830 protein-coding genes, 10 tRNA genes, 1 other RNA gene and 2 pseudogenes (1 of these 843 running past the window's edge) are annotated in these 912751 nt (G+C 71.3%); 503 read left to right on the top strand and 340 right to left on the bottom strand.

Annotated elements, in window-relative coordinates:
• A protein-coding gene (locus tag J2X63_RS06265) for a hypothetical protein (protein WP_309975217.1) crosses the window boundary here: on the top strand, positions 1-123 show its 3' portion. The gene continues 231 nt to the left of window position 1, outside the view; the window shows 123 of its 354 coding nt (coding positions 232-354); its start codon lies off the left edge, out of view; it ends in the stop codon at positions 121-123.
• Between the two features lie 83 nt (positions 124-206).
• Positions 207-692 carry a hypothetical protein gene (locus tag J2X63_RS06260; RefSeq protein ID WP_309975215.1) on the top strand — a complete coding sequence of 162 codons (486 nt, stop codon included), beginning with the start codon at positions 207-209 and terminating at the stop codon, positions 690-692.
• Between the two features lie 125 nt (positions 693-817).
• On the opposite strand, the gene J2X63_RS06255 is transcribed toward J2X63_RS06260, so the two are convergent.
• Together J2X63_RS06255 and J2X63_RS06250 are read right to left on the bottom strand one after the other, a co-directional pair.
• Positions 818-2278: an alpha-hydroxy acid oxidase gene (locus J2X63_RS06255; protein WP_309975213.1), complete on the bottom strand. Its 1461-nt coding sequence runs from the start codon at positions 2276-2278 to the stop codon at positions 818-820.
• 26 nt (positions 2279-2304) lie between these two features.
• Positions 2305-3111 carry a GntR family transcriptional regulator gene (locus J2X63_RS06250; protein ID WP_309975211.1) on the bottom strand — a complete coding sequence of 269 codons (807 nt, stop codon included), beginning with the start codon at positions 3109-3111 and terminating at the stop codon, positions 2305-2307.
• 189 nt (positions 3112-3300) lie between these two features.
• Between J2X63_RS06250 and J2X63_RS06245 the strand changes: the two genes are divergently transcribed.
• Complete coding sequence (locus tag J2X63_RS06245; protein ID WP_309975209.1) at positions 3301-3561, top strand: hypothetical protein; 261 nt, start codon at positions 3301-3303, stop codon at positions 3559-3561.
• Positions 3562-3613: 52 nt separating this feature from the next.
• Here the strand turns inward: J2X63_RS06245 and J2X63_RS06240 are convergent, their stop codons facing one another.
• The 7 genes from J2X63_RS06240 to J2X63_RS06210 all read right to left on the bottom strand — a co-directional run bounded on the left by J2X63_RS06240 (position 3614) and on the right by J2X63_RS06210 (position 12844).
• A complete protein-coding gene (locus J2X63_RS06240) occupies positions 3614-4729 on the bottom strand; it encodes an NYN domain-containing protein (RefSeq protein ID WP_309975208.1) in 1116 nt (371 codons plus the stop codon).
• 76 nt (positions 4730-4805) lie between these two features.
• Entirely contained in the window at positions 4806-6446 is a 1641-nt protein-coding gene (locus J2X63_RS06235; RefSeq protein ID WP_309975206.1) for a CHAT domain-containing protein, read from the bottom strand.
• A gap of 55 nt (positions 6447-6501) precedes the next feature.
• The gene (locus tag J2X63_RS06230) at positions 6502-8460 is read right to left on the bottom strand and encodes a CHAT domain-containing protein (protein ID WP_309975204.1); all 1959 of its coding nucleotides are present in this window, start codon (positions 8458-8460) and stop codon (positions 6502-6504) included.
• Positions 8461-8544: 84 nt separating this feature from the next.
• Positions 8545-8934 carry a CU044_2847 family protein gene (locus J2X63_RS06225; RefSeq protein ID WP_309975203.1) on the bottom strand — a complete coding sequence of 130 codons (390 nt, stop codon included), beginning with the start codon at positions 8932-8934 and terminating at the stop codon, positions 8545-8547.
• A gap of 20 nt (positions 8935-8954) precedes the next feature.
• Positions 8955-10688 carry a CHAT domain-containing protein gene (locus J2X63_RS06220; protein WP_309975201.1) on the bottom strand — a complete coding sequence of 578 codons (1734 nt, stop codon included), beginning with the start codon at positions 10686-10688 and terminating at the stop codon, positions 8955-8957.
• Between the two features lie 165 nt (positions 10689-10853).
• Positions 10854-11828, bottom strand: coding sequence for a serine hydrolase domain-containing protein (locus J2X63_RS06215; protein ID WP_309975199.1), 975 nt, complete (start codon positions 11826-11828; stop codon positions 10854-10856).
• Positions 11829-11893: 65 nt separating this feature from the next.
• Positions 11894-12844, bottom strand: a complete 951-nt coding sequence (locus J2X63_RS06210) for a 2-hydroxyacid dehydrogenase (protein ID WP_309975197.1) — start codon at positions 12842-12844, stop codon at positions 11894-11896.
• Positions 12845-12888: 44 nt separating this feature from the next.
• Here J2X63_RS06210 and J2X63_RS06205 point away from each other — a divergent pair, with 44 nt between their 5' ends.
• Positions 12889-13431, top strand: a complete 543-nt coding sequence (locus J2X63_RS06205) for a hypothetical protein (protein WP_309975195.1) — start codon at positions 12889-12891, stop codon at positions 13429-13431.
• Between the two features lie 49 nt (positions 13432-13480).
• Here J2X63_RS06205 and J2X63_RS06200 read toward each other — a convergent pair whose 3' ends face one another.
• The 9 genes from J2X63_RS06200 to J2X63_RS06160 form a co-directional block, all read right to left on the bottom strand.
• Positions 13481-14941, bottom strand: a complete 1461-nt coding sequence (locus J2X63_RS06200) for a rhamnulokinase family protein (protein WP_309975192.1) — start codon at positions 14939-14941, stop codon at positions 13481-13483.
• Complete coding sequence (locus J2X63_RS06195; protein WP_309975190.1) at positions 14938-16974, bottom strand: bifunctional aldolase/short-chain dehydrogenase; 2037 nt, start codon at positions 16972-16974, stop codon at positions 14938-14940. Before J2X63_RS06195 ends, J2X63_RS06200 begins: the two co-directional genes overlap by 4 nt.
• Positions 16971-17897 carry an alpha/beta hydrolase fold domain-containing protein gene (locus J2X63_RS06190; RefSeq protein WP_309975189.1) on the bottom strand — a complete coding sequence of 309 codons (927 nt, stop codon included), beginning with the start codon at positions 17895-17897 and terminating at the stop codon, positions 16971-16973. The genes J2X63_RS06195 and J2X63_RS06190 overlap by 4 nt, the downstream gene beginning before the upstream one ends.
• Before the next feature lie 114 nt (positions 17898-18011).
• A complete protein-coding gene (rhaI, locus tag J2X63_RS06185) occupies positions 18012-19169 on the bottom strand; it encodes an L-rhamnose isomerase (RefSeq protein WP_309977829.1) in 1158 nt (385 codons plus the stop codon).
• 5 nt (positions 19170-19174) lie between these two features.
• Positions 19175-19672, bottom strand: coding sequence for an L-rhamnose mutarotase (locus J2X63_RS06180; protein ID WP_396133116.1), 498 nt, complete (start codon positions 19670-19672; stop codon positions 19175-19177).
• A gap of 171 nt (positions 19673-19843) precedes the next feature.
• Positions 19844-20881 (bottom strand): rhamnose ABC transporter substrate-binding protein, encoded by a 1038-nt coding sequence (gene rhaS / locus J2X63_RS06175; protein WP_309975187.1) that lies wholly within the window; start codon positions 20879-20881, stop codon positions 19844-19846.
• Between the two features lie 64 nt (positions 20882-20945).
• Complete coding sequence (locus J2X63_RS06170; protein WP_309975185.1) at positions 20946-22001, bottom strand: ABC transporter permease; 1056 nt, start codon at positions 21999-22001, stop codon at positions 20946-20948.
• Positions 21998-23023 carry an ABC transporter permease gene (locus tag J2X63_RS06165; RefSeq protein ID WP_309975183.1) on the bottom strand — a complete coding sequence of 342 codons (1026 nt, stop codon included), beginning with the start codon at positions 23021-23023 and terminating at the stop codon, positions 21998-22000. The genes J2X63_RS06170 and J2X63_RS06165 overlap by 4 nt, the downstream gene beginning before the upstream one ends.
• Entirely contained in the window at positions 23020-24510 is a 1491-nt protein-coding gene (locus J2X63_RS06160; RefSeq protein WP_309977827.1) for a sugar ABC transporter ATP-binding protein, read from the bottom strand. The genes J2X63_RS06165 and J2X63_RS06160 overlap by 4 nt, the downstream gene beginning before the upstream one ends.
• A 166-nt stretch (positions 24511-24676) precedes the next feature.
• Here J2X63_RS06160 and J2X63_RS06155 point away from each other — a divergent pair, with 166 nt between their 5' ends.
• Positions 24677-25708 (top strand): LacI family DNA-binding transcriptional regulator, encoded by a 1032-nt coding sequence (locus J2X63_RS06155; protein ID WP_309975180.1) that lies wholly within the window; start codon positions 24677-24679, stop codon positions 25706-25708.
• A 200-nt stretch (positions 25709-25908) separates the two neighbouring features.
• The gene (locus J2X63_RS06150; protein WP_309975177.1) at positions 25909-26916 is read left to right on the top strand and encodes a LacI family DNA-binding transcriptional regulator; all 1008 of its coding nucleotides are present in this window, start codon (positions 25909-25911) and stop codon (positions 26914-26916) included.
• A gap of 160 nt (positions 26917-27076) precedes the next feature.
• On the opposite strand, the gene J2X63_RS06145 is transcribed toward J2X63_RS06150, so the two are convergent.
• Together J2X63_RS06145 and J2X63_RS06140 are read right to left on the bottom strand one after the other, a co-directional pair.
• On the bottom strand, positions 27077-28573 hold the full coding sequence (locus J2X63_RS06145) for an MFS transporter (RefSeq protein ID WP_309975175.1): 1497 nt from the start codon (positions 28571-28573) through the stop codon (positions 27077-27079).
• A 5-nt stretch (positions 28574-28578) separates the two neighbouring features.
• Positions 28579-29001: a MarR family transcriptional regulator gene (locus J2X63_RS06140; RefSeq protein ID WP_309975172.1), complete on the bottom strand. Its 423-nt coding sequence runs from the start codon at positions 28999-29001 to the stop codon at positions 28579-28581.
• A 127-nt stretch (positions 29002-29128) separates the two neighbouring features.
• Here J2X63_RS06140 and J2X63_RS06135 point away from each other — a divergent pair, with 127 nt between their 5' ends.
• From J2X63_RS06135 to J2X63_RS06125, 3 genes are read left to right on the top strand one after another with little or no spacing between them, the layout of a single operon-like run.
• Complete coding sequence (locus J2X63_RS06135; RefSeq protein WP_309975169.1) at positions 29129-30910, top strand: circularly permuted type 2 ATP-grasp protein; 1782 nt, start codon at positions 29129-29131, stop codon at positions 30908-30910.
• Positions 30904-31833 carry an alpha-E domain-containing protein gene (locus J2X63_RS06130; protein ID WP_309977823.1) on the top strand — a complete coding sequence of 310 codons (930 nt, stop codon included), beginning with the start codon at positions 30904-30906 and terminating at the stop codon, positions 31831-31833. The genes J2X63_RS06135 and J2X63_RS06130 overlap by 7 nt, the downstream gene beginning before the upstream one ends.
• Positions 31830-32675: a transglutaminase family protein gene (locus tag J2X63_RS06125; protein WP_309975166.1), complete on the top strand. Its 846-nt coding sequence runs from the start codon at positions 31830-31832 to the stop codon at positions 32673-32675. The genes J2X63_RS06130 and J2X63_RS06125 overlap by 4 nt, the downstream gene beginning before the upstream one ends.
• A 94-nt stretch (positions 32676-32769) precedes the next feature.
• Here J2X63_RS06125 and J2X63_RS06120 read toward each other — a convergent pair whose 3' ends face one another.
• Positions 32770-36669: an NPCBM/NEW2 domain-containing protein gene (locus J2X63_RS06120; RefSeq protein WP_309975163.1), complete on the bottom strand. Its 3900-nt coding sequence runs from the start codon at positions 36667-36669 to the stop codon at positions 32770-32772.
• A gap of 244 nt (positions 36670-36913) precedes the next feature.
• Between J2X63_RS06120 and J2X63_RS06115 the strand changes: the two genes are divergently transcribed.
• The gene (locus tag J2X63_RS06115) at positions 36914-37762 is read left to right on the top strand and encodes an alpha/beta hydrolase (RefSeq protein WP_309975160.1); all 849 of its coding nucleotides are present in this window, start codon (positions 36914-36916) and stop codon (positions 37760-37762) included.
• A 164-nt stretch (positions 37763-37926) separates the two neighbouring features.
• Positions 37927-39162 carry a glycoside hydrolase family 6 protein gene (locus J2X63_RS06110; RefSeq protein ID WP_309975157.1) on the top strand — a complete coding sequence of 412 codons (1236 nt, stop codon included), beginning with the start codon at positions 37927-37929 and terminating at the stop codon, positions 39160-39162.
• Positions 39163-39214: 52 nt separating this feature from the next.
• Here J2X63_RS06110 and J2X63_RS06105 read toward each other — a convergent pair whose 3' ends face one another.
• Positions 39215-39856: a histidine phosphatase family protein gene (locus J2X63_RS06105; RefSeq protein WP_309975154.1), complete on the bottom strand. Its 642-nt coding sequence runs from the start codon at positions 39854-39856 to the stop codon at positions 39215-39217.
• A 63-nt stretch (positions 39857-39919) separates the two neighbouring features.
• Here J2X63_RS06105 and J2X63_RS06100 point away from each other — a divergent pair, with 63 nt between their 5' ends.
• Positions 39920-40969 carry a biotin/lipoate A/B protein ligase family protein gene (locus tag J2X63_RS06100; RefSeq protein ID WP_309975151.1) on the top strand — a complete coding sequence of 350 codons (1050 nt, stop codon included), beginning with the start codon at positions 39920-39922 and terminating at the stop codon, positions 40967-40969.
• 73 nt (positions 40970-41042) lie between these two features.
• On the top strand, positions 41043-41363 hold the full coding sequence (locus J2X63_RS06095; RefSeq protein WP_309975147.1) for a hypothetical protein: 321 nt from the start codon (positions 41043-41045) through the stop codon (positions 41361-41363).
• A gap of 69 nt (positions 41364-41432) precedes the next feature.
• Here J2X63_RS06095 and J2X63_RS06090 read toward each other — a convergent pair whose 3' ends face one another.
• Positions 41433-42656, bottom strand: a complete 1224-nt coding sequence (locus tag J2X63_RS06090) for an MFS transporter (protein WP_309975145.1) — start codon at positions 42654-42656, stop codon at positions 41433-41435.
• A gap of 55 nt (positions 42657-42711) precedes the next feature.
• On the opposite strand from J2X63_RS06090, the gene J2X63_RS06085 reads away from it, so the two are divergent.
• A complete protein-coding gene (locus tag J2X63_RS06085) occupies positions 42712-43113 on the top strand; it encodes a MerR family transcriptional regulator (protein ID WP_309975144.1) in 402 nt (133 codons plus the stop codon).
• A 22-nt stretch (positions 43114-43135) separates the two neighbouring features.
• Here J2X63_RS06085 and J2X63_RS06080 read toward each other — a convergent pair whose 3' ends face one another.
• Positions 43136-43744: a TetR family transcriptional regulator gene (locus J2X63_RS06080; RefSeq protein ID WP_309975143.1), complete on the bottom strand. Its 609-nt coding sequence runs from the start codon at positions 43742-43744 to the stop codon at positions 43136-43138.
• A gap of 104 nt (positions 43745-43848) precedes the next feature.
• Here J2X63_RS06080 and J2X63_RS06075 point away from each other — a divergent pair, with 104 nt between their 5' ends.
• From J2X63_RS06075 to J2X63_RS06065, 3 genes are read left to right on the top strand one after another with little or no spacing between them, the layout of a single operon-like run.
• Positions 43849-45291, top strand: a complete 1443-nt coding sequence (locus J2X63_RS06075; protein WP_309975142.1) for an APC family permease — start codon at positions 43849-43851, stop codon at positions 45289-45291.
• Positions 45288-46994, top strand: a complete 1707-nt coding sequence (locus tag J2X63_RS06070; RefSeq protein ID WP_309975139.1) for an amidohydrolase — start codon at positions 45288-45290, stop codon at positions 46992-46994. The genes J2X63_RS06075 and J2X63_RS06070 overlap by 4 nt, the downstream gene beginning before the upstream one ends.
• Positions 46995-47020: 26 nt before the next feature.
• Complete coding sequence (locus J2X63_RS06065) at positions 47021-47953, top strand: DNA methyltransferase (protein ID WP_309975136.1); 933 nt, start codon at positions 47021-47023, stop codon at positions 47951-47953.
• Between the two features lie 27 nt (positions 47954-47980).
• Here J2X63_RS06065 and J2X63_RS06060 read toward each other — a convergent pair whose 3' ends face one another.
• The 5 genes from J2X63_RS06060 to J2X63_RS06040 all read right to left on the bottom strand — a co-directional run bounded on the left by J2X63_RS06060 (position 47981) and on the right by J2X63_RS06040 (position 53893).
• Positions 47981-49009: a LacI family DNA-binding transcriptional regulator gene (locus J2X63_RS06060; RefSeq protein WP_309975135.1), complete on the bottom strand. Its 1029-nt coding sequence runs from the start codon at positions 49007-49009 to the stop codon at positions 47981-47983.
• Positions 49010-49058: 49 nt separating this feature from the next.
• Positions 49059-50498, bottom strand: coding sequence for a GH1 family beta-glucosidase (locus J2X63_RS06055; RefSeq protein ID WP_309977821.1), 1440 nt, complete (start codon positions 50496-50498; stop codon positions 49059-49061).
• 29 nt (positions 50499-50527) lie between these two features.
• Complete coding sequence (locus J2X63_RS06050) at positions 50528-51427, bottom strand: carbohydrate ABC transporter permease (protein ID WP_396133115.1); 900 nt, start codon at positions 51425-51427, stop codon at positions 50528-50530.
• A gap of 5 nt (positions 51428-51432) precedes the next feature.
• A complete protein-coding gene (locus J2X63_RS06045; protein ID WP_396133114.1) occupies positions 51433-52536 on the bottom strand; it encodes a carbohydrate ABC transporter permease in 1104 nt (367 codons plus the stop codon).
• Positions 52537-52615: 79 nt separating this feature from the next.
• On the bottom strand, positions 52616-53893 hold the full coding sequence (locus tag J2X63_RS06040; RefSeq protein WP_396133113.1) for an ABC transporter substrate-binding protein: 1278 nt from the start codon (positions 53891-53893) through the stop codon (positions 52616-52618).
• 244 nt (positions 53894-54137) lie between these two features.
• On the opposite strand from J2X63_RS06040, the gene J2X63_RS06035 reads away from it, so the two are divergent.
• Together J2X63_RS06035 and J2X63_RS06030 are read left to right on the top strand one after the other, a co-directional pair.
• Positions 54138-54950, top strand: coding sequence for a M15 family metallopeptidase (locus J2X63_RS06035; protein WP_309975130.1), 813 nt, complete (start codon positions 54138-54140; stop codon positions 54948-54950).
• 4 nt (positions 54951-54954) lie between these two features.
• On the top strand, positions 54955-56334 hold the full coding sequence (locus J2X63_RS06030) for an MFS transporter (RefSeq protein WP_309975127.1): 1380 nt from the start codon (positions 54955-54957) through the stop codon (positions 56332-56334).
• A gap of 31 nt (positions 56335-56365) precedes the next feature.
• Here the strand turns inward: J2X63_RS06030 and J2X63_RS06025 are convergent, their stop codons facing one another.
• Positions 56366-56962, bottom strand: coding sequence for a CGNR zinc finger domain-containing protein (locus J2X63_RS06025; RefSeq protein WP_309975124.1), 597 nt, complete (start codon positions 56960-56962; stop codon positions 56366-56368).
• Positions 56963-57432: 470 nt separating this feature from the next.
• Between J2X63_RS06025 and J2X63_RS06020 the strand changes: the two genes are divergently transcribed.
• Complete coding sequence (locus J2X63_RS06020; protein WP_309975121.1) at positions 57433-58758, top strand: amidase domain-containing protein; 1326 nt, start codon at positions 57433-57435, stop codon at positions 58756-58758.
• On the opposite strand, the gene treZ is transcribed toward J2X63_RS06020, so the two are convergent.
• The 5 genes from treZ to J2X63_RS05995 all read right to left on the bottom strand — a co-directional run bounded on the left by treZ (position 58740) and on the right by J2X63_RS05995 (position 68367).
• Positions 58740-60596, bottom strand: a complete 1857-nt coding sequence (gene treZ, locus J2X63_RS06015) for a malto-oligosyltrehalose trehalohydrolase (RefSeq protein ID WP_309975117.1) — start codon at positions 60594-60596, stop codon at positions 58740-58742. The two genes, J2X63_RS06020 and treZ, sit on opposite strands and share 19 nt — an antisense overlap.
• A complete protein-coding gene (gene treY, locus J2X63_RS06010) occupies positions 60593-62923 on the bottom strand; it encodes a malto-oligosyltrehalose synthase (protein ID WP_309975114.1) in 2331 nt (776 codons plus the stop codon). The genes treZ and treY overlap by 4 nt, the downstream gene beginning before the upstream one ends.
• Before the next feature lie 54 nt (positions 62924-62977).
• Positions 62978-65236, bottom strand: coding sequence for a glycogen debranching protein GlgX (gene glgX / locus J2X63_RS06005; RefSeq protein ID WP_309975112.1), 2259 nt, complete (start codon positions 65234-65236; stop codon positions 62978-62980).
• Positions 65237-65386: 150 nt separating this feature from the next.
• The gene (pgm, locus tag J2X63_RS06000) at positions 65387-67021 is read right to left on the bottom strand and encodes a phosphoglucomutase (alpha-D-glucose-1,6-bisphosphate-dependent) (protein WP_309975109.1); all 1635 of its coding nucleotides are present in this window, start codon (positions 67019-67021) and stop codon (positions 65387-65389) included.
• A gap of 53 nt (positions 67022-67074) precedes the next feature.
• Positions 67075-68367 carry a DUF445 domain-containing protein gene (locus J2X63_RS05995; protein WP_309975107.1) on the bottom strand — a complete coding sequence of 431 codons (1293 nt, stop codon included), beginning with the start codon at positions 68365-68367 and terminating at the stop codon, positions 67075-67077.
• Between the two features lie 80 nt (positions 68368-68447).
• Here J2X63_RS05995 and pheA point away from each other — a divergent pair, with 80 nt between their 5' ends.
• The 4 genes from pheA to J2X63_RS05975 all read left to right on the top strand — a co-directional run bounded on the left by pheA (position 68448) and on the right by J2X63_RS05975 (position 70844).
• Positions 68448-69401 (top strand): prephenate dehydratase, encoded by a 954-nt coding sequence (pheA, locus tag J2X63_RS05990; RefSeq protein ID WP_309975104.1) that lies wholly within the window; start codon positions 68448-68450, stop codon positions 69399-69401.
• Between the two features lie 89 nt (positions 69402-69490).
• Positions 69491-70015, top strand: a complete 525-nt coding sequence (locus J2X63_RS05985; protein WP_309975102.1) for a hypothetical protein — start codon at positions 69491-69493, stop codon at positions 70013-70015.
• The gene (locus J2X63_RS05980; RefSeq protein WP_309975099.1) at positions 70012-70311 is read left to right on the top strand and encodes a hypothetical protein; all 300 of its coding nucleotides are present in this window, start codon (positions 70012-70014) and stop codon (positions 70309-70311) included. Before J2X63_RS05985 ends, J2X63_RS05980 begins: the two co-directional genes overlap by 4 nt.
• A 203-nt stretch (positions 70312-70514) precedes the next feature.
• The gene (locus tag J2X63_RS05975; protein ID WP_309975097.1) at positions 70515-70844 is read left to right on the top strand and encodes a hypothetical protein; all 330 of its coding nucleotides are present in this window, start codon (positions 70515-70517) and stop codon (positions 70842-70844) included.
• A 253-nt stretch (positions 70845-71097) separates the two neighbouring features.
• Here the strand turns inward: J2X63_RS05975 and J2X63_RS05970 are convergent, their stop codons facing one another.
• Positions 71098-72120, bottom strand: a complete 1023-nt coding sequence (locus tag J2X63_RS05970) for a diacylglycerol kinase family protein (RefSeq protein WP_309975094.1) — start codon at positions 72118-72120, stop codon at positions 71098-71100.
• Between the two features lie 43 nt (positions 72121-72163).
• On the opposite strand from J2X63_RS05970, the gene serS reads away from it, so the two are divergent.
• The 6 genes from serS (at position 72164) to J2X63_RS05940 (ending at position 77377) form a co-directional block, all read left to right on the top strand.
• Positions 72164-73432: a serine--tRNA ligase gene (serS, locus tag J2X63_RS05965; RefSeq protein WP_309975091.1), complete on the top strand. Its 1269-nt coding sequence runs from the start codon at positions 72164-72166 to the stop codon at positions 73430-73432.
• An 8-nt stretch (positions 73433-73440) separates the two neighbouring features.
• Entirely contained in the window at positions 73441-74259 is an 819-nt protein-coding gene (locus J2X63_RS05960; RefSeq protein ID WP_309975088.1) for an HAD family hydrolase, read from the top strand.
• Positions 74260-74366: 107 nt separating this feature from the next.
• Positions 74367-75659, top strand: coding sequence for an LCP family protein (locus tag J2X63_RS05955; protein WP_309975085.1), 1293 nt, complete (start codon positions 74367-74369; stop codon positions 75657-75659).
• Between the two features lie 121 nt (positions 75660-75780).
• Positions 75781-75865, top strand: a tRNA-Ser gene (locus J2X63_RS05950).
• Between the two features lie 35 nt (positions 75866-75900).
• The gene (locus tag J2X63_RS05945) at positions 75901-77202 is read left to right on the top strand and encodes an LCP family protein (RefSeq protein ID WP_309975082.1); all 1302 of its coding nucleotides are present in this window, start codon (positions 75901-75903) and stop codon (positions 77200-77202) included.
• A gap of 86 nt (positions 77203-77288) precedes the next feature.
• A tRNA-Ser gene (locus J2X63_RS05940) sits at positions 77289-77377 on the top strand.
• Positions 77378-77459: 82 nt separating this feature from the next.
• Here J2X63_RS05940 and J2X63_RS05935 read toward each other — a convergent pair.
• Positions 77460-77681 (bottom strand): amphi-Trp domain-containing protein, encoded by a 222-nt coding sequence (locus tag J2X63_RS05935; RefSeq protein WP_309975079.1) that lies wholly within the window; start codon positions 77679-77681, stop codon positions 77460-77462.
• 200 nt (positions 77682-77881) lie between these two features.
• Here J2X63_RS05935 and J2X63_RS05930 point away from each other — a divergent pair, with 200 nt between their 5' ends.
• A complete protein-coding gene (locus tag J2X63_RS05930) occupies positions 77882-78667 on the top strand; it encodes a maleylpyruvate isomerase N-terminal domain-containing protein (protein WP_309975077.1) in 786 nt (261 codons plus the stop codon).
• A 78-nt stretch (positions 78668-78745) separates the two neighbouring features.
• Here the strand turns inward: J2X63_RS05930 and J2X63_RS05925 are convergent, their stop codons facing one another.
• Positions 78746-79657 (bottom strand): LysR family transcriptional regulator, encoded by a 912-nt coding sequence (locus J2X63_RS05925; RefSeq protein ID WP_309975074.1) that lies wholly within the window; start codon positions 79655-79657, stop codon positions 78746-78748.
• 82 nt (positions 79658-79739) lie between these two features.
• Here J2X63_RS05925 and J2X63_RS05920 point away from each other — a divergent pair, with 82 nt between their 5' ends.
• On the top strand, positions 79740-80717 hold the full coding sequence (locus J2X63_RS05920; protein WP_309975070.1) for a DMT family transporter: 978 nt from the start codon (positions 79740-79742) through the stop codon (positions 80715-80717).
• Positions 80718-80731: 14 nt separating this feature from the next.
• On the opposite strand, the gene J2X63_RS05915 is transcribed toward J2X63_RS05920, so the two are convergent.
• Both J2X63_RS05915 and J2X63_RS05910 read right to left on the bottom strand, forming a co-directional pair.
• Positions 80732-81094: a carboxymuconolactone decarboxylase gene (locus J2X63_RS05915; RefSeq protein ID WP_309975069.1), complete on the bottom strand. Its 363-nt coding sequence runs from the start codon at positions 81092-81094 to the stop codon at positions 80732-80734.
• A 130-nt stretch (positions 81095-81224) separates the two neighbouring features.
• Positions 81225-81935, bottom strand: coding sequence for a helix-turn-helix domain-containing protein (locus J2X63_RS05910; protein WP_309975066.1), 711 nt, complete (start codon positions 81933-81935; stop codon positions 81225-81227).
• A 191-nt stretch (positions 81936-82126) separates the two neighbouring features.
• Here J2X63_RS05910 and J2X63_RS05905 point away from each other — a divergent pair, with 191 nt between their 5' ends.
• The 5 genes from J2X63_RS05905 to J2X63_RS05885 are packed head-to-tail and all read left to right on the top strand — an operon-like array spanning position 82127 to position 89049.
• Positions 82127-83785 carry an amidohydrolase gene (locus tag J2X63_RS05905; protein WP_309975064.1) on the top strand — a complete coding sequence of 553 codons (1659 nt, stop codon included), beginning with the start codon at positions 82127-82129 and terminating at the stop codon, positions 83783-83785.
• Positions 83786-83801: 16 nt separating this feature from the next.
• Entirely contained in the window at positions 83802-85475 is a 1674-nt protein-coding gene (locus tag J2X63_RS05900; RefSeq protein WP_309975061.1) for an ABC transporter substrate-binding protein, read from the top strand.
• 48 nt (positions 85476-85523) lie between these two features.
• Positions 85524-86483 carry an ABC transporter permease gene (locus tag J2X63_RS05895; protein WP_309975057.1) on the top strand — a complete coding sequence of 320 codons (960 nt, stop codon included), beginning with the start codon at positions 85524-85526 and terminating at the stop codon, positions 86481-86483.
• Positions 86480-87340, top strand: a complete 861-nt coding sequence (locus J2X63_RS05890; RefSeq protein ID WP_309975055.1) for an ABC transporter permease — start codon at positions 86480-86482, stop codon at positions 87338-87340. The genes J2X63_RS05895 and J2X63_RS05890 overlap by 4 nt, the downstream gene beginning before the upstream one ends.
• Positions 87337-89049 carry an ABC transporter ATP-binding protein gene (locus J2X63_RS05885; RefSeq protein ID WP_309975053.1) on the top strand — a complete coding sequence of 571 codons (1713 nt, stop codon included), beginning with the start codon at positions 87337-87339 and terminating at the stop codon, positions 89047-89049. Before J2X63_RS05890 ends, J2X63_RS05885 begins: the two co-directional genes overlap by 4 nt.
• Before the next feature lie 21 nt (positions 89050-89070).
• Here the strand turns inward: J2X63_RS05885 and J2X63_RS05880 are convergent, their stop codons facing one another.
• The gene (locus J2X63_RS05880; protein WP_159607165.1) at positions 89071-89268 is read right to left on the bottom strand and encodes a hypothetical protein; all 198 of its coding nucleotides are present in this window, start codon (positions 89266-89268) and stop codon (positions 89071-89073) included.
• Between the two features lie 34 nt (positions 89269-89302).
• Positions 89303-89596, bottom strand: a complete 294-nt coding sequence (locus J2X63_RS05875) for a hypothetical protein (protein WP_309975048.1) — start codon at positions 89594-89596, stop codon at positions 89303-89305.
• Positions 89597-89676: 80 nt separating this feature from the next.
• On the opposite strand from J2X63_RS05875, the gene J2X63_RS05870 reads away from it, so the two are divergent.
• Positions 89677-90135, top strand: a complete 459-nt coding sequence (locus J2X63_RS05870; protein ID WP_309975046.1) for a hypothetical protein — start codon at positions 89677-89679, stop codon at positions 90133-90135.
• 142 nt (positions 90136-90277) lie between these two features.
• Entirely contained in the window at positions 90278-90709 is a 432-nt protein-coding gene (locus J2X63_RS05865) for a hypothetical protein (protein ID WP_309975043.1), read from the top strand.
• A gap of 34 nt (positions 90710-90743) precedes the next feature.
• Here the strand turns inward: J2X63_RS05865 and J2X63_RS05860 are convergent, their stop codons facing one another.
• The gene (locus J2X63_RS05860) at positions 90744-91736 is read right to left on the bottom strand and encodes a Ku protein (RefSeq protein WP_309975040.1); all 993 of its coding nucleotides are present in this window, start codon (positions 91734-91736) and stop codon (positions 90744-90746) included.
• A 155-nt stretch (positions 91737-91891) separates the two neighbouring features.
• Between J2X63_RS05860 and J2X63_RS05855 the strand changes: the two genes are divergently transcribed.
• Positions 91892-94450, top strand: a complete 2559-nt coding sequence (locus J2X63_RS05855) for an ATP-dependent DNA ligase (RefSeq protein WP_309975037.1) — start codon at positions 91892-91894, stop codon at positions 94448-94450.
• Positions 94451-94482: 32 nt separating this feature from the next.
• Positions 94483-94827 carry a hypothetical protein gene (locus J2X63_RS05850; protein WP_309975033.1) on the top strand — a complete coding sequence of 115 codons (345 nt, stop codon included), beginning with the start codon at positions 94483-94485 and terminating at the stop codon, positions 94825-94827.
• Between the two features lie 3 nt (positions 94828-94830).
• Here J2X63_RS05850 and J2X63_RS05845 read toward each other — a convergent pair whose 3' ends face one another.
• From J2X63_RS05845 to J2X63_RS05835, 3 genes are read right to left on the bottom strand one after another with little or no spacing between them, the layout of a single operon-like run.
• The gene (locus J2X63_RS05845; RefSeq protein ID WP_309975028.1) at positions 94831-95802 is read right to left on the bottom strand and encodes a DNA topoisomerase IB; all 972 of its coding nucleotides are present in this window, start codon (positions 95800-95802) and stop codon (positions 94831-94833) included.
• A gap of 7 nt (positions 95803-95809) precedes the next feature.
• Positions 95810-96076 (bottom strand): Rho termination factor N-terminal domain-containing protein, encoded by a 267-nt coding sequence (locus J2X63_RS05840; RefSeq protein ID WP_309975024.1) that lies wholly within the window; start codon positions 96074-96076, stop codon positions 95810-95812.
• A 25-nt stretch (positions 96077-96101) separates the two neighbouring features.
• A complete protein-coding gene (locus J2X63_RS05835) occupies positions 96102-96986 on the bottom strand; it encodes an SDR family oxidoreductase (protein WP_309975020.1) in 885 nt (294 codons plus the stop codon).
• 276 nt (positions 96987-97262) lie between these two features.
• Here J2X63_RS05835 and J2X63_RS05830 point away from each other — a divergent pair, with 276 nt between their 5' ends.
• From J2X63_RS05830 to J2X63_RS05820, 3 genes are all read left to right on the top strand, one after another.
• Positions 97263-97427, top strand: coding sequence for a DUF2207 domain-containing protein (locus tag J2X63_RS05830; RefSeq protein ID WP_162529547.1), 165 nt, complete (start codon positions 97263-97265; stop codon positions 97425-97427).
• Positions 97428-97527: 100 nt separating this feature from the next.
• Positions 97528-97920, top strand: coding sequence for a hypothetical protein (locus J2X63_RS05825; RefSeq protein ID WP_309975016.1), 393 nt, complete (start codon positions 97528-97530; stop codon positions 97918-97920).
• Between the two features lie 44 nt (positions 97921-97964).
• Positions 97965-98183, top strand: a complete 219-nt coding sequence (locus J2X63_RS05820; protein ID WP_309975013.1) for a hypothetical protein — start codon at positions 97965-97967, stop codon at positions 98181-98183.
• Between the two features lie 59 nt (positions 98184-98242).
• On the opposite strand, the gene J2X63_RS05815 is transcribed toward J2X63_RS05820, so the two are convergent.
• Positions 98243-98737 carry an SRPBCC family protein gene (locus J2X63_RS05815; RefSeq protein WP_309975010.1) on the bottom strand — a complete coding sequence of 165 codons (495 nt, stop codon included), beginning with the start codon at positions 98735-98737 and terminating at the stop codon, positions 98243-98245.
• 127 nt (positions 98738-98864) lie between these two features.
• A complete protein-coding gene (locus tag J2X63_RS05810; RefSeq protein WP_309975007.1) occupies positions 98865-99188 on the bottom strand; it encodes an ATP-dependent DNA ligase in 324 nt (107 codons plus the stop codon).
• A gap of 121 nt (positions 99189-99309) precedes the next feature.
• Here J2X63_RS05810 and J2X63_RS05805 point away from each other — a divergent pair, with 121 nt between their 5' ends.
• The 4 genes from J2X63_RS05805 (at position 99310) to J2X63_RS05790 (ending at position 103916) form a co-directional block, all read left to right on the top strand.
• Positions 99310-100485, top strand: coding sequence for an alcohol dehydrogenase catalytic domain-containing protein (locus J2X63_RS05805; RefSeq protein WP_309975004.1), 1176 nt, complete (start codon positions 99310-99312; stop codon positions 100483-100485).
• Positions 100486-100600: 115 nt separating this feature from the next.
• Positions 100601-101983: an extracellular solute-binding protein gene (locus tag J2X63_RS05800; RefSeq protein ID WP_309975002.1), complete on the top strand. Its 1383-nt coding sequence runs from the start codon at positions 100601-100603 to the stop codon at positions 101981-101983.
• Positions 101980-102954 (top strand): carbohydrate ABC transporter permease, encoded by a 975-nt coding sequence (locus J2X63_RS05795; RefSeq protein WP_396133112.1) that lies wholly within the window; start codon positions 101980-101982, stop codon positions 102952-102954. The genes J2X63_RS05800 and J2X63_RS05795 overlap by 4 nt, the downstream gene beginning before the upstream one ends.
• Complete coding sequence (locus J2X63_RS05790; RefSeq protein WP_309974999.1) at positions 102951-103916, top strand: carbohydrate ABC transporter permease; 966 nt, start codon at positions 102951-102953, stop codon at positions 103914-103916. The genes J2X63_RS05795 and J2X63_RS05790 overlap by 4 nt, the downstream gene beginning before the upstream one ends.
• A 56-nt stretch (positions 103917-103972) precedes the next feature.
• Here the strand turns inward: J2X63_RS05790 and J2X63_RS05785 are convergent, their stop codons facing one another.
• The 5 genes from J2X63_RS05785 to J2X63_RS05765 all read right to left on the bottom strand — a co-directional run bounded on the left by J2X63_RS05785 (position 103973) and on the right by J2X63_RS05765 (position 106883).
• On the bottom strand, positions 103973-104254 hold the full coding sequence (locus tag J2X63_RS05785) for a hypothetical protein (RefSeq protein ID WP_309974996.1): 282 nt from the start codon (positions 104252-104254) through the stop codon (positions 103973-103975).
• 134 nt (positions 104255-104388) lie between these two features.
• Positions 104389-104739 (bottom strand): PRC-barrel domain containing protein, encoded by a 351-nt coding sequence (locus J2X63_RS05780; RefSeq protein WP_309974993.1) that lies wholly within the window; start codon positions 104737-104739, stop codon positions 104389-104391.
• Positions 104726-105187 (bottom strand): hypothetical protein, encoded by a 462-nt coding sequence (locus tag J2X63_RS05775; protein ID WP_309974990.1) that lies wholly within the window; start codon positions 105185-105187, stop codon positions 104726-104728. The genes J2X63_RS05780 and J2X63_RS05775 overlap by 14 nt, the downstream gene beginning before the upstream one ends.
• Complete coding sequence (locus J2X63_RS05770) at positions 105184-106413, bottom strand: divalent metal cation transporter (RefSeq protein ID WP_309974987.1); 1230 nt, start codon at positions 106411-106413, stop codon at positions 105184-105186. The genes J2X63_RS05775 and J2X63_RS05770 overlap by 4 nt, the downstream gene beginning before the upstream one ends.
• The gene (locus tag J2X63_RS05765; protein ID WP_309974982.1) at positions 106410-106883 is read right to left on the bottom strand and encodes a hypothetical protein; all 474 of its coding nucleotides are present in this window, start codon (positions 106881-106883) and stop codon (positions 106410-106412) included. The genes J2X63_RS05770 and J2X63_RS05765 overlap by 4 nt, the downstream gene beginning before the upstream one ends.
• Positions 106884-106990: 107 nt before the next feature.
• Here J2X63_RS05765 and J2X63_RS05760 point away from each other — a divergent pair, with 107 nt between their 5' ends.
• The 8 genes from J2X63_RS05760 to J2X63_RS05725 all read left to right on the top strand — a co-directional run bounded on the left by J2X63_RS05760 (position 106991) and on the right by J2X63_RS05725 (position 116190).
• Entirely contained in the window at positions 106991-107998 is a 1008-nt protein-coding gene (locus tag J2X63_RS05760; RefSeq protein ID WP_309974978.1) for a LacI family DNA-binding transcriptional regulator, read from the top strand.
• Positions 107999-108386: 388 nt separating this feature from the next.
• The gene (locus J2X63_RS05755; RefSeq protein WP_309977813.1) at positions 108387-110066 is read left to right on the top strand and encodes a glycoside hydrolase family 13 protein; all 1680 of its coding nucleotides are present in this window, start codon (positions 108387-108389) and stop codon (positions 110064-110066) included.
• Between the two features lie 79 nt (positions 110067-110145).
• Positions 110146-111504: an extracellular solute-binding protein gene (locus J2X63_RS05750; RefSeq protein WP_309974975.1), complete on the top strand. Its 1359-nt coding sequence runs from the start codon at positions 110146-110148 to the stop codon at positions 111502-111504.
• Positions 111505-111612: 108 nt separating this feature from the next.
• The gene (locus tag J2X63_RS05745) at positions 111613-112593 is read left to right on the top strand and encodes a sugar ABC transporter permease (protein WP_309974972.1); all 981 of its coding nucleotides are present in this window, start codon (positions 111613-111615) and stop codon (positions 112591-112593) included.
• Positions 112590-113579, top strand: coding sequence for a carbohydrate ABC transporter permease (locus tag J2X63_RS05740; protein WP_309974969.1), 990 nt, complete (start codon positions 112590-112592; stop codon positions 113577-113579). Before J2X63_RS05745 ends, J2X63_RS05740 begins: the two co-directional genes overlap by 4 nt.
• A gap of 73 nt (positions 113580-113652) precedes the next feature.
• Entirely contained in the window at positions 113653-114132 is a 480-nt protein-coding gene (locus J2X63_RS05735) for an MmcQ/YjbR family DNA-binding protein (protein ID WP_309974966.1), read from the top strand.
• 8 nt (positions 114133-114140) lie between these two features.
• Positions 114141-114213: transfer RNA gene (locus tag J2X63_RS05730), tRNA-Arg, on the top strand.
• Positions 114214-114486: 273 nt separating this feature from the next.
• Entirely contained in the window at positions 114487-116190 is a 1704-nt protein-coding gene (locus J2X63_RS05725; RefSeq protein ID WP_309974964.1) for a GNAT family N-acetyltransferase, read from the top strand.
• Between the two features lie 317 nt (positions 116191-116507).
• Here the strand turns inward: J2X63_RS05725 and tal are convergent, their stop codons facing one another.
• The 6 genes from tal to upp all read right to left on the bottom strand — a co-directional run bounded on the left by tal (position 116508) and on the right by upp (position 121394).
• Positions 116508-117620, bottom strand: a complete 1113-nt coding sequence (gene tal, locus J2X63_RS05720) for a transaldolase (RefSeq protein WP_309974961.1) — start codon at positions 117618-117620, stop codon at positions 116508-116510.
• Positions 117621-117626: 6 nt separating this feature from the next.
• Positions 117627-117920 (bottom strand): hypothetical protein, encoded by a 294-nt coding sequence (locus J2X63_RS05715; RefSeq protein WP_309974958.1) that lies wholly within the window; start codon positions 117918-117920, stop codon positions 117627-117629.
• Between the two features lie 87 nt (positions 117921-118007).
• On the bottom strand, positions 118008-118685 hold the full coding sequence (locus J2X63_RS05710; protein WP_309974955.1) for an HAD family hydrolase: 678 nt from the start codon (positions 118683-118685) through the stop codon (positions 118008-118010).
• A gap of 54 nt (positions 118686-118739) precedes the next feature.
• Positions 118740-119222, bottom strand: a complete 483-nt coding sequence (locus tag J2X63_RS05705) for a MarR family transcriptional regulator (protein WP_309974952.1) — start codon at positions 119220-119222, stop codon at positions 118740-118742.
• A gap of 242 nt (positions 119223-119464) precedes the next feature.
• On the bottom strand, positions 119465-120253 hold the full coding sequence (locus tag J2X63_RS05700; protein ID WP_309974948.1) for a winged helix-turn-helix domain-containing protein: 789 nt from the start codon (positions 120251-120253) through the stop codon (positions 119465-119467).
• Between the two features lie 508 nt (positions 120254-120761).
• Positions 120762-121394 carry a uracil phosphoribosyltransferase gene (gene upp, locus J2X63_RS05695; protein WP_309974945.1) on the bottom strand — a complete coding sequence of 211 codons (633 nt, stop codon included), beginning with the start codon at positions 121392-121394 and terminating at the stop codon, positions 120762-120764.
• Between the two features lie 72 nt (positions 121395-121466).
• Here upp and J2X63_RS05690 point away from each other — a divergent pair, with 72 nt between their 5' ends.
• Positions 121467-121922 carry a nucleoside deaminase gene (locus J2X63_RS05690; RefSeq protein WP_309977811.1) on the top strand — a complete coding sequence of 152 codons (456 nt, stop codon included), beginning with the start codon at positions 121467-121469 and terminating at the stop codon, positions 121920-121922.
• 3 nt (positions 121923-121925) lie between these two features.
• Here the strand turns inward: J2X63_RS05690 and J2X63_RS05685 are convergent, their stop codons facing one another.
• Positions 121926-122699, bottom strand: a complete 774-nt coding sequence (locus tag J2X63_RS05685) for a glutamine amidotransferase-related protein (RefSeq protein ID WP_309974941.1) — start codon at positions 122697-122699, stop codon at positions 121926-121928.
• Positions 122696-123658 (bottom strand): cation diffusion facilitator family transporter, encoded by a 963-nt coding sequence (locus J2X63_RS05680; RefSeq protein WP_309974938.1) that lies wholly within the window; start codon positions 123656-123658, stop codon positions 122696-122698. The genes J2X63_RS05685 and J2X63_RS05680 overlap by 4 nt, the downstream gene beginning before the upstream one ends.
• 23 nt (positions 123659-123681) lie before the next feature.
• On the opposite strand from J2X63_RS05680, the gene proC reads away from it, so the two are divergent.
• From proC to J2X63_RS05660, 4 genes are all read left to right on the top strand, one after another.
• Positions 123682-124533, top strand: a complete 852-nt coding sequence (gene proC / locus J2X63_RS05675; RefSeq protein ID WP_309974935.1) for a pyrroline-5-carboxylate reductase — start codon at positions 123682-123684, stop codon at positions 124531-124533.
• Positions 124530-125831, top strand: a complete 1302-nt coding sequence (locus J2X63_RS05670; RefSeq protein ID WP_309974932.1) for a family 20 glycosylhydrolase — start codon at positions 124530-124532, stop codon at positions 125829-125831. Before proC ends, J2X63_RS05670 begins: the two co-directional genes overlap by 4 nt.
• A 146-nt stretch (positions 125832-125977) precedes the next feature.
• Positions 125978-127438, top strand: a complete 1461-nt coding sequence (locus J2X63_RS05665; RefSeq protein ID WP_309974929.1) for an APC family permease — start codon at positions 125978-125980, stop codon at positions 127436-127438.
• A gap of 65 nt (positions 127439-127503) precedes the next feature.
• Complete coding sequence (locus J2X63_RS05660) at positions 127504-127899, top strand: hypothetical protein (protein ID WP_309974925.1); 396 nt, start codon at positions 127504-127506, stop codon at positions 127897-127899.
• A gap of 6 nt (positions 127900-127905) precedes the next feature.
• On the opposite strand, the gene J2X63_RS05655 is transcribed toward J2X63_RS05660, so the two are convergent.
• The 5 genes from J2X63_RS05655 to J2X63_RS05635 form a co-directional block, all read right to left on the bottom strand.
• Complete coding sequence (locus J2X63_RS05655; protein WP_309974923.1) at positions 127906-128391, bottom strand: helix-turn-helix domain-containing protein; 486 nt, start codon at positions 128389-128391, stop codon at positions 127906-127908.
• 12 nt (positions 128392-128403) lie between these two features.
• Positions 128404-130026, bottom strand: coding sequence for an ABC transporter permease (locus J2X63_RS05650; protein WP_309974920.1), 1623 nt, complete (start codon positions 130024-130026; stop codon positions 128404-128406).
• The gene (locus J2X63_RS05645) at positions 130023-130955 is read right to left on the bottom strand and encodes an ABC transporter ATP-binding protein (protein WP_309974917.1); all 933 of its coding nucleotides are present in this window, start codon (positions 130953-130955) and stop codon (positions 130023-130025) included. Before J2X63_RS05645 ends, J2X63_RS05650 begins: the two co-directional genes overlap by 4 nt.
• Before the next feature lie 100 nt (positions 130956-131055).
• The gene (locus J2X63_RS05640) at positions 131056-131724 is read right to left on the bottom strand and encodes a TrkA family potassium uptake protein (protein WP_309974914.1); all 669 of its coding nucleotides are present in this window, start codon (positions 131722-131724) and stop codon (positions 131056-131058) included.
• A complete protein-coding gene (locus J2X63_RS05635; RefSeq protein ID WP_309974911.1) occupies positions 131717-133159 on the bottom strand; it encodes a potassium transporter TrkG in 1443 nt (480 codons plus the stop codon). The genes J2X63_RS05640 and J2X63_RS05635 overlap by 8 nt, the downstream gene beginning before the upstream one ends.
• Positions 133160-133233: 74 nt before the next feature.
• On the opposite strand from J2X63_RS05635, the gene J2X63_RS05630 reads away from it, so the two are divergent.
• Positions 133234-133674, top strand: a complete 441-nt coding sequence (locus J2X63_RS05630; RefSeq protein ID WP_309974908.1) for a metalloregulator ArsR/SmtB family transcription factor — start codon at positions 133234-133236, stop codon at positions 133672-133674.
• Between the two features lie 3 nt (positions 133675-133677).
• Here J2X63_RS05630 and J2X63_RS05625 read toward each other — a convergent pair whose 3' ends face one another.
• A complete protein-coding gene (locus tag J2X63_RS05625) occupies positions 133678-134187 on the bottom strand; it encodes an N-acetyltransferase (RefSeq protein WP_309974905.1) in 510 nt (169 codons plus the stop codon).
• Between the two features lie 142 nt (positions 134188-134329).
• Between J2X63_RS05625 and J2X63_RS05620 the strand changes: the two genes are divergently transcribed.
• The 4 genes from J2X63_RS05620 (at position 134330) to J2X63_RS05605 (ending at position 137440) form a co-directional block, all read left to right on the top strand.
• Positions 134330-134428 (top strand): 30S ribosomal protein bS22, encoded by a 99-nt coding sequence (locus J2X63_RS05620; RefSeq protein ID WP_003792170.1) that lies wholly within the window; start codon positions 134330-134332, stop codon positions 134426-134428.
• Between the two features lie 110 nt (positions 134429-134538).
• Positions 134539-134808, top strand: a complete 270-nt coding sequence (locus J2X63_RS05615) for a glutaredoxin family protein (protein WP_309974903.1) — start codon at positions 134539-134541, stop codon at positions 134806-134808.
• Positions 134809-134851: 43 nt separating this feature from the next.
• Positions 134852-136411, top strand: a complete 1560-nt coding sequence (locus J2X63_RS05610; protein ID WP_309974899.1) for an FAD-dependent oxidoreductase — start codon at positions 134852-134854, stop codon at positions 136409-136411.
• A gap of 48 nt (positions 136412-136459) precedes the next feature.
• A complete protein-coding gene (locus J2X63_RS05605) occupies positions 136460-137440 on the top strand; it encodes an HAD family hydrolase (protein ID WP_309974896.1) in 981 nt (326 codons plus the stop codon).
• 42 nt (positions 137441-137482) lie between these two features.
• Here the strand turns inward: J2X63_RS05605 and J2X63_RS05600 are convergent, their stop codons facing one another.
• Together J2X63_RS05600 and aspS are read right to left on the bottom strand one after the other, a co-directional pair.
• A complete protein-coding gene (locus tag J2X63_RS05600) occupies positions 137483-138406 on the bottom strand; it encodes a formylglycine-generating enzyme family protein (protein ID WP_309974893.1) in 924 nt (307 codons plus the stop codon).
• Between the two features lie 123 nt (positions 138407-138529).
• Positions 138530-139876 carry an aspartate--tRNA(Asn) ligase gene (aspS, locus tag J2X63_RS05595; RefSeq protein ID WP_309974892.1) on the bottom strand — a complete coding sequence of 449 codons (1347 nt, stop codon included), beginning with the start codon at positions 139874-139876 and terminating at the stop codon, positions 138530-138532.
• A gap of 89 nt (positions 139877-139965) precedes the next feature.
• Here aspS and J2X63_RS05590 point away from each other — a divergent pair, with 89 nt between their 5' ends.
• The 9 genes from J2X63_RS05590 to pulA all read left to right on the top strand — a co-directional run bounded on the left by J2X63_RS05590 (position 139966) and on the right by pulA (position 155225).
• The gene (locus tag J2X63_RS05590; protein WP_309974888.1) at positions 139966-140922 is read left to right on the top strand and encodes a Dyp-type peroxidase; all 957 of its coding nucleotides are present in this window, start codon (positions 139966-139968) and stop codon (positions 140920-140922) included.
• Between the two features lie 101 nt (positions 140923-141023).
• A complete protein-coding gene (locus J2X63_RS05585) occupies positions 141024-141668 on the top strand; it encodes a histidine phosphatase family protein (RefSeq protein WP_309974885.1) in 645 nt (214 codons plus the stop codon).
• A gap of 11 nt (positions 141669-141679) precedes the next feature.
• Entirely contained in the window at positions 141680-142318 is a 639-nt protein-coding gene (locus tag J2X63_RS05580; protein ID WP_309974882.1) for a TlpA disulfide reductase family protein, read from the top strand.
• 13 nt (positions 142319-142331) lie between these two features.
• Entirely contained in the window at positions 142332-143087 is a 756-nt protein-coding gene (locus J2X63_RS05575) for a cytochrome c biogenesis protein CcdA (protein WP_309974880.1), read from the top strand.
• 10 nt (positions 143088-143097) lie between these two features.
• Positions 143098-144840, top strand: coding sequence for a cytochrome c biogenesis protein ResB (locus J2X63_RS05570; RefSeq protein ID WP_309977809.1), 1743 nt, complete (start codon positions 143098-143100; stop codon positions 144838-144840).
• Positions 144841-144891: 51 nt separating this feature from the next.
• Entirely contained in the window at positions 144892-145905 is a 1014-nt protein-coding gene (ccsB, locus tag J2X63_RS05565) for a c-type cytochrome biogenesis protein CcsB (RefSeq protein ID WP_309977807.1), read from the top strand.
• An 80-nt stretch (positions 145906-145985) separates the two neighbouring features.
• A complete protein-coding gene (locus tag J2X63_RS05560) occupies positions 145986-148577 on the top strand; it encodes an AAA family ATPase (RefSeq protein ID WP_309974877.1) in 2592 nt (863 codons plus the stop codon).
• A gap of 138 nt (positions 148578-148715) precedes the next feature.
• A complete protein-coding gene (locus J2X63_RS05555; RefSeq protein ID WP_309974873.1) occupies positions 148716-148952 on the top strand; it encodes a hypothetical protein in 237 nt (78 codons plus the stop codon).
• 231 nt (positions 148953-149183) lie between these two features.
• Positions 149184-155225: a pullulanase-type alpha-1,6-glucosidase gene (pulA, locus tag J2X63_RS05550; RefSeq protein ID WP_309974870.1), complete on the top strand. Its 6042-nt coding sequence runs from the start codon at positions 149184-149186 to the stop codon at positions 155223-155225.
• A 347-nt stretch (positions 155226-155572) separates the two neighbouring features.
• Here pulA and J2X63_RS05545 read toward each other — a convergent pair whose 3' ends face one another.
• Positions 155573-156580 (bottom strand): o-succinylbenzoate synthase, encoded by a 1008-nt coding sequence (locus tag J2X63_RS05545; RefSeq protein WP_309974866.1) that lies wholly within the window; start codon positions 156578-156580, stop codon positions 155573-155575.
• Positions 156581-156761: 181 nt separating this feature from the next.
• On the opposite strand from J2X63_RS05545, the gene J2X63_RS05540 reads away from it, so the two are divergent.
• From J2X63_RS05540 to J2X63_RS05530, 3 genes are read left to right on the top strand one after another with little or no spacing between them, the layout of a single operon-like run.
• Positions 156762-156965, top strand: coding sequence for a hypothetical protein (locus J2X63_RS05540; protein WP_309974863.1), 204 nt, complete (start codon positions 156762-156764; stop codon positions 156963-156965).
• A gap of 55 nt (positions 156966-157020) precedes the next feature.
• Positions 157021-157956, top strand: coding sequence for a 1,4-dihydroxy-2-naphthoyl-CoA synthase (locus tag J2X63_RS05535; RefSeq protein ID WP_309974860.1), 936 nt, complete (start codon positions 157021-157023; stop codon positions 157954-157956).
• 16 nt (positions 157957-157972) lie between these two features.
• The gene (locus J2X63_RS05530) at positions 157973-159145 is read left to right on the top strand and encodes an AMP-binding protein (protein ID WP_309974857.1); all 1173 of its coding nucleotides are present in this window, start codon (positions 157973-157975) and stop codon (positions 159143-159145) included.
• 7 nt (positions 159146-159152) lie between these two features.
• Here J2X63_RS05530 and J2X63_RS05525 read toward each other — a convergent pair whose 3' ends face one another.
• Positions 159153-160646 carry an MFS transporter gene (locus J2X63_RS05525; protein WP_309974854.1) on the bottom strand — a complete coding sequence of 498 codons (1494 nt, stop codon included), beginning with the start codon at positions 160644-160646 and terminating at the stop codon, positions 159153-159155.
• A 97-nt stretch (positions 160647-160743) separates the two neighbouring features.
• Between J2X63_RS05525 and J2X63_RS05520 the strand changes: the two genes are divergently transcribed.
• Both J2X63_RS05520 and J2X63_RS05515 read left to right on the top strand, forming a co-directional pair.
• Positions 160744-161190, top strand: coding sequence for a helix-turn-helix domain-containing protein (locus tag J2X63_RS05520; protein ID WP_309974851.1), 447 nt, complete (start codon positions 160744-160746; stop codon positions 161188-161190).
• Between the two features lie 167 nt (positions 161191-161357).
• A complete protein-coding gene (locus tag J2X63_RS05515) occupies positions 161358-162326 on the top strand; it encodes a 1,4-dihydroxy-2-naphthoate polyprenyltransferase (protein WP_309977805.1) in 969 nt (322 codons plus the stop codon).
• Here the strand turns inward: J2X63_RS05515 and J2X63_RS05510 are convergent.
• Positions 162290-162583 (bottom strand): DUF4229 domain-containing protein, encoded by a 294-nt coding sequence (locus J2X63_RS05510; RefSeq protein WP_309974849.1) that lies wholly within the window; start codon positions 162581-162583, stop codon positions 162290-162292. The genes J2X63_RS05515 and J2X63_RS05510 overlap by 37 nt on opposite strands.
• A 73-nt stretch (positions 162584-162656) precedes the next feature.
• Here J2X63_RS05510 and J2X63_RS05505 point away from each other — a divergent pair, with 73 nt between their 5' ends.
• From J2X63_RS05505 to J2X63_RS05495, 3 genes are all read left to right on the top strand, one after another.
• Positions 162657-163118: a PLDc N-terminal domain-containing protein gene (locus J2X63_RS05505; RefSeq protein WP_309974845.1), complete on the top strand. Its 462-nt coding sequence runs from the start codon at positions 162657-162659 to the stop codon at positions 163116-163118.
• Positions 163111-164934, top strand: coding sequence for a 2-succinyl-5-enolpyruvyl-6-hydroxy-3-cyclohexene-1-carboxylic-acid synthase (gene menD, locus J2X63_RS05500; RefSeq protein ID WP_309974842.1), 1824 nt, complete (start codon positions 163111-163113; stop codon positions 164932-164934). Before J2X63_RS05505 ends, menD begins: the two co-directional genes overlap by 8 nt.
• A gap of 127 nt (positions 164935-165061) precedes the next feature.
• On the top strand, positions 165062-165919 hold the full coding sequence (locus J2X63_RS05495; protein WP_309974839.1) for a PPK2 family polyphosphate kinase: 858 nt from the start codon (positions 165062-165064) through the stop codon (positions 165917-165919).
• A gap of 10 nt (positions 165920-165929) precedes the next feature.
• Here the strand turns inward: J2X63_RS05495 and J2X63_RS05490 are convergent, their stop codons facing one another.
• Complete coding sequence (locus J2X63_RS05490) at positions 165930-167201, bottom strand: isochorismate synthase MenF (protein WP_396133145.1); 1272 nt, start codon at positions 167199-167201, stop codon at positions 165930-165932.
• Positions 167202-167347: 146 nt separating this feature from the next.
• Positions 167348-167632, bottom strand: coding sequence for a DUF427 domain-containing protein (locus tag J2X63_RS05485; RefSeq protein WP_309974833.1), 285 nt, complete (start codon positions 167630-167632; stop codon positions 167348-167350).
• A gap of 153 nt (positions 167633-167785) precedes the next feature.
• Here J2X63_RS05485 and J2X63_RS05480 point away from each other — a divergent pair, with 153 nt between their 5' ends.
• From J2X63_RS05480 to J2X63_RS05465, 4 genes are all read left to right on the top strand, one after another.
• Positions 167786-168493 carry a class I SAM-dependent methyltransferase gene (locus tag J2X63_RS05480; protein WP_309974830.1) on the top strand — a complete coding sequence of 236 codons (708 nt, stop codon included), beginning with the start codon at positions 167786-167788 and terminating at the stop codon, positions 168491-168493.
• Between the two features lie 73 nt (positions 168494-168566).
• Entirely contained in the window at positions 168567-169691 is a 1125-nt protein-coding gene (locus J2X63_RS05475) for a polyprenyl synthetase family protein (RefSeq protein WP_309974827.1), read from the top strand.
• A 17-nt stretch (positions 169692-169708) separates the two neighbouring features.
• A complete protein-coding gene (locus tag J2X63_RS05470) occupies positions 169709-171082 on the top strand; it encodes an FAD-dependent oxidoreductase (RefSeq protein WP_309977803.1) in 1374 nt (457 codons plus the stop codon).
• A gap of 83 nt (positions 171083-171165) precedes the next feature.
• Positions 171166-172959: a thiamine pyrophosphate-requiring protein gene (locus J2X63_RS05465; RefSeq protein WP_309974824.1), complete on the top strand. Its 1794-nt coding sequence runs from the start codon at positions 171166-171168 to the stop codon at positions 172957-172959.
• 28 nt (positions 172960-172987) lie between these two features.
• Here the strand turns inward: J2X63_RS05465 and J2X63_RS05460 are convergent, their stop codons facing one another.
• Complete coding sequence (locus J2X63_RS05460; protein WP_309974821.1) at positions 172988-173311, bottom strand: hypothetical protein; 324 nt, start codon at positions 173309-173311, stop codon at positions 172988-172990.
• Positions 173312-173445: 134 nt separating this feature from the next.
• On the opposite strand from J2X63_RS05460, the gene J2X63_RS05455 reads away from it, so the two are divergent.
• The 10 genes from J2X63_RS05455 to J2X63_RS05410 all read left to right on the top strand — a co-directional run bounded on the left by J2X63_RS05455 (position 173446) and on the right by J2X63_RS05410 (position 182509).
• A complete protein-coding gene (locus J2X63_RS05455) occupies positions 173446-174108 on the top strand; it encodes an A24 family peptidase (protein ID WP_309974817.1) in 663 nt (220 codons plus the stop codon).
• A gap of 231 nt (positions 174109-174339) precedes the next feature.
• Complete coding sequence (locus tag J2X63_RS05450; RefSeq protein WP_309974814.1) at positions 174340-174519, top strand: Flp family type IVb pilin; 180 nt, start codon at positions 174340-174342, stop codon at positions 174517-174519.
• 70 nt (positions 174520-174589) lie between these two features.
• Positions 174590-174970, top strand: a complete 381-nt coding sequence (locus J2X63_RS05445; RefSeq protein ID WP_309974810.1) for a TadE/TadG family type IV pilus assembly protein — start codon at positions 174590-174592, stop codon at positions 174968-174970.
• A complete protein-coding gene (locus J2X63_RS05440; protein WP_309974807.1) occupies positions 174913-175932 on the top strand; it encodes a Tad domain-containing protein in 1020 nt (339 codons plus the stop codon). Before J2X63_RS05445 ends, J2X63_RS05440 begins: the two co-directional genes overlap by 58 nt.
• 43 nt (positions 175933-175975) lie before the next feature.
• A complete protein-coding gene (cpaB, locus tag J2X63_RS05435) occupies positions 175976-176722 on the top strand; it encodes a Flp pilus assembly protein CpaB (RefSeq protein ID WP_309974804.1) in 747 nt (248 codons plus the stop codon).
• Positions 176719-178050, top strand: a complete 1332-nt coding sequence (locus J2X63_RS05430) for an AAA family ATPase (protein ID WP_309974801.1) — start codon at positions 176719-176721, stop codon at positions 178048-178050. The genes cpaB and J2X63_RS05430 overlap by 4 nt, the downstream gene beginning before the upstream one ends.
• Positions 178047-179555, top strand: coding sequence for a CpaF family protein (locus tag J2X63_RS05425; RefSeq protein WP_309974798.1), 1509 nt, complete (start codon positions 178047-178049; stop codon positions 179553-179555). The genes J2X63_RS05430 and J2X63_RS05425 overlap by 4 nt, the downstream gene beginning before the upstream one ends.
• Positions 179552-180508, top strand: coding sequence for a type II secretion system F family protein (locus tag J2X63_RS05420; RefSeq protein WP_309974794.1), 957 nt, complete (start codon positions 179552-179554; stop codon positions 180506-180508). The genes J2X63_RS05425 and J2X63_RS05420 overlap by 4 nt, the downstream gene beginning before the upstream one ends.
• Positions 180509-180517: 9 nt before the next feature.
• Complete coding sequence (locus J2X63_RS05415) at positions 180518-181387, top strand: type II secretion system F family protein (protein ID WP_309974791.1); 870 nt, start codon at positions 180518-180520, stop codon at positions 181385-181387.
• A 69-nt stretch (positions 181388-181456) separates the two neighbouring features.
• Positions 181457-182509 carry an alpha/beta hydrolase gene (locus J2X63_RS05410; protein ID WP_309974786.1) on the top strand — a complete coding sequence of 351 codons (1053 nt, stop codon included), beginning with the start codon at positions 181457-181459 and terminating at the stop codon, positions 182507-182509.
• A gap of 28 nt (positions 182510-182537) precedes the next feature.
• Here J2X63_RS05410 and J2X63_RS05405 read toward each other — a convergent pair whose 3' ends face one another.
• The 4 genes from J2X63_RS05405 to J2X63_RS05390 all read right to left on the bottom strand — a co-directional run bounded on the left by J2X63_RS05405 (position 182538) and on the right by J2X63_RS05390 (position 186642).
• Positions 182538-183224 carry an NUDIX domain-containing protein gene (locus J2X63_RS05405; RefSeq protein WP_309974783.1) on the bottom strand — a complete coding sequence of 229 codons (687 nt, stop codon included), beginning with the start codon at positions 183222-183224 and terminating at the stop codon, positions 182538-182540.
• Between the two features lie 10 nt (positions 183225-183234).
• Positions 183235-183723, bottom strand: coding sequence for a YajQ family cyclic di-GMP-binding protein (locus J2X63_RS05400; protein WP_159600749.1), 489 nt, complete (start codon positions 183721-183723; stop codon positions 183235-183237).
• Positions 183724-183801: 78 nt separating this feature from the next.
• Positions 183802-185490 (bottom strand): glycoside hydrolase family 13 protein, encoded by a 1689-nt coding sequence (locus J2X63_RS05395; protein WP_309974778.1) that lies wholly within the window; start codon positions 185488-185490, stop codon positions 183802-183804.
• A 132-nt stretch (positions 185491-185622) separates the two neighbouring features.
• Positions 185623-186642, bottom strand: coding sequence for a LacI family DNA-binding transcriptional regulator (locus tag J2X63_RS05390; RefSeq protein ID WP_309974775.1), 1020 nt, complete (start codon positions 186640-186642; stop codon positions 185623-185625).
• Between the two features lie 191 nt (positions 186643-186833).
• On the opposite strand from J2X63_RS05390, the gene J2X63_RS05385 reads away from it, so the two are divergent.
• From J2X63_RS05385 to J2X63_RS05360, 6 genes are all read left to right on the top strand, one after another.
• Positions 186834-186998, top strand: a complete 165-nt coding sequence (locus tag J2X63_RS05385) for a hypothetical protein (protein WP_309974772.1) — start codon at positions 186834-186836, stop codon at positions 186996-186998.
• A gap of 18 nt (positions 186999-187016) precedes the next feature.
• Positions 187017-187673 carry a PH domain-containing protein gene (locus J2X63_RS05380; RefSeq protein ID WP_309974769.1) on the top strand — a complete coding sequence of 219 codons (657 nt, stop codon included), beginning with the start codon at positions 187017-187019 and terminating at the stop codon, positions 187671-187673.
• A 94-nt stretch (positions 187674-187767) separates the two neighbouring features.
• Positions 187768-187849, top strand: a tRNA-Tyr gene (locus J2X63_RS05375).
• A gap of 100 nt (positions 187850-187949) precedes the next feature.
• Positions 187950-188780 carry an inositol monophosphatase family protein gene (locus J2X63_RS05370; protein ID WP_309974767.1) on the top strand — a complete coding sequence of 277 codons (831 nt, stop codon included), beginning with the start codon at positions 187950-187952 and terminating at the stop codon, positions 188778-188780.
• A gap of 440 nt (positions 188781-189220) precedes the next feature.
• A complete protein-coding gene (locus J2X63_RS05365; protein ID WP_309974763.1) occupies positions 189221-190990 on the top strand; it encodes a peptidoglycan DD-metalloendopeptidase family protein in 1770 nt (589 codons plus the stop codon).
• Positions 190991-191792: 802 nt separating this feature from the next.
• Positions 191793-192080, top strand: coding sequence for a DUF559 domain-containing protein (locus J2X63_RS05360; RefSeq protein ID WP_309974759.1), 288 nt, complete (start codon positions 191793-191795; stop codon positions 192078-192080).
• Between the two features lie 232 nt (positions 192081-192312).
• Here J2X63_RS05360 and J2X63_RS05355 read toward each other — a convergent pair whose 3' ends face one another.
• Positions 192313-194124, bottom strand: a complete 1812-nt coding sequence (locus tag J2X63_RS05355; RefSeq protein ID WP_309974756.1) for a glycoside hydrolase family 13 protein — start codon at positions 194122-194124, stop codon at positions 192313-192315.
• Between the two features lie 273 nt (positions 194125-194397).
• On the opposite strand from J2X63_RS05355, the gene J2X63_RS05350 reads away from it, so the two are divergent.
• The 3 genes from J2X63_RS05350 to J2X63_RS05340 all read left to right on the top strand — a co-directional run bounded on the left by J2X63_RS05350 (position 194398) and on the right by J2X63_RS05340 (position 198327).
• Positions 194398-195627, top strand: a complete 1230-nt coding sequence (locus tag J2X63_RS05350; protein WP_309974753.1) for a maltose ABC transporter substrate-binding protein — start codon at positions 194398-194400, stop codon at positions 195625-195627.
• A 79-nt stretch (positions 195628-195706) separates the two neighbouring features.
• The gene (locus J2X63_RS05345; RefSeq protein WP_309974750.1) at positions 195707-197329 is read left to right on the top strand and encodes an ABC transporter permease subunit; all 1623 of its coding nucleotides are present in this window, start codon (positions 195707-195709) and stop codon (positions 197327-197329) included.
• Entirely contained in the window at positions 197329-198327 is a 999-nt protein-coding gene (locus J2X63_RS05340; protein WP_309974747.1) for a sugar ABC transporter permease, read from the top strand. The genes J2X63_RS05345 and J2X63_RS05340 overlap by 1 nt, the downstream gene beginning before the upstream one ends.
• Before the next feature lie 51 nt (positions 198328-198378).
• Here J2X63_RS05340 and J2X63_RS05335 read toward each other — a convergent pair whose 3' ends face one another.
• Positions 198379-198696 carry a PAAR domain-containing protein gene (locus tag J2X63_RS05335; protein WP_309974744.1) on the bottom strand — a complete coding sequence of 106 codons (318 nt, stop codon included), beginning with the start codon at positions 198694-198696 and terminating at the stop codon, positions 198379-198381.
• A gap of 10 nt (positions 198697-198706) precedes the next feature.
• A complete protein-coding gene (locus J2X63_RS05330; RefSeq protein WP_309974741.1) occupies positions 198707-200071 on the bottom strand; it encodes a hypothetical protein in 1365 nt (454 codons plus the stop codon).
• Positions 200072-200239: 168 nt separating this feature from the next.
• Here J2X63_RS05330 and J2X63_RS05325 point away from each other — a divergent pair, with 168 nt between their 5' ends.
• The 17 genes from J2X63_RS05325 to J2X63_RS05245 all read left to right on the top strand — a co-directional run bounded on the left by J2X63_RS05325 (position 200240) and on the right by J2X63_RS05245 (position 219997).
• Complete coding sequence (locus tag J2X63_RS05325; protein WP_159604858.1) at positions 200240-200863, top strand: DNA-binding response regulator; 624 nt, start codon at positions 200240-200242, stop codon at positions 200861-200863.
• A gap of 140 nt (positions 200864-201003) precedes the next feature.
• Positions 201004-204084, top strand: a complete 3081-nt coding sequence (locus J2X63_RS05320; RefSeq protein ID WP_309974737.1) for a hypothetical protein — start codon at positions 201004-201006, stop codon at positions 204082-204084.
• The gene (locus J2X63_RS05315) at positions 204081-204701 is read left to right on the top strand and encodes a DUF4255 domain-containing protein (protein ID WP_309974733.1); all 621 of its coding nucleotides are present in this window, start codon (positions 204081-204083) and stop codon (positions 204699-204701) included. Before J2X63_RS05320 ends, J2X63_RS05315 begins: the two co-directional genes overlap by 4 nt.
• A gap of 1 nt (position 204702) precedes the next feature.
• Positions 204703-206754: an AAA family ATPase gene (locus J2X63_RS05310; RefSeq protein ID WP_309974729.1), complete on the top strand. Its 2052-nt coding sequence runs from the start codon at positions 204703-204705 to the stop codon at positions 206752-206754.
• Positions 206755-206865: 111 nt separating this feature from the next.
• Positions 206866-207576: a DUF4157 domain-containing protein gene (locus J2X63_RS05305; protein ID WP_309974726.1), complete on the top strand. Its 711-nt coding sequence runs from the start codon at positions 206866-206868 to the stop codon at positions 207574-207576.
• 126 nt (positions 207577-207702) lie between these two features.
• Complete coding sequence (locus J2X63_RS05300; RefSeq protein ID WP_159606159.1) at positions 207703-209271, top strand: phage tail sheath subtilisin-like domain-containing protein; 1569 nt, start codon at positions 207703-207705, stop codon at positions 209269-209271.
• A gap of 26 nt (positions 209272-209297) precedes the next feature.
• A complete protein-coding gene (locus J2X63_RS05295; RefSeq protein ID WP_309974721.1) occupies positions 209298-209744 on the top strand; it encodes a phage tail protein in 447 nt (148 codons plus the stop codon).
• A complete protein-coding gene (locus tag J2X63_RS05290) occupies positions 209744-210190 on the top strand; it encodes a hypothetical protein (protein WP_309974718.1) in 447 nt (148 codons plus the stop codon). The genes J2X63_RS05295 and J2X63_RS05290 overlap by 1 nt, the downstream gene beginning before the upstream one ends.
• Positions 210187-210345 (top strand): DUF6760 family protein, encoded by a 159-nt coding sequence (locus J2X63_RS05285; protein WP_159606153.1) that lies wholly within the window; start codon positions 210187-210189, stop codon positions 210343-210345. Before J2X63_RS05290 ends, J2X63_RS05285 begins: the two co-directional genes overlap by 4 nt.
• On the top strand, positions 210345-212771 hold the full coding sequence (locus tag J2X63_RS05280; protein ID WP_309974709.1) for a hypothetical protein: 2427 nt from the start codon (positions 210345-210347) through the stop codon (positions 212769-212771). Before J2X63_RS05285 ends, J2X63_RS05280 begins: the two co-directional genes overlap by 1 nt.
• Positions 212772-212786: 15 nt before the next feature.
• Positions 212787-213227 carry a phage tail protein gene (locus tag J2X63_RS05275; protein ID WP_309974706.1) on the top strand — a complete coding sequence of 147 codons (441 nt, stop codon included), beginning with the start codon at positions 212787-212789 and terminating at the stop codon, positions 213225-213227.
• 10 nt (positions 213228-213237) lie between these two features.
• The gene (locus J2X63_RS05270; protein WP_309974704.1) at positions 213238-214002 is read left to right on the top strand and encodes a LysM peptidoglycan-binding domain-containing protein; all 765 of its coding nucleotides are present in this window, start codon (positions 213238-213240) and stop codon (positions 214000-214002) included.
• Positions 213989-215809: a VgrG-related protein gene (locus tag J2X63_RS05265; protein WP_309974702.1), complete on the top strand. Its 1821-nt coding sequence runs from the start codon at positions 213989-213991 to the stop codon at positions 215807-215809. Before J2X63_RS05270 ends, J2X63_RS05265 begins: the two co-directional genes overlap by 14 nt.
• Positions 215810-215834: 25 nt before the next feature.
• Positions 215835-216236 carry a GPW/gp25 family protein gene (locus J2X63_RS05260; RefSeq protein ID WP_309974698.1) on the top strand — a complete coding sequence of 134 codons (402 nt, stop codon included), beginning with the start codon at positions 215835-215837 and terminating at the stop codon, positions 216234-216236.
• Positions 216233-218182 (top strand): putative baseplate assembly protein, encoded by a 1950-nt coding sequence (locus J2X63_RS05255; protein ID WP_309974695.1) that lies wholly within the window; start codon positions 216233-216235, stop codon positions 218180-218182. Before J2X63_RS05260 ends, J2X63_RS05255 begins: the two co-directional genes overlap by 4 nt.
• A 1-nt stretch (position 218183) precedes the next feature.
• On the top strand, positions 218184-218741 hold the full coding sequence (locus tag J2X63_RS05250) for a phage tail protein (protein ID WP_309974692.1): 558 nt from the start codon (positions 218184-218186) through the stop codon (positions 218739-218741).
• Positions 218738-219997, top strand: a complete 1260-nt coding sequence (locus J2X63_RS05245) for a zinc ribbon domain-containing protein (protein ID WP_309974689.1) — start codon at positions 218738-218740, stop codon at positions 219995-219997. The genes J2X63_RS05250 and J2X63_RS05245 overlap by 4 nt, the downstream gene beginning before the upstream one ends.
• Positions 219998-220037: 40 nt before the next feature.
• Here J2X63_RS05245 and J2X63_RS05240 read toward each other — a convergent pair whose 3' ends face one another.
• Positions 220038-222539 (bottom strand): BTAD domain-containing putative transcriptional regulator, encoded by a 2502-nt coding sequence (locus tag J2X63_RS05240; RefSeq protein ID WP_309974687.1) that lies wholly within the window; start codon positions 222537-222539, stop codon positions 220038-220040.
• Between the two features lie 368 nt (positions 222540-222907).
• Here J2X63_RS05240 and J2X63_RS05235 point away from each other — a divergent pair.
• Both J2X63_RS05235 and J2X63_RS05230 read left to right on the top strand, forming a co-directional pair.
• Positions 222908-222979: transfer RNA gene (locus tag J2X63_RS05235), tRNA-Thr, on the top strand.
• 35 nt (positions 222980-223014) lie between these two features.
• Positions 223015-223088: transfer RNA gene (locus tag J2X63_RS05230), tRNA-Met, on the top strand.
• Positions 223089-223162: 74 nt separating this feature from the next.
• On the opposite strand, the gene J2X63_RS05225 is transcribed toward J2X63_RS05230, so the two are convergent.
• Complete coding sequence (locus J2X63_RS05225) at positions 223163-224143, bottom strand: aldo/keto reductase (RefSeq protein WP_309974683.1); 981 nt, start codon at positions 224141-224143, stop codon at positions 223163-223165.
• A gap of 24 nt (positions 224144-224167) precedes the next feature.
• Positions 224168-225049, bottom strand: coding sequence for an SDR family NAD(P)-dependent oxidoreductase (locus J2X63_RS05220; protein ID WP_309974681.1), 882 nt, complete (start codon positions 225047-225049; stop codon positions 224168-224170).
• Between the two features lie 101 nt (positions 225050-225150).
• Here J2X63_RS05220 and J2X63_RS05215 point away from each other — a divergent pair, with 101 nt between their 5' ends.
• Both J2X63_RS05215 and J2X63_RS05210 read left to right on the top strand, forming a co-directional pair.
• Positions 225151-226011, top strand: a complete 861-nt coding sequence (locus tag J2X63_RS05215) for a helix-turn-helix transcriptional regulator (RefSeq protein ID WP_309974678.1) — start codon at positions 225151-225153, stop codon at positions 226009-226011.
• Between the two features lie 75 nt (positions 226012-226086).
• Positions 226087-226650 (top strand): dihydrofolate reductase family protein, encoded by a 564-nt coding sequence (locus J2X63_RS05210; protein ID WP_309974676.1) that lies wholly within the window; start codon positions 226087-226089, stop codon positions 226648-226650.
• Positions 226651-226744: 94 nt separating this feature from the next.
• On the opposite strand, the gene phoA is transcribed toward J2X63_RS05210, so the two are convergent.
• Positions 226745-228259: an alkaline phosphatase gene (phoA, locus tag J2X63_RS05205; RefSeq protein WP_309974673.1), complete on the bottom strand. Its 1515-nt coding sequence runs from the start codon at positions 228257-228259 to the stop codon at positions 226745-226747.
• 426 nt (positions 228260-228685) lie between these two features.
• Between phoA and J2X63_RS05200 the strand changes: the two genes are divergently transcribed.
• Positions 228686-231940 carry a hypothetical protein gene (locus J2X63_RS05200; protein WP_309974670.1) on the top strand — a complete coding sequence of 1085 codons (3255 nt, stop codon included), beginning with the start codon at positions 228686-228688 and terminating at the stop codon, positions 231938-231940.
• Between the two features lie 115 nt (positions 231941-232055).
• Entirely contained in the window at positions 232056-233996 is a 1941-nt protein-coding gene (locus J2X63_RS05195; RefSeq protein ID WP_309974668.1) for a DEAD/DEAH box helicase, read from the top strand.
• A 45-nt stretch (positions 233997-234041) separates the two neighbouring features.
• Here J2X63_RS05195 and J2X63_RS05190 read toward each other — a convergent pair whose 3' ends face one another.
• Positions 234042-234614, bottom strand: coding sequence for a hypothetical protein (locus J2X63_RS05190; RefSeq protein ID WP_309974666.1), 573 nt, complete (start codon positions 234612-234614; stop codon positions 234042-234044).
• A 13-nt stretch (positions 234615-234627) separates the two neighbouring features.
• The gene (locus J2X63_RS05185; protein ID WP_309974663.1) at positions 234628-235776 is read right to left on the bottom strand and encodes a zinc-dependent alcohol dehydrogenase; all 1149 of its coding nucleotides are present in this window, start codon (positions 235774-235776) and stop codon (positions 234628-234630) included.
• Positions 235777-236002: 226 nt separating this feature from the next.
• Between J2X63_RS05185 and J2X63_RS05180 the strand changes: the two genes are divergently transcribed.
• From J2X63_RS05180 to J2X63_RS05170, 3 genes are all read left to right on the top strand, one after another.
• Entirely contained in the window at positions 236003-236557 is a 555-nt protein-coding gene (locus tag J2X63_RS05180) for a hypothetical protein (RefSeq protein WP_309974660.1), read from the top strand.
• 70 nt (positions 236558-236627) lie between these two features.
• Complete coding sequence (locus tag J2X63_RS05175; RefSeq protein ID WP_309974657.1) at positions 236628-237410, top strand: alpha/beta hydrolase; 783 nt, start codon at positions 236628-236630, stop codon at positions 237408-237410.
• A gap of 115 nt (positions 237411-237525) precedes the next feature.
• The gene (locus tag J2X63_RS05170) at positions 237526-238359 is read left to right on the top strand and encodes an MBL fold metallo-hydrolase (protein ID WP_309974654.1); all 834 of its coding nucleotides are present in this window, start codon (positions 237526-237528) and stop codon (positions 238357-238359) included.
• A 39-nt stretch (positions 238360-238398) separates the two neighbouring features.
• Here the strand turns inward: J2X63_RS05170 and J2X63_RS05165 are convergent, their stop codons facing one another.
• Positions 238399-238563, bottom strand: a complete 165-nt coding sequence (locus J2X63_RS05165; protein ID WP_309974652.1) for a hypothetical protein — start codon at positions 238561-238563, stop codon at positions 238399-238401.
• Between the two features lie 185 nt (positions 238564-238748).
• Here J2X63_RS05165 and J2X63_RS05160 point away from each other — a divergent pair, with 185 nt between their 5' ends.
• Entirely contained in the window at positions 238749-239693 is a 945-nt protein-coding gene (locus J2X63_RS05160; protein ID WP_309974649.1) for a phosphodiesterase, read from the top strand.
• A 184-nt stretch (positions 239694-239877) separates the two neighbouring features.
• Here the strand turns inward: J2X63_RS05160 and J2X63_RS05155 are convergent, their stop codons facing one another.
• Complete coding sequence (locus J2X63_RS05155) at positions 239878-240945, bottom strand: type IV toxin-antitoxin system AbiEi family antitoxin domain-containing protein (RefSeq protein WP_309974647.1); 1068 nt, start codon at positions 240943-240945, stop codon at positions 239878-239880.
• Between the two features lie 219 nt (positions 240946-241164).
• Positions 241165-242793 carry a stealth family protein gene (locus tag J2X63_RS05150; RefSeq protein WP_309974644.1) on the bottom strand — a complete coding sequence of 543 codons (1629 nt, stop codon included), beginning with the start codon at positions 242791-242793 and terminating at the stop codon, positions 241165-241167.
• A 277-nt stretch (positions 242794-243070) separates the two neighbouring features.
• On the opposite strand from J2X63_RS05150, the gene J2X63_RS05145 reads away from it, so the two are divergent.
• The 5 genes from J2X63_RS05145 to J2X63_RS05125 all read left to right on the top strand — a co-directional run bounded on the left by J2X63_RS05145 (position 243071) and on the right by J2X63_RS05125 (position 248628).
• Entirely contained in the window at positions 243071-244120 is a 1050-nt protein-coding gene (locus J2X63_RS05145; RefSeq protein WP_309974642.1) for an acyl-CoA desaturase, read from the top strand.
• Positions 244121-244333: 213 nt separating this feature from the next.
• Positions 244334-245740: an NtaA/DmoA family FMN-dependent monooxygenase gene (locus J2X63_RS05140; protein WP_309974638.1), complete on the top strand. Its 1407-nt coding sequence runs from the start codon at positions 244334-244336 to the stop codon at positions 245738-245740.
• 104 nt (positions 245741-245844) lie between these two features.
• Positions 245845-247188 (top strand): aminotransferase class V-fold PLP-dependent enzyme, encoded by a 1344-nt coding sequence (locus tag J2X63_RS05135; protein WP_309974635.1) that lies wholly within the window; start codon positions 245845-245847, stop codon positions 247186-247188.
• A 150-nt stretch (positions 247189-247338) separates the two neighbouring features.
• Complete coding sequence (locus J2X63_RS05130) at positions 247339-248088, top strand: hypothetical protein (protein WP_309974631.1); 750 nt, start codon at positions 247339-247341, stop codon at positions 248086-248088.
• 42 nt (positions 248089-248130) lie between these two features.
• On the top strand, positions 248131-248628 hold the full coding sequence (locus J2X63_RS05125; RefSeq protein WP_309974626.1) for an FBP domain-containing protein: 498 nt from the start codon (positions 248131-248133) through the stop codon (positions 248626-248628).
• A gap of 61 nt (positions 248629-248689) precedes the next feature.
• Here the strand turns inward: J2X63_RS05125 and J2X63_RS05120 are convergent, their stop codons facing one another.
• The 3 genes from J2X63_RS05120 to J2X63_RS05110 all read right to left on the bottom strand — a co-directional run bounded on the left by J2X63_RS05120 (position 248690) and on the right by J2X63_RS05110 (position 250286).
• Positions 248690-249460 (bottom strand): SGNH/GDSL hydrolase family protein, encoded by a 771-nt coding sequence (locus tag J2X63_RS05120; RefSeq protein ID WP_309974622.1) that lies wholly within the window; start codon positions 249458-249460, stop codon positions 248690-248692.
• 65 nt (positions 249461-249525) lie between these two features.
• On the bottom strand, positions 249526-249720 hold the full coding sequence (locus tag J2X63_RS05115) for a DUF1918 domain-containing protein (protein WP_309974619.1): 195 nt from the start codon (positions 249718-249720) through the stop codon (positions 249526-249528).
• Positions 249721-249803: 83 nt separating this feature from the next.
• Complete coding sequence (locus J2X63_RS05110; protein WP_309974616.1) at positions 249804-250286, bottom strand: SgcJ/EcaC family oxidoreductase; 483 nt, start codon at positions 250284-250286, stop codon at positions 249804-249806.
• Between the two features lie 71 nt (positions 250287-250357).
• Between J2X63_RS05110 and J2X63_RS05105 the strand changes: the two genes are divergently transcribed.
• Complete coding sequence (locus J2X63_RS05105) at positions 250358-250966, top strand: helix-turn-helix transcriptional regulator (RefSeq protein WP_309974613.1); 609 nt, start codon at positions 250358-250360, stop codon at positions 250964-250966.
• 194 nt (positions 250967-251160) lie between these two features.
• Here J2X63_RS05105 and J2X63_RS05100 read toward each other — a convergent pair whose 3' ends face one another.
• Entirely contained in the window at positions 251161-252732 is a 1572-nt protein-coding gene (locus J2X63_RS05100; protein WP_309974610.1) for a PucR family transcriptional regulator, read from the bottom strand.
• Positions 252733-252896: 164 nt separating this feature from the next.
• Between J2X63_RS05100 and gabT the strand changes: the two genes are divergently transcribed.
• From gabT to J2X63_RS05070, 6 genes are all read left to right on the top strand, one after another.
• Positions 252897-254255, top strand: coding sequence for a 4-aminobutyrate--2-oxoglutarate transaminase (gene gabT / locus J2X63_RS05095; protein ID WP_309974607.1), 1359 nt, complete (start codon positions 252897-252899; stop codon positions 254253-254255).
• Positions 254252-255577: a Glu/Leu/Phe/Val dehydrogenase gene (locus tag J2X63_RS05090; protein ID WP_309974604.1), complete on the top strand. Its 1326-nt coding sequence runs from the start codon at positions 254252-254254 to the stop codon at positions 255575-255577. Before gabT ends, J2X63_RS05090 begins: the two co-directional genes overlap by 4 nt.
• A 49-nt stretch (positions 255578-255626) precedes the next feature.
• The gene (locus tag J2X63_RS05085; RefSeq protein ID WP_396133109.1) at positions 255627-257105 is read left to right on the top strand and encodes an NAD-dependent succinate-semialdehyde dehydrogenase; all 1479 of its coding nucleotides are present in this window, start codon (positions 255627-255629) and stop codon (positions 257103-257105) included.
• Between the two features lie 77 nt (positions 257106-257182).
• Entirely contained in the window at positions 257183-258547 is a 1365-nt protein-coding gene (locus J2X63_RS05080; protein WP_309974602.1) for an NAD(P)/FAD-dependent oxidoreductase, read from the top strand.
• Positions 258544-259467, top strand: a complete 924-nt coding sequence (locus J2X63_RS05075) for a universal stress protein (protein ID WP_309974601.1) — start codon at positions 258544-258546, stop codon at positions 259465-259467. The genes J2X63_RS05080 and J2X63_RS05075 overlap by 4 nt, the downstream gene beginning before the upstream one ends.
• An 11-nt stretch (positions 259468-259478) precedes the next feature.
• Entirely contained in the window at positions 259479-261035 is a 1557-nt protein-coding gene (locus tag J2X63_RS05070; RefSeq protein WP_309974598.1) for an APC family permease, read from the top strand.
• Between the two features lie 92 nt (positions 261036-261127).
• Here J2X63_RS05070 and J2X63_RS05065 read toward each other — a convergent pair whose 3' ends face one another.
• Both J2X63_RS05065 and J2X63_RS05060 read right to left on the bottom strand, forming a co-directional pair.
• On the bottom strand, positions 261128-262780 hold the full coding sequence (locus J2X63_RS05065) for an amidohydrolase (protein ID WP_309974594.1): 1653 nt from the start codon (positions 262778-262780) through the stop codon (positions 261128-261130).
• Positions 262777-264054 carry an MFS transporter gene (locus J2X63_RS05060; RefSeq protein ID WP_309974592.1) on the bottom strand — a complete coding sequence of 426 codons (1278 nt, stop codon included), beginning with the start codon at positions 264052-264054 and terminating at the stop codon, positions 262777-262779. The genes J2X63_RS05065 and J2X63_RS05060 overlap by 4 nt, the downstream gene beginning before the upstream one ends.
• Before the next feature lie 137 nt (positions 264055-264191).
• On the opposite strand from J2X63_RS05060, the gene J2X63_RS05055 reads away from it, so the two are divergent.
• The 5 genes from J2X63_RS05055 (at position 264192) to J2X63_RS05035 (ending at position 267674) form a co-directional block, all read left to right on the top strand.
• Positions 264192-264806 (top strand): TetR/AcrR family transcriptional regulator C-terminal domain-containing protein, encoded by a 615-nt coding sequence (locus J2X63_RS05055; RefSeq protein ID WP_309974590.1) that lies wholly within the window; start codon positions 264192-264194, stop codon positions 264804-264806.
• Between the two features lie 105 nt (positions 264807-264911).
• Positions 264912-265553 (top strand): DUF937 domain-containing protein, encoded by a 642-nt coding sequence (locus tag J2X63_RS05050; RefSeq protein WP_309974587.1) that lies wholly within the window; start codon positions 264912-264914, stop codon positions 265551-265553.
• A gap of 51 nt (positions 265554-265604) precedes the next feature.
• Positions 265605-266051: a MaoC family dehydratase N-terminal domain-containing protein gene (locus J2X63_RS05045; RefSeq protein WP_309974584.1), complete on the top strand. Its 447-nt coding sequence runs from the start codon at positions 265605-265607 to the stop codon at positions 266049-266051.
• Complete coding sequence (locus J2X63_RS05040) at positions 266051-266479, top strand: MaoC family dehydratase (RefSeq protein WP_309974580.1); 429 nt, start codon at positions 266051-266053, stop codon at positions 266477-266479. Before J2X63_RS05045 ends, J2X63_RS05040 begins: the two co-directional genes overlap by 1 nt.
• A 1-nt stretch (position 266480) precedes the next feature.
• Complete coding sequence (locus tag J2X63_RS05035; protein WP_309974578.1) at positions 266481-267674, top strand: UDP-N-acetylmuramate dehydrogenase; 1194 nt, start codon at positions 266481-266483, stop codon at positions 267672-267674.
• 27 nt (positions 267675-267701) lie between these two features.
• Here J2X63_RS05035 and J2X63_RS05030 read toward each other — a convergent pair whose 3' ends face one another.
• The 8 genes from J2X63_RS05030 to J2X63_RS04995 form a co-directional block, all read right to left on the bottom strand.
• Positions 267702-269297 carry a phosphatase PAP2 family protein gene (locus J2X63_RS05030; protein ID WP_309974575.1) on the bottom strand — a complete coding sequence of 532 codons (1596 nt, stop codon included), beginning with the start codon at positions 269295-269297 and terminating at the stop codon, positions 267702-267704.
• A gap of 95 nt (positions 269298-269392) precedes the next feature.
• Positions 269393-270031, bottom strand: coding sequence for a response regulator transcription factor (locus J2X63_RS05025; RefSeq protein WP_309974573.1), 639 nt, complete (start codon positions 270029-270031; stop codon positions 269393-269395).
• The gene (locus J2X63_RS05020) at positions 270028-271263 is read right to left on the bottom strand and encodes a sensor histidine kinase (RefSeq protein WP_309974569.1); all 1236 of its coding nucleotides are present in this window, start codon (positions 271261-271263) and stop codon (positions 270028-270030) included. Before J2X63_RS05020 ends, J2X63_RS05025 begins: the two co-directional genes overlap by 4 nt.
• 74 nt (positions 271264-271337) lie before the next feature.
• Positions 271338-272249, bottom strand: coding sequence for an ABC transporter permease (locus tag J2X63_RS05015; RefSeq protein ID WP_309974566.1), 912 nt, complete (start codon positions 272247-272249; stop codon positions 271338-271340).
• Positions 272246-273178: an ABC transporter ATP-binding protein gene (locus J2X63_RS05010; protein ID WP_309974563.1), complete on the bottom strand. Its 933-nt coding sequence runs from the start codon at positions 273176-273178 to the stop codon at positions 272246-272248. Before J2X63_RS05010 ends, J2X63_RS05015 begins: the two co-directional genes overlap by 4 nt.
• Positions 273179-273259: 81 nt before the next feature.
• Complete coding sequence (locus J2X63_RS05005) at positions 273260-274534, bottom strand: DUF6596 domain-containing protein (protein WP_309974560.1); 1275 nt, start codon at positions 274532-274534, stop codon at positions 273260-273262.
• A 32-nt stretch (positions 274535-274566) separates the two neighbouring features.
• Positions 274567-274977: a YciI family protein gene (locus J2X63_RS05000; RefSeq protein WP_309974557.1), complete on the bottom strand. Its 411-nt coding sequence runs from the start codon at positions 274975-274977 to the stop codon at positions 274567-274569.
• Positions 274978-275082: 105 nt separating this feature from the next.
• The gene (locus tag J2X63_RS04995) at positions 275083-275841 is read right to left on the bottom strand and encodes a LysE/ArgO family amino acid transporter (RefSeq protein ID WP_309977799.1); all 759 of its coding nucleotides are present in this window, start codon (positions 275839-275841) and stop codon (positions 275083-275085) included.
• 78 nt (positions 275842-275919) lie between these two features.
• Here J2X63_RS04995 and J2X63_RS04990 point away from each other — a divergent pair, with 78 nt between their 5' ends.
• The 4 genes from J2X63_RS04990 to J2X63_RS04975 all read left to right on the top strand — a co-directional run bounded on the left by J2X63_RS04990 (position 275920) and on the right by J2X63_RS04975 (position 277897).
• A complete protein-coding gene (locus J2X63_RS04990; RefSeq protein ID WP_309974555.1) occupies positions 275920-276846 on the top strand; it encodes a LysR family transcriptional regulator ArgP in 927 nt (308 codons plus the stop codon).
• Between the two features lie 49 nt (positions 276847-276895).
• A complete protein-coding gene (locus J2X63_RS04985) occupies positions 276896-277249 on the top strand; it encodes a YciI family protein (protein ID WP_309974552.1) in 354 nt (117 codons plus the stop codon).
• Position 277250: 1 nt separating this feature from the next.
• Positions 277251-277598 carry a YciI family protein gene (locus J2X63_RS04980; RefSeq protein ID WP_309974548.1) on the top strand — a complete coding sequence of 116 codons (348 nt, stop codon included), beginning with the start codon at positions 277251-277253 and terminating at the stop codon, positions 277596-277598.
• 119 nt (positions 277599-277717) lie between these two features.
• Positions 277718-277897 carry a CsbD family protein gene (locus J2X63_RS04975; protein ID WP_130351845.1) on the top strand — a complete coding sequence of 60 codons (180 nt, stop codon included), beginning with the start codon at positions 277718-277720 and terminating at the stop codon, positions 277895-277897.
• A 94-nt stretch (positions 277898-277991) separates the two neighbouring features.
• Here the strand turns inward: J2X63_RS04975 and J2X63_RS04970 are convergent, their stop codons facing one another.
• Complete coding sequence (locus tag J2X63_RS04970; RefSeq protein WP_309974543.1) at positions 277992-278666, bottom strand: hypothetical protein; 675 nt, start codon at positions 278664-278666, stop codon at positions 277992-277994.
• Positions 278667-278678: 12 nt separating this feature from the next.
• Positions 278679-279896 (bottom strand): pyridoxal phosphate-dependent aminotransferase, encoded by a 1218-nt coding sequence (locus J2X63_RS04965; RefSeq protein ID WP_309974540.1) that lies wholly within the window; start codon positions 279894-279896, stop codon positions 278679-278681.
• Between the two features lie 86 nt (positions 279897-279982).
• On the opposite strand from J2X63_RS04965, the gene J2X63_RS04960 reads away from it, so the two are divergent.
• Positions 279983-283003: a hypothetical protein gene (locus J2X63_RS04960; RefSeq protein ID WP_309977796.1), complete on the top strand. Its 3021-nt coding sequence runs from the start codon at positions 279983-279985 to the stop codon at positions 283001-283003.
• Positions 283004-283025: 22 nt separating this feature from the next.
• Here the strand turns inward: J2X63_RS04960 and dgt are convergent, their stop codons facing one another.
• The 3 genes from dgt to J2X63_RS04945 form a co-directional block, all read right to left on the bottom strand.
• Positions 283026-284543, bottom strand: coding sequence for a dGTP triphosphohydrolase (dgt, locus tag J2X63_RS04955; protein ID WP_309974538.1), 1518 nt, complete (start codon positions 284541-284543; stop codon positions 283026-283028).
• A 90-nt stretch (positions 284544-284633) separates the two neighbouring features.
• Entirely contained in the window at positions 284634-285041 is a 408-nt protein-coding gene (locus tag J2X63_RS04950; RefSeq protein WP_309974536.1) for a hypothetical protein, read from the bottom strand.
• 176 nt (positions 285042-285217) lie between these two features.
• Positions 285218-285625, bottom strand: a complete 408-nt coding sequence (locus J2X63_RS04945; protein ID WP_309974534.1) for a hypothetical protein — start codon at positions 285623-285625, stop codon at positions 285218-285220.
• Between the two features lie 236 nt (positions 285626-285861).
• On the opposite strand from J2X63_RS04945, the gene J2X63_RS04940 reads away from it, so the two are divergent.
• From J2X63_RS04940 to rplA, 5 genes are all read left to right on the top strand, one after another.
• A tRNA-Trp gene (locus tag J2X63_RS04940) sits at positions 285862-285934 on the top strand.
• A 40-nt stretch (positions 285935-285974) separates the two neighbouring features.
• Positions 285975-286250: a preprotein translocase subunit SecE gene (gene secE, locus J2X63_RS04935; RefSeq protein WP_130351839.1), complete on the top strand. Its 276-nt coding sequence runs from the start codon at positions 285975-285977 to the stop codon at positions 286248-286250.
• 62 nt (positions 286251-286312) lie between these two features.
• Positions 286313-287239, top strand: a complete 927-nt coding sequence (gene nusG / locus J2X63_RS04930) for a transcription termination/antitermination protein NusG (RefSeq protein WP_309974528.1) — start codon at positions 286313-286315, stop codon at positions 287237-287239.
• 157 nt (positions 287240-287396) lie between these two features.
• Entirely contained in the window at positions 287397-287825 is a 429-nt protein-coding gene (gene rplK, locus J2X63_RS04925) for a 50S ribosomal protein L11 (RefSeq protein WP_309974524.1), read from the top strand.
• 137 nt (positions 287826-287962) lie between these two features.
• The gene (rplA, locus tag J2X63_RS04920; protein WP_309974521.1) at positions 287963-288652 is read left to right on the top strand and encodes a 50S ribosomal protein L1; all 690 of its coding nucleotides are present in this window, start codon (positions 287963-287965) and stop codon (positions 288650-288652) included.
• Between the two features lie 97 nt (positions 288653-288749).
• On the opposite strand, the gene J2X63_RS04915 is transcribed toward rplA, so the two are convergent.
• A complete protein-coding gene (locus J2X63_RS04915; RefSeq protein ID WP_309974518.1) occupies positions 288750-288980 on the bottom strand; it encodes a hypothetical protein in 231 nt (76 codons plus the stop codon).
• Between the two features lie 91 nt (positions 288981-289071).
• Positions 289072-289341: an acylphosphatase gene (locus J2X63_RS04910; protein ID WP_309974516.1), complete on the bottom strand. Its 270-nt coding sequence runs from the start codon at positions 289339-289341 to the stop codon at positions 289072-289074.
• Between the two features lie 74 nt (positions 289342-289415).
• Here J2X63_RS04910 and J2X63_RS04905 point away from each other — a divergent pair, with 74 nt between their 5' ends.
• Both J2X63_RS04905 and J2X63_RS04900 read left to right on the top strand, forming a co-directional pair.
• Positions 289416-289730: a hypothetical protein gene (locus tag J2X63_RS04905; RefSeq protein WP_309974514.1), complete on the top strand. Its 315-nt coding sequence runs from the start codon at positions 289416-289418 to the stop codon at positions 289728-289730.
• A gap of 57 nt (positions 289731-289787) precedes the next feature.
• The gene (locus J2X63_RS04900; protein WP_309974511.1) at positions 289788-290144 is read left to right on the top strand and encodes a DUF1801 domain-containing protein; all 357 of its coding nucleotides are present in this window, start codon (positions 289788-289790) and stop codon (positions 290142-290144) included.
• Between the two features lie 80 nt (positions 290145-290224).
• Here J2X63_RS04900 and J2X63_RS04895 read toward each other — a convergent pair whose 3' ends face one another.
• The 4 genes from J2X63_RS04895 to J2X63_RS04880 all read right to left on the bottom strand — a co-directional run bounded on the left by J2X63_RS04895 (position 290225) and on the right by J2X63_RS04880 (position 294872).
• Positions 290225-291751 (bottom strand): amino acid permease, encoded by a 1527-nt coding sequence (locus tag J2X63_RS04895; RefSeq protein WP_309974508.1) that lies wholly within the window; start codon positions 291749-291751, stop codon positions 290225-290227.
• A 184-nt stretch (positions 291752-291935) separates the two neighbouring features.
• Positions 291936-293300, bottom strand: a complete 1365-nt coding sequence (locus J2X63_RS04890; protein ID WP_309974505.1) for an NAD-dependent succinate-semialdehyde dehydrogenase — start codon at positions 293298-293300, stop codon at positions 291936-291938.
• A gap of 83 nt (positions 293301-293383) precedes the next feature.
• Positions 293384-294121 carry a cache domain-containing protein gene (locus tag J2X63_RS04885; protein ID WP_309974502.1) on the bottom strand — a complete coding sequence of 246 codons (738 nt, stop codon included), beginning with the start codon at positions 294119-294121 and terminating at the stop codon, positions 293384-293386.
• Positions 294102-294872, bottom strand: a complete 771-nt coding sequence (locus tag J2X63_RS04880) for a GntR family transcriptional regulator (protein WP_309974499.1) — start codon at positions 294870-294872, stop codon at positions 294102-294104. Before J2X63_RS04880 ends, J2X63_RS04885 begins: the two co-directional genes overlap by 20 nt.
• 115 nt (positions 294873-294987) lie before the next feature.
• Between J2X63_RS04880 and J2X63_RS04875 the strand changes: the two genes are divergently transcribed.
• From J2X63_RS04875 to J2X63_RS04860, 4 genes are all read left to right on the top strand, one after another.
• Positions 294988-296169 carry a CoA transferase gene (locus tag J2X63_RS04875; RefSeq protein ID WP_309974496.1) on the top strand — a complete coding sequence of 394 codons (1182 nt, stop codon included), beginning with the start codon at positions 294988-294990 and terminating at the stop codon, positions 296167-296169.
• Positions 296166-297362: an acyl-CoA dehydrogenase family protein gene (locus tag J2X63_RS04870; protein WP_309974492.1), complete on the top strand. Its 1197-nt coding sequence runs from the start codon at positions 296166-296168 to the stop codon at positions 297360-297362. The genes J2X63_RS04875 and J2X63_RS04870 overlap by 4 nt, the downstream gene beginning before the upstream one ends.
• Positions 297362-298888 (top strand): aldehyde dehydrogenase family protein, encoded by a 1527-nt coding sequence (locus J2X63_RS04865; protein WP_309974489.1) that lies wholly within the window; start codon positions 297362-297364, stop codon positions 298886-298888. The genes J2X63_RS04870 and J2X63_RS04865 overlap by 1 nt, the downstream gene beginning before the upstream one ends.
• Before the next feature lie 84 nt (positions 298889-298972).
• Complete coding sequence (locus tag J2X63_RS04860; protein WP_309974488.1) at positions 298973-299233, top strand: hypothetical protein; 261 nt, start codon at positions 298973-298975, stop codon at positions 299231-299233.
• 66 nt (positions 299234-299299) lie between these two features.
• On the opposite strand, the gene J2X63_RS04855 is transcribed toward J2X63_RS04860, so the two are convergent.
• Positions 299300-299629: a hypothetical protein gene (locus tag J2X63_RS04855; RefSeq protein WP_309974485.1), complete on the bottom strand. Its 330-nt coding sequence runs from the start codon at positions 299627-299629 to the stop codon at positions 299300-299302.
• 343 nt (positions 299630-299972) lie between these two features.
• Here J2X63_RS04855 and J2X63_RS04850 point away from each other — a divergent pair, with 343 nt between their 5' ends.
• Genes J2X63_RS04850 through J2X63_RS04835 form a run of 4 tightly spaced genes read left to right on the top strand, consistent with a single transcriptional unit; the run spans position 299973 to position 303180 of the window.
• Positions 299973-300782, top strand: a complete 810-nt coding sequence (locus J2X63_RS04850) for an amino acid ABC transporter substrate-binding protein (RefSeq protein ID WP_309974483.1) — start codon at positions 299973-299975, stop codon at positions 300780-300782.
• Between the two features lie 49 nt (positions 300783-300831).
• The gene (locus tag J2X63_RS04845; protein ID WP_309974481.1) at positions 300832-301497 is read left to right on the top strand and encodes an amino acid ABC transporter permease; all 666 of its coding nucleotides are present in this window, start codon (positions 300832-300834) and stop codon (positions 301495-301497) included.
• Positions 301484-302374 (top strand): amino acid ABC transporter ATP-binding protein, encoded by an 891-nt coding sequence (locus J2X63_RS04840; RefSeq protein ID WP_309974479.1) that lies wholly within the window; start codon positions 301484-301486, stop codon positions 302372-302374. Before J2X63_RS04845 ends, J2X63_RS04840 begins: the two co-directional genes overlap by 14 nt.
• A gap of 56 nt (positions 302375-302430) precedes the next feature.
• A complete protein-coding gene (locus J2X63_RS04835; protein ID WP_309974476.1) occupies positions 302431-303180 on the top strand; it encodes a Pr6Pr family membrane protein in 750 nt (249 codons plus the stop codon).
• Here the strand turns inward: J2X63_RS04835 and J2X63_RS04830 are convergent.
• The 4 genes from J2X63_RS04830 to J2X63_RS04815 form a co-directional block, all read right to left on the bottom strand.
• The gene (locus J2X63_RS04830; protein ID WP_309974473.1) at positions 303077-304567 is read right to left on the bottom strand and encodes an FAD-dependent oxidoreductase; all 1491 of its coding nucleotides are present in this window, start codon (positions 304565-304567) and stop codon (positions 303077-303079) included. The genes J2X63_RS04835 and J2X63_RS04830 overlap by 104 nt on opposite strands.
• Before the next feature lie 57 nt (positions 304568-304624).
• A complete protein-coding gene (locus tag J2X63_RS04825; RefSeq protein WP_309974470.1) occupies positions 304625-305830 on the bottom strand; it encodes an aminotransferase class I/II-fold pyridoxal phosphate-dependent enzyme in 1206 nt (401 codons plus the stop codon).
• Positions 305831-305975: 145 nt separating this feature from the next.
• Positions 305976-307385 carry an aspartate aminotransferase family protein gene (locus J2X63_RS04820; protein ID WP_309974467.1) on the bottom strand — a complete coding sequence of 470 codons (1410 nt, stop codon included), beginning with the start codon at positions 307383-307385 and terminating at the stop codon, positions 305976-305978.
• Between the two features lie 14 nt (positions 307386-307399).
• The gene (locus tag J2X63_RS04815; RefSeq protein WP_309974464.1) at positions 307400-308884 is read right to left on the bottom strand and encodes a CoA-acylating methylmalonate-semialdehyde dehydrogenase; all 1485 of its coding nucleotides are present in this window, start codon (positions 308882-308884) and stop codon (positions 307400-307402) included.
• Positions 308885-308986: 102 nt separating this feature from the next.
• Between J2X63_RS04815 and J2X63_RS04810 the strand changes: the two genes are divergently transcribed.
• The 3 genes from J2X63_RS04810 to J2X63_RS04800 all read left to right on the top strand — a co-directional run bounded on the left by J2X63_RS04810 (position 308987) and on the right by J2X63_RS04800 (position 312226).
• The gene (locus J2X63_RS04810; protein WP_309974460.1) at positions 308987-310687 is read left to right on the top strand and encodes a PucR family transcriptional regulator; all 1701 of its coding nucleotides are present in this window, start codon (positions 308987-308989) and stop codon (positions 310685-310687) included.
• 305 nt (positions 310688-310992) lie between these two features.
• Positions 310993-311454 (top strand): VOC family protein, encoded by a 462-nt coding sequence (locus J2X63_RS04805; protein WP_309974457.1) that lies wholly within the window; start codon positions 310993-310995, stop codon positions 311452-311454.
• A gap of 7 nt (positions 311455-311461) precedes the next feature.
• The gene (locus tag J2X63_RS04800; protein ID WP_309974454.1) at positions 311462-312226 is read left to right on the top strand and encodes a helix-turn-helix domain-containing protein; all 765 of its coding nucleotides are present in this window, start codon (positions 311462-311464) and stop codon (positions 312224-312226) included.
• 34 nt (positions 312227-312260) lie between these two features.
• Here the strand turns inward: J2X63_RS04800 and J2X63_RS04795 are convergent, their stop codons facing one another.
• The 5 genes from J2X63_RS04795 to J2X63_RS04775 all read right to left on the bottom strand — a co-directional run bounded on the left by J2X63_RS04795 (position 312261) and on the right by J2X63_RS04775 (position 317450).
• Positions 312261-312818 carry an MOSC domain-containing protein gene (locus J2X63_RS04795; protein WP_309974451.1) on the bottom strand — a complete coding sequence of 186 codons (558 nt, stop codon included), beginning with the start codon at positions 312816-312818 and terminating at the stop codon, positions 312261-312263.
• 35 nt (positions 312819-312853) lie between these two features.
• Positions 312854-313249, bottom strand: a complete 396-nt coding sequence (locus J2X63_RS04790) for a cupin domain-containing protein (RefSeq protein WP_309974448.1) — start codon at positions 313247-313249, stop codon at positions 312854-312856.
• Positions 313246-314694 carry an FAD-dependent oxidoreductase gene (locus tag J2X63_RS04785; protein ID WP_309974446.1) on the bottom strand — a complete coding sequence of 483 codons (1449 nt, stop codon included), beginning with the start codon at positions 314692-314694 and terminating at the stop codon, positions 313246-313248. The genes J2X63_RS04790 and J2X63_RS04785 overlap by 4 nt, the downstream gene beginning before the upstream one ends.
• A gap of 160 nt (positions 314695-314854) precedes the next feature.
• A complete protein-coding gene (locus J2X63_RS04780) occupies positions 314855-316351 on the bottom strand; it encodes a helix-turn-helix domain-containing protein (protein ID WP_309974443.1) in 1497 nt (498 codons plus the stop codon).
• 145 nt (positions 316352-316496) lie between these two features.
• Positions 316497-317450 (bottom strand): TIGR03557 family F420-dependent LLM class oxidoreductase, encoded by a 954-nt coding sequence (locus tag J2X63_RS04775; protein WP_309974440.1) that lies wholly within the window; start codon positions 317448-317450, stop codon positions 316497-316499.
• Between the two features lie 255 nt (positions 317451-317705).
• Between J2X63_RS04775 and J2X63_RS04770 the strand changes: the two genes are divergently transcribed.
• From J2X63_RS04770 to J2X63_RS04760, 3 genes are read left to right on the top strand one after another with little or no spacing between them, the layout of a single operon-like run.
• The gene (locus J2X63_RS04770) at positions 317706-318575 is read left to right on the top strand and encodes a hypothetical protein (protein WP_309974436.1); all 870 of its coding nucleotides are present in this window, start codon (positions 317706-317708) and stop codon (positions 318573-318575) included.
• The gene (locus J2X63_RS04765) at positions 318575-319030 is read left to right on the top strand and encodes a phage holin family protein (protein WP_159603253.1); all 456 of its coding nucleotides are present in this window, start codon (positions 318575-318577) and stop codon (positions 319028-319030) included. The genes J2X63_RS04770 and J2X63_RS04765 overlap by 1 nt, the downstream gene beginning before the upstream one ends.
• A complete protein-coding gene (locus J2X63_RS04760; protein WP_309974432.1) occupies positions 319027-319620 on the top strand; it encodes a DUF3618 domain-containing protein in 594 nt (197 codons plus the stop codon). Before J2X63_RS04765 ends, J2X63_RS04760 begins: the two co-directional genes overlap by 4 nt.
• Positions 319621-319681: 61 nt before the next feature.
• Here the strand turns inward: J2X63_RS04760 and J2X63_RS04755 are convergent, their stop codons facing one another.
• Entirely contained in the window at positions 319682-320647 is a 966-nt protein-coding gene (locus tag J2X63_RS04755; protein WP_309974430.1) for an aminoglycoside phosphotransferase family protein, read from the bottom strand.
• On the bottom strand, positions 320644-321039 hold the full coding sequence (locus J2X63_RS04750) for a helix-turn-helix domain-containing protein (RefSeq protein WP_309974427.1): 396 nt from the start codon (positions 321037-321039) through the stop codon (positions 320644-320646). The genes J2X63_RS04755 and J2X63_RS04750 overlap by 4 nt, the downstream gene beginning before the upstream one ends.
• Positions 321040-321094: 55 nt before the next feature.
• On the opposite strand from J2X63_RS04750, the gene J2X63_RS04745 reads away from it, so the two are divergent.
• From J2X63_RS04745 to aceB (J2X63_RS04735), 3 genes are all read left to right on the top strand, one after another.
• On the top strand, positions 321095-321973 hold the full coding sequence (locus J2X63_RS04745) for an NAD-dependent epimerase/dehydratase family protein (RefSeq protein ID WP_309974423.1): 879 nt from the start codon (positions 321095-321097) through the stop codon (positions 321971-321973).
• Positions 321974-322346: 373 nt separating this feature from the next.
• Positions 322347-323684, top strand: a complete 1338-nt coding sequence (aceA, locus tag J2X63_RS04740) for an isocitrate lyase (protein ID WP_309974419.1) — start codon at positions 322347-322349, stop codon at positions 323682-323684.
• Between the two features lie 55 nt (positions 323685-323739).
• Positions 323740-325419 carry a malate synthase A gene (gene aceB / locus J2X63_RS04735; RefSeq protein WP_396133144.1) on the top strand — a complete coding sequence of 560 codons (1680 nt, stop codon included), beginning with the start codon at positions 323740-323742 and terminating at the stop codon, positions 325417-325419.
• A 111-nt stretch (positions 325420-325530) separates the two neighbouring features.
• Here aceB (J2X63_RS04735) and J2X63_RS04730 read toward each other — a convergent pair whose 3' ends face one another.
• A complete protein-coding gene (locus tag J2X63_RS04730; protein ID WP_309974411.1) occupies positions 325531-326910 on the bottom strand; it encodes an ATP-binding protein in 1380 nt (459 codons plus the stop codon).
• A gap of 51 nt (positions 326911-326961) precedes the next feature.
• Here J2X63_RS04730 and J2X63_RS04725 point away from each other — a divergent pair, with 51 nt between their 5' ends.
• Positions 326962-327504: a GNAT family N-acetyltransferase gene (locus J2X63_RS04725; RefSeq protein ID WP_309974408.1), complete on the top strand. Its 543-nt coding sequence runs from the start codon at positions 326962-326964 to the stop codon at positions 327502-327504.
• A 46-nt stretch (positions 327505-327550) separates the two neighbouring features.
• Positions 327551-328474 carry a helix-turn-helix domain-containing GNAT family N-acetyltransferase gene (locus tag J2X63_RS04720; protein ID WP_309974406.1) on the top strand — a complete coding sequence of 308 codons (924 nt, stop codon included), beginning with the start codon at positions 327551-327553 and terminating at the stop codon, positions 328472-328474.
• Between the two features lie 50 nt (positions 328475-328524).
• On the opposite strand, the gene J2X63_RS04715 is transcribed toward J2X63_RS04720, so the two are convergent.
• Positions 328525-329901, bottom strand: coding sequence for a deoxyribodipyrimidine photo-lyase (locus tag J2X63_RS04715; protein WP_309974403.1), 1377 nt, complete (start codon positions 329899-329901; stop codon positions 328525-328527).
• A 34-nt stretch (positions 329902-329935) separates the two neighbouring features.
• On the bottom strand, positions 329936-331354 hold the full coding sequence (locus tag J2X63_RS04710) for an MFS transporter (protein ID WP_309974400.1): 1419 nt from the start codon (positions 331352-331354) through the stop codon (positions 329936-329938).
• 56 nt (positions 331355-331410) lie between these two features.
• Here J2X63_RS04710 and J2X63_RS04705 point away from each other — a divergent pair, with 56 nt between their 5' ends.
• Positions 331411-332370: a helix-turn-helix domain-containing protein gene (locus tag J2X63_RS04705; protein WP_309974396.1), complete on the top strand. Its 960-nt coding sequence runs from the start codon at positions 331411-331413 to the stop codon at positions 332368-332370.
• A 23-nt stretch (positions 332371-332393) separates the two neighbouring features.
• On the opposite strand, the gene J2X63_RS04700 is transcribed toward J2X63_RS04705, so the two are convergent.
• The gene (locus tag J2X63_RS04700) at positions 332394-333368 is read right to left on the bottom strand and encodes an NADP-dependent oxidoreductase (protein WP_309974394.1); all 975 of its coding nucleotides are present in this window, start codon (positions 333366-333368) and stop codon (positions 332394-332396) included.
• Positions 333369-333460: 92 nt separating this feature from the next.
• On the opposite strand from J2X63_RS04700, the gene J2X63_RS04695 reads away from it, so the two are divergent.
• Positions 333461-334156: a Pr6Pr family membrane protein gene (locus J2X63_RS04695; RefSeq protein WP_309974391.1), complete on the top strand. Its 696-nt coding sequence runs from the start codon at positions 333461-333463 to the stop codon at positions 334154-334156.
• A gap of 23 nt (positions 334157-334179) precedes the next feature.
• Here J2X63_RS04695 and J2X63_RS04690 read toward each other — a convergent pair whose 3' ends face one another.
• Both J2X63_RS04690 and J2X63_RS04685 read right to left on the bottom strand, forming a co-directional pair.
• Positions 334180-334974 carry an alpha/beta hydrolase gene (locus J2X63_RS04690; RefSeq protein ID WP_309974388.1) on the bottom strand — a complete coding sequence of 265 codons (795 nt, stop codon included), beginning with the start codon at positions 334972-334974 and terminating at the stop codon, positions 334180-334182.
• Positions 334971-335591 carry a YqaJ viral recombinase family protein gene (locus tag J2X63_RS04685; RefSeq protein ID WP_309977795.1) on the bottom strand — a complete coding sequence of 207 codons (621 nt, stop codon included), beginning with the start codon at positions 335589-335591 and terminating at the stop codon, positions 334971-334973. Before J2X63_RS04685 ends, J2X63_RS04690 begins: the two co-directional genes overlap by 4 nt.
• A gap of 165 nt (positions 335592-335756) precedes the next feature.
• Between J2X63_RS04685 and J2X63_RS04680 the strand changes: the two genes are divergently transcribed.
• Positions 335757-336221 carry a DUF1294 domain-containing protein gene (locus J2X63_RS04680; protein ID WP_309974386.1) on the top strand — a complete coding sequence of 155 codons (465 nt, stop codon included), beginning with the start codon at positions 335757-335759 and terminating at the stop codon, positions 336219-336221.
• Here the strand turns inward: J2X63_RS04680 and J2X63_RS04675 are convergent.
• Positions 336200-336850, bottom strand: coding sequence for an amidase domain-containing protein (locus J2X63_RS04675; protein WP_309974383.1), 651 nt, complete (start codon positions 336848-336850; stop codon positions 336200-336202). The two genes, J2X63_RS04680 and J2X63_RS04675, sit on opposite strands and share 22 nt — an antisense overlap.
• Positions 336851-336906: 56 nt before the next feature.
• Entirely contained in the window at positions 336907-337659 is a 753-nt protein-coding gene (locus tag J2X63_RS04670; protein WP_309974379.1) for an amidase domain-containing protein, read from the bottom strand.
• Between the two features lie 203 nt (positions 337660-337862).
• On the opposite strand from J2X63_RS04670, the gene J2X63_RS04665 reads away from it, so the two are divergent.
• Together J2X63_RS04665 and J2X63_RS04660 are read left to right on the top strand one after the other, a co-directional pair.
• Positions 337863-338300 (top strand): hypothetical protein, encoded by a 438-nt coding sequence (locus tag J2X63_RS04665; RefSeq protein WP_309974376.1) that lies wholly within the window; start codon positions 337863-337865, stop codon positions 338298-338300.
• Between the two features lie 32 nt (positions 338301-338332).
• Positions 338333-339376 (top strand): alpha/beta fold hydrolase, encoded by a 1044-nt coding sequence (locus J2X63_RS04660; protein ID WP_309974374.1) that lies wholly within the window; start codon positions 338333-338335, stop codon positions 339374-339376.
• Positions 339377-339430: 54 nt separating this feature from the next.
• Here the strand turns inward: J2X63_RS04660 and J2X63_RS04655 are convergent, their stop codons facing one another.
• Positions 339431-340099: an ABC transporter ATP-binding protein gene (locus tag J2X63_RS04655; RefSeq protein ID WP_309974372.1), complete on the bottom strand. Its 669-nt coding sequence runs from the start codon at positions 340097-340099 to the stop codon at positions 339431-339433.
• 73 nt (positions 340100-340172) lie between these two features.
• Positions 340173-341678 (bottom strand): ABC transporter permease, encoded by a 1506-nt coding sequence (locus tag J2X63_RS04650; protein WP_309974370.1) that lies wholly within the window; start codon positions 341676-341678, stop codon positions 340173-340175.
• Between the two features lie 198 nt (positions 341679-341876).
• Between J2X63_RS04650 and J2X63_RS04645 the strand changes: the two genes are divergently transcribed.
• Both J2X63_RS04645 and J2X63_RS04640 read left to right on the top strand, forming a co-directional pair.
• Complete coding sequence (locus tag J2X63_RS04645) at positions 341877-342620, top strand: response regulator transcription factor (RefSeq protein WP_309974369.1); 744 nt, start codon at positions 341877-341879, stop codon at positions 342618-342620.
• The gene (locus tag J2X63_RS04640) at positions 342617-344221 is read left to right on the top strand and encodes an ATP-binding protein (protein WP_309974367.1); all 1605 of its coding nucleotides are present in this window, start codon (positions 342617-342619) and stop codon (positions 344219-344221) included. The genes J2X63_RS04645 and J2X63_RS04640 overlap by 4 nt, the downstream gene beginning before the upstream one ends.
• Here J2X63_RS04640 and J2X63_RS04635 read toward each other — a convergent pair.
• The 6 genes from J2X63_RS04635 to J2X63_RS04610 all read right to left on the bottom strand — a co-directional run bounded on the left by J2X63_RS04635 (position 344204) and on the right by J2X63_RS04610 (position 349351).
• Positions 344204-344752, bottom strand: a complete 549-nt coding sequence (locus J2X63_RS04635; RefSeq protein WP_309974365.1) for a MarR family transcriptional regulator — start codon at positions 344750-344752, stop codon at positions 344204-344206. The two genes, J2X63_RS04640 and J2X63_RS04635, sit on opposite strands and share 18 nt — an antisense overlap.
• A gap of 131 nt (positions 344753-344883) precedes the next feature.
• Entirely contained in the window at positions 344884-345336 is a 453-nt protein-coding gene (locus J2X63_RS04630; RefSeq protein WP_309974364.1) for a MarR family winged helix-turn-helix transcriptional regulator, read from the bottom strand.
• A 1-nt stretch (position 345337) separates the two neighbouring features.
• Positions 345338-347101, bottom strand: coding sequence for an MDR family MFS transporter (locus tag J2X63_RS04625; protein ID WP_309974361.1), 1764 nt, complete (start codon positions 347099-347101; stop codon positions 345338-345340).
• Positions 347102-347267: 166 nt separating this feature from the next.
• The gene (locus J2X63_RS04620; protein WP_309974359.1) at positions 347268-347657 is read right to left on the bottom strand and encodes a RidA family protein; all 390 of its coding nucleotides are present in this window, start codon (positions 347655-347657) and stop codon (positions 347268-347270) included.
• Between the two features lie 62 nt (positions 347658-347719).
• Positions 347720-347959, bottom strand: coding sequence for a hypothetical protein (locus tag J2X63_RS04615; protein ID WP_309974357.1), 240 nt, complete (start codon positions 347957-347959; stop codon positions 347720-347722).
• A 30-nt stretch (positions 347960-347989) separates the two neighbouring features.
• The gene (locus tag J2X63_RS04610) at positions 347990-349351 is read right to left on the bottom strand and encodes a S8 family serine peptidase (protein ID WP_309974354.1); all 1362 of its coding nucleotides are present in this window, start codon (positions 349349-349351) and stop codon (positions 347990-347992) included.
• A gap of 435 nt (positions 349352-349786) precedes the next feature.
• Between J2X63_RS04610 and rplJ the strand changes: the two genes are divergently transcribed.
• A complete protein-coding gene (rplJ, locus tag J2X63_RS04605; protein ID WP_130351776.1) occupies positions 349787-350302 on the top strand; it encodes a 50S ribosomal protein L10 in 516 nt (171 codons plus the stop codon).
• Between the two features lie 49 nt (positions 350303-350351).
• A complete protein-coding gene (rplL, locus tag J2X63_RS04600) occupies positions 350352-350741 on the top strand; it encodes a 50S ribosomal protein L7/L12 (RefSeq protein ID WP_159603822.1) in 390 nt (129 codons plus the stop codon).
• A gap of 110 nt (positions 350742-350851) precedes the next feature.
• On the opposite strand, the gene J2X63_RS04595 is transcribed toward rplL, so the two are convergent.
• From J2X63_RS04595 to J2X63_RS04570, 6 genes are all read right to left on the bottom strand, one after another.
• Positions 350852-351472 (bottom strand): hypothetical protein, encoded by a 621-nt coding sequence (locus J2X63_RS04595; RefSeq protein WP_309974351.1) that lies wholly within the window; start codon positions 351470-351472, stop codon positions 350852-350854.
• A gap of 135 nt (positions 351473-351607) precedes the next feature.
• The gene (locus J2X63_RS04590; RefSeq protein ID WP_309974349.1) at positions 351608-352729 is read right to left on the bottom strand and encodes a Gfo/Idh/MocA family oxidoreductase; all 1122 of its coding nucleotides are present in this window, start codon (positions 352727-352729) and stop codon (positions 351608-351610) included.
• Positions 352730-352737: 8 nt separating this feature from the next.
• Complete coding sequence (locus J2X63_RS04585; RefSeq protein WP_309974346.1) at positions 352738-354660, bottom strand: DUF6807 family protein; 1923 nt, start codon at positions 354658-354660, stop codon at positions 352738-352740.
• Between the two features lie 169 nt (positions 354661-354829).
• Positions 354830-356167 (bottom strand): extracellular solute-binding protein, encoded by a 1338-nt coding sequence (locus J2X63_RS04580; RefSeq protein ID WP_309974345.1) that lies wholly within the window; start codon positions 356165-356167, stop codon positions 354830-354832.
• A gap of 107 nt (positions 356168-356274) precedes the next feature.
• Positions 356275-357045: a carbohydrate ABC transporter permease gene (locus J2X63_RS04575; RefSeq protein WP_396133143.1), complete on the bottom strand. Its 771-nt coding sequence runs from the start codon at positions 357043-357045 to the stop codon at positions 356275-356277.
• A gap of 151 nt (positions 357046-357196) precedes the next feature.
• Positions 357197-358126 (bottom strand): sugar ABC transporter permease, encoded by a 930-nt coding sequence (locus tag J2X63_RS04570; RefSeq protein ID WP_309974340.1) that lies wholly within the window; start codon positions 358124-358126, stop codon positions 357197-357199.
• 264 nt (positions 358127-358390) lie between these two features.
• On the opposite strand from J2X63_RS04570, the gene J2X63_RS04565 reads away from it, so the two are divergent.
• Together J2X63_RS04565 and J2X63_RS04560 are read left to right on the top strand one after the other, a co-directional pair.
• Positions 358391-358852, top strand: a complete 462-nt coding sequence (locus J2X63_RS04565) for a MarR family transcriptional regulator (RefSeq protein ID WP_309974338.1) — start codon at positions 358391-358393, stop codon at positions 358850-358852.
• Complete coding sequence (locus J2X63_RS04560; RefSeq protein WP_309974337.1) at positions 358849-360099, top strand: MFS transporter; 1251 nt, start codon at positions 358849-358851, stop codon at positions 360097-360099. The genes J2X63_RS04565 and J2X63_RS04560 overlap by 4 nt, the downstream gene beginning before the upstream one ends.
• Before the next feature lie 64 nt (positions 360100-360163).
• On the opposite strand, the gene J2X63_RS04555 is transcribed toward J2X63_RS04560, so the two are convergent.
• Positions 360164-361186, bottom strand: coding sequence for a LacI family DNA-binding transcriptional regulator (locus J2X63_RS04555; RefSeq protein ID WP_309974335.1), 1023 nt, complete (start codon positions 361184-361186; stop codon positions 360164-360166).
• Positions 361187-361448: 262 nt separating this feature from the next.
• Here J2X63_RS04555 and J2X63_RS04550 point away from each other — a divergent pair, with 262 nt between their 5' ends.
• From J2X63_RS04550 to J2X63_RS04535, 4 genes are all read left to right on the top strand, one after another.
• Positions 361449-362807 carry an ABC transporter substrate-binding protein gene (locus J2X63_RS04550; RefSeq protein ID WP_309974334.1) on the top strand — a complete coding sequence of 453 codons (1359 nt, stop codon included), beginning with the start codon at positions 361449-361451 and terminating at the stop codon, positions 362805-362807.
• A 111-nt stretch (positions 362808-362918) separates the two neighbouring features.
• The gene (locus tag J2X63_RS04545) at positions 362919-363887 is read left to right on the top strand and encodes a carbohydrate ABC transporter permease (protein ID WP_159604885.1); all 969 of its coding nucleotides are present in this window, start codon (positions 362919-362921) and stop codon (positions 363885-363887) included.
• Positions 363884-364876, top strand: a complete 993-nt coding sequence (locus J2X63_RS04540; RefSeq protein ID WP_159604887.1) for a carbohydrate ABC transporter permease — start codon at positions 363884-363886, stop codon at positions 364874-364876. The genes J2X63_RS04545 and J2X63_RS04540 overlap by 4 nt, the downstream gene beginning before the upstream one ends.
• A gap of 120 nt (positions 364877-364996) precedes the next feature.
• Positions 364997-366679, top strand: a complete 1683-nt coding sequence (locus J2X63_RS04535) for an alkaline phosphatase D family protein (protein ID WP_309974331.1) — start codon at positions 364997-364999, stop codon at positions 366677-366679.
• 2 nt (positions 366680-366681) lie between these two features.
• Here J2X63_RS04535 and J2X63_RS04530 read toward each other — a convergent pair whose 3' ends face one another.
• On the bottom strand, positions 366682-367926 hold the full coding sequence (locus J2X63_RS04530) for a hypothetical protein (RefSeq protein ID WP_309974329.1): 1245 nt from the start codon (positions 367924-367926) through the stop codon (positions 366682-366684).
• Positions 367927-368106: 180 nt separating this feature from the next.
• On the opposite strand from J2X63_RS04530, the gene J2X63_RS04525 reads away from it, so the two are divergent.
• The 18 genes from J2X63_RS04525 to J2X63_RS04440 all read left to right on the top strand — a co-directional run bounded on the left by J2X63_RS04525 (position 368107) and on the right by J2X63_RS04440 (position 392798).
• Positions 368107-370014, top strand: a complete 1908-nt coding sequence (locus J2X63_RS04525) for an ABC transporter ATP-binding protein (protein ID WP_396133142.1) — start codon at positions 368107-368109, stop codon at positions 370012-370014.
• Positions 370015-370118: 104 nt separating this feature from the next.
• Positions 370119-371687 (top strand): sugar porter family MFS transporter, encoded by a 1569-nt coding sequence (locus tag J2X63_RS04520; protein ID WP_309974325.1) that lies wholly within the window; start codon positions 370119-370121, stop codon positions 371685-371687.
• A gap of 35 nt (positions 371688-371722) precedes the next feature.
• Entirely contained in the window at positions 371723-373090 is a 1368-nt protein-coding gene (locus J2X63_RS04515) for a cystathionine beta-synthase (RefSeq protein ID WP_309974323.1), read from the top strand.
• A 35-nt stretch (positions 373091-373125) separates the two neighbouring features.
• Entirely contained in the window at positions 373126-374289 is a 1164-nt protein-coding gene (locus J2X63_RS04510; protein ID WP_309974321.1) for a cystathionine gamma-synthase, read from the top strand.
• Positions 374290-374422: 133 nt separating this feature from the next.
• Positions 374423-375868, top strand: coding sequence for an amino acid permease (locus J2X63_RS04505; protein WP_309974319.1), 1446 nt, complete (start codon positions 374423-374425; stop codon positions 375866-375868).
• Entirely contained in the window at positions 375865-376806 is a 942-nt protein-coding gene (locus J2X63_RS04500) for a cyclase family protein (RefSeq protein ID WP_309974317.1), read from the top strand. The genes J2X63_RS04505 and J2X63_RS04500 overlap by 4 nt, the downstream gene beginning before the upstream one ends.
• 128 nt (positions 376807-376934) lie before the next feature.
• A complete protein-coding gene (locus J2X63_RS04495) occupies positions 376935-377765 on the top strand; it encodes an aldo/keto reductase (protein ID WP_309974316.1) in 831 nt (276 codons plus the stop codon).
• A gap of 76 nt (positions 377766-377841) precedes the next feature.
• A complete protein-coding gene (locus J2X63_RS04490) occupies positions 377842-379176 on the top strand; it encodes a phytase (protein WP_309974315.1) in 1335 nt (444 codons plus the stop codon).
• Between the two features lie 91 nt (positions 379177-379267).
• Positions 379268-380740: an MFS transporter gene (locus J2X63_RS04485; protein WP_309974314.1), complete on the top strand. Its 1473-nt coding sequence runs from the start codon at positions 379268-379270 to the stop codon at positions 380738-380740.
• A gap of 150 nt (positions 380741-380890) precedes the next feature.
• The gene (locus tag J2X63_RS04480; RefSeq protein ID WP_309974312.1) at positions 380891-381910 is read left to right on the top strand and encodes a LacI family DNA-binding transcriptional regulator; all 1020 of its coding nucleotides are present in this window, start codon (positions 380891-380893) and stop codon (positions 381908-381910) included.
• A gap of 249 nt (positions 381911-382159) precedes the next feature.
• Positions 382160-382957, top strand: a complete 798-nt coding sequence (locus tag J2X63_RS04475; protein WP_309974310.1) for an L-ribulose-5-phosphate 4-epimerase — start codon at positions 382160-382162, stop codon at positions 382955-382957.
• Positions 382958-383147: 190 nt separating this feature from the next.
• The gene (chvE, locus tag J2X63_RS04470) at positions 383148-384230 is read left to right on the top strand and encodes a multiple monosaccharide ABC transporter substrate-binding protein (protein WP_309977790.1); all 1083 of its coding nucleotides are present in this window, start codon (positions 383148-383150) and stop codon (positions 384228-384230) included.
• A gap of 139 nt (positions 384231-384369) precedes the next feature.
• On the top strand, positions 384370-385899 hold the full coding sequence (gene mmsA / locus J2X63_RS04465) for a multiple monosaccharide ABC transporter ATP-binding protein (RefSeq protein ID WP_309974308.1): 1530 nt from the start codon (positions 384370-384372) through the stop codon (positions 385897-385899).
• A gap of 30 nt (positions 385900-385929) precedes the next feature.
• Positions 385930-387168: a multiple monosaccharide ABC transporter permease gene (gene mmsB / locus J2X63_RS04460; RefSeq protein ID WP_309974306.1), complete on the top strand. Its 1239-nt coding sequence runs from the start codon at positions 385930-385932 to the stop codon at positions 387166-387168.
• A 464-nt stretch (positions 387169-387632) separates the two neighbouring features.
• Positions 387633-388388: an L-ribulose-5-phosphate 4-epimerase gene (locus J2X63_RS04455; protein ID WP_309974304.1), complete on the top strand. Its 756-nt coding sequence runs from the start codon at positions 387633-387635 to the stop codon at positions 388386-388388.
• The gene (locus J2X63_RS04450; RefSeq protein WP_309974303.1) at positions 388385-390013 is read left to right on the top strand and encodes an FGGY-family carbohydrate kinase; all 1629 of its coding nucleotides are present in this window, start codon (positions 388385-388387) and stop codon (positions 390011-390013) included. The genes J2X63_RS04455 and J2X63_RS04450 overlap by 4 nt, the downstream gene beginning before the upstream one ends.
• 128 nt (positions 390014-390141) lie before the next feature.
• Complete coding sequence (araA, locus tag J2X63_RS04445) at positions 390142-391665, top strand: L-arabinose isomerase (RefSeq protein ID WP_309974300.1); 1524 nt, start codon at positions 390142-390144, stop codon at positions 391663-391665.
• A gap of 29 nt (positions 391666-391694) precedes the next feature.
• Entirely contained in the window at positions 391695-392798 is a 1104-nt protein-coding gene (locus tag J2X63_RS04440) for a LacI family DNA-binding transcriptional regulator (protein ID WP_309974298.1), read from the top strand.
• On the opposite strand, the gene J2X63_RS04435 is transcribed toward J2X63_RS04440, so the two are convergent.
• A complete protein-coding gene (locus J2X63_RS04435; RefSeq protein WP_309974296.1) occupies positions 392795-393193 on the bottom strand; it encodes a glyoxalase superfamily protein in 399 nt (132 codons plus the stop codon). The two genes, J2X63_RS04440 and J2X63_RS04435, sit on opposite strands and share 4 nt — an antisense overlap.
• A 162-nt stretch (positions 393194-393355) precedes the next feature.
• Between J2X63_RS04435 and J2X63_RS04430 the strand changes: the two genes are divergently transcribed.
• From J2X63_RS04430 to J2X63_RS04405, 6 genes are all read left to right on the top strand, one after another.
• Complete coding sequence (locus J2X63_RS04430; RefSeq protein WP_309974294.1) at positions 393356-393940, top strand: HhH-GPD-type base excision DNA repair protein; 585 nt, start codon at positions 393356-393358, stop codon at positions 393938-393940.
• Positions 393941-394553: 613 nt separating this feature from the next.
• A complete protein-coding gene (locus J2X63_RS04425) occupies positions 394554-395540 on the top strand; it encodes an ABC transporter substrate-binding protein (RefSeq protein ID WP_309974292.1) in 987 nt (328 codons plus the stop codon).
• A 109-nt stretch (positions 395541-395649) separates the two neighbouring features.
• Entirely contained in the window at positions 395650-397326 is a 1677-nt protein-coding gene (locus J2X63_RS04420) for a sugar ABC transporter ATP-binding protein (protein ID WP_396133108.1), read from the top strand.
• Positions 397323-398369, top strand: coding sequence for an ABC transporter permease (locus J2X63_RS04415; protein ID WP_309974290.1), 1047 nt, complete (start codon positions 397323-397325; stop codon positions 398367-398369). Before J2X63_RS04420 ends, J2X63_RS04415 begins: the two co-directional genes overlap by 4 nt.
• Positions 398366-399430 carry a galactofuranose ABC transporter, permease protein YjfF gene (gene yjfF / locus J2X63_RS04410; protein WP_309974288.1) on the top strand — a complete coding sequence of 355 codons (1065 nt, stop codon included), beginning with the start codon at positions 398366-398368 and terminating at the stop codon, positions 399428-399430. Before J2X63_RS04415 ends, yjfF begins: the two co-directional genes overlap by 4 nt.
• Before the next feature lie 157 nt (positions 399431-399587).
• Positions 399588-400631 carry a LacI family DNA-binding transcriptional regulator gene (locus J2X63_RS04405; protein WP_309974286.1) on the top strand — a complete coding sequence of 348 codons (1044 nt, stop codon included), beginning with the start codon at positions 399588-399590 and terminating at the stop codon, positions 400629-400631.
• A gap of 66 nt (positions 400632-400697) precedes the next feature.
• On the opposite strand, the gene J2X63_RS04400 is transcribed toward J2X63_RS04405, so the two are convergent.
• Together J2X63_RS04400 and J2X63_RS04395 are read right to left on the bottom strand one after the other, a co-directional pair.
• Positions 400698-401495: an alpha/beta hydrolase gene (locus tag J2X63_RS04400; protein ID WP_309974284.1), complete on the bottom strand. Its 798-nt coding sequence runs from the start codon at positions 401493-401495 to the stop codon at positions 400698-400700.
• A gap of 230 nt (positions 401496-401725) precedes the next feature.
• Complete coding sequence (locus J2X63_RS04395; RefSeq protein WP_309974282.1) at positions 401726-402433, bottom strand: hypothetical protein; 708 nt, start codon at positions 402431-402433, stop codon at positions 401726-401728.
• Positions 402434-402963: 530 nt separating this feature from the next.
• Here J2X63_RS04395 and nrdH point away from each other — a divergent pair.
• The 4 genes from nrdH (at position 402964) to nrdF (ending at position 406906) form a co-directional block, all read left to right on the top strand.
• On the top strand, positions 402964-403197 hold the full coding sequence (gene nrdH / locus J2X63_RS04390; RefSeq protein ID WP_067873141.1) for a glutaredoxin-like protein NrdH: 234 nt from the start codon (positions 402964-402966) through the stop codon (positions 403195-403197).
• Positions 403198-403268: 71 nt separating this feature from the next.
• Positions 403269-403685: a class Ib ribonucleoside-diphosphate reductase assembly flavoprotein NrdI gene (nrdI, locus tag J2X63_RS04385; RefSeq protein ID WP_309974278.1), complete on the top strand. Its 417-nt coding sequence runs from the start codon at positions 403269-403271 to the stop codon at positions 403683-403685.
• A 5-nt stretch (positions 403686-403690) separates the two neighbouring features.
• On the top strand, positions 403691-405823 hold the full coding sequence (gene nrdE, locus J2X63_RS04380; protein WP_309974276.1) for a class 1b ribonucleoside-diphosphate reductase subunit alpha: 2133 nt from the start codon (positions 403691-403693) through the stop codon (positions 405821-405823).
• Between the two features lie 60 nt (positions 405824-405883).
• Entirely contained in the window at positions 405884-406906 is a 1023-nt protein-coding gene (nrdF, locus tag J2X63_RS04375) for a class 1b ribonucleoside-diphosphate reductase subunit beta (RefSeq protein WP_309974274.1), read from the top strand.
• A 16-nt stretch (positions 406907-406922) separates the two neighbouring features.
• Here nrdF and J2X63_RS04370 read toward each other — a convergent pair whose 3' ends face one another.
• Positions 406923-407147, bottom strand: a complete 225-nt coding sequence (locus tag J2X63_RS04370; protein ID WP_309974272.1) for a hypothetical protein — start codon at positions 407145-407147, stop codon at positions 406923-406925.
• 201 nt (positions 407148-407348) lie between these two features.
• A complete protein-coding gene (locus J2X63_RS04365) occupies positions 407349-408002 on the bottom strand; it encodes an NAD(P)H-dependent oxidoreductase (protein WP_309974270.1) in 654 nt (217 codons plus the stop codon).
• Between the two features lie 98 nt (positions 408003-408100).
• On the opposite strand from J2X63_RS04365, the gene J2X63_RS04360 reads away from it, so the two are divergent.
• On the top strand, positions 408101-408613 hold the full coding sequence (locus J2X63_RS04360) for a MarR family transcriptional regulator (protein WP_309974269.1): 513 nt from the start codon (positions 408101-408103) through the stop codon (positions 408611-408613).
• A 185-nt stretch (positions 408614-408798) separates the two neighbouring features.
• Here the strand turns inward: J2X63_RS04360 and J2X63_RS04355 are convergent, their stop codons facing one another.
• The 3 genes from J2X63_RS04355 to J2X63_RS04345 form a co-directional block, all read right to left on the bottom strand.
• Entirely contained in the window at positions 408799-409176 is a 378-nt protein-coding gene (locus J2X63_RS04355; RefSeq protein WP_309974267.1) for a Rid family detoxifying hydrolase, read from the bottom strand.
• Positions 409173-410039 carry an EamA family transporter gene (locus tag J2X63_RS04350; RefSeq protein WP_309977786.1) on the bottom strand — a complete coding sequence of 289 codons (867 nt, stop codon included), beginning with the start codon at positions 410037-410039 and terminating at the stop codon, positions 409173-409175. The genes J2X63_RS04355 and J2X63_RS04350 overlap by 4 nt, the downstream gene beginning before the upstream one ends.
• Positions 410040-410102: 63 nt before the next feature.
• Positions 410103-410708: an XRE family transcriptional regulator gene (locus J2X63_RS04345; RefSeq protein WP_309974265.1), complete on the bottom strand. Its 606-nt coding sequence runs from the start codon at positions 410706-410708 to the stop codon at positions 410103-410105.
• A gap of 195 nt (positions 410709-410903) precedes the next feature.
• Between J2X63_RS04345 and J2X63_RS04340 the strand changes: the two genes are divergently transcribed.
• The 4 genes from J2X63_RS04340 to J2X63_RS04325 all read left to right on the top strand — a co-directional run bounded on the left by J2X63_RS04340 (position 410904) and on the right by J2X63_RS04325 (position 413408).
• Entirely contained in the window at positions 410904-411293 is a 390-nt protein-coding gene (locus tag J2X63_RS04340; protein ID WP_309974263.1) for a DUF1801 domain-containing protein, read from the top strand.
• Positions 411294-411359: 66 nt separating this feature from the next.
• Positions 411360-412121, top strand: a complete 762-nt coding sequence (locus J2X63_RS04335; protein ID WP_309974261.1) for a glucose 1-dehydrogenase — start codon at positions 411360-411362, stop codon at positions 412119-412121.
• A 40-nt stretch (positions 412122-412161) separates the two neighbouring features.
• Positions 412162-412635: a DNA alkylation repair protein gene (locus tag J2X63_RS04330; protein ID WP_309974259.1), complete on the top strand. Its 474-nt coding sequence runs from the start codon at positions 412162-412164 to the stop codon at positions 412633-412635.
• A gap of 26 nt (positions 412636-412661) precedes the next feature.
• On the top strand, positions 412662-413408 hold the full coding sequence (locus tag J2X63_RS04325) for an SUMF1/EgtB/PvdO family nonheme iron enzyme (protein ID WP_309974257.1): 747 nt from the start codon (positions 412662-412664) through the stop codon (positions 413406-413408).
• 54 nt (positions 413409-413462) lie between these two features.
• Here J2X63_RS04325 and J2X63_RS04320 read toward each other — a convergent pair whose 3' ends face one another.
• The gene (locus J2X63_RS04320; RefSeq protein ID WP_309974255.1) at positions 413463-414056 is read right to left on the bottom strand and encodes a TetR/AcrR family transcriptional regulator; all 594 of its coding nucleotides are present in this window, start codon (positions 414054-414056) and stop codon (positions 413463-413465) included.
• 141 nt (positions 414057-414197) lie between these two features.
• Here J2X63_RS04320 and J2X63_RS04315 point away from each other — a divergent pair, with 141 nt between their 5' ends.
• Positions 414198-414584: a DUF1048 domain-containing protein gene (locus J2X63_RS04315; protein ID WP_309974253.1), complete on the top strand. Its 387-nt coding sequence runs from the start codon at positions 414198-414200 to the stop codon at positions 414582-414584.
• Here the strand turns inward: J2X63_RS04315 and J2X63_RS04310 are convergent.
• Positions 414570-415043: a GNAT family N-acetyltransferase gene (locus J2X63_RS04310; protein ID WP_309974251.1), complete on the bottom strand. Its 474-nt coding sequence runs from the start codon at positions 415041-415043 to the stop codon at positions 414570-414572. The two genes, J2X63_RS04315 and J2X63_RS04310, sit on opposite strands and share 15 nt — an antisense overlap.
• 45 nt (positions 415044-415088) lie before the next feature.
• Positions 415089-415814: a type II CAAX endopeptidase family protein gene (locus tag J2X63_RS04305; protein ID WP_309974249.1), complete on the bottom strand. Its 726-nt coding sequence runs from the start codon at positions 415812-415814 to the stop codon at positions 415089-415091.
• Between the two features lie 103 nt (positions 415815-415917).
• Here J2X63_RS04305 and J2X63_RS04300 point away from each other — a divergent pair, with 103 nt between their 5' ends.
• Complete coding sequence (locus J2X63_RS04300; RefSeq protein WP_309974247.1) at positions 415918-416403, top strand: nucleoside deaminase; 486 nt, start codon at positions 415918-415920, stop codon at positions 416401-416403.
• Here J2X63_RS04300 and J2X63_RS04295 read toward each other — a convergent pair.
• Together J2X63_RS04295 and J2X63_RS04290 are read right to left on the bottom strand one after the other, a co-directional pair.
• A complete protein-coding gene (locus J2X63_RS04295) occupies positions 416400-416807 on the bottom strand; it encodes a VOC family protein (RefSeq protein WP_309974245.1) in 408 nt (135 codons plus the stop codon). The two genes, J2X63_RS04300 and J2X63_RS04295, sit on opposite strands and share 4 nt — an antisense overlap.
• Before the next feature lie 21 nt (positions 416808-416828).
• The gene (locus J2X63_RS04290) at positions 416829-418586 is read right to left on the bottom strand and encodes an FAD-dependent oxidoreductase (RefSeq protein ID WP_309974242.1); all 1758 of its coding nucleotides are present in this window, start codon (positions 418584-418586) and stop codon (positions 416829-416831) included.
• 77 nt (positions 418587-418663) lie between these two features.
• Between J2X63_RS04290 and J2X63_RS04285 the strand changes: the two genes are divergently transcribed.
• Entirely contained in the window at positions 418664-419602 is a 939-nt protein-coding gene (locus tag J2X63_RS04285) for a LysR family transcriptional regulator (protein ID WP_309974240.1), read from the top strand.
• A 35-nt stretch (positions 419603-419637) separates the two neighbouring features.
• Here J2X63_RS04285 and J2X63_RS04280 read toward each other — a convergent pair whose 3' ends face one another.
• A complete protein-coding gene (locus J2X63_RS04280) occupies positions 419638-420390 on the bottom strand; it encodes a TSUP family transporter (RefSeq protein ID WP_309974238.1) in 753 nt (250 codons plus the stop codon).
• Between the two features lie 10 nt (positions 420391-420400).
• Positions 420401-421084, bottom strand: coding sequence for a YdeI/OmpD-associated family protein (locus J2X63_RS04275; protein WP_309974236.1), 684 nt, complete (start codon positions 421082-421084; stop codon positions 420401-420403).
• A gap of 188 nt (positions 421085-421272) precedes the next feature.
• Here J2X63_RS04275 and J2X63_RS04270 point away from each other — a divergent pair, with 188 nt between their 5' ends.
• Together J2X63_RS04270 and J2X63_RS04265 are read left to right on the top strand one after the other, a co-directional pair.
• Positions 421273-422199, top strand: coding sequence for a lytic transglycosylase domain-containing protein (locus J2X63_RS04270; protein ID WP_309974234.1), 927 nt, complete (start codon positions 421273-421275; stop codon positions 422197-422199).
• A 100-nt stretch (positions 422200-422299) separates the two neighbouring features.
• The gene (locus J2X63_RS04265; protein WP_309974232.1) at positions 422300-423523 is read left to right on the top strand and encodes a low temperature requirement protein A; all 1224 of its coding nucleotides are present in this window, start codon (positions 422300-422302) and stop codon (positions 423521-423523) included.
• A gap of 26 nt (positions 423524-423549) precedes the next feature.
• Here J2X63_RS04265 and J2X63_RS04260 read toward each other — a convergent pair whose 3' ends face one another.
• Positions 423550-424029, bottom strand: a complete 480-nt coding sequence (locus tag J2X63_RS04260) for a MarR family transcriptional regulator (protein ID WP_309974230.1) — start codon at positions 424027-424029, stop codon at positions 423550-423552.
• Positions 424030-424180: 151 nt separating this feature from the next.
• Between J2X63_RS04260 and J2X63_RS04255 the strand changes: the two genes are divergently transcribed.
• The 13 genes from J2X63_RS04255 to J2X63_RS04195 all read left to right on the top strand — a co-directional run bounded on the left by J2X63_RS04255 (position 424181) and on the right by J2X63_RS04195 (position 439925).
• Positions 424181-427264: an efflux RND transporter permease subunit gene (locus J2X63_RS04255; protein ID WP_309974228.1), complete on the top strand. Its 3084-nt coding sequence runs from the start codon at positions 424181-424183 to the stop codon at positions 427262-427264.
• A 103-nt stretch (positions 427265-427367) separates the two neighbouring features.
• Positions 427368-427868 (top strand): bifunctional nuclease family protein, encoded by a 501-nt coding sequence (locus tag J2X63_RS04250; RefSeq protein ID WP_309974226.1) that lies wholly within the window; start codon positions 427368-427370, stop codon positions 427866-427868.
• Positions 427869-427877: 9 nt separating this feature from the next.
• Entirely contained in the window at positions 427878-429257 is a 1380-nt protein-coding gene (locus J2X63_RS04245; RefSeq protein ID WP_309974225.1) for an FAD-binding oxidoreductase, read from the top strand.
• Positions 429254-430636, top strand: a complete 1383-nt coding sequence (locus J2X63_RS04240) for a class I SAM-dependent methyltransferase (protein ID WP_309974223.1) — start codon at positions 429254-429256, stop codon at positions 430634-430636. Before J2X63_RS04245 ends, J2X63_RS04240 begins: the two co-directional genes overlap by 4 nt.
• A 27-nt stretch (positions 430637-430663) precedes the next feature.
• The gene (locus J2X63_RS04235; protein ID WP_309974221.1) at positions 430664-431458 is read left to right on the top strand and encodes an alpha/beta fold hydrolase; all 795 of its coding nucleotides are present in this window, start codon (positions 430664-430666) and stop codon (positions 431456-431458) included.
• A gap of 196 nt (positions 431459-431654) precedes the next feature.
• Complete coding sequence (locus tag J2X63_RS04230; protein ID WP_309974219.1) at positions 431655-433016, top strand: Gfo/Idh/MocA family oxidoreductase; 1362 nt, start codon at positions 431655-431657, stop codon at positions 433014-433016.
• An 88-nt stretch (positions 433017-433104) separates the two neighbouring features.
• Positions 433105-433851, top strand: a complete 747-nt coding sequence (locus tag J2X63_RS04225; protein ID WP_309974218.1) for a FadR/GntR family transcriptional regulator — start codon at positions 433105-433107, stop codon at positions 433849-433851.
• A gap of 66 nt (positions 433852-433917) precedes the next feature.
• Positions 433918-435246, top strand: a complete 1329-nt coding sequence (locus tag J2X63_RS04220; RefSeq protein ID WP_309974216.1) for an MFS transporter — start codon at positions 433918-433920, stop codon at positions 435244-435246.
• A gap of 83 nt (positions 435247-435329) precedes the next feature.
• The gene (locus J2X63_RS04215; protein WP_309974214.1) at positions 435330-436586 is read left to right on the top strand and encodes a four-carbon acid sugar kinase family protein; all 1257 of its coding nucleotides are present in this window, start codon (positions 435330-435332) and stop codon (positions 436584-436586) included.
• A 153-nt stretch (positions 436587-436739) separates the two neighbouring features.
• Entirely contained in the window at positions 436740-437339 is a 600-nt protein-coding gene (locus J2X63_RS04210; RefSeq protein ID WP_309974212.1) for a dihydrofolate reductase family protein, read from the top strand.
• A 51-nt stretch (positions 437340-437390) separates the two neighbouring features.
• On the top strand, positions 437391-437726 hold the full coding sequence (locus J2X63_RS04205; protein WP_309974210.1) for a YciI family protein: 336 nt from the start codon (positions 437391-437393) through the stop codon (positions 437724-437726).
• Positions 437723-438964, top strand: coding sequence for an RNA polymerase sigma factor (locus J2X63_RS04200; protein ID WP_396133141.1), 1242 nt, complete (start codon positions 437723-437725; stop codon positions 438962-438964). Before J2X63_RS04205 ends, J2X63_RS04200 begins: the two co-directional genes overlap by 4 nt.
• Positions 438965-439007: 43 nt before the next feature.
• Positions 439008-439925: an aldo/keto reductase gene (locus J2X63_RS04195; protein WP_309974205.1), complete on the top strand. Its 918-nt coding sequence runs from the start codon at positions 439008-439010 to the stop codon at positions 439923-439925.
• 47 nt (positions 439926-439972) lie between these two features.
• Here J2X63_RS04195 and J2X63_RS04190 read toward each other — a convergent pair whose 3' ends face one another.
• Positions 439973-441385 (bottom strand): carboxylesterase family protein, encoded by a 1413-nt coding sequence (locus J2X63_RS04190; protein WP_309974203.1) that lies wholly within the window; start codon positions 441383-441385, stop codon positions 439973-439975.
• Between the two features lie 159 nt (positions 441386-441544).
• Between J2X63_RS04190 and J2X63_RS04185 the strand changes: the two genes are divergently transcribed.
• The 3 genes from J2X63_RS04185 to J2X63_RS04175 all read left to right on the top strand — a co-directional run bounded on the left by J2X63_RS04185 (position 441545) and on the right by J2X63_RS04175 (position 443832).
• Complete coding sequence (locus J2X63_RS04185) at positions 441545-442114, top strand: NADPH-dependent FMN reductase (protein ID WP_309974201.1); 570 nt, start codon at positions 441545-441547, stop codon at positions 442112-442114.
• A 36-nt stretch (positions 442115-442150) separates the two neighbouring features.
• A complete protein-coding gene (locus tag J2X63_RS04180; RefSeq protein ID WP_309974199.1) occupies positions 442151-442657 on the top strand; it encodes a MarR family transcriptional regulator in 507 nt (168 codons plus the stop codon).
• Positions 442658-442800: 143 nt separating this feature from the next.
• Positions 442801-443832, top strand: coding sequence for a CPBP family intramembrane glutamic endopeptidase (locus tag J2X63_RS04175; protein ID WP_309974197.1), 1032 nt, complete (start codon positions 442801-442803; stop codon positions 443830-443832).
• A 22-nt stretch (positions 443833-443854) separates the two neighbouring features.
• Here J2X63_RS04175 and J2X63_RS04170 read toward each other — a convergent pair whose 3' ends face one another.
• Together J2X63_RS04170 and J2X63_RS04165 are read right to left on the bottom strand one after the other, a co-directional pair.
• On the bottom strand, positions 443855-444241 hold the full coding sequence (locus J2X63_RS04170) for a CHY zinc finger protein (protein ID WP_396133106.1): 387 nt from the start codon (positions 444239-444241) through the stop codon (positions 443855-443857).
• Positions 444241-445128, bottom strand: coding sequence for a hypothetical protein (locus J2X63_RS04165; RefSeq protein WP_309974195.1), 888 nt, complete (start codon positions 445126-445128; stop codon positions 444241-444243). The genes J2X63_RS04170 and J2X63_RS04165 overlap by 1 nt, the downstream gene beginning before the upstream one ends.
• 77 nt (positions 445129-445205) lie before the next feature.
• Here J2X63_RS04165 and J2X63_RS04160 point away from each other — a divergent pair, with 77 nt between their 5' ends.
• A complete protein-coding gene (locus tag J2X63_RS04160; protein ID WP_309974193.1) occupies positions 445206-446093 on the top strand; it encodes an oxygenase MpaB family protein in 888 nt (295 codons plus the stop codon).
• 206 nt (positions 446094-446299) lie between these two features.
• On the opposite strand, the gene J2X63_RS04155 is transcribed toward J2X63_RS04160, so the two are convergent.
• On the bottom strand, positions 446300-447250 hold the full coding sequence (locus tag J2X63_RS04155) for a hypothetical protein (RefSeq protein ID WP_309974192.1): 951 nt from the start codon (positions 447248-447250) through the stop codon (positions 446300-446302).
• 127 nt (positions 447251-447377) lie between these two features.
• The gene (locus J2X63_RS04150) at positions 447378-448700 is read right to left on the bottom strand and encodes an MFS transporter (RefSeq protein ID WP_309974190.1); all 1323 of its coding nucleotides are present in this window, start codon (positions 448698-448700) and stop codon (positions 447378-447380) included.
• A gap of 213 nt (positions 448701-448913) precedes the next feature.
• Here J2X63_RS04150 and J2X63_RS04145 point away from each other — a divergent pair, with 213 nt between their 5' ends.
• Positions 448914-449420, top strand: a complete 507-nt coding sequence (locus J2X63_RS04145; protein ID WP_309974189.1) for a GNAT family N-acetyltransferase — start codon at positions 448914-448916, stop codon at positions 449418-449420.
• A gap of 49 nt (positions 449421-449469) precedes the next feature.
• Here J2X63_RS04145 and J2X63_RS04140 read toward each other — a convergent pair whose 3' ends face one another.
• A complete protein-coding gene (locus tag J2X63_RS04140; protein WP_309974187.1) occupies positions 449470-450045 on the bottom strand; it encodes a GNAT family N-acetyltransferase in 576 nt (191 codons plus the stop codon).
• Positions 450046-450106: 61 nt separating this feature from the next.
• Here J2X63_RS04140 and J2X63_RS04135 point away from each other — a divergent pair, with 61 nt between their 5' ends.
• The 6 genes from J2X63_RS04135 (at position 450107) to J2X63_RS04110 (ending at position 458729) form a co-directional block, all read left to right on the top strand.
• Positions 450107-451117 carry a helix-turn-helix domain-containing protein gene (locus tag J2X63_RS04135; RefSeq protein ID WP_309974185.1) on the top strand — a complete coding sequence of 337 codons (1011 nt, stop codon included), beginning with the start codon at positions 450107-450109 and terminating at the stop codon, positions 451115-451117.
• Between the two features lie 161 nt (positions 451118-451278).
• Positions 451279-455784: a S8 family serine peptidase gene (locus J2X63_RS04130; RefSeq protein ID WP_309974184.1), complete on the top strand. Its 4506-nt coding sequence runs from the start codon at positions 451279-451281 to the stop codon at positions 455782-455784.
• 143 nt (positions 455785-455927) lie between these two features.
• Positions 455928-456347, top strand: coding sequence for a metalloregulator ArsR/SmtB family transcription factor (locus J2X63_RS04125; protein WP_309974182.1), 420 nt, complete (start codon positions 455928-455930; stop codon positions 456345-456347).
• The gene (locus J2X63_RS04120; RefSeq protein WP_309974180.1) at positions 456344-456778 is read left to right on the top strand and encodes an SRPBCC domain-containing protein; all 435 of its coding nucleotides are present in this window, start codon (positions 456344-456346) and stop codon (positions 456776-456778) included. Before J2X63_RS04125 ends, J2X63_RS04120 begins: the two co-directional genes overlap by 4 nt.
• Entirely contained in the window at positions 456778-457572 is a 795-nt protein-coding gene (locus tag J2X63_RS04115; RefSeq protein WP_309977783.1) for an SDR family oxidoreductase, read from the top strand. The genes J2X63_RS04120 and J2X63_RS04115 overlap by 1 nt, the downstream gene beginning before the upstream one ends.
• Before the next feature lie 65 nt (positions 457573-457637).
• Complete coding sequence (locus J2X63_RS04110; RefSeq protein ID WP_309974178.1) at positions 457638-458729, top strand: alpha/beta hydrolase; 1092 nt, start codon at positions 457638-457640, stop codon at positions 458727-458729.
• Between the two features lie 62 nt (positions 458730-458791).
• On the opposite strand, the gene J2X63_RS04105 is transcribed toward J2X63_RS04110, so the two are convergent.
• Positions 458792-459808 (bottom strand): LacI family DNA-binding transcriptional regulator, encoded by a 1017-nt coding sequence (locus tag J2X63_RS04105; protein ID WP_309974176.1) that lies wholly within the window; start codon positions 459806-459808, stop codon positions 458792-458794.
• Positions 459809-459977: 169 nt separating this feature from the next.
• Between J2X63_RS04105 and J2X63_RS04100 the strand changes: the two genes are divergently transcribed.
• The 5 genes from J2X63_RS04100 (at position 459978) to J2X63_RS04080 (ending at position 467491) form a co-directional block, all read left to right on the top strand.
• Entirely contained in the window at positions 459978-462092 is a 2115-nt protein-coding gene (locus J2X63_RS04100) for a beta-galactosidase (RefSeq protein WP_309974175.1), read from the top strand.
• Between the two features lie 46 nt (positions 462093-462138).
• Positions 462139-463488, top strand: coding sequence for an extracellular solute-binding protein (locus J2X63_RS04095; protein WP_309974172.1), 1350 nt, complete (start codon positions 462139-462141; stop codon positions 463486-463488).
• A 100-nt stretch (positions 463489-463588) separates the two neighbouring features.
• Positions 463589-464545 carry a sugar ABC transporter permease gene (locus J2X63_RS04090; RefSeq protein WP_309974170.1) on the top strand — a complete coding sequence of 319 codons (957 nt, stop codon included), beginning with the start codon at positions 463589-463591 and terminating at the stop codon, positions 464543-464545.
• Entirely contained in the window at positions 464542-465468 is a 927-nt protein-coding gene (locus tag J2X63_RS04085) for a carbohydrate ABC transporter permease (protein WP_309974168.1), read from the top strand. The genes J2X63_RS04090 and J2X63_RS04085 overlap by 4 nt, the downstream gene beginning before the upstream one ends.
• A 7-nt stretch (positions 465469-465475) precedes the next feature.
• Positions 465476-467491: a beta-galactosidase gene (locus J2X63_RS04080; RefSeq protein ID WP_309974166.1), complete on the top strand. Its 2016-nt coding sequence runs from the start codon at positions 465476-465478 to the stop codon at positions 467489-467491.
• A 31-nt stretch (positions 467492-467522) separates the two neighbouring features.
• Here the strand turns inward: J2X63_RS04080 and J2X63_RS04075 are convergent, their stop codons facing one another.
• Entirely contained in the window at positions 467523-467975 is a 453-nt protein-coding gene (locus J2X63_RS04075) for an Lrp/AsnC family transcriptional regulator (RefSeq protein ID WP_309974164.1), read from the bottom strand.
• Between the two features lie 105 nt (positions 467976-468080).
• Between J2X63_RS04075 and J2X63_RS04070 the strand changes: the two genes are divergently transcribed.
• The 6 genes from J2X63_RS04070 (at position 468081) to J2X63_RS04045 (ending at position 472338) form a co-directional block, all read left to right on the top strand.
• Complete coding sequence (locus J2X63_RS04070; RefSeq protein WP_309974162.1) at positions 468081-468716, top strand: LysE family translocator; 636 nt, start codon at positions 468081-468083, stop codon at positions 468714-468716.
• 10 nt (positions 468717-468726) lie between these two features.
• Positions 468727-469197 (top strand): NUDIX domain-containing protein, encoded by a 471-nt coding sequence (locus J2X63_RS04065; protein WP_309974160.1) that lies wholly within the window; start codon positions 468727-468729, stop codon positions 469195-469197.
• A gap of 128 nt (positions 469198-469325) precedes the next feature.
• The gene (locus J2X63_RS04060; RefSeq protein ID WP_309974158.1) at positions 469326-470426 is read left to right on the top strand and encodes a hypothetical protein; all 1101 of its coding nucleotides are present in this window, start codon (positions 469326-469328) and stop codon (positions 470424-470426) included.
• An 11-nt stretch (positions 470427-470437) separates the two neighbouring features.
• Positions 470438-471166: an MBL fold metallo-hydrolase gene (locus J2X63_RS04055; protein ID WP_309974156.1), complete on the top strand. Its 729-nt coding sequence runs from the start codon at positions 470438-470440 to the stop codon at positions 471164-471166.
• Positions 471167-471295: 129 nt separating this feature from the next.
• A complete protein-coding gene (locus J2X63_RS04050; RefSeq protein WP_309974154.1) occupies positions 471296-471772 on the top strand; it encodes a cupin domain-containing protein in 477 nt (158 codons plus the stop codon).
• An 86-nt stretch (positions 471773-471858) separates the two neighbouring features.
• Positions 471859-472338, top strand: a complete 480-nt coding sequence (locus J2X63_RS04045) for a hypothetical protein (RefSeq protein WP_309974152.1) — start codon at positions 471859-471861, stop codon at positions 472336-472338.
• Between the two features lie 34 nt (positions 472339-472372).
• Here the strand turns inward: J2X63_RS04045 and J2X63_RS04040 are convergent, their stop codons facing one another.
• Both J2X63_RS04040 and J2X63_RS04035 read right to left on the bottom strand, forming a co-directional pair.
• Entirely contained in the window at positions 472373-472744 is a 372-nt protein-coding gene (locus tag J2X63_RS04040; protein WP_309974150.1) for a hypothetical protein, read from the bottom strand.
• A 37-nt stretch (positions 472745-472781) separates the two neighbouring features.
• Positions 472782-473810, bottom strand: a complete 1029-nt coding sequence (locus J2X63_RS04035; protein ID WP_309974147.1) for an NADPH:quinone reductase — start codon at positions 473808-473810, stop codon at positions 472782-472784.
• A gap of 138 nt (positions 473811-473948) precedes the next feature.
• Between J2X63_RS04035 and J2X63_RS04030 the strand changes: the two genes are divergently transcribed.
• From J2X63_RS04030 to J2X63_RS04015, 4 genes are all read left to right on the top strand, one after another.
• Positions 473949-474311, top strand: a complete 363-nt coding sequence (locus J2X63_RS04030; RefSeq protein ID WP_309974145.1) for a nuclear transport factor 2 family protein — start codon at positions 473949-473951, stop codon at positions 474309-474311.
• 81 nt (positions 474312-474392) lie between these two features.
• Positions 474393-474740 carry a nitroreductase family deazaflavin-dependent oxidoreductase gene (locus J2X63_RS04025; RefSeq protein WP_309974143.1) on the top strand — a complete coding sequence of 116 codons (348 nt, stop codon included), beginning with the start codon at positions 474393-474395 and terminating at the stop codon, positions 474738-474740.
• 174 nt (positions 474741-474914) lie between these two features.
• Entirely contained in the window at positions 474915-475790 is an 876-nt protein-coding gene (locus tag J2X63_RS04020) for an RNA polymerase sigma-70 factor (protein ID WP_309974142.1), read from the top strand.
• Between the two features lie 105 nt (positions 475791-475895).
• A complete protein-coding gene (locus J2X63_RS04015; RefSeq protein ID WP_309974141.1) occupies positions 475896-477263 on the top strand; it encodes a glucose-6-phosphate dehydrogenase in 1368 nt (455 codons plus the stop codon).
• A gap of 41 nt (positions 477264-477304) precedes the next feature.
• On the opposite strand, the gene J2X63_RS04010 is transcribed toward J2X63_RS04015, so the two are convergent.
• The 6 genes from J2X63_RS04010 to J2X63_RS03985 form a co-directional block, all read right to left on the bottom strand.
• On the bottom strand, positions 477305-478066 hold the full coding sequence (locus J2X63_RS04010; protein WP_309974140.1) for an SDR family oxidoreductase: 762 nt from the start codon (positions 478064-478066) through the stop codon (positions 477305-477307).
• Between the two features lie 112 nt (positions 478067-478178).
• Entirely contained in the window at positions 478179-478529 is a 351-nt protein-coding gene (locus J2X63_RS04005) for a hypothetical protein (RefSeq protein WP_309974139.1), read from the bottom strand.
• On the bottom strand, positions 478519-479397 hold the full coding sequence (locus J2X63_RS04000; RefSeq protein WP_309974138.1) for an RNA polymerase sigma-70 factor: 879 nt from the start codon (positions 479395-479397) through the stop codon (positions 478519-478521). The genes J2X63_RS04005 and J2X63_RS04000 overlap by 11 nt, the downstream gene beginning before the upstream one ends.
• Positions 479398-479583: 186 nt before the next feature.
• On the bottom strand, positions 479584-480321 hold the full coding sequence (locus J2X63_RS03995) for an alpha/beta hydrolase (protein ID WP_309974137.1): 738 nt from the start codon (positions 480319-480321) through the stop codon (positions 479584-479586).
• A 110-nt stretch (positions 480322-480431) separates the two neighbouring features.
• Complete coding sequence (locus J2X63_RS03990; protein ID WP_309974136.1) at positions 480432-480944, bottom strand: SRPBCC domain-containing protein; 513 nt, start codon at positions 480942-480944, stop codon at positions 480432-480434.
• A complete protein-coding gene (locus J2X63_RS03985; RefSeq protein ID WP_309974134.1) occupies positions 480941-482308 on the bottom strand; it encodes an FAD-binding oxidoreductase in 1368 nt (455 codons plus the stop codon). The genes J2X63_RS03990 and J2X63_RS03985 overlap by 4 nt, the downstream gene beginning before the upstream one ends.
• A 114-nt stretch (positions 482309-482422) precedes the next feature.
• Between J2X63_RS03985 and J2X63_RS03980 the strand changes: the two genes are divergently transcribed.
• Genes J2X63_RS03980 through J2X63_RS03970 form a run of 3 tightly spaced genes read left to right on the top strand, consistent with a single transcriptional unit; the run spans position 482423 to position 484000 of the window.
• A complete protein-coding gene (locus J2X63_RS03980) occupies positions 482423-483073 on the top strand; it encodes a GyrI-like domain-containing protein (RefSeq protein WP_309974132.1) in 651 nt (216 codons plus the stop codon).
• Between the two features lie 46 nt (positions 483074-483119).
• Positions 483120-483584, top strand: coding sequence for a nitroreductase/quinone reductase family protein (locus J2X63_RS03975; RefSeq protein WP_309974130.1), 465 nt, complete (start codon positions 483120-483122; stop codon positions 483582-483584).
• A 2-nt stretch (positions 483585-483586) separates the two neighbouring features.
• Positions 483587-484000 (top strand): nuclear transport factor 2 family protein, encoded by a 414-nt coding sequence (locus tag J2X63_RS03970; protein WP_309974128.1) that lies wholly within the window; start codon positions 483587-483589, stop codon positions 483998-484000.
• A 5-nt stretch (positions 484001-484005) separates the two neighbouring features.
• Here J2X63_RS03970 and J2X63_RS03965 read toward each other — a convergent pair whose 3' ends face one another.
• Positions 484006-485532, bottom strand: a complete 1527-nt coding sequence (locus J2X63_RS03965) for a multicopper oxidase family protein (RefSeq protein ID WP_309974126.1) — start codon at positions 485530-485532, stop codon at positions 484006-484008.
• Positions 485516-485986 carry a hypothetical protein gene (locus J2X63_RS03960; protein ID WP_309974124.1) on the bottom strand — a complete coding sequence of 157 codons (471 nt, stop codon included), beginning with the start codon at positions 485984-485986 and terminating at the stop codon, positions 485516-485518. Before J2X63_RS03960 ends, J2X63_RS03965 begins: the two co-directional genes overlap by 17 nt.
• Positions 485987-486185: 199 nt before the next feature.
• Between J2X63_RS03960 and J2X63_RS03955 the strand changes: the two genes are divergently transcribed.
• Positions 486186-488273, top strand: coding sequence for a histidine kinase (locus tag J2X63_RS03955; protein ID WP_309974122.1), 2088 nt, complete (start codon positions 486186-486188; stop codon positions 488271-488273).
• A gap of 1 nt (position 488274) precedes the next feature.
• Complete coding sequence (locus J2X63_RS03950; protein ID WP_309977781.1) at positions 488275-488946, top strand: response regulator transcription factor; 672 nt, start codon at positions 488275-488277, stop codon at positions 488944-488946.
• 18 nt (positions 488947-488964) lie between these two features.
• Here J2X63_RS03950 and J2X63_RS03945 read toward each other — a convergent pair whose 3' ends face one another.
• Positions 488965-490752, bottom strand: coding sequence for a protein kinase domain-containing protein (locus J2X63_RS03945; protein ID WP_309974120.1), 1788 nt, complete (start codon positions 490750-490752; stop codon positions 488965-488967).
• A gap of 172 nt (positions 490753-490924) precedes the next feature.
• On the opposite strand from J2X63_RS03945, the gene J2X63_RS03940 reads away from it, so the two are divergent.
• From J2X63_RS03940 to J2X63_RS03925, 4 genes are all read left to right on the top strand, one after another.
• Complete coding sequence (locus tag J2X63_RS03940; protein ID WP_309974118.1) at positions 490925-492136, top strand: MFS transporter; 1212 nt, start codon at positions 490925-490927, stop codon at positions 492134-492136.
• 49 nt (positions 492137-492185) lie between these two features.
• The gene (locus tag J2X63_RS03935; protein WP_309974116.1) at positions 492186-492656 is read left to right on the top strand and encodes an SRPBCC family protein; all 471 of its coding nucleotides are present in this window, start codon (positions 492186-492188) and stop codon (positions 492654-492656) included.
• A gap of 2 nt (positions 492657-492658) precedes the next feature.
• Entirely contained in the window at positions 492659-492970 is a 312-nt protein-coding gene (locus tag J2X63_RS03930) for a metalloregulator ArsR/SmtB family transcription factor (protein ID WP_309974114.1), read from the top strand.
• Positions 492971-493057: 87 nt separating this feature from the next.
• Positions 493058-493315 carry a zinc-ribbon domain-containing protein gene (locus tag J2X63_RS03925; protein ID WP_309974111.1) on the top strand — a complete coding sequence of 86 codons (258 nt, stop codon included), beginning with the start codon at positions 493058-493060 and terminating at the stop codon, positions 493313-493315.
• Positions 493316-493352: 37 nt separating this feature from the next.
• Here the strand turns inward: J2X63_RS03925 and J2X63_RS03920 are convergent, their stop codons facing one another.
• Entirely contained in the window at positions 493353-493820 is a 468-nt protein-coding gene (locus J2X63_RS03920; protein WP_309974109.1) for a VOC family protein, read from the bottom strand.
• 116 nt (positions 493821-493936) lie between these two features.
• Positions 493937-494530, bottom strand: coding sequence for a hypothetical protein (locus tag J2X63_RS03915; RefSeq protein WP_309974107.1), 594 nt, complete (start codon positions 494528-494530; stop codon positions 493937-493939).
• A 77-nt stretch (positions 494531-494607) separates the two neighbouring features.
• Here J2X63_RS03915 and J2X63_RS03910 point away from each other — a divergent pair, with 77 nt between their 5' ends.
• Positions 494608-495024, top strand: coding sequence for a hypothetical protein (locus tag J2X63_RS03910; RefSeq protein WP_309974105.1), 417 nt, complete (start codon positions 494608-494610; stop codon positions 495022-495024).
• 55 nt (positions 495025-495079) lie between these two features.
• Here the strand turns inward: J2X63_RS03910 and ectB are convergent, their stop codons facing one another.
• A complete protein-coding gene (gene ectB, locus J2X63_RS03905) occupies positions 495080-496369 on the bottom strand; it encodes a diaminobutyrate--2-oxoglutarate transaminase (protein WP_309974102.1) in 1290 nt (429 codons plus the stop codon).
• A 196-nt stretch (positions 496370-496565) separates the two neighbouring features.
• Between ectB and J2X63_RS03900 the strand changes: the two genes are divergently transcribed.
• On the top strand, positions 496566-498158 hold the full coding sequence (locus J2X63_RS03900; RefSeq protein WP_309974100.1) for an ABC-F family ATP-binding cassette domain-containing protein: 1593 nt from the start codon (positions 496566-496568) through the stop codon (positions 498156-498158).
• A gap of 183 nt (positions 498159-498341) precedes the next feature.
• On the opposite strand, the gene J2X63_RS03895 is transcribed toward J2X63_RS03900, so the two are convergent.
• The 4 genes from J2X63_RS03895 to J2X63_RS03880 form a co-directional block, all read right to left on the bottom strand.
• Positions 498342-500393, bottom strand: a complete 2052-nt coding sequence (locus J2X63_RS03895; protein WP_309974098.1) for a glycogen debranching N-terminal domain-containing protein — start codon at positions 500391-500393, stop codon at positions 498342-498344.
• On the bottom strand, positions 500390-500845 hold the full coding sequence (locus J2X63_RS03890; protein ID WP_309974096.1) for an SCP2 sterol-binding domain-containing protein: 456 nt from the start codon (positions 500843-500845) through the stop codon (positions 500390-500392). The genes J2X63_RS03895 and J2X63_RS03890 overlap by 4 nt, the downstream gene beginning before the upstream one ends.
• 76 nt (positions 500846-500921) lie before the next feature.
• The gene (locus J2X63_RS03885; protein WP_309974093.1) at positions 500922-501242 is read right to left on the bottom strand and encodes a hypothetical protein; all 321 of its coding nucleotides are present in this window, start codon (positions 501240-501242) and stop codon (positions 500922-500924) included.
• A 98-nt stretch (positions 501243-501340) separates the two neighbouring features.
• Positions 501341-502945, bottom strand: a complete 1605-nt coding sequence (locus tag J2X63_RS03880; RefSeq protein WP_309974091.1) for a helix-turn-helix domain-containing protein — start codon at positions 502943-502945, stop codon at positions 501341-501343.
• 97 nt (positions 502946-503042) lie between these two features.
• Between J2X63_RS03880 and lysA the strand changes: the two genes are divergently transcribed.
• The 15 genes from lysA (at position 503043) to J2X63_RS03805 (ending at position 517150) form a co-directional block, all read left to right on the top strand.
• Entirely contained in the window at positions 503043-504353 is a 1311-nt protein-coding gene (lysA, locus tag J2X63_RS03875; protein ID WP_309974088.1) for a diaminopimelate decarboxylase, read from the top strand.
• A 76-nt stretch (positions 504354-504429) separates the two neighbouring features.
• Entirely contained in the window at positions 504430-505371 is a 942-nt protein-coding gene (locus J2X63_RS03870) for an ABC transporter substrate-binding protein (RefSeq protein WP_309974086.1), read from the top strand.
• Positions 505368-506393 carry an amino acid ABC transporter permease gene (locus tag J2X63_RS03865; RefSeq protein WP_309974085.1) on the top strand — a complete coding sequence of 342 codons (1026 nt, stop codon included), beginning with the start codon at positions 505368-505370 and terminating at the stop codon, positions 506391-506393. Before J2X63_RS03870 ends, J2X63_RS03865 begins: the two co-directional genes overlap by 4 nt.
• A complete protein-coding gene (locus J2X63_RS03860; protein WP_309974082.1) occupies positions 506390-507196 on the top strand; it encodes an amino acid ABC transporter ATP-binding protein in 807 nt (268 codons plus the stop codon). The genes J2X63_RS03865 and J2X63_RS03860 overlap by 4 nt, the downstream gene beginning before the upstream one ends.
• Before the next feature lie 117 nt (positions 507197-507313).
• Complete coding sequence (locus J2X63_RS03855; RefSeq protein ID WP_309974080.1) at positions 507314-507940, top strand: MEDS domain-containing protein; 627 nt, start codon at positions 507314-507316, stop codon at positions 507938-507940.
• Between the two features lie 14 nt (positions 507941-507954).
• A complete protein-coding gene (locus J2X63_RS03850) occupies positions 507955-508929 on the top strand; it encodes a helix-turn-helix transcriptional regulator (protein WP_309974078.1) in 975 nt (324 codons plus the stop codon).
• Positions 508930-509083: 154 nt separating this feature from the next.
• Entirely contained in the window at positions 509084-510301 is a 1218-nt protein-coding gene (locus tag J2X63_RS03845; protein ID WP_309974077.1) for an epoxide hydrolase, read from the top strand.
• Positions 510302-510307: 6 nt separating this feature from the next.
• A complete protein-coding gene (locus J2X63_RS03840) occupies positions 510308-511285 on the top strand; it encodes an alpha/beta hydrolase (RefSeq protein ID WP_309974075.1) in 978 nt (325 codons plus the stop codon).
• Complete coding sequence (locus J2X63_RS03835) at positions 511263-512342, top strand: thioredoxin (RefSeq protein WP_309974073.1); 1080 nt, start codon at positions 511263-511265, stop codon at positions 512340-512342. The genes J2X63_RS03840 and J2X63_RS03835 overlap by 23 nt, the downstream gene beginning before the upstream one ends.
• 114 nt (positions 512343-512456) lie before the next feature.
• Positions 512457-512960 carry a dehydrogenase gene (locus J2X63_RS03830; RefSeq protein WP_309974072.1) on the top strand — a complete coding sequence of 168 codons (504 nt, stop codon included), beginning with the start codon at positions 512457-512459 and terminating at the stop codon, positions 512958-512960.
• Positions 512961-513048: 88 nt separating this feature from the next.
• A complete protein-coding gene (locus J2X63_RS03825; protein ID WP_309974069.1) occupies positions 513049-514122 on the top strand; it encodes a winged helix DNA-binding domain-containing protein in 1074 nt (357 codons plus the stop codon).
• Positions 514109-514969 (top strand): alpha/beta hydrolase, encoded by an 861-nt coding sequence (locus J2X63_RS03820; RefSeq protein WP_309974067.1) that lies wholly within the window; start codon positions 514109-514111, stop codon positions 514967-514969. The genes J2X63_RS03825 and J2X63_RS03820 overlap by 14 nt, the downstream gene beginning before the upstream one ends.
• A gap of 41 nt (positions 514970-515010) precedes the next feature.
• A complete protein-coding gene (locus J2X63_RS03815) occupies positions 515011-515547 on the top strand; it encodes a dihydrofolate reductase family protein (protein ID WP_309974065.1) in 537 nt (178 codons plus the stop codon).
• Between the two features lie 119 nt (positions 515548-515666).
• A complete protein-coding gene (locus J2X63_RS03810) occupies positions 515667-516227 on the top strand; it encodes a hypothetical protein (RefSeq protein WP_309974063.1) in 561 nt (186 codons plus the stop codon).
• Positions 516228-516247: 20 nt separating this feature from the next.
• Positions 516248-517150, top strand: coding sequence for a TerC family protein (locus J2X63_RS03805; RefSeq protein WP_309974060.1), 903 nt, complete (start codon positions 516248-516250; stop codon positions 517148-517150).
• 3 nt (positions 517151-517153) lie between these two features.
• Here the strand turns inward: J2X63_RS03805 and J2X63_RS03800 are convergent, their stop codons facing one another.
• Positions 517154-517729 carry a dienelactone hydrolase family protein gene (locus J2X63_RS03800; RefSeq protein ID WP_309974058.1) on the bottom strand — a complete coding sequence of 192 codons (576 nt, stop codon included), beginning with the start codon at positions 517727-517729 and terminating at the stop codon, positions 517154-517156.
• A gap of 78 nt (positions 517730-517807) precedes the next feature.
• Positions 517808-518533 carry an SDR family oxidoreductase gene (locus J2X63_RS03795; RefSeq protein WP_309974056.1) on the bottom strand — a complete coding sequence of 242 codons (726 nt, stop codon included), beginning with the start codon at positions 518531-518533 and terminating at the stop codon, positions 517808-517810.
• A gap of 107 nt (positions 518534-518640) precedes the next feature.
• Between J2X63_RS03795 and J2X63_RS03790 the strand changes: the two genes are divergently transcribed.
• On the top strand, positions 518641-519540 hold the full coding sequence (locus J2X63_RS03790) for an aminoglycoside phosphotransferase family protein (RefSeq protein ID WP_309974054.1): 900 nt from the start codon (positions 518641-518643) through the stop codon (positions 519538-519540).
• Between the two features lie 57 nt (positions 519541-519597).
• On the opposite strand, the gene J2X63_RS03785 is transcribed toward J2X63_RS03790, so the two are convergent.
• The 6 genes from J2X63_RS03785 to J2X63_RS03760 form a co-directional block, all read right to left on the bottom strand.
• The gene (locus tag J2X63_RS03785; protein ID WP_309974052.1) at positions 519598-520020 is read right to left on the bottom strand and encodes an acyl-CoA thioesterase; all 423 of its coding nucleotides are present in this window, start codon (positions 520018-520020) and stop codon (positions 519598-519600) included.
• A gap of 89 nt (positions 520021-520109) precedes the next feature.
• Positions 520110-520835: a CE1759 family FMN reductase gene (locus J2X63_RS03780; protein ID WP_309974050.1), complete on the bottom strand. Its 726-nt coding sequence runs from the start codon at positions 520833-520835 to the stop codon at positions 520110-520112.
• Positions 520832-521323 carry a MarR family winged helix-turn-helix transcriptional regulator gene (locus tag J2X63_RS03775; protein ID WP_309974048.1) on the bottom strand — a complete coding sequence of 164 codons (492 nt, stop codon included), beginning with the start codon at positions 521321-521323 and terminating at the stop codon, positions 520832-520834. Before J2X63_RS03775 ends, J2X63_RS03780 begins: the two co-directional genes overlap by 4 nt.
• Positions 521320-522507 (bottom strand): CE1758 family FMN-dependent luciferase-like monooxygenase, encoded by a 1188-nt coding sequence (locus tag J2X63_RS03770; protein ID WP_309974046.1) that lies wholly within the window; start codon positions 522505-522507, stop codon positions 521320-521322. The genes J2X63_RS03775 and J2X63_RS03770 overlap by 4 nt, the downstream gene beginning before the upstream one ends.
• Positions 522508-522587: 80 nt before the next feature.
• Positions 522588-523142 carry an HPP family protein gene (locus J2X63_RS03765; protein ID WP_309974044.1) on the bottom strand — a complete coding sequence of 185 codons (555 nt, stop codon included), beginning with the start codon at positions 523140-523142 and terminating at the stop codon, positions 522588-522590.
• A gap of 111 nt (positions 523143-523253) precedes the next feature.
• A complete protein-coding gene (locus J2X63_RS03760) occupies positions 523254-525242 on the bottom strand; it encodes an acyl-CoA dehydrogenase family protein (RefSeq protein WP_309974042.1) in 1989 nt (662 codons plus the stop codon).
• A 129-nt stretch (positions 525243-525371) separates the two neighbouring features.
• On the opposite strand from J2X63_RS03760, the gene J2X63_RS03755 reads away from it, so the two are divergent.
• Positions 525372-526079, top strand: a complete 708-nt coding sequence (locus J2X63_RS03755; protein WP_309974039.1) for an SDR family oxidoreductase — start codon at positions 525372-525374, stop codon at positions 526077-526079.
• Between the two features lie 67 nt (positions 526080-526146).
• On the opposite strand, the gene J2X63_RS03750 is transcribed toward J2X63_RS03755, so the two are convergent.
• Both J2X63_RS03750 and J2X63_RS03745 read right to left on the bottom strand, forming a co-directional pair.
• The gene (locus tag J2X63_RS03750; RefSeq protein WP_309974037.1) at positions 526147-529104 is read right to left on the bottom strand and encodes a hypothetical protein; all 2958 of its coding nucleotides are present in this window, start codon (positions 529102-529104) and stop codon (positions 526147-526149) included.
• Between the two features lie 152 nt (positions 529105-529256).
• On the bottom strand, positions 529257-530591 hold the full coding sequence (locus J2X63_RS03745; RefSeq protein ID WP_309974035.1) for a low temperature requirement protein A: 1335 nt from the start codon (positions 530589-530591) through the stop codon (positions 529257-529259).
• Between the two features lie 115 nt (positions 530592-530706).
• Here J2X63_RS03745 and J2X63_RS03740 point away from each other — a divergent pair, with 115 nt between their 5' ends.
• On the top strand, positions 530707-531057 hold the full coding sequence (locus tag J2X63_RS03740; RefSeq protein ID WP_309974034.1) for a metallopeptidase family protein: 351 nt from the start codon (positions 530707-530709) through the stop codon (positions 531055-531057).
• A gap of 62 nt (positions 531058-531119) precedes the next feature.
• Here the strand turns inward: J2X63_RS03740 and J2X63_RS03735 are convergent, their stop codons facing one another.
• From J2X63_RS03735 to J2X63_RS03720, 4 genes are all read right to left on the bottom strand, one after another.
• On the bottom strand, positions 531120-531605 hold the full coding sequence (locus tag J2X63_RS03735; protein ID WP_309974032.1) for a peptidoglycan-binding domain-containing protein: 486 nt from the start codon (positions 531603-531605) through the stop codon (positions 531120-531122).
• Between the two features lie 151 nt (positions 531606-531756).
• Complete coding sequence (locus J2X63_RS03730) at positions 531757-532983, bottom strand: serine hydrolase domain-containing protein (protein WP_309974030.1); 1227 nt, start codon at positions 532981-532983, stop codon at positions 531757-531759.
• Between the two features lie 260 nt (positions 532984-533243).
• Positions 533244-534662, bottom strand: coding sequence for a DUF222 domain-containing protein (locus J2X63_RS03725; RefSeq protein WP_309974028.1), 1419 nt, complete (start codon positions 534660-534662; stop codon positions 533244-533246).
• A 151-nt stretch (positions 534663-534813) separates the two neighbouring features.
• Positions 534814-535578, bottom strand: coding sequence for a hypothetical protein (locus J2X63_RS03720; RefSeq protein ID WP_309974026.1), 765 nt, complete (start codon positions 535576-535578; stop codon positions 534814-534816).
• Between the two features lie 162 nt (positions 535579-535740).
• Between J2X63_RS03720 and J2X63_RS03715 the strand changes: the two genes are divergently transcribed.
• The 3 genes from J2X63_RS03715 (at position 535741) to J2X63_RS03705 (ending at position 538564) form a co-directional block, all read left to right on the top strand.
• Positions 535741-536940, top strand: a complete 1200-nt coding sequence (locus J2X63_RS03715; protein WP_309974024.1) for an FAD/NAD(P)-binding oxidoreductase — start codon at positions 535741-535743, stop codon at positions 536938-536940.
• Positions 536941-537009: 69 nt separating this feature from the next.
• A complete protein-coding gene (locus tag J2X63_RS03710) occupies positions 537010-537750 on the top strand; it encodes an ABC transporter permease (protein ID WP_309974022.1) in 741 nt (246 codons plus the stop codon).
• 10 nt (positions 537751-537760) lie between these two features.
• Complete coding sequence (locus J2X63_RS03705; RefSeq protein WP_309974020.1) at positions 537761-538564, top strand: hypothetical protein; 804 nt, start codon at positions 537761-537763, stop codon at positions 538562-538564.
• 31 nt (positions 538565-538595) lie between these two features.
• Here J2X63_RS03705 and J2X63_RS03700 read toward each other — a convergent pair whose 3' ends face one another.
• From J2X63_RS03700 to J2X63_RS03690, 3 genes are all read right to left on the bottom strand, one after another.
• Positions 538596-540689 carry a PQQ-dependent sugar dehydrogenase gene (locus J2X63_RS03700; RefSeq protein WP_309974018.1) on the bottom strand — a complete coding sequence of 698 codons (2094 nt, stop codon included), beginning with the start codon at positions 540687-540689 and terminating at the stop codon, positions 538596-538598.
• Positions 540690-540842: 153 nt separating this feature from the next.
• The gene (locus J2X63_RS03695; RefSeq protein WP_309977780.1) at positions 540843-542600 is read right to left on the bottom strand and encodes an AarF/UbiB family protein; all 1758 of its coding nucleotides are present in this window, start codon (positions 542598-542600) and stop codon (positions 540843-540845) included.
• Positions 542601-542656: 56 nt separating this feature from the next.
• Positions 542657-543235, bottom strand: coding sequence for a PadR family transcriptional regulator (locus J2X63_RS03690; protein ID WP_309974016.1), 579 nt, complete (start codon positions 543233-543235; stop codon positions 542657-542659).
• Between the two features lie 344 nt (positions 543236-543579).
• Here J2X63_RS03690 and J2X63_RS03685 point away from each other — a divergent pair, with 344 nt between their 5' ends.
• A complete protein-coding gene (locus J2X63_RS03685; RefSeq protein ID WP_309974015.1) occupies positions 543580-545946 on the top strand; it encodes a hypothetical protein in 2367 nt (788 codons plus the stop codon).
• Between the two features lie 76 nt (positions 545947-546022).
• Here J2X63_RS03685 and J2X63_RS03680 read toward each other — a convergent pair whose 3' ends face one another.
• Positions 546023-546523: a hypothetical protein gene (locus J2X63_RS03680; RefSeq protein ID WP_309974012.1), complete on the bottom strand. Its 501-nt coding sequence runs from the start codon at positions 546521-546523 to the stop codon at positions 546023-546025.
• Between the two features lie 384 nt (positions 546524-546907).
• On the opposite strand from J2X63_RS03680, the gene J2X63_RS03675 reads away from it, so the two are divergent.
• The 4 genes from J2X63_RS03675 to J2X63_RS03660 all read left to right on the top strand — a co-directional run bounded on the left by J2X63_RS03675 (position 546908) and on the right by J2X63_RS03660 (position 558895).
• Complete coding sequence (locus J2X63_RS03675) at positions 546908-548068, top strand: DUF4062 domain-containing protein (RefSeq protein WP_309974010.1); 1161 nt, start codon at positions 546908-546910, stop codon at positions 548066-548068.
• Between the two features lie 164 nt (positions 548069-548232).
• Positions 548233-550821, top strand: coding sequence for an ATP-dependent Clp protease ATP-binding subunit (locus J2X63_RS03670; RefSeq protein ID WP_309974007.1), 2589 nt, complete (start codon positions 548233-548235; stop codon positions 550819-550821).
• Positions 550822-551027: 206 nt separating this feature from the next.
• A complete protein-coding gene (locus J2X63_RS03665) occupies positions 551028-555524 on the top strand; it encodes an Ig-like domain-containing protein (protein ID WP_309974005.1) in 4497 nt (1498 codons plus the stop codon).
• Between the two features lie 215 nt (positions 555525-555739).
• Positions 555740-558895 carry a glucan 1,4-alpha-glucosidase gene (locus J2X63_RS03660; protein WP_309974003.1) on the top strand — a complete coding sequence of 1052 codons (3156 nt, stop codon included), beginning with the start codon at positions 555740-555742 and terminating at the stop codon, positions 558893-558895.
• A gap of 99 nt (positions 558896-558994) precedes the next feature.
• Here the strand turns inward: J2X63_RS03660 and J2X63_RS03655 are convergent, their stop codons facing one another.
• Positions 558995-559417, bottom strand: coding sequence for a nuclear transport factor 2 family protein (locus tag J2X63_RS03655; protein ID WP_309974001.1), 423 nt, complete (start codon positions 559415-559417; stop codon positions 558995-558997).
• Between the two features lie 120 nt (positions 559418-559537).
• On the opposite strand from J2X63_RS03655, the gene J2X63_RS03650 reads away from it, so the two are divergent.
• Both J2X63_RS03650 and J2X63_RS03645 read left to right on the top strand, forming a co-directional pair.
• Entirely contained in the window at positions 559538-560422 is an 885-nt protein-coding gene (locus J2X63_RS03650; protein ID WP_309973999.1) for a hypothetical protein, read from the top strand.
• A gap of 195 nt (positions 560423-560617) precedes the next feature.
• Positions 560618-561310 carry a hypothetical protein gene (locus J2X63_RS03645; RefSeq protein WP_309973997.1) on the top strand — a complete coding sequence of 231 codons (693 nt, stop codon included), beginning with the start codon at positions 560618-560620 and terminating at the stop codon, positions 561308-561310.
• Between the two features lie 3 nt (positions 561311-561313).
• On the opposite strand, the gene J2X63_RS03640 is transcribed toward J2X63_RS03645, so the two are convergent.
• Positions 561314-561712 carry a hypothetical protein gene (locus J2X63_RS03640; protein ID WP_309973996.1) on the bottom strand — a complete coding sequence of 133 codons (399 nt, stop codon included), beginning with the start codon at positions 561710-561712 and terminating at the stop codon, positions 561314-561316.
• Positions 561713-561792: 80 nt separating this feature from the next.
• On the opposite strand from J2X63_RS03640, the gene J2X63_RS03635 reads away from it, so the two are divergent.
• The 5 genes from J2X63_RS03635 to J2X63_RS03615 all read left to right on the top strand — a co-directional run bounded on the left by J2X63_RS03635 (position 561793) and on the right by J2X63_RS03615 (position 565887).
• Positions 561793-562416: a glyoxalase gene (locus J2X63_RS03635; protein ID WP_309973994.1), complete on the top strand. Its 624-nt coding sequence runs from the start codon at positions 561793-561795 to the stop codon at positions 562414-562416.
• A complete protein-coding gene (locus J2X63_RS03630; protein WP_309973992.1) occupies positions 562413-562802 on the top strand; it encodes a hypothetical protein in 390 nt (129 codons plus the stop codon). Before J2X63_RS03635 ends, J2X63_RS03630 begins: the two co-directional genes overlap by 4 nt.
• An 84-nt stretch (positions 562803-562886) precedes the next feature.
• Entirely contained in the window at positions 562887-564470 is a 1584-nt protein-coding gene (locus J2X63_RS03625; RefSeq protein WP_309973990.1) for a carboxylesterase/lipase family protein, read from the top strand.
• 76 nt (positions 564471-564546) lie between these two features.
• A complete protein-coding gene (locus J2X63_RS03620; RefSeq protein WP_309973988.1) occupies positions 564547-565365 on the top strand; it encodes a CPBP family intramembrane glutamic endopeptidase in 819 nt (272 codons plus the stop codon).
• A 51-nt stretch (positions 565366-565416) separates the two neighbouring features.
• Entirely contained in the window at positions 565417-565887 is a 471-nt protein-coding gene (locus J2X63_RS03615) for a GNAT family N-acetyltransferase (RefSeq protein ID WP_309973986.1), read from the top strand.
• Between the two features lie 33 nt (positions 565888-565920).
• Here J2X63_RS03615 and J2X63_RS03610 read toward each other — a convergent pair whose 3' ends face one another.
• On the bottom strand, positions 565921-566955 hold the full coding sequence (locus tag J2X63_RS03610; protein WP_309973983.1) for a GlxA family transcriptional regulator: 1035 nt from the start codon (positions 566953-566955) through the stop codon (positions 565921-565923).
• 61 nt (positions 566956-567016) lie between these two features.
• Between J2X63_RS03610 and J2X63_RS03605 the strand changes: the two genes are divergently transcribed.
• Both J2X63_RS03605 and J2X63_RS03600 read left to right on the top strand, forming a co-directional pair.
• Positions 567017-567595: a TetR/AcrR family transcriptional regulator gene (locus tag J2X63_RS03605; protein WP_309973982.1), complete on the top strand. Its 579-nt coding sequence runs from the start codon at positions 567017-567019 to the stop codon at positions 567593-567595.
• A 120-nt stretch (positions 567596-567715) separates the two neighbouring features.
• Positions 567716-568537, top strand: coding sequence for an alpha/beta hydrolase (locus J2X63_RS03600; protein ID WP_309973980.1), 822 nt, complete (start codon positions 567716-567718; stop codon positions 568535-568537).
• 62 nt (positions 568538-568599) lie between these two features.
• Here the strand turns inward: J2X63_RS03600 and J2X63_RS03595 are convergent, their stop codons facing one another.
• The 3 genes from J2X63_RS03595 to J2X63_RS03585 all read right to left on the bottom strand — a co-directional run bounded on the left by J2X63_RS03595 (position 568600) and on the right by J2X63_RS03585 (position 571883).
• Positions 568600-569367 (bottom strand): alpha/beta hydrolase, encoded by a 768-nt coding sequence (locus J2X63_RS03595; RefSeq protein ID WP_309973978.1) that lies wholly within the window; start codon positions 569365-569367, stop codon positions 568600-568602.
• A 160-nt stretch (positions 569368-569527) separates the two neighbouring features.
• The gene (locus J2X63_RS03590) at positions 569528-570358 is read right to left on the bottom strand and encodes a hypothetical protein (RefSeq protein WP_309973976.1); all 831 of its coding nucleotides are present in this window, start codon (positions 570356-570358) and stop codon (positions 569528-569530) included.
• A gap of 82 nt (positions 570359-570440) precedes the next feature.
• The gene (locus tag J2X63_RS03585) at positions 570441-571883 is read right to left on the bottom strand and encodes an MFS transporter (RefSeq protein WP_309973974.1); all 1443 of its coding nucleotides are present in this window, start codon (positions 571881-571883) and stop codon (positions 570441-570443) included.
• A 106-nt stretch (positions 571884-571989) separates the two neighbouring features.
• Between J2X63_RS03585 and J2X63_RS03580 the strand changes: the two genes are divergently transcribed.
• From J2X63_RS03580 to J2X63_RS03570, 3 genes are all read left to right on the top strand, one after another.
• On the top strand, positions 571990-572559 hold the full coding sequence (locus J2X63_RS03580) for a TetR family transcriptional regulator (protein ID WP_309973972.1): 570 nt from the start codon (positions 571990-571992) through the stop codon (positions 572557-572559).
• Between the two features lie 326 nt (positions 572560-572885).
• A complete protein-coding gene (locus J2X63_RS03575) occupies positions 572886-573053 on the top strand; it encodes a hypothetical protein (RefSeq protein ID WP_309973970.1) in 168 nt (55 codons plus the stop codon).
• Between the two features lie 5 nt (positions 573054-573058).
• Positions 573059-573772: a CoA pyrophosphatase gene (locus J2X63_RS03570; RefSeq protein WP_309973968.1), complete on the top strand. Its 714-nt coding sequence runs from the start codon at positions 573059-573061 to the stop codon at positions 573770-573772.
• A gap of 260 nt (positions 573773-574032) precedes the next feature.
• Here the strand turns inward: J2X63_RS03570 and J2X63_RS03565 are convergent, their stop codons facing one another.
• From J2X63_RS03565 to J2X63_RS03550, 4 genes are all read right to left on the bottom strand, one after another.
• On the bottom strand, positions 574033-575013 hold the full coding sequence (locus J2X63_RS03565; RefSeq protein WP_309973966.1) for a GNAT family N-acetyltransferase: 981 nt from the start codon (positions 575011-575013) through the stop codon (positions 574033-574035).
• Between the two features lie 11 nt (positions 575014-575024).
• A complete protein-coding gene (locus J2X63_RS03560; protein WP_309977778.1) occupies positions 575025-575234 on the bottom strand; it encodes a DUF3072 domain-containing protein in 210 nt (69 codons plus the stop codon).
• A gap of 151 nt (positions 575235-575385) precedes the next feature.
• On the bottom strand, positions 575386-575676 hold the full coding sequence (locus J2X63_RS03555; protein ID WP_309973964.1) for a DUF4287 domain-containing protein: 291 nt from the start codon (positions 575674-575676) through the stop codon (positions 575386-575388).
• A 100-nt stretch (positions 575677-575776) separates the two neighbouring features.
• On the bottom strand, positions 575777-576736 hold the full coding sequence (locus J2X63_RS03550; protein WP_309973962.1) for an NAD(P)/FAD-dependent oxidoreductase: 960 nt from the start codon (positions 576734-576736) through the stop codon (positions 575777-575779).
• Positions 576737-576807: 71 nt separating this feature from the next.
• Between J2X63_RS03550 and J2X63_RS03545 the strand changes: the two genes are divergently transcribed.
• The gene (locus J2X63_RS03545) at positions 576808-577389 is read left to right on the top strand and encodes an XRE family transcriptional regulator (protein ID WP_309973960.1); all 582 of its coding nucleotides are present in this window, start codon (positions 576808-576810) and stop codon (positions 577387-577389) included.
• 86 nt (positions 577390-577475) lie between these two features.
• Here J2X63_RS03545 and J2X63_RS03540 read toward each other — a convergent pair whose 3' ends face one another.
• The gene (locus J2X63_RS03540; RefSeq protein ID WP_309973958.1) at positions 577476-578240 is read right to left on the bottom strand and encodes an SDR family oxidoreductase; all 765 of its coding nucleotides are present in this window, start codon (positions 578238-578240) and stop codon (positions 577476-577478) included.
• Positions 578241-578386: 146 nt separating this feature from the next.
• Between J2X63_RS03540 and J2X63_RS03535 the strand changes: the two genes are divergently transcribed.
• A complete protein-coding gene (locus J2X63_RS03535) occupies positions 578387-579184 on the top strand; it encodes a DUF4239 domain-containing protein (protein ID WP_309973956.1) in 798 nt (265 codons plus the stop codon).
• Between the two features lie 198 nt (positions 579185-579382).
• Here the strand turns inward: J2X63_RS03535 and J2X63_RS03530 are convergent, their stop codons facing one another.
• The 4 genes from J2X63_RS03530 to J2X63_RS03515 all read right to left on the bottom strand — a co-directional run bounded on the left by J2X63_RS03530 (position 579383) and on the right by J2X63_RS03515 (position 582285).
• Complete coding sequence (locus tag J2X63_RS03530; protein ID WP_309973954.1) at positions 579383-579703, bottom strand: hypothetical protein; 321 nt, start codon at positions 579701-579703, stop codon at positions 579383-579385.
• Positions 579704-579933: 230 nt separating this feature from the next.
• Complete coding sequence (locus J2X63_RS03525) at positions 579934-580956, bottom strand: 1-aminocyclopropane-1-carboxylate deaminase (protein WP_309973952.1); 1023 nt, start codon at positions 580954-580956, stop codon at positions 579934-579936.
• Positions 580957-581001: 45 nt separating this feature from the next.
• Positions 581002-581694 (bottom strand): GntR family transcriptional regulator, encoded by a 693-nt coding sequence (locus tag J2X63_RS03520; protein ID WP_309973950.1) that lies wholly within the window; start codon positions 581692-581694, stop codon positions 581002-581004.
• Positions 581695-581748: 54 nt separating this feature from the next.
• On the bottom strand, positions 581749-582285 hold the full coding sequence (locus J2X63_RS03515) for a helix-turn-helix domain-containing protein (RefSeq protein WP_309973948.1): 537 nt from the start codon (positions 582283-582285) through the stop codon (positions 581749-581751).
• An 86-nt stretch (positions 582286-582371) separates the two neighbouring features.
• Between J2X63_RS03515 and J2X63_RS03510 the strand changes: the two genes are divergently transcribed.
• The 3 genes from J2X63_RS03510 to J2X63_RS03500 all read left to right on the top strand — a co-directional run bounded on the left by J2X63_RS03510 (position 582372) and on the right by J2X63_RS03500 (position 585663).
• Positions 582372-583565: an MFS transporter gene (locus J2X63_RS03510; RefSeq protein ID WP_309973946.1), complete on the top strand. Its 1194-nt coding sequence runs from the start codon at positions 582372-582374 to the stop codon at positions 583563-583565.
• 76 nt (positions 583566-583641) lie between these two features.
• A complete protein-coding gene (locus tag J2X63_RS03505) occupies positions 583642-584067 on the top strand; it encodes a VOC family protein (RefSeq protein WP_309973944.1) in 426 nt (141 codons plus the stop codon).
• A gap of 72 nt (positions 584068-584139) precedes the next feature.
• Positions 584140-585663: an ATP-dependent DNA ligase gene (locus J2X63_RS03500; RefSeq protein ID WP_309973942.1), complete on the top strand. Its 1524-nt coding sequence runs from the start codon at positions 584140-584142 to the stop codon at positions 585661-585663.
• 42 nt (positions 585664-585705) lie between these two features.
• Here J2X63_RS03500 and J2X63_RS03495 read toward each other — a convergent pair whose 3' ends face one another.
• Positions 585706-586788 carry a DNA glycosylase AlkZ-like family protein gene (locus tag J2X63_RS03495; protein ID WP_309973940.1) on the bottom strand — a complete coding sequence of 361 codons (1083 nt, stop codon included), beginning with the start codon at positions 586786-586788 and terminating at the stop codon, positions 585706-585708.
• A gap of 138 nt (positions 586789-586926) precedes the next feature.
• On the opposite strand from J2X63_RS03495, the gene J2X63_RS03490 reads away from it, so the two are divergent.
• Positions 586927-587694 (top strand): SDR family oxidoreductase, encoded by a 768-nt coding sequence (locus J2X63_RS03490; RefSeq protein ID WP_309973938.1) that lies wholly within the window; start codon positions 586927-586929, stop codon positions 587692-587694.
• 234 nt (positions 587695-587928) lie between these two features.
• Complete coding sequence (locus J2X63_RS03485) at positions 587929-591621, top strand: RICIN domain-containing protein (protein WP_309973936.1); 3693 nt, start codon at positions 587929-587931, stop codon at positions 591619-591621.
• 220 nt (positions 591622-591841) lie between these two features.
• On the opposite strand, the gene J2X63_RS03480 is transcribed toward J2X63_RS03485, so the two are convergent.
• Positions 591842-592879, bottom strand: a complete 1038-nt coding sequence (locus tag J2X63_RS03480) for a LacI family DNA-binding transcriptional regulator (protein ID WP_309973934.1) — start codon at positions 592877-592879, stop codon at positions 591842-591844.
• Between the two features lie 126 nt (positions 592880-593005).
• Between J2X63_RS03480 and J2X63_RS03475 the strand changes: the two genes are divergently transcribed.
• The 4 genes from J2X63_RS03475 (at position 593006) to J2X63_RS03460 (ending at position 598216) form a co-directional block, all read left to right on the top strand.
• The gene (locus J2X63_RS03475; RefSeq protein WP_309973932.1) at positions 593006-593944 is read left to right on the top strand and encodes a sugar ABC transporter permease; all 939 of its coding nucleotides are present in this window, start codon (positions 593006-593008) and stop codon (positions 593942-593944) included.
• Complete coding sequence (locus J2X63_RS03470) at positions 593941-594891, top strand: carbohydrate ABC transporter permease (RefSeq protein ID WP_159604361.1); 951 nt, start codon at positions 593941-593943, stop codon at positions 594889-594891. The genes J2X63_RS03475 and J2X63_RS03470 overlap by 4 nt, the downstream gene beginning before the upstream one ends.
• Positions 594892-594988: 97 nt before the next feature.
• Positions 594989-596332: a sugar ABC transporter substrate-binding protein gene (locus tag J2X63_RS03465; RefSeq protein WP_309973930.1), complete on the top strand. Its 1344-nt coding sequence runs from the start codon at positions 594989-594991 to the stop codon at positions 596330-596332.
• Between the two features lie 117 nt (positions 596333-596449).
• Positions 596450-598216, top strand: coding sequence for a beta-galactosidase (locus tag J2X63_RS03460; RefSeq protein WP_309973927.1), 1767 nt, complete (start codon positions 596450-596452; stop codon positions 598214-598216).
• Positions 598217-598222: 6 nt separating this feature from the next.
• Here the strand turns inward: J2X63_RS03460 and J2X63_RS03455 are convergent, their stop codons facing one another.
• Complete coding sequence (locus J2X63_RS03455; RefSeq protein WP_309973925.1) at positions 598223-599227, bottom strand: LacI family DNA-binding transcriptional regulator; 1005 nt, start codon at positions 599225-599227, stop codon at positions 598223-598225.
• 235 nt (positions 599228-599462) lie between these two features.
• On the opposite strand from J2X63_RS03455, the gene J2X63_RS03450 reads away from it, so the two are divergent.
• The 5 genes from J2X63_RS03450 (at position 599463) to J2X63_RS03430 (ending at position 606492) form a co-directional block, all read left to right on the top strand.
• A complete protein-coding gene (locus J2X63_RS03450) occupies positions 599463-600773 on the top strand; it encodes an extracellular solute-binding protein (protein ID WP_309973923.1) in 1311 nt (436 codons plus the stop codon).
• A gap of 93 nt (positions 600774-600866) precedes the next feature.
• The gene (locus J2X63_RS03445; RefSeq protein ID WP_309973921.1) at positions 600867-601751 is read left to right on the top strand and encodes a sugar ABC transporter permease; all 885 of its coding nucleotides are present in this window, start codon (positions 600867-600869) and stop codon (positions 601749-601751) included.
• Between the two features lie 5 nt (positions 601752-601756).
• Entirely contained in the window at positions 601757-602668 is a 912-nt protein-coding gene (locus J2X63_RS03440) for a carbohydrate ABC transporter permease (protein WP_309973919.1), read from the top strand.
• A complete protein-coding gene (locus J2X63_RS03435) occupies positions 602665-605397 on the top strand; it encodes a family 78 glycoside hydrolase catalytic domain (RefSeq protein ID WP_309973917.1) in 2733 nt (910 codons plus the stop codon). The genes J2X63_RS03440 and J2X63_RS03435 overlap by 4 nt, the downstream gene beginning before the upstream one ends.
• A gap of 39 nt (positions 605398-605436) precedes the next feature.
• Complete coding sequence (locus J2X63_RS03430) at positions 605437-606492, top strand: family 43 glycosylhydrolase (RefSeq protein ID WP_309973915.1); 1056 nt, start codon at positions 605437-605439, stop codon at positions 606490-606492.
• A gap of 48 nt (positions 606493-606540) precedes the next feature.
• On the opposite strand, the gene J2X63_RS03425 is transcribed toward J2X63_RS03430, so the two are convergent.
• Complete coding sequence (locus J2X63_RS03425; protein ID WP_309973913.1) at positions 606541-607155, bottom strand: dihydrofolate reductase family protein; 615 nt, start codon at positions 607153-607155, stop codon at positions 606541-606543.
• A gap of 138 nt (positions 607156-607293) precedes the next feature.
• Here J2X63_RS03425 and J2X63_RS03420 point away from each other — a divergent pair, with 138 nt between their 5' ends.
• Positions 607294-608172 (top strand): intradiol ring-cleavage dioxygenase, encoded by an 879-nt coding sequence (locus J2X63_RS03420; protein ID WP_309973911.1) that lies wholly within the window; start codon positions 607294-607296, stop codon positions 608170-608172.
• A 26-nt stretch (positions 608173-608198) separates the two neighbouring features.
• On the opposite strand, the pseudogene J2X63_RS03415 reads toward J2X63_RS03420, so the two are convergent.
• Positions 608199-608971: pseudogene (locus J2X63_RS03415) on the bottom strand (SDR family oxidoreductase).
• A gap of 30 nt (positions 608972-609001) precedes the next feature.
• Between J2X63_RS03415 and J2X63_RS03410 the strand changes: the two are divergent.
• Complete coding sequence (locus J2X63_RS03410; RefSeq protein ID WP_309973909.1) at positions 609002-609937, top strand: aldo/keto reductase; 936 nt, start codon at positions 609002-609004, stop codon at positions 609935-609937.
• 12 nt (positions 609938-609949) lie between these two features.
• On the opposite strand, the gene J2X63_RS03405 is transcribed toward J2X63_RS03410, so the two are convergent.
• Positions 609950-610651, bottom strand: coding sequence for an endonuclease/exonuclease/phosphatase family protein (locus tag J2X63_RS03405; RefSeq protein WP_309973907.1), 702 nt, complete (start codon positions 610649-610651; stop codon positions 609950-609952).
• 72 nt (positions 610652-610723) lie between these two features.
• Entirely contained in the window at positions 610724-611119 is a 396-nt protein-coding gene (locus tag J2X63_RS03400; protein WP_309973904.1) for a cupin domain-containing protein, read from the bottom strand.
• A gap of 98 nt (positions 611120-611217) precedes the next feature.
• Here J2X63_RS03400 and J2X63_RS03395 point away from each other — a divergent pair, with 98 nt between their 5' ends.
• Positions 611218-612198 (top strand): DUF5937 family protein, encoded by a 981-nt coding sequence (locus J2X63_RS03395; protein ID WP_309977776.1) that lies wholly within the window; start codon positions 611218-611220, stop codon positions 612196-612198.
• Between the two features lie 114 nt (positions 612199-612312).
• Here J2X63_RS03395 and J2X63_RS03390 read toward each other — a convergent pair whose 3' ends face one another.
• Genes J2X63_RS03390 through J2X63_RS03380 form a run of 3 tightly spaced genes read right to left on the bottom strand, consistent with a single transcriptional unit; the run spans position 612313 to position 614901 of the window.
• Positions 612313-613026: a response regulator transcription factor gene (locus tag J2X63_RS03390; RefSeq protein WP_309973902.1), complete on the bottom strand. Its 714-nt coding sequence runs from the start codon at positions 613024-613026 to the stop codon at positions 612313-612315.
• Positions 613023-614225 carry a histidine kinase gene (locus J2X63_RS03385; RefSeq protein ID WP_309973900.1) on the bottom strand — a complete coding sequence of 401 codons (1203 nt, stop codon included), beginning with the start codon at positions 614223-614225 and terminating at the stop codon, positions 613023-613025. Before J2X63_RS03385 ends, J2X63_RS03390 begins: the two co-directional genes overlap by 4 nt.
• 4 nt (positions 614226-614229) lie before the next feature.
• Positions 614230-614901 carry a DUF2306 domain-containing protein gene (locus J2X63_RS03380; RefSeq protein WP_309973898.1) on the bottom strand — a complete coding sequence of 224 codons (672 nt, stop codon included), beginning with the start codon at positions 614899-614901 and terminating at the stop codon, positions 614230-614232.
• Between the two features lie 148 nt (positions 614902-615049).
• On the opposite strand from J2X63_RS03380, the gene J2X63_RS03375 reads away from it, so the two are divergent.
• Positions 615050-615667 (top strand): histidine phosphatase family protein, encoded by a 618-nt coding sequence (locus tag J2X63_RS03375; RefSeq protein ID WP_309973896.1) that lies wholly within the window; start codon positions 615050-615052, stop codon positions 615665-615667.
• A 4-nt stretch (positions 615668-615671) separates the two neighbouring features.
• Here the strand turns inward: J2X63_RS03375 and J2X63_RS03370 are convergent, their stop codons facing one another.
• Positions 615672-616367: a TetR/AcrR family transcriptional regulator gene (locus J2X63_RS03370; protein WP_309973894.1), complete on the bottom strand. Its 696-nt coding sequence runs from the start codon at positions 616365-616367 to the stop codon at positions 615672-615674.
• Between the two features lie 77 nt (positions 616368-616444).
• On the opposite strand from J2X63_RS03370, the gene J2X63_RS03365 reads away from it, so the two are divergent.
• The 3 genes from J2X63_RS03365 to panD all read left to right on the top strand — a co-directional run bounded on the left by J2X63_RS03365 (position 616445) and on the right by panD (position 618548).
• On the top strand, positions 616445-617461 hold the full coding sequence (locus J2X63_RS03365; RefSeq protein WP_309973893.1) for an NAD(P)-dependent alcohol dehydrogenase: 1017 nt from the start codon (positions 616445-616447) through the stop codon (positions 617459-617461).
• Positions 617462-617504: 43 nt separating this feature from the next.
• A complete protein-coding gene (locus tag J2X63_RS03360; RefSeq protein ID WP_159603460.1) occupies positions 617505-618035 on the top strand; it encodes a hypothetical protein in 531 nt (176 codons plus the stop codon).
• A gap of 96 nt (positions 618036-618131) precedes the next feature.
• Entirely contained in the window at positions 618132-618548 is a 417-nt protein-coding gene (panD, locus tag J2X63_RS03355) for an aspartate 1-decarboxylase (RefSeq protein WP_309973890.1), read from the top strand.
• Between the two features lie 34 nt (positions 618549-618582).
• Here panD and J2X63_RS03350 read toward each other — a convergent pair whose 3' ends face one another.
• Both J2X63_RS03350 and J2X63_RS03345 read right to left on the bottom strand, forming a co-directional pair.
• Positions 618583-619029: an SRPBCC family protein gene (locus tag J2X63_RS03350; protein WP_309973887.1), complete on the bottom strand. Its 447-nt coding sequence runs from the start codon at positions 619027-619029 to the stop codon at positions 618583-618585.
• A complete protein-coding gene (locus tag J2X63_RS03345; protein ID WP_309973885.1) occupies positions 619026-619994 on the bottom strand; it encodes a WYL domain-containing protein in 969 nt (322 codons plus the stop codon). Before J2X63_RS03345 ends, J2X63_RS03350 begins: the two co-directional genes overlap by 4 nt.
• A 65-nt stretch (positions 619995-620059) precedes the next feature.
• Here J2X63_RS03345 and J2X63_RS03340 point away from each other — a divergent pair, with 65 nt between their 5' ends.
• Positions 620060-621202: an epoxide hydrolase gene (locus tag J2X63_RS03340; RefSeq protein ID WP_309973883.1), complete on the top strand. Its 1143-nt coding sequence runs from the start codon at positions 620060-620062 to the stop codon at positions 621200-621202.
• A 57-nt stretch (positions 621203-621259) separates the two neighbouring features.
• On the opposite strand, the gene J2X63_RS03335 is transcribed toward J2X63_RS03340, so the two are convergent.
• Together J2X63_RS03335 and J2X63_RS03330 are read right to left on the bottom strand one after the other, a co-directional pair.
• Positions 621260-622357, bottom strand: coding sequence for a phage tail sheath subtilisin-like domain-containing protein (locus J2X63_RS03335; RefSeq protein ID WP_309973880.1), 1098 nt, complete (start codon positions 622355-622357; stop codon positions 621260-621262).
• A 186-nt stretch (positions 622358-622543) separates the two neighbouring features.
• Positions 622544-622681 (bottom strand): hypothetical protein, encoded by a 138-nt coding sequence (locus tag J2X63_RS03330; protein WP_309973878.1) that lies wholly within the window; start codon positions 622679-622681, stop codon positions 622544-622546.
• Between the two features lie 294 nt (positions 622682-622975).
• On the opposite strand from J2X63_RS03330, the gene J2X63_RS03325 reads away from it, so the two are divergent.
• Positions 622976-623926: a cytochrome b/b6 domain-containing protein gene (locus tag J2X63_RS03325; RefSeq protein ID WP_309973876.1), complete on the top strand. Its 951-nt coding sequence runs from the start codon at positions 622976-622978 to the stop codon at positions 623924-623926.
• Positions 623927-624001: 75 nt separating this feature from the next.
• Positions 624002-624601: a class I SAM-dependent methyltransferase gene (locus J2X63_RS03320; RefSeq protein ID WP_309973874.1), complete on the top strand. Its 600-nt coding sequence runs from the start codon at positions 624002-624004 to the stop codon at positions 624599-624601.
• 305 nt (positions 624602-624906) lie between these two features.
• Here J2X63_RS03320 and J2X63_RS03315 read toward each other — a convergent pair whose 3' ends face one another.
• Positions 624907-625689 (bottom strand): EI24 domain-containing protein, encoded by a 783-nt coding sequence (locus J2X63_RS03315; RefSeq protein WP_309973872.1) that lies wholly within the window; start codon positions 625687-625689, stop codon positions 624907-624909.
• A 60-nt stretch (positions 625690-625749) separates the two neighbouring features.
• Between J2X63_RS03315 and J2X63_RS03310 the strand changes: the two genes are divergently transcribed.
• A complete protein-coding gene (locus J2X63_RS03310) occupies positions 625750-626616 on the top strand; it encodes an alpha/beta hydrolase (protein ID WP_309973870.1) in 867 nt (288 codons plus the stop codon).
• 5 nt (positions 626617-626621) lie between these two features.
• Here the strand turns inward: J2X63_RS03310 and J2X63_RS03305 are convergent, their stop codons facing one another.
• Both J2X63_RS03305 and J2X63_RS03300 read right to left on the bottom strand, forming a co-directional pair.
• Positions 626622-627707, bottom strand: a complete 1086-nt coding sequence (locus tag J2X63_RS03305) for a PLP-dependent aspartate aminotransferase family protein (RefSeq protein WP_309973868.1) — start codon at positions 627705-627707, stop codon at positions 626622-626624.
• 72 nt (positions 627708-627779) lie between these two features.
• Complete coding sequence (locus J2X63_RS03300; RefSeq protein ID WP_309973866.1) at positions 627780-628316, bottom strand: hypothetical protein; 537 nt, start codon at positions 628314-628316, stop codon at positions 627780-627782.
• Between the two features lie 160 nt (positions 628317-628476).
• Between J2X63_RS03300 and J2X63_RS03295 the strand changes: the two genes are divergently transcribed.
• A complete protein-coding gene (locus J2X63_RS03295; protein ID WP_309973864.1) occupies positions 628477-629652 on the top strand; it encodes an adenosylhomocysteinase in 1176 nt (391 codons plus the stop codon).
• The gene (locus tag J2X63_RS03290) at positions 629649-630386 is read left to right on the top strand and encodes an IclR family transcriptional regulator (RefSeq protein ID WP_309973862.1); all 738 of its coding nucleotides are present in this window, start codon (positions 629649-629651) and stop codon (positions 630384-630386) included. The genes J2X63_RS03295 and J2X63_RS03290 overlap by 4 nt, the downstream gene beginning before the upstream one ends.
• A 34-nt stretch (positions 630387-630420) precedes the next feature.
• Here J2X63_RS03290 and J2X63_RS03285 read toward each other — a convergent pair whose 3' ends face one another.
• The gene (locus tag J2X63_RS03285) at positions 630421-631068 is read right to left on the bottom strand and encodes a uracil-DNA glycosylase (RefSeq protein WP_309973860.1); all 648 of its coding nucleotides are present in this window, start codon (positions 631066-631068) and stop codon (positions 630421-630423) included.
• 30 nt (positions 631069-631098) lie between these two features.
• Here J2X63_RS03285 and J2X63_RS03280 point away from each other — a divergent pair, with 30 nt between their 5' ends.
• The 6 genes from J2X63_RS03280 (at position 631099) to J2X63_RS03255 (ending at position 634991) form a co-directional block, all read left to right on the top strand.
• Positions 631099-631293 carry a hypothetical protein gene (locus tag J2X63_RS03280; protein WP_309973859.1) on the top strand — a complete coding sequence of 65 codons (195 nt, stop codon included), beginning with the start codon at positions 631099-631101 and terminating at the stop codon, positions 631291-631293.
• A complete protein-coding gene (locus tag J2X63_RS03275; RefSeq protein ID WP_309973857.1) occupies positions 631290-631709 on the top strand; it encodes a hypothetical protein in 420 nt (139 codons plus the stop codon). The genes J2X63_RS03280 and J2X63_RS03275 overlap by 4 nt, the downstream gene beginning before the upstream one ends.
• A 92-nt stretch (positions 631710-631801) precedes the next feature.
• Positions 631802-632497, top strand: coding sequence for an NAD-dependent deacylase (locus J2X63_RS03270; protein WP_309973856.1), 696 nt, complete (start codon positions 631802-631804; stop codon positions 632495-632497).
• Positions 632498-632603: 106 nt separating this feature from the next.
• Entirely contained in the window at positions 632604-633779 is a 1176-nt protein-coding gene (locus J2X63_RS03265) for an AI-2E family transporter (RefSeq protein WP_309973854.1), read from the top strand.
• Position 633780: 1 nt separating this feature from the next.
• On the top strand, positions 633781-634173 hold the full coding sequence (locus J2X63_RS03260; RefSeq protein WP_309973851.1) for a hypothetical protein: 393 nt from the start codon (positions 633781-633783) through the stop codon (positions 634171-634173).
• Between the two features lie 5 nt (positions 634174-634178).
• Positions 634179-634991 (top strand): nitroreductase family protein, encoded by an 813-nt coding sequence (locus J2X63_RS03255; protein ID WP_309973849.1) that lies wholly within the window; start codon positions 634179-634181, stop codon positions 634989-634991.
• On the opposite strand, the gene J2X63_RS03250 is transcribed toward J2X63_RS03255, so the two are convergent.
• Positions 634925-635881: a glycosyltransferase family 2 protein gene (locus J2X63_RS03250; RefSeq protein ID WP_309973847.1), complete on the bottom strand. Its 957-nt coding sequence runs from the start codon at positions 635879-635881 to the stop codon at positions 634925-634927. The two genes, J2X63_RS03255 and J2X63_RS03250, sit on opposite strands and share 67 nt — an antisense overlap.
• A 9-nt stretch (positions 635882-635890) precedes the next feature.
• On the bottom strand, positions 635891-637750 hold the full coding sequence (nhaA, locus tag J2X63_RS03245; protein ID WP_309973845.1) for a Na+/H+ antiporter NhaA: 1860 nt from the start codon (positions 637748-637750) through the stop codon (positions 635891-635893).
• Between the two features lie 312 nt (positions 637751-638062).
• Between nhaA and J2X63_RS03240 the strand changes: the two genes are divergently transcribed.
• Entirely contained in the window at positions 638063-638278 is a 216-nt protein-coding gene (locus tag J2X63_RS03240; RefSeq protein WP_309973843.1) for a hypothetical protein, read from the top strand.
• Positions 638279-638291: 13 nt separating this feature from the next.
• On the opposite strand, the gene J2X63_RS03235 is transcribed toward J2X63_RS03240, so the two are convergent.
• Positions 638292-639914 carry a DHA2 family efflux MFS transporter permease subunit gene (locus J2X63_RS03235; protein ID WP_309973841.1) on the bottom strand — a complete coding sequence of 541 codons (1623 nt, stop codon included), beginning with the start codon at positions 639912-639914 and terminating at the stop codon, positions 638292-638294.
• Between the two features lie 255 nt (positions 639915-640169).
• On the opposite strand from J2X63_RS03235, the gene J2X63_RS03230 reads away from it, so the two are divergent.
• Positions 640170-640472, top strand: a complete 303-nt coding sequence (locus tag J2X63_RS03230) for a DUF1540 domain-containing protein (RefSeq protein ID WP_309973839.1) — start codon at positions 640170-640172, stop codon at positions 640470-640472.
• 74 nt (positions 640473-640546) lie between these two features.
• Here J2X63_RS03230 and J2X63_RS03225 read toward each other — a convergent pair whose 3' ends face one another.
• Positions 640547-641137, bottom strand: a complete 591-nt coding sequence (locus J2X63_RS03225) for an NAD(P)H-dependent oxidoreductase (RefSeq protein WP_309973837.1) — start codon at positions 641135-641137, stop codon at positions 640547-640549.
• A gap of 86 nt (positions 641138-641223) precedes the next feature.
• On the opposite strand from J2X63_RS03225, the gene J2X63_RS03220 reads away from it, so the two are divergent.
• The 4 genes from J2X63_RS03220 (at position 641224) to J2X63_RS03205 (ending at position 643687) form a co-directional block, all read left to right on the top strand.
• Positions 641224-641718: a MarR family winged helix-turn-helix transcriptional regulator gene (locus J2X63_RS03220; RefSeq protein ID WP_309973835.1), complete on the top strand. Its 495-nt coding sequence runs from the start codon at positions 641224-641226 to the stop codon at positions 641716-641718.
• 70 nt (positions 641719-641788) lie between these two features.
• Positions 641789-642268, top strand: coding sequence for a helix-turn-helix transcriptional regulator (locus J2X63_RS03215; RefSeq protein ID WP_309973832.1), 480 nt, complete (start codon positions 641789-641791; stop codon positions 642266-642268).
• A gap of 106 nt (positions 642269-642374) precedes the next feature.
• The gene (locus J2X63_RS03210) at positions 642375-643250 is read left to right on the top strand and encodes a hypothetical protein (protein WP_309973830.1); all 876 of its coding nucleotides are present in this window, start codon (positions 642375-642377) and stop codon (positions 643248-643250) included.
• 14 nt (positions 643251-643264) lie between these two features.
• The gene (locus tag J2X63_RS03205) at positions 643265-643687 is read left to right on the top strand and encodes a hypothetical protein (RefSeq protein WP_309973828.1); all 423 of its coding nucleotides are present in this window, start codon (positions 643265-643267) and stop codon (positions 643685-643687) included.
• On the opposite strand, the gene J2X63_RS03200 is transcribed toward J2X63_RS03205, so the two are convergent.
• From J2X63_RS03200 to J2X63_RS03190, 3 genes are all read right to left on the bottom strand, one after another.
• Positions 643684-644289: an ATP-dependent Clp protease proteolytic subunit gene (locus J2X63_RS03200; protein WP_309973826.1), complete on the bottom strand. Its 606-nt coding sequence runs from the start codon at positions 644287-644289 to the stop codon at positions 643684-643686. The genes J2X63_RS03205 and J2X63_RS03200 overlap by 4 nt on opposite strands.
• Positions 644286-644909 carry an ATP-dependent Clp protease proteolytic subunit gene (locus tag J2X63_RS03195; protein WP_309973823.1) on the bottom strand — a complete coding sequence of 208 codons (624 nt, stop codon included), beginning with the start codon at positions 644907-644909 and terminating at the stop codon, positions 644286-644288. Before J2X63_RS03195 ends, J2X63_RS03200 begins: the two co-directional genes overlap by 4 nt.
• A gap of 242 nt (positions 644910-645151) precedes the next feature.
• Positions 645152-645673, bottom strand: coding sequence for a MarR family transcriptional regulator (locus J2X63_RS03190; RefSeq protein WP_309973820.1), 522 nt, complete (start codon positions 645671-645673; stop codon positions 645152-645154).
• Positions 645674-645775: 102 nt separating this feature from the next.
• Between J2X63_RS03190 and J2X63_RS03185 the strand changes: the two genes are divergently transcribed.
• Positions 645776-646351, top strand: a complete 576-nt coding sequence (locus tag J2X63_RS03185) for an NADPH-dependent F420 reductase (protein WP_309973819.1) — start codon at positions 645776-645778, stop codon at positions 646349-646351.
• A 4-nt stretch (positions 646352-646355) separates the two neighbouring features.
• On the opposite strand, the gene J2X63_RS03180 is transcribed toward J2X63_RS03185, so the two are convergent.
• A complete protein-coding gene (locus J2X63_RS03180) occupies positions 646356-647165 on the bottom strand; it encodes an MBL fold metallo-hydrolase (RefSeq protein ID WP_309973817.1) in 810 nt (269 codons plus the stop codon).
• An 81-nt stretch (positions 647166-647246) separates the two neighbouring features.
• Here J2X63_RS03180 and J2X63_RS03175 point away from each other — a divergent pair, with 81 nt between their 5' ends.
• The 3 genes from J2X63_RS03175 (at position 647247) to J2X63_RS03165 (ending at position 651155) form a co-directional block, all read left to right on the top strand.
• Positions 647247-647987, top strand: a complete 741-nt coding sequence (locus tag J2X63_RS03175) for an NUDIX domain-containing protein (protein ID WP_309973816.1) — start codon at positions 647247-647249, stop codon at positions 647985-647987.
• A 19-nt stretch (positions 647988-648006) separates the two neighbouring features.
• Positions 648007-649437, top strand: a complete 1431-nt coding sequence (locus J2X63_RS03170; protein ID WP_309973814.1) for an NAD(P)/FAD-dependent oxidoreductase — start codon at positions 648007-648009, stop codon at positions 649435-649437.
• A 272-nt stretch (positions 649438-649709) separates the two neighbouring features.
• Positions 649710-651155 carry a lipase maturation factor family protein gene (locus tag J2X63_RS03165; protein WP_309973813.1) on the top strand — a complete coding sequence of 482 codons (1446 nt, stop codon included), beginning with the start codon at positions 649710-649712 and terminating at the stop codon, positions 651153-651155.
• On the opposite strand, the gene J2X63_RS03160 is transcribed toward J2X63_RS03165, so the two are convergent.
• Positions 651152-652630: an MDR family MFS transporter gene (locus J2X63_RS03160; RefSeq protein WP_309977775.1), complete on the bottom strand. Its 1479-nt coding sequence runs from the start codon at positions 652628-652630 to the stop codon at positions 651152-651154. The two genes, J2X63_RS03165 and J2X63_RS03160, sit on opposite strands and share 4 nt — an antisense overlap.
• Before the next feature lie 284 nt (positions 652631-652914).
• Between J2X63_RS03160 and J2X63_RS03155 the strand changes: the two genes are divergently transcribed.
• Together J2X63_RS03155 and J2X63_RS03150 are read left to right on the top strand one after the other, a co-directional pair.
• On the top strand, positions 652915-653958 hold the full coding sequence (locus tag J2X63_RS03155) for a serine/threonine-protein kinase (RefSeq protein WP_309973811.1): 1044 nt from the start codon (positions 652915-652917) through the stop codon (positions 653956-653958).
• 115 nt (positions 653959-654073) lie between these two features.
• Positions 654074-655198, top strand: a complete 1125-nt coding sequence (locus J2X63_RS03150) for an AI-2E family transporter (RefSeq protein ID WP_309973809.1) — start codon at positions 654074-654076, stop codon at positions 655196-655198.
• A gap of 67 nt (positions 655199-655265) precedes the next feature.
• On the opposite strand, the gene J2X63_RS03145 is transcribed toward J2X63_RS03150, so the two are convergent.
• From J2X63_RS03145 to J2X63_RS03130, 4 genes are all read right to left on the bottom strand, one after another.
• Positions 655266-656564, bottom strand: coding sequence for an ABC transporter permease subunit (locus tag J2X63_RS03145; RefSeq protein WP_309973807.1), 1299 nt, complete (start codon positions 656562-656564; stop codon positions 655266-655268).
• Complete coding sequence (locus J2X63_RS03140; protein WP_309973805.1) at positions 656561-657316, bottom strand: ATP-binding cassette domain-containing protein; 756 nt, start codon at positions 657314-657316, stop codon at positions 656561-656563. The genes J2X63_RS03145 and J2X63_RS03140 overlap by 4 nt, the downstream gene beginning before the upstream one ends.
• A gap of 126 nt (positions 657317-657442) precedes the next feature.
• Positions 657443-658507 carry a substrate-binding domain-containing protein gene (locus J2X63_RS03135; protein WP_309973803.1) on the bottom strand — a complete coding sequence of 355 codons (1065 nt, stop codon included), beginning with the start codon at positions 658505-658507 and terminating at the stop codon, positions 657443-657445.
• Positions 658508-658803: 296 nt separating this feature from the next.
• The gene (locus J2X63_RS03130) at positions 658804-660126 is read right to left on the bottom strand and encodes a GNAT family N-acetyltransferase (protein ID WP_309973801.1); all 1323 of its coding nucleotides are present in this window, start codon (positions 660124-660126) and stop codon (positions 658804-658806) included.
• A 45-nt stretch (positions 660127-660171) separates the two neighbouring features.
• Here J2X63_RS03130 and J2X63_RS03125 point away from each other — a divergent pair, with 45 nt between their 5' ends.
• Positions 660172-661941 (top strand): ABC transporter ATP-binding protein, encoded by a 1770-nt coding sequence (locus J2X63_RS03125; protein WP_309973799.1) that lies wholly within the window; start codon positions 660172-660174, stop codon positions 661939-661941.
• A gap of 103 nt (positions 661942-662044) precedes the next feature.
• Here J2X63_RS03125 and J2X63_RS03120 read toward each other — a convergent pair whose 3' ends face one another.
• On the bottom strand, positions 662045-663760 hold the full coding sequence (locus J2X63_RS03120; protein WP_309973796.1) for an FAD-dependent oxidoreductase: 1716 nt from the start codon (positions 663758-663760) through the stop codon (positions 662045-662047).
• A gap of 174 nt (positions 663761-663934) precedes the next feature.
• On the opposite strand from J2X63_RS03120, the gene J2X63_RS03115 reads away from it, so the two are divergent.
• On the top strand, positions 663935-666538 hold the full coding sequence (locus tag J2X63_RS03115; protein WP_309973794.1) for a DUF4062 domain-containing protein: 2604 nt from the start codon (positions 663935-663937) through the stop codon (positions 666536-666538).
• Between the two features lie 50 nt (positions 666539-666588).
• A complete protein-coding gene (locus J2X63_RS03110; RefSeq protein WP_309973791.1) occupies positions 666589-667461 on the top strand; it encodes a hypothetical protein in 873 nt (290 codons plus the stop codon).
• On the opposite strand, the gene J2X63_RS03105 is transcribed toward J2X63_RS03110, so the two are convergent.
• From J2X63_RS03105 to J2X63_RS03085, 5 genes are all read right to left on the bottom strand, one after another.
• Complete coding sequence (locus J2X63_RS03105; RefSeq protein WP_309973788.1) at positions 667451-668329, bottom strand: sugar phosphate isomerase/epimerase family protein; 879 nt, start codon at positions 668327-668329, stop codon at positions 667451-667453. The two genes, J2X63_RS03110 and J2X63_RS03105, sit on opposite strands and share 11 nt — an antisense overlap.
• Complete coding sequence (locus tag J2X63_RS03100) at positions 668326-669600, bottom strand: dihydrodipicolinate synthase family protein (protein ID WP_309973786.1); 1275 nt, start codon at positions 669598-669600, stop codon at positions 668326-668328. Before J2X63_RS03100 ends, J2X63_RS03105 begins: the two co-directional genes overlap by 4 nt.
• A gap of 2 nt (positions 669601-669602) precedes the next feature.
• Complete coding sequence (locus J2X63_RS03095) at positions 669603-670859, bottom strand: Gfo/Idh/MocA family oxidoreductase (RefSeq protein WP_309977773.1); 1257 nt, start codon at positions 670857-670859, stop codon at positions 669603-669605.
• Between the two features lie 410 nt (positions 670860-671269).
• On the bottom strand, positions 671270-671473 hold the full coding sequence (locus J2X63_RS03090) for a hypothetical protein (protein WP_309973783.1): 204 nt from the start codon (positions 671471-671473) through the stop codon (positions 671270-671272).
• Positions 671474-671658: 185 nt separating this feature from the next.
• Positions 671659-672708 carry a LacI family DNA-binding transcriptional regulator gene (locus tag J2X63_RS03085; protein WP_309973781.1) on the bottom strand — a complete coding sequence of 350 codons (1050 nt, stop codon included), beginning with the start codon at positions 672706-672708 and terminating at the stop codon, positions 671659-671661.
• Between the two features lie 203 nt (positions 672709-672911).
• Here J2X63_RS03085 and J2X63_RS03080 point away from each other — a divergent pair, with 203 nt between their 5' ends.
• Positions 672912-674252, top strand: a complete 1341-nt coding sequence (locus tag J2X63_RS03080; RefSeq protein ID WP_309973779.1) for a Gfo/Idh/MocA family oxidoreductase — start codon at positions 672912-672914, stop codon at positions 674250-674252.
• Positions 674253-674464: 212 nt separating this feature from the next.
• Here the strand turns inward: J2X63_RS03080 and J2X63_RS03075 are convergent, their stop codons facing one another.
• The 5 genes from J2X63_RS03075 to J2X63_RS03055 are packed head-to-tail and all read right to left on the bottom strand — an operon-like array spanning position 674465 to position 680176.
• Positions 674465-675628, bottom strand: coding sequence for an MFS transporter (locus J2X63_RS03075; protein WP_309973777.1), 1164 nt, complete (start codon positions 675626-675628; stop codon positions 674465-674467).
• Positions 675629-677140: an aldehyde dehydrogenase (NADP(+)) gene (locus J2X63_RS03070; protein ID WP_309973775.1), complete on the bottom strand. Its 1512-nt coding sequence runs from the start codon at positions 677138-677140 to the stop codon at positions 675629-675631.
• On the bottom strand, positions 677137-678249 hold the full coding sequence (locus tag J2X63_RS03065) for a mandelate racemase/muconate lactonizing enzyme family protein (protein WP_309973773.1): 1113 nt from the start codon (positions 678247-678249) through the stop codon (positions 677137-677139). The genes J2X63_RS03070 and J2X63_RS03065 overlap by 4 nt, the downstream gene beginning before the upstream one ends.
• On the bottom strand, positions 678246-679223 hold the full coding sequence (locus J2X63_RS03060) for a 5-dehydro-4-deoxyglucarate dehydratase (RefSeq protein WP_309973771.1): 978 nt from the start codon (positions 679221-679223) through the stop codon (positions 678246-678248). The genes J2X63_RS03065 and J2X63_RS03060 overlap by 4 nt, the downstream gene beginning before the upstream one ends.
• Positions 679220-680176: an NAD(P)-dependent oxidoreductase gene (locus tag J2X63_RS03055; protein ID WP_309973769.1), complete on the bottom strand. Its 957-nt coding sequence runs from the start codon at positions 680174-680176 to the stop codon at positions 679220-679222. Before J2X63_RS03055 ends, J2X63_RS03060 begins: the two co-directional genes overlap by 4 nt.
• A 190-nt stretch (positions 680177-680366) precedes the next feature.
• Between J2X63_RS03055 and J2X63_RS03050 the strand changes: the two genes are divergently transcribed.
• The 11 genes from J2X63_RS03050 to J2X63_RS03000 all read left to right on the top strand — a co-directional run bounded on the left by J2X63_RS03050 (position 680367) and on the right by J2X63_RS03000 (position 691630).
• Positions 680367-681377, top strand: a complete 1011-nt coding sequence (locus tag J2X63_RS03050; RefSeq protein ID WP_309973767.1) for a LacI family DNA-binding transcriptional regulator — start codon at positions 680367-680369, stop codon at positions 681375-681377.
• Complete coding sequence (locus J2X63_RS03045) at positions 681374-682462, top strand: M24 family metallopeptidase (RefSeq protein ID WP_309973764.1); 1089 nt, start codon at positions 681374-681376, stop codon at positions 682460-682462. Before J2X63_RS03050 ends, J2X63_RS03045 begins: the two co-directional genes overlap by 4 nt.
• 53 nt (positions 682463-682515) lie before the next feature.
• Entirely contained in the window at positions 682516-683439 is a 924-nt protein-coding gene (locus J2X63_RS03040) for a PmoA family protein (RefSeq protein ID WP_309973762.1), read from the top strand.
• Positions 683436-684197, top strand: a complete 762-nt coding sequence (locus J2X63_RS03035) for a cupin domain-containing protein (RefSeq protein WP_309973760.1) — start codon at positions 683436-683438, stop codon at positions 684195-684197. The genes J2X63_RS03040 and J2X63_RS03035 overlap by 4 nt, the downstream gene beginning before the upstream one ends.
• The gene (locus J2X63_RS03030) at positions 684190-685284 is read left to right on the top strand and encodes a Gfo/Idh/MocA family oxidoreductase (protein WP_309973759.1); all 1095 of its coding nucleotides are present in this window, start codon (positions 684190-684192) and stop codon (positions 685282-685284) included. The genes J2X63_RS03035 and J2X63_RS03030 overlap by 8 nt, the downstream gene beginning before the upstream one ends.
• A gap of 5 nt (positions 685285-685289) precedes the next feature.
• Positions 685290-686255 (top strand): family 43 glycosylhydrolase, encoded by a 966-nt coding sequence (locus J2X63_RS03025; protein ID WP_309973757.1) that lies wholly within the window; start codon positions 685290-685292, stop codon positions 686253-686255.
• A gap of 152 nt (positions 686256-686407) precedes the next feature.
• Positions 686408-687712, top strand: coding sequence for an ABC transporter substrate-binding protein (locus J2X63_RS03020; protein ID WP_309973755.1), 1305 nt, complete (start codon positions 686408-686410; stop codon positions 687710-687712).
• A gap of 180 nt (positions 687713-687892) precedes the next feature.
• Positions 687893-688807 carry a sugar ABC transporter permease gene (locus tag J2X63_RS03015; protein ID WP_309977772.1) on the top strand — a complete coding sequence of 305 codons (915 nt, stop codon included), beginning with the start codon at positions 687893-687895 and terminating at the stop codon, positions 688805-688807.
• Positions 688804-689724, top strand: coding sequence for a carbohydrate ABC transporter permease (locus tag J2X63_RS03010; protein WP_309973753.1), 921 nt, complete (start codon positions 688804-688806; stop codon positions 689722-689724). The genes J2X63_RS03015 and J2X63_RS03010 overlap by 4 nt, the downstream gene beginning before the upstream one ends.
• 8 nt (positions 689725-689732) lie before the next feature.
• A complete protein-coding gene (locus J2X63_RS03005) occupies positions 689733-690428 on the top strand; it encodes a hypothetical protein (protein WP_309973751.1) in 696 nt (231 codons plus the stop codon).
• Positions 690425-691630, top strand: a complete 1206-nt coding sequence (locus J2X63_RS03000; protein WP_309973749.1) for an alpha-L-fucosidase — start codon at positions 690425-690427, stop codon at positions 691628-691630. The genes J2X63_RS03005 and J2X63_RS03000 overlap by 4 nt, the downstream gene beginning before the upstream one ends.
• 25 nt (positions 691631-691655) lie before the next feature.
• On the opposite strand, the gene J2X63_RS02995 is transcribed toward J2X63_RS03000, so the two are convergent.
• The gene (locus J2X63_RS02995) at positions 691656-692963 is read right to left on the bottom strand and encodes a cellulase-like family protein (RefSeq protein ID WP_309973747.1); all 1308 of its coding nucleotides are present in this window, start codon (positions 692961-692963) and stop codon (positions 691656-691658) included.
• The gene (locus J2X63_RS02990; RefSeq protein ID WP_309973745.1) at positions 692960-696241 is read right to left on the bottom strand and encodes a DUF5107 domain-containing protein; all 3282 of its coding nucleotides are present in this window, start codon (positions 696239-696241) and stop codon (positions 692960-692962) included. The genes J2X63_RS02995 and J2X63_RS02990 overlap by 4 nt, the downstream gene beginning before the upstream one ends.
• A gap of 89 nt (positions 696242-696330) precedes the next feature.
• On the opposite strand from J2X63_RS02990, the gene J2X63_RS02985 reads away from it, so the two are divergent.
• On the top strand, positions 696331-697194 hold the full coding sequence (locus tag J2X63_RS02985) for an AraC family transcriptional regulator (protein WP_309973743.1): 864 nt from the start codon (positions 696331-696333) through the stop codon (positions 697192-697194).
• 190 nt (positions 697195-697384) lie between these two features.
• A complete protein-coding gene (locus J2X63_RS02980; RefSeq protein ID WP_309973741.1) occupies positions 697385-699049 on the top strand; it encodes an FAD-dependent oxidoreductase in 1665 nt (554 codons plus the stop codon).
• Between the two features lie 68 nt (positions 699050-699117).
• Here J2X63_RS02980 and J2X63_RS02975 read toward each other — a convergent pair whose 3' ends face one another.
• The 3 genes from J2X63_RS02975 to J2X63_RS02965 all read right to left on the bottom strand — a co-directional run bounded on the left by J2X63_RS02975 (position 699118) and on the right by J2X63_RS02965 (position 702404).
• Complete coding sequence (locus tag J2X63_RS02975; protein ID WP_309973738.1) at positions 699118-700065, bottom strand: carbohydrate ABC transporter permease; 948 nt, start codon at positions 700063-700065, stop codon at positions 699118-699120.
• The gene (locus J2X63_RS02970) at positions 700059-700985 is read right to left on the bottom strand and encodes a sugar ABC transporter permease (RefSeq protein WP_309973737.1); all 927 of its coding nucleotides are present in this window, start codon (positions 700983-700985) and stop codon (positions 700059-700061) included. The genes J2X63_RS02975 and J2X63_RS02970 overlap by 7 nt, the downstream gene beginning before the upstream one ends.
• Before the next feature lie 96 nt (positions 700986-701081).
• Positions 701082-702404, bottom strand: coding sequence for a sugar ABC transporter substrate-binding protein (locus tag J2X63_RS02965; RefSeq protein ID WP_309973735.1), 1323 nt, complete (start codon positions 702402-702404; stop codon positions 701082-701084).
• A 290-nt stretch (positions 702405-702694) separates the two neighbouring features.
• On the opposite strand from J2X63_RS02965, the gene J2X63_RS02960 reads away from it, so the two are divergent.
• The 4 genes from J2X63_RS02960 to J2X63_RS02945 all read left to right on the top strand — a co-directional run bounded on the left by J2X63_RS02960 (position 702695) and on the right by J2X63_RS02945 (position 707991).
• A complete protein-coding gene (locus tag J2X63_RS02960) occupies positions 702695-703993 on the top strand; it encodes an extracellular solute-binding protein (protein WP_309973734.1) in 1299 nt (432 codons plus the stop codon).
• A gap of 151 nt (positions 703994-704144) precedes the next feature.
• A complete protein-coding gene (locus J2X63_RS02955; protein WP_309973732.1) occupies positions 704145-706139 on the top strand; it encodes a beta-galactosidase in 1995 nt (664 codons plus the stop codon).
• A 53-nt stretch (positions 706140-706192) separates the two neighbouring features.
• Positions 706193-706897, top strand: coding sequence for a ThuA domain-containing protein (locus J2X63_RS02950; protein ID WP_309973730.1), 705 nt, complete (start codon positions 706193-706195; stop codon positions 706895-706897).
• Positions 706894-707991 (top strand): glycerate kinase, encoded by a 1098-nt coding sequence (locus J2X63_RS02945; protein ID WP_309973728.1) that lies wholly within the window; start codon positions 706894-706896, stop codon positions 707989-707991. Before J2X63_RS02950 ends, J2X63_RS02945 begins: the two co-directional genes overlap by 4 nt.
• 224 nt (positions 707992-708215) lie before the next feature.
• Here J2X63_RS02945 and J2X63_RS02940 read toward each other — a convergent pair whose 3' ends face one another.
• From J2X63_RS02940 to xylA, 3 genes are read right to left on the bottom strand one after another with little or no spacing between them, the layout of a single operon-like run.
• The gene (locus J2X63_RS02940; RefSeq protein WP_309973726.1) at positions 708216-709475 is read right to left on the bottom strand and encodes an endo-1,4-beta-xylanase; all 1260 of its coding nucleotides are present in this window, start codon (positions 709473-709475) and stop codon (positions 708216-708218) included.
• Entirely contained in the window at positions 709472-710902 is a 1431-nt protein-coding gene (xylB, locus tag J2X63_RS02935) for a xylulokinase (RefSeq protein WP_309973724.1), read from the bottom strand. Before xylB ends, J2X63_RS02940 begins: the two co-directional genes overlap by 4 nt.
• A 7-nt stretch (positions 710903-710909) precedes the next feature.
• Positions 710910-712103, bottom strand: coding sequence for a xylose isomerase (xylA, locus tag J2X63_RS02930; protein ID WP_309973722.1), 1194 nt, complete (start codon positions 712101-712103; stop codon positions 710910-710912).
• Positions 712104-712296: 193 nt separating this feature from the next.
• On the opposite strand from xylA, the gene J2X63_RS02925 reads away from it, so the two are divergent.
• The 6 genes from J2X63_RS02925 (at position 712297) to J2X63_RS02900 (ending at position 720039) form a co-directional block, all read left to right on the top strand.
• Positions 712297-713322, top strand: coding sequence for a LacI family DNA-binding transcriptional regulator (locus J2X63_RS02925; protein ID WP_309973719.1), 1026 nt, complete (start codon positions 712297-712299; stop codon positions 713320-713322).
• A gap of 150 nt (positions 713323-713472) precedes the next feature.
• Entirely contained in the window at positions 713473-714765 is a 1293-nt protein-coding gene (locus J2X63_RS02920) for an extracellular solute-binding protein (RefSeq protein WP_309973717.1), read from the top strand.
• Between the two features lie 71 nt (positions 714766-714836).
• On the top strand, positions 714837-715817 hold the full coding sequence (locus J2X63_RS02915; RefSeq protein WP_309973715.1) for a sugar ABC transporter permease: 981 nt from the start codon (positions 714837-714839) through the stop codon (positions 715815-715817).
• Positions 715814-716725 carry a carbohydrate ABC transporter permease gene (locus J2X63_RS02910; protein ID WP_309973713.1) on the top strand — a complete coding sequence of 304 codons (912 nt, stop codon included), beginning with the start codon at positions 715814-715816 and terminating at the stop codon, positions 716723-716725. The genes J2X63_RS02915 and J2X63_RS02910 overlap by 4 nt, the downstream gene beginning before the upstream one ends.
• Before the next feature lie 2 nt (positions 716726-716727).
• On the top strand, positions 716728-718905 hold the full coding sequence (yicI, locus tag J2X63_RS02905; RefSeq protein WP_309973711.1) for an alpha-xylosidase: 2178 nt from the start codon (positions 716728-716730) through the stop codon (positions 718903-718905).
• A 63-nt stretch (positions 718906-718968) separates the two neighbouring features.
• Complete coding sequence (locus tag J2X63_RS02900; protein ID WP_309973709.1) at positions 718969-720039, top strand: LacI family DNA-binding transcriptional regulator; 1071 nt, start codon at positions 718969-718971, stop codon at positions 720037-720039.
• A gap of 52 nt (positions 720040-720091) precedes the next feature.
• On the opposite strand, the gene J2X63_RS02895 is transcribed toward J2X63_RS02900, so the two are convergent.
• From J2X63_RS02895 to J2X63_RS02875, 5 genes are read right to left on the bottom strand one after another with little or no spacing between them, the layout of a single operon-like run.
• Positions 720092-721744: a family 43 glycosylhydrolase gene (locus J2X63_RS02895; protein WP_309973707.1), complete on the bottom strand. Its 1653-nt coding sequence runs from the start codon at positions 721742-721744 to the stop codon at positions 720092-720094.
• A complete protein-coding gene (locus tag J2X63_RS02890) occupies positions 721741-724146 on the bottom strand; it encodes a glycoside hydrolase family 3 N-terminal domain-containing protein (protein WP_309973705.1) in 2406 nt (801 codons plus the stop codon). The genes J2X63_RS02895 and J2X63_RS02890 overlap by 4 nt, the downstream gene beginning before the upstream one ends.
• Positions 724143-725012: a carbohydrate ABC transporter permease gene (locus J2X63_RS02885; RefSeq protein ID WP_309973703.1), complete on the bottom strand. Its 870-nt coding sequence runs from the start codon at positions 725010-725012 to the stop codon at positions 724143-724145. The genes J2X63_RS02890 and J2X63_RS02885 overlap by 4 nt, the downstream gene beginning before the upstream one ends.
• Positions 725009-726046: a sugar ABC transporter permease gene (locus J2X63_RS02880; protein ID WP_309973701.1), complete on the bottom strand. Its 1038-nt coding sequence runs from the start codon at positions 726044-726046 to the stop codon at positions 725009-725011. Before J2X63_RS02880 ends, J2X63_RS02885 begins: the two co-directional genes overlap by 4 nt.
• 14 nt (positions 726047-726060) lie before the next feature.
• Positions 726061-727356, bottom strand: a complete 1296-nt coding sequence (locus J2X63_RS02875; protein WP_309973699.1) for an extracellular solute-binding protein — start codon at positions 727354-727356, stop codon at positions 726061-726063.
• Positions 727357-727500: 144 nt separating this feature from the next.
• Between J2X63_RS02875 and J2X63_RS02870 the strand changes: the two genes are divergently transcribed.
• The 10 genes from J2X63_RS02870 (at position 727501) to J2X63_RS02825 (ending at position 739670) form a co-directional block, all read left to right on the top strand.
• Positions 727501-728691 carry an ROK family transcriptional regulator gene (locus J2X63_RS02870; protein ID WP_309973697.1) on the top strand — a complete coding sequence of 397 codons (1191 nt, stop codon included), beginning with the start codon at positions 727501-727503 and terminating at the stop codon, positions 728689-728691.
• A gap of 196 nt (positions 728692-728887) precedes the next feature.
• On the top strand, positions 728888-730162 hold the full coding sequence (locus J2X63_RS02865; protein ID WP_309973695.1) for a multidrug effflux MFS transporter: 1275 nt from the start codon (positions 728888-728890) through the stop codon (positions 730160-730162).
• Positions 730163-730300: 138 nt separating this feature from the next.
• Positions 730301-731197: a phosphatase PAP2 family protein gene (locus J2X63_RS02860; RefSeq protein ID WP_309973693.1), complete on the top strand. Its 897-nt coding sequence runs from the start codon at positions 730301-730303 to the stop codon at positions 731195-731197.
• Positions 731198-731255: 58 nt separating this feature from the next.
• Entirely contained in the window at positions 731256-732275 is a 1020-nt protein-coding gene (locus J2X63_RS02855) for a LacI family DNA-binding transcriptional regulator (RefSeq protein ID WP_309973691.1), read from the top strand.
• A gap of 192 nt (positions 732276-732467) precedes the next feature.
• Positions 732468-733796, top strand: coding sequence for an extracellular solute-binding protein (locus J2X63_RS02850; protein WP_309973689.1), 1329 nt, complete (start codon positions 732468-732470; stop codon positions 733794-733796).
• Between the two features lie 70 nt (positions 733797-733866).
• Entirely contained in the window at positions 733867-734832 is a 966-nt protein-coding gene (locus J2X63_RS02845) for a sugar ABC transporter permease (RefSeq protein WP_309973688.1), read from the top strand.
• Complete coding sequence (locus J2X63_RS02840) at positions 734832-735779, top strand: carbohydrate ABC transporter permease (protein WP_309973686.1); 948 nt, start codon at positions 734832-734834, stop codon at positions 735777-735779. Before J2X63_RS02845 ends, J2X63_RS02840 begins: the two co-directional genes overlap by 1 nt.
• 74 nt (positions 735780-735853) lie before the next feature.
• On the top strand, positions 735854-737368 hold the full coding sequence (locus J2X63_RS02835; RefSeq protein WP_309973684.1) for an alpha-N-arabinofuranosidase: 1515 nt from the start codon (positions 735854-735856) through the stop codon (positions 737366-737368).
• Positions 737369-737394: 26 nt separating this feature from the next.
• Entirely contained in the window at positions 737395-738402 is a 1008-nt protein-coding gene (locus J2X63_RS02830; RefSeq protein ID WP_309973682.1) for an arabinan endo-1,5-alpha-L-arabinosidase, read from the top strand.
• An 8-nt stretch (positions 738403-738410) separates the two neighbouring features.
• Complete coding sequence (locus J2X63_RS02825; protein ID WP_309973680.1) at positions 738411-739670, top strand: D-arabinono-1,4-lactone oxidase; 1260 nt, start codon at positions 738411-738413, stop codon at positions 739668-739670.
• Between the two features lie 143 nt (positions 739671-739813).
• Here J2X63_RS02825 and xdhC read toward each other — a convergent pair whose 3' ends face one another.
• Genes xdhC through J2X63_RS02810 form a run of 3 tightly spaced genes read right to left on the bottom strand, consistent with a single transcriptional unit; the run spans position 739814 to position 744635 of the window.
• A complete protein-coding gene (gene xdhC / locus J2X63_RS02820; RefSeq protein ID WP_309973678.1) occupies positions 739814-740668 on the bottom strand; it encodes a xanthine dehydrogenase accessory protein XdhC in 855 nt (284 codons plus the stop codon).
• A gap of 8 nt (positions 740669-740676) precedes the next feature.
• Complete coding sequence (gene xdhB / locus J2X63_RS02815) at positions 740677-743151, bottom strand: xanthine dehydrogenase molybdopterin binding subunit (protein ID WP_309973676.1); 2475 nt, start codon at positions 743149-743151, stop codon at positions 740677-740679.
• Positions 743148-744635, bottom strand: a complete 1488-nt coding sequence (locus tag J2X63_RS02810; RefSeq protein ID WP_309973674.1) for an FAD binding domain-containing protein — start codon at positions 744633-744635, stop codon at positions 743148-743150. Before J2X63_RS02810 ends, xdhB begins: the two co-directional genes overlap by 4 nt.
• Before the next feature lie 122 nt (positions 744636-744757).
• Here J2X63_RS02810 and aceB (J2X63_RS02805) point away from each other — a divergent pair, with 122 nt between their 5' ends.
• From aceB (J2X63_RS02805) to menC, 10 genes are read left to right on the top strand one after another with little or no spacing between them, the layout of a single operon-like run.
• Positions 744758-746356: a malate synthase A gene (gene aceB / locus J2X63_RS02805; RefSeq protein ID WP_309973672.1), complete on the top strand. Its 1599-nt coding sequence runs from the start codon at positions 744758-744760 to the stop codon at positions 746354-746356.
• 2 nt (positions 746357-746358) lie between these two features.
• Positions 746359-747678 (top strand): DUF6986 family protein, encoded by a 1320-nt coding sequence (locus tag J2X63_RS02800; protein WP_396133140.1) that lies wholly within the window; start codon positions 746359-746361, stop codon positions 747676-747678.
• 41 nt (positions 747679-747719) lie between these two features.
• Positions 747720-748565 carry a bifunctional allantoicase/(S)-ureidoglycine aminohydrolase gene (locus J2X63_RS02795; RefSeq protein ID WP_309973667.1) on the top strand — a complete coding sequence of 282 codons (846 nt, stop codon included), beginning with the start codon at positions 747720-747722 and terminating at the stop codon, positions 748563-748565.
• 8 nt (positions 748566-748573) lie between these two features.
• On the top strand, positions 748574-749992 hold the full coding sequence (gene allB / locus J2X63_RS02790; RefSeq protein WP_309973665.1) for an allantoinase AllB: 1419 nt from the start codon (positions 748574-748576) through the stop codon (positions 749990-749992).
• On the top strand, positions 749982-750476 hold the full coding sequence (gene uraD, locus J2X63_RS02785) for a 2-oxo-4-hydroxy-4-carboxy-5-ureidoimidazoline decarboxylase (protein WP_309973662.1): 495 nt from the start codon (positions 749982-749984) through the stop codon (positions 750474-750476). The genes allB and uraD overlap by 11 nt, the downstream gene beginning before the upstream one ends.
• Positions 750473-750814 carry a hydroxyisourate hydrolase gene (uraH, locus tag J2X63_RS02780; RefSeq protein WP_309973660.1) on the top strand — a complete coding sequence of 114 codons (342 nt, stop codon included), beginning with the start codon at positions 750473-750475 and terminating at the stop codon, positions 750812-750814. The genes uraD and uraH overlap by 4 nt, the downstream gene beginning before the upstream one ends.
• Before the next feature lie 3 nt (positions 750815-750817).
• Entirely contained in the window at positions 750818-751735 is a 918-nt protein-coding gene (gene pucL / locus J2X63_RS02775; protein ID WP_309973658.1) for a factor-independent urate hydroxylase, read from the top strand.
• Between the two features lie 45 nt (positions 751736-751780).
• The gene (locus J2X63_RS02770) at positions 751781-753055 is read left to right on the top strand and encodes a saccharopine dehydrogenase C-terminal domain-containing protein (protein ID WP_309973656.1); all 1275 of its coding nucleotides are present in this window, start codon (positions 751781-751783) and stop codon (positions 753053-753055) included.
• Entirely contained in the window at positions 753052-753873 is an 822-nt protein-coding gene (locus J2X63_RS02765) for a hypothetical protein (RefSeq protein WP_309973653.1), read from the top strand. Before J2X63_RS02770 ends, J2X63_RS02765 begins: the two co-directional genes overlap by 4 nt.
• Positions 753870-755138, top strand: coding sequence for an o-succinylbenzoate synthase (menC, locus tag J2X63_RS02760; protein ID WP_309973651.1), 1269 nt, complete (start codon positions 753870-753872; stop codon positions 755136-755138). Before J2X63_RS02765 ends, menC begins: the two co-directional genes overlap by 4 nt.
• Before the next feature lie 40 nt (positions 755139-755178).
• Here menC and J2X63_RS02755 read toward each other — a convergent pair whose 3' ends face one another.
• The 3 genes from J2X63_RS02755 to J2X63_RS02745 form a co-directional block, all read right to left on the bottom strand.
• Positions 755179-756027 carry an aminoglycoside phosphotransferase family protein gene (locus tag J2X63_RS02755; RefSeq protein WP_309973649.1) on the bottom strand — a complete coding sequence of 283 codons (849 nt, stop codon included), beginning with the start codon at positions 756025-756027 and terminating at the stop codon, positions 755179-755181.
• Positions 756024-757259 (bottom strand): non-homologous end-joining DNA ligase, encoded by a 1236-nt coding sequence (ligD, locus tag J2X63_RS02750; protein ID WP_309973647.1) that lies wholly within the window; start codon positions 757257-757259, stop codon positions 756024-756026. Before ligD ends, J2X63_RS02755 begins: the two co-directional genes overlap by 4 nt.
• 109 nt (positions 757260-757368) lie before the next feature.
• Positions 757369-758295, bottom strand: a complete 927-nt coding sequence (locus J2X63_RS02745) for a helix-turn-helix domain-containing protein (protein ID WP_309973645.1) — start codon at positions 758293-758295, stop codon at positions 757369-757371.
• A 105-nt stretch (positions 758296-758400) separates the two neighbouring features.
• Between J2X63_RS02745 and J2X63_RS02740 the strand changes: the two genes are divergently transcribed.
• The 4 genes from J2X63_RS02740 to J2X63_RS02725 all read left to right on the top strand — a co-directional run bounded on the left by J2X63_RS02740 (position 758401) and on the right by J2X63_RS02725 (position 762171).
• Positions 758401-758856, top strand: coding sequence for an SRPBCC domain-containing protein (locus tag J2X63_RS02740; RefSeq protein WP_309973643.1), 456 nt, complete (start codon positions 758401-758403; stop codon positions 758854-758856).
• Positions 758857-758986: 130 nt separating this feature from the next.
• The gene (locus tag J2X63_RS02735; RefSeq protein WP_309973641.1) at positions 758987-759481 is read left to right on the top strand and encodes a hypothetical protein; all 495 of its coding nucleotides are present in this window, start codon (positions 758987-758989) and stop codon (positions 759479-759481) included.
• Between the two features lie 60 nt (positions 759482-759541).
• Positions 759542-761419: a helicase HerA-like domain-containing protein gene (locus J2X63_RS02730; RefSeq protein WP_309973639.1), complete on the top strand. Its 1878-nt coding sequence runs from the start codon at positions 759542-759544 to the stop codon at positions 761417-761419.
• Positions 761416-762171 (top strand): GNAT family N-acetyltransferase, encoded by a 756-nt coding sequence (locus tag J2X63_RS02725; protein ID WP_309973637.1) that lies wholly within the window; start codon positions 761416-761418, stop codon positions 762169-762171. Before J2X63_RS02730 ends, J2X63_RS02725 begins: the two co-directional genes overlap by 4 nt.
• On the opposite strand, the gene J2X63_RS02720 is transcribed toward J2X63_RS02725, so the two are convergent.
• The 3 genes from J2X63_RS02720 to ffs form a co-directional block, all read right to left on the bottom strand.
• A complete protein-coding gene (locus J2X63_RS02720) occupies positions 762161-762610 on the bottom strand; it encodes a hypothetical protein (protein ID WP_309973635.1) in 450 nt (149 codons plus the stop codon). The genes J2X63_RS02725 and J2X63_RS02720 overlap by 11 nt on opposite strands.
• A 275-nt stretch (positions 762611-762885) precedes the next feature.
• A tRNA-Ser gene (locus J2X63_RS02715) sits at positions 762886-762970 on the bottom strand.
• An RNA gene (ffs, locus tag J2X63_RS02710) (signal recognition particle sRNA small type) lies at positions 762968-763064 on the bottom strand. The genes J2X63_RS02715 and ffs overlap by 3 nt, the downstream gene beginning before the upstream one ends.
• Before the next feature lie 141 nt (positions 763065-763205).
• Here ffs and pta point away from each other — a divergent pair.
• The 5 genes from pta to J2X63_RS02685 all read left to right on the top strand — a co-directional run bounded on the left by pta (position 763206) and on the right by J2X63_RS02685 (position 773033).
• Positions 763206-765368 carry a phosphate acetyltransferase gene (gene pta / locus J2X63_RS02705; RefSeq protein ID WP_309973633.1) on the top strand — a complete coding sequence of 721 codons (2163 nt, stop codon included), beginning with the start codon at positions 763206-763208 and terminating at the stop codon, positions 765366-765368.
• A complete protein-coding gene (locus tag J2X63_RS02700; protein ID WP_309973631.1) occupies positions 765365-766633 on the top strand; it encodes an acetate kinase in 1269 nt (422 codons plus the stop codon). Before pta ends, J2X63_RS02700 begins: the two co-directional genes overlap by 4 nt.
• A gap of 160 nt (positions 766634-766793) precedes the next feature.
• Positions 766794-767414 carry a helix-turn-helix domain-containing protein gene (locus J2X63_RS02695; RefSeq protein WP_309973629.1) on the top strand — a complete coding sequence of 207 codons (621 nt, stop codon included), beginning with the start codon at positions 766794-766796 and terminating at the stop codon, positions 767412-767414.
• The gene (locus tag J2X63_RS02690) at positions 767411-768748 is read left to right on the top strand and encodes an MFS transporter (RefSeq protein WP_309973627.1); all 1338 of its coding nucleotides are present in this window, start codon (positions 767411-767413) and stop codon (positions 768746-768748) included. The genes J2X63_RS02695 and J2X63_RS02690 overlap by 4 nt, the downstream gene beginning before the upstream one ends.
• 121 nt (positions 768749-768869) lie before the next feature.
• Positions 768870-773033 (top strand): IPT/TIG domain-containing protein, encoded by a 4164-nt coding sequence (locus tag J2X63_RS02685; RefSeq protein WP_309973625.1) that lies wholly within the window; start codon positions 768870-768872, stop codon positions 773031-773033.
• A gap of 113 nt (positions 773034-773146) precedes the next feature.
• Here the strand turns inward: J2X63_RS02685 and J2X63_RS02680 are convergent, their stop codons facing one another.
• On the bottom strand, positions 773147-773521 hold the full coding sequence (locus tag J2X63_RS02680; RefSeq protein WP_309973623.1) for a TraR/DksA C4-type zinc finger protein: 375 nt from the start codon (positions 773519-773521) through the stop codon (positions 773147-773149).
• Between the two features lie 79 nt (positions 773522-773600).
• Here J2X63_RS02680 and J2X63_RS02675 point away from each other — a divergent pair, with 79 nt between their 5' ends.
• The 3 genes from J2X63_RS02675 to J2X63_RS02665 all read left to right on the top strand — a co-directional run bounded on the left by J2X63_RS02675 (position 773601) and on the right by J2X63_RS02665 (position 777144).
• Positions 773601-776090, top strand: a complete 2490-nt coding sequence (locus J2X63_RS02675; protein WP_309973621.1) for a DNA polymerase III subunit gamma and tau — start codon at positions 773601-773603, stop codon at positions 776088-776090.
• Between the two features lie 3 nt (positions 776091-776093).
• Positions 776094-776690: a recombination mediator RecR gene (gene recR, locus J2X63_RS02670; protein ID WP_309973619.1), complete on the top strand. Its 597-nt coding sequence runs from the start codon at positions 776094-776096 to the stop codon at positions 776688-776690.
• A gap of 94 nt (positions 776691-776784) precedes the next feature.
• Positions 776785-777144 (top strand): nuclear transport factor 2 family protein, encoded by a 360-nt coding sequence (locus J2X63_RS02665; protein WP_309973616.1) that lies wholly within the window; start codon positions 776785-776787, stop codon positions 777142-777144.
• Position 777145: 1 nt separating this feature from the next.
• Here J2X63_RS02665 and J2X63_RS02660 read toward each other — a convergent pair whose 3' ends face one another.
• Positions 777146-777643 (bottom strand): hypothetical protein, encoded by a 498-nt coding sequence (locus tag J2X63_RS02660; RefSeq protein ID WP_309973614.1) that lies wholly within the window; start codon positions 777641-777643, stop codon positions 777146-777148.
• 130 nt (positions 777644-777773) lie between these two features.
• On the opposite strand from J2X63_RS02660, the gene J2X63_RS02655 reads away from it, so the two are divergent.
• The 7 genes from J2X63_RS02655 (at position 777774) to J2X63_RS02625 (ending at position 786243) form a co-directional block, all read left to right on the top strand.
• Positions 777774-779048, top strand: coding sequence for an aspartate kinase (locus J2X63_RS02655; RefSeq protein WP_309973612.1), 1275 nt, complete (start codon positions 777774-777776; stop codon positions 779046-779048).
• 186 nt (positions 779049-779234) lie between these two features.
• Entirely contained in the window at positions 779235-780296 is a 1062-nt protein-coding gene (locus tag J2X63_RS02650; protein ID WP_309973610.1) for an aspartate-semialdehyde dehydrogenase, read from the top strand.
• Between the two features lie 47 nt (positions 780297-780343).
• On the top strand, positions 780344-781081 hold the full coding sequence (locus tag J2X63_RS02645) for an SGNH/GDSL hydrolase family protein (protein ID WP_309973608.1): 738 nt from the start codon (positions 780344-780346) through the stop codon (positions 781079-781081).
• A gap of 308 nt (positions 781082-781389) precedes the next feature.
• Positions 781390-782688, top strand: a complete 1299-nt coding sequence (locus J2X63_RS02640; protein WP_309973606.1) for a sugar ABC transporter substrate-binding protein — start codon at positions 781390-781392, stop codon at positions 782686-782688.
• Entirely contained in the window at positions 782685-783674 is a 990-nt protein-coding gene (locus tag J2X63_RS02635) for a sugar ABC transporter permease (RefSeq protein WP_309973604.1), read from the top strand. The genes J2X63_RS02640 and J2X63_RS02635 overlap by 4 nt, the downstream gene beginning before the upstream one ends.
• A complete protein-coding gene (locus J2X63_RS02630; protein WP_309973601.1) occupies positions 783671-784579 on the top strand; it encodes a carbohydrate ABC transporter permease in 909 nt (302 codons plus the stop codon). The genes J2X63_RS02635 and J2X63_RS02630 overlap by 4 nt, the downstream gene beginning before the upstream one ends.
• Positions 784576-786243: an MGH1-like glycoside hydrolase domain-containing protein gene (locus J2X63_RS02625; protein ID WP_309973600.1), complete on the top strand. Its 1668-nt coding sequence runs from the start codon at positions 784576-784578 to the stop codon at positions 786241-786243. Before J2X63_RS02630 ends, J2X63_RS02625 begins: the two co-directional genes overlap by 4 nt.
• A 49-nt stretch (positions 786244-786292) precedes the next feature.
• Here J2X63_RS02625 and J2X63_RS02620 read toward each other — a convergent pair whose 3' ends face one another.
• A complete protein-coding gene (locus tag J2X63_RS02620) occupies positions 786293-786949 on the bottom strand; it encodes a GntR family transcriptional regulator (RefSeq protein WP_309973598.1) in 657 nt (218 codons plus the stop codon).
• 139 nt (positions 786950-787088) lie between these two features.
• On the opposite strand from J2X63_RS02620, the gene J2X63_RS02615 reads away from it, so the two are divergent.
• Genes J2X63_RS02615 through J2X63_RS02595 form a run of 5 tightly spaced genes read left to right on the top strand, consistent with a single transcriptional unit; the run spans position 787089 to position 794109 of the window.
• A complete protein-coding gene (locus J2X63_RS02615) occupies positions 787089-789176 on the top strand; it encodes a beta-galactosidase (RefSeq protein ID WP_309973596.1) in 2088 nt (695 codons plus the stop codon).
• Positions 789173-790642: an aminomethyl-transferring glycine dehydrogenase subunit GcvPA gene (gcvPA, locus tag J2X63_RS02610; protein WP_309973594.1), complete on the top strand. Its 1470-nt coding sequence runs from the start codon at positions 789173-789175 to the stop codon at positions 790640-790642. Before J2X63_RS02615 ends, gcvPA begins: the two co-directional genes overlap by 4 nt.
• A complete protein-coding gene (gene gcvPB, locus J2X63_RS02605; RefSeq protein WP_309973592.1) occupies positions 790639-792213 on the top strand; it encodes an aminomethyl-transferring glycine dehydrogenase subunit GcvPB in 1575 nt (524 codons plus the stop codon). Before gcvPA ends, gcvPB begins: the two co-directional genes overlap by 4 nt.
• A 2-nt stretch (positions 792214-792215) precedes the next feature.
• On the top strand, positions 792216-793361 hold the full coding sequence (locus J2X63_RS02600) for an NAD(+)/NADH kinase (protein ID WP_309973589.1): 1146 nt from the start codon (positions 792216-792218) through the stop codon (positions 793359-793361).
• Entirely contained in the window at positions 793351-794109 is a 759-nt protein-coding gene (locus tag J2X63_RS02595) for an SDR family oxidoreductase (protein WP_309973586.1), read from the top strand. Before J2X63_RS02600 ends, J2X63_RS02595 begins: the two co-directional genes overlap by 11 nt.
• 148 nt (positions 794110-794257) lie before the next feature.
• On the opposite strand, the gene J2X63_RS02590 is transcribed toward J2X63_RS02595, so the two are convergent.
• The 4 genes from J2X63_RS02590 to J2X63_RS02575 all read right to left on the bottom strand — a co-directional run bounded on the left by J2X63_RS02590 (position 794258) and on the right by J2X63_RS02575 (position 798413).
• A complete protein-coding gene (locus J2X63_RS02590) occupies positions 794258-794641 on the bottom strand; it encodes a Rid family detoxifying hydrolase (protein ID WP_309973584.1) in 384 nt (127 codons plus the stop codon).
• 120 nt (positions 794642-794761) lie between these two features.
• Positions 794762-795493: an IclR family transcriptional regulator gene (locus tag J2X63_RS02585; protein WP_309973583.1), complete on the bottom strand. Its 732-nt coding sequence runs from the start codon at positions 795491-795493 to the stop codon at positions 794762-794764.
• A 1-nt stretch (position 795494) separates the two neighbouring features.
• The gene (locus J2X63_RS02580) at positions 795495-797105 is read right to left on the bottom strand and encodes an amidohydrolase family protein (protein WP_309973581.1); all 1611 of its coding nucleotides are present in this window, start codon (positions 797103-797105) and stop codon (positions 795495-795497) included.
• A 9-nt stretch (positions 797106-797114) separates the two neighbouring features.
• The gene (locus J2X63_RS02575; protein WP_309973579.1) at positions 797115-798413 is read right to left on the bottom strand and encodes an alanine racemase; all 1299 of its coding nucleotides are present in this window, start codon (positions 798411-798413) and stop codon (positions 797115-797117) included.
• A gap of 75 nt (positions 798414-798488) precedes the next feature.
• Between J2X63_RS02575 and J2X63_RS02570 the strand changes: the two genes are divergently transcribed.
• Both J2X63_RS02570 and J2X63_RS02565 read left to right on the top strand, forming a co-directional pair.
• Positions 798489-799427 carry a sugar kinase gene (locus J2X63_RS02570; RefSeq protein WP_309973576.1) on the top strand — a complete coding sequence of 313 codons (939 nt, stop codon included), beginning with the start codon at positions 798489-798491 and terminating at the stop codon, positions 799425-799427.
• Positions 799424-800050 carry a bifunctional 4-hydroxy-2-oxoglutarate aldolase/2-dehydro-3-deoxy-phosphogluconate aldolase gene (locus J2X63_RS02565; protein ID WP_309973574.1) on the top strand — a complete coding sequence of 209 codons (627 nt, stop codon included), beginning with the start codon at positions 799424-799426 and terminating at the stop codon, positions 800048-800050. Before J2X63_RS02570 ends, J2X63_RS02565 begins: the two co-directional genes overlap by 4 nt.
• Positions 800051-800068: 18 nt before the next feature.
• On the opposite strand, the gene J2X63_RS02560 is transcribed toward J2X63_RS02565, so the two are convergent.
• Positions 800069-800698 carry a MerR family transcriptional regulator gene (locus J2X63_RS02560; protein ID WP_309973572.1) on the bottom strand — a complete coding sequence of 210 codons (630 nt, stop codon included), beginning with the start codon at positions 800696-800698 and terminating at the stop codon, positions 800069-800071.
• 86 nt (positions 800699-800784) lie between these two features.
• On the opposite strand from J2X63_RS02560, the gene J2X63_RS02555 reads away from it, so the two are divergent.
• From J2X63_RS02555 to J2X63_RS02470, 18 genes are all read left to right on the top strand, one after another.
• Complete coding sequence (locus J2X63_RS02555; protein ID WP_309973570.1) at positions 800785-801204, top strand: hypothetical protein; 420 nt, start codon at positions 800785-800787, stop codon at positions 801202-801204.
• Positions 801205-801250: 46 nt separating this feature from the next.
• Complete coding sequence (locus tag J2X63_RS02550; RefSeq protein WP_309973568.1) at positions 801251-801709, top strand: VOC family protein; 459 nt, start codon at positions 801251-801253, stop codon at positions 801707-801709.
• 21 nt (positions 801710-801730) lie between these two features.
• Positions 801731-803257, top strand: a complete 1527-nt coding sequence (locus J2X63_RS02545) for a malate:quinone oxidoreductase (protein ID WP_396133103.1) — start codon at positions 801731-801733, stop codon at positions 803255-803257.
• 310 nt (positions 803258-803567) lie between these two features.
• On the top strand, positions 803568-805346 hold the full coding sequence (locus J2X63_RS02540) for an ABC-F family ATP-binding cassette domain-containing protein (RefSeq protein ID WP_309973565.1): 1779 nt from the start codon (positions 803568-803570) through the stop codon (positions 805344-805346).
• A gap of 96 nt (positions 805347-805442) precedes the next feature.
• Entirely contained in the window at positions 805443-807572 is a 2130-nt protein-coding gene (locus J2X63_RS02535; protein ID WP_309973563.1) for an intein-containing Rv2578c family radical SAM protein, read from the top strand.
• A gap of 149 nt (positions 807573-807721) precedes the next feature.
• Complete coding sequence (locus tag J2X63_RS02530; protein WP_309973561.1) at positions 807722-808957, top strand: hypothetical protein; 1236 nt, start codon at positions 807722-807724, stop codon at positions 808955-808957.
• A gap of 5 nt (positions 808958-808962) precedes the next feature.
• Positions 808963-810093 (top strand): hypothetical protein, encoded by a 1131-nt coding sequence (locus J2X63_RS02525; RefSeq protein ID WP_309973559.1) that lies wholly within the window; start codon positions 808963-808965, stop codon positions 810091-810093.
• Positions 810080-810793 (top strand): response regulator, encoded by a 714-nt coding sequence (locus J2X63_RS02520; protein WP_309973557.1) that lies wholly within the window; start codon positions 810080-810082, stop codon positions 810791-810793. The genes J2X63_RS02525 and J2X63_RS02520 overlap by 14 nt, the downstream gene beginning before the upstream one ends.
• Positions 810794-811408, top strand: coding sequence for a thymidine kinase (locus J2X63_RS02515; protein WP_309973555.1), 615 nt, complete (start codon positions 810794-810796; stop codon positions 811406-811408).
• A 7-nt stretch (positions 811409-811415) separates the two neighbouring features.
• A complete protein-coding gene (locus J2X63_RS02510) occupies positions 811416-812495 on the top strand; it encodes a heparan-alpha-glucosaminide N-acetyltransferase domain-containing protein (RefSeq protein ID WP_309973553.1) in 1080 nt (359 codons plus the stop codon).
• A 146-nt stretch (positions 812496-812641) separates the two neighbouring features.
• Complete coding sequence (locus J2X63_RS02505; RefSeq protein WP_309973551.1) at positions 812642-814066, top strand: polysaccharide biosynthesis tyrosine autokinase; 1425 nt, start codon at positions 812642-812644, stop codon at positions 814064-814066.
• Positions 814063-814674, top strand: a complete 612-nt coding sequence (locus J2X63_RS02500) for a low molecular weight phosphatase family protein (protein WP_309973549.1) — start codon at positions 814063-814065, stop codon at positions 814672-814674. The genes J2X63_RS02505 and J2X63_RS02500 overlap by 4 nt, the downstream gene beginning before the upstream one ends.
• Before the next feature lie 957 nt (positions 814675-815631).
• Entirely contained in the window at positions 815632-817494 is a 1863-nt protein-coding gene (locus J2X63_RS02495) for a nucleoside-diphosphate sugar epimerase/dehydratase (protein WP_309973548.1), read from the top strand.
• 289 nt (positions 817495-817783) lie between these two features.
• Positions 817784-819598: an NAD-dependent epimerase/dehydratase family protein gene (locus tag J2X63_RS02490; protein WP_309973546.1), complete on the top strand. Its 1815-nt coding sequence runs from the start codon at positions 817784-817786 to the stop codon at positions 819596-819598.
• Positions 819595-820866, top strand: a complete 1272-nt coding sequence (locus J2X63_RS02485) for a glycosyltransferase family 4 protein (protein ID WP_309973544.1) — start codon at positions 819595-819597, stop codon at positions 820864-820866. The genes J2X63_RS02490 and J2X63_RS02485 overlap by 4 nt, the downstream gene beginning before the upstream one ends.
• 249 nt (positions 820867-821115) lie before the next feature.
• Positions 821116-822447: a hypothetical protein gene (locus tag J2X63_RS02480; protein ID WP_309973542.1), complete on the top strand. Its 1332-nt coding sequence runs from the start codon at positions 821116-821118 to the stop codon at positions 822445-822447.
• Between the two features lie 101 nt (positions 822448-822548).
• A complete protein-coding gene (locus J2X63_RS02475) occupies positions 822549-823553 on the top strand; it encodes a glycosyltransferase (protein ID WP_309973540.1) in 1005 nt (334 codons plus the stop codon).
• Entirely contained in the window at positions 823550-824758 is a 1209-nt protein-coding gene (locus J2X63_RS02470; protein WP_309973538.1) for a glycosyltransferase, read from the top strand. Before J2X63_RS02475 ends, J2X63_RS02470 begins: the two co-directional genes overlap by 4 nt.
• Here J2X63_RS02470 and J2X63_RS02465 read toward each other — a convergent pair.
• The 4 genes from J2X63_RS02465 to J2X63_RS02450 are packed head-to-tail and all read right to left on the bottom strand — an operon-like array spanning position 824755 to position 829505.
• Entirely contained in the window at positions 824755-825936 is a 1182-nt protein-coding gene (locus J2X63_RS02465; protein ID WP_309973537.1) for a glycosyltransferase, read from the bottom strand. The genes J2X63_RS02470 and J2X63_RS02465 overlap by 4 nt on opposite strands.
• Complete coding sequence (locus J2X63_RS02460; RefSeq protein WP_309973535.1) at positions 825936-827294, bottom strand: hypothetical protein; 1359 nt, start codon at positions 827292-827294, stop codon at positions 825936-825938. Before J2X63_RS02460 ends, J2X63_RS02465 begins: the two co-directional genes overlap by 1 nt.
• 19 nt (positions 827295-827313) lie before the next feature.
• Positions 827314-828249, bottom strand: coding sequence for an NAD-dependent epimerase/dehydratase family protein (locus tag J2X63_RS02455; protein ID WP_309973533.1), 936 nt, complete (start codon positions 828247-828249; stop codon positions 827314-827316).
• 14 nt (positions 828250-828263) lie between these two features.
• Entirely contained in the window at positions 828264-829505 is a 1242-nt protein-coding gene (locus tag J2X63_RS02450; RefSeq protein WP_309973531.1) for a nucleotide sugar dehydrogenase, read from the bottom strand.
• Between the two features lie 330 nt (positions 829506-829835).
• Between J2X63_RS02450 and J2X63_RS02445 the strand changes: the two genes are divergently transcribed.
• The 7 genes from J2X63_RS02445 to J2X63_RS02415 all read left to right on the top strand — a co-directional run bounded on the left by J2X63_RS02445 (position 829836) and on the right by J2X63_RS02415 (position 840029).
• Positions 829836-830849 carry a polysaccharide biosynthesis protein gene (locus J2X63_RS02445; RefSeq protein ID WP_309973529.1) on the top strand — a complete coding sequence of 338 codons (1014 nt, stop codon included), beginning with the start codon at positions 829836-829838 and terminating at the stop codon, positions 830847-830849.
• Positions 830849-831943 (top strand): NAD-dependent epimerase/dehydratase family protein, encoded by a 1095-nt coding sequence (locus J2X63_RS02440; protein WP_309973527.1) that lies wholly within the window; start codon positions 830849-830851, stop codon positions 831941-831943. The genes J2X63_RS02445 and J2X63_RS02440 overlap by 1 nt, the downstream gene beginning before the upstream one ends.
• Positions 831940-833079 (top strand): non-hydrolyzing UDP-N-acetylglucosamine 2-epimerase, encoded by a 1140-nt coding sequence (gene wecB / locus J2X63_RS02435; protein ID WP_309973525.1) that lies wholly within the window; start codon positions 831940-831942, stop codon positions 833077-833079. Before J2X63_RS02440 ends, wecB begins: the two co-directional genes overlap by 4 nt.
• Before the next feature lie 80 nt (positions 833080-833159).
• Positions 833160-834884, top strand: coding sequence for a DUF4012 domain-containing protein (locus J2X63_RS02430; protein WP_309973523.1), 1725 nt, complete (start codon positions 833160-833162; stop codon positions 834882-834884).
• Between the two features lie 149 nt (positions 834885-835033).
• Positions 835034-836812, top strand: a complete 1779-nt coding sequence (locus J2X63_RS02425; protein ID WP_309973521.1) for a DUF4012 domain-containing protein — start codon at positions 835034-835036, stop codon at positions 836810-836812.
• Positions 836813-836881: 69 nt separating this feature from the next.
• Entirely contained in the window at positions 836882-838183 is a 1302-nt protein-coding gene (locus tag J2X63_RS02420) for a UDP-glucose/GDP-mannose dehydrogenase family protein (RefSeq protein WP_309973519.1), read from the top strand.
• A gap of 1 nt (position 838184) precedes the next feature.
• Entirely contained in the window at positions 838185-840029 is a 1845-nt protein-coding gene (locus J2X63_RS02415; protein ID WP_309973517.1) for a glycoside hydrolase family 15 protein, read from the top strand.
• A 10-nt stretch (positions 840030-840039) separates the two neighbouring features.
• On the opposite strand, the gene J2X63_RS02410 is transcribed toward J2X63_RS02415, so the two are convergent.
• The gene (locus J2X63_RS02410; RefSeq protein ID WP_309973515.1) at positions 840040-840528 is read right to left on the bottom strand and encodes a VanZ family protein; all 489 of its coding nucleotides are present in this window, start codon (positions 840526-840528) and stop codon (positions 840040-840042) included.
• Positions 840529-840605: 77 nt separating this feature from the next.
• Between J2X63_RS02410 and galU the strand changes: the two genes are divergently transcribed.
• Genes galU through J2X63_RS02395 form a run of 3 tightly spaced genes read left to right on the top strand, consistent with a single transcriptional unit; the run spans position 840606 to position 843241 of the window.
• Positions 840606-841499, top strand: coding sequence for a UTP--glucose-1-phosphate uridylyltransferase GalU (gene galU / locus J2X63_RS02405; protein WP_309973513.1), 894 nt, complete (start codon positions 840606-840608; stop codon positions 841497-841499).
• On the top strand, positions 841496-842266 hold the full coding sequence (locus tag J2X63_RS02400; protein ID WP_309973511.1) for an HAD-IIB family hydrolase: 771 nt from the start codon (positions 841496-841498) through the stop codon (positions 842264-842266). Before galU ends, J2X63_RS02400 begins: the two co-directional genes overlap by 4 nt.
• A 30-nt stretch (positions 842267-842296) precedes the next feature.
• The gene (locus J2X63_RS02395) at positions 842297-843241 is read left to right on the top strand and encodes a nitroreductase family protein (RefSeq protein WP_309973509.1); all 945 of its coding nucleotides are present in this window, start codon (positions 842297-842299) and stop codon (positions 843239-843241) included.
• A 102-nt stretch (positions 843242-843343) separates the two neighbouring features.
• Here J2X63_RS02395 and J2X63_RS02390 read toward each other — a convergent pair whose 3' ends face one another.
• Positions 843344-844660 carry a UDP-glucose/GDP-mannose dehydrogenase family protein gene (locus J2X63_RS02390; RefSeq protein WP_309973507.1) on the bottom strand — a complete coding sequence of 439 codons (1317 nt, stop codon included), beginning with the start codon at positions 844658-844660 and terminating at the stop codon, positions 843344-843346.
• 202 nt (positions 844661-844862) lie between these two features.
• Complete coding sequence (locus J2X63_RS02385; RefSeq protein WP_309973505.1) at positions 844863-845750, bottom strand: hypothetical protein; 888 nt, start codon at positions 845748-845750, stop codon at positions 844863-844865.
• Between the two features lie 350 nt (positions 845751-846100).
• Between J2X63_RS02385 and J2X63_RS02380 the strand changes: the two genes are divergently transcribed.
• The 4 genes from J2X63_RS02380 (at position 846101) to J2X63_RS02365 (ending at position 850078) form a co-directional block, all read left to right on the top strand.
• A complete protein-coding gene (locus J2X63_RS02380) occupies positions 846101-847240 on the top strand; it encodes an Ig-like domain-containing protein (RefSeq protein WP_309973503.1) in 1140 nt (379 codons plus the stop codon).
• Between the two features lie 149 nt (positions 847241-847389).
• Entirely contained in the window at positions 847390-847929 is a 540-nt protein-coding gene (locus J2X63_RS02375) for a CHAP domain-containing protein (RefSeq protein WP_309973501.1), read from the top strand.
• Between the two features lie 145 nt (positions 847930-848074).
• Positions 848075-849016 carry a glycosyltransferase gene (locus J2X63_RS02370; protein ID WP_309973499.1) on the top strand — a complete coding sequence of 314 codons (942 nt, stop codon included), beginning with the start codon at positions 848075-848077 and terminating at the stop codon, positions 849014-849016.
• 9 nt (positions 849017-849025) lie between these two features.
• Positions 849026-850078, top strand: coding sequence for a glycosyltransferase (locus J2X63_RS02365; protein WP_309973497.1), 1053 nt, complete (start codon positions 849026-849028; stop codon positions 850076-850078).
• Between the two features lie 12 nt (positions 850079-850090).
• On the opposite strand, the gene J2X63_RS02360 is transcribed toward J2X63_RS02365, so the two are convergent.
• Entirely contained in the window at positions 850091-850279 is a 189-nt protein-coding gene (locus J2X63_RS02360) for a hypothetical protein (protein WP_309973495.1), read from the bottom strand.
• Between the two features lie 131 nt (positions 850280-850410).
• The gene (locus J2X63_RS02355; protein WP_309973493.1) at positions 850411-851886 is read right to left on the bottom strand and encodes a sugar transferase; all 1476 of its coding nucleotides are present in this window, start codon (positions 851884-851886) and stop codon (positions 850411-850413) included.
• A gap of 294 nt (positions 851887-852180) precedes the next feature.
• Between J2X63_RS02355 and J2X63_RS02350 the strand changes: the two genes are divergently transcribed.
• The 4 genes from J2X63_RS02350 (at position 852181) to J2X63_RS02335 (ending at position 857275) form a co-directional block, all read left to right on the top strand.
• The gene (locus J2X63_RS02350) at positions 852181-853062 is read left to right on the top strand and encodes an alpha/beta hydrolase (protein WP_309973491.1); all 882 of its coding nucleotides are present in this window, start codon (positions 852181-852183) and stop codon (positions 853060-853062) included.
• A gap of 160 nt (positions 853063-853222) precedes the next feature.
• A complete protein-coding gene (locus tag J2X63_RS02345) occupies positions 853223-854545 on the top strand; it encodes a cellulose synthase operon protein YhjQ/BcsQ (protein ID WP_309973488.1) in 1323 nt (440 codons plus the stop codon).
• A gap of 36 nt (positions 854546-854581) precedes the next feature.
• Positions 854582-856069 carry a hypothetical protein gene (locus J2X63_RS02340; RefSeq protein ID WP_309973486.1) on the top strand — a complete coding sequence of 496 codons (1488 nt, stop codon included), beginning with the start codon at positions 854582-854584 and terminating at the stop codon, positions 856067-856069.
• Between the two features lie 12 nt (positions 856070-856081).
• Positions 856082-857275: an acyltransferase family protein gene (locus J2X63_RS02335; RefSeq protein WP_309973483.1), complete on the top strand. Its 1194-nt coding sequence runs from the start codon at positions 856082-856084 to the stop codon at positions 857273-857275.
• On the opposite strand, the gene J2X63_RS02330 is transcribed toward J2X63_RS02335, so the two are convergent.
• The 13 genes from J2X63_RS02330 to J2X63_RS02270 all read right to left on the bottom strand — a co-directional run bounded on the left by J2X63_RS02330 (position 857247) and on the right by J2X63_RS02270 (position 871593).
• Positions 857247-857882, bottom strand: a complete 636-nt coding sequence (locus tag J2X63_RS02330) for a YdcF family protein (protein WP_309973481.1) — start codon at positions 857880-857882, stop codon at positions 857247-857249. The genes J2X63_RS02335 and J2X63_RS02330 overlap by 29 nt on opposite strands.
• On the bottom strand, positions 857863-858906 hold the full coding sequence (locus J2X63_RS02325; protein WP_309973479.1) for a glycosyltransferase family 4 protein: 1044 nt from the start codon (positions 858904-858906) through the stop codon (positions 857863-857865). The genes J2X63_RS02330 and J2X63_RS02325 overlap by 20 nt, the downstream gene beginning before the upstream one ends.
• Entirely contained in the window at positions 858906-859991 is a 1086-nt protein-coding gene (locus J2X63_RS02320; protein ID WP_309973477.1) for a polysaccharide pyruvyl transferase family protein, read from the bottom strand. Before J2X63_RS02320 ends, J2X63_RS02325 begins: the two co-directional genes overlap by 1 nt.
• The gene (locus tag J2X63_RS02315) at positions 859988-860998 is read right to left on the bottom strand and encodes a glycosyltransferase (protein ID WP_309973475.1); all 1011 of its coding nucleotides are present in this window, start codon (positions 860996-860998) and stop codon (positions 859988-859990) included. The genes J2X63_RS02320 and J2X63_RS02315 overlap by 4 nt, the downstream gene beginning before the upstream one ends.
• Positions 860999-861052: 54 nt before the next feature.
• Positions 861053-862147, bottom strand: a complete 1095-nt coding sequence (locus J2X63_RS02310; protein ID WP_309973473.1) for an acyltransferase — start codon at positions 862145-862147, stop codon at positions 861053-861055.
• A 210-nt stretch (positions 862148-862357) separates the two neighbouring features.
• A complete protein-coding gene (locus J2X63_RS02305; RefSeq protein WP_309973471.1) occupies positions 862358-863359 on the bottom strand; it encodes a glycosyltransferase family 2 protein in 1002 nt (333 codons plus the stop codon).
• A complete protein-coding gene (locus J2X63_RS02300; protein WP_309973469.1) occupies positions 863356-863805 on the bottom strand; it encodes a DapH/DapD/GlmU-related protein in 450 nt (149 codons plus the stop codon). The genes J2X63_RS02305 and J2X63_RS02300 overlap by 4 nt, the downstream gene beginning before the upstream one ends.
• A 46-nt stretch (positions 863806-863851) precedes the next feature.
• Positions 863852-865111 (bottom strand): polysaccharide pyruvyl transferase family protein, encoded by a 1260-nt coding sequence (locus J2X63_RS02295; protein ID WP_309973467.1) that lies wholly within the window; start codon positions 865109-865111, stop codon positions 863852-863854.
• Positions 865108-866604, bottom strand: coding sequence for a lipopolysaccharide biosynthesis protein (locus tag J2X63_RS02290; RefSeq protein WP_309973465.1), 1497 nt, complete (start codon positions 866602-866604; stop codon positions 865108-865110). Before J2X63_RS02290 ends, J2X63_RS02295 begins: the two co-directional genes overlap by 4 nt.
• Before the next feature lie 11 nt (positions 866605-866615).
• Positions 866616-867689: a glycosyltransferase gene (locus J2X63_RS02285; protein ID WP_309973463.1), complete on the bottom strand. Its 1074-nt coding sequence runs from the start codon at positions 867687-867689 to the stop codon at positions 866616-866618.
• A 220-nt stretch (positions 867690-867909) separates the two neighbouring features.
• Positions 867910-867986 (bottom strand) — tRNA-Pro (locus J2X63_RS02280).
• Between the two features lie 83 nt (positions 867987-868069).
• On the bottom strand, positions 868070-869047 hold the full coding sequence (locus tag J2X63_RS02275; protein WP_309973462.1) for a metallophosphoesterase: 978 nt from the start codon (positions 869045-869047) through the stop codon (positions 868070-868072).
• Positions 869044-871593 (bottom strand): transglycosylase domain-containing protein, encoded by a 2550-nt coding sequence (locus J2X63_RS02270; protein ID WP_309973460.1) that lies wholly within the window; start codon positions 871591-871593, stop codon positions 869044-869046. The genes J2X63_RS02275 and J2X63_RS02270 overlap by 4 nt, the downstream gene beginning before the upstream one ends.
• 187 nt (positions 871594-871780) lie before the next feature.
• Between J2X63_RS02270 and J2X63_RS02265 the strand changes: the two genes are divergently transcribed.
• On the top strand, positions 871781-872008 hold the full coding sequence (locus tag J2X63_RS02265; RefSeq protein ID WP_309973458.1) for a hypothetical protein: 228 nt from the start codon (positions 871781-871783) through the stop codon (positions 872006-872008).
• Positions 872008-872478, top strand: coding sequence for a RidA family protein (locus J2X63_RS02260; protein WP_309973456.1), 471 nt, complete (start codon positions 872008-872010; stop codon positions 872476-872478). The genes J2X63_RS02265 and J2X63_RS02260 overlap by 1 nt, the downstream gene beginning before the upstream one ends.
• Before the next feature lie 100 nt (positions 872479-872578).
• On the opposite strand, the gene acs is transcribed toward J2X63_RS02260, so the two are convergent.
• A complete protein-coding gene (gene acs / locus J2X63_RS02255) occupies positions 872579-874534 on the bottom strand; it encodes an acetate--CoA ligase (RefSeq protein ID WP_309973454.1) in 1956 nt (651 codons plus the stop codon).
• 713 nt (positions 874535-875247) lie between these two features.
• Between acs and J2X63_RS02250 the strand changes: the two genes are divergently transcribed.
• The 5 genes from J2X63_RS02250 (at position 875248) to J2X63_RS02230 (ending at position 878164) form a co-directional block, all read left to right on the top strand.
• Positions 875248-876117 carry a TadA family conjugal transfer-associated ATPase gene (locus J2X63_RS02250; RefSeq protein ID WP_396133101.1) on the top strand — a complete coding sequence of 290 codons (870 nt, stop codon included), beginning with the start codon at positions 875248-875250 and terminating at the stop codon, positions 876115-876117.
• 77 nt (positions 876118-876194) lie between these two features.
• Positions 876195-877142 carry a type II secretion system F family protein gene (locus tag J2X63_RS02245; protein ID WP_309973451.1) on the top strand — a complete coding sequence of 316 codons (948 nt, stop codon included), beginning with the start codon at positions 876195-876197 and terminating at the stop codon, positions 877140-877142.
• A 135-nt stretch (positions 877143-877277) separates the two neighbouring features.
• Positions 877278-877469: a DUF4244 domain-containing protein gene (locus J2X63_RS02240; RefSeq protein ID WP_309977771.1), complete on the top strand. Its 192-nt coding sequence runs from the start codon at positions 877278-877280 to the stop codon at positions 877467-877469.
• 16 nt (positions 877470-877485) lie between these two features.
• Positions 877486-877797: a TadE family type IV pilus minor pilin gene (locus tag J2X63_RS02235; protein WP_309973449.1), complete on the top strand. Its 312-nt coding sequence runs from the start codon at positions 877486-877488 to the stop codon at positions 877795-877797.
• A 4-nt stretch (positions 877798-877801) separates the two neighbouring features.
• Positions 877802-878164, top strand: coding sequence for an Rv3654c family TadE-like protein (locus J2X63_RS02230; RefSeq protein WP_309973447.1), 363 nt, complete (start codon positions 877802-877804; stop codon positions 878162-878164).
• Positions 878165-878166: 2 nt separating this feature from the next.
• Here J2X63_RS02230 and J2X63_RS02225 read toward each other — a convergent pair whose 3' ends face one another.
• Positions 878167-878403 (bottom strand): hypothetical protein, encoded by a 237-nt coding sequence (locus J2X63_RS02225; protein WP_159602713.1) that lies wholly within the window; start codon positions 878401-878403, stop codon positions 878167-878169.
• 201 nt (positions 878404-878604) lie between these two features.
• Here J2X63_RS02225 and topA point away from each other — a divergent pair, with 201 nt between their 5' ends.
• The 5 genes from topA to J2X63_RS02200 all read left to right on the top strand — a co-directional run bounded on the left by topA (position 878605) and on the right by J2X63_RS02200 (position 884992).
• A complete protein-coding gene (topA, locus tag J2X63_RS02220) occupies positions 878605-881427 on the top strand; it encodes a type I DNA topoisomerase (protein WP_309973444.1) in 2823 nt (940 codons plus the stop codon).
• A complete protein-coding gene (tmk, locus tag J2X63_RS02215; RefSeq protein WP_309973442.1) occupies positions 881424-882044 on the top strand; it encodes a dTMP kinase in 621 nt (206 codons plus the stop codon). The genes topA and tmk overlap by 4 nt, the downstream gene beginning before the upstream one ends.
• 70 nt (positions 882045-882114) lie before the next feature.
• Entirely contained in the window at positions 882115-883278 is a 1164-nt protein-coding gene (locus J2X63_RS02210; RefSeq protein WP_309973439.1) for a DNA polymerase III subunit delta', read from the top strand.
• The gene (locus J2X63_RS02205) at positions 883275-884840 is read left to right on the top strand and encodes an alpha/beta hydrolase (protein WP_309973437.1); all 1566 of its coding nucleotides are present in this window, start codon (positions 883275-883277) and stop codon (positions 884838-884840) included. The genes J2X63_RS02210 and J2X63_RS02205 overlap by 4 nt, the downstream gene beginning before the upstream one ends.
• A 79-nt stretch (positions 884841-884919) precedes the next feature.
• A tRNA-Thr gene (locus J2X63_RS02200) sits at positions 884920-884992 on the top strand.
• A 72-nt stretch (positions 884993-885064) separates the two neighbouring features.
• Here J2X63_RS02200 and J2X63_RS02195 read toward each other — a convergent pair.
• Positions 885065-885955, bottom strand: a complete 891-nt coding sequence (locus J2X63_RS02195) for an SGNH/GDSL hydrolase family protein (protein ID WP_309973435.1) — start codon at positions 885953-885955, stop codon at positions 885065-885067.
• A complete protein-coding gene (locus J2X63_RS02190; protein ID WP_309973432.1) occupies positions 885952-886755 on the bottom strand; it encodes a GDSL-type esterase/lipase family protein in 804 nt (267 codons plus the stop codon). Before J2X63_RS02190 ends, J2X63_RS02195 begins: the two co-directional genes overlap by 4 nt.
• Before the next feature lie 184 nt (positions 886756-886939).
• Between J2X63_RS02190 and J2X63_RS02185 the strand changes: the two genes are divergently transcribed.
• Together J2X63_RS02185 and J2X63_RS02180 are read left to right on the top strand one after the other, a co-directional pair.
• Positions 886940-887266 carry an ATP-dependent DNA ligase gene (locus tag J2X63_RS02185; protein WP_309977769.1) on the top strand — a complete coding sequence of 109 codons (327 nt, stop codon included), beginning with the start codon at positions 886940-886942 and terminating at the stop codon, positions 887264-887266.
• Positions 887263-887511, top strand: coding sequence for a hypothetical protein (locus J2X63_RS02180; RefSeq protein WP_309973430.1), 249 nt, complete (start codon positions 887263-887265; stop codon positions 887509-887511). Before J2X63_RS02185 ends, J2X63_RS02180 begins: the two co-directional genes overlap by 4 nt.
• On the opposite strand, the gene J2X63_RS02175 is transcribed toward J2X63_RS02180, so the two are convergent.
• Positions 887487-887837 (bottom strand): hypothetical protein, encoded by a 351-nt coding sequence (locus J2X63_RS02175; protein WP_309973428.1) that lies wholly within the window; start codon positions 887835-887837, stop codon positions 887487-887489. The two genes, J2X63_RS02180 and J2X63_RS02175, sit on opposite strands and share 25 nt — an antisense overlap.
• A 132-nt stretch (positions 887838-887969) precedes the next feature.
• Here J2X63_RS02175 and J2X63_RS02170 point away from each other — a divergent pair, with 132 nt between their 5' ends.
• The 5 genes and pseudogenes from J2X63_RS02170 to J2X63_RS02150 all read left to right on the top strand — a co-directional run bounded on the left by J2X63_RS02170 (position 887970) and on the right by J2X63_RS02150 (position 893264).
• Positions 887970-888953: a Gfo/Idh/MocA family oxidoreductase gene (locus J2X63_RS02170; protein ID WP_309973426.1), complete on the top strand. Its 984-nt coding sequence runs from the start codon at positions 887970-887972 to the stop codon at positions 888951-888953.
• 84 nt (positions 888954-889037) lie between these two features.
• Positions 889038-890564, top strand: coding sequence for a D-alanyl-D-alanine carboxypeptidase (locus tag J2X63_RS02165; protein WP_309973424.1), 1527 nt, complete (start codon positions 889038-889040; stop codon positions 890562-890564).
• A gap of 35 nt (positions 890565-890599) precedes the next feature.
• Entirely contained in the window at positions 890600-891799 is a 1200-nt protein-coding gene (locus J2X63_RS02160; protein WP_309973422.1) for a M20/M25/M40 family metallo-hydrolase, read from the top strand.
• Positions 891796-892371 (top strand): annotated as a pseudogene (locus tag J2X63_RS02155) (isochorismatase family protein); the annotation flags it as partial. The gene J2X63_RS02160 and the pseudogene J2X63_RS02155, both read left to right, overlap by 4 nt.
• Before the next feature lie 116 nt (positions 892372-892487).
• Positions 892488-893264 carry an alpha/beta hydrolase gene (locus tag J2X63_RS02150; protein WP_309973420.1) on the top strand — a complete coding sequence of 259 codons (777 nt, stop codon included), beginning with the start codon at positions 892488-892490 and terminating at the stop codon, positions 893262-893264.
• Between the two features lie 28 nt (positions 893265-893292).
• Here J2X63_RS02150 and hpaD read toward each other — a convergent pair whose 3' ends face one another.
• The 7 genes from hpaD to J2X63_RS02115 all read right to left on the bottom strand — a co-directional run bounded on the left by hpaD (position 893293) and on the right by J2X63_RS02115 (position 900144).
• The gene (hpaD, locus tag J2X63_RS02145; protein WP_309973418.1) at positions 893293-894414 is read right to left on the bottom strand and encodes a 3,4-dihydroxyphenylacetate 2,3-dioxygenase; all 1122 of its coding nucleotides are present in this window, start codon (positions 894412-894414) and stop codon (positions 893293-893295) included.
• 36 nt (positions 894415-894450) lie between these two features.
• Positions 894451-895944, bottom strand: a complete 1494-nt coding sequence (gene hpaE / locus J2X63_RS02140; RefSeq protein ID WP_309973416.1) for a 5-carboxymethyl-2-hydroxymuconate semialdehyde dehydrogenase — start codon at positions 895942-895944, stop codon at positions 894451-894453.
• Between the two features lie 11 nt (positions 895945-895955).
• The gene (locus J2X63_RS02135) at positions 895956-896660 is read right to left on the bottom strand and encodes a GntR family transcriptional regulator (protein ID WP_309973414.1); all 705 of its coding nucleotides are present in this window, start codon (positions 896658-896660) and stop codon (positions 895956-895958) included.
• Complete coding sequence (locus J2X63_RS02130; protein ID WP_309973412.1) at positions 896650-898146, bottom strand: fumarylacetoacetate hydrolase family protein; 1497 nt, start codon at positions 898144-898146, stop codon at positions 896650-896652. Before J2X63_RS02130 ends, J2X63_RS02135 begins: the two co-directional genes overlap by 11 nt.
• Before the next feature lie 63 nt (positions 898147-898209).
• The gene (locus tag J2X63_RS02125; protein ID WP_309973410.1) at positions 898210-899031 is read right to left on the bottom strand and encodes an HpcH/HpaI aldolase/citrate lyase family protein; all 822 of its coding nucleotides are present in this window, start codon (positions 899029-899031) and stop codon (positions 898210-898212) included.
• Entirely contained in the window at positions 899016-899801 is a 786-nt protein-coding gene (gene hpaH / locus J2X63_RS02120; RefSeq protein WP_309973408.1) for a 2-oxo-hept-4-ene-1,7-dioate hydratase, read from the bottom strand. Before hpaH ends, J2X63_RS02125 begins: the two co-directional genes overlap by 16 nt.
• Positions 899802-899979: 178 nt before the next feature.
• Complete coding sequence (locus tag J2X63_RS02115; RefSeq protein ID WP_309973406.1) at positions 899980-900144, bottom strand: hypothetical protein; 165 nt, start codon at positions 900142-900144, stop codon at positions 899980-899982.
• A 99-nt stretch (positions 900145-900243) separates the two neighbouring features.
• Between J2X63_RS02115 and J2X63_RS02110 the strand changes: the two genes are divergently transcribed.
• From J2X63_RS02110 to J2X63_RS02095, 4 genes are all read left to right on the top strand, one after another.
• Positions 900244-900549: a hypothetical protein gene (locus tag J2X63_RS02110; RefSeq protein WP_309973404.1), complete on the top strand. Its 306-nt coding sequence runs from the start codon at positions 900244-900246 to the stop codon at positions 900547-900549.
• Between the two features lie 183 nt (positions 900550-900732).
• Positions 900733-902280 carry a glyceraldehyde-3-phosphate dehydrogenase gene (locus J2X63_RS02105; RefSeq protein WP_309973402.1) on the top strand — a complete coding sequence of 516 codons (1548 nt, stop codon included), beginning with the start codon at positions 900733-900735 and terminating at the stop codon, positions 902278-902280.
• Positions 902281-902323: 43 nt separating this feature from the next.
• Positions 902324-903499, top strand: coding sequence for a thiolase family protein (locus tag J2X63_RS02100; RefSeq protein WP_309973400.1), 1176 nt, complete (start codon positions 902324-902326; stop codon positions 903497-903499).
• 55 nt (positions 903500-903554) lie between these two features.
• Entirely contained in the window at positions 903555-904343 is a 789-nt protein-coding gene (locus tag J2X63_RS02095; protein WP_309973398.1) for an SDR family NAD(P)-dependent oxidoreductase, read from the top strand.
• A gap of 19 nt (positions 904344-904362) precedes the next feature.
• Here J2X63_RS02095 and J2X63_RS02090 read toward each other — a convergent pair whose 3' ends face one another.
• The 3 genes from J2X63_RS02090 to J2X63_RS02080 all read right to left on the bottom strand — a co-directional run bounded on the left by J2X63_RS02090 (position 904363) and on the right by J2X63_RS02080 (position 907374).
• Positions 904363-905358: a permease prefix domain 1-containing protein gene (locus J2X63_RS02090; RefSeq protein ID WP_309973396.1), complete on the bottom strand. Its 996-nt coding sequence runs from the start codon at positions 905356-905358 to the stop codon at positions 904363-904365.
• Complete coding sequence (locus J2X63_RS02085; protein ID WP_309973393.1) at positions 905355-905699, bottom strand: helix-turn-helix transcriptional regulator; 345 nt, start codon at positions 905697-905699, stop codon at positions 905355-905357. The genes J2X63_RS02090 and J2X63_RS02085 overlap by 4 nt, the downstream gene beginning before the upstream one ends.
• 232 nt (positions 905700-905931) lie before the next feature.
• Complete coding sequence (locus tag J2X63_RS02080; RefSeq protein ID WP_309973391.1) at positions 905932-907374, bottom strand: helix-turn-helix domain-containing protein; 1443 nt, start codon at positions 907372-907374, stop codon at positions 905932-905934.
• A 127-nt stretch (positions 907375-907501) separates the two neighbouring features.
• Here J2X63_RS02080 and J2X63_RS02075 point away from each other — a divergent pair, with 127 nt between their 5' ends.
• Together J2X63_RS02075 and J2X63_RS02070 are read left to right on the top strand one after the other, a co-directional pair.
• Positions 907502-909367 carry a phosphoenolpyruvate carboxykinase (GTP) gene (locus J2X63_RS02075; RefSeq protein WP_309973389.1) on the top strand — a complete coding sequence of 622 codons (1866 nt, stop codon included), beginning with the start codon at positions 907502-907504 and terminating at the stop codon, positions 909365-909367.
• Between the two features lie 10 nt (positions 909368-909377).
• Entirely contained in the window at positions 909378-909929 is a 552-nt protein-coding gene (locus tag J2X63_RS02070) for a DUF1622 domain-containing protein (RefSeq protein WP_309973387.1), read from the top strand.
• 127 nt (positions 909930-910056) lie between these two features.
• Here J2X63_RS02070 and J2X63_RS02065 read toward each other — a convergent pair whose 3' ends face one another.
• The 3 genes from J2X63_RS02065 to J2X63_RS02055 all read right to left on the bottom strand — a co-directional run bounded on the left by J2X63_RS02065 (position 910057) and on the right by J2X63_RS02055 (position 912554).
• The gene (locus J2X63_RS02065) at positions 910057-910977 is read right to left on the bottom strand and encodes a hypothetical protein (RefSeq protein WP_309973385.1); all 921 of its coding nucleotides are present in this window, start codon (positions 910975-910977) and stop codon (positions 910057-910059) included.
• A 234-nt stretch (positions 910978-911211) separates the two neighbouring features.
• On the bottom strand, positions 911212-911688 hold the full coding sequence (locus tag J2X63_RS02060) for a 2'-5' RNA ligase family protein (protein ID WP_309973383.1): 477 nt from the start codon (positions 911686-911688) through the stop codon (positions 911212-911214).
• A gap of 44 nt (positions 911689-911732) precedes the next feature.
• Entirely contained in the window at positions 911733-912554 is an 822-nt protein-coding gene (locus tag J2X63_RS02055) for a hypothetical protein (RefSeq protein ID WP_309973381.1), read from the bottom strand.
• Between the last annotated feature and the right edge of the window lie 197 nt (positions 912555-912751).

Genomic DNA, 912751 nt, shown 5'->3' with positions numbered 1-912751 from the left:
GGGTGGTTCCTCAGGTACCGGTCGCGACGTCCGGCCGCGGGGGATGCGCCGGCCCACGGGCGCCATGCGCGCGAGGCAGGCGCGACGGATGCCGCAGGGGAGCCCGCCGCGGCTTCGCGCTAACCCGTGGCTCCCGTGCCGTCAACCCGGTGGGCGACGCGTCCGTGCGGTGCGAGACTGACGGCTCGCCGAGGAACGGAGCCCCCATGTCCACGTCACCGACGCGCACCAGCCGCGACCGCCGCCGTGAAGCCCGCACGGTCGTCGCCGACGCCAGGAAGGCCGGCAGGCAAGCCGACAAGCTGGCGAAGACCCTGTCCCGTGACGCGAGGGCGAGATTCGAGGCGCGCACCGCTGCGGCGCAGGCCGAGGTGCGTGCGGCTCGGAAGGATCTCGATGCGGATCCGCGCCGCGCCGAGCGGCGGGCACGCAGGGCCGCCGCCCGTCTGGAGCGGGCGGCCGTGCGTGCCACTCCCGCGGGCCCGTCCGCGCCGACCGGGCGCGGCACGCGAGACGCGAAACGTCGAGCGAAGACCATCAAGCGCGGACGCGCGCAGTCCAAGCAGGCCCGCAAGATGGCCACGCGCAGCACCTTGCGCACGATCCTGTCCTCGCTGACGACCCCGACCGATGCCGAGCGGCGGAAGCAGGACGTGAAGCGGCTCCGGCGGAAGGTGAAGCAGGCCGCCTGAGCATACGGCTCGACACGCCGGGCGGTGACGTCGAGCGGTCGAGAGCGGTCCCTTCGGCCGCCCTAGTGCGCACCGATCGTGGCCGCTCGTCGCCCCGTGGCGCGGCGCTTGCACCCTGGCGGAGGTCAGGCCGGCAGCGAGCCCTCGGTACCGGCGGACTTCGCGCTCTCCGACGGAGTCGCCGGAACAACGGCCGTCGCGCCGGCCTTCCTGCCCGATCTCGCCGCCGCTGCCGCGGGCTTCCTTCTCGCCGCGGTCGACGACGCCGCCGAGGCCGTCGAGCGGGGTGCGCGTGCGGCCCTGGGCTTGGGAGCGGCCGCGGCGACCGCCGCCGCCGCGGCATCCGCCATCGGCTTCGGCATCGGCACCACTCGCGTGAGCTGCGTGACGTGCTGCGGTCCGAGCTCGTCGAGGCTCGCGACCTCGAGCAGCTTCATGGTGCGCTCGACCTCGGCCCGGAGGATCGAGATGGTCTTGTCCACGCCGCGCCGTCCGCCGGCCATGAGGCCGTAGAGGTAGGCGCGGCCGATGAGGGTGAAGCGCGCGCCCAGGGCGACGGATGCCACGATGTCGGCGCCGTTCATGATGCCGGTGTCGACGTGCACCTCGAGGTCGGTCCCGACTTCGCGCACCACGTGGGGCAGCAGGTGGAAGGGGATGGGCGCGCGGTCGAGCTGTCGCCCGCCGTGGTTCGAGAGCACGATGCCGTCGACCCCGCGATCGGCGAGGAGCCTGGCGTCCTCGACGGTCTGCACGCCCTTGACGACGATCTTGCCCGGCCAGATGTCGCGGATGATGTCGAGGTCCTCGAACGAGATGGTCGGGTCCATCGCCGAGTCGAGCAGTTCGCCCACGGTTCCGCCCGTCGACGACAGCGAGGCGAACTCGAGCTTCGGGGTGGTGAGGAAGTTGATCCACCACGCCGGGCGGGGCAGCGCGTTGATGACCGTGCCAGGAGTCAGCTGCGGCGGGATAGAGAACCCGTTGCGCTTGTCGCGGAGGCGGGCGCCGGCGACGGGGGTGTCGACGGTGAAGAAGAGGGTGTCGAAGCCCGCGGCCGCGGCGCGCTTGGCGAGCTCGTAGGAGATCTCGCGCTTGCGCATCACGTAGAGCTGGAACCAGTTGCGCCCGTTCGGGTTGGCGGCCTTCACGTCCTCGATCGAGGTCGTGCCGAGCGTCGAGAGGGTGAACGGGATGCCCGCCGCGCCGGCGGCCCCGGCGCCGGCGATCTCGCCCTCGGTCTGCATCATGCGCGTGAAGCCCGTGGGGGCGATGCCGAACGGCAGGGCGCTCGGGCCGCCGAGCACCTCGCGGGTCGTGTCGACGACGGGCACGTTGCGGAGGATCGACGGGTGGAACTCCACATCCTGGAACGCCTGGCGGGCCCGGGCGAGCGAGAGCTCGCCCTCGGCGGCGCCCTCGGTGTAGTCGAACGGCGCCTTCGGGGTGCGGCGCTTCGCGATGGCACGGAGGTCGGCGATCGTGAGCGCCTTCTCGAGCCGGCGGTCGGTCGCGTTCAGCGTGGGCGCCTTGAAGCGCATGAGCTCGGCGAGCTCCTTCGGGTTCGGGAACTGGCGCTGGACCATGGTGTCGGTGCTCTCTCTCGTGCGGGTCAGGTCGGGGTGGGGTCGATGAAGGTCTCGGCGTAGTAGCCCGAGATGTGGTCGTGCATGCGGGTGCGGGCGGATGCGGCATCCGCTGCCCTGATCGCGGCCACGACGCCGCGGTGCTCGCCGCGCAGCCGCGCCGAGGTCGCCGCCCAGTCGGCGATCGTGGCCAGGCCGGCTCGGGCGTAGCCCTCGATGCCGCTGCGCAGCCCCGCCATGGTGGCGGTGATCACCTGGTTTCCGGATGCCTCGGCGAGGGCCAGGTGGAAGGCGGCGTCGAGCGCGAGGAACTCGGCCGCTTCGAGGTCGGGAGCGTCCATGGCGTCGAGCAGCGCCTCGGCCGCGGCGAGGTCGGGGGCGTCGGTCGTCTGGGGCTCGGCCGCGGTCGGGTCGGATGCCGCGGCGAGGTCGAAGGCTGCCGCGAGGTCGCCCGCCACCGCCGATTCGAGGATGAGGCGGGTGCGCACGATGTCGGCGACGGGGAATCCGCGTGCCGCAACCTGCAGCCGCATGAGCGATCCCATGGCGCCGCCGGGGGTGGAGATGATGATGGCTCCGGACGTCGGGCCTGAGCCGGCCTGCGTGCGGATGAGGCCGAGCACCTCGAGCACGCGCAGTGCCTCGCGCACGCTCGAACGGCCGACGCCGAGCTCGGCCGAGAGGGCGCGCTCGCCGGGGAGCCGGTCCCCGGGCGACAGCTCGCCCGAGAGCAGCTGGGATTCGACGTGCTCGAGCACCGCCTGCCAGGCGCGCGGTGCCTCGGATGCCGCAGACGCACCGGTGTCGTGCGGCGTGCTGCCCTCGTGGTGCATGCCGTCGCCTCCCGCCGCGCCCATGTGGTCTGACCACAGTAGCAGATGTGGTCAGACCACACGGGGCGGCCGGCGAGCCGAGAGGCGCGCAAGCCCCTGCCGGGCAACGGTGCGATGGCCCAGACTGGCTCGCACGCGATCTCCGCCGACCTCGATCAGTGCGGGCGATCGCCGAGACAGGAGGAGCAGATGTCCGACATCAACACGCCCACCTCGCGGGAGCATCCCGAGGCGCCGGCGGAGGGCGCCGACGACGCCTCGGCCCAGCCGAACCGCCGAGATGGCGACGACCGCACCGACACGGCCCCCGACGACCAGTCGTCGTACAACATCCAGCCGCCGCCCACCGAGGATGGTGAGGTTCCGGGGGTTCCCGACGCGAGCGACGGTGCGCTCGACCGCGATACGGAGGACGACCCGGGTTCGAACGCGACGGGAGTCGGCGCGTAGGCCGACGCCCCCGGTCGCCGAGGGTGACCGGGCGCGGTGCGAAGCGGGCGGCTCAGCCCTTCTTGGGGCGGATCCGGATGCGGTTGCCGGCCTCGTCGAGCTCGACGACGCCGCCGCGCGACTTCACGAAGTCGCTGAACGAGCCGAAGCCGAGCCGGCGCTCCTGGAACGACGGGTCCATGCGCAGCATCTGGTTCTTCACGGCGCCCGAGGGCTGCCACTCCTCGTCGTTCTTCGCACGCAGCAGCTCGAGCGCCTTGAGGATGAGGCGGCCGGGGTTGCGGGTTCCCGACGTCGGCTCGGGCTGCGTGCCGTCGGAGAAGTGCACGGCGGGGGCGCCGCCCGAACGCCCCGCGGGGGCCGCGGTCGCGAGGTCGGCGTCGGTCGGGGTCTCTGCGTCGGCCGCAGGCGCGGGCGCCGCGGCATCCGTCGCCTTGGCCCTGCCGCCGCCGCGGGTGGCGCGACGCGCCTTGGGGGCCTCGGGAGCGGATGCCGCCGGAGCGGTCGCGGCTGCCGCGGCCGGCTCCGCGGCCGACGGCGCTGCTGCCGCCGCCGCCCGGCCTGCCGGTGCCGCGACGGCGACCTCCTCGTCCTCCTCGACCGCGGCATCCGTGGTCAGGAGGGCGTCGTAGTCGGCGTACTCGTCGCACGACGCGGTGAGCGCCCGGCTCGTGCCGCCGGCCACGCCGATGCCGACGACGTAGCGGCCGAGGCGCTTGGCCTTCTGCGCGAGCGCCACGTAGTCGGAGTCGCCCGCGACGATGACGATGTGCGAGAGGTCGTCGATGCGGAACATGTCCTCGACGGCGTCGACGGCGAGGCGGATGTCGGCACCGTTCTTCGTCGCCGAGAGGGGGAACAGCTGCACCAGGTCGACGGCACGGTCGATGAGCTGCCCGCGGTAGCTCGCGTTCACGGGGGTCGACCAGTCGGCGTAGGCGCGGGCGATGGCGATGGTGCCGAACGTCGCCGCGAAGTCGAGCACCGCGTCGATGTCGACGGTGGCCGTGACGAGGCGTTCGGCGGTCTGCGTGCCCGGGTTGACCGCACGCCCGCGCGAGGTGTCCTTGCGGTAGGCGCCTTCGCCGTGCACCTGGTCGTAGCGCGAGATGACGATGTTGTCGAAGTCGAAGTAGAGGGCCACGCGGGGCTCTGCGGAGGTGGGCATGTCGACCTTCCGTCGATGAGTGCGTGCTCCCGATGCTAGCCCTGCGCGCCGACCGGGGTCTCGCACGCGGGCTGCGTCACCCCGACGGTCGGTGCGTGACGGCCGCCGCGAAGTTCCCCGTGTTGCCCTCGGGCGTGTTGTCGTTCACGCCGAGCCAGAGCCGACCGCCAACCGGGCACTCGTAGGTGGTCGCCAACCCCACGGAGAAGAGTTCGTCCACCGTGTCGAGGCTGCCGATGAGCGCCAATGGGTGCACCGAGAGGGTGACTGCCGAGTCGGAGTGCTCGCCCGAGAGCATCCCGTCGGGTCCCGAGTTCGTGTTCTCCGTCTCGAACCAGGCCTGCCCGCTCGCCCGGATGTTGAACGTATCGCCGGCCTCGCACGAGATGCCCGTGTCCGTCCAGGGCTGGTCGACCTCGACCGTGACTTCTGTCATCACGGGCTGGCCGCCGTTGCCTCCGCCGTTGCCATCTGGAGGCGCGCCGTTGTCGGGCCGCAGCAGCAGTGCGGCGGCGACGCCGCCGCCCCCGATCGCGACGATCCCGATCGTCGCCGCGACGAGCCATGCATTCCAGCGCATCGGCCGGGCGGGCGCGACCTGAACTTCGGGCGACGGCGCGATGTCGAAGAGTCGGGTGTCCTCACCGCGCAGGTACAGCACGGGCGTGATCCATTCCAGCGTGCCGCGACTCAGGCCGAGGATGCCGATGCGCCCGCTGCGGACAGCCTCGTCGATGCCGCGTCCGTGCGCGAGCGCCTTGTAGAAGCCACGCGCGAACGCGATCGCGGCGTCATCGCTGATCGAGTACTGCATCGCGGCGACCGCGTGGATGCCGCTGTGCGCGAGCGCCGCCGCCGTGCCGGAGAAGAGGTCGATGGTGCCGGATGCCCCGGACTGGCACGAGTTCAGCACGACCAGTCGCGGTGTCGGCTCGGCCTCGTCGAGGAGGTCGGCGAGCCTCGAGGCGGGGATGTAGTCCGCGCGACCATTGCGTCCGACGAACGCGAGCACGCCCTCGTCGGTCTCGGTGTCGTATCCGCCGTGCCCGATGAAGTGCAGCACGTGCCATTCGTCTTCGAGGAGCTTGTCGTGCACCCCCGTCCAGCTGACGTCGTCGAGCCAGCGCAGCTCCACCCGCCCCGCGTCGAGGTGCGGGCGGAGCGCCTCCTCGAGCCGGACGCGCTCCGCTTCGACGTCGAGCGCGGGCAGGCCGGCCGGCGACGAGATCATCCCGAGGACCTTGAGCGGCGGGGTGACCGTCAACGCGGGCGGCGAGAACGACGCGGGCACATGACGCACCAGCGGTTCCTTGAGGCAGAGGTACGCCTGCGTCTCCGAATCGAACAGCGCCTCCCACGGCAGCGCGGCCAGGCCCGGCGCGTCCAGCCGCAGGACGAGCTGCACGCCCGTGCCCCGCTCGGCGGCCACGGCAGCGCTCGTCCGGTACGCGGTGCGGACGTCGCCGGTGAACGTGGTCTCGAACAGTCGGATGCCCACGGCCTGGACCTCGGCCTCCGTGTCGGACATGATGCGGCGGCTCGAGACGGAGGACGACAGGATGCTCGCCTCGACGTGCGGCCGCTGCGAGACGAGCTCGTCGACGTCGAGCGTGATCGTCTCGACCGGCTCGCCACCGCCGACGGACCGGAGGACGCGAACGACGTAGGTGCCGGGCTCCGGTCCCGGCCCGATCTCCAGTTCCATCGCCGTGTCCATGGAACTCACCTCGACGGTGCGGGGTTGTGGATGCTTCCGGGAGCGACCACCCCGGTCAGCCCTCCCAGAGGGTGACGGTCGCCTGGAACTCGCCGCTGTTGCCGTCGAGGTTGGTGTCGTTGATGCCGAGGTAGAGCTGGCCGCCGGCATGGCAGGTGTAGGTGGTGCCCGACCCGACCGCGAACATCTCGGGGATGGTGTCGAATCCGCCGATCACCGAGGCGGTGTTCGCGTCGGCGTACACCCGTGCCTCGGGCACCTCGCCACCCGTGAGGCCGTCGGGGCCGACGAGGGACTCGGCGCTCGCGTCGTGCCACGCCGTGCCCGTCACCGTGATCTCGAACACCTCACCGGGCTCGCACCAGAGGCCGGTGTCGGTCCAGTCGGCGTACATCGGCACGTTGAGGTCGACCGTCAGCGGCTCGCCGGGCTCGTCGTCGACGAAGCCGTCGTCGACGACGGACTGGTCGTCGGCGTTATCCGTCGTACCGCCGTCATCGGGGCGGAGGAGCCCGTAGCCCCCGATGGCTGCGCCGATGGCGACCACCGCGATCGCTCCGACGATCAGCCACGGCTTCGCGCTGCCTCGCCTCCGCTCGGGAGGAGTCGGGGAAGGCGGGGACGTCGGGGGAGTCGTCGGCGTCCCGGGCGTGCGCCCCGGCGGCGGTGGCGAGGTCGGCGGCACGCTCGTGGCCGCCGGGGACGTGAAGCTCGCGGCCGGGGCGGCGGGCGTGGCATCCGTCACCGGAAGGGCCTGCGCCATGACGACCGGCGTCGCCGGGGTGGCGGGTGCGGAGAATGCGGCCGGTGCGGCCGGCGCTGCGGGAGAGGCCGCCGGGATCGCGGGACCGGGAGTCGCCGACCGTGATGGCGTGGCCGACGCGGGCTTCGCCGCCGCCGGCTCAGGCATCGGCGCCACGTCGAACAGCCGCGTGTCCTCGCCGCGCAGGTAGAGCACGGGGGTCACCCACTCGAGCGTGCCGCGGCCGATGCCGAGGATGCCGATGCGTCCGCTGCGCACGGCCTCGTCGATGCCGCGTCCGTACGAGAGCGCCGTGTAGAAGCCGCGCGCGAACGCGATGGCGGCCACGTCGCTGATCGAGAACTGCATCGCCGCGACCGCGCGGATGCCGCTGTGCGCGAGGGCCGCTGCGGTGCCCGAGAAGAGATCGGTGGTGCCGGATGCCGCGGACTGGCACGAGTTGAGCATGACGAGCCGCGGCGTGGGCTCCGCCTCGTCGAGCAGGTCGGCGAGGCTCGACGCCGTCACCTCGTCGGCGCGGCCGTCGCGGCCGACGAACGCGAGCACGCCCTCGTCGGTCTCGGCGTCGTACGAGCCGTGGCCGATGAAGTGCAGGACGTGCCATTCCTTCTCGAGGAGCTTGGCGTGCACGCCGTCCCACGACACGTCGTCGAGCCATTCGAGCTCCACGCGGCCCGAGTCGAGATGCGGGCGCAGTGCCTCCTCGAGACGCTCGCGCTCGCCGCCCACGTCGAGCGCCGGGAGCCCGCGCGGCGACGCGATCATGCCGAGGATCCGCATGGGGGGCTCGATGGCGAGCACGGGCGGCGTGAACGCGGCCGGCACGCGCCGCACGAGCGGTTCCTTGCGGCAGAGGTAGGCGCCCGTGTCGGCGTCGAAGAGCGTCTCCCACGGCAGCGACGAAAGTTCGGGCGCCGTCAGGCGCAACGCGATCTGCACGCTGGTTCCGCGTTCCGAGGCGACCGCGAGGCTCGTGCGATAGGCGGCGAGCACGTCGCCGTGGAAGGCCGCGTCGAACAGGCTGCGGCCGACCTCCTGCACCGTCGTCTCGGTGTCCGACATCACCCGTCGCGCGGAGACCGAAGACGAGAGCACGCTGGCCTCGAGCAGGGGTCGCTGGTCGACGAGCGGGGCGAGGTCGAGGGTCATCGCCTGGGTCGGCTGACCGCCGCCCACCGACTGCAGCACCCGCACCACGTAGGAGCCTGGCTCAGGGCCGGGCCCGATCTCCAACTCCATCACCGTGTCCATGCGCGAATCCTCGTCGCACAGTGCCGCGACGGCAACCGTGCAGGCACTGGCGGCCGGCTCGGTGCGATTCCGGATGGCGCGGCATCACGGCTCACGGGAGCGCCACCGCATCGTCACGCGGAAGTTCGCAGCGGAGCTCGCCGCGGCGACGTAGGCGCCCACCTCGAGGCTGACCTGGATGCCGAACTCCACCTCGAGTTCATCGGGGGCGTCTTCCTGCCCCCGCATCTGCCGCACCAGCGAGGTGACCGCGGGTCGGGCGCGGGCGAGCACCTCGTCGAGGCTCTGCTGCGTGCGCTCGACGAGGCGGTCCGGGATGCCGCGGCTGGACATCCTTCCCTCAGGGATCCCCCGGAACGTCACGTCCTGCGAGGCCCCGGCGGCGCCCTCGGTCTGCCCCGGCGGGGTCTCGTCGGCGACCTGGATGGCGACCTCGCCGCCGTCGTCGGTCGTGAAGATCGCGATGCGCTGCATGGCCGCCTCCGGATGTCTGGCTATTGGTTGAGCGTGACGGATGCCCCGAACTCGCCGCTGTTGTCCGCGAGATCGGTGTCGTTGATGCCGAGCTGCAGGTCCCCCTGTGCCGGACACACGTAGGTCGTGCCCGTTCCGACCGGGAAGATCTCGGGGGTGGTGTCGAGCCGGCCGATGACCGATCCCGTGTTCGCGTCGGCCAGCACGCGCTCCTCGGGGTGCTCGCCGTTCGTCAGGCCGTCGGGCCCGATCTCCGATTCCTGCGCAGCGTCGAGCCAGCCCCGCCCGGTCACCTCGATCACGAACTCGTCGCCCAGGAGGCAGTAGAGCCCGGCCTCGACCCAATCTCCGTTGAGCGGCACGACGAGCTCTGCGGTGCTCGCCGAGCCGCCATCGCCCGAGCCGCCTGGGTCGTCGCCCCCGCCGATGCCGATCAGCTCCGGGCGCATGGCGATCACGACGGCGGCCGTGATGACGAGTGCGGCGATCACCGCCGCGATCACCCACCACCACACCCGCTTCGAGGATCGCGTCGGCGTCGGCCCAGACTGCGGCGCGCTCTGCGGGTCCGCTGCTCCCTGTCCGGGGACCGGCACCCAGTTCTCGCGGCGTCGGTGCCCGGGCAGCGGCGGCTTCGGTTTCGGATCCCACTTCAGCGGCACCATGTCGAACAGGCGAGCGTCGCCGCGCAGGTACAGCACCGGCGTGACCCACTCGAGCGTGCCCCGCCCGAGGCCGAGGATGCCGATGCGACCGCTCCGCACGGCCTCGTCGATGCCCCGCCCGTTGGTGAGCGCCGCATAGAACCCGCGGGCGAACGCGAGCGCGGCCGCGTCGCTGATCGAGAACTGCATCGCGGCGACCGCGCGGATGCCGCTGTGCGCGAGCGCCGCGGCAGTGCCCGAGAACAGGTCCGTCGCCCCGGCCGCCCCCGACTGGCAGGAGTTCAGGACCACGAGGCGTGGCGTGGGCTCGGCCTCGTCGAGCAGGTCGGCGAGGGCCGACGCGGTGACGTAGTCGGCGCGCCCACCCGGTCCGACGAACGCCAGCACCCCCTCGTCGGTGTCGGTGTCGTAGGTCCCGTGGCCGATGAAGTGCAGCACGTGCCACTCACGCTCGAGAAGCTTCCCATGGAGCCCCTCCCACGACACGTCCTCCAGCCAGTGCAGCTCGACCCGCCGGTCGTCGATATGCGGTTTCAGGGCTTCCTCGAGGCGATCGCGCTCGAGCTCGACGTCGAGTGTCGGCAGCCCGCGCGGTGACGCGATCATGCCGAGCACCCGCAGCGGGGCCGTGATCTGGAGCCGCGGGGAAGCGGGAGCCGGCACGTTGCGGACGAGCGGATCCTTGCGACAGAGGTATCGCTCGGTCTCCGGGTCGTACAGTGCCTCCCACGGCAGGGCGGCCAGTCCAGGGGCGGTGAGCCGCAGGGCGATCTGCACGCTGTCACCGCGCTCGGCCGCGACGGCCATGCTCGTGCGGTAGGCGCTCGCGACACTCCCGGTGAACGCGGACTCGAACAGTCGCCGTCCCACCTCCTGGATGGAGGCCTCGGAGTCCGACATCACCCGGCGTGCGGCGATCGAGGACAGCAGGACATTCGCCTCGAGCTCGGGCCGGCGGCGCAACAGGTCGTCGAGATCGAGCCTGAAGGTCTCACTCGGCTCCCCGCCGCCGACCGACTGGAGCACGCGCACCACGAACGAGCCCGGGTCGGGACCCGGCCCGATCTCCAACTCCATCACCGCGTCCATGCGTGCATTCTGGTGCGCCGGCGTGGGCACGTCGACAGTGGCACCGCTGATCTCGCGCTGCGGGAGCGTCCGGAACGTCGGGACGGAGAACGCCTCGCAGACGTTCGGTCACTGCACAGGCTACTCCCGAGCCCGCCTGTCTGAACCGGCCAGCGCGGGGGCGTCTCAGTCGACGGCCGCGGCGACCGCGTTGTGCAGCTCGTCGATGTTCACGCCGAACCGGCCGATGCCGCCGCCCACGCTCGTGAGCAGCACGAAGCACACCCCGCGCGACGGCGTGACGGCGAACTCGCTGCCCGCCCAGGCGCCGTGGCTGAACGTGTCGGCGGCGAGCAGCCCCGCCGCCGAGTGCCGCAGGTTCCACGTGAAGCCCCAGTCCTGGCCGCGCGACTCGGGGTACGGCTCGAGCTTCGGGAGCCCGGCCGTGAGCGGGCGCAGCATGGCGTCGTAGCCCGCCTTCGACACGAGCGACCCGTCGTTGCGCAGCAGTGCGCTGCCGATGGCGAGCAGGTCCTTCGCCCGGCCCAGCAGACCGGCTCCCGGATGCCGGAGTGCGGCGAATGCGGGGTAGTCGAGGCCCTGCGCAGCCGCGTCGACGACCTCGTGCGGGCTCGCCGCGGCATCCGTCGTGAACCCGCTCGCACCGGCCCGGGCGGCGACGGCGTCGACCGCCTGCTCCCAGGAGGCGCCTCCCGCGTGCTCGATGAGCGCGGCGATGCCCTCGAAGGCGATCGTGGAGTACCGCGACGCGGTGCCGGCCGCGAAGTCGCGACCCGGTGCGAGCAGCGACGGGCGCAGGCCCGCGGGCGTCTGCAAGTCGGGCTCTACGATGCCCGAGGTGTGGCTCACGAGGTGCCGCAGGCGCACGATGTCGTCGCGTCCGTCGCCGAACTCGGGCACCGCCGTCGTGAGCGGGGTGTCGGGTGTCATCCGCCCCTCCTCGATGAGGCGCAGCGCGGCCAGCCCGACGAGCGGCTTGGTGATCGAGAAGAGGGCGTAGTGGTCGTCGACGGATGCCCCGCCGAACGCGTCGAGGGCGACGATGCCGTCGGCGGTGGCGATGCCGAGCACGGCGCTGGGCATGGGACCGTCGTCGACGTGGCGGCGGGTCCAGTCGAAGGCGTGGTCGAAGCTCGGCATGGGGTCCTCTCGGTAGGGCTGGGGAACGGGGATCAGGCGTCGGCGTGCAGGTCGTCGTCTGCGCGTCAGCTGCGCAGCACGACGTTCTCGGGCGCCTCGCCGCGCAACATCCGCTCGATCTGGCGCTTGAGGAGCCGCGCCATGCGGGGCATCATCGCGGTCGACGCGCCCCCGACGTGCGGGGAGATCAGCACGTTCGGCAACGCGAAGAGCGGATGCCCCTGCGGCAGCGGCTCGGGGTCGGTGACGTCGAGGGCGAACCGGAGCCGGCCGGTGCCGGCCTCGGCGAGGAGCGCGTCGGTGTCGGCGACCTTGCCGCGGGCGATGTTCACCACGAGGGCGCCGTCGGGCAGGGCCGCGAGGAAGTCCGCGTCGACGAGCCCGGTCGTGGCATCGCTGAGGGGCACGCCGACGATCACGATCTCGGCGTCGGGCAGGAGCTGCGGCAGCTCGTCGATGCCGTGGATGCGCCCGCGCTCGTCGTCGCGGGCGCGGCTGGCGACCCGAGTCACCTCGACCTCGAAGGGGGCGAGCCGTTCCTCGATCGCGCGGCCGACGCCGCCGTAGCCGATGAGCAGCACGCGCCGGTCCGCGAGGCTCTCGTGCCGGGCGGGCGCCCACCGGCCCTCGGATGCGGCGCGGACGAAGTCGGGGATCCCGCGCTGCGCCGCGAGCACCAGCGCCAGGGTGAGCTCGGCCGTGGACGTCTCGTGCACGGTCGCCGCGTTCGCGAAGACGTGGCCCGGCGGCAGCGCGTCGGCGATGTCGTCGTAGCCGATCGACTGCGACTGCACGAGGCCCACGTCGACGCCGTCGAGCGCTCCGAGCCGGGCGGCCGCGCCCATGTACGGCGGCACGACGAGGTCGATGCGACGGCCGGATGCCACGGGCGGCGGCCCCTCGAGGTCCCACTGCAGCACCTCGACGCCGTCGGGCACCCCGCCGGGAGTCCGCTCGAGCGCGCGACGCAGGGTCGCGCCGGGCACGGTCACGAGGAGCCGGGGCGATTCGGTCATGCATCGATCCTTCCAGAGCCCGCGCGGCTGGTAGCCTCCCGCGCATGGAGCATGACGGTCGAGCGCAGCGGGGACCACGCGACCGATTCGCCGGCCGGCCCGTCGAGGAACGCGCCGAGGCGCTGAAGGAGCGCGTCTACGCCACCTTCACCGGCCTCGCGATCGTGCTCGTGCAGGCAGGGAACGTCGAGCACCTCACGGCCCGGCAGGCGACGCTCGCGCTGCTCGTGGGCATCGTCGGCATCACCGTGGCCGGCTTCGTCGCCGACATCGTGTCGCATCTCGCGGTGCACGCGGCCTTCCCGAGCCCGGCCGAGCTCGGGCGGATGGCGCGGGTCGCCGGCGAGGCGCTCGCCTCGGCCGGCGTGCCGCTGATCCTGCTGGCTCTGGCCTGGCTCGGCGTCTTCGAACTGGCGGGCGCCCTCCGCGCCGCGAGCATCGTCTACATCGTCACCCTCGCGCTCATCGGCTTCCTCGCGGTGCGTCGTACGCACCTGGAGTGGTGGAAGCAGGTGCTCGCGCTGGCGATGCTCGTGGGGCTGGGACTGGCCGTGATCGGCCTCCAGCAGCTCGCGCACGCGCACTGAGTCCGCCTCCGACGCCACCGTCGCCTCCACTCCGCGTCGTCGCCGGACCTCAGCGGGCGACGGGCTCGTACCGCTTCGGCTGGAATGCCGTGGCCACGATGGCGCGCAGCGCCTCCAGGTCGCCGCTCGCGAAGCCCTGCGCCCGCGCCTGCACGAGCACGTTGCCGATCGCGGTGGCCTCGACGGGGCCGGCGAGCACGGGGAGGCCGGCTCGGTCGGCGGTGCGCTGACAGAGCAACTCGTTGAGCGCGCCGCCGCCCACCACGTGGATCGTCTCGACGTCGACGCCCGACAGGATCGACGCCGTGCGGACGGCGCCGGCGAAGGCCTCGGCGAGGCTCTCGATGATCGACCGGGCGAACTCCGCCCGGCTCTGCGGTGCCGCGACGCCCTGCTCGGCGCACCACTCGGCGATGCGGCCGGGCAGGTCTCCGGGCGCGAGGAACCGCGGGTCGTCGGCGTCGAACACGGCGACGGGCGCAGTGACGGATGCCGCGGCCGCGAGCAGTCCGGGCAGGTCGATGCGCTCCCCGTCCCGCTCCCACCAGCGCACCGACTCGCTCAGCAGCCACAGGCCCATGACGTTGTGCAGGAACCGGACCCGTCCGTCGACGCCGCCCTCGTTCGTGAAGTTCGCCGCGCGCGCGGCATCCGTCGTCACCGGATGCTCGAGCTCGACGCCCACGAGCCCCCACGTGCCGCACGAGATGTACGCGGCGGACTCGGCGCGCATCGGCACCGCGACGACGGCCGAGGCGGTGTCGTGCGAGCCGACGGCGACGACCTCGAGCCCGGCAGGGGCGCCGAGCTCGGTCGCGACCGCGGGGCGCAGCGCACCGAAGGACTCGCCGGGGCTGATGAGCGGGGCGAAGACGGATGCCGGGAGCCCGAGCCGCTCGATGAGCTCGTCGTCCCACTCGCCGGTCTCGACGCCGAGCAGCCCCGTGGTGGAGGCGTTGGTGCGCTCGGACAGCCGCGCGCCGGTGAGCTGGAACCCGATGAGGTCGGGCACCAGCAGGAGCGAGTCGGCCAGGTCGAGCCAGCCTCGTCGGTCGCCGTCGCCCGCCGCGTCCCGTTCCACCGCGAGCTGGTACACCGTGTTGAACGGCAGGAACTGCAGGCCGTTGCGGCGGTAGAGCTCCTCGAACGGCACGACGCGGTGCACGGCCTCGACGCCGCGGTCGTTGCGCAGGTCGCGGTAGTGGAACGGCTCGCCGAGCAGGCGGTCGCCGCGAAGCAGCCCGTAGTCGACGGCCCACGAGTCGACGCCGACCGATGCCACCGCCGGGTCGCGCCGGAACGCCTCGGCCAAGCCGTCGGTGAGGTCGCGGTAGAGGCCCGTGAAGTCCCAGTGCAGGCCCGACGCGAGGCGCACCGGGCCGTTCGGGAACCGGGCGACGTGGTCGAGCTCGAGCGTGCCGGCGCGGCCGTCGACGCGGCCGAGGATGACGCGTCCGCTCGTCGCCCCGAGATCGACCGCGGCGACGGTGCCCGCGCCCGTGCTCGTCATCGCAGGAAGGCCGCGGCGACACCCGCGTCGACCGGGATGTGCAGGCCGGTCGTGTGCGAGAGCTCCGGCCCGGTCAGCACGATGACCGCGTTCGCGACGTGGTCGGGCAGCACCTCGCGCTTGAGAATCGTGCGCTGGGCGTAGAACTTGCCGAGGTCCTCCTCCTCGATGCCGTACGTCTTGGCGCGGTTCGCGCCCCAGCCGCTCGCGAAGATGCCCGAGCCGCGCACGACGCCGTCGGGGTTGATGCCGTTCACCTTGATGCCGTACTCGCCGAGCTCGACGGCGAGGAGCCGCACCTGGTGCGCCTGGTCGGCCTTCGTCGCCGAGTAGGCGATGTTGTTCGGCCCGGCGAACACCGAGTTCTTCGAGGAGATGTAGATGATGTCGCCGCCGAGCCCCTGGTCGATGAGCACGCGCGCGGCGGCCTTCGACACGAGGAACGAGCCCTTGGCCATGACGTCGTGCTGCAGGTCCCAGTCCGCCTCGGTGGTCTCGAGGAGCGGCTTCGACAGCGACAGGCCCGCGTTGTTCACCACGAGGTCGAGGCCGCCGAAGGCGAGCACCGCGTCGTCGATCGCGCGCTGCACGGCCGCGGCATCCGTCACGTTCGCCTGCACGCCGATCGCGACATCCGTGTTGCCCAGCTCGGCGGCGGCCGCCTGCGCCTTCTCGAGGTCGAGGTCGGCGATGACGACACACGCGCCCTCGGTGGCGAGGCGGGTCGCGATGGCCTTGCCGATGCCGGATGCCGCGCCGGTGACGAGTGCGATGCGGGTGGCGTGCTGCTTCGGCTTCGGCATGCGCTGGAGCTTTGCCTCCTCGAGCGCCCAGTACTCGATGCGGAACTTCTCGGCATCGGAGATGGGGGAGTAGGTCGAGAGCGCCTCGGCGCCGCGTATCACGTTGATGGCGTTGATGTAGAACTCGCCGGCCACCCGCGCGGTCTGCTTGTTCGCGCCGTACGAGAACATGCCGACGCCCGGGATGAGCACGATGAGCGGGTCGGCGCCGCGGATCGCGGGCGACTCGGGGGTCGCGTGGGCGTCGTAGTACGCCTGGTAGTCGGCGCGGTAGGCCTCGTGCAGCTCCTTCAGGCGGGCGACGGATGCCTCGACGTCGGCGTCGGCCGGAAGATCGAGCACCATCGGCTTCACCTTGGTGCGCAGGAAGTGGTCGGGGCAGCTCGTGCCGAGCGTGGCGAGGCGCGGGTGCTCGCTGCGGGCGAGGAAGTCGAGCACCTCGGGGGCATCCGTGAAGTGGCCGACCATCGGTCGGTCGTGGGAGGCCAGCCCGCGGATGGTCGCGGCCAGCGCCGCGGCCTTCGCGCGACGCTCGGCGGGCTCGAGCGGCCCGTACCCCTCGAGCTCGGCGCCGAACGGATCGGCCTTCCCGTGCTCGGCGATGTACGCCGCGGCCGTGTCGATGATCCAGAGCGAGTTGCGCTCGGACTCCTCCGACGTGTCGCCCCACGCCGTGATGCCGTGGCCGCCGAGGATGCAGCCGATCGCCTGCGGGTTCGCCGCCTTGATCTCGGCGATGTCGAGGCCGAGCTGGAAGCCGGGGCGCCGCCACGGCACCCAGACGACCTTGTCGCCGAAGATCTTCGACGTGAGCGCCTCGCCGTCGGCGGCCGTCGCGATCGCGATGCCCGAGTCGGGGTGCAGGTGGTCGACGTGGGCCGCGTCGACGAGGCCGTGCATGGCCGTGTCGATCGACGGCGCCGCGCCGCCCTTGCCGTGCAGCGTGTAGTCGAACGCGGCGACCATCTCGTCCTCTCGGTCGACGCCGGGATAGACGTCGACGAGGGCGCGGAGCCGGTCGAGGCGCAGCACCGCGAGGCCCTGCTCGGTGAGGGTGCCGAGGTCGCCGCCCGAGCCCTTCACCCACATGAGCTCGACAGGATCACCGGTGACCGGGTCGGTCTCGGTGCCCTTCGCCGACGTGTTGCCGCCGGCGTAGTTCGTGTTCTTCGGGTCGGCGCCGAGGCGGTTCGACCGCGCGATGAGGTCGGCAGCTGCCTGGTTCGTCATGGGGTGATTCCTTCGGTGATGCGGAGGGTGGTCTGGTGGTGCGCCGCGAGCCAGGCGATCCAGCGCACGACGCGCTCGATCGAGGCGGATGCCGCGGGCTGGTCTGGTCGGTTCAGGTGGCCGTGCTCGGTGCCCGGTTCGGTCACGACGTCGATGGTCGCGCCGGCCGCGCGGAGCGTCGTGGCGAACACCTCGCCCGAGACGCGGAGCTCGTCGGCCTCGCCGTTCACCATGATCACGGGCGGGAAGCCCGCGAGGTCGGATGCCGCGGCCCGGCCGGGCACGGCGGTGAGCGGGGCGTCGCGGGTGGGTCCGCCGAGGTACTGCTCGTACATCTCGCGGACGGCGTCTGGGCCGAAGCGGTCGGCGTCGGGGTTCGCGTCGAGCAGCGCCCGCAGCGCGGCATCCGGGGCCGGCTGCACGTCGAGCAGCGTCGGATAGGCGAGGAACACGCCCGCGGGCAGCGGTGCTGCGTCGGTGGCAGGCGCGTGGCCGAGCAACCGCAGCACGGCGCCGGTCACGAGGTTGGCGCCCGCGCTCGCTCCGCCGAACGCGACCCGACCGGGGTCGACGCCGAGTTCGTCGGCGTGGGCGAGGGTCCAGCGCCACGCCGCGAGCACGTCGTCGGAGCCGGCCGGGAAGCGCCCCGAGCCGTCGCCGACGAGGCGATAGTCGATCGAGACGACGGTGATGCCGCGTTCGGCGAGCGCACGCGCAACCCAGTCGGCCTCGGGCATGTCGAGGTCGCCCGCGACGAACCCACCTCCGTGCGCCCACACGAGCGCGGGCGTGCGGCGCCGTGCCGTGGCATCCGTCACCGAGTCCGCGTCGGCGCTCGCCGCGCCGGCGCTCGCCGCGCCGCTGCTCGCCGGGTACACCCGCACGAGCCCGCCCGCCGCACCGTACGGCTCCTGCTGCGTCATCCGCTCACTCCCCTCGGTTCTCGTTCGCCTGCTCGTCGGCTTCGGGCTGTCGAGAGCGCGAATTCGGTGGGTTGCAGTCGGCCGGACCCACCATCTGCGCGCTCTCGGTGCGGCTCAGGCGCCCCAGCCCGCCTGCACGCCGCCGACGCGGTCGGCCGCGATGCGCTGCAGGTAGCCGGATGCCGCGAACGCCGCCATCGGGTCGGCGGGCAGCCCGCGCGACTCGCGCCACTCGGCGAGGGCGGGGCGCACGTCGGTGTAGAACGCGTCCATGAAGATGCGGTTCGCCTCGAGCACGTCGCCCGACACCTGGGCCGCGCGCAGCGCGTCGGTGTCGACGAGCAGCGCCCGCGCCGTCATCTCCTGCACGTTGAGCACGCTGCGGATCTGGCCGGGGATCTTGTCCTCGACGTTGTGGCACTGGTCGAGCATGAACGCCACGTCGGGGTGGTTGAAGCCGCCGCCGCGGATGACCTCGAAGATGATGCGGAACAGCTGGAACGGGTCGGCGGCGCCCACGATGAGGTCGTCGTCGGCGTAGAAGCGCGAGTTGAAGTCGAACGAGCCGAGCTTGCCGAGGCGCAGCAGCTGCATGACGATGAACTCGATGTTCGTGCCGGGGGCGTGGTGGCCGGTGTCGAGGCAGACCATGGCCTTGTCGCCGAGCGCGGCGACCTGGGCGTAGCTCGTGCCCCAGTCGGGAACGTCGGTGTGGTAGAACGCCGGCTCGAAGAACTTGTACTCGAGCACGAGGCGGTCCTCGTCGCCGAGGCGGTCGTAGATCGTCGCGAGCGACTCGTGCAGGCGGTCCTGGCGGCCCCGCAGGTCGGCCTGGCCCGGGTAGTTCGAGCCCTCGGCGAGCCAGATCTTGAGGTCGCGGCTGCCCGTCTCGTGCATGATGTCGATGCACTCGAAGTGGTGGTCGATCGCCTTCTGCCGTACGGCCGAGTCCTCGTGCGTGAGGGCGCCGAACTTGTAGTCGTCGTCCTGGAAGGTGTTCGAGTTGATCGTGCCGAGCGCGACGCCGTGGTCTTCGGCGTGCTTGCGCAGGTCGTCGTAGGAGTCGACCTTGTCCCACGGGATGTGCAGCGCCACGGTGGGAGCGAGTGCCGTGTACGCGTGCACCTGCGCGGCATCCGCGATCTTCTCGTAGGGGTCGCGGGGCGTGCCCGGCGTGGCGAACACCTTGAAGCGGGTGCCCGAGTTGCCGAACGCCCATGAGGGGAGCTCGATCGACTGCAGCTCGAGCTGGTCGAGGACGGTGCTGGGAATGTTGCTCACGAGTCGCTGCTTTCTGTGCGGAGGTCGTTCGTGGTCGGGGCGCCCGCGAGGGCCTGGTCGGATGCCGCGTGGCCGGCGTCGGCTGCGGCGGTGGTGGCTTCGGGGCCGGCGGATGCCGTGCCGTGGTCGAGCGCGGCGAGCTGGTCTTCGAGGTGGAACACCTCGGCGAGGCGCGGGGCGCCCTGGTCGGGACGCGCGCCGTCGAGGGCGACGAAGAACCCGGCCATCTCGGCCTCCCACGCGGCGGTGCGAGGGTCCTGCTCGAGCGCGGCCTGCGAGGCGTCGTCGTCGTCGGTCTCGTAGTAGCCGATCAGCAGGCCGTCGGAGCGCAGGAACAGCGAGTAGTTGCGGCGCCCGGACGCCTCGATGGCGTGGAGCATCTCGGGCCAGACGGCCGCGTGCCGTTCGGCGTACTCGTCGAGGCGGGCCGGGTCGACCTGCAGCTGGAAGCACACGCGTTCGGTGCCGCGCGGCGTGCCGTGTGTGCTCACCATCGAGCTGCTCCGTCCTGTGATGAATCGTTTCAAAGCCTACGGCAGGATCGCGGAGGCCGCAACCCGGAATACGCTTTCCTCCCCAGCGTAGGGAGAACGGCCTCGCTGCGGAAGACGTGCAGGGCCCGGCCGCGCGCGAGTGCGCCCGGCCGGGCCCGTCATCCGCGACTCCTAGAAGTCGAAGTCGCCGATGTTGTCGGCATCGAACACGAACGGGTCGCCGAGGAGCACGACGCCGTCGGCGCCGACCTCGAAGTCACCGAGCTTGCCGGCCTTGAACGAGTCGCCTTCCTCACCCGTGATGTCGCCCTCGATGAGCGCCTTCGCCGCGTACGCGGTGAGGTAGCCGAGGTCGGCCGGGTTCCAGAGCGCGAACGAGGTGACGGTGCCGTCCTCGACGTACTCGCGCATCTGGTTCGGCGTGCCCAGCCCGGTCAGCGCGACCTTGCCCTTGTACTCCGAGGTGGAGAGGTAGCGCGCGGCCGCGGCGATGCCGACCGTGGTGGGCGAGATGATGCCCTTCAGGTTCGGGTGCGTCTGCAGCAGCGCCGCGGTCTTGTCGAACGACGTCTGGTCGTCGTCGTCGCCGTAGACCGTGTCGACGAGCGTGATGTCGGGGTAGTCGCTCGCGAGGTACTCCTTCATGGTCTCGATCCACGCGTTCTGGTTCGTCGCGTTGGCGGATGCCGAGAGGATCGCGATCTCGCCGGAGCCGCCGATCTGGTCGGCGATGAGGTCGACCTCGACCTTGGCGATGCCGTCTGCAGTGGCCTGGTTGATGAACAGGTCCCGGCAGTCGGGGTTCGTGTCGGAGTCGAACGTGACCACCTTGACGCCCGCGTCGCGGGCCTCGTTCAGCGCGTCGCAGATCGCCTCGGGGTCGTTGGCCGACACCGCCATCGCGCCCACGCCCTGCTGGGTCAGCGTGTTGATGTAGCTGACCTGCGCGTCGGGCGTCGCCTCGGCGGGACCGACCTCGGCGAAGGTGCCGCCGAACTCGTCGATGGCCTCCTTCGCGCCGGCCGACGAGGTGTCGAAGTACGGGTTGCCGAGGTTCTTGGGCACGAAGGTGATGGAGAGATCCCCGTCGCCCCCGCCACTGCCCTCGCTGCTGCCGGAACCGGAGTCGACGGCGCAGCCGGTCGCGAGGAGCGCGACACTCACCGCCAGCGCCGCGAGTGCACCGGCGCGGTGCTTCTTCTGAAACATCGTTGTTCTTCCCTTCATCGGATGAGGTCGATGTGTGATCGCATCGACGGGTCGCGCGGCCCGGTCACCCTGCTGTGGAGGCCTCGACGCGCGGTGTTCCCCCTGGTGCCCTCCGGCGCTTGCGCAGCCAGGCCAGGAAGCTCGAAGCCACCACCGAGAGCACGAGCAGCACTCCGGTGATGATGTTGATGACATCGGACGTGACGTTCGCGAGCCGCAGTGCGCTCGCGAGCACGCCGATGAGCAGCACGCCGGCGATGACGCCGTGGATCGCGCCGCGGCCGCCGAAGATCGAGACGCCGCCGAGGAGTACCGCCGCGATGACCTGCAGCTCCAGGCCCGTGGCGTTGTCGCCGCGGGCGTTGCCGTAGCGGAGCGTGTAGAAGATGCCGGCGAGCGCCGACACGGTGCCCGAGAGCACGAACAGGATGAGCTTCGTGCGCTCGACGCGCACGCCGGAGAACCGCGCCGCCTCGCTCGCAAGGCCGATCGCGTAGATGCCGCGGCCGAACGGCGTGAAGTGCAGCAGTACCGTGAACACGACGAGCAGCACGAGGAACAGGAACAGCACGACCGGGATGTTCGTGTTGCCCACGCGCGCCTGCGCCAGGTCCCTCCAGAAGTCGGGGAAGTCGGTGACGGCCGTCGTGCCGAGGAGGCCGATCGCGAGCCCGCGGTAGAGCGCGAGCGTGCCGATGGTCACGGCGAGCGACGGCAGGCCGACGACGGTCACGAGGAACCCGTTGAGCGCTCCGCCCAGCGCGCCGACGACGATCGCGGCGATCGCCGCCATCTCGAAGGGCACGCCGGCCCGGGTGAGCACGCCGGTCAGCACGCTTGCGAGGCCCACGATGCTCGCCACCGACAGGTCGATCTCGCCCGTGATGATGATGAGGGTCATCGGCAGCGCGATGAGCAGGATCGGCATGACGTCGAGCAGCAGGTAGGTCAGCGTGATGGGCTGGCCGAAGCCGCGCACGGCGACCGAGGCGACGACGGCCACGATGGCGAGCAGTGCGATGATCGCCATCTCGCGGGTGAGCAGCACGCGCTGCCACAGGGGCTTGTCGTAGTCGCGGTAGGTGCGCGTGGCCGTGGTGCCGGTGGCGGTCGCGGTCATGACTCGTCCTCCCTCGCCTCGAGGAGCTTGCGTTTCTGCCGGATCGCGAGCACGCGGTCGAGCACGATGGCGCCGATGATCAGCACGCCCACGACGGCCCGCTGCCAGAAGTCGGGGATGCCCAGGATGGGCAGCGCGCGGTTGATCGTGAGGAGCAGCACCGCGCCGAGCGCCGCACCCCAGACGGTGCCGCTGCCGCCGAAGATCGCGACGCCGCCGATCACGGCCGCGCCGACCGCGTCGAGTTCCCAGCCCGAGCCGGCCTGCGAGCTGATCGTGCCGTATCGCGCGGCGTAGAGCACGCCGCCCAGGCCGGCGAGCGCGCCCGAGAGCACGAACGCGGTGAGCAGGCGCCGGGTGACCCGCAGGCCGTACAGCTCCGCGGCAGCCGGGTCGGAGCCGATCGCGTAGAACTCGCGCCCGGCCCGGGTGTTCTTCATGACCCACCCGGCGACGACGAGCACCACCAGGGCGATGATCGTGAGGATCGGGATGAACAGGATCTGCCCAGTGCCGAGGGCCAGGAACTCCCTCGGCAGGTCGGAGGCGTTCACGCGGTCGCTGCCCGTCCACAGCACGTTGATGCCGCGGTAGGCGTAGAGCGTGCCCAGGGTGATCACGAGCGAGGGCACCTTCGCGAAGGCGACGAGCGCACCGTTCACGAGGCCCAGCAGGCCGCCGAAGACGATCACGATGAGGAACACCGCGACGATCGGGATGCCCTGCAGGTCGATGAACAGCCGGCCGGTGAGATAGGCCGAGAGGCCGAGCACCGAGCCGACCGAGAGGTCGACGTTGCGGGTGATGATGACGATCGCCTGCCCCACGGCCAGCAGCACGAGGATCGAGGGGGTGAGCAGCAGGTCGCGCCAGCCGTCGGAGCTGAACAGGAAGTTCGGGTTCGCGACGGTGGCGGCGAGGATGACGAGCAGCAGGGCGATGAGGATGCCGAACTCGCGCGCGGCTCCCACCGCCCGCAGTCGCTTGGTGACGTCGGACTTCTCGATGGTCGGGGCGGTCACGAGTGGGCTCCGGTCGCGTGGGTTGCGGCGAACATGACGTTCTCGGACGTGGCATCCGCTCGCTCGAGCTCTGCCGTGATGCGGCCCTCGCGCATGACCAGCACGCGGTCGGCCATGCCGAGCACCTCGGGCAGCTCGGACGAGATCATGAGGATGCCGATGCCGCGCCCCGCGAGCTCGGAGAGCAGGCGGTGCACCTCGGCCTTGGTGCCGACGTCGATGCCGCGGGTCGGCTCGTCGATGATGAGCACCTGCGGCTCGGTGGCGAGCCACTTGCCGAGCACGACCTTCTGCTGGTTGCCGCCCGAGAGGGTCGCGGCGATGGTGCTCATGGCGGTCGTCTTCACCTCGAGCCGGCTCGCCCAGACCTTCGCCGCGCGGTTCTCGACCCCCGACGTGATGAGGCCGGCCTTCGCGAGCTGGGTGCGGATGGCGAGCGTGAGATTGCGGGCGACGGATGACTCGAGCACGAGTCCCTGCTTGCGCCGGTCTTCGGGCACCAGCGCGATACCCCGTCGCATGGCGCCCGCCGGGTCCCGCTTGGGCACGGATGCCCCGGCGAGCCGTACGGTGCCCGCGTCGTAGCCGTCGACGCCGAAGACCGCGCGCGCGACCTCGCTGCGGCCGGCGCCGACGAGGCCTGCGAGGCCCACGATCTCGCCCGAGCGCACGGTGAACGAGATGTCGTGGAAGACGCCGGCGCTCGACAGGCCATCGACCTCGAGCAGCGCGTCGCCGATGACCGTCTCCTGCTTGGGGAACAGCTCGGTGACGTCGCGGCCGACCATCTGGCGCACGAGCTCGTCGGGCGTGGTCTCGTCGATCGGCGTGGTGCTGATGTAGGCGCCGTCGCGCATGACGGTGACCGTGTCGCAGAGGTCGAACACCTCGTCGAAGCGGTGCGAGATGAACAGGAGCGCACGACCCTCGTCGCGGAGGCTCCGGGCGATGGCGAAGAGGCGGTCGACCTCGACGCCGGAGAGGGCGGCGGTCGGCTCGTCCATGATGAGCACACGGGCGTCGAGCGAGACGGCCTTGGCGATCTCGATGACCTGCTGGTCGGCGATGGAGAGTCCCTCGGCCGGACGGTCGGGGTCGATCCGAACGGCGAGGCGCTGGAAGAGCGCCTCGACCTCGTGGCGCATCGCCTTGCGATCGATGCGTCCGAACCGGCCCACGGGCTGACGGCCCATGAACACGTTCTCGGTGACCGAGAGGTCGGGGAAGAGCGTGGGCTCCTGGTAGATCACGGCGATCCCCGCGGCCTTCGACTGCGCGGTGGAGGTGAAGTCGACCTCCTCGCCGTTCAGGCGGAAGTCACCCGCGTCGCGGCGGTAGAGCCCGGCGATGATCTTCACGAGCGTCGACTTGCCGGCGCCGTTCTCGCCGACGAGCGCGTGGATCGAGCCGGCCTCGAGGCGCAGGCTTCCCGAGCGCAGTGCGACGACCGCGCCGAACGACTTGACGACCCGTGACAGCTCGAGCATGGGCGGTGCGGCTGACGGCGGCGTGTCGGTCACGTGCGGTCCTCCTCGTTGAGGTGAATCTGATATGAATCGATTCAGGACCGATTCAGGACTACTGTAGGGACGTCCCGGTGAACGGTCAAGCCCGGGACATCCTGACGCCGACCATCGATGACGAGGAGCGCGAATGCCAGCCGCGAGCATCCGTGATGTGGCGCAGCATGCCGGCGTCTCGGTCGGCACCGTCTCGAACGTGCTGAACCGTCCCGACGAGGTCTCGGCCGAGTCGATCGCTCGGGTGAGCCGCGCCATCGAGGAGCTCGGGTATGTGCGCAACGACGCCGCCCGCAAGCTCCGGGCCGGCGTGAGCACCACCGTGGGCTTCGTCGTGCTCAACGGCCAGAACCCGTTCTTCAACGACGTGGTGCGCGGCGCCGAGGACGAGGCGTCCCGGCACAACATCGCCGTGCTCTACGGCAACACCGACGAGGACGTCGCGCGCGAACGGCTCTACCTCGACCTCTTCGAGGAGCAGCAGGTGCGCGGCGTGCTCATCTCGCCCTACGGCGACATCCAGCCGCGTCTCGAGCGGCTGCGCGCCCGCGGCATCCCGGCCGTGCTCGTCGACCGGTTCGGCGGCAGCAGCCGGTTCAGCTCGGTGTCGGTCGACAGCGTCGCGGGTGGGCGCATGGCCGTCGAGCACCTCATCGACACCGGGCGGCGCCGCATCGCGTTCGTCGGCGGGCCCTTCGACATCCGCCAGGTCAACGACCGGCTGGCGGGCGCCCGCGTCGCGGCCGAGAACGCCGCCGTGCCCGTCGAGGTCGAGGTCGTCGCGACCGGCGCCATGACGGTCGACGAGGGCGTCGCGGCGGGCGCCCGCATCGTGTCGCGACCGCGCGGCGAGTGGCCCGATGCGCTGTTCGCCGCGAACGACCTCATCGCCCTGGGCCTGCTGCAGTCCCTCGTCGTGGGCGGACGGATGCTCGTGCCCGACGAGATCGCGATCATCGGGTTCGACGACATCTCGTTCGCCGCCGCCGCGGCGGTGCCGCTCTCGTCGATGCGCCAGCCGAGCGGCATGATCGGCCGCACGGCACTGCGCATCCTGCTGGAGGAGACGGCCGACCGCGAGCTGATCCCAAGGCAGACGGTGTTCCTGCCCGAGCTCGTGGTGCGTCGCTCGACCGACCCGGTGGCGGAGCGGCGCCGGGCCTGAGGGCGCCGGGTCGGGCCTGATAGCGCCGGGTCGGGCCTGACGGCGCCGGGTCGGGCCTGACGGCGCCGGGTCGGGCCGCGTGGCGCGGCGACCGACGCCCATGAATCGATTCAGGGGAGAATGGATCCTGACGGCCGGTACGGTCTGCCATCATGTGGATGCCGCACGGGAGCGGGGCGGCTCGAAGGGGAGGTCAGCAGATGTCGGTGAGCGTGCGCGAGGTGGCGGCCGCGGCATCCGTGTCGGTGGGCACGGTGTCGAACGTGCTGAACCGGCCCGACAAGGTCGCGCCCGCCACGGTGGAGCGCGTCATGGCCGCGATCGCCGAACTGGGCTTCGTGCGCAACGACGCCGCCCGCCAGCTGCGCGCCGGCCGGAGCCGCTCGATCGGCCTCGTCGTGCTCGACGTGCGCAATCCCTTCTTCACGGATGTCGCCCGCGGCGCGGAGGATCGCGCGGCCGAGGACGGCATGACGATCCTGCTCGGCAACAGCGACGAGAACCGCGACCGCGAGGGCGCCTACCTCGACCTGTTCGAGGAGCAGCGGGTGCACGGCGTGCTCATCTCGCCGCTCAGCGACGACCTTCCGCGGCTCGCGCGGGTGCGCGAGCGCGGCACGCCCGTCGTGCTCGTCGACCGTGAGGCCGCCGACCGCAGCTTCTCGTCGGTCGCGGTCGACGACGTCGTGGGCGGCGAGCTCGCCGTACGGCACCTCGCCGACGTCGGGCGCCGCCGGGTCGCCTTCGTCGGCGGGCCGCTCGGCATCCAGCAGGCCGCCGACCGGCTCGCGGGTGCGCGCCGCGCCGTGGAGGCCACGGAGGGCATGTCGCTCGAGGTCGTCGAGACCGACTCCCTCACGGTGCTGGCGGGCCGGGCCGCCGGCGAGGCGATCCGGGAACGACCGGCCGCCGACCGGCCCGACGCGATCTTCGCCGCGAACGACCTGCTCGCGATGGGCGTGCTCCAGGCGCTGATGATGCAGGGCAGCATCCGGGTGCCCGACGAGATCGCCCTCATCGGCTACGACGACATCGACTTCGCGTCGGCCGCGGTGGTGCCGCTCTCGTCCATCCGCCAGCCGGCGTCGCTCATCGGCTACACGGCGGTCGACCTGCTGCTCAAGGAGGCCGCCGCCGGGGCCGACGTCGAGCGCGAGCAGGTCGTGTTCCAGCCCGAGCTCGTGGTGCGCGCGTCGACGCGGGGCTGACCGGCTCGCCTGTCGGTGCGAGCAGGCACGGTCGGGATTCAGGCCGACGGCCGCCGCTCAGGCTGGAATCGCCGAACGCGTCCTGAGCCGCGCGGGTTCGCCTGAATCGTGGCCGACGCGTGATGCGCCGGGGCCCGGTCGGGCTCGCGACGGTCGCCGCTCAGTCGGTGGCCGGCGTGGGGTGCACGCCCGACGGGCGACTCGAGGGCTGACGTGCCGACGCACCCTCGCGCTCGGCGCGCGGATGGGGATGCGGGTGCGGATGCCGCGGCAACGGGATCGGCGAGGTGAGGGCGACCTCCTCCGAGAAGTCCGCCGGCACGAGGCGGTCGTTCGACACGGGCGGCACGAGCCGGTCGTCGGGCACCACCGGGATCGCACGCGTGGGCACGACCGCGATCGCCGCCGTGGGGGCATCCGCGAATCGCAGCACGGGACGCCAGCGGGCGTGCGGATGGCGCGCCAGGTGCATGCCGCGCGCGACGACGAGCCAGCCGACGCCGATGAGCGCGGCGACGCCCGCCGCCACCGCCGCAACGCCGAGCGCCCAGCGCGGACCCCAGCTGTCGGCGACGGCGCCCACGATGGGGGCGCCGATCGGCGTGCCGCCGGCGAGGATCGCCATGTACAGCGCCATCACGCGGCCCCGCAGCTCGGGGGCCGTCGTCGTCTGCACGTAGCCGTTGGCCGTGGTGAGCAGCGACACCGCGCCGAAGCCGATGAGGATCGTCGACGCGGCGAACATCCAGTACGTCGGCATGAACGCCGAGATGAGCACGGCCGCGCCGAAGAACGCCGCGGCGAGGATGATCACCCGCATGCGGGCGCGCTCGCGCCGGGCTGCGAGCAGGGCACCGGTCAGCGAGCCGATCGCGAGGATCGAGTTGAGCACCCCGTACTCTCCCGCGCCGCGTCCGAACTCGACCGCCATCGTCGACGAGAAGATCGGGAAGTTCATGCCGAACGCGCCGATGAGGAAGACGATCACGAACACGATGAGCAGGTCGGGCCGCTTGGCCACGTACCGGAACCCGGCGACGAACTGGCCCGAGCGGCCGGCCCGCGGCATCCGCTTCACGACCATGTTGCGCAGCATCACGAGCGCGACGAGCACCGCCACGAAGGTGATCGCGTTGATCACGAACACCCAGCCGGAGCCGACGAGCACGATGAGGAAGCCGGCGAGGGCCGGCCCGATCATGCGCGCCGCGTTGAACGACGCCGAGTTCAGGGCGACGGCGTTCGACATGTTCGAGCCCGAGACGAGGTCGGCGACGAAGGTCTGGCGCGCGGGCGTGTCGACGGCGTTCACGATGCCGAGCGCGAGGGCGAAGCCGTAGAGGTGCCAGAGCTGGGCGTGGCCGAGGATGAGCAGCAGCCCGAGCGCGAGGCCGAGCACCATGAGGCAGCTCTGGGTGACCATGAGGATCTTGCGGCGGTCGAACCGGTCGGCGATGAGTCCGGTGACGGGCACGAGGAGGAGCTGGGGCGCGAACTGCAGGGCCATGGTGATGCCCACGGCGAGGGCGTCGTTCGCGGTGAGTTCGGTGAGCACGACCCAGTTCTGGGCGGTGGCCTGCATCCACGCTCCGATGTTGGAGACGAGGGCGCCGATGAACCAGATGCGGTAATCACGCACGGCGAGGGAGCGGAACATGGCACTCACTGGGTGATGAAGCCTCCCATCAGTTCTGCGGCACGGGCCAGGACGGCGCGATCCTCCTTGGAGAGCTCGCGCAGGCGGGTGGTGAGCCAGGCATCGCGCTTCGAGGTGGTGGCCTTCACGACCTCGCGGCCCGACTCGGTGAGGGCGATGTTGACCTTGCGTCGGTCGATGTCGTCGGCGACGCGCGTGAGGTAGCCGCTCTCCTCGAGGCAGTTCACGGTGCGGTTCATCGAGGGAGCCGACACGCGCTCCTGCTCGGCGAGCTCGGTGAGCGTGCTCGGACCGTGCCGGAAGAGCAGCCCGAGTACCGCGAACTGGGCGTCGGACATGGCCTGGTCGGCCTTGTGCGCACGGAGCCTGCGGGCGAGCCGGAAGGTCGCCATGCGCAGCTCGGTGCTCTGCTCCGCGATCGATGCCATGGCTATTTAGTTTAGCTCATTAGTCTTGCTAAGTAAAATGACGGTGAGCCGATCAGGGGCTCCGGATGCCGCGGGCTCGACGCACGGCGGAAACACCCCGGTAACCGACTGCTGGCACCCTTCGGTGATGGGAACGCTCTTCGACGGGTACACGACGACGCGGTCGGATGTCGCGGCGCGGCGCGCCGGCCGGCCATGGGACGAGATGTTCCCCGCCGACGGCGGCACGGCCGTGCGCGAGCCGTACCGCGAGCTCTACCCGGCCCTCGCCCGCATGTCGCAGGACGAGTTGCGCGGCCGCACCGACGCCCTCGCCAGCTCCTACCTCGCGCAGGGCGTCACCTTCGACTTCGCGGGGGAGGAGCGGCCGTTCCCGCTCGATGCGGTGCCGCGCGTCATCGCGGCCTCCGACTGGAGCCTCGTCGAGGCGGGCGTCGCGCAGCGCGTGCGAGCGCTCGAGCGGTTCCTCGCCGACGTCTACGGACCGCAGCACGCCGTGCGCGACGGCGTCATCCCCGCCGCGCTCGTCACCTCCTCCACCCACTACCACCGCCAGGCCGCCGGCATCGTGAGCGCGAACGGCGTGCGCATCCAGGTGGCCGGCATCGACGTGATCCGCGACGAGCAGGGCGCCTGGCGGGTGCTGGAGGACAACGTGCGCGTGCCGAGCGGGGTGAGTTACGTCATCTCGAACCGCCGCGTCATGGCGCAGACCCTGCCCGAGCTCTTCACGTCGATGCGGGTGCGCCCGGTCGGCGACTACCCGAACAAGCTGCTGCAGGCGCTGCGGGCGAGCGCGCCCGAGGGCGTCGACGATCCGACCGTCGTGGTGCTCACCCCCGGCGTCTACAACTCCGCGTACTACGAGCACACGCTGCTCGCGCGGCTCATGGGCGTCGAACTCGTCGAGGGCCGTGACCTCTTCTGCTCGGGCGGCCGGGTGTGGATGCGCACGACCGCCGGCCCGACGCGCGTCGACGTGATCTACCGCCGCGTCGATGACGAGTTCCTCGACCCGCAGCAGTTCCGGCCCGACTCCGTGCTGGGCGCGCCCGGGCTCATGCTCGCCGCGCGGCTGGGCCACGTGACCATCGCGAACGCCGTCGGCAACGGCGTCGCCGACGACAAGCTCGTCTACACGTACGTGCCCGACCTCATCCGCTACTTCCTCGGCGAGGAGCCCATCCTGCCGAACGTCGACACGTGGCGGCTCGAGGAGCCCGACGCGCTCGCCGAGGTGCTCGACCGCCTCGACGAGCTCGTCGTGAAGCCCGTCGACGGGTCGGGCGGCAAGGGCCTCGTCGTCGGTCCGGATGCCTCGCGCGACGAGCTCGCCCAGCTGCGCTCCCGGCTCGTGGCCGACCCCCGCGGTTGGATCGCGCAGCCCGTCGTGCAGCTGTCGACCATCCCCACGCTCGTCGAGGACGGCATGCGTCCGCGCCACGCCGACCTCCGCCCCTTCGCGGTCAACGACGGGAACGACGTGTGGGTGCTCCCCGGCGGACTCACCCGGGTGGCCCTGCCCGAGGGGCAGCTCGTCGTGAACTCGAGCCAGGGCGGCGGCTCCAAGGACACGTGGGTGCTCGGCGGCGGCCTGCTCACCGGTCCGATCGCGGCCCCCGTCGCGGCGCGGGCGGATGCGCGGGTCGGCACGCTCGTCGCGGACCAGGCCGCGCGTCCGAACGTCGCGGAGCGCAACGGCGCGACGCCGAACGGCGCGACCACCGGGTCCGGAGGGTCGACCGGTGGCCCCGGGTCGGCGACGAGCGAGCCCACGCGGCATCCGCCCACCGCGTCACCGCAGGACGAGGACGCCCCGATCCGCCAACAGCAGCAACAGCAGCAGCAGGCGAGACGGATGCCGCGGCATCCGCTGCCCGACGGAGGAGCCCGGTCATGCCCATGCTGAGCCGCATCGCCGAGTCCCTGTTCTGGATCGGCCGCTACATCGAGCGCAGCGACGGCACGGCGCGCATCCTCGACGTGCACCTGCAGCTGCTGCTCGAGGACCCCTGGATCGACGAGGACACGGCGTGCCGCTCGCTGCTCTCGGTCATGGGCAGCGAGGCCGACCCCGACGTGGCGCTCGGCCGCGACGACGTCATCATGCTGCTCGCGGTCGACCGCACGCACCCGGCGTCGATCGCGCACTCGATCGCCTCGGCCCGGGAGAACGCCCGCCGCGCCCGCGAGATCGTCTCGACCGAGCTGTGGGAGGCCCTGAACCAGACGAACGCACGGATGCCGCGACGCGTCGCCTCCGACAAGACGCACGAGTTCTTCCGCTGGGTGCGCGACCGCTCGGCGCTCGCCATCGGCGTCGTGGACTCGGCGACGAGCCGCGACGAGGCGTGGCACTTCTTCTCGCTCGGCCGGGCGATCGAGCGCGCGGACATGACGGCCCGGCTGCTCGCGACGCGATCGCTGACCGAGGCGAGCGGGCCGAGCTGGACGACGATCCTGCGAAGCTGCGGCGGCTACGAGGCCTACCTGCGCAGCTACCGCGGCGTGCCGTCGAGCCAGTCGGCGGCGGAGTTCCTGCTGCTCGACCGGCTGTTCCCGAGGTCGATCATCTCGAGCGTCATCCGCGCCGAGGAGTCGCTGCGCGAGATCGACCCGCGGGCGGGACGCGTCGGCGTCACGGACCCGTCGCGGCGGCTGCTCGGGCAGATCCGCTCCGAGCTCGAGTACCGCCCGATCGCCGATCTCCTCACCGACCTGTCGGGGCACATGGAGCACGTGCAGGCCGTCACGTCCTCGGCGAGCGAGGCCATCCGGCAGCGCTACTTCCCGGCGAGCGTCGCGCCGGTCTGGATCGGGGAGGTCTCGTGAGCCGCATCCGCATCGTGCACCGCACGGGGTTCTCCTACGAGGAGCCCGCCACGGCGTCGTACAACGAGGCGCGCATGCTGCCCCACTCGGGCGGCGAGCAGTTCGTGCTGCAGGCCGGGCTCGACATCCGGCCCGGCGCGACGCAGCACTCCTACCTCGACTACTGGGGCACGCGGGTGTCGACGTTCGAGGTGCTCACGCCGCATCGCGAACTCTCCGTGACGGCGACGAGCCTCGTGGAGGTGCGCCCGTCGCCCGTGCCCGGCAGCGAGCTCGAGTGGGACGAGTTGCGGGCGGCGTCCACGTCGACGGTCGGCCTCGTCGAGGCGTCCACCACGTCGGCGTCCACCGTGCCGCCCGACGAGGTCGCCGCGCTCGCCGCCGACATCGCCGCCGAGGGGGCGCCCGTCGGCGAGACCGCGCTCGAGATCTGTCGCGCCGTCGGCTCGGCGATGGAGTACATGCGGGGCGTGACCGGCGTGCACTCGACCGCCGCCGAGGCGTGGGGCGAGCGCAAGGGCGTCTGCCAGGACATCGCGCACGTCGCGCTCGGCGCGCTGCGGTCGGTCGGCATTCCCGCGCGATACGTGTCGGGTTACCTGCATCCGGATGCCGGCGCCGCCGTCGGCGAGACGGTGATCGGCGAGTCCCACGCCTGGGTCGAGTGGTTCGCGGGGGAGTGGCGCGGCTACGATCCGACGAACCTCGCCGAGGTCGGCGAGCTCCACGTGCTGGTCGGCCGCGGCCGTGACTACAGCGACGTGCCGCCGTTGCGCGGCGTGTACGCCGGTCCGGGCGCGTCCGAGCTGTTCGTCAGCGTCGAGGTGACCCGGGTCGCATGAGCGTCGAGGAACGCGGCCCGGCCACGGCCGAGGCCGAGGGCCCGCCCCGCCGGATGGCGGAACGGGCCCTCGGGTCGCGCGACGCGGCATCCGCTCAGTCGCAGCTGAACCTCGCGTCGCCCCACACGCCGTGGGCGCCGTTGATGCTGCCGGGCGCCTCGACGATGAGGTCGACGTACTGCACGCCGGTCAGGTCGACGTTCACCGACTCGGGCGCGAACCCGGGCGTGAACGTGCGCGACTGGTAACGGTTGGCCCCGTCGGCGTCGACCTTGAAGATGACGTTGCCGCCGAAGCCGGCCTCGAGGCCGACCTGCGCCGTGAACGCCGAGCACTCGCCGCCCACGTAGTACGTGATCTTCGACTGCGCGTGCACGCCCAGGCCCTTGGCGTAGACCGGCGACTGCCCGGTGGCGGGGTCGGTGTAGTTGATCTTCAGCGGCAGGTCGGGCGAGTTCGCGGCATCCTTGTTCGCCACGTTCCTGCCGATGACCCCCCAGCCGTTCGTCGCGCTGAGCCAGTTGAGCTCCGACGCCCACGCCGACGCGGTCGGTGCCGGCGGCAGCGGCTGGTCGACGACCTGCCAGTCGAAGATCTTCAGCCGGCTCTCGTTCGGCAGCACGATCGACGCGAGCTCCTTCGACGGGTTGAGGCGCACGAGGTTCGAGTACACCTGGTAGCCGTACGTCGGGTACTCGTACACGTTCGGGTTCGTCGCGCTGTTGCGCCCGAGCGACTTCACCGCGACCGTCGCCCCGCCGAGCCCGGATGCCTGGGGCAGCCAGTTCGGGAAGAACACGTTCTGCTTCGAGACCGTGCCGTCGGTATAGGTGAGGGTCAGCTCGGGGTTCACTCCGCCGCCGGATGCCGCGGACGCGAGGATCGCGAGGTGCGTGCCGTGCCCGCCCACCGCGATGGTCTGGCCCGCGGGCGCCACCGAGTTCGGCGTGCCGACCGGCTCGGGCCACGTGTACGCGATCGCCGCGTCGCCCGTGCCCACCGTGACCGTGCCGCCGGGCGTCGCGCCCGCCGCCGCCAGCGCCGCCGCCGAGAAGGAGGCGCCACCGCCGTCGAAGTTGCCGGCCTTCGCCGTGGCGAGGTCGGTGATCGACACGGCGTTGAACGCGCCCGCGAGCGATCCGTAGGCGACGTAGAGCTGGTTCGCTCCCGACACCGTGCGCGGCTGCCGCTGCGACGTGTACGCCGCCGTGACGGTGACCGTCTGCAGGTCGGCGGCCGCGGCATCCGTCACCTCGAAGGTGAACTCGGCCGTGGCCTCGCCGCCCTTCTTCACGGTGCCCGCGTGGTCGCCGGTCGCCGAGATGAGCGTCCAGCCCTCGGGCGCCGTGGGCGTGAGCACCACGTCGTCCTTCGCCTTCGTGCCGGTGTTGCGGAACGTCGCCGTCACGGTGGTCTGCTCCCCCTGGAACACCCGATCGGCGAGCTCGACGGCGACGGATGCCGCGGCGGCATCCGCTTCCTGACCGCCCACGCCGCTCGTGGCGGTGAGGGTGAGGCGAGCGGATGCGTCGGAGGCGATCGCTCCCGTCGAGATGAGGACCACGCCGCCGGCCCGGTCGGCCTCGTACGTCCAGCCGGGGCCGTCGTCGAGGGCGGCCGCGTCGTCGACGCGGGGGAGGGTGGTGCTGCCGAGCTTGACGACCTTGGGCTCGGAGCCGGTGTGGGCCTCGACCAGGTAGGGCCGCGCGTCGGCCTTGCCGTCGTAGTCGCCGTCGCGCTTCCCGAGCTCGATCTTCACGGTGCCGGTCTTGCCGGCCTTCGGTGCGTCGACCGCGAACCGCTGCGTGCTCGACTCGCCGTCGGCATAGGCGCGGGTCACCTCGTCGTCCTCGTAGAGCGAGAACTCCGACTCGCCCTGCGGGTAGGCCACGACCGTGATGGGCGCGTCCTCGGGCACGAGCGACGCGTTGCGCGCCACGACGCCCTGGGGGATCACGGCGCCGGCGCGCACGAAGATCGGCAGCTTGTCGAGCGGGGCCGGGTGCCCGTTGAGCACGGTGCCGCCCTCGTGCAGCGCACCGGTCCAGTAGTCGACCCACTGGTCGCCGGCGGGCAGGTAGATGCCGTTGCGCACGTCGGTGTCGGTGAAGACGGGCGCGACGAGGTAGTCGTCGCCGAGCAGGAACTCGTTGTTCGCCTCGACGCTGTAGGCGCCGGGGTCGCTCGGGTACTCGAGCGCGACCGATCGCATCATGGGCACGCCCGTGCGGTGGGACTCCTCGGCGAGCGAGTAGATGTAGGGCATCAGCCGCTGCCGGAGCTGCAGGTAATCCCGGTTGATCGTGGTCGCCTCGTCGCCGTACAGCCACGGGCGCTTGTCGGTCTGGGCCCAGCCGCTCATCGAGTAGAGCGCGGGCGCGAACGCCTTCCACTGCAGGTCGCGCACGTAGCTCTCGGCCGAGCCGCCGAAGATGCCGTCGACGTCACCGGTCGTGAACGCCAGACCCGAGTTGCCGGCGCCGGTGAGCGCCGAGACCTGCCAGCGCACCGCGTCGAGGTTGCCGCTGTGGTCGCCCGTCCACTGCATGCCGCAGCGCTGGGCGCCGGCCCAGCCCTCGACCATCAGGGCGGTGCCGCGCGCATCGGAGTACTGCTCGATGCCGTCATGGGCGGCCTCGCAGCCGGTCAGCGCCTGGCGGTAGCCCGACCCGACCCAGGCGACGTCGAGCTTGCGCAGGCGGACGCCCGCCTCGCCCACCTCGAACTCCTGGTTGGTGAGCGAGCGCTGGGTCCAGAGGCCCACCTTGAGGTCGGTCTGGTCCTCGATCGAGTCGACCGTCTCGGGCAGCTGCTGGTACTCGCATCCGTACCCGTCGTTCACGAGCATCCAGCCGGCGGGCATGTCCTGCTCGACGAACTGCTTCGCGATGTTCAGGGCCTGCGGGGTGCGCTGCTTGGTGTTCTGCGGGTCGCCGTAGCCCGATGAGCTGTAGCCGGGGTTCGACCGGTTGTAGCAGTCGGCGTCGCCGTACTCGAGCGCGTACACCGGCGGCAGCAGGGGGCGGCCGGTGAGCTGCGTGTACGACTCGAGCGACGCCTTGTAGTCGCCCACGAAGTAGTACGCGTCGAAGCGGCGCTCCTCGTGCGTCGTGGTGTGCGCCGCGAAGTCGTAGGTGCCGCGCGCGAAGGTGTTGCGGAGCACGCCGTAGCCGTTGGACGACATGTAGTACGGCACCGCGTTCGGGTAGCCGTCGTCGTCCCAGTCGAAGTTGCGCGCGATGTTGATCGTCGCGCCCGTGTGCACCGACCGGCCGTTCTGCATGCCGCCGCCGATGAACTGCTCGCCGTCGACCGTCGCGAGGTGCTGCGTCGCCGACGCGGCGCCGAAGGTGATCGGCGCGGACTCCGACCAGATGACCGTGCCGTCGGCGCGGGCGGCCGAGGACTGCCCCGTGGCCCGGTCGATCGAGACCGTGACGTCGGCGGTGGCGATCGTGATCGGGCCACCATCGGTCGCGGATCCGGTGACCGTCACGTCGGCGCCGTCGAAGCTGTCGTGGCCGACGACGATGTCTGCGGTGCGGGCAGGGTCGCCCTGCGGGGTGTTCGCCGGGTCGGTGAATCCGCCGCTCGGGTCCGCCTCGAGGCGGAACGTGCGGTCGTCGAGGAACGTGATGCGCATCGCGCCGTGCTCGGCGGTGAGGGTGACGCTCGCGCCGTCCTGCTCGACCGCCGACACGGCGCCGAGGGAGGTGCCCGCGGGGTCCACCGGCACCTCGGGGGTGACGGCCTTGGGGCTGATCGGCGTCGTGGCCGCCGCCGTCGCCGCGGCTGAGGCGGTTCCGGATGCCGCGGCGGCGGCGCTGCCCGTGGCGGTGGTGGCGTTCGTCGCGGCATCCGTCGCCACGTGTGTCGCGGCCAGGGCGGGCGAGACGCCGGCGGTCGCGAGGAGGCCGGCGCCGACGAGGGCGCAGACGCCGGCGAGCGCCGTTCTGCGGCGCCCTCCGGGATGTGGTGTTCGGTGGAGGATCATCGTTGCTCGCTTTCACCAGAATGATTGATAGTGATTTGTAGGGCGCAGGAACGCTCATATAAGATCAGTTCAGTTTCACCCTGGTCAAGGGATTCAGCGGATTTCGATGACGTTTTCGCGTGGGGACGGCGTGTCGCCGGTCGAGGGCCCCCGCGCGGTCCGTCGCGCCGTCGTGGCTCCGGTGCGGGCGAGGTCACCGGTGAGGGTGGGCGGTCAGGGTCTGCGCGACTGCCACAATGGCCGCATGCCCACGTTCACCGACGCGCACGGGATCCGCATCCACTACGAGAACTGGCGGGTGCCGGAGCCGACGGCGGTGGTGCAGCTCGCGCACGGCATCGGCGAGCACATCGGCCGCTACCGCGAGCTCATCGAAGCCCTGAACGCCGCGGGCTACTCCGTGTGGGCCGACGACCATCGCGGACACGGCCAGACCGGCGTCGACCAGCACGCCGGCGACCTCACCCGTCTCGGCCGCCCCGGACCGGGCGGCATGCGCGCGGCGATCGCCGGCGTCGAACGCTTCGGCGAGGTCATCCGTGAAGCCGAAGGCCCCGACCTCCCGCTGGTCATCCTCGGGCACTCCTGGGGCTCGTTCATGACGCAGCACGTCGTCAACCGGAATCCCGACCGCTATGACGCCGTGGTCCTCACCGGAACGGCGTGGCTGCAGCTCGGCTACACGAACATCGGGAACCTCAACAAGCGCTTCGCGCGCCCCGGCGGCACCAACGTCGAGTGGCTCAGCCGCGACCCAGCCGTGGCCGAGGCGTGGGTGGCGGATCCGCACACGACGGACCGGACGCTCCAGCAGCTGTTCGGCTGGCCGCAGTCGTTCTCGCTCATCACTCGCCCGTCGAAGCGCATTCCATCCGAACTGCCGCTGCTCATCCTCATCGGCTCCGATGACCCCGTGGCAGGGGAGCGGAGCGCGCGGGCGCTGTTGAAGGACTACCTCCGGCGAGCGCATCTCGTCGACGCGACGCTCATCGTGTACGAGGGCGCCCGGCACGAGGTCTTCAACGAGACGAACCGCGAGGAGGTTCGCGCCGACCTCATTCGCTGGCTCGACGAGCGGTTCGCCGTCGACTGACGGCGCGCACGCGGCATCCGCCCGGGCACGATCCAACGCGGGATGGCGCACCCCTTGACAGGGGCCTGCGTGAGGAGAAGTCTGGTACTCGGATCGCTCGTGAGAGCGCTCTCACACTCGACACCGCCGTCGATCACGGTCGACGCCGACCACCGGAGGAACCGATGCAGCTTCCATCCCTTGCGAGACGCACGGCGCTCGGCGCTGCCGCCGCCCTCGCCCTGACACTGCTGGCCGCGACGCCCGCGCAGGCCGCGAACGACGTGCTGTGGCCCGGCGCCGAGCTCTGGACCAACCCCTCGAGCACCACGCTCGAGGCCGCCGCCTCGCTCAGCGGCGACGCCCGCGCCGACGCGCTCCTGCTCGGCTCGTTCCCGAGCGCGACGTGGATCAACGGCGGCACGCCGAACGAGGCCAAGCGCGACGTGAAGCGCGTCGTCGCCGCGGCGCACGCCGCCAAGCAGGTACCCGTGCTCGTGGCCTACAACCTGCCGTTCCGCGATTGCGCCCAGTACTCGGCGGGAGGCGCGACGTCGGCGGCGGAGTACACCGCGTGGATCGACGGCTTCGCCAAGGGCATCGGCAACAAGGACGCCGTGGTGATCCTCGAGCCCGACGGCCTCGGCATCATCCCCTGGTACACGACGGTCAACGGCCAGCAGGAGTGGTGCCAGCCTCCCGAGGCCGACGCGGCCACCGCGGCATCCGACCGCTTCGCGATGCTGAACCACGCGGTCGACGCCTTCGCCGCGCTGCCGAACACCGCCGTCTACCTCGACGGCACGCACTCCGCGTGGCTCGGGGTCGGCGACATCAGCGACCGGCTCATCAAGGCCGGCGTCGAGCGCGCCGACGGGTTCTTCCTCAACGTCTCCAATTACGAGACGACCGAGCGCCAGCAGAAGTTCGGCACGTGGATCTCGGACTGCATCAACCTGTCGGTGAACTCGTGGTGGCAGCCCGAGTGGTGCGCCAGCCAGTACTACCCGGCGAACCCGGCCGACTTCTCCAGCTGGGGACTGACGGATGCCGCGTACGACCAGGCGTACGCCGACACGGGCGTCGTCCGCGACCCCGCCAGCCAGGCGCACTTCGTCGTCGACACCAGCCGCAACGGCGTCGGACCCTGGACGCCCACGACCGTCTACCCCGACCCGCAGGTGTGGTGCAACCCGCCCGACCGCGGGCTCGGCCTGCGGCCCACCACCGACACGGGCGACGAGCTCATCGACGCCTACCTGTGGGTGAAGGTGCCCGGCGAGTCCGACGGCCAGTGCCTCCGCGGCACGCCCGGTCCCGAGGACCCCGAGCGCGGCATGCTCGACCCGGCCGCCGGGCAGTGGTTCCCCGAGATGGCCGACGAGCTGATCGCCAACGCGGTGCCGGCGGTGACGCCCTAGCGAGACGAGCAGCGGCCGGGTCCTTGCCGGGCCCGGCCGCATCGTCGCGCCGTCAGGCCGCCCGCCACGGTGGCACGTCGAACCCGAGCAAGCGGATGCGCGGGTGGTGCATCGCGCGCGACTCGGTCGCCCACGGGTATTCGATCGTCGTCAGGTGGCAGTTGCCGAGCACGGGGAGCAGGTCGCGATATCCGTCGGGATCCATGCCCGCCAGCTCGGAGAACAGCAGGCGGATCAGCGTCGCGTGACCGACGATGAGCACCCGCCCGTCGGGGAACTCCGCCACCAGGTCGTCGAGCACGGGGAGGGCCCGCGCGATGCCGTCACGACCACGTTCGCCGTCTGGCAGCGGGTTGCTCGCCGGCGCCTCCATGAAGGCCCTCCACTCTTCGGGGAACCGCTCGGCGATCTCGTCGGGAGTGAGCCCTTCGGCCGCCCCGAAGTCGATCTCGACGAGGCGTTCGTCGATGCGGAGCTCGAGGCCGGTCGTCTCCACCGCGGGCGCGGCCGACCGACGGGCACGGTCGAGCGGCGAGGCCACGATCGCGTCGAGCTGCGCCTCGGCGGCCCAGGCGCCGAGTGCGGCGGCCTGTCCGAGACCGCGCTGCGTGAGCCCGACGTTCGAATTGCCGGCGTACCGATGCTCCGCGTGCCAGACCGTCTCGCCATGCCGCGCGAGGAAGAACGTCGTCATCCGAGCACCACCCATTTCCTGTTCCGATCGTAGGCGGTGGCGCCCGACCCTAGGCTGGAGCCCATGCACGGTGAGTACAAGGTTCCCGGTGGCAAGCTCGTGGTCGTCGACTTCGACGTGGTCGACGGCGTCATCCGCAGTCCGCGGGTCGCAGGTGACTTCTTCCTCGAGCCCGACGAGGCGCTGGCCGACATCGACGCGGCGCTCGACGGCCTGCCCGCGGCATCCGACGCCAGGCAGATCGCCGCGGCCGTCACGGCCGGCCTTCGCGACGGCGCGGTCATGCTCGGATTCTCGGCCGAGGCGGTCGCCGTGGCCGTGCGACGGGCGCTGACGGATGCCACGACCTGGTCGAACTACGAGTGGGAGATCGTGCACGACGAGGCCGTGCCGCCGCGCCTGCACCTCGCCCTCGACGAGGTGCTCGCCACCCGGGTCGGCGAGGGGCGCCGCAAGCCCACGCTGCGGTTCTGGGAGTGGGACGAGTCGGCCGTGGTCATCGGCAGCTTCCAGTCGGTGAAGAACGAGGTCGATCCCGAGGGCGCCGAGAAGTACGGCTTCGACATCGTGCGACGCATCTCGGGCGGCGGCGCGATGATGATGGAGCGCGGCAACGTCGTCACCTACTCGCTCTACGTGCCGTCGGAGCTCGTGCAGGGCATGAGCTTCGCCGACTCGTACGCCTACCTCGACGACTGGGTGCTGCAGGGCCTGCGCGCCATCGGCATCGAGGCGACGTACCAGCCGCTCAACGACATCGCGAGCCCGCTCGGCAAGATCGGCGGCGCCGCGCAGAAGCGACTCGGCTCGGGCGGTGTGCTGCACCACGTGACCATGTCGTACGACCTCGACAACGCCAAGATGCTCGAGGTGCTGCGCATCGGTCGCGAGAAGATCAGCGACAAGGGCATCGCCTCGGCCGCCAAGCGCGTCGACCCGCTGCGGTCGCAGACCGGGCTCAGCCGCGCCGCGATCATCGAGAGCCTGAAGCAGACCTTCGTCGGCCTCTACGGCGCGACGCCCGGCACGGTCTCTGCCGACGAGCTCGCCGAGGCCGAGGCACTCGTCGAGTCGAAGTTCGCGACCCGCGAGTGGCTCTATCGCGTGCCCTGAGCGAGCGGATGCCGCGGACGCGGGCTGTGGGCGGGCGCGAGGAAGGCTCATCGTCGCCGGGTAGACTCTCCGGGTGGATTGGTGGATCTGGCTCGGCATCGCCGTGCTCGTCGTGGGCTTCGTGTGGCTCGCGGTGCGGCGCGGCTGGATCGACCTGTCCGACAAGACCCGTCGCGGCGGTGGGGGCGGCGGCGTCATGATGATCGGCGACGAGGTCTTCGCCCCACGCAAGCACGAAGCCCAGGTCGAGCTCGACCGCCAGAGCCGCCTGCCCGCGCCGGCCCCGGTGCCCGGCGACGGCGACCAGGGCATCGCGTTCGCGGCGGCGGATGCCGACGACGACGACCCAGACCGGTTCCGAGGCCGCATCCGGCTCGACATCGACCGGGGCTGACCGCCTGACGGACTGACCTGCTGAGCTCGAGCGGCTCAGCGCCCCGCGAGCGTCAGCGCCCCGCGAGCGTCAGCGCCCCGCGAGCGCCCGAGACGCCACCACGGCGACGATGGCGAGGGCGCCGAGTCCCGCTGCGGCGAACGCCGCGAGCACGAGGTTCGACCCGTCGTCGAAGAGGCCGCCGAGCGTCGCGCCGAGGGCGATGCCGCCGTTGAAGAAGACGACCATGAGCGCGCTCGCCGTGCCGCGCAGCGCGGGTGAGGCGACGCCGAGCAGGCGCGACTGCAGCATGGCGGGCAGCCCGCCGATCGCGAGGCCCCACACCAGGAGTCCGGCGATGACGGCCGGGGGGCTCTGCGGCGCGAGGCCGAGGACGGCCAACGCGACCGCGAACAGCACGGTCATGGTGGCGAGCGAGGCGACGGGCCAGCGGTCGGCCGTGAGCGCGGCGGCGACGAGCCCGCCGATCCCCGCCACGCCGAACCCGAGCAGCAGCGGCCCGACCCACGCTTCGGGAAGGCCGGCGACCTCCGTGAGGTAGGGCGAGATGTACGTGAAGAGCGTGAAGCTCGCCGCCGCCGTGAGCGTGCAGGCGACGGCCGCCGCCAGCACCGGGCGGATCGAGCGGTCGACCCGCCGACGGCCTCGGACCGCTCCGGCTGACCCTGCGCCATCCGCAGGGCTCGGGGCTGCCCCCGGCGACGACGGAAGCCGCAGGCGGATCACCACGGCGATCAGTGCGAGTGCCAGCGCGAGTGCGCCGAACACGAGCCGCCAGTCGGCCACCTGTCCCACGACCGTTCCCAGCGGGATGCCCGCGACGGTGGCGCCCGAGGCGCCGGCGCTCACGATCGCGACGGTGCGCCCCGCCGCGCTCGCCGGCACGAGCGACGTGGCGTAGACCATGACGACCGACCAGAACGCACCGTGCGCCATCGCCGCGATGACTCGCGACGCGAGTGCGAACTCGTACCCCGGCGCGATCGCCGTGAGGGCGTTGGCCACCGCCATCACCGCGAGCGCGCCGACGATGAGGGTGCGGCGATCGACGCGCGCGGTGAGCCGCACGATCGGCAGGCTCGCCACGATGATCGTGACCGCCCAGAGCGACACGAGCAGCCCGATCGACGACGGCGAGACGCCGAAGTCGGCACTCATGGCGGGGAGCAGTCCGGCGGGGACCATCTCGACGGTGACGGTCGCGAACACGGCGAACGCGAGGGTGAGGAGCGCGAACCACGGCGTGCGCTGACGCGACGCGACGGCCGGCTGGAGGGTGGTGGTTTCCGTCATACCGCGAGGCTAGACTTTGACATCTATGTGAAGGTCAAGCGGTCTGGAGCATCCCATGAGAATCGGCGAACTGTCGCAGCGCACGCAGGTGCCGACCCGCATGCTCCGGTACTACGAGGAGCAGGACCTGCTCCGATCCGACCGGCAGGCCAACGGGTATCGCGACTACCCCGAGTCGGCCGTCGCGCAGGTCGAGCTGGTGCGAGGGCTCATCTCCTCCGGCCTGCCCACTCGGCTGATCAAGACCATGCTCAACATGGAGGGCGTGCAGGGCGAGGAGCTTGCGCGCACCTGCACCCGCAACCTCGCGGAGGATCTCGCGCAGGAGCTCGAGACGCTCGAGTCGAAGATCGCGTGCCTCACGCGCAGCCGCGATACCGTCCGCAGCTTCCTCGCGCGCACCCGCCACGCGGAGGTGCTGGGCGACGCCAGGGCCGTGCTCGGCCCCGTCGCCTGAACCGCGCCGCTCGGGCCACGCCTCAGGACGCCGACGAGGTCGGACACCCGAGCTGCTCGGCGACCGCGCGCATCGCCGCAGCCGCCTTCGGCACCGTCATGAGCGCGTTGCCGCCCACGATGTGCAGGCCGTAGGCGTCTTCGAGGGCCACGAACGTCATCGCCAGCTGGTCGTCTGGCAGCCGGGGTGAGAAGACGCCGGCCGCGCGACCGGCGGCGAAAATGCGCGTGTAGGTCTCCACCTGGCGCAGGTACAGCTTCTGCACCAGCTCATCGTGCAGCTCGGAGTTGCCGGCGAGCACGTCGAACTCGTAGAGCAGGCTCATGAGCGCGTCGTCGGGTCCGCTCGGGAGCCCGGCGTCGATCGCCGCACCGAGCTGGTCGCGCGGGTCGTCGAGTGCGGCGACGGTGGCGTCGCGCTGGTCGCAGAACCGCTCGACGCCGGCGCCATGCGCCTCGACGAGCAGGGCGTCGAGGTCTTCGTAGTAGTACAGCACCGCGCCGCGGCTGAGACCGGCCTGCTCGGCGACATCCGTCAGCGACAGCGACCGCAGCCCGTGCTGGCGGCCGGCCGCGTACGTGGCCTCGATGAGTGCGGCGCGTCTCGCTTCCTGTCTGCGCGGCCGTGCCATGTCCTTGACACTACTCGACCCCCATGTCACACTTCTGGAATTCTTCGACACTGATGTCGAAGAATTCCGAGCAGCATCGGACCACGACCGAGAGCGACCACCACATGCCTGCCAACAACCCGACTCCGACCCTCGACACGGCCGCCATGACCACCCACGGCGGCGAGCTCTCGCGCTCGCTCGGGGTGGGCGGCAACGTCCTCATCACCCTGTCGGGCATCTCGCCCGCGTCGAGCGTGTTCATCCTCGGCGGTGCCGCGCTCGCCGGCTACGGCACCGGCGTCTTCTGGGGTTTCGCCCTCGCGGGAGTGATCAGCCTCCTCATCGCGTTCTGCTACGCCGAGCTCGCGTCGCGTCATCCGATCGCGGGCGGCGACTACTCGCTGGTGAGCCGCGTGCTCGGGCCGGCGGCCGGATCCGCCGTGTTCTTCATCGGCCTCGTCTCGCTGCCGCTCATCGTCGCGATCTTCGCGCTCGGCGTCGCCGACTACCTGGGCGTCGCCATCGCGGGGCTCGACCCGCTCGTGACCGCCCTGGTCGTGATCGTGCTGGCCACCGTGACGGCCTGCTTCAACATCCGCACGAACGCCTGGGTCACCGGCGCGTTCCTGTTCCTCGAGCTCGCCGCCCTCGCCCTGCTCGCGGTACTCGGTCTCGTGCACGTCGAGCGCCCACTCACCGACCTGCTCGATCCGCAGGCGCTCGACGTCGCCACGGGCGGCCTCGCCCCGCTCGGCGTCGCCGGCCTCGTGCTCGCGGTGACGCAGGGCATCTTCTCGTACAACGGCTACGGCGGCGCGGTCTACTTCGCCGAGGAGACGAAGAACGCGAAGCGCGCGATCGCGCGGGCCGTGCTCTGGAGTGCGATCATCACCGTCGTCGCCGAGCTCGTGCCGCTCACGGCCGTGCTGCTCGGAGCCTCCTCGCTCGAGGAGCTCTTCGGCGCCGCGCTGCCGGTGGAGTCCTTCCTGGCGGAGCGCGCCGGCGACGGCGTCACCGTCGCGGTGCTCATCGCCATCGCCCTGGCGATCATCAACGCGATCATCGCGATCGCCCTGCAGTCGGGCCGCCTGCTCTTCGCCGCGGCCCGCGACGGGGCCATGCCCGAGCGCATCGCCGCGCCGCTCGCCCGCGTCTCGGACGCGACGCGGATGCCGGTCGTCGCCACCGTGGTGATGGGAGTGCTCGCGCTCGCCGCCTGCTTCATCCCGTTCGACGTGCTGCTCAACGCCACCGGGTCGACCCTCGCGTTCAGCTACGGATTCATCGCCGTCGCCGCGCTGGCGGTTCGCCGCGGGAGCGCCGCTGCCGCGCCGGGCACCTACCGGATGCCGCTCTGGCCGGTGCCGCCGCTGCTCGCCGTCGTCGCGATCGCGACCATCTTCGTCATCGGCATCCTCGACCCGGCGCAGTGGCTGAGCCTCGGCATCGCGTTCGCCATCGTGGCCGCCGGCTTCCTCTACTACGCCCTGTACCTGCGCGCGCACCCCGGTCTCCTGCACCTGGTCGGCCCCGAGGGCGACGAGACGGACGGACCCGCAGCATGACCGTCGACCTGCTCATCACCGGCGCCCGAGTGCGCACGTTCGACCCCGCCGCCCCGTGGGCCGAGGCCGTCGGCGTCACCGGCGACCGCATCGGCTATGTCGGCAGCGCGGCGGATGCCCCGACCGCCCGCCGCACGATCGACGCCACCGGCCGGCTGGTGACCCCCGGCATCATCGACAGCCACAACCACCTCCTGCTCGGCTTCGACGAGGACGCGGTCACGCTGGAGGGCGCGCACGACCTCGGCGAGGTGCGACGCCGCATCGCCGACTTCGCCGCCCGGCGCCCCGACCTCGACTGGGTGTGCGCCGAGAACGCCGTCTACTCCATCGTCGAGGATCGCCGCCCCGAGGCCGCCGACCTCGACGGGCTCACCGACCGTCCGGTCTTCGTGACGACCTACGACCAGCACTCGGTGTGGCTGAACCGGGTGGCCCTCCGGGTGCTCGGCATCGCCGACGGCGGCGACATCGCCTGGGGTCGCCCCGAGCGGCACCCGGTCAGCGGTGAGCCGACGGGCTGGGTCACCGACTTCTACACCAGCGCCATGACGCAGGCCGGGCTCGCGGAGCTGCAGCGCGACATCCCGATGTACTCGCCCGAGCGCCGCTACCGCAAGCTGGTGTCGAGCATGCGCATGGCGACGTCGCTCGGCATCACCACCGTGGTCGAGCCGCAGGTGCCGCTCGCCGAGCTGCCGCTGTTCGAGCGTGCGCTCGACGAGGGGGTCCTCTCGTCGCGCGTGATCGCCGCGCTGTTCCATCCGGTGGGGGCGGATGCCGCGTTCCGCGCGCAGCTCCGCAACGCCGTCGACTCGACGCCGGCGCGCGACCGCCTGCGCCTCGGGCCGGTCAAGCTCTACGCCGACGACGTGATCGAGCCGCACACGGCGCTGATGCTCGAGGACTACGCGAACCGGCCGGGGCAGCGAGGGCGCCCGAGCTACGCCGACGGAGAACTCGGCGCCGTGATCCGCGAGCTCGACCGGCTCGGCTTCCAGACCCACACGCACGCGACGGGGGACGCCGGCATCCGGCTCGCGCTCGACGCGATCGAGGGCGCGGCCCGGGCGAACGGAACCCGCGACCGGCGGCACGGGATCGTGCACGTCGAGTGCCTGCACCCCGACGACCTCCCGCGGTTCCGCGCCCTCGGCGTGACCGCGGCGATGCAGCCCAGGCACTGCTCGCCCGATCTCGTCGCCGGCACGTGGATGGAGAACGTCGGAGAAGAGCGCTGGGATCGTGCCTGGCGGTTCCGGAGCCTCCTCGACTCGGGGGCCACCGTCGCGTTCTCGAGCGACTGGCAGGTCGGCGAGATGGATCCGCTCGTGGGCATGTACTCCGCCGCGACCCGCGCTGGGCTCGACGGTTCGGATGCCTGGACGGACGCGGAGCGCGTCGGCCTCGACCGGTCGCTCGAGGCGTACACGGTGCATGGCGCCCGCGCCTGGCACGCCGAGGCATCGCTCGGCCGGATCGCACGGGGGATGCTCGCCGACCTCGCCGTGTGGTCGACCGACCTCTACGGCCTCGAGCACGATCCTGCGGCGCTCCTCGACGCGCACGCCGAGCTGACCGTCGTGGGCGGGGAGATCGCCTACTCGGCGGGCGCCCTCGCCGAACCCGCAGGAGGCGAGGCGGCGGCCGACCCCGTCGCGGCGCGAGGCGGGCAGGACGACGCCCACGTGCACGCGCACTGACGCGGCGCGCCTCCGCCACGGCACGCATGCGCCGAGCGCACCACGCACCGCTGGGGCAGACTGGACCCGTGCCAGCCGACGAGCCCGACCGCATCATCCACGCGGACAACCTCGACGTGCTGCCCACCCTGCCAGACGGCTCGTTCACGCTCGTCTACCTCGACCCGCCCTTCAACACCGGGCGCGCGCAGGCCCGGCAGGCGATGCGGCACGAGCGGGTGCTGCCGACGGATGCCGCCGAGCCCGCGGCATCCGGAACCGTCACCGGGTTCGCGGGCAAGCAGTACCGGCGGGTGCGGGGCGACCTGCTGCGCTACGACGACCGGTTCGAGGACTACTGGGGGTTCCTGGAGCCACGGCTCGCGGAGGCGTGGCGGGTGCTCGCCGACGACGGCACGCTCTACCTGCACCTCGACTACCGCGAGGCGCACTACGCGAAGGTGCTGCTCGACGCGCTCTTCGGCCGCGAGTGCTTCCTCAACGAGATCGTGTGGGCCTACGACTACGGCGCCAAGGCGAAGCGGCGCTGGCCGACGAAGCACGACACGATCCTCGTGTACGTGAAGGATCCCGACCGGTACTGGTTCGACTCGACCGCGGTCGACCGTGAGCCCTACATGGCCCCCGGGCTCGTCACCCCCGAGAAGGCCCTGCTCGGCAAGCTGCCCACCGACGTGTGGTGGCACACGATCGTGTCGCCGACCGGTCGCGAGAAGACCGGCTACCCGACGCAGAAGCCCGAGGGCATCCTGCGCCGCATCGTGCAGGCCTCGACGCGTGAGGGCGACTGGGTGCTCGACTTCTTCGCCGGCTCGGGCACCACGGGCGCCGTCGCGGCCACGCTCGGACGCCGCTTCGTGCTCGTCGACGAGAACCCCGAGGCCATCGCGATCATGCGCGCGCGGTTCTCGGAGATCGCGGGCGTCGAGTTCCAGGACGGGGTCCGCAGGGCGGGCTGAGCGGATGCCGCGTGCCGGCGGGTGGCCCTACGCCGACGCGCGCCGCACGAGGTGCGTGGGCATGATGTTGCGGCGAGGCACGTCGGCATCGCCCGAGAGATGCCGCAGCAGCAGGTCGGCCATCTCGAAGCCCATCTGCTCGGACGGCTGGTGCACCGTGGTCAGCGGGATCGCCGACGACCTCGCGGCGGGACTGTCGTCGAAGCCCACCACGGCGATGTCGCCGGGCACCGATCGTCCGCGTTCGCGCAGCACGGACAGCGCGCCGGTGGCCATGAGGTCGCTCGCGACGAAGATGCCGTCGAGGTCGGGCACCCGGTCGAGCAGTCGCCGGGTGGCGGCGACGGCGCCGGCCGCCGTGAAGTCGGCGGTCTCGACGGCGTCGGTGGGCAGGTCGGCCTCGCCCATGGCGCGGCGGAAGCCCTCGAGTCGGTCGACACCGGCGGGCATGTCGAGGGGGCCCGAGATCGTGCCGATGCGACGGCGTCCGACGTCGACGAGGTGCCGCGTGCCGATGGCACCGCCCTCGACGTTGTCGACGTCGACGAAGATGTGGTCGCCGGGCTGCGACGGCCGGCCGCCGTACACCAGGGGAAGCAGCATGTCGGCCTCGTGCTGCAGGTCGTCGCCCTCGTGGTGCGAGATCACGAGCGCGCCGTCGACGACGCCCGAGCGCAGGTACCGCACGGTCTTGTGGCCGGGATCGGTCGAGGCGACGAGCAGGTTGAGCAGGTACTCGCTGTCGTCGAGTCGCCTGGTGATGCCCTGCACGATCGCGGCGAAGTAGGGGTCGCCGAAGAACATGGCCGTGTCCTCGGGCACGATCAACGCGATCGCGCCCGAGGTGCGGCTGGCCAGCGACCTGGCGGCCCGGTTCGGCACGTAGTTGAGCTTGGCGATCGCCGCGTTCACGGCGGTGACCACATCGGGGCTCACCTTGGGGGAGCCGTTGACGACCCGGCTCACGGTGGCTCGCGAGACATTCGCCTCCCGCGCGACCGCTTCGAGCGTCGGCGCGGTGGGTCGCGTCCGGATCCCACTTCCCCCCTGCTGCATGGCGTTCAGTCTATTTCCGTCTCGGGGTGATGGCGGGCGGGGCTGGCCGTCAGCTCGACGGCAGCGCGCGGTCGCGGATGACGCCGGCGTACGTGCGTCCGCTGTCCTTCACGGTGCGCTGCTGCGTGTCGTAGTCGACGCGCACGAGGCCGAAGCGCTTGTCGTAGCCCCACGCCCACTCGAAGTTGTCCATGAGCGACCAGTAGAAGTACCCGTGCACGGGCACGCCCTCATCGATGGCGTCGAGGATGGCGGCGAGGTGCGAAGCGAGGAACTCGGTGCGCTCCGCGTCGTGCACCACGCCGTCGTCGCCGACGACGTCGTCGTAGGCGGCGCCGTTCTCGGTCACGAAGAGGCGCACGCCGGCGGATGCCGCGTAGTCCTGGTGCACGCGCACGAGCAGTTCGCGCAGGCCGTCGGGCTGCACCTCCCACTCCATCGCGGTCAGCGGGAGGTTCTGCGGGTGGTTGAACACGCCGTCGGCCGCGGGGAAGGGCGACCGCGTGGGCCGGTCGGTGGGCGCCTGGGCCAGCAGCGGGTGCTCGGCCGGGCGGTCGCTCACGTACTCGCCGTGGTAGTAGTTCACGCCCAGCGTGTCGATCGGGGTCGAGATCACCTCGAGGTCGCCCGGGAGCACGACGTCGCGGAGGCCGAGGTGGCCGACGTCGGCCATCAGGTCGCCGGCGTAGTGGCCGCGGAAGATCGGATCGAGGAAGAACCGGTTGAACTGGCCGTCGATACGCCGGGCCGCGTCCACGTCACCGGGGTGCGTCGGGTCGACGGGCTTGGCGACCGTGAGGTTCAGCGTGATGCCGAGCTCGAGCTCGGGATCGCGCTGGCGCAGCGCCTGCACGGCGAGCCCGTGGGCGAGCAACAGGTGGTGGCCGGCGGCGAGGCCGGCCGCGACATCCTGGCGCCCCGGTGCGTGTGCGCCGCCCGTGTAGCTGAGGAACGACGAGCACCACGGCTCGTTGAGCGTCGTCCACACGCCGACGCGGTCGCCGAGCGCCTCGTGCAGGTCGAGGGCGTAGTCGCGGAACAGGTAGGCGGTGTCGCGGTTGGCCCAGCCGCCGCGCTCCTCGAGCGCCTGGGGCAGGTCCCAGTGGTAGAGCGTGAGCCACGGCTTGATCCCGGCCTCGAGCAGCTCGTCGACGAGCCGCGAGTAGAAGTCGACGCCCTCTGGATTGACCGGGCCGCCGTCGGGCCGTACCCGCGACCACGAGGTCGAGAACCGGTAGGTCTGGAGTCCGAGCTCCTTCATCAGGGCGACGTCCTGCGGCATCCGGTGGTAGTGGTCGCAGGCGACATCGCCGTTGTCGGCGTTCACGACGGCGCCGGGCACGCGGCAGAAGGCATCCCAGATGGAGGCGGTGCGTCCGCCCTCGAAGGCGGCGCCCTCGATCTGGAAGGCCGCCGTCGCGGCGCCGAACAGGAAGTCGGAGGGGAACGGGCGCGTGAGCAGCGCGGGGTTCGCGAGGGTGTCGGTCATGGTGGTGGTGTCAGCTCCGAAGTCGATGGTCATCCCTTCACGGCTCCCGCCATGATGCCGCTCACGAGCTGCTTGCCCGCGAAGACGAAGAGGATGAGGAGGGGGATGGTGGACAGCAGGACGCCCGCGAGCACGATCGAGTAGTCGACGAAGTAGTTCGACTGCAGGAGCGAGAGCGCGACGGGCAGCGTGGGGTCGCTGCGGTCGAGGACGATGAACGGCCAGAAGAAGTTGTTCCAGGCCGAGACGAACGTGAACAGGCCGAGCATCGCGGCGGCCGGGCGGGCGGCGGGCAGCCCCACGGTGAGGAACGTGCGGAACGAGCTCGCGCCGTCGACCCGGGCGGCCTCGATGAGCTCGTCGGGCACGGCCTGCTGCAGATACTGCGTCATCCAGAACACGCCGAACGCGCTGGTGAGCGCCGGGATGATGATCGCACCCACGTTGCCGGTCCAGCCGAGGTCGGCGAAGAGGATGTAGAGCGGCACGACGCCAAGCTGGGTGGGCACCGCCATCGTGGCGACCACGAAGACGAGCAGCCACTTGCCGCCGCGGAAGCGGAGCTTCGCGAACGCCCAGCCGGCCAGCGTCGAGAAGAAGACCACCGAGAGGGCGATGAGCGCTGAGCTGTAGATGGAGTTCCACAGCGCCTTCCAGAAGTTCACCGCCGGATCGTTGACGACCGAGATCGCGTTCGCGATGAAGTTGCCGCCGGGCAGCCACGACATGTTCGGGTCGCGGATGGTCGAGGCATCCCCCGAGCCGATCAGGAACGACCAGTAGAAGGGGAACAATGCGGCGCCCAGCACGATCACGAGGCTCGTGTACACGAACCATCCGGGCCGCGACCCGCGCACGGGCCGGCGCCGGGCGGCCTTGCCGGCGTTGGGGATGTTCTCCTCGGCGATCGCGAGGGGAACGGGGTTCATGACGGTCATCGTGCCGCCTCCGGGGTCTCGAGGGTGGAGTCGGTGGCGCGCGCGGCGAGGTCGCGGCGGGCCGCGCGGGCGGCGGCGCGGCGCTGGCGCCCGCTCGCGGCATCCCGCCGGCCCTCGTCTCGGACCACCTTCTGCGTGACGAGCAGGTTGATGACGCCGATGGCCAGGATGATGAGGAAGAGGATCCAGGCGAGGGCCGCAGCCCGGCCGAAGTTCCACTGGCCCCAGCCGATGTCGTAGAGGTACAGCGTGATGGTGAGCCACTGCGAGTCGGCGCCGCCGGTGCCGTACTGGTCGTACATGCGCGGCTCGTCGAAGATCTGCAGGCCGCCGATCGTCGACGTGATGATCACGAAGATGAGGGTGGGCCGGAGGCTCGGCACGGTGATGGCGAAGAACTGCCGGAACTTGCTGGCGCCGTCGATGGCGGCCGCCTCGTAGTAGTCGCGCGGGATGGCCTGCATCGCGGCGAGGAGGATGAGCGTGTTGTAGCCGGTCCAGCGGAAGTTCACCATGGTCGCGATGGCGATGTGACTGGCGAAGGCGTCGCTGTGCCACATGACCGGCGGCAGGCCCAGGTCGGTCAGCACCGAGTTCACGAGGCCGAACTTGTCGCCGAACATGTTGCTGAAGATGAGGGCGACGGCGACGGGTGCCATCACGTAGGGGACGAGCACGCCCATGCGCCAGAAGGTCTTGGCGCGGATGTTCTGGTCGAGCATGGCGGCGATGAAGATCGCGGCGACCAGCTGGGGGATGCTCGAGAGCAGGAAGATGCTGAAGGTGTTGCGGAGGGCGATCCAGAACTTCGGCTGCGTCAGCACGTAGACGTACTGGTCGAAGCCGATGAACGTGCCCGAGTTGCGGACGAGGTCCCAGTCCATGAAGGAGATGACCGCCGTGTAGGCGATCGGGAACAGCCCGACGACGATGAAGAGGATGAAGAACGGCGAGATGTAGAGGTAGGGCGAGAGCTTCAGGTCCCACCGGCTGAGGCGGTGGCCGAACGCGATGCGCCGCGGATCCCTCGGCGCCGGTGCGCCGCCGGGCTGCTGCGGTCGTTCGGTGGATGACGGGGGCGCGGTGGCGGTGGATGTCACGGTCGTTCCTCTGCTTCCGGATGCTGCGGACGGGAGTCCGCGGGGGGCCGGGCGCGCCCGGCCCCCCGCGAAGGGCCGACTAGCCGATCGCCTCGACTTCGGAGACCCACTGGTCCCACGACGCCTGCTTGTCCTGCGTGCCGTCCTCGACACGGGTCAGGGCCTTCTGCATGGCGTCGTTGATCTGGAAGTAGTACTCGCCCTTGAACGGCGCCACCGAGACGGCCTTGGCACGATCCGTGAAGATCTGGCCGACCGGCGCGTTGTTGAAGTACTCGTTCACGAAGCCGGTGAGCGCTTCATCGGTGTAGGCGTCGTTCTGGCTCGGGAAGGTGCCGGCATTGACGAAGGCCTTGATCTGCTGCTCGGGAGCGGTCAGCCAGTCGGCCAGCTTCTGCGCCTCTTCGACGTGAGCGCCGTTGGCGGGAACGGTCAGGTACGAGCCGCCCCAGTTGCCGCCGCCGCTCGGGAAGACGTTCGCGACGTCCCAGCCGGTGACGCCCTCGGCGTTGCCGGAGATGACACCGAGCATCCAGCCCGGGCAGAGCATGGTCGCGTACGCGCCGTTGCCGACGCCGGCGAACCAGTCGTCGCTCCACTGGCCGAGGTGCGCGGACTGCGTGGCGCTGGCGTCGAGCACCGCGTTGTAGATGTCCTCGACGTCGGCGTTCTCGGTCGCGGTGATGTCACCGGAGTCGGGGTCCTCGTAGGCGGCCTCGACCTGGTTGATCATGCCCTGGTACGTGCTGCCCGCCGAGTCGAACCAAGCCTTGCCGGTGGCGGCGGTGTACTGCGCGCCGACCTCGAAGTACTTGTTCCAGTCGCCCTCGAGCAGCGCGGCGACCTCTTCGCGGTCGGTGGGGAGGCCGGCGGCGGCGAACAGGTCGGAACGGTAGCACACGCCCTCGGGGCCGATGTCGGTGCCGTAGCCGATGAGGCGGCCGTCGGCGTCGGTTGCGGCGTCGACCTTCCAGTCGAGCCAGCGGTCTGCGGTGCCCGCGGGCACCTCAGCGAGGAGGTCGGAGTACTTCATGACCTCGGGAAGCCAGTCGACCTCGATGGCCTCGACGTCGGCCAGGCCCTTCTTGCCGAGCTTCTGGAAGTAGTTGGCGCGCGCGTCGTTCGACGTCGCGGCCTTGTTCTGCACGACCTTCACGTTCGGGTTCTCGTCCATGTACTCCTGGAGGAGCTCGTCGGTGTAGCCGAAGTCGTTGAACGTCGCGACGCTCAGTTCGATCGGGCCGTCGCTGGAGCCCGAGTCCGAGCTCGGGGAACAGCCCGAGGCGAGGAGGGCGATGGATGCGGCGCCGGCTACGGCGGCGATCGCCTTGGTGCGTCGTGAAAGCTTCACGGTCACTCCCTTGTGTGCGTGGTGGGGTTGCGGAATGGTCACGTGAGGTCGCGCTCAGACTCAAGGTGAGAGCGCTCTCACGATGCAGGGCGATGCTATGAGAGCGCGATCATCGCTGTCAAGAGAGCGCTCTCATTCTGTGCGTTCGTTACTGAGCTGTAACCAAATGCGAGCGGCGTCTCGGCGCGCCAAGGCGACTCGGCGATGGCGCGACACGCGGCTCCTTCGCGACGCCGCGTACACTCGAACGGTGTCTGGAAGCGAGCGCCGGGAACCGAGCGACGCCGTGCGGGAGCGGCGGCGCATGGTCATCGCGCTGTCGCTGAGCGTCGTGCTGATCGCCATCGCCGTGCTCGTGGTCGGGTACGTCAGCGGCGCCGATCCGGCCGTCGCCGGTTCGTCCACCAGTTCCGGCGACGAGGCGACGAAGACGCCACGCCCGGCCCCCGAAGCCCTTCCCGCACCCGCCACCGTCGCCTCGTTCGACAAGGCCGCCCGCTCCATCGACGACCCGACGAGCATCTGGGTCGTCGTCAACAAGCTCCGTCCGCTCAACCCGCAGGACTACGAGCCCGATGACCTCGTCGCGGTGCCGGTGGAGCACACCTGGGAGCCCGAGCTGCGCCAGGAGGCATCCGACGCCGTGGTCGCGATGTTCGACGCGGCACGCGGGGAAGCCGGCCTCGAGCTCGCCTCGAACAGCGCCTACCGCTCGTACTCCGCCCAGGAGGAGGTCTACGACGGCGACGACCTCACCACGGCGCGGCCCGGGTTCAGCGAGCACCAGACCGGCCTGACGATGGACATCGGCGCCTCCTCGGGCGACTGCTCACTGTCCGAGTGCTTCGCGGACACCGCCGAGGGTGCCTGGCTGCGCGACAACGCCTGGCGCTTCGGGTTCATCATGCGCTATCCGGCCGACAAGACCGACATCACCGGCTATTCGTTCGAACCGTGGCACTACCGCTACGTCGGCACCGAGCTCGCCACCGAGATGCACGAGACCGGCTTCGCCACCCTCGAGGAATTCTTCGGCCTTCCGGCCGCGCCCGACTACGAGTGAGTCGATGACCGGTCAGGGCGAACGGATGCCGCGACGCGGCCTCGCGCTGACGGTGCTGATCGTCAACCAGCTCCTCGCCGGCGCCGGGGTCGCGACGGGCATGGCCCTTGCGGCGATCCTCACCGCCGACCTCACCGACACCGTGGCGATGGGCGGACTCGCGCAGTCGTCGAGCGTGCTCGGTGCCGCGATCGTCGCCATCCCGCTCGCGCGCCTGGCCGTGCGCGCCGGCCGCCATGTGGCACTCGCGACCGGGTACGCGTTGGCATTCGGCGGCGCCGTGCTCGTGGTCGCTGCGGCGACGAGCGGGATGCCGGTGCTCGTCTTCCTCGGCCTCGCGGCGTTCGGCGCCGCGAGCGCCGCGGGCCTGCAGGCCCGCTTCGCGGGGACCGAGGTGGCGGCGCCCGGGTTCGAAGCGCGCTCCATGTCGCTCGTGCTGTGGGCGACGACCATCGGCTCGGTCGCCGGGCCGCTGCTCTCCGAGTCGGGCGACGAGTTCGGCCAGGCGCTCGGGCTGCCCCCGCTCGTGGGGCCCTTCGTGTTCTCGGCGGTCGCGTTCGCGCTGTCGGCCCTGCTCGTGGGCACGCTGCTGCGCACGCCCCGGGCCGGGCACCTGGCGGTGGATCCGTCGGCGCCTGCGCCCGACGAACCGAGTGCCCGGCCCGACGTCGGTGATCCGGCCGTCGCACTCGACGCATCGCTTGACGCATCGCTTGACACATCGCCGGACGCATCGCCGGACGCATCGCCGGGCGTACAGCCCGACGCATCGCCGGCCAAGGTCGGCGCGTGGGCGGCGCTGACGGTGGCGCTCCGCAACCCGAGGGCGCTCGTCGCCTTCCTCGCGATCGTGTGCTCGCACACGGTGATGGTCGGCGTGATGGTCATGACGCCGCTGCACATGACCGAGCACGGGCTGTCGATCTCGCTCGTCGGCGTGGTGCTCAGCATCCACATCCTCGGCATGTACGGCGCGAGCCCGCTCATGGGCTGGCTCTCCGACCGCATCGGCTCCGAACGGGTCATCGCGCTCGGCGCCGCGCTGCTCATCTCAGCGACGGTCATCGGCATCCTCGCCCCCGTCGACAGCCTGCTCGTGCTCATGCCGTTCGCGCTCGGCCTGCTCGGCCTGGGCTGGTCGGCCGGCCTGATCGGCGGGTCCACGCTGCTCACGACCTCCGTCGACGAGCCGCTGCGAGTGCCCTTGCAGGGGGCCACGGATGCGTCGATGAACATCGCCGCCGCGGCATCCGCTGCCCTGTCGGGCGTGGTGCTCGGCGTGGGCGGATTCGCGGGCGTGAACGTGGTGGCGATCTTCGTGCTTGTGCCCCTGGCGATCGCGGGGCTGCGCGCGCGGGTGCTCGCCCGCAGCGCCGCCGCCTGATCGCGCCGCCGCCCCTGGGCCCCGGGGGGCCTCAGACGTCGTCGGGCCGGCGGTCCTTCCGCGCCGCGTAGGCCTTCTTCATCTTGACCGCGTTGCCGCAGCCGGCCATGGTGCACCAGCGGCTCGACCGGTTGCGCGAGTGGTCGTAGTACGCCCAGCGGCAGGAGTCGCGGGCGCACGCCTTGAGCCTGGGCCACGTGCCGTCGTCGATCGAGCGGCGCACGGCGTCGAGCAGGCCGCCGAGCGCTCGTCGGACGGGGTCGGCGCCGGCGGGTTCGAGCTCGAACGACTCGGCCTCGACGAACTGCACGTGCACCGGCAGCTGGGCGAGCGCCTCATTCAGTCGAGCGACGGCGGCGGGGTCGGGCTCGTGCCCGGCGTGGAGTTCGAGCACGCCGCGAAGCCCCTCGCGCAGCTGCGTCGCGAAGGCGAGGTCGTCGGCGGTCACGCGAGCACCCTCGTCGAGGAGGCCGCGTGAGCCGAGCCAGGCTGCGAGGTCGGCCGGCTCGCCCAGCCGCTCGTCGTCGAGCTGGTACTCGACGGTGTTCACGAAGTCGCGCACCAGTCGCAGTGACGGCGGGATGACCTCGTCCTCCTTCTGGAACGCCAAGTCGGTCAGTGCACCCATTACACCAGCGTAACCCCTTGACAGGTGTGACGGAAGCGCGCACGGTAGAAACACCGGTGAAACTACTTCACCGGTGTTCACCAAGGAGGTTCACCATGTCGGGCATCACTGACACACGGGAGCACGACCAGCGGTTCGGCCGCGCGCCGACGGTCGCGTCGCCGCGGACCGAGCCCGTGACGCAGGCAGGACTCCGGAGCCGATTCTCGGCGTGGCGGGCGGAACGGCGCGCAACGCGCCACGAGCGCCGGGCGGCACGTAGCGAGTGGGCCGACGGGATCCCGGTCTGGGCGTTCGGGATCCTGCACCGGGGCGGTTGAGGACCGGAGTGTGCGGCCTCGCGACGACGAAAACCGAACGCTCCGTGTGATCACGCTCTCACGGCTTTCCCAGTGTCCAAGAGGGATCCTCACAAAAACGCGTGATGGGCTGTCGTGTCCCCCTTCCTGCCGACACGGAATCCCCTCGCTGTGCCCCACACTCCAGAACTGCCCCTGCTTCGCCGCGCCACCTTCCGCGCCCCATCGTTTCGACCCGACGCCGTTCCGGCGCTCGATGCCGGCGCCGAACCCGCCGACCTCCCCGTGCCCCTGCCGGTCGAACCTGGTCCGGTCGCCTCGCAGACGCCTGAGCAGGAGCAGGAGCAGGAGCAGGAGCAGGAGCAGGAGCACGAGCAGGAGCAGGCTCCCGCCCCCGCGCCGCGCACCGTCTCGCACAAGCCCCGTCACCGGGCCGACCACGTGCGCAACCGACGGGCGACGGGCGGCGCGTTCCGCCGCACCGTGGCCCTCGGCTGCGCCACCGCGATCATGGGCGTCAGCGCGTTCGGCGCTGTCGCGGCATCCGCCGACGAGGACCGCACCCGCACCTCGGCGGTCGCCGCGGCATCCGACGCCAAGGGCACGGCCGTCACCGACACGATCGCCGCGCCAGACGTCGAGGTCGACCCGCACCATGGACCGACGGTGACGAGCGACCTCTCGGTCGCGGCCGCGCCGTTCACCGGGGGCACGCAGGTGACCGTGTCGGGCGAGCAGCTCGACGAGGTGGCCGCCGTCAGCGTGGGCGGCGTTCCCGCCACCATCGTCGCGGCCGCCGACACGCAGATGACCTTCGCCGTGCCGGCGGTCGCCGACACCGCGCTCGGCACGGCGGCCGTCGTGAGCTTCGCGGATGCCGCGGGCGCGCCCGTCGAGGTCGAGAGGCCGACCGCCGTGGTCGCCGCCGGTACCTCGGTGGTGCAGCCGCTCACGGGCGAGCTCACGGGCGCGGCGGAGCCGAAGGCGCCGATGGCGCCGCGCACGCTGAGCCTCACGTACACGAGCGACCCGGGCATCGACGCGCAGGTCGCCTACGTCCTCGCGCACTGGAGCGACTACAACTCGGGGGCCTACCCGGTGCTCTCGGGCAACGACTGCGCGAACTTCGCCAGCCAGTCGCTCGTCGCCCGCGGCTGGGCCATGGACGGCGGCTGGTACTACGACGGCGGCTCGGGCGCCATGTCACCCACGTGGGCGAGCTCGACGGCCCTCGGCGACTACCTGCGCGGCCGCACCGACCGGGCCACCGAGCTCGACGACTCGCAGCGCACGCTCGTGAAGGTCGGCGACATCGCCCAGTTCGACTGGGACGGCTCGGGCGACCGCGATCACACCGCGGTCGTCACGCGCGTCGAGCACTCGGCGGCGGGCACCAAGGTCTGGGTCGGCGGGCACACGAAGGATGCCGACTACTGGGACGTGGACGAGGCACTCGCCAGCGGCGGCGGCTCGGTGCACTACTTCTCGATCCGCTGACCGCCTGAGACGATTCCGTCGAGCGTCGACACCTGCCCCGACGTGTCGACCACGACGACGGACCGCGCCGGCAGCACCAACGCCTCCGCCTCGGCCGGCACCGGGTCGCCGCCGAGGGAGCCCGAGTGGAGGAGAACCCGACCGGCGAGGGTCGTCGCGGCGCCGGCGGGAGCGAGGTTCACCGCGATCACGAGCAGGCCCCGGTGCACGAGCACGGTTCTCGCCTCCTCGTCGATCTCGACGCGTGTGGCGAGCATCGACGGGTCGGTGACCTCGGGCCGGAGCCGACGCAACGCGATGAGCTGCCGGTACCAGCGCAGCATCCGCGTGTGGATCGTGTCGGGCTGACGCAGGCCACCGATGAAGCCGAAATCCCCGGACTCCGGCCGCGTCGGCGGCACCGGCTCGGGATACGGCTCGCCCCAGTCGAGCTTCGAGCGCCGGAACGTCTCGGGGTCCTGCGGGTCGGGCACGACCGCCGGGTCCCAGCCCATACGCGCGAACTCGGCGATGCGCCCCTCGGCGGTGGCCCGGCCGAGCTCGGGCTCGGGATGCGACGTGAAGAACTGCCACGGCGTCGACGCCGCCCACTCCTCGCCCATGAACAGCATGGGCGTGAACGGCGAGAGCAGGGTCAGTGCGGCGGCGATCGCGAGTCCGCCTTCGTCGACGGATGCCGCCAGCCGGTCGCCCGCGGCCCGGTTGCCGACCTGGTCGTGGTCCTGGTCGAACACCACGAGTCGCCAGGCGGGCGTGCGCTCGCGGTCGATGGGCCGGCCGTGCACCCGGCCGCGGAAGCTCGACCAGGTGCCGGCGTGGAAGAACCCGCGCTCGAACACGTCGCGGAGCGCGGTGAGCGGCGCGAAGTCGGCGTAGTAGCCGACCGTCTCGCCCGACACGGCGACGTGCACGGCGTGGTGGAAGTCGTCGCTCCACTGCGCGGTGATGCCGGCGCCATGCGCCTCCCGGGGGCGGATCATCCTCGGGTCGTTGAGGTCGCTCTCGGCGATGAGGGTGAGCGGACGGCCGACATGCGCGGACAGGGCGTCGACCTCGGTGGCGAGCTCCTCGAGCAGGTGCACCGCGCCGTGGTCGACGAGCGCGTGCACCGCGTCGAGGCGCAGCCCGTCGACGTGGAAGTCGCGGAGCCACATCAGCGCGTTGTCGATGATGAACCGGCGCACCTCGCCGGAGTGTGCGCCGTCGAGGTTCATCGAGGCGCCCCACGTGTTGGCGCGCGCGTCGTGCAGGTAGGGGCCGAACTCGGGCAGGTAGTTGCCGCTCGGGCCGAGGTGGTTGTAGACCACGTCCTGCACGACCGCGAGCCCGCGCGCGTGGCACGCGTCGACGAACCGCTGGTAGGCGGCAGGCCCGCCGTAGGCCTCGTGCACCGCGTACCAGAGCACGCCGTCGTAGCCCCAGTTGTGCGTGCCGTTGAACGCGTTGACGGGCAGCACCTCGACCATGTCCACGCCGAGCTCGACGAGATGGTCGAGCCGTTCGATCGCGGAGTCGAGGGTGCCCTGGGGCGTGAACGTGCCGACGTGCAGCTCGTAGATCACTGCGCCGGCGACCTGCCGCCCGGTCCAGCCGCGGTCCTGCCACGCGTGCGCGCCGGGGTCGAAGACGCGGGAGAGCCCGTGCACCCCGTCGGGCTGGCGCCGCGACCGGGGGTCGGGCCGCGGGGTGTCGGCGTCGTCGATGAGGTAGCCGTAGTCGCGTCCGTCGCCGGCGGCCGTCCACCAGCCGCCGTCCTCGGCGGTCATCGGATGCCGCGTCCCGTCGAGCTGCAGGGTCATCCGGGTCGCCCGTGGCGCCCACACGCGGAACTCGGTCACGCGAGGCCTCCCTCTTCGACGAGCAGTGCCACCGGGTAGTCGTGCAGCACCTCGGCCAGCCGGAGCACGCCGCCCTGGTGGTGGCGTCCGGTGAGCACGTCGGTGAGCGGCGCGCTCCCGACGTCGACGACGGTGTCGCCCCACCCGCCGCGCTCCGCGAGAGCGAGGGGCAGCCGGGTGGCCAGCGCGATCGCGCCGCCGCGGTCGAAGGCGACCAGGTGATCGGCCGCAGTACCCGATGCCGCGAGCGGCATATAGTCCTCGAAGAGCTCGGGGCGGTCGCGTCGCAGACGGAGCGCCCGGCTCGTGACGAGCAGCTTCGCGGCGCCCGACGCGTCGATCGGAGGCCGGGCGCCCCCGTCGAGCTCGGCCAGCATGCGTCGTCGCGCATCGAAGTCGACCGGGCGTCGGTTGTCGGGGTCGACGAGCGACTGCTCCCAGAGCTCGCTGCCCTGGTACACATCGGGCACCCCGGGTGCCGTCAGCTGCAGCAGCTTCCCGCTCAGCCCGTTCGACCAGCCGGGCAGCTCGAGCCGCGCCAGCAGCCGATCGACCACCGCGCGCACGCGACCGTCGTCGAAGGCCGCATCGACGAGGGCGTGCATCCGTTCCTCGAAGGCGGCATCGGGCGCCGCCCACCCCGTCGAGTTCCCCGCCTCCCGGGCGGCCTTCTCGGCGTAGGCGTGCAGGCGCTCCCGGCTCGCAGGCCACGCGCCGACGACGGCCTGCCAGAGCAGGTTCGCGAGCGGCCGGTCGTCGAGCGGGGCGAGCTCGTGCAGCTCGTCGAGCGCCGCCGACCACTCCTCGGGCACCTCCGCGATCACGTCGATGCGGGCGCGCACATCCTCGCCGCGCTTCGTGTCGTGCGTCGACAGGGTGGTCATCGACCGTGGCATCCGCTCGTGCCGGGAAGCCGAGCGGGCATGGAAGTCGGCGACGTCGATCGCGAACTCGGCCGGGTCGCCGCCGACCTCCGTCAGGCTCGTGAGTCGGGTGTACCGGTAGAACGCGGTGTCCTCCACGCCCTTGGCCATGACCATGCCGCTCGTCTGCTGGAAGCGCTGCGCCGCCGGGTGCTCCGGATCGGCGAGGATCCGCAGCAGTCGTTCGATCGCCGGGGCGAGGTCGGGCCGGTGCCGGGTCGCGAGCTCCGCGGCCTCGCGGAGGTGCTCCTCGCCGAAGGGGAGGTACGACCGATAGACCGGGAAGCAGGCGAGCAGCTCGGCCACGGCGTCGGCGACCTCGGGCAGGTGCTCGTCGGCGGGGGAGGCCGCCGCGAGCTCGCGGTCGAGGCGCAGCACCTCGGAGCGGAGGATGCCGTCGGCCACCGCTCGCTTCGTGTCGTGGATGAGCTCGGCCCAGTCCACCGGCTCGCCGCCGCGCAGGCGGGTGTCGAGGTCGGTGAGCGGCGCCTCGCCCGCGGGATCGACGAGCACGCGGTCGATGTCGCCGAGGGCGTCGTACCCGGTGGTGCCCTCCGTGGCCCAGCCCCGCGGCATCCGCTCGTCGCCCTCGAGGATCTTCTCGACGAGCACGTAGGCACCGCCCGTCAGCTCGGCGAGGCGGTCCAGGTAGGCGCCCGGATGCCGCAGCCCGTCGGGGTGGTCGACCCGCAGGCCGTCGGCGAGGCCCGCCTCGAACCAGCGCGCGATCTCGGCGTGGCTCTCGTCGAACACGCGCGGCACCTCGACCCGGATGGCGGCGAGCGTGTTCACCGCGAAGAAGCGCCGGTAGTTGAGGTCGGCGTCGGCGCGGCGCCAGTCGACGAGCTCGTAGTGCTGGCGGGCGTGCACCGCCGCGGCATCGTCGCCGTCGGCCGCCGTGCCCGCCGCCACGGGGAAGCGGTGGTCGAAGTAGTGCAGCTCGAACGCGCCATCCGTCGCGACCAGCTCCAGCGCGCCGAGGTCGTCGGCGCTGCCGAGCACCGGGATGCGCACGCGCCCGCCGCCGAAGTCCCAGTCGATGTCGAACGCCTCGGCGTGCGCGGAGTCCCGTCCGTTCGCGAGCACGTCCCACCACCACGCCATCGCCGACGGAGTCGCCACGCCGACGTGGTTCGGCACGATGTCGACGAGCACGCCCATGCCGTGGGTGCGCGCCGCGGCCGCCGCCCGTTCGAGGCCGTCGGCCCCGCCCCGCGCGGGATCCACGAGCGCGTGGTCGACGACGTCGTACCCGTGGTCCGAGCCGGACTCTGCCTCGAGGATGGGCGAGAGGTACACCCAGTCGGCGCCGAGCTCGTGCAGGTAGCCGATCACGTCGGCCACCGCGTCGAGGTCGAACGAGGGGCGCACCTGGATGCGGTAGGTCGAGACGGGTGCCTTCACGGATGTCCCTTCGGTCGTCGCTCGGTGGCGTGAGGTCGGGCGGCCGACGCGGGCCTACGTGGGGGGGTGCACGGTCGTGGACTGCGCGCCGCCCGAGGTGCCCGGTGCGCCGCCCGGCAGCTGCGCCTGGCTGCCCTGCGACGTGCGCACCGCGAGGGAGGCGGCGACCGAGTGGTCGGGCTCGGTCTCGGGCTCGGTGTGCGCGCAGAGCACGAGCATCGACCTGCCCTCGAGCGTGAACGTGTCGCCGGCCGACTTCGGCTCGCTGTCCGCCGACCGGCCCGCCGTGTCGATCACGACGTCCCACATCTGATTCGTGCGGGGAGGGATGCGGAACTCGGCGTCCTCGGGCTCGGCGTTGTAGAACAGCAGGAAGTCGACGTCGACGATGGGCTCGCCGCGCGCGTCACGCTGGCGGATGCCCTCGCCGTTGAGGTAGACGCCGACGGCCCGGCCGAGGGGGGCGTCCCAGTCCTGCTCCCGCATCTGCGTGCCGTCCGGCCGCAGCCAGACGATGTCGGGCAGCGGAGCACCCTCGGCGCTCTCCTCGCCCTCCTCGATCTCGACCGGGCGGCCGTCGAAGAACCGGCTCCTGCGGAACGTCGGGTGGTCCTTCCGCAGCCTGGCGACCGCCGCCGTGAACTCGATGAGCGGCTTGTCGGCCTGGTCCCAGTGCACCCAGCTCAGCTCGTTGTCCTGCGCGTACGTGTTGTTGTTGCCCTGCTGCGTGCGTCCGAGCTCGTCGCCGTGCAGGAGCATGGGCACGCCCTGCGACAGCAGCAGGGTCGCGAGGAAGTTGCGCTGCTGCCGTGCGCGCAGAGCGAGCACCTCCGGGTCGTCGGTGTCGCCCTCGGCGCCCGAGTTCCACGAGCGGTTGTGCGATTCGCCGTCATTGCCGTCCTCACCGTTCGCCTCGTTGTGCTTCTCGTTGTACGAGACGAGGTCGCGGATGGTGAAGCCGTCGTGCGCGGTCACGAAGTTGATCGAGGCGACCGGCTTGCGCCCGCTGTTCTCGTAGAGGTCGGCCGAACCCGTGATGCGCGAGGCGAACTCGCCGAGGCTCGACGGCTCGCCGCGCCAGAAGTCGCGGACCTCGTCGCGGTACTTGCCGTTCCACTCCGACCACTGCGGCGGGAAGTTGCCCACCTGGTAGCCGCCGGGGCCGACGTCCCACGGCTCGGCGATGAGCTTCACCTGCGACACCACCGGGTCCTGCTGCACGAGCTCGAAGAAGCTCGAGAGGCGGTCGACGTCGTAGAACTCGCGCGCCAGGGTGGCCGCAAGGTCGAACCGGAACCCGTCGACGCGCATCTCGGTGACCCAGTACCGCAGGCTGTCCATGATGAGCTGCAGGGCGTGCGGGTGCCGCACGTTGAGCGAGTTACCCGTGCCCGTGTAGTCGGTGTAGTACCGCTTGTCCTTCTCCTCGAGGCGGTAGTAGGCGGCGTTGTCGATGCCGCGGAACGCGATCGTCGGGCCGAGGTGGTTGCCCTCGGCGGTGTGGTTGTAGACCACGTCGAGGATGACCTCGATGCCCGCCTCGTGCATGGCGCGCACCATGCTCTTGAACTCCTGCGCCTGCTGGCCGAGCTCGCCCGTCGACGAGTACTCGTTGTGCGGCGCGAAGAACCCGATGGTGTTGTAGCCCCAGTAGTTGCGCAGGCCCTTCTCCTCGAGCGTCGAGTCCTGCACGAACTGGTGCACGGGCATGAGCTCGATCGCCGTGACACCGAGCTTGCGCAGGTGGTCGATCACGGCGGGGTGGGCGACGCCGGCGTACGTGCCGCGCTGGTCCTCCGGGACATCCGGATGCAGCTGCGTGAGCCCCTTGACGTGCGCCTCGTAGATCAGCGTCTCGGAGTAGGGGGTGTTGGGGTGCCGGTCGCCCGCCCAGTCGAAGAACGGGTTGATCACGACCGAGTGCATGACGTGGCCGGCGGAGTCGTCGTCGTTGCGCGAGTCGGGGTCGCCGAAGTCGTACCCGAAGAGCGACTGGTCCCAGTCGAACGCGCCCGCCATCGCCTTGGCGTACGGATCGAGCAGCACCTTGTTCGGGTTCGCGCGCTGTCCGTTGTTCGGGTCCCAGTGGCCGTGCACGCGGTAGCCGTACCGCTGCCCGGGCTGCACGTGCGGCAGGTAGGCGTGCCAGACGAACGCGTCGACGTCCTGCAGCTCGACGCGCGTCTCGGTGCCGTCCTCGTCGAACAGGCACAGCTCGACGCGGTCGGCTGACTCGCTGAACAGGGCGAAGTTCGTGCCGCTGCCGTCGAACGTCGCGCCGAGCGGGTAGGCGGATCCGGGCCAGGCTTCCATCGCAGCTCCTCGTGGTCGGATGGGACTCGGGGTCGGCGCTGATCGAGCAGCGGGCGGATGCCGCGCATGGGCGATCCTCGCATCATCGGCCGCGTTCTCCCGAATCCCGCGAAGGGGGGTTGCACTCGGGCAGCGGCCTGCGGAAGGGGGTCAGCCCGCGGAAGTCAGCGCCTCCGTGACGACGCGCTTCGCCTCCTCCTGCACGAGCGCGAGGTGCTCCGGCCCACGGAAGGACTCGGCGTAGATCTTGTACACGTCCTCGGTCCCGCTCGGCCGTGCGGCGAACCAGGCGTCGGCCGTCGCCACCTTCACGCCGCCGATCGCCGCGTCGTTGCCGGGTGCGCGGGAGAGCTTCGCCGTGATGGGCTCGCCCGCCAGTTCGGTGGCGGCGATCGCGTCGCCGTCGAGCTTGCCGAGGGCGGCCTTCTGGGCGGGGGAGGCCGCGGCATCCGTGCGCTGGTAGGCGGGGTCGCCGAACCGCTCGACGAGCTCCGCGTACAGCTGCGAGGGCGACTTGCCCGTGACGGCGCGGATCTCGGACGCGAGCAGGCACAGCAGGATGCCGTCCTTGTCGGTCGTCCAGACCGTGCCGTCGAACCGCAGGAACGAGGCGCCGGCGCTCTCCTCGCCGCCGAAGCCCACCGAGCCGTCGACGAGGCCGGGCACGAACCACTTGAATCCGACCGGCACCTCCCAGAGGCGTCGGCCGAGGGACTCGGCGACCCGGTCGATCATCGAGCTCGAGACGAGCGTCTTGCCGATCGCGGCATCCGCCCGCCAGTTCGGGCGGTGCGCGAAGAGGTACTCGATCGCGACCGCGAGGTAGTGGTTGGGGTTCATGAGGCCGCCGTCGGGCGTGACGATGCCGTGCCGGTCGGCGTCGGCGTCGTTGCCCGTGAGGATGTCGAAGCTGCCGCCGTGCTCGAGCACCGACGCCATGGCGCTCGGCGACGAGGGGTCCATGCGGATCTTGCCGTCCCAGTCGAGCGTCATGAACGCCCACCTGGGGTCCACGCGCTCGTTGACGACCGTGAGGTCGAGCTCGTACCGGTCGCGGATGGCGGCCCAGTAGTGCACGGATGCCCCGCCCAGCGGGTCGGCGCCGATGTGCAGGCCGGCCTCGCGGATGGCGTCGAAGTCGATGATGTTCGCGAGGTCGTCGACGTAGTTGCCGCGGAAGTCGTAGGTCTCGACGCCGCTCGGCTCCGCCTGGTTCACCTCGGCGAGGCCGCCGGCGATGAGTTCGTTCGCCCGGTTCGCGATCCAGTTGGTGGCGTCGGAGTCGGCCGGGCCGCCGTGCGGCGGGTTGTACTTGAAGCCGCCGTCCTGCGGCGGGTTGTGGCTCGGGGTGATCACGATGCCGTCGGCCTCGCCCTCGGCGCGCTTCGCCGGGTCGTTGTTCCACTTCAGGATCGCGTGCGACAGCGCCGGGGTAGGCACGTAGTCGTCGAACTCGTCGGCGAGCACGCGCACGCCGTTGGCGACGAGCACGTCGAGCGCGGTGGTCTGCGCGGGTGCGCTCAGCGCGTGCGTGTCGGCGCCGATGAACAGCGGGCCCGTGATGCCCTGCGACGCGCGGTACTCGACGATGGCCTGGGTGATGGCGAGGATGTGGTCCTCATTGAATGCCGTGTTGAACGCCGAGCCCCGGTGGCCCGAGGTGCCGAACGCCACCCGCTGCTCGGCGATCGAGACGTCGGGTTTCCGCTCGTAGTAGGCCCTCACGAGGGCCTCGACGTCGATCAGGTCGGATTCGGTCGCCGGGGTTCCCGCTCGCTCGTGCATCTGCCCAGTCTGCCGAAGGAGGGCCCTCGCCGACACCCCTTGCCGCATCGGCGTCACATGAGCGAGCGGATGCCGGTGGCCACCGTGTAGATCGCGAGCCCCGCCAGCGCGCCCACGACCGTGCCGTTGATGCGGATGAACTGCAGGTCGCGACCGACCTGCAGCTCGAGCTTCTCAGTGGTCTCCTTCGGGTCCCACCGCTCGACGGTCTCGGTGATGACCCCGGCGATCTCGTGGCGGTAGTTGCGCACCACGTAGGCCGCGGCATCCGTCACCCATTCGTCGACCTTCGCCGCCAGCTCCGCATCGGTCGAGAGCCGGATGCCGACCTCGACGACCGCCGACCGGAACCCCTGCCGCAGCTCGCTGTCGGGATCGTCGAGCGCCGTCTCGAGGGTGTCCTTGACGCTCGTCCACACCTCGCCCGCGAACTCGCGCACGCGCGGGCTCTCGAGGAGGTCGACCTTGAGCTGCTCGAGCCGGCCGATCATGAGCGGGTCGTGCTGCAGGTCGTTCGCGAGGTCGGCGAGGTAGCGGTCGATCGTCTCGCGCATCGGGTGCGCCGGGTCCTCCCGCACCGCGCGCACGAACGCGAGCACCTCCTTGTGCGCCCGCTCGTCGACGAACTTCTCGACGAAGTCGGGCATCCACCGCGGCATCCGTCCGGAGACGATGCCGCCGATGGACTCGGGATGGGCTTCGAGCCACTCCTCGGCCTTCTCGAACAGGGCGTCGACGGCGGCGCGCTGCTGGTTCGCGGCGACCAGGCGCTCGCCCATGCGCCCGATCGCCGGCCCCCACTCCGGTTCGAACAGGTGGCGGCGCGCGAGCTTCTCGATCACGTCCTCGACGTCGTCGTCACCGAGCAGGGTCATCACGCCGCGGGCGGCGACGGATGCCTCGGCCGTGAGCCGCTCGGCGTTCTCGGGCCTCGACAGCCACTCGCCGAGCCGAGCCGAGATGCCGATCGAGCGCAGCTTGCCCACGACCACCTCGTCGGAGAGGAACTCGTCCTCCACGAAGGCGCCGAGCGTGGCGCCGATCTCGTCCTTGCGGTTCGGGATGATCGCCGTGTGGGGGATGCGCAGCCCGAGCGGGTAGCGGAACAGCGCCGTGACCGCGAACCAGTCGGCGAGCGCGCCGACCATCGCGCCCTCGGCCGCCGCGCGCACGTAGGCGAGCCACGGCACCTGGTCCTGCAGCGCGAACGACACCGCGAACACGACCGCCGCGACGAGGAGCAGGCTCGTCGCGAGCCGTTTCATGCCGCGGAGCGCGACCCGGCGCTCCTCATCGGTGGGTGTCGTGCGCACTGGCGTGGCACGGAGCTCGTCGATCGCCGTCATCTGCCGGCCCCCTCGCGTCGGGATTGCGGTCCGTTTCGACGCTAGCGCCTGCCGCCCGCCCGCTCACTAGGCTTGCGTGCATGACGGATGCCGCCTCCACGCCGCCCGAGCAGACGTACTCCTACCTCGGACCGGCCGGCACCTTCACCGAGGCGGCGCTGAAGCAGGTGCCCGAGGCGGCCGGCAAGCACTGGCGGTCGGTGAACAACGTCGGCGAGGCATTGGCGGATGTCACGAGCGGGCGTTCGACCGCCGCGATGATCGCGATCGAGAACTCGGTCGAGGGCGGGGTGTCGGCCACGCAGGACGCGCTCGCGACCGTGCCCGGGCTCCGCATCGTCGGCGAGTACCTCGTTCCCGTGAACTTCGTGCTCGTCGCCCGGCCCGGCACCACACTGGCCGACGTGCGCATCGTGAATGCGCATCCGGTCGCCTACGCGCAGTCGCGGGGCTGGCTCGAGCGCGAGCTGCCCGACCACGGCCACATCCCGGCGACGAGCAACGTGCAGGCCGCGGCATCCCTCTTCGAGGGCAGCCAGGCGGATGCCGCGGTGGCTCCGCCCGGCATCACCGAGCACCTCGACCTCGCCGTGCTCGCCCGCGACATCGGCGACAATCCGAAGGCCGTCACGCGCTTCGTGCTCGTGTCGCGCTCGCGTGTGCTCGCGGAGCCGACCGGGGCCGACAAGACGAGTCTCATCGTCGAGCTGCCCGACGACGAGCCCGGATCGCTGCTCGCGATGCTCGAGCAGTTCTCGACGCGGGGCGTGAACCTGTCGCTGCTGGAGTCCCGGCCGATCGGCGATGAGCTCGGCCGCTACCGCTTCGTCGTCGACCTCGACGGGCACATCGGCGACGAGCGGGTCGCCGACGCCCTGCTGGGCCTCCGGCGCACCAGCCCCAACGTGATCTTCCTCGGCTCGTACCCCCGCGCCGACCAGCGCGCGATCGAGTACCACTCGAAGTTCGACGACGAGATCTTCATCGAGGCGCGCGACTGGCTGCGCGGGCTCCTCAGCGGCGAGCCCGACTGAGTCCTGGCAACCTGGGTCGGCCGGGGGCCCCGCGGCCTATTCTGGAGTTCGGTGCGGGCGCTGCGGCCCGGCCCGCGAAGGAGCTGCGAGTGAGCGAGGGTTCGGCGACGGGGATCGACCCGCGGTTCGATCCGAGGTTCCAGCGCGGCTACACGCACGACCCGTCCGCTGTGCCGGCTGCCTCCTTGCTTCCCTCCGCGTCTCCGGCCGACACCTCCTCGTCCCCGGCACCCGCGGATCCTTCCCTCGACGGGAGGCCGTCGAGCGAGCCCCCCGCACACGGGCCCGATGCCGCGGTCCTGGCAGAGGCGGGGCCGGTCGACGTCGACGACCCGCTCGTCGACCAGTCCCTGAGCCCCACGCGATGGCTGTGGATCGCGCTCGCCGCCTGCGCCGCGTTCGTCGTGGTCGGTTGCGTCGCGTTCTGGGTGCAGGCCTCCGACCCGTCGAACTACATCGGCGGCGTGCGCGCCGGCCTCGACGAGAGCGTCCGCCTCGTCATCAACGCGATGGCCCCCGCGCTGGTCGAGGCGGGACTCGTCGGCATCGTCGCGGTGCTCGTGACCTGGGCGGTCACGGGTCGCCGCGCGGCGAGCACCGAGGAGCAGCGGTGAGGCGGCCGCATCCTGCCGCCCTCGCGCTGGCCGGCTTCGGGACCGTGGCGCTGCTGGTGCTGTGGTGGGTCATCACCAGCATGCAGGCGATCGAGAGCAAGCTCCAGTGGTCGGGCGACTCGCCGTCCGCCGAGGTCGTGCAGGCGTGGGCGTTCTTCAACTTCGGCTACTCGGTGGCGCTGCCCTCGCTCGGGCTCGCCGTCGCGGCATCCGCCCTCGGCCTCGTGCTGGTGTGGTGCCTGCCACGGCTGCGCCGGGCGCGGCATCCGGTTCATGCAGTGGAGGAGCAGGAGTGAACGAACGTACGGCGGGCATCGACCCCAGGTTCGATGCCCGGTATCAGCGCGGCTATTCGGGTGGGCAAGCCGAGTCGCAACCCGAACGGACGGCCTCGACGGACGTCGAGCCTCCGCAGCCCCCACGACCAGGCCCGGAGGATGATCCGGCCGACGTCATCCGTGCACCCGTCGCCCACCGTGACGCGTCCGATCCTCGCCCGATGACGATCCCGGAGTCGATGCCCGCCGTCGGCCTGCGCGATGAGGAGTCGGAGGTCGGACGTGCTCGTCGGGTACCGACGGGACGCCTCTGGATGAGCCTCGCGGCGAGTCTCCTGCTGGTCATCGCGGGGCTCGCGCTGGTGTGGAACGCCGCCACCGATCGTTCCGTGTACACCGGCACCGCGACCGGCTCCGAGGGCGATGCCATCCAGTTTCTGTCCACCGTCGCGCCCGGGTTCATCCAGGCGGGTGCGCTGGGCTGCGTCGTGGTGCTCGTGGTCTGGGCCGTCCTCGCACGGACCACGGCGGCCGTCGAGGGGGAGGAGTGAGGCGCCGGCGGGTCCACCCGACGGTGATCGCCCTCGGCGCGTTGATGGTCCTGCCCCTGCTGATCGCGGCGGAGCTGTACAACGCCTCCCGGCGCACCATGACCATGGGCTTCTCGTGGCAGGGCGAGCCGAGTGACGAGCAGGTGATGGCGATGGCCATGAACCAGCTCTCGTGGACGCTCGGCCCGATCCTGGCGGCGACCTCCGCTGCGGCGGCCCTCGGCCTCGTGCTGTTCTGGTGCCTCGCCCCGAGTCAGCGCGGCACGCGCACGACGAGCGACGCGGGGTCGACGCGGAACCGCGCCGCCACGACGGTGCCGAACTCGTCGCCGTCGATCTCGAACTCCTCGGGCTCCGCCTCGATCTCGATGTCGACCGCCCGACCGCGCGAGTAGACGATCTCGCGACGGCGGCTCCCGCCCGTGAGGTCCATGAACTGCCGGCCGAGCGCCGACTTGCGCAGCACCCGGTTCTCCCACGTGACGCGTCGCCACACGAGCAGCCAGCCGAGCGCGTTCCGCGGCTGCAGCACGACGACGTCGAGCTTGCCGTCGTCGATCTCGGCGTCTGGTATGAGCTCGATGTTGCCAGGCAGGTAGCCGAGGTTGGCCACGAGGATGCTCGACACGCGTGACCGGTGCAACCGGCCGGCGTCGGTCCGGTGCACCACGCGGAACGGCTTGGACGCCGGGATGGCACGCAGCCCGGCGTCGACATAGGCGAGCCAGCCCACCCGCTTCTTCAGGTCGGGATTCGTGTTGGCGATCATCGTCGCGTCGATGCCGATGCCCGACATCACGAGCGAGACGTGCGACTCGGGCCGGCCGTCGGGTCGGGTGACCTCGGCGATGAGCATGTCCACCGCGCGATCCATGCCCGAGAAGGCGAGCACGACGGCGTCGCCCTGGTCGTTGACGGGGATGCCGAGGTTGCGCGCGAAGAGGTTGCCCGTGCCGAGCGGCACGAGTCCCAGCGGCACGCCGCTGCCCCGCAGGCCCGCCGCCACCGACCGCACGGTGCCGTCGCCGCCGGCCGCGATCACGAGGTCGACTCCCTGCCGCAGCGCGGCCTTCGCCATGCCCTTGCCGGGGTCGTCCTCGGTGGTCTCGATCCACACCGACGGTGCGAAGTGCTGTCGGGACTCGGCTCGCGCCACGGCGGCTCGCAGCTCGGCGACGCCGCTCTTCGTCGGGTTGAAGATCACCGCGGCGCGCAATGCCGTGGCCGCGGCATCCGCAGCAGCATCCGTCGTCTCGTCCGTTCCGACCGCCGTCACCCTGCCAACGGTAGGCCATGTGCCCCGGGCTAGACTGGCTCGCGTGATCGACCCCGTGCTGCTTCGCGAGAACCCCGAGCTGATCAAGCATTCCCAGGAGCTGCGCGGCGAGTCATCCGCCTTCGTCGACGAGGCGGTCGCAGCGGATGCCGTGCGCCGGGCCTCGATCACCGAGTACGAGTCGCTCCGCGCCGAGCAGAACGCCTTCGGCAAGCAGGTCGCGAAGGCGCCGAAGGAGGAGAAGGCCTGGCTCGTCGCGCAGGCCCAGGAGCTCGCGGCGCGAGTGAAGGACGCGAACCAGCGGGCGAACGACGCCGAGTCGGAGTTCCTCCTTGCCGTGCAGCGCCTCGGCAACGTCGTCATCGACGGGGTGCCCGCAGGCGGCGAAGACGACTTCATCGTGCTGCGCGAGGTCGGCGAGGTGCCCACCTTCGACTTCGAGCCGCGCGACCACCTCGAGATCGGCGAGCTGCTCGACGCCATCGACATGGGCCGCGGGGCCAAGGTCTCCGGTGCGCGGTTCCACTTCCTCAAGGGCATCGGCGCCCGCCTCGAGCTCGCACTCATGAACATGGGCCTCGACCGCGCGCTCGCCAACGGCTTCACGCCGCTCATCACCCCCACGTTGGTGCGACCCGAGATCATGCAGGGGACCGGATTCCTCGGCGCCCACTCCGAGGAGATCTACTACCTCCCCGACGACGAGCTCTACCTCACCGGCACGAGCGAGGTCGCGCTCGCCGGGTACCACTCCGATGAGATCGTCGACCTGTCGAACGGCCCGCTCCGGTACGCCGGCTGGTCGACCTGCTACCGCCGTGAGGCGGGAAGCCACGGCAAGGACACCCGCGGCATCATCAGGGTGCACCAGTTCAACAAGCTCGAGATGTTCAGCTACGTCGAGCCGGCCGACGCAGAGGCCGAGCACGAGCGGCTGCTCGGCTGGCAGGAGGAGATGCTCCAGGCCCTCGGGCTCAGCTACCGCGTCATCGACGTGGCCGCCGGCGACCTCGGGTCGAGCGCGGCACGCAAGTTCGACGTCGAGGCGTGGGTGCCCACGCAGGGCGCCTACCGCGAGCTCACGTCCACGTCGAACTGCACGACGTTCCAGGCGCGTCGCCTCGACATCCGGCACCGCACGGAGTCGGGCAAGACGGCGCCCGTCGCGACGCTCAACGGCACCCTCGCGACGACACGGTGGATCGTCGCCATCCTCGAGACCCACCAGCAGGCCGACGGCTCGGTCAGAGTGCCCGAGGCCCTGCGCGGCTACCTCGGCGGCCTCGAGGTGCTCGAGCCCGTCACGCGATGAGCGAGCGGATGCCGCAGCCGGCCCCAGACGGCCTGCCTTGGCTGGTGGCGCTCGACGTCGACGGCACGATCCTGCACGAGGACGAGTCGATCGACGAGCGCGTCGCCGACGCGATCGCCGCGGCGCGTGAGCGCGGCCACGAGGTGACGCTCGCGACCGGGCGGTCGTGGTCGACCACGGCACCGGTGCTGCAGCGACTCGGGCTCGCGCCCGAGTACGTGGTGTGCGCGAACGGGGCGATCACGATGCGGCGCGATGACGCGGCATCCGACGGCTATGTGCGCGAGCACGTCGAGACCTTCGACCCCACGCGCGTGCTCGAGCGGATCCGCGCCTTCCTGCCGAGCGGTCGCTTCATGGTGGAACTTCCCGACGGCCACCGCCTCTACACGGAGGGCATGACCGACTGGAACCTCGAGAACGCCCGCGAGGTGACGTTCGAGGGGCTGCTCGACCAGCGCGCCACCCGCGTGGTCGTGGTGTCGCCCGACCACGAGCTCGAGGACTTCCTGCGCATCGTCGAGGAGATGGGCCTGCACCAGGTCAGCTACGCGATCGGCTGGACCGCCTGGCTCGACATCGCGCCCGACGGCGTGAGCAAGGCCACCGCACTCGAGCGCGTGCGCGGCTGGCTCGACGTGCCCGCCGAGCGAGTGCTCGCCGTGGGCGACGGCCGCAACGACCTCGAGATGTTCGCCTGGGCCGGTGCCGCCGGCCGCTCGGTCGCGATGGGCCAGGCGCCCGCCGAGGTGATCGCCGCGGCATCCGAGACGGCCGACGACGTCGACCACGCCGGACTCGCGGCGGTGCTCGACTCGCTGCCGTGAGCTGTGCCGCATCCTCGAGCTGAGTAGCCCCGGCGCGCTGGAATGACAAGGGTCCTGCCGCCGCACGGTTGCGCCGGATAGGATCAGCGCGTCGGAGGGGGCTCGGCATGAGCGGTCGGACCGGGCAGCAGCCAGTGTCGCCGCCAGTCGTGCCGCGACACGGGCGATTGCCGCGTCACAGCGCCTGGGCCACCTACGGGAAGATCGCGGCATCCGTCGTCGCCGTGCTCGCGGTGAGCGCCGCGGCCATCGGTGCCTACGCCGCGGTCGACCTCGTGCAGTCGGTGAAGCCGCCCGTGAAGCTCGAGAGCGAGAAGGTCCTCGAGAACGTGCCCGACATCGGCGCCATGGAGGGCGGACTCACGTTCGTGCTCGTCGGGAGCGACAAGCGACCGGAGGACGGCGCGTTCGGCGACCCCGAGGAGGAGTCGGCGGTCCTGAACGACGTCACCATGCTGCTGCACATCTCGCAGGACCACTCGCACGTCGAGGTGGTGAGCTTCCCGCGCGACATGTACGTATCGGTGCCCGAGTGCACGGATCCGAACGATCCCGGGGGCGAGAAGCTGTCGGCCATGTCGCAGGTGAAGATGAACGAGGTGCTCTCCTACGGCGGGCTGGGCTGCGTGGCGACGACGCTCGAGCAGCTCACCGGCGTGACGATCCCGCTCGGCGGCATCGTCGAGTTCTACGGCGTCGCCGCCCTCTCGTCCGCCGTCGGCGGCGTCGACGTGTGCGTGACCGACCGCATCGAGGACCCGTACACCGGGCTGTTCCTCGACCCGGGAACGCATTCCCTCTCGGGCATGGATGCGCTGGCGTTCCTGCGCACCCGACACGGGGTGGGCGACGGCAGCGACCTGGGCCGCATCTCCAGCCAGCAGACCTTCCTCGCCTCGCTCATGCGGACCCTGCAGAGCTCGGGCACACTCGGCGACCCGGTCAAGCTCTACTCGATCGCGAAAGCCGTCTTGTCGAACATGACGCTGTCGACGGCGCTGCAGAACCCCACCCAGCTCATCTCGATCGCGAAGACCCTCCAGGACGTCGACCTGTCGAAGGTCGTCTTCCTGCAGTACCCGACCGGCTACACCGACGACAAGAGCGGCGTGGTGCCGAGCGACTCGGCGCAGATCGTCAATGCCGCGCTGCAGGCCGACCTACCGGTCGCGATCGACCCGGCAGCGACGGCGGAGTCGGAGTTCGGCACCGTCGCCGATCCGAACGCCGCGGCTCCCGCACCGCCCGCTGCCGATGCCCCGGCCACGGGGGAGGCGGCCGCCACCGGTGACCCGTCCGCGCCGGCCGACCCGGCTGCGCCGGCGCCCGAGGTGCTGCCGGAGGACGTCACCGGGCAGAACGCCGCCGAGGTCCGCTGCGCGAGCGCGAACGCCGGCTGACGCGGCATCCGCTTCAGGACCTTCCCAGACTGTGCTGCGAGGCTCGTCGGAACTGCGCTTCGGCTAGAATCGGGGCCTGCCGTGCGACGTCGCCCCTCACGGGGCGTCAGCGTGCCGGCGAGGAGGGCTGTCCGAGCGGCCGATGGAGCTGGTCTTGAAAACCAGTGGGCAGCAATGCCTCGTGGGTTCGAATCCCACGCCCTCCGCACACGACCGACATGACTGGAACGAGAGGAACCGGGTGAACCAGGACTTGCGTCACAGCTCGCGTCGCGCGGCGAAGAACCCCTCCGTCGCCCGCCACGGCCGGCTCAAGACCCACAGTGCGTGGTCCACCGTGGCCAAGGTCGCGGCATCCGTCGTCGCCGTGACCCTCATCTCCGGCTCCGCCGTCGCCGCCTACGCCGCCTGGGATCTCGCGAGCACCGTGCAGCCCACCGTCAAGCTCGAGAGCGAGAAGGTGCTCGAGGGCGTGCCCGACGTCGGCGCGATCGAGGGTGGCGTCAACCTGCTGCTCATCGGCAGCGACAGCCGCCAGGGCCAGGGCGAGGCCTTCGGCGATCCCGACGAGGAGACCGCCGTCCTCAACGACGTGACGATGCTCATGCACATCGCGCAGGACCACTCGCACGCCTCGGTCGTCAGCTTCCCGCGCGACATGCTGGTCGATGTTCCCGCCTGCACCGACCCCGAGGATCCCAGCAGCACGCTCGACGAGCTCTCCGACGTGAAGATCAACACGGTGCTCTCCTACGGCGGCATGGACTGCGTCGCGAAGACGGTCGAGTCGCTCACCGGCGTCACCATCCCGTTCGCCGGCATCGTGCAGTTCATGGGCGTCGCGGGCCTGTCGGAGGCCGTCGGCGGCGTCGACGTCTGCGTCGCCGAGCCCATCGAGGACGAGTACACCGGCACGTTCCTCGACCCCGGCACGCACACCCTGAGCGGAGTGGCCGCGCTGCAGTTCCTCCGCACCCGGCACGGTGTGGGCGACGGCTCCGACCTCGGCCGCATCTCGAACCAGCAGGTCTTCCTTTCGGCGCTCGCGCGCAAGCTGCAGTCCGACGGCACCCTCGGCGATCCGGTCAAGCTCTACTCGATCGCCAAGGCCGCGCTCGCGAACATGCAGCTCTCGAGCAGCCTCACCGATCCCACGCGCATGATCTCCATCGCGAAGGCGATGAAGGACATCGACCTCGCGAAGCTCGCGTTCATCCAGTACCCGACCTCGTACGTCGCGGGTGGTGGAGCCGTGGCGCCCAACGCCTCGGCGGAGCTCATCAACCAGGCGCTGCAGGCCGACCTCCCCGTGACCTTCGATCCCGACGCGCAGAACAACGACTTCGGCTCGGCCTCAGACCCGGCCGCGCAGCCGCCCGCCGAGGCGCCGGCCGAGGAGGCTCCCGCCGAGGAAGCCCCCGCTGAGACGCCCGCCGATCCGGCCGCTCCGGCTCCGACGGCCGAGGCGCTGCCCGAGGACGTCGCCGGCCAGACCGGTGCCGACGTGCGTTGCTCCGCGGGCCGCACGCTCGACGACCAGTAGGCAGGCCGGGGCCCCGGCGCCGAATCGTCATCCGCGGCATCCGCGGGTTATGATGGCTGTCGCGTGTCCGCCATGGCGGTTCGCGAGGAGACGTCGCATAGTCCGGTCGAGTGCACCACCCTGCTAAGGTGGAGTCCCCGTAAGGGGACCAGGGGTTCAAATCCCCTCGTCTCCGCTCTCGCTTCATCGAAGGCCTCCGCGTGCAGCGGGGGCCTTCGTTCGTGGTGATCGTGGTCTCGTCGCCGGCCTGCCGGCTGTCACCAGGTGAGCTCGACCTCGAGCTCGTTCTCGCCCTCGTCACCGAGCTCCACCTCCACCTTGAGGTTGACCTGGTCGGGGATGTGCACGGTGATCTGCCGTCCCGCGCGATGGAATTCGACCGAGTTGTTCTTCGCCAGGGCGTCGGCGAGTGTGCGGAGCTTGGCGGCCGCCTGCTCGCGGCTCATGCGCTGGGTGTCGTCGATGTCGAACAGGTCCATGGTGTCTCCCCCTGGTGTCGTGTTCTCGACCGTAGCGACCTCCACCCGCCGCGCACCAGCGTCTCGGTACGGATGCGGGCCCGCCTCGGCAGCCGCGGGACCGCTGCCCAGACCGTCCGCGTACACATCCTGGAAGAGAAGGGTCGTTTCGGCTGTGAAAATCGCTGTGCGGTCATCGGGGCACATGGTAGAACGGCGGGATGCACGAGATCCTGACGTTCCCTGATCGGCTGCGGCTGATCGACGAACGGTCGGCTGTCTTCGGTGCTGCGGTCGCCGCGGCACCCGGCCTCGACGTTCAGATGGCGACCCATCCCTCGCGGACGCTGTTCGAGCACGTGCAGCACGTGGGCATGGGTCGCCGCAAGGCAGCCGCCATCGTCGCCGCCGGGCCCGCGGACGGTCCGCCGGAGGAGTCCGCATGGGGAGGCGGCACGGGTGCGCCCCGGGAGCGCGAGGCTCTCCTGGGCTGGTGGGCCGAGTCCATCGAGCACCTCGATCGTGTGCTGCGCGAGGCGGGCCCCGATCGCGATTGCTGGACGTGGTGGGGGGACTCGCCGTCACCGCAGACATCCGGGGCATGGGCGCGGCGCCAGCTCCACGAGATCGTGGTGCACACCTACGATGTCCAGCTCACGGGTGGTGCCCCGCAGCCGATACCGGAGAGGATCGCCCTCGACGGTTTCGACGACTGCCAGTTCACACTCTGCGCGACGACGGTGGCGTGGCCACACGATCCCGCCATCGTCGATTATCACGCTATCGAGGGCCGCTCCTGGCGATTGCGGCTGTCTCGCGACGGCGCGCAGGTCGCCCGCCTCGGGCCCGCGGCCGGCGAGGACCCCGACACGGCAGACGCCTCCGCCCGAGGCATGGCCAGTGACCTGGTCCTGTTCTTCTATGACCGCACACCGCTGGGTTCGCTCGAGTTCAAAGGCGACCGTCGTATCTTCGACCAGCTCGCAGCCTGGGACCCATCCGTGTGACACGACGGCATCCGATCTGCCGTACCCAAAAGCCCGGCGGTAGCACGGCGCTCGATAACCGATCCGCCATGTGGCCGCTCAGGCGGCGGCTGCGCGCAGCAGTTCCGCGGTGCGCGCGACCGCGGGGTGCGTGCGCATCGAACGCTTCACCCGCAGCATGATGCGACGTCGTGCCGCGGCATCCTCGATCGCCAGCATCGCGACGCCATCGGGCAGTGCGAGCGCCCCGAGCCGGGGGAGCACGGTGATGCCGACGGCCTGGGCGACGTAGTCGAGGGCGCTCGTGTAGTCGGGCGCCTGGATGCGGAACGGCGGTGCGAAGCCCAGCTCCCGGCAGGCGGTGAGCACGATCTCACGGCACGGGCCGCGTGCGTGGTCGTTGTCGATCCAGGCTTCGCCCGCGAGCTCCGAGAGGGCCACCGACGAGCGGTGGGCGAGCGGATGCCGCGAGGGCACGACGGCCACGTAGCCCTCGGTGCGCAGCTCCTCGATGTCGTATCCGTCGGTGTCGCCCTCGGCCACGGCGGGATCGCGGTCGCCGCGCACGGCCTCGGCGATGTACAGCTCGACGTCGAGGTCGCCCGTCGACTGCGAGCCGCGCAGTTCCGCGAGGCTCAGCTCGAGCCGCAGGGTGGGGAACTGCTCGACGAGGGCGGCCACGACCGAGGGCATCCACGCGCGATTGGCCGACATGAAGCTTCCGACGTGCAGGGTGCCGCTGCGACCCGAACGCAGGTCGTCGGCCATCGCATCGAAGTCGGCGAGCTGCTCGAGTACCCGCGAGGCGCGGTCGGCGACCGCGATGCCCGAGGCGGTGGGCACGATGCCGCGGCCGCGCTTCTCGATCAGGGTCAGGCCGGTCTCGCGCTGCAGCGCACTGACGTGCTGGCTGACGGCCGACGGCGTGTAACCCAGCCGGGACGCCGCCCGGTTGATCGAGCCCGTCTGCACGACGGCACGGAAGACGCGGAGGCGGTGCGGATCGACCATGTGCCGATCGTACAGTCGCACTGAATGGATGGGAAGGATCGTTCGCTTGTGCTCAGGTGATCGTCGCAGGGAAGGTGGAGGGATGCGACTTTCCCCGACCCGGCCCCTCGACGCCGCCGCCGCCGTTACTCCGGCAGCCGCCAGGAACTGGAAGGTGCTCGCCGCGACCCTCGTGGTGCTCGTGCTCTGGGCGTCGGCGTTCATCGCCATCCGGGGCATCGGCGATGCCCTCTCGCCCGGCGCGCTCGCCTTCGGCCGGCAGCTCGTGGGCACCGTCGTGCTCGTCGCGCTCGCCGTGTGGCGTCGCCCACCGCTGCCGCGCGGTCGCGGGCTGCTGCTCGTCGCCGTCTACGGCGTGCTGTGGTTCGCCGGCTACACGGTCGTGCTCAACCTCGCCGAGCGCCACCTCGACGCGGGAACCGCGGCGATGCTCGTGAACATCGCGCCGCTGCTCGTCGCCGTCGCCGCGGGCGCGTTCCTCAAGGAGGGCTTCCCGCGCCCGCTCATGATCGGCATGCTCATCGCGTTCGCCGGGGTCGTGCTCATCGCGACGGGCGGGGTGGGAGTGCACAGCGACCCGCTCGGCATCGCCCTCGGCATCCTCGCCGCCGTGCTCTACGCGTCGGGCGTGCTCGTGCAGAAGGTCGCGCTGCGGCACACCGACGCCCTCAGTGCGACCTGGGTCGGCTGCGCGATCGGCGCGGCGGTGCTGTTGCCGTTCGCGCCGCAGGCCCTCGTCGAGGTCGCGGCGGCGCCTGCCCCGGCGGTGCTCGCGATGGTCTACCTCGGCGTCTTCCCCTCAGCCGTCGCGTTCGTGCTGTGGGCGTACGTGCTGCAGCGCAGCTCGGCGGGTGCCACGGCCTCCGCGACCCTCGCGGTGCCGGCGATCGTCGTCGTGCTCTCGTGGCTCCTGCTGGGCGAGCTGCCGACGCTGCTCGGGCTCGTCGGCGGGGCGCTCTGCCTCCTCGGCGTTGCCTGGAGCCGCCGGAGGTCCGGTCCCGCCCGCGAGCGCGATGCCGCAGGCCGGGGCCGCTCAGTGCGAGCGACCCCGGCCGGCTGACGTCGGAATGCGTGTCAGGTGAGGCCGTCCTCCTCGTCCTCGAGTTCCTCCTCGAGGGCGATCTCGAGGTCCTCGAGCTCGATCTCGGCCGCGAGGGCCTTCACGATGTTGCCGGTCGCCGAGGCGATCCGGGCGGTCCCGACGATCGGCGCGATCGCGGTGAGCACGCCTCTGAGGTCCTCGGCGTCGAGGCCGACCTCGCCGCCGACCTCGAGGTTGAGCGCGTAGGAGACGGGTGGCGCGTCGACCGCGACCAGTGCGGCGATGCGGACGAGCACCAGCGTCTCGGGGTCGAGGGTGGACGCGTCGAGGGAGTCGGCGGTCATTCGCGCGAGCAGGTCGAGCACGGGCGCGTCATCGTCGGGCGTATCGGACATGATGGATCCCTTCACCACTGGTGGAACCGGATTGTGCGCAGCGAGGCTGCAGGCTCATTGCACCCCGGTCTCCCGGTGGCGGCATCATCGAGATCGCATGAAAGGCGACGCCGAGCGGTCGGCTCGCGCGTCAGGGCATCGCGGCGCCCCGGGCGCCAGCGGCCGTTCGCTCGGCCGAGTCGAGCACCGACTCGACACCGAGCAGGAAGAGGTCGCGGTCGTCGAGAGCCCGAAGTCGGGGGCCCACCGAGGCGATGAGCGGATGCCTCGCCGGGTCGACCAGCAGCGGACTCTCGATCCACGGGCTGGGCGCCGACGGCGCGGTGCCGCGCTCGCCGCGGCTGCGGGCGATGCCGGCCGCGCTGGAGATCACGTGCGACGCCATGAGCGCGTAGTGGTTGACGAGGTCGTCGCCCTCGAGCCCCGCACGGGCGAAGGAGTCGAGCATGAACTCGATGATGTCGAGCTCGTGCGGCCCGTTCGTGGTCAGCACGGTCGCCTCGACGCCGATGGCGGGGTAGGTGGCGAAGAGGTCGAGGGTGGCGACCGCCAGCTGCGTGAGGCGTGCGCGCCAGTCGTCGGCTGCGGCATCCACCCGGTCGAGGCTCATGCCGATGACCTCGTCGAGGAGCGACCGCATGAGGTCGTCCTTGCCGCGGAAGTGCCGATAGATCGCCGTCGGGTCGGCACCGAGCTCGGCGCCGAGGTCGCGCACCGAGACGGCGCCGACGCCGGGCTGCGCGGCGAGTCTGAGGCCGGCGGCCACGATCGCGTCGCGGTCGAGGCGCGCCTTGCCCCCGCGGCGTGCGGGGGCGCCGCCGGATCGCGTCGCTGTCGTCATCGGTTGCCGTGTTCCTTCGTTTCAGGACATGCTGCCACGCCCGCGGCCCCTCTGGCCGGTCGCCCGCCGACCGCGGGGCACGTCTCAGCATAACGAATTGATCAACGCTGATGTCAACAGTGTTGACACGATGATCGTGGCGCAACTACAGTCGCCGCAACCCACACGTTCGACGAGGAAGCGAGGGCGACGTGCCCGCAGACCTGCTCTTCACCGGAGGCCCCGTCTTCACGGGCGCCGGAGACCCGCTGCCCGGCCACGCCGTCGCGGTCACCGACGGCCGCATCACGGCGGTCATCCCCGAAACCGACGCCGGCCCGCTCATCGGCGAGCACACCCGTGTGGTGCAGCTCGACGGGGCACTCCTCAGCCCGGGCTTCCAGGACGCGCACATCCACCCGGTCGGCGGCGGCGTCGAGCTCCTGCAGTGCAACCTCACCGAGGCGACGGATGCCGCGGACACGGTCGCCCTCGTGCGGGCCTACGCCGACGCGAACCCCGACGAGCCGTGGATCCTCGGCGGCGGTTGGTCGATGGACCACTACCCGGGCGGTGCGCCGGTGCGTGCACTGCTCGACGCGGCCGTGCCCGACCGCCCGGTGCTGCTGCTCAGCCGCGATCACCACAGCACCTGGGCGAACACGGCCGCCATCCGCCTCGCCGGGATCGACGCGTCGACACCCGACCCGGCCGACGGCCGCATCGAGCGGGAGGCCGACGGCGCACCGGCCGGCACCTTCCACGAGGGTGCCGGCGACCTGTTCGACGGCGTGCGCCCGGCCCTCGATCCCGAACTGGTCTACGCGGGTCTCCTGCGCGCGCAGCGCGAGCTCCTCGCGCTCGGCATCACCGGGTGGCAGGACGCAATGGTCGGCGGCGGCTCGGGGGTCGTCCCCGATCCGCTCGACGCCTACCGGCGCGCGCTCGAGGCCGGCGAGCTCGTGGTGCACGTGGTCGGCGCCCAGTGGTGGGCCCGCGACCGCGGCATCGAACAGGTCGACGAGATGGCCGCCCGTCGCGAGGCCATCGCCGCGCTCGGTCATGAGGAGCGCCTCTCGCTCGGCACGACGAAGATCATGGTCGACGGCGTCGCCGAGAACCAGACCGCCGCGATGCTCACGCCGTACCGCGACGCGCACGGCCACGACACGCACAACCACGGGCTCTCGTTCGTCGACCCCGAGCTGCTGCAGGGCTATGTCACCGCCCTCGACGCCGCCGGATTCCAGGTGCATTTCCATGCACTCGGCGACCGCGCCGTGCGTGAGGCGCTGGATGCCCTCGACGCGGCGAAGGCGGCCAATGGCGTGACCGATGGACGCCATCACCTCGCGCACCTGCAGATCGTGGAGGAGACCGAGACCGCCCGCTTCGCCGGGCTCGGCGCTGTGGCGAACATCCAGGCGCTCTGGGCCACGCACGAGGACCAGATCGACGAGTTGACTCTGCCGTTCCTCCAGGACGGTGCCGAGTCGCGCCAGTACCCGTTCGGCGACCTCGTGCGCCACGGAGCGCGCCTCGCCGCCGGGAGCGACTGGCCCGTCTCGAGCGCCGACCCGATGGACGCGATCCACATCGCGGTCACGCGGGTCGCCCCCGGAATCGATGCCGAGCCGCTCGGCGGGGCCCACCAGCGCCTCGACCTGGCCACCGCGATGGCCGCCTACACCTCGGGCACGGCCTACGTGAACCACCGCGACCACGACACCGGGTACCTCCGCGAGGGCTACCTCGCGAACCTCGTGGTGCTCGACCCCGACCCGTTCTCGGTGCCCGCCGAGGAGATCCACCGTTCGACGGTGGTCTCGACGTGGGTCGAGGGCGAGCCCGTCCACCTCCGCAACGACTGACTCCGAGGAGCGCACGATGTCCGACCCCCAGCACCGCACCTCGACCCACCGCGGGGTCCGCCGCGTCTCGCGCCGTGGCACGGCCGTCGTCGCCGGCATCCTTGGCGCCGCGCTCGCCCTGACCGGGTGCACCCCGCCCGCGACCGAGGCGCCCGCCGACCCCGAGTACGAGCTCACCGCGCAGACCGATGCCCCGTCGGGCGACATCGACTCCTTCTCGTGGGTGAGCTACGCCGAGCCCTACTCCCTCGACTACGCCTACGCGTTCGACTACTCCGACAACCAGGTGCTCTCGAACGTGTGCGAGTCGCTGCTGCGGCTGAACCCCGACTACACCCTGACCCCCGCGCTCGCCGAGTCGTTCGCGCACCCCACCCCGACGACCTGGGTCTACACGATCCGCGACGGCGTGACCTTCCACGACGGCACGCCGCTCACCGCCGCCGACGTCGTCGCGTCGATGAGCCGCCACCTCGACCCGGCGGTCGGATCCTCGTGGTACTCGGTGTACCAGAACGTCACCTCGATCGAGCAGACGGGCGACCGCGAGGTCACGGTGACCGAGGCATCCGCCGACTCGCAATTCAACCTCGCGATGGGCGGTTCCGCCGGGGTCATCGAGTCGGCGGCCACGCTCGCCGAGGCCGGCGCCGACTACGGCAACTCGACCGGCGGCGTGAACTGCACCGGGCCGTTCAGCCTGACCGAGTGGAAGTCCGGAGAGCGCATCACCCTCACTCGCTACGACGACTACTGGGACGAGTCGCTGCGCGCGAAGTCGGGCGAGGTCGACTTCATCTTCATGAACGACGCGAACGCCCGGGTCAACGCCCTGGCCTCCGGCGAGGTCGACGGCGGCTGGATGGTGCCGCTCGAGGCGGCGCCGCAGCTCGAGAACTCGAGCGTCGGCGACCTGCGCTTCGGCATGAGCACGGCGGTCTCGAGCCTCATCGTGTCGAACCTCGACGGCCCGCTCGGCGACGTGAACGTGCGCAGGGCGCTGCTCATGGCCCTCGATCGCGAGGGCATCGTCTCGGCCGCGGCCAAGGGCTACGGCGAGGTCACCGATGCGCTCACGACCGAGTCGGTGTGGGTGGGCGCGAGCGAGGCCGGGCTCGCCTCGGCGTTCGACGACCTGAGCGAGTACCCGTACGACCTCGATGCGGCGAAGCAGCTCGTCGAGGAGGCGGGAGCCGTCGGCGAGGAGATCACGCTGGTCACCGCCCCCATCAGCAGCGACTTCACCGTGATCGCCCAGGCGACCGCGGCGGCGGCCGAGTCGATCGGGCTGAAGGCCACCATCCAGACGGTGACGCCGAACGCCTACACCGCGCTGTTCTCCGACCCCAGCGCCCGTGAGGGCGTCGACCTGTTCTACACGTCGTGGTACCTGTCGAGCCCCGACCCGCTCGAGATGTACAGCGTCCTGCGCACCGGCGAGTTCAGCAACTACGGCGAGTGGTCCGACCCCGAGTTCGACCAGGTCGTGAACGAGGCGATCGCCATCGACGACCCCGCCGCCCGCTCCGAGAAGACCGCCGAGGCGCAGCGCATCGCCAACGAGGAGCTGCCGTGGCTGCCCCTCTACACCGGTCCGATGTCCCTGTTCCTCGGGGAGCGCATCACGGGTGTCGCGCCGTCGATCGCCTTCCTGTACTACCCGTGGGCGGCGACCATTGGCGCCCGGTAGCGGCATCCGGCGGCATCGCAGCCGACCCGGCGCAGCGGTGGTCGTCCCGTGACCGCCGCCCGCCGGGTGGCCGGCAAGCTCGGCGGCCTGCTGCTCACGCTGTTCCTGGCCTCGCTGCTGGTCTTCTTCTCGCGGTTCCTGGTGCCGGGCGACCCGGTGAGCTTCCTGCTCCGCGGGCGCAAGCCGTCGCCCGAGGCGGTCGCGCAGGTGAGCGCCCAGTACGGGCTCGACCTGCCACCGTGGCAGCAGTACCTGCAGTGGCTCGGCGGCGTGCTGCAGGGCGACTTCGGGCGGTCGCTGCAGTACCGGCAGGACGTCACCGCGGTGATCGGGGAGCGGCTGCCCGTGACGCTCGGCCTCGTGGTGATGGCGGGCCTCATGATCGCCGTGGTCGGACTCGTCGGCGGCATCGTGGCCGCCCTCAACCGCGGCCGCATCCTCGATCGCACGGTGCTCATCGGCCTCACGATGCTCGGCGCCATCCCGTCCTTCGTCGGCTCGATCGTGCTCATCGCGGTGTTCGCGGTGCAGCTCGGCTGGTTCCCGTCGTTCGGCTCGGGCGATGGCGGATTCCTCGACACGGTGTACCACCTGGTGCTGCCGTCCATCGCCTTGGCCGTGGTGTTCGTCGTCCTCGTGGGCAAGGTGACCCGGTCGTCGATGGTCGACCAGCTCGGGCGCGAGCACGTCGAGGTCGCCACGAGCCGCGGACTCGGCCGCGCCACCGTGGTGCGGCGGCATGTGTTCCGCAACGCGATCGGGCCGATCCTCACGGTCAGCGGCGTGCTCGTCGCCGGCCTCATCGTCGCGAGCTCGATCGTCGAGGCCGCCTTCGGCCTCGCGGGCATCGGCTCGCTGCTCGTGCAGTCCGTCGACCGTCTCGACTTCCCGGTCGTGCAGGCGATCGTGCTGCTCGTCGTGTTCGCCTTCGTCGTGGTGAACGCGATCATCGACATCCTCGAACCCTGGGTCGACCCCCGATCCGCCGCAGGAGCTGGTGCCAGATGACCACCCCCACCCTCGCGCTCGAGGTGCTGCGCGCTCCGCGTGCCCGCCCGGCGAACACGGCCTACGTCATCAGCCTCGTCGTGCTGGGTGTGCTGACCTTCGCGGCGATCTTCGCGCCGTGGGTCGCGCCCTACGATCCCGACCAGGTCGACCTCGCCGCGGTGTATGCGAGCCCGTCGTCGGCCCACTGGCTCGGCACCGACGCGCTCGGCCGCGACATCCTGAGCCGCATGATGTACGGCGCCCGCACCGCGCTGCTCGCACCCCTGATCGTGGTGATCTCCTCGACCGTCATCGGCCTCCTGCTCGGGCTGCTGGCGGGGTGGCGCGGTGGGTGGGTGGACTCGGTGCTCGGTCGCATCTTCGACGTGGTGTTCGCCTTCCCGTCGCTGCTCATCGCGATCATGGCGGTCGCACTCTTCGGCAAAGGCCTGGTCGCCCCGGTGATCGCCATGAGCATCGCCTACGCACCGTTCGTCGCCCGCCTCACCCGCTCGCTCGTGGCCTCCGAACGGAGCCGCCCGTACGTCTCGGCCTACCGGGTGCAGGGCTTCTCGGGCGGCTGGATCGCGACCCGTCGCGTGCTGCCCAACGTGACCCCGATCGTCGGCGCCCAGTCGACGCTGAACTTCGGGTACGTGCTCGCAGAGTTGGCCGCCCTGTCGTTCCTCGGCCTCGGCGTGCAGGCGCCCACCGCCGACTGGGGCGCCATGATCAACGAGGCCCAGGCGGGGCTCCTCGGCGGGCACTTCCTGCCGGCGATCGTGCCGGCGGTGGCCGTCGTCATCGCCGTCGTCGCCGTGAACGTGATCGGCGAGGAACTCTCCGACCGCATCGGAGGAGGAACCCCAGCATGACGCTGCTCGACATCTCGGACTACACGCTCGACCTGCCGGGCGGCACCCGCCTGCTCGACGGGGTCTCCCTGCGCGTCGCGGAGGGGGAGACGGTCGGCCTCGTCGGCGAATCCGGCTCGGGCAAGTCGCTCACCGCCCGTTCGGTGATCGGCCTGCAGCCCCGCGGCGCGAGAACTGACGGCTCCGTGCGAATCGACGACCGCGAGGTCCTGGGCGCCCGGACCGGGGAGCTGCTCGCCCTGCGCCGGTCGAGCGCGGGCATGGTCTTCCAGGACCCGCGTGCGGGCATCAACCCGATGCGCACCATCGGCGACCACCTCACCGAGACGCTCCGGCTGGTCGACGACCGGTCGCGCGCCGACGCCGACGCGCGGGCGATCGAGCTGCTGCGCGCCGTGCGGCTGCCGCGCCCCGAGGACCACCTGCGCCAGTACCCGCACGAACTGTCGGGCGGCATGCTGCAGCGGGTCATGATCGCGGGTGCGCTCACGAGCTCGCCGCGGCTGCTGATCTGCGACGAGCCCACCACCGCCCTCGACGTCACCACGCAGGCCGAGATCATCGCGGTGCTCGGCGAGCAACGTGCGTCCAGGGGCATGGGCATGCTCTTCATCACCCATGACCTGAACCTCGCGGCATCCATCTGCGACCGCGTCTACGTCATGAGCGCCGGCCGGGTCGTGGAGCATGGCGACGCCCGCCGGGTGTTCCTCCAGCCGCAGGCGCCGTACACGCGGCGGCTGGTGGCGGCGACGCCGACGATCGCGGTCGCCGAGACTCCCGCCGTTGCGGTTCCGGAGGCCGCGGGGCCGGCGCTCGTCACGTCGGTTCCGGATGCCGCGGGGCAGGCCCTCGTCGCCGACCCCATGCTCGACGTCCGAGCCGTCTCGAAGACCTACCGTGCGCACGGCACGGCCCGGGTGCGAGCCGTCGTGGACGCGTCGCTGGCGATCCCGCGCGGCGGTGCGCTCGCCGTGGTGGGGGAGTCGGGGTCGGGCAAGTCCACGCTCGCGCGCATGATCGTCGGGCTCGAGTCGGTCGACGAGGGGCAGATCGTCGTGGCGGGTGCCATCCGCACGTGGGTCCCGCGCCGGCGCGCGGAGCGGCTCGCGCACTCCCGATCGGTGCAGATGGTCTTCCAGGACCCGTACCTGTCGCTCGACCCGCGCATCCCGGCCGGACGCGCGATCGAGGACGCGCTCCGGCTGCACGCCGCGCTCACCACGAGTGACGCGCGCACCCGGGTCCTCGACCTGCTCGAGCAGGTGGGCCTCGACGCCACGCACGCCACCGCCCGCCCTCGTACCCTCTCGGGCGGTCAGCGGCAGCGCGTGGCGATCGCCCGGGCGCTCGCGATCGAGCCCGACGTGCTCGTCATGGACGAGGCGACGAGCGCGCTCGACGTCTCCGTGCAGGCGCAGGTGCTCGACCTCGTGGCGGCGATCCGCCGGGAGCGCGGGCTCACGGTGCTGTTCATCAGCCACGACCTCGCCGTGGTGCGCCGGGTCTGCGAGCAGACGGTGGTGATGCGCGCGGGCGAGATCGTGGAGCGCGGTGAGACGGCGGCCCTGCTGGCCGCGCCGCGGCATCCGTACACCCGGCTCCTGCTGGACTCGGTGCCGAGGCCCGGCTGGGATCTCGACGGGCCCGCGTCCGACGCCGGAGCCCCGCGCGCGGCACCCGAGCGCGCCGCGGGGGTCACGGCATGACCGCAGCCCCCGGCCGGACGCTCACTCCCAGTTGTCGACGGGGGTCGTCTCGTCCAGCGGGTCGCCCTCGCTCGCGCTGGTGACCTTGGTGCCGTCCTCGGCCGCCTGACGGTCGGCCTCCGACGAGTCCACGCGTGCGTCGTCGACGTCGGGATCGAGCGGTCGCGGGTCGCGATCCGCGTCGAACGGCTCCTCCAGCGGGTCCACGAAGTCGGTCATGTGGGTCCTCTCCTCTCGTCGGTTCTCGTCCGGCTCACTCGGGGATGCCACGGATGCCGCGGATCTCCCCGATCTCCTCGGGGTCGAGCTCCACGTCGCCCACGTCGTCGGGGCCGCCGGTGCCCGGCACCGCCCTGATCCGCGACGTGTCGATGTCGTCGTCGATGCCGTCGGGGAGCGGATCGGCCTGCTTGGCCGCAGTCTCCGCCTCGCTGCCGGGGCTGTAGCTCACGTCCTTGCGCGTCTGCTCGGGATCGTTCAGCGGCCCGGCCGCCCCGCCCCCGGCCTCGGGATTCGGACGCCCGCCCGACTCGTCTGGCGTGCTCATGCCGGCGAGCCTAGGTCGCGCACGGCCGGGTCGTCAGGCCCTTGACACGGGGACGCGGCGAGTGTCGGAGGGTGCTCGCTATGGTGGGAACCACCACCACGATCAGGGGGACCATCACCATGCAACGAATCATGACGTCCACCGCGCTGGTCTTCGCCGGCGCGCTGCTGCTCGCCGGATGTGCGGCCGGCGGGAGCGGAGCCTCGTCGAGCGCCGACGAGTGCGACACGGTGAAGTCCGACGTCCGCGACATCTCGAACGGCGCGCAGAACACGCTCGCCGCGGGCGGCGACCCCGCCGAGATCCAGTCCGCGCTCGAGGGCTACAGCGACCGCGTCGACCAGCTCGGCGAAGACACGTCCGACGCCGTGAGCGATGAGCTCGAGAAGCTCGCCGAGGCGCTCGACGATGCGGCCGAGTTCGCCGCAACGCTGCCCTCCGATCCCGACGCCGAGGTCGATTCCGACGCGGTCGCCGAGCACCAGACCGCGATCCAGGACGCAGCGTCGGGCGTCAACGACGCCTGCAGCGCCGACTAGCGAGGCACCGGCACGAGCGCGGGGCGCGGCATCCGATCAGCGGATGCCGCGCCCCGTCGTCGTCCGTCCGGCGGCTCGATCCCCTGAACCGGCGAAACGCAACCCCCGTCCGCGTCGAAGCGCCGATCCTTAGGCTGCACCCATGCAACGAATCACCACTTCCGCGGCACTCGTCTTCGCGAGTGCACTGCTCCTCTCCGGCTGCGCCGCCGGCGGTGGCGGCGAGGGCGCCGGTTCGAGCGTCGACGCCTGCACCGCCGTCGAGTCCGAAGTCCGCGACATCTCGAACGGCGCGCAGAACGCGCTCGCCGCCGGAGGCGACCCGAGCGAGACGCAGGCGACGCTCGAGGGCTACAGCGAGCGCATCATGGCGATCGACCGCACCGGCGGCGACGACACCCAGCTCTCCGACGCGCTCGACGAGCTCGACGCGAGCATCCAGGACGCCGCCGAGTTCGCGGGCACCCTGCCGAGCGATCCCGACGCCGAGGTCGACGCCGACGCGGTCGCCGAGCACCAGGCCGCGATCCAGGACGCGGCGGACGCCGTCGGCGAGACCTGCACCGACGACTGAGCCGCCCGCGATCAGCGGATGCCGCGCGCCGGCGTCACGACGCCGCCTTCTTCTTGGCCGCCGGCGCCTTCTTCTTCGTGCCGTCGCCCGATGACGTCGCGGCCTTCGAGCGGCTCGAGCCGGCCTTCGACGTGTCCGATGACTTCGCGCCGGCGGACGACGACTTCGACGCGCCCGAACCCGACCCGGCCCTGCCGCCGCTGCCGCCGCCCTTCGCCCCGCCGCCCTTCGCGGCATCCGACCCGCCGCGCTTGGACGCGATCGACTGGCGCAGGGCCTCCATGAGGTCGATGACCTCGCCGCCCTCCTCCTCGGGCTCCTCGCCGAACGTCGCGGCCGTGTCGACGGCGTCGCCCTGCTCGAGCTTCGCTTGGATGAGCGTGCGCAGCTCGGCCTGGTACTCGTCGACGAACTGGTCGGGCTCGAAGTCGGACACGAGGCTCTCGACGAGCTGCTTCGACAGGTCGAGCTCCTTGTCGGAGATCTTCACCGGCTCATCGAGCGACGGGAACTTCGCCTCGCGCACCTCGTCGCTCCAGAGCAGCGTCTGCACCATGAGCACGTCGCCGTGGACGCGGAGCGCGGCCAGGCGGGTCTTCTGGCGCAGGGCCATGCGCACGATCGCCGTCTTGTCGGTGGACTCGAGCGTGCGGCGCAGCAGCACGTAGGCCTTGTTCGACGCCGAGTCGGGCTCGAGGTAGTAGCTCTTGTCGAACATGATCGGGTCCACCTGCTCGGTGGGCACGAACTCGACGACCTCGATCTCGCGGCTGCGCTCGGCGGGCAGCGACTTCAGGTCCTCGTCGGTGATGATCACCGTGCGCTCGCCGTCGTCGTAGGCCTTGTCGATGTTCTTGTAGTCGACGACCTTGCCGTCGATCTCGCACACGCGTTGATAGCGGATGCGCCCGCCGTCGGCGTCGTGCACCTGGTGCAGGGACACGTCGTGATCCTCGGTGGCGCTGTACAACTTGACGGGCACATTGACCAGGCCGAATGTGACCGCCCCCTTCCAGACGGCTCGCATCACACCAGTACACACCCCAGCGGATGCCGCGCGGTAGCCCCTGCGGCATTCGCGAGCGGCCTCGCGGCCCCGCGAGATGACGCGAATCGCCCTTCCGGGGCGCCTCGGCGGACGATTCGCGTCACTTCGCGGGCGGACCGGGCAAGATGGTGAGCATGGCCGAGGGTACGCGCCAGCTCGTGGAGGTCGACGGCCGGAGACTCCGGCTGACGAACCTCGACAAGGTCATGTATCCCGAGACGGGCATGACCAAGGGCGAGGTGATCTCCTACTACGCGGAGATCGCCCCGGTCATGGTGCCGCTCGTCGTCGGCCGCCCGGTCACGCGAAAGCGGTGGGTGCAGGGCGTCGGCACCACGGATGCCCCGGGCCAGGTGTTCTTCGAGAAGAACCTCGCCGAGCACGCCCCCGACTGGATGCGCCGCGGCGTCATCGAGCACTCCGACGGTCCGAAGACCTACCCGATCGTCGACCACCGCGCCGCCCTCGTGTGGCTGGCGCAGCAGGCGTCGCTCGAGATCCACGTGCCGCAGTGGCGGTTCGCGCCCGACGGCTCGCGCGGCAATCCCGATCGCATGGTGTTCGACCTGGATCCGGGCCCCGGCATGGGGTTGCTCGAGTGCGCCGAGGTCGCTCGACTCGTGCGCGCGATCCTCGACGGCATGGGTCTCGAGGCGTTCCCGGTGACGAGCGGCAGCAAGGGCATCCACCTGTATGCGGCGCTCGACGGCTCGCAGACGTCGCAGCAGGTGTCGGAGGTCGCGCACGAGCTCGCGAGGGCGCTCGAGGCCGATCACCCCGACCTCATCGTGTCGAGCATGCGCAAGACGCTCCGCGAGGGTCGGGTGCTCATCGACTGGAGCCAGAACAACCAGAACAAGACCACGATCGCGCCGTACTCGCTGCGCGGCCGTCCCACGCCGACGGTCGCGGCGCCGCGCACGTGGGAGGAGCTCGACGATCCCGGCCTGCGCCACCTCGATGCACACGAGGTGCTCGCCCGCGTCGCCGAGGGGATCGACCCGATCGCCCCGCTCGCCGCGGCGGGCGCATCCGGCCCGTTGGCCACGTACCTCTCCATGCGCGACGCCGGCGCGACGCCCGAGCCGATGCCGTCGTCGACCTGGGGGGCGGAGGGTGACGGGCCTCCGCGCTTCGTGATCCAGGAGCACCACGCCCGCCGCCTGCACTTCGACCTGCGCCTCGAGCGCGACGGCGTGCTGAAGAGCTGGGCGGTGCCGAAGGGCGTGCCCGAGACCACGGGCAGGAACAACCTCGCGGTGCAGACCGAGGACCACCCGATGGAGTACCTCGTGTTCGAGGGCACGATCCCCTCCGGGCAGTACGGCGCCGGCAGCATGACGGTCTGGGACACCGGCACCTACGAGACCGAGAAGTGGCGGGACGACGAGGTGATCGTCGACCTCGAGGGGCGGCCCGGCGGACCGCTGGGCGGTCACGTCCGGCTCGCGCTCATCCGCACCGAGGGCTCGGGCGAGAAGAGCAACTGGCTGGCGCATCGCATGAAAGACCAGCGGCCGGGGCATTGGAGCCCGTCGTCGAAGGCGCGGCACGCGAGCGAGACGTCCTCCGAGACGGTGACGGATGCCGCAGGCGCGGCGGAGGCGACCGAGCCGCCGCATCCCGCTGAGCCCGCCCAGCCCGCCGAGCCCACTCAGCCCGCCGCGCTTGCAGCGGACCCGCTCGCGCCCGCTGAGCCCCATGAGCCCGACGACGGCCCGCACGAGGTCGAGCCGATCCTCGTGCGCCCGATGCTCGCGACGTCGGGCACCCTCGGGCAGGTGGCGCACGGCGACTGGGCGCTCGAGTGGAAGTGGGACGGCATCCGGGTGCTGGCGCGCGCCGACGGCGGCGGCATCCGCCTGCTGAGCCGGCGCGGCAATGACGTCACCGCGACGTATCCGGAGCTGGCCGGGCTGCCGCGGGTCCTCCGTGGCGACGCTCTCGTCGACGGGGAGATCGTCGCCCTCGACGACCATGGCAGGCCCAGCTTCGAGCGGATCCAGCAGCGCATGAACCTCGCCCGTCCGCGGGAGGTCGAACGCGTGATGGCGGCCGTGCCCGTGCGGCTCCTGCTCTTCGATGTGCTCGAGATCGCCGGCTCCTCCGTCACCGACCTTGCCTACCACCGTCGACGGGAGCTCCTCGAACGCCTCGTCCGACCGCGCCGGGGCGTGCCGGTCGAGCTGCCCGCCGCGGCATCCGGAACCCCTGAGGAGGCGTTCGCCGAGAGCCGGCGACTCGGCCTCGAGGGGCTCGTCGCCAAGCGCACCGACTCGACCTACCAGCCGGGCGTGCGCACCGAGGCCTGGCTGAAGCTGAAGCTCACGCGCACCCAGGAGGTGGTGATCGGCGGCTACCGCAAGGGCAGCGGCACTCGCCTCGGCCGCATCAGGTCGCTGCTGGTCGGCATTCCGGGCGAGCACGGCCTGGAGTACGCCGGTCGGGTGGGCAGCGGATTCCGGGAGGTCGAGCTCGACCGCCTGCTGGCGCGGCTCGACGGGCTGGCGCAGTCGACCCCGCCCTTCGTGGCGGTACCGCCCCTGGATGCGGCCGACGCGGTCTGGGTGCGACCCGAGGTGGTCGGCGAGATCGAGTTCGGCGAGTGGACCAGCACGGGCGTGGCGCGGCATCCGAGGTGGCGTGGACTGCGACCCGACAAGTCGCCCGACGAAGTCGTTCGGGAAGCGTGATCCGTCACCCCCGTTCGGGGTACGCTTCGACCGTGGGCACTCTCTACTACGGGCAGGCGGCTGCTCCCATCGGCATCGAGGACCGCGCGCTCGCGCACCTCAAGGTCGCGATCACGACCAAGCTCCGCCGGGGCGAGAGCCTGACCCTGTCGTGGATCCACCCCGACGGCCAGCCCGGCGGGCGAAGCACGATCTGGGTGCATCCCACGATCCCCATGCGGTTTGTCTTCGACGAGCCCGAGGCGCCCGACCTCAGCCGCGACTGGGTCGAGGAGTTGATGCGGTCGGCCAACAGCACCGGCGGCATCACGCTCGTCCAGGAGCACATCGACACGGCGGTGCCCGAACCGGTCACCCAGCCGTTCGCCGCCGCCTGACCGTCACGCGTCGTCGACGAGCAGTGCGAGCAGCGCGGTCTCGCGCGCGCCGCGCAGGCTGACGGTGCGGCCGTGCTCGTAGGCGTCGAGCACGCGCGGGTCGACGTAGCTCGCCTTCGCGATCGTCGGCGTGTTCCCGAGCACCTCGCTCGCGTGCACGATCGCCTCCCGGATGGCCCGGCCTCTCGCGCGGGCGGTGCCCTCCACGCCGAGCTGCGCGAGCCGGTCCGCCGCCTCGATCGTGCCGCGCAGGGTGCGGAAGTCCTTCGCGGTGAAGTCGCCCCCGGTGCGTGCGCGGATGTCGTCGTTGACGTCGGTCGCGATCGCGGCCCGCATGCGTCGCCCGTCGGTCCACGCGTAGAGGCGCGACGCGGGCGACCGCTGGGAGTTGTGCTCCACGAACGTCGCGAGCGCGGCGTCGTGCACCCGGAGGTTCTGCGTGATGCCGCCCTTGGCCCGGAACCGGAACCGCACGGTCTCGGGCGGGTCGAGGGCGGCGTTGCGCACGAGCAGCGTCGTCAGCCCGCGGTTGCGGAAGCCGGCGAGCGACTCCTCCGAGCCGATCCGGATCGCGCCGAGGTCGAGCGTGCGGAACGCCGCGGCCAGCACCCGCTCCCGCGGCAGGGCGTCCAGCGCGAGGTCGCGGAGTGCGGAGCGTCGGGCATCGGGCAGCACCCCGGCCAGGGCGGTCATCCGCAGGAACTTCTCCTGGTCCTGCTGCTCGCGCCACACGGGGTGGTAGAGGTACTGCCGCCGTCCCGCGGCATCCACCCCCACGGCGAGGATGTGCGCGTTGGCCGCCTCCGCGATCCACACGTCCTTCCACGCCGGCGGGATGGCGAGGTCGGCGATGCGAGCACGTTCGGCACGACCCGCCACCCCTCCGTCGCTGTGCACGTAGGCGAACCCACGGCCGCGCCTCACCCGGGCGAATCCCGGGGAGACGTAGGGCGTCACCCGTTTGAGGCGCGGCATCCGAGGCTCAGTGGTTGCGCAGTGCCGAGATCAGTTCGGCCTTGCGCTTGCTGCTGTACCCCGTGAGGCCGATCTCCTTGGCCCGCTTCTTCAGCTCCTCGACGGTCCAGTCGTCGTAGTCGCCGCTCCTGCCGCCCTTGCGTCCGACGGCGCTGCGTCCCTGGTTGGCAGCCGCGTTCGAGATGCGGGCGGCCTTCTCCTTCGAGGCGCCGTCGTCGCGGAGCTTCTCGTAGAGCTCCGGGTCCTTCAGCGACGAGTTCTTGCGTCCGGGCATGGTTCCCTCTCCTTCCTCTGCGGCCTCAGAGCCCTCGGCCGCCGGTGACGGGCAGCACGGCTCCCGAGACGTACGACGCGTCGTCCGACGCGAGGTACACGTAGGCGCCCGCCAGCTCCGCCGGCTGGCCGGCCCGGCCGAGCGGAGTGTCCCGCCCGAAGCCGGCGAGCTTGTCGGGCCAGCCCGTCGACGGGATCAGCGGCGTCCAGATCGGCCCGGGGGCCACCGCGTTCACCCGGATGCCGCGTGGCCCGAGCTCCTCCGCGAGCGCCGTCGTGAACGCCACGAGCGCGGCCTTCGTCATGGCGTAGTCGACCAGGGCGCTCGACGGATCGAAGCCCTGGATCGAGGTGGTGGTGATGATGCTCGATCCGGCGTCCATGAGCGGCACGGCAGCCCTGGCCAGGAACACCGGCGCGAACAGGTTGACGCGCATGACGGCCTCGAAGTCATCGGTGGGCAGCTCGGCGATGCCGCTGCGGTTCCGCTGGTGCGCGGCGTTCAGCACGAGCAGGTCGAGGCCCCCGAACGCCTGTTCGGTGTGGTCGACGAGGTCCATGCAGTGCTGTTCACTGCGCAGGTCGCCGGGCAACAGCAGCGGGTCGCCGCCGGCGTCGGCGATCCACTCGCGGGTCTCGTCCGCATCGCGCTGCTCGCTCGGCAGATACGAGATCGCGACGCGGGCGCCTTCGCGTGCGAACGCGATGGCGACGGCGCGGCCGATGCCCGAGTCGCCGCCCGTGATGAGGGCGCGCCGCCCCACCAGGCGGCCGCTGCCCCGATAGCTCTGCTCGCCGTGGTCGGGAAGGGGGGCCATCGCCTCGGTCAGCCCGGGCGGCTCCTGTTCCTGCCGTGGGAACGGGTCGGTCGTGTGCTTCGTGGTGGGATCGATGAGCTGCTCATCGAGCATGGTTGTTCGCCCCCTTCGACCGCAGTCACGCTACGCGCGGCCTCCGCGCGAGTCAGGGGGTTGACAGGCGATCGGATGCCGCGAAGCCCGGGTTTCCGCGCTTTCCCACCGCGATTAGCACTCCGCGCGAAGAGCGGTCAACCCCTGTGCGGCGCACCTCCAGCGGCCCTACCTTCATGGAATGGACGTACCCGCGTCCCGAGGCGCCGCCCGCAACGGCGGCACCGGAATCCGTACCCCGTCGATCACGGGGGCGGATCACACGAAGGAGAGATCATGAACATCCTCGTCGCCATCCTCGCCGTCATCGCGATCATCCTGCTCATCACGGGCGGCGTCGTGCCCACGCTGAACTTCCTGCTGTGGGTCGGAATCGTGCTGCTGGTCATCGCGGCCATCGTGTTCCTCGTGCGCTACCTCAGCGGTCGCCGCACGGTCTGATCCATCGCGAGACCTCACACGGGAGCGGGCGGCCTTCGGGCCGCCCGCTCCGATCGTTTCCATATGTGCCGGAACCGCCGTCGGGACGTATGCTGAGGCGGTGGGAACCCTGTACTACGGCGACTCCGGCACCCCGATCGGCATCGAGGACCGGGCACTCGCGCACCTGAAGATCGCCATCACGACGAAGCTGCGCCGAGGCGAGAGCTTCACCCTGTCGTGGCAGCACGCCGAAGACCAGCCGCGTGGCCGCAGCACGCTCTGGCTGCACCCGTCGATCCCGCTGCGCTTCGTCTTCGACGAGCCCGTCGCACCCGAGCTGAGTCGCAGTTGGATCGAAGAGCTGATGCGATCGGCGAACAGCACGGGCGGCATCCGCCTGGTTCCCGAGCAGCTCGACACCGATCCGATCACTTCCGTGCCGGGTCAGCCGGTGCAGGTCGGCGTCGATGTGCAGCAGGTCGACGTCGACAGCGAGACGCAGCCCGCGTAGTCGAGCGAGCTCGGCCGCGGCGGAGCGCCGGAGGAGGAGCACAGATGGACAACGCTCAGGATGCCGCGGCTCGCGCGGAGATCGAACGCTGGTGGCCGCACCTCTCGATCGAGGCGAAGCATCGGCTGCTGGCTCGGTTGGAGGCGGACCTCGACGCCGAGACCGTCGCGGAGATCATGTCGCTCACCGGCGGCACGGCACCCGATCGGCTGTCACTCGCCGAGCGGCAGTTCGTGATCACCCAGATCGAGGCGGTCGACTGACGCACGACGAGACGCAGCCCGTGCGGGGCTGCGTCCCGTCATCCGTTCGATCCGTCGCGTCAGACGACGCCGCTGCCCGAGCGGTCCGTCCGCTCGCCCTCGTGCACCTCGCCGCGCCAGGCGCCGGTCTCGGCGCCGCGACGCTCGATGAACTCCTTGAAGCGCTTGAGGTCGCTCTTGACCTGCAGGTCGTCGAGTTGCAGTGCCGCACCGGCCTGCTCGACGAAGCCCTCCGGCTCCCACTCGATCTCGAGGTCGATGCGGGTGCGGTCGGCGTCGAGCTCAGTGAAGCTCACGCTTCCGCGGTGCAGCACCTCCTCGTTCACGCTGCGCCAGGCCACGTGCCGGTCGGGCACCTGGTCGACGATCTCGGCGTCGAACTCGCGCTTCACGCCGCCGATCGACACGACCCAGTGGGTCATCGTCGAGCTCAGCTGGGTCACGCGGTCGACGCCGCCGAGGAACTCGGGGAACGACTCGAACTGGGTCCACTGGTCGTACGCCACGCGAACAGGAACGTCCACCTCGGTCGACGCGGTCAGGGTCGTGCTCATGATGCGGTCCTCCGTTCCGGGCACGGTGATGCGCCCCGAACCACGTTAGGAAGGCCCGCGTTCGGTCACGAGGGGCTTGCCGCTTCCGCGGGCTCCTGCTACCCGGTCGGGGAGGTGCTCGGGCGGGTCAGTCGGCGTCGATCGGCTCGTTCTCGGCGGGCTCGGGCACGAACTGGAGGCCCGACGTGCTGTTCGCCGAGAGCAGCAGCTGCTCGATCCACAGCTTGTTGAGCTTGGGCGTGCGGTTGCCGCTGAAGACGAACTGCAGGGGAATGGACTCGTGCAGCCAGATCGTCGTGCGGCCGCTGCCGTTCTCGACGCCGTGCTCCCACGTCATCGAGAAGCTCTCGGAACGCCGCAGCTTGTTGAGGATCGCGACGCGCAGGTGGGCCAGGGTGCGGTCGTCGATGTCGATCTCGCGCGCTGACGAGTTGTAGATGAACTTGCCCATGCCGAGACTCTAGTCGCCGCCCGAGCCCCGTCGATACGGGCGCGGCCGGCGGGCCGGGGATGGAGCCGCGGTGGCGTCAACCCCCTGCCACGGGCGAGGGTCGCCGCGTAGGAACGAGGGCATGAAAGCGCTCACCTGGCATGCCACCAAGGACGTCCGGGTCGTCGACGTTCCCGACGCGACCATCCTCGATCCCACCGACGCGGTCGTGCGAGTGACCTCCACCGCGATCTGCGGCTCCGACCTGCACCTCTACGACCTGTTCGGGCCGTTCCTGCACCGCGGCGACATCCTCGGGCACGAGACGATGGGCGTCGTCGAGGCGGTCGGCGCGGAGGTGCGCCGGGTGGCCGTCGGCGACCGGGTGGTCGTGCCGTTCGTGATCTCGTGCGGGCACTGCTTCATGTGCGCCCGAGGCCTGACGACGCAGTGCGAGACGACCCAGAACCGAGACCAGGGCACCGGGGCCGAGCTCTACGGCTACACCGAGCTGTACGGGTCCGTGCCGGGCGGGCAGGCGGAGTACCTGCGTGTGCGTCGGGCAGATGCCAACGCGCAGGTGGTCGGACGCGACCTGCCGGATGAGCGCTACCTCTTCCTCAGTGACATCCTGCCCACGGCATGGCAGGGGTTCCGCTACGCGGGCGTGGTGCCAGGGGGAACCCTCACCGTGCTCGGCCTGGGCCCGGTGGGGCAGCTCGTGGCGCGGATCGCACGCCACCACGACGTCACGGTGCACGCCGTCGACCCGGTGCCCGAGCGGCGGCTCATGGCGGAGCGCCACGGCGCGATCGTGCACGACCTCGACGACGACCTGGCATCCGTCATCCGCGATGCGACCGAGGGCCGCGGGCCCGACGGCGTGGTGGACGCCGTCGGCCTGGAGGCGCACGGCAACCCGGCCACCGCCTTCGCCCAGGCCGCGGTCGGGGTGCTGCCCGACGGCCTGGCGAAGCCCCTCATGATCAACGCCGGGCTCGACCGCCTCGCCGCCATCGACCTGGCCATCGACCTCGTGCGGCGCGGTGGCACCGTGTCGGTGAGCGGCGTGTACGCGGGCTCGCTCGACCCGATGCCGCTCATGACGATCTTCGACAAGCAGCTCACCATGCGGTTCGGCCAGTGCAACGTGCATCACTGGCTTCCCGAGCTGCTGCCGCTCGCCGAGGACCCGGCGGATCCGTTGGGACTCGAGGACCTCGCCACGCACCGCGTGCCGCTCGAGCAGGCGCCCGAGATGTACGAGAAGTTCCGCGACAAGGAGGACGGCTGCATCAAAGTCATCCTGAAGCCCTGATCGAGCGTCATTTCTTGGAGAAGCGCTTCTGTCAAGCCCCTGACGAGAAGCGCTTCTCGGTACCTACCGTGACGGTGAACCGGCCACCAGCCGGTGCCCGAAACGGAGGCTCACCATGCATCGTGCTCGAATCGGATTGGCGCTCGCGGCGGCGACCGCCCTGGCGCTCAGCGGGTGCGCGGTGGGGACGGGCGGCGCAGCCTCGGACGATGCGGACTACGACCCCGATGCCGAGCTCAGCGGCGACCTCTCGGTCATGGGCTTCTCCGGCGTCGACGAGGTCGCCACCTCCCGCGTCGACTACGCCAAGGGCGAGCTCGGCGACGTGAAAGTGAAGCTCATCGAGGGCGACCTCGACATCCAGCAGTTCCTCTCGGCCGTGGCATCCGGTGAGCCGCCGGAGCTGCTCTACGCCGACCGCGACCAGGTCGGCTCGCTCGCGGCCCGCGGCGCGATCATCCCGCTGGACCGCTGCATCGACGGCGAGGGCATCGAGATGGAGCAGTTCCGCGAGTCCGCCGTCGACCAGGTCACGCTCGACGGCAAGGTCTACGGCATCCCCGAGTTCAACCAGGTGCAGGTCACCATGGCGAACGCCGACCTCCTGTCGGCCGCCGGGCTCACGATCGAGGACGTGAACGGCTCCGATCGCGAGGCGATGACCGCCGCGAACAAGGCGCTCACGAAGTCCGACGGCGGCTCGCTCAGCGTCATCGGCGTGGACTCCAAGCTGCCCGAGTTCCTGCCGCTCTGGGTCGCCGCCGCCGGCGGGTCCCTGCTCTCCGAGGACGGCAAGACGGCGAGCCTCGACTCGCAGGAAGCGATCGACTCGCTCACCTGGGCGGTCGGCATCTACGACGACCAGGGCGGCTTCAGCGCCGTGAAGGCGTTCCGCGACTCCGCCGACTTCTTCGGTGAGGGCAACCAGTTCGCCACGAACGTGCTCGGCGCCATGCCGATGGAGCAGTGGTACATCAACGTGCTGAACGAGGTGTCGCCGGATGCCCCGATGGCGTTCGACACCGTGCGCACGACGTCGGGCGACCCCATCGCCTTCGCCGGCGGTTCGGCGTGGGCCATCCCGTCCGGCACGAAGAACGCCGCGGCGGCGTGCCGCTGGGCCAAGGCCATGACCTCGGTGGACGCGTGGAAGGCCGCCGCGGAGGCTCGCATCAGCGCTCGTGAGGCCGAGGGCAAGCCGTTCACCGGCATCCTGACCGGCAACACCACCGCCGACGAGCAGATCCGCGAGATGGTGACGTCGGGCGGGGAGCCGTGGGACTCGGGCATCGAGGCCATGTACGAGGCGAACGACCACACGGTGTCGCTGCCGGCCAACCCCGCCGACGCCGAGTTCGAGCAGGCGATGCAGGACGCGGTGAACAGCGTGCTGAACGGCCAGGCCACCCCCGAGGAGGCGCTCGGCAAGGCGCAGGAGACCGCGCAGAAGGCCCTCGACGAGGGCTGGAAGAAGCTCGAGGACGGCGGTGACCAGTGACCATCGCACCGGCCCGCCCGGGCGGCCGAGTGCAGGAGCACTCCGCCGCCCCGGGCGAGCGCGAGCGGGGCCGCCGTCGGGCTCGCCGGCGCAACGTGCTGTCGGCGCTGCTCTTCCTCAGCCCATGGATGATCGGGTTCGTCGTCTTCACGGCGTGGCCGATGATCTACAGCGGCTACCTGTCGCTCACCGACTACGACGTGATCAACGACCCGAACTTCGTCGGGTTCCAGAACTACGTCGAGATGGGGTCCGACCCGAAGATCCTGCTGGCCCTCGGCAACACGGTGTTCTTCACGCTGCTGCAGGTGCCGCTCTACGTCATCGTCTCGCTCACGCTCGCGCTGCTGCTCGATCGCGCGGGACGGGCGTCGGGATTCTTCCGCACGGTGTTCTTCCTCCCGAAGATGACCCCTCCCGTGGCGGTCGGCGTGCTCTTCCTGCTGCTGTTCAACGGCCAGAACGGGCTCCTGAACACGGTGCTCGGCTGGTTCGGCATCAACGGGCCGGCATGGACGACGGACCCCGCGTGGGTGAAGCCGGGCTTGATCCTGATGTCGCTGTGGACCGTCGGTGCGTCCATCATCATCCTGCTGGCCGCCCTGCGGAACGTGCCGACCGAGCTCTACGAGTCGGCGAAGCTCGACGGCGCCGGCTTCTGGCGCACGTCGTTCAGCATCACGCTGCCGATGATCAGCCCGGCGCTGTTCTTCGTCATCATCGTGAACACCATTGCGGCCCTGCAGACGTTCGACGAGGCGTATACGGCCTTCTTCGGCGCCGGCAACACGACGTACAGCAATGACGCCGCGCTCTTCTACTCGATCTACCTGTTCCAGCAGGCGTTCGAGTTCCTGAACATGGGCTACGCATCGGCGATGGCGTGGGGGCTCTTCGTCGTCATCATGATCGTGACGGCGATCCAGCTGATCGTGTCTCGCCGATTCGTCTACTACGAGGGGGACCGATGACCGGCGTCGATGTCGACCTGCCCGTCGGGGGCGCCGCCGCTCCCGCCCCCAGGCGCGATGCTGCGGTGGCCGCGGCCGCGACCACCGTGCCGCCGACGGATGCCACTGCGCTGCGTGACGGCGGACGACGCCCGCGCACGCGCGCGAGCCGCGTCTTCGCGTGGATCGCGCTCACGCTGCTCGGCGTGATCTTCGTCTACCCGTTCGTGTGGCTCGTCAGCGCGTCGTTCAAGCCGCGCACCGAGGTCTTCGACAACAAGCTCATCCCCGACACGTTCACGCTCGACAACTACGTGACGGTCTGGCAGCAGGCGCCGCTCGGGCTGTGGCTGATGAACACGGTCATCGTCACGGTGCTGGCCGCGGTGACGGTGACGTTCTCGAGCGCCATGGTCGCGTGGGGGTTCGCCTACTTCCGGTTCCGCGGGCGAGGCGCGCTGTTCGCACTGGTGCTCGCGACGATGATGCTGCCCGGCGCCGTCACGATGATCCCGACGTTCCTGATCTGGAACGGGCTGGGCCAAGTGGGCACGCTGACCCCGCTGTGGGCCGGCAACCTCTTCGGCAGCGCGTTCTACATCTTCCTGCTGCGACAGTTCTTCCTCGGGCTGCCGCGCGACCTCTTCGAGGCGGCACGCATCGACGGGGCATCCCAGTTCGGGGTGTTCTGGCGCATCGCCCTGCCGCTCTGCAAGCCGGCGCTCGCCGTCGTGCTCGTGTTCGAGGTGCAGGCCGTGTGGACCGACCTGATGCGGGCGCTCATCTACCTGCGGGACTCGGCGACGTTCACCGTGCCCCGCGGGCTGAAGTCGCTCGTCGACGCCTTCGGGTTCGGCGGCGAGTGGCATTGGGAGATCATCGTCACGGCGAGCGTGATCACCACGATCCCGATGATCATCGTGTTCTTCATCGCGCAGCGGCAGATCATCGACGGCGTCGCGTCGTCAGGGCTGAAGGGCTGAAGGGCTGAAGCGGGCGGACGGCTGCGGGCCGAAGGGCCGGGGCCGCCCGTCCGCGATCAGCGCGCGTCGCGCTCGGGGTCGAGCGGGTCGTCGGTGAGGCGACGCGGTCTGCGCGGATCGAGTGGGTCGATGTGGCGTTGCAGCTCGTCGAGGTCGGTGATGCCGGTGTCGTCGCGGTACCTCGAGGGTGGCAGGTCGCGCAGGCGGCGCTGGATGTCGGCGTCGACTTCGGGGGAGTGGGCTGACGCGCCGGTGGGCTCGGCGTCGTCGGGCTGCCGGGCGTCGGGCGCGTCCGGCCGGGTCGTCGGTTCGGTGTCCCGACCGATCGACTGTTCCATGGTGTCGCTCCTTCCGTGCGAGCGGATGCTTCGGGGCGTCCGCTTCTCCGGACGCTACGCGCGTGGTCGAAGCGCGGCGAGGCCTTGACGCCACCGAATGCGGCGAGTAACCGGACTGGCCGGTTCGTCGGGTCTCAGGCTTCTCGCGGCGCCTGCGGCAGCATCGGGTCGAGTTGTTCGTACCCGGCGCGGAACACGACTCGCCCGACGTCGACGAGCTCCACGTCGTCCCACGCCACGAGGAACGACCCGCGATGCAGTCGGCGCTGCAGCCACGCGATGAGGAACGGACCGTCCTCGCCGCGACGCTCGTACCCCCACGTCGAGAAGCGGCTGTGCGAGCTCACGAGCACGCCCGTGACGACGGTCTCGGCGAGCAGCTGTGCGGGGGCGCCCGAGATCTCGAGCCGCACGTCGAGGACCGCGCCGAGCCGGCGGCCGTCGGCGTCGAACGCGTCGCTGCCGAGCAGGTCACTCAGGATCATGACGGCCCCCGGGGATCCGGCCGATGAGGTGGCGGCTGACCCAGCGCTCGACCCACGACGCGTCGAGCGAGTCGGCGTCGACCCCGAGCCGCACGGTCGTCCCCACTGCCGAGACGAGCTTCCACGGGATCGCGATGCGCCGCGCCGCCGGCGCGTGGCCGCCGAAGAGGCGCATGAGCAGTTGGGGCCCGGTGAGGATGGCGGCGAGCGTGGGCGGCGGGGAGCCGGGCTCGATGCGCACACCGAGCTCGATGCCGTCCAGCTCGAGGTCGTCGACCGTCGTCACGGGAACGCCCTCGCGGTCGAGCACCTGGCGGTCGAGGAGGTGCAGGTGCGCGTCGAGCACGCGCCCGCGGGGTGCGCGCGGGTCGCGCCGCGGCATCCGTCGCCCCTCGACGCGGTCGTGGTCGCGGTCGTCGCGTGCGTCGTGCTCGTGCTCGTCGTTCATGCGCCGGCTCCCGTGATGATGAGCAGGGGGATCGCGGCCAGGGCGGCCGCCAGGATGATGACCAGGTACACCTGGCCCACGAAGTTCATGCCGCGGCCGTTGACGCGGTCGCCCATGTACTCGCGGTCGTTGGCGATGACGAGGATCGGCAGGTAGGTGAGCGGCAGTGCGACCGCCGAGAACACGACCGAGTACTCCGTGACGAGGATCGGATCGACCCCGGTTGCCAGGATCGCCACCGCGATGAGGAGGCACACGATCATCGAGAGGTGGAACCGCGCCGCCTTCGCCGGCTTGCGGAACTTGCCCCACGACCAGCCGAAGTACTGCGCCAGCGTGTAGCCGCTCGACAGGGTGGTCTCGAGCGCGGCGCCGAACGTGGCGGCCAGGATGCCGACGATGACGAACGACAGGGCGATCTTGCCACCGGCCTCGGCGACGGGCAGCACGACCTGGCTGAGGCTCGTCACGTCGATCGCCGCGGGCAGCAGCACCACGGCGGCGCAGCCGGCGATGGCGATCGAGAGCAGCCCGCCGAGGGGGAAGCCGACGAGCACGTTCAGCCGTGACTTCGCGAGGTCCTTCTCCGTCCACTTCTCCTCGATCGCGCCCGAGGAGAAGAAGAACACCTCGTAGGGGGTCATCGCCGCGCCGAACAGGGCGACCGCGTAGAACCAGTACGTCGCGACGGGCTCGTCGGCCGGTGGACCCGGCTGCAGTGCCTGGCCGGCGAGCTCGCCCCAGTCGGGTGAGAGCATGAACAGGGCCACGGCGAAGACGATGAGGGTGAGCCCGAGCAGCCCCGTCACGTTCTCGAGCAGCTCGAAGCGCGCCCGCCAGATCACGATCCAGACGCCGAACGCCGCGACCGGGACCCACCAGCCGGGGTCCACGCTCGTCGCCAACTGCAACGCGAGGGCGACGCCGCCGACTTCCGCGGTGACCGTGAGCAGGTTGATGAGGAACGACGCGGCGAGGTTCGCGAGCCCCGCGCGGGGGCCGAGGCGCTCCCGGATGATCTCGAACGTCGCCCGGCCGCTCACCGCGGCGACCCGGCCCGACATCTGCGCGTACACGCAGATGCCCACGACGCCGACCAGGACCACCCAGGCGAGGCCGAGCCCGAACCGCGACCCCACGACGGCGTTCGTCACCAGGTCGCCGATGTCGACGAACCCGCCGATCGCGGTGAGCACCCCGAGGGCGACGGCGAAGATGTTCTTCACGGCCCGCCCTCCACGTCCTCCAGTCCGTCGGCGGCATCCTCCAGTTGCGGCACCGTGGCCTCGAGCGAGCCCACGCCGCCGAGCGCGTCGCGGGCGTCGTTCACGGCGTCGAGCCCGTCGCCGAGTGCGGTCAGCACCTCGTCGCGGTAGGCGGCATCCGCCTCGCCGGTGACGTCGGTCTGGGACACGGTCGTCGCAGCACTGACGAGCTCGCGCCGCGCGTCACCGAGCGTCGCCGTGGCGGTCGTGGTGAACGTGCGGTCGTCGAGCTCCTGCTGCACCACGAGCCGCGCGGTCTCGACCGCGGCGATGCCCTGGCCGACGGCCTGCTCCATCGTGGCGGAGGCGCTCGTGCAGCCGGTGAGCAGCAGCGCGGCGGCGAGCACGAGGCATCCGGATGCCACGGGGCCGGACGGCCCCCGATGGCGCCGTGCGGGCCGGCAGCGCGCGGATCCGCTCGCCCATCCCATGGGGAGATGGTGGCCCGATCGCGCGGAACTCGACAAGGCCTTGACAAGCGGTTCTCGCCGTACATGTGGTTGTCGAGTTCTTGCGAACGCTGACGTAGCATGGCCGCATGTCGAGAAGACTCGCGGATGTCGCGCGAAAGGTGGGGGTGAGCGAGGCCACCGTCAGCCGCGTGCTGAACGGCAAGCCCGGGGTCTCGGCGTCCACGCGCGACGCGGTGCTCACCGCCCTCGACGTGCTCGGCTACGAGCGGCCGACCAAGCTGCGCGGCGAGCGCGCCCGCCTCGTGGGCCTCGTGATGCCCGAGCTGCAGAATCCCATCTTCCCCGCGCTCGCCGAGGCGATCGGCGGCGGCCTCGCCCAGAACGGCTACACGCCGGTGCTCTGCATCCAGACCGCCGGCGGCATCTCCGAGTCCGACTATGTGGAGCTGCTGCTCCACCAACAGGTGTCGGGCGTGATCTTCGCGGGCGGGGCGTACGCCCAGGCCGATGTGAACCACGACCACTACGACCGACTCGTCGAGCTGAAGCTGCCGACGGTACTCGTGAACGCGCCGATCGACGGGCTCGGGTTCGCCACGGTCTCGTGCGACGACGCGACGTCGATGGAGCAGGCGCTCGGGCACCTGCTGCAGCTCGGGCACGAGCGCATCGGCATCCTGCTCGGACCACGCGACCACGTGCCCTCCCAGCGCAAGCACGCCGCCGCGGTGCGCATGGCCGAGCGGCACGGCCTCGAGCTGGGCCCCGACCGCATCGTGCACTCGCTGTACTCGCTCGAGTCGGGGCAGACGGCGGCCACGAAGCTGCTCGCGGCGGGGGTCACGGGCATCGTGTGCGCGAGCGACCCGATGGCGCTCGGCGCGATCCGTGCGGTGCGCCGCGCCGGTCTGCGCGTGCCCGACGACGTGTCGGTCATCGGCTACGACGACTCCGCGCTCATGAACTGCACCGAGCCGCCCCTCACGACCGTGCGCCAGCCGATCGAGGCCATGGGCCGCATGGTGATCGAGCTGCTCATGCGGCAGATGTCGAGCGAGGCGGCCATCGGCGACGAGGTGTTCTTCGCGCCCGAGCTCGTCGTGCGGGCGTCGACGGCACCCGCGCCGCGCTGACCGCCGCCGCTCTGCGCTCCCGCCCCCTGCCGCCCCCCGACGAAATGTAGGAACTTCCGGGCGCGCGGCGGCGTGTCGGCCGGCCACAGCCGGCGCGGCGTCCGCTGCTTCCTCCAGTTCGGCTCCGGGTCCGGCTCCGGCTCCGGCTCCGGCTCCGGCGAGGGCGGCACGGCGACGACGCGACGATGGCCAACCGCCCCGCCGAATGCGCGGAAGTGAGCAAGCCGCTCTCGCAACTTCATGTAACTGAGAGCAAGTGGATGCCTAATTGTTGAAAAGTTGCACCAATCTGTTGCTGTCATTACGTTTCGGGGTATCGACGCCGCCGTCTCCGATCGGACCGGCGCGCCGCCCGCCCGCCCGCACGGAGGAGACCGACCGCGTGACCATGCCACTCACCGAACCAGGCACGGTTCCCACCGCCCTCGCCGACGACGCGACGTGGTGGCGAAGCGCCGTGATCTACCAGGTGTACGTGCGCAGCTTCGCCGACTCCGACGGCGACGGCACCGGCGACCTGCGCGGGGTGCGCAGCCGCCTCGGCTACCTCAGGGAACTCGGCATCGACGCCCTCTGGTTCAACCCGTGGTATCCGTCGCCGTTCGCCGACGGCGGCTACGACGTGGCCGACTACCGTGACATCCACCCGGCCTTCGGCACGCTCGAGGACGCCGAGCTGCTCATCAGCGAGGCGGCGCAGCTCGGCATCCGCACCATCATCGACATCGTCCCGAACCACGTCTCGAGCGAACACGCGTGGTTCCAGGAGGCCCTCGCGGCCGGCCCGGGCAGCCCCGAGCGCGAGCGCTTCTGGTTCCACCCCGGCAAGGGCCCGAACGGCGACGAGATGCCCACGGGCTGGGTCTCGAACTTCCAGGGCGACACGTGGACCCGCACGAGGAACGCCGACGGCACCCCGGGGGAGTGGTACCTGCATCTGTTCACCCCCGAGCAGCCCGACCTCAACTGGAACCACCCCGACGTGCGGGCAGAGCACGAGGACATCCTTCGCTTCTGGTTCGATCGCGGCGTCGCGGGCGTGCGCATCGACTCAGCCGGCCTGCTGATCAAGGATCCCGAGCTCTCCGAGGTGCCCGAGGTCGTGGCGCCGGGGCAGCACCCCACCGAGGACCGCGACGAGGTGCACGACGTCTACCGTTCGTGGCGGCGCATCGCCGACTCGTACGAGGGCACCCGCGTGCTCGTCGGCGAGGTGTGGGTCCCCGACGCCGAGCGGTTCGCGGCCTACCTCCGCCCCGACGAGATGCACACTGCGTTCAACTTCGACTTCATGTCGCGGCCGTGGGATGCCGCGGCGCTGCGCACCTCGATCGACCTGATGCTCGCGGCGCACGCGCCCGTCGGCGCCCCCAGCACCTGGGTGCTCTCGAACCACGACGTGACGCGCCCCGTGACCAGATACGGCCGTGAGGACTCGAGCTTCGCCTTCGCGACGAAGCGGTTCGGCACGCCGACCGACCTCGACCTCGGCCGCCGGCGGGCCCGCGCCGCCGCGCTCCTCACCGCGGCGCTGCCCGGTTCGCTCTACCTCTACCAGGGCGACGAGCTCGGCCTGCCCGAGGTCGAGTTGCCCCGCGAGGTGCTCGAGGACCCGATGCACTTCCGGTCGGGCGGGGTCGACCCGGGCCGTGACGGATGCCGCGTGCCGCTGCCCTGGCGCGGCGCCGAGCCGCCCTTCGGCTTCAGCCCGGCCGACCCCGCCGCCGGCGTCACTGCTGCCGCACCGTGGCTGCCCCAGCCCGCCGAGTGGGCGGCCCTGACCGTGCAGGCGCAGGAGGCCGACCCGTCGTCGATGCTCTGGCTCTACCGGCAGGCCCTCCGCATCCGCAAGCGTGAGCAGGCGCTCGGCGACGGCCCGATGACGTGGCTCCCGAGCGAACCGACCGCGCTCGTCTTCCAGCGCGGCGACGACCTCGTCAACGTGACCAACCTCGGCCCCGCGCCGTTGGCGCTGCCCGACCACGACCGCATCCTCCTCGCGAGCGCCCCACTCGTCGACGGGATGCTGCCCCCAGACTCCACGGCCTGGCTCCACCGACTCGCCTGACCGTCGAGGCCGCGGCTCGCACCACGCCGCGGCGCTTCCGCACCACATCCGCACCACACAGCACCGAAAGGACTGGACAATGAAGTCACCGAGAACAGTCGCGATCGCCGGCCTCGCCGCGTTCGCGATGGTGGGCGCCCTCGCCGCCTGCAGCGCAGGAGGCGCCAGCGACAGCGGCAAGACCGAGCTGCGCGTGGCGACCTTCCCGCCCGGCGCCGACGAGGCGGCCTACACCGCCTTCGCCGAGCAGGAGAAGCAGTTCGAGAAGGAGCACCCCGACATCGACATCATCGGTGTCGAATACGAGTGGGAGGGGCCCACCTTCGCCGTGCAGCTGGCCGGCGGAAGCCTGCCCGACGTCTTCACGGTGCCGTTCACCGACTCGAAGACGCTGCTCGAGAACGGCCAGCTGATGGACGTGACGGACGAGATCGACGAGCTCGGCTACACCGACAAGTTCAACCCGATCATCCTCGACGCCGTGAAGGACGGCGACCGCATCTACGGGTTCCCGCGCCAGGCCTACGCGATGGGCCTGCACTACAACCGCACCCTGTTCGAGCAGGCCGGACTCGACCCCGACACCCCGCCGACGACGTGGGACGAGATCCGCGAGGCCGCGAAGACCATCTCGGAGAAGACCGGCAAGGCCGGATTCATGGAGATGACGCAGAACAACACGGGCGGCTGGCAGCTCACCGCGGCCACCGCGGCCCGCGGCGGCAGCATCCAGGAGGACAACGGCGACGGCACGTACACGTCGACGATCGCCAACGACGCGACGAAGGCGCACCTGCAGTACCTGCACGACCTGCGCTGGGAGGACAACTCGCTCGGGTCGAACTTCCTGCTCGACTGGGGGACCATCAACCAGGAGTTCGCCGCCGGGAACATCGGCATGTACTCCTCGGGCTCCGATGTCTACACGGCGCTCGTGCGCGACTTCTCGCTGAACCCCGACGACTACGGCCTCACCGTCGTGCCCGTCGAGGACGGCGGCGGCACGCTCGGCGGTGGTGACATCGCGGTCGTCAGCCCGACGGTCGACGACGAGACCAAGGCCGCGGCAGTCACGTGGATCGACTGGTACTACATGCAGAAGCTCCTCGACGAGGACGCCGCCGTGCTCGACGCCAAGACCCTCGCCGAGAGCGACCAGGCCGTCGGCACGCCGGTGCTGCCGGTGCTCGACCGCGAGACCTACGAGGAGTCCCTCACCTGGATCGAGCCGTACATCAACGTGCCGCGCGACCAGATGACGCCGTTCATCGAGGGCGTCTGGGACCAGACCCCCGTGGGGGAGCCGAAGGGCAAGACGCAGGAGATCTACGCGCTGCTCGACACCGTGGTGCAGGCCGTGCTCACCGAGGAGAACGCCGACATCGATGCGCTCCTCGAGCAGGCCGACGCCGACGCCCAGGCCCTGCTCGACGAGTAGGAGCCGAGCGGATGCCGCGAGCCGAACCTCCTCCCTGGGGCGGCTCGCGGCATCCGCCACCCGCACCCCCGACCCGTCTGCCCCACCGGCGCCCACGAAGGATCACCGATGACCCTCACCGCCAAGCCGCCCGCCGCGCCACCCTCGGGCGGTGACGACGTGCCGCCCGCGGCATCCGCCCCACCGCGACGACGCCGCGGCATCCGCAGCTGGGTGCGCGGCGGCGGGCTGTCGACGCTCGTCTTCCTCGCCCCGATGCTCATCGTCTTCACGGTGTTCAGCTGGTCGCCGATCGTGCAGTCGATGATCATGAGCCTGCAGAAGACGAACCTGCTCGACCCGCCGACCTGGGTGGGGCTCGACAACTTCGTGCACGTGCTGAACGACCCGCTGCTCGGCACCGCCGTCGTCAACACGGTCTACTTCGCGCTGCTGGCGCTGCTGTTCGGGTTCCCGCTGCCCATCTTCGTGGCGGTGCTGATGAGCGAGGTGCGTCGCGCGAAGGGCTTCTACTCGGCGCTCGCGTACCTGCCCGTGGTGGTGCCGCCGGTCGTGGCCGTGCTGCTCTGGAAGGTCTTCTACGACGCGAGCCCGACCGGCCTGTTCAACACCATCCTCGGCTGGGTCGGCATCCCGCCCCAGCCCTGGCTGCAGTCGTCGGCCACAGCGATGCCGTCGCTCGTGCTCGAGGCCACCTGGGCTGCGGCCGGCGGGGCGATCATCATCTACCTCGCGGCGCTCCTGAGCGTGCCGCCCGAGCTCTACGACGCCGCCGAGGTGGACGGCGCCACCATCTGGCAGAAGGTGTGGAACGTCACGCTGCCGCAGCTGCGCGGCATCCTCTTCATCATGCTCATCCTGCAGGTGATCGCCACGGCGCAGGTGTTCCTCGAGCCCTACCTCTTCACGGGCGGCGGGCCGAACAACGCGACGGTCACGATCCTGCTCCTCATCTACCGCTACGCCTTCCAGAACAGCCTCGGCGGCGACTACGGCGAGGCGACCGCGCTGAGCGTGATGCTCGCGATCGTGCTGGCCCTGCTCAGTTGGCTGTACTTCAAGCTCACCGAACGTTGGAGCACCTCATGACGACGACCCCGCCCCCGGTCTTCGAAGAGGTCGACGCCCCGCACGCGGCGACCGGCCTGCGCGGCGTCATCGGCCGCCGCCGGGCCGATCGCCGCAGCGACGAGCAGGGCGACCGCGGCATCGTCTCGGGCTTCGACCGCAAGAAGCGCGGCGTCAGGCTCGGGATGGGCGGCGTGCACCTCTTCCTCTTCGCGGGGCTGGTCGTGGCGGGACTCGGTCCGCTGCTGTGGCTCGCGAAGTCGGCCGTGACGCCCACCCAGGACACGCTGCGCCAACCGCTCGCGCTCTGGCCGAACGGGATCGACTGGGCGAACCTCCCGCAGGCGTGGAACGACGTGCACATCGACCAGTACTTCTGGAACACGATCGTGATCGCGGCCGGGTCGTGGTTCTTCCAGCTGCTCATCGCGACGACGGCGGGCTATGCGCTGTCCGTCCTGCGTCCGAAGTACGGCCCGATCCTGAACGGCGCGATCCTCGCGACGATGTTCATCCCCGCGGTGGTGCTGCTCGTGCCGCTGTACCTCACGATCGTGAACCCGCCGCTGCTCGGCGACGTGTCGCTGCTCAACAACTACCTGGCGGTGTGGCTGCCGGCCGCGGCGAACGCCTTCAACATCCTGCTCGTGAAGCGCTTCTTCGACGCGCTGCCGCGCGAGGTGTTCGAGGCGGCGAAGACCGACGGCGCAGGCCCGTTCCGCCTGTTCTGGTCGGTGGTGCTGCCGATGTCGAAGCCGATCCTGGGGGTGGTGTCGGTCTTCGCGATCATCGCCGCGTGGAAGGACTTCCTCTGGCCGATGCTCGTCCTGCCCGATCCGGCGGTGCAGCCGCTGTCGGTGCGCCTGCCCGCGGTGCAGCAGTCGATCGAGCTCGACGTGTTCCTCGCAGCGCTCGCGATCTCGACGCTCATCCCCGTCGTGATGTTCCTCCTGTTCCAGGGGGTGTTCCTGCGCTCGGCCGGGCTCGGCGGCGCGGTCAAGGGGTGACGGATGCCGCGGCGGCCACGGCAGCCGCACGGGAGCCCCGCGGCATCCGTCGCCGTCGGCGTAGGCTGGCGCCGTGGAGCATCCGCGCGTCGTCGACCCGGCCCATCCGCTCATCGATCGCGTGCGCCGGATCTGCGTCGCCCTGCCCGAGGTCGTCGAGGTCGAAGCCTGGGGCCGGCCCACGTTCCGCGCGGCGAAGCCGATCTTCGTGCACGTGGCCGCGACCGCCGACACTCCCTTCTCGATCATCGTGAAGACCGACCCCGAGGAGCACCTCGCGCTCGTGCAGGACGGCCGGTTCTTCGGGGCGCCCTACTACGACCGGAACCGCTGGCTCGCGGTCGGCCTCGACGACCCCGACACCGATTGGGAGATGCTCGCCGAGGTCATCGAGACGTCGTACCGACAGGTCGCGAACCGCCGCCAGCTCCTCGCGCTCGACGCCCTTCGGCCCGAGCACGCGGACGGCCGACGGCACCGCCGCTCGATTGGCATCATCGCAACTCGTACGTTAGAGTTGCGTGGTTGCCTGATCGCGCGGAAGCGAAGGTGACGACCAACGCGCCCGTAGCTCAACGGATAGAGCATCTGACTACGGATCAGAAGGTTGGGGGTTCGAATCCCTCCGGGCGCACACTGGTTGAGACAGTAGAGAAGCGGTTCGCGAATGCGGGCCGCTTCTGTCGTTCCGGCGCGTTGTCGTGCATTCGGCACTTCCTGCGGCCCTGACCCCCGGTCGGGGGGTATTTTCGGCGCCGTGCAGATGTGATGCTGAGAATCCGCCGAACATCGGCGCGTGCGGCCCGACGCAGTCATGCTCGATGCTTTGCGTCCCGGCTATGCTCGGCTCAGATCTGATTCCGGTGATGGAAGTCGGGATATGCGGGGTGCGCGAAACGGGGGGACCGTGGTCTCGTCGAATCGGGAGGGACGCCACGACGTCGGGCGAGTCACCAGCCTCATGCGTCGGGGATACGCGCTGCTGATCGGAGCGGCGATCACCCTGGTGGTGTTCCACGAGCTGACCTCGCTCTTCACCCACGACCACACGCACGGCGGCGGTCCCGGGCTCATCCCCGAGCTGCACAGCGCAGACCTCGTGTGGGCGGCACCGGCGATCGCGGTCGGGATCGGCGTCGGCGTGTCGCTCGTCGTGGCCTCCGCGTCGCAGGCGGGCATCGCCATGCTCGAGCGGTTCGGGCTTCCCGGGCTCGGCGCCGACGCCCGCGCCCGCGCGAACGGGCTCGCCTGGGGGGCGATCGCGATGCTCGGCGTGCACTTCACCGGCGCCGCGTTCGACGTGGTGCCGGGCGGGCACACCGTGGCCGCCATCGGCCTGGGCGTCGTGCTGTGCCTCGGAACGGCCAGGCTGCATCGCGTCGCCATCGAGCATGAGGCCTACCGCACGTTCAACCTCATCGCCATGCTCCTCGCGGCCGGCAGCCTCGCCAGCATGAGCCTGACCCCGACGGGCGCGTGGTGGACCCACAACTTCAGCACCCTCGGCACGTCGGACGATGTCGCGGCCGCGTGCTTCAACATCGCGATCGTGGTGTCGGGCGCCGGCATGGCGGCGATGTCCGGGGGACTGACCCGCGCGGTCGCCGACGTGCGCTTCGGCGTGCGGCGCGGTGGACTCACGACCATGCGCGTGCTCATCGTGCTCATCGGGGTCAGCCTCATGGGCGTCGGGCTCTTCCCGATCGACGGTGACAGCACCATCCACAACGCCGCCGCCCTCGGCGCGGCCGTGTCGTTCGCCGTGCTGGCCATGGGCGTGCAGCTCTGGGCGCGACGCCTTCCGCGCACACTCGTGGTCGCGTCCTACGCGTCCATCGTCGTCGAGGTCGCGGCGATGGTGGCCTACGACGGGCTCGGCGTCTTCAACCTCACCGTGTTCGAGATCGTCGCGTTCACGCTCGTCTTCGCGTGGCTCATCGCCCTCGTCGCGATCACGCACGCGAGCCCGGTGGCGACGGATGCCGCGGCGGCTCCGCATCTCGCCGCACGGCGTCCGGGCGGGTCCCACGTGCCCGCTCACGGCGGGCGCCGCCGGATCGCGACCGTCGCCCACCCGGGTGCCGGAGTGGGTCCCGCGTCGCGCCCGGTTCCGAGGCCGCCCGCTACCCGCCCGGCTCCTCGGCGACCCGACCGGCGCGACCGACCGCCGGTGCCCGTCGGGATGCCGTCATCGGGCCTCGTCGATGCGCCATCTCCGGCCGGCGCAGGAATGCGGTGGGGCGATGAACGCGTTGTGATGAGCGGGCGGGTCGCACGGGGCATCCGGCGATGGCCCGGTCTCGCGATGGAGGAACGCATGCAGGACACCGTGAAGATCGAGCGCAACGACGCGGCGGAGCGCTATGAGCTCACCCTGGACGGGGAGCGCGTGGGCTTCGCGCAGTATCACGCGACGCCGGGCCGCATCGTCTTCACGCATACCGTCGTGGAACCCGAGCACGAGGGCCAGGGCCTCGGGAGCCGCCTCGCGAAGTTCGTGCTCGATGACGCGGTCGCGCGCGGCGACCGCATCGTGCCGCGCTGCCCGTTCATCGCGGCGTACCTGCGCGAGCACCCCGGGTACGAGGCATCCGTCGACTGGCCGGCGTGACCACTGAGCCGGCGACGGCCGGCACCGCCCAGGCCTCGGCTCCCGGGTCGTTTTGACCCTCATTCGGGGCCCTGTGGGATTCGCCACGCGCGATTAGATTCGAGGAAGCCCGAGTCGGCCCGATACCCGACAGTTCCGTCATGCCATGACGACCTGCGACCGTCGACAGATGTTTGCTCGGGATCCTGCTCGCCGAGCTCAGTTCGGGTCGCTCGGCGGGAGAGGTCTCCCCTGGAGACCGCGGTGGGGTGGGAGGTAGGGTTCCCACCCCACCGTCCCGGCGGAGCAGGACTCCGCGGGCCCCTGTTCGCGAACCGCTAGCGTGCTGCCTCCAGTGCGCCGCGGACGGTGTCGAGGAGTTCGTTCCAGGAGACGATGAACTTCTCGACGCCTTCGCGTTCGAGGACCGCGGTGACGTCGTCGTAGTCGACGCCGACCCGGGCGAGCGCGTCGAGCACGGCGCCGGCGTCGGCGTACGCGCCGGTCACGGTGTCGCCGACGATCTCGCCGTGGTCGAAGGTCGCCTCGAGGGTCTTCTCGGGCATGGTGTTCACCACGCCGGTCGCGACGAGCTCGGTGACGTAGAGGGTGTCGGGCAGCGCCGGGTCCTTGACCCCGGTCGACGCCCAGAGCGGACGCTGCCGGTTCGCGCCGGCCTGCAGCAGCGCGGTGGCCCGCTCCCCGCCGAACACCTCCTCGTACAGCTGGTACGCGAGCCGGGCGTTCGCGATGCCCGCCTTGCTCTTCAGGCCGAGGGCCTCGTCGGTGCCGATCTGCGCGAGGCGCTTGTCGATCTCGGTGTCGACGCGGGACACGAAGAACGACGCGACCGAGTGGATCGTGGCCAGGTCGATGCCCGCGGCCTTCGCCTGCTCCAGGCCGGTCAGGTACGCGTCGATGACCTGCCGGTACCGGTCCAGGCTGAAGATCAGCGTCACGTTCACGCTGATGCCCGCGCCGATCGCCGCGGTGATCGCCCCGAGTCCCTCGACCGTCGCCGGGATCTTGATCATCACGTTCGGCCGGTCCACCTTCTCCCACAACGCATGCGCCTGCTCGATGGTGCGCTCGGCGTCGTGCGCGACCCCGGGCTGGACTTCGATCGACACGCGACCGTCGTATCCGTCAGTGCGGTCGTACACCGCTCGCAGGTGATCCGCGGCGTCGCGCACGTCGTGGGTCGTGATGTCGAAGATCGCGCGCTCCACGTCGGCCCCCTCGGCGGCGAGAGCGTGGATGGCCTCGGTGTACGACGCTCCGTCGGCGAAGGCCGTGGCGAAGATGGTCGGGTTCGTCGTCACGCCGACGACATCGCGTTCGCCGATGAGCCGCTCGAGCTCACCGGTGGTGATCCGCTTCCTGGACAGGTCGTCCAGCCAGATGCTGACGCCGGCTCGTGACAACGCGGCGGTGGGGGTGTTCGTGCTCATGGGAGCTCACATCAAGAGGGGGTCGGCCGCCTGCGCGACCGTGTGATCGAGCCCTGACCCGGGCATGACGGTGGCGACCGACGGGGCGAAGGCACGCACCTCGCCGCGACGGATGGCGAGCCCGTAGGACGAGAGCACGTCGCGCACCGCGCGCGTGTCCAGCGCGGTCGTCAACGTCCAGACGATCGCACGTTCGATGTCCTCGGCGTCGGCAGGGTCGGGCATGTTGCCGAGCAGGACGGACTCGTCTTCGATCTCGATGCCGAGCCGGACCTGAACCTCGTGGGTGAGATGGTTCATGGCTCGAACCTCGCACATCGGCATCCGCGCGTCGATGGGGTTGCGGTCGCAGCCGTGTCGTCGTAGCGCGGGCTGCGCGTGGGCCGGTCAGGCCGGGCGTGGCCCGTCGACCAGCGCCTCGAGGTGCGCGAGCAGGTCGCCGGGGTCGTCGAACACCCGCTGCGCACCCGCTTCCCGCAGTTCCCCGTCGGAGATGCCCCCCGAGCGCAGGCCGTAGGCCCTGACGCCGGCGCGTCCCGCGGCGATCATGTCCCAGGTGGAGTCGCCGACGAACAGGGCCTCGGGCGCTTCCGCTCCCGCTCGCTCGAGCGCCACCTCGATGAGGGTGGGTGCGGGCTTGGCGGTGTCGACGTCGTCGGCCGACGTCGCGGCGTGGATGGCGGCATCCGCGTCGATCGCCTCACGCAGCAGTCGCAGCTCATCCTGTGGTGCCGAGGTCGCGAGCACGACCCGGATGCCGCGGTCGTCGAGCGCCGCGAGGAGCTGCCGAACACCGTCGAACCTGCGCAGCCGCGGCGCGAGCTCGCCGTAGTACTCGGCGTGCAGGCGCTTCACCTCGTCGACCCACGCGGGATCGCGGTCACCCGCGAGCGACTCGACGAGCAGCGCCGAGTCCTGTCCGATCGCGCGGTGGATGCGCCAGCTGTCGACCTCGACGCCGCACCGCGCGAACGCCCGCTGCCAGGCGTCGACGTGCAGCAGGTTCGAGTCGACGAGCGTGCCGTCGACGTCGAACAGCACGGTGCGCGTGGCGGAGGATCCCATCGCTCCGGTCTACACCCGACCGCGGGACGGGGGCGACGGGTTGACGGGCGCGGTTCAGCTGCCGGACGCCGCGTCGGCGTCGAGCTGGGAGGCGGGCCGTTCCCCGACCGACTCGCGGAGCCGGTCGCACAGCGCGATGAGCTCGCGGAGCTCGGCTTCGTCGAGGGCCGAGCCGACGTGGCGGTCGATGGTGTCCATGTGCCGGAATGCGACGCGGCGGAAGAGGGCGAATCCCTCCTCGGTGATGCCGACGATGGTGCCGCGACCGTCGTCGGGGTCGTGCATCTTGGTCACGAGCCCGCGCGAGGCGAGACGGTCGACGAGCCGGCTGACGCTCGGCTGGGTGATGAGCACTGAGCGGTTGAGGTCCTTCAGTCGCAGGCGGCGGCCAGGCGCGCGCGTGATGTTGAAGAGCACGTCGTACTCGTTGAGCGAGATGACGTCGCTCGGGAACTCGGCGGCGAGTGCCCGCATGATCGTGACCTGGGCGCGGAAGAGCGACTCCCATGCGGCCACCGTGATCGCGCGCTCCGCCACCTTGGGCTCCCCTCGACGTGTCGACGCCGGGTCTTCCGACCCGGACTCATCCAAGGATAGGGAAACCGGGGCGGGAACGGGTGAGGGCCGGTCGTAGAGGCTGACGACCGACCCTCGCCCTTGCACCAAGAGTGTCCTGCAATCACATTCCGCATCCACCGCCACAGCAAACAGTGGATGCGTAATGAATATATAACGGATCGATAACGGGCGCTAGTTATCGTTCTGTGATTTTTCCGAATTCAGTACAGGTCGGGCGACGGCGTCGAGGCCTGGCGGATCGAGACGTCGGCGTGGCGGTCGAACCGGTAGCCGACGCCGCGCACGGTGCGGACGATGTCCTGGTAGTGGGCGAGCTTCGAGCGTAGCCGGCGCACGTGCACGTCGATGGTGCGCTCGCTCGGTGCCTCGTCGTCGGCGTCCCACAGGCTGTCGATGAGCTCGTGCCGGTCGATCGTGCGGCCCTCACGGAGCACGAGGTACTGCAGGAGCTCGAACTCCTTGTAGGTGAGCCCGGCTGCCTCGCCGTCGAGCAGCACGCGCTTGCGCGAGATGTCGATGATGACGCCGTTCGGGTGGCGGTCGGCGTCGTCGCGCGTGCCCTGGCCCTCGCGCTGCTTCGCGAGCGCGGCCGGGTCCTGGAGGGCGAGGCGCACGACGTCGACGTCGCGGCCGCCCGAGCCCTCGGGGGCCAAGGCGACGGCCGCGTAGGTCTCGGCCGACGGGGCGACCTCGGCGGTGAGGGTGCGGAGCGCCTCGACGATGCGGTGCAGCGTCGTGCCGTCGGCGATGGCCTTCGCCTCGTCGATGCCGACGTAGAGCACGAAGCCGCGCGCCTCGGTGCCCTCGGGCACGGCGCGGACGCGGGGAGCGGCGGCGCGGGCAGCGGGCGCCGACTCGGCCGGAGCGGCCTGCGTGGTCGGCGCCTCTGCGGGGCGCGGCGCGATCGAGACGGGGCGGGCCGGCACGTCGGGCAGCGACGGGGCGGTGCGGACGGCGGCGGTGCGGACGGGTGCGAGAGCGAGTGACATGACGATTCCTTGTGCGAAGAAGGTGCGGCGATGGACCCCTCGAGACGGGGTCGATGCGAATGGCCGTTCGGCCTGGCGAACCGCCGGTGCGGCTGGTTCAGTGGAGTCGCGGTCGATCGGGGTGCGGATCGGCTGCGGGACTCGGCGGTCGGGTCGCGGTCAGCGGCACATTCGACAACACATGGACGCGCGCGCCGGCATCATCATGCCGGTCGTCCTGAGAGCCTCGGGGGCGGTCAGGGTGCGTGCGGTGTCGGTCATGGGGAGAGTCAATCCGAGGTCGGAGCGTGTGTCAATTCATGACGGGGGGATGACGCGGTGTGACGGCGCAGACGGTGCGCGTCGCGGTGCGGCATCCGGGAGGATCGGGTGGGCGGATGCTGCGTGCAAAAGGATCTGCGAGAAAAGGCCGTTCAGAAAAATCTTCCGCAGTTCCACCTCGTCAGCGCGGCGGTCAGCGTGAAGATCCTTCGGTGCGAGGGCGCAAGCCCGCAGAGTGTAGCTGTCGTCAGACCGTGCCGTAGAGGCGGTCGCCGGCGTCGCCGAGGCCCGGCACGATGTAGCCGTGCTCGTTGAGGCGCTCGTCGACGGCGCCGAGCACGACGGTGACCTCGCGGCCGTGCAGTGCCTCCTCGACGGCCTTCAGGCCCTCGGGCGCGGCGAGGATGCAGATCGCCGTGACGTCCGTCGCACCGCGGGCGAGCAGGAATTCGATCGCCGCGGTGAGCGACCCGCCGGTGGCCAGCATCGGATCGAGCACGAAGCACTGGCGGTCGCTGAGGTCGTCGGGCAGGCGCTCGGCGTAGGTGGCCGGCTCGAGCGTCTCCTCATTGCGCGCCATGCCGAGGAAGCCGACCTCGGCGCTCGGCAGCAGCTTCACCATGCCGTCGAGCATGCCGAGGCCCGCGCGGAGGATCGGCACGATGAGCGGCTTGGGGTCGGCGATGCGCACGCCCGTCGTGGGGGCCACCGGGGTGACGATGTCGACCGGTTCGACGCGTACCCCACGGGTGCCCTCGTAGGCGAGCAGCGTCATCAGCTCCTCGACCAGCGCGCGGAAGATCGGCGACGGCGTGTTCACGTCGCGGAGCACCGTCAGCTTGTGGGTGATGAGCGGGTGATCGGCAACGTGGACTCGCATAGGCTCGAGTCTAGTTGCGGGGGATCCCGCGGACGGGAGGGGCTCGTGGAGCTGCCGATCCACCGCGAGTGGATGCGCCTCGCCCTCGCCGAGGCCGAGCAGGCGCCGGCCACGCGCGACGTGCCAGTGGGCGCGGTCGTCGTGAACGGCAACGGCATCGTCATCGCGGCGAGCCGCAACGAGCGCGAGCTCGTGGGCGACCCGACGGCGCACGCCGAGGTGCTCGCGCTTCGCGCGGCGGCGGAGTCGATCGGCGACTGGCGGCTCACCGACTGCACGCTCGTGGTGACGCTCGAGCCCTGCGTCATGTGCGCGGGTGCGATCCTCGCCGCGCGCGTGCCGACCGTGGTGTTCGGCGCCTGGGACGAGCGCGCCGGCGCCGCCGGATCGCTCTACGACGTGCTCCGCGACCGGCGGCTCAACCACCGGGTCGAGGTGTTCCCCGGCGTCGAGGCCGAGGCATCCGCTCGCCTGCTGCTCGCCTTCTTCGACGACCCGCTGCGCCGTCCGCCGACCGAACTCGAGTAGCCGCTAGCTCGCGCGCTCGCGCAGCACGCGCTCGCGCACCTCGAGCCCGTCGAGGTACTCCGAGAGCAGGGCAGCGGATGCCGCGTTCGCGCGCGGCCCGTGCCAGGCACGCTCCGCGCGCAGCTGCTCGGCGCTGCGGCCGTACTCGGGCAGTTCGTGGCCCCAGAGGCGCAGCCACTCCTCGTGGATCGCGTCGTCGACCTCGGGATGGAACTGCACCGCGAGCAGCCAGTCGCCTCGGGCGAACGCCTGGTTCTCGTACTGCTCCGACGACGCGAGGCGCTCGACTCCCTCGGGCAGGTCGAACGTGTCGCCGTGCCACTGCACCGTCGGCACGCCGGCGAAGTGCCGCACGGGGGAGACCGCGCCGGCGTCGGTGAGCTCGACCTCGAGCCAGCCGACCTCCTTGCGCGGGCCCTTGCGCACCTCGGCGCCGAGGGTCTTCGCGAGCAGCTGTGCGCCGAGGCACACGCCGAAGACTGGCGCCTCGGCGTCGACGCGGGCGGCGAGCAGGCGCACCTCGTCGGCGAGGTACGGGAAGCGATCGGCCTCGTACGCCCCCTCCTCTCCGCCGAGCACGACGACGAGGTCGGCGGCGAGCGGATCGAGCGCGCCCAGGTCGTGGTGAGGCGTGTCGACGGTCACGATCTCGTACCCGTGCGCCTCCAGCGTCGGGCGCAGGTTGCCGAGCCCGATCGCCGAGTCGTGCCGCAGCACGAGGGCGGTGCGTCGAGCGGATGCCGCGTGGCGCGCGGCATCCGTCGCGGCATCCGTCATTCGAGGCCCTTGATGACGATCGTGTCGGTGGGCGGCGCCGCGAGGTTCGGGTCGACGTAGATGTCGGGCTCGATGTAGATGATCCGCGCCGCGGGCACCGCTTCGCGCACCCGCCGTTCGATGATGTTGGTCGCGGTCGACACCTCGAGGAGGGACTGGTCGCCGTGGAAGCCGACCTTCGCGGCGACGAGCAGCTCATCGGGTCCGACGTAGAGGGTCTTCATGTGGATGATGCGCTCGGCCTCAGGGCCCGCGAGGATGGCGCGCTCGATCCTCTGGAGATCGTCGTCGTTCGCGCCCTCGCCGACGAGCAGGCTCTTCGTCTCCATGCCGAGCACGATGGCGACGAGGATGAGCAGCGCGCCGATGAACAGGGTGCCGATGGAATCGAAGACCGGGTTGCCCGTGAGCCACGTGAGCCCGACGCCGATGAACGCGAAGACCAGGCCGATGAGCGCGGCGACGTCCTCGAGGAGCACCACGGGCAGCTCGGGCGCCTTCGCGCGGCGCACGAACTGCACCCAGCTCAGCTTGCCGCGCACGTGGTTGGACTCCTTCACGGCGGTGCGCAGCGAGATGGACTCGAGGATGATCGCGATCGTGAGCACCAGCATCGGCAGCCAGGGCACCTCGAGCGGCTCGGGGTGGTTCAGCTTCTCGATGCCCTCGTAGATCGAGAACACGCCGCCGACCGAGAACAGGATGATCGAGACGACGAAGGCGTACACGTAGCGCTCGCGGCCGTAGCCGAACGGATGCTCCTTGTCGGCCTGCTTCTTCGCCTGGCGGCCGCCGAAGATGAGCAGCAGCTGGTTGCCCGAGTCGGCGAGGGAGTGCACGCCCTCGGCCAGCATCGCCGACGACCCCGAGAAGAACCACGCGATGAACTTCGTGATCGCGATGCCGAGGTTGGCGAGAAATGCCGCGATGATGGCCCTGGTGCCGCCCGATGCGCTCATGGCGTCAATCCTAGGATGGTCGCATGAGCGCCGAAGCCCCCGTGCACCTGCCCGCGATCGCCTTCCTCGGGGCCGGGTCGATGGCCAGGGCGATCCTGTCGGGGCTGCTGCAGCCGGGCATCGAGGTCGACGGCGGCATCCGCGCGACGAACCGCTCGGCGGAGCGCGCGGCCGAGCTCGACGGCCTGCCGGGGGTCACGTCGTACGCCACCGAGACGGATGCCGCGGCCAACCGCACGGCGGTGACCGGCGCGAAGCTCGTGGTCGTCGCGGTGAAGCCCGCGATGGTGCCCGACCTGCTGCGCGAGATCGCGGATGCGCTCGAACCCGACGCGATCGTCGTGTCGGTCGCTGCCGGCGTGACCGTGGCGACGTTCGAGTCGCTGCTGCCGACGTCGGTGGCGGTGATCCGCTCGATGCCGAACACACCGGCCGTCGTGGGGCGCGCCGTCACAGGCGTGTCGGCCGGCACCCGGTCGAGCGACGACGACCTCGCGCTCGCCGTGCGCCTCTTCGAGACCGTGGGCGACGTGATCGTCGTGCCAGAGGAGCAGATCGACGCGCTCTCCACGATCTCGGGTTCGGGGCCCGCGTACGTCTTCTACCTGATCGAGCAGCTCACGGCGGCGGCGATCCACAAGGGGTTCACGCCCGAGCAGGCGGCGCGGATGGTGCAGGGGACCTTCCGCGGGGCGTCCGAGCTGCTCGCGGCATCCGACGTCGGCCCGGCCGAGCTCCGTCGCCGCGTCACGAGTCCCAAGGGCACGACCGAGCGGGCGGTCGCCGTGCTCGAGGACGCGCGCCTCTCCGAGGTCTTCGACCGGGCGACGGATGCCGCGCTCGCCCGCGCCCGCGAGCTCGCCGCGGGCGCGTGAGCAGCATCGACCGCGCCCCCCTCGAGCTCGACGGCGAGCCGCGGTTCGCCTGGCGCGGCGTCATGCTCGACGTCGCGCGGCGGTTCCGTCCGATGCCCGACCTCCTGCGCTTCGTCGACCTCCTCGCCGCGCACGGCCTCAACGTGCTGCAGCTCCACCTCACCGACGACCAGGGCTGGCGGTTCGAGGTGCGGCGATACCCGCGGCTCACCGAGGCGGGCGGGCGACGCAGCGAGTCGCAGCTGGGCCACGGGCCGTCGGCGACGGGCGACGGCGTGCCGCACGAGGGCTGGTACACCCAGCGCGAGTTGCGCGAGCTCGTGCAGTACGCGGCGGCCCGCGGCATCCGGATCGTGCCCGAGATCGATGTGCCCGGTCATGCCTGTGCCGTGCTCGCGGCCTATCCCGAGTACGGCGTCGGCGAGGTCGAGGCCGTACGGGCGCGGGTGCCCGAGCCGTGGACCCGCTTCGGGATCTCGGACGAGGTGCTGAACGTCGAGGAGGAGACGGTGCGCTTCGTCTGCGACGTGTTCGACGAGGTGTGCGACGTGTTCGACTCCGAGGTCGTCGGCATCGGCGGTGACGAGGCGCAGAAGCGCCGGTGGCACGAAGACCCCCGCACGCAGGACCTCCTGGCCGAGCGCGGGCTCGCCGACGAGGCGGAGCTGCAGGCCTGGTTCCTCGGTCGGATCGCGTCGCACCTCGCCGAGCGCGGCCGGCGGGTGGTCGGCTGGGACGAGATGCTCGAGGGGCGCCGTCCCGCCCCCGACGCCGTGGTCGCGTCGTGGCGGGGGTCGGTCGGTGCCGGCCTCGCCGCTCGGCTCGGCCACGACGTCGTGCTCTGCCCCGACCTGTGGACGTACCTCGACTACCGGCAGTCGGATGACCCCGAGGAGCCGATCCCCGTCGGCACCGTGCTCTCCCTCCGAGACGCGGCCTCGTTCGACCCGGTGCCCGACGACGCCCCCGCAGCGCTGCGCGACCGGGTCGTCGGCGTGCAGGCGAACGTCTGGACCGAGCACCTCGACAGCCGGGAGCGGCTGGACTACGCCGTGTTCCCGCGCCTCGGCGCCTTCGCGGAGGTCGCGTGGAACGGCGGTCCGCTGGACTGGGCGGAATTCGGCTCGCGATTGCCCGGATACCTGGCCTGGCTCGAGGCGCAGGGCGTCGACTTCCGCCCGCTGGGCGGTCCGCGTCCCGACCAGCAGCGGCCGGGGGTGCCCGGGGTGCCGCGCCGGCGTGCCGATCGGATCGCTCAGCTGGCGCGCCTCACGGCGGACCTCGCGGATCCCGCCTGACCTTCGGAATCCGCGCCGCAAACGCGGGTGGGCGACGTATCCGACTGCGCGGACGGTGTCGTTCAACGAAATCCGTATGTGGATTCATCGTCATTGTGCTAGCGTCCCCCTGTCCTTCCCCCTTACGGACGCACAGGAGCGATGCAATGACGCAGCCCGATCTCGAGACTGAGACCTCCCACATCCGGGCGGTCGAGTACGAGCAGCACCAGTTGAAGGCCGACGGCGTGAGCCCGGCCGGCTCGATCGTGATGGCCGTGGCCGGCAGTGCCCCCGCCTATTCGATCGCGGCCACCACCGCGACGCTCGTCGGCGTCGCCGGCCTGGGCGCGCCCGGCGCCCTCCTCTGGTGCGGGCTCCCGATGCTCGGCATCGCCTGGGCGTTCCTCTACCTCGGCCGGGTCGACGTGCACGCGGGCGCCTCCTACTCGTGGGTCGCTCGCGGCCTTCACCCGATCCTCGGTTTCCTCTCGGGCTGGGCGCTCGTGATCTCGGCGACCATCTTCATGGTGGCCGGCGCGCTGCCCGCCGGCGCCATGACCGTGTCGCTCTTCGACCCCGCGCAGGCCGACAACGTGCCGCTCATCACGGCGGTCGGCGCACTCTGGTTCCTCGTCATGGCCGCCTGCGTGATCTTCGGCGTGACCGTCACGGCCCGTGCGCAGTGGATCATGTCGGTCGTCGAGGTCGGGATCCTCGTGGTGTTCGCCGCCGTGGCGATCTTCCGCGCCTCCACGAGCGAGCACGCCGGCCCGAACTTCTCGTGGGACTGGCTGGGATTCACCCACCTGTCGGGAGCGGGCGTCTTCGTGGCATCCGCCCTCATCGCCGCCTTCTACTACTGGGGCTGGGATGTCGCGGCCAACCTCAACGAGGAGACGAAGGACGGCCACAAGTCGGCCGGGTCCGCGGGCATCATCGGCGTCATCATCGTCTTCCTGCTCTTCGAGGTCTTCACGATCGCGACGCTCGTCATGCTGCCCACCGAGACGATCGAGGACAACAGCGCGAACATCCTCTCGGTGCTCGGCGACGTCGTCTGGCCGGGCATCGGCGGCAAGATCCTCATCGTCGCGGTCGCGCTCTCGACGATCGCCACGCTCGAGACGACGCTCATCCAGGTCACGCGCACGCTCTTCGCGATGGGCCGGGACCGCACCATTCCGTTCGCCTTCGGCCGGATCAACCGTCGGTGGAAGACGCCGGTGTTCGCCACCCTCGTCGTGGTCGGCGTCTCGGTGGTGCTCTTCGTCGGCTCGAACTTCCTCGGCAGCGTCGGCGACATCCTGTCGAATGCGATCAGCTCGATCGGCCTGCAGATCGCGTTCTACTACGCGCTGGCCGGGCTCGCCGTGGTGGTCGGCTTCCGCAAGGTGATCTTCAAGTCCGTGAAGAACTTCCTCCTCATCGGCCTGTGGCCGGCGATCGGGGCCGTCTTCATGATCTTCATCTTCTTCAGCTCGATCCCGAACAACGACCCCATCGTGAACATCCTCGGCGTCGGGCTCATCGTGGTCGGGCTCGTGCCGCTCGTGCTCTTCTACCGGAAGGCGCGTGCGTACTACACGCGTCGTCCGCTCGACGTGCCCGAGGACTTCCAGGCGTAGGGCGGGGAGGGCCGGGGCGGGAGGCCCGGTCGGTCGGGGCTCCCGCGGTCCGATACCGTGATCGCATGGAAGCATCGGAGGTCATCTCGGTCGTCACCGAGGTGATCGGGTGGATCGCCCTCGCGGGCGCGCTGGTGTGCCTCCTGCTGGCCCTGCTCATCCGGCTCGCCGATGGCAGGTGGCTGCGCACCGACGCGGTCGTCATCGACCAGGAGCACGGGTCGACCGTGCGATGGTTCGCGGAGGGCGCCTTCCACCAGCGCCGCCTGAGCGACGAGGAGCGCGTGCACGTCCGGAACGTCGAAGAGGAGCCCGCCTACTATCGCGAGCGGGAGCCCGACCGGCTCCGCCTCCATGAGCCGCCGGTGGGCCGGCGGGTGACGCGCTGGCTCGGGTTCGTCCTGCTCGCGATCGCCTCGGTCGCCGGGCTCGTGAACCTCGTGCTCATGCTCGCCGGCTGAGCGTCCTCATCCTGATTCCGCCGCGGGCTCCCCGCGCAGCGTCTCCCACTCGCGCATGAGGTCGGGCATGCGCGTGTCGACGAAGCGGTAGAACCGCGCCATCTCGCGGGCGCGCACGGCACCGGCGGCCGTCTCGTCGCCGATGGCGTCGGCGGCGCGGTCGCCGAGGTCGGCGATCACGCCGTAGATCGGGCTCTTCGCCATGAGCGCCGTGTACCAGGCGTCGTCGAGGAACTCCCACTTGTCGCGCCGGCTGCCGGGCTGGGGAAGCCGGTGGAGGATGCCGATCTGCTCGAGGTACCGGACGGCGCCCGAGATCGCGGCCGCGCTCACGCCGAGCTGCTCGCCCAGCTCGCTCGCGGTCAGGCCGCCGCGGTCGGCGACCACGAGCGCCATGAGCACGCGGGCCGGCATCCGGGGGAAGCCCGCCGCGGTGAGGACCGCGGCCGACTGGTCGACCGCGGCCTTCAGGCCCTGCTCGTCGCGTGGCATCCGCTCAGTCTCTCATCCGCCGCTCGCGAGCTCGCGGCGGCGCATGGCGAGCACGGCGACCGCACCGGCGGCCAGCCCGATCGCCAGCATCCAGATGCCACCCGACCAGTCGGTCTCCCCGCCTGCCGGAACCGGCGAATGGGCGAACGGCGAGAGGTCGACGGCCCACTCGGGGAACTGCAGGATCGGGCCGAAGGTGCCGAGGATCGCCGCCACGCCGACCGTGATCCAGCCCACCGAGATCGTCGCGCGCGGCAGGAACGCGAACACGAGCAGGGTGAGCCCGAGGAACACGAGGCAGGCCGGAAGTTGCGCCGCCGCCGCTTCGAGCACGTTCGGCACGAGCGACTCGGGATCGGATGCCGCGCCGGCGCCGGCGATGCCCGCGAGGGCCGCCGCAGCCAGCACGATGACGATGACGATCGTGCCGACGATCCAGTACTCGAGCAGCCAGCGGACGCGCGGCACGGGCGTGCCGAGGATGAGCTCGGCGGTGCCGTGGGCCTCCTCCTGCCGCGCCCGGATGCCCACCTGGACGGCACAGCACGCGGCCAGCACGCCGACGATGCCGTAGAACACGGCGACGAACGCCTCCTCGATCGAGGCGTCGCTGCCGATCGCGCGGCGGAGCGTCTCGAGCACCGCGGGGGTGTCGGTCGCAGCCTGGTTGATCACCGACGAGAGCGACGTCGCGAGCAGCCCCGTCGCCACCGCGCCGGCCGTCCACGAGAGGAGGATGGACGTGTTGAGCCGCCAGGCGAGCCCGAACGAGCTCGAGAGCACCGGGCCCGCAGTCGCGCGGCCGGCGCGTCCGGCGAGGAGGCTCGCGCCCTGGTCCCGCACGGACTGCAGGCCGTAGACGACGCCGATCAGCACCGCCGCGAAGGCGAGCGGGATGAGCAGCGGGGTCAGGTCGTTCTCGACGTAGGCGCCCGTGAACTGGCCGTAGCCCATGGGAGAGAGCCAGCTCGGCCAGGCCGGGGTCACATGCAGCAGGTCCTCCGACGGCGTGCCCGCCGCATCCCCGATGCCACGCAGCAGGTAGGCCACGAGCACGAAGGCGACCGAGATCCCGTTCGCGCCGCGCGACGTGCGGAACAGCTGGGCGGCGAACAGCCCGAATGCGAGGAACGCGAAGCCCGACACGGCGATGGCCGCGCCCCACACGAACGAACCGACCGGCTCGAGGCCGTTCGCCATGAGCGCCAGGGCGATGAACAGGCCGAGCACGACGTTGGCGAGCACGCCGTGCACGACCGTGGCGGTCGTGGGCCGGATGCGGCCCGCGGGCGTCGCCGCGATCGACTCGGCGCGGCCCTGCTCCTCCTCCTGCCGGGTGTGGCGCACCGCGAGGAACGTGCTCATGAGACCGCCCATGAGGGCCAGCCACGCGAACAGCAGGAAGAACGCGAACGCGCCGTCGCTGATGCCGTTGGGCGTGCCGCGGAAGATGAGGATCGTGCGGGTGGCGATGGCCACGCCCAGGATCTCGCGTCGGTCCTGCTCCTCGCCGTAGGTGTCGTACACCGCCGAGACCGAGGCGTAGGCGAGCAGCGCGGTGCCGAGGATCCACAGCGCGAGCTGCAGCCGGTCGCGGCGGATGCGCTGCCGCAGCAGCACGAGGAACGGGGTCACGCGCGGGCCTCGGCTCCGGCCGGGGTGAGCTCTTCGCCGTAGTGGCGCAGGAAGAGGTCCTCGAGGGAGGGCGGGGCGACGGTCAGTCCCTGCACCTCGAGGCGCGCGAGCTCGGGCAGGACCCCCGCGACGCCGTCGCTGTCGACGGTGAACCGCACCCGCCCGCTGTCGATGACGAGGTCGTGGATGCCCGGGATCGCCGTGACCGCGGCCTCGCGCGCCGGGTCGTGGGCGAAGGAGATCTCGGTGCGCGTGAGGTGGCGGAGCTCGGCGAGCGTGCCGCTCTCGACGGTCTTCCCCGCGCGGATGATGCTCACGCGGTCGCAGAGGGCCTCGACCTCGGAGAGGATGTGGCTCGAGAGCAGTACGGTCGACCCCTCGCCGGCGATACGGTCGACCTCGCGGTTGAACATCTGCTCCATGAGCGGGTCGAGGCCGCTGGTCGGCTCGTCGAAGAGGTAGAGCTCCGCCGGAGTGGCGAAGGCGGCGATGAGCGCGACCTTCTGCCGATTGCCCTTCGAGTACGAGCGCCCCTTCTTGCGCGGGTCGAACTGGAACGCCTCGCAGAGCCGCTCCCGGCGCGCGAGGTACGCGGCTTTGTCGCCCGTGCCGCCGCGCAGCCGGCTGAGCAAGTCGATCGCCTCGCCGCCGGTGAAGTTCGGCCAGATCGAGACGTCGCCCGGCACGTACGCGATGCGCCGGTGCAGTTCGGCGGCGTCGGTCCACGGGTCGCGACCGAAGAGCGTCGCCTCGCCGCCGGATGCGCGCGCCAGCCCGAGCAGGATGCGGAGGGTGGTGGTCTTGCCGGCCCCGTTGGGGCCGAGGAATCCGTGCACCTCGCCGGCCTCGACCGAGAGGTCGAGTCCGTCGAGGGCGATGGTGCGCCCGAACCGCTTCTGGAGGCCGCGGGCGCTGATCACAGTGGTCATGATCGCGATGCTACGCCCGATTCACAATTTTGTGAATACTCGAAACAGGGGATGCCGCGACGGTCGCAGTCGCGCACGATCGGCCCGCGGCATCCGCTCGCTATTCGAGCGCGGCGAACTTCTCGATGTCGCCTTCGGTGCCCGACACGATGATGAGATCGTGGTTGGACACGACCGTGTCCTGGGTGGCGTACGTGAACGGCTTGCCGGGGCTCTTGACGCCCACGACGGTGACGTTGTGACGCGAGCGCACGCCCGAATCGGTGAGGTTCTTGCCGCGGATCGGCTTGGGCGGGTACATCTTCACGAGGGCGAAGTCGTCGTCGAACTCGATGAAGTCGAGCATGCGCCCGCTGACCAGGTGCGCCGTGCGCTCGCCGGCCTCGCGCTCGGGGTAGATGACGTGGTTCGCGCCGATGCGCTCGAGGATCTTGCCGTGCGAGGTCGAGATGGCCTTCGCCCAGATCTGCGGGACCTTCAGGTCGACGAGGTTCGCGGTGATGAGCACGGACGCCTCGATCGAGGAGCCGACCGCGCAGACCGCCGTCGAGAAGTCCTGGGCGCCGATCTGGCGCAGGGCGTCGATGTTGCGGGCGTCGGCGACGACCGCGTGGGTCACCCGCTCGGCCCACTTCTGCACCAGTCCCTCGTCGTCGTCGACGGCGAGCACCTCGCGACCGAGCCGGTCGAGCTGCCCTGCAGTGGCGGCGCCGAACCGGCCGAGGCCGATCACGAGCACCGGGGCGTCGTGTCTGATCCGATCAACCAACGATGGGCCTCTCTTCCGGACGGCGATACAACTGCCGGCGTTGGCTGGCCGCCAGCGCCGCGGCGAGTGTCACTGTACCAACCCGCCCCATGAACATCGTGGCGGCCATCACGTACACCGCCGACGGCGGGAGCTCGGCGGTCAGGCCGGTCGACAGCCCGCAGGTGGCGAACGCGGAGATGACGTCGAAGAGCACGAAGTCGAGCGGCTGCTTCGTGATCTGCGAGATGGCGATCGAGGAGACCGCGACGATAGTCGCCCCCCACAGCACGACGCTGACCGCGAGGCGCAGGATGTCGCGGGGGATGCGCCGGCCGAACGCCTCCATCGCGGGCGCACCGCGGGCCTCGGCGAATGCCGCGAGGAACAGCACGGCCAGCGTGGTCACCTTGATGCCGCCCGCGGTCGACGCCGAACCGCCCCCGACGAACATGAGCATGTCGGTGACGAGCAGGCTCGAGCCGTTGAGGTCGGCCATGTCGATGGTCGCGAAGCCGCCCGAGCGGGTCATCATCGACATGAAGAACGACTCGAAGATCGTCGTGCCGGCGTCGAGCCGTCCATACGTCTTCGGGTTGTTGTACTCGAGGAGGAGGAACGCCGCGGCACCGAGCACGAAGAGGATGAGGGTGGTCGTGAGCGTGAGCTTCACGTGCACGCTCCACTTGCGCGGCTGCCGCCACGACTTCGCCAGGGCGAAGATGACCGGGAAGCCGAGGCTCCCGAGGAAGACGCCGATCATCATCATCGACAGCATCCAGAAGTCCTGCTGGAACGGTTCGAGACCACCCGGATTCGGACTGAATCCCGTGTTGGTGAAGGCCATCGCCGAGTAGTAGAAGGCGTACCAGACCGAGAGGAGCGCGTCATAGCCGGCCGCGAGGAAGCTCGGGATCATGGCGAGGGCGATCACGACCTCGATGACGAGGGCGCTGATCGCGACCGTGACGAGCAGGCCGCCGACCTCGCCGAGCCGCACCGCCTGGCGCTCCGAGACGGGGCCGACGTGGATGCGCGACGGGTTGGAGTCGCTGGCGGCGATGAGCTTGGCCCGCAGGCCCAGCCGGCGGGAGATGACGAGGCCTAGGATGGAGGCCAGCGTCAGTACGCCGATACCGCCGATGTTGACGCCGATGAACACGAGCGCGTTGCCGAAGGGTGACCAATGCGTCGCCATGTCGACGGTCGCGAGACCCGTCACGCAGATCACCGAGACCGCCGTGAACAGCGCGTCGTACAGCGGCGTGCCCGATCCTTCCCCGGCCCGCGCGATCGGCAGCGAGAAGAGGAGGGTGAACAGCAGCACCAGGCCGGCGAAGATCAGGATCGCGAATCGCGAGGGCGAGTTGCGCACCAGCGCGTCGACCGCGTCCCGCAGCCGGCCGATCCACGAGCGCGACGGCACACCGCGCCGGCGGAACGGCTGTGCCGTCATCGGACCCCCTCACGCCACCGTCTGACAACGCGTGAGTCATGGTACTCCCCGCCGGGAATGACTAGCCTTGACGCATGGCGGACATCTTCGACGTGGTGGCGGACACGACCCGACGCGACATCCTCGCGGTCCTCCTCGAGCGCGAGACGTCGGTTCCCGCGTCCGGCGGCGAGATCAGCGTCTCCGAGATCGTCTCGACCCTCGGCCTCAGCCAGCCCACGGTCTCCAAGCACCTCAAGGTGCTTCGCGAGGCGGGTCTCGTGGGCGTGCGCGAGGAGGGCCAGCACCGGTACTACCACCTCGACCGCGGCCCCCTCGAGGTACTCGAGGACTGGCTCATTCCGTTCGTGTCATCCGATGCCGCAGCGGATGCCGCGACCCTCGCCGGTGTGGACTCCGAAGATGCCGCCTCGCTCAACCACGACCAGCTCGCCCTCGCCTCGGCCATCGGCAAGGCGTTCGCCGAGACCGCCCAGAAGGTCACCTCGGTCGTCGGGCCGAAGAAGCGCAAGTAGCCGTCAGCGCAACGGCTTGATCATCTCCAACTCGAGCCCGCCCGGCGCCAGCTCGTACTCGCGGCTGCGCCCGGTGAGCGTGAACCCGAGCTTCTCGTAGAAGCGTCGTGCGCGGGGGTTGTCCTCGTGCACCTCGAGCCGCAGGGTGTCGCCGTGATCGCGCGCCCAGTCCTCGACCGCCTCGAGCAGCAGCCGGGTGACCCCGATCGCGTCGCCTCGGTAGTCGGGGGCGACGTAGACGCCGACGAGCAGCGGCCCGGTGGTGCCCCTCGGGATGTAGCCGCCCATGTGCCCGACCCAGCGGTCGCCGACGATGGCGACGATCGACGTCTGCCCGGCGGTCGTGCCCCGTGCTGCGCGCAGGCGCCAGCCGGCCTCGTCGACCTGCTCGGCGTGCTCGAGGGTCTCGCCGAAGGCGAGCGGGTAGTCGCGCAGCATCTCGAGGCGCAGCGTGCGGACGGAGGCCCAGTCGTCTTCGGTCGTGGTGCGGATGACGACGTCGTGGGCGCGCATTCCTCGACGCTAATGCATGCCGAGAAGCCGGATGGAACGGGTACGGACGGGCGCACCCGCCGGATCGGCTAGACTAACGCGAGGCTTTCCCGCCTCTGGCTGCGGCACGCGCGGCCGTCTCGATCTTTTCTGTGAGGTTTCGATGGGTTCCGTCATCAAGAAGCGCCGCAAGCGCATGGCGAAGAAGAAGCACCGCAAGCTGCTTCGCAAGACGCGTCACCAGCGTCGCAACAAGAAGTAGTCGTCCTTCGCACGACCGGCAGAGCGCCAGGCCAGGCGGCCTGGCGTTTTCGCTTTCCTCGTCGACCACTCGTCGACGATCCTCCGCGCCGCGTGCGTAGGCTGGAACGCGTGACCCGCGACATCCGACTCACCCTCATCGGCAAGCCCGGCTGCCATCTGTGCGACGACGCGCGCGTGGTCGTGCAGTCGGTGATGGCCGAGATCCGGGCGACGGATGCCTCGAGCCGCATGTCGCTCGAGGAGCGATCCATCCTCGACGACGCCGCGCTCGCGCAGCAGTACGCCGAGGAGATCCCCGTGCTGCTGATCGACGGCGAGGTGCACGACTACTGGCGCGTGGACCCGGCGCGACTGAAGACGGCGCTGCTCGCGCTCTGACTGCGTCGTTGCGCTCCACCGTCCGTGGGCGTTGACTGGTCGCATGACGTCGCTGTGGGCAGCACAGGCCGTGGCCGACGAGCTCGGGCCGGAGCCCGCGCTCCCGCGATCCGAGGGCGCCCCGCCTCCCGGCGACCGCTTCGACGTCGCCGTCGTCGGCGCGGGGATCACCGGCCTCTCCACGGCGCTGCTGCTGCGCCGGGCCGGGGCGAACGTCATCGTGCTCGAGGCCGACCACGTCGCGGCGCTCGCGACGGGCGGCAATACGGGCAAGGTGAGCGTGCTGCAGTCGGCGATGCTGCAGCGCATCCGGGCGGCGCACCCGGCGCGCGTCGTTCGGGCATACGCCGACGCGAACCTCGACGGGCTGCGCTGGATCGCCGAGTTCGCCGCGCAGCACGGCGTGCCCGTCTCCGAGGAGACCGCCTACAGCTACGCGGTCTCCGACGAGGGCCTCCGCACGGTCGACCGCGAGTTCGAGGCGGCCGCCGAGGCGGGGCTGCCGGTCGAACGCGTCGACGGCATGCCGCACCTGCCGTTCCCGTTCGCGGGCGCCGTCGCCCTGCCGCGGCAACTCGGGCTCGACCCGTATGCCCTCGCCCTCTCCATGGCCCGGGCGTTCGTCGCCGAGGGCGGCGTGCTGCTCGAGGGGATGCGCGTCGAGCACGTCGACGCGTCCAAGCCCGTGCAACTCCGTACACCTCACGGCACCGTGCGAGCGGATGCCGCGGTCATCGCCACGGGCGCTCCCACCATGACGCGGGGGCTCTACTTCGCGAAGACGCGCCCGCTGCGCTCGCACCTCACGTCGTATCGCGTGGCCGAGGCTCCGCCGCCCGGGCTGTTCATCTCGGTCGACGACCCGACGCGGTCGATCCGCACGACACCCGACGTCGCCGGCGGCGTCGATGCGGCGCCCCTGCTCCTCGTCGGCGGCAACGGGCACCCGGTCGGGCGCGCGCCGTCGACCGAGGCCCGCGTGCGCGACCTGATCTCGTGGACCGGCCGGCACTTCCCGGGCGCCGAACTCACCCACCGGTGGGCGGCGCAGGACTACCAGTCGGCGAACCTCGTGCCCTTCGTCGGGCGGATGCCGCGGGGCTTCGGACGCGTGTGGCTCGCCACGGGGTACGCCAAGTGGGGGCTCGCGAACGGGGCGGCAGCCGGCATCCGTATCTCCGAGGAGATCCTCGGCGTGCCGTGGGGCGAGCGTCGCCCGTGGATCCGGGTGCTCGGCACGCGCACCACGATGCCGTCCGACTTGGGCCGGGGCGCCGTGGAGGGGGCGCACGTGGCGAGCTGGATCGCCGTGGGCTGGGGCGGCGCGGCCCTGCATCCCGCTCCGGCTGAAGCGCCGGCCGAGGGTCAGGGCGTCGTCGTGTCCCGGGCCGGCGTGCCGTACGGGATCTCGACGGTGGATGGCCGCACCTGCGCGGTGCGCGCCGTGTGCACGCACCTCGGCGGGGTGCTGCGGTGGAACGACGCCGAGACGAGTTGGGACTGCCCGCTGCACGGCTCCCGCTTCGAGGCATCCGGTCGCCGCATCGAGGGCCCGGCGGTGCGCGACCTGCCGCAGGAGCCGCGCGTGCCCGAGGCAAGCTGAGTCTCGCTCGCCATTCCTCCCTTGCCTTGCCGGATGTCGCATGACAGCGTGGGACGCAGACCGCCGACGTCGGCGGTCGACCGCGCGGGGGAGGTCCGACACGTGACACGCGAGCTGCCGTCCTGGGCCGACGGACCCACCCGCGACGCGATCCTCGAGTTCGTGGCATCCGTCACCGAGGGCCCCGACGCCGTGCCCGAGGAGCAGCGGGTCGCGGTGTTCGACAACGACGGCACGCTCTGGACCGAGAAGCCGATGCCCACCCAGCTGCACTACATCGTGCAGCAGTGGCGCGCCGCCGCCGAGGCCGACCCGTCGCTCGCCGAGCACCAGCCATACCAGGCCGCCGTGACCGGCGACCTCGCGTGGCTCGGGGCCGCCATCGACAAGCACTACGACGGCGACGAGTCCGACATCGAGACGCTGATCGGCGCGATCGTGCGGCTCACCGACGGGATGAGCGTCGAGCAGTACGCGAGCTCGGTGGCCGAGTTCTACCGCACGGCGAAGCACCTCACCCTGCAGCGCGCGTACCGCAACGCGGTGTACGCCCCGATGGTGGAGCTCATGCGCCACCTCGAGGGCAACGGCTTCACCTGCTACATCGTGTCGGGCGGCGACCGCGACTTCATGCGGCCGATGACCGAGGACTACTACGGGATCCCGCCCGAGCGGGTGATCGGCTCGGCGCTCGGGCTGCGCTACGACGACGAGGAGGCGCAGGTGCGATATACCGACGCCTTCGACTTCATGGACGACGGCGACGAGAAGCCCATCCGCATCTGGAGCCGCATCGGTCGGCGCCCGCTGCTCGCCGCGGGCAACTCCAACGGCGACGTCCCGATGCTCGACTTCGTGCAGCGCGGGGCGGCGGGGCTCGCCCTGCTCGTGCACCACGACGACGACACGGGCCGGGGCGACGCGCCATACGACCAGGGTGCGCAGAAGGCGCTGGCCGCGGCATCCGAGCGGGGCTTCACCGTCGTCAGCGTCAAGCGGGACTGGTCGAGCGTCTTCGCGGACGCGTGATGACGGTGGCCTGCGCCTCGCCTGCTTCGTGTGCGCTGCGCCTCAGGCGACGTCGCGTGCGCAGCGGAACCCGATGTGGGTCGTCGCCGTGTCGTCGGCCTGCGGCGATCGAGCCGCCGGGCGGTAGCGCAGGCAGTACTCGGGCGAGCACAGGTGGGAGCCGCCCTTCAGCACTCGGCGGGGGATGCGCGATCCCGGCTCGGCGGATGCCGCGGCGAGCAGGTTCTCGCGGGAGCCGGCCTCGACCGGCACCCGCCCGGGCACGTCGTGCCGCGGCGCGTAGAAGTCAGTCGTCCACTCCCACACGTTGCCGGTGACGTCGAAGAGGCCGTAGCCGTTCGCCGGGAACGTCATCACCGGCGACGTGCCGACCCAGCCCGCGGCGCCCGTGTTCTCGTAGGGGAAGTGCCCCTGCCACTGGTTCACCATGAGCTCGCCGCCCGGCCGCTCGTCGTCGCCCCAGGCGAACCGGGCGCCGTCGAGGCCCCCGCGGGCCGCGTACTCGAACTCCGCCTCGGTGGGCAGCCGCTTGCCGGCCCACGCGGCGTAGGCCGCGGCATCCTCGAGGCTCACCTGCACGACCGGATGCGTCGGCCTGTCGTCGACGGATGACCCGGCACCGAACGGATGCCGCCAGCTGGCGCCCTCGCCCCAGCGCCACCACTGGCGCCAGTCGCGCAGGTCGACCGGACCTTCGGTCGGCGTGAAGACGAGCCCGCCCGGCACGAGGCCGTCGGGGTCGACGCCCGGGAAGTCGGCCGGATCGAGCGGGCGCTCGGCCACCGTGACGTACCCCGTCGCCTCGACGAACGCGGCGAACCGCTCGTTCGTGACGGGGTGCACGTCGATCTCGAACGCCTCGACCGTGCGCTCGTGCACGGGCGTCTCGTCGGGGTAGAACTCGACCGAGCCCATGCGGAACGAGCCGCCCTCGATGCGCACCATCGGCGTCGTGTCGACCGTCATCCTCCGAGCCTACGCGCGGCGGCGGCCGCGCCGCCCGGGCTCCCTCGTCCGGCCCCGCGCGCCTGGCCGTCATCTCACCGCCCCGGGCGGGAGGGCGCCCGGCGCCGGGCCGGCAGGCCCGGGCTAGGGGAGCAGGCGGGTCGGGCCGCGGAAGAGGTACGTCGTCTCGCGGATCGAGTGCTCCTCGAGCATGAGCATCAGCACGCGGGCGAGCCCCATGCCGAAGCCGCCGTGCGGGGGCACGCCGTAGCGGAAGAAGTCGAGGTAGAACTCGAGCTCCTCGGGGTCGAGCCCCTTCTCCTTCGCCTGCTCGACGAGCACGTCGATGCGGTGCTCGCGCTGGGCGCCGGTCGAGATCTCGACGCCGTTGTAGATGAGGTCGTACGAGTTCGTGATGCCCGGGTCGCCCTCGCGGCGCATGTGGTAGAACGGCCGGATGCTCGACGCGTAGTCGGTGAGGAACACGAAGTCGTGCCCGTACGTCTCCTTGACGTAGGCGGAGATCTGGCGCTCGCCCTCGGGGTCCATGTCCTCGTCGGTGCGTGGGATCACGTAGCCGCGGTCGGCGACGATCTGCTTCGCCTCCGCGAGCGGGATTCGGGGGAACGGCGTCGTGGGCACCTGCAGGTCGATGCCGAACAGCTCGGCGATCTCGGCGCCGTGCTTCTCCTTGACGGCGGCGAAGCCGGCCACGAGGAGCTCCTCGTGCATCTTCATGACGTCCTCGTGCGAGTCGACCCAGCTCATCTCGGCGTCGACCGACGTGAACTCGGTGGCGTGGCGCGAGGTGAACGACGGGTCGGCGCGGAACGCAGGGCCGACCTCGAAGACCTTGCCGAACCCTGCGGGCTGCGCCATCTGCTTGAAGAACTGGGGGCTCTGCGCGAGGTACGCCTTGCCCTCGAAGTAATCGACCTCGAAGAGCTCGGCGCGCGACTCGGACGCCGACGCCATGAGCTTCGGGGTGTGGATCTCGATGAAGTCGTGCTCGACCCAGTACGTGCGCAGCGCGTGGAGGAACGTGGTCTGGATGCGGAAGATCAGGTGCTGCTTCGGCTGGCGCAGGTCGAGGAAGCGCCAGTCCATGCGCTTGTCGAGGCTCGAGTCGGCCGCGATGGGCGTCTCGGGGTTCGCCTCGGCGACCACATCGAGCGAGCCGATCTTCACCTCGATGCCGCCGAGCTTGACGCGCTCGTCGTGCTTCAGCTCGCCGGTGACCGTGATGAACGACCCGTGCGAGAGCGCCGAGATCGTCTCGGTCGTGGCGAGCGCCTCGGCCGCGCCGACGCTCACGCCCTCGGGGTCGAGCTCGCGAGTCGCGGGGTTCACGAGCTGCACCGCCCCCGACTCGTCGCGCAGGATGACGAACTGCACCTTCTTCTGATCGCGCACGGTCTCGACCCATCCGGCGACGGTGACGGGGCCGTCGGGGAGCGCGGCGAGGTTCTTGATCAAGGTGCGTGAGTTCACGATCGACCATCCTACCGGGGCGTTTCCGCGCGTCTCCCGGTACCATCAGCCAGCAGCGAGCGGATGCCGCAGCGGGAGGGAGTTCGCCAGTGGAGGACACGGACCGCAGGGTTCCGATCGATGCCCAGAAGGTCGACGCGCCGCTGTCGCAGTCGGCGGTCTTCCTCACGATCGTGATCGGTCCCGAGCCGGGCGACCTGGCGACCGTCCGCGACGTGGTCTCGGGTCTCGACGACCTCGCCAAGACGGTCGGATTCCGCGACCTGGCCGCGAACCTCTCGTGCGTCGTCGGCATCGGCGCATCGGCTTGGCAGCGTTTCGGGCAAGAGATGCGCCCCGCCGAGCTGCGACCCTTCACGGCGATCACGGGCGGCGCGCATACGGCGCCCTCGACTCCTGGCGACCTGCTCTTCCACATCCGCGCCGATCGCGCCGACCTCTGCTTCGAGTTCGAGCGGCTCCTGCTCGAGCAGCTCGGCGGCGCGGTGACGGTAGCCGACGAGGTGCAGGGATTCCGCTACTTCGACGCGCGCGACCTGCTGGGCTTCGTCGACGGCACTGCGAACCCGAGCGGCGCGGGCATGGCCGACGCGACGCTCATCGGCGACGAGGATCCGGCGTTCGCGGGCGGCAGCTACGTGGTCGTGCAGAAGTACCTGCACGACCTCACGGCGTGGAACGCGATGACCACCGAGCAACAGGAGGCGGTGATCGGCCGCCGCAAGGCCGACAACCTGGAGCTCGACGACACCGAACCGCAGCGGGCGCACAAGACGCTCACCACCATCACCGACGACGAGGGCAACGAGCTCGAGATCCTGCGCGACAACATGCCCTTCGGCAGCCCCGCGGCCGGTGAGTTCGGCACGTACTTCATCGGGTACTCGCGTCGGCTCTGGGTCATCGAGCGGATGCTGCAGCGGATGTTCCTGGGCGACCCGCCCGGTCTCCACGACCGCATCCTCGACGTCTCGACCGCCGTCACCGGGGCGACCTTCTTCGTGCCGCCACTGCACCTGCTCGAGGCGCTCGCCGACGGGGCGTGAGACGGCGACCGCAGCGGCGGTCGACCCGACGGCCGCGCGGTGGCCCACGAGGGCCCGACCCTCGGCGGATTCAAAGGGAACCCCTCTCTAGACTGGAGACCGTGCCGGCCGAGCAGATCCATCTCGTGCGCCATGGCGAGGTCTTCAACCCCCAGGGCGTGCTCTACGGCCGACTCCCCGGATACGGCCTCTCGAGCCTCGGGCACGAGATGGCGCAGCTCGCCGCCGACGACCTCGCCTCGCGGGGCCGCACGATCGGCGCCCTGATCTCCTCGCCGCTGCAGCGCACGCAGCAGTCCGCGGAGCCCATCGCCCGCGTCTTCGAGCTCGAGGCCGCCCTCGACGACCGGGTGATCGAGCCCGAGAACCGGTTCGAGGGCAAGCGCATGAGCGGTCGAGACAGTGCACTGCGCGACGTGCGCAACTGGGCCTTCCTCGTGAATCCGTGGGAGCCGAGCTGGGGCGAGCCGTTCGGCTCGATCGCCCGGCGCATGCTCCACGCGATGGATGACGCCTGGAAGGCGACCGACGACGGCGACGTCGTGATCGTGAGCCACCAGCTGCCGATCTGGATGGTGCACCGCCGGGTCGCGGGCAAGTCGCTGGCGCACGACCCCCGGCGACGCCGCTGCGCGCTGTCGAGCATCACCACGTTCGAGCGTCGGGGCGCATCCTTCGTCGAGGTCGGCTACCGTGATCCGGCCCGCCGCCTCTCCGCGAACGCCAGCGATGTGGGGGCGGTGTGATGCGGCGCCGGATGCGGCCCCGTGCCGGGCTCACGATCCTCGCCGCGTTCGCCGCGGCATCCGCCCTGCTGCTCACCGGGTGCACGAGCGACCCGCTCGCCGACCAGTACCGCGAGGGCAGCGGCAAGAACTACATCGCCGGCGACGGCACCATCTCGGAGTACGCGGCCGACCAGCGGGGTGAGCCGATCGCGTTCTCGGGTGAGACGGTCGAGGGCGAGCGCTTCGACTCGGCCGACACCCTCGGCGACGTGACGGTCGTGAACTTCTGGTACGCCGGTTGCGCGCCGTGCCGCGTGGAGGCGCCGATCCTCGAGGAGGTGTCGCAGGGCTTCGCGAGCAACGCCGACACCGACGCGATCGACGCCCCCGCCGACTCGGGCGTGACCTTCGTGGGCGTGAACGTGCGCGATCAGGCGGGCACCGCCGCCTCGTTCGAGAAGAAGTACGGCGTCACCTACCCGTCGATCCTCGACGTCGAGTCGGGCTCGGCGCAGCTCGCGTTCGCCGGCCCGGTGCCTCCGGCCGCGGTGCCGACGACGATCGTGCTGGACCGTGAGGGCCGGGTCGCCGCGCGCATCCTCGGTCAGCTCACCGACGCGTCGATCCTCGAGTCGATCGTCGACGGCCTCCTGGCCGAGCAGGCCTAGGGACGGCGGCAGCGTGGGCGGGGTCGGCGACGTCGTGCTGAACGGGCAGCTGCTCGCAGCCGTCCCGATCGCGCTCGCCGCGGGGCTCGTCTCGTTCCTCTCGCCGTGCGTGCTGCCGCTGGTGCCCGGCTACCTCGGCTACCTCGGCGGCTTCACGGATGCGTCGGCCGTCGCCTCCGAGGAACGACGCAACCGTCGTCGCCTCATCCTCGGCGTGCTGCTGTTCATCGCCGGGTTCACGGTCGTGTTCGTCACGTTCAACCTGCTCGCCGGCGTCGCGGGAGCGTGGTTCAACGCCTACGGCGACGTGATCACCCGGGCGCTCGGCGTGGTGCTCATCGTGATGGGCCTCGTGTTCATCGGCCAGTTCACGTTCCTGCAGCGCACGTTCAAGCCGTCGTGGCGGCCGGCCACGGGCCTCGCGGGGGCGCCGCTGCTCGGCATCGTGTTCGGCCTCGGCTGGACCCCGTGCATCGGCCCGACCCTCGCGGTCGTGCTGACGCTCAGCGCCGACTCGGCGTCGGCCGGCCGCGCGCTGCTGCTCGGGCTCGCGTACTGCCTGGGCCTCGGCATCCCGTTCCTGCTCGTGGCGCTCGGCTTCGGCTGGGTGACGGGCTCGCTCGCCTTCTTCCGCCGCCACATCCGCACCATCAACATCATCGGCGGGTCGCTGCTCATCGCGATCGGCCTGCTCATGGTGTCGGGCCTCTGGACCATCTGGATGTACGAACTGCAGGCGGTGATCACCGGCTTTGTCCCCGCGATCTGACCCCGACGCACTGTCGCGGCCCGACGACCACATCGACGCTCCCCAGCGCGATGCCGAGTCGCCGGGCGACGACGCATCCGTCACCCAGCCGAAGCTCGGCCTCGTGGGCTGGCTGCGCTTCGCGTGGCGGCAGCTCACGAGCATGCGCACGGCGCTGCTGCTCCTACTGCTGCTCGCGATCGCCGCGGTGCCCGGCTCGCTCGTGCCGCAGCGCTCGAGCGACCCGAACGGCGTGACCCAGTACTTCGCCGACAACCCGGGCCTCGCGCCGGTGCTCGACCGGTTCCAGATGTTCGACGTGTACACGTCGGCGTGGTTCTCGGCGGTGTACCTGCTGCTGTTCGTGTCGCTCATCGGCTGCGTCATCCCGCGCACGAAGCACCACTTCGACGCGCTGCGCGCCCGCCCGCCGCGCACGCCCGTGCGACTCTCGAGGCTCGCCGGCTTCACCGAGCGGCCGCTGCCGACGGGTGAGACGCCGGATGCCGCGATCGACCGCGCGGCTGCCGAGTTGAAGCGCGCCGGCTACCGGGTCGAGCGCTACGACCTGCGCGGCGAGGCATCCGTGTCGGCCGAACGCGGCTACCTGCGCGAGACCGGCAACCTGGTCTTCCACACCGCGCTCCTCGGCGTGCTGGTGGCCGTCGGCATCGGCGGCGGCTTCGGCTTCTCGGGACAGCGCGTGGTCGTCGAAGGCCAGTCCTTCGTGAACACGCTCGCGGCGTACGACTCGTTCAACCCGGGCCGCTTCTTCGACGACGGCACCCTCGACCCCTACAAGCTCTCGCTCGAGGAGCTCGACGCCGTGTACGAGACGCGCAACCAGGAGGCGATCGGGCAGCCGATCGACTTCACCGCGCACGTGTCGGTGCAAGCCAAGGGCGGCGAGTCGACGCCGGGCGTGGTCAAGGTGAACCAGCCGCTGCGCGTGCACGGCACCGACGTCTACCTGCTCGGCAACGGGTATGCCCCCACCATCACGGTGCGCGACCCGCAGGGCGAGGTCGTGTTCACCGACGCGGTGCCGTTCCTGCCGCAGGACGCCAACCTCACGTCGATCGGCGTCGTCAAGGTGCCCGACGGCCTCGAGGAGCAGCTCGGCATGGTGGGGTTCTTCTACCCGACGCAGGAGACGCTCGCCTCTGGTGCGTTCACCTCGAACTACCCCGACCTCGTCTACCCGGTGCTCACGCTGAACGTCTACCAGGGCGACCTCGGCATCGACGGCGGCGAGCCGACCTCGGTGTACACGCTGGACCCGTCGAGCATGGAGCAGCTCACGGGCGGTGCGACCGGTGTCGAGTCGATCGAGCTCATGCCCGGGGAGACCGTGGAGCTGCCGAACGGCCTCGGCTCGGTCACCTTCGAGAACGCCGATCCCGATGCCGCCGAGGGCGACTACTCGCACAGTGTCAGCCGGTTCGCGAGCTTCGACATCCACGACGACCCGTCCCAAGGCTGGGTGCTCGTCTTCGCGGTGCTCATCATCGCGGGCCTGCTCGTGTCGCTCTTCGTGCCGCGTCGCCGCATGTGGGTGAAGGCCGTGCGCCGGCGCGACGGCGCGGTGGTGCTGGAGTACGCCGGCCTCGCGCGCGGCGAGGACCCGGGCCTCGAGGAGGCGGTCGCCTCGTTCGCCAACGCGCACGCGGGTGCGTCGACGGATGCCGCGGCGGCGGCACCCGCGGTCGAGACCGGGCCCGGGGCGGCGCCGCCCGGCGAATCCGCCGATGACCGCGCGAATCCTTCGACGTAAGGTAGAACAGTGACGCTCGACGAGATCTCCATCATCCTCGTGTACTCGGCCATGGCCGTGTACGCGATCGCCTTCATCGCCTACGCGATCGACCTCGCGCGTCGGTCGGCAGCCGCGACGAAGGCGGCGGACGATGCGAAGGCGGCCGTCGTGGCATCCGCACCCGCGACCGGGGCTGCCGCAACTGCCACCACCGCGGCCGGCGCAGCGAGCAGCACGACCGGCGCACCAGCGACCGGCGGAGGCACGGACACGCTCGTGGCCGCACCGCCCGCGCGCGGGGCATCCGTCGCCTGGGGCCGCTCGCCCGCCCTGCGCGTTGCCGTCGCCATGACGGTCGTCGCCTGGCTGCTGCACCTCGCGGCCGACGTCACCCGCGGACTTGCCGCGGGCCGGGTGCCGTGGGCGAACATGTACGAGTTCGCGCTCACCGGCACGCTCGTCATCACCACGGTCTACCTGCTCGTGCTCGTCGTCGCCAAGCACGACCTGCGCTTCCTCGGCACGTTCGTGACCGGCCTCGTGCTCGTGCTGCTCGGCATCGCGACCGTGAACTTCTACGTCAGCGTCGTGCCCCTGCCACCGGCACTGCAGTCGGCCTGGCTCGTGATCCACGTGTTCGTGGCGACCTCGGCGGTCGGATTCCTCGCCCTGGGCTTCGCGCTCTCGGTCGTGCAGCTCATGCAGGCGCGGCGGGAGTCGTTCGCGGCATCCGCCAAGGCCGTCAAGCAGAACTTCCTCGCGACACTGCCCGACTCGGCGACCCTCGAGAACCTGGCCTACCGCGTCATCATCATCGGCTTCATCCTGTGGACGTTCACGCTGATGGCCGGCGCGATCTGGGCCGAGGCGGCGTGGGGCCGCTACTGGGGCTGGGACACCAAGGAGGTGTGGACCTTCATCATCTGGGTGGTCTACGCCGGGTACATCCACGCGCGGGCGACCCGCGGCTGGCGCGGTTCGCGATCGGCGTGGCTCGCGATCATCGGCTTCTCGACGGTGCTGTTCAACTTCACCGTGGTGAACCTGTTCTTCAAGGGACTGCACGCCTACTCGGGCCTCTGATCCGATCGCGGCGCTGAGTCACCCGGCGCCTCAGGGCGCGTGCGGTTGCAGCGCGCGCCCGCGGCGGGCATGCTCGCCCTGTGCGCAGTTCCCTGCTCGAACGCGAGACCGAGCTCGATGAGCTGCGCGCGGCCGTGCGGGAGGCGACGGCCGGGCGCGGCCGCGTCGTGCTGCTCCACGGCGAGGCGGGCATCGGGAAGTCCACGCTGGTGGCGGCGCTGCGAGCGGATCCGCCCGGGGGTGCCCGGGTCCTCGTCGGGTCGTGCGACGCGATGTCGACGCCCCGCACGCTCGGTCCGCTGCGGGATCTCGGCGCGTCGGTCGGACCGCGGCTCGGGGAGGCCCTGCGCGCCGGCGACCGCGAGGAGGTCTACGCCGCGCTCCGGGACGAGCTGGCCGACCCAGGCGGCACCGTGCTCATCGTCGAGGACGTGCACTGGGCCGATGAGGCCACCCTCGACGTGCTGCGGTTCCTCGCCCGCCGCATCGACGACCTGCCGGCGGTGCTCGTGCTCACGTACCGCGACGAGCTCGACCGCGACCATCCCCTCAGCCGCCTCCTCGGCGACCTCGGGCACGGCGACCGCGTCGACCGCATCGCCCTCGCCCACCTGTCGCCCGCCGCCGTGGGCCGGCTCACCGCCGACAGCGGGCTCGACGCCCAGCGGGTCTACCGGATGACCGAGGGCAACCCCTACTTCGTGACCGAGCTCATCGCCTCCGCCGACGAGGCGCGCGTGCCCCCGACGGTGGTCGACGCCGTGACGGGTCGCCTGCGACGCCTCGATGCCGCGACGCAGGACCACGTGGAGCAGCTCGCCGTCGTGCCCTCCGCGGTCGACCGAGACCTGCTCGCGCGGCTCGTGCCGGGGTCCGAGGGGGCGCTGCGGGCCGCCGAGGAGGGCGGACTCCTCGCGGTGAGTGCCGACGGTGTGCGGTTCCGCCACGAGCTGACCCGACGCGCGGTCGTCGACGCGCTGCCGGCCTCACGCCGCATCGAGCTCGAGCGTCGGGTGCTCGGCGCGCTCGTGGCCTCCGGCGTGGCCGACCCCGCCCGGCTCGTGCATCACGCGCTTGCCGCGGGCGACGTGGACGCAGTCGTCGAGTGGGCGCCGCGGGCGGCCCGTGACGCCGCCGCATCGGGCGCGCACCGCCAGGCGACGTCGCACTATCGCGCGGCGCTCGCGCACGCCGACCGCTTCGAGCCGGCCGAACGTGCCGACCTGTCGGAGGAGTTCGCGATCGAGTCGTACACCGTGGGAGCGGCGGTCGAGGCGATGACGACGCAGTCCGAGGTGATCGCCCTGCGACGGCAGCTCGGGGATCCTCGGCGGCTCGGGGCGAGCCTGCGCTGGCTCTCTCGCTTCCAGTGGTTCGCCGGCCGTCGCGCCGACGCCGAGCAGTCGGCTCGCGAGGCATCCGCGGTGCTCGCCGACGCCGGCGACCCCAGCCTGCTCGCCATGGCGCTCAGCAACGAGTCGCAGCTCGCGCTGCTCATGCACGACTCCGAGCGCGCGATGGAGCTCGCCGACCGGGCGATCGCGATCGCGCGCGAGACCGGCGATCGCGCCGTGCTCTCGCACGCGCTGAACAACCACGGCACCGCGCTGATGTTCGGCGCCGACGAGCGGGGGATCGACGAACTCGTCGAGGCCGCCGAGGTCGCGCAGGCGGTCGACGACATGGAGGATGCGGCGCGCGCCTACGTGAACCTCGTCTGGGGCCTGCTCGACCACTACCGGCTCGACCTCGCCGAGTTGCACCTCGCTCGTGCGATGGAGCTCACCGAGCGAGCCGAGTTCATCGGCTTCGTCACCTATCAGCGCATGGAGCAGGGGCGGCTCGACCTGGCGCGGGCCCGATGGGATGACGCCCTGGCGTCGGTCGAACCGGCCCCGGATGCCCCGCACGCCCGTTGCGTCGCACTGACCGTCGCCGGCACCGCCCGCCTGCGGCGCGGCGCCGACGGCGACGAGGGCGCCGACGAGGCACTCGACGAGGCGCGACGGCTCGCCGACGAACTGGCCGAGCTGCAGCGTCGCGGGCCGGTCGCGGCCGCGCGGGCCGAGGCGGCCCTGCTCCGCGGAGATGGGGCCGCCGCCCGCGCGATCGCCCGTCCCGAGTTCGACGAGGCCGACCGCCGGAACGCCCGCGCGCTCCGGGCCGAGCTGGCGTACCTGCTGCGGCGCGCGGGGGACGAGGTGGAGGTGTCGCCCGACGACGGACACCCGTTCGCCGTGCAGGCACGCGGCGACTGGCGCCGCGCGGCCGACCTGTGGCACGAGGCCGGCGCCCCGTACCACGAGGCCGCGGCGCTCGCCGAGAGCCCCGACGAGGCCGACCTCCTCGACGCGCTCGTGATCCTCGACCGACTGGGCGCCGCGCCGCTCGCCCGCCGGGTGCGTGCCGAGCTCCGCGCCCGCGGCGTGCGGAGCATCCCCCGCGGACCGTCGAGCGTGACGCGGCGCAACCCCGAGGGGCTGACCGACCGGCAGGTCGGGGTGCTCGAGCTCCTCGCCGCGGGTCTCACGAACGCCGAGATCGCCGACCGGCTGGTCGTCTCGGTGCGCACGGTGGACAGCCACGTCGCCGCGGTGCTGGCGAAGCTCGGCGTGCAGAGCCGGCAGGACGCCGTGCGCGCCGCCCGCCAACTCGGCCTCCTCTCGGCCTGATCCCACCACGCGCCGGAAGATCTCGGTAGCCGCCGCAGCCGATCTCGGTAGTCGTCGCCGACGAGCCTGCCCGCCTCCTCGCCGTAGAACTGGAATGTGCCCGGGATCGGGCCGCGACCAACGGATCGAGGGGTCATCATGAACACCGCAGTCATCGGCACCGCCGGCATCGTCCGCCCCGCCGGACCCGACACGCTGCTCCGGCGCATCTCGCGTCGCAGCGGCCTCGCGCTCCTCGCGTGGAGCCGCAGCGCCGAGCAGCGCCACGCGGCCCCCACTCGCGAGGAGCTCGCCGAACTGCACGAGCGGCGGCTCGTCGCCGCCCGGCTGCGCGAGGAGCGGTTCCGGGCGGTGGCGGTCGGGCGCCTGCTGTGACGGCTGCGCTGCACCGGTGAGCCCGGCGCGACGCGTCCCGCGAACGAGGGCCACCGGTTGAGAACGTTTCCACCGGCAGCCCCGCGAAGAAACCTGAGATGGCGGGCATGCGGCCGACGGCGGCATCCGGAGCCTCGCAATGTTGCAAGCGCTTGCATTAACTCGCCTCGCGCTGCTACGGTCGGCTCCAAGTCGGTGGCACGCGGTCGTGCCGGGAATCGGGAGTCAAGGATGACGCAACGGGTGCGCGCCCGCGGTTGGTTCGCTGCAGCAGTCACGGGAGCCCTCGCGGCATCCGCCATCGTCTTCGTGCCGGGCCTTGCCGCCGCGGCCGAGGAACCCCGCACGTTCGCCCTCGTCGGCAGCCTGCAATCGGAGCTCGGCTGCGCCGACGACTGGAAGCCCGACTGCGCCGAGACGGAGCTCACGGCGACCGGCACGCCCGGGGTGTACGCCGCCGAGTTCACGATCCCGGCCGGATCCTACGAGTACAAGGTCGCCGTGAACGACGCCTGGGACGAGTCCTACGGCCTGAACGGCGGCAACGACAACATCCCGCTGACGGTCGAGGGCGACACCCCGGTGCGGGTGGTGTTCGACGACACCCTGAAGCGCGTGGGCCTCGAAGCCACCGGCCTGCGCGGCGTCTACGACGAGGCATCCGACGCCGACCTCGTGGCCGACCCGGTGCGCCAGCCCGGCAGCGACGAGCAGTTCTACTTCGTCATGACCGACCGCTTCCAGAACGGCGACGCCGCGAACGACCAGGGCGGCCTCACCGGCGACCGGCTCACCACCGGCTACGACCCCACCGCGAAGGGCTTCTACAACGGCGGCGACCTCGCCGGCCTGCGGTCGCAGCTCGACTACATCGACGGACTCGGCACGACGGCCATCTGGCTGACGCCGAGCTTCAAGAACCGCCCGGTGCAGGGCGAGGGCGCCGACGCGAGCGCCGGCTACCACGGCTACTGGGTCACCGACTTCACCCAGATCGACCCGCACCTCGGCACGAACGCCGAGCTCGAGGCGCTCATCGCCGAGGCGCACGCCAAGGGCATCAAGGTCTACTTCGACATCATCACGAACCACACGGCCGACGTCATCGACTACGAGGAGGGCGAGCACTCCTACATCGACCAGGCGACGAGTCCCTATCGCGACGCCGACGGCAACGCCTTCGTCCCGGGCGACTACGCCGGCGGGGGCGATCCCGCCTTCCCGGCCCTCGACGCCGACACGAGCTTCCCGTACACGCCGACGGTCGCCCCCGAGGACGCCGACCTCAAGGTGCCGGCCTGGCTCAACGACCCGACGCTGTACCACAACCGCGGCGACTCCACGTGGGAGGGCGAGTCGGTCACGTTCGGCGACTTCGTCGGCCTCGACGACCTGATGACCGAGCACCCCACGGTCGTCAACGGCTTCGTCAACGTGTACGACGACTGGATCGACCTCGGCATCGACGGCTTCCGCATCGACACCGCCAAGCACGTGAACTTCGAGTTCTGGGAGCAGTGGTCGACGCAGGTGCTCGACTACGCTCACGACCACGGCAAGCCCGACTTCTTCATGTTCGGCGAGGTCTACGACGCCGACCCGCAGAAGCTCAGCCCCTACGTGCGCAAGACCGACATGAACTCGGTGCTCGACTTCACCTTCCAGTCGCAGGCCGTGAGCTTCGCGGCCGGCAACTCGGCGAAGAACCTCCAGTCCCTCTTCGCGGGCGACGACTACTACACGACGCCCGACTCGTCGGCGACGGCCCTGCCGACCTTCCTCGGCAACCACGACATGGGGCGCGTCGGCTACTTCCTGCAGGGCACGGATGCCCCGCTGCAGCGTGACGAGCTCGCCCACGAGCTGCTCTTCCTCACGCGCGGCCAGCCCGTCGTCTACTACGGGGACGAGCAGGGCTTCGCGGGCACCGGCGGCGACCAGAGCGCGCGCCAGACCCTCTTCCCGACCCAGGTCGCGGAGTACCAGAACCAGCCGCTGGTGACGGGCGAGACGTTCGGCACGGGCGCGCACCTCGCGACCGACGCCCCGATGTACGAGCACATCACGACCCTCGCCGACCTGCGGGCCGCGAATCCGGCGCTGTCGACCGGCGCCCAGATCGAGCGCTACGTCGACAACGGCGCGGGCGTCTACGCCTTCTCGCGGGTCGACCGCACCGAGAAGGTGGAATACCTCGTCGCGTCGAACAACTCGAACGCCGCGAAGACGGTCGACGTGCCCACCCTCACGAAGGACGGCGCGTTCGAGGTGCTCTACGGAGACGCCTCGCCCGTCACCGCGAACGCCGACGGTGTGGCATCCGTCACCGTGCCGGCGCTCGGCACCGTGGTGCTGAAGGCCGACCGCACGGTCAGCGCGCCCGACGCGGCATCCGCCATCTCGGTCTCGACCCCCGCTGCGGGCGCCGGCGTCACGGGCATCGCCCCGGTCGTCGCCGACGTCGACGACGCGACCTGGGCGGAGACGAGCTTCGCCTGGCGCGTGGCCGGCTCCGACGACTGGCACGCACTCGGCACCGCCGAAGACACGAGCCCCCGCGTCTTCCATGACACGGCCGGCCTCGCGAACGGCACGCTGCTCGAGTACCGCGCGGTGTCGACGGATGCCGCGGGCCACCGATCGGCGGCGAGCACCTACGCCTCGGTCGGCAACGCCGTGAACCTCGTCGAGGAGGAGGAGCCCGAGCAGCCGATCGACCTGGTCACGGTGCCCGGTTCGCACAACTCCGAGATGGGCTGCCCCGGCGACTGGACGCCCGGCTGCGAGGCGGCGAAGCTCACGCTCCGCGCCGACGGCATCTACGCCCGCACCTTCGACCTGCCTGCCGGGTCCTACGAGTACAAGGTCGCGCTCAACGGCAGCTGGGACCTCAACTACGGCGCGAACGGCGAGCCGAACGGCGGCAACGTCGCCTACACCCACCCGGGCGGGCCCATCACGTTCTTCTGGAATCCCGACACGAAGGTCGTCTCCTCGACGGCCGAAGGCCCCGTCGTGACCCTGCCGGGCAACTTCCAGTCGCAGATCGGATGCTCCGGCGACTGGCAGCCCGACTGCCTCGCCTCGCTCATGCAGGACGGCGACAAGGACGGCGTCTACACGTTCGCGACCGACGACCTCGACGACGGGTCCTACGAGGTGAAGGTCGCGCACAACCGCAGCTGGGACGAGAACTACGGCGTCGGCGGCGCACCCGGCGGTGCGAACTACACCTTCACCGCCACGGCCGGCAAGCTCGTCGAGTTCCGCTACACGCTCGCGACGCACGTGCTCGAGATCGTCGTCACCGACCCGCCGCTCGCGGGAACGGGCGAGTCGCGCGCGCACTGGGTGAGCGAGGACACGCTCGCGTGGCCGGCGGAGTTCCTCGGCGGGGCATCCGGTGCGGACGCGACGTGGACGCTCGAGCACTCGGCCGACGCCGCGCTCGCGGTCGCCGAGGGCGCGGTCACGGGCGGCGGTGAGCCCATCGAGCTCACGGTCGACCCGGCGGGCCTCTCCGACGCGCAGCTGGCGAAGTTCCCGGCGCTCGAGGGCTACGTGGCCCTGCACCCCAAGGGCCTCGACCGCGCCGACGTGCAGCAGCTCCTCACCGAGCAGCTCGCGGTGGCCCAGGTGACGGATGACGCGTTGAGCGCCTTCACCGGCGTGCAGGTGCCCGGCGTGCTCGACGACCTCTACGCGGACGCCCTGGCGTCCACGCCGCTCGGCGCGACCGTCGCGGGCGACGAGGCGGAGCTCGCGCTGTGGGCCCCGACCGCGCAGTCCGTGTCGGCCGAGGTCTGGGAGGCGGGCGCCACCGGCGAACCGGTGCTCGTCCCGGCCGAGTTCGACGCGGCCGACGGCACCTGGAGCGTCGACGGCGTCGACGTGGGCGACGAGTACCGCTGGTCGGTCGACGTGTACGCGCCGACGACCGGTGCCATCGAGACGAACTCGGTCACCGACCCCTACTCCGTGGCGTTGACGACGAACTCGGCGCGCACCGTGGTCGTCGACCTCGACGACGCCGCGCTGGCGCCGAAGCAGTGGGCCGAGACGCCCTCGCCCGTGGTGGAGCGACCCGTCGACCGGGCGATCTACGAGCTGCACGTGCGCGACTTCTCGATCACCGACGAGACGGTACCGGCGGAGGAGCGCGGCACGTACCGTGCCTTCACCCGCGACTCCGCGGGCACCGCGCAGCTGAAGCAGCTCGCCGACGCGGGCATCAACACCGTGCACCTGCTGCCGACGTTCGACATCGCCACGATCGAGGAGGACCGGGCCGCGCAGGCGACCCCTGCGTGCGACCTCGCGTCGTACGGTCCGGCGTCGACCGAGCAGCAGGCCTGCCTCGAATCGATCCGCGACCTCGACGGCTTCAACTGGGGCTACGACCCGTTCCACTTCCAGGCGCCCGAGGGCTCCTACGCGGTGGACGCGAACGGCGGCGCCCGCGTCGAGGAGTTCCGCGAGATGGTCGGCGCGCTGCACGCCACCGGCCTGCAGGTCGTGCTCGACGAGGTGTACAACCACGCCGCGGCATCCGGCCAGGGCGAGAAGTCGGTGCTCGACAAGATCGTGCCCGGCTACTACCAGCGGCTCAACAAGGTCGGCAACGTCGAGACCTCGACCTGCTGCCAGAACATCGCCACGGAGCACGAGGTCGCCGAGAAGCTCATGGTCGACTCCGTGGTGCTGTGGGCCAAGGAGTACAAGGTCGACGGCTTCCGCTTCGACCTCATGGGCCACCACTCGAAGGAGAACATGCTGGCGATCCGCGCCGCGCTCGACGAGCTGACGCTCGCCGCGGACGGCGTCGACGGGAACGCGATCTACCTCTACGGCGAGGGCTGGAACTTCGGCGAGGTCGCGAACAACGCGCTGTTCGAGCAGGCCACGCAGGGCCAGCTCGGCGGCACCGGCATCGGCACGTTCAACGACCGGCTGCGCGACGCCGTGCACGGCGGCAGCCCGGTCGACGGCTCGTCGACGTTCATTCAGGGCTACGGCACGGGCCTCGGCACCGATCCGAACGGACAGCCGGGCACGCCGTCGCAGGCCGACCAGCTCGCCGACCTCGGGCACCAGACCGACCTCGTGAAGCTCGGCCTCGCCGGCAACCTCCGCGGCTACGAGCTGACGGATGCCGCGGGCGAGACCGTGCGCGGCGACGAGCTCGACTACCGGGGTTCGCCGGCCGGCTACGCCGACCAACCCGACGAGGTCATCAACTACGTCGATGCGCACGACAACGAGACGCTCTACGACCTCTCGGTGTTCAAGCTGCCGACGGACACGTCGATGGCCGACCGGGTGCGCATGAACACGCTCGAGCTCGCCACGGTCACCCTGTCGCAGTCGCCGTCGTTCTGGCACGCCGGCACGGAGCTGCTGCGCTCGAAGTCCCTCGACCGCAACAGCTACAACTCGGGCGACTGGTTCAACCGCATCGACTGGACCGGCCAGGAGTCGACCTTCGGGTCGGGCCTGCCGAACGAGGCCGACAACGGTGCGAAGTGGCCCATCATGGAGCCGCTGCTCGCGAACCCGGCGCTCAAGCCGGCCGCGGCCGACATCGCGACGGCCGAGGCATCCGCCCTCGACCTGCTGCGGGTGCGCGATGAGGTCGACCTGCTGCAGCTCGGCTCGGCGGAGCTCATCGACGAGAAGGTGAGCTTCCCGAACAGCGGGCCCGGCGCCACGCCCGGCCTCATCGTGATGGAGATCGACGACCTGGTGGGCGACGACGTCGACCCCGAGCTCGACGGCGCCCTGGTGGTGTTCAACTCGTCGCCCGAGGCGATCACCGAGCAGGTCGACGGACTCGCAGGCCGCGACTTCGCCCTCACCGAGGCGCAGGCGAACGGCTCCGACGCGGTCGTGAAGAGCACGACGTGGGATGCCGCGAGCGGCTCGGTCACCGTGCCGGCGCGTTCGGTCGCGGTGCTGGTCGACGAGCAGGCGCCGCCCGTGGTCGCCACGTTCACGATCGGCGCGCCGAACAAGCTCCTCGCAAAGGCGGGCTCGGCGGTGCATTACGTCGGCGCGGTGCTCGCCGCCGACGGGTCGACGCCCGTGGGCACGGTCACCATCACCGACGGCTCGAAGGTGCTCGCCACCGTGGAGCTCACCGCGAAGGATCGTGGCCGCCTCTCGGTGAAGCTGCCGAAGCTGTCGGCGGGCGTGCACGCGATCCAGGCGTCGTTCGACGGCGGCGAGGGATTCGCGGACTCGGGCTCGTTCCCGGTGCCGTTGATCCTCTGGTAGCCGGCTGACGTGTCGAGGGGCGCCGCTGCGGATCTCCGCGGCGGCGCCCTTCGCGGTTCCTGGCGTCAGCCGCGGGCGTGGCCGGCCCATGCCCGACGCGACCCGCCCACGCGCGACCGGCCCACGACGCGACCCGCCCACGACGCGACCCGCCCGCGACGCCGACCCGCCGACCCCCGACGCCGAGCGGTCATGTTCGGCGCCGTCGCGGCGCGGGTGGCGGCGAAACGTGGCCACTCGGCGTCGGGTCGCGGCGCGCCGGGCGGCGGCGCGACGCGCGCGAGACGCGTGTGGCGCGCGTCAGCCGAGTGTGGTCGGCGCGGCAGCGCTGCGGCAGGCCGGCCGGGTCAGGACCGCGCGTCGGCGAGCACGGCGTGGGCGCGGCCCAGCCGTTCGATCCACCAGTCGGTGCGCTCGGGCCCCGCGTCGTACCGCTGCAGCAGCGCCGGGTCGGGCAGCACCCGCCGCACCTCGATGGCGCCGTCGACCGGCAGCAGCGGGTCGCGCGTGACGTCGGCGGCGAGCAGCGAGGCGGTGCCGAGACCGCAGTCGTAGTCGAGCGAGGGCACGGATGCCGCGAGCCGGGCGCCCATGGCCAGGCCCACGCTCGTGTCGAGGGCGCTGGACACCACGACGGGGAGCCCTGCCGCCGCGATGATGCGCAGCGCCCGCCGGATGCCGCCGAGCGGCTGCGCCTTGATCACGAGCAGGTCGGCCGCGCCGGCCTCGGCCACGGCGAGGGGGTCGTCGGCCCGGCGCACGCTCTCGTCGGCGGCGATGGGGATGCCCATGTACTTCACGCGGACCCCGATCTCGGCGAGTTCCGCGACGGTCGCGCAGGGCTGCTCGACGTACTCGAGGTCGAACGGGGCGAGCGCGTGGATCGCGTGCTCGGCCTCGTCGACGTTCCAGCCGCCGTTCGCGTCGACCCGGATGCGTCCCTCGGGGCCGAGCGCGTGGCGCACGGCGCGCACGCGCGCGACATCCGCCGACAGTGGCTCGTCGCCGCCACCGACCTTCACCTTCGCGGTGCGGCAGCCGGGGAAGCGCGCGAGCACGGCGCCGACGCTGTCGGGGTCGACCGCCGGCACAGTCGCGTTCACCGGGATCCGGTCCCGCAGGGCGGGCGGCGGCGCGGTCCAGCCGAAGTCGACGGCGGCGGCCAGCCAGGCGGATGCCTCGTCGTCGTCGTACTCGGCGAACGGCGAGAACTCCGTCCACCCCTCGGGCCCCTCGAAGAGCATGGCCTCGCGCACGTCGATGCCGCGGAACCTGGTGACGAGGGGGAGCGCCACCACCCTCGCCGTCGCCAGCAGGTCGTCGAGGGTCGGCAGGGGTGCGGCGTCATCGGTCACCGTCCCATCGTGGCACCGACCCGAACCCGCCGCTCCGGGCCGCGCCCCCAGGTCGCCCGGGAATGCATGAGAATCCGGTAGACGGGCCCGGAAGGGAGGACATCGCCGCGAATCTCATGCAGTGCGGCTGGGAATCCGAGAATGACGGTCTGTTAGTGTGGCCGCCTTGGAGGAGGTGCGCATGTCCGACGAACTCGACACCCTCGGCGTCGAAGCCAGTGAGGTGCGACGTGACTCCCCGGGGCGCAACGTCCTGATCGCCGTGATCGGCCTGGTGCTCATGGTCGCGGCGCTCATCCCGCTCACCTGGGGCGCGATCTGGGTCGGCTCGATCGCGTATGCCGGCATCGTGGCGTTCTTCAGCGGGGAGCCCGCGACCCTCTGAGGTCGTTGTCTCGCCCGCCACCGAGCCGATCGCGGCCCGGCCGTAGGCTGGAGGCATGGCGCACGAGGTCTCCGAACTGTTCGACGCGAGCGAGTGGACGGATGCCGCCCCCGCCACGCCCGGGGCATCCGTCGGATTCACCGACATCACGTATCACCACTCGCACGACGGCCGCATCGCACGCATCGCGTTCCACCGGCCCGAGGTGCGCAACGCGTTCCGGCCGCACACGGTCGACGAGCTGTACCGCGCGCTCGAGGACGCCCGCACCAACCCGCGCATCGGCGTCGTGCTGCTGACGGGCAACGGGCCGAGTGCGAAGGACGGCGGCTGGGCGTTCTGCTCGGGCGGCGACCAGCGCATCCGAGGGCGCGACGGGTACCAGTACTCCGACGCCGAGGCCGAGGTGGTGCGCGACCCGGCGGCCGCGGCAGCGACCGGGCGCCTACACATCCTCGAGGTGCAGCGGCTCATCCGGTTCATGCCGAAGGTCGTCATCGCGGTCGTGCCGGGCTGGGCGGCGGGTGGCGGGCATTCGCTGCACGTCGTCTGCGACCTCACCATCGCGAGCCGCGAGCACGGCCGGTTCAAGCAGACGGATGCAGACGTCGGCAGCTTCGACGCCGGCTACGGCAGCGCCTACTTCGCCCGCCAGATCGGTCAGAAGTTCGCCCGCGAGGTGTTCTTCCTCGCCGAGGAGTACTCCGCGGATCGCGCGTACGAGATGGGCGCGGTGAACCGGGTCGTGCCGCACGCCGACCTCGAGCGGGAGGCGATCGCCATGGCCCGCACCATCCTGACGAAGTCGCCCACCGCCATCCGCATGCTGAAGTTCGCCTTCAACGCGGTCGACGACGGCATGGTCGGCCAGCAGGTGTTCGCCGGAGAGGCGACCCGGCTCGCGTACGGCACCGACGAGGCCGTCGAGGGTCGCGACGCGTTCCTCGAGAAGCGCGACCCCGACTGGGGTCCCTACCCGTGGCACTACTAGCCGGGCGGATGCCGCGATGAAACCGCTCGTACGGGTGTCGGCGACCGACGTTGCGGGCCTCACGTTCGCCCTGCGTCGGGCACTCTCGGGCGGACCCGCGGTGTGGCCCGTGCCCGGTGCCGGCCGCGTCGTAGCGCTCGAGGATGCCGGGGAGGTCGAGGACGGCATCGCCCTCGTCGTCGAGACGAGCGGGTCGACGGATGCCCCGAAACGCGTGCTGCTCTCCGGGGCGGCCCTGCGCGCGAGCGCCGTCGCGACCGAGGCCGCGCTCAGCGGACCCGGGCAGTGGCTGCTCGCCCTCCCGGGCCACTACATCGCCGGTGCCCAGGTGCTCGTGCGGTCGATCGTGGCCGGCACGGAGCCCGTGGTCCTCGACGGCGACGGGTTCGAGCCGACGGCGTTCGCCGCGGCATCCGCTCGGCTCGACCGGCTGCGGCCGCGCTACACGTCGCTCGTGCCGGTGCAGCTGAGCAGGCTGGTCGAGGCCGCCCGGACCGACCGCACCGTGGCCGACGCGCTGCACCGCTTCGACCGGATCCTGCTCGGCGGCCAGGCCGCGTCGCCCTCGCTGATCGTCGCGGCCGACGCGCTCGGCCTGCGGGTGACCCGCACCTACGGGTCGAGCGAGACGGCGGGCGGGTGCGTCTACGACGGACGCGCGCTCGACGGCGTGCGCGTGCGCATCGTGGACGGCCGCGTGGAGGTGTCGGGACCCATGCTCGCCGACGGCTACCTCGGCGACCCGGCGCGCACCGCCGACGCCTTCGTGACCGACGCCGACGGCACCAGGTGGTATCGCACGGGCGACCTCGGCGATGTGGCGTACGACGGCATCCTGCGGATCCGGGGCCGAGCCGACGACGTGATCATCTCGGGCGGCGTGAAGGTCGCGCTCGGCGAGGTCGAGCGGGCCGTGCGGTCGGTGCCCGGGTTCGGCGACGCGGTCGTCGTCCGGGTGCCCGACGCCGAGTGGGGGGAGCGGGCGGCGGTGGTGACCATGCGCACGGATGCCGCCGCGGCATCCGATGCCCTCACGACGCTCGTCGCGGCGACCGACGCCGCCGGGCTGACGCCCGCAGCCCGCCCCGTGCGCCTCGAGCTCATCGACCGCCTGCCCCTGCTCGCCTCGGGCAAGCCCGACCGCCGCGCCCTCGAGGCGAGGATGCGCGGCGGCCGGGAGGAGGGATAGAGGCCGATCAGGCGGGTCGGGCGCTCGGCGCGCCGGCGCCTGCGGGCACCGGCTCGATGTCGGCCTCGGCGAGCCGCTTGGCCTCGTCGAGGTGGGCCTGCACCTGCGCGCGGCCGGGCAGGAAGAGGCTGGCGAGTGCCGCAATCGCGAACCCGGCCACCGCGACCCAGACCGAGGCCTGCAGGGCGGTGAGCAGGTGCTCCCGGCTCCAGTCCTCGCCGACGACGGTGAAGAACACGGTCGTCGAGACCGCGACGCCGGCCGCCGCGCCGAGCTGCTGGAAGGTGCTGTACGCGCCCGACGCTGCGCCCGCATCGGCGACCGGCACGGTGGCGAGGGCCACGTCGACGAGCGGGATGACGACGAGCGCAAGGCCCACGCCCGACAGCAGCATCGGCCACACCGCCGCCCAGCCGGTGAAGTCGGCGCCGGTGGCGACGACGACCGCGAACACCCACAGGAGGCCGGCTCCGAGCAGTACGGCGCCCGCGGTGACGAGCACCTTGCCGAGGCGCGCCACGAGCGGGATCACGATGCCCGTGCCGACCAGCGCGCCGAGGCTGAACGCGAGCAGGTTGAGGCCGGCGGTCAGCGCGTCGAAGCCGAGCCCGACCTGCAGGTAGATGATGAACGGCAGCGTGAACGCGTTGAGCGAGCCCTGGAACGCCGCCTGGGTGACGATGCCCGCCGAGAAGCCGCGGTCGGCGAAGAGCGGCATCGGCAGCAGCGCCGAGCCGTCGCGGCGCATGCGACGGCGCGAGTAGGCGATGAACACGACGAGCAGCACCGCGCCGAACGCGACGGGGATCCACAGCCAGGCCGGCCACCCGAGCGACTGGCCCTCGACGAGCGGCACCATGAACGCGAGCACGATGGCGCTGAGCAGCGCCACGCCCACCAGGTCGAGCCGCATGGGCCGCTCGGAGCGGGTGTCGGGCACGAAACGTGCCGCGAGGATGAAGATCGCGATGCCGACGGGGATGTTGATGAGGAACACCGTGCGCCAGCCGAGGCCCCAGAGGTCGGCGTCGATGAGCCAGCCGCCGAGCACCGGGCCGAGCACCGCGGCGAGGCCGCTGACGCCGCCGATGAGCCCGTACATCGGAGCGCGCTCGCGGGGGCTGAACAGCGCCTGCACCGACGCCAGGAGCTGCGGCACCATGAGCGCGGCGAACAGGCCCTGCGCGATGCGCGTGACGACGAGCGCCTCGCCCGACCAGGCTGCCGCGGCGACTCCGGAGGCGACCGTGAACCCGGCGATCCCGATGAGGAAGATCCTGCGTCGCCCGAACAGGTCGCCGAGGCGTCCGCCCGTGATCAGCGCGACCGCGAAGGCGAGCATGTACCCGCTCACGATCCATTCGAGCTGGGCCTCGGAGGCCCCGAGGTCGGCGCCGATCGACGGCAGGGCGACCTGCACGATGGTGACGTCGAGCAGGTCCATGAACGAGGCGAACAGGAGGATGCCGATGGCGAGCCCTCGGCGTGTGGTGGTGGCCATGGCCGTCATCCCTTCGTATGCTGAGATTGCTACCGATGCGGGATTGTCCCGATGTGGAATAATCCCACTTCGGGAAGAATAGGAGGCAGGCGAGCCGATGTCAAGCAGGGCCGAGGTCACCGCTCGCATCGTCGAGCTCGTGCAGCTCGTCATCGCCTCCTCGGTGATGACGAACGAGCGCATCGCCCGATCGCTCGGGCTGAACGTGGTCGACATGCAGGCGTTCGGCTTCATCCAGCGCCACGGCGGCCCGATGACGGCGGGTGAGGTGAGCCAGCAGACCGAGCTGCCGACGAGCACCACCACGCGCGTGCTCGACCGGCTCGAGAAGCATGGGCTCATCGAGCGCACGACCGACCCCGCCGATCGCCGCCGGGTCGTGGTGCGGGCGCTGCCCGACGCGTTCGCCGGAGCCGGCCGGGGAGGTCCCGACGACCCGTACGCCGACATCCTCGCGGGCATGATGCGGCTCCACGAGCAGTTCACCGTCGAGGAGCTCGAGATCGTCGCCCGCTACCTGGACGCGCTGAAGGACGTGCGCTGACGCCCGGTGGCGCCTGCGCGGACGTGCCGTGGCGCCTGCGATGCCGTGCCGTGGCGCATGCGCTGCTGTGCCGTGGCGGCTGCGATGCCGCACGCCCGCCCGCGCCGTCAGCGGGTCATAGGGTCGCGAATTAGCATGTCGGTGTGGCACGCCCCAAGCAGCAGCGCATGAACCCCCAAGACGTCCGCAACCGCAGCGCCCGCGGTCGCTCGGGCAACCCGGCCAAGGCCGGATCCGGCTCGGCCCCCGCGCGCGGTCCGGCCACCGCCGCCGACTGGGTGGCCGGCGCCCGGCTGCGCACGCTGCCGCTCGCGGTCGCCCCGGTGGCCCTCGGCACGGGTGCGGGCGTCGTGGCCATCGCCGACGGCCCGTGGCATCCGGCCCGCGCGCTGCTCGCGCTCGTCGTCGCGCTCGCGCTGCAGATCGCGGTGAACTACGCCAACGACTACTCCGACGGCGTGCGCGGCACCGACGACCACCGCGTCGGCCCGGCGCGACTCACCGGGTCGGGCGCGGCGAAGCCCCGGCACGTGCTCGCCGTGGCGCTCAGCTTCTTCGCGCTCGCCGCACTCGCGGGACTCGCGCTCGTCATCGTGACGCAGCAGTGGTGGCTGCTCGCCGTCGGCGCCGTCGCCATCGTGGCGGCCTGGTTCTACACCGGCGGCAAGCGCCCCTACGGCTACTCCGGCCTGGGCGAGCTGTTCGTGTTCGTGTTCTTCGGCATCGTGGCCACCGCCGGATCGGCCTACGTGCAGGCGCTCGACGTGAACCTCGAGGCCTGGCTCGGCGGAGTCGGAGCCGGCCTCATCGCCTGTGCGGTGCTCATGGCCAACAACCTCCGCGACGTCGCGCAGGACAAGGCGGCGGGCAAGCGCACCCTCGCGGTGCTCGTCGGGCCGCTCGCGGGGCGCATCCTGTTCGCCGTGTTCATGCTCGTGCCGTTCGCGATCGTCGTCTTCTTCGCGCTGTTCTACCCCACGGCGTGGCTCGTGCTATTCGGCCTGCTGCTCGCGCTGCCGGCGGCGGCGATCGTCCTGTGGTCGAAGACGCCGCGCGAACTGCTGCTCGCCCTCCAGCTGGCGAGCCTCACCGCGCTCGTCTACGGCGTGGGCTTGGGACTCGCGTTCGGGCTCTGACCGTCGATCGCGGCGTCCTCCTCCTCGTCGTCGGCACGGGCGACCGGCGCCTCGCGGTGCCGCGCGCTGTAGAGGTCGGTCGACATCGACTCCCGGGCCCGGCGCAGGAAGATCAGCGACGCGCTCAGCCCGAACAGGGCGGCGACGGCCGCGGAGATCCACGGGTTCACGCCCACGGCGAGCAGCACGGCGAGCGGCACCGCGAAGAGCAGGATGCGCAGCGCGGTGTACCAGATCCAGACGGGCACGGATTTCACCTTGACAGTGTAGGTCGCCGCCGCTGAGCGCTCTCACAGCCGCAGCGGCCCCGGACGCGCCTACACTGAGGGAATGGCCCGGCTGCTCTTCGGACTCGGCGTCGCCGCCGTGATCTTCACGATCTACGCCGTCGCCGACTGCGCGTTCTTCGATCGCACGCGCATCCGAGGCCTGCGCCGCGGCTGGTGGATCGTCGTGATCCTCATCGTGCCGATCATCGGCGGGCTCCTCTGGTTCATCATCGGCCGCGGCCGGGCGAACCGGGTGGGGCCGTCGCGAGGCGGCGCGATCGCGCCCGACGACGACGCCGACTTCCTTCGCCGCCTCCGCACCGACGCCGAGCAGGACGAGCGCATCCGCCGCCTCGAGCAGGAACTGGCCGAGCTCGACGCCGACGACACCAAGGGCTCCGGGCCGGGTCGCGCTCCCGGCGCCGCCACGCCGCCCGACGGCACGCGCGGCTCCGATCGCAAGCGTCCCGACGCACCCGACGCCCCCGGTGAGGTCGGCCCCTCCGGGCGACCGAATGGCTGATCCGGCGCCCCACCCGGTGCAGGCCGGACGGAGCCAAGGCGGGCGGAGCCCCGCGAGCGACGCCGCGATGGCGCTCCTCAGCGCCTTCGTGCGCGAGGGCGTGCGGGACGTCGTCGTGGCGCCCGGCTCCCGTTCGCAGGCGCTCGCGCTCGCCGCGGCCGAGCTCGAGCGCGTGGGCGCCATCCGCCTGCACGTGCGCATCGACGAGCGCGGTGCCGCGTTCCTGGCACTCGGCACGGCCGTCGAGTCCGGCCGCCCGGCCCTGATCGTCACCACGTCGGGCACCGCCGTCGCGAACCTGCATCCCGCCGTGCTGGAGGCGCATCACTCGGGCGTCCCGCTGATCGTCTGCTCCGCCGACCGCCCGGCGGAGCTCCGCGGCATCCGTTCGAACCAGACGACCATGCAGCCGGGCATCTTCGCCGGCGCGGTGCGACTCGAACGCGATGTCCCCGCACCAGAGGGTGCGCCAGGTGAAGCGGATGCCGCGGCCGCCGTCGCCCGCGAGGCCGTCGCCGCGGCGCTCGGCCGCGACGCGTCGGGCGATCCGGTGCCGCACCCGGGCCCGGGGCCGGTGCATGTGAACCTGCAGTACCGGGAGCCGCTCTCCGCCGTGCTGACCCTCGACGTCGCGCCGCGCGCCGAGGAGCCGTGGACGACGCCCGCCGAGGCGCCCCGACCGGGCGGCGCCGTCATCGAGCACGGCCCCCGCACCATCGTCGTGGCCGGGGCGGGCGCCGGCCCCGCCGCCGAGGAGTTCGCGCGCGACGGCGGCTGGCCGCTCATCGCCGAGGTCACGAGCGGCGCACATTTCGGGCCGAACCTCGTCGTGGCCTACCGCGAGCTCCTGCGCGAGCCCGGGTTCGGCGACGCCGTCGAGCGCGTCGTCGTCTTCGGGCATCCGACGCTCTCGCGCGAGGTGCCCGCGCTCGTGCAGCGCGACGGCGTGGAGGCGATCGTGGTCGCGCCGACGGGCATCGAGTGGTACGACCCGGGCCGGCGGGTTCGCCGCTTCGAACGTGCGGTGCGCGCGGCCGCGCACGAACCCGACGCCGACGAGCGCGCGTGGACGGGCCGGTGGGTGCGGGCGAGCCGCATGCTGCTCGACGAGGCCGGGCCGGCCGCGGCATCCGTGCGCAGCGGGGTCGACGAGACCGGCCACGTCTCCGACTTCTCGGCGCAACGCGAGTACATGCGCGCGCAGCTCGCCGCCGTGCGCGCTCCGGTCACCCGGCGGATGCTCGTCGACGCGGTGTGGGCCGCGACCTGGCCGCACGACCGCCTCGTGTTCGGCGCGTCCCGACTCATCCGCGATGCCGACCGCGCGGTGCCCGGCCGACGCATCCCGGTGCACGCGAACCGCGGCCTCGCCGGCATCGACGGCACCGTCGCCACCGCGCTCGGGATCGCCATCGCGAGCCAGGCACCGGCACCGGGCGAGTCGGAGGCTCCGGATGCCGCGGCGCCGGCCGTCCCCGCCCGCACCGGCGTGACCCGCGCCCTCATCGGCGACCTCACCCTGCTGCACGACGTGGGGTCGCTGCTGCTCGGACAGGGCGAGCCGCGCCCGCGCCTGCAGCTCATCGTGGGCAACGACGGCGGCGGCACGATCTTCGACGCGCTCGAGGTGGCCGGTTCGGCCGCGCCCGAGGCGTTCGACCGGGTGCAGTTCACGCCGCACGCGGTCGACCTCGCGGCGCTCGCGGGCGCCTACGGATGGGGCTACGCCCGCGCGACGACCCGTGGCGAGCTCGATGAGGCGCTCACCGGGCGGGTCGACGGTCCTCAGCTCGTCGAGGTGCCGCTGCCGCGCTGAGCTCGGGTTGCGAACCGTATCAGACTCCACCGCACATCCGTCGACCCACGTCGAGCCCTTGCCGCGGCATCCGCTCAGTCGACAGGATGGACCCCGGGCGACAGAGCGTCGCACGAAGGAGTGTGACATGAGCCGCGAGTCGTACTGGCGCGAGGACCCGACCGGACTGCTGCGAGTGGACCCGGGATTCATCCTCCTCGAGTCGCCGACCGACGCGACCCCGGGTTTCGACGGCAACAAGAAGGCAGGCCGCGCCGCCCTGAAGGAGGGCGCGCTCGTGCTCACCGACCTGCAGGAGAAGCTGTTCGCGCACCACCAGGCCGGCGACGACGGCCGGCGCATCCTGCTCGTGCTGCAGGCCATGGACACCGCCGGCAAGGGCGGCATCGTGAAGCACGTCATCGGCAACGTGGACCCGCAGGGCGTGCAGCTGGCCTCCTTCAAGGCCCCCTCCGAGGAGGAGCAGAAGCACGACTTCCTCTGGCGCATCCGCAAGCAGGTGCCCGAGCCGGGCATGATCGGCGTCTTCGACCGGTCGCACTACGAAGACGTGCTCATCGCGCTCGTGCGCGACCTCGCGACCCCCGAGGAGATCGAGCGCCGCTACGGCGCGATCAACGAGTTCGAGGCCGAACTGGTGGCCGAGGGCACGACGATCATCAAGGTCATGCTGCACATCTCGCCCGACGAGCAGAAGGCGCGCCTGATGGACCGACTCGAGCGGCCCGAGAAGCAGTGGAAGTACAGCCCCAACGACGTCGAGGAGCGGATGCTCGGGCCGAAGTACCAGGAGGCCTACCAAGCGGCATTCGAGCGCACCGCCACGCCGATCGCGCCCTGGTACGTCGTGCCGGCCGACCACAAGTGGTACGCGCGCCTGGCGGTGCAGCACCTGCTCATCCAGGCGCTCGAGGCGCTCGAACTCGAGTGGCCGCTGCCCGACTACGACGTCGAGACCGAGAAGCTGCGGCTGCTCGCGAGCTGAGCGCGGCGCGTCAGCCGCCGAACGCCTCGACGATCGGCCGGAACTTCATGACGGTCTCGGCGAGCTCGTCGGCTGGCCGGGAGTCGTGGACGATGCCGCAACCGGCATATGCCGCCACGGTGCCGTCGGGCTCGACCTGCGCGCAGCGCAGGGCGATGGCCCACTCGCCGTCGCCGTCGCCGTCGATCCAGCCGACCGGACCGGCGTAGCGGCCCCGGTCGAAGCCCTCGAGCTCGGCGAGCACGCGCAGCGCGACCCGGCGAGGAGTGCCCGCGACGGCCGCGGTCGGATGCACCGCCTGCACGAGATCGAGCGAGCTCGAGCCGTCGCCGAGGGTGCCCTTGAGGTCGGTCGCGAGGTGCCAGAGGTTCGGCAGCTGCAGCGTGAACGGCTCGGGGCTGGCGTCGAGGCGGGCGGTGTGCGGGGCGAGCCGCTTCACCGCGCTCGCCACGGCGAGGGCGTGCTCGGCGAGGTCCTTGGGCGACGCGGCCAGGGCGGTGGCACGTTCGCGGTCGGATGCGTCGCCGGCACCCCGTGACGTCGTGCCGGCGAGGACGCGTGCCGAGACCGTGCCGTGGTCGACGCGCACGAGCGTCTCGGGGCTCGCCCCGATGAGCCCGTCGACGGCGTACACCCACGTGTCGGGGTAGTCCTCGGCGAGGCGGGTGATGGTCGCGCGGAGGCCGTCCTCCTCGTGCAGCTCGCCGAGCAGCTGCCGGGCGAGCACCACCTTCTCGAGCTCGCCGGCGTCGATGCGGCGCACGGCCTCGGCGACGGCGGACTCGTATGCCTCGGGCGGCACGGCTCCCGGGGTGAATGCCACGCGCGGCACGCGGCGCTTGGGCGCCGGCTCGGGGATGGCGAGCGGCACGGCGGCTGCGGCATCCTCACTGCCGTCGCCGCCCCGGTCGCCGGAGGCCCCAGCCGCACCCGACGCGTGCGTGATGCGGGTGACCCACGCGCGGCCGTCGCGGCGGCCGAGCACGAGCTCGGGCACGACGAGCACGCTCGACGAGGCGGAGTGATCGGCGAACGCGAACGCGCCGAACGCGACGAGCCCCGTGCCGGGCAGCCCCACGCGGTCGTCGACGTCCGCGTCGGCGGCGAGCTCGGTCCACGCCGCCGCGGCGTCCTTCACGCGCGAGGCGCCGCTCGTCTCGACGCGCAGGGTCTCGCCGAGGCCCACGATGCCCTCACCGCGGCGCATCCAGAGCAGCGGATGCCGCGGGTCGGCGCGCGGGATGAGCGGCGCGAGCTCCTCGACCGGCTCGGTGCGCACCACGAGCCGGGGCCGCGCGGACGCGGACGGGGGTCGTCCGGCGGCCGCTCGGGCGGCCAGCTCGACGGGACCGGGGCGGGTGACGACGAGCCCCGTGGCATCCGGGTGAATCACCGCACCAGCCTACGTCCCCGGGATGGGGCCGGCGCTCAGGCGGCGACGACCTCGACACCGTGCCAGAACGCGACGTGCTCGGCGATCTCGGCGGCGGCGGGGGAGGGGGTCGGGTAGGTCCAGGCGGCGTTCGGGTTGCGCTTGCCGTCGACCTCGACGTGGAGGTAGTCGGCAGTGCCCTTCCAGTGGCACACGCTGTGGTTGTCGCTCGGTGCGAAGTAGCGCGGGTCGAGCGCCTCGCGCGGGAAGTAGTGGTTGCCCTCGACCACGACCGTGTCGTCGGACTCCGCGATCACCGCACCGTTCCAGATGGCCTTCATGGATCTCCTCCTCGCGGGCGTCGCCCGCATCGTTGCCTACCAGTGATACGGAACGCGGCGGTATCCGGATGCATTCCAATGCATGGAGGCATCCAGCGATCTCGCAGGCTCGACCCCCCGGTCGCGCGCGAGGCCGCGCCGTAGAATCGAGGGATGACGCGCGCAGACCTCGGCAAGGACCCCTTAGAGGTATCGGCGATGTTCGACCGCGTCGCCGCTCGCTACGACCGCACCAACACCGTGCTCTCGGTGGGCAACGCTCCGCTGTGGCGCGTCGCCACGACCCGCGCGGTCGCTCCCCAGCGAGGCGAGCGGGTGCTCGACGTCGCCGCGGGCACCGGCACCTCGAGCGCCAGCCTCGCGAAGTCCGGGGCCTCCGTCGTCGCCGCCGACTTCTCGCCCGGCATGATCGAGGTCGGCCGCCGTCGTCAGGCCGGCGTTCCGAACCTCGTCTTCGTCGAGGCGGATGCCACGAAGCTGCCCTTCGGCGACGACGAGTTCGATGCCGTCACGATCTCCTTCGGCCTGCGCAACGTGAACGAGCCGAAGCTCGCGCTCGCCGAGTTCTTCCGCGTCGCCAAACCCGGTGGGCGTCTCGTGATCTGCGAGTTCTCGCACCCGCCGGTCGCCTTCGTGCGCGCCGGCTACCACGCCTACCAGCGCTACGTCATGCCGCCGCTCGTGCGCGCGTCGAGCTCGAACGACACCGCCTACGAGTACCTCAACGAGTCGATCAACGCCTGGCCCGACCAGCCCACGCTCGCCGGCTGGATTCGCGAGGCCGGCTGGGTCGACGTGCAGTGGCGCAACCTCACCATGGGCGTCGTCGCGCTGCACCGCGCCCGTAAGCCGCTCGCCTGAGCGGCGAATCCGCACCTCCCGGTTCGCCGTCATCGACACGGCTCACAGGAACCGCACCGGTAGGCTGGACAGCGTGAATCCGAGCCATCCGGTCGCACGTCGCGGCTCCGCGCTCGCCGCCAACCTCGGGCTGAGCGAACGCGTCTTCGCGTCATCCGCCGACCGAGCGATGGCCAGGGCGATCGACGCGGGCATCGAGCGCGTCGAGGCCGGCCTCGTGCGCGAGGTCAGCTTCGCCGATTCGATCGCGGATGTCTCGACGCGATACCTGCTCGAAGCCGGCGGCAAGCGCGTGCGGCCCATGCTCACCCTCCTCACCGCGCAGCTCGGGGCCGGCATCACCGACGACGTGGTCACCGCGGCCGAAGCCATCGAGATCACCCATCTCGGGTCGCTCTACCACGACGACGTCATGGACGACTCCGAGCGCCGCCGCGGCGTGCCGAGCGCGCATGCCGTGTGGGGCAACTCCGTCGCGATCCTCACCGGCGACCTGCTCTTCGCGCGCGCCAGCCAGCTCATGGCGAGCCTCGGCGAGCGCGCCATCCGCATGCAGGCCGACACGTTCGAGCGGCTCGTGCTCGGCCAGCTGCACGAGACGGTCGGCCCGGCCATCGGGGAAGACCCCATCGTGCACTACATCCAGGTGCTCGCCGACAAGACGGGGTCCCTCATCGCCGCCGCCGCGCAGTCGGGCATCATCTTCTCGGGCGCCGACCCCGCCCTCGAGAAGCCCATCGTCGAGTTCGGCGAGAAGATCGGCGTCGCCTTCCAGCTCATCGACGACGTGATCGACCTTTCGCCGCAGCCCGAGGAGACCGGCAAGGTGCCCGGCACCGACCTGCGTGCGGGCGTCGTCACGCTGCCGCTGCTGCGGCTCGCCGAGCTCGCACGCGCCGATGCGGCATCCGCCGACCTGCTGCAGCGCATCGAACGCGACGTCATCGTGGTGCCGCAGGCCGCAGGCGCCTTCGACCCGCACGACACCAACACCCTGGCGTCGCGCATCGTGCCGTCGAAGGAGACCGTCGACGCGATCGTCGCCCAGCTGCGCGAGCACGAGGCCACCCGCGCTACGCTCGCTGAGGCCCACCGTTGGGCGCACGAGGCCGTTGCGGCGCTCGCGCCGCTGCCCGAGGGCAGCGTGAAGAAGGCGCTCACGCGATTCGCCGAGACGATCGTGGAGCGACAGAGCTGATGGAGAGACCCAGGCACGTGAACAAGCTGCGACTCGCGATCGTCGGCGCAGGGCCGGCGGGCATCTACGCCGCCGACATCCTGCTGAAGTCCGAGCGGAACTTCGACGTCTCGATCGACCTGTTCGATCACCTGCCCGCGCCCTACGGGCTCGTGCGGTACGGCGTCGCCCCCGACCACCCCCGCATCAAGGGCATCATCACGGCCCTGCGCGAGGTGCTCGACCGTGGCGACATCCGAATCTTCGGCAACGTGCGCTTCGGCGAGGACATCACCCTCGACGACCTGAAGAAGCACTACAACGCGGTGATCTTCGCCACCGGCGCCGTGCGCGACGCCTCGCTGAACCTGCCCGGCATCGACCTCGAGGGCTCCTACGGCGCCGCCGAGTTCGTGAGCTGGTTCGACGGGCACCCCGACTTCCCCCGCACCTGGCCGCTCGAGGCACGTGAGGTCGCGGTCATCGGCAACGGCAACGTGGCGCTCGACGTGTCGCGCATCCTCGCCAAGCACGTCGAAGACCTGATGCCGACCGAGATCCCGGCGAACGTCGCGGCCGGCCTCGCGGCGTCGCCCGTGACCGACGTGCACGTCTTCGGCCGTCGTGGCCCCACCTCGGTGAAGTTCACGCCGCTCGAGCTGCGCGAGCTCGGCGAGCTGCGCGACGTCGACATGATCGTCTACGACGAGGACTTCGACTACGACGATGCGGCCCGTGCCGCCGTCGCCGGCAACAAGCAGGTCTTCGTCATCGACAAGGTGCTGAACCAGTGGCGCCAGCGCGAGGTCGGCCAGGCCTCCCGCCGCCTGCACCTGCACTTCTTCGCCAAGCCGCTCGAGATCCTCGACGACGGCACCGGCCGGGTCGGCGGCATCCGCTGGGAGCGCACCGCACCCGACGGCGAGGGCGGCGTCGTCGGCACCGGCGAGATCCGTGAGCTGCCCATCCAGGCCGTCTACCGTGCGGTCGGCTACTTCGGGTCCCCCCTGCCCGGCATCCCGTTCGACAAGAAGTTCGGGGTCATCCCGAACCACGAGGGCCAGGTGCTCACGCGCGACAAGGAGACCGGCGAGGCCCGCCAGATGTACGGCGTCTACGCCACCGGCTGGATCAAGCGCGGCCCGGTCGGCCTCATCGGGCACACCAAGTCCGACGCGATGGAGACGATCAAGCACGTCATCAACGACCTCGGCAACTGGTGGCGTCCCGAGTCGCCGTCCGAGGAGTCGGTGATCGAGCTGCTCGAGTCGCGCGGAATCGAGTGGACCGACCTCGACGGATGGCACCGCCTCGACGAGCACGAGCAGGCGCTCGGGGCGGCCGAGGGCCGAGTGCGCGTCAAGGTCGTGCCCCGCGACGAGATGGTCGGCATCTCCCGCGACGAGGCGTAGGGGCGCTCGGCTCCATTCGCCCGCCGCCCGCCGGCGCTGTCAAGGCCCTGCCTCGGTGCAGTGACCGCACCTAGCGTGGCGGCATGGGGGATTCACCGGGTGAGGACCAGCCGACCGTCGCGGACGCGATCGTGGCGCGCCTGCGCGACTGGGGCGTCGACCGCATCTTCGGGTATAGCGGGGACGGCATCAACGGCGTCATGGACGCGCTGCGGCGCTCGAACGACGGCCCGGCGTTCGTGCAGGCGCGGCATGAGGAGAACGCGGCGTTCATGGCGACCGCGCACGCGAAGTACACGGGCAGGGTCGGCGTGGTCGCCGCGACGCAGGGTCCAGGTGCCATCCACCTGCTGAACGGGCTCTACGACGCGAAGCTCGACGGGGCGCCCGTCGTCGCCCTGGTCGGCCAGCAGCTGCGCTCGGTGCTGGGCTCGGAGTACCAGCAGGAGGTCAACCTCGAACGACTGTTCGCCGACGTCGCCGCGCAGTACGCCACCACCGTCGTCGCGCCCGAGCAGGTGCCCGCCGCGCTCGACCAGGCGTTCCGCACGGCGCTGGCCACCCGCACGCCGACCGTCGTCATCGTCCCGCACGACGTGCAGACCTCGCCCGCCGTGGAGCCGAGCGCCGAGCATGGCCACGTCACCACGGCGGCGGAGTACCGGCCGCCGCGCGTGGTCCCGGCATCCGATGACGTGGATGCCGCGGCATCCGTGCTCTCGAGCGGGGCGAAGCCCGTGGTGCTGCTCGGCCAGGGCGCCCGCGCGTGCGCCGAGGACGTGGTGGCGTTCGCCGACCGGATCGGCGCAGCCGTGGTCACGAGCCTGCTCGGCAAGCCCTACGTCGACGAGTCGATGCCCTTCGTCGCCGGCACGATGGGCCACCTCGGCACCACCGCGAGTGCGCGCGTCATGGCGGAGTGCGACACGCTGCTCATCGTCGGGTCGAGCGACCCGTGGACCGAGTTCTACCCTGCGCCGGGGCAGGCGCGCGCCGTGCAGATCGACCTCGACGGGCGGGCCGTCGGGCGGCGCTATCCGATCGAGGTCGGCCTCGTCGGCGACGCCGGCGAGACGGTGAAGCTGCTGGCCGAGCGGATGCCGCGAGCCGATGTGGATCCGTGGCGAAGCCGCGTGCGCGAGCTCGTGTCCGAGTGGCACCGCATCAGTGACGCGCGCGCCGACGTGGCCGCGGACCCGGTGAACCCCGAGTTCGCGATCCGCGCCCTGAACACTCACCTGCCCGATGACGCGCTCGTCGCGCTCGACGTCGGCAGCGTCGTGTACTGGTACGCCCGGCAGCTGCGCGTGCCGGCCGCTGTCGACGTGCACTTCTCGAGCACGCTCGCGAGCATGGGCTGCGGCGTGCCGTACGGCCTGGCCGCCAAGCTCGCGTCGCCCGATCGCCCGGTCGTGGTGCTCGCCGGCGACGGTGGCATGCAGATGGCCGGGATCGCCGAGCTCATCACCGTCGCCGACCGCTGGCCGTCGTGGACCGACCCGCGCTTCGTCGTGCTCGTGCTCGACAACGGCGACCTCGCCGAGGTGAGCTGGGAGCAGCGCGAGGTCGAGGGAGCGCCGAGGTTCGAGACGAGCCAGGCGCTGCCGGGCTTCCCGTTCGCGCGCTACGCCGAACTGCTCGGCATGCGGGGCATCATCGTCGACACCCCCGACGAGATCGACGACGCCTGGTCGCGCGCACTGGCCGCGGACCGCCCGACCGTGATCCAGCTCATCAGCGACCGCGACGTGCCGCTGCTGCCGCCGCTGCCGCAGGGCGAGGGGGCGCTGAACGAGATGCGGGCGGCGCTTTCGGCCGAGGGGTCGCCGCACGCGCAGGAGCTGCTCGAGGCGTACGCGCGGCTCGAGGAGGGGTGAACCGGGGCGTTCTGCGCCCGACTCGGACTTACGACTGGCGCCCGACCGGCGGCTCGCCGACGAACGTGTGGGCCTCGCGGGCGAGCTCCGACCACAGCTCGCGGTCGGCGACCCGCACCCAGTTGCGGCTCGGGCCGCCGTGCGTGCCGGTGAACGGCGTCGCGATGCCCCGCTCGCGCAGGTCGCCCGAACGTGCCTCGGGGAGCTCGACGACGAGGTCGTCGCCGTCGAGGAACGCGAACAGCAGGCCGTGCACGAGCAGCCCATCGGGCGTGAAGTCGACGTCGAAGTCCTCGTCGACCAGCATCTCGCGCGTGACCGCGTCGTACGTGCGCTCGGCCTCAACGCCCATGGTTCCCCCTCGTTCGTCGTGGACTCCAGCCTGTCAGGCGAGCGGCGCCATGTCGATGCGCGGGAGGCTCTCGATGTCCGCGTCGTTGTGGAGTTCGAGCAGCGGATGCCGCGCCTGGCGCTACGCTGCACATCATGCCGCTCGCCACCCTGCTCACCGCCGTGGGTGCGTTCATCGTCGGCGGCGCGCTCGGCTGGTGGCCCCTGGCGGCGTGGACGCAGCGCTCGATGACGGGTGAGCTGTCGAGCGAGCGGATGCCGCTGCGCACCGTCCGCGTCGCGGCCGCGACGATCACCGCCGTCACCTTCGCCGCCCTGGCGCTGCGGTTCGGGCTCACGTGGATCCTGCCCGCGCTACTCGTGTTCGCGGGATCCGCCACCGTGCTCGCCCTCGTCGACCTCGCCGAGAAGCGCCTCCCGAACGCGGTGATCTTCCCCACGCTCGGCGCGGTCGCCGTGCTGCTCGTGCCGGCGTCGTGGGCCGCGGGCACGTGGATGGCGCTGCTCTGGGCGGTGATCGGCTCGGCGGCGATGTTCGCGGTGTACTTCCTGCTCGCGCTGATCTCCCCGTCGGCCATGGGCATGGGCGACGTGAAGCTCGCCCTCGTCATCGGCCTGCTGCTCGGCTGGTTCGGCCTCACGGCCTGGCTCATCGCGCTGCTGGCCGCGTTCGTGGTCGGCGGAGTTGTTGCGATCGTCGCACTTCTGCTCCGTCGGGTGACACTTCGAGGCTCGATCCCGTTCGGCCCGTCGATGCTCGCGGGGGCATTGATCGCCCTCCTCGTTGTGGGTTCATAGTCCATTCGGGGTACACGACCTACCCCCAGAGCGGGGGGCTGGCGCTCCGAAGTTGCGCGGAATTCCGGGGATTCCTCGACTCTTCCACGCTGCAAGCGCTGACATCCCCCGAAGGGGGGCGTGTTCGCGGCGCAGATGGGCGGTTACCTTCGATCATCCGCTGGTACCCGCCAACGGAACCCACCCCCCGGTACCCGCCGGGGAGCACGTCCCGAACCCGAAGGATCCATCATGCTCAAGGCATACTCGCGCGCCGTTGCGCGTCTCAACTCCCTCCGCACCGACGAGGCCGGCAACGCCGCTGAGTACGGGCTGATCATCTCGATCGTCGCGCTCGGCATCGTCGTGGGCCTGGGTGCCCTCGCGCTGGCGCTCAACGGGATGTTCAACAACGTCGCGGGACAGCTCTAGCCCATCCGCACCTCGCGGTTGTGGACTCCGGCTGCCGGAGTCCACAACCGTCGGTGGCTCGGAGGCGACCATGCACTCGACCCGAAATGAACGGGGCGCTGCCGCCGTAGAGTTCGCGCTCATCATCCCGCTGCTCCTGCTCCTCGTGTTCGGGGTTATGGAATTCAGTCGCTTGTACAACGAGCAGATCTCGCTCTCGAACGCAGCTCGATCCGCCGCTCGCGTCATGGCGATCGGCAACAACCAGGCGAACGCAAAGAACGCTGCAATCACGGCAGCGCCCTCCCTGAATCCTTTGCTCGCTTCAGGCAACGTGTCCATCAGTCCCGGTACGTGCACCCCCGGGGCAACCGTGAACGTGACCATCGACTACACCACGTCCATGCTGACTGGATGGTTCGGGCCGACGTTTGCGCTTCAAGGAAAGGCAGCGACGCCATGCGGCGGTTGAGCGTCTCTACGCGCTCTGAACGGGGCGCAAGCGCGGTCCTCTTCGCGTTGCTCCTGGTGCCCCTCTTGGGTTTCGGTGGGATCGCGGTTGACGTCGGTGCTCTCTACGCTGAAAAGGCGGAACTGCAGAACGGCGCAGATGCTGCTGCCTTGCAGATCGCGCTCGCCTGTGGAAAGAGTGAGACGTCGCCGGCCTGCCTGTCTGGCAGCCCCGCAGCGGTCGCAGGCCAGAACGATTCGAACGACGGCATCGCGGTCATCGACCAACTGAGCCGAAATATGTCCACGAATCTCGTCAAGGTGAGGACCAAGACGGAGGACCTCGGTGTGCGTCACCCGCTCGCCTCGATGATTCCAGGCGTCGGCGACGCAACGGTGGTTCACGCGGACGGGGCCGCAGAGTGGGGCGTCCCTGTCGCCGGCACGACCATCCCGCTAGCCATTGCAGAGTGCGAGTTGACCGGTCGTCTGGCATCACTCGATCAAGCGAATCCCTCGCGGTTCCTGTTGAGGAGCGACACCAACGCCCCATGCCCGTCGGGACCGTCGGGCGGATTCGGTTGGCTCGCCGATAGCGACTGCTCGGTCACGCTCGGTGACAACTTCGTCGTGCAAGGCACGACCGGCAACAATACGGGCGGGACTGGGTGCTCGTCGCAGCAACTCGACCTGCTCGGCAAGACCGTTCTCGTGCCGCTCTACGACCTCTTCCAGGCCCAGGGCAACGCCGGCTCGTACACCATCTCGCGGTTCGCCTCGTTCTACATCACCGGCACGAAATTCGGCGGCAACGGCACGGAGCGGTATCTGGGCGGAGCGCCATTGCAGCCGACATTCTCTGGCAACGCTCGTGGACTGCAGGGCTATTTCGTCCGATACGTCACGATGAGCGAGGCCTACACGCTCGGCAATGGCCCCGACTACGGCTCCGCCATCGTTCGACTGACCCTGCGGACTTCCTGAGCGTCGCTCGCGCGCCCCGCTCTCCCTACAGAAAGGCGCTCAGATGATTCGAATCATCGGTGCAATCGTTGCAATCATCCTCGCCGCAGCGGGCGCCGCTGCACTGTTCTTCTACGTGCAAGGTGCCGATATTCGGGCGGCGCAAGGAGCTGAGTTCACCGACGTCTACGTCGTCAGTGAAACGGTCCCGCTCGGCACCCCGGGCGAGGACATCAAGCAGTACGTGAAGGTCGAGGACCTTCCCGCGATCTCGATCCAAGACGGGATCGTGACGAATCTGGCTGACCTCGAGGGCCTCGCGTCGAACGCGATTCTCATTCCGGGTGAGCAGTTGCTCGAGGCACGATTCTCCGACCCCGAGCAACTTGCTGCCAATGGCGAAGTCGTCCTCCCTGAGGGAATGCAGGAGATCACGATCGCGCTCTCCGTCGAGCGCGTGGTCGGCGGTGCGGTGACGCCCGGAAGCACCGTCGGTGTGATTTATACCTCGAACACCTTCGAGCGGGCGAGCACGACCCAGACGACGGATACCCAATTCATGTACCACCGGATGCTGGTCACCCGCGTCGTTCCGGGTACCACACTGGTTTCGGATGAATCGGACTCGGACGCGTCGGAAGTCAGCGCATTCATGGTGACGCTCGCCGTGACGGCTCCTCAGGCCGAGAAGCTGGCGTATGGCGCAGAGCAGCAGTCCGACGGGTACGGCGGACTCTGGTTGACTCTCGAGCCCGAAACTGCTGACCAGTCGGGGTCCACCCGCCGCACCGGAGAGAACATCCTCGAGTGACTCGCTATCTGTTGGTCAGTCGCAGCGCGGAGTACGAGACGAGGCTCCGTCGACTGCTCCGCGCCCGGCTCCAGACCGTGCCCGGCGAATACCTCACGTTCGGCCCCGGCGAAGTCGTGGACCGCGTGACGGACCACCCGCGGGTCGCGCTGCTCGGACCCCTCCTGAGCTTCGAAGAGACCAGTACCCTCACCGCATCGCTGGCGCAAGAGCATCCAGGCATCGGAGTAATCGTCGTTCGCGAACAGCGATCCGACCTCGAGGACTGGGTCGACGGCATCGAGATCCATGCCGTCCTCAGCCCGGAAGCGACGGACGCCACAACCGAGGCGCTCCTTGACCGGCTGGATTCATGGCTGACCGCCTCGGGCCGCCTGCCGGCGACCTCGGACGATGCGAACGAGGTCGATGATCTGGCTGACCTGGAGTCAGCGCTCGACCTCGTCGATCTGGGTGGAAATGAAGCCACAGAGTCGCCCACGGATGCGGACGCCGTCGTCGCAGTTGCCGAGGTCGAGCCATCGGAGCCCGATTGGGTATTGCCGCCGATCGGCGACACCGTCCGAACGGAAGTCATCGTCGTGGCCGCGCCGAAAGGCGGCCAAGGGAAGACGACGACGGCGATCAACCTGGCGGCGGGTCTCGCGGAGGTCGCTCCGAACTCGGTGGTCCTCGTCGACGCTGACGTCCAGTTCGGAGACATCGCCAACGCGCTCGACCTCGCTCCTCAGTACTCGCTCGTCGATGTTGCGAATGCCGGTCACGACGAGGTGGCACTCAAGGCACTCCTCACTCACCACGACGACGATTTCTTCGTCATCGCGGCGCCGCCATCGCCGGAGTTGGCAGATGAGATCACCGGAGAAGCACTCGGCGAGTTCTTGGCGCGCCTCGCGACGATGTTCCGCTACGTGATCGTCGATACCACTCCAGGGCTCGGCGAGCATGCCCTCGCCGCGTTGGAGCAGGCGACGGACGGCGTCTTCGTCACGAATTTCACTGTGCCAAGTCTCCGGGCGTTGCGGAAGGAGTTCGAGTTGCTGGTCGCTCTTCAGCTCGTTCCAGCGAATCGCCATGTCATCGTGAACTTCGTCGAAAAGAACACCGGCCTGGTGCTCAAAGACGCCGAGGCGATCCTCGGTGCGCGGGTCGACGTGCAGGTACCCAGATCCCTTGGGGTGGTGCTTGCGTCGAACGCGGGAGTTCCCCTGATCCACCATGATGTCCGGGATCCTGCTGCGAAGGCGATTCGAGGTGTGGTCCTCCGCATCGACCCGAATGCGGTTCCGACCCGGAAGCGTATCCAGAGGAAGGCGAGAGCCAAATGAGTCTCAGCGACCGGCTTGAACGCGCCCGAGGCGCACATCTTGCATCAGACGACGGCACTCCCCTCGAGCCCAGGACCCTGGTCACCGACAACGAAGCCCCGGCAGCGTCGATCGACGCCACAGCCGAGGCTGCGGCACCGGCGCCGGTCGTTCCCACCACGACCTGGGATGCACTTGCCGGAAGCACTGAGCGCGAGGCGATTCCAGACGCCCTCGTTGAGCTGAAGGAGCGGGCAGCCCAGGAGCTCTTCCGCCGAATCGGCGCCAGGCTGAACGACCCGAGCCTCTCCGAGGAGAAACTTCACGCCCTTGCGCGCGAAGAGCTGACGCACATCGTCGAGTCGGAGCAGGTGGCGCTCACTATCAGCGAACGCAATCGGCTCATCACCGAGATCGGCGCCGATGTGCTCGGGTTCGGGCCGCTCGAGCTGCTCCTCGCAGACTCGAATGTCACCGAGATCATGGTGAACCGGTACGACCAGATCTACGTCGAGCGCGCTGGAAAGCTCTTCGAATCGAGAAGCCGGTTCACCAGCGAAGCCCAACTGCGACGGGTGATCGAACGGATCGTCTCGCGAGTCGGACGTCGGATTGACGAGTCCTCGCCGCTCGTCGACGCCAGGCTTGAAGACGGCTCGCGCGTCAACGCGATCATCCCGCCGCTCGCGGTTGACGGGTCATCACTGACAATCCGGAAGTTCGCGAGCACGCCGTACCGGGTCGACGACTTGATCGGGTTCGCGACCATCACACGCGAGATGGCGACACTGCTTGACGCGGCCGTACGGGCGAAGCTCAACATCCTCGTGTCGGGAGGCACCGGTACCGGCAAGACGACACTTCTCAACGTGCTGTCAGGATTCATCCCAGGCGATGAACGGATTATCACGATCGAGGACGCCGTCGAGCTTCAGCTCCAGCAGGAACACGTAGTGCGTCTCGAGTCACGGCCGGCGAACATCGAGGGTCGCGGTGAGATCACCATTCGCGAGTTGGTGCGGAATTCCCTCCGTATGCGCCCAGATCGAATCGTGATCGGCGAAGTCCGAGGAGGTGAGAGCCTGGACATGCTGCAGGCTATGAACACCGGCCATGAGGGCTCGATCTCGACGATCCACGCGAATTCCCCGCGGGATGCCCTGGCCCGCCTCGAGACGTTGGTGCTCATGGCGGGGATGGACCTTCCGCTCCGCGCTATCCGTGAACAAATCGCCTCCGCCATCGACATCATCGTGCAGATCTCCAGACTCCGCGACGGCACTCGTCGGGTCGTGAGCATCACGGAAGTCCAGGGGATGGAGGGCGAGATGGTGACGATGCAGGATGCCTTCTCGTTCGATTTCGCTGCCGGAGTGGACGCAGACGGCCGGTTCCGCGGAAGTGCTGTTCCCACCGGGGTGCGACCCCGATTCGTGGACAAGTTCGCGGACCTGGGCATCGACGTGCCGACGAGCATCTTCCAGTACCGGCCGCGCGAAGGGCAGCTGATCGGGGAAATCCTATGAACGCCATGTTCGCGATCGGCGTCGGATTCGCCGTGCTCTCACTGCTCGCACTGGTCTTGCTGGTCATCGCTCCGCCACCACGTCGTGTTGCCGTCCAGCGACGACTGGCACCCGGCACCGAACACGTCTCCGCCTTGACCAAGGCAACTGACAAGACCGTTGCGACCATCGAGTCCGCCATGTCGCGGGGAAAGGGTGGCGGCGCGTTCGGCGAGGAGCGGCTCGAACTGGCCGGCATCCGGATGACTCCGTCTGCGTTCGTCCTCGTGATGTTCTCGCTCTCAGCCGTGCTGGCATTGCTCGGCGTGGTTGCCGGATTCGGCAGCTGGTGGTCACTCGTGTGGGCCGTGGTATTCGCAGCGCTCGCGCCGCTGATCGCGCATATCTATCTCACGGTTCGCACGAGTCGGCGTCGGGCCGCCTTCGCCGACCAACTCGACGACACCTTGCAGTTGGTCTCGGGGAATCTTCGGGCCGGACACGGCCTCACCCAGGCGATCGACTCCGTCGCCCGCTACGCCGACCCGCCCACGTCCGAGGAGTTCTCTCGCATCGTCAACGAGTCCCGCATCGGCCGAGACCTCGGCGTCGCCCTCGCGAGCACTGCCGAACGGATGCGGTCCGACGACTTCAACTGGGCAGCGCAAGCGATCGCCGTCAACCGTGAGACGGGCGGCAATCTCTCTGAGACGCTGCAGCGGACTGCCGCGACGATTCGAGAGCGGAATCAGATTCGTCGTCAGGTGAAGGCCCTCAGTGCGGAGGGCCGGCTCTCGGCCACAATTCTCATCGCACTGCCGATTGCCGTCTTCCTCGGCGTCTTGATCCTGCAGCCGTCGTACCTGGCGCCATTCTTCGAGAACATCTTCGGGTGGATGGCGATGGCGCTCGCGGTGATACTCATGGCCGTCGGCACGGTGTGGATGCTTTTCGCCGTACGCGTGAAATTCTGAGGGGTCGAAATGACAGTCATCGCGTATGCAGCCATTGCCGGGCTGGCTTTGTCAGTCGGCCTGCTGACCTACCTCGTATTCTCCCTGATCCCGGCGAAAGCCGACGTGGTCGCGGCCGTCGCGCCGCCGACCCAGGCGGAACGGGAGCGAGTCGAACGAGCGACGTTCGCCCAGACCTTGGCTGCCGTCGTGCCACCGGGATACGGCGGCTGGATCCAGCGAAAGATCATCTACGCCGGCAAGGCGGGCCAGTGGACGGTCGGCGGATTCCTGCTGCTTCGCTTCGTCGTCGGGGTCATCGGTGTCACCATCGTGGTTGCTTCACTCGCCCTGGGATCTTCGCCGTTCCTGACGATCATCGGCGTGCTGTTCGGCGTGCTCATCTTCGTGGTTCCGGAAGTGATGTTGGGAAGTCGCGCCGACGACCGCCAGCATGCAATCCTGTTGGCGCTTCCCGACACACTGGACCAGATGACCATCGCGGTCGAAGCCGGGCTGGGATTCGAAGCGGCGATGGCGAAGTCTGCGCAGGGCAGTTCCGGGCCGCTTTCGGATGAGCTCATCCGAACGCTGCAAGACATGTCGATCGGGCGATCTCGGACCGATTCATATTCGGCCTTGCTCGCGCGTACGGACTGCGACGACCTCAAGCGCTTCATCCGGGCGGTCCAGCAGGCCGACCGGTATGGCATCTCCGTGGCCGACGTGCTTCGCGTGCAGGCGAGCGAAATGCGGATCCGACGCCGGCAGCGTGCGGAGGAAAGTGCGATGAAGGTGCCGATCAAGGTCGTCTTCCCGCTGGTCTTCGCGATTCTGCCGGTGCTCTTCATCGTCTTGCTCTATCCGGCGGTCATCGGCATCATCGGCCAATTCAATTAGTTCCTCACGAGCAACGCCACCGCTGCTGCTTCATCCGTAGTCTGAGGGGAGCGATCCGGGGGAGGTGCCGTGGCCGAGGGGGAGCGCGACGAGGGGTGGCGCCCCGACGTGCTCGGCGAGGGGTTCGAGCAGCTCGAGCTTCCGCTGGGCAGCGACGACGAGGGTGAGGTCGTCGCGACGCTCGTGCGGTACCGGCCGCGGACGGCGGGGCGGTTCACGTGGCCGTGGGAGCAGCGGCGCGGCGCGGCATCCGGAGCCGACGTGCTCTACGTGCACGGGTGGAGCGACTACTTCTTCAACCCCGAGCTCGCGCAGTTCTGGGCGGGGGCCGGCGCGCGCTTCTTCGCGCTCGACCTGCGCAAGTACGGGCGCAGCCTGCGGCCAGGACAGACACCCGGCTACATCACCAACCTCGCCGACTACGACGCCGACCTCGAGGCGGCGCTCGCCGCGATGGGGCACGGGGCGCCAGGGGACGGCGCGACGGATGACCCGGGCAGGGCGGCATCCGCTCGGCCCCTGATCCTGGTCGGCCACTCGACCGGCGGCCTCACGCTGAGCCTGTGGGCGGCGCGGAACCCGGGACGCGCCGCGGCGCTCGTGCTCAACAGCCCGTGGCTCGAGTTCCAGCTCAGCAGGGTGGGGCGGGAGGCGCTCGCGCCGGTCATCACGTTCGGTGCACGCATCCGGCCGACCGGCCCGCTGCCGAACGTCGACCTCGGCTTCTACACGCGGACGGTGTCGAAGGAGCAGGGCGGCGAGTGGGAGTACTCGCACGAGTGGCGGCCCGACCGCGGGTTCACGACGCATCCCGCCTGGCTCACCGCCATCCTCGCGGGTCACGCGACGGTCGCGGCCGGCATCGACGTGGGCGCACCGGTGCTGACGATCCTGTCGGCCCGGTCGACCATCCAGCCGCAGTGGACCGAGGCGATGCGCTCGAGCGACATCGTGCTCGTCGTCGACGAGATCGCCGAACGCGCCGTGCGGCTCGGGCCGAACGTCACGGTCGCGCGCGTCGACGGGGCCATGCACGACGTGTTCTTGTCGCGGGAGCCGGCGCGCGCCGCGGCCTACGCGTCGATCACGCGATGGCTGCGGGGATACGAGCCCGGTCGCTGAGGCGAATGAGCGAGCGGATGCCGCGCTGCTACGCCCGAGCCGCCGCGAACGGCCCCTTCAGCGCCGCCCACTGCAGGAGCATGATCGTCTTCGCGTCGATGAGGTCGTGGCCGATGCGGTCGAGCGCGTCGTCGAAGTCGAGCTCGAGCACCTCGATGTCCTCGCCCTCGTCGGCGAGGCCGGCGCGCGAGCCGTTGGCGACGGTGCCGCGCAGGTACGGTGCGGCGAAGAAGTGCAGGCGCTCGGTCACCGACCCCGGGCTCATGTAGACCTCGAACACGCGCTCGACCTCGCCCACGACGACGCCGGTCTCCTCCTCGGCTTCACGACGGATCGCGACCTCGGCCGCGTCCTCGTCGAGCAGGCCGCCGACCACCTCGGTGAGCATGCCGTCGGGGTGCTCGTTGACGTACGCGGGATACCGGAACTGCCGGGTGAGCAGCACGGTGCGGGCGGCCACGTCGTAGAGCAGGATGCAGGCGCCGTCACCGCGGTCGTAGGTCTCGCGCTCCTCGGTCGTCCACCGACCGTCGACGTGCTGGAAGTCGAAGGACGTGACGCGCGTCACGTACCAGTTCGAGGTGAGCACGCGCACGTCGCGCACGCGCACGCGGGGATTGCCGTCGAGGTCGCGGCCCACGCGGTCGAGGCCGGTGCGGCCACGGCGGTCCGGCACGTCGACGCCGGGCTGCGGCATCCGCTCGCCGTCGCTCACTCGCGGACGCTCAGCGGAAGTTCGTGAACTGGAGCGCGACGTCGAGGTCCTTGCCCTTGAGCAGTGCCATGGTCGCCTGCAGGTCGTCGCGACTCTTCGAGGAGACGCGCAGCTCGTCGCCCTGGATCTGGCTCTTCACCGTCTTGGGCGCCTCGTCGCGGATGATCTTCGAGATCTTCTTCGCGTTCTCGCTGTCGATGCCGTTCTTCAGGCCGATCTCGATGCGGAACTCCTTGCCCGACGGGTAGGGCTCGCCCTCGTCGAGCGAGCGCAGCGTGATGCCGCGCTTGATGAACTTCGACTCGACGACCTCGAGCACCGCCTTCACGCGCTCCTCGGTCTGCGCCTTGAGCAGCACCTTCTCGCCGCTCCACTCGACCGAGGCGCCGACGTTCTTGAAGTCGTAGCGCTGCTCGACCTCCTTGCGCGCCTGGTTGACGGCGTTCTCGGCCTCCATCTTGTCGACCTTGCTCACGATGTCGAACGTTGAATCTGCCATGCCCGCCAGTCTATCGAGGGGCCGGATGCCGCGTGCGGATGCCGCGGCCGCGCGCTCGCGGCATCCGTACGAGACGCGCTACCCGCGCAGCCAGGCCGTGGTCGCGCCGGGGAGCCGGCCGCCCTCGAGCGGCGCGCTGGTGACGAGCACCTCGCCCTCGGGCAGGTCGACGGGCGACGCCCCGAAGTTCGTGACCGACTGCCATCCGCCCGGACGCTCGAACCAGAGCACCTCGGCGGAGCCCGACGGGTGCTGCCGCCACGTCAGCTCCTCGGCTCCCTGCAGCTCGTGGCGCAGCGCGAGCGCGCGGCGGTAGAGGTGCAGCGTCGAGTCGGGATCGGCGCCCTCGGCCTCCACCGAAAACGCGCCGAACCACGAGGGCTGCGGCAGGTGCGCGCCGTCGGCGCCGAACCCGAACGACGAGCCCGTCGTCGTCCAGGGCAGCGGCACGCGGCACCCGTCACGCCCGACCTCGACGCCGGGGCTGCGGAAGAACGTGGGGTCCTGCCGCTCGGCGTCGGGGATGTCGGCGACCTCTGGCAGCCCGAGCTCCTCGCCCTGGTAGAGGTAGGCGCTGCCGGGCAGGGCGAGCATGAGCAGGGTGGCGGCGCGGGCGCGACGCAGGCCGAGCGCCGCATCGAGCTCGGAGGCCGGGCCGCCGTGCAGCAGCCAGCGCTTGCCGACCTCGCCCTCCTGGCCCGGGTCGTCGGCCAGCCCGTACCGCGTGGCGTGGCGCACCACGTCGTGGTTCGAGAACACCCACGTGTTCGACGACCCCGTGACGACCACCGACTGCATGTTGTGGTCGACGATCGCGCGGAACTCGTCGGCGTCGAAGTTCGCACGCAGCAGGTCGAAGTTGAACGCCTGCCCGAGGCTCGTCGGCAGCGCGTAGCGGTAGCGGCGGCTGGGCTCGACCCACGCCTCGGCCACGGCGATGCGGGGCGGGTCGTACTCGTCGAACACGGCGCGCCACTCGGCGTAGATCTCGTCGAGCTCCTCGCGATCCCACAGGGGGTGCGAGCCGTCGGTGACGAGCTTCATCTCCTCGAGCTCGGCGTGCGAGCGCAGCGGGTAGGTCAGGTCCTTCGCGAGCGCGTGGGCCACGTCGACGCGGAACCCGTCGACGCCCCGGTCGGCCCAGAACCGCAGGGTCGTGAGGAAGTCGTCGCGCACCTCGCGGTTGGCCCAGTTCAGGTCGGGCTGCTCGGGTGCGAACAGGTGCAGGTAGAACTGGCCGTCGCCCACCGGCTCCCACGCCGACCCGCCGAACATCGACTGCCAGTCGCTCGGCGGCTCGGTGCCGTCGGGCCCGGCGCCGTCGTGGAAGAGGTAGCGGTCGCGGGCGGCCGACCCCTTCGGCGAGGCGAGCGCCTCCTGGAACCACCGATGCCGGTTCGACGAGTGGTTCGGCACGATGTCGACGATGAGACGGATGCCGCTGGCGTGCAGCGCCGCGACCATCTCGTCGAAGTCGGCGAGGGTCCCGAGCTTCGGGTCGACGTCGCGGTAGTCGTCGACGTCGTAGCCGCCGTCGGCGAGGGCCGACGGGTAGAACGGCGAGAGCCAGACCGCGTCCACCCCGAGCTCGGCGAGGTACGGGATGCGGCTCGTGATGCCCGGCAGGTCGCCGATGCCGTCGCCGTTCGCGTCCGCGAAGCTGCGCGGGTAGATCTGGTACACGGCGGCCTGACGCCACCAGTTCGGGTCGCTCGCGAGAACCACGGATGCCTCGTGTGCGAGCGTCGTGGGTCGGGTCTGGGTCATCTTCGGATGCGTCCTTTCCGTTCGGATGCCTCGGCGGCACGATACGCCGATCGCGCGGTCGGGGCATCCGTCGCCCGGTTTCGCTCGTCATCGCCGGTTACATGGAACCGGACATGGGGGTTACCGCAGGGATCAGCGCTCGGGCGGCCGGGCCGTCGAGGAGCGGACGCGCAGCTCGTAGGGGAGGGGCGTCGCGGCCGGCGCAGGGGCATCCGCCTCGGGCTCCAGCTGCTCCATCAGGATCTCGACCGCCTTCTCGCCCTGCAGGCGCGGGAACTGCGCGACTGTCGAGAGGCCGAAGAAGTCGGCGAGGTCGTGGTCGTCGATGCCGACGATCGACACGTCGCGCGGCACGGAGAGTCCGAGGTCGCGGGCGGCGAGGATCGACCCGATCGCCATCTCATCGGATGCCGCGAAGATCGCCGTGGGCCGATCGTGCGGCACCCCCAGCAGTTGCTTGGCCGCGTGGTACCCGCCGCGGATGGTGAAGTCGGCCGGGGCGAACAGGCGCGGATCGAGCTCGATCCCGGCGTCGGCGAGCGCGCCCTCGTAGCCGATGCGGCGGTTGGTGGGCAGGTGGAAGTCGAGGTCGAACTCGAGGTCGCCGCCGATGTGGGCGATGCGCGAGTGCCCCAACGCGATGAGGTGCTCGGTCGCGAGCCGGGCGACCGCGGCGTCGTCGATCGTGAGCGTGCGCACCCCGGGGATCGGCCCGCCGACGCCGACGAGGGGCTTGCCGAGCTCGTGCAGCCGCGCCACCTCGGGTTCGGTGAGCTCGAGCGAGACGGCGATCACCGCGTCGACCCGCTGTCGCAGCAGGAAGTGCTCGAACACGCTCGCCCGCTCGCGGCCGTCGCCCGACAGGTTGTAGAGGGTGAGGTCGTACCCGCTGCGCAGCAGTTCCTGCTGGGCGCCCTCGAGCACCGACGAGAAGAACCAGCGGTTGAGGAACGGGATCACCACGCCGATGTTGCGGGTGCGGCCCGAGGCGAGGCTCGAGGCGTTCGACGAGACGACGTAGCCGAGCCGCGCGGCGGCCTCGACGACCTTCGCCTTCGAGGCGGGCGAGACGTGGCCCCGGCCGCTGAGCGCACGCGAGACGGTCGCGGTGGAGACCCCCGCGAGCTTCGCGACCTCTTCGATGCCGGCCATGGCTCCCATTCCCGGCGATGCCGAGTCCTCCCGGCCAGGCCGATCGGGGAAATCCTACCGTTCGGACGCGCCGCGCCGAGCGGAGGACTCCCGCCGAGCGCCGTCGTGCGATAGACAAGAGCCTGTCTTTGTCTTGGGTCGGCCCACCGGGGGGCGGCTTGCCCACTGTGCTCGTCGAAGGGAACGAACGCGTGAAGTGGGTCAAGCGAATCGTGATCGCGCTCGTCGTGGTCTTCGCCTTCTTCTACCTGATCACCAGGCCCGAGGATGCCGCGACCGCCGTCGAGGGTGCCGTCGGCGCCGTCTGGACCGGCGTCGAGGCCGTCGGCACGTTCTTCACCAAGCTCGCCACCTGACCCCATGAGCGTGATCCCGTGAGCGTGCTGTTCCTCGATCCGCGCGTCGAGCGCTACCTGATCGCCGACGAGGGCGAGGTCATCGTCGACGAGGTCACCAAGCACTGGGCGGCGATCTTCGGCCCCATCCTCGAGCTGCTCGCGATCATCCCGGTGATGGCGCTGCTGCTGTGGCTCCCGGCGGGCGGCTACTGGCTGCCGCTGCTCGGCGGCCTCGCGCTGCTGCTGCACGCCCTGTGGCGCATCATCGGCGCGCGCATGGACCGCTTCGTCGTCACGAACATGCGCGTGTTCCGCGTCCACGGCATCCTGTCGCAGCACGTGGCGACCATGCCGATCTCGCGCATCCTCGACATCTCGGTGCACACGCCGATCCTCGGCCGCATCTTCAACTACGGGCACTTCGTGTTCGAGTCCGCCGCGCAGGAGCAGGGCCTCCGCGAGATCCGGTTCGTCGGCTCGCCGACCCAGCGCGGGCTCACGATCCAGCGCGTCATCCAGCGCTCGGGCCTGCGTGGCAGCGGCGGACGACCGCTCAACCGGCAGGCCGATCAGGCGCTCCCGACGGGCCAACCCCGTTCCGAGCCGTACCGCGACCCGTACCGCGATCCGCAGGACCCGACGGCCACGCAGACGGCCCCGATCGACCTGCCCTGGTGGCGCTCCGAGGGCTGACCGGCTGGGCGCCGGCGCCGATTTCTCGACTCGCCACCTCGCGGGTATCCTTGACAGGCCCCCGGTTGTGTGCAGAACGCGGTCGGGTGCGAATGGCGAGTTACCCAAGCGGCCAAAGGGATCTGACTGTAAATCAGCTGTCTACGACTTCGGGGGTTCGAATCCCTCACTCGCCACGTTCGAAGCCCCGGTGATCCGGGGCTTTCGTCGTTCCGGGGAGTCGCCGATCGACGTCATTCCCGCGGCCACGCCGGGCGGGTGACGTAGCGTGAGGGCATGAGCCAGCACGACGCATCCGGAGCCAACGCCGCCCTGCTCGACCTCGCCCGCGACATCGCCGTACGGGCTGCGGAGTTCGCGCTCACCGCCCGTCGCGCCGGGGTCAGCGTCGCGGCCACGAAGTCGAGCCCGACCGACATCGTGACCGCGGTCGACCGGGACACCGAGGCGCTCATCCGCTCGCTCATCCTCGATGCGCGACCCGACGACGGCATCGTCGGCGAGGAGGACGCCACCCATGTCGGCACGAGCGGCCTCGACTGGGTCGTCGACCCGATCGACGGCACCGTCAACTTCCTCTACGGCATCCCCTCCTGGGCGGTCAGCATCGCCGTCGTCGAGGGCGCGGCCGGCAGTGACGTCAGCGGCACCACGCTCGCGGGCGTCGTCGTGAACCCCGTGTCGGGCGAGACGTTCGAGGCCACGGCCGGCGGGGGAGCCCGCCTAGCGGGTCGTGAGCTCGCGGTCAACGCGGGGGTCGCGCTGCCCGCCGCCCTCGTCGCCACCGGCTTCTCGTATTCGGCCGAACGTCGCCGCGCGCAGGCGGCGGTGGTCCACGAGCTGCTGCCCCAGGTGCGGGACATCCGCCGCATCGGGGCCGCCTCCCTCGACCTCTGCGCGCTCGCCGCCGGGCGCATCGACGCCTACTACGAGCGCGGCCTCAACGCGTGGGATCACGCCGCGGGCGCCCTCATCGCGCGCGAGGCCGGGGCCCACGTCGCAGGACCCAGGGGTGGCCGGGAGAGCACCGAGCTGCTCGTCGCCGCCGCTCCCGGCCTCTACGAGGAGCTCACCGCGGCCCTGCGCGCCGCGGGTCTCGACGCGTGAGCCCGTCATTCCGCGGATGCCGCGGTGAAGACGCCGATGGCCCGACGGATCGCTCGGTCCCGCGTGGCGATCGCCGCTGAGAACGGTTAGTCTTTACCAACCCGTTATCTCGCCGACGTCCGGTCGGGATGCTCACCTCCCTGTCCATCTCCGCCCCTACGCCGAAGGTCATCCTCCACGTGCTCGAGTCCCCCCTCGTGCCCGACGGTTCCACGCCAGGCACTCAGGTCCCCCTGCGTGCCGAGCGACCCCTGACCCGCCGGGAGCTGCGCGAACGGGAGACCGCAGAGGCCCTTCGTCTCGAGTCGGCTGCACCGGCGGCCTGGGCTCCGGCTGGCGCCCTCGGGCAGCCGGTTGCGGTTGTCCCCCCCGCCCCCTCGGCCGTGCATGCGGGCCCTCCGCAGCATCCGGTGGCTCCTGCCGCTGCCGCGCAGCATCACGTGGCTCCTGTTGCCGCTTCCGATGCCGTTGCCGCTGCCGCGCCGCATCCGGTCGCCCCGCAGGCCGAGCGGCCAGGCTTCGACGCCATCTTCGGCCTCTCGGATGCCGCGACGACGCCGGCGGCGCTGCCCGCCGTCGCTCAACCGGGCCCGACACCCCGACGTTCCGCTCCCACGATCGACATCCGCACCACCGAGGCCGAGCAGGCCGACCGCCCCGGCGGTCCGAGCTCGGCCTCCGCCGTTCCTGGCGCGGACACCGATCGCGCCCGCTCCCGTCGCGGCGGAGCCGGATTCGACGACCTCTTCGCGGGGCTCGGCGATGAGGAGGCCGGGGCTTCGGATGAGGCCTCGGACGGTGGCCGCTCTCGCCGCGCCGCGTCGTCGCCGCGGGAGTCCCGGACCGACCGCAAGTCGGCGAAGGCCGCCAAGTCAGGGAAGGCCGCAAAGGGCAAGTCGGTGAAGGCCGCACGCCGTTCCAGCGCGGAGCCGCCGATGCCGGTCGGCCCGCGCCGAACGGGCAGCACGCCCGCACCGACGGAGCCCATCGACGGCGACCTCGCCTTCCTGATCGCGGGTGGGGCCGCGAGCACGGCCGCCGCGGTGCGCCCGGGTTTCCCAGCGGGCGATGCTGCAGCCCTCGGAGCGGGTTCGGGCGCCGTCGCGGGCGCGGCCTCCAGCTTCGCCGCCGCCATCTCGGCCGCGGCCGGGGCACGGCCCGCCGACGAGCCGGGCCGGGCAGCGGCATCCGTCGCTCCCGCACCACTCGCCTTCGACCTGTCCGCACCGTCCGCCGCCACCCCGTCGTCCCGCCGCGCATCGCGTGGCCTGCCCGCCGAGGTGACGCCCGCGTCCGACCTGCTCGGATTCGCTCCGAGCGCCCCGCCGCGAGTCGACGCCGATGCAGCCTCCGCGCCCGACCGGAGTGCTCCCGGCACCTCACCGGCATCGACGGGCCCGGTCTCGCGTCGTGACGTCGTGCGCGCGGCCGCGCCCACCCGGCGGTCGGCACCGCAGGCGTCGGGGCACCCCACGGCGCGCGCCGCGGCATCTGCGCCGAAGCGGCGCGGCGGCCGGCGCATCGCGAGCGTGGTGGCGATGAGCTTCGTGGCGATGCTCGCCGTCGCGACGACGATCCCGTCGCTCTCGCTGCTCTCGCCCGCCGACGTGCAGGCGATGGCCATGGCGAGCGCGACCGGCGGCGATCGTGGCGGGCAGAGCGTGACGATCGACGGCAACGTGGTCGCGCAGACCGTCGAGCGCGAGGGCTACGAGCACCAGACCATCCAGGAGTACGCGCAGGCCGCCGGCATCCGCGCCGAGGCCGACTTCACCAACAATCCGGCCGGCACGATCCAGTGGCCGTTCGCGGTCGGCGTGCACATCGGCGACCACTTCGGCTACCGCAACTGCGCCGGCTGCTCGGAGGACCACGGCGGCCAGGACTTCAACCCCGGCTACGGCGCCGAGATCCAGGCGATCGCCGACGGCACCGTCGCGGTCTCGACCGACTCCGGCGGGTCGCTGGGCGTCGTCATGATGATCGACCACATCATCGACGGCGAGCTCGTGACGAGCGTGTACGCCCACATGATCGAGGGATCGCGGCGCTTCGAGGTCGGCGACACCGTGCACGTCGCCGACGTCATCGGCAAGACGGGCAACACCGGCATGTCGACGGGTCCGCACCTGCACTTCGAGATCCGCCTCGGCGGCGTCGACGGCACCAAGGTCGACCCGCTCGAGTGGCTCTACGCCAACACGAACTGACCCGGCGCGCGCAACGCGCCATCTGCCCCGCAGAACGCATGAGAATCCTGCCGATGTCCTGCTGATGCAGGGCATTCGACGGATTCTCATGCGTTGTCGTCCGCAGGCCCGAGGTCCGGCTCGCCGCTTTCCACAGATCGGGGCACCGACCCGGCTGGAGGCCGGAGGGGCGCCACACTCGACCCGTGGAATCGATGACGGCGGTCATCCGCCAACAAGGTGGGGTCGCGGCGCGTGCGAGCTTGGTGGCGGCCGGATGCAATCCGGCCGACCTCGAGCGTGCGCTGCGACGCGGTGACGTCGTTCGGATCCGAAACGGCTGGTTCGCGACGCCCGAGGCGCCCCTGGATGTGGTGCGAGCGGTGAGAGTGGGCGGGGTGGCGACCGCAGCGACCGTCGCACGTGTCCGGGGGCTCTGGGTCGCCGACGACGCGCAGCTTCACGTGCGAGTCCGGTACTCGACGGGGCGGCTCTTCGCGCCACACGACCGTCGCCAGCCGCTCGATCGCACGCGCGACCGCGTCTGCGTGCACTACAGCCGACGAGGTCCGTTCGACCGAGCAGCGGACCTGATCACGGTCGCCCTGGCCGAGATGTTCGCATGCACGGATGTCGCGACTGCGATCGCCTCGGTGGACTCCGCTCTCGCCGCCGGGACCCTGTCACTGCAGCATCTCGACCTCGTCCGCGCCTGGATGCCGCCGTCGAGGCGCGGCCTGCTCGACCGCGCGGACGCGGAAGCCCAGTCGGGTCTCGAGGCGCGGTTCGATTGTTCCTCCGGTCGCGGAGGATCAGGCACCGCGTGCAAGTCGTCATCGACGGGGCCGGCCGCGTCGACATTCTCGTCAGCGACCGGCTGGTCATCGAGGTCGACGGACGCGCGTTCCACACCGGCACCGCGTTCGACGAGGACCGCCGCCGCGACTTCGAGCTCGTGACTCGCGGGTACCTCGTCCTCCGACTCAGCTACCGGCAGGTCGTTCACGATTGGGATCGGACGTGCGCAGGAATTCTCGCGCTGGTCGCGCGGAACGAGCATCTCTGGTCCGGTCGCGGCCCGCACGAAGCGGTTCCGGCGTCACCGGCATGAGGTGCCGGCGAGACGCATGAGAATCCGCTCGATACGCCGTGCTGTCGCGCTGAACGGCGGATTCTCATGCGTTCTGGAGGGGCGCTGCCGCGGCGCGAGCGGATGCCGCGGGGGGTGGATGCCGCGGGACGAGCGGATGCCGCGGGGCGGGCGGATGCCGTGGGGCGAGCCTTGGGCCGCACGGCGAGCGGATGCCGCGGCGCGGGCCCGCGGCATCCGCTCGGTGTGTGGGCTAGGCGCGGAGCCAGGCCGTCGTGTCGCGGGGGAGCGACCGACCGTCGAGCGGGCCGCTCGTGAGCAGCACGTCGCCGGCGGGCAGCTCGACCGGCTCGGAGCCGGTGTTCGCCACGACGACGACGTCGCCGTTGCGCAGCGCGACCGCGGTCGCCGGGAAGCCGGGCAGCCACTCCACCGATCCGGCGCCGAGGTCGTGCTCGCGGCGCAGGCGCAGCGCGTCCTGGTAGAGCGTGAGCGTCGAGTCGGCCACGCCGCGCTGGCGGTCGCGCGCGAGCTCGCGCCACTGCGCGGGCTGCGGGAGCCATGGGTCGCCGTCGGGGCCGAAGCCGTAGGCGTGCGCGTCGGCCTCCCACGGGATGGGCACGCGGCATCCGTCGCGGCCGTAGCGCTCGCCGTTCGTGCGGAACCAGGTCGGGTCCTGGCGCGCGTCGTCGGGCAGGTGGATGACCTCGGGCAGGCCGAGCTCCTCGCCCTGGTACAGATAGGACGAGCCGGGCAGTGCGAGCATCAGCGCGGTGGCGGCGCGGGCGCGGCGCAGGCCGGTGGCGTACTCGGGCAGGCCCTTCGAACGGGGGCCGAGGCCGTGGCCCTGCGGGTTCGCCTCGGTCACCGACAGGCGGGTGGCGTGCCGCACCACGTCGTGGTTGGAGAGCACCCACGTCGAGGGCGCGCCGACCGCGCCGAAGGCGGCGAGCGAGACGTCGATGACCGTGCGCAACGCGGCCGCGTCGAACGGGGTCTCGAGGTACGCGAAGTTGAACGCCTGGTGCATCTCGTCGGGGCGCACCCACTTGGCCACGCGGGGCAGCGGGTCGACCCACGCCTCGGCGGCGAGGATGCGCTCGCCGGGGTACTCGTCGAGGACCTTGCGCCAGTCGCGGTAGATCTCGTGGACGCCGTCCTGACCCCAGTACGGCGCGCCGTCGCCGGCGTCGTCGCTGATGGCGGGCTCGAGGGTGACGCCGGATGCCGCGGCGGCAGCCGCGCCGGCAGCGGAGCCGCTCGCAGCCGAGCCGCTCGCAGCCGAGCCGCCGACCGAAGCGCTCGCGCCGACCCCGGCACCGACGAGCTCGCCGGCCGTGTCGACCGCCTCGACCGCGACGCCGCCGGCGCCGCCCATGCTGCCGCCCTCGGTGGGCGGGGTGTAGTCGGGGAGGCCGTCGGCCTTGATCATGCCGTGGGCGACGTCGACGCGGAACCCGTCGACCCCGCGGTCGAGCCAGAAGCGCAGGATGCGGCGGAACTCCTCGCGCACCTCCTCGTTCGTCCAGTCGAAGTCGGGCTGCGAGCTGTCGAAGAGGTGGAGGTACCACTGGCCGGCGGTGCCGTCGGGCTCGACGACGCGCGTCCACGCGGGGCCGCCGAAGACCGACTCCCAGTTGTTGGGCGGCTCGTCGCCGGCCGGGCCACGGCCGTCTCGGAAGAGGTAGCGGGCGCGCTCGGCGCTGCCGGCGGACGCGGCGAGGGCGGCCTGGAACCACTCGTGCTCGTCCGACGAGTGGTTGGGCACGAGGTCGATGATGACGCGGATGCCGCGGGCGTGCGCCTCGGCGAGCATCGCGTCGAAGTCGGCGAGCGTGCCGAACCGCGGGTCGACGTCGCAGTAGTCGGCGACGTCGTAGCCGGCGTCGCGCTGGGGCGACGTGTAGAAGGGCGAGAGCCAGATGGCGTCGATGCCGAGGTCCTGCAGGTCGCCGAGCCGGCTGGTGATGCCGGCGAGGTCGCCCATGCCGTCGCCGTTGGCGTCGGCGAAGGACCGGGGATAGATCTGGTAGATCGCGGCAGTGCGCCACCACTCGGAAGTCATGACGGAAACTGTACGTCATCTCGATACATCATGGAAACGCTTGCAGTACCAGCCGATCACAGAATGGTCACGAACCGGTATCGATGGGCCCGTCCGGGTTTGGTAATGAACGTCACGCAAGGTATACCTGTAATCGCTTGCACAAACGCGAGCACATTCATACGGAAGAACGGCCTTTCGGGCACGGTGCGCGGTTCCGGCAACGGAACGGGGAACACAGCTCCCTCACCAGGCGAAGGCGCCGACTCCACGCACACTGAGAAGGGCACACCAATGAGGGTGAACACGAAGAGCCTCCTCGCTGCCGGGGCCGTCGCGGTCGTCGCGACGCTCGGCCTGGCGAGCTGCTCGTCCGGCGACAGCGGTTCCGAGGGCGAGGCCTCGTCGAACGGCACGCTGACCGTCTGGGTCGACGCCGAGCGCGTCGACGCGCTGAAGGGCGCGGCCGAGGCCTACACCGACAAGACCGGTGTCAAGGTCGACCTCGTCGGCAAGGACAACGCCGACATCAAGGACGACTTCATCCAGCAGGTCCCCACCGGCAAGGGCCCTGACATCACCATGGGCGCGCACGACTGGCTGGGCGAGCTCTCTACCAACGGCGTCGTGGCTCCGATCGAGCTCGGCGACTCCGCGGGCGACTACCTCCCGGTCGCGATCGACGCGTCGACCTACGAGGGCACCACCTACATGCTCCCCTACGCGGTGGAGAACATCGCGGTGCTCCGCAACGCCGACCTCATCCCCGAGGCGGCCACGAGCTTCGACGACATGATCGCCAAGGGCCAGGCCGCCGGCCTCACGCAGCCCTTCGTGGTCGAGCAGGGCGCCGAGGGCAACCCCTACCACCTGTACCCGTTCCAGACCGCATTCGGCTCGCCCGTCTTCGGCAGCGGCGCTGAGGGCTACGACCCGACCGACCTGCAGCTCGGCAACTCGGGCGGCGAGCAGTTCGCCACGTGGCTCGGCAGCCAGGGCAAGAACGGCACCGGCGTCTTCAACACCGACATCGACGGGGACATCGCCAAGCAGGCGTTCATCGACGGCACCGCCGCGTTCTGGCTCACCGGCCCGTGGAACGTGGGCTCGGCCATCGACGCCGGCGTCAACGTCGCCATCGACAGCGTGCCCAGCCCGACCGCCGACGTCGCCTCGCCGTTCGCCGGCGTGAAGGGCTTCTTCGTCTCCGCCGAGTCGAAGAACAAGGTCGCCGCGAACGACTTCCTCGTGAACTACATCGGCACCGAAGACGTGCAGCTGGAGCTCTTCGAGGCCGGTCACGTGCTGCCCGCCCTCTCGGCCGCCGCTGAGACCGCGTCCGAGGACCCGATCATCGCCGGCTTCGCCGCCGTCGGCAACGAGGCCGTCCCGATGCCCGCCATCCCCGCCATGGGTTCGGTGTGGCAGTACTGGGGCATCGCCGAGGCCGACATCATCAACGGTGCCGACCCGGTCGCGACGTGGCAGAAGCTGACGTCCGACGTCCAGGCCGCCATCAAGTAAGTACCGAGAGACTCCGGGTCGGATGCCGCTGCGGCATCCGACCCGGAGCGCTCACGTTTCCGACGAGAAGAGCCGCAGGATGAGCACCACGATCGACGACGAGGTCGCAGCGGAGACGCCGCAGCAGCCGCCCACGAAGAAGCAGCGACGGGCCGCGGGCATCGCCGACGCGGCATCCGTCGGGGTGAAGATGCTCCTGCTGAAGATCGTGCTGCTCGGCATCGTCGATGCAGTCGCGCTCTACGCCCTGTTCGTGCTCGCGACGCACGACCAGTGGCTCATCGCCGCGATCGTGGCCCTCGTGGCCGTCGCGGTCAACTGGATCTACTTCTCGCGCCGCAAGCTCCCGGCGAAGTACCTCACGCCTGGCGTGATCTTCCTCGTGCTGTTCCAGGTCTTCGTGCTCGTCTACACGGGGTACATCGCGTTCACGAACTACGGCACCGGGCACAACGGCTCCAAGGAGCAGGCGGTCTCGTCGCTCATGGCGTCGTCGCTCGAGCGCGTCGAGGACTCGCCGGCCTACCCGATCACCGTGGTCGACCGCCTGGGCACGCTCGGCCTGCTCGCGACCGACCCCGACGGCGACGCCTACGTGGGCACCAACGACCAGCCGCTCGAGCCCGTCGACGCCGAGATGGAGGGCGGCAAGGCCGTCGCCGCCGACGGCTGGACGTCGCTCAGCTTCGCCGACGTGCTCGCCCGCACCGACGAGATCACCGAGCTCGCCGTGCCGTTCTCCGACGACCCCAACGACGGCGCGCTGCGCACGCCCGACGGCTCGAACGCCTACCAGTACGTGTCGACCCTCGAGTACGACGCGAGCGCCGGCACGATGACGGATGTCACGACGGGCACCGTCTACTCCGATATCGGCACGGGCGCCTTCACCTCCGACGATGGCGACGAGCTGCTGCCCGGCTGGCAGATCACCGTCGGCTTCGACAACTTCGTGCGGGCCGTGACCGACCCGCGCCTCGCGCAGCCGCTCGTCTACGTCACGCTCTGGACCTTCGCGTTCGCGCTCATCTCGGTGGCCTCGACGTTCTTCCTCGGCCTCTTCCTCGCGATCGTCTTCAACGACCTGCGCATGCGAGGTCGCCGGTGGTACCGGGTGGCGATGATCCTGCCGTACGCCATCCCGTCGTTCCTGTCGGCGCTGATCTGGGCGGGCATGATGAACGAGAGCTTCGGCTTCATCAACCAGGTGCTGCTCGGCGGCGCCGACGTGCCGTGGCTCACCGACCCGGTCCTGGCCAAGGTCTCGGTGCTCCTCGTGAACCTCTGGCTCGGCTTCCCCTACATGTTCCTCGTGTGCATGGGCGCCCTGCAGTCGATCCCCGACGAGCTGCAGGAGGCCGCGACGGTGGACGGCGCGAAGCCGTGGGCGGTCTTCCGGCTCATCAAGCTGCCGCTGCTGCTCGTGACGGTGGCGCCGCTGCTCATCGCGTCGTTCGCGTTCAACTTCAACAACTTCAACGTGATCTACATGCTGACCGACGGTGGTCCACGGGACTCGAACGCCCCGATCCCCGTCGGCTTCACCGACATCCTGATCACGATGGTCTACAAGGTGGCCTTCACGGGGCAGTCGCGTGACTACGGCCTCGCGAGCGCGTACTCGATCATCATCTTCATCATCGTCGCCGTGATCTCCATCATCGCCTTCCGCCGCACCAAGTCCCTCGAGGAGCTGAACTGATGGCCACCAACGAGCAGCCGATCCCCGGCACGCAGGCCGGGCTCATCGCGGGCGAGATCGCCGAAGTGACGGATGCCTCGACCCGGGCCCATTCGACTGCCGGCGGCGCGGGTGGCACCGGCTACGACCTGCCGAAGCGGCCGTTCAACTTCGGTCGCTGGTTCCGGGCCACCGGATGGCGCCACATCGTCGGCATCGTCATGGTGCTGTTCTCGCTCTTCCCGATCGTCTTCGTGATCTCGTCGTCGCTGAACCCGCAGGGCACCCTGACCGGGTCGAACGCGCTGTTCTCGAAGATCGGCCTCGACAGCTACGTCCGGATCCTCACCGACCCGCAGGTGCCGTACCCGCAGTGGTTCGCGAACACGCTGCTCGTCGCGTCGATCACGGCGGTCGGCACCGTGTTCCTCGGCGGCCTCGCGGCCTACTCGTTCTCGCGCATGCGGTTCACCGGGCGTCGGTTCGGGCTCATCTCGATCGTCATCGTGCAGATGTTCCCGCAGCTGCTCGCCGTCGTCGCGATCTTCCTGCTCATGAGCTCGATCGCCGACTGGTTCCCGGCGATCGGCCTGAACACGCAGATCGGCCTGATCATGGTGTACCTCGGCGGCGCGCTCGGCGTGAACACCTTCCTCATGTACGGGTTCTTCAACACCATCCCCGCGTCGATCGACGAGGCGGCCAAGATCGACGGCGCCGGCCACGCGCGCATCTTCTTCACGATCATCCTGCGGCTCGCTGCGCCGATCCTCGCGGTCGTCGCGCTGCTCTCGTTCATCGCGTCGGTGAACGAGTTCGTCGTGGCATCCGTGCTGCTCATCGACACCGAGAAGCAGACGCTCGCCGTCGGCCTCACGAAGCTCGTGTCGAACCCGCGCTACGCGGACTGGAGCGCCTTCTCGGCGGGCGCCGTCATGGCGGCCCTGCCCGTGGTGGCACTGTTCCTCTGGCTGCAGAAGTACATCGTCGGCGGCCTCACGGCGGGTGCCGTCAAGTAGGTCGAAGCGACGGATGCCGCGTGCAGGCCACTGCCGCGGCATCCGCTGCGCTCATCCGCCGATGATCACCGTCGGAGCGCCGGGGCCGGGGGCGATCGGCTGACCGTGCATGCTGAGGTCGCCGACCCGCGCCGCGGGGAAGCCGCCGATGAGCACCGTCATGCTGCCCTGCGCGATGCCGTTCGGGGCGGGCGACACGCACACGATGCCGCCGGGCATCGCGTTGGCGACGGCGGCCGGCATGCCGCCGATCAGCACGGTCGGCACCGAGGCCGCGGGCGTGATCGGGCCGCCGACGTGCGGCTTGGGGCCGTCGGAGAGCCCGCAGAGGGCGGTGTCGCCGGCGCGGAGGGCCGGCCCGGTGGGCATGCGGCTCGCCTCAGCCCGTCGTCGTCACGACCTGCGCGGTGACCAGCACCGAGGCCGTGCACTGTCCGGGGTTCGGCCCGGCGCCGCTCGCCGCCGCGCAGGTCATCGAGGCGAAGAGCTGGTCGCCGTCGCCCAGCTGCACCGGGGTGACGAAGTGGAAGTCGAGGTCGCGGAAGTTCTCGAGGCCGCTCGTGAAGATCGGCGCGAGCACGTCCTGGTTCTCGAGCGTGATCGTGCCCGCGTCGCCGAAGGGGTTGCTCACGAGGATGTCGGTGATGCGCAGGACCGAGTTCGGCGGCACCTCCCAGCGGTCGCTCTCGTCGGCGGCCCCGCCGGTCGGATCGACGAGCTCGAACCGGAGGTCGATGTCGGAGCTCGTCGTCGTCGAGACCGGCACGACGGGTGCCGGGGTCTCGCCCACGGCCTCGAGGGCCTCGTTCGCCTTCTGGGCGGCGCTGTCGGCCTGCTGCGCCGCGGCATCCGACTTGTCATTGGCCTGCGCGAGCGGCTCCTCGACGGCGTTGCGCGCGGCCGACTCGATCGCCGGCTTCAGCAGCAGGAACCAGAGCGCGAGCAGGAGGAGCAGGAGGAGCAGCAGGGCGAGCAGGAGCTTCCACAGCCACTTGGGGAACACCCGCTCCTGCACGTAGCTGCCCGGCAGCACGATCGGCTCGACCGCGGTGGCCGTCGCGGTCGCGGTGGCCGTCGCGGTGCCGGGCGTGCCGGCGCCGGTGGCCAGCGCCGCCGCCCAGGCCGCATCGGACGCGGGCGGCGGTCCCTCGGGCACGACCGACACGGAGTACTGGTGGGTGACCGGGTCGCCGCGCCAGATGCGGGCGACCGGCCGCAGGTCGATGTCGACGAACTCGGTGTGCCCGGGATCGATGATCACCTCGGGGGAAGGCGTCGAGAGCCCGAGCCGGTCGGAGCTCGTCGCCGCGATCGCCGCGATGAGCTGCGTGTTGCCGCCGTTGTCGACGGCGACGCGCACCCGGTGGCGTCCGCGTCCGCGGGCGATCCGAGGCACGAGCTCCGCCTCGGTCTGCGCGAAGGGCAGCACCGTCAGCACCGTCTCGGCCACGGCCATCGCATCCGGCTGCTCGACCGCCCTGGCGCGCACGCCGAGCGCCACCTCGCCGATCATCGACTCGGGCGAGCGCGGGGCCAGCACCGTGACGGTCGCCGTCTCGGACTTGCCCGGGTAGATCGTGAGGGTGCCGGGCTCGACCGTCGCCCACGCCGCGACCTGCCCGACCGGCGCGAGCTCGAACGACTCCACGAGCAGCGTGTCGTTGAGCACGGTGAGCGTGAACGAGACGGGTGTGCCCGGGTCGACCGACGCGGACGCCGGCGTGATGGTCGCGGTGGTGGCCATGGCGTCACGCTACGGCCGGCTGGAAGCGACCGCGGAGCCCGCGCGGCCTGCCGCTCGCGCAACGAAGTTGCCCGTTGAGCGGGTGTTGAGTGCGCGAAGAGGATGCCCGGACATACTGTCCCCGAGCACCCCGCACGACCCGCAACCCGCACTTGCGAAGGAACGACCATGACCAGAACGACCGTGCGGGTCTATGCGCGCGACCCCATCTCCGAGGCGGGCGTCGCGAGTGCGCTCCGCCCCCGCCCCGAGGTGCGCGTCGTCGGCCCGCAGGAGGAGGAGGCGCCCGACGTGGTGCTCGTCATCTCCGACGAGGTCGACGACGAGACCCTCAACACCCTGCGGTTCCTGCGCCGCAACGGCTCGAGCCGTGTCGTGCTCATCTCGTCGCACCTCGACGACAAGGACCTCGTGCGCGCCGTCGAGAGCGGCGTCGTCGGGTTGGTACGGCGAGCGGATGCCACGACCGACCGCCTCGTCTCGGTGATCCTCACGGCGGCCGCCGGCGAGGGCGCGGTGCCGCCCGACCTGCTCGGCCGCCTCCTCGACCAGGTCGGCCGGTTGCAGCGCACCGTGCTCGACCCGCGCGGCATCACCTTCACGGGCCTCGCCGCCCGAGAGGTGGACGTGCTGCGACTCGTCGCCGAGGGCTGGGACACCGCGCAGATCGCCACGAAGCTCTCGTACTCCGAGCGCACGGTGAAGAACGTGCTCCACGACGTGACCACGCGCCTGCAGCTGCGCAACCGCTCGCACGCGGTGGCGTACGCGGTGCGCGAGGGACTCATCTGAGCGGATGCCGCGGGCGGCCGCTCGTGAGGGTCGCCGCGGGCGGCTGCCCGAGGGGGTAATCCCGGCTGCACCGAAGGGTGCCCGGCCTCGGCTGCCGCACACGCGCACTGCCTCGAAGGTGGAGAGGTCGGAGGAGGATCGTGACGAGCCGGAGCCGGATCGCCTGGGCGAGCGTCGCCATGACGCTGGCCGTGCTCCTCGGCGCGTCGACGATCGTCGCCGCGTCGCCCGCTGTCGCGGCGGACGAACCGGTTCCCGCCTTCTCGGTCGATGTGCAGACCGCCCCGCGCACCGCCCCGGGCGGAACGTGGGTGCGCGCGACCGTCACGGTGACGGCCCGCGACGCCGAGGTCTACCCCGACGCGCTCGTCTCGGTGGCGATGGACTGGGACACGACCCGGCTCTCGGTCGGCACCGGCTCGGAGCACGGCGTGAGCGGGTGCCTCCTCGTCATGGACCCGGTGACCATGGTGTCGGCCGCGACGCCGACGCCCGGTGACGAGTGCGTGCTCGACGTGCCGAGGGATCCGCTGACGCCGGCCGTCTTCACCTACTGGTTCCAACTGCTGGGGGTGCCGCCCGCCCTGCCCGTCGTGACGGCGCAGGTCACCGGCGGCTACCTCCAGGACGTGGAGCTGTTCAGCCGGGTCGACTTCGACGCCGCCGACCTCACCTCGGACGAGGACTACCTCGAGCTCGCGCCGGTCTTCTCGGCGGGGGTGACCGTCGACCGGCGAGCGGCCACCACGGGGATCGGCGACACGATCGTCGCGACCTTCACCGTGACCCACGAACCGGATGCCGCACCGCGCACGGCCTCCTCACAGGTGCTCTTCGCGATCAACTGGCCGGCGTTCCTCGCGCCCGTCGGCGGCACGACCCCGGCCGACGCCTGCGACGGCGGGCTGGTGGCCGGACTCTGCGCCATCACCGAGCCGACGAACGTGCGCAGGACGACCGTGTTCACCATGGCGTTCAACGTGCCCCCCGGCAACGGCGGCCAGGGCGCGATCTCGATCATCGGCCAGGGGGGCTGGTACACGCCGCCGGGGCCGGTCATCGCGCTGGCGCCGCGGTCGGAGCAGCCTTCGGCGATCCGGGTCGTCGCCGCGTCCGACGTGCACCCGGCCATCGTGAAGGCGGCCCCGACGCCGCGACCGGAGGGCGCCCTGGACATCCCGGGCACGTGGACCGGCGTGGATGCGGCATCCGTCGTGGCATTGGACCGGCCGTTCCCGATGGAGGTGGAGCTGCGACCCAAGCTGTCGACCCTCGGCGACGAGCAGGGCATCGAGGGCGTCATCCGGGTCTCGCACGCTGCCGCCGCCGCGGTCACGCTCTTCGGGCTCGAGCTCGACGTCGCGCTCGAATTCGATGCAGCGCTGGTACCGACCGGCGATCCGGTGGGGTGCGCGACCTACATCGGGGGCGTCTGCACCATCACCGGCCTCGACGAACCCGGGTCCGAGGCCGTGATCACGGTGGAGTTCGCACCGCCCGCGGAGATCGGCGTCGGATACCTCGACGCCGACCAGGACGCGGCCCGGTTCGACTTCGACGGCGCCCCGCTCACCGCACCAGACGGGTGGCTCGAGCACGCCTACGACTCGCAGATCACCGACGCCGAGCTCGTGACGCTCGACGTGGACCTCACGAACGACTACGTCTGGGAGGACGGCCCCTACCTGGGTGCGCGGGTGACGGTCACCCGTGCGGAACGCGGCGACGACGGCGATCTCTACGACGAGCTCGTGGTGGGCGTGGCGATCACCTGGCCCGCCTACCTGACGCCGGTCGCCGATCCGAGCGGCTGCGTCTCGTGGGACGGACTCGTGTGCGAGGTGGTCCTGCCCGACCCGGGACCGGAGGGCGCCGTCATGATCACCCTGACCTTCGCGATCGGGCCGGGCGTCGTCGACGGGGTGGTCCGCGCCGAGGGGGCGTACCTCCTCGAGGACCGCGACGAGGGCGAGGACCGCGACCTGCCCGTCGAGTGGGTGGTACCCGGCGAGGCCCCGGTCGCGGGCGTCGATCCGTTCATCACCCTCGACGTGGCACTCGACCGCGAGCTCGTGTGGCAGGGCGGCCACGACGTCGCGGCGACGATCACCGTCACGCGGGAGGCGTTCGCCGGCGCGCGACGCGACCCGTTCGGCGAGCTCATCGTGGGCGTGGCGATCACCTGGCCGGCGTTCCTGCATCCGAACGTGCCCCCGACCGGGTGCGAGTCCTGGGACGGCGCGATCTGCGACGTGCTGCTGTCGAAGCCGGGCTCCGTGGCGCAGGTCGGCCTCGAGTTCTCGGTCGCCGGTTCGCCCGATGGCAGCGTCCTCCCGGGCGTCGTGCGCGCCGAGGCCGACTCGCTCGGCGGGGCGGACTCCGACCTGGTTCCCGACCTCCCGGTCGACTGGGTCGCCCCCGACGAAGCGCCGGTGACCCGCGTGCGCCCGGCCATCACCCTCGACCTCGCGGACGACCACGACCCCGGGTACACCGGCGGCAAGCAGCTGGTCCTCACCACCGTCGTCACCCGGGAGACGCCCGGCGCCGTGCTGCCGGGGCTCGAGATCGGCTTGGACTACACGTGGGCGGGATACCTCACGAAGACGTCCGACGCCGGATGCGCGAGCTTCTCGGGCACGACCTGCGTCGTGACGGGACTCGACCAGCCCGGGGCATCCGCCGTGGTGACCCTGACCTTCTCGATGCCCGCACCGACCCTGCCGCCGGTGCCCCCGGTGGCGCCCCGAACCGACGATCTCGTCGTCGACGGCGTCGCACTGTCGTTCGACGCACCGGTGGTCGAACTGCCGTCGCCGACCCTCGCGCCGGAGCCGCTCCCCGCCGCCCTGCCGCCGTCGTGGATCGGCGAGGACCGCGAGCCGTTCACGGTGCTCCAGCCCAACCTGCGCATGTCGCCGGCGGTGACGACGCCCGGCGAGGTGATCGGTGCGATCGGCACGTCGCTGCCGCCGAACGCCGCCGTCACGTTCCACTGGGACGGCGTGCCGACCGACACGCCGAGCGTGCGCTGGCCCGGCTCGGGCGACCCGACGTCGGCGCGCTGGGCCCTGCTCGTGCTCAGGTGGGAGCTGCCCGGCATCCGCACGCTCGTCATGCACAGCGTCGACGGCCTGTTCGGCGACATCCCGTCGAGCAACCGCCTGCTCGTCGCGCCACGCTCCGCGATGGCGCCCAACCTGCTCGGGAGGGGCGGATGATCGGCGAGATCGACGACGCGCTGCGCACGCTCGTCAAGGAGTCGGACGGCATCGCCGCCGACGTCGACGTGGCGCTCGACGCCCCCACGAAGGACTGGGCGGCCCGGAGAAACGCACCGACGGTCGACCTCTTCCTCTACGACATCCGTGAGGACGTACGACGGCGCGAGTACGGCTTCTCGGAGCAGCGCGACGACCGCGGCATCGTCACGCACCGCGCGCCCGCGCCCCGGTACTACAAGCTGTCGTACCTCGTCACGGCGTGGACGCAACGGCCCGACGACGAGCACCGCCTCCTCGACGCGCTGCTGCGCTGCTTCATCCGCTTCGACGCCATTCCCGACGCGTTCATCATCGAGACCCTCGCCGAGACGGGCTTGCGGTGCTCGATCACCATCGCCCAGCCGCCGCCCGAGGACCGGGCGTTCGCCGACGTCTGGTCGTCGCTCGGCGGCGAGCTGAAGCCCTCGCTCGACGTCGTCGTCACCGCACCGCTCAGCCGGTCGATCCTGTACCCCGCCGGACCGCCCGTCACCGGCGGCGTCACCGCCCAGCTCGAAGCGGCGGGACTGGGGATCGAGGATGCCGCGTTCCGTGCCGCTCCGACGGGAGACTGAGATGATCGACGACCCCAGCATCGTGCACCTGCTGGGGCGGCTCGGCGCGATCGAGGACCGCATCCGGCGCCTGGTCGCCGCCCGTCGCGCGGCCGATCCCCAGCCCGACGACCCCTTCCGCGGGCTGTACCTCAGCGACGAGATGGTCGACCGGCTGCTCGACGGCGCGCCCGGCGTGCCCGACTGGTCGGATGCCTCGGCCCGCCTCGCGGCATGCGAGCAGGGCGCCGACGTGGCGGAGGCCGCCGGGCATCCGATCCGGCTTCGTACGCTCGCGGCGGCGTTCGGCCTCGGGCCCATCGACGTCGACCTGCTCGTCATCGCGCTGGCCGCCGACCTCGATCCGCGGTTCGAGCGGTTCTTCGGCTACCTGAACGACGACGTCGGGCGCCGTCGGCCCTCCGTCTCGGTCGCGCTCGAGCTCTGCGGGGTGCCGCTCACGAGCGCCGCCGACCGCGCACGGCTCATCTCGGGGCCGCTCGTGACGGGCGGGCTGGTGATCGTCGAGGACCCCGACCGGCCGCTGCCGGGGCGGGCCGTGCGCGTCCCCGACCGCATCGTCGGGCACCTCCTCGGCGACGACACCGCCGACCGTGCGCTCGACGGCGTGTTGCGCGAGCCCGTCGACCTCGAGTGGGGCGATGACGCGCGCGTGCGCCAGGCGCTCGCCTCCGGCATCCGCCTGGTGTACCTCCGCGAGCCGGCCACCGGATCGGGCGAGGCCGTCGCCGTGCGCGCGCTGCACGCCGAAGCGCCGGGCGCCCTGCTCGTCGACCTCGAGCGGCTCGGCGGCGATGCCGACGCCGTGCCGCTGGCCCGGCTCGTGGCGCGCGAGGCGCGACTGCGCGGGTTCGGCCTCATCGCCTCGCCGGTGACCACGGACACGGGCCGCGCGCTCATCGAGGCGCTCGCCGACTCGACCCAGCCGACGGTCTTCGTCGGCGAGTCCACCTGGGATCCGGCCTGGCATCGCGACCTGCCCGCGATGGCGGAGGTCGAGGCGACGACGATCGACGAGCGCACGCGGCTCTGGCGACGGTCGCTCGGCCCGATGGCCGACGGGCTCGACGTGTCGACGGCGACGGCGCAGTTCCGGTTGCGCCCCGAGCAGGTGCAGCGGGCCGCGTCGACGGCCCGTGCGCAGGCCGCACTGTCGACGTCGGGCACGATCACCGCCGCCGACCTCGCCGCAGGGGCCAGGGCGGAGAACGCCTCGGCGCTCGACCGGCTCGCCCGGCGCGTCGCCCCGCGGGTGGGCTGGTCCGACCTGGTGCTGCCGGCGGCGCCGATGAACGCCCTGCGCGAGATCGAGCTGCGCGCCCGGCACCGCGAGCAGGTGCTCGGCGACTGGGGCATGCGGCCCGGCGGCGGCCGCGGCCACGGCGTCGTGGCGCTCTTCGCCGGCGACTCGGGCACCGGCAAGACCATGTCGGCCGAGGTCGTCGCGGGCGGGCTCGGCCTCGACCTCTACGTCATCGACCTCTCGACCGTCGTCGACAAGTACATCGGCGAGACCGAGAAGAACCTCGAGCGCATCTTCCGCGCGGCCGCGGGCACCAATGCGGTGCTGCTCTTCGACGAGGCCGACGCGGTGTTCGGCAAGCGCAGCGACGTGAAGGACGCGCACGACCGCTACGCGAACGTCGAGAGCGCCTACCTGCTGCAGCGCATGGAGACGTTCGACGGCCTCGCGATCCTCGCGACGAACCTTCGCGCGAACATCGACGAGGCGTTCACGCGACGCCTCGACGTGATCGTCGACTTCCCGATGCCCGACGCTGCGCACCGCAGCCGGCTCTGGGACCAGAGCCTGGGCTCCCGCGTGCGGCGCGCCGACGACCTCGACCTGGAGTTCCTCGGGCGGTCGTTCGAGCTCGCGGGCGGCGCCATCAGGGCCGCGGCCGTCACGGCGGCCTACCTCGCGGCATCCGAACGCGGCGGCGTCTCGATGCGACACCTCGTGCTCGGCGTGCACCGGGAGTACCGCAAGCTCGGCCGCCTCGTCGTCGAGCGCGAGTTCGGCCGGTACTGGGCCGAGGTGGCGGGCGGATGACCGGGCGTCGCGCTGCGCGTTCGCGAACGCGCGCCTTCCCGATCGGGCACAACTCGCCCGCGCCGGGCCCGCCCGCGGTGAAATGGAAGCGGTCGATCGTGGAGGTGCACCATGCACGCACATGACTACGACGGCGTCGACCTCGAGGTCGGACGCCGGGGAACGGATGCCGCCCGCGAGGGCCAGGCGACGACGCACGGGCTCGCCGAGCGCCGAGCCGACGTGCTCGGCCCGGCGACGATGCTGCGCCTGCAGCGAGAGGCGGGCAACGCGGCCGTGAGCGACCTCGTCGAGGAGCAGCGCTCGCCGGTGCTCGACGTCGTGTCGTCGGGCGGCTCGCCGCTCGAACCGGCGGTGCGAACGGACATGGAGTCGCGCCTCGGCCACGACTTCGGCGACGTGCGGGTGCACACGGATGCCGCGGCGCACGAGTCCGCGAGGTCGGTCGGCGCGCACGCCTACACGGTGGGCAGCAATGTCGTCTTCCAGCGCGACGCGTACGATCCGTCGTCGCAGGCGGGTCGGACGACCATCGCCCACGAGCTCACCCACGTCGTGCAGCAGCGGTCGGGCCCCGTCGAGGGCACCCCGACCGGCAGCGGCGTCAGCGTCAGCGATCCCGGCGACCGCTTCGAACGCGCCGCCGCCGACAACGCGGCCAGGGTCATGAGCGAACCGGCGCCCGTGCAGCGGATCGACGACGGCTCCGGCGCCGGAGCACCGACCGTGCAGCGCGAGGGCGACGAGGAGGAGGAGCCCGTGCAGGGGCTCTGGGTGCAGCGCGAAGAGGCCGAGGAGGAGCAGGAGGAGTCGGCCGGTTAGGCCGACGCCTGTTCCCCCTGCCCCATCGAGCAGCCCTTCTCACCCCCTCGCCCGTCCGGTTGGACCCCCCGCCGCGGCATCCGCGGACCGACGCTTGGATCACGCAATCCAGCGAAGGAGTCGGGGATGCCCACCTATCTCTCACCCGGTGTGTACGTGCAGGAGATCGAGGCCGCGACGCGCCCGATCGAGGGCGTCGGCACCGCGGTCGCAGCATTCATCGGGATGGCACCGAAAGGGCCTGAGAACTCGCCGACGCTCGTGTCCAATTGGACGCAGTTCGTCGACCAGTTCGGCGGGCTCTATCCGGGCGCCTATCTCGCGTACTCGGTGTACGGCTACTTCCTGAACGGCGGCGGCAACTGCTACGTCGTCCGCGTCGGCACGGGCCAGCAGAGCTCGGGCGGCAAGGGCGGCAAGCGGGAGCAGAAGGCCATCGCGTCGGGACCGCAGACCGCGACCATCGGCAACTACGTGTTCACGGCGAAGAACGCCTCGCCGAATGCGAAGCCGATCTCGGTGGAGATCGCCGATCCGGGCGGCGAGGAGCCGGAGGACGGCGTCTTCAAGGTCGTCGTCACGGCCGAGGGCCGCGCGCCCGAAGTGTGGGAGCAGGTCTCGCCGAAACCCGATCACGCCGCCTACGTCGTGACCAAGGTCGCCACGGAGTCGAAGCTGGTCACGGTCGAGGAGGTGGATGCGGCATCCGCCGGCGTCCTCCCGAAGCCGGGCCGGTTCGACCTGGCCGTGCCGGAGCCCGAGGAGCAGCCCATCGTGCTCGAGGGCGTCTCGGCGGCGAACTACATCGGCAACGCCGCCGACCGCACGGGCTTCAGCGGCCTCGAGGAGATCGAGGAGGTCACCATGGTGGTCGTCCCCGACCTCATGGCGGCCTACGAGCAGGGCGCCATCGACCTCGAGACCGTCAAGGCCGTGCAGCTCGCGGTCATCGCGCACTGCGAGCTCATGGGCGACCGCGTCGCCATCCTCGACCCGCCGCCGGCCCTGAACGCGCAGGAGATCGTCGCGTGGCGCCGCACCGGCGCCGGCTACGACTCGAAGTTCGCGACCCTCTACTACCCGTGGATCAAGGTGCTCGACCCGGCGACCGGAAGCAACCGCTTCGTGCCGCCGTCGGGGTACCTCGCGGGCATCTGGGCGCGCAACGACAGCGAGCGCGGCGTGCACAAGGCGCCGGCGAACGAGGTCGTGCGCGGCGCGATCGAGCTGCAGACGCAGCTGACGCGCACCGAGCAGGAGCTGCTCAACCCGATCGGCGTGAACGCCATCCGCGCGTTCCCCGGCCGCGGCATCCGGGTCTGGGGTGCCCGCACCCTCTCGAGCGACCCGGCCTGGCGGTACGTGAACATCCGCCGCCTCTTCAACTACCTGGAGAAGTCGATCCTGGGCGCCACGCAGTTCGCGGTGTTCGAGCCGAACGACCCCGCCCTCTGGGGCAAGCTGCGTCGCTCGATCTCGGCGTTCCTCATCAACGAGTGGCGCAAGGGCGCCCTGTTCGGCAACACCGCCGACGAGGCCTTCTTCGTCAAGTGCGACGAGGAGACGAACCCCGCCGAGCTCATCGACGTCGGCCAGGTCGTCTGCCAGATCGGCGTCGCCCCGGTGAAGCCCGCGGAGTTCGTGGTGTTCGAGCTCTCGCAGTTCTCGGGCGGCACGAGCCTGGTCGCCGAGTGACCGCACGACACGAGTAGGAGACTGACATGCCACTGGCCGATACCTTCGATTCCTCACCCGCCTACGCCTTCAAGGTCATCATCGACGGCATCGAGCTGCCGAAGGTGACGGAGGTCTCGGGGCTGAAGAACGAGGTCGACAAGATCGAACTCAAGCAGCAACTGGCCGACGGGAAGTACGTCGCGAGGCAGCTGATCGGTCGCGCGAAGACGGGGGAGTTCACCGTCACCCGCGGCCTCACCGACTCGAAGACGGTCACCGACTGGCTCGGCGTCGTCATGAAGGGCGACGTGAAGGGCGCACGCAAGACCGCGTCGGTCGAGCTCCTCGACTACGAGGGCGGCACCATCAAGAAGTACGAGTTCCGCAACTGCTGGGTGCGCAGCGTCGAGGTCAACTCGCTCAAGGCGGGCGCGACCGAGCAGGCCACCGAGAAGTTCACGATCTGCTTCGACGAGTCAGAGGTGAAGTGATGCAGCGCGTCATCGCGACGCGGCCCGGGATCGAATCGACGGATGCCGCGTCGGCGGGTCTCGTGGATGACGGCGCCATGCGCACCGAGTTCGCCTTCGAGCTCCCGCGCGGCTACGTCGGTCCCGACGGCACGGTGCATCGCCGCGGGGTGATGCGGCTCGCGACGGCGCGCGACGAGCTGCTGCCGCTCTACGACGCCCGCGTGCAGGAGAACGCCGCCTACACGACGGTCGTGCTGCTCGGCCGGGTGATCACGTCGCTCGGCTCGCTCGGCTCGATCGACTCGTCGGTGATCGAGAACATGTTCGCGTCGGATGTCGCGTTCCTGCAGGACTTCTACCGGCGGGTGAACGCCGAGGGCCACACGCGCATCGCGGTGACCTGCCCCGAGTGCTCGCACCGGTTCACGGCCGATCTCGCGGGCGGTCGCCTGGGGGAATCATGACGTACTCGGCCGACCGCATCCATGAGGAGGTCGCGTACGTCGCCTACCACTTCCACTGGTCGCTCGACGACATCCTCGACATGGAGCACGCGGAGCGCCTGCGCTACGTGCACGAGATCGCGTCGATCAACACGAGGCTCTCCGAGGAGCGCTGATGCGCTGGCCGTGGCAGCGGGACGACCCGTCGCCGGCACCGCCGACGGCGACGTCCGATCCGTCGCGCCCGCCGTCGCCGTCGCCGTCGCCCATCCCGCCCGCGGGCTGGGCGTTCCTCCCGCCGCTGCAGCGCCAGGTGTCGGATGCCGCGCCGGCGACGCTCTCGACCGGGTTCGTCGCGTCGCTGCCCACGCGGGTCGTGCCGAGCAGCCTCGGCGCGATGGGACACCTCGTGGACGCCACGGCACCGTCGGGCACGGTGGCCGGCAGCGCATCGGGGTTCGGCGCGCCGGTGCAGCGGTCGGTCGTCGCGGACCTCACGCTGCGGCCGCCGCTGTCGGGGCCGGGGCATCGAGCCGGGGCGACGGCGGGCCCGGTCGAGGCACCGGATGCCGCGGCATCCGTCGACCACGACGACGAGCCCGCGCCATCCGAACCCGAACCCGCCCCCGGGTCGGCGCCGGCGGAGGAGGCGAGTCAGGATGTCGCCGCACCGATCGTTCCGGCGCTCGGCGCGTCGGCGTCGATCGGGACGACGGCCGAGGTGGGCGACCGGGCGGGCGACCGGGCGGCCGACTCTGCGCCCACCATGGCTCCCAGCGCCGGCACCCCGGCACTCCGGCTCTCGGCCGCGCCCCCGTCGGTGCAGCGGATCGAGCGCGTTGCCACGCCGATCGACCTTCTGACGCCTGACGCGGCGCCTGTCGAACCGCCCTCGCTCACCGCCGCGGTTCCTCCCCAGGCGCATCCGAGCACGTCGGGGCCGACGCTCGGTGGCCCGCCCGCCGCGCTGTCCGAGGCCGTGCCGAGGCGCTTCGGGCTCGGCGCTCCACTGCCGTCGGGGATGCCCGCAGGAGGCGCGCTCCCGCTGCAGCGGGCCGCGAGCCCGAACTCGGCGGCCCCGGCGATCGGCGACGCGCTCGCCGCGACGCCCGCCGTCTCGGAGCCGGACGAGCCCTCCGCGTCGGCCGTCGTCGACGGCCCGGCGCAGACGGTGCGCACGGTGCTCGGCGCGACCGGTTCTGGCGCCGGCACCGAGCCGGCGGTGGGGCGCGAGCCGGGAGTCTCGTCCGCGGGCACGGTCGACGCGCCGCCGCCCGCGCCTGCGATGCCCGTCGCTCGACTCGGCGCCGACGCGGCGTCCTTGGTGCAGCGTCGCACCGACGAGGGGATCCCCACGATCGACCATCCGCTCGTCCGGCCGGCACCGCCGGCCGCCCCAGCCCGCCTCACCGTGCCCCTCATCGCGCAGCGGGCGCTCGCTCCGGCGCTCGCCCCCGTGTCGGCCCCGGCCGCGCGACCACGCCCGCCGGCCGTGCAGGCGATCGCGCTGGCGCCCATGCCGTTCCCGAGTCAGTCGGATGCCGACCCAGCCGGAGCCGGCTCGCGGGCCGCCGCGGCCGACGCGCCCGGCGCCGCGCGCGCGGTGCAGCGCACCACCGCCGGCGCTCCGCCCGCGTGGGCCGCCGTGACCGCAGCGAGCCCGTCACCTGGGTCGACCTCGGCCGCAGCCACGACCTGGAACGCAACTGCGGCCGCCGTCGCCTCGGAGGCGCCGGAGCGCATCCCGCGTCGCGGTTGGCTGCAGCGACTCTTCGCGCCTGGTCTCTCGCGGGAACCGGCGGGCACGCTCGGCCCCGTCGATCCCGGTGCCGGACCGGGCTTCGGCGACTCGGCCGACGGCGGCGAGACGCCTGCCACTGGGACCGAAGCGGGCGCGCTGCCCGAGGCCGAAGCCGGCGCGGCGTCCGAAGCCGGCGCGGCGTCCGCGCTCGCCGCGGCGACGGGGGCCGCATCCGGCGGGAACTCCGCGGCCGCACTCCCGGTCGTCGCTCGCGTCGCGTCCGCACCGTCAGGGCTCGCACCGTCTGGCCTGGAACCGTCAGGGCCCGCACCGTCAGGGCTCGCACCGTCGAGCGCGATGCGATTCCCGGCGCCACCCGCCTCCGTGCGTACGGCCTCCGGATCCACCGGGAGCACGAGCGCTGTCGGCGCCACCACCGCCACGACCGTCCTGCAGCGATCCACTCCCCAACGTGCCCACGACGTACCGGCCACCGCCGGCGCCGCGCCGGTGCTCATCGCGGCCGCTCGCGCGGCCGCGCCGTCGCCGATGCCGGTCGCCGCCCAGCCGCCCGCCGACGCCGTCGTGCAGCGGGCCGAGGTCGTCGACGAGGCGCCCGACGTCCCGGCGTCGCCGTCCGAGGCGGGCCCCGCGGCATCCGGCGACCCTGCAGGCAACGGCACCGCCGCGGCATCCGTCACCGCACCGTCCGCCGCCGGCGGCGCGGCATCCGTCGATGCCTCATCGCCCGAGGCGATCGAGAAGCTCGCGCAACGGCTCTACGGCCCACTCGTGCGACGACTGAAGGCCGAGCTGCTGCTCGATCGGGAACGCCGCGGCATCCGGATCGACGGAATCTAGACGAGAGGGGGAGCGATGATCGAGGACACCGATATCGCCGTCGGGGTGAGCTACGTCGTGAAGATCGACGGGGAGTCGCTCGGCGAGTTCGCGAGCTGCGACGGGCTCGGCGTCGAGGTCGTGCTCGAGTCGCGCGAGGAGGGCGGCAACAACGCCTACGTCTGGCAACTGCCCACCCGGCTGAAGTTCTCGAACGTGAAGCTGTCGCGGCCGCTCGGCAAGGGGAGCTCGCAGCCGATCCTCGGGTGGATCGCGAAGGCACCGCGGATCGCGCCCAGCCAGGCCGAGATCCAGGCGCGCAACGCCGAGGGCAAGCCGATCGCCACCTGGCACCTCGAGCAGGTCATCCCGGTGCGCTGGACCGGCCCCTCCCTCACGAACGACCAGCCCAAGGTGCTCACCGAGACCCTCGAGCTCGCCCACCACGGCATCAAGGCCGACCCGCCGGGGAACTGAAGGAGCCGACATGCCCGTCACCAAGACCGAGGCCGCGAGCGAGACCCTCACGCACGCGGAGCTCGAGCTGCGCGAGCCCGGGAAGACCCCCGGCGTGCCGGGCGCGCCCATCGGCACGATCGCGTTCCAGCTCAACCCCAAAGAGCTCACGATGACGAAGACGGCGAGCTGGAAGTCGGAGAAGCAGAAGAAGGCGACCTCCGCTCCGCCGGCGACCTATCAGGGCCCCGAGGCGCAGAAGCTCAGCGTCGAGATGTTCTTCGACGACACGCGCGGGGGCGGCGGCGACTCGGTCGTGACGCGCGTCGACAAGCTCTTCACCGCCTGCGCGCCGACGAAGGACTCGCAGCGCGGCGACACCCCGTCGGCCCCGTGGGTGCAGTTCAAGTGGGGCGTGCTCGTCGGGTTCATCGGCTACATCAAGTCGGTCTCGGCGAAGTACACGCTGTTCTCGCCGAGCGGCACGCCCCTCCGCGCGGTCTGCACGGTCGCCCTCGAGGAGATCGCCGCGGACCCGGGAAAGCAGAACCCCACCTCGGGTGGCCTGCGACCCCGACGGGTGCACACCATCCGGGAGGGCGACACCCTCGCCGCCATCGCCTACCGCGAGTACGGGAACGCGGCGCTCTGGCGGCAGGTGGCCGACGTGAACGGCATCGACGACCCGATGCGGCTGGTGCCCGGGCGCAGCGTCTTCCTCCCCGCGGCCGAGGAACTCTCGGGGCCGTCGAAGCGCGACGTGGTGCGGCAGGAGGTGGCCCGTGTCGTCGGTTGACACCTACACGAGCCTCCTGCTCGTCGCAGTCGACGGCAGCCCACTGCCGCCGCAGGTGGCGAGGCAGCTCCTGACCGGACGCATCACCGACACCGCGAACCTCCCCGACGGCTTCGAGCTGGAGTTCACCGACACCGCGGGCACCGTGCTCACCGACGGGCACTTCACGATCGGCGCGTCCGTCGTGCTCACCGTCTCGGAGAACGGCCCGCAGGGCCCCGTGCGGCTCCTCGACGGCGAGGTCACGGCGATCGACCGTGAGGACGTGGCCGGAGCGCTGCGCACGCGGGTGCGAGGGCTCGACGCGTCGCACCGTCTGTTCCGCGGCCGTCGCGTCGCTGCCTACCTCGACTCGACGCCGGCCGACATCGTGCGCACGGTGGCGGGGCGCGCGAACGTGCCGATCACGCGCATCGAGGTCGCCGGCAGCGTCATGAAGCACGTCACGCAGGACAACGTCAGCGACTGGGTGTTCCTGAAGCGGCTCGCGGATGCCACGGGCTCGACGTTCTCCGTCGTGCAGGGCGGCCTCGTGTTCGGCCCGCCCTCGAAGGCCGACGAGGCGCCCGCCGGCGCTGAGAGCGCGCGCGATGACCCCGTCGTCATCGAGCACGGCATGAACACACTGTCGATGCAGGCCACGGTGACCTCGGCGAGCCAGGTGCCCGAGGTCGAGGTCCGCGGATGGGATCCCGTGCGCAAGGAGGCGGTGGTGTCCACCGCGCCGCCGAAGACCCGCTCGGTCGAGCTGCCGAACGTGCAGCCGGCGAAGGTGGCGCAGGCGTTCACGAGCCCGAAGTACGTCAGCTCCGACGGCGACGGCGTCGCGACGGCACAGGACAAGCTCGCGACCTCCGTGGCCGACCGCATCGCGGGGGGCTTCGCCGAGGTCGAGGCGCGGATCCGGGGCAACTCGCACATCCACTCGGGCACCGCGGTCACGTTGAAGGGCTTCGGGTCGCCGTTCGACGGCCGCTACACGGTCACCGAGGCAACGCACGAGTTCTCGTCCGACCAGGGCTACGTCACCACCGCGGTCGTGAGCAACGCCTCCGACCGCTCGCTCTACGGCGTGGCGAACGGCGGGTGGTCGGCGGGGGAGGACGCGCGCATGGCCGGCGTGGTGCCGGCCCTCGTGAGCGACAACGGCGATCCCGAGGCGCGTGGTCGGGTGAAGCTCGCGTTCCCCTTCCTCTCGGCCGACTACGTCAGCGGCTGGGCCCGCACCGTGCAGCTCGGGGCCGGCGGCAAGCGCGGCAGCCTGGTGCTGCCGGAGGTGGGCGACGAGGTGCTCGTCGCGTTCGAGGGCGGACGCTTCGATCGGCCGTTCGTGGTCGGCGGGCTCTACAACGGGGTCGACGAGCCGGCCGAGCCGTGGGCCGGGGTTGTGGAGAACGGCGAGGTCGTGCACCGTTCCTTCACGTCGCGCACGGGTATGGCGGTCCGCTTCACCGAGAAATCCGGCACCGAGACCCTCGAGCTCTCGACGAACGGCGGGGCGCAGCGGGTCACGCTCACGCAGACGTCGCAGAAGGGCATCGAGATCATCGCCGAGGGGCCGGTGACGATCACGGCGAAGCAGGATGCCACGGTGTCGGCCGACAACGGCGCGCTGAAGCTCTCGGGGTCCACGGTCGAGGTGAAGGCGACCGGCGGCGTGAAGATCGAGGGCGCCTCGCTCGCCCTGAAGGGAACGGGGTCGACGGAGGTCGAGGGCGGCACCCTCAGCCTCAAGGGGCAGGGCACCGCCGAGCTGTCGGCGAGCGGCGCCACGACGGTCAGGGGCGCCGTCGTGAAGATCAACTGAGTGCGAAGCGGCAGGGGGAGCACGGATGTCTCGTGAGTTCGTCGGACACGGCTGGGCGTTCCCCGTGCACGCCGATGCGACCGGCCGCATCGCCCTCACCTCGGACGAGCGCGAGATCGAGGAGAGCATCCGGCTCATCCTGGCCACCGCGCCCGGAGAGCGGCCCATGCGCCCGGAGTTCGGCTGCGCGGTGCACGAGTACGTCTTCGCGCCCGCCGACGCGTCGACGGCCGGGGCGATCGGCGCTGCGGTGCGGGCGGCCCTGCGCTACTGGGAGCCTCGCATCGAGGTCGGCGACGTGACCGTGTCGCTCGAGGGCGCCGGCGACGGCGTGCTCTACATCGACGTCGGGTACTCGATCCTCGGCACGAACGACCCCAGGAACCTCGTGTTCCCCTTCTACGTCATCCCACGGGAGCCCTCATGACCCTGCCCGCCCCGAACCTCGACGACCGTCGCTTCCAGGACCTGGTCGACGACGCCAAGCGGCTCGTCGCCCTGCGCTGCCCCGAATGGACCGACCACAACGTCTCCGACCCCGGGGTCACGCTCATCGAGGCGTTCGCGTTCATGACCGACGAGCTGCTCTACCGGCTGAACCGCGTGCCCGACCGCATGTACCTCGCCTTCCTCGACCTGCTCGGGGTGTCGCTGTTCCCGCCGACGAGCGCGACCGTCGACCTCGTGTTCTGGCTCGCCGCCCCCCGTCCCGAGACGGTGATCGTGCCCGCGCGGAGCGACGCGGGCACGCCGCGCACCGAGCTCGCCGAGCCGATCATCTTCACCACGATCGAGGAGCTCGCGATCCCGCCGCGCTCGCTCATCGCCGTCGGCACGCACCCCGAGGGCGGCGAGCCCTGGGTCGGCGACGCACGGCTCGGCGACGAGACCATCGACGCGTTCGCCTCGTCGCCGACGCCCGGCGACGCGCTCCTGTTCGGGCTCGACGACGCGTCGGGCGCGCTCGCCGTGTCGCTCCGGCTCGACTGCGCCGTGCGCGGCGTCGGCGTCGACCCCGACGATCCGCCGATCGTCTGGGAGGCGAGGACGGCGTCCGGCTGGCAGGCCTGCGACGTCGTCGCCGACGGCACCGGCGGCCTCAACAAGCCCGGGGAGGTCGTGCTCATCGTGCCGCGTGGGCACGTGGCATCCGTCATCGCCGACGTGCGCGCCGGATGGATCCGCACCCGGCTCGTCGAGCGCGACCCCGACGTGCCGACGTACAGCGCGTCGCCAGTCGTGCGGGCGGCGGAGGCACGGACGGTCGGCGGGGTCGCCGCCGCCATCCACGCGTCGACCGTCGACGACGAGATCCTCGGCCTGTCGGAGGGCGTGCCCGGGCAGGAGTTCACCCTCGCCGTGCGGCCCATCGTCGATGACGGCGCGCCGTTCACCGTCGACGTGGGCGCCGGTGGCGGGTGGGACGAGTGGACCGAGGTCGACGACTTCGCCGACCAGGCGCCCGACGCGAAGGTCGTGCGGGTGGACCGCACCCGCGGAGTCGTGTCGTTCCCCCCCGCCGTGCGCGAGCCCGACGGGTCGCTGCGCCACTTCGGTGCGGTGCCGCCGAAGGGCGCGCCCCTGCGCGTGCGCCGCTATCGCGTGGGCGGGGGAGCCCGCGGCAACGTGGCGCCGGGCACGCTCTCGGTGCTGCGCACCACCGTTCCGTTCGTGCGGGGCGTGGTCAATCGCGGGGCGGCGCACGACGGCGTCGACGGCGAGCGCATCGAGGAGGCGAAGGCGCGCGGGCCGCTCACGCTGCGCACCCTCGACCGGGCGGTGACCCTCGACGACTACGAGCAGCTTGCCCGGCGTGCGGCGCCGGGTGTGGCCAGGGTCCGGGCGGTCGCCGCCAAAGGCGACGGCGAAGGGCAGGGGGTGCGGCTCCTGGTGGTGCCGGCCGCGGCGATCGGGCCCGACGGACGGGTGGAGTTCGCCGACCTCATCCCCGCCGACGAGGTGCTGCAGGTCATCGCCGACGACCTCGAGCCGCGGCGCACCGTCGGTGCCCGCCTCTCGATCGAACCGCCGCTCTACCAGGGCATCACCGTGGTCGCGAAGCTCATCGCCCGACCGCGGGTGGCGGTCGAGCCGCTGCGCGAGCAGGCGCTCGCGACCCTCTACCGGTACTTCGACGCGGCCCGGGGCGGCGCCGACGGCGGCGGCTGGCCGTTCGGGCGGCCCGTGCTCGCCGGCGAGGTCTACTCGGTGCTGCAGTCGCTGCCCGGCACCGAGCTCGTCGACGAGGTGCTGCTCTTCGGCGCCGACCCGGTCACCGGCAAGCGCGGCGAGCCCACCCAGCGCATCGACCTCGACCCCGACGCCCTCGTCTTCGGCTTCGAGCACCGCGTGCGCGTGACGGCGGGGGTGTGAGGTGCGCGGCGTCATCGGCGGTCTCGACAGCCCGGTCCCCGTCATCGACCGGCTGCCCGCGGTGCTGCAGGAGGACGAGTTCCTCCAGCGGTTCCTGGGCGCGTTCGACACCTCACTCGCGCCGGTCTTCGCCGTGCTCGACAACCTCGACTCCTACCTGCGCCCGCAGACCACCCCGCCCGACTTCCTCGACTGGCTCGCCGGCTGGGTCGACGTCGAGCTGGATGCCGCGTGGTCGGTCGAGCATCGGCGCCGCATCGTCGCGGGGGCGGCGGCCCTGCACCGACGTGCAGGAACCGCCGCCGGGATCCGCGACGCGATGCTGCTCGCCGCCGGCCCCGAGGCCGAGGTCGCCGTCACCGAGTCGGGTGCGTCGGCGTGGTCGGGCACGCCGCACGGCGCGCTCCCCGGCACGCCCGCGGCCGAGGTGCGCATCGCGGTGAAGCTCGCCTCTGGCGACGAGGCCGAGGCGCGGCGCCGGCTCGAGCGGGCCGCGCGCCGGGTCGTGCCCGCGCACATCCGCACGGTCATCGAGGTCACGGGCGGGGGTGCGACGTGAGCGGCATCCGCTGCGCCGAGTGCGGCGCGATGAACGACGACGGCGACGACTTCTGCGGGCAGTGCGGCTCGTACCTGGCCTGGGATCGCGGTGGGGCGACGGATGCCGCGTCGCAGCCGATCGACGAGGCGGCTGCCGCGCTCCGCGAGCCCGAGGCGGAGCCGGAGCCCGATCCCGACGCCACGCCCGAGCCCGCGTCCGACCCCGAGCCCCCGGCGGTGCCGGAACCGGAGCCGCAGGCGGAGACGGCGCCGGAGCCCGAGCCCGCGCCCGACCCCGAGCTCGCGCCGGAACCCGAACCCGAACCCGAACCTCGACCCGACCCGCGGCTCGAGGCAATGCTGGCCACTCCGCACCTCGCGAAACCGGCGGCGGTGGTGGCGGCGCCGAGCCCAGAGGACCCCGTGGCCACTCCGCCCGCCCCCGCAGCGCCCGCACCCGCCGTGCCGGGCCCGGTCGCGCCGACCGCACCCGCCGCACGCAAGCCCGCCGCGGTGCCGCAGCATGCTCCGAAGCGAGCGCCGCGACCGGTGGGGGAGACGGTCAAGCCGGGCGACATCGTCTGCTGGCGCTGCGGAACGGGCAACGCCCCGGGCCGACACTTCTGCCGCCACTGCGCGGCGCCGCTCGGCGCGACCGCGAATCGCACGCAGCCGAGGTCGCAGCAGGCCGCCGCCGGGACCCGGCCGAAGACGAAGCGGCGCCGCATCCGCCCCGCTTGGATCGTGGTGCCGGCGATCATCGTCGTGCTCGGTGCCGTGGCCTGGTTCGCGCGCGGCCCCATCGCCGGGTTCGTGGCGGCGATCGGCGACCGGGTGGTCGACTCGAGTGCGCAGAATCCCGTCGCGCTCGTCGCGTCGAGTGCCGCCGACGGCCGGGGCGCCGAGCTCGCGCACGACGGCTTCGCAGACCGCTCCTGGGCGCCCGCGCCCACCGGCCCCGCCGACGGCGAGTACCTCGAGGCCAGCTTCGCCCAGCCGTTCCGGCTCGTGGCGGTGCAGGTGTCGCCCGGGGCATCCGCCGACCAGGCCGTCTTCCTCGCCGAGGGGCGCCCGGCCGTGCTCGGCGTGACGGCGATCGACTCGGCCGGGGTGCCGCACGAGGTCGACCTCACCCTCGCCGATGAGCCGGGGCCCCAGCGCTTCGAGCTCGGAATCGATGACGTGACCGCCGTGCGCCTGACCCTCGAGGGCGCCCACGGCGCGACCGACGCCACGCACGTGGCGGTCGCCGAGGTCGAGTTCCTCGGGCGGTGACGCGGGCTCCGCGAGCCGTCGGGTCCGCGGCCGACCGGGCTCACTCGATGCCGAGCGCCTCGCGCATGCGGTGGTATCCGTCGCGCGCGCGCAGAGCGGCGACATCGTCGCCCGCGTGCCGGTGCATCCGAACGAGCGTGCGCCACGACTCGTCGAGCCACGGGTCGATCTCGACCGCGCGGCTCGCCGCGGCCACGGCGGCTCGCGTGTCGCCGAGGTGCGCCTCGAGGTGGGAGAGCGAGTTCGCGGCCTCCGCCGCCCGGAGCCGGTACCGCTCGCGGGCGCCGATCGCCCACTCCGCGGGGCCGTCCTCGGGCAGCACGTCGCCGGTGTAGAGGCCGAGCGCGTGCCGCAGGCCCGACGCCGCCGAGGCGAGGTCGCCACGCGACTTCGCGGTCGCGGCTGCGGCGAGGTGGTCGTCGAAGTCCGACAGGTCGCAGTGCGCCCGGTCGGCGATGCCGAGTCGGTAGGCCTCCCCGTCGCGCTCGACGACGAACCGCGACGAGCCGTCGTCGATCGGCAGCACCCGGCGCAGGCTCGAGATGCTGACGTGCAGGGCATGCAGCGCCGATTCCGTGCCGAGCTCGCCCCAGAGCGCGTCGGCGATGAGCTCGCGGTGCAGGGGCGCGCCCGCGTTGAGCGCGAGCATCCGCAACAGGCTGCGCGCCTGGGGCCGGAGCCCCCGCAGGTCGGCGTCGGCGCCGTCGATGCGCACGCGGAATCCGCCGAAGCACGACACCGCGAGCGCCGGGTCGTGCGGCCGTTCCTGCGTGGCCGGTCGTGCGATGACGACGTCGGTGGGCACGCGCGGCACCAGCGACGGCACGAGGGGCACGCGCGGGAGTCCCGACAGCCGGGCGATCCGATGAGCGGATGCCGCGTGCCGCACCGCGTCCTCCCCGCCGCACGTGAGCGCGGCCGCTGCGTCGAGCAGGGCACGCGGGCCCTCGAGGTCGGTCGCGACCGCGGAGGCCTCGGCGGTGGAGACGAGGTCGGGCAACCTGGGCGATCGCGCCGCCGCGGCTCCGAGCACCGCTGCGGCGCGAGCCCAGACAGCGGCTTCGGCTTCTCCGAGCCGATCGCAGCGTTCCGCGAAGGCGATGGCCTCGTCGACGTCGACCGCGCCGCGCCGCAGCTGCGCCAGCACATCGATGCCCTCGACGATCGCGGCGCCGAGGTCGTCGTCGTACAGCTCGCACCGTTCGACGACCTCGCGCACCGCGCGTCTCGGTGCGCCGAGGCAGTTCGCCGCAATGGCCCCGCGGATGACCCGGGCCAAGCCGGAGAGCCCGAGCTCGACGGCGTCGCCCTCGAGGGCGCAGAGCGCCTGCATGGTCGTCGTCGCCGAGGCCAGGGGAACGCGGAGCACGGCGAGCGCGAGCCGTGCGGCGATGGACTCCTCGGGCGCCTCGGCGGATCGGAGCGCGCGGCGGAGCAGCGGCACGGCGCCGGTCGCGTCGCCTCGCCGCAAGCGGGCGCCGGCGGAGGCCAGCAGCTCGGAACCGCGGTCGAGCGTCGCGATGGGGACCGGCCCCCGCGCGGTGAGCGCGGCGCGGCCCGAGCGGGTGCCGACGAGCGTCAGCCGTTCCCCGGCACGCGCACGCTCGACCGCGTCGCCGATCGCCGGAGTCCGCTGCCCCACGTGCGCGGGGACCCGTGCCGCCCATCGTCCGGGGGAGCGCCCTGCCGCCGGGTCGGCCACGAGCAGGTGCCCGAGTGACGGCCACGCGCCGCCGTGCGCGAGCGCGTCCGCGGCATCCGTCATCGCCTCGTCCTCGAGGAGCACCCGCGCGGCGGCCTCCCCCGCCGCCACGCGTGCCGACGGGGACATCCGTGCGAGGAGGTGCCGTCGGAGCACCGGCGGCAGCGCCCGCCGGCCACCCTGCGTGCGGCCGTGCATGACCTCGCCGTCGTCGAGCGCGCGGATCAGCGCGGCGCCGTCTGTCTCGCCGAGCAGTCGCGAGCACCGGGCGAGGTCGAGAGAGGGGAGCCCGCTCGAGGCGGCGAGCGCGGCCTCCACGCGCGGCTGGAGTTCGGCCAGCATCCGCTCGAGCCACACCGCGGCGAAGTCGCCGCCGAGCGTCGCGGCCATCTCGCGGTCGAGCGAGTCCGGATCGACGCGCTCGGCCACGCGCGCGAGCAGGCGGATCGGCTCGGCCCACCCTGCCGTCTCGGCCCGGAGGCGCGACGCCGTCTCGAGCTCGATCCGAGGGCCGCCGTGCGCGCGCACCAGGGCTACCACCTCGTCGAGCCGGAAGGCCAACTCGGGTGCGGTCACGAGCGCGTCGCCCTTGACCTCGAAGGACGGCATGGTGCGGGAGGCGACGACGACCCGCGGCACGCGGCCCTCGTCGAGGAAGCCCTCGAGCACCCGTTCCGATGCCGAGCCGATCAGGTGGTGGGCGTCGTCGATCGCCAGCGATGCGGGCCGGCCCCGCGTGGCCTCGGCCAGCATCCGGGCGGCGACCTCCGGCCGTTGCCAGTCGCGTCCGGCCGTGACGATGCGAGCGGATGCCCCGTCCTCGTCCAGTGCGTGACGCACGAGGGTCGACTTCCCCGCTCCCGTCGCGCCGACGACGAAGACGACCGGTGCCTGAAGCCGGGCGTGCAGGCGCACGCGCCGGACGCCCCCGGCTGACGACGCCGTCGACCCCGCACTGCACCCCATGACCCGTCACCCCAAGACGGTCGAACCCACCCGAACGCGCTCACGCTACGCTCGCCCCTGCCGCGCCGCATGAGGGTCAGCACGGATGGCACGCCCACTCCGCACCCCAATACGGGGGTGCAGGGAGGTGCAATGCAGTGCCGCGGAAGCCCCTTCGGAGTGGCCGCCGTGGACGTCGCCGCCGCGGTTCGGACCACGCCCTCCGAGGTGATATCCTCGTACGGTTGCCGATTGCGGCACACGCCCCGATAGCTCAGTGGTAGAGCACTTCCATGGTAAGGAAGGGGTCGTCAGTTCAATCCTGACTCGGGGCTCTGGTTCTCTTCGGTTCGACCGACGAGGCCTACCCGGCGGGGTAGCTCAGGTGGTTAGAGCACACGGCTCATAATCGTGGTGTCGCGGGTTCGAGTCCCGCCCTCGCTACAACAGCAGGACTCCGCGAACCCGAGTTCGGTTCCCCTCAATCGCTCGACGCGCTGTCCCTGCCGCGAACACACTCACGTGTCGATCGAGACCATGTTGGCCTCGTCGTGTCGTTCACCGGCGGCGGGCTCGAGCGCGGTCAGGCGGGCGGCCTGGTCCGTCGTGAGTTCGACCGCGTCAGCTGCGGTGTTCTCCTCCACTCGCGCCACACGCCGCGTGCCCGGGATCGGGGCGATGTCCTCGCCGCGCGTGAGGATCCACGCCAGTGCCGTCTGCGCGGGGGTCGCGCCGATCTCTGCGCCGATCGCACGGACCTCGTCGACGAGGCGCAGGTTGCGGTCGAAGTTCTCGCCCACGAACCGCGGGTTGGTCTTCCGCCAGTCATCGTCGGGGATGTCGGTCGCGGAGCGGATCTGGCCGGACAGCAGCCCGTGGCCGAGCGGGGAGTAGGGGACGAAGCCGATGCCGAGCTCGCGGAGCAGCGGCAGGATCTCCGCTTCCACATCGCGCGTCCACAACGAGTACTCGGTCTGCAGCGCCGACACCGGATGCACGGCGTGCGCCCGGCGAATGGTCCGTGCCGACGCCTCGGACAGACCGAAGTTGAGCACCTTGCCGTCGGCGATCAGATCCGCGACCGCGCCCGCGGTGTCCTCGATGGGCGTGTCGGGGTCCACGCGGTGCTGGTAGTACAGGTCGATGTGGTCCGTGCCCAGGCGCCGAAGGGAGCCCTCGACGGCGGCGTTCACGTTCGCAGGTGCGCTGTCGATCACGCCCGGTCCGCCGCCGGAGTGGGAGACGAGCCCGAACTTGGTGGCGACCTTCACCTGGTCGCGGCGGCCACGGATGGCCTGGCCGACGATCTCCTCGCTGAGGTACGGGCCGTACACTTCGGCGGTGTCGATGTGGGTGACACCCAGGTCGAGCGCGCGGTGGATGGTGCGGATGGACTCGTCGTGGTCGAGCGCTCCACCGGTCGTGTAGGTGCCGGCCATCGTCATTGCGCCGAGGCCGATGCGGGAGACGTCGAGGCTCCCGAGGTGTGCGTTCTTCATCCGTGTTCTCCGGTCCGGGTCGGGTTACGCGCTGTAGGAGAGCGAAGCCGACAGGTCGCGGTTCGCATCGACCTGACCGTGGATGGTGGCGAGGTTGCGTTCGACCGCGCCCATCGCGTCCGCCCCGGCCACGAAGCGAAGCGGGAGCCGGCCCGAGCCGGAGAGCGTGACCAATGCACGGCCGAGCTTCCCGGGATCGCCGACCTGCTGCCCGTTCATGCTCCTCCACGCCCCGATCGTCTGCGCGGTGCGTTCGGCGTAGTCGGGGATGTCGAGCTCGGGCCAGATGGTGGAGGCGCCCTCGACGAGGAGTTCAGTGCGGAAGAACCCGGGCTCGACCGACATCGTCGTGATGCCGAACGGTTCGACCTCGAAGCGAAGGGATTCCATCCACCCCTCGAGGGCGAACTTCGATGCGGCGTACGCAGAAGTGAACTCGCCCCCCACGAGCCCGGCTGTGGACGTGACGGTGATGACCTGCCCCGCCCGCTGTGCGCGCATCACGGGCAGGACCGCGCGGGTGACGTTGAGCGGGCCGAAGAAGTTCGTCTCCATCTGTGCACGGAACTGATCGGGGCTGAGGTTCTCGAAGTAGCCCGCGTAGAAATTGCCCGCATTGTTCACGAGCACATCGATGCGCCCGAAGCGGTCGACTGCAGCGGCAGTGGCACGCTCGGCGCCGGCAGGGTCGGTCACGTCGAGCGCGACGCTGAAGAGGTGCTCATGGGCACCGATCGCCGCCTCGACGCGGGCTGCGTCGCGGCCGGTTGCGACGACCGAATGTCCGGCGGAGAGCGCTGCCTGGGCGATATCGAGCCCGAGCCCTCGTCCTGCTCCGGTGATGAACCACACGTTGCTGCTCACGTTCATGTCCTTCTCGAGTTGGCCGCTCGTTCGGCGGCTCATGGTCCGAGTCAACGCGAGTTCGCCGGAATGAGCGTGGCCCTACCCATGGGTGCCCCGGCAGGGACCCCATGCGCGCCCTGAGTCGGCGTAGCTTCGATGGCATGGACGCCTCCGACGCGATCAGCGAGTTTCTCACCACGCGCCGCGCGAAGCTCACGCCCTCGCAGGTAGGGCTGCCCGACTTCGGCGGTCGACGCCGCGTTCCCGGGCTCCGCCGCGAAGAGGTCGCGCTGGTGGCCGGAATGAGCGCGGAGTACTACAAACGCCTCGAGCGGGGCAACGCGGCCGGGGTCTCCGAAGCCGTCATCGACGGCGTCAGCCGTGCCCTGCAACTCGACGACGCCGAACACGCCCATCTGCATGACCTGGTCCGCGCCGCCAACGCGGGGGCTCATCCGCAGCAGCGAGCACGGACCATCCGCCAGACGCAGCTCACGTCCGGTATGAGGCAGACCATCGACGCCATGTCGACGGTACCGGTCTTCATACAGAACGGCCGTCTCGACGCCATCGCCACCAACCGGCTCGGGGCGGCCCTCTTCTCAGAAATGCTCGACGGCGCCCGACCGCCGGCCAACGCCGCCCGATTCATCTTCCTCGAACCGCGCGCCCAGGCCTTCTACCGTGAATGGGACGCGCAGGCCCGCCAGATCGTGGCCGTCCTTCGCGCCGAAGCCGGCCGGTCGCCCTACGACCGTCAGCTGACCGACCTCGTCGGCGAACTCTCCACCCGCAGCGATCTGTTCCGAAGGCTTTGGGGGGCCCACGACGTCCGCGAACACCGCACCGGCCTCAAACTCGTCCACCATCCCGTCGTCGGCGACCTCGACCTCACCTTCCAGGCGATGGACCTCGCATCCGACCGCGGACTCCAGATGGTCGTCTTCTCCGCGGAACGAGGTTCGCCGACCCACGAACGCCTCCAACTCCTCGCCAACGTGGCCGAGACCGCCGTTCGGTGACCGTCCGTCCGCCTGGTGACATCCCTCGGCCGCACGGCCTTTACGGTGGGGGCCGAATGACGGCAGGCTGGCGCCATGCGCAAAGTGATCTACGGCATGAACGTGACGCTGGACGGCTACGTCGCCGCGTCCGGCGACGACATCGGCTGGGGGGCGCCGAGCGACGAGCTGTTCCAATGGTGGCTCGACCAGGAGGTGGCGATCGGGCTGTTGATGTACGGGCGCAAGCTGTGGGAGACGATGAGTTCCCACTGGCCGACCGGCGACCAGCAGCCCGACGCCACCCCTGCGCAGATCGAGTTCGCGCGGAACTGGCGGGACACACCCAAGCTGGTGTTCTCCTCGACGATCGACGAGGTCGACTGGAACGCCCGCCTCGTCAAGGGCGACGCGGTCGCCGAGATCACCCGCCTGAAGGCCGAGGACGGCGAGCCGATGCGGGTCGGCGGTGCCACGCTCGCCGCGACGGCGATGCGGGCCGGGCTGGTCGACGAGTACACGATCGTGACCCACCCGGTCCTGGTGGGGGGCGGCAGGCCGTTCTTCGCAGCACTGGACAGCTGGGTGAACCTGAACCTCCTGGAGACGCGAACGTTTCCCGGCGGGGTGGTGATGAACCGGTACGAGACGAGGCGCTGACCCGCACTGCGGATGCCGGGGCACGGCAGCCGCGACGACGGAGTGCCCCGCCTGCCTCAGCAGACGGGGCACTCGCTCACTCACGTGCTCGCACTCACCCGGCGCGGCGCGTGTCCCACGGCTTGGTGGCCTGCGGTCCCTTCGGCAGCGGCCAGCTCACCTTCACGCCCGTGTTCAGCTTCAGCGCGTTCGCGATGGTGAAGAACGTGTCGGTCTGGTCGGTGAGGCCGAGCACGCCGATCGCGCTCGGGCCGTAGGCGGCGATGCGCAGCTGCGATCCGGTGTGCTGCTGCGAACCGCCCGCGGCCGCGGTGCCATAGGAGATGCGCAGCGGCGCACCCTCGACCGTCGTGAGCGTCGTGCCGAGACCGGGCGTGGGGCCGTCGACGATCTGCGAGGAGTGCGCGTGGTCGGCCGTGACGATCACGAGGGTGTTCTTGTCGGCCTTGGCGAACGCGAGCGCCGCCTGCACCGCCTCGTCGAAGTCCTGCGTCTCGCCGATCTGTCCGCAGGCGTCGGCGGCGTGGTCGCGCTTGTCGATGGAGGCGCCCTCGACCTGCAGGAAGAAGCCCTTCTTGGACTTCTTGTCGTCGAGGAGCTGGATCGACTTCTCGGTCATCGCCTTCAGCGTGACACCGGATGCCCCGAGGTAGTCGGGGTTCGGCTGGCACTCGACTCCCGTGGCCGCGCCCGAGCCGCCGACGGTCGGCGTGTTCGGGGCGAAGCGGGTGGGGAGGTTGCCGCCCGCGAACAGGCCCAGCACCGGGGCATCCTGATTCGCCTTCGACAGTCCCGCGAGGCCGGCGCCGTCGGTGACGACCTCGTAGCCGCGGTCCTCGGCCTGGTCGAGCAGGGTCATGCCCGCCCATTCGCCCGCCTTGGCGGTCTGCGCGAACGTCGCCGCGCCGCCGCCGAGCGTCACGTCGGGGCGCGTGTCGAGCAGCTGCTCCGAGATCGAGCCGGCGCCGCCGTTCGCCAGGGCGTCCGCACCGCAGCTGGGGCTGTCGGGTCCGTAGCAGCTGCGAGCCGCCACGTGGGCGACCTGCACGGCGGGCGTCGCGTCCTGGATCTCCGAGGTGGTCACGTCGCCCGTGCGCAGGCCGTTCGCCTTGGCGAGCTCGAGCAGCGTCTTCTGCGCGGTGCCGTGGATGTCGACCGAGACCGCGTTGTCGTACGTCTTCGTGCCGGTCGCCCAGCCGGTGCCGGTCGACGCGGAGTCGGGCGTGTAGTCGGGCTTGCCCGCGAGCGGGTCGCCGTCCTTGTAGAGCGAGTAGGTGGTGTACTGGCCCGTCACCGGGAGGGCATCGATGCCGGGCAGCTCGCCGCCGGCCCCGACGAGGTAGTCGCGGGCGATCGTGATCTCGCTGTCGCCCATGCCGTCGCCGATGAGGAGGATGACGTTGCGCGCGGGCGTGGGCAGCAGCGAGCGCGCCAGGGCGGCGGCGTCGCCGAAGCCTGCCGCGCTGTGGCGGATGGCGCCGCCGGGCTGGTCGGGCGACGGCTCCGGCGCGGCGGTCGCGGAGAGGCTCGACGCGGCGACGATCGCGCCGGCGCCGAGGAGCGCGGCAGCGGCCGACGCGGCCCGCAGCTTTGTGACACGGATGGGCATTCGGTTCCTCCTGGGAGTGGGGTTGATGGCCGGAAGGCCGGTCGATCGGGCGACCGCAGCCAGCGCACCAGCCCCGGTCGTCCGCAGTGTGAACCCCGGACGAAGGCGTGGTGAACTCAACGCGCCGCACCGGATGAATCGATTCGATGAATCCTTGACAGACTCGGAAACTGCGGCATAGCGTGGAGGGTGGAAAGCGTATTCCTCAGCAAGTCCTCGACGGCGAGCGACGGTCGGCACGACGCGCACGACGGGCGATCGACCATGCCGGGAACGCGCTGGGCACGGAAGCCTCGTCAGACCCTTTCAACGAAGAAGGCAGGCATGGTCTCGTCCACCTCACCACGCAGTTCGGCGCGCTCACCGCGCGGTCCGGCTCTCGCATCACCCACCCCTTCGCGCGCCTTCCGCTGGTCGCGCCCGCTCGTGGCCGTCGCGACGGCCGCGGCCCTGGTCGCCGGCGGCGCCCTGCTCCCAGGAGCCGCGGGCGCCGCGACCGCCGCGCCCAAATCCGACCTCCGTCCCGTCGAATACCTCACCCGGGGGCTGGTCGGCGCCCAGACCGCCGGAGGCATCTTCCTCAGCTGGCGCTTCCTCGGCGACGAGCCCGACGGCCTGTCGTGGAACGTCTACCGCAAGGACGGCGACGCGGACTTCGCGAAGATCACCACCATCGCGCCGCGCGACGTGCAGCCCGAGAGCGACTACGACACGAACCCCGGCGTCGTGAAGGAGGACGTCACCCCGTCGAACTACACCGACCCCGACGGCGCGCTCACGTCCGTCTACGAGGTCGCCCCCGTGGTCGACGGCGTCGAGGGCGCACGGCAGGGCATGAGCGTGCCGATGCTCTCGGCGCTCCCGGGCGGGTCGGGCCAGGCCGATCGCGGTGCGGTGCACTACATCCCGCTGAAGCCCGCGCCGGCGCCCGTGCCGCTCGCGCACTTCACCTACCGCGGCTCCGGCAACCGGTTCGGAGGCCCGAACGTCAACCTGAACGCCGCCGGCATGGTCATCCCCGGCACGGGCGGCCAGAACTGGTACGTCGTCGACATGGACCTGCTCAAGGGCTTCCGCGTGGCGTACGAGGAGCAGGCGACGGTGACGCAGGAGCAGCTCGACGCATGGGTCGCCGCGCTCAACGCGCACAACACGACCCCGAACGCGCTCGGCGTGGCGACCTACGCCGCTCCCCGGCCGCTGACGAACTCCCTCGTCGACGGCAAGGTCACGAAGGCGCTGTACGACGAGCTCGAGGGCGAGTTCATCGCCTACGTCGAGAACCTCGACTCGGGCACCTCGCTTCCGTACGCGGAGACGGCCACGGGAGCCATCGAGACGTCGCAGAGCGGCGCCTACTCCACCCACGACATGACCGTGGGCGACTTCGACGGCGATGGCGAGTACGAGATCGTCGTCAAGTGGCGGAGCACCCAGGTCGACCCGATGTACTCGGAGCCGATCTTCGGCGGCGCGAACACCACGACGGCACCCGAGTACATCGACGTGTACAAGCAGGACGGCACCCTGCTGTTCCGCGTGGACATGGGCTACAACGTGCGGGCGGCCAACGACCACGAGACCACCCTGTTCGCCGAGGACTTCGACGGCGACGGCAAGTCCGAGCTCATGCTGAAGACCGCACTGGGGACGCGCATCGGCAACTGGGACGAGGCCTCGCAGTCCGTCGTCTACCCCGACTCGGGCGTCGTCGGCGGCGAGGACGGCCTGAACTCCACCACCGAGAGGTTCACGGAGTACTTCGCCACCGGCGACGAGCAGGCGCTCGACACCTACTGGTCGCTCCTCAACAGCTTCAGCATCTCCTACCGGAGCCCGACGGCGGGAGGCGGGAATGACGGACCCAACGATCCGAACATCAAGCGATGGATCAAGACGTACCACGTCGGCCCGATCGGCCCCGCGAAGGACGACCAGGAGTTCTTCTCCGCGTTCGAGTGGAACGCCGACGCCGGGCAGGGCGAGCTCGTCGACAGCGAGACCTACCCCTTCCCCTACCGGGCGAGCGTCGACGGCGAGAACTGGGCGATGACCCCGGCCACGCAGCGCGGCAACTACTCGTACCTGGCGTTCCCGGGCCCCGGCGCGGGCACGTCGGCGAACGACTACAAGGCGCAGATCATGGCCGAGAGCGAGGCGTACTGGCTGCAGCATCCGTGGAAGGCCGCTTCGTTCGGTGACGCCCAGGGCAACCGCGCCAACCGCTACGTGGGCGTCGTCGCGGCGCTCGACGGCGTGAACAAGTACGCCGTGTCGCAACGCGGCTACTACCACCGCACCACGCTCGCCGCCTTCAACCTCGTCGACGGCCAGGTGAACCTGCAGGCGAGCTTCGACTCGGCCGACCCGCAGTACTGGTCGCTGGGCGGCAGCGCCTACGACTACCAGAACCGCGGCAACCACTTCACCACGTCGGCCGACCTCGACGGCGACGGCTGGGACGAGGTGGTGCTGAAGGCGATGGTCCTCGGCCTGAACACCGACAAGACCAAGATCCTGCCGAAGGTGCTGAACGGCGACGTCATGCCCACGATCGAGGGGCAGGACGGCGTCCCGCCGGTCGCCGGCGCGTTCCAGTTCGCGACCGACGAGGTGCGGAACAACCCCGAGAACGTGTGGGCTCCGCTCCGGCACGGCGACCGCAGCGCACTGCTGCCGGTCGACAAGGAGAACCACATCAGGGAGTGGTCGGGCATGGAGGAGCACCTCCTCGACGACCTGCGCACCGGCGTGCACACGGGCTGGCTCCCGGGTCCAGCCGGCTACGACCCGATGAAGGGCAAGCGGCTCGACGAGCACGGCGACGTCGTGGTCGAGAACTCGCTGATCTACGGCGTGTACGCGGCGAGCGACGACGAGGGCAGCGTGGCGGGCAACTACTCCAACCGCTGGCCCGGCGCCGAGGCCGGTTCGGCGGGTGCCACGAATGAGGTGCGCAGCATGGTCACGGGCGAGATCCTGACGACCACGGCGAGCCCTCGGGGCATCGCGCAGGGCCAGAACGCCATCTGGTTCGGCGGCGGCCTGACGCACATGGCGGTCAACGGCTCGACGGTGAACCGCATCGACGACCTGACGTTCGCGGCGTCCTCGTACCTCGCGACCGGCCTGACGTCGACCGGCAACAAGAGCACGCCGACCCTCAAGGCGGACCTGCTCGGCGACTGGCGCGAGGAGCTCGTGCTGCGGGCGAGCGGCAACCGCCTCGGCATCGTCACGTCGCTGGCACCGACCGAGTACGGCATCCGCACGCTGATGCACGACCCGATGTACCGCAACGGCGTGGCCAACAAGAACACCGGCTACGACCAGGTCGGGTTCGCGAGCTTCTACCTCGGCGACGAGGCGGAGCTGCCCGCGGAGCGGACCGACATCGCCGTGCCCGCCGCCCCTGACACGACGGCTCCGGATGTCTCGGTGAAGCCCGACTCGAAGGGGAAGGACGGGGTCTACACCAAGGTCTCGTTCACGATCTTCGACGCGGGCAAGATCGACCGCGTCACCGTGAACGGCGTGGAGCAGGACCTGGCGGACCGCACCCACGCCAACCTGAACAACCTGAGGCCGGGCACCCACGGCGCTCGGCTCGGTGCCAACGAGCTGCAGGTGTTCGACGTCGCGGGCAACGTCACGACGGTGACCTTCACGCTGGTCGAGTGACGGCAGCGCTCCGGGCACTGGCGCGCTCGGGGTGAAGCGAGGAAGGGTCGGTCCGCATGGGCCGGCCCTTCCGCGGCATCCCACCGCCTCACAGCCCGACGGACTACCCTGAAGCGTGACTTCCAGCGATGCTCCGGTCGAGGTCGAGGCTCCTGACGAGCCCGCCGCGATCACGTTCGCCGACCTCGGCCTCGACGGGCCGGTGCTCAAGGCGCTCGACGACGTGGGCTACGAGACCCCGTCGGCGATCCAGGCGGCGACCATTCCCACCCTGCTCGCGGGCCGCGACGTCGTCGGCCTCGCGCAGACCGGCACGGGCAAGACGGCGGCGTTCGCGCTGCCGATCCTGGCGCGCCTCGACCTGCACCAGAAGACCCCGCAGGCGCTCGTGCTGGCGCCCACCCGCGAGCTCGCCCTGCAGGTCTGCGAGGCGTTCGAGCGCTACGCGGCGCACCTCAAGGGCGTGCACATCCTCCCGGTCTACGGCGGCCAGGGGTACGGGGTGCAGCTCTCGGCGCTGCGACGCGGCGTGCACATCATCGTCGGCACGCCGGGCCGCATCATGGACCACCTCGACAAGCGCACGCTCGACCTGTCGGAGCTCAAGTACCTCGTGCTCGACGAGGCCGACGAGATGCTGAAGATGGGCTTCGCCGAGGACGTCGAGACGATCCTCGCCGACACCCCCGACGACAAGCAGGTGGCGTTGTTCTCCGCGACCATGCCGGCCGCGATCCGGCGCATGTCGAAGCAGTACCTGCACGACCCCGAGGAGATCACGGTCAAGACCAAGACCCAGACCTCGGCGAACATCACGCAGCGCTACCTCGTCGTGTCGTACCAGCAGAAGATCGACGCCCTCACGCGCATCCTCGAGGTCGAGAACTTCGAGGGCATGATCGTGTTCGTGCGCACGAAGAGCGTCACCGAGGAGCTCGCGGAGAAGCTGCGGGCCCGCGGCTACTCGGCCGCGGCGATCAACGGCGACATCGCCCAGGTGCAGCGCGAGCGCACGGTGAACCAGTTGAAGTCGGGCAAGCTCGACATCCTGGTGGCGACGGATGTCGCCGCGCGCGGCCTCGACGTCGAGCGCATCAGCCACGTGGTGAACTTCGACATCCCGAGCGACAGCGAGCCCTACGTGCACCGCATCGGCCGCACCGGCCGCGCGGGCCGCACCGGCGATGCGATCAGCTTCGTGACCCCGCGCGAGCGCGGCCTGCTCACCCGCATCGAGAAGGCGACCAAGCAGCCCATCACGCAGATGCAGCTGCCGAGCGTCGACGACGTCAACGTCACCCGCCTCGCGCGCTTCGACGACCGCATCAGCGCCGCACTCGGCCAGGCCGAGCGCATCGACGGGTTCCGCGACATCATCGCCCACTACGTGCGCAACCACGACGTGCCCGAGGCGGATGTCGCGGCGGCGCTCGCCGTCGTCGCGCAGGGCGACTCGCCGCTGCTGCTCGAGCCCGAGCCCGTGCGCCCGCCGCAGCGGTTCGACCGCGACGACCGCGACCGCCCCGGACGGGGCGAGCGCGGTGATGGCCGCGGCGCAGAGCGGTATCGCGGCGCGGGCGACCGACCCGAGCGGCGCCCGCGTCCCGGCGCGAAGCCGATGACCACCTACCGCATCGCCGTGGGCCGGCGTCACAAGGTCGAGCCTCGCCAGATCGTCGGGGCGCTCGCGAACGAGGGCGGCCTGCAGCGCGACGACTTCGGCGCCATCCAGATCCGGCCCGAGTTCTCGCTCGTCGAGCTTCCCGCCGACCTGTCGCCCGACACCCTCGACCGGCTGACGGGCACGCGCATCTCGGGACGGCTCATCGAGCTGCGACCCGATACCGGCGGGCCTCGCCGTCGCGACGACCGTGGCGATCGCGGCGACCGGAGCAGCCGCCCCCGGCGCGACACCCGCGACGCGCGTCCGCGCTGGGACGACCGGGAGAGCCGCGACCGCAGCGCAGGCGGCGATGCGTCCTCCGAGCACGGCGGCGACGATGCACCCGCCCGCAAGCCGCGGCACAAGACGGCCGGGGCCACCACGACCGACTGACACGGATGCCCCGGCGCTTCGCCGCGGCATCCGTCGTCTCTCGTGTCAGCGGAGCGCCCGCACGGCCCCCCGCACGATCGTGACGGCGCCCACGGCGGCCAGCACCCACGGGCCGGCGATGAGGATCGGGTCGATCCAGGTGTGCGACCGGTCGACCCGGGTGACGCCGAACCTCGAGCGCAGGCCGTGCCGGCGGAACTCGCTCAGCACGCCCGTCTCGGTGATCGGGTTGTCGGGGCGCAGCGACGCGAACGACCGCACGTGGGCTCCGACGGAGTCGACGCGGTCGCCGAGGATGAGCAGCAGCCAGTGCGCGGCGCGTCCCTCGCTGTACCGGTCGTAGGCGTACCGGCGGATCGCGCCCGACACGCCGTGCAGCGGCTGCGCGGTGCCGAAGACGGGGGTCAACTGCTCGTGCTCGATGGAGCGCTCGCGGCTGCCGTGCTCGGGCTGGCGGTCGGGGAAGGTCCAGTGCGCACCCGTGCCGGCGGGGTCGTGCCACTCGCGCGGCACGGCCGGGCGGTCGGCGGGGTCGAGGTCGGCGCCCCACCCGGCGATGCGGGCGCGCAGGGCTTCGCGGTCGACGTGGTAGTCGTGCTGGGTCGGCGTGTACGGCATGGTGATCTCCTCCTCAGGCGGCGCTCGGCACGATGATCGGCTTGATGCAGTCATCGAGCTTGGCCGAGAACATGTGGTACCCCTCGGCGATGTGCTCGAGCGGGATGCGGTGGGTGACGATGTCGCGCGGCTTCAGGTAGCCGTTGCGGATGTGCTCGAGCAGCCGTGGCCACTGCCGCTTGACGGGGCACTGGTTCATCCGGAGCGTGAGCCCCTTGTTCATGGCATCGCCGAACTTCACGGCGCTGAACATGGGTCCGTAGGCGCCCATGACCGAGACGGTGGCGCCCTTGCGCACGGAGTCGATCGCCCAGTTGAGGGCGATGGGGGAGCCGCCCTGGAGCTTGAGCTTGGCCGACGTGACGTGCTGGGTGAAGTTGCCGTCGGCCTCCGCGCCCACGGCGTCGATCCCGACATCCGCGCCCAGGCCGTCGGTGAGCTTCTTCAGGTGCACGACCACGTCGTCGACCTCGGCGAAGTTCACCGTCTCGGCGTCCGCGAAGTCCCGGGCCTTCGCGAGCCGGTACTCGAGGTGGTCGACCACGATCACGCGCCCGGCGCCCATGAGCCACGACGACTTCGCCGCGAAGAGGCCGACGGGGCCCGCGCCGAAGACCACGACGGTGTCGCCCTCCTCGATGTCGCCGAGCTGCGCGCCGAAGTACCCCGTCGACAGGGCGTCGGTCATGAGCAGCGCGTCCTCCTCGTCGAGCCAGTCGGGGATCAGGCCGGGGCCGACGTCGGCGAACGGTACGCGCACGTACTCAGACTGCGCGCCGTCGTAGCCGCCGCAGGTGTGCGAGTAGCCGTAGATGCCGCCCACCGCGGTCGCGTTCGGGTTCACGTTGTGGCAGTTCGAGTAGAGGCCGCGCGAACAGAAGTAGCACGATCCGCAGTAGATGTTGAAGGGCACCATCACCCGGTCGCCTGCCGTGAGCCGCTCGACGGAGGACCCGACCTCGACGACCTCGCCCACGAACTCGTGCCCGAACGTGTGGCCCACCCTCGTGTCGGGCATCATGCCGTGGTACAGGTGCAGGTCGGATCCGCAGATCGCCGCGAGTCGCACGCGAACGATCGCATCGTTCGGATGCTCGATCCTGGGGATGTCCTTCTCCTCGACGCGCACCTTGTACGGTCCGCGGTACACCATGGCCTTCATGGGTTCCTGCTCCTCGTGATCGGTCGCGCATCCAGGTCGGCCACGAAACCATCCGCCGTTCGGCGAGGCAAGGGGGTTGCGCCCGGGGTTCGGTCGGCGGATGCCGCAGGGCGTCGCCGAGGCACGGTCGCCTCCTGCCCGTGTGTGCGAGGCATCCTCACACCGCCTATCCTCGATACGGACTGTGCGCCCCATTCGGGGGTGCCGGCGGAGCGAGCAGGCGGAGGTGACGACGGCGATGTCCGAGCACCACGAGTCCGCGGGCCGGTCCGGGCGACGCCGGGGACGCCACGCCGCACCGGCGGACGCGACGCCGGCGGTCGACGGCCTCGCGGTCGGCCTCCGAACGGCGTTCGCGCGGGCTGCCGCGTGGCTCGAGCCGCGCCGCGCCGCGGCGCTCGCCTGGGTCTCCAAGCGGCGGCTGCCCGTGTTCGTGGTCGCCGCCACGTTCGCGACGGTGGCGATGCTCGGTGGCACGATCGCGGTGCTGCAGTCCACCGCGCCGCCGCACCAGGCCGACGACGCCGCCCCGGCGGTGAGCACCGTGCGGCCGACCTCCACCGAGCGCGAGGAGCCCAGCACGTTCGGCCCGATCCTGCCGTCGCCCGGCGCGCCGACCACGCTGCCGCCGCTCCCCGAGACCCCGGAACCCGACGCCGACGACGCCACGCCGACCGACGGCGCGCCGTCGCCCGAGCCCGAACCGACGACCGCACCCGACGGCAACGGTCGCGACACCGCGCCGGGCCAGACGAAGAAGCTCGACAAGCCCGGCGGCTGACCCGGCTCCCGGGAATCCCGAGCAGCACAAGGGGCTGCGCACGCGCCGCCCAGCCGATAGGTTCCCGCGCATGGAGACCGTCAGCGAAGTCGTCGTGGGTGCGCACCGCTACCGAGCGCACGAGACGGGCATCGGCCGCGCCGGCGAGGTGACGACGGTCCTGCTGCACGGCATCGGCATGACGCACCGATCGCTCGCGAAGGTGCAGGAGGCGATGCCCGCGACCCGGCGGGTGCTGAACATCGACCTCGCCGGCTTCGGGCCCAACCCCGCGCCACGACACGGGCTCAGCGTGGAGGAGTACGGGCGCGATCTCGCCGAGGTCCTCGCGCGGCGCGGCGCGTGGCCGGCGATCGTCGCGGGGCATTCCATGGGCACCCAGTTCGCCGTCGAGCTGGCGAGGATCCGGCCGCGGGACGTGCTCGGCATCGCGCTCATCGGGCCGGTGGTCGATCCGGCGCGGGGCACCGTGCGCCAGCAGGCGCTCGACCTCGCCAGGGACACCGTGGGCGAACCGCCTTCCGTCAACGCACTGGTGCTGCGCGACTACTTCCGCGGCGGCATCCGGTGGTACCTGAAGGAGCTCGGGGCGATGATGCGGTACCCGATGCTCGAGCGCATCGCCGAGTGCGTTGCGGACACCGTCGTGATCCGCGGCGAACGCGACCCCATCGCCCGCGAAGCGTGGTGCGAACTCCTTGCGGCCGCGAGCGGAGGACACACCGAGGCCGTGAGCGTGCCCGGGAGGCGCCACGTGGTGCCCCGCACGGCACCCGACGCGGTGGCGCGCGAGCTCGTGCGCCTGGCCGAGCGGGTCGAGCGCCGAACGGCGGACGCCGCGCCCCGGCGCTGAGTCCGCGCGTCGGCGCATCCGCCCCCCGGCCGGGTCAAGGGGGTTGTCCGGCGTTCCGGCATGGCCGAACGTGGATGCACCCGGGGAGGCGGTGGTCCGACGGAAGGCGGCTGCCGTGCAGGATCGACACATCACCGACGAACGGCGCGAGGTGCGAGCTCCGGGACACGAGGCATCCGCGCCGCCGCGACGCAGCCGGAGACCCCGATTGACCTGCAACGTGGTCCCCGGGGTGCATCGCCTCGAGCACGCCTACGTGAACTGCTACCTCCTCGAGCAGGGCGGCGCGCTCACGATCGTCGACACGGCGCACCCCGCGACCTGGCCGGTGATCGGCCACGCCATCCGCGCCCTGGGCCGGGAGCCCGGTGACGTGCGAGCCTGCGTGCTCACCCACGCGCACTTCGACCATCTCGGGTTCGCCCTGCGAGCGCAGCAGGAGTGGGGCGTGCCGATCATCGCCCACCCCGAGGAGGAGTACCTCGCGGCGCATCCGTACCGCTACGCGCACGAGAATCCGCGGGCCGTCTACCCGATCGCGCACCCCCGGGCGGTGCCGCCGCTCTTCGCCATGGTGCGCGCCGGCGCCCTGCGCGTGAAGGGGGTGTCGGGGATCACCTTCCTCGCCGCGGACGAGGTGCTCGACGTGCCGGGACGTCCGCGGGTGGTGTTCACGCCCGGACACACGTTCGGGCACTGCGCGCTGCACCTGCCCGACTCCGACGCGGTGCTGAGCGGTGACGCGCTCGTCACCTTCAACCCGTACACGGGCGGTGACGGACCGCAGATCGTGTCAGGCGCCGCGACAGCCGACAGCGAGCAGGCGCTGGCCTCGCTGACGGCGCTCGCAGCGACTCGCGCATCCGTGCTCCTGCCCGGTCACGGTCCCGTCTGGCGCGCTGGCGCCGGGGCCGCGGCGGCGATGGCGAGGTCTGCCGGGCCGTCGTGAGTCCGGGGCGGGCGGGCAGGTTCAGGGACGCACCGGCGATCAGGCCGCCAGCGCGTGGGCGTCGTGCAGCATCACCGAGGTCGGCCGCGGGTGGTCGTGATCCCTGGGGCAGGCGCATGGCACCGCGATCACCGCGAGCTCGAGCCGCACGAACTCCACGTGCTCGACGAACTCCGCCGACTTCGTCCGCCCCCACCACGCCATGATCGACCTCCCTCACCAGAGAGACGCCACGGATGCCGGATCGTGACGCGATTCGCCGGAATCCGTGTCGTCGCGTTCGGGTTCGTCACATTCCGGATTCATTCAGCGTTCAGATTCGCATGGTCGGCTAGGTTGAGCGCGACGCCCACCGCCGCGCGCCACCACCGAACCGATGGGAACCCCCAGTGACCATTCGAACGGCCGAGTACCCCAGGCCGGATCACTTCCTGCTCCACATCAGCGACACGCACCTGCTCGCTGGTGGCGGCAAGCTCTACGACCGGGTGTCGAGCGAACAGCACCTGCGGACGCTGTTCGACGAGTTCGAGGCATCCGGTGCCCGGCCAGAGGCGATCGTCTTCACCGGCGACCTGGCCGACCGCGGCGAGGCCGACGCGTACGACCGCATCCGCCGCATCGTCGATCCCGTGGCCGAGCGGCTGAGCGCCCAGGTCATCTGGGTCATGGGCAACCACGACGACCGCGGGGCGTTCCGCCGCGGCCTGCTCGGCGAGCGGCTCGGCGGGTCGCGCCCGGTCGATCGCGTCGACGACGTGAACGGGCTGCGCGTCATCACGCTCGACTCCACCGTGCCGGGCCACCACCACGGCGAGGTGGCGCCCGCCCAGCTCGACTGGCTCGCCGAGGAGCTCTCGATCCCCGCTCCGCACGGCACGATCCTCGCCATGCATCACCCGCCGGTGCCGAGCGTGCTCGACCTCGCGGTGTCGGTGGAGCTGCGCGACCAGTCGGGCCTCGCCGAGGTCGTCGACGGCAGCGACATCCGCTCGATCATCGCGGGGCACCTGCACTACTCGTCGACGGCGACGTTCGCGGGCGTGCCCGTGTCGGTCGCGTCGGCGAGCTGCTACACCCAGGACCTCAACGTGCCCGTCGGGGGCACCCGCGGTCGCGACGGTGCCCGTGCGTTCAACCTCGTGCACGTGTATCCCTCGACCGTGCTGCACTCGGTCGTGCCGCTCGGCTCGTTCCCGGCGCTCGACTTCATCCCCGCCGACGAGAGCGCGCGCAGGCTCGGCGAGTCGGGCGTCAGCATCGCGGATGCCGCGACGCCGCGTGTGCCGAAGGAGCCCCCGTTCACCATGCCGATCCCGGTGCTCGCCGGCTGACGGCGCCCGCGCGGCCGCGGTCGCGCGCCGACCCTCTCACGCCCGCCCGCCCCTGCCACGCGCGTCGACCCGCCCGCCCGCCCCTGCTCCTCTCCGCCGGAATCCCGTTCGGGCGGGAGAATCCATGCGTTGGGGATTCCCCGGCGCGAACGGGATTCCACCGCGCTGCACCTCGTGCCAGCGCTCAGATCAACGTCAGCGGTCGCCGGGTGCGCGGCACTCCGAGCCGTGCAAGGCGCGCCTCGACGGGGCGCTTCCGCATCATGTCGTTCCAGTCCCAACGATCGAACCCCGAGAGCTGCCGGCGGATCGCATTCTCGCGGTCCTTCTCGGCGATGACGGCGGCCGCCGCGAACTCCGCCGCTGCAGCCGCCGCTCGGGACGCGTCGTTCCGACCGCCCGCACCCATCGCATCGGGCGCAGTCGGCGCACCACGGACTGGCGATGCCATGTTCCCTCCCAGGTACTTCCCGCGCCCGTCCGCCTCGGCGCCAGCGTGGATCTCGGGCCAGTAGAAGTCCAGGAACGCCCGCCGGCCGGCCTCGGGGAGCCACAACTCGTGCTGCAGCACGGGAGGGGCGAATCCGAGTTCCTCGATGAGGAGCCGGCTCCCGCTCTCGATCGGTGTGTCCGCGAGCGGCGTGGCGCGATCGAGGACGGCGTCGGCGCGGCGGCTCCGCGGATGCGGCTTCAGGCGATCGTGCTCGGACCTGAGGCACTCGAGCGTGGTCATCGGCTGACCGCCACCGAATCGCGGCACGTGCAACGCCGCATCCGTCGCCGTCAATGCCGCGACGAGCGGTGCATGGCGCGCGAGCTGCAGCAGGGTGAACTCGATCGAGGTCACGAGCATGCCTTCGACCGCGGTGACGTCTATGTCTCGCGTCCGCGCCACTTCGACCACCCCCGACCTGCGCCGGCCGTGCTCGCTTCGCGACATGATGAAGACGTCGGCCGGCCACGCGCCGAAGATGGGAAGGCCCAGCAGGGCCACGGCCGAGTAGCTCGTGAAGACCGGCGCGTGGAAGGTGGCGGCGACCGCATGGACCTTCGACAGGTAGGCGAGCCGCGCTCGCTCGGCCATCGCCAAGTCGTGCTCGTCGTGCATCGACGCAGCTCGGTAAAGCCCTCGCCGGGCACGCTCGAGCTCTCCGCGTGCCAGGGCGGCACGCAACTCGGCGTCGGCGCCGATCGCCCTGACGGCGGCCGAGCGGATGAACCCGTGCTGGTCGAGTGGGAGGGAATGCGGCATGGGATGAGCGTCGCCTCATCGACCGCCCCCGAGGGCCGCCGCGCGTGGCGGGGGAGTGGCGGCCGTCGGCTCCGCGCTGTGGAGGGGCAGTCGACGCTTCGGTGGAATCCCGTTCGCGCAGGAGAATCCCCGACGTGGAGGATTCCGCCGCTCGAACGGGATTCCAGTGGGCCGGGTCGGCGCTGGGAGTGGCCGTCAGCGCGGCGCGCGCGGGTGCGGCTACGCCGTGAGGTCGGGGGTGCCGCCGCCGGCTGCGGCCGCCGCAGGGAGGTCGGCCGCGGCATCCGTCGCCTTCTCCCACGGCGCAGGGAACGGGAAGTAGCGGTCGAGGAACTCGATGACCGCGGCCGTGCGCTGCTCGACCGAGATCTCGGGGAAGCTGCCGTCGTTGAGGCAGAACATGTCGTGGTCGCGGCGCTTGAGCAGCTGCTTCATGGCGGGCAGCGCCTTGCGCAGCGTCGTCTCGACGTACTTCACCTTGGCGTCGGTCTGCACCACGGCGCGGCCCGTGAGCAGCGCGTAGTAGTGGTACAGCGAGTTCGTCACCGAGATGTCGGTCGCGGAGCGGAAGCGGCTCGCCGCCGTGCGGCGGAACTCCTCGGGGAACGCCGCCTCGAGGTCGGCCATCACGCTCTTGCGGAGCGGCGCCGCGCAGTGCTCGAGGTGGCGCGTGGTCACCTTCCCGAACCGCTCGCGCAGCAGCGCCCGGTTGACGCGCGCGGCGTTCTCGAACCCGCTGCGGCCGGGATGCGTGTCGCCGAGGCCGATGCGCGTCGACGCCTCGACGAACTTCGTGATGCCTCCGGGGGAGAAGAACAGCGACGGGCTCACCGCCCGACCGAAGAACATGTCGTCGTTCGAGTAGAGGAAGTGCTCGGCGAGGCCCTCGATGTGGTGCAGCTGGCTCTCGACGGCGTGCGAGTTGTGCGTGGGCAGCACCGACGTGTCGGCGAACATCTCCTCGCTGCGCACGATGGTGACCTTCGGATGCTTCGCCAGCCACGCCGGCGCCGGGGAGTCGGTCGCGATGAAGATGCGCCGCACCCATGGGGCGAACAGGTACACCGATCGCAGCGCGTACTTCAGCTCGTCGATCTGCCGGTAGCGGGCCTCGGAGTCGTCGCCCTCGCCGACCACGTAGCTCTGCATGCGCTTGGCGCGCTCGCGCACGAACTCGTCGCTGGAGCCGTCGACCCACGAGAACACCATGTCGATGTCGAAGTCGACGTCGCTCGCGAGCGGCGCGAACATGTGCTCGAGGGTCGGCCAGTCGCGGCCGTGCAGGTGCACCGTGTCGTCGATCGCCTCGGAGCGCGGCAGCGTGCGCCGCATGAGCGCGTTCTCGACGGGCGCCTCGATCGTGTCCTCGCCGAAGCGCCAGAACTCCAGCTGCACGGCCGTCTCGCTGCCGTAGCGCAGGCGCCCGACGGGCTCCACACGCGGCCGGTAGAGGCGCAGCACGGTGGCCTTGCGGTGGCCCGAGAGTCGTCCGTCGGCGAGGAGCACGGGGTGCGAGTCGGCGGCCCGCTCGGGGGCGAGGGTCGCCGCATAGAACGGCTCGTTCGCGAAGGCCTCGGCGAAGGCGTGGGCGACGGCCTTGCGGTCGGCGCGGTCGACGGCGAGCACGAGGCGGTCGTCGTTGCCGCGCACGAGGAGGTACGAGATGGCGGCCGCGTCGAGGGCGTCGCGCACGGCGAGCAGGTCCTCCACCATCGACTCCTGCGGCGTCGCGTGGCCGTTGCGCAGCGCGTACTGGCCCTTGCGCACGACGAGGTCGTCACGATCGAACCGCGCGGTGCGCGGGGCCGACGCCACCAGCACCAGCTCCGAAGCATCCGAGAGCCGCATCGGCGGCGCGGACGACGGTTCCTTCCTCGCGAACGCATGCCCGTCGTGCTGGTGCGGGTCGGCAGGTCGATCGCGTCGGGAACTCGTCACGGAAGGGTGGCCTCCAGGGGTCGGCGGATCGCGCAGGAATTCGCGCGGGGATGGAACGATTCTACCGAGCGCGGGCCGGCAATCCCACGGCTTGACGGATGGCGGATGCCGCGCCGCAGGCGTAGCCTCGAATGAACCATTCCGCGTGCCGGGACCCCGCGTGCGGCGACCTCGAGAGCGAGTCGCCATGACCACGCACACGGCACCAGCCAGTGACTTCACCGAACTCGCGCGTCAGGTGCGTGAGGCCGGCCTCATGCGCCGCCGCTACGGCTACTACTGGACGAAGCTGGCGCTCGTCCCCGTGCTCTTCGCGGCCACCATCGTCGCGTTCGTCTGGATCGGCGACTCGTGGTGGCAGCTGTTCATGGCCGTGTGGTTCGCGTTCCTGTTCACGCAGACCGCGTTCCTCGGCCACGACGCCGCGCATCGGCAGATCTTCCGGTCGGGGCGGTGGAACGACTGGACCAGCCTCGTGCTGGGTGGCTTCGTCGGCATGAGCTACGGATGGTGGCAGCACAAGCACACCCGCCACCATGCGAATCCGAACCAGCTCGGCGTCGACCCCGACATCGAGCTGCCGGTCGTCGCGTTCACGCCCGAGCAGGCCGGCCGGCACCGGTCGCGGTTCATGCGGTGGGTGATGGCGCACCAGGGGGCGTTCTTCTTCCCGATCCTCCTGCTCGAGGGGCTCTCGCTGCACGCGTCGAGTGTGCATCGCGTCGTCATGCGCGAGCACCTCGCGCACCGCCCCGCCGAGATCGCGGTGCTCGCGGTGCGGCTCGTCGGGTTCCTCGCGCTCGTCTTCCTCGTGCTCTCGCCCGGCATCGCGGCCGTGTTCCTCGCCGTGCAGCTCGGCCTCTTCGGCCTCTACATGGGCGCCTCGTTCGCGCCGAACCACAAGGGCATGCCGCTCGTGCCGAAGGCCCTGCGGCTCGACTTCCTGCGCCGCCAGGTGCTCATGAGCCGCGACATCCGGGGCACCCCGTTCCTCGACTTCATGATGGGCGGCCTCAACTACCAGATCGAGCACCACCTCTTCCCGTCGATGGCCAGGCCGCACCTGCGCCGGGCCGCACCCATGATCGCCGCGTACTGCCGCGAGCTCGGCGTGCCGTACACGCAGACCGGGCTGTGGCAGTCGTACGCGATCGTGCTGCGCTACATCAACCGCGTCGGGCTCGGCGAGCGCGATCCCTTCATGTGCCCGCTCGTGGAGCAGCGGGCGAGCATCTGAGCGGATGCCGCGGGACGGATGCCGCGCGGCGCACGTCGGGGGACGGATGCCGCGCGACGCACGTCGGTGACGGATGCCGCGGCGCCCGCCCGCGGCATCCGATGACCCCCGATGACGCCGGGTTGCGGCGTGTGGCACCCCGTTCCGCCGTGTGACGGCACCCCTCGCGGCGTGCGCGCGGCCTGCCTAACGTCGCATCCGGGAGGTGGACGCATGACGAGACTCATCATCGGCGCCATGGTGCGGGCGATCGGCGCGTATCCGTCGGGCTGGCGGTATCCGGGGGCGCATCGAGACCCCCGGGGCGACGCCGCCGTGCTGCGCCGCGCCGCCGAGGTCGCCGAGCGGGCGCGCCTGGACTTCCTGTTCTTCGGCGACTGGCTCGCCACCGGGCACGACCTCGAGTACCGGGACCCGCACCTCGTCGCCCGGGTGGATCCGCTCAGCGCCATCACCTACCTCGCCGGCGTGACCGAGCGCATCGGGCTCGTGGCCACCGTGAACACGACCTACGCGGACCCCTTCACGGTGGCGCGGGCGAGCGCCTCGGCCGACCTGCTCTCGGGCGGGCGTGCGGCGCTCAACCTCGTCACCGGCTCCGACGCCCGCTCGGCGGCGAACCACGGCGTCGACTTCACGCACGTCAGCACCGTCCGCTACGACCGTGCGGTGGAGTTCCAGGAGGTGCTGCGCCGGCTCTGGGACTCGTTCGACGACGACGCGATCGTGGCGGATGCCGCGTCGGGCGTGTTCCTCGACCCCGACCGCTTGCACGCCACCGCGTTCCACGGCGAGCACCTGCGCGTGGCCGGGCCGCTCAACGCGGTGCGCCCCGTGCAGGGGCACCTGCCCGTCCTGCACGCGGGCCTCTCGCCGAGCTCGAAGCTCTTCGCGGCGCAGCACGCCGACCTCGCGCTCGTCGCCGTGTCAGGCCACGACCAGGCGATCGCGGTGCGCGAGGAGCTGCGCTCGCTGGCGTTCGAGTCGGGCCGCGACGACCGCACGCTGAAGGTCATCGCCCCGGTGCTGCCGATCATCGGCGAGACCCGCGAGCACGCACAGGCCATCGCCGACGAGCTCAGCGAGCTCGTGCAGATCGCCGAGGACTGGCCGGGCGGCGCTCCGCCGGCGTTCCCCGCCGCTCGCTCGCTCGCGCAGCTCTCGACCCTCGTCGGCGTCGACCTGACCGGCCTCTCGCCCGACCGCGCGGTGACCCCGACGCTCGCGTCCTCGTTCTCCGACGCGGGCCAGCTGCTCGTCGAGATCGTCGCCGAGCGCACCGGCCGAGCCCCGTCGGGCGACCGACCGCCGACCCTGCGGCACCTCGTCGTCGCGGCATCCGTCAACGCGTCCATCGTCGTCGGCACCGCCGCCGAGATCGCCGCGGAGTTCGCCGCGTGGGGCGACTCGGGCGCCGTCGACGGATTCAACGTGCTCTCGGCCGTGCAGCCCGCCCAGTTCGAGGCGTTCGCGCTCGGCGTGGTGCCCGAGCTCCAGCGGCTCGGGGTCTTCCCGCTCGAGTACGAGGGCGAGACGCTGCGGGACCACCTCGGCCTCGAGCGCCCCGCCAACGTGCACACGGCCGACCGGGTCCGGCTGGAGGAGCGGCTCCTGCGCTGAGCTCCGTTACTCGATGTTGCGCGACGTGACACCGTGCGACGGCGACGGTTGAGGCGTTCGGCGGTCGGCCGTAGGTTCGACGCCAACCCAACCGAGGAGTCCCCGTGATCGCCACCGACCTGCGCACCTCGCCGACGCGCGTGCGCGCTGTCGCGGGCGAGCGAGCGGATGCCGCGGCGACCGGCCCTGCGTCACTCGCGGCCCTCGCCGACGCCGGCCTTCGGGTGCCCGTGCTCGGCGGCGGCACGGTGCGGCACGTGAACCTCGACGTCGCGGCATCCGCGCCCGCCCTGGATGCGGTGGTGCAGCACGTGGCCCGAGTCATCCCCTACTACTCGAGCGTGCATCGGGGCAGCGGGTACGCGTCGCAGGCGAGCACGGCCCTCGTCGAGGATGCTCGCGTCACGGTGGCGCGCCATGTCGGCGCCCGCGACGACGACCTCGTGATCTTCACGCGCAACACGACCGACGCGCTCAACCTGCTCGCATCGGCCGTGCCCGGCGACACCGTGGTGCTCGACCTCGAGCACCACGCCAACCTGCTGCCCTGGCGGTCGCGCCGCGTCGTCGTCGGCCGGACGACGATCGCCGAGACCATCGACGCGCTCCGCGACGAGCTCGGCGCCGCGCCTGTCGCACTCCTCTCGGTGACCGGCGCCTCGAACGTCACCGGCGAGGTGCTGCCGATCGCCGAGCTGGCTGCGCTCGCCCACGAGCACGGCGCGCGCCTGGCCGTGGATGCCGCGCAGCTGCTGCCGCACCGGCGCGTCGACCTCGCGGCAGCCGGCATCGACTACCTCGCGTTCTCGGGGCACAAGGCCTACGCGCCGTTCGGAACGGGCGCGCTCGTCGGGCGGGCCGACTGGCTCGACGTGGCGCCCGCGCACCTCGCGGGCGGCGGGGCCGTCGAGGCCGTGCGACTCGAGGCCGTGGAGTGGAAGACCGGCGCCGACCGGCACGAGGCCGGCACGCCCAACGTGATCGGCATCGCGGCACTCGCCCGCGCGCTCGACGAGCTCGACCGGCTGGGCGACGGGCCTCGCCGTGAGCACGAGGCGGCGCTCACCGCGCGGCTGCACGAGGGGCTCGCGGACATCCCGGGCATCCGGGTCATCCGCGGCTTCGACGACGCCGACGACCGCCTCGGGATCGCCACGATCGAGCTCGAGCGCGGCTCGGTGGGACTCATCGCCGCCGCGCTCGCCGCGGAGCACGGCATCTCGGTGCGGGCCGGGCGCTTCTGCGCGCACCCGTTCTTCGACCGCGTCGCGTCGCGGGCGAACGGGCTGCGCGCGAGCCTCGGGGCCGGATCCTCGGCTGACGACGTCGACCGGTTCCTCTCAGCGCTCGCCGGGCTCGTGGCCGACGGACCCGCGCACGCGTACGAGCGCACGCCCGCCGGGTGGTGTCCGCGGGTCGACGACCGCCCGCTGCCCGTCATCGGCTGACCCGCGCGTCGGCGCCCGGCGCCGCGCCCCGCAGCGCCGTGCGCAGCAGCGGCGTGCCCAGCAGCGCCGTGACCCGCGGCGTCGTGCGCCGCCACGGCAGGCGTCCGCGACCCCATTCCGTCTGCGGCGGAAGAGGCGCACACTGGGCGCATGGGATCGATGTCGACACCCATGGAACCGCATGTGGGCGACCGGCTGGAGCGCCGCCACGAGGAACTGCTGCGGCTCGTCTACGGGACGCCCGAGGGGCCGCCCGGCGATGCGGCGGCCGAGCTCGCCGCGGTCGAGGCGGAGCTCGCCGAACGGCTCGGACCGGCGGTCACCGGGCCGGCGGACGCCGGGCCCACGTACGGCGACACGTCGGCCGACGACCCGAGCGACGGATCTGGACCTCCGGCCCCCGTTGCGGCATCCGGTCGCCGCCCCCTCGGCAGGGGCCGGGCGATCGCGGCCGCCGTTGGGATCCTCGCCCTCGTCGCGATCGCGCTCGCCGTGCTCGCCCCCGCCCGCGAGGCGCTGTCGCCGCCGCGCGGCCTCGCCGTCTTCGAGCGCGCGCAGACCCCCGAGGAACGCGGGCGCACGGACGAGATCGCCACCGCCGCCGAGCTCCAGCCGTCGGAGGCGGCCACCCTGCGCAGCCTCGGCCGGGCCTTCGGCCACGACTTCTGGGCGTTCCGCGACGACGACCGGGTCTGCCTGCTCGTGCGGCGCCAGTTCTTCTTCTCGTGGGTGACGAGCTGCACGTCGGTCGACGGGTTCGCCGAGCACGGGCTGAGCCGTCGCATCGTCGCCGACGACATCCGCGACGGAGCGCGGCCGAGGCGCATCGGCCCGGGCGACGTGGTCGTCATGACGTGGGGGCCCGAGTCGATCGACCTGGAGTGGACGGTGGAACGCTGAGCGGCCGTTCGTAGACTGGAGGTCACGCACGGGAGGGGACGCATGCAGGCGCTGGTCGAGAGCGACATCCGCGAGTCGTTCGGCAATGCGAGCGACGCGGAGCTGGCGCAGCTCTCGCTGCCGCACGACTTCGTGCTCACGGAATGGGCGCACCTCGATGCGTTCGCGTGGCGTGACCCCCGCATCGCGACCCGCGGCTACCTCGTCACCGAGCTCGACGGGGCGGCGCGCGGCATCGTGCTGCGGGTCGCCGTCGCGAACGGCTCGCACCACCGCGCCGCGATCTGCAACCTCTGCCACACGCAGCAGCCCGCCGACCAGGTCGTGATGTTCTCGGCGCGGCGCGCGGGTGCACCGGGGGAGCGGGGCGACAGCGTCGGCACCTACATGTGCAGCGATCTCGCGTGCCAGGAGACCGTGCGGCTCGGGCGTCCGGCCGCGCCCTCGGAGGTGCTGCCGAGCGTGCAGGAGCTCGAGCGCATCGAGGGTCTCGCGCGCCGCACGCGCGCGTTCGTCGCCGACGTGCTCAGCACCGCGTAGGACCGGTCACGGCGAGGACGCCGCGGATGCTCGTCCGGGCGAGGGATGCCGGTGGCGCCCGTCAGCGCGCGGCATCCGGGGTCAGCGGCTCGAGCGTGGCGCGCTTCGCGGTGCGACCGTCGCCCGACGAGCGGCCCGTGAGCCGCCGACCGATCCACGGCAGCACGAACTCGCGGTAGTAGGCGGCCGTGTTGCGGCTGCGGGGTCCGGCCGGCGCCGCGGCGACCTCGGCCACGCCCCACTCCTCGGGCACCGGAACGCCGATGGCGGTGAGCACGTTGCTCGCCACGCGTGCGTGCCCCAGCGAGTTGAGGTGCAGCTTGTCGGCCGACCAGTAGCGGATGTCGCGGAGCCCGCGGTCGTTGAAGTTGTCGACGAACGTCACGCCGGGCAGCTCGGCGAGGTCCTGGAGCGCGGCCGTGAGGCGCACGCCACGGGCGTCGAACACCTTGCCGAGCGGCAGGTGCTCGGTGGGGTTCGCGCCGCTCAGCATGAGCACGTGGATGCCCTCGTCGCGGATGCGGTGCACCGCCTGGCGGAACCGGCCGGCGACCCGCTCCTCGGGCATGCGCGGGCGCAGCATGTCGTTGCCGCCGCCGTTGAAGCTGATCACCTCGGGGCGGAGGGCGATCGCCGCCTCGAGCTGCTCGTCGACGATCGGGCCGAGCTTGCGGCCGCGGATGGCGAGATTGGCGTAGCCGATCGGCTCCTGCGCCGCGAGCGCGAGCCCCATCGCCACGAAGTCGGCCCAACCGCGCACCGATCCGTCGGGAAGCTCGTCGCCGACGCCCTCGGTGAAGCTGTCGCCGATGGCCGCATAGGAGTGGAACATGGGTTCAACGGTAGCGCGCGGTGCCGCGGCATCCCCTCGCCGTCGGGTGCTGCGCCCGCGCCGGCTCAGTGCGCCTGGTGCTCGTGCTCGAGTTCGCAGTCGGCGCCGGGGTAGAGCAGCGTCTCGTGCCCGTCGTCGAACCGCACGAGGTAGGGCGGGCCGCCGTCGGAGCCGCGCACCTCGAGCACCTCGCCGTGCCTGTCGGTCTGCCCGACCTGCTTGCCGTGGATGACCAGTCGATCGCCCTTGACCGCTTGCATGGGGTCTCCCTCCCGCGCTCGTTCCAGCGTACGCCGGGGCCCACGGGGCGCGGTAGGGGTGGCGGATGCCGCGGCGGCCCCGCTCAGCGGTCGCCGCGGTCGGCGAGCCGGTTGACCGCCATGAACAGACGCTGCTTCCTCGTGTTCTGGAACGCCGTGCAGCGCCAGACATCGCCGTCGCGCACCATGACGAAGGTCTGCACCTTGTCGGGCGGGATGCGGGCCCGCGTGCCGATGCCGCCCTCGGTGAGCACGACGGCCACGTCGGGCGTCGGGAAGCGGAGGTCCACCACCCGCATCGACATGCGGCTGCCACGCTGCCACTTCTCGAAGACGGGCACGTGGGAACGGCGGATCGCGTCGCGGCCCAGGTAGTGCAGGCCGACGAAGATCACGTACGACGCGTCGTCGGTGAACTCGGCGGCGAGGGCGGTCGCGTCGCCCGCGTCCCAGGCGGCGCGCACGCGGTCGAGTGCGGCGAGCACCGCAGAGCGGTCGGATGCCGCGTCGCGGCCGGCTTGGTCGGGCGGCGTTGCGGGGTCCAGGGGTTCGGTGGTCTCGTTCATGCCTCCATCGTGACATGCAGGCTGCATTAGTGCAATGTGCACTAATGCAGGCTGCGCCGTAGACTGAGCCGGTGACCTCCGGAACCCGGCTGCAGCGTGCCGACCGCGACCTGCCCGCGCTCGCCGTGCTGGCCCTGCTGACCCGGGGGCCGCGCCACACCTACGACATGCATCGGTTCATCGTCGACACTCGCAAGGACTTCGTGGTGGGCCTGCCGCGCAGCCTCTACCACGCGGTGGACAAGCTCGAACGCGCGGGATTCGTCGTGCAGGCCGGCACCGAGCAGTCGTCGGGTCGGCCCGAACGCGTACGGTACGCGCTGACCGAGGCGGGCACCGCCGAGCTGCGCCGCCGCGTCTCGCTGCTGCTCGCGACGCCCGAGTCCGACGCGACCCTGTTCTCCGCGGCGCTCTCCTTCATGGGGGTGCTCGGCGGCGAGGAGGCACTGGCGGCGCTGCGCGCGCGGGTGGCCGGCCTCGACCTGCAGCGCGCCCGGCTCGAGGGCGACCTCGCCGAGGCGGCCGGCGTGCCGCGGATCCTCCTCGTCGAGGCGGAGTACGAGCGCGCACGCCTCGCCGCCGAGCGCGACTGGACGGCCGGGCTCCTCGCCGAGCTGGAGTCGGGCGAGCTGGCCTGGCCCGACGACCTCGACGAGCTGCCCCCGCCACCCCCGCGCTGACCCAGCGCCCGGATCCCGCCACCAGCGGCGGACTCCCGCGCAGCCTCCCTGCCCCCCTCCGCGCGCCGCCACGTGCATCGAGCGGTCGCGAACGGCCGCCTCCGGCGCCACCGAGGCAGCCGTTCGCGACCAGTCGGCACACGGCGAAGCGTGTCGCGGCGCGCGGGGCGCGGCGGGGGCGGGAGACGGTGCCGTCAGCCGACCGCGAGCAGTGCCGCCCAGAGGTCGGCGCGGGCGTGGAACCCCGAGAGGTCGCGCCCGAGCAGCCGCTCGGCGAGGGCGACCCGGCTGCGCACCGTGTGCCGGTGCACGCCCAGCGCCTGCGCGGTCGCGTCGAACTGTCCGCCGTGCTCGAGCCAGGCCCGCATCGTGGCGACGAGGGCGGTGCCGTTCCCCTCGTCGTGCGAGGTCAGCGGCGCGAGCGTGGCGAACGCGACCGCTCGCGCGTCGGTGCGGGCGAGGAACGCGAGCACGCCCTGGCGGCTGATCTCGTCGAACGCCACGACGCCCGAGCCGGTCTCGCGGGCACGCTCCAGCGCGCGCATCGCCTGCTCGTGCGCCATGGCCGTGCCGTCGGCGGCTACCGCGTCGGAGACGCCGACCGGCAGGCCGAACTCGGTCGCGAGCTCGTCGGCGAGGCCGGCGTCGGCCTCCTCGAGCACGACCACCACGGTGTCCTCGTCGCGGCCGAAGAAGAGTTGCCCGCCGCGCTCCTCGACCCGCAGCTCGAGCAGGTCGGTGAGGCGATCGACGTGGGCGGCAGCGGCATCCGTCACCGCGACGCGCAACGGCGCAGCGGGAAGCGGGCCCCACATCTCGACGGCCACGCGCGCGGCGAGCTCGGTGTCGCCGGCGAGGATGCCGCGCAGCAGGCCGGTTCGCAGGTGCCCTCGCGCCCGGTCGAGCGTGCGGTTCTGCTCGAGCGCCAGCCCGGCGAGGGCGATGACGGCGTTCACCACCTCGCGACCCGCCGCGTCGAGCTGGGGGGAGTCGCCGATGGCGAGCACCCCGCGCAGGGCGCCGCCTGCGCCGAGGGTCTGCAGGGTGAGGCGCTGCGGCTCGCCCACGGCGTCGCCCGCGACCAGGGTGCGGCTGGCTCGCTGCCCGCGCCGCAGCATCGAGCGCGCCTCGCCGACGACCTCGCCGAGCGCCGGCTGTCCGAGTCCGTCCGACGGCGCCTCGCGGTCGAGCGATCCCGACGCGTCGACGAGGCCGACCCACGCGCCGAGGCGGTGCGACAGCTCGGCGAGCGTGGCCGAGAGCCCGTCGGGGCGCAGCGCGGCGAGCGAGATGGCGCGCTGTGCGGCGAGCGCCCACGCCTGGCGGGCGTACGCGTCCTCGGCGAGCAGGTCGGCCACGAGCCGGGCGATCGCGATGAACGGCACCCGGTAGGGCACCTCGACGAGCGGCAGGCCCTGACGCGTGCACGCGTCGACGAGCGCCTCGGGCGTTCCGGCTCGCACCACCCCGGCGCCGAACCCGAGCGCGGCGATGCCGGCCTCGCGCAGGCGCCGCACGTAGGCCTCGGCGAAGTCGGCCTGGCCGACGCCGCCCGCGCCACCACCCGCTTCGCCCGCCTCGAACTGCGTGCCCGTGGTGAGCAGCATGTGCCCCGCGTCGAGGAACGGGGTGGGATCGGCGAGGTCGGACGTGTGCGCCCACAGGACCGGGGCGTCGAGCGCACCTGGAGGCAGGTCGCTCGCGGGAGTGAGCAGCGTGAGAGCGAGCTCGGATCGGTCGAGCAGGGTCTGCACGGTCGGCTGCATTGGTGCTCCGCGGGGGATTCGAGCGACGGATGCCGCGACGCGGCGCCTGTACGCGATGTCCAACAGGATGCACCTGAGTGTACACGCGGGCGCTGCGGCATCCGTCGGCCCCGACCTAGCATTGCGGGCATCCGTCACCGTCGTCACTTGCATCGGAGCAGACCATGACCCTCGTCGACACCACGGCCACCGCCACCGGAGGACCGACGCTCGCGCAGGAGCGCCGCCTCGTCACCGCGATCCCGGGCCCGCGCTCGCAGGAGCTCCTCGCCCGCAAGGCCGAGGCCGTCGCCGCCGGAGTGGGCCACACCGTGCCCGTCTCGGTCGTCGCCGCCGGCGGCGGCGTCATCCTCGACGCCGACGGCAACTCGCTCATCGACCTCGGCTCGGGCATCGCCGTCACCGGCGTCGGCAACGCCAATCCCCGCGTCGTCGAGGCCGTCACCGCCCAGCTCAACGCCTTCACCCACACGTGCTTCACCGTGGCGCCCTACGAGGGCTACGTCGCCGTCGCCGAGAAGCTCAACGCCCTCACCCCCGGCGACCACGCCAAGCGCTCGGCGCTCTTCAACTCGGGTGCCGAGGCCGTCGAGAACGCCGTGAAGATCGCGCGGCACTTCACGAAGAAGCAGGCCGTCGTCGCGTTCGACCACGCCTACCACGGCCGCACGAACCTCACCATGGGCCTCACCGCGAAGAACATCCCGTACAAGAGCGGCTTCGGCCCGTTCGCATCCGAGGTGTACCGCGCGCCGCTCAGCTACCCCTTCCGCGACGGCGGCCTCTCGGGCGCCGAGGCCGCGGCGCGTGCGATCTCGGTCATCGAGAAGCAGGTCGGCGCCGAGAACCTCGCCGCGATCATCATCGAGCCCATCCAGGGCGAGGGCGGCTTCATCGTCCCCGCGCAGGGCTTCCTCCCCGCGCTCGTCGAGTGGTGCCGTGCGAACGACGTCGTCTTCATCGCCGACGAGGTGCAGACCGGCTTCGCCCGCACCGGCGCCTGGTTCGCGAGCGAGCACGAGGGCATCGTGCCCGACCTCGTCGTCGCGGCGAAGGGCATCGCCGGCGGCCTGCCGCTCTCGGCCGTCACCGGGCGCGCCGAGATCATGGACTCCGCGATGGCCGGCGGCCTCGGCGGCACCTACGCCGGCAGCCCGATCGCCTGCGCCGCCGCACTCGCCACGATCGAGGCATACGAGCAGGACGGCCTCATCGAGCGCGCCCGCGAGATCGGCGCCGTGCTCATCGGCCGCCTCAACGCGCTGCGCACCGCCGACCCCCGCATCGGCGACGTCCGCGGCCGCGGCGCCATGGTCGCGATCGAGCTCGTCGACCCCGCCACCGGCGCGCCCGACGCGGCGCTCACCACCGCGATCGCCAAGTACGCGCACGCGAACGGCGTCGTGCTGCTCACCTGCGGCACGTACGGCAACGTCATCCGCTTCCTGCCCCCGCTCACCATCTCCGACGAACTGCTCATCGACGGCCTCTCGGTCGTCGCGGAAGGACTGAAGAACGCATGACCGACCTGCTCGCGGCGACGACGTTGTCGACCGCACCGGATGCCGCGGCCGCGCCCGGCTCGGCGAACACCGTCGACCACGTCGCGACGCCGCTCACCGACGCGCGGGCCCAGCTCGCCGAGGCGATCGGGCTGCTCGGCTACGAGCACGGCCTGCACCAGATGCTCGCCACACCGAGGCGCGAGCTCACCGTCGCCGTGCCGCTGCGCCTCGACTCGGGTGAGAGCCGGCTCTACATCGGCCACCGCGTGCAGCACAACTTCTCGCGCGGCCCGGCCAAGGGCGGCCTGCGCTACGCGCCCAACGTGAACCTCGATGAGGTGCGGGCGCTCGCGATGTGGATGACCTGGAAGTGCGCCCTGCTCGACGTGCCCTACGGCGGGGCGAAGGGCGGACTCGCGATCGACCCCCGCGAGCACTCCATGGCCGAGCTCGAGCGCGTGACCCGCCGCTACACGAGCGAGATCCTGCCGATCATCGGCCCCGAGCGCGACATCCCCGCGCCCGACATCGGCACCGACGAGCAGACCATGGCCTGGATCATGGACACCTACTCGGTGAACAGCGGCTACACCGTCCCCGGCATCGTGACCGGCAAGCCCATCGCCCTCGGCGGCTCGCAGGGCCGGGCCAGCGCCACCAGCCGTGGCGTCACGCACATCGCGCTCGCGGCGCTCCGTCACGTCGGACTCGACCCGGCCCGGTCGACCGCGGCCGTGCAGGGCTTCGGCAAGGTGGGTGCGGATGCCGCGCGCTTCCTGTCCGAGGCCGGCGTGCGGGTCATCGCGGTCAGCGACCAGTACGGCGCGATCCTCAACACGGGCGGACTCGACATCGAGTCGCTCTCCGAGCACGTCCGGGCCACGGGCTCGGTCGTCGGCTTCGCCGGCGGCGACGCGCTCGACGGCGCCGACCTGCTCACCCAGGATGTCGACCTGCTCGTGCCCGCGGCCGTGGAGGGCGTGCTGCACGACGGCAACGCCGGCGACGTGCTCGCCCGCGTGATCGTCGAGGGCGCGAACGGCCCCACGACCCCGGCGGCCGACCGCATCCTCCGCGACCGCGGCATCCTCGTCGTGCCCGACATCCTCGCCAACGCGGGCGGCGTCATCGTCTCGTACTTCGAGTGGGTGCAGGCGAACCAGGCCTACTGGTGGCGCGCCGACGAGGTCGAGTCCAGACTGGAGGAGCGGATGCTCAGCGCCTGGCAGCACGTGCTCGGCTACGCCGAGGCGCGCGACCTCTCGCTCCGCACCGCCGCCACCGCGCTCGCCGTCGAGCGCGTCGCCGAGGCCCACCGCCTCCGCGGCCTCTACCCCTGATCGGGCACCACACACCAACCGGCCGACCGACACGAAACGGATCGCACCAATGACCGACACCATGCAGCACACCGCCGAGACCACGGTCCTCGACCGGGTCGCCGACCGCCTCTTCATCGGCGGCGAGTGGGTCGAGGCCGAGGGCGGAAAGACCCTCGCCGTCTCCGACCCGTCGACGGGCGAGACGATCAAGGAGATCGCGGATGCCTCGCCGGCCGACGGCATCCGCGCGCTCGACGCCGCCGTCGCCGCGCAGGACGCGTGGGCCGCGACCGCTCCCCGGGAGCGCGGCGAGCTGCTCCGCCGGGCGTTCGACCTGCTCCAGGAGCGCAAGGAGGACTTCGCCCTCCTCATGACGCTGGAGATGGGCAAGCCGCTCGCCGAGGCGCGCGGCGAGGTCGCCTACGGCGGCGAGTTCCTCCGCTGGTTCAGCGAGGAGGCCGTGCGTATCTCGGGCCGCTACGGGCTGAACCCCGAGGGCACGGGTCGCATGATCGTGTCGCAGCGTCCCGTCGGCCCGTCGTTCTTCATCACCCCGTGGAACTTCCCGCTGGCGATGGCGACCCGCAAGATCGCCCCCGCGCTCGCCGCGGGCTGCACCGTGGTCATCAAGCCGCCGGCGCTCACGCCGCTCACGACCATCGCGTTCGTGCAGCTGCTCGAGGAGGTCGGCCTGCCGAAGGGCGTCGTGAACGTGGTGCCCACGTCGACGTCGTCGAAGGTGTCGGCCCCGATCATCGCCGACCCGCGCCTGCGCAAGCTCTCGTTCACGGGCTCGACCGAGGTGGGCCGCACGCTCATGCAGCAGGCCGCACAGGGCATCCTCCGCACGTCGATGGAGCTCGGCGGCAACGCGCCGTTCGTCATCTTCGAGGACGCCGACCTCGACAAGGCGGTCGACGGCGCGATGATCGCGAAGTTCCGCAACATCGGGCAGGCCTGCACCGCCGCGAACCGCTTCATCGTGCACGAGTCGGTCGCCGACGAGTTCGCGAAGCGGGTCGCCGACCGGGTCAAGGCCATGAAGGTCGGACGCGGCACCGAGGACGGCGTGAACATCGGCCCCCTCATCGACGAGAAGGCCGTGGACTCCACCGACGAGCTCGTGCAGGACGCCGTCTCGAAGGGCGCGACCGTGCTCACCGGCGGCACGCGCATCGACGGCGACGGCACGTTCTACGCGCCGACCGTGCTCGCCGGAGTCGCCGCGGGCAGCCGCCTGCTCAGCGAGGAGATCTTCGGGCCGGTGCTCGGCATCACCACGTTCTCCGACGAAGACGAGGCCGTGCGCCTGGCCAACGGCACCGAGTACGGGCTCGTCTCGTACGTGTTCACGCAGGACCTCGCGCGCGGTCACCGTCTCATCGAGCGCATGGCCACCGGCATGATGGGCCTCAACACGGGCCTCGTCTCGAACGCGGCCGCGCCGTTCGGCGGCGTCAAGCAGTCGGGCATCGGCCGCGAGGGCGGCCTCGAGGGCATCCACGAGTACCTCGACACGAAGTACACGCTCATCCCGGTGAGCTGAGCGGCGAGCGGATGCCGCGCGCCGCGGCATCCGCTCGCCTCACCGAGCACGCACCCCAGGAAAGTCAGACAGGAACCATGGAACGCATCGACTGCGACGTCGTCATCGTGGGCGCCGGGGCATCCGGCCTCACCACCGCCACCCGACTGAAGGAGGCCGGCCGCACGGTCGTCGTCCTCGAGGCGCGCGACCGCGCGGGCGGGCGGCTCTGGACCGACGACATCGACGGCGCGATGCTCGAGATCGGCGGCCAGTGGGTCTCGCCCGACCAGGACGCGCTCATCGAGACGCTCGACGACCTCGGCCTCGAGACGTACCCGCGCTACCGCGAGGGCGTGAACATCTACATCGGCCCCGATGGGGAGCAGAAGCGGTTCGAGGGCGAGATCTTCCCGGTGCCGCCGGCGACCGAGCAGGAGATCCTCACCCTCATCGAGAAGCTCGACGCGCTCGTCGCCGAGATCGATCCCGACCGTCCGTGGGAGCACCCGCAGGCGAAGGACCTCGACGAGATCTCGTTCTCGCGCTGGCTCGAGACGCAGACCGACGACCTCGAGGCGCGCGAGAACATCGGCATGTTCATCGCCGGCGCCATGCTCACCAAGCCCGCGCACGCGTTCTCGGCGCTGCAGGCGCTGCTCATGGCGGCATCCGCCGGTTCGTTCTCGAACCTCGTCGACGCCGACTTCATCCTCGACCGCCGTGTCGTCGGCGGCCTGCAGCAGGTGCCGCTGCTGCTCGCGGAGCGGCTCGGCGGTGCCGTGCGTCTCGGCCAGGCGGTGCGCACCGTTCGCTGGCACCCCGAGACCCCCGACCGGGGCGTCGTCGCCGTGACCGACGACCTCGAGGTGCACGCGCAGCACGTCGTGCTGGCCGTGCCGCCCATCCTCATCAGCCGCATCTCGTACGAACCGCCGCTGCCCCGCCGGCAGCAGCAGCTGCACCAGCACCTGTCGATGGGCTTCGTCATCAAGGTGCACGCCGTCTACGAGACGCCGTTCTGGCGGGAGCAGGGTCTTTCGGGCACCGCCTTCAGCCCGTACGAGCTCGTGCACGAGGCCTACGACAACACGAACCACGAGGACCCCCGCGGCACGCTCGTCGGCTTCGTCGCCGACGAGGAGGCCGACGGCGTCTTCTCGCTGAGCGCCGAGGAGCGCAAGGAGCGCATCCTCGAGTCGCTGTCGCACTACTACGGCGAGCAGGCCAAGCACCCGGTCGTCTACTACGAGAGCGACTGGGGCTCCGAGGAGTGGACGCGCGGCGCCTACGCCGCGAGCTTCGACATGGGCGGCCTCGCGCGCTACGGCGCCGACCTGCGCACGCCCGTCGGGCCCATCCACTTCTCGTGCTCGGACATGGCGGGCAAGGGCTACCAGCACGTCGACGGCGCCATCCGCGTCGGCCGTGAGGTCGCCGACGAGATCCTCGCCGCGTCGTGACTGCGGTGACGGATGCCGCGACCGGCGGCTCCGCGGATCCCGCTGCCCGCCGGATCGTCGTCGGGTACACGGCGAACGACTCGGGTGCCGACGCGCTCGCCGTCGCGACCCGGCTGGCGCGCGCGAGCGAGGCGCTGCTCGACATCGTCATGGTGCTGCCCAGCGAGGCGCGTTCGAGCACCGTGCCGACCGATCCCGGGTACGAGCGGTACCTCAAGGAGCAGTCGCGGGAGTGGCTCGCCGAGGCCTCCGAGTCGCTCGACGATGATGACGACGTCGCCCAGCTGCTGCACATCCGCTACGCCGAGTCGTTCGCCGAGGGCCTCATCGCCGCGGCGCACGAGTTCGGCGCGAACCTCATCGTCGTGGGCGCCGCTCGGGGCGGGCTGTTCGGCCGGTCGCGCATCGGCTCGGTCGCGAACGAGCTGCTGCACTCGTCCGACGTGCCGGTCGCCCTGGCGCCGTCGGGCTCCCGCGAGATCCCCGTGCCGGTCGGCGTGACCCGGGTGACCGCGGCGATCGGCACGCGGCCCGGCGCCGACGCGCTGCTCGGGGCATCCGTCGCCCTCGCCACCGCCGTGCACGCGCCGCTGCGGCTCGTGTCGCTCGTCTCCGTCGACCTGCCCGCGGGCATGGACGAGGGCCTCGCCGAGCTCACGAGCACCGTGCACGCCGACGAGGTGCTCGCCGCCGCTCGCCGCGAGCTGCCGCGCACGCTCGACGCCACGGCCGTGGCTGCGACGGCCGCCACCGTCGAGGAGGCGGTTCGAGGCCTCGACTGGCACGACGGCGAGATCGTGCTCGTCGGCTCGAGCCGCCTCGCGACGCCCCACCACCTGTTCCTCGGATCGACCGCGGCGAAGATGCTGCGCGAACTGCCGGTGCCCATGATCGTGGTCCCGCGCACGACCACCTCCTGAGAGAGATCGACATGACGCACCAATCCCCGCCGCAGCTCGCGCCCCTGACGGAGGCGACCGCCGCCGTCGACGGCTCCACGCAGGGCATCTCGAAGAAGGGCCTGTCGGCCGGGTCGGTCGGCCTCATCGGCGCGATCGTCATCGGCATCTCGTGCATCGCCCCGGCCTACACGCTCACTGCGGCCCTCGGCCCGACGGTGTCGGAGGTCGGCGTGCAGGTGCCGGCGATCATCCTCGTGGGCTTCATCCCGATGCTGCTCGTGGCCTTCGGCTACCGGGAGCTCAACACGCGGATGCCCGACTCGGGCACCTCGTTCACGTGGGCGACGCGCGCGTTCGGCCCGTGGATCGGGTGGATGGCCGGCTGGGGCCTCGTGGCGGCGACGATCCTCGTGCTGTCCAACCTCGCAGGCATCGCCGTCGACTTCCTCTTCCTGCTCATCTCGCAGGTCGCCGGCAATCCCGAGATCGCCGACCTCGCGACGAACCCGTTCATCAACGTCGGGGTGTGCCTGCTGTTCGTGCTCGGTGCCACGTGGGTGTCGTACCGGGACATGCAGACGACGCAGAAGCTGCAGTACTGGCTCGTCGGCTTCCAGGTCGTCGTGCTCGTGGTGTTCGCGGTCGCGGCCCTCATCGAGGTCGCGAACGGCAACGCCTTCGACGCCACGGCCATCGACCTGAGCTGGTTCAACCCGTTCGCGGTCGAGTCGTTCTCGTCGTTCGCGGCGGGCCTCTCGCTCTCGATCTTCATCTTCTGGGGCTGGGACGTCACGCTCACGATGAACGAGGAGACGCGCGGGTCGCACAAGACCCCGGGCCGCGCGGCCACCATCACCGTCGTCACGATCGTCGTGCTCTACCTGCTCATCGCAGTGGCGCTGATCGCGTACGCGGGCGTCGGTACCGGCGAGTACGGGCTGGGCAACCCCGACATCCAGGACAACGTGTTCTTCCACCTGGCCGGGCCGATCCTCGGCCCGCTCGCCGTGCTCGTCTCGCTCGCCGTGCTCACTAGCTCGGCGTCCTCGCTGCAGTCGACCTTCGTGTCGCCGGCGCGCACCCTGCTCGCGATGGGCCACTACGGCGCGCTCCCCGAGAAGTTCGCGTCGGTGAGCCCGCGGTTCTTCACGCCCGGCTACGCGACGATCGTGTCGGCCATCGTGGCCGCGGCCTTCTACGCGGTCATGCGCTTCCTCAGCGAGGACGTGCTGTGGGACACGATCACGGCACTCGGCATGATGATCTGCTTCTACTACGGCATCACCGCGTTCGCGTGCGTGTGGTTCTTCCGCAGGGTGTGGTGGCGGTCGGTGCGGAACGTCTTCTTCACGCTGCTGTTCCCGCTCATCGGCGGCGTCATCCTCGCGACCCTCTTCTTCACGACGCTCATCGACAGCATGAACCCCGACTACGGCAGCGGCTCGAACGTGTTCGGCGTGGGCCTCGTGTTCGTGCTGGGCATGGTCGTGCTGCTCTCGGGCGTCGCGGTGATGCTCTGGCAGGCGTGGAAGCGGCCTGCCTTCTTCCGTGGCGAGGTGCTCTCCCGGGCGTCCGCCGAGGACTGACCCGCTCGCCGGATGCCGCCGCCCGCGGCATCCGCCGCACAGACCACGAGGCCGCCCCGCGACACCGGGGCGGCCTCGTGTGCGCGCGCGGCTCAGGCGACGGATGCCTCGGGCTCGGCCTCGATCGCGCCGGATGCCTCGTACACCGGTTCCCCCGCCACCACCGTTCGCACGACGCGCGCCTCGAGCAGCACGTCGGCGCCCTCGGCGAACGGGTCGCGATCGAGCACCGCGAAGTCCGCGGCGAGGCCGACCGCGATGCGCCCGCGCTCCTGCTCCTCGAGGCAGCTCGCCGCGGCATCGCGGGTGGCATGGGCGATGGCCTCCTCGACCGGGAGCGCGTACTCGGGGTGGTTCGCCGGGAACGACCCGTCGAGCGCGGACCGGCGCGTCGTGGCGATGTAGAGGTTGGGCAGGGCCTCGTGCGGCGCGGTCGGGGCATCCGTCGAGAAGGCCAGGAGTGCGCCCGCGTCGCGGAACTCCGTCCAGGCGAAGCCGCGGTCGGCCCGCTCGTCGCCGAGCATCGCGGCCCAGTTCGACCAGATCGCCGGGTCGGCGTGCACCGGCTGCATCGACGCGGTGACGCCGAGTGCGGCCATGCGCGCCGCGGTCTCGGGCGCGGCGTACTCGAGGTGCTCGATGCGGTGCCGGCGGGGGCGCTCGCCGTTCACGGCGGCGGCGTGCTCGAGGGCGTCGAGGGCGACGTCGCTGGCCAGGTCGCCGATGGCGTGCAGCGCGACCTGCAGGCCGGCGGCATCGGCGGCGGCGACGACGGGCTTCAGTGCGTCCAGCGGCCAGATCGGCTCGGCGTTCGAGCCGTCGGCGTACGGATGCCGCATCGCGGCCGTGCACGCGTCGATCACGCCGTCGAGCACGAGCTTGATGCCGGCGACCTTGAGCCAGGGGCGGTGCTCGCCCGCGAGCTCGACGGCGCGCGCGACCTGGGCGAGGTGCTCGTCGTCGTCGCCGGTGTTCGCGACGAACCAGTGCGCGAGCACGCGGACGGGGAGGGTGCCGCCGCGGCGCTCGGCCGCCCGGTCGAAGGCGGCGAGGCCGAGCTCGTCGAACGCCATGTCGACGACGCCCGTGACGCCCGTCGCGAGGTAGGCGGCGATCGTGCGCTCGACGGCGGCGTCGCGATCGGCGTCGGTCGCGACCTCCGCGAGGAGCGTCCAGACGTGCTGCTGCGCTGCGGTCTCGAAGAGCATGCCGTCGGGCTCGCCGTCGGCGTCGCGGCCGATGCGCCCGCCGATCGGGTCGGGCGTGTCCCGGTCGATGCCCAGCTCGCGCAGTGCGGCCGTGTTGACCCACACCGAGTGGTAGTCGTTCGCGTCAAGGTACACGGGCACGTCTGCGACCACCGTGTCGAGCATCGCGGCGGTCGGGGCGCCGCCCGGCACGGAGTCGAAGAGCCAGCCGCGGCCGAGCAGGCGCGGGGCGCCGGGGTCGGCGGCGCGTGCGGCGCGCAGCCGCTCCTGGATCCCGTCGAGCGTGCGAGCGTCGGTGAGTCCGACCTTGCCGAGCGCCTCGCCCATCATCACGAGGTGGGTGTGCGCGTCGATGAAGCCGGGCACCACGACGCGTCCGCCGAGGTCGACGCTCGCGGCATCCGGACCCGCGGCCGCGGCCGCCTCGGCGTCGGACCCGACGAAGGCGAGGCGTCCGCCCTCGACGACCATCGCCTCGGCCCAGGCCGGCTCGTCGCCGGTGAAGACGCGGCCGTTCGCATAGACCGTGCGGCTCATGCGGCCACCTCCTCGGCGACGGCGGGCGCGACGTGCTCGATGCGCTGCAGGCGGCTCGACACGCGGGCGACGAGGAACGCGGGCACGGCCAGCACGAAGCTCGCGATGCCGAGCACCACGGTGAAGCCCTGGTAGCCGAACGCCTCGACGAGGGCGGCGCCGATCACGGGCGTGAGGCTCGACCCGACGAGGTAGACGGCGAGCAGCGGGCCCGACCAGCGGCCGTCGGCGTCGAGCGCGGCGGCCGTTGCGACGAAGTAGAGGAACGCGATCGCGTAGACGGTGTTCCACGCGATGAACACCACGATGAACGCGGTCGAATCGGTGACGAAGCCCTCGGCGATCTTCAGCAGTCCGCCGGCCACCAGCAGCACGGCGAGGGGCACGGCGCGGCCGAGCCGGTTGCCGACGATCATCAGCAGGAGCGCCCCGACGATGCCGCCGGCTGTGGCGCCGCTGAGCGCGAGGCCGAGTCCCTCGGGCGTGAGGCCGGACTGGTCGGCCCCCATGACTCCGGCCATCGCCCAGAGCGAGTCCTCGCTCACGGCCCAGAGCGCGAAGGTGACGAGCAGCACGAAGCCCGCGATCGTCTCCGCGCGGTGCGGCCTGCGGGTGACGAGGCCGGCTGCCCCCGCATCGGATGTCGCGACTCCGGATGCCTCCGCGGTCGCGTCGTCCGTCGGCGCCGGCGCTGCCGCGTGGTCGACGGCGGGTGCCGAGGGCAGCCACGCCGACGTGAACAGCACGGCCAGGGCGAACACGGCGAGGGTGCCGAACACGTTGATGGGGGCGAGCCCGACGAGTGGCACGACGGCGAGGATGACGGTGACGACGGCGCGGTTGGCGAGGCCGCTGATGCCGGCGACGCGGTCGGGGTTGATGAACGCCGCGAGGGCCGCGCCCGAGGACGACACGGCGCCGCCGGCGCCGAGGCCGCCGACGAGCAGTCCGGCGACGACGACCCAGCCGGTGGGCACGAGCGCGGCGGCGCCGAAGCCCACCACCGCGAGCACGAGGCCGACGCGGGCGACGAGCCGCCGGCGGCGTCCTGCCGAGAGCTTCGCGGTGGCCAGGCCGGCGATGGCAGTGAGCAGGAGGGCGCCGGTGACGATCCAGCTCGCGGTGAGCACGTCGGCGCCGAGCGCCGACTGCAGGGCCGAGATCATGTACGGCGAGAGGTTCACGCCGAGGTAACCGGCGATGCCGATGCCGAACGTGGCGACGGCGGTGGGCAGTCGAAGCGGGACGCGGACCGATGGGAGGGAATGGGACACAGGGGGCCTCCGGAATGCTCGGCACGGCGGTGTGCACGAGATAAACGAATAGTGTTCGTTTATTATGCAGAGGTGAGCCGGATTCGGGAAGAGGCAATTTCCGGGCCCGTAGGCTGACGGGGACGAAGGAGGTGCCGATGCCGAGGCCGAGGACCCCGCTACTGTCGACCGAGCGCATCGCCGAGGCCGCGATGGAGCTCGTCGACGAGGGTGAGCCGTTCGGAGTCAACGCGATCGCGCGGCGGCTCGGCGTCACGCCGTCGTCGCTGTACAACCACGTCGCCGGGCGCGACGAGATCGTCGAGCTGATGCGCGGCCGCCTGGGCGAGCAGTACCTGCCGCCCGCCATCGAGGGCACCTGGGACGTCGTCGTCGAGGAGATGCTCCGTGCCGAGCGCCGCATGTACGCGGAGCACCCCTTCCTCATCCCGCTCATCGTCGGCAAGACCATCACCGACCCGACGGTCATCGCCAGTTACGACCTGCTCGCCACCGCCCTGTCGGGCGCCGGGTTCCCCGACGACGACGTGCTCGAGATCGTCGCCATCCTCGACGCGTTCTCGATCGGCTTCGGGCTCGACCTCGCCTCGCCCGACGAGATCTGGCGGCCCGAGACGCCGACCACGACGCTCGGCCGGCTGGTCGAGTCGTCGCCGCGCGGGGCGCCGCGCAGCGATCGCGCCTTCGAGGCGGGGCTCGAGATGCTGCTCGACGGCCTGCGCCTGCGCCTCGCCCGCACCGAGCTCGACTGAGCTCTACGCGCGAGCGGAGCAGGCCGCACGGCCTTCCGCCGCGGCATCCGCCGGGCTACCGTGAATCGGGAGCGTCCGACGGCGGACGCAGGAACGGGGATCCGCATGGCGTCGCTCGACGAGATCAAGGCCGGCCTGCCGATCGGCGACATCGCCGCGAAGCTGGGCGTCGATGAGGCGACCGCGAGGAAGGCCGTCGACGATGCCCTGCCGGCCCTGCTCGCCGGCATGGGGGCGAACGCGACCGACCCGGCCGGTGCCGCCTCGCTCGAGAAGGCGGTGAAGTCGCACGATCCGGCTCTCGTCGAGGGCGGCGTGAACCTCGCCGACGTCGACGAGGACGACGGCAGGAAGATCGTCCACAACGTGTTCGGCACCAACACCGACCAGGTCGTGCGGGCGCTCGACGCCAAGGAGTCGAAGGGCGGCGGCACGGGCGACCTCATCGGCAAGCTGCTGCCGATCCTCGCGCCCATCGTGCTCGCGTTCCTGGCGAAGCAGTTCTCGAAGAAGTCCGATTCGTCGGATGCCGCGGGCGAGTCGTCGGGCGGCGGGATCGGCGACGTGCTGGGCGGGCTGCTCGGTGGCGGCGGCTCGGGCGGCTCCGGGTCGGGCGCCGGCGGCGGCGGACTGGGCGACGTGCTCGGCGGCCTCCTCGGCGGCGGCTCGGGCGGATCGGGCTCGGGCGGCTCGGGCGGCGGTCTCGGCGACCTGCTCGGCGGCCTCCTCGGCGGCGGCAAGCGCTGACGGACCACGGCGGCCGTCAGGCCCCCACGGACCCCCGCATAGACTGGCGGGGTGCCAGTGAACCCCGAGCTGCAGGGGCGGGTCTTCCCGTCCACCGAGCCCTATCTCGTGGGGCGTGAGAAGGTGCGCGAGTTCGCGCGCGCCGTCTTCGCGACCAACGCGATCAACCTCGACCCCGAGGCGGCGAGGGCCGCCGGCTACGACGACGTGGTCGCACCGCCCACGTTCGCCGTGGTCGTGCAGGAGCACACGCTCGCCCAACTGCTCGCCGAGCCCGACGCGGGCATCGACTTCACGCGGGTCGTGCACGGCGACCAGCGCTTCACGTCGACCCGCCCGATCGTGGCGGGCGACCTGCTCACGGCGACGCTCACGGTATCGAGCGTGAAGACGCTCGGCCCGCACTCCATGGTCACGGCCGAGTCGTCGATCACGGATGCCACGGGCGCCCACGTCGTGACCGCGATCTCCACCCTCGTCGTGCGAGGGGACGAGTGATGGCCGCCGCTCCCGCCTTCGACGGCCTCTCCGTCGGCGATATCGTCGCCGAGCACTCGTTCGCCCTCACCCGCGACTCGCTGGTGCGCTACGCCGGCGCCTCGGGGGACTTCAACGCGATCCACTACCGCGACGACGTCGCTCGCGAGGTCGGGCTGCCGGGCGTGCTCGCGCACGGCATGCTCACGATGGGCTTCGCCGTGCAGCCGGTCGTCGACTGGGCCGGAGATCCCGGCCGTGTCGTCGACTACCAGGTGCGGTTCACCCGCCCCGTCGTCGTCGACCCGCAGCTCGGCGCCGTCGTGTCGGTCGTCGCCAAGGTCGGCCAGCTCGACGCCGAGGCCCGCGTGGCCCGCATCGACCTCACCGTGAAGGTCGGCGACGAGACGGTGCTCGGCAAGGCGCAGGCTCGGGTCTCCCTCGACTGACATGGCGCGCGACATCCCGTTCTCCGAGCTCACCACGCTGCAGGTCGGCGGACCGGCCGCGAACCTCGTGACGGCCGCGACGCAGCGCGACCTCGTCGACCTCGCGGTCGAGGCGTGGTCGGGACGCGAGCCGTGGCTGGTGCTCGGCGGCGGTTCCAACCTCCTGGTCGGCGACGACGGCTTCGACGGCACCGTGATCCGGGTCGCCACGAAGGGCATCGAAGTCTTCGCGCGCGATGCGGCCGCGGCATCCGTGCGCCTGCGTGTGCAGGCCGGGGAGACCTGGGACGACCTCGTCGCCTGGACGGTCGAGCAGGGGTTCTCGGGGTTCGAGGCGCTCTCGGGCATTCCCGGCTCGGTGGGCGCCGCGCCCGTGCAGAACATCGGCGCGTACGGCCAGGAGCTGGAGTCCACGCTCGTCGCGATCGAGTTCCTCGAGGAGGGCGCTGATCGCCCGCACCGCATGACGGCGGCGGAGCTCGAGCTCGGCTACCGCACGTCGGTGCTCAAGCGCGGCCTGCGCGGCATCGTCGTCTCGGCCGAGTTCGAGCTGCACGACACCGCGGCGGAGCGCGCCGTGCTCGGGGAGGCGCTCGGGCAGCCGATCGCCTACGCGCAACTCGCCGACGCGCTGCACGTGAACCTCGGCGACCGGGTGCCCGTCGCACGGGTCCGCGAGAGCGTGCTGGGCCTGCGCGCGTCGAAGGGCATGGTGCTCGACGCGGCCGACCCCGACTCGGTCAGCGCGGGCTCGTTCTTCACGAACCCGATCGTCACCGAGCGTGTCGCGCGCACCCTGCCGGGCGACGCGCCGCGGTGGTACCTCGAGGAGGAGGCGGCCGATGAGGTGACCCCGCTTGCGGGCGGCGTCGCCGAGGAGTCCCCGCTCGACCAGTTCCTCGCCCACCAGGCTTCGCTCGAGGCGGTGGGCACGCTGACGGATGCCGCACCGGCCGAGCCGCTCGTGAAGCTCTCGGCCGCGTGGCTCATCGAGCGGTCGGGCATCCGTCGCGGGTTCGCGCTGCCCGGATCGCGCGCGGCCGTGTCGTCGAAGCACACGCTCGCCCTGACGAACCGCGGCGGCGCGGCGGCCGAGGAGGTCGCCCAGCTCGCCCGGTTCGTGCAGAGCCGGGTGCAGGCGGAGTTCGGCATCGTGCTGCACCCCGAGCCGGTGCTCGTCGGCCTCGAGCTCTGATCCGGCGGTCGGCCCCAGCGAGCGCCTTCAGCCCCGGAGGGCGCGGCCGCCCGCAGGGCGGTAGACCTCCAGCGCCTCGGGGATGACCCGCACGGTCGTGAGGTAGCCGGGCGCGGCGTAGGCCGCGGCGGCCTCCGCGGGCGCCGCGATCGCGACCTCGCCGTCGTGGGCGAACCCCGGAGGCTGCCCCTCCCGCGGTCGCACGACCACGTCGAGCGACTCGGTCGGGTAGGACTCGATGCGGCTGGGGAGCAGGCGCAGGCGACGGAACACGGCGCTCGTGCGACGACCGAACGCGAGCGAGGCGGCGGCGCCCAGTCGCGACCCTGCGTGCAGGATCCGCACGTCGAGCACGCCTCCGTCCAGCCGGCGTCGTTGCAGCGGCGCGACCGTGCCCGGGTCGTTGTCGTCGACGCCGACGAACAACGTCCACACGCGTGCGCGCCGGCCGTTCACCACGACCGTCACGGGCGAGGCGTGCCGAAGCACCCGAACGGCCGCGATCATGGCGGCCGGCCACTTGCCCCATCGGTCCTGCAGCTGCTCGCGCACGGTCACGAAGTCGGGGTAGACGCCCACCGACGCCGTGTTCAGCACCGTCACCGGCTCCTCGTCGCCGAACCGGAGCTCGGCGACATCCGCGCGCACGCCTTCGCCGCGTTGCAGGGCGTCGACGGCCAGGTCGACGGATGCCGCGCCCGCGGTCCGCGCGAAGTGGTTGAAGGTGCCGCCGGGCACGACGAGCATGGGCAGTTCGGCGGCGACGGCCTCGTGCGCGACGGCCGAGACCGTGCCGTCGCCGCCGCACGCACCGAGGATGCGGGGCGGATGCCGCCGCGCGAGTGCCTCCCGGACGGCGTCGCGGGGCGACTCGCCGTCGGCGAGCTCGTGCACCTCGGCGGCGGGGAGGCGGTCGCGGATCACGCGCAGCGGGTCGGCTCGCACGACGCTCGTTCCCGACGAGCGATTGACGACGAGGAACACGCCCTCGCCATCGGGGGAGGCCGGGAGGTCGCAGTCCTCGCCGGTCGAGCCCTCGGGCTCGGGCTCACCCGGGCGAGGCCGTACCAGGAGGGCGCCCACCCCGGCGATGCCCACCCCGATGGCCAGGCCGCCCACCACGTCCGAGAGCCAGTGCGCGCCGGTGTGCAGCCGCGAGTAACCGACGCCGAGCGCGACGGGGGCGATGGCCGCGCCGATCGCCGGTCGTTCGAGGGCGACGCCGGCCGCGAACGCCGCGGCGCTCGCCGAATGGCCCGACGGGAACGACGGCGTGGCCGGGTGCTTCGGCAGGCGACGGCCGATGGGCACGTCGGCCAGCAGCGGCCGGTCGCCGCCGAACACCTCCTTGGCGATGAGGTTCGTGAGCGCGCTGGCGCCGAGCAGCGAGAGCAGGCCGCGCACGGCGGCGCGCCGTCGTCCGGTCACGGCGAGCACGCCGGCGAGGGTCCACCACAGCACGCCCTTGTCGGCGAAGCTCGTGAGCTGCGTCCAGAAGCGGTCGACATTGGGATGGGTGTGGCGCCGGTTCACGGCACGGCCGGCCGTGGCATCCGCGCGCCTGACCCACTTCGGGAGGATTCTGGTGCGCTGGATCGCCACGCGGACACTGGGAGCTGTCACGCGGCTCAGCGTATGGCCGGGCGTCGCGCGTGTCACGCCGTTGCGCGCCGGGGTGGAACCCGGTACGCGCGCGGTGCGACGTGGCGGCGCGGCGCTCAGAGCAGGCCGAGCTCCATCGCGCGGGTGACCGCACGGGTGCGGTCGTTCACGCCGAGCTTCTCGAACGCGTGCAGCAGGTGCGTCTTCACCGTGGCCTCGCCGATGTACAGCTCGCGCGCGATCTCCGGGTTCGAGCACCCGTCGGCCACGAGGGTCAGCACCTGGAGCTCACGCGGCGAGAGCACGGGCGGGGCAGCGGATGCCGCGTCGGCGCGCACTCGGGACACGAGCTTCGCGGCGATCGACGGGGCGAGCACGGTCTCGCCGGCGGCCACGGCCCGGATCCCGGCGAGGATCTCCGCCTGCGGCGCCGCCTTGAGCAGGTAGCCGCTCGCCCCGGCCTCGATCGCGGCGAGGATGTGGTCGTCGGTCTCGTACGTGGTGAGCACGAGCACGCGCGTGCCGTCGCCCGCTGCGACGATGCTCGCCGTCGCACTCGCCCCGTCGACGCCGGGCATGCGCAGGTCCATGAGCACGAGATCGGGGCGCTCCGATGCCGCGAGCTCGACGGCTTCCGATCCGTCGGCCGCCTCGCCGACGACCTCGATGCCCTGCGCCTGCTCGAGCAGTCCCACGATGCCGGCGCGCACGATGGGATGGTCGTCGGCGACGACGATGCGGATGGGCCTGCTCATGCGGCGCCTCCCATGGGCGTGGTCGGGTTCGGGCGGGTCGTCGGGTTCAGCCGTGTCGTCGGCTCCGTCCGGGCGGCGGGGGAGGACCGCGGCACGACGACGCGCAAGCGCGCGCCCCCGCCCGCGCCGGGGCCGAACTCGAACGACCCGCCGACCAGCGCGGCGCGGTCGCGGATGCCGGCAAGCCCGAAGCCCCGCTCGCCCGGCTGCGCGTCGCCCGGGCCGGTGCCGTCGTCGGTCACCGTCAGCACGACGTCCTCGCCGGCGGCAGCCACGGAGATCGCGGCGTGCCGGGCTCCTGCGTGCTTGCGCACGTTCGCGAGCGCCTCCTGGGCGGAGCGGAGCAGCACCACCTCGAGCTCGCGGTCGAGCCCCGCGGCATCCGCCGTCACCGTGACGACCACGCCGGTCTCGCGCTGGAACGACGTCGCCAGCCGCACCAGCGCATCGGCGAGGCCGGCGTCGGTGCCGACGGGCGTGAGCGACGCCACGAGCCCCCGCGCCTCGGTGAGCGCCTCGCGGGCCATCTGCTCCATGAGGTCGATGTCGCCGCGCACGGATGCCGCGGGCTCGCCCTCGACCGGCTCGAGGCGGTTGCCCGCCCGCTGCGCCACCATCACGAGGCCGGTGAGGCTCTGCGCGATGGTGTCGTGGATCTCGCGCGCGAGTCGTGCCCGCTCGTCGGTCACGCCGGCGTCGCGGTGCATGGCGGCGAGCTGGCCCTGGGCGGCCTGCAGCTCGTCGAAGAGCCGCGCCCGCTCGGCGCCGACCTCGGCGATCCGGGTGATCCAGAGCCCGAGGGCGATGCTGAAGCCGACCGACAGGATCGCCACGCCGAAGCCCGTGATGATCCCGGTCGGGCCACCGTGCACGGTGTAGCCGACGACGATGCCGACGGCCACCATGATGTTCGCCGCCAGGGCGCTCTTGAGGCCCGGCGCGGTGACCCAGACGAACGGGTAGATGAAGGCCTGGAGGATCGCGAACGACGGCTCGAACGCCGTGCCCACCGCGGTGATGCTGGCGAACAGGAATGCGATGGCGAGGTGGTGGCCGAGGGTGGCGCCCTCCACGAATCGGCGGGCGTACGCGAACCAGACGACGAGGAACGCGGCGACCGTCGCCCAGGTGCCGTAGTCAGGGGCACCGTAGGGCGGGTCGATGAGCGACAGCACCACCGTGACGCTCGCCACGACGATCGCGGCGAGGTCCCACCATCGCACCGTGAACATGAGGTCACCCTCTCACGAGCGCCGGTCCGGCGGCACGTGCCGCCCGACGGCCGACCGGCCTCACGCGTCGTGCCTCACGCGTCGCGCCGGATCCACCGGAACGTGAGCCGGCTCACCACGAGCCCGATGACGAGCCAGGCGAGGAGGGCGACGGCGACCCACCCGAGGTCCCAGGTGCCGTGCTGCTCGAGGGTCTCGAAGTCCTCGGGGAGGAACACCGCGCGCATGCCCTGCGCCATCCACTTCAGCGGGAAGATGCTCGCGATGTTCTGCATCCACTCGGGCAGCTGCGAGAACTGCAGGTACACGCCCGAGATGAACTGCAGCACGAGCACGATGGGGATCACCACGGCCGTGGCGCTCTTGCCGCTGCGGGGAACGGCCGAGAGGGCGATGCCGCAGAGCGCCGAGGTCGCGACGCCGAGCACGAACACCCAGGCGAAGGTGAGCCACGCCGCGCTCGTCGTCGGCAGGGCGATGCCGAACAGGGTGCCGGCCACGAGCAGCAGCAGGGCCGCCTGCAGCACCGCGGTCGCGAAGACCTGGCCGATCTTGCCGAGGAAGTACGACACCGGCGAGAGCGGCGTGCCCCCGAGCCGCTTCAGCGTGCCGTCGCTCTTCTCGGTGGCGATGTCCACCGCGAGGTTCTGCACGCCCGACAGCAGCATGCCCGCGGCGAGCATCCCCGGCAGGTAGTAGGCGCCCACCGAGATGCCCTCCATCCCCGGACCGGGCACGATGTCGCCCGATGCGCTGAAGGCGGCGGTGAAGATGCCGAGCATGATGAGCGGGAAGAGGAACGTGAAGAAGACGGCATCCGGCGACCGGAAGTAGCCCCTGGTCTCGTAGCCGATGCGCGACGTGCCGAGGCGCAGCAGGCTGGGCCCGGTCAGGCGGCGATCGGTGCGAGGCGGGCGGATGCCGCGTGGCTCCGCGTGCCCCGGTGATCGTCCGTCGGTGGCCGGGGTGGTCGTCGCGCCGCTCATGCGAGGGCCTCCTCGTCGTCGTGCGCGTCGGCGCCGGCCGCGTGCACCAATCGCAGGTAGATGTCCTCGAGGCTGGGACGGATGACCTCGAGCGCGTCGGGCTCGCCGCCGTGTTCGGCGACGACGGATGCCACGAGCTCGGCTGGTCGCTCGGTGCGCACCTCGCGGGACGTCCCGTCGGGCTCCCGCCACCGCACGATGGGAATTCGCGCCTCGGGGCCGCCGAGCTCGTCGACGCGGCCGACGTCGACGAGTCGTCCGCCGAGGATGACGCCCGCGCGATCGCCGAGCTGCGCGGCCTCATCGAGGTAGTGGGTGGTGAGCAGGATCGTGGTGCCCTCGGCCTTCATCGACCGGATGAGCTTCCAGAACTCGCGGCGGGCCTCGGGGTCGAAGCCGGTGGTCGGCTCGTCGAGGAACAGCAGCTCCGGCCGCCCGATGATGCCGAGCGCCACGTCGACCCGGCGGCGCTGCCCGCCCGACAGCCGTGAGACCCGGGTGCGGGCCTTCGCCTCGAGGCCGACGGCGGCGATGACCTCGTCGACGTCGCGGGGGTCGGGGTAGAAGCCGGCGAAGTGCGTGAGCTGCTCGCGCACGGTGTGCACGCCCGACTCGGTCGCCGACTGCAGCACGATGCCGAGCCGCGCCTTCCAGTCGAGGTCGCCGCGAGCGGGGTCCACGCCGAGCACCCGCACCTCGCCCTCCGTGCGGAGCCGATAGCCCTCGAGGATCTCCACGGTCGTCGACTTGCCGGCGCCGTTCGGCCCGAGCAGCGCGAAGGTCTCGCCGCGGGCGATGTCGAGGTCGAGCCCATGGACGGCGGCGACCCCGCCGTACACCTTCCTGAGCCCGCGGATCCGCACCGCGACATCCGTGCCCGAGGGCAGTTCGCCGGCCTTGGTGCCCGGTCCGGGCGCTGTCGTGTCCATGCTCAGAGCCTGCCGCGTCCGCGCCGCTCCCGGAAGCCGTGGAACGGTCGACTCACGCATCCACCGATCGGTGGATGCCGCTCACCGCCCGCCGACCTCCGCGAGCCGCCGCTCGAGGAACCGGCGCTCGGGTGCCGTCGGCGCGAGGTCGATCGCAGCCCGGTAGCGCGCGGCGGCCTCGGACGGCCGGCCGCTCCGGCGCAGCAGGTCGGCCTGCGCGGCGGGCAGCAGGTGGTACCCCAGCAGGCGACCGGATGCCTCGAGCTCACCGAGCTCGTCGAGCGCCTGCTCGACGTGGCCGGACAGGCCGTGCGCCACGGCCCGGTTGAGCTCGATGACGGGCGACGGCGTCGCCGCGAGCAGGGCGTCGTACCACGCCACGATCGCAGGCCAGTCGGTGTCGTCGGCGGTCCGCGCCCGCGCGTGCACCGCCTGGATCTCGGCCTGCACGCGGTACGTCCCGACCTCGGCCGGCCGGGGGCCCGTGAGCAGCGCGAGGCCCTCGGTCACCTCGGCGGCGTTCCACCGCGTGCGGTCCTGGGTGTCGAGCGGCACGAGGTCGCCGGCGTCGTCGACCCGTGCGGCGGACCGTGCGTGCTGCAGCAGCAGGAGCGCGAGCAGGGCGCGGGCCTCGTCGGCCTCGGGCAGCAGCTCGACCAGCAGCCGCGTGAGCCGGATCGCCTCCTGCTGCAGGTCGAGCCGCAGCAGCTGGTCGCCCGAGCTGGCGAGGTAGCCCTCGTTGTGCACCAGGAACAGCACGGCCAGCACCCCGGCGAGACGGTCGGGCAGCTGGTCGGGCGACGGCACGCGATAGGGGATGCCCGCGTGCTTGATCTTCCGCTTGGCGCGCACGATCCGCTGGCCCATGGTCGACTCGGGAACGAAGAATGCGCGCGCGATCTCGGCGGTGTCGAGGCCGCCGACCGTTCGCAGCGTGAGGGCGACGCGTGCCTCCATCGGCAGGGCGGGGTGCGCGCAGGTGAAGACGAGGCGAAGCCGGTCGTCCCAGTCGGGTGCGGCCGCCGCGAGGTCGGCCGGATCGTCGGATGCCCCGCCGCCCATCACCTCGTCCATCACCAGCCACTCCTTCACCTTGCCGGCTTCGACCGCGCGTCGCCGCAGCACGTCGAGCGCGCGGTTCCTGCCCACGGTCGTGAGCCACGCACCCGGGTTGTCCGGCACGCCCTCGGTGGGCCACCGACGAGCGGCGCGCTCGAACGCGTCCGCCGCGGCATCCTCGGCCACGTCCCAGTCGGCCGTGGCCCTGATGAGCGTGGCGACGACGCGCGTCCACTCCTCGCGATACGCCCACGCGAGTGCGTCGGCCGCGGCGCGCGCATGCGGAGCGTCGAGCACGTCAGGTGCATGGGGCGCGTCGTCGCCGGCGCTCATACGCCGACCGCGGGTTCGCTCCTCCGGCCGCGCTCGTCGGCCTCGCGCTCCTCGCGGGCGACTGGGTCCTCGTCGACGTCGAACGGCCAGAACGGCCGGAGCTCGATGCGTCCGAATCGGGCCATCGGATGCCGCCCGGCGATCTCGATCGCCTCGTCGAGGTCGCTGCAGTCGAGGATGTCGAATCCGGCGATCCACTCCTTGGACTCGGTGAACGGGCCGTCGGTGACGATGAGCTCCCCGCCACGCACCCGCACGAGCGTCGCATCCTCGACGGGCCGAAGCCGGTCGCCGAACACGTGGACTCCTCGGGCATCGACGTCGGCCGCCCACTCGCCGATGTTGTCGCCCGCCGGGTCGAACGGCTCGGCGTCGGGGTCGACGGCCACGAACATCATGTATCGCATGTGCACTCCTCAGATCGCTGTTTCACACGGTATGCATGCGCGACGAACAGGGGAAGTCCGTTTCGACACCCGCGAGGCGAATCTCGGGAATCTGCTCGATCGGAGTCAGTGCGGCAGCACGAGCGAGACGCCGAGGGCGATCATGACGACGGAGATGACCCCGTCGAGCGCTCGCCAGGCCCGCGCGCTCCCGAGCACCCCGCCGAGGAGCCGCGCGCCGTAGGCCAGGCCGAAGAACCAGGCGATGCTCGCGACGCCGGCCCCCAGGGCGAAGGCCCATCGGGCGTCGCCGTGCGTGTTGGCCACCGAACCGAGCAGGAACACGGTGTCGAGGTAGACGTGGGGGTTGAGCCACGTCAGCGCGAGGCAGGTCAGCACGGCCGTGGCGAGTCCGGTGCGACGCACGGTCGAGGTCGGCGTCCGTCTCGTCGCCGAGGGTGCATCAGTCACGACGGTTGAGCGACCGGATGCCGCGGGTGTCCCGGCCCCGGCATCCGGCCGCTCCGCGGCACCGGTCGCCGCAGTGGCATCCGTCGCCACGGCGGCATCCGCCACTCCGTCAGCGGCGACGAGCACCTCGCCGCTGGGCCGGATCGCCCGTCGTGCCGCCAGGCAGCCGTACACCACGAGGAACGCGGCGCCCGCCCAGCGCACGACCTCGACGAGCCACGGCACCGCGGTCAGGACGGCGCCGATGCCCGAGACGCCCACGATGATGAGTGCGAGGTCGCTGAGCGCGCAGATCGCGGCGACCGCGAACACGTGCTCGCGTCGGATGCCCTGTCGCAGCACGAAGAGGTTCTGCGCGCCGATCGCGATGATCAGCGAGAAGCCGAGGCCGAGGCCGGCGAGCACGGAGGAGATGGGCACGACGCCGACGCTACGGTGGCTCGGAGCGAGAATCCAGCTCAGGATTCTTCAGAAGCATTAGCATCGCTTCAGATGGAGATCCCGCTCGACCTCGCGCGCACCCTCGCCGTCGTCATCGACGAGGGCACCTTCGACGCGGCCGCGCGCCGCCTGCGCCTGACCCCCTCGGCCGTGTCCCAGCGCGTGAAGAGCCTCGAGCAGCAGCTCGGCCGGGTGCTCGTCGTGCGGTCGAAGCCCGCCCGGGCCACCGAGGCCGGGGCGGCCGTGGTGCGCCTCTCACGCCAGATCGGGCTCCTCGAGCATGACGCGCTCGCCGCGTTCGGGGTCGAGGCCGAGCCGCAGCGGCCGGTCTCGGTCGCGCTCGCGGTGAACGCCGACTCGCTCGGCACCTGGTTCCTCCCGGCGCTGGCACGCGTCACCGACCGCCATCCGGTGGTCTTCGACCTGCACCGCGACGACCAGGACTTCACCGCCGGGTTGCTCGAGTCGGGCACCGTGATGGGGGCGGTCACCTCGCAGGCGGCGCCCGTGGCCGGATGCCTCGTGCGCCCCCTCGGCGTCATGCGCTATACCGCCGTGGCGACGCCGGCCTTCGCCGAGCGATGGTCGCTGCAGCTCGCCGACGGCGCCGGGGAACGGCAACCGCGCGGGCACGGACTCGCCGCCGCGCTCGCCGCCGCCCCCGTGGTCGACTTCGACCGGCGTGACGACCTGCAGCGCGACCATCTGACCGCGAGCGGCGTCGATCCCGATGCGCCGCCGCGCCACTACGTGCCCGCGTCGAACGACTTCGCGATCGCCGTGAAGCTCGGCCTCGGCTGGGGCATGCTGCCCGCCTTCCAGTCCGACGCCGAACTGGAGCGCGGCGAGCTCGTGGCGCTCGCGGGCGATCCGATCGACGTGCCCCTGTACTGGCAGCAGTGGAACCTCCGCTCGAACCTGCTCGATGCGATCGCGGAGGCCCTCGCGGCCGAGGCGCAGGCCGCACTTCGCGCGTGATGTCGATTCCGCCGCACGCCGTACGTCGTACCAGCAGGATGGACGAGGAATGGAGTACGAGATGGACATCATGATGTTCGTGGTCGCCGACCCCGGGATCGACGGCGGCGAGGTCGACCAGGAGGCGGTGGCCGAGTGGGATCGGGTGATGGCCGAGCGCGGCGTGCTGAAGCGCGCCATGCGGCTGCGGCCCGCCGACGAGGCGAAGACGGTGCGCGTGCGAGCCGGCGAGGTGATCGTCACCGACGGCCCGTTCACCGAGTCCAAGGAGTGGATCGCCGGTTACTGCCTGCTCGAGGTCGACGACCTCGCCGAAGCGGAGGCCATCGCGGCCGGCGACCAGCTCGCGCGCTTCGGCGCGCTCGAGCTCCGTCCGGTCTGGCCGCTCGGATCGGAGGACTGAGGTGGAGTTCCTGTTCTTCATCGCGACCGATCCCGAAGCCGAACCGTACAGCGAGGCCGGTGGGCTCACCATCGACGAATGGGTCGACGAGATGACCCGTCGCCGGGTCTCGATCACGGGTGATCGCCTCCGCCCGCCCGAGCATGCACGCACCGTGCGCGTGCGTGGCGAGCAGGCCATCGTGACGGATGGCCCGTTCACCGAGTCGAAGGAGTGGATCGCCGGCTACGACGTCATCGAGTGCGCCGACCTCGACGAGGCGATCGAGATCGCGTCGAAGCATCCGATGGCCCGATTCGGCCGAATCGAGGTGCGGCGCGCCTGGCCTCTCGGCGCCCCGGACGAGTAGGTGGGAGCGGGTGTAGCGCCTGCACCGCGCCGGTGCAACCCCGTGACTTCACAGGCCTCGCGGCGTTGACTGGGATCCAGAGCGCGGCAGACCGCCACCGCTCGGGAAGGAGTTCGACGATGGGTGTCGACGACCGCATTGAGAACACTGCTGAAGACCTCAAGGGCAAGACCAAGGAGGCCGCAGGCAAGGTCACGGACAACGAGCGACTCGAGGCCGAGGGCAAGATGGACCAGGCCAAGGCGGACATGAAGAACACCGCCGAGGACGTCAAGGACGCCTTCCGCGACGACCGCTGACGACCTGCGGGTCACCGCAGTCGCCTGAACGAACGCCCGCGTTCGAGACCCTCGAGGTCTCGGCGCGGGCGTTCGCCGTGTCAGCCGGACGACGTCAACGCAGCCAGACGCGGAGGTCGCCGATTGCCGTGAAGCCAGCGGCTGTCGCCGTCGCGAGGTCCTCGCCGGCCTCCCAGCCCACGACGATCCGCCCAGGAAAGCGGCTCGCCGCCTCCGCGGCCGCCGCACGGTAGGCGGATGCCTCGCCGACGACGTTCGAGAGGCCGACGACGTCGCCGGCATCGGTCAAGACGGCGCCGTGCGTGAGCGGATCGCCGCCCGCGAGCACCACGACGCGCGGGTCGTCGAGCAGGGCCGGGGCGAACGCCGTCCCGCCGTGCAGCGCAGCCCACGCGGCATACTCGTCAGCCGTCGAGACGGCGTGCAGCGCCGGAGCGGGGGTGACCGCCAGCGCCGACTCGGAGCCCGGCTCGTGCACGATCCAGGAGGCGTCGAACAGCACCCGGAACCCGTGGTCTCCGAGGTCGACGTCGGCGAACGAGTCCTTCACGCTCCTCGCACCCGCCGGCAGGGCCTCGGCGACGCGATCGGGGGACAGGCCGGGGGTGAGCGTCACCGCCTCGGGGTAGCCGTCGGGGGTCGGCCCGTCAGCGGTCCACAGCCCGTCGCGCACGCGCGAGCCGATACCGTTGGCGCGGCACACCGCCGCGCACCAGGCGGCGTTGTCGTGCGCCGCGGCGACGATGAGGGAGTCGGGCGGCCGCGGCATCCGGAACCGCGCTCAGGCGAAGAGGCGCTGCAGCCGCTGGATGCCCTCGAGCAGCGGGGCGTCGCCGAGCGCGTAGCTGAAGCGCAGGTAGCCGCTCGGGCCGAACGCCTCGCCCGGCACCGCCGCGACGTCGGCCTGCTCGAGCATGAGGTCGGCGAGCTCGAGCGACGTGGTCGGCGTCACCCCGCCCCACTCGCGGCCGAGCAGGCCCGAGACGTCGGGATAGACGTAGAACGCGCCCTGCGGCACCGGCACGGTGATGCCGTCGATCTTCGACAGCTCGGCGACGATCGCGCGCCGGCGGCGGTCGAAGGCACGGCGCATCTCCTCGACCGTGTCCTGCGGGCCGGTGAGCGCGGCGATCGCCGCGCGCTGCGAGATGTTGGACACGTTCGACGTGAGGTGCGACTGCAGGTTCGCGGCGCCCTTGATGACGTCGGCGGGGCCGACCATCCAGCCGAGGCGCCAGCCGGTCATCGCATAGGTCTTCGCCACGCCGTTGACGAGGATCGTGCGGTCCGCGAGCTCGGGCACGGCCTCCACGATCGAGACGGCACGCGGCGGCAGGCCGTCGACGTCGTCGGCGTACGTGAGGTTCTGGTAGATCTCGTCGGACACGACCCAGATGCCGTGCTCGAGCGCCCACTCGCCGATGGCGCGCACCTGCTCGGGCGCGTACACCGCGCCCGTCGGGTTCGACGGCGAGACGAAGAGCAGCACCTTCGTGCGCTCGGTGCGCGCGGCCTCGAGCTGCTCGACCGTGACGAGGTAGCCCTGGTCGGCGCCGGCGAACACGTCGACCTGGCGGCCGCCCGCGAGCTTGATCGCCTCGGGGTAGGTGGTCCAGTAGGGCGTGGGCACGAGGACCTCGTCGCCCTCGTCGAGCAGCACCTGGAACGCCTGGTACACGGCCTGCTTGCCGCCGTTCGTCACGACGACCTGCCCGGCGCCGACCTCGAGGCCCGAGTCGCGCAGCGTCTTCGCCGCGACGGCCTCGCGAAGCTCGGGCAGGCCCGCGGCGGGCGTGTAGCGGTAGTTCTTCGGGTCGCGCGTCGCGGCCAACGCGGCCTCGACGATGAAGTCGGGCGTCGCGAAGTCGGGCTCGCCTGCCGCATAGGAGATGACGGGACGCCCCTCGGCCTGGAGGGCCTTGGCCTTCGCGTCGACCTTCAGGGTCGCGGACTCGGCGATGGCGGCGATGCGGGCGGAGAGACGGGCGCGTTCGGTCACGGAGCCAAGCCTACGATGCGCGACGGACGGCACGTCGCGGCAAAAAGTGGGACGATCGTCCCAGTTCGTGTACGCTGCTCCCCGTGATGGCGCGAACCCGACGGGGTCTCCTCGCCGGCGTCGCGCTCACGGTCCTCGTGGCGCTGGGCGCCGGTGTCGCAGTCGTGCTCGGCGACGAGCTCGGCATCCGCAGCGAGCCGTCCGACGTCCCCTCCGAGACGCTCGTGGCCGCGCCGGAGACGCCCGCCGTCACCCCGCCGGCCTTCACCGACATCACCGCGCCCGCGACGGTGCGCATGGGGCTGGCCGTCGACGAGCTCCGCGACGCGGTCGCCGACGCCGGGACGACCGACGGCACCTCGACGCTCGACGTCGTCGTGGGCGACGGCGGCGACGACGACGAGACCTACCGGCTCGAGGGCTCTCCCGGCGCGCTGCGCCTCTTCGCCGCATCCGAGGCCGGGGCGACGCTGGGCGTCTACGACCTCGCCGCCGCGGTGCGCGACCGTCGCAGCGTGACCGAGCACCTCGGCGAGGCGGTCGAATCGCGCCTCGGATTCCGCATGGTCGACCTCGGCGCGGTCGGCGTGGCCGTCGACGAGCCGGAGTGGGCCGCGGGTGACGACTACTCGCACAACTCGAAGGCGTTCGCCGACGTCATCCTCGCCGAGGCGCCCTACATCGACGAGGCGGCGCTCGACGTCGCCCGCGAGGAGTTCGAGACCTACGTGCGGCACGCGCTCGCCGAGGGCTACAACGCGATCGCCATCCCGGGCTTCATCGAGTACCTCACGTTCTCGGGCGTCGGCGACGGCACCGAGGTCTACGACGCCGACGACACGCACGTGGCCCGGGCGAAGGCGATGCAGCGGGCGTTCGGCCCGATGTGGGAGTACGCGCACGACGCCGGGCTCGCGGTGTACTTCCGCACCGACATGCTCACGCTCACCACGCCGCTCGAGGAGTACCTCGTCGACCGGTTCGGCAGCCTCGCCACCGACGACCCCGAGTTCTGGGACGTCTACGCCGCGGGACTCGACGAGCTCTACGCCGCGATGCCCTACCTCGACGGCGTGCTCATCCGCATCGGCGAGGCCGGCCGGGTCTACGACCTGCCCGGCTGGGACTACTACTCCGAGCTCGCCGTGACGAGCGTCGACTCCGTGCGCACGATGCTCACGGCGCTCACCGCGCAGGCCGAGCGCGTGGACCGCGAGGTGATCTTCCGCACGTGGAGCGTGGGCGTCGGCGCCGTCGGCGACATGCACACGAACGACGCGTCGTACGAGGCGGTGCTCGGCGGTATCGACTCCGACGCGCTCATCGTCTCGACGAAGTACACGCTGGGCGACTTCTACAGCCACCTGCCGCTGAACCACACCCTCGAGATCGGGGAGCAGCGCCGCATCGTCGAGTTCCAGAGCCGGCGCGAGTTCGAGAACTTCGGGGCGTTCCCGAACGACCTCGGCGTGCTCTACCAGGAGGCGCTGCAACGGTTCATCGCCGCGAACCCGCGCGTCGAGGGCATCTGGACCTGGACGCAGGACGGTGGGCCGTGGCGCGCCGGGCCGCTCTCCCTCGAGCTGAAGGCCGGATTCTGGCAGCTGTACGAGCTCAACACCGAGCTGGCCGGGCGCCTCGCCCGCGATCCTGATGCCGACCCCGCGGCGATCACCGCCGACTGGGCGCGGCGCTGGTTCTCCGACGACCCGGCGACCGTGCGGGCGATCGGCGAGGCGATGGCCTCCTCACGTGCGGCGATCACCGACGGGTTGTACATCGGCCCGTTCGCCGACCGCCGCGTCTTCGCCATCGGGCTCGAGCCGCCGCCCATGATGTGGATCTTCGAGTGGGACATCGTCACGGGCGACAGCGCGGTGCTCGACGTCATCTACGAGATCAGCCGCGACGAGCTCGACGAGGCGATCGCGGGCGGCGACCGGGCCCTCGCGGCCGTGCAGCGCATGCACGATTCGATCGAGGCGACGGATGCCGCGACCTGGCGTGACCCCGACCTGCGCGCCGCGTTCCTCGACACGCTCGACTACCAGGCGTCGACCTACGAGATGCTCGGCGACGACCGCGAGATGTTCCTGCGCCAGGCGCAGTGGCACGACACCGGTGACCAGGGCGCGTACGAGCGGTGGGATGCCGCGCGGCAGGCGTTCGAGGCATCCGCCGCAGCCCATGAGGCCGCCTACGCCGGCGACCCCTACTACCCGGCGTACAACCTCACGGCCGCGGAGCTCGGCGTGCAGCGCGCGGAGCGCGACCTGCCCATGGCCTGGGCCGCGCGGGTGCTCGTCATCCTGCTCGCCGCGTGGCTCGGCTACGGGATCGCGGCGGGATCCGGCCGGGTGCGATGGCCCGGCGCCCGCGCCGCCCGTGCGCTGTGGGTCGCGGCGACGCGGCCATGGCGCGCCGCCGAGGTCACCGAAGGGCTCGGTCGCCTGGAGCGCGTGCTCGTCGTCGCCGTGCCGGCGCTCGCGCTGGCGCTGAGCCGCGGCATCCAGACCTGGTTCCTCGCGCCCTCGCACCTGCTCGTCACGCTCGGCGCGTGGCTGGTGTTCGTGCTCGTGCTGCTCCTGGTGCTGCGGCGGTGCTCGGCGTGGCCCGTGCTCGCCGCCGTCGGCGGCGCGGCGATCCTCAGGGTGGTGCTGCTGCTCGTGGTGCTCGCGCCCACCGGTCCCGGCGGCTACTGGTTCGGCTTCTGGACCGACCCGACCGCCCGCAACGCCTACATCACCGTCGCGTTCGCCGCGTTCGGCTGGGTGCTCGTGGCCGGCGCCTGGGCGCTCGCCACCCAGGTCGGTGCGCTGCGTGCCGTGGGCGCGGTCGTGGCCGGAGCGGGGGCCGTCCTGGCGGTGTTCGGCAGCCTCATCGGCCTCATCGGACTCGAGGCCGCCCTCACCGCGTGGAACGACGAGATGGGCCTGCTGCCGTGGGGCCTCTCGCGCATCCTCGGCATCAGCGTCTACCTCGACATCCCGGCCGACACGGCCTGGTGGGCCGCGATCGCGGGCGGCGTGCTCGTGGTCGTCGGCCTGCTCCTCGTGCTCCTCGGCTTGCGCCGCCGCCGCGCACGGGTCGCGGGATCGCCTGCCTGATCGCACCCGGCGACCGGCCCCCTCAGAGGTTCTGCCCGATGTCCCAGAGTCGGTCGGGACGGCCGTCGATGGCCTCCGACACCGCGAGCGCCTGGTCGTCGGAGAGCGACGCCACGTAGTCGACCACCCCGCGCCCGACGCCGAGCCGCATGACCTCGCCCGCGTCGGGGATGGGCACGCCCTCGGGCCGCGCGGCACGGACGCGCGCGTAGCCGTCGGTGGCGAGCTCGACGAGCTCCTTGAGGCGCTGCGGCACGCGGTGCCGGTCGAAGTCGTCGGTCACCCACGCCGTGAGGCCCTTCACAGCGCGCGTGAGCACCCGGCTCAGGCCGCGCTGGTACATCGCGATGTCGGCGCGGTCGAGGATGAAGTGCCGGTGCACGAACTTCAGCACCTCGACCTCGTGCCAGGCGAGCCGGTCGAGGGTGACGAGCCCGGTGCGGGCCTCGCCGGCCGGCGCCGGCACCACCGAGGTCTGCAGGTGGGTGATCCAGCGGTTCGTGAACGACGAGAGCGCCCGCTCCGACGCGATCGACCCGTCGAACGGGATGGCGAGCAGCCCGTCGACCAGGTCGTCGGCCACGACGTCGACGGCCTCGGCGAACGCGTCATCGTCGGCCACCCACGCGTCACTGCGGTGCAGCTTGCGGCGCAGTCCCTCGATCGCCGCGCCCGGCGGCGCCGACCGGAGCGCGAGCGCCTCGTCGTCGAGCTCGCGCAGGTCGGTCCATCCCTCGATCCAGCCCCGGAACTCCCGCGCCACGGCGCCCTGGCTGAGCAGGCCCGCCCGGTAGAAGTCGTCGACGTCGTGGATGGAGTACGCGATGTCGTCGGCGAGGTCCATGATCGAGCACTCGAGCGACTGCGACAGTGCGGGAAGCCCACGGCGCGCCTCGACGAGGTCGACGGCGTCGAGGTCGTACGCCGAGAACTTCGCCACGTCGACGCCGCCATCGACCCGACGCATCCCGCGGGGGAGCGGACCCGTGCCGAGGCCGCGCGCGTCGACGAAGCGGGTCCACGGGTACTTCGCGACGGCGGCGCGCACCGCCGCGGTGAGGTTGAGCCCGTGCGGCGACGACTCGGTCACGTCGAGCGTGGCGATGATGCGGTAGGTCTGCGCGTTGCCCTCGAACCCGTCGGCGAGGCCGAGCGTCTCGCGGGCGAGCCGGTCGAGGACGCGTTCGCCGAGGTGTCCGAAGGGCGGGTGGCCGAGGTCGTGCGCGCTCGCCGCGGCCTGCACGACCACGGCGTCGCAGCCGTGCTCGACGGCGAGCGGATACGCCGGCGACGCGGCATCCGACAGCGCTACCGCGATGGCGCGTGAGACGGCGGTGACCTTGATGGAGTGCGTGAGCCGGTTGTGGATCAGCGGGCCCGCCCCGGGCTGGGCGATCACCTGGGTGACCGCCGACAGCCGGGAGAAGTAGGGCGAGAAGCGGATGCGCTCCAGGTCGAGCCGGAACTGGGAGTGCTCGCCGGTGACCTCGACGATGCTCCGCGGCTCGACGATCCGGCGCGCTGCCCGCTCTGCTGTCATGCCCCCAATCTAGGGCGAGCCCTCGCGGGGCCCGAGCAGCAGTGGGGCGCGGCATCCGCTCCGTGAACGGATGCCGCGCCCGACGACGGCTCAGCGCGCGCTGGCCTTCAGCTCCCGCCCGTGCACCGTCAGCGCGAAGATGACGAGGATGTCGAGGGTCAGGACGATCAGCGACCACCACGGTGCCGTGGGGATCGTGAACAGCTGCCCGACCGCGTTGATGCCGACGAGGATCACCGCGATGACGCGGGCCCACGTCGCACCGGCGAAGAGGGCGCCCGCGACCAGGATGAGCAGGATGCCGGTGATCAGGTGCCACCAGCCCCAGCCCTGCACGTCGAACACGACGAGGCCGCCCTCGACCCTGGCGAAGTAGGAGCTCGCCGGCGCCAGCAGCGCCGTCAGTCCGTGCAACGCGCTGAACACTCCGGCGATGAGGATGATGATGCCGGCGAACCAGCCCCATCCGACCCAGCCGGTCACCTCGTTGTCAGCCATGGGAAACCTGCCCTTCGATCGACGACGCGCCCGGCGTTCGCTGCGGCGCGGTGCTGCTGGCCTCACGGTAGGACCGCCGCGGATGCCGTGGCATCATCCTGATCGGGTGAAACCCCGGGTGGTCCCGGATGGTGCCGCGCCGCGGCCGAGCACCGCGGCGCCGCACGGCCGAGAGCTCAGCGGCGGGAGGCCTCGAACTCGCGTCCGTGCACGGTGAGCGCGTAGATCACGAGGATGTCGAGGGTCAGGACGAGCAGCGACCACCACGGCTGCGCGGGCAGCAGGAAGACATGGCTGACGCCGTTGATCGCGACGAGCACGATCGCGGTCACCCGTGCCCAGGTGGCGCCGGTGAACAGCGCGAGGCCGACGAGGATCAGCGCGGCGCCGATGATGACGTGCCACCAGCCCCAGCCCTGCACGTCGAAGAGCACGAGCCCGCCCTCGCCGAGCACGAAGTAGGAGCTGCTCGGCAGGAACACGGCGATGAAGCCGTAGATCGCGTCGATCGCGCCGGCGATGATCAGCACGATCGCCGCGAACACTCCCCATCCAGCCCAACCGGTCGTCTGCGTGTCACTCATGGGAATCATTCCTTCCGTCCATGGATGCGCGCCGCGACGGCGCGGTGTGCCGCCACGGTACGGCGCGTGCGGCGATCCCGGCATCACACCGATCGCGTGAAACCGGGGCGGGTTTGGCCGTGGGGCATCCGTCGCCTAAACTTGCTGAGGTTGCGGATATCGGCCAAGCTTCCCCATGCCTGTTTACGGGTGAAGCGCGGCCGCAGAAGCGATCCCACGGAGGTCGATGCCTCCATAGGGCGGTGGCTCAATTGGTAGAGCAGCGGTCTCCAAAACCGCAGGTTGCAGGTTCGAGTCCTGTCCGCCCTGCGAGCCGGCAGTGACTGCCGGCCCACGAAAGGTGTACGAGGTGGCACGCAAGATCATCGACGAACCCAGCGAGGACGTCGTCGCCAACGCGAAGCGCGACCGCGCAGCGCGTCGGAACCCCTTCGCGAGGATCGCGCTGTTCATCCGGCAGGTGATCGCCGAGCTCAAGAAGGTCGTCACGCCGACTCGCAAGGAGCTCGTCAGCTTCACCGTCGTGGTGCTCGTGTTCGTCATCATCATGATGGCGCTCGTGTGGGGCCTCGACCAGATCTTCGGCTGGCTCGTGCTGTACGTCTTCGGAACACCGGGAGCCTGATCGGGCTCCTGGCCCGAACATCCGGCCGCCCCGAGGGCGGAACGAAGCAAAGGAAGCAAGAAGTGTCGAAGACTGAGCGCGACGACGTCGACTGGGCCACCGCTGCCGAGCAGTCCTCAGAGGTCGAGGAGGCCCAGGAGGGCGACACGGCCGAGCACGACGAGGAGTCGGTGGAGCCCGCCGAGCACCGCGCGGTGCACATCGTCGACGACGAGGGCAACGACATCGACCTCGACGCCGTGCTCGACGCGATGGCCGAGGCCAGCGACCCCGAGGCCGACGCCGTGATCGACGACGCCCTCGACATCGACTCCGAGGACGAGGCGCTCGCCGCCGCCGAGGCCACCCAGGAGGAGGCCGACGAGGTCGCCGACCCCTACGAGGAGTTCCGCGCCGAGCTGCGGTTCCTCCCGGGCAAGTGGTACGTCATCCACTCCTACGCGGGCTTCGAGCGCCGCGTGAAGGCGAACATCGAGCAGCGACGCGAGTCGATGGCCATGGCGGACTACATCTACCAGGTCGAGGTCCCGATGGAAGACGTCGTCGAGATCAAGAACGGCCAGCGCAAGATGGTCACCCGCGTGCGCATCCCCGGCTACGTGCTGGTGCGCATGGACCTCAACGAGGAGAGCTGGTCGGTCATCCGCCACACTCCCGGCGTCACGGGCTTCGTGGGCAACGCCCACAACCCGACCCCCCTCCGCTTCGAGGAGGCCTTCGGCATGCTGAAGAGCCTCGTCGAGATCAAGGACGTCGCACCCGTCAAGGGCGCGAAGGCCGGTGCGGCCGCCGGTGCGGCGCGCGCCATCCCCGCCGAGGTCGACTTCGAGGTCGGCGAGACCATCACCATCAAGGACGGCTCCTTCGCCGGCCTTCCCGGCACGATCAGCGAGATCAAGCCCGAGAGCGGCAAGCTCACGGTGCTCGTGTCGCTGTTCGAGCGCGAGACCCCGGTCGAGCTCAGCTTCGACCAGGTCACCAAGCTCTAACCACCTCACAGGCAGCACGCAGCGGCCCTCCGGTATCATCGGGGGGTTGTGCTGCGTCAGTCACTGCTGATTCAACACACCGACCACCGCAACCCGGATCCGCCGGGCCTGCGGGAGAGTGCCCCGATCGGGGCGTTCGATCAGAAAGAGAGAAATCATGGCACCGAAGAAGAAGGTCACTGGTCTGATCAAGCTTCAGATCAAGGCCGGCGCCGCGAACCCGGCCCCGCCCATCGGCCCGGCCCTGGGTCAGCACGGCGTGAACATCATGGAGTTCTGCAAGGCGTACAACGCGCAGACCGAGTCGCAGCGCGGCAACGTGATCCCCGTCGAGATCACCGTCTACGAGGACCGCTCGTTCACCTTCGTCCTGAAGACCCCGCCCGCCGCGGAGCTCATCAAGAAGGCCGCCGGCGTCGCCAAGGGCTCCGGCGTCCCGCACACCACCAAGGTCGGCAAGCTGACCACGGCGCAGGTGCGCGAGATCGCCGAGGCGAAGATGGTCGACCTCAACGCCAACGACCTCGACGCCGCGTCGAAGATCATCGCGGGCACCGCCCGTTCGATGGGCATCACGGTCGAGTAATCGCCTCGGGTCCCACCCGATGCCGTCGTGCGTCATGGGGCCCCGAACGGATGCCGCGGCATCCGCTCACCCAGAACTCTCATTCGTGGCAGCGCCCGCCAGGCGCAGATGACCACACTCTCTCAAGGAGAAGCAACATGGCACAGAAGTCCAAGGCCTACCGGGCCGCGGCCGACAAGATCGAGGCCGGCAAGTTCTACACCCCGACCGAGGCCGTCGCCCTCGCGAAGGAGACCGGCTCGGCGAAGTTCGACTCGACCGTCGAGGTCGCGCTGAAGCTCGGCGTCGACCCCCGCAAGGCCGACCAGATGGTGCGCGGCACCGTCATCCTCCCGCACGGCACCGGCAAGACCGCCCGCGTCATCGTGTTCGCGACCGGCCCTGCGGCCGAGGCTGCGATCGCGGCGGGCGCCGACGAGGTCGGCGGCGCCGAGCTCATCGAGAAGGTGGCCGGCGGCTACACGTCGTTCGACGCGGCCGTCTCGACGCCCGAGCTCATGGGCCAGGTCGGCCGTCTCGGCAAGGTGCTCGGCCCCCGCGGCCTCATGCCCAACCCGAAGACCGGCACCGTGACCCCCAACCCCGCGAAGGCGGTCGAGGAGATCAAGGGCGGCAAGATCGAGTTCCGCGTCGACAAGCACGCCAACGTGCACTTCGTCGTGGGCAAGGCCTCGTTCTCGAACGAGCAGCTCGAGGAGAACGCCAAGGCCGCGCTCGAAGAGGTCGTGCGCCTCAAGCCGTCGAGCGCCAAGGGCCGCTACATCCAGAAGGGCGCCGTGTCGACCACGTTCGGCCCCGGCATCCCGCTGGACGTCAACGCCATCTGAGTCGCCTGACTCGTCACGAAGGGCCCGCCGGTGCATCCGGCGGGCCCTTCGTCGTCCCGTTTGCGGTGGCCGCTCGGTGCGCTCGCGGCCGCGCGGCTCAGTCGGGCTCGTCGCCGAGGTCGATCTCCTCGCCGGCCAGGTCGTTCTCGGCGTAGATCGGCTCCTGCTCGTGCGGTGAACCGCCGGTGGGTCCGTCGTTGCCGTCGCCGGCACCCGGCCAGACCGTCTCACCTGCGACGGCGTCGTTCACGACGGTCTCCTGCGCGAGCTCCCGCTCCTCGATGCCGAGGTCGTCGTCGAGGCCGAATCCCTCGTTGCGGTCGGTCATGATGCTCCTCCCTCGCCGCGTGCCCGCGGCATCCGTCGCTTCAAGTCAACGCGGCGACGCATGCCGAGTGAAGGCATTGACAGGGTGCGCCTCAGCCCATGACCCGGAACCCGGGCTCGCCGAGCGGCTCCGCGTCGGCGACCTCGATCCGCTCGACTCGCGCGCCGCGCGGTCCGGTCGCGAGCCAGTCGAGCATGGCCTGCACGGATGCCTCGTCACCCTCGACCTCGGCTTCGACGGACCCGTCGGGCCGGTTGCGGATCCAGCCCGTGACGCCGCGGCGTTCCGCCTCGAGTCGCGCCGAGTACCGGAACCCGACACCCTGCACGCTCCCGTGCACCACGACGCGCCGACGCAACATCCGCCCAGCGTACGCCGGGTGTTCCCGCGTCTGGAATGATCAGTGCAGGGGGATCCAGCGAAAGGGGCTGCGTGATGCAGGGCACCACACTCGAACGTGTCGTCGCGGCGCTGGAGGGCACCGGCTTCGAGCACGGGGTGATCGCCGCGGCGCCCTATCGCCGGCTCGCCACCGTCTGCGCGGCGATCGACGCCGAGCTCGACGGGGCCCCGCGCGAGTTCACCGAGCAGGAGCGCCAGGAGCAGGCGCGTCTCGTCGCGAGCGCGCAGGCCTGGGCTGCGCACGTGGCCGACGGCGGCGTGCTCACGTCGAGCGACGGCACGACGCTGGCAGGGCTCCTCCGCAATCTCGCCGACGTCGTCAGCGCGATCGGCGCGCGCTCCAACTGAACCCGCGGAGCCCGCACCTCGCGGTGGGGTCGCATGCCCGGGCGTAGCATGGCCGCCATGGGGGAGCTGAGCGACTACATCGCAGGACTCGAGGCGCCCGACCGCGACCTCATCGAGCGCATCCGGGGGCGGGCCATGTCGCTGGTGCCCGAAGCCGTCGAGGGGGTCAGCTACGGCATGCCCGCCCTGCGGTACCGCGACTCGCCGCTCGTGAGCGTGATGTCGGCCAAGGGCCACATCGGGCTCTACCCCTTCAGCCCGGCGGTCGTGTCGGCGGTGTCGGCCGAGCTCGACGGGTACTCGTGGTCGAAGGGCACGATCCGGTTCACGCCCGAGCGCCCGCTGCCCGACTCGCTCGTCGACCGGGTCATCCTGCTGCGACGCGACGAGATCGACGCCGCGAAGAAGCGCTGAGCAGCCCGGAGCCGAGCTGAGGGACCGGAACGACGGATGCCCCGCGGCCGAACGGCCACGGGGCATCCGATCGCGGGCGATCAGCTCAGGACGATCGTGTCCTCGGCGCGGGCCCCGCGGTGGGCGCGAAGGCGCTCGGCCACCTCGATGGCGTCGCCCGCCGGCGCGTCGGAGCGGCGGTCGGGCCGCGCGAGGAGCAGGTACGCCAGCCCGGTGACGAGCACCACGCCGAGGCCGATGAGCACGACCCAGTCGGTGAGGACCTCTCCCGAGGTGCCCGGCATGGCGAGCAGCACCATGGCGAACACGCCGTAGACGAGCGCAGCCACGTTGACGACGATGCCCCAGCGGCCGAGCGAGAAGGGGCCGGCCGGCTTCCAGCCCCTGGTGCGCTGACGCAGTGAGGCGAGCACCACCATCTGGAAGGCCACGTAGATGCCGAGCACGGCGAACGCCGTCACCGGGTAGAGCAGGTCGGCGTTGAGCCACACCAGCACGGCGATGATCGCGGGGACCGTGCACGCGACGATGAGGGCGTTCGTGGGGACCTTGCTCGTCGCCGAGACCTTCGAGAGCCAGCGGTGACCGGGGATCATGCCATCCCGGGCGAAGGAGAACAGCAGGCGGCTCGCGGCAGCCTGCAGGCTCAGCACGCACGACAGGAAGGCGGTGATCGCCACGACAAGGAACAGCTTCGCGCCGACCGGTCCGAGGGTCGACTCGAGGATCGCCGGGATCGGGTCGGCGTCCTCGCCGGCGACGATGGCCTGGAGGTCGGGGGCCGCGAGCACGTAGCCGCCGAACGAGAACAGGGCCGAGACGCCGCCGACGAGGATCGTGAGGATCATCGCCTTCGGGATACGCCTGGCGGGGTTCTCGACCTCTTCGGCGACGTCGCCGCAGGCCTCGAAGCCGTAGAACAGGAAGAGGCCGGCCAGCGCCGCACCCATGAAGGCGGTGAGGTAGCTCCCGTCGCCCTGCACGCCCATGCTGTCGAAGAAGATGCCGAAGTCCTGCTTGCGCTGGAAGATCAGCAGGTAGAGACCGAGACCGATCACGCCGATGAGCTCGGCGGCCAGTCCGATGCGGGCGACGCGGCCGAGCCACTTCGTGCCGGTCAGGTTGATGCCGAGGGCGATGACCAGGAGCCCGAGCGTGAGCCAGAGCGTCGTGTCGGCGGTGTGGTCGACGCCGAAGAGGCTGGCCGCGAAGCCCGAGCCGTACTCCGCGACGGCGGTGATCGTGACGATCATGGCCCAGATGTAGACCCAGGCTGCCATCCACGCGTACCGCCGGCCCCAGAGGCGACGCGCCCACGGGTAGATGCCGCCGTGGATCGGGTACTGGGAGACCACCTCGCCGAACACGAGCGAGACGAGCAGCTGGCCCGCGCCCACGATGACGATCCACCAGATCGACGGCGGGCCGCCGACCGTGAGCGCGAGCGCGAAGAGCGAGTACACGCCGACGAGCGGCGAGAGGTAGGTGAAGCCGAGGGCGAAGTTGGCCCAAAGGCTCATCGACCGGTGGAAGGTGTCCTCGTAGCCGAGGACGCTGAGGTGCTCGCCGTCGCCGAGGTCGGCGGGCTTGGCGGGTTCGGACATCATGGGCCTTTCGTCTGATCGTCGTTGATCGCGTCCGTCCACCCCCGGACGCCGAGCGCCAGCTTGCCATACCTTCGGCTCTAAAGCTATAGCACCAGATGTATTTCTTGCGGCGGTGAATGCGAGGCAACGGTCGAGCCCCCGGCCGATACGGCCGGGGGCTCGATGTCGCGGTGCGCGTTCGGCGTCAGCCGATGCGGATCATCTTCTTGTTCACGAACTCGTCGGCGCCCAGGCGGCCCATCTCGCGGCCGGTGCCCGAGCGCTTGATGCCCCCGAACGGCAGCTCGGCGCCGTCGGCGAGGACGACGTTCACGAAGACCATGCCCGCCTCGATGCCGTCGGCGACCCGCAGGGCCTGCTCCTGGTCCGTCGTGTAGACGTAGGAGCCGAGCCCGAACGGGATGTCGTTGGCGAGGCGGATCGCTTCGGACTCGTCCTTCGCGCGATACACCTGCGCGACCGGCCCGAAGAACTCCTCCTTCGACGCCGGGTTGTCGGGCGAGACATCCGTCAGCACCGTCGTCTGGAAGTAGGCGCCCTCGCGGGTGCCGCCGTGCACGAGCGTGGCGCCGTGCTCGACCGCACGTCGCACCTGCTCGTCGAGGCCTTCCGCCGCCTTCAGCGAGGAGAGCGGGCCGAGCGCGGTCTCGGACGACGTCGGGTCGCCGGTCTCGACCTCGGCCAGCTTGGCCGTGAACTTCTCGAGGAACGGCTCGTAGAGCTCGTCGGCGACGATGAAGCGCTTGGCCGCGTTGCAGGACTGGCCGTTGTTGTCGAGGCGGGCGTCGACCGCGTTCTGGACGGTCTCATCGAGGTCGTCGGTGGAGAGCAGGATGAAGGGGTCGGAGCCGCCGAGCTCGAGCACGACCTTCTTCAGGTTGCGACCGGCGATCTCCGCGACCGCGGCGCCCGCGCGCTCCGAGCCCGTGAGCGAGACGCCCTGCACCCGGGGATCGGCGATGACGCGCTCGATCTGGTCGTGCGACGCGTACACGTTGACATAGGCGCCGGCGGGGAATCCGGCGTCGTGGTGGATCTGCTCGATCGCCGCAGCCGACTCGGGGCACTGCTCGGCGTGCTTGAGCAGGATCGTGTTGCCGATGATGAGGTTCGGACCGGCGAACCGGGCCACCTGGTAGTACGGGAAGTTCCACGGCATGATGCCGAGCAGCACGCCGAGCGAGGAGCGACGGATGATCGCGGAGCCCTCGCCGGCCAGCAGCTGCACCGGCTCGTCCTTGAGGAACTCGGCGGAGTGGTCGGCGTAGTACTCGTAGATCGCCCCGGCGAAGTCGACCTCGGCGAGGGCCTGCTCGATCGGCTTGCCCATCTCGCGCACGATGATCTCGGCGAGGTCCTGACGGCGCTCGACGTGCAGCTCGCCGACCCTGCGGACGAGCGCGGCTCGCTCCTCGACGCTGGTCGATCGCGACCACGTGCGGTGCGCCTCGTCGGCGGCGGCGATGGCGGCGTCGAGGTCGGCGTCGCTGATGGTCGGGTACGTCTTGACCGTCTCGCCGGTGGCGGGGTTGGTCACGGCATAGCTCATGGGAGTTCTCTCCTTCTCAGGGGTGCACACGCGCCAGAGCCCGTCTGCCCCGGTGCAGTCGCTCGTCCGTCAAAGATATAACACTAAATCTTTGATGACGACCCGGAGGCGACGGACCCCACCCGCACGACGAAGGGCGTGCCCTCAACGTCGACCGAGCTCGAGCCGGCCTCGACGAGCTGCCCGACCTGGAGTCCCGGGTCGGTCGAGAGCACCACGCGCCCGTCCTGGTTGACGAGGGCGAGCGGCGCGTCGACCTCGAGGAATGCGGCGAGGAGGGCGTGCTCGAGGCGGCGCACGGCGACGTCGGCGCCGATGACGCCGACCATCCGCTCCTCGTCGCGATCGTGCACGGGCATCGTGAGGGTGAGGATGTAATCGCACGTGCACAGGTGGTCGACGTACGGGCCGGTGACGTGGGCGTGCCGGGTGGTGGCGGGGATGCGGTACCACTCGAGGGCGCGGAAGTCGCGGAGGTACTCGGTGTAGCCCCGGGTCGACAGGTCGAGCCGGGTCGGCTCGGTGGTCGAGCCGAGCACGGGGTTGTCGTCGAGGGGACCGAGCCACCAGGCGAAGTGCACGCCCCGGCCGCGTACGACCTCGCCGTCGGCGATGAAGCCCGCCCCGACGAGCATCGGGTCGGCCTCCTCGAGCCTCGGGATGACGAGATCGGCGACCACGGTGTCGAGGGTCTGCGCCCGCACCTCCCCGCCGGCGCCGAGCAGGGCGCGGATGGGCTCACGCCACTCGGCGAGCTGGTCGAACACGCCGCGGAAGACCTCCGCGACGGCATGCGCGACCTCAGTCGGCGTGCGGGTCATCGAGGTCACCCCCTCGCTCGACGCGAGCCTTGGCGCCGAGCAGCCGAAGGGCGAGCATGTCGACGAGCTCGCCGGCCGCGGCCCGTGCCCGGTCGGCACTCTGCCGACGCACCGCACGCACGATCCGCTCGTCGAACTCGACCGCCTGCGACCGGGCGCCCGGATCGACGAGGCCGAACAGCAGCAGCGGCCCGAACTCCGCCTGGAGCCGGATCTGCTCCCTGACCAGTCGCGCCGACTGGCTCAGCACGGCGAGTTCCAGCAGGAAGCCGCCCTGATTGGTGCGGGCGCCGGCGGCGGTGGAGAAGTCGGCGCCGCGAAGCCACCCGGCGAGGTTCGCGGCATCCTGCGCCGACGCCCGTTGCGCCGCGCGCTCGGCCGCACCCGCGAGGATCGCGCCGAAATAGACGGCCATGTCGCTGAGCTCGACCTGTGCGAGGCTGCGCAGGCGGGCGGAGAGGAGCGCGGGGTGCCCGACGTCGTCGTGCACCACGAAGCTTCCGCCCTCGCGGCCTCGGCGGGTCTCCACGAGGCCGGCGTCGCGGAGGATGCCGAGGCCCTCGCGCACGGTGATGAGCGCGACGCCGAAGCGGCGGGCGAGCTCGGGTTCGCTCGGCAGGCGTTCGCCGGGATCGAGCACGCCGAGGACGATGCCGTCCGTGAGGCGCTGGGCGACCTGCTCGGCACGTCCGGTGTCGGCGAGCTGGGCGAACACCGCTTCACGCGCGCCCGGCCCCACCCTCGTCTCCATGGGACCCACGCTAGCCGACGGGTGCGCTCGGGGCCGCTCGGCCGACCAAAAAGATTCGATATAGGATGAATCCGTGCGGCCGTCGACGGCCGCGTCATGCGAAGGCGGATGAACGATGCACGAGCCAGACCCGGCGATGCCACTCGGCGCGCTCGCCGGCATCCGGGTCGCCGACTTCTCGCGAGTGCTCGCCGGCCCCTACGCCACCATGATGCTGGCGGACTTCGGCGCCGACGTCATCAAGGTCGAGCCGCCCGCCGGCGACGACACCCGGCACTGGAAGCCTCCGGTCGACGCCGCGGGGGAGGCCACCTACTTCGGCAGCGTGAACCGCAACAAGCGGTCGGTGGTGCTCGACCTCACGAACGACCGCGATCTCGCGGAGGCACGCCGGCTTGCGGCATCCGCCGATGTCGTCATCGAGAACTTCCGCCCCGGCGTGATGGACCGGTTCGGCCTGTCGTACGAGGACGTGCGCGCCGCGAACCCCGGCGTCGTGTACTGCTCGATCACGGGCTTCGGCGCCGGGGCGGGGGCCGGGCTGGCGGGGTACGACCTGCTGGTGCAGGCGGTGGGCGGCCTCATGTCGATCACGGGCGAGCCCGAGGGTGAGCCGGCCAAGGCCGGCGTCGCCCTCGTCGACGTGCTCTGCGGGCAGAACGCGGTCGCGGGCATCCTGCTCGCCCTCCGCGAGCGCGACCGCGCGGGACTCGGCCAGCGCGTCGAGGCCAACCTCCTGCAGAGCCTGCTCTCGGCGCTCACCAACCAGGCGGCCTCGACGCTCGCCACCGGCCACGCGCCGCGGCGGCTCGGCAACCAGCACCCGAGCATCGCGCCGTACGCGGTGTTCCCCGCGGCCGACCGCGACCTCGTCATCGCCGTGGGCAACGATCGGCAGTTCCGCGCACTCACCTGGGCACTCGGCATCCCGGCCCTCGCCGACGACCCGCGCTACTCGACGAACGAGGCGCGCGTCCAGCACCGCGATCTGCTGCGCGCCGAACTCGAGGCGGCCCTGGCCGGCCGCCGAGCCGGGCACTGGGTCGCGGCACTGGGCGACGCGGGCGTGCCCGCCGGGCTGGTGAACGACGTGGCGGAGGCGATCGCCTTCGCCGATGGCCTGGGGCTCGAGCCCGTGGTCGAACTCGGCGGAAGCCGCACGATCGCCGACCCGATCAGGCTCTCGTCCGCCCCGCCGGCCTACCGCACCCCGCCACCGCGGCTCGACGAGCACGCCGGCGCCGACTGGCTTCCCCGCGACCTCCGCGACGCCCCTGAGAAAGGACCCCGCGCATGACCACGGCCCCCCGCCTCGACCAGGTCTTCGACCTCGACGCCCTGCTCTCCGATGAGGAGCGCGAGTGGCAGCAGCGCGCCCGCGCCTTCGCGCAGGAGCGGATCCTGCCGATCATCGAGGAGGACTTCGAGCAGCGGCACTTCCGCTCCGAGCTCGTCCGCGAGCTCGGCGAGCAGGGCTTCCTCGGCATGCACCTGCAGGGGTACGGATGCGCCGGGGCCGGCGCCGTGAGCTACGGCCTCGTGTGCCTCGAGCTCGAGGCCGCCGACTCCGGCTGGCGCACGTTCGTGTCGGTGCAGGGCTCGCTCGCGATGAGCGCCATCCACAAGTACGGCTCCGAGGAGCAGAAGCAGCGGTGGCTGCCGGGCATGGCGAAGGGCGACCTCATCGGGTGCTTCGCCCTCACCGAGCCCCAGGGCGGTTCCGACCCGGCGGCGATGACCACCACCGCACGGCGCGACGGCGACGAGTGGGTGCTCGACGGCGCGAAGCGCTGGATCGGCCTCGCCTCCCTCGCCGACGTGGCCGTCGTGTGGGCGCGCGTGGACGACCCATCGGGTGGGTTCGGGCAGGGTGGCAGCGCGGTGCGCGGATTCCTCGTGCCCACGTCGGCCGCCGGGTTCACGGCGACGCCCATCGACGGCAAGCTCTCGATGCGCGCCTCGGTGCAGTGCGATATCGACCTCGACGCGGTGCGCCTGCCGGCGGATGCGATCCTGCCCGGGGCATCCGGACTCTCGGGCCCCTTCGGCTGCCTGAACGAGGCCCGCTACGGCATCGTGTGGGGCGCCATGGGTGCCGCTCGCTCGTGCTTCGAGGCCGCCCTCGCTCGGTCGACCGAACGGGAGGTGTTCGGCAAGCCGATCGGCGCGAACCAGCTCACGCAGGCGAAGCTCGCCGACATGATGCTCGAGCTCGAGAAGGGCATCCTGCTCGCCCTGCACCTCGGCCGCCTCAAGGAGCGGGGAGTGCTGACGCCCGCCCAGGTCTCGGCCGGCAAGCTCAACAGCGTGCGCGAGGCGCTCGAGATCGCGCACCAGGCGCGCACGATCCTCGGCGGCGACGGCATCACCAGCGCCTTCCCCGTGATGCGGCACGCCGCGAACCTCGAATCGGTGCGCACCTACGAGGGCACCGACGAGATCCACCAGCTCATCCTGGGTCGCGCCCTGACCGGCCTGGCGGCGTTCTGATGAGCGGTCGCCACGTCGTCGCAGTCGACGAATCCACCCACCTCGCCGACGATGCCGGGGCCGGGGGCCAGGTCGACGTCGAGGTCGACGCCGCCGTACGGGCCGCCGCCGGCACGGGGGTCGGCCAGTCGAGCCGCGCCGACCGGGCCGCGTGGCTCCGGGCGCTCGCCGCAGGGCTCGAGCTCCACCGCGACGAGCTCGTCGCGCTCGCCCGCGAGGAGACCCACCTCTCCGAGGCGCGCCTTCGCGGCGAGGTCGTGCGCACCGCCACGCAGCTCCGGTTCTTCGCGGACGTGATCGACGAGGGCTCCTACCTCGAGGCGACGCTCGACGCGCCCGACGCGTCGCTCGTGCCGCCGAGGCCCGACCTGCGGCGCATGCTGCGGCCCATCGGCCCGGTCGCCGTCTTCGCGGCATCGAACTTCCCGTTCGCGTTCTCGGTGCTCGGCAACGACACGGCGTCGGCGCTCGCCGCAGGCTGCCCGGTCGTCGTGAAGGCCCATCCCGGGCATCCGCGGCTCTCACGCCGGGTCGTGGAGCTCGCACGCGAGGCGCTCCAGGGCGCCGGGGCGCCGTCCGACGCGCTCGGGCTCGTCGAGGGTGTGGAGTCCGGCGTCGCGCTGGTGGGGCATCCGCTTGTCTCGGCAGTCGGCTTCACCGGGTCGACCGGCGGCGGCCGGGCGCTCTTCGACCTCGCGTCGGCGCGACCCGCGCCGATCCCCTTCTACGGGGAGCTCGGGTCGCTGAACCCCGTGGTCGTCACCGAGGCGGCGGCCGCCACGGACGTCGATGGCATCGCCGCCGGGCTGGCGGGTTCCTTCACGCGCGACGGCGGGCAGTACTGCACCAAGCCCGGCCTCGTGTTCGTGCCCGAGGGCACCGGATTCGAGGACGCGCTCTGCGACGCGCTCGGCACCGTCGGCGCGCAGCGACTGCTGACCGACGGCATCGGCGCGGCGTTCGCGGCGGGCGCCGATCGTCTCGTCGGCCTGCCCGACGCCGAGCTCGTCTGGCGCGGCGCCGTCGACCCCAGCACCGGCGAGGCTTCGGATGCCCCGGCCACCGTGGTCGCGGCATCAGCGCGCGCCGTGGCCGACGACCCGCACGCCTGGCTGCAGGAGTGCTTCGGCCCGCTCACCGTGCTCGCCCGCTACCGGGACCGCACCGAGCTCGACGCCGCGGTCGCCGCGCTCGACGGAAGCCTCGCCGCCTCGATCCACCACGCACCGGGCGAGGACATCTCGGAGCTTGTCGCGGCACTCGCGCCCAAGGCCGGACGCCTCGTCTTCAACGGGTGGCCGACGGGCGTCGCCATCGCCTGGGCGCAGCACCACGGCGGCGGATGGCCGGCGACCACCGCGTCGGTGCACACGTCGGTCGGCGCCACCGCCGTGCGGCGATTCCTCGTCCCCGTGGCCTACCAGGATGCACCGGCTTCGGTGCTGCCCGCCGAGCTCGCCGACGGCAACCCGCTCGGCATTCCCCGCAGGGTCGACGGGACGCTCGTGTCCGGCCACCAGTCGTGAGCTCCGACCGACGGTCGTGAGCTCCAACCCGCAGGTCGTGCAGCCGTGCGCGGCGTGCGTTCCCGAAAGAGAGAAGGATCACTGATGAAGGCAACGGAGCCTCGTCTCACCCGTGCGGTCGTGGAGTGGACCGGGTGGGGCAGCACCCCCGAGCCCGCCCGCGACGACGCCCGCGTCATCGCGCGATTCGGCCACGCGGCCGGACCGGCGCTCGCCAAGGCCGCCCGCCGGCTCGAGGCCGACTACTCCGCCGGCTCGGCGGAGTTCCGGTCGCGCCATCCCGAGCTCGGCGTCGAGGCGGTCGACGCGCTGGCCTGGGCCTGCGCCGACGAGGCCCTCGGCTAGACACCCACGTCGACGAACAAGGCGGCCGCCCCCACCGGGGGACGGCCGCCTCGACGTGGTGCCGGCTCAGTTGACGCCGGGGATGACCAGCCAGTGGTTCACGAGCACGAGCCAGATCGCGATCACGACGATCGCGGCGATCGTCACGCCGCGGCCGGTGCGTCCGCCGGCGAACAGGGCGACGACGAGCGCGATGAGCGTCGCGACGCCGAGCACGATCGGGCCCCAGGGGATGCCCGGGATGAACAGCGACAGCAGGAACAGCGCGGCGACGATGACCTCGATGACGCCGACGATCGTCGAGCCACCGCGTGCACGGAGTCGCCAGATGCCGTCGACGAGGGCGAGCGCGCCACCGACGAGGGCGAGGATGAGGAGCCAGGACAGCGTGATCATGGAATTCCTTCGGTTGGTGTGGGGGGCACCGCGACGTGGGAGGGGACTCCCACGACGCCCGTCACTCTATCGACCGGCGGAGATGGGCGGCGAGGGTTGCGCACGACACCGTCGGGCGTGTATGCCGTCGGGAGCATGCTGACGTGACCCCGGCGAACACGCGTCCTCCAGGCCGGATTCACGGGACGTCCGTCCCGATTCCCGCCGGATCCGGAATGCAACGCGGCGTCATGCGGTTTCACCCGGGGGTCGCCGGCGTGCTGGACTCGTTCCGCCGGAGCGACCGAACGAAGCGTCCGGCATCACGCCAACGTCACGAACGTCACGAACGGAGCACCACCGCATGTCACGCGCCCGCACCCTGCTCGGCCTCGTCGCCGCATCCGCCGCCGCCCTCGCCCTCGCCGCCTGCTCCTCGGGCGCCCCGGCCTCGAGCGACGCGGCATCCGACAACGAGTACGGACTGGTGAAGGCCGGCACGCTGACCGTGGCGACGGAGGGCACTTACCGCCCCTTCAGCTTCCACGAGGACGGCAACGGCGACCTGACCGGCTACGACGTCGAGGTCGCCGAGGCGGTCGCGGACAAGCTCGGACTCGAGGTGCAGTTCGAGGAGACCCAGTGGGACGCGATCTTCGCGGGCCTCGACGCCGGCCGCTTCGACGCCATCGCGAACCAGGTGTCGATCAACCCCGAGCGCGAGGAGCAGTACCTCTTCAGCGAGCCTTACACCGTCTCGCCCGGCGTGATCGTGGTCAAGGAGGGCGACACCTCCATCTCGAGCTTCGACGACCTCGCCGGCAAGACCACCGCGCAGTCGCTGACGAGCAACTGGTACGAGCTCGCCCAGGAGTCGGGCGCGAACGTCGAGGCCGTCGAGGGCTGGGCGCAGGCCGTCGCCCTGCTCGAGCAGGGTCGCGTCGACGCCACCATCAACGACAAGCTCACCTACCTCGACTACGTCAAGACCAACGGGAAGTCGGGCATCGAGGTGGCCGCCGAGACCGACGACCCCTCGCTCAGCGCCATCGCGCTCACCAAGGACAAGACCGCACTGCAGGCCGCGATCGACGACGCGCTCGCGCAGCTCCGCGAGGAGGGCGTGCTCGCCGAGCTCGGCGAGAAGTACTTCGGGGCCGACGTCTCCCAGTAGGGGACACGTGGAGTAGGCTCGCGCCCGTCGTCTCGAAGGGGGTGTCGCCGTGGCATCCGGCTGGCAGCTGTTCCTGGAATCGTTCTGGCCGATCGTGTGGGGCGGGCTGAGCGGCACCATTCCGCTCGCGCTCGCCTCATTCGTGATCGGACTCGTCATCGCGCTCGCGGTGGCGCTCGCCCGGCTCTCGAGGAACCGCGTGCTCTCGGCCATCGGCCGGTTCTACGTGTCGGTGATCCGCGGCACACCCCTGCTCGTGCAGCTGTTCGTGATCTTCTACGGGCTTCCGGCCGTGGGCATCGTCATCGATCCGTGGCCGAGCGCCATCGCCGCGTTCTCGCTCAACGTGGGCGGATACGCCGCCGAGATCATCCGGGCGGCGATCCTCTCGGTGCCCAAGGGGCAGTGGGAGGCCGGCTACACGATCGGCATGTCGAACGCGACCACGCTGCGCCGCATCATCCTGCCGCAGGCCGCGCGGGTCTCGGTGCCCCCGCTGTCGAACACGTTCATCTCGCTCGTGAAGGACACGTCGCTCGCGTCGTTGATCCTCGTGACCGAGCTGTTCCGCGTCTCCCAGGAGATCGCCGCGTTCACGCAGGACTTCATGCTGCTCTACCTCGAGGCGGCGCTCATCTACTGGCTGTTCTGCCTCGCCCTCTCCAGCGGGCAGAACGCCCTCGAGAGGAGGCTCGACCGCTATGTCGCCCAGTGACGACTCGCTGCAGCAGGGTCCGGATGCCGCGGGCGACCCGCTCGCGCCGAACGACCCGCTCGCGCCGAACGACCCGCTCGCGCCGAACGACCCGCTCGCGCCGAAGGCCGCGCCCGACGACTCGCCGCTGCTGACGGCACGCGGCATCCGCAAGTCGTTCGGCGACAACGAGGTGCTGCGCTCGATCGACCTCGACGTGCGACGCGGAGAGGTGGTCGTGCTCATCGGCCCCAGCGGGTCGGGCAAGACCACCGTGCTGCGCTCGCTGAACGGACTCGAGACGCCCGATGGCGGCACGATCGCGTTCACCGGCGGCCCCGAGCTCGACTTCGCCAAGCCGCTCCCGAAGGGCGCGCGGTTCGCCCTGCGCGATCGGTCGGCGATGGTGTTCCAGCAGCACAACCTGTTCCCGCACATGACGGTGCTGCAGAACGTGGTCGAGGGCCCCATCCGCGTGCAGCGCGTGCCGAAGGCGCAGGCGATCGCCGAGGCATCCGCCCTGCTCGACCGCGTCGGCCTCGCCGAGAAGCGCGACGCGTACCCGTTCGAGTTGTCGGGCGGGCAGCAGCAGCGGGTCGGCATCGTGCGGGCGCTCGCCCTGAAGCCCGACCTGCTGCTCTTCGACGAGCCCACCAGCGCCCTCGACCCCGAGCTGGTCGGCGAGGTGCTGTCGGTCATCAAGGAGCTCGCCGACGAGGGCTGGACCATGGTGGTGGTGACGCACGAGCTCGGCTTCGCTCGGCAGGCGGCCGACGAGGTGCTGTTCATGGACGGCGGCGTGGTGGTCGAGCGGGGCGCCCCCGGCGAGATCTTCACCAAGCCGACCGAGGAGCGCACGCGCCGGTTCCTCGACCGGATCCTGCGGCCGATGGACTAGCCCGCACGCCCGCACGCCCGCACGGGCCGCCCGGCGGCGGGGCGTAGCGTTGACGCATGGCAGCCCGCACCCACGGAGTCCTCGCTCCGGGCATGCGGGCGCGTCGTTCCCTCGGGGTGTTCCGGGTGCTCGTCGCGGTGCTCGAGGTCGTCGCGATCATCGGCAACTTCCAGTACGTGCTCGGCTTCCGCTTCTTCGCGACGGCCAACTTCTTCAGCTACTTCACGATCCAGTCGGCGATGATCGCGGTCGTCACGCTCGGGATCGCGGCGTGGTACGCGCTCAGGGCGCCGAGCGACCCGCCCTGGCTCGGCATCCTCCGCACGATGGTCACCGTGTACCTGCTCGTCTCGGGCATCGTGTTCGGGCTCATCGTCAGCCAGGCGTCCACCCGCGACTACCGCATCGACGTGCCATGGTCGGACACCCTGCTGCACTTCGTGGTGCCCGCGCTCGCCGTGATCGCGTGGACGACCGACAGCGTCATGGCCGTGAACCCTCCGGTGCCCTGGTCGACCGTCGGCTGGGTGCTCGTGTACCCGACGCTCTGGTTGCCCTACACCCTCGTTCGTGGCGCCGACGTCGGCTGGTACCCCTACTTCTTCCTCGACGAGGCGCAGGTGGGCGGTGCGCTCGGCGTCGCCGCCTACTGCCTGCTGGTGGTCGCCATCTTCGTCGCCGTGACGGCGGCGCTCGTGGCGGTCAACCGGGCGCTGTGGCGTAGGGCGCGAGATCGTCGAGCACGGCGGACAGGAACTCCGGATCGTCGAGCGGCTCCAGTCGAAGCGCCTGCGCCGACGCGATGACGCCGACCAGGATCGGCTCGCCCGTCTCGCCGACGAGGTCGAGCCAGTAGGCGACGCTCGACGACTGGCCGACGACGGTCAGCACGTCGGGGTGGGCGTCGATCGCCGCAGGCACCTGGCCTTCCGCCGAGCCCGTGCGCCAGAACGCCCGGTCGAAGCGCAGCCACACGACGTCGACGACGCCGGTCTGGAGCGTCGCGATGGCGTGCTGGTGGGCATACGGCAGGGCCGGGGAGAACCGCAGCGCGTCGGACTTCAGCACGCCGAGCGGAACGGTCACGATGGCGCGGTCGGCGGTGAGCGACTCGCCCGAGTCGAGTCGCAGGCTGACGCGCCGGTCGTCGTACGCGATGCGCGTGACGACGCTCGAGACGGCGAGGTCGACCCGGTCCGCGAGGGCGTCGAGCAGGTCGGCGAGACGACCGGTCACGAGGCGCGCACCCGGGGGGAACGGCGAGGTGGGCGCGGTGGGCGCGGCGACGCGACTCGTCGGCGCCCCGGTGGCCGGCTCGACGCCGCTCGTGATGGTGTGCGCGAGCCAGTCCGCGGGGCTCAGGCCGTCGGCGCCCGGCGTGGCCGGCATGGGGACCACCCCGGAGCCGACGAGCGCGTCCGCGAGCGAGATGCCGCCGGGGTCGGATTGGGCGTCCGCCCAGGTGAGCGCGGCCTCGACCGCGTCGTCGCCGGTCGGGGGGATGGGCACCGTGTCGCCGGATCCCGTGCGTGCCCCGACCACGGCCTCGAAGGGCGCCGTGTCGACGGATGCCGCCGCGAGGGCCTCGGTCAGCGGCTCGTCATCGGGCAGCAGCACGGGTCCGAGCTCGACGGAGCGGTCGAAGCCGTCGGCGTCGACCGACCACACCCGGCCACCCACCCGGTTGCGTGCCTCGAGGACCACGACCTCGAAGCCGGCGTCGACGAGCTCCGCGGCCGCCGTGAGGCCCGCCATGCCCGCGCCGACGACCGCCACGCGCTCACCCGGCTCGGCGAGGCGGGCGACCTGCGCCGCCGCGGCGAGGCCCGAGTCGCGGGCTCCCGTGAGGGTGCCCGGGGCATCGGCCGAGCACGCCTCGCCGGCGAACCAGAGGCGGTCGCCGACCGGCTCGGCGAGGGACTCGCGCAACCGCGGGGTGGTGCCGACCGCGTCGTACGAGAACGCCCCGCGCGCGAACGGGTCGGCCCTCCAGCGGGAGCGGCGCATCGTACTGGGTACGGGCACGCCGTCGGTCCTCGGCGTGGGAGTGGGCGTCGCCGGAGCGGTCGTGGGGCTCGGCGTCGGCGCGGGCTGCGGCCAGCAGCTCGCGAGCGTGACGGCGGCGATCCCGGAGAGCGACGCGGCGAGGAAGGTTCGCCGGGCCATGCCGCCGGACGCCGCCCGAGAGTCCATGGGACACAGGCTAGCCGACGGGGCCGACGGCGCCGACGCGGGAACGGCCCGCGGCCGTCAGCCGCCCGCCGTCACGGCCGACGCGCGGAACGCCGCGGCGAAGCGGGGGAGGCCGGCCTCGATCGTCTCCATCGTGGCGGTGAGTGAGATGCGGAAGAAGCCGGGCGTCTCGAACATGCGCCCCGGGAGCACGAGGACGCCCTCGCGATCGAGCGCCCGCGTGAACTCCACGTCGTCGGTCAGGGGCGACTCGGGGAACAGGTAGAACGTGCCCTCGGGCTGGGCGACGCGGTAGCCGATCTCGCGCAGGGCCGCCACCATGACGTCGCGCTTGCGCTGGAAGAGCGGCAGGTCGAACGCGAGCGTCTCGAGCTTCGGCAGCGCGTACTGCATCGACGCGTTGGGGAAGAGCCAGCCGCCCGAGATCTGCACGGTCTCGATCGCGTCGCGGAACGCCTCGCGGCCTGGCATGGTCGGGGGCACGGCGAGGTACCCGATGCGCTCGCCGGGCGAGAGCAGCGTCTTGCCGTAGCTGTAGGCGAGGAAGCTCCACGGATAGAACTCCACCGGGCTGCGGAAGCGCGCCCCGTCGAAGACGATGCGGTTGTAGGCCTCGTCGGAGATGAGGAAGATGCGCCGGCCGTTGCGCTCCGACGCCTCGTCGAGGATCGCCGCCAGCCGCTCGAGCGTGGCCGGCGGGTAGATGCGACCCGTGGGATTGTTGGGACTGTTCACGATCACGATGCGGGTGCGCGGCGTGATGGCCGCGGCGATGGCGTCGAGGTCGAGATCGAGGGTCTCGCGGTCGATCGACACCTTCACCGGCACCATGCCGGCCTCGATCACGAGCGGCTCGTAGAGGAACCACGGCGGAAGGCTGTACACGACCTCGTCGCCCGGGTCGCCGACGATCTTCAGGGCCGAGGAGATGGCCGCGAACCCGCCTGTGGTGAGGTGCACGTCCTCGGGCTCGAACGGGATGCCGACATGCCGGCTGAGCGACTCGGTCGCCGCGGCCACCGCCTGCGCGTCGCCGAAGTTGTAGGCGAACCACAGCTCGTGCTGCGGCACCAGCGCCTCGCGGAGGATCTCGACGTACGCCCGCGACGGCGGGTCGTGCGGGTCGCCGAACGTGAAGTCGAGCACGCCCGGCTCGTGCCGCCGCTGCTCGTAGCCCGAGAGCCGGTAGAAGTCGTAGAGCAGCTGGAACGGCGTCGCCGCCGCAACGGTCACGACACGGTCGGAGGTGAGTCGGTCATCCATGGGCGCTTCCCTCGGGATCGGGGATGCTCCGCGGGCGCGAAGTCCCCGTGAACGCGGCCCATGCTACTCCGCGACGACGCCCGCGCCCCAGGGGTCTCCATGACCCGCTGGGACGCGGACCGTCGCGCCCTTCAGCCGGGGACGGTCAGCCGGTGACGTACCCGTCGGCCACGTCGAGGGCCGCGTCGATGATCTCGAGGCCGCGCACGAGCTCGTCCTCGGTGATCACGAGCGGCGGCGCCACGTGCATCCGGTTGAAGTGGATGAACGGCCAGAGGCCCGCCTGCTTGCAGGCCGCAGCCAGGGCGACCATCGGCGCGGCAGCCGCGCCCGTGGCGTTGAACGGCACGAGCGGCTCGCGCGTCGCGGCATCCGACACCAGCTCGATCGCCCAGAACAGGCCGAGCCCGCGCACCTCGCCGACCGACGGATGCCGCTCGGCCATCGCCCGGAGGCGCGGCTCGACGACACGCGAGCCGAGGTCGCGCACGCGCTCGAGGATGCCGTCGCGCTCGAACACCTCGAACGTGGCGACGCCCGCCGCGCAGGCGAGCGGATGCCCCGAGTAGGTGAGCCCGCCCTGGAATGCCACCGTGTCGAAGTGCGCCGCGATGCGCGCCGAGATGACGACGCCGCCGAGGGGCACGTAGCCCGAGTTCACGCCCTTGGCGAAGGTGATGAGGTCGGGCACGACACCGAAGTGGTTCACGGCGAACCACTCGCCGACGCGGCCGAAGCCGACCATCACCTCGTCGGCGATGTAGACGATGCCGTGGCGGTCGCAGAGCTCGCGCACGCCCTGCAGGTAGCCGGGCGGCGTCACGAGCACGCCGTTGGTGCCGACGACCGTCTCGAGGATGATCGCGGCGATCGTGCCGGCCCCCTCGAGCGTGATGACCTGCTCCAGGTGGGCGAGCGCCCGCTCGGCCTCCTGCTCCGGACTGTCGGCGTGGAACGACGAGCGGTACGCATACGGGCCCATGAAGTGCGCCACGCTGCCGTCACTCGGCTCGTTCGCCCAGCGGCGCGGGTCGCCCGTGAGCGAGATCGCCGTGGCGGTGCCGCCGTGATAGCTCCGGTACATCGAGAGCACCTTGCGCCGGCCGGTCACGGCGCGGGCCATGCGCACGGCGTACTCGTTGGCGTCGGCGCCGCCGTTGGTGAAGAACACCTTGTCGAGGTCGCCCGGCGCCACCTCGGCGATGCGGCGGGCGAGCTCGCCGCGCGCGTCGTTCGCCATCGACGGCTGGATCGTCGCGAGGCGGCCCGCCTGCTGCTGGATCGCCGCGATGAGGTCGGGGTGCTGGTGCCCGAGGTTCAGGTTCACGAGCTGGCTCGAGAAGTCGAGGTAGGCGTTGCCCGCGTAGTCCCAGAACGTCGAGCCCTCGCCCGCTGCGATGGGCAGCGGGTCGATGAGCGCCTGCGCGCTCCACGAGTGGAACACGTGCGCGCGGTCGTCGGCGCGCACCCGGGCGTCCGCCTCGGGGTCGGGCAGCGGATGCCGCGTGCCGCTCCGGTCGGCGTACGTCGCGTCCTGCGTCAGCGTGTCGGTCATGGCCGGGGCTCCGATCAGTGGTTCGACGGGAAGCCGAGGTTGACCTGCGACTCCGACGGGTTCGGCCAGCGGGTGGTGACGACCTTCGAGCGGGTGTAGAAGTGCACCGACTCGGGGCCGTAGATGTGTGAGTCGCCGAACAGCGAGCTCTTCCAGCCGCCGAACGAGTAGGCGCCGACGGGCACGGGGATCGGCACGTTCACGCCGACCATGCCCACCTCGATGTCGAACTCGAACTGGCGGGCCGTGCCGCCGTCGCGGGTGAAGATCGCGGTGCCGTTCGCGAACCGGTTGGCGTTGATGAGTGCGACCGCCTCGTCATACGACTCGACGCGCACCACCGAGAGCACCGGTCCGAAGATCTCGTCGTCGTAGACCTTCATGCCCGGCTTCACGTGGTCGACGAGGGAGACGCCGACGAAGAAGCCGTCGCCGTCGAACCTCTGGGTGGTGCCGTCGACGACGACCGTCGCGCCTTCGGCCGCGGCGCCCGTCACGTAGGAGGCGACCTTGTCGCGGTGCTCGCGCGTGATGAGCGGACCCATCTCGCTCGCGGCATCCGTGCCGTCGCCGATGACGAGCGCGCCCATGCGGCTGCGCACCGCCTCGACGAGGTCGTCGGCGACGTCGCCCACCGCGACGAGCACCGACACGGCCATGCAGCGCTCGCCGGCGGACCCATAGGCCGCAGAGACCGCGGCGTCGGCCGCGCCCTCGAGGTCGGCGTCGGGCATGACCACCATGTGGTTCTTCGCACCGCCCAGTGCCTGCACACGCTTGCCGTTGGCGGCGGCCCGCTCGTAGATGGACTTCGCGATCGGCGTCGAGCCGACGAACGAGATCGCGCGCACCTCGGGGGCGTCGAGGATCGTGTCGACCGCGACCTTGTCACCGTGCACGACGTTGAGCACGCCGTCGGGCAGGCCCGCCTCCTGGAACAGCTTCGCGAGGAAGACGGCGGCGCTGGGGTCCTTCTCGGAGGGCTTCAGCACGACCGTGTTGCCGCAGGCGATCGCCGAGGCGACCATCCACAGCGGCACCATGACCGGGAAGTTGAACGGCGTGATCGCGCCGACCACGCCGACGGGCTGCTTCGTGGAGTGCACGTCGACGCCGCGCGCGACCTGCTCGGAGTGCTCGCCCTTCAGCAGGTGCACGAGACCGGCGGCGAACTCCACGTTCTCGATGCCGCGCGAGATCTCGCCCGCGGCATCCGACAGCACCTTTCCGTGCTCGCTCGTGAGGATCGCGGCGAGCTCGCCCTGGCGCTCGACGAGCAGGTGCCGCAGCTTGAAGAACACGTCGGCGCGCTTGATGAGCCCGGTCGCGCGCCAGCCCGGCAATGCAGCGGATGCCGCGGCGATCGCCTGCTCGACCTCGCCGACCGAGGCGAATGCCACCTCGTGCTGCTGCGCGCCGGTGGCCGGGTTGAAGACCGGTCCGGTGCGCTCGGCGTCGGCGACCTCGCGGCCGTTGATGAAGTGTCGGATGAGGCTCATGCGGGTCCTTCGTGACGTGGGCGACGTGGGTCGGACAGAATGGCCGACATGGTCGTCTAGGCTGGCACTCCCGAGTCTTACAGAGGCAGAGAGGCCCGATCGATGGCAGATCGTCGCGAAGACGACGCGATCCGAACAGATCGTCCGACGGCGCCAGCGGCGACCGCAGCGAGCTCCACGGCCGCCGACGGGCTGCCGACCGTGCGGGAGATCCTCACGCTGGAGGCGGTCGCACACGGCGTTCCCGAGGTGCTCTCGGGCGACGGTGCGCTCGACGCTCGCGTGCGCTGGGTGCACGTCTCCGACAGCGCGGGCGTCGCGCGGCTGCTCGTCGGCGGTGAGCTGCTGCTCTCGACCGGCTCGGGCTGGCCGACCGAGCCGCGTGAGCTCGAGGCGTTCGTGGCCGAGCTCGTCGAGGCGGGCCTGTCGGGGCTCGTGCTCGAGCTCGGCGTGCACTACCGCTACGTTCCCACGGTCGTCGAGCGCGCTGCTCGCGAGCACGGCCTCGCGCTCGTCGCGCTGCACCGCGAGGTGAAGTTCGTCACGCTCACCGAGGCCGTGCACAGCCGCATCATCTCGGAGCAGACCGCAGCCCTGCGGGCCCGCGACGAGGTGCGGGAGCGCTTCACCGCCCTGAGCCTGCGCGGATCGCCCGCCGACTTCATCGTGCACCAGCTCGCACAGACGCTCGGGTCGGCGGTCGTGCTCGAGAACCTCGCGCACGAGGTGGTGGCCAGCGAGGTGCCGCCCGCGGCCGAGCACGAGCTCTTCTCCGGCTGGGAGGCACGATCGCGGCTGGCGCATCGCCGGCACGAGGAGCAGCTCACGGCAGCCGTCGCCGCCGCCGCCCACGACGACTGGCTGATCGTGCCCGTCGAGGCCCGCGGTGTGCGCTGGGGCCACCTCATCGCACTGCCAGGGCCGGCGCACCCGGCGGGCCGCGCGAGCGTGCTCGAACAGGGCGCGATCGCCCTGGCCCTGGGTCGCCTCGCCGACGGCGCCGCCGACGAATGGGTGCGCATCGGGCGCCAGCGGCTGGTCGACGGCCTGCTCGCCGGTCGCTTCGCCGGGCTCGCCGGTGCGGTGGCGCGCCTCGAGGCGGCCGGCCTGCCCATCACCGGCGCCCGGGTCCGCGGGTTGGTCGTCTCCGGTGCTCCCGTCGTCGACGGCGCAGCGGATGCCGCGGCGCGGGACCTCGGCGGACGTGCGATCGATGCGGCGGCGCCCGCCTCCGCGTTCCCCGGACCGAGCGCGCGCGTCGTGCTCCTCTCGCTGCCGGGCGGATCGGGGGAGCTGTCGGACGCGGCGGTCCGCGGGTTCGCGACGACCCTCGTGGGCGGCGACGCGGCATCCCTCGACCGGCTGGTGGTCTCGATGGGCGCGGCCGCCGACGGACTCGACGGCCTGCTCGGCTCGGTGCAGGAGGCGATCGACCTCGGACGCGGACCGAGACCGCGCGAGGCGCGCGGCCTCGTCGTTCGCCGCGCAGAGGACCGGCCCCTCATGCGGCTCGTGACGTCGCTGCGCGACGATCACCGGCTGCTGCGGCACAGCGAGCGGATGCTCGCGCCGCTCATCGAGTACGACCTGGCGCGCGGGGGCGACCTGCTCACCGTGCTCGGCGCGATGCTGGCGCACCCGGGCAACCGCACCGCCGCCGCCGCCGCGAGTCACCTGTCGCGCTCGGTGTTCTACCAGCGGCTCGCGCTCATCGGGGACCTGCTCGGGGTCGACCTCGACGACGGCGAGGCGCTCACCGCGCTGCACCTCGCCCTGCTCGTGCGGCGCAGCGCCGTGCGCTGAGCGGCCCGGGTGGCCCACAAGCCGCCGGCGGCCCGCCATCCGCCGCCGGCCCGCCATCCGCGCGTCGAAACCTTGTGTTCGGTGCAAGATGCCCCGCGGAGGCGCACGTAAGACAAGGTTTCGACGCCGGCGGCGGGGCGGTGGGGCGGCGGGGCGGTGGGGAGGTGGCGAGGTGGCGAGGTGGGCGGCGGACGGCGCGGGAGCCGGCCCGCGGCATCCGGTTACTTGCTATTGACAAGTTTGCTTGCAAAGAGCAAGCTGATGATCGCAACCCGGAACCGACCGATCCCACACTGGAGCAGACCATGACCACCAGCATCTTCGTGAACCTCACCACGTCCGACCTCGACCGCGCGAAGGCGTTCTACGAGGCGCTCGGGTTCTCGATCAACCCCAACTTCACCGATGAGAACGCCGCCTGCGTCGTGCTTGACGACAACGTGTACTTCATGGTGCTCACCCGCGAGTACTTCGGCACGTTCACCGACAAGCAGGTCATCGACCCCGCGACCCAGGCCCAGGTGTCGATCGCACTCAGCCGCGAGACGCGCGAGGCCGTCGACGAGGTCCTCGAGAAGGGTCTCGCGGCGGGCGGCTCCGAGCCGCGCGAAGCGCAGGACTACGGGTTCATGTACTCGCGCGACCTCGACGACCCCGACGGCAACAACCTCTCGTTCCTGTTCATGGAGCCCGCCGCGGCCGAGATGGGCCCCGAGGCCTACCTGGCCCAGCAGGGCGCGGGCGCGTCGGCCTCCCCGTCGGCCTGAGCGTCGCATGGCGACACGCGGCGCACGCGGCCTCGGCCAGTACAGCGGCGTGGCACGAGCCGTCGAGCGGGTCGGGGAGCGGTGGGCGCTGCTCATCATCCGCGACCTGCTCGTCGGCGCGCGCCGCTACAGCGACCTGAAGGCCGGGCTGCCACGCATCCCGACGAACATCCTGAGCGACCGGCTGAAGGAGCTGCAGGAAGCCGGCATCGTGCGCCGCGTTCCGACCGTGCGCGGCGGCTACGAGCTGACGCCGCTCGGCCGCGCCCTCGAGCCGGTCATCGACGGGCTCGAGCGGTGGGGCTGGTCGGCGCTCGGCGACCCGGCCGAGGGCGAGGTCGTCACCCGCGACGCCCTGACGGCGACGCTTCGCGCCGCGTTCCGACCGGATGCCGCGGCGGGCGCGCCCCCGACCGAATACGTGCTGCACGTGGCCGACGCATCCGTGGTCGCCGTCGTGGCGAACCGCACGCTCGAGGTCGTCCCGATCGGCCCCGGCGCGCTCCCGCAGCCCAGGCGCGGGAACCTCACCGAGGTGGCGTTCGAGGCGGGCGCCGAGCTCGTGCTCGAACCGGCGGAGTTCCGCGACCTCATCGCCGGCGCCCTCGATCCCTCGGCGGTGCGCGTGGTGGCGGGCGAGTCCGAGGCGGTCGTGCGCTTCACCCGCGTGTTCCGCATCGAGCCGGTCGGCCCCCGACCCGGTGCCTCGTCCGAGGCCGGGGAGGGTGGGGATGCCGGCGCATCGGGGGCGCCCGCGGCATCCGTCGCCTGACGCACCGCGCCGCGGGGTCGGACGACCGTCGTCGTCAGAGCACCGGCAGCGGCTCGTGCGGCACGTCGGGCAGCTCGACCGTGATGGCGTCGCCGGGTCGCACGACGCCGCCCTCGACGACGATCGCCATGACGCCCACCCGGCGGTGGGTGACGCCGGCTCGGTCGCGCCGGATGAGGCGTTTCATCAGGCCCGACTGGAACCGCTCGATCTGCACGCACGGATTGCGGAGCCCGGTGAGCTCGACCTCGGCGGAGTCGCCGAGGCGGATCCGCGTGCCGAGCGGGAGCGCGAGCAGGTCGACGCCCTGAGTGGTGACGTTCTCGCCGAGCTCGCCAGGCGCGACCTCGTGCCCCTCGACCGCGAGCTCGTCGAACAGCTCCCGCTGCAGCAGGTGGACCTGGCGCACGTTGACCTCGGTCCACGTGCCGCGGAATCGCGAGCGGCGGCGCACGGTCGCCCCGGCATGGGCGTCGCCCGAGATGCCGTGGCCCGCGATGAGCTCGATCTCCGCTCGCACCGGCTTCGAGAAGCGGTGGCCGTCGTCGCGCGCGACGGCCGTCACGGCGGCCGAGGGCGCGGTGGCGTTCACCGGTCCAGTCTGCCGGATGCCACGGACGTGCTCGCCTACGGCGAGACGTACACCTTGCGGAGCGTCTGCCGCACCGTCCAGATCGTCCGCATGCCCGACTCGAGCCGCACGACCGATCCGGGGGCGAGCACGATGGGCGACGCATGCGGGTGCTCGAACTCCACCGTCGCGGCGCCGGCGAGCACGACGAAGACCTCGTCGGCCTCCACGTCGCGCATCGCTCCCACGGTCATCTCCCACACGCCCACCGTGCGCTCGCCGTCGTCGTCGAGCACGAGGTGGCCGGTGGTCGGGCTGCCGGCGATGACCTGCTCGGCCTCGACCGGCAGGTGCTCGAGGGCGACGGATGCGGCATCCGCGATGGTGCCCGGGTCGAGCCGTGGGCCCGGCGCGACGCCCGACGGCCCCGACGTCCCAGCTTGGGCACTCATGAGTCGAACCCCAGCCCGAGCGCGTCGAGCGTCTTGAGCAGCACGTTGCGCCTCCCCTCGGTGTGATCGGCGCGGTCGAGCGACCAGCGCGTGGCGTTGATGCCGATGGCGGCCGCGGGTTCGGGCGGGAACGGCAACGGGCGCTCGCGCACCATTCGCAGACGGGTGCGCTCGTTGTCGCGCTGCTCGAGCCGGTCGAGCATGACCTCGGCGGCGAACCTCGTGGCGGCGACCCCGAGCCCGGTGAACCCGGCCGCATACGCGATGCGGTCGTCGCGGGCGGTGCCGAAGAACGCGCAGAACCGGGTGCTCGTGTCGATGGCGCCCGCCCACTGGTGGCTGAACCGCAGGCCCTCGAGCTGCGGGAAGGTCGTGAAGAAGTGCGCGGCGAGTCGCTCGTACGACTCGGGCCGGTGCTCGTACTGCTCGCGCACCCGGCGGCCGTAGTGGTACACCGCGTCGTACCCGCCGAAGAGCACGCGATTGTCGCGCGAGAGCCGGTAGTAGTGGAACTGGTTCGCGAGGTCGCCCAGGCCCTGCCGGTTCGACCATCCGATCGACGCGAGCTGCTCGGCGGTGAGCGGCTCGGTCATGAGCGCGTAGTCGTAGACGGGCACCGTCATGAGCCGGTTGCGCTTCAGCAGGCTCGGGAACACGTTCGTGGCGAGCACGGCCCGCTGCGCCAGGACCCAGCCGCGGTCGGTGACGAGGGTGACGGCGCCCGTCGACCCCGGCGTGTCGATGCGGCGCACGGGGGAGTGCTCGAAGATCTCCACGCCGAGCTCCTCGGCCACGCGGGCGAGCTCGGCCGCGAGCTTCGCCGGGTGCAGGATGGCGCTGCCGCGGGTGTCCCACGCGGCCGCGAGGTAGGTGGGCGAGTCGACCTCGGCGCGTACGTCGGCCTCGTCGAGGAAGCGCACGCTCTCGTCGCCACGAGCGGATGCCGCGGCGACCTCCTCGCGCAGCCACGCCACCTGGTGCGGCTCGACGGCGAGCGAGAGGGCGCCGTTCCGCTCGAACTCGAAGTCCATGCCGAACTCGGCCTCGGCCGCTTCGATGGCGTCGAGGTTCTCGAGGCCCAGGCGCTCGAGGGTCGGCATCTCCTCGGGCCACCGCGACATCCCGTTCTCGCGGCCGTGCGTGAGGCTCGCCTCGCAGAAACCGCCGTTGCGACCGGATGCCGCCCAGCCGATCGACTTGGCCTCGAGCAGCACGACGCGCGCCTCGGGGTTGCGTCGCTTCGCGAGCGCCGCCGACCAGAGCCCGGTGTAGCCACCGCCGACGATCGCGAGGGTCGCGACGCGCTCGCCGCTCAACCTCGGTCGTGGCCGCTTCGCGTCGTCGCTGAGGTCGTCGAGCCAGAACACGCGGTGCTCCGTCTCGGCGAGCGAGTGCTCGACGACGGATGCCGGCGGCCGGCGGCGTTCGAATACGGTCGTTCCCACGGCGATCACTCCAAGGCGGTCGGGGTTCCATCCTCCCGCGCCGCGCCCGGGGACCGCCAGCACCGTGGTGTCGCGACATCCGTTCGGCGCCGGACACCCTGCCCGGCGGGACCCGTCACTTCCGCAGTTCGATGCACGCGGTCACCGCGTGCGCTCGCCCTCAGGCGCGGGGGGCGTGCGCCTCGAGGAACTGGTACACCTCGGTCTGGTCGACGCCGGGGAACGTGCCGGTGGGCAGCGCCGCGAGCAGCGATGTGGGCGTGCGCGCGGCCGGCCACGAGGCATCCGCCCACTTCTCGGACAGGTCGACCGGCGGGCGGCGGCAGCAGGACTCGTCTGGGCAGCCCGACACCGCACGATGGGGTGTCTCGCGTCCACGGAACCACTTCACGTGCTCGAACGGCACGCCGACCGACACCGAGTACTCGCCCTCCTTCGCCTTCTCGATGCGCGAGGTGCACCAGAACGTGCCCGACGAGGTGTCGGTGTACTGGTACCAGGGGCTGAAGCGGTCCTCGACGTCGAAGACGGTGCGGGCCGTCCAGTTGCGGCACACCGTGGTGCCCTCGACGGCGCCGAGCGCATCGCTCGGGAAGCGCACCTTGTCGTTCTCGTACGCCTTGATGATGGTGCCCGACTCGTGCACCTTCATGAAGTGCACCGGGATGTCGAGGCGCGCCGTCGCGAGGTTCGTGAACCGGTGCGCCGCGGTCTCGTAGGAGACGGCGAAGTGGTCGCGCAGCTCCTCCATCGAGATGCGCCTGAGGTTCTTCGCCTCGCTGAGGTAGCGCACGGCCGCCTGCTCGGGCAGGAGGATCGCGGCGGTCAGGTAGTTCGTCTCGATGCGCTGCCGCAGGAAGTCGGCGTAGCCGCGGGGCTCGTCGTGGTCGAGCAAGTGGCTCGCGAGCGCCTGCAGGATGGGCGAGCGCGAGTCGCGCGACGGCGACTGCTGGGTCGGCAGGTAGATGCGACCGTTGCGCTTGTCGGTGACCGAGCGGGTCGAGTGCGGCAGGTCGCCGACGTAGTGCAGCGAGTAGCCGAGGTGGCTCGCCATGTCGGCGACGAGCTGGTGCGACACCGGGCCGCCGGTGTGCCCGACGGCCTCGAGCAACTCGGCCGCCTTCGCCTCGAGCTCGGGATAGAAGTTGTCGCGGGCGCGCATCTCGGCGCGCAACTCCGCGTTCGCCCGCCGCGCCTCCTCGGGTGTGGCCGCACGCTCGCGGTGCAGCCGGTCGATCTCGTGATGCAGGGCGAGGATCGTCTGCAGGGTCTGGTCGCTCATGCCCTTCGCCACCCGGAACGGCGGCAGTCCGAGGGCGGAGAACACCGGCCCGCGCTGCGCCCGCTCGACGGCGATCTCGAGCGCCGCCCGCTCGGACGGCGCATCGGGCTTGAGCAGCTCGTCGGCCGTCGTGCCGAGCGCGAGCGCGATCGTGCGCAGCATCGACAGCCGCGGCTCGCGCTTGCCGTTCTCGATCGCCGACACCTGCGACGGCGCCCGGTCGATGGCGGCGGCCAGCCGGCCGAGCGTCATGCCGCGGGCGACGCGGCGCTCCCGGATGCGGCGACCCAGGGTCAGCGCGTCCACCTCGTCGGGATCGGCCCCGGCGATATCGGCGGACTCGACCTGTGCGGTGCGGCGATCGGCGATGACCATGCCTTCGATGCTCACACGAGCGAACGGATGCCACAAACGGAACAACCCCGAATATTCTTCGTTGGAGCGCCCAGGGCTTCGTTCCGGGCCGATCCTGGCGGCGAAAGGGAGCGAAAGAAGAACGCGAATTCCGGATGTCCCGGCGTCACCCGCCGAGCGCCGGCTTCAACTCCCTGGCGAAGAAGTCCATGAACCCGTCGGGGTCGGGCCCGTTGTTCGTGAGCACCACATGGTCGTAGCCGACCTGCTCGTACTCGCGGATCGCCTCGAGGTGCTTCGTGACATCGGGCCCGCACGGCATCGAGGCCGCCACGTCCTCGGGCTTCACGACCTGCGAGGCCGCCTCGAAGTTGGCCGGATTGGGCAGCTCGCTCATGACCTTCCAGCCCGTGAGCGCCCAGCGGCTCGTCTCGAAGGCGGCCTGCACCGCCGCCTCCTCCGACTCCGCCCACGCGAGGCCGACCTCGCCGTAGGTCGGCCCCCTGCCGCCCGCGCCGCGGTAGGCGTCGAACAGCTCGGGCTTGGGCTCGGTGCCGAACATCCCGTCGCCGAGCTCGGCGGCCAGCTCCGCGGCATCCGGGCCGCCAGCGGCCACCGCGATCACGGGCAGCTCGTCGGGCAGGTCGAACACGCGTGCGTCCTCGAGGTCGAGGTACTCGCCCCGGTACGACTGGTAGCCGCCCTGCCACAGCAGGCGGATGATCTCGAGGGCCTCGCGGAGCATCGCCTGCCGGTCGGCGACCGCGGGGAATCCGCGTCCGACGACGTGCTCGTTGAGCCGCTCGCCCGAGCCCACGCCCAGCGTGAAACGGCCGTCGGAGACGAGCGAGAGGGTCGCCGCCGCCTGCGCGATGATCGCCGGGTGGTAGCGCACCGTCGGGCAGGTCACGCCGGTGGCGAGGCCGACCGTCTCGGTGCTCGCCGCGATGGACCCGAGCACGGTCCAGGCGAACGGCGAGTGCCCCTGCGACTCGAGCCACGGGTGGTAGTGGTCGCTGATCTCGACGAAATCGAATCCGGATGCCTCCGCCAGCTTCGCCTGGCGCACCAACTCGTTCGGTCCGAACCCCTCGGCCGAAAGCTTGTAGCCGTACTGCATGCGTCTCCCCTCGACCTCGGCAGGCTACGTGCGGAGCGCCGCTGCCGGAATCCGGTTGCGTTCGTGTCGACCGCGGGCGACAATGCCCGGCCGCGGCCGCTCGGTGGCGCGCGGCGGCACAGGCGCGCTCGCGTTATACGCCTCGGTTCGACGCCTCGCAAGGGCCTTCTGGCGGTGGAACCGCGAACCTAGCGTTTCTGGGGATACGAGCGGGGCCTGCCTGTGCAGGCCACCGAGACGGGAAGTGAGTTGACGATGACGAACAGCACGACACCTGGATACCCGAGTTCGAACGACGCGTCATTCGGTGCGAACGAAGCGGCGCTCGGCGGCTCCACGACCACTGGCGTCCCCGGGACGACGGGTACCGCCGGAACCACGGGCACGACCGGAACGACGGGCACGACCTACGAGTCGACCACGCCCGGAAAGCGCGAGGAGGCGGCCAACCTCGCCCGTGAGGCCGGCGACGCCGGCAAGCGCGTCGCGGGAACGGCCAAGGAGGAGACCAAGGCGGTCGGATCGGAGGCGCGCTACCAGGCCCGCCGACTCGCCGACCAGGTCGGCAGCGAGGTGCGCCAGCAGGCCGCGACCCAGCAGAGCCGTGCAGCGAAGGGCCTCCGCAGCATCGGCGACGAGTTCTCCAGCATGGCGAACGGCACCGGAACCGGTTCGGGCTTCGCAGCGGATGTCGCCCGCCAGGCGGGTGACCGCGTCGGCGCCGTCGCGCAGTGGCTCGACGAGCGCGACCCGCGCGACCTGCTCGAGGAAGTGAAGGGCTTCGCCCGGCGCCGTCCCGGCGTCTTCATCGGCATCGCCGTCGGCGCCGGCGTGGTCGTCGGTCGCCTGGTGCGGGCACTGGCCCAGCCGTCGGACGACGACTCGTCCGGCGGCTCGCGCCGCTACGCCACCTACGGCAACGGCGACGGGGCATCCGCGGGCATGGGCAGCGGCACCTCGTACGGCCGGACCGGGACGCTCGGCACGAGCGCCGCCGGCACCGGGACCACCGTTCCGGGCGAGACCACGGTCGTCACGGGCACGGTCGGCGGCGCTGCCGCGGACCCGCTGGCCGGTGAGACGTGGACGGAGGGCGGCACCACGAGCTCGAGGGACGGTCTCTGATGACGAACCTGAACCAGCCGCGCACGGGCTCGCACGCGGCATCCGACCTGCCGACGCCGTCAGAGCAGCAGGCGGCGACGACGTCGCTGGGCGACCTGATGGCCGAGGTCAGCCGTGACATCTCGACGCTCATCCGGCAGGAGATGGCGCTCGCCAAGGCGGAGCTGAAGCAGACGGTGAAGCAGACCGGGAAGGGCGCGGGCCTCTTCGGAGGGGCCGGCGTCGCCGGGTTCTTCACCTTGCTGTTCCTCTCGATCGCCCTCTGGTGGGCGCTCGGATACCTCATGGGAAACGCGTGGTCGGCAGTGATCGTGGCGGTCATCTGGGGGATCGTCGCCGCGGTGCTGTACTTCACGGGCAAGAAGGAGATCGAAGAGGTCGAGGGCATGCCCCAGACCGTCGACACCGTCAAGGAGATCCCCGAGACGCTGAAGAGGAATGAGGAGAACCGATGAGCAACCCCGATGTCGTCCGCTCGGACGACCCCGATGTGATCCGCGCCGACATCGAGCGCACGCAACGTGAACTCGGCCAGGACGTCGACGCGCTCGCCGACAAGGTGAACCCGGCCAAGGCCGCCCAGCGCCAGACCGACAAGGTGAAGCGGGCCGCGTCCCGGTTCAAGGACCGCGTGATGGGCACCGCCTCCGACGTCGGCGACTCGGCGCAGTCCGCGGTCGGCCACGCCGGCGAGGCCATCGCCGATGCGCCCCGCAGGGTGGCGTCCGCGACGCAGGGCAACCCGGTCGCCGTCGGCCTCATCGCCTTCGGCGTCGGCCTCCTCGCCGCCTCGCTGATCCCGGCGTCGCGCGTCGAGCAGGACGCCGCCGACAAGGTGAAGGATGCCGCGGCGCCCCTCGTCGACGAGGCGAAGGACGTCGCCAAGGAGTCGGCGGAGCACCTCAAGGAGCCCGCACGCGAGGCCGCCGAGGCGGTCAAGGACCGCGCGCAGGAGGGCGTCGAGAACGTGAAGGCCGAGGGTCAGGACGCGGCGTCGCAGGTGCAGAACGATGCGAAGCACGCGGCCGACCGCCAGATGAGCTGAGGCCGCCTACCCGGCTGATCCGAACGGATGCCCCGTCCGCCACTCCCCCCGAGTGAACCCCCTAGTGCGGACGGGGCATCGTCCTGCCCGCGCCGTCCTGCCCGCGCCGTTCTGCGACGAGTTCCGCGATGACGTGCCGGGCGTTCGCGGCGAGCGGCGGATTGCGGCTCGCGTAGTACGGCAGTTGCGCGAGGGCCTGCAGCAGCACCCAGCCGCGAGCGCGGGCCCAGGTCGCGTCGTCGGCGCCCACCGCGTCCCGGAGGGTCGGCCGTGCCCCCGGAGGCAGCAGGTTCCACGCGGCGCGCAGGTCGCTGGCCGGGTCGCCGAGGCCCATCGAGCTGAAGTCCAGTACGCCGACGAGGCCGCCGCCCTGCACCAGCAGGTTGCCGGGCGACAGATCGCCGTGGATCCACGCGAGGTGATCTGCTCGGGGCGCGCCGAGCGCCTCCTCCCAGATGGCGACGACGTCGTCGCGCACCGGCCGCAGCTCCTCCTTGAGGAGCGTGAGGTTCGTGCGCACGAGTTCGTCCTCCTCGTGCAGCGGCCGCAGCCACGCCGTCGTCGGCGCCCCCGCCGGATCGAGCGCGCGCATGGCGACGACGAACCGGCCGAGGTCGGCGGCGAGGGCCTTCGCATCGAGGCCGTCTGCTTCGGCGACAGGGTGCACGCCGTCGATCCACCGGCACACGGTCCACGGCCACGGATACCCCTCGCCGGGCGCGCCGAGGGCCAGCGGCACGGGCGCCGCGAACGGAAGTGCGGGCGCGATCCGCGGCAACCAGGCGAACTCGCGCTCGAGCGGGGCGACCGCCCAGTGGATGCGGGGCATCCGGACCGAGAGGTCGTCGCCGAGCCGGTACATCGCGTTGTCGGTGCCCGTGGACGGCACCGGTTCGACGGGCAGGCCCGCCCACTCGGGGAACTGGGCGGCGACCAGCGAGGCCGCGAGCGCGGCATCCGTCCGCACCTCGTCATCGTGCATGCGCGGGTGCACCTGCTCGCCCGCGCCCGCGCCCGCGCCCGTCACGACGTCACGAGGTGGCGCGCCCGGGAGGCGAGCACCTCGGGCACATGCGTCTCCGCCCATGCGCGCATGCCGGCGAGCGGCACGAGCAGTGAGGAGCCGAGGCCGGTGAGCTCGTACTCCACGCGCGGTGGCGACTCGGCGTAGGCCCGGCGCGCGATGAGCCCGTCGGCCTCGAGTGCACGCAGCGTCTCGGTGAGCACCTTCGACGTGACCACGCCGACGCGCGCTTTCAGCGCCGTGAACCGGAGCGGCCCGTCGGCGAGGGCGAGGATCACGAACATCGACCAGCGCTCGCCGATGCGCTGCATGACCACGCGGCTCGGGCAGTCGGGGCGCAGCACGTCGTTGGCGACGGCCGGCATGGCCTCGTCGATTGCGTCGGATTGCGTCACGGCTCCACCTCGGTTCCGTTGAAGTAACCGGTATCCAATCCATACTATTGCGGCCATGCGAATTCTTCTGACCGGGGCGACCGGCTATATCGGATCGGCCGTGCTCGACGTGCTCGTCGAGGCGGGACACGAGGTGACCGCCGTGGTGCGTAGCGAACGGGCGGCCCGCGAGGTCGCCGAGCTTGGCGCCACTGCGGTGCACGGCGACGTGACCGACGTCGGCTGGTTCACCTCGAGGCTCGCCGAGTCGGATGCCGCGATCCACACGGCGGCCCCCGAGCACGGGGCGCCCGCCTTCAACGACGCCGTGATCGAGGCGGCCATCCGGGCGTACGGCGACGGCGGGCGCCGCTTCGTGCTGACGAGCGGTATCTGGGAGTACGGTTCCGGCGGCGACCTCGCCGACGACGCGGCCCTCGACGCGCCGCAGCTCGTCGCCTGGCGCGTGCCGCTCGAGGAGCGGCTGCTCGCGTCGGGCGTCGACGCGGCGATCGTGGCCCCGGGCATCGTGTACGGACATGACGGCGGGCTCGTGCCGTCGCTCATCGCCGAGGCCGCGCGCTCCGACGCCGGCGCGCTCCGGCTCATCGGCGACGGGTCGCAGCAATGGACGTTCGTTCATGTCGACGACCTCGCCCGCCTCTACCTCGCGGTCGTCGAGGCAGCAGGGGTGCGTGGTCGCGTCATCGGGTCCGACGGTTCGCCGACGACCGTGCGGGCGCTGGCCGAGGCGGCCGCGGAGGTGGTCGGCGCCGCCGGCGTGGTGCCCGAGACTCCCGATGCCTCGCGCGAGCGCCTGGGCTCGGAGTTCGCCGACGCGCTGCTCCTCGACCAGGCCGCCAAGGGCCGCGTCGCCCGCGGGCTGGGCTGGGTGCCGGAGCACGTGAGTGTGATCGAGGATGTGCGAGCCGCGCGCGAGGCATCCGCCGCCTGAGCACCACGCACCGAAATGTAGGAACATCCGGGTGACGCGCCGCCCGTGCTGGCGCCGCCGCGCCGCTGGGGCCCCGGATCTTCCTGCATTTCGGCAGGCAGAGGGGCGCGGTGGGCTCAAGCAGGGGCAGGGGCAGGGGCAGGGGCAGGGGCAGGGGCTCGGGCAGGGGCTCGGGCAGGGGCAGGGGCAGGGCGGTGGTGGGTGAGCGGTTCTTCCGCCGCGCAGAAGAACCGGGGAAGTTCACCCCTCGGGTGGCCGTCGGCAGGGGTGCCGAGGCCCGCAGAGTGGATGCACCGCCCCACGGACGGCGCCGCAGCCGGCGTCACGACCGGGGCACCGACGCATCCGCACGCTGCACCGAAGGAGCACCCCGATGAGCACCCCGAACCGCCCAGGCGACCAGACCCAGACCGCGGCCGAGCTCCAGCTCGAATGGGACGCGAACCCCCGCTGGGACGGCGTCCGCCGCGATTACACCGCCGAGGACGTCATCGCCCTGCGCGGCCCCGTCCGCGAGGAGCGCACGCTCGCCCGCCGCGGAGCCGAGCGGCTCTGGCAGGACCTCCAGCGGAACACCGGCACGGCGTTCGCGCCGCAGGAGGACCCGCAGTGGTCGGCCGCGCTCGGCGCCCTCACCGGCAACCAGGCCGTGCAGCAGGTGCGCGCGGGCCTGAAGGCGATCTACCTGAGCGGCTGGCAGGTCGCCGCCGACGCGAACCTCAGCGGCCAGACCTACCCCGACCAGTCGCTCTACCCCGCCAACTCGGTCCCGGCCGTCGTGCGCCGCATCAACAACGCGCTCCTGCGCGCCGGCCAGATCGAGCAGGGCAGCGAGGCGCAGACCGGCATCTCGGACTGGATGGCGCCGATCGTCGCCGACGCCGAGGCCGGCTTCGGCGGCCCGCTGAACGCCTACGAGCTCATGCACCAGATGATCGAGGCGGGCGCGGCCGGCGTGCACTGGGAGGACCAGCTCGCGAGCGAGAAGAAGTGCGGGCACATGGGCGGCAAGGTGCTCATCCCGACGTCGCAGCACATCCGCACCATCAACGCGGCACGGCTCGCAGCGGATGTCGCCGGCGTGCCGTCGATCATCATCGCCCGCACCGACGCGCTCGCCGCGACCCTGCTGACGAGCGACCATGACGAACGCGACCGCCCCTTCGTCACCGGTGAGCGCACCGCCGAGGGGTTCTACGAGGTGCAGAACGGCATCGAGCCGGTCATCGCCCGCGGCCTCGCGTACGCCGAGTACGCCGACCTGCTCTGGGTCGAATCGGCCGAGCCCGACCTCGACCTCGCGCGCCGCTTCGCCGAGGCCGTGCACGCGAAGTTCCCGGGCAAGCGCCTGAGCTACAACTGCTCGCCGTCCTTCAACTGGAAGCGCCACCTCGACGACGCCCAGATCGCCGCCTTCCAGCGCGAGCTCGCGGCGATGGGCTACGCGTTCCAGTTCATCACCCTCGCGGGCTTCCACGCCCTCAACCACTCCATGTTCACGCTCGCCAAGGACTACAACGAGCGGCACATGAGCGCCTATGTCGAGCTCCAGGAGGCGGAATTCGCCTCGGAGGCATCCGGATACACCGCCACGCGCCACCAGCGCGAGGTGGGCACCGGCTACTTCGACCAGATCGCCACGGCCCTGAACCCCACCAGCGCCACCCTCGCCCTCGTCGGATCGACCGAGGAAGACCAGTTCAACCACTGACCCCGCATCGGGTCGCACGAACTCCGAGGAGAAGACCATGAACACCACGCCCACCATGACGCTCGAACGCGAGCGAACGGATGCCGCGGCATCCGCTCACCGCACCGAACCCGCGCCGGCCACCGCGAGCTTCCGCACCCATGAGCCGCGCATCGAGGTGACCGCCCCGCTCGGCGAGCGCTACGACGAGATCCTCACGCCCGAGGCGCTGCAGTTCCTCGCCGAGCTGCACGACCGGTTCGCGCACACCAGGCACGACCTGCTCGCCGTGCGCCTTCAGACGCGGGTGGACGCGGCGAACGGTCGCGACCCGAGGTTCCTGCCCGAGACGACGTGGATCCGCGATGACCCGTCGTGGCGCGTCGCCGGGGCCGGCCCCGGCCTCGAGGACCGTCGCGTCGAGATCACCGGCCCGACCGACCGCAAGATGGCGATCAACGCCCTGAACTCGGGCGCGAAGGTCTGGTTGGCCGACCAGGAGGATGCCACGAGCCCCACCTGGGCGAACGTGATCGAGGGGCAGCTGACCCTGTTCGACTTCGTGCGCGGCACCCTCGAGTACACGAGCCCCGAGGGCCGGGACTACCGGGTCACTGCGGCCGAGACGCCCACCGTCGTGATGCGCCCGCGCGGCTGGCACCTCGTGGAGAAGCACCTGCGCTTCCACGACCGGGCCGGCCGGGCGATGCACGCCTCGGGATCGCTCGTCGACTTCGGGCTGTACGTCTTCCACAATGCGCAGCGGCTCATCGACGGCGGACGCGGGCCGTACTTCTACCTCCCGAAGCTCGAGTCGCATCGCGAGGCGAAGCTCTGGAACGACATCTTCGTCCACGCGCAGGACGCGCTCGGCATCCCGCAGGGCACGATCCGCGCGACCGTGCTCATCGAGACGATCCAGGCCGCATTCCAGATGGACGAGATCCTCTACGAGCTGCGCGACCACTGCGCCGGGCTCAACGCGGGGCGCTGGGACTACATCTTCTCGATCGTGAAGACCTTCCGCTCCCGTGGTCGCCGCTGGGTGATGCCCGACCGACGGTCGATCACCATGACGGTGCCGTTCATGCGCGCCTACACCGAGTTGCTCGTCGCGACCTGCCACAAGCGGGGCGCCCACGCCATCGGCGGCATGAGCGCGTTCATCCCGAGCCGCCGCGACGCCGAGGTCACCGAACGGGCGCTCGCGGCGGTGTCCGCCGACAAGCGCCGCGAGGCATCCGACGGCTTCGACGGCACGTGGGTCGCGCACCCCGACCTCATCCCGACCGCGCGTGCGGAGTTCGACGCCGTGCTCGGCGACCGGCCCAACCTGGTGGACCGCCTGCGCGACGACGTCGAGGTGACCGCGGCGCAGCTGCTCGACATCCCGTCGATCGGCGGCGAGGTCACCGAGGCGGGCGTGCACGACAACATCTCGATCGCGATCCGCTATATCGAGTCGTGGCTGCGCGGCACGGGCGCGGCGGCCATCGACCACCTCATGGAGGATGCCGCGACGGCCGAGATCTCGCGCTCGCAGGTGTGGCAGTGGCTGCATGACAACACCGTCACCGCCGAGGGCACGCGCATCGACCAGACCTCGATCGTGCGCATCATGGCGGCGGCGGTGGCCGAGCTGCCGCGCTTCGAGGGCGACCGGTTCGACGACGCGATCTCGGTGTTCCGCACCGTGGCGCTCGAGCCCGAGTTCCCGACGTTCCTCACGGTGGGGGCGTACGCGCGGTTCCTCTGAGGCCGCGTATCGCACTGAGCAGACGACGAGCGGATGCCGCGGGCGGGACCCCGCGGCATCCGCTGCGTCGTGGCATCCGCCCCTCAGCGCGCAGCGGGACGCGCTGCTCGTTCAGCGCAGCGGCACGCCCACGTCGCTGCCGCCCTCGGGCGTGAGCCGCGCGTTCACCTTCACGAGCGACGGCGTCGGCACGAACCCGCCGGCGAACAGCGCCTCACCCTGCCGGAACCACGGCGACCTCGCGAGCAGCGCCACCGGCGCGTAGCCGAAGTAGGTGCCGAGCTCCTCGAGGTCGACGGGCGACGTCATCTTCATGAGGGCCAGGTTGTCGCACTGCGAGATGATCCCCGGATGCACCTTCGACGGCCGCTGCGTCGAGAGCAGCAGCCACAGGCCGAACTTGCGCCCCTCGGCGGCGATCTGCACGATGCGGTCGCGCACGGCGACAGCGAGCGGCGAGTCGAGCTTCGGTGAGCAGAGATTGTGCGCTTCGTCGATGACGAGCAGCACGGGCCGTCGTTCCTCGCGCCGCTCCCACAGGTCGTCGAGCAGCGAGAGTGCGACGACGAGCTGCTGCTCGGGGGTCGAGAAGCCGCCGAGGTCGAGCACCGTGGCATCGGGCCGCTCGGCCACGACGTCGGTGACGGCCCGATCCGTTCCCGCCCAGACCTCCCAGTCGAGCACGCCGAGGTTCTCGATGCGCTCGGCGAGCGGATGCCGTTCGCCGCCCTCCTGCACGGCCTGCAGCATCGGCATCAGCTGGTCGAGCTCGCCGGCGCGCACGATCTCCTGCATGTGGACCAGCGAGTTGTACTCGTCGCGGTCGGCCACCGGATCGAGCCGCAGCACGGCCGCCTTGGAGGGGAGCTTCATGTCGAGGAACCGCGCCCGGAGGCCCGCCTCGCCCGCGCCGCGGGCCCGCAGCACGCGGATGTCCCGTTGCGCGAGTGCCTCGGCGGTGGGGCCGGAGGCGCCGGGGTTGAGCTCGCCGAGCCGTACGAAGTCGGAGTTCGGGTCGAAGATCACCACGGGCAGCGCGGTGTGCGCGATGAGCTGCTCGAGCACCACCCCGAGCGCGTAGGTCTTGCCCGATCCGCTCTGCCCGCACCAGAACGTGTGGCGGTTGAAGCGTTTCGGCAGCAGCTTCGCCGGGCCGCCGGGTTCGGTGAGGTTGCGGCCGACCTCGAGCAGCGCGCCGGTCGTGGCGTGCAGCACGTCGATCGTCGCGGCGTCGACCTCGTCGACCGTGCCCGCCTCGAAGGCGTGGCTCCGCGCGGTGTCGATGACCGCATCGCCGAGGATGCCGATGAGCCGCCCGCGCAGGCGAGCCGGAACGGTCTCGGAGCGCTCCTCGACGAGCGCGAGCTGGCGTTCGCCGCCGCCGCTGATGATGACGAGCGACCCGGCGACGAGGCTCGACCCCGTGGCGTCGACGACGAGGAAGGAGCGCCCGTCGTCGGAGCGGGCGATGGGCGAGGTCACGGCATCCATGGGCCGATCATGCCACCCCGCGGCATCCGTGCTCTGGAAGAATCGGTGTTCGTGCCAGACCTCACGATCCGAACGGCGGGCGCAGCGGATGCCGCGGCACTCGCCGAGCTCGCCGCGGACACGTTCCCCCTCGCCTGCCCGCCGTCCACCACCGCCGAGGCCATCGCCGCGTTCATCGCCGCCAACTTCACCGTGGAGCGCGTGGGGGAGTACCTCGCCGATCCGGCCCGCACGCTGCTCCTGGCCGAGGAGGACGACGGCCACCTGGTGGGGTACTCGATGCTCATCGCGGGCGATCCTGCCGATGCGGATGCCGCGGCCGCCGTCACGGCACGACCGGCGATCGAGCTCAGCAAGTTCTACACGCGCGCGCTCGCGCACGGGTCGGGCGTCGTCGCGGGACCGCTCATGGCGGCGACGCTCGACGCGGCCACCGCGACCGGCGCGATCGCCGCGTGGCTCGGCGTGAACGAGGAGAACGCGCGGGCGATCCGGTTCTACGAGAAGCACGGGTTCGCGAAGGCCGGCCGCAAGCGGTTCCGTCTCGGCGACCGCCTCGAGCAGGACTGGGTGCTGGCTCGCGCGCTGCCCTGAGCGATCGCGCTTGCCGCCGGCAGAGTACCTGACTAAGGTCAGCAATATGTCCAGCCTGTCTGGCGTGTTCGCCGCCGACCGTGCCGCCGACCGCGGCGCGATCGACACCGTCCGCGCCTTCAACCGCATCGTCACGAGTCGCATCGGCGCGCTCGAGGACCACTACCTCGCCAGCGATCGTTCGCTCGGCAGCTCCCGGGTGCTCTGGGAGGTGGCGGGCGACGGCGTCGAGGTCCGCACCATCCGCGAGCGACTCGAGCTCGACTCGGGTTACCTCAGCCGCCTGCTCCGTTCGCTCGAGCGCGAGGGGCTCGTGACCGTGGCGGCCGCGCCATCCGCCGACTCGCGCGTGCGCACCGTGCAGCCGACGCCGGCGGGGCGGGTGGAGCGCGCCGAGCTCGACCGCCGCAGCGATGAGCTCGCGGCATCCGTGCTCGAACCGCTGAGCGACGGCCAGCAGGCCCGGCTCATCGAGGCGATGGGCACGGTCATGCGCCTGCTCGAGGCGGGGCTCGTGCAGGTCGAGCCTGCGGAGGCCGCGTCCGACGACGCCCGGCGCTGCCTCGCGGCCTACTACGATGAGCTCGCGCGGCGGTTCCCGGGCGGCTTCGACCCCGGCCGGAGCCTGCACCCCGACACGCACGAGTTCGCCCCGCCGACGGGCTTGTTCGTGCTCGCCCGGCTGCACGGACGGGCGATCGGATGCGGCGCGGTGCTGTTCCACGACGACGAGCCGGCCTACGTCAAGCGCATGTGGGTCGACGACGCCGTGCGCGGCATGGGCGTCGGGCGGCGCATCCTCGCGGCGCTCGAGCAGGCCGCGCGCGATCACGGCGCGGCATCCGTCACCCTCGAGACGAACGCGAGCCTCACCGAGGCCATCGCGATGTACCGTGCGTCGGGCTACGTCGAGGTCGAGCCGTTCAACGACGAGGTCTACGCCGACCACTGGTTCGAGAAGCGCCTCTAGCGTCGCGCCGCGCAGCGTCGCACCGCGTCGCGTCGCCCCGAGGCGACAGGTCAGCCGCGCGCGGCCTTCACCTGCTCGTAGGCGTCGAGCGCCGCGGCGCGGGTCGCCTTCAGGTCGACGATCGGCTCGGGATAGTCGTCGGTGCCGACCTCGGGCACCCAGCGCCGCACGTAGGCGCCGTCGGGGTCGAACTTCGTCGCCTGCAGTTCGGGGTTGAAGACCCGGAAGTACGGCGCGGCGTCGGCGCCCGACCCGGCCACCCACTGCCAGTTGAACGGGTTGGCCGCCGCATCGGCGTCGACGAGCGTGTCCCAGAACCACTGCTCGCCGCGGCGCCAGTCGATGAGCAGGTTCTTCGTGAGGAACGACGCGACCACCATGCGCACGCGGTTGTGCATGCCGCCGGTCGCCCAGAGCTCGCGCATGCCGGCGTCGACGAGCGGCACCCCGGTGCGGCCCTCCTCCCAGGCCCGCAGCGCGGCCGGATGCAGCCGTGGCCACGGGAACGCGTCGAACTCCGCGCGCCAGTTGCGCGTCGCCAGTTCGGGGGAGTGGTACAGCACGTGCCACGCGAACTCGCGCCAGCCGAGCTCCGTGCGGAACCGGTTCACGCCCTCGCCCCGGACTCGGCGCTCGCGCAGCGCGTGCCAGACCTCGAACGGGCTGAGCTCGCCCCAGCGCAGCCGAGGCGAGAGGCGCGACGTCACGTCGAGCGCGGGGCGGTCGCGTCCGTCGGCGTAGCCGCCGAGGCCGTCGTCGGCGAACTCGTCGAGTCGTTCGTGCGCCGCCGCGGTGCCCGGCGTCCACGCCTCGCGGAGGCCGCCCGCCCAGTCGGGGTGGGTGGGCAGCAGCTCCCAGTCGTCGATGGCGTCGCTCGCGGCATCCGTGGCGGCGGTGCCACCGCCGTCGATCGCCTCGGGGGCGGGCAGCGGATGCCGCGGCTCGGGCGCCTGCGTGCAGGCCCGCCAGAACGGGGTGAACACCGAGAACGAGGTGCCCTGCCCGGTGCGGATCGTCCACGGCTCGAACAGCAGGTTGGCGGCGAAGCTCTGCACCTCGAGCCCGTCGTCGCGCAGCTCGCGCTTCAGGCTCGCATCGAGCTCGCGCTCGGGGCCGCCGTACCGCCGGTTCCAGAACACCGCTCGGGCTCCCGTCTCCTCGACGAGTGAGCGGATGACCCCGCCGGCCGCGCCCCGGCGCAGCACGAGTCGGGCGCCCAGTGCATCGAGCGCATCGCGGAGGCCCTCGAGCGACCCGTGCAGCCACCACTTCGCGGCGCCGCCGAGCGGGCGGATGGCGGGCGACTCCTCGTCGAGCACGTACACGCACACGACCGGAGCTCCGCGTTCGACCGCTGCAGTGAGCGCAGGATGGTCGGCGACCCGGAGGTCGTCGCGGAACCAGACGATCGAGGGCCCGACGCTCATGCGGCGACGATAGCCGACACCCCTGACGCCGTACTCAGGTGGGCTGCGGCAACGCGGCCTTCGCGGCCGCGGCCCGGGCGATCGCCCACGTGCCGAGGCCGGAGGCGAGGAACACCACGGCGAGGATCGCCCAGCCGCCGAACCCGAACGTCAGCGCGGTCGACGTGACGAAGAGGGGCGAGACCATCGCGCCGAGCGAGTACCCCATCGAGAACACGCCCTGATAGGTGCCCGCCTGCACGGGATCGGCGAGCTCGAAACTGAGGCCCCAGCCGCCGGCCTGCGAGAGCACCTCGGCGAACGCGTGGGTGACGGCGGCCGTGACGATCACCGCGGCCGCGAATCCGGCCGGCAGCCCGGCGGCGGCGGCGTAGACCAGGCAGGCGGCGGCCATGAGCCACGCCGCGAGGGCCGAGACGCGGCCCGCTCGCCGGAGGTCGTGGGTGCCGCGCGAGAGCGGCACCTGGAACAGCACCACGATGGTCGTGTTGAGGATGAGCACCACCGCGACGAGCACCTCGGGGGCGGCCGTGTCGTTCGCGATCCACAGGGGTACGCCGACCTCGCCGACGCCGAACTGCATGCCGAAGACCGCGCTGAGCGCGCTGAGGGCGAGGTAGCGGGGGTCGCGCCACGGCGAGTGGGCGCGGCGGGCGCGGCGTTCGGCACGAGCGGATGCCGCGACATCCGTCGACCCGGTCGCCGTGGTGATCACCGCGGCCTCCGTCGCGACCCGCTTCGGTGCGTCGACGTAGGCGGGGAGCCGCACGAGCTGGGTGACGCCCGCGAGGTACATCACGCCGGCGCCGACGATGATCCAGCGGTAGGCGTCGGCCGTGCCGGCGAGCAGCGCGACGGCGCCGATGCCCGACCCGACCGCGATGGCGACGTTCGTCACCGTGCGCAGCACCGCGCGGGCGTGCACCCGGCTCTCGCCGTCGAAGGCGCGGGCGATGATCGCCATGCGGGTGGAGTTGGCGGCCTGCTCGACGGCGCCGACCAGCACGGCGATCACGAGGGCCGTGACGAAGTCGTGGGCGAACACGTAGCAGACGAGCCCGATGCCGTCGACGATGGAGAGCACGATGAGCAGCCGCTTCGCGCTCGTGCGGTCGGCGAGCCAGCCGCCGGCCAGCGACGACAGCACGCCCGCTGCGCTCGCGGCGCCGAGCACGATCGCCACCTCGTGAGGTGCGAGGCCGACGATGAGGGTGAAGTAGAGCACCGTCACCGTGAGGAAGATGCCCCGGCCGACCCGGCTGATGAGGGTGGCGATGACGAGGATGCGCAACACGGGATCGGCGAGCGAGCCGAGGATGCGCCGGAAGAGCTTCGGTCGGTCGGCGTGCGTGGATTCCGTCGCTGTCGCCTCGTCCGAGGCGGCGGATGCGTCGTCGAGGTCGGGCTGGATGACGGGGAGGGTGCCGGTGTCCGGGGTGGGGGTCGCGCTCACGTCTCAGTTCTGCCAGAGCTGCGGGGGCGGTCGAAATCGATGTAGCGTTGGGCTACATGTTGAGGTACCTGCTGACCGAGGACGACGTCGGCAGCGTGCGCTTCGGCATCTCGCCGCTCTGCGAGCTGGGGCTCTCGCTTCGGGCGATCAAGGAGCCCGCGCGCTTCCCGCTGCAGCTCGGCTGGTTGCGCCGCACTGAGGAGGCGCGGGCCCGCCTCGACCTCCACACGCTCTCGGGGCTCATCGATGAGCGGATGTGGACGCCCGACTTCCTGAACCCGCGTCCGAGCTCGCCGCTCACCCGTCTCGAGGACGAGTTCGCCGGCCTCCTCGAGACACCGCCAGAGGTCTTCCGGCGCGACCTCATCGCCGTGCACGGGCACGTGCCGGAGGTCTTCGCGGGATCCGCCGGGGCTTCGCTCCGGCGCATCGCCCGGGCGCTGCGGCAGCTCTGGGAGACGTGCTTCGAACCGTACTGGCCGCGCATGCGCGCCGTACTCGAGGCGGACGTCGTGTACCGCGGCCGCCAGATCGCGCAGGCCGGCGTGGCGACCATGCTCAACGGGCTCTCGGAGCGCATCGAGTACGACCGCGGCGTCGTCGCCGTGCGCCTGCACGACCCCGCCGACCGCACGATCGCCATCGACGGCAACGGGCTGACGCTCGTGCCGACCATGTTCACCCGGCGGGCCTCCGCGCCGGTGGGCGATGGGCCGCCGATGATCATATACTCCGCCCGCGGCCAGGGCGCGCTGTGGGAGACGGAGCACGTCGCCAACCCGGCCGCCGTCGTCGCGGTCCTGGGCCAGACCCGGGCGGGCCTGCTCGCGGCGCTCGGCGAGCCCGCCTCGTCGACCGAGCTCGGCGTGCGCCTCGGCGTCACCGCGTCGGCCGTGAACCAGCACCTGCGCGTGCTCCGGGACGCGGGCCTGCTCGTGAGCACCAGGTACGGCCGCAGCGTGCTCTACCTCCGCAGCGAGCTCGGCAGCGCCCTGCTCGAGTCGCGCGCCGGCTGACGCGGTGTGGTCCGTGACGCGCCCTACGCCGGATCCGCCCCCACCCGCAGCACGACCTTGCCGCGCACGTGCCCGCCCTCGAGCAGCCGGTGCGCCTCGGCGCCCTCGGCGAGCGGCAGCTCGCGGTCCACGTGCACGCGCACGGAGCCGTCGTCGATGAGCCGCGTGATCACCGCCAGCGTGCGCGCGTCGGGCGACACCGAGTACCCGGTGGCACGGATGCCGCGGGCGGCCGCCTCGTCGGCCATGGTGGGCCACGACCCGGTGGGCACGTTCACGACGAGCCCGTGGGGGCGCAGCACGTCGAGCGACCTCGTGCCGGTGTCATCGGCGACGTTGCCGATGAGGTCGATGACGACGTCCTGCTCGGAGGCGACCTGCTCGAACCGTTCCGAGGTGTAGTCGATGACATGGCGGGCGCCGAGCGACCGCACGAAGTCCACATTGCGGGCCGAGCAGGTCGCCGTGACCTCCGCGCCGAAGTAGGCCGCGAGCTGCACCGCGAAGTGCCCGACGCCGCCGGATGCCGCGTGCACCAGCATCCGCTGCCCCTCATGTGCGCGCGCCGTGTCGATCACCGCGCCCCAGGCCGTGAGGGCGGCGAGCGGCACCGCGGCCGCCTCGGCGAAGCCCAGCGACGCGGGCATCGGAGCGACGCTCAGCGACGACACGGCGATGAACTCGGCGTAGCTGCCCCCGAGCCGCGGCACTCGGCCCATGCCGTAGACGCGGTCGCCGGGCTGCAGCGGGTGCGCCGCGTACGGCACCGCTTCGACCACCCCGGCGAAGTCGTTGCCCAGCACCGCGGGATACGAGCCGATCGCCGCGGCGACTCCGCGGCCCGCCCGGGTCTTCGCGTCGATGGGGTTCACGCCGGCCGCCACCACCCGCACGACGACCTCGTCGCTCACGCGGGTGGGCCGCGGCACCTCCGCGAGGTGCAGCTCGTCGGCCTCCCCGGTGCGATCGATCACGAGCGCCTGCATCGTCTCGGCCATCGGCACTTCCTCCCCGTCGGCATCCCCACGCACCACTATGCTGCACACAGTGCGCCGCGGGGCCGACGGATGCGGCGGGGACGGGGATTTCCGTGAGGCGACTGTTCGGGGTGCTGCGGCTGCTGGCGGCTGCGGCGATCATCGTGGCGATCGTGGGCCAGTTCGCGCAGAGCTGGTCGATGGTGAGCGATCGACTCGCGTTCGTCGTGAACTTCTTCAGCTTCTTCACGATCCTCTCGAACGCCCTCTCGGCGATCGTGCTGCTCGTCGGCGCGTGGTACGCGTTCGCCCGGCGCGTCGACCCGGCCGCCTACAACCTGGTGCGCGCGTGCGTGGTCACCTACATGGCCACGACCTTCGTCGTCTACAACCTGCTCCTCCGCGAGATCTCGCTCGACCAGGCGACGACCGTGCCGTGGTCGAACGAGATCCTGCACGTGTGGGCGCCGCTCTACCTCATCGCCGACTGGGTGCTCGCGCCCGGACGCCGCCGCGTCGAGTGGCGGCGGCTCTGGACCATCGCGATCTTCCCCATCGCCTGGGCGGTGTACTCGATGATCCGGGGCGCGATCGTCGGCTGGTACCCGTATCCGTTCCTGGACCCGGCGCAGCAGGCGGGCTACGGCGGCGTGGCCGTGTACGTCATCGCCATCGCGGCCTTCATCCTGCTGGTCGGCGCGGGCATCATCGCCCTGAGCCGCACCCCATGGCCGCATGAACCCGATGAGCCGACGGCCGCCGCACCGCCGGGGCGTCCCGGCGAACGCGAGGGCGTCACCTCCGCCTGAGCCGGGGCCCGGGCCGGCGGGGCTCAGTCGCGCTGCAGCCAGCGGGCCACGCGCTCGCGGAGCACGCTCGTCTGCTGGGCCTGGCCGTCATCGCGGGCGGGCACGAGCTCGAGCATCGTGTGCAGGCCGCCGGCCCAGCGCTCGGCGATCCCGAAGGGGTGCACCGGGTCTCGGGGTGCGCCGACCACGAGCGAGCGGATGCCGCGTGCCGTCAGCTCCTCGAGCTCCGCGTCGTCGGCGAACGCCCGGTTGCGCGGGATCTCGACGAGGCGCATGGACCGGCGTGCGGCATCCGGTGCCTGGAACTGGGCGAGGAGCGCTCGGCCGCCGGCAGGGGTGGCCGACGCGATCTCGCGGTAGATCGCCCGCTCCTGGAACTCGTCGGCGCCGGCCGGACCCGCATCGGCGAGGAGCTGCCCGATCACGGGGAAGGGCCGCAGGTTCTCGGGCAGCGAGCGGTCGTCGAAGGCGGGCCGCACGAACACCGCACGGCGCACGGGCAGCAGGCCGAGCAGCGCGATGCGCAGGGCGAGCGCCGCACCCATCGAGATGCCGATCAGCGTGACGGCGTCATCGGGGTCGCCATGCCCGGCGTGGGCCTCGACGAGCGACGCCGGCACCTGCTCGCAGACCTCGGCGGCGAGCCGGTCGAGATGGAAGTCGCCGGGTTCCCCGACCGCGAGGAACCCGCCGTGGGCCCGCACGTCGGGAGCGACGATCAACTCATCGGGCCCGGAGACCGCCTGCACGACGGGTTCGAAGATGCCGAGCGGCTGCCGGCGGTCGGACCCGAGCCCGTGCAGGAGGACGGTCGTCACGCCAACGCACCCGGACGATAGACGGAACGCGCGGGGTCGTCGGGCCGCAGGGCGAGGAGCAGCTCCTCGGCGAGGTGCACGAGGATCGCGATCTGGTCGTCGTCGCGGTCGACCCAGCAGCACCGCGGCTCGTCGGCGACGGGAATGAAGTCGTCGTGCTGCTCCCACACGACGAGGGTGCGCTCGGCGCCGAGCACGTACTGCTGCCACCACACCTGGCGCAGGTAGCCGCGCGGCACGCCCCGCCACGGGCGCGAGGTCGTCTTGATCTCGCACAGCTCGGGGGTGCCGTCGGCGGTGACCCGCAGCCCGTCGGGCGTGGCGAGATGACGGCGGTCGGATGCCGCGTGGAACAGCAGCGACGACGGCTCGATGCCGTGCGTGCTGCGCACCCACTCGGCGATCACCGGCTCGCGTTCGCGTCCGTGGTCGGTGAAGCGGCTGCCGCCGAAGCGGCCCCCACTGCCGTGGAGCTTCTCCCACGCGGCGGAGCGCACCGCCGAGCGCGACGAGAGCTTCGCGGCATCCGTCGCCGTCACGCCCCGGGAGCGGGCCCGGAGCCACGCGACCCGGTCGCTCGCGTCGGCGACGATGCGCTGCTCGTGCGCATGCCGCACGGGCGGCGGGGGGAAGCGGACCGCCGTCGCCGTGCCCTCGAGGTCGAAGAGGGCGAACGGGGTGTCGGGCACCTCCCGAGCGTACCGCGCACCGACCCCGCTCGGCCGGTGGCGCGGCGCGTCGCGGCGCGGTGGGTGACGGTGCGCGGCCATAGCATCGGGGCCATGCCCTCCGCCACCAGACCGCGCGCCGGCGGCCCCGCGCCCGCTCGCCCCGACCGCGACCTCTCGCGTCCGCTGCCCGCGTCGCTGAGCTGGACGGTGCTCGTCCTGTTCGTCGGCGCGCTGGCGATCGCCATCGCCGCATCCGAGCTCCCGTGGTGGCTCGCCGCCTGGTACGCGGCGGTGAGCGTCGTGGCGTTCGCGGTGTACGGCGCCGACAAGGCGGCCGCGCGGCGGGCCGCTCCGCGGGTGTCCGAGCGCACCCTGCTCGCCCTCGGGCTCGTCGGTGGCTGGCCCGGCGCGCTCGTCGCGCAGCAGGTGTTCCGCCACAAGACGCGCAAGCGCACGTTCCGGCGGGCGTTCTGGGCGACGGTGGTGTGCAACGTCGTCGCACTGGGGCTGCTCATCGCCTGGCTCGCCGGCGGACCCGCGCTGCTGGGCGCCGGCTACTCGGGGATGCTCCAGTAGTACGCGACGCCGTGGGGATGCTGCTCGGTGATCGACCATTCGACGGAGCGGTTCCACGTGGCATCCGTGTGCCCCGCGTACTCGAGGTCGATCGAGCCGTCGTCCTCGGTCACGACCGCCGTGATGACACCGGTGTGGTCGCGATCGCCCGAGTCGTCCCAGTCGAACTGCACGATGTCGCCGACCTTCACCTGGTCGCGCTGGTCGTCGGTGAGCGGCGTGGCCCGCTCGGGATGCCGCAGGAGATAGTCCCTGAGCATGGTGGAGCTGATCCAGGCGTCCGATGAGGCGTACGCGTCGCCGCCCTCGTCGTACCACCACTCGTCATCGGTGGCCCAGCCGCGGGCGAGGAGGGTCTGGCTGGTGAAGTTCACGCAGTCGTTCTCGTCGATCACGCCGAAGCGCTCGGCGTCGGGGTCGTCCCAGTGCGCGTAGGCGTACTCGAGCTGGGCTGCGACCGACGGGCTGAGGCCCGACGTGTCGAGGGCGGGCACGCCGGATGCCGCGGAGTCCTGCTGCCCGACGGCCCACGCGATGGTGGCGCCGCCCGTGACGAGCACCGCCACGGCGACGGCCGCCACGAGGGCACGGCGTCGGCGGAACACGCGGGTCTGTTCGGGAGTCGGCATCGCTTCGAGCGTAGGCAGGCATTGCTGCCGATCCGATCGGCCGCGCCCGGGTGTCGCTACTCCGCGATGCTCCAGTACGTCGCGGAGCCGCCGGGGTGCAGCACGGAGATCGCGTAGTCGACCGAGCGGTCCCACGTGGCATCCGTGTGGCCGGCGTAGGCGATGGCGATCGTGCCGTCGCTGCGGGGGATGACCGCCGTGACGATGCCGGTGTGATCGCGGTCGCCCGAACCGTCCCAGTCGAACTGCACGAGGTCGCCCGGCTTCACCTGCTCCCGCTGGTCGTCGCTGAGCTCGGTGGCGAGCTCGGGATGCTGCTCGAGGTACTCCATGAGCGCCGTCGAGCTGACCCACGCCGGGGCGCTGGCATATCCGTCGCCGTCGGCCGAGTACCACCACTCGTCGTCCTCGCTGAGGCCGCGGGCGAGCAGCGACTGGCTCGCGAAGTTGGCGCAGTCGTTGTCGTCGAGGAATCCGAACGTGTCGTCCTCCGTCGACTGCCAGTGGTCGCGCACGTACGCCAGCTGCGCGGCCACGGCCGGGCCGTAGGCCGAGAGCGCCTCGTCGGAGTCGTCGACGCCGAGCTGCTCGGCGTTCGGGTCCTCGGCGGGGGAGGGCACCGACTCGGCCCCCGACGCGCCGGTCGGTCGGGAGGCCGTGTTGTCGGCGGCGTCGGGCTGCGACGTGAGGGCGGTGGCGACGGCGACGCCTCCGGCGAGGAGGCCGCCGGTCACGAGGATGGCGGTGGAGACGAGCAGGAGACGGCGGTTGCGCTGGGCGGAATGGGACGGCTTCGCGAATTCGGGCATCGGTCTCGACGGTACGGGGTGGTTCCTGTGAACCCCCCGGACGGGGGCCATCACCGCGTGACGTCAGCGCTCGGTGACCGTGCCGATGGCCCGAACGGGCCACGCCCGCGTGGCCCGAACGCGCGATGCCGCGGGGGTGGTGCCGGGCGTGGAATCGAAGGGTCGAGCCGTCCGACCGGCCGGCAGCACCCCAGGGAGGGACCATGACCACGACCACGACCGCCACCACGACCGCGTCCACCCACGCCGCCGCGGTGCACGCCGATGACGCCGCCGAGCGACGAGCACGGGCGTCCATCGCATTCGGCCGCCGACGCGGCTACTACCGCGTGCTGTTCGAATCCGGGCCGGTGGATGCCGCGGAGTTCGCCGTGCTCGCCGGCATCCCCGAGTCGAGCGCCGGCACCTGGCTGGCGGAACAACTCGCGGCGGGGATCCTCCGCGCGGTCCTCGCGCCCGACGGGCGGCACGATGAGTTGCTGCTGCCCGGCGAGTACGTCCCGATCCTCCTCGGTGACGACGGCGAGTCCGAACTCGACGGCGCCCGGCGGCTGCTCCAGGAGCATCGCGACGCGCTGCCGCACGTGCTCCGGTCCCCGCCCACCTTCGCGGATGCCGCGCGGGCCGCGCGACCGCTGTAGTCCGAGCATCCCTCGCTCTCTAGACTCGGGCCGTGGACCTCGAGGACCAGGTCATCCGCTACGCCGAGCGCGACGGGGCGTCCATCGCGTGGGCGGCCGTCGGAGACGGGCCGCCGCTCGTCATCGGCGGCTGGTGGTCGAGCCACCTCGAGCTCGACTGGCGGAACGCGAGGTTCCGGCGATTCACGGGGGCGCTGGCCCGGCACCGCACCGTCATCCGATACGACCGCCCGGGCGCCGGCGTGTCCGATCGCCGTGGCCTCCCTGCCCGGACCTTGGACGAGGAGCTCGCGACGCTCGAGGCGCTCGTGGACGAGGCCGCACCGGGCAGGATCTCGCTCTTCGGCGCGTCGTCGGGCTCCGGTGTCGCGTCATTGTACGCGGCGCGGCATCCCGACCGTGTGGACCGCCTCGTGCTGTACGGCTCCTATGCCCGCGGTGTCGACCTCGCACCGCCGGCCGCGCGTGAGGCCATGCTGTCGATCATCGAGCAGCACTGGGGCCTCGGCTCCCGCGTGCTCGGCGACCTGTTCCTCCCCGGCGCGACGGCCGACGAACGTGCCGAGTTCGTCGAGTTCCAGCGGCGCTCGGCCTCGCGCGAGGTCGCGCTCGCGTCGCTCCGCGCGGTGTACGACTTCGACTCCACCGGGCATCTCGGCGACGTGCTCGCCCCCACGCTCGTGCTGCATCGCCGCAACGATCGGGCCATCCCCTTCGCCCTCGGCAAGGACGTCGCGCGCCGCATCCGCGACGCGCGCTTCGTGGCGCTCGAGGGCGACGACCACTTCCCCTGGCGCGGCGATGCCGATGCGGTGGTGCGCGAGACGCTCGCGTTCCTCGGGGTGCCCGTCGAGCCTGCGCAGGCACCGCGTGCGGCGACTCGCGGAGAGCTCACCGATCGCGAGCGGGAGGTCCTTCGGCTCGTGGCGCTCGGCCAGACCGACGCCGAGATAGCGGCGCAGCTCGTGCTCTCCACCCACACGGTGCATCGCCACATCGCGAACATCCGCACGAAGCTCGACGTCCCGTCCCGCACCGCCGCGGCCGCGTGGGCCCTGCGCAACGAGGTCATCTAGCAGCCTTCGCGCACCGAGGTGCTCGATATCCGGAACCCGTGCCGGCGCTCGGCCTCAGCGCTCGTTGACCGTGCCGAGCTTGATGTGCAGGCGGCGCTCGGCGCGCCTGGCGACGGCCGAGTCGTGCGTGACGATCACGAGCGTGAGTCCCCGGTCGCGCCACAGGCCTTCGAGCAGGTCCATGATCTCGTCGCGGGTCTCCTCGTCCAGGTTGCCGGTGGGCTCGTCGGCGAGGAGCACGTCGGGTTCCTTCACGAGGGCGCGCGCGATCGCGACCCGTTGCTGCTGGCCGCCCGAGAGCTCGCCGGGCATGTGGCCGGCGCGATCGGCGAGCCCGACGGAGGCGAGCGCGTCGACCGCTCGCCTGCGCCGCTCCTCGGCCCGGACACCGAGCGGCGCGAGCGCCGTCTCGACGTTCTCCTGTGCGGTGAGGGTCGGGATGAGGTTGAATCCCTGGAAGACGAACCCGATCTCCTGGGCGCGGATGCCGCCGAGCTTGCGGTCGGGCAGATGCGAGAGCTCCGCGTCGCCGAGGGTGAGGCGCCCTGACGTCGGCCGGTCCAGTGCGCCGAGCATCTGCAGCAGGGTGGACTTGCCGCCGCCGGTCGGGCCCTGGATCGCGACGAGCTGGCCCGACGGGATGGAGAGCGTCACGTCCTGCAGGGCGGTGACGCGGCGCTTGGACTGCGAATAGGTCTTCGAGACGTGCTCGAGCGTGTACATGGGGGGTCCTTCCTGGACGTTGGTGGATCGACGGGTCTCGAGGGCGGTGGTGGGGGCGCCGAGCGGGACGGGCTCAGGCGACGCTGCGCAGCGCCTCGGCCGGCCGAAGGCGCGACGCGCGCCAGCCGCCGATCGCGCCGGCCAGCAGGCCGCCGAGCACGGCGAGCCCGATGGCGATCGCGATCACCGAGATGGTCACCGGCGCGTTCAGCACGACCTCGGTGGTGGAGCCCGCGGCATCCGCCAGTCGATCGCCGAAGGGGCCGGCTGCGGTGGGTCCGCCGGCCGTGACCGCACCGCCGGGCATGGGGCCCGTCGTGGCACTGCCGCCGAGCGTCGGGGCGATGAGGTTGATCACCCAGATGCCGGCGAGGCCCAACACGAGGCCGGCGGCCCCGCCGATGAGGCCCTGCACGAGCGACTCGCCGGCCACCTGCCCGACGACGCGGCGGTTCGACCAGCCGATGGCCTTCAGCGTGCCGAACTCCCGGGTGCGCCGCGTGACGCCCTGGATCGTGAAGAGGATCGCGATGAGGAACGCGGCGACGAGCACGGCGAGCGAGAGCCACAGCCCGAGGTTCGAGACGAGGGTCGACGCCGTCGACAGCGAGCCCGACACCGAGGCGGCGAGGTCGGCCTGCGTCGACACGGTCGCGTCGGGGAGCGCCTCCTCGAGGTCGGCCTGCACGTCGGCGATGCGGTCGGACGATTCCGCCTGCACGTAGAGGTCGCTGACCTGACCGTCGAGGCCCGAGAGCGACTGGGCCAGGTCGAGCGGGATGTACACGTTCGACGCGGTCGCGGCATCCGCCGACGTGGACGTCACCGTGCCGACGATCTCGAACTCCGTACCACCCACGTCGATGGCGTCGCCGACCGCGAGGTCGGCGCTCGTGGCGTACGACGCGTCGAGCACGGCCACGGCCTGTCCGGCGTCCGCCGCCTCGAGCCCGCGCCCCTCGGCGAGCTCCACCGACGACAGCGGGCCGACCGCGGCGGCCGCAGGGTCGATGCCGAGCACCGTGAAGCTGTCGACGTCGAACGCACTTCCGCCGGCCCCATCGAAGCCCCCGGTCGGCGGCTGCTGCGCGGTCGCGTCGCCGCCTCCGCCGTCGGCGGGCGGCGTGCCCTCGTCGCGGGTCGCGAACTGCGGCATCTCACCCGAGAAGGTCAGGTTCGTCAACGACAGGGCAGCGGATGCCGCGGCCACGCCGTCGACCTCGGTCGCCGTCTCCAGCGCCGACGCGTCGAAGGTGCTCGAGCCGAAGCCGGCGGTGAGCCGCGACTGGCTGACCTCGGTGGAATCACCGGACGCGGTGCCGTCGTCGGCGCCGAACTCGAAGCGCCCGGGGCCGGCGCCCGCCTCGCCCTCGGCGGGCGGAGTGGGCTCCTGCGACACGGTGAGGTCGGTGCCGACGCCGTAGACGGACTGCAGCACCGCTGCCTGCGCGTCGCGCACTCCCGACGCCACGGAGTTCACGATGATGACGAGCGCGATCGCGAGCGCCATGCCGATCGCGACGATCGAGGTCTGCCTGCGGCGCCCGGCGAGCTCGCGCCGGAGGGAGGTGAAGAACATGGGTCTCCTCTGAGGTCGTGGGGGAGGCCGCCCCGGGCAGGACGCCGATTGCGACGCTAGGCAGCCGGGCTATGGGGGGTCACTGGCCCCACGATGAATCGCCTATGCGTCGGCGGCGTCGCGGGCCTCGGCGCCGAGCTGCGGCATCCGCTCATCTGCGTCATAGGGAACGCATAGGCCGAAGCGGATACTGGAGACATGAGCACCGCGCCGACCGCCCAGCACCGCGCCCCGATCACGAAGGGCGACGGCTCGATGGTGCGAGTGCTCGTCGTCGACGACGAGCACTCGCTGACCGAGCTCCTGAAGATGGCCCTGCGCTACGAGGGCTGGGACGTGCGCACCGCTGCCGACGGGTTCAGCGCAGTGAAGGTCGCGCGCGAGTTCCGCCCCGACGCCATCGTGCTCGACATCATGCTCCCCGACATCGACGGGCTCGAGGTGCTGCAGCGCGTTCGCGCCGACGGCACCGAGACGCCCGTGCTCTTCCTCACCGCGAAGGACTCGCTCGACGACCGCATCGCGGGGCTCACCGCCGGCGGCGACGACTACGTCACCAAGCCGTTCAGCCTCGAGGAGGTGGTCGCGCGCCTGCGCGGACTCATCCGGCGCTCGACCCTCACCCTCGCGCAGGCGAAGGACCCCGTGCTCACCGTCGGCGACCTCACCCTCGACGAGGACTCCTACGAGGTCGCCCGAGCGGGCACGCCCATCGAGCTCACCGCCACCGAGTTCGAGCTGCTGCGCTTCCTCATGCGCAATCCCCGCCGGGTGCTCTCGAAGGCGCAGATCCTCGACCGCGTGTGGTCGTACGACTTCGGCGGCAAGGAGTCGGTCGTCGAGCTCTACATCTCTTACCTCCGCAAGAAGATCGACGCCGGCCGCGAGCCGATGATCCACACGGTCCGTGGCGCCGGGTACATGCTCAAGGCCGTCGGATGACCAGGCCCGGCGACCCCGGTCACGCCGCCGCGTCGCGTGAGGAGGCGGCGATCCACGAGACGACGGATGCCCCGCGCCGACGCTTCACCTGGACGCTGCACCGGCGGCTCCTCGTCATCGTCGCCGGCCTGCTGGTGGCCGTGAGCGCCGTCGTCGGCGTGGTGAGCGTGGCCGTGTTCCACGAGTCGTCGGTCGCGCGCCTCGACGCGAACCTCAAGGCGGCGTCCTCACGAGCCGACGACGCAACCGGGCCCGGCATCCCCGGAGATCCCGGTCGCACTGTCGGTGCGTTCCTCAGCGTGCCGGGCCAGCCGGAGGGCACGCTCGGCGGCATCGTCATCGGCGGCGACGTCACCGCCGCGGTGATCGACGACGGCCAGATCCAGACCCTCGCCCCGGGCGCGGCACAGGAACTCGCCGACGTGCCGCCCGACCGAACCGCCCACACCATCGAGGCGGGGGCGCTCGGCGACTACCGCGCGCTCGCCGTCGAGACGCAGCCAGGGGTGAACATCGTCCTCGCCCTGCCGCTCGCCGAGGTCAATGCCTCGACGACCCAGCTGGCGCTCACCATCGCCATCGTCGCGATCGTCGGGCTCATGATCGCGCTCGTCATCGGCTCGTCCGTGATCCGCCGGGCGCTCAGCCCGCTCGCCCAGGTCACCGCGACCGCCCAGCGCGTGTCGAACCTGCCACTCGACCGCGGCGACGTCGCACTCGCCGAGCGGGTCAGGGTCGACGACGAGGGCACCGAGGTCGGCCGGCTCGGCACCGCGTTCAACCGCATGCTCGGGCACGTGGCATCCGCCCTCTCGGCGCGCGAGCAGAGCGAGCAGAAGGTGCGCCGCTTCGTCGCCGACGCAAGCCACGAACTTCGCACGCCGCTCGCCTCGATCCGCGGCTACGCGGAGCTGACGCGCCTGCACGGCGGTGAGCTGCCGCCCGACGTGACGCACGCGATCGGACGCATCGAGTCCGAGTCGGTGCGCATGACCGAGCTCGTCGAGGACCTGCTGCTGCTCGCGCGGCTCGACGAAGGTCGCGAGCTCGCAGCCCGGCCCGTCGACCTCGGCCGTGTCGTGGTCGAGGCGGTCGGCGATGCGCAGGCCGCGGGGCCTGACCACGACTGGGAGGTGCGGCTGCCGGATGCCGCGACCGTCGTCGTCGGCGACGAGCCGCGCCTGCGACAGGTCGTCACGAACCTGCTCGCCAACGCCCGGGTGCACACGCCCGACGGCACGAGCGTGGTCGCCTCGCTTGCTCGTGACGGTTCCGACGTGGTGCTCACCGTCGAGGACGACGGACCCGGCATCCCGCCCGAGCTCGTCGGCTCGCTCTTCGAACGGTTCGTGAGGGGCGACTCGTCGCGGTCCCGCCGGGCCGGCAGCACGGGGCTCGGGCTGGCGATCGTGCAGGCCGTGGTCGGCGCCCACCACGGCGACGTGTCGGTCTCGAGCGAGCCCGGCGCCACGCGGTTCACGGTGCGGTTGCCCGCCGCGTCCGCCGAGGAGCCGGCGTCGGCCGACAACGAGCTCGGCCGGGTGCCGGCGGACGAGGCCGACGGGGTGGACGCGGGGGAGCGGTCAGTCGCCGGTCGCTGAGGCCGCGCCTGCCTCGGGTACACGGTCGTTCGCGTCGGACTCGGCGCCCTCCTGTTCAGCGCCGTCCTCGACCACTTCGCTGCCGAGCCGCCCGAGGAGGGTGGCGAGCGTCTCGACGTCGTCGCCCGACCACGTGCGCAGCCGCGCGTAGAGGCGCTGCTGCATGCGCGAGCCCTTCTGCTCGACGCTCGCGATCGCCTCGTCCGTCGCCTCGACGAAGCGGGCTCGCCCGTCGTCGGGGTCGGCGACGACCCGGGCCAGCCCGAGCGACTCGAGGTGCTTCACCTGGCGGCTCACGACGCTCTTGTCGATCTCGAAGACCTCGGCGATCGCGCCGGCGTGCATGCGCCCGCGGCGCACGAGCGCCGACAGGATCTTGTAGCCGACCGGCTGGAGGTCGGGGTGCACTGCGGCGGCCGCCTCCTTCCAGACGAGCCGCACCCGGCCGAAGAGGCGGCGGAGCTGCTCCTCGACCGACGCGATCTCGTCGTCGGTGGCCGTGCGGGCGGCGCTCGAGGCGGTGTCGGTCATGCGGGCGATCCTATTCGGCTCGAGGGCGCCTGTCGCGACGGGTCGGACATCCTCCATGAACGAGCGAAGGCCCGCACTCCGGGGGGAGGGCGGGCCTTCGTCGCGTTCGAGGGGCGATCGGGCGAGGGAGGTCAGGCGTCGCCGAGGCTCCGCAGCAGGCTCGCGAAGCTCCGCAGCTCCGCCTCGGGGTGACCGGCGAGCACGTCGCGCAGCCGCTGCTGGTTGCGGTCGCGCACGCCCTGCACCGCGTCGAGCGCGTTCCGCGTGGCGACGAGCACGCGCACTCGGCCGTCGGTCTCGTCGGGACGCGTCTCGACGAGACCGAGCTCCTCGAGCATGCGGATCTGGCGGCTCACGACCGACTTGTCCATGTCGAACATGTCAGCCAGCACGTGCGCGTTGGTCGTGCCCAGCCGGGTGATCGCGGAGATGAGCTTGTAGCCGGCCGGCGGCAGGTCGGGATGCACCTGCTCGGCCGACTCCTTCCAGACCGTGCGGATGCGGCTGAACAGCATGCTCAACTGCTCCTCGACGTCGGCGATGGCCTCGTCGGTACGGTCGGGAACCTCGATCGCGAGCGTCATGTCAGCGGGCGGACTCGGTGGCGGCCTGGGCCTGCTCGTCTGCGCCGTGGGGACGCGCCTGCGCACGGGTGCCGCTCTTCGCGGCACGCTCGGCCTCGGCGTCCTCCTCGACCATCTGGATGGACGACGTGACGGGCGACCCGATCTCGGCCTCGGCCAGGTCGATCGCGACCTGCTCGAGCTCCTCCTTCAGCTGCTCGGCCGAGGTCTTCGTCGAGAGCGCCTTGTTGGGCAGGAACGCGATCGCGAGGACGCTCAGCACCGCGAGCGGCACGGCGACCCAGAAGACGTCGGCGATGCCGTTGCCGTAGGCGCTCTCGATGATGACGCGGATGCCGTCGGGCAGCTCGGAGACGTGCGGGATGCCGCCGCCGGCGAGGCCCTTCAGGGCTTCGACGTCTTCGCGCGACGTGGGGGTGTAGCCCTTCAGGCCCGACGTGATGTGGGTGGTGACCTGGGTGGCCAGGATCGAGCCCATGATCGTCACGCCGATGGTGCCGGCGATCGTGCGGAAGAAGTTCACGTTCGAGCTCGCCGCACCCAGCTGCGAGGCGGGCGTGTCGTTCTGCACGACGAGCGTGAGGTTCTGCATGACCATGCCGAGGCCCGCGCCGAGGACGATCATGTAGACGCTGACCCAGAGGTAATCGGTGTCGTAGCTGAGCGTCGTCATGAGGTAGCTGCCGGCCACGACGAGCAGCGACCCGAGGAGCATGAAGCGCTTCCACTTGCCGAACTTGCTGATGAGCGCGCCGATGAGGATCGAGGCGCCCATCTGGCCGACGATCATCGGGATCGTCATGAGCCCCGACTCCGTGGGGGTCGCGCCGCGGGCGAGCTGGAAGTACTGGGCCAGGAAGACGCTGGTCGCGAACATGGAGACGCCGATCGCGACCGAGGCGATCACGGCGAGCGTGAAGGTGCGGTTCTTGAAGAGCGTCATCGGCACGATGGGCTCGGGCACGAAGAACTCGGTGATGATGAAGCCGATGATGGCGGCGGCGGAGACGCCGATCATCACGTAGCTGGTCATCGAGTCCCACTCGAACTCGCTGCCGCCGAGCGACACCCAGACGAGCAGCAGCGAGACGCCCACGGCGAGCAGCACGATGCCGAGGTAGTCGATCTTCACCGCGCGCTTCGGCATGGGCGGCAGGTGCAGGGTGCGCGAGATGACGATGAGCGCGATGATCGCGAGCGGCACCGGCAGGAAGAAGTTGGCGCGCCAGCCCCAGGCGTCGGTGATGACGCCGCCGAGCAGCGGACCGCCGATGGTCGCGACGGCCATGATGCCGCCGACGAAGCCCATGTACTTTCCGCGTTCGCGCGGCGAGATGATGACGGCGATGAGGATCATGACGAGCGACATGAGCCCGCCGGCGCCGAGGCCCTGGATCACGCGCACGGCGATGAGGGTCGTGGTGTCCTGGGCGAAGCCCGCGATCGCCGTGCCGACGACGAACAGGCCGATCGCCGTCATGAGCAGCACCTTGCGGTTCACCAGGTCGGCGAGCTTGCCCCAGATCGGGGTCGAGACGGCCATGGCGAGCAGGCTCGCGGTGATGACCCACGTGTAGGCGGTCTGGTCGCCGCCGAGGTCGGCGATGATGAGCGGCATCGAGGTCGAGACGACCGTGCCGGAGATGACGGCGACGAACATCGCCACGACGAGGCCCGAGATGGCGATGATCACCTCGCGCGGGGTGCGTTGCGCCGGAACGGCCGGAACGGCCCCGGTCGCCGGCTTGTCTGCCACAGAAGTCACGTTGATCCCTTACGTCGTGCGAGGCGCCCCGCCTGACCGAGCAGGCGCCTGAAAGTTGATATTCAGCAACTATATATAAGTAGTTGCATTTAGTCAACTTTGGACGTGGGTCAACTATTCCCCGGCCGGTCTTCGGCGCGGCCGATGTCCGCCGGTCGGGCCGAACTCACTCGAGGACGGCCACCGCCTCGATCTCGACGAGCGCGTCGGGCCGGCCGAGGCGCGGCACGATGAGCACCGTGAGGGCGGTGGGGTTCATGCCCCAGACCTTCGCCGATGCGGCGTAGCCCTCGTCGACCGACTCGCCGTCGACGAGGTACACGGCGAGGCGCACCACGTTGGACTGGTCGGCGCCGGCCTCGGCGAGCACGGCGAGCACGTTCTTCAGCGCCTGCTCGGTCTGCGCGCCGAGGCCGCCCTCGATGATGGCCCCCGATGAGTCCGTGGCGTTCTGGCCGCCGACGTACAACAGGTTCGACGCGCCGCGGACGAGGACCCCCTGGCTGAAGGCGGGGTTGCGGAACGACGACGCGGGATTCAGGTGAGTGATCTCCATGTCCCCGGTCTACTCCCGGCCTCCGACACGGCGCCCACCGGGACCGGGGCACCCGTCGTGCGCTATTGCACCGGTGCGTCCGGGGGCGGCAGCTGCACGCCGCGTTCCGCCTCCACCGTCACCCCGTCGATCGAGCGAAGCCGCTCGAGGGTCTCGTCATCGGCCCAGCCGGTGACCACGCCGATGGCATCGAGGCGCTCCTCGACCTCGAGGCCCGCGGCGGCGAGGTCCTCCACGGACCTCGCCGACTCGGGGTCGCCGCCGAGCGTGACGTGCACGCGACGCCGGCCTTCCTTCGTCATCCCCGTCTCACCACCGGGTTCGCCGGTCGCTCACGGCGCCGGGACGTCGATCGGCGGCTGGATGGGGCCGGGATCGATGATCGGACCCGGGCGCCACGGGATCGGCGTCGGCACCACGATCTTCAGCATCCGCGTCGGCACGATCGCGAGGCCCGCGCCCACCTGCTGCGCCGACTGCGGCAACGCCAGGGCGGTGCGCTCGATCTCACGCCAGAGCTCGCGGCCGCGCAGGCCGGTCTTCTGGGCGATTGTCGCCGCGATGCCCGCGACATGCGGAGTCGCCATGCTCGTGCCGCTCTTCACGCCGTAGGAGCCCTTCTCCACCGGCACCGTCGAGTACGTCGCCACGCCGGGGGCCGCGACGTTGACCTCGCCGCCGCCGCCGTTCAGTGCCACGCACGAGAACGACGCGCGCTGGAGCGTCTGGTCGACCGCGGCCACGGCGAGTACCGAGGGGCTGTTCGCCGGCGCGTTCACCGGGGCCCAGCCGTCATTGCCCGCCGCCGCGACGATGAGGGTCCCGGCGTTGAGCGCGGCCACCGCGGCCTGCTCGTAGTACGTGAAGTGCGCCTGGCCGACGTTCACCGAGGAGCCGAGCGACATCGAGATCACGGTCGCACCCTGCTGGATGGCCCAGTTGATGCCCGCGAGGATCTGCCCGCTCGTGCCGCTGCCCGAGTTCGACAGCACCTTGCCCACGAGCAGGCGGGCGCCGTGCGCGACGCCGTAGCGGCGTTGTCCGCCCGGCGGCACCTTGATGCCGGCGGCCGTGCCCGCGCAGTGCGTGCCGTGCGAGTGGCCGTCGTGCACCGGCTGCCCCGGGATGAACGACTGGCTCGCCAGCACGCGGCCGGCGAAGTCGGGATGCCCCAGGTCGATGCCGGTGTCGAGGATCGCGACGCGCATGCCGGTGCCAGACCACGGCGCGGTGCGCAGGATCGGCGGGATGGCCCGTACGGCCTTCAGGCCCCACGTGTACGCGGCGGTGTCGGCGTAGACCTCCGCGGCGTCGACCTCGTCGTCCTGCGTGGTCTCGCCGGTCTCGACGTCCTCCGAGGTGCGGAGGTCCTCCATGGTGAGGGCGTGCACCCACACCTCGGGCTCGATGGCGAGCACGGGGCTCGCCGAGTCGCCGACCGCACGTGAGAGGGCGCCCAGCTGATCCGGCACCGAGTCGACGATCGCGATGTTCAGCTCCTCGAGGTAGACGCCGTCGCCGGCGACCTCCTCGAGCGTGCCGAACGCGCCCACGTCGCGGGCGTTGGCGAGGTCGAGCCCTGCGATGTCCCGCAGCTCGCGAGCCGCGGTTGCCGGGTCCACCTGCGCGAACGTGATGATCTGTCGTCCGGTCGGCCCCTCGGGTACGCGGTCGGCGACGGTCTCTGTCGTCATGATGTGTTCCTTCGATCGCGGAAGCTGCCGGATGCGCCTCGGGGTCGGGGTGCAGCGCCCGTACTGCGCACAGTCTCAGCTTCGATCCGGCATCCGACATCGGGGGCGGCACTGATTGCCGCTCCACCATCCGCGACGTCGGTGCCGGATGCCGCGTGCGGGCCGATTTGGCGGCGCCCGCGGCATCCGCTACTCTTGTCGGAGCCGAAGACCGCTGGTTGTCGTGCGCGCACCGAGTTCATTCACGGGGCGAGTCGACCGAAGTCTTGCGAAAGCAAGTGCCCGCGCAGGTGTGACGAAGACTTCCCGTTCATTCGGGCCGAGCTCCGCGCAACTGCGCCGGAGCTCTTTTCTTTTGCTCGACGCTCTGAGCTTCCAGCGCTCCCAGGCCGTGCACCGCTTCCGCGGTGCGCGTTGAATTCACAAGGAGTGGCCATGGCGAACAAGGAAGCCTCGGTTGCCGAACTCACGAACCTGTTCGAGAGCTCGACCGCCGTTCTGCTGACCGAATACCGCGGCCTCACTGTTGCCCAGCTCAAGACGCTGCGCAAGTCCATCAGTGAGGACGCGAGCTACGCCGTGGTGAAGAACACGCTGACCAAGATCGCGGCGAACAACGCCGGCATCTCGTCGTTCGACGACGAGCTCGCCGGTCCCTCCGCGATCGCATTCGTGCACGGTGACCCGGTCGCCGTCGCGAAGGCCCTGCGTGACTTCGCCAAGGCGAACCCCCTCCTCGTGGTCAAGGGCGGCTATTTCGATGGCAAGCCCCTGACCGCCGAAGAGGTAGGCAAGCTCGCCGACCTCGAGTCCCGTGAAGTGCTGCTGGCGAAGCTCGCCGGTGCTTTCAAGGCCTCGCTGTTCGGAGCCGCATATCTGTTCAACGCACCGCTGTCGAAGGCCGTTCGCACGGTCGACGCGCTGCGTGAGAAGCAGGAGTCCGCTGCGTAGGCGCGAGCCTCTCAAGCGGTGAGTAACCAAGAATCTAAGGAGAAAAAACATGGCGAAGCTGTCCACTGAAGAGCTGCTCGAGCAGTTCAAGGGCCTGACCCTCATCGAGCTCTCGGAGTTCGTCAAGGCGTTCGAGGAGACCTTCGAGGTCACCGCGGCCGCTCCGGTCGCCGTTGCCGGCCCCGCTGCCGCTGGCGGCGGCGCTGCTGCTGAAGAGGTCGAGGAGAAGGACTCCTTCGACGTCGTCCTCGAGGCTGCCGGCGAGAAGAAGATCCAGGTCATCAAGGTCGTCCGCGAGCTCACCTCGCTCGGCCTCGGCGAGGCCAAGGCCGTCGTCGACGGTGCTCCCAAGGCCGTGCTCGAGGGCGCGAACAAGGAGACCGCCGACAAGGCGAAGGCTGCCCTCGAGGAGGCCGGCGCGACCGTCACCCTCAAGTAGTCGTGTGCGCTCGCTCGAGCGCCGCAGCTTGAGGTGACGTCACGTCACCAGATCGACACGGATGCCCCGTGGCTCATCGCGAGCCACGGGGCATCCGTCGTTCGTGCAGGTCAGTCGTGCTCGCTGCGGACGAGGAGCGCGGCCAGCCCGGCGTAGGTGTTCGGGCCGGGCACGCCGTCGATCGGCCCCGCGTACCCGCCCCGCTGCGCGATGCGCTGGAGCGCCTTCCAGGTGTTTGGTCCGGCGACGCCGTCGAGAGGGCCGGCGTACCCGGCGCCCGTGAGGACGACCTGCACCCCCTTCCAGGAGTTCGGCCCGAGGACGCCGTCGTACGGGCCGAAGTACCCGCCGATGCGGGCGAGCACCTGGAGCGCCCGCCAGGTGTCGGTTCCGGGAACGCCGTCGATCGGGCCGGCATAGCCGAAGCCCGTGAGCACGGTCTGCAGGCCCCTCCACGACGCGGGTCCCATGACGCCGTCGATGGGGCCCGTGTAGCCGCCCTTGGCGGCGAGCCGCTGGACGCCCCGGTACGTGTCGGGCCCAGGGGAGCCGTCGATGGCGCCGGTGTACCCGTACCCCTTGCCGGTCTGCTGAAGGGCCTTCCAGGTGTTCGGCCCCGGGATGCCGTCATTCGGACCCGTGTAGCCGCCCGCGCGGGCGACCCTCTGCAGCGTGATCCCGTCGGCGGCGCTGATCGCCGCGCCTGAGGCGGCAGCGGTCTCGGTGGTCATGGTGCCCTCCTTCATCGGTGGGGCCGCGGAGTCCTCATCGGCACCGCAGGTCGCCCGATGGCACGCTACGACGCCGACCACGAGGCGACCACCGGGCTGTCCCTGAGACGCCTGTCCCTGAGACGCCGGCCGACCTCAGCCGGCCCGACTCCACGGCGCGCCGAGCTCGGCGAACGTGCGGCCCTCGCCGACGACCCGGGCGCTCCAGTGCTCGAGGTCCCGCACGACGAGGTGCGTGCCCTCGTCGTCGGTGACGCGGTCGACGTGCGATGGGTCGATGCGGGCGGGCGGGCCGTTCTCGCGCACCGCCTCCAGCACGCGCATGAACGCGCCGGTCGATGCCGCCGGCACGAGCAGCGGGGTGCCGTCGACGACGTGGTCGACGAGGTTCGCGAGGAGACCCATGCGGGGATGGCTGCTCGTCACCGGCACGTCGGAGCCGGGCTCGACGAGCTGGATGACGTCGAGCGTGTACCAGAGCACGAGGCGCCCGGCCGTGCCCTCGACGACGATGCACGGCTCGCTGCGCCGTGGCGCGGTGAGACTGAGCGCACCGGCGAGGGTCGCGCCGCCGGCGAGGTCGACGACGAGCGACGAGGTGTCGTCGACCTCGATGTCGTTCGCGCGGTAGAGGTCGAGCCGCACGGCGGCGACGTCCTCCTCGCGCGTGGCCCCGGCGACCGCGAGGCCCGTGGCCACCGCGTGCGCGAGGGGATTCGTGACGGCGCCGTCGACCACGGGCACCCCGTCGAGCGTGCTGCGCCCGGCCCACGGTGCCCGCCGCCAGTAGTCGACGTTCCGCACCCAGGTCGCGAGGGCGCCGTAGCGCACCGGATCGCCGATGGCCCCGGCGGCGATGAGGTCGCGCATCGCCGGGACGGCCGTCGAGCCCAGGCTCTGGAAGCCGAGTTGCACCGCCCGCCCCGTCGCCTCGCTCGCGGCGAGCAGACGATGGAACTCGTCGAGCGTCGGGGTCGGCGGCTTCTCGAGCAGCACGTGCGCGCCGTGCAGCAACGCCTGCTCGGCGAGCGGGAGGTGGGTGTGCATCGGCGTGCACAGGATCACGATGTCGAGTCCCTCCGCGGCGATCATGTCGCTCGCCTCGCGGTACGCCGTGACGCCGTCGAGGTCGGGCCCCGGTGGTCGGTGGTCGGCCACCGCGGCGAGCATCGCGCGCGCGTCGCGTTCGAGCTCCCGTGCCGCGCGCACGTGGCTGGCGCCGTGGCCGTGCACGCCCGCGAGGCCGATGCGCGGCATCCGACCGATCACGAGTGCCGGGCCGGGTTGGCGACGAGCCCCGTCTCGAGGCCGGCGACCGGCGTGTTCACCACGGCGCCGAGCGTCGAGGCCAGCTGCTCGAGCTCTGCGGCATCCGTGATCGCGCGATCGATGAGCAGGGCATCGATGCCGAGCTCGAGCCGGCCGCCCTCGGGCACCGAGACGACCTCGTCCCACGCCACGGCTGGGCCGATGCCCAGGTACTCGTCGACCCGCGCGAACCACGGCAGCGCGGGCCGGCCCTCGGGCTGCGCGAGCAGCACCGTGACCCGGCGTCCGGCGTCGACGACGGCGAGCCAGGGCGACGTGGAGCCATGGGCGATGCGTTCGCCCTCGCCGTCGCGGGTGATCACCGTGGCGTCCCAGCGGGGGAACCGCCAGAACAGGCCGCCGTAGCCCGCGCCCTCGCGGCCGTTCGTCGCGGGGGAGCCCAGCGTGAGCGCGCCGAAGTTCGCGGCGAGCGTGCTGCGCCACCCGAGCGTCCAGGCGTCGCGTTCGCCGACGCGGGCCGGACGCCCCGTGAGCACGCGCACCTCGCTGAGCTGCGCCACCTCGCGTTCGTCGATCCACGTGAGCCGCTCGACCAGCACGTCGTCGTCGACCGTGAGCGCGTCGCGTCGCTGCGCGCCCTGGTTCTCGAGCATGACCGAGCCGACGTCCTGCACGTAGGTGCGGCCGCCCCAGTACGAGGTGCCGTTGACGTCGGGCAGGGCCACGCCGATGCCGAAGTGGTGCAGGTGGTCGGTGGGGTGGCTGTCGGTGACGCGAACGCCGCCGAGCGTCTCGACGGGGTGCAGGTAGGGCCGCGGGGAGAGCACCGAGTCGATGCTCGTGCCCTCCTCGTAGCGGGCCACCACCCGGTCGCCGATGCGCAGCACCGGACGGCCGGGCGACAACCAGCCCGACGCCTCGGGCGCGGGTCCCGTGCTCCCGCGCGCTTCGAGGATCGCCCGGTAGGAGAGCGGATGCGTCGCCGGCGAGCCGGCCATCGCATCCCGCAGGCGCCGCCACGACTGGGCGCCGAGCTCGAGGCGCGGCACCGACATGGTGGTGAGCGCCGGAGCGGAGAACCGCGCGAGCGGGATGTCGTCGATGCCGGCCACCGAGATCTCGCCGGGCACGTCGACGCCGAGCTCGCGGAGCCGGGCGAGCAGACCGAGGGCGACGAGGTCGTTGAAGGCGATGACGGCGGTCGCGCTCGACGAGAGCACGTCCTCGGCAGCGCGGTAGCCGTCCTCGACCTGTGAGCCGGCCGCGAGGTCGAACACCTCGACGCGCTCGTGGCGGGCGACGAGCTCGGCGAGCCCATGCCGGCGGAGCCCGTCGGCATAGGCCTGCGGCGGCCCGGCGAGGTAGGCGATACGGGTGTGGCCGAGGGCGACCAGATGCTCGCCGAGGGTGCGCGTCGCGTGCTCGTAGTCGACCGAGAGCTCTGCCGCCGGATCGCTCGCGACCGGGCGGTTCACGACGACGATCGGGCCTGATCGGGCGAGCAGGGCCTCGAGCCGCTCGGCCGGCATGCGCGGCGAGACGAGCACGAGCGCGTCGCACCGGGAGCGGGCCTCGACGGCGATGTCCTCCTCGTCGGCGACTCGCTCGGCGGTGTCGGCGACGAGCACCCGGTAGCCGTCGAGCGCCGCCTCGCGGGCGAGCCCCTTGAGCACGCCCTGGAACATCGGGTTCTCGAGGTCGGGCACGACGAGGGCGACGGTGTTGCTGCGGCCGCGCACGAGGTTGCGCGCCATCTGGCTCGGCGAGTAGTTGAGCTTCTCGATCGCGTCGCGCACCTTGGCCGAGATCGCCGGGTCGACCTTCTGGTTGCGGTTCAGCACCCGTGACACCGACGCCTGCGAGACGCCGGCGTACTCGGCGACCTGGGCGATCGTGACCTGCCGGGGCGGGTTGGGCACTGGGACCTCCATCGGGAAGGGGCTTGGGATGACGCTACGCCGCGTGCCGCGGGGAAGGCGATGCCGACGCGGGTCGGCGGGGAGATGAGCGGCTGCCGCGCAGGCAGACGCGGCAGCCGCTCGGGTGACGGTCCGGGAGGATCCGTCGGCTTGGGAACTCGCTCGCGGACTAGACGGCGGCGTCGTCGAGCGCCCGCTGCAGCTCGGCGAGGAAGCTCGCCGCGGCCTCTTCGGGAGTCATCTCGCCGAAGAGCACCTGCTGGGTGTGCTGGTCGATGATCGCCTCGATCATGCCGCCGCCCGGGGGTGTGGCCGCCGGTGCGTCGCCGACCTGCGGTGCGAGGTCGTCGAGGAAGCCGACGACGGTCTGGTTGACCTCGTCGAGCTTCGGCGTGATGTAGTCGCGGATCTTCTCGTTGGCGGGCACGCCGCGCTCCGCGAGCAGCAGGTCGGCGGCCTCCTCGCTGTTCGACAGGAAGTCGAGGAAGGTGGCGACCTCGGCCGGGTGCTCGGTCTTCGCCGACGCCGACCAGAACATCGACGGCTTGTAGTACGCCCAGCCGTCGGATGCGCCCTTGCTCGTGGGCACGCGCAGGGCCACGAGGTCCTGGCCGCTCGCGTCGCGGAGCGCCTGCACCTGGTTCGACCACCACGGGCCGAACGCCGACTGGTTCGTCGCGGTGAACGACTCGGCGAGGCCGCCGGACTCGCGCTCGATCGTCGCCGACGGTTCGGGCGTGGCGCCGTCCTTCGTCGCATCGAGCAGGAACTCCCACCAGCCCGCGAGGTCCTCCTCGCTCGCGGCGATCTCGCCGTCGGCGTTGTAGAGCGCGCTGTCGTGCTGGCGCAGCCAGTTGTTCAGGCCGCCGTCCTCGAAGCCCCAGGACTGGGTGCCCGCGACCGCGCCGCCGCTCGCCTCGGCGACCTCCTGGGCGGTGGCGACGAAGTCGTCCCAGGTCCAGGTCTCGTCGTCGGGCAGGTCGATGCCGTACTGGTCGAGCACGTCCTGGTTGGCGATGATCGTGTACGAGTTGATGCCGACGGGCACGCCGTACTGGGTGCCGTCGAGCGCCCCGGTGCCGAGCACGGCCTCGGGGTAGTCCTCGGTGGAGAGCACGGAGGACAGGCCGCCGAGGTCCATCAGCACGCCGTTGGCCGCGTACGTCGACAGCTGCTTCTCGTCCATCTGGATGATGTCGGGGATGTCGCCGGCCGCCACCGAGGTGGAGAGCTTGTCCCAGTAGCCGGCCCAGTCGGTGTACTGGGGCTCGATGGTGATGTTCGGGTGCTCCGCCTCGAACGCGGCGATGAGCTCCTGCGTGATCGCGTGACGGGTGTCGTTGCCCCACCAGGTGAACGAGAGCGTCACGGGTTCGTCCGAGAGCTCGAGCTTCGGCGCCTCGTCGGCGGGGGCGGCGGGGTTGCCGGCGCAGGCCGTGAGCGCGAGCATCGTCGCTGCGCCGATGGCCGTGACGACGCCCATGCGGCGTCGTGTGTTGCCTCGCATGGTGGTGTCCTTCCGTGGTGTGGTGTGGTGCAGGGGGGTGGGTGGAGCCGGTGGTGCGGTGGGCGTGCGCGCGACCGTGCGCGCCCGCGTCGGATCGGCCTGGCCGATCACTTGATCCCCGTCGTGGCGATGCCCTTGATCAGGAATCGCTGGCCGAAGAGGAAGATCAGGAAGATGGGGATGAGCGACACGACGCTCATCGCGAACAGCTCGCCGAAGTCGGTCGAGCTCTGCGCGTCCTGGAACGCGTTGAGGGCGAGCGGCACGGTGTAGAGCGCCGGCTTGGTCAGGAAGATGAGCTGGCTGAAGAAGTCGTTCCAGGTCCAGATGAACGTGAAGATCGTGGTCGTCGCGAGGGCGGGCACCATGAGCGGCAGGATGATCTGCAGGAAGATGCGCGGATGCCCCGCCCCGTCGATGCGCGCGGCCTCGTCGAGTTCGCGCGGGATGCCGCGGATGAACTGCACCATCAGGAAGATGAAGAACGCATCGGTCGCGAGGAGCTTCGGCACGATGAGCGGCAGGAATGTGTTGACCCACCCGAGCTGGGAGAACAGCACGTACTGCGGCACGATGATCACGTGGATCGGGAGCATGATGCTCAGCAGCATGATCGCGAACCAGAACCGCTTGCCCGTGAACTCGAGCCGCGCGAACGCGTAGGCCGCCAGGGAGCACGAGACGAGGTTGCCGACGATCGAGCCGATCACCACGAGCCCCGAGTTCAGCAGGTACACGTTGAACGGGTACGTCAGCGCGTTCCATCCATCGACGTAGTTCGAGATCTCGAAGCTGTCGAAGACGAGGCCCGCCTCGCGGAAGATTAGGTCGGTCGGCCGGAACGAGCTGACCACCATCCAGATCACCGGGTAGAGCATCAGCACGGCCGCCGCGATGAGGAACACGTGGCGCAGGATGCTCGTGACCGGCTTGCGGAACGGGCTCCGCCGGCGGCGCTGCTCGCGGACCCGCTCGGGCGGGAGTCCGGTGACGACCGATTCGGTCAGCGGTGCGAGGTCGGTCGAGGGGTCAGTCTTGGTCATCGTAGAACACCCAATACTTCGAGGCCCAGAAGTTGATGGCGGTGAGCGCGGCGACGATCACCAGGAGCAGCCAGGCCATGGCCGAGGCGTACCCCATGTTGAGGTTCGCGAAGCCCTGCTGGTAGAGGTACAGCGTGTAGAACAGCGTCGAGTCCACCGGGCCTCCCGTTCCGCCCGAGACGACGAACGCCTGGGTGAACGACTGGAACGCTCCGATGAGCTGCAGGATGAGGTTGAAGAAGATGATCGGCGTGAGCATCGGCAGCGTGATGTGCCGGAACTGCTGCCAGCGGCCCGCACCGTCGACGGATGCCGCCTCGTAGTACATGACGGGGATCTGCCGGAGCCCGGCGAGGAAGATCACCATGGGTGCGCCGAACGTCCACACGTTGAGGACCATGAGCGTGCCGAGCGCGGTCTCGGGGTTGGAGATCCAGCCCTGGCCCTCGATGCCGAACCAGCCGAGCACCACGTTGAACAGGCCGTCGACGCCGAAGAGCTGGCGCCACAGGATCGCGATCGCGACGCTCGCGCCGAGCAGCGACGGCAGGTAGAACGCCGACCGGTAGAGCGCGAGGCCGCGGAGCCCACGGTCGAGCACGATCGCGAGCGCCAACGCGAGGCCGAGCTGCAGCGGGACCGAGATGAACACGTACTGGAAGGTGACGGAGAGGGCCGTGTGGAGCCGCTCGTCCTCGAACATCCGCACGTAGTTGTCGATGCCGATGAAGCGGGGTGGACTCAGCAGGTTGTACCTGGTGAACGAGAGGGCGAACGACGCCGCCATCGGCCCGACGGTGATGAGCGCGAGCCCGATGAACCAGGGCAGGAGGAAGAGGAAGGCCGCTTTGTTCTGCGTGCGGGACTTCGGCGCCGAGGTGCCCTTGATGCGCCGCAGTTCACCGAGGGCGCTCATCGACGGCCTCGCGTTCGGGTGGCGGCCCGCGGGGGTCGGCCTCGTCGTGTCGTCGGGAACACGTGGTCTCCAGTCATCGTCGTTGATCACCGCTGAGAAAGCGCTATCTCAGGTGCTGCAGACGTTTCTATCCCACGATCGTGCGCGTTGGCAAGAGGCAATGCGGCGGATTCGTGCCATTGGCGCGGATTTCCGAGAAAGGGCTTTCTGACCTCTCGTGCCGGATGCGAGACAGTAGATAGGCAAGCTATGTAAAATGGTCGGGTGACCACGCCAGCAGACCTTCCCACCGTCCTCGGCGACCTCGTCTCGGTGAACCACCGCATCACGAGGCTCGCGGCATCCGTCACCGGCAGCACCGAGTCGCCGGCCGTCTGGCGCACGCTCAGCGTGCTCCGCGACCTCGGGCCGATGCGCCTCGGCGAGCTCGCCCGGGTCAGCCGTGTGTCGCAGCCCACCATGACGAAGCTCGTGCACACGCTCGACGAGCGCGGCTGGATCCGCCGCATCGCCGACGTCAGCGACGCACGTGCGTGGCTGATCTCCGCCGACCCCCGCGGCCTCGCCGCCCTCGCCGGGTGGCGGGAGGAGCTCGCGACCGCCCTCACCCCCACCTTCGCCGACCTCCGGCCCGACGAGCTCGCCACGCTGGCAGCGGCGGTCGAGATCGTCCGCGCGCGACTCGAGCGGGTCCGCGACGCCGCCTCGACGGGGGTGGTCGCGTGAGCGCCGGCCACGCGGCATCCGGGTCGATCCTGAAGCAGCCGAAGGCCGTCTGGGCCGTCGCGTTCTCGTGCGTCATCGCGTTCATGGGCATCGGCCTCGTCGACCCGATCCTCCCGGCGATCGCCGAGAGCCTCGAGGCCACGCCCACCCAGACCGAGCTGCTCTTCACGAGCTACCTGCTGGTCACCGGCGTCGCCATGCTCGGCACCAGCTACATCTCGAGTCGCATCGGCGCGAAGCGGACGCTGCTCATCGGCCTCGGCATCATCGTCGTCTTCGCGGCGGCGGCGGGGCTCTCGCAGAACGTCGAGTCGATCATCGGCTTCCGCGCCGGCTGGGGCCTCGGCAACGCCCTCTTCATCTCCACGGCCCTCGCCACCATCGTCGGTGCCGCCGCGGGCGGATCGGGCTCGGCGATCATCCTCTACGAGGCCGCACTCGGCCTCGGCATCGCGATCGGGCCGCTCCTCGGCGGGTTCCTCGGCAACCTCAGCTGGCGGGGCCCGTTCTTCGGCACCGCGGCCCTGATGGCGATCGGCTTCATCGCGATCGTCGTGTTCCTGAAGGACGACACGAGCGGGCCGGATGCCGCGAGCCGGCCGGTGCCGACGCGGCTGTCCGCCCCCGTCCGCGCCCTCCGCCGGCCTGCCCTCGCGGTGCTGGCCGGTGCCGCCCTGTTCTACAACATCGGCTTCTTCGTGCTGCTCGCGTACTCGCCGTTCCCGCTCGGCTTCGACGCCATCGGGCTCGGCCTCACGTTCTTCGGGTGGGGCGTCGCGCTCGCGATCACCTCCGTCTTCGTCGCGCCGCTCCTCACCGCACGGATGCCGCGCACCCGCGTGCTCTGGATCGCCCTGCCGCTCCTCGCGGTGGACCTCGCCGCCGCCGGGTTCGTGATCGAGGACCCGACCGCGCTCGTGGTCTGCATCGTCGCCGGCGGACTCGTGCTCGGGGTGCTCAACACCGTGCTCACCGAGTGCGTCATGGAGGCGACCGACCTGCAGCGATCCGTCGCGTCGAGCGCGTACTCGGCCGTGCGGTTCCTCGGCGGCGCGATCGCCCCGCCTGCGGCGGCCGAGCTCGCGCACCTCATCTCGCCCGAGGCGCCGTACTTCGCGGCAGCCGGTTCGGTGCTGGTCGCGCTTCTCGTGGTGCTCGTCGGGCACCGCGCGCTGCGGCGGGTCGACGGGGCGCCGGAGCCCGCGCTCGCCGAGGCCGAGGCGATCGCGGTCGGCGACGCGACCTGAGGCGCGCCGAGGCATCCGCCCCGGGGCATCCGCTGTCCTGCACTGCCCCGATTCGTCGGGCTGGTCAGCGGGGAGCGCTCGTCGTCGCGCGCACGACCAGGCGCGTCGGCAGCGGCGCACCCGAGTCGGGCAGCGGGTCGGCCGTGGCGTCGTCGCCGAGCAGGCGCAGCACCACGTCGACGGCCAGCCGGCCCTGCTCGCCCGGGTACTGCTCGATCGTGGTGAGCTCGAACATCTCGGCGTTCTCGTGCCCGTCGACGCCGATCACCGAGAGGTCGCCCGGCACGTCGATGCCGAGCCGTTCCGCGGCGCGGATGGTGCCGAAGGCCATCTCGTCGGATGCCGCGAACACGGCGGTCGGGCGGCGGCCCGGGTGCCCGAGGAGCTGCAGCGCTCCGGTGTAGCCGCCGGGCATGCTCATGTCGGCCTCGAGGAGGTGCGCGGGCTCGGCGGAGGGCAGGCCGGCGGCGGACATCGCGTCGAGGAAGCCCTGGCGCCGCTGCCCGGGCACGCTCGCGGGCCGGCTCTCGGCGCCGAGGCCGGCCAGGTGCGCGATGCGCGTGTGCCCCAGGTGCAGGAGGTGCTCGGTGGCGAGCTGCCCGACGGCGCGATCGTCGACCGAGAGCCGCGCGGCCGCGCCGCCGCTGCCGCCGAGGCACACGAGCGCCTTCTCACGACGGTCGAGCGACGCGACCTCGCGCTCGTCGAGGTCGACGCCGACCGCGATCACCGCGTCGACACGCTTGCGCGCCAGGAAGAAGTCGAAGACCCGGTCGCGGCCCGGACCCCAGTCCGAGAGGTTGTAGAGCGTGAGGTCGTAGCCCGCACCGAGGAGGGCGCGCTCGATGCCCTCGAGCACCTCGCCGAAGAACCAGCGATTGACGAAGGGGATGACCACGCCGACGTTCTTGGTGCGTCCGGTGACGAGGCTCGCGGCGTCGGGCGACGCGATGTAGCCGATCTCGGCGGCGGCGGCCTCGACCCGGACCCTCGTCTGGTCGGCGACGTAGCCCCGGCCCGACAGGGCCCGCGAGGCGGTGGCTTTCGAGACGCCCGCGAGACGCGCGACATCGCCGATGGCGGCCATCCGCGCCTCCCTCCGTCGGGCAGCTTCGTTGCGAGTGTAGTGTCCGGGCTCCGGAATGTGGAACCGTTTCCTGAACGCGTCGACGATCCGAGCGCGCCGCGGAACGCCGCGGTGGGAGCGCTCTCCCTCAACGGTGGCAGCGAAATTCGATCGGTGTCCGAACCGTGACCTCTCGCGGGTTGTCAGGAATCGCGGGTTGTCCTACCGTGGAGGCTGGAACCGGTTCCGGCTTCGCCTGCATCACACTCAACGAGGAGAAGACATGAGATCCACACGGCATAGCCGTTGGCTGGCCCCCGTCGTGGGCGCTGCCGCGGTCGCGCTCGCCCTGACGGGCTGTACTGGAGACGCCGCCGAGCAAGATGCGGCCGACGTCGACTGCGGGCCCTACGAGCAGTACGGCACGTTCGACGGCGCAGAGGTGACGGCCGCCGGCACCATCCTCGACCTCGAGGCAGACCGGCTGAACGAGTCGTGGGCCGACTTCGAGACCTGCACCGGCATCTCCGTGGAGTACCAGGGCTCGAGCGAGTTCGAGGCCCAGATCGCGGTGCTCGCCGAGGGCGGCAACGCCCCCGACGTCGGCTTCGTGCCGCAGCCCGGCCTGATGAACCGCCTCGCGGCGGGCGGCTGGCTCATCCCGGCATCCGAGGAAGTCGAGGCCAACGCCGACGAGTTCTGGTCGCCCGACTGGAAGGCGTACGGCACGTACGAGGACACCTTCTACGGGGCGCCCCTCATGGCCAGCATCAAGGGCTACGTCTGGTACTCGCCGACCGAGTTCGAGGAGAAGGGGTACGAGATCCCGAAGACCCTCGACGAGCTCAAGGACCTCTCCGACCAGATCGCGGCCGACGGCGACCACAAGCCGTGGTGCGTGGGACTCGAGTCCGGTGAGGCCACCGGCTGGCCGGGCACCGACTGGGTCGAGGACTACATGCTGCGCCTCAACGGCGCCGACGCCTACGACCAGTGGGTGACCCACGAGATCCCCTTCAACGACCCGCAGGTCGCCGACGCGTTCGACGCGGTCGGGCAGTACCTGAAGAGCGAGGACATGGTCAACGGCGGCATCGGCGACGTGTCCACGCAGGTCACCGAGGCGTTCCAGACGGCCGGCCTCCCCATCCTCGACGGCGAGTGCTCGCTGCACCACCAGGCCTCGTTCTACGAGACCTTCTGGAACCCCGAGGGCGGTGACGAGGTGAAGGTCGCCTCCGACGGCGACGTGTTCGGCTTCCTGCTCCCGCCGGCCAACGCCGACGACCCGCTGTCGGTCACCGGCGGTGGCGAGATCGTGGTGGCCTTCCGCGAGGCCGACGAGGTCGAGGCGTTCCGCGCCTACCTCTCGAGCGACACCTGGGCGAACAACCGCGTCAGCCTCGGCGGCGTCATCAGCGCGAACAAGGGCGTCGACCCCGAGAACGCGTCGAGCGAGCTGCTGGTGCAGTCCATCGAGATCCTCCAGGACCCCGAGACGACCTTCCGGTTCGACGGATCCGACCTGATGCCCGGTGCCGTGGGCGCCGACTCCTTCTGGAAGGGCATCGTGGCCTGGGTCGGTGGCGACAGCACCCAGCAGGTGCTCGACACCATCGAGTCGACCTGGCCGTCCAGCTGATCGTCCGCGCGCCGCGCCCGGCGCACCGCGGGCAAGGCGCATGATCGAGGGGCGGGGTTGGAGAACCCCGCCCCTCGGCACCCCAGCTTCAACGACGAACCGGGAGGCACGATGACCACGGCCGATCTCCTCGGCAAGATCCTGCAGGTGGTGATGGGGCTCGCGGTGTTCGCCGCGGTCGTCGGCCTCCTCATCTTCTTCATCGACAAGGCCCCGAAGAAGGGCCGAGACTACTGGCAACTGGCGGGGTTCCTCGCACCGGCGCTCATCTTCGTCGCGATCGGCCTCGTCTATCCGGCCATCCGCACGAGCATCCTGGCGTTCCAGGACTCGTCGGGGGACTGGACGTTCGACAACTTCGTCTGGACCTTCACCCAGCCGGCCGCCATCCGCACGCTCATCAACACCGTGATCTGGGTGCTGCTCGTGCCCACGTTCGCGACGGCCGTCGGTCTCGCCTACGCCGTCTTCATCGATCGGTCCCGCGGCGAGCGATACTACAAGTCGGTCCTCTTCATGCCGATCGCCATCTCGTTCGTCGGCGCGAGCGTGATCTGGAAGTTCGTCTACGAGTACCGCTCGGGCGACCGCGAGCAGATCGGCCTCCTCAATGCCATCGTGGTCGCGTTCGGCGGTGAACCCGTGCAGTGGCTGCAGACGGACCCGATCAACACGATCCTCCTCATCGTGGTGATGATCTGGGTGCAGACCGGATTCGCGATGGTGGTGCTCAGCGCCGCCATCAAGGGCATCGCCACGGAGCAGATCGAGGCGGCGCAGCTCGACGGCACGAACGCGTGGCAGCGATTCACGAACGTCACGATCCCGGGCATCCGGGGTGCACTGGTGGTCGTCCTCACGACGATCTCGATCGCCACCTTGAAGGTCTTCGACATCGTGCGCACCATGACGGCCGGAAACTTCAACACGAGCATCGTGGCCAACGAGATGTACACCCAGGCGTTCCGCGCGAGTGAGATCGGGCGCGGCTCGGCGCTCGCCCTCATCCTCTTCGTGCTGGTGCTGCCGATCGTCATCTACAACGTCAATGTGCTCCGCAAGCAGAGGGAGATCCGATGAGCAGCGTCGCCCCGGCCGATCTTCCCGTCGGCAAGAACCTCGGCACCCTCGAGGAGGTTGAGCAGCGTGAGTACGACGTGCCCAAGACGATGCGGGTGAAGAAGCGCCTCACGTCGCGCACGGCCACCATCGCGTCGCTCATCATCGCGGTGCTGTGGACCATCCCCACGTTCGGCCTCTTCATCTCGTCGTTCCGACCGGCTGAGCTCATTCGCACCACCGGGTGGTGGACGATCTTCTCGAACCCGGGGTTCACCCTCGAGAACTACCAGAACGTGTTGTTCTCGTCGTCGGCATCGTCGCCGCAGCTGGGCTCGTACATCGTCAACTCGATCGCGATCGCGTTGCTCGCCACCCTCATCCCCCTCGTGTTCGCGTCGATGGCGGCGTACGCGTTCGCCTGGATGCGGTTCCGCGGCGTCGGCGTGCTCTTCATCATCATCTTCGCGTTGCAGATCATCCCCCTGCAGATGGCCCTCGTGCCGCTCCTGCAGATCTTCTCGACGGTGCTGCGCCCGATGCAGGCCTGGCTGCACGACGTCATCCCGATCATCCCCGAGCAGAACTACCTGCCGTTGTGGCTCGCGCACTCGATGTTCGCGCTGCCGCTCGCGATCTTCCTGCTGCACAACTTCATCTCGGAGATCCCGGCCGACGTGATCGAGGCGGCGCGGGTCGACGGTGCGACGCACGGGCAGATCTTCTTCCGCATCGTGCTCCCGCTGGCCGTTCCCGCGATCGCGTCGTTCGCGATCTTCCAGTTCATCTGGGTGTGGAACGACCTGCTCGTCGCGCTGATCTTCTCGGGCGGCACCCAGGACGTCGCGCCGCTCACCCAACGATTGGCGGAGCTCACCGGAACACGCGGACAGGACTGGCAGCTCCTCACCGCGGCCGCCTTCATCTCGATCGTCATCCCGCTCATCGTGTTCTTCAGCCTGCAGCGCTACTTCGTGCGCGGCCTGCTGGCCGGATCCACGAAGGGGTAGGCGACCAGCTCGACCCGAACGGGCTGGGAGAACGGATGCCGCGAGCGGGGGCTCGCGGCATCCGCCATGTGTGCAGCGCAACCCGTGGTCAGCGTCGGTCCGAGACGGTAGAACAGTGGGATGGCCTCGTCGCCGCTGCTCCTCGGCCCGATGCTGCGCTACGTCGATGCGACGTCGGCCAGCATCTGGGTGGAGACGCGCGCGGCCTGCCGGGTGAGCGTGGCCGCCGGCGGGCGGTCGTGGCATGCCCGCACCTTCGCGGTGCACGGGCATCACTACGCCCTCATCGAGGTCGACGGTCTCGATGCCGCCTCGGAGCTGCCGTACGAGGTGCGGATCGACGAGACCGTCGTCTGCCCCGAGCCCGGGTCGGAGTTCCCAGCGCCCGTGATCTCTACGCGCACGCCCGGCCGTCCACTGCGGATGGCCTACGGGTCCTGCCGCACGAGCGTTCCCCACGATCGCTCGGGCAACCGAACGCACGGGGTCGACTCGCTGCGCGCCTTCGCGCTGGCGGTGGCCGAGGGGCGGGCGGAGCGCCCCGACCTGCTGCTGTTCCTCGGCGACCAGGTCTACGCGGACTCCACGTCGGCGGAGATGCAGGACTTCATCAGGGCACGACGCGACATCCACGAGGAACCTGGTCGCGAGCTCAAGGACTACGAGGAGTACGCGCACCTCTACCAGCTGGCGTGGTCGGACGAGGCGAACCGATGGCTGCTCTCCTGCCTCCCGAGCGCCATGATCTTCGACGACCACGACATCCGCGACGACTGGAACGCCTCGCTGGACTGGAAGAAGAAGATGGAGGCCACCTCATGGTGGCGGGGTCGCATCGTCGCGGGACTGGCCGCCTACTGGGTGTACCAGCACCTCGGGAACCTCTCACCGGCCGAGCGGGCCGACGACCAGATCTGGCGACGGATCACCGCACACGACAGCGAGGAGGAGCTCGATCTCACCGACGTGCTCGACGAGTTCGCCGACCGGTGCGACACCCACCCGGACACCTACAGGTGGAGCTACAGCCGGGAGTTCGACGACGTGCGGCTCGTCGTCGTGGACTCGAGGGTCTCGCGCGAGCTCGCGCCCTCGCGTCGAGGGCTGGTGAACGCGAAGGAGCTCGCCTGGCTCGACGACCACCTCCGCGGGGGGTTCCGGCACGTGCTCGTGGCGACCTCCCTGCCGTTCCTCCTGCCGATGGGGCTGCACAACGTCGAAGCCTGGGACGAGGCGATCGCTCAAGGCGCCTGGGGCAGGCCGGCGGCGTGGATCGGCGAACGGCTGCGGCAGGCCGTCGACCTCGAGCACTGGGCTGCATTCCAGAACAGCTTCCAGGCGGTCGCACGAATCGTGGCGGAGGTCGCCGACGGCAGGCGCGGCCTGGCGCCTCAGACGATCACCTTCCTGTCGGGTGACGTCCACTACTCGTACCTCGCCGAGGTGGAGCGCGACGACGGCGGCCGCATCGTGCAGGCGGTGTGCTCGCCGGTGCGGAACCCGCTCCCACGGTTCCTGCGGTGGTTCGCGGTCGTGATGTCGTACGGCGTGGCGACGCCGATCGGTGCCGCGGCGGCGCGATCGGCGAAGGTGCCGGACCCGCCGTTCCAGTGGAGCACCGTGAAGGGTCCGTGGTTCGACAACAACCTGGCGCTGCTGGAGGACACGGCCGATGGCCTCGTCATGAGCTGGCACACCGGCGTGGTGGAGCACGGCGACGAGCTGCACCCGCGGCTCGAACAGGTGGCACGCATCGTCGTGCCTGCGACCCGCGGGGGCCGTCGCATCGCAGCCGAGGCGTAGGGTCAGGTGCGCGAGCGACCCGCGGCGCGCGGGAGTCGGCGCATGCGCAGTGCGGCGCCGAGGCCGAGCAGGGCGACGGCCGCGAGCACCGAGCCCGCGAGTCCGTCGGGGCCGGTGTCCGGGAGTGTCGACGTCGCCGTCGCGGCGGGGGTCCCGGTTGGCTCCGCCACCACGGCCGGAGCCGGTGCCCCCGACGCGTCGGCGCTCGTGGCGAGCGTCACGGACTCGAGGGGAGCGAAGTTGCCCCCGTTGCCGAGGAACGGCGGCTCCTCCCACGTGCCCTCCCAGGTCCCCTCGACCCAGACCGTGACGACGTGCCCGCCGGGCAACGACCCGAAGCCGAGAGCGGCGGTTCCCGTCGTGTCACCCGTCACCGCCTGCGGGGCGCCGAACGACGTGCCGTCGGGGTCGCCCGCGTCGGTCACCCACACCCGGTAGTCCACCCCGTTCACGAGGCTCGACAGGGTGACGTCCACGCCACCCGTCCCATCGGCGCCGGTGGGCGTGACCGCGAGCTGCATCGCCGGCTGGCAGGGCGCGACCGCGAATCCGACCCAGTCGAAGACGAGCGCCGGAGGTTCGGCGCCGCCGGCGATCGGGTGCCATTCCGCCAGGGCGTAGTAGTTGCCCGGCGGCATGTCGGCGAGGTCGAGCACCTCGGTCGTGCCGTACTCGTCCAGCGACCCGCCGGTCGAGAAGTCGGGCCCCTCCACGTCATAGGTGACGATCCCGCCCGCCACGAGTTCGCTCAGGGTGAGCAGGATGGACCCGCTGCGATCCGTGCTGCACGAGGTGACCTCGACCGACACGCCGAGGTCGGCGCAGGCCCCGACGGTCGCGGGCACCTGCGCCATGATGCCGCCGATCTGACCGAGCGACTCGACGAGCACGATGGAGTAGGAGCCGGGTGCCACATCGAAGCCCCCGGTGCCGGTGAGTGCGGTCCCGAAGGGGACCTGCTGGATGGCCAGGCCCTCCGCATTGAGCAGTGCGATCAGCTTGTCGGTGAACGTGTTCGTCGCGTTGAACGCATAGTCGATGCGACCCGACTCGAAGTAGCCGCAGTCGGTGACGGTCACGGTGAGCGGATCCCCCTCGGCGGCAGCCGCTGGGCCGACCCCGCCGACCCCGCCGACCCCGAGCGCGGCCATTCCGGCGACGACCAGCGCCGCCAGGACCGGTAGCCATCGTGGGCGCGGGCGGTCGGCTCGTGACGATCGGTTCTCGGGCACGCCGATACGGGACATGGCATCGCTCCCTCGGGTCGGGACAGCCAGATGCCGCTCACGATATCGCCTCCTCGCCGGCGCGGGACCCCCAGAACAGGGGCAGGCGCGGGCGATGACGCGGTGAGCGAACGCCCCCCGCCCGAAGCCGCAAGCCCGGCCGTCGCGTCGCACCCCCGACTTAGGCTTGAGCGCATGAGCATGCATGCGAGCGCGCCGGGCGGCCAGACCGGCAGGTACGGCAAGGCGCGCACCCGCATCGCCTCGGCCGACGAGTCGGCACAGCGGGCCGAGAACGCCGACGCACCCAAGATCCCGCACCTGTTGCGTCGCATCTCCGAGCTGTTCGCCGCGCACAAGGTCGCCCTCGCCACCACCGTGGTGCTCGTGCTCATCGGAGCGGGCCTGAGCGTCATCCCGCCGCTGCTCACCCAGCGGGCGTTCGACGACGGGCTGTTCCCCGTCGGGGCCGACGGCGACGTCATGGGACCGAACCTTCCGGTGCTCGCATGGATCGTCGGCGCGATGATCATCGTCTACATCGTCTCGGCGCTGCTCGGCGTGTGGCAGACGTGGCTCACCGCGACCATCGGCAACCAGGTCATGGGGTCCCTCCGGGTGCGCCTCTTCACGCATCTGCAGTCGATGGAGCTCAGCTTCTTCACGCGCACGAAGACGGGCGTCATCCAGTCGCGCCTGCAGAACGACGTGGGCGGCGTGGCATCCGTGCTCACCAACACCGTCTCGAGCGTGCTCGGCAACACCGTCACGGTCATCTCGGCGTTCATCGCCATGCTGATCCTCAGCTGGCAGCTCACGGTCATCGCGCTCGTGCTGCTGCCGTTCATGGTGATCGCGCAGCGACGCGTGGGGCAGGTGCGGGCCCGCATCGCCGGCAAGACCCAGGAGTCGCTGTCGGAGATGACGGCGATCACACAGGAGACGCTCTCGGTCTCGGGCATCCTGCTCTCGAAGAGCTTCACGCGGCAGCGGAGTGAGATCGACCGCTACGCCGACGAGAACCAGAACCAGATCCGGCTGCAGGTGAAGCAGCAGATGACGGGCCAGTGGTTCTTCGCGATGGTGGGCATCTTCATGTCCGCGATCCCGGCGATCGTCTACCTCGTCTCGGGGTGGCTCATCGCGGGCGGCACCGCGGATGTCACGGCCGGCACGATCGTCGCGTTCACGACCGTGCAGGCGCGGCTGCTGTTCCCGCTCATGGGGCTCATGCGGGTCGCGCTCGACCTGCAGACCTCGAGCGCCCTGTTCGCGCGCATCTTCGAGTACCTCGATCTCAAGCCCTCGATCACGGATGCCCCGACCGCACGTGAGGTGACGGCGGGCCCCGCGCTCGGGCGCGTGGAGTTCGACGACGTCACGTTCCGCTACCCCGATGCCGAGGGCGACGGGCGCCCCACCCTCGACGGGGTGAGCTTCACCATCGAGCCGGGCCAGTTCGCGGCATTCGTCGGGCCTTCGGGCGCCGGCAAGACCACGGTGTCCTACCTCGTGCCGCGGCTCTACGAGGCGTCGGAGGGCACGGTGCGATTCGCCGGCGAGGACGTGCGCGACCTCAGCCAGGAGTCGCTCATCTCGCACATCGGCATCGTGAGCCAGGAGACCTACCTGTTCCACGCGTCGATCGCCGACAACCTGCGGTACGCGAGGCCCGACGCCACCGACGCCGAGCTCGAGGCTGCTGCTCGTGCGGCGAACATCCACGAGACGATCGCGTCGTTCCCCGAGGGCTACCAGACGATCGTGGGCGAACGCGGCTACCGCCTCTCCGGCGGCGAGAAGCAGCGCATCGCGATCGCCCGCGTGCTCCTGAAGGACCCGGCGGTGCTGGTGCTCGACGAGGCGACGAGCGCGCTCGACACCATCTCTGAGCGGGTGGTGCAGCAGGCCCTCGACGACGCGGCGCGCGGCCGCACCACGATCGCGATCGCGCACCGGCTGTCGACGGTCGTGTCGGCCGACGTGATCTTCGTGATCGTCGCCGGCCGGGTGGTCGAGCAGGGCACGCACGCCGAGCTCGTGATCGCCGACGGCGTGTACGCCTCGCTCTACCGGCAGCAGGAGGAGCGCAGCGTCCTCGAGGCGTGACGGCGCTCGCCTTCGCGGTGCGATCGCCCTCCGGCGTGCGCGTCGTTCGGGCGCCGTCACCGGCCGACGCATAGGCTCGACGAGTCGGCGGAGGGGGAGATCCCATGACGGAGGAACAGGACGAGACCGGCTCGGAGGCACCCGGAGCCGCATCGCTCGTGAGCGGATCAGCGGTGGACGGATCAGCGCTGAACGGATCAGCGCCGACGGGCTCAGCGTCCGAGCCGCCACCGCCGCCACTCGCGAGCGGACTCAAGCCGCGGGTCATCGGGCTGGCCGCGGCCGGCGCCGTCGGCGGGTTCCTCTTCGGCTTCGACTCGTCGGTGGTGAACGGCGCGGTCGACGCGATCCAGTCCGAGTTCGACCTCACCGCAGTCGTCACCGGGTTCGCGGTGGCGAGCGCCCTGCTCGGCTGCGCGCTCGGCGCCGAGCTCGCTGGGCGGCTCGCCGACCGGTTCGGCCGCATCCCGGTCATGCTGATCGGGGCGATCCTCTTCCTCGTGTCGTCGATCGGGTCGGGCTCCGCATTCGGGGTCATCGACCTCATCGTGTGGCGCGTGATCGGCGGCGTGGGCATCGGCATCGCCTCGGTGGTGTCGCCCGCCTACATCGCCGAGATCTCGCCACGGCTCATGCGCGGCCGGCTCGCCTCGCTGCAGCAGCTCGCGATCGTCTTCGGCATCTTCGCCGCCCTGCTCTCCGACGCGCTGTTCGCCAATGCGGCCGGCGGGGCGGACCAGCCGTTCTGGTTCGGCATCGACGCGTGGCGGTGGATGTTCCTCGCCTGCGTCGTGCCGTCGGTGATCTACGGCGTGCTCGCGCTGACCCTGCCCGAGTCGCCGCGGTTCCTCGTGAAGGTCGGCAAGGAGGACGACGCCCGCCGCGTGCTCACCCGCATCCAGCCGGGCGAGGAGGATCGCGGCATCCGCGACATCCGCGCCTCGATGCACGAGGACTCGCTCGCCAAGCGCAAGGGCGCCCTGCGCGGGCGCGTGTTCGGGCTCCAGGGCATCGTCTGGATCGGCATCCTGCTCTCGGTGTTCCAGCAGTTCGTCGGCATCAACGTGATCTTCTACTACTCGACGACGCTGTGGCAGGCGGTGGGCTTCGACGAGTCCGATTCGTTCACCATCAGCGTCTTCACGTCGATCACGAACATCGTGGTCACCTTCGTGGCCATCGCCCTCGTCGACCGCATCGGCCGGCGCCCGCTGCTGCTCACCGGCTCGGCCGGCATGACCCTCGCCCTCGCGACGATGGCGGTGGCGTTCGCGAGCGCCGTCACGGTGGACGGCGAGCTGAGCCTCCCCGGTGCCTGGGGGCCGATCGCGCTCGTCGCGGCGAACCTCTTCGTGGTCTTCTTCGGCTTCTCGTGGGGGCCGCTCGTGTGGGTGCTGCTCGGCGAGATCTTCCCGGGGCGCATCCGTGCCCGGGCGCTTGGCCTCGCCGCGGCGGCCCAGTGGATCGCCAACTTCCTCGTCACGGTGACGTTCCCGGTGCTGTCGAACTTCTCCCTCTTCTTCACCTACGGCATGTACGCGACCTTCGCCGCGCTGTCGTTCGTGTTCGTCTTCTGGAAGGTGCCTGAGACGAACGGCATGTCCCTCGAGGAGTCCGAGACGGTGTTCCCGGTGAAGGGATCGGCCCGCCGCACGGCCGTGGAATCGGGCTAGGCTGTCGCCGCACCCACACGAGGAATGAACACGGCATGAAGTACGCAGAGACCATCGTCGATCTCGTCGGCGACACCCCGCTCGTCAAGCTCCACAAGGTCACCGCGGGGGTGACGGATGCCACGGTGCTGGTCAAGCTCGAGTACTTCAACCCGGGCGGCTCATCGAAGGACCGCATCGCCGCGCGCATCATCGACGCCGCCGAGCGCGAGGGCAAGCTGAAGCCGGGCGGCACCATCGTGGAGCCGACGAGCGGCAACACCGGCGTCGGCCTTGCGCTGGTGGCCCAGCAGCGCGGCTACAAGTGCATCTTCGTGTGCCCCGACAAGGTCGGCGAGGACAAGCGCAACGTGCTCACGGCCTACGGCGCCGAGGTGGTCGTGACCCCGACCGCGGTGGCGCCCGACAGCCCCGAGTCGTACTACGGGGTGTCCGACCGGCTCGCACGCGAGATCCCCGGCGCGTTCAAGCCCGACCAGTACTCGAACCCGAACGGGCCGCGCTCGCACTACGAGACCACCGGCCCCGAGATCTGGCGCGACACCGACGGCACGGTCACGCACTTCGTGGCGGGCGTGGGCACGGGGGGCACCATCACGGGCACCGGCCGCTACCTGCGCGAGGTGTCGGGCGACACCGTGCGCATCATCGGCGCGGACCCCGAGGGCTCCGTCTACTCGGGCGGCACCGGCCGCCCCTACTTCGTGGAGGGCGTCGGCGAGGACTTCTGGCCGACGGCCTACGACCCCGCCGTGCCGCACGAGATCATCGCGGTCAGCGACGCCGAGTCGTTCGCGATGACGCGCCGGCTCGCGCGCGAGGAGGGCATCCTCGTGGGCGGCTCGAGCGGCATGGCCGTGGTCGCGGCGCTGAAGGCCGCGGCATCCGCCGGCCCCGACGACGTGTTCGTGGTGCTGCTGCCCGACTCCGGTCGCGGCTACCTCGGCAAGATCTTCAACGACAAGTGGCTGCGCGCCTACGGCTTCGGCAACGCACCCGCCGGCCACACGGTGCGCGACCTGCTCGGCGCGAAGGCCGACCGCACGGCGCCCCTCGTCTACGTGCACCCGGCCGACACCGTGCGGGAGGCCATCGACCGCATGACCGAGACGGGCGTCTCACAGCTCGTCGTGCTCTCGGCGGAGCCCCCCGTGGTGCTCGGCGAGGTGCTCGGCGCGCTGCACGAGGAGGTGCTGCTCGACCTCGTGTTCTCGGGGAAGGCGAAGCTCACCGACGAGGTGTCGACCGTCGTGGGCGAGCCGCTCGACCTCATCGGCGTGAACGAGCCCGTCGCCACCGCCCGCTCGGCGTTCGCCACCGCGCCCGCGCTGCTCGTCACCGACGGCGGCAAGGCGCTCGGCGTCATCACCCGTACCGACCTCCTCACCTACCTGTCGGCCTGACCGGCCGCGCGCACCACCCGGAAGGCATCCGCACCATGCTCCACGACGACGCCCGCTTCGACACCCGCGCCATTCACGCCGGCCAGGAGTTCGATCCCACCACCGGCGCGGTCATCCCGCCCGTGTACCTCACCTCGACCTACGTGCAGGACGGCATCGGCGGCCTCCGCGGCGGCTACGAGTACTCGCGGGGCGGCAATCCCACCCGCACGGGTCTCGAGACGCAGCTCGCCGCGCTCGAGGGCGGCATCCGCGGCCTCTCGTTCGCGTCGGGCCTCGCGGCCGAGGACGCGCTGCTCCGCACGGTGCTCGTGCCCGGCGACCACGTGGTGATCGGCAACGACGTCTACGGCGGCACGCACCGGCTCATCCGCAAGGTCTTCGGCGCGTGGGGCATCCGGCACACCACCGTCGACACGAGCGACCTCGACGCGGTGCGCGGGGCGATCGAGCTCGGCGCGACGAAGGTGCTCTGGGTCGAGACGCCCTCGAACCCCCTCATGAAGATCTCGGATGTCGCGGCGCTGGCCGAGCTGGGCAGCGAGGCGGGCGTGCTCGTGGTCGTCGACAACACGTTCGCGTCGCCCGCACTGCAGCAGCCGATCGCCCTCGGCGCCGACGTGGTCGTGCACTCCACCACGAAGTACCTCGGCGGCCACTCCGACGTGGTCGGCGGGGCGCTCGTGTTCGCGGCCGGGCAGGAGGAGCTCGCCGAACGGGTGGCGTTCACCCAGTTCGCCGCCGGCGCCGTGTCGGGGCCGTTCGACGCCTTCCTCACCTCGCGCGGCATCAAGACGCTCGGCATCCGGATGCAGCGGCACAGCGAGAACGCGATGGCGATCGCGCAGCGGCTCGAGGGCCACGCGGGCATCGAGCACGTGTTCTACCCCGGGCTCGAGGCGCACCCCGGGCACGAGCTCGCGGCCCGGCAGATGTCGGGCTTCGGCGGCATGATCTCGATCTCGCTGACGGGGGGCGCCGCGGCGGCCCGCCGGTTCGCGGAGTCGACGTCGCTCTTCCAGCTCGCGGAGTCGCTCGGCGGCGTGGAGTCGCTCGTGAACTACCCCTCGGAGATGACGCACGCCTCGGTGCGCGGCACCGAGGCGGAGGTCCCCGAGTCCATCGTGCGGCTGTCGGTCGGCATCGAGGACGTCGAGGACCTGCTCGGCGACATCGACGAGGCGCTCGGCCGCCTGTAGCGGTCGGGCGGATGCCGCGGCGGAGTGGCGGAAGGGCGGCGCACCCGAGTCCGCGCAGCGCTTGGCAGGATCTTGTTGGCGGCTGTCGTCCCTGCCAGCGACGCAGGTCGGTGGGATGCTCCAGACTGAGCGGGTGACCACGAACCAGACCGCCGCCTCGGCGGGCGCCGACGCACCCGCCGGTGGCGCAGCCGGCGCCGACGGCAGCGAGTCCGCCGGCGAGCACCGCGGCTCCCTCGGCCTCGTGCAGGGCACGGCGCTCTACATCGCGAGCGTGCTCGGCACCGGCATCCTCGTGCTGCCGGGGCTGGCGGCCGCCGCAGCGGGGCCGGCCTCGATCGTGGCCGTCGCCGCCGTGCTCGTGCTCTCCATCCCGCTCGCCGGCACCTTCGCCGCGCTCGCCTCGCGCTACCCCGACCCGGGCGGTGTCGCCAGCTACGTGCGCCGTACCCTCGGCGACACGGCCGCCCGCATGACGGGCTACTGGTTCTTCTTCGGCGTGTGCATCGGCGCACCGGTGCTGGCCGTGCTGGGCGGCGAGTACGTCGTCGCGGTGCTCGGGGTCGACCGCTCCGCCGTGCCGATCATCTCGCTCGCGATCTTCGTGCCGCCGTTCGTCGCGAACTGGTTCGGCGTGCGCGTCGCCGGGTGGGCGCAGTTCGTGCTCACCGGCCTCCTCATCGCCACCGTCGTGGGCGTGGTCGCGGTGACCTTCCCGGCCGTCGAGTCGTCGAACTTCCAGCCCTTCCTGCCCAACGGGTGGGGCGGGGTCGGCACGGCGATCAGCCTCTTCGTCTGGGCGTTCGCCGGCTGGGAGGTCGGCACGCACATCGCCGGCGAGTTCCGGAATCCCCGCCGCATCATCCCGCTCGCCACGGCCATCGCGATCGTCGTGGTCGGCGCGGGCTACCTCGCCCTGCAGGTCGTGACCGTCGGCGTGCTCGGCGACCAGGCCGGCGAGGGCGTCGTGCCGCTGCTCGACCTCGTCGACACCACCGTGCCGGGCATCGGCTCCACGCTCGTCGCGATCGTCACCGCGATCGTCTGCCTCGGCGTCATGAACGCCTACCTGCCCGCGTTCGCGAAGCTCGGGTCGGCGCTCGGCCGCGACGGCGACCTGCCGCGCTACTTCGCGAAGGGGGCGGCCGCCGGCGAGGTGCCGCGCCGGGCGCTGCTGCTCACCGCCGCGCTCGTGGCCGTGTACTTCGTGCTCATGCTGCTGAACGGCATGAACCTCTCGGCGTTCATCCTGATCCACACGAGCAACATGGTGGCCATCTACGCGGCCGGCATGGTCGCCGCGACCCTCCTCCTGCGCCGCTGGTCGTTCGGCTGGTGGCTCGCCGTGGTCGCCACGGTCATGACCGTGGGGCTGCTCGTGCTCGCGTGGGCGAACCTGCTCGTGCCCGTCATCCTCGGGCTCGCCGCGGTGCTCGTCACGGTCGTGCGACGCCTGCGCGGCCGCACCGCGTCCGGTGCCCGCGCGGGATCCGCCGTGCCCGCGGGATCCGCCGTGCCCGCGGGATCCGCCGCGCCCGCGGCATCCGCCCCCGTCCCGACCACCCAGGAGCTCAGTTGACCGAGTACCGCGCCCACTTCGACGCCGAGATCGACTTCGTCAACGGGGGCGCGCTGCGCGCCGAGGCGTTCCGCCTCGACCTCCCGTCGCGCGACCTCACCGAGGCGCAGGTCGGCGAGCTGCTCGTGCGGCACCTCGGGCTCACGCTGGTGGGCCGGGTGCAGCTCTCGAACCTCGAGGTCGTCGAGGAAGCGCATCGCGGGTCGCGCGGCGTCACCGAGATGCCGACTGATGTCGCGGCATCCGCTGCGCTCGGCGGGCTCGGTGCGCGCGGGGAGCTCGTCGACCTCAGCCATCCCATCCGGGCAGGGCTCGTGACCTACCCCGGCATCCCCGCGCCGACCATCACGCCGCACCTCACGCGCGAGGCATCGCGCGAGCACTACGCGCCCGGCACCGAGTTCGCGATCGACCTCATCACCATGGCCGGCAACACCGGCACCTACCTCGACAGCCCCTTCCACCGCTACGCGCACGGCGGCGACCTCGCGAGCCTCGACCTCGCCACGCTCGTCGGCGTCCCCGCCGAGGTGTTCCGGTTGACGGATGCCGCGAACCGCGGCATTCCTGCCGAGGTGTTCCTCGACCGCGAGCTCGCCGGCACCGCGGTGCTGCTGCACACCGGCTGGAGCCGGCACTTCGGCGCGCCCGAGTACGCGCACGGGTCGCCGTTCCTCACCGCGGCCGGAGCCCGTCACCTCGTCGACGCCGGGGTCGCGATCGTCGGCATCGACGCGCTGAACATCGACGACACGGAGTCGGGCGGGGAGCGCCCGGCGCACTCGATCCTGCTCGCGGCGGGCGTGCACGTCGTCGAGCACCTCACCGCGCTCGACCGCGTGCCGGCGCGTGGCGCGCGCTTCACCGCCGTGCCGCCGCGGGTCGAGGGGTTCGGCACGTTCCCCGTGCGCGCGTTCGCGGAGCTGCCTGCGCGCTGACGCTGGTCGTTCGTTCGGTCGGTCGGTCGGTCGGTCGCATGCGGCGCAACCGCGCGCCGGATGACCGTGAGCGTCGGGGAGCGGCGCGGGCAGTGGCATCCGTCGCCCTCGTGAGTGAGGATGGGTGGATGATCGCTCCCGCGTACTCGCTCCGCGACGGCAACTCCATCCCCGCGCTCGGGCTCGGCACGTACGGGCTCAACGAGCAGGCGGGCATCGCAGCGATCGTGTCGGGCATCGCCGAGGGCTACCGCCTCATCGACACCGCCTACAACTACGGCAACGAGGATGTCGTCGGCGAGGCCGTGCGCCGCACCGACGTCGACCGCAGCGACCTCGTGATCACCACCAAGCTGCCCGGGCGCCACCACGGATTCGACGAGACCCTCGCCAGCTTCGAGGAGTCGCGCCGCCGCCTCGACCTCGACTGGGTGGACCTCTACCTGATCCACTGGCCCAACCCGCGCATCGACAAGTACGTCGACACCTGGCGGGCGATGATCCGGCTGCGCGAGAAGGGCCTGGTGCGGTCCATCGGGGTCTCGAACTTCACCGTCGCGATGCTCGAACGCCTGGAACGCGAGACGCAGGTCGTGCCCGTCGTGAACCAGGTGGAGCTGCACCCGTACTTCCCGCAGGAGGAGCTGCGGGCCTACCACGACGAGCACGACATCCGTACCGAGAGCTGGAGCCCGCTCGCCAAGCGCAGCGAGCTGCTGCAGGAGGGCGTCATCACCGCGCTCGCCGCGGAGAAGGGCGTCACCCCGGCACAGATCGTGCTGCGCTGGCACGTCGAACTCGAGGCGGTGCCGATCCCCAAGTCGGCGGATGCCGCGCGCCGGCGTGAGAACCTCGACGTCTTCTCGTTCGGGCTGGCCCCCGAGGAGGTCGAGGCGATCACGGCCCTCTCCCGCGGGCGGCTCTGGGGCGCCGACCCCGACACGCACGAGGAGTTCTGAGCGCTCGCCGCGCTGTTCATCCGCTTCACCCCGGTGCTTCACGCGCCGTTCCCCGGGCCTCGGCAGCATGCTGCACATGAAGCCGACCCTCGTCGCCGGTGCCGCCGCGGCCGCACTCGCCCTCCTCCTCGTTCCCGCGGCCGGCGCAGTCGCCCGGCCGTCCGTTCCCGACGCGGTCGTCACGACCGGCACCGAGACGCCGGCGCTCTACGACGACGCCGGGGGCGGCAACGCCAGCGGTGACGACCCGGCGATCTGGGTGGATCCGACCGATTCGCACGACTCCATCGTCATCACGACGGCGAAGGAGGGCGGCCTCCGCGTGTACGACCTCGCCGCCCGCGAGCTGCAGTCCCTCGTCGCGACCGCGGCGCCCCGGGCCGACGGCATCGGGGGCCGCTACAACAACGTCGACATCGCCTACGACGTGCCGCTCGGCGCGGCATCCGTCGACCTCGCCGTGGTCTCGGATCGCTACAACGACCAGCTGCGGTTCTTCGTGATCGACCCGGCCGGGGCCGACGCGCCGACGCCGCTGACCGAGGTCACCGCGCCCGACCTGCCGTTCCTGTTCAGCCCCGACCGCGCCACGGTGGCGGAGGAGCACACCGCGTACGGGCTCGCGGTGTGGCAGCCCGCCCCGGGCGAGACGTACGCCGTGGTCACGCAGGAGGGCGCACCGACCCTCGCGACCGTGCGGCTCGCGGCATCCGGTGGCCTCGTCGGGTACGCGGATGCCACGACGACCGCGCTGCCGTCGTCGTTCCCGCTGCCCGACGGCACCACCTGGACGCCGTGCGAGGAGCCCGGCGTCGGCCCGCAGCTCGAGGGGCTCTCGGTCGACCAACGCTCCGGGGTGCTCTACGCCGCGCAGGAGGACGTCGGCGTCTGGCGCATCGCACTGCCGTTCGGCGCGGCGGAGCCCCGGCTCATCGACCGCGTCAAGGACTTCGGCGTGCACGACGCCTACGACCCCGAGACGGAGGAGTGCGCGCCGATCGACCCGGACGACGCGGGCTTCGGCGGCTCGGCGCTCGAAGCCGACGCGGAAGGGGTCGACGTGTACTACGGACCCGGCGCCACCGGTTACGTGATCGTGTCGAGCCAGGGCGACGACGCCTACGCCGTCTACCAGCGGCAGGGCGGCAACCGCCTGGTCGGCACGTTCCGCATCGAGGGCGTCGACGGCGTCGACGAGGTGAACGGGTCCGACGGGCTGGCCGTGACCAACCGCATCGTCGGGGACTACCGGGAGGGGCTGCTCGTCACGCACGACGAGCCCGAGACCGGCGCCGGCGTCGATCCCGAGCGCGACGCCACGAACTTCTCGTACGTGTCCTGGGGCGACATCGCGGATGGGCTCGGACTGCGCGCCAGCACGGCGGCCGGGAACGACCCGCGCTTCCGGTAGGTCGCGGGCGTCCGGCGTGGTGGTCCCGGCCTGGAGGCGGCCGCGGCCGCCGTCGGGCGCTCCTGTCGGCGGCCGGGGATAGGCTCGATCGGTGAGCGACGTGACGAAGAAGACGGATTCCCCGGCGACGGGGCATCCGGCCGACGCCGCCGAGGCGGCGGAAGCCGCGGCCGCCGACTCGGGCGAGGTGCCGGCGCAGCGCACCCGCGAGCCGCTCGCCCGAGGGCCGCTTTCCAAGCCCTACCGATGGCTCTCGATCGGCATGTTCTCGATCATCTTCCTCGCCGCGTTCGAGGCGATGGCCGTCACCACGATCATGCCGCTCGTCGCGACCGACCTCGACGGCGAGGCGTTGTTCGCCCTGTCCTTCGCCGTGCCGCTCGCCGCCGGCATCATCGGCATGGTCATCGCGGGCAACTGGACCGACCGTGCGGGCCCGCTGCCGTCGCTCATCGTCTCGGCGGTGCTCTTCGTCGTCGGGCTGGTGATCGCCGGCACCGCCGTGAACATGGAGGCGTTCATCGTCGGCCGGTTCGTGCACGGGCTCTCGGGGGCCGCGGTGATCGTGCCGCTCTACGTGATCGTCGGGCGCGTCTACCCCGAGCACCTGCGAGCCAGGGTGTTCGCGGGCTTCGCCGCCGCGTGGGTCATCCCGTCGATCGTCGGTCCCGCGCTCGCCGGCGCCGTCGCCGAGGCCACCAGCTGGCACTGGGTCTTCCTCGGGGTCATCGTGCTCATGCTCCCGGCCGCGGCCATGATGCTGCCGCCCATCGTGCGTGTGCGCGACCAGGTGCAGGGCGACCCGTCGGTGCCGTGGAGCCTCAGTCGGGTGGGCTGGTCGGTTCTGACCGCCGCGGCCGCGCTCGCCGTGTCGCTCGCCAAGGAGCTGCCCGACCCCTGGCAGTGGGTCGTGGCCGTCGCCGCGATCGCCGTGGCGGCCGTGGGCGCGCGACCGCTGCTGCCCGTGGGCACCCTCCGCGCCGCCCGCGGCATGCCCGCCACGGTGATGCTGAAGCTCATCGTCGCCGGTGCGTTCTTCGGCAGCGAGATCTACCTGCCGTATCTCTTCATCGAGCACTACGACTTCTCGCCCAGCCTCGCCGGCGCCGTGCTGACGGGCGCGGGCCTCTCGTGGGCGGCGGCGTCCTGGCTGCAGGGCCGGCTCACCGAACGCATCTCGAACACGCAGGCCGTCGTGATCGGCGCGGCGACGCTCGTCGTGGCGCTCGTCGCCGTGCTCGTCGTCGCCGCCTTCACGCTCGCTCCGGCCATCGCCTTCGTGGCATGGACGCTCGCGGGTGCCGCGATGGGGTTCATGTATCCGCGCTTCTCGGTCGCGGTGCTCGCCCTGTCGCCGGTGTCGGCGCAGGGCTTCAACAGCGCGGCGCTCACCATCTCGGAGTCGCTCGGGGCGGCGGTGGTGCTCGCGATCACCGCACTGGTGTCGAGTGCGGCCGGCGCGGGCATGTTCACGGCCGACTTCGCGGTGACCGTGACGATCGCCGTGGTCGGGTTGCTGCTGGCGAGCCGCGTGCGGCCGCCGGCCGTGGCATCCCGAGCCTGACGACCTTCGACGCGGTCTCGAGCGGGTCACGACGTGCGTTCGATGTGACGGTCACATTCGTGTGACAGTCACATTCGCCCCCGACCTGTGCATAATTGACTGCGCCGGCGTGTGTGACCGTGAACATGCCGAGATTCGATCGAGGTCGCCGTGCCAGAGGAGCCGCAGCGGGGTCGCGCCCCGAGCATCCGTGATGTCGCGCGGCTGGCCGGCGTCTCGCACCAGACGGTGAGCCGGGTGCTGAACCACCACCCGAGCATCCGTCCCGAGACGAAGCAACGCGTGCTCGACGTCATGGGCGAGCTGCAGTACAAGCCCAACCGGGCGGCCCGGGCGCTCGTCACGAGCCGATCCCGCACACTCGGCATCCTCTCGGCGTCGAGCACCCAGTACGGGCCGGCGTCGAGCATCGCGGCCATCGAGTCGGCGGCCCGGGCCGCCGGGTACTGGGTGAGCACGGCGAACATCGAGTCGTCGGATGCCGCGTCGATCGCCGATGCGCTCGCCCACCTCACGGCCCAGGGCATCGAGGGCCTCGTCGTGATCGCGCCGCAGGTGCGCGTGTTCGACACGCTCGCGCGCCTCGAGATGGACGTGCCGTACGTGAGCCTCCAGTCCACCGGTCGCGACGACGATCACGCCCTGTCAGTCGACCAGATGGCGGGCGCGCGGATGGCCACTCGGCACCTCATCGAGCTGGGCCACCGCAGCATCTACCACCTCGCCGGACCCCAGGACTGGATCGAGGCGGAAGCGCGGATGCGCGGCTTCCTCGAGGAGATGAGCGCACAGGACGTCGCCACGACCGCGCCGATCCTGGGGGACTGGACCGCGGAGTTCGGCTATTACGCCGGCCGCGAGCTGCTCACCGTGCGGGACTTCACGGCGATCTTCGCGTCGAACGACCAGATGGCACTCGGCCTCATGCACGCCGTGCGCGACGCCGGGCTCGACATCCCCCGCGACGTCTCGATCATCGGATTCGACGACATCCCCGAGGCGGCGCACTTCTGGCCGCCGCTGACGACGGTGCGCCAGGACTTCGGCGAGCTGGGCCGCCGGTGCGTGGCGCTGCTGCTCGGTGACATCGGCGACGCATCGGCGGAGGCGGCCGGCACGATCACGCCCGAGCTCGTGGTGCGCCGCAGCACCGGTGCGCCGGCGTTCTGACCTGCGCCACGCATGCCGCCATGCCGTCAGAGCCGGCGTTATGGATCCGTGACCTCTCGAAGTTGACAGCACCGGCGAGATTGTGGCTAACATGAGTTCCGCCATGTGAACGGTCACATCGAGACCGACATCGTGGAGCATCTCCGCCCGACGAAGGAGTCTTCCAGTGCCGATCGCCCCCGCCGCTGCATCGCACGCCACCGCGTGCGAAGGCCGGCGGCCCGGCACGATCGCCGCGGCGGTGAGCGCATGAGCAGCTACGGACCCCAGGTCGAGGTCGCCATCGCCCGCGTCCGGGCCGACGTCGCGAAGCTCCACGCCGAGCTCACGCGCTACGGCCTGGTCGTCTGGACCGGCGGCAACGTCTCGGGCCGCGTGCCCGGCGCCGACCTCTTCGTGATCAAGCCCTCGGGCGTCTCGTACGACGAGCTGGCGCCCGAGAACATGATCCTGTGCGACCTCGACGGCACCGTCATCGAGGGCACGCCCGGCGCCGAGCGGTCGCCGTCGAGCGACACCTCGGCGCACGCCTACGTCTACCGGAACATGCCCGAGGTGGGCGGCGTGGTCCACACGCACTCCACCTACGCCACGGCGTGGGCCGCGCGCGGCGAGGAGATCCCCTGCGTGATCACCGCGATGGCCGACGAGTTCGGCGGCTCCATCCCGGTCGGCCCGTTCGCGATCATCGGCGACGACTCGATCGGTCGCGGCATCGTCGAGACGCTCACCGGCCACCGCAGCCGTGCGGTGCTGATGCGCAACCACGGCCCCTTCACGATCGGCGCCAGTGCGAAGGACGCGGTGAAGGCCGCCGTGATGGTCGAGGATGTCGCGCGCACCGTGCACCTCGCCCGCGAGGCCGGTCCGCTGGTGCCCATCCCGCAGGACGCGATCGACCGGCTCTACGACCGGTACCAGAACGTGTACGGCCAGGCGTCGGACGCCCGCCGCACGAAGAGCGCGGGGCCGGCGTCCGACGCTGGTCGCGCGAAGGCCCCGAAGGCGGCTCCCGAAGCCCGCCGGAAGGTCGCAGACCGGCGATGAACGATCGCTCGGTTCCCCAGGTCTTGCGCAGCCCGTCCCGACGGGCGCGGCGCGAGGGGAGACGGCTGGCATGGACGCGGCCGACTCCGACTGTCACCAAGACAATGTCGTCCATGAATGACACACAGTGAAAGGACACACCGTGAAGAACACGAAGAAGGTGCTTCTCGCCACCCTCGCGGCCGGTTCCATGCTCGCGCTTGCCGCGTGCTCGGGCGGCAGCGGTGGCAGTGGCGACGGCGGTGGCGGCGGCGACGGCGGCCTCATCGGCGTCGCGATGCCCACGAAGAGCTCGGAGCGCTGGATCCAGGACGGCGACGCCGTCAAGCAGCAGCTCGAGGACCAGGGCTTCACCGTCGACCTCCAGTACGCGGAGGACGACATCCCCACCCAGGTCTCGCAGATCGAGAACATGATCACGAAGGGCGCCGAGGCGCTCATCATCGCCTCGATCGACGGCACGACGCTGTCGCAGGTGCTCCAGGACGCGGCCGACGCCGACATCCCGGTCATCGCCTACGACCGCCTCATCCGCGACTCGGAGAACGTCGACTACTACGCGTCGTTCGACAACTACAAGGTCGGCGTGCAGCAGGCCAACTCCCTGCTGAACGGCCTCGGCCTCACCGACCTCGAGGGCGAGCCGGCCGCTGACGCGCCCGCCGGCCCGTTCAACATCGAGCTGTTCGCCGGGTCGCCCGACGACAACAACGCCACGTTCTTCTGGAACGGTGCGATCGACACGCTCCAGCCGCTGATCGACGACGGCACCCTCGTGGTGAAGTCCGGTCAGACGGACTTCGAGCAGGCCGCAACGCTCCGCTGGGACGGCGAGGTCGCACAGGAGCGCATGGAGAACATCCTCACCTCGACGTACTCCGACGGCTCCACCGTCAACGCGGTGCTCTCGCCCTACGACGGCCTCTCGCGTGGCATCATCTCGGCGCTCACCGACGCGGGCTACTCGGTCGGCGAGGGCTGGCCGATCATCTCCGGCCAGGACGCCGAGCTCGACTCGGTCAAGGCGATCAACTCGGGTGAGCAGTACGCGACCATCTTCAAGGACACGCGTGAGCTCGCGAAGGTCGCCGTCGACATGGCGTCGGCGATCCTGAACGGCGAGGAGCCCGAGGTGAACAACACCGAGGACTACGACAACGGCGTGAAGGTCGTGCCGTCGTACCTCCTCGAGTCGGCCATCGTCGTCAAGGACAACATCAAGGAGATCCTCGTCGACAGCGGCTACTGGACCGAAGAGGAAATCAACGGCTAGTCACCACCGGTTCACGCCGGCCGGATGACGGTCAACCCCGCGTGTCGGGGCTCGAGCGGGAGTACTCTCGCCTCAGGTCCCGGCCGCGGCGGCATCCGTCATCCGGCCGGCCCCACCCGGCAATGAAGCAGGAGCAAGGATGACCACCAACATTCTCGAGATGCGCGGCATCACGAAGACGTTCCCGGGCGTGAAGGCCCTGTCGAACGTCACCATCGGGGTCGAGCGCGGCGAGGTGCACGCCATCTGCGGCGAGAACGGCGCCGGCAAGTCGACCCTCATGAAGGTGCTGTCGGGCGTGTACCCGCACGGCACCTACGACGGCGACATCGTCTTCGAGAACGAGACGGTGGAGTTCCGCGACCTCACGGACAGTGAGGCCAAGGGCATCGTCATCATCCACCAGGAGCTGGCGCTCAGCCCCTACCTCTCGATCGCCGAGAACATCTTCCTCAACAACGAGCTGAAGGGCCGCGGCGGCCTGATCGACTGGAACAAGACGAACTTCGAGGCGTCGAAGCTGCTCGCCCGAGTGGGGCTGCGCGAGAACCCGACGACGAAGATCATGGACATCGGCGTCGGCAAGCAGCAGCTCGTCGAGATCGCGAAGGCCCTCTCGAAGGAGGTCAAGCTCCTCATCCTCGACGAGCCGACCGCCGCGCTCAACGACGAGGACTCCGACCACCTGCTCGACCTGATCCTGCACCTCAAGGGGCAGGGCATCACGTCGATCATCATCAGCCACAAGCTGAACGAGATCAAGAAGGTCGCCGACTCCGTCACGGTCATCCGCGACGGCAAGACGATCGAGACGATCGCGAAGCAGGATGTCACGGAAGACCGCATCATCAAGGACATGGTCGGCCGTGATCTCGAGAACCGCTACCCCGACCACACGCCCGACATCGGCGAGGAGCTGCTCCGCGTCGAGGACTGGACGGCGCACCACCCGCAGGACACCTCGCGCGTGATGGTCGACAACGTGAACCTCCACGTTCGTGCCGGCGAGATCGTCGGCATCGCAGGCCTCATGGGCGCGGGTCGCACCGAGTTCGCGATGAGCCTGTTCGGCCAGAGCTACGGGTCGAAGATCACCGGGAAGGTGTTCCTCCGGGGCAAGGAGATCAAGACCCGCACGGTCGCCGAGGCGATCGACCACGGCATCGCCTACGCCACGGAAGATCGCAAGACGTACGGCCTCAACCTCATCGAGGACATCAAGCGCAACATCTCGATGGCCTCGCTGAAGAAGCTCGAGAAGTACGGCCTCGTGCACGACAACGAGGAGTATGCGGTCGCCAACGAGTACCGCAAGTCGATGAACATCAAGGCGCCGAGCGTGCTGGTGAAGACCGGCAAGCTCTCGGGCGGCAACCAGCAGAAGGTCGTGCTCTCGAAGTGGATCTACTCGGATCCCGACGTGCTCATCCTCGACGAGCCGACGCGGGGCATCGACGTGGGCGCGAAGTACGAGATCTACACGATCATCAACCGGCTCGCGGCATCCGGGAAGGGCATCATCGTGATCTCGTCGGAGCTGCCCGAGCTGCTCGGCATCTGCGACCGTGTCTACGCCCTCTCGGAGGGGCGCATCACCGGTGAGCTTCCCATCGCGGAGGCCACACCTGAGGCGATGCTCAAGCTCATGACCATGGAAAAGCCCCGCTAGCCGGCGCTGGCGGATACACCAGGAGACACCATGTCGAATCTGACCCCCACCACCTCGGAGGAAGTCCAGCTCCCCGGCGGCAATCTCAACCCCGTCGAGAACAAGTTCACCGACCGGCTGAGCCACGTGCTCTCAGACCTCGGCAAGAACGGCATCTTCATCGCGCTCGTCGCGGTGGTCGTGCTGTTCTCGGTCCTCACCAACGGCATCCTGCTGCGACCGCAGAACATCTCGAACCTCGTCGTGCAGAACGGCTACATCCTCGTGCTCGCGATCGGCATGGTGATGGTCATCATCGCCGGCCACATCGACCTGTCGGTCGGGTCGGTCGCCGCCTTCGTCGGTGCCTGTTCCGGCGTCTTCGCCGTGCAATGGGGCCTGCCCTGGTGGCTCTCGGTCATCCTCTCGCTGGGCATCGGCGCCCTCGTCGGCGTGTGGCAGGGCTTCTGGATCGCCTTCGTCGGCATTCCGGCGTTCATCGTGACATTGGCGGGCATGCTCATCTTCCGAGGCCTCGCGCTCGTCGTGCTCGGCAACGCGAACATCGGCTCGTTCCCCGCCGAGTACCGCGCGCTCGGCAACGGCTTCGTCTCGGTCGGCGACTTCGAGCTCGACCCGCTCACGCTCGGTGTCGGCGCGCTCGCGATCGTCATCCTGATCGTGCAGCAGGTGCGCACCCGTCGCGGCCGCCAGAAGTACGGCCAGGACGTCGAGCCCATGGTGTGGTTCATCATCAAGCTCGTGCTCGTGTCGGCCGCGATCGGCTTCTTCACCTGGTCCCTCGCCTCCTACAAGGGCATCCCGGTCACGCTGATCATCCTCGCCGTGCTCGTGCTCGTGTACGGCATCGTGATGAACCGCACGGTCTTCGGCCGGCACATCTACGCGATCGGCGGCAACCGCCACGCGGCGGAGCTGTCGGGCATCAAGACCCGTCGCGTCGACTTCTGGCTGTTCGTCAACATGGGCACGCTCGCCGCCCTCGCCGGCCTCATCTTCACGGCCCGGCTCAACCTGGCCGGCCCGAAGGCCGGTGACGGCTTCGAACTCGAGGCGATCTCCGCGGCCTTCATCGGCGGCGCGGCGGTGCAGGGCGGCGTCGGCACCATCGGCGGCGCCATCATCGGTGGCCTGATCATCGGCGTGCTGAACAACGGCATGTCGATCCTCGGCATCGGCATCGAGTGGCAGCAGGTCGTCAAGGGCCTCGTGCTGCTGCTCGCGGTCGCGTTCGACGTGTACAACCGGCGACGCTCCGGCGGCAACTAGGGTGTGCTGACCGAAGGGGCGGGTGCTGCGGCATCCGCCCCTTCGTCGTGCCTGGGCCGTCGCGCCCGCCGCCGCCATCCCCTCGTCGTGCCTGGGCCGTCGCGCCCGCCGCCGCCATCCCCTCGTCGTGCCCGGGGCCTGTCGCGCCCGCCGCCGCAATCCCCTCCATCGCACCCCTGGGGAGTCGGGCCAGCTGCCGGGATGGAGGAAGTTTCGGGCGGCCCGCGGCGCGTTGCCGGGGTCGGGGCGGCGCGTCGGCCGATCCGTCCTACATTTCGTCGTCGTGCGGGGCAGGGCCGGGCCCCCGGATGCCGCGTGCTCGGCACGCGTCGGCGGCCGCCGCGCGGGTTGCCGCGCACCTTCGTTAGCGCTAACATCGGTCTTCGTTAGCGCTAACGAAGACCTTCGACAAGGGAGTCCGCGATGCCAGATGGCCGCCACCAGCACGTCATCGAGGCCGCGGAGTGACCGCCGCGGCATCCGGGTTCGCGCCTGACGTCGACGCGGCGATCTCGCAGGTGCGCGACGACGTCGCCCGGCTGCACGGCGAGCTCACCCGCTACGGCCTCGTCGTCTGGACGGGTGGCAACGTCTCGGGCCGGGTGCCCGGCGCCGACCTCTTCGTGATCAAGCCCTCGGGGGTGTCGTACGACGACCTCGCGCCCGAGAACGTGATCCTCTGCGACCTCGACGGGAACGTGGTCCCCGGCACGCCCGGTTCCGATCGCAGCCCGTCGAGCGACACCGCGGCGCACGCCTACGTGTACCGCAACATGCCCGAGGTCGGCGGCGTCGTGCACACGCACTCGACGTTCGCGGTCGCGTGGGCCGCTCGCGGCGAGGAGATCCCGTGCGTGATCACGGCCATGGCCGACGAGTTCGGCGGGCCGATCCCCGTTGGTCCGTTCGCGATCATCGGCGACGATTCGATCGGGCGCGGCATCGTCGAGACCCTCACCGGCCACCGCTCCCGTGCGGTGCTCATGCAGAACCACGGACCCTTCACGATCGGCACCGACGCGAAGGACGCGGTGAAGGCGGCCGTCATGGTCGAGGATGTCGCGCGCACCGTGCACTTCGCCCGCGAAGCCGGCCCGCTCATCCCGATCCCGCAGGACGCGATCGACCGGCTCTACGACCGCTACCAGAACGTGTACGGCCAGGCGTCCGACGCCCGCCGCGACGACGACACCGCACCGAGTGAGGACGCAGCCCGATGACCGACTCCACGAACCCGCAGGCTGCGGGCACCGCCGCCGAGCGCAGCCGCGCAGCCATCCTCGAGGGACGCACCTCGCTCGGCATCGAGCTCGGCTCCACGCGCATCAAGGCGTGCCTGGTCGGCGAGGACCCCACGGAGGTGCTCGCCGTGGGGAGCCACGAGTGGGAGAACCGCTTCGAGGACCGGGTGTGGACCTACTCGCTCGCGGATGTCTGGTCGGGGCTCCAGGCGGCCTACGCCGACCTCGTCGCCGACGCGCGACGCCGCTACGACGTGCAGCCGCAGACGTTCGGCGCCATCGGCGTCTCGGCCATGATGCACGGCTACCTCGCGTTCGACGCGAGCGACGAGCTGCTCGTGCCGTTCCGCACCTGGCGCAACACGTCGACGGGCCCGGCCGCCGCCGAGCTCAGCGGGCGGTTCGGCCTGAACATCCCGCTCCGCTGGTCGATCGCGCACCTCTACCAGGCGGTGCTCGATGACGAGCCGCACGTGCCGCAGATCGACTTCGTCACGACGCTCGCGGGCTATGTGCACTGGCGCCTCACGGGCCGCAAGGCCATCGGCGTGGGCGACGCCTCGGGCATGTTCCCGATCGATGCCGCGACCCACGACTACGACGCACGGCTGCTCGAGGTGTTCGACGGCCTCGTGGCGGACCGCGCCCCGGGCCTGCACCTCGCCGAGCTCCTCCCGGAGGTGCTTCCGGCGGGCCGGCCCGCGGGCGACCTGACGGCCGAGGGCGCCGCCCTGCTCGACCCGACGGGAGGCCTCCAACCCGGTGCGCCGCTCTGCCCGCCCGAGGGTGACGCCGGCACCGGCATGGTGGCGACGAACTCCGTCGCCCCGAGGACGGGCAATGTCAGCGCGGGCACGAGCATCTTCGCGATGGTCGTGCTCGAGCGCCCGCTCGCGCACGCGCACCACGAGCTCGACCTCGTCACGACGCCCGCGGGCGACCCCGTGGCGATGGTGCACTGCAACAACGGCGCGAGCGAGCTCGCCGCCTGGGCGGGCGTGTTCGGCCGGTTCGCCGCGGCATCCGGAACCCCCGTCGAGCCGGATGCCGTGTTCGAGGCCCTCTTCCGCGAGGCGCTCGACGGCGACGCCGACGCCGGCGGCCTGCTCGCCTACAACCACCTCGCGGGGGAGCCGATCGCGGGGCTCACCGAGGGCCGGCCGCTGTTCGTGCGCACGCCCGACAGCCGGTTCAACCTCGGCAACTTCATGCGCGCGCAGCTCTACGGCGTGTACGGCACCCTCGCGCTCGGCATGCGGGTGCTCGCCGGAGAGGGGGTCGAGATCGACCGGATGTTCGCGCACGGCGGCATCTTCCGCACCGCGGGCGTCGCCCAGCGCTTCCTCGCGGGCGCACTCGACGCGCCCGTCGCGGTCGGCGAGACGGCGTCCGAGGGGGGCGCGTGGGGCATCGCCGTGCTGGCGTCCTACCTGTCGGCCGCCGACGAGGTCGACCTCGGCACCTACCTCGGCGAACGCGTCTTCGCGGATGCCGCGATCGACACCGTCGAGCCCGCGGCCGACGACGTCGCCGGCTTCTCTGCGTACCTCGATCGCTACCGGGCCGGGCTGGCCGTCGAGTCGGCCGCCGTCGACGCCCTCTGACCGCAGCGGCCGCGCCCCGGTCGCGCCGCACGCGCACCCCACCCACACCCCACCCACAGCCACACCGCTCTCACACCGCACCAAGCACCCCCCCGACGCACCGAACATCGCACCACGAGGAGACCCACATGACCCGCACGCCCCTCCAGACGAACCTCGACCAGTACGAGGTCTGGTTCCTCACCGGCAGCCAGCACCTGTACGGTCCCGAGACGCTCAAGCAGGTCGCCGACCAGTCGCGCCAGGTCGCGGAGACGCTCGACGCGGCATCCGACGTACCGGTGAAGGTCGTGTGGATGCCGGTGCTCACCGACTCCGACGCGATCAAGCGCGTCGCCCTCGAGGCGAACGCCGCCGAGAACGTCATCGGGCTCGTCGCGTGGATGCACACATTCAGCCCCGCCAAGATGTGGATCGCCGGGCTCGACGCCCTGCAGAAGCCGCTCGCCCACCTGCACACGCAGGCGAACGTCGAGCTGCCCTGGGGCGACATCGACTTCGACTTCATGAACCTCAACCAGGCCGCGCACGGCGACCGCGAGTTCGGCTACATCCAGACCCGGCTCGGGGTGCCGCGCAAGACCATCGTCGGCCACGCGAGCGACCCGCGCGTGCAGCGTGAGCTCGGCACGTGGCAGCGCGCGGCCGCCGGCCTCGCGGCATCCCGCAGCCTGAAGCTCGCCCGCTTCGGCGACAACATGCGCTACGTCGCCGTGACCGAGGGCGACAAGACCGAGGCCGAGCTGCGCTTCGGGGTGCAGGTCAACACCTGGGGCGTGAACGAGCTCGCCGAGGCGGTGGCCGCGGCATCCGACGCCGAGGTCGACCTGCTGGTCGCCGAGTACGAGGACCTCTACGAGGTCGTGCCGGAGCTGCGGAAGGGCGGCGAGCGGCACCAGTCGCTGCGCGACGGCGCGGCGATCGAGCTGGGCCTGCGCTCGTTTCTCGAGGAGGGCGGCTTCGGCGCGTTCACCACGAGCTTCGAGGACCTCGGTGCGCTGAAGCAGCTGCCGGGCCTCGCGGTGCAGCGACTCATGGCCGAGGGCTACGGCTTCGGCGCCGAGGGCGACTGGAAGACCGCGATCCTCGTGCGCGTCGCGAACGTCATGGGCGCCGGCCTGCCGGGCGGTGCGAGCCTCATGGAGGACTACACCTATGACCTGACGCCCGGCGACGAGCTCATCCTCGGCGCGCACATGCTCGAGGTGTCGCCGTCGCTCACGTCCGCGAAGCCGACGCTCGAGATCCACCCCCTCGGCATCGGCGGCAAGGAGGACCCCGTGCGGCTCGTCTTCACCGCCGACCCCGGCCCCGCCGTCGTCGTCGCGATGAGCGACATGCGCGACCGCTTCCGCCTCACGGCGAACGTCGTCGAGAACGTCGAGCTGCGGCATCCGTTGCCCAAGCTCCCGGTCGGGCGCGCGGTGTGGAAGCCCGCCCCCGACTTCCAGACGAGCGCCGCCGCCTGGCTCACCGCCGGCGCCGCCCACCACACCGTCATGTCGACGGCCGTGGGCGTCGAGGTGTTCCGCGACTTCGCCGAGATGGCCAAGGCCGAGCTGCTCGTCATCGACGAGGACACCACCCTGCCCGGTTTCCAGCGCGAGGTGCGCTGGAACCAGGCCTACTACCGGCTGGCGCAGGGGCTCTGAGCGAGGGCGGCGAGGGCAGTGCGGGCGGCGTGGGCGACGCACGCGGCGAGGGTCGTGAGGTCGACATGAGCCAAGCGGATGCCGCGGGCCGGCCGGTCTCGGCGGCTGAGCCGGCCGCGGCATCCGGAGCAGCGGGCGTGCCGACGATGTTCGACGTCGCCCGGCGCGCCGGAGTCTCGCACCAGACGGTCTCGCGGGTGCTCAACGACCTCACCGGCGTCGCCGCGTCGACGAAGCTCCGCGTCGAGCAGGCCATCGCCGAGCTGTCGTACACGCCGTCGCCGGCCGCCCGCGCGATGGCGAAGCGGCGCTCAGGGTCGATCGGGCTGATCCAGGCGGGACGGCCCGACTACGGGCCGTCGAACGCCGCGCTCGGCTTCAACGAGGCCGCGCACGAGGCCGGCTACACGGTGACCCAGGCGAGCATGCGCTCGCTCGACGCCGAGGTGCTCCGCCAGGCGGTGCACCGGCTCGCGCTGCAGCGCGTCGAGGCGATCGTGCTGATCTCGGGGGAGCGGGAGGGCGTCGGCGTGCTCACGGGCATCGACGCGGGCGTGCCGCTCGTCGTGGTGGCCTCCGAGCCGACGCCCGGGCTGCATCGCGTGTCCATGGACCAGTACGCCGGCGCCCGACTCGCGACCGAGCACCTCATCGCCCTCGGGCACCGCGAGATCCGACACGTCGCCGGCCCGGCCGACTCGATGGATGCCTCGGAGCGCCGCCGCGGGTGGACGGACGCGATGCGCGCCCACGGGCTCGAGGTGCACGCGCCCATCGTCGGAGACTGGCTCGCGGCATCCGGTGACGCGGCGGCCCGCGCCATCCTCGCCGAGGGCGTCGCGACGGCCGTGTTCGTGGCGAACGACCAGATGTCGCTCGGGGTGCTGCACGCGTGCTTCGAGTCGGGCGTCCGCGTTCCCGACGACCTCAGCGTGATCGGCTTCGACGACATCCCCGAGGCGGCGTTCTTCACGCCGGCCCTCACCACCGTGCGCCAGGACTTCGAGGCGCTCGGCCACGACATCATGGCGACGGTGCTCGACGTGCTCCGCGACGAGCCCGACGCCCCCGACCGCACCGCGCGGGTGCCCGAGGTGCTGGTGCGGGCGAGCACGTCGGCACCGGCGGGCTAGCTCGCGCCGGAGCCCGCGCCCGCCGACCAGGCGGGCAGCTGCTGCAGGGTCCAGCGGTTGCCGTCGGGATCCTTCAAGGTGATGAAGCGCCCCCACGCCTGCTCGTCGACGCCCTCGGCCTCGACGCCCTTGGCACGCAGGTCGGCGAGCACCGCGTCGGCGTCGTCGATGACGACCTGGATGACGTCGAGCGAGCCGGGCTCGAGCGTGGCGCCGAGCCCCTCGCCGATCGCGATCGAGCACGCCGACCCGGGCGGGGTCAGCTGCACGAACCGCAGGTCGTCGCTGACGCGCTGGTCGTGGTCGGCGTTGAAGCCGAGCTTGTTCACGTAGAAGTCCTTCGCCCGGTCGACGTCGCTGACGGGCACGTGGATGAGTTCGATCTTCCAGTCCATGGGGTGGCTCCTCGGTCGGTTGCGCGATCCGTTCCATCGAATCGCCTGCGCCCAGTCTGGCCAACGATGCGGTCAGTTCCTGTCCGCATGCGGTGACGTATGCCGCGTGCCTGCGCCGCGGCATCCGCTCGCCCTGGTGACGCCGTGGACCCCGGTGGAAGGATGGAGCACATGGCACTGCACATCACCGGAGACGCCGCCGCCGACGAACTGCTCAGCACCGACGCGTTCGCGCTGCTCACGGGCATGCTGCTCGACCAGCAGGTCGCGATGGAGACGGCCTTCGCCGGGCCGCTGAAGATCAAGGAGCGCACCGGCTCGATCGAGCCGCAGGCGGTGGCCGGCTACGACCCCGAGCGGTTCGCCGAGCTGTTCAAGCAGACGCCCGCCGTGCATCGCTACCCGGGGTCGATGGCGGGGCGGGTGCAGTCGTTGGCGCAGGCGGTCGTCGACGACTGGGGTGGCGACGCGGCGGCCATCTGGACGCAGGGCGACCCCGACGGTGCCGAGGTGCTGAAGCGACTCAAGGCCCTCCCCGGCTTCGGCGAGCAGAAGGCGCGGATCTTCCTGGCGCTGCTCGGCAAGCAGCTCGGGCTCGAGGCATCCGGCTGGCGCGAGGCCGTCGGCCACTACGGCGAGGACGGATGCTTCGCCTCGGTCGCCGACATCACCGACCCCGAGTCGCTCGCCAAGGTGCGCGCGACGAAGCAGGCGGCGAAGGCGGCAGCGAAGGCGCCCAAGGCGTAGCCCCGCGCGCTCGCGTCCGCCCGCCCGCCGTCCGCCCGCGCCGCGCACTGGCGCCGGTGGCCTCGTCGTCCCGCCGAGTCGAGGAGCGAGCGCGCGCCATCGCCCCGATTCAGGCATGCGTGCGCGATTCAGGCGCGAACGGCGCGTTTCATCCTGAGCGCGGGCCGTTCGCCTGAGCCGCCGCCCACGAGCACACGTCGGGCGAGCCGGATGCCGCGGCGGATGCCCGCCGGAATCCCGTTCGGGCGGCGGAATCCCGAGCGCCGGGGCTTCCGATGCGAGAACGGGATTCCGGTCGGAAGGGCTCGGCGAGGCGCGCAGGAGCAGAGCGGCGTGCCCGAATGAGCGCTCACATTCGCAGCCGGACCACGCGCGTGCCGGTGACGCCGCCGGAGCGCCGGGCCTCGGCGATGCGAGCGGCCGGGCGGGAGGAGGGGCGGAAAGCGGCATCCGTCGACCGTGATGCATCCGTTATCGAACTCGCACTTGTGAGCGCTAACAAGTGAGCGCTAACATCGCGATTGCGGTCAGGATGAACTGACCGTCCGGCGCACCAGGGACGCAGCATCACCGATCACTCCGCCGGCACCACTGAACAAGGAGGTTCACACTGATGAAGAAGCTCATCGGAATCGCCGCAGCCGGCGCGATGCTCCTCGCCCTCTCCGCCTGCGCGGGAACCGGCGGGAGCGGCGGCGCGAGCGAGGGCCCGAAGGCGCTCGACGAACTCGTCGTCGGCTTCGCCCAGGTCGGCGCGGAGTCGGGTTGGCGCACCGCCAACACCAAGGACATCCAGGCGGCCTTCGAGGACGCGGGCATCGAGCTCAAGTTCTCCGACGCGCAGCAGAAGCAGGAGAACCAGATCAAAGCGATCCGCTCCTACATCCAGCAGGGCGTCGACTACATCGCCTTCTCGCCCGTCGTCGAGACCGGGTGGGATGCGGTGCTCAACGAGGCCAAGGCCGCGGGCATCCCCGTCGTGCTCACCGACCGTGCGGTCGACAGCAAGGACACGTCGTTGTACAAGTCGTTCCTCGGCTCGGACTTCATCGAAGAGGGCAAGAAGGCCGGCCTCTGGGTGCTCGACCAGTACAAGGACTCGACGGAGAAGGTCAACATCGTCCAGCTCGAGGGCACGACGGGCGCCGCTCCGGCGATCGACCGGGCCGAGGGCTTCGCCGACACGATCCGCCAGAACCCGAACCTCGAGGTCGTCGCCAGCCAGACCGGTGACTTCACGCGTGCCGGCGGCAAGCAGGTCATGGAGGCGATGCTGAAGTCGAACCCCGACATCGACCTGGTCTACGCGCACAACGACGACATGGGCCTCGGCGCCATCGAGGCGATCGAAGCGGCGGGCCTGGTTCCCGGCGAGGACATCAAGATCGTCACGGTCGACGCGGTGCACGACGGCATGCAGGCCCTCGCCGACGGCAAGATCAACTTCATCGTGGAGTGCTCGCCGCTCCTCGGCAAGCAGCTCGTCGACATCATCAAGACCCTCAACGACGGTGGCGAGGTCGAGCAGCGCATCATCACCGAGGAGACGACGTTCGACCAGGAGCAGGCCATCGAGGCCCTGCCCGACCGGCAGTACTGATCCGATCGACGGATGCCGCGAGGCATCCGTCGACCGATCGGGCCGGCGGGTGCGGGGAGCGACTTCCGCGCACCCGCCGTGCCCTACGCTCGACCCACCACCAGACTCGATGGAGCGCCTCGTGACCAACCCCACCGATCCCGCCGCCCCAGTGGTGGAGATGCGCGGCATCTCGATCACGTTCCCGGGCGTCAAGGCGCTCGACGGCGTCGACTTCCGCCTGTTCCCCGGCGAGGTGCACTCGCTCATGGGTGAGAACGGTGCGGGCAAGTCCACCCTCATCAAGGCGCTCACCGGGGTGTACGGCATCGATGCCGGCACCATCACGCTCGGCGGCGAGCAGGTCTCGTTCAGCGGGCCCGCCCAGGCGCAGGCATCCGGAATCTCGACGGTGTACCAGGAGGTGAACCTCCTGCCCAACCTGTCGGTGGCCGAGAACATCATGCTCGGGCGTGAGCCGCGGCGCTTCGGCTCGGTCGACTGGCGTGCGATGCGCCGCCGCTCCGCCGAGCTGCTCGCGGGCCTCAACCTCGACCTCGATCCGGGCTCGCTCCTCGGCGACCACTCGCTCGCGGTGCAGCAGCTCATCGCGATCGCCCGCGCCATCGACGTGCAGGCGAAGGTGCTCATCCTCGACGAGCCCACCTCGTCGCTCGACGCCGACGAGGTCGCCGAGCTCTTCCGCGTCATCCGCTCGCTCAAGGAGCAGGGCGTCGCGATCCTCTTCGTGTCGCACTTCCTCGACCAGGTGTACGAGATCTGCGACCGCCTCACCGTGCTGCGCAACGGCAAGCTCGTGGGGGAGTACCTCGTCGAGGAGCTGCTGCGCATCGACCTCGTGCAGAAGATGATCGGCAAGGAACTCACGGTGCTCGACGACCTCGAGCAGCGCGCGCGATCGGTGTCGGTCGACGAGTCGGATGCCGCGACCTTCGTGCAGGCGACCAAGCTGGGGCGCCGTGGCGCGATGCATCCGGCCGACCTGCCGATCGCGGCGGGCGAGGTCGTGGGCTTCGCGGGACTGCTCGGCTCGGGCCGCACCGAGTTCGCGCGCCTCCTCGGCGGCATCGACCGGGCCGACTCGGGCGAACTGTCGATCGGCGGAAAGTCCACACGGTTGCGCACACCCCGTCAGGCGCTCTCGCACCGCATCGCCTTCTCGTCCGAGAACCGCCGCGACGAGGGGGTCGTCGGCGACCTCACCGTGCGCGACAACATCGTGCTCGCCCTGCAGGCCGACCGCGGATGGGCCAGGCCCATCCCCAAGAAGCGGCAGGACGAGCTCACGCAGAGCTACATCCAGGCCCTCAACATTCGGCCCGCCAACCCCGATGCGCTCGTGCGCAACCTCTCGGGCGGCAACCAGCAGAAGGTGCTGCTCGCGCGCTGGCTTGCGATCGCGCCCCGGCTCCTCATCCTCGACGAGCCCACCCGCGGCATCGACATCGGGGCGAAGGCCGAGATCCAGAAGCTCGTCTTCAACCTGGCCGAGAACGGCATGAGCGTGTTGTTCATCTCGGCCGAGCTCGAGGAGGTGCTGCGCCTCAGCCACCGCATCGTGGTGCTGCGCGACCGGCACGTCGTCGCCGACCTCGAGAACGACGGGCTCACCGTCGACGCGCTGCTCGCGCTCATCGCCGACGGCTCGGGCGACGATCCAGAGGCTCCGGATGCCGCGGGCGGCGAGCTGCTCGCCGCATCCCTGCTGCCCGCGGCATCCGTCACCGACCCGGCGGCGACCGAATCCGACCCGACCACGACCGATCCGACAGGAGACCCCCGATGAGCGCCCTGCTCGCCCGGCTCATCGCGAACCGGCTGTTCTGGCCGATCGTGATGCTGCTCGTGCTCTTCACGATCAACCTGATCGCCTTCCCCGGCTTCTTCACGGTCACCCTGCGCGACGGGCACCTGTTCGGCAGCCTCGTCGACATCCTGCGCAACGGCGCACCCACGCTCATCATCGCCGTGGGCATGACCCTCGTCATCGCCACACGCGGCATCGACCTGTCAGTCGGCGCCGTCGCCGCGATCGCCGGCGCCGTGGCCTGCTCGATCATGCTCGGCTCGCCCGACCCGGGCAACCCCGCCACGGTCGCCGTCGCGATCACCGTCGCGCTGCTCATCTCGCTCGTGCTCGGCGCGTGGAACGGCTTCCTCGTGGCGGTGCTCGGCATCCAGCCGATCATCGCGACGCTCATCCTCATGACCGCGGGCCGGGGCGTGGCGATGCTCATCACCGAGGGGCAGATCCTCACGGTCAACAGCCCGCCGTTCAAGGCGCTCGGGTCGGGCTTCTGGTTCGGCGTGCCGATCGCCGTCATCATCGCGGCGGTCGTCTTCGCCGCGGCGGCGCTCATCACGCGTCGCACCGCGCTCGGCATGTTCATCGAGTCGGTCGGCATCAACCCCGAGGCGAGCCGCCAGGCGGGCGTGCGGGCGCGCGGGCTGCTGTTCGTCGTCTACACGTTCAGCGCGTTCTGCGCGGCGATCGCCGGGCTCATCCTCACGGCGAACACCGCCGCCGCCGACGCGAACAACACGGGCCTGTTCATCGAGCTCGACGCGATCCTCGCGGTGGTCATCGGCGGCACGTCGCTGGCCGGCGGCCGCTACACCCTGGCCGGCACGCTCGTCGGCGCCCTCGTCATCCAGACCCTCGTGACGACGGTCTACACCGTCGGCATCCCGCCGATCGCGACGATGGTGTTCAAGGCGGCGGTGGTCACCGTCGTGTGCCTGCTGCAGTCGCCGACGACGGCCGAGGCGCTCAGCGGATTCCGGCGAAGACTGTCCGTGCGAGCCGGCAAGGGGGTGGCGACCTCATGACGAAGCTCCTCGACGCACCCGAGCGCCCCACACGCACCGGCGGCCGTGGCCGTGGCGGCCCGACCGGCCAGGCTCCCCGCGCGGGCGTGGTGCGCAGCATCCGGAACCTGCTCACGAGCCCGAAGTACGGGCCCGTCACCGTGACGGCCGTGCTGTTCGTGGCGATCTTCATCATCGGCGGCGTGCGGTATCGCGGGTTCTTCTCGGGGCAGGTGCTCCTCAACCTGTTCGTCGACAACGCCTACCTGATCGTGCTCGCGGTCGGCATGACGTTCGTGATCCTCACCGGCGGCATCGACCTCTCGGTCGGCGCGGTCGTCGCCCTCAGCGGCATGATCGCGGCGAGCCTGCTGCAGACCGGCTGGTCGCCCGCGGCGGTGATCCCGCTGATCCTCGTGCTCACGAGCGTGCTCGGCCTGCTGGTGGGGTTGATGATCCACATCTTCAAGGTGCAGCCGTTCATCGCCACGCTGGCGGCGATGTTCCTCGCCCGCGGCCTCTGCTACGTGATCAGCCAGAGCTCGATCTCGATCACGGATGCCACGTTCGTGCAGTTGGCCGTGGCGCGCATCCCGCTCGGCGGCAACATGTCGATCACGCCGAGCGTCATCATCGCGGTCGTCGCCGTGGCGATCGCCGTCTGGGTGCTGCATGCCACCCGGTTCGGGCGCACGGTGTACGCCATCGGCGGCAGCGAGCAGAGCGGCCTGCTGATGGGCCTCCCCGTCGCCCGCACGAAGGTGCTCGTCTACGTGATCAGCGGATTCTGCTCGGGTCTCGCCGGCGTGCTCTTCACCTTCTACACGCTCTCGGGCTACCCGCTCACCGCGATCGGCACGGAGCTCGACGCGATCGCCGCGGTCGTCATCGGCGGCACGCTGCTCACCGGCGGCTACGGGTTCGTGCTCGGGTCGGTGCTCGGCGTGCTGGTGCTCGGCGTGATCCAGACCATCATCACGTTCGAGGGCACGCTCTCGTCGTGGTGGACGAAGATCTTCATCGGCGCCCTGCTGCTCGTGTTCATCATCCTGCAGAAGGTGCTCACGGCCAGGCGGCGGTGAGGGTGCCGCGTCCGGGGGCGGTGGGTGCGGCGGCGATCGCTGCGGCCGAGCCGCCGGACGACGCGGCTGACCCCAAGCGGCCGGGCCGACCGGCTCCGGGCAGGATAATCGACATAATGAGCGCGCCCCAGGGCGCGGGGCGGGAGCGCAGCAGCGAGTGGTCGAGCCAGACGACAGGGCGCGCGCTGCGACGATCTTCGACGTCGCACGGCTCGCCGGCGTGTCGCACCAGACGGTGTCGCGCGTGCTCAACGACCTGCCCAACGTGCGCCCGGCCACCCGCGCCCGCGTCGAGCAGGCGATCAAGCAACTTCGCTACGTGCCGTCCCCGGCCGCGCGCGCGCTGGTCACGCGGCGCACGCGCACGCTCGGGCTCATCGTCACCGGCGCCCCCGACTACGGACCCTCGAGCACGGCGCTGCACTTCAACGAGGCCGCACGCGACGCCCGGTACTCGGTGATCACGGCGAGCATGCTCGAGACGGATGCCCCGAGCCTGCGCTCGGCGGCCGAACTGCTCGTGCGCCAGAACGTCGAGGCGATCGTGCTGATCGCCGCCGAGCGGGGCGCGCTCGACGCCCTCGACGGGGTCGAGCTCGGGGTGCCGATCATCGCGGTCGCCTCCGAGGACCGCGGCGGCATGCACCGGGTCTGGCTCGACCAGTACTCGGGCGCTCGCCTGGCCGTCGAGCACCTCATCTCGCTGGGGCATCGTGAGATCCGGCATGTCAGCGGCCCGTCGAACGCGATGGATGCGGCGGAGCGCCTGCGGGGGTGGTCGGCGGTGCTCGGCGAACACGGGCTTCCGGCTCGCGAGCCCCTGGTCGGCGACTGGTCGCCGCGCAGCGGTGCCGCCCACGGACGCACGCTCGCCGCTGACGCCGACATGACCGCGGTGTTCGTGTCGAACGACCAGATGGCGCTCGGCGTGATGCACGCGCTCGCCGAGGCCGGACGCTCGGTGCCGGGCGACGTCAGCGTCGTCGGCTTCGACGACATCCCCGAGGCGGCCTACTTCACCCCGCCGCTCACGACCGTGCGGCAGGACTTCGACGCGCTCGGCCGCGACGCCATGGCGGGAGTGCTCGCGGTCCTGGGCGACGACGACCGGCTCATGCCCGCGCCCCGGGTGCCCGACCTCGTCGCGCGGGCGAGCACGGCCGCGCCCACGCGGGTGCGGGTCGCGGTCACGTCGCCCTGAGCCCGAGTCGCGCGCGGCCGCGCACGCGGCATTCGCGCCGGGTGCGCGTGCCGCCGCGGCATCCGTTCAGCCGACGAGGAACTCCGCGATCACGAGTGCCATCCCGTGCGGGTTCCAGCGGTGGTCGGTGCCGGGGATGGTGCGGCTCGTGGCATCCGGCATCGAAGCGACGATGGATGCCGCAGCCGACGTCATGAGCGGCTGCGTCTGCTCGGCGACTAGGACCAGCGTCGGCGCGCTGATGCCGCGCCAGAGCTCGGCGCGGGGGGCGGACTGCGTCCAGGCGAGCGACTCGGCGTCGGGCAGCAGGCTCGGCGCGACCTCGAGCATCGTCGGCCAGCCCGGGCTCCGCCTGGCCCCCTCGAGCCACTCGGGCGGCATGTCGGCCATGAAGGTCTCGAGGGTGCCGACCCGGTCGCCGGCCTCGATGCGCTCGCGGAGCTCCTCGACGAAGACGGCACCCTCGGCTCCGCCCTCGGCGTCGAGCGGCACCTCGAAGAACACGAGCTTCGAGACGGGCAGGCCGGCAGCGGCGGCGGCGAGGGCGATCGCGCCGCCCGACGAGTTGCCGAACAGGGCGACCGCGTCGTCGGCCCCCTCGGTGAGCAGCTCGGTGAGCGCGCGCAGGTCGTCGATGGTCTGATCGAGGGTGATGGGCGGCTCGGCGGGACTCTCGCCGCGGCCGCGCCGGTCGTAGTTGACGACGGTGAAGCCGTGGCCGGCGAGCAGGTGCGCCATCTCGACCGTCGCGGGGTCGAACGCCCGGAACTGCATCGCCCCGCCGATCAGGATCACGGGCGGCCCGCCGCCCTCGCGGTCGAACGCGATGCGCGTGCCGTCGGCGGATGTCACGAACTCGGTCATCGGGCCTCCTTGCCGTTGCAGCGTCACGCTACGCCGACCCTCCGACGACCTCCAGCGCCGCTCTGCGACGGCTCGGCGTCGCGAGATCGGGAGCCCCGCGGTGAGATGACGCGAATCGACGTTCGAACAGCACCGGAACGACAGTTCGCGTCATCTCGGAGCTTCCGCGCACGTGGGGCTCCAGCCGGAGGCGAGCGTCTTCGACCGGCTGGCCGCGCGTGCTGCCGCCGTCACCCCGACCTCGGCTCGGTCGCAGTCGAGCCCAGGCCACCTGACGTTGCGCAGTCGATGAGCCGCTCGAGCAACGCGCGGTACGCGGCATCCGTCGCCGGCCAGATCAGGAGCGACGACTCGTCGACCGGGACGATGCCGAACTCGACCGGCCGTCCCTCGATGCGGCCCGCGAGGAGCACGGCCCGGTCGGACCAGTCGCTGAAGGCCGCAGTGCCGACCCTCACGTCGTCGATCGCTGCGTAGGGGAGGACGGTTGCGCCGTTCGAGCCGCCGATCGGGCGCTCGCGGAGCTCGAGGCCGACTGGGGTGAATGCGAGCATCTGGTGACGGCGGCCCGGCTTGCGCTGGTCGTCCTGCTCCGATGCTGCAGATGGGAGGCCGGACTCTATCCACGCCGTGCTTCGGAGCGCGATGCCGTCGTTGCCCATCGCCTCCCGGAGGGCGCGGTATCGAGTCCGACCGCCCGAGGCGCTCACAAGGATCTGTGCGAACCAGGTCGTCACGAAAAGCGAGACGACGATTGCGACGGCGCCGAGCGCAGCGAGGTCCATTCCGGTGGCAACGACCACGATGATGGCGCCCGCGCCCACTGGGATCACCGTGAGGAGCCGGTAGGTCGGCCGACGTCGGTGAGGCAGCCCAGGTCGCCGCCTCGGGGACAGCCGGTCGCTCCCCTCGAATGGAATGACCGTCGTGATCCGCATGCGGTCTACCGTACTGGCGGCGTGGATGGCATCGAGGAGACGCGGTTCGTGGGTGGAACGGGCTCCGCACCCGCGAATGGCGTCCTCTCGTGAGTGGTTGGCGGCCTGTGACGCGCGAGCCGAGCGGATGCCGCGTCCGCGCGCCGCGACACGCGCAGCGTGCCCGCAGCGATGTCGGTGGGTGGTGGCAGCATGAAGGGCACAACACCATATGTAGGGGTCGCGGCATCCGGGAGCCCCTAGGGGTCGCGAATCGCGACACGCCGGGGATTCCATCCACAGGCGAGAAATCTCCAAACGGCCGGGTTGTGGATAACCCATCGCACCGCCGCGAGAATCCGCGGATCACCGGGGCATCCGGCTGGGGATGAACGGTGGACAAACCCGTGGAAAACTACACGAATGTAACTACAGCATGTTGTGGCGGTTCAGTTCCGCAGACACTAGATGTAGTATTGAGGAAGCGAAAACAGCAGTACGGGGGCGGGCTCCTCCGGGGCTCGAGAACACGAAGAGAACGAGGGGAAACCATGACGGTCACGGTCTACACCAAGCCTTCCTGCGTCCAGTGCAACGCGACGTATCGCGCGCTCGACAGCAAGGGCATCGAGTACGAAGTGCTCGACGTCTCCACCGACGAGGGCGCCCTCGCGCACGTCAAGGAGCTGGGCTACCTGCAGGCCCCGGTCGTCATCACCGACGAAGACCACTGGTCGGGCTTCCGCCCCGACAAGATCGCCGAACTCGCCTCTCGTCTCGCCTGACCCGCGGCCCGACACGGCAGCGGCAACGGATCGCAGAGCCGGAACAACGGGAATGCGGCGAAGGATGCACCATGACGAACCTGGTCTACTTCTCGAGCGTCTCGGGCAACACCAAGCGCTTCATCGAGAAACTGGGCCGCCCGGCAGCGCGGATTCCGCTGCATGCGCGCGACGACGCGCTGCGCGCTGAGGAACCCTTCGTGCTGGTCGTGCCCACCTACGGTGGCGGCGACGGCCACGGTGCGGTGCCCAAGCAGGTCATCAGGTTCCTGAACGACCCGCACAATCGTGCCCTCCTGCGCGGCGTCATCGCCGCCGGCAACACCAACTTCGGGAGCGCCTACGGACTCGCCGGCGACGTCATCGCCAGGAAGACCGGGGTGCCCCACCTCTATCGCTTCGAAGTATTCGGAACCCCAGACGACGTTCGCGCCGTCGACGAAGGATTGGACGCATTTTGGTCGACTCAGCAGCAACTGACGGCGTAGCCCTCATGGACGCGCCCCGCGTGGCCAGTGGCATGGACTACCACTCGCTCAACGCGATGCTCAACCTCTACGGCCCGAACGGCGAGATCCAGTTCGAGAAGGACCGTGAGGCGGCGCGCGAGTACTTCCTCCAGCACGTCAACCAGAACACGGTCTTCTTCCACTCCCTCAAGGAGCGCCTCGACTACCTCGTCGAGAAGGAGTACTACGAGCCCGAGGTGCTGGCGCAGTACGACTTCGCCTTCATCCAGCGGCTCAACGACCTCGCCTACTCGAAGAGGTTCCGCTTCGAGACGTTCCTCGGCGCGTTCAAGTACTACACGAGCTACACGCTGAAGACCTTCGACGGCAAGCGCTACCTCGAGCGCTTCGAGGACCGCGTCGTGATGACCGCGCTCGGCCTCGCGCAGGGCGACGAGCAGCTCGCCACCGACCTGGTGGAGGAGATCATCGCCGGTCGCTTCCAGCCGGCCACCCCCACGTTCCTCAACACGGGCAAGGCGCAGCGCGGCGAGCTCGTCTCCTGCTTCCTGCTCCGCATCGAGGACAACATGGAGTCGATCGCGCGCGGCATCAACTCGGCGCTGCAGCTGTCGAAGCGTGGCGGCGGCGTCGCACTGCTGCTCAGCAACATCCGCGAGTCGGGTGCTCCCATCAAGCAGATCGAGAACCAGTCGTCGGGCATCATCCCCGTCATGAAGCTGCTCGAGGACAGCTTCAGCTACGCCAACCAGCTCGGCGCACGCCAGGGCGCCGGCGCGGTGTACCTCAGCGCGCACCACCCCGACATCATGCGGTTCCTCGACACCAAGCGCGAGAACGCCGACGAGAAGATCCGCATCAAGACCCTGTCGCTCGGCGTCGTCGTGCCCGACATCACGTTCGAGCTGGCGAAGAACAACGAGGACATGTACCTGTTCTCGCCGTACGACGTCGAGAAGGTCTACGGCAAGCCGTTCGGCGACGTGCCGATCACCGAGAACTACCGCGCCATGGTCGACGACCCGCGCATCAAGAAGACGAAGATCAACGCGCGCGACTTCTTCCAGACCCTCGCCGAGATCCAGTTCGAGAGCGGCTACCCCTACATCGTGTTCGAGGACACGGTGAACAAGGCGAACCCCATCAAGGGCCGCATCAACATGTCGAACCTGTGCTCCGAGATCCTCCAGGTCAACACGCCGACGACCTACAACGAAGACCTCTCGTACAACCAGATCGGCAAGGACATCAGCTGCAACCTCGGTTCGCTGAACATCGCCCTCACCATGGACTCGCCCGACTTCGGCAAGACCGTCGAGACCGCCATCCGCGGCCTCACCTCGGTCTCGAACCAGAGCCACATCGCGTCGGTGCGTTCGATCGAAGACGGCAACGACAAGTCGCACGCCATCGGCCTGGGCCAGATGAACCTGCACGGCTACCTCGCCCGTGAGCGCGTCTTCTACGGCAGCGAAGAGGGCGTCGACTTCACGAACATCTACTTCTACACGGTGCTGTTCCACGCGCTGCGCGCCTCGAACCGCATCGCCATCGAGCGCGGTGAGGTCTTCGACGGCTTCTGGGACTCCAAGTACGCGTCGGGTGAATTCTTCGACAAGTACACGGATGCCGCGTGGGTGCCCGAGACCGCCAAGGTCACGCAGCTCTTCGCGGACGCCGGCGTGCACATCCCCACGCAGCAGGACTGGCAGGAGCTGAAGGCCTCCATCCAGGAGCACGGCATCTACAACCAGAACCTGCAGGCCGTGCCGCCCACCGGGTCGATCTCGTACATCAACAACTCGACGGCGTCGATCCACCCGATCGCGTCGAAGATCGAGATCCGCAAGGAGGGCAAGCTCGGGCGCGTCTACTACCCGGCGGCGTTCATGACGAACGACAACCTCGAGTACTACCAGGACGCCTACGAGATCGGCTACGAGAAGGTCATCGACACCTACGCCGCGGCGACGCAGCACGTCGACCAGGGCCTCTCGCTCACGCTGTTCTTCAAGGACACGGCGACGACGCGCGACATCAACAAGGCGCAGATCTACGCGTGGAAGAAGGGCATCAAGACCATCTACTACATCCGCCTGCGCCAGATGGCCCTCGAGGGGACCGAGCTGGACATGTGCGTGAGCTGCACGCTGTAGCGGGCAACGCCCACGTTCGAAGATTCGCCCGCTCGCGACATCCGTTCAGAAGGAACTGACATGACTCTCACCGATCCGGTCAACTCGGCCAAGAACGACCCGGCGCACTCGGGCGGCAAGCTCAAGCTCGTCGACCACGTCAACGCGATCAACTGGAACAAGATCCAGGACGACAAGGACCTCGAGGTCTGGAACCGCCTGGTGAACAACTTCTGGCTGCCCGAGAAGGTGCCGCTGTCGAACGACATCCAGTCGTGGAACACGCTGACGCCCGACGAGCAGACGCTTACGATGCGCGTGTTCACCGGCCTGACGCTGCTCGACACGATCCAGGGCACGGTGGGCGCGGTGTCGCTGATCCCCGACTCGCTGACGCCGCACGAAGAGGCCGTGTACACGAACATCGCGTTCATGGAGTCGGTGCACGCGAAGAGCTACTCGTCGATCTTCTCGACGCTGTGCTCGACGAAGGACATCGATGACGCGTTCCGCTGGTCGGTCGAGAACGAGAACCTTCAGAAGAAGGCCGCGATCGTCATGGAGTACTACCAGGGCGACTCGCCGCTGAAGCGCAAGGTCGCCTCGACGCTGCTCGAGTCGTTCCTCTTCTACTCGGGCTTCTACCTGCCGATGTACTGGTCGTCGCGGGCGAAGCTCACCAACACGGCCGACCTCATCCGCCTCATCATCCGCGACGAGGCCGTGCACGGCTACTACATCGGCTACAAGTTCCAGAAGGGGCTCGAGCTGGTCAGCCAGGAGGAGCGCGACGACCTCAAGGACTACACGTTCTCGCTGCTCTACGAGCTCTACGACAACGAGGTGCAGTACACGCAGGACCTCTACGACGGCGTCGGCCTGACCGAAGACGTCAAGAAGTTCCTGCACTACAACGCGAACAAGGCCCTCATGAACCTCGGCTACGAGCCGATGTTCCCGAAGACCGTGACCGACGTGAACCCGGCGATCCTCTCGGCGCTCTCGCCGAACGCCGACGAGAACCACGACTTCTTCTCGGGGTCGGGCTCGTCGTACGTGATCGGCAAGGCCGTCGTGACGGAGGACGAGGACTGGGACTTCTAGTCTCGCCCGTGTTCGGTCAGCTCGTGGCGGACGTCGTGGACCACATGCCGGCAGAGCCGAGAACCCGCTCGGGGTGGATGCGGATGACGCCCCGGGTCGGATTCTCGCGTGGCTGCCGGTAGCGCTCGGCACAGAGGCGAACCGCGAGGTCGGCACGGCCTGCGATGCTGAGCCATTCGGGTCCCGGCACCTGCGCGACGGTGGCGCGGTGGTCGCGCTCGACATTGCCCACGGCGACCACGCGCAGATCGCCCCGGAGGCCCGATCGTCGACAGTGTCGCGAGGTGCCGTTCAGTCACCAGCTGGAGGCCACGCTCGGTGAGGGAGCGGGGGAGGAGATCAGCGGGGGATCTGGCGCGCGTCCAGGCGATTCACGGTAAGTGGCACACCGCCACCACCAGCACGGAGAACGCCCTGCCCTGCCCGCGCTGACGGATCGCCGTCAGGAGGCGCGGCGCATCGTCCTCCGACCGAACTCCGCTCCCTCGCGCCGCGCGGCGGCGTGTGCGGACCTGCGCCCGAGTTCGGCGTCGGCGGTGGCGAGGTTCGGGCGGAAGGCGATCGATGCGATATCCGTGATTCCGGTCCAGCGCAGCCAGTCCTCGAAGTAGGGCTGCTGGAAGTCGCTGCCGAATGCGGCTGGGCGAGCCTCGCCGTAGACCGCGCTCGTATACACGACCATCGCGCGGCGGCCCCGGAGGAGTCCGGTGTAGCCCCGTTCGGGGTCGAAGTCGAACACCATGCCGGGCTGGCTGACGACGTCGATGAACTGCTTGGCGATGTACGGAATGCCGGCGTTCCACATCGGCAGGCTGAAGAGGTAGGCGTCGGCCGCGGCGAAGCGCTCGAACGCGAGTCGCGCGCGGTGCCAGGCCGTCTCCTGTGGGCCGACGGGCTGCTCGCCGGCGAAGACGCGCATCTTCGCCCCTGCGCCGTCGGGGCCGAACTCGGGGAGCGATCCGTCCCAGAGGTTCCATTCGTCGACGGACGCCTCGGGGTCGGCGTCACGGAACGCGTCGAGGAACACCCGTGCGATGGCGAGCGACTCGGATGCCTCACCACGAGGTGATGCCGAGATGTGCAGCAGTGCGGTCATGATTCCGGTTCCCTTCTTATGTGCGCACGCACATAAATATCATGGTTGGACCATAACATGTACGTGCGCACGCACACAAGTGGCGGTAGCATGGCGGCATGACCTCCCCCACCGATGCTGAGCGAACCTGGGAGGCCGTGCTGCGGCTCCACGCCGCACTGCTGCCGCGTCTCGACGGGGCCGTCGCCAGCGACGGCGGAATGTCGTTGAGCTGGTACGACGTGCTGCTGGAGCTGCGCGACGGTGGCGGCCGCCTCACCATGGGCCAGCTCTCGGAGCGGGTGGTGCTGAGCCGTACCCGGGTGAGTCGGCTCGTCGACGAGCTCGTCGGCGCGGGCCTCGTCGCACGCGAGCCGAATCCCGACGACGGCCGCTCGGCCTTCGCCGTGCTCACGGCAGAGGGCCGACGCAGGTTCCTCGTCGCAGCCCGCGCATATCTGCCGGCGATCGAGCGGGAATTCTCGTCGGTCGATGCCCGCACTCTCGGCGACGTCGCCGACCGGCTCGAAGAGGTGCTGACGTCGCTCACGGGAGATGCGCCTCGCGTCGAGCGACGGGAGCGTGGACGGCTCGACCCGGAGTCGACACGCCGCGGGCGTGGCACGGTGTGACGCGTGAGGTGGAGGGGGGTGCATCATGCGCTTGCCTCATCACCGACACCCGCTGGCGTTGGGTTGATGCCGTGCCGTGCCCGCCGCGAACTGCACGGCAGGGCGCGCTGCGCCGACCGGAGGCGCAGTATCCGGCCGCCATCGAACAGGCCTGCGCGACCGCGCAGTGCGGTGGGCGCAGAGCGCTACGCGACCAGCTCGATCTCCACTCGTGCGCCGAGCGGAAGGCCCGCCACCGCCACAGTCGTGCGGGCCGGGTAGGGCGCGGTGAAGATCGTCGAGTACACGCTGTTCATCGCCCCGAAGTCCTCCATGTCGACGAGGTACACGTTGACCTTCGTCACGTCGTCGAGCGTGCGGCCGGCAGCCGACAGCACGGATGCCAGGTTCGAGAAGACCTGTCGCGTCTGCGCGGCCACGTCCCCGGCGACGAGTCGTCCGGTGGAGGGATCGATCGGGGTCTGGCCGGAGAGAAAGAGGGTGCCGTCGGCTCCGACCGCGGCATGCGAGTACGGGCCGACCGGTTCGGGGGCATGGGGATCGAAGACGGTCGTTCGGGTCACGGCAGCAGCCTAGACGCGGGGGTGCTCGCCGCCGAGGGCGCCGTCGTCGCCTCTGGATCCCGGGCGCCACCGCGCTGCGCGCCGGCACCGGCCAGCACGACGAGCAGGATGCCGGCGACCTGCAGCGCTGAGGGCAGCTGGTGCAGCACGAGCAGGCCCAGGATCACACCGAACGCCGGCTCGAGGGCCATGAGCGTTCCGAAGGCGGTGTGCGTCATCCGGCGGAGGGCCAGCATCTCGAGGCCGAACGCGAGCACCGGGGCGAGCAGTGCGAGCCCGAGGGCGAACAGCAGCACCCGCCAGTCGAGGTGCCCGAACGACTGCGGAACGCCGATGAACGCCGTCACGATCGCGGCGATCGGAATCGTCATCGACAGGCCGCTGATGCCGGCGAAGCGGTCGCCCACCCGCTGGGTCAACACGATGTAGACGCCCCAGCCGAGCCCCGCCAGTGCGGCGAAGCCCACCCCGATCAGGTCCATCTCGCCCCGCCAGGGCTCGGTGAGCAGCACCACGCCCGCCATCGCGAGCACGGGCCACACCAGCATGCGTCGGCTGCGGCTGAGGATCGCCGCGACCGTGAGCGGCCCGAGGAACTCGATCGCGACCGCGGTCCCGAGGGGGATGCGGTCGATCGCCGAGAGGAATGCGGTCGTCATGAGGCCGCTGGCGACGCCCAATCCGAGCAGCGCAGGGACATCCGCTCGTCGGATCGAACGCAGCGGTGGCCGGGCGATCAGGATCAGGACGAGCGCGCCCATGCTGAGCCGAAGCCACGCGGTTCCTGCGGCGCCGACCTCGGCGATGAGCCCGATGGAGAGCGCGTTGCACAGCTGGATCAACAGCATCGCGGCGACCGCCATCGACCATGCGGGCACGCGCGCGCTGCCGGGTGACCGGCTCACGATGCCCCGATCGAGGACGACTCAGCCATCGACGCCGTCCCTTCGGTGTGCGGATCCGACGCCCGGTTCGTAGACGGCGAGCGAGAAGCGGGTGGGCACGTCCCCGGTATTCGCGTAGGAGTGCACCTCGTCACCCACGAAACTCAGCGCATCGCCGGCCGAGAGGGTGAGCGGTTCCCCGGCGAGCGTGACGACGAGCGTGCCGTCATGGACGTGCAGCAGTTCACGCGTGCCCTCGGCGTGCGCCTCGCTGGCATGCTCCTCGCCGGGCGCGAGTTCCCACTCCCAGAGCTCGAGGACGTCGGGTGATTCGGTGCCGGCGACGAGCACTCCGCGACCGCCGGCGTTGCCGCGCCACAGGACGGCCCCACCGCCTGCGCGAGTGACCTTCGTTCGGGCACGATGCGGGGGCTCGACGAGCGCGGGGAGCCCGACGCCGAGGGCATCGCTCAAGCGCAGGAGCGTGCCGATGCTCGGGTTGACGGTGCCCTGTTCGACGTTGACGACCATGCGGCGGCTGACGCCCGCGACCTCGGCGAGCCGGTCGAGTGTCCAGTTCCGAGCGTTGCGTTCGTGTCGCACCCGCGACCCGATCACGCCCGCGAGCGCTTCGGCATCCAATCCCATCAGTGCAGCATACTGCACTGATCGTGCAATGCGTGCCGGACGCGGCGAGCCGTCATCTGCGGTACACCGGCACAGAGCGACGGCAGTGCACCAATGGAACGGAGATGGCCATTGGTTCTGGACTCTCGCAGCCTGGCGCGTTTCCGACCGACTTCGGCTGTTGATTTCGTCAGCGCTCTTCGAGAGTATTCGCGCATGAGTGAGAAGTCCGATTCCGATCAGATCGACGACATCATCGCGCAGCAGAGCGGCTGGAAACATGACGTGCTCGTGGCCCTTCGAGCTGCGATCTTGGCCGCCGACCCGGCTGCTGTCGAGGTGGTCAAGTACAAGAAGCCCTCCAAACCGGAGGGAGTTCCGTTCTGGACGCATGACGGAGACGTCTGCTTCGTCGAGGTGCTCAAGAGCGCCGTCCGGCTGACGTTCGCGAAGGGTGCCCGCATGGAACCCAGCGATCTCTTCAATACCCGGCTCGACAGCAAAATCGTGCGAGCCATCGACTATTCCGATGGAGACCGCGTGGACGAGGCCGCGGTCAAGGCGCTCGTGGCCGAGGCTGTGGAACTCAACGCCGCAGCCAGGTGAGGGTGCGGGCGAGCGCCATTTCCGCTACACCGAACACAGATGGCCCGACGATCGGAAGGCGCTCGCATGACCTCACCATTCAGCCTCGACGGCAAGACCGCCCTCGTCACGGGCGGCAACCAGGGTCTCGGGAAGGCGTTCGCGTTCGGGCTGGCTGAAGCCGGCGCGCGTGTCGCGATCGCCGGACGCAGTGCGCAGCGGAACGCCGCGGTCGTCGACGAGGCGCGGGACGCGGGGCACGAGTTCCTCCCGATCACCGCCGACCTCACCGACGACGCGCAGGTCGCGGCGATGACGGATGCCGCGATCGAGGGTCTCGGGCGCATCGACGTGCTGGTCAACAACGCCGGGACGTGCGTGCACAACCCATCGTTCGACGTGACCGACGACGAGTGGGACGCCGTGTGGGACCTCAACGTGCGAGCGCTCTGGAAGGCCAGCATCGCCGCGGGTGCCCACATGCGCGAGCTCGGTGGCGGGTCGATCGTCAACATCGGCAGCATGTCGGGACTGATCGTCAACCGCCCCCAGTGGCAGCCCGCGTACAACGCCTCGAAGGCGGCCGTGCACCACCTCACGAAGTCGCTCGCCGTCGAGTGGGCGCCCTACAACATCCGCGTCAACGCCGTGGCCCCCGGCTACGTCAAGACCGAGATGGCGCCGGTCGACCGACCCGAGTTCCAGCGGTACTGGGTGGAGGACGCGCCCCAGCAGCGCTTCGCGCTCCCCGACGAGATCGCTCCGAGCGTCGTGTTCCTCGCGAGCGGCGCGTCGTCGTTCGTCACCGGCTCGATCCTCGTCGTCGACGGCGGATACACCGCCGTCTGACGAGCGTCACCCGTCGCCCGCGTTGGCGGAGAATCGAAGCATGACGTCTGCGGCCGAGTTCATCGACCGCACCCTCCAGGCCGAGGGCTCCGCGGCCCGAGCGGATGCCGATGCCGACCGCATCGGGGGAGGCCTCAGGTTCTACGGCGCATCCGTCGGCGCGGTGCGCGGCACGGTGCGCGACGCAGACCGGCGATATCCGCGGATGCCGCACGACGACGTCACGGCGCTCGCGTCGGAGCTGTGGTCGCAGCCCGTGTACGAGCGCCGGCTGGCGGCGATCGTCCTGCTGCAACGCGCGCTGCCGCTCCTGCGGGGAAACGACCTCACCCGGGTCGAGCAGTTCCTTCGCGACGCGCGCGTGCCCGAGCTCATCGATCCGCTGGCCGGCGACGTCGTCGGCCCGCTGCTCGAGCGGTTGGCGGAACCGGATGTCACGCGCGCACGACGGATCGTGCAGCGGTGGTCGGAGTCGAACGACCCGAACCTGCAGCGCGCCGCCGGGTTGCTCTGAGTTCGGATGACGGCCAGACTGCCCGGATGACCACCGACATCGAGCTCGCGCGGATCGCGGCGGGCACGGTCGTCCTGCACGACGCGCGCCGCAAGGTGCGGTGGAGCGTCGACCTCGAGCCGTTCGAGATCGGCGTGTATCCGGTAACGCAGGAGCAACTCGCCGAGATGCTCGGCGAGACCGCGACGCATCCGCGCCGGCCGGCGACCGACGTGAGCTGGCTGCGGGCCATCCGGTTCTGCAACGCGGCATCCGAGTGGGAGGGGCTCGACCCCGTCTACACCTTCGACGGTGAAGATGTCATGTGGCACGTCGACGCCGACGGGTACCGGCTGCCCACCGAGGCGGAGTGGGAGTTCGCGTGCCGGGCCGGGTCGACCGGCGCGCACTACGGGCCGCTCGCCGAGGTCGCCTGGACCAGCCTCGACGGCGTGACGGCCCCACAGGAGATCGGGGCCAAGCTGCCCAACCTCAACGGGCTCTTCGGCACTCTCGGGAACGTGTGGGAGTGGTGCTGGGACCTGCTCGATCCCGCCCGCTACGACGCCTATCGGGTGTTCCGGGGCGGCGGATTCGCTGACGACGCGTGGAGCGTCAGGGCCTCGACCCGGCGGGGCGGCGCTCCGCGCATGCACCACGAGGACGTCGGCTTCCGCGTCGCGCGTGGTGGCTTCGATGCGACGGATGCCGCACAGGGCTGGTCTGCGGAGGCGGACGCGGAACGCGCGGCGATCGACGGGCCGCTCCCGTCGGGCTGGACGCCGCGGCGCTGACGTCGTGGACGCCGCGAACCGAGGTGATGCGAATGCCCTCGGACGCAGTCTGCCTCAGCGCCACGGGTCGCCGATCCGGCGGAGCGCCACGAGCACGTGGTCGACCCTGGTGCTGATCTCGTCGTCGTCGGGCATCGGGAGATGGAATGCGAGGCGGTGGTAGATGGGGCCGTAGAAGAGGTCCAGCGCAACCTCGAGGTCGGCGTCCGCGGGAATCTCGCCCGCACGCTGTGCGGATCGCATGCGTTCGTTGAAGGCCTCGATGCGCGCATCGATCTCCTCACGGATGGCGCCCGCGAGAACGGGATCGCGGGACGCCTCGCCGATGAGCGCGGCGATCACCGAGGTCTCCTGGGGCTTGAACATCGCGGCGACGCCGGCCAGCTGCTCGCGCATGTCATGGGCGAGGTCACCCGTGTCGCCATGGGCGATGAGCGTCTCGGCAGCATCGACCGCGGCCTCGAACACCACCGTGCCCTTGGAGGGCCACCACCGGTAGATCGTCTTCTTGCTCACTCCGGCGCGCTCGGCGATCGCTTCGATCGTGACCTGCGGGAACCCGACCTCTTGGGACAGTGACAGCGCCGCGTCGAGCACGGCGACGCGTGCGCGCTCACTGCGTCGCGCCGGGTTCGGGGGATTCGCCATCCCTCTCAGGCTACACGCTACGTGTCGTGTTGCGTTCGCGGCCTCGCCAGTGGTAGCTTCCGAGACAACACGACACGTTGCGTGTCGTCAATATCGATCGCCGCGTGGGACCTGCGCGGCTGGAATCAGCAGAGGAGCAGCATGCGCGTGGCAGCGACCGGGCTCGACGTCATCGCCGAATCATCCGACGAGGCGGAGCGAGACGAGCGGTACCGTGCTCGCAGGCTCCGGCTGCGTCCCGACTACCGGACAGCGGCCGACGCCGTGGAACGGTACCTCGTCCAACGGGGAGCGTTCTCGAGCGGAGACCTCGCCACGACGCTCGACGACCTGGCGGCCGTGTTCGAGCAGTGCGAGGCCGATGGGCTCGACGTCCGAGCGATCTTCGGCGAAGATCCCGTCGAGTTCGCCGAGTTGCTCCTCGCCAACCAGGCAGAGGTCGGGTGGATCGCCTCCGAGCGGAGCCTGCTCCGCTCGACGATCGACGCGATCGCGGGCGATCCCCGGGTTCGCCTAGAGCTCGAGTGAGTAGTAGAACGCGCGCTCTCCGGTATCGGGATCCGTGCCGCTGAACCCGTGGCGCTCGTAGAAGCGCTGCGCGTCGACGTCGCCCGCATCGACGTTGATCTCGATCGCCGAGACGCCCGTCCTCCGCGCCTCGGCGACCAGCAGACGGACCATCGCCGCGCCGAGGCCGTGACCCCGAAGATCGGGCTGCACGTACAGTTCGTCGAGGAGCGCCACCGGGCCGTCGTACCAGACGTTGCTTCGCAGCGTCACCAGCGCGACCCCCGCCGCCGGCTCACCGACCAGGTAGGCGAGCGTTCCGGGTCCGGCGAGCAGCGAACGCAGCCGTCCGGCCAGGATCGCCGTGCCGGGGGAGGGCGTGTCGAACTCGGTGTTGAAGTCGTGCAGCAGGCGCGCGACCGCCTCGGCGTCGTCGGGGCGGGCACGTCGCGGATCTGCATCGGTGAAGACGTCGGACATGGCCGTCAGACTAGCCGCACGAGCGGATCCGGCGAAGGGGCGCGATCAGGTCACGAGGCCGTAGGCGGTGGCGGTCGCGAGGAGGTTCGTCGCCGAGTGCACGACGATCGACGGTGCGGTTCGTCGGGTGGCCATGGCCAGCGCCCCGAGCACGATCCCCGAGAAGAACGTCACCGCGGCGAGGCTCACGCCGTTGACCCCGCCGAGGATCTGCGGCAGGTGGAGTGAGCAGAACAACGCGGCCGTGATCAGCACCGCCGCGTTGGTCGCCCGGAAGCGTCGATCCTGGTCGGGCGCGTTCCCGTCGAACCACCGCTTCAGCGAGGGCTGCAGCATGCCGCGGAAGACGATCTCCTCGGTGAACGGGGCGATGAGGACCGCGAGGATCAGGTCGGGCACCCAGATCATCGGTTCGGGGGAGGTGAACACGTTCGTGTCGAATCCACCCGGATCGCCGAACATGACCAGGGCGATGCCCGCGATGATCGGCTCGCCGACCCAGATCACGGCGAACGCCGCCGGGATCGCCAGCAGGTCGATCCACTTGAACGACAACCCGTAGTCGGCGATGAGGCTCCCCGTGCCCCACCTCCGCGACGCGAAGACGATCCAGGCGATGACGAACATCGGCATGGCGAACCGCACGGCGAGCCACACCGGATAGGACATCCACTCGTCGGGCAGCAACGATGGCGCGAAGATGCACGCGACGAAGATGCCCACTCCGACGAGCGCATGAAGAAGACCCCACCGACTGGTCGAGGTGGTCACGGGTGCGGGGGCGTTGATGACGTCTACGCCGATGACTGTATCGCGGGGGCGGATGCCACGCGGCAACCGCCCATCGATCATGCGGCACCGCATACTGTTGCCCATGACGATCTCGGAAAGCGACCTCATCCACCTGCGCCGCGCGGTCGAGCTCGCCCGGGAGGCGCTCGACGCCGGCGACGGGCCGTTCGGGTCGGTGCTCGTGGACGGCACCGGCGTCGAGCGGTTCGCCGACCGCAACCGGGAGGAGAGCACGGGCGACCCCACGCGGCATCCGGAGTTCGCGATCGCCCGATGGGCAGCCGAGCACCTGACCGTCGACGAGCGGGCGGCGGCCACGGTGTACACGTCGGGGGAGCATTGCCCCATGTGCTCGGCCGCGCACGCCTGGGTCGGGCTCGGCCGCATCGTCTACGTCGCTTCGGCGGAGCAGATCGCGGGATGGCGCCGGGGACTCGGCGCCAGGCCGTCGCCCGTGGGCGTGCTGCCGATCAACGTCATCGCGCCCGGACTGCCGGTGGAGGGGCCGGTCGACAAACTCGTTCCCGACGTGCGGGCACTCATCGAACGGGCGGTGGGCGCGAACTAGCCTGCAGACGAGTCCCGCGGCGGGTTGTGCATGAACTCGAGTCGGATGCCGTTGTCGTCCTCGATGAAGGACGCGTAGTAGCGGTCGTTGAACCGGGGGTAGAGCTTCGGTTCGCGCACCGCCGTCCATCCGGCATCGACGGCGATCGCGTGCAGGCGATCGACCTCGGCGCGCGAGTCGACGGCGAAGGCGAGGTGCTGCCAGCCGACCCGTCCGGTGCGGTGCGGCCCCCTGCCCGCCTCGCGCGCAGGGAAGAGGATCAGCTCCTCCTCGCCCTTGTACCAGGACACCGAGTCGTCGGCGTCCTGCCGGGTGCAGCCGAGCCCCTGCATCACGGGATCGAACTGCGCGATCGAACGAGGGAGGTCGTCGACGCTGATGGCGAGATGGTCGAACAGGGGCATCCCGACATCCTATGAGGGCAGTTATTCGACGAGCTTGCCCGCCACCGACACCTCGCGCATGAGCGCCGCGATCTCATCAGGGATGGGCGGGATCTCCTCCCGGGTCACGCCGGTCGACGGCGACCACACGAGGTTGACCTGCAGCGCGGCATTCGTCTCGGGGAAGTCGCTGCGGTTGTGGCATCCGCGGGTCTCGCGCCGTTCGAGCGCCGCCTCGAGCGTCGCGCGCGCTGCCAAGGCCGCCGACTTGAGGTCGAAGGCGTGCGCGAGGTCCTGGTACCCGGCGATGTCGGGGTGCACGCCGATGTCGGACATGCGCGCCTCGATCGCGTCGAGCTCGGCGAGACCCGCGAGGAGACCGGCCTCGTCGCGCACGACGCCGGCGTGCTCGGTCATGGTGTCGCGGATCGCGCGCTGCAGGGCACGCACGTTCTCGGCGCCGTCGGATGCCAGGAGCGCTGCGATCTCGTCGCGCGCGGTCTGCACGGCGGCGGCCGACCGCGTCTGGGCGTCGAGCGAGCGCGAGTACTCCGCGGCGGCCTGCCCGACGATGCGCCCGAAGACGAGCAGCTCGATGAGGGAGTTGCCGCCCAGGCGATTGGCGCCGTGCAGCCCGGAGGATGCCTCGCCGATCGCGTAGAGCCCTGGGACATCCGTGCCGTGGTCGTCGGGCCTCACCCAGACGCCGCCCATCGAGTAGTGCGCGGTGGGCGCGATCTCGATCGGCTCCTTCGTGATGTCGAGCATCTGCAGCTCGAGCATGGTCTGATACACGCGGGGGAGGCGCTGCATGATCGTCTCGCGGGGCAGGTGCGAGACATCCAGCCAGACACCGCCGTTGGGGGTGCCGCGCCCCTCCTTGATCTCGGTGTACGCGGCGAGTGCCACACGGTCGCGCGTCGAGAGCTCCATGCGCTCGGGGTCGTACTTCGCCATGAAGCGCTCGCCGAGGCCGTTGGTGAGGATGCCGCCTTCACCGCGTGCGGCTTCGGAGATGAGGGTGCCTGCCGCGCTCTCGGGCTCGATGATGCCCGACGGGTGGAACTGCACGAGCTCGGGGTCGCGCACGCGCCCGCCCGCCTCGACGGCGAGCCGCCAGGAGTCGCCCGTGTTCTCGTCTCGCCGAGACGAGGTGCGCCGCCAGATGCGGTTGTGGCCGCCGGCGGCGAGGACGACCGCGTCGGCGTGGATGAGGTAGCGCGTGCCGTCCTCGAGGTCGAAGCCGTAGGCGCCGAAGACCGCGCCGTCGTCGTTCACGAGGATGCGCGTGACGTAGACCGTGTCGAGGATCGGCACGTTCAGCTGCGCTGCCCGGTTGATCAGCGTGCGCTGGATCTCGAGCCCCGTGTAGTCGCCCGCGAACGCGGTGCGACGGTAGGTGTGCGCGCCGAAGAAGCGCTGCGAGATGCGGCCGTCGTCCTCACGGGCGAAGGGCATGCCGTACCGCTCGAGGTCCTCGATGCCGCGAGCCGCCCCCGAGGTGACGATCTCGACAGTGTGCGGGTTGGCGAGCAGGTAGCTCTCCTTCAGCGTGTCGGCCGCGTGCTGCTGCCAGCTGTCGTCGGCGTCCATCGTGGCGAGGGCGGCATTGATGCCGCCGGCCGCGAGCGAGGTGTGCGCATCGGACTTGGGGCGCTTGCCGAGGGCGAGCACATCGACGCCCGCCTCGGCGAGTTCGATGGCCGCGCGCAGGCCCGATCCACCGGTGCCGATGACGAGGACGGTCGTGGAGATCTGGCGTTCTGACGTGGGGGTGCCATCGGGAATCGTGGTGCTCATGCCATCCACGCTACGTACCGGTGTCGCATTACTCCAATGCATCTTCTGCGTCAGAACGATGCGCGTAGGCTATCGGTATGAACCTCGAGCAACTGCGGAGCTTCGTCGAAGTGGCGCGGTTCGGCAACTTCACCCGCGCCGCTGAGGAGCTCTACCTCGCGCAGCCCTCGCTCAGCCGGCAGATCGCCGCCCTCGAGCAGGATCTGGGCGCCGAGCTGTTCCACCGGGCCCGCGGCGGCAGCACCCTGACCGTCGCGGGCGAGTCGCTGCTGCCGCTCGCACGCCGCATGCTCGCCGACGCGGCGTCGGTGCGACGCGAGCTGGCCGAGCTCGCCGGCCTGGAGCGCGGCCGGGTGCGGCTCGGGGCCACGCCCACCCTCTGCATCAGCCTGGTCGCCGAAGTGCTCAGTGCGTTCCACGCGGAGCATCCGGCGATCGAACTCCATCTCTCGGAGCAGGGGTCGCTCCGGCTGCTCGACGAACTCGGCACCGGCGAGCTCGATCTTGCGCTGATCACGACGACGGATGCCTCGTCGGCCGAGCGGTTCACGGTCACGCCGCTGCTCGTGGAGGAGCTCGTGGTGGTCTCGTCTGCCGCCGCGCCGCCGGTCACCGGGCGCGACGCCATCACGCTCGAGGAGGTCGCCCGCCTGCCGCAGATCACCTTCGGCTCGAGCTACGACCTGCGCAGCACGACGGATGCCGCATTCCGCGCGGCCGGGCTCACGCCCGAGGTCGTGCTCGAGGGAGCCGAGATGGACGCGGTGCTGCGCTTCGTCGAGCGCGGCCTCGGGGTCGCGATCGTGCCGGCCATGGTGCTCATCGATCGGCCGGGACTGCGGCCGGTTCGGCTCCAGGGCACGACGCTCGACCGCACGATCAGCGTCGCGAGTCCGGCGGACGTCGCCCCCACCGCGGCGGTCGAGGTCATGCGGCGCACCATCACGACGAGCGCCACGGCGTTCGCGGCGAGAGCCGGCGCGACCATGCGGCTCGCCGGCGATCACGACCGCTGACGGACCAGTCCGGCGGCGTCCGCGCCGCCGCTGGCTCAGGCGCGGACGAGCAGGAAGACGCCCGACGTGAACGTGAGCACCAGCACGATGCGCTCGAACCAGGCGGGTGAGATGCGGCGTGCCGCCGCACGGCCCGCGAAGGCGCCGACGACGAGCGCAGGCACGAGCAACAGGTTCAGCAGCAGCGATTGCGGGGTCATGAGGCCGAGCGCCACCGAGAACGGCACCTTGAAGGCGTTCACGAGCAGGAAGAACCACGCGGCCGTGCCGAGGATCGCCTGGACCGGCAGGCGGGATGCGGTGAAGTAGACCGTCATCACCGGCCCTGCGGCGTTCGCGACCATGGTCGTCAGCCCGCCCAGCGGCCCGAAGACGTTGGCGAGCCAGGGAGCCGGCGGGCGTGGTTCGCCGCCCGTGCGGCGCTGGCGGAGGATCAGCGCGACGCGCAGCACCACCAGGAGCACGAGGGTCGCGCCGATGAGGCGCCGGACCGCCGCGTCGTCCGCGAACCAGAGCACGACCACCCCGAGCAGCACCCCGGCCACGACCGACGGGAAGAGCCGGCGGAGGATCGTCCAGTCGGCGTGGGCGTGGTACATCCGGACCGCGATGAGGTCCCCGACGAGCAGCAGGCCGAGGACGGCACCGGTCGACGCCTTCGCGGGGAGGACGGTCGCGAACAGGGCGGCCGGGATCGGGCCGAACGCGGGCATGCCGCTCTTCGATGCGCCGACCGCGAGGGCGGCGATCGCGAGCACGATCCACTCGAGCGGGGTGAAGGCCGGCACCGCGCCCGCGTCAGTCTGCCGTGGCGTCGCGCGTCGTGGCGGCCCGCGCGGCCGCGGCCGCGCGCTCCACCCACTTCGGCGTCTCGCCGTAGCGCTGGAACGACACCAGCCGGCCCGCCGCGCTCTCCTCGATGAGCTGCGCCAGGCGCCGCTCGCGCGTCGCCTCCTGTTTCGCCGAGAGCACCCAGTGCGTGACCTGTCGTCGGTAGGTGGGCGTGGCCGCCTGCCAGAACGCGGATGCCGCGGCATCCGCTGCCAGCCGTGCCGCGGCCTCGGGCGGCAACTCCTGGAGCGGGTTCTCGTGCGAGTAGACGCTCGACCGGTCTTCACGCCGTCGCTCGAAGGCGGCGAGGCCGGCGGGGTGCATGCGTCCGTCGGCGGTGAGCTGCTCCACGAGGCCGATGTTCACGCTCGACCAGATGCTCGTGGGCTTGCGGGGCGTCCACCGCTGACGGCGGGCGTCGTCATCGATGCGCTGCGACACCGAGTCGATCCAGCCGAAGCAGAGCGCCTCGGGCACGGCCTGTTCCCACGTGAGCCCGCGATCGGGCACGTGCTTCTTGTAGAGGCCCATCCACAGCTCGGCCTCGGTCTCGTGGTTGGCCTCGAGCCAGGCGCGGAACTCCTCGGGGCCGGAGAAGAACACGGCCGGCCGCTCGGGCGTGCCGCCGGGCGTTCCGATCGTCGTCGCCATGAGCCGAGTCTGCCAGCACCCACCCACCCGCCCGCACCAGCACGGGGCCGGGGCCGGAAAATCGGCCGGGCCCGCGCGCGCACGGACGCGTACTCTTGAAGCACGGGTCGGCGACGCACGCTCACCGGGAGTCGACGGCCGCCCGAGGGCACCCCTACGAACCGACGCCCGAACGGAGTACCGCACCGATGTCTTGGGATGACGATTCCTTCGCCGACGAGTTCGGCGAGCGTCGTCCGGGGCGGGCGCGCATCACCGGATGGCGTCTCGTGCGTCGCGTCGCCGCCTACGTCGGCGTCGTGGTGGGCGTGGTCGCGCTCGCGGTCGGCGCCGTCTTCGCGGTGAACGCCGCGGGCGTTGCGGTGAAACCCGGCGGATTCGCGGCGCCGGCAGCGAATGCGCCCGGCCTGGCGCTGCCTCCGGTGGTCACGCCCACCGATGCCGACGGAGCCGCCACCGAGTCGGGCGAGCCTGCCGACGGGCAGGCGAACGCCGCGGAGCGGACCCCCGATGAGACGGCCGGCGCCTCGGACTCGGGTCTCGAGGCCTCCCCGGTGCCCCTGGTCGACCCCGCATGGACGGCGCAGGTCTCGGCGGCGACGGGCATCCCGGAGCGGGCGCTCGAGGCCTACGCGCTCGCGCACGTGACGATCGCGTCCGAGGACCCCGAGTGCGGCCTCGACTGGACGACGATCGCGGCCATCGGCTCGATCGAATCGGGTCACGGCAGCCACGGCCGTAGCGTGCTCGACGAGTACGGCTACACCGAGCCGGCGATCGTCGGCCCGGCACTCGACGGCAACGGCGTGGCCAAGATCGCCGACACCGACGGCGGGCTCTTCGACGGCGACGACCAGTGGGACCGAGCGGTCGGGCCCATGCAGTTCATCCCCTCGACGTGGGAGAAGTGGGGCAGCGACGCGAACGGCGACGACGTGGCCGACCCGAACCAGATCGACGACGCGGCGCTGACGACGGCGCGCTACCTGTGCGCCTCGGGCTCCATGACGAGTCCCGAGGGCTGGCGTGCGGGCGTCTACTCCTACAACCACGACAACGACTACGTCGACAAGGTCGCGAAGGTCGCCAACGGGTACGCCGAGTCGGCCTGGTAGCCGCGGGCCGGCGACGCGGTCGCCGTCCCGGTCGCCGTCGCCCTTGACGCCGTGTTGCGGCATCCGTCACCGTGTCGGAGCGATGGTGCACACTGGTGCCGTGCAGCCGGAGCGAACCGAACCGAACGGCGACGCCGAGCGGATGCCGCGTGCCGCCCGCGGCGGCGAGTCCGCCCGGGTGACGACCTTCGAGCTGTTCTTCGACCTCGTCTACGTCTTCGCGTTCACGCAGGTCAGCGGGCTCATGGCCGAGACGCACAGCGCGCTGGGAGTGCTCCAGGCGCTCGTGGTGCTCGGCCTGCTGTGGTGGATGTGGTGCTCCTACAGCTGGCTCGGCAACCAGGCGCCCGCCGACCGCGGCGTGGTGCAGGCGGGCATGACGCTCGCCATGATCGCGGTGTTCGTCGTGGCGCTGGCGATTCCCGAGGCCTACGACGACCTGCCCGGCGGGTGGTACGCGCCGCTCGTCGTCGCGCTGGCCTACCTCTTCGTGCGCATCGTGCATACGACCCTCTACGTGATCGTCGCGGGCGACGACAATGCCCTGCGTCGCCAGGTGCTCGGCACGCAGCTCGTCGCGATGCTGCCGTCGGCGACCGCCCTCATCGTCGGGGCGCTCATCGGCGGTGCGGCGCAGACGTGGATCTGGCTCGCCGCCTTCGTCTGGGATTTCACCTTCACGTACGTGAGCTCCCGCGGCGGTGGAGGGTGGCGCCTGCACTCGCCCGTGCACTGGGCGGAGCGCTACGGGCTCATCGTGATCCTCGCGCTCGGCGAGTCCATCGTCGCCATCGGGGTGGGCGTCGCGCAGGAGCCCATCAGCGGGCCGATCGTGCTCGGCGTGGCGATCTCGATCACCATCTCGGTGCTGCTGTGGCGCGCGTACTTCACGCGCGTCGCCCCCGCGGGCGAGCACGGGCTGCAGCGTCGCACGGGCGGCGCGCGGGTCGTGTTCGCGCGCGACGAGTACACCTACATGCACTTCGCCATCGTGGGCGGCATCATCCTCGCCGCGCTCGGCGTCGAGGAGGCGATGGCGCACGTCTCCGACGCGGAGCCGTTCGGCTCGTTCGGGGCATCCGCCCTCGGTGCCGGCGTCGCCGTCTACGCCGCGGCGACCGCGGTGTTCGGGCGCATCGCCGACCTGCCCTGGCCGCTCGTGCGCCTCGGTGCCGCCCTGGCGCTCGCAGCGTCGATCCCCCTGCTCGCGCTCCTCGCGGCGATGTGGGCGCTCGTCATCGTGGCTGCGCTGCTCGCCGCGATGCTGCTCGTCGAGGGAGCGCTGCAGCAGTCGAAGCGCGCGGAGGTCACGACCACGGCCTGACGTCGGCACGTCGGCCGTCTCGCGAGCTACCCCTCGAGCGGCACGCCCATCACGCGCAGCACGGCACGCATGCCCTGCTCGAGCGCGCGCAGGTCGTCGAGCTCGAGCTTCTCGAGCGGTTCGCGGCTCATCTGCGACTGCGCCGAGACCAGGCGGTGCACGGTCTGGCGGCCCAGGGGGGTGACGAGCACGCGCCGCACCCGGTGATCGCGCTCGTCCTCGACTCGCTCGACCATGCCGTGGCCCTCGAGCCGGTCGATGAGGCCCGAGACGCTGGCGAGTGAGATGCCGAGCGCGCGGGCCAGGCCCGCGCCGGTGCCGCCCTCGTCGGAGGTCACGAGGATCATCAGCACCTTGAGCTGCTGGATCGTGAGATCCATCGACATGAGCGGCTCGAGCATCGAGGGCAGTGCCGTCGTGTCGAGCGCGTCCTGCATCGCTGCCAGCCGGTCGAGCAACGCGCGGCGTTCGTCGCCGCTGCCCTGTCGCTCGTTCGCCGTGGCCATACTGCCTACCGTAACGTCCGGGGCTCACAGCGCACGCCCAGCGCAATTTGGTTAGCCTGAGACGAAGCTTTGCTTCAGGCTAAGCATCTGCCCGACGTCGGCTTCCCCCGCCCCGCCGTGCAACCCCCGTCGCCGATCCCAACGGAGTCCCATGTTCAGGCTGGCCAGATTCAGTCTCGCCAATCGTGCGCTCATCGCGCTCGTCACGCTCGTCATCGCCGGATTCGGCCTGTTCTCGATGACGCAGCTCAAGCAGGAGCTGATCCCGCCGATCGACCTGCCGCAGTCGCAGGTCGTGACGGTCGTCCCCGGCGCGAGCCCCGGGGTGATGGACCAGCAGGTGAGCCTCCCGATCTCGAACGCGCTGCGCGACCTCGACGGTGTCGAGTCCGTCGTGGCCACGAGCTCGTCGAGCGTGTCGAGCGTGTCGGTCGCGTATGCCTACGGCACCGACGCCGACGAGTTCACCGCGTCGCTGAACGAAGCGCTCGACGGCCTCGAGGGCACGCTGCCGGCGGATGCCGCGCCCGAGGTGGTGGGCGGATCGACGTCGGCCCTGCCCATCATGTTCCTCACCGCGAGCTCCGACGAGCTGTCGCTCGCGGAGCTCACGACCCAGCTCGAGGACGTCGTGGTGCCCCGCCTGGAGTCGATCGACGGCGTGCGCGCCGTCACCGTCTCGGGGGCCGAGACGCAGCGCGTCGTCATCGCGCCCGACCAGGCCGCGCTCGCCGGGTACGGCATCTCGCCGACGGCCATCTCGGGCGCCCTCGAGGCGAACGGCATGACCCTCCCGCTCGGCAGCGTCAGCGGCGACGGCACCCTCATGCCCGTGCAGGGCGGCGAGCCGATCGAGTCGCTCGACGCGCTGCGTGAGATCCCCCTCGCGTCGACCACGCAGCCGGGGGTCGTCGTGTCGCTCGGCGACGTGGCATCCGTCGACCTCGTGGCCGAGGAGCAGACGTCGATCACGCGCACGAACGGGGCCGAGGCGCTCTCGCTCATGATCACCGCAACGCAGGACGCCGACATCGTGGGCGTCACCCACGCGGTCGACGATGCACTCGCCGACCTGGGCGCCGAGCTCGACGACGTCGAGCTCACCGTGATGTTCAGCCAGGCGCCGTTCATCGAGGAGTCCATCCAGCACCTCGCGATCGAGGGCCTGCTCGGCCTGGTCTTCGCGATCGTCGTCATCCTCATCTTCCTGCTGTCGGTGCGCTCGACCCTGGTCACCGCCATCTCGATCCCGCTGTCGGTGCTCGTCACCTTCATCGGGCTGAACCTCGGCGGCTACTCGCTGAACATGCTGACCCTGGGTGCGCTGACGATCGCGATCGGCCGCGTCGTCGACGACTCGATCGTCGTCATCGAGAACATCAAGCGCCACCTCGGCTACGGCGAGGCGAAGCAGCACGCGATCCTCGCCGGCGTGCGCGAGGTCGCGGGCGCGATCACGTCCTCGACGCTCACGACCGTGGCGGTGTTCCTGCCGATCGCCCTCGTGGGCGGACTGGTCGGCGAGCTGTTCGCCCCCTTCGCCCTGACCGTGACGATCGCGATGCTGTCGTCGCTGCTCGTCTCGCTGACGATCGTGCCGGTGCTCTCGTACTGGTTCCTGAAGCAGCCGAAGAACGTGGTGGACACCGAGACCACGCGTCGCGAGGCCGAGGAGAGGGAGCACCGCGGCTGGCTGCAGCGGGGGTACACGCCCCTGCTGCGCGGCACGCAGAAGCACCCGGTGATCACGCTCACCGCGTCGGTGCTCCTGCTCGTCATCACCCTCGGCATGGTGCCGCTGCTCAAGGTCGACTTCCTCGGCAGCACCGGGCAGAACACGCTGAACCTCACCCAGACCTTCGACGACGGCACCGACCTCGCGACCATCTCGGCGGGCGCCGAGCAGGTGGAGGACGCACTGCTCGAGATCGACGGCGTCGAGGACGTCATGCTGACCGCCGGCACCGGCGGCGGCGTCTTCGCGATGATGGGCGGCGGCGGCGCCACCGCGACGTTCATCGTCAACACGTCGAAGGACGCCGACCAGGCGGCGCTGAAGGAGGACGTGCGCGCGATGCTCGAGGAGCTCGACGCGCCGGGCGAGGTCGAGATCACGGACGCCTCGGCCGGCATGGGCGGGCTCGGCGGCACCGTCGACGTCGTGGTCACCGCGCAGGACGAGGCCGAGCTGGCGGATGCCGCGGCCGACGTGTTCGCGGCCCTCGAGGACACGCCGAACACCGCCGAGGTCACGACCGACCTCGCGCCGGCGCAGCCGATCGTGCAGGTGACGGTGGACCGCACCGTGGCGCTCGAGCAGGGCCTCACCGAGATGCAGGTGCTCGGCATCGTGGCGGGCACGCTCTCGCCGCAGGCGGCCGGCTCGATCACGCTCGACGGCGAGGAGCTCGAGATCTACCTCGACGGCCCCGACGCGCCCGCGACCGTGGCCGAGCTCGAGGAGCTCATCCTGCCGACCGCCGCCGGGTTCGCACCGCTCTCGTCGGTCGCGACCGTCGAAGAGGTCACCGTCCCGACGTCGATCACCCGCCAGTCGGGCGACCTGACCGCGACGATCTCGCTCACGCCCGACGAGGGCGAGCTCGGGGCGGTGAGCGCGTCAGTGCAGCAGACCCTCGCCGACCTCGAGCTGCCCTCGGGCGTCACCGCCGAGGTCGGCGGCCTCGCCGAGACGCAGGCGCAGTCGTTCCAGCAGCTCGGCGTCGCCATGCTCGTGGCCATCGCGATCGTGTTCATGCTGCTCGTTGCGACGTTCCGCTCGCTGCTCCAGCCGCTGATCCTGCTCGTCTCGATCCCGTTCGCGGCGACCGGCGCCATCGCGCTGCTGCTCGCGACCGGCACGCCGCTCGGCATCTCGGCGCTCATCGGCATGCTGATGCTCATCGGCATCGTCGTGACGAACGCGATCGTGCTCATCGATCTCGTGAATCAGTACCGCAAGCAGGGCCAGTCGGTGGCCGACGCCGTGTTCAACGGCGCGCGGCAGCGACTGCGACCGATCCTCATGACCGCGCTCGCTACGATCTTCGCCCTGGTGCCCATGGCGCTCGGCGTGACCGGGTCGAGCGGGTTCATCTCGCAGGACCTCGCGATCGTGGTGATCGGCGGGCTCATCTCGTCGACGCTGCTCACGCTCATCCTCGTGCCGGTGCTCTACCGCCTCGTTGAGGGGCGGCGCGAGCGGCGGGCGCTCCGGAGGGCGCCGGCGGCCTAGCACTGCGGCACGCGCGACGCAGCCCCACCGCGAGGTTGGGCTGCGTCGCGCCGCTGCGACGTACGATGGCAGGACCACACCCGATCGCCAGACGGGAGGGGCCATGGTCCAGGTTCGCGTGCTCGGTGTCGCGCTGGATGCCGCGCGGCAGCACATCGTGCTGCTGAAGCCGCTGCTCGAGGAGCCGGGGGAGGGCCGGGTGCTGCCGATCTGGGTCGGTGCCCAGGAGGCCACCTCGATCCTCATCGCCGTGCAGGGCGAGCAGGCGCCCCGTCCGCTGTCGCACGACCTCATCACCACCCTGTTCGGCACGCTCGGCGCCCGCGTCGACCGGGTCGACGTGACCCGCATCGACGACGGCACGTTCTACGCCGAGCTGAGCCTGACGACGCCGACCGGCTCGCAGGTGCTCGACTCGCGCCCGTCCGACGCCATCGCGCTCGCCGTGCGCGTGCACGCGCCGATCTGGGTGGCCGACGAGGTGCTCGACGAGGCCGGCATTCCCGCCGAGATGGTCGACTTCGACCAGGACGACGAGGAGGAGAAGCTCGACGAGTTCAAGCGGTTCCTCGAGGACGTCGACCCAGAGGACTTCCAGGGATAGCGTGGGGTCGTGTCCGCGCCCGCGACCGACGCACGAACCGCTCACGCCCACGGCGTCGAGCGCCTGGTCGAGAGCTATCGCGCCGTGCCCGCGGCATCCGCGGTGCGCCTGGCCAAGCCCACGTCGAACCTGTTCCGGTCGAGGTCGGCGACGGATGCCCCGGGCCTCGACACGTCGGGGCTGACGCACGTCATCGCCGTCGACCCCGAGGCCCGCACGGCGGACGTGGCCGGCATGTGCACCTACGAGGACCTGGTCGCGGCGACCCTTCCCCACGGACTCGCCCCGCTCGTCGTTCCGCAGCTGAAGACCATCACCCTGGGCGGCGCGGTCACGGGCCTCGGCATCGAGTCGACGTCGTTCCGCAACGGGCTCCCGCACGAATCGGTGCTGGAGATGGACATCCTCACCGGCACCGGCGAGGTGGTCACGGCCTCGCCCGACGAGCACGCCGACCTGTTCCGCGCGTTCCCCAACTCGTACGGCACGCTGGGCTATGCGGTGCGCCTGCGCATCGAGCTCGAGCCGGTGCTGCCGTTCGTCGCGCTCACGCACGTGCGGTTCCACGACCTCGACGCGCTCGTGGCGGCGATCGACGGCATCGTCGCCACCGGTCAGCACGACGGCACGCGCGTCGACTTCCTCGACGGGGTGGTGTTCAGCGCGAACGAGGCGTACCTGTGCCTCGGCACGAAGACCGCGGCATCCGGGCCCGTCAGCGACTACACGGGCCAGCGCATCTACTACCGCTCGATCCGCCACGACGAGGGCGTGACCCACGACCGCCTGACGACGCACGACTACCTGTGGCGGTGGGACACCGACTGGTTCTGGTGCTCGGCGGCGTTCGGGGCGCAGCATCCGCTCGTGCGTCGGCTCTGGCCCCGGCGCTACCGGCGCAGCCGATCGTACGCACGGCTCATGCGGCTCGAGCGGCGCTTCGACGTCGGCGATCGCCTCGAGCGGCTCAAGGGGCGGCCCCCGCGAGAGCGCGTCATCCAGGACGTCGAGATCCCGATCGAGCGCACCGCCGAGTTCCTCGACTGGTTCCTCGCGAACGTGCCCATCGAGCCGATCTGGCTGTGCCCCCTGCGCCTCCGCGACGACGCCGCGTGGCCCGTGTACCCGATCGAGCCCGGCCGCACGTGGGTGAACGTCGGCTTCTGGTCCACCGTGCCCGTCGGCGCGACCGAGGGCGAGACGAACCGGCGGATCGAGGCCGAGGTCAGCGAGCTCGGCGGACACAAATCGCTGTACTCCGACGCCTTCTACTCCCGCGACGACTTCGACGCGCGCTACGGCGGCGACGACTACCGCGCGGCGAAGGCGCGATACGACCCCGATTCACGGCTCCTCGACCTCTATGCGAAGGCGGTGCAACGACGATGACCACGATCAAGGGCCAGCGGCCCGACACGACGGAGACCTCCGGATCGACGAGCCCCACCGATGCCGCGGGCGGGCCGGATGCCGCGAGCCACCCCGAGACCGCGCGCAAGCTGACGCTCGCCGAGATCCTCGAGATCTTCGCGGGCGGCCGCCTGCCGTTGCACTTCACCGCCTACGACGGCAGCTCGGCCGGACCGGCCGACGCCCCGTTCGGGATCGAGCTGAAGACGCCGCGGGGCACGACCTACCTCGCCACCGCCCGGGGAGACCTCGGATTGGCCCGCGCATACATCGCCGGCGACCTCGACATCCACGGGGTGCACCCGGGCGACCCCTACGAACTGCTGAAGGCGCTCGCCGACGAGCTCGTGTTCCGGATGCCATCGCCGCGCGTCATGGCGCAGGTGTTCCGCTCGGTCGGGGTCGAGCACCTGCGTCCGATCGCGCCGCCGCCGCAGGAGGTCCCGCCGCGCTGGCGCCGGGTCGCGGAGGGGCTCCGGCACAGCAAGTCGCGCGACGCCGAGGCGATCCACCACCACTACGACGTCTCGAACAGGTTCTACGAGTGGGTGCTCGGCCCGACGATGACGTACACCTGCGCCTGCTATCCGAACGCCGACGCCACGCTCGATGAGGCGCAGGAGAACAAGTACCGCCTCGTCTTCGAGAAGCTGCGGCTGAAGCCCGGCGACCGGCTGCTCGACGTCGGCTGCGGTTGGGGCGGCATGGTGCGCTACGCCGCCCGCCGTGGCGTTCGGGCGCTCGGCGTGACCCTCTCGGAGGAGCAGGCCTCGTGGGCGCAGCGGGCCATCGCCGAGGAGGGCCTCGCCGACCTCGCTGAGGTGCGCTACGGCGACTACCGCGACCTGGCCGAGGGCGGCTTCGACGCCGTCTCGTCGATCGGGCTCCTCGAGCACATCGGCGTGCGCAACTACGCGTCGTACTTCCGGTTCCTGCAGTCGCGGCTGCGCCCCGGCGGCCTCCTGCTCAACCACTGCATCACCCGCCCCGACAACACGTCACGTCCGTCGACGCGGGGATTCATCGACCGCTACGTGTTCCCCGACGGGGAGCTCACCGGCTCGGGCCGCATCATCACCGAGGCGCAGGACGTCGGGTTCGAGGTGCTGCACGAAGAGAACCTGCGGCCGCACTACGCGCTGACCCTCCGCGACTGGTGCGCCAACCTCGTCGCCCACTGGGATGAGGCCGTCGCCGAGGTGGGCCTGCCGACCGCGAAGGTGTGGGGACTCTACATGGCCGGCTCGCGGCTCGCATTCGAGTCCGGCGGCATCCAGCTGCACCAAGTGCTCGCAGTGCGGCCCGACGAGCGCGGCGGCGACGAGGACCTGCCGTTGCGGCCGTGGTGGACGCCCTGACGACCGGCCACCGGGAGAATGGCTGACATGGATGCCGCGCTGCCAGCCCTGACCGAGATGCCGTCGCCGCAGTTCGTGATGGCGGGCGACGGCCGCCGCATCGCCACGTACTCGTGGGGCGACGAGGATGCGCCGACGGTGCTCTGCGTGCACGGGTTCGCGTCGAGCTGCCGCGACAACTGGGTGAGCACGGGGTGGGTGCGCGACCTGCTGCGCGCAGGGTTCCGCGTGCTCGGCGTCGACCAGCGCGGCCACGGCGCGAGCGACAAGCCGCACGAGGCATCCGACTACAGCATGGACGCGTTCGTCGACGACCTCGTCACCGTGCTCGACACCTACCTGCTCGACACCGTGCGATACGCGGGGTACTCGCTCGGTGCGCGCGTGGGCTGGCAGCTCGCGGTCAACGTGCCCGAGCACGTCGAGCGCGCCGTGCTCGGCGGCATCCCCGACGGGCGCCCCCTCGCGCGGCTGCAGATCGAGCAGGCGCGCGCGTATGCGGAGCACGGCACCCCCGTCGAAGACCGGGTGACGCAGAACTACGTGACGCTCGCCGAGCGCGTGCCGCACAACGACCTGCGCGCGCTCATCGCGCTCGCTGAGGGCATGCGGCTCGGCGACGCCGATCCCGACCCGGCCCACCCGCCGATGCAGCAGATCCTCTTCGCGACGGGCAGCGAGGACGCGATCCTCGAGCGGTCGAAGCGGCTGGCGGATGCCACGCCGAACGGCACGTTCGTCGAACTGCCCGGCCGCCACCACTTCAACGCGCCGGGGTCACGTGTGTTCCGGCAGGCCGCCGTGGAGTTCCTGGCCGGCTGAGGCCGGTTTCACACCGACAATCCGGCGCCTGTGGGCGACGGTGGTGCTCGGAGCGCCCGCGGCATCCGGGATGCGCGCTTGACAGATGGTCAGACCATCCATACACTCGATCTATCGCGATGATGGTCTGACCATTCATCCAACAGATTTCAGGCCCGGCGTCCATGTGCCCGGGAGATCTACAAAGGAGTGGTCCGTGAATCTCTTCACGCTCATGCAGCAGCGCACCGCCCAAGCGGGGCCCATCCGCGTCGGCGTCATCGGCGCCGGAAAGTTCGCCTCGATGTTCCTGACGCAGGCCGTCGGCAGCGACAACCTGCACGTGGTCGGCGTGGCCGACATCAACGTGCCCAAGGCGAAGGACGCCCTGGAGCGCACCGGGTGGCCGGCCGAGCGCTACGCGGCGGCCTCACTCGACGAGGCCGCGCGCACCGGCGGCACCGCGGTGATCGACGACTCGACCGCGCTCATCACGCACCCGGCCGTCGAGGTGATCCTCGAGATCACGGGCAACCCGCTCGTCGGCACCTATCACGCCGTCACCGCGATCGACCACGGCAAGCACGTGATCATGGTCAACGTCGAGGCCGACTGCATGGTCGGGCCGATCCTGCAGCGCCGCGCCCAGGCGGCCGGGGTCATCTACGCGATGGCCTACGGCGACCAGCCCGCCCTCATCTGCGAGCTCGTCGACTGGTGCCGCACGGTCGGCTTCGACGTCGTCGCCGCCGGCAAGGGCACCAAGTACCTGCCCGAGTACAACTACTCCACGCCCGACACCGTGTGGAACTACTACGGCTTCACGCCCGAGCAGCTCGCGAGCGGCGACTACAACCCGAAGATGTTCAACTCGTTCCTCGACGGCACGAAGTCGGCGATCGAGATGGCGGCCGTCGCCAATGGCACCGGCCTCGTCCCGCAGGACGAGGGCCTGCTCTTCCCCGCGGCGAGCAAGGACGACCTGCCCACCGTGTTCCGCGAGAACCGGTTCGCCGGCGGCAGCCTGACTCGACGCGGCACGGTCGAGATCGCCTCGAGCATGTACCGCGACGGGCGCGAGGTTCCCGACAACCTTCGCTGGGGCGTCTACGTCACCTTCGAGGCGACCACCGACTACGCCGTGCAGTGCTTCAAGGAGTACGGCGTGCACACCGACGAGACCGGGCGCTACGGCTCGCTCTACCGCCCGTACCACATGATCGGGCTCGAGCTCGGCGTCTCGATCGCCTCGGCGGTGCTCCGCCGCGAGCCGACCGGCGCACCGACCGGGTTCCGCGGCGACGTCGTCACGACCGCGAAGAAGGACCTCCGCGCCGGCGACACGCTCGACGGCGAGGGCGGCTACACCGTCTTCGGCAAGCTCGCGCCCTCGCACATCTCGCTCGACCGCAACGCGCTGCCCCTCGGCCTCGCATACGGGGCGAAGCTCATCCGCGACGTCCCGAAGGACCAGACGGTCTCGTGGGACGACGTCACGCTCGACGAGACCCAGTTCGCCGTGCAGATCCGGCGGCAGCTCGAGACCGAGTTCCGCGCCGAACACGCCGTCGCCGCCTGAGCCCGGTCAGACCGTCGGACCATGGAAACTACGATGGAGACACTGACATCCACTCGAGGTGGACTTCGGCGACCGGAGGGGTTCGATCATGGCGACGAACGGCGAGGGCTGGGAGCCGGTCCAACGCATCCGCACGTACGAGCAGGTGATGGCGCAGATCGAGGAGCGCATCCTCGACGGGCGCCTCAAGGCGGGGGATCACCTGCCGAGCGAACGGGAACTCGCCGTCTCGCTCGGGGTGTCCCGGCCGTCGCTCCGCGAATCGCTCCGGGTGCTCGAGGCGCTGGGCGTCGTCGAGATCCGTCGCGGCGGTGGGCCGGATGGGGGAGCAGTGCTCCTCTCGACGCCCGGCGACGGGATGGTCAACCTCCTCAAGCTCCAGATCGCACTGGCGCAGTTCAGCTGGAACGACGTGCTGGAGACCCGACTCGCCCTCGAGGCCTGGAGCGTGGAGGAGGCCGCATACCGTTCAGATGACGACGACCACCGCGCCCTCGCCGCGATCCTCGACCGGATGGACGACCCCGGGATCGACTCCTCCGAGTTCAACCGGCTGGATGCCGCCTTCCACATGCGGATCGCGGAATCGACGGGGAACGCCCTGACCGCGCACCTCATGGGCTCGTTGCGTACGGCGATCCATCGGCAGATGGTGCAGATGTACGCCGAGCTCGAGGACTGGCGCGAGACCGCCAAGACCGTCCGCCGAGAACACCGCGAGATCCTCCAGGCGATCGTGGCCGGCGATGGGCCGGCCGCTGCCGAACACGTGCAGCAGCACATCACCGACTTCTACAAGATCAACGCTCACCGCGGGAACGCAGCCCGGACCTAGTCCACGGTTCGCTCCCGAGGGAACGGGCCACGACCGGCCCAGTATCAAGGGAGATATGAACCGATCATGACGACCATGACCATCGACCCCCAGGTCCGAGCCAGGAACGGCTCACCAGACAAGCTGCGCACCGCCATCGGCAGTGCCGTCGGCACCACCATCGAGAACTACGACTTCCTGGCGTACGGCACGGCCGCCGCGCTGTACTTCAACACCGTGTTCTTCCACGCGGAGGACCCGGTGGTGGGAGTCCTGCTCGGCTTCGCCACCTTCGGCATCGGCTTCGCGATGCGCCCCCTCGGCGGCGTCATCGGCGGCTACCTCGGCGACCGCATCGGCCGCAAGCCGGTACTGGTCGGCGCGCTCCTCCTGATGGGCATCTCCACCGTGCTCATCGGCATCCTGCCGACCTACGAACAGGTCGGGCTGCTCGCTCCCATCCTCCTCGTGCTCATCCGCGTCATCCAGGGCATCGCCTTCGGTGCGGAGTGGGGCGGCGCGATCCTCATGACGTTCGAGCACGCGCCATGGAAGCAACGAGGCAAGTACACCGCGATCCCGCAGGCCGGCGTGCCGCTCGGTCTCCTCCTCGCCAACCTCGTCTTCCTCTGGTCGACGAACCTCGACAACGAGCTCGCGTGGCGCCTGCCGTTCCTGCTGTCGTCGGTGCTCATCATCGCCGGCCTCATCATCCGCGCGAAGGTCTCGGAGTCGCCCGAGTTCATCGACACCAAGACCGCGGGCCTTGTCGTGAAGAACCCCCTCAAGGAGGTCTTCAAGAACGACTGGCGCACGATCCTGCGGGTCATCGCCCTGCGCCTCGCGGAGTCGGGCGGGTTCTACGTGATCGTCACCTACATGCTGTCGTACCTCACGACGGGTGATGACCCGATCACCGACCGGGCGACGGCGCTCACCGGCCTCGTCACCGCCGCGGCGATCGGACTGTTCACGACCATCCTGTTCGGCGCGCTGAGCGACCGGGTCGGACGCAGGCCGATGTACTTCTTCGGCACCATCCTGCTCATCGCGTTCGCCTTCCCGATGTTCCTGCTCGTGAACACGGGCCTGCCGTATCTGATCGTGTTCGTCTACATCATCGCGATGTCGATCATCCACGACTCGCTGGCCGGCACGCAGGGCGCGTGGTTCTCGGAGCTGTTCAGCACGAACATCCGCTCGTCGGGCGCCTCGATCGGCTACCAGTTCTCGGCGGCGATCTCGGGCTTCATCCCGCTCATCGCCACAGCCGTCGCCGTGCCGCTCGGCTGGGGCGGCGTGGCCTGGGTGTACCTCGGCTGCGGCCTGCTCGGCCTCATCGGCACCCTGCTCACCCGCGAGACCTGGGGTCCGAAGGACCGCGCCCGGGTCGACGAGATCATCGCCCAGGCGTGAAGCCCCGGACGGGCCGGCCCACGCGCCGGCCCGTCCGCCGCGGGCATCCGCTCCGTCCCCTCGCTCCCGATCAAGGATTCACCATGAAGACCATCGTCCTGGACGACGACCCCACCGGCACGCAGTCGGCCACGGGCGTCACCGTGCTCCTCGAAAGCGACGCCGACCTGCTGACCGACGCCCTACGGAATGCCGACAGCGTGTACGTGCAGACCAACAGCCGCGCGCTCGACGAGCCGACCGCCGTGGCGCTGGTGCGAGGCATCCGCGCCGACGGGGAGGAGGCCGCCCGTCGCCTCGGCGACGAGGTGCGCTTCGTACTCCGTGGCGACTCGACCCTCCGGGGCCACGTCTTCGCCGAGACCGAGGTCTTCCTCGACGACGGCGCAGTCATGCTCTTCGTGCCGGCCTTTCCCGACGGCGGGCGCACGACCCGCGACGGCGTGCATCTCGTCCGCGTCGACGGCGTCGACGTGCCCGCCCACGAGAGCGAATACGCGGATGACCCGGTGTTCGGGTTCTCCACGGGCGTGCTCGTCGACTACGTCGCCGCGAAGTCGGGGCGCACGGGCGTGTCAGTCCCGCTGTCCGCCGTTCGCGGTGACGGCCCGTCACTGGCCGACACGATCGCGAACGCGCCGGCCGGCACCGTCATCGTGCCCGATGCGGTCGACGCCGAAGATATCGCCGCCATCGCCCGCGCCGTGGAGGCGACGACGACGGCGGGAGTCGACGTGGTCGTGCGCTGCGCGGCACCGCTCGCGGCCGAACTCGCCGGCGTCGCGAGCCGTTCCCTGCTCGAGGCGCCCCTGATCCCGGAACCGGGCCCCGTGCTGCTCGTCTGCGGCTCGCACACTGCCGGCGCGACCGCCCAGCTCGCGCCGCTCGTCGCGTCGTGGGGCGCTCCCGCCGTCATCGACACGGACGCCGCCCTCGCCGAGCCGGCGTCCGCGGGGTGGACGGCAGCCGAGGCAGCCAGAGCACACCTCGCCGTGCATCCACTCGCCATCGTGACGAGCGAGCGCGACCGGTCGGCCATGCACAACACGCTCGCACACGGTGAGAAGGTGATGGCCGCGCTCACCACCGCAGTGCGCACGCTGCTTCCCGAGGTGGAGGTCGTCGTGTCGAAGGGCGGCATCACGTCGGCGGAAGTGGCCCGCGTCGGCATCGGCGCGACGTCGGCCGTCGTGGTGGGGCAGGTGCTGCCCGGGGTGTCGGTCTGGCGACTCACTACCCACGACGGCCGCGAACTGCTCTATGTCGTCGTCCCCGGCAATGTCGGTGCTCCCGATACCCTCGTGCGCGTGCTCGACTCGCTGGGGCTGCGCGCCGCCTGAGTCGGACCGGATCGACGGTCCCGCCGCCACGTCGATACGCTCGCCGATATCGGCTCGAGAATGTCGGGGCAGTGCTGTCGCATCCGGCTCCTCCTGTTCGTAGCAGGGGTGAGAGGTCGCCAGAGGGGGCGGCCCGAGAGAGGGACCACGATCATGAAGCTGATCACCAACACCCAGATCACCGTCGACGGCGTGATGCAGGCGAACGGCGGGAACAACCCCGAGCTCGACCCCGGATTCGACCGGGGCGGCTGGGCGATCCCGGTCGGCGACGAGGAGTCGGTCGGCTACATCGCCGACTTCTACCAGCGGGCCGACGCGTTCCTGTTCGGCCGGCGCACCTTCGAGCTCTTCGCCGGGTACTGGGGCGTTCGGGACGCGAGCGAGAACCCGTTCTCGGGCGCCCTGAACACACGCCCGAAGTACGTCGCATCGAACACGATCACCGACCCGGGCTGGGCGGACTCAACCGTGCTCTCGGGAGACCTCGAGGCCGCCATCCGGGACCTGAAGGCCCAGCCGGGCGGCGAGCTGCAGGTGCACGGCAGCGGCCAGCTCATCCGGTGGCTGCTCGAGCACGAGCTCGTCGACGAGATGACGCTGATCGTCTGCCCGGTCATCGTCGGTGGCGGTACTCGACTGTTCCCCGAGTCGGGCAGGGACTTCGCCCTCGAGCTCCTCGAATCGCGCACCTTCCCGACGGGCATCACGGTGCAGACGTACCGACCCGCCGGGCGTCCGCAGTACGCGTAGCACGCGGCATCCGTCGCACAATGGCAGCTGAACCGCACTCGGAGGTGTGAGATGCAGTACCTGGTTTCCGTGATCGACCACCGGACCAACTCGGGCACGCCCGAGGAGGCGGTCGCGATCGACGCGTTCAACGACCGGCTTCGGGCGGGCGGCCATTGGGTGTTCGCGGCCGGCCTCGCCGACCCGAGCACGGCGACGGTCATCGACGGCCGAGGCGACGAACCCGTCTTCACCGACGGACCGTTCATCGAGTCGAAGGAGCACATGGCGGGCCTCTGGATCATCGAGGCGCCCGACCTCGACGTCGCGCTCGCGCTCATGGCCGACGGGTCCAAGGCGTGCAACCGACGGCTCGAGGTGCGGCCGCTCCTGGGCCCGGAGGACTGATCGACGCCCGAACGGCGATCACCCGGGCGCACCACGAGGAGTGGGCCCGGGTGGTCGCCTCACTCGCCAAGCGCTTCGGCGACCTCGACCTCGCCGAGGAGTCGTCGGCCGAGGCGTTCGCGACCGCCGTCGAGCGGTGGCCGGCCGACGGCGTGCCGCCGAACCCCGGCGCGTGGCTCACCACGACCGCCAATCGCAAGGCGATCGATCGGATCCGGCGCGAGCACAAGCGTGCCGACAAGCACCGGGAGGCACTGATGCTGACCGACCACGACCCGCCCGAACCGCTCGGCGTCATCGATGACGACCGGCTCCGGTTGGTCTTCACGTGCTGCCACCCGGCCCTGGCGATGGAGGCACGGATCGCGCTGACGCTCCGCCTGGTCGGCGGCCTCACCGTGCCGCAGATCGCCGAGGGATTCCTCGTGCAGGAGCGCACCATGGCGCAGCGCCTCACCCGGGCCAAGGGCAAGATCGCCGCCGCCGGCATCCCCTACCGGGTGCCGTCGGCACGGGATCTCCCAGCGCGCATCACCGGCGTGCTCGCCGTGCTGTTCCTCGTCTTCAACGAGGGATACCTCGCGACCGGCCCCGACACCGACCCGGTGCGTGCCGACCTGACGGCCGAGGCGATCCGGCTGACGCGGCTGATCCGTGAACTGCTCCCCGACGACGGCGAGGTGGTCGGCCTGCTGGCGCTGATGCTGCTGACGGAGGCACGCCGCCCGGCTCGCCTCTCTGCCGCAGGCGAACTCGTGCCGCTTGCGGAGCAGGACCGCCGGCTGTGGGATGCCGCGCTGATCGAGGAGGGGCACCGGCTGGTGCGCGAGCGCCTGGATTCGGGCGCGGCTCCCGGTCGCTACCAGCTGCTGGCGGCGATCAACGCGGTGCACACCGATGCCTGCGACGCCCGCGACACCGACTGGTCGCAGGTCGTCGCCCTGTACGACCAGCTGCAGCGACTGGATGCCTCGCCGATCGTCGCCCTCAACCGTGCCATCGCGGTCGGCGAGCTCGAGGGGCCGGATGTCGCGTTGAGGGCCGTCGACCGGGTGGCAGACGCGCTCGACGGCTATCACGCGTTCCACGCCACGCGTGCGGAGCTCCTGCGCCGGCTCGGGCGTCGAGCGGAGGCGCGCACCGCCTACGACCGGGCGATCGCGCTCGCCGGCAACACCGCCGAACGGGCCCACCTGTCACGCCGACGCGACGAACTGGGGTCGTCCGGTCGAGAATGAGGAGGACCCAGCAGTGCTCGAGGACTTCTCGCCAGGAGGAACCATGGAGTTCAACCCCGTCGGCACGACCGGCATCACCGTGTCCGATCTCTGCGTCGGCACGAGTCCCCTCGGCGGCATGCCGCAGACGTACGGCTACGGGGTCGACGAGGACCGGGCCATCGCCACGGTCGAGGCCGTCTTCGAGACCCCGATCAACTTCCTCGACACGTCGAACGAGTACGGCAAGGGGGAGAGCGAGCGGCGCATCGGCGTCGCGATCGAGCGGGCCGGCGGACTTCCCGACGGGTTCGTGCTGGCCACCAAGGCGGACCCCGACGGCCGGGACTTCTCGGCCGCGCGCGTGCGCCGGTCGTTCGAGGAGAGCTGCGAGCGGCTCGGCGTGGAGCGGGTCGACCTGTTCCACCTGCACGACCCCGAGCGGTTCGCGTTCGAGGAGATCACGGCCCCGGGTGGGGCGCTCGAGGGCATGCGACAGCTCAAGGAGGAGGGGCTGGTCACCGCGATCGGCGTTGCCGGCGGTGACCTCGAGGCGATGGAACAGTACGTCGACCTGGGCGTGTTCGACGTGCTGCTCAACCACAACCGGTTCACGCTGCTCGACCAGTCGGCGAGCCCCCTCATCACCAAGGTGGTCGAGCTGGGCATGACCTACCTCAACGCCGCCCCCTATGCCAGCGGCCTGCTCGCCAAGCCGCTCGACCAGAAGCCGCGGTACCAGTACCGCGAGCCCGACCCCGAGGTCATGGCACGCACCGAGCGGCTCCGGGCGCTCTGCGACTCGTACGGGGTCGACCTGGCCGCCGTCGCCCTGCAGTTCTCGACACGCGACGCGCGAATCACGTCGACCCTCGTCGGGGTCTCGCATCCCGACCGGGTGCGCGAGCTCGTCGCGAATCGCGAGGCCGTGATTCCCGACGAGCTGTGGGCCGAGGTCGCGGAGCTGACCGCGGGCGGCTGATCGTCGGGTCGGCGCACCCTCGTCGGGTCGGCGCACCGACGTCGGGGTCAGCGCACCCGCAGTCCGCCGCGCCAGCCTCGACCGAGTCGCACGTGCCGCTCGACGATGCGCCCCGTGCGAGCGAACTCGCCCCACGCGGCACGCAGCGGTGCGCCCGCCTCGACGAGCGACTCGGCGCCGTGCGGCGCGAGCAGCCTCGCCGGCGCCCACGCGACCGCATTGGGGAACAGCAGCGCGAGCTCGATGGCGTGAGCCGAGCCGATGCGACTGCCCTCGGGCCGCCCGTCGAATCGGGCGACCTGCACCCGGCCGCCACCGCGGGCGAGCAACCGCGCGAAGCGCCGGGCACCCCGCGTGTACACGGCGCTCGTCACGAGGCGCACGAGCGCGAACCGGGTCGGCGGCCCGATCACCCGCCTCGACGTGAGCGACTTCAGCTTCGGCGCGAGCTCGAGGAAGAAGGCGGCCTCCTCGGTGGTCGAGGTCACGAGCACCTCGAGCTCGGGCGCTCGCCGCCGCCAGCCGGCGGCCACCTCGCGCTCCAGCGGCAGCGGGGCGTGCCCGTACTGGGGGCTGAACGGCATGCCCGAGCGCAGTCCGAACCCCGCCGCCGCGCGCGCCGCCCGGTCCTGCGCGGCGAACAGCTCGTCGAGCGCGGCATCGGGAGCCAGCGGACCCGCCGCCCGCCGCATGCGCTCCTGCAGGCGACGCCGTCGTTGCCGGATGCCGAACGGCGCGCTCTGCACGATCGCCCGGTTCACGAGCCCCTCGGCCCCGGATGCCACGAGCAGGTGCGCGATCGCATCCGCGCCCGCCGACTGGCCGAAGACCGTCACCCGCCCGGGGTCGCCGCCGAACGCGTCGATGCGGAAACGGACCCAGCGCAGGGCCTCGACGAGGTCGAGCAGCCCGAGGTTGGCCGGCCGCGCGCCCGGGTCGCCGCCGCCGAGGAAGCCCAGCACGCCGAGCCGGTAGGTGATCGTGACCACGACGACGCGCTGCTCGCGCACGAGCGCCGCGGGATCGTAGCCGCCGACGTCGCCCGCACCCGACACGTAGGAGCCGCCGTGCACCCACACCATGACCGGCAGCGCCTCGCCGGCCCAGTCGGCGGGGCGCGTGATCGAGAGCCGCAGGCAGTCCTCGTCGAACTCGACGCCGCGCATCGTGCCGCCGAAGAGGCCGTCGCTCGAGGCGGGCGGCTGCGGGCATCCGAGCCGCTGGTACTGGCGGGCGGATGCCTCGCGCGGGTCGGGCTCGACCGGCACCGGCGGCGCGAAGCGCTCGGCGACGGCGTAGCGGATGTTGCGGATGCGGGTGACCTCGCCGTCGTCGACGGCCGCGAAGACGCCGAAGCGAGTGTCGACGGTGGTGAGGTCGCCGGGCCAGGAGTGCTCGCCCGGGCGCATGCCGTCGGCGCCGTCATCGATGGGATGCGCGTTCAGGGCCTGCTCGCTCATGGGTCTGCCTCCGCGGTCCATCGTAGGTTCGGGTGCCGACACCCGAAACTCGGCACCGGGCACCCGCACCGAGCCTCGACGCCCGCGTGGCGACTCCGCAACCCCTCGTGCCGCGAGCATCCCGGGCGTAGCGTGAGGCGCTCGAGTGAGGAGTGCATCATGCCCGCATACCAGGTCGGCTATTTCGTCGGCAGCCTGTCGTCGACGTCCGTCAACCGGATCCTCTCGAAGGCGTTGATCCGGGTCGCACCCGACGACCTCGCCTTCACCGAGATCCCGATCGGGAACCTGCCGCTGTACAGCCAGGACTACGACGACGACTACCCGCCGCAGGCCCTGGCGCTCAAGGAGGCGATCGCGGCATCCGACGCCGTGCTCTTCGTGACGCCCGAGTACAACCGGTCGATCCCGGGCGCCCTGAAGAACGCGATCGACTGGGCGTCGCGACCGTGGGGCCAGAACTCGTTCGACCACATCCCGGCCGCGGTGGTCGGGGCATCGGTCGGGTCGATCGGCACGGCGCTCGCGCAGCAGAGCCTCCGTGCGGTGCTGAGCTTCTGCAACGCCCGGCAGATGACGGCGCCCGAGGCGTACATCCAGTACTCGCCCGAGACCTTCGGCGACGACGGCGAGATCCGCAACGCCGGTACGCAGGAGTTCCTGACGGGATTCATGGCGGAGTTCCGCGAGCACATCCAGCGCGTGCTGACCGTACTGCCGCGGCAATAGGCCGACGCGACTCGCGAGCGAGGTACGTTCGAAGGTATGGGCCCCACGGCGAGCGATCGCGACGACGACGTCGACCTGATCATCGACGCGTGGTCGCGCCGGCTTCCCGGGGTCGACTTGACCCCCCTCGACGTGATGTCGCGATTGCGGCGGGCGGCGAACCGGCTGGCGCACCTGCGCGCCGAGGCCTTCAGCGCGGCCGGGCTCGCGGCGTGGGAGTTCGACGTGCTCGCCGCGCTCCGGCGCGAGGAGCCGCCGCACGAACTCAGCCCCGGCCAGCTCATCGCCGCGACGATGATCGGCAGCGCGGCGATGACGAATCGCCTCGACAACCTCACCCGGCGTGGACTCGTCGAGCGCCGCCCGAACCCGAACGATGCCCGGAGCGTGCTCGTGCGCCTCACCGACGACGGTGCCACCCACGTCGACGAGGCCATGCGCGAGCTCGCCGGTCGCGAAGGCGAGGCGCTGCGCGGCCTGAGTCGTGACGAGCAGGCGACACTCGCCGGGCTGCTGCGCCGCCTCGTGCGCGACGCCGGTTGACGGCGGCCCGGTCGCCGGATGCGGCGGACACCGGCTCGCGGCTGAACCGGGCCCAGGTGTGCTCGGCGTCCCCGCCGCATGGCGGATCGACCTCCGTCGTGCGACGGATCCCACGGGCTCGTCGGCGGCGTAGCGTCGTGCTCGTGACCGATGACCGCCGTGACTCCGGGACCGATCTCCACCCCGACGGCGACCTCGCGCCGGCCCCGATCGGGGCGCCGCCGGGCGCGGAGACGGACGACGTGCCCTCGCGCGTGGACTGGGCCGCGGTCGCCGTCTTCGCGGTCACCGCGTGTGGGCTGGCCTGGCTCGTCGCGCTGCCGCTCTGGCTCCGTGCCCAGGGCATGGCCGACCCGCTGCTGCCCCTGATCGCGGCGGCCATGATGTTCACGCCCGCGGTGGGCACCGTCGCGGCGCTGCTCGTCGAACGCCGCCGTCGCGGCAGGCGGGGCGCCCGCGGCATCCTGCGCGAGCTCGGCATGTGGCCCCTGCGGCCGGTGGGCCGCACCCTCGGCGTGACCGTGGCGACGATCTTCGCGATGCCCGTGCTGGTCGCGGCGGGACTCGTGGTGGTGGGCGTGCTGGGGTTCGCGCAGTTCGACCTGGTCGGGTTCTCGGGGTTCGCCGAGCAACTCGCGGCGACCCTGCCGGCCGATTCGCCGATGCCCCCGATCGGGCTGATGGTCGCGATGCAGCTGGCGATGATCCCGCTGGGCGCCGTGCTCAACGCGCCGCTCGCGTTCGGCGAGGAGGTGGGGTGGCGCGGCTGGTTGCTGCCCGCGCTCCGGCCGCTCGGCGTGTGGCCTGCGCTGCTGCTGTCGGGTGCGTTCTGGGGCTTCTGGCACACGCCGCTCATCCTGCTCGGCTACAACTACGGCCTGACCGACGCGTGGGGCGTGCTGCTCATGACGTTCGCCGGCATGCTGTTCGGCGTGCTCCTCGGGTGGAGCCGCCTGCGCACCGGATCGGTGTGGCCCGCGGTGTTCGGGCATGGCGCGTTCAACGCGTCCGCGGGCCTCGCCGCCCTGTTCGTCGCCGCCGGCTCCCCGATCCCGCCGGCGTGGCTGGCTGGCCCGGTCGGGCTCATCGCGTGCGGCGTCTTCGCCGTCGTGATCGCCGTGCTCGTGCTGGCCGGCCAGTTCCGGGCGGATCGGGTGGGCGCCCGGCTGGGCTGAGGTGCGACGGCCGCGGCAGCGATCAGCCTTCGGCCGGCTCCGTCTCGAAGTACAGGTGGGTGTGGAGCGCGCAGCGCTCGTTGAACGGCGCGTGGCAGTTCGGGCACTCGGTGGCGCCGAGGTAGGCGTCGATCGTGAGCTCGGTGCCGCAGGCGCCGCAGAGCACCGCCTCGCGGTCGCGCTCGTCGATCGGCCACTGCGTCGCCTCGTGGTCGGCGGTCTCCTGGTGGCAGCGGTGGCAGGGGTAGTACTCGCCGCAGCACGCGAACCTGATCGCCACGATGTCGACCTCGGTGCGGTAGTGGACGCAGCGGGTCATGTCGTCGACGACCGGACCGAGCACGTGCGGTCGGCCGGGGGTGCGGGCATCGCCGGCGTCGTGGCGTTCGGGCTGGGTCACGCCATCCATCATCTCCCGCCGAACAGCAGCGGCAGCAGCTGGATGCCGATCGCGCTCGCCACGTAGCGGTGGCGCCGGTTGCTGGTGAGCTGCGCCACCCAGTCGAACACGCCGAGGTCGACCACCTCGCGGAATGCCCCAGCGCGGTCGTGCACGCCGAAGCCGAGGCGAAGCCCGTGGTAGTAGGTCGACGCCAGTGTCTCGGCGCGCACCTCGACGTCCGGCTGCGACGCGGCGATCGCGGCTGTGACGCGCTTGCCGAGCGCCGGGAGGGTCCCGTCGGTGCGCACGATGGCGAGGGGACGCTCCCAGTCGAGGCCGCGGGCGGATGCCGCGGCGTCGAGCATGCGGCGGTGGACGGCGAGCTGCGCGGCCACGGCGGCGACCTCGAAGCCGTCGTCGGCGAGCCCGGCGCCGGCGTCGGCCAGCACGAAGAGACGGAAGTGCCGGGTGTGCCCCTCGCCGCCGGCGACCGGCTGCATGCGGAGGACCTGGTGCGTCGCGCAGAGCCGCACCTCCTGCCGCGGGTCGACCTGCAGCCGGCGCGCGGCCTCGAGCGCCAGCACGTTCGTCGGGTCGGAGACCACCTCGGATGCGCGGATGGTCGAGAGCGTGCGGTCCTGCGAGGTCGGAGCGACGACGGATGCCGCGCCGAGCGGGGCCACCGGCGAGAGCAGCAGCGCCTCGTAGTCGCGGGCAGCATCGAGCGCGAGCGTGTCGTAGGCCACGGTCGTGCGGAGGTCGACGGGACTCGGGCCGACCGTGGCATCCGTCGACCACTGGTGCAGCAGGTCGGCCGGACGACGTCCGGCCGCCTCGTCGCGCGCGGCCGCCAGCAGCTCGCCACGGCGATCGCTGGGGGATTCGCGGCGAATTCGTCGCGGTGACTCGCTCATCGCTCCATGATGGCGCGCGCGCTCGGTTCGCGGCAGATCCGCAGGATGCGCCCTGCCCGAGCGGGGTACGGTCGAACATGGACCACGGTGGGACCGCGCCGCGCTGGAAGCCCGTGCGCAGCCGCCGCGCGAAGGGGCCGGCGTGGACCCGCTCACTCGCTGAGGGCGACGACGCCGGGTTCTTCGGGCCGGGCAGCGCCGTCTGGGCCGTGAACGGCGCGCTGCCGACCCTCGTCGCCGGCATCCGCGCCCTGCTGCTGCAGACGCTGCATCCGGGGGCGATGGCCGGCGTCCATGACCACTCGCGTTACGGCGAGGACCCGCTCGGACGACTCGACGGCACCGTGCGGTGGGTCGCCATGACGACCTTCGGCGACCGGCGAGCGGCGACCGCGGCATCCGCTCGGGTGAGCAGGCTGCACGAACGCGTGACCGGCACGTACGTCGACGCTCGAGGGGCGGAGCGCGAGTACTCGGCCAACGACGAGGATCTGCTGCGCTGGGTGCATGACGCCTTCACGGAGGCGTTCATCGGCGCGCACCGCATCTGGGGGCGGCCGGTGCCCGGCGGGCTCGACGCCTACGTGCGCGAGTGGGCGCAGGCAGGCCGGCTCATGGGCGTGACCGACCCGCCCACGAGCGTGGCGCAGCTGCACGCCGAGCTCACGGCGTTCCTCGCCGACGCGAAACCCGACGAGCGGGTCGCCGCCGCGGTGCGATTCATCCGCCGGCCGGGCCTGCCCGGGCTCACCGGGCGGCTCTACCCGGTCCTCTTCGGCGGTGCCGTCGCCTCACTCGACCCGCGCTACCGCGAGCTGCTCGGCCTGCGCCGGCCGTGGTGGCCGGCAATCACGCTGACGCGGGTGTTCCTCGTCATCGGCACGCGGGTGCTGGGCCGGATGTCACCGAGCGAGCAGAACGCCAGGGCGCGCATCGCGCGGCTCGAGCGCCGAACCACGACGTGACCGCCGCGAGCGACGCTTTCCCCCGGTTCGGGGGGCTGGCGGTCGCATGCCTTCAGGCATAACGTGGCGTCTCGAACAAATCGAGTCATGCCGGACGTGCGGATCGGGGTACACATCATGGATCGCAATGAGCTGGAATTCGTCGACGACGACCCGTTCGGCGGCGAGTTCGCGACCGCGATGGGCGAACTCGAGGGCCTTCCCGCCTAGCCGGCCGCAGCGCCCGGCGAGGCGTCGCCCTCGACCCAGCGCAGCACGCGCAGCGCCCTGAGCGTGTTCCACCGGCTCGGCTCGCCCTCAGGTACGTCGAGCGCGAAGAACACCTCGCCCCGCCACGGCCGGCCCGCCGGCCAGCGCCCGTCGTCGCGGCGTTGCGCGCGCACCACGTCGATCGCCTCGCCGAGGCGCGCGTCGGGGCGGCCGCCGGCGTCGCGGAAGTAGTCGAGCGCGCGCAGCACGTCGTAGGTCCAGTAGGGCGGGAACGCGAAGTTGAGGTAGCGCTGCTTCACGACCTCGCCGGTGGACCGCCGGCGGAACAGGCTCCGCTCGAGCAGGTACTCCTCGCCGCGGCGCCGGGCCTCGGCGATGGCCGCTGGCGGGTCGGTCACGGCGCGCTGATAGCCGAGCAGGCCTTCGAGCACGCAGATGGTGGAGTCGAACGAGGAACGCACCGAGCCTTCGGCGCGATCGCAGTTCCAGCCGCCGTCGTCGAGCTGCTCGTCGAGCAGTCGCGCCACGATGCGATCGCTGCCCGCCCCCAGCTCGCCGAAGTAGGCCGCGAGCGCGAGCACGCCACCGTTCACGCACTCCTCGACCTCGCCGTGGAAGTAGGGCAGGCCGTCGTGGTACTTCCACACCACGCCGTCACGAACCCGTTCGATCGCGGAACGCACCTCGCGGTCGTCGGGGGAGGCACCCAGCCGCAGCAGGTTGAACAGCACCCAGTGCGTGCCTCGGCGGTCGCCGTCCTCGCCGTATTCGTCGCCGCCCCAGTAGCCGCGCTCATCCTGCAGGTCGAGCAGCGCCCGGCCCCAGCCGTCACGGGCCACGCGTGCCCGCTCGGCGGCGACCCGGTCGGCCGGTTCGTCGAGCAGGTCGCGCATGGCCTGCCAACGGATGGAGGGGTCGGCGTCGAGCAGCCAGTCGGTGACGTCCATGGCCCCATGGTCCCGGATGCCGCCGACAGCGGCCACCCGTTGACGCCGGCGTGCGGACGCACGTGAAAGGGGGCGGATGCGGCATCCGCCCCCCTTCATCGCGTGGACCCCGCCGGGCGACCGCGACCTAGGCGTGCAGGTCGATGCCCTTCGGCTCCTTCACGAGGGAGACGCCGACGAGCGAGATCAGGGCCGCCAGCGCGATGTAGACGCCGATCGTCCACGACTGGCCGGTCGAGCTCATGAGCGCCTCGGCGATCATCGGGGCGAACGCGCCGCCGAGGATGGCGCCCAGCGCGTAGCCGATCGAGACGCCCGAGTAGCGGACGTTCGCCGGGAACATCTCGGCGTATAGGGACGCCTGCGGTCCGTAGGAGAGGCCGAGGCCGAACGTCATCACGAACAGCGCGACGAAGTACCAGACGATGTCGCCGGTGTCGATGAGGAACCACATGGGCACGGCCCACAGTGCGAGGAACGCGTAGCCGATCTGGAAGGTGCGCACGCGCCCGAGGCGGTCGGAGACATGGCCGCCCCACAGGGTGAAGACCAGCCAGCCGAACGACGCGAGCGTGGTGGCGAGGAGGACGGTCGGTCGGTCCATGCCGAGCACCGTCACCGCGTAGGTGGCGAAGAACGCGATCAGCAGGTAGCCGGCGGCGTTGTTGCCGATGAAGATGACGGCGGTGAGGATGACGGACTTCGTGTTGTGGCGGAACAGCTGGCGCAGCGGCGTCGCCGACTCCTTCTTGCGGCGCTGCAGGTCCTGGAAGATCGGGCTCTCCTCGACCGCGCGGCGGATGACGTAGCCGACGGCGATCAGGACGATCGACAGCAGGAACGGGATGCGCCAGCCCCACGTCGTGAACTGCTCGGGGGTGAGCAGCGACGTGATCACGAAGAGCGTCGACGTGGCCAGGATCATGCCGACGGGCACGCCGATCTGCGGGAACGCGCCGAAGTAGCCGCGGCGCGAGGTCGGGGCGTGCTCGACCGCCATGAGCGCCGCGCCACCCCACTCGCCGCCCGCGGAGAAGCCCTGCAGGATGCGGAGCAGGATCAGCAGGATCGGGGCGGCGATGCCGATCGCGGCATACGTCGGCAGGAGCCCGATGAGCGCGGTCGACAGGCCCATCAGCACGAGCGTGAAGACGAGCATCTTCTTGCGGCCGAGCCGGTCGCCGAGGTAGCCGGCCACGATCGCGCCGAGCGGCCGGAAGAGGAACGAGATGCCGATCGTCGCGAAGGCGAGCACCTGGGCGAGGCCCGGGCTCGTCTCCGCGACGGGGGCGAGGAAGAGCGGGGCGAGCACCAGGCCGGCCGCCTGCGCGTAGATGAAGAAGTCGTACCACTCGATCGAGGTGCCGACGAGCGTGCCGGCGAGGACCTTGCGCTCCTCGGCCGGCATGCGGCCGGTGCGCTGGGCTTCTTCGGGGACGGTTGACGTCATGCGAACTCCGTTGTTCTGGCGTGGGTCTCGGTAGGGGAGGGAGCGCACGGGGTGGGAGCGCTGTAGTTCCTGACCGATCGTTCGGTCGGGTTTCCGACGGTAGCGCACGGATGCGGACCTGCGGAAGCCCCCTGCGGCGAGCGGACCGGATCCTGCGATGAGCGGTCGCGGCGGGATCCTCGGCGACGCGGCGGTTGTGGCAGGTTGGAGGGCATGCCAGCTGCCGCCCTCACCGCTCCCGTCACGCTCGACGTGGCCGGGGTGCCCTTCGCGCTCCGCCGAGCCCGCCGCGACGACCTCCCAGCCCTGATCGGGCTCCTCGCGGCCGACGCGCTGCGGGCGAACGACGACAGCACCTCGCCCGAGCGGCGGGGCGCCTACGAGGCCGCGTTCGATGCGATCGACGGCGATCCGGCGCAGGCGCTCGTCACCGTCGAGGATGCCGCGGGCGAGGTCGTCGGCACGATGCAGCTCACGCTCATCCCGGGGCTCGCGCGCGGCGGTGCGACCAGGATGCAGGTCGAGGCGGTGCGGGTCGCGGATTCCGTGCGTGGCCAAGGGCTGGGAAGCGCCATGATGCGGTGGGCGATCGAGGACGCCCGCGCGCGGGGCGCCGCGCTCGTGCAGCTCACCTCGGATGCACGGCGCGAGGACGCGCACCGGTTCTACGACCGGCTCGGCTTCGCGGCCTCGCACGTGGGCTTCAAGCTCTTCCTCTGATCGGGTGGGCCACTCGTGATCGGGTGGGCCACTCGAACGCGCGCAGGAATCAGCGCAGGTCGAGTCTCATGAGCACGCGCGGGAACCCGTTCAGCACCGACTCGGTGTCGGCGGCCTTCGTGAACCCGGCCCGCTCGAAGAGCGCCCGCGTGCCGGCGTAGGCCATCGTCAGGTCGATCTTCTTCCCTCGATTGTCGAGCGGGTAGCCCTCGATGGCGGGGGCGCCGTGGTCGCCGGCGAACTCCACCGCGCCGGCCAGCAGCGCGTGCGAGATGCCGCGGCCGCGGTGACCCGGACGGACGCGGATGCACCAGACCGTCCAGACGTCGAGGTCGTCGACGTGCGGGATCTTGCGGTTCCGCGCGAAGCTCGTATCGGCGCGCGGGTGCACGCCCGCCCACCCCACGACGTCGTCGCCGTCGTAGGCGAGCACGCCGGGCGGCGGATCCAGCCGGCAGAGCTCGCGGACGCGCTCGCCGCGCGCCGGCCCCGTCAGGGAGAGGTTCTCCTTGGATGAGGTCAGTCGATAGCTCAGGCACCAGCACACGTTGGCGTCGGGCCGCTTCGGGCCCACCATCGTCTTCACGTCGTCGAACGCCGTCGCCGGACGCACCTCGATCGCCATGCCGCCACCCTGCCATCGGCCTCCGACAACGGCACCGGGACGGGCTCGGTACGCTGACCACGTGGCCGACGACCTGCCGTTCCTCGACCTCGCCGGGTTGAGTGCCGCGAGCGAGCGACTCTACGTGCACGTGCTCATGACCGGGCGAGTGAGCGTCGCCGCAATCGCAGGCCAGTTCGAGCTCGACGAACCGATCGCCTTCGAGCGCCTCGAGAACCTCCGGCAACTCGGACTGGTGTCACGTCTCGAGGGGGAACCCCCGGAGTACGCGGCCGTCGATCCGCGATATGCCCTGCGAGCGATCATCGATCGGCTCAGCGACCAGGCCCTTCGCATCCGCGAGGCTATCCCGATGCTCGTCGAGTACTTCGACGCGGCGACGCCCGGCGATGCCGCCTCGCACCAGACGGTCGTCCTGACCGATCCGGACACGGTCGCCGGCTGGTACGCGAGGCTGCAGCATCAGGCGCGGCGTGAGTTCCTCGCGTTCGACCGACCGCCCTACGTCTCCGCGTCATTCGACCCGTTCGAGGCATCGGTGCTCGCGCGCGGAGTCGACTGGCGCGCGGTCTACACGATCGAGAGCTTCGACCAGGGAGCGACGTGGGAGGAGGTCGAACGCCTGGCGGAGCAGGGCGAGCAGTCGCGCATCACCGACGACCTTCCGGTGAAGCTCGCGATCGTCGACGATGAGATCGCGCTCGTGTCGCTGAGCCTCGAGCCGGGCCGCATCGACGCACTCATCACGCACGCGCCGCCGCTCGTGCGCGCCCTCCGCGAGCTCTTCGAGTTCCACTGGGCTCGAGCGATGCCCTTGCCCGAGGCGAAGGAGCAGGTCGCGAGCGGGGCATCCGGCTCCACGATGGCCGAGGAGCTCGGGAGGCGACCTTCGCTCGAGGAACGGTCGATCCTCACGCTCATGGCCGTCGGGATGAAGGACGACGCGATCGCGAGGCAGCTCGGGATGTCGCCCCGCACGCTTCGTCGGCGCAGCCAGGAACTGCTCGCCGAACTCGGTGCGGGCAACCGGTTCCAAGCGGGCGTCGAAGCCGCGAGGCGGGGCTGGCTCTGACATTCCGACCGCGCGTGTAACGGTCACGTTTCGTGCCGTGGCCACCTCCGGTCTTTGGCCGATATCGGCCAACGAGGCGAGGTTCGGCTCGCACACAATGGGACGATCGTCGGCCGTCGAATGGCACGACGCCCCGGTATCCGTTCCCAGCAAGGATCCTCGTGACCACACGCACCCGCTCCGCCATCGTGACGGGAGGGCGTCGCTCGACCGCGACCCTCACCGCCGCCGCCCTGTTCCTCACGCTCGGCACCGCCTTCTGGCCTGCGTCGGCCGCCGCGGCCGACGACACAGCCACTCCGATCGCACCCCTCACCGCACCGCCGACCGCGGTCGAGGCGACGGCGAAGGACGGTGCCCCGTTCGAGGACGGGCGCTACATCGTCACCCTCCGCGACGAGGCGGTCGCCACGTACGCCGGGGGCACGGGCTCGTTCTCGGCGACGCGCGCACCGGAGGGGGAGGAGCTCGCCGCTCGCTCGAAGCGAGCGGTCGCCTACGCCGACCACCTCAGCGAGGAGCAGGAGGCGGTGGCGGAATCGGTCGGGGCCGACATCACCAGCTCGTACACCCTCGCGACCAACGGCTTCAGCAGCACGCTGACCGCCGACCAGGCCGCCGCGCTCGCCGCCGACTCGCGGGTCCTCGCGGTCGTGAAGGACGAGCTCCTGCACCTGCAGGCGGCCGTGCCCTCGACCGACTTCCTCGGCCTCGGCGGCGAGGGCGGCGTGTGGGACGCCACGGGCGGCGTCGAGTCGGCCGGCGAGGGGGTCGTGGTCGGCATCATCGACTCGGGCGTCGCACCCGAGAACCCGTCGTTCGCGGGCGAGCCGCTCGGTGATGCACCCGGCGCCGAGCCGTATCGCGATGGCGAGTCGATCGTCTTCGACAAGGCCGACGGCACGCGGTTCCGCGGCGCCTGCGTCACCGGTGAGCAGTTCACCGCCGACGACTGCTCGACGAAGCTCATCGGCGCACGCTACTTCCTCGATAACTTCGAGGAGGCCTCGATCGGCGCCGACCGCGCCGAATACGTCTCGCCCCGCGACGGCAACGGCCACGGCTCGCACACGGCGAGCACGGCCGTCGGCGACCACGGCGTGCCGGCCGAGGTCGCCGGGCGCGAGCTCGGCGAGATCTCGGGCGTCGCGCCCGCCGCCAAGCTCGCGGTGTACAAGGCCTGCTGGTCGGGTCCCACTCCTCAGGACGATGGATGCGCCACCGGCGACCTCCTCGCCGCGATCGACGCCGCGGTCTTCGATGGCGTCGACGTGATCAACTACTCGATCGGCGGCGGTGCGGCGATCACGACCGTCTCCCTCACCGACCAGGCGTTCCTGCGCGCCGCGGCCGCGGGCATCTTCGTGGCCGCCTCGGCCGGCAACGACGGGCCCGAGGCCTCCACCGCCGACAACGCGGCGCCGTGGATCACCACGGTCGCGGCATCCACGATCCCGAGCTACGAGGCGAGTGTTCGCCTTGGTGACGGACGAACCTTCCTGGGCGGGTCGATCACGGTGCCGGCCGGCGGGTCGCTCGCCGGGCCGCTCGTCGCGGCATCCGTCAGCGGCGTCGAAGGCGCCGAGGAGCCGCGGCTCTGCGGACCGGGCACCCTCGACCCCGCGCGCACGACCGGCGCCATCGTGCTCTGCGAGCGAGGCGTGGTGGACCGCGTGGCGAAGTCGGCCGAGGTGGCCCGCGTCGGGGGCATCGGCATGGTGCTCGTGAACCCCGGGCCCAACTCGATCGACCTCGACACCCACTCGGTTCCGACGGTGCACCTCGACGCGGAGGCCTACGACGCGGTCAGCGGCTATGCCGCGACGGCTGGGGCGACCGTGACCCTCGAGGACGGCAACACGACCGGCGGGCCCTCCGCCCCGGCGCCGCAGGTCGCGGGCTTCTCGTCGCGCGGGCCCATCCTCGCCGACGGCGGCGACGTGCTGAAGCCCGACCTCGCGGCGCCCGGCGTCGCGATCCTCGCGGATGCGGCGAACGCCGAGGGCGAGGCTCCCCGCTTCCAGCTCCTGTCGGGCACGTCGATGGCCTCGCCGCACGTCGCCGGGCTCGCGGCGCTGTATCTCGGTGAACGGCCGAACGCGTCGCCCGCGGAGGTGAAGTCGGCCCTCATGACGACCGCGTACGACACCGTCGACCGCGCAGGCCAGCCGGTCGACGACCCGTTCCTCCAGGGCGCCGGCCACGTCGACCCCGGGCGGTACTTCGAACCCGGATTCCTCTACCTCAACGACGTCGATGACTGGTACGGATACGTCCAGGGCCTCGGGCTCGTGGATGTGGGCGTGGAACCCGTCGATCCCTCGAACCTCAACCTCGCGTCGATCTCCGTCGGCGCCCTTGCCGGCGTCGAGACGGTGACCCGCACGGTCACGGCGACCGCGCCCGGGCACTACGAGGCGCAGCCGGTGGACATGCCGGGGGTCGAGGTCACCGTTTCGCCGTCGGTGCTCGACTTCGCAGCGGCGGGCGAGGCGGTGTCGTACACCGTGACGTTCCGGCGGACGGATGCCCCCCTCGACGCCTTCACCACCGGCACGCTGCGCTGGGTCGGGGCCGACGGCACCGTCACGACGCCGCTCGCCGTGCGGCCGGTCGTCCTCAGCGTTCCCGCCGAGGCCGCCGGAGCAGGGACCGACGGTTCGCTGGAGATCCCGGTCTCGGCCGGCGACACGCTCGACGTCCCGATCGCGGTCGACGGCCTCGTCCAGGGCCACGTCCTGCGAGGCCGTGGCACCGAGGGCGGCGCGCGCGACCGCCAGGTAATCATGATCCCCGAGGGCACGACCTCCGCGCGGTTCGACCTCGATGCGGCCGATGATGCCGCCGACCTCGACCTGCGCCTCTACCAGCTCGACCCGTACGGCAGCAGCTGGCTCAGTCGCGAGGCCACGACGCCGAAGGCCGACGAGCAGATCGTCGTGCCGCTGGCCTCGAGCGGTCGCTACGTCCTGGAGGTCGACTTCTTCGCCGGCGAGGGCGACCTCGACTACGAGCTGACGAGCTACTTCCTCGGTGGCGACGCGAACGTCGGCGACCTCACCGCGGATCCCGCCGTGTTGCCGATGAAGCTCGGTGAAGCGGCATCCGTCGACGTGTCGTGGTCGGGGCTCGCCCCCGGATCGCGGTATCTCGGCCGGGTCCACTTCGGTGACACCAATCGCGTGACGAACCTCGTCGTCTCGACGCCCGGCGAGCCGACGGTGGGCGACGAAGACCTCGCCGTCACCGTGGCGCCCGAGTGGGTGCGGCCCGGCAAGGGGTTCAGCGTCGAGGCGGTCGGGCTCGCACCGGCAGCGGAGTACTCGATCTCGCTCGACGGCGAGCCCGTGGCAGTCGGCCGTGCCGGGAACGGCGGCGAGGTGGCCCGATACCTGAACGTGCCGGCGGATGCCGCCGAGGGCTCGCATGTCGTGCGGATCGAGTCCGACCGGGGTCACGCGGAGGCGGAACTGCACGTCGCGAGCCTCGTCATCTACGACCTGTGGGACTTCGCCGACTACGGTGCCGACGGGAGCGCGACCGCGGGAGCCGAGATCACGTTCGGCGGCATCGGCCCGGTTCGCATCGTCATCGAAAGCGACGGCGGGGCGATCGCGCTCGACGAGACCCTCGAGCTGTCGGTCGACCCGATGTTCGACGCCGACAGCCGCCGGTCGTCGGCGGTGCCGGTCGTGCCCGGCGACTACACGGCGCGGGTCTGGGCGATCGCGGGTGACGGCTCGCTGACCCAGCAGCGCGAGTACGCCTTCACGATCGCCGAGACCGCCCCGTCCGCGGTGACCATGACCCAGAATCCCGAGAACGAGAACGCGATGGACCTCGTGTACGAGAACTCGACGGGCGACATCACCCAGGCGACGATGCGCTACAAGATGTGCAACGGTCCGCTCGTCTTCGCCACGGTCTGGATCGACAAGCCGGTCATCACCGGCACGTACGACCTGACCGCCATGACGGGCGTCGAGTTCCTGCTCGACGGCGAGGTGCTCGGCGCGTACGCGAACCACGGGTCGGAACGGTGCGCCAGCGAGCCGAAGATCTCGAACGACTTCTGGGCGACCATGTCGGCGACGGATGCCTCGTCGGCGCGGGCCCCTCACGCGGCCGAGGCCGCAGAAGCCGCAGAGACCGCGGAGACGCCGATCACGCTGACGTTCAGCAACCGGTATCCGGCGTACAGCCGCGGGTTCGACTTCTCGGTGGGCTACGGCTGGGACATCTACCAGGGGAGGTTCCACTGGGAGCAGGTGCCGCACGACCAGGTGCTCGAGCCCGGGCCTGTCGAGTCGCGAACCATCCAGGTCGAGGAGGATGCCGCATTCTGGGTGCGCGCGAAGTACGAGGTGCTCACGCCAGACATCCACATCTCGGCGCACCGCGTGATCTTCACGACGCCGGTGTCCCTGACGCAGCTGGCTCCGGTCGAGGATGAGGAGCCGGGTGGGCCGACGGGTCCGGGCGACGACGACGGCTCGGCCGGCGGAGCGCCGGGATCGCCCTCGACGCCCGCAGCCGGCGGCGGCTCCGACCTGGCGCACACCGGCGTGGAACTGGGGGGTGCACTCGCCCTCGCAGCACTCGTGGTGGTCCTCGGCGGCATGCTGCTGGCATCCGGGATCCGGCGTCGTCGCGGGGGTCGCGCCTAGGGCGTCGTCCGCCGGAATCCCGTTCCCGCAAGAGAATCCCCGCCGCTCGGGATTCCACCGCGGGAGCGGGATTCCGGCATGGGGCGGCGGCGGTGCGTGCGGAACGATTGACGTCCGACGCGCGCGGGCGTATATTCACCCGTATGGGTGAATATCAGATGGACGCCGTGCTGAGCGCGGTGGCCGACCCGACGAGGCGGGCGATCCTCGACCGGCTGCTCGTCTCCGACGCGCGGGTCACCGAGGTCGCCAGCGCCTTCCCGATCTCGCTCAACTCGACGAGCAAGCACATCAAGGTGCTCGAACGTGCCGAGCTGGTGCAGCGCACCGTGCGCGGCCGCGACCACGTGCTCTCGCTCCGGGGCGAGGGGCTCGCCGAGGCCGTCGCCTGGATGCAGCGCTACCGCGAGTTCTGGGAGCAGCGGCTCGCCGCCCTCGAGGCGTTCGTGCTGCAGGACGACGCGGGCAGCGACGCCGGCACCGACGACGGCAGCGCCACCCGCACCGACGACGGCAGCGACGCCGCCACCGCCACCGCCACCGACGACGGCAGCCCGCGATGACGGCCGTGACCGTACGACGCCGCATCGCGGCATCCGCCGACCGGCTCTTCGACGCCTGGCTCGACCCCGCGAGCCTCGCGGTGTGGATGCGCCGCGACGACACCGGCGAGCCATCGGTCGTCGTCGCCGACCCGCGCGAGGGCGGCGCGTTCTCGATCACGATGCGCGACCGCTTCGGCACCATCACGCACTCAGGCGTCTACCGGTTGATCGACCGACCCCGGAAGCTCGAGTTCACCTGGCGATCCGAGCACACGCACCACGTCGACTCGGTCGTGCACGTGACGTTCGAGCCCGACGGCGAGGCGACCGTCGTGCAGGTGCACCACACGAGGCTGACCGACGCCGAGGCGGCGGCCAAGCACGAAGCCGGCTGGACCGAGATCCTCGGCCGGTACGAACAGACCATGGAAGCAGAGGAGGCGGCGTGATGCTGCTCGAGGACAAGGTGGCCGTGATCCACGGCGGTGGCGGATCGATCGGCGCGGCGACGGCGAAGGCCTTCGCCCGGGAGGGCGCGAGGCTGTTCCTCGCCGGGCGGAGCCTGCCGCGGCTCGAGGCGGCGGCATCCGCGGCACGTGCCGAGGGGGCATCCGTCGACATCGCCGTGGTCGACGCCATGGACCAGGACGCCGTCGACCGGCATGCCGATGAGGTGGCGGATGCCGCGGGCCGCATCGACATCGCCCTGAACACGGTCGGCTTCGACCACGTGCAGGGCCTGCCCATCGCCGACACGAGCCTCGACGCCTACCTGCACCCCGTGACGGGGTACCTGCGCACCAACTTCGTGACCGCGAAGGCGGCGGCCCGCCACATGGTGCGGCAGGGGAGCGGCGTGATCCTCACGGTCTCCACGCCGGGCGCCCGGCTGACGGGCAACGGCCTGATCGGCAACGCCGCGCAGAGCGCCGGCCTCGAGGGGTTCTCGCGGGCCCTGGCCGGCGAGCTCGGCCCGGCCGGCGTGCGCGTCGTGTGCGTGCGGCCGCACGCGATGGCCGACGCGTACGACCGCTCGTACACGGGGGAGATGTTCGGCCGCATGGCCGACGCGGGCGGGATCACCCGCGACGAGTGGTTCGCGGCCCTCGCGAGCACCACGCTCCTCGGGCGCCTGCCGACGCTCGACGAGGTCGGCGAGTACTTCGCGTTCGTGGCATCCGACCGGGCCCGCTCGATGACCGGCGTGATCGTGAACGTGACGGCCGGGGCGCTCGTCGACTGACGGGCGACGGATGCCGCGGCGGCGCGTCCCGTCCCGACGGGCACGGGACGCTGCAACGATGAGGCGTGACCACCGATCGCCGAAACCCGCGCGCCGCGGCATCCGACCCGCTGCTCGACCGCCGACCCGGGCTCTCGGCGAGGGCTCGCAGGTGGACGCTCGCCGCGCTGATCGCGGCGTTCGTCGTCGTCGCGGTCTCGCTCGTACTCTCGAGCACGCCGTGGCCCGCGTCGCTCGCGATCCGGGCCGTCTTCGAGCGCGGTGCTGCCGACACGGTGGCCGAGATGGAGCCGTTCGTACCCGAGACCGGTGTGGACGCGCGGCTCGACGTGCCCACGGATGGCGCGGGCGACCCCGGCGGCGCCGACACCCTGCTCGACGTCTTCACGCCGACGGATGCCCCGGGGCCGCACCCGACCGTTGTCTGGGTGCACGGCGGCGCCTGGATCTCAGGGGCGAAGGAGAACGTCGACCCGTACCTGCGGATCCTCGCGAGCCACGGCTACACGACGATCGGGCTGGACTACACGATCGCGCCCGAGGCGACCTATCCCACCGCCCTGCAGGAGCTCAACGACTCCCTCGCCTACGTCGTCGAGCACGCCGAGGAGCTCGGTGTCGACCCCGACCAGCTCGTGCTCGCCGGCGACTCCGCAGGGGCGCAGCTCGCCAGCCAGCTGGCGGTGCTCACCACGAACGACAAGTACGCGCACCTGCTCGGCCTCGACCCCGCCCTCGAACCTGATCAGCTCGTGGGCGCCATCCTGAACTGCGGCGTCTACGACCTGCGGGCGATGGCGGAGCTGAACGGCATCGGCCAGTGGGGGTTCAAGGTGGCGCTCTGGGCGTACACCGGCACGAAGGACTGGTCGAGCAGCTATGCCGGCACCACCATGTCGACCATCGAGTTCGTCACCGACGACTTCCCGCCCACCTTCATCAGCGGCGGCAACGGCGACGCGCTCACCTGGATCCAATCCGTGCCGATGAGCGACGCGCTCGCCGACGCCGGCGTGGAGACGACGGAGCTGTTCTGGGCGGCCGACCACCAGCCGGCGCTGCCGCACGAGTACCAGTTCCACCTCGACTTCGAGGAGGCGCAGGTGGCGCTCGCCGAGACGCTCGCCTTCCTCGCCGCGCACACGACGCAGCCGTGATGGAGCACGCGAGGCGGGAGGGCCGGCGGCCGGCGGCTGTCGGTGAGTCGGATGCCGCGGGCTCAGGGCCGCGTGGACGCCGGCGCCGGCCCTGACGACCCTCGCACGACCAGGTGCGGCGTCGGGAGGTCGGGCCGTGAGCCATCGACGCCCTCGATGCTCCCGATGAGCTGCAGCACCGAGGCCCGGCCCTGCGCCTCGAACTCGAGGTGGAGGGTCGTGAGCGGCGGGTCGAAGAACGCGGCATCGGCGACGTCGTCGATGCCGACGACGCTGACGTCGTCGGGGATACGGAGGCCGCGCTCCTTGAGCGCGAGCATCGCGCCGAGCGCCGTCTGGTCGTTGGCGGCCAGGTAGGCGGTGGCCTCGGGCAGCTCCGGCAGGGCCATGATCGCGTCGTAGCCCGAGCGGGCCGACCAGTCGCCCGACAGCACCCCCACCGAAGCCAGGCCCAGGTCGCGCACCGCGTCATCGTACGCGCGGAGGCGCAGCCGCGAGGCGGGCCACTCCGCGGGCCCGGCGATGTGCACGAGGCGGCGGTGCCCCAGGCCTGCGAGGTGGCCCACGAGTTCATGCAGGTGCACCGCGGCGGGATCGGTGCGGCGTCCGTCGTCGTCGGAGGCGACCGCGATGAGCACGGGCACACGGAACCGCGTGGCCTCGAACGCCCGCGTCATCGCGTCGGTGGAAGAGAGGGCGAGGACGCCGGCGAGGTCGAACTGCGCCATGAGCTCGAGCGACTCCTCGATCGCGCGAGGGTCCTCCACGTCGAGCGACACCAGGTCGAGCACGTATCCCGCCTCCCGGGCGGCGACGCTCGCGCCCTGCGCGATGCGGCTCGGGCCGACGTGCGACACCTCGTGCGTGAGCGCGCCGATGCGGTGGGAGCGGCCCGACTTGAGGCTTCGCGCAGTGAGGTTGGGCCGGTAGCCGAGCTCGTCCAGGGCGCGCTCGACGCGCTGCCGGGTCTCGGGCCGGATGCCGGTGAACCCCTTGAGGAACCGGCTGACGGTCTGGTGCGAGACGCCGGCCGCCTGGGCGACGTCGTAGATGGTCGCCGGCCTGCCGCTGGGCTCCACGTGCGGGCTCCTCTCGGGTGGTCGCGCTCCCACGATGCTCCGATCCAACGAATTCCAGATGTGCTCTTGACATCCGATGTTATCGGCAACATTCTGGTCTCGACATGATGTTGTCGAAAACATCTCGACACTCACCCACCCTGCTCGGCCGACAACGGAGTACGACTCGATGGATCACTCGAACCCCGCCCACCTGCCCAGCGGAGTCCTCTTCGGTGCCGCGTACTACGCCGAGTACCACCGCGACGAGCGCACCGAGCTCGACCTCGAGCTGATGAGCGATGCCGGCTTCACGGTCATCCGGGTCGGCGAGTCCGTGTGGTCGACGTGGGAGCCGCGCGACGGCGAGTTCGACCTCGACTGGCTGCAGCCCGTCCTCGACGGCGCGCATGCCCGCGGCATCCGGGTCATCCTCGGCACGCCCACCTACGCGGTGCCGCCGTGGCTGCAGACCGCCTATCCCGAGATCGCCGCCGAGCGCCGCACGGGAGAGCGGGTGCCGTGGGGCGCCCGCCAGGAGGTCGACTACTCGCACCCGGCGTTCCTGTTCCACGCCGAGCGGGTCATCCGCGCGGTTGTCGCCCGCTACGCCGACCACCCCGCCGTCATCGGCTATCAGCTCGACAACGAACCCGGCATGGAGCTCTTCCACAATCGCGGCTCCTTCCAGCGGTTCGTGCGCCGGCTGAAGGCGCAGTACGGCGAGGTCGAGACGCTCAACCGCGAGTGGGGCCTCACCTACTGGTCGCACCGGCTGTCGGACTGGTCCGACCTGTGGACCCCCGACGGCAACACCCTGCCCCAGTACGACCTCGCGTGGCGGCGCTACCAGGCCGACCTCACGACCGAGTTCATCGCCTGGCAGGCGGGCATCGTGCGCGAGTACGCGCAGCCCGGCCAGTTCGTGACCACCTGCATCGCCTACCCGCGTCCGGCCCTCGCCGACGAGCAGCTCGTGGAGGCGCTCGACGTCACCGCGGGCAACCCCTACTACGCCATGCAGGACCACCTCGACGCCACGCTCGACCTCGACCCCGTCACGCCGTGGACCACGTCGGGAGTCGCCGCGATGCTGCGCCAAGCCGACCGCATGTACTCGTCGAAACAGGCGCGGTTCCTCGTGACCGAGACCGACGCCCAGTCGATCGGCGGATCGGACTTCAACCTGCCGCCCTACCCGGGCCAGCTGAAGCAGGCCGCCTTCGCGTTCATCTCGCGGGGCGCGTCGATGATCGAGTACTGGCACTGGCACACCCTGCCCTACGGCACCGAGACCTACTGGGGCGGCGTGCTGCCGCACAGCCTCGAACCCGGCCGGGTCTACCGCGAGCTCGCCGAGGTCGGCGCCGACCTGCAGGCGATCGGCACGGCGCTCGACGGCTACGAACCCGACGCCGACGTCGCGATCCTCTGGTCGAACGACAGCCGCTTCGCGCTCGAGTTCTTCCCGCCGCTCGCAACGGCCGACGGGCGGCCCGACCGGACGTCGTACCAGCACATCGTCGACGCGTTCCATCGCGGCGTCATCGACGCGGGCGCGCAGTCGCGCATCCTGCACGTGTCGCAGGCGCTCGCCCTCGGCGCTGAGGAGCTCGCCGCCCGGTTCCCGGTGCTCGTCGCGCCGGCGCTGTACGTGGCATCCGACGCGGATCTCGACCTGCTGCGCGACTACGCCGCCGCAGGCGGGCACCTCATCCTCGGCATCCGCACCGGCTACGGCGACGAGGAGGCCCGGGCACGGGTCGAGGTCGCCCCGGCGCGGCTGCGCGAGGCGGCGGGCGTGCGGTACGAGGAGTTCTCCAACCTGCGCCACGACGTGCCGGTCAGCGGGAGCGGGTCGCTCGCGGCATCCGACGACGCGGTCGCCCGGCGCTGGGCCGACGGCCTCATCGCCGACGGCGCCGAGACGCTCGCGCGCTACGACCACCCGCGCTTCGGCGACTTCCCGGCGGTCACGACGAACGGGCACGGGTCGGGGCGCATCACCGTCGTCGGCACGGTGCCGTCGCCAGCGCTGGCGGCCGACCTCGTGCGCTGGGCGGTGCCGTCGCCGATCGCCGGCGAGCTCGCCGAGCTCGCGCCGGCCGGCGGCAGGCCCGTGACCATCGCATCGGGCGCCCTGCCGGACGGCCGCCGCGCCTGGTTCGTCTTCAACTGGGGATGGGAGCCGCAGGCCGTCACGCTCGCGGCATCCGTCACCGACCCCGTCACCGGAGACCAGCTCCCGACGGGCACCGATGTCTCACTGCCGGCCTGGTCGACGCGGACCTTCGTCGGCGAGTGAGCACCAAGGGATCGCCTGATCCGACCCAACCACAGAGAGAGTCATCATGAAGAAGGCACGCAAGACCGCACTGGCGCTGGTGACCGGCGCCGCCTCGATCGCACTCGTCATGTCGGGATGCAGCCCCAGCGGCGGAGGCGGATCCGACCAGGGTCCGGTCAGCCAGGACGACATCGACAAGGCGATGGAGACGCCCACGAAGCTCACCTTCTGGACGTGGGTGCCCGACATCGAGAACGAGGTCAAGCTCTTCGAGGAGAAGTACCCCGCGATCGACGTCAAGGTCGAGAACGTCGGCCAGGGCCTGCCGCACTACCAGAAGCTGCGCAGCGCCATCGAGGCAGGCGAGGGCGCACCGGATGTCGCACAGATCGAGTACCAGTACATCCCCTCGTTCGTGCTGCCCGAGTCGCTGCTCGACCTCACGCCGTACGGCGCCGACGACCTGGCCGACGACTACGTCGACTGGGCGTGGAACCAGGTCTCGCCCGCCGACGAGGTGTGGGCGATCCCGCAGGATGTCGGCCCCATGGGCAACCTCTACCGGGAGGACATCCTGGCTGCGGCCGGCATCACCGAGCCGCCCGCGACCTACGACGAGTACGCCACCGCCGCCAAGGCCGTGAAGGATGCCACGGGCTCGTACATCTCCAATCTCGGCGCCACCCAGGCCGGCCAGATGATCGGCTTCTTCTGGCAGGCGGGCGTCAAGCCGTTCGGCTACGACGGCGAGGAGACCGTGAAGATCGACGTCAACAGCGACGAGGCGAAGCAGGTCGCGGACTACTGGACGCAGCTGATCCAGGCCGACCTCATCTCGACCGACGTCGACTTCAACGACACCTGGTACCAGGGCCTGGCCAACGGCAAGTACGCCGGCTGGCTGACGGCCGCGTGGGGTCCGATCTTCCTGCAGGGCACCGCCGAGAACACGTCGGGCCTCTGGCGCGCCGCGCCGCTGCCGCAGTGGACGGACGGCGAGGAGGTCTCGGGCAACTGGGGCGGCTCGTCCGACGCGGTGCTCGCGTCGACGAAGAACCCCATCGCCGCCTACGAGCTCGCGAAGTTCATCAACAACGACGAGGAGTCGGCGATGAAGCTCGCGACGGAGCAGTTCCTGTTCCCGCCGCAGGTCTCGGTGCTCGAGGACCCCGCGTTCGTCGACCAGCAGTCGGAGTTCTACGGCGGCCAGGAGGTCAACAAGCTCTTCGCCGACATCTCGACGACGGTCGACACGGACTTCGAGTGGCTGCCGTTCATGGACTACGTGTACTCCAGCTACGAGGAGACGATGGGCACGGTGATCGCCGACAAGGGTGACATCTCGGCCGCGCTCGACACGTGGCAGGACCAGCTCGTGAAGTACGCGAAGGACCAGGGCTTCACCGTCGAGTGAGCCCGCGGGGCGCCCGCCGGCCGTTCAGCCCGCCACCGCAGGCCACGTGCGGGCGGGCGTCCCCACCCCGTCGTCCATCCACCACGAGAAGGAGCCCGTCATGTCGACCTCCCCGGCGCTCACCGCGGAGCGCCCGTCCGTGCCACCGCCGAAGCGCCGCACGAGCACCGCGAAGCGCAAGCAGTACCGAGCCGCGTACCTGTTCCTGCTGCCGTTCTTCATCGTGTTCATCACGATGCTGGTCGTGCCGCTCGTCTACTCGGGCTACCTGAGCCTCTTCGAGAGCAAGCTCATCGGCGGCGAGGTCTTCAACGGCCTCGGCAACTACGTGCGCGCCCTCACCGATCCCGCCTTCCTCGGCGGCCTCGGGCGCGTCGGCCTGTTCTTCATCGTGCAGGTGCCGATCATGCTCGGCCTCGCGCTGTTCTTCGCGCTCGCCCTCGACAGCTTCCGTGCCCGCGGGTCGAAGGCGATCCGGCTGCTGATCTACATGCCCTACGCGGTTCCCGCGGTCGTCGCCACCCTCATGTGGGGCTACCTCTACGGCCCCGACTTCGGCCCGCTCGCCCAGATGTCGCGCGCCCTCGGCTTCGGAACGCCCGAGTTCCTCTCGGCCGAGAACATGCTCGGCTCGATGATGAACATCGTCACGTGGGAGTTCGTCGGCTACAACATGATCATCATGTACGCCGCCCTGCGGTCGATTCCCGCCGAGCTCTACGAGGCGGCCGAGATCGACGGCGCGGGACAGTTCCGTCTCGCGTGGAGCGTGAAGATCCCGGCGATCCGCCCCGCGATCCTGTTGACCGTGATCTTCTCGGTCATCGGCTCGTTCCAGCTCTTCGCCGAGCCGAGCCTGCTGAACACGATCGCGCCCGACGTGATCACGAACTCGTACACGCCGAACTACTACGCCTACAACCTGGCGTTCATCAACCAGGAGCTGAACTACGCGGCGGCCGTCGCGTTCCTGCTGGGCCTCGTCATCGCGGTGATCTCGTACCTCGTGCAGCTCGGCACGCAACGCCGTGAGCGACGCGAACGGAGCATGCCATGACCTCCACCGAGACCCGCGCGGCCGTCACGGTCGGCGACGCCGCCGGCTCCCGCCGCGCCGCCCGGCACTTCGCTCCCGAGCGCCGCCGCAGCACCCTCCTCACGGTGCTGCTCTGGCTCTGCGTGCTCTACTTCGTGCTGCCGCTCTGGTGGCTGTTCGTCTCCTCCACCAAGGACAACGCGTCGCTGTTCTCGACGTTCGGGCTGTGGTTCGGCGGCGACTTCTCGCTGTGGGAGAACCTGCAGACCCTGTTCACGGTGCGCGACGGCATCTTCCTTCGCTGGCTCGTCAACACGTTCGCGTACTCGGTCTCGGCGGCAGCGGGCGCGACCCTGCTCGCCACCATGGCCGGCTACGCGTTCGCGAAGTACGAGTTCCCCGGCAAGAAGGCGCTGTTCAGCGCGACGCTGGGCGCGATCATGATCCCGCTCACCGCGCTCGCGCTGCCGACCTACCTGCTCTTCTCGGCGGCGGGGCTGACGGATACCCCGTGGGCGGTCATCGTGCCGTCGCTGGTGAGTCCGTTCGGGGTCTACCTCATGCGGGTCTACGCCGCCGATGCCATCCCCGACGGGCTCATCGAGGCGGCGCGCGTCGACGGTGCGGGCGAGTTCCGCATCTTCTGGCAGGTGGGACTGCGGCTGCTCGGCCCCGGCCTCGTCACCGTGTTCCTCTTCTCGCTCGTGGCGACGTGGAACAACTACTTCCTGCCGCTCATCATGCTGAACAGCTCCGACCTCTACCCGATCACGGTGGGGCTTGCGCAGCTGCAGTCGGCGGCGAACGCGGGCGGCGGCTCGCAGGCGCTGTTCTCCACCGTGATCACCGGATCGCTGGTGTCGATCGTGCCGCTCGTGCTCGCGTTCCTCTTCCTGCAGCGGTACTGGCAGTCGGGGCTCGCCACCGGCGGCGTGAAGGGATGATGGACCGATGACGATCTGGTACGGCGGCGACTACAACCCCGAGCAGTGGCCGCGCGAGGTGTGGGATGAGGACGTCACCCTCATGCAGCGCGGCGGCATCACCCTCGCCACGGTGGGCGTCTTCTCCTGGGCCCGGCTCGAGCCTCGTCCGGGAGAGTACGACTTCGCCTGGCTCGACGACGTGCTCGACACCCTGCACGACGGGGGCATCCGGGTCGACCTGGCCACGGCGACCGCGTCGCCGCCGCCGTGGCTCGCGAAGCGGCATCCCGAGACCCTGCCCGTCACCGAGCAGGGGGTGCGGCTCGCGGTGGGCAGCCGGCAGCAGTACTGCCCGAGCTCACCCGTCTACCGGGAGCGCGCGCGACAGCTCGTGACGCGACTCGTGGAGCGGTACGCGCAGCATCCGGCCCTCGAGCTCTGGCACGTGAACAACGAGTACGGATGCCACGTCAGCCACTGCTACTGCGAGGTGTCGGCCGCGGCGTTCCGCACCTGGCTCGAGGCGAAGTACGGATCGATCGACGGGCTCAATCGCGCCTGGGGCACGGCGTTCTGGTCGCAGCGCTACGACGGGTTCGACGAGGTCGAGCCGCCGCGCGCCGCGCCGAGCTTCCGCAACCCGACGCAGTTGCTCGACTTCGACCGGTTCTCGAGCGACGAGCTGCTCGCCTGCTACCGCTCCGAGGTCGAGGTGATCCGGGCGGCATCCGAGATGCCGGTCACCACGAACTTCATGGGGTTCTTCAAGCCCGTCGACTACTGGAAGTGGGCGCGCGAGGTCGACCTCGTCTCGGACGACACCTACCCCGATCCGGCCGACCCGATCTCGGTGCCGTATGCCGCCATGGTGCGCGACCTCATGCGCTCGCTCGGCGACGGGGCGCCGTGGATCCTGATGGAGCAGTCGCCGGGCGCGGTGAACTGGCGCCCCCAGAACGCGGCGAAGGCGCCCGGGCAGATGCGCGCGTGGTCGTACCAGGCGGTCGGACGCGGAGCCGACGGCATCCTCTTCTTCCAGTGGCGGCAGTCGGCCGCGGGCTCGGAGAAGTTCCACTCGGGGATGGTGCCGCACGGCGGCACCGACACGAGGGTGTGGCGCGAGATCGAGCAGCTCGGCGGTGAGCTGCAGCGGCTGTCGGGGCCCGAGGTCGGTCTCGAGGGCAGCCGCGTGCCCACGCAGGTCGCGATCGCCCTCGACTGGGACAGCTGGTGGGCCGTGGAGCAGCCGGCCTCGCCGACCTCGGTCTCCTACCTCGAGACCCTGTTCGCGTGGCATCACGCCCTCACCTCGCTCGGGCTGACCGTCGACTTCGTGCGAGCCGACGCCGACCTGTCGGGCTACCGGCTCGTCGTCGCACCGACCCACTTCGTCGCGACCGACGCGCAGCTCGAGAACCTGGCGGCGTTCGCGGAGGCTGGGGGCACGCTCGTCGTCGGTTTCGGCACGGGCATCACCGACGAGCACCTGCACGTGCGGCTCGGCGGCTACCTCGGCGAGCCGCTGCGGCGCACGCTCGGGGTGTGGATCGAGGAGTTCGCGCCTCCGGCCGCACCCGACCTCCGGGCCGTCGGCGGGGGAGCGGCACCGCCGGTCGCCCTCGACGGCGACGTGCTCGGCGGCGCGGCATCCGGTGCCGTCTGGGCCGAGTACGTGCGGGTCGAGGATGCCGCGACGGAGGCGACGTTCGCCGAGGGCGCGCTCGCCGGGTGGCCTGCCGTCACACGTCGCGGTGCCGCCGGCGGGGGAGGCGCGGCCTGGTACGTCGCCACGCTGCCCGAAGCCGAGGCGCTCGGCCGGCTGGTCACCCGGATCGTCGACGAGGCCGGCATCGAGCTGCCCTCGTCGGTCGCGCACGGCGGCCGGGTCGAGGTCGTGCGACGTGGCGGCCTCGTGTTCGCCATCAACCACGGCGCCGACGAGGTCGAACTCGTCGTCGAGGGCACCGACCTGCTCACGGGGTCGGGCGCTGCGGGCCTCGTGCTGCCGTCGCAGGGGGTGGCGGTCGTCCGACCCGAGTGAGCTCGCCCGACCTCCTGCGTGGCGCCGGCCGCTAGATCGGCAGCGAGCGGTCGTCGACGATCGTCTTCATGACGAGGGTCGACTCGACGCGCCGCACCCCGGGGAGCGCCGAGAGGCGTTCGTCCCACAGGCGCTGGTACGCGGGAAGGTCGGGCACGGCCACGCGCAGCAGGTAGTCGGGATCGCCGAACAGCCGCAGCGCCTGGATCACCTCGGGGATCTCGGCGACGGCGGCATCGAACGCGGGGATGGTCGCGCGGTTCGCCTGGTCCATGGTGACGAACACGAGCGCGCCGAAGCCGAGCCCGACGACCTCGGGATCGATCACCGCCCGGTAGCCGGTGATCGCCCCCGACTCCTCCAGCGCCCGCAGCCGCCGGTGCGTCGGCGACATGCTGAGCTGCACCCGCTCGGCGAGGTCGGTGAGGCTCAGTCGACCGTCGTGCTGCAACTCGGCAAGGATTCTCCGGTCGACGGCGTCCATGGGGTGGATTCTTCCACAGCTGGGCGCCGTAGCGGAGGAAGTTGGAACCACCTTCCAGCCGATCTTCCGTACGTTCGTCGTATCGGAACGACGATCGGGGACGCGATGGACGTGCAACTGCTGCTCGCCTGCTGGGCGATGATGACGTTCATGGTGCTCGTGCCCGGGCCCGACTGGGCCTACATCATCGCCGCCGGCACGAGTGATCGCACGATCGTGCCCGCGCTCGGCGGCATCCTCCTCGGCTATCTCGTCGCGGTGGCCGCGGTGGCGGTGGGGGTGGGCGCGACGCTGGCGGCGCTGCCGTGGGCGCTCGTGATCCTCACCCTGGCAGCGGCGGGCTACCTGTCGTACCTCGGCGTGCGCATCCTGCTGCACCCGCCCGCCGCGGCGACGGCCGGGGAGCCGGGCCCGCAGCGTGCGTCGAGGGCGTGGCGACGGCTGGCCCAGGGGGTCGGCGTGAGCGGACTCAACCCCAAGGGCCTGCTCGTGCTCGTCGTGCTGCTGCCGCAGTTCACGGATGCCGCGGGCGACTGGCCGATCCCGGTGCAGCTCGCGGTGCTCGGCCTCATCTTCGTGGGCAGCTGCGCACTGGTCTACTCCGTCGTGGGCGTCGGCGCCAAGGCCGTGATCCGTGCACGGCCGTCGGCCATGCGCGTGGTCTCGCGCGTCTCGGGCGCGGCGATGGTGCTGCTCGCGGTCGTGCTCGTGGCCGAGCAGCTGATGCACCTCACTCGGTAGCGTGGCCTGCATGGCCACTCCCGACTTCGTGCTCGAACTGCGCCGGCACCTCGGCACCCGTCCGCTCTCGTTCGTCGGCGTGACCGCGGTCATCGTCCGTGGCGACGAGGTGCTGCTGGGCCGCCGCTCCGACAACGGCGCGCTGACCCCCATCACCGGCATCGTCGACCCGGGTGAGGAGCCGGCGGATGCCGCGTGCCGCGAGGCGCTCGAGGAAGCGGGCGTGCGCATCCGGGCGGACCGCCTGGCGTGGGTGCACCAGATCCCGCGGATCACCTACGACAACGGCGACCAGGCGGACTACCTCGACCTCACGTTCCGCTGCACGTGGCTCGAGGGCGAGCCCTATCCGGCCGACGGCGAGATGACCGAGGTGGGATGGCGACGTCTCGACGACCTCGGCGACCTGTCGGAGGAGCAGCGGACCCGCATCGCCGTCGCCCTGGCCGAGGGCGACGCCCGCTTCGAGGGTGGCGCCTGACCGAGTTCGAGGGTGGCGCCCGACCGAGCCGGCAGCTGCGGCGCGGCGGCGGCGGGGGCGCGGCGTGGTGCGGCGAGTCGCACGTCGTTCGCTGGTCGCCGACGCGGCGGAGGCGCTAGGTTCGTGCCGTGCGCCTGAACGCCGCCGTCGCCGCCACGGCCTGCCTGGTCCTCTTCTCCCTCACCGGATGCCTCGCCACCCCGGTGGCGGCTCCCACGTCGAGCCCGTCGGTGTCACCGACGCCCGAGCCCGTGGCATCCGGCCCGCTCACCTGTGACGAGCTCGTGCCGGCCGAGGTCGTCGCCGCTGCCCTCGAGGGTGCTGACGGGGTCGCCGTCGAGCCCGTCGCGGCGGTGAAGGAGTCGGTGGCCTTCGACCAGGCGCTGCTCACCGGGGCCGGCGGACTCGCCTGCTCCTGGCGGGTGGGCGCCGGAATGCCCGAGTACAACGCGCCGAGCGACTGGGCCTACCTGACCGTCGAGCTGCTGCCCGGCGCGGGCGCGCAGTGGGTGCCGCTCGCCATGGGCGACGGGCCGTCGACCATGACGCGCCCGATCGACGGCACCGAGGCCTCCGTTGCCGGAGGCGACGCGGGATGGCGCCTCTCGGCGCCGGTGGCCGGCGGATGGATGCAGGCCACGCTCAGCGCGGCCGCGCTCACCTCGACTGGCGGCCGGTTCGCGGGGCTCGGCGCCGAGACGATGATGGACCGGCTCGCACAGGTCGGCGAGGCGGCATTGCCGGTGCTGCAGGAGGCGGATGCCTCGCGCCTCACCTGGCCCGCGGTCGCCGTGCGGCAGGGCGACGCGCTCTGCGCCGGCGACCTGGACGCGACGGGCATCCAGGACGCCCTCGGGGTGCCCGAGGGTTCGGCGGTCGAGATCGTCGCGAGCGAGCCGGATGCCGCCGCACCCGGCTCCTTCGAGGAGGCGGTCGCCGCCGCCGCCCGCACCTTCACCTGCGACGTCCGGGTCGACGGGAAGCCCGTGCTCGTGATCACGACCGCCCGGGGCTTCGCGTCCCTCTTCGATCGGTGGTCGGCGTCGGACGTGAACCTGGCGTTCACGCCGTTCGAGTTGGCGGATGCTCCGGCCGACGCCCGTGCCGTGGGAAACGGGGCGGAGAACCGGGCCGCGATCGCGTACCTCGCCATCGGCGACTCCCTCTACGCCATCGAGGGGGCGGCCGCGCCGGCGGTCGCCCAGGCGATCGTGTCCCAGACCTCCTGACCGTCACGACCATGATGCGCACCGCTGGGCGAACGCACCCGAACGTCGAGGTCATCGCACCCGGCATCCACTTCGTGCAGACGCCGCTCGTGAACTGGACCGTGCTGTCCGGCGACGGCACGCTCACGCTCATCGACGCCGGCTACCCGAGCGACCTGCGACGCGTCTCCCGCGTGCTCGACGACGTCGGCGGCGAGCTCACCACCGTGCTCATCACGCACGGGCACAGCGACCACATCGGCGCGGTCCGCGGGCTGCTGGCCGAGTGGCCGGATGCCGCGGTGCTGGCGTCGGCCGACGAGCTGCCCAACGTGACGCGCGAGGTGACGCACCAGGTGGGCGTGCAGGACCTGTTGCCGAGCCTCTGGCGGCCGTCGGTCATGGCATGGACGGCGCGCGCGATCGCGGCGGGCGGCCTCGCCGACGTGGGGGTGCCCGACCCGCGCCCGATCGAGCCCGGTCGCGAGCACCGCTTCAGCGGGCACCGGGTCATTCCGGTCCTGACGCCCGGGCACACGCCGGGCCACCTCATGTACTGGCTGCCCGACCACGGCGTGCTCGTCAGCGGCGACGGCATCGTCACGGGACATCCGACGTCTCGGGAGCACGGGCCGCATGTGCTGGCATCCATGTTCAATCACGACGACCCGGTCGCACACGCGTCGATGGCCACGGTGCTCGACGAGCTGCCGGTCGAGGTCCTCCTGCCCGGCCACGGGCCGTGGCTGCGACTGGGCTGACGGCGCCTTCCACCACACGGGCCGGCCGCGCAACCCCTGCACGCCGGGGGCGGCGGTGGCTAGCCTCGAGGAGGAACGCCGCCACGCGGCATCCGTCGACCGACCATCGTGGGAAGGGGAAGCGACACCATGGACATCACCGACAACGGGCCCGAGCCGAACGCCTTCGACATCGAGACCGCGACGAGGCAGAACGCGAACTACCGCACCGTCGCCTGGACCGGGAAGTACCTGCAGGTCACGCTCATGTCCATTCCGGTCGGCGAGTCGATCGGCCTCGAGTCGCACCCCGAGACGGACCAGTTCCTACGGCTCGACGCGGGGCGGGGCCGCGTGAAGATGGGGCCGTCCAAGGACGACCTGAGCTTCCAGGAGGACGTCGGCGACGGCTGGAGCATCCAGGTGCCCGCGGGCACGTGGCACGACGTCGAGAACACCGGTGACGTGCCGCTGCGGCTCTACACGGTGTACGCCCCCGTGCACCACGCGGCCGGCGCCGTGCAGCCGACCGCCGACGACGCGGAGAAGGCCGAGGAGACGGGCAAGGACGAGCCGCCGTCGTGGGCCGTCGAGCCCGAGGAGGGCGAGCCCGACCAGCACGCCTGAGCGGCGGCGCCACCCCGGCCTCGCGCGCGGCATCACGCTCCGGCGTCGCCGCGGCGAGTGTCGGAGGGGCGCCCTAGCGTGACGGCATGAGCGCCTCGGACTTCGACTTCATCCTCGGCCGATGGTCTGTGCGGCACGAGCGGCTGGCTGATCCGTTCGACCCGGGGTGCACGACCTGGACCACGTTCGAATCGAGCTCCGACGTCGCCCCGATCCTCGGCGGACTCGGCACGGCTGATGAGACCGTCGGCACGCTCGACGACGGCACGGCGTTCAACGGCTTCACCCTCCGCCTCTACTCGCCCGAGGCCGACGAGTGGGCCATCTGGTGGGCCTCCGTCGCCAACCCGGGCGTCCTCGACGATCCGGTGCGTGGGCGCTTCCACGACGGGGTCGGCACGTTCGTCGGCCCCGGGGAGCGCGACGGCATCACCTTCCTCGCGAGGTTCCACTGGATCGAGACGGCGACGGAGCATCCCGTGTGGGAACAGGACTTCTCGTTCGATGGCGGTGCGACCTGGGCGCCGATCAACTGGCGGATGGTGCACACGCGGCTCGCGGACTGAACCTGACCGGGCGACGGCTCAGGACAGGCCACGGTCAGGACAGCGCGACGATGAGGCTGAGTACCGCCAGCACCGCGACGACCGGCGTCATCGTGACGCGCTCGGGGCGGCTTCGCGACATCGCATTGAGCGGGATGCCGAGCACGAAGTAGGCGACGACGACCCACATGCCAACCGTCGACACCACGTCGGGCACGAGATCGATCGCGCCCACGCGGTCGAGGGCGAGCACGGCGATCACCGCGTAGATCACGATCGACGCGGCGCTGCCGACGCGGAGTCGCGGGGGGAGCACCTGGTGGGTGCCGCCCCACGCGAAGCGCCCGAGCGGCGCGCCGAGCACGAGCGCGAGCTGGAAGACGGCGAGCAGGGCGAGGATGACGGTCAGGGCGATCGCGGCGGGCACGGCGGCGAGCCTATCGCGGGCTCACCGCCGGCTTGGGTCAGGCATCGGCGACGTCGATGAGCACCTTGCCGACCGTGCCCGCCTCGACCGCGTCGTGCGCGTCGGCGGTGCGCTCGAGTGGGAACCTGGTCAGCGGCAGGCCCGCCGCCTCACCCACGTCGAGCGCGCCGTCGGCGAGCGCCCGGTCGAGGTCCTCGGCGGCGGCCGCCAGTGCCGCGTCGCCCACCGTGTAGAGCAGCATGAACTGGTAGCGCACGTTGAGCGCGAAGTGGTGACGCACGTCGAGCGTCATCTCGGCGCCGCCGTCGGTCGCGTAGACCGCGACGGTGCCGTGGTTGGCGAGCACCCGCGCGTTCAGCTCGGCGTTGCGCGCGGGGGAGACCTCGACGACCTGGTCGATCCCGTCGGGCGCGATGCCGCGGATCGCCTCAGCGGCATCGCCCTCGCGGTAGTTCACCACGTGGTGGGCCCCGGCCGCGGTGGCGAGCGCGGCCTTCTCGGGCGAGCTGACCGTGGTGATCACCCGCGCGCCCGCCCAGCGGGCGAGCTGGATCGCCGCGTGTCCGACGGCACCGGCTCCGCCGGCGACGAGCACCGTGCGTCCGTCGAGGGCGCCCGGTGCGAGCCGGGTCGGGCCGCCGTCGGCGACGGTGAGGGCACGGTGCGCGGTGATGGCGGGAACGCCGAGCGAGGCCCCGATGTCGAAGCTCGCGGCATCCGGGAGCCTGACGACCCGCTCTGCAGGAAGCACCGCGTACTCCTGTGCGGTGCCGGTCGGCCGGGCGTGCGCGGCGAGGAGCACCCATACCCGGTCGCCCACCTCGAGGTGCGTCACGTCGGCGCCCACCGCGTCGACGACGCCCGCGCCGTCCTGGTTCGGCACCACCTCGGGGAACGGGGTCGGCGTGCCGGGCCGGCCACCGGCACGGGCCTTCCAGTCGGTGGGGTTCACGCCCGACACGACGATGCGGACGCGCACCTCGCGTGCGCCCGGCTCGGGGAGCTCACGCTCCACGAGGGCGAGGACGGACGAGTCACCGGTCTGCGAATATGCGATCGCTCTCATGCTGAGGGCAACGCCGCCGATGGCGTCATTCTTCCAGTCGGTCCCGGATGCGCCCTTGACGACGGCGGTCGCCCGGAGGAGCCTGATCGCATCCGCAAACCGGCGAGGCGCGGGAGGCCGCGCGAAAGGGCACGGCACATGGAGCACACCGACCTCACCACCGAGCAGATCGCCCGCGCCTTCTCCAGCCATCGCTTCGAGGTCGCACTGCCGCACCTCGCCGATGACATCGTGTGGACGCTCGTCGGCACCGACCCCGTGATGGGCCGGAAGGCGGTGAAGAAGACGTGCGAGAAGACGGCCGAGTACCTCGCCGACGTGACGACGGAGTTCCAGCGGTTCCGGAGCGTCGTCGGCGAGGACAGCGTCGTCGTCGACACGCTCGCCCGCTACACGGAGGCCGACGGCGACGTCTCCGTTGTGGCCTCGTGCGACATCTACGACTTCGTCGACGGGCGCGTCACCGAGATCGTGTCGTACACCGTCGAGCTGCCGAGCTGACGGCGGCCGGACTCGGGCGGCGGCGACATGATGGCCGAGCCGGCGCGGCGGGCGGGTGGTCCGCCACGATGGGCGCTGCGGATGTCGGCGCCGTTCGCGATGGCGCTCGCCGGGCGCCGCTGGATGCCGCTCTGGGGGATCATCCACCATCGCGGGCGCCGCAGTGGCACGTACTACGCGACCCCCATCGCCCTCGTGCCCACCGTGGCCGACGACGTGTTCCTCATCGGACTGCCATGGGGCACCGGCACGAACTGGGCGCGGAACGTGCTCGCCGAGGATGGCGCGGTGCTCCAGTGGAAGGGCACCCTCCACCGGGCGACGGCGCCCCGCATCGTCGGCGCGGAGGAGGCGGCCGCCCTGGCGGAGCCGCGGTACCGGCCGGTGATCGCCCGGTTCCCGGCGGCGATCGTGCTACGGCGGGGCTGACGGGTCTCCCGCTCCTGCCCCGATGTCACAACCGGCGTGCGGCCGGTGTCTCCATGGCGACGGTACGAACTCGTGCACCAACATCGGAGGACACATGACCAACGCACCAACGGGCTGGCGGAGCCCTGGCCCTGCCCCGATCGCCCCTCGCCCGGCCGAAGTAGGCTCGCCCGCATGAGCGAAGACCCGTTCGTGACGCATCGCGGCCTGCTCTTCACCGTCGCCTACGAGCTGCTCGGCTCCGCGGCCGACGCCGAGGACGTGCTGCAGGAGTCCTGGCTGCGATGGAAGGACGTCGACCGGGGCGAGGTGCGCGAACCACGCGCCTACCTCGTGCGGATCGTCACCCGCCAGGCGCTGAACCACCTGCGCACCGTGTCGCGGCGCCGCGAGGAGTACGTCGGCGAGTGGCTGCCCGAGCCGCTGCTCACGAGTCCGGATGTCGCCGACGACGTCGAGCTCGCCGAGAGCGTTTCGATGGCGATGCTCACCGTGCTCGAGACGCTCGCACCCACCGAACGCGCGGTGTTCGTGCTGCGCGAGGTGTTCGACGTGCCCTACGACGAGATCGCCAAGGCGGTCGACAAGACGCCCGCCGCCGTGCGGCAGATCGCGCACCGCGCGAAGGACCACGTCGCAGCGCGCCGTCCGCGGGTGACCGTGGACCGGACCGAGCAGGAGGCCGTCGTGGCGAGATTCATCGCGGCCGTGAGCTCCGGCGACGTGCAGGGGCTCATGGACGTGCTCGCGCCCGACGTGGTGTCCGTCGCCGATGGCGGCGGAGTGGTGCGCGGGGCCGCTCGCCGGCCCATCGTCGGCGCCGACAAGATGGCGCGGTACCTCATGGGCGGGCTCTCGAAGCTCGACCGGCCGTTCACGGCTCGTCCGATCTGGGTCAACGGCCAGCCGGGCGTGCGCGTCGAGGTCGCCGGGGAGCTGGTCGGCGCGGTCAGCATGGACATCGCGGACGGGCGGATCGCACGCCTGTACTCCGTTGCGAACCCCGACAAGCTGGGCTGGCTCGACGAGGAGGCGGCGCTCACCCGCTGAGCAGCCCGTGTCAACCCCGCCGCCGACGTGGCGCGCCGGCCCTGATCGCGCCTACCGTGGCTGCAGGCGCGCCCTCGTGTGACGCGCGTCCCACGGGAGGCACGCATGACGGATCCGGCGACGCTGCTCATCCTCGGGGCCGATGGCGACCTCACGAGACGCCTGCTGCTGCCGGGGCTCGGCACGCTTCTCGCGGCGCATGAGACGGACCTCGAGGTGATCGGCTCGGGGCTGACCGAGCGCACCGAGCAGGAGTGGCGGGACCTCGTCGCCGATGCCGTCGAGGCGGTGCCGGAGCCGCGGCGCTCGCGGCTGCTCGAGTCGACGCGGTACCTGCGGGCAGACGCGACCGACGCGGACGCGCTCGCCGGCCTGCTCGCCGCGTGCTCGCACACGCCCGTCGTGTACTTCGCGCTTCCGCCCGCGGTGACCGCGCGGGTCTGCCTCGTGCTCGAGCACCTCGACGTGCCCGACGGGCTGCGGCTCGCCCTCGAGAAGCCCTTCGGCTCGGATCGCGACAGCGCCCACGAACTCAACGAGCTGCTGACCCGCATCGTGCCCGAGCGCCAGGTCTTCCGCATCGACCACTTCCTCGGCCGGGCGACCGTACTGAACCTCCTCGGCACGCGGTTCGCGAACCGCATGATCGAGCCGGTGTGGCACCGGGGCGCGATCGAGCGCGTCGACATCGTCTACGACGAGACGCTCGGACTCGAGGGCCGCGCCGGCTACTACGACGGCTCTGGGGCGCTCGTCGACATGATCCAGAGCCACCTGCTCGCCGTCCTCGCGCTCGTCGCCATGGAGCCCATCGAACGGATCGACGAGGTGGAGCTGCGCGATGCGATCGCGGCGGTGCTGCGCCGGACCGCCGTCTGGGACGACGATCCGGTGGCCTCCAGCAGGCGGGCCCGCTACGGCGCCGGCGAGATCGACGGGCGCTCCCTGCCCGCGTACGCCGAGGAGCCCGGCGTCGATCCGCAGCGCGGCACGGAGACGCTCGCCCAGGTCGTGGTCGGGATCGACACCGATCGCTGGCGCGGGGTGCCGTTCCTGCTGCGTTCCGGGAAGGGCCTCGGGCGCGCGCGCAAGATCGCCCGTGCGGTGTTCCGCCCTGCCGCGCCGATCGAGGGCCTCGAGGGCACGCCCCGTTCCGACTGGATCGAGCTCGACCTGAGCTCCGGCGAGGTTGAGATCGGACTGACGATGAACGGCGGCGGCGATCCGTTCGCGCTCGAGCAGACCACGCTCGTGGCCCAGCAGGTGCCGGGAGCCCTGCTGCCCTACGGCGAGGTGCTGAAGGGCATCCTCGGCGACGACCCGACCCTCTCGATCAGGGGTGACGTCGCCGAGGAGTGCTGGCGCATCGTCGAGCCCGTGCTCGCCGCCTGGCGGGCCGGTCGGGTGCCGCTCGACGAGTACCCGGCGGGGTCCGACGGACCCGAGGGCTGGCGGCAGCCCGACCCGGCCTAGCCGATCCGATCAGCGGATGCCGCGTGCCGCCGCCGCGGCACCTATCCCTGCACCGCGGCCGGCTGCGCAGCCAGCCATTCGGCGAACGTCGTCGTCGACAGCTGCGCGTCGGGGCCGGGAACGAGCTCGGTGCCCTCGAGCCGGGTGCCGAAGTAGTGCGCCTCGGGGTCGCCGACCACCCTGCGAGGGTCGCCCTTCGCTGCGAGCGCGGTGCGAACGAGCTCGTCCTGGCCGACGCGCTTGGGGCCGCCGATCTCGACGGTGCCGTTGACGGGTTCACCGGCGGCGACGCGTGCGACGGCGGCCGAGACGTCCGCGGCCGCCATCGGCTGCATCAGCCCCGTACTGAGCCGGGCCGTGCCGTCGACGGTGGCCTCGTCGGCGATGCGCCCGACGAACTCGTAGAACTGGGTCGCGCGCACGATGGAGAAGGGCAGCCCCGACTCCTCGATCAGCTTCTCCTGGGCGACCTTCGCACGCAGGTAGCCGCTGTTCGGCAGGCGGTCGGCACCGACGACCGACAGGGCGACGTGGTGCGTCACTCCGGCCTCGCGCGCGGCGTCGAGCAGGTTGTTCGTCGACGTGGTGAAGAACGCGACCACGTCGTCGTCGGCGAACGACGGGGAGTTCGAGACGTCCACGACGACGTTCGCGCCGGCGAGCACGTCGGCGAGGCCCTCGCCCGTGATGGTGTTGACGCCCGAGTTCGGCGACGCCGGGACGGCTTCGTGACCGTACTCGGCGAGGTGCTCGACGACCTTGGAGCCGATGAGGCCCGTGCCTCCGATGACGACGATCTTCATGACTGGTGCCTTCCGTCAGGGCCGCGGTGTCTCCGCTGCCGTCATCAAGCTCTGACCGGGTCGCCGACCGATCTGTGACGGAATGAGCCGAAGACGCATCGAGCCGCCGCGTTCATCGATTCCAGTGCGAGAGCTTGCCGGCGGACGTCGTCAGCCACAGCCGCTCGATGGTGCCGCCGCCGAGGTCGAAGGAGAGCACACCGAGCACCTGCCCGTCGGTGCGCCGCAATGCAAGCGCGGGGGCGCCGTTCACGTGCACGGCGTCGATCGCGGCATCCGCCCGGTTCGCCAGTCGTTCCCGCAGCACGCGGATGACGCGGGCGCGGCCGTGTACCTCACCCCCCGTCTCGTCGCCGGCATCGATGGAGAGGCGGATCTCGGGGTTCAGCACGCTCGCCAGCGCCAGCTCGTCGCCCTGCTGCAGGGCGGCGCGGAGGCGGGCGGCGCAGACGTCATGACGCACGGGGGCTCACCGCGGCGAGCTTCTCGGGGTTCATCATCCAGAGCACCTGTTCGATGCCGTTCGCCGCGGCGACGACGGTGACCACCGCGAACGTCACGCCCTCCCTCGAGAGGAGGACCGAGGGCTGGCCGTTCGTCTCGACGGGGCTCGTGGTGACGCCCTCCCAGAAGTGCGTGTGGAACGCACGGATGAACTTCGCGACCCGCTCGCGCCCGATCACCGGGAACTTCGACGCCCGCACGACGCCGCCGCCGTCGGAGTAGGACACGACGTCCTCGGCGAACAGGTGCTCGAGCTCCTCGAGGTCGCCGGTGCGTGCGGCCGCGAGGAACGCGTCGAGCAGGCGGCGCTGCTCGGCCTGGGTGACCTCGCGCCGTCGTTCGCCCGCGAGGTGCTTGCGGGCGCGGCTCACGAGTTGACGGGCGGCGGGTTCGGAGACCTGCACGATCTCGCAGATCTGGTCGTAGGGGTAGGCGAACGCCTCGCGCAGCACGTAGGCGGCCCGCTCGGTGGGCGTGAGCCGTTCCAGCATCACCAGCACGGCGAAGCCGAGCGCCTCGGCACGTTCGGCGCCGAGGGTGGGATCGGCGCTGGTGTCGACCGGCTCGGGCAGCCACGGGCCGATGTAGGTCTCGCGGCGGGCGCGTGCGGACTGCAGCGCGTTGATCGCGAGGCGCGTCGTCGTCGTGGCGAGGAACGCGGGCGGGTCCTGCACGACCGATCGGTCGGTGCCCTGCCAGCGCAGCCAGGCATCCTGCACGAGGTCCTCGGCCTCCGACGCACTGCCGAGCATGCGGTAGGCGATGCCGAAGAGGCGCGGTCGCACCGCGGTGAAGACGTCGAGCGCGTCGTCGAGGTTCGCATCCATGTCGGTCCTGTCCCGTCGGCGGATGGGGCCGCATCCGCCCCCTGACAGCTGAGACCGGATGGCGCGCGCGGATGTGACGGCATCCGGGGAAGATTCTGCACCGGATGCCGCGGGGGCGCGAGACCCGATGCGGGATCCCGCGCGCCCGAACCGGCCTGCACCGCCGCGGACGGGCTCGGCGGCGGACTACGCGGCGGCGCGCTCGGCTGCGACGGCGCGGACGGCCTCGAGGATCGTCTCGGCGACGGCCTCGGGCTGCGAGACGCTCGTCGCATGCGAGGCGCCCGCGAGCTCGTTCGTGCTGCGGGAGCCGGCGCGCTCGGCTCCGGCGCGGAGCACGGCGGCCGGGATGTTGCGGTCCTCGCTGCCGAACACGTGCCACGACGGACGGTCCTTCCAGCCGGGCACGGTCGCCTGCACGGCGTCCTTCAGCGCGGCCTCGGTGACGGGCCGCTGCGTCGCGCCCATCAGGCCGGCGACCTGCGCCGGGACGTCGGCGGCGAACTGCTCGTGGAATCGGTCGCGCCGGATGACGAACTCGATGCCGCCGGTCGCGATCGGGTGTGCGTCGAGCGCATCGCCGAGGGTCGAGCCCGGCGCGCTCGCCGAGAGCGAGAACGCACTGTCGCCGGTCTCGGGCGTGAATGCCGACACGTACACGAGTGCCGCGACCTGGTCGTTGTCCGCGGAGGCCTCGCTGATCACGAGCCCGCCGTACGAGTGGCCGACGAGCACGACCGGCCCCTCGACGGCGGCAACGACGTCGCGCACGTATGCGGCATCGCCGTCAAGGCGGCGCAGCGGATTGGCGGCCGCGACGGAGGTGACGCCCTCGGCGTGGAGCCGTTCGATGACGCCGTTCCAGCTGGCGGACTCGGCGAACGCGCCGTGCACGAGCACGACGGTGGGATTCTGGCCTGACATGGTGGGTCCCTTCTCGACCTGGCGCCCGTGACCCCACGGGCGGTGTGTTGCAAGCTCAGACCGGGCGGATGACTCGGCTGTGACGCATTCGCGCGGATCGCCGCGAGCCCCTAGGGCGTGGATGCCGCGGGCGCGGCGTCGGCCAACGCGGCGGCCAGCCCGTTCAACTGCAGCCGCGTGCTCCCAACGAGGTGAGCGACGTCGTGAGCCGGGATGTCGGTGAGTGCGAAGAAGCGGTACTGCTCCGTCCACTCGAGCTGCGTGCCGGCGCCATCGGCGGAGAGCCCGATGGTGCGCAGCGCCGCCCACCGCAGCACGTCGTCGATGCGCACGCTGTAGCTCAGCACGATGCGCTCGTCGGGCACGAGGTCGATGAACGTCGACGCGTACTCGACGTGCTCCTCCCGGTCGGGCATGGCGAAGACCGTCGTGGCGATCTCGCGGCCGCCCACCCGGAAGTCGAGCGCGTAGGTCTGACGTGCGCGATCGCCGGGCTGCCGGAACCACCTGCGACGGATGGGCTCGTCCCGGAACGCGGCGAACACCCGCGCGGTCGGCGCGTCGAGCCGTGCCGTCTCGGTGAACGCGCCGCCCACGGGTGCGGCCGGACCGGGGGAGCTCACGCCGCCGCGCGTGTCAGTGGCCGGTTGCTGCGGAAGATTCCGTCGGGATCGACTCGCTGCTTGACCGCCGCGAGCCGGTCGACGACGTCGGCGGGGTAGGCGTCGGCGAGCGTGGATCCGAGCCCGAGGAAGGTCGGCACCGTGCGGTCGCCCGGATGCCGTTCGACGAGGTCGCGCAGCGGCTGCAGCGCGGGGCCGGGATCGAGGGTCGGGTCGAACAGCACCACGCCCGAATTCAGGAACCCGCCCGCGTGCACCGCGCCCACCGCCGAGGACTCGGCCCCGAGCTCATCCGCGATGGCACCGCCGAGCGCGCGCACGCTGCACCGCATGAGGCCGAGGTCGGCGCCGGCGAGGAACGCGTCGACGAACTCGCGCGCGAACGCCTCGTCGAGCCGGTCGATCGAGCCGCCGAAATCGGCACTCGGCATGGGGTCGACGGGCTCGGCGGCCACGGCGGCGAGGGAACCGATGGTGAACGGCGTGAGCGTGTTCGCGACCGGCTCGGCCACCGCGATGAGCCGGTCGGCGTAGGAGCGCCCCGTGTCCTCGTCGCCGAGGTGCACGAGGGCGACGGTGGCGAGGGTCTGGCCGCGCAGTGGCGGCGGCAGCATCGGCAGGTCGGGGAACCGGGCCATGCCGATGTCGAGTCCGAGCTCGGGCATGTCGCGTGCCAGCTCGAACGCGGCGGCGAGCACGTCGACGGCGTTGCGCGCCGGGAAGGCGAGGCTGCCGCCGAAGAGGGACTCGCCGGGATACAGCGACAGCTCGATGGCGGTGACCACGCCGAACAGGCCGCCCCCGCCGCGCAGCGCCCAGATCAGGTCGGCGTCGTCGGCGTCGGTGACGCGGCGGATCTCTCCGGCGGCATCCACCAGCTCGACGGCGATGATCGAGCGCGCGGTGAGGCCGTAGCGGCGGCTGAACATCGACTGCCCGCCGTTCAGCGCGAGCCCCACGACGTTGACCTCGGGGTTCGACCCGGCGAGGGCGACGAGCCCGGTGCCGTCGAGGCGCTCGAGCACGCGGCCCCAGTTGACGCCGGCGCCGACGCGCAGCAGCGGGGACTCGAGGTCGACCGTGATCTCGTCGAAGCGCGACGGGCGGATGAGGACCACGCCCGAGAGGTCGCCGTCGGCTCCGTGGCCGTTGGGCTGGGTCGTGACGCCGTAGCCGCCCGCGCGCGCCGCGCGCACGATCGCCTGCACGTCGGCGACCTCGGCCGGGGTGGCGATCGCTGCCGGGCGCTGGTCGACGGCGAGGTTCCAGGCCAGTCGCGCCGTGTCGTAGTCGGGATCGCCCTCGAGCACGAGCGTGCCCCCCAGGTCGGATCGGAGTCGGTCGAGGTGCGTGGAGTCGGTCATCGTCATCCCTTCGGTCCGTCGCCCAACGTATCGCCGGGCACCGACAGTCGGAAGGGGAGCACCCGCCCGCGGCATCCGTTCGTCACTGTCGGGGCGCCCCCGTACGATCCGGGTATGACCGAACCGGCCGAGGCGAAGTACGACGTCAAGCGCGCCCATCGCGAGCTGTACGCCCCCTCGGCGAAGGGGTTCGCCGTGGTCGAGGTGCCGCCGATGCGCTACCTCGCGGTCGACGGCCACGGCGATCCCAACACCGCCCCGGTCTATCGCCGGGCGGTCGAGGCGTTGTTCGGCGTCGCCTACGCGGTGAAGTTCGCGAGCAGGCGCGCGCTCGGCCGCGACCTCGTCGTCGCGCCGCTCGAAGGGCTCTGGTGGGCCGAGGACGCCCGTGCGTTCGTCGCGCGCGACAAGGCCTCGTGGAACTGGACCATGCTGATCGCCCAGCCCGACTGGATCGACGACCAGGCGGTCGCCGCCGGCGTCGAGGCGGCGCGCGCGAAGGCGGCGAAGGGCGGCGGCGACGCGAATCCGGCACTCGACGGGCTCCGCCTGCTGCACCTGCACGAGGGCACGTCGGCCCAGATCCTGCACGTCGGCTCGTACGACGATGAGGCGCCGACGCTCGCAGATCTGCACGACGAGTGGATGCCGCAGCACGGCGTCACCTTCAACGGCCCGCACCACGAGGTCTACCTCAGCGACGTACGCCGCACCGCTCCCGAGAAGCTGCGCACGGTGCTGCGCCAGCCGGTGCGCCCTCGCTGATCCGCGGGATACTGGAGGGAGGATCGCCACCCGAGGAGGCGACGTCATGGCCTTCGACACCCCGAACGGAACGCGCGGAGCACGCCAGCCAGGCCACAGCCGGATCGAGCAGTGGGGCAACCGGATGATGGTCGATCGCATTCGCCGTAGGGGAGACCGCAGCGGCACGAAGCTCGTGCTGGTCACGGTCGGGAGCAAGACCGGCGAGGAGCGGATGAACCCGGTGCGCTGGTTCCCCGCCGGCGGCGACGCGAGGTTCATCGTCGCGTCGGCGTCAGGCGCGGCGAAGAACCCCGCGTGGTACGGGAACATCCGCGCCCATCCCGACCGGGTGCGCATCGAGTACGCGGGGCAGCGGATCGACGTCGTGCCCGAGCAGCTGCACGGGGCCGAGCGCGCCGCGGCGTGGGCGCAGATCACCGCCGCCGCCGACGGCTTCGCGAAGTACGAGCGCATCACCGACCGGGAGATCCCCGTGATCCGGCTGACGCCGCGCCAGAACGGCGCATAGCCATGCACGCCGTCATCGGCAGGCTCGTCGCCGCGATGAATCTCCACGACCTCGATGCCATGGTCGCCCTGTTCCATCCTGAGTACGACAGCCGGCAACCTGCGCATCCCGGGCGGACCTTCGTGGGCAGGCAGCAGGTGCGCGCGAACTGGCGAGCGATGTTCTCGGGCATACCCGACTTCCGAGCGGAGCTCGTCCGGTCGACGCAGGACGGCGACCTGGAATGGTGCGAGTGGGCGTGGACGGGCACCCGCTCCGACGGGCAGCCGTTCGACGTGCGCGGGGTCACCCTGTTCGAGGTCCGCGAGGGCCTCATCGTGGCCGGGACCCTCTACGTCGAGGACCTCGAGCGTGACGCGGGCGACATCGAATCGGCGGTCGAACGGCTCTCGGGTGCCCGTCCCGGCGACGCCTGACGCGCTCACTCGGGCCGGTTGCCGGCCTCGCCGTTGATCGTGAACGGCGTCGTCACGCCCTCGTACATGACGTGCGCGACGAGTCCGTCGACGGCGTGCGGGAGCGTATGGCAGTGGTCGCTCCAGATCCCGGGGTTGTCGGCGAGGAACGCGATGTCGTACCGTTCGCCGGGGTGCACGTCGAGCGAGTCCACGATCCACGGACTTCCGGATGCCGCGACCCCGTCGCGGGCGAGCACGACGACGTGGTGCCCGTGCAGGTGCATCGGGTGCACGTCGCCCGAGTCATTCCGCAGGTGCATGACGACCACGTCGCCCTCGCGCACGTGGAACATCGGCACATCGGGGAACATGCGCCCGTTGATGGTCCAGAAGTTCCCGGGGCGTCCGTCGATGAGGCCGAAGCGACGAGCGATCACGTAGTCGTAGGCGCGGTCCGGCGACGTCGGGTCGAACGACAGGCGAGCGGATGCGCCGTAGGCGAGGAGGTCGAGCGTCTCCGACGGCTGTCGCGCGGCCGGGGCGGATGCGCCGGGGTCGCCGACGAGGACGCTGCGGGCGCCGCCCACCTGCAGGCGCGCGACCTCGCCCGCCGCGGGTGCGCGCACCGCGACATCCGCTCGCCCGCCGGCCGGGATGAGGAGCCGGCGGTCGCGCACTTCGCCGGGGCCGTTCACGTCGTGGCCGTCGACGGCGAGCACGCGGTACGGCGCCGCCGACCAGACGGACGCGGTGCCCTGGTCGCTGTTGATCACGCGCACGCGAACGGTGTCGCCAGGCGCTGCGGCGACGTGTGCGTCCTCGACGCGCCCGTTCAGGGTGTGCTGGCCGCCGTACACGTGCAGGAGTGCCGTGACGTCGGCCTCGGTCGCGACGGCGGGCGGCTCGGCCGGCTCGATGACGACCGCGCCGAGGAGCCCGCCCACGACCTGCTCGTGCGAGACCTGGTGCGAGTGGTACCAGTACGTGCCGGCATCCGACGCCTCGAACCGGTAGACGTGGCGGCCGCCCACCGGCACCGCGTCCTGCGTGATGCCGGCGACCCCGTCGGCGGCGTTCGGCACGTCGATGCCATGCCAGTGCAGCGTCGCCCCGTCGGCCACCGACTCGTTCACGAACACGACCTCGACGAGGTCGCCCTGCTGCGCTCGGATCTCGGGACCGGGGGAGGTGCCGTTGACGGTGTACCCCTCGACGGTGCGGCCGCCCGGCACGTCGATCGACTCCTGCCGGGCCACGAGCTCGACGCGCACGTCGGCCGGGCGGTCGGGGTCGGCCGTCAGCGAGGTGACGCTGACCTCGCCGGTCGAGCCGCCGCTTCCGGATGCCGCGGACGCACCGGGCCCGCCGGCGGCGTGCTCCGCGTGGCCGCTGTGCCCGTGGGCGCCCGCCCCACGGTGCCCCGCCCCCATGTCCATCACCGAGTACTCGCCGAGCAGCGTGGAGCTCCAGGCGAGTGCGCCGGCGCCGAGCGCGGTCGTCACCGCGAGGCCGACCGCGAGCCTGCGGACGAGCTCACGCCGCGACGGCATCGGTCGTCGCCTCCTCGGCGCCCTCGTGTGCTGCGGGGCGTCGGACGCGGAGCGCCGCGACCGTCGCGGCGGCGACGACCGCCAGTGCGTTGGCGCCGTGGATGAGGCCGAGGTACGGCCCCCCGACGATCGAGAACCCGAGCGTCACCTGCAGCACGACGAGGCCGAGCGTGATCGCGGCCCAGAGCTTCGCGCCGCGCACGCGCACGAAGAACGAGACGACCAGCAACGCGATCGCGAGCAGCGGGATGAGGCCCGCGCCGACGATCCCGTGGATCGCGAACCCGAGCTCGCCGACGCCTCCCGCCTGGAAGCTCTCCAGCAGCGCCTTGTCGACGACGCCGCCCTCCGCCACGAGGTTGAGCATGCCGCCGAACGCGAAGGCGACGGCGGCGGCCTGCACGACGACCGCGCCCGCGATGGTCCAGGCCAGGCCTGCGTAGATCCTGCGCATGAGCTTCACTCCCTGTCTCGTGCGGCGCGCCGTCGTGGCATCCGCTCGACCCCGACCTTCGCGGAGCCGTGGCCCCGCGGGAACGCAGCAGGCCGGATGCCCCGTGGCGGCGCACCGCCCAGGTGATGGAGGCCAGCCCCCAAGGGCTGGTGCGGATGCCCCTCTCCCGCCGGCCGCCCGGGAGGAGGACCATGGGGGTGTGGATCGCAGGTGGGTGTGCCTCGCGACGCTCGGCCCGATCGGGGTCGCCGCGCTGGTCTACGTCGTCGTCGTCCGCGGGTTCCTCGACCCCGACGTCAACTCGGACCACGGCCTCGCCTGGCCGCTCCTCGGCGCACTGCCGCTGTTCGTGTTCGGCATGTGGCTGCTCACGGTGTCGGCGTCGCGGATCGCGGTGCTCATCGCGCTCGGCGCAACGGCGATGCTCGTGGGCTCGGCCTACGAGACCTTCCTGCACCGCAACCTCGAGATCCTCGCGGAGCCGTGGTTCCCGCTCGTCAACGTGCTCGGCCTGACGGCCGATGCTCTGGCGACGTCGACGCTGCTGGTCGTCTTCGCCACCTTCCCCTCGGGCGTCCCGGAGCGCCGGTGGCAGCGGATCGCGGTCGTGTTCCTCTGGACGCCGTTGCTCGCGGGCCCGCTGACGCTGCTCACCTCCCCATACGTCGTGATGTCGCCGTTCATCGGCATCAGCGGCGACGCGATCCCCAACCCCTATGCCGTGCCATGGCTCGAGTGGGCGTACCCGGGCGTGCTCTTCCTGGTCGTCCAGTCGTGGGCGGCCGTCGCGCTCGGGGTGACAATCCTGGCGTCCCGTGCGCTCTTCGGGTCGCCCGAGGTGCGGGCGGGCACCCGGGTCATGGCCCTCGCCGTGGGGTCGGCGATGGTCGCGTTCGTGCTCTGGACGTTCGCGCCGGGCGTCCCGGGCATCGAGTTCCTGGTCTACGCGTCGATGATCGCCATCCCGGTCGCGGCGATCCACGGCATCCTCCGGTACGGCGCCTTCGACATCGGGCCGGGCGAGCGCGGCGCGCTCGTCGAGCGATCGTCGAATCTGCTCATCACGGTCGTCTACGCCGCCGGGGTCGCGACGCCCGCGCTGCTGTTGACGCCCCCGCTGCGAACCGTGCCGGCGATCCTGCTCACGACGATCCTCGCGGTCGTGCTGCTTCCGGCCCGCAGCTGGATGCAACGGCGCCTGCACCTGGCCCTGTTCGGCGATCGCGAGCGGCAGTTCGGGATGCTCAGCGAGCTGGGCGCGCGCCTCGAGCAGGCGGGCGAGCCCCGCGACCTGGTCGCGCACCTGGCCGCCGGCGTGCGCGACGGGCTCGACGCCTCGTGGGTGCGGATCCGACTGGTCGGAGCGGACGGCGGGCTCGCCGAATCGCCCGCGGGCACCGTCGGCGACGTGGCCGGCGAGTCGGCGGAGTCGGCCGACCTCGTCCACGCCGACGAGACGCTCGGCCGCATCGAGGTCGGACCCCGCCACCGCGGCGAGTACAGCGACGCCGAGCGGATGCTGCTGCGCACCGTCGCGAGCCAGGCCGCGGCATCCGTCGCGAACGTGCGACTCTCCAGCCTGCTCGCCGAGCAGCTCGTCGAGCTCACCGCGTCGCGGGAGCGGCTCGTGGCCGCGCAGGACGACGAGCGCCGGCGGCTCGAGCGCGACCTGCACGACGGCATCCAGCAGAACGTGGTCGCGCAGATCGCGGGTCTGCGCCTCGCCCGCAACCGCCTGCAGCGGGGCGAGCTGACGCCGGCGGAGCTGGCGGAGCTGCAGGACCAGGCACGCGAGACGCTCACCGACCTGCGCGAGCTCGCCCAGGGCATCCATCCGCCGGTGCTGAGCGACAACGGCCTCGTGGCGGCCGTCGAGTCGGGCGTGGCGCGGTATCCGATCCCGCTGTCGGTCGAGGCCGATGCTGCGGTTCGGGCGGAGCGGTATCCCGACGAGGTCGAGACGACCGCGTACTACGTGGTGCGCGAGGCGCTTGCGAACACCGCGAAGCACGCCGATGCGACGCACGCCTCGGTGGCGCTCGCGCGATCGAACGGGCACCTGCGCATCGCGATCACCGACGACGGTCGCGGACTCGGTACGGTGTCGCCGGCGTCGGCCACGGGTGGGGGGCTGGCGAACATCCGCGACCGTGTGGCCGCCCTACGCGGCACGGTGCAGGTGTCGACGGCCGAGCCGTCGGGAACCGGTACGACCGTGCTGGTGGACCTGCCAGTGAACGGGATCCCCGGCGCACCCGCCACAGCAGACGGTGATCGCCTTGGATGACGTGGGAGTGCTGCGCGTCGTCATCGCCGAGGACAACTACCTCGTGCGCGAGGGCCTCCGGCGCCTGCTCGAGGACTCGGGCGAGGTCGACGTGGTCGCGTCGGTCGGCAACGGCGTCGAGCTGCTCGACGCGGTGCGGCGACTCGCGCCCGACGCCGTGCTCACCGACATCCGGATGCCGCCCGGCCACCACATGGAGGGGATCGAGGCCGCACACGCGATCCGCGCCGCCTCGCCCGCGACCGGCGTGGTCGTGCTGTCGCAGCACGCCGACGAGAGTTACGCGCTGGCCCTCTTCGATGACGGCTCGGCGGGACTCGGCTACCTGCTGAAGGACCGGATCGGCGACCTCGAGGACCTCGTGCACGCGCTCCGGGAGGTGTGCACCGGCGGTTCGGTGATCGACCCGCAGATCGTCGACACCCTGGTGCGGCGGCGCAGCGCCGCCGGCGCGTCGAGCCCGCTGGCGGCGCTCTCGCCGCGGGAGCTCGAGGTGCTGCGGGAGATGGCGGCGGGCAAGACCAACGCGGGCATCGAACAGGCGCTGTTCCTGTCGTCGTCGACGGTCGAGAAGCACGTGAACGCGATCTTCACGAAGCTGCGCCTGCCCGAGTCGGGCGTGCACCGGCGGGTCGCCGCGGTGCTCGCGTTCCTGCAGAACACGAGCGCCTGACCGGCCGCCGGGGGCAGCTCACAGCGCGACGCTGCTGAGCACCTCGGTCGCGGCGATCTTCAGGGTCCCGCCCTCGTCCACGAAGCGGTACGCCGTGACCTCCTGCACCACGCTGCCGTCGGTGAACGTGTACGTCAGCGTCGCCTGGCCCTGGTCAGGGGCGGTCGCCGTCACGTCCGAGATCTGCACGGCGGCGACGGTGGACCAGAAGTCCTCGTAGGCGCCCCGCCCTCCGACGTGGTTCTCCTGGTAATCGGCCGTCATCATCGTCCAGGCGGTGTCCAGGTCGCTGGGCACGAGGGCGTAGTAGCCGGTCAGGGTGTCGACGACCCGCTGCTCGGGGGTCGCGGGCTGCGGCGTCGGCGTCGGCGTCGGCTCGGCGGACGCGCTGGGGCTCGGCGCGGGTGCGGGTTGCGGCGCGGGCTCGGGCGACGGGGTGGCGGACGAGGTCGCGGTCGCGGGCGCGGATGACCCGCCGGCCTCGGGCGCCGCCCCCACGTTGCCGGCGTTCGAGAACAGCGCGCCGAGGACGACCGCGCCGCCGGCGACGAGCAGGCCGAGCACCACCACGGTGGCGACCACGAGCCCGCGGCGGCGTGGGGCCTGCCCGGCGTGCGCGGGCGCCGCGTCGGGCGACGGCGGTTTGGGGCCGGCGGCGACGTCGTCGGATGAGGTGGACGGCTGCAGGAGCCACGCCAATGCCGGGGGAGGAGGGTCCGGTTGCAGGCGCTCGGTCGTGGCGGTGGGCGATCCTGCCGCGTCAACCGGCTCGCGAACCGCGCCGGATGCCTCGCCCAGCCGCTCGGTCGGCGCGGCCACCGTCGGTGGGTCCGGCTCGGATCCGTCGTCGAGCCGTTCCGTCGTGGACTCGATGGAGGTCGCGGCATCCGCCGGCCATGCCCCCGCGGCCGCGCCCGCCCCCGCGCCCGGGGCCGCGCCCGCCGCGAACGGCACCGTCGGCAGCTCGGATGCCGCGGCATCCGCTGTGCCCTCGTGCATGGCCGCGAGGCGGGCGGCGACGGTCTTCATGCTCGGGCGTCGCCTCGGGTCGGACGCGAGCATGCTGCGCAGCAGCGGATCCAGGGCGCCGGCACGCTGCGGGGCAGGGAAGTCGCCACGGGCGACCCGGTGCAGGAGCGCGAGCGGGTTGGGGTCGGCGCCGAACGGCGGCCGGCCCTCGAGCATGGTGTACATGGTGGACCCCAGCGAGAACACGTCGGAGGCGAAGCTCGTGGGCTTGCCCTGCGCCACCTCGGGGGCGAGGAAGGCCGGGGTGCCGTGCACCATGCCGGTGGCCGTGATGGTCGCGTCGCCGAGGGCGTGCGAGATGCCGAAGTCGCTGATCATCGCCGAGCCGTCCTCGGTGATGAGGATGTTGCCCGGCTTCACGTCGCGGTGCACGATGCGCAGCTTGTGGGCCGCCGCGAGGGCCGAGGCGACCTCGGCGCCGATCCGCGCCGTCTCCCGCGGGCTCAGGGTGCCGCGCTCCCGGAGGAGCGCCGACAGCGGCGTCGACTCCACCAGCTGCATCACGATGCACGGCTGCCCCTCGTGCTCGACCACGTCGAACACGGTGACCGCGTGCGGATGGTGCAAGCCGGCCGTGATGCGCGCCTCTCGCATCGCCCGGTCAGTCGCGGCCTCGCGTTCGCGGTCGCTGAGGTCGGGCTGGGTGCGCAGCATCTTGAGGGCCACGTCGCGGTGCAGCCGCTCGTCCCACGCATGCCAGACGACGCCCATGCCGCCCGAGCCGATCAGCTTGACCAGCCGGTAGCGGTCGGCGACGAGGGTCGTCGGACTGCTCATGGAGCTCGCTCCTTCGGGTTGGCACGACGCTACGCCGGACGGGCGGTTTGCTCACGGGCCTTGCGGCGGCGGCTCCGGTGTGGAAGGAGCGTTGCAGAACTGCAACTCAAAGGTTGCATCGACCCGAGATAGATGCAACCATTAGGTTGCAGACAGCCGAACAGGAGAAACCATGGACACCACTCGAGACGGGAAGACCCGGCCGGCCGCGGTGCTCGGCGTCCTGTTCGCCGGAGCGTTCGTGATGGGCTGCGCCGAGATGCTCGTCGTGGGCATGATCGATCTCATCGGCGCCGATCTCACCGTCTCGGTTCCCGCCGCGGGCGTGCTCGTCACGGCCAACGCGCTCGGGCTCGCGATCGGCGGCCCGGTGCTCACCTTCCTCACCACGCGATTCGATCGCCGGCCCGTGCTCATCGCGGCGACCGGCGTGTTCGTCGTCGCGAACCTGCTTCCCGCCCTGTTCGCCGACTACCCGCTGTTCGTCGTGGCACGGGTCGTGATCGGCGCCGTGCAGGGACTGTTCATCGCCGCCGCCATGGTGACCGCGACCTCGGTCGTCCCGAAGGAGCGCACGGGCCGGGCGATGGCCGTCATCATCTCGGGCTTCGCGCTGTCGAGCGCGCTCGGGCTGCCGATCGGCACGCTGCTCGGCCAGGCGGTCGGCTGGCGGGCCTCATTCGGCGCCGTCGTGGCAGCCGGCGCCGTCGTGCTCGTGCTCGCGATCGTCGTGCTGCCCTCGGTGCCCACGCCGCCCGGCCACGGCGCCGTCGGGCAGGCCCGGCACGCATTCGCCCCGCGTGTGCTCGCCGTGCTCTCGGTGAGCTTCCTCACCTTCGCCGCCATGCTCGCGGCCATCACCTATCTCGTGCCGTTCCTCGACCAGGTGACGGATGTCTCGGGACCGGTCGTGTCGGTGTTCCTGCTCGTGTACGGCGTCGCCACCGCGGTCGGCTCGTTCGGCGGCGGTCGCTTCGCCGATGCCGATGCCGCCCGCATGCTCATCGTGGGCGCGATCGGCGTGACGATCTCGCTCGTCGCGCTGGCCGTGTTGGGGGCGAACCCATGGCTCGCCGCGCTGGCCGTGGCAGGCATCGGGCTCTCCGGCATGGCGACCGGCCCGTCGATCCAGCACCGGGTCGTCGCCCTCGCGGGGCCGGGAGCACCGCTCGCGTCCTCGCTGCCCGCCTCGGCCGTCAACGCCGGCATCGCGTTCGGGTCGCTGGCCGGCGGCCTGGCGATCAGCGGCGGGGGCGTGGTCCTCGCCGTGGTCACCGGCATCGGCATCGCCGTCGTCGCCGTGGCGGTCGCGTGGGCGACGAGCTTCCTCACCGCCCCCGTCGCGGCATCCGTGCCCGACAGCGAGGGCGTCACCAGCCGCTGACCGCGGAATCCCGCAACGAAATCCCACGAAAGGAACCATCATGGAGCACATGACCAGCAACCCGGCATCCGTCGTCGACGAGGGCCAGTTCACCGTCCGGCGCACGATTCGCATCGCCGCCCCCATCGAGAAGGTCTGGTCGGCGGTCACGCAGCCCGAGCACATCTCGCAGTGGTTCGGGAAGGCCGTCATCGACGGCGCCGGCGTCGGCGCGCGCGGAACCCTCACGTTCGAGGGCTACGGCGCGGTCCCGCTGCGCATCGAGGCCTTCGACGAGCCGCGACTCGTCTCGTACCGCTGGGGCAACGACGACGCGAGCGGCGTCATGCCCGACGACGTCGACGAGCACTCCACCGTCTTCACGTTCACCCTCGAGCCCACCGCCGACGGCACGCAGCTCACCGTGGTCGAGACCGGGTTCGAGGCCACCTCCGACCCGGCCGCGAACATGGAGAGCCACCGCGGCGGCTGGAACGACGAGCTCGACAAGCTCGTCGCCCTCCTCGAGCGCGGGGCGTGACGATGCAGGCGTTGGTCCCCGTGTTCGCCGCACTCGGCGACGAGACCCGGTGGAGCATCCTGGCGGCACTCGGCGAGGGCGACGCGTCGGCGTCGGCCCTCGCCGGGCGCCTGCCCGTCACCCGCCAGGCGATCGCGAAGCACCTCGCCGTGCTGCAGGAGGTCGGGCTGGTCGAGCCAATGCGCGTCGGTCGCGAGGTGCGCTACCGCGTGATCGGGTCGGAGCTCACCGCAACCGCGCGACGCCTCGACGCGATCGGCGCCGAGTGGGACCGCCGCCTCGCCGCGATCAAGGAGATCGCCGAGGGGCTCTGAGGCCGGGCCGGGCCGGGCCGCGTTGCGCAGCCGCGACGTCGGCGCAAGCCCGTGGCCGCGTCATCCGGCCGTTCGTACGATCGACGCATGTTCCTGTTCATCGGGGTGTTCCCCCGCGAGCGGCAACTCGCCACGTTGCGCTTCATCTGCGAGTACTGCCGGATGCCGGCGCCGCAACGGGTCGTCGAGGTCGGCAGCCGGCTCTGGCTGTTCTTCATCCCGACCTTCACGTTCGCGCGTCAGTACGCGGTCGTCTGCTCGAACTGCGGCGGCGCCACCGAGCTCACGCGTGAGCAGGCGCGACACCCCGAGGACTGGGCCGCCGCCAGCCGGCTGCCCGGTTGAGGCGGGGTGCCCGGCCAGTCGGGCGTCCGCGGCCGGCTCAGGCGTCCTCGAGCTCGGCGATCACGATCTTCTTCTGCCGCATCATCACCTGGATCTGCTCGGGCCGGCGCGTCAGTTCGCCCATGTTCGCGGGGACGACCTGCCAGCTCAGGCCGAACCGGTCCTTACACCAGCCGCACTGCTCCGACTCGGGGTCGTGCGACAGCTTCGACCAGTAGTCGTCGATCTCGGCCTGGTCGGCGCACGCCACGACGAACGAGATCGACTCGTTGAACCGGAAGACCGGTCCGCCGTCGAGGCAGGTGAACTCCACCCCGTTGAGGGTGAAGCGTCCGCTCAGCACCCTGCCGGTCATGCCGGCGAAATGCTCGTCGAGGGATTCGTCGGGATACTCCTCGATGGAGTCGATGCGGGAGTTCGGGAACACGCTGACGTAGTACTCCATCGCCTCACGGGCCTGGTGGTCGAACCACAGGCACGGCTGGATGGGTGAGAGCTCGGCCATCGGTGACTCCCTTGTTCGGCCCCCCGCTTCGCCGCCAAGGGTACGCGCGTGCCGAGGGCTCGGCGAGGCCCGCGTTCGGGGCGGCGGGCCGCCGAACCGGCCGCGTGATCGGCGAATCAGGCCGGATCGATCCGCAGCACCGTGGGTGCGTCGCCGATCATGAGGTCGTCGACGACGCGGATGCCGCGGGCGAGCGCGTCGACGTCGCCGATGACGGTACCGAACCGCTCCCGGTCACTGCACACGGCCGTGACGCTGACGAGGTGCGGCCCGAGATCCCAGGTGTACGTGGCGAACGGCGGGGTGCGACCGTCGGCGGGCAGCGGCACGGTCATCTTCTCGCCACGCCCCAGGTACGTGCCCTGGAAGGCCTCGGTGTCCTCGGGCCGCTTCGGTATCGCTGAGCGAGCCAGCCGGACCTGCGGCGTGGCCTGCTGCACCTGCGCGACCACGACGACCAGCTCGGGGTCGTCCCGCCACACCCACGCGAGCACGCGCCCGGCCGCCCGGCGCATGAGGAACGGCACGGCCTGGCTCATCGCCCAGGCGCTGAGGCCGCCGCCGGGCAGCGACGGCGCTCCGAACGCGCCCGTCGCCTGCTGCAGCAGCATGCCGATCGCGGCCCGGCGATGCCGGCGGCCCCGGAGTCCGAGGGACTCGGTGACCGGCACCCACCGGGAGCGATCGGCGTCCGCCTGCAACCGGGGCATGCTCCCAGCCTACGAGGGGTCGCCGGCGTACGGCGGGGTCGCCCAGCACCGCGATCGACTGCTCCTACAGTGAAGGGATGGATGCCTGTGCCGCGCTCGCCGAATCGATCGACCGCCTCGCGGGGCGCGGCCACTCGAATCGGCGGTTCCTGACAGAGCTCGGTCGGTTGGGCGGCGTGCGGCGCGGCCCGCTCTGGCTGACGGATGCCGCGAGCGGCGGCAGCAACCGCCTGCGCGGCCGAGGCTTCCGGCCGTCGCTCGACGACGCGACCGATGGGCAGGCGCGGCACTTCGCCGGCACGGTCGCCGTGGCGACGCGCGTGGGCGGCGGGATGACCCGCTGGCTGTCGACCGTGGTGCTGCGGGACGCGCCCGACACGGCAGACGGACGGCTCAGCGACGAGGCGATCGAGTTCGTCCGGCTCGTGCGTTCGGGTGAGCTGGCGCAGGCGGATGCGGCGGGCTGGGTGCGTCGCCGGCTCTGCGGCGCCTGACTCAGCCGGCCGCGAGCACCGGATGCCGCGGCATCCGCTCGCCGAACGGCCTGACTCAGCCGGCGGCGAGCGCCGCGTCGAGACTCTCGCGCACGATGGCGAGGCCGCGGCCCAGCTCGTCCTCGGTGATCGTGAGCGACGGGAGGAACTTCAGCACCTCGTCGTGGGCGCCCGACGTCTCGATCACGAGGCCGCGCGTGAACGCCTCCTTCGAGATGCGTCCCGCCAGGGTGCGGTCGCCGTCGCAGGCGAGGCCGTACATCAGGCCGCGGCCCCGCACCACGAACGCCTGGGCGGGGTGGTCGGCGGCGATGGCCTCGAGCTCGGTGCGCAGCATCCGGGACTTCGCGGCGACGGCGTCGGTGAACGCGGCATCCGCCCAGTAGGTCTCGAGCGCGACGCGCGCCGACACGAAGGCGAGGTTGTTGCCGCGGAACGTGCCGGTGTGCTGGCCGGGCTTCCACACGTCGACCTCGGGTCGTAGCAGCACGAGCGACATCGGCAGCCCCGAGCCCGAGATGGACTTCGAGATCGTCACGATGTCGGGCACGATCCCCGACTCCTCGAACGCGAAGAACGCGCCGGTGCGGCCGACGCCGGCCTGGATCTCGTCGAGGATGAGCAGGATGCCGCGCTCGGCCGTGATCGCGCGGAGGCGCTGCAGCCACGCGGCGCTCGCCACGTTGATGCCGCCCTCGCCCTGCACGGCCTCGACGATGACCGCCGCCGGCAGGTCGAGGCCCGAGCCCGGGTCGTCGAGCATCTTCTCGAACAGGTCGAGCGTGTCGACGCCGGCGCCGAGGTAGCCGTCGTAGGGCAGTCGCACGATGTCGTCGAGCCCGGTGCCCGCGGCGCCGCGGTAGTGGCTGTTGCCCGTCGCGGCGAGCGCGCCGAGGCTGAGGCCGTGGAACGCGTTCGTGAACGCGACCACCGTTGAGCGCCCGGTCGCCTGGCGTGCGACCTTGAGCGCGGCCTCGACGGCGTTGGCGCCGGTGGGCCCGGTGAACTGCAGCTTGTGGTCGAGTCCGCGGGGGGCGAGCACGAGCTGCTCGAACGCCTCGATGAACGCCCGCTTCGCCGAGGTGGCCATGTCGAGCCCGTGGATGATGCCGTCGCGCTCGAGGTACTCGATGAGCGCCCGTGTGAACGCCGGGTTGTTGTGCCCGTAGTTGAGCACGCCCGCGCCGGCGAAGAAGTCGAGGTACTCACGGCCGTCGGCGTCGACGAGGGTGGAGCCGGTGGCGCGGTCGAACACGGTCGGGAACGCGCGGACGTACCCGCGCACCTCCGACTCGCGACGGTCGAAGACGTCCAGGGCGGTTTCGCTGCTGATGGCGCTGCTCATGGCAGGCGGCTCCTCTCGAGAGGCGACGATGGCGGTGCATCGACCCTACGTCCTCCGGATGGGCGTCCGGTGCATGCGGGTGGGCGTGCGGTCGCCGGCATCCAGCGAGGCCGCCGATGTCGCCCGGTAAAGTTGGCCGTTCGCGTCATCCGCACCCGCGCGCCACACCCCCCTCCTCCGAACGCAAGGACCTTTCGTGAGCCTGATCCGCCTGAACGACGTGACCATGGACTTCGACGGCCGGCCGGTGCTGCGGGAGGCCTTCCTCAAGCTGCGGCGAGGCGACCGCATCGGGCTCATCGGCAAGAACGGCACGGGCAAGACGACGTTCCTCGAGCTCGTCCTCGGGCGGCGCGAGCCCACCTCCGGCACCGTCGACGTGACCCTCGGCACCACGATCGGGTACTTCTCGCAGTTCTCCGAGCTCGACGGCGAGCAGTCGACGTACGAGACGCTGAGCGCTCACTTCACCGCCGTGCACGAGACCCAGGCGCGCCTCGATGAGATCGGGCTCGCGCTGGCCGAGCCGATGACGGATGCCGCGATGACGGCGTTGCTCGTCGAGCAGGGCGAGCTCTTCGAGCGCATGGACCACGTCGGCGGCTGGACGTACGAGAACACCATCGACACCGTGCTGACGAGCCTCGGATTCGACGAGGAGCGGCGGCACCTGCCCGTCGACCGTCTGTCGGGCGGATGGCGCAACCGCGCCGCCCTCGCGCAGATCCTCGTGCAGGCGCCCGACGTGCTGCTGCTCGACGAGCCGACGAACTTCCTCGACCTCGACGGCGTGCGCTGGATCGAGGGGTGGCTCGGCGGCTTCGCGGGCGCCGTGCTCGTGGTCTCCCACGACCGGCAGTTCCTCGACGGCGTCGTCGACCGCATCGTCGAGATCGAGAACCATCGACTTCAGGAATATGAAGGAAACTACTCGGCGTACGTGCACGCGAAGCAGTCGCGGCTGAAGATGCTCGAGCGCCAGTTCGCGCACGAGGAGGAGCTGCTCGCCTACGAGCAGGCCGCGTCCACCGCACGTCGGGAGGCCGCCCGCAACCCGTCGAACGCGGTCGCGCGCCGGCTCGCCGACATCAAGAAACGGCAGGCGCCGCGCCCGATCGACCAGATCATCACGTCGATCTACGAGGGGCTGCGCGTCTCGAACGACCTCCTGACCGTCACCGGACTGACGAGGGGCTTCAACGGCACGCCGCTGTTCGAGGGGCTGTCGTTCGACCTGCAGCGCGGCGACCGCGTCGCGGTGCTCGGCTCGAACGGCTCGGGCAAGTCGACGCTGCTCGACGTGCTCACCGGCGAGACCGAGCCCGATGTGGGCACCGTGCGTTGGGCGAAGGGCGCCCGGTTCGTGTCGTACAACGCGGTGTACGCCGCGCTCGACCTCGACGACACCGTCGGCCACGCGGTGAACGCGTACCCCGACTCGCTCGCGTTCACGGCCACGAAGAAGAGCGTGAACCGGTTCTTGGCGATGCTGCAGTTCTCCGAGGCCGACCTGCAGCAGAAGATCGGCACCCTCTCGGGCGGCCAGCGCGCCCGTGTCGCGATCGCGCAGTGCCTGCTCTCGGGTGCGGCGGTCATCGTGCTCGACGAGCCGACGAACCACCTGGACATCACGTCGACCCAGGTGATGGAGCGCGCGCTGACGCACTTCCCCGGCGCGGTCATCGTCGTCTCCCACGACCGCTTCTTCGTCGACAAGCTCGCCGACCGGCTGCTCGTGTTCGACGGAACGCCCACCGTGCGCGAGACGGCGGCGACCGGAGCGCTCTGACGCATCGCCTGCGCCCCGCGGATGCGGCCGCGCCGCGGCATCCGCTGCACCGCGATTTCGCATGAGAATCCGACCGACGGCCGCCCCACGGCGGCCATCCACCGGATTCTCATGCGTTCGCCCGCGGGCGCGACCCGCCGGTGGCTGGCTCGGCTCGACGCCGTGGCCTCTGAGGCCACGGGTTCAGGCGTCGCGTCCCACGTCGACGAGCCCGCGCCCGAACGCGTCGATGCGGCCCCACCGGCCCGGGATGTCGAGCAGCTCGATGCGGCCGATGCCGACGGGCACGGCGGGGTCGACGACGAGGTGCTCGTCCATCGGCTCGAGGCCGAGCATCGTGCGGAGCAGCAGCAGCGGCGCCCCCGTCGACCACGCCTGGGGGCTGCACGCGGTGGGGTACTGTACCGGATACCGCGTCAGTTCGCGCTCGTAGCCGCCGAACGCCTCGGGCAGCCGGCCGGCGAAGAACTCGGCCGCCTCGAGGATGCCGGCCGCGATGCGGGCGGCCTCGGCCTTGAAGCCGTAGCGGCGCAGGCCCCACGCGATGAACGAGTTGTCGAAGGGCCACACGGTCCCCACGTGGTAGCCGATCGGGTTGTAGCGCGCCTCGCCCTCCGCGAGCGTGCGCACGCCCCATCCCGAGAAGAGGCGCGGCCCGAGCAGGTGCCCGGCGATGGCGGGCGCCTTGTCGTCGTCGACGATGCCGCTCCACAGCAGGTGCCCGATGTTCGACGACAGCACGTCGACCTGCGCGCCGTCGGGGTCGAGCGCGAGGGCGAAGTACTGCCCGTCCTCGACCCAGAAGTCCCGGTTGAAGCGCGACCTCAGCGCTGCGGCATCCGCTTCGAGCTCATCGGCGAAGTCGGGATCGTTCCAGAACCGCCGGGCCAGGCGGGCCGCGCGCCGCTTCGCGTCGTAGGCGTAGCCCTGCAGCTCGCAGGTCGCGCGCGGGAACCCCGGCAGACGTCCGTCGTGGTACGAGATCGAGTCCCACGAGTCCTTCCAGCACTGGTTCTCGAGGCCGGTCTCGACGTTGCGGCGCTGGTAGGCGATGTAGCCGTTGCCCTGCAGGTCGGCGTAGGTGTCGATCCAGGCGAGCGCGGCGCGCGCCTCCTGCTCGAGGTCGCGCACGAGCTGGGCGTCGCCGGTCCACCGTTCGTACTCGTCGAGGAGCACGACGAACAACGGCGTCGCATCCGCGCTGCCGAAGTAGGGGGAGTGGGGGCGCTCCTCGAAGGCGGTCATCTCGCCGTAGCGCATCTCGTGCAGGATGCGACCCGGATCCTCGTCGCGGAAGTCGTCGACGCGCGTGCCCTGCCACGTGCCGAGCACCCGCAGGGTCGTGGCCGCCAGGTCGGACTCGAAGGGCAGGGTCTGCAGGCTCGTGAGGATGCTGTCGCGGCCGAACATCGTCATGAACCAGGGGAGGCCGGCCGCCGGGAGGCTGCGGGAGCCCGCGATGATCGGCGAGAAGCGCAGCGCCGCGAGGTCGACCAGGCTGCGGTGGTACGTCGTGGTGAGCGAGTCGTTGTCGGACACCAGCCGCGGCGCGCGCCCGATCCAGTCGTCGAGGTCCTGCAGCATGTTCCGCAGGGGCGGTGCGCCACGCGCCGGCCGGGGGACGATCGGCAGCCCGTCGGGTCCGAGCAGGGTCGGCACGACGCGCAGCTCGGTGCTCCACGTGCCGTGCGGTTCGATCCGCACCGTGAAGCCGAGGCCGTGTTCGTCGACCTCGGCCGGCTCGGTCGACGAGATGGTCGTCGTGCGCAGGAACGTGTCGCGCTGGTACGCCAGCACGAGGCGGCCGTCGTCGACCCGCGACCCGGTCGTGCCCTTCTTCTGCAGCGCGTCCTTCACCTCGAACAGGTCGGCGAAGTCGCTGCCGGCGTCGAGGCGCACCGCGAGCTCGACCGCGTGCTCGTCATGGTTCAGCAGCGTCAGCTGCTCACGGAATCCGCCCTCGACGACGCGCTGGCGGATGACCGTGAGGTTCGCGTCGACGTACACCGTGCCCGTGCCGGGGACGAGGAAGAACTTCGCCTCGAAGTAGTGCAGGTCGTCGGTCGACAGCGACGTCAGGCGCTCGCCGCCGATGGTGAGCACCCATCGCGAGAGGAACCGCGTGTCGAACGAGAAGAACCCCGTCGGGTCGGTGGGCGACGCCTCGATGTCGCCGCGCCCGTCGCTGACCACGAACGTGTTGCCGTCGAGGATGCGCACGAGATCGTCGGTCATGGCGGCGCTGCTCCGGTTCCGGATGCCTCGCGGCCGGCGATGTCGGCGCTGGCCCGGTCGGCCTCGCCCAGGTCGGCGGCTTCGGCGCTGGTCACGCGCGCCGGCTGCGCCGTACCTCTGGGATGCCCCGGGAACAGCCGCTGTACGAGCACGAGCACCTCTGGGTCCCCCTCGACGATGAGCGCCCCGCGCAGGAACGCCGCCATCGCCCCGGTGCGACCGCCCACGATCTCCTCGAAGAGGTCCTCGCCGACGATGACCACGCAGTCCGCGGTCACTTCGCCGTCCTCCGACGTCACGCGGACGTCGCCGCGGTCGAGGTGCAGGACCCGATGGTCGACGGATGACCCGTCGCCGATGTCGAACCGCACCGTCGCACGCACCCGCTCCAGCAGGGGCTCATGCCCTCGCCGGCCCAGCTCGTCGAAGAACGCAGCGGTCGATGACTTCATCGGGATCCTCAGGCGTCATCCTACGGCCGCCGACGCCGTTGGTCACGGGTTGCGCGCTCGGCGCGGCCGAGGGCGACTACAGCGATGACCCGCCGTGCACGCGGACGCGACCTCGGAGGAACGGCAGCGCCGGTGCGCGGTATCGGAGCGCCGGCGGGTCGGTCGGCGCCAGCGCGATCTCGGCGCGGCCGAAGCGCCACATGCGGTTGAACAGGTACACCCCGATCGTCACGGTCTCGTCGGCCGGTACCTGCCACGTGCCGATGCCCCACTGGGCCGGCTGGCCGAGTCCGGCGATGACGAGGGTGGGCCGAATGCCGCCGTAGAGCGCGAACCACGGCTTGTGCAGGGTCAGCTCGATGCGACGGATCGACCGGTCGTCGGTCTCAGCCGGCATCAGCGGCGCTCGACCGGTTGGAACGTCACGTGCGTCTCCCGACTGCTGGCGGCACGGGCAGGGCGCGCCTGAAGCCTGATCAGCGTACCCCTTCGCGATCACGCGCTGGCGCGGAGCTGGAGCCATACGGCGAGACGCTCGTCCGGCGTCTCGAGGTGCATGCCGTGCGCATCGGTCGCTCGTGCGAGACGGTGTCGCACCGTGTTCTGATGCACGCCGAGACGCTCCGCAGTCTGCGCCACGTTGCCGAAGCACTCGAGCCAGGTGAGGAGGGTGTCGGCGATCGGCCGTGTCGCCACCGTGGCTCGCAGCGAGTCGATCGCCGGGTCGCGCAGCTCGTCGGATGCGGCGAACAGCTCGGCGACGCGCTGGACCACGAGGCTGGGGCGGACGCCGGCCGCGGTGACGATGCGCGGCATCCGGGGATTCGATCCGCGTGCAGCGGCGCCGAGGAGGCGATCGGCGAGTTCCCGTGCGCCGGCGACCTCCCCGGAGCGGTGCACGGGTCCGGCGACGGCCACGCTGCTGCCCTCGCCGACGAGCCGGTCGACGAGCGGGAGCAGCGGTTCGGCCGCCCTGACCGCTTCGTCGACGCTCCCGGCGGCGAAGAGCGTGTAGACGCGCCCGCGGTGCGCGACGGCGACGGCATCGGGCCGGTGCAGCACGAGGTGCCGGATCACCGTGGACCGCAACTGCGCGATCGCGGTGGGACCGGCGCCCGGCACCTCGAACCCGAGCAGCGCCGCACCGCGTTCCTCAGGAATGCCGAGCTCGGCGAACTCGGTGCCGGTCAGGTCGATGCCGGTCAGCAGGGTGCGCAAGCGGTCCTCTCGGGGACGCTGGTTCGTCGCGTGCAGACGGAAGTCGTCGAGCAGATGCGCGCCGGCGAGCTCGCTCGCGCGACGCATCCGCTCGTCCTGTTCGGGTGTGACGGGACCCTCGCCCGATGCGTCGATCGCCCAGATGCTGCCGAGCGGCAGGGCGCCCGCCCGGATCGCCACGGCCACCCGCGGCTCCTCCGCGCCGAGGCGCGGGTACTTCACGGCGCCTTCGGATCGCAGCACGGTGCGGTACTGGTCGTCGTTGTACGGGGACGCGGGAACCTGCCGCGCGAGGATGCCGTGGGTACGCAATGCGTCGATGAGCTGTCCGGGCACCGACGAGTAGGCGAGGATGTTGCGGCTGAGGTCCTCGATCGCGACGGAACCGCCGAAGAACTCCGCCAACTCGTTGGCGAGCGCGAAGAGGGGTTCCGCCCCCCGATCCTGCGGAACGGCGAGGGGCGTCTCAGCCTCCCCGAGCAGGCGCGTGAGCTGCGCGTCGAGCAGTCGCCAGCTGATGCGGTCGGCGACCCGGAGCAGTGGGAGCCCGGTCGACTCGCTGACGGCGGCCAGCGCGGGGAGCCGATCGGCGCTGCACTTCACGGCCAGGCCCGCCGCGCCGCGGTCGGCTGCGCCCGCGGCGACCGCGGCCAGCCGTGCGGTGCTGAGCGAGGCGGTCGACGGCGCGAGCAGCAGCGTGCCCGTGGCATCCGGAACGTCGTCGGCGATGTCGAGGAACTCGGTGCCGATGACGTGTGCAGCGCCGCGGAACGACCCGACCGGCGTGATGGTGCGCGGACCGAGCTGTTCGACGAGTTCCGCAAGGGTGACTCGCGGTCCGAGCAGCCTCGCCCCATCGGTTGGAGGAATCACTGCATCCATGCGCCAAAGCTATCCGAAATCTCTCACCATCGGTGATGGTGCCCTCCCTAGGCTGGCCGACGTCGACGGCGTGGACGCGGTCGACGGAGGAGGAACGATGACCCCGACCCGGCCCGCACCCGACGGCACCCGCCTCGGCGAGCTCTGGCGAATCCTGCCGGAGGAGGCGACCGCGAACGACGACGGGGTGCTCGAGATCGGCGGCGTCGCCGTCACCGAACTCGCCGAGCGGTTCGGCACGCCCTTGCACGTCTACGACGAAGCAGGGCTGCGGCGGCAGGTCCGGCGCTTCGTCGACGGGCTCCATGAACGCTGGCCGAACTCCGACGTGCTGTTCGCGTCGAAGTCGCTGCCCGCGGTCGGCATGTATCGCGTCGCACACGAGGAGGGCCTCGCGGTCGACATCGCCGGCGGTGGCGAACTGCGGCTCGCGCTCGCCGCCGGAGTCGACCCGGCCCGGATCTTCTTCCATGGCAACGCCAAGACCGACGCGGAGCTGCGAATGGCCCTCGACGCGGGGATCGGCACGATCATCGTCGACAACGACGACGAGCTCGACCGGCTCGAGCGGCTGCTCGAACGGCCGCAGCGCCTCCTGCTGCGCGTCATCCCAGGTGTCGAGGCGAAGACGCACGCATCCCAGGCCACGGGCGGCCTCAATTCGAAGTTCGGATTGCCGATCGAGCAGGCCGAGCGCGCCATCACCCGCATGCAGGCGCATCCCCTGATGGTGTTCGAGGGCGTGCACCTGCACATCGGCTCGCAGATCCTGGACACCGCACAATTCGCCGAGGCCGTCGCGAAGATCTCGACCGTCGGCACGTTCGCCACCTACGACGTGGGCGGCGGGCTCGGCGTGAGCTACACCTACGCGGAGGAGGCGCCGACGGTGGACTCCTACCTCGATGCGATCGTCGCGGCGGCACGCGAACACCTGCCCGCCGACGCCAGGCTCATGATCGAACCCGGCCGGTCGATCGTGGCCCGGGCGGGAGTGACGCTCTACCGGGTGACGACCGTCAAGCGCACCGGGCGCACGTTCGTCGCCGTGGACGGCGGCCTGGCCGACCAGATGGACATCGCGCTCACTCACCAGCGCTACGAGGCGATCATCGCCGACCGCCTCCTCGAGCCATGGACCGAGACGGTGCAGCTCGTCGGGCGCCAGTGCGAATCGGGCGACCTGCTCGTCGACGGCGCGGGCATGCCGCCGGCGCGGGTCGGCGACCTCGTCGTGATGACCGGCACCGGCGCCTATGCCTACACGATGTCGAACAACTACAACGGCGCCCTCAAGCCGGCGATCGTCTTCGTCAGCGACGGCGACGCGCGCCTCGTGACCCGCCGCGAGACCTATGACGACCTGCTCGCCACGCATGCGCCCGCCATGGCGCATGCCCTCGCCTGAGACCCGGGCGCCGAACCGACCACGGCGCGGCCGTCCCGACCACGACCCGATCACCCCACGACAAGGAAGTCACCCCATGATCGCTCGCACCACCACCCCGCTCCTCAGCGCCACGGCGGTCGCCGCCGCGCTGATGCTCACCGGATGCTCCGGCGTCGGCGGCTCGGGAGACGACGCCGCCGCGGCATCCGGCCCTGACCTGCCCGTCGGCGACGAGGTCTCGACGACCGCCGACCCGGCGCTCGCGGCACTGCTGCCCGAGGAGATCGTCGACAAGGGCCGGATCGACGTCGCCGTCGACATCCCCTTCCCGCCGATGGCGATGTACGACGACCAGAATCGCGCCATCGGGTTCGACCCGGAGCTCGGCCGGCTGCTCGGCCAGAAGCTCGACATCGACGTGTCGCTCAACAAGCAGGCGTTCGACACGGTGATCCCGTCGCTTCAGGCGGGCAACAACGACCTCATCATGAGCGGCATGAACGACACCCCCGAGCGCGAGGAGACCCTGAGCTTCGTCGACTACACGCACGGGGGCTTCGCCATCCTCGTGCCGGCGGGCAATCCGAAGGACGTGTCGACGCAGACGGACCTCTGCGGCATGACGGTGTCGGTGCAGAAGGCCACCGTGCAGGGCGAGCTGCTGCGTGCGATGGACTGCGGCGCCGACCCGGTCACCGTGACGGAGCTGCCCTCCGATCTCGACGCACAGACCGCACTGCGCGCGGGCAAGAGCGACGCGTACGTCGCCGATGCGGTGGTCGCCGAGTACGTCGCGGCGACGACCGACGACGGGAAGGCCTTCGACGTGGTGCGCGACCCCGAGAATCCGGCCGGGTTCGACCCGGTCTACAGCGGCATCGGCATCCTCAAGGGAGACACCGAGCTCGTCGACGCGATCCGGCAGGCGCTCCAGGCGCTCATCGACGAGGGCACGTACCAGCAGGTGCTCGAGCGCAACAACATCGGCGCGTACGCGGTGGAGTCGGCCGCGGTGAACCAGGGATCGGCGCAATGACGCTGCAGGGCCGGGGCGACGGCCGGGGTCACGGGCAGGGCCAGAGTCTGCTGGCCGGCCCGTCCGCGAACGCCCCGGCACCGGATGCCACGGATGACGACGTCGTGGCGATCCCGCTGCGTCGGCCGTGGCGGTGGATCAGCGCCGCCGTGGTGCTGCTCCTCGTGGCGGCGTTCGCCTTCTCGGTGCTGACCAACCCCAACATCGACTTCGCCGCCATCGGGGAGTTCCTCTTCGACCCGAGGATCCTCGAGGGCGTCTGGCTGACCGTGGTCATCACCGTGATCGCGATGGTCGTCTCGACGGTGCTCGCGATCGTCATCGCGGCGATGCGGCTCTCGTCCAACCCCGTGCTGTCGACGGTGGCGTGGTGCTACGTCTGGGTCTTCCGCGGCACGCCGCTGCTCGTGCAGATCGTGCTCTGGGGCTATCTCGGGCTGCTCTACGCGAAGCTCAGCGTCGGCGTCCCGTTCACCGACGTCGTGTTCTGGCAGGTGAACACGAATGAGCTCATCAGCGCATTCGTCGCGGGCCTGCTCGCCCTCACGCTGAACCAGGCGGCGTACTCGTCCGAGATCGTGCGCGCCGGCATGGTGTCGGTCGACGAGGGCCAGCACGAGGCGGCGTACTCGCTCGGCATGTCGCCGCTCTACACGTTCCGTCGGGTGCTGCTGCCGCAGGCCATGCGCGTCATCATCCCCCCGATGGGCAACGAGACCATCTCGATGCTGAAGAACACGTCGCTGCTGTCGGTGATCGCCGTACTGGAGATCTACACGCAGGCCACGGTGATCTCGTCGCAGAACCTCAAGCAGGTCGAGCTGCTGATCGTCGCGAGCCTCTGGTACCTGTTCATGACCAGCGTGCTCTCGATCCCGCAGTACTACCTGGAACGCCGGTACGGTCGCGGCACCTCGCGCAACCTGCCGCCCACCCCACTGCAGCGGATGCGCCGTGCATTCGCCGCCCGCCGGCCGGGCCCATCGCCGGCCCCCGAGACGAAGGCGGTCAGCGTCGTATGAGCATCACCGTTCCCACCACCGATTCCGCCACGCCGACGCCGACACGATCGCTCGTCGAGATCCGCCGGGTGCGCAAGAGCTTCGGAGCGCACGAGGTCCTGCGCGACGTGTCGCTCGCCGTGCCCGAGGGCACCGTCACCGTGCTGCTCGGACCTTCGGGCTCCGGCAAGTCCACGCTGCTGCGCTGCATCAACCACCTCGAGACCATCGACGGTGGCCGCATCATCGTCGACGGCGAGCTCATCGGGTACCGGCAGGCCGGACATGCCATCCACGAGATGACGCCGAAGCAGATCGCCAGGCAGCGGCGAGACATCGGAATGGTGTTCCAGCGCTTCAACCTGTTCCCGCACATGACCGCGCTCGAGAACATCGTCGAGGCCCCCACCGGCATCGGAGGCGTGCCCCGGACGCAGGCCAGGACACGGGCGAAGGACCTGCTCGACCGGGTGGGCCTCGCCGACTTCGCCGCGCACTATCCCGCCCAGCTCTCAGGAGGGCAGCAGCAGCGCGTCGCGATCGCCCGGGCGCTCGCGATGGATCCGAAGCTCATGCTGTTCGACGAGCCCACGTCGGCCCTCGACCCCGAACTCGTCGGCGACGTGCTCGACGTCATGCGGGAGCTCGCGAAGGAGGGCATGACGATGATCGTGGTCACGCACGAGATCGGCTTCGCGCGAGGCGTCGCCGACCAGGTGGTGTTCATGGATGGCGGCGTGGTCGTCGAGGCGGGTCACCCCGAGCAGGTCCTCGACCGTCCGCAACGACAGCGCACGCGCAACTTCCTCGAGAGCGTGCGGTAATCCCCTGATCTCACCGCGCAGCTCGGCGGGCCCGCCATCTCGGGCGATGACATTTCGGGCGCGAGGGAGCATGCTGTTCCCACATATCGGTTGTTCACCTGGGACGGAAGATCGGACATGCCCCCTGAGTTCCCGAGCGCCCGCGAGCCCGTCACGTTCGCCGGGGGAGTACTCGACCCGTACCGTCATGTGTGCGCGTTCGTGGACGCCCCATGGGTGGACCCGGTCTTCGACCCGTTCATCGCCGACGGGGTGGAGCGGGGCGATCGTCTGCTCTACCTCGTCGACCCCGCGACATCCGCTGCCCCGGTCAACCGGCTGCGCCGACTCGGCTTCGACGCCGGCGCCCTGCTCGAGGACCACCGGGCCGAGGTGCGCACCTGGACGGAGACGTACCTCAGGGGCGGCAGCTTCGACCAGGCGGCGATGCTCGACGTGCTCGACGAGGTGCTCGTCGCCCAGCGGTCGCCGCGCATCCGCATGCTGTGCGACATGGGATGGGCCGCGGGCCGCGCCGACCTCGACGCGCTCATCGAGTTCGAGGCGAGGGCGAACTTCATCCACGCCCAGCACGACCATCTCGTGATCTGCTCATACGAGGCGACGAAGTTCGACGGGGCCTTCGTCGTCGACATCCTGCGCACGCACCCGATGGTGCTGATCGGCGGGATGCTCCAGGAGAACCCGTTCTTCATCCCGCCGTCGGAGTTCCTTGATGAGCGCGACGCACGAGCGGTGAGCTGAGCGGCTGGGCCGAGATGGATACCGCGTCCGCACGTCCGGCCCGCGAGTTCCCGCCTGCGCCGGTCGCCCCGATCGGCTCGGCCGTCGACACTCGCCGTTGGCTCCGCGACCTGGGCGCCCTCCTCGCCCTGCCCGCGATGTGGGTCGACCACGAGCCGCCCGAGATCGCCACGGGCCTGCTCAGCGTGCTCTTCGGCATCCTCCAGCTCGACGGTGCGTACGCACGATTCGACGACGGGCAGGATGACGGGCGACCGCTCGAGTCGTGGCGGCCGACGGGCGGCCGGATGGCGGTCGAGCTGCGGGCGGTGCTCGAGGCCGACCCCGTTCCGCCGCCGGGCCTGACGGCGACGGAGGTCGTGGTGGACGAGATCGGCACGGTGCGCGTGGCGAGCCTGCCGATCGCGCTGCCGTGGGAGACCGGGCTGGTGCTCGTGTCCGCCGGACGCGCCGACTTCCCCAACGAGATGGAGACGCACCTCCTTCGCGTGGCCGTGAGCCAGGCCGCGATCGCCGTGCACACCGCGCGGCGGATCCGCCGGGAGCACGCTGCACGCCTCGAGGCGGAGGCGGCGCTGTCGCACCAGAACGAGCTCCTCCGTGGGCTCGTCGAGGATGCCGAACCCTCGCTCGCCGCGATTTCCCGTCGCATCGCGGATGCCTCGCGGCTGGTCGCCGAGGTCGAGTCCGCGCATGCGGCGTCGTGGCGTCGTGCCGGCACGACCACCTCGCCCGTGGCATCCGACCGGCACGGAACTGGGAACGGGAAGGGCAGCGGCGTCGATCCCTCGCCGCAGCCGTCGTTGACCCGCCGCGAGATGGAGGTGCTGGGGCTGCTCGCGCAGGGCCTCAGCAACAAGGAGATCGCCGGCGTGATGTGGCTGAGCGACCGCACCGTCGAACGCCACATCACGAGCCTCTATCGCAAGATCGGCGTGGCGCGGCGCAGCGAGGCGACCGCGTTCGCGCTCCGGAACGGGATGGGGTAGTCGTGCGGCGGAGTGAGCGGAGTGAGGGGTTCCCCTCAACTCGCGCGAGGAGCCGCCGTGGATTGGCGAGGCCCACGGACGCCCTCGCGAGCGCGCCGCGGGAGTCTCGACGTGCGGCACCGGCCGCCACCATCTCCGAAGGAGCACGTACGCCATGACCATCACCGAACCCCGCCCCGACGCGGAGCACCGCGAGGACGACACCTCGATCCGCCCGTTCACCGTCGCATTCCCCGACTCCGATCTCGAGGACCTGCGCCGCCGCATCCATGAGACCCGCTGGCCCGACCGGGAGATCGTCAGCGACACCTCCCAGGGCGTGCAGCTCGACGTCATGACCGAGCTCGCCCGGCGCTGGGAGGCGTACGACTGGCGCACCGCTGAGGCACGCCTCAACGAGCTGCCGCAGTTCGTCACCGAGATCGACGGCGTCGACATCCACTTCATCCACGTGCGTTCGCAGCATCCGGGTGCCCTGCCGATGATCGTGACCCACGGATGGCCGGGGTCGATCATCGAGCAGCTGAAGATCGTCGGCCCGCTCACCGACCCCACCGCGCACGGTGCGAGCGCCGAGGACGCGTTCGACCTCGTCATCCCGTCGCTGCCCGGGCACGGCTTCTCCGGCAAGCCCACCGAGACCGGCTGGGACCCGATCCGCATCGCACACGCGTGGATCGAGCTGATGCGTCGCCTCGGCTACGACCGCTACGTCGCCCAGGGCGGCGACTGGGGCAATGCCGTGACCGAGCAGATGGCCCTGCTCGAGCCCGAGGGGCTCGTCGGCATCCACACCAACATGCCGGCGACCATTCCCGACGCGATCCAGAGCGCGCTGACGAACGGCGAAGCGCCCCCCGAGGACCTCTCGGCCGAGGAGCGCGGCGCCTGGGACCAGCTCGCGTTCTTCTACGCGCACGGCCTCGCCTACGCGCAGGAGATGGGCAACCGTCCGCAGACCCTGTACGGGATCGCGGACTCGCCGGTGGGCCTCGCCGCGTGGATGCTCGACCACGACGCCCGCAGCTACGACCTGATCGCGCGGGTGTTCGACGGGGCATCCGAGGGACTGACCGCCGATGACATCCTCGACAACGTGACGCTCTACTGGCTCACGAACACGGCGGTCTCGTCGGCGCGGCTGTACTGGGAGAGCAAGCTCCCCTTCTTCGCGCCCAAGGGCGTGAAGCTGCCGGTCGCGGTGAGCGTGTTCCCCGAGGAGATCTACGCCGCACCGCGCAGCTGGGCGAGGCAGGCGTATCCGAACCTGATCCACTTCAACCGCCTCGAGCGTGGCGGCCACTTCGCGGCGTGGGAGCAGCCCGAGTCGTTCTCGCAGGAGATGCGCGCCGCGTTCCGGTCGCTGCGGTGATCCGGCATGGCTGACACGGGATCGTTCGCGAGCATCCGGCAGGTGGACGCCGGTGCCCTGAGCGTGGGCTACGCCGAGGTGGGGCCGTCGGACGGCCCGGCGGTGCTGCTGCTGCACGGGTGGCCGTACGACATCCACAGCTACCTGGATGCCTCGGGGCTGCTCGCCGAGCAGGGGTTCCGCGTGATCGTGCCGCACCTCAGGGGGTACGGCTCCACGCGGTTCCTCGATGACGATGCACCCAGGAACGGCCAGCAGGCCGCCCTGGCGTTCGACGCCGTCGCCCTGCTCGACGCGCTCGGCATCGACCAGGCGGTCGTCGGCGGCTTCGATTGGGGTGCGCGATCGGCGGACATCGTGGCGGCGCTCTGGCCCGAGCGGACCCGTGCTCTCGTGGCCGTGAGCGGCTACCTGATCGGCGACCCGGCGGTCAACCGCCGGCCGCTGCCGCCGGCGGCCGAGCTCTCGTGGTGGTACCAGTTCTACTTCGCCACCGAGCGGGGGCGCGACGGCTACGACCAGTACCGCGACGACTTCGCGCGCCTCATCTGGCACACGGCCTCACCGCGGTGGAGCTTCGACGACGCGACGTTCGCGCGCAGCGCGGCATCCTTCGACAACCCCGACCATGTCGCCATCGTGATCCACAACTACCGCTGGCGGCTGGGACTCGCCGAGGGCGAGTCGCGCTACGACGACGTCGAACGACGGCTGGCCGCCACGCCGTCGATCGCCGTGCCGACCATCACCATGGAGGGCGACGCGAACGGTGCGCCGCATCCGCAACCCGAGTCGTACGCCGGCCGGTTCACCGGGCCGTACGAGCACCGGCTGATCACCGGGGGCGTCGGGCACAACCTGCCGCAGGAGGCGCCCGAGGCGTTCGCGTCCGCGATCGCGGATGCGGCGGGGTTGGCCGCCGACCGCGCCACCACCGCGCCCCAGACGACTGGAGGAACAGATGTCCGATCACATCGAGAATGAGGAGGCGGTCGCCGCGACCGTCATGAGGGAGGGCCGTGGCGGCCTGTTCCGCTCGCTCGCGCACCGCCTCGCGGGGGATCGGGAGGTGCTCCCCGACGAGGGCCGCCTCCCGTCGTTCGACCGGGCGACGAGCTGGCTGAACTCCGAGCCGCTCACGCCGGCGGGCCTGCGCGGCCGCGTGGTGCTCGTCGACTTCTGGACGTACACGTGCGTCAACTGGTTGCGCACGTTCCCGTACCTGAAGGCATGGGCGGAGAAGTACGCGGACGCCGGGCTGACGATCGTCGGCGTGCACACGCCCGAGTTCGGCTTCGAGCACGAACTGCGCAACGTCATCGCGCAGTCGGGCGCACTCGGCGTGCAGTACCCGATCGCCGTCGACAGCGACTACGGCGTCTGGAACGAGTTCGCGAACCACTACTGGCCCGCCGTCTACCTCGCCGACGCCGAGGGCCGCCTGCGCTACCACCACTTCGGCGAGGGCGAGTACGCCCGCACCGAGATGGTGATCCAGCAGCTCCTCGTCGAGGCAGGCGCTGAGGGCGTCGACATGGACCTCGTCATGGTCGACCCGCAGGGGCTCGAGGTGGCCGCCGACTGGCGTTCGCTGCGATCGCCCGAGACCTACCTCGGCTACGGCCAGAGCAGCGGATTCCTCGCGGAGGACGCCGCGCTCTACGACCGTCCGCACGACTACGAGGGGGCCGACGGCCTGCCGCTCAACGCGTGGACCCTCACCGGCGTCTGGACCCAGGCGCAGCACGCCGCGGTGCTCAACCAGGCGGGCGGGCGCATCTCGTTCGCGTTCCAGGCGCGCGACGTGAACCTGGTGATGGGACCGGCGATCGTGGGTGGGTCGATCCCGTTCCGGGTGCGGCTCGACGGGAGGGACCTCGGCGGGGCGAACGGCACCGACGTGGATGCCGACGGCCGGGGCGTGGTGCGCGACCAGAACACCTACCAGCTGGTCCGGCAGTCGGGGCCGATCGAGGAGCGGGTCTTCGAGATCGAGTTCCTCGAGGCGGGCGCGGAGGCGTACTGCTTCACGTTCGGGTGAGCGGCATTCCGGGTCGCGCCGGTCGCGCGGGTCGCGCCGGCCGCCGGCCGCGGTGACGTGGCCGACGACGCTGCATTCCGGGAGAATGGAAGGAGACGTGGAAGGGCCTGACACATGAGCGAGCTGACGACGGACGCGACGACGGATGCTGCAGTGACGGATGCGACGACGGCGGCGACCCCGCCCGGCCGGGCCGCGGCGACCACGCCGCACGGCCCCGGCCACCACGCGATCGGCTGCCCCGAGTGCTTCGAGGAGCTGCAGCGCAACCGCGACTGGTGGAAGGCCCGGCCCGAGGGCTCGCGGCTCGTCGGGCTGGTGGTCGCGCGCGACGACATGCCGTCGGTCGTGCAGCAGCGCAACGACCTCGCCGCGTTCGGCGTGGCGATCCTCGACTTCAAGCACCCCGCGCCCGAGGGCACGATGACGTGGGAGCAGCGGTTCGGCCTGCTGTTCGAGACGCTGCGCGCCGGCGACGTGCTCGTGGTGGCGAACGAGCGTGCGCTCGGGAGCACGTCGGAGGAGGTCGCTCGCACGATCCGCACTCTCCAGCGGCACAACCTCGTCGTCAAGGTGCTGAGCCACGGCGCCCCCCATCTCGAGACGGCGTCGCTCTAGACACGCGGGAGCGGGAGGACGTGCTGGAGCGCATCCGGCGGGGCGAGAGCGCTGGTCGCGCGACGCCGGCGCCCCATACGCTGCAAGGGTGATCACCGACCGCGACATCGCCCGGTGGCGGCTGCACTCGCAACTGCTCGCCGCACCCGCCGAGAGGGCCGAGGAGGTGGTGCGCTCGTTGGTGGCGGTGCAGGCGGAGAACCCGTCGCAGTCGGCCTGGGCCGTGGCGACCCGCACCACCTCGCCCGGCCAGGACGACCTCGCCGAGGCCCTCGCCGACGGGCGCGTCCTGCGCATCCACGTGCTGCGCTCGACCTGGCACTACGTGCACGCCGACGACGCGCAGTGGCTGCAGGAGCTCACCGCGCCGCGGGTGATGCCGGTCTTCGCGCAGCAGCTGCAGCCGCTGGCCGATCGGCTGCCCGCACTCGACGACGCCGTCGAGGCGATGCTCGCCGAGTCGCCCGACCGTACACGAAGCGATCTGGCGGCCGCGCTGGCCGAGCGCGGCGACGAGCTCACCGGCCAGCAGCTCATGCTGCTGCTCGGACGCCTCGAGGTGCTCGGCCTGGTGTGCAGCGGAGTGCCGCGCGACGGCGAGCACACCTACGCGCTCTTCGCCGATCGCGTGCCGACGCCGAGGCGCCTCGACCGCGACGACGCGCTCGCCGAGATCGCCCTGCGCTACTTCACCTCGCATGGGCCGGCGACCGAGCGCGACCTCGCGTACTGGGCCACGCTCACCGTGACCGACGTCCGTCGCGGGATCGCCGCGGCATCCGACCGGCTCGCCTCCTTCGAGCACGATGGGCGCACGTTCTGGCACGCGCCAGGTGACGCCCCGGCATCCGCATCGCCGGCCGGTCACCTGCTGCAGGTGCTCGACGAGATGTACCGCGGCTACCAGGACTCGCGGTGGGTGCTCGACGCCGATGGGGTCGTGCCGCGCGCCCGCGAGGCCGCGATCGGCATGGCGCTCGTCGGCGGGCAGCTCGTCGCCGGCATGAAGCGCACGGTCACCGCGAAGGCGGTCACATTCTCCTTGCGCGCGCACCGAGTGCTGGCCACGCGCGAGACGTCGGCGATCCGGGATGCCGCCGAGCGCTACGGCGACTTCCTCGGCCTCGAGGCGCGGGTGGTGTTCGACGATGTCGCGAGCTGACGTGCGAGCGCTGCGGGTGGAGCGACCCGACGGCGCCGTGATCGCGGCCGAGGCGATCGGCGAGCCGGGGCACCCCGTCGTCCTGCTCGTCGCCGGGGGCGAATCGTCGATGGACTGGTGGCGGCCCGAGTTCTGCGAGCTGATCGCCGATCGTGGGTTCCGCGTGGTGCGATACGACCAGCGCGGCATGGGGGAGACGACGCTGGGTCCGCCGGGCACGCGACGCGACGGACTGCCGGTCGCCGTCGACGATGCGCTCGCGGTGCTCGCCGCCGTCGCCGCGCCCGACGCGCACTGGGTCGGGTTCTCCGCGGGCGGGTGGATCGCGCAACTGGCTGCGCTCGATCACCCCGACCGGGTTGGAGCGCTCACCTTGGTGTCCACGAGCCCGACGATGTTCGAGGCCGATCCCGACCTGCCCGGCGCGACCGCCCGCATGCGGGAGGCGTGGGCGAACCCGCTGCCGGAGCCCGACTGGAGCGACCCCGACGCGGTGATCCAGCACCACGTCGACGTCGACCGCGACTACGCCGGCGACGAGTTCGATGAGGCGCACGACCGCGCGATCTGGACCGACACGGTGGGCCGGTCGCCCGGCATGCACCGCGACGAGGGCGGGCCGGATGTCATCGAGGAGGCTCCGCGCTGGCGGGAGCGCCTTGGCGAGATCCGGGTGCCGACCACGGTGGTGCACGGCACGGCCGACCCCGTGTTCCCGCTCGGCAACGGGGAGGCGCTGGCGCGCGACATCCGCGGGGCCCGGCTCGTGACGATCCCCGGCGGCGGGCACGAGCTGCCCCCGGCGGCGTGGCCCGCGGTGGTCGAGGCGATCACCGGCACCCCGTGACATCCGGAGCCCGACGCGGCAGGCTGGACCGCATGGGAACCGTGACGATCTCATTCGAAATGACGCTCGACGGGGTGTTCGACCAGATGGAGCACTGGTTCGACGAGAACGATCCGGGGCTGCAGCGGGCCTCCGACGAGCTCGTCTTCGGCGCCGACGCGGTGCTGCTCGGTCGCGAGAGCTACGAGTTCTTCCGCGAGTACTGGCCGAAGCAGACCGATGACCGCGGCTTCGCGGCGCACTACAACGCGCTGCCCAAGTACGTCGCATCGACGACGCTCACCGGTCCGCTCGACTGGAACGCCACCCTCATCGAGGGCGACGTCGCCGAGGCGGTGCGCGGGCTGCGCGAGCGGTACGGGTCGATCATCTCGCACGGCTACGGCGGGCTGGCGGCCACGCTCGTCGACGCCGGCCTGGTCGACGAGATCCGCGCCGGCATCCACCCGTTCCTGGTCGGCACCGAGGGGCAGCGGCTGACCACGCCGCATCCGGTCGGTCTACGGCTGCTCGGCGTGGAGGCATCCGCCTCGGGCATCATCGCCGCGAGATACGCCCCGGCGTCGTCGGCGACCTGATCGACGGCGAGCGTTCCGGTCGCGCGTGAGCCGCGTTCGGGGGAACGCGGCCTCGGGCGATCGGGCGTACCCTGCGTGTGTCGGCCCACCCGAGGGTCGTCGGACGGAGTGCCACGATCATGCGACGCGCCCGCAGCTCCAGAGTCGGTGTCACCCTCGGCGTCGCCGTGGCCGCCATCCTCACCCTGGGCGTCACGGCGCCTGCCCACGCCGAGCAGGTCGTCACGAGTGACGGTCTCGCGTTCCGCGTCGTCGTGGCGGGCGCGTCGGGCCAGGGCGACGCCGACGCCGACGCCGACGGCGACGGCGTGTCCGACGCATCCGACGTGTGCGCCGGCACCACGTTCACCGCGGGTCCGGCCGACCTCAAGCTCGAGGGCGACTCCGCTAAGGCCAAGGCCAAGCCCAACGCCAAGCCCAACGCCGAGGCCGAGCCCGACGATCACCCGGCCAAGCCGAAGCGCGACCACAACCGGGGCGAGCTGAAGCCCAACCACTCCTGGTCGACCAGCGAGGCCGGCTTCGTCGACGCGACCGGCGCGGTCCGGTACACCCTCGACGAGACGGGCGGATGCTCCGCCGAGCAGATCATCGCCGCCGCAGGCCTCGGCAAGGGGCACATGAAGCACGGCATCTCGGTCGGTGCGATGAGGAAGTGGATCGCGTCGCTCGAGAAGTGACGTGCACCTAGCATGAGCGGGTGGACTTCTCACTCGCCTTCACGCCCGATCTCATCGCCGTCTTCGTCACGCTGTTCGTGCTCGAGATCGTGCTCGGCGTCGACAACGTCATCTTCATCTCGATCCTCGCGTCGAAGCTGCCGAAGGAGCAGCAGGCCCGGGCCCGCAACCTCGGCCTGACCCTGGCGATGGTCATCCGGGTGGTGCTCGTGTTCTTCGCGGGCTGGATCATCACCCTGAAGGAGGACGTCGTCGTCTGGTTCGGGATGGGCTTCTCGATCAAGGACTTCATCCTCATCGCGGGTGGCCTCTTCCTCGTCTACAAGGCGGTCACCGAGATCCACCACAAGCTCGAGGGCGCCGAGGAGGAGCATGGCGGCGCCGCGCCGAAGCGCATCACCTTCAGCTCGGTCCTCATCCAGATCCTGCTGCTCGACATCGTCTTCTCGCTCGACTCGGTCATCACCGCGGTCGGCATGACCGAGAACCTCCTCGTCATCATCACCGTCGTCGTGCTGTCGTTCGGCATCATGCTGTTCGCGTCGCGCTTCATCTTCACGTTCGTGAACCGGCACCCCACGGTGAAGATGCTCGCGCTGTCGTTCCTCCTGCTCATCGGGGTGTTCCTCATCGCCGAGGGCTTCGGCATCAAGATCGACAAGGCGCTCATCTACGCGCCGATGGCGTTCGCGATCCTCGTCGAGGCGCTGAACCTCGTCGCGTCCTCGCGCAAGGCGAAGCGCGAGCAGCGTCGCCAGCACGCGGTGCAGCTGCGTCCGCAGTACCCCGACGTCGACGAGTCGGTCGCGGTGTCGGCGGCGCTGTCCGAGCGCACGCCGGGCGCCGGCTCGGTCGGCCTGTCGCGACAGCCGGTCGCGGGCGACGAGACGGATGCCTCGGAGGAGCGCGCCGGCCTCGGCTGAGCCTCAGCCGACTCGCGCGAGGAACTCGAGCACCCGCTGCGTGAGGAGCTGCGCGGCCGCCGCGTCGTAGCTCGGCAGGCTGGAGTCGGCGAAGTAGTGCTGGTCGCCCGGGTAGAGGTAGAGCTCGGCGTCGTCGGCGGAGGCCACGAGCTCCCGCGCCGCGTCGACGTCGCCCTCGTCCATGAAGATCGGGTCGGCGTCGGCCCCGTGGATCTGCGCGGGCAGGCCGGCCGGCCAGCCGCCGAACTCCGACGGCGGCAGGCAGGAGTAGAAGAACAGGGCGCCCTTCGCGCCGGCGCGCGTCTGGGCGAGCTGCTGCGCCGGCACGACGCCGAGTGAGAAGCCGCCGTAGACGAGCTCGTTCGTCAGCGACTGGGCGGCGCGCTCGCCGCGGGCCATGATCTCCTCCCAGCCGACCTCCTTGGCGTAGCCGACGCCCGCCTCGATCGAGTCGAAGGTGCGTGCGTCGAAGAGGTCTGGCGTGTGCACGGTGTGGCCCGCGCGACGGAGGTCGTCGGCGAAGGCACGCAGGCCCTCGGTGGGACCCAGTGCGTGATGGAAGAGCAGGACCTCGGCCATCGTGATACTCCTGTCTGTCGGTCGAACGACTCGGTCGCTCGCACGGTACTCGCTCGCGCGACGGCTGTCGACGAGCGCTCACTCGAGCAGTTCGACGACCTCGCCGGGGCGTCCGTGCTCGAGCAGGTGCAGCACCCGATCCGCGACCTCCTGGGGCGGGATGAGCCGCCCAGTCGCACGCTGCTGCTCGGCGGTGAGCGCGGCGAACTGCCGGTGCGCGCGATCGAGCCCGATCCAGCCGGGCACGACCGCCATGACGCGAACGTCGGCCCGACCGCCGAGCGAGGTCGTGAAGCGGCGAAGGCCGGCCTTCGCGGCGCCGTACTCGGGTGACCCGTAGGGTTCATCACCCTCGCCGCCGCTCGACCCGATATTCACCACGGCGCCGCTCGCCCCGACGCCGCCGCCCGCTCCGCCGACCGCCGCGAGCCGCGGCCACAGCCGCTGGGCGAGCAACAACGGCGCGACCAGGTCGAGCGTCAGCGCACCGAGCCAGGCGTCGGGTTCGGCGTCGGGGTACTGCGGGCCCGGCGACCAGCCTCCGGCATTGTTCACGAGCGCCGTGATGCCGGAGACGCCGGCGAGCGCATCGGCCGCCGCCTGGATGCCGTCGATCGTCGACAGGTCGGCGGCGACGACCGCGACGGGCGACCCGTGCCGGGCCTCGAGGTCGTCGGCCGTCGCCCTCGCCGCCGTCAGGTCGCGGTCGATGAGGAGCACGCCGTGACCATGCGCCAGCAGCGTCTCGGCGATGACGGCGCCCAGCCCGGCGGCGCCACCCGTGACCACGACGATTCCGTGCATGCCGCCATCCTGCTCGGGGGCACCGACAGTGGGCGGGGAAGCGAACCGCGGCGGGCGGGGAAGCGAACATCAGGGTGTGGCAAGCCGGGAGTGGCAAGCTGGGTCGGATGCCTCTCCACCCCGACGAGCTGCCGATCGACGTCGGCCTCGCTGCCGCCCTCATCGCACGTGACCGACCCGACTGGGCCGGCCTGCCGGTGATCCTCGCCGGTGGAGGAACCGACAACGTGATGTTCCGCCTCGGTGCCGAGCTGTTGGTGCGGATACCGCGCACGGCCGGAGGAGTGGGCTCGCTCCGCAAGGAGCGCACGTGGCTTCCCCGCCTCGCGCCCGCCCTGTCGGTTCTCATCCCGGAACCGGTGCACGCAGGTTCCCCGTCGGACGCGTACCCGGTCGAGTGGTCGGTGTACCGGTGGATCGACGGCGCCCCACCGGCGTCCGACACCGTGACGGACTGGCGACGGTTCGGCGACGACCTCGCCGCCGTCGTGCGCGACCTGCACCGCATCGATCTCATGGGCCAGCGACGGTCGGGCGACCTGAGCTGGTATCGGGGCGGCAGCCTCCGAGAGGTCGAGGCGGGGGTCGCGCAGGCCTTCGACGAGGCTCGTCCGCTCGTGGGTGACGAGCTCGACCTCGACCGGCTCGAGCAGTGGTGGTGCGACGGGCTGGCCCTCCCCGACTCGCGGACGCCGCACGTGTGGCTGCACGGCGACCTGCGCCCGGGCAACCTCCTCGTCGCCGGGGGCCGGCTTCACGCGGTCATCGACTTCGGGGCGCTCTCGGTCGGCGCGCCCGATGCCGAGCATGCCGCCGTCTGGGACCTCCCGCAGGCCGCCCGCGACGCCTACTGGAACGCGCTGCACCTCGACGAGGCGACCTGGCAGCGCGCCCGGGCCTGGGCGATCGCCGTGGCGATCTTCGGCATCCCCTACTACTGGCGCACCCTTCCCGAGTTCGTCGCGGAGTGCCGGGCGCGCCTCGGGGCGATTCTCGCCGGCAGCTAGCGACGACGGGGGAGCGGAGCGGCGCCCGCACTGGCGCCGCGCGCGTGCCGGAGTCCGCTAGTGCCCCGCCTCGAAGAAGATCGCCCGCAGGTCGTCGGGCCAGTCGGTCGCGCGCCGTGTCGTCGCGTCGACGTGCGCCACGATCATCAGGCACGTGGCGACCGTCGTCCCCGCGGCATCCGCCATCGTGCACTCGATGATCGCGTCGGGCCCGTGGAACTCTCGCACGAACGAGGTGATCGTGATCTCCTGGTCCGCGTTCACCGGTCGGCGGAAGCTGATCTCCATGCGCCGGATCCACGTCATGAAGCCGAGCGTGTCGAGGGTGGGCAGGTCCCACCCGGCGTACTTCGCGAGCGCCTCCATGCGGTGGTCGGTGAAGTACCTGGCGTAGTTGCCGGTGCTCAGGTGCTGGAACGGATCGAGCTCCGAGAAGGCGACTCGGTGCGTGGTCTCATACACGATCGGCTGCTTCGCCATACCCCAAAGCTACGCCGATGCCGGCCGGTGCCGTCGGTTCGGGCCGGTGAGGTCGGTTCCCGCGGGCGCAGTCGGTTCCGGATGCCGCGTCAGCGCCCTCCGCCGGCGGCGAGCCGCATCAGGTCGGTGTCGAAGTCGACGTCCGCGACCGAGCGCTCGGCGGCGGTCGCGTTTCCGGCGAACTGGTGCTGGTAGCCCGACCAGTTGCCGTCGGCGATGGAGGCGCCGACGCCGCTGCGCAGGAACAGCGTGAGCTCCGTGGCCGCGCGGGTGATGCGGTCGCCGAGCGTCGTGGATCCCCAGTCGTCGGGCGCGGCGAACAAGGACGTCGGCATCGGCATCGCGCGGAGGAACGCGAACAGCGGGCGCAGCTGCTCGTCGACGACCATCGCGTGCCGGGGCGTGCCCGCCGTGGCGGCGAGGATGACCGGCTTCGCGATGAGCAGGTCGTTGTCGAGCACGTCGGCGAACGACTTGAACAGCCCGCTGATGCCCGCCTTGTAGACCGGGGTGCTCGCGATGACGGCGTCGGCTCCGGCGAGGAGCTCGATCGCCGCCTGCAGGCGCACGCCGGGGAATCCGGCCACGATCGCCTGGGCGATCTCGACGGCGAGCCCGCTCAGCTCGATCACGTTCACGGTCGCGGGCATCCCGGCTTCGCCGAGCAGGTCGATCGTCTTCTGCGCGGCCCGGTCGGCGAGCAGCCGCGTGGTGGACGGGTCGCTCACGCCTGCGCTGACGACGACGAGCCGCAGGGGCCGGCTCGCGGCATCCGTTGCGAGCTGAGCGGGCGTGTGGATGGGAGTGCTGGTCATGAGAGGTTCCTTCGCATGGCGAGTTGCTGCACCTCGGCCGAGGGGCCGGAAGCGCCGGCGAGCAGGGCGAGGCTGAGGTCGCGCAGCATCACGATCTGGTCGTGATCGAGGGCGCGGCCGAGCGCCTCGGTGACGTGCCGGGCGACCCCGGCGCCGACGCGGCGCTGGGTGTCCAGTCCGGCTGGGGTGAGGCGGATGCGGCGTGCCCGGCCGTCGGCGGCATCGTCGACCCGCTCGACGAGGCCGCGGGCCTCGAGGCGCACGATGAGGCGTGACATGCCGGGCTGGGTGATGAGCACGTCGTCGCCGAGCTCCGTGATCCTGAGCCCCTCGGGCTCGGACGAGAGAGCGAACAGCACCGCGTACTCGCGGGTGAGCAGGCCCTCCCAGATGTCGGCGTCGGTGAGCTCGCGGGCGATGGTGGCCTGGGCGCGGTAGTACGCCTCCCAGGCCTCGTTCGCGAGCCGGGCATCGTGCGCCACGGTCACGCCGCCAGGGGGAAGCGCGCCGGAGCGTTCGGGTCGCTGTCCTGGTAGGGCGAGGCACCCGACAGGTTGTCGCCCCGGTTGGGGTTCGGGCGGGGCTGACGGGGCTCCGAGTCGCCGTACTTCGCGGTGACGAGACTCGCGTGCGTCGGGGCATCCGGAACCCCGGGCGCCCGTCGCGCCGCCATCTCCTTGCGCAGCACCGGGACCACCTCGGTGCCGAGCAGCTCGACCTGCTCGAGCGCGACCTCGACGGGGAGCGCCAGGCCGTCGAGCGACCACAGCTGCCGCTGGTAGTCGCCGAATCCCTCCTGGAATGTGAGCGTCTTGTCGATGACCTCCTGCGGGCTGCCGACGCTGAGCGGCGTGCGGGCCATGAAGTCGTCGAGCGAGCTGCCCTTGAAGAGCGGGTACTCCTCGAAGTACGGCCGGAACGCGGCGACGGCGTCCTGCGAGCGCTTCGCGATGAAGGCCTGTCCGCCGAGGCCGACGATCGCCTGGTCGCGGGTGCCGTGACCGTAGTGCTCGAACCGGTCGCGGTAGAAGTCGACGAGCGGCTTGAAGTGGAAGTTCGGGGCGAGCACGTTGTTCGCGAAATAACCGTTGCCGTAGAAGGCGGCCTGCTCGGCGATCTCGGGAGTGCGGATCGAGCCGTGCCACACGAACGGCGGCACGTCGTCGAGTGGGCGCGGGGTCGACGTGAAGCCCTGCAGCGGGGTGCGGAAGCTGCCCTCCCAGTCGACGACGTCCTCACGCCAGAGTCGGTGCAACAGGTTGTAGTTCTCGAGCGCCAGCGCGACGCCCTGGCGGATGTCCTTGCCGAACCACGGGTACACGGGCACGGTGTTGCCACGACCGACCATGAGGTCGAGCCGCCCCTTCGCCACGTGCTGGAGCATGGCGTAGTCCTCCGCCAGCTTCACGGGGTCGTTGGTCGTGATCAGGGTGACCGACGTGCTCAGCACGATCTGCTCCGTGAGCGCGGCGATGTGCGCGAGCAGCGTGGGCGGCGACGACGGCACGAACGGGGGATTGTGGTGCTCGCCGAGTGCGAACACGTCCAGGCCCACCTCATCGGCCCGCTGCGCGACGCGCACCAGGTTGCTGATGCGCTCCGCCTCGCTCTGGGTCGTTCCGGTGGTGGGGTCGGGGGCGATGTCGCCGACGCTGAAGATGCCGAACTGCATGGGGTCCGCCTTTCTGCGGTCGTTCGAGAAAGGTAAACAACATGACTGAGCATGTATTCCCGGATGCCGCCCGCGCCGCCTCACGCCTCCCGGGGGGATGGACGGGTGCCGAGCAGCGCGTTCAGTCCCCAACCCGCGATGATGACGAACGCGAGGGCCGACGCCATCGAGAGGATGCCGATCGGGTCGGCGATCACGCCGAGGCTGATGATCATCGTGGTGGCTCCGGCGGGTGGATGCGGCAGCTTCAGGGCGCTCAGCACGAACGCCGTGATGGCCACGGAGAACGCAGCCGCCAGGAGGTAACCGGGAGTGAGGCCCTGGTCGGGTGCCGACGGCTGGCCGTCCATGCCGAAGACGATCAGGCAGAGCACGCCGGCGCCGATGCCGACCCCGTGCCCGACCGCGGCGTTCAGCGGTCGAGACGACGGATCCTTGGCGGCGCCGAAGATCAGCATGACCGTCGGGCCGAGGCTCGGGAACAGCCACGGCGTGCGCAGGGCGAGGCCGATGGCGCCGGATGCCGCGAGCACGACGAGGCTGAGCAGGCCCACGTACGCTCCGGTGCCGGGGGAGCCGGCCGCCTTCGTCAACCGGTCGAGCACCGGCCGGCGGGTCGAATCGTCCACGGTCATCGCAGTCTCCATCCCGGTCTGTTGGGGTGGAAGCTACGCGCGGGTTCGACGGGCGCACAACGGGCTTGCGTTCACGCGAACGCGGACTCGCGGGACGCTCGCGCGAACTCCCTACGGCGAGCGGATGACGCGCCGCGCGACGTTCTCGGACGCGTCGGCCGGCACCTCCTCCGTGATCCACGGGCCGGTGCCCTCGCTGCGGTCGAGGATCCCGTCCTCGAGCCACTCGTACGCGCCGTCGAGCACCCGTTCCGACAGGCGCTCGTCAGCGGCATCCGTGTTGCGCCAGAGCCCGTCGAGCAGTCGTTCGGTGCGCAGCCGGGACTGCTCGGCGAACGTGTCGGCGAGCTGGTAGGCCGCCTTGCCGTGCTCGGGGGTGTCGGCGCCGATCATCATGGCACGAACGCACGAGGCCGAGACGGCGAACAGCTCGGCGCCGATGTCGACGACCCGCCCCAGGAACCCCTGCTTGCGTTCGAGTGCGCCCTGCCAGCGCGTCATCCCGTAGAAGGTCGCTCGGGCGAGCTTGCGGCTGGTGCGCTCGACGTAGCGGAGGTGCGCGGCGAGCGGGCCGAACTCGTCGAAGGAGGTCGGCAGGTCGCCCTTGCCGGCGACGAGCTGGGGCAGCCAGCGGGCGTAGAACCCGCTGGCAGATGCGGCGGCCTTGAGCTTGCGGGAGAGCTCGAGGTGCGGGTCGATCAGGTCCCCGGCGGCGGTGAGGTGCGCGTCGACGGCCTCCCGCGCGATGAGCAGCCGCATGATCTCGGTCGAGCCCTCGAAGATGCGGTTGATGCGCATGTCGCGGAGCACCTGCTCGGCCCCGACGGCGCGTTCGCCGCGGGCGGCCAGCGACGCCGCGGTCTCGAACCCCCGGCCGCCGCGGATCTGCACGAGCTCGTCGGCGATGCGCCACCCCATCTCGGACGCCCACATCTTGGCGAGCGCCGCCTCGATGCGGATGTCCTTGCGGTCCTCGTCGGCGAGCACGCCTGACAGGTCGACCACGGCCTCGAGGGCGAACGCCGTGGCGGCGATGAACGCGACCTTGTGCGCGACCGCGGCGTGCTCGCCGACGGGGCGGCCCCACTGCACCCGCTCGCGCGACCACTCGCGGGCGATCTTGAGGCTCCACTTGCCGGCACCCGCGCAGATCGCGGGGATGGCAAGGCGGCCGGCGTTGAGGGTGGTCAGCGCGATCTTGAGCCCTTGCCCCTCACGGCCGATCAGGTGCTCGCGCGGCACGCGGACGTCGTGCAGCGAGGTCAGCCCGTTCTCGATGCCGCGCAGGCCCATGAAGGCGTTGCGGCGGTGCACGGTGATGCCGGGGGCGCGCGCCTCGACGATGAACGCGCTGATCCCGCCGGGGTGCCCGTCGGACTTCGGCACGCGCGCCATCACGACCAGCAGCTCCGCGACCACCCCGTTGGTGGTCCACAGCTTGGTGCCGTTGAGCACGTACCCCGTGCCGTCGTCGGTCGGCACCGCGGTGGCCCGCAGTCGGGCGGGGTCGGAGCCCACCTCTGGCTCCGTGAGCAGGAAGGCGCTGATCGCCCCCGCGGCGCACCGCGGCAGGTACTCGCGCTTCTGCGCCTCGGTGCCCGCGAGCACGAGCGGCTCGGGCAGGCCGACCGACTGGTGCGCCGAGAGCAGTGCGCCGAGGCTGGCGTTCACCGACCCGATCATGACGAGCGCGCGGTTGTAGTACCACTGCCCGAGCCCGAGGCCCCCGTACTCGACCGGGATCTTCATGCCGAACGCCCCGATGTCGGCGAGCGCCTGGAACGTCTCATCAGGGATGCGCGCCTCGCGCTCGATGCGTGCGACGTCGACGTCGCGCAGCAGCGATTCGAGGGCCGCGAGGAACGCCTCGCCGCGCTCGCGGCGGGCTGGATCCGGTCGGGGATGCGGATGGATCAGCGACAGGTCGAACTGGCCCAGGTACAGGCCCTTGGCGAAGCTCGGCTTGCGCCAGTCCTGTTCGCGGGCGGCTTCGGCGACGGCGCGCGACTGCTGCTCGTCGACCTCGGGGACGGCGCCACCTGCGACGGCGCCCGCGGCGGTGGCGGCACTGGAAGCGCTGGACTCACGAACGGTGCTCACGCGAACCTCCTCGTTCCAGCCAAATCTACGCTCAGGGCGTCTGGCGCTCACCAGCATGCTAAGTTTGAAATACCTACTCAGGATGCCGCGGTCTCGCGGCGCCCCGCCGCACCACCGAAAGGCCACATCATGACTTCACTGCAGGGAGCCGTCGTGCTCGTCACCGGAGCGAACGGCGGACTCGGCACCGAGTTCGTGCACCAGGCGCTCGAGCGCGGCGCCGCGAAGGTGTACGCGACCGCCCGCGCTCCGCGCGAGTGGAACGACGATCGCGTCGTGCCCCTTCAGCTCGACGTCACGGATGCCGCATCCATCGCCGCGGTCGCCGCACAAGCCTCCGACACCACCGTCGTCGTGAACAACGCCGGCGCCTCGGCACCGTCGACGATGCTCGACGCCGACCTCGACGAGGTGCGCGCGCTCTTCGAGACCAACGTCTTCGGACCGCTCGCCGTCGCCCAGGCGTTCGCGCCGGTGCTCACCGCGAACGGCGGCGGCGCGCTCGTCGACATCCACTCGGCGCTCAGCTGGTACGCCGCGGGCAACGCCTACAGCGCGTCGAAGGCCGCCTTCTGGTCGATCACGAACTCCCTGCGCCTCGAGTTGGCGCCCCGCGGCACGCAGGTCGTGGGCGTGCACCTCGGCTACACCGACACCCCGATGATCGCCGACCTCGACGTGCCGAAGGGCCGCGCCGACGACATCGTGCGACGCGTGTACGAGGGCGTCGAGGCGGGGGAGCACGAGATCCTCGCCGACGACACCGCCGTCTGGGCCAAGAGCACGCTGTCGCGCACCGTGCTCGAGCAGTACCCGCAGCTCGCCGCCGCGAGCTGACCGGCTCGGGTGGCGCGGGCGCCGCGGGCGCCGCGGGCGGCGGCCGGTCTGCCGTGCACCGGCTCGGTCAGTCGCGCGGCGGCCCCGGCGGCACCGTCGGCCGATCGCTCGGCGGGCCCGGCGGGACGGTCGGCCGCTCGCTGGGCGGGATGGTCGGCCGCTCCCCGCCGCCGGGCACGCCGCGCGGTGCCGGCAGGATGTCGATGTGCGGGCCGCTCGCCTCGCCGATCGAGCTCGCGACGTTGGCGACGCCCTTGCAGGCGCCGCTCACGTCGTTCGACAGTGCGCCGCGGGTGTCGATGTCCCGCTGCCCGTCGATCACCACGTCGATGTCGCTCTTCGTCCCCGTCCCCTTGCCCGGCGGGAGATCGGTCTCGACGGCCCGGCCCATTCCGCGGCCCCGGCTGCCGGTGACCTGCAGCCTCGTCTGGTGCTTGTTCGCGATGCCCTGCAACTCGGCGAGCTCCGCCGCGGTCAGCGTCTGCGGGCCCGGAACCCGCATATCTGGGGTCACCGGGTCGACGACGGCGGGCTTCTCCTCGGGCACCGGGGGCTTGTCCTCCGCGGGCGGCGGTCGGTCCTCGGCGGGCAGTCCGCCCTTGCGGGCCGCGCGCACCCCTGCGGCGAACTCGTCGATCACGGCGAGCACCGACGCGGGCAGGAACCCGCGCAGCACCGAGGCGCAGGCGGCGGCGATGCGGCCGCCGATCCATCCGAGCCCCACGAGGATCGCGGTGATGCCGAGCGCGAGCCCGCTGTCGGCGGCGGTGTTGTAGTCGTCGGCCTTCTCCTGCCGGGTCTGGCGGGTGGTGAACAGGTCGGCGAGCACCTTGACGAGCGCGGCCACCTCGCCGGCGGCGAACGACACGAGGAAGGCCTGGCCGAGTCCCATCGCGACCCCGAAGCCGAGCCCGGCCCCGCCGACGCCACCGACGGCGAACCCGCCACCGGCTCCCGGCGCCGCACCGATGCCGAGTCCGGCCAGCGCACCGGCGATGCCACCCAGCACGGTGCCTGCCAGGCTGCCGCCGATGAAGCCGATGACCGTGAGCACGATCGTGATCGGCCCGAGCAGCAGCAGCGCGATGTTGTTCAGCCGTCGCCAGAGGATGAGCGGGAAGTCGAGCAGCTTCATCAGGTCGCTCCACAGGTCGTGGAAGAACCCGAGCGGATCGTCGAAGAGGTTGCGCGGCGAGAACAGGGTGCCCCACGCCTTCGACATGTCGGCGGCGATGCCGGTGAGCTCCTGGCCGATCTTCGGCCACGGCCAGACCAGGCTCTTCAGCCCGTCGAGCGCCATCTTCTTCACGTGGAGCTTGGCCCACTTGTCGGTGAACGCCGCCCCGAGCCCCGCCCACATCTCGGCGCCGCTCGAGGTGGTGCGCGTGACCGCCTCGGCCGGGGCATCCGTCACCTGTCGCTGCACCGGTGAAGGCACAGCGGATGCCGCAGGCCCAGCGTTCGCGGCACGCGCGGCGGCCGGCATGTGGGGTGCGACCGCATCGGATGCCGCGGCCGGCATGCCGGCCGAGAGCTTGCCCGCGATGCCCTCGGCGTAGGGCTCGATGGTCGACATCGGATCGGCGACGAGGGTGCCCAAGCCGGTGATGGCCTGGCCGTACTTGCGCAGCTTCGCGACGAGCGGCGTGATCGAGAACGAACGCACGCGTTGCACGAACGACCGCACGCCGCCCGTGATCTTGTCGGCGGCGCCGCCCACGCCCTCTTTCACGCGGGTCCACGCGCGGCCCGCCGTGTCCCATGCCGAGGTCGCCGCACCCGACACCGTGTCCCACGCGCCGCGTGCGCCAGAGACGACGGATGCCCCGATGCTCCCGGCCGTGTCCCGCGCCCGCTGCCACCCGGCCTGCGCGGTGCTCCACGCGCGCTGCGCACCCGACAGCAGCGCGCCGCCGATGCGCCGCACGATCGCGCCGCCCCAGCTGTCGGCCGACAGCAGGTCGGAGCCGAAGCCCTCGACCCGCGACCACAACGCGCCGAGCCGGCTCGTGGCCGACGACGCGAGCCCGACCAGCCCGTCGACGACGGCGTTCGCGCCGGCCCGCGCGGAGTCGACGACGCTGCGGAATCCGGCCGCAGCGCCGTCCCACAGGCCCGAAAGTGCACGGCCGACGGCGCCCGCCATCGCCTGCGCGGCACTCCACGCACCCGACGCCAGGCCGGTGATCGAGCTCCATGCGCCGGCGAGGCCGTCGGCATCCAAGTGCAGCACGGCGTCTCGCAGACGGGTCGCGCCGCCGACGATCGCCGTGATCGGCGCCAGGACCACCCCGCGGATGGCCGTGAACGCCGCCGTCGCCGAGTCGGGCAGGCTCGCGGCGACCGAGCGCACGAAGTTGCCGACGCCCGCGCCGGCCGCGCGGATGGCGTCGAGCGCGCCGGCGCCCCGCTCCCGCAGGCCGTCGACCACCTCGCCGACGCCGCTCGACACGCTCGTCCACCCCGCGCGGATGCCGTCGCCGATGCCCGACAACCGGCGACGGATCGAGGCGAAGAAGCCGGGGTCCTCCTCCTCGCGTTGCAGCGCGGGTTGGTCGTGTTGCGTCGCGGGTTCGGCGCGTTGCTGTTCGGGTCCGCGCAGCGCGGTCGGGCCGGCGACCGCGTCGGTCGTCAGCGTCTCGCTGCCGAAGCCGGCGGCCGATGCCTCGACGTCGGTGCTGCCGGCCGCGGGTGCCGTCTCGGCAGTCGGGGCGTACGCCGAATGGGGCGTCGGCGCCTGCGACGGCCTCGGCGTCGGCGACCGGGCGGGAGCCGGCGCAGCGGGATGCGCCAGCAGCCGCGCGACCGCGGCATTCCCCGCCGACCGTTGCAGCGCGGGCAGGGCGACGCGAGTCGGCGCGCCGCCACGGATGGCCCAGTCGGCGGCCGACGACTCAAGGACCGACGGGTCGGCCACCGACGACTCCGCGAGGGACGCAGCGGGCTCCGCTGCCTCGACGCCGGTGGCGCGGTGGGCAGGGGCAGCGGGCTCCGCACGCAGGTCGTGGGCCGCAGTCGAGCTCATCCGTCACCCCGCTCACCAGCGTCATCCGGCCGGGCGCGCGCGGCGAGGGGTAGCGGGTCGCCGAACAGGCAGCGGATCTCGCCCGTGCGGGCAGTGGTCGGCGGGCGAGCGTCCGTTCGTCACCGCGTCCGCTCGCGGCGGCATCCGTCGCTTCAGGCGTGGACGTCGTCGCCCTGGCGCGGCAGGTTCCGCTCGACCGCACGGAGCGTGTGCGTGTAGCCGACCATCTCGTGCCCGACCACCTCGACGACGCACGAGAGCGACACGAGCGCGATCACCGTGACCAGCGCGGCGACGTCGGCGTCGTCCTCCAGGTCGATGGGAGCGCCCGGCTCGGAGGCCACGACCGCGACGACGGCGGCGGCGACGAGGGGCACCAGCGTGCAGAGGAACAGCGGGATGTGCGTGAGGTCGTAGGAGCGGAGCAGCACGCTCCAGATCAGGAACACGAGCACCACGACGCATCCGACCGGCACGGCCAGCGCGAGCGTGATCTGCGGGAGAGTGAGCTCCTGATGCTCGACGCCGTCTGCGGCGACGCGGAGGCCGGCACCGACCGCTGCGATGGCGCCGAAGAGCGGCAGGTGGGCGTAGCGCCACGCGAAGGTGCGCTCGGGCCACCGCGTCAGGATCGCGCGCGTGGGGATGAGGGAGTAGGCCCACCAGAGCCCCGCCGCGATGACCAGCCCTGACGCCGCGATGACGACGGCGCCGACCGACCACCCCTGTTCGCTCACGAGCACGCCGACCGCCGCGACCGTGGCGGCGACGACCTCGCCCACGGTGATGAGCGTGAGCAGGCCGAACCGCTCGGCGATGTGCCCGGCGTTCCACGGGGCGCGCCCGTACCGGCGTTCGATGATGACGGGCGCGATCATCTCGGCCGCGGCGACGGCGACCAGGAAGGTGACGGTGACGCCGAAGGAGAGCCCGGGCAGCGTCGTGAGGGCCCATCCGACCTGGGCGATCGCGATCACCACGGCGTACGCGATGGAGGTGCGCCGATGGGCCGGATCCTCGCGTGCGGCTCGGAGCCACAGCACGATGAGCGGCACGCGCATGATGATGTAGCCGACGACGAGCATCCCGTTGTTGGGGCTCTCGCCGTGCGCGGCATTCTCGAAGCTCACGGGCAGGCCGAACGTGAGGACGACGACGCCGACCATCTGCACGACGGTCGCGACGCGGAAGAGCGCATCGTCGTTGCCGTACGCCGACGCGAACCAGGTGAAGTTCAGCCACGCCCACGTGATGGCGAAGATCGCGAAGACGTAGGCACCGATTCCGGGGCCGACCTCGCCGTCGATGATGGCGTGTGCCAGCTCATCGGCGGCTGCCGCGAACGCGATGACGTAGACGAGGTCGTAGAGCAGCTCCAGCGGCGTGACCACGCGGTCGCGTTCATTCGGGTCCCGGCCCGTCATCGGCCGCAACCGATGCCGGAGGTCGTCGCGCAACTGGGATGCCAACGCTGCCGTCGTCGTCATGGGGACCATCCTCGTCCGCGGGTCGCCGGCTGTCAGCAGGTGTGGCGGTGGCCCGGTGCGACTCGTTCCGTCGCGCGCGGGCCGCGGGCGCCCTTGCAGCGCGCAGAATGGGGAGATGGTCGAGATCTCGGACGATGACTTCGAGCGCATGGTCGCCGAGGAGCTCGACGCGCTTCCCGACGAGTGGATCCGCGGCATCGAGAACGTCGCGGTCGTCGTCGAGAACCAGCCGCTCCGCGAGCGGCCGCGACTGTTCGGCCAGTACCGGGGGCATCCGCTGACCACGCGTGGCGTCTACGGCTTCGGCGAGCTGCCCGACCGCATCACGCTCTACAAGAACAACCTGCAGGAGCACAGCGTCGACCTCGAGTCCCTGCGTCGGCGGGTGCGCGTCACGCTCGTGCACGAGATCGGCCACTACTTCGGGCTCGACGACGCGCGGCTGCACGAGCTCGGGTGGGCGTAGGTACGGCGACGGGCACGGATGCCGCGGGGGCGCAGCATCCGTGCCCGTGAACAGCGCTCGTCCTAGTACTTCGAGATGACCTCGATGCCTGCGGCGCCCACGGGGCGGTCGACGTAGCATCCGGCGTCGTAGGCGGCCTGCCAGGCCGACTTCTGCAGCGCGGACGAATTGTATTCGGCGAACGAACGGGTGCCCGCGTAGCGGCACAGCTGGTTCCACGAGTTGCGGCCGACGATGCCGTCGGAGACCAGGCCCGTGTAGCTCTGGAAGCGGCGCACGTTGGTGTTGGTGTTGGCCCCGAAGCTGTTGTCGACGACGAGCTGGTAGCCGCCGTAGCTGCCGCCGCGCACCGAGGCGATGCCGTTCAGCATGCGCTGGATGTAGCCGACGCACGTCGAGTAGCCGCCCGACGAGTACTGGTAGGCCGTGCAGCCCTTGCCCGTCGCCCCAGTGGTGGCGCTCGCCGCGGTGGCCGGGGCGATGGCGCAGATCCCGGCGATCGCGAGCGCCACGGCGCCCCCGGCGATGGTCTTCCTGAACGTCTTCATGGCAGTTCTCCGAATTCGTGGTGCTGGTCGTGGTCGTGGGGGTACCGCAGTACGCCCCCAGGTGATCGCCGCATCTGCGCGCGCCGCGAGCCTATCCACGCCACGGATGACGGGGGAATGGGGAGGACTGCCCTGCGAGCCCCGCGACCCGTCATCCCCAGGGGGCGGCGCACGGCTCGGGAGGTGAGCCCTTGAGCACGGGACCGAGCAGCGGCGCCAGCGCCTTCGTGACCTCGAGCACCGCCTCGCCCGTTCCGCCGTCGCCGTTGCCGAGCATCGCGAAGACCGCGCCGGTCTGCGGGTAGTACGCCACGCTGGTGCCGTAGCCGGGTTCGGCTCCCGCATGCGAGACGCTCGTGACACAGCCGGTGTCGACGTCGTACTCGACGCCGGCGCCCAGGCCGTAGCCCGCCCCGGGATTTCCGGGGACCGGCGCGAGATCCGCATACCGCACGGCCTGGAGCTCGGGCGTGACGCCGGCACCCTCGCCGAGGGCCTCGCCCCATGCGTGGAGGTCGTCGAGGGTCGACACCATGGCGCCGCCCGCCCAGCTCTCGCCGTTCGACCAGCCGACGGTGTCGACGGGCTCGCCGAGTTCGGGGCAGAAGAGCGAGTACCCGTGGGCCAGTGGAGCGGCGACCTGCCCGTCGGGGGCGAACCTGCTGCGGTCCATGCCGAACGGCTCGGTGATGCGGTCTCGGATGAGGGTCTCGAGGTCGACGCCCGTGACCTGCTCGAGGATGCCCCCGAGGAGGAAGTAGTTCGTGTTGGCGTACTCGAACCCCTCGCCCGGCGCGAAGTCCGCGCGGGGCGTCGCCGCGCCGACCGCGATGAGTTCGTCGGACGTCGGAATGGCCTGCGGGGCGCTGCAGATGCGGTCGACCTGCGCCCGGCCGGACTCGCCGATGCCGCTCGACTGGTTCAGCAGCATCCGCACGGTGATGTTCGACGCCTCGGGGAAGTCGGGATACCACCGGTCGAGCGTGTCGTCGAGGCTCACGTCGAAATCGGGCTCGCCGATCACCTGCAGCATGACCGTGCCGACGATGGTCTTGGTGATGCTGCCGATCTTCTGCTGGTTGTCGCGGCCCATGGGCTCGCCCGTCTCGACGTCGGCTGTGCCTCGCGCGGAGATCCATTCGTCTTCGCCGGGGATCCACATCCCGACGATCACGCCGGGTATTCCGGATGCCGCGAACCCCTCGTCGAGGGCCGTCTCGAGTTCTGCTCGAAGCGCGGGGTCGAGGGCGGTGGCGGATGCCGCGGGTTCGGCCGTGTCCGTGACGCCTGCCGGCGTGGCGACGCATCCGCTCAGTACCCATGCCGTGACCGCCGCCGTCGCGGCGACCGCGCCAACCGCCCACTTCGTGTTCCGCATGACCTGGCCCCTCGGCGTCGCGCGGGACGCAGCTCGGATCGCGCACGGCGGGCACGACGTCGTGACCGTGCCGTCGCCCCTCGCTGAGGCTAGGGATCCGGATCGCGGGGCGGGAGCGGTGCCCCCACTCGCGACCCTACGCCGCCCGCGCGCGCCGATGGCGAACGAGCGGCGCCCCACTTCAGGGGTCGAAGCAGTTCCATCGGTCCCGCGCCAGCTGTGCCCGAATGCACGTCGACTCGTCCGACGAGCCGGCCGGGTCACGCTGCCCTTTCCTCGCGCAGCTCAAAGCGCGCCCGGCCGCCGAGTCGGGGAACCCGTGCCGGATCGATGTGCGGTGGCGGGATGAACCACACGTCGTTCGGGCTCGGGAGGATCTGCCACCCCTCGCGGTGGATCATGTGGTGGCAGAAGCTGCAGAGCATCACGCCGTTCGAGAGGTCCGTCGGCCCCGCATCGCGCTCCCACCAGGCGATGTGGTGGGCTTCGACGTAGGCGATGTTCTGACCGCACGAAGCGCAGCCGCCGTCGCGCTCGCCGAGCGCGAGTCGTTGCGCCTTGCTGAAGAGTCGGGCGGCCCTTCCAAGATCGAGTGGCAGGCTGTCGCCGCCGAGCACGGCCGGAAGGAGTTCGGCGTCGGCCGCCAAGCGGCGGGCCGTGGCCGCGGAGACGGGCTGATCGAGGCCGTCGATGCGGGCGTGCCCGAGGCAGCTCACGAGCGTGTCGAGGTCGACGCGAACGACGACCGTGGTCTTCGCGAGCGGCGTGAGGGTCTGGCTGCAGCCGAGCGCATGCCGGGCGAGCGCCGCGAGGGCATCCGCCTGCATCTGGGGGATCGACCGTCGGTCATCTACCACAGCGTCGCCATCGCCGTCGCCGGCCTGGCGTCGGCGCAGCACGTCGGTCACGAGCGCCTCGATCGCCGCCTTCACCGGTGCGCCGCTCTCGGGGTCGAGGCGGGCGTGCACGTGCAGCATGCCGTATCCGTCTTCGCGCATCGTCAGGGAGCGCTCCATGCGGAGCTCGTCTTCGCGGGGCTCCACTCCGTCGGGGTCGAGCCGCGCCTCTGCCTCGCGGACTCCGCGAAGGAGCATCTCGAGCGGCACGTGCGCCGCGAGGTCGACCAGCGCCGCTTCGACATGGCCGGCCCGGCTCGGCTCGGCTCGCGCCGACGCCCGATCGAGCATCGTCGTGATCGCGGATGCCGCCTCGATGCCGATGCTCGCCGCCTCCAGGGCAGCGGCCACGTGAGGATGCCGCGACGGGAGCCGCTCTCCGCTGAAGGTCTGCCGTTGTGCGGTGACGGTGCCGACGGTGATGAGCCGCTGCGCGTCGGCGCGCGATGCGCCCGTCGAGGCGGCGATCAGTCGCGCCGGATTGTGGAACCCCTGCGCCTTCGCCAACCCGATGTCGCCGAACTCTGGGCCCGATCGCTTCATCACCTCGGCCGCGACCCTGGCCAGCACGGCGTCGACGTCGCGCCGGACCTGCGCGAGCGCATCGGCGACGCGCATGAGCCCAGGGTCGCTCATCTGCTCCACTTCGACCTGCGCGTCGCCACGAACCGCACCCCACGCCGGCATCGCCCCGCCCCACGCCTCCAACAGCACCGCCACGTCGCGCTCGATCGCGGCGAGCGCGCCCGGCGACGCCGGCAGCCGCGACGGCTGCGCTGCCATCGCTGGGTGTGGCGGAGGGAGCTGTTCCATGCTTCGATCATGCACCCACCCACCGACATCCGATCATGCCTGAAAAACACCGTTGATCAGGCATTCACCTGTGGACAACTCCGCCCTCCAATCACCTGGGGAGGACGAGTCGAACCGGCGCTCAGCCCTTCGCCACAACCTGATCCGTGACGGTCGGAACCGTCGGATACCTCGGCCGAAGCATGGTGCGAACCTCGGTGAGCGACCGATGCCAGTAGACGTAGAGCACGATCAGCGTGACGAGGAACAGCAGGGCGGCAAGCGACCACGCCACGATCGGCCCGCCGAGTGACCCCGCGAGGCCCGCGCAACTGCCGGCCACCACGGCGGTGACGATGCCGACGATGCCCTGGGTCTGCACCGAGAGGTGCAGCATCCGGAACCGAGGCCGCTTCAGGCGCATGCCGGTTCCGATGCTGCGATACAACGCCGTTTCGTCGTCGTTGACGGGCAGGACGAAGTAGGTGGCGGCGGTCGGCGAGGACTCGGCGAAGAAGTGGCGGATCCGGTTCATGCCGGTGAGGTACACCGTGGCTTCGCGCTGGATCTCGACGAGCCGGATGAACGTCGCGATCCCGAGGAACAACGTGAGCAGCAGCACGAGGAACGCCACGACGAGAAAGGTCGAGGAGTCCATCCCGCCTTGCGAGGCGAACCCGAACGCGACGCCGGCAGCGGAGACCACGGCGAGGAACAGGCTCGTTCGGGTCAACGAGGCCGTCCACGCGGCGCTCAATGCCGACATGAGCACGTTGTACTCGGTGGTGAGCACCTCGCGTGCCTGGCGAAGGTCGTCGGGCGTCGGCGGGCTGCCGGCATCTGAGCGGCCCGGCGGTGGTGCGGTGCCGCCGCCATCAGTCGCGGCAGCTTCTTCAAGCGGACGCATACCTCCATGCTACGAGCGTCGGATGGCGCTGCGACTGGGTTGTCCATCGGGGAGGACCTCGCCATGCACTCGGCGCCCGCCGAGTCAAGCGGGTCGCTTCGCCGCAGGGCGGCGCATAGGTTCGGATTCCGGCTGCCCATCGACGTTGCAAGGAGGCGCCCCATGACCCACCACCGCATCGTGATCATCGGCGGAGGCAACGCCGGACTCTCGGTCGCCGGGCGACTCCATCGGCACGGCGTCGACGACGTGGTGGTGATCGAACCACGTGACCAGCATCGCTTCCAGCCGTTGTTCTCGCACGCGGCCGGTGGCGTCGCTCGCGCCAGCATGACGGTGCGGCCGCAGGCTTCCGTCATGCCGAAGGGCGTCGGGTGGATCCAGGAGGCCGTCGTGGATCTCGACCCCGACGACGCCAGCGTCGTCCTCGCGTCAGGTCGTCGGGTCACCTACGACCAGCTGATCGTCTGTCCGGGGATGCAGCTGGACTGGGACCGTGTGCCCGGTCTCACGGCCGCGCTGGGCACGCCGTCGGTCGCATCGCACTACGAATTCGAGCTGGTGCCCAAGGCGTCTCGGCTCCTCCGCGACCTGCGCCGGGGAACCGCCGTCTTCACGCAGCCGCCGGGGCCGGCGAAGTGCGCCGGTGCGTCGCAGAAGCCCATGTACCTCGCATGCGACTACTGGCGCGCGACCGGCGTGCTCAGCGACATCCGTGTCGTGATGATCGTGCCCGACCCGACCGTGTTCGGCATCCCCGAGATCGACCGCGAGCTCGAGCGGAAGATCGCCGAGTACGGCATCGAGCTTCGAACCGGAACCGAGCTGCGCTCGGTCGACGGCGCGAACCGCACGGCCGAGATCGGCCCCGTCGGCGGCGGCGGAGCGAGCGAGCGCCTGCCGTACGACGTGCTGAATGCCGTGCCGCCCCAATCGGCTCCCGACTGGCTGAAGTCGACGAGTCTCCCGGCGGCCGGCGATTCGGGCGGGTTCGTCGAAGTCGACCCCGAGACGCTCCGCCACGTGCGCTACGACAACGTCTGGGCGCTTGGCGACGCCGCGGCGACCCGCAATTCCAAGTCGGGTGGCGCGCTGCGCAAGCAGACCAAGGTTCTCGCCGAGAACGTGCTGGCGGTGCTCGACGGCAAGGAACCCACGACCCGCTACGACGGCTACACCGTCTGCCCGTTCACGGTCTCACGCTCCACGGTCGTCTTCGCCGAATTCGACGACCAGTACCGGCTGAAGCCCACCATCCCGTTCTGGAAGTCGCTGTCTCGCGAGCGACGCCTCTCGTGGCTCTTCGACCGGCACATCCTGCCCTGGGTGTACTGGCACATGATCCTCAAGGGGCGCGCCTGAGCCCGCGCGTGCATCTGGGCAGCCCCGCGGATGCCGCGACGCGACTGATCGAGCCGTAGAGTCTGCGGCATGGACTGGAGCGTTGCCCTCACGACGTTGCTCGGCGTCAGCGCGCTGGTGGCGATCACCGCGATCGCGCTGCGGCTCTATGGCGTGACGCAGTGGTACGCCGGAGCCCTCGCCATCCTTCGGGCGGCCGTGCAGCTCGCCGCCTTGAGCCTCGTGCTCTCGATCGTCATCGAGGATCTGCTCTGGGTCTGGCTGGCGCTGGGCGTGATGCTGCTGGCCGCGATCCTCACCGCCGGGCGCCGCCTGCACGCCGACTGGCGGATGTTGCTGACGATCGCGGGGGTCATGGCAGGTGCCGCCATCGTGACGCTCGCGGTGATCTTCGTGTCGGGGGCGGTCCAGCTGACGCCGCAGTATGTCCTCGCCATCGGCGGAATCGTCGTGGGCAACACGATGACGATCACCACCCTGACGGGGCGACACCACCACTCGTCGCTCGTGGCGCGCCGTGACGAGGTCGAGGGCTGGCTTGCGCTCGGGGCAACGCCGCGACAATCCACCATCGACATCGCCCGCATCGCCGTGCGTGAAGCGCTCATCCCGTCAGTCGACCAGACGCGAACGACCGGTCTCGTGGTGCTGCCGGGCGCCTTCGTCGGCGCGGTGTTCGCCGGCGCATCACCGATCGAGGCCGGTCGATTCCAACTGATCGTGCTCGCGGGGATCCTCTGCGCCGGTGCCCTGGTTGCCGTGGGCCTCAGTGAGTCGATGAGCCGGTCGACGACGGTGCCGACGCAATAGGATCGGCCGCATGTCGCCCGAGACGCCCGAGACGTCCGAGAAGCGAGCGGATGCCGCACCACCACGTCCCGAGGCTGGCGGGCGCGCCATCGCCGTGCTGGTCTCCCTCGGACTGGTGGTCTCGCTGCTGGTGTGCGTCTTCCTCGCACTCGACAATGAAGCCCGGTATGCGTTCCAGGGCGCGGATTCGTCGGTGAACCTCAGGACCGCGATCGTCGTCATGTGCATCGCGTTGAGCGTGCCCATCGCCACGATCATCTGGTGGGGCATCCGTCATCGTCATCTCACCGGAACGGGCCGCCCCGATCGATCGGGTCCGCTGGTGACCGCGTGCGTGTGCCTCGCCCTGGGACTGACCAGCATTTGGGGCACCGCGGGCGCCGTGAAGCGGGTGCACGCCGACGAGGCCGCGTCCTTCGAGCAATCGCTGGATGCGTCGGCGGTCGAAGCCGAGGGCGTCGACCACCTCGAGTGGATGGCCTCGTCGCTCACGCTCGCCGCGCTCGGCGAGCCCGAGATCACGCGCGAATCATGCGTGCTATCGGACGGCGGCAGGGGAGTGGCACCCACGATCGTGATGCGCGCCGAGACAGGAGGCGTCGCCGCCGAGGATCTCGTTCGCGTCGCCCTGTCGTTCTGGAGGGCGAAGGGATATGACCCCCACGTCGGCGCCGGGAGCATCGACGGAATGGCCTACGTTTCGGGCACGGCCCTCGAGGACCCGTACGTGGAGATCCTCGTCATCCCGAATGCATTCGGACCCGGCGTGCACGAGCTCTCGTACCACGGCGTCTGCATGGGACTGCCCTCGTAGGGAGTGCCGCTCACTGCGGCCCCACATCGTGCTACGGCGCCGCGACGAGCGCTCTCAATCGCGCCTCCACCGTCGCCGTCAGTGCCCCCGTTCCGCCGAGCATGACCGCCTGAGCCGGAGAGAGTCGCAGGAGGTCTTGCCCCGTGTGCATCGAGACGTCGTCGGGTGCGGAGAGCAGCATCGGCAGCCCTCGGTTGCCGGCGACCGCGCTGCCGGCGAGCGCATCCGGAAAGTTGACGCCACTCGCAACGTACGCGGCCGGGGCCTTGACCCAGAACGTGCGGCTGATCGCCTCGGCCGTGGCGAAACGGTTCGCACCGGCCAGCCTGAGGACCGGGCCGCTGGTGTAGGCGTCGAGTTGCGATTCGACGGCGGAGCCGATCGTGGCGGTGCCGCCCAACACGTAGATGCGCTGGGGCTGCAGGCGCTGTAGCTCGGCTACGGTCGCGGCGGGGATTCCATCGCCCTGCACGAGGAGCAGCGGGGAATCGCGCAATGCCGCCGCCGGAGCCCCGGCGAGGGCGTCGGCGAAGTCCGTCCCGACCGCGACGAAGGCGGCCTGAACACCGGGCGCGTACCAGCGGTTGCTGATGGCAGCCGCGGTGTCGAAGCGGTCGGACCCTGCCACACGTGTCGCTTCCCCGGACGACGCGTACGCCGCCACCGCCGCGCGTACCGACTCGCTGACCACGCTCGTGCCGCCCAGCACCCAGATGCGCTGGGGGTTGAGGCGGTCGAGTTCGGCCTGCGTCGCGCCGGGCAGGGCGTTCGCCTCCGTGAGGAGGATCGGCATGCCCCGCATCCCGGCGACCGCACTGCCGGCGAGGGCGTCGGGGAAGTCCGTTCCCGTGGCCATCACCACGTCGGTGGCACCGGAGGGGTAGGCGCCCTGACTCAACGCCGCCGCCGTCGCGAAGCGGTCGGCGCCCGCCACCCGGGAGACCGACGTCGCGGCGGGTCGAATGCGTATCACCTTGTCATTGCTGCCGTTCGAGGTGGTCACGTACAGTTGTCCGCCCGGCCCGAGCACCGATGCCCGCATGCGTCCCCAGGCGCCGTCGAAGAGGATCTGGTTGCCGCTCACGGTCGCGCCGTCGTCGCTGATCGAGAACCTGCGGATGTCGGACTCCTTGAGCGTGCTCACGAAGAGGTTGCCGTTGTGATCCGCCCACTGGGTGCCACCGACGAACGCGGCGCCGGATGTCGCGATCGTCGAGCCGCCGGACGCCCAGATCGAACCGATCGTGGTCGGCGAGGAGCCGCAGGGGCCGCTCGCGGCGCCGGTCTGGCACGGCCACCCGTAGTTGCCGCCCGCCTCGATGCGATTGATCTCATCGTTCACGTCGGGGCCGTGCTCGATGGCGAAGACCTGGTCCGTGCCCGGACGGAGGGCGATCCCCTGGGGGTTTCGATGGCCCATTGAGTACACGATGTTCCGCGTGCCGCCGATGACGGGATTGTCGCTGGGCACGCTTCCATCCGCGTTCAAGCGCAGGATCTTGCCGTTCAGGCTGTTGCGATCTTGAGCGAGGGACGTGTTGCTCGCATCACCCATGCCGACCCACAGCTTCCTGGACCGATCCATCTCGACGGCGCAGCCGTTGTGGATCCGATTGGCCAGCATGCCGCCCACCAGGACGGTCTCGCCGCCCCAGCTGCCGTCTCCGAGGAGCTGGTACCGCACGAGCTGGTTCCTCCAGCCGCCGCTGCCGGCGTACTCCCGCGAGGCGCACACGTAGACGTAGGGATTCGTGGCGAAGTCGATGTCAACGGCGATGCCCAGCAACCCGGACTCGCCCTCGGCGCGCACCGAGGGGATGGTGACGGTGCGGACGAGCGCCGCGCCGGGCGAGCCGCTGGCGTAGACGCGCACCCGTCCGGGCCGCTCGGTGACGAGCATCTGGCCGTTCGGCAGGAATGCCAGGTCCCAGGGGATGCTCAGCCCCTCCTGCACGACGCCGGTCGATAGGGCGGGCGGCGCCGCTCCTGCGGCCTGAGGCGTCATGCCGACGGCGAGGCTCGACGTTAGCGCAACGGTGAGGAGGAGCGTGGGCCAGCGACGATGGCGGTGGAACCGAACGCTGCTTCCGGCGTCGGACACGGTCGACACACCCCTGCTGCTCACGCGAACCCCCTCGTTCGTCGCCAATCTACGCGCGTGCCGCGGCCGTGGCCACAGGGGCCGCGCGCTCAGCGCTGAACGCGGATGCGCCGACCGCCGAATCGGCGGTGTTCGCGCACCGGGCGGGCCGGTGCAGCTGTCGCCCGACTGCAGCGCTCACCGAGGCCCGCGCCGCCCGAACACCCCGCCGAACACGGCGTGCAGCAGCGGGATCGCCGACACCACGATGAGCGCCACGCCCCACACCGGCTCGTCGAGGCGCAGCAGGATGCCGCCGATGAAGAGGCCGACGAAGACGACCGCCGACACGATCCGCCCGGCCGTGCGCTCGAGCTTCGCCAGGCGTCGCTCGATCCGCGGCGAGTGGGCGACGAGGCGCCCCTCCTCGACGCGGTCGGCGAGGGCGTCGAGGCGCTGCGGCAGCCGCGCGACCGTGCCGGCGTAACTCAGCGCCTCCTTGCCGAGCGCCTGCACGAAGTTGCCGCGCTCGTCGCGCAGGAGCTGGTTGGCGTAGGGCTCGACGGCGTCCCACATGTTGAACTCGGGGTCGAGTGAGCTGCAGAGGCCCGAGGTCAGCGACATCGAACGGATGACGAGGAGGAAGTTCTCGGGCAGCTGGAACGGCAGCGCCCGCATCGTCTCGCCGAACTCGATCGCGAAGCTGCGCAGCTCGCGCTCGTCGACCTGCTGCAGCTCGGCGAGCCCCATGCCGCCGAAGCGCGCGAACAGGGCGGACATCGCCCGCTCGAGCTCCTCGGTGTCAGCCGACGGCAGCAGGATGCCGACGCCGCGGATGCTGTCGACCAGGCGTTTGCCGTCGCGCGCGGCGACCGCGAGCAACAGCTGCTGCAGTCCGCGCCGCAGCCCGTCGGGCACCTCGCCCATCATGCCGAAGTCGATGAAGGTGAGCCGCCAATCGGTCGACGAGGGTGAGCCGGCGGATGCCCTGGGCCCAGCCGATGACGCGGGCGACGCGGCATCCGGCGCCCACGCACCCGCGCCCGCGGCATCCGCCACCCGCTCGACCGGCGTGACGAAGATGTTGCCGGGGTGCGGGTCGGCGTGGAAGAAGCCGTCGCGGAAGAGCTGGTCGAACATGACGGCCGCGAACTGCTTCGCGACCGCCTTCGGGTCGATGCCCGCCGCGAGCAAGGCCTCGCGGTCGTTGATCTTGATCGCGGTCACATCGGCGAGCGTGAGCACGCGGCGCGTCGTGCGCTCCCAGACGACCTCGGGCGCGGCGACGCGGGGGTCGCCGGCGAACGCCGCGGCGAACTGCTCGGCGTTGTTCGCCTCCTGCAGGTAGTCGATCTCCTGCAGGCTCGTGACGGCGAACTCCTCGACGAGCGAGGGCAGGTCGACGTGGTTGGCGACGAATCGCACGCGGCTGAGCCATCCGGCGACGCGGCGCAGCGCCTTCAGGTCGACGGCGACGATCGTCTCGATGCCCGGTCGCTGTACCTTGACGACGGCCTCGTCGTAGCCCATGTCGGCGGCGTCGATGGGCGCGAGGCGGGCGCGGTGCGCCTGGCCGAGGGATGCCGCGGCGAGCGGCGTCGGGTCGAACGACGCGTACGCGCGCTCGAGTGGCACGCCCAGCTCGGCCTCGGCGAGGCGCTGGATCGCGTCGAACGGCACGGGCGGCACCTCGTCCTGCAGCCCGGCGAGCTCCTTCGTGATCTCGGGCGGCAGGATGTCGAGGCGCGACGAGAGGTACTGGCCGACCTTGATCATGAGGCCGCCGAGGTCGACGGCGAGCACGTGGAACCGCTGGGCGATGCGCGTCAGCCGCGCGGTGCGTCCGCGCGCCGCGAACCGGGCCAGGCCGAAGCGCGGCAGCACGAGCTCGAACCACCACGTCTGCACGATGTAGCGCGCGGCGAACCGCAGGATGCGCCGGTAGCGGGCGCGCATGCTGCCGGCGTTGGGCGCCGAGTCGCCTCGACGCCCACGTGCCGATGCCACCGAGGTCAGTCCTTGGCGAGGATCGAGTACAGGCGACGACGTGCCTCATCGAGCACGTCCACCGCCTCCTTGACCTGCTCAGGCGTGCCAGTGCGTCCGACCTGCGCCGCCGCCTGGGCGAGCTCGAAGCCGGCCTTCCCGAGCGAGCCGGCCCCGGTGTCGTGGCTGCGGCCGCTGCCTGCGGTCGGCCAGGGCGCCGGGCGGTCGCCGGATGCCGCGACCTCGGCCCGTCCCAACTCGGTCAGCGTGTACGTCTTGCGTCCGTTCGACTCCTCGGCGCTGATCAGCCCCTCGTCGGCGAGCAGCTGCAGCGTCGGATACACCGAGCCCGCGCTCGGCTTCCACGCGCCGCCGCTGCGCTCGGCGATCTCGCTGATGATCTGGTAGCCATGCATCGGCTTCTCGGCGAGCAGTGCGAGCACCGCCGCGCGCACGTCGCCCTTGCCCATGCGCGGCGCGACCTTCTGCTCGAACATGCCGCGGAGCTGCTCCATGGCCTCCCACAGGTTCGGGCCGGGGTTGCTGCCCTTGCCCCAGCCGCTCGAGGAGCCGCCGAAGCCGCTGCCCATGTACGAATCGCTCATGATGACCTCCCTGAACCGGGGCCCTGATCGGGTCTCGACGATATGTCAACGATATATCGTTCGGACGGTTCGGGGTAGGGCCTCGCGGCCGTCCATTGATACCCGTCGAGGAGATGATCGCGGCGCCTTAGAGCTGTCCCAACACGCCGCGCGCGTTTCTTGCGACTCGCGAATTCGGGAATCTGTCGAAATGGAATTCGAGCACTCACTTGCGGCCGCTCCAAGCATGGGTGAGCTCGTTGGCTTCCTCCCGCGGACTTGGTCGCGGGCGTGCTGGCCACCATGCGCGGTTTGCGGATGGGATGATTTCGGCACTTGGTTGTATTGAGCAGGATGGAGAGGACATGCCTGAGGAGTCGCTGGCGTACCGAACGGCGACCACAATCCTGAGGCCACCGAGAGTCGCTGTCCTCTTCTACGGAGGGACAAGTTGGCAGGCATGGGCACGGCTCGCGCTCGAGGCGGTCAGCGTTCGATGGGGTGGCGGCGGATACATCCTTGTGCCGTACGGCGAGGATGGAGTTGTCCACCCCACCATCATCAACACTGTGCGGACCTATGACCCGGATGAGCTAGCGATCCTGATACATGATGTTGCGACGTGGCATCGGCTCTCGCCGGATGTGGTTGGTCCTCGCCCCGATGAAGACCCTTGTGCGTGGGAGGCTCGGCTCGCCGCTGCGGCAGATGAGCCAGTCGCCGACGCTTGGGCAAAGAAGGCCACCGAATCGCTCGCCGCGGTGGTCACGCCGCTTGCGCACTCGCGCCTAACCCCCCACCCGCTGCGTATTTCGGTGGGGGGTTCAAACGGAGGAGATTGGCACCATCGCGTCGACGAGAACTCGGTCATAGGAACTCGAAGCGTCGTTGGAGCCACGACTGAATGGGATGGCGACGTCGCTCTCTGGGCGCTCGCAAAGACAGGCAGCCCACCGCATTCTGAACCCACTCGGCCAGCGCCCGCTGATGAAGATCTGCTCGACTGGTTGCTTGACCCGTCGGCGGGGGAGGCGCCAGAGCCGCTCATCTGGCAGCACAGCCGTGAGTCAACCAGTGAGATCCGCGCGGACACGTGGTTTGAGGCTGCGTCACCGACGCTTACACGAATCAGCACCGGATGGAACCCGGTCAAGCGTGTCCTAGTGCTCGGCGACACGGCTGAGGACTTCGCGCTTGCCCTTGCACTCGATCGAATTCTCGGCTTCGCCATCTGGCTATCGAATGACGCAACTTCGGTAATGGACGCGGCACCTCGTCTAAAGCTCCACCTGCATGGGGTTCTCGGTTTCGATGCCTCAGACGTCCATGTCACTACCGTTAGCAAAACGCCCGCCGACGCTCAGGATGCTCTGAACAGCATGACGATCCGCGGTCAATTGTTGATCAACGACGTGGAGGTGACAAGCGGTTCATCGTCGCTTGGCGTATCAAAGGCACTCCCGGAATTCGGCAGCGGCCTTTCGACGTTGGCCATCGCCGACGGAGTCGGTGCCTCGTACGTGGTGCCCGTGTTCGAGTCGCCAGACGGCACCGTCCGACTCGCCGCCCCATTTGAAGCTCCACTTCCACCAGGCCCGGAGTCCGGGCTTCCCCTGGATCAGAATGGCCAGCCCGCTTGGGTGGTGGACGTGCAAATCTCTCCCCGTTCCATGCCACCAGGACGGCAACTTCCCGCGGCAGAGATCGTCGCCAGCGAGAACTTGGCCACGGCAACCCTGCTTCGCAATGCTCGCGACGGGATTACCTTCCGAGCAGCGAGCTTTGGTTTCGTCGCGGGCAATAGCGTGCTCCATTCCCGTCTTGCGCGCCCACACCTCCGTCAACTCGGCCTCTACTCATGGGTGCAGGCGATGGCGAGACGTCATAATCTCAACGCAACGTACTCCAAGGCTGGGCAGTACTCCGAGTTGGTGGCCCGCCGACTGGGGGGCCGAGTAAGGCTGGTCGAGCTCGCTGCTGGCGGGCAGCAAGCGGCGTTCAGCGAGTTCCGGTCTGCCGCCTCTCCGAAGAAGAGCAGCGACGCGTTCCCGTGCGGTGATGGTGTCCTGCTGGGATTGTCGCCCTACTTAACGTTTGCTGCATTCCGCCGAGTGCTCGGGTCTATCAGCGACGCTCCCATTCGAGCCCTGCTTGACGAGCTCCTGCGGGCTAGGCTCCTTCGGCGCGGGCTTGTACTCGGTTGCGAGGAATGTGGGTCTCCGTCATTTGTGAGTATCGACGACCTAGCCCAGGTCTATGAATGCAGTCACTGCGGTGCGCGCAACGACTTCATCGGCGCGCAGTGGCGACGCCCGATGGATGAACCAGTGTGGCACTATGACCTGCACAAGGCGTTTCGCGGCCTAGTGGACGAACACGGAATGGAAGTGCTGAGAGCAGCGGCCCGTGTGGGCGGCGCTACGGACGCCGCGCTCACCACATCCGAGGTGGTATTCACTGATGCGGATGGAAAGCCGATGTACGAGATTGACCTGATCGCATTCGTCAATGGCCAAGTAACGGTCGGCGAAGTGAAATCAAGTGGCAACATGGGCTCCGGCGCCGCCCTCCGCACAGCGGTCAAGAAGCGCCTTGATGCTGCCGAGATACTCCAGGCCGATGAAGTTCTCTTCGCCACCGCAGGAGCATGGCCGCCATCGGCTCGGGCCGCGATTGATAAGTCCATACGTGTGAGACCCGAAGTCCGTGTTCGGTTCGAAGAGAACCTGTAACCCAACGTCAAGTGTTAACGAACCTGCGCCATCAAACCGACGGGGAGGTGGCCGGCCGGAGGCACACTCGGCGTAGCTATCGGTTCGGCCGATCCCAAACGTGGACATAGTCGGCCCACCTGCGCCATCCCGAACCAGCGGGGAAGGTCTCGATATGCGTCCATGCCTCGGACAGGTAGCCGATTATGCCGTGAGCCCCGACTGCATTCGGTGCGACATCATTGACGACGATTAGGCGGTGCGGGGCGCGCTCGGATCGAAGCCATGGGAGAGCCGCGTTCATGTAGGGCCAGACTAGGAGAGGGATGCTGTCTCCTACGTCATCCGTTTCGTACGTGCCCCATCTGACCTCCGTCCATGGGATCACGGGCGGCTTCGGATCCGAGGCGACCACCTCTGCTCCGAGATCCTTTAGAAGTCGAGCGGTGTAGCCGCCGCCGGCGCCGAGTTCCCACAACGGCCCGTACGCTGCGATCCGCTGCAGCGCGTCACGGCTCATGGCGTTCTCCCCGTAGGCGTCGATTAGGCCGCGATGCTCGACGATGGCGAGCCGATCCATGAAGTCGAGACCGGCCATGCGCTCGCACCACATGACGTAAGCGGGTGTGTCGCTTACCCACGGCGTCCCCCGGTCAGCCGGATCAGGGAGCCCAGAGTCATCGAAAGACTGTGGGAAAGGCACGTGCGGAGTCTATATCTCGATGCTTCTCGCGTCGTCGCACGAAATACGCCACGGGTGTGGTTGCGGTGTGAGGTGCCTCGATGAGGATGCCGTGTCGCAACGGCGAGCTGACCTGAGGTGAGACATGACTACGGCCGGCGCTCCCCCTACATGCGTGTAGTCCTAGCCCTAGTGGGCGGCCGGAATGCCGGAGGCAACGCTGACTCGAGACCTAAGTGCATGCGACAACGACCGTACACTCGAAGCCGATTGCGAACTAGAGGTAGCTCGCGTTGTGTCGTGACCGAAGGAGAAACAGCGTTGGCAACCAAATTTCAGATCTTTGTGAGCTCAACGTACGAAGATCTCGTCGAGGAACGGGATGCCGTCATCAAAGCCATCCTGGAGATGGGTCACATACCCGTCGGCATGGAGATGTTCAGCGCTGCAGATGAACAGCAGTGGCAGATAATTCAACGCCACATCGATGAGAGCGATTACTACCTCGTGATAGTCGCCCATCGCTATGGATCGGTCGTCGACGGGATCAGCTATACGCGCAAAGAGTATGAATACGCAGTTGCATCCGGCGTGCCAGCCCTCGGTTTCCTTATTGACCCCAGCGCAAGTTGGCCTGCCGATCGCATTGATGGTGACAAAGAAGTGCGCTTGCTACTTGATGAGTTCAGGGGGCTGGTAGGCCAACGACCGGTTGGATACTGGAAGTCTGCGGAGGATCTTCATTCGAAGGCTGTGGTCGCCCTAATGAAGGCGTTCACTGCGACGCCACGAGAGGGTTGGGTTCGCTCGTCGTCTTCGATCGGCCCCGAAGTTACATCCGAACTGTCGCGTTTGAGCGCGGAGAACGCCAGACTCAGGCGCGAGATCGAGGCGCTCAACCACGAAGTAGATGCGGATCAGACCAAGGCGATGCAACAACTCCGGGCGGTACTTTCCGGGCGCACGCACGATGTCTCCTACCGATACTTTGATTCAACCGAGTGGGAGACGGATGCTCCCTCGGTCAGCCTGCGTTGGATATTCGAGACGTTGGGCCCGTCGCTCATCCCCGAGTACCCGTTGCGCAAAGCGTCCGAACTCCTGGCCATTCACCTGAAGAGCGATCAATCGCGATCATCCACGATCACGCCGCTCAATGTCGTGAAGGAGGTGCTTGTGGAGCTTATGGCTCTTGACCTTGTTGCCCCTTCTAGCTTGCGTCATTCCGTCAGCGACCAGAACGAGTACTGGTCGCTGACGCAAGCTGGTACCGACTACTTGAGGTGGTCAAAGCGAAGGGAACTCGAGATCAAGCGACCGCAAACTCGTAGTGAGGAAACTGCGGCTACGCAAGACGGCCCCTCAGGCGACAAGGCATCCGCATCGGAGGGGACAGTAACGCGACCGGAGAGCACTGCATCAAATAAGGGCGAGATGGATCGGCCCCGCGGTAAGTCGTGAGAGGTGCGAACGTGCTTGCACACCGACGAGTATGCGATCCACGCCGATTGCGTGGCGTGCGACGGCTCTGACGGAGTGTATATTCCTTCGTCAGTTGCCGGGAATACCCGCGCCCCCTCCGCGTTGAACTTGAGCGTACCCAACTCAAGTTCCCAGGAGGATTGGTGCCCGAAGACTTCAACCCCGAAGCCGGCGCGAGCTCGTTCGACGAGTTCCTCAGCCGGTACCTTGCGGGAGAGCAGGCGCGTCAGGCTCGGTCGATCGACCTCAGCCGGTTCCTGACCGCCCGCACGCAAGGCATCCTGCAGCAGGCAGGACGCTTCGCGCTCGAGCGCGGCCAGACCGAGCTCGACGCCCTGCACATCCTGCGCGTCATCGTCGAGGACGAGGCGGTCACGCAGGCCATCCAGCGCATCGGCGTCGCACCCGAGCGCATCATCACCGCGACCGAGGCGCGCCTGCCCGCCGCGGGTGAGACGGCCGACATCAACGCGGCCACGATCACCCCCAGCGCGAGCCGCGCGCTGTTCCACGCCTACCAGGTCGCGCGCTCGGCCGGCTCGACCTACATCGACCCCGAGCACCTCTTCTTCGCGCTCGTGCTCGGCCAGGATGCCCCCGCCGGGCAGGTGCTCGCGCGCGCCGGCGTCACCGCCGAGGCGCTCACGCAGCAGATCCGCGAGACGGTCACCCCGGGCGCTGAGGGCGCAGAGGGCGAGGGCGACGCGAGCAGCGCGGGCGCCGCGGCATCCGCCACCCCGATGCTCGACAAGTTCGGCACCGACCTCACGGCCCTCGCCGAGAACGGCGAGCTCGACCCCGTGATCGGACGCGTCGACGAGATCGAGCAGGCCATCGAGATCCTCAGCCGCCGCACCAAGAACAACCCGGTGCTGGTCGGCGAGGCCGGCGTGGGCAAGACCGCGATCGTCGAGGGCCTCGCCCGCGCGATCGTCGAGGAGAACGTGCCCGAGCAGTTGCTCGGCAAGCGCGTCGTGTCGCTCGACCTGCCCGCGATGCTCGCGGGCACCCGCTACCGCGGCGACTTCGAGGAGCGCCTCACCAAGACCATCGACGAGATCGCCGAGCACAAGGGCGACTTCATCGTGTTCATCGACGAGGTGCACACGGTCGTGGGCGCCGGCGGCAGCGGCGGTGGCGACGGCATGGACGCGGGCAACATCCTGAAGCCGCGCCTCGCGCGCGGTGAGCTGCACCTCGTGGGTGCGACCACGCTCAAGGAGTACCGCACCATCGAGAAGGACCCCGCCCTCGAGCGCCGGTTCCAGCCGGTGCGCGTCGGCGAGCCCTCGATCGAGGACGCCGTGCTCATCCTGCACGGGCTGAAGCCCGCCTACGAGGAGCACCACGGCATCGAGTACACGGATGCCGCGCTGCGCGCCGCCGTCGAGCTCAGTGCGCGCTACCTCACCGACCGGGTGCTTCCCGACAAGGCCATCGACCTCATCGACCAGGCCGGGGCGCGGCTGCGCCTGCGGCTCGGCGTGAAGACGGATGTCTCCGCGCTCATCGCGCGGCTCGCCGACCTCGAGGCCGACAAGAACGCCGCCGTCGGCGCCGAGCACTACGAGGAGGCGTCGCGGATTCGCGACGAGATCTCGAAGGTGCAGGCGAAGCTCGACGAGGTGACCGCAGCCGGCCGCGCCGCGGCATCCGCTCAGCAGCGTGAGGCCGTGATCGACGAGGCCGAGATCGCCGCGGTGATCTCGCGGGCCACCGGAATTCCGGTGAACCGCCTCACCGAGTCCGAGCGCGAGCGCCTGGGCGACCTCGAGGGCGAGCTGCACTCGCGCGTCATCGGCCAGGACGACGCGGTCACCGCGGTCGCCAAGGCCGTGCGCCGCAGCCGCACCGGCATGGGCGACGCGCGTCGGCCCGTGGGGTCGTTCCTGTTCCTCGGCCCGACGGGTGTCGGCAAGACCGAGCTGGCCAAGTCGCTCGCGGCGAGCCTGTTCGACGACGAGACCGCCGTGATCCGCTTCGACATGAGCGAGTTCGGCGAGCGGCACACCGTGTCGCGGCTCGTCGGCGCCCCTCCCGGATACGTCGGCTACGACGAGGCCGGGCAGCTCACCGAGCGCGTGCGGCGCAACCCGTACTCGATCGTGCTGTTCGACGAGATCGAGAAGGCGCACCCCGACGTGTTCAACCTGCTGCTGCAGGTGCTCGACGACGGACGCCTGACCGACGGCCAGGGTCGCACGGTCGACTTCCGCAACACGGTGGTCATCATGACCTCGAACCTCGGTTCGGAGTTCCTCGCGTCGCGGTCGGGTGCGCTCGGCTTCGTGGCATCCGCTGATGGCTCTGGTTTCGCGTCGCAGGACGACGTGCGCCAGCGGGTCATGGGCAAGGTGCGCGAGGCCATGCGGCCCGAGTTCCTGAACCGCATCGACGAGATCGTGCTGTTCCAGAAGCTCGGCGAGGCGGAGCTCGCGCAGATCGTCAGGCTCATGCTCGGCGCGACCTCGAAGCGGCTCGCCGCGCGCGAGGTCGCCTTCGAGGTGACGGATGCCGCGGTGGCGCTCCTCGCGGAGCGCGGCTACGAGCCCGAGTACGGTGCTCGCCCGCTGCGTCGCGTGATCCAGCGCGAGATCGACGACCGCATCAGCGACCTGTTCGTGTCGGGTGCGCTGGGCGACGGCGAGGGCGTGACGGTGGATGCCGCGGACGGCGAGTTCGTCGTCGTGCCGGTGCCGCGCGCGACCGTGGAGGTGCCTGCCGCGGCGTAACGCCCGCCCCGCGGCATCCGCTCGAAGGCCCGGCCCTCACGCAGGGGACCGGGCCTTCGTCGTGCGTGGCCGACCCGAGCAACCCTCACGACCCCCCTTCTGGGACTGGCAGCGGGCACCTGCCCCCGCCACGCTGAGCGCGAAGGCGTCGTCGTTCCGCGCCCCCAGCACGGACCAGGCGACGGTGCCGAACCCGAGGAGACCCCATGTCGGTCGCGCCCGCCCATGCCTCGAACGCCAGCGCCGAGCGGGGGCGGCGCCGCCGGGTCCCCGGCCGAGCGCGACCCGCACTGGTCTTCGCCGCGATCCTCGCGCTGGTCGTCGGGGTGGCCGCGCCATCCGTGGCCGTCGCGTCGACGACCGAGGCGCAGCTCACGTTCGCGTGCGCGCAGAAGTCGAACGGACTGCTGCGGGTCGCGACGAGCTCGTCGGACTGCCGGCCGAAGCAGGAGACGGCCGTGGCGATCTGGCCCGGGCCGACGCAGCTGTGCGTGCAGCCCGACGGTTCGGTGCGCCGCCTGAGCTCCGCGAAGGCGTGCACCGGCACCAAGCCGCCGGGCACCATCATCACGGTGCCGACCTCGACGCCCGTGTACCTCTGCGCGCCGAGCTCCGGGGTGCTGCGACGCGTGAGCGGGCCCGGACTGTGCGCCGCCACCGAGACGGCGTACGTCATCGTGAACCACGCGCCCAGCGACCTCGCGCTGTCGAACGCCGCCGTGCTCGAGAACGAGCCGGCCGGCACGACGGTCGGCACCTTGAGTCTCACGGATGGCGATCCGGCGAGCACGCCGACGTTCGCGCTGGTCGCCGGCGCCGGCGCCGACGACAACTCGAGCTTCTCGATCGCGGGCAGCACGCTCACGACGACTGCGGCGTTCGACTACGAGGCGAAGAGCTCCTACTCGATCAGGCTCCGGGGGAGCGACGGGTACGGAGGCGCCGTCGAGGAGGCCTTCACGATCCAGGTCACCGACGTCGTCGAGGACGTGCCGCCCACCGCCGTCGACGACCGCGCGACCATCGCCGAGGACGCCGTTGCCAGCACGATCGACGTGCTCGCCAACGACGACAACGCCGACGGCGGACCCATCGCGATCGACTCGATCACGCAGCCCGACCATGGCACCGCGGTGATCGCCGGCGACGCGGCATCCGTCACCTATGCGCCCGACCCGGATGTGTGCAACGACCCGCCTGGCACCATGACCGACGACTTCACCTACACGCTTGCACCGGGCGGATCGACCGCGACGGTCGCCGTCACCGTGACCTGCGTCGACGACCTGGCGACCGCGAGCGACGACGCGTTCACCGTCGAGGAGGACGCAGGCGCCACGGCACTCGACGTGCTCGCCAACGATGACGACCCCGACGGCGGCCTGCTCGCCATCGTGTCGGCGAGCGACCCCGCGGGCGGCACCGTGGTGCTCACCGGCGGCAGCCCCGGCGCCCACACCGGCCTCACGTACCAGCCCGACCCGAACGTCTGCAACGATCCGCCGGGCACCACCACCGACGACTTCGCCTACACCGTCACCGGCGGCGCCACCGCGACCGTCGCGGTCACGGTCGCGTGCGTCAACGACGTGCCCGTCGCCGGCGACGACACCTTCGCCGCCGCGAAGTCGGCGGTCGGCAACACGACGTTCGTGATGGACTCGCCGACTGACGGCGTGCCCACGACCTCGGGTCCGCGCAAGCTGGTCACCGGCGACCTGATCGCCAACGACGGCGGCGGCGACGGTGCGCTCTCGCTCGTGGCCGGCACCGTCGCCACGAACGACGGCGGCAGCGTCGACATCCAGGCCGACGGCGACTTCGTCTACACCCCGGCCGCGGGCACGAGCTGCACCGACGCCGCCGACTTCTTCGACTACGAGGTCACCGACGGCGACGACTCCGACACCGGGCGCGTGAGCATCGCGCTCGCGGGTTGCGTCTGGTACGTCAGCAACAACGCCGAAGGCAACGACGGCACCTCCACCGCCCCGTTCGACACCCTCGCCCAAGCGGATGCCGCGAGCAGCGCCGGGCAGAGCATCTTCGTGTTCCGCGGGAACGGCACGAGCACCGGCTACGCCGCCGGCATCGACCTCGATGCCGACCAGCAGCTCATCGGCTCGGCGGCGAGCCTCGTCGTCGGCGGTGCCACGCTGCACACGGGCGCCGGCATCAAGCCGGTCATCACCGCCGGTTCCATCCAGGACGTCGTGCGGCTCGGCTCGGGCGACACCGTCGGCGGGCTCGAGCTCTCGGTGGGCGGCTTCGGGAACGCGCTCGTCGGTGGCGCCGGCGACGTCGGCGGCACCTTCCGCGACCTGCAGATCGTCTACTCCGCGTCCGGTGACGCCGCCGTCTCGCTCATCGGCACCAGCGGCACATTCACCTTCTCGGGCCTGTCCGTCAACACGAAGCAGGCGGGGGTGGAGCTGGTCAATGCGGGCACCGTCGTGTTCGACCCGGCATCCGACATCCGCATCAGCGCATGGTCCGCCTCTGCGCTGCGCATCTCCGGCACGGCGCTCGGCACCAGCCAGATCGACCGGGTCGAGACCGTCGACTCGTCCTACGGCGGCGTCTCGCTCGCCAACACCACGGGCGCGATCACCTTCGGCGATCTCGCCCTCACCACCGACGGCTTCACGCCGGCCTTCTCGCTGAGCAACGCCGGCACGGTGACCCTCACCGCCGCGGGTTCGGGTGTGGTCCGCGCGACCGGCGCTCCAGCCGTCGTGGTCAACGGCACGGCGGCCACCCTGCCGTTCGACGAGGTCTCGTCGACGAACAGCTCCGGCGCGGGCATCGACCTCACCGGCCTCGGCGCCGGAACGTTCTCGGCGGCGAGCGGCACGATCTCGGGCGCCGCCGGCACGGCCGTCGATGTCGACGGCGGCAGCGGGGACATCACCTACGGCGGCACGATCGCCGACGGCAGCGGTGCGCTCAGCGCGGCCGTCGAGCATCGCACCGGCGGCACCGTCACGCTGTCGGGCTCCATCACCGACGGATCCGACGAGGGCGGCGGCGTGCGGGTGACGGACAACACCGGCGGAGCGACCACGCTCGCGGGGGCGACGAAGCGGATCGGAACGAACGCCGCCGATGCCGTCGTCTTCGGCAGCTCCGACGGCCACTCCCTCTCGATCACCGGGGGCGGGCTCGACATCGACACGACGCACGGGGCGGGCCTGTCGGCGACGTCGTCGGGCACGATCGCCGTGACGGGCGCGGGCAACACGATCGACACCGCCAGCGGCTACGCGGTGACCCTCGCGTTCACCGACATCGCCGCGACCGGCGTCACGTTCCAGCGGGTGTCGATCGGAAGCTCCGGGAACATCGTGGTGAACGGCACGGGCACCGCCGGTTCCTTCAGCATCACCGGGCTCGGGAACACGACCCAGGGCGGCGACGGTTCCGGTGGCGTGATCAGCGGCTCGGCGACCACCGCCGTGAGCCTCATGGCCACCAAGAACCCGTCGCTGCGCAACATGCGGATCGTCGATCCCGGATTCACCGGGGTGATCGGATCCCAGGTCGACGGCTTCTCCTTCACGTACGGCACGATCTCGGGCGCGGGAGCCGCGGACCTCGCCGGCTCGAGCGCCATCGGATTCACCGGGTCCGCCGGCGTCACCGGCGCCGTGACGATCACCGACAACATCATCACGGGCGCCGCCGAGAACGGCATCGACCTCACCACTCGGGCGGGCACCATCAGCCACGCGGAACTCTCTCGCAACCGCATCTCCGACGACGGGACGACGACGACGCCGGGTGACGGGATCCTGCTCTTCGCGGGGGGAACCGCCACCACCGCGGCGACGGTCACCAAGGCGACGATCTCGGGCAACGACCTCACCGGCTTCGCCCACGGCGTGGGCATCGAGGTGCTCGCGGGCAACGCGGTGGGCGGCCCGGTGCCGGCGATGGGCGCGCTCGGATCGGCGACGGACGTGGTCACCGTCAGCGGCAACCTCATGAACGGCGGCGACGGAGGACTCGGCGCGCAGCCGGAGCAGTTCGTCCGTGCGGCCGCGGGCTTCGGTGCCGACGCCAACTTCGTGATCACGAAGAACGGCACGTCCCAACAGCCGATCCGGCACATCGACTGCGAAGCCATCCTCCTCGAGGTGTCGCAGAACTCCACGGCGACGGCCACCGTGTCGGAGAACATCATCAACGCCGGCAACCGCCAGGGGTGCAGCGGTATCAGGGCCAGCAGCCGGACGCCGCTCGTGCAGGAAGGGCCGGCGCTCTCGGCCGTCATCAGCGGCAACGTCGTGTCGGGAGTGAGTGGAAGCGGGATCGTGACCTTCGCCGAGGCCTCGGGTGCGCTGACCGCCCGCATCCTGAACAACACCGTGCCGGCGTCGCTCGGCGGCGCGTTCAGCGGCATCCGAGGTATCTCCGGCGGGCCGGGCATGAACGCGACGCTGTGCCTCGAGATCGCCGGAAACGTCACCGCCGGAGGCACGACGAACGGGTCGACCGCTCCCGGGATCATGCTCACGAAGGCCGGGACCGATCCGGCGGTCAACGTCTTCGGCATCGAGGGGCTCCAGCCCTCGCCCGCCGGCACCCCGCTCGTGGAGCAGCACGTGAACGCGCTGAACTCGAGCCAGTCGGGCACGCTCGGGGTCGGCGGAACCTACCTGAGCAGCGCTACCAGCGGGTTCACGTCCTGCGTCGCTCCGTGAGGCGGGCCGGTTCTGACCTCTGGCGGGCGTCGCCGGCCGCGCCTATGCTGACCGAGTCACGGCGGACTCTGCTGACGGAGTCACAGCGAACTCGACGAGGAGTGGCGATGCGTTCGACGGAGTGGTCGGCAGTTGCGGGATCAGGATCGACGAGTCGGGCGCGTGATCGCGGGCGCAGGCGCCGCGCCGCGGCATCCGTCGCCGTGGCAGCGCTCGTGAGCGTCGCACTCTTCGGAGGAACCGCAGCCGCGAACGCCGCGCCGCAGCCATCGCAGGCCCCCGGCGCTCCGGGTGCCCAGGCGACCTGGACCACCGGCGCGAAGCAGGGCGTCGGAACGTCCACGACCACGGAGTCCAAGGTCTGGTACACCCTCTCGGAGGGCACGCTGGCCGAGGTGTACTACCCGCGCGTCGACGTGGCGAACAGCCGCAGCCTCGAGTTGATCGTCACCGACGGCTCCACGTTCACCGACCTCGAGTCGCGCGACACGACCCACGAGGTGAGCCTCGCCGACTCGCGGGCGCTCGTGTACACGCAGACCAACACCGACAAGGACGGCCGGTACCAGATCGTCAAGACGACGTTCACCGATCCCGCCCGCGCGAGCGTGATCATCGACGTCTCGGTACGCTCACTCGACGGCGGCAAGTATCGGGTCTTCGCCCAGTACGACCCGTCGCTGGCGAACAGCGGGCGGCACGACTCGGCCCGGTTCTGGCGCGGCGCGCTCGTCTCGGAGGACCTCGCCGGCGACCCGGGCACCGGCGGCGAGCCCATCGCGAGCGCCTTGGTGGCCGACAAGGACTTCGTGGCGACCTCCAACGGGTTCGCCGGCGTCAGCGACGGCTGGACCGATCTCGCCACCGATCACCGCCTCGATCACCGATACGCGGAGGCGCTCGACGGCAACGTCGTGCAGACCGCCGAGCTGAAGCTGACCGGCCCGGCGAAGCACGCCTCGGCGACGCTCGTGCTCGGGTTCGGGGCCTCCGCCGACGCCGCGCGCACGGTCGCCAATGCGAGCCTCGGCAAGTCCGGCAAGGGCGCCGATGCTGCTGCCGAAGCGTACGCCGAGGGCTGGCACGACTACCTCGACAGCGTCAGCGCGGTGCCGGCGAGCGTGGCGGGCGATGCGGCGCTCACCACCCAGTACCAGGTCTCCGCGATGACGCTGAAGGCGCACGAGGACAAGACCTACCGCGGCGCGAACATCGCCTCGCTCACGATTCCGTGGGGCCAGGCGCAGAACGCGAACGAGGCCGGCGTCGGCGGATACCACCTCGTGTGGGCGCGCGACCTCTACCAGGTCGCGACCGCGCAGATCGCCCTCGGCGACTCGGATGCCGCGAACCGCTCGCTCGACTACCTCTTCGACGTGCAGCAGAAGAGCGACGGGTCGTTCCCGCAGAACTCGCTGCTCGACGGCACGCCCTACTGGGGCGGCCTGCAGCTCGACGAGGTCGCGTTCCCGATCGTGTTGGCGTGGAGCCTCGGGCGCACGGATGCCACGACCTACGCCGACCACGTGAAGACCGCCGCCGACTTCCTCGTCGGCCACGGCCCGTCGACCCCGCAGGAGCGCTGGGAGGAGGAAGGCGGCTATTCGCCCAGCACCATCGCCGCTGAGGTCGCCGGACTCACGGCCGCCGCGTCGATCGCCGCGGCGAACGGTGACGAGGCATCGGCCGCGGTCTACACGGGCGTCGCCGACGACTGGCAGCGCAAGGTGCAGGACTGGACGTTCACCACGACCGGCCCGCTCGGCAACGGGCAGTACTACGAGCGCATCGACGACAACGGCAACCCGAACGACGGGCATTTCCTCGACATCAACAACGGCGGCGGCGCCTGGGATGAGCGGTCGATCGTCGATGCCGGCTTCCTCGACCTGGTGCGCCTCGGCGTGAAGCCGGCCGCGGATGCCGCGATCATCGAGTCGCTACCCGAGGTCGATGCGACGATCAAGGTCGACTCGCCCAATGGCGCGCTCTGGTACCGCTACAACCACGACGGCTACGGCGAGAAGGCCGACGGGTCGCCCTACGACGGCACCGGCGTCGGCCGCCTCTGGCCGCTGCTCTCGGGTGAGCGCGGCGAGTACGAGCTCGCGAACGGCCGTCCGGCCGACACGTTCCTCGACACGCTCGCGGCGACCGCGAACGACGGGTACATGATTCCCGAGCAGGTCTGGGACCGCCCGGATGCCGCGGGCTTCGTGTTCGGCGAGGGCACCGGCTCGGCGACGCCGCTGGCCTGGTCGATGGCCGCATTCGTGCGGCTCGCCCAGTCGATCGACGCGGGGCGGCCGATCTCGACGCCCTCCGTCGTGGCCGACCGGTACGCCGATGGCGCGCTTGCCGCCGGGCCGAGCCTCACGGTCACGGAGCCGGTCGCCGGCGCCGTCACCCCGGAATCGAGCGTCACGGTCGCGGGCTCGACCGACGCGGCATCCGTCTGGGTCGCGGCCGGAGGGCACGCCGTCGAGGCATCGGTCACCGGGGGCGCCTTCACCGCCGAGGTGCCCGTGGTGCTCGGCGCCAACACCATCACCGTGGTGGCGGTGGGCGCCGACGGCGGCACGACCGCCGTGCAGGTGGCGGTCACGTCGACGAACTTCGGCACGGCCGTCGGCACGGTCGACGACCCGTCGGGCGACGACCACGGCCCCGGCGACTACGTGTACCCCACGAACAGCGCCTTCAACCCGGGCGCGTTCGACCTCACGCAGCTCGGCGTCTACGACGACGGCACCTCGATCAACTTCGTCACGACGCTCGCGGGCGACATCAACAACCCCTGGGGCGGCAACCAGATGTCGGTGCAGCGGGTCGACATCTACGTGAGCACGGATGCCGCGGGCGCGGCCGTCGCGGCGCGGCCGGGCACGAACGCGACCCTCGCGCACCCGTACGACTTCGTCGTCGGCGGATCGGGCTTCATCCAGCCGGCCGTGCGGGACGCGACCGACGCGGTGCTCGCCAACGCCACCCTGCTCGTGCTGCCGGCGACGCACCAGATCGCGATGTCCGTGCCGAAGGACGTGTTCGACGGGGTGGACCTCGCGGGCGCGACGTACCAGGTCGCCCTGATGTCGCACGCGGATCCCAACGGCGAGGGCACCGGCGGCATCCGACCCGTCTACGACTTCGACTACTGGAACACGAGCCCCGACATCGGCATGAGCTGGATCAAGGAGTACCGCTTCGGCGGCGGCGCCGGTGTCTGGACCGGCGACAACGACGCGCATGACACCGACACGCGCGACCCGAACACGATCGACGTGCTCGTGCCCGACGGTGCGACGCAGTCGACGGTGCTCGACTGGCGCGCCGGGTCGCCCGTCGTGCTGCCGTACGTGCCGCTCGGGTAGCCCGCGGCTAGGTGCTCGGCACGCGGAAGAGCTCCGTGCGGGCGATGACGCGGTCGCGCTCGGCGGTGAGGGCGAGCCGGCGCGGGTCCATTCCGGGATTCAGGCAGCGGGCGGAGGCGAGGTCGACGACCCGAGGGCGTCGGCGTGCCGGTGCACGACCCGCCATTCCCCGCCCTCGCGACGGTAGACCTGGGTGGCGCGCAGGGTGAACGTGCGCGGCGTGCCGTCCATCGACGCCGAGATGCGCTCGTAGCCGACGGTGTACGCCATGTCGCCGCGGAGGTCGAACGAGATCAAGTCGAACGAGTAGGCGGTGCAGTCCGAGAAGCTCGACGCGAGCACCTCGAACGCCTCCACGAGTTCGTGACGGCTCGTCGCGTTGCGCCACGCCCCGAGCACGCTCACCGGCTCCTCACTCGACCAGATCGCGCGTCTCAGGCGGTCGTCGCCGTCGAACTGAGCTCGTTCGGCCTCCGCGAGCGAGGTGTGCACCCAGATCAGGAAATCCTCACGGTCATTCATGGGTTCAGCATCCTCCCCTCGGCCACGCGCCGCGAGGGTCGGATGAGCGGATCAGGGCGGACACCGATAACGCGAGCGACGCTCAGGATTAGGATCTGAAGCGACCCGTGAGATGCAGTCATGCCAGGAGAACAGGGCGAGCGCGAGCAGCCGCACGAGACCGGCCCGACCACCGATCTGAGGCCGGTCTGGCGCCGAGCTGGAGTCTGGATCGGCGGTGTGGTCGCGGCCGCACTCGCCACCGTCATCGCCGGCGCGGTCACGCAGGGGTTCGGATGGTTCGCGACCGTGGCGGTCGACTCGCAGGGCGAGCCCGTCGAGGTCAGGGTCGACGGCGAGGCGGGTACCGACGACGTGGTCCTTCCGCGGGGCGCCACGCTCACGTCGAGCGAGCTCGACCTGCTCGCGGGGCTCGACGCCGATGCGCAGGTCGGGTGGCTCCAGGCGCACGAGCACGGCCGCGTCTCCGGGGCGCAGCAGGTCACGCTGTACCTGACGGGCAACCGCACCGGCGAAGTGCGGGTCACCGACGTGACGACGAAGGAGACGTGCAAGCCCATCTCGAGGGGAACGCTGGTGCGGATGGTGACCGGCCGCGGGGCGGGAGTCGCGTCCGAGGTCATGAACGTCGATGTCGGGCACGGGCCGTCGGATGCCTACGCGTACGACCCCAGCGGCACTCCGCAAAACTACTTCCCCGAACGCACGATCACCCTCGCCCACGACGAGGAGGTTCCGCTCGTCGTCGACCTGGTGCCCGACTTCTCCGGGTCGATCTGCGAAGTCGAGCTCGAGCTGACGGTGTGGGACGGGAGTGCTGAGCGGCGAATGCCGGTCTCGGGCCCCGACGGTCCGTTCGTCGTCACGTCGATCGAACTCGAAGAGGACGAGGGCGAGTACGGCACGGTGTACCTGGGCGGCGACATCTGCCGGCGGTACGTGACCGCGACGCCGGGCTGGAGCAGCCTGCCGCCCTGCGGTGAGGGCAACTTCGCCGAGCGGTGAGCGGTGCACGGTGCTCGGGGTCGACTGAGCCGCTGACACGCACTCGCTGGAATCCCGTTCGCGCACTGGAAGCCCGAGTGCTGGGGATTCCTGCGCGCGAACGGGATTCCTGCTCGCGGGGCCGCGGCAGTGGCAGCGAGACGCACGGCTGTGCCAGTGTGAGCAGCATCGTGTCGGATGCGACGAAGGGCAGCCATGAGCGACGAGTCGACGACCCCGGCACCGGCCGCACCCGCAGCGCCGCTGTCCGGCCCGCCCGCCGCGGCGCCGGCGCGCGTCTCGCGATGGCGGCATCGGCCGTTCATCGAGATCGTCGCCGTGGCGATGCTGTCGGTGACCGCGATCCTCACCGCATGGTGCGGGTTCCAGGCGTCGAAGTGGAGCGGTGAGCGGGCGATCGCGTTCGCCGAGGCATCCGCTGCCCGCGTGGAGGCGACGGATGCCGACGGCGAGGCCCGGGAGGCGCGGATCATCGACCTCATCATCTACGCCGAGTGGGTCACGGCGACGGCGCAGGGCGACACAGTGCTCGCCGACCAGATCGAAGCCCGGTTCACGCCGCACTTCCGCGTCGCCTTCGACGCCTGGCAGAGCGACGGCGAGGTCGAGCCCGGCCCGTTCGCCACCGACGCCTACGTGCCGCCGGGCAGTGAGAAGTCCGCCGAGCGCTCCGCCTACGCGGAAGCGCGATTCACCGATGCGCTCGAGGACACCGAGCGGGGCGACAACTACTCGCTGCTGACGGTGCTCTTCGCCCTGGTGCTCTTCCTGACCGCAATGGCCCAGCGAGACATCCACCACGTCGCAGCGTGGATCATGCTCGGGCTCGCGGGCCTCGTCGCGCTCGCCGGCTTCGTCGTGATGCTGACGTTCCCGGTGCGGCTCTGACAGTCAGCCGGCGACAGCCGCGGCGCGGCGCCTCGGCAGCACGAGCACGCACACCACGCCCGCGGCCGTGACGATCGGGCTCGCGGTGAGCGGCGTCGACACCCACTGACCGCTGAAGATCCAGCTCGCCGCGAAGAGCAGCGCGGGCGCCGCCACGAGCGGGGCCGTCCACCACCGGCCGCCGAGCAGGATGCCGCACACGCCGGCGCCCACGCTTGCGATGAGGCACAGCACGAAGAGCGGCGTTGCATCCGACACGGTCGTCTCGAAGCCCGCGCCGTTGAGCGCCGCCGTGAGCGCCCCGAACAGCACGCCGATCGCCGCCGCGAGCGCGACGGCGGCCCACACCACCAGCAGGATGACGCGCATGGGGCGGCGGGCGGGAGTGGGCGATGACGTCACGCCGTCAGGATAGTGGCGCCGAGGTGACCGAGCAGGAACGAAGAAGCAGCCGAGTGGGCGGCATCCGTAGCGTGATGGTCATGAACAGCATCGACTTCATCACCCTCGAGGTGGCCGACATCGCGGCCGCCCAGCGCTTCTCCGACGCCGCCTTCGGGCTCGGCGACCGCATCCGGTTCCGGGCAACGGATGCCCCGACGACGGGCTTCCGCGGATACACCCTCTCCATCACCGTGGCGCAGCCCGCCGACGCCCTCAGCTTCTACGACTCGGCGATCGCGGCGGGCGCCACGGTGCTCAAGCCGGCCGCGAAGTCCATGTGGGGCTTCGGCGGAGTCGTCCAGGCGCCCGACGGGTCCATCTGGAACCTCGCGACCTCGTCGAAGAAGGACACCGGGCCCGCCACCCGCGACATCGAGTCCGTCGTGCTCCTGCTCGGCGTCGAGGACGTGGGCGCGAGCAGGAAGTTCTACACCGACCTCGGCCTGAAGGTGGGCAAGAGCTTCGGCTCCTACGTCGACTTCGACATGCCGAGGAGCCCGATCTCGCTGGGGCTCTACAAGCGCCGCGCGCTCGCCAAGTCCGCCGGGGTCGCGCCCGAAGGCAGTGGTTCGCATCGCATCGTCATCGGCGGCGGGAGCCGCGCCCTCACCGACCCCGACGGGTTCGCATGGGCGCCCGCCGAGGTGAGCGCCGACGCGTGACCCTCGTGGTCGACGTGGCCAACGTCATGGGCTCGCGCCCCGACGGCTGGTGGAAGGACCGCGCGGGCGCCGCCGCCCGGCTGCTCGCGCCGATGCCCGCGCTCGTCGGTCGAGCCGTCGCGGCGCCCGATGGCTCGGTGGTGGTGCTCGAGCGGATCGTGGCCGTCGTGGAGGGCCAGGCGAAGTCGGTCGCCGCCCCCGAGGGCATCGAGTTGGTGCGTGCGCCGTCTGACGGCGACAGCGCGATCGCGGCGACGGCAGATGAGTGGGATGCCGCGGGGGAGCGCGTGATCGTCGTGACGGCCGATCGTGGCCTGCGGGCGCGCCTGCCCGAGGCGGCCCTCGTCGCCGGGCCCGGCTGGCTGAACGACCTGCTCGGTCGCTGATCGCTCGCGGCACCGTCTTCGCGCACAGCAGTGGCGGCGCGGCCGCCGCAGGGCTTGAATGGCGTGGATGAGGTGCACGCGGGCATGACCGCACACCCCGGAACGGACGACCGGCTCGAGGTTCGCGTCACCGGGGGCGTCGTGCGCGGAGTCCGCGAGGGCGAGGTGCTCGCCTGGCGCGGCATCCCGTACGCGGCCCCACCGGTCGGCGAGCTGCGGTTCAGGGCGCCGGCCCCGGTGCATCCGTGGCCAGGGGTTCGCGACGCCTCGGACTACGGCGCCGTCGCCCCGCAGGCCCGGGTGACGCGGCGGCCGCGCGTGCTGCCCAACGCGGTCGTCGCCGATGAGGACTGCCTCACCGCGAACGTGCATGCGCCGGCGCGCGAACCCGGCGGACCGTTGCTGCCGGTGATGGTGTTCATCCATGGCGGCGGCTACAGCGCGGGCTCCTCGAGGGACTTCTCGGGCCAGGGCGAGGGGTTCGTGCGCAGCGGACGCGTCGTGTACGTGAGCTTCAACTACCGGCTCGGAGCGCTCGGCTACCTCGACTTCACCCGGTACGGCACTAAGGAACGGCCGTTCGATCGCAACCTGGGACTGCGCGACCAGGTCGCCCTGCTCGAGTGGGTGCGGCACAACATCGGCGCGTTCGGCGGGGACGCCGAGCGCGTCACGGTGTTCGGTGAGTCGGCGGGCGGGAACGCGGTCACCACGCTGATGACCACGCCGTCGGCGCGAGGACTCTTCGTCGGGGCGATCGCGCAGAGCCCGCCGCCCGACGCGGTCTATCCGCCGGAACTGACGGGGAGGTGGGCGGCGGAGTACGTCGCCATCCTGCGGGAGGTCGAGCGCGAGCGGGCGACGCGGAATCAGCCCGGCGCGCTCGACGTGGGTACGGCGACCGCGCAGCAGCTCCTGACGGAGTCGAACGCCGACGAACTCGTGGCCGCCTCGGTCGAACTCCAGGTGCGCACGCCCGATGTCTACGCCGGCGCGTTCTGCTTCGCTCCGGTGATCGACGGCGACATCGTGCCGGAGCGGCCGTTCGTCGCCTTCCGAGACGGGCGGGCGCACCGTGTGCCGCTCATCATCGGGACCAACGACCGCGAGGGATCGATCTTCCGCGGACGCGTCGACATCCTGCCGCGCACCCCGAAGCGCATCAGCGATGTCTTCGCGCGCGCTCCCGGGGCGGCGCGGCGGGCCATGCGCGACGCCTACCCCGAGCTCCCCGCCCGACGACCGGCTGCCGACTTCGGCGGCGACTACGGCTTCTGGTTCCCGAGCACCCGCATCGCCGATGCGTGCTCGCGTCACGGCCCGGTCTGGTCGTACCGGTGGGACTTCGCGCCACGCCTGCTCACGCTGGTCGGGCTCGACGCGACGCACGGGGTCGAGATGTTCGCGCTGTTCGACCGCACCGATGTCCCGCTCGCAAGAGTCATCACGTCGCTCGGCGGCAATGAGCAGTACGCCGCGGCGGGCGAACGGATGCGGCAGCACTGGCTGCACTTCGCCGAGACCGGTGCCCCCGGGCCGGGCTGGCCGCGCTACGAGGAGCTCGCGCGATCGACCCTCGTGATCGATGCATCCGATCGCGTCGAGTCGGACCCGCGCAGCGAGCGCCGACGGGCATGGACCGCGTTCGCGCCGTCACTGGCCGGCTGAGGCAGCCGAGCGCCACGCGGCATCTGCCAGACTCGGTGGAGCGTCGCGTGCGGGACGCTGACACGAGGGGGAGCACATGACGACCGAGCCCACAGCGGCCGCCACGATTCCGGGCGGCCGCATCCGCCCGCTGACCGAGAAGGACCGCTTCGGTCGGCTCATCGAGCGCCGCGATGGCCGGGACTTCCCCTTCTACAACGGCGAGCCCGTCGAGCTCTCGGTGGGCAAGTGGATCATCGTGTGGGTGTCGGTCGCGATCGGATTCCTCGCGCTCATCTTCATCCCCCAGCCGAACGACGTCGTGGCGATCCTGCCGCGGGCGCTGTTCGTCATCATCCCGCTCGCCGTGCTCGCCCTCGTGGCGGGCCGGCACTGGACCGCGATCTTCCGTCGGGTCCGGCTCGTCGACGTCGGCAACATGTTCTTCTTCGCCGCCCTCAACATCGCGCTCACGTTCATCATCGGCGCGCTCGTGGCGCTCGTGTTCCCGGTCGCGCCCAACACCGTCATCACGGATGCCGGTTCGGCCGGGGTCGCCGAGACGGTCGCCCTCTACGTGGGCAGCGGCATCCAGCTCATCGGCGAGGAGGTCTTCGTCGTCCTGCCATTCCTCGCACTGATGTACTTCCTCTTCGCCAAGGCGGGCGTCTCGCGCAAGACGGCGGTCGTCCTGGCGTGGATCATCTCTGCGCTGTGGTTCGGCGCCGCACACCTCCCCACCTACGACTGGAACTGGGCGCAGGCCTTCCTCATCATCGGCTCCGCGCGCATCGCCCTGACGCTCGCGTTCATCCGAACGAAGAACCTCTGGGTCTCTGCGGGCGCGCACATCATCAACGACTGGGTGTTCATCACCATCTCGGTCATCACCACCGCCGCCGTCGCGGCGAGCTGATCGAGGTCGCGACGAAACCACCTCGAAACGGGCGCCTGCGAGACTCATGAGGTGACCAGCACCATCGACATCCAGATCGGCGACCTCACCGACGAGCGCGTGATCCGCCTGCTCACCGACCACCTCGACGACATGTTCGCGACCTCGCCGGCCGAGAGCGTGCACGCCCTCGACGTGTCGGCGCTCGCGGCATCCGGCGTCACCTTCTGGACGATCGCCGACGGCGACGACGTGCTCGGCTGCGTCGCCCTCAAGGAACTCGACCCCGAGCACGGCGAGCTCAAGTCGATGCGAACGGATGCCGCGGCGCGCGGCCGTGGGCTCGGCGCCCGCCTGCTCGAGCACGTGCTCGCCGAGTCGCGGCGACGCGGATACCGCCGGGTGAGCCTCGAGACGGGGTCGCAGGACTTCTTCGCGCCCGCCCGCGCGCTGTACGCCAAGTACGGCTTCAGCGAGACCGGGCCGTTCGGCGACTACGCCCTCGACCCGCACAGCGTCTTCATGACGCTCGAGCTCCGGTAGCCGGCACCCGGGCGGCGCTGACGCCGAGGGAGCTCAGCCGGTCGGGCGAAGCGCGCGCACCGGGGCATCCGTCGCCGCCGACTCCTGGGCGGTGGTGCGGAACCGGCGCTGGTACTGCGACGGCGAGATGCCGAGGCGGGCGATGAACGCGCGGCGCAGGGCCTCGGCGCTCGGGAAGCCGGCGTCGAGCGCCGACTGCGCCACGGAGCATCCGCTCTCGAGCTGCGACCTGGCGAGGTCGAACCGCAGCCCGGCGACGTACTCGGCGGGGGAGGCGCCGAGCTCCTCGCGGAACAGCCGGCTGAGGTGCCGCACGCTCACGTTCGCGTGGCGGGCCAGCGCGGCCACCGTGTAGCTGCGCGCCGGGTCGGCGTCGATGAGGTCGGTGACCTGGCGAACGATGCTGTGCTGCGGGGCGCGCGCCCGCAGCGACGCCGAGAACTGCGACTGGCCGCCCGACCGCTGCAGGTACACGAGCAGCAACTGTGCGACCTGGCGCGCGACGTCGCTGCCATGGTCGTCCTCGACCATCGCGAGTGCCAGGTCGATGCCGGCCGCGACTCCTGCCGAGGTGGCGACGTCGCCGTCGCGCACGAAGATCGCGTCGGGCTGCACGTCGATGCGCGGATGCCGCCGGGCGAGGTCGTCGGCGAACTTCCAGTGCGTCGTGGCGCGGCGCCCGTCGAGCACGCCGAGCGCGGCGAGCACGAACGCCCCGCTGCAGACGGAGACGAGGCGCCGGCTGCGCGACGCGAGGTCGGCCGCGGCCGAGAGCAGCGGATCGCGCACGAAGACCGAGGGCGACTGCTCGCTGCCCGGCACGACGAGGGTGTCGAGGTCGCCCGCGTCGCGCGCCGAGGTGTGCACCGAGACGCGGCTCCCGAGCGAGGTGGTGACGTCGTCACCCGTCGGCGACAGGAGGAGGATCTCATAGTCGTCGACGGCCTGGTTCGCCTCGACGAAGACCTCGGCCGGCCCCACGTAGTCGAGCGCCTTCACGCCGTCGAAGAGGAGGAAGCCGATGCGGCGCCTGCGGCCGGACGGGACGATCGACACTGCGCGGGTCATGCACCCATCATTCTGGATTCTGCACTCCAATACCAGTCGACACGGCTTGTAAGCTGGTGGGATGGCCCGGCCACGAAGCTTCGACGACGACGCACTGCGCGCCGCGGCACTGCAGGCGTTCTGGTCGCACGGCTACGAACGCACCGCGATCGGCGACATCGCCGAGGCGAGCGGGGTCGGCAACGGCAGCATCTACGGTGCCTACGGCAGCAAGCTCGGCCTCTTCCTCGTCATCTTCGAGTCCTACTGCCGCTCTCGCATCGAGCTCGTGCGCACCGCCATGGCCACCGACGGATCGGCGGCCGACGCCGTGCGTGCGCTGTTCGACGCGATCATCGCCGACTGCGCCAACCAGCCCGGACGGCGCGGATGCCTCATGCTCAACAGCCTCGCCGAGTTCGGCGCACGCGAACCCCGCGTGCTCGAACTCTGCCAGCAGGCGACCACGGGCATGCAGGCCGCGATCGAGGAGCGCCTCGCCGCTGAGCGGGTCGCCGCCGACCGGGCGGAGCTCGAGCTGCTCGCCGCGCAGATCCTGCTCGTGACCCAGGGGCTCATCCAGGCGAGTCGGCTGCAGACGCCCGCGCCCGAGCTGCGCGCCGTCGCACGCGAGTACGAGGCGCTGCTGCCGGTCGCCTGAACGACCGGGCCGAACCTGTCCCGAATCGAGGGACGGGCGGCCGCTGCGGCGGGGCATCCGTCGCCCGATGGGCGCAGAGTGGAGAAGACCCATGTCCATCACCACGAACCGGGAGCGCGCATGCCCTTCTTCACCACGTCCGACGGCACCGACATCCACTACTCCGACTGGGGAACCGGCCAGCCCGTCATCCTCAGCCACGGGTGGCCGCTGAGCTCCGACGCCTGGGCGGTCGAGCAGAAGCTGCTCGCCGACCACGGCTATCGCGCCATCGCCCACGACCGCCGCGGCCACGGCCGCTCGTCGCGCCCGTGGCAGGGCAACGACATGGACACCTACGCCCGCGACCTCGCCGAACTCGTCGAGGCGCTCGACCTGCGCGACCTCGTGGTCATCGGGCATTCGACGGGCGGCGGCGAGGTCGTGCGCTACGCCGCACAGCACGGCGCCGGCCGGGTCGCGAAGGTCATCACCGCGGGCGCCGTGCCGCCCGTGATGGTGAAGTCCGACACCAACCCCGAGGGCACGCCCATCGAGGCGTTCGACGACATCCGCGCCAACGTGCTGAAGGACCGCTCGCAGTTCTTCCAGGACCTCTCCCTGCCGTTCTTCGGCTTCAACCGCGAGGGCGCCGCCGTGTCGCAGGGCGCCCGTGACGATTTCTGGCGCCAGGGCATGAACGCCGGCCTCACCGCCGCCTACGACTGCGTCAAGGCCTTCTCCGAGACCGACTTCACCGAGGACCTCAAGGCCCTCGACGTGCCGATCTTCATCGCCCACGGCAGCGACGACCAGATCGTCCCGATCGCCGCCGCAGCGCTGAAGACCGTCGAGCTCGTGAAGCACGGCACCCTCAAGGTCTACGAGGGCGCCCCCCACGGCATCTTCGGCGCCTACCAGGAGGAGCTCGACCGCGACATCCTGGAGTTCATCGCCGGCTGAGTCGGACGATGCGAACGCGGCCGCCTTCGGATGGAAGGCGGCCGCGTTCGTGTCTGCACGGGTCAGGAGGCGACGCGGTGCTCCGCCCCCGAGCTGGCGGCGGCGCCGGCCTCCCCGGCCAGCTCCGCGAGCGCGCCGGTGATCACGGCCACGACCTCGGCGGGGTTGGTCTGCATCACCAGGTGCGGCGCGTCGATCTCGACCACCGAGCGCAGCCCGGCGCGGGTGTAGCCGAAGCGCTCCACGTCGGGGTTGATCGTGTGGTCGGCGCTCGAGACGATGCCCCAGCCGGGCTTCGTCTTCCACGCGGCATCCGATGCGGGCTCACCGAAGGCGAAGGCTGCCAGCGGGCGCTGCGACACGGCGAGCACGCGGGCGGTCGCCTCGGGCACGCCCGCCGCGAAGACCGCGGGGAAGGCGTCGATGGCGACCGAGACATCCGTGCCGGGCTCGCCGCCCTCGACCGGGTAGGGCGTGTACACGAGGTTCGCGGCCAGGTCGGAGTCGGGGAAGCCGCCCTGCAGCTGACCCAGGCTCTCGCCCTCGTCGAGCGCGTAGCCCGACACGTAGACGAGACCGACGACGTTCTCGGCCACGCCGGCGACCGTGATCACCGCGCCGCCGTAGGAGTGGCCGGCGAGCAGCACCGGGCCGTCGATCTGCTCGACGAACGCGCGCACCGAGGCGGCGTCGGCCGACAGGCTGCGGTTGTACACCGGCGGCACGCGCACGGCGTGGCCCTGCTCGAGCAGCAGGGAGGTGACGGGCGCCCAGCTTGCGGCGTCCGCGAAGGCGCCGTGCACGAGCACGATCGTGGGACTGGTGGACATGGAACTCCTTCGAGACGACGGGACTCGACCGTCGACGGCCTGCCTGCCATCGCGTCGCGTTCCCGGTTGCGTCCAGCCTCGCTGCGCCGCACCGCACGCCGCCCTCCCGGAGCGGCCGGGTATCGCGCGGAATCGGACATCAGCCGCGGGCGCCGGTGGCTCAGTGCGGTGAGCGCAGCTGCTCCTCGGGCCGCAGCGCGGTCTCCGGCGAGCAGCCCAGTTCGCCCGGCAGCAGCAGCACCCTTGGCACGGAGAGCACCTGCACGCCCCCGGCGTCGCGCTTCACGAGCAGGCAGTCGTCGGCATCGCCCATCGCGAACCCGATGTCACCGTCGACCACGGCCGCGCGCGGCTCGAACGCCTGCTCGCGCTCGCCGGTCGGCTGGGGCATCCGCTCGGTCACCTCGGCGACGATCCGGTCGGCGGATGCCGCGGCCGGCGCGTTCGTGAGCACCTCCACGGCGAGCGCCTCGGCGCCGTCGGGCACGACGAACTCGGTTCGGGTGTCGACGGGCGGTGCGATGCGGTGCGCATCCGGTGGGCACGGGATGTCGCGGGCGACCGCCGCGTCGACGTCCCAGTCACCGAACTCCTCGGTCGCGACGCCCCAGAAGTCGAACTCCGACTCGAAGCAGGCCACGTAGGGCTCGTCGTACTCCGTCGGCTGCACCGTCGCCCGGAACTGCAACGCCCCGAACGGCTCGCCGTGCACGGCGCCGGGGTAGGGCTCGACCCCGACGAGCTCGACACCCCCGGAGTCGGCGGTCGCGGCATCCGCCCACCGTGCGTAGTCGTCGATCACGTCGGTGCCGTGCCGGTACAGCCCGCGTGACACGTCGGCCACCGCGGTGCGGGCCGCCGCGTGCGCCCCGGCGTCGGGCCGCAGCTGCGCGAGGGCGTTGCACCCGGTCAGGGCGAGCACTGCGGATGCCGCGAGGGCAGCGACGAGCGCGACGGGTCGGCACGATCGGCGTGATGCGGTAGGGCGCATCCTCCGAGCATGGCCGACGCGCGTCGCGCTCGCCACCGTGAGGCGTGGATCAGGCCGGCGTCGCGACGCCGCTCCGCAGCGATCAGGCCGCTTCGGCGGCCTCGACGAGCGGCGACTCCGCGATCGGGATGACCGCGGCGACGGGCCGCTCGGTGCGACCGGTGCGGCCACGCGCGAGGAACGGCGCCAAGCCGCCGAGGAACGCCAGCACCGCGCCGATCACGAACGCCGCCACGTAACCCGACTCGGTGGGCAGGCCGGCCGCGCCGAGCACCGCGCCGATCGCGGCCGCGAACACGGTGGTGCCGATGGCGCCGCCGATGGTGCGGATGTTCGCGTTCATGCCCGTGGCGATGCCGACCTGGTCGGCGCGCACGCTGCGCACGATGAGGTTGGGCGTCGACGAGGTGACGAGCCCGGTGCCGAGGCCGAGCACGGCCGCGGCGATCGCGAGCGCCACGACGCCGTCGTGGAACAGTGCGATCGAGAGCGACGCGGCCGCCGAGAGGAACGCGCCGAGGGTGAGCTGCGCGGCGAACGGCAGCACGCGGCTCAGCGGGCCGGCGACGAACCCGACCGAGGCCATGGTCACGAGCATGGGCAGCATGATGAGCCCGGCGGTGCTCGCATCGACGCCGAGGCCGTACCCGCTCGACGTCGGCGTCTCGGCGAGGCGGGGGAGCGTCGCCCAGATGCCGAACATGGCGGCGCCAGTGAGCAGGGCGGTGAGGTTGGTCGTCCACACGGCGGGCAGGCGCATCATCCGCATGTCGACGAGCGGGTTGCTCGAGCGCACCTCGACCATGACCCAGGCGGTGGCGAGCACGGCCGCGATCGTGAAGAGCCCGATCACGATGGGCGAACCCCAACCCCATTGGTTGCCCGCGCTGAGCGGGAGCAGCAGCGCGACGAGCCAGCTCGACAGCAGCACGGCGGCGCCGACGTTGATGCGGCCGGCCGTGCGGGTTGCGGCGCGCGACAGGCCGCGGACGCCGACGACGAGGCCGACGCCGGCGAGCACGAGCGGAAGGGCGAACAGGCCGCGCCAGCCGATCGCGGCGGAGATCGGACCGGCGATCACGGTGCCGAGGCCCGAGCCGACGGCCATGATCGCCGAGAGGGCGCCGATCGCCCCGGCGAGGCGGGCGGGCGTGAAGGCGTCGCGCACGAGCCCGAATCCGAGCGGGAACACGGCGCCGCCGAGGCCCTGCAGCACGCGGGCGAGCAGCATGACGGTGAGGTTCGGCGCGAACGCGGCGAGCACGGAGCCGACGGCGACGGCGCCGAGCGCGAGGAGGTACATGCGGCGACGGCCGACGAGGTCGCCGGCACGGCCGAGCAGCGGGGTGGCGACCGCCGCGGAGATGAGCCACGCGGTGAGCATCCAGGTCTGGCCGACTGCGTCGGCGCCGAGGTCCGTGCCGATCGTCGACAGCACGGGGATGATCAGGGACTGCAGGCTCGCGACCGCGGTGAAGCTCGTGGCCACCGCGATGAACGTGAGGCGAGTGGTGGAGGTTGGCATCAAGCACCCTTCGGGGCTGAGGAGTTATACTGGAGGGAACCTCCGATAGGAGGCCGCCTCCGGTTAGCTTAGCGGAGGCACCCTCCGGTTTGCAAGCAGGTGTTTCATGACGGATGCCACGCTCCGCGCGTTGCTCGACGAACGGCGCCCCACGCGCGCCGACGCGCGCCGCAACTTCGACGCCCTCGTCGAGTCGGCCAACCTGGCGTTCGCCGAGCACGGCGTCGACGCCTCGCTCGAGGACATCGCCCGCCGCGCGGGCGTCGGCATCGGCACGCTGTACCGCAACTTCCCGACGCGCGACGCGCTCGTCGAGGCGGTGTACCTCGACGAGGTCGCCGGCGTTGCCTCCTTCGCAGAGGAGCTCGAAGACCTGCCGCCGTTCGATGCGCTCGCCGCCTGGCTGCGGCGCTTCGCCGACTATGCGAGCCGCAAGAAGGTGCTCCTCGAGGGGCTCAACCGCGACTCAGAGCTGCTCGCGACCTGCCGTGAGGTCATGTACCAGTCGGGCGAGCCGCTGCTGCGGCGGGCCCAGTCGGCGGGCCTCGTGCGCGACGACATCGCGATCGACGACGCCGTGCGCCTCGTCGCCGGGGTCGCCGGGGTCGCGTTCCCCACGCCGGGCCAGCGTGAGCGCGTCGTCGACCTGGCGCTCGACGGGCTTCGCACGCGCTGACACCCGCGGGCGCGGGTGCGCCGTGGTGCTCGCGCGCCCCACTCCCGGCGCCCACCCACCCACGTGCTCGCGCCACCGCCCGCGCGCCACGCGCCACCTCGTTGCCTTCGGGCGCCCGCCCATTGCGGGGGAATCCCGTTGGCGTACGGGAATCCCCGGTGCGGTGGATTCCGCTGCGTGAACGGGATTCCAGCGCGAACCACGGGGATGCCGTGGGACCCCGTGACGCGGGCGGTGCGGGCTGGCAGGATGGCTGGGGTGCGGGCCCGAGACGGGCCGCTGCCGCGCTTGGACGCGCGACCGCACGCCGAGCGAAGGGTGGAGTCATGGACGACTTGAAGGGCACGGCGACCGAGCGGATCGCGCAGCTGCGAGCTGCCGGCGAGGTGACGGATGCCGCGTGGCTCGAACGCCAACTCGTGGCCGCGCTCGAGGCGTGGCAGGACACCGAGGACGACGTGCGCGAACTCCGCGAGGCGCGGGAGGACTACTGAGCACGATGGCCGGCGAGCCGCCGTCGGCCGCTGCAGCCGTTCCGGGCGGCGCCGCCCGCGCCGAGCTCGTCGCCCTCTGCGAACGCGGCCTCGAGTGGAACGCCGACATGCCGCAGGGCCTCTGGGATGTCTCGAGCCTGCGTCCTGCGGCGGTGCTGGTGCTGTTCGGGGTGCTCGACCACGTGCCCGCGCGCACCGACGGCCCCGTCGCCCGCGACCTCGACGTGCTGCTGCTGCGCCGCGCGGCGACCCTCGGCAGCCACGCAGGACAGATCGCGTTCCCGGGCGGGCGGCTCGAGGCATCCGATGACGGACCCGTCGCCGGCGCCCTGCGCGAGGCGGTCGAGGAGACCGGGCTCGACCCCGGGGGCATCGAACCGCTCGGCACGCTTCCCGAGATGGCGGTGCCGGTCAGTCGGCACATCGTCACGCCCGTGCCCGCGTGGTGGACGCATCCGAGCGAGGTGGTCGCGGTGGACCACGACGAGTCCGTCGACGTGTTCCGCATCCCGGTCGCCGACCTGCTCGAGCCCGCGAACCGCGCGATCACGGTGTACACCCTCGGCGACCACACCTACCGGTCCCCGGCCTTCACCGTGGGCGGCCGCATCGTGTGGGGCTTCACGGCGCTGGTGCTGTCGCGCATGTTCGACGAGCTCGGCTGGGCCGAGCCCTGGGACGCCGGGCGCATCGTCGAACGCGACGACCTCACGCGGTGATCCGCGCCGGCTGGCGGCCCGACCCTACCGAGTGCCGAGCAAGCCATCGGTGGCGACCGACGCGGAGCGACTCGCCCCGGCGAACCCTGAAACGTGCTTCGCTTCGCGATCCTTCGGTACTTCGGTACTTCGGCACCGCTGCCGCGAAGGAGAACGTCAATCGGTGCGCACTCACGTGGTGTGCGGCGTGAGCCGCGGATGCCGCGTGCTCGAGTGCGCGCTCACGCGGTGCTCGGGGCGTCAGCCGCGGTGGCCGCGGCTCAGCTCCAGGCCATGTTCACCAGCCGCTCGAAGGTGACGTATCCCGCCCGCGCGAACGCCGCGCCCATGGGCACGTTGCCCACGTCCGTGGAGGCGCGAACGTGCGTGGCTCCCGCCTCGTGGAGCACCCGGGTGCCCTCGGCGAGGATGCCGTCGATGTAGCCACGACCGCGATGCTCGGGCAGCACCCCGAGGTAGGCGATGATCGGATGGTAGGCATTGCGGGCCGGCACGACGAAGCCGACGATCGCGCCCGCGTCGTCGACCGCGACGCGCCACCACTCCCTGGGCGTGGTGTAGCGGGCGAACTCGTCGTCGTACCAGGCCTCGGCCACCTCGCGGGGTGAGCGCTTGGCGAGCTCCTCCACGCTGTGGGCGTCGAGCGTGCCGGTCAGCACGCGGGTCGTCACATCGAGGAACTCGGCGTCGGAGGTGAACGGCCGGAACGTGAGGCGGCCATCGGGTGCGGCGATCGGAGTGCCCGGAGTCCATTCCAGGCGCAGGCGCTCCACGACGAAGCGGGCGCCGGTGTGCTCGAGCAGCTCCATGCGAAGCTCGGTGCCCCGCCGCTGCACGGGGTCGTCGCGCCAGTCGCCGGGGAGGTAGCGCGCGAACTCGGGTGGCGTGTCGACGCCCGCGAGCACGTGGGCGGCGGCCCGCTCGAGGAGCGCCGCGCCGACCGCACGGATGCCGTCGTCGGGCAGTTCGTCGTCGACGTCGAAGATGTCGAGTTGCTGCGGCTCGGCACCCTCGGCGTTCGTCCACCAGGCGACGCGCCCGAGGAGCCGGCCGTCGCGCACCGCGACCCACATCCAGTCGAGCCGGCGCCGTCCACCGGCGAGGTCGTCGGCGAGCTCGTCGTTGAGCGGGTAGGGGATGCGATTGAACAGTTCGAGCTCGTCGGTGTCCGTCAGGGGGCGGATCGTGACGTCGGCGGGCGAGTCTGCGAGGGTGGTGGGGTCGTCGGTGAGGTGTCGCATGCGTGTCGAGGCTACTGCCCCCGACCGGTGAGCCGCTGCAGTCGCTCGATCTCCGCCGAGGCCTGGGCCTTCGTGAGGTCGGCGGGGACCTCCTCGCCCGCCTCGCGTGCGAGCGTGTCGAGGTAGCTGCGCTGCGCGGCGGTCATCGGCTCGTCGCCCGTGACCCAGTCCGACGGGTCCTTGCTGGCGGCGTCGTCGCCGCTTCCGCGGGTACCGAGCATCTCGTCGGATGCCTCGACGAGGCCGTCGTCCTCGGTGTCGTCGGGCTGGCTGCTGGCGGCATTCTGGTCGGTCATGCCGCGATGCTACGAGGACAGACCCCCGCCGCTGCAGGGGCTTGCATTCGCCGCGGAGGCGTGGTCGCGCCCACGCTCATGGGTTCGGGTTCGTCGCCTTCCCGTCGAGCCAGAGGGTGTCGGATGCGTCGCTGTGCGCGCCGTCGGTGCCGACGTGCTTCGTGCTGATCTGCGGCCCCTTCGTGATCACGTGCACGAGCGCCATCGCATGCCCCTGGCCGAGTCCGTAGTCCTCCTTCAGCCACGCCACGATCGGCGCAGCCTTGGTGGTCTCGTCGAAGCCGCGCTCGTGCGCGAGCTCGATGAACTGGCGCGGCGTGAGGCCGGTCTTCGTCTCGATGTTGTCGAGGTAGGCCTGGAACGACATGCGGTGGTCCTCTCGTCGGCAGGTGCGTGGGGTGTGCCATGCACGAGCCTCGCGCTGCAGCATCCGCCATGCCAGCGTTTCGATCTGCATCGAAACTCGCTCAGACGACCGTGACGCCGGCGGCCAGCGCCTCGCGGATCTCCTCGTCGACGAGATCGGCGTTGATCGCCGCGCCCACGGCGTTGCCGGCGCCCGAGGCGATCGGCACCGACGTGCGCGCCGAGACCACGTTGCCCGCCGCCCAGAGCCCCGGCACGCTCGTGCGGCCGTCGGCGTCGACCGCGACCCAGTCGACGCCGAGCTGCTCGGTCGTCGCCGCGCCCAGCGAGCGCAGTACCGCGTCGTTCGGCAGCGGCAACGGCTGCAGGAACAGCGAGTCGATCGGCACCTCGGCGCAGTCGGCGAGACGGATGCCGCTGAGCCGGCCGTGCTCGTCTGCGACGACCCGCACGACCTCACGCGATTCCACGCCGATGCCGCGGGCGACGAGTGCCGCGTACGCGTCGGCCGGCAACTCCGTGCCGTTCACGAAGTAGGTGACGTCGGGCGACCACTGGCGCAGGAGCTGCGCCTGGTGCAGCGCCATCGGGCCGGCGGCCAGCACGCCGATGCGGCGGTCGCGCACCTCCCACCCGTCGCAGTAGGGGCAGACCACCGCGCCCGATCCCCACTGCTCGGCGAGGCCGGGCAGCTCGGGGAGGCCGTCGCGCACGCCGGTGGCGACGAGCAGGCGCCTGGCGAGGTGGCGGGTGCCGTCGCCCGCGACGACCTCGAAGCCGCTGGCGACCCGCGTCGCGCCCGCGCCCGCCCCCGCAGCAGCGACCTCGCCCGACTCCACGACCACCCCGTACCGCCGCACCTCGTCGCGGCCTGCGGCGAGCAGGTCGAGCGGCGACCAGCCGTCGCGGCCGAGCACGCCGTGCATGTGGGCGGCGACGCCGTTGCGCGGCGCTCCTGCGTCGAGCACGAGGACGCGGCGCCGCGCGCGCCCGAGCATGAGGGCGGCGCTGAGCCCCGCGCTGCCGCCGCCGATGATGATGACATCCCACGAGTTCTGCATGTCTCCCATGCTGCGGAGGGGGCGCCGGGCTGGCAACATGGTTTGCCGGTACGGCAAAAGGAGGCGTGCACATGCCCGACGACCTCGACGGTGTGCTCGACGGCGTCGCCCCACGGCTGCGCGCGCTGCGCACCCGGCGCGGACTCACCCTCGCCGAGCTCTCGGAGCACACCGGCATCTCGGTCAGCACGCTGTCGCGCCTGGAGTCGGGCGGCCGCAAGCCGACCCTCGACCTGCTGATCCGGCTGGCGGCGGTCTACCAGGCGAGCCTCGACGACCTCGTCGGCGCCCCGCAGATCGCCGACCCGCGCGTGCACCCGAAGCCGTTCTACCGCGCCGGACGGGCGATCATCCCGCTGACGCGTGACAACCCCGACGTGCACGCCTTCAAGATGGTGCTGCCCGGACATCCGCCCGACGAGCCCATCGCGCAGCGCGCCCACGAGGGCTACGACTGGATCTACGTGCTCAGCGGCCGCGTGCGGCTCGCCCTCGGCGACGACGAGATCGTGCTCGAGGCGGGCGAGGCCGCCGAGTTCGACACGCGCGTGCCGCACGGGCACGCCAGCGCCTCGACCGAGCCCGCCGAGATCATCAACCTGCTCAGCCGCCAGGGCGAGCGGGTGCACCTTCGCGAGACCGGCGCGTCCTGAGCCTGCGCCCCGGGCGATTCGAGCACCGGATGCCGCGTGCAGCCGCGTCGGCAGCGGATGCCGCACACCGCAGCCACTGGCGGAGGTCAGCGCTCCTCGGGGTCGGCGCCGCGTGCCGCGCGGCCCCCGTCGACCGGGATCACGGCCCCCGAGACGAAGCCCGCGGCATCCGACAGCAGGAACGCGACCACGCGCGCGACGTCGGCGGGCTCGCCCGGGCGGCCGAGCGGATGCAGCCGGCGCACCTGCGCCTCGAACGACGCGCGGCTCGAGACCGACAGCTCGTCGAGGTGCGCGGTGTAGCGCTCGGTCACGATCGAGCCGAGGGCCACGCCGTTGCAGCGGATGCCGCGGCCGCCGTAGTCCACCGCGATCGCGCGCGTCAGGCCCTCGATCGCCGCCTTCGCCGTGGCGTAGGGCAGCGCCCCGCGCACGGCGCGCTGGGCCTGGTGCGAGGAGACGTTCACGATCGCGCCGGCGACGCCCGTGTGCAGGAACTCGTCGATCGCCGCCGCCGCGCCGGCCAGCACCGGCCGGAGGTTCTGGGCCACGAGGTCGAGCGTCGCCTCGCCGCCGGCCTCGTGCAGCCAGGCGTCGTGGAACACCGCGGCGTTGTTCACCCAGCCGCGCAGCTCGCCGAACGATCGTGCGCGGTCGAGCGCCTGCTCGAGCACCGCCGGGTCGCCCGCATCGCCCACGACTGAGGCGCCGGATGCCGCGTCGAGCCACTCCGCCGGACGCACGTCGACCACGACCACCGCCGCGCCCTCGTCGGCGAGGACCTCGGCGATCCGCCGGCCGATCCCGCCGGCGGCTCCGGTCACCACGTGGACTGGCTTCGGCTCGGCCATGGGGTCATCGTAGGTCGAACGCGCGCACGCGGCATCCGCTGATCGCGTCGATTCGATGCGCGAGACGCCCCGAATCCCTAGGCTGAACGTCGATCGGACCACCTCGTCCGGCATCCGCAGTTCCGCACCTCGGGGGAGGGGCGCCGATGTTGAACTGGTTCTACAGCAGCAGCGTGTGGATCACCATGCCGCTGTTCGTCGGCGCGTTCGTGCTCGTCTCGTGCCTCATCGTCGTGGGCCTCCGGCCGGTCGTGCATCGGTTCGTCGACGACACGAAGGAGTGGGACCGCGCGCTCGCCCACGTGATCGGCACCTTCGGCGTGTTCTTCGGCATCCTGCTCGCGCTCGTCGCCGTCTCGGTCTACGAGAACTTCGCCTCCACCCGCCAGGCCACGATCGAGGAGGCCGGGGATGTCGGAGCCCTGTACCGCGCCACGTCGGGACTGCCCGCCGAGGACGGGGAGCCCATGCGGCAGTCGCTCGACGACTACATGCACGCCGTGATCGAGATCGATTTCCCACAGCAGGAGGTGGGCCTCCTCCCCGAGGCGAGCGACGGCCAGGTCGACGAGTTCGAGGCGCGACTCCACCAGATCGAGGCGCAGCCCGGCGACGAGCAGGCCGAATTCAACCAGGTGCTCGCCACCTTCGACTCCTTCATCGAGTCCCGCCGTGCGCGCATCGAAGCCACCGCCCTGGCGCTGCCGCCGCTGTTCTGGCTCGTGATCTGGGTGGGCGCCGCCGTGAACGCGGTGCTCATCGCCTTCATCGCCGTGCGAAGCGCCCGGCTGCACCTGCTGATGGCGGGACTCCTCGCCCTGTTCATCGGGCTGGTGATCTACGTGACCGCCGACATGGACCACCCCTACGAGGGCGCGATCTCGGTCGGGTCGGGCGCCTACGAACGGGTGCTCGAGCAGATCATCGACAATCCCGACCAGTAGCGGGCGGCAATCACGAGATGGCGAGGCCCGCCCGCAGCGCCCGCATGATGCGCAAGGGAAAGCCCTCGGGCGAGCCGAGGGCCGAAGGAGAACGGCGGGATGAACCGCCCGGCCGCGAGATCGGGATGGAACACGGGCATGGGCGTCCTCTCTCACGGCGCGGCGGGGTGCCGGGGGTGCACCGATGCTAGCCCGAGGTCACGCCGTGATCGAACCCACGAAGGCCCACGCCTCCTCGGCGAGCTCGCGCCAGCGGTCGGCGCCGGCGTCGAACGGCACGGCCGCCCACTCCCGCATCGGACTGCCGCGCATGATCATGTGGTCGAGCGCCAGTTCGTGGATGCGCTCGGACGGCAGCTTCACGACGAGGCGCCCGTCGCTCGCCACGAACGCGAACAGCTTGCCGCGGACCGAGTAGCCCTCGGAGCCGAACATGCGGCCGACGCCCACGTCGGGCCGCGCGACGAGGTCGCCCGCCGCCTCGGCCAGCTGCTCGCGCCCGCGCGTGCGCTCATCCATGCCTCGACGATACGGCGCCCCGCCGACACGCGCCCGCCCCCGGCATCCGCTCGCCCCGCCGCGCGCTCGCTCCGCCGCGTGCTGGCCTTGAGGCTCGAGATGACGCGAATCGACCCTTTCGGCGCCCGCGAAGGTCGATTTGGGTCATCTCGGCGAGCTCGCACGCGGCCGTCGAGCCGCGGCATCCGCTTGCACCGCGGCATCCGCTCAACCCGTGGCATCCGCTCAGCTCAGTGGTAGCGGCCGCTGTAGGCGTTGATCGCGGGCTGGCCGCCGAGGTGCGCGTAGAGCACGTTCGCGTCGCGAGGGATCTCGCCGCTCGTCACGAGGTCGATGAGCCCCGCCATCGACTTGCCCTCGTAGACCGGGTCGAGGATGACGCCCTCGAGGCGGCCGGTGAGCCGCATCGCCTCGTCGGTGGACTCCACGGGCACCCCGTAGAGGTCGCCCGCCCACCCCTCGAGCACGGTGATCTCGTCGTCGCGCAGCTCGCGTCCGACCTCGATGAGCGCGGCGGTGCTGCGGGCGATGCGGGCGACCTGGTCGCGGGTCTCGTCGATCTTCGCCGAGGCGTCGATGCCGATGACGCGCCGCTGCGGTCCGCCGAAGTTGTGCTCCAGGTCGGCGAACCCGGCGATCATGCCGGCGTGCGTCGATCCGGTGACCGAGCACACCACGATCGTGTCGAAGAACACGCCGAGTTCGCGCTCCTGCGCGGCCACCTCGTGCGCCCAGTTCGCGAAGCCGAGCCCGCCGAGCCGGTGATCGGATGCCCCGGCCGGAATCGCGTACGGCGTGCCGCCGCGCTCCTCGACGTCGGCGATCGCCTGGCGCCACGAGTCCTTGAAGCCGATGCCGAACCCGGCGGGGGAGAGTCGCACGTCGGCGCCCATGAGCCGCGACAGCAGGATGTTGCCGACCCGATCGTTCACGGCATCGGGCCAGTCGACCCAGTGCTCCTGCACGAGCACCGCCCGCAGGCCGAGGTGCGCGGCGACCGCGGCGACCTGCCGGGTGTGGTTCGACTGCACGCCGCCGATCGACACGAGGGTGTCGGCGCCCTTCGCGAGCGCGTCGGGCACCAGGTACTCGAGCTTGCGGGTCTTGTTGCCGCCGAAGGCGAGGCCGCTGTTCACGTCCTCGCGCTTCATCCAGATGCGCGCGCCGCCGAGGTGGTCGCTCAGGCGGTTCACCGGATGCACCGGGCTCGGCCCGAAGGTCAGCGGGTGGCGTGGGAAGTCGGCGAGTGCCATGGTGCTCCTCTGGTGGGGGTGGTCTGAGACGGGCGACGGATGCCGCTACGCGCGCGTCGTGGCGATGACGGACGGCTCGTCGTCGTCGAGGTGCAGGAGCCGGCCGAGGGTCGACCAGTTCTCGCGGGCGGCGGCACCGGCCTCGTCGGCTCGGCCGTCGGCGCAGAGCTCGATGATGCGGGCGTGGTCGGCGACGGAGCCGCGCCCGGCGAGCGAGCCGAACCGTGCACGCTCGAGCCGTCGCAGGAGCGGCGTGACCTGTTCGAGCAGGCCCGGCAGCAGCGGATTCGCGCCGGCGCGCACGGCGACGCCGTGGAAGTCGTCGTCGGCGGAGATCGCGGCCTCCACGTCGTCGGCATCGAGCGCCGCGGCGAAGCGGTCGTTCGCGCTGCGCATCGCCTCGAGGTCGGCGTCGATGAGCTGCGGCACCGCGTCGCGCACCGCGAGCTCGTGCAGGGCGGCCGCGATGCGCTGCGCCGCGAGCGCCGCGCGGGTGTCGAGCGGAGCGACGACGGTCTGCTTGGCCCGGCGGGTCTGCACGAGCCCGGCGATCTCGAGCCGCGCGATCGCCTCGCGGATCGGCGTGCGGCTCACGCCGAGCCACTGCTCGAGCTCGGGGTCGCGCAGGCGCTCGCCGGGGGCGAGCTCGCCGCTCACGATCGCGTCGCGCAGCTCGCGGTAGGCGTAGTCGCGCAGCGAGCTCGGGCGCGCGACGGCGCGTGGGGCGGTCAGTGGCATGCAATATATTGCAGCGGATGCCGCGGCGCATGTCAAGGCCGCCGCCACGAGCGGTTACGCGAGCGGTCGCGCGCCGGGTCCGCGTACGACGGCGACGCCCGCGGGGTCGCGCTCCACGCCGTCGGCGTCGACGAACGCGAGGCGCAGCGGAGCGCCCGAGTCGCGGTCGGTGTAGAGGGCGGCGGGCCCGAAGCCGCTCGGGCGGTGCTCGTCGCCCCAGGCGCTCATGGCGGCGAGGACCGGCAGGAGGGCCCGCCCGGCATCCGTCAGCACGTATTCCTCGCGCTCGCGCTCGCCCTCGTCGCGGTAGGGCCGACGCTCGAGGATGCCCCCCTCGACGAGCCGCCCGAGGCGGTCGGTGAGCACGTCGGGCGCGATGCCCAGGCGGGAGCGGAACTCGGCGAATCGGGTGCGGCCCCACATCGCCTCGCGCACGATGAGCAGCGACCACTTCTGGCCGAGCACCTCGAGGCTGCGGGCGATCGAGCAGCGCTCGACGGCAGCGCGGGGGTCGTCGCCGCGGAGGGCGGCCGTCGCGACATCCGCCGGCTCGCCGACGGCGGTGGCCGTGGCATCCGCTTCACGTTCCATGCCTCCAGCATACCAACTGACTAGGAAATGCGGATCCAGCATGCTAACTTGGTGAATCCAACTCAGGCAATCGGGAGGCGGCACGCATGGCTCTATCGGATCGCGCAGGATTCTGGACCGCGGCATCCGTCGCCGGACTCGCGCTCTGGGCGAGCGCCGCGCCCACGGTCGTGTACCCGCTCTACGCGGCGGAGTGGCAGCTGCCGCCGTCGGTGACGACCGCGATCTTCGCGATCTACCCGCTCGTGCTCGTGCCGGTGCTCATCGTGTTCGGCAACCTGTCCGACGTCATCGGCCGCCGGGCGGTCATCCTCATGGGGCTCGCCGCGCTCACCGCCGGATCGGTCGCCTTCGGGCTCGCTCCCGACCTCGCCTGGGTCTTCGTCGGACGCGCCCTCATGGGCGTGGGCGTCGGACTCTCGCTGAGCCCCGCCACCGCTGCCATGGTCGAGTTCGGCGGCCGCGACGGCGCCCGCCGTGCGAGTTCGGCGACGACGGCGGCCACCGCCGGTGGGCTCGCCTTCGCGACGATCGTCGGCGGAGCCCTCGTGCAGTACGCGCCGGCCCCGCTGCACCTGAGCTTCTGGGTGCTCACCGCGGTCACGGTGCTGGTCGGCGCGTTCGTGTTCGCCCTGCCGCGGCATACCCGCGACGAGGCATCCGGCACGTGGCGACCGCGACGGCCCCGGATGCCGCGTGAGGAGCGTGGAGCGTTCACGGCCGGCACGCTCGGCATCTCGGCGGCCTACGCGATGGGCGCCATCTTCCTCGCGCTCGGCGCGCAGATCGCCCGCGACCTCGTGCGCAGCGACGACGCGTTCGTCAACGGCGCCATCATCTCCATCTCGGCGGTGACGATCGGCGTGGTGGCGGTGCTCGCCCGGCCGCTGCGCCCGCGCGTCGCCGTCACGCTCGGTCCGCTGCTCGCGCTCGTGGGGCTCGGCCTCCTCATCGTGGCGGGGCTCGACCACTCGCTCGCGGCGTTCATCGCCTCATCGCTCGTGGCAGGCGCCGGCTACAGCCTCATGTTCTCTGGCGGGCTCGGCCTCGTCACCGGCAGCGCCCCCGTCCACCATCGCGCGGCCGTGATCTCGGCGGCCTACGTCGTGGGCTACCTCGTGCAGGCGGTCGCGGCGCTCGGGCTCGGCGTGCTCGCCACGACCGCGGGCCTGCAGGTCGCGCTCGAGATCGGGGCGCCGGTCATCCTCCTGCTCGGCGTCGCAGCGCTCGTGGTGGCGAACGCCGGGCGGAGGCGTGGTGCCCTGGTCGCATCCGCGTAACTCTTGGTCATCGCCCGGGTCGCGGATGTCGGCGCCCGGGCGTACCGTGTGCGGCATCCGAGACTGGGAGGACACCATGGCGAACCTCGTCGTGCACTTCGAGATCCACGCGTCCGAGCCCCAGCGGCTCATCGACTTCTACTCCGAGCTGCTCGGCTGGGAATTCACGCAGTTCGGCGACATCCCGTACTGGTCGATCGTGACCGGCGAGGGCGCCATCGGGAACACCGCCGGAGAACCCGGCCTCGGCATCAACGGCGGCCTGACCCAGCGCATGGGCCCGAAGCCCGAAGCCGGAGCACCGGTCAACGGCTGCAACATCGTGATCGGCGTCGACGACGTCGACGCCCTGATGCGCCGCGGCCTCGAACTCGGCGGCACGGAGGCCCTGCCCGCCGACGACATGCAGGGCGTCGGCCGGGTCGGCTACCTGCTCGACCCCGACGGCAACGTCTTCGGGCTGATCTCCCCGGTGATGTCCGACGGCTCCCGCGCGATGTGAGCTGCCGAGGTCCGGCACGTCGCGGCGACCGGTCGCTGCGTCGATGTCGGATGCCGGTGCCAGACTGGCCCCGTGCTGCTCGACGAGCTCGTGACCACGGCCGACGCCGTCACATCGACGCGCTCGCGCCTGGCCAAGGTCGACGCGCTGGCCGATCTCCTCCGTCGGCTCGAGCCCGACGAGATCGCGCCCGCGGTCGGGTTCCTCGTGGGCAAGCCGCGACAGGGCCGTGTCGGCGTCGGATGGCGCGGCGTCGCCGCCGCGATGGGCGAGCCCGCCGCCGAGCCCAGCCTCACCGTCGCCGAGGTCGACGAGCTGCTCGACCGGCTGGCCGTCACGGGCGGAGCCGGGTCGACCGCCGAGCGCGCGCGGGCGCTGCGCGAGCTCACCGCCCGTGCGACCGAGCGGGAGCAGGGCTTCCTCAGCCGGGTGCTGCTCGGCGACATGCGCACGGGCGCCCTCGAGGGTGTGCTCACCGACGCGGTCGCGCGGGCCGCCGATCGCCCCGGCGACGTGGTGCGCCGCGCGGCCATGCTCTCGGGCGACCTCGGCGAGACGGCGCGCACCGCGCTCACCGAGCCGCCCGAGGTGCTCGATGCGGTGGGGCTCGTCGTGGGTCGTCCGGTGCTGCCGATGCTGGCCGCGACCGCCGCCACGGCGTCGGCGGCGCTCGAGACCACGGGCGAGGCATCCGTCGAATACAAGCTCGACGGCGCGCGCATCCAGGTGCACCGCTCGGGCGACGAGGTGCGGGTGTTCACCCGCAACCTCGCCGACATCACCCACCGGCTGCCCGAGGTCGTCGAGGTGGTCCGTGGCATGCCGGTGCGCGACGTCATCCTCGACGGTGAGACGCTCGCCCTCGATGAAGACGGCGGTCCGCGGCCGTTCCAGGACACGATGTCGCGGTTCGGCGCCGAGACCGCCCGCGAGACGCTGCTGCATCCCTGGTTCTTCGACGTGCTGCACGTCGACGGCCGAGACCTGCTCGACGAGCCGCTCGCGACGCGGATGGGCGAGCTCGAGCGCATCGCCGGCGAGCACCGCATCCCCGGCGAGGTCACGACCGACCCCGAGGTCGCCGAGCGCATCTCCCGCGACGCGCTCGCCGCCGGGCAGGAGGGCGTGGTCGTCAAGGCCATCGACTCGCCGTATGCCGCCGGTCGCCGTGGCTCGAGCTGGATCAAGGTCAAGCCCGTGCACACCTACGACCTCGTGGTGCTCGCCTGCGAGTGGGGTTCGGGCCGGCGCGAGGGATGGCTCTCGAACCTGCACCTCGGGGCGCTCGACCCCGTCGGCGAGTTCGGGGAACCCGGCGAGTTCGTGATGGTCGGCAAGACGTTCAAGGGCCTCACCGACGAGCTGCTGCGCTGGCAGACCGAGACCTTCCAGCAGATCGAGGTACGCCGCACCGCCAACACCGTGTGGGTCGCGCCGAGCATCGTGGTCGAGATCGCGATCGACGGCGTGCAGCGTTCGACCCGGTATCCCGGCGGCATCGCGCTGCGGTTCGCGCGGGTCAAGCGCTACCGCGACGACAAGCGGCCCGAAGACGCCGACACGATCCAGACGCTGCGGGGGCTGTTGCGCGGCTGACCGTCTTCGGTGACGAAGGACCGGCGAGTGCGCGGCGGTGCCTCAGTGACGCACCTCGAGTCCCAGCCACGCCGCCAGGGCGTCGACCTCGTCGTCGACGGCGCGTCGAACCTCGGACGTGAACGGCTCGTCCTCGTGGATCGCGTTCACGATGAGCACGCCGCCCTTGCGGTCGGCCGTCGCGTCGAGCTTGCCGACGAGGCGATCACCGTGCAGGATCGGCAGCGCGAAGTACCCCCAGCGGCGCTTGGCGGCCGGCTTGTACATCTCGAGGGCGTAGTCGAAGTCGAACAGCTCGAGGGCGCGGGTGCGGTTGTGCACGAGCCGGTCGAATGGCGAGAGCAGGGCCGTTCGTCCCTCGAACGGTTGCCCCAGCAACGCGCGGTCGACGCGCCACTCGCCGTCGACCCCCTCGACCACGGCCGGTTCGCCGGCGGCGCCGACATCCGCCGGCTCCATCGGCACCACCGGCGACTTCGCGCGTGCGATGCCGAGTGAGCGCAGGCGGCGCTCGTCGCGGAGCCGTTGTGCCTCGTCGGCGGTCACGGCGCCGAGGTCGGCCGGAAGCGCGCGCTCGCCGAGATCCCAGATCCGATCGCGCTTGCGGCGCCCGACGATCGCGATCTCGCCGCGGGCGGCCAGGAATTCGAGCATCTGGGTGACATTGCGGTTGCCGGTCCAGCCTGACGAGGTCCACGGCACCACGCTCGTGTCGGGGATCTCCCGCGAGGTCAGCGGTCCTTCGTCGCGCAGCCGGGCGAGCACGTCTCGACGGAACGACTCGTTGGCGTCGAGCCATTCACGCCACCGCGGATAGTCGGGCGACCGTTCCATGTCGGCGCGGAAGAGGGCGAGGTCCTCCATCGGCCTGATCAGCGCGTTGAACTCGATGAGGGTGCGGTCGTCCTCGAGTGCGCGCACGAGGTCGGCGGGCGCGTATGCGGCGTCCAGCCGGCTCCAGGCCACCAGGTCGGCGTTCGGCGCGATCACGGCAGTCGGGTCGACCTGGAGGAACGTCAGGTGCCGCACGGTCTCGACCAGGTCGGTGGGGCGGTCGGCGCCGAGCAGCTGGGCGCGTACGGCGATGCGTCGCGCTTGCGTGCGATCGAGACGGTGCGGCTCCACGGGTCCACGCTATCCACGGCCCCCGACGTTCGTCACCCCGGCTCCGAACGGCTGTCACATCCCGACGGGGCATCCGGTCGTGTTGGATGTGAGCAGCGAACGTCGCAGCCCGACCACCACCCAGGAGGAGACCGCACGATGAAGATCGCCGTCGCAGGAGGAACCGGTACCGTCGGCCGTCACGTCGTCGACGTCGTGCGCGAGCGCGGCGACGAGCCGGTCGTGCTGGCCCGCTCCACGGGCGTCGACCTCGTCACTGGAGCGGGACTGTCCGGCGCGCTCGACGGTGTCGACACGGTGATCGACGTCGCGTCGGTGCAGACGCTGTCGGATGCCGCGTCCCGCGACTTCTTCGGCGCGGTCACCCGCACCCTGCTCGCCGCCGAGGTCGCGGCGGGCGTGCGCCACCACGTGGCACTCTCGATCGTGGGCGTCGACGACGCCCCACACGGGTACTACGCCGGGAAGGTGCTGCAGGAACAGCTCGTCGAGGCCGCGCCGGTGCCGTGGACGATCCTGCGGGCCACGCAGTTCCACGAGTTCGCGGGGCAGATCTTCGACACCGCGAAGGTCGGTCCGCTCGTCCTCGTTCCGAGGATGCGGTCGCAGCCGGTGGCGGCCAGGGAGGTGGCCGAGCGGCTGGTGGCGCTCGCGGTCGGTGAGCCGGCGGGACGGGCGAACGACCTCGCAGGTCCCCGCGAGGAGCGGATGGCCGACCTGACGCGGCGCTGGGCGGCCGCGACCGGACGGCGCGGGCGGGTGCTGGAGCTGCCGCTCCCCGGGGCGTACGGTCGCGCCCTGCGCAACGGCACCCTGCTCGCCCGGCCCGGCTCGGACCTCGGCCTGCAGGCGTTCGACGAGTGGCTCGCCGCGCAGGCAGCGGCGCGGCATCCGCTCGACTCCTGAACCCGCCGCGCCGGGGCTGCCGCCGCTTCGCCCGCGAGAGTCCGGGCGGCCGATCGAGTCGATGCCGAACCCGCGGTTCGCGCCGGGAGAACGCGGGTTCGGCATCTCCTCGTCGAGTCGGCCCCGATCCTCTTCCGCATGTTGACGTCAACATGTATCGTCGTCCCTGAGTGTGTTGACGTCAACACGCTCGGTACCCACACGATCTCTCAACGGCGAAAGAGGACGACGTCAATGACGATGCACGGGAGACGGCCGGATCCGGCCGCGGCACGGCACACGCGGGCCAAGCGGCTCACCGCGATGATCACGGGTGGAGCGCTGCTCGGCGGCGCCCTCCTGGCGGCGCCCCTCGGCGCGGCGTCGCCCGCAGCGGCGGCGGACGGCACCACCATCACCCCGAATCCCGCCTACCAGGGCGAGTCGTTCGAGGGGTGGGGCACGAGCCTGGTCTGGTTCGCGAACGCGACCGGCGGCTACCCGGCCGAGCTGCGGGAGCAGCTCTACCAGGCCGTGTTCGGCGAGGACGGCCTCGACCTCAACATCGCGCGCTACAACATCGGCGGGGGGAACGCGTCGGACGTGCAGGACTACCTGCGCCCGGGCGGTGCGGTCGACGGCTGGTGGGCCGCCGACCCCGACGGCTCAGCGGGCACCTACGACGGCACCACCACGAGGTTCGCCGACCGCAACGCACTGCTCTCCAGGTGGGACGCCGACGACCCCGCATCGTACGACTGGGACGCCGACGCGACCCAGCGCTGGTGGGTCGAGCGTCTCGCCGCAGACGACCAGATCACCCACTGGGAGACGTTCGCCAATTCGGCGCCCTACTTCATGACCGAGAGCGGCTACGTGTCGGGCGGCTTCAACGCCACGTCCGAGCAGCTGAAGCCCGCCGCCGAGGCCCAGTTCGCGAGCTACCTCGTGAACGTCACCGAGCACCTCGAGGACGAGTACGGCATCGAGGTCGACACGATCGACCCGTTCAACGAGCCGAACACGAACTACTGGGGCACGACGCTCAGCAACGGCAAGCCCGTCGGCGGACGGCAGGAGGGCATGCACATGGGGCCGGCCCGTCAGGTCTCGCTCATCGACGACGTGCGCGCCGAGCTCGACGATCCGGTCACCTCGACCAACGCCGGCCTCGCGGCCATGGACGAGACCAACCCCGGCATCTTCGCGACGAACTGGGCCGGCTACCCGGCCGCGACGCGCGCCAAGGTCGACCGCATGAACGTGCACACCTACGGCACCTCGGGCCGGCTCGTCGTGCGCGACCTCGCCAAGCAGGCCGACACCGACCTGTGGATGAGTGAGATCGAGGGCAACTGGGTGAGCGGCTTCAACCCGGTGAACATCGAGAACGGCCTCGGCATCGCCGGCCGCATCCACGACGACCTCCGTGAGCTCGAGCCGAACGCGTGGGTGCTCTGGCAGCCCGTCGAGGACCTCTACAACATGCAGCCGCAGGGCGAGAACCTCAACTGGGGCTCGATCTTCATCGACCTGGACTGCACGCCCTACCAGGAGGCCGGCGGCACCGTGTGGAAGTCCGCGCGCCGGGTCGCCGACGCGGGCGGCGATTCCAGCAAGGCGCCCGAGTGCGGCGTGCAGGTGAACTCGAAGTTCAACACCATCCGCAATTTCACGAAGTACCTCCACGAGGGCGACCACCTCATGGCGGTCGACGACGCCTCGAGCACGGCGGCCGTGCGGGGCGACGGCACTGGGGCGACCATCGTGCACACGAACACCGCGGCATCCGAGCGCGTGGTCACGCTCGACCTGTCGAACTTCGGCGACCTCGCCGAGGGTGCCACGGTCACGCCAGTGGTCACCACGCAGGCGGCGTCGGCGGATGCCCCGACGGCCAACGCGCTCGTCGAGGGCGCGCCGGTCGCGATCGACCGCGTCGCGAAGACCGCGACGCTCACGGTGCCCGCGAAGTCGGTCACCACGTTCGTGATCGACGGCGTCTCGGGGGTCGCGGCGGGTGCCCCGGCGCTCCGTGACGGCCACCGCTACCAGTTCGTCGGCACCCAGAGCGGCAAGGCGCTGACGGCCGGCGCGACGGGCGCGGCCACCACGATCCGAAACCTGGCGACGGATGCCTCGGCGGCAGCGCCGCAGGCGTGGACCGTGCACGAGGTGCCGGCGGGCGACCGCGAGGCGACGCGACGCGTGGTGCTCGAGGCATCCGACGGTCGCGTGCTCGGCGCGACGAGCTCGGGCACCGACCTGCGGACGGCCTCGCTCGACGCTGCCGCTGCCACGGCCGCCACGCGCTGGATCGTGAACACCACCGACGGGCGCGCGTACACGCTCGTGAACGAGGCGCTCGGCCTCTCGCTCGACGTGAACGGGCAGTCGACGACGAGCGGCGCGACCGTGGGCGTCTACGGATCGAACGGCGGTGCGAACCAGTCGTGGGATCCGCGCGACCTCGCCCCGCTCGACGGGCAGACGGTCGCCGCGCGCACCCAGGCGGGCGTCGCCCCGGTGCTCCCCGAGACGATCGTGCCGCGCTACGCCTGGGGCGCGGGCGTGCCCGTCGCCGTCACGTGGCAGCTGCCCGACGAGGGCGGGTGGGCCGAGACCGGCCGCGTCGAGGTGCCCGGCACCGCGACCGACGTGTTCGGGCAGGCCGTCGCGGTGACCGCGCTCGTCGACGTGGGCGGGCTCACCGCCGCCGATCCCGTCTCGATCACGGTGGCCGCGGGCTCGTCGCTCGCCGGCGTGCAGGCCGCCGCGCCATCCGTGGTTCCGGCCCGGGTCGGGGCGTCGGAGAATGCGTTCGACGTGCCCGTGACCTGGGACTGGACCGGCGTCACGGATGCCGCGTTCGACGAGGTCGGGGTCGTGCGGGTGCCCGGCGCGGCATCCGCCGACGGGGCCTCGCTGAGCGCGCAACTGGCCGTGCTCGTGACCGAGGGCACGCTGCGCAACTTCAACCCGGATGCCGGCACCACTGCGTCAGCGAGCTCGACCGAATCGGGCTACCCGGCCGACCGCACGCGCAACGGCGTCGAGGGCGACAAGGGTTGGTCGAACTGGGTGTCGACGAACAAGCCGGCGCAGTCCACGCTGACGTACCTGTACGCGGCGCCGCACCAGGTGCAGCGGGTCTCGGTGCAGTTCTACCGCGACGGCACCACGAGCTGGGCCCAGACGATGCAGGTGCAGGTGCGCGGCGCCGATGGCACCTGGGTGGCCGCACCCGGTTGGGAGACCGCGAAGCCCGTGGCATCCCCCGCCGATGGCAGCGCGCCGACGGTCGTGGCGTCGTTCGCGCCGGTCACCGCGACCGGTGTGCGGGTCGTCATGAACGCCTACCCGAACACGCACCTCATCGTGTCGGAGGTCAAGGTGTTCGAGTCCGTGGCCGCGCCGGCGGCGGTGGCCGACCTCGCGGTGCTGCGCCTCGACGGCGGCACGATCGACGGGTTCGACGCGGCGCGCCTCGACTACGAGGTCGACGTCGACGGCGGACGACTGCCCGCGGTCGACGGCATCGCGGTCGACTCGGCCGCGGTCGTGCGGGTCACGCAGCCCTCGACGGCGAACGGCGGCGTCGCCACGATCGTCGTGACGTCGGCCGACGGCAGCGCGACTCGCAGGTACTCGGTGACCATCCGCAGGCATGCGGTGATCGACGGGTTCGGGCTCGCCGACCGGCCGCGGGTGGGCACCCCGTCCGCGACCGTGGGCTCGTTCGATCCCGCCGACGGCGAGATCGCGTGGCAGTGGCTGCGCAACGGCGAGCCCATCCAGGGCGCGACGGATGCCACGTACACGCCGGTCACGAGCGACGCGGGCAAGCTGCTGAGCGTCCGCGTGACGGTGTCTGCCGACGGCGTCGAGGCGGCGACCGCTGAGAGCGACGCGCAGCGGATCCTGGCCGCCAACTCGCGCAAGCCCTGATGCCGTGAGCTGCCGATGACCTGATTCAGGATGCCGCGAGGGCGGCCGTCGCAACGCGCGGCGGCCGCCCTTCGGCGTGGGGCGCCGTGCGGCATCCGCCACAGCCGAAAACGCATGAGAATCCGCGGATCGACCTCTGGGAACAGGGCATCCGGTGGATGCTCATGCATTTCGTCGGGGGCGAGGCGCGCAGTGGGCCGGAGGGGTGGTGCGACGCGGGTCAGGCGCGCGGCGGCGCGGTGCTCTCGCGCACGATGAGCTCGGTGGCCACGAGCGTGCTGCCCTCGCGCTCGCCCGACTCGACCTCGCTGAGGAGCGCCTCGACCGAGCGACGCCCGACCTCGCCGAAGAACTGTCGCACGGTGGTGAGCGGCGGCCAGAAGCTGCGCGACTCCTCCATGTCGTCGAAGCCGACGACGCTGACCTCGGCGGGCACGGCGCGGCCGGACTCGTGCATGGCGCGCAGCACGCCGAGCGCCATCTGGTCGTTCGCCGTGAAGATCGCCGTGACCTCGGGGTCCTTCGCGAGCTCGAGCCCGATCGCGTGGCCCGACTCGCTCGACCAGTCGCCGACGAGCGCGGGGGGCACCTCGGCGCCATGGGCGCGCAGGGTCTGCTCCCATGCCTCGCGGCGGTGCGTCGCCGAGTAGGAGCGCTCGGGGCCGGCGACGTGCCACACCGTGCGGTGGCCGAGGCCGAGGAGGTGCTCGGTGGCGAGGCGGGCGCCGTGCGCCTGGTCGGTGTCGACCATGGGGTAGCGGTCGCCCGCGGTGGAGTCGACGACGACCACGGGGAGGCCCGCGGGCAGCTCGACGTCGTTCTCGTCGAGCAGGTGCGCCTCGACGATGATGATGACCCCGTCGACGGCCTCCTCGCTGAGGCGGTCGAACGCGCCCGCGACCTCGCCCTGCGTCGGGTGCGGCACGGGGATGAGCGTGATCGAGTAGCCGGCGTCGGCCGCGGCGACCGCGATCGCGTCGAGGGTGCGCATGTTGCCGAAGCTCGAGAGCGTGAACATGATCACGCCGATGGAGTGGAAGCGCCCACTACGCAGGGCTCGGGCGGCGCTATTGGGGCGGTAACCGAGCTTGCGCATCGCCGTCAGCACGCGCTCACGGGTGTCGGCGTCGACGTTGGTGCGGCCGTTGGACACGCGTGACACGGTCTGCCCCGACACGTTCGCCTCACGCGCGACATCCGCCATCGACGGCCCGCGCCGGCGGAGCGGCAGCGCCTCACTCTGGGTGGTGGTGGTCATCGCCGGCTCCCTCGAACACTTCGTGCGTCACGCACAGACTTGCACAGACTGGCGCATGTTCACGTCAACATGCTACGGTAACCGCACTGCATGTTGACGTGAACATGTGAGCGATTGGAAATCCGAATGACAACGACGTCCCCTCCCGCGCCGGCCGCGGTGGTCACTGCGCCGCCGCCCCGCCGCATCCGAGTCCGCGGACGCAGCGAGTGGAAGGGCCTCGCCTTCGTGGCGCCCTTCCTCGTGGTGTTCCTGCTGGTGTTCATCGCGCCGGTCGCCTACTCGGTCTACCTCAGCCTCTTCCGCGAGCAGCTCATCGGCGGCAACGCGTTCGTGGGCGCCGAGAACTACCTCGAGCTCTTCGCCGACCCGCAGTTCTGGGAGGGCTTCGGCCGCGTCACCCTCTTCCTGCTCATCCAGGTGCCGATCATGCTCGGCCTCGCGCTCGTCGCGGCGCTCGCCATCGACAGCGCCCGCCTGCACGCCTCGGGCTTCTTCCGCATCGTGATCTTCCTGCCCTACGCCGTGCCCGCGGTCGTGGCCGTGCTCATGTGGGGCTTCATCTACGGAGACAACTTCGGCCTCGCCGCGAACATCAACGACTGGCTCGGCAGCGAGGTCATCACGCCGTTCGCCCGCAACTGGATCCTCGTCTCGATCGGCAACATCGTGACCTGGGAGTTCGTCGGCTACAACATGCTGATCTTCTACTCGGCGCTCCGCGTCATCCCCACCGACCTCTACGAGGCGGCCGAGCTCGACGGCGCCGGCTCGATGCGCGTCGTCACCGGCATCAAGCTGCCCGCCCTGCGCGGCGCGATCGTCATCGCGACGATCTTCTCGATCATCGGCAGCTTCCAGCTCTTCAACGAGCCGAACATCCTTCGCACGCTCGCGCCGAACATCATCACCACGTACTTCACGCCGAACATGTACGCCTACAACCTGTCGTTCGCCGGTCAGCAGTACAACGCCTCGGCCACGGTCGCCATCGTCATGGGCGTGATCACCGCGGTGATCGCCTACGTCGTGCAGCTCCGCGGCTCCCGGAAGGAAGAACGATGAGCGCCACCATCGCCCCCGAGGTGCGAGCCGCAGACCACAAGCGAGCGGATGCGGCATCCGCCCGCCGTGGCACGCGAGGCCCGCGCCGCCGCAACTCGCCGCTGCGTCCGCGCAAGTCGGTGGCGTTCACGCTGCTGATGGGCATCTTCGTGCTGTACAGCCTCGTGCCGCTCGCGTGGCTCGTGATCAACGCCACGAAGACGCAGAGCGGGCTCTTCTCGAGCTTCGGGCTCTGGTTCGACGACGACTTCGTGCTCTTCCAGAACATCTGGGAGACGCTGACCTACCGCGACGGGATCTTCCTGCGCTGGTTCGGCAACACGCTGCTCTACGTCGTGGTCGGCGCCGGCGGCGCGACCCTCCTCGCCACGCTCGCGGGGTATGGGCTCGCGAAGTTCCGGTTCCGAGGCCGCCGCGCGATCTTCGCCGTCGTGCTCGGCGCGATCGCGGTGCCCGGCACGGCGCTCGCGGTGCCGACGTTCCTCATGTTCAGCCAGCTCGGCCTCACGAACACGCCCTGGGCGATCATCATCCCGTCGCTGATCAGCCCGTTCGGCCTCTACCTGATCTGGGTCTACGCGGTCGACTCCGTGCCGACCGAGATCCTCGAGGCGGCGCGCATGGACGGCGCGGGGGAGTTCCGCACGTTCTTCACGATCTCGGGCCGGCTGCTCGCGCCCGGCATCGTCACCGTGCTGCTGTTCACCGTCGTGGCCACCTGGAACAACTACTTCCTGCCGCTGATCATGCTGAGCGACCCCACCTGGTATCCGCTCACGGTCGGCCTGAACCAGTGGAACGCCCAGGCCACCGGCGTCGCCGCGCAGCCGATCTACAACCTCGTCATCACGGGCTCGCTCCTCACCATCCTCCCCATCGTCATCGCGTTCCTCGGCCTGCAGCGGTTCTGGCAGTCGGGGCTCAGCGCCGGCAGCGTCAAGCAGTGACCGAGCGGCACTGCCTGTCCATTCCGCACCCCACCGCTCACCCGGAGCGTCCTGCCCCGGATCACAGATGGCACAACGAAGTGAAGGGAAACATCACATGACCATCGCCCGCACCGCCTTCCGGCGGACCCTGGCGGTCGCCGCGACCGCCGCCCTCGCGGTCGGCGCGCTCGCCGCGTGCTCGACCGGAGGCGACACCACCTCCGGCGGCGGCTCGGCGTCCGACCTGGACGCCGCGCTCGAGGCCGGCGGCAAGCTCACCTACTGGAGCTGGACCCCGAGCGCCGAGGCGCAGGTGGCCGCGTTCGAGAAGGCGTACCCGAACGTCGACGTCGAGCTCGTGAACGCCGGCACCAACACCGAGGAGTACACGAAGCTGCAGAACGCGATCAAGGCCGGCTCCGGCGCGCCCGACGTCGTGCAGATCGAGTACTACGCCATGCCGCAGTTCGCCCTCGCCGACTCCCTCGTCGACCTCAGCGAGTACGGCCTCGACGAGCTCGAGGACCAGTACAGCGCGTCGACCTGGGGCAGCGTGAACGTCGACGGCAAGCTCGTCGGCCTCCCGCAGGACTCGGGCCCCATGGCGCTCTTCTACAACAAGTCGGTCTTCGACCAGTACGGCATCGCCGTGCCGACCACCTGGGACGAGTACGTCGACGCCGCGCGCCAGCTGCACACCGCCGACCCGACGAAGTACATCACGTCCGATACCGGCGACGCGGGCTTCACGACGAGCATGATCTGGCAGGCCGGCGGCCGTCCCTTCGCCATCGACGGCACCGACGTGACCGTGAACTTCCAGGACGAGGGCACCGAGCAGTGGACGGGCGTCTGGAACCAGCTCATCCAGGAGGACCTCGTCGCAACGACCCCCGGGTGGAGCGACGAGTGGTTCAAGGGCCTCGCCGACGGCTCGATCGCGACGCTCCCCATCGGCGCGTGGATGCCCGGCGTGCTCGAGTCGAGCGTCGCGGATGCCTTGGGCGACTGGCGCGTCGCGCCGATGCCGACCTATGACGGCACCCCGGTGACCTCGGAGAACGGCGGCGGCGGCCAGTCGGTCGTGAAGCAGTCGAAGAACCCGGCGCTCGCCGCGGCGTTCCTCCGCTGGCTGAACAGCGACCCGGCGTCCATCGACGTGTTCCTCGAGAGCGGCGGCTTCCCGTCGACGACGGCGAACCTCGACGACCCCGAGTTCGTGAACCAGGAGTCGGAGTACTTCGGCGGCCAGAAGATCAACGAGGTGCTCACGCAGGCCTCGAAGGACGTGGCGCCCGGCTGGTCGTACCTGCCCTACCAGGTGTACGCGAACAGCATCTTCGGCGACACCGTCGGTCAGTCGTATGCGAACAAGACCGACCTCAACGAGGGCCTCGCCGACTGGCAGTCCCAGCTCGTCGACTACGGCAACGAGCAGGGCTTCACGGTCGGCGAGTAGCCGTCGCGACACGGCGGGGCCGGTCGGGCACTCCCGGCCGGCCCCGCCGCTTCCCCCTCTTCCAACGGCGGGTGCCTCGAGCACCGCCCTTCCACCGTCCACGATTCACCAGAACGGATGCCTGTGACCGCCCACTCCCGCTTCGCCATCGGGCCGACCGACTTCGAGCTCGACGGGCAGCCGCACCGCATCCTCGCGGGCGCGTTGCACTACTTCCGCGTGCACCCCGACCTCTGGGCGGATCGCATCCGCAAGGCCCGCCTTATGGGCCTGAACGCCATCGAGACCTACGTCGCGTGGAACGCGCACGAGGCGCACCGCGGTGAGTGGCGGGCCGACGACGGCCTCGACCTCGGCCGGTTCCTCGACCTCGTGGCGGCCGAGGGCATGCACGCGATCGTGCGGCCCGGGCCCTACATCTGCGCCGAGTGGGACAACGGCGGCCTGCCGGCGTGGCTGTTCCGTGACCCCGAGGTCGGCGTGCGCCGGTCGGAGCCGCACTACCTCGCGGCCGTCACCGAGTACCTCCGGCGCGTCTACGAGATCGTGGCGCCGAGGCAGGTCGACGCGGGCGGGCCGGTCATCCTCGTGCAGATCGAGAACGAGTACGGCGCCTACGGCGACGACAAGGACTACCTCGCCGAGCTCGTGCGCGTCACCCGCGCCGCCGGCATCACGGTTCCGCTCACCACGATCGACCAGCCCACCCCGCAGATGCTCGCCGACGGCAGCCTGCCCGGCCTGCATCTCACGGGTTCGTTCGGCTCCCGCGTGCCAGAGCGCCTCGAGACGCTGCGCGAGTTCCAGCCCACGGGCCCGCTCATGTGCATGGAGTTCTGGTGCGGCTGGTTCGACGACTGGGGCTCGCACCACCACGTGACGGATGCCGCGGCATCCGCTGCCGAGCTCGACGCGCTGCTCGCGGCCGGCGGGTCGGTGAACGTCTACATGTTCCACGGCGGCACGAACTTCGGGCTGACGAACGGCGCGAACGACAAGGGACGCTACGCGCCGATCACGACGAGCTACGACTACGACGCCCCGCTCGACGAGAGCGGATACCCCACCGAGAAGTTCTGGGCCTTCCGCGAGGTCATCGCGAAGTACGCACCCGTCCCCGATGAGGTGCCCGGCGCGCGACCCGACGCGCCCGCGCTCGTCGCGCCGCTCGCGGTCGGACCGGCGCTGCTCGAGGTGGCGGCGCGCCTCGGCGACGAGACCCGCCACGAGACGATGCCCTCGTTCGACGAGCTCGGCCACGACCGCGGCATCGCGCTGTTCGCCACGCGCCTCGGCCGCGGCGGACCGGGCGTGCTCACGATCGGCGAGGAGGTCCGCGACCGCGCGTGGGTGCTGCTCAACGGCGTGCCCGTCGGCGTGATGTCGCGCGACGCGCACGAGCGGTCCGTGGTGCTGCCCGAGACCCGCGGCGAACTCGTGATCCTCGTCGAGGACCAGGGGCGCGTCGACTACGGCCCTCGCCTGGGCGAGCACAAGGGCCTCATCGGCGGCGTTGCCCTCGACGGCGAGGAGCTCACCGGATGGTGCGTGCGCCCCGTCGACCTCGACCGCGTGCCCGAGCTCGCGTCGCATGGACGTTCGGTCGGGTTCGCCGCGGGCCCGACGCTGGCGCGGGGCGAGGTCGAGCTCGACGAGCCCGCCGACCTGTTCCTCGACACCCTGCACTGGGGCAAGGGCCTCGTGTGGGTCAACGGGTTCCTGCTCGGGCGCTACTGGCGCCGTGGGCCGCAGCGCACGCTCGTCGTGCCGGCTCCGGTCACTCGGGCTGGGCGCAACGAGGTCGTGCTGCTCGAGTTCGAGGCGATCGCCGACCCGGTGATCCGGCTGCTCGCCGGGGCCGAACTGGGCCACACCGAGATCTGACCTCCGTCAGTCGCGGCGCCACGCCTCGCCCAGTGTGGAGCGGCGCGCGATGAGGTGCGGCTCGAGGGTCACGGTGCGCGGGATCGCGGTCTCGGGCTCGGTGATGCGGTTGATGAGCAGCTGGGCCGCCACCCGCCCCATCTCCTCGCCGGGTTGTGCGATGGTGCTGACCGGGATGGCGCTCTCGGATGCGAAGTGGTTGTCGTCGTACCCGGTGATGGCCAGGTCGGCGGGCACCTCGAATCCCGGCTGCCCGTCGAGCACCTGGATGCAGCCGATGGCCAGCAGGTCGGAAGCGGCGACGATGCCGTCGTAGCGGCCGGCGCCCCCCTCGAGGATCTCGCGGGCGGCCTGGCGCCCGTGCGGGATGTTGAGGCCCCGCGTCTCGAGCGTGTCGAGCGAGACCCCGGAGGCCGCTTCCACGGCCTGGCGGGCACCCGCGCGTCGTTCCGAGACGGCGTCGAGCAGGAACGGGCCGCCCACGAACAGCAACCGCGTGCGGCCGAGCTCCATGAGGTGCCGTGCCGCGAGCTCTCCGCCGCGACGCTCGTCGACGACCACGCCCGAGTGCGAGGCATCCGTCGGCGGCGCATTGACGTAGACGAGGGGAGTGCTCCGCACCGCGGGGAGCCGCGACGGCATCCACGGCGTCGGGGCGATGAGGATGCCGGCCACCCGCGCCTCCTCGAAGAGCGTGAGGTTGCGCTGCTCCCTCGCGGGGTCGACGTCGGTGTTGGCGATGAGCAGGCTCATGTCGTGCTGCCGCAGGATCGACTCGGCACCACGGGCGATATCGACGAAGAACGAGTTGTCGAGGTCGGCGAGCACGAATCCGACGGTCGAGCTGCTTCCGGCCGCGAGCGACCGTGCCGCATCGTTGCGCACGAACCCCAGCTCGGCGATGGAGGCGAGCACGCGTCGCCGCGTGGGCTCGGCGACCTTGTCGGGATTGTTCAGGGTGTTCGAGACCGTGCCGAGCGCCACGCCCGCGTGGCGGGCGACATCGCTCATGCTCGGCTGCGAGTTCAGCCCACGACGTCGTTCAGCGGGAATGGGGCACCTCCGTGTGCGCGCGGCCCTCATGCTCGGCCGTCGGTCGTCGTAATCGTCGCACGAACGCCGTGGTGGCAAGCGGACATGAGATGAAGCGTTTCAAATTCGTTACCGATCGAGGATGACAATTCGCGAGTCTAGCGGTATCTTCCAAGTGAAGCGCTTCAAAAGCGCCCACATTCAAGGAGGAATAGTGACCACAGCATCTCGGCGCCTCCGGCGCCTGGCTCCGCTCGCGGCCGTCGTGGGGGCAGGTGCCCTCGTGCTCACCGGCTGCGGCCCGGCCTCGGGCGGCTCATCCGACAGCGGCAAGTTCACGTACTTCGGCCAGACCGAGAACACGACGATCATCGACACGCTGACGACCCTGTCGGAAGACCAGTGCGCTGCCGAGGAGAAGGCCGCACCCCTGACGGCCGACAAGTCGGCCGGCGCCCAGTTCGACCAGAAGCTCCAGCTCCTGGCTGGCCAGGACGCCCTCTCGAACATGTCGATGGCCGCCGGCACCCCCTCGCTCATGAAGCAGTTCATCGACGCCGACCAGGTGCTGAACCTCTCGGACGAGCTCGACGACCTCGGCCTCACCGACAAGATCCTTCCCGCCGCGGCATCCACCATCGAGGCGCTTCACGGCGAGGACGACATGTACTCGCTGCCGACGGAGTTCAACATCGAGGGCTTCTGGTACAACAAGCAGCTCCTCGCCGACAACGGCATCGAGGCCCCGGCCACCTGGGACGACCTCGTCGCCGCCGCCGAGACGCTCGACGCGGCGGGCGTGCAGCCCTTCGCCGCCGACGGCAAGGACGGCTGGCCCATCACCCGGCTCGTCGGCAACTACATCGCCCGCGACCTCGGACCCGACGCCCTCAAGGCCGTCGCCGACGGCGACGCCAAGCTCACGGACGACGAGTACGTGAAGGCGGCCGACGCCGTGGCCGAGCTCGGCAAGGCCGGGTACTTCGGCGACGCGGTCGGCTCGATCGACTACAACGCGGCCATGAACCAGTTCCTCACCGGCCAGGCCGCGTTCTTCTACATGGGCAGCTGGGCGCTCGCGAACTTCAACGACGAGACGCAGAACACCATCGGCCTCGACAACATCGGTTACGCGCCGTTCCCGGCGGTCGAAGGAGGCAAGGGCTCGATCGACCAGGTCCCCGCGAACGTCGGCGTGCCCGTGATGTTCGCCAAGAAGGGCTTCGGCGAGAACCAGAAGGCGTGGCTCGAGTGCATCGTCTCGAACTACGGCGACACCGTCCTCAACGACAGCGGCGTGGTGTCGGGCTTCACGATCGACAACCCGCCCGCCGACCTGCCCGAGACGACGCAGACGGTGCAGCAGGTCATCGCCGACGCGCCGTCGAGCATCCTCTGGTTCGAGGCCCTCTTCAACTCGAAGGCGACGAGCGTCAGCCAGACCAACGGCGGCGGGCTCGCCAGCGGCAGCCTGAGCGGTGCCGACTTCATGAAGCTCGTCCAGGACGCCAACGACGAGGGCTGACCCTCGCCGGATCCTGACGCGGGGGCGCGGTGATCGCGCCGCGCCCCCGTGCTCCACCCCCGCTGCTCCGGCAGCCGACAGATTGCGTGAACCATGGAACGAGTCCTCGGCGACAAGCGCGCCGTCCTGATCCTCCTCGGACCGGCCCTGCTGCTCTATTCGCTCATCATGCTCGTGCCGATCATCTGGTCGCTCGGCTACACGGTCATGGACGGGAATCCCATCGTGGGGTTCACCTTCAACGGCCTCGACAACTTCGTCAAGTTCTTCAACGATCCGGCCGCGTGGAGCGCGGTGTGGTTCACCATCCGCTTCGCGTTCGTGATGACCGTGCTGCAGGTCGCCGCCGGGTACGGTCTCTCGCTCCTCTACGTCTTCTACCTGAAGAAGGCGTCGTCCACGATCCGCACGATCATCTTCTTCCCGATCGTCCTGCCGACGGTCGCCATCGCGCTGCTCTTCACCCGCCTCTTCGAGGCGGCACCGACGGTCGGGCCGGTGAACTCGTTCCTGAACCTGCTCGGCATCGAGTCCGTCGACTGGTTCGGAACGCCCGACGCCTCGTTCTGGGTCCTGATCCTCATGGGACTGTGGCAGTCGATGGGGTTCTACGGGGTGCTCCTCTACGCCGGAGTCCTCGACATCCCCGAGGAGATGCTCGAGTCGGCACGCCTCGACGGCGCGGGAGGCTGGAAGCTCGTCCGCACGATCGTGCTGCCGCTCTCGCTTCCCGTGCTGCTGTCGTCGCTCATCTTCAGCATCAACGGCACGCTCAAGGTCTTCGACAGCGTCGTCGCCCTGACCAACGGCGGGCCCGGCAACGCCACGACGCCCCTGACGCTCTACATGTTCCAGACGTCGTTCACCTACGGCCAGTACGGCTACGGCAGCACGATCGCGCTCATGCTCACGATCCTCTGCCTGCTGTTCACCGTGTTCATCTTCCGGTCCACGCGCCGCGACCTCACGAAGGACTGAGACCGATGACCGTCCAGACCACCGCCATCGCCAGCGTCAACCCCCGCGGGCTTACTCCCGAGCGAGTCCCGCAGCGTCGCGCGCGCGGCCCGCGCCGCTTCTTCGCGCGGCTCCCGGTGCGCATCCTGCTCGCCGTCCTGCTCGTCATCATGATCTACCCGATGGTGTGGATGTTCCTCGGGTCGTTCAAGACGCAGGGCGAGTTCCTCAACGAACCCTTCTGGTCGCTGCCGCAGAACTGGTCCTTCGAGAACTACGTCTCGGTGTTCGAGAACGGCTTCGGGCAGTACATCCTGAACAGCATCATCGTGGTCTTCCCGTCACTGGCGGTCGTGCTGATCGTCGGCGTCGCCGCGGGCTTCGCCCTCGAGGTCATGGTGTGGAAGGGCCGCGGCACGGTGCTGCTGCTCTTCCTCGCCGGCATCATGGTGCCCACGCAGATGATCCTGCTGCCGCTGTTCACCATCTACTTCCGCACCGGCCTCACGGGCACGTACTGGCCGATGATCCTGACCTACATCGCGACTGGCCTCCCGCTCACGGTGTTCATGATGGCAACGTTCTTCCGGTCCGTGCCGCGTGAGATCTTCGAGGCCTCGACGCTCGACGGCGCGGGCATCCTGCGCTCGTTCTGGGCGGTCGGGCTCCCACTGGTCAAGAACGCCGTCTTCACGGTCGGCCTCGTGCAGTTCTTCTTCTTCTGGAACGACCTGCTGATCGCCCTGACGTTCACGAACAGCGACGCGCTGCGCACCATCCAGGTGGGCCTGCTCAACTTCACGGGGCAGTACGGCGCAGTGCAGTACGGGCCGACATTCGCGGCCATCGCGGTGAGCGTGTTCGGCACGCTCGTGATCTACCTGTTCCTCAACCAGCAGGTCATGAAGGGCCTGACGGCGGGATCGGTGAAGGGATGACCCGCGAGGAGGTCCGGATCGAATCGGTCTGGCTCGAGAACCGCCGCGGAGTCGACGGACTCGGCATCGGGGAGCCGCGGCCGCGGCTGTCGTGGATCGCGTCGGCGGCGCCCGACGCCTGGGAGGTAGAGTTCCGCCGCGACGACGGCGTGGTGCACGCCGTGCGCCTCCCGGCCGAGCGCACCCGGCTCGTGGACTGGCCGTTCGACGGGTTGCGCTCGCGTGAGGGCGGGCAGCTCCGCGTGCGCGCCGCCGAGGACGCCGGCGGCTGGAGCACCCCGCTCCGGGTCGAGGCCGGGCTGCTCGATCGCGACGACTGGAGCGTGCCGTTCATCTCGCCGTCGCCGGCGGCTCCCGCAGGAACGCTGCGGCCGGGCTACCTGCTGCGCGCGACGTGGGACACGGCCGAGCTCGGCATCGCGCCCGGCCGCATCCTCCGTGCCCGCGTCTACTCGAGCGCGCACGGGGTCTCCGACCTCGAGGTGAACGGGCGCCCCGTGTCCGATGACGTGTTGTCGCCCGGCTGGACCAGCTACCGGCATCGGCTCCGCACCCAGACCTCCGACGTGACCGCGTCGATCGTCGAGGGTCGCAACGTCGTCGGTGCCTGGCTCGCCGACGGCTGGTACCGGGGCCGCATCGGCTTCGACGGTGGGCTCTGGGACGTCTACGGCACGGATGTCGCGTTGCTCCTGCAACTCGAGCTGACCCTCGACGACGGCTCGATCGTCAGGGTGCCGCTCGAGGACGCCTGGTCGTGGCATCCGTCGCCCATCACCGAGGTCGGACTGTACGAGGGCGAGCGGTACGACGCCCGGCTGCTGCCCGTCGGATGGAGCACGCCCGGATTCGACGACCGGGACTGGTCGTCGCCGACCGTGCTGCCGCTGGAGGACTTCCCGGCCCGCCTCGAGGCGCCGACCGGTCCGCCGGTGAGGGTCATCGAGGCGCTACGGCCGGTCGCCGTCGAGGCGATCGAGGGCGGGCGGATCCGCCTGGACTTCGGTCAGAACATCTCCGGCCGGCTCCGCATCAATGTGCGCGGGCCGGGGGGCCACGAGGTGCGCCTGCACCACGCCGAGGTGCTCGAGAACGGCGCGCTCGGGGTGCGGCCGCTGCGCGCCGCCGTCTCCATCGACGCGTACGTGTGCGCCGGCTCCGGCCTCGAGACGTGGACGCCCCGCTTCACGATCCACGGGTTCCGCTACGCCGAGCTCGAGCACTGGCCTGGCGACCTCGACTCGGTCGACGTCGAAGCCCTCGTGGTGCACACCGACATGCCGCGCACGGGCTGGTTCGAGAGCTCGCACGCAGGCCTGAACCGGCTCCACGAGAACGTCGTGTGGAGCATGCGCGACAATTTCGTCGACCTGCCGACCGACTGCCCGCAGCGCGACGAGCGGCTCGGCTGGACCGGCGACATCCAGGTCTTCGCGCCCACCGCCCTGCGACTGTACGCCGCGCACGGCACGCTCACCGGCTGGCTGCGGGACCTCGCGGCCGAGCAGGCGGAACAGGGCCACGTGCCGAACTTCGTGCCCTGGCTCGAGTGCGGCTTTCCGAACTTCCCGACCGCCGCGTGGGGGGATGCCGCGGTCATCGTGCCGTGGGAGCTGTACCAGCACGACGGCGATACCCGGGTGCTCGAGGCGCAGTACGAGAGCATGACGTCGTGGGTAGACCTCGTCGATCGCCTTGCCGGCGGCACGGGCCTGTGGAACACGGGCTTTCAGCTCGGTGACTGGCTCGATCCCGCGGCGCCGCCGGACAACCCGGGACAGTCGCACACCGACAAGCACCTGGTCGCCACGGCCTACCACGTGCGCACAGCCCGGATCATGGCCGAGACCGCGGCGCTGCTCGGCCGCTCGGGCGACGAGGAGCGGTACCGCGGCATCGCGGATCGCGCGCTCGCCGCGTTCCGCTCGGAGTACCTCTCGCCGAGCGGACGCGTCGTGAGCGACACCCCGACCTCGGTCGCGCTCGCCATCGTCTTCGACCTCTTCGCCACGCCCGAGCAGGAGCGGCGGGCCGGCGAACGGCTCATCGAGCTCGTCGCCGAGAACGACTTCCGAATCAGCACGGGCTTCGTCGGCACGCCGATCATCTGCGACGCCCTCGCTCGGATCGGCGGCATCGACGCGGCGTACCACCTGCTGCTGCAGGACGAGATGCCGTCGTGGCTCTACCAGGTGGGCATGGGCGCGACGACGATCTGGGAGCGGTGGGACAGCATGCTCCCCGACGGCACGGTGAACCCCGGCGACATGACGTCGTTCAACCACTACGCGCTCGGGGCGATCGCCGGCTTCATGCACCGCATCGTCGCGGGGCTCGACACCGCGGCACCGGGCGGCACCGCCCTCCGGATCGCCCCGCGGCCCGGCGGAGGGCTCACGCACGCGTCGGCGAGCCACGACGGCCCGCTCGGGCTCGCGACATCGTCCTGGCGGCGCGAGGGCACGAGGTTCACGCTGGACGTGGTCGTGCCCGTGGGAGCCACCGCATCGATCGAACTGCCCGACGGCTCGACCGTCGACGACGTGCCGGCAGGACGGCACTCGTTCACGTGCACCGTGCGCGACGCGGCATCCGATCCGGCCCGACCGCCCAAGCGCTGGCGCGGTGGCCCCCACGAAGACGAGCGGGCCGAAGCCGGGGCCGGTCCGGTCGCCGTCGACGCGCCCGACGCCGCCGACGCCACTGACACCGCCGTCAGCGTCGCCTGACCACCGCACGACCGACTCGACATCTCCGAAGGGACCGCAGTGCAGCATTCGATCAGACCTGGGCAGCCATGGCTCGACACCGACGGCAACCGGATCCAGGCCCACGGCGGATCCGTCATCACCGTGGGCGACACGTTCTACTGGTACGGCGAGAACAAGGAGCGCACCGCTCCGGGTAACGGCATCTGGCACTGGGGCGTGCGGTGCTACTCCTCGAAGGACCTCTACAACTGGCGGGACCTCGGCACCATCCTGCCGCCGGTGCTCGACGACGAGGCGCACCCGCTGCATCCCGCCCAACTCGCCGACCGGCCCCACATCATCCACAACGCCGCGACGGGCAAGTTCGTGTGCTGGGTGAAGGTCATGCACCGCAACGGGGAGCAGCGCTCGAGCGTCTTCACGGCCGACGACATCCGCGGCCCGTACGAGCTCGTGACCCGCGGCATCAAGCCGCTCGGCATGAACGCGGGCGACTTCGACCTCGTGGTGGAGCCGTCCGACGGCAAGGCGTACTACATCTTCGAGCGCGTGCACAGCGAGCTCATCGTCGCCGACCTGAACGACGAGTACACGGATGTCACGGGCTACTACTCCACGCACTTCCCGCGGCTCCAGCCACCGTTCGTGCGTGAGGCGCCTGCGTACTTCCGGCGGAAGGGACGCCACTTCCTCGCGACCTCCGGGACGACGGGCTACTTCCCGAACCCGTCGGAATTCGCGACCGCCGACTCGTACCACGGGCCATGGACGGTGGTCGGCGACGCCCACCCCCACGACGACTCGCGCACGTCCTTCCGGTCGCAGATCTCGTCGATCTTCGCCCACCCGCACCGACGCGACCTCTACATCGCCATCGCCGACCGATGGGTGGTCTCGCCGCCCGACGACCTGCCCGACATCCGGGCCCTGTTCGAGGAGGTGTTCCGGGTCGACCTCGAGGGCCCCCGCGAATGGGGCGCCATCGACCTCGGCGAACCCGACACGTCGCTCGCCGACTACGTGTGGCTGCCGATCCGGTTCGACGGCGACCGCCCGTACATCGCCTGGCGCGACGAGTGGACGATCGAGGAGTACCCGGCCCTCGAGGGATGACGAACGGCGAGCGGATGCCGCGGGCGCGCGTGGCCTCGCGCCTCCGCGCTACCCCTCGCTGATGTCGATGCCCGTGACGGGTGCGCCCGCGCGCTCGTAGAAGAGCGCGATCGCGCCCTTCGGGAATGCACGCGGCGGCTCCGCGAGCCGGAACGCCGCCGGCACGCCCCGGCCGTCGGCGAAGAGCCGCTTGCCCGTTCCGAACGTGAGCGGGTAGAGGTACAGGTTCAGCCGGTCGACGAGGTCGGCCTCGAGCAGCGACCGCGCCAGGTCGCCGCTGCCGACCACGTGGATGTCGTCGAAGCGGTCCTTCAGCGCGGCCACCTCCGTGACATCCGACAGGGCCGTCGTGCCCTGCCACGCCGGATCCGTCATCGAGCGCGACACGACGAACTTCGGCAGGGCGTTGAACGTCACCGCGATCGGATCGTCGTCGCCGCGGTTCGGCCAGAACCCCGCGAAGATGTCGTAGGTCTTGCGGCCGAGCAGCAGCGCGTCCATGCGGTCGATGCCCGCGCCGATCACCTCGCCCGATTCGTCGTCGAAGTAGGCGCCCTGCCAGCCGCCGTACTCGAAGCCGCCCTCGCGGTCCTCGTCGGGCCCGCCGGGCGCCTGGTAGACGCCGTCGAGCGTGATGAACAGGTCGACCGAGATCGTTCCCATGCTGAGCTCCCTCGCGTGACGGAGGCCGCACCCGCGCGGTCCGGCCATCGGCGCCTCCATCATAGGAAACGCATCGGACGCCCACAGCCGTGTGCTGGACGCCCGGGCGATGCTGTCCTCTCCGGAGAGGAGCACGACATGACCACCGACCCCCGCTGGATCGACGAGCACGGCCACGAGATCGACGAGGACCACCGCGGCCTCGTCTACGACATCCACACCCTGGTCGACCGCCGCCGCGCGCTCGGCCTGTTCGGCGGCATCGGCGTGACCGCCCTACTGGCGGCGTGCGCGAGTCCCGAGCCCGGCGGCGGCGCGACCGCTGCGACGACCGCCACGCCCAGGTCGAGCGCGAGCGCATCCGCGAGCGCGTCGGCCGCGGCATCCGACCTCGTCGCCGAGGTGCCAGACGAGACCGGCGGCCCATACCCGGGCGACGGCTCGAACGGCGTGAACGTGCTCGACGACTCGGGCATCGTGCGCAGCGACATCCGCTCGAGCTTCGGCTCGTCGACGACGGTCGCGGCCGGGGTGCCGCTCACCATCGCCCTCACGGTGCGGGATGCCGCGACGGGCAGCGCGCTCGTGGGTGCGGGCGTCTACCTCTGGCACTGCGACCGTGACGGCAGCTACTCCCTGTACTCGCGCGGGGTCGAGGGCGAGAACTACCTGCGCGGCGTCCAGGAGACCGACTCGGCCGGCACCGTGCGCTTCACGTCGATCTACCCGGCGTGCTACTCCGGCCGGTGGCCGCACATCCACTTCGAGGTCTATTCGGATGTCGCGAACGCCGTGGCGTCGGGGCCGATCGTCAAGACGTCGCAGATCGCGCTGCCCGAGGAGGTGAACGACCTCGTGTACGCCACCCCGGGCTACGAGCAGAGCGTGCGCAACCTGGCGCAGACGAGCCTCGCGCGCGACAACGTGTTCGGCGACGACGGCGGCATCCACCAGATCGCGAGCATGTCGGGATCGGTCGCCGGGGGCTACACCGCGGCACTGACGATCGGCGTGTAGGCGCCGACGGATGCGCGCCCCTGCGGTCACATGGTCGGGCGAAGGCCGCCGTCGATCACGAAGTCCGCGCCCGTGACATTGCCGAGCCGCGTGCTCGCGAGGATGGCGATGAGGTCGGCGACCTCCTCGGGCTGCGTGAACCGACCCGTCGGCGACTGTCCGGCGGCGCCGCGCTCGACCTCGGCGGCGTCGGCGCCGGTCGCACGCGACACGGTCGCCGCGACGCCGTGCTCGCCGAGCCACAGGTCGGTGGCCACCGGCCCGGGACTCACGGAGTTGACGCGGATGCCGCCCGGCGCGAGCTCCTTCGACAGCGACTTCGAGAAGCTGAGCAGTGCGGCCTTCGCGGCGCTGTAGTCCATCACCAGGGGATCGGCGAGCAGCGAGTTCTCGGAGGCGACGTTCACGATCGCGCCGCCGCCGTCATGCGGGGGATCGCCGCGCGGGTGAGGCGCACCGCCGCCAGGACGTTGAGCGTGAACGTGCCGAGCCACTCCTCGTCGGTGATCGAGGCGAAGCCCGCGGGTCGCACGGGCGCCGAGCCGACGTTGTTCACGACGGCGTGGATCTCGCCGTCGATCGCGTCGACGAGCCGCTGCGGCCCGTCGGCGGTGCCGAGGTCGACCTCGACGAACGTGAATCCGTCACGCCCCTCGAGCGCACGCGTGTCGACGTTGGCGCTGCGCGAGCCGGCCACGACGAGCGCGCCCTCGTCGAGCAGCGCCCGCACGGCGGCGAGTCCGATGCCCTTGCCCGCTCCGGTGACGATGACGGTCCTGCCCGCGAGCCCGAGATCCATGGTCGTCACCATAGCCCCTAGCGTGGAGACATGAAGACCTTCACCCTCCCGGGCACCGACATCACCGCGCCGAACGTCGTGCTCGGCCTCATGCGCATCCCCGACAAGACCGACGACGAGATCCGCGAGCTCGTGCGCACCGCGCGCGACGCGGGCATCGACTTCCTCGACCATGCCGACATCTACGGGCGCGAGCTGCACGAGTGCGAGCGCCGGTTCGCCGAGGCCATGCAGCTCACCCCGTCGCAGCGCGCCGAGTACACGATCCAGAGCAAGGCCGGCATCGTCAAGGACGGACCGTACTTCGACTTCTCGTACGAGCACCTCGTCGAGTCGGTCGAGGGCTCGCTGGCCGCGCTCGGCACCGACTACCTCGACATCCTGCTGCTGCACCGCCCCGACGCGCTCGTCGAGCCCGAGGAGGTCGCCCGGGCGTTCGACGACCTCGAAGCGGCCGGCAAGGTGCGCGCATTCGGCGTCTCGAACCACACGCCGAGGCAGATCGACCTGCTGAAGCGGTACGTGCGCCAGCCCATCGTGGCCAACCAGCTGCAGCTCTCGATCACGCATGCGCCGATCATCAGCCAGGGCGTCGCGGCGAACATGGTCGCCGAGGGTCAGTCGGCCACCCTCGACGGCGGCGGCATCGTCGACTACTGCCGGCTCAACGACATCACCGTGCAGGCGTGGTCGCCGTTCCAGGCCGGCTTCTTCACGGGCGTGTTCCTCGGCTCGCCCGAGTACGCCGAGCTCAACGCCGTGATCGACCGCCTCGCCGCCGCCTACGACGTGCCGCCGATCGCGATCGCCACGGCGTGGATCACGCGGCATCCGGCGAACATGCAGGTCGTGCTCGGCACGACGAGTCCAGAGCGTGTGGCGGCCGCTGCGCAGGGGTCCGACATCCCACTCACCCGCGCCGAGTGGTACGAGTTGTTCCGCGCTGCGGGCCACCTCGTGCCCTAGCCGGGGCGCGGCTCAGCTGGCGAGGTCCTCCTCCGCCACCGCCGCCGCCGCATACCGCGTCTCGACGAGGATCGGCAGGTGGTCGGAGGAACCTCGCGGCAGCGTCTCGACCCGGTCGATCTCGAAGCCGACGGACGTGGCGAGGTCGAAGTGCCCGCGGAAGAACTTGTAGCGCGTGTACGTGCGGCTGTCGCTGAGGTTCAGCTCGTAGCCGACCTCGCGCACCTTCTCGGCGAGGTTGTCCTTGAACACCGGGTAGTTGTAGTCGCCCACCATGAGGGTCGGCAGGCCGGGCCCGAGCAACTGCAGCTCGCCGAGGGCGGCACGGATCTGGTGCCGGCGCAAGGAGTTCAGCGCGGTGAGCGGTGCCGCATGGAACGACGCGACGACGAGCTCGCGCTGCGCCTCGAGGTCGAACAGGCGCACGCCGATGAGCCGTTCGTGCGCCGGACGCAGCAGGTGATCATGCAGCGACTTCTTCAGCGCCACCGCGCGGGTCGCACGGCCCTCGAAGCGGTCGGCCCGGTAGTACACGGCGAGGCCCAGTCGGTTGCCGGAGGTCGACGTCGCGAGCTCGAGCCGGCCCACATGCTCCGGCAGGTCGGTGGTGTCGCACTCCTGCAGGCAGATGAGGTCGGGCGTGTACCGCTCGTCGAGCGCCGCGAGCTCGTTGATCGCGCGATGCTTCCGCAGGTTGTAGCTGACGACCTTCACTCGCCCAGCCTACGCAGGCAGCGGGGTCTGGTGGCCGCGAGCTCGCCGTGAACCTGCGGGGTCGATCCCCGCTCAGTCGTCGAGGTTCTCCTGGATCATCACGTCCGAGGCGTGGATGCACACCATGCGCAACCGGCCGCTTCCGGTGTTGGTGAAGCCGTGCCAGGTGTTCGCCGCCACCGTGGCCGTGTCGCCCGCGGTCGCCTCGAGCTCAGCGTCGCCGATCGTGATGCGCGCCTCGCCCTCGAGCACGATCCACGTCTCGGTGTACGGATGCCGGTGCAGGCCGGGTCCCTGCCCCGGGTCGTTGTCCACCAGGAAGTACGAGATCCCGGCGCCGTGGTCGCGGCCCTCGAAGCGCAGGGTGCGCCCGGTGCCGAATCGAAGCTCGTCGGCCCCGACGAGGCGGGGCGGCGCGGATGCCGCGGGCACGTGTGCAGGGGTGGTGGTGGGTTCGTCGGCTGCCATGACGGCCTTCCTCTCCGGTTCCGGATGCCGCTGCGGCATCCGTTGCCCTCACCCTCCGCCTGCGCGCCACGACTCGGTAGCATTTCGACGTGGATCGAATGTTCGTGGACTTCCGGCTCGCGCCCGACGACATCTCGGCGATCCGGTTCGGCATCTCGCCGGGGCACGAGCTGTGCCACGCGGTGCGGGTGCTGCAGCGGCCCGACGAGCAGCCGCTGCAGTGGGGCTGGGTCCGCACCGTGCGCGGCGACGTGCCGCGCGAGGCGTTCGAGCTCATGGCGCTGGTGATCGGCCCCGACGGCTACTTCCCCGACTTCCTCACCGCCACGCCGGGCTGGGACATGGGCTCCGACGACGAGGTGCGGCGGCTGCGGGCGGTGCCGACCGAGCTGTTCCGGGCCGACCTCGCGAAGATGCTCGCCCGGTCGTCGGGTCGACGGCACGAGGCGATCGCGCGCCTCCGCGACGAGCCGGTGCGGGCGCGCAGCATGATCGCCGACGCGTGGCAGGAACTGTGGGACGCGCTGCTCGCGCCCGTCTGGCCGCAGGTCGAGCGGATCCTTCGCGCCGACATCGCCGTGCGGGCACGCCGGGTCACGACCGATGGCCTCGGTGCGATGATCGACGGGCTGCACGAGTCCGTGAGCTGGCAGGGCGAGCGCGTGAGGGTGCGGCTGCGGCTGCACCACGAGTTGGTCGACTGCCGCGGCAGCGGGCTCGTGCTCGTGCCGTCGGTGATGAGCTCCCATCGCAGCCAGGTGCTCACCGAGCCGCCCGCCCAGCCGACCCTGTTCTACCCGGCGCAGGGGATCACCGAGACCTGGGCGCGCGACCCCGAGGCCGCGACGCGGTCGCTCGCGGCGCTGATGAGCCCCGCGCGCGCCGCGATCCTGCTCACCGCCCACGACTCGCGCACGACCTCGCAGGTGGCGGCCGACTGCGGACTCGCCGTGTCGACGGCGTCGCACCACCTCACCGTGCTCCGCAACAGCGGGCTGATCGCGAGCGTCCGGGACGGCGCCAGGATGCTGCACACCCGCACGCCCGTGGGAGAGGCGCTCGTCGGGGCGGCACTGTAGGACGAGCGGTGCGCGGGGCGTCGGACCGCAGGGCGGCGGGACGCAGCATCCGTCCGCGTCCCGCCGCGGTCTCAACGCCGAACGGCGATGCGCCCGAGGCTACGTGGGCGCTGCTCAGCTCGCGTCAGGGTCGGTCCTGAGCCGGGATGCTCCGTTGGCACCGGCGCGACCGCTCTCGTACGCCCATATGGCCACCTCGACTCGATTGCGCGCGCCGACCTTGGCCATCACGCTCGCGAGGTGCGTCTTGACGGTGCTGAGCGAGATGTGCAGCTCGCTCGCGACCTCGGGGTTGCCGAGGCCGCGTGCGACCGCGGCGAGCACGTCCTCCTCGCGTGGGGTGAGCGGCTCGATGGGCTGCGCCGGCGGTGTCGGAGCTGCGGCGGGCGAGGCGGACGCCGAGCCCGCGAACGTCTCGATGAGCCGCACCGTCACGTTGGGGTCGATGAGCGCGTCGCCGCGCGCCGCCGCGTGCACGGCCTGGGCCAACAGCGCGGGCCCGGCGTTCTTGAGCAGGAATCCGCGCGCCCCGGCGCGCAGCGCGGCGTACACGTACTCGTCGAGGTCGAATGTCGTGATCACCACGACGGGGATCGGGTGCTCGACGCCGGGCCCGGCGAGCGCGAGCGTCGCCGCGATGCCGTCGAGCACCGGCATCCGGACGTCGAAGAGGCACACGTCGGGCCGGATGTCGCGAGCGAGCGACACCGCCTCGGCCCCGTCGCTCGCCTCGCCGACGACCTCGATGCCGGGCTGCGCGTCGAGGATCATGCGCAGGCCGGTGCGCACGAGCTCCTGGTCGTCGGCGATGAGCACGCGCACGCTCATGTGGACCATCCAGCGCGCGGGAGGGTCACGGCGACCGACCAGCCGCCTCCGGCTGCGGCACCGGCCGTGAGGGTGCCGCCGAGCAGGGCGGCGCGCTCGGCCATGCCGCGGAGCCCGTAGCCGGGGGTTCCGGATGCCGCTGGCTCGCCGTCGTCGTGCACGTCGACCCGGATCCCGTCGGCGTCGGCGACGACGGCGACGTCGACCCGGGTGGCGCCCCGCGCGTGACGTCGAGCGTTCGTCACTGCTTCCTGGGCGATGCGGTAGACCGTCGCCGCCACGACCGGCGGCACGGCGGCGACGTCGCCCTCGAGTCGCACGTCGACGACGGGGCCGGCGGTCTCGCGCCCGGCACCGACCTCCCCGGCACCGCCGCCCACGGCCAGCCGTCGGAGGTCGGCGATCGCCGGGCTGGGGGCGCGGGCGGCTGCCGCCGTGCCCGCGGCGCCGGCGGTGCCCGCAGGCTCGACCGTCTCGTCGCGACGCAGGATGCGCACCATCGAGCGCATCTCGTCGAGGGTGCGGGATGCCTCAGCCTCGATGACCCGGAGCACGCGGGCGGCGGCGTCGGGATCCGTGGCGGCCACCGCGGTGCCCGCCTGCGCCTGGATGGCGATCGCTGAGACGTGGTGCGCCACGGTGTCGTGCAGGTCGCGGGCCAGCTGCTCGCGTTCGAGGAGCTTGACCCGGTCGAGCTCGCGGGCGCGGGCAGCGGCCCGCCAGCGGAACGCCACCCCGAGGCTGATCGTGGTCACCAGCACGGCGACCGCGCCGATGAGGTCGGCCGGTGTGGAGGGGCCGTAGGCGAACGAGAGCGCCGACGAGGCCAGCACCAGCGCGGCACCGCCCACCATGGCGCGCCCCGAGCCCCAGCGCACGGCCGCGTAGACCAGCAGGAGCATGGCGGCGGTCGCGACGAGCTCGGGATCGCCGCCCGTGATGAGCGAGAACACCGATCCCAGGCCGAACGCGATCGCCAGCATGGCGAGCGGGTGCGTGCGGCGCCAGAGCAGCGTCGGCGCGATCGCGGTGAGCACGACCGCCCACACCCAGCGCGACGGGACCTCGGGACGGACCGCCGCCTCGACGATGGCCGCCAGCGGCACCACCACGACGAGCACCCAGTCGCGCCAGACGCGCCGGGGAGGAGGCGGTGTGGCCGCCGGCGCATCCCAGATCGAGCGGAGGGGGCCCGTCATGCCCTCATGATAGGGGCGCACCGAGCACACCGGCCCGGCGAGGCGCGACGGGGGAGCGGCGGCCGAGGGCGGCGCGCCGGCGGATCGCGACCTCGGCCACGGCGAGGTTGATCACCCATCCGGCCCCCATGAGCACGGCGTGCATCGCCTGGCCCGGTGCCCCGAATACGAGCGTCCACGGCAGGAAGGTGAGCACCTGGGTGCCGGCGCCGAGACCGATCGCGTAGGCGCGGGTCATCCATGCGCTGTGGGTCGTGACGTCGCCGCGCCGGATCGCCACGAACGCGACCACGATGAAGGTCGCCATCGCGGTGCCGAATCCGAGGCGCATGACGAACATCGCGACGCCGTTCACCGCGGGCAGGGCGTAGAACAGCGTCATCCACAGCGCGGACAGGGCCGACAGCAGGCCGGCCGGAACGAGCACGCGCCCGGCGATCCGGTGCCAGCGGCGCCGGCGCAGCGACGGCGCGAACTGCAACGCCCCGAGCACGAGGAACACGCTCGACGCCACGATGTGCACGACGACAGGAATCGGCGACTCGAAGAACCGGGCATTCTCGGCGGTCACGGTGCCACCGCCGGCGAGCTCCGTGAGCCGCATGGACCCGGCAAGGACAGGCACCAGGCTGAGCGTGATCAGCCCGGCGGGGGCGAGCCATTCCGACGTCTTCATGGCTCGATCCTCGTCGCCGACCCGCGCCGCCGCATCGGCCTCGGGGCCCGAAGCCCCTCGTCCGATCGGCTGAGGCGCACGCGCACGAGCGCGGCCGGGGGACGGCCACCACGCCGCATCCGCTCGGGGCGCTGGCTAGGCTGGAACGATGCTGCTCGCCCTCATCCGCCACGGACAGACCGACTGGAACCTGGCGCTGCGCATGCAGGGCCGAAGCGACATCCCCCTCAACGCGACGGGTCGCGAGCAGGCCCGCCTGGCGGCATCCGCGCTCGCCGGCGAGCCATGGGACGTCGTCGTGAGCTCGCCGCTCGGCCGGGCACGCGAGACCGCGGAGATCATCGCGGCCGCCCTCGGCGTGCCACTCGGCGGCACGTACGACGAGCTCCTCGAGCAGGACTTCGGCGTCGCCGAGGGCACGCACGTCTCGGAGCTGTACGTGCGCTGGCCCGACCGTGAGTGGGCCGGCAAGGAACCCGACGACGAGGTCGGTGCGCGCGGGGTCCGCGGTCTCGAGCGCATCGCCCACGACCATACCGCCGCACGCGTGATCGCGGTGGCCCACGGCACGCTCATCCGGCACACGCTCGCCGAGATCAGCGGGCACGAGCCCCGGCACTACCCGAAGCTCGAGAACGCCTCGTCGTCGTACGTCGACCGGGCGGATGCCGCGTGGCGCGTGCGCACCGTGGGCGGTGCCGACTTCGCCGTGGTGCTGCCCGACCTCGAGGCCGCTGCCGACGAGGCGGCTCGGCTCGCCGGCTGAGGCCTCAGTCGCGTCGGCCGGCGCGTTCGATGCCGTCGAGGAGAAGGTCGAGCCCGAACTCGAACTCGAACTGGTCATCGCACCAGCCGAGGGTCGACTCGGGGTCGTCGTGGCGGACGACCGACAGCATCTCGGCGAGGTGGGGCACCTGGGCGGCCATCTGCGCCAACTCGTCGGGGTCGGCCGACCCGTCGTCGCCGGCGCTCTCGCCGAGCTCCTGCGAGAAACCGAACATGCGGCTGCCGAGCGCGTGCATCGCGTGGTGGACGAGGTCGTACGACAGTCCCCCCGAGCGCAGCGTGCCGACGACCGAGTCGACGTACCTCGCGGTCGTCAGGCCGAGGCCCTGCCGTGAGTCCATCACACCCGGCAGCCACGGATGCCGCAGCATGACCCGTCGGGCGGCGAGGATGCGTTCGCGAAGCGCAGCCTTCCACGCGGCATCCGCCTCGGGCACCTCGAACCCGCCGACGGCCGCCTCGACCTCGCCGAACACGAGGTCGACCACCCCGTCGAGGATGGCCTCCTTGCTCGGCACGTGGTGGTAGACCGACATGGCCTCGACGCCGAGCTGCTCGCCCAGGCGACGGATGGTGAGGGCGTCGATGCCGCCCGAGTCGGCCAGGTCGACCGCCGTGCGCAGCACCCGGTCACGCGTGAGCGGTGCTCGCCGCCTGGTCGCCTGCCCTGGGGTCGACATCGGGAATCCTCTCGACAATCGCGTGGTTCGAGCGTACCTTACGTCGTAAGACATACAACGTAAGGTTGGAGCTCGGGATGACGCACGCATCGCAGACGGTGACCACGACCACCACGAGGACGATGAGGGCCGCGGTGCACCGACGCTTCGGGCCTCCCGAGGTGGTGCACCTCGAGCGGGTGCCGGTTCCGGTCCCGAAGGCCGACGAGCTCCTCGTACGGGTGCACGCGAGCACCGTGAGCATCGCCGACCACCGCACCCGCAGCCGCGACCTGCCGAAGGGGCTGTGGTTCTTCATTCCGGTCGCGCTCGGCGTCTTCCGGCCGCGCAAGCGGCTGCTCGGCATGGACATCGCCGGCGTGGTCGAGTCGGTCGGCGGCGAGGTGACCGGCTTTGCGCCCGGCGACGAGGTCATCGCGATGCTCGGCGGCGACTTCGGCGGCCACGCCGAGTACGCCCGCGTTCCGCAGCGCAAGGCCATCGCGCGGAAGCCCCGCAACCTCGACATGGGCGAGGCCGCGGCGCTCGTGTTCGGCGGGCACACCGCCCTCGCCTTCCTGGGCCTGGTGCCCATCGGCCCGGGCACCGAGGTGCTCGTCAACGGCGCCTCGAGCGCCGTCGGCACCGCCGCCGTGCAGCTCGCCGCGGCGCGGGGCGCGACCGTCACCGCCGTCTGCGGCGCCCGCAACGTCGCCCTCGCCGCGGAACTCGGCGCCGCTCACGTCATCGACTACGGCGCCGAGGACTTCACGCACGTGCCGGGCGCCTACGACGTCATCGTCGACTGCGTGGGCAACGCCTCGTTCGATGACGTCGAGCACCTCCTGAAGCCGGGCGGCGCCCTGCTCCTCGTCATCGCCGACCTCTCGAGCATGACCTCCGCCAGGCGGAACTCCCGCCGCAGCGGCAAGCTCGTCACGTTCACCGGTGGACCCGTGAGCCATGACGACCTGGCGGGCCTCGTGCGTCTCGCCGAGGAGGGACGCTTCCGACCGGTCATCGACCGCACCTACGCGCTCGACGACATCGTCGAGGCGCACCGGTACGTCGACGCCGGCCACAAGACCGGCAACGTGGTGCTGCGGATCGCCTGAGCGGCCTGCCGCCGGACGTCGCGGGCCGACGTACAATGCGGAAATGGAGGCACCGGCCAGCACCACCCTGGTCGTCGTCGGAGACGAGGCGACGTCGGCCATCCACGCCCTGGAGGGGTTCGCCAACGTGCGCGCGGCGACCTTCGACGCGGCATCCGACGACGAGGTCGCCCGTTGGTCGGCCGCCGCGGCCGCACCGTACGTGGTGCACGACCGCGACCCGCTCGGGCACGTGGCCGCCGCCTGGGTCGAGTTCTTCGACGACCAGTCGACGTACGGCGTGCTCGAACTCGAGATCGACCGCGCGGTGGAGGCCGCCGAACGGCACGGCATCGCGGTGCCCGACTACTACGTGGTCATCCACCCCGAGACCCTGCCCGTGACCTGGAAGCACTGGTGGCTCGGCGTGCTCGCGTCGGAGTCGCCGACCCGCGTCATCCCGTGGCCCGACGCCGACGCCTCACTCGCCGGGTTGCTGCGGCACCTGCCCACGGGCCGCGCGTGGCCCGATGTCGAGTCATGGCTCCCGACGGTCGCGGGCGCCGTGCCCGATCGGATCGGGCTCGGCGGCTAAGCTCGGCGGCTCGCACTGCTCGCGCGCGGCAGCGGCATCCGTCGCCTGCCGTCACCGAACGGCATCCGACCGACCGCGGCCGCTAGGCTCTCCGTCGTGTTGCGCACCATGCTGAAGTCCAAGATCCACCGCGCCACCGTGACGCATGCCGACCTGCACTACGTCGGCTCGGTCACGATCGACCGAGACCTGATGGATGCCGCCGAGCTGCTGCCCGGGGAACAGGTCGCCGTCGTCGACGTGACGAACGGGGCACGCCTCGAGACGTACGTGATCGAGGGCGAGCGCGGCAGCGGCGTGCTCGGCATCAACGGCGCGGCGGCGCACCTGGTGCACGAGGGCGACGTGGTGATCGTCATCTCCTACGCGCAGTTGGACGATGCGGCCGCCCGTGCCTGGAAGCCGCGGATCGTGCACGTCGATCGCACCAACCGCATCGATGACCTCGGGTCGGATGCCGCGGCCGCACCTGACGACGCGATCGAACTGCTGCGGCCGCCGCTCGCCGTCTGAGCCGCGCGCCTCGCATCGTGCGCCTCGCACGCGTTCAACGTTCGGCGTGCGCCTTGAGGGCGGCGAGCATCCGCTCGCTCTCGGTGGTGTAGCGCCCGACGATGATCGACCGCGCCGGCGCGAGGCGCCTCGGGATGCCGAGCTCGACGGTTCGCGTGACGCGCGACCCCGTGGCCGTCGCGGCGATCGACATCGAGACGGTCGCGTCGATGGTGCCGGCCGCGCGCGGCCGGAGCGTCATCGGCTGCCGGAACGCGATGACGTCGGGTCGCGCGAGGGCGATCACGACGCCGCGCCGGACTCCGGCGCGGCTGTGCTCGACGTACGTCGTGCCGACGGCGACCGGCGGTGGCGAGACCTCGCTCGTGCCGTCGTAGTCGCCGGAGGGTGGCAGCCAGCCGTAGTCGTGCAGGTCGGCGACGAGGTCGAACACGACCTCGGGCGCGGCCGCGATCTCGACGTGCCGCTCGATCGTCGTCATGCGTCCACCTTCCCACCTGCCGCGGCCCGCGCGTACCGCTCGGAGAGGGTGCGGAGCAGCGGAACGAGCTCGGCCGGCGACTCGACGGTGAAGTCCATGTTCAGCATGCCGATGTAGGCGGCGACCGTGTCGAGCGAGTCGGCGCCGGTGACGAGCACCGACGCGTCGTCACCGACGGCCTCGACCACGCCGACGGTCGGGTTGATGCGTGCGATCACCGCGGCGGCTGGGGCGGCGACCCGCAGGCGTGCGTCCACGTTCCAGCCGCTCATCGCGATGGAGCGCATGGCGAAGGCCGTGTAGTCGCCGCCGGGCAGCGGGACGGGGGAGAAGCGGCGACGGGTCGGCATCCGCGGCTCGATCCAGTCCGCCCGGAACACGCCCCACTCGCCCGAGGCCGGGTCGCGGGCGACGAGGTACCAGCGCCGCTGCCAGCTGAGCAGGCGGTACGGCTCGACGAGCCGGACGGTGCCTCGATCGTCGAAGCGCAGCCATTCCTCGTCGCGGATGGCGGCGGCGATCGCGGCGAGCACGGCCGGATCGACCTCGGGATCGGGGGCGTCCGTGCCGACGTTCTCGGGGGCGCGATCGACGACCGAGCCGATCGCCGCGACGGTCGGGCGCAGGCGCGAGGGCAGCACCTGCTCGAGCTTGGCCAGTGCGCGGGCGCTGGACTCGCCGATCCCCGCGATGCCGGTGGCGGCGCGCAGGCCGACGGCCACGGCGATCGCCTCCTCGTCGTCGAGCAGCAGCGGCGGCAGCTTGCCGCCGGCGCCCAGGCGGTAGCCGCCGGCGGCGCCGCGCGTGGCGTCGACCGGGTAGTCGAGCTCGCGCAGGCGGTCGATGTCGTTGCGGATGGTGCGCGTCGAGACGCCGAGGCGCTGCGCGAGCTCCGTGCCGCTCCAATCCGGTCGGGTCTGCAGGAGCGACAGCAGGGCGAGCAGCCGGGCGGCGGTATCCGACATCTCGTGTCACCTCGATTGAGTCATTAGGAACCGAACGTGCCTATATGCACCGTACCGTCGAAGACATGACGAACACCACCGCTTCCACCGACATCCGCCCCTTCCGCGTCGAGGTCTCGCAGGCCGAGCTCGACGACCTGATGGAGCGACTCGCTCGCACCCGGCTGCCGCAGCCCGCCCCGGTCGACGACTGGGACGCCGGCACCCCGAACGCCTACCTCCGCGACGCCGTCGAGCAGTGGCGCACCAGCTACGACTGGCGTGCCGAGGAGGCCCGCATCAACGCCGTGCCGCACTTCACGACCGAGATCGACGGTCAGCCGATCCACTTCATCCACGTGCGCTCCGAGCACCCCGGCGCGACGCCGCTGCTGCTCGCGCACACCTACCCGGGGTCATCCGTCGACTACCTCGACCTCATCGGCCCCCTCGTCGACCCCGTCGCGCACGGCGGCCGAGCCGAGGACGCGTTCGACGTCGTGATCCCGGATGCCCCGGGCTACGGCTTCTCGACCCCCGTCGCCGAGGCCGGCTGGACCACCGCCCGGGTGGCCCGCGCCTACGACGCGCTCATGCGCCGGCTCGGGTATGCCGAGTACGGCATCCACGGCTCCGACAACGGCGCGATGGTCGCCCGCGAGCTCGGGTTGCTCGATCCCGAGGGCTTCCTCGGCCTGCACGTCCTGCAGCTGTTCTCGTTCCCCTCGGGCGACCCGAGCGAGTTCGAGCGGCTCGAGCCCCAGGACTACGCGGGCCTCGAGCACATGCAGTGGTTCCAGTCGGTGGGCGGCTACAACACGATGAACGCCTCCCGCCCGCAGACCGTGGCCGTCGGCCTCAGCGACTCGCCGGTCGGGCTCCTCGCTTACAGCGAGCTGTTCAACTCGTTCGGCAACGGCACCTCGCTCGTGCCGCTCGAGAAGATCCTCACCGAGGTGAGCGTGAACTGGTTCGCGAACGCCGCCGCGGGCATGAGCCGCAGCTACTTCGACAACGCACGCGCCGCGGCCGAGCCCCAGGTGAGCGCCGCGCGCACCGGCGTCGCCGTCTTCAAGGACGACTTCCAGACCATCAAGGTGTTCGCCGAGCGCGACAACACGAACATCGTGCACTGGAGCCGGTTCGAGGAGGGCGGGCACTTCGCGGCGCTCGAGCGTCCCGAGCTCGTCGTCGGCGACCTCCGGGCGTTCTTCGGCGGCGCGGAGTAGGCCGGACTGCCCCGAACGGGCGAGTGGATGCCGCGGGCGAGGGCTCGCGGCATCCGCTCACCTCGGCGGCAGCGCCCGCGCGCGAATCCGCAGCACGACGAACTCGGCCGGCCGGATCGGGGCGAACCCCACGAGCACGACCAGCTCACCGGCGTCGAGGTCCTCCGGCGACATGGTGCCGCGATCGCACCGGACGAAGAACGCATCGGACGGCGAGTGGCCGTGGAAGGCGCCCGCCCGGAAGAGGTCGTGCAGGAACGCGCCGACGGACTCGCGGACCTCCTGCCACAGCGGCTCGTCGTTCGGCTCGAACACCGTCCAGGCGAGGCCACGCTCGATGCTCGCCTCGAGGAACAGCGCGGTGCGTCGCACGGGCACGTACTTCCACTCGCCCGCCTCGGGAACGCCGGCCGCGAGGGTGCGAGCGCCCCACACGATGGGACGACGGCCGGGGAAGGTACGCAGCGCGTTCACGCCCCGGGCGCCGAATTCGCGGACGTCGTCCTGCCCGAGCTCGAATTCCAGGTCGGCGCCGAACACCTCCGACTCCTGTCCGGCTGGTGCGGTCCACACACCCTGCGCCGCGTCGGTGCGTGCGATCACGCCGGCGACAGCGCCCGAGGGCGGGAACGGCGCATCCGCAGCGGCCTGCGCGGGACCCGCGTGACGGAGGCGGGGCGCGTACAGGGCCGCGTTCGGGCTGGCGGTGCCGACGGCAGCGGCCGCGCCATCCGACAGGAAGGCCGCGATCGCCTCGGCGCTCGTCCACGAAGGCGGCGGATCGACGAGCAGCATGGCCCGGCGTCGCTCGCAGAACGCGACCGCCTCGGCGACGATCTCGCGGGCGTCCTCGCGCTCGGCGGACTCGGCCGGCAGCACGAGCAGGTTGACGTCCACGTCCTCGAGGGCCGCGAGGCCGCCCCGCACGGCGGACGCACTCGCGTCACCCACCTGGACCGCGACCGCCGTGGCGCCGCCGTTCTCGAAGAAGCTCCGCAGGGCGCGACCCTGGGACGGGGCCCGGTATCGCTCGTAGAGCGCGTCCTCGTCGGTGCCCCAGCCGTCGACGACGGTCGGCGTGTCGATCGGACCGTCCTCGGCGAGCCCCACGAAGGCGGCGGTCGCCGTTCCCACGCCCTCGATCGGTCGGGTCATGGCGTCCACCTCCTCGCCGCCGGGTGCGGATGCCGCGCCTCGTGGTGCGAGCCTCCTCCCGGCATCCGCCGGCGTCAAGGGCGATCCCGCCGACCGGCGGTACGGCCCACTGCGAGGAGGGGCGCGCTCGACGGCGGGCCCCCGCCCGGGTGCTCCCGGGAGTGGTGACCCTCGCCGAGCGGCGCGCTACTTGCGGTGCGTGGCGTCGCTGACGTCGTTGCCGGCGCGGCCCGCCACCTTCGCCTTCTTGTCGGCGCGCTTCTCCTTGAGCGTCTTGGACGCTGCGGTCTTGCTGGACGACTTCTTCGGTGACTTGTCTGACACGGTGACGCCCTTTGATCGGGAGCCTGGACGGCCCCGTGGTCGCAACCCTAGTGCCGCACGCTGTGAGCTCGTTCCGGATCCCGAAGCCCGGCGGGCGCGGCGGGCGCGGTGGCCCAGGCACCGCAGGTGTGGCGTGCTGTTGCGCGTGGACTTCGCGCTCCCGGCCGCCGCCGCTATCGTCGAGGCATCCGCTCTCGCAGCGATCACCCGCGCCGGTGCCCGCCGCGGCGTCGACGCCGTCGCCGCCGCACCGCCCCCGCCGACCCGCACGTGCCCAGAAGGAACCGCCCGGAGATGACCGTGACCTCGCCGAAGCCCAGCCGCGTCGCCCGTGCCGGCGACTGGTGGAAGGCGCAGCGCGGCCGCGTGCTCTGGTCGGTCGCCATCGCCCTTGTGCTGCTCGTCGTCGTCGTGCTCATCGCCCGGTGGCTGCGCACGCTCCCGGCCGTCGAGCAGTTCCTCGACACCTACCCGGGCATCCTCCCGCCGCCCGAGGGCACGCCCGTGGGCATTCCCGCATGGCTCGGCTGGCAGCACTTCCTCAACTCGTTCTTCCTGCTGCTCATCATCCGCACGGGCTTCCAGCTGCGCTCGAAGCAGCGCCCGCCCGGGTTCTGGACCCGTGACAACACCCGCTGGCCCCGCACCCGGCGCAACCCTCGTCGCATGGGCATCTTCCTCTGGTTCCACCTCTGGCTCGACGCGTTCTGGGTGCTCAACGGCGTCATCTACGTCGTGCTGCTCTTCGCGACCGGACAGTGGCTGCGCATCGTGCCCACGGACTGGGCCGTCGTACCGAACGCGCTGTCGGCGGCGCTGCAGTACGCCTCGCTCGACTGGCCCACCGAGGACTCGTGGGTCGTCTACAACTCGCTGCAGCAGCTGGCCTACTTCGCGATCGTGTTCATCGCGTCGCCGATCGCGATCGTCACCGGCCTGCGGCTCTCGTCGGCCTGGCCGCTGGAGGGCCCGCTCGTGCGTGCCTTCCCCGAGAAGCTCGCCAAGTCGCTGCACTACCCGACGATGCTCTTCTTCCTCGCGTTCGTCTTCGTGCACGTGGTGCTCGTGCTCACCACGGGCGCGCTGGTGAAGCTCAACCAGATGTACGCCGCGCGCGACGCCGACGACTGGGTCGGATTCACGGTGTTCGCGGCATCCGTCGCCCTCATGGTCGTGGCGTGGGTGCTCGCGAAGCCGCCGCTGCTGAAGCGCATCGCCGCCGGTTCGGGGCGCGTGCAGGGCTGACCCGGGCGCCGACCGGGCCCGACGAAGGGCTGACGCAGGGCTGACGCGTCGGGCCTGGCGCGGTACCGTGCGATGGTGACGACGCCCCTCATCGACGACGACGCGCTCGACGACCTCGAGCGCGAGTTCGTGGGGCGGGTGCGCGGTCGCGTGCTCGAGATCGGCGCGGGCGACGGCGCCAACTTCGGCGCGTTCGATCCCGGCGTGCAGTGGCAGGGGCTCGAGCCCGACGCCAAGCGGAGGGCCGAGCTCGCGATCCGGGCGCGTGAGTGGCGGCACGAGGCCGCGCCCCTCGACGCGCACGCCGAGCGGATCCCGCTGCCCGACGCCTCGGTCGACGCCGTCGTCGGCACCTACGTGCTCTGCTCGGTCGGCGACCCCGCCGCCGCCCTCGCGGAGGTGCGCCGGGTGCTGGTGCCCGGCGGTCGCGTCGTGTTCGTCGACCACGTCCTCGCCCCGTCGCGCACCCTGAAGCGGGCAGTGCAGCGCGTCGCCACGCCCATCTCGAAGCGCGTCTGCCACGGATGCCACTGGGACCGCGACACCGAACGGGCGCTCGTGGACGCGGGCTTCGTCGGCCGCGACATCCGGCGGCTGCGCGTGCGGTCGATGCCGTTCGGTCCGGTGCCGATGCTGCTCTTCGACGGCGAGGCGCCCGGCGGCCTGCAGGCCTGAGCTGCTGGTGCCCGCCGTGTGCCCCCCCCGCCTCCGCCTGCGCTGCACCCTTCCGCCGCGCTCCACCCTGCCGCCGCGCTCCACCCGGCCGCCCCGCTCCACCCCGCCGAAATGGAGGAAGTTCGGGGCGACGCGCCGCGCGCGGCATCCGTCTCGACCGGCGTGCCGCGCGGAAGTTCCTACATTTCGCCGCCGCGGGCGGTGAAGGGTGCGGCGGGGGAGGGAGACGGTGCCGAGGCGGGGGAGGGTGACGGTGCCGAGGCGGGGGGGCGGGGGCGGATGCCGCGGCGCGGGGTCCGGGCCAGCTACGCGTCGATCGGGTGCACGGAAGCGTCCGCGCCGCCCACGCCGGCGACCCCCGCGGCGTCGAGCACCGAGCGGGCGAGCAACGTCGAGCCCGCGACCGCCGCGGGCATCACGAGCACCGCCCCGAGCGGCACCATGAAGCAGAGCTGGGTGGCCACGCCGAAGCCGAGCACCTTCGCCCGGTGGCCGCGCAGCAGCATCCTCCGATCGGATGCCGGGATGCCACGGGCCTCGAACGCCCGGGAGCTCAGCTCCATGGCCAGCAGCCGCCCCGAGAGCACGACGCCGAGCACGGGCGCCAGCACGGCGCCGACGACGGGGATGAAGCCGGTGACGGCGACCCCCATCGCGGCGAAGACGCCGAGCCCGATGAGCGCGGCCGAGTCGCGCACCGAGCGCCAGAAGCCCGTGCCATGCTCGGGCACGCTGCCGCCGAGCTCGACCTCGACGGCACGCCAGATGCGTTCGTAGAAGGGGTCGCCCACCGCGAGCGTGACGGCCGTGAAGGTCACGGCCGCGAGCACCACGGCGGCGCCGAACAGGATGGCGCCGATCGCGCTGCGGATGATCGTCGGCCACGGGTCGACCCACTCGTCGGCGAACGGGGTCAGCCAGTCGGTGATGCCGGGCAGGCCGAAGCCGAGGGCCACGAGCGCGCCGGCCACGAGCAGGAACACGATGGCGGCCGGGATCAGCCCGAGCAGCATGACCCCGGGGCGTCGCGCCCAGAAGCCGAAGCCGCGCACGAGCATCCGCACACCCGAGAAGAAGCCGCCGATCACCCGCCCAGCCTAGGCTTGGCGTCCGAAGCGGACGTGCGGGTTGACGGGAGGATCCACGTGGTGCAGGCGATCGACGTGCGGCTCGACGACGGGCGCGTGCTCCGCGCCTACGACAGCGGGGCGGATGCCGCGAACGGAGCCGATGCCGCGAACAGGTCGGGTGCCGCGGCGGGCCCGGTGCTCGTCTGGCACCACGGGTCGCCGCAGACGGGTGCCCCGCTCGAGCCGGTGCTGGCCGCGGCGGCGGCGCGCGGCATCCGGGTGCTCTCGTACGGGCGACCGTCGTACGGCGGGTCGTCGCCGAATCCCGGCCGCGACGTCGCCTCGGCCGCGGAGGACGCGGCCGCGGTCGCCGACGCGTTCAGCGTCGGACGCTTTGCCGCGATGGGCGCATCGGGCGGTGGGCCGCACGCCCTGGCCGGGGCCGCGCTGCTTCCAGAGCGGGTGACCGCGGTCGTCACGATCGCGGGCATCGCCCCGTACACCGACGCGTTCGACTGGTTCTCGGGCATGCGCTCGCCCGGCGGGCTGCTCGCTGCACGGGAGGGTCGCGAGCAGCGCGCGGCCTTCGCCGAGATCGAGGAGTTCGACCCCGAGCAGTTCCTGCCCGCCGACTTCGAGGCGCTCGATGGCGCCTGGTCGGCACTCGGGGCGGATGTCGCCGCCTCCGAGGCGTTCGGGAACGACGGGCTCATCGACGACGACGTCGCGTTCACGCGTCCGTGGGGGTTCGAGCTCGAGGACGTGCGCGTGCCAGTGCTCCTCGTGCAGGGCGAGGGCGACCGCGTGGTGCCACGACGGCACGCGGCGTGGATGCTCAGCCGCCTGCCCGACGCCGCCCTGTGGATGCGCCTCGACGACGGGCACGTCTCGGTGCTCCACACGGTGCCCGACGCGATGGACTGGCTGCTCGACCACGCGCACTGAGGCGCTCAGCCGAGCGAGTCGAGCGCCCGCACGAGGTCGCCGTGCAGGTCGTCGACGTGCTCGAGCCCGACCGAGAGCCGCACGAGCCCCTCGGGAATCGTGGGCTGCTCGAGCGCCCAGCGACGTCGCCGCTCGAACGTCGACTCGACGCCGCCCAGGCTGGTCGCGTGCACCCAGAGGCTCGTGCGCTGCACGAGCGCGTCGGCCGGCTCTGCGCCGCCGCGCACGACGATCGAGACGATCGCGCCGAAGCCGGGGTAGCGCACCTCCTCGAGCGCCGGGTGGCCGGCGAGCCGGCGCACGAGCTCCTGCGCTGTGGCCTGCGCGCGTTCGAGCCGCACCGGCAGGGTGCGCAGCCCGCGCAGCGCGAGGAACGTCTCGAGCGGGGCCGGGATCGCGCCGTGCAGCGAGCGTCGTTGCACGGTCGCGTCGGCCAGCTCGTCGGACGCCGTGACCACCGCGCCCATGAGCACGTCGCTGTGGCCCGAGATGTACTTCGTCGCCGAGTGCACGACCACGTCGGCGCCGAGGGCGAGCGGACGCTGCAGCAGCGGGGTGGCGAACGTGTTGTCGACGGCGACCAGCGCGCCGTGCTCGTGCGCCGCGCGGGCGATCGCCGCGATGTCGGCGACCTCGAGGGCCGGGTTCGTCGGCGACTCGAACCAGACCATCGCGGCGCCGTCGCAGGCGGCGGCCACGGCGGCGGTGTCCGTGATGTCGACGTAGACGGCCCGCAGGCGCCCCTGCTCCTCGCGCTCCTGGAGCGCAGCGACGGTTCCGGTGTAGGAGTGCCTCGGCGCGACGACCGTGCCGCCTGGCTCCACCAGGTCGAGCACCGCGGCGATGGCGGCCATGCCCGACGCGAACGCGATGCACCGGCCGCCCTCGAGGGCGCCGAGGGTCTCCTCGAAGGCCGTCCACGTGGGATTGCCGTACCGCCCGTACTCGAGCTCGCCGCCCGCGACGTAGGTCGAGGTGAGGTGCACGGGCACGCTCATGGGCTGGTCGGGCGTCTTCGCGGGGCGGCCGGCGATGACGGCGAGGGTGTCGGGGTGGAGCGCCGGCGTGTCCGGCGTGCTCGCGTCGTGCACGGTCGTGCCTCCAGGGGTCGGGGAGCGGAGATCGTGGCATCCGCATGCGCCAGCCTATGACGAGGCCCGGCGTCACTGCTCCCGGTGGTCCGCGGCCGGCACGATGCCGCTGCCGCCACGGCCGCTGCCCTCGCTCTTCCCCTCGCCTTCGCCCTCCTCACCGTCTTTGCCACCCTTGCCGTCCTTCTCGGACTTGCCGTCGTCGCCTTGCGCCGGCGCGGGCGGCGCCGGCTTGGACCGGTCGGCCTGCAGCTGCGTGATCTGCTCCTGCAACCGGGCCTGCTCGGCCAGCAGTCGCTGCTGCTCTGCCTCGGTCTCGGCGGCGGCGACGGCCGCCGCGAGGTCCTGGCGCACGAGGTCCATCGCCGACACGATCGCCGCGAAGCGCTGGTCGTCGAGCCGGCCGTCGCGGCGGGCCTTCGACACGTCCGTGGCGAGCTCATCGAGTCCGGCGATCGCCGTCGGCCAGTCGCCTGCGGCGCTGGCGGTGCTCACGGCGATGACCTGGGCCCGCAGGTCCGCCTTCGTCGCGTCGTCATACTGCGGCGAACAGGCCGAGAGCGCCAACGTCGCCGTGAGCACGACGGCCGCGATCGGTCCTGCGCGCATGTCACCCCCATCTGTTGCGGTCACGATACGCAGCCGCTTCGGCGAAGTCCCGGGGTTGACTCGCACCTCGCGGGCGGCCCCGGGCGGGCGATCGACTCACCTGGCTCCTCGACGGGGTATCATCAGCAAAAGCAGCATTCATATATGAAAGTGGGCCGACATGTCGGAACTGCTGGAACGCGGCGCCGCGCGCATCACCTGGATCAGGTCCCGGATGCCGCTGCTCGCCGCCACCCGCGAGGACTTCACCGTGCGCCGACCGTTCGCCGGCCTCCGCCTCGGCATGTCCCTGCACGTCGAGCCGAAGACGGCCGTGCTGCTCGAGGTGCTCGCCGCGGGCGGGGCGGAGATCGTCGCCACGGGCAACCACGGCTCGACGCAGGACGACGTGGTCGCCTACCTGCGGAGCCTCGGCATGACGGTGTTCGGCCGCCGTGACGACACGCTCGACGAGCACCACGCGAACGTCGCCGCGGTCGTCGATGCGCGTCCCGACCTCGTGCTCGACAACGGCGCCGACCTCGTCGCCGGCATCGTCGCGGCCGGCACGGCGTCCGGGGTGGTCGGCGGCACCGAGGAGACGACGAGCGGCGGCATCCGACTGCGCACCGAGCTCGCCGGGCGCGTGCCGTTCCCGTCGATCGTGATCAATGACAGCCCGCTCAAGGCCATCGGCGAGAACCGGCACGGCGTCGGCCAGTCGGTCGTCGAGAGCATCATGCGCATCACGAACCTGATGATTCCCGGGCGACGGTTCGTCGTGGCGGGCTACGGCTGGTGCGGCCGGGGAATCGCGCAGTATCTCCGGGCGTTCGGCGGGCGGGTCGCGGTCGCCGAGATCGACGAGATCAAGGCCTTCGAGGCGGCCCTCGACGGCTACCGCGTGGGCGAGCTCGGCGACCTCGCCGAATGCGGCGAGTTCTTCATCACCGCCACGGGGCATCCGGGCATCATCACCGATGCCGTCATCGACCGGATGTCGAGCGGCGCCGTGCTGGCGAACGCCGGCCACTTCCCGTGGGAGATCGATACCGAGGCGCTCTACGGCCGCGCCGTCGACGTGACCGAGCTCGACGCGGCGATCGAGCGCATCGACCTGCCCGACGGGCGCGAGCTCATCCTCCTCGCGGGTGGCCGCATGGTGAACCTCGCCGGACGGGAGCCGAAGGGCAACTCGCTCGAGGCCATGGATCTCGGCTTCCTGCTGCAGTCCCTCTCGCTCGAGCGCGTGGCGACGGACCCCGCGTCACTGGCGCCCGGGCCGCAGCCGGTGCCCGACGACCTCGAGCGCGAGATCGCGCGGCGGTTCGTCCGGGCCCTCGGAGCCGACCGGTGAGCCCAGAGCCCGAGCCGACGACGGCGGGCCGCGGGATCGAGTACGCCGCGCCCGCCCTCGACAAGGCGCTCGACATCCTCGAGCTGCTCGCGAACGAGGCGGGCGGGCTCACGCAGACCGAGATCGCCGAGGCGGTCGGGCGAAACGTCAGCCAGATCTACCGCGTACTCGCGACCCTCGAGCGCCGCGGCTACCTCACGCGTGACGACCGGTCGGCGCGGTACGTGCTCTCGATGGCGCTGTTCGACCTCGCCCACCGGCATCCGCCGCTCCGTGGCCTCGTGCAGCTGGCCGCAGCGCCCATGCGCGAGCTCGCCGACCGCATCCGCCAGTCGTGTAACCTCGGCGTCGACGACGCCGGTGAGGTGCGCATCATCGCCCAGGCCGAGTCGCCAGCCGACTTCGGCTACCAGGTGCGGGTGGGCGCGCGCTTCCCGCTCGAGACGACGGCGACCGGCGCGGTGCTCTCAGCCGGTGCTCCGGATGCCGCGGGCCGGCTGCTCCCCGGAGAGGCCGAGCTGCTCGCGGCCGGATACCTGACCCGCGCAGACCGCCTGCAGGCGGGCATCACCGACGTGGTCGCCGCCGTCACCGATCGCACCGGCGGCACGATCGCCGCGCTGACCGTGCCGTACATCGGCACGTCGTACAGCGCCGTCGGCCTCGACGAGGTGGTCGCCGCCGCGCGCGCCACGGCCGCGGAGATCTCGGCCCGCCTCGGCGGCGCCCGCTGACCTGCGCCGCCGCACGCGGGGCGCGGTCGGCCGATCAGCGGATGACGCCCTCGTCGAGCAGCGCCTGCAGCCCCGCCCGGAACCCCTCGCGACCGCCGTGCGACGGATGCCGCACCCGAGGCACCTCCCACCCGCTGCGGGCGAGGCTCGCCTGGGCGACGTTGCCGACCGCGACGATCGACCGGATGCCGAACACCCCGGCCAGCGCCTGCCACGACCACGCCCATTCCGCCGTCTCGGCACGGGTCGGCGTGCGGTTCGACAGCGGGGCACCCGGCCGATGGGGGTGCAGGGGGAATGCGCTCCACAGCAGCGGGAGGAAATCAAGGCCCTCGAGCACCTGCCACATCACCGTGGCCGTCGGCTCGGCGGCGATGCCGGCGGCATCCGGGATCTCATATCCGAGCTCGGTGCCGAACAGGCCGAAGTGCGCGACGCCGCGACGCAGGAGCACCGTGTTCGTGAACGGCACGCCCGTGATCGTCATGCCGCGGTAGCCGGGTGCCTCGCCCACGAGGATCGTGGACGGCTGCCGCTCGGCGAGCTGCCGCAGGTAGCGGTCCAGGTTGCGCCGCCGCATCGAGTTCTCGGGCAGGGAGTGATCGAAGGGGTTCGCGCTGCTCGGGCCGGACGCGCCGGCGGCGAGCCGTTCGATGAAGCCGGCGATCGCATCGGGGGCCATGAGCGGTCATCCTACGGCTAGCCTCGAAGCATGAGCCGAACCGTCTGGACCGTCATCGGCGTGATCGTCGCCGTCCTCGTCGCCTGGTTCCTCGTCGACGTGGTCTTCAGCCTGCTGTGGTTCATCGCCAAGCTGGCCATCGTCGCCGTGGTCGCCGTCGTCGTCTTCTTCGTGCTGCGCGCGGTCGTGCGTCCCTCCGACGACCGGAAGTCGATCGAGCGATGAGCCGCCGTTCGGGCGTGCCCGCCTCGACGCCGGCGCGCACCCTGGGACGACTCGTGCTCGGCGCGTTCCTCGTCTTCGCCGGCGTCAGCCACCTGTTCTGGGCGCGCCGCGAGTTCCGGGCGCAGGTGCCGCCGTGGGTGCCGATGGACCCCGACGCCGTGGTGGTCGGCTCGGGCGTGGTCGAGGTCGGCCTCGGTGCGGCGCTCGTCGCACTGCCGCGCGAACGCGGGCGCATCGGCGCGATCGTCGCGGCGTTCTTCGTCGCGGTGTTCCCCGGCAACCTCGCGCAGTGGGCGGAGCGCCGCGATGCGTTCGGCCTCACGACCGATCGGGCGCGGTTCATCCGCCTGTTCTTCCAGCCGCTGCTCGTGGCGCTCGCCGTCTGGTCCACGTCGCCGGCCGACCGGCGCGCCTGACCGGCCGCCGGGCTGACGCGTCGACACGTCTGCCACGCGGCCTCCGCCGGCCGGGCATACCCCGTCGGACGTCCTCGCGATTCAATGGAGGCATGCGACTCGTCGTGCTCACCGGCGCCGGCATCTCGGCCGAGAGCGGCGTGCCGACGTTCCGCGACGCGGGCGGACTCTGGGAGGGGCACCGCGTCGAGGACGTCGCGACGCCCGAGGGCTTTGCGCGGGATCCCGTCATGGTGCAGCGCTTCTACGACGCGCGGCGACATGCCGTGGCCCTGGCCGAGCCGAACCCCGCGCACCTGGCCCTGGCGAACCTCGAACGCGAACTCGGCGACGACCTGCTCGTGGTCACCCAGAACATCGACGACCTGCACGAGCGTGCCGGCTCGCACCGGGTCGTGCACATGCACGGCGACCTGCTCCAAGCCCGCTGCCTCGCCTGCGGTCGGCGGGTGCCCGTCGGGGCCGACCTCGTCGACCGACCGCCCTGCCCCGAGTGCGGCGAGCGGATGCTGCGCCCCGACGTGGTCTGGTTCGGCGAGATGCCGTACGACCTCGACCTCATCGACGAGGCGCTGCTCGCCTGCGACCGTTTCGCGGCGATCGGCACCTCGGGCGCCGTGTACCCGGCGGCCGGCTTCGTGATGACGGCTGCCGCGGAGGGCGCGCACACGATCGAGCTGAACCTCGCGCCGAGCGAGATCACCCCGCTGTTCGACGAGGTGCGGCACGGGCCGGCGAGCGTCGTGGTGCCCGCCTGGGTCGAGGAGGTGCTCCACGCCAGCCGCTGAGTCGCGCGCGGCTGAGCCGCACGGGCCGCCGGGCCGGACCGTACCCCATCGGTCGGGCGCGGGACAGGGGGTTCGTCCCCGGCCGCCCGGCCCCTAGGGTGAGGGCATGAGCGATCGACCGCCCTCGCCGGTGCGCACGGAGCGCCTCTGGAACGACCGGCTCGGTCGCTGGAGCATCCGGAGCCTGCAGATCCTCCTCGTCGTGACGCTCGGCGCGCTCGCCGTGTGGGCGCTGGTGCAGGTGAAGCTGCTCGTCATCCCCGTGCTCATCGCGCTCATCGTGGCCTCGGCGGCGGCGCCGCTCGTGGGTTGGCTGCGCCGTCGTGGACTGTCGCCGATCCTCGCGGCCTGGGTCACCCTCATCGGCGGCATCCTCGTGCTCGGCGGCGTGGTCACCGCGATCGTGTTCGCCGTGCGCAACCAGTGGGACGAGCTGGCCGCCTCCGCGGGAGAGGGCTTCGACGACCTGCAGGCCTGGCTCAAGGACCTGCCCTTCCCGATCGACCAGCAGCAGATCACCTCCGCGCGCGATTCGGTCGTCGACTACGTGACGAGCGCCGAGTTCGGCGCCGGGGCGGTGCGGGGCGTGTCGGCCGCCACGGAGTTCGTCGCGGGCGCGTTGCTCGTGCTGGTCGTGCTCTTCTTCTTCCTCAAGGACGGCGACCGCATCTGGGCGTTCTTCCTCCGCCCCTTCAGCGGCGTGCGCCTCGAGCGCGGACGCCGGGTCGGCACCACGAGCGTGAAGGTGTTCGGCGGCTACATCCGCGGCACCGCGATCGTGGGGCTCGTCGACGCGGTCGTGATCGGCCTCGGCCTCGTGATCCTGCAGGTGCCGCTCGCGCTGCCCTTGGCCGTCATCGTGTTCCTCGGTTCGTTCATCCCGCTCGTCGGCGCCACGGTCGCCGGCATCCTGGCCGCGCTCGTCGCGCTCGTGGCCAACGGACCGGTCGTGGCGCTCATCGTCGTCGCGATCGTCATCGCCGTGAACCAGCTCGAGGGCGACCTGCTGCAGCCGGTCGTGATGGCGCAGTCGCTGAAGCTGCATCCGCTGGTGATCCTCATCGCCCTCACCGCCGGTACCATCCTCGGCGGAATCGTCGGCGCCGTGCTGGCGGTGCCGATCGCGGCGGTCGGCTGGGCGATCATCAAGGTGTGGGACGGCCCCGACCCGTCGATCGACGCACGAAGGCCGCTGCGCCGGCGACGCGAGACGGCCTCGGATGCCACCTCGCAGGGCGAGCAGCTGCCGCAGGACTCCGCCGGCGGAAGCCCGGTGGCCTGACGTGCGCTCGGCCCCGGTGTTCGCCGCGGCCACGGTGAGCTACGCCGCGAACTGCGCGCTCGGGGCATCCGTCGCCCTGCGTCTCGTCGACACCCGGAACGTGCGGTGGGTGCACCACGCGCTCTACATCGCGACGTTCTCGCTCGCCGTCGGCGCGATGAGCTCGGCCGGGTGGGGGAGCCCGCGGGGCTCGAGCCGTGCCGCCGCCGCGCTGCTCGCGCCGGCCGCCGTGCCGCTGACGCTGATCCCGTACGCCGGAACGCAGACGCGGCGGCATCCGCTCGTCGCGCTCACCGCGGCGCCGTTCTTCATCGCCGCGCTGGTGCGTTCGAGCCTGCCCGAGCGCACGTCGCAGACCCGGAAGACCGGCAACACCCGGAAGACCAGGAAGTAGGACGCATGGAACTGCTCGACGCGATCCGCCGTCGCAAGACCACGAACGGGCCGTTCCTGCCCGACCCCGTCTCGGAGGAGCACCAGCGGCTGCTCATGGAGGCGGCCGGCCGGGCGCCCTCGCAGCTCAACAGCCAGCCCTGGCGCTTCGTCGTGATCGAGGACCGCTCGACCATCGAGGCGGTCGCGCGCATCTCGGGCGAGAGCATGACCGAGGCGATGTCGAACGGCACGTTCTTCGAGCGCTACAAGCCCTACTTCCGGTTCAGCCAGGCCGAGATGGACGAACAGCGCAGCGGCATGCTCTTCGACAAACTGCCCGCGCCGCTGCGGCCGTTCACCAGCCAGGTGTTCACCAAGCGCGGGCAGAAGCTCATGAACACGTTCGGCGTGCCGAAGACGCTCGGCGAGGAGAACCGCAAGCTCGTCGCCGGGTCGCCGCTGCTGCTCGGCGTCATGCTCGACCGCAGCGAGTACCGGCCCGGGCAGCTCTCATCGTTCTACTCGGTGTTCAGCATGGGCGCCGCGATGGAGAACGTGTGGCTCACGACGGTCGAGCTCGGCATGGGGATCCAGTTCATCTCGTTCCCGATGGAGGTGCCCGGCCGGTGGGACGAGATCGTGCGCCTGCTGCGAGTGCCCGACGAGCTCGAGCTCATGGCCGTGTACCGGCTCGGCTACGTGCCGGAGGAGCAGCGCCGGCCCGCCATCGACTGGGTCAGCCACGAGCGCAAGCGGCCGTCGCAGTACGTCTACCGCGAGACCTGCGAGACGCCGCAGGAGGGCTGGGACGACGTGCGCCCGCCCGATCGCGGCTGAGCCCAGCGGACGTGTGCCCGGCGCGGCTCTGCCCGGCGCGCCCGCGCGATGCGTGCCCAGCGATACGGCGGGAACTCCTCGGGCCAGTGCTTCCTGAATGTGTGCACGCCCATGCTCGCGTAGCGCCAGAGCTTGCCCGGGTCGCGGAACGGCCGCGTCGACACGCCCACCGACAACCGCTGGTCGCGGAGCACGCGGGTGCCCGGCGGCAGGTGCAGGCTCAGGTCGAGGTCGTCGTGCACGCGCTGGTCATGGCGGCAGACGTCGTCGCGCACGGCCAGCCAGAGCGCGCGCCGCAGCAGCGCCGACGACCCCCAGAGCGGCCGATGCCCGAGCGCGAGGCCGGCGATCACCGTGTAGGCGCCGAGGTACGCGGCGATGAGCACCCGTGACGCGAGCGGCGGCGCGCTCGGCAGCCACGCCCACCCCGTGACGGCCTCGACGCCGGGGTCGGCGAAGCGCTCGTGGGCGTCCCGCACCCAGTCGGGCGGCAGCACGGTGTCGGCGTCCACACGGGCGAGCAGGTCTCCGGATGCCGCGTCGAGGCCGGTCGAGGTCGCCGCAGGGATGCCGACGACGGGCTCGGGCACCACGCGGCATCCGTAGCGCGCCGCCAACGGACCCAGGTCGCCGTTGCCGCCGTTGTCGACGATGACGATCTCGTCGGGCGCGACGGACTGCGCTGCGACCGAGGCGAGCAGCCGCTCGAGGCGGTCGCGGTCGTTTCGCACGGGCACCACGATCGAGAGGGTGAGCACCTGGCCCGCGGGACCTGCTCGGCCCCCGGCCTCGGCCGCGGCGTCGAAGCCGGCCTCGGCCGCGGCGTCGGTGTCGGCCTCGGCCGCGTCGTCGGTGTCCGCCTGGGCGGTCAGCGGTTCGTCGGCTGGCATGCCCTCACGCTAGGCACCGGCGGCGGGCTCACCAAGGGGCTTGCGCTCCGCCTCGAGCGCGGCGATCAGCGTGGCCGAGTCGTACGGGCCCTTGTGGCGGCGCTCGCCGATGAAGAACGTGGGAGTGCCGTGCAGGTCCATCATCTGCGCGTCGAGGCGGTCGTCCTCGACGCGTCGCACGACCGCGGGTGACCGCAGGTCGTCGGCGAAGCGATCCATGTCGAGGCCCAGGTCGCGGGCGTAGCGGCAGAGGTCGTCGGTGGTCAGGTCGTCCTGGTTCGCGAACAGGGTCAGCGCCATCTCGAAGAACCGGCCCTGCAGCGCCGCCGCCTCCACCGCCTGGGCCGACTCCCGCGCGTGCGGATGCACCGCCTCGAGCGGCAGGTGGCGGAACACCCAGCAGACGTCGTCGCCGAAGTGGTCGATGACGGCGTCGATCGATCCCGTCGCCCGGCTGCAGAACGGGCACTCGAAGTCGCCGTACTCGACGATGAGGTGGGGCGCGTCGGGCCGCCCGCGGAAGTGGTCGCGCTCGGGGTCGAACGGCCGCACGAGCTTGGCGCCGACGGCGACGGGCGGCCGCAACCGGTCGCCGACCACGAAGATGAGCCAGCCGAGCACGAAGGCGATGACGGATGCCGCGAGCACGCCGACCCGCGCGAGGTCCTGGGTCTCGCGGTCCTCGATCGCGAGTCCCACGATGAACAGGGCGATCGTGAAGCCGATGCCCGACAGCGCCGCGCCTCCCGAGATGCGCGACACGGTGAGTCCGGGCGCGAGGGTGCCGATGCGCAGCATCCGCACCAGTGCCGTGGCCCCCGTGATGCCGACGAACTTGCCGATGACGAGGCCGGCCACGATGCCCCAGGTCAGCGGCGACGAGACCGCGGCCGACAGCGTCTGCGGGTCGAGCTGCACGCCGGCGTTCGCGAGCGCGAAGATCGGCAGCACGATGAACGCGACGTAGGGCGACCACGCCGCCTGCAGCCGCTCGTTGATGGAGATGGAGTCGCGCAGGCTCCGGGTGGCCGCGCGCGCGTAGGTCGTGTTCGGCGACTCGCGGAACGCGCGAGTGAGCTCGGCGGCCCGCTCGACCTCCATGCGGCGCGGGGGGAACACCGGGATCACGAGGGCCACGGCAACGCCCGCGAGCGTCGGGTGCACGCCTGCTGCGCCGACGCCGAGCCACAGGCCGAAGCCGAGCACGGCGTAGGCCGGGCCGCGGCCGACGGGCAGGAAGCGCACGAGGGCGAGGGCCACGAGCAGCACCGCGCTGATCACGAGCGGCAGCAGCTGGATGCCCTCGTTGTAGAACACCGCGATCGCCACGAGCGCGCCGATGTCGTCGACCACGGCCAGGGTGAGCAGGAAGGTGCGCAACCGCCACGGGAACTTCGGCCCGATGATCGCGAGGGCGCCGAGCAGGAACGCCGTGTCGGTGGAGATCACGACGCCCCACGCGTGCATCTCGTCGGTGCCCGCGTTGAACAGCATGAAGATCACGGCGGGGAGTACCAGCCCCGCGACGGCCGCGATGACGGGCACCGCCGCGCGCGAACGGTCGGTGAGCTCGCCGATGGTGAACTCGCGTTTGACCTCGAGACCGACGGTGAAGAAGAAGAACGCCATCAGGCCGTCGTTCACGAGCTGGTGCAGCGTGAGCTGCGCCTGGAACCCGCCGACGACGATCTCGACATGCGTGTCCCAGAACGCGTCGTACGTCGACCCCCATGGCGAGTTCGCCCAGACGATCGCGATCAGGGTGAAGCACAGGAGCAGGAGTGCGGAGAGGCGGTCGCCGGCGCCGGCGCCGGCGGGCGGCGCCGAACGGCGGGGCAGCACCGGAGCCGTGGTGGTGGCGCTCGTCATGCGGTCGATTCGGTGCGCGGGGTCAGCGCTGGCGAGGAGCGCGGATGATCGACCAGAGCGCCGCGAGGAGCAGCACGCCGCCGACGGCGACGATCAGTCCGAGAATCGACCAGATCACGGTTTCGATGTCCACGTGCACCTCCGAAGGGCTCTCCGCCATTCTGTCGTGCCCGGGCGCGCGCCCACCAGAGGCAATCCGTCAACCCGTTGACCCTCGCGCCGGTCGAGCGGACGCTGGAGGCATCCGCACGCGGCATCCGGATGGGAGATCGCCCGGGGCATCCGCATGCGGCCTTCGACCGAGGAGGGGCCATGACCGACCCACGCGACCACGCCCAGCGGCACGACGCCGACCGCTTCACGCCCGACGTCGGGCAGGACGAGACCGAGGGCGAGCCGCGCAACGACGCCGACGACCTCATGTACGACGGCGACGACCTCGGCCCCGACGCGAACGAGCTCGACGCCGACAACCCGGTCGAGGAGCAGACCCTCGAGGCGGTCGACCCCGACAACGCACCGGACTGAGTCGCCGGACGTCCTAGGCCGGCGATCCGCCGCTCGCGGCCGGGACTGTGTCGATGTCGTCGCCGGGCGAGGAGATGTCCTGCCGGCGCCCCGAGCCGAGCGAGATCGTGGCCAGGAGCCCGACCGCGAGGAATCCGGCCGCCGTGAGCGCCGACGCCCGGGTGGCATCGCTGAACGCCTCGCGGGCCGCCTGCGCGGCCTCGGGCGACTGCGCCTCGATGGCCGGGATGGCCGCCCCGGCGGAGTCGACCACCGCGTCGACGACCTGCTCGCGCTGCGGCTCGGGCACGAACGGCTCGAGCTGGTCGTCGAGGTTGGCCCCGAGCGAGGTGAACAGCACCGTGCCGAGGATGGCGATGCCGAGCGCCGAGCCGAACTGGCGCGCGGTGCTCTGCGTGCCCGATGCCTGGCCGCTCTGGCCGACGGGCACGTCGGCGAGCACGACGCCGGTGAGTTGCGCGGTCGCGAGACCAACCCCGAACCCGTACACGAACAGGCCGATGACGATCTGCCACCACGGGGTGTCGACCGCGATGACGAGCGCGATGACGACGAGGCCGGCGATCTCGAGCAGGATGCCCACGCGCACGGTCCACACTGGCGCGACCCGCTGGCCGAGGGTGCCCGCGACGCCGCTGGCGGCGAACGCGCCGATCGCGAGCCCGAGCAGCACGTAGCCGGTCTGCAAGGCGTCGTAGCCGAGGACGTTCTGCAGCCAGAGCGGCAGCGAGAGGATGATGCCGAACTCGCCCAGCGACACGATGAGCGCCGCGATGTTGCCGTTGCGGAACGACGGGATGCGGAGCAGCCCGAAGGGCAGCATCGGGTCCTGGCCCCGCCGTTGCCGGGCGAGGCCCCAGGCCACGAAGGCGGCGCCGCTCAGCACGGCGATCGCGAAGATGAACGGCGTGGGCGAGATCGGGAAGGTCCACTCCCAGTCGCCGAACATGAGCGGCGACTCGGTCTCCCACCACCCGTAGGTGCGGCCCTCGATGAGGGCGAAGACGAGGCTCGCCGAGGTGATCACCGAGAGCACGGCGCCCACCGGGTCGAGGCGCATGGGGTGGGCGGCCCGTGACTCGGCGACGGTGAGCAGGGCACCAACGATCGTGATGATGCCGAGCGGCACGTTGATGCCGAACGCCCACCGCCACGAGTAGTCCGTCGTGAGCCAGCCGCCGAGCAGCGGTCCGACCGCAGCCATGCCACCGATCGTCGAGCCCCACACCGCGAAGGCAATGCCGCGCTCGCGGCCGTGGAAGTTCGCGTTGATGATCGACAGGGAAGCCGGCAGGATCATCGCGCCGCCGACGCCCTGCACGACCCGCGAGAGGATGAGCAGGTCGCCCGTCGGCGCGAGGGCTGCGGCGACGCTCGCGAGGCTGAAGATCGTGATGCCGATGACCATCATGCGGCGCCGGCCCACGCGGTCGGCGATGGTGCCGAAGGTGAGCAGCAGGGCGGCGAACACGATGGTGTAGCTCTCCTGCACCCACTGCACCTGGGTGGACGTGATGCCGAGGTCGTCGACGATCGAGGGGATCGCCACGTTCACGATCGTCGAGTCGACGATGATCAGCGCGACGGCGAGGCTGATGACGACCAGGCCGATCCAACGGCGTGCTGCGGATGCCACGTGCGCTCCGATCTCGTACGGGTGACTCGCTCACCCTAGGCCGGTGCCACGGTCGATGGCATCCATCCGAAGTTCGTCGCCGCAGCGGTGAAGAGCGGCTGCGGGGACGAGTCGCCCGGCGCACGAAGGTTAGGCTAGCCTCACCAAGAAAGTGCCCCTGATCTGCGGAAAAGTCGGCGTCGGATGCTGCGGGCGACCGGTCGTCGGGGCTAGCATCGCGGTATCGCACCGTCGCAACCGCCCTTGGAGGTCACCATGAGCATGACGCTCGACGATCTGCCCGCCGTCGCCGAGTGTTCGGTGTCCGGCTGTTCGTACAACGACCATTCGCACTGCCACGCCGCCGCGGTCACCATCGGCGGATCCGTCGGCGACGCGGAGTGCGCCACCTTCATCCCGCTCGGCACGAAGGGCGGACTCGACAAGGTGCTCTCGCACGTCGGCGCCTGCCAGCGGTCGGAGTGCGTGCACAATTCCTCGCTCGAGTGCACCGCGGCATCCGTTCGCGTCGGCCCGGGCGTCGACGATGCCGACTGCCTCACCTACGAGCCGGCCTGAGCCACGACGAACGCCCCGGCGCACCGCGATGAGCGGGCGCCGGGGCGTTCGTGCGCGAAGCGCGGCCGGTCGGGTCAGGCCGCCTGGGCGAGCGCGGAGCGCGCGTCGCGCACGCCCTTGAGGGCGGCGGCCCACGGCACGAGCTGGTCGAGCTGGGCCGCGAGCATGCCCTGGTGGTAGGCCGCGGGCGTGAACACGTGGTAGTTCTCGAAGTCGGTCATGAGCGAGAACGCGACCTGCTGGCGCACGTCGGCGACCTGCAGCTCGCCGAGGATGAGCCGGAGGTGCTCGGCCGCGCGGGTCCCGCCTGCCGCGCCGTAGCTGACGAGTCCGGCCGCCTTGTCGTTCCACTCGCCGTAGACGAAGTCGAGCGCGTTCTTGAGGGCGCCCGAGGTGGAGTGGTTGTACTCGGGCGTCACGAAGATGTAGCCGTCGAAGGAGTCGACCTTCTCGGCCCAGGCCTTCGTGTGGTCGTTGGCGTACTGACCGAGGCTGGGCGGCATGGCCTCATCGAGGTGGGGGAGTGCGAAGTCGGCGAGGTCGACGAGCTCGAACTCGGCGTCGGTGCGCGTGGCGGCGTGCTCGAGCACCCAGTTCGCGACCTGGTCGCCGACGCGGCCCGGACGCGTGCTGCCGATGATGATGCCGATCCTGACAGTGGACATGGTGTGTGCCTTCCCGATGAAGTAGTTGACGCGTCATCATATCCTTAATAGATGACACGTCAACCAACCTCGGCTAGGCTGGGGGCATGTCCGAGGTGTCCGAGATCGACGAGGCGGAGTGGGAGCTCTGGCAGGACTTCCTGACCATGCACCGCGACCTGATGCGCGAGCTCGACCGGCGCCTCCAGTCCGACGCGGGCCTCTCCCAGGGCGACTACACCGTGCTGCTCACGCTCTTCAAGGCACCCGACCGGCGCCTGCGCCCCGGTGCGCTCGGCGCCGCGATCGGGTGGGAGAAGAGCCGCCTCTCGCACCAGCTCACCCGCATGGTCGCGCGCGGACTCATCGAGCGGGTGGAGTGCGACACCGACGCCCGCGGGTCGCTCATCGTGCTCACGCGCGACGGTCGGCGGGCACTGCTCGGGGCGATGCGCGACCACGCGTCGGCCATCCGCAGCCTCTTCCTCGACGCGCTCGAGCCCGACGAGAAGCGCGTGCTCGCCGAGGCGTCGTCCCGCGTGCTCCGACGCCTCGGCGGTTCGACCGCGTGCGACGGCGCCGAGGAGTGCGCGGCGGGCTGACGCGGCATCCGGATTCTGCCCTGAGCGGATCGGGCTGACGACGGCGACGGCGCACGATTAGCCTCGGCACATGGGCAAGGTCGTCGAGTTCCCGGGGGCGGTCGCCCCGCATGCCACCAAGCCGCTCTGGCGGCACGTGCTCGGCGAGGTGCTCCGCGTTGAGCGCCTCGAGCAGGAGCGCATCCTGACCGAGGTCGCCGCCACGGCGGGCGTCTCGCCGCAGTACCTCTCCGAGATCGAGCGCGGCCGCAAGGAGCCGTCATCCGAGATCCTCGGGTCGGTCGCCGACGCGCTCGGCCTCGAGCTCGTCGACGTCGTGCGCCGCGTCGGCGACCGGCTCGGCGCGCGGCTCGACGAGGAGCGCCGCGAGGCCGAGCGGCGCGAGCGGCTCACCGTCGAGGCGTCCTACGCGTTCCGGGCGGACGCTGCGGCGCCGCATCCGCTCGACGTCGCCATCGTCGACCTGGGCCACGCGGATGCCGCGGGCTCGGTCGTCGTGGCGGGCGTCGGGCTCGCCGCGCCCGGCGACGTGTTCCTGCTCGCGGCGTAGCGCCGCGGGCCACGCCCGCGCCCGCGCTCGGATGCGCCCGCGAGCCTGCCCGAACGCCTGCACATTGGAGCAGGTCTCCGCCGCGGTCGCGAGCGACGATGGTGGGATGGGCCGCATCCGTCACCTGGAGCAGGGCCCGGAGGCGCAGGACGCACCGGTGCCCGCCCCCACGGCCCACCGTGCGGAGGCGCCCGGGCTCGACACCGCCCGGTTGCGAGCCGAACCGGCCGGCATCGCACGGGACGCGATGGCCAGGATGCAGGGCACGGTCGGCAACCGCGTGGCGCAGCGGGTGGTCGCCGGGGAGCAGCTCCGAGGGGTGCCTGCGGGGGCCGTGCCCGTGGTCAGCCGCGATGTGACGACCCGCACGGCGATCTCCGAGACGACCGACACGGGCAACACGTACACGCAGGACCTCATCCTCAACCGCACGCAGTCGACCATCGAGATCACGCTCGGCATCAACTGGGTGCGCCATGGCACCTGGGCGTCGGATGCCGCGTACGCCGCCTTCATCCGCCGCGTGAAGACCGCGGCGTACTCCTACCTCGACAACAAGTTCAAGGTCGTCTGCACGCCGAACTCGGCCGCCGCCGGGCCGGCGCCGATCGAGCTGCCGATCACGTTCCTCCTGTACGACTCCGACACCGGCTACCAGATCGGCGTGCACGGTGGCGCCCCGGGCGGCGACAGCGCGATGGCGGCGGCCGGCGGCAACGTCTACGAGCTCGAGGGCAGCGGGGCTCCCGAGATCGACATCACCTACGCGCACGAGTTCGGCCACGCGGCGCTCGGCGTGAGCGACGAGTACTCGAACCCGGCGATCCCCGGCCGGGTGCTGACGAACGACCACAGCATCATGGCGAACTACTACGCTCAGGGCATCCCGCAAGCGCGATTCAGGGCACGCCACTTCCAGCACATCGTCACCGAGGTGGCGCGGGCCTTCGCCGGCTACACCTGTTCCCTGCGGGAGATGTGAGGAGCAGAGCCGAGATGAACCTGCACTACCGGCGAGGACACGAGATGTCCGGCTACGTGACCCTGACCGTCCAGCCCGACGGCACCGCGGCCGCGTCCCGTTCCGGTCGTGGCGACCTCGGGCGTCGTGAGGCGACCGGCGTGCTCACCCCCGCGCAGGCCGAGCGACTCTCGGACGCGGTCGAGGCCGCCGACCTCGCGCACCTCCGGGGATCGACGCGCCGCATCGCCGACGACGAGGTGCCCGTCGCGGTGGAGCTCGGTGCCGGGCGCGACCGCCGCGAGCTGCGCCTGTGGTCGGAGGACGCCGCCGCGAACCCGGCCTTCGTCGCGTTCGAGGCGACCGTGCGAGACCTCGTCGACGAGCTGCTCGCCGGGCGGACCGACGGCGACGGGCCATCCGGCTCGCGGCCCGCCTCGTCGCCCGACCCGTCCTAGCGGAAGGCGGCCAGCGCCTGCGCCTCGAGCACGTGGTCGGCGAGGCCGTAGGCGACCGCGGCCGCGGCGGGCAGGATGAGGTCGCGGTCGGTGTCGTGGCGCAGCGTCAGCACGTCGCGCCCCGTGTCGGCCGCGAGCGCCGCCTCGAGCTCGGCCCGCACGCGCACCACCTCGTCGGCGTGCAGGATGAGGTCGGGCACGGTGCCGCGTCCCTGCGTCGAGGGCTGGTGCAGCGTGACCTTGCCGTGCGGGAGGATCGCCCGCTGCCCCTTCGCGCCGCCCGCGAGCAGCACCGCGGCGGGGCCGCCGGCCTGTCCGACGCACGTCGTCGCGACATCCGGCCGGATGTGCTGCATCGTGTCGTACACCGCGAGGGCGGCGCCGGGCGAACCGCCGGGCGAGTTCAGGTACAGGCTGATCGGCGTCTCGCTCGACTCCGACGCGAGGTGCAGGAACTGCGCGATGAGCACGTTCGCGACGCCGTCGTCGATCTCGGTGCCGAGGTAGACGATGCGCTCGGAGAGCAGGCGGCTGTACACGTCCATCGTGCGCTCGGCGTTGCCCCGCTTCTCGACGACGTAGGGGATCGTGTAGGAGCTCATGCCGGCACCCGCAGTCCGGTCATCTGGCGGGCGCTGCCGCCGTAGAGCTCCTCGGAGCGGTGCACCACCCGGTCGACGAAGCCGTACTCCACGGCCTGCTCGGCGGTGTACCAGCGGTCGCGCAATGAATCCTGGGCGATGCGCTCGATCGGCTGCCCGGTGAGCTCGGCGGTGATGCCGAGCACCACGTCGCGCGTGTACCGGAGGTCGTCGGCCTGCAGCTCCACGTCGACGGCGGTGCCGCCGATGCCCGACGAGCCCTGGTGCATGAGCACGCGAGCGTGCGGCAGCGCGTACCGCTTGCCGGGCGTGCCCGCCGTGAGCAGGAACTGGCCGGCGCTCGCCGCCCAGCCGACGGCGATGGTCGCGACCTCGTTCGGGATGGCGCGCATCACGTCCATGATCGCGAGCATCGCGGGTACCGACCCGCCCGGTGAGTTGATCCAGAAGCGGATGTCGCACCGCGGGTCGTCGGCGGCCAGGGTGAGCAGCTGCGCGATGATGCGGTTGCCGCCGGTCTGGTCGAGCTCGTCGCCGAGCACGATGATGCGCTCGTGGAACAGCCGTCGCGTGAGCTCGGCGTCGATCGGCTGCATCGGTGGGGTCTCGTGATCGCTCATGTCCCCAGCCTGCGCCGGGGTCGGCGGCGGTGGGGCGGATGCCGCTCATGGCAGCACTGCCCGCAGCAGCGCTGCCCTGAGCTGTGCTGCCCGCAGCGTGCCGCGCTCGGCCGCGCTGCCTGACCGACCGACCTCATCGAGAGCGCGCAGAACGTGGGTGCGACGGACGAGCACCCGCAATCTGCGCGCTCTCGACATGGGCGCGGCTACCGGGGCTCCGCGCTCCTCGATCGGGGAGGCGGTCAGCCCGCGCGGGCGACGGCCGGACCCTCGCTGAACTGGCACGACGTCGCCGTCAGCCGCTCGTCGGGGTCGAGCCGTGCGAGCACGGCCCCGGCGATGGCGTAGAGCTGCTCGAGCTGCTCGGGGGAGAGCGCGTCGAGCACGTTCGACCGCACCGTGTCGACGTGGCCGGGCGCGGCATCCGCGATGAGCTGCAGGCCGGCGTCGGTGATGGTGGCGTTCGTGGCGCGACGGTCCTCGGGGCACGGGAACCGGCGGATGAGCCCGCGCTCCTCGAGTCGCCGCGCGACATGCGACAGGCGGGGGAGGGTCGCGTTGGTTCGGGAGGCGAGTTCGGTCATGTGCATGGTGCGGTCGGATGCCGCGCCGAGCGCCATGAGCACCCCGTACTCGAAGTGCGTGAGCCCGGCGTCGCGCAGCAGCTGGGCGTCGAGCGCACCGGGCAGCAGCTCCGTGAGCGCGACGAGGCGCACCCAGGCGGCGGATTCCTCGGTGCTCAGCCATCTCGTCTCGCTCGTCATGACTCGATCTTACCCCATTGGTTGACGCGACAACTGATTGCGGCTACGGTGATGGTTGTACCAACAAGTAACCGCGTCCGCAGGGGCGCACGAGAGGACGACATGACCACGGTCAGCATCATCGGCAAGGGAAACATGGGCAGCGCGATCGGGGCCATCGTGGCCGCCGGCGGCAACAGCGTCCAGGTCGTGGGCCGCGACACGAGCGACCCCATCACCGGCGACATCGTGGTGCTCGCCGTGCCGCACTTCGCCATCGACGAGATCGTCGCCGCACGTGGGGCCGACCTCGCCGGCCGGATCGTCGTGGACATCACGAACCCGCTGAACTTCGAGACCTTCGACTCGCTCGTCGTGCCGGCCGACGGCTCGCGCGCCAGTGAGCTGGCCAAGGCGCTGCCCGACTCGCGCGTGCTCAAGGCGTTCAACACCAACTTCGCCGCGACCCTCGCGCAGAAGACCATCGGCGGCCTGCCCACGACGGTGCTCATCGCCGGCGACGACGAGCCGGCCAAGCAGGCCCTCGCCGACGTCGTGCGGGCCGGCGGCCTCAACGCGGTCGACGCCGGCAGGCTCGCACGCGCCCGTGAGCTCGAGTCGCTCGGCTTCCTCCAGCTGACCGCCGCCGTCGGCGAGCAGATCGGCTGGACCGGCGGCTTCGCGCTCGTCGCGGCCTGACGCGCTACGCCCGCCCGCGGAGGTACACGAGCTGCGCTCGAACGGATGCCTCCGCGGCGGGCCGCACCGCGGCATCCGTGTCGACGTAGACGAGGTCGGTGACCTCGTCGACCGACGCGTCGGCGCCGAGCTTCGCGAGGGCACGGCGCACCTGCTCGAGCCGGTCGGCGCGGTGCACGAGGTAGTCGTCGCAGATCGAGCCGAGGTCGCGGAGCACCGGTCCGTGTCCGGGGAGCACGGCCACCATTCCGCGCACCGATCCGGCGAGGGCCTTGAGCCGGCCGAGGGACTCGAGGTAGGGGCCGAGCGCCCCGTCGGGATCGGCGATGATCGACGTGCCGCGGCCGAGGATGGTGTCGCCCGTGAGCACCGACCCGTGGTCGCCGTCGTCGGCCAGCACGAAGCACGCCGAGTCGGACGTGTGCCCCGGAGTGCGCATGACCCCGATCTCGATGCCGGCGGCCTCGATCACCTCGCCGTCGATGAGCGGCGCACGATCGATGCAGAACGCGGGATCGACCGCGGCCACGGGCGCGCCGACCCGGGCCGAGAACTCGGCGAGCGCCTCGCTGTGGTCGGGGTGGTGATGGGTGAGCAGCACGAGCTCGACCGGGCCGAACGACGCCAGGCGGTCGAGGTGCGACGCGATCGAGGGACCGGGATCGACCACGACCGTGCCCACGGCGCCGGGCGCCCGCAGCACGTACGAGTTCGTGCCGTCGAGCGTCATGGGCCCGGGATTGGGCGCGCGCACGAACGTCGCGAACGGCGACACGGCCTCGTCGTCGGGTCCGCGGAATCGAGGCAGTTGCATGCCCGAAGTGTATCCACCGGGGGCGCGCCTCGGGCGGTCGGAATCGGTGCGCTCGCCGCGCGCGCGGCCTAGTCTGAAGGCATGAACAGCGACCTTGAATCCCTCACCAACGATGAGGTCTCCGGCGCAGCGGCCACCGTCGTCCTGTTGCGCGACGGCGAACGCGGCGTCGAGGTGCTCCTCGCGGAGCGGCCGCGCGACCGCGGCTCGTTCGCGGGCGCGTGGGTCTTCCCCGGCGGCGCCGTCGACGAGGCCGACGCCCTCGGCGGCTCGGTCGACACCGAGGACGCCGCGCGCCGCGCCGCCGTGCGCGAGACGCGCGAGGAGATCGGACTCGAGCTCGACCGCTACGACCTCGTGCCGTTCTCGCACTGGACGCCCCCGAAGAACTCGCCCAAGCAGCTCCGGACCACCTTCTTCGCCGTGCGCGTGCCCGACGGGGAGATCACCCCGGCCCCCGAGGAGGTCATGGCGGTGGAGTGGTTCCGACCCGTCGACGCGCTCGACCGGCACGCCGCCGGCTCGTTGACGCTGTGGCCGCCGACCTGGGTGACCTTGTACGGGCTGCAGCGTGCGGCATCCGTCGACGCGGCCCTCGCCGAGCTGCGCTCGGGCGAGGTGAAGCCGTATGTCGGCCAGGTCAGCGACGACGGCCGCACCATCCTCTGGCAGGAGGACGACGAGCACGAGAGCCAGCAGCGCCGTCAGTCGTCGAACCCGGCCGTGCCCGACGAGGGGCCCGACGCCGAGGGCAACCAGCATCGGTTGGTGATGGATCGCCTGCCGTGGATCTACGTGAACACCATGGGAGCCGGGTTCTGACGCGGTGAGCCCACAGCCCGTGATCGACGTCACGGTCGTCGGGAGCGGGCCGAACGGCCTCGTCGCGGCGGTCGTCGCGGCGCGGGCCGGGTTGTCGGTCCGGCTGCTCGAGGCCGAGTCGTCGATCGGCGGGGGCGTGCGCTCGGCCGGGCTGACGCTCCCCGGCTTCCGGCACGACGTGTGCTCGGCCGTGCACCCGGCCGCGCTCGCCTCACCGGTGTTCCGCAGGCTCGGCCTGCTCGACCGACTCGAGTGGATCGTGCCCGAGGCGTCGTACGCGCACCCCCTCGACGGCGGCCGCGCGGGCATCGCCTGGCGCGAGCTCGACCGCACCGTCGCCGGTCTCGGACGCGACGGACCGGCGTGGCGGCGGCTCATCGCGCCGCTCCTCGCCCGGCAGCGCGGGGTCGCCGAGTTCACCGGCTCGCAGCTGCTGCGCGTGCCGCGCGACCCGATCGCGACGGCGCGGTTCGGGCTGCGCGCGCTCGAGCAGGGCACCTCCCGATGGGACGCCCGCTTCGCCGGTGACGTCGCGCCGGCGCTCCTCACCGGGGTGATGGCGCACGCCGCGGGCCGGCAGCCGTCGCTCGCCACGGCCGGCGCCGGACTGCTGCTCGCGATGCACGCGCACGGCGTGGGCTGGGGGCTGCCCAAGGGCGGCTCGCAGGTCATCGCCGATGCGCTCGCGAACGAGCTGCGCTCACTCGGCGGCGAGATCGTGACGGATGCCCCGGTGCGCGCGGTCGGCGACGTGCACAGCCGCGTGGTGCTGCTCGACACCGCACCCGAGCTGCTCCTCAGCGCGGACCTCCCGGCGGGGTACGCCCGCGCCCTTCGCCGGTACCGCTACGGCTCGGGCGTCGCCAAGGTGGACTTCGCGCTCGACGGGCCGGTGCCGTGGACGAACCCCGAGGTCGGCCTCGCGCCCACGGTGCACCTCGGCGGGTCGCGCGACGAGATCGCCGCGGCCGAGAACGCCGTGCAGCAGGGGCGCCAGCCCGGCGTGGACGACGGTGCGCCGCGGCATCCGTACGTGCTCGCGACCCAGCCGACCGTCGTCGACCCGTCGCGCGCGCCGACCGGCAAGCACGTGCTCTGGGCGTACACGCACGTGCCCGCCGGGTCGACACTCGACGCGACCGAGCTCGTCACCCGCGAGGTCGAGCGGTTCGCCCCCGGGTTCCGCGACCTCGTGCTCGGCTCGGCCCAGCGCACCGCCGTCGACCTCGCCGCGCACAACGCGAACTCCATCGGCGGCGACATCTACTCGGGTGAGCTGAGCCTGGCGCAGCTCGTGAAGCGGCCCGTGGTGTCGCGGGCGCCGTGGCGCACCCCGCTGCGCGGCGTGTATCTCTGCTCGAGCGCGACCCCGCCCGGACCCGCGGTGCACGGCCTGAACGGCTGGTACGCCGCGAAGCTCGCGCTCCGCGAGCAGTTCGGCATCGCCTGACGGCGCGCGCGACATCCTGCGCCTGAGGGTCCCGCGCCGGCGCTCGCGCCTGCCTCGCGGCATCCGTCACCCGGCTGATGCTCGCCCCGCGGCATCCGCTCACGTGCGAAATGGAGGAGGAAGCGGGGGATGCCCCGGCGTGCCGTGCTGGGACACGCGGGCGTGTGCCCAGAAGTTCCTCCATTTCGGCGGTGGGGGTGGGAGGTCGGGGCGCCGGGGCGCGCCGCGCAAGCGGGTTCCGGCGGCGCGGCAGCCGGGCGTAGCGTGAGGGCGTGGACTGGCCCGACTGGTTCGACGCGCACGACTACGAGATCGCCCGCCAGGTGCTGCAGCGCGGGGTGGGGGCGCTCGCGCTCCTCGCGTTCCTCTCGACGCTGAACCAGTTCCGTCCGCTGCTCGGCGAGCACGGCCTGCTGCCGGTGCCCGAGCTCCTGCGCATCGCCCGCCGGCTCCGGGGGCCGAGCGTGTTCCGTTGGGGCTACACCGATCGGCGCCTCGTCGCCGTCGCGGTCACGGGCATCGTGCTCGCGGCATCCGTCGTCATCGGGCTGCCGCAGCTCGGCCCGCCCTGGGTGCCGCTCGTCGTGTTCCTCGCGCTCTGGATCCTCTACCTCTCGATCGTGAACGTCGGCCAGACGTTCTACGGCTTCGGGTGGGAGATGCTGCTCTGCGAGGCGCTGTTCACCGTGGCGTTCCTCGGCTCGAACGACCAGCCGCCCCCGATCCCGATCATCGTCGCGATCTGGTGGCTCGTGTTCCGGCTCGAGTTCGGCGCGGGCATGATCAAGATCCGCGGCGGACGGGAGTGGCGCGACCTCACCGCCCTCATGTACCACCACGAGACCCAGCCGATGCCGAACCCGCTCAGCAGGCAGGCGCACCTGCTGCCGAAGTGGTTCCACCGGGGCGAGGTGCTCGGCAACCACTTCGCCCAGCTCGTCGTGCCGTTCCTGCTCTTCGTACCGGGCCCGATCGGCTCGATCGCGGCCGCCATCGTGATCCTCACCCAGTTGTGGCTCATCGTGACCGGCAACTTCGCCTGGCTGAACTGGATCACCGTGGTGCTCGCGGCATCCGCCATCACGGACTCGGCTTGGCACTGGGCGATCCCGGCGATTCCGGCCGACCTGGGCACGGATGCCGCGACGACGCCGATCTGGTGGGCGATCGTGGTGCTCGCGGCATCCGCCCTGCTGCTCGTGCTGAGCTGGTGGCCGATCCGCAACCTGCTCTCGCGGCGGCAGCTCATGAACGCGAGCTTCAACCGCTGGATGCTCGTGAACGCCTACGGCGCGTTCGGCACGGTCACGAAGCGGCGCATCGAGGTCGTCGTGGAGGGCACGCTCGACCCATCGCCCGACGACGGGTCGGACTGGCGCGAGTACGGCTTCAAGGGCAAGCCGGGCGACGTACGCGCGGTGCCGCGGCAGTGGGCGCCGTACCACCTGCGGCTCGACTGGCTGATGTGGTTCCTGCCGCTCGGCCGCATGTGGGAGCCGTGGTTCGAGATGTTCCTGCTGCGCCTGCTCGAAGCGGATGCCGCCACGCTGCGGCTCCTCGCGCACGATCCGTTCGACGGCGCCGCGCCGACGTGGGTGCGCGTGCACGCCTACCACTACCGATTCGCGACGCACGCCGAGTACCGGGCGAAGCGGCAACGCTGGATCCGCACCTTCGAGCGCGAGGTCATCGGGCCTGCCGGCATGCGGGCCGACTAGCGCGGCTTGCGCTCCGGCGCGACCGCCTGCTCGACCTCGCCGACGGGGTGCCCGGCCTCCGCCGCGCCCTCCGGCGCGACCTCCCGCGCGGCCGCCGGCGCGGCCGCCGGCTCGGCCGGACGGTGCTCGATGTCGTCGACGTGCGCGCTCGGCATGGCGGCCGCGCCGGCGATCGTGGCCACCGCCGCGACGATGACCGCGAAGAACACCGCCGTGGAGGCCGCGTGGATGGCGACGGGGGAGTGCTCGCCGAGGCCCGTGCTCGCGATGACGCCGTTCGCGATCGCGCCGAAGATCGCCACGCCGACGGCGCTGCCCATCGAGCGCAGGAACATGTTCGCGCCGGTCACCACGCCGCGCTCGGTCCACGGCACCGACGACTGGGCCGCGATGAGCGTGGGCGAGGCGACGAGGCCGAGGCCGAGCCCCACGACGAAGCAGGCGATCGCCGTCGTCCACACGTTCGGCACGAGCGACGCCGCGAAGAGCCCGATCGCCCCGAGCACCGCGATGCCGAGGCCGATGAACGCCGTGCTGCGGAATCCGATGCGCAGGAAGATGCGGCCCGACTGCGACGCCGAGATCGGCCAGCCCAGGGTGAGCGCCGCGACCGCGAGACCCGACACGATCGGGGTCGCACCGGCCGTCATCTCCAGGAACGTCGGCACGTACGACGTGAGGCCGATGAGGGCCGCGCCCACGCCGAACGAGATGAGCGACGTCGTGAGGATGAGGCGCCGGGAGAACACCCAGAGCGGCAGCACGGGCTCGGCCGCCCGCCGCTCGATGAGCACGAAGACCACGATGAGCACGAGGCCGAGGGCGAACGCCCCGATGCTCTGCCACGAGTTCCACGCCCACGCCTGTCCGCCCTCGAGCACGGCGAGGATGAGCAGCGTCAGGGCGACGGTGAGCACCACGGCGCCGGCGACGTCGATGCGGTGCCTCTGCCGCTCCACGTTCTCGTGGTAGTTGCGCACCAGCATCAGCGCGGCGATGAGGCACAGCGGGATGTTCACGAAGAAGATCCACCGCCAGGTGAGGAACTCGGCGAACAGGCCGCCGAGCGAGGGCCCGATGACGGATGACGCGGCCCACACGCTCGCGATGTAGCCCTGCACCCGCGCCCGCTCGCGCACCGTGTAGATGTCGCCCGTGATCGTGATCGACACGGGCAGCACGGCGCCGGCGCCGAGGCCCTGCACCGCGCGGAACACGATGAGCGAGGTCATGTCCCAGGCCACGCCGCAGAGGATCGACCCGATGAGGAAGAAGCCGATGCCGATGAGGATGATCGGCTTGCGGCCGACCGTGTCGGCGAGCTTCGAGTAGACGGGCACCGACACCGCCTGGGCGAGCAGGAAGACCGAGAACAGCCAGGGGAACTGCGTGAAGCCGCCGAGGTCGGCGACGATCGACGGCACGGCCGTGGCGAGGATCGTGGCCTCGATGGCGACGAGTCCCGTCGATAGCATGAGGGCGATGAGCACCGGCCCTCGGTCGGAGCGGAATCCCACGGCGGTCTGCTCGGTCACGTTCCTCCTCGTCCGTGCGGCTCGCGGGCCGCGGCGCACCCCACCCTCAACCACAACGCAGCGCGCGTGCGCGCATTCCCGACCCGCCCGGCATACGGCACGATCGGCCGCAGCGCAAGCCCTCGGGCCGGTCTCGGGTCCTTGTGTAACCTGACCACACGCATGAGTCCATCGATGCGGAGTGCGTCGAACCCGAGGCGCGCAGTGACATCAGGAGCCGACCCATGACCGACCCCACCCTCGCGGACACCGCCGCCGCGCCCGACCACTCCCGACAACGCTACGACTTCCGCGAGCACCTCGGCTCGGGCGGCATGGCCGACGTCTACCGTGCCCGCGACACCGAGCTCGGCCGCGACGTCGCGGTCAAGGTGTTCCGGGCGACCGACGACACGGTCGCCGACCTGCAACGCCGGGAGCGCGAGATCCGGCTGCTCAGCCGCCTGAACCATCCCGGCCTGGTCGACATCCACGACGCCGGCACCCTCCTCCACGAGGGCGCCGCGCGCCGCTACGTCGTGATGGAGTACATCGAGGGGCGCTCGCTTGCGCACCGCCTCGCACGAGGGCCCATGACCCAGCGCCAGGTCGCCGACGTCGGCGCCCAGATCGCCGATGCGCTGAGCTACGTGCACGGGCACTCCATCGTGCATCGCGACGTGAAGCCCGAGAACATCCTCGTCGCCGACGTTCCGACGCTCGGCTACACGCTCATGGCGAAGCTCGCCGACTTCGGCGTCGCGCAGTTCATCGACGGGTCCCGCCTCACGAGCGACGGCGCCATCATGGGCACCGCGGCCTACATCTCACCCGAGCAGGCGCGGGGCGAGGAGATCGGCACGTCGAGCGACGTCTATTCGCTGGGCCTCGTGCTCCTCGAGGCGCTGCGCGGCGAGCGGGAGTACACCGGCAGTGCCATCGAGGCCGCCCTCGCCAGGCTGCACCGCCCGCCGCACATCCCCGAGTACCTGCCCGAGCAGTGGCAGTCGCTCCTCGCCGCGATGACCTCGACCGATCCGGCCGTGCGGCCCACCGCGCACGACGTGGCCGCGAGCATGCGCGACATCATCCGCGGCATGATCATCACCGGGCGCGGGAAGCACGAGAGCCGTCGAGCCCGTCCCTCCCGCACGCGCAGCGTCGCACGAGTGCCCGAGGGCACCGCGGCACGTGGCCGCGGCGCCGTCGTCGCCGGCGCCGCGATCCTCGGCCTCGCCGCCGCGGTGACCGTCGTCGTGGGGATCGTCGCCGGTGTCGTCGCGTTCTGACGCCGTCGACCCCGCGGTACCCGCCGACCCGGCGGCACGTCGCGACCCGGTGGTGCGCGACCCTGATCCGGCGCGGCGCGCCACCGCGTCGGCGGGAACGCGTAGCGTCATGGCCATGTTGAGACGAAAGCGCGCCGGGGTGGTCGAGCCGCCGCCCGCGGCGGAAGTCACCGCCAACGCCGAGTCGGCCGGTCCCGAGGTCAAGATCCGAGCGTTCCGCATCGGCTTCGTCGGGGCGCTCGGCGTGCTGCTCGCGATCCTGCTCGGCGGCATCCTCGGCCAGCTCGGCACGGTCATCCTCTACGTGGCGCTCGCCCTCTTCCTCGCGCTCGGCCTCGACCCGGTGGTGAGCTGGATGCAGCGGCGCGACATCCCGCGCTGGCTCGCCATCCTGCTCGTCTTCGTCGTCGTCATCGGCGTGTTCGTGGGACTCATCGCGACCCTCGTGCCCATCGTGATCGAGCAGACGCAGATCATCGTGGAGGACTGGGACTCGATCGTCGAGAACATCAAGAACAGCGACCTGGTGGGCTGGCTCAACTCCCTGGTGGGCGGTGACGCCATCCAGCAGGCGATCGACGGGGCGGGCGACTGGTTCGCCGACCCCGACAACCTCGGCGCGCTCACCGGCGGCATCCTCGCCGTCGGCGCCGGCATCGCCGGCGGCTTCACCGGCGCCACGATCGTCCTCATCCTGACGCTCTACTTCCTGGCGTCCCTCGCCTCCATGAAGCGCTACTCGGCTCGGTTCGTGCCGGCCAGCTCGCGACCCGGCTTCCGTTCGGTCTCCGAGGAGATCACCGGGTCGGTGGGCCGGTACGTGATCGGCCAGGTGTCGCTCGCGTCCATCAACGGCGTGCTGAGCCTCATCTTCCTGTCGATCATCGGCGCCCCGGCGCCCATCCTGCTGGCCTTCATCGCCTTCCTGTTCTCGCTCGTGCCGCTCGTCGGCACGCTCACGGGCGCGATCATCATCTCGCTCGTGTGCCTGGCCGCCTCGCCGCTCACCGCGCTCGTCGCGGCGATCTACTACCTGATCTACATGCAGGTCGAGGCCTACGTGCTGAGCCCCCGCATCATGAGCCGTGCCGTCGCGGTGCCCGGTGCGCTCGTCGTGATCGCCGCCGTCGCGGGCGGCACACTCGGCGGCGTGCTCGGCGCGCTCGTCGCGATCCCGGTCGCCGCCTCGCTCATCATCATCGTGGAGAAGGTCGTGTTCCCCCGGCAGGACGTGCGCTAGCCACGAACGACGAAGCGGATGCCGCGGGCGACGAGCCCGCGGCATCCGCTTCGTGCATCGTGGTGCGTCAGGTTCGGACGAGCGACCCGCCCGCCCGCGTGCGCGAGACGGCGTCGACCGTGGCCGCGAGGATCAGCACGCCGCCGGTGACCGCGTAGTTCACGCCGGCCGGCAGGTTGAGCAGGCCCAGGCCGTTCGTGATGACGGCGATGACCAGGGCACCGATCGCGGCATGCATGAGCCGGCCGCGACCGCCGAAGAGGCTCACGCCGCCGACGACGGCCGCCGCGACGCCGCTCAGCACGAGATCGCGGCCCGCTGCGGCATCCACCGACCCGACCTTGCTGATCGAGAAGAGTCCGGCGACGACCGAGAGGGTGGAGCAGACGATGAACGCCGTCCAGCGGATCATCATCACCTTCACGCCCGAGCGGCGGGCCGCCTCGGCGTTGCCGCCGATCGCGTAGATGTAGCGACCGTACTTGGTGCGGTCGAGCACGAACGTGCCGATCCACAGGATGACGAGCACGATCGGCACGACGATGGGCACGCCCTGCACGGCACGGAGCGACTGGCCGCGGTCCTGGTTGAGGATGTACACGACCACGCCGCCCAGCACGGCGATGACGCCGAGCTTGATCCAGACGAGCGAGATGGCGCGGTTCGGCACCCCGGCGCGGTTGCGACGCGACCGGTCCCAGAACGACGTCGCGGCCGAGACGGCGACGATCACGACGAGCATGACCCACCCGGCCCAGGTCGGCAGGTTGCTGTTCTGGATGGCGAGGATCTCGGGCACCTGCACGCGATAGAGGCCGCCGGAGCCGATGATGATGAGCTCGAAGCCCTGGAGGCCGAGGAAGAGGCCCAGTGTCACGACGAACGACGGGATGCCCACCCTGGCGACGAAGAACCCGATGAACGTGCCGATCGCGATGCCGGCCAAGAACGCGATCGCGAGCGCGACGATCCAGTTGATGCCCTGCACGTTGACCAGCACGATGAAGATGCACATCGTGACGCCGGCGGTGACGCCGGCCGACAGGTCGATCTCGCCGAGCAGGATGACGAAGACCAGCGCCATGCCGAGCATGACGAGCGTGGCGGCCTGCGTCATGAGGTTCGCGAAGTTTCGCTCGGTCAGGAAGAACGGGCTGAGGATCGAGAACATGATGCTGAGCACGATGAACCCGCCGATGGCGGGCAGGGCGCCCATCTCGCCGCTGCGCACCCGCTGGAACCAGGCCCGCACCTGATCGCCGATGCCGCCCTCCTGGCCGCTGCCGATGAGGTCGGCCGCGACGAAGGTCGCCGGGGCCTCGGCGACGGGGTCGTCGGCCGTCGGCGTCGTCTTCTGCGTGCTCATGCGGAGGCTCCTGCGGGGGTCTTGGTGCCGGTGATGTAGCCGACGACGTCGTCGCTCGTGGTCTGGCTCGTCTCGAGGGAGGCGACCATCTGCCCGAGGTAGAGCACGTTGATGTGGTCGGCCACGGCGAACACGTCGACGAGGTTGTGGCTGATGATGATGACCGCGACGCCCTGCTCGGCGAGGCGCTTCACGAGGTTCAGCACCTGCTCGGTCTGGGCGACGCCGAGGGCCGCGGTGGGCTCGTCGAGGATGACGACGCGCGCCTTCTTCAGCACCGCCCGGGCGATGGCCACGGTCTGGCGCTGGCCGCCCGAGAGGGAGGACACCTTCTGCCGCACCGACTTCACCGTGCGCACCGAGAGCGAGCGGAGGGTGTCGGACGCCTGCCGTTCCATGCGGCCCTCGTCGAAGGTGCCGAACTCGGTCTCCTCGCGGCCGAGGAACATGTTCTGCACGATGTCGAGGTTCTCGCAGAGGGCGAGATCCTGGTAGACGACCTCGATGCCGAGCCGGGAGGCCTCGCGGGGCGTGTGCAGGGCGACCTCCTGCCCCTCGAACTTCACGCTGCCGGCATCGTAGGGCTGCACGCCCGCCAGGCCCTTGATGAGGGTGGACTTGCCCGCCCCGTTGTCGCCGACGAGCGCGGTGACCTTGCCGGGGTAGGCCTTGAGATCCACGCCCTTGAGCACGCTGACGGGGCCGAAGCTCTTGACGACTCCGCTCAGCTCGATGATGGGCACGTCTTCCATGCCGGGTTCCTTTCGACGGCGCTGTCTGGCTCTCAGTGTGGCACTCGCCGGCTGCCGCCGGGAGAGGGGATCGGGGCCCCGGCCGCGGCGATGACGCCGTGGCCGAGGCCCCGAGGGTGGAACTGGTTATTCGATGCCGTACTCGCCGCACTTGGCGGCGACCTCGCCCTGGCAGAGCTCGGCCGGGTCGGCATCGCCGGCGTCGACGACGTCGGCCACCTGGTCGGGTCCGACCAGCTGGGGCGTCACGGCGATGTAGGGCGTGCCGTCCTCGAGCTCCTGGTCGGCGGTGGGAGTGTCGCCCTTCAGCAGCTTGGTCGCCAGGTCGATCGCGGCGTCGGCCTCGAGCTTGATCGGCTTGTAGACCGTGGCGGTCTGCTTGCCGAGCAGCACGTTCTGCAGGCCCGCGATCGAGGCGTCCTGGCCCGAGACCGGAACGACGAGGCCGTTCTTGTCGAGGACCGTGATGACGCCGGCGGCGTTGGTGTCGTTGGCCACCCACACCGCGTCGACCTTGCCGCCGAGCGAGGTGAGCGCCTGCTCGAAGTTCGTCGCCGACTTCTCGCCGTCCCAGACGCCCGGGGGCTCGGCCGCCGGCTTGATGCCTGCTGCCTCCATGACCTCGACGGCTCCGTCGTGGAACATCTTCGCGTTGCCGTCGGTCGGGTCGCCGCCCATGTAGACGACGACGGCGCTGGCCGGGTCCTTGCCGGCGGCGGCGAGGCCATCGACGATGGACTGGCCCTCGAGCCGCCCGACCTCCGCGTTGTCGAACGACACGTAGTAGTCGACGCCCTCGATGGGGCGGTCGTAGGCGATGACGGGAATGCCCTCGCCCTTCGCCTTGGCGGCCACCGCGGCGCCTGCGCCGTTGTAGTCGACGAGGAGCATCACGCCGCAGCCCTTGCTGAGCTGCTGGTCGGCGATGGTCGCGTACTTGTTGACATCGCCCTGCGCGTTCTGGATGTCCGTCTCGAAGCCGGCGGCCGTGAGGCCGTCCTCGAGGTACGGGCGGTCGTTGTTCTCCCAGCGCGGCGATGACGCGGCGTCGGGGAGGATGACGCAGGCACGCGTCGCTGCCGCGTCGCCCCCGTCGCTCTCTCCGCCGCTGCCGCCGCTCGAACAACCTGCCAGCAGCAACGCCGAGACACCGACGAGCGCTGCAGTAGAGACCAATGAAGGTGTCTTCATGGCTCTCCCCTTCTGTGATTGAGGTCGACCCCTCGAGGGTTCCGCCGTCATCCTTGGCGGCGGCACAGCAATGATGACGCAAATGTGGGACAGCGGAACAAAACGGTTGATAACGCTTCCGTAACTTACTGACGTGTCAGTAAGCGGGAAAGCGGTACCCGCTGGCGAATGCGGGGGAGCGCTCTCACGTCGCGCCCCCGGAATGGGGGCACCGAGTGGCACCGCGACCCCACGCGACGCGCCGGCCGACCGGGTGCGCCGGCCGACCCGGCGCGCCCGTACGCGGCATCCGGCCGTCAGAACCAGATGCTGAGGTGCGGGGTGCGCTCGGCCTCGAACAGCCGGTCGGCGAAGGCGAGCGACCGCGGAGCCGTCTCGACGATGCGTCCCGCTCGCGAGAGCACCGAGGGACGGACACCGCCGAGGTAGACGGCGCCGAGCTCCTGCACCCCGAGCTGCAGCGAGGGGCCGGATGCCGCGGCGGCGCCCTCGTCGAGGCGCTCGACCTCGGCGCGACCGCGGTCGTCGACGGTGAGCCGGAAGCGCCCGCGCGCGTGGCCGAGCGGATCGGCCACGCGGAGCTCGAGCGAGCCGGGGAGTCCGTACCGGCGCGCGGAAAGGGCGTCGACCGGATCCAGCACTCGCACCCAGAGGTGGTCGCCGACGTCGCTGATGGTCACCGCGCGCGGGTCCTCGAGCAGCCACGGCAGCGGCTCGTCGACCGACCGCAGGCGGCCGCGCACGGCGGTGACGAAGTCCTGTTCGACGAGGAAGCGCCAGAGCGCGCGCTCGGCGTCGTCCGTCGCGGCCGAGAGGAAGTCGAACTCGAGCACGCCGGGCTCGTCGGGCTCGCGCGTGACCCGGAAGCTCGCGAAGCCCTGCGGCTGTCCGTGCTCGTCGTCGTAGCGCACCGTGCGGAGGGCGCGCGCCCGATCGCCGTCGGGGTTCACGAGTCCGAGCGCCCGGTCGATGATGCCCGGCCACCGGTCGATCTCGCCCGGAGTGCGGGCGACGGCGCGGCGCGCGATGCCCGGCGCGACCTCACGCAGCGAGGTGGGGTCGACGAAGTGCACCCGCCCCGGGGCGTCGGGCCCGATCCAGTGGGTGCGGCGTCGGTCGACGGTGATCGTGGCGGCCCTGGCCGCGGGGGCGTAGCCGTAGCGGCCGTAGATGGTGGCCTCGGTCGCCGTGAGCATGGCGAGGGCGGCCCCGGCGTTGCGGGCGTTCGCGAGCTCGCCCTCCATGAGGGCCCGGGCGATGCCGCGACGGCGGTGCGTCGGCGACACCGTGACGGCGCTGACGGCCCAGGCGTCGACGCTGCGCCCGCCCGGCACGCTGAGCCCGGTGGGCCAGCCGTCGACCGTGGCGACGGGCACCTCGGGGTGCGCCGCGGTGCGGTCGTAGACGCCGTGCACCCGGCGCTCGCCGGCGACGGCGACGTCGTGGTCGAGGTCGATCTCCCGCGGCCGCGGGTGGTGGAATCCCCGGGTCTCGGCCTCGGCCCAGGCTCGCATGGCGGGCTGGTCGGCCGGGTCGAGCAGGCGGTATTCGAGTCCGTTCCTTGCCAGCGCGGCCGTTGCGGAGGGATCGACCGGGATGCTGCGGGGATCGAAGGACATCGGTCCAGCGTAGCGAGGCGACCTGATCGGCGGCACAATGGAAGGATGACCGGGCAAACGCTTTCCCAGATCGAGCGGGCCATCGACGGGCGACATCCGCTCCGCTCGGTGTTCCGCCTCCTCGACCTCCATCGCAGCCGTGTCCTCACGGCGGTCGGCTTCTTCGCGCTCAAGGACACGCCCCTCTGGCTGCTGCCCGTGGTGACGGCGGGCATCATCGACGTCGTCGTCGACGGCGGCCCCATGTCCACCCTCTGGCTCTGGGCGGGCGTCGCCCTCGTCGCGCTCCTGCAGAACTACCCGAACCACGTCATGTACACGCGGCTCTTCATGGGCGCCGTGCGGTCGATCGGCGCCGACCTGCGCAACGCCCTCGCCTCCCGGCTGCAGTCGCTGTCGATCGGCTTCCACTCCCGCGCGAACTCCGCCGTCGTGCAGACCAAGGTCGTGCGCGACGTCGAGAACGTCGAGGTCATGCTGCAGCAGACGACGCATCCGCTGCTCTCGGCGACCATGGTGCTGCTCGGTGCCATCGTGATGACGGCCATCAACGTGCCCGCGTTCCTTCCGGTCTACGCGCTCGCGATCCCGCTCGCCGTGCTGCTGCGCGCCATCCTGAACCGGCGCAGCGCCGCCCGCAACGAGACCTTCCGCCGCGAGGTCGAGCAGTTCTCGGCTCGAGTGGGCGAGATGGCGACGCTCATGCCCATCACCCGCGCGCACGGGCTCGAGCAGACCGCCGTCACGCGAGTCGCCCGCGGCGCCGAGGGCGTGCGCAGCGCCGGCTTCCAGCTCGACCTGCTCAACGGCCGCTTCGCGTCGCTGTCGTGGGTCAGCCTGCAACTGCTGGGCGTCGGATGCCTCGTGCTCGCCGCCTGGATCTCGATCACCGGGCTCATCCCCATCACCCCCGGCCAGGTGGTGCTGCTGAGCTCGTACTTCGCCCTGCTCACCGGCGCGGCGACGAACCTCCTCATGCTGCTGCCCGTGATCGCCCGCGGCACCGAGTCGATCCGGTCGATCGCCGAGGTCGTGCAGGAGCCCGACCTCGAGTTCAACGAGGGCAAGCGCGCGGTGCGAGAAGTGCGCGGCGAACTCGGCCTCGAGCACGTCGAGTACCGCTACGACCTCGGCATCCCCCCGGCGCTCGACGACGTGATGCTCGACATCCGCGCGGGCGAGACCGTCGCGGTCGTCGGCTCGTCGGGATCGGGCAAGTCGACCCTGCTCAACCTCGTGCTCGGCTTCCTCCGTCCCACGCGCGGCCGGGTGCTGCTCGACGGCGTGGACATGGAGGAGCTCGACCTCCGCACATTCCGCCGGTTCGTGTCGGTCGTGCCGCAGGAGTCGGTGCTGTTCGAGGGCACCATCCGCGAGAACATCGTCTACGGGCTCGGCGACGTGAGCGACGAGCGCGTGCTGGCCGCGCTGCGCGACGCGAACGCCCTCGAGATCGTCGAGGCGCAACCCGACGGATGGAACACGGTCGTCGGCGAACGCGGCGCCCGGCTCTCGGGCGGGCAGCGGCAGCGGCTCTCGATCGCGCGGGCGCTCGTGCGCGACCCGCGCGTGCTGCTGCTCGACGAGGCGACGAGCGCCCTCGACCCCGAGTCGGAGGCGAAGATCAAGGGCGCCCTCGAGCACCTGATGCGGGGTCGAACGACCCTCGTGGTCGCGCACCGGCTCTCCACCATCCGCGGCGCCGACCGCATCGTGGTGCTCGAGCGCGGCCGCGTCGTCGAGGTGGGATCGCACGCCGAGCTGCTCGCCGCGGGCGGGCGCTACGCGGAGCTCGACCGGGTGCAGTCGGCCTGAGCGCCCGAGGACGGGATCCGGGGGTATCGGATGCGTGGAACCCCCCGATCCCGTCCTCACCGGCTCGTCGACGCGAGGACGCGGGTCGGGCGAGGGCGGGCGGTCAGCCGCCGACGTGCGGCCCGAGGTGCTGGTGCACCGAGGAGATGACGACCGAGCCCTCGCCGACGGCGGAGGCCACGCGCTTCACCGACCCGCGGCGCACGTCGCCCACGGCGTAGAGGCCGGGCACGGATGACTCCAGCGGCGTCGGGCCGCGGCCGCCGTCCCCGAGCCACGCGCCGGGCCCGCCCTCCTCGGCGACCTCGACCCCGGTGATGACGGAACCCCACTGGTCGCGGAGCACCTCGCTGGGCAGCCACTCGGTGTGCGGCCGGGCGCCGATCGTGATGAAGACGGCATCGGCGCGCTGCGGCATCCGCTCGCCCGTGTCGGTGCGCTCGAGCACGACGTGGTCGAGCCGGCTGGGATCGTCGGCGGCACCGGCATCCACCACCTTGGTGTGCGTGATCAGGCCGACGCCCGCCGCGTCGAGCTCCTCGATGAGATAGCTCGACATGCTCTCGGCGAGCGACGGCCCGCGCACCACGAGGGCGACCGAGCGTGCGTAGCGGGCGAGGTGCAGCGCCGCCTGCCCCGCCGAGTTGCCGCCGCCGACCACGAGCACGTCGCGCCCCGACTGCGCTCGCGCCTCGACCGAGGTCGCCCCGTAGAACACCGATGCCCCGACGAACGGCTTGAGTCCGGGTGCCGCCAGGCGGCGATAGGTGACACCGGTCGCGAGCACCACGGCGCGACCGCGCACGACGTCGCCGCCCGCCACGTCGAGCTCGAAGCCGCCCTCGACCCGGCGCAGGCCCGTGACCGCGCGGGTGTGCGCGAACCGCGCCCCGAACACCCACGCCTGCTGGTAGGCGCGCTGGGCGAGCTCGGAGCCCGAGACGCCGCGCGAGAAGCCGAGGTAGTTGCGGATCAGCGAGCTCGACCCCGCCTGGCCGCCGATCGACTCGGCCTCGAGCACCAGCGTCTCGAGCCCCTCGGATGCCGCGTACACCGCCGAGGCGAGCCCGCTCGGCCCCGCACCGACCACGACGACATCCACGACTCGGTCGGGCAGCGACGTGTCGAGCCCGTGGGCGCGGGCCAGCTCGGCGTCGTCGGGATCGACGAGCACCCGGCCGGCTGCGGTGCGCACGAGCGGCACGCCCGCGTACGCCACGCCCGCCTCGGCGAGCATCGCGACCGCGTCGGGGTCGTCGGGGTCGAGCCGCTCGTTCGGCACGCCGCTGCGGGCGAGCCGGTTCTGCAGCACATGGGTGCGCGGCTGCGCGTCGTCGCCGATGACGGTGAACGCGCGATGGCGCTTGCCGGCGGTGGCCTCCCACTCGCGCAGGAAGTCGGTGATGGCCCGGTGGAACGACTCGTCGGGCGAGTGCACCGGGCGCACGACGTAGTAGTCGATCTGCACGCGTGACATGAGCCGCAGCACGGCGTCGGAGGTCGCGGCATCCGCCCACGCGCCCCACTCGATCACGAGTCCCCGGCGCACGTCGGGGAAGCGCCGGCGAGCCGCGGCGAACACGGTCTCGTGGTCGTCGACGGGAGTGGCGTCGTCGGAGAGCACGAGGGCGAGGGTGCCGCCCTCGGCGGCGAGCGCGTCGATCGCCTGGAGGGCGGCGGTCGCGCCGTCGGCCTCGAGGATGCGGTAGTCCTCCGAGTAGCGCCGGTGCAGCGGCCCGAGCAGGGAGGCGCGCACCCCGTCGTCGGCCGAGGCGACGAGGATCGCAGGCGGTCCAGCCGCCGGTGCCCGGGCATCCATGCGACTCCCTCGGAGCGTCAGGACGGCGACGGTCGGTCGCCACGGCGCGAGTGTACCGCCGGGCGCCGTCGCGCCGCCAGCATCCACGCGCGACGGCCGCACGGGCTCGCCTCGCATGCTCGCGCTTCCACCGGGCTATTTACAGGCGGATGCCGGGAGGAACAGACTCTGAGCATGAGCCCGGCTGATCGGCCGATCCGCACCCCTGACCAGCGCCTCCGCGTGTTCGTGAGCTCGACGCTCCGCGAGCTGGCGACGGAGCGTCGTGCGGTGCGCGCCGCGGTCGAGCAGCTGGGCCTGGCCCCGGTCATGTTCGAGCTCGGCGCCCGGCCGCATCCGCCGCGCGAGCTCTACCGCGCCTACCTGGCGCAGAGCGACATCTTCGTGGGGCTGTACGGCGAGCAGTACGGCTGGGTGGCACCGGGCGAGGAGCTGTCGGGACTGGAGGACGAGTACCGCCTGGCGCCGCCGCAGCTGCCCAAGCTCGTCTACGTTCGCGAGGGCGGGACCCGCGAGCCGCGGCTGCAGGAGCTCCTCGAACGCATCAAGGCCGACGACCGCGCCTCGTACGCGTACTTCACCGACGCCGAGCAGCTCGCCGACCTCGTGCGCGCCGACCTCGCCACGCTGCTCGCCGAGCGCTTCACGAGTGCGGCGGCTCCCACGACGGGGGCGGCGGACCCGGTCGAGCGCAGCGCCTCGCTGCCGGCCGCGCTCACCGCCCTGATCGGCCGTGATCGTGAGCTCGAGGCGGTCGTCGACCTGCTCTCCGACGACGACGTCCGGCTCGTGACGCTCACCGGTCCGGGCGGCATCGGCAAGAGCCGGCTCTCCCTGGACGCCGCGAATCGGCTGCGCGACCGCTTCACCGGCGGCATCGCGTTCGTCGACCTCTCACCCGTGACCGACCCGGCGCAGGTCGCCGTGGCGATCGCCAATGCGCTCGGGGTGATCGACGTCGGCGACGGCACGCTCGACGAGAAGCTGCGCATGGCGGTGCGCGACCGGCGCATGCTGCTCCTCCTCGACAACGTCGAGCAGGTGGTCGAGGCCGCCCCGACGATCCGGTCGCTGCTGACGGATGCCCCGCGTCTCACGGTGCTCGCGACCAGCCGCATCCTGCTGCGGATCTCGGGCGAGCACGGCATCGAGCTCGGGCCGCTGCCGCTGCCCGACCTGCGGCACGGCGCCGACCTGGCGCGCGCGCTCGCATCGCCCGCCGTGGCGTTGTTCGTGGAACGCGTGCGCGCCGCCAAGCCCGACTTCGAGCTCACCGTCGACAACGTCGAGGACGTGGTCGGCATCTGCGCGGCGCTCGACGGCGTGCCCCTGGCGCTCGAGCTCGCGGCCGCCCGGGCCCGCGTGCTCGCCCCCGCAGAGCTCCTGCAGCGGCTCGGCAACCGGCTGCTCGTGCTCGGCGGCGGCGCACGCGACCTGCCCGAACGCCAGCGCACGATCAGGTCCACCATCGAGTGGAGCACGCAGCTGCTCACCGCGTCGCAGCGCGAGCTGCTCGCGCGGCTCGGCCTGTTCTCGGGCGGCTTCACCCTCGACGCCGCCGAGTGGATCGCGGAGGGCATCCCCGACGCCGACACCATCGACGACCTCGCGGCGCTCGTCGACGGCAGCCTGGTGCGCCAGCAGGACCGTGGCGACCGCGCGGTGTTCACCATGCTGTCGACGGTGCACGAGTACGCGCTCGCTGAGCTCGACGGCCACGAGGACGCCCGGGCGCTGCGAGACCGCCATGCCCGGTACTACGTGCGCCTCGGCGAGCAGGCGGAGTACGAGCTCGAGGGCCCCGCCCAATTGGCCTGGATCACCCGGCTGGCCGAGGAGGGCGACAACCTCCGTGCGACCGCGAGGCACCTGCTCGACACGCGCCAGTGGGCGACCGCCGCCCACTTCGCATGGACGCTGTACGTGTACTGGTGGGTGCACGGGCACCTCGGCGAAGTGCAGGCGTGGATGCGCGAACCGCTCGACTCGGGCGACGAGCTCGACGATCTCACGCGTGCCACCGCGCTGTACTTCACCCGAGCGATCGCCTTCTGGCGGGACCCCGACGAGTGGCTGGTGCCGGGGCTCGGAGAGAGCGCGGCCCTGTTCCGGCGCGAAGGGGAGCGCTCGGGCGAAGCGCTGGCGCTCATCTCCCTCGGCCTCGCACTCCTCGGGGCGCGCGAACCCGACGCCACCCGGGCCGACGAGGCGCTGGAGGCGAGCCTGTCCCTCTTCCGCGAGGCAGGCGACACCTGGGGCGAGGCCATGGCGCTCGTCACCCTCGGCCGGGTGGCGCTGTTCCGGCAGGAGGTGCACGCGGCCCTCGCCCGCTTCGACGAGAGCATCGCCGTGGCCAAGCGGCAGAGCGACGACCTCGGCGAGGCGATCGCGCTGCACCACCGCGGCTGGGTCGAGGTGCTGCTCGGCGCCTTCGACGTCGCGAGGGAGTGCTTCGAGGAGAGCCTCGCCAACTCCGAGCGCCTGCACCACGACGAGGGCATCGCCTACGGGCTCGAGGGGCTGACGGCGGTGGCGGCCGGCACGGGCGACGTGGAGCGGGCAGGCACCCTCATCGGCGCGGCGGAGGTGGCTCGCGAGCGCACCGGGCTCTACAACGCGCCGTCGTTCTCGTTCCACCAGCAGTTCATCGACGGCCTCCTCGCCTCGCCGGCCGCCCCGGTCTTCGAGGCCGCCCGCGCGCACGGCCGCCGGCTTCCCCTCGACGAGGCCGTCGCCATCGCCCTGGGTCGCGGTGGGACACCGGACCCGCCGACCTGACCGACCGCCGCGCACGCGGCATCCGCCCACCCATCCCGAGGAGGCACCCCATGAGCGACGCAGCACCCGCAACGCATGCGCCCGACCGGCACCACGCCGGACCTGAGGACCGGGTGCTGCCCTACACGCGCGTGGTCGCCTACGTGATCATCCCGTTCCTCGTCGCCGCCGCGTTCCTGCTGCTCGTGCTGCCGGGCGGCACCGAGCAGCACTTCGCCTGGACGATCGCCCCGCCGATGACCGCCATGCTGCTCGGTTCCGCCTACGCGGGCGGCATCTGGTTCTTCGCGCAGGTGGCGGTGCAGCGGCGCTGGCATCGGGTGCGGCACGGGTTCCCGGCGGTGCTCGTCTTCGCGACGCTGCTCGCCATCGCCACGATCCTGCACTGGGACCGCTTCCACTTCGGCCACGTCTCGTTCATCACGTGGGCCACCCTCTACGCGTGCACGCCCGTGCTGATCCTCATCGCGATCATCCTGAACCTCCGCGAGGACGACGGCATGCCCGAGGGCGACGACATCGAGATCGCCGCGCCATGGCGGTACGTGCTCGCGCTCGTCGGCGCCGCGGCATCCGTCACGGGCCTGGTGCTCTTCATCTCCCCGTCGCTGCTCATCGGCGCCTGGGCGTGGGACGTCACCCCGCTCACGGCCCGTGTCGTCGGCGCGGTGCTCACGCTGCCGGGCCTCGTCAACGTGTGGATGCTGTGGGACGACCGGTGGTCGGCGTTCCGCCACGTGTTCCAGGCGCAGCTGGCGAGCCTCGCCTGCATCCTCATCGCGATCGTCGTGCGGATCGGCGACTTCCAGTGGCAGCGGCCGAGCGCCTGGCTGTTCGTCGGCGGCATCGTGCTGTCGGCCGTCGTCTACGTCGTGTTCTACGCCTCCCTCGAGCGGGCGCGGAGGGGGAACGTCAGACGGTGACGGATGCCGCGAGGTGCGGCGCGACCGCCGAGCCGAAGCCAGCGGCGGTGCGCGCGACGACCTCGGCGTAGGGGGTGTCCCAGATCTCCTGGTTGAAGATCTCCACCTCGACGTCGCCCCGGTAGCCGGTCGCCTCGACCGCGTCGGTGAGCGACGCGAAGTCGATGACGCCATCACCCGGGTAATGGCGGCCGAGGAGGACGTCGGCCGGCAGCGGCGCCTTCCAGTCGCAGACCTGGTAGGTCGCGATGCGGCCCTCGGCGCCCGCGCGGGCGATCTGCGGCAGCACCTCGGGGTCCCACCAGATGTGGAACGTGTCGACGGTGACGCCGACCACCGACGGGTCGAACGGGGCCGCGAGGTCGAGCGCCTGCTTCAGCGTCGAGACCACGGCGCGATCCGACGCGTACATCGGGTGCAGCGGCTCGATCGCGAGCGTGACCCCCGCCGCCGCCGCGTCGGGCGCGAGCTCGGCGAGGGCGTCGGCGACGCGGGCGCGGGCCCCCAGGAGGTCGGTGGAGCCGTCGGGGATGCCGCCCGCCACCAGCACGTAGGTCGACGTCGAGCCCGCGGCGCCGGCGGCGGCGAGCGTGGCCGTCTCCTCGATGCCACGGCGGTTGTCGTCGATCGACGCGCGCCGGGCGGGCCCCTCGGGCATCGTGAAGAAGCCGCCGCGGCAGTAGGTCGAGAGGCGCAGACCCGAGTCGCCCAGGCGGCGCGCCGCCTCGTCGAGGCCGACCGCGTGCACCGGCTCGCGCCACAGGCCGATCGACTCGTAGCCGCCGGCCGCGGTGACCTGGAGGGCCTCGTCGAGCGAGGCGTACTTGATCGTGGCCTGGTTCAGCGACAGGCGCGGGTGGGCGCTCATGCGAGCACCTCGACGTCGTCGGACGGGGCCTCGGCTGCGGCAGCCGTCGTCTCAGGGGCATCCACCGTCTCAGGGGTCGCCTCATCGTCAGCGGATGCCGGGACCGCCGCCGTGACGTCGATGCCGTCGAGCGTCAGCAGCGAGTGCCAGCGGGCGGCCGCGAGCTCGGGCCGCTCGAGCGAGCCCGATGCGTTCGCCAGCTCGACGATGCGGGAGAGGTGCGGCAGGCTGCGGGCGGCGTGCAGGCCGCCCACCATCTGGAACGCGGCCTGGTGGCCGTTCAGCCAGGACAGGAACGCGACGCCCGTCTTGTAGTAGTACGTCGGCGCGGCGAAGACCTGCTGCGAGAGCGGCTCGGTCGGGGCGAGGATCTCGCGGTACGCCGCGACGTCACCACGGTCGAGCGCCTGGATCGCCGCCGACGCGTTCGGCGCGAGCGCCGCGAACGCACCGAGCAGCGCGTCGGAGTGGCCGCGCTCGTCGCCCTCGATGAGCCCCACGTAGTGGAAGTCGTCGCCCGTGAACATGCGCGCCGACTCGGGGAGCTTCTCGCGTACCGCGATCTCGGCGTCGGCGTCGAGCAGGCTCATCTTCACGCCCTGCACCTTGTCGCGGTTGTACTCGATGATCTGCAGGAGCGTCGACGCCGCGGCATCCGTGTCGGCGGAACCGAAATATCCGGTGAGGCTCGGATCGAACGCCGGCCCCAGCCAGTGCAGCACGACCGGGGCGCCCGCCGCGGCGAGCACCTCGCGGTAGACACGGCGGTAGTCGTCGGCCGTGCGGGCCGCCCGCGCGAGATGCCGGCTCGCCATGAGCACGACGCCCGCACCCGCATCCTCCGTGTGGTGGAGCTGCTCCTTGTAGGCGTCGATGACCTGCTCGAGCGAGATGTGCTCCTCGTCGACGTGGTCGGTGTTCACGCCCACGACCAGCCTGCCCCCGACGGATGCCGCTTCCGCGGCGCTACGGCTGATCAGCGCGCGCGTGGCCAGGGCATCGAGCCCCATGTTGCGCTGCGCGGTGTCCATCGCGTCGGCGACGCCGAGCCCCCACGCCCACACGTGGTGGCGGAACGCGAGCGTCGCGTCCCAGTCGATGTCGGCCGGCTCGCCGGGCGTGTTGTCGGCGAACGGCTTGGGCACCACGTGCGCGGCCGCATAGGCGATCCGGCTCGTGAGGGGATGCCGCGGCTTCGAGAACGCCGGCGCCTCCGCGAGCGGCACGGCGCGCAGATCGCCGGTGCCGTCGATGAGGGTGATCGCGGTCATGGTCAGCGCGCCCCGGTGAGCTCGGGGGCTTCGACGGACGCCGGCGCCGCGGCATCCGTGGTGCCCGTGGTCTCGGCTGTGCCCGCGGCATCCGCTCCACCCGCTCCACCCGCGGCATCCGTCGACGCGCCGTCGAGCGCCACGACGGGCAGCGTGATGCGGCGGCCCTCGGCGGAGGACTTGAGGCCCTCCTCCGCGAGGAGCACGCCACGGGCGCCGGCGAGGAAGTCGTAGTGGTTCGGGGCGTCCTCGACGACGTGGCGGATGAACTCCTCCCACTGCGTCTTGAAGCCGTTCTCGAACTCGCGGTTGCCGGGGGACTCGATCCAGTCGGCGGCGTAGTCGTGCTCGTCGGCGAGGTCGGGGTTCCACACCGGCTTCGGGGTGGCGTTGCGGGGCTGGATCTTGCAGCCGAACAAGCCGACCACGGCCGAGCCGTGCGTGCCGTCGACCTGGAACTCGACGAGCTCGTCGCGGTTCACGCGGGTCGTCCAGCTCGAGTTGAGCTGCGCGACCACGCCGCCCTCGAGTTCGAAGATCGCGTAGGCGGCGTCGTCGGCGGTGGCCGCGTAGGGGTGGCCCTGCTCGTCGACGCGCTCGGGGATCTCGGTGACCGCGCGGGCGTAGACCGACTCGACGCGGCCGAAGAGGTTCTCGAGCACGTAGTTCCAGTGGGGGAACATGTCGACGATGATGCCGCCGCCGTCCTCGGCGCGGTAGTTCCAGCTGGGCCGCTGCGCGGGCTGCCAGTCGCCCTCGAAGACCCAGTAGCCGAACTCGCCGCGCACGCTCAGGATGCGCCCGAAGAAGCCCGAGTCGATGAGCCGCTTCAGCTTCTGCAGGCCCGGGAGGTAGAGCTTGTCGTGCACGACGCCGTTCTTGATGCCTGCCGCCTCGGCGAGGCGAGCCAGCTCGAGCGCCTCCTCGAAGGACTCGGCCGTCGGCTTCTCGGTGTAGATGGCCTTGCCCGCCGCGATCGCCTTCTTGATGGCCTGCGCGCGCGCCTTCGTGACGAGGAAGTCGGCGTAGATCTGCCAGCGGTCGTCGGCGAGCGCCTCGTCGAGGTTCGTCGTCCAGTGCTCGATGCCGTGCTTGGCGGCGAGGTCGGCGAGCTTCTTCTCGCTGCGGCCGACCAGGATCGGCTCGACCTGCACGCGGGTCTCGCCGTCGGCGAGGAGCACGCCGCCCTGCTCGCGGATCGCGAGGATCGACCGCACGAGGTGCTGTCGGTAGCCCATGCGGCCCGAGACGCCGTTCATGATGATGCCGATGGTCTCGGGCGCGGTCTGCTGTTCGCTGCCGTGCTGGTCGGCCTGCGGGGTGGTCTGCTCTGCCACGGTGGATTTCCTGTTCGAGCCGGGAGCGGGCGGAGGCGGGAGCCGCCGCTTCGCTGCGGGAAAGCGTTTACCCGAGTGTAGGACAGGCATGGCGAATGCGCAACACCCCTGTGCGGGGCGGCGCTGCGGCGCGCGCGCCCGGAGCGCTGCGACCCGCGCGCCGGGAGCGCTGCGACCGGGGCGCAGCACGCGGCGGCGCGCCCGCCCGGAACGCCGAGTGGTCACTTCTGGCGGGCTGCGGGCGCGCGAAAGCGCCGATCGTGGCCACTCGCTGCGACCGGACGCGTCGGCGAGTCAGTGAGCGCCCTGTGCGGCGGCTCCGTCGTAGGGCGTCAGCCGGCGCTGCGCACGCGGGGCCCGGACGTGAGCTCGGCGTCATCCGCCGGCTGCTCGGCCTTCCGGTCGGCCGCGGAGTGCTGCTCGGACCGTCGGCGCCGCAGGAGCGGCGACTCGGACACGGCGGCGAGCGCCACCAGGCAGGCGACGCTTCCGGCGAGCAGGGCGAGGATCTCGAGCGCGGCGAGGAAGGGGTTCATGGTGCACCTCACGATGGGACCGTCTGTGGCAGGGCAGTATTTTCCCACGAACCGGCGCTGCTGCGCAGGGGTCTTGACGCAGGCATCCTCCCGGTGGGAGATCGGATGCCGCGGGCCGGCCTTCGCGGCATGACCGGACTGCGGGCCGGGCGCCGGGGTGGCTGGCCGCGGGGCTCAGCCCCGGCTCAGCCCCGGCGCGGCGTCGACTCGCGCAGCACGACCTCGGTGGCCACGGCGCCCTCCGCCGCGACGTCCTCGTCGCCGAGGGCGAGGCGCAATGCGCGGCGCCCGATCTCCTCGAGCGGGACCCGCACGGTGGTGAGCGGCGGCGTGACGTCGCGCACGGTCGGAACGTCGTCGAAGCCGGCCACCGCCAGGTCGACGCCCGGGGTGAGTCCCGCGTCTCGCACGGCGGAGAGCGCGCCGACCGCCATCACGTCGTTCGCGGCGAAGATCGCCTCGATGCCGTCGAGTCCGCGCGCGATGAGCGCCGTCGTGCCGTCGTAGCCGCCGTCGCGTGTGAACTCCGCGCGGATCACGTCGTCGTCGCTGAGCTCGATGTCTGCCTCGGCGAGCCCGTCGCGGAACCCGGCGAGGCGGTCGGCGGCGGTTCGCAGCCCCTCGCGGGCCGTGACCACGGCGAAGCGGCGATAGCCGAGGCCCACGAGCTCGCGCGCGAGGGCGGCGGCGCCGACTCGGTTGTCGAGCAGCACGGTGCGGAAGTCGTACTCGTTGCGGCTGATCAGCACCACGCGGCCGCCCGCGCGCTCGTAGGCCGCGAGCTCCTCGCCGAGCGCACCGTCGGTGGGGTCGGTGGTCGGCCGCGAGCCCGCCAGGATCATCACCCGGGGACGCTGGCCTCGCAGCGTGCGCACGAGTTCGAGCTCGCGATCGGGGTCGCGCTCGGTCGCCGCCATCGTCACGATGAGCCTGGCCGTGTCGGCCTCGGCCACCACGCCGGCCGCGATCGAGGAGAAGTACGGGTCGGCGATGTCGGCGACGAGCAACGCGACCGTCGTGGTGGTGCCGCGCGCGACCGCCTGCGCCGAGAGATTGGGGGAGTAGTCGAGCCGGGCGGCGGCCTCGAGCACCCGCTGCCGGTACTCCTCGTTGACCTTGCGGGTGCTGCCGTTGAGCGATCGCGATGCGGTCGCGAGCGAGACGCCCGCCTCGCGCGCCACGTCGTGCAGCGTCGCCGGTGCGTTCCGGCTGGTCTGGATGCCGCCGTCGGTCATCGGTCCTCCTGCAGTCTGCCGCCCCTCGGGCGACTCTACCCCGCGGCCTCCACGTCGGTCCGGCACGTTTGGCCGTGAGTGCGGGTACTGGTACAAATGGTAGCAATCCGAGATAGCGCTTTCCCGATTCATCCCGCAGTCATTCCCCAGTGATGGGATGCCGCGGAGGAAGCGCTTTCTCCCGAGATCCGAGTGGAGCAGCGATGGCGCAGGAGCGGTACGGACTCATCGGCACGGGCAGCCGGGCCGGCATGTACATCGGCGCGCTCACCGGCACCCAGCTCGGAGCCGAACGCGTACCCGAGGTCGCCCAGCTCGTGGCCTGGAGCGACGTGAACCCGGGCCGGCTCGACGTCTACGAGCGCCAGGTCGTGGCGGCGGGGCATCCGGTGCCCGCTCGGCATTCCGTCGACGACCTCGAGCGGATGATCCGCGACGAGCGGCTCGACCGCGTCATCGTCACGACGCCCGACTTCACCCACGCCGACTACGTCGTGCGCGCCCTGCGCGCGGGGGCGGACGTCGTCGTCGAGAAGCCGCTCACCATCGACGCGGAGAGCGTGCGCCGCATCGGTGCCGCGATCGCCGAGACCGGCCGCGAGGTCATCACCACGTTCAACTACCGCTACAGCCCGCGCAACTCGACGCTGCGGCAGGTCATCGCCGACGGCGAGATCGGCGCGGTGACGTCGGTGCACTTCGAGTGGGCGCTCGACACGGTGCACGGCGCCGACTACTTCCGCCGCTGGCACCGCCAGAAGGCCAACTCGGGGGGCCTGTTCATCCACAAGGCCTCGCACCACTTCGACCTCGTGAACTGGTGGATCGCGGCGACGCCCGTGCGCGTCTTCGCGAGCGGCGGGCTGCGGTTCTACGGCGCCGAGAACGCAGCGGCGCGCGGTCTGGGCGCACGGCCATCGCGAGGAACCGGGGCGGCCGGCGACCCATTCGCCCTCGACCTCGCCGCCGACGAGCGACTCAAGGAGCTCTACCTCGACCAGGAGCAGCACGACGGCTACCTCCGCGACCGCGACGTGTTCGACGCAGGCATCACCATCGAGGACAACCTCGCCGCCCTCGTCGACTACGACAGCGGCGCGACGATGAGCTACTCGCTCAACGCGCACGCGCCGTGGGAGGGCTATCGCGTCACCGTCAACGGCACCGAGGGACGGGCGGAGCTCGAGGTGGTCGAGCGCGGCGCCGTGCTCATCGGCGATGACGGCCGCGTCGTCGTCGACCCGAGCATGCACCCCGATGCCTCGCCCGAAGACCGGGTGCGGCCCGACTCCGAGCGCCTCGTCGTGCAGCGGCACTGGGAGGGCGCGCGCGTCGTGCCGATCCCCGAGGGCATCGGCAGCCACGGCGGCGGCGACGCCTACCTGCTGCGGCACCTCTTCGACCGGGTGACGGATGACGCGCCGCTCGGTCGGGTGGCCGGCTACGCCGACGGCGTCAAGGCGGTGTCGGTCGGCATCGCCGGCAACCTCTCGCTCGCCACCGGCGAGCCCGTGCGCATCGCCGACCTCGAGCTCGGGGTCTAGCCACGACGCGACAGCGCGGATGCCGCGGCCGCACGCCGCGGCATCCGCTCGCTCACGCGCGGGCCGCCCGGTGCCGAAATGCAGGAAGAAGTCGGCCGCGGACGGCGCGTCGCAGTGGTAGCAGCGGCGTGTGGACGAATTCATCCTCCATTTCGGCGGGCCACGGTGTTCCGTTCGGCGGGCAACGGCGTTCCGGTGAGGGAGGGCGAGCGTCAGGCGGCGTCGATCGCGGGGGCGTGCCTCGGGTAGCCGAGGAGGAGGGCGCCCGAGGCGATCCACACCAGGCCGATCATCACGAGCAGGGCCTCGGCGCCGAAGCCCGACGCGAGGCCCGCGACGGCGGCGCCCGCGGCGGCGGCCGCCGCACGCAGCCCGGCGCCGACGGTGAACACCTGCGACCGGAGCGTCGGCGGACTCTGCTGCTTGCGGATGAGCAGCATCGCCGCGGAACTCGCCGCGGTGAACAGCCCCGACACGCCGATCGCGACGATGGTCCAGGGCAGGCCCACGTCGGCCGCGGCGATGACCGTGAAGACGCCGGTGGCGGCGAAGCCGAGGCCCATCACGAGCTCGGGGGGCCGGCGCACGGGCGACGCGGAGTTCCACAGCGCGCCGAGGAGGCCGCCGATGGCGAACGAGGTGACGATGATCGCGCCCTGCGCGGCTTCGCCGTTGCGGTGCACGGCGAGGGCGACCGCGGCGATGGAGAGGCCGCCCGCGCCGAATTGGCTGAGCGTGCCGCTCGTCGTGACGATCGCGAGCGGACGGTGCGTGGCGATGTGGCGGAAGCCCGCCGCGATGGTGGCGAGCATCGAGCCGTGCGGCTCGCCGGGGAGCGGTCGCAGGCGCAGCGGGAAGGTGGCCACGGCGCCGATCAGGGCGCCGGCGGCCACGATGAGCGTCGCGAGACGGGCCGATCCGAGCGCCGTCGCGGCCGCCACCGCCGCCGGCCCAGCGACGGAACCGAGGTTGTAGGCGAGCGCGTCCACCGCGTACGCCCGGCGCTCGTCCGGGATGACCTCGGTGACGAAGCTCGACAGCCCGCCCATGAGGAACGGCACCGCCGTGCCGGCGACCACGAGCGCGAGGGCGACCACCCAGACGGGCAGCACGCCGAGGAACGCCGCGACGGTGAACGCGGCGGCGGTCACGAGGCCGGCTGCGGCCATGAGCAGGCCCGGATGCCGCGTGCGGTCGAGCACCGCACCCACCACGGGCGCGGCCACGATGCTCGGCCCGAGGGCCGCCGCCGCGAGCAGGCCGCCGAGCGCCACGTCGCCGAGCTGCTCGACGGCGAGCACGGGGATCGCCACCGTGATGCCGCCCACCGCCAGCCGCGGAGGCGTGGCGGCGGCGAGGTACGCCGCGACGCCCACTCAGCCCGCCGGCGCGTCCGGAAGGGTCAGCACGCCGTCGACGCGGCGGGGGATGCGGAGCGGGTTGTCCTCGCGGAGCTCGGGCGGCAGGGCGGCATCGGGCGCGTCCTGGTAGGCGACGGGACGGAGGAACCGCCGGATCGCCGTCACCCCCACCGAGGTGTGGATCGACGTGGTCGACGGCCACGGGCCGCCGTGCTGCTGCGCCCAGCTGACGGCGACGCCGGTCGGCCAGCCGGCGAAGAGCACGCGCCCGGCGATCTCCGTGAGCACCGCGAGGATGTCGCCCAGGTCCTCCCCGGGCTCCGCGTGCACGGTCGCGGTGAGGCTGCCGCCGACGGTGCGGATCGCGGCGAGCGCGTCGTCGACGTCGTCGTACTCGACGACGAGCGTGGCCGGCCCGAAGCACTCGGCGAGCAGCGCCTGCGGATCGGCGAGCACGGCGTCCGTCGTCGTCGACAGCACCACGGCCGCGCCGGTGCCCGGCTGCTGCACCGCGTCGCCGGCGACGACCACCACCCCGTCATGGGCCGCGAGGCCGGCGAGCCCGTCGGCGAAGGCCGCGGCGATGCCGTCCGTGAGCATGGGCACGGCACCCGGCTGCCCGACGGCCGCCGCCACCCGTGACGCGAAGCCCGAGCCGGCCGGCACGAACACCACACCCGGGTTGGTGCAGAACTGGCCGACGCCGAGCGTGAACGACGCAGCGAGCCCAGCGGCCAGCTCGACGGCCCGGGCGTCGATGGCCGCCGCCGTGATGAGCACGGGGTTCACGGCGCTGAGCTCGCCGTAGAAGGGGATCGGGTCGGGTCGCGACGACGCGAGGCCGAAGAGCGCGCGTCCGCCGTGCAGCGAGCCGGTGAAGCCGACAGCGCGCACCTCGGGGTGCTGCACGAGCGCCACGCCGGCCTCGCGGCCCTCGACGTGCCCGAAGACGCCCTCGGGTGCTCCGGCGGCGGCGAGGGCGGCGGCCACGATCTCGGCGGTGCGGCGCGAGAGTCGCGGGTGCGCCGAGTGACCCTTCACGATCACGGGACAGCCCGCGGCCAGGGCCGAGGCGGTGTCGCCGCCGGCGACCGAGAATGCGAAGGGGAAGTTCGAGGCGCCGAACACGGCGACCGGACCGAGCGGGCGCAGCATCCGCCGCAGGTCGGGCCGGGGCGGGATCGTGGTCGCGTCGGGGTGGTCGACGGTCGCCTCGAGGTACGAGCCCTCGAGCACGGCCGACGCGAACAGCCTGAGCTGCGACGTGGTGCGCGCGAGCTCGCCGGTGAGCCGCGCGGTGCCGAGGTGCGATTCCTCGTCGGCGAGCGGGATGAGCTCGTCGGATGCCGCGTCGAGCGCGTCGGCCGCGGCGGTGAGCCACGTGGCGCGTTCGGCGGCCGTGGAGGCGACGGAGGTCGCGAACGCGGCGCGCGCGGCGCGGGCGGCTCCGTCGACGTCGGCGGGCGAGGCGCCGGCGACGGCGGTCGCCGTGGAGCCGGCGACACTCGTGGCGGTGGTGACGGTCATGATTCCTCCGTGCGATGGGCGGATGCCGCGGCATCCGCTCGGGGTTCGGTGAAGCGGATGCCGATTCCAGTCTGCCCCGTCGTGCGCACCTCGTGGCCGTCGACGGCCACGGGCGAGGGCGCCGCGAGCGCACCGAGCGACTCGAACGACGCGTCCTCGACGGACTCGACGAGGTGGTGCCCGGGGAGGGTGAGCGCGAGTTGCGCCGAGAGCTCGAGCAGCAGGTGGGGGGCGAGGTCGACGCCGCGGCCGGCGGCGAGGCCGGCGATCACGCGGAACGGCGTGATGCCGCCGACGCGCACGATGTTCGGCTGCACGACGTCGACGACGCCGGCGTCGATGAACTCGGCGAACCGGTAGCGGGTGTGCAGGTTCTCGCCGAGCGCGACGGGCACCTCGATGCGCGGGCGCAACGCGACGTGGGCGGCGAGGTCGTCGGCGCGCAGCGGCTCCTCGATCCAGGCGAGGTCGAACGCGGCGAGCTCGCCGATCGCCCGCTCGGCCTGCTCCAGCGTCCAGCGCTGGTTCGCATCGATCATGAGCCGGCGGTCGGGACCGATGACGTCGCGAACGGCCCGGATGCGCTCGACGTCGCGGCCGGGGTCGGGGCTGCCGACCTTGACCTTCACGGCGTCGAAGCCCGCGGCCACCCAGCGCTCGGCCTGGGCGACGAGCTCGTCGAGCGGGTAGTGCAGGTTGACGCCGCTGCCGTACACCTCGGCCGTCTCGTGCCGGCGACCGAGGTGGTCCGTGATGCCGCGGCCGGCACGACGCGCGGCGAGGTCCCAGAGCGCCAGGTCGAGCCCCGCCATCGCGATCGTCGTGATGCCACCGCCGCCGCCCTCGTGCAGGTGCAGCCAGAGCGGCTGCCACAGCGACTCGGCGTCGGCGTCGCGGCCGAGGGCGAACGAGGCGATGTCGTGGTCGAGGTGCGCCCGCACCGCGGCCGCCCCGATCTGCGGCGTCCACGAGAAGCCGTGGCCGATGTCGCCCGCTGAGTCCTCGACGACGACCTCGACGAGGGACAGGTCGCGCACGTCGGGTCCCCAGGGGCGCGACAGCGGCACGCGGATGGCCCGGGTGGCGATCCGGCGGATCGTCGTGGTCACCGCGCCGCCGTCTCGAGGGAGGCGGCGGCCCGGCCCGCGCCATCCGTCGCCGTGCCGATGCGCTCGACGAGCGAGAGTCCGGTGTCGAGGATCTCGCCGAGCCGGCGCTCCTGGTCGGGCGCGGGGTCGACGAGCGGCGGACGCACGGATCCGACGTCGAGGCCGCGCAGGCGCAGGCCCGCCTTGATGAGGGACACGCCGAACCCGGGCGTCTCGTCGCGCAGGCGCACGAGCGGCGTGTAGAACTCGCGGAGGAGGAGCATGCGGGTCGCCTCGTCGCCGTCGGTGTAGGCGCGGTAGTGCAGCGCGCCGACCTCGGGGATCATCGCGAACGCCGCCGACGAGTAGAGGGGGATGCCGATGCCGCGGAAGGCGCCCTGGCTGAGCTCGGCGGTGAGCAGGCCGTTGAAGAACTGCAGGTCGCGCCCGGTGGCCTCGGCGGCGAGCACGATCTCCTGCGCGAGCCCGATGTCACCGGTGCCGTCCTTGAAGCCCACCACCTTGGGGTTCTGCGCGAGCCGGGTGACCGCGTCGGCCGTGTAACGGGCGGTGCCGCGGTGGTAGACGATCACGGGCAGGTCGGATGCCGCGGCCACGGCCTCGACCCATGCCACGAGTCCGGCCGTGGTGCCCGACACCAGGTACGGCGGCAGGAGGAGCAGTCCGTCGGCGCCCGCCTCGGCGGCGCCGCGGGCGAGCTCGATCGCGTGACCGAGCGGGCCGCCTGCGCCGGCGATGACGGGCACGCGGCCGTCGACCACGCCGACCGTGGTGCGCACCACGTCGATCGCCTCGCGCGCCGAGAGCGCGTGGAACTCGCCCGTGCCGCACGCCGGGAAGACGCCCCCGGGGCCGAACGGCAGTCGCGAGACGACGTGCTCGGCGAGCAGATCGTGGTCGACCGCGCCGGCGGCGTCGAACGGCGTGACGGGGAAGAAGAGGACCCCGTCGAAGTCGAATGCGGGTGCGGTCATGCGGGGCTCGATTCGGTCTGCAGGGTGGTCAGGTCGGTGGCTGCGGCCAGCGCGGCGGCGGGGGAGACCTCGGGGGCGGCCGCGGCGAGCTCGCTGCGCCAGTCGCGCTCGGGTCGCCAGCCGAGCAGCCTCGCGGCCTTGTCGATCGAGAAGACCGGGCTGGTGCCGCCGAGGGCGTCGGCGCCCTCGCCGAGCCCGGGCGCGACGTCGCGCCACAGGTCGGCGACCGGCCGGGTGGCGAGCGCGTCGGCCGCGCCGACGAAGAAGCCCTCGCCGTCGACGACGTCGGCCGGCGCGGCGAGCCAGGCATCGACGAACCCGGCGGCGTCGCGCGCGTCGAGGTAGTTGAACAGGCTGACGGCGGCGAGAGCCGGGTCGGCGAGTCGCTCGGCGATGGTGTGGCCCTGCTGGGTGGGCGCCCCGGCCCACTCCTCGGGTGAGATCACGTAGCACGGCCGGAAGAACCCGTAGGCGCCCGCGGCCGTGCGCGCGAACATGCGCACGGTCTCCTCGATGACCACCTTCGACAGGGCGTAGGCGTTGGCGGGCGCGACGGGGTGCGCCTCGTCGAGGGGCACGGATGCCGCGTGCCAGCCCGGCGCTCCGTAGCCGATGACCGTGGGGCTGCTGGCGGCGAGCACTCGGCCGACCCCCGCGGCGGCCGCTCCGGCGAGCACCGTGTGGGCGAGCGTCGTGTTCGTGACGAGGATGTCGCGCTCGGGCGCGCTGAACGGCACCGCGATGCCGGCCAGGTGCACGACGGCGTCGGGCCGGGTCTCGGCGAGGAGCCGCGCCGTCGCCGGCTCGTCGCGCAGGTCGAGGGCGCGCTCGTCGACGCCGTCGAGCCCGGCGGGAGCCCGATCGACGCCGATCACCCGATGGCCGGATGCCGCGAGCCCGGCGCACACGCTGCGCCCGAGCCGACCCGATGAGCCGGTGACCACCACGTGCATGTGCCCTCCAGAGGCGAGTTGAGAAACCGCTTTCTGTGCTTGAGACTACGTCGCCACTGGGCTCTGCGGCAAGTTAGCGGCTAGACTGGGGAACCGATTTCCCGGAGGACGCGCGAGCCGCGGCATTCCGATCACCACGACCCGAGCCCGGCCGGCCGGCCCGCGTCGACACGAGACCTTTGGGGGCGCGATGCGCGAGCGGAGCCGGGCGACGACGATCGCCGACGTGGCCATGCACGCGGGCGTCTCGCAGGCGTCGGTGTCGCGGGTGCTGAACGGCAAGCAGTCGGTGGATCCCGAGATCGTCCGTCGCGTGCAGGCGTCGATCGCCACCCTCGGCTACTCGCCGAGCGTCGCCGCCCGCAGCCTCGTGCACGGCCGCAACGACACGATCGCCATGGTCGTGCCCGACCTGGAGAACCCGCTGTTCCAAGGCATCCTCAAGGGACTGAGCCTCGCTGCGGCATCCGACGGCTACCGCGTGATGGTGGCCGACACGGCCGAGCGGGTCGAGGACGAGGAGGCGACCGCCGTCGAGGCGCGGCATCGCTGCGACGCGCTCGTGCTGTGTGCCCCGCGCATGCCCGAGCAGCGCCTCCGGCGCCTCGTCGCCGCGCTCGCCCCCGTCGTCGTGGTCAATCGCTCCCTGCCCGATGCCGACGTGCCGATCGTGGGCATCGACTACGTGCGCGGCATCCGCGACCTCGTCGACCACCTGCGCGGGCTCGGGCACCGTCATCTCGCCTACGTGAGCGGGCCGGCCTCGAGCGCGTCGAACGCCGAGCGCCTGCGCGGGGTCGATGAGGCGAAGCGGGCCGACCCCTCGCTGCGCATCGACGTGGTGCCGGGCGGCTCGCGGCTGGAGGACGGCTACGCGGTGGCCGAGGCGGTGCTCGGCGCGAGCAGGAACGGGGCCACGGCGATCATGGCCTTCAACGACCTCGTGGCGTTCGGACTGCTCACCCGCCTGCGGTGCCTCGGCATCGACGTGCCGGGCGAGCTGTCGATCGCCGGCTTCGACGACGTGCCCATGGCCGAGTACGCCACGCCCAGCCTCACGAGCATGTCGGTGCCCCGAGCGGAGCTCGGCGGGCAGGTGTGGGCCCGGCTGCGCACGCTCATCGCCGGCGGTCCGATCGAGCACACCGTGCTGTTCCGCCCGCGACTCGAGGTGCGCGATTCCACGGGACCGGTGCGATGATCGCGTCAGCGTCAGCGTCGGCGCCGTCTCACGCCGACCGGGCCGCGAAGCGCGACCGCGTGCTCGACCTGCTCGACCGGCGCGGCGCGGCGTCGATCGTGCTCCGGTCGCACACGGCGCTCGCCTGGTACCTCGACGGCGCGCGCACGCACGTCTCGCTCGCCGGCGACCCGGTGCTCGCCGTGGTCGTGTCGCGCTCGGGCGACGAGCTCCGCATGTTCGCGAACGAGGCCGACCGCCTGCGGAGCGAGGAGCTCGGCGACCCGGGCCGCACCGCGCTCACGGTCACCGAGGTGCCGTGGCATGAGCCGCTGGCGCCCGCGGGCATCGCCGAGCTCGAGGAGGCCGACGCCGCCGAAGGCCTGCGCGCGGCCCGTGCCGGCCTCCTGCCCGCCGAGCTCGACCGATACCGGGCGCTCTGCCGGGAGGTCGCCGAGGCGCTGACGGATGCCGCGACCGGCGCCCGGCGGTCCGACACCGAGCGCGAGGTCGCCGCCCGCCTCGCCGGCGACCTGGTCGCGCGCGGGATCGACCCGCTCGTGACCCTCGTCGCCGGACGATCGAGGCTCGCGCACCGGCATCCGCTGCCCACCGCCGCGCCGATCGGCGACCGGGCGATGCTCGTGGTGTGCGGGCGGCGGCACGGCCTCATCGCGAACGCGACCCGCTGGGTGCGGTGGGGCGCCTCGGCGATCGAGGCCGACGCAGAGCGGCGCATCCTCGACGTCGAGGCCGAGTTCCTCGACGGCACTCGAGTGGGCGGCACGATCGGCGCGGCGTTCGAGGAGGGCATCGCGGCATACGGCGCGGCGGGCTTCGACGCGGAGGAGTGGCGGCGCCATCACCAGGGCGGCGCGGCCGGCTACGCGGGTCGCGACCCGCGGGCCACCGCGGCCGTGGAGGACCTGGTGCAGGCGCGGCACGCGTTCGCGTGGAATCCCACGGCTCCGGGCGCGAAGGTGGAGGACACGGTCCTGGTGGCCGCGTCGGGCGTCGAGGCGCTCACGGTCGATCCGCGCTGGCCGACCATCGAGGTCGCAGGCCGGCCTCGACCGATCCAGCTCGTCCGTGTAGGCTTGGGATAGCGCTTTCCCATCGCGCGACCCGTTGCCGATCGACGACGATTCCGAGGAGCCAGATGCCCATCCGCACCGAGGAGCGCGACGACCGCGTGCTCATCCTCGACGACGACGTGGTGCTCGCCGAGTACGTGCACCGGCCCAGCGACGTGCAGCTCGAATCGCCGCGCCCCTATCTCAGCCCCGTCCGCACCCGCGGGGGCGAGCTCGTGTCGCTCTTCCGCCCGCACGACCATGTGTGGCACAAGGGCATCGCCTGGTCGCTCCCCGTCGTCGGCGACGAGAACTTCTGGGGCGGCCCCACCTTCGTGTCGGGCGAGGGCTACGTGCAGCTGCCGAACAACGGCAGCCAGCTGCACCGGGCGTTCGACGAGCGATCGGATGCCGCGCCCGGCGTCCGCCTCGTCGAACGCCTCGACTGGGTGACCGAGGCCGGCGGGACCGTGTTCGACGAGCGGCGCACGATCGGCGCGACTCTGCTCGACGGGGAGGAGGCGTGGCTGCTCGCCTTCGAGACGCGGATGCGCAACGTGTCGCATCGTGACGTCCCGATCGGGTCGCCGACCACCCGGGGCCGAGAGAACGCCGGCTACGGGGGCCTCTTCTGGCGCGGCCCGCGCTCGTTCACCGGGGGCGACCTGCTCGCGCCCGGCGTGGCGGGCGGCGACGAGCTCCGCGGCATGCGCGCCCCGTGGATGGGCTTCAGCGGACGGCACGACGGCAGCGGTGCGGCCTCGACCATCGTGATGATGGACGACCCGGGCAACGTGCAGCACCCCACCCAGTGGTTCGCCCGCAGCGAGGAGTTCGCCTGCATCTGCCCCGCACCGTTCTTCAGCGAGGAGCACACCGTCGCGGCCGGCGACACCCTCGTGCTGCGGTACGGCGTCGTGATCGCCGACGGCGGGAGCGACCAGGTGCGCGCGAGCGATCTCGCCGCCGCGGGGGCCGCAGGGCTGCGCGACCTGCTGGGCGAACCATGAGCGCCGGCGCCAGCCGGCCCGCGTTTCCCGGCGCCACCTCCGTCAGCGTGCTCGAGGTCTACGGCGGCCGCGCCTCCGACGGGCTGCCGGGCGGCACGCCGCACCTGCACACCGTCTCGGCCGAGGCCTACGTCGTCGTCGCGGGACACGGGCGCCTGCAGACCGTCGACGGGTCGGGCTTCGCGGAGCATCCGCTCGAGCCCGGCTCGCTCGTGTGGTTCGAGCCGGGCGTCATCCACCGCGTCGTCAACGACGGCGGCGACCTCGAGGTGCGCGTCGTCATGCAGAACGCCGGGTTGCCCGAGGCCGGCGACGCCGTCATGACCTTCCCCGACGACGTGCTCGCCGACGCCGACCGATACCGGGCCGCCGCGACCCTGCCGGCCGCCGACCGACCCGATGCCGACCGCCTCGACGCCGCGCTCGCCCGCCGCGACCTCGCCGTCGAGGGCTTCCGCGCGCTCTTCGTCGGCGGCGCCGTCGACGACCGGCACCTCGACCCCGAGCGGCTCGCCCGCCTCCACGCCCGCGCCGTCGCGCTCGTGGCACCGCGCGCGCCCGAGTGGCGGGAGCGCTGGCGTTCCGGCGCGCTCGCGGCCGCCCAGGAGACGAGGCGGCGACTCGACGCGCTCGACCAGGGGCGCGACCCCGGCCTGGCCGGCGCCCGCGTCGCGAGCTCCCCGGCCGCCGACGCCTTCGGCATGTGCGGCCGCCTGCGCACCTACCGCACCGACCCCGTGGAGGAATCCCATGCCTGAGCACACCCCGCTGCGCGCCGCGATCGTCGGCACCGGCGCCATCGCCAACGCGCACGCCGAGGCCATCGCCGCCACCGCCGACGCCGAGCTCGTCGCCGTCGTCGACCGCGACCCCGAGCTCGCGCGCGCCTTCGCCGAACGGTGGAGCGTGCCGTCGACCGCCGCATCGCTCGACGCGCTGCTCGCCGACGGCGGCATCGACGTGCTGCACGTGTGCACCCCGCCGGGCGTGCACGCCGAGCAGGCGATCGCCGCCCTCGATGCCGGCGTGCACGTCGTCTGCGAGAAGCCGGCTGCGCTCTCGCTCGACCAGCTCGACGCGATGACGGATGCCGCGACCCGCAACGACCGCCGCCTCGCCGTCGTGTTCCAGCAGCGCACCGGCTCAGCCGCGGCGCACGTGCGGGGCCTCCTCGACTCGGGCGCGCTCGGGCGGCCGCTCGTCGCGACGTGCCAGACCCTGTGGTTCCGGGATCCGGCCTACTTCGAGGTGCCGTGGCGAGGAAAGTGGGCCACCGAGGGCGGCGGTCCGACGCTCGGCCTCGGCATCCACCAGATCGACCTGCTCGCCTGGCTCCTCGGCGACTGGGCGAGCGTGCAGGGCCAGCTCTGGCGCCTCGATCGCGAGACGCAGATGGAGGACGTGTCGACGGCGGTCGTCTCGTTCGCCGGCGGCGCCGTGGCATCCGTCATCACCAGTGCCCTCTCGCCGCGCGAGACGAGCTCGATCCGCATCGACACCGAGCTCGCCACCGTCACGGTCGACCACCTCTACGGGCACGGACACGAGCACTGGCGCATCACCCCGGCTCCGCACGTCGACCCCGCGACGGCCGCGGGCTGGGCCCTTCCCGAGGTCGAGGAGGCGAGCGGGCACGGGCCGCTCGTGCGCGACATCTACACGGCGCTGCAGTCGGGCGCGCCGTTGCCGTCGACGGCGTCGGATGCCGTTCGCTCGTTCGAGATCGTCACGGCGATCTACTCCTCGGCGGCGTCGGGCGCCCTGGTCACTCCCGCGACCCTGCGCGACGACGTGGACCGGCGGCGGAGCCTGGAGAGCCCGATCAGCGACCTGCGCCGGGGGTGACCGGGATGCCCGCGGAGGCGACCGACCACGCGCTGTTCCACGACCCGGTGTACGACGGCGCGACCGATCCGACCGTCATCCGCCACCGCGACACGGGGGAGTGGTGGATGTTCTACACGCAACGCCGGGCGACCGTCGACGAGCCCGGCGTCGCCTGGGTGCACGGGTCGCGCATCGGCATCGCCCGCTCGGCCGACGCACGCGACTGGCGGTACGCCGGCACCCCGGCCGGACTGCAGCTCGGCGCGGGCGACGAGACGCACTGGGCGCCCGAGGTGATCGACGACGGCGAGCGGTACCGCATGTACCTGACCGTCATCGACGGCATCCCCGACCGGTGGGAGGGCCATCCGCGCCGCATCGTGGAGTACGCGAGCGACGACCTCGAGCACTGGAGCGTCGTCGGCGAGCTCGCCCTGAGCAGTGACCGGGTGATCGACGCCTGCGTCGCGCACTGCCCCGACGGGCGGTGGCGGCTCTGGTACAAGGACGAGGCGGATGACTCGACGACGTGGGTCGCGGTGAGCGACGACCTCGCGGCCTGGCGGGTCAAGGGCCGGGCGATCGGCGACCGGCCGCACGAGGGGCCGAACGTCTTCGAGCTCGGCGGCTGGTGGTGGATGCTCGTCGACGAGTGGCGCGGCATGGGCGTCCACCGGTCGCGCGACGCCGTGACGTGGCAGCGCCAGGGCGGGCCCGACGACGTGATCCTCGGCGCGCCCGGGTCACGGGCCGGCGACGCGACGTTCGGCCGGCACGGGGACGTGGTCGTCGAGGGCGACCAAGCCGTGCTGTACTACTTCACGCACCCGCACTGGGACGGCTCGGAACTCGGCTCCAGCGACGACTCCGCGGCCCGGCTCAGCGCCGTGTTCTCGGCGCCGCTGCGAGTCGTGGACGATCGGCTCGTGTGCATCCGCGATGCACTGACGGCCGAAACCTCACTTGACCGGGTGATTCGCTCGGTGTGACCGGCGCCGCTGCGGCATCCGATAACGAATTGAAACGATTTTCTGGATTCAGTTGACCCACCTGCCTGCCTGGGCTATCTTTGGGGAAGCGCTTTCCCATGGCGTGACATGCACCAGGCAGACAGAGACGTTTTCATCCCGGGAGGACAACGATGTTCAACATTCGCAAGCGCCGCATGGCGGCCGCCGCAGCGGCGGTCGCCGCGAGCGCGGCCCTCGTGCTGACGGGCTGCTCGGGCGGCAGCGGCGGCAGCGAGGCGGCCGCGACCTACGACCCCGACGAGAAGGTCACGCTGAACCTCGCCTTCTGGGGCAACGACGTTCGTGCCGCGCTCTACGACGAGGCCATCGCCGCATTCAACGAGGAGTACCCGAACATCACCGTCAACTCCTCGTTCCTCGGCTTCCCCGAGTTCTGGGAGAAGCGCCAGACCGAGGCGGCCGGTGGCGGCCTGCCCGACGTCATGCAGTTCGACTACTCGTACCTGCGCCAGTACTCCGAGAACGGGCTCCTGCTCGACCTCGAGCCGTACCTCGGCAACATCATCGACACCGAGCCCCTCGCCGACAACATCCTGCAGATCGGCGTCGTCGACGGCGAGACCACCGGCATCCCCACCTCCACCAACGCGTGGGGCCTCTTCACGAACCCGAAGCTGCTCGAGCAGGTCGGCGTCGAGGAGTTCGAGGGCGGCAGCTGGGAGGACTACTCCGACTGGATGGCCGAGGTCAGCGAAGCCGGGGGCGGCGCCCTCTGGGGCGGCACCGACTACACCGGCCGCATCCAGAACTTCGAGATCCAGCAGCGCGCCAAGGGCGAGGACCTCTTCACCGAAGACGGTGAGCCGAACTTCACCGAGAAGGACCTCGCCGCGTTCTGGGAGCAGGGCGAGGACGTGCGCGCCAACACCATCCCGCAGCAGCGACTCGAGGAGATCTACCCGGTCTCCGGCTTCGACGCCGCGCTCACCACGAGCGAGCTCACCTGGGACAACTTCGGCGCCGGCTACCTCGGCAATCTCGGCGAGGGCTACACCGAGCTGGGCCTCGTCGCCCCGCCGGTGACCGAGGAGGGCGCGAAGGACCTCTACCTCAAGCCGTCGATGCTGCACTCGATCGCCTCCACCACCAAGCACCCCGAGGCCGCGGCCACGCTCGTGAACTTCCTGGTGAACAGCCCCGAGGCGGGCGCGATCTTCGGCACCAACCGCGGCCTGCCCGCGTCGAAGACCATGCTCGAGGGCGCTGAGCTCGACCCGCTGGGCCAGCAGATCAGCGACTACGAGGACTCCATCGCCGACCGCCTCGGCGACGCCCCGCCCGTGCCGATCGTCGGCTACGGCAGCCTGGAGGAGAAGTTCCGCCAGCTCGGCCAGGAGCTCGGCTTCGGCACCCTGACCGTCGACGAGGCCGTCGAGCAGTTCTTCAACGAGATGGACGTCGTCCTCAACCAGTAACACCTGAGCAGTCGTTCCGGGCCCGGTGGGGCGCCACGCCCCGCCGGGCCCGGAGTACTGTTTCTCGAGGAACCGGAGAATCACGTGAGCACGGAAACCGAATCGATCGTCACGGCATCCGCCGGGTCGAGAAGCGTCCGGCGGGAGCTGCGGCAGGTCCGCCGAGCAGAGGGCGGCAAGATCCCCTCCACCGCCGGCAGGCGAGCAGCGGTCCGTCGCGAGACCGCGGCCGGGTACGGATTCCTCGTGCCGTGGCTGATCGGATTCCTCGGCCTCACGGTCGGGCCGATGGTCTTCTCGCTCTACCTGGCCTTCACCAAGTACAACCTCTTCACCGAACCCGAGTGGATCGGCTTCGACAACTTCGTGCGCATGTTCACGGAGGACCCGAACTACATCCAGTCGGTGCAGATCACGCTCGTCTACGTGCTGGTCGGCACCCCGATCAAGCTCGCGGCCGCACTGGGCATCGCGATGCTCCTGAACTACCGCGACCGCGGCAGCGGCTTCTTCCGCTCCTCGTTCTACGCCCCATCGCTCATCGGCGCGTCGGTGTCGGTCGCGATCGTGTGGCGCGCGATGTTCTCCAACGACGGCCCGGTCGACAACAGCCTGAGCTTCTTCGGCATCGACCTGGGCGGCTGGGTCGGCAACGTGCAGCTCGTCATCCCGATGATGATCCTGCTCGCGGTCTGGCAGTTCGGCGCCCCGATGGTCATCTTCCTCGCGGGCCTCAAGCAGATCCCCCAGGAGCTCTACGAGGCCGCCGAGGTCGACGGAGCCGGCCCCTGGCACAAGTTCCGCAACGTCACCATCCCGATGCTCTCGAGCGTGATCTTCTTCAACCTGCTGCTCGAGCTCATCAACGCCTTCCAGGTCTTCGCGTCGGCATACATCATCTCGAACGGCTCGGGCGGCCCGGCCGGCATGACGAACTTCTACACCCTCTACCTCTACAAGCGCGGCTTCGCCGACCTGCAGATGGGCTACGCCTCGGCGATGGCGTGGGTGCTGGTGATCGCGGTCGCGATCATCGCCTTCATCCTGTTCAAGACCCAGAAGTCCTGGGTGCACTACGCCGGAGAGAACCGATGACCACGTTCGAAGCCCCCCGCGTCGAGGTCGTCGAGAACGCCCTCGAGCCCGGCACCTCCACCCAGCCTCGCCGTCGCGTCAAGCGCCGCACGATCAACACGGTCATCTGGTTCGTGGTGCTCCTCGCGTTCACGGCGATCGTGCTCTACCCGCTGCTCTGGCTGTTCCTGTCGACGTTCAAGCCGTCGAGCGAGTTCGCCCAGAACCCGGGACTGATCCCCGAGAACCCGACGTTCGACAACTACACGAAGGTCGTCGAGGGCATCGCCGGCACTCCGCTGTGGCGGTTCTTCGCGAACTCGTTCTTCATCGCGATCATGGCCGTGATCGGCACGGTGCTCTCGTCGGCGCTCGCCGCCTACGCGTTCGCCCGCATCAAGTTCCGCGGCGTGGGCGTGCTGTTCGCGGCGATGATCGGCACGCTGCTGCTGCCGTTCCACGTGATCATCATCCCCCAGTACGTGCTCTTCAATAAGCTCGAGCTGGTCGACACCTACTGGCCGTTGATCCTCCCGAAGTTCCTCGCCACCGAGGCGTTCTTCGTCTTCCTGATCGTGCAGTTCATCCGCAACATCCCACGCGACATGGACGAGGCGGCTCGCATCGACGGCGCCGGCCACATCCGGATCTTCTTCTCGATCATCCTCCCGCTCATCAAGCCGGCGCTCATCACGAGCGCGATCTTCACGTTCATCTGGACGTGGAACGACTTCCTGGGCCCGCTGCTCTACATCAACTCGCCCGAGAAGTACCCGCTCCCGATCGCGCTGCGGCTCTACAACGACGCGACGTCGACGTCCGACTACGGGGCGACCGCCGCGGTGTCGTTCCTCGCCCTGGTGCCGATCCTGATCTTCTTCATCGTGTTCCAGCGCTTCCTCGTCGCGGGTGTCGCCACCCAGGGACTCAAGGGCTAGGTCGGCGGATGTCGCGAGCCACCGATCGCGCCGCACGCCGCGCCGCCCTCTCGGGCAGCGGGCCGACGCACGACGGCGCGGCCACGGCGAGGTTCCCGGGCGCCAAGAGCGCGTTCGGGCTACTCGGCGAGGTGCTGCTCATCGGCGTGCTCGTCGCGGTCGTCTCGCTGCCGATCATCACCCTCCCGGCCGCCCTCGCGGCCGGGGTGCGGCACCTCCGGCGGTACCTCACGGCCGACGACGACGCGCTCACCTGGTTCTGGCGCGACGTGCGGGCCTCCTTCGTCGGCGGGATCGGCGTGGGCGTGGCATCCGTCGTCGCCGCCGCCGTGCTGGCGCTCGACGTCGACCTCGCCGCATCCGGCGTGCTGCCCGGTGGCCCCGTCGTCGGGATCGTCGGCTGGCTCGGCCTCGCCGCCCTGGCGCTCGCGCTCTTCGTCGCGGCCGGCCGATGGACGCCCGAGCTCGGCTGGCTCGGCGCGCTCAAGGGCGTGCCCGCCGCCGTGCGGCAGGACCCGGCGGGCGCCGCCTACCTCGTCGCCACCGCGGTGTTCGCGGGCGTCGTCACCTGGCAGCTCGTGCCGCTCGTGATCCCCGCGCTCGGCTGCATCGCGCTCGCGATCGTGGCGGTGCCCGAGCGCCCGCGCCGCGGCGTGGAGACGGATGGCACCGGCGCCGGCACCGGCACCCGCCTCGACGCATGACCGCTTCCCGCCGGCCGCTCCCGCGCTGGGCGCGCGACGCGAGCCTCGGCATCTTCGTGCACTGGGGCGCCTACTCGGTGCCGGCCTGGGCCGAGCCGACGGGCGCGCTCGGCGCGGTGCCCGACGACGAGTGGTTCGCGCACAACGCCTACGCCGAGTGGTACGCCAACACGATCCGCATCGAGGGGTCGCCTGCGGCCGAGCACCACGCCCGCGAGTACGGCGGTGCGCCCTACGAGCGATTCCTCGACGACTGGCGCGCCGAGGCGTACGACCCCGCCGACTGGGCGCGGCTGTTCCGCGCGGTGGGGGCCGACTACGTGGTGCCCACCACGAAGCATCACGACGGTATCGCCCTGTGGGACGCCCCGGGCTCCGGTGACCTCACGACCGTCGCCCGCGGACCGCGACGCGACCTGATCGCCCCGCTCGCCGACGCCGTGCGCGCCGAGGGCCTGCGGTTCGGCGTCTACTACTCGGGCGGCCTCGACTGGGCGGTCACCGACTTCCCGCCGCACCGGTCGAGCGCCGACGTCGAGGCGCTGCGGCCGACGGATGCCGCGTACCACGCCTACGCGTTCGGCCACGTCGCCGACCTCGTCGACCGCTACCGGCCCGACCTCATCTGGAACGACATCGACTGGCCCGACGCGGGCAAGGTGCCCGGCCCGCGCTCGATCGCGTCGCTGCTCGCGCACTACCGGGCGGTCGTGCCCGAGGGCATCGTGAACGACCGCTGGGGCGCCGACGTCTGGGACTACCGCACGAGCGAGTACGACCACGGCACGTCGAACGAGGCCGACGCCGGCTGGGAGCACTGCCGCGGCCTCGGCTTCTCGTTCGGCTACAACCGGGTGGAGGACGAGTCGCTCACCCTCTCGCCGCGCGAGCTCGCCCGCCTCTACGCCGACGTCGTGTCGCGGGGCGGACGTCTCCTGCTCAACGTCGGCCCGACCGCGGCGGGCGAGATCCCGCCGGTGCAGCGTCGCACGCTCGAGGGCGTGGCGTCGTGGATGACCGCGATCAAGCCGCACACGATCGGGCGACGGGTGCTCGACCGCGGCGAGCTCGAGGTGACGGATGCCGCGTGGTGGCGCGCCTGGGCCACGCCCGACGGTGTCGTGGCGATCACGGACCGCCCTGGGGCATCCGTGCGCGCCCGTGACGGCCGCCCCGTCATCACGATCGCGCTCCTCGCCTGACGGGCGCCGGCCGCAAGGGCGCCGGTCAGCCGGCGGTGACGAGCAGGTTCACGCGGCGCTGCCACGCGGCATCCGCCCACATGGGGTGGTGGGGCGCCGCGTTGGAGCACGCGACGACGCCCCAGACGCCGTGCGCGAGTGCGGTGCGGATGCCGTGCTCGGCGAGCGACCGCCCGACGGGGCTCTCCTCGAACCAACCGTCGCGCGGCGTGTAGCCGACCCAGCCTTCGCCGATCACCGCGGGCACGCCTCGCCACCGCGCCCACTCCGCGATCGCGACGACGCGCGACTCGATCTCGCGCAGCATGACCTCGCGGTGCTCGCCGTAGTGGTCGAGGAGCCAGACGTCCCAGGCGTCGGCGTCGATCCAGTCGTAGCCGTAGACCATCTGGTCGGTGATCACCGTGGCCCGCAGCTTCCACTCGGCGGGCCGGCCGTAGCCGGCGACCGTGGGCGCATCGGTGCGGAGGAGCGCGCGGAGCTCCGTGTTCGGGAAGCCCTCGCTGCCCTCGGAGCGGATGTCGATGCGACGCTGCAGCGCGTCGAGCACGCCGTAACTGTAGACGTGGAACTGCGCGACGGCCAGGGCGGGGGAGAGCCGGTGCATGGCGAGGTGCGGCGGCTTGCCGTAGCTCACCGTGACGAGCTGGTCGGGATGCCGGGTGCGCAGCCGCTCGATGGCGGCCTCGCCTCCCTGCTCCACCGGCGGCAGGATCGAGAAGTCGACCTCGTTGTGCAGCTCGGTGAACGCGACGACGTCGATGAGCCCCGCGGCACGCACGTCGTCGAGCAGTCGTGCGAAGGCGTCGGCGAGCACGTCGTAGCGGCGTCCGAGCGGCACGGCGTCGATGGCGTCGAACCAGCGCGGGTCGCCCGCGAACGACGGCGACTGCTGGTACTCCCAGCTCGCGAGGATCACCACCATGCCGTGTCGTCGTGCCGCCTCGAGGAGCTCGAACAGGCGAGCCCTGACGTCGAGCCGGTAGCCGCCGGGGGTGTCGTACCAGCGGGTGCGCTGCCCGAAGAACCCGCCGGTCGGCGCAGGCCCGAGTCCCTCGACGGGAAGGTCGGTCGCGAGCCCCTCGAGCCCGAGGTCGCCGGCCACGAGGAGCGGAGCGGCGCAGATGCGCACGGCGTTGTAACCGCGGTCGGCGGTCTCGGCCATCGCGCGGTCGACGTCGTCGAAGGGTTCGCCCTCGCCGGCACGCGTGTACCAGGAGAAGTCCCAGAGGCAGATCGCGAGGCGGCGCGGCAGGTGGTCGGGCACCGGGCCCGTGCGCGAGGGATCCGGTGTCGGGGGCAGCACCGGCGTGCCGAGGTAGCGATCGGTCATGCCAGTGCCTCCTGTGCCCGGGCGTCCGCCTCGTGTCGGCCCTGCGCCGCCAGTTCGCGGAGCGCCGCCGCCTCGGATGCGCGGCGTTCGGCGGTGTCGACCGGGAACAGCAGCAGTTCGGGCAGCGACGTGGCGAAGTAGTCCACGCGGTCCGCGGACGCCTCGAGGGAGGCCGCCCTGGCTTCGAGGCTCGCCCACACGCGTTGCGCCTCGGCGTGCTCGCCCAGGCGCAGGTGCGCGAGGCCGACCCACCCGTCGCGCGCGTCGACGACGTGCCCGGTCGCGGCGAGGGGTCCGTCGACGTCGCGGGCCCGACGCCAGGCCGCCTCCGCCGCATCGACGTTGCCGAGCGCCAGTTCGGCGTCGCCGAGGAGCACGAATCGCTCCGCGACGACGTCGGCCGGATGGCGTCCCTCGCCGAGGTGCTCGGGCACTCGGATGCCGCTTCGCAGCAGCGCGCGGGCGGACTCGGGGTCCGACGGGAGCAGCTCGCGGGCGACGGCGGCGCTGGCGCGGTCGAACACCGCGATCACGCGGCCCTCGCCGCCCTCGAACGGCTGGAACTCGCGGCCGTCGAGGAACGCGAGCGCGTCGCCGGCTCGCCCCACCTCGACGAGCAGGCCCGCGTACTCGATCGCGAGGTCGTCGCGCACGAGGACCTGGGCGCCGGCCCCCTCGATGGCGGCGAGCCGCGAGGCGGCATCGACGCCGCGCACCGCGGCGAGCTGGTCGCGTTCGTAGGCGAGCCTGGCGTCGCCGGCACTGAGCTCCAGCGCTCGCGCATACCGCCGGTCGGCCCGGGCGAGGTCGCCGCCCGACTTGACCATCGCGATCGCGGCATTCCGCCACACCACGGGGTCGTCAGCGCCGCCGAGGGTCGCCGTCTCGAGGTGGACCAGGGCGTCCTCCACTCGCCCGACGGCGAGGAGCCAGCAGCCGAGGTAGCCATGCGCGCGCGCGTCGGTGGCGTCGGCGTCGACGGCGGCGAGCAGCACGGCGAGGTCGTCGAGGCCCGCGGGGAAAGCGAGCAGGGGGCTCGCGCGCCGGGCCGCGGCGCGCGCCGTCCGAGCTCCGGCCGCATCACCGGCCGTGTCGAGGAACACCGCGAGCGCGTAGGCGGCGAGCGGCGCCGGGTTGCCGAACGGGCCCGGACCCATCGTCGCGGCACGCCGAGCGAGCGGGATGGCGCGGTCGGCGTCGCCGAGCCGGTGGAGCTCGTGGGCGATCGTGAGGAGCGTTCGCGGATCCACAGGGTCGAGCGCGTCGTCGAGGGCCGCGAGGAGCGGGTCGAGGGGATCCTCGGCACGAGCCGACGCGAGTGACGCGCGCGCCGTCGCGCCGTCGCCGAGCGAGCGGAGCGCCACGACCCGAGCCGCCACGGCCTGCCCGCTGCCGGGATCGGCGCGCACCGCGGCATCCGCGAACCCGAGGGCGCGTTCGGCGTCGCCCGATCGTTGTGCGAGCCGGGCGCGTCCGAGCGAGGCGGGCAGGGCGACGGCGCCGTCCCATGAGGCCTTGCCGAACGCGTCCGCCGCCTCATCCGATCGCCCGAGCCGCTCCAGTACGAGGCCGCGCAGCAGGTGCGCGTCGCCGCGCTCGGGGTTGAGGTTGCGGCGCGAGAGCCGCGCCACCGCGAGATCGAGGTGGTCGAGGGCCTCCTCGAGGTCGCCGCGGTCGTGGGCGAGCCGAGCCAGGGCGAGGCGGGCGCGCGAATCACCCGGGTCCCGTCGAACCGCCTCGGCGAAGTACGGCTCGGCGGGCCTCGTGGGGTGACGGTACTGCACGAGGTGCACGCCCGTGAGCACCAGCTCGTCGGCACTGGCGATCTCGGCCGGGGCCGGCGGCTCGGTCGCCACCCAGGGCTCACCGGCCGGCACCGCGTGGCGTCGCCAGCGCACGAGCTCGCGCCCGCCGTCGGTGACGACCACGACGAGGTCGTCGCGGGTCGCGGATGCCCCGAGCTCCAGCTCGGTGACGAAGGGGTGCCCGGGCTCGATCGGCAGGGTCCATTCGGCGATCACGGCTTCCGCCCGCCGCAGCTCGACCCGCGTGGAGGCGCGCACGCCCGTCGTCGCGACACCCAGCCGCACGCGGCATCCGTCGACCTCGAGCCCGATCGCCGCGTCGAGCGTCGCCTGCACCGCCGGGCCGATGTCCTGGATCGGGTACCAGTACTGGTGGAATCGCCGCGTCTCGCCCGGCTGCAGCCAGCTGAAGTCGGGCTGGTTGTCGGTGAAGATGCCCGCCATGAGCTCGACGTACGGACCGTCGCCGTCGGTGAGGTGCCGATCCCAGGCGCGCCCGACCTCGCCGTCGCCCCAGGTCCACTGCTTCTTGCCCGGCGCGATCGCCCGGTCGGCCCAGTGCACGAACCCGGCTCCGGCGTCGTGGTCGTAGCCGCCGAAGAAGTCGTCGGCCGTGTCGGTGACCATGTACGACGTCGGCACGGGGATGTTCGCGTACACGTCGAGGCGATCGGCGCCAGGCCGTTCGGCCGCGAGGGCCGGGTAGTCCACGCCGTAGTACGGCCGATCGGCGCGGGGGAAGGCGGTGATCGCCCGGCGCGCGTGATCGGCGACGTAGCGCACGTCGGTGGGGAAGAAGGACTGGTAGTGCTCGTGCGAGCGAGCGGCGACGTTCGCCCACCAGAGGAAGGACTGGGGTGCATCCGTGCGGTTCACGAGGCGCGCTTCGAGTTCGATGAGCGACGAGTCGCCGCGCAGGCGAATGCCGTGGCTGCCCCGCATCCGCTGCAGCTGGTCGAGGTCGGAGTGCCACACCGTCACGGATCCGTCGTCGTGGCGCTCGAGGCGCGTCTCGACCGGGAGGAAGGTCGCCGGGCGGTGGTGCTGCGGCCAGTTGAACTCCACGCCGCCCGAGACCCAGGGGCCGGCGAGCCCGACCAGCGCCGGCTTGATGACGTTGTTGCGGTAGAAGAAGTCGTAGTCGCGGGTCTTGTCGTAGCCGATGTGGATCCGTCCGCCCAGCTCGGGCAGGAGCACCAGCCGCACCCAGCGGTTCTCGAGGTGGATCGCCCGCCAGGTGCGCGGCGCGCGCCCGGGCAGGATCCGGTCCGTGAACGGGATGGGGTAGACCGCCCCGCTCGAACCCTGGTACACGCGGCGATCGAGGAAGAGCGGGTAGCGATCGGGCGCGGCAGGCTCGTAGGTGTCGATCGTGAGCGGCGACTCCCAGCAGGCGACGCCGCCCGCCGCGATGGCCTCGCGCTGCTCGTCGGGCGCCTCGGGCAGCACGATCCTGGGGTTCTCGTCGGTCACGCGCTCCACGCTACGCGCGGCCCCGGTGCGGCGACATGGCCGATCGTGGGGTGCGCATGGACGATTCGACACCGTGGGACCATTGACGAATGGAACGGCGCGACGGGTTCGAGCACCAGCGGTTGTGCGTCGTCCCGCGCCCCGCTGTCGCCGAGGCGCTCGCGCGGCCGGTCACGCGCCGACTGGTGGTGACGGATGCCGGGTGGTTCCCCCGCGCGGACGGGCATCTCCGCGTTCGCCCGGCCGGGGCCGACGAGGCCATCGTCATCGTCTGCGTGGCCGGCGCCGGGTGGGTGGACGTCGACGGCACGCGGGTGCGCGTGACCCCGTCGACCGCTGCGCTGATCCCGCCTCGGTCGCCGCACTCGTACGGGGCTGACGCCGAGGAGCCATGGACGATCTGGTGGTGTCACGTGCGCGGCAGCGACCTCGGCGACCTGTGGGCCGCGATCGGCGCGGACGCCGCACGTCCCCTGGTGTCGCTGCGCGCCGTCGATCGCGTCACGGTGCTCCTCGATGAGATCGTCTCGGGCTTGGAGCGCGACCAGTCCCCGGCTCGGCTCCTGTCCGTGTCGGGCATCGCGTGGCGGCTGATGACGCAGCTCGCGGTCGACCGGAAGCTGCCCGAGCAGGGCGAACCGCTCGAGCGGGCGATGCGGTACCTCGAGGAGCGCATCGACGGCGGCATCCGGGTGTCCGACCTCGCGCGGCTCGTTGGGGTCTCGACGTCGCACCTCGGCGCGCTCTTCCGCGACGCCACCGGCGGCGGGGTGCTGGCGTACCACACGGGGCTCAAGATGGCGCGGGCCCGCGGCCTGCTCGACACCACCGACCTGCACGTCGCCGAGGTCGGGCGCGAGGTCGGGTACGCCGACCCGTTCTACTTCTCGCGGCAGTTCAGCCGCGTGCACGGCATGAGCCCCACCGACTACCGCGTGCATCGCAAGGGCTGACCTGGCAGACCGGCGCCGAGCATGGGGCGGGTCGGCCGCGCCGTGTCGCGCGGTCTGGGGGTGGCGAAGTCGTTGACGGCCCGTCCACGCGCGGATACCGTCGCAGGGTGCGGCCACCGGATGAGGCGATGAGTGCGTCGGTCACTGCGACGGGCCGTGCGACGGGCCGTGCGGCATCCGGGTCGAACGCATGATCTCCGTCGAGGGCCTCCGCGGCATTCACATCTTCGCGCCCCTCTCCGACGCGGCCCTCGAGTACGTGGCCGGCGCCGTCGAGGACATCCACCTCGTGCCGGGCGAGTACTTCGCGCACGAGGGCGACGAGCGGGCGCTGTTCGTCGTCGTCGACGGCCGCGCCGAGATCACCAAGGTCGTGAACGGCGAGGAGCGGGTGATCGGGGTTCGCACGCCCGGCCGGTTCTTCGGCGAGGTGCCGATGACCCTGAGCACCCCGTTCCCGGCGAGCGGCCGCGCCGCCGAGGCATCCCGCATCCTGAAGCTCGACGTGACGGCGTTCTATACGCTGGCGGCGATGGCCCCGTCGATCCCGGCCCGCGTCGCGGACCTGGCGCGCCGCTACCTGGAATCGCTGCAGGTGATCGCCGCCGAGCAGCCCGACATCGAGGTGCGCCTCACCGGTCCCCGACACGATGCCGCGACCCACCGCACGGCGACCTTCCTCACGAGGAACCAGGTCGTCTTCGAGCGGGTGACCCTCGAACGCCCGGCCGAGGGCGAGGCCTACCCGATCCTCGAACTGGCCGACGGGACCCGGCTGGCGGCCCCGACGATGCGCGAGGTGGCGGGTGCCGCGGGGCTCGACATCGAGCCCGCGTCGGCCGACTACGACGTCGTCATCCTCGGCGGAGGGCCTGCCGGCCTCACCGCCGCCGTGAACGGCGCGGCCGAGGGACTTCGCACGGTGGTCATCGAGTCGCTCGCGCCCGGTGGCCAGGCCGGCACGTCCACGCGCATCGAGAACTACACCGGATTCCCGTTCGGGATCTCGGGAGACGACCTTGCGAGCCGGGCGCTGAAGCAGGCGAAGCGCCTCGGGGCCGAGATCGTCGTGACCCGCAGCGTCGAGGCGATCCGCCCCCACGGGGGACGACGTGACTCGGGGCGCGACCCCGTGCACGAGGTCGTCCTCGACGGTGGCGAGACCCTGCAAGCCCGGGTCGTCATCGCGGCCACCGGCGTCGAATGGCGCACGCTGCCCCTGCCCGCGGTCGACCGCTACCTCGGCAACGGCGTCTTCTACGGGGCCGCGCGCAGCGACGCCGCCATCGCGAAGGGCGCCGACGTCTGCATCATCGGTGCGGGAAACTCGGCTGGGCAGGCCGCGCTGTTCTTCTCCCGGCACGCCCGATCGGTGACGATGCTCGTGCGCGGCAGCTCGCTCGAGGCGAGCATGTCGCGCTACCTCATCGACCAGATCGCCGCCAACGACGGCATCCGCGTCGAGACCCGCAGCGAGGTGGTGGGCCTGCACGGCGAGGGAAGCCTCGAGGGGGTCGACGTCATCGACCGCGCCACCGGGCAGACGTCGCGACGCGGCTTCCCCGTCGTCTTCGTGATGATCGGCGCGAATGCCGTCACGGACTGGCTGCCCCCTGAGGTCGCCCGCGACGTGCACGGCTTCGTGCTCACGGGCGCGGACGCCGCCGCCTCCGAGGCGTGGACGGCCGACCGTCGGCCGTTCGCGCTCGAGACGAGCACGCCCGGGATCTTCGCCGTGGGCGACGTGCGCTCGGGGTCCGTCAAGCGCGTCGCGGCGGGCGTCGGCGAAGGCGGCATGGCGATCGCGTACGCGCACCAGTACCTCGCGCTGGAACGGCAGGTCGACTCCGCCTGAGTCCGGGGCTCGGCGTCTGCCCCCGCAACGGCGCGCGGATGCCGCGTGCGCCGCGCCGCGGCATCCGCTCAGCCCTTCGTCGCGCCCGCCGTGAGGTCGGCCTTCCAGAACCGCTGCAACGAGACCATGAGCACCACGAGCAGCACCACGGACACGGCCGATCCGGTCACGACCAGGGTGGTGAACGACGGATCGCGCTGGGTCTGCGAGTTCCACAGCGTCAGGCCGAGGGTGATCGGGAATCGCCTGGGGTCGCTCAGCATCACCAGCGGGAGCAGGTAGTTGTTCCAGATCGTCACGAACTGGAAGAGGAAGATCGTCACGATCGCCGGGGTCATCATGCGCGCGGCGATCGAGCCGAAGATGCGCAGGTCGCCGGCGCCATCGATGCGGGCCGCCTCGATGACCTCGTCGGGCACCGAGGCGTTCGCGTGGATGCGCGCGAGGAAGACGCCGAACGGGCTCACCATGCACGGCAGGAGCACGCTCCAGTAGCTTCCCGTGAGGGCGACCGAGTTGAGCAGGAAGTACAGCGGCAGCGCGATGACCGTCGCCGGCACGAGCACGCCGCCGAGGATCGTCCAGAAGACCGCCTCCTTCGCCGGGAAGTCGTACTTCGCGAACGCGTAGCCGGCCGCCGTCGAGATGACCGTCGCCACCAGGGCGCCGACCCCCGAGTACAGGATGCTGTTCAGGATCCACACCGAGAAGGCGCCGTCGTCCTGGGTGAACAGGGCGACGAGGTTCTGCCACGCCTGGGGGCTGTCGGAGAACCAGAGCCCGAAGGTCGAGGAGAGGTCGCCCGGTGACTTCGTCGCGGCGATCAGCACCCAGGCGATCGGCAGCAGGAAGTACGCCGACGCCGCGACGAGTGCGGCGTTCACCAGCACGGTGCCGGCCGCGCCGGTGCGGGTGGCGGGTGGTCGTCGAGTGGGTGCTGCTGCGCCGGATGCCGCGGGGCCGGCCGGTCGGCGGGTGCGCGCGACGGGGCGGGCGGGGGCGTCGGTGGTCACCATGCGCGGTTCCCCTTCCGGTTCACGACGCGGAGGAACAGGGCCGAGAAGGCGAACGCGAGGAGCGCCACGATCACGGCCATCGCTGCCGCGAGGTTCGGGTTGCCCTGCGAGAACGCCTGGTTGTAGGCGGCGAGGTTCGGCGTGTAGTCGGAGCTGATGGCGGTGGTGAGCGGGCGGAGCACGAGGGGCTCGACGAAGAGCTGCAGCGTGCCGATGATCGTGAAGAGGGTGATGAGCACGATCGAGGGACGGATGAGCGGCAGCTTGATGTGCCAGATCATGCGCCACTCACCGGCCCCGTCGAGCCGGGCGGCCTCGTACAGCTCGGAGGGGATGGCGTCGAGCGCCGCGATGAGGATGAGCATGTTGTAGCCCGCGAACCCCCACAGGGCGATGTTCGCGATGGCGAAGAGCACCGCGTCGCTCGACAGCGGATCGACGTCGATGCCGACCGCGCCGAGCGACTGCAGCACCGGGCTGGTGGCCGGGATGTACAGGAAGCCCCAGAGCAGCGCCGCGATGACGCCGGGAACGCCGTACGGCATGAAGTACGTGACGCGGAAGGCGCGCGGGAACCGCGCGGCCGCCGCGCCCAGGAGGAGGGCCAGTGCCAGGGCCGAGACCACCATGAGCGGCACCTCGATCGCCGAGAAGGCGACGAGGCGGCCGAGGCTCGCGACGAACGAGGGAGTCGACAGCGCGGCGGCGTAGTTGTCGAGGAACACGAACTCCCGGGTGGCGGCGGCGAGCCCGAGGCCGCTCGACTGCTGGGAGAACATGCTGTCGACCACCGCGAAGACGATCGGCGCGACGAAGAACGCCGCGAACATCACGAGGAACGGCACGAGCAGCACCCAGAGGGCGGCCGGCAGCCGCGGTCGGCGACGTCGGGTCGGTGGGGCGGTGGCAGTGGCGGACACGGCGGTGCTCCTCGGGTGATGGACGATCGGATGCCGCGGGGTGCGGCCGGGGAAGGCGAGCGGGCGGCCCGGCCGGAGCCGGACCGCCCGCCCGGGTCACTCGGCGACCGAGATGCCCTTGTCCTCGAGGGCGGCGACGAAGTCCGCCTGGGTGGCGATGTAGGCGTCGGTGAGCGGCGTGCCCGCCTCGACGGCCGCCTTGACGTTATCGGTCAGCGAGGCGAACAGCGTCTGCGACAGCGGCGGCCACTTCCACGTCGCGGCGACCGCGGCATCCGACTCGGCGAAGACGTCCCAGATGTCCTGGCCGCCGTAGAACGCGAACACCTCGGGGTCGTCCTGGAGGCTCTCGATCGCGTCGAGGTCGGTGATCGCGGGCCAGCCGGCGCCGATGCTCGTGAGGGTGCTCACGCTGCCGGGGTCGCTGTTCAGCCAGAGCGCGAACTCGGCCGCCTCCTCCGGGTGCTCGGAGCCCTTCAGCACGACGTTGGCCGAGCCGCCGGCCCACGTCGCCGACACGGTCTCGCCGTCGGACCACTGCGGCATGGGTGCGACCGCCCAGCTGCCCGCGGTGTCGGGCGCGGTGCCGCGCACGATCGCATCGGCCCACGAGCCCGAGATCCACGACGCGACGTTGCCGTTCTGGAGGTCGGCGTTCCACTCGCTCGAGAAGTCCGCCTCGACCTTCACGAGGTCCTCGTCGAGGAGCCGCTGCCAGAACTCGGCGACCTTCAGTGTCGCCTCGTCGTCGATGCCGACCTTCCATGCATCGCCCTCGGTGGCGAACCACTCGCCCCCGCCCTGCTGGGAGAGGCCGATCAGCCAGGGCGCCTGGTTGAATGCGAACGCCGCGATGTAGCGGTCGGGGTCGGAGGCGTGGATCGCCTTGGCCGCCTCGTAGTACTCCTCCCACGTGCTGGGTGCCGCGAGGCCGAGGGAGTCGAAGATGTCCTTGCGGTAGAACTGGCCGAGCGGCCCCGAGGCCTGCGGGATCGCGTAGACGTGATCGTCGAACACGCCGGTCTGCCACTGCCAGTCCGTGAAGCGGTCGGCGTCGTCGGCCACGTAGTCCGTGATGTCCTCGAGTGCGCCGTTGACCAGGAAGTCGGGGATGGCGTCGTAGCCGACCTGCGCGACGTCGGCGGGGTTGCCGGCCTGCACGGCGGAGAGCATCTTGGCGTACCCGCCGTCGGGGCCGGCCGTGATGGTCTCGAGCTCGACGTGGATGTCGTCGTGCGCGTCGTTGAAGGCGTCGACGGCCTGGTCGATGTTCGGGACCCAGGACTGGAAGGTGAGCTCGACCGGTTCGTCCGCTGAACCGGACTCGCCGCCCGAGCACGACGCGAGGGCGAGCGTTGCGACGACGGCGCCCGCGAGGATCGCGGTGGTGCGCAGGCGCCGGTGGTCACGCTGTGGCATGGAGATGCTCCTTTGCATGGGGATGCGTGTGCATGGTGGGTGCGTGCCTGCGATGCAGGCCCGATGATGCGGTGCGGAAAGCGACGCTACGCCGCGCGGCGCACGCGCCCCATAGGGGATCGACCCGCGAGCATGGACATTTCCACGGTGGGGAACGCCAGCGCGCCCGACACGCGCGCTGCTCGGCCGTTGACGGAATGAAACGTCTCAGGCTACGGTGCGGGGAAGCGTTTTCCGTGCCGATTCCCATGACGAGGTGCGGACACCCGAACACACCTTGGAGGACGATGATGTTCACGACCCGACGGATGCGTCGCGTGCTCGCGGTTGCCGCGGCATCCGGCGCCACCGTGCTCGCGCTGGCCGGATGCGCCGGCGGCGGCACCGGTGGCGGCAGCGAAGCGGCCTACGACCCCGATGAGGAGGTCACGCTGACCTTCACGTGGTGGGGCAACGACGACCGCGCCCAGCGGTACCAGAAGCTCATCGACGCGTTCGAGGCCGAGCACCCGAACATCACGATCGAGGGGACGTTCACCGATTTCCCCTCGTACTGGGAGAAGCGCCAGACCGAGGCCGCCGGCGGCGGACTGCCCGACGTGTGGCAGTTCTCCGACTCCTACCTGCGCGAGTACGCGGAGCCGGGTCTCCTGCTCGATCTCGACACCGTCGGCGAGTACATCGACGTCGACGCGTTCGACGACGGACTGCGAGCGACCGGCCAGCTCGAGGGCGTGCAGTACTCGCTGCCCACCGGCTACAGCGCCTGGGCGATGTTCCTGAACGACGGGCTCGTCGAGCAGGCGGGCGTGGAGCCGTACGAGGGCGGCACGAGCTTCGACGGCTACGCCGACTGGATGGCGGAGGTGACCGAGGCCACCGGCGGGGCGGTCTACGGCGGCACCGACCTGACCCAGCGCATCCAGAACTTCGAGAACGTGCTGCGCGCCGAGGGCAAGAACCTCTACACCGAGGAGGGCGAGCTCGGGTTCACCGAGAAGGACCTGCGCGACTTCTGGGACTCCGGCGCTGAGGCCCGCGAGGGCGTCGTCGTGCCGCAGCAACGGCTCGAGGAGATCTCGCCCAAGTCGGGCTTCGGCGCCAACCTCACGGCCAGCGAGGCGAGCTGGAGCAACTTCCTCGGCGGCTACCTCGCCGACTCCGGCGCCGAGCACGTGACGCTCGTCGCGCCGCCGACGGCCGACCCCGATGCGAAGGACCTCTACCGGCAGGCCGGCCTGCAGGTCGCGATCGCGGCCGACACCGAGCACCCCGAGGCGGCGGCGCTGTGGCTCGACTACGTGGTGAACAGCGAGGAGGCCGGCGAGATCTTCGGCACCACGCTCGGCTTCCCCGCCTCCGAGACGAAGCTCGCGGGCACGACGCTCGAGGGCGTCGACGCGCAGGTCGCCGACTACCTCGAGTCGGTCGCGGACCGACTCGGCGAGGCACCGCCCGTGCCGGTCGTGGGCTACGGCTCGCTCGAGCAGACGTTCTGGGACCTCGGCAAGTCGATCGGCCTCGGCGCGCTCAGCGTCGACGACGCGGTCGACCAGTTCTTCACCGAGGCGAAGGTCATCCTCGGCTGAGCTCGGCGGCCGGCACGTCACCGAGGGGGCGATCCTGGCGCGCATCCAGCGGATGCCGCGCCAGGATCGCCCACTCGCACATGGCCGGGTAGGCTGGAATGCGCTTTCCCATTGGGTCCACCCAGTCCCGACCGATCGACGAAGGAGTCCCGTGCACTACGGCGCCGACTACAACCCCGAGCAGTGGCCCGAGGAGACCTGGCCCGAGGATGTCGCGCGCATGCGCGAGGCCGGCGTGACGATGGTGAGCCTCGGCATCTTCGCCTGGTCGCGCATCCAGCCCAGCGAGGGCGAGTTCGACTTCGGCTGGCTCGACCGGGTCATCGACCTGCTGCACGAGGGCGGCATCGCCGTCGACCTCGCCACGGCCACCGCGTCCCCGCCGCCGTGGGCGAGCGCCGCGTATCCCGAACTCCTCCCGCAGGACGAGAACGGCGCCACGTACTGGCCGGGCAGCCGCCAGCAGTTCGCGCCGTCGTCGCCCGTGTACCGGCGCCTGGCCGCCGAGCTCGTGACCGCCATCGCCGAGCGGTATGCGCAGCATCCGGCCGTCGTCATGTGGCACGTCAACAACGAGTACGGCTGCCACCTGAACATGGACTTCTCGGATGCCGCGCGCGACGCGTTCCGGCGTTGGCTGGCCGATCGGTACGCCGACGTCGACGTGCTCAACGCGGCCTGGGGCACGAACTTCTGGTCGCAGCGCTATGGATCGTTCGACGAGGTGTTCCCGCCCCGCAAGGCGCCGTACAGCCTGAACCCCGGCCAGATGCTCGACTACCGCCGGTTCACGAGCGACATGCTGCTCGAGTGCTACCTCATGGAGCGCGAGATCCTCCGGGCGGCCGGGGCGACCCAACCGATCACCACGAACTTCATGGGCGCGTTCAAGCCCGCCAACTACCAGCAGTGGGCCGAGCACCTGGACCTCGTGAGCGACGACGCCTATCCCGACCCGAACGACCCCGAGTCGTTCCGGGCGGCGGCGTTCCAGCGCGACCTCGTGCGCTCGCTGAAGCCCGACGTGCCGTGGATCCTCATGGAGCAGTCCACGAACGCGCTGAACTGGCGCCCCTCGAACGCGCCGAAGGCGCCCGGGCAGATGGCGGCGCTCAGCGCGCAGGCGATCGGGCGGGGCGCCGACGGCATCCTCTTCTTCCAGTGGAGGCAGTCGCGCGCCGGCGCGGAGAAGTTCCACTCGGCGATGCTCCCGCACGCGGGCACCGAGACGCGCACCTGGCGCGAGGTCACCGAGCTGGGCGCGCAGCTCGCCGCGCTGCCGACCCTGCCGGGCGGCGGTCGTGACGCCCCGGTCGCGCTCGTGTTCGACTGGGAGAACTGGTGGGCCGTCGAGGCATCGGACCACCCCCAGAACCGGCTCGACCACCTCGCGGTCGTGCAGCGCTGGTACCGCGCACTGCACCGCCGCCACGTGCAGGTCGACGTCGTGGCGCCCGAGCGCGTCGACGACCGGTACGCGCTCGCCATCGCCCCGCTGCTGTACCTGTTGCGCGACGAGGGCGCCGCGGCGCTCACCTCGTTCGTCCAGGGCGGCGGGCACCTCCTCGCCGGCCCGTTCAGCGATGTCGTCGACGAGCGCGACGCGTTCCGCGACGGCGGGTTCGCGACCCGGCTCGGCCCGCTCAGCGGCATCCGCGTCGAGGACTTCGGCGCCCTCGTGCCACCCGATGCCGCACCGGGTGAACCCGGCGAACGGGAAGCGCGATTCGAGGGGGTTGCGGGCTCGGGGTTCGGGGCAGCCGTCGGCACCCTCTTCGCCGAGGAGATCGAGGCGACGGATGCCACGGTCGAGGCGTCGTTCACGAGCGGCCGCCGCGCGGGGCATCCGGCCCTCACCGCGCGCCGCGCCGGACGCGGCGTCGCCCGCTACCTCGCCACCGTCCCCGACGAGGCCGGCGTGCAGGCCGTCGTCGACCACGTGCTCGCCGACGCAGGCGTCGAACCCGTCGTCGCCGGCCTGCCCGACCACGTCGAGGCGGCGCGACGCGGCGCACTCGTCACGGTCATCAACCACGGCGGCGACCCGGTCGACGTCGTCGTGCGCGGCACCGATGCGGTCTCGGGCGAAGAGGTCGACGGCGTACGCCTCGGCGCCTTCGACTGGGCCATGGTGGTCGGGCGATGACGGCGAACACCTCTGGGGGTTACGATGCACGCGAGGGCGGAGGAGGTGGTGGCATGCGCGCCGTCATCCTCAGCGGGTCGGGTCGCTACGCCGATCCGTGGCACCGCTTCGCAGAGACCAGCGCCGCGCTCGCGGGAATCATCGGCGGCGCCGGCTACCACGTCGAGGTGAGCGACGACCTGCTCGGTGGGCTCGCCGACCTCGGCGACGCCGACCTGCTCGTCGTGAACGCCGGCAACCCCGACAACCCGCAGCCCGAGGGTGAGCCCGAACCGCCCGCGCCCACCGACGCCCGACTCACGGCCGCGGCAGCCGGCCTCGACGCCGCGCTGGCCCGCGGCATCGGCCTCCTCGCCGTGCACGCCGCGGCATCAACGCTGCCCGAGCTGCCCGCGTTCGGCCGCGCGCTCGGCGCCCGCTGGATCGAGGGCGCGTCCTGGCATCCGCCCATCGGCGAGGCGACGGTGCACCTCGTCGGCACGCATCCGATCGCCGAGGGGGTCGCCGACTTCACCGTGTTCGACGAACGGTACTCGGGCCTGCGACTCGACGGCGTGATCGAGCCGATCGCCGAGCACGAGGAGGACGGCATGCGGCATCCGCTCGTCTGGGCCCGTGAGCTCGGTGCGTCGCGCGTCGTCTACGACGCGCTGGGCCACGACACGCGCTCCTACGACTCGCCCGAGCACCGCGAACTGCTCACCCGCGCGCTCGACTGGCTGTCGCGCGTGCCCGCCCCCACCTTCGACGCGTCGTGACGCGCGTCGTCATCGCTCCCGACTCGTTCAAGGGCACCGCGAGCGCTGCGGATGCCGCGGCGGCGCTCGCGGCGGGATGGCGGGCCGTTCGCCCCGGCGACGACCTCGTCGAGCGTCCGATGGCCGACGGCGGCGAGGGCACCCTCGACGCGTTCGCCTCGGCGGTTCCCGGCGCCCGGCGCATGCCGGTGACGGTGCGCGGGCCGCTCTCCGACCCCGTCGACACGTGGTGGCTGCTGCTGCCCGACGGCACGGGCGTCGTCGAGCTCGCCGCGACGTCGGGGATCACGCTCCTCGATCCGCTCGCGCCGCTCGACGCCCACACCGCCGGGTTCGGCGAGGCCATCGCCGCCGCGCTCGACGCCGGCGTGGATCGCCTGCTGCTCGCCCTCGGCGGCAGCTCGTCAACCGATGGCGGCACGGCCGCGCTCGCCGTGCTGGGGGCCCACTTCCTCGACGAGTCGGGCGACCCCATTCCGCTCGGCGGCGGGGCGCTCGGCGCGCTGGCGTCGGTCGACCTGCATCGGCTCCGGCCGTTGCCGCCGGGTGGGGCCGTCATCCTCGGCGACGTGACGAACCCGCTGCTCGGTCCGCTCGGCGCCGCGGCGGTCTTCGGTCCGCAGAAGGGGGCGGATGCCGCGACCGTCGCCGAGCTCGACGCGAGCCTGGCGCGGCTCGCGGGTCTCGTCCCCGCCGGACTGCGGCCGCTCGCCGACGAGCCCGGCGCCGGTGCTGCGGGCGGAACCGGGTTCGGGCTGCTCGCGTGGGGCGCTCGGATGGGCGGCGGCGCGGCCCTCGTCGCCGAGGCGGTCGGCCTGCCCGATGCGATCGCCGGCGCCGACCTCGTGATCACGGGGGAGGGGCGCTTCGACGGGCAGTCCGAGGCGGGCAAGGCGCCCACGATCGTGGCCGGGCTCGCCCGCGACGCCGGGGTGCCGTCGGCCCTCGTCGCCGGGGCGATCACAGCCGAGCCGCGCGGATTCGCGGCATCCGTCGCCCTCGCCGACCTCGCAGGGAGCGGAGCCGCCGCGATGGCGGAGCCGCTGCGCTGGCTCGAGGCCGCCGGCGCGCAGCTCGCCCGCACGCCGGCCTGAGCGCGGCCGCCGCCGACCCGATCCGCCCTCCACCGCCACACCCTTCGCCCTGCCGTGCGAAATGGAGGAACTTCTGGGCGCCACGCCGGGCAGGAACGGGTGCGGAGCCGGCACGCCGGCCGGAACCTCCTCCATTTCGATGGGTGGGCTGTTGCGACGCGAGCGCGGGCGCGGCCGGGCCGGGCGCGGCCCTGAGGTCGGACTCCCGCGCGCGGGGATGCCGGTCAGGGCAGGGTGACGGATGCCTCGCCGGAGACGCCCCTCGCGACGGTGAACGCCGCCGGCGTGGCATCCGCTCGGCCCCGGGCCGGCCGCACCGCGTAGTCGCCCGCGAATCCGCGCACGGAGACCCGCCCCGCGGCATCCGTGCGCACGGTCGTCGGCGGAAGCCACCACTCGCGCTTCACGAGGCGGTGCAGCGCGTCGTACGACGGCTTCGGCGTGCCGTCGGCCCGAAGCAGCCCGATCGGCGCGTTGAGCCAGGCGCCCCGGTCGGTGATGCCCCAGTACGTGATCGCCTCGACCGCGGGGTGACCGACGAGCGTTCGGTAGTGGCGTTCGAGCTCGTCGGCCTGGCGGGCCTCGCCCTCGGGCGTCGACGGCCACTCGTCGACCTGCCAGTCGTTGAGGTCCTCGATGTGCGCGGGCATGAGGTCGCCCGAGACGAGCGACGTCTCGGTGAAGTGCAGCGGCACCCCGTAGCGCGCGAACCGGTCGGCGATCGCGACGAGCGCCTCCTCGCCGCGGAAGCCCTGGTGCATGTGGGTCTGCAGGCCGATCGCATCGATGCGGATGCCGGCCTCGAGCACGCCCTCGATGAGGCACTCGTACGCGCTCGAGAGGTCGAAGTCGTTGAGCAGCAGCGTCGCCGCCGGATTCGCGGCACGCGCCTCCTCGACCGCGAGGCGGATCATGTCGATGCGCCCCCGCGCCCGAGCGAGGGGCGTGATCGCGTTGTCCTCGGCCTCGAAGACCGGCATGATCACGACCTCGTTGATCGCGTCCCACATGTCGATCAGTCCGGCGAACTCGCCGACCTCGCGGCGGATGCGCGCGCGCAGGGCGGTCTCCACGTCGTCGAGCGGACGGTCGAGCAGCCACTCGGGCGCGAGCGTGTGCCAGGCGAGCGGATGCCCCTTCACGGCCACTCCGCGCTGATGGAGCCACTCGGCGGTGCGGCGCAGCTCGGCGGTGCGCGGCTGGCCGCGTTCGGGCTCGAAGTCGCGCCAGTAGAACGGCAGCGTGGCGACGTTGAAGAGCTCGACCAGGCGGGCGGCGAGCTCCTCGTCACCGGGCGCGACCCGGCCGTCGGCCATCGGCACGAGGTCGAAGCCGATGTTGCCGAAGCCGAACTCGTGCCTGGTCTGCTCGACGACCACCTCGGTGTCGGCGAGGGGCGCGCCGTCGGTACCCGTGACGATGATCGTGGTGCTGCCCCGCCGGTGCTCGGGGCTGCCGGCCGCGGCATCGATCGGGCGGTTCACTCTGTGGCAGCGGCGGGGGTGGCGGCGGTGGCAGCGGCGGCCGCGGCGGCCGCGTACTGTTCCCGGATCTCGGGCCGGGCGTCGACGGCCAGCTCCTCGGCGACCTCGACGGGCCAGCCCGGCCGTGCACCGGTGAGCACCCACGCGGCCTGGCGGGCAGCACCGTCGGCGACGTACTCGCCCGGAGCGGGCACCACCACGGGCGCGTCGAACACCTGGGCCGCGACCGCCCGCACGGCGGGGTTCTGCGCGGCGCCGCCGATGAGCAGCACCCGCTGCGCCTCGACGCCCTGGCCGCGCACCGCGTCGAGGCCGTCGGCGAGTCCGCACAGCATGCCCTCGATCGCCGCGCGCGCGATCGCCGGGCGGGTCGTGTTCGCCAGCGTGAGCCCCGAGAACGAGGCCGTGGCGTGCGGCAGGTTCGGCGTGCGCTCGCCCTCGAAGTAGGGCACGAGCACGGCACCGGATGCCGCGGGCTCGGCGTCGAGCGCCAGGCGTCCGAGCTCGGCGTGGTCGACGCCGAGCAGGCGCGCGGTCGCGTCGAGCACACGCGCAGCGTTGAGCGTGGCGATGAGCGGCAGGAAGCGGCCCGTGGCATCCGCGAACCCGGCGACGGTGCCCGACGCGTCGGCGACGGGGGCATCCGTCACGGCGAAGACCGTGCCGCTCGTGCCGATCGACACGACGACGTCGCCGGATGCCGCGTCGAGCCCGAGCGCGGCCGCGGCGTTGTCGCCCGCACCCGGGCCGACGAGGATGCCGTCGGGCGTGCGGCCCGCCGCTTCGCCGGGGCCGAGCACCCGCGGCAGGATCACGTCGTGGCCGAGTGCGCGCACGAGCAGGTCACGGTCGTACCCGTCGGCGCCCCAGTACGCCGTGCCGCTCGCGTCGGAGCGGTCGGTGGTGAGCTCGTCGAGCACGGGTCCGAGGGGCGACTCGCCCGCGGGGCCGTAGCCGCGGAGGCGCCACGTCAGCCAGTCGTGGGGGAGGGCGACCGCCGCGACGCGCGCCGCGGCATCCGGCTCGGCATCGCGCAGCCAGCGCAGCTTCGTCGCCGTGAACGACGCGACCGGCACGACACCCGTGCGCCGGGCATACTCGTCGGCGCCGACCTCGTCGATCAGGTCGCGCGCCGCCTGCGCCGAGCGGGTGTCGTTCCAGAGCAGGGCGTCGCGGATGACGTGGCCCTCGTCATCGAGCACGACCATGCCGTGCTGCTGGCCGCCGACCGAGATCGCCTCGACGCCGTCGAGCCCACCGGCGTCCGCGAACGCCGAGAGCAGGGCGCCCCACCAGGCGGCGGGATCGACCTCGGTGCCGTCGGGGTGCGGCGCGCGGCCGGAGCGCACGAGCGCCCCGGTCGCGGCATCCCGGATCACGACCTTGCAGGACTGCGTCGACGAGTCGACGCCGGCGACGAGTGCCATGCCGGGGTCAGCCGCGCGCGCCGAGCAGGTGCTCGGTGGCGAGCTGCTGCAGGCGCACGAAGCCGCCGCCCTTGCCGTTCAGGTAGACGCTCGGGTCGAAGTCCTCGTAGGCCGACCGGTCGGCGAGGAACTCGTCGTAGGTCTCGCCCTCGTTGAGCGTCGGGGTCGACAGCTCGAAGACCTTGGCGGCCTCGAGCGCCTCCTGCACCTCGGGGTCGGCGCGGAAGGCGGCGGCGCGCTCCTTCAGCAGCAGGTACGTGCGCATGTTGGCCGCAGCCGACTCCCACACGCCCTGCTCGTCCTCGGTGCGCGACGGCTTGTAGTCGAAGTGGCGCGGGCCGTCGTAGGCCGGGACGCCGCCAGGGCCGCCGTTCTCGAGCAGGTCGACGAGCGCGAACGCGTTGTGCAGGTCGCCGTGGCCGAACACGAGGTCCTGGTCGTACTTGATGCCCCGCTGGCCGTTGAGGTCGATGTGGAAGAGCTTGCCGTGGTACAGCGCCTGCGCGATGCCGGCGGCGAAGTTGAGGCCGGCCATCTGCTCGTGGCCGACCTCGGGGTTGAGGCCGACGAGCTCGGGGCGCTCGAGCGAGTCGATGAAGGCGATCGCGTGGCCGAGCGTCGGCAGCAGGATGTCGCCGCGGGGCTCGTTCGGCTTCGGCTCGATGGCGAAGCGGATGTCGTAGCCCTTGTCGGTGACGTAGTCGCCGAGGAGGTTGACGGCCTCGCGGTAGCGCTCGAGTGCCTGGCGGATGTCCTTGGCCGCGTCGTACTCGGCCCCCTCGCGGCCGCCCCACATGACGAATGTCTTCGCGCCGAGCTCGGCGCCGAGGTCGAGCTGGCGGAACACCTTGCGCAGCGCGTAGCGGCGCACGTCGCGATCGTTCGCGGTGAAGCCGCCGTCCTTGAAGACCGGCGCCGAGAAGAGGTTGGTGGTCACCATCGGCACGATGAGGCCGGTGTCGTCGAGCGCGCCCTTGAGGCGGTCGATCTGCGTCTGGCGCTCGGCGTCGGTCGAGCCGAACGCGAAGAGGTCGTCGTCGTGGAAGGTGAGGCCGTAGGCGCCGAGCTCGGCGAGCTTCTCGACCACGTGCACGACGTCGAGCGGATGCCGCGTGGGGCCGCCGAACGGGTCGGTGCCGTTGTAGCCGACCGTCCAGAGGCCGAAGGAGAACTTGTCGTCGCGGGTGGGCGCGCTGGCCATGGGTGATCCGCCTTTCAGCGTCATCGATGATTTGTTGGCAGGTACAACATAAGGCCACGACGGGGCGGATGCAAGTCGGCCCCGCGCCCTGAGCCATTTGTTCGTAATTCCCACAAACCTCTTGCGCGGCCCGTCGACGTGTGCGTAGAGTCCCCGACGAACCAATCGAAACGTTTAGACGATGGAGTCCGGCATGGCGAAGATCCACGAGGTGGCGAAGGCCGCCGGCGTGTCGATCAGCACCGTGTCGTACGCCCTGAGCGGCAAGCGCACGATCTCGGCCGAGACCCGCCGGCGCATCGAGCTGGCCGTACGCGAGCTCGACTACCGGCCGAACGCCGGGGCCCGCATGCTCGCCGGCCGTCGCACCAACATCTTCGCCGTGACCGAGCCGTTCCGCGCCGACACCCATGCGCCCGCGCACATGGCGTTCGTGCTGGCCACGTCGATCGCCGCACGGCGCTTCGACTACGACGTGCTGCTCCTCACCGACGAGCAGGCCACCGCGGGCATGCACCGGGTCGCCACCAGCGGCCTCGCCGACGCGGTGCTCGTGCTCGATGTGGCGCCCGACGACGAGCGGGTCGCCCTGGCCCGTCGCCTCGACATCCCATCGATCTTCATCGGGGTGCCGGCCGACCACGAGGGCCTCGTGTGCGTCGACCTCGACTTCGAGGCGGCCGCCGCGCTCGCCGTGGACCGCCTCGCCGACGCCGGGCACCGGTCGATCGGACTCATCGGGCACCCGCCGGTTGCCTACCGGCGCTCCAACTTCCCGCCGCGCATCCGCGCCGGGTTCGAGCGCCGGGCGACGGAACGATCGCTCGCGTACGCCGTGGAACTGCCCGACGTGGGCGACGCCCGCCGCACCCGCGCCGCCCAGGTGCGCTCGGCGGTCGGCGCGCTGCTCGACGTCGGCGCCACCGGGCTCGTGCTGCACTGCGACGACGCCGCGCACGCCGCCGTGCTCGAGGAGCTCGCCTCCCGTGAGCTCGCCGTGCCGGGAGACGTCGCCGTCGTCTCGGTCGGCTCCACGTTCGACACCACCTCGTTCCAACCGCCCCTCGACGTCATCCCCCTGGTGCCGCAGGCCTCGTGCGACCTCGCCGTCGACCTCGCCATCCAGTCGATGACGGAGGCGCCGCCCGCCCCGGGCGTGCACCTCATCGCGCCCGAGTACCACGCGCACGGCTCCGTGGTGCCGCTCCCGCCCGACTGACCCGCCCGACCCCGCGTCGGTTCCGTCCAGACGGAATCCGACCGACCCGCCGCGCATCGTCGAAGCGCTTCGACGAATTCTGCGACATCCGCTCGACACGACCGACCACGCGGCATCCGCATCAACGAACCACCCACCAAGGAGAACGCAATGAAGCACACCAGCATCGTGGGCGCGGCGGCGACGATCGCCGCCGCGGCACTCGTCCTCTCCGGATGCTCCGGCTCCGGAGGAGGCGGCGACGACGACACGCTCCGCCTCTGGCACTACGAGAGCGACACCAGCGCGATGGGCATCGCCTGGGCCGAGGCCATCAAGGTCTTCGAGGAGGAGACGGGCGCGACGGTCGAGTTCGAGGAGAAGAGCTTCGAGCAGATCCGCTCGACGGCCAGCCAGGTGCTCAACTCCGACGAGGCGCCAGACCTGCTCGAGTACAACAAGGGCAACGCGACCGCCGGGCTGCTCTCGAGCCAGGGCCTGCTCTCGAACCTCGACGACGTCGTCGCCGACCACGGCTGGGACGAGCAGCTGAGCCCGAGCCTGCAGACCACCGCCAAGTACGACGAGAACGGCATCATGGGGTCGGGCAGCTGGTACGGCGTGCCCAACTACGGCGAGTTCGTCGAGGTCTACTACAACAAGGACGCGTTCGCCGCGGCGGGCTTCGAGGTGCCGACCACGCTCGACGAGTTCGAGGACGTGCTCCAGGCATTCGCCGACCAGGGCATCACCCCGCTGTCGGAGTCGGCCGCGGAGTACCCCCTCGGCCAGCTCTGGTACCAGCTCGCGCTCTCGAAGGCCGACCGCTCGTTCGTCGACGACTACCAGCTCTACACGGGCGACGTCGACTGGGAGCGCGACGAGATCTCCTACGCCACCGAGACGATCAAGGACTGGACGGACAAGGGCTACATCTCGACCGACGCGAGCGGCCTGAAGGCCGAGGACGCCGGCGTGAGCTTCATCAACGGCGACGCCCCGATCTTCTTCTCGGGCAGCTGGTGGCACAACCGGTTCACCACCGAGATCGACGGCTTCGAGTGGGGCACGTTCCTCTTCCCCGGCGCCGAGATGTCGCCCGGATCGGCCGGCAACATGTGGGTCATCCCCGAGCGCGCCCAGAACAAGGAGCTCGCCGCCGAGTTCATCGACATCACGATGCGGCCCGAGATCCAGGCGCTCATCGGCAACAACGGCGGCGTGCCCGTCGCGGCCGACCCCGCCGACATCACCGACGAGAAGAGCGCCGAGCTCATCGCGAACTTCAACGCCCTCACCGACCGCGACGGCATCGCGTTCTACCCCGACTGGCCCACGCCGACGTTCTACGACGAGCTCAACGCGGGCCTGCAGGAGCTCGTGAACGGCACCAAGTCGCCCGCCGAGGTGCAGCAGCAGCTCGGCGAGCAGTACCAGGCCGGCGTCGACGACATCGTCGGCTGACGCCACGGATGCCGCGGGCCGGAGTGTGCGCCGAGCCCGCGGCATCCGACCCCTGAACGGAAGGACCCACCATGGCCATCGCTCCCGACACCCGGGCGCTCACCACCCGTGACGCCGGGCCGCGCGCCCGCCGCGCCCCGTCGAGCCAGATCCCCGGATCCAGCCGCAACGCGTACTGGCTCTACCTCGTGCCCGGCCTCGCCCTGCTGGCCGTCATCATCGTCATCCCGCTGGTCTGGAACGTGTACCTCACGTTCACCGACTACCGCGGCATCCGACCGCCCGAATGGATCGGGCTCGACAACTGGATCGAGCTCGCCGGCGACTCGGTGTTCTGGACCTCGTTCGGCAACTCGATCGCCATGATCGTCGCGATGGTCGTGGTGCCGACCCTCCTGGGGCTCGTGCTCGCGGCCATGCTCTTCGACCTCATCGGCAAGAAGTTCGGCGGCCGGCTGGCCAGCTTCCTGCGGGCCACCTACTACCTCCCGCAGATCCTCCCCGCGGTCATCGCGGCCATCGTGATCGGCTGGATCCTGCGCCCCCAGAACGGCGCCCTCAACCAGATGCTCGAGGCCGTCGGCCTCGGCGCGCTGCAGCAGAACTGGCTCGGCGACCCCGACACGGCGCTGCCGAGCATCATGGTCATCATGATCTGGGTGCAGCTCGGCTACCCGATCGTCATCTTCATGGCCGCGCTGCAGCGCGTCGATCCCGAGCTCTACGAGGCGGCCGAGCTCGACGGCGCGAACTGGTTCCAGCGCTTCCAGGCGATCACCGTCGGCATCATCCGCCCCGAGATCTTCGTGGTCACGCTCACCTGCACGATCGCCGCCCTCAAGGTGTTCGGGCCGATCTACGCCCTCACGGGCGGCGGCCCCGGCACAGCCACCATCGTGCCCGCGTACTACGCGTACAGCGAGTTCTTCCAGTCCCAGCAGGTGGGGTACGGCGCGACGATCGCGACCGCACTCACCGTCGTCATCGCCGCGGTCAGCGTGGTGTTCATCCTCGTGCAGAACCGCGTGGAGCAGAAGGAGGAGGCACGATGAGCGCCGTACTCGACGAGGCCACCGCGACCCTCGACGCCTCCGTCGAGGAACCGAAGCCGGCACGGCCGGGCCGCGGCGGCACCCGGCGCAAGACGCTGGGGGACTGGATCGTGCTGCTCGTGGCGATCGCGCTCGGCCTGCTCATCGCGGTGCCGTTCCTGCTCATCCTCATCAACTCGTTCAAGTCGCCGACCGACTACAACACGTCGGGCCCGCTGACCCTGCCGACGTCGCTGTACTTCGACGGCATCACCGCGTTCTGGGAGCGCGTGGACTTCCCGCAGAAGCTGTGGAACAGCGTGTTCATCTCGGGGGTCGTCGCGGTCCTCGCGGTGCTGCTCTCGATGCTCAACGCGTTCGCGCTCGGCATCGGCCGGGTCAAGGGCCGCCTCTGGATCGTCGTCGTCATCCTGCTCGCCAACATGCTGCCGCAGGAGGTGCTGCTCTACCCGCTCTACTTCATGTTCAAGGAGGTCGGCCTCTACGACAGCCAGTGGGCCGTGATCATCATCTTCACGGTCATCCAGTCGGCGTTCGGCACCTACCTGCTCGCGTCGGTCTACGGCACCTTCCCGAAGGAGCTGCTCGAGGCGGCCTCCCTCGACGGCGCCAGCCGCTGGCAGATCCTGTGGCGGGTGGTCTACCCGATCTCGCGGCCGACGCTCTCGGTGCTGCTGATCTTCTTCTTCATCTGGACGTGGAACGAGTTCCTGATCCCGCTCACGTTCCTGGTGTCGAACGACACGCAGACCGTGCCGGTGGCGATCACCGTGCTGCAGGGCGACCGGCTCATGGATGTCACCACGACGAGCGCGTCGGCCCTGCTCGGCCTCATCCCCACCCTCGTCTTCTTCCTCATCTTCCAACGCACCCTCACCCGGGGCATCACCGCAGGAGCAGTCAAGTAACCATGAAGTTCACCGATGGGTTCTGGCACACGCGACCTGGCGTCGAGGCGCTCTACGCCCAGGACGTGCGCGACCTCGCGGTCGACGGCGACGAGCTGATCGCCTGGGCGTCGACGCGGGTCGTGGAGCGGCGCGGCGACACCCTCAACCGCCCGATGCTCACGGTGTCGTTGGCGAGCCCCGCCGAGGGCGTCATCCGGGTGCGCGTCGAGCACCACCGGGGCGGTCGGCGCGACCCCGGCTTCGAGATCGCGACGGATGCCGCATACCGGCCGGCGCTCGCCGTCGACGACGAGGGTGGCGTCGTCGACGCCGGCTCCGTGCGTGCGCGCGTGCGCCGCGGGGCGCCGTGGGAGCTGACGTTCGAGCGGGGCGGAGACGGCGGCGGGGGCGGCGGCGAGGGCCAGCCCGGCGACGGCGCGGACGGCGTCTACACGGCCAGCGGTCACAAGTCCGTGGGGTACGTGCAGCTCGCGCCTGGCGCGCCGGTCGCCGCGGAGCCCGCGGGAGTGGCCGGCATCACGACGACCGGCCTCGCCGAGGCGTCCGCGTACCTGCACACCCAGCTCTCGCTGGGCGTGGGCGAGCTCGTGTACGGACTCGGCGAGCGGTTCGGCCCGCTCGTGAAGAACGGCCAGACGGTCGACATCTGGAACGCCGACGGCGGCACGTCGAGCGAGCAGGCCTACAAGAACGTGCCGTTCTACCTGACGAACCGCGGCTACGGCGTGCTCGTGAACCACGCGGGGCACGTGTCGTTCGAGGTCGGCTCGGAGGCCGTGGAGCAGGTGCAGTTCTCGGTGGCCGGGGAGTCGCTCGAGTACTTCGTGATCGCCGGGCCCACGCCCGCAGAGGTGCTCGACCGGTACACCCGGCTCACCGGCCGCCCCGCACGGGTGCCCGACTGGTCGTACGGGCTGTGGCTCTCGACGAGCTTCACGACGGACTACGACGAGGCGACGGTGAACTCGTTCATCGACGGCATGGCCGAGCGCGACATCCCGCTCGAGGTGTTCCACTTCGACTGCTTCTGGATGCGCGAGTTCCACTGGACCGACTTCGAGTGGGATCCGGCCGTCTTCCCTGATCCCGAGGGCATGCTCGCGCGCCTCCACGAGCGCGACCTGAAGGTCAGCGCGTGGCTGAATCCGTATCTCGCGCAGCGGTCGCGGCTCTTCCACGAGGGCGCCGAGCGCGGGTACCTCGTGCGCCGGCCCGACGGGTCGGTCTGGCAGTGGGACCTCTGGCAGGCGGGCATGGCGCTCGTCGACTTCACGAACCCCGAGGCGACGACGTGGTTCCAAGCGCACGTGCGCACGCTCCTCGGCCAGGGCGTCGACGCGATCAAGACCGACTTCGGCGAGCGGGTGCCGATCGACGTCGTGTGGCACGACGGCAGCGACCCCGAGTCGATGCACCACCGCTACACCGACCTCTACAACCGTGCCGTGTTCGAGGTGCTCGAGGAGGTGCGCGGCGTGGGCGAGGCGGTGCTCTTCGCCCGCTCGGCGACCGCGGGCGGCCAGTCGATGCCCGTGCACTGGGGCGGCGACAACTCGTCGTCGTTCACCTCGATGGCCGAGAGCCTGCGCGGCGGCCTCTCGCTCGCGTTCAGCGGCTTCGGCTACTGGAGCCACGACATCGGCGGGTTCGAGGGCGACCCCGACCCCGCCGTGTTCAAGCGCTGGCTCGCATTCGGGCTGCTCTCGAGCCACTCGCGCCTGCACGGCTCGACGAGCTATCGGGTTCCATGGGCGTTCGACGACGGCTCGGAGGCGCCGGGCCAGAGCGCGGTCGAGGTGGCGCGGACGTTCGCGAAGCTCAAGGCGTCGCTGCGGCCCTACCTCGTCGCGGCCGGCGAGGAGGCGCACCGCACCGGGCGGCCGATCATGCGGCCGATGCAGCTCGAATTCCCGGGCGACCCCGCCGTCGCCCACCTCGATCGGCAGTACCTGCTCGGGCCGAGCCTGCTCGTCGCGCCGGTGTTCTCGGCCTCGGGTGAGGTGGAGTACTACCTGCCGGCCGGCCGGTGGACGAACTGGTTCACGCGCGAGGTCGTCGAGGGCGGTGGCTGGCGGCGCGAGGTGCACGGCTTCGACACGGTGCCGCTCTGGGTGCGCGAGGGCGCAGTCGTGCCCATCCTCGAACCGGACGGCACGCTGGCGCAGTTCCCCGGTTGACCTCGCGCGGCGCGCTTCCACGGCATCGGTCCCGTCGCAACTTTCGGGCCTAGAATTCGAAACATGGAAACGGATGCCGCAGACGGCCGTGTCACGCTCGCGAGCGTGGCCGAGGAGGCGGGCGTCTCGCTGTCCACGATCTCGAAGGTGCTGAACGGCCGGGCGGATGTCTCGCCGCCCACCCGCGCCCGCGTCGAGCAGCTCCTCGCCGATCGCGGCTATCGGCGCCGCGGCGGCGGCCGTTCCGAGTCGCGTGCCGAGCTCATCGAGCTCGTCTTCCACGAGCTCGACCCGATCTGGTCGATGGAGGTCATCGGCGGCGTCGAGCAGGTGGCCAAGGAGCACGGGCTCAGCGTCGTGCTCACCGTGAGCGGCAGCCGGCACGCGCCCGACCCCGACTGGATCGAGGGCGTCATGCGCCGTCGCCCGGTCGCCATCGTCCTGGTGTTCTCCGAGCTCGCGCCCGAGTACCGGGAGCGCCTGCACTCGCGGGCGATCCCGTTCGTCATCGTCGACCCCGCCGGCGACCCGTCGCCCGATGCGCCGTCGGTGGGCTCGGCGAACTGGTCGGGCGGGCTCGCGGCCACGCGGCACCTCATCGAGCTCGGCCATACGCGCATCGCCGCGATCACCGGCCCCGAGGACATGATGTGCTCGCTCGCCCGGGTCGACGGCTACCGCTCGGCGATGAACTCCGCGGGTCTCGCCATCGATCCCGACTGGATCCGGTTCGGCGACTTCCACGTGAGCGGCGGCCGGGAGCGCGCCCGCGAACTGCTGGGCCGCGACGACCGGCCCACCGCGATCTTCGCCGGCAGCGACATGCAGGCGCTCGGGGTCATGGAGGCGGCGCGCGAGCGCGGCATCCGGGTGCCCGAGGAGCTCTCGATCGTCGGCTACGACGACATCCCGCTCGCGCGCTGGCTCACACCCCGGCTCACGACCGTGCACCAGCCACTGCGCCGCATGGGGGAGGAGGCGGCCAGGCTCGCGATCCGGCTCGCCGACGAGCTCGACCACGAGCACGGTGCGACGGATGCCGCGTCGGGGGCGACCGGGTCGGCGCCCACCCCGCGCATGGACCTCGCGACGAGCCTCGTCGTGCGGGAGAGCACGGCACCGCCGGCGGGCTAGGGGAGGACCCGGCCGGCCGCGGAGGTCCGCGGAACGCGCGGAACCCGCGCCATCAGCGCGCCGGCGCGTGGACCAGGCTGAGCCGGTCGAAGTCGGCCCATGCCGCGGCCGCTGCGCCGTGTGCGTCTGCCGCAGGCTCGCCGACCACGAACACCCCGCCGACGACGCCGACGAACCCGCCTCCCTCACTCGGGCTCAGCGGCGAGAGGTCGACGGTGCCGACCGGGATGCGCCGTTCACCGGACTCGGCCCGGGCGACGGCCGCGAAGCCGTCGATCTCGAGCACGAGCCCGACGCGGCCTGCGGGCACGTCCACGACGCCGAGCGCCCGCTCGTCTCCGTCGACGTGGAGGACGAACTCGACCACGCGTCCGGTCGTGCGGGCGGTGTCCGCGCTGTCCGTGCTGCCCGTGCTGCTCGAGCGCACACCCAGGCTGACGAACCGGTCGTCGGTGAGCCGCAGCGCCAACCCGGCGAGCAGGCCTGGCGACGCGGCATCCGGCGTCTCGACGACCGTCGCGAGCGTCGCGACCGGCTGCTCGAGGCGGAAGCCCGCGAAGGCGTGCGCAACCGGCTGCTCGAGGCCGCGCGACACGGCGGAGAGGCGCAGGAATCCCGGTCGCGCGTCCAGCCGCGCACGGAGCGCTTCCGGGGCGGTGCGCACCTGCAGCAGTTCGGGATGCGGCGTCGAGCTGTCGAAGTCATCGACCAGGGTGCTCGCGCCGGGGGCCGGCTCGTCCGCCCAGGGAACCTCGACCTCGTCGGCGAGCCGGCCGGATCCTGGCGCGAAGACGGGCCAGCCGTCCTCGAACGCGACGGGAACGAGCCACGTCTCGCGTCCCTGCAGCGCATCGACTCGCGCCCCGTCGCCGTCGCGGAGGGGCCGTCGTCTCGTCGCCAGCGCCGTCGCCCACCACCCGCCGCGTCCGTCGTCGACGAGGTCGGCATGCCCGACGTTCGCCACGTCGACGCCGCCGCCGAGATGACGGTGGGTGAGCAGCGGGTTGGCCCGCGACCCGGTGAAGGGTCCGATCGGGCTCGGGCCGCGCGCGGCGCTCACGGCGTGGTGGCGCTCGGTGCCGCCCTCGCTCGCGAGGAGCAGGACGTCATCGCCCGCGTCGCCGATGCCGCGATAGAGATGCGGGCCCTCCGCCCACACCGCGCCCTCCACCGCGCCGTGCCAGACGACGTGCTCGTCGCCGACGAGCGACATCGTGGCGAGCTCGAGCTCGCGCACCCAGACCTCGGTCTGCTCGGGCCAGTCGCCGGGATCGGCGAGCCGCGTGCCGCACCACCACGCGCGCCCGTCGTCGTCGAAGAGGATCGACGGGTCGATGCCGGGGGCGTCGTCGATCCAGGCCGGATCCGACCACGGCCCCGCCGGATCCGTCGCGGTCAGCACGAAGCTGCCCTGCCGGCCCTCGCCGCCGACGAGGGTGCACGCCACGAAGAACCGGCCGTCGTGGTGGCGGATCGTCGGCGCGAAGAGCCCGCCCGACGCCGCCACGGACGACAGGTCGAGCTGCTCCTCACGGTGCACCGCGTGGCCCACGAGCTCCCACTCGACGAGGTCGCGAGAGCGGTGCACGGGCAGCCCCGGGAAGTACTCGAACGTCGAGGTCACCACGAAGAACTCGTCGCCCACCCGGCAGATGCTGGGATCGGGGTGGAATCCCGGCAGCACCGGGTTGCGTGCCGCGGTCACGGCGATTCGGCGCCGATCGGCTGGGCCGACCACACGGGGTGCAGGGCGCGGGTGTGGTCGACGACGCGCACCGGCCCGACGAGCTCGACGGTCGCCTGCAGCGCCAGGTCGGAGCTCGACCGCCCGAAGCCCAGCACGAGCGAGCCGGGTTCGACGATGCGACGACCGTCGCGGCCGGTGAACGAGGCGAGCTCGGCCGGCACCTCGACGTCGAGGCGCACGGATGCCCCGGGGCCCAGCTCCACGCGCTCGAACCCGATCAGTCGCTGCACCGGTCGCACCACCGAGGCCACGGGGTCGTGCAGGTACAGCTGCACGATCTCGGCTCCGGCACGGTCGCCGGTGTTCTCCACGGTGAGCGACAGCCGCAGCGCGCCGTCGGTGGACGCCTCGCCCGCCGTCACCTCGAGGTCGCGCCAGGCGAACGTCGTGTAGCCGAGCCCGTGTCCGAAGGGGTACCTCGCGGTCGGGTCGATGTTCGACACGCCGTTGCTGCGAGCGAGCGTCGACGCCAGGTAGGTCGACGGCTGCGCACCGGGCGTGGCCGGCACGCTCACGGGCAGGCGCCCGCTCGGGTTCACCCGTCCCGAGAGGATGGCCGCCACGGCGCGGGTGCCCTCCTCGCCCGGGAAGAACGCCTGCACGATGCCGGCAGCGCGCTCGGGCGCCGTGCCGAGCACATACGGACGGCCCGCGAGGAGCGTGAGCACGGTGGGAGTGCCGGCGTCGAGCACGGCCTCGAGCAGTGCGCCCTGCGCGCCGGGCAGGTCGAGGCTCTCGGCGTCGCAGCCCTCACCGCTGGTGCCCCGGCCGAAGAGGCCGGCCCGGTCCCCGAGCGCGAGCACGACGAGGTCGGCGGATGCCGCGAGCTCGACCGCGGGCGGGATGCCGTCGATCTCCGCGCCGTCGATCGAGGTCCCGGGCGCCAGCGTGATCTCGCTGTCGGGGAACTCCGCGCGTAGGGCCTCGACGAGCGTGGGCAGTTCGATGCCCAAGCCGCTCTCGGGGTGGTGCACGCCGACGTGCGTGGGGAACGCGTAGCAGCCGAGCACCGCGAGCGGGTCGTCGGCGGTCGGGCCGATCACCGCGATGCGGGCAGGGGCGACCACGGGCAGCGTGCCGTCGTTGTGCAGCAGCACGATCGCCTGCTCGGCGATGCGACGGGCGAGCGCGCGGTTCTCGGCGGGGTCGAGGTCGATCGTGCCCTTGGCAGCGCTCGCCGCCGGCGGCGCCGCCGGGTCGTCGAGCAGGCCGAGCTCCACCTTCTGCACGAGCACGCGCAGCAGGGCCCGGTCGATGACCGCCTCGTCGACGCGGCCGTCGGCCACGGCACGCACGAGCGGCTCGCCGAAGGCGTGCACGGTGGGCAGTTCCACGTCGATGCCGGCCTCGAGCGCGGCCGCGGCCGCCTCGCCGAGGTCGCCGGCGGTGCCGTGCAGGGTCTGCAGGAACGCGACCGAGAAGTAGTCGGCGACGACGGTGCCGTCGAAGCCCCACGTCTCCCGCAGGAGTCCGGTGAGCAGGTCGCGGTCGGCGGCCGTGGGCACGCCGTCGAGGTCGGTGTAGGCGTTCATCACCGAACGCGGCTTCGCCTCGCGCACCACCATCTCGAACGGCGGCAGCAGCACGTCGGCGAGCTCCCGTGCCCCGACGGAGACGGGCGCCAGGTTGCGGCCCGCCCGCGACGCCGAGTACCCGACGAAGTGCTTGAGCGTCGCCACGATCCCGGATGCCTCGAGCCCGCGCACGTACGCCGTGCCGACCGTGCCGACGAGGTACGGGTCCTCGCCCATGGTCTCCTCCACGCGACCCCAGCGGGCGTCGCGCACGACGTCGAGCACCGGGGCGAGCCCCTGGTGCACGCCGACCGAGCGCATGTCGGCGCCGATCCGGCGGGCCATCTGCTCGACGAGGCCGGGATCGAAGGTGGCGCCCCACGACAGCGGCACCGGATAGGCGGTCGCGCCGTGGGCGGCGAAGCCGGCGAGGCATTCCTCGTGCACGAGCGCCGGGATGCCGAACCGGCTCGACGCGACGATGCGCTCCTGCAGCCGGGCGAGCGACTGGGCGCCGACCGCCGCGTCGACGGGTGCGGTGCCGAAGGCGCGGGTGACCTGGCCGAGTCCCTTGGGGAGCAGGGTATCGAGGTCGACGTCGCCCGTCATCTCGTGCTGGTGGGGTGCCACGTCGGCGCCGTCCGCCGAGGCCCCCATCCAGATGCCGTAGAGCTGGGCGATCTTCTCCTCGAGGGTGAGCTCGGCGATGAGGGCGCTCGCACGGACGGTCGGGGTCAGCGACCGGTCGCGCCACGGGGCATCCGTCGTCACGCGGTCCCTCGCGGCATCCGTCGTCGACGCGGCATCCGTCGTCGTGGACTGGATCGACGTCATCGGCTCGGTCATCCCTTCACCGCCCCGGTGAGGCCGCCGACGATGCGGCGCTCGAAGATGCTGAAGAAGATGAGGGCGGGGATCATCGACAGCGACGTGAAGGCGAGCACCTTGGCGGTGTCGACCGAGTACTGCGAGGCGAACGCCTGCACGCCGAGCGGCAGGGTGAACGAGTCCTCGTTGTTCAGGATGAACAGCGGCAGGATGTAGCTGTTCCAGCTCGCGATGAAGGCGAGGATGCCGACGGTGATGACGCCGGGCAGCGCCAGCGGCACCACCATGCGCCAGAAGAACCCGAGCCGCGAGGCGCCGTCGATGGAGGCGGCCTCCTCGATCTCGTCGGGGATGGCGCGCAGGAACGGCACGAGGATGATGATCGTCGTCGGCAGGGCGAAGGCGATCTGGGGCAGGATGATGCCGGCCAGCGAGTTCATCAGGCCGAGGTTGCGCACCACGATGTACAGCGGCGTGATGGCCACGGTCATCGGGAACATCAGGCCCGCGGCGAAGAGCGCGTAGAGGAGCCCGCGCGCCTTGAACTGGTAGCGCGCGAGCACGTAGCTCGCCATGAGGCCGAGGGCGACGACCCCGATCGTCGTGACGACGGCGGCCACCGTGGAGTTGGCCACCTCGCCCCAGAAGGTCGTGCTGCTGAGCACCCCGGCGTAGTTCTTCGTCACCCAGGGGTCGGGCATGCCCGAGGGGTCCGCGGTGATCTGCGCGTTGGTGCGGAAGCCGCCGATGATGATGTACAGGATCGGCGCCAGCATGAGCGCGACGACCACGAGGGCGCCGAAGTAGATCGCGGGGCTGCCCCAGGGCAGCCGGCCGTTGCGCGGTCGTCTGGCCCGTGGGATGGCGATGGCCGAGGCGGTCATGGCTCGCTCCGTTCGGTGAGGGCGCCGGCCGTGTCTCGGCGCAGCACGAAGCGCTGGTAGACGAGGGCGACGACGAGAGAGATGAGGAAGAGCACGACCGCGACCGCGTTGCCGTAGCCGTAGTTGCCGGCGTTGCGGCCGTTGGCCACCATGTAGGTCGCCATGGTGGAGGTGCCCGCGGTCGAGGCGATGTACTGGCCCCAGATGATGTACACGAGGTCGAACAGCTGCAGCGAGCCGATGATGGACAGGAACGCCCAGATGCGCAGGGTCGGACCGAGCAGCGGGAGCGTGATGCGCCGCTGGATCTGCCAGTACGAGGCGCCGTCGATCTGCGCGGCCTCGGTGAGCTCCTGCGGGATGCCCTGGAGCCCGGCGAGGAAGAGGATGACGGCGAAGCCGACGTACTTCCACGTGATGATGCCCAGCAGCGTCCAGATCGCGAGGTCGGGGTTCGAGAGCCAGTCCTGGGTGAAGGCGCCGAGTCCGACCTTGTCGAGCAGGCCGTTGAGCGCGCCGTCGGACTGGAGCATGAGGCTCCAGCCGGTGCCGACCACGACCTCGGCGATGACGTAGGGCACGAAGATGAGCACCCGGATCAGCGACTGGCCGCGCATCGGACGGTTGAGCAGCAGTGCGAGCAGCAACGCCACCGGGCCCTGCAGCACGAGCGACATCACGACGATGACGAGGTTGTGCCAGAGGGCTTCCTGGAACGTGGGGTCCTGGAAGATCGTGACGTAGTTCTGCAGGCCGATGAAGTCGGTGGGCGGGCCGTAGCCCTTCCACTTGAAGAAGCCGTAGTAGCCGGCCATGACGACCGGGAAGATGACGAAGCCGAGGAAGATCACGAGGGCCGGGCCGACGAGCACGGCGATCTCGAGGACCTTCCGCCAGTCGCGCCGGCTGCGACGCGCGACCGGGGCCGGCGCGTCGCCGGCCCCGCGCAGGGCCGGGGACGAGAGCTCGTCCCCGGCCCGCACGTCGTCCGCCGGGGCTCGCCTCGGTGCGGGGGAGCTGGTGCGAACGTTCATGGTGCGAGAGCCTCTCAGCCCTTCTTGATGGCGTCTTCGACGGCGTCGACGATGCCCTGGGCGTCACCCTTGCCGGCGAGCAGGTCGACGACGCCCACGTTCAGTGCGTTGCCGACGTTCTGGCCGAGCAGCGTGTCGAGCCACACGGACACGTACGGCGCGTCGTTGTACGAGGCGAGCACCTCCTGCAGCGCCGGGTCGGTCACGACGCCCTGTGCGTCCTTGTTCGCCGGCAGGGTCACGAACGCGTCGGCGTAGGCCTCCTGCTGCGCCTTCTGCGAGGCGAACTCGAGGAATTCGGCGCACTCCTTGGGTGCGTCGACGTAGCAGCTGTAGCCGTCGACGCCGCCCATCATCGCGCCCTCGCCGCCGTCGCCGCCGTCGACGGCCGGGAAGGGGAACCAGCCGAGGTCGGGGAGCGGCTTCTCGTCGGGCGTGAGCGAGGCGATCACTCCCGGGTCCCAGGCGCCCATGAGCTCCATGGCGGCCTTGTGGTTGGCGACCAGGCCGGCCGACGAGCCGGCGCCCTGCTGCGCGGAGGTGGTGAGGAAGCCGTCGTTGTAGGGCTCGGTGGCGGCGAAGTCCGCGAGGTCCTGGCCCGCGCGCAGGAAGCACTCGTCGGAGAAGCTCGGGTCGGTCGCGAGTGCGGCCACGACGTCCTCCGAGCACTCCCGCAGCACGAAGAAGTAGTACCAGTGGGCGGCGGGCCACGCGTCCTTGGCGCCGAGCGCGATGGGGGCGACGCCGGCGGCCTTGAGCTTGTCGACGTCCTCGCTCAGCTCGTCGAAGGTGGTGGGAGGCGCCGTGATGCCGGCCTGGGCGAACAGGTCCTTGCTGTAGTAGATCCCGCCGGGCAGCACCGAGGACGGCACGCCGTAGATCTTGTCGTCGACCGAGAGGGCGGCGAGTGAGGCGTCGCCGAGCGCGGTCTTCGTGTCGTCCGAGAGCTGGTCGGTGAGGTCCTGCACCTGGCCGGCCTCGACGACGGCCGCGAGCTTGCCGCCGCCGCGCGCCATGAAGATGTCGGGTGCATCACCCGAGTTCAGGGCGGTCTGGAGCTTGCCGTCCATGTCCTCGTTCTGGATGGACTGGATCTTGATGTCGACGCCCGGGTGCTCGGCCTCGAAGTCCTTGGCGGTCTGCTCCCAGTAGGCCTTGCCGGGGCCGGTGGTGGAGTTGTGCCAGAAGCTCAGCTCGGTCGAACCGTCGCCCGAGTCGTCACCCCCCGCGGCGCACCCGGCGAGGGTGCCGACGGCGAGTGCGGCCACGGCTCCCAGCGTGACGAGCCGTGACATGCTGCGTCTGTTCATCTTTGAACCTCTCGAAAGTTTCGACGACTACGTCGAAAGTGATCTGGACGCCTCGAATAGTACGTGGCTTCGCATTTGGGGTCAAGCGCAACAAATTGGGCGCGCCGCTGGGACGCCGGATCCGGCCGCCCCTAGAGTGGTCGCGTGGCAGACCGGCCCGGAACCTTCGACGGCGTCCACCGTCGAAACCTCTCGAAACTCCTCGCGCTCGTGCACCTCGAGGGGCCGCTGTCGCGCGCCCGCCTCACCGCGGCGACCGGCCTCAACCGCTCCACCGTGGCCGCCCTCGCGGGTGAGCTCGTCGATGCTGGCCTCGTGGAGGAGCGGGCGCCCGACCCGACCAACCGCGTCGGCCGGCCCTCGCCGGTCGTCGCTCCGCACCCCGACGTGATGGCCGTCACCGTGAACCCCGAGGTCGACGCCGTCACGATCGCCGCGGTCGGCCTCGACGGCCGCATCGCCGTGCGCGAGCGCCTCGAGGTCGACCACCTCGTCACGCCGGAGGAGACCGCCGACCTCGTGGGGCGCACCATCGAGCGCTGGCGAGGCGACGTGCTCGGCTCCAGCCGGTTGGTCGCGGTCGGCCTCGCGGTGCCCGGACTCGTGCGGGCGTCCGACGGCCTCATCCGACTGGCGCCGCACCTGGAGTGGACGGATGCCCCGCTGCGCGCCCTCGTCGAGGCGGCCACCGGGCTGCCCGCCTTCGTCGGCAACGACGCCAGCCTCGGCGCCCTGGCCGAGCACCTCTTCGGAGCCGGTCGCGGCGTCGATGACATCGTCTACCTGAACGGCGGCGCGAGCGGCATCGGCGGCGGCCTCATCGTGCACGGGCAGCCGATCGGCGGCTCGGGCGGCTACGCCGGCGAGTTCGGCCAGAACCGACCCGGCATCCCCTCGGCCGAGGATCGTCGCGCGACGGGCGGCGTGCTCGAGGACGAGGTGAGCCGCGCCCGCCTCCTCGCCGTCGTGGGGCTGCCCGCCGCCGACGAGCCGACGCTCGCGTCGGCCCTCGCGGCCGCGCTCGCGGAGCCGGACACGCCCGAGGCGACCGAGGTCGCGGCCGAACTCGCGCGGCAGCGCCGCATCCTGTCGACCGCGCTTGCCAACGCCGTCAACGTGCTGAACCCGTCGCTCGTGGTGCTCGGCGGGTTCCTCGCCACGGTGGCCGAGAGCGACCCCGACGCGCTCGCCGCGGCGGTCGCCGCGCAGGCGATGCCCGCCGCGGGTGAGGAGCTCGTCATCCGGATCGCCGCCCTCGGCGAGGACCGGCTGGCGATCGGCGCCGCCGAGCTCGCGTTCGAGCGGCTGCTCGCGGATCCCCTCTCGGAGGGCTGATCGAAGCGCTCGGGATGCGTATTCCCCGTTGCGTGGTGGGGGGAGGCATCCGCTAGAATCGTTCACAGTCGAATCGATTCGAGGCCTCCCGACGGCCGAGATCGCCTCACGACGGCATCCCGCGTGGATGCCGTCGTTCCTGTTTCCCGGCGTCCGAGGGCGTGCGCCGCCGCACTCGAGCACGCCCAGGATCAGCATGTCCTCAACCGCCTCCATCCCCATCATCCGGCCCGACGACTACTCGGCGCCGGCGCACCCCGGTGACCTCCTCTCCCGGCGCCAGCGTCTCGTCTACGTGCTCGTGCTCGGCGCGCTCACCGCGCTCGGGCCGTTCACGATCGACCTCTACCTGCCGGCGTTCCCGGTGCTCCAGTCCGAGCTCGGCGTCAACGCCGCGGCGGTGCAGCTCACCCTCACCGGTACCATGATCGGCTTCGGCCTCGGCCAGCTCATCGTCGGCCCGTGGAGCGACAAGGTCGGTCGCCGCCTGCCGCTCATCCTCGCCACCGCGCTGCACATCGCGGCATCCGTCGCGGCGGCGCTCGCGCCCGACATCGCCTGGCTCATGGCGTTCCGACTGCTGCAGGGCTTCGGCGCGGCCGCCGGCGGCGTGGTCGCCATGGCGATGGTGCGCGACCTGTTCGGCGGCAAGCCGCTCGTGCGCATGCTCTCGCGGCTCGCGCTCGTCAACGGCCTCGCGCCGGTGCTCGCACCCGTCATCGGCTCGCAGCTGCTCAACGTCATGGACTGGCGCGGCGTGTTCGTCGTGCTCGCGATCTACGGCGCCGTGGTGCTCCTCGCGGTCGCGTTCCTGATCGTCGAGACCCTGCCCGAGTCCCGCCGCCACGTCTCGGGCCACTCGACGCTGCGCGACCGCTACGCGGCGCTCTTCCGCGACCGTGTGTACCTCGGCGCGGCGATCGTCGGCGGCATGACGTTCACGGGCCTCTTCGGCTACCTCTCGACGTCGTCGTTCCTGTTCCAGGAGGTCTACCACTTCAGCGCGCAGCAGTACGGACTGCTGTTCGCGGTGAACTCCATCGGCATCATCATCGGCGTGCAGACGAGCTCGCGCCTCATGCGCGGGTCGGTGCAGCCGCAGTGGATCCTCGCGATCATGACGATGGTGCACCTCGCGATGGCGGTCGCGATCATCGTGCTCGACAGCGCCGACGCCGGCTTCTGGGGCGTGGCGATCCCGCTGTGGTTCTACATCCTCGCCTGCGGGTTCTCGTTCCCCGCGGTGCAGGTGCTCGCCCTTGCGCACCACGGCGCCGAGGCCGGCACCGCCGCGTCGCTGCTCGGCGCGCTGAACTTCGGCCTCGCCGGGGTCATCTCGCCGCTGATCGGCCTCATGGGGGTCGGCAGCGCGGGCCCGATGGCCCTCATCATGGCGCTCGCCGCCGTGGTGGCGATCGCCGCGCTCTGGGGACTCGTACGGCCCAAGACGGTGCCGCCGCTCAGCGACTGACCGGCGTCGGATGCCGCGGCGACCTGCTGCGGCATCCGCCCGTCGCTCGACCGCGCCGCGGCACCGGACCACGCCCGCCGATGTCAAGGGGCGCGCGCCGCGGCATCCGATCGCGCAGACCTTGGCTAGCGTGGACGGATGACGGACCGCGACGAGGAGCCGACCCGCCGACCCGCCGACGCGCTCGACACGTCAGCGCGCGACGTCGACGCGGCCGAAGTGGACGCCCCCGAGGCGGAGGCGCCCGACACCGAGGCCGAGGCCGCCGGCCACGACGAGACGCCGGCCGCCGTCGACGACCTGCATCCCGTGCAGCGGGAGGCGCGGGCCCGCCGGCTCGGGCGACGCGTGCCGCTCGTGGCCGGGATCGTCGCGGTCGTCATGGCCGCACTCCTGGGCCTCGTGATCATGGCGCGCTTCGACGGACTGCCCTTCGAGTTCGACGAGGAGTGGGCCGAGGAGCTGTTCGAGGCGCGCGGACCGGTCGGCGACATCTTCGCCTTCTTCATGAACGACCTGGGTGGCGGGGTCTTCGGCGTCTTCGTCGTGCCGATCGTCACGGCGGTGGTGCTCCTCATCTGCCGAAGGCCGTGGGGCGCGCTGTACTTCATCGTCGCGTCGATCGCGAGCGCGGGTGCCGTGCAGCTGCTGAAGAACCTCTTCGGCCGGGCGCGGCCCGAGGACATCCTCGTGCACTCGGACTTCGGCTCATTCCCGTCGGGGCATGTGGCGAATGCGGCGACGATCGCGGTGGCGATCGGGGTGATCGTGCCGATCGTCTGGGTGTGGATCAGCGGCGCGGCGTACACCGTGCTGATGGCCGTGAGCCGCACGTATCTGGGCGCGCACTGGCTCTCGGACACGCTGGGCGGACTCCTCGTGGGTGCGGGCGCCGCCCTCGTGCTCTGGGCGGTCTTCGCGACGCCGCTCGAGCGCGAGCGCCTCGCGTGGATCGCCCGCGTGTCCAAGCGCAACGCCGAGCGGGCGCAGGCGCACGTGACGCCACCCGCACGGCCTCGCGACACCGCGGCCTGACCGTCGCCCGCGAGTACAACGTTGTAGAGTTGTCGCTCAGGAATCGAGGAGGCCGTCCATGGCGTCGACGCTGCACGATGTCGCGAAGCTCGCCGGCGTCTCCATCAAGACGGTGTCGAACGTCATCAACGACTATCCGCACATCCGTCCGGCCACCCGGGCGCGCGTGGAGGCGGCCGTCGCCGAGCTCGGCTACACGCCGAACCTCACCGCCCGCAGCCTGCGGTCGGGCCGCACCGGCGCGATCGCGCTCGCGGTGCCCGACCTGGGCCTCAGCTACTTCGCCGAGCTCGCGGCATCCGTCATCGAGGCGGCCGAGGAGGCCGGGGTCGTGGTGCTCGTCGAGCAGACCGGCGGAGACCGCGACCGCGAGATCGAGCTGCTGCGCAGCCCGCGCCTGAAGATGACCGACGGGCTGATCTTCAGCCCGCTCGGCATGGGGCAGGAGGACGTCGAGCGGCTCGAGGTGCCGTACCCGCTCGTCGTCCTCGGCGAGCGCATCTTCGACGGCCCGGCCGACCACGTGACGATGCAGAACGTGGAGGCGGCCCGCGCAGCCACGCAGCTGCTGCTCGAGTCGGGCCGGCGCCGCATCGCCGTCATCGGCGCGCACGAGGGCGAGGTCATCGGTTCTGCGGGCCTGCGCCTGCGCGGCTATCGCGAGGCGCTGGATGCCGCGGGCGTGCCGTTCGACGAGTCGATCATCGGCTACACCACACTCTGGCATCGGTCGAACGGCGCCAGGTGCCTGCACGAGCTGCTCGACCGCGGCGTGGACTTCGACGCGGTCTTCGGCCTCAACGACACGCTCGCGCTGGGTGCGATGCGCGCCCTGCAGGAGTCGGGACGCCGCGTGCCCGAGGATGTCGCCGTGATCGGGTTCGACGACCTCGACGAGGCGCGCTACACGATCCCGTCGCTCACGACGGTCGACCCCGGGCGGGAGTGGATCGCCCGCACGGCGGTAAGGACGCTCCTGCAGCGCATCGAGGGAGCTGACGAGGCGGGGCCTCCGCGACTGCTCCTGGCGGACTTCACGATCGCCGAGCGCGAGTCCGCGCGACCGCGTCCGGCGTGAGCGAAGACCGTCCGTCACGGTCTCGTCATGCGGCTTGACATCGGGCGGATCGCACGGCACCATGTCTCTACAACGTTTACTTTACAACGTTGTAGAAGTCTCGGAACTCACCGTGGAGCCCCCTCGTGCGGCGAGTTCGAGCACATCGCCAGAGACAACGGTGTCAGCACCGCGAGAGGAACGAACACAGCCATGAAGTCGAAGATCCTGGCCGCGAGCGGCGTCATCGCCGTGGCCGCCGCCGCGCTCACGGGCTGCTCGGCCGGCGAGGCCGAAGCATCCTGCACCAACGAGATCACGAAGCCCGACGCGACGCAGGTGAGCGTCTGGGCCTGGTATCCCGCCTTCGAAGACGTCGTCGACCTCTTCAACGAGAACCACGACGACGTGCAGATCTGCTGGACGAACGCCGGCCAGGGCAACGACGAGTACACGAAGTTCTCGACGGCCGTCGAGTCGGGCTCGGGCGCTCCCGACGTCATCATGCTCGAGTCCGAGGTGCTCTCGAGCTTCTCGATCCGCGACGCGCTCGTCGACCTCACCGAGTTCGGCGCCGACGACGTGAAGGGCGACTACACCGAAGGCGCATGGAAGGACGTCTCCAGCGGTGACGCCGTGTATGCGATCCCGGTCGACGGCGGCCCGATGGGCATGCTCTACCGCAAGGACATCCTCGACCAGTACGGCATCGCCGTGCCCACGACGTGGGACGAGTTCGCGGCGGCTGCACAGGCGCTGAAGGACGCGGGCGCGCCCGGGGTGCTCGCCGACTTCCCGACCAACGGCCGTGCCTACAACCAGGCCCTGTTCGCGCAGGCCGGCTCCGTGCCGTTCGCCTACGACAACGCCGAGCCGACCTCGATCGGCATCGACGTGAACGACGAGGGCTCGAAGAGCGTGCTCGCCTACTGGGACCAGCTCGTCAAGGACGGCCTCGTCGCGACCGACGACGCCTTCACCGCCGACTACAACACGAAGCTCGTCGACGGCAGCTACGCGATCTACGTCGCCGCGGCGTGGGGCCCCGGCTACCTCGGGGGCCTGTCCGACGCCGACGCCGACGCCGAGTGGAAGGCGGCGCCGGTTCCCCAGTGGGATCCCGCCAACCCCGTGCAGATCAACTGGGGCGGCTCGACGTTCGCCGTGACCAGCCAGGCCAAGGACAAGGAGGCGGCCGCGGTCGTCGCCAAGGAGGTCTTCGGCACCGAGGAGGCATGGAAGATCGGCATCGAGAAGGCCGCGCTGTTCCCGCTCTGGAAGCCGATCCTCGAGTCCGATTACTTCCGCGACCTCGAGTACCCGTTCTTCGGCGGCCAGCAGATCAACAAGGACGTCTTCCTTCCGGCGGCGGCGGGCTACACCGGCTTCACGTTCAGCCCGTTCCAGAACTACGCCTACGACCAGCTGACCGAGGAGCTCTACGCGATGGTGCAGGGCGAGAAGGGCTCCGACCAGGCGCTCGACGACCTGCAGGCCTCGCTCGAGCAGTACGCCACCGAGCAGGGCTTCACCCTCCAGTGACCGGATGCCGCGTCCCGGCGCCCGCCGGGACGCGGCACCCCTCGCACGCACCGATGAAGGAAGCGAGACCATGACCACGCACTCGACCCTGGCCGCACCCGCCGCGGCCGTGGCGCCCGCGACGCCCGCGAGGCGGCGCGCGCCCCGAGGGGGATCGAAGCTCGAGCAGCGTCGCCAGCGCTGGGGGTGGCTGTTCGTCTCCCCGTTCCTCCTGGTGTTCGCGCTCTTCCTGATCTTCCCGCTGTTCTACGCCTTCGGCATGAGCCTGTTCACCTCGACGCTCGCCACGGGCACGAAGTTCACCGGCATCGACAACTACCTGAAGGCATTCAGCGACCCCCTCTTCCTCGAGGGCCTCCTGCGCGTGGCGGCATTCGCGGTGGTGATGATCCCGGCCCAGCTCATCGTGGCGATGGCCGCGGCGCTCGTGCTAGACACGCTCGTCACCCGCCTCGCGAGCCTCTCGCGGCTGCTGATCTTCGCGCCGTACGCGATCCCGGTCGTCATCGGCGCGCTCATGTGGAGCTTCCTCTACAGCCCCCGGTTCGGCCCGGGCGCGACGCTGTTCGACCTCATCGGCCAGCCGACGCCCGATTTCCTCGCCTCCGATACCGTCTTCGCGAGCCTCGTCAACATCGTCACGTGGCAGTGGTCGGGCTACTACATGGTCGTCATCTACGCCGCCCTGCGGTCGATCGACCCGGCGATCTACGAGGCGGCGCGCATCGACGGCGCCAACGGCTGGCAGACGGCCACCCGCATCAAGGTGCCGATGATCTCGTCCTCCGTCGTGATGGTCATCACGTTCGCCCTCATCGGCACGCTGCAGTTCTTCACCGAGCCGGTGGTGCTCCGCAACATCGCGCAGGGCGCCATCGACGCGGCGTACACCCCGAACATGTACGCGTACTCGCTGGCGTTCTCCTACAGCCAGTTCAACTACGCGTCGGCCATCGCGTTCTCGCTCGGCATGCTCGTGTTCGCGGGGTCCTTCGTCTTCCTCTTCCTCACGCGCAAGCAGAGCGGACTCAAGTGATGAGCGTCTTCGCCCCTCGCGCCGACGTGCGCGACGAACCCCTGACCACCGTCACCGGCGTGCCCTCGCGGACCGACCGCGGCGCCTCCGATCGCCGCCGCCGCAACGGCGGGCGCCGCATCGGCTCGCAGGCGTTCCTGATCATCCTCGCGATCTACTTCGTCTTCCCGATCTGGTGGCTCGTCGTGGCCGCGACGAAGAACACGTCGGGCCTGTTCGGCTCGAGCCCGTTCTGGTTCGACGACCACTTCGCCCTCTTCGAGAACATCGCGGGGCTGTTCACCCACCAGGGCGGCATCTACTGGCGCTGGCTCGCGAACTCGTTCGTCTACGCGTTCGCCGGCGGTATCGGGGCGACCGTGCTCGCGATCCTCGCGGGATACGGCTTCGCGAAGTACCGGTTCCGAGGCCGTGGCGCCGTGTTCACGATCATCCTCGGCTCCGTCATGGTGCCGCTCACGGCGCTCGTGATCCCGACGTTCATGCTGCTGAGCCAGTACGGTATCATCAACACGCCGTGGGCCGTCATCCTGCCGAGCCTGCTCAGCCCGTTCGGCGTGTACCTGATGCGCGTCTACACGCAGGACGCCGTGCCCGACGAGATGCTCGAGGCCGCCCGCATCGACGGCGCGGGCGAGCTGCGCACGTTCTTCCAGGTGGCGCTGCCGCTGCTCCGGCCGGCGATCGTCACGGTCCTGCTGCTCTCGGTGGTCGGCACCTGGAACAACTTCTTCCTGCCGCTCGCCGTGCTCACCGACCCCGACCTGCTGCCCGTCACCGTCGGCCTGAACCGATGGACGGCGCTCTCGAACGCGGGCGCGGGCGGTGAGCAGGTCTGGAACCTCATCACGACGGGCTCGTTCGTGTCGATCCTGCCGCTGATCCTGTCGTTCCTGTTCCTGCAGCGCTACTGGCAGGGCGGCCTCGCCATCGGCAGCATCAAGTAGGCCGAGCCCAGACCAGCGGATGCCGCGAGCCGGCGCCTCCGAGAAGACCACCGCACCCAGACAGAAAGCAGTCCATGCCCACCGCACGCCTGACCATCGACCCGCACTTCACCATCGGGCCCGTCAACCGGCGCGTCTTCGGCGGCTTCGTCGAACACCTCGGCCGGCACGTCTACGACGGCATCCACGAGCCCAGCCACCCCACCGCCGATGCCGATGGCTTCCGCGCCGACGTCGTCGAGCTCGTGAAGGAGCTCGGCGTCTCCACGATCCGCTACCCGGGCGGAAACTTCGTCTCGGGCTTCCGCTGGGAGGACAGCGTCGGGCCCCGCGAGGAGCGGCCGCGGCGCCTCGACCTCGCCTGGCACTCCACCGAGACGAACGAGGTGGGCCTGCACGAGTTCGCCGGCTGGCTCGACCAGGTGGGCAGCGAGCTGATGCTCGCCGTGAACCTCGGCACCCGGGGCACGCTCGAGGCGCTCGACCTGCTCGAGTACTCGAACATCGCGGGGGGCACCGCCCTCTCGCAGCGCCGCATCGACAACGGCCGCACCGACGCGTTCGGCGTGAAGATGTGGTGCCTCGGCAACGAGATGGACGGCCCCTGGCAGCTCGGCCACCGCTCGGCGGAGGACTACGGCAAGCTCGCGTCCCGCACCGCGAAGGCCATGCGCCAGCTCGACCCGTCGGTCGAGCTCGTGGTCTGCGGTTCGTCGAGCGCGCACATGCCGACGTTCGGCGAGTGGGAGCGCGTGGTGCTCTCGCACACCTACGACGACGTCGACTACATCTCGTGCCACGCGTACTACGAGGAGAAGGACGGCGACCTCGGCAGCTTCCTCGCCTCGGCGGTCGACATGGACGGTTTCATCGAGACGGTCGTCGCGACCGCCGACCACGTGAAGGCCGTGCGTGGCAGCGACAAGACCGTGAACATCTCGTTCGACGAGTGGAACGTCTGGTACCTCTCCCGGTTCCAGAACGTCGACAAGATCGAGGGACTCGACAACTGGCCCGTCGCGCCCCGCCTGCTCGAGGACGTGTACTCCGTGGCCGACGCCGTGGTGTTCGGCAACCTCATGATCTCGCTCATCAAGCACGCCGACCGGGTCACGAGCGCCTCGCTCGCGCAGCTCGTGAACGTCATCGCGCCGATCATGACGGAGCCCGGCGGCCCGGCGTGGCGGCAGACGACGTTCTTCCCGTTCTCGATCACCTCGCGGCTCGCGCAGGGGGAGGCGCTCGAGCTGAAGCTCGATGCGCCGACGTACGAGACGAAGGAGTACGGCGAGGTGCCGCTCGTCGACGCCGTGGCCACGCACGACCGCGAGACCGGCCGCACGGCGGTGTTCCTCGTGAACCGCAGCCAGGACGAGGCGCTGACCCTCACGATCGACATCGCGACGCTCGGCGGCGACCTCTCGGTGCTCGAGGCCCATACCCTGTCCGACGACGACGTGTACGCGAAGAACACCCTCGAGGAGCCCGAGCGCGTGGCCCCGCGGGCGAACGACTCCGTGGGCATCGACGGCGGCGAGCTCACCGTGACCCTGCCGCCGGTGTCGTGGACCGCGATCTCGCTCGGCTGACGCCCGGCGCGGCGCGGCGGTCGTCCATGCCGCCGCGCCGCGCCGCATTCCGATCGGGGATCGCGCTCGTCGCGGGATCCGCCCTGCTGATGCTGATGCCGGCGCTCGCCGGCTGTACGCCGACGTCTGGTGCGTGGCAGCTGTCGGGCGACCTGTCGACGCACGACCCGGCGCTCGCGAAGGACGGCGACACCTGGTACGTCTACTCGACCGGCAACGGCACGGTCGCCGACGGCAACGTGCAGATCCGCTCGTCGTCCGACGGCCGCACCTGGCGGTACGAGGGCGAGGTGTGGCAGGAGAAGCCCGCGTGGATCGCCGAGGCGGTGCCGGGGGTCGACAACCTGTGGGCGCCCGAGCTCGTCGAGCACGACGGCAGCTGGTACCTCTACTACTCCGCGTCCCGGTTCGGGAAGAACTCCTCGGTGATCGCCCTCGCGACGAACACCACGCTCGATCCCGATGACCCGGCGTACGAATGGGTCGACCGAGGGCCGGTCATCGAGTCCACGTCGGGCGACGACTTCAACGCGATCGATCCGGGCGTGGCGACCGACGAGGGCGGCACGCCGTGGATGTCGTTCGGCTCGTTCTGGAGCGGCATCCGCATGGTCGAGCTCGCGTGGCCGAGCGGACTGCGCGCCGATGACGCCGAGCCGCTCCGCCTCGCCGACCGCGGCGCGCCGCCGAACGCCATCGAGGCGCCGTACCTCGTCGAGCACGACGGCGACTGGTTCCTCTTCGTCTCGCGCGACGCCTGCTGCCAGGGGGCCGACAGCACCTACAAGATCGCGGTCGGCCGAGCGGATGCCCCGACAGGGCCGTTCGTCGATCGCGACGGCGTCCCGCTGCTCGCGGACGGCGGCACGGTGCTGCTCGAGACCGAGGGGCACCGCATCGGACCCGGCGGGCAGTCGGTGTGGGATGGGATGATGGCGCTGCACTACTACGACGGCGACCTGAACGGGCAGTTCCAGCTCGCGCTGCTGCCGCTCGGCTGGGATGCCGAGGGGTGGCCCGAGCTGCACTGGTGAGGAGCACGATGGAACGCAACTGGGCCGGCAACCTGACCTATCGGGCGCAGCGGATCGTGCATCCGTCATCGCTGGAGGAGCTGCAGGAGGTGCTCGCCGGCGACGGACCGTTCCGGGTGCTCGGCACCCGGCACTCGTTCAACGACCTCGCCGACACCGAGGGCACCCTCATCGCGACCGACCGGCTGCCGGTCGACGTCGACGCCTCGAGCGCGCCCGGTGCCGTGCGGCTCACGGGTGCGCCGAGATACGGCGACCTCGCGCCGATACTGCAGCAGAAGGGCCTCGCGCTCGCGAACCTCGCCTCGCTGCCGCACATCTCGGTGCCCGGCGCCGTCGGCACCGGCACGCACGGATCGGGCGACGGCATCGGCTCGCTCGCCACGGCCGTGCGCGGCATCGGGTTCATCACGCCGAACGGCGAGTCCCGCACCCTCGTGCGCGGCGACGCCGACTTCGCGGGGGCCATCGTGCACCTCGGCGCCCTGGGCGTCGTCACGGGGCTCGAGCTGGACGTCGAGCCGACCTACGACGTCGCGCAGACCGTGTACGAGGCGCCCGCGTGGGATGCGATCCTCGCCGACCTCGACGCGGTGACCTCGCTCGGCACGAGCGTCAGCATCTTCACGCGGTGGTCCCGCACCGACGTCGCCGACCAGCTCTGGGTGAAGCAGCGGCTGCCGTTCGACGCGGATGCCGCGGAGCGGCGTCGTACGGTCGTCGAACGACTCGGCGCCCACGCGGCGACCCAGGCGCGGCATCCGATCATCGGGCTGCCGGCCGACGCGTGCACGGAGCAGCTCGGAGCGCCGGGCCCGTGGTTCGAACGCCTGCCGCACTTCAGGCTCGAGTTCACGCCGTCGGCGGGGGAGGAGCTGCAGTCGGAGTACCTCGTGCCCAGGGCCGATGCGGTGGCGGCGCTCGAGGCGGTGCGGGGCCTCGCCGACCGCATCGCGCCGCTGCTGCAGGTGTGCGAGGTGCGCACGGTGCGCGGCGACGACCTGTGGCTGAGCGGGGCGTACGGCACCGAGGTGGTCGGCCTCCATTTCACGTGGGTGCGCGACGAGCCGGCGGTCACCGCCCTGCTGCCCTCCATCGAGGCGGCACTGCCTGCGACCACCCGCCCCCATTGGGGCAAGGTGTTCACGCTGCCGGGCGACGAGGTGCGGCGCCGCTACCCCCGCTGGGACGACTTCGCCGCGCTCCGGGCCCGCTTCGACCCCGAGGGCCGCTTCCGCAACGCCTACCTCGCGCGACTCGGCCTCTGAGTCAACGCGCGGACGTTGCCCGCGCCACCCGGCGCGCTGGAATCCCGTTCGCGCGCCGGAATCCTCCGCACATGGGATTCTGCTGCGCGAGCGGGATTCCAGCGCAATGAGCGGATGCCGCGTGGGCGGCAGACGCCGTGGGCTCAGCGCGCGGACTGCTCGGGCACCCGCGCCTCGACGAGCTGCAGCACGCGCGCGGCGACGCTCACCGCGATCGCGGCGGGCTCCTTGGAGCGGATCCCGTCGATGCCGATCGGCGTGGACACGCGGGCCAGGTCGTCCTCGGCGACGCCCGCCGCGAGCAGCTGCGCCCGGAACCGCGCCCATTTCGATCGCGAGCCGATGAGTCCGATCGAACCGATGCCCGGCGTGCGCAGCGCGGACTCGACGATGGCGAGGTCCTCGACGTGATCGTGCGTCATGACGAGCACGTGCGCTCCGGTCGGCAGGTCGGCGAGCGCCGCCTCGGGCACGGGCAGCTGCCGCACGACGACGGTCGCGACGGCGTCGGACAGCGGGCCCGAGCCCGAGCCCGAGCCCCGCGCCGCGCCCAACCGCTCGGGCGCCAGCATCTCGGCCCGCGAGTCGACGAGGGTCAGCTCGATCGGCTGCCGCGCGAGGATACGGGCGAGTTCGAGCCCGACGTGGCCGAGCCCGAACACGGCGACGGCGGGCACGACCGGCACGGGTTCCAGCAGCATGGTGACCTCTCCTCCGCAGCACTGCACGCCGTAGTCGGCGACGGCCTTGTCGCTCAGCGTGAGCGTGAGCAGCTCGGGCTCGGCGGCGGCGAAGCCATCGGCGAGCAGCTCGCGCGCCCGGTGCAGGGCGGTCTGCTCGAGGTTGCCGCCGCCGACCGTGCCGAACGCGGCATCCGCCGAGACCACCATCTTCGCCCCGCCGTTGCGCGGCGCGTGCCCGCGCACCATCGCGACCGTGACGAGCACCGCCGGCGTGCGCGAGGCGCGCAGTCGCTGCAGGGCGTCGACCCAGTCCACGCGGCCTCCTACGAGTCCGAGGGCACGAGGTGCCCGGTGGCTCCGGATGCCGCACCGCCGGCGCTGGCGGCATGGGATCCGTCGCCCGCCGTGCGGTCGTCCACGGCGTCCGCCCGACGGCCGCCCGCGGCATCCGCCCGCTCGTGGCCGATCGCAGCCGACCGCTGCGCGCCGAGGATCGCCCGGTACGTCGTCTCGGGCGTCGCCGGCGAGCCCAGTGCGACACTGCGGCCGGCCGGCCCGAACGCCCCCACGGCCTCCCGGATCGCCTCGCGCACGCTGAACGCCAGCATGAGCGGCGGCTCGCCGACCGCCTTCGAGCCGTAGACGACGCCCTCCTCGGCGGCCTGCTCGAGCAGGTGCACGTTGAACTCGTCGGGCATCTCCGAGAAGCTCGGCAGCTTGTAGGTGCTCGCCGACTGGGTCAGGAGGCGACCGCGGCCCGGGCCGTCGGACTCATCCCATCGCAGCTCCTCGAGCGTGAGCCATCCGGCGCCCTGCACGAACCCGCCCTCGACCTGGCCGAGGTCGATGATCGGCGAAAGCGAATCGCCGACGTCGTGCAGGATGTCGACCCGCAGCATCCGATGCGCGCCGGTGAAGCCGTCGACCTCGACCTCGGTCGCGGCCGCGCCGTAGGCGAAGTACTTGAACGGCTCGCCCTGCATGCGCTCGGTGTCCCAGTGCAGGCCGTCGGTGCGGTAGAAGCCCGCCGCCCACAGCTGGACGCGCTGGTCGTACGCGGCCTGCACGACCTCGAGGAACGTGAACCAGGGGCCCGATGCGCCGAGCCCGGACACCCGGCCCCGGGAGAACCGCACGTCCCGCTCGTCGACGCCGAGCATGCGGCCGGCGACGGCGGCGAGCCGGTGGCGGATCTGCTCGCACGCGTCCTTCACGGCACCGCCGTTGAGGTCGGCGCCCGACGACGCGGCGGTGGCCGACGTGTTCGGCACCTTGTCCGTGCGGGTCGGCGCGAGCCGCACCGTCTCGAGGGGCACGCCGAGGGCCGTCGCGGCGACCTGCAGCATCTTCGTGTGCAGGCCCTGGCCCATCTCGGTGCCGCCGTGGTTCACGAGCACCGAGCCGTCCTTGTAGACGTGCACGAGCGCGCCGGCCTGGTTGTAGGCGGTGAGCGTGAATGAGATGCCGAACTTCACCGGCGTGATCGCGAGGGCACGCTTGACGTCGTCATGCTGGGCGTTGAACGCGGCGATGCCGGCGCGACGGGCGTCGAAGTCGCTGCTCGCCCGCAGCTGGCGCCAGATCGACTGCAACCGTTCGGCGTGCCGCACGGGCTGTCCGTAGGGCGTGGTCTGCCCCGGTCGGTAGAGGTTGCGCTCCCTGAGCGCGGCCGGGTCGATGCCGAGCACCGGAGCCGCCCGACCGAGCGCCTCCTCGACGACGAACATGCCCTGCGGGCCGCCGAAGCCGCGGAACGCGGTCTGCGACGTCTTGTTCGTCTTGGCGACGCGCCCCTGCGCGACGAAGTTCGGGATCCAGTAGGCGTTGTCGACGTGGCAGAGCGCCCGGCCCATGACCGGCTCCGACAGGTCGAGGCTCCAGCCGCCGTCGGAGGTGAGCGTCGTGGCCAGCGCGAGGATGCGCCCGTCGTCGTCGAAGCCCGCCTTCCATTCGATGTGGAACGGATGCCGCTTGCCGGTCATCGTGAGGTCCTGCGTGCGGTTCAGCCGGAGCCGCACCGTGCGACCGGTGAGCATCGCGCCGAGCGCCGCGATCGCCGCGAACCCGTGCGGCTGCATCTCCTTGCCGCCGAAGCCGCCGCCCATGCGCAACGCCTGCACGGTCACGCGATTGCTCGGCAGGCCGAGCACGTGCGCCACGATCTCCTGCGTCTCGCTCGGATGCTGCGTGCTGCAGTCGACGAAGACCTGCCCCTCCGAGTCGATGCGGGCGAGCGACGCGTGCGTCTCGAGGTAGAAGTGCTCCTGCCCGCCGATCTCGATCACCCCGTCGAAGACGTGCGGGGCCGCGGCGAGCGCCGACTCGGGGTTGCCCCGGCGGATCGTGCGCGGGATTCCCTGGAACGAGCCGGCCTCGATCGCCTCGGGCACGGTGATGATCGACGGGAGCGGCTCGTACTCCACGCGCACGGCGGCGGCGCCGAGCCGGGCGGCCTCAGCGGTCTCGGCGAGCACCCAGGCCAGCGCGTGGCCGTGGAACATCGCCTCGTCGGGGAAGAGCGGCTCGTCCTCCTTGACGCCCGCATCGTTCACGCCCGGCACGTCGGCGGCGGTGAGCACCCGCACGACGCCGGCCACGTCGAGCGCCGGCGCGACGTCGAGGGCGACCCGCGCGTGCGCCTGCTCGGACTGCACGGGCCAGGCGGTCAGCACGCTGCGATCGCGCGCCGCGAGGTCGTCGGTGTAGACGGCGTGGCCGGTCGCGTGCAGCGCCGCGCTCTCGTGCGGGGTCGGGCTGCCGACCACCGGTTCGGCCGGCCGCGTGGCGAGCTCGCTCATGCCGGCACCCCCTCGGCGATCGGTGCGGCCGGATGCGACCGGTGCAGCTTCAGCAGCGCGGTGCCGAGCATGAGCGAGCGGTATTCGGCGCTCGCCCGGTGATCCGACATCGGGGTGCCCTCGGTCGCCAGCACGGATGCCGCGTCGCGGGCGGTCTCGTCGTTCCACGGGCGCCCGGCGAGCGCCGCCTCCGTGGCACGGGCACGCAGCGGCGTCGCGGCGACCCCGCCCAGCCCGATCCGCGCGGCCGTGACGGTGCCGTCGTCGTCGAGGTCGAGCGCGAACGCCACGGCGACGCTCGAGATGTCGTCGAACCGCCGCTTCGCCACCTTGTGGAACGCGGCGAGGCCGGCGAGTGGGAGCGGGATCCGCACCGAGCGGATGAGCTCGCCGGGCCGGCGCACGGTCTGCCGGTAGCCGGTGAAGTAGTCCGCGAGGTCCACCTCGCGCTCGCCGTCGGCCGAGATGAGCACGACGACGCCCTCGAGCGCGAGCAGCGCGGGGGCCGTGTCGCCGATGGGGGAGGCGGTGCCGAGGTTGCCCCCGATCGTGGCCCGGTTGCGGATGAGGGGCGACGCGAACTGCGGGAACAGGTCGGCGAGCAGCGGGACGCGCCCGTCGAGGCGGCGCTGCACCTCGGCAAGGGTGAGCGCGGCGCCGAGCTCGATGCTCGCGTCGCCGACGGTGAAGGTGCGCAGCTCGGGCAGGCGCTCGATGGCGATGGTGAGCGCCGCCCGCCGGCCGCGGAGGTTCACGTCGACGCCCCAGTCGGTGGTGCCCGCGACGACGGTCGCGTCGGGCTCCTCGCCGAGCAGGGCGAGCGCCGCGTCGAGGGAGGCGGGCCGCACGAACCGTCCGTCATCACCGTCGAGGCGCGTCGGCAGGGACTCGGGCGCCGGTCGCGAGCGGCGCTCGGCGAGCGGGTCGTCGGCATCGGGGGAGGCGAGCGCGTAGGCGGCATCCCGGATCGGACGGTAGCCCGTGCAGCGACAGAGATTGCCGCTCAGCGCGTGCAGGTCGAAGCCGTTCGGGCCGTGATGGGCGTCGGTGCGGCCCTCCACGGTGGCCGCGGCATCCGGTGCCTCGATGTCGCCCTCGTGGCGGTCGCGGCGGTAGAACTCGGCGGCCATGCTGCACGCGAAGCCAGGGGTGCAGTACCCGCACTGCGACCCGCCCGCCGCGGCCAGCCCGGCCTGCACGGGGTGCGGGCGCTCGGGGGAGCCGAGGCCCTCGGCGGTGACGAGCTCTTGACCTGCGAGCGCCGCGACCGGCACGAGGCAGGCGTTCACCGCCGTCCACTCGGTGCCGCCATGGTCGTCGTCGGTGGCCAGCAGCACGGCGCAGGCGCCGCACTCGCCCTCGGCGCACCCCTCCTTGCAGCCGGTGAGACCGAGGCTGCGAAGCCAGTCCAGGGTGGTCGTCTGCGCAGCGATGCCCCGCAACGGGTGTCGCCGTCCGTTGACGGTCACGTCGATGTGATCCATGCACACTCCTTTGTCGGAGTCTACGCCGGGGACTTGCGCTCGATCCGGTGACGCCGGGCACGCATCTGCGCCAAGATGAGGGCAGCGCGAGGAGTATCGACCCGGAAGGGAGCGGCCGCCGCATGAGCATCGAGATCGCCCGTGACAGCGAGGTCCCGGGTGGCGAGGAGATCCTCACCGCCGAGGCGCTCGCGTTCGTCGAGGAACTCCACCTGCGCTTCGACTCCCGACGCCGCCAGCTCCTCGACGCACGCGCCGAGCGCCGGGAGCGGATCGCCCACGGGGAGACGCTCGACTTCCTCCCCGAGACCGCCGAGACCCGCGCCGCACACTGGCTGGTGCCGCCGCCGCCGCCCGCGCTCGCCGACCGCCGGGTCGAGATCACCGGTCCGGCGTCGCCGGCGAAGATGGCGATCAACGCCCTGAACTCCGGCGCACGCGTGTGGCTCGCCGACCTCGAGGACGCGTCGAGCCCGACCTGGGCGAACGTGGTGGCGAGCGTGCGGAACCTCCGCGACGCGGCATCCGGCACCCTCGCGTACACCTCGCCCGAGGGCAAGGCGTACGCGCTGCGCGACGACATCCGGAGGCCCACCGTCGTCACCCGCCCGCGCGGCTGGCACCTGCCCGAGAAGCACGTGCTCATCGACGGCGAGCGCGGCTCGGGCTCGCTCGTCGACTTCGGGCTGCACTTCTTCCACACCGCGCGGCAGCTCCTCGACAACGGCGACGGCCCGTTCTATTACCTGCCGAAGCTCGAGGGGCGGCTCGAGGCGAGACTCTGGAACGACGTGTTCGTGTACGCGCAGGAGGCGCTCGACCTGCCGCTCGGCACCATTCGGGCCACGGTGCTCATCGAGACCATCCCGGCGGCGTTCGAGATGGACGAGATCCTCTGGGAGCTGCGCGAGCACGTGTCGGGCCTGAACGCCGGCCGCTGGGACTACCTGTTCAGCATCATCAAGGTCTTCCGCGACGCGGGCCCGGAGTTCATCGTGCCCGATCGGGCCGACGTGCAGATGACCGCGCCGTTCATGCGCGCCTACACCGAGCTGCTCGTGCAGACCTGCCACCGCCGCGGCGCCGTCGCGATGGGCGGCATGGCGGCGTTCGTGCCGAACCGCGCCGACCCCGAGGCGACCGCCGTCGCCTTCGAGAAGGTGCGGGCCGACAAGACCCGCGAGGCGAACGACGGCTTCGACGGGTCGTGGGTGGCCCATCCCGACCTCGTGCCCGTCTGTCGAGAGGTGTTCGACTCGGTACTCGGCGACCGGCCGAACCAGCTCGACCGGCAGCGGCCCGAGGTCGACGTGTCGGCCGCCGAACTGCTCGACGTCGCCTCGACCGGCGGTGCCGTCACCGAGGCGGGCCTGCGCACGAACCTCTCGGTCGGCGTCGCCTACACGGCCGCATGGCTCGCGGGCAGCGGCGCGGTCGCCCTGCACAGCCTCATGGAGGATGCGGCAACGGCGGAGATCTCCCGATCGCAGGTGTGGCAGCACCTCCGCCACGGCGTGGTGCTCGCCGACACCCGGCGCACGATGACGCCCGAGCTCGTGCGCGAGGTGTTCGACGAGGAGGTCGCGAAGCTCCGCGCTGAGACGACTCCCGAGCGGTTCGCCGCCTACACCGAGCCCGCCGCCCGCCTCGTCGCCGAGCTCTGCCTCGCCGACGAGTACGTCGACTTCCTCACCCTCCCGGCCTACGAACTGCTGGAGTGAGCGTGCGCACCGCCCTCTCGGCCGTCACCCTCGCCGCGATCGACGCCCGGCTCGCCGCGACCGACCGGCTCCTCGCCACGGCCTATCCCGGTGACGACGGCTCGCGCCAGCCGGTGCACACCGTCTACGTGCCCGCCGACCGGTACACGCCCGAGCTGCCGGCGCTGTGGGGACGCGACGCGCTGGCGGCCGTCGACGGGGCCGGCGGGGTCGAGGCGGTCGCGGTCGCGGTCGGCCTCGACGACGCGACCGCCGCGGCCGTCGCCTCCGGGGTCGAGCAGAAGCTCGTGCTCGAACCCATCGAAGACCTCCGGGTCGACTTCGAGGACGGGTACGGCGACCGCGGCGACGACGTCGAGGACGCCGACGCCGTCCGCGCAGCGAAGCGCATCATCGCCGCCGAGGGCGCCGGGTTCGCCCCGCCGTTCGTCGGCATCCGGATCAAGTCGCTCGAAGCCGCGACGCGTGCCCGCGGCATCCGCACGCTCGACCTGTTCGTGACCGCCCTCCTGGAGCACGGCGGACTGCCCGACGGGCTCGCGCTCACGCTGCCGAAGGTGTCGACCGTCGCACAGGTCGAGGCGATGGCGGATGCCGCGGCCGCCCTCGAACGCGCGCACGGACTCGCCGACGGCAGGCTCCGGTTCGAGGTGCAGGTCGAGACCCCGCAGGTCGTGCTCGGTGCCGACGGACGGTCGCCACTCGCCCAGCTCGCGACCGCCGTGCCCGGGCGCATCAGCGGGCTGCACTACGGCACCTACGACTACAGCGCCGCGCTCGGCATCGCGGCGAGGTACCAGTCGATGGAGCATCCCGCCGCCGACCTCGCGAAGGGCCTCATGCAGATCGCCGTCGCCGGCACGGGGATCCGGCTCTCGGACGGGTCGACGAACGTGCTGCCCGTCGGCGCCGGCACCAACGAGGCGTGGCGGCTGCACGCCCGGCTCGTGCGCCGCTCGCTCGAGCGCGGGTTCCCACAGGGGTGGGACCTGCACCCGCACCAGCTGCCAACGCGGTTCATCGCCACCTACGCGTTCTACCGCGAGGGGTACGCCGAGGCGTCCGCTCGCCTGCGGAACGCGACCGGCGAGGCGAGCACGGCCGGCGGTGCCGTGCTCGACGAGCCGGCGACGGTGCGCGCGCTCGCCGGGTTCGTGCTGCGCGGCGTGCGCTGCGGGGCGATCCTGCCCGGCGAGGTCGCAGCCGACACCGGCCTCGACGAGACGGCGCTCGTGGCGCTCGCCCACCCGCGCCGAGCCACGGGCGCGACGAGCCCGACGAGCCCGACGAGCCCGACGAGCCCGTCGAGCACCACGAGCTGAGCGGATGCCGCGGCCCCCGCGGCGACGGACGAGGAGGTCCCATGAGCTACTACACCCCGCAGGGCGGGCTGCCCGAGCAGACCGAGCTGCTCACCGATCGCGCGATCGTGACGGAGGCGTACACGGTCATCCCGAAGGGCGTGCTGCGCGACATCGTCACGAGCAACCTGCCGGGGTTCACGAACACCCGCGCGTGGATCCTCGCCCGGCCGATCGCCGGGTTCGCGACGACGTTCTCGCAGCTCATCGTCGAGATCGGCCCGGGCGGCGGCGCCGACTGGCCCGAGCGGGAGGAGGGGGTCGAGGGCGTCGTGTTCGTGACCGCGGGCGAGCTCACGCTCGAGCTCGAGGGCGACCAGCACGTGCTCGAGGCGGGCGGCTACGCCTACCTCGCGCCGGGGGCGAGCTGGGCGATCGCCAACGAGGGCTCTGAGTTCACGAGCTTCCAGTGGATCCGAAAGGCGTACGAGCCGCTCGAGGGCCACGAGGTGACGTCGTTCGTCACGAGCGACGCCGACGTGCCGCCGCAGGAGATGCCCGGCACGAACGGCGCCTGGTCGACGACGCGGTTCGTCGACCCCGACGACCTCGCGCACGACATGCACGTCAACATCGTGACCTTCCAGCCGGGTGGGGTGATCCCCTTCGCCGAGACGCACGTCATGGAGCACGGGCTGTTCGTGCTCGAGGGCAAGGGTGTGTACCGCCTGAACGGCGACTGGGTCGAGGTCGAGGCCGGCGACTTCATGTGGCTCCGGGCGTTCTGCCCGCAGGCCTGCTACGCGGGCGGGCCCGGGCCGTTCCGATACCTGCTCTACAAGGACGTCAACCGGCAGGTGCGGCTGACCGGCCTGGCCGCCGGCCGCACGGCCAGCCGATGGGGATGAGCGAGCGGATGCCGCGGACGGCCGCTGCGGCATCCGGCCCCGTCGCGGCATCCGGGCCCCTGGATCTCGTGCTCGAAGGCGGGCGCGTGCTCGTGGACGGCGTGTTCGCACCCGCCGAGGTCGGCGTGCGCGACGGTCGGATCCTTGCCGTCGCCCCGCTCGGGGCGGCCCTCGGGCGGGACGCGGCGGAGGTGGTGCGGCTCGCCGATGACGAGGTGCTCATGCCCGGGCTCGTCGACACGCACGTGCACGTGAACGAGCCGGGCCGCACCGAGTGGGAGGGCTTCACGTCGGCGACCCGGGCGGCCGCCGCCGGGGGCGTCACGACGATCATCGACATGCCGCTCAACAGCATCCCGCCGACGACGTCGGTCGCGGCCCTGGCGGCCAAGCGGGCGGCGGCGCGCGGACGCGTCTTCGTCGACGTGGGCTTCTGGGGCGGGGTCGTGCCCGGCAACCTCGCCGACCTCGAACCGCTCGTGGCCGAGGGCGTGTTCGGGTTCAAGTGCTTCCTCGTCGACTCGGGCGTCGACGAGTTCCCGCCCGTGTCGGCCCGCGAGATGGAGGCGGCCATGCGCGTCGTCGCGGCGGCCGATTCGCTGCTCATCGTGCACGCGGAGGACGCCGCGGTGATCGGCGCGGCGGCGCACGCGCTGCCACACTCGCACGGCCGCGACTACGCGGACTTCCTGGCGTCGCGTCCCGCGACGGCCGAGCACGCCGCCATCGCCGCGGTCATCGAGGCGTCATCGCGCACGGGTGCGCGGGCGCACATCCTCCACCTCAGCGCGGCGAGCGCGCTCGGGCTCATCGCCGGAGCCAAGGCCGACGGCGTGCCCCTCACCGTCGAGACATGCCCGCACTACCTCACGCTCACGGCCGAGGAGGTGCCGGCGGGCGCCACCGCGTTCAAGTGCTGCCCACCGATCCGGGATGCCGCGAACCGCGATGCGCTGTGGTGCGGACTCGAGGAGGGCGTCATCGACTTCATCGTCTCCGACCACTCGCCGGCGCCCGCCGAGCTGAAGTTCGCCGGCGACGGCGACTTCACCGAGGCGTGGGGCGGCATCGCGTCGCTGCAGCTCGGGCTCGGCCTCGTGTGGACGGAAGCCCGACGCCGCGGCATCCCGCTCGCCCGCGTCGTCGAGTGGATGTCGGCGGCGCCCGCACGCCGGGTCGGCCTCTGGGCCAAGGGCGCGATCGCCGTGGGCCGCGACGCCGACCTCGTGGTGTTCGCGCCCGACGAGCGGTACACCGTGGATGCCGCGGCGCTCGAGCACCGGCATCCGATCACGCCCTACGACGGACGCGAGCTGCACGGCGTCGTCCGGCGCACGTGGCTCACGGGCTCGCCCGTCGACCGCACGGTTCCGCGCGGGCGACTGCTGCGGCGGGCAGAATCGCAGGGTGCAGGCGATGAGGCTTGAGGAGTTCAACGCCGCCGATCGCGACGAGGCGATCGCGTGGCTGCGCCCGTGCGTCGACGTGTCACGCTGGTGCGCCGAGCTCGCCGACGGCCGGCCGTACGCGTCGGTCGAGGACCTGCTCGACGCGGCTGCACACGCCGCATCGCCGTTCACCGCCCGGGAGGTGGACGGCGCGCTCGCGCACCACCCCCGAATCGGCGAGCGTCCGGCCGGCACCGGCGCCGAGGCGGCGATGTCGCGGTCCGAGCAGTCCGGCGTCGACCCGGCCGACGCCCGGGTGGCGGACGAGCTCGCCCACGGCAACCGGGCGTACGAGCAGAAGTTCGGACGGGTGTTCCTCATCCGGGCCGCGGGCCGCTCGGCCTCCGACATCCTGGCCGCGCTCACCCAGCGGCTTGCGCACACGCCGGCCGAGGAGGAACCGGTCGTCGCCGACCAGCTGCGCCAGATCGCCGTGCTCCGACTGAAGGGACTCCTCGCATGACCACCTCCCGGATCACCACCCACGTGCTCGACTCGTCGACGGGCGTACCTGCCCAGGGCATGCACGTCGAGCTCGCCGGTCGCGAGGGCAACGGCTGGCGGCAGCTCGACGCCGGCACGACCGACGCCGACGGCCGCATCATGCGCCTCGGCGGCGACGACCTGCCCGCCGGCGAGTACCGTCTGCGCTTCGACACCGGGGCCTACTTCCGGGCGAGGAACGCGGTGACGTTCTACCCCGAGGCGATCATCACCTTCATCGTCACCGACGATGGCCGGCACGTCCATGTGCCGCTCCTGCTGAGCCCGTTCGCCTACTCCACCTACCGAGGGAGCTGAGCCATGACCGAGTCCGCGATCGTCCTCGGCGCCAACCAGTACGGCAAGGCGGAGGTGCGCGTCGTGAAGCTCACCCGCGACACCGCCCGGCACGAGATCGACGACCTGAACGTGACCTCGCAGCTGCGTGGCGACTTCACGGCGGCACACCTCGCCGGCGACAACGACCACGTCGTGCCGACCGACACGCAGAAGAACACGATCTTCGCGTTCGCCCGCGACGGCATCGGGGCGCCCGAGACGTTCCTGCTGCGGCTCGCCGACCACTTCACCGGCACCTTCGAGTGGGTCCGCGGAGGACGGTGGGAGGCCGAGCGCTTCGAGTGGGAGCGCATCCGCACGGGGTCCGCGGAGCACGATCACGGGTTCGTGCGCTCGGGGCGCGAGGTGCGCACGGCGCTCGTCATCGCCGACGGCGCCGACCGCCACGTGCTCGGCGGCCTACGGGGGCTGACGGTGCTGAAGAGCACGGACTCGGGCTTCGCGGGGTACCCGAAGGACCGCTACACGACGCTCCCCGAGACGACCGACCGCATCCTCGCGACCGAGGTCACCGCCCGGTGGCGCTATGGCACCGACGGAGGGGCCGCCCGGGCCGAGGTCGACTACGACGCCGTGTACGCGTCGGTGCGGGGCCAGTTGCTCGAGGCGTTCGCCGACGGCTACTCGCCGGGACTGCAGGCGACCCTCTTCGAGATGGGCCGTCGGGTGCTCGAGGGCCAGGCCGAGATCGCCGAGATCCGTTTCTCGATGCCGAACAAGCACCACTTCCTCGTCGACCTCTCGCCGTTCGGGCTCGACAACCCCAACGAGGTGTTCTTCGCCGCAGACCGCCCGTACGGCCTGATCGAGGCCGCCGTGGTGCGCGAGGGAGTCGACAGCCCGGCCGTCGCCTGGGACGCGGTCGGCGCGTTCTGCTGACGGTGCGGCATCGACTGGGCACCCGGCCCGCGATAGCGTCGGGGGATGCGGATCCTCCTCGTCGGCGCCGGAGGCGTCGGAGATGCCATCGCGAAGATCGCGGCTCGTCGCGACTTCTTCGAGCTCCTCGTCGTGAGCGACTACGACGAATCGCGGGCGGAGCGCACCGTGGAGTGGATCCGCGAGCGGCATGGCGATGAGGTGGCCGCCCGGTTCGCCACGACCAGGATCGACGCGAGCGACCCCGACGTCGTGGCATCCGTCGCCCGCGAGATGCGCGCCACGCACGTGATGAACGCGGTCGAGCCGAAGTTCGTGCCGTCGATCTTCGCCGGCGCGCTGGCCGCCGGGGCCGACTACCTCGACATGGCGATGAGCCTGTCCGAGCCGCATCCGACCGACCCCTACGCGCAGACCGGGGTGAAGCTCGGCGACGACCAGTTCGCGCAGGCCCCCGACTGGCAGGCCGCCGGCCGGCTCGCGCTCGTCGGCATGGGCGTGGAGCCGGGCCTGTCCGACGTGTTCGCCCGATACGCCGCCGATCACCTGTTCTCCGACATCGACGAGCTCGGCGTGCGCGACGGCGCCAACCTCGTCGTCACCGATGAGGAGGGCAACGAGATCTTCGCCCCGTCGTTCTCGATCTGGACGACGATCGAGGAGTGCCTGAATCCGCCCGTGATCTGGGAGGAGGACGGGGGCTGGTTCACCACGCCGCCGTTCAGCGAGCCCGAGGTCTTCGACTTCCCCGAGGGCATCGGCCCGGTCGAGTGCGTGAACGTCGAGCACGAGGAGGTGCTCCTCATGCCCCGTTGGGTCGACGCGAAGCGGGTCACGTTCAAGTACGGCCTCGGCGATGAGTTCATCACCGTGCTGAAGACCCTGCACCTGCTCGGCCTCGACTCGACGACGCCCGTGCGGGTGCGCTCGGCGAACGGCCCGGTCGAGGTCGCGCCGCGCGACGTGGTGGCGGCATCGCTGCCCGATCCGGCGACGATCGGCCCCCGCATGACCGGCAAGACCTGCGCCGGGCTGTGGGTCACGGGCACGGGAACCGACGGGACGCCGCGCGAGGTGTACCTGTACCACGTGTCCGACAACGAGTGGACGATGGCCGAGTACGAGGCGCAGTGCGTGGTGTGGCAGACGGCGCTGAACCCGGTCATCGCGCTCGAGCTCCTCGCCACCGGCGCGTGGACGGGCACCGGCGTGCTCGGCCCCGAGGCGTTCGACGCGGCGCCGTTCCTCGAGGTCATGGCCCGCCCCGAGTCCGACGGCGGCTACGGCCAGGCGTGGGGCATGGAGGACCGACTGGCGTGACCGCCGCTGACGCACCGGCGATGGCGCAGGCGATGGCGGATGCCGCGGACGCCCGCAGCGGCATCCGCACCCGTCCGGCGCGTCCCGACGAGCTCGACGGCGTGCTCGCCCGCTTCGAGGCTACCTGGGGAGAGGGCCGCGGACCCGACCGCTCGATCATCCAGGCGATCGACCACGCGGGCAACACCGTGCTGGTCGCCGTCGCCGTCGACGTCGACCTCGGCCAGGGCGGTGCGGATGCCGCGGACCCACCGATCGGCGCCACGCTCGGGTTCCTCGGCTGGGCGGGCGGCCTGCACCTGCACTCGCACATGAACGCCGTCGACCCGTCGGCGCGCGGACGCGGCATCGGCGTCGCCCTCAAGCTCCGCCAGCGGGCGGTGTGCCTGGCGCACGGGATCAGTGAGATGCGCTGGACGTACGACCCGCTCATCCGCCGCAACGCCCGCCTCAATCTCGTGCGCCTCGGCGCCGAGGTCGTCGCGTTCCGGCCCGACTTCTACGGCGTGCTCGACGACGCGATCACGGGCCGCGACCGCAGCGACCGGTTCGAGGTGCGGTGGCGCCTGGACGCGCCACGCACCGCGCGGGCGCTCGTCGGCGGCGCAGTTCCCGAGTGGCGTGCCGAGGGCGGCCTCCCGCTCGTCGCCGACTTCGAGGCGGTTCGCGCCGCCGACCCCGCCGCCGCCGCACGGCTCCGCGACGCATCCCGGGCGGCGTTCGCGGTGCTCGCGGCCGACCCCGGCCTCCGCGTCGACCTCGATGCGAACGGCGACTACGTCTTCACGCGCGACGACCCCGACCGGGAGGCATCATGAGCGACACGACGAGCGACACGACCGGCGACGTCCCCACCATCGAGCGCATCGAGCTGCATCGCCTCGAGGTGCCGCTCGTGCGCCCGTTCGAGACCTCGTTCGGCCGCGAGACGGTGCGCGAGGTGCTCCTCGTGCACGTGCGCACCGATGCCGGCGAAGGCTGGGGCGAGTGCGTCGCCGGCCGCGACCCGTTCTACTCGGGCGAGTACGTCGACGGTGCGGCATCCGTCATCGAGCGCTACCTCGCACCCGCGCTGCTCGACGAGGGTGAGCGCGCGAAGATCCACGCAGCTGCAGCGAAGACGCCGCAGCGCCGGGTGACGGATGCCGCGGGCGCGGCCGGCCTCGACGGGCCGGGTCGGCGCGGGGCATCCGTGCCGCTGACGGCATCCGTCGCCCCGACGCTCGCCTTCGTCGCGGGCCACCGGATGGCGAAGGGGGCGCTCGAGGCGGCCGTGCTCGACGCGGAGCTGCGAGCGCAGGGCCGCTCGATGGGCGAGCTGTTCGGCGCCACCCGCGACTGGGTCGACTGCGGCGTGTCGGTCGGCATCGCGCCGACCCTCGAGGAGCTGCTCGACGAGGTCACCGGCTACGTCGAGGAGGGCTACCGCCGCATCAAGCTCAAGATCAAGCCCGGCTGGGACCTCGTACCCGTGGGAGCCGTGCGCGAGCTGCTCGGGCCCGCCGGGCTGCTGCAGGTCGACGCGAACACCGCCTACACGGCGGACGACATCCCACTGCTCGCCGAGCTCGACGCGTTCGGCCTGCTGCTCATCGAGCAGCCGTTCGCCGAGGAGGACCTCGCCACGCACGTGCGCCTCGCCGAGGCGTGCGAGACGCCCGTGTGCCTCGACGAGTCGATCCTCGACGTGACGACGGCCGTCGATGCGATCGATCGCGGGGCGACCAGCGTGGTGAACATCAAGCCGGGTCGCATGGGCGGCTACCTCGAGGCACTGCGCGTGCACGACGCGTGCCGCGCGCTCGACGTGCCGGTGTGGTGCGGCGGCATGCTCGAGACGGGGATCGGTCGCGCGGCGAACGTCGCGCTCGCAGCGCTGCCGGGCTTCACCCTGCCGGGCGACACCTCGGCGTCAGGCCGATACTTCGCCGAGGACCTCACCGAGCCGTTCGTGCTCGGCGACCCTGCCGGCGAGCATCGCGGGCAGCTTCGGGTTCCGGATGCCGCGGGCACCGGCGTGACCGTGCGCGAGGACCTCGTGCGCGCCTGGGCGACGCGCGAGCCCGTGGTGCTCACTCGCTGACCCCAGCGGCAGACGTCCAGCCGCTGACGCGACACGCGGCTCACCGCAGCGTGAGCGCGACCTCACCGATCGCCGACGCCGACGCCGCCAGGCGCGGGTCGTCGTCGATGGCGAACCACGTCGACGAGAGCGCGCACCAGGCGACGAGCCAGTCCGCGAGCCGTCCCGGCTGGAACCCCGTCGACGCCACGACGACGCCGAACTGCCGCTCGAGCCGGCCGGGGGCGAGCGCGCGTTCGTGCGACGGGTTGCAGAGCAGGTTGCAGACGTCGAACTCCGCATCGCCCAGGAGCCCCTTGGGGTCGATGGCGAGCCAGCCGCGCTCGCCGAAGTCGAGCACGTTGCCGTGATGGAGGTCGCCGTGCAGCACGACCGGGTCGCGCGGGTCGGCGAGGAGCCGCCCGGCGATGTCGGCGCCACGCCGATGGAAGGCACCGAGTTCGCCACCGTGCGAGAACAGGTGGCGGAACCAGGTCGGAAGGTCGAGCAGCTCGGGCGGCTCGTCGGCGTCCAGCACGTCGGCGGATGCCGCGTGGATGCGCCCTGCGGCGTCGCAGATGATCCGCGTGGCTTCGTCGTCGTGCCCCGACTCGACCATGGTGACGAGGTCACGCGGCCCCGTGGCCCGCTCGAGGAGCACCGCCGCGCCATTGCGCTCGAGCACCCGAGCCACCCCGTGCCCGTCGAGTGCGGCGAGCAGGTCGGCGCCGCGCACCTCCTCGTCGACGTGGGCGACCTTGAGCACCGCAGGCGTGCCGTCCTCCGTGCGCACGGGCGTGAGCGTGCTCGACGCCGTGGTGACGGGGTCGCCGTCGGGGCGCACGCGCCAGCGTCGCAACCACGCGGCCTCCCCGGCGTGTCCGGGGTCGACCGGGCCGAGGTCGCTCACGACCGGTTCCACTCCTTGCCGGCCCACGGGTCGTACTCGGCCTCGAGCGCCTCCTGGTGCGGCCGCTTCGACTCGGGCACGTGCTGCAGGTTCACCCTGATGCGGTACCAGAGCGAGCTCGATCCGCGCATGCCGTCGACGAGCACGTCGGCCGGCTCCAACATCGGTACGACGTCGGGATGCTTCGCCTTCCACCGTTCGAGGGCGTCCATCGCCTCGGGCTTGGTCTTGGTCCGGGCGACCTCGATGAGCGGCATCGTCGATTGGCGCCGGCCAGACCCGTCCGACGACTTCGGCGGCTTCTCCGCGGGGCCGAGCTCCTCGGCGAGCTGCAGGAGCCCGTCGAGTCGTCCGACCGCGTCATCGATGCCCGCGGCAGGGTCGCCGCGATCCGCGAAGCGCTGCAGCACGGTCGCGACGGTGAAGCGCTCGGGGTGGCTGTCGCGCACCTCATCCCAGTCGAGAGGGGTCGACACGCGCGCGTCGGGCAGCGGCCTGATCGAGTACGCCGAGGCGACGGTGCGGTCCTTCGCGTTCTGGTTGAAGTCGACGAAGACGCTCTCGCCGCGCTCCTCCTTCCACCACCGCGCCGTCGCCAGTCCGGGCGCACGCAGCTCGGTCTCACGAGCGAGCGTCTCGGCGGCGAGCCGCACCTCGCGGAAGGTCCACTCGGGCTCGATCCGCACGTTGATGTGCATGCCGCGCGACCCCGACGTCTTCGGCCACCCGACGAGCCCGTGGTCGGCGAGCACCTCGCGCACGACCATCGCGACGTCGACGATCTGCGACCAGTCGACGCCCGGCATCGGGTCGAGGTCGACCCGCAGCTCGTCGGGGTGCTCGAGGTCCTCGGCGCGCACGGGATGGGGGTTGAGGTCGATGCAGCCGAGGTTCACGACCCACGCCAGCGCCGCGGCATCCCGTACCACGACCTCCTCGGCGGAGTTGCCCGACGCGTAGTGCAGGGTCGCCGTGTCGATCCAGTCGGGGCGTTTCTCGGGCGCGCGCTTCTGGAAGAACGCCTCCTGCGAGATGCCCTTCACGAAGCGCTTCAGCACCATCGGGCGCCCGGCCGCGCCGCGCAGCGCGCCGTCGGCGACGCCCAGGTAGTAGCGGACCAGGTCGAGCTTGGTGAGCCCCGGCTCGGGGAACACCACCTTGTCGGGGCTGCTGATGCGCACCTCGCGACCATCGATCTCGAGGAGCTCGGCATCGTCCTTGGCGGGACTCACGCCTTCACCCTAGGACGGCCCGTCGCCGAATGGCAGGTGGCTGCCCGCGATTGCCGCGAGATGACGCGAATCGACCTTCGCTGCGTCGCCGGGGTCGATTCGCGCCACGTCACGCGCGTGACGACGGGCGGGAGGCGACGGATGCCGCGGCCGCCGCCGCGGCGAGCCCGTACCGTCGCGGCGTCTCGCCGATCACCGCGCGGAACTCCCGGGTCAGGTGCGCCTGGTCGGCGAAGCCGAGGTCGGCCGCGAGGTCCGCGAGTGCGGGAGCGCCAGGCGCGGCCAGCGCCGCCGCGGCCTCCTGCATGCGGTAGCGACGGATGAGCCACTTGGGCGTCAGGCCGAGCTGCTCGCGCACGAGCCGCTGCAGCGTGCGCAGGCCGAGACCGCTCGCGCGGGCCAGGTCTTCGGCGCGGAGGATGCCGCGATCGTGCTCGGCGAGCTCGACGACGTGCCGCACGAGCCTGGCGTCCTCGCCGAGCACGAGGTGCTGCCGCGCGAGCCACCGCTCGAACACCGCGACGCCCGCCGCGTCGTCGCCGGCCTCGAGGGCGATGCGCACGTCGTGGGCCAGCCCCGCGGCATCCGTCACCCGCAGCTCGTCGAGCGGCACCGAGCCGCCGAGCAGCGCGCGCACCGGTCCGCGCGTCAGCAGCCGTGCGACCCCGGGCTGCAACAGGACCCCGAACGCCCAGCCCGTGGCCTCGAGCCGGCGATGCGAACGCCCCGCTTCGGGACCGTGCAGCCCAGCGGCATCCGCCTCGATCACGAGGTTCGCCGAGGGGTAGTCGAGCACGCCCTGCTCGACGACCGCGCCCGGCGGCAGCTGCCACCTGGGCACCCAGACGTGTCGCACCAGGTCGACGAGGGTGGGGTCGACGACGTACCGGGCGAGTCGCACCGGGGCCCGCGCCTCGACCTGCGCATCGGCGTGCGCCGCGAGCGGCGCGATGCCCGGAGCGTCGGTCGTCGCGAGCACGCCCTTGACGGCCGAGGCGCCTGCCCGGGATCGCCAGTACGCGTCGGACGTCGTCATGGGCCCAGTATCGCGGGCACCACCGATGTCGCGTTTCGACAAGCGTCGCGGATGCCGCATGCGTAGCGTCGAAGGCATCGGAACCGTCCGTCCAGGGAGGACACCATGCAGGACTTCGAGATGACCATCTACATCAAGGCCGACCCGCTCGTCGTCTGGGAGGCGATCGTCGGCGACGAGGGCAGCCGGGCCGTGATGTTCGGCTCGGTGCTCCGCGGCGGGCTCGAGCCCGGCGGCACCTACGAGTACGTCGGCCCGGGCGAGGGCGGCACCGAGGTCGTGCACGTCTACGGCGACGTGCTCGAGGCCGACCCGGGCGTCGTGCTGCAGCTCACCGAGCACCCCGGCCCCATCTATCGCGAGAACCACGCCGAGCTCACGAGCCGCATGACCTGGCGGCTCGAGCAGGCCGGCATCGGGCTCACGAGGCTGACCTTCACGAACGACGAGTGGAGCGAGGGGCATCCGGCGCAGGCCGAGACGGCCGAGACCTGGCCGCGAGTGCTGTCGAGTCTCAAGTCGTGGATCGAGACGGGCGAGGCCATCCCGATGACCTCCTGACGGCATCGAGATGACGCGGATCGCCCTTCCGGGGCGCCGCGGACGACGAATCGCGTCATCTCGGCGAGGGTGGTGACGGTCCTCCGGCGCCGAATCGCAGTAGCGTGTCCTCACCGGCGAGAGGACGACGATGCGGCGACTGCTCGACCTCAGGATCGTGCGCTGGGAGCTGAAGACCCTCTACATCGTGGTTGCGTGGATCGTCGGCTTCGTCGTGGCAGACCTGCTCCGGTCGATCGGTACGTCGGCGGTCGTGGTCGAGGTGGCCAATGCGCTGACGACGTTCGTGCCGTTCGCCCTCGCGGTGCGGATCTTCCGGGGCAGCGACGAGCCGGTCGAGCCGCCCCGGGCCTGGTGGCGCATGACGGCCTGGCCCGCACTGAGCCGGCGTCTCGGCATCCTGTTCGCCGTGCTGACCGTCTTCGGCGTGCTCGGGCTCGTCCTCGCGGCCGCTGGCGTCGACGCGTATCAGGCGATGGGCGATGGTGGGGCGACGATCTTCGTCAGCAGCGCACTCCAGTTCGCCGTGCTCGCGTTCCTGTACCTGAATTCGGCGGTGCGCATGAAGCACCTCGGCATCACCAAGCCGCGTCCGCTCAGGCTGAAGCCGACGATGAAGCTCTAGCCGAGGTCCCACGGCGATGGTGGGCCGCGAGGCGGAACGGCCGTGGCTAGGATCGTGCGCATGGCCGACGACGCGGTGAAGCAAGCTCAGGAGGCGGCCGCCGCAGCGGCCGAGGCGGCCGAGGCCCTGCAGGCGCAGGCCCAGGAGGCGATCCGCAAGGCGGAGGAGGCCGCGGCCCTCGCCCAGGCGGCGCTCGAGGCGCAGCAGCAGGCGACGGATGCCGCGACCGCCGCAGCCCGAGGCGAAGCCGCCGCCGCCCCAACACCCCCGGAACCCGCCGTCGCGGCATCCGGCCCGCTCGACGCCGCCCAGGTCGCCGCGATCCGCGACGGCTACGCGTTCGACGGCCCCGCCCTCGAGATGGGCGCGCTCGTGAACGGCGAGGCGATGCCCGACGTGCCCGTGCGCATCCCGCTCGCGATGACGAACCGGCACGGGCTCGTCGCGGGCGCCACCGGAACGGGCAAGACCCGCACGCTGCAAGTGCTCGCCGAGCAGCTCGCAGCCCATGGCGTGGCGGTGTTCGCCGCCGACATCAAGGGCGACCTCTCGGGCATCGCGACCCCCGGCGAGGGCAATGAGAAGCTGCTGAAGCGCACCGCCGGCATCGGCCAGGCGTGGGAGGCGGCGTCCTTCCCGGTCGAGTTCTTCTCGCTCGGCGGCATCGGCCGCGGCGTGCCGATCCGCGCCACGGTCGCCGGGTTCGGCCCGCTGCTGCTGAGCAAGGTGCTCGGCCTCAACGACACGCAGGAGTCGAGTCTCGGACTCGTGTTCCACTACGCCGAGAACGCCGGGCTGGCTCTGCTCGACCTCGAAGACCTCCGGGCGGTGCTGCAGTACCTCACGAGCGATGAGGGCAAGGGCGAGCTCGAGGGGCTCGGCGGCCTCTCCAAGGCGACGGTCGGCGTCATCCTGCGCGAGCTCGTCGCGTTCGCCGAGGCCGGGGCCGACACGTTCTTCGGCGAGCCCGAGATCGACACCGCCGAGTTCCTGCGCGTGGCATCCGACGGTCGTGGCATCGTGAGCCTGCTCGAGGTGCCGGGCGTCGCCGATCGCCCGGCGCTGTATTCGACCTTCCTCATGTGGCTGCTCGCCGACCTGTTCAACGACCTCCCCGAGGTCGGCGACCTCGACCAGCCCAAGCTCGTGTTCTTCTTCGACGAGGCGCACCTGCTGTTCGCCGACGCGTCGAAGGACTTCCTGCAGCAGGTCGTGCAGACGGTGCGCCTGATCCGATCGAAGGGCGTCGGCGTGTTCTTCGTCACGCAGACCCCCAAGGATGTGCCCGCCGACGTGCTCGCCCAGCTCGGGTCGCGGGTGCAGCACCAGCTGCGGGCATTCACGCCCGACGACGCGAAGGCGTTGCGCGCGACCGTCTCGACCTACCCGAGGTCGGGCTACGACCTCGAGGAGGTGCTCACGACCCTCGGCACCGGCGAGGCGATCGTCACCGTCATGAACGAGAAGGGGGCGCCGAGTCCCGTCGCGTGGACCCGGCTGCGAGCACCGCAGGCGCTGATGTCCCCGTCGCCGGATGCCGCCGTCGACGCCGCGGTCGCCGCTTCGCCGTTGCAGGCCAAGTACGGCACTGCGATCGACCGGGAGTCGGCGCACGAGATCCTGACCGCCAAGATGAACGCCGCCGCGGCCGCCGCCAAGGCCGCCGAGGACGCCGCGGACAAGGCGAAGGCCGATGCCGAGTACGCCAAGCAGCAGGCCGCCATCGAGAAGCAGCGCGACAAGGAGCAGAAGGCGGCGCAGGCGGAGTACGACCGGCTCATGAAGCGCACCTCGAGCACCTCCCGCTCGCGATCGACCACGCGCTCGCGCTCCTCGGGCGGCGACTCGGTGCTCGAGCAGGTGCTCGGATCCAGGGCGACCCGCGATGTGCTCACGAGCGTCGTCGAGGGCATCTTCGGCACGCGGCGGCGGCGATGAGCGCAGAGCGAGCGGATGCCGTGACGGCCGCATCCGCGAACGACCTCGCTCCGGGGCATCCGTTCATCCGTCCGTATCGGCCGGGCGACCGCGACGCCGTCTTCGAGATCTGCCTGCGCACGGCCGCCGGCGGCGGGGACGCGACCGGCGTGTACTCCGACGACTCGCTCATGCCCGAGGTGTTCGCGTTGCCGTACGTGACCTACGACCCCGACCTCGCCTTCGTGGTCGACGACGGGCGCGACGGGCGGGCGCTCGGCTACATCATCGGCGTCGCCGACACCCGCACCTTCGTCGAGTGGTGGAAGCGCGAGTGGACGCCCGGCTTCCGCGAGCGGCATCCGTCACCGGGGGCCTCCACCGGACGCGAACCGGGCTTCACCGAGGCGCAGCTCATCGACGCCGGCACGAACCCCGACCGCATGCTCATCGCCGAGGTCGACGCGTATCCGGCGCACCTGCACATCGACCTGCTGCCCGAGCTGCAGGGGCAGGGACTCGGCCGACGTCTCATCGACACGCTGCGCGAGGCACTCGCCGCACGGGGCGTGCCGGCCGTGCACCTCGGCATGGACGCCGCCAACACCGCGGCGCGCGCGTTCTACGACCGGCTCGGATTCCACGAGCTGCCGTCGAGCCGGCCCGACGCGCCGCTGCTCGGCATCGCGACCGACCGCGGTACGACCGACCGCCCGGCGACCGACCCGCGGGCGACCGACCGTCGCTCGGACGCCGACGAGGTCAGCGCGTGAGCGAGCGCCGCTCGAACCAGTAGAGGAGGTGCGGGTCGGTCTCCCGCAGCTCGGCGAGCGTGACCGGCTCGCTGCGCACGGACTCCTCGGTACCGAGGATCTCGGCCAGCTGGTCCATCGTGGCCGAGTTCCAGAACCGCCCGCGCATGCGGAAGACACCGCGCCCGTTCCGGCTGACGACGAAGAGCTCGTGCGTGGTGTCGAGGCTGTTGGGCCGGTACAGCTCCACGCGGAGGATGCCCGAGATGTCGCGTGCCGCGACCGTGTAGGTGCCGCCGAAGAAGCCGCGCTCGACGATGCCGTACTCACTGACCGAGGCCTGGGTGCGTTGGTAGGCGAGCCAGGCGATCGTGATCAGGGCGGCCGTGACGAGGCCGGTCCAGGCGACGATCGGCCACGTACCGCTCGGATCGAGGAGCCACAGCTCCGCGGCCAGCACCGGCAGTGCGAGCGCGGCGATGGGAAGTCCGATGCTCCGGGTGAGGGTGCGACGCGGCCTCAGGGTGAATACCCTGAGGCCGTCGCCCCTTACTGCCGTCGGCCGGATGGAGGAGCCCCCTGCGTCCCCACTCCTTGTGTCCATCGCCGCCGTTGACATCTCTCACATCATGTTCTTCGGGGCGCTTCGCCGCTATTCCGCATTAATGAGGACACGACCGTCCGGAAACGGCGAACGGCCCGATCTGCGAGGAGACCGGGCCGTTCGTGTGTGAGCGGAGGATGGGGGATTCGAACCCCCGAGGGCTTTCACCCAACACGCTTTCCAAGCGTGCGCCATAGGCCACTAGGCGAATCCTCCTGAGACTCCTCACGCACCCGCCAGAGCCCGGTTACCCTTGCTGCGTTTCCGCCCTGGGGGAGTTGGCCTGGATGGCGCCACGTGAGGAGCCGGAGACAGTCTACCCGAGCCGAGCCGGGGGAGTTGACCGTGGCCGGGCTCGAGCGGCGGCGGGCACCTCGCCGGCGAACAGGGCCACGCGGCATCCGGCGCATTCCCAGACGTCCGCCGAGGCCTGCCCAATAGGCTGGGGCGCGTGGCGCACCGCATCTACATCTGCTCCGCCGAGGGCAACACCGGCAAGTCCACCGTGGCGCTCGGCACGCTCGACACGCTGACTCGGCGGGCGACCCGGGTGGGGGTGTTCCGTCCGATCTCGCGGTCCACCGAGGAGCGCGACTACGTGCTCGACCTGCTGCTCGCCCACGAGGGCGTCGTCCCGCTCGAGTACGAGGACGCGATCGGCGTCTCGTACGACGAGGTGCACGCCGACCCCGATGCGGCGCTCGCCACGATCGTGCAGCGCTTCAAGGCCGTCGAGGACCGCTGCGACGCGGTCGTGGTGCTCGGGTCCGACTTCACGGATGTCGGGAGTCCGACGGAGCTCGCCTACAACGCCCGCATCGCGGCGAACCTCGCCGCTCCGGTGCTGCTCGTGCTCGGCGGCCGCGTCGGCGAGGGGCGCGCACGCTCCGAGCGACTCGGACACGCCGACGCCCGCACCCCTGAGGAGCTCGCCCAGCTCACCGAGCTCGCGATCGAGGAGCTCGGTCGCGAGCACGCGACGCTGCTCGGCGTCGTCGTGAACCGCGCCGATCCCGAGCAGCTCGACGTCATCGTCCAGCGCGTGGGTGCCGCCGCGCGATGGGAGGTCGACGCGGTCTCTGGCGTCGAGACGCTGTCCGCGGCATCCGTCGCGGTGTGGGCCATCCCCGAGGACCCGTTCCTCGTCGCGCCCTCGATGCGCAGCATCATGGCCGCCGTCGACGGCGAGCTGTACGCCGGCGACCCCGACCTGCTCGACCGCGAGGCGCTCGGGGTCGTGGTCGCCGCGATGTCGATGGAGAACGTGCTCACGCGCCTCATCGAGGGATCGGTCGTGGTGGTCCCGGGCGACCGCAGCGAGGTGCTCCTCGGCGTGCTCACCGCGCACGCCTCGGCGACGTTCCCGTCGATCTCGGGCATCGTGCTGAACGGCGGCTTCCCGCTCTCCGACGCGGTCGAACGTCTCATCGAGGGCCTGAAGGCGGGCCTGCCGATCATCCGCACGCAGCTCGGCAGCTATGACACGGCGCTCGCGATCACGCAGACGCGCGGCCGTCTCGCCGCAGAATCGCAGCGCAAGCGCGACACGGCGCTCTCGCTGTTCGAGAAGCACGTCGACGGGCACGCGCTGCTCGACCTGCTCGACGTCGCACGTCCCGAGGTCGTCACCCCACTCATGTTCGAGTACGGACTGCTCGAACGCGCGCGCCGGGAGCGCAAGCACATCGTCCTGCCCGAGGGGTATGACGATCGCATCCTCCGCGCCGCCGCGACGCTGCTCGCCCGCGACGTCGCCGAACTCACGATCCTCGGCGAGGAGATCGAGATCCGCGCCCGCGCGATCGGGCTCGGCCTCGACATCTCCCGCGCCACGGTGCTCTCGAACCACGACCACGTGCTCGTCTACCGGTTCGCCGACGAGTACCAGCGCCGCCGCGCGCACAAGGGCGTCACGCTCGAGCAGGCGCGGGAGATCGTGCAGGACGTGTCGTACTTCGGCACCATGATGGTCGCGCTGGGGCTCGCCGACGGCATGGTGTCGGGCGCCGTGCACACGACGGCGCACACGATCCGCCCCGCGTTCGAGATCATCAAGACGAAGCCGGGCGTCGACGTGGTGTCGAGCGTGTTCCTCATGGCGCTCGCCGACCGGGTGCTCGTCTACGGCGACTGCGCCATCGTTCCGATGCCGACCGCCGAGCAGCTCGCCGACATCGCGATCTCGTCGGCGGCGACGGCCGCGCAGTTCGGCATCGAGCCGCTCGTGGCCATGCTGTCGTACTCCACGGGCGAGTCGGGCACGGGCGTCGATGTCGACAAGGTGCGCCGCGCAACCGAGCTCGTGCGCGAGCGCGCTCCCGAGCTCGCGGTCGAGGGGCCGATCCAGTACGACGCGGCAGCCGACGCCGCGGTGGCCCGCACGAAGCTGCCCGAGTCGACGGTCGCCGGCCGGGCGACGGTGTTCATCTTCCCCGACCTCAACACGGGCAACAACACCTACAAGGCCGTGCAGCGCTCGTCGGGCGCCGTCGCCATCGGCCCGGTGCTGCAGGGCCTGAACAAGCCGATCAACGACCTCTCGCGCGGTGCGCTGGTGCAGGACATCGTGAACACCGTGGCCATCACGGCGATCCAGGCGGCGGATGCCTCGTGAGCATCGTCCTCGTCGTGAACTCGGGCTCGTCGTCGATGAAGTACCAGCTGATCGACGTCGAGGCGGCCGAGCCGCTGGCGAGCGGGCTCATCGAGCGGATCGGACAGGCCGACGGCCGGGCGACGCACACGGTGCGGCATCCGTCGTCGAGCGTCGTGCCGACTCCGTCGGATGCCGCAGTCGGGCCGGATGCCGCAGTCGGGCCGGATGCCGCTGACGAGACGTTCCGCGACGAGGTCGCAGTGCCCGACCACGACGCCGCCTTCGCGTGGATGCTCGAGGCGTTCGCCGCGCACGGCCCGTCGCTGGACGCGCACCCGCCCATCGCCGTGGGGCACCGGGTCGTGCAGGGCGGAGCCCGGTTCTTCGAGCCGACGGTGATCACCGAGCTCGTGAAGATCAACATCGACGAGCTGTCGGTGCTCGCACCACTGCACAACCCGGCGAACCTCGCGGGCATCGTCGCGGCCGAGCGGGCGTTCCCCGACGTGCCGCACGTCGCCGTGTTCGACACGGCGTTCCACCAGACCATGCCGCCCGCGGCCTACACCTACGCGATCGACCGCGAGGTGGCGGCCAGGCATCGCATCCGCCGCTACGGGTTCCACGGCACGTCCCACCGGTTCGTGTCGAGGGCGACCGCGGAGTTCCTCGGGCGCCCCGTCGAGGACTTGCGGCTCATCGTGCTGCACCTCGGCAACGGCGCGTCCGCCTGCGCCGTCTCGGGTGGCCGCTCCGTGGAGACGAGCATGGGCATGACCCCGCTCGAGGGACTCGTCATGGGCACCCGCTCGGGCGACCTGGATCCCGCCATCCTGCTGCACCTCGAGCGCCGGGCCGGGCTCGACGCCGACGGGCTCGACGACCTGCTCAACAAGCGCAGCGGCATCCTCGGGCTCGGTGGGCACGGCGACATGCGCGACCTCGTGTCGGCCGCCGAGTCGGGCGACGAGGCGGCGACCCTCGCGCTCGAGGTGTACACGCACCGCATCCGCTCGTACGTCGGCGCCTACGCGGCGCAGCTCGGCCGGGTCGACGCCATCGCGTTCACGGCGGGCGTCGGCGAGAACGCGCCCATCGTGCGGGAGTGGTCGCTCGCGGGCCTCGAGGGCTTCGGCGTCGAGCTCGACCCCAAGCGCAACCGCGAGCGGGGGAGCGGCGCTCGCCGCATCTCGACGGATGCCTCGCGCACGGCGGTGCTCGTCGTGCCGACCGACGAGGAGCTGGAGATCGCGCGGCAGACGCTCGCGGTCGTCACCGCCTGACCACCGCCTCCACCTCCGACCGCGGCCGGTGCCGGCATCGATTGAGGACGCGAACGGGGCGTTCGACGGACTCCGTTCGCCCCGATCGCGTCCTCGAACTCGAGCACGCAGTTATGCAAGAAGTATTGTGCAACGACTCTTGCGGAGTTAGCATCGAAGCATGAACGAATCCGACGACGCAGCGGCCCCCGCCGCACCCAGCGGCGAGCACCGCGACCGGGTCATCCAGGTCCACGATCCGGGCCCGATGCGCGCGCTCGCGCACCCCCTGCGGCTGCGCATCCTGGGGCTCCTCCGCGTCGAGGGACCGCAGTCGGTCGGCGCGCTCGCGCAGGCCACCGGCGCGGCATCCGGATCGGTGAGCTACCACCTCGCGACCCTCGCGAAGCACGGGTTCGTCGTGCCCGCACCCGAGCTCGAACGGGACGGCCGCGAGCGCTGGTGGAAGGCCGCGCACGAGATGACGACCTCCCAGTCGGCGGAATTCCTCGACGATCCCGATCGGCGCGAGGCCGACGAAGCCATGCGGCGGGCCGTGCTCGATCTCTATCACCGCGAACTCCTGCAGGCGCTCGACGCCGAACTCGACCTCGAGCCCGAGTGGGTTGCCGCGTCGGACTCGAGCGACGGCGGAGCGCAGCTCACCCTCGACGAGTTCCGCGAGCTCAACGCCGACCTCGAGGCGGTGCGCGACAAGTGGTGGGCGCGCGGCCGGCAGCCCCGCGAGGGAACCCGGGCGGTGCGGTGGATCACGCACACCTTCCCGCGGACGCTGTCATGACCGGGGCACGGCGGCGTGTTCCGCTGCTCGCGCTGTACACGGCCCAGTTCTTCTCGCTCGGCGGGAACGCGATCGCGCTCGTCGCCATCCCGATCATCGCGCTGACCCAGACCGGCTCGCCCCTCGCCGCGGGCGTGGCCGGCGTGTTCGCCACGGTCCCGCTCATCATCGGCGGCACGTTCGGCGGCGTGCTCGTCGACCGCTTCGGTTATCGCGTCTCGAGCATCGCCGCGGATGTCGCGAGCGCGCTCGCCATCATCGCCATCCCGTTGCTCAGCGCCACGGTAGGCCTCTCGTTCGGGGCGCTCCTCGCGCTGGTCTTCCTCGGGGGACTGCTCGACCCACCGGGCGACACCGCGAAGACCGCGCTCGTACCCGATCTCGCGAAGCTGGCACGGATGCCGCTCGCCCGCGCCGCGGGAGCGCAATCGGCCGTGCAGCGCACGTCGACCATGGTCGGCGCGGGTGTCGCGGGCGCCATGGTGGCGCTCCTCGGCCCGGTCCCCGCGCTCATCGTGGACGCGGGCGGATTCGTCGTCTCGGCCGTGCTCGTCGCCTGCTTCGTGCCGCGGGCCGTCGCTGCGGCCGCCGCGGATGACGCCGGCGGCGATGGGGCCGGCGATGACGAGCCCACCAAGGGCGGCTTCGTCGCGGGCATCCGGTTCATCGCGAGGCATCCGCTGCTGCGTGCCATCGTGCTCCTCGTGACGCTCACCAACGCGATCGATGCCGCCGGCATGACGGTGCTGAAGCCGGTGTATGCGACGCAGGTGCTGCACGACCCGGCGGTGCTCGGCTTCATGGTCGGATGCTTCGCGGCCGGCGCGCTCACCGGCTCCGCCCTGTTCGGGGTGTTCGGCCACCGGTACTCGGGGCGCCTGATGTTCGCGACCTGCTTCGTGCTGGCCGGCACGCCGCCCTACCTGGCGATGGCGCTCGGTGCACCGCTTCCCGTGCTCCTGCCGGTGCTCGCGCTCTCGGGCCTGGCCGCCGGCGCTCTCAACCCGATGATGGCCACGGCCATGTACGGCGAGGTGCCCGACGGCATGCGCGCACGGGTGTTCGGGGCCACCACCGCGGGCGTCGCGGCGTCCATGCCGCTCGGCGCGCTGCTCGGCGGGCTCGCGGTGGAGCAGGTCGGGCTCGTGCCGACGCTGGCGACGTGCGCGGCCCTCTACCTCGTGCTCGGCAGCAGTCCGCTGTTCATCCGCGGATTCGCGGGGCTCAGCGCGGCCCGTGGCCACGGGGCGCCCGACGTCGAGGCGGAGGTCGAGACCGGGGCGACTTCGGACGTCGCCACCGGCGTCCCGGCGGCGGGAGCTCGGCCTTCCTGAGGTTTCATCAAGGTAACCTTCAGTCATTCATCAGGAAACCCTTGTCCACAACTGGACTTGCCCCTAGGTTGGCATCGGGGGCTCGGGGGAGCCCGCCAGTCGTCGACATGGGGGTTGATCGATGGAACAGCAGACACGCGCCTGGGCGCGGATCGAGCGGGATCGCAAGGGCCGCGGCAGGCGGTTGCGGTTCCGTACCACCGCGTTCCTCAGTGTCGTCGCGGTGCTCGCCGCTGGCGGTGCGCTGACGGCGACGGCTGCTCCGGGCGACACGTCGTACGCCGAGGGGCAGTTCCTCTCGGGCTCGCTGCTCGACTCCGTGGACCTCAGCGGCGTCGTCGGCATCGACGGGGAGAGCGCGACGAGCGACGGCGTCACCCCCGAGACGAACGCGCAGAACCTCGACCTCACGGCGCTCGGGATCGTGAACGTCGATGTCGGCGGAGGCATCCAGCTGCCGATCGACTTCGTCGACGCGGGCGTCGTCGGCCAGTATGCGAACGCAGAGACGGACGGATCGTCGCTCGGCGCCTCGGGACTCATCTCGGACACCGGAGCCATCGGCACCGGCATCACCCCGGCTCCCGGCCTGGCCCCCGGTCCGCTGGGCTTCGACCTCGCCGACCTGCTGGGTGCCGAGTTCGCAGGCACCATCACCGACCTCGACCTCGAGGTGGGCGCCGTCAGTGCCCAGGCAGAAGTGACGGCCGGTGGCACGCCCGTCGGCGACTACGAGATCGCCTCCGCGGTCGTGCAGGTCGACAGTCCGGCGATCGCCGGCATCGCGGGGACGGTGAACGATGCTGTCGCCGGGCTTCAAGGCGACGTCGACGCGCTCGCCGGCCCCGGCGGATCACTCGTCAACGGGGTACTCGGTGCCGTCGACGACCTGCTCCTCGGCGTGGGCATCGGCAGCGCCACGGCCACCGTCGACGTCGACCTCGCCGCCGCAGTTGCACCGATCCTCTCGACGCCACTCGACTCGGGCGGTGGGGTGGTCATCGATCTCGCCGCGGGCACCATCACGCTCGATCTCGACCAGCTCGTCGGTGGGCTCAACAGCGTGCCACCGAGCACCGAACTCCTCTCGGCCGCCGTGCTGACCGAGGTGACCACCCAGGTCGCCGACCTCATCGACGGGCTCGTCGACGACCTCGGCACGGCGATCACGACCGCCCTCGAGAACGCCGCCGTTGCCGTCGAGGTAACGCTCACCGCACCCGTCCTCGGAACGCCCCTCGTGACCGTGACCGTCGACGGCACGCTCCTCGAGGTCGTGGACGGCAACGCGGCGGTGGCCATCGACGCACTGGGTGTGCCGATCATCGGTCTGACCGACGCGGTGATCCTCGCTGCGCTCGGCCCGATCGTCAACGCGGTCATTGACTCCGACACGGGGGCACTCGGCACGCTCCTCACGACCCTCACCGACGACGTGCTGAACCCGGTGATCGACGCGCTGAACCCCGCCATCCTCCTGCTCGACACGGTCGTCTCGCTCCTCGCCAACGTGCAGGAGCCAGAGCCGCCGGTTGCCGGCGCCGTCTTCCAGGAGACCGCTCTGCGACTCAGCGTCCTGCCGACGGCCATCGTGCCCGGGCTGCTCGAGCTGAACCTCGCCCGAGCCCTCGTGGGTCCGAACCTCGTGGCCCCCGTCCTCCTCACGCTGACACCCGATGAGGGCCCGACGGCCGGTGGCACGCTCGTCACCATCGACGGCACCGCGCTCGCCGGCCCGACCGCGGTGACGATCGACGGCGTCTCCGTGCCCTTCACCCAGGTGAGCGACACCCAGGTGTCCTTCACCACGCCGCCGCACGCAGCCGGGCCAGTCGACGTGACGGTGACCACCGCGGCCGGCGTCTCGGCGCCACTGCCGTTCACGTTCGTGCCGGCTCCGGTGCTGACGGTGCTGACGCCTGATGAGGGGCCGGTCGCCGGAGGCACGCCGGTGACGATCACGGGCACGGACCTGGCCGGTGCGACCGAGGTGACGATCGACGGGGCATCCGTGCCGTTCACGCAGGTGAGCGACACCGAGATCACGTTGGTGACGCCGCCGCACGCGGCCGGTCCGGTCGACGTGATCGTGGAGACGCCCGGCGGGCCGAGCAACGCGCTGCCGTTCACGTTCGTGCCGGCTCCGGTGCTGACGGCGCTCACTCCCGATGAGGGTCCGGTCGCCGGAGGCACGCCGGTGACGATCACGGGCACGGATCTGGCCGGTGCGACCGAGGTGACGATCGATGGGGCATCCGTGCCGTTCACGCAGGTGAGCGACACCGAGATCACGTTCACGACGCCGCCGCACGCCGCGGGTCCGGTCGACGTCGTGGTGACCACGCCCGGCGGGGACAGCAACGCGCTGCCGTTCACCTACGTGCCGGCGCCCAGCCTGATCGCCCTGACGCCCGATGAGGGCCCGGCCGCCGGTGGCACGCTCGTGTCGATCACGGGTACGAACCTCGGCGGTGCGACCGCCGTGACGATCGACGGGGCATCCGTTCCGTTCACCCAGGTGAGCGCCACCGAGGTCACCTTCGTGACGCCGCCGCACCTGCCCGGGCCGGTCGACGTGACCGTCACGACGCCGGGTGGTGTCAGCGGCCCGCTCGCGTTCACCTACCTGCCCGGACCGGTCATCCTCTCGCTCACGCCTGAGGTCGGCCCAGTGGCGGGCGGCACGCTCGTCACCATCACGGGCAGCGGGCTCACCGGCGCGACCGACGTGACGATCGACGGCGTCCCGGTCGCCTTCACCCCGGTCAGCGACACGGAGGTCACGTTCGTCACGCCGCCGCACGCCGCGGGGCCGGTCGACGTGGTCGTGTCCACGCCCGGAGGTGACACCAACCCGCTTCCGTTCACCTACCTCGATGTGCCGGCGCTCACCGCGCTGACGCCCGACGAGGGTCCGACGATCGGTGGCACCATCGTGACGATCACGGGCACCGCGCTCGCCGAGGCGACGGAGGTGACGATCGACGGCGTCTCGGTGCCGTTCACGCAGGTGAGCGACACGGAGATCGCGTTCGTGACGCCGCCGCACGCCGCGGGTCCGGTGGACGTGGTGGTCATCACGCCCGGTGGCACGAGCAACCCGCTGCCGTTCACCTACGTGCCGGCTCCGGTGCTGACGGTGCTGACGCCTGATGAGGGGCCGGTCGCCGGAGGCACGCCGGTGACGATCACCGGCACGGACCTGGCCGGTGCGACCGAGGTGACGATCGACGGGGCATCCGTGCCGTTCACGCAGGTGAGCGACACCGAGATCACGTTCGTGACGCCGCCGCACGCGGCCGGTCCGGTCGACGTGATCGTGGAGACGCCCGGCGGGCCGAGCAACGCGCTGCCGTTCACGTACGTGCCCGCTCCGGTGCTGACGGCGCTCACTCCCGATGAGGGTCCGGTCGCCGGAGGCACGCCCGTGACGATCACCGGCACGGATCTGGCCGGTGCGACCGAGGTGACCATCGATGGGACATCCGTGCCCTTCACCCAGGTGAGCGACACCGAGATCACGTTCACCACGCCGCCGCACGCCGCGGGTCCGGTCGACGTCGTGGTGACCACGCCCGGCGGGGACAGCAACGCGCTGCCGTTCACCTACGTGCCCGCCCCGGTGCTCACGGCGCTCTCGCCGGCCGATGGTCCTGAGACCGGCGGCACCGAGGTCACCATCACCGGCACCGATCTCGGCGGCGCGACCAGCGTCACGGTCGACGGCGAGGAGGTGGACTTCACCGTGGTGGACGACGCGACGATCACGATCGTGACGCCCCCGCACGCCGCCGGCCCGGTCGACGTGGTCGTCACCACCCCCGGTGGAGCCTCGCCGCCGCTCGAGTTCGAGTACACGCCCGTCACCACCATCGACGGGATCGCACCGGGCACGGGACCGGAAGCGGGCGGCACCCAGGTGACCATCACCGGGCACTGCTTCGCCGGGGCGACCGCCGTGTGGTTCGGGGACGTGCCCGCGACGAGCTTCGAGGTCGTCGACGACACCACGATCATCGCCGTCGCACCCGCGGGAGTCGGGACGGTCGACGTGACGGTCGTCGGGTCCGAGGCGTGCGGCGACGCGACCGCCGAGGGCGGATTCGCCTACACGCCGGCCGCCGGCGCACCGCCCGCTGCCGGCCCGGGCAGCGGCCAGTCCGGAACCACGTCGGGCATCGCCTCGACCGGATTCGACCCGACCCCGTGGCTCGGGGGCGCGCTCGTCGTGCTCCTCGCCGGGGCGCTCATGCTGCTCAGTCGCCGTCGGGGGGCGCGCGGCTGAGCATGGCGGCTCCCGCCCGCGTCCGGCAGGGGACGCCGGCGGGCGGGAGCCGCCCACCCGCGCGACGGCAGAACGGGCCGCCGCCCGGCGCACCGCGCGGTGGGCGCCAGCGGTCAGCCGTGGCGGCGAGCGCAGTCGATGCAGAGCGTCGCGGTCGGGCGTGCGTCGAGACGTGCCACGGTGATCCGCTTGCCGCAGTTCGCGCAGACGCCGTAGCTGCCGTCGGCGATGCGGGCGAGGGCGCGCTCGACGTCGGCGAGCTCGGCACGCACGTCGGCCAGCACGGCCGTGCGCTGCGACCACTCCTGCGTCATCGTCGGGCCTTCGGGGTCGTGCTCGTCGTCGGCCGAGGCATCCGACCTCGCGGTGCGCACCTCGCTCATGACGCCGTCGAACTCCGCGAGGCGCTCCTCGGCGTCGGCGCGTTCGGCGCGCAGCCTGCCTTCGAACCGTGCGAGCTGTGCCGGGGTCATCGTCGTCGCCGTCATCTCGCCCCCTTTCCGATCCCCGAATGCTACGCCTGCGGCATCCGGACGCCGTGTCAGACGCGGCAACTACGATTGAGGCGTGGTCACCGCCCTGTATCGCCGCTACCGGCCTGAGACGTTCGCCGAGATGATCGGCCAGTCGCAGGTGACCGAGCCCCTCATGACCGCGCTCCGCACCGATCGCGTGAATCATGCCTACCTCTTCAGCGGCCCGCGCGGCTGCGGCAAGACGACCTCGGCGCGCATCCTCGCCCGCTGCCTCAACTGCGCCGAGGGGCCGACCGACGTGCCCTGCGGCGTGTGCCCGAGCTGTGTCGAGCTGGCGCGGGGCGGCAGCGGATCGCTCGACGTCGTCGAGATCGATGCGGCCAGCCACAACGGCGTCGACGACGCCCGCGACCTGCGCGAGCGCGCCGTGTTCGCGCCGGCCCGCGACCGCTACAAGATCTTCATCCTCGACGAGGCCCACATGGTCACGCCGCAGGGCTTCAACGCGCTGCTCAAGCTCGTCGAAGAGCCGCCCGAGCACGTGAAGTTCATCTTCGCCACCACCGAGCCCGACAAGGTGCTCGGCACCATCCGCTCGCGCACGCACCACTACCCGTTCCGGCTCGTGCCGCCCGGGCCGATGCTCGAGTACGTGCAGCAGCTCTGCACCGAGGAGGGCATCGAAGTCGCCCCCGGCGTCCTGCCCCTCGTGGTGCGCGCGGGCGGCGGATCGCCGCGAGACACGCTGTCGCTGCTCGACCAGCTCATCGCCGGCTCAGAGGGCACCACCATCGACTACGAGCGCGCGGTGGCGCTGCTCGGCTACACGCACGGCGCCCTCCTCGATGAGGTCGTCGACGCGATCGGCGCGAAGGATGCGGCGGGTGCCTTCGCCGCAGCCGACCGGGTGGTGCAGACCGGCCAGGACCCGCGGCGGTTCGTCGAAGACCTGCTCGAGCGGCTCCGCGACCTCATCGTGGTCGCCGCATCGTCACCCGAGACGGCGGCTGCCGTGCTGCGCGGCGTCCCGGCCGACGAGCTCGCGCGCATGGCAGCGCAGGCGGCCGCATTCGGCTCGGCCGAGCTCTCGCGGGTCGCCGACCTGGTCAACCAGACCCTCACCGAGATGACCGGCGCCACCTCGCCGCGCCTCCACCTCGAGTTGATGCTCGCGCGGGTGCTCGTGCCGTCGAGCGACGACTCCGAGCGCGGGGCACTGGCGCGGGTCGAGCGCCTCGAGCGTCGCATCGGGGTGACGGATGCTGCGGGCGACCGCTCTGCGGTCGATGCGCCGGTCGCCGTGGCTGAGCCCGCCCGCCCGCCCGCCGTCTCCTCGGCGCCCGCACGCGTTCCGCCGTTCCCGCCCACGTCCAGGGTCGAGCCGGCTTCGGCGGCGGCTGCGTCGTCGGACCGCGACGAGGCGGCAGCTCGGGGTCCGGCGGCGGAAGCGCCGGCCTCGGGTCCTGCCACCGACGCATCCGCGGCACCAGCGTTCGACGCGCCGGTGGCGGCACCTGCCGGCTCCGGCGCACCCGCCGCAGCGGCATCCGCTGTGCCCGCCCCCGCCCCGAGACCCGTCGGTCCGGTCACGCTGCAGCAGATGCGCGACGCGTGGCCCGAGGTGCTCGCGTCCCTCCAGCGCACGAAGCGCAGCGCGTGGATGGTGGCGTTCACCGCCCAGGTGCGCGAGTTCCGCGACGGCGAGGTGCTCGTGCTCGCCTTCCCGAGCGAGCAGGATGTCGCCGGGTTCCGCGGCGGGGCGCCGGGCCAGAGCGTGAGCGAACTGCTTCGCAGCGCCATCAACGAGGTGCTGGGCGTCACGGTGAAATTCATTGCCAAGGTCGAGGGCGCTACGCGCGGCGACGCGCCGGTCGACGTGTCGTCGTCGGCTCCGGAACCGTCGGCACCCGCACCCGCACCGGCACCGTCCGCCCCTGCTCCATCGTCCGCACCCGAGGGCCGGTCCCAGGCGCCCGTGGCCGGTCCCGCCGCCGCGTCGGGCGGCGCTCCCTCCTCGTCGGGCGCTCCCGCCTCGCGCGCCAGCGCTGCTCGCCAGAGCGCCGTAACGGCGGCCCCTGCCGCGCCGAACGGCCCCGTCGACTCGTGGGCCACCGTCGCCATCCCGGCCGACGACCCGGTCGAGGCGCCCCGGCCCGCCGGCGCCACGAACGCTGCTGCAGGTGCCTCGTCCACCTCCGCAGCGACGCGGGCCCAGGACTCCGCCTCCGCGGCGCCCGTCGTAGCCCCGGTCGCCGTCGCCGTGGCCGAACGACCCGGCTCCGCCCCCGACTCGTTCGCCGACATCCCCGACGATGCCGACGCGCCGCCCGAAGACGAGGAGCCGCCGTTCGATCCCGGGCCGCCGCCCGAGATCGACCTCGAGCCCGTGGTGCCCGCGGTGCCCGACGCCGCCCCCGCGCGGCGTGCCCCCCGGAGCAACGCGGCGCGCGGGGCTTCGGCACCCCCGCCGAGCGACGGAATCCAGCGCTACGGCGAGGCCGTGGTGCGCGAGGTCCTCGGAGCGACGTTCCTCGAGGAGGTCGAGGCGCCCGCGCGCCCCGGCTTCGGGGAACGGGGGTAGCGCGTGTACGAGGGCATCGTCCAAGAACTCATCGACGAACTCGGTCGCCTCCCCGGCATCGGGCCGAAGTCGGCGCAGCGCATCGCGTTCCACATCGTGCAGACCGAGCACTTCGACGTGTCGAGGCTCGCCGAGATCCTGACGGAGGTGCGCGACAAGGTGCGCTTCTGCGAGATCTGCGGCAACGTGTCCGAGCAGGCCACCTGCTCCATCTGCCGCGACCCGCGGCGCGACCCCGCGCTGATCTGCGTGGTCGAGGAGGCGAAGGACGTCGTCGCGATCGAGCGAACCCGCGAGTTCCGGGGGCTCTACCACGTGCTCGGCGGAGCGATCAGTCCGATCGACGGCATCGGTCCCGACGAGCTGCGCATCCGCCAGCTCATGCAACGGCTCGCCGACGGCACGGTCACCGAGGTCATCATCGCGACCGATCCGAACCTCGAGGGCGAAGCCACGGCGACCTACCTGAGCCGCCTGCTGACCACGCTCGAGATCCGCGTCACGCGCCTCGCGTCGGGCCTTCCCGTGGGCGGCGACCTCGAGTACGCCGACGAGGTCACGCTCGGTCGTGCGTTCGAGGGTCGTCGCGTCGTCGGCTGACGGCACCCGTGCGGTGGGCGGTGCGTACGTCGCCCGCGCCGCGGCATCCGCCAGCCCTTGACCGAACCCGCACCCGACCACTGGAATGGGTCGCATGGCCACCAAGGGTGAGGAATGGGTCGCGCAGTACGTCGCGGCATGGAAGTCGAACGACCCCGAGCAGATCGGCGCGTTGTTCACCGATGACGCGGTCTACCTGACCAGTCCCGACTCGGACGCGCGGCGCGGCCGCGAGGCGATCGTCGCCGGCTGGCTCGAGGACCTCGACGAGCCGGGGACGTGGACGTTCGACTGGAAGGTGATCCACGAGGACGACGGGTTCGCCGTCGTGCAGGGCCGCACCGAGTATCCGGCCGAGCGCGACTACATCAACCTGTGGATCGTCCGGCTGGCCGACGACGGCCGCGCCACCGAGTTCACCGAGTGGTACATGCCCCGGCCGCACGAAGGCTGAACTACCGCAGCACCTCGACGAGCACGACCCACGCCAACAGGATGGACGTGATCACGGCGAGTATCGAGCCGACGGCCACGAAGGCGAGCCCGGCGCTGGCCGGTCCCGTCACCAGGAGGACCCCGCCGGCGAGGAACCCGAGGAGCGGCAGCACGCCGACCGTCGCCTTCGCGAACCGCCCCCACTTCGAGGAGACCCGGTCCTTGGTGGCGAGCACCCGCATCGAGTGCACCTGGAAGACGCCGGCGGCGACGGCGCCGACCAGCACCTCCGCGCCGTAGAGCTCGACCGGCTGGCCGGGAACGAGGCCGAACGCCCCGGCGACGATCGCCAGCACGAGCGTGGCCACCGAGGCGCCGGCCCGCGCCGGCAGTGTGGCCGACGACATGATCGTGCCGATGTTGACCGACATGGCGACGATCAGCAGGCCCGCGAGCGCCGCCGTGGCCCCGACCATGGCCACGTTGAAGTCCTTCCACGGTTCCAGCGCCTCCGACATGACCGCACTCTATCGGCGGCCCGACCGCCGCCGTCACATTGCCGGGGCCGTATACGCGCCGCCGTATGATGGTGCTTCCGGCCGCCGCACGAACGATACCCGGCGCCAGCGACCACCCCCGGGAGACCACGTGAGCTTGATCGTGCAGAAGTTCGGCGGGTCGTCCGTCGCCGACGCGGAGAGCATCAAGCGGGTCGCCAAGCGCATCGTCGAGACCCGCAAGGCGGGCAACGACGTGGTGGTCGCCGTCTCCGCCATGGGCGACACGACCGACGAGCTCCTCGACCTCGCGACCGAGGTCACGCCGATCCCGGCGCCGCGCGAGCTCGACATGCTGCTGTCGGCGGGCGAGCGCATCTCGATGGCGCTGCTGGCCATGGCGATCAAGAGCATGGGGCACGAGGCGCGCTCCTTCACCGGCAGCCAGGCCGGCATGATCACGGATGCCACGCACGGCGCCGCCCGCATCGTCGACGTCACCCCGGTGCGCCTCCGCGAGGCGCTCGACGAGGGCGCGATCGTGATCGTCGCCGGCTTCCAGGGCTTCAGCCGCGAGTCGCGCGACATCACGACCCTCGGCCGAGGCGGCAGCGACACCACCGCCGTCGCGCTCGCCGCGGCGCTGAACGCCGACGTCTGCGAGATCTACACCGATGTCGACGGCGTGTTCACGTCCGATCCGCGCATCGTGAAGAAGGCCCGCAAGCTCGACCGCATCACGAGCGAGGAGATGCTCGAGCTCGCGGCATCCGGAGCCAAGGTGCTGCACATCAGGGCGGTCGAGTTCGCCCGGCGCCACGGCGTCACCCTGCACGTGCGTTCGTCGTTCAACAACAGCGAGGGGACGATCGTCTACGACCCCTCGCGTCTTCCCGAAGGAGCAGCAGTGGAAGAGTCCGTCATCGCGGGCGTCGCGGTCGACCTGACCGAGGCGAAGATCACCGTCGTCGGCGTGCCCGACGTGCCCGGTGTGGCCGCCAAGATCTTCAAGATCGTCGCGAACACCAACGCGAACGTCGACATGATCGTGCAGAACGTGTCGGCCGCGTCGACCGGGCGCACCGACATCTCGTTCACCCTGCCGAAGTCCGACGGCGAGCGGGCGCTCACCGCGCTGTCCAACTCGCAGGAGGCGGTCGGGTTCAACTCGCTGCAGTACGACGACCAGATAGGCAAGCTTTCGCTCGTGGGCAACGCGATGCGGTCGGCCGCGGGCGTGTCGGCCCGGCTCTTCGAGGCCCTGTACGAGGCCGGGATCAACATCGAGATGATCTCCACGAGCGAGATCCGCATCTCGGTCGTGACGCGCGCCGACAGCGTCCACGCCGCCGCGCGTGCCGTGCACACGGCGTTCGAGCTCGACGGCGAGGACGACGCGGTCGTGCACGCCGGCACGGGCCGCTGACGGCGGGTCGTCGGCTGCGGCATCCGTCGATCACGGATGCCGCAGGGCACGACATCGTCGAAATCCACTCCCGCGGCGGGGGAATCCTGCCAACGTTCCGCTGACGGCGGACGGGGGTCGCACAGGCTGGGACAATGGAACAACGCTTCCCGTCGGCTTCGCCGTACGGATGATGGAGGAGAGCACGTGGGCAACACCAACGCAGTGAACATCGGCGTCGTCGGCGCCACCGGCCAGGTCGGCGCCGTCGTGCGCCGCCTCCTCGAGGAGCGCGACTTCCCGGTCGCCTCGATCCGCTACTTCGCCTCGGCGCGGTCGGCGGGCTCGACGCTGCCGTGGAAGGGCCAGGACATCGTCATCGAGGATGCCTCGACGGCCGACCCGACGGGCCTCGACATCGCGATCTTCTCCGCCGGTGCCACGCTCTCGAAGGCGCAGGCACCCCGCTTCGCCGCTGCCGGTGTCACGGTCATCGACAACTCCAGCGGCTGGCGCATGGACCCCGACGTGCCCCTCGTGGTCAGTGAGGTCAACCCGCACGCGATCGACGAGGCACGCAAGGGCATCATCGCGAACCCGAACTGCACCACGATGGCCGCCATGCCGGTGCTGAAGGTGCTGCACGACGAGGCCGGCCTCGAGCGACTCATGGTGTCGACCTACCAGGCCGTGTCGGGCGCGGGGCTCGCCGGCGGCGAGGAGCTGCTCGAGCAGGCGCGTGCCGCCGTCGCGCAGGACGCCATCCAGCTCGTGCACGACGGCCGTGCCGTCGAGTTCCCCGAGGCGCAGAAGTTCCCGCGCACGATCGCGTTCGACGTCATCCCGCTCGCGGGGTCGATCGTCGACGACGGCGACCTCGAGACCGACGAGGAGAAGAAGCTCCGCAACGAGAGCCGCAAGATCCTCGAGCTGCCGGGCCTGCGCGTCGCGGGCACCTGCGTGCGCGTCCCCGTCTTCACGGGCCACTCGCTGTCGATCCACGCCGAGTTCGCCAACCCGATCACGCCCGAGCGCGCGACCGAGCTGCTGTCGGATGCCCCGGGCGTCGCGCTCTCCGACGTGCCCACGCCGCTCCAGGCCGCCGGCACCGACCCGAGCTACGTCGGCCGCATCCGGCAGGACCAGAGCGCGCCCGACGGCACCGGGCTCGTGCTCTTCGTCTCGAACGACAACCTCCGAAAGGGCGCGGCCCTGAACGCGGTGCAGATCGCGGAGCTGGTGGCGGCGAAGCTGCCCGTCGCCGTCTAGGCGGCGCGCCGCGGCATCCGCAAGCTCGCGGGTACCGAACCACGGTCATGAAGCAGGGTGGCGAGCAGCGGCCGCGACGGATGCCGCGCGCGGCCCGCGCGGTCGCGGTGCTCGCCGGGGCGGCATCCGTCGTGGTGTTGGCCGCGTGCGGTGTGCCCGCCACGTCGGCGCCCGGGCAGGCGGCGTCGCCGTCTTCCGGACAGCTCGTCGCCGCCTTCTACGGCGACTCGTACACCCGCGGCACGGGCGCGAGCTCACCCGAGCACCGGTGGTCGACGATCGTGGCCGCCGAACGGGGGTGGTGGGAGTTCAATCCCAGCGTCGACGGGCTCGGGTTCGTGAACCACCGGGAGCCGACGCCGGACGGCGCGGGCGCCACGGGCGTGGACCTCGTCGACCAGATCGTCGAGCACGAGCCGGCGCCCAGCCTGGTCATCGTCACGATGGGACTGAACGACAACTTCTCGATGCCGTCGCGGGCGGACGACATCGAGCAGGCGATCGGGGTCGACCTCGCGCGGTTCGCGGATGAGCTGCCCGAGGCGCGGCTCGTGGTCGTCGAGCCGTTCTGGTACACCGACGAGCGGCCCGACTCGGTCGAGCAGATCATCGGGTGGGTCGAGGCGGCCGCCGACGAGGTCGGCGCGGACTACATCGGGGGCGCGTCGCACTGGCTCGAGGGGCATTCCGAGTGGATGGCAGCCGACGGCATCCACCCGAACGACGAGGGCTACGCCGAGATCGCCCGCCGCATGGACGCGGAGCTGGCGCAGCTCGGGCTCTGAGCGCCGCGGCGCGAATCCGAACCTCGTCCGTCGACGAAGAAGTGGCCCGCGCTCGGAAACGCATGAGAATCCGGGTCATGGCTACGTTCTGGGCCCCGGCGGGCGGATTCTCATGCCTTTCGCACCGTCGGGGAGGGGCGCCTCGGGCCGACGTCGGTTCGTGCGCCCGCCGATCGCGCTCCCTGCTCCGCGTGCGCCCGTCGCGCGCTTCGCTTGACCTTTCTGAGTTTTGTATACAGAATACGGAGGACGCAATTCCCGAGCCCGAGTCCGGGCCGGCCCCCCTGCAATGACGAAAGAGGTGCGGAATGCCCCGCGCGAACTCGAAGATGAGGCGCCTGCTCGCGGTCGGAGCCGCGAGCGCAATGATGATCGGCCTGGCGGCGTGCAGCGGGGGAGGAGGTGCATCCGACGAGAACACCGTGGTCTGGTCGACGTGGGGAACCCCTGAGGAGCTCACCCGCTTCGAGGAGTTCAATGAGGAGTTCATGAAGCGGCACCCCGACATCACCGTCGAGCTGCAGCCGGTCGCGAGCTACGCCGACTACCACTCCAAGCTGCTCGCCCAGCTCACGAGCAACACCGCACCCGACGTCTTCTACATCGGCGACGACAAGATCGGCCAGTTCGTCGACGCGAAGGTGCTCGCCCCGCTGACGAAGCTCATGGAGTCCGACGCGAGCGAGACGAAGCCTGACGACTTCTTCCCCGGCCTCTTCGGCGCCGCTGAGCAGGACGGCGAGATCTTCGCCGCCCCGAACGACTCGAACCCCGACGTGCTCTGGTACGACACGCAGGCCCTCGCCGCGGCCGGGATCACCGAGGACCCGGCCACCCTCGCCGAGAACGGCGAGTGGACCACCGAGAAGTACCTCGAGATGAACGACAAGCTCGCCGCGGCGGGTCTCACCGGCTCGATGTTCTGGAACTACTGGGCCACGCACTACAGCTGGATCTCGTCGCAGGGCGGCACGGCCTACGACGAGTCCGGTGCGTTCGTCGGCAACGACGACGCGACCACGGTCGACGCGGTCGACACGCTCGGTCGCTACTTCCAGGACGGCACCTTCGTCGTGGCCGACTCGATGCCCGAGGGCGCCGGCGCCGACAGCGAGTTCGTGACGCACAAGGCGGGCTTCTTCTCGCAGGGCCGCTACACGATCGGCACCGTGGAGAGCGCGGGCGAGCAGGACAGCTACGACATCGTCCGCTGGCCCACGCCCGACGGACAGCCCGCGCCGACCGGCGTCGCCACCTCGTACCTGGCGATCAACGGCAAGTCCAAGGCGAAGGATGCCGCGTTCACGTTCTGGACCGAGTTCCTCTCGGCCGAGGGCCAGGTGTTCCGCCTCCAGGGCGGCGGCAACGCGGTCCCGTCGATCAAGGGCGCCGACGAGGTCGTGCTCGAGGACGGCTACCCCGCCCACGCCCAGACCTTCCTCGACATGCGCGACATCGGCTTCGAGGACTACGCCGCCGAGGCGGTCGTGCCCGGTCTCTCCACCGACGTGAGCGACCTGTTCCTCAAGCTCTACGAGGGCAAGTCCGACGCGCAGGGCACGCTCGATGCGGTCGCCGACCTGGTGGCCTCCAAGACGGGCGAGTGAGCGGCGAGATGACCGTCATGACGGGCGACGCGACCGCGACTCGGGTCGCGTCGCCCGCGCCTCCCGCACCATCCGCGCCGGGCGGGCTCCGTAGGGAGTCCGCCTGGCGGCGGCGCGACCGCCGCTGGGGCTACGCCTTCATCGCCCCGCAGGTCATCGGCATGGCCCTGTTCGTGCTGCTGCCGTTCGTCGCCAGCCTCGTGCTCGCCTTCGCCTCGTGGGACGGGCTCACCGAGCTCACCTGGGTCGGCTTCGAGAACTTCACGGCGCAGATGCAGGACGAGCTCCTGCTCCGCTCGATCGTGAACACCTTGATCATCGCCGTCGTGACCGTGCCGATCGGCCTGGGGCTCGCCGTCGTCATCGCGGTCGCGCTCGAGAAGCTCAAGACCCGCACGCTCTACCTGATCCTCTTCTTCGCCCCGGTCGTCACCTCGACGGTCGCGGTCGCCATGATCTGGCAGCAGATGTTCCGCGTCGACGGGGTGCTCAGCGAGACGATCGCGACGGTCTTCGGCATCGCCCCGCCCGACTGGCTCGGCGACCCCAAGCTCGCGCTCCTGGCCGTGTGCATCGTGTCGATCTGGTCGGCGCTCGGCCTCAACGTGATCATCTTCCTCGCGGGCCTGCAGAACATCTCGCCCTCGGTGATCGAGGCGGCCCGCATCGACGGCGCCGGGGCCTGGCGGCTGTTCCGCAGCATCCGGATGCCGCTGCTGTCGCCGATCATCTTCTTCTCGTCGATCGTGGCCTTCATCTCGTCGCTGCAGACGTTCGACACGGTCTACGTGCTCACCGCCGACGCGGGACCCGACAACGCCACTCGCACGATCGTGTACCACATCTACGACCTCGGCTTCGGGCGGTTCGAGTTCGGGCCGGCGAGCGCGGCATCCGTGATCCTGCTCGTGCTCACGCTCGTGATCACCGCGATCCAGTTCGGCGCCCAGAAGAAGTTCGTGCACTACGAGGATGACGCAGCATGAGCGCAGCAGAGATCGAGACCACCCTCGTCGGCCGTCCCGACCTCGAGCGGGCGTCGTCGCCGCGCTCGGGCATCGGGCGTCGCCGCGCCGGGGCCACCGCATTGCACGTGGGACTCATCGTGGCGGGCGTCGCCATGGTGTTCCCGTTCGCGTGGATGCTCATCACGTCGTTCAAGACGTTGCCGCAGCTGCTGCAGGACCCGCGCAGCTTCTGGCCGGCCCCGTGGACGCTCGACAACTACATCGAGGCGTGGAACGCCGTGCCGTTCGCGCAGGCGTACCTGAACAGCATCTACATCTGCGTGCTGGCGGTCGCCGGCACCCTGCTCACGGCGTCCATGGCCGGCTACGCGTTCGCGCGCATCCGGTTCCGCGGCAGCCGGGTGATCTTCATCGTGTTCCTCGCGACGCAGATGATCCCGAAGCAGGTGACCCTGATCCCGTTCTACCTGCTGATGAGCCAGTTCGGCTGGGTCGACTCCCACCTGTCGCTGATCGTGCCGGCGATGCTCGTGAACCCGTTCGCGGTGTTCCTCATGCGGCAGTTCGTGCTCTCGCTGCCGAAGGAGCTCGAGGAAGCGGCCCTCGTCGACGGCGCCGGACGCTGGCGCACGTTCTGGAGCATCATCCTGCCGAACCTCAAGCCGGGCCTCGGCGCCCTCAGCATCATCGTCGCGCTCGACGTGTGGAACAGCTTCCTCTTCCCGCTCGTGCTGCTGAACTCGCCAGACCTGTTCACCGTGCCGCTGCTGCTCTCGAGCTTCCGCGGGCAGTTCGGGTCGATCAATTACGGGCTCGTGATGGCGGCGTCGGCGCTGGCGACGATCCCGATGCTCATCGCGTTCGTCATCGGGCAGCGGCGCATCCTGAACAGCATGGCCGCGTCGGGACTGGGCGGCCGATGACGGTGACGGATGCCGCGGCGCTGGCCGCGCTCGCCGGCACGCACCTCGACCTGGTGCAGGCGCCGTTTACGCTGCCGCGCTCGCGCCTCCTCGTGTTCCGCGAGGGCGAGGGCGTGCGCGTGCACACGTCGGAGTACGAGCGGATGCTCGCCGAGTGCCGCGTGCTCGACGCGCTGGTGGTGCGCGGCTCCGACGGTGCGGCCCTGCCGATCACGCGGGTGCTGCCGCATCGCGTCGAGTTCGGCGGGGGCGTCGTGACGCTGGGGTTCGCGGGGCCGGCCGCGCTCACCGTCGGCCTCGCAGAGGCTGGCGCGGCCGGGGTCACGATCGAGTGGACGACCCCCGATGGCGAGCGTGCGCACGTCGGGCTCGGCGCGGACGCGACGGCGGTGCGATTCGGCGTGGCCGCCGACCGCCGCGTCGGCGCCGCGGCATCCGGAACCCACTCCGCCGACCTCGCGGAGAGCGAGGCGCTCTGGCTCGACTGGTTCGCGCGCTGCCCCCGGGTGCGCGACGACCTCCAGTCGATGGCCGCCTTCTGCTGGTGGGTGCTCGGCGCCAACATCGTCGAGCTTCCCGCCCTGGGCCGTGCACGCGCCGTCGTGCCGTCGAAGATCGGCTACGTCGGGCTCTGGCAGTGGGACGCGTACTTCATCGCGGTCGGCCTCAGGCACGGCGACCCCGGGCTCGCGCGGGAGCAGCTCGAGCTCGCGTTCCGGTTCGCGGGCGACGACGGCCAGCTGCCCGACGTCGTGCATGAGCACGGCGTGCTCGCCAGCAGCGACGACCTGCCGCGGGCCGACCGGGAGAACCTCCGTCGCGCCGGCTCGGCGATCGCCGACCCCGCGGCGCCGGTTCCGCTCACGAAGCCGCCGCTCGCCGCGTGGGCGCTCGCGAAGGTGCTGGAGGTCGAGTCTGCCGACGACTGGGCACGGGAGCAGCTGGCGATCATCCGCCGGTCGCAGGACTGGTGGTTCGCGGCATCCGACCTCGACCACGACGGCATGCCCGAGTACGGGCATCCGTACTCCTCCGGCCTCGACGACAGCCCGATCTTCGACGGCCCGCTGCCGACGACCGCGCCCGACCTCGGGGCGTACCTCGTGCTCCAAGACCTCGAGCTCGCCCGGTTCGCGGAGCGGTTCGGCGATGCGGATGCCGCGGCGCACCGTGCCCGCGCCGATCGCACGCTCGAGCGGCTGCTCGAGCTCTGGGACGACGAGCGTGGCATGTTCCACGCGCGCGCCGCCGGCGCAGAGGTCGCGAGCGACACCGTTGTGGGGCTGATGCCGCTGCTCACCGGGCGGCTGCCGGGCGACATCGTCGATCGCCTCCTGACGGCGCTGCACGACCCTCGGCGTTTCGGAGCGGCCTGGTCGGTGCCGACGGTGGCCGTCGGCGACCGCGACTTCTCGCCCGAGCGCATGTGGCGCGGCCCGGTCTGGGTGAACACGAACGCGCTCGTCATCGAGGGGCTGCGCGCGTCGGGGCATCCCGAGCTCGCGCGCGCCCTCGCCGAGGAGACAGTGGCCCTCGTGGTCCGCGGCGGCGGCCCGCACGAGTACTTCAACCCGATCACCGGTGAGAAGGCGCGCACGGCCACGACCGCGTTCGGGTGGTCGGCGGCACTGTTCATCGACCTGGCGGTCGGCCTGTCCGCGTGATCGCCGTCGAGGAGCGGCGCCGGGCGCCTCCTCGACCGGTCGAGGGCCGTCAGGCGGTGAAGTAGGTGCTCGAGGCGTTGTCGAGGATGCGGCGCATGCCGTTCATCCAGTTCGCCTTGAGGGCGGCGATCGCCCCGGGCACGTCGCCGGCCGCGAGGCGCTCGGCGATCTCGGCATGCTCGGCGGCGACCCGCTCGACCATGACGTCGTTCGGCACAAGGAGGGACTCGTAGCGATGGAACGCGCCGCGCACGCTCGCGATCACGTCGAGCAGCCGCTGATTCGGGCACGCCGAGAGCATGATGCCGTGCCATTCGTCGTCCTTCGAGACCACCAGCGCGTGCTGCACGACCTCCTGGTCGAAGTCCGCGGCGAGCGCGGAGAGGCGTCGGCCGATCGCGCGCAGCTCGTCGATCGGGCTCAGCTCGAGGGCGAGGCTCTCCAGCGTGGCCATCACGGGAGCGAGGTCCTCGAACTCCTGGGCGCTCAGCGGGACGAACCGGAATCCCTTGCCGTTCTCGCTCGCGATCTGGCCCTCGCTCTCGAGGGCGATCAGCGCCTCGCGCAGGGGGGTGCGGCTGACGCCGAGTTCTGCAGCGAGCTGCACCTCGTTGATCCCCTCGCCGGGCTGCACCTCGCCGGCTCGCATCCGCGCGAGCAGCTCCTCGCGAACCTGCGAGCGAAGGTTCTTGCGTTCGATCGCCATCTGTCCTCGTCCTTCGGGCCGCTCCGTCGCGGCAAGCCTAGGGCTTGACCGGTTCGGACAACCGGCATACGGTGTCTGTATACAGAATACATTCTGCAGACAGTCGTGTACAGCATTCCAAGCTCAGAGAGGAGACGGCGTGGCCGGCGACATCCCCCGAAGCATCCGTCTCGACGCCCTCGCCTACGGCGGCGACTACAACCCCGACCAGTGGTCGGAGGAGGTCTGGCTCGAGGATGCGCGCCTCATGCGCGAGGCCGGGGTGAATCTCGTGAGCCTGCCGGTCTTCTCCTGGCCGCAGCTCGAGCCGCAGCCCGGCGCCTACGACTGGGGCTGGCTCGACCGCGTGATGGACGTGCTGTGGGAGGCCGGGGTCAGGATCGACCTCGCGACCGCGACCGCCACGCCGCCGTCGTGGCTCATCCGCAGCCACCCCGAAATGCTGCCGTGGGACGAGGACGGCCGGCGACTCGAGTTCGGCTCCCGGCAGGCGTACTGCCCGAGCTCACCCGTGTGGCGCGAGCACGTGGCACGGATGACGCGGGCGATGGCCGAACGCTACGGCGAGCACCCCGGACTCGCGCTCTGGCACGTGTCCAACGAGTACGGCGACCACGTGTCGCGCTGCTGGTGCCCCGAGTCATCCGCCCACTTCCGTCGCTGGCTCGAGGCGCGCTACGGCGACCTCGACGGGCTGAACGACGCGTGGGGCGTGAACGTGTGGGGGCAGCGGTACACCGCGTGGGAGCACATCGAGGCGCCGCGTCGGGCGACCGGGCCGGTGAACCCGACGCAGCTGCTCGACTTCGAGCGGTTCTCGTCAGATGCGCTGCTCGAGCTCTTCCAGCTCGAGATCGACGTGCTGCGGGAGGTCACCCCCGACATCGCGGTCACGACCAACTTCATGAGCCTCCTGCGCGACCTCGACTACTGGGACTTCGCTGCCGCCGAGGACCTCGTGACCGACGACGCCTACCCCGACCCCGCCGATCCCGACGCGCACGTGCCGGCCGCGCTCAACTACGGGCTGATGCGCTCGCTCAAGGGCGGGCGGCCGTGGCTGCTGCTCGAGCAGGCCGCGAGCGCCGTGAGCTGGCGCGACGTGAATGTGCCGAAGGCCCCCGGCCGGATGAGAATCGACAGCCTTCAGGCCATCGCCCACGGCTCGGACGGCGCCATGTTCTTCCAGTGGCGGCAGGCGAGGTACGGTCAGGAGAAGTTCCACTCGGCCATGCTCGGACACCGCGGCGAGGCGTCGCGCAGCTTCCAGGAGACGAAGGCGTTCGGCGCCGAACTGCAGCGGCTCGCGGCCGTTCGAGGCACCCGCGTGCGCTCCCGGGTCGCCCTCGTCGTCGACTGGGACTCCTGGTGGGGGTCGTCGGCGACGGAGTCGCTCCCCTCGCAGCGCCTGAACTGGCTCGCCCAGGCGCGCGCCTGGCATGCGGCGCTGCACGCCCTCGGCCACCCCGTCGACACCGTGCGCGCCACCGGCTCCTTCGACGGCTACGACGTCGTGGTCGTTCCGAACCTCTACGTCGCGGATGCCGCGCAGGCGGCCGCGCTCGCCGCCTTCGTCGCCCGGGGCGGCCAGCTCGTGGTCGGCCCGTTCTCGGGCGTCGTCGACGCCACCGAGACGGTGCACGACGGCGGCGCACCCGGGCCGCTCAGGTCGCTGCTCGGTGTCGAGGTGGATGAGCCGTGGCCGATCGCCGACGGGCAGGCGGAGCGCGTCGACCTCGACGGAGTCGGGTTCGGCAACGCCGTCTGGAGCGAGTGGCTCGAGGTGCACGACGGCACCGAGGTCCGCGCCCGGTACGCCACCGGCGAGCTCGCCGGCCGCGCCGCTGCGACCCGCCGCCCCTCTGGCGACGGCGCGGGTGCCGCCTGGTACCTGAGCGCCGTACTCGAGCCGGCGGGCCTGCTCGCCCTGTTCCGCGAGGTGCTCGCCGCGGCCGGCCTGCCGGTTCGGTCGCCCATCGACTCGAACCTCGAGGCCATCACCCGTTCCGACGCGACGACGGACTACACGTTCGTGCTCAACCACGGGCGCGACGAGCTCACGGTCGACGTGCCCTCGGGCGCCGAGGACCTGCTCACCGGCATCCGCACGACGGGCCGGCTCACCCTTGGCCGGTTCGGCGCCGCCGTGCTCGCCGCGCCGCGCGCCGACACGGCGCCCTTCATCACCCTGTCCGACACCCTGACACCACCGACTGAGGCACCATGACCGATCCGTTCGTCCATCCGTACATCCCGAACACCGCGCCCGAGTCCAGGGCCGCGATGCTCGCAGCCGTCGGTGCGGCATCCGTCGACGAGTTCTACGCCGACGTGCCCGCCGACCTGCGGCTCGACCGGCCGCTCGACCTGCCCGAGCCGCTCGTCGCCGAGCAGGACCTCGTGCGCCACGTCGAGGGCCTGCTCGCGAAGAACGTGTCGACGAGGCAGCGCCTGAGCTTCCTCGGCGCGGGCACCTACCACCACTACGTGCCGGCCGTCGTCGACGAGGTCATCGGTCGCAGCGAGTTCCTCACCGCGTACGCCGGCGAACCCTACGAGGACCACGGCCGCTTCCAGGCGCTGTTCCAGTACCAGTCGCTCATGGCCGAGCTGCTCGCGATGGACGTCGTGAACGTGCCGACCTACGACGGCTACCAGGCCACCGCCACCGCGCTCTCGATGGCCGGGCGGATGTCGGGGCGCCGGCGCATCCTCGTCGCGAGCGACGTGCCGCCCGCGAAGCTCTCGAAGGTGCGCGACTTCGTGCGCGTGCACCTCGACCTCGAGTTCGTGCCCACCGTCGACGGCGTCGCGGATGTCGCGGGTCTGGCGGCACGGCTCGGCGACGACGTCGCCGCGGTGTGGGTCGAGACCCCGAGTCACACGGGCGCGCTCGAGGCGCGGCTGCGCGAGATCGCCGACGATGCCCACGCTGTGGGCGCCGTGCTCGTGGTCGGCACCGACCCGATCGGCTACGGCGTGCTCACCCCGCCGGCCGAGCAGGGCGCCGACATCGTCTGCGGCGACATCCAGTCGCTCGGCCTGCACCAGTGGTTCGGCGGCGCGCACGGCGGCTTCATCGCCGTCCAGGACGACCCGCGGTTCATCATGGAGATGCCCTCGCGGCTCTTCGGCCTTGCCACGACCGACGTGCCCGGCGAGTACGGATTCGGCGACGTCGCCTACGACCGCACGTCGTTCGCGCACCGCGAGGAAGGGAAGGAGTGGGTCGGCACGGCTGCCGCCCTCTGGGGCATCGCCGCCGGCGTCTACCTCGCGCTCATGGGGCCACAGGGCATGCGCGACCTCGGCGAGGTGCTCCTCGCCCGCACCCGCTATGCGCAGCTCCGGCTCGCCGCGATCCCCGGCGTGACGCTCGGCGACGACGCCGCGCACCTGCGCGAGTTCACGATCGACGTGTCGGGCGCCGACGTCACCGCGACGGGCGTGGTCGATGCCCTCCGCACGCAGGGCATCGAGCCCGGCGTGGTGGTCGGCGAGCACCGCCTCCTCGTCTGCGTCACCGAGATGACGAGCCAGTCCGACATCGACCGGCTGGCGTCGGCGCTCGCCGGGCTCGTGAGCGAAGCGGGCCTCGACACGCGCTCCGCGCTACTCGATCCGCGGGAGCGCCGCAGCGAGGCATCCGTCAACGCCGAGTCCGGCCCGATCCTCGAGGAGCAGCGCGCATGAGCCTTCCCGTCGCCCCCAAGCCCGCCGTCCGTCGCTTCCACCAGGCGCGGTGGGACGAGCCGATCATCTTCGAGCTCTCCACGCCGGGCGAACGCGGCGTGCTCGTGCCGGCCGTCGAGCCGGGCGTGCGTGAGGCCGTCGGCGACGCGGTCGCCGCGCTGCCGGCCGGCCTTCGCCGTGCCGCGCCGCCCGCCCTTCCCGAGCTCGGGCAGATGCGCGTCCTGAAGCACTACCTGCGCCTGTCGCAGGAGAACCTCGGCGCCGACCTCAACGTCGACATCGGCCAGGGCACGTGCACCATGAAGTACGCCCCGAAGGTGAATGACCAGCTCGTCGGCACACCGGCCCTCACCGCCATGCACCCGCTGCAGGACCCGGCCGATACCCAGGGCGTGCTCGAGATCGTCTGGTCCACCGAGCGCATGCTCGCCGAGATCTCCGGCATGGACGAGGTGTCGCTGCACACGCAGGGCGGCTCGGCCGCGATCTGGTCGAACATCGCGATGATCCGCGCGTTCCACGAGGCCAATGGCGAGGGAGCGCAGCGCCGCGAGGTCATCACCACGATCTTCAGCCACCCCTCGAACGCCGCGGCGGCGAAGGCGGCCGGCTACGACGTGATCACCCTCCACCCGGATGCCGACGGCTACCCCGACCTCGCGGCGCTGCGGCAGGCGCTCTCGCCGCGCACCGCCGCCATCATGGTGACGAACCCCGAGGACACGGGCATCTACAATCCGGCGATCCGCGAGTGGGTGGATGCCGCGCACGCGGTCGGGGCGCTCGCCTCCTACGACCAGGCCAACGCGAACGGCATCCTCGGCATCACGCGCGCTCGCGACGCCGGATTCGACGTCTGCCACTTCAACCTGCACAAGACGTTCGGCACCCCGCACGGCTGCGGCGGGCCCGGTGCCGGCGCGAACGCGGTGAGCGCGGCGCTCGCGCCCTTCCTCCCGGGTCCGCGCGTCGTCCGCGACGGAGACCGGTTCGTCGTGCGCGAGCAGGATGAGCGGTCGATCGGCGCGGTCGGGCCGTTCTTCGGCGTGATCCCGAACATCGTGCGCGCCTACGCCTGGCTGATGGCGCTCGGCGCGCCCGGGCTGCGCGCCGTCGCCGAGACCGCGGTGCTCAACAACAACTACCTCATGAAGAAGGTGCTCGAGATCCCCGGCGCGTCCGCGCCGTACGCGGTCGGCCGCCGCCGCATCGAGCAGGTGCGGTACTCGTGGCAGGAGCTCTTCGAGGACACCGGCGTCACGTCGGAGGAGATCGGCGTGCGCGCGAGCGACTTCGGCATGCACTACTGGACGAGCCACCACCCCTACGTCGTGCCGCAGCCGTTCACGCTCGAGCCGACGGAGTCCTACTCGATGGCCGAGCTCGACGAGTACGCGGGCGTGCTCGCCGAGATCGCCCGCGAAGCCCGCGAGGAGGCCGAGACGGTGCGCACCGCGCCGCACCGCCAGAGCGTGCACTACACCCACCACGACGACCTCGACGACCCCGACCGGTGGGCCATCACCTGGCGGGCGTACCGTCGGAAGTACTTCGCCGAGACCGTCGCCTGAGCATGCTCGGACTCGTCGTCAATCCCATCGCCGGTGTCGGCGGGCCCGCGGGCCTCGCCGGCAGCGACGGTGCCGCCGTGCAGCGGCGCGCCGGCGAGCGCGGCGCGGCACCACGGGCGCAGGAGCGCGCACTCGTGGCGCTCGCGGTCGTGGCCGCGGCCCGGCCGGGTGCCCGCGTGCTCACGGCGGCCGGCGGGATGGGCGAGGACGTCGTGCGCGAGGCCGGCCTCGACCCGGTGGTCGTGTTCCGCGCGGACGCCCCGACGAGCGCCGCCGACACCTCGGCCGCCGCGCGGGCCATCGCCGACGCGGGAGCCTCGCTCGTGCTGTTCGCCGGCGGCGACGGCACCGCCCGCGACGTCGCGGCTTCGGTCTCGACGGAGGTGCCAGCCCTCGGGATCCCGGCCGGCGTGAAGATGTACTCGCCCGTCTTCGGCGTGAGCCCGCAGGCGTCCGGCGGGCTCGCCGCGGCATGGCTCGCCGCCGATGACGGCCGCGGTTTCCCCGTCCGGGAGCTCGAGGTGCTCGACGTCGACGAGGACGCGATGCGGCATGCCCGCATCGAGCCGCGGCTGTTCGGCGAGTTGGCCGTGCCGCATCGCCGGGGTCGCACGCAGGCGCGCAAGGCGGCGACGCCCGCCGGCGAGCAGGCGGCCGTGGTCGGCGCGGCCCGGGGTGCGGCATCCGCCATGCGCCCGGGCGTGCGCTACCTGCTCGGGCCGGGCGGCACGATGGCGGCGCTCGCACGGGAGCTCGGCGTGGCGAAGACCCCGCTCGGCGTCGACGTCGTGCTCGACGGCCGGATCGTGCGTGCCGACGCCTCCGAGGCGGAGCTCCTCGACGAGGTGGGCCACGGGCCCGCCAAGGCGGTCGTCACGGTGATCGGCGGCCAGGGCTTCCTGCTCGGGCGCGGCAACCAGCAGCTCTCCGCGCGCGTGCTCCGCGCCCTCGGCGACGACCCGCTCATCGTGGTCGCACCCGAACAGAAGCTCATCGACCTCGCCGGGCGCCCCCTGCTCGTCGACACGGGCGACGCCGAGGTGGATGCGGCGCTCGCCGGGTTCGCCCGCGCCATCACCGGCCCCGGCACCATCAGCATCTACCCGGTCCACGCACCAGAACACGAAGGAGAAGGCCATGCGCCTTGAGAACAAGCAGGCCATCGTCACGGGCGGCGCCGGCGGGATCGGACGCGCCACGTCCCTCGCGCTCGCCGCGGAGGGGGCATCCGTCGCCGTCGTCGACCTGAACGCCGAGGCGGCCGAAGCCGTCGCGGCCGAGATCCGGGAGACCGGCGGGGTCGCCATCGCCATCGCGGCGGATGTCGCGAGCGAGGCCGACATCGAGCGGGTCGTCGCCACGACGGTCGCCGAGCTCGGCGGCGTGGACGTCGTCTTCAACAACGCCGGCATCATCCGCCGAACGACCGCCGTCGAGACCACGGTCGAGGAATGGGACCGGGTGTTCGGGGTGAACGTGCGCGCGATCTTCCTCATGTGCAAGCACGTCGTGCCGATCATGGCCGCCGCGGGCGGCGGTTCGATCGTCAACACCGGCTCCGGCTGGGGCCTGAAGGGCGGCGGCCGGGCCATCTCGTACTGCGCCTCGAAGGGCGCGGTGGTGAACATGACCCGCGCGCTCGCGATCGACCACGGCCCGCAGGGCATCCGCGTCAACTCGGTGAACCCGGGCGACGTCAACACGGGCATGCTCCGCGACGAGGCCCGCCAGTTGTCGCAGGACGCCGACGCGTTCCTCGCCGAGGCCGCCGACCGCCCGCTGCAGCGCATGGGCGAGCCGCGCGAGGTCGCCGCGGCCGTCGTCTGGCTGGCGAGCGACGAATCGAGCTACGTCACCGGGTCGGCGCTCGTGGTCGATGGCGGCGGCATCGCCTGACCCCTGGGCAGCCGGTCGACGCGAAACGCATGAGAATCAGGGTGACGACCCCTCCAGGGCCGTCAACGGCCGGATTCTCATGCGTTCACGTCGGGCCGAGTTGGGGGCGTGCCGCCCGCTCGGCGCCCGCCCCGCCGGACGCGACCGCTCAGTCCTGGGGAATGGCCGCCACCACGTCGATCTCGACGAGGATGTCCGCCAGCCGCGACCCGACCGTCGTGCGCACCGGGTACGGCTCGGTGAAGAACTCGGCGTAGGCGACGTTGTACTCGGCGAAGTCGGCGAGGTCCTCGAGGTGCGCCGTCACCTTCACGACGTCGTCGAAGGTGAGGCCGTACTCGGCGAGCACCGCGCCGATGTTGCGCAGCACCTGGCGGGTCTGCTCGGCGGCGCCGCCCTCGACGACCTGGCCGGTCGCCGGGTCCTGGGGGCCGAATCCGGCCGTGTAGAGGAAGCCGTTGGCGACGACGCCGTGGCTGTAGGGCCCGGCGGGCTTGGGGGCGTTCGAGAGCGTGACGGCGGTCTTGGACATGGTTCCTCCGGTGTTCGGTTCGTTGTGGTGCGGGTGGTGCGTGTGGTGCGGTTCGGTTCGGTTTCGGGTCGGCGACGGTGTGAGTGACGGATGCCGCAGGCGCCCGCCCGCGGCATCCGCTCACCCGATCTCGTCGGCGATCGCGTCGGCGGCCTCCCGCAGCGCGGGCAGGAACGTCTGCAGGCGTTCGAGGTCGGCGACCATCCGCACCGCGCTCACGGAGATCGCCCCGACGACGCCCAGCGAGCTGCGGATGGGCACGGCGATGCAGTTCACGAACGGCTCGAACTCGCGGTCGTCGACGGCCCAGCCGCGCTCGGCCACGACGGCGAGCTCGCGGTCGAGCCGCTCGCGCGTGGTGATCGTGTGCTCGGTGTGGCGCTCCCAGGTCACGCCGCCGAGCACCGCGTCGCGACCGGCCGCGTCGAGGCTCGCGAGGATCGCCTTGCCGACCGCGGAGCTGTAGGGGATCACGGCCTTGCCGACGCGCGAGTACATGCGCACGCCGGACTCGTCCTCGGCCTTGTCGACGTAGACGATCGAGCGGTCCATGAGCGCCGCGAGGTGCACGGTGTTGCCGGTGCGTCGGTGGAGACGCCGCACGTGCTCGGCACCGGCGTCGCGCAGGTCGAGCGAGTCGAGTGCCTGTCGCGAGAGCGTGGCGAGGCGGGTGCCGAGGGCGTACCGTCCGCTGCCTCGGCGGCGCACCCAGCCGACCTCCTCGAGCGACTGCAGCTCGCGGAACATCGTCGACCGGTGCAGCCCGAACGACTCGGCGAGCTCGGCAACGGTGCGCGGGTCGGCGGCGATGGCGTCGATGATGCGGGCGGCGCGGGTCACGCTCTGCGACATGTCAGGCCTCCTCGGGGTTCGGCGACGGACGTGATCTGCGGATGCCGCGGCCGGGCGTCGCTCCGGTGAGTTCGCCGCCCGCGAGCACGGGCACGCCGGCGACGAGGACGTCGTCGATGCCCTCCGCGAGCGCGAGGGGTGCGTCGTAGGTGGCGCGGTCGCGCACGCGGACGGGGTCGACGAGCACGAGGTCGGCGATCCACCCCGGACGGATGCGCCCACGGCGGCCGAGCCCGAACCGGTCGACCGCGCGGGTCGAGACGAGCGCCGCGGCATCCGGCCAGCCGAGCACCTGCTCGTCGACGACGAGGGAGCGCAGGTAGCGCGCGAAGGAGCCGCGCGCCCTCGGATGCGGGTGGGCTCCGACGAAGATGCCGTCGGAGCCGCCGAGCGCCCGCGGGTGCGCGAGGATCGACGCGAGCTCTGCGGGGGAGCGCTCGCCCCGCACCGCCATGACCACGTTCACCTCGAGCCGCGACGCCAGCAGCACGTCGAGGGCGAAGACGGCCGGCGTGGAGCCTGCGCGTCGGGCGGCCTCGGCGAGCGTCAGCCCGTGCGCCCAGGCATACTCGGGCGCGGCGACGTGCGCGAGCGTGAGCATGCCCGGCCAGTCGGGGCCGAGGCTCGGGTAGTCGACGATCGTCGGGAACCAGTCGCGCAACAGCGCCGCGCGGTCGTCGGGGTCGGCCAGGACGGCCAGCACCTCGGTGGTCGGCCGCACGGTGAGCTGCGCGGGCAGGATGGGCATCGCGAGGATCGAGCAGCCTCGCGTATAGGGATACGCGTCGAAGGTCGCGTCGACGCCGGATGCCGCGAGCTCGCGCAGGAGCTCGTGCACGATCGGCGGCTCGGCGTGGAAGTGCGACACGTGCACCGGCACGCCCGCGTGCCGGGCGATCGCGGCCGCCTCGTCGGTGCCGGCGCGCGAGTTGGCCTCGTATCCGCCGCGCAGGTGCGAGACGTACACGCCGCCCGCCGCCGCGACCGGCTCGGCGAGGGCGGCGAGCTCGGCGGTGGGCGCGAAGACCCCCGGAACGTAGTCGAGGCCGGTCGAGAGGCCGAGGGCGCCCGCCGCGAGGCCGTCGGCCACGAGCGCGCGCATCTCGCCGAGCTGCGCCGTCGACGCGGCATCCGTCGACCGCCCGCACACCTCGTGCCGGACCGTGCCCGCCGGCACCAGGTAGCCGGCGTTCAGGGGCGTCGTGCCGTCGTAGGCGGCGAGCAGGGCGCCGACCCCGCCACCCCGGTAGCTCGGGTGCCGGCCGTTGATCGCGGCGAAGTACTCGCCCGCGTAGGCGCCGTCGCCGGGGGCGTAGGAGACGCCGTCCTGCCCGCCGATCACCGTGGTGACGCCCTGCCGAAGCAGTCCGAGCTGCACGTCGGCGTCGAACAGGAGCCCGTCGGCGTGCGCGTGCCCGTCGACGAAGCCGGGCATGAGCAGGCGCCCGGCGCCGTCGACGACGAGGTCCGCGCGCGCCGTCGTTCCGGATGCCTCGACGCGAGCGATGCGGCCGGCCTCGACGACCACGTCGACGGTCGCATCCGGCGCGCCGACGCCGACGCCGAAGCCGTCGGCGTCGACCGGACGCACCTCGCGGATCAGGATCGTCATCGGCCGGACTCAGAAGAACGTGCGCACGAGGTCGACGACACGGGTGCTGCCTGCGTGCTCCACCACGGGCAGCCAGCGGCGCTTGTCGAAGGCCGTGCAGGGATGCGAGAGGCCGAGCGACACCACGTCGCCGACGGCGACCGGCAGCGCGGCATCCGACCGAAGGAACGCGTGCTGGTCGTTGACGGCCGTGACGGATGCCCCGGCGAGCGGCTCCTCCTCAGCCCCGAGCGAGGGCGCAACACCGAACGGCACCGGCAGGCCCTCGTCGTAGGGGAAGTCGCGCTTGCCGCCGTCGAGCAGGGCGAGGCCCGGCTCAGGATGCGAGACGACGCGCGCGTAGCCGCGCATAGCCGATGCGAGGGTGGGGCGGCCGGCCGCCGCACGGCCTTCGTCGAGGGGCGAGATGCCGTGGTAGAAGCCGTCGTCGTGCAGCAGCGACGCGCCCGAGCGGAGGATCCATCGCGTGCCGCGGCCGGCCGCGGCATCCGCCTCGATCGCCGGCCCGAACGCCTCGGCGACCAGATCGAGGTACGCGCTGCCGCCCGCCGACACGATGAGGGGTCCCTCGGCGACGATGCGCTGCACGACCCGGTGCAGCTCGACGAGGTCGGCGAGGTAGTCGCGCACGGCCCGGAGCGCCCGGGCCGACCGGTCGTGCCCGAGGCTGCCCTCGTACCCGGCGACACCGGCGAGGCGCAGCACCGGGGACGCGGCGACGCGACGGGCGACCGCCTCGGCGGCGTCGAGGGAGCGAGCGCCGGTGCGGCCCCCCGGGGCGCCGAGCTCGACGAGCACGTCGACCGGCCGGGCCGGCGAGATGCCGGATGCCGCGAGGCCGCGTTCCATGGCCTGGACCGTGTCGGGCGCGTCGACCCAGCACGCGAACGCGAACGCCGGGTCGTCGAGCTCGCCCGCGACGAACGCGAGGGCGTCGGGCGCGACCAGGGCGTTGGCGAGCATGACGGCGGAGATGCCGAACGCGCGAGCCGTGCGCACCTGCCCGGGCGTCGCGAGGGTGAGCCCCGTCGCACCCGCGTCGAGCTGCAGTCGCCAGAGCGCGGGCGCCATGGTGGTCTTGCCGTGCGGCATGAGCTCCATGCCGTGCGCCGTGGCCCACGCCTGGATGGTGTCCGCGTTGCGGCGCAATGCCCGGGCGTCGAGCACCGTGACCGGCGTCCAGAATTCCTCGAGGGTCGGTCCGGTCGCGAGGAAGTCGCGCACCGTGAGACCGGCGGCCCGCAGGGGGAGCCCGGTGTCGCTCGCGGCGAGCACCTCGTCGCCGAGGTCGTCGATTCCACGCGGCATCCGCATTCCCCTCCCCCATGTTGCACATGTTGCAACCGGCTTGCATCATATCTGCGCAGCGGCGACGATCACCACGTGAACGACGATGACCGCGCGAATCCCGCACCCGAGGTCCTCGCCGTCGGGGAGACCATGGCGCTCGTCGCGCCGTCCTCTGCCGAGTCGCTCGAGACGGCCCGCGACTTCCACATCGACGCGGGCGGCGCCGAGGCGAACGTGGCCTCGCACCTCGCCGCGCTGGGGCGGGCGGCCGCCTGGGCGGGTGCCGTGGGCGACGACGCGCTCGGCCGCCGGCTCGTGCGGCAGCTCGCGGGGCGCGGCGTCGACACCCGGTGGGTGACCGTCGATCCCGGCGCGCCGACCGGCCTGTACGTCAAGGACCCGGGCCGCGGCGTCGCCTACTACCGCGCCGGATCGGCGGCCTCCCGGCTCGGCCCCCGCGACGTGGCCGCCCTGCCGTTCGACGGGGTGCGACTCCTCCACCTCAGCGGCATCACGCCCGCACTCTCCGGCTCGTGCGACGCGCTCGTCGATGCGTTGTTCGACGCCGCCGCCGAGCATGGCGTCGCGGTCAGCTTCGACGTCAACCATCGCGCGGCGCTCTGGCCGTCGACGGATGCCGCGGCGCGGCGCCTGCACGACCTCGCCGCTCGCGCCACGGTCGTGTTCGTGGGGCGCGACGAGGCCGAGGCGCTCTGGGGTGTGTCAGGCATCGACCAGGTGCGCGCGTTGCTGCCCGAGCCGCCCGTGCTCGTGGTGAAGGACGGCGAGGTCGGTGCGACGGAGTTCTCCCGGCGCCACGACGGCGGGGACGCCGTCGTGCAGGTTCCGGCGCTCACCGTCGAGCTCGTCGAGCCGGTCGGGGCGGGCGACGCCTTCGCGGCCGGGTACTTGCACGCGTGGCTCGACGGCGCGGCGTCCACGGAGCGTCTCGGCGCCGGACACGCGCGAGCCGTGCTCGTGCTCGCCGACACCGCTGACTTCCCCAGGAGCCCACGAGAGGACCGAGCATGACCAGCAGCGCCGGCACCGACGTCACGAACGCCGAGTTCGACGGGATCCTCGCCGGGCGCCCGCTCATGGCGATCTTCCGCGGGCTCGGCGTCGACCGCAGCATCGAGCTCGCCCGCCGGGCCTGGGACCTCGGCATCGAGGCGGTCGAGCTGCCCATCCAGTCCGAGGCCGACGTGGACGCGCTCGCCGCGGTCGCGGAGGCCGGCCGCGCCGAGGGCCGGCTCGTGGGAGCGGGCACGGTGGTGTCGACGCGCCACGTCGAGCTCGCGGCATCCGTCGGCGCCGCCTTCACCGTCAGCCCCGGCCTCGACGCCGACGTCGTCCGTGCGTCGGCCGCGGCCGGACTCCCGCCCCTGCCCGGCGTCGCGACGCCCACCGAGGTGCAGGCCGCCATGGCGCTCGGGCTGACGTGGCTGAAGGCGTTCCCCGCGTCGCTGCTCGGACCCGCATGGTTCCGCGCGATGGCCGGCCCGTTCCCCGACGCGCGCTTCGTCGCGACCGGCGGCATGGACGCCCAGAACGCCGCGGCATTCCTCGACGCCGGCGTGCGCACCGTCGCGGTGGGCTCCGCGCTGGCGGACCCGGCCCAGTTGCCGGCGTTGGCCGCGTTGCTGCGGCGCTGAGGCCCCGGCCGACGGGCGTCAGGCCTCGTCGGCGCCGAGCGTGCGCTGCGCCGCGACGTCCTGGTGGGCCAGCCGCCGCAGGGCGAGCAGCACGGGCTCGTAGAGTGCGGTGCCGAGCACGGTGTACTCGACGGCCGCGTGCGGCTCGGGCGGCATCTGCTCGAGGTCGAACTCCGCGAGCTGGCGCAGGTGGCGGCCGTACTCGAGCAGGCGCGGCTCGCCCAGCGGCATGCCGGCGGCCTCGGTCGCGGCGAGTGCGGCCTCCAGCTGGGCGACCGCCGCGAACCGAGGATCGTAGACCTGCCCGAGCGCCGCGAGGGCGGCGCGGGCGCGGGGGTACGGGTCGGGGTCGTCGACGGATGCCGCATCGACGGCGGGAGGCAATGCGCTCACCGCGCTGCCGAGCGTCTGGTACAGGTCGTCGCCGGGGTCGTCGATGAGCTCGAGGATCGTGCGTGCCTGCTGCACGCTCAGCCCGACCGGTCCCGTCAGGGCGCGGATCACGCGGAGACGGCGCACGTGCGCGTCGTCGTACGTGGCCTGCGTGGCCGAGGTGGAGCGACCCGGTTGGAGGAGGCCCTCGCGCAGGTAGAACTTGATCGTCGCCACGGGCAGCCCCGAGGCGCCGGCGAGTTCCGAGATCCGCATGCCGACTCCTTGCACTGGATAGTTCAACTCTCTAGTATTGGAGAGCGCCACTATCCAATCATGGACCAGTCAGAACGGATCACGACATGCCGGACCCCAACGACCTCATCCTCATCGGCATCCTGCTGCTCGCCCTCGTCACCGTCGAGAGCGGCGGCTACTTCCTCACCCGCGTGGTGCGCGGCCACGTTCCGGCCAACCGCCTGCAGGGCAACTTCTACCGGGCCGGCCACGCCCACGCGGCCGTGCTGCTCGTGCTCTCGATAGTGATCCTCTCGGTGATCTCCTCTGCCGCACTCGACGGGTTCTGGATGCAGCTCGCCCGGCTCGGCGTGCCGATCGCCGCGATCCTCATGCCGGCCGGGTTCTTCCTCTCCGTGCTCGGCACCGATCCGCAGCGACCGAACCGGCTCATCGTGCTGCTCTGGGTCGGGGTCGTCTCGTTGACGGCCGCGCTCATCACCGCCGGCATCGGGCTGATCATGGGCGGCGTCGCGGCGCTCTGAGCCGCGCGCCGACGGATGCCGCCGGTCGGGGAGTAGCGTCGGCGCCATGGCCATTCCCCAGCGCTTCTCCCTCGTGACCCTCGGCGTCTACGACGTCGACGCGGCCACGGCGTTCTACCGTCGCCTCGGATGGCGTCAGTCGACGCACTCCGCCGACGGCATCACGTTCTTCCGCACGCCCGGGCCGATCATCGCCCTCTGGACGAGTCCCGAGCTCGCGGTCGACGCCGGCATCGCGACCGAGGCCGACGCGCCGTCGGCGCCAGGGTTCCGTGGGGTGTCGCTCTCGATCAACTTCGACAGCCGCGACGACGTCGACGTGGCGCTCGACGAGTGGCTGGCGGCGGGCGGGGAGATCTCCAAGCCCGCCGAGGCGACCGAATGGGGCGGCTACAGCGGCTACGGCCGGGACCCCGACGGCAACCTGTGGGAGTTCGCGCACAACCCGTTCTGGCCGCTCGACGACGCCGGCATGCCGCAGCTCGACGGCGGCGAGCTGGAGTGACCCGCGCCCTCGGGGCCGGGGATGTCACCCGGTCAGGAGCACCTTCGCAGCGCACCTAGACTGGAATCCGTGAATTCAGAGGAAACCGTCGACGTCGTGCTGATCGGCGGGGGCATCATGAGCGCGACGCTCGGCTCCCTGATCTCCCAGTTGGAGCCCGACTGGAGCATCCGCGTCTACGAGCGGCTCGGCGAGGTCGCGCAGGAGTCCTCGAACGCGTGGAACAACGCCGGCACCGGCCACGCCGCGCTCTGCGAGCTGAACTACATGCCCGAGGGCGCCGACGGAACCGTCGACGCGAGCAAGGCCGTGTCGATCAACGAGCAGTTCCAGATCAGCCGCCAGTACTGGGCGCACCTGGTCTCCACCGGCGCGCTGCCCGAGCCGCACAACTTCATCAACTCCACGCCGCACATGACGTTCGTGAAGGGCGCGGCGAACATCGACTACCTCCGCCGCCGGGTCGAGGCGCTGAAGGACCAGCCGCTCTTCCCCGACATGGAGTTCACGGAGGACCTCGAGCGCATCGCCGAGTGGACCCCGCTCCTCGCCAAGAAGCGCAACCCGAAGCAGAAGGTGGCCGCGACACGCATCGCCGCCGGCACCGACGTCGACTTCGGCGCCCTCACGAAGTTCCTCTTCGAGGACATCTCGCGCCGCGGCGCATCCATCCAGACCAATCACCAGGTCACCTGGCTCAAGCGCCAGAAGGACGGAACGTGGAAGCTGCGCGTGCGGCACACCGTCGGCCAGACGCCCAAGGTCGTGAACGCGAGGTTCGTGTTCGTGGGCGCCGGCGGCGGCGCCCTCGCCCTGCTGCAGCACTCGGGCATCGAGGAGATCAAGGGCTTCGGGGGCTTCCCGATCTCGGGCCAGTTCCTGCGCACCACGAACCCGAAGGTCGTCGCCCAGCACCAGGCCAAGGTCTACGGCAAGGCGGCCGTGGGCGCGCCGCCCATGTCGGTCCCGCACCTCGACACCCGCGTCGTCGACGGCGAGACGGCCCTGCTGTTCGGCCCCTACGCCGGCTTTACGCCCAAGTTCCTGAAGACGAGCACCTGGTTCGACCTGCCGTTCTCGATCCGCCTGCACAACCTCGGGCCCATGCTCCAGGTCGGGCTCAAGAACTTCGACCTCGTGAAGTACCTCGTCTCCGAGCTGCTCGCCTCCCGCTCGAAGAAGATGGCCGCGCTGCGCGAGTTCATGCCCACGGCGAAGGACGCCGACTGGGAGCTCATCACCGCCGGACAGCGCGTGCAGGTGATGAAGAAGGACCCGAAGCAGGGCGGCATCCTGCAGTTCGGCACCGAGATCATCACCGGCGCCGACGGGACGATCGCCGGCCTGCTCGGCGCGTCGCCGGGCGCCTCCACCGCCGCGCCCATCATGCTCGACGTGCTGTCGCGGTGCTTCCCCGCGCGCATGGAGGCGTGGGAGCCGAAGCTGCGCGAGATGATCCCGAGCTACGGCACGAAGCTCTCGAGCGATCCTGCGGCCGCCGAGGCATCGCTCGCCGAGACCGCGAAGGTGCTCGACCTCACCGCCTAGTCGCGCTGCGAATCCCGCTTGCCATGTGCAGGCGGGGTCTGTTATCGTCGACCCCGCTATGAAGTGAGCACATCCCATCGTCCCGCGCCTGAGGCGCCGTAGACACCGGGTGTGCATGCTGAGCTGATCGCGACAGTGTCGCGCGCGCACCCTTCGTGACGGCGAATGCCCGGCGGGATCCTCTCTCCGCTCCCGGGTCGACGCCCGCGCCCTCGTGCCGTGTGCGCGCCGGTCGGTGCATCGTCTGCTCGCGTCCGCCATCGGCGGCGTCGCGCGCCGACCCGGGAGCCTTCGCGAACGGACGTTCCGCATGGCTGTACACCTCTCACACTCCCTCCACCTGCACGCCGACGGGCTCTCGGCGTCCTACGGCGGCCGGCGCGTCTTCACCGACCTCGGCTTCGCCGTCGCACCGGGGCAGCGACTCGGCCTGATCGGCGAGAACGGCGTCGGCAAGTCCACGCTGCTCCGGCTCATCGCCGGCGTCGACGAGCGATCGGATGCCGCATCCGCTGCGCTCGACGAGGCCGACGTCTCGGGGCGGCTCACCCGGCCCGTGCGCACCGGGCTGCTCCGCCAGGAGCTCCCGTTCCGCCCCGAGCAGCGCCTGCGCGACGTGATCGAGGCCGCCCTCGCCGAGGTGCGGACCATGGAACGCGAGCTCGACGACGCCGCCGCCGCGCTCGCCGACCCCGGCGTCACCGATGCGGGGGCCGCCGCGGCATCCGCCCGCTACTCGGCCGCGCTCGACGCCGCCGAACGTGCCGACGTCTGGTCGGTCGAGGCGCGTCGCGACGAAGTCCTCGACGGACTCGGTGTCTCCGGCATCAGCCTCGATCGCCGGATCGACGAGGTCTCCGGCGGCCAGCGCAGCAGGTTCGCCCTCGCCGCGCTGCTGCTCTCGTCACCCGACGCGCTCCTGCTCGACGAGCCGACCAACCACCTCGACGACGACGCCGCCACCTACCTCGAGGACCGACTCCGCGCCTGGCGCGGGCCGGTGCTCTTCGCGAGCCACGACCGTGAGTTCCTCGATCGCGTGGCGACGGCGTTGCTGGACCTCGACCCGGGACGCGCAGGCGCGCTGCAGCTCGCGGCCTCGGGAGCCACAGCCGGCGCGTCGCGCGACGAGGTGCTCGCGGCATCCGGCGGCACCGTCTTCGGCGGCGGCTTCAGCGAGTACCTGTCGGTGAAGGCGGAGGAGCGCGAACGCTGGGAGCGACAGTACGACGACGAGCAGGAGGAGCTGCGCCGGCTGCGGCTGGCGGCGACGGACACCGCGCGCAACGTCTCGCACGGGCGCGCGGCCACCGACAACGACAAGTTCATCACGAAGTTCAAGCGCGCCAACGTCGAGCAGACGGTGTCCCGTCGGGTGCGCAACGTCGAGCAGCGGCTCGTCACGCTGGAGCGCGACCAGGTGCGCAAGCCGCCGGCGCTGCTCGAGTTCGCCGGCATCCCGTCGGGCTCGCACGCGCTCGAGGAGCCGTCGGGGTTGCTGCTGCAGCTGTCGGGCGTGTCGGTCGCCGGCCGGCTGGAGGTGGGATCGCTGCAGGTGGCGCCGCTGACCCGCCTGCTGGTGACGGGCGCCATCGGCGCCGGCAAGTCGACGCTGCTCGGCGTTCTCGCGGGTACGCAGTCGGTCGACGCCGGCACGGTGCAACGGCGGAGGGGGCTGCGCGTGCAACTCCTCGAGCAGGACGTGCGGTTCGCCGATCCGGATGCCTCGCCGCGGCGCCTGTACGAGCGGGTGCTCGGCGCCCGCCGGGCCGAGCAGGTGCCGCTGACGAGCCTCGGGCTCATCGCGGCGCGGGACGCGGACCGCCCGGTCGGCGCGCTCTCCGTGGGGCAGCAGCGCCGGCTCGCGCTCGCCCTCGTCATCGCGCGGCCGCCGCACGTGTTCCTCCTCGACGAGCCGACGAACCACCTGTCGCTCGGGCTCGCCACCGACCTGGAGGCGGCCCTCGGCTCGTACCCCGGCGCGGTGGTGATCGCCAGCCACGACCGATGGCTGCGCCGGCGCTGGGCGGCCGAACGGCTCCAGCTGGACGCGGGGCGCCTGGTCGGCGAGGCTGTGCTGCGGTCGTGAGCTGACGAGCAGCATGCCGCGGCGCGCCCTGTGCGAGACGGGGACGCGCCGCGGCATCCGCTTGCCTCGGATTCGAACATGTGTTCGAATAGCATCATGCGGTGGAGCGGGCAGGAACTCGGGGTCGAGCAGGGCGACGCCCTACCGGGGCTGGCGAAGCTGAACAACCTCGTGCGGTCGGTGCAGACGCCCGAGTTCGCCGGCATCACGTTCCACGAGGTGCTCGCGAAGTCGGCGCTCAACAAGGTGCCGGGCCAGTCGATGATGCCCTTCGGCTGGACGATCAATCCCTACCGGGGCTGCTCGCATGCGTGCACGTACTGCATCGACCCCGAGACGCAGATCACGATGAGCGACGGTCGTGAAAAGCCGCTCTGGTCGGTCGAGGTCGGCGACGAGGTGCTCGGGACGCGAGCTGGTGGGCGCTATCGACGGTATGCGCCGGCGAAGGTGGTGGCGAAGTGGTCGACCCGGAAGCCCGCGTACCGCGTGGTCCTCGCCGACGGCTCGGAGATCGTCGCGAGCGGCGACCACCGGTTCCTGACGGATCGCGGCTGGAAGCACGTGACCGGCGCCATGAGCGGCCCTGGGCAGCGGCCCTACCTGACGACGGGCAACTCATTGCAGGGCTTCGGCCGCGCCGGACTCCGCTCGCAGATCTCCGTCCTCTCCGATGCGTATGCGTCCGGCTACCTGACGGGCATGATCCGGGGAGACGGGCTCATGTTCGAGCGAACGTACCGGAGGGCGAACGGCGGCGTGAACAACGTCAACCAGTTCCGGCTGGCGCTCGCCGACCGTGAGGCGCTGGCGCGTACGCGCACGTATCGCGAGCAGTTCGGCGTCGCGACCAATCGATTCGAGTTCTCGGGGCCCCGCGAGAACCGTCGGGCGATGTCTGGAATCCGAACAGCACGCCGTGATGCGTACGAGGCGATCACCGGGCTGATCGCATGGCCCGACGAGCCGAGTGACGAATGGGCGGCTGGCTACCTCGGGGGAGTCTTCGATGCAGAGGGATCATGCAGTCGCGGAATTCTGCGGATCTCCAACAAGGACGAGGCCGTGCTGACCGCCATCGAACGGGCGTTGGCTGCATTCGATCTCACGTTCGTACGCGAACCGGCACGCCCGAACGGAGTCGTGAACATCCGGGTGACTGGTGGCCTCCCGGTGAGGAACGCGTTCTTCTCTGTCGCCCAGCCGGCGATCACGAGAAAACTGGCCATCGCCGGGGTCGCCGTCAAGACGAATGCTGATCTCCGCGTGGTATCGATCGACGCCCTCGACGAAGAGGTCGAACTGATGGACATCACGACCACCACCGGGGACTTCATGGCGAACGGCGTGGTGAGCCACAACTGCTTCGCCCGCCCCACGCACACCTACCTCGACCTCGACGCCGGAGACGACTTCGATCGTCAGATCATCGTCAAGGTGAACGTCGCCGACGTGCTGCGACCCGAACTCGCCAAACCCTCATGGCGGCACGAACCCGTGGCCCTCGGCACCAACACCGACCCCTACCAGCGAGCTGAAGGGCGTTACGCCCTCATGCCCGGCATCATCGACGCGCTCACCGAGAGCGACACGCCGTTCAGCATCCTGACGAAGGGAACGCTGCTGCGGCGCGACCTGCCGCAGCTGGTCGAGGCCGCGAAGCGGGTTCCGGTCGACCTCGCCATGTCGATCGCCGTCTACGACCACGAGCTCCAGCAGTCTGTGGAGCCTGGGACGCCCAGCACGAAGGCGCGGCTCGCCACCGTGACCGCGGTGCGCGAGGCGGGCCTCGACTGCGCCGTCTTCATGATGCCGATCCTGCCGTACCTCACCGATACACGGGCGCACCTCGACGAGGCGCTGCGGCAGGCCAAGGCCGCCGGTGCGTCGAGCGTGCTCTACACCGCGCTGCACCTGAAACCAGGGGTGAAGCCGTGGTTCATGCAGTGGCTGGAGCAGGAGCATCCCGAGCTCGTGCCGCGGTACCGCTCCATGTACTACGGCAACAACACGTACGCGCCGAAGGCCTACCGTCGGTGGCTCGGCGAACGGATGCGGCCCCTGATCAGGGCTCACGGCCTCGAGCGCGGGCGCGAGGACCCGGTCACCGGCGGCGTGCGATCGGCGGCACTGGCCGACCGGGGCGTGTCCGTGCCGGCCGCACGCGGGCCATCGCGGCTGCCCGACGCGCTCAGCCTCCCGCCCGCCCCCGACGCCCTCTTCTGAGGCAGAACGCGCACCCTGTGAGCCGCCGCAGCACTGCGCCGCCGCTCGAACGACGGGCTCGGTGACTGCGGAGGGCTGCCCGCGCCTGCGATAATCCGCTTGAGACCGCCTCGAACCCGATCGACGGCGGCCGCGAGCGAAGGACCACCATGACCCTTGGGTTGCCCGCGCACCTGGCGCGAGATTCCCTGAGTCGGGCGCTCGCACACGCCGGGCACTGCGCGGCATGGGTGTGCCTGGGGGTCGGCATCGCCATCGGCGTCCTGAGCGCGACGACCGGTGGCGAGATCGCCGGCTGGTCGAGCGCCGTCCTGCTGGGCGTGATGGCGGCGCTGCTCGTGGTGGTCGCACGCGTGCCGACGGTGACCACGACCCTGCTGTACCTCATCACGGGTACCGCTGTCGTCCTGGCCCTCGCGGTACTCGTGATGGCCCCCGAGTACCGCTTCGAGTCGACGAACAACGTGATCCTCGCCCTGCCCCGCGTGGCGCTCGTCCTCGTCGGCGGCGCGGGCGTCGGTTCCGTGCTCGGCATCACGTGGGCCGTGCTCGGATACGGGCTCGGCGAGGCCGCCGCGTTCCTCGGCGCGGCGGTCGACGGGGCCGACTGGGTTCCGAACGTGGCCGCCGTCGCGGCCCTGGGCATCGTCGTGGTCGCGCGCAGCTTCGACGGGATCAGCCGGCGATGGGACGCGCGCCGCGAGACCGGGCTGCACCGCGCGAGCCAGCAGACCCGAGAGCTCGCCATTCGCCATGACTACGAGCTCCGGGCGACGGCGCGACTGCACGACACGGCGCTCAGTCACCTGGTCGCGATCGCGTCCGCGGGCTCGGGGCCGGTCGATGATCGCCTGCGCGATGGCATCCGGCAGGACCTCGGACTCATCGTCGGCCGCGACTGGGCCGTCGACCACGGTGCGGCGTCGGCAGACGACGCGGGGCGGGCGTGTGCCGGCGGCGACCCTGCAACCGACGGAGCCGGCCGATCCGGGGTGACCGCACCATCGCTCGAGCAGGCGCTCGTGTCGGCGGCGAACGCGGGGCTCGACCTGCACGTCACCGGCGACTTCGCGGTGCTGGGCCTCCTGGGTCCGGCGCGGCTGGCCGCCCTCGACGCGGCGGTCGCCCAGTGCCTCATCAATGTCGCGCGGCACGCGGGCGTCACGGAGGCGGAGCTGGCCATCGGCCTCGGCGGCGGCGAGGTGACGGTCGCCGTCATGGACAGCGGGGTCGGATTCGATGAGGCGGAGGTGCCCGAGGACCGCATCGGCCTCCGCACATCGATCCGCGCCAGGGTCGAGCAGGAGGGCGGCAACGTCCGCCTCTGGTCCACGAGGAACGTCGGCACCACCGTGGTGCTCGCCGTCCCCGAGGGCGGCGAATGAGCCGGATGCGACTCACGCAGCAGGAGGCGGACCCGATCGGCGGCATCACGGCCGCCCCGCTCGTCGTGGTCGGCGCGGGGCTCACCGTCACGACGTCCGTCGTGCTGACCGTCGCGCACTGGTCGGAGGTCGGCTCGCCGTGGGCGGCATTCCTCGCCATCGCGCTCGTCGCCACCGCCGGCGGGTGCGCAGCCGTGCTCGCGGCTCCGGGCCGGGCGCCGTTCCGCACGGAATCGCTGTGGCTGGTCGTGGCGCTCGCTCTCGGCGGCGCCATCGCCGAGTACCTGTCGACCATCGGTGCCAACCGGTTCCTCTACGACGACTTCGGCCCGGTCGTCGTCGGCATGCTCATCCTGTCGCTGGCGCCGTTCTGCACCTGGGTCTCGCTGCTGTTCAGCGGCGTGGTCGCCACGGCGGTGCTCTCGATCCTCATCATCGGGTCGCCGGCGACCACCGTGATCGCCGCGCCCGTCGTGACACTCGTCGCCGTGGAGTCGGCCTCTGTGCTCGCGCTGACCGCGGCGGCGGCAGGCTACTCGTGGGCGATCGTCGCCGTGACGCTCGCCTGGCAGCGGGAGGCGAACCGCGCCGCACTCCAGCGCGACAGCGAGCTGCGGGCGGGCATCGCGCGGTCGGTGCAGCAGAGCCGCGTCTCGGTGCTCGGCCGCGAGGTGCTGCCCTTCCTCGCCGGAGTGATGACCGCGGATCGCATCTCGGTCGCCGACGCCGACCGGGCAAGGGAGCTCGCCGAGGCCCTGCGGCGCGCGCTCAAGGCCGGCATCGAGTCGACGTGGCTCGACGACCTCGCCGCCACGATCCGGCTGTCGCGCGGCATTCCCGTGTCGGTCGACGACCCCACCGGGGCATCCGACGATCTTGCCGACGACCAGCGCTCGGCGTTGACGGCGCTGCTCACGTGGCTCAGCGAAGGGAGCCGCTCTGCGGGCATCCGAATGTCGATCGAGCTCGAGGTGTCGCGCCGTCGCCTCGTCATCACCTCGGCGAACGGCGCGACGCCGCCGTCGCGGCGTGAGCTCGACCGGTTCATCGCCGTCGCCCGTGCGGTGTCGATGCGAGCGGAAGCGCTCGTGACGCGCGAGAATGTCAGGGTGGAGTTGAGTCATGTTCCCGGCTGAGGCCGGCACGCCGCTGGGCCACGGTGCGGATGCGCCCACCACGCGGGTGCGACTGGCGCTGCTCGACGACCACGGGCTGATCGTCGACAGCCTGGCGACGTGGTTCACCGACCACGCGCCCGACTTCGAGGTCGTCGTGCGGGCGACGGCATGGATGGACCTCATCCGCGACCCCGAGTTCCCCGTCGACCTCGTGCTCATGGACCTGCAGCTCGGCGACACCGTCTCGATCGAGTCGCGCATCCGCGCCTGCCTCGCGGCCGGCGCCAAGGTCGTCGTGGTGAGCGGTGTCGACGACGACGCGTCACGCGATCGCTGCATCGCGGCCGGCGCTGCCGCGTTCGCCTCGAAGACCCTTCCTGCGGAGCAGCTCGTCGAACTCGCCCGGAGCGTCATCCGGGGTGACCGCGGTCACCGACGGCCCGCATCGGCCGACGGCGGGCGTGCAGCGGATGCCGCCGCGAAGCCGGCCGTCGATGACGCGGGCGCGGCGCATCTCAGCGCCGCCGAGGAGCGGGCGCTCCGCCTCTATGCGCAGGGCTACAGCACCGCAGAGGTCGCCGACCGGATGGACGTCGGCTATGAGACCGCGAAGACCTACCTGCGCCGAGTGCGCGAGAAGTATGCGCGCGCCGGGCGTCCGGCGAGCCGCAAATCGGAGTTGATCCGCCGCGCGGCGGAGGACGGGCTGCTCGAGTAGATGGCGAAACTGTACTTCCGCTATGGGGCGATGAACTCCGGCAAGTCGACGGCGTTGCTCCAGGCGGCGTTCAACTACGAGGAGCGCGGGCACCGGGTGCTGTTGGCCAAGCCCTCGGTCGACACGAAGGGCGATCGCAGCATCGTGTCGCGGCTCGGCGTGGTGCGCGAGGTGGACTTCACGATCGGGCCCGAAGACGACGTGCTCGACCGGTTCCAGCAGCACCGCACTCGCGTGATCGAGGCGCACGGTCGCGACGTGAGCTGCCTGCTCGTCGACGAGGCGCAGTTCCTCGCGGCGGAGCAGGTCGACGACCTGCTGCGCATCGCCCTCATGGACTCGATCCCGGTGCTCGCCTACGGCATCCGTACCGACTTCCAGACGACGGCGTTCCCCGGGAGCCGCCGACTGCTCGAGGTCTCGCACAGCCTCGAGGAGCTGAAGACGATCTGCCGCTGCGGCCGCAAGGCGATCTTCAACGCCCGCCGCATCGGCGGGGTGTTCGTGTTCGACGGCGACCAGGTCGCGATCGACGGCGAGGACGTGACCTACGAGTCGCTCTGCGGCGTCTGCTACCTGGAGGAGAGCGGCGGCGTGCTCAACGGCCGCCACTGACCGGCGCATGAGCGGCCGCGCGCGCCTCAACCGAGTGGACGGGGTCGACGCCGCCCGGGGGTTCGCGCTGATCGGCATGTTCGTGGCGCACGTGGCACCCGCCGTGGCATCCGTCGACGCGGCCGCGCTCCTCGCGATCGCCGACGAGCGCCCCCGACTGCTCTTCGCCCTGACGGCGGGCATCGGGCTGGGCTTCATCTCGGGAGGCACGCGCCCCATCGCCGAGGACCGCGGGGAGCTGCGCCGGCAGATCGCGGTGCGGGCGGTGATCCTCATCGCCCTCGGCATGCTGATCTGGGCCACGCTGCATCCGCTCGTCTACATCATCCTCGACGTCTACGGCGTCGCATTCCTGCTCATGCTGCCGCTGCTGTTCCTGCCACCGCGAGGAGCGCTCGCGCTCGGCATCGGGCTGCTCACCGTGACGCCGGCGCTCGCCGAGCTCGGCACGCGGACGGCGCTCGCCGAGGCGGTGCGGCAGACGCCGTTCCGCTTCCTCTCCGACTGGGTGGTGGGCGGCGCCTATCCCGTCATCGTCTGGGTGCCGGTGATGCTCATCGGCCTGGCGCTGGCGCGCATGGACCTGACCTCGCCCCGAGTCATCGGGGTGACGGCGCTCGTCGGCGCGCTCGCGGCATCCGTGTTCCTGCCGATCGCCTCGCGGCTGCCCCCGCCCGAGCTCGTGGGCGAGGCGGGCTGGTCGGTGCCGCTCCGCGCCTCCCTCGAGACCCTCGGCAACGTCGGCGTCGGCGCCCTCGTCGTGGCGGCGCTGCTCACCCTCACGGCGCTCGCCCGGCCTGCGGTGCGCCGAGTGGCCGGCGCAGTCCTCTCACCGGTGACCGCGATGGGGTCGATGCCGCTCAGCATCTACACGATCCATCTCGTCGTCATCTCGCTCGCGATCCGCGTGGAGGACGGCGTGCCGACCGACGACTCGTGGTCGCTGCTCATCGGCCTCATCGTCGGGTCGATGGTGTTCGCGTGGCTCTGGCGCCGGTACCTCGGGCGCGGGCCGCTCGAACGACTGCTGCGCCGGGCGAGCGGTCGCGATCGAGCGGATGCCGCGGGCGCGACCTCGGTGGTCTGAGCGGGGGTTCGAGCGCACCGCGCCATCCGCCCGTGCAAATGCCGAGGGCGCTTTCCCCGTTGTGGAAGACTGACCACAGACTGGGCCTGCGCCGGAGTGGCGGCGGAGCAGTCGGGGGTCATCGTCGCCGATGAGGGGAAGTGCTCGTGGAGTTTCACGACTACGTACGCGTGCTGCACAAGAACTGGATCCTGATCGTCGTCTGCCTCCTCGCCGGAGTCGGCCTCGCCGCAGCGTATTCGCTGATCGTGACCCCGAAGTACCAGGCGAGCACCGAGCTCTACGTCTCCGTCCGATCAGGCGATGCCGCGGTGACCGGCGACCTCGTGCAGGGCACGACCTTCGCCCGGCAGGCCGTGACGAGCTACGTCGACGTCGTCGACAGCGCGATCGTGCTGGACCGCGTCATCGAGGAGCTCCAGCTCGACAGCACGACGGCGGAGCTCGCGGCGCAGGTCGTCGCGAGTTCACCGCTGAACACGGTGCTGATCGACATCACGGTGACCGACAGCGATCCCGAGCGCGCGGCCGCGATCGCCAATGCCACGGGAGCCAACCTCGCCGACGTCGTGGTCAACGACCTCGAGAAGCCCGAGGGCGACTCACCCAGCCTCGTGAAGATCGAGACCATCCAGCCGGCGACCGTACCGGCGGTCGCGTCCAGCCCGAACGTGTTCCTCAACCTCGTCCTCGGCGCGCTGATCGGGCTCGCGATCGGTATCGGCATCGCGGTGCTGCGCACCGTGCTGGACACGCGCATCCACTCGCTGCACGATATCGCCCAGGTCACCGACACGCCGCTGCTCGGGGGCATCGCGCTCGACCCCGGTGCGAAGAAGCGACCGCTGATCGTGCACTCCGATCCTCGCAATCCACGTGCGGAGTCCTTCCGCAGCCTCCGGACGAACCTGCAGTTCGTGAACATCGACGGCAGCCCGCGGAGCTTCGTGATCTCGAGCGCAGGACCGGGTGAGGGAAAGTCCACGACCACGGCGAATCTCGCGATCTCACTGGCGGAGACCGGTGCGAAGGTCGCCCTCGTCGACGGCGACCTGCGGATGCCGAAGCTCGCCGAGTACCTGGGCATCGAGGGCGGCGTCGGGCTCACCGACGTGCTCATCGGCCGCGCCGAGATCGTCGAGGTGCTGCAGAAGTGGGGGCGCGGGCACTTGTACGTCCTGCCGGCAGGTCGGATCCCCCCGAACCCCAGCGAGCTGCTCGGGTCCGGCGCGATGGCCCGCCTCCTCGAAACGCTCACGTCGCAGTTCGACTACGTGCTCATCGACTCGCCTCCGCTGCTGCTGGTGACGGATGCGGCGGTCGTCTCGAAGCTCGCCGGGGGCGCGATCCTGGTGGCCGCTTCGGGTTCGACGAAGAAGCAGGAGCTCGCCGGTGCGGTGCGCGCGCTGGAGTCCATCGGCAGCCGACTGCTCGGCATCATCGTGACCATGCTGCCGACCAAGGGGCCCGACAGTTACAGTTACGGCGCGTACACGTACGGCGTCACGCACGACGGCGACGAGTTCGACGTCGGTGACGCGCTCGATCGATCGGGTCGTTCCCGCGGATGACCTTTCGCATCCTCCTCGTCTGCTCGGGCAACATCTGCCGGTCGCCGATGGCCGAGCAGTTGCTGCGGATCGGTCTCGACGGGGTGGACGTCTCGGTGGGGAGCGCCGGCACCATCGCCTGGGTCGGCGAGCCGATGGACCGCGACGCGCGGGCGATCGCCGAACGACTCGGGGTGACGGATGCCGCCGCCCACGTCGCCAGGCGGCTGGATGCGGCATCGGTCCGCGACGCCGACCTGGTGCTGGCGCTCGCCCGCGAGCACCGGCGTGCGATCGTGGAACTCGTGCCTGCGGCCACGCGGTCGACGTTCACCCTGCGCGAGTTCGCCGCGCTCGCGGCATCCGTCACCGATGCCGACCTCGACCAGGCGCTGGCTGCGACCGACGGCCTCCGCGATCGCGACGCCGTCGACGTCGTGCTGGGTGCCGCGGTCGCGGCGGTGGGGGCACAGCGGGGCATCGCCGAACCACTTGCCGTTCCCGATGACGCCGACGTGATCGACCCCTTCCGTCAGGGCGCCGCCGCGTACGAAACGTCGGCGGCGCAACTCGTGCCGGCCGTGAACGCCGTCGCCGCCCTGCTCCACCGCGCAGCCGGGCGGATCTAGGGATCGGCTCCATGGCAGCGCGACGCGGAGCGGCCCGCCAGCGGGGCGGGGCACGGGTGCGGACCGCGATCGGGCTGGGCCTCCTCGCCGCGGTGGTGCTCGTGCTCAGCGCGCTCGCGGTCATGCAGAACCGAACGGTCGACGGTGCGGGGTCGACGCCGGGTGCGGAGGCGCCCGCCACGGCGACGCCCCGTGCGACGCCATCCGCAACGCCGACGGCCGCACCGCCGACCACCGCGCCCGTGCTGACGCCCGACCGTGCGATCGCCGCACTCGATGCGTCGTCGGCCGTTCGCGCTTCGGCATCGTCGTGTCCCGAGCCGTCGACGGTGGAGGTCACCGGTGACGGCGGTGCGACGTGGCAATCGTTCCCCGCCGGTGACGTCGCTGCCGTGCAGCACATCACCGCCGGCGACGATGCGTTCATCTCGCTGATCGGTCTGTCGCCGCAGGGCTGCGCGCCGTCGTACGCGTGGTCGTTCGTCGGCGGCGCGGAGTGGGAGGCGGCTCCGGGCGAGCTCGGGACGTCGTGGTTCGTCGATCCGGCTGACCGGTCGGTGGTCCACAGCCCGGCCGGGGATCGGCCCGCACCGTGCCCCAGCGTCGTGCAGGTCGCTCCACTCGACGACGGCTCGGCCGCAGTGCTGTGCGAGAGCGGCTCCGTGCACGTGACGGCCGACGTCGGGTCCACCTGGTCGGCGCCGGTCGACGTGCCCGGGACCGCGGCCCTCGGCGGTGGCGCTGGCGTCTATCGACTCGCGGTGCTCGACGTCAACGGATGCGATGGCGTCCAGCTCGTGGACGTCGCACTGGCCGATGGCTCCCTCGTCGCCGGCGATCCGGGCGGGTGCCTCCGGGCGAACGTCACGCCTGGCAGCGTGGGGCTGGCGCAGGGGGGCGATGGCATGGTTTGGTTGTGGGCGGGGGAAGTGCTTGCACGAGCGACGGGGGTGGCTCATGGCAGTGACGGACGAGCGGGGGGCGGCCGCCGTCGAGCGCACGAGTCGGAATCTGCCGGTGCGGTTCGGGGCCCAGTACGCGATCGATGCGTTCGCGTGGGTCTTGGCAGTGGTCGTCGCGGAGGCGCTGCGGTACGAGTACAACGTGTCGGCCATCGCGGTGGGGCCGATGCTGGTGCTCGCCGCCCTGGCTGCGGCGCTGCAACTCGCGGTCGGATGGAGTTTCACCCTCTACCAGGGCCGATACACCTACGGCACATTCGAGGAGGTTCGTGCCCTCGGCATGGCCGTCCTCGTCGTGGCCGTGGTGCTCGCCGTGCCGGTCGGGCTGTTCGGCACCGCGTTGGGCGTGCCTCGCAGCACGGTGGTGATCGCGCTGCCGATCGCGCTCCTCATCATGTTCGGCGCGCGATACCTCAAGCGGCTCTACGTCGAGCACAAGTACCGCCCCGGCGCCGACGCCGAGCGCACCATCATCTACGGTGCCGGCTACCTCGGCGCCGAACTCGTGCGCCGCATGATGACCGACCCCGACTCCGGCTTCGTGCCGGTCGGCCTGCTCGACGACGATCCGGCGTTCCGCAACGTGCGGCACGGCTCCGTGCAGGTGCGGGGGACGCTCGCCGACCTCGACGTCGTCGCGCGAGAGACCGGGGCGAAGGTCGTCGTGGTGGCCATCGCGCGAGCGGACTCGGCGCTGCTGCGTCGCGTGAACGACGCCGGCACGCGTCTCGGGCTCCAGGTGAAGGTGCTGCCCCGGCTCGACGAGATCCTCGCCGGCCGCACCGGACTCACCGACATGCGGGATGTCTCGATCGAGGACCTCATCGGCCGGCACGCGGTCGATACCGAGGTCGCCACCATCGCCGGATACCTGGCGGGCAGGCGGGTGCTGGTGACGGGCGCCGGCGGGTCCATCGGCGCGGAGCTGTGCCGCCAGATCGTGGGGTTCGGTCCGGCCGAGCTCATCATGCTCGATCGCGACGAGACCGGCCTCCAGGCCGCGCAGCTCGCGACCGCCGGTCACGGCCTGCTCGACACGCCCGACGTCGTGCTCGCCGACATCCGCGATGCCGACGCCCTGCGGCACGTGTTCCTCGATCGTCGCCCTGAGGTGGTGTTCCACGCGGCGGCGCTCAAGCACCTGCCGATGCTCGAGCAGTATCCCGACGAGGCGTGGAAGACGAACGTGATCGGCACCCTCAACGTGCTCGAGGCGGCGCGCGACTGCGGCGTGCGGACCTTCGTCAACATCTCGACCGACAAGGCGGCGAACCCGACCAGCGTGCTCGGTCATTCGAAGCGCGTCGCCGAGAAGCTCACGGCGTGGATGGCGATCGAGACGGATGCCGCATTCCTCTCGGTGCGGTTCGGCAACGTGATCGGCAGCCGGGGATCCATGCTCCCCACCTTCGCGGCACTGATCCGGTCGGGCGGCCCGGTGACCGTGACGCATCCGGATGCCACGCGCTATTTCATGACGATTCCCGAGGCCTGCCAGCTCGTGGTCCAGGCCGGAGGCATCGGGTCGCCCGGTGAGGTCCTGATCCTCGACATGGGGGAGCCCGTCCGGATCCTCGACGTCGCCGAGCGGATGATCGAGATGTCGGGTCGCGACGTGGACATCGTCTTCACGGGCCTGCGTGAAGGGGAGAAGCTGCACGAAGAGCTCGTCGGCGCGTCCGAGCAGACGACGCGACCGCGGCATCCGAAGATCTCGCATGCCCGGGTCGCCCCGGTGCCGCCGTCGGCGCTCGACAAGGCGGAGTGGGACCTCCAGATGTCGAGGAAGGTGCGCGACAACGACACCGCGATGATCGCGATTCTTCGGCCGACCGTTGTGGCGAAAGGGACGTCGTGAGTGCTCGGATCGACTTCTCGGTGCCCGGGGGCAGCGAGACCAAGCTGTGGACTCGGGTCGCTTCGGCAGACGGCCATGTCGTGGACCACCAAGGGCCCAAGTGAGCACGTTCGTTTGGTGGACGATCGCTGTAGCGGGATTGGTCAGCTTGGCGTCACCGCTCTTCCTCGGAACAATCCTGAAGAGACACGCTGTGGTCGATCACCCGAGTCTGCGATCCTCACATTCACAGCCAACGCTGCGTGGCGGTGGAATCGCACCGCTGCTCGGATATCTTGCGGCTTCCGCAATGGTCATTGCACGTCCATCCGACATCGCGGTAGCCCTGGTCGCCGTGATCGCTGTCGGTGTGTTTCTCGCAAGTCTGGTCGGGCTCGCGGAAGACGTCCGCGGGTTGTCGGTGCTTGTTCGCGCGATGGGGCAACTTGTCGTCGGTCTCGTCGTTGCGGTGCCGCTCGGTGCCCTGACGGGGCAGTCGTGGGGGGCGGTGCTGTTCTTCGCGGTCGCCATCATGTCGTACGTCAATGTGGCCAACTTCATGGATGGCGTGAACGGCATTTCTGGCCTGCACGGTGCAGTCGTCGGGATCTCCTATTCGTTCATCGGAGTCCTGACTGCGATGCCGTGGCTCACTTTCCTTGGGCTAGTGATATCAGCTGTCTTCGCTGCTTTTCTGCCATGGAACCTGACAAGACCGGGCCTCTTCCTCGGAGATGTCGGCAGTTATCTGCTTGGCGCGTCGATCGCTTCCGTCGGCGTTGCGGCGATCTTCTACGGCGCTGAACCGGTGGCAGTCATAGCTCCCCTCGCTGTGTACCTCGCCGACACGTCGTTCACCCTGTTCCGGCGCCTCCGGAACGGTGAGCCGGTGCTGCGGTCGCATCGCATGCACGTATATCAGCGATTGACAGAGACTGGACTGAGCCACCTCCAAGTGTCAGCGATCGTGACGCTCTTCAGCATCGCGACAAGCATCGCGGGTGGCCTCGTCCTCTTGGCACTGGTCCCTGCGTGGACAGGGCTCATTCTCATCGGCGGTCTCTGCGCCGCGTTCCTTCTGCTGCCGCGCTTCCGTGGTCACAGCCCGGAGCCTCGACCGCACATGGCTTTAGGTTCGCTTGACCCTCCCGCGTCGCCATTGATGCGGCCTCGATTCCGACCGACCCGGTGGGCCATCGTCGGCGCCTCCGGCTTTGTCGGCGATGCGCTTGCCACCCAGCTCGAGGCTCGCGGATTCGACGTTCGCCGTATACCGGGCCCACGCGTGCGGATGGCGCCCAGGCTGGACCGAGCTGAGGAGATATCGGACGTCGCCGTGAACTATCCCGGGATGGCCGCGCTCGTCACCTCCTTTCAAGCAACCGACGTCGTCGTCAATGCCGCTGGCCTCGCCACGCCTGATGCTCCGCACACATACGAGCTCTATGGCGCCAACGCGTTGGTACCCGCGATCGTGCTGCACGCCGCCGACCGTGCGGGAGTCGAGCGCACGATTCACATCAGTTCCGCCGCGGTGCAGGGCAACCGCGCCGTTCTAGACGAGACCATGGAGGTATTGCCCTTCTCGCCGTACTCGCGGTCCAAGGCGCTGGGCGAGCGCGCGTTCTTGGCAGCCGGCCGGGCAACGAAAAACTCTGACGCGATCGTCATACGCGCAACGAGTGTTCAAGGCCATGGTCGGTCCACGACGGAGACTCTCAGGACAATTTCACGTTCACCCATGGCAAGCGTCGCTGGGGATGGGTCTCAGCCCACCGTCGTGAGCAGCATCGATGGACTTGTCGATTTCGTGATCCGGGTCTCTACCAGCAACGAATCGCTCGGTCCGGTCATGCTCCAACCGTGGGAAGGCCTGTCGGCCGGGGATGTGCTGCGAGCCGCCAGCGGGACCGAACCCCTCCACTTGCCGCGCTGGTTGTGCCGTGCGTCTCTCTTCTGCGCACGTCAGCTCGGCCGTGTGGTACCAGAAATTGCGGGAATGACCCGCCGGCTCGAAATGATGTGGATGGGTCAGGGACAGGCCTCCGCGTTCGACTCGACATTCCCAGCCGTCCCGCGGCAGCACATTGAAACCATCCTCGCTCGAGGAGGCGTGCGAACATGAGAATCGGCATCCTCGCCCAGTGGTTCGATCCCGAACCCGGACCTGCCTCATTGCCAGGGGTATACGCCCGTGAGTTCATCACCCAAGGGCACAGTGTGAGCGTCCTTACCGGGTTTCCCAACTACCCCGACGGTCGGCTCTACGACGGGTACCGGGTGCGGCGCCGCACGAGAGAACAACACGGCGCCATCGATGTGACGCGAGTCGCCCTGATCCCGAATCACGGCGCGTCTGTTCTCGGTCGTGTCGCCAACTATTCGACGTTTGCGCTGTCCGCGACTGCATCGGGTCGCTCGGCTCTCCGAGACGTCGATGCGGTCTGGGTCTACAACTCGCCTGTCACGGTCGGGCTTCCCTTGCTCAGCCATACGCGGAACGGCAGAACGCCATATTTCCTGCATGTCCAGGACCTCTGGCCAGATTCGCTCATAGACAGCGGCATGATTCCGGCTGGATGGTTGGGCGATCTGGCAGCGGCCGTCGCGAATCGAATCGTCCGCTTCACCGAGCGCAAGGCCACGATCGTCGGGGTCAGTTCCCGGAGTTTGCGCGACATCATCCTGTCGCGTCACCCTGCGCTCGATCCAGCCAAGATCGTCTACGCTCCCAATCCAACCGATGAGTCACTGTTCAGGCCAGCGGCAGACCTCCGCCGAGAACTTCAACTCTCGGATGAAAGTCCTGAATTCGTCGACGTCATGTACGCGGGCGCGATCGGCGAGGTGCAGGGCCTCGACACCCTGTTGGAAGCGGCAGCACTTCTCAAGAAGCACTCGCAGATACGGATCCTCCTCGTCGGAGATGGAATTAGCCGTGAACGGCTCGAGCGGCAGGCAGCTGCAGAACGACTCTGGAACGTTCGATTCCTCGGACGAGTGCCGCAACGCGATATCCCTGAATGCATCGCCCGATCTCACATTCAACTCGTCAGCCTCGCCGACACTCCGTTCCTGCATTACACGACCCCTAGCAAGATCGCGACGTTGCTCGCGTCCGGCGTTCCGATAATCGGACACCTCGCGGGTGATGGGGCTCGGCTCATTCGTGAAGCGGAGGCGGGCGTTGTCGTGACACCGGGGGACGCGAGCGGTTTGTGTGAGGCGATCGTTCGAATGGCTCAAGGTGGCACTCGTCTATGGCAGCGCCACGGTGCGCTCGGTCGTGCGTATTACGAGGCACATCTTTCCGCTGCGTCAACCGCAGGCGAGATCATCCGTTCACTTTCTGGAACGGCCACGAACCGCGTCCGCATTGGAGGATCAAATTGACCGACCCGCACAGTGGAGCCCGGCGCCCTCGTGTCTGGCGGCAACCGAATCTCTCGGTCACACCGCTGCAGGGCGCCTGTTCGGGCGATGTGGCCGTCAGGCAGGGCGGAACGACGTCTTCTCCGCGAATCAGCCGAAGGATCAAGAGCTGGGCCAACCGAGATGCTTAGCCCTGTCTCCGCAAGGGGATCAACACCGAACCGGCCCACGGAGCACCCCTATTTCCCACTGAAGGTAGTCCTCGTTTTCGTGATTGGTACGTTTGTCCTCTTCCTGATCGGCCCGTATTCCGTACAAGCAGAGAATCTTGCGCTCGAGGTACTGTTCATAGCTTCTGCCTGTCTCGCATTCGGCGCTGGCTACAGGTTGTCCATCAAACAGAAGCGCAGCTATCGAGCGCCAGCGTCGCGAGAGGCATCGTCGGCCCAGAAGTGGCTAGTATTTCTGGCTTGCGTCTGGTATTTGACCTTTTCGGCGGCCTCCCTTGCGGAATACGGCGCTACATCCCTGGGTTCGATCGTCGAAGCTGCGCTGAACCCGGGCGATAGTTACTTCCACAAGTTCGCGGTCTATGCGGATCAGGAACGTACGGGTCGAGTGAATCTTGCCATCCAGTTGACCGTCCTCGCGGGAGCGCTGTATGCCGTGCTCATTCCGATGACTGTATGGTTCTGGCGGTCACTCGGATTGTTCCTGCGCGCACTCGCCGTGCTGAGCGTCATTGCGTACTTGATGTACTTCTTGTACATCGGCACACTCAAGGGATTTGGCGATGTACTGATTGCACTGCTGGCGGCCCTCGCGGCGTCTTTCGACCCCCAACGACTCTCAAGCAGGTCTATCACCCCTTCGTTTGCACCCTCCTCGCGTATGTCTCCGCCCGGGCGTCAAGCGCAACACAGGCGCCGGAGATATTGGGCCGTGTTGGCGCTACTCGGCGTGAGTTTTGTAGTGCTCATGTCGAATATCCAGGCAGACAGGCTTGAAGGACTCGGCGCAGCAGGTCAGTTTTCGCCCGACCCGGTGATTTCGCAGATGTTCGGAGAGAGGTTCGCACTTGGCCTAGCAGTGACCCTCTACTATCCCGTAAACGGCTACATCGGACTTTCGAAGAGTCTCGAGACGCCCTTCGAGTTTTCCGGCGGCGCCAGCGTCCCCGCCCTTGCAAGTTACAAAGTCCAGTACTTTGGCGGCGATGATCCAATGGAGTTGTCGTATCCGGCCCGCACAGAGGAACGAACGGGGTGGCCAGCTGGGCAAGTATGGTCGACCTTCTTTCCTTGGATCGCGTCTGATGTCACGTTCCCGGGCGCGGTCGTATTCATGGCGATCTTTGGCTGGTTCTTGGCTAGGTGTTGGATGGGGGTGAGACGAGAGCGTGACGCACTGAGCCTCATCCTCTTCTGCCAACTGATGATCGCCGCCATCTACATTCCCGCCAACAATCAGCTGATGCTGTCGCGTTACACAGCCATCGGTTTCGTGACACTGATCGCGATCTATTTGGTTCGTGCCTTTGTTCGACCCACACTCGACGCACGCGGCTACCGTCTCCTACCCGTTCGCGGTGACATCACATGAGGCGAATGCGTCGGCGGGCCGTTGCGCGCAAACCACGCATAGTTCAGCATGTCTTCGGAACGCCTGGAACCGGAGGACCCATCACCGGTCACTCGCACCTCATGAACTCGAGCCTCGGCGACCAATTCGAACTAATCAGCGTCGTGCAAGATCGTCCAGCCGGCGGGATCAACCTCTCGCTCATTCTGCGGATGGCCGGACAGATGCGCCGAGCGAAGCCCGACATGGCCCACGTGCGCGGCTTGGGGAACGAGGGCTTCCATGGCGTGGTCGCTGCCCGCCTCGCCGGAGTGTCGCGGGTGCTCGTCTCCGTGCACGGATCCGTCAGCGATCTCGTGCATGGCCGGCGGACCCTGAGGCGGCGTTTCGTCGAAGTTGTGTTGGAGCGGCTGACGCTGCAACTCGCCTCGCACATATCGACCGTGTGCGAGGCAGCAATCTCGAAGCCGGTGCTCCGACCGTACGCTCGGAAGTTTGTGGGGGTGACCGCTAACGGCGTACCCCCGACGCGAATCGATCCAGCCGCGCGATCTGAAGTTCGATGCGAACTCGGTGTTTCGGATGACACGATGCTGGTCGTCGCCGTCGGGCGTCTGACGCTTGACAAGGGGATCGAAGACATCCTCGCGTCGGTCGAACTCGCTCGCTTTGCCCAGCCGACCATCCTCGTCTTCGTGGGCGATGGGCCTGATCGTTGGGTGATCGAACAGTGGCTGCGGTCGGAACACGAGACGAAGGTCATACTCCTCGGCCGGCGCGATGACGTGGATCGCCTGCTGGCCGCTGCCGATGTCTTCGTCCTCGGCAGCCTTCACGAGAATCTGTCGTATGCCCTTCTCGAGGCCATGAACGCGGGGCTGCCAGCGGTTGCGACCCGCGTGGGCGGCAACGTCGAGGTGCTCGCACATGGGGGCGGAGTTCTCGTCGCCCCACATGCTCCCGCGGAGCTCGCCGAGGCGCTCAGGGTGTTGGGCGACCCAGATCTTCGCCGGAAGCTCGGTGCGGAAGCGAAGGTGGCAATTGCTGAACACTACACGCTGGATCACATGGTAGATCGACTCGCCCTCGCATATGGAAGCGTTCTCTCGTCAGGAGAACAATCGTGACGGCAGATCCAGCCGTACTCCTGCTCGGATTCACAGTTGATGACGCGGACATTCGTGAGATCACTCGTCGAAGCCCTGTGCTCCCAACACAGACTGACGCGTTTGCGTGGAACGTCGTCTCGGCGCTTCGAGAGGGTGGCGCGCGAGTTTCTCTTCTCTCGACTGCCCCGGTGCCGAACTTCCCCGCCTATCCAAAGGTGTTCTTTCGGTCGAAGAGGTTTCACGAGCACGGGACTGCGGGTCTCCTACTCGGGTTCATCAACGTTCTCGGACTCAAGCACGTGACGCGCTTCGTGCAGTGCCTGCTCCGTGGCACAAGGTTCATCAGGAGCCGAGGGGTTCGCTCGGTCGTCGTGCATGGAGCGCATACGCCGTTCCTGCTCTATGCCCGCATCGTGAAACGGACGATGGGAATCCGTATCTGCGTGATACTCACCGATCCACCCGCTGTCTCCATCGCTGGCGAAAACAGACTTGTCGCAGGGATGAAGCGAATCGATCGACGCTTGATGAAGTCCCTGTGTTCCGGATTCGATGGGGTGATTGCGCTCACGCCGCATCTGGCGTCCGACTATGCACCCGGAGTGCCCAGTCTCATCACCCCGGGCTTCGCTTCGACGAGCCTTCTCCTCGGCGACCCTGATTCTGACGAGGAACCCGAGTCGACGTTTCGCGTCGGCTACGGGGGCGGCCTGAGTGACGAGTACGGTGTCGCCGACCTTGTGAACGCGATCTCGACTTCCAGTGGCGACATCAGGCTTGAGCTCTTCGGCCGTGGGAGCCTTGACGATTGGTTGGCCGAGCGTGCCGCCGTGGATCCACGTATCTGCGTCGGTGGCGTGCTTCCCCGAGATCAACTGCTGCGGCATCTGAGCAGCCTGGATGTCCTCGTCAACCCGCGGCAGCTGCGGCACTCATTCACGAAGTACTCCTTTCCATCAAAGCTCCTCGAGTTCATGTCGCTCGGTGTGCCGACGATCAGCACGAGGCTGCCGAGCCTGCCGAACGGGCTCGCCGAGCACCTCGTGCTCGCGGAATCCACGGTGGAGGGGATCGCTGCGGCGATCGAGCGAGTCCGAGGCATGTCTCGAGAGCGACGTCTGGAGCTTGGACGTTCGGCTCGGGCGTACGTCCTGAGTCAGTTGAGTCCAGTCGCCCAAGGTCCTGCGATCGTCCACTTCGTCGAGGGGCACGACGGCACCTAACGCCGGGATGTGTCCCGAGAATCACCGAGGATCTGCTCCATGAACGCACTGAGCACGTCGGTGAACCGGGAGCTCGCGAAGTCTCTGCGTGCCGCCTCTTGTATGGCCGCCCGTTCGAACGACGATTTCTCAACCAACTGGCGTCGGACTGTCCTCGCTAAGGCGCCAGGGCTGTCGTCTTCGACCGACGCTGCGTTGAAGCCTTCGACGAGGTAAGCGGCGAGGTCGCTCGAATTGTTGGCCATGACTGGCGTTCCCATCCAGAGGCTCTCGACGATCTTCGTCGGGAATCCGGCTTTGGCGTACCGTGCTTCCGGTCGCTGCAGCACGACGAAATCGCTACCTGCCACGAGCTGCCTTGCAGCGGAGTGATCCAGTCGACCGTGCCAGTGCATGTGCGCAGGGCTTGGCCCCTGAATGCCGAGCAGCGATGCCGCACCCTGCGCGGTGATGCCAGCGACTTCAACCTTCACTCTCGATATGTCGTCGCCGAGATATCGGTCCAGTTCCCACAAGCTCCGCAAGGTCGCTGCATCCTTGCGCCCCGGAAACCCGACATAACTGAGTGTGAGGGAACCTCCTCGTCCGGTGAGGCCGGACGCGGTCCCCGGCTCGTCGGGCATCAACGGGGGCACACGAATGACGGGGAAGTCATCGGACCGATAGTGCTCCTCGAGGAACGAGCTGATGACGATCGCTCCCGATGCGCTGCCCACCGATCGCATGGCCGCGGCGTTCGCGACACTGAACGGACCGAACCGGCCGCCCGGCAGGTGCGCCGGATCATACCATTCAACGAGGTCCACAACGAGTGGGACAGCGAGCCGTTGGCAGGACCGTCTGAGACGCATCAGATAGCTCAGCCGGGTGCCGTAGAGAATGACAACGTTCGGTCGCGGTGCTGCCTCGACAAGCCTCTTCTGGGCCGCCGCCCCTGTGGTCAATCCGTGCCAACCGCGCCCCAGACGAGAATCCGGGTGACGCGGTGATTCCGACAGGAAGACGACTTCGTCCGCCGTCGACCAAGGGCGATCGACATTCTCGGTTGGTGGTGCCGACGGAGACACGACGGTCACCTCATGTCCCGCAGATCGAAGGGCAACGATGATGCCGTTGACGCGTTGCGTGCCTGCGGAGTTCGTCGGGTATGGGTCGGGCACGACGTAGGCGATGCGCATCACTTCACCCCGATTTCTGGATGTGGTGTTCGGCTGGCGCGTACGATGGCTGCCCGATAACCGAGAGCTGCAGCGGGCAGGAGCAACAACGCATAGCAGACCGTGGAAACGAGCGGTATCCCTGGCAGGCCCAGTACCGGGACCGTCAACAGCTTGAGGGGCACGCTGAGCGCCAGATAGATGGGCCAGGCGATCAGTTGATAGCGCAGTACTCCCACACTGTTCTGCACGCTGAACATGGGCGAGGCGATGGCGAGCAGAACGGACCAGATGACGAAACCGATACTGAGGGCCGGGGGCACCACCAGCGCACCGCCCAGCCAGATGCCCATGATCCAGTCGCTCAGCATCACCAGGGCGAAGCCTCCCAAGCCGACCGCGATGGAGACGATCAACGACATCAACCGGGTGGTTCGTCGCACCCACTGGGTATCGCCGCGTGCCAGCGCATCTCCATTGGCGGGCCAGAGGGGGAGTGCGGTGAATGTGATCAGAAGGCCGAGTACTGAGAAGAGTCTCGCCACCACCGCGAACGTGCTGACGGCTTCGAGGTCGGTTCGCAGGGCGACGATGAGGGCGTCGGCATTGAGCGCCAAGGAGGTCACCACGGAGATTGCGAAGAACGCGCCGCCGAGGCGAACCAGCCCACCCACTTCTGAGCGAGATGCGCGAGCGACGGCCGGCCGGCGATCTGGATGGGCCCAGTAGTACCAGACCGAATTGAGGAGCATCGCCGCCGGGTTCACCAGTACGCCGATCGCGATCACAAGCAGGGGGTCGGCTCCGACCCCGACTGCGATGTACACGCCGGCGATCGTCGTGATCGCGCCCGCGACCTGCCAGAGATTGCTCACCCACGCCTGTTGGTAGGCGTATTGGACCCGTTGCACCAGTGAAAGCGGCAGCGAGACTGCAAATGCCGAGAGGCACAGTCCGGTGGTCAACGACAGCATTTCCTCGGGCACGCTCGACCGAAAGAGGCCGCCCCAGTCCACCGTGTACGCAGCCACCCACCCCAGCGCGAATGCAAGTCCGGCGACACAACTCAACACGGCGTAGGCGGTGCTCGTCACTGCTCGCGCATGGACTCCGTCGCCCGCGGCGATCAGCGGTGGCAACTTGGTGAGGAGGCCGTTGCCCAGTCCGAAGTCCGCGAACGCGGCGAGCCCGGAAATCGAGCTGACCACCATCCAGAAGCCGAAGAGTTCGGTGCCCAGATAGCCGAGCGTGACCGGAATCGTCAGGATCGGCGCCAGCAGTACGAGTGCGCGCGAACCGACGCCTGTCAGAATGCCGAGGCTCAGCCCGCGAGAGCGGCGTCCACGGGCCTCAGGCTCGTCGCCAGCACCCGACTGCATTGGCGAGTTCAATCGGGATTCACCGCACTTCGGCCGATGCGGCATACCACTCGTACGCTTCCTCGATTGCGGCTGCAAGCTGGGGTCGGCGAGCATCAGGTACAAGTTCGAGGAGCCGTTCGGCGGATGCCTGCGAGTGCGGTACGTCACCGGTGCGCCAATCCGTGTACTCCACTTGAATGGGGCCAGTGTGAATCGACCGGATGATATCGATCACCTCGTTCAAGCTCGTGCGCGCACCGAACGCGAGGTTCACCGGGGTGGGGGAGGTGACGCGGCGTCTCAGCGTCTTCTCGAGAACGTCGGTCACCGCGTGTATGGACGTGAAGTCGCGGGACTGTGTGCCATCGCCGTACACAGTGAGCGGCTTTCCGCTGAGAGTGGCAGCGAGGAATCGCGGGATGACCGCCGCGTAGGCGTGGTCGGCCCGTTGGAGCGGGCCGAATACATTGAAGAACCGGAAGGCGATCGCGCTGAGACCGAAGCTCGTTTGATAGGCGTTGGTGTAGGCCTCAGTCGCAAGCTTGCTCACTGCGTACGGGCTGACCGGAACGGTCGCGAGTGATTCGACCTTCGGGATGGCGGGGTTGCTGCCATACACCGACGAGGACGATGCGGCGATCAAGTGAGGGACATCGTTGTGCCGGGCAGCCTCGAGCAGATTGAGGGTTCCGATCACATTCACGTCATTCGTCGTGCGGGGATCGTTGAGCGATCGCGGAACCGATGGGAGCGCTCCGAGATGGACGATCGCATCCACCCCGGATGTGGCCCTGATCAGCGAGTCTGGATCGCGAAGGTCTCCTTCGATGAATCGCACCGACGGGTCGAGATTGGAGCGCAAACCGGTCGCGAGGTTGTCGAAAGCGAGTACCTCGATGTCACCGGCGTCGAGGAGGCGCCGGCTCAGGTTTGCGCCGATGAACCCAGCCCCACCGGTGATGAGTACCCGCATGGTCGCCTTCCGATTCAGAGAGGACTCGCGACCCGGCGGTCGAGACGATTCTTCGTGTCGAGAATCGGTATGCCGTCCGTGTCGCTGAGCAACGTGAGATCCAGATCATCGTGATCAGTCACCAAGATGATGGCGTCGACGCCGCCCTGAAGTGCTCCATCGAGCTCCTGTCGTTCGACACCCTTCGGCCATCGATGCGGCTCGACGTGACTGTCGACGGCGACGACATCTGCACCCAGTGACTGGAGCAACTCGATCACCCGGAGGGCAGGAGCCTCCCGGATGTCGCCCGTGTTCCGCTTATATGCGATACCCAGGATCAGTACGCGAGAGCCTCTCACCGCCAGCGACCGGTCATTCAGCATTTCGATCGTTCGTTGCACCACATGGTGCGGCATGCGACGGTTCACATCGTTCGCCAGTTCGACGAATCGGAAGTTCTGACCGAGCTTGCGCTGTACCTCCCACGAGAGGTAGCTCGGATCCACCGGGAGGCAGTGCCCACCAACCCCGGGCCCGGGCGTGAACTTCATGTAGCCGAACGGCTTCGTCGACGCCGCCTCGATGGACTCCCAGATGTCGACGCCGAGCTGGTGGGCATAGATCGCAAGCTCGTTGACGAGGGCGATGTTCACGTGCCGGAAGGTGTTCTCGAGCAACTTGGTCAGCTCGGCTTCTTTCGGGGTGCCCACGGCGACCGTTCGATCAACCAACGAGTCGTAGAACGCAGCTACTCGCTCGAGCGATGCCGGATTGATTCCGGAGATGACCTTCGGCGTGTTGACGAACCCCCAAGTCGGATTTCCAGGGTCGATGCGTTCAGGACTGTATCCCACATGGAAGTCCAGACCGGCGACGTAGCCGGTCGCATCCTCGAGAGCCGGCGTGAGGAGCTCTTCCGTTGTACCCGGATACGTCGTCGACTCGAGGATGACCGTTGCCCCACGCTTCATCCGCTTCGCCAATGATTGCGCCGCAGATTCGATGAAGGTCAGGTCGGGGAGGTTCTCGCGGAGGGGTGTCGGGACGGTGATGACCGCGACGTCGAATCCGGTCGCGTCGTCATAGTCGGTCGTCGGAAGGTATCGTCCCGTCTCAAGTGTCCGCCGCAGTACGTCGTTGGGCACGTCATCGACATACGATGCGCCGCGCCGAAGGTGATCGACACGACGCTCGTCAAGATCGATACCGACCACCGAGTACCCGACCTCCACCGCGCGCATCGCGACTGGCAGGCCCACGTATCCCTGACCCACGATGGCGATCAGATTCTCGTTGCGCAACCCGGCCCCCGCTCCGTTGCCCTACTCATCGGCGCCGCCGCGAAAGCCCCCCGGCCTCTGATGCGCCCGAAGCCGACTCTACTAGGGCAGGTGGCGCCGCTATCGGTGGGCGAGCGACTTCGGAGTGTCATGCTTTCGCAGTGGCCCACGATCAGGGACTTGGCCATCTGAATCCGCAGTGACTGCCTCACGCACCCCCGTTCCTGCCGATGCTAGGTTCGGATCGAGGCGTGAGAGCGTCCGACTGGCCAGTGAAGCGGGGAAACGGGCTTGAACGGAATCTACGAAACTCGACGGGTGCTGGTGACGGGGGGAACCGGTTCGTTCGGCCATACCGTGGCGGAGCGCATGCTCGGCCTCGGGGTGGCAGAGGTTCGCATCCTCAGCCGCGATGAGGCGAAGCAGGACCTCATGCGGTACGAACTGGCAGACGATCGGCTCCGGTTCTACGTCGGCGACGTGCGCGACTACCAGAGCGTCGAGCGTGCCACCAAGGACGTCGACTACGTCTTCCACGCCGCCGCGCTGAAACAGGTGCCGTCGTGCGAGTTCTTCCCGATGGAGGCGGTTCGCACGAATGTCATCGGCAGCGAGAACGTCGTTCGCGCGTCCGAGTACAACGGGGTCGGGTCGCTCGTCTGCCTGAGCACCGACAAGGCGGTGTATCCCGTCAATGCGATGGGCATGTCGAAGGCGATGATGGAGAAGGTCGCCCACTCGCACGGGCTCAACAATCCGACAGCGAACACGACCGTCTCGTGCGTGCGCTACGGCAACGTCATGTACTCGCGAGGCTCGGTGATCCCGCTGTTCATCGCCCAGCTGAAGGCGGGCAAGCCCCTGACGGTGACGAACCCCGACATGACGCGGTTCATGATGTCGCTCGACGATTCGGTCGGGCTCGTGGAGTTCGCCTTCACCAACGGCAAGCAGGGCGACCTCTTCATTCGCAAGGCCCCGGCGTGCACCATCCGGGACCTCGCCGAGGCCGTCTGCAACCTCTTCGGGCGGCGCCCCGACGTCGAGGTCATCGGCACCCGGCACGCGGAGAAGGTCTCAGAGGCGCTCGCCAGCCGTGAGGAGCTCGCGCGGGCGATCGACATGGGCGAGTACTTCCGCATCGCGGCCGATGGGCGGGACCTGAACTACAGCCTCTACTTCGACGAGGGCAACGTGCGCCAACAGGAGTTCGCGGACTACGACTCCCACACGGTGACGCGAATGAGCGTCGAGGAGATCGAGCAGTTGCTCCTCACGATCCCCGAGGTGCGAACCGAACTGCAGGCCGCGGGCCGGCTCGAGGACGAAACACGCTGATGTTCGCGGTCACCGGCGCAGGCGGGTTCCTGGGCTGGCATACCCGGGTGGCCGTCCACGCGGGTGGCGGGCGGTCTTCGGCGATCGCGCTCGGGGAGCGGTTCGATCTCGAGCGCACCACGAACGCCATGAGCGGGGCACAGCGAGCCATCCACCTGGCCGGCGTGAACCGCGGCAACGAGGCCGAAGTCTCCGACGGGAACGTCCGGCTCGCGGAGCAGTTCGCCGAGGCGCTCCTCGCCGCCGAGGAGCCGCCGCCGGTCGTCGTCTTCGCGAATTCGACCCAGAGCCTCGGTCCCACCCTGTCGGCGTACGGGGAGGCGAAGAAACGCAGCGCCGGCATCATCGAGCGGGCGTGCGCTCGCCGCGGCATCCGATTCGGCGACGTCGTTCTGCCCAACCTGTTCGGCGAGCATGGACGACCGTTCTACAACTCGGTGTTCGCCACGTTCGCCACCTTGATCGCGGAGGGTCGGGAGCCCGCGGTGGACGTCGACCGGCCACTCGCGCTGCTGCACGCGCAGGATGCCGCGGACGTGCTCACCGGTGCGGTGTCCGCCGATCTCGTCGCCGAACGCGTCAGGGAGCGCACGGTCAGCGAACTCCTCGCGGACCTCACCCGCATCGCCGAGGTGTACCGCAACGGCGAGATCCCCGAGCTCGCGTCGACGTTCGACCGCGACCTGTTCAACTCCTACCGCTCCTACACCCTCCCCACGGGACTGTCGTTCACCATGAAGGCCCACGCCGACGAGCGCGGCTCGTTCGCCGAGCTCGTGCGAGCTCACGGCGGCGAAAGCCAGACCTCCGTCTCGACGACGCATCCTGGGATCACGCGCGGGCAGCACTTCCATCGCCGCAAGGTCGAGCGGTTCATCGTCATCTCCGGAACGGCGACGATCGCCATGCGGCGGCTCTTCACCGACCAGATCCTCGAGTTCGAGGTCAGCGGCGACGCGCCGCATGCGGTCGACATGCCGACGATGTGGGCCCACCGGATCACCAATACCGGCACGGATGACCTTCTCACGGCATTCTGGACCAATGAGCTGTTCGATCCGGCTCATCCCGACACGATCGCGGAGGACGTATGAGTGCGTCACGGCTGAAGGTGCTGACGGTCGTCGGAACCCGACCCGAGGTCATCCGGCTGTCGGCCACGATCCGGTTGCTCGACGAGTTCACCGAGCAGACTCTCGTGCACACCGGCCAGAACTACGACTACGAGCTCAACGAGGTGTTCTTCGAAGACCTCGGCCTCCGCCGGCCCGATGTCTTCCTCGAGGCGGATGTCTCGAGCCTCGGCTCAGCGCTGGGTTCCATCCTGACGAAGATCGAGGCCGTGATCCGCGAGATCCGGCCAGACGCATTCCTCGTCCTGGGCGACACCAACAGCTGCATCTCGGCGGTGATGGCGAAGCGCATGCGCGTGCCCGTCTTCCACATGGAGGCCGGCAATCGCTGCTTCGACGAGAACGTGCCCGAGGAGACCAATCGTCGCCTGGTCGACCACGTGTCGGACTACAACCTCGTCTACACCGAGCACGCGCGCCGCAACCTGCTGGCCGAGGGGATCCACCCCTCGCGAATCCTGCTGACCGGCTCGCCGATGCGCGAGGTCCTCGGCGCGAGCGACGATGCCATCCGGTCGAGCGACGCGCTCGACCGGCTCGGCCTGACGGAGCGCGGGTACTTCCTCGTCAGCCTGCATCGCGAGGAGAACGTCGACGACGCCGATCGCCTCGCGTCGGCATTCGGTGCACTCGAGGAGCTCGGTGAGGCCTACGACCTTCCGGTGCTCGTCTCGACGCACCCCCGAACGCGCAAGCGCCTCGAGGCGGTGCGGGACGTGTGGGGCGATCGGTTGAGGCTCCACGCGCCGTTCGGCTTCAACGACTACAACCGCCTGCAGCGCTCGGCGCGACTGGTGCTCTCGGACAGCGGCACCATCGCCGAGGATTCCTCGATCCTCGGGTTCCCAGCGATCACCCTCCGAGACCGCATCGAGCGGCCCGAGGCACTCGATGCGGGCGCGATCATCACCTCAGGGGTCGTCCGAGACGAGATCCTCGGTGCCGCGCGTATGGCGATGGAGCTCTTCGAGGAGTTCGGGCCGCCCACGCTGCCCCGCGACTACCACATCACCGACACGGCACGCCGAGTCGTGTCGTTCATCCGCTCGACCGCCGGGTCGCATCACGCGCGCACGGGCATCCGCCGGCCGCGATGAGCGACCGGCGCCAACCCGACCACGGCGACGAGCAGACCGCTCCTCGACGCGGGCAGCGCCGCGGGCGAGGGTTCGCGATCATGATCGCAGTCGCCGCCGTCGTTCTCGCGTTGGCTGTCGTCGGGGGACTGGCCGGCCGGAAGCTCTTCGACGACGTCGACCACGTGCGTGCCGAACTCGAGTCCGCCAGGAGCGACCTCGCTGCCGGCCAGGCCGCGCTCCAGGCCGACGACGATGCCGCGCTGTTGGCATCCGTGGGTGCGGCCGCCGCCGCGGCGGACCGCGCCGTGTCCGAGACGGGGGATCCGCTCTGGAAGTTCGGGGAGTCCGTTCCCCTGCTCGGGGAGAACCTTCATGCCGTTCGGGTGCTCGCCGAGAGCGCGCAGACCCTCACCACCGAGGTGGCCGCGCCGGCCGCGTCCCTGGTCGCTGAGTTCGACCTCGTGGCCGACCCGGTGACGGGGGCGTACGACGTCTCCGTGATCCGTGAGGCGCGGAAGCTGTCGGCGACCGCCCAGGCCGTCCTCGACGAGGTCGCGGCGAACCTCCACGAGCTCGACACCGAGGCCACCGCCGACCCGGTCACTGACGCGGTCGACGAATTCTCGTCGCTCCTCGACTCTGCTCGCGCGACGCTGCCCTCCGTGCAGCCGGGTCTCGCCGTGGCGAGCATGATGCTGGGCGTCGACGCACCGAAGACCATCGACCTGGCATTCATGAACAGCGCCGAGGCATCTGGCCTGGGCGGCGGGCCGAGCGCACAGATCCTCGTCTCGGCGGACCAAGGCCGCATCTCGATCCTCCAGCAGCCAGCGAGCACGGACTTCAGGAACACGGTCGACCTCGCTATCCCCGTCGACGAGTCCGTCCGGCAGCTCTACGACAGCATCCTGACCGACAACATCAACGCGTCGACGAGTCGGCCCGACCTGCCCTACTCGGCAGGCATCATCGACGCGTGGTGGCAACGGGACATGGGCGCGAAGCTCGACGGGATCGTCCTCGCCGACCCGATGGCGCTCGCCGCCATCCTCGCCGTCACGGGGCCGGTCACCTTGCCCGACGGCACCACGCTCGACGCGACGAACGCCGTCCCTATCCTGCTGAACGAGGCGTATTCCCGGTATCCCGAGCCCGAAGCGCAGGACGCCTTCTTCAAGGCGGCGGCGGCGAGCGTGTTCCAGCGCCTGCTGGAAGGGGGGTTCGAGCTCCGGCCGATGTTCGACGCCATCGCGGGCGCAGTCGACGGAGGCCACCTGATGCTCTGGAGCGCTGACCCCGCCGTGCAGTCGGCCCTCGACGGCAGCCGGCTGCAGGGCACGCTGCCGACCGGGAACGCCGAGGCCACCGTGCTCGGCGTGTACTTCCGCGACCGCTCGTCGTCGAAGGGCGACTTCTACCTGCACACGGATGCCACGGTCACCACGAACTCGTGCGACCCACAGGCGCCGACGTACACCGTCGACGTGTCGCTGCGACGCGACGTGCCTGCCGACGCCCCCGAGATCGCGTACAGCCAGCTCTACGACTTCTGGCGGACCGAGGTGTTCGTCTACGGGCCCGTCGGTGGGTCGGCGGCGTCGACCGCGGTGACCGCTCCGGCGCTCGACACCGTGGTCGACCCGACGGTGGCCGACCTCGGCCGTCCGGTCGTGAAGTTCACCGTCGACGCGGACAACGGCCAGGAAGCGGCAGTCAGCGCCACCTTCGTCGGCGTGCCCGGGACGTATGGACCCACCGAGCTCCGCACCACGCCCATGATCAACGCGACCACCGTCACGATGGTGGAGGCCGACTGCGGCTGACCGGCATCGGCGCCCCATTTCGGGGGGAATCTTCAACGGTCCTCTTAAAGGGGGACAGGAACGGGGGTACCGTGACCGAAGGCCCGCCCCCGTGCGGTGGGCCCGCCCGCCGCCCGACCCGAAGGGCGCGTCGGGCGTGGAGGTGACGCATGACCCTCGCGCGGGGTGAGCCCAGGCGCGGCAGTCGCCGGGTCGCCCATGCGATCGTGTGGCCCATCCTGGCGCTCGTGCTCGTCGGCGTCGGATGCGCTGCCTGGTGGTTGTACAGCGCGGCGATGTCGGTGCGCGACGACCTCGTCGCGGCCCGTTCCGCCGTCTCCGACCTCCAGCGGGCTGCGGAGGATCGACGATGGGATCAGCTGGAGCCCATCGCCGAGGAGCTCTCGGACGACGCCGCGAGCGCGGTGGAACCGACGACGAAGCCGCTCTGGCGCACCGCCGAGTCCCTGCCGGTGGTGGGGGAGAACTTCCGAGCGGTTCGCGTGACCGCCGAGGGCGTCGACGAGGTGTCGACCGAGATCGTGGATCCGGCGGTCGGCCTGGTCGGCACGTTCGGGCTCCGGCGCGACCCCGCGACCGGTGGCTTCGACCTGGACCCGCTGCGTCAGGCGACCGAGATCGTCGCGACCGCTGATCGGGTCGTCGGCGACCTGCGCGAGCGCGTGCGATCACTCGACCTCGATGCGACGATCGGCCAGGTGTCCCAGGCCGTCGAGCAGTTCGACGGAATGCTCGGCACGGCGCAGGAGACGATCCCGCAACTGAGCGGTGCCCTCGCCAGCATCGGTGCACTGCTCGGCATCGACGGGCAGAAGGACGTCGTGCTCGCGTTCCTGAACAACGCCGAGGCCGCCGCGCTCGGCGGCGGTCCGGCGGCGCAGACGCTCCTGTCCGTCGACGACGGCACGATCACCATCGCGCGCCAGGTCTCGAGCAGGGACTTCCCGACCGCCATCCCGGTCGAGTTGCCCGTCGACGAGAGCGCCACGCAGCTGTACGACTCGATCCTCCTCGACAACATCAACGCGGCGACGAGCCGGCCGGATTTCCCGACCGCCGCGCAGATCATCTCGGCCAACTGGCAGCGGACGTTCGGCGTCACCCCCGACGACATCATCTCGCTCGACCCCATCGCCCTGTCCCGGATCCTCGAGGTGACCGGACCCGTGGCCATGCCCGACGGCGATCAGCTGACGAGCGACAACGTGGTCTCGAAGCTGCTCAACGAAGCGTACTTCCGGTACCCGGAGGGGGTGCAGTCCGACCCGTACTTCGCCGCCGCGGCATCCGCGGTGTTCGCGCGCATCATGGCCGCCGACTACGACGTCTGGGCGATGGGGCAAGCGCTCGTCGACGCGGCCAATCGTGGGACGCTCATGATGTGGAGCGCCGACCCGGCGACGCAGGCCCTCTTCGATGGGACGCGCTTGCAGGGGGTCCTGCCCGCGACCAACGAGGGTGCGACCGTCGCCGGGGTGTACTTCCGCGACCGCTCGTCGTCGAAGATCGACTACTACCTGCACACCGAGGCGACCGTCACGACCGATGCCTGCACGCCCGATGCGCCGACGTTCACCATCGAAGTGCGTCTGGCATTCGACATCCCCGACGACGTCCGACTCCCCGAATTCGTGAACAGCAACCTGTACGGCTTCTATCGCACGGAGGTCTTCCTGTACGGTCCCGTCGGTGCCACGACCACCGCGGTGGAGGTGCTCGAGTCCGGCCTCGCTGCCACGACCGGGCCATCGGTCACCGACCTCGCTCGTCCAGCGGAGAAGTTCACGGTCGACATGGAGGACGGACAGACCGCGCTCGTCCGTGCCACCTTCACCGGTGCGCCGGAGACGTACGGCCCCACCGCGGTCCGGACGACGCCGATGATCAATCCGACCACAGTGACGCTCAACGATGCCCCGTGCGGCTGAGCCGCGCCTTCGACCGACGCGTCCCCGTCATGCATCAGAATGGTCTGACCCGACGGAAGGAACCCCTGAATGCGCATCTCGGTGATCGGCTGCGGCTACCTCGGCGCCGTGCATGCCTCGGCCATGGCCGAGCTCGGGCACGAGGTCGTCGGCATCGACCTGGACGAGCGCAAGATCGCACAGCTCGCCGCGGGCCGCCCGCCCTTCTTCGAGCCGGGGCTGCCCGAGATCCTGCGGTCGGCGACGGCTTCCGGCCGGCTGCGGTTCAGCACCGACCTGGCGGATGCCGCGGGCGCCGAGGTGCACTTCGTCGCCGTGGGCACGCCGCAGGCCGCGGCCTCGCACGCGGCCGACCTCTCGCACGTCGACGCCGCGTTCGAGTCGCTGCTCCCGCATCTCGCCGACGGAGCCCTCGTGGTGGGCAAGAGCACCGTGCCCGTGGGCACCGCAGCGCGCCTCGCCGCCCGCATCGCCGAAGCCGCCCCGCACGCGAGCCTCGCCTGGAACCCCGAGTTCCTCCGCGAGGGCTACGCGGTGAAGGACACCCTCGAGCCCGACCGGCTCGTCTACGGCGTGGGCGACGAGCACGCGGCTTCCGTCCTCGATCACGTCTACCGGGCCGCGATCGAGGCGGGCACCCCACGAATCGTGACCGACTACGCCACCGCCGAGCTCGTGAAGGTCGCCGCGAACGCCTTCCTCGCCACGAAGATCAGCTTCATCAACGCGATGTCCGAGATCGCCGACGCGACGGGCGCCGACGTCACTGCGCTCGCCGACGCGATCGGCCACGACGCCCGGATCGGGCGCCGGTTCCTGAACGCCGGCGTCGGCTTCGGCGGCGGCTGCCTGCCGAAGGACATCCGCGCGTTCACGGCCCGGGCCGAGGAGCTCGGCCGGGGCGAGTCGCTCGCGTTCCTCCGCGAGGTCGATGCGATCAACCTGCGGCAGCGCCAGCGCGTCGTCGACCTCGCCGTCGACGCGCTCGGTGGGTCCGTGCACCGCAAGCGGGTCGCGGTGCTCGGCGTCTCGTTCAAGCCCGAGTCCGACGACGTGCGCGACTCGCCGGCGCTCGACGTCGCCGTGCAGCTGCGCGGGCTCGGAGCCGACGTGATCGCCACCGACCCCGAGGGCGTCGAGAACGCCCGCGCGCGGCATCCGCAGCTCGAGTACACCACGTCGACCCGCGAGGCGCTGCGCGGCGCCGAGCTCGTCGTGCTCGTCACGGAATGGCGCGAGTACCGGGCCCTCGACCCGGTCGAGACCGGCCGGCTCGTCGCCGAACGCCGCCTCATCGACGGGCGCAACGTGCTCGACGCCGCGGCCTGGCGCGCCGCCGGGTGGCAGGTGCGCGGACTCGGCCGGCCCTGACATGCCCCGATCCATCGAGGGCTACGCCGTCATCGGCGACTGCCGCACCGCCGCACTCGTCGGCGACGACGGGTCGATCGACTGGCTCTGCGCCCCCCGCTTCGATTCGGCCTCGGTCTTCGGGGCGCTCCTCGGCGACGTCGAGCAGGGCGCGTGGCTGCTTCGACCGGCGGATGCCGCGGCGGTCGCGTCGCGACACTACGAGACCGACACCTTCACGCTCGTGACCCGCTGGAGTACCGCCCAGGGCGTCGTCGAGGTGATCGATCTCATGCCGCTCGGGAACGCCACGCCCGACGGTGACGGGCGACGCACCGACGTGATCCGAAGGGTGCGCGGCGTCAGCGGGCGGGTGCCGATGGTGCAGGAGCTGCGGGTGCGGTTCGACTACGCGGCCACCCTGCCGTGGGTCCGGCAGGTCGGCACCGTGGACGCTCCCGAGCTGCTCGCCGTGGCCGGCCCCGACGCGCTCGTGGTGCGGGGGCCTCGCCTGACGGCGACCGGCCACGCGCATCGCTCGGCCTTCGACGTGGGTGCGGGTGACACGGTCGACGTGCAGCTGGCCTGGTTCGCCGCGCACCTGCCGATGCCCGCGGCCCTCGACGTCGATGCGGCCATCGCCACCACCGCGTCGTGGTGGCGCGGCTGGGTGAGCGCCTGCATCGAGCCTGGAGCGTACGACGCGGAGGTGCGGCGCTCGCTGCTCGTGCTGCGCCTGCTCACCCACGAGGACACCGGCGGCATCGTGGCGGCGGCGACCACGAGCCTGCCCGAGGACTTCGGCGGCGCACGCAACTGGGACTACCGCTACGTGTGGCTGCGGGATGCGGCGCTGACGCTCGAGTCGCTCATCCACCACGGCTTCACGCACGAGGCGGAGGCCTGGCGGCAGTGGCTGCTCCGCGCGATCGCGGGCGATCCCGCCGACGTGCAGATCATGTACGGGCTCGCGGGGGAGCGGCGACTGCCCGAGTGGGAGGTCGCCTCCCTGCCCGGGTACGAGGCCAGCGTGCCCGTGCGCGTCGGCAACGCGGCATCCGAGCAGTACCAGGCCGACGTGTTCGGGGAGGTGATGATCGCGCTCGACGTCACGAGGCACGCGGGGGCAGACGACGACGCCTTCTCGTGGTCGCTGCAACTGGCGCTGCTCGCCGAGGCCGAGCGCCACCTCGACCGGCCCGACTCGGGGATCTGGGAGATCCGTGGGCCCGAGCGCCACTTCACCCACTCGCGGGTCATGCTCTGGGCGGCGTTCGACCGGGCCGTGTGCGCGGTGGAGCACGACGGCCGCACCGGCCCCGTCGACCGCTGGCGCGACGTCCGCGCCGCCCTCGCCGAACGCATCGAGCGCGGCGGATTCGACCCGGCGCTCGGCAGCTACGTGCAGTTCGAGGGGACGACCGAGGTCGACGCCGCCCTGCTGCAGCTCGCCCAGGTCGGGTATGTCGCGTACGACGATCCGCGGATGCTGGGCACGGTCGCGCGGATCGAGGAGATGCTCATCCGCGGCGGCCTGGTCTGCCGGTACCGCACCGAGATGGAGATCGACGGCGTGCCCGGCGACGAGAGCGCGTTCCTCGCGTGCTCGTTCTGGCTCGTCGAGCAGTACGCCCATTCCGGCCGGCTCGACGACGCGACCGAGCTCATGGATCGCCTGCTCGCCCGCACCGGCGATGTCGGCCTCCTGGCCGAGCAGGCCGACCCCCGAACCGGGCGGCAGGCGGGCAACACCCCGCAGGCGCTCTCGCACCTCGCGCTCGTGCGGGCCGCCGACGCCATCGCCCATGCGCGCGGCGACGCCGCGCCGGGCGCCAGCGCCAGCGTCGCGCGCGGCGCCAGGGGATGAGCGTTGGTCGTCAGGGGGCGGCGGATGCCTCGGCCGGGGGTGTCGCCGATGGGCCGGTGGAGGCCGCGGTCGGCGTCATCGACCTCGCCACCGCGACGGTGATGAGGCATCCGATCGCCGTGCCGAGGGTGTTCGCGATCACATCCGAGACGGTCGCGTAGCGCGAGGGGATCGCGAGCTGCACCAGCTCGATGACCACGCTCGACGCGAACCCGATGGCGATGACGGCCATCGGGCGGAGCCGCGGGGAGGCGATGGTCGCGAGCGCCCCGAACGGCAGGAACAGCACGACATTCGCGGTGAACTCGAGCACGACATAGGCGGGCTCGACGGGGATGCCGAGCGTTCCGACCTGGACCGCGAGCCATCCGATGACGCCCGTGAGCCGCCCGGCCTCGCGCGCGGGCAGGAACACGATGAGCGCGAGGACCACGAGGTAGGCCGGGAACAGCCATCGCGCGGCCGCCTCGACTCGCCGCGGCATCCGACTCGTGTGCATGCAGTCAGGGTACGCGAGGCACGAGAATGACCCGCGTTCGTAATCCCAGCTTCATGCGGGCTGGTTACAGTCGCGACATGGGGAGAACACCGATGAAAGCCGTCATTCCTGCCGCAGGCCTCGGCACCAGGTTCCTGCCGGCCACGAAAGCGATGCCGAAGGAGATGCTTCCGGTCGTCGACAAGCCGGCGATCCAGTACGTGGTGGAGGAGGCCGTCGCCGCCGGGATCGACGACATCCTCGTGATCATCGGCCGCAACAAGAACGCCCTCGCCAACCACTTCGACCGGGTCACCGAGCTCGAGCAGACGCTGGAGCAGAAGGGCGACCAGACGAAGCTCGACCGGGTCATGCACTCGAGCAGCCTGGCGGACATCCACTTCGTGCGGCAGGGCGACCCGCTCGGGTTGGGGCACGCCGTGCTCCGGGCGCGCAAGCACGTCGGCGACGAGACCTTCGCGGTGCTGCTCGGCGACGACCTGATCGACGAGCGCGACGTGCTGCTCACCAAGATGATCGACGAGAGCACCGAGCGGGGCGCGACGGTGATCGCCCTCATGGAGGTCGACCCCGACCAGATCCACATGTACGGCGCCGCCGCGGTCGAGCCGACGGACGAGGCCGACGTCGTCAGGGTGACGGGCCTCGTCGAGAAGCCTGCCGCCGCCGACGCGCCCTCCAACCTCGCCGTCATCGGGCGCTACGTGCTGCGGCCCGAGGTCTTCGACGTGCTGGAGCAGACCCCACCGGGCAAGGGCGGTGAGATCCAGCTGACCGACGCGCTGCAGGTGCTCGCGGCCGACGAGTCGATCGCAGGCGGCGTCTACGGCGTCGTGTTCCGCGGCCGCCGGTACGACACCGGCGACCGCCTCGACTACCTCAAGTCCGTGATGCAGCTCGCGCTGGATCGCGAGGACCTCGGTCCCGACCTGGCCCTCTGGCTGAAGTCGGTCGCCGCCACGCTGCCATGAACCGCCCGGAGCTCATCGCGTTCGACCTCGACGACACGCTGGCGCCGTCGAAGAGTCGCATCGAGCCCGCGATGGCGGCAGCGCTCACGCGGCTGCTCGAGCACACCGAGGTGTGCATCATCTCGGGCGGTGACTTCTCGCAGTTCCGCAGGCAGGTCATCGACGCCCTCGACGTGCACGGCGCGGACCTCGGGCGGCTGCACCTCATGCCGACGTGCGGCACGCGGTACCTGCGCTTCGCCGACGGCGACTGGCGCCAGCTGTACGCCGAGGACCTCACCGCCGACGAGGCGGGCCGGGCGTCGTCCTCGCTCGAGCGGCGGTCGGCTGAGCTCGGCTTCGACGGGGGCCCCGCGTGGGGACCGCGGATCGAGCACCGCGGATCCCAGGTCACCTTCTCGGCGCTCGGTCAGGCCGCACCCGTCGACGCCAAGCGGCAGTGGGATCCCGTCGGCGCGAAGAAGGCCGCCCTCCGCTCGGCCGTGCAGGCCGACCTGCCCGACCTCGAAGTGCGCTCGGGCGGTTCGACCTCGATCGACATCACCCGCAAGGGCGTCGACAAGGCGTACGGCATCCGCAAGCTCATCGACGCGACGGGCATCCCTGCGTCGTCGATGCTCTTCGTCGGCGACCGCCTCGACCCCGACGGCAACGACTTCCCGGTCATCGCGACCGGGGTGCCGTGCCGGGCGGTCGGAGGATGGCGCGACACGCTCGTGGTCATCGACGAGGTGATCGCGGGCGCCCGTGACGCCCACGTCGTGTGATCCGTGAACCGAAGGAAAGGGGGAGTCCTCATGTTCGACACCATCAAGAAACCGCTGCGGGGCCCGGTCCGGCGCGCGAAGCGGGGCTGGCTGATGTACTCGGAGTTCCTGCGCGACTACCGCAGGTACCGCGACTCGGCTGCGCCCGTGGACGATGCGGTGACGCCGGTCGTCTCGGGCGTCAACCTCGAGGCGCAGCTCACGAAGGACTACCACCGGGTGGAGAAGGGGCTGAGCCTGCGCCGCCCCAAGCAGCCGTTCGGGGCGGCGGTGGAGCACCGACTGTCGATGCTCATCCCCGTCGCCGGCGCGCAGCAGGCGGATGCCGCGTACCTGCGCTTCGCCGAGGACGCCAAGGGGGCCCTGCTCACCTGGAACGACGGCGGCGCGGTGGATGACGACGTGAGCCCGCCGGCCCTGCCGGCGCCGCTCTTCGGCGCCGTCGAACTCGACCGGTTCTTCGCCACCAGGCACAGCGTGCGCGACTTCGACGAGACCCGCCCCGTCGAGCCCGCCACGATCGAGGAGGCCGTGCGCCTAGCGACCTACACGCCGTCCGTGTGCAACCGGCAGGCCGGTCGGGTGCACGCCTTCAGCGGCGCGGAGGACGCCGCCCGCATCCTCGCCCACCAGAACGGCAACGGCGGCTTCCGCGACCAGGTGCGCAGCGTCCTCGTGGTCACCGTCGAGCGCGGTCTCTTCGCCGGGGCCGCAGAGCGCAACCAGCGCTGGATCGACGGCGGCCTCTTCGCGATGACCCTCGTCTGGGCGCTGCACGGCCTCGGCGTGAGCTCGTGCATGCTCAACTGGTCGATGACGAACGACCGCACCGACGCGCTGCGCCAGGCGGCGGGCATCCCCGACAGCGAGGACGTGATCTGCATGATCGCGATCGGCTACCCGCCGGAAGCGGGCTTCCGGGTGGCTCGCTCGCCCCGTCGCCCCGTCTCGCAGGTGCTCACGACGCACGAGTGAGGCGGATGCCGCGGCGCGCGGATGCCCCGGGGTGAAGCACCCCGGGGCATCCGCGCGTCTGGTCTCAGGGCCGACCGAGCCGCTCAGGGCCGGCCGAGCCGCTCAGGGCCGGCCGAGCCCCTTGTACGTCCACCCGGCCTCGCGCCAGGCCTTGGCGTCGAGGCAGTTCCGTCCGTCGATCACGGACCGTACGCCCACGAGCTCGCCGGCCCAGACCGGGTCCAGGTGGCGGTACTCGTTCCACTCCGTCACGAGCACGACGAGGTCCGCGCCGTCGAGGACCGCGCTCAGGTCGTCGCTGAACTCGAGCTGCGGGTGCAGCCGCTTCGAGTTCTCGATGGCCTCGGGGTCGATCGCGACCACGTCGGCGCCGAGACCGCGCAGGCGCACCGCCACGTCGATGGCGGGGGAATCCCGGATGTCGTCCGAGAACGGCTTGAACGCGAGGCCCAGCACCGCCACCTTCTTGCCGAGCGGCTCGCCGCCCAGCGCATCGACCGCGAGCTCCACGACCCGGTGCCGGCGCCGCAGGTTGATCGCGTCGACCTCCTTGAGGAAGGCGACCGATTCGCCGCGTCCGATCTCCTCGGCGCGCGCCGTGAAGGCGCGGATGTCCTTCGGAAGGCAGCCGCCGCCGAATCCCACTCCCGCGCCCAGGAACTTGCGGCCGATGCGCGCGTCGAACCCGATCGCGTCGGCGAGCTGGGTGACGTCGGCGCCCGTGACCTCGGCGATCTCGGCCATGGCGTTGATGAACGAGATCTTCGTGGCGAGGAACGCGTTCGCCGACACCTTGACGAGTTCGGCGGTCGCGTAGTCCGTGACGATCAGGGGGGTGTCCGCGGCGAGCGCCGTCGCGTACACCTCCGAGAGCATGCGCTCGGCCGTCGCGGCCGCATCGGGGTCCGTCGGCACCCCGTACACGAGGCGATCGGGACTGATGGTGTCCTTCACGGCGAACCCCTCCCGGAGGAACTCGGGGTTCCAGGCGAGCGTCGCACCCGTGCCGCTGTCGGCGATGAGGCCCGCGAGGCGTTCCGCCGTGCCGACCGGCACCGTCGACTTCCCGACGATGAGGTCGCCGGATGCCGCGTGCTCGAGGATGCCCTCGACGGCCGCGTCGACGTAGCTGAGGTCCGCCGAGTACGAGCCCTTCAGCTGCGGCGTGCCGACGGCGATGAAGTGCACCGTCGCGCCCGCGGCATCCGCCATGTCGGTCGAGAACGTGAGACGCCCTGAGGCGACTGCGGAGCGGAGCAGTTCGGGGAGTCCCGGCTCGAAGAACGGCGCTTCACCCACGGCGAGCCGCGCGATCTTCGCCTCGTCGACGTCGATTCCCACCACCTCGTGGCCGAGTTCGGCCATGCTCGCAGCGTGCACGGCACCGAGGTATCCGCATCCGATCACTGAAACTCTCACGTAGTCGCCTCTCGTCAGAGTGGGGCCACCGTTGGATGCCCCACCAGCCCTGTCCCAGTTCTAGCAAGCGCCCTGCGGGCGCTTGTTTCCGCGCGGTTACAAGTCGGTGACTTCCCGACGAACCCTGTGATCTCGTCGTTCGGGCGCGCGCGAAGACGGGTCGACCGCACCGCCCGGTGCGCTCGACCCGCCGCGGCGCGGGTCAGTACCAGCCCTCGAAGGTGGTGATCATGTCCTTCGAACTCCAGCCCGGAACCGTGTGTCCGTAGGGGTGCCACTGCACGATCACCTCGGCCGCCACGGGGCGGGCCATGTCGGCGAGCGCGACGCCGTGGGCGGCGGGGGGCACCAGGGGGTCCGCCGCCGAGACCAGGGTCTTCAGTCGGGCGCCGGTCCACGAGGACTGCGGAAGGCGCGCCGGATTCGTGGCAACGGCCGCGGCACGGTCGAACTTGTAGGTCGTGCGCACGCGGTCGTCGCGGTCGTACAGGTCCTCCATGTCGTAGGCCGCGTTCGCGAGGTACATGCCGCGAAGCGCCGGGATGAGCTTCGTCCCGTAGCTGTACGTCATGAGTGGCCCGCCGCCCGAGTTGGCGCGAAGGAAGCTCAGGCCGACCTTCCAGACGGCGGTCACGTATGCCGTGGCGTTCTTCTGGTACTGGATCGCCGCCTCCGTGGTCCACAGGCTGCCGCCGTAGTCGGGGCAGATCACCACCGCGCCCCGCTCGGCGGCCAGCTCGCCGCTGTAGAGGTGCGCGCCGTCGAGGGACGTATGCGTGCTGCCGTTCGAGTGGAACACCCACAGCACGCCGACGGCCGTCTTGGACTTCGGCACGGCGGTGTGCGGCACGAACAGCCGCGCCACATCCCCCGAGATCGAGACGTCGATGCACTCGTAGGGCAGCTTCGCGTCGCGCGTGTAGCGCGTCGCCGTGCGGCTGATCTCGCCGGGAAGAGTCGGAATGGGCGACGCGGCCTGCGCCGCCGTCGACCAGCCCCCGCCCGCGGCGAGGACCCCCGCCGCCGACCCGATGAGGAGCTGGCGTCGAGACCAGCCGCCGCCCTCGCGGCCCCCCTGCTCGTGAGTCATGTTCGTGCTGCCCCTTCCCATGTCCACGCCCGGAACGCTCGCCGGCGAGTGCGGGTAACCGCTTCCGCCAGCGTATTCCGCGGGCGCGGCCGACTCACCGGGCACGGCCCGAAGTTAACCCGCCCGTAACGGGACTTCGGCAGCGAGTATTGACGTCGCCACCGCACATGAGACAGCATCGAACCAGCCCAACTGGGGGGCCAGACGAGGACGAACCCTACCGTCCGAGTTCTCACGGTCGTGCGACGACCGGTTCGTGTCGCCGCGCCGGCATGGGGAGTTCGCCGAGGGGGGCGGACGAGGTCTCGGCCTCGCGGGGGAATGGGAACCAACGCTTCGGGGGAGGCAACGTGCCCAGTATTCGCATCACCGCACCGACTGAGGGACGACGGGTCACCGGCACGGTCGTGGTCTCCGCCGAGGTGACCGGCGGGACGAAGGTGTCGAACGTCCGCATCATCATCGGGCCGCCGCAATACGGCACCCGCGCGGCCACCGCGTCGGGCGGTGCGTATGTGTACCGCTGGGACACGACGAAAAAGCTGGTGGACGGGGTCACCCCCCGGCCGAGCGACTGCGCGTTCTGGATCACCGCGCGGGCCACCGTCGACGGCGTCGAGATCGTCGCTCCATATGTGGGCGTGATCACCGCCAACACGCCGCGTCCCGAGGCCGATGCCGTCACGGGCGGGTGGCGGTCCGACCTGGCCTGGGCGGCCCAGTACGGCGGCACCTTCTCGCAGTGGAAGTCCAGCCACTACGCGACGATCGGCTCGGCGTACGCGAGGCTCGAGGACGACCCGATCCACGGCAGCCGCCGCCGGGTGATCAAGGCCGCGGTGCCCAATCGCGCGAAGAGCGATCCCGACCAGACGTCGGGCACCGTCCGGTTCCAGTCGTCGAGCCGGCAGAACCTCAGGGAGGGCGACGAGTTCTGCGTGGGTTTCGCCTACATGCCCTCGGCGAGTTTCCCCTCGGTCTACCCGGCGAACGACCCCGCCAACCCGGACGGCCCGGCGGGCACCGCGTACATCGCCCTGTTCCAGCTCTACGGGCCGCCGTACCTGCAGGGTTCGCCATTCGTCATCCACGCGAACCGCGATGACGTCAAGCAGCCGATCGACGAGTTCGCGATCCGCGGCAACGAGCTCAACGCCGGCGACCCGTGGCCGTTCCTCTCAGGTCCGTACAACCGCGGGAGGTGGACGGACGTCGTCTTCAAGATGCGCCTGTCCACGTCGATCGAGCACGGCTGGGTCGAGACCTATGTCAACCAGGGCCAGTCCGACCGGGTGCAGAGCGTGCCCTTCGTGAACGGCCTGCGGCGTGTGCCGCGCGTGCTGCTGCGGCCGGACTCCCAGGGGTTCCGGACGGACATGCAGATCTATCGCGTCGCCGACAAGTTCGACTGGGTGACGGTGTGGCACACCGGCCACCGGATCGCCCGCACCGTGGAGGAGGCGGACCCGCGGTCGTACGACCTGCGGTGACCCGCACGACAGGCTGACCGGCACGACAGATCGGGGTGTACACGATGGATGTTCGACGCGGGGGATGGATGCCGGCGACGGCGGGACCCGACAGGGCGGCCGCGCGATCCGAGGGGGCGGCGGCGCCTCCCGGGGTCAGCCGACGGACGGTGCTGGCACTCGGCGCGGCGGCGCTCGCCGTGCCGATCGTGGCCGATGCGGTCCGCACCGGTTCACGCCTGGCTGCGTCTCCCGACGTCGCCGTGGCTGCGGCCGGCGGTTCCGCAGTTGCGAGGGTGATCGCGGAGGCCGAGGGAGCGGCCGGGATGCGGCTGGACGGCAGCCCGTGGATGGCGCCCAGCGCCTTCGGCTGGAGCGCGCTCTTCGCCTCGTGGCTCCTGCGTGACCATGGGCTTCCGACGATCGCGTCGCCGCACGAACTGTTCGCGCACCACCGCATCGCCGGGCGGACGCACGTCCGCCCCGAGCCCGGATCCCTCGTCTTCTACAGCCCGGGTGGGGACGCGGAGATCGACCATGTCGGGATCGTCACCTCGATGCGCGGCGGGGCCGCCCAGACCATCGAGGGTGACGTGCCGGGCGAGCTCCCGTCGGAGTTCACGTTCGTGCGGCGGTTCTCGGAACCCTGGTCGGATCGCGTCGTCTTCGCCACGCCCGACTACCGCACGGGCGGGGGACGCCGTCGATGACACCGAATGAGAAGGGCGGATTAAGAACAGGTTAAACCGGGCAACCCTCGCTTGTGCCGCCCATCGGCCGATCGCAGGATGGGGGACACCGGAACACATCGACAACGTCGTCGTCGAACATCACGCACCATGCGAAGGGGACGACATGACGACGATGTTGGTGGCGACGAGCGGCGGCCATCTGACGCAGCTGCACCTGCTGCGGCCTCGAATCGCCCAGGGCGACGACGTCGTCTGGGTGACGGATGCCACGGCCCAGAGCGCCTCGCTCCTCGCCGGGGAGCGCGTCATCACCCTGCCGAACCGCGCACCGCGCGACTACCTCGGCATCCTCAACGACTTCCACGCCCTGCGTCCGCGGTTCCGTGCCGAGCAGGTCGCACGGGTCTACAGCACCGGAGCGCAGATGGCGATCTCGGCCATGCTCGCGGCGAAGGTCGCGCGGGTGCCGTTCTCGTACATCGAGAGCGGAACCCGGGTCCGAGAGCTGTCGGCCACCGGCCGGCTCCTCGATCGCGTGCCGGGCGTGAAGCGATACGTGCAGTACCCGTTCGCCGAGAACGACCGCTGGGCCTACGCCATCTCGGTCTTCGAGGGCTTCGAGGTCGTTCCGGTGGTGCCCGAGACCGGCTCCACGCCGCGGGTCGTCGTGAGCGTGGGCGGCAACGCCCACTACGGGTTCGAGCGCCTCATCCGGCGACTGCACGCCGTGCTCCCGCCCGAGTGGTCGGTGCTCTGGCAGGTCGGGCCGTCGGATGTCTCCGACCTGGGAATCGAGACGGTGCGGAGCCTCCCCGCCGAGCGGCTGAAGGAGGAGATCGCCGAGGCGGATCTCGTCATCTCCCACGCGGGCACGGGCTCCATCCTCACCGCACTGAGCCTCGGGAAGCGGCCGATCGTCGTGCCACGACGCGCCGCGCACGGCGAGCACGTCGACGGCCACCAGGACGACCTGGCGGCCTACGTCGATCGCGCGGGGCTGGCGCTCGTGCGCGAAGCCGACGAGATCACGATCGAGGATCTCGAGGAGAACCGTCGGTGGGCTGTGAAGCGTGCAGCCGACCTCGCCCCCGTCGCGCTCGCCTGAGGCCCCGCCATGCGCGTGCTGCACGTGACCGAAGCGCTCGGCGGAGGAGTCCAGAGCGCCATCGTCAACTACGTCAGAGGGGTGCCCGAGGCGGAGCACTCCCTCTTCTCGCGAGCCCGTGATGGTCAGGGAACCCATGGGCTGCCCGATGCGATCGCGCATGAGGGCTACCGCGGTGGTCTGGTCGGGTTCTTCTCGCGCATGCGGCAGAAGGTGCGCGAGGAGTCGCCCGACGTGATCCACCTGCACTCGAGCGTCGGCGGAGCCGCGCGCGCGGTGCTCGGTTCGGGGCCCGGCATCGTCTACTCGCCGCACTGCTACGCCCTGGAGCGAACGGATGTCTCGGCGCCCGAGCGCTGGTCGTACGAGGCGATCGAGCGCCTGCTCGCCCGGCGCCGGCAGGTCATCGTGGCAGTGAGCCCGCGGGAGGCGGAGCTGAGCCTGCGACTCAATCGCCGCAACCCGGTCGAGGTCGCCCACAACCCGACGCCGTTCGCCCACGTCACACGTGCTGCAGCCGACCGCGACATCGTGGTGATGGTCGGCCGCCTGTCACCGCAGAAGGCGCCCGAGCGCTTCGCCGCGGTCGCGCGGCTCGCCCACCGCGGCACGTTCGTGTGGATCGGCGACGGCGACGCTGCCAGTCGCACGGAGCTCCAGTCGGCCGGGGTGCAGGTCACCGGTTGGCTGCCTCCCGAGGAGGTCCAGGCCTGGCTGCGCAGGGCGGCGCTGTACCTGCACACGGCGGCATGGGAGGGCGGTCCGGTCTCGACGATCGAAGCAGCCGCCCTCGACGTCCCGGTGCTCGCTCGGAGCATCCCCAGCATGGCGTCGCTCGGCTACGCGCTCGCCGGCGGCACCGACGCGGAGATGGCGGCGTCGGTCGACGCGTTCTTCGACGACGAGTCCTATCGGCACGAGGTCGTGCGGGCAGGTCGTGAGGTGGTGCGCAGTTCGAGCCACGATGCGATGTCGGCGTCGCTGCGCGCCGCGTACGACCTGGCGAGGACGCAGACGGCGTCGACCGGCGTCGTTGGAGAGACCGTGGGCGTGCGCCGCTGACCCTTCGTGGCGTCAGTGCAGGACGGGACCGCGGTCGTGTCCGTTCGCGTTCGGCGAGGCCGCGGCCAGGCCGGGCTCACGCACGCCGCCCTCCTGGGCGTCGGCACGGCGCACGACGCGACCGATCAGCAGTGCGACGATCACGGCCACGGCGACCCAGGCGGCGACGACGGCGACGATGGTGATGGCGATGGGATCCACCCTGGCTCCTCCTCGAGTCCAAGAGATTGCCCAACCGGCCCACGATCGGCCGGTGGTGAGGCTCATGGTACTCGAATCGGCTCCGGATGCGAGGGTCCAGTTCTGCACCCAGCCCCGCGGGCGCGGAGGGGTCAGTAGGCGCCGTCGCTGGCGACGACCGCGCGGAGCGTCTTCCAGAGGATGATCAGGTCGCCCGTCGTGGTCCAGTTCTCGACGTAGAACAGGTCGAGTCGCACGGTCTCGTCCCAGTCGAGGTTGGAGCGCCCGCTGACCTGCCACAGGCCGGTGATGCCCGGCTTGACCAGGAATCGCCGGTGCACGTGCTCGGCGTACTGCTCGACCTCTCGGGGCAGCGGTGGCCGCGGCCCGACGATCGACATGCTGCCGAAGAACACGTTGAACAACTGCGGCAGTTCGTCGAGGCTGTAACGCCGGAGGATCTTCCCGATCGGGGTCACCCGCGGGTCGTCCCGCATCTTGAACATGATCGAGTTGCCCGCCTCGCCCTCATGGCGCGCCAGTTCGGCGAGACGATCCTCGGCGTCCTCGTACATGGAGCGGAACTTCAGCATCTCGAACTCCTCACCGCGGAGTCCGATGCGCTTCTGCCGGAAGATGACCGTGCCGGGCGTGCTCAAGCGGATGACCATGGCGATGCCGATGAGCACCGGCGACAGCACGGCGATCAGCAGCCCGGAGCCGACGAAGTCGAACACGCGCTTGGCGTGGAGCTTGCCTCCGTCGTACCGCGGCGTCTCGACGTGGATGAGGGGGAGCCCCGCGACCGGCCTGGTGTGCAGTCGCGGACCGCCGATGTCCGTGAGGCTCGGCGCGACGATGAGGTGCTGCCGGCCCGGCTCGAGCGACCAGCTCAGCTCCCGGACGCGCTCGCGCGACAGCTCGTTCGAGCTGGTGATCACGACCGTGTCGGCGTCGACGGCCTCGAGGGCCTCGTTCAGCCGATCGAGCGAGCCCGAGACGGGGATGTCCGTACCGGGGATCACCCCGGCGACGAGGCCGTTCGACGTGCAGGCGCCCACGACGCGGAGGCCCGCCTGCGGCGACCGGGCGAGGTCGCGCGCGGTCGCCGCGATCGAGTCCTGAGATCCGACGAGCAGCACGCGGCTCGACATCTGGCCAGCGCGACGACGACGTGCGAGCCACTGGCGCCAGGTCCATCGGCTCGCGAGCAGGCCGACGAGGCCGAGGGGAAGCGCGAGGAGCAGGAAGCCGCGGAGGCCGTCGAACGCGAGCACGTAGACGAGGAGGCCGAGCGCGCACACCATGAGGATGGTGATGTGCAGCACCCGACGGTATTCGAGTGCACCCGAACCCACGACCCGCGGCGAACGGCTGCCCACGATCGACAGCGCGAGCGACCACGTGACGATCACCAGCACGCCGAACACCACGGCGGCCGGTATGCCGACGAACTCCGCGGTCGCGAACTGCCTCGGTACCCCACCGAGCAGCAGTGCGCCGAAGACGCACACGGTGATGACAAGAAGATCGGTGGAGACGAGCATCCGGCCGTAGCGCTGTTCCCAGCTCGCCGACCGCGTCCCCCTCGAACTCCTCGCCATCTCGGTCTGAATGGCTTGAGTCAAGAGTTTCTCCCCCTCGATTGCTCATCAATGTAGAGAGGCGGGCGGGCGCAGTACTAGATCGCGTAGCCGGAATTTACATACTCGTCACGTGGGCTCAACCCGACCGGGTGAAGATGGAGGGGCACCCAGAGGGGTGCCTTGGAGCAGTGTGGCTTCCTCCGCGCACAGGCTGACCGGGACGAGATCCCGGGCCCGACCGGTAAGGAACCAATGACCCGATCCACGCGCTTCGCAGACGCCTCGGCACCGCCCGGGACGAGGACTCCCGCCCGCCGGCGGACCCCGTCACGTGTCGTGGCGAGCCTCGTCGCGGCCGCCTTCACGGTGACGTTCGCGGGATGCGCGAGTGCAGCCGGCCAGGAACGGGCACCGACACCCGCCCGCAGCGCCGACATCGAGATCGTCGAGGCGCTCCCGTACTGGAGCGACGGCGACGCCACGCTCATGGCCGATGCCTGCCTGCCGGTGACGGAGGCGCCCGTCGCCGCCGTCATCCTGTTGCACGGCGGGGGCTTCACCGAGGGGGACCGCGTCGGCGGGGGCATGCGCGCACTCTGCGAGCTCATGGCGCACAGCGGCATGGCCGGCATCTCGATCGACTACCGGCTTGCGCCCGACTACGTCTTCCCCAGCCAGCTCGACGACGTCGCCCATGCCGTGGATTGGCTCCGGGCGCCCGAACAGGTCGAGCGATTCGGCCTCGATCCGGCGAAGATCGGCCTGCTCGGCAGCTCGGCCGGGGCCATCCTCGCGCAGACCTACGCGACCTCCGGCACCGGGCCGACCGACGAGGGCAGCCGGGTGGGCGCCGTCGTGTCCCTCTCAGGAGTGTCGCTCCTGACCGAGGCGGCGCTCCAACTCGGCGTCCCCAGCCCCGAAGCCGCCGCGATGGCGCTCAACTACCTCGGCTGCACCGACCCCACGGCCGCGAAGTGCCCGCAGGCGGCGACCGCGTCCGCCCTGCTCAACGTCGATCCCTCCGACCCGCCGATGTTCCTGGTGAACGGGTCGGCCGAGCTCGTCCCGGTCGAGCAGGCCCAGGCGATGCACGACGCGCTCGAGGCCGCCGGGATCCCCGTCGAGTTGACCATCGGAGCAGACGCCGCCCACGGCGTCCAGCTGCTGACCAGCGAAGTTCGTTCCCGCCTCGTCGAGTTCCTCGCCGAGCACCTGTAGAAAGGCGAACGCCATGTCCGTAACGTCCCAGAATCACGCGGGAACCAGCACCCTGATCGAACCGTCCTCGCTCCTCCTCACGACCGCATCATCGGCGGTCGCGGGTCGCGGGAGCGCGAACGACGAGTTTCGACCCACCGAGCCGAACGGAGGCCGAGGAGTGGAATTCACCGAGGTCGTGCGCACGATCGGCAGGAACTGGGTCCTCATCGTCGTCACGGTGCTCGCCGCGTCCGTCATCGGCTGGCTCGTCGCGTCGACCAGCGCGCCGACGTACACCGCCGAGAGCAAGGTGATGCTGAGTGCGGTGACGGTCACGGCCGCCCCGCAGGAACAGGTGCAGGGCAACAACCTGGTCATCCAGCAGATGGGCACCTACACGGCGCTGGTCTCCACCCCGCTCGTGCTCCAGCCCACGATCGACCAGCTGGCGCTCGACAGCACGCCGGTCGAGCTCGCCGAGGACATCAGCGCGACGCCGGTGGAGGGGACCGCCATCCTCACGATCACCGCGGAGGGCGAGGACGCCGCGAGTGCGGCGGCCCTCGCCGACGCCCTCGCAGCGAACTTCGTGGCGGTCATCAGCGATCCGGCCGCCGGCGTCGGCGTCCCCGGCACGATCGCCGGGCGCGTCGTGCAGCAGGCCGAGCCGCCGGAGGATCCGAGCAGCCTGCCTCCGATCGTCGTCGTCGCCATCGCGTTCGCCGCCGGGCTCGTGCTCGCGCTGCTGCTCGTCGTGCTCCGCGAGGTCTCGAACACCCGCGTGCGCAACGGCCGGGACCTCAGGAGGGCGACGGGTGCGAACGTGCTCGGCACCATCCCACGCGTGCGAGGCCGGGCACGCGCGTCCATCGTGACGGCCATGGAGCGCAAGGGATTCGGTGAAGCCGTCCGGCTCGTCCGCCTCCAGCTCAAGCACCTGCTGGCCGGACCGCAGCCCGTGGTCGCCTTCACTTCCCCTGCGGGCCGGGAGGGCAAGACCACGGTCGCCGCGAGCGTCGCGCTCGCGCTCGCCGAGGACGGCACGCGGGTGACGCTCGTCGATGCCAACCTGCGCGCCCCGCGGCTCGCATCGCTCTTCGGCATCTCGGCCGAGGGCGGGCTCGATGCCGTGCTCATGGGCTCGGCGCCGGTCGCGGCCGTCGAGCTGGCCACCGTCGCGCCCGGGCTCGACGTGCTCCCCGCCGGCAAGGTGGGCGCCGGGTCCAGCGAACTGCTGGGATCCGCCCGGATGCACGAGCTCGTGCGTGCACTGTCGAAGCAGTGCGACATCGTGATCCTCGATGCCGGATCGGCGGGAGACGTGGCCGACGCCAGTGAGCTCGCGGCCGTCGCGACCGGATTCGTGATGGTGGTGCGGGCCGGGAGGACCCGTGCGTCGCGGCTCCGCAACGCGGAGGCGAACGTGCGCGGCGTCGACAGCACCCTGTTCGGCGTGGTGTTCGACGACGTCCCCACGTCCGGCCCCGACGCGCGGGCCTGAGCGAGACGCGACGGTGAACCCCCTGGGGGAGTGAACGTGAGAACCGATGCATCGTCCTGGCTGTCGCCGGGTGTCCGCACGACGGCATGGTCCGTCGCCGGGGTGGGTGCCGCGGCGGTGATCGCGGCGCTCGGCTGGATCGACCCCGTGATCCCGTTCGCGGTGGTCGCGGGGCTCGTCCTGCTCGTCGTGGCGGTGTTCCTCCCGAAGCTGTTCGCGCTGCTGGCCGTGGTGACCATCGTCTTGACCAGCCCGATCCAATCGGCGCTCGGGGCTGCGGGCAGCTACGCGGACGAAGCGGTCGTGCTCCTCGCATTCGCGAGCTTCAGCACGTGGCGGTTCGTGACCGACCGGCGTCTCGTGTACCTCCCGGGCTTGCCGTGGTTCGGCCTCTTCATCGCCATGGGCGTGCTCAGCGGCGTCGCCAACCGCGTCGCCTTCGGCACGATGAGCGAGGCGATGCTCCTCATCCTGAAGGGCCTGATCTTCGCCTTCGCGCTCGCCCAGCTGCGGTGGACCGTGCGCGACCTCCAGCTCCTCGCCAAGATCGGAGCGGTCGCGGTCATCTTCTTCGCCTTGACCGGCGTGATCAACCTCGTCGCACCCGGAGTCTGGTCGTCGCTGATCTCCGGAGACGCACCGGTCACCGCGGTCATGGGGGTGCCGGCGCTGAGCGGACCCTTCCAGCATCCGGCGGCCTTCAGCCGATTCTGCGCGGTGCTGGCCATCGCGCTCATCTCCTACGGGCTCATCGTGCGGGCATCCGTGGGGAACGCGATCCTGCTGCTCGTCACCGGCGGGCTCGCGGTGCTCACGTTCCAGGTCAAGACGATCATCGGCCTGGGGGCGACGGCGGGCCTCCTCCTGCTGCGATACGGACGCCCCGTCATGTGGGTCGCCGTGATCTGCGTGGTGCCCCTCATCGGGGTCGTGATCGTGCCGCCGCTCTACGAGCTGATCGCCGGCGACTTCGAGGTCTACGTCGTGCAGGATTCGGCGCGCTCGGCACTGACGCTCGGCTCCCTGTCGGTCGCCGCTCACTACTTCCCGCTCGGTGCGGGCTTCGGCAGGTACGGCAGCTACACGGCCGGCTCGACGTATTCGCCCGAGTACGTGGAGCTCGGGTTCACCCACATCTACGGGCTGGGGCGCGGGGACGCCGGGATGTTCCTGAACGACACGCAATGGCCTGCCATCCTGGGCGAGAGCGGATGGCTCGGCGCCGCGTTCTTCGCCGCGGGGATCGTCGCGATCTTCGTCTCCCTCTGCAGGCCGACCTCGGCCGCCGAACCGACGCTGGTCAAATGGCTGCGGGTGACGGGCATCGGCTGGCTGCTGGTGCTCCTGATCGAGTCCGTGGCGGCACCGGTGTTCGTGTCGGCACCCTCCTACCCGTTCGTCTTCGCGGCGGCCGGCATGATCGCCTCCTTCCGTGACAGCGCCCGCTTCCCCGAACTCCGCCTTCCTCGATCGGCCGCGATCCCGAGGCAGACGGCGGTTCGACGTGCGGCGCTCGTCGAGTGAGCGCGGCCGATCGTGACCGCCGCATCGCCGCCCCGGCTGCACTACCTCGACGGGCTCCGGGCGTCGCTCATGGTGCTCGGCATCCCCTACCACTCGGCGCTCGCGTTCTCGGGGCTGCCCTGGCTCGTCGGCGCTGACGCCCCCTCGCCACTCCTCATCGCCTTCGCCGAGTTCCTCCACATCTGGCGGATGCCCACGTTCTTCATCGTGGCCGGCTTCTTCGCGCTCATGGTCGTCCGCAGGCGGGGTCCCCGTCGCTGGTACGCCGGACGACTGCAGCGACTCGGGATCCCGCTCCTCTTCGGCATCGCGGTGCTCAGCCCCATCCAGTGGGCCATCATCGCGGCATCGCGAGGCGCCGGTGGTCGCTCGATCTGGGACTTCATGGTCGCGCAGTGGTCGCATCCCGGCTCCTACTGGACGATGCACCTCTGGTTCCTGGTCGTGCTGCTCCTCTACTCGGGCGTGCTCGCGCTGCTCTTCGTGCCGCCCATCCGCCGGCACGTCGCTCGAGCGACGGCCACGATCACCGGCCGCCTGGCGGGCTGGCGGTTCGGCCTCCTCGCCTACCTCGCCGCGTCGTCGGCGATCGTCGTCCTCGGCCTCGCGGTGTGGACGGCCGGTGGCATCGCGGGCCTGCTCTCGAACCTCGTCTCCCGCAATCTCGTCATCTATGCACCGGCCTTCCTCACCGGTCTCGTCCTCGCCTTCCGCCCCGCGTACCTGGAGCGGTTCATGCGGCTCGGCAGGACGCCCTTGCTCGTCCTCGGCCTCGTCACTGCGGCGTACTTCATCGGCATGGCGCTGGCCGGGGCATCCGATGCGCCTGCGGCGCTCGTGACCCAGGCCGTGCTCTGGCCCGTCGCCGGGCTCGTCTGGGCCGCGCTCGCGTTCAAGGTGGCGACGCGGGTCTTCCGCGAGCGGTCGCGCATCGTCGACTGGCTGGTCGACTCGTCACTCGTCGTCTACCTCGTGCACCAGCCGCTCGTGCTGGGCTTCGCGCTCCTCTTCATCGGTGCGGGGGTTCCCTCGCTCGTCGGCTTCGTCCTCACCGTGATCCTGACGGCGCTGGTCGCCGGTATCGTCTATGAGCTCGTCAACTGCGTGTCCGTGCTGCGCTTCCTGATGACCGGTTCCGCCGCCCCGGGAACCGGCCTGCTCAGCGGCGCAGGGCCGATCAGCAGCCGGGTGCGGCCAGGGCCTTGATGAACGCGCCGCTCTGGTAGAGGTACTGGTGCACCCAGCCGCCCAGTCCCGACGGCTGGTCGGAGACGGCCCGCATGGTCAGCTCACCGTCGAAGCACCGGTCGATGATCATGCGAGCACGCGATACGTGCGGCGTCATCGTGATGACGATGGCACTGTCCCAGCCCTGCTCCTGTGCCGTCTCGGCGAGGAGCCGCGCCTCGCCCTGCGTGGTGGCGGGGTCGGGCGCCCGGCACAGCACGTCGCCCCCCGGAAGGTTGCACGCGCTGAAACGGCCACGCGACGGCGTGCCCTCGGCGAGGGCGTCGCCGGGGACCGAGATCAGCATCTCGTCGGCCGCGCCCGTCTCGATGAGCTCGCGCGCGAGCGCGATCCGCGCGGGCGTCGGCGGGCCGATCACGTAGGCCACGTCGGCCTGGGCCGGCACCGCATCGACCGCAGGGAAGACGTACAGGGGAAGCCCGACCAGGATGAACGCGACGACGAGCGCCCCGATGGTGATGGCCGCCGCGCCGACGGCACGGCGTAGGCGCCTCGCGGCGGTCCGGGGGCGGGCGGCCCCGGTTGCCGCAACGGGCTCAGCGGCCTCAGCGGTCGAGGGCGTCACGCCACAGCCGCTCGAGTCGGGGGTAGAGCGCCGAGGCCGAGTAGTGCTCGGCGAACGTCCGCTGTGCGCGTTCGACCACGCGGCGCCGCGTCGGCTCCGAGGTCATCACGCTGGCGAGCGCCCTGCGCAGGGCCTCGACGTCACCGGCGGGGACGAGGATCCCGGCTCCGTCGCCGAGCACCGCGGGAATGCCGCCGACGTCGGTGGCGATCACGCAGGCATCCCGGGCCATCGCCTCGAGGATGAACATCGGCATGGCCTCGTCACGCGACGGCAGCACGGCGACCGCCGCCGAGTCGAGCAGGGCGAGGAGCTCGGCGTGCGGGAGCGAGCCGAACACGGTGGCATGCGGGAGGTCGCCCGGCACGAGCTCGGGTTCGGCGACCGGACCCGCGATCTCGAGGTGCCAGGTGCCGTCGGGCTCGAGCGCCCGCCAGGCGTCGACGAGGACGTCGACGCCCTTCCTCGTCGACACCTTGCCGCCGAAGACGATCCGCGGATGCTTCTCCGCGGCGGGTGCGGACGCCACCGCGTTGGGTACGATCTCGATCCGTTCCTCCGGGATGAAGCCGGCGACGGCGGCGCGGGTCGCCTCGCTCAGCACGAAGACCCGCGAGGCGGCGTGAAGCACCGGGCCGACGCGTTCGGGAGTCGCGTTCGCGTAGTCGACGAAGCTGCTTCCGTGGAGGTGGGCGATCGTGGCGAAGCCGCGGCGGCTGGCCAGGCGGAGCAGATAGCCTTCGCGCACGAAGGAGCCCCCCTGCGAGAGGTGCACCACGACGAGGTTCCGCTCGGGGTCTCGAAGCCTCCGCACCGCCACGACGGCGCGCAGGAAGAGCAGGTACGCCCTGAGGCCGCGGCTCCCGTCGCGCGACGGGATCACGCGGATGTCGAAGGACTCGAAATCCCAGGCGGTGTAGGCGTTGACGACCTGGGTCATGCCGCCGGCCACCTCGCCGCGCCGACCGACGTGCCACGCCACCAGGTCGTGCCCGAGGATCGTGGAGCTGCGGTCCCCGGTCATCAGCGCGCCTCCGCCAGGACGGGCGTCCGGTCGTCGGTCAGGAGACGGGCGAGCTCGCTGCGCACCGTCTCCAGGTCGGCCTTGGCCGTGGCCAGCGCCGCCATCATCTCCGCCCGGCGGGAGAGGACGTCGCCGAGACGCTCCTCGATGCCGGCCGCATCCATGCCGTCGGTGGCCACCGACACGTCCTGGATGCCGGCCGCCTGGAAGTGCCGGTCGATCTTGTCCGACCGGTCGACGAGGAGTGCGATCGGAACCGCGCCCTCGGTGTACGCGGCGATGAGCACGTGCATGCGGTCGCTGACCGCGAGCGCCGTCCTGCGATACGTCTCCCGCAGCGCGAGCTCCTGGCCCTCGTGATCCGTCCCGTCCCAGTCCTGCAGCTCCGCACCGAGTCGATCGGCGAGCCAGATCGATCGAGGGCTGTCCGGGAGCACCTGGGTGGCGACGACGATGCGCAGGCCGTTCGCGTCGGCGAACGAGCGGATGCCCCTGATCCACTCCGTCGTGGGGAGGGGGCGGTCGACGCGCATCGACACGACGATGGTGTCCCTCGTGCCCGAGTGGTCGAAGTCGTCGGGACCCTCGGCGAAGGCGAGGTCGGGCATGAGCTCGCCGCGTCCGAGGTACTCGACGGTCTTCACGTCCCGCCATGCCGTCAACTGGGAGAGCATGATCGACGGGGTGATCAGGAGCCTCGGCAGGGGTGCGAAGTTCCGTGAGCCGGCGCCGATCCTGGCTACTCGCCCGCCCCGTGCCCGCATCAGGCCGGCCATGGGGAGCATGCTCAGGTGTTCCTTCATGCCGACGAGAGTGAGCTGGATCTCGCCGGGCTTGAACACGTACGACCCGTCCCCCCGGGCGGCCGATCGAAGTCCGGCGCGATACCAGGCTCCGAACGAGCGGTAGACGACGTCATCGTCCCCGACGCCGAGCGCGGTCGCGTAGCCGGCGGGCGATGGACCCACGTAGACGTGGAGCCGGCCGAGCGGCCGCAGCCACGCGATGAGCTGGCGACGCAGGATGATGTCGCCGATGTTCTCGTACTGCCCGACACCCGGGACGAAGATCTGCGCCTGGCTCATGCTCGTTCTCCACTCGTGCGGCTCGCGTCGGAGCGTTCTGCGGTCACGGTCCGGTCGCGGACGCTGGTCCATCGGCGGGCGGCCGACTCGATGACGCCGCGGTCCAGGTCATCGACCTCGGCGCCCCTGCCGATGTCGAGATCGTTGAGCATGCCGGCGATCTGCTGCTGGTGATCGTCCACGTGCTCGCCGCGGCGCTTTCGTCGCACCACCGCGAGCGGGTAGATCCCGAGGTCGATGAGCCCGAGGATCGTTCCCACTCCGGCGTGGGTGATGACGACGTCCGCGTCCAGCGCATAGGCCTCGAACTCGGCCGCGTCGACGAAGGACCGCACCGTTCCGGGGAGGTCGCGTCGGGGCGGTGTGCTCCCCAACTGCCACACCGTGTCCTCATTCGCGATGCCCAGGTCGAGGATGCGGTCGACGAGCGCATCGAACGCGAAACCCTTGATGGTGCCGAGCGTGATGAAGATCTTCAGCGGGCGCCGCGTGTCGATCGCCCGCCGGCCGCTCACGTAGTCGTTCAGGACGCTCGGATGCACCTTCCAACGCCCGTTCGACCAGGTCGCGTGCTGGGTCCGCATCTCGGCGAGCCGCGACATCGCGAGGACCCGCCCGGAGAGCGATGGTCCGTCGACTCGGGAGACGCTCTCGATGTACAGGGCCGGCATGCCGGCCAGGCGAGCGGCCGGGAGGGCGGCGAGCGCGAGCGCGGAGCCTGTGCTCACCGCCGCGTCGAAGCGCTGGCCCTTGAGTTCGGATGAGATGCGCCGCCACGCCGCATAGAGCGCGACGTAGTCGCGCGGCCCGACGTACGGCACGTGGAGCACGTTCCGGCCCGCGAGCAGCGACTTCTCCTGCAGCGAGTCGAACGTGACCCAGAGGGACTCGTCGGACGCGCCGAGCCCCGGCGCCAGCCGCACCAGTTGGGCGAGGTGGCCGCCCGTCGACGCCGCGAGCAGCAGCCGTCGCTCGGTGGTCGGGGCCAGTTCGAGTGTCCTAGGCATGCGTCGCCCCTTCCCGGCGGGAGGCCGACGCACGACCCGGTCGGATTCCGCGACTCACGTCAGGTCGCGCGCCGCCTTGCGGACGTCGCCAGATGGGTCGGTGGAACGAGCCGATGCGCGGGGCAGCGACGGCGGGACCAGCAGCCAGCGAGCACGTTGCGTGAGGCGAGCGAGCAGCAGCGACATGAGGACGGTGAACGCGACGAGCGCGAACTGCACCACGACGTTGACCGGTCGTGGCCAATCCGGGTAGAGGAGTCCGATCAGGCCCGTGACCGGCACGATGATGTACAGGTGGAACAGGTAGATCTGCAGGCTCTGCTTGCCGAGCGGGCTGACGAACCGCAATGGTCGCAATCGGACGAGGTACTTCGAGGCGAAGATCCCGACCGCGACCGCCGATACCTGGCCGGCCAGCACCACGAGCGGGACGAACCGCAGGTGCAGGACGACGAGCGCACCGCACGAGACCACGAACGCGAGGATCGCTCCGAGCAGTGCCACCGACCCCGCCCGGTCGATCAGCGCGTTGACCTGCTTCGCGTACACCGTCCCCGCCACGAAGAAGACCGCGAGCGCCAGGATGCGATTCCATCCGATGTTCTGCGCGGAGAGGAGCCCGGTCGTCACGAGCGTCGACACCAGCGCGAGCGCGCCCACCTGCAGCCAGCGTGGAACGCGTCGCAGCAGCCACGCCAGGAGGGTGAAGAGGAACAGCGCGTACATGAACCAGTAGCTGCTGCTCGGCCAGACCAGGATGAGCGCGAGGCTCAGGGGACTCGTCGCCGAGAGCTCTCCGAGCTCCCCGTTGATTCCGGGGACCACCAGGTAGAACACCGCACGGATGACCGACCAGAGGATGTAGATGTAGAGGATCGGCCACAGTCGCCGACGCCAGGTCTGGCCGAACGTCCAGGTGGAGGTCCGGAAGTTCATCAGGCCGGCGATGAGGAAGAACACCGGCATCGCGTAGAGCTCGCCGACCGCCTTCAGCACGCCCACCGTTCCGCCGACGCCGACGTGTGAGAGGTAGAGGGCCGAGTGGTAGTACACGACCATCAGGATCGCGACGCCCTTGGCGAAGTCGACCCAGGCCTTCCGGCCGATGTTCCCGCGTTCGTAGATGGGTTGGGGAGTCTTTGAGCTCATCGTCTCGTCCAATCACGGGGAGACAGCCGCCCCGACTGCACAGGCCGGGTGCCTGGCCACTCCATCGGGTCTGCCGAGTCCCCATCGAAGTCGCCCCCCGGGTCCGGCAGTGATTGCAGTTCTCACGGTAGTGACGCGGTCTTACCGGCGTGAGTCGGCTGTGTAAACACTGGCTGCACGCCAGGCGTGCCCTCGCGATCCGCGCCACCGTCATGCACCTCCGCGACGGATCCCGACCCGGAACGCCGGCATGCTCACGCGTGCGGCGGTCAGGAGGGCGAACCGCTTGAAGTCCCGTTTGCGCACCGTCGACCAGAGCACCGGCGCCGTGAGCGACTTCCTGATCTCACGGACGAGGCGTCCGGACTCGTCGGTTCCGTACGCCGGTGACGCGGCGTCCTTCATCCGGGAGAGCACGTCGAAGCGCGCCGTGTAGTAGCGGAAGTCCGGGCTCTCGAGGAGCGCAGGGTCCAGGCTTGCCGCCGTGGCGCGCACCACCGACGAGACCGTCGCCAGCGACTCCGCGCGACGGCTGCCCGATCGGATGATCGACCCCTGCCTCAGCTTGTACGTGTAGACGTCCACGTCGATCAGCGCGACGACGCCCGCATGCGCGATGGCCTGGGCCACCATCGCCTGGTCGGAATGCTGGCGCGAGCGGGTGAAGTCGATCGTGCCGAGCAGGTCACGCCGGAACAGCTTGTTCCAGAGATGCCCGGTGAGGTCGCCGCGGAGGAACCCGAGGAACGCCGACCTGGCGCCGAGCTCCCTCGGAGCGCCGAGGGCGCCGACCGGCTTCCGCGTCCCGTCGACGAGTAGGTACTCCGCTCCCGCGCAGACCACGTCGGCACGGTGCCGGCGGGCAGCGGCGACGAGGGTCGCCAGCGCATCGGCGGGCCAGTCGTCGTCGGCGTCCACGAACCAGACGAACTCGCCCCGAGCCTCGCGCACGCCTCGCTCGCGGGCGGCGGCGACGCCCTCGTTCAGGGACTGCTGCAGGTACCGGACGCGAGGATGCGAACCGGCGAACTCGCGACCGATCGTCCCCGTGGCATCCGTCGACGCATCGTCGATGACGACGACCTCGAATGACGGATGCGTCTGCTCGACCAGCCGCCGCAGCGCCGTCTCGAGGTAGTCCTCGACGTTGAACGCCGGAACGATGATGGTGGCATCCACCGCGGAGGCGTCCTCGGGTCTCGAGTCGCTCATTCGATCCTCCGGATGAGTCGGGCGGGGACACCGCCGTAGACGGAATCGGCCTCGCAGTCCTTGCTGACGACGGCGCCTGCCGCGATCACCGCGCCTCGACCGATCGTCACGCCGCCGAGCACCGTGACACCCGCCCCGATCCAGCTGCCGTCGCCGACGACGATCGGCGCCGAGACGTTCGAGCCCGCACGTGCGTTCGACGGGCCGATCTCATGGCTCGTGGGGAGCAGCTGCACGCTCGGCCCGATCGACACGCCGTCGCCGATGGTGATGGGCGCGCCCGACCCGATCAGGACGTTGGCGTTGAGGAACACGCGCTCACCCACGACGAGGTGGTCCACGCCGCCGAGGAACTTGATGTACGGATAGACGCGCACCGAGCGCGCCATCCGGACGCCGAAGGCCGACAGGATGCGTCGACGCGAACGGGGTCCCCACAGGGCCATGCCGCCGATGGAACTCGCGAGCGCACCTCGCGCCGTGCCTGCCACGTCACCTCACCTCCTCGACGACCGCGTGTCCGGTGCGCAGTCCTTCGAGGTTCCGCCGGGCGAGCTCTTTCACGCGGGGCAGCGCATCGGCGATGGAGCGCCTCGCCGGGGAGTCCGCACGGATCGTCGCGTCGATCGCGGCCACGACGTCGGCGCCGAATCCCGCACGGGGAACGACGCACAGTTCGGGCGCGCCGATGAGCGCCATCAAGCCCTCCACCTTGCCCTGGGTCGCGAGCGTGATGGCCGGCTTGGCGTTCCACAACGTCATGATGGCGAGGTGCATGCGGCCCGTGATCGTGATCGAGGCGATGGAGGTCAGACCGCGGATCTGCGCCGGAGTGAGAAGCTCGCGGACGAACGTCACGTCCTCGGCGCCGACCCGCTCGTACACCGACTGGCATGCGAGGAGGTCGTCGCCTTTCGGCCTGGACACGTGGGGGAGGAGGATCACGTGGTGCCCGGTCGTGCGAAGGTGCCCGATGATCAGCGCGAACTCGTCGTCCTGGCTGAAGGTGCGGGAGATCAGGCCGCTGACGTTCACGAGCGCGATCGGCTTCGTGACGCCGGCCACGAAGGAGGTCGATGACGTGTCGACGGTGTCTGCGGCGAACACGATGTCGGCCGTCTCGCGGATGTTCCGGACGCCGTCGGCTGCGGCGCGGCGTGCGGAGACCGGATCCCGCAGCATCGGGACCACGCCGTTCGTGCTCGCCGACACGAGCGCCCGACGGGCGGCCACCCGGGCGCTGCCGTTCCAGCTGAACCCGACGATCCGCGTGTCGATGCCCAGCGCGGCGACCGCTGCCGCCACGTTCGACCGGTTCACGGATGCGCGGAGGCTGTACCGGCCATCCATGATGTCGGCCCCGATGACCGAGAGGCTGGCCGCCCCGGCGACCGTTCGTGCGAACCGTTCCAGCTCCGGTCGGCGTGCCGTGCCTCGGCCGTACACGAGCTCGGGGAGCACGAGCACGACGACGCGTTCGGCCAGCGCCGCCGGCACCTCCACGCTGTCGGCCGAGCTCGTGACGGCGACGACAGGGCCCGAGGTGGACTCCACAAATGCCTCGAACAGCGCCTGGTCTCCGATGTTTCCACCGCCCGGTGCCGTGATGACGACGTGCGGACCTGCCGCGTCGCCGCCCCGTCCTTCCGCCCACCGGGCGACGTTCCTCCGATCGCTGCGCGCGCCGAGACCGGTGGCGAGCACCGCCTCATCGAATGTTCGCCGGATCTTGCGGACAGCGCGACGAATCATGATTCTCCTCCTTGTGTGGCGGCATCCGGGCCCGCGCCTCGCGTACGCGCGAAGTACCGGCGGGCGCCGGCGAGTGCGATGAGATCTCGGCGGAAGGTCGGCCACACGAGCGCGAGCAGGGAGATCGAGACGACCAGCGCCGCCAGTCCGACCGCCAGACGGATGACGTAGGCGTCCTCGGGCAACGCGACGGTCGACGCGAACGACACGCCCGCGGCGATGCCGAAGACGACGAGCGACCGCAGCCCGTTTCGGAACAACTGCCCGGCCGGGGCATCCGACACCTTGGAGATCCAGATCAACGCGACCGGCCAGGACAGCGCCAGCGACACGGTGTAGGCGATCGCGACGCCGTAGACGCCCCACGCCGACCCGATGACGATGAGCACGACCATCGCGGGACGCGTCGCGAGCGCGTACAGGAAGTTGGAGCGCGCGAGGCCCTTGGCGAGGAACACCCAGTACGCCGCGTAGTTCGCGGCCTGGAAGAAGCCGGCGACGAGCAGGATCTGGAAGATCGGCGTCGCATCCACCCATTGGTCGCCCAGGGCGACGGCGATGACCGAACCGGCCTGCGCGCCGAGGTACGCGAACGCGACCCCGATGATCGTGAGCATCGCCACCTGGCCGAAGCTGATGAAGGCCGCGAACCGCTCCCGCTGGTCCTGGAGCCGGGACAGCACCGGGAGCGCGACGCGCGTGGACGGAGCGTTGATCTGCAGCAGCGGCAGCATCATCAGCTGGAACGCCCGGTTGTACAGGCCGAGGTCGACCGGCCCGAACCGGGCGCCGATGACGACGCTGTCGGCGTTCCGGGCGGCATATCCGAGCAGCTGGGAGCCGAAGAGGCTCGCCCCGAAGCCGATGAAGGAACGGATCGACTCCCCGCGATGGATCCAGCCAGGGATCCAGCGCGCGAAGGCCACGAGCAGCACGACGGTGAGCCCCGCCTGCACGACCTGCTGCGCGACGAGCGCCCAGTACCCGAACCCCAGCACCGCCAGCACGATGCCGCTGGCGACGCCCGCCGCCTGCCCGCCGATCTCGGCGAGCGACAGCCGGAAGAACGAGAGGTTGCGATTGAGGTCGGCCCGGTACTGCGTCGAGATGCCGTTGAGGAGGAACGTCACCGAGAGCACTGCGGTGATGCTCTGCAGTCGCGGATCGTCGTAGAGGCCCGCGATGAGTCCCGATGTCGCGAGGACGGTCAGCGACAGCACCAGGCCGATCGCGGTGTTCGTCCAGAACAGGTTGTCGCGCTGGTGCAGGGAGAGCGTCTTCGCCTGCACGGCCGCGGCGGACAGCCCGAAGTCGCGGAAGATCTCCGCGACGCCCACGATGGCCGTCACCATTGCGACGAGGCCGTAGTCGGCCGGGGTCAGCAGGCGCGCGAGGATGACGATCCCGCACAGCTGGATCAGCACGCGGACCAGTTGCCCGCTGAGCGTCACTGCGGCGCCGCGGGAGGCGGATGCGCCCAGGCTCGGCGACATGCCGACCCGTCTCAGCGCACCCGCGTGCGGCGCGACTCGCGAGCCTGCACGTAGGCACGGTGGTGGAGCTCGCCGACGTGCTTCCAGTCGCGATCGCTCAGGGCCGGTTCGGAGGTGTGCGATCGCGAGGCCACGTCCTGCAGCGCACTCGTGAGGATCTCGGGCGTGAGCCCTCCCTCGTACTGGATGATCCACTCCTCGCCGACCTCGTCGCGAAGCGCCCGGTTCGTGGGCGAGGCCGGGACCAGCACCGGGCGGCCGAGCGAGAGGGCCACGAGGACGACGCCCGAATTGTGCATCTTCTCCCGGTAGGGCAGCACGACCAGCGACGACGAGGTGATCTCGTCGACGAGCTCTTCGTCGCTGACGAAGCGGAGGAGGGCCGTGATCCGCTCGTCGCCGGCCATCGCGGCCTCGACGATCTCCGCCTGGCCCGCGTGGGGGTCGCCGACGATCCGCAGCTGGAGCGTCGGATCGCCGATCTCGCGGAATGCGTCCATGAGCACGTCGACGCCCTTGTACGGCCGGATGATGCCGAAGTACAGCACCCGGCCCGGCACCGCGTCGCGATGCGGGTACTTCGCGAACTGGTCCTTGTAGTGCCCGTGCGGGATCGTGACGGCATCCATCCCAGCGGGCAGCTCCGTCGTCGGATTCAGGCGGATGGCCAACGTGATCGCATGACGCAGTCGACGGAGCGACCGCGATTCGGCAGGAGAACCCTGCTCGTGCGGATCGACGTTGTGCGCCGTCCAGACGATGGGCGTGCCGGTCAGCCTGGCGCGGAGGATCAGCGCATCGAGCATCCGGCGCTTGAGCAGGCGGCGGGCGGGCTTCCGGTCCCTGATGAGCAGCTCTGGCCAGTGCACGTGGAACACGTCGTAGGAGCCGGTCAGCGCGGTGCGCCACGAGAAGAACTTGATGGACACGTGGTCGCTGGCGCCATCGACCATGTGGTCGACGTACTTCGTCGTCCCGTCGGGCGCCCGGAGGCTGTGCAGCACGACCAGATCGGGCCCGTCGGTGGACGAGGCCGCGGCGAGGTCGGGTCCGTCGAGGGTGTGGGTGAGATCAGGAGAGGTCATGCGCGGCGGCTCCAGGTTCGAGGTTTCCGGACGGGAACCACGCTGATCCTCTGCCGTCACGATATAACGGCGGGTCGCGCTGGAGGCGGGGAGTTGCGCAGATCGACACCCACATGTAACCGGCTCGAAACGCAACGGCATGGGGGTGTCCGTGTGGCGGAGGAACGCGAAATCCCCCCTCCGATGGAGGGGGGATTTCGTCGGGATCTGCGATGAGAGTTGGTCGGGGTGACAGGATTTGAACCTGCGACCTCGTCGTCCCGAACGACGCGCGCTACCAAGCTGCGCCACACCCCGGTCGGCCCTCGCGGGCCTCCACAAGGATAGCGGATAAAACCGGGACGACCGACCACGCTCGGTCGCGGCATCCGTCGGCCGATTCAGGCCGCGGGAACCAGTCGCAGCACCGTCGCCTCGGGCGGGCAGGCGAATCGGACCGGTGCGTAGATCGACGTGCCGAGGCCCGCCGAGACGTTCAGGAACGCGGAGCGCAGGCCGTGGCGCCAGGTGCTGAGGCCCTTCGCCTGCTGCCTGGGGATGTCGCAGTTCGTGACGAGCGCCCCGATGCCGGGCATGCAGACCTGCCCGCCGTGCGTGTGGCCGGCGAGGACCAGCTGTGCGCCATGGTTCACGAACGAGTTCAGCACCCGCTGGTAGGGCGCGTGCGTCACGCCGACGGTCACGGTCGAGCGGCGCGCACGGGCGGATGCCGCGTCGGGCCAGGTCTCGTCGCCGAGCGGGTCCTCGGCACGAAGCTCGTCGATCGCCGCGGTGATGAGGTCGAGCCGGTCCCAGCCGCGGTGGGGGTCGTCCACCCCGAAGAACTCGAAGTGCGTCCCGCGCAGGTCGAGGCTCGCGGCGGTGTTGTCGAGGTCCTGCCACCCGAGCTCGGCGAAGTACGCGTGGAGCGCGTCGGTGTCGAGCCGCTTCGATCGCCTGGAACGTCCCGACGGGCCACCGAAGTACATGAACGGGTTCTTCAGCTGGGGGCCGAAGTAGTCGTTGGACCCGTTGACGAAGACACCCGGGATGCCGGCGAACACGTCGAACGCGCGACGGATGCCGTCGAGGCCGCGCTCGTGCCCGAGGTTGTCGCCCGTGTCGACGATCAGGTCGGGCCGCAGCTGGGCGAGTGACGCCACCCAGGCCTGCTTGTCACGCTGCCAGGGCGCCATGTGCAGGTCGGAGAGATGCAGGACCGTGATGGGCTCCGCGCCGGCCGGCAGCACCGGCACCTCGACCTGTCGAAGGGTCCACCTGGTGCGCTCGACGAGCGAACCCCAGGCGAGCGCGGCAGCGCCCGCTGCGCCGATCGCGAGTGCGATCCGCGCAGCGAGCCGAGGCGCGGCGCCGGTCAACCCTGGCCCGGGGTTCCGCCGCCGTTGCCGCCCGTACCGCCGTCGCTGAAGGTCACGGTGACCTCGTCACCGCGCTTCACCGGGCTGTTGGGCGCCGGACTCTGGCTCGTGACCGTGCCGGTCGGGTTCCCGCCGCCGCCCTTCATGCGCAGGCCGGCCGCGTCGAGCGCCGCCTTCGCCTGCAGGGCGTTCATGCCCGTGAGGTCGGGCACGGTCGCGCCCTGGCCGTTGCTCGTAAAGACGCGGATCGTCGATCCCTTGCCCGCCTGCCCTGCCGGGTCGGTTCCCGAGACCTGGCCGGCCGGAAGGCTCGAGTCCTGCTGCCCGCCGTCCTCGAAGACGAACCCGGCGGCTTCGATCGCCTGCTTCGCGGCGTCGAGCGAGAGCCCTGCGACTTGCGGCACGTCGACCAGGACCTCCTTGAAGGCGCTCTGCTCCGGCTCGGGGAATGCATCGCCGCCGTACTTGTTGTCGGCGAGTTCCATGATCATCGGCCAGATGCGGTGACGCGCCGTCGCTGCAGCGCCGCTGTCGAAGTCCAGCTCGCGGAGGTTGGCATCGCCGACCACGTTGCCGACCCAGACGGCCGTCGCGGCCTTCGTGCTCGCGCCGATCATCCAGGTGTCCTTCGCGCCGTCGGTCGTACCGGTCTTCCCGATGTGGGGGATGCCGGTGCCGGGATCGGAGGCCGTCGCGGTGCCGCCGCTCGCGAACGTCTGCTGCATGGCGTACGCCATGCTATGGGCTACCTCGGGCGTGACCGACTGTGAGCACGTCGAGACCGGAGGGGCGACTTCCGTGCCATCGGCCTTCACGATCTTGTCGATCGCGATCGGCGTGCACGTCATGCCGTTGTTCGCGATCCCTGCGAACGCCGCGGCCATGGTCACTGGGGCGATCTCCTGCGTGCCCAGCACATCGGACGGATTCATCTGAAGGTCCGTCCCGTCCGCCCGATGGACTCCGAACGCTTGGGCGGTCTGCTTGATCTTGCAGAGATCCAGCTGCTGGGCCATAGCCATGAAGCTGGTGTTCACGGACCACGCCGTTGCGTTGATGGCGTTGTTCGCGATGCGCCCGTCATCGTTGCGGGGATTGTAGCTGCCGCTCCAGTTGCCCGTGCAGCTGTCAGTGAAGGAGGTGAACGTGCGGCGAGACCCGTTGAACGTCTCCTTGAGCGAGTGGCCCTCGTTCAGCCACTCCGCCAAGGTGAAGACCTTGTAGGTGGAGCCGGGCTGGAGGCCACTGGACCCGCCGTACTCATAGTCGGTGCTGTAGTTCACCGAGGTGTAGTCGGGGCTCGTCGCGATGACGTCGGGGTCATTGGAGTACTTCTTGTTCTGGGCCATCGCGAGGATCTTGCCGGTTCCCGGCTGCACCGTGACTGCGACCGACCCGACGTCGAATCGGGCGTCGGAGAAGGGCACGTTCTCGGCGATGGCGGTCTCGGCCTTGTTCTGCATCTCGAGATCGAGCGTGGTGTAGATCTGCAGGCCATCCTGCTGCAGCATGCGCGTGCCCTCGTTGACATCGGGCGTGTTCGGGTCGTCGTACTGGTTCTTGATGATCCAGGCGACGTAGTCGCAGAAGTACGCACTGCCCTGTGCCGTCTGGCAGCCGGTGCTCGGCTCGGTGATCTCCGGCGTCACTGGCGTCGCCACCGCGGCGTCGTGGTCCTCCTGGGTGATCTTCTTCAGCTTCAGCATCTCGCCGAGGATGTAGTCCCGCCGCTCCTTGTTGTCGGCGTACGGCACGGGCTGTCCGTCGACGACCGTTGCTGCGCCGTTGGTCTCACTCTCGGGATAGTCGAGTCGGAACTTCTCGGGGTGGTTCACGATGGCGATGAGGCTCGCCGCCTCGGGCAGCGACAGGTCGATGGCGTGCTTGTTGAAGTAGTACTGCGACGCCGACTCGATCCCGTAGACCCGGCCGCCGAACGCCGCGATGTTCAGGTATCCCTGCAGGATCTGGTCCTTCGAGAACTTCTTCTCGAGGGCGATCGCGTAGCGCATCTCCTTGAGCTTGCGCTCGGGGGAGGTCTCGGTCGCCGCCTCGTAGGCGGCTTCCTTCTCCTCCTCGGTCTTCGCTTCCCGCACACCGTTGTTGATGAGCACGTTCTTCACGTACTGCTGGGTGATCGACGAGCCGCCCTGCACGTCCTTGTTCAGGACATACGTGCTCACCGCACCACGGATGGTGCCCTGGATGTCGATGCCGCCGTGCTCGTAGAAGCGGGGGTCCTCGCCGGCGACCGCGGCGTCCTTCACGTACTGGCTGATCGCGTCATACGGGACCTCCTCGCGGTTCTCGTCGAAGAACGAGGCGAGCAGAGCCTGCGATCCGTCGGGCTGCGTGGCGTAGATGTCCGTCTTCTGGGACAGTTCCTCGATGTTCAGGTATCCCGGAAGGTTCTCGAACATGGAGATGCCGTTGTTCGCGGCCATGCCGGTCACCGCGAGGGCGGGAGTCACGGCTGCCGTCACGAGGATGCCGGCGAGAGCGCTCAGGCCGAGGAATCCGAGGACTCCGGCGCCGACGTCGCTCATCGTACGTTTTTGGGCAGACATATAGTGGAGCTTAACGGAGAAGGCTGGCAAAACCCGCTATGCGGGCGGCGCTGCATTGCCGTGCGCCGACACGCCGCGCTCCGCGAGATCGGCCGTTCCCATCGGTGGGAGAACCACGAGCCGATCGACCACATCGCAGTCGCAGACGAGAGACGAGGAACCCCGCATGCCGGCCTGGGAGTACATCACCACCCCGCTGCTCATCCACAACACCGCGGCGATCCTGAACAACTGGGGCTCCGAGGGCTGGGAGCTCGTGCAGGTCGTGCAGGGTCCCGAGGGCGGGCTCGTCGCGTACCTCAAGCGCCCGGTCGGCGGCGAGTCGTCGTCCGCGGCGTCCGCCGGCGCCGCTGCGGCGGCCCAAGCCGCCAAGCAGTTCGAGGGCGAGGCCTGATGGCCGCCGTCCAAGCGCGTCTCGCCGAGCTCGGCATCGAGCTCCCCGAGGTCGCTCCGCCCGTGGCGGCATACGTGCCCGCGGTGTCCAGCGGCTCGTACGTCTACACCTCGGGCCAGCTGCCCTTCGTCGCGGGCAGCCTCCCTGCCACCGGCAAGGTCGGTGACGGGCACGGGCTCGTTCCCGCCGACGATGCGAAGGCGTATGCCCGAACATGCATCCTGAACGCGCTCGCCGCCGTGCGCGCCGAGATCGGGTCGCTCGACCGCGTCATCCGCATCGTGAAGCTCGTCGGCTTCGTCGCCTCCGACCCGTCGTTCACGGGCCAGCCGGGGGTCGTCAACGGCGCCTCCGAGCTGCTCGGCGAGGTGTTCGGCGAGGCCGGCCGCCACGCGCGTTCGGCGGTCGGCGTGGCGGTACTGCCCCTCGACGCGCCGGTCGAGATCGAGCTGATCGTGGAATTCGCGTAGCAACCAGTGCAGCGCAGCACACGCCGGGCACGACGCGCACGGTGACGAAGTCGACGGATGCCGCGTCGGGAGTGATCCCGCCGCGGCATCCGTCGTTCTGCTACTTGACCTGCTCGGTGATCGCCGTCATGACGGACGTGTCTGCGAGCGTCGTGGTGTCGCCCACCTGACGACCCTCCGCGAGGTCGCGCAGGAGACGCCGCATGATCTTGCCCGACCGCGTCTTCGGCAGTTCGTTGACGATGAAGACCTGTCGGGGACGGGCGATCGCGCCGATCTGCGTGGCGACGTGGCGGCGCAGCTCCTCGGCGGCCTCGCTGACGTCGGTGACGTGCTCGACCTGGCTGGCCTTGAGGATGACGAAGGCCACGACGGCCTGTCCGGTCGTCTCGTCGGCTGCCCCGACGACGGCGGCCTCGGCCGTCCACGGGTGCGCGACGAGCGACGACTCGATCTCGGCCGTCGACAGGCGGTGGCCCGACACGTTCATGACGTCGTCCACCCGGCCGAGCAGCCAGATGTCGCCGTCCTCGTCGCGGCGGGCGCCGTCGCCGGCGAAGTACTTGTCGCCGAACTTCTCCCAGTAGGTCTCCTTGAACCGCTCGGGATCGCCCCAGATGCCGCGCAGCATCGACGGCCACGGCTCGGTGACGACGAGGAGTCCGCCGCCCTCGCCCTCGACGGGTGTGCCGTCGTCGCTCAGGATGTCGATGGAGATGCCGGGGATCGCCACCTGCGCGCTGCCCGGCTTCAGGTCGGTGATGCCGGGCAGGGCCGAGATCATGATCGCGCCGGTCTCGGTCTGCCACCACGTGTCGACGACGGGAATGGAGCCGCCGCCGATCACGTGCCGGTACCAGATCCACGCCTCGGGGTTGATCGGCTCGCCGACCGATCCGAGCAGACGCAGCGAGCGCAGGTTGAACCCGTGGGGGATCTGCCGCCCCAGCTTCATGAACGAGCGGATGGCCGTGGGCGCCGTGTAGAGGATGGAGACCTTGTACTTCTCGACGATCTCCCACCAGCGGCCGGGATGGGGGGTGTCGGGCGTGCCCTCGTACAGCACCTGGGTGGCGCCGTTCGCGAGCGGACCGTAGACGACGTAGGAGTGCCCGGTGATCCAGCCGACGTCGGCCGTGCACCAGTACACGTCGGTCTCGGGGTGCAGGTCGAAGACGTTCCTATGGGTGAACGCCGTCTGCGTGAGGTAGCCGCCCGAGGTGTGCAGGATGCCCTTCGGCTTCCCGGTGGTGCCCGAGGTGTAGAGGATGAAGAGCGGATGCTCCGCGCCGAACGCGCGCGCCTCGTGCTGGCCCGAGGCTTCGGTCACCGTCTCGTGCCACCAGTGGTCGCGTGAGGCATCCCATTCGACGTCGTTCTCCCCGCGACGGACGACGAGGACGTTGCGCACCGTGCCGCCTTCGGCCTTCGCCAGTGCCTCGTCGACGACGGGCTTGAGCGGGAACACCTTGCCCTTGCGGTAGCCCCCGTCGGCGGTGATGACGAGGGATGCCTCGGCGTCGTCGATGCGCGAGGCGAGGCTGTCGGCGCTGAATCCGCCGAACACCACCGAGTGCACCGCACCGATGCGAGCCACCGCCAGCATCGCGACGACGGCTTCTGGGATCATCGGCAGGTAGATGGCGACGCGGTCGCCCTCGCCCACGCCGAGGTCGGTGAGGACGTTGGCCGCTCGCTTCACCTCGTCGGTGAGCTGCGCGTAGGTGACGTCCCGGCTGTCGCCGGGCTCACCCTCCCAGTGGAGGGCCACCCGGTCGCCGTTGCCGGCGTCGACGTGCCGGTCGAGGCAGTTGACGGCGACGTTCAGCTCGCCGTCGTCGAACCACTTCGCGAACGGCGGGTTCGACCAGTCGAGCGTGCGGGTGAAGGGCTTCTCCCATTGGAGGAGTTCGCGGGCCTGATGCGCCCAGAACGCGAGCCGATCCTCGTCGGCCTCCTGGTAGAGACGGGCATCGGCGATGGCTTGGGCGGCGAATTCAGGGCTCGGGCGGAAGCGCCTGATCTCCTCGAGTGCGTGGTCGATCTGAACGGTCATGGTTCTCCGGTCGCTCCTTCGCGATTGCGTGCATCGGTTGGGTCGCCTGCCCCACCAGCACCATACCGCCCGGCTCGGACCGGGCTGTAACAGGTCGGTCACACCGGGTCGCATGCTCTTCCGAGCAGCCGTGAGAGCGGTTACTGTGCCTTTGCGCAGAGAAAACTGTACGTCCGCACAAATGAGGACAAAAAATGCTTGCGCATCCTTTCGGAAGCCCTACACTGAATACCGCCCGAACACTCGTTTCGTGGCCTGCAGCGCTCGCGATTCCCCCCAATCCTTGCGCTGCCGAGGCGGCACCTGTTCCCCCCAATGGGTGCCGCCCCCTTTCGTTAACGGCGCTGCTCGACTAGCGCGAACGGCTCGAGTTCTCCTCCACAAGGGCGTGGAGGAGGCTCGATCCCCACCACGGCCCGAGCGGATGCCGCGTGCGGCACGCGTCTTCGTACGCTCGGCGCATGTCCATCCCCTTCGTCGCCACTCCCTCATGGGAACGACCTCAGCCGCAGCCACGCGGCGCGCTGGCCCATGCGTCATCGACCGCGGCGTCGCCTCGCGCACACGCCGCGGCTGGGGTCACCGCGGCGGTATCGGGCATCCTGCCGACCACGGGCCACGGGCCGTCCGGAGGGGATTCGTCCACTGATTCGGCCGGTGCGGGCGACCTCGACGACCTCGGACCGTTGGCGCCCTTCGCATCATCCGGCCCCGTGACCGACCTCTTCGTGAACGGCGAACGCGGGCTCTGGATCGACCGGGGTGCTGGTCCTGAGCACGAGCCGGCGTGGTCCGCCGACGAGGCCGAGGTCCGCGCACTGGCCGTGCGGCTCATCGCGCGAGGAGGGCGGCACATCGACGAGGCCACGCCCGCCGTCGACGTGCGACTCGGCCGGGGCATCCGGGTGCACGCGGTGTTGCCGCCCGTTTCCTCCGACGGCACGGTCATCTCGGTGAGAGTGCCGCGCGCGTCGGGCTTCCAACTGGCCGCGCTGGTGCGTGCGGGCATGATGGATGCCGCGCAGGAGCGCGTGCTGCGCGATGCGATCGCCGCCCGACGCAATCTTCTCGTGACCGGGGCCGGCGGCACGGGAAAGACCACGCTGCTCGCGGCCCTCCTCGGCGAGGCGTCGCCGCGCGAGCGCATCGTCCTCATCGAAGACGTCGCCGAGCTCAACATCAGCCACCCGCATGTCGTCGCGCTCGAGGCCCGACAGGCCAACCTCGAGGGGGCCGGACGACTCGGTCTCGACGTCCTCCTGCGTGAGGCCCTTCGCATGCGTCCCGATCGGCTGGTGGTGGGGGAGTGTCGCGGCGGTGAACTGCGCGAACTCCTCGCGGCCCTCAACACCGGGCACGACGGCGGTGCGGGCACCCTGCACGCCAACTCCCTGGCGGACGTGCCCGCACGCCTCGAGGCGCTCGGCGCCACGGCGGGGCTCGCGCCCGACGCGGTCGCGAGGCAGACGGTCAGCGCCTTCGACCTCGTCCTGCACCTCGATCGCGCCGGCGGTCGACGACGGCTCGCCGAGATCGGCCGATTCGAGCTGCGCGACGGTCGGCTGGAGGTGGTCGCGCTGTGAGCGGGCGGTCGTCGCCGGGCCGCAGGTTCGCCTCTGGCAAGACGCGTCCCCGCTCGTTCGGGTTCCGGCGCCGACGAATGGACCCCGCGGCCGCTGTCGACGCGATCGCCGTGGTCGCCGAGCGGCTCGCCGTGCTGCTGTCCGCGGGCGTTCCGGCGGGCGGTGCGTGGGCCAACGTGGGTGTGGGCGGCTCGCGGCATGAACGGCTCGGGGCGGAGTCCGACGATGACGCGGTGCGCTCGGCAGCCGCCACGGCGGCGGCCTCGGGCGAACCGGTGTCGCCGGCCATCGTCGCGGTGCTGAACGAACGACGCGGTGCGTCTCCCCAGTGGGCCGTGCTCGCGGCGGCGTGGCAGGTGGCGAGCGACTCCGGTGCGCCGCTCGCCTCGAGCCTTCGCGATCTCGCGAGGGCGCTCCGAGACGAGGCTCAATCGCGCCGCGACGTCCGGTCCGCGCTCGCCGGCCCACTCGCCAGCGCGCGCCTCGTCGTGACGCTGCCGGTGCTCGCCGCCCTGTTCGGCGCCTCGCTCGGGTTCGATACCGTCTCCGTGCTGTTCGGCAACCCCCTCGGGCTCGCCTGTGTCGTCATCGGCACGGCGCTGCTCTGGGCGGGGCACCGGTGGAGCGCCGCGCTCGCCCGTCGCGCGACGCCGGATCGTCACGCGTCGGGGCTGGAGCTCGAGCTTCTGGCCATCGCCATGTCGGGCGGCGCCTCGGTCGAACGAGCGCGCCGCCTCGTCGGCACCGCACTCGACGAGGTCGGCATCCCGAGCGACCGAGGTTCGTCGGTCGACGAAGTGATCGCGCTGGCCGCCCGCGCCGGCGCGCCGGTGGCCGACCTCCTTCGTGCCGAGGCCGGGCGGCTCCGCCGGGTGGCCCGCGCCGACGGCGCTGCCGGGGCGGCCGCCCTCGGCGTGCGGCTGATGCTACCGCTCGGCGCGTGCGTCCTCCCCGCGTTCGTCCTCCTCGGCGTCATGCCGCTGCTCATCTCGGTCGTCTCGGGCACGCTGGGCGGCGCCGCATGACGCCATCGAACTCGTGCCGTCCACCCGCCGGGACATCCGGCATCACGAAAGGAACACCGCATGCACGACCACGACACCGACCAGGTCGCCGGCCATGACGGCGACGGCACCGCGAGGCGCCAGTCCGCTGAGGCGGTGGCGAGATCGCGACCGTTCCGTTCGGGGCACCGCCGCCTCGCCGGCGAGCGCGGGGCCGCCACCGCCGAGTACGCCGTCGCGACGATGGCCGCCGTCGGGTTCGCCGGACTGCTCGTCATCATCCTCCGCGGCGATGAGGTGCGCGGTATCCTCACCGACCTCGTGCGGAATGCCCTCACCGTCGGGTGAGTGCGAGCGCGGCAGCGTGACGGCGGAGTTCGCCGTCGCGCTGCCGGCGATCGCCGTGGTGCTCGCCACCTGCCTGGCGGCGGTCGTCCTCGTGGCGCAGCAGGTGCGGTTGACGGATGCCGCGGCCGACGCCGCGCGTGCCCTCGGGCGCGGTGAATCCGAGTCGTCCGCCGTGTCGATCGCCCATCGGGTGTCGGGCGTCGGCCCGGGGCTGACGAGCTGGCACGAGGACCCGTTCGTCTGCGTCGCGCTGACCGCGTCGAGCGCGGGCCCGCTGTCGGCCGTCACGCTTCGCGCGGAGTCGTGCGCCATGGCCGGGGGACGGTGAGCGCGTGCACGACGCGGAACGCGGGGCGGCATCCGTGCTGGCGCTCGGCATCGTGGGTGCCGTGGTGGCGCTCACCGCGCTCACGGTACCCGTGTTGTCGGCCTTCGCGCTGGCGCAACGTGCCGCCAACGCGGCCGACGCGGCCGCCCTCGCTGCGGCCGACGCGATCTCGGGCGCGGTCCCTGGAACGCCGTGCGACCTCGCAGAGCGAACGGCGGCCCGCAACGGGGCGGACGTGGAAGTCTGCGATCTGGATGGGGCCGTGGCGTTCGTCGCCGTGCGGGTGCAGGGAGTCGGCATCGATGTCCGCCGCGCGGCGCGGGCCGGGCCGCCAGGCGCGACCGGGCCGCCCGGCTCGACCGGTTGAGCTCAGTCGAAGACGGTCTCCACGAAGCGATACTCCACGGCGGTGGGTCGGTCGTCGTCCTCTGCGCCGAACTCGAGGCCGGCGGCACGGGTATAGATGTAGTGCTTGCCCTTGTCGGTGTTGAGCTCGAGACGAGGACGGGGATCGCCCGTCTCGAGGAAGGCGGTGGCGACCGTCTTGCCCTCGAGCGGACCGTCGATGAGTTTCGCGGTGTACGAGGTCGCGGAAGTGGTGTCCATGGCGTCATTCTCCTCCGCGGCCCGCGAACTGCAAGGGGTTGCAGGCGCGTCGCCCCACCCCCAGTTCGCGCCGCCCGGTGGGTGCACTCACGGTGAGTGTGTGTATGGTGTGGCTGTCGGCGGTCCGATCCACCGGCAGGCACACCGCTCGGGGGCGCGGCTCGAACGTGCGTTGCCCCATTCATGGAACAGAGGAGTCTGGTGTCAGGCGCGAAGAAGTTGGTCATCGTGGAGTCGCCGACGAAGATGAAGTCGATCGCCCAGTACCTGGGCGACGGCTACGAGGTGCTGTCGTCGGTCGGCCACATCCGTGACCTCATCGAGCCGAAGAACCTGCCCGCCGAGTTGAAGAAGGGCTCGCTCGGCAAGTTCTCCGTCGACGTCGAGCACGGCTTCGAGCCGTACTACGTCGTCTCCGACTCCAAGAAGAAGACCGTCGCCGAGTTGAAGCGTGCCCTGAAGGACGCCGACGAACTCCTCCTCGCAACGGATGAGGACCGCGAGGGCGAGGCCATCGCGTGGCACCTCCTCCAGGAGCTCAAGCCGAAGGTGCCGGTGCGCCGCATGGTCTTCCACGAGATCACGAAGGACGCGATCCAGAAGGCGAAGGACAACACCCGCGAGCTCGACACCGCCCTCGTCGACGCGCAGGAGACCCGCCGCATCCTCGACCGTCTCTACGGGTACGAGGTGTCGCCCGTGCTCTGGCGCAAGGTCGGTCCTGGGCTCTCCGCGGGACGCGTGCAGTCCGCCGCCACCCGACTCGTCGTCGATCGTGAGCGGGAGCGCCTCGCGTTCGTCGCCGCCGGGTACTGGGATCTCATCGGTCGCTTCGCGCCCGAGTCGTCCGACGAGGGCTCCGCCTTCGAAGCGCGCCTCGTGCGCCTCGGCGGCGAGCGGGTGGCCACCGGCCGTGACTTCGACGACGCCGGCCGGCTGAAGGGCAAGGCCGTCGTGCTCGAGGAGCGCGTCGCCGAGGCGCTCGTGCACGCACTGCGCGACGAACGCGTCCGGCGAACAGTCTCGAAGGTGGAGTCGAAGCCGTACTCGCGGCGGCCGGCTGCCCCGCTCACGACCTCGACCCTGCAGCAGGAATCCGCCCGGAAGCTCCGTCTCTCGGCTCGCGACACCATGCGCGTGGCGCAGTCGCTCTATGAGAACGGATACATCACCTATATGCGCACCGACTCCGTGTCGCTGTCGCAGCAGGCGATCACGGCCGCACGGTCGCAGGCGACGAAGCTCTACGGCGCCGACTCCATCCCCGACAAGCCCCGCGTGTACACCGGCAAGTCGAAGAACGCCCAAGAGGCGCACGAGGCGATCCGCCCCTCGGGCGAGGTGTTCCGCACGCCCTCCGAGCTGCAGAGCGTGCTCCGCGGCAGCGAGTTCAAGCTCTACGACCTCATCTGGAAGCGCACGGTCGCCTCGCAGATGGCGGATGCGAAGGGCCAGACGGCGACCGTCACCATCGAGGTCGGTCCGACGGCAGCGGATGCCGCGACCCCCGCCGAGGCATCCGTCAGCGCCGCGGGCACGATCGCGGAGTTCACCGCGAGCGGCACGGTCATCACCTTCCGCGGCTTCCTCGCCGCCTACGAGGAGAGCCGCGACGAGGAGCGCAACGCCGACGAGACCCCCGGCGAGGCGAAGCTTCCCCCGCTGAAGGAAGGCCAGTCGCTCGCGATCGCCGACCTGGAGGCGAAGGGTCACGAGACCTCCCCGCCGCCGCGGTACACCGAGGCCAGCCTCGTGAAGCGGCTCGAAGAGCTCGGCATCGGCCGGCCGTCGACCTTCGCATCGATCATCTCCACGATCCTCGACCGCGGATACGTCACGCAGCGCGGCCAGGCACTCGTGCCCAGCTGGGTCGCGTTCTCGGTCGTCCGCCTCCTCGAGGAGCACTTCGGCGACCTCGTGCAGTACGACTTCACGGCCGAGATGGAGGACGACCTGGACCGGATCGCCTCCGGCGAGGCCGATCGGGTCGACTGGCTCAATGGCTTCTACTTCGGGTCCGACACCCACCGGGGCCTGCGCCAGGTGGTCGACAACCTCGGCGACATCGACGCCCGCGAGATCAACTCCGTCCGGATCGCGCCCGACATCACCCTGCGCATCGGCAAGTACGGTCCCTACCTCGAGACCGCCGACCCGGATGCCGGCGACGACAGCACTCCTCGTCGCGTCAACCTCCCCGTCGAACTCGCGCCCGACGAGCTCACCGAGGCGAAGGCCAGGGAGCTCATCGAGGCACCCGTGCAGACCGACCGCGTCCTCGGCCTGAATCCCGAGAGCGGCAAGCAGGTCGTGGTCAAGGACGGCCGGTTCGGCCCCTACGTCACGGAGCTCGAACCCGAGCCCGAGGAGCCCGAGGCTGCGGCCGCGGCATCCGTCGACCCGGCGACCGGCGAGGTCGTGGAGGCTCCCAAGCCGAAGCGGGCCGCGAAGAAGCCCGTCGCGGCGAAGCCGCGCACCGCCTCCCTCTTCAAGAGCATGCAGATCGAGGAGGTCGACCTCGACACCGCGCTCAAGCTGCTCGACCTGCCGCGCGTCGTCGGGCTCGACCCCGAGTCGGGCGAGGAGATCACCGCGCAGAACGGACGCTACGGGCCGTACCTCAAGAAGGGCGCCGACACCCGCACCCTGCCCAGCGAGGATGCGATCTTCGAGATCGACCTGCCGGGCTCCCTCGAGCTGTTCGCGCAGCCCAAGTACGGCGCCCGACGTGCCTCCAGCGCACTCAAGGAGTTCGACAACGATCCCGTGAGCGGCAAGCCGATCAAGGTGAAGGACGGAAGGTTCGGTCCGTACGTCACCGACGGCACCACGAACGCGACCATTCCGCGCGCGGAGTCGGTCGAGGAGATCACGTTCGAGCGTGCGGTCGAGCTGCTCCAGATCAAGCGGGACAAGGGGCCCGCTGCTCCCCGCGCGAAGCGCTCGACGACGACGGCCGCGAAGAAGGCGCCCGCCAAGAAGGCGCCCGCGAAGAAGGCGGCGAGCAAGAAGAGCACGGCGTGAGCCTCGGCGTCTTCATCACCCTCGAGGGTGGCGACGGCTCCGGGAAGACGACGCAGGCCGAACTGCTCGGCCGATGGCTGGAGGAGGCGGGTCGCACGGTCGTGCGCACCCGGGAGCCCGGCGGCACCGAGGTCGGCGTCGAGGTGCGGGAGATCGTGCTCCACCACCGCGGGGACATCGCGCCACGGGCGGAGGCGCTGCTCTACGCCGCGGATCGCGCACACCACGTCGCGACCCTGGTCCGTCCGGCGCTCGAGCGAGGCGACGTGGTCCTGCAGGATCGCTACATCGATTCGTCGGTCGCCTACCAGGGCGCCGGACGCGTGCTCGATCCAGACGCGATCCGCGGCCTGTCGGAGTGGGCGACCGAGGGGCTGCAGCCCGACCTCACCATCCTGCTCGATCTCGATGCGGTGTCGGCGCGCGGACGCCTCGACCAGGCGCGCACCCGCTACGACCGGCTCGAGGCCGAGGCATCCGAGTTCCACGACCGCGTCAGGGCGGCGTACCTCGCACTGGCCGAGGCCGATCCCGAACGGTTCCTCGTGGTCGACGCGACGCGGCCCGTCCACGAGATCGCCGGCGTGATCCGTGCCCGCGTCGCCGGACTGCTCTGAACGGCCGGACGACACGGCAGCCCCGGACGGCGCGGATGGCACGGTCAGGGGCGGAAGGTAGCGTGGACGCGTGAGCGTGTGGAGCGAACTGACCGGTCAGGACACGGCCATCGGCGTGTTCCGGTCGGCGGCCGAGGCTGCCGGCGGCGCGTCCCGGCAGATGACGCACTCCTGGCTGATCACCGGGCCGCCCGGGTCGGGCCGGTCGAACCTCGCCTACGCGTTCGCGACGGCGCTGATCGCCGGACACCCCGATGGCGATGAGCCCACCCGCATCCAGGTCGAGGCGCGAAGCCACCCCGACCTGCACGTGCTCGCCACCGAGGGCGTGATCATCAAGCGCGACGACGTGCGCGAGATCGTGAAGCGCTCGCACTACGCTCCGTCCGTCGGCCGGCACCGGGTCATCATCGTCGAGGACGCCGATCGCATGACCGAGCAGACCTCGAACTTCCTCCTGAAGGAGCTCGAGGAGCCGCCCGAGCGCACGGTCTGGATCCTCTGCGCCCCCAGCGAGGCCGACCTCATCCCCACCATCCGCTCCCGCGTCCGCTCGGTGCGGCTGCAGATGCCCACCGTGGCCGAGGTCGCCGCGCTCCTCGTGCGCCGCGACGGCGTCGATCCCGACCTGGCGGAGCGTTCCGCTCGCGAGGCGCAGTGCCACATCGGCATGGCGCATCGGCTCGCGACGAGCGACGAGGCCAGGCAGCGGCGAGCCGAGACCCTTCGGCTGGCGCTCGAGGTGCGCTCGGCGGCGACCGCCGTCTCGACTGCCGCGCGATTCCTCCAGATCGCGGGCGACGACGCCAAGGCGATCACCGAGCTCCGCGACGCCGAGGAGCGGGCGCACGCGCTGCACTCCCTGGGCGTGGCTCCCGGACAGGCGGTGCCGGCCGCGCTGCGACCGCAGCTCAAGGCGCTCGAGGACGACCAGAAGCGGCGGGCCACGCGGAGCCTGCGCGACGGGATCGACCGCATCCTCGTCGACCTCGCGTCGCTCTACCGCGACGTGCTCCTGGTGCAGCTCGGCGCCGACGTCGAGCTGGTGAACCGTGAGCTGCTGCCGCAGATCGAGCGGGCCGCGGCATCCGCTGCGCCGGCACGGACCCTGGCGACGCTCGACGCCATCCAGGCGGCGCGCGAACGCATCGAGGGCAACGTGCAACCCGCGCTCGCGCTCGAGGCGATGCTCGTCAGCGCCATTCGCACGTCCACCGAACGGGGAGCCGCATGACCTCAACACCCCTCACGGGCGGATCAGGTGCACGGATGCGACGCGCTCGCCGCGTCGGCGTCGTCGGACTGCTGCTCGCGGCGGTCGTCGCGCTGACCGCATGCTCCACCGACTTCCTCCACCCGGCGCCGCCGGTCTCGACGCCCACCGGAGAAGACGTGGCCGAGGCGCTGCAGCCGTTCTACACGCAGGTGCTCGAGTGGGAGCCCTGCGGCGACGGTCTGGGGTGCGCCACGGCGAAGGCCCCGCTCGACTGGGAGAACCCCGCCGACGGCGAGGTGGAGCTGGCCCTGATCCGGCACGTGGCCACCGGAGAGCGGATCGGCTCGCTGCTGGTCAATCCGGGCGGACCGGGCGGGTCCGGATACGACTTCGTCGCTGACTCGCTCGACTACGCGGTGGGGCAGCCCCTGCAGGAGCACTTCGACGTGGTCGGCTTCGACCCCCGCGGTGTCGGTCGGAGCTCGGATGTCGCATGCTACGACGCCGCCGCGATGGACGACTACCTCTATGGGATCGTGCCCGCCGAGCGCGGCAGCGACGAGTGGATCGACCTGGTGGGGACCGCGGCCGCCGATTTCGGGAAGGCGTGCAACGAGCAGACCGGCGACCTGCTGGCGCACGTCGACACGGTCAGCGCCGCGCACGACCTCGACCTGCTCCGCGCGGTGCTCGGCGACGAGAAGCTCAACTACCTCGGGTACTCGTACGGGACGTTCCTCGGGGCGACGTACGCCGACCTCTACCCCGAGAAGGTCGGGCGACTCGTGCTCGACGGCGCCCTCGACCCCGCCGCGAGCAACGCCGAGGTCAACGAGGTGCAGGCCGTCGGCTTCGAGCATGCGCTGCACGGCTACCTCGAGAACTGCCTCACCGGCACGGAGTGCCCCTTCCAGGGTTCGGCCGACGACGCCATGGCCGAGGTCGGTCGCCTGCTCGCGTCAGTCGACGCCAGCCCGCTGCGCGGCTCCGACGGCCGCATGGTCGGCGCGGACACCCTGCTGACCGCCATCATCTATCCGCTCTACAGCGAGGAGTCCTGGCCCTACCTCGACCAGCTGTTCGAGTCGGTCATGTTCGGCGAGGCCGACGTCGCGCTCTCCTTCGCCGACGCGTACAACGGGCGCGGCGACGACGGTACCTACCTCGACAACTCCACCGAGGCGTTCCGTGCGATCAACTGCCTGGACTACACGTACCAGTCCGACGTGGCGGCGATGCGGGCGGATGCCGCGGCCATCGCCGCTGCAGCACCGATCATCGGGCCGTACTTCGGCTACGGAGACCTGGGCTGCGTGAACTGGCCGTACCGGAGCGACCGCGTTCGGGAGCCGATCACGGCGTCGGGCGCCGCCCCGATCCTCGTCGTGGGCACCACCGGCGACCCGGCCACCCCATACGAATGGGCGGTGGCACTCGCCGACCAGCTCGAGAGCGGCGTTCTGGTCACCTACGACGGGGAGGGGCACACCGCCTACAACAAGTCGAACGACTGCGTCGACAACGCGGTGGAACGGTATCTCCTCGATGGCACCGTGCCCGAGTCCGACCCTCGGTGCTGAGGTGGTCAACGAGGGCGGCGAAACCCGCTAACATAGATTCTCGTGCCAGCCGGATCGCCCAGGCGAGTCCGGATGCCACGCCGCCTTAGCTCAGTCGGCAGAGCGTCTCACTCGTAATGAGAAGGTCGTGGGTTCGATTCCCACAGGCGGCTCAGCAACGCGAGCGGCCCCGGGTCATCCGGGGCCGCTCGTGTCTCTCGACCGAGGTCGTCCGGCGCGTGGTGCTATCCGATCACCTTGCGGACCTCGCTCGCGTACGCGGTATAGCCCGTCGCGGTCGGATGGAAGCCGTCGGTGGTACGGAGCCACGACCAGTCGTTGATCCACGGCGTGGCGCTGCCGACGCCGTGCCCTGCGAACGCCGCCTCGACGTCGACGAAGACCGCGCCGTTGGCCACCGCGGCGGTCTCGACGGCGTCGTTGAGCGCCGTCGTGCTCTGGTTGACGCGCGCCGCCCACTGGTACTTCGTGTTCGGCACGTTGAAGAGCAGCGGGTAGCCCGTGACGACCACCTTCGCCTCGGGCGCACGTGCACGGATCGCCTGGATGGCGGCCGCGACATTCGCCCCGAGCGTCCCGTTCGCCACGAGCGTCTCGCCTGCGACGATGCGGGACTCGCAAGTGCTCGACACGAGGACGAAGCAGGACTGCATGACGTCGGCGAATCCCACGTCGTTGCCCCCCACCGTCAGCGACACCCGCGCGGCCGTCGCCGGAATGGCGGGTACCTGCACGGCGATGACCGTCGCGGTCGACGCCCCGGAGCAGGCCGGGAACGCCACCAGTCGGAGGTTCGCGTCGGCGTCGAGCACCTTCGGGTAGCTGCTCGAGCTGCGGTAGCACGACGTGTCGAGATAGTTCCGCGCGCCGACGCCCGCGGCGAACGAGTCGCCGGCGGCGGCATAGTCCAACTCGGTCGTGCCACCCCCGCCGCCTCCACCTCCGCCGCCAGGCTTGCCCGGCTTGTCGGGCTTGCCGGCGACGACGGCGGCGTGGGCCGCCTCGGGCGGGCTGGTCAGCGCCGAACCGCCGACGATCACGGCCGCGGCCACGACCGCGGCCACCAGGACGAGCCGGCGGCGGTGGACGAGGGACGTGGCGACGTCGCCGATCATCGGGCGGCGCGGATGGCCGCGGCGTAGGCGTCGTATCCGGCGGGGTTCGGGTGGAACGCGTCGGGGCTCGGCGGAGCGACGATCCATGGAGCGGCGGACCCGATGCCATGGCCGGCGAACGCCGCCGTCACGTCGACGTACTCGAACCCGGGGCCCGCGGCGGTCACGACGCCCTGGATGACGGCGTTCAGTGCGACGACTCCGCTGTTCACGATGCCGGCTTGGGGGATGGCCGGGTCGAGCAGGAGCGGATAGCCGGTCACGAGCACGTCGGCCTTCGGAGCGGCCGTGCGGATCGCGGCGAGTGCTGCGGCGAGGTCGGACGCCAGCACCGGGAGGTTCGCCTGGGCTGCGGCGACGGCGGCGGCGCACTGCTCGACGGTGCCGAGCAGGCATGCCGTCGTGACGGTATCGAGACCGAGGTCGTTGGCACCGACGGTGAGCGTGACGAGGCGCGTACGAAGGTCGAGTCCGTCGAGCTGCGTGGCGACGACATCATCGACCGTTGCCCCGACGCATCCGCGCAACGACGCGTGGACGGTGAGGCCGGGGTCGGAGGCGAGGTCCGCCGCGTAGCCGTTCGGGCTGGTGAGGCACGCGTCGAGGTAGTCGCCGCCGCCCACGCCCGCCGCGTAGGAGTCGCCGAGTGCGGCGTACGCGGCCTTGTCGGCCGACGGGGGTCCGGGTTGGCCGCCGGGGGCGGCCATCGCGGGGAGAGCACCGAAGAGGGTCGCCGAGGCGACGAGGATCGATGCGCTGGCGAGCGTCGTGAGACGCCGGGTTCTCGACAGCGTTGTCATGCACGGATGATAGTGCGGTCCGGTGCCGGCCGCCTGTCCCAGTTCGGGGCGCAGCCTCGGCGCCCATGCGGGACGGGGGCGTGCTCGTCAAGGGGGGGCGGCGAAACACCCCTCGCACTATCCTTGCGGGGAAACCAGCACGTCGATGGCCCGATCGAGCGGCGGCGCCGAGGAGGGATGCACGGTGGGCAAGCTCACGTACGATTCCACGTTGACCGTCGACTTCGACGACCGCGTGCTCGCCCATCTTCAACTCGTGATCGCTGCGAAGCTCCGGCGCGGCGAGTCGTTCACCTTCAGCTGGCGAGACGATCCGGCGGTCGGCGACGGGCGGAGCGCGCTGTGGATCCATCCGGCGATCCCGTTGTCGTTCAAGTACGCCGGCGGGCGCCAGCCGTCGATCAATCGAGCCTGGATCGAGGTGCTCATGAGTGCCGCGAACTCGCCGAGCGGGCTGCACCTGATCCCCGAGCCCGACGACACGATCCCGAGCGGAGAGCGGGAGCCGTGAAGCGCATCCAGATCATCTACGCGGGTCGAGACTTCTCCATCGGCGAAGAGGACTTCGAGGCCATGAAGGCCGCCATCGAGCAGGCGAACCGCGACGGGCGCGCCGTCTGGATCACGGTCAACCACGGCGAGGGGCGGCCTCAGCCGGCGGAACTGCTGATCGGCCCCGGCATCCCGGTCGCCCTCATGCCGGTTCCCGACGAGCCGCCCACACCCGACGATCAGACCTCGTCAGTCCAGTCGTAGTCGACGGACGACTCCCGGTCGGCCGCATGATTCGGCACCGGATGCATCGGCGCGAGCTCGGCGGTGAGTGCCTGCAGCCGTGCGACGACCTCGGCGTCCTCGATCTCCGCGTAGCCCTCAGGATCGACCCGCTCGGTCACGAGCTGGCTGGCCGGACCCACCAGGAAGCGCACCCGGCTGAGGCTGCCGTCGTCCTCGTGCCGCACGGGGATGTCGATGGTGCCCGCCGCGGTGCGCGTGGCCAACGCGGCCGCATAGGCGACGAGGGCCTGTGCGATCTCCGTGCCGGTGAGGAAATGGTCGCCCGCATAGTAGATCCGCTCCATACTCCACAGGTACTGCACGGTTCCGGCCCGATCAATCCCTTGACTCGACGGCTCGCGGGTGCGGGGGTGCGAGCATCCCACCCCGTCACGGACGCGCCGCCCGGCCGTCGAGGCCGCCGCTAGGCTTGCGCCATGACGGAACGACTGCGCTGGGGCATCCTCGCGACGGGCGGCATCGCCCACGCCTTCACCCACGACCTGAAGCTCAACGGATTCACGGTGCAGGCCGTGGGCTCGCGCTCCCAGGAGTCCGCCGACGCCTTCGCCGCGGAGTTCGACATCCCGACCGCGCATCCGAGCTACGAGGCCCTCGTCGCCGACCCCGAGGTCGACGTGGTCTACGTGTCGACACCGCATCCCCTCCACGTCACCACGGCGCGCATGGTCCTGGAGGCCGGCAAGCACGTGCTCGTGGAGAAGCCGTTCACCGTGAACGCCCGCGAGGCGCAGCAGCTCGCCGACCTGGCGAGCGAGCGCGGGCTGCTCGTCCTCGAGGCCATGTGGACGAGGTACCTGCCGCACATGGCGCGCATCCGGCAGATCATCGCCGACGGCACGCTCGGCGAGGTGCGCACGCTCATCGCGGACCACACGCAGAAGCTCTCCGATGACCCGACGCACCGCATCAACGCGCTCGAGCTCGGTGGCGGGGCGCTCCTCGACCTCGGCATCTACCCGGTGTCGTTCTCGTGGGACCTGTTCGGCGCGCCGCGCACCATCCAGTCGACGGCGACGTTCAAGCAGACGGGGGCCGACGCCCAGATCGCCAACCTCCTCGGGTACGACGGCGGCCGCGTCGCGTCGATCCTGTCGGCGAGCGACACCCTCGGCCCGAACACCGCGGCCGTGCTCGGCACCCTCGCCCGAATCGAGATCGACCGCGTCTGGTACACGCCGACCTCCTTCCGCGTGGTCGCCGCCGACGGCACCGTCATCGAGGAGTTCCGCTCCGAGGTCACCGGCCGGGGCATGCACTTCCAGGCCGAGGCCGTCGAGCGACTGGTCGCCGAGGGCAACCTCCGAGGCGACCTCCTCACCATCGACGAGACCGTCGCCATCATGGGCACGCTCGACGCCATCCGCGAGCAGATCGGGCTGCGCTACCCGGGCGAATGACCGGCCGGCGGGGCCGCAGCGCACTCGGCTTCCGCTCGGGCGACGGTCAGGTTCCGTTCCGGCCCGCCGCGTACAATTCCCCGGATGACCGACGAGACGGATGCCGCGGGCGAGCCCACGACGCCCGGCGACCCCGCTGCGGCGGCGAGTTCGGCCCCCGCTGACGGGCCCGCTGCGAGCCCGCCCGGCCTCGGGGCATCCCTCGCGACGTTCGCGAAGCGGCACCGCCTCGCCCTCTCGATCACCGGCGGGGCGCTCGCCGTCGCGCTCCTCGGCACCGGCGCCGTGTTGACGGGCGCGGCCCTGAACGCCGGGGGTCCGGCGGTCGACACGATCGCCGCGTCGGCCTCGGCCACCCCCACGCCGACGGCCGACCCCGCTCGCCCGGTGCCGGCGGCGGCGATCCCCGCGAGCCGCATCCGCACGTGCTCGGTGGCCGATCGCGCGGCCGACGGACGCCTCGCCAACCTCCAGGCGCAGGTCGTGAACGCCGCCACCGGCGAGGTGCTCTACGACCGCGGCGGCACCACCCCGTCACGTACCGCCAGCGTCATGAAGGTGCTGACCTCCGCGGCCGCGCTGTCGGTGCTCGGACCCGACTACCGGGCGACGACGACCGTGGTCAAGGGATCGGAGCCGGGCTCGGTCGTGCTCGTCGGCGGTGGCGACGTCACCCTCTCGCGCACGCCGAGCGGCACCGAGACGGTGTACCCCGGTGCCGCGCACCTCGACGACCTCACCGCACAGGTGCGTGCGGCGTGGGACGCCGACCCGTCGAACCCGCCGCTCAACAAGCTGGTGCTCGACGCCAGCCTCTTCGGCGGCGACGAGTGGGAGCCCAGCTGGGACGTCGTCGAGCGCGAAGACGGCTACATGTCGAACGTCACGGCGCTGCAGGTCGACGGCGACCGCGACGACCCGGGCGCGAACACCTCGTGGCGCAGTCCCGACCCGATCGGCCGGGCGGGCGACGCGTTCGCGTCGGAGCTCGGCGGCATCTCGGTGATCGAGCGCGGCACTGCGCCCGCTGGGGCGGCGCAGCTCGGCGCGGTCTCGTCGCCGACGGTCGCGCAGCTCATCGACAAGGCGCTGATCGTCTCGGACAACACCATCGCCGAGATGCTGGCCCGCCTCGTCGCGATCAAGGCCGGCACGGGCAACACGTTCGGTGCCATCAACGCCGGCGTGCTGCAGGGGCTGGCCCCCTACGGGATCGACACGAGCGGCATCACCGTCGTCGACGGGTCCGGGCTCAGCGACAACAACGCCGTGCCGCCGTCGTACCTCACGCGCCTCTTCGTGAAGATCAACGCGCGCGAGGGCAACCTGGGCGTCATCATGGACGGGCTCCCCGTCTCGGGCGAACGGGGTTCGCTGTCGTACAGCGACCGGTTCTCGGGAGACAATTCCGTCGCCGACGGCGCGGTGTCGGCGAAGACGGGCTGGATCAACAGCGGGTACACGCTGTCGGGCGTCGTTCGCGCGCAGGACGGCTCGACGCTCACGTTCGCCGTCTACGCGCTCGGCGACGTGTCGGATGACACGAAGCAGGCCATCGACACCCTCACGACCGGCTTCTTCCTCTGCGGCGACAACCTCTCGAACCGGTGAGTGGGCGGGCATCGGCTGACATGGGAGCAGAGCGGATGCCTCGCGAGGACGTCGTGGCGCTCGCCCGCCGCCTCGTGGCCGTCGACGCCACCAACCCGTCGCTCGTTCCCGGCGGTGCCGGCGAGGCCGAGCTCGCGAGCGTCATCGCCGACTGGCTGCGTGCTCGGGGCTTCGAGGTGCGCCTCGTCGGACGCGATCGCGCACGACCGAGCGTGCTCGCGCGCCGCCGGGGGTCGAGTGCCGGCGGCAGCCTGCTCCTCGCCGGGCACCTCGACACGGTCGGGGGCAGCGGGGCCATCAGCGGTGCTCGGGCGGATGCCGCGGGCGATTCGTCACCGGATGCCGCGGCCGAACCCTCGGGGCCCGCGGACCGCATCGTCGGCCGTGGCGCGTACGACATGGCCGGGGGCCTCGCCGCGGCCATGGTCGCGGCGGCATCCGCGCCCGCCGACCTTCCGGGCGACCTCGTGCTCGCGTTCGCGGCGGACGAGGAGTTCGGCTCGGCCGGCATGGAGGACCTCCTCGCAGCCATCGCCGACGGGTCCCTTCCGGATGCCGCGGTCGTGCTCGAGCCGACCGATCTCGAGGTGACGGTCGCGCACCGCGGCTTCGCCTGGTTCCGCGTCGAGTACGAGGGGCTCGCGGCGCACGGCTCGCAACCCGAGCTCGGCGTGGACGCCATCGCCCGGGCCACCGACGGCCTCCTCGCCGTCAGGGCGTTCGCCGACGAGCTCGACGCCCGGCCGCGGCATCCGCTGCTCGGCGCCGGCAGCGTCAGGGTCGCCACCATCGCGGGCGGAACGGATGCCGCGACCGTCGCCGACCGCTGCGCGCTCGTGGTCGAGCGGCGCACGCTGCCGGGTGAGCCGGATCCGGGCGACGAGCTGGAGCGGGTGCTCGCGCCGTCCCTGCCTGCGCGCATCGTGCCGCTCGTCGCCCGGCCGGCGATGGAGGCGGACGCCCACGCCGAGATCGTCCGGGCCGTCGTCGACGCGGTCGAATGGGCCACGGGCACGCCCGCGGTGCGCCGCGGCGATCCGTGGTGGACCGACGCCGGCCTGATCGCCGAGGCGGGCATCCCCGTCGTGCTCGTCGGTCCGCTGGGTGGAGGCGCGCACGCCGATGAGGAGTGGGTGTCGACGGCGTCCTTGGGCACCCTCGTCGACGTGATCGATGGCGTGATCGCCGCCGTGTGCGGCGAGAATGGAAGACACCAGCGAAAGGAGCCGTCGTGACGAGGGCGTTGTTCATCATCGATGTGCAGAACGACTTCACAGAGGGCGGTGCGCTCGGCGTCGAGGGCGGCGCCGCGGTGGCGGCGGGCATCTCCGAGCTGCTCGCGCAGCACAAGGACCGCTACGGCGTCGTCGTCGCCTCGCGCGACTGGCACGACGCCGACAACGACAATGGCGGGCACTTCGCCACCGACGGCGCACCCGACTACGTCACCACCTGGCCCGTGCACTGCGTCGCCGGCACGGTCGGGGCCGCCTATCACCCCGCGCTCGACGTCGATGCGATCGACGTGCACCTGCTGAAGGGCCAGGGCGTGCCCGCGTACTCGATCTTCGAGGCCGTCGACGAGGGCGGTCGTGCCATCGGGGAGGTGCTCGACGAGTACGGCGTCACCGACGTCGACGTCGTCGGCATCGCGACCGACTACTGCGTGCGGGCCAGCGGCCTCGACGCCGTCGAGCACGGCCGGCACGTGCGCGTCTTCACCGATCTCGTCGCGGGCGTCGCACCCGAGACGTCGGAGGCGGCGCTCGCCGAGCTCGGCCATGCCGGTGCGGCCATCGCGGAGTCGTCGGTGCTGGACGCGGAGGCCCAGGCTGACGCAGCGGGTGAGACTGCGGCCGGCGAAGGCGAAGCTGCGGATCGCGGCGACGCCGCCGACGCCGACGCCGAGCCCGGGGCGCCGGCGTGAGGCAGCCGGTCGCCGGCGACCTCCCCACGCTGCACGCCGAGAGCGCCGACGGGGTGCTCATCGCCTACCGGGTCCACGGCGTCGCCGAGGCCGACGAGCAGCTGCCGCCCGTGCTCCTGGTGCACGGGTTCGCCTCGAACGCCGCCGTCACGTGGGAGGGCACCGGCTGGGTGCGCGCACTCCTCGACGCGCATCGCGGCGTGATCTCCGTCGACCTGCGGGGTCACGGCGACAGCGACAAGCCGATCGAGGCCGACGCCTACGCGCCCGAGCGGCTCGGCGGGGACCTGCTCGCCGTGCTCGACTCGGTCGGGGCGGGCGATGTGGACGTCGTCGGCTACTCCATGGGCAATCGCGTCGTCGCCGCGCTCACCGAGCTGGCTCCCGAGCGGGTGCGACGCGTCGTCATCGGGGGCGCCGGCCCGACCGAGCTCTTCGCCACGTGGGACCTCGACGAGGCGCGGGCGCTGCTGCTCCGCGACGAGCCGGCACGCAACCCGGTGATCGAGCAGGTGCTGCGGCCGGCGATCGCGGCGGGCGCCGACCGGGAGGCGCTGCTCGCCTGCATCGAGGGCGTCTCGGGCGCGCCGCTGCTCATCCCGGGTGACATCCCGGCACTCTTCGTCGCCGGTGAGCAGGACCCGGTCCCCGTCGGCGCGCGGGAGCTCGCCCTGGAGTGGGGCGCCGACTACGTGTCGATCCCCGGGCGAGACCACGTGTCGACCCTCACCTCACGGGCCTTCAAGTCGGCGGCGATCGAGTTCCTGGCCTGACGCGTGCGGCCCGGCCGCGGCATCCGGCCTACAGGGTGTTGCCGAGCTTGAAGCCGCGCTCGTCGTCGCCCTTGCGCGTGTACGAGAATCCGTCGGCGCCGATGGTGACCTCCATCTCGGAGTCGTCGGTGCGCGAGGTGAGCGGCTGCGGGTTGCCGTCGAGGTCGAGCACGGTCGACGCCTCGGTGTACCACGAGGGCACGACCGGGTTGCCCCACCAGTCGCGGCGCTGGTTGTCGTGCACGTCCCAGGTGACGACCGGGTTGTCGGGATCGCCGGTGTAGTAGTCCTGCGTGTAGATCTCGATGCGGTGGCCGTCGGGGTCGCGCAGGTACAGGTAGAACGCGTTCGAGACGCCGTGCCGTCCGGGTCCGCGCTCGATGACGTCCGACATCCGCAGGGCGCCGAGCTTGTCGCAGATCGCGATGATGTTGTGCTTCTCGTGCGTGGCGAACGCCACGTGGTGCATGCGCGGGCCGTCGCCGCCGGTCATGGCGGTGTCGTGCACGGTGGGCTTGCGCCGCATCCACGCCGCGTACGTGGTGCCGGCCTCGTCCTGGATGTCCTCGGTCACGCGGAAGCCGAGGTCCTCCATGTACTTCACCGCGCGCGGCACGTCGGGCGTGACCTGGTTGAAGTGGTCGAGCCGCACGATCGCACCCGGCGTGTACAGGTCGTAGCGCCAGGCGAGCCGCTCGACGTGCTGCACGTCGTGGAAGAACTCGTAGGGGAAGCCCAGCGGGTCCTCGACGCGCACCGAGTCCCCGATGCCGCGGGTGAACCCCTCGGGTCGGCGCTCGACGCGGCAGCCGAGCTCCTCGTAGAACGCGACGGCGAGATCGAGGTCCTCGGGGGTGCGCACGCGGTAGCTGAAGGCGGCGACCGCGGCGGCGTCGCCCCTGCGGAGCACGAGGTTGTGGTGGATGAACTCCTCGAGCGAGCGCAGGTAGACCGCCTCGTCGTCCTCCTCGGTCACGACGAGGCCGAGCACGTCGACGTAGAACGCGCGGGAGGCCGCGAGGTCGGTGACGACGAGTTCCATGTAGGCGCAGCGCACGATGTCGGGTGGCGTGGCGGTGGGCGTGGGGATGGCGTGCGCGGGGGCCGGGATGGGGTCGGCGTCGGTGACGGTGGGTTCGGGGATCTGCATGTCAGCGTCCTTGCTGGGAGTGGTCGGTCGGAGGGGTCAGCGGGCGCCGAAGCGGGGCGAGTGGGCCTCGTTCAGCGTGATGTGCACGGCCTGCTGGTCGGTGTAGAAGTCGATGGAGCGGTAGCCGCCCTCGTGTCCGAGCCCCGACGCCTTGACGCCGCCGAACGGCGTTCGCAGGTCGCGCACGTTGTTCGAGTTGAGCCACACCATTCCGGCCTCGACGGCCTGTGAGAAGGTGTGGGCGCGCTTGAGGTCGTTCGTCCAGATGTAGGCGGCGAGGCCGTACCTCACGCTGTTCGCGAGGGCGAGCGCCTCGTCGTCGGTGTCGAACGGGGTGATCGCGACGACCGGGCCGAAGATCTCCTCCTGGAAGATGCGGGCGTCGCGTGCGACGTCCGCGAACACCGTGGGGGCCACGTAGTTGCCCGTGTCGAGTCCGTCGGGGCGCCCGCCGCCCGCGACCAGGCGGCCCTCGCCCTTGCCGATCTCGACGTACGACATGACCTTGTCGTAGTGCTCGGGGTGCACGAGCGACCCGACTTCGGTGGCCGGGTCGTGCGGGTCGCCGACGACGATGTTCCGGGCGCGCTCGGCGTAGCGGGCGACGAAGTCGTCGTAGATCGGCCGCTCGACGAGGATGCGCGATCCCGCGGTGCAGCGCTCGCCGTTGAGCGAGAACACGCCGAACACGGTCGCGTCGAGCGCCTGTTCGAGGTCGGCGTCGGCGAAGACGACGGCCGGGCTCTTGCCGCCGAGCTCCATCGAGAGGCCCTTCAGGAACGGTGCGGCGTTCGCGAAGATCAGCTGCCCGGTGCGGCTCTCGCCGGTGAACGAGATCAGCGGGACATCCGGATGCTTCACGAGCGCGTCGCCCGCCTCCTCGCCGAGCCCGTTCACGAGGTTGAAGACGCCCGTGGGCACCCCCGCCTCGCGGAAGATCTCGGCCCACAGCGAGGCGGACAGCGGCGTGAACTCCGCCGGCTTGAGCACGACCGTGTTGCCCGTCGCCAGGGCGGGGGCGAGCTTCCACGACTCGAGCATGAACGGCGTGTTCCATGGCGTGATCAGGCCCGCGACGCCGATGGGCTTGCGGTTCACGTAGTTCACCTGCCGGCCGGGCACCTTGTAGGTGTCGTCGCGCTGCGCCACGATCAGGTCGGCGAAGAACCGGAAGTTCTCGGCTGCGCGCTGCGCCTGCCCGAGCGCCTGCGTGATCGGCAGGCCGGTGTCGAAGGTCTCGAGCCCGGCGAGCCGGGCGTCCTGCGCCTCCACGAGGTCGGCGATGCGGTGCAGGACGCGCGCCCGAGCGCGGGGGAGCATCCGGGGCCAGGGCCCGTCGGTGAAGGCGCGGCGAGCCGCGGCGACCGCGCGGTCGACGTCGGCCCGCTGCCCGGCGGCGGCCTGCACGTACGTCTCGTTCGTGACCGGGTCGAGGACGTCGAACGTCTCGCCGCCCACCGAGTCGACGAACTCGCCGTCGATGTAGTGCCGGATGCGGTCGGGGAGCCCGTCGGGAGTGTGGTGCGTCATCGTGGTCGCTCTCATCGTGCGGCGCCGGCGGCGGCCGCGGGGGTCGGGTGGTTCGGGGACTGGTGGGCGTGGCTCGCCTGGTAGGCCAGCACGGCGTCGAGGGTCGCGGTGCGGTGGCGTCGCGCCGTCAGCTCGATCTCGAGCGGGTCGGCGCCCAGCTCGATGAGTTCGACGATGCGGTCGTGCTCGGCGACCGAGTCGCGGGCGCGGCCGGGTACGAAGCTGAACGACGAGTCGCGCAGCATCCGCATCCGGTTCCAGCCGCGATGCACGAGGTCGAGCACGTGCGGGTTCGGGCACTCCTCGAACAGCACCGCGTGGAACTCGAGGTTGAGCTCGGTGAAGCGGTGCGGGTCGAAGTCGTCGAGGGTGCGCCGCATCCGCTCGTTGATCTCGCGCGCCCGGCGCAGATGGTCGGCGCCGAGGTGCGGCGCCGACAGCGCGGTGGCGGCGCCCTCGACGATCGCGAGGGTCTGCATGGTGTGCAGGTACTCGGTCTCCTTGATGAGCGCGACCTGCGCGCCCACGTTGCGCTCGAAGGTGACGAGCCCCTCGGCCTCGAGACGGCGGATCGCCTCGCGCACCGGCACGACCGACACGTCGAGCTCCCTGGCGATCTGGCCGAGCACGAGCCGGTACCCGGGAACGTAGCGCCCGTCGTCGATGCGCTCGCGGATGAACCCGTAGGCGAGTTGCGACTTGCTCTCAGCGGTCAACGCGGCCTCCAGGTGCGCGGTCCGCCTCGTAGCGGGCGCGCCACGCCTCGTTCATGGGGAACAGGCCGTCGACGGATGCCCCGGCCGCGACCTGTGCGGACACCCACTCGTCTTCCGCCTCCTGGGCCGCCGCCTCGCGGGCGACGTCCCAGGCGAGCGAGGGCGGGATGACGATCACGCCGTCGCCGTCGCCCACGATGACGTCGCCGGGCTCGACGGCCGCGCCGCCGCATGAGACGGCGACGTCGACCTCCCACGGCACATGGCGGCGCCCGAGCACCGACGGGTGCGGCCCCTGCGAGAAGGTCGGGATGTCCATGGCGGCGACCACCTCGAAGTCACGGGTGCCGCCGTCGGTGACGATGCCGGCCGCGCCGCGCACCTGCGCCCGCAGCGCGAGCACGTCGCCGACCGTGCCGGTGCCGCGCTCGCCGCGGGCGTCGATGACGATGACCTCGCCGGGCTCGACCGTGTCGAAGGCGAGCTTCTGCGCGTTGTATCCGCCGCCCCTGCGGGCGAACAGGTCGGGACGGAACGGGATGAACCGCAGGGTGCGGGCGCGTCCGACGACGCGTGCGCCGGGGCGGTTGGCGCGCACCCCCTCGAGGAAGACCTCGGTGTAGCCGCGCTTGCGCAGTTGCACGCTGAGGGTCGCCACGCCGACGGACCCGAGCAGCTCCCGCAGCTCGTCGGTGAGCTCGAACGGCGGCGCGGCGGCATCCGGAACCCGATCGGCGGGTGCGATGCCCGCCGTCTGCGCGTCGCCCCACGCCTCGATCCGCTGGAGGTCGTCGACGGCGGGTGCGGAGCCGAAGTCGCCGAACGGGGTGGTGCCCTCGGTGATCGTCGTGCGGAGGCGTCCCGAGCTCGGGGCGCCGGGCGCCAGCGGTGCGTCGACCTCGACCTCCACCACGTCGCCGGGCACGACGACCGAGGATCCCGCGGGCGTGCCGGTGAGGATGACGTCGCCCGTCTCGAGCGTCATGAGCTGCGAGAGGTCGGCGACGAGGCGGCCGAACGGGAACAACAGCGTGTCGGTCGTGTCCTCCTGCACGAGGGCGCCGTTCACCCAGGTGCGCACGCGCAGGGCGTCGGCGGCGACGGATGCCGCGTCGATGAGGTCGGGGCCGAGCGGCGTGAACCCGTCGCCGCCCTTCGAGCGCACGTTCGACCCCTTGTCTGCGGCGCGCAGGTCGTAGAGCCCGAAGTCGTTGGCCGCGGTGACGGCCGCGACGTGTCGCCAGCCATCGTCGGGGGAGACCCGGCGCGCGGGCTCGCCGATGACGAGTGCGACCTCACCCTCGAAGGCGAGGAGCTCGGTGCCCGCCGGGCGTTCCAGCACGTCGCCGGATGCCGCGACCGACGAGGAGGGCTTCAGGAAGTAGCTCGGCTGCTCGGGGGTGCGACCGCGCTGCGCCGCGCGCGACGGGTAGTTGAGGTGCACGGCGATGATCTTGCCGGGGGTGGCGATGCCGGAGCTGCGCATGGACGTCCTCGTCTGTTGGTATCTCAAATGATATACGATCCGGGAAGGTGGACGGCTCCCGGTTCAGTAGCTCGCACGTGGGGCGTCGGTGGACGTCTCCGACGTGTCGGGGATGAACCGGGCCGCGAGGGCCTCGGAGGCGCGCGCCAGCAGCGCGACATCCGCTCCGACGAGCACGAACGCCGCGCCGGCGGCGAGGTAGCGGTCGGCCGCCGCGGGGTCGAACGCGTTCACGCCGCAGGGCTTGCCCGCCTCGACCGCCGCGTGGATCGAGCGCAGCACCCCGTCGACGACCTCCGCGTGGTCCTGCTGCCCGAGTCGTCCCATCGAGGCGGCGAGGTCGGCGGGGCCGACGAGGATCCCGTCGACGCCGTCGACCGCGACGATCTCGGCCACATGCTCGACGGCGGCCCGCGATTCCACCTGCACGAAGAGCGAGATCGTGCTCGAGGCATCCGCGAGGTAGCCGGGCACCCGGTTCCATCGCGAGGACCTGGCCAGCGCACTGCCCACGCCGCGGACGCCGAGGGGCGGGTACCGCACGGAGCGAACGACCTCGGCGGCCTGCTCGGCGGAGTCGACCATCGGCACGAGGAGGTTCTGCGCGCCGAGGTCGAGGTACTGCTTGATGACGACCGTGTCGCCGAACGGCGGGCGTACGAGGGGCGCGACGGGGTAGGCGGCCACCGCGTGCAGCTGGGCGATGATCGACTCGGGACCGTTGGGGGAGTGCTCGGCGTCGATGAGCACGACGTCGAGGCCGCTGCCGGCGGCGATCTCGGCGTTCAGCGCGCTGCCCGAGCACACCCACATGCCCACGAGCGGCCGGTCGGATGCCGCGAGCCGCGCGGCGAGCGTGGGCGGAAGCGTCATTCGAACCGGCATGTCACCGTTCCCAACTCGCGGTAGTCCGCGTGCACCGTGTCGCCGCGCTGCACCCACATCGGGCGCGTGAACGAACCGGCGAGGATGATCTCACCCGCCTCGAGCGCCTGGTCGTGCTGCGCCAGCTTGTTCGCGAGCCACGCGACCCCCATGGCCGGGTGGCCGAGCACCGCCGCCGCGACCCCCGACTCCTCGATCACCTGGTTGCGGGAGAGGAGCGCGGAGACCCAGCGAAGGTCGACGGCGTCGGGCTTCACCGGGCGGCCGCCGACGACCATAGCGCCCATGGCTGCGTTGTCGGAGATGGTGTCGACGATCGTGCGGCCCTCGAGCGCGATGTGGGAGTTCAGGATCTCGAGGGCGGGCACGACGTACGCCGTGGCGTCGAGCACGTCGAAGACGGTCGTGTGCGGCCCCTCGAGCCGGTCGCGGAGCACGAACGCCAGCTCGACCTCGATGCGCACGTTCGAGAAGCGGTCGAACTCGACGGAAGCCCCGGACTCGAGGACCATGTCGTCGAAGATCACGCCGTAGTCGGGCTCGGTGATGCCGGTGGCGGCCTGCATCACCTTGGAGGTGAGGCCGATCTTGCGGCCGACGAGCCGGCGGCCGGTGGCGATGCCGCGGTCCGCCCATTCGCGCTGCACGGCGTAGGCGTCGTCGACGGTCATGCCGGGATGGCGGGCGGTGAGGAGCGGCACCGTGCTCCGCGCCCGGTCGGCGTCGGCGAGCTCATCGGCGATCGCCGCGATCTGCTGGGGGTCGAGCACGTGCGCTCCACTTCGTCGTCGGATGCTGGTGCGATCGTATACGATCCGGCGACCCGGCGGCGAGCGACGAATGCCCGACAGGGGATGAAGGGCGTGCCGGCTCGGGCGACGGCACGGCCTCGGCCTGGGCGAGAGGCTCGCGCGTCCCGCCCAGGCCCTCAGCTCGGGACAGGCGGGATCAGACCCGGCGGCTGCCCGTCAGCATGCGCACCAGCCACACGATCACGGCGATCACGAGCAGGACGATGCCGACCCAGAGCAGGAAGTTCAGGGACTGCACGAACCCGCCGGTGAGGAGCAGGATGATGGCGATGATGGCGATGATGATCAGCAGGATGTTCATGCTGGTCACTCGACCACATCTGCACGATTGCTGTCGAGGGCTTCCGCTGCGGCGCAGATTGTGCCATGCGCGGGTGGTCGAGCGGGCAGAATGGGTCGGGTGAAGACGATCCAGCTGCGCCGGTACACGCTCGTCGACGGAGAGTACGACGCGTTCGTCGAATGGTGGCGCGGGTCCATGCCCGTCGTGCGGCCGCCGGCCGGGTTCACCATCGAGTTCGCCTACGGCGTGCGCGAGTCGAACGAGTTCGTCTGGGCGGTGAGCGCCGAGGGCGACCGCGAGGAGTTCGGCCGGCTCGAGCAGGCCTACCTGGCGTCGGATGCCCGCGCCGCGGTGTTCGACGGGGTGCCGCAGCGCGTCGCGGTCTACGACATCCGGTTCGTCGACGACGCCCCAGCCGGCTGACGCGCCGCCGCGTCGTGCGCGCGTGCGTGTGCACGCCACGGTGTACAGGGACCGCACGCTCGCGGCCCCATAGACTCGAGGGCATCCCCCGGAAGACACGTGGTCGACGCTGCCCACCGGCAGGCACGGCCCGAGGATGACACGGCGACGTCGCCCACCCGCGCGCGCCCGAGAAGGAACACCGTGAGCCACGACTTCGACGCCCGACGTGCGGAATGGATCGCCCGAGAGGAGCTCGCCGAGCGGATGATCCCGCTCATCGGCGGCCTCTATCGCGACCACGGGGTGGTGACCTCCATCCACGGTCGGCGGCTCATCAACCGGTCGGCGATCGCGCTCGTCAAGGCGCACCGCTTCGCGCGCCAGGCCGGCGACGAGGAACTCCCGCTCGTCGACACGATGCGCGTGCTCGAGGCGCTCCGCGAGCTGCGCCCCGGCGCGGCATCCGTCGACGTCGCACGGCTGGTCTCGCGGTACCGCGAGTCGGGCGCCGAGGGCGAGCGGATGCCGCTGGCCGACTTCCTGCGCGGCGAGCTCGCCCCCGTGCTCGGTGCTGACGACGCCGCCGACGCGGCGCCTGCGGCATCCGGCGCCGACGTCGTGCTCTACGGCTTCGGCCGCATCGGACGGCTGCTCGCCCGCATCCTCATCGCCCACACGGGCGGGGGCCAGGGGCTGCGGCTGCGCGCGATCGTCGTGCGCAAGGGCTCGGCGAACGACCTCGTGAAGCGCGCGAGCCTGCTGCGCCGCGACTCGGTGCACGGCCCGTTCGCCGGCACGATCGAGGTCGACGAGCAGGCCAACACGATCCTGGCGAACGGCACGCTCATCCAGGTGATCTACGCGAACGACCCGGCGACGATCGACTACACCGCCTACGGCATCCACGACGCGATCGTGGTCGACAACACCGGCCGGTGGCGCGACGAGGAGGGGCTCTCGCAGCACCTCCGGTCGACGGGGGTGGCCCGGGTGCTGCTCACCGCGCCCGGCAAGGGCGCGATCAAGAACATCGTGCACGGCATCAACCACGGCGACATCGCGGCATCCGACCGCATCCTCTCCGCCGCGTCGTGCACCACCAACGCGATCACCCCGGTGCTGAAGGCGGTCGACGACGCCTACGGGGTGGTGCGCGGCCACGTCGAGACCGTGCACTCGTTCACGAACGACCAGAACCTCATCGACAACTTCCACTCGGGCGATCGCCGCGGCCGCTCGGCCGCGCTGAACATGGTCATCACCGAGACCGGCGCGGCGAAGGCCGTCGCCAAGGCGCTGCCGACCTTCGCCGGCAAGCTCACCGGCAGTGCCATCCGGGTCCCCACGCCCGACGTGTCGCTTGCGATCCTCAACCTGCAACTGGAGCGCCCGGCGTCGAAGGCCGAGCTCAACCGGTACCTTCGGCAGGTGTCGCTCACGTCGCCGCTGCGCCAGCAGGTCGACTACATCGAGTCGCCTGAGGTGGTCTCCACCGACTTCGTCGGCTCGAACCGGGCCGGCATCGTCGACGGGCTCGCCACGATCGCCGACGGCACCGACGCGGTGATCTACGTCTGGTACGACAACGAGTACGGCTACTCCTGCCAGGTCGTGCGCGTCATCGAGGCGATGGCCGGCACGCACCCGCTCGTGCTCCCCGAACGGCAGCCCGTGGTCCTCGAACGCGAGCTCGCGGCGTCCGTCGCCTCGGTCGCCTCGGTCGCCTCGGCCGCCGACGACGCTCGCTGAGCGCGGCGGGCGGGCCGCCTCGCAGTCGTCCTAGGCTGGAAGCATGAGCACCGAAGCCGTCATCGTCGACGTCATCCGCACGCCCGTCGGCCGCGGCAAGCCCGGAGGCATCCTCTCGGGCGTGCATCCCGTCGACCTGCTCGCCGGCGTGCTCGACGCGCTGGTGGCCCGCAACGACCTCGATCCGGCACTCGTCGACGACGTGATCGGCGGATGCGTCAGCCAGATCGGCGAGCAGAGCTACAACATCACCCGCAACGCCGTGCTCGCCGCGGGCTTCCCCGAGACGGTGCCCGGCACCACCATCGATCGGCAGTGCGGGTCGAGCCAGCAGGCCGCGACCTTCGCCGCGCAGGCGGTGCTCGCCGGCCAGGCCGACATCGTGATCGCGTGCGGTGTGGAGTCGATGAGCCGCGTGCCGCTCGGCTCGAGCGCCGCGGGCGCCGACCCGTACGGCTCGCGGCTCCGCACGCGGTACCCCGAGGGGCTCGTGAACCAGGGAGTGTCGGCCGAGCTCATCGCCGCGAAGTGGGGCTTCTCGCGCGAGGAGCTCGATGTGTTCGCGGCCCGGTCGCACCGGCTCGCGGCCGAGGCGGGTGAGTCGGGCGCGTTCGCGACCGAGGTCGTGCCCGTGCCCGGCGTGGATGCGCTCGCCGACGAGACCGTGCGACCCGGCACGACGGTCGAGTCGCTCGCGGGCCTCAATCCCGCGTTCCGCAGCGATCGGCTCGCCGAGCGGTTCCCCGAGCTCGACTGGCGGATCACGCCCGGCAACTCGTCACCCCTCACCGACGGCGCGTCGGCCGCGCTCATCATGAGCGCCGAGGCGGCCGAACACCTCGGGCTCGAGCCACGGGCGCGATTCCGGGCGTTCTCGGTGGTCGGCAGCGACCCGCTCTACATGCTCACCGGCGTCATCCCCGCAACCGAGCGGGTGCTCGAGCGCGCCGGTCTCGTGCACGCCGACATCGACGCCTACGAGGTGAACGAGGCGTTCGCGTCGGTGCCGCTCGCCTGGCTCCGCGAGACCGGGGCGGATGCCGCGAAGCTCAACCCCCGGGGCGGCGCGATCGCCCTCGGGCACGCCCTCGGGTCGTCGGGCACGCGCCTGCTCACCACGCTTGTCAACCAGCTCGAGGCCACGGGCGGGCGCCTTGGCCTGCAGACGATGTGCGAGGGCGGCGGGATGGCCAACGCGACGATCATCGAGCGGATCTGACGTTCCACCCCTCAGTCCCGGCCCACTGGCCGAGGTCTCCACGAAAGGACATCACATGGAACTCGACGGCGCCTCCGCGATCGTCACCGGCGGGGCATCCGGCCTCGGACGCGCCACCGCCCGCGCGCTCGTCGAAGGCGGCGCCTCCGTCGTCCTCGTCGACCTGCCGGGCCCGCGCGGCGAGGAAGCTGCGGCCGAGCTCGGCGACCGTGCCCGCTTCGTGGCGGCGGATGTCGCGAACGAGGCCGAGGTGCAGGCCGCCGTCGACGCGGCATCCGCCCTCGCACCGCTGCGGGTCGCCGTGAACTGCGCCGGCATCGTCACCGCGAACCGCACCGTCGGACGCGACGGGCCCGCGCCGCTCGAGGCGTTCGAGCGCACGATCCGGGTGAACCTCATCGGTACGTTCAACGTGACCCGGCTCGCGGCCGCCGCGATGGCCGCGACCGACCCCGTCGAGGGGTCGGTGCCCGGCGGCCCGGCGACGGCGGAGCGCGGCGTCATCGTGAGCACCGCGTCGGTCGCGGCGTTCGACGGGCAGATCGGGCAGGCGGCCTACTCCGCGTCGAAGGCCGCGGTCGCCGGCATGACCCTGCCGATCGCCCGGGACCTGTCGAAGCTGCTCATCCGCGTCGTCACCATCGCGCCCGGGATCTTCGAGACGCCGATGATGGCCGGCATGCCCGACGACGTGCGCCACTCCCTCGAGGCCCAGGTGCCGCATCCGTCACGGCTGGGACACCCCACCGAGTACGCGGCGCTCGTGCGCTCGATCATCGCGAACCCGATGCTGAACGGCGAGGTGATCCGCCTCGACGGCGCGATCCGGATGCAGCCGAAGTAGGCCGCACCCGGATCGCGGGTCACGCGGCGACTGGCTGGGAGTCGACCCCGGCGCGACGGCCGCTCGCGGCGCGCCACGCCTTGATGCCGCCATCGACCACGTCCCACGCGGCCGCCGCGATGACCACGACCACGATGATGGCGACGATGATCGGACCCGACTGGCCCCACGGCCAGTCCATGGCGTCGAGCGCGGCCGGATTGAGCAGTTGCCCGGTGAGGAAGAGCCACAGGGCCGGCACGGCGAACGCGACGTTGAGGACCAGGTTGGCCCCGGCGAGCCACCAGTTCCAGCCCCAGGCGTAGAGCGCGAACGCGAAGAGGATCTCGAGCACGATGAGCCCGAGGAAGTACGGCAGCCAGAAGCTCCACAGCGCCGGGTCGAGCAGCGGCACCGACTCGAGGTCGTCGATCCAGGGCACGCCGAACTGCTGGAGCACGATCAGGCCCGCGAACACCACGAGCATCACGACCGAGCCGATCAGCTCGCCGCGCCGCGACGCCTTCGCCGGCTCGGGCAGGGCGGGCAGCATGTCGAGCGTCCATGGGGCGTCGATGCCGCGGCGGCCGGCCGGGGCCGGGGTGCGCTCGAGCACGGCGAAGATCAGCGTCGTCCAGAATCCGATGTGCACGGCGACCGAGATCGTCAGGCCGATCGCCGACCCGATGATCTCGCCGATGTCGGCACCCGCCACGGCCTTCGCGATCGCGATGCCGAGGGCCGCGAACGGCAGCACGACCGCGAGGAGCAGCTTCAGCAGGCGCCACCACACCAGGAAGTAGCGCGGGCCGATGAGCTGCAGCGGGCGGTCGACGTAGCGGGCCGCGAGCGCGACCGGGTCGCCGAGCTCGGTGAGGGCCGCGCGCTCGGCGTCGATGGGCGAGCGCCCGCCCTCGACGAGCGCGTCGGTCTCGTCGCCGATGCGCTCGCGCAGCTCTCGCTCGAGCTCGGTGCGCTGGGCCTCCGGCACGCTGCGGGCCGCGGCCCACACGTAGCGGTCGGTGAGGGTGGTCATCGTTCGTCTCCTGTGGTGGTGAGTCTGGTGAGCGCGTCGTCGACACGGCGCCAGTCGGTGGTGAGGACCTCGGCGAGGGCTTCGCCGGTGGGGCTGGTGCGGTAGAACTTGCGGGGCCGCGCCTCGTCGGTGTTCCACTCGCTGAGGAGCAGGCCCTGCTTCTCGAGGCGCCGGAGGAGCGGGTAGAGCGTGTTCGCGTCGACGAGGATGCCGAGCGCGTTCAGCGACTCGAGGAGCGCGTACCCGTAGTCGGGCCGGCGCAGGCGCACGAGGCAGGCGAGCACCACGGTGCCGCGTCGCAGCTCCTGGATGTGGCCGGCCGTCGTCTCATCGGTGCTCATGCGTCACACGATACTGTGTGACACACACTATTGCAAGACACACATCGAGGTGCCGCGGCACCCTCGGTTTCTTCGCACTGACCCGCCCCAAGCTCGCGTCGATACCTTGTGCTCGGCGCGCGAAGCGCCGAGTTGGGCACCGAACACAAGGTTTCGACGCGCGCCGCAGCACGGCGCCGGCCGGCCGCGGAGGGCGGCGGCGCGGAGGGCGCCGCGAGGGTGTCGGATGCCGCTACTGGTCGGCGTGGGCCTCGAGGAACGCGTACACCTCGGCGTCATCGACGCCCGGGAAGGTGCCCGAGGGCAGCGGCGAGAGCACGTGGGCGTGCAGGCGCGCACTCGGCCAGGCACGGCCCGACCAGCGCTCGGCGAGTCCGTTCGGCGCCCGCCGGCAGCATCCCTCGTCGGGGCACGTCGACACCGCCCGCAGCGTGGTCTCGCGCCCGCGGAACCACTTCGCCTGCGCGAACGGCACGCCCACCGTGATCGAGAACTCCGCGGCATCCGTGCGCCCGGTCTGCGTGGCGCACCAGAAGGTTCCCGCGGGAGTGTCGGTGTACTGGTAGTTCTCGGTGGTGCGGTTGGTGTGCTCGAAGGCCGTGCGGGCGCTCCATTTCTTGCACACCCACTGCCCCTCGATCGAGCCGGTGACGTCGGTGGGCAGCACGAGCCCGTCGTTCTCGTAGCCCTTCAGCAGCGCGCCGTCGCCCGCGACCCGTAGGAAGTGCAGGGTCATGTCGAGGTGGCTGGTCGCGAGGTTGGTGAAGCGCAACGCGGCCGCCTCGTGCGTGACGCCGAACGCGTCGCGGAAGTCCTCGATGGCGAGTCGCTTCTCCTTCTTGGCCTGCTGGAGGAAGGCGACGGATGCCTCCTGCGGCATCAGGCACGCGGCGGCGAAGTAGTTGATCTCGAGCCGCTGCCAGAGGAACTCGTCGTAACTCGCCGGCGGGGTGTGCCCGAGAAGTCGGTGCGCCATCGCCTGCAAGGCCATGGAACGCAGCCCGTGACCACCCGGGATGGACGCGGGCGGCAGGTAGATGCGGCCGTTGGCGAGGTCGGTGATGGACCGCGTCGAGTCGGGCAGGTCGCTCACGTAGATGAGCTGGAAGCCGAGGCGCTCGGCCATCACGCTCACCTCGCGGTGGGTGAGCGCGCCGGTGCGGTGGCCCGAGGCCCGCACCTGCTCCTCGGCGAGCTGCTCGATGTGCGGGAGGTAGTTGTCCTGGTCGCGCATGCGCTCGCGCAGGTCGGTGTTCGCGCGACGGGCCTCCTCGGGCGTCGCGATCGCCTCGCTCGCGCGGCGCTGCAGCTCGCGGTGCAGGCCCACGATGGCCTCGAGCGTCTCGTCGCTGATGCCCCGGCCGGGCCGCACGGCCGGAAGCCCGAGCGTCGCGTAGAGGGCGCTCGACTGCGCGCGGCCGAGCTCGAGTTCGAGGGCGGCGCGGCGGCTCGGCGCCTCGCGCGCGAGCAGGTCGGCCAGCTCGACGCCGAGTGCGGCCGCGAGGGCGTCGAGCGTGGAGAGCTTCGGCTCGCGCTTGCCGTTCTCGATCAGGGAGAGCTGGCTGCCTGCCAGGCCCACGGCATCGCCGAGCTGGTCGAGGGTCAGTCCGCGCTCACCGCGGAAGTGGCGGATGCGGTGTCCGAGGGTGGCGAGGTCGGGCGTGCCGGCTTTCATGGCTTAAGGATAGCGAAAGAACATGCGTTCTTAACGCCCATTTGAATCGAACGGACCCCTCAAACCGTCGCATCCTTGAAGTACGAACCAATCCGACCCCCGGTCGGGAACCACGAAAGGGACGACGATGACGATCTCAGAGTTCTCGATCGGAACCTCCGGCTCCGAGTCATCCGAGCACGCGCAGCGCGGCACCACCGACCCCGCCCTCCGTGCCTGGGTCGACGAGATCGCCGCGCTCACCAAGCCCGACGAGATCGTCTGGTGCGACGGCTCCAAGCACGAGGCCGACCTGCTCACCAAGCAGCTCGTCGCCGAGGGCAAGCTCGTGAAGCTGAACCCCGAGTGGCGACCGAACAGCTACCTCGCGCGCACCGACGCCGGCGATGTCGCCCGCGTCGAGGACCGCACCTTCATCTGCTCCACCTACGAGGAGGACGCCGGCCCCACGAACAACTGGCGCGATCCCCGCGAGATGCGCACCGAGTTGCTCGACGTCTTCGACGGCTCGATGAAGGGCCGCACGATGTACGTCGTGCCGTTCTCGATGGGCCCGCTCGGCGGCCCCATCTCGCAGCTCGGCGTCGAGATCACGGATTCGCCCTACGTCGTGCTCTCGATGGGCATCATGACCCGCATGGGCGAGTCCGTGTACCGCCTCATCGAGGCCGGTGAGCCGTGGGTGCGCACGATCCACTCGGTCGGCTACCCGCTCGTCGACGGGGTCGGCCACCGCCGACCCGAGGTCGACTGGCCGTGCAACGAGACGAAGTACATCGTGCAGTTCCCCGACTCGCGCGAGATCTGGTCGTACGGCTCGGGCTACGGCGGCAACGCGCTGCTCGCGAAGAAGTGCTTCGCGCTCCGCATCGCGAGTGTCATGGCTCGCGACGAGGGCTGGCTCGCCGAGCACATGCTGCTCATCAAGGTGACGTCGCCCGCCGGCAAGGTGTACCACGTCGCTGCGGCATTCCCGTCGGCGTGCGGCAAGACGAACCTCGCGATGATGCAGCCCACGATCCCCGGATGGCGCGTCGAGACCATCGGCGACGACATCGCCTGGATGCGGCCGGGCGAGGACGGCCGCCTCTACGCGATCAACCCCGAGGCCGGATTCTTCGGGGTCGCGCCCGGCACGGGCGAGACCACGAACCCGACCGCCGTGCAGACCCTCTGGGGCAACACGATCTTCACGAACGTGGCGCTTCGTCCCGACGGCGACGTCTGGTGGGAGGGGCTGACGGATGAGGCGCCGGCCGAGCTCACCGACTGGGAGGGGAACCCGTGGACCCCGGCATCCGGGCGCCCCGCCGCCCACCCGAACTCCCGGTTCACCGTGGCGGCGGCGCAGTGCCCGCAGATCTCCGACGACTGGGACGCGCACGACGGCGTGCCGATCGACGCGATCCTCTTCGGCGGGCGTCGGGCCACCAACGTGCCCCTCGTCGCCGAGGCGCGCAGCTGGAAGCACGGCGTGTTCATGGGCGCGACCATCTCCTCCGAGCAGACCGCCGCAGCCGAGGGCACCGTGGGCGAGCTGCGTCGTGACCCGTTCGCGATGCTGCCGTTCTGCGGCTACAACATGGCCGACTACTGGGGTCACTGGGTGAAGATGGGCCGCGTCCTCGGCGACCACGCGCCGAAGATCTTCCAGGTGAACTGGTTCCGCAAGGGTGCCGACGGCTCGTTCCTCTGGCCCGGATTCGGCGAGAACTCGCGCGTGCTCGAGTGGATCGTCGGGCGCATCGAGGGCGGCGCCGACGCGGTGGAGACGCCGATCGGCCTGCTCCCGGCATCCGACTCGCTCGACCTCGACGGCATCGAGATCACGGATGACGCGCTCGAGCAGCTCTTCGACGTGGACCGCGACTCGTGGCTCGCCGAATGCGACCTCACCGAGGAGTACTTCGCGCAGTTCGGCGACCGCGTGCCCGCCGCGCTCAAGGCGGAGCTCGCGAGCCTGCGCTACCACCTGCAGCACCAGGAGGCATAACCCGCCCACGATGGTGCGCCCCGGTCCGCTGGGGCGCACCATCGTGCGGTTGACGGATGCCGCGGGCGTGCGCGCACGGGAAGGCGCCGCGTCCGCGGCATCCGTCATCCGCCTCAGCGGCACGTCGCGTCGCGACGACCCGCTCACGGCGCTAGCGTGTGCGGCGGGAGGCGCCATGGAGTTCGGCACCATCATCGAGTCGATCGGCCAGGTCATCGACGTGGTCGGCGTGCTGGCCATCGTGGTCGGCGTGCTCTACGCGAGCATCGACGCCGGTCTCAGGGGCATCCGCGGGAAGTATCCGATCTACGATCGATTCCGCCGCGTGCTCGGCCGCGCCATCCTGCTCGGCCTCGAGCTGCTCGTCGCGGCGGACATCATCAAGACCGTCGCCGTGACGCCCACGCTCGACTCGGTGCTGGTGCTCGCGATCATCGTGCTCATCCGCACGTTCCTCAGCTGGTCGCTCGAGCTCGAGGTCTCGGGGCGGTGGCCGTGGCAGAAGCGCGCCGAGCCGATCGACGATGCCGACGCGACGCCGGCCGCAGCCGACGCACGCTGACGCGCCCGGTCGCCGACCGCCAACCGCCCGGGGACGCGCCACGGCGTTTCCGCCGAGTGGTCGCAACGCGCGCAGATCCCTCACGGAAGACCGCCGATCGTGACCACTCGACGCCAAGCGCTGCGTGTCACCGCCCGGCCGGACGCCATCCACGGGCCCGAAGCGCTCGCTCGATCAACGCGACCGTGGCGGGCAGGGCATCGAACTGGCGTGCACCGACGCGGAGGCAGAGCCATCCGAGCTCCTGGTACCGGTTGAACCGATCGAGATCGTGCGCCCACTGTCGTCCGTCGATGAGGTGATGGGCACCTTCGTACTCGATCAGCACCCGGTAGTCGGGAAAGGCGAGGTCGGCGACGGCGACCGTGGTTCCCACCGCGTCGACCACGGCGAAGCCAGGGGTGGGCCTCGGCAGTCCGGCGTGCACGAGACGCAACCGGAGCCTGGTCTCGCGCGATGAGTCGGCCTCCTCGACCGCCTCGGGAATGGCACGGCGGAGCAGGCGGATGCCACGAGCACCCGGATGCCGCAGCAGCATCCGCTCGAGCTCGTGAACCGTGGCGAGGGGCCGGCGGCGGCACAGGATCCGATCGGCGGCGACGATGAGGTCCTCCACGCTGAGACCCGTCGTCGCCAGGTCCAACCAGGTCCGGGCCGGCGCCGTCACGGCGACTGGTCCGGCGAGGTGCAACTCGCCTGGGCGCAGGTTCATACGATGCCCGCGAACTCCGGCGCCCCGTGGACGCGGCAGCTCCGGACCCACGCCGAGGTGCACCAGGCCTCGGTCGTGCGGCGGCTCGACCTGCAGGCCCCAGAACGCCGCGGCCGTGCCATGGCTCAGGAACGACCCGGGAGGGCGCCGTGCCAGCAGCTGCGCGCGGAGGTCCGGCCCGTCTGCGGCGTCGGCGGGATGCCGGATGCCCCAAGCCGGCGCCACGAGATCGGACGCCCGCAACCGGGCCGGCGTGAGCCCGTGCGCGCGAGCCTCCGCGACGGTGAAGCCCCGATCGTGCAGGTGTGCTGGAAGCGGGTGCGGAGCTCGCGGCATCCGCTCAGTGTGCGACGTCCACCGCATCGACGGCAGCGCGCTGGTGTCGGGCGGGAGTGAATCCGCGCGTCGCGGCGTGTGGGGGTCGAGTGCGTCGCGGCGCGGCGCCGCGCCGAAGCCGCACGGGTGAGCGGCCACGATGGGGGGAGACCGCCCATGGATGGGAGCGGAACGTGACCGCTCGTCCCTCCCGGCCGGCATGTCGCGCGGGCGCGACGACCGCGGCTGTGCGGGTCACGCGTTGAGGCGCCACGCCGCCACGACGCGGCGGTGGTGCGCGCCCTCGGCCGGGCGCATGTCGATGAGGGCGACGGTGTCGAGCACCACGCGGTCACCCGGGACGAGGGCGCCGTGGTGCTTGCGCGTGACGTGGGGCCGGAAGTCGAGGCGCGCGCGCACGTCGATGCCCGCCGCGGCCAAGCCGCGCATCGCGCGGCCTCGCAGCGCTGCGAGCTCACCCGCGTCGTGCACGAGGGTCACGGGAACGTCGCCCCGGCGGCCGAACATCGCCTCGTCGCCGGCGGTGGCGCGAACCGGCGACCCGCCCGAGCCGATGCCCTCGACGCCGGCGAGGATGCCTGCGACCTCCTCGCCCGCCACGTCGGCCTGGAACGGCTCGACGAGCGTAACGTGCAGCGGCCAGTCGGCGACGGTGAACTCGTCGCCCTCCGTGAGCGGCACCAGCGGCAGCACGACGACGAAGCGCGGCATCCGGCGATTCTAGACCGCGGTCTGCTGCGTCGGCCGGATGCCGGTCAGGCGTCCCCATGCGGCTCGTCGAGCCGTCCGAGCAGGCGCAGCATCGCGGCGGGGGCGTAGCGGAACTCGACTGTTCCGCTGGCGCCGGGCTCCGACGGGCCGATCCAGGTGCTGGAGCCCTCGTGCACGCGCACCCAGCCGTCCTGGAAGAGCAGGTCGGTGCCGATGACGAAGGCCATCGCGGGCGTGTCGCCCTGGCGCACCGTGATCGAGCCCTCGAACACCTGCGATGCCGAGGCGTCCTGGTCCTCCCGGGCCTGCACGCCGACGAGCGGGCGCGCGATGGGGGTGGCGAAACCGGGAGCCTCGAACGGGCTCGCCTTCGCGGCATCCGGCACGATGCCGAAGTGCACGCTCGTCGACGCGAGGCTGAGCTCGGCCCGTCCGTCGAGCACGAGGCGGCTGGACACGCGGAAGCGGTAGTAGAGGCGTCCGGCTTCGCGTGCCGGCGGCAGCACGGCAAGGCTCGTCCAGTTGCGGGACCAGTTGAGCGGCGCACCCTCGCGGCTCGGCGGGTCGTAGAGGCTCGCCGTGACCCGCACCGCGCCGTCGGTCGTGGTGGGCGCCGCGCGCAGACCGCTGCGACCGCGGTCGGACGCGGGCATCTCGTCGCGCACGGCGGCGAAGGCGGGAAGGCGCAGGGGCTCCCAGTGGCGGAGCCAGCCCTGGATGCCGGCCTGCACCCGCTCGAACGAGTCGCCGAGGCCCGCGCGCGCCGAGGACGCGCCGGCGACGTTCGGCAGGTCGTCGATGAGGTCGACGGGCAGTTCGTCGAGACGGGAGAGGTCGCGCGTGGCGGACATGGTCGCGATGGTCATGATGGTCCTCCGTGGGGGAATAGGCTCGGGGCACCCCGGGATCGGGTGCGGGGGCCCACGCTACGGAGCATGATGCAGCGCGCCATCCCGGCCAGCCCCCATTCGGCCCCGGGGTTCTCCCTGAGTCGGTTCCCGCTCGCGGTGTCCCTCGTTCGGGGGTTTTCGCCACCTCCGCGTCGGCGTAGAGTCCGGCCATC

Origin of the sequence: Agromyces sp. 3263 (assembly GCF_031456545.1) — a bacterium.
Classification (GTDB): domain Bacteria; phylum Actinomycetota; class Actinomycetes; order Actinomycetales; family Microbacteriaceae; genus Agromyces.
The sequence above is the reverse complement of the archived record's forward strand: the minus strand, read 5'-3'. Positions and strand labels throughout refer to the sequence as shown.

Excerpts from the sequence above, each read along its gene's own strand:
- J2X63_RS04540 (WP_159604887.1), top strand. The coding sequence starts at position 363,884 with ATGAGCAGCGTCGCCCCGGCCGATCTTCCCGTCGGCAAGAACCTCGGC.
- J2X63_RS06070 (WP_309975139.1), top strand. The coding sequence starts at position 45,288 with ATGACCGTCGACCTGCTCATCACCGGCGCCCGAGTGCGCACGTTCGAC.
- J2X63_RS04645 (WP_309974369.1), top strand. The coding sequence starts at position 341,877 with ATGAGCACCGCGCCGACCGCCCAGCACCGCGCCCCGATCACGAAGGGC.
- J2X63_RS04290 (WP_309974242.1), bottom strand. The coding sequence starts at position 418,586 with ATGAGCACCACGATTCCCGATGGCACCCCCACGTCAGAACGCCAGATC.
- J2X63_RS04950 (WP_309974536.1), bottom strand. The coding sequence starts at position 285,041 with ATGGCTGACAACGAGGTGACCGGCTGGGTCGGATGGGGCTGGTTCGCC.
- J2X63_RS05790 (WP_309974999.1), top strand. The coding sequence starts at position 102,951 with ATGACCGGCGTCGATGTCGACCTGCCCGTCGGGGGCGCCGCCGCTCCC.
- J2X63_RS04720 (WP_309974406.1), top strand. The coding sequence starts at position 327,551 with ATGTCCAGCCTGTCTGGCGTGTTCGCCGCCGACCGTGCCGCCGACCGC.
- J2X63_RS05810 (WP_309975007.1), bottom strand. The coding sequence starts at position 99,188 with ATGGGCAAGTTCATCTACAACTCGTCAGCGCGCGAGATCGACATCGAC.
- J2X63_RS04300 (WP_309974247.1), top strand. The coding sequence starts at position 415,918 with ATGACGATCTCGGAAAGCGACCTCATCCACCTGCGCCGCGCGGTCGAG.
- J2X63_RS05145 (WP_309974642.1), top strand. The coding sequence starts at position 243,071 with ATGACCACGCACACGGCACCAGCCAGTGACTTCACCGAACTCGCGCGT.
- J2X63_RS06195 (WP_309975190.1), bottom strand. The coding sequence starts at position 16,974 with ATGACGAACCAGGCAGCTGCCGACCTCATCGCGCGGTCGAACCGCCTC.
- J2X63_RS03360 (WP_159603460.1), top strand. The coding sequence starts at position 617,505 with ATGGAGGCACCGGCCAGCACCACCCTGGTCGTCGTCGGAGACGAGGCG.
- J2X63_RS03275 (WP_309973857.1), top strand. The coding sequence starts at position 631,290 with ATGAGCCGCCGTTCGGGCGTGCCCGCCTCGACGCCGGCGCGCACCCTG.
- J2X63_RS05165 (WP_309974652.1), bottom strand. The coding sequence starts at position 238,563 with ATGGCGTGGTGGGGGCGGACGAAGTCGGCGGAGTTCGTCGAGCACGTG.
- J2X63_RS05450 (WP_309974814.1), top strand. The coding sequence starts at position 174,340 with ATGCTCAAGGCATACTCGCGCGCCGTTGCGCGTCTCAACTCCCTCCGC.
- J2X63_RS03195 (WP_309973823.1), bottom strand. The coding sequence starts at position 644,909 with ATGAGCGATCACGAGACCCCACCGATGCAGCCGATCGACGCCGAGCTC.
- J2X63_RS03725 (WP_309974028.1), bottom strand. The coding sequence starts at position 534,662 with ATGGCAGCGCAGCCGTCGCGGCTGCCGGCGTCGCCGGGCGCGCTCGCC.
- J2X63_RS05975 (WP_309975097.1), top strand. The coding sequence starts at position 70,515 with ATGACGATCCCGGAGTCGATGCCCGCCGTCGGCCTGCGCGATGAGGAG.
- J2X63_RS03385 (WP_309973900.1), bottom strand. The coding sequence starts at position 614,225 with ATGACGGGCCCCCTCCGCTCGATCTGGGATGCGCCGGCGGCCACACCG.
- J2X63_RS03240 (WP_309973843.1), top strand. The coding sequence starts at position 638,063 with ATGACCGACCCACGCGACCACGCCCAGCGGCACGACGCCGACCGCTTC.
- rplJ (WP_130351776.1), top strand. The coding sequence starts at position 349,787 with ATGGCGAACAAGGAAGCCTCGGTTGCCGAACTCACGAACCTGTTCGAG.
- J2X63_RS04450 (WP_309974303.1), top strand. The coding sequence starts at position 388,385 with ATGACCGACTCCACGAACCCGCAGGCTGCGGGCACCGCCGCCGAGCGC.
- J2X63_RS03510 (WP_309973946.1), top strand. The coding sequence starts at position 582,372 with ATGGCTCTATCGGATCGCGCAGGATTCTGGACCGCGGCATCCGTCGCC.
- J2X63_RS03850 (WP_309974078.1), top strand. The coding sequence starts at position 507,955 with ATGGATACCGCGTCCGCACGTCCGGCCCGCGAGTTCCCGCCTGCGCCG.
- J2X63_RS04575 (WP_396133143.1), bottom strand. The coding sequence starts at position 357,045 with ATGCTCTACCCGGTGATCTGGATGGTGGTCAGCTCGTTCCGGCCGACC.
- gcvPB (WP_309973592.1), top strand. The coding sequence starts at position 790,639 with ATGAGCCTTCCCGTCGCCCCCAAGCCCGCCGTCCGTCGCTTCCACCAG.
- J2X63_RS03865 (WP_309974085.1), top strand. The coding sequence starts at position 505,368 with ATGACGCTGCAGGGCCGGGGCGACGGCCGGGGTCACGGGCAGGGCCAG.
- acs (WP_309973454.1), bottom strand. The coding sequence starts at position 874,534 with ATGACCGTTCAGATCGACCACGCACTCGAGGAGATCAGGCGCTTCCGC.
- tal (WP_309974961.1), bottom strand. The coding sequence starts at position 117,620 with ATGAGCACGAACACCCCCACCGCCGCGTTGTCACGAGCCGGCGTCAGC.
- J2X63_RS03860 (WP_309974082.1), top strand. The coding sequence starts at position 506,390 with ATGAGCATCACCGTTCCCACCACCGATTCCGCCACGCCGACGCCGACA.
- J2X63_RS05935 (WP_309975079.1), bottom strand. The coding sequence starts at position 77,681 with ATGGACCTGTTCGACATCGACGACACCCAGCGCATGAGCCGCGAGCAG.
- J2X63_RS03370 (WP_309973894.1), bottom strand. The coding sequence starts at position 616,367 with ATGTCGACCCCAGGGCAGGCGACCAGGCGGCGAGCACCGCTCACGCGT.
- J2X63_RS04220 (WP_309974216.1), top strand. The coding sequence starts at position 433,918 with ATGACGACCATGACCATCGACCCCCAGGTCCGAGCCAGGAACGGCTCA.
- J2X63_RS03455 (WP_309973925.1), bottom strand. The coding sequence starts at position 599,227 with ATGAGCGATGTCGCCCGCCACGCGGGCGTGGCGCTCGGCACGGTCTCG.
- J2X63_RS03585 (WP_309973974.1), bottom strand. The coding sequence starts at position 571,883 with ATGCCAACCTCCACCACTCGCCTCACGTTCATCGCGGTGGCCACGAGC.
- J2X63_RS04435 (WP_309974296.1), bottom strand. The coding sequence starts at position 393,193 with ATGGACTGGAAGATCGAACTCATCCACGTGCCCGTCAGCGACGTCGAC.
- nrdI (WP_309974278.1), top strand. The coding sequence starts at position 403,269 with ATGACGAACCTGGTCTACTTCTCGAGCGTCTCGGGCAACACCAAGCGC.
- J2X63_RS04910 (WP_309974516.1), bottom strand. The coding sequence starts at position 289,341 with ATGTTGCGTCGGCGCGTCGTGGTGCACGGGAGCGTGCAGGGTGTCGGG.
- J2X63_RS03055 (WP_309973769.1), bottom strand. The coding sequence starts at position 680,176 with ATGCACGTGGTGGTCACCGGCTCATCGGGTCGGCTCGGGCGCAGCGTG.
- J2X63_RS03350 (WP_309973887.1), bottom strand. The coding sequence starts at position 619,029 with ATGACGACGATCGAGCGGCACGTCGAGATCGCGGCCGCGCCCGAGGTC.
- J2X63_RS03300 (WP_309973866.1), bottom strand. The coding sequence starts at position 628,316 with ATGCGCGCAGGACCGATCGCGGCCGTCGTGCTCACGGCGACGTTGGCG.
- J2X63_RS03600 (WP_309973980.1), top strand. The coding sequence starts at position 567,716 with ATGCCCTTCTTCACCACGTCCGACGGCACCGACATCCACTACTCCGAC.
- J2X63_RS02125 (WP_309973410.1), bottom strand. The coding sequence starts at position 899,031 with ATGCCGGTTCGAATGACGCTTCCGCCCACGCTCGCCGCGCGGCTCGCG.
- J2X63_RS02885 (WP_309973703.1), bottom strand. The coding sequence starts at position 725,012 with ATGACCGCCTCGGCCATCGCCATCCCACGGGCCAGACGACCGCGCAAC.
- J2X63_RS04205 (WP_309974210.1), top strand. The coding sequence starts at position 437,391 with ATGCAGTACCTGGTTTCCGTGATCGACCACCGGACCAACTCGGGCACG.
- J2X63_RS03595 (WP_309973978.1), bottom strand. The coding sequence starts at position 569,367 with ATGTCCACCAGTCCCACGATCGTGCTCGTGCACGGCGCCTTCGCGGAC.
- J2X63_RS02925 (WP_309973719.1), top strand. The coding sequence starts at position 712,297 with ATGGCGAAGATCCACGAGGTGGCGAAGGCCGCCGGCGTGTCGATCAGC.
- J2X63_RS02535 (WP_309973563.1), top strand. The coding sequence starts at position 805,443 with ATGCGGTGGAGCGGGCAGGAACTCGGGGTCGAGCAGGGCGACGCCCTA.
- rplK (WP_309974524.1), top strand. The coding sequence starts at position 287,397 with ATGGCACCGAAGAAGAAGGTCACTGGTCTGATCAAGCTTCAGATCAAG.
- J2X63_RS04790 (WP_309974448.1), bottom strand. The coding sequence starts at position 313,249 with ATGAGTGCCCAAGCTGGGACGTCGGGGCCGTCGGGCGTCGCGCCGGGC.
- J2X63_RS04315 (WP_309974253.1), top strand. The coding sequence starts at position 414,198 with ATGCGCGTGGCAGCGACCGGGCTCGACGTCATCGCCGAATCATCCGAC.
- J2X63_RS04520 (WP_309974325.1), top strand. The coding sequence starts at position 370,119 with ATGACGGAGGAACAGGACGAGACCGGCTCGGAGGCACCCGGAGCCGCA.
- J2X63_RS05655 (WP_309974923.1), bottom strand. The coding sequence starts at position 128,391 with ATGCCACGCGACGAGCAGGGCCTGAAGGCCGCGGTCGACCAGTCGGCC.
- J2X63_RS04905 (WP_309974514.1), top strand. The coding sequence starts at position 289,416 with ATGCAGGGCACCACACTCGAACGTGTCGTCGCGGCGCTGGAGGGCACC.
- J2X63_RS03070 (WP_309973775.1), bottom strand. The coding sequence starts at position 677,140 with ATGACCGTCACCACCGCCACGAGTGTCGCCGGCTCCACGGCGACCGCC.
- J2X63_RS02300 (WP_309973469.1), bottom strand. The coding sequence starts at position 863,805 with ATGGCCCTGTGGGGACCCCGTTCGCGTCGACGCATCCTGTCGGCCTTC.
- J2X63_RS05915 (WP_309975069.1), bottom strand. The coding sequence starts at position 81,094 with ATGTCCGATACGCCCGACGATGACGCGCCCGTGCTCGACCTGCTCGCG.
- J2X63_RS04090 (WP_309974170.1), top strand. The coding sequence starts at position 463,589 with ATGTCGACCTCCCCGGCGCTCACCGCGGAGCGCCCGTCCGTGCCACCG.
- J2X63_RS04345 (WP_309974265.1), bottom strand. The coding sequence starts at position 410,708 with ATGGGATTGGATGCCGAAGCGCTCGCGGGCGTGATCGGGTCGCGGGTG.
- J2X63_RS02645 (WP_309973608.1), top strand. The coding sequence starts at position 780,344 with ATGAAGCAGGGTGGCGAGCAGCGGCCGCGACGGATGCCGCGCGCGGCC.
- J2X63_RS06090 (WP_309975145.1), bottom strand. The coding sequence starts at position 42,656 with ATGACGGAAACCACCACCCTCCAGCCGGCCGTCGCGTCGCGTCAGCGC.
- rplA (WP_309974521.1), top strand. The coding sequence starts at position 287,963 with ATGGCACAGAAGTCCAAGGCCTACCGGGCCGCGGCCGACAAGATCGAG.
- J2X63_RS03605 (WP_309973982.1), top strand. The coding sequence starts at position 567,017 with ATGGCCCGGCCACGAAGCTTCGACGACGACGCACTGCGCGCCGCGGCA.
- J2X63_RS05625 (WP_309974905.1), bottom strand. The coding sequence starts at position 134,187 with ATGCGCGCCCACGACGTCGTCATCCGCACCACGACCGAAGACGACTGG.
- J2X63_RS03840 (WP_309974075.1), top strand. The coding sequence starts at position 510,308 with ATGGCTGACACGGGATCGTTCGCGAGCATCCGGCAGGTGGACGCCGGT.
- J2X63_RS04080 (WP_309974166.1), top strand. The coding sequence starts at position 465,476 with ATGACGATCTGGTACGGCGGCGACTACAACCCCGAGCAGTGGCCGCGC.
- J2X63_RS02115 (WP_309973406.1), bottom strand. The coding sequence starts at position 900,144 with ATGAACATCCTGCTGATCATCATCGCCATCATCGCCATCATCCTGCTC.
- J2X63_RS02065 (WP_309973385.1), bottom strand. The coding sequence starts at position 910,977 with ATGCCGCGAGCTCCGCACCCGCTTCCAGCACACCTGCACGATCGGGGC.
- J2X63_RS05995 (WP_309975107.1), bottom strand. The coding sequence starts at position 68,367 with ATGACGGCGATCGACGAGCTCCGTGCCACGCCAGTGCGCACGACACCC.
- J2X63_RS05010 (WP_309974563.1), bottom strand. The coding sequence starts at position 273,178 with ATGGACACGACAGCGCCCGGACCGGGCACCAAGGCCGGCGAACTGCCC.
- J2X63_RS04760 (WP_309974432.1), top strand. The coding sequence starts at position 319,027 with ATGAGCAACCCCGATGTCGTCCGCTCGGACGACCCCGATGTGATCCGC.
- J2X63_RS03020 (WP_309973755.1), top strand. The coding sequence starts at position 686,408 with ATGTTCAACATTCGCAAGCGCCGCATGGCGGCCGCCGCAGCGGCGGTC.
- J2X63_RS06215 (WP_309975199.1), bottom strand. The coding sequence starts at position 11,828 with ATGCCGAGCTTCGACCACGCCTTCGACTGGACCCGCCGCCACGTCGAC.
- J2X63_RS02290 (WP_309973465.1), bottom strand. The coding sequence starts at position 866,604 with ATGTCGCCGAGCCTGGGCGCATCCGCCTCCCGCGGCGCCGCAGTGACG.
- J2X63_RS04675 (WP_309974383.1), bottom strand. The coding sequence starts at position 336,850 with ATGCCGACTCCCGAACAGACCCGCGTGTTCCGCCGACGCCGTGCCCTC.
- J2X63_RS05515 (WP_309977805.1), top strand. The coding sequence starts at position 161,358 with ATGAACCCCCAAGACGTCCGCAACCGCAGCGCCCGCGGTCGCTCGGGC.
- J2X63_RS03280 (WP_309973859.1), top strand. The coding sequence starts at position 631,099 with ATGAGCCGAACCGTCTGGACCGTCATCGGCGTGATCGTCGCCGTCCTC.
- J2X63_RS03030 (WP_309973759.1), top strand. The coding sequence starts at position 684,190 with ATGCCTGAGCACACCCCGCTGCGCGCCGCGATCGTCGGCACCGGCGCC.
- J2X63_RS02575 (WP_309973579.1), bottom strand. The coding sequence starts at position 798,413 with ATGCCGCGTGGAATCGACGACCTCGGCGACGAGGTGCTCGCCGCGAGC.
- J2X63_RS02725 (WP_309973637.1), top strand. The coding sequence starts at position 761,416 with ATGAGCGCAGAGCGAGCGGATGCCGTGACGGCCGCATCCGCGAACGAC.
- J2X63_RS04780 (WP_309974443.1), bottom strand. The coding sequence starts at position 316,351 with ATGGTCATCGCCGATCGCCGCACCGCACAGGTCGAGTCCGCCGATATC.
- J2X63_RS04885 (WP_309974502.1), bottom strand. The coding sequence starts at position 294,121 with ATGACCCGCACGCCGACTGAGGTCGCGCATGCCGTCGCGGAGGTCTTC.
- J2X63_RS04510 (WP_309974321.1), top strand. The coding sequence starts at position 373,126 with ATGCTCCACGACGACGCCCGCTTCGACACCCGCGCCATTCACGCCGGC.
- J2X63_RS03390 (WP_309973902.1), bottom strand. The coding sequence starts at position 613,026 with ATGAGCGTGCGCGTGCTCATCGCCGACGACCAGGAGCTCGTGCGCACC.
- J2X63_RS04330 (WP_309974259.1), top strand. The coding sequence starts at position 412,162 with ATGACGTCTGCGGCCGAGTTCATCGACCGCACCCTCCAGGCCGAGGGC.
- J2X63_RS02975 (WP_309973738.1), bottom strand. The coding sequence starts at position 700,065 with ATGGTGACCACCGACGCCCCCGCCCGCCCCGTCGCGCGCACCCGCCGA.
- J2X63_RS04075 (WP_309974164.1), bottom strand. The coding sequence starts at position 467,975 with ATGGACGCCGTCGACCGGAGAATCCTTGCCGAGTTGCAGCACGACGGT.
- J2X63_RS04855 (WP_309974485.1), bottom strand. The coding sequence starts at position 299,629 with ATGATCACGCTGTCCTGGCTCCTCATCCTCGCCCTCGTCGGTGGCGCG.
- J2X63_RS05540 (WP_309974863.1), top strand. The coding sequence starts at position 156,762 with ATGTCCGACGAACTCGACACCCTCGGCGTCGAAGCCAGTGAGGTGCGA.
- J2X63_RS04475 (WP_309974310.1), top strand. The coding sequence starts at position 382,160 with ATGAGCAGCTACGGACCCCAGGTCGAGGTCGCCATCGCCCGCGTCCGG.
- J2X63_RS06235 (WP_309975206.1), bottom strand. The coding sequence starts at position 6,446 with ATGGACACGGCGATGGAACTGGAGATCGGGCCGGGACCGGAGCCCGGC.
- J2X63_RS02600 (WP_309973589.1), top strand. The coding sequence starts at position 792,216 with ATGCTCGGACTCGTCGTCAATCCCATCGCCGGTGTCGGCGGGCCCGCG.
- J2X63_RS03410 (WP_309973909.1), top strand. The coding sequence starts at position 609,002 with ATGAAGACCTTCACCCTCCCGGGCACCGACATCACCGCGCCGAACGTC.
- J2X63_RS04010 (WP_309974140.1), bottom strand. The coding sequence starts at position 478,066 with ATGAAGATCGTCGTCATCGGAGGCACGGGCCTCATCGGCTCCAAGGTC.
- J2X63_RS03060 (WP_309973771.1), bottom strand. The coding sequence starts at position 679,223 with ATGACCGCACCCGCATTCGACTTCGACGGGGTCCTCTTCTTCCCCGTC.
- J2X63_RS06115 (WP_309975160.1), top strand. The coding sequence starts at position 36,914 with ATGCCCACGTTCACCGACGCGCACGGGATCCGCATCCACTACGAGAAC.
- J2X63_RS05080 (WP_309974602.1), top strand. The coding sequence starts at position 257,183 with ATGGAACGCATCGACTGCGACGTCGTCATCGTGGGCGCCGGGGCATCC.
- J2X63_RS04195 (WP_309974205.1), top strand. The coding sequence starts at position 439,008 with ATGGAGTTCAACCCCGTCGGCACGACCGGCATCACCGTGTCCGATCTC.
- J2X63_RS03185 (WP_309973819.1), top strand. The coding sequence starts at position 645,776 with ATGACCACGGTCAGCATCATCGGCAAGGGAAACATGGGCAGCGCGATC.
- J2X63_RS03650 (WP_309973999.1), top strand. The coding sequence starts at position 559,538 with ATGCCAGGAGAACAGGGCGAGCGCGAGCAGCCGCACGAGACCGGCCCG.
- J2X63_RS03090 (WP_309973783.1), bottom strand. The coding sequence starts at position 671,473 with ATGAACCCCTTCCTCGCCGCGCTCGAGATCCTCGCCCTGCTCGCCGGA.
- J2X63_RS03590 (WP_309973976.1), bottom strand. The coding sequence starts at position 570,358 with ATGCGCCCTACCGCATCACGCCGATCGTGCCGACCCGTCGCGCTCGTC.
- J2X63_RS03715 (WP_309974024.1), top strand. The coding sequence starts at position 535,741 with ATGACCCACCACCGCATCGTGATCATCGGCGGAGGCAACGCCGGACTC.
- J2X63_RS04270 (WP_309974234.1), top strand. The coding sequence starts at position 421,273 with ATGTCTTGGGATGACGATTCCTTCGCCGACGAGTTCGGCGAGCGTCGT.
- J2X63_RS05000 (WP_309974557.1), bottom strand. The coding sequence starts at position 274,977 with ATGCGATACATGATGTTCGTGGCCGTCGACCCCGACGCCGAGCCGTTC.
- J2X63_RS05115 (WP_309974619.1), bottom strand. The coding sequence starts at position 249,720 with ATGCAAGCGGTCAAGGGCGATCGACTGGTCATCCACGGCAAGCAGGTC.
- J2X63_RS03730 (WP_309974030.1), bottom strand. The coding sequence starts at position 532,983 with ATGCGGAACACGAAGTGGGCGGTTGGCGCGGTCGCCGCGACGGCGGCG.
- J2X63_RS06080 (WP_309975143.1), bottom strand. The coding sequence starts at position 43,744 with ATGGCACGGCCGCGCAGACAGGAAGCGAGACGCGCCGCACTCATCGAG.
- J2X63_RS02475 (WP_309973540.1), top strand. The coding sequence starts at position 822,549 with ATGAACTCGAGCCTCGGCGACCAATTCGAACTAATCAGCGTCGTGCAA.
- J2X63_RS04745 (WP_309974423.1), top strand. The coding sequence starts at position 321,095 with ATGCGAATTCTTCTGACCGGGGCGACCGGCTATATCGGATCGGCCGTG.
- J2X63_RS03490 (WP_309973938.1), top strand. The coding sequence starts at position 586,927 with ATGAAGATCGCCGTCGCAGGAGGAACCGGTACCGTCGGCCGTCACGTC.
- J2X63_RS05740 (WP_309974969.1), top strand. The coding sequence starts at position 112,590 with ATGACGACGACCCCGCCCCCGGTCTTCGAAGAGGTCGACGCCCCGCAC.
- J2X63_RS05555 (WP_309974873.1), top strand. The coding sequence starts at position 148,716 with ATGAACACCGCAGTCATCGGCACCGCCGGCATCGTCCGCCCCGCCGGA.
- J2X63_RS02795 (WP_309973667.1), top strand. The coding sequence starts at position 747,720 with ATGAGCTACTACACCCCGCAGGGCGGGCTGCCCGAGCAGACCGAGCTG.
- J2X63_RS02735 (WP_309973641.1), top strand. The coding sequence starts at position 758,987 with ATGCGGCGACTGCTCGACCTCAGGATCGTGCGCTGGGAGCTGAAGACC.
- J2X63_RS03120 (WP_309973796.1), bottom strand. The coding sequence starts at position 663,760 with ATGGATGCCCGGGCACCGGCGGCTGGACCGCCTGCGATCCTCGTCGCC.
- J2X63_RS02205 (WP_309973437.1), top strand. The coding sequence starts at position 883,275 with ATGACCTCAACACCCCTCACGGGCGGATCAGGTGCACGGATGCGACGC.
- J2X63_RS05630 (WP_309974908.1), top strand. The coding sequence starts at position 133,234 with ATGGCGGACATCTTCGACGTGGTGGCGGACACGACCCGACGCGACATC.
- J2X63_RS03425 (WP_309973913.1), bottom strand. The coding sequence starts at position 607,155 with ATGGGAACGATCTCGGTCGACCTGTTCATCACGCTCGACGGCGTCTAC.
- J2X63_RS05370 (WP_309974767.1), top strand. The coding sequence starts at position 187,950 with ATGAGCCAGCACGACGCATCCGGAGCCAACGCCGCCCTGCTCGACCTC.
- J2X63_RS03150 (WP_309973809.1), top strand. The coding sequence starts at position 654,074 with ATGTTGAGACGAAAGCGCGCCGGGGTGGTCGAGCCGCCGCCCGCGGCG.
- J2X63_RS04325 (WP_309974257.1), top strand. The coding sequence starts at position 412,662 with ATGACCACCGACATCGAGCTCGCGCGGATCGCGGCGGGCACGGTCGTC.
- gcvPA (WP_309973594.1), top strand. The coding sequence starts at position 789,173 with ATGACCGATCCGTTCGTCCATCCGTACATCCCGAACACCGCGCCCGAG.
- J2X63_RS06135 (WP_309975169.1), top strand. The coding sequence starts at position 29,129 with ATGGGAACGCTCTTCGACGGGTACACGACGACGCGGTCGGATGTCGCG.
- J2X63_RS03210 (WP_309973830.1), top strand. The coding sequence starts at position 642,375 with ATGGGCCGCATCCGTCACCTGGAGCAGGGCCCGGAGGCGCAGGACGCA.
- J2X63_RS03265 (WP_309973854.1), top strand. The coding sequence starts at position 632,604 with ATGAGCGATCGACCGCCCTCGCCGGTGCGCACGGAGCGCCTCTGGAAC.
- J2X63_RS05100 (WP_309974610.1), bottom strand. The coding sequence starts at position 252,732 with ATGCAGCCGACCGTGCAGACCCTGCTCGACCGATCCGAGCTCGCTCTC.
- J2X63_RS05480 (WP_309974830.1), top strand. The coding sequence starts at position 167,786 with ATGACGCGCGCAGACCTCGGCAAGGACCCCTTAGAGGTATCGGCGATG.
- J2X63_RS06160 (WP_309977827.1), bottom strand. The coding sequence starts at position 24,510 with ATGCTCGAGCTGTCACGGGTCGTCAAGTCGTTCGGCGCGGTCGTCGCA.
- J2X63_RS05925 (WP_309975074.1), bottom strand. The coding sequence starts at position 79,657 with ATGGTCGATCCGCACCGCCTCCGCGTCTTCCGTGCCGTCGTGCAGACG.
- J2X63_RS06110 (WP_309975157.1), top strand. The coding sequence starts at position 37,927 with ATGCAGCTTCCATCCCTTGCGAGACGCACGGCGCTCGGCGCTGCCGCC.
- J2X63_RS06145 (WP_309975175.1), bottom strand. The coding sequence starts at position 28,573 with ATGTTCCGCTCCCTCGCCGTGCGTGATTACCGCATCTGGTTCATCGGC.
- J2X63_RS03140 (WP_309973805.1), bottom strand. The coding sequence starts at position 657,316 with ATGGAAGACGTGCCCATCATCGAGCTGAGCGGAGTCGTCAAGAGCTTC.
- J2X63_RS04285 (WP_309974240.1), top strand. The coding sequence starts at position 418,664 with ATGAACCTCGAGCAACTGCGGAGCTTCGTCGAAGTGGCGCGGTTCGGC.
- upp (WP_309974945.1), bottom strand. The coding sequence starts at position 121,394 with ATGCGAGTCCACGTTGCCGATCACCCGCTCATCACCCACAAGCTGACG.
- J2X63_RS03255 (WP_309973849.1), top strand. The coding sequence starts at position 634,179 with ATGGAACTGCTCGACGCGATCCGCCGTCGCAAGACCACGAACGGGCCG.
- J2X63_RS04610 (WP_309974354.1), bottom strand. The coding sequence starts at position 349,351 with ATGACGACAGAGACCGTCGCCGACCGCGTACCCGAGGGGCCGACCGGA.
- pgm (WP_309975109.1), bottom strand. The coding sequence starts at position 67,021 with ATGCACGAGCGAGCGGGAACCCCGGCGACCGAATCCGACCTGATCGAC.
- J2X63_RS02325 (WP_309973479.1), bottom strand. The coding sequence starts at position 858,906 with ATGACCGGGGACCGCAGCTCCACGATCCTCGGGCACGACCTGGTGGCG.
- araA (WP_309974300.1), top strand. The coding sequence starts at position 390,142 with ATGACCCGCACGCCCCTCCAGACGAACCTCGACCAGTACGAGGTCTGG.
- J2X63_RS03095 (WP_309977773.1), bottom strand. The coding sequence starts at position 670,859 with ATGAACGGCGTCTCGGGCCGCATGGGCTACCGACAGCACCTCGTGCGG.
- J2X63_RS02585 (WP_309973583.1), bottom strand. The coding sequence starts at position 795,493 with ATGTCGCAGAGCGTGACCCGCGCCGCCCGCATCATCGACGCCATCGCC.
- J2X63_RS03115 (WP_309973794.1), top strand. The coding sequence starts at position 663,935 with ATGAGCCCGGCTGATCGGCCGATCCGCACCCCTGACCAGCGCCTCCGC.
- J2X63_RS03920 (WP_309974109.1), bottom strand. The coding sequence starts at position 493,820 with ATGGCCGAGCTCTCACCCATCCAGCCGTGCCTGTGGTTCGACCACCAG.
- J2X63_RS03475 (WP_309973932.1), top strand. The coding sequence starts at position 593,006 with ATGACAACGACGTCCCCTCCCGCGCCGGCCGCGGTGGTCACTGCGCCG.
- J2X63_RS02560 (WP_309973572.1), bottom strand. The coding sequence starts at position 800,698 with ATGCGGATCTCGGAACTCGCCGGCGCCTCGGGGCTGCCCGTGGCGACG.
- J2X63_RS02845 (WP_309973688.1), top strand. The coding sequence starts at position 733,867 with ATGACCACGCACTCGACCCTGGCCGCACCCGCCGCGGCCGTGGCGCCC.
- J2X63_RS02160 (WP_309973422.1), top strand. The coding sequence starts at position 890,600 with ATGCCTCGCGAGGACGTCGTGGCGCTCGCCCGCCGCCTCGTGGCCGTC.
- J2X63_RS06205 (WP_309975195.1), top strand. The coding sequence starts at position 12,889 with ATGGAGCATGACGGTCGAGCGCAGCGGGGACCACGCGACCGATTCGCC.
- J2X63_RS02440 (WP_309973527.1), top strand. The coding sequence starts at position 830,849 with ATGTTCGCGGTCACCGGCGCAGGCGGGTTCCTGGGCTGGCATACCCGG.
- J2X63_RS06030 (WP_309975127.1), top strand. The coding sequence starts at position 54,955 with ATGACCGGTCAGGGCGAACGGATGCCGCGACGCGGCCTCGCGCTGACG.
- J2X63_RS03525 (WP_309973952.1), bottom strand. The coding sequence starts at position 580,956 with ATGGCACTCGCCGACTTCCCACGCCACCCGCTGACCTTCGGGCCGAGC.
- J2X63_RS04065 (WP_309974160.1), top strand. The coding sequence starts at position 468,727 with ATGGCCACTCCCGACTTCGTGCTCGAACTGCGCCGGCACCTCGGCACC.
- J2X63_RS02865 (WP_309973695.1), top strand. The coding sequence starts at position 728,888 with ATGTCCTCAACCGCCTCCATCCCCATCATCCGGCCCGACGACTACTCG.
- J2X63_RS06210 (WP_309975197.1), bottom strand. The coding sequence starts at position 12,844 with ATGACCGAATCGCCCCGGCTCCTCGTGACCGTGCCCGGCGCGACCCTG.
- J2X63_RS02690 (WP_309973627.1), top strand. The coding sequence starts at position 767,411 with ATGACCGGGGCACGGCGGCGTGTTCCGCTGCTCGCGCTGTACACGGCC.
- J2X63_RS06025 (WP_309975124.1), bottom strand. The coding sequence starts at position 56,962 with ATGGGTGCACTGACCGACTTGGCGTTCCAGAAGGAGGACGAGGTCATC.
- J2X63_RS03895 (WP_309974098.1), bottom strand. The coding sequence starts at position 500,393 with ATGACCGACGATCTCGTGCGCATCCTCGACGGCAACACGTTCGTGGTC.
- gabT (WP_309974607.1), top strand. The coding sequence starts at position 252,897 with ATGACCCTCGTCGACACCACGGCCACCGCCACCGGAGGACCGACGCTC.
- J2X63_RS03250 (WP_309973847.1), bottom strand. The coding sequence starts at position 635,881 with ATGCCAGCCGACGAACCGCTGACCGCCCAGGCGGACACCGACGACGCG.
- J2X63_RS03505 (WP_309973944.1), top strand. The coding sequence starts at position 583,642 with ATGGCGAACCTCGTCGTGCACTTCGAGATCCACGCGTCCGAGCCCCAG.
- J2X63_RS04045 (WP_309974152.1), top strand. The coding sequence starts at position 471,859 with ATGAGCGCCTCGGACTTCGACTTCATCCTCGGCCGATGGTCTGTGCGG.
- J2X63_RS05355 (WP_309974756.1), bottom strand. The coding sequence starts at position 194,124 with ATGACTTCCGAGTGGTGGCGCACTGCCGCGATCTACCAGATCTATCCC.
- J2X63_RS04185 (WP_309974201.1), top strand. The coding sequence starts at position 441,545 with ATGCCCGCATACCAGGTCGGCTATTTCGTCGGCAGCCTGTCGTCGACG.
- J2X63_RS02830 (WP_309973682.1), top strand. The coding sequence starts at position 737,395 with ATGCCGCCGCGCCGCGCCGCATTCCGATCGGGGATCGCGCTCGTCGCG.
- J2X63_RS03180 (WP_309973817.1), bottom strand. The coding sequence starts at position 647,165 with ATGCAACTGCCTCGATTCCGCGGACCCGACGACGAGGCCGTGTCGCCG.
- J2X63_RS03745 (WP_309974035.1), bottom strand. The coding sequence starts at position 530,591 with ATGACGACGACGGCAGCGTTGGCATCCCAGTTGCGCGACGACCTCCGG.
- J2X63_RS03830 (WP_309974072.1), top strand. The coding sequence starts at position 512,457 with ATGAGCGAGCTGACGACGGACGCGACGACGGATGCTGCAGTGACGGAT.
- J2X63_RS02630 (WP_309973601.1), top strand. The coding sequence starts at position 783,671 with ATGAGCGCAGCAGAGATCGAGACCACCCTCGTCGGCCGTCCCGACCTC.
- J2X63_RS02900 (WP_309973709.1), top strand. The coding sequence starts at position 718,969 with ATGGAAACGGATGCCGCAGACGGCCGTGTCACGCTCGCGAGCGTGGCC.
- J2X63_RS06250 (WP_309975211.1), bottom strand. The coding sequence starts at position 3,111 with ATGCACCACGAGGGCAGCACGCCGCACGACACCGGTGCGTCTGCGGCA.
- J2X63_RS05390 (WP_309974775.1), bottom strand. The coding sequence starts at position 186,642 with ATGGCCGGCATCGAAGAGGTCGCGAAGCTCGCGGGGGTCTCCACCGCG.
- J2X63_RS03835 (WP_309974073.1), top strand. The coding sequence starts at position 511,263 with ATGTCCGATCACATCGAGAATGAGGAGGCGGTCGCCGCGACCGTCATG.
- yjfF (WP_309974288.1), top strand. The coding sequence starts at position 398,366 with ATGACGAAGCTCCTCGACGCACCCGAGCGCCCCACACGCACCGGCGGC.
- J2X63_RS03845 (WP_309974077.1), top strand. The coding sequence starts at position 509,084 with ATGACCATCACCGAACCCCGCCCCGACGCGGAGCACCGCGAGGACGAC.
- J2X63_RS04535 (WP_309974331.1), top strand. The coding sequence starts at position 364,997 with ATGGCCTCGTCGCCGCTGCTCCTCGGCCCGATGCTGCGCTACGTCGAT.
- J2X63_RS02515 (WP_309973555.1), top strand. The coding sequence starts at position 810,794 with ATGGCGAAACTGTACTTCCGCTATGGGGCGATGAACTCCGGCAAGTCG.
- J2X63_RS05860 (WP_309975040.1), bottom strand. The coding sequence starts at position 91,736 with ATGCGAGCCGTCTGGAAGGGGGCGGTCACATTCGGCCTGGTCAATGTG.
- xdhB (WP_309973676.1), bottom strand. The coding sequence starts at position 743,151 with ATGAGCGAGCTCGCCACGCGGCCGGCCGAACCGGTGGTCGGCAGCCCG.
- J2X63_RS03880 (WP_309974091.1), bottom strand. The coding sequence starts at position 502,945 with ATGGATGCAGTGATTCCTCCAACCGATGGGGCGAGGCTGCTCGGACCG.
- J2X63_RS05330 (WP_309974741.1), bottom strand. The coding sequence starts at position 200,071 with ATGGCCACCACCGCGACCATCACGCCGGCGTCCGCGTCGGTCGACCCG.
- uraD (WP_309973662.1), top strand. The coding sequence starts at position 749,982 with ATGAGGCTTGAGGAGTTCAACGCCGCCGATCGCGACGAGGCGATCGCG.
- J2X63_RS03080 (WP_309973779.1), top strand. The coding sequence starts at position 672,912 with ATGGCGCAGGAGCGGTACGGACTCATCGGCACGGGCAGCCGGGCCGGC.
- J2X63_RS04490 (WP_309974315.1), top strand. The coding sequence starts at position 377,842 with ATGAAGCCGACCCTCGTCGCCGGTGCCGCCGCGGCCGCACTCGCCCTC.
- J2X63_RS04350 (WP_309977786.1), bottom strand. The coding sequence starts at position 410,039 with ATGGCGGTCGCCGCGATGCTGTTGATCCAGCTGTGCAACGCGCTCTCC.
- J2X63_RS03135 (WP_309973803.1), bottom strand. The coding sequence starts at position 658,507 with ATGAAGACACCTTCATTGGTCTCTACTGCAGCGCTCGTCGGTGTCTCG.
- J2X63_RS04260 (WP_309974230.1), bottom strand. The coding sequence starts at position 424,029 with ATGGCCACGGCGAACGAGCGACAGGGCAGCGGCGACGAACGCCGCGCG.
- J2X63_RS03285 (WP_309973860.1), bottom strand. The coding sequence starts at position 631,068 with ATGGCCCCCGATGCGATCGCCGGCTTCATCGAACGGCTCGCCGCCGGC.
- J2X63_RS03885 (WP_309974093.1), bottom strand. The coding sequence starts at position 501,242 with ATGCCGGCTGAGACCGACGACCGGTCGATCCGTCGCATCGAGCTGACC.
- J2X63_RS02980 (WP_309973741.1), top strand. The coding sequence starts at position 697,385 with ATGATCTCCGTCGAGGGCCTCCGCGGCATTCACATCTTCGCGCCCCTC.
- J2X63_RS05325 (WP_159604858.1), top strand. The coding sequence starts at position 200,240 with ATGACCAGAACGACCGTGCGGGTCTATGCGCGCGACCCCATCTCCGAG.
- J2X63_RS03035 (WP_309973760.1), top strand. The coding sequence starts at position 683,436 with ATGAGCGCCGGCGCCAGCCGGCCCGCGTTTCCCGGCGCCACCTCCGTC.
- J2X63_RS05505 (WP_309974845.1), top strand. The coding sequence starts at position 162,657 with ATGGCCCGGCTGCTCTTCGGACTCGGCGTCGCCGCCGTGATCTTCACG.
- J2X63_RS05805 (WP_309975004.1), top strand. The coding sequence starts at position 99,310 with ATGAAAGCGCTCACCTGGCATGCCACCAAGGACGTCCGGGTCGTCGAC.
- J2X63_RS03190 (WP_309973820.1), bottom strand. The coding sequence starts at position 645,673 with ATGACGAGCGAGACGAGATGGCTGAGCACCGAGGAATCCGCCGCCTGG.
- J2X63_RS04815 (WP_309974464.1), bottom strand. The coding sequence starts at position 308,884 with ATGAGCCTCATCCGACACTTCATCAACGGCCGCGAGGTCGCCGACGCC.
- J2X63_RS03800 (WP_309974058.1), bottom strand. The coding sequence starts at position 517,729 with ATGGCCGAGGTCCTGCTCTTCCATCACGCACTGGGTCCCACCGAGGGC.
- J2X63_RS03335 (WP_309973880.1), bottom strand. The coding sequence starts at position 622,357 with ATGACCCGACCGATCGAGGGCGTGGGAACGGCGACCGCCGCCTTCGTG.
- J2X63_RS02070 (WP_309973387.1), top strand. The coding sequence starts at position 909,378 with ATGGTGCGCCCCGGTCCGCTGGGGCGCACCATCGTGCGGTTGACGGAT.
- J2X63_RS06220 (WP_309975201.1), bottom strand. The coding sequence starts at position 10,688 with ATGGACGCGGTGATGGAGTTGGAGATCGGGCCGGGTCCCGACCCGGGC.
- J2X63_RS03665 (WP_309974005.1), top strand. The coding sequence starts at position 551,028 with ATGTCGGTCGCGCCCGCCCATGCCTCGAACGCCAGCGCCGAGCGGGGG.
- J2X63_RS04360 (WP_309974269.1), top strand. The coding sequence starts at position 408,101 with ATGACCTCCCCCACCGATGCTGAGCGAACCTGGGAGGCCGTGCTGCGG.
- J2X63_RS03780 (WP_309974050.1), bottom strand. The coding sequence starts at position 520,835 with ATGACCAGCACTCCCATCCACACGCCCGCTCAGCTCGCAACGGATGCC.
- J2X63_RS02190 (WP_309973432.1), bottom strand. The coding sequence starts at position 886,755 with ATGACAACGCTGTCGAGAACCCGGCGTCTCACGACGCTCGCCAGCGCA.
- J2X63_RS05820 (WP_309975013.1), top strand. The coding sequence starts at position 97,965 with ATGGACAACGCTCAGGATGCCGCGGCTCGCGCGGAGATCGAACGCTGG.
- J2X63_RS05910 (WP_309975066.1), bottom strand. The coding sequence starts at position 81,935 with ATGACGACAGCGACGCGATCCGGCGGCGCCCCCGCACGCCGCGGGGGC.
- J2X63_RS03110 (WP_309973791.1), top strand. The coding sequence starts at position 666,589 with ATGAGCGACGCAGCACCCGCAACGCATGCGCCCGACCGGCACCACGCC.
- J2X63_RS05220 (WP_309974681.1), bottom strand. The coding sequence starts at position 225,049 with ATGAGCCGCCGAACGAGCGGCCAACTCGAGAAGGACATGAACGTGAGC.
- J2X63_RS04700 (WP_309974394.1), bottom strand. The coding sequence starts at position 333,368 with ATGGCCGAGACGATGCAGGCGCTCGTGATCGATCGCACCGGGGAGGCC.
- wecB (WP_309973525.1), top strand. The coding sequence starts at position 831,940 with ATGAGTGCGTCACGGCTGAAGGTGCTGACGGTCGTCGGAACCCGACCC.
- xylA (WP_309973722.1), bottom strand. The coding sequence starts at position 712,103 with ATGGCCAGCGCGCCCACCCGCGACGACAAGTTCTCCTTCGGCCTCTGG.
- J2X63_RS04525 (WP_396133142.1), top strand. The coding sequence starts at position 368,107 with ATGCATGCGAGCGCGCCGGGCGGCCAGACCGGCAGGTACGGCAAGGCG.
- J2X63_RS05425 (WP_309974798.1), top strand. The coding sequence starts at position 178,047 with ATGAGTCTCAGCGACCGGCTTGAACGCGCCCGAGGCGCACATCTTGCA.
- J2X63_RS04545 (WP_159604885.1), top strand. The coding sequence starts at position 362,919 with ATGACCACGGCCGATCTCCTCGGCAAGATCCTGCAGGTGGTGATGGGG.
- J2X63_RS03625 (WP_309973990.1), top strand. The coding sequence starts at position 562,887 with ATGACCGCACACCCCGGAACGGACGACCGGCTCGAGGTTCGCGTCACC.
- pheA (WP_309975104.1), top strand. The coding sequence starts at position 68,448 with ATGACGGATGCCGCCTCCACGCCGCCCGAGCAGACGTACTCCTACCTC.
- J2X63_RS02305 (WP_309973471.1), bottom strand. The coding sequence starts at position 863,359 with ATGAGCGACTCGAGACCCGAGGACGCCTCCGCGGTGGATGCCACCATC.
- J2X63_RS05305 (WP_309974726.1), top strand. The coding sequence starts at position 206,866 with ATGCACGCACATGACTACGACGGCGTCGACCTCGAGGTCGGACGCCGG.
- J2X63_RS04765 (WP_159603253.1), top strand. The coding sequence starts at position 318,575 with ATGACGAACCTGAACCAGCCGCGCACGGGCTCGCACGCGGCATCCGAC.
- J2X63_RS02055 (WP_309973381.1), bottom strand. The coding sequence starts at position 912,554 with ATGACCATCGCGACCATGTCCGCCACGCGCGACCTCTCCCGTCTCGAC.
- J2X63_RS04145 (WP_309974189.1), top strand. The coding sequence starts at position 448,914 with ATGCCAGCTGCCGCCCTCACCGCTCCCGTCACGCTCGACGTGGCCGGG.
- J2X63_RS04515 (WP_309974323.1), top strand. The coding sequence starts at position 371,723 with ATGAAGTACGCAGAGACCATCGTCGATCTCGTCGGCGACACCCCGCTC.
- J2X63_RS05225 (WP_309974683.1), bottom strand. The coding sequence starts at position 224,143 with ATGAAGAACGCACACCTCGGGAGCCTCGACGTCTCCCGCATCGGCCTC.
- J2X63_RS03435 (WP_309973917.1), top strand. The coding sequence starts at position 602,665 with ATGACCCGCGAGGAGGTCCGGATCGAATCGGTCTGGCTCGAGAACCGC.
- J2X63_RS04310 (WP_309974251.1), bottom strand. The coding sequence starts at position 415,043 with ATGTCCGACGTCTTCACCGATGCAGATCCGCGACGTGCCCGCCCCGAC.
- J2X63_RS03985 (WP_309974134.1), bottom strand. The coding sequence starts at position 482,308 with ATGACCGACTCCACGCACCTCGACCGACTCCGATCCGACCTGGGGGGC.
- J2X63_RS05280 (WP_309974709.1), top strand. The coding sequence starts at position 210,345 with ATGCGCTGGCCGTGGCAGCGGGACGACCCGTCGCCGGCACCGCCGACG.
- J2X63_RS03175 (WP_309973816.1), top strand. The coding sequence starts at position 647,247 with ATGAACAGCGACCTTGAATCCCTCACCAACGATGAGGTCTCCGGCGCA.
- J2X63_RS03560 (WP_309977778.1), bottom strand. The coding sequence starts at position 575,234 with ATGCTCGGTACCCGCGGAAGCGGCGACGACGCCGCCAGCAAGGACCCG.
- J2X63_RS05635 (WP_309974911.1), bottom strand. The coding sequence starts at position 133,159 with ATGACGGCACAGCCGTTCCGCCGGCGCGGTGTGCCGTCGCGCTCGTGG.
- J2X63_RS05685 (WP_309974941.1), bottom strand. The coding sequence starts at position 122,699 with ATGACGGATGCCGCGACGGATGCCGCGCGCCACGCGGCATCCGCTCGA.
- J2X63_RS03395 (WP_309977776.1), top strand. The coding sequence starts at position 611,218 with ATGTTCGTGGACTTCCGGCTCGCGCCCGACGACATCTCGGCGATCCGG.
- J2X63_RS05090 (WP_309974604.1), top strand. The coding sequence starts at position 254,252 with ATGACCGACCTGCTCGCGGCGACGACGTTGTCGACCGCACCGGATGCC.
- J2X63_RS03855 (WP_309974080.1), top strand. The coding sequence starts at position 507,314 with ATGCCCCCTGAGTTCCCGAGCGCCCGCGAGCCCGTCACGTTCGCCGGG.
- J2X63_RS04085 (WP_309974168.1), top strand. The coding sequence starts at position 464,542 with ATGACCTCCACCGAGACCCGCGCGGCCGTCACGGTCGGCGACGCCGCC.
- J2X63_RS04495 (WP_309974316.1), top strand. The coding sequence starts at position 376,935 with ATGATCGCTCCCGCGTACTCGCTCCGCGACGGCAACTCCATCCCCGCG.
- J2X63_RS05260 (WP_309974698.1), top strand. The coding sequence starts at position 215,835 with ATGTCTCGTGAGTTCGTCGGACACGGCTGGGCGTTCCCCGTGCACGCC.
- J2X63_RS05890 (WP_309975055.1), top strand. The coding sequence starts at position 86,480 with ATGACCACCCCCACCCTCGCGCTCGAGGTGCTGCGCGCTCCGCGTGCC.
- J2X63_RS02080 (WP_309973391.1), bottom strand. The coding sequence starts at position 907,374 with ATGAAAGCCGGCACGCCCGACCTCGCCACCCTCGGACACCGCATCCGC.
- J2X63_RS02545 (WP_396133103.1), top strand. The coding sequence starts at position 801,731 with ATGTCACCCGGTCAGGAGCACCTTCGCAGCGCACCTAGACTGGAATCC.
- J2X63_RS02510 (WP_309973553.1), top strand. The coding sequence starts at position 811,416 with ATGAGCGGCCGCGCGCGCCTCAACCGAGTGGACGGGGTCGACGCCGCC.
- J2X63_RS03550 (WP_309973962.1), bottom strand. The coding sequence starts at position 576,736 with ATGCAGAACTCGTGGGATGTCATCATCATCGGCGGCGGCAGCGCGGGG.
- J2X63_RS02315 (WP_309973475.1), bottom strand. The coding sequence starts at position 860,998 with ATGCCTAGGACACTCGAACTGGCCCCGACCACCGAGCGACGGCTGCTG.
- J2X63_RS04640 (WP_309974367.1), top strand. The coding sequence starts at position 342,617 with ATGACCAGGCCCGGCGACCCCGGTCACGCCGCCGCGTCGCGTGAGGAG.
- J2X63_RS02685 (WP_309973625.1), top strand. The coding sequence starts at position 768,870 with ATGGAACAGCAGACACGCGCCTGGGCGCGGATCGAGCGGGATCGCAAG.
- J2X63_RS05070 (WP_309974598.1), top strand. The coding sequence starts at position 259,479 with ATGACGCACCAATCCCCGCCGCAGCTCGCGCCCCTGACGGAGGCGACC.
- J2X63_RS03785 (WP_309974052.1), bottom strand. The coding sequence starts at position 520,020 with ATGGCGAAGCAGCCGATCGTGTATGAGACCACGCACCGAGTCGCCTTC.
- J2X63_RS05765 (WP_309974982.1), bottom strand. The coding sequence starts at position 106,883 with ATGGGATGGGCGAGCGGATCCGCGCGCTGCCGGCCCGCACGGCGCCAT.
- J2X63_RS05155 (WP_309974647.1), bottom strand. The coding sequence starts at position 240,945 with ATGCCGCATTCCCTCCCACTCGACCAGCACGGGTTCATCCGCTCGGCC.
- J2X63_RS06085 (WP_309975144.1), top strand. The coding sequence starts at position 42,712 with ATGAGAATCGGCGAACTGTCGCAGCGCACGCAGGTGCCGACCCGCATG.
- J2X63_RS02285 (WP_309973463.1), bottom strand. The coding sequence starts at position 867,689 with ATGACCTCTCCTGATCTCACCCACACCCTCGACGGACCCGACCTCGCC.
- proC (WP_309974935.1), top strand. The coding sequence starts at position 123,682 with ATGAGCGCCGAAGCCCCCGTGCACCTGCCCGCGATCGCCTTCCTCGGG.
- J2X63_RS02500 (WP_309973549.1), top strand. The coding sequence starts at position 814,063 with ATGACCTTTCGCATCCTCCTCGTCTGCTCGGGCAACATCTGCCGGTCG.
- J2X63_RS05310 (WP_309974729.1), top strand. The coding sequence starts at position 204,703 with ATGATCGACGACCCCAGCATCGTGCACCTGCTGGGGCGGCTCGGCGCG.
- J2X63_RS03010 (WP_309973753.1), top strand. The coding sequence starts at position 688,804 with ATGACCACGTTCGAAGCCCCCCGCGTCGAGGTCGTCGAGAACGCCCTC.
- J2X63_RS04160 (WP_309974193.1), top strand. The coding sequence starts at position 445,206 with ATGGACCACGGTGGGACCGCGCCGCGCTGGAAGCCCGTGCGCAGCCGC.
- J2X63_RS04335 (WP_309974261.1), top strand. The coding sequence starts at position 411,360 with ATGACCTCACCATTCAGCCTCGACGGCAAGACCGCCCTCGTCACGGGC.
- J2X63_RS02855 (WP_309973691.1), top strand. The coding sequence starts at position 731,256 with ATGGCGTCGACGCTGCACGATGTCGCGAAGCTCGCCGGCGTCTCCATC.
- J2X63_RS04825 (WP_309974470.1), bottom strand. The coding sequence starts at position 305,830 with ATGGATGACCGACTCACCTCCGACCGTGTCGTGACCGTTGCGGCGGCG.
- J2X63_RS05645 (WP_309974917.1), bottom strand. The coding sequence starts at position 130,955 with ATGACCACTGTGATCAGCGCCCGCGGCCTCCAGAAGCGGTTCGGGCGC.
- J2X63_RS04365 (WP_309974270.1), bottom strand. The coding sequence starts at position 408,002 with ATGACCGCACTGCTGCACATCTCGGCATCACCTCGTGGTGAGGCATCC.
- J2X63_RS03710 (WP_309974022.1), top strand. The coding sequence starts at position 537,010 with ATGGACTGGAGCGTTGCCCTCACGACGTTGCTCGGCGTCAGCGCGCTG.
- J2X63_RS02465 (WP_309973537.1), bottom strand. The coding sequence starts at position 825,936 with ATGCGCATCGCCTACGTCGTGCCCGACCCATACCCGACGAACTCCGCA.
- J2X63_RS03005 (WP_309973751.1), top strand. The coding sequence starts at position 689,733 with ATGTCGCGAGCCACCGATCGCGCCGCACGCCGCGCCGCCCTCTCGGGC.
- J2X63_RS04020 (WP_309974142.1), top strand. The coding sequence starts at position 474,915 with ATGAGCGAAGACCCGTTCGTGACGCATCGCGGCCTGCTCTTCACCGTC.
- J2X63_RS05085 (WP_396133109.1), top strand. The coding sequence starts at position 255,627 with ATGACCGACACCATGCAGCACACCGCCGAGACCACGGTCCTCGACCGG.
- J2X63_RS02420 (WP_309973519.1), top strand. The coding sequence starts at position 836,882 with ATGCGCATCTCGGTGATCGGCTGCGGCTACCTCGGCGCCGTGCATGCC.
- J2X63_RS04615 (WP_309974357.1), bottom strand. The coding sequence starts at position 347,959 with ATGACGAAGGAAGGCCGGCGTCGCGTGCACGTCACGCTCGGCGGCGAC.
- J2X63_RS02085 (WP_309973393.1), bottom strand. The coding sequence starts at position 905,699 with ATGAGCACCGATGAGACGACGGCCGGCCACATCCAGGAGCTGCGACGC.
- J2X63_RS04015 (WP_309974141.1), top strand. The coding sequence starts at position 475,896 with ATGACGGATCCGGCGACGCTGCTCATCCTCGGGGCCGATGGCGACCTC.
- J2X63_RS05035 (WP_309974578.1), top strand. The coding sequence starts at position 266,481 with ATGGCGCGCGACATCCCGTTCTCCGAGCTCACCACGCTGCAGGTCGGC.
- J2X63_RS02410 (WP_309973515.1), bottom strand. The coding sequence starts at position 840,528 with ATGCACACGAGTCGGATGCCGCGGCGAGTCGAGGCGGCCGCGCGATGG.
- J2X63_RS02965 (WP_309973735.1), bottom strand. The coding sequence starts at position 702,404 with ATGCCACAGCGTGACCACCGGCGCCTGCGCACCACCGCGATCCTCGCG.
- J2X63_RS05120 (WP_309974622.1), bottom strand. The coding sequence starts at position 249,460 with ATGTTCCACTCCTATGCGGCCATCGGCGACAGCTTCACCGAGGGCGTC.
- J2X63_RS06120 (WP_309975163.1), bottom strand. The coding sequence starts at position 36,669 with ATGATCCTCCACCGAACACCACATCCCGGAGGGCGCCGCAGAACGGCG.
- nhaA (WP_309973845.1), bottom strand. The coding sequence starts at position 637,750 with ATGACGAGCGCCACCACCACGGCTCCGGTGCTGCCCCGCCGTTCGGCG.
- J2X63_RS03870 (WP_309974086.1), top strand. The coding sequence starts at position 504,430 with ATGATCGCTCGCACCACCACCCCGCTCCTCAGCGCCACGGCGGTCGCC.
- J2X63_RS03765 (WP_309974044.1), bottom strand. The coding sequence starts at position 523,142 with ATGACCGTGGACGATTCGACCCGCCGGCCGGTGCTCGACCGGTTGACG.
- J2X63_RS03740 (WP_309974034.1), top strand. The coding sequence starts at position 530,707 with ATGGTCGAGATCTCGGACGATGACTTCGAGCGCATGGTCGCCGAGGAG.
- J2X63_RS05275 (WP_309974706.1), top strand. The coding sequence starts at position 212,787 with ATGATCGAGGACACCGATATCGCCGTCGGGGTGAGCTACGTCGTGAAG.
- J2X63_RS06065 (WP_309975136.1), top strand. The coding sequence starts at position 47,021 with ATGCGCCGAGCGCACCACGCACCGCTGGGGCAGACTGGACCCGTGCCA.
- aceB (WP_309973672.1), top strand. The coding sequence starts at position 744,758 with ATGAGCATCGAGATCGCCCGTGACAGCGAGGTCCCGGGTGGCGAGGAG.
- J2X63_RS03460 (WP_309973927.1), top strand. The coding sequence starts at position 596,450 with ATGCCTGTGACCGCCCACTCCCGCTTCGCCATCGGGCCGACCGACTTC.
- nrdH (WP_067873141.1), top strand. The coding sequence starts at position 402,964 with ATGACGGTCACGGTCTACACCAAGCCTTCCTGCGTCCAGTGCAACGCG.
- J2X63_RS04875 (WP_309974496.1), top strand. The coding sequence starts at position 294,988 with ATGCACGAGCCAGACCCGGCGATGCCACTCGGCGCGCTCGCCGGCATC.
- J2X63_RS02370 (WP_309973499.1), top strand. The coding sequence starts at position 848,075 with ATGACGACGATGTTGGTGGCGACGAGCGGCGGCCATCTGACGCAGCTG.
- J2X63_RS03375 (WP_309973896.1), top strand. The coding sequence starts at position 615,050 with ATGCTGCTCGCCCTCATCCGCCACGGACAGACCGACTGGAACCTGGCG.
- J2X63_RS04170 (WP_396133106.1), bottom strand. The coding sequence starts at position 444,241 with ATGGATGGCGTGACCCAGCCCGAACGCCACGACGCCGGCGATGCCCGC.
- J2X63_RS04960 (WP_309977796.1), top strand. The coding sequence starts at position 279,983 with ATGGCGCGAACCCGACGGGGTCTCCTCGCCGGCGTCGCGCTCACGGTC.
- J2X63_RS06245 (WP_309975209.1), top strand. The coding sequence starts at position 3,301 with ATGTCCGACATCAACACGCCCACCTCGCGGGAGCATCCCGAGGCGCCG.
- J2X63_RS02665 (WP_309973616.1), top strand. The coding sequence starts at position 776,785 with ATGGCCACCAAGGGTGAGGAATGGGTCGCGCAGTACGTCGCGGCATGG.
- J2X63_RS06170 (WP_309975185.1), bottom strand. The coding sequence starts at position 22,001 with ATGACCGCGACCGCCACCGGCACCACGGCCACGCGCACCTACCGCGAC.
- J2X63_RS05175 (WP_309974657.1), top strand. The coding sequence starts at position 236,628 with ATGGAGACCGTCAGCGAAGTCGTCGTGGGTGCGCACCGCTACCGAGCG.
- J2X63_RS05110 (WP_309974616.1), bottom strand. The coding sequence starts at position 250,286 with ATGAACGAGACCACCGAACCCCTGGACCCCGCAACGCCGCCCGACCAA.
- J2X63_RS04805 (WP_309974457.1), top strand. The coding sequence starts at position 310,993 with ATGACCACCAGCATCTTCGTGAACCTCACCACGTCCGACCTCGACCGC.
- J2X63_RS05345 (WP_309974750.1), top strand. The coding sequence starts at position 195,707 with ATGAGCACCACGATCGACGACGAGGTCGCAGCGGAGACGCCGCAGCAG.
- rplL (WP_159603822.1), top strand. The coding sequence starts at position 350,352 with ATGGCGAAGCTGTCCACTGAAGAGCTGCTCGAGCAGTTCAAGGGCCTG.
- J2X63_RS04985 (WP_309974552.1), top strand. The coding sequence starts at position 276,896 with ATGGAGTACGAGATGGACATCATGATGTTCGTGGTCGCCGACCCCGGG.
- J2X63_RS02320 (WP_309973477.1), bottom strand. The coding sequence starts at position 859,991 with ATGAGCCAGGCGCAGATCTTCGTCCCGGGTGTCGGGCAGTACGAGAAC.
- J2X63_RS03720 (WP_309974026.1), bottom strand. The coding sequence starts at position 535,578 with ATGCGTCCGCTTGAAGAAGCTGCCGCGACTGATGGCGGCGGCACCGCA.
- J2X63_RS04630 (WP_309974364.1), bottom strand. The coding sequence starts at position 345,336 with ATGACGCTCGCGATCGAGGTTCCCGACCGTACCGACGAGGCCATCGCC.
- J2X63_RS04840 (WP_309974479.1), top strand. The coding sequence starts at position 301,484 with ATGTCGCCCAGTGACGACTCGCTGCAGCAGGGTCCGGATGCCGCGGGC.
- J2X63_RS04165 (WP_309974195.1), bottom strand. The coding sequence starts at position 445,128 with ATGAGCGAGTCACCGCGACGAATTCGCCGCGAATCCCCCAGCGATCGC.
- J2X63_RS04400 (WP_309974284.1), bottom strand. The coding sequence starts at position 401,495 with ATGACCGAGTTCGTGACATCCGCCGACGGCACGCGCATCGCGTTCGAC.
- J2X63_RS06200 (WP_309975192.1), bottom strand. The coding sequence starts at position 14,941 with ATGACGAGCACGGGCGCGGGCACCGTCGCCGCGGTCGATCTCGGGGCG.
- J2X63_RS03975 (WP_309974130.1), top strand. The coding sequence starts at position 483,120 with ATGGCCTTCGACACCCCGAACGGAACGCGCGGAGCACGCCAGCCAGGC.
- J2X63_RS02195 (WP_309973435.1), bottom strand. The coding sequence starts at position 885,955 with ATGATCGGCGACGTCGCCACGTCCCTCGTCCACCGCCGCCGGCTCGTC.
- J2X63_RS02225 (WP_159602713.1), bottom strand. The coding sequence starts at position 878,403 with ATGGACACCACTTCCGCGACCTCGTACACCGCGAAACTCATCGACGGT.
- J2X63_RS04125 (WP_309974182.1), top strand. The coding sequence starts at position 455,928 with ATGGGTGAATATCAGATGGACGCCGTGCTGAGCGCGGTGGCCGACCCG.
- J2X63_RS04730 (WP_309974411.1), bottom strand. The coding sequence starts at position 326,910 with ATGGATGCCGTGACCTCGCCCATCGCCCGCTCCGACGACGGGCGCTCC.
- J2X63_RS05865 (WP_309975043.1), top strand. The coding sequence starts at position 90,278 with ATGCAACGAATCACCACTTCCGCGGCACTCGTCTTCGCGAGTGCACTG.
- J2X63_RS04025 (WP_309974143.1), top strand. The coding sequence starts at position 474,393 with ATGTCGGCGCCGTTCGCGATGGCGCTCGCCGGGCGCCGCTGGATGCCG.
- J2X63_RS03325 (WP_309973876.1), top strand. The coding sequence starts at position 622,976 with ATGACCGTGACCTCGCCGAAGCCCAGCCGCGTCGCCCGTGCCGGCGAC.
- J2X63_RS03680 (WP_309974012.1), bottom strand. The coding sequence starts at position 546,523 with ATGGCCGGTCTCGACTTCATGGATCGGCTCGCCATCGTCGAGCATCGC.
- nrdF (WP_309974274.1), top strand. The coding sequence starts at position 405,884 with ATGACTCTCACCGATCCGGTCAACTCGGCCAAGAACGACCCGGCGCAC.
- J2X63_RS03820 (WP_309974067.1), top strand. The coding sequence starts at position 514,109 with ATGTCGCGAGCTGACGTGCGAGCGCTGCGGGTGGAGCGACCCGACGGC.
- J2X63_RS02175 (WP_309973428.1), bottom strand. The coding sequence starts at position 887,837 with ATGGAGCGGATCTACTATGCGGGCGACCATTTCCTCACCGGCACGGAG.
- J2X63_RS05485 (WP_309974833.1), bottom strand. The coding sequence starts at position 167,632 with ATGAAGGCCATCTGGAACGGTGCGGTGATCGCGGAGTCCGACGACACG.
- J2X63_RS04240 (WP_309974223.1), top strand. The coding sequence starts at position 429,254 with ATGACCACGATCAAGGGCCAGCGGCCCGACACGACGGAGACCTCCGGA.
- J2X63_RS06260 (WP_309975215.1), top strand. The coding sequence starts at position 207 with ATGTCCACGTCACCGACGCGCACCAGCCGCGACCGCCGCCGTGAAGCC.
- J2X63_RS03575 (WP_309973970.1), top strand. The coding sequence starts at position 572,886 with ATGGACGACTTGAAGGGCACGGCGACCGAGCGGATCGCGCAGCTGCGA.
- J2X63_RS02495 (WP_309973548.1), top strand. The coding sequence starts at position 815,632 with ATGGCAGTGACGGACGAGCGGGGGGCGGCCGCCGTCGAGCGCACGAGT.
- J2X63_RS05185 (WP_309974663.1), bottom strand. The coding sequence starts at position 235,776 with ATGAAGGCCATGGTGTACCGCGGACCGTACAAGGTGCGCGTCGAGGAG.
- J2X63_RS02875 (WP_309973699.1), bottom strand. The coding sequence starts at position 727,356 with ATGAACAGACGCAGCATGTCACGGCTCGTCACGCTGGGAGCCGTGGCC.
- J2X63_RS04880 (WP_309974499.1), bottom strand. The coding sequence starts at position 294,872 with ATGGAGACGAGGGTGGGGCCGGGCGCGCGTGAAGCGGTGTTCGCCCAG.
- J2X63_RS04705 (WP_309974396.1), top strand. The coding sequence starts at position 331,411 with ATGTTGAGGTACCTGCTGACCGAGGACGACGTCGGCAGCGTGCGCTTC.
- J2X63_RS03965 (WP_309974126.1), bottom strand. The coding sequence starts at position 485,532 with ATGCCGTCGCGGCGTGAGCTCGTCCGCAGGCTCGCGGTCGGCCTCGCG.
- J2X63_RS04830 (WP_309974473.1), bottom strand. The coding sequence starts at position 304,567 with ATGGACTCTCGGGCGGCGTCCGGCGGCATGGCCCGGCGAACCTTCCTC.
- J2X63_RS03925 (WP_309974111.1), top strand. The coding sequence starts at position 493,058 with ATGTTCCTGTTCATCGGGGTGTTCCCCCGCGAGCGGCAACTCGCCACG.
- J2X63_RS02595 (WP_309973586.1), top strand. The coding sequence starts at position 793,351 with ATGCGCCTTGAGAACAAGCAGGCCATCGTCACGGGCGGCGCCGGCGGG.
- J2X63_RS04665 (WP_309974376.1), top strand. The coding sequence starts at position 337,863 with ATGACCACGACCACGACCGCCACCACGACCGCGTCCACCCACGCCGCC.
- J2X63_RS04120 (WP_309974180.1), top strand. The coding sequence starts at position 456,344 with ATGACGGCCGTGACCGTACGACGCCGCATCGCGGCATCCGCCGACCGG.
- J2X63_RS04055 (WP_309974156.1), top strand. The coding sequence starts at position 470,438 with ATGATGCGCACCGCTGGGCGAACGCACCCGAACGTCGAGGTCATCGCA.
- J2X63_RS04775 (WP_309974440.1), bottom strand. The coding sequence starts at position 317,450 with ATGCAGTACGGCTACAAGCTTTCGGCCGAGGGGTTCGGACCGAACGAG.
- J2X63_RS06190 (WP_309975189.1), bottom strand. The coding sequence starts at position 17,897 with ATGACGCAGCAGGAGCCGTACGGTGCGGCGGGCGGGCTCGTGCGGGTG.
- J2X63_RS04945 (WP_309974534.1), bottom strand. The coding sequence starts at position 285,625 with ATGAGTGACACGCAGACGACCGGTTGGGCTGGATGGGGAGTGTTCGCG.
- J2X63_RS02100 (WP_309973400.1), top strand. The coding sequence starts at position 902,324 with ATGAGCACCGAAGCCGTCATCGTCGACGTCATCCGCACGCCCGTCGGC.
- J2X63_RS03940 (WP_309974118.1), top strand. The coding sequence starts at position 490,925 with ATGGACACCACTCGAGACGGGAAGACCCGGCCGGCCGCGGTGCTCGGC.
- J2X63_RS04150 (WP_309974190.1), bottom strand. The coding sequence starts at position 448,700 with ATGACGTCAACCGTCCCCGAAGAAGCCCAGCGCACCGGCCGCATGCCG.
- J2X63_RS02460 (WP_309973535.1), bottom strand. The coding sequence starts at position 827,294 with ATGCAGTCGGGTGCTGGCGACGAGCCTGAGGCCCGTGGACGCCGCTCT.
- J2X63_RS05285 (WP_159606153.1), top strand. The coding sequence starts at position 210,187 with ATGACGTACTCGGCCGACCGCATCCATGAGGAGGTCGCGTACGTCGCC.
- J2X63_RS05920 (WP_309975070.1), top strand. The coding sequence starts at position 79,740 with ATGCGACTTTCCCCGACCCGGCCCCTCGACGCCGCCGCCGCCGTTACT.
- J2X63_RS03000 (WP_309973749.1), top strand. The coding sequence starts at position 690,425 with ATGACCGCTTCCCGCCGGCCGCTCCCGCGCTGGGCGCGCGACGCGAGC.
- J2X63_RS06155 (WP_309975180.1), top strand. The coding sequence starts at position 24,677 with ATGCCAGCCGCGAGCATCCGTGATGTGGCGCAGCATGCCGGCGTCTCG.
- J2X63_RS02960 (WP_309973734.1), top strand. The coding sequence starts at position 702,695 with ATGTTCACGACCCGACGGATGCGTCGCGTGCTCGCGGTTGCCGCGGCA.
- J2X63_RS05700 (WP_309974948.1), bottom strand. The coding sequence starts at position 120,253 with ATGTCACTCGCTCTCGCACCCGTCCGCACCGCCGCCGTCCGCACCGCC.
- J2X63_RS03105 (WP_309973788.1), bottom strand. The coding sequence starts at position 668,329 with ATGAGCGCCCACCCGCGCCTGTCGCTGAACCAGGCCACGATCAAGTAC.
- J2X63_RS02850 (WP_309973689.1), top strand. The coding sequence starts at position 732,468 with ATGAAGTCGAAGATCCTGGCCGCGAGCGGCGTCATCGCCGTGGCCGCC.
- J2X63_RS03750 (WP_309974037.1), bottom strand. The coding sequence starts at position 529,104 with ATGAGCTCGACTGCGGCCCACGACCTGCGTGCGGAGCCCGCTGCCCCT.
- J2X63_RS02835 (WP_309973684.1), top strand. The coding sequence starts at position 735,854 with ATGCCCACCGCACGCCTGACCATCGACCCGCACTTCACCATCGGGCCC.
- aceB (WP_396133144.1), top strand. The coding sequence starts at position 323,740 with ATGACGCTCGAACGCGAGCGAACGGATGCCGCGGCATCCGCTCACCGC.
- J2X63_RS05295 (WP_309974721.1), top strand. The coding sequence starts at position 209,298 with ATGCCACTGGCCGATACCTTCGATTCCTCACCCGCCTACGCCTTCAAG.
- chvE (WP_309977790.1), top strand. The coding sequence starts at position 383,148 with ATGCTCGCGCTTGCCGCGTGCTCGGGCGGCAGCGGTGGCAGTGGCGAC.
- J2X63_RS03690 (WP_309974016.1), bottom strand. The coding sequence starts at position 543,235 with ATGAGCGATTCGTACATGGGCAGCGGCTTCGGCGGCTCCTCGAGCGGC.
- J2X63_RS02680 (WP_309973623.1), bottom strand. The coding sequence starts at position 773,521 with ATGACGGCGACGACGATGACCCCGGCACAGCTCGCACGGTTCGAAGGC.
- J2X63_RS03025 (WP_309973757.1), top strand. The coding sequence starts at position 685,290 with ATGCCCGCGGAGGCGACCGACCACGCGCTGTTCCACGACCCGGTGTAC.
- J2X63_RS03915 (WP_309974107.1), bottom strand. The coding sequence starts at position 494,530 with ATGCCCCGGTTGCAGGCGGACGCCGATCGCTCCCGGTGGGTGCCGGTC.
- J2X63_RS02525 (WP_309973559.1), top strand. The coding sequence starts at position 808,963 with ATGCGACTCACGCAGCAGGAGGCGGACCCGATCGGCGGCATCACGGCC.
- J2X63_RS02165 (WP_309973424.1), top strand. The coding sequence starts at position 889,038 with ATGACCGACGAGACGGATGCCGCGGGCGAGCCCACGACGCCCGGCGAC.
- J2X63_RS04580 (WP_309974345.1), bottom strand. The coding sequence starts at position 356,167 with ATGCGAGGCAACACACGACGCCGCATGGGCGTCGTCACGGCCATCGGC.
- J2X63_RS06140 (WP_309975172.1), bottom strand. The coding sequence starts at position 29,001 with ATGGCATCGATCGCGGAGCAGAGCACCGAGCTGCGCATGGCGACCTTC.
- J2X63_RS03620 (WP_309973988.1), top strand. The coding sequence starts at position 564,547 with ATGACGACCGAGCCCACAGCGGCCGCCACGATTCCGGGCGGCCGCATC.
- J2X63_RS04810 (WP_309974460.1), top strand. The coding sequence starts at position 308,987 with ATGGCAGATCGTCGCGAAGACGACGCGATCCGAACAGATCGTCCGACG.
- J2X63_RS02265 (WP_309973458.1), top strand. The coding sequence starts at position 871,781 with ATGCCGGCCTGGGAGTACATCACCACCCCGCTGCTCATCCACAACACC.
- J2X63_RS05855 (WP_309975037.1), top strand. The coding sequence starts at position 91,892 with ATGGCCGAGGGTACGCGCCAGCTCGTGGAGGTCGACGGCCGGAGACTC.
- J2X63_RS05255 (WP_309974695.1), top strand. The coding sequence starts at position 216,233 with ATGACCCTGCCCGCCCCGAACCTCGACGACCGTCGCTTCCAGGACCTG.
- J2X63_RS02485 (WP_309973544.1), top strand. The coding sequence starts at position 819,595 with ATGAGAATCGGCATCCTCGCCCAGTGGTTCGATCCCGAACCCGGACCT.
- J2X63_RS05290 (WP_309974718.1), top strand. The coding sequence starts at position 209,744 with ATGCAGCGCGTCATCGCGACGCGGCCCGGGATCGAATCGACGGATGCC.
- J2X63_RS02550 (WP_309973568.1), top strand. The coding sequence starts at position 801,251 with ATGGCCATTCCCCAGCGCTTCTCCCTCGTGACCCTCGGCGTCTACGAC.
- J2X63_RS05520 (WP_309974851.1), top strand. The coding sequence starts at position 160,744 with ATGTCAAGCAGGGCCGAGGTCACCGCTCGCATCGTCGAGCTCGTGCAG.
- aceA (WP_309974419.1), top strand. The coding sequence starts at position 322,347 with ATGAGCACCCCGAACCGCCCAGGCGACCAGACCCAGACCGCGGCCGAG.
- J2X63_RS02840 (WP_309973686.1), top strand. The coding sequence starts at position 734,832 with ATGAGCGTCTTCGCCCCTCGCGCCGACGTGCGCGACGAACCCCTGACC.
- J2X63_RS04860 (WP_309974488.1), top strand. The coding sequence starts at position 298,973 with ATGAAGGCAACGGAGCCTCGTCTCACCCGTGCGGTCGTGGAGTGGACC.
- J2X63_RS03580 (WP_309973972.1), top strand. The coding sequence starts at position 571,990 with ATGACGGATGCCACGCTCCGCGCGTTGCTCGACGAACGGCGCCCCACG.
- J2X63_RS04095 (WP_309974172.1), top strand. The coding sequence starts at position 462,139 with ATGAAGAAGGCACGCAAGACCGCACTGGCGCTGGTGACCGGCGCCGCC.
- J2X63_RS05610 (WP_309974899.1), top strand. The coding sequence starts at position 134,852 with ATGACGTCGCTGTGGGCAGCACAGGCCGTGGCCGACGAGCTCGGGCCG.
- J2X63_RS05040 (WP_309974580.1), top strand. The coding sequence starts at position 266,051 with ATGGCCGCCGCTCCCGCCTTCGACGGCCTCTCCGTCGGCGATATCGTC.
- J2X63_RS04890 (WP_309974505.1), bottom strand. The coding sequence starts at position 293,300 with ATGAGCTATGCCGTGACCAACCCCGCCACCGGCGAGACGGTCAAGACG.
- J2X63_RS04100 (WP_309974175.1), top strand. The coding sequence starts at position 459,978 with ATGGATCACTCGAACCCCGCCCACCTGCCCAGCGGAGTCCTCTTCGGT.
- J2X63_RS05745 (WP_309974972.1), top strand. The coding sequence starts at position 111,613 with ATGACCCTCACCGCCAAGCCGCCCGCCGCGCCACCCTCGGGCGGTGAC.
- J2X63_RS05050 (WP_309974587.1), top strand. The coding sequence starts at position 264,912 with ATGGCGTCGCTCGACGAGATCAAGGCCGGCCTGCCGATCGGCGACATC.
- J2X63_RS05465 (WP_309974824.1), top strand. The coding sequence starts at position 171,166 with ATGGGGGATTCACCGGGTGAGGACCAGCCGACCGTCGCGGACGCGATC.
- glgX (WP_309975112.1), bottom strand. The coding sequence starts at position 65,236 with ATGGAAGCCTGGCCCGGATCCGCCTACCCGCTCGGCGCGACGTTCGAC.
- J2X63_RS04990 (WP_309974555.1), top strand. The coding sequence starts at position 275,920 with ATGGAGATCCCGCTCGACCTCGCGCGCACCCTCGCCGTCGTCATCGAC.
- pulA (WP_309974870.1), top strand. The coding sequence starts at position 149,184 with ATGACGCAACGGGTGCGCGCCCGCGGTTGGTTCGCTGCAGCAGTCACG.
- J2X63_RS05125 (WP_309974626.1), top strand. The coding sequence starts at position 248,131 with ATGCAGGCGCTGGTCGAGAGCGACATCCGCGAGTCGTTCGGCAATGCG.
- J2X63_RS04975 (WP_130351845.1), top strand. The coding sequence starts at position 277,718 with ATGGGTGTCGACGACCGCATTGAGAACACTGCTGAAGACCTCAAGGGC.
- J2X63_RS05880 (WP_159607165.1), bottom strand. The coding sequence starts at position 89,268 with ATGACCGACTTCGTGGACCCGCTGGAGGAGCCGTTCGACGCGGATCGC.
- J2X63_RS02295 (WP_309973467.1), bottom strand. The coding sequence starts at position 865,111 with ATGATTCGTCGCGCTGTCCGCAAGATCCGGCGAACATTCGATGAGGCG.
- J2X63_RS05460 (WP_309974821.1), bottom strand. The coding sequence starts at position 173,311 with ATGGGCGTTGAGGCCGAGCGCACGTACGACGCGGTCACGCGCGAGATG.
- J2X63_RS02365 (WP_309973497.1), top strand. The coding sequence starts at position 849,026 with ATGCGCGTGCTGCACGTGACCGAAGCGCTCGGCGGAGGAGTCCAGAGC.
- J2X63_RS05620 (WP_003792170.1), top strand. The coding sequence starts at position 134,330 with ATGGGTTCCGTCATCAAGAAGCGCCGCAAGCGCATGGCGAAGAAGAAG.
- J2X63_RS02400 (WP_309973511.1), top strand. The coding sequence starts at position 841,496 with ATGAACCGCCCGGAGCTCATCGCGTTCGACCTCGACGACACGCTGGCG.
- J2X63_RS05210 (WP_309974676.1), top strand. The coding sequence starts at position 226,087 with ATGCGCAAAGTGATCTACGGCATGAACGTGACGCTGGACGGCTACGTC.
- rhaS (WP_309975187.1), bottom strand. The coding sequence starts at position 20,881 with ATGTTTCAGAAGAAGCACCGCGCCGGTGCACTCGCGGCGCTGGCGGTG.
- J2X63_RS03155 (WP_309973811.1), top strand. The coding sequence starts at position 652,915 with ATGACCGACCCCACCCTCGCGGACACCGCCGCCGCGCCCGACCACTCC.
- mmsB (WP_309974306.1), top strand. The coding sequence starts at position 385,930 with ATGTCGAATCTGACCCCCACCACCTCGGAGGAAGTCCAGCTCCCCGGC.
- J2X63_RS03770 (WP_309974046.1), bottom strand. The coding sequence starts at position 522,507 with ATGCAGTTCGGCATCTTCAGCGTCGGCGACATCGCCCCCGACCCCACC.
- J2X63_RS03145 (WP_309973807.1), bottom strand. The coding sequence starts at position 656,564 with ATGAGCACGCAGAAGACGACGCCGACGGCCGACGACCCCGTCGCCGAG.
- J2X63_RS02060 (WP_309973383.1), bottom strand. The coding sequence starts at position 911,688 with ATGCCGCGCTTCGTCGTCGTGCTGCCGCTGGTGCCGCTCACGGAGGGC.
- J2X63_RS03295 (WP_309973864.1), top strand. The coding sequence starts at position 628,477 with ATGTCGGAACTGCTGGAACGCGGCGCCGCGCGCATCACCTGGATCAGG.
- J2X63_RS02625 (WP_309973600.1), top strand. The coding sequence starts at position 784,576 with ATGACGGTGACGGATGCCGCGGCGCTGGCCGCGCTCGCCGGCACGCAC.
- J2X63_RS05580 (WP_309974882.1), top strand. The coding sequence starts at position 141,680 with ATGCGGCCCCGTGCCGGGCTCACGATCCTCGCCGCGTTCGCCGCGGCA.
- J2X63_RS05445 (WP_309974810.1), top strand. The coding sequence starts at position 174,590 with ATGCACTCGACCCGAAATGAACGGGGCGCTGCCGCCGTAGAGTTCGCG.
- J2X63_RS05955 (WP_309975085.1), top strand. The coding sequence starts at position 74,367 with ATGAGCGGTCGGACCGGGCAGCAGCCAGTGTCGCCGCCAGTCGTGCCG.
- J2X63_RS02430 (WP_309973523.1), top strand. The coding sequence starts at position 833,160 with ATGATCGCAGTCGCCGCCGTCGTTCTCGCGTTGGCTGTCGTCGGGGGA.
- J2X63_RS03220 (WP_309973835.1), top strand. The coding sequence starts at position 641,224 with ATGTCCGAGGTGTCCGAGATCGACGAGGCGGAGTGGGAGCTCTGGCAG.
- J2X63_RS05815 (WP_309975010.1), bottom strand. The coding sequence starts at position 98,737 with ATGAGCACGACCCTGACCGCGTCGACCGAGGTGGACGTTCCTGTTCGC.
- J2X63_RS05840 (WP_309975024.1), bottom strand. The coding sequence starts at position 96,076 with ATGCCCGGACGCAAGAACTCGTCGCTGAAGGACCCGGAGCTCTACGAG.
- J2X63_RS05420 (WP_309974794.1), top strand. The coding sequence starts at position 179,552 with ATGAACGCCATGTTCGCGATCGGCGTCGGATTCGCCGTGCTCTCACTG.
- pucL (WP_309973658.1), top strand. The coding sequence starts at position 750,818 with ATGACCGAGTCCGCGATCGTCCTCGGCGCCAACCAGTACGGCAAGGCG.
- J2X63_RS04190 (WP_309974203.1), bottom strand. The coding sequence starts at position 441,385 with ATGAGCGAGCAGGCCCTGAACGCGCATCCCATCGATGACGGCGCCGAC.
- J2X63_RS05150 (WP_309974644.1), bottom strand. The coding sequence starts at position 242,793 with ATGCGGCTCTCGGATGCTTCGGAGCTGGTGCTGGTGGCGTCGGCCCCG.
- J2X63_RS06130 (WP_309977823.1), top strand. The coding sequence starts at position 30,904 with ATGCTGAGCCGCATCGCCGAGTCCCTGTTCTGGATCGGCCGCTACATC.
- J2X63_RS03540 (WP_309973958.1), bottom strand. The coding sequence starts at position 578,240 with ATGGCCGAGCCGAAGCCAGTCCACGTGGTGACCGGAGCCGCCGGCGGG.
- hpaE (WP_309973416.1), bottom strand. The coding sequence starts at position 895,944 with ATGACGCACCACACTCCCGACGGGCTCCCCGACCGCATCCGGCACTAC.
- J2X63_RS02660 (WP_309973614.1), bottom strand. The coding sequence starts at position 777,643 with ATGTCGGAGGCGCTGGAACCGTGGAAGGACTTCAACGTGGCCATGGTC.
- J2X63_RS02075 (WP_309973389.1), top strand. The coding sequence starts at position 907,502 with ATGACGATCTCAGAGTTCTCGATCGGAACCTCCGGCTCCGAGTCATCC.
- allB (WP_309973665.1), top strand. The coding sequence starts at position 748,574 with ATGCCGCGGACGGCCGCTGCGGCATCCGGCCCCGTCGCGGCATCCGGG.
- J2X63_RS04800 (WP_309974454.1), top strand. The coding sequence starts at position 311,462 with ATGGCGACACGCGGCGCACGCGGCCTCGGCCAGTACAGCGGCGTGGCA.
- J2X63_RS05780 (WP_309974993.1), bottom strand. The coding sequence starts at position 104,739 with ATGATCCTGAGTGACCTGCTCGGCAGCGACGCGTTCGACGCCGACGGC.
- J2X63_RS06055 (WP_309977821.1), bottom strand. The coding sequence starts at position 50,498 with ATGACCGACACCCTCGCGAACCCCGCGCTGCTCACGCGCCCGTTCCCC.
- J2X63_RS04425 (WP_309974292.1), top strand. The coding sequence starts at position 394,554 with ATGAAGAAGCTCATCGGAATCGCCGCAGCCGGCGCGATGCTCCTCGCC.
- J2X63_RS05845 (WP_309975028.1), bottom strand. The coding sequence starts at position 95,802 with ATGCCGCGCCTCAAACGGGTGACGCCCTACGTCTCCCCGGGATTCGCC.
- J2X63_RS02540 (WP_309973565.1), top strand. The coding sequence starts at position 803,568 with ATGGCTGTACACCTCTCACACTCCCTCCACCTGCACGCCGACGGGCTC.
- mmsA (WP_309974308.1), top strand. The coding sequence starts at position 384,370 with ATGACCACCAACATTCTCGAGATGCGCGGCATCACGAAGACGTTCCCG.
- J2X63_RS04670 (WP_309974379.1), bottom strand. The coding sequence starts at position 337,659 with ATGCCCGAATTCGCGAAGCCGTCCCATTCCGCCCAGCGCAACCGCCGT.
- yicI (WP_309973711.1), top strand. The coding sequence starts at position 716,728 with ATGAAGTTCACCGATGGGTTCTGGCACACGCGACCTGGCGTCGAGGCG.
- J2X63_RS05215 (WP_309974678.1), top strand. The coding sequence starts at position 225,151 with ATGGACGCCTCCGACGCGATCAGCGAGTTTCTCACCACGCGCCGCGCG.
- J2X63_RS05775 (WP_309974990.1), bottom strand. The coding sequence starts at position 105,187 with ATGAACGACGAGCACGAGCACGACGCACGCGACGACCGCGACCACGAC.
- J2X63_RS05020 (WP_309974569.1), bottom strand. The coding sequence starts at position 271,263 with ATGTTCACGGTGCGATGGTGGGACCTCGCCGCGATCGTCGTGGCGAGC.
- J2X63_RS04395 (WP_309974282.1), bottom strand. The coding sequence starts at position 402,433 with ATGCGGATCACGACGGTCATTCCATTCGAGGGGAGCGACCGGCTGTCC.
- J2X63_RS04340 (WP_309974263.1), top strand. The coding sequence starts at position 410,904 with ATGAGTGAGAAGTCCGATTCCGATCAGATCGACGACATCATCGCGCAG.
- J2X63_RS04865 (WP_309974489.1), top strand. The coding sequence starts at position 297,362 with ATGAGCGGTCGCCACGTCGTCGCAGTCGACGAATCCACCCACCTCGCC.
- J2X63_RS03465 (WP_309973930.1), top strand. The coding sequence starts at position 594,989 with ATGACCATCGCCCGCACCGCCTTCCGGCGGACCCTGGCGGTCGCCGCG.
- J2X63_RS04715 (WP_309974403.1), bottom strand. The coding sequence starts at position 329,901 with ATGAGCGTCGGGCCCTCGATCGTCTGGTTCCGCGACGACCTCCGGGTC.
- J2X63_RS03480 (WP_309973934.1), bottom strand. The coding sequence starts at position 592,879 with ATGACCACCACCACCCAGAGTGAGGCGCTGCCGCTCCGCCGGCGCGGG.
- J2X63_RS05690 (WP_309977811.1), top strand. The coding sequence starts at position 121,467 with ATGCGCCTCGCCCTCGCCGAGGCCGAGCAGGCGCCGGCCACGCGCGAC.
- J2X63_RS05755 (WP_309977813.1), top strand. The coding sequence starts at position 108,387 with ATGCCACTCACCGAACCAGGCACGGTTCCCACCGCCCTCGCCGACGAC.
- J2X63_RS03200 (WP_309973826.1), bottom strand. The coding sequence starts at position 644,289 with ATGAGCTCCTACACGATCCCCTACGTCGTCGAGAAGCGGGGCAACGCC.
- J2X63_RS02170 (WP_309973426.1), top strand. The coding sequence starts at position 887,970 with ATGACGGAACGACTGCGCTGGGGCATCCTCGCGACGGGCGGCATCGCC.
- J2X63_RS02565 (WP_309973574.1), top strand. The coding sequence starts at position 799,424 with ATGACCAGCAGCGCCGGCACCGACGTCACGAACGCCGAGTTCGACGGG.
- J2X63_RS06180 (WP_396133116.1), bottom strand. The coding sequence starts at position 19,672 with ATGGTGAGCACACACGGCACGCCGCGCGGCACCGAACGCGTGTGCTTC.
- J2X63_RS03655 (WP_309974001.1), bottom strand. The coding sequence starts at position 559,417 with ATGAATGACCGTGAGGATTTCCTGATCTGGGTGCACACCTCGCTCGCG.
- J2X63_RS05025 (WP_309974573.1), bottom strand. The coding sequence starts at position 270,031 with ATGAGCAGGCCCATCCGCATCGTCGTCGCCGACGACCATCCCATCGTG.
- galU (WP_309973513.1), top strand. The coding sequence starts at position 840,606 with ATGGGGAGAACACCGATGAAAGCCGTCATTCCTGCCGCAGGCCTCGGC.
- J2X63_RS02415 (WP_309973517.1), top strand. The coding sequence starts at position 838,185 with ATGCCCCGATCCATCGAGGGCTACGCCGTCATCGGCGACTGCCGCACC.
- J2X63_RS04140 (WP_309974187.1), bottom strand. The coding sequence starts at position 450,045 with ATGGCGATCGAGGTGCGTCCGGCGACGGCGTTCGACGACGTGAAGACG.
- J2X63_RS05350 (WP_309974753.1), top strand. The coding sequence starts at position 194,398 with ATGAGGGTGAACACGAAGAGCCTCCTCGCTGCCGGGGCCGTCGCGGTC.
- J2X63_RS02520 (WP_309973557.1), top strand. The coding sequence starts at position 810,080 with ATGTTCCCGGCTGAGGCCGGCACGCCGCTGGGCCACGGTGCGGATGCG.
- J2X63_RS03515 (WP_309973948.1), bottom strand. The coding sequence starts at position 582,285 with ATGGAACGTGAAGCGGATGCCACGGCCACCGCCGTCGGCGAGCCGGCG.
- J2X63_RS03085 (WP_309973781.1), bottom strand. The coding sequence starts at position 672,708 with ATGACCGACGGCGGCATCCAGACCAGCCGGAACGCACCGGCGACGCTG.
- J2X63_RS03570 (WP_309973968.1), top strand. The coding sequence starts at position 573,059 with ATGGCCGGCGAGCCGCCGTCGGCCGCTGCAGCCGTTCCGGGCGGCGCC.
- J2X63_RS04850 (WP_309974483.1), top strand. The coding sequence starts at position 299,973 with ATGTCACGCGCCCGCACCCTGCTCGGCCTCGTCGCCGCATCCGCCGCC.
- J2X63_RS04870 (WP_309974492.1), top strand. The coding sequence starts at position 296,166 with ATGACCACGGCCCCCCGCCTCGACCAGGTCTTCGACCTCGACGCCCTG.
- xylB (WP_309973724.1), bottom strand. The coding sequence starts at position 710,902 with ATGGCACTCGTCGCCGGCGTCGACTCGTCGACGCAGTCCTGCAAGGTC.
- J2X63_RS04650 (WP_309974370.1), bottom strand. The coding sequence starts at position 341,678 with ATGTTCTTCACCTCCCTCCGGCGCGAGCTCGCCGGGCGCCGCAGGCAG.
- J2X63_RS03230 (WP_309973839.1), top strand. The coding sequence starts at position 640,170 with ATGAGCATGACGCTCGACGATCTGCCCGCCGTCGCCGAGTGTTCGGTG.
- J2X63_RS02130 (WP_309973412.1), bottom strand. The coding sequence starts at position 898,146 with ATGCGCAGCTCCGGCATCGCCACCCCCGGCAAGATCATCGCCGTGCAC.
- J2X63_RS06060 (WP_309975135.1), bottom strand. The coding sequence starts at position 49,009 with ATGCAGCAGGGGGGAAGTGGGATCCGGACGCGACCCACCGCGCCGACG.
- J2X63_RS05525 (WP_309974854.1), bottom strand. The coding sequence starts at position 160,646 with ATGGCCACCACCACACGCCGAGGGCTCGCCATCGGCATCCTCCTGTTC.
- J2X63_RS03610 (WP_309973983.1), bottom strand. The coding sequence starts at position 566,955 with ATGACCCGCGCAGTGTCGATCGTCCCGTCCGGCCGCAGGCGCCGCATC.
- J2X63_RS05190 (WP_309974666.1), bottom strand. The coding sequence starts at position 234,614 with ATGCCGTACACGCCGACCCAGCACGACTACCACGTCGACCGCGAAGCC.
- J2X63_RS05800 (WP_309975002.1), top strand. The coding sequence starts at position 100,601 with ATGCATCGTGCTCGAATCGGATTGGCGCTCGCGGCGGCGACCGCCCTG.
- J2X63_RS05340 (WP_309974747.1), top strand. The coding sequence starts at position 197,329 with ATGGCCACCAACGAGCAGCCGATCCCCGGCACGCAGGCCGGGCTCATC.
- J2X63_RS04115 (WP_309977783.1), top strand. The coding sequence starts at position 456,778 with ATGCTGCTCGAGGACAAGGTGGCCGTGATCCACGGCGGTGGCGGATCG.
- J2X63_RS04620 (WP_309974359.1), bottom strand. The coding sequence starts at position 347,657 with ATGGAGATCACTCACCTGAATCCCGCGTCGTCGTTCCGCAACCCCGCC.
- J2X63_RS04255 (WP_309974228.1), top strand. The coding sequence starts at position 424,181 with ATGTTCAGGCTGGCCAGATTCAGTCTCGCCAATCGTGCGCTCATCGCG.
- J2X63_RS03795 (WP_309974056.1), bottom strand. The coding sequence starts at position 518,533 with ATGCACGGAATCGTCGTGGTCACGGGTGGCGCCGCCGGGCTGGGCGCC.
- J2X63_RS02385 (WP_309973505.1), bottom strand. The coding sequence starts at position 845,750 with ATGACTCACGAGCAGGGGGGCCGCGAGGGCGGCGGCTGGTCTCGACGC.
- J2X63_RS04420 (WP_396133108.1), top strand. The coding sequence starts at position 395,650 with ATGGAGCGCCTCGTGACCAACCCCACCGATCCCGCCGCCCCAGTGGTG.
- J2X63_RS02090 (WP_309973396.1), bottom strand. The coding sequence starts at position 905,358 with ATGACCACCCTCACCGACCGCTACGTGTGGGCCGCGGCCCGCAGCGTG.
- J2X63_RS04530 (WP_309974329.1), bottom strand. The coding sequence starts at position 367,926 with ATGTCCCGTATCGGCGTGCCCGAGAACCGATCGTCACGAGCCGACCGC.
- J2X63_RS03160 (WP_309977775.1), bottom strand. The coding sequence starts at position 652,630 with ATGCTATCGACGGGACTCGTCGCCATCGAGGCCACGATCCTCGCCACG.
- J2X63_RS02640 (WP_309973606.1), top strand. The coding sequence starts at position 781,390 with ATGCCCCGCGCGAACTCGAAGATGAGGCGCCTGCTCGCGGTCGGAGCC.
- J2X63_RS06230 (WP_309975204.1), bottom strand. The coding sequence starts at position 8,460 with ATGGACACGGTGATGGAGTTGGAGATCGGGCCCGGCCCTGAGCCAGGC.
- J2X63_RS06150 (WP_309975177.1), top strand. The coding sequence starts at position 25,909 with ATGTCGGTGAGCGTGCGCGAGGTGGCGGCCGCGGCATCCGTGTCGGTG.
- J2X63_RS03545 (WP_309973960.1), top strand. The coding sequence starts at position 576,808 with ATGCCCGACGACCTCGACGGTGTGCTCGACGGCGTCGCCCCACGGCTG.
- J2X63_RS02620 (WP_309973598.1), bottom strand. The coding sequence starts at position 786,949 with ATGGCGATCGAACGCAAGAACCTTCGCTCGCAGGTTCGCGAGGAGCTG.
- J2X63_RS06255 (WP_309975213.1), bottom strand. The coding sequence starts at position 2,278 with ATGGTCCAGCGCCAGTTCCCGAACCCGAAGGAGCTCGCCGAGCTCATG.
- J2X63_RS04555 (WP_309974335.1), bottom strand. The coding sequence starts at position 361,186 with ATGGCCGCCATCGGCGATGTCGCGCGTCTCGCGGGCGTCTCGAAAGCC.
- J2X63_RS03365 (WP_309973893.1), top strand. The coding sequence starts at position 616,445 with ATGACGCACGCATCGCAGACGGTGACCACGACCACCACGAGGACGATG.
- J2X63_RS04915 (WP_309974518.1), bottom strand. The coding sequence starts at position 288,980 with ATGACCGACCGCAACGAGGGATTCGGCCTCGACGACGACCTCGGCATC.
- J2X63_RS06075 (WP_309975142.1), top strand. The coding sequence starts at position 43,849 with ATGCCTGCCAACAACCCGACTCCGACCCTCGACACGGCCGCCATGACC.
- J2X63_RS04030 (WP_309974145.1), top strand. The coding sequence starts at position 473,949 with ATGGAGCACACCGACCTCACCACCGAGCAGATCGCCCGCGCCTTCTCC.
- J2X63_RS03050 (WP_309973767.1), top strand. The coding sequence starts at position 680,367 with ATGCGCGAGCGGAGCCGGGCGACGACGATCGCCGACGTGGCCATGCAC.
- J2X63_RS04070 (WP_309974162.1), top strand. The coding sequence starts at position 468,081 with ATGGACGTGCAACTGCTGCTCGCCTGCTGGGCGATGATGACGTTCATG.
- J2X63_RS05930 (WP_309975077.1), top strand. The coding sequence starts at position 77,882 with ATGCACGAGATCCTGACGTTCCCTGATCGGCTGCGGCTGATCGACGAA.
- J2X63_RS04180 (WP_309974199.1), top strand. The coding sequence starts at position 442,151 with ATGGGCCCCACGGCGAGCGATCGCGACGACGACGTCGACCTGATCATC.
- J2X63_RS03100 (WP_309973786.1), bottom strand. The coding sequence starts at position 669,600 with ATGACCGCGATCACCCTCATCGACGGCACCGGCGATCTGCGCGCCGTG.
- J2X63_RS03535 (WP_309973956.1), top strand. The coding sequence starts at position 578,387 with ATGTTGAACTGGTTCTACAGCAGCAGCGTGTGGATCACCATGCCGCTG.
- J2X63_RS02310 (WP_309973473.1), bottom strand. The coding sequence starts at position 862,147 with ATGAGCTCAAAGACTCCCCAACCCATCTACGAACGCGGGAACATCGGC.
- J2X63_RS03890 (WP_309974096.1), bottom strand. The coding sequence starts at position 500,845 with ATGAAGTCATCGACCGCTGCGTTCTTCGACGAGCTGGGCCGGCGAGGG.
- J2X63_RS04570 (WP_309974340.1), bottom strand. The coding sequence starts at position 358,126 with ATGAGCGCCCTCGGTGAACTGCGGCGCATCAAGGGCACCTCGGCGCCG.
- J2X63_RS04430 (WP_309974294.1), top strand. The coding sequence starts at position 393,356 with ATGGAGCACATGGCACTGCACATCACCGGAGACGCCGCCGCCGACGAA.
- J2X63_RS04250 (WP_309974226.1), top strand. The coding sequence starts at position 427,368 with ATGGTCCAGGTTCGCGTGCTCGGTGTCGCGCTGGATGCCGCGCGGCAG.
- J2X63_RS03520 (WP_309973950.1), bottom strand. The coding sequence starts at position 581,694 with ATGCCACTGACCGCCCCACGCGCCGTCGCGCGCCCGAGCTCGCTGCGC.
- J2X63_RS05835 (WP_309975020.1), bottom strand. The coding sequence starts at position 96,986 with ATGCTCGATGAGCAGCTCATCGATCCCACCACGAAGCACACGACCGAC.
- J2X63_RS05015 (WP_309974566.1), bottom strand. The coding sequence starts at position 272,249 with ATGAGCGGCGCGACGACCACCCCGGCCACCGACGGACGATCACCGGGG.
- J2X63_RS04215 (WP_309974214.1), top strand. The coding sequence starts at position 435,330 with ATGAAGACCATCGTCCTGGACGACGACCCCACCGGCACGCAGTCGGCC.
- J2X63_RS03755 (WP_309974039.1), top strand. The coding sequence starts at position 525,372 with ATGACTTCACTGCAGGGAGCCGTCGTGCTCGTCACCGGAGCGAACGGC.
- J2X63_RS04415 (WP_309974290.1), top strand. The coding sequence starts at position 397,323 with ATGAGCGCCCTGCTCGCCCGGCTCATCGCGAACCGGCTGTTCTGGCCG.
- J2X63_RS06225 (WP_309975203.1), bottom strand. The coding sequence starts at position 8,934 with ATGCAGCGCATCGCGATCTTCACGACCGACGACGGCGGCGAGGTCGCC.
- J2X63_RS03645 (WP_309973997.1), top strand. The coding sequence starts at position 560,618 with ATGAGCGACGAGTCGACGACCCCGGCACCGGCCGCACCCGCAGCGCCG.
- J2X63_RS05750 (WP_309974975.1), top strand. The coding sequence starts at position 110,146 with ATGAAGTCACCGAGAACAGTCGCGATCGCCGGCCTCGCCGCGTTCGCG.
- J2X63_RS03440 (WP_309973919.1), top strand. The coding sequence starts at position 601,757 with ATGACCGTCCAGACCACCGCCATCGCCAGCGTCAACCCCCGCGGGCTT.
- J2X63_RS02695 (WP_309973629.1), top strand. The coding sequence starts at position 766,794 with ATGAACGAATCCGACGACGCAGCGGCCCCCGCCGCACCCAGCGGCGAG.
- J2X63_RS03340 (WP_309973883.1), top strand. The coding sequence starts at position 620,060 with ATGACGAACACCACCGCTTCCACCGACATCCGCCCCTTCCGCGTCGAG.
- ectB (WP_309974102.1), bottom strand. The coding sequence starts at position 496,369 with ATGAGCAGCGCCATCAGCAGCGAAACCGCCCTGGACGTCTTCGACCGT.
- J2X63_RS05495 (WP_309974839.1), top strand. The coding sequence starts at position 165,062 with ATGAGCCGCGAGTCGTACTGGCGCGAGGACCCGACCGGACTGCTGCGA.
- J2X63_RS03270 (WP_309973856.1), top strand. The coding sequence starts at position 631,802 with ATGCGACTCGTCGTGCTCACCGGCGCCGGCATCTCGGCCGAGAGCGGC.
- J2X63_RS04225 (WP_309974218.1), top strand. The coding sequence starts at position 433,105 with ATGGCGACGAACGGCGAGGGCTGGGAGCCGGTCCAACGCATCCGCACG.
- J2X63_RS02580 (WP_309973581.1), bottom strand. The coding sequence starts at position 797,105 with ATGACGATCCTGATCCGCGAGGTGCGTCCGGTCGACGCCGACGGCTTC.
- J2X63_RS03470 (WP_159604361.1), top strand. The coding sequence starts at position 593,941 with ATGAGCGCCACCATCGCCCCCGAGGTGCGAGCCGCAGACCACAAGCGA.
- J2X63_RS02425 (WP_309973521.1), top strand. The coding sequence starts at position 835,034 with ATGACCCTCGCGCGGGGTGAGCCCAGGCGCGGCAGTCGCCGGGTCGCC.
- J2X63_RS05715 (WP_309974958.1), bottom strand. The coding sequence starts at position 117,920 with ATGAACCATCTCACCCACGAGGTTCAGGTCCGGCTCGGCATCGAGATC.
- J2X63_RS03945 (WP_309974120.1), bottom strand. The coding sequence starts at position 490,752 with ATGAGCAGTCCGACGACCCTCGTCGCCGACCGCTACCGGCTGGTCAAG.
- J2X63_RS06105 (WP_309975154.1), bottom strand. The coding sequence starts at position 39,856 with ATGACGACGTTCTTCCTCGCGCGGCATGGCGAGACGGTCTGGCACGCG.
- J2X63_RS03790 (WP_309974054.1), top strand. The coding sequence starts at position 518,641 with ATGCCTCTCCACCCCGACGAGCTGCCGATCGACGTCGGCCTCGCTGCC.
- J2X63_RS04595 (WP_309974351.1), bottom strand. The coding sequence starts at position 351,472 with ATGACCACCGAGACCGCTGCCGCCTCAGGCGCGGCGATCAGCGCCGCC.
- J2X63_RS05760 (WP_309974978.1), top strand. The coding sequence starts at position 106,991 with ATGTCGAGAAGACTCGCGGATGTCGCGCGAAAGGTGGGGGTGAGCGAG.
- J2X63_RS03400 (WP_309973904.1), bottom strand. The coding sequence starts at position 611,119 with ATGGCAGCCGACGAACCCACCACCACCCCTGCACACGTGCCCGCGGCA.
- J2X63_RS05830 (WP_162529547.1), top strand. The coding sequence starts at position 97,263 with ATGAACATCCTCGTCGCCATCCTCGCCGTCATCGCGATCATCCTGCTC.
- J2X63_RS05960 (WP_309975088.1), top strand. The coding sequence starts at position 73,441 with ATGCCGCAGCCGGCCCCAGACGGCCTGCCTTGGCTGGTGGCGCTCGAC.
- J2X63_RS04210 (WP_309974212.1), top strand. The coding sequence starts at position 436,740 with ATGAAGCTGATCACCAACACCCAGATCACCGTCGACGGCGTGATGCAG.
- J2X63_RS04275 (WP_309974236.1), bottom strand. The coding sequence starts at position 421,084 with ATGGCGACGACGATCGGAACGCCCGGCGGCACGCCCGAGCGGCCGGCC.
- J2X63_RS06050 (WP_396133115.1), bottom strand. The coding sequence starts at position 51,427 with ATGAACCCCGTTCCCCTCGCGATCGCCGAGGAGAACATCCCCAACGCC.
- J2X63_RS05395 (WP_309974778.1), bottom strand. The coding sequence starts at position 185,490 with ATGACCCAGACCCGACCCACGACGCTCGCACACGAGGCATCCGTGGTT.
- J2X63_RS02985 (WP_309973743.1), top strand. The coding sequence starts at position 696,331 with ATGGAACGGCGCGACGGGTTCGAGCACCAGCGGTTGTGCGTCGTCCCG.
- J2X63_RS03215 (WP_309973832.1), top strand. The coding sequence starts at position 641,789 with ATGGGCAAGGTCGTCGAGTTCCCGGGGGCGGTCGCCCCGCATGCCACC.
- phoA (WP_309974673.1), bottom strand. The coding sequence starts at position 228,259 with ATGCCCATCCGTGTCACAAAGCTGCGGGCCGCGTCGGCCGCTGCCGCG.
- J2X63_RS05270 (WP_309974704.1), top strand. The coding sequence starts at position 213,238 with ATGCCCGTCACCAAGACCGAGGCCGCGAGCGAGACCCTCACGCACGCG.
- J2X63_RS05415 (WP_309974791.1), top strand. The coding sequence starts at position 180,518 with ATGACAGTCATCGCGTATGCAGCCATTGCCGGGCTGGCTTTGTCAGTC.
- J2X63_RS05055 (WP_309974590.1), top strand. The coding sequence starts at position 264,192 with ATGCCGAGGCCGAGGACCCCGCTACTGTCGACCGAGCGCATCGCCGAG.
- J2X63_RS03695 (WP_309977780.1), bottom strand. The coding sequence starts at position 542,600 with ATGCGCGCCCGCTACCGGCGCATCCTGCGGTTCGCCGCGCGCTACATC.
- J2X63_RS03045 (WP_309973764.1), top strand. The coding sequence starts at position 681,374 with ATGATCGCGTCAGCGTCAGCGTCGGCGCCGTCTCACGCCGACCGGGCC.
- J2X63_RS05530 (WP_309974857.1), top strand. The coding sequence starts at position 157,973 with ATGAAACCGCTCGTACGGGTGTCGGCGACCGACGTTGCGGGCCTCACG.
- J2X63_RS02740 (WP_309973643.1), top strand. The coding sequence starts at position 758,401 with ATGCAGGACTTCGAGATGACCATCTACATCAAGGCCGACCCGCTCGTC.
- J2X63_RS02555 (WP_309973570.1), top strand. The coding sequence starts at position 800,785 with ATGCCGGACCCCAACGACCTCATCCTCATCGGCATCCTGCTGCTCGCC.
- J2X63_RS05455 (WP_309974817.1), top strand. The coding sequence starts at position 173,446 with ATGCCGCTCGCCACCCTGCTCACCGCCGTGGGTGCGTTCATCGTCGGC.
- J2X63_RS04970 (WP_309974543.1), bottom strand. The coding sequence starts at position 278,666 with ATGCCGCGGCCGCCCGACTCCCTCATCGTCGCCGCGGCGCACGACAAC.
- J2X63_RS04635 (WP_309974365.1), bottom strand. The coding sequence starts at position 344,752 with ATGACCGACACCGCCTCGAGCGCCGCCCGCACGGCCACCGACGACGAG.
- J2X63_RS04680 (WP_309974386.1), top strand. The coding sequence starts at position 335,757 with ATGCCCTCCGCCACCAGACCGCGCGCCGGCGGCCCCGCGCCCGCTCGC.
- nrdE (WP_309974276.1), top strand. The coding sequence starts at position 403,691 with ATGGACGCGCCCCGCGTGGCCAGTGGCATGGACTACCACTCGCTCAAC.
- J2X63_RS03935 (WP_309974116.1), top strand. The coding sequence starts at position 492,186 with ATGACCAGCAACCCGGCATCCGTCGTCGACGAGGGCCAGTTCACCGTC.
- J2X63_RS04320 (WP_309974255.1), bottom strand. The coding sequence starts at position 414,056 with ATGGCGAATCCCCCGAACCCGGCGCGACGCAGTGAGCGCGCACGCGTC.
- uraH (WP_309973660.1), top strand. The coding sequence starts at position 750,473 with ATGACCACCTCCCGGATCACCACCCACGTGCTCGACTCGTCGACGGGC.
- J2X63_RS05335 (WP_309974744.1), bottom strand. The coding sequence starts at position 198,696 with ATGCCCACCGGGCCGGCCCTCCGCGCCGGCGACACCGCCCTCTGCGGG.
- J2X63_RS05665 (WP_309974929.1), top strand. The coding sequence starts at position 125,978 with ATGACGCAGCCCGATCTCGAGACTGAGACCTCCCACATCCGGGCGGTC.
- J2X63_RS02950 (WP_309973730.1), top strand. The coding sequence starts at position 706,193 with ATGCGCGCCGTCATCCTCAGCGGGTCGGGTCGCTACGCCGATCCGTGG.
- J2X63_RS05600 (WP_309974893.1), bottom strand. The coding sequence starts at position 138,406 with ATGACGGTCGACACGACGCCGATGGTGCGCATCGAGGGCGGCTCGTTC.
- J2X63_RS05680 (WP_309974938.1), bottom strand. The coding sequence starts at position 123,658 with ATGAGCGCATCGGGCGGCACCAGGGCCATCATCGCGGCATTTCTCGCC.
- J2X63_RS03040 (WP_309973762.1), top strand. The coding sequence starts at position 682,516 with ATGCCCATCCGCACCGAGGAGCGCGACGACCGCGTGCTCATCCTCGAC.
- J2X63_RS03225 (WP_309973837.1), bottom strand. The coding sequence starts at position 641,137 with ATGTCCACTGTCAGGATCGGCATCATCATCGGCAGCACGCGTCCGGGC.
- J2X63_RS06240 (WP_309975208.1), bottom strand. The coding sequence starts at position 4,729 with ATGCCCACCTCCGCAGAGCCCCGCGTGGCCCTCTACTTCGACTTCGAC.
- J2X63_RS04035 (WP_309974147.1), bottom strand. The coding sequence starts at position 473,810 with ATGAGAGCGATCGCATATTCGCAGACCGGTGACTCGTCCGTCCTCGCC.
- J2X63_RS05870 (WP_309975046.1), top strand. The coding sequence starts at position 89,677 with ATGGTGGGAACCACCACCACGATCAGGGGGACCATCACCATGCAACGA.
- J2X63_RS02455 (WP_309973533.1), bottom strand. The coding sequence starts at position 828,249 with ATGCGGGTACTCATCACCGGTGGGGCTGGGTTCATCGGCGCAAACCTG.
- J2X63_RS03995 (WP_309974137.1), bottom strand. The coding sequence starts at position 480,321 with ATGTCAGGCCAGAATCCCACCGTCGTGCTCGTGCACGGCGCGTTCGCC.
- J2X63_RS04000 (WP_309974138.1), bottom strand. The coding sequence starts at position 479,397 with ATGGATGCGAACCTCGACGACGCGCTCGACGTCTTCACCGCGGTGCGA.
- J2X63_RS02260 (WP_309973456.1), top strand. The coding sequence starts at position 872,008 with ATGGCCGCCGTCCAAGCGCGTCTCGCCGAGCTCGGCATCGAGCTCCCC.
- J2X63_RS04155 (WP_309974192.1), bottom strand. The coding sequence starts at position 447,250 with ATGGACGTCACCGACTGGCTGCTCGACGCCGACCCCTCCATCCGTTGG.
- J2X63_RS02270 (WP_309973460.1), bottom strand. The coding sequence starts at position 871,593 with ATGAGCGACGTCGGCGCCGGAGTCCTCGGATTCCTCGGCCTGAGCGCT.
- J2X63_RS02995 (WP_309973747.1), bottom strand. The coding sequence starts at position 692,963 with ATGACCGATCGCTACCTCGGCACGCCGGTGCTGCCCCCGACACCGGAT.
- J2X63_RS03735 (WP_309974032.1), bottom strand. The coding sequence starts at position 531,605 with ATGAAGACGTTCAGGAAGACCATCGCCGGGGGCGCCGTGGCGCTCGCG.
- J2X63_RS03555 (WP_309973964.1), bottom strand. The coding sequence starts at position 575,676 with ATGTCGTTCCAGGCCTACCTCGACAACATCGAGACGAAGACCGGCCTC.
- J2X63_RS04900 (WP_309974511.1), top strand. The coding sequence starts at position 289,788 with ATGGGGGAGCTGAGCGACTACATCGCAGGACTCGAGGCGCCCGACCGC.
- J2X63_RS02880 (WP_309973701.1), bottom strand. The coding sequence starts at position 726,046 with ATGAACGTTCGCACCAGCTCCCCCGCACCGAGGCGAGCCCCGGCGGAC.
- J2X63_RS03130 (WP_309973801.1), bottom strand. The coding sequence starts at position 660,126 with ATGTCCTTCGATCCCCGCAGCATCCCGGTCGATCCCTCCGCAACGGCC.
- J2X63_RS02395 (WP_309973509.1), top strand. The coding sequence starts at position 842,297 with ATGTTCGACACCATCAAGAAACCGCTGCGGGGCCCGGTCCGGCGCGCG.
- J2X63_RS02825 (WP_309973680.1), top strand. The coding sequence starts at position 738,411 with ATGGAACGCAACTGGGCCGGCAACCTGACCTATCGGGCGCAGCGGATC.
- J2X63_RS02860 (WP_309973693.1), top strand. The coding sequence starts at position 730,301 with ATGACGGACCGCGACGAGGAGCCGACCCGCCGACCCGCCGACGCGCTC.
- J2X63_RS05785 (WP_309974996.1), bottom strand. The coding sequence starts at position 104,254 with ATGGAACAGTCGATCGGTCGGGACACCGAACCGACGACCCGGCCGGAC.
- J2X63_RS05535 (WP_309974860.1), top strand. The coding sequence starts at position 157,021 with ATGGCGCACGAGGTCTCCGAACTGTTCGACGCGAGCGAGTGGACGGAT.
- J2X63_RS05300 (WP_159606159.1), top strand. The coding sequence starts at position 207,703 with ATGCCCACCTATCTCTCACCCGGTGTGTACGTGCAGGAGATCGAGGCC.
- menC (WP_309973651.1), top strand. The coding sequence starts at position 753,870 with ATGAGCGACACGACGAGCGACACGACCGGCGACGTCCCCACCATCGAG.
- J2X63_RS03345 (WP_309973885.1), bottom strand. The coding sequence starts at position 619,994 with ATGTCGGATACCGCCGCCCGGCTGCTCGCCCTGCTGTCGCTCCTGCAG.
- lysA (WP_309974088.1), top strand. The coding sequence starts at position 503,043 with ATGACCCCGACCCGGCCCGCACCCGACGGCACCCGCCTCGGCGAGCTC.
- J2X63_RS05130 (WP_309974631.1), top strand. The coding sequence starts at position 247,339 with ATGGGATCGATGTCGACACCCATGGAACCGCATGTGGGCGACCGGCTG.
- J2X63_RS03685 (WP_309974015.1), top strand. The coding sequence starts at position 543,580 with ATGCCTGAGGAGTCGCTGGCGTACCGAACGGCGACCACAATCCTGAGG.
- J2X63_RS04770 (WP_309974436.1), top strand. The coding sequence starts at position 317,706 with ATGACGAACAGCACGACACCTGGATACCCGAGTTCGAACGACGCGTCA.
- J2X63_RS05315 (WP_309974733.1), top strand. The coding sequence starts at position 204,081 with ATGATCGGCGAGATCGACGACGCGCTGCGCACGCTCGTCAAGGAGTCG.
- J2X63_RS05400 (WP_159600749.1), bottom strand. The coding sequence starts at position 183,723 with ATGGCAGATTCAACGTTCGACATCGTGAGCAAGGTCGACAAGATGGAG.
- J2X63_RS02920 (WP_309973717.1), top strand. The coding sequence starts at position 713,473 with ATGAAGCACACCAGCATCGTGGGCGCGGCGGCGACGATCGCCGCCGCG.
- J2X63_RS02095 (WP_309973398.1), top strand. The coding sequence starts at position 903,555 with ATGGAACTCGACGGCGCCTCCGCGATCGTCACCGGCGGGGCATCCGGC.
- J2X63_RS04835 (WP_309974476.1), top strand. The coding sequence starts at position 302,431 with ATGGCAGCCCGCACCCACGGAGTCCTCGCTCCGGGCATGCGGGCGCGT.
- J2X63_RS03980 (WP_309974132.1), top strand. The coding sequence starts at position 482,423 with ATGACCGAACCGGCCGAGGCGAAGTACGACGTCAAGCGCGCCCATCGC.
- J2X63_RS05440 (WP_309974807.1), top strand. The coding sequence starts at position 174,913 with ATGGTTCGGGCCGACGTTTGCGCTTCAAGGAAAGGCAGCGACGCCATG.
- J2X63_RS02745 (WP_309973645.1), bottom strand. The coding sequence starts at position 758,295 with ATGACGACGTCCGACGCGTACTGGCGATCCCGGGCAGGCGCCTCGGCC.
- cpaB (WP_309974804.1), top strand. The coding sequence starts at position 175,976 with ATGATTCGAATCATCGGTGCAATCGTTGCAATCATCCTCGCCGCAGCG.
- J2X63_RS03565 (WP_309973966.1), bottom strand. The coding sequence starts at position 575,013 with ATGCGACACCTCACCGACGACCCCACCACCCTCGCAGACTCGCCCGCC.
- J2X63_RS02810 (WP_309973674.1), bottom strand. The coding sequence starts at position 744,635 with ATGGATCACATCGACGTGACCGTCAACGGACGGCGACACCCGTTGCGG.
- J2X63_RS03380 (WP_309973898.1), bottom strand. The coding sequence starts at position 614,901 with ATGAAGACGTCGGAATGGCTCGCCCCCGCCGGGCTGATCACGCTCAGC.
- J2X63_RS05140 (WP_309974638.1), top strand. The coding sequence starts at position 244,334 with ATGACGAGACTCATCATCGGCGCCATGGTGCGGGCGATCGGCGCGTAT.
- J2X63_RS02910 (WP_309973713.1), top strand. The coding sequence starts at position 715,814 with ATGAGCGCCGTACTCGACGAGGCCACCGCGACCCTCGACGCCTCCGTC.
- J2X63_RS04295 (WP_309974245.1), bottom strand. The coding sequence starts at position 416,807 with ATGCCCCTGTTCGACCATCTCGCCATCAGCGTCGACGACCTCCCTCGT.
- J2X63_RS02245 (WP_309973451.1), top strand. The coding sequence starts at position 876,195 with ATGGACCCCGCGGCCGCTGTCGACGCGATCGCCGTGGTCGCCGAGCGG.
- J2X63_RS03635 (WP_309973994.1), top strand. The coding sequence starts at position 561,793 with ATGAACAGCATCGACTTCATCACCCTCGAGGTGGCCGACATCGCGGCC.
- J2X63_RS02915 (WP_309973715.1), top strand. The coding sequence starts at position 714,837 with ATGGCCATCGCTCCCGACACCCGGGCGCTCACCACCCGTGACGCCGGG.
- J2X63_RS05900 (WP_309975061.1), top strand. The coding sequence starts at position 83,802 with ATGTCCGACCCCCAGCACCGCACCTCGACCCACCGCGGGGTCCGCCGC.
- J2X63_RS02590 (WP_309973584.1), bottom strand. The coding sequence starts at position 794,641 with ATGTCCAAGACCGCCGTCACGCTCTCGAACGCCCCCAAGCCCGCCGGG.
- menD (WP_309974842.1), top strand. The coding sequence starts at position 163,111 with ATGGCTGATCCGGCGCCCCACCCGGTGCAGGCCGGACGGAGCCAAGGC.
- J2X63_RS04550 (WP_309974334.1), top strand. The coding sequence starts at position 361,449 with ATGAGATCCACACGGCATAGCCGTTGGCTGGCCCCCGTCGTGGGCGCT.
- dgt (WP_309974538.1), bottom strand. The coding sequence starts at position 284,543 with ATGACAGCAGAGCGGGCAGCGCGCCGGATCGTCGAGCCGCGGAGCATC.
- J2X63_RS03970 (WP_309974128.1), top strand. The coding sequence starts at position 483,587 with ATGCACGCCGTCATCGGCAGGCTCGTCGCCGCGATGAATCTCCACGAC.
- J2X63_RS05065 (WP_309974594.1), bottom strand. The coding sequence starts at position 262,780 with ATGAGCCGCACGGTCTATGCGAACGGCCGCGTCTTCACCGGCGACGAG.
- J2X63_RS04590 (WP_309974349.1), bottom strand. The coding sequence starts at position 352,729 with ATGCCGCGCATCGGCCTCGCGGGCGTGCACGGCCACGGCGCCAGCCAC.
- J2X63_RS06100 (WP_309975151.1), top strand. The coding sequence starts at position 39,920 with ATGCACGGTGAGTACAAGGTTCCCGGTGGCAAGCTCGTGGTCGTCGAC.
- J2X63_RS02770 (WP_309973656.1), top strand. The coding sequence starts at position 751,781 with ATGCGGATCCTCCTCGTCGGCGCCGGAGGCGTCGGAGATGCCATCGCG.
- J2X63_RS03125 (WP_309973799.1), top strand. The coding sequence starts at position 660,172 with ATGACCGGGCAAACGCTTTCCCAGATCGAGCGGGCCATCGACGGGCGA.
- J2X63_RS04820 (WP_309974467.1), bottom strand. The coding sequence starts at position 307,385 with ATGACCGACACGCTGACGCAGGACGCGACGTACGCCGACCGGAGCGGC.
- J2X63_RS05660 (WP_309974925.1), top strand. The coding sequence starts at position 127,504 with ATGGAAGCATCGGAGGTCATCTCGGTCGTCACCGAGGTGATCGGGTGG.
- J2X63_RS02530 (WP_309973561.1), top strand. The coding sequence starts at position 807,722 with ATGACCCTTGGGTTGCCCGCGCACCTGGCGCGAGATTCCCTGAGTCGG.
- J2X63_RS05885 (WP_309975053.1), top strand. The coding sequence starts at position 87,337 with ATGACGCTGCTCGACATCTCGGACTACACGCTCGACCTGCCGGGCGGC.
- J2X63_RS03445 (WP_309973921.1), top strand. The coding sequence starts at position 600,867 with ATGGAACGAGTCCTCGGCGACAAGCGCGCCGTCCTGATCCTCCTCGGA.
- J2X63_RS03705 (WP_309974020.1), top strand. The coding sequence starts at position 537,761 with ATGTCGCCCGAGACGCCCGAGACGTCCGAGAAGCGAGCGGATGCCGCA.
- J2X63_RS03930 (WP_309974114.1), top strand. The coding sequence starts at position 492,659 with ATGCAGGCGTTGGTCCCCGTGTTCGCCGCACTCGGCGACGAGACCCGG.
- J2X63_RS03810 (WP_309974063.1), top strand. The coding sequence starts at position 515,667 with ATGCGACGCGCCCGCAGCTCCAGAGTCGGTGTCACCCTCGGCGTCGCC.
- J2X63_RS02730 (WP_309973639.1), top strand. The coding sequence starts at position 759,542 with ATGGCCGACGACGCGGTGAAGCAAGCTCAGGAGGCGGCCGCCGCAGCG.
- J2X63_RS03420 (WP_309973911.1), top strand. The coding sequence starts at position 607,294 with ATGACCACCGACCCCCGCTGGATCGACGAGCACGGCCACGAGATCGAC.
- J2X63_RS04895 (WP_309974508.1), bottom strand. The coding sequence starts at position 291,751 with ATGATGTCCGAACCCGCCAAGCCCGCCGACCTCGGCGACGGCGAGCAC.
- J2X63_RS02490 (WP_309973546.1), top strand. The coding sequence starts at position 817,784 with ATGGTCATTGCACGTCCATCCGACATCGCGGTAGCCCTGGTCGCCGTG.
- J2X63_RS04050 (WP_309974154.1), top strand. The coding sequence starts at position 471,296 with ATGGACATCACCGACAACGGGCCCGAGCCGAACGCCTTCGACATCGAG.
- J2X63_RS04655 (WP_309974372.1), bottom strand. The coding sequence starts at position 340,099 with ATGTACACGCTCGAGCACGTCTCGAAGACCTATTCGCAGTCCAAGCGC.
- J2X63_RS03910 (WP_309974105.1), top strand. The coding sequence starts at position 494,608 with ATGGATGCCTGTGCCGCGCTCGCCGAATCGATCGACCGCCTCGCGGGG.
- J2X63_RS02890 (WP_309973705.1), bottom strand. The coding sequence starts at position 724,146 with ATGACCGAGCCGATGACGTCGATCCAGTCCACGACGACGGATGCCGCG.
- J2X63_RS03485 (WP_309973936.1), top strand. The coding sequence starts at position 587,929 with ATGACGATGCACGGGAGACGGCCGGATCCGGCCGCGGCACGGCACACG.
- J2X63_RS03960 (WP_309974124.1), bottom strand. The coding sequence starts at position 485,986 with ATGCGCAGGATCTACGCAGGCCTGGCCTGGACCATCGCGGGCGCGGTC.
- J2X63_RS03205 (WP_309973828.1), top strand. The coding sequence starts at position 643,265 with ATGAACCTGCACTACCGGCGAGGACACGAGATGTCCGGCTACGTGACC.
- J2X63_RS05875 (WP_309975048.1), bottom strand. The coding sequence starts at position 89,596 with ATGAGCACGCCAGACGAGTCGGGCGGGCGTCCGAATCCCGAGGCCGGG.
- ccsB (WP_309977807.1), top strand. The coding sequence starts at position 144,892 with ATGGCCGTGTACGCGATCGCCTTCATCGCCTACGCGATCGACCTCGCG.
- J2X63_RS03530 (WP_309973954.1), bottom strand. The coding sequence starts at position 579,703 with ATGGATGAGCGCACGCGCGGGCGCGAGCAGCTGGCCGAGGCGGCGGGC.
- J2X63_RS04235 (WP_309974221.1), top strand. The coding sequence starts at position 430,664 with ATGGATGCCGCGCTGCCAGCCCTGACCGAGATGCCGTCGCCGCAGTTC.
- J2X63_RS05710 (WP_309974955.1), bottom strand. The coding sequence starts at position 118,685 with ATGGGATCCTCCGCCACGCGCACCGTGCTGTTCGACGTCGACGGCACG.
- hpaD (WP_309973418.1), bottom strand. The coding sequence starts at position 894,414 with ATGCAGATCCCCGAACCCACCGTCACCGACGCCGACCCCATCCCGGCC.